Source organism: Brevundimonas sp. 'scallop' (genome assembly GCF_011045535.1).
Classification (GTDB): domain Bacteria; phylum Pseudomonadota; class Alphaproteobacteria; order Caulobacterales; family Caulobacteraceae; genus Brevundimonas; species Brevundimonas vesicularis.
In genome coordinates this window covers 1,400,796-2,300,608 of the sequence record NZ_CP039382.1, presented here as the reverse complement: position 1 = coordinate 2,300,608, position 899,813 = coordinate 1,400,796, and the positions used below count along the sequence as shown (strand labels likewise).

The 899,813-nt window shown below is 65.5% G+C and carries 893 protein-coding genes, 23 tRNA genes, 1 other RNA gene, 6 pseudogenes and 1 riboswitch (2 of these 924 cut by a window edge); of the genes and pseudogenes, 476 read left to right on the top strand and 447 right to left on the bottom strand.

Annotation, left to right across the window (positions count from 1 at the left end):
* The 3 genes from E4341_RS11550 to E4341_RS11540 all read right to left on the bottom strand — a co-directional run.
* Positions 1-1,180: the 5' portion of an autotransporter assembly complex family protein gene (locus E4341_RS11550; RefSeq protein WP_165117401.1), read on the bottom strand. The gene continues 611 nt to the left of window position 1, outside the view; the window shows 1,180 of its 1,791 coding nt (coding positions 1-1,180); the start codon lies at positions 1,178-1,180; its stop codon lies off the left edge, out of view.
* Positions 1,181-1,224: 44 nt separating this feature from the next.
* Positions 1,225-1,488 carry a hypothetical protein gene (locus E4341_RS11545; protein WP_165117399.1) on the bottom strand — a complete coding sequence of 88 codons (264 nt, stop codon included), beginning with the start codon at positions 1,486-1,488 and terminating at the stop codon, positions 1,225-1,227.
* Positions 1,489-1,561: 73 nt separating this feature from the next.
* On the bottom strand, positions 1,562-2,650 hold the full coding sequence (locus E4341_RS11540) for a CaiB/BaiF CoA-transferase family protein (RefSeq protein ID WP_205751283.1): 1,089 nt from the start codon (positions 2,648-2,650) through the stop codon (positions 1,562-1,564).
* A gap of 88 nt (positions 2,651-2,738) precedes the next feature.
* Between E4341_RS11540 and E4341_RS11535 the strand changes: the two genes are divergently transcribed.
* Positions 2,739-2,815 (top strand) — tRNA-Lys (locus E4341_RS11535).
* A gap of 45 nt (positions 2,816-2,860) precedes the next feature.
* Here E4341_RS11535 and E4341_RS11530 read toward each other — a convergent pair.
* Positions 2,861-5,290, bottom strand: a complete 2,430-nt coding sequence (locus E4341_RS11530; RefSeq protein WP_165117395.1) for a PAS domain-containing protein — start codon at positions 5,288-5,290, stop codon at positions 2,861-2,863.
* Positions 5,291-5,402: 112 nt separating this feature from the next.
* Here E4341_RS11530 and E4341_RS11525 point away from each other — a divergent pair, with 112 nt between their 5' ends.
* Positions 5,403-5,942, top strand: coding sequence for a hypothetical protein (locus E4341_RS11525; protein ID WP_153923226.1), 540 nt, complete (start codon positions 5,403-5,405; stop codon positions 5,940-5,942).
* A gap of 3 nt (positions 5,943-5,945) precedes the next feature.
* Here E4341_RS11525 and tgt read toward each other — a convergent pair whose 3' ends face one another.
* The 3 genes from tgt to E4341_RS11510 form a co-directional block, all read right to left on the bottom strand.
* Entirely contained in the window at positions 5,946-7,058 is a 1,113-nt protein-coding gene (gene tgt, locus E4341_RS11520) for a tRNA guanosine(34) transglycosylase Tgt (RefSeq protein WP_165117393.1), read from the bottom strand.
* On the bottom strand, positions 7,059-7,532 hold the full coding sequence (locus E4341_RS11515; protein ID WP_165117391.1) for a hypothetical protein: 474 nt from the start codon (positions 7,530-7,532) through the stop codon (positions 7,059-7,061).
* A 63-nt stretch (positions 7,533-7,595) separates the two neighbouring features.
* Complete coding sequence (locus E4341_RS11510; protein ID WP_165117389.1) at positions 7,596-8,354, bottom strand: tRNA1(Val) (adenine(37)-N6)-methyltransferase; 759 nt, start codon at positions 8,352-8,354, stop codon at positions 7,596-7,598.
* A gap of 198 nt (positions 8,355-8,552) precedes the next feature.
* Between E4341_RS11510 and E4341_RS11505 the strand changes: the two genes are divergently transcribed.
* Positions 8,553-9,494, top strand: a complete 942-nt coding sequence (locus tag E4341_RS11505; protein WP_240893672.1) for a polyprenyl synthetase family protein — start codon at positions 8,553-8,555, stop codon at positions 9,492-9,494.
* Entirely contained in the window at positions 9,491-10,126 is a 636-nt protein-coding gene (locus tag E4341_RS11500; RefSeq protein ID WP_165117385.1) for a squalene/phytoene synthase family protein, read from the top strand. Before E4341_RS11505 ends, E4341_RS11500 begins: the two co-directional genes overlap by 4 nt.
* A 1-nt stretch (position 10,127) precedes the next feature.
* Here E4341_RS11500 and E4341_RS11495 read toward each other — a convergent pair whose 3' ends face one another.
* A complete protein-coding gene (locus tag E4341_RS11495) occupies positions 10,128-10,619 on the bottom strand; it encodes a MarR family winged helix-turn-helix transcriptional regulator (RefSeq protein WP_165117383.1) in 492 nt (163 codons plus the stop codon).
* Positions 10,620-10,685: 66 nt separating this feature from the next.
* On the opposite strand from E4341_RS11495, the gene E4341_RS11490 reads away from it, so the two are divergent.
* Positions 10,686-11,891: an MFS transporter gene (locus E4341_RS11490; RefSeq protein ID WP_205751282.1), complete on the top strand. Its 1,206-nt coding sequence runs from the start codon at positions 10,686-10,688 to the stop codon at positions 11,889-11,891.
* A gap of 19 nt (positions 11,892-11,910) precedes the next feature.
* Here E4341_RS11490 and trmFO read toward each other — a convergent pair whose 3' ends face one another.
* Entirely contained in the window at positions 11,911-13,305 is a 1,395-nt protein-coding gene (trmFO, locus tag E4341_RS11485; RefSeq protein WP_165117381.1) for a methylenetetrahydrofolate--tRNA-(uracil(54)-C(5))-methyltransferase (FADH(2)-oxidizing) TrmFO, read from the bottom strand.
* A 76-nt stretch (positions 13,306-13,381) separates the two neighbouring features.
* On the opposite strand from trmFO, the gene E4341_RS11480 reads away from it, so the two are divergent.
* Positions 13,382-14,149, top strand: a complete 768-nt coding sequence (locus tag E4341_RS11480; protein WP_165117379.1) for a hypothetical protein — start codon at positions 13,382-13,384, stop codon at positions 14,147-14,149.
* Between the two features lie 94 nt (positions 14,150-14,243).
* A complete protein-coding gene (locus E4341_RS11475; RefSeq protein WP_165117377.1) occupies positions 14,244-14,831 on the top strand; it encodes a hypothetical protein in 588 nt (195 codons plus the stop codon).
* On the opposite strand, the gene E4341_RS11470 is transcribed toward E4341_RS11475, so the two are convergent.
* Both E4341_RS11470 and E4341_RS11465 read right to left on the bottom strand, forming a co-directional pair.
* The gene (locus tag E4341_RS11470; RefSeq protein ID WP_165117375.1) at positions 14,818-15,474 is read right to left on the bottom strand and encodes a 3-oxoacid CoA-transferase subunit B; all 657 of its coding nucleotides are present in this window, start codon (positions 15,472-15,474) and stop codon (positions 14,818-14,820) included. The two genes, E4341_RS11475 and E4341_RS11470, sit on opposite strands and share 14 nt — an antisense overlap.
* A 2-nt stretch (positions 15,475-15,476) precedes the next feature.
* Entirely contained in the window at positions 15,477-16,202 is a 726-nt protein-coding gene (locus E4341_RS11465; protein WP_165117373.1) for a CoA transferase subunit A, read from the bottom strand.
* Between the two features lie 334 nt (positions 16,203-16,536).
* Here E4341_RS11465 and E4341_RS11460 point away from each other — a divergent pair, with 334 nt between their 5' ends.
* The 8 genes from E4341_RS11460 (at position 16,537) to E4341_RS11425 (ending at position 23,816) form a co-directional block, all read left to right on the top strand.
* Positions 16,537-17,562 carry a cyclopropane-fatty-acyl-phospholipid synthase family protein gene (locus E4341_RS11460; protein ID WP_165117371.1) on the top strand — a complete coding sequence of 342 codons (1,026 nt, stop codon included), beginning with the start codon at positions 16,537-16,539 and terminating at the stop codon, positions 17,560-17,562.
* Positions 17,563-17,573: 11 nt separating this feature from the next.
* Positions 17,574-17,987 (top strand): DUF2177 family protein, encoded by a 414-nt coding sequence (locus tag E4341_RS11455; RefSeq protein WP_165117369.1) that lies wholly within the window; start codon positions 17,574-17,576, stop codon positions 17,985-17,987.
* Between the two features lie 104 nt (positions 17,988-18,091).
* Entirely contained in the window at positions 18,092-19,342 is a 1,251-nt protein-coding gene (locus tag E4341_RS11450) for an oligosaccharide flippase family protein (protein WP_165117367.1), read from the top strand.
* Positions 19,326-20,474, top strand: a complete 1,149-nt coding sequence (gene glf / locus E4341_RS11445) for a UDP-galactopyranose mutase (RefSeq protein WP_165117365.1) — start codon at positions 19,326-19,328, stop codon at positions 20,472-20,474. The genes E4341_RS11450 and glf overlap by 17 nt, the downstream gene beginning before the upstream one ends.
* Positions 20,471-21,385 carry a glycosyltransferase family 2 protein gene (locus tag E4341_RS11440; protein ID WP_165117363.1) on the top strand — a complete coding sequence of 305 codons (915 nt, stop codon included), beginning with the start codon at positions 20,471-20,473 and terminating at the stop codon, positions 21,383-21,385. The genes glf and E4341_RS11440 overlap by 4 nt, the downstream gene beginning before the upstream one ends.
* 35 nt (positions 21,386-21,420) lie before the next feature.
* A complete protein-coding gene (locus E4341_RS11435) occupies positions 21,421-22,608 on the top strand; it encodes an O-antigen ligase (protein ID WP_165117361.1) in 1,188 nt (395 codons plus the stop codon).
* Entirely contained in the window at positions 22,584-22,676 is a 93-nt protein-coding gene (locus tag E4341_RS15720) for a glycosyltransferase family 4 protein (RefSeq protein ID WP_165117359.1), read from the top strand. Before E4341_RS11435 ends, E4341_RS15720 begins: the two co-directional genes overlap by 25 nt.
* A 39-nt stretch (positions 22,677-22,715) precedes the next feature.
* Positions 22,716-23,816, top strand: a complete 1,101-nt coding sequence (locus E4341_RS11425; RefSeq protein ID WP_165117357.1) for a glycosyltransferase — start codon at positions 22,716-22,718, stop codon at positions 23,814-23,816.
* On the opposite strand, the gene E4341_RS15445 is transcribed toward E4341_RS11425, so the two are convergent.
* The 4 genes from E4341_RS15445 to E4341_RS11410 form a co-directional block, all read right to left on the bottom strand.
* Entirely contained in the window at positions 23,762-24,253 is a 492-nt protein-coding gene (locus E4341_RS15445; RefSeq protein ID WP_205751281.1) for a glycosyltransferase, read from the bottom strand. The two genes, E4341_RS11425 and E4341_RS15445, sit on opposite strands and share 55 nt — an antisense overlap.
* A gap of 23 nt (positions 24,254-24,276) precedes the next feature.
* Entirely contained in the window at positions 24,277-24,813 is a 537-nt protein-coding gene (locus E4341_RS15440; protein WP_205751280.1) for a hypothetical protein, read from the bottom strand.
* Positions 24,806-25,903, bottom strand: coding sequence for a glycosyltransferase family 4 protein (locus E4341_RS11415; protein WP_165117355.1), 1,098 nt, complete (start codon positions 25,901-25,903; stop codon positions 24,806-24,808). Before E4341_RS11415 ends, E4341_RS15440 begins: the two co-directional genes overlap by 8 nt.
* Before the next feature lie 128 nt (positions 25,904-26,031).
* A complete protein-coding gene (locus tag E4341_RS11410; RefSeq protein ID WP_017504078.1) occupies positions 26,032-26,493 on the bottom strand; it encodes a peptidylprolyl isomerase in 462 nt (153 codons plus the stop codon).
* A gap of 72 nt (positions 26,494-26,565) precedes the next feature.
* On the opposite strand from E4341_RS11410, the gene E4341_RS11405 reads away from it, so the two are divergent.
* Both E4341_RS11405 and E4341_RS11400 read left to right on the top strand, forming a co-directional pair.
* A complete protein-coding gene (locus E4341_RS11405; RefSeq protein WP_055753232.1) occupies positions 26,566-27,276 on the top strand; it encodes an RlmE family RNA methyltransferase in 711 nt (236 codons plus the stop codon).
* 22 nt (positions 27,277-27,298) lie between these two features.
* Complete coding sequence (locus E4341_RS11400; RefSeq protein WP_165117353.1) at positions 27,299-27,676, top strand: hypothetical protein; 378 nt, start codon at positions 27,299-27,301, stop codon at positions 27,674-27,676.
* Between the two features lie 43 nt (positions 27,677-27,719).
* Here E4341_RS11400 and E4341_RS11395 read toward each other — a convergent pair whose 3' ends face one another.
* Entirely contained in the window at positions 27,720-28,265 is a 546-nt protein-coding gene (locus E4341_RS11395; protein WP_165117351.1) for a DUF2061 domain-containing protein, read from the bottom strand.
* Positions 28,266-28,392: 127 nt separating this feature from the next.
* On the opposite strand from E4341_RS11395, the gene guaB reads away from it, so the two are divergent.
* The 7 genes from guaB to E4341_RS11360 all read left to right on the top strand — a co-directional run bounded on the left by guaB (position 28,393) and on the right by E4341_RS11360 (position 36,052).
* Positions 28,393-29,850 carry an IMP dehydrogenase gene (gene guaB / locus E4341_RS11390; RefSeq protein ID WP_165117349.1) on the top strand — a complete coding sequence of 486 codons (1,458 nt, stop codon included), beginning with the start codon at positions 28,393-28,395 and terminating at the stop codon, positions 29,848-29,850.
* Between the two features lie 6 nt (positions 29,851-29,856).
* Positions 29,857-30,252 carry an MAPEG family protein gene (locus E4341_RS11385; RefSeq protein WP_165117347.1) on the top strand — a complete coding sequence of 132 codons (396 nt, stop codon included), beginning with the start codon at positions 29,857-29,859 and terminating at the stop codon, positions 30,250-30,252.
* A gap of 9 nt (positions 30,253-30,261) precedes the next feature.
* Positions 30,262-31,563 carry an RsmB/NOP family class I SAM-dependent RNA methyltransferase gene (locus E4341_RS11380; protein ID WP_165117345.1) on the top strand — a complete coding sequence of 434 codons (1,302 nt, stop codon included), beginning with the start codon at positions 30,262-30,264 and terminating at the stop codon, positions 31,561-31,563.
* Positions 31,560-32,273 carry a 5'-methylthioadenosine/S-adenosylhomocysteine nucleosidase gene (locus tag E4341_RS11375; protein ID WP_165117343.1) on the top strand — a complete coding sequence of 238 codons (714 nt, stop codon included), beginning with the start codon at positions 31,560-31,562 and terminating at the stop codon, positions 32,271-32,273. Before E4341_RS11380 ends, E4341_RS11375 begins: the two co-directional genes overlap by 4 nt.
* Entirely contained in the window at positions 32,270-33,832 is a 1,563-nt protein-coding gene (gene guaA, locus E4341_RS11370; RefSeq protein WP_165117341.1) for a glutamine-hydrolyzing GMP synthase, read from the top strand. The genes E4341_RS11375 and guaA overlap by 4 nt, the downstream gene beginning before the upstream one ends.
* A 290-nt stretch (positions 33,833-34,122) precedes the next feature.
* Positions 34,123-35,376 carry a tyrosine-type recombinase/integrase gene (locus E4341_RS11365; protein WP_040349340.1) on the top strand — a complete coding sequence of 418 codons (1,254 nt, stop codon included), beginning with the start codon at positions 34,123-34,125 and terminating at the stop codon, positions 35,374-35,376.
* Between the two features lie 136 nt (positions 35,377-35,512).
* Positions 35,513-36,052 (top strand): hypothetical protein, encoded by a 540-nt coding sequence (locus E4341_RS11360; RefSeq protein WP_008260164.1) that lies wholly within the window; start codon positions 35,513-35,515, stop codon positions 36,050-36,052.
* A gap of 259 nt (positions 36,053-36,311) precedes the next feature.
* On the opposite strand, the gene E4341_RS11355 is transcribed toward E4341_RS11360, so the two are convergent.
* Positions 36,312-36,596, bottom strand: coding sequence for an AlpA family transcriptional regulator (locus E4341_RS11355; RefSeq protein WP_008260373.1), 285 nt, complete (start codon positions 36,594-36,596; stop codon positions 36,312-36,314).
* A 548-nt stretch (positions 36,597-37,144) separates the two neighbouring features.
* On the opposite strand from E4341_RS11355, the pseudogene E4341_RS11350 reads away from it, so the two are divergent.
* The 8 genes and pseudogenes from E4341_RS11350 to E4341_RS11315 all read left to right on the top strand — a co-directional run.
* A pseudogene (locus E4341_RS11350) lies at positions 37,145-37,423 on the top strand (ParB N-terminal domain-containing protein); the annotation flags it as partial.
* A 79-nt stretch (positions 37,424-37,502) separates the two neighbouring features.
* Entirely contained in the window at positions 37,503-37,811 is a 309-nt protein-coding gene (locus tag E4341_RS11345) for a hypothetical protein (RefSeq protein ID WP_240893685.1), read from the top strand.
* A gap of 52 nt (positions 37,812-37,863) precedes the next feature.
* Complete coding sequence (locus E4341_RS11340) at positions 37,864-38,199, top strand: helix-turn-helix transcriptional regulator (protein ID WP_165117339.1); 336 nt, start codon at positions 37,864-37,866, stop codon at positions 38,197-38,199.
* A 7-nt stretch (positions 38,200-38,206) separates the two neighbouring features.
* A pseudogene (gene arsC / locus E4341_RS11335) lies at positions 38,207-38,631 on the top strand (arsenate reductase (glutaredoxin)).
* Positions 38,628-39,713 carry an ACR3 family arsenite efflux transporter gene (arsB, locus tag E4341_RS11330; RefSeq protein WP_165117337.1) on the top strand — a complete coding sequence of 362 codons (1,086 nt, stop codon included), beginning with the start codon at positions 38,628-38,630 and terminating at the stop codon, positions 39,711-39,713. Before arsC ends, arsB begins: the two are co-directional and overlap by 4 nt.
* Entirely contained in the window at positions 39,713-40,129 is a 417-nt protein-coding gene (locus E4341_RS11325; RefSeq protein WP_165117335.1) for a GNAT family N-acetyltransferase, read from the top strand. Before arsB ends, E4341_RS11325 begins: the two co-directional genes overlap by 1 nt.
* On the top strand, positions 40,129-40,884 hold the full coding sequence (arsH, locus tag E4341_RS11320) for an arsenical resistance protein ArsH (protein WP_165117333.1): 756 nt from the start codon (positions 40,129-40,131) through the stop codon (positions 40,882-40,884). The genes E4341_RS11325 and arsH (E4341_RS11320) overlap by 1 nt, the downstream gene beginning before the upstream one ends.
* Positions 40,885-41,126: 242 nt before the next feature.
* A complete protein-coding gene (locus E4341_RS11315; protein ID WP_040349344.1) occupies positions 41,127-43,256 on the top strand; it encodes an NAD(+) synthase in 2,130 nt (709 codons plus the stop codon).
* 114 nt (positions 43,257-43,370) lie between these two features.
* On the opposite strand, the gene E4341_RS11310 is transcribed toward E4341_RS11315, so the two are convergent.
* The 6 genes from E4341_RS11310 to lspA form a co-directional block, all read right to left on the bottom strand.
* Positions 43,371-45,308: a cytochrome c/FTR1 family iron permease gene (locus E4341_RS11310; RefSeq protein ID WP_165117324.1), complete on the bottom strand. Its 1,938-nt coding sequence runs from the start codon at positions 45,306-45,308 to the stop codon at positions 43,371-43,373.
* A 137-nt stretch (positions 45,309-45,445) separates the two neighbouring features.
* Positions 45,446-46,858 carry a dihydrolipoyl dehydrogenase gene (gene lpdA / locus E4341_RS11305; protein WP_165117322.1) on the bottom strand — a complete coding sequence of 471 codons (1,413 nt, stop codon included), beginning with the start codon at positions 46,856-46,858 and terminating at the stop codon, positions 45,446-45,448.
* A gap of 63 nt (positions 46,859-46,921) precedes the next feature.
* Entirely contained in the window at positions 46,922-48,181 is a 1,260-nt protein-coding gene (locus E4341_RS11300) for a cytochrome P450 (protein ID WP_165117320.1), read from the bottom strand.
* A 112-nt stretch (positions 48,182-48,293) separates the two neighbouring features.
* Complete coding sequence (locus E4341_RS11295; RefSeq protein WP_008263014.1) at positions 48,294-48,698, bottom strand: helix-turn-helix domain-containing protein; 405 nt, start codon at positions 48,696-48,698, stop codon at positions 48,294-48,296.
* Between the two features lie 78 nt (positions 48,699-48,776).
* Positions 48,777-49,124, bottom strand: coding sequence for an MAPEG family protein (locus tag E4341_RS11290; protein WP_165117318.1), 348 nt, complete (start codon positions 49,122-49,124; stop codon positions 48,777-48,779).
* Between the two features lie 190 nt (positions 49,125-49,314).
* The gene (gene lspA, locus E4341_RS11285; protein WP_134581258.1) at positions 49,315-49,839 is read right to left on the bottom strand and encodes a signal peptidase II; all 525 of its coding nucleotides are present in this window, start codon (positions 49,837-49,839) and stop codon (positions 49,315-49,317) included.
* Between the two features lie 258 nt (positions 49,840-50,097).
* Between lspA and E4341_RS11280 the strand changes: the two genes are divergently transcribed.
* The 11 genes from E4341_RS11280 (at position 50,098) to E4341_RS11230 (ending at position 62,492) form a co-directional block, all read left to right on the top strand.
* The gene (locus E4341_RS11280; RefSeq protein ID WP_165117316.1) at positions 50,098-50,526 is read left to right on the top strand and encodes a hypothetical protein; all 429 of its coding nucleotides are present in this window, start codon (positions 50,098-50,100) and stop codon (positions 50,524-50,526) included.
* A gap of 340 nt (positions 50,527-50,866) precedes the next feature.
* A complete protein-coding gene (locus tag E4341_RS11275; protein WP_240893534.1) occupies positions 50,867-51,169 on the top strand; it encodes a hypothetical protein in 303 nt (100 codons plus the stop codon).
* 57 nt (positions 51,170-51,226) lie between these two features.
* Complete coding sequence (locus tag E4341_RS11270) at positions 51,227-52,480, top strand: TolC family protein (protein WP_040349348.1); 1,254 nt, start codon at positions 51,227-51,229, stop codon at positions 52,478-52,480.
* Positions 52,480-53,688: an efflux RND transporter periplasmic adaptor subunit gene (locus E4341_RS11265; protein ID WP_040349349.1), complete on the top strand. Its 1,209-nt coding sequence runs from the start codon at positions 52,480-52,482 to the stop codon at positions 53,686-53,688. The genes E4341_RS11270 and E4341_RS11265 overlap by 1 nt, the downstream gene beginning before the upstream one ends.
* A gap of 11 nt (positions 53,689-53,699) precedes the next feature.
* On the top strand, positions 53,700-56,921 hold the full coding sequence (locus E4341_RS11260; RefSeq protein WP_165117314.1) for an efflux RND transporter permease subunit: 3,222 nt from the start codon (positions 53,700-53,702) through the stop codon (positions 56,919-56,921).
* 38 nt (positions 56,922-56,959) lie between these two features.
* Positions 56,960-57,520 carry a cation transporter gene (locus E4341_RS11255; protein WP_008261511.1) on the top strand — a complete coding sequence of 187 codons (561 nt, stop codon included), beginning with the start codon at positions 56,960-56,962 and terminating at the stop codon, positions 57,518-57,520.
* Positions 57,517-58,206, top strand: coding sequence for an isoprenylcysteine carboxylmethyltransferase family protein (locus E4341_RS11250; protein ID WP_008264189.1), 690 nt, complete (start codon positions 57,517-57,519; stop codon positions 58,204-58,206). The genes E4341_RS11255 and E4341_RS11250 overlap by 4 nt, the downstream gene beginning before the upstream one ends.
* A gap of 150 nt (positions 58,207-58,356) precedes the next feature.
* Complete coding sequence (locus E4341_RS11245) at positions 58,357-60,423, top strand: heavy metal translocating P-type ATPase (RefSeq protein WP_088582519.1); 2,067 nt, start codon at positions 58,357-58,359, stop codon at positions 60,421-60,423.
* On the top strand, positions 60,420-60,863 hold the full coding sequence (locus E4341_RS11240; RefSeq protein ID WP_088582518.1) for a DUF305 domain-containing protein: 444 nt from the start codon (positions 60,420-60,422) through the stop codon (positions 60,861-60,863). Before E4341_RS11245 ends, E4341_RS11240 begins: the two co-directional genes overlap by 4 nt.
* Before the next feature lie 3 nt (positions 60,864-60,866).
* Complete coding sequence (locus tag E4341_RS11235; protein WP_165117312.1) at positions 60,867-61,289, top strand: hypothetical protein; 423 nt, start codon at positions 60,867-60,869, stop codon at positions 61,287-61,289.
* Entirely contained in the window at positions 61,290-62,492 is a 1,203-nt protein-coding gene (locus E4341_RS11230) for an acyltransferase (RefSeq protein WP_165117310.1), read from the top strand.
* Between the two features lie 13 nt (positions 62,493-62,505).
* Here the strand turns inward: E4341_RS11230 and E4341_RS11225 are convergent, their stop codons facing one another.
* Positions 62,506-63,063 carry a Fur family transcriptional regulator gene (locus E4341_RS11225; protein ID WP_165118719.1) on the bottom strand — a complete coding sequence of 186 codons (558 nt, stop codon included), beginning with the start codon at positions 63,061-63,063 and terminating at the stop codon, positions 62,506-62,508.
* Between the two features lie 136 nt (positions 63,064-63,199).
* Between E4341_RS11225 and E4341_RS11220 the strand changes: the two genes are divergently transcribed.
* Entirely contained in the window at positions 63,200-65,359 is a 2,160-nt protein-coding gene (locus E4341_RS11220; protein ID WP_165117303.1) for a heavy metal translocating P-type ATPase, read from the top strand.
* Positions 65,360-65,378: 19 nt separating this feature from the next.
* On the opposite strand, the gene E4341_RS11215 is transcribed toward E4341_RS11220, so the two are convergent.
* Positions 65,379-65,807, bottom strand: coding sequence for a DUF411 domain-containing protein (locus E4341_RS11215; protein WP_134581245.1), 429 nt, complete (start codon positions 65,805-65,807; stop codon positions 65,379-65,381).
* Positions 65,808-66,753: 946 nt separating this feature from the next.
* Between E4341_RS11215 and E4341_RS11210 the strand changes: the two genes are divergently transcribed.
* Positions 66,754-67,152, top strand: coding sequence for a four-helix bundle copper-binding protein (locus E4341_RS11210; protein WP_008261099.1), 399 nt, complete (start codon positions 66,754-66,756; stop codon positions 67,150-67,152).
* A 40-nt stretch (positions 67,153-67,192) separates the two neighbouring features.
* Here the strand turns inward: E4341_RS11210 and E4341_RS11205 are convergent, their stop codons facing one another.
* Positions 67,193-67,597 carry a helix-turn-helix domain-containing protein gene (locus tag E4341_RS11205; RefSeq protein WP_040349355.1) on the bottom strand — a complete coding sequence of 135 codons (405 nt, stop codon included), beginning with the start codon at positions 67,595-67,597 and terminating at the stop codon, positions 67,193-67,195.
* Between the two features lie 62 nt (positions 67,598-67,659).
* On the opposite strand from E4341_RS11205, the gene E4341_RS11200 reads away from it, so the two are divergent.
* The 3 genes from E4341_RS11200 to E4341_RS11190 are packed head-to-tail and all read left to right on the top strand — an operon-like array spanning position 67,660 to position 68,656.
* On the top strand, positions 67,660-68,046 hold the full coding sequence (locus tag E4341_RS11200) for an MFS transporter permease (protein ID WP_008264030.1): 387 nt from the start codon (positions 67,660-67,662) through the stop codon (positions 68,044-68,046).
* A complete protein-coding gene (locus E4341_RS15715; RefSeq protein ID WP_083793340.1) occupies positions 68,043-68,261 on the top strand; it encodes a GDCCVxC domain-containing (seleno)protein in 219 nt (72 codons plus the stop codon). The genes E4341_RS11200 and E4341_RS15715 overlap by 4 nt, the downstream gene beginning before the upstream one ends.
* Positions 68,262-68,296: 35 nt before the next feature.
* Entirely contained in the window at positions 68,297-68,656 is a 360-nt protein-coding gene (locus E4341_RS11190) for a bleomycin resistance protein (RefSeq protein ID WP_040349972.1), read from the top strand.
* A gap of 52 nt (positions 68,657-68,708) precedes the next feature.
* Here the strand turns inward: E4341_RS11190 and E4341_RS11185 are convergent, their stop codons facing one another.
* The 7 genes from E4341_RS11185 to E4341_RS11155 all read right to left on the bottom strand — a co-directional run bounded on the left by E4341_RS11185 (position 68,709) and on the right by E4341_RS11155 (position 73,727).
* Entirely contained in the window at positions 68,709-68,933 is a 225-nt protein-coding gene (locus E4341_RS11185; protein ID WP_008262058.1) for a hypothetical protein, read from the bottom strand.
* A gap of 10 nt (positions 68,934-68,943) precedes the next feature.
* Positions 68,944-69,327: a copper resistance CopC family protein gene (locus E4341_RS11180; RefSeq protein ID WP_008261639.1), complete on the bottom strand. Its 384-nt coding sequence runs from the start codon at positions 69,325-69,327 to the stop codon at positions 68,944-68,946.
* A gap of 17 nt (positions 69,328-69,344) precedes the next feature.
* Complete coding sequence (locus E4341_RS11175; protein WP_040349356.1) at positions 69,345-70,496, bottom strand: copper resistance protein B; 1,152 nt, start codon at positions 70,494-70,496, stop codon at positions 69,345-69,347.
* Positions 70,493-72,304 (bottom strand): copper resistance system multicopper oxidase, encoded by a 1,812-nt coding sequence (locus E4341_RS11170; RefSeq protein ID WP_008264371.1) that lies wholly within the window; start codon positions 72,302-72,304, stop codon positions 70,493-70,495. Before E4341_RS11170 ends, E4341_RS11175 begins: the two co-directional genes overlap by 4 nt.
* Before the next feature lie 128 nt (positions 72,305-72,432).
* Complete coding sequence (locus tag E4341_RS11165; RefSeq protein ID WP_165117301.1) at positions 72,433-73,002, bottom strand: RNA polymerase sigma factor; 570 nt, start codon at positions 73,000-73,002, stop codon at positions 72,433-72,435.
* Between the two features lie 9 nt (positions 73,003-73,011).
* Positions 73,012-73,452: a Spy/CpxP family protein refolding chaperone gene (locus E4341_RS11160; protein ID WP_008264166.1), complete on the bottom strand. Its 441-nt coding sequence runs from the start codon at positions 73,450-73,452 to the stop codon at positions 73,012-73,014.
* A complete protein-coding gene (locus E4341_RS11155; protein WP_040349357.1) occupies positions 73,449-73,727 on the bottom strand; it encodes a hypothetical protein in 279 nt (92 codons plus the stop codon). Before E4341_RS11155 ends, E4341_RS11160 begins: the two co-directional genes overlap by 4 nt.
* 191 nt (positions 73,728-73,918) lie before the next feature.
* Here E4341_RS11155 and E4341_RS11150 point away from each other — a divergent pair, with 191 nt between their 5' ends.
* From E4341_RS11150 to E4341_RS11140, 3 genes are read left to right on the top strand one after another with little or no spacing between them, the layout of a single operon-like run.
* Entirely contained in the window at positions 73,919-75,010 is a 1,092-nt protein-coding gene (locus E4341_RS11150; RefSeq protein WP_240893533.1) for an acyltransferase, read from the top strand.
* A complete protein-coding gene (locus tag E4341_RS11145; RefSeq protein WP_084375403.1) occupies positions 75,007-75,483 on the top strand; it encodes a DUF411 domain-containing protein in 477 nt (158 codons plus the stop codon). Before E4341_RS11150 ends, E4341_RS11145 begins: the two co-directional genes overlap by 4 nt.
* Before the next feature lie 49 nt (positions 75,484-75,532).
* On the top strand, positions 75,533-76,024 hold the full coding sequence (locus E4341_RS11140; protein ID WP_165117299.1) for a nuclear transport factor 2 family protein: 492 nt from the start codon (positions 75,533-75,535) through the stop codon (positions 76,022-76,024).
* 100 nt (positions 76,025-76,124) lie between these two features.
* Here E4341_RS11140 and E4341_RS11135 read toward each other — a convergent pair whose 3' ends face one another.
* From E4341_RS11135 to E4341_RS11110, 6 genes are all read right to left on the bottom strand, one after another.
* The gene (locus E4341_RS11135) at positions 76,125-76,271 is read right to left on the bottom strand and encodes a hypothetical protein (RefSeq protein ID WP_164952583.1); all 147 of its coding nucleotides are present in this window, start codon (positions 76,269-76,271) and stop codon (positions 76,125-76,127) included.
* A 48-nt stretch (positions 76,272-76,319) separates the two neighbouring features.
* Positions 76,320-76,652, bottom strand: coding sequence for a hypothetical protein (locus E4341_RS11130; protein WP_165117297.1), 333 nt, complete (start codon positions 76,650-76,652; stop codon positions 76,320-76,322).
* 62 nt (positions 76,653-76,714) lie between these two features.
* Positions 76,715-77,629 carry a copper homeostasis membrane protein CopD gene (gene copD, locus E4341_RS11125; RefSeq protein WP_165117295.1) on the bottom strand — a complete coding sequence of 305 codons (915 nt, stop codon included), beginning with the start codon at positions 77,627-77,629 and terminating at the stop codon, positions 76,715-76,717.
* 4 nt (positions 77,630-77,633) lie between these two features.
* Positions 77,634-77,996 (bottom strand): copper homeostasis periplasmic binding protein CopC, encoded by a 363-nt coding sequence (gene copC / locus E4341_RS11120; protein ID WP_165117293.1) that lies wholly within the window; start codon positions 77,994-77,996, stop codon positions 77,634-77,636.
* A gap of 117 nt (positions 77,997-78,113) precedes the next feature.
* Positions 78,114-78,608: a DUF305 domain-containing protein gene (locus E4341_RS11115; protein WP_230974793.1), complete on the bottom strand. Its 495-nt coding sequence runs from the start codon at positions 78,606-78,608 to the stop codon at positions 78,114-78,116.
* Positions 78,609-78,755: 147 nt separating this feature from the next.
* Positions 78,756-81,110 (bottom strand): heavy metal translocating P-type ATPase, encoded by a 2,355-nt coding sequence (locus E4341_RS11110; protein WP_165117291.1) that lies wholly within the window; start codon positions 81,108-81,110, stop codon positions 78,756-78,758.
* Between the two features lie 103 nt (positions 81,111-81,213).
* Between E4341_RS11110 and E4341_RS11105 the strand changes: the two genes are divergently transcribed.
* The 3 genes from E4341_RS11105 (at position 81,214) to E4341_RS11095 (ending at position 85,629) form a co-directional block, all read left to right on the top strand.
* The gene (locus E4341_RS11105) at positions 81,214-81,489 is read left to right on the top strand and encodes a metal-sensitive transcriptional regulator (protein ID WP_165117289.1); all 276 of its coding nucleotides are present in this window, start codon (positions 81,214-81,216) and stop codon (positions 81,487-81,489) included.
* 58 nt (positions 81,490-81,547) lie between these two features.
* Complete coding sequence (locus E4341_RS11100) at positions 81,548-81,973, top strand: DUF305 domain-containing protein (RefSeq protein WP_165117287.1); 426 nt, start codon at positions 81,548-81,550, stop codon at positions 81,971-81,973.
* A gap of 794 nt (positions 81,974-82,767) precedes the next feature.
* A complete protein-coding gene (locus E4341_RS11095; RefSeq protein ID WP_165117285.1) occupies positions 82,768-85,629 on the top strand; it encodes a TonB-dependent receptor in 2,862 nt (953 codons plus the stop codon).
* A 110-nt stretch (positions 85,630-85,739) separates the two neighbouring features.
* On the opposite strand, the gene E4341_RS11090 is transcribed toward E4341_RS11095, so the two are convergent.
* On the bottom strand, positions 85,740-87,992 hold the full coding sequence (locus E4341_RS11090; RefSeq protein WP_165117283.1) for a glycoside hydrolase family 88 protein: 2,253 nt from the start codon (positions 87,990-87,992) through the stop codon (positions 85,740-85,742).
* A 168-nt stretch (positions 87,993-88,160) separates the two neighbouring features.
* On the opposite strand from E4341_RS11090, the gene E4341_RS11085 reads away from it, so the two are divergent.
* From E4341_RS11085 to E4341_RS11070, 4 genes are all read left to right on the top strand, one after another.
* Positions 88,161-89,558, top strand: coding sequence for a glycoside hydrolase family 28 protein (locus tag E4341_RS11085; protein WP_165117281.1), 1,398 nt, complete (start codon positions 88,161-88,163; stop codon positions 89,556-89,558).
* A 29-nt stretch (positions 89,559-89,587) separates the two neighbouring features.
* Positions 89,588-90,895 (top strand): pectate lyase, encoded by a 1,308-nt coding sequence (gene pelA, locus E4341_RS11080; protein WP_165117279.1) that lies wholly within the window; start codon positions 89,588-89,590, stop codon positions 90,893-90,895.
* Between the two features lie 183 nt (positions 90,896-91,078).
* Positions 91,079-91,504: a DUF2231 domain-containing protein gene (locus tag E4341_RS11075; RefSeq protein ID WP_091746054.1), complete on the top strand. Its 426-nt coding sequence runs from the start codon at positions 91,079-91,081 to the stop codon at positions 91,502-91,504.
* Positions 91,501-92,808 (top strand): sorbosone dehydrogenase family protein, encoded by a 1,308-nt coding sequence (locus E4341_RS11070; RefSeq protein ID WP_165117277.1) that lies wholly within the window; start codon positions 91,501-91,503, stop codon positions 92,806-92,808. The genes E4341_RS11075 and E4341_RS11070 overlap by 4 nt, the downstream gene beginning before the upstream one ends.
* A gap of 123 nt (positions 92,809-92,931) precedes the next feature.
* On the opposite strand, the gene E4341_RS11065 is transcribed toward E4341_RS11070, so the two are convergent.
* Positions 92,932-93,273 carry a TonB family protein gene (locus tag E4341_RS11065; protein WP_165117275.1) on the bottom strand — a complete coding sequence of 114 codons (342 nt, stop codon included), beginning with the start codon at positions 93,271-93,273 and terminating at the stop codon, positions 92,932-92,934.
* 110 nt (positions 93,274-93,383) lie between these two features.
* Positions 93,384-94,265 carry a LysR family transcriptional regulator gene (locus tag E4341_RS11060; protein WP_240893532.1) on the bottom strand — a complete coding sequence of 294 codons (882 nt, stop codon included), beginning with the start codon at positions 94,263-94,265 and terminating at the stop codon, positions 93,384-93,386.
* A gap of 111 nt (positions 94,266-94,376) precedes the next feature.
* On the opposite strand from E4341_RS11060, the gene E4341_RS11055 reads away from it, so the two are divergent.
* From E4341_RS11055 to E4341_RS11005, 11 genes are all read left to right on the top strand, one after another.
* On the top strand, positions 94,377-95,879 hold the full coding sequence (locus E4341_RS11055; RefSeq protein WP_165117273.1) for a CoA-acylating methylmalonate-semialdehyde dehydrogenase: 1,503 nt from the start codon (positions 94,377-94,379) through the stop codon (positions 95,877-95,879).
* Positions 95,880-95,886: 7 nt separating this feature from the next.
* Positions 95,887-97,023 (top strand): isobutyryl-CoA dehydrogenase, encoded by a 1,137-nt coding sequence (locus tag E4341_RS11050; RefSeq protein WP_165117271.1) that lies wholly within the window; start codon positions 95,887-95,889, stop codon positions 97,021-97,023.
* A complete protein-coding gene (locus tag E4341_RS11045) occupies positions 97,020-98,069 on the top strand; it encodes an enoyl-CoA hydratase/isomerase family protein (protein WP_165117269.1) in 1,050 nt (349 codons plus the stop codon). Before E4341_RS11050 ends, E4341_RS11045 begins: the two co-directional genes overlap by 4 nt.
* 28 nt (positions 98,070-98,097) lie before the next feature.
* Positions 98,098-99,000 carry a 3-hydroxyisobutyrate dehydrogenase gene (gene mmsB, locus E4341_RS11040; RefSeq protein ID WP_240893531.1) on the top strand — a complete coding sequence of 301 codons (903 nt, stop codon included), beginning with the start codon at positions 98,098-98,100 and terminating at the stop codon, positions 98,998-99,000.
* 356 nt (positions 99,001-99,356) lie between these two features.
* The gene (locus E4341_RS11035) at positions 99,357-100,427 is read left to right on the top strand and encodes a LacI family DNA-binding transcriptional regulator (protein ID WP_205751279.1); all 1,071 of its coding nucleotides are present in this window, start codon (positions 99,357-99,359) and stop codon (positions 100,425-100,427) included.
* Positions 100,428-100,473: 46 nt separating this feature from the next.
* Positions 100,474-103,512 carry a TonB-dependent receptor domain-containing protein gene (locus E4341_RS11030; protein WP_240893530.1) on the top strand — a complete coding sequence of 1,013 codons (3,039 nt, stop codon included), beginning with the start codon at positions 100,474-100,476 and terminating at the stop codon, positions 103,510-103,512.
* Positions 103,513-103,588: 76 nt separating this feature from the next.
* Positions 103,589-105,055, top strand: coding sequence for a glucoamylase family protein (locus tag E4341_RS11025; protein WP_165117265.1), 1,467 nt, complete (start codon positions 103,589-103,591; stop codon positions 105,053-105,055).
* A complete protein-coding gene (locus E4341_RS11020) occupies positions 105,052-106,320 on the top strand; it encodes a sugar ABC transporter substrate-binding protein (protein ID WP_165117263.1) in 1,269 nt (422 codons plus the stop codon). Before E4341_RS11025 ends, E4341_RS11020 begins: the two co-directional genes overlap by 4 nt.
* A complete protein-coding gene (locus E4341_RS11015; protein ID WP_240893529.1) occupies positions 106,317-107,261 on the top strand; it encodes a carbohydrate ABC transporter permease in 945 nt (314 codons plus the stop codon). Before E4341_RS11020 ends, E4341_RS11015 begins: the two co-directional genes overlap by 4 nt.
* Positions 107,258-108,073, top strand: coding sequence for a carbohydrate ABC transporter permease (locus E4341_RS11010; protein WP_165117261.1), 816 nt, complete (start codon positions 107,258-107,260; stop codon positions 108,071-108,073). Before E4341_RS11015 ends, E4341_RS11010 begins: the two co-directional genes overlap by 4 nt.
* 18 nt (positions 108,074-108,091) lie before the next feature.
* Positions 108,092-111,307 (top strand): discoidin domain-containing protein, encoded by a 3,216-nt coding sequence (locus tag E4341_RS11005; RefSeq protein WP_165117259.1) that lies wholly within the window; start codon positions 108,092-108,094, stop codon positions 111,305-111,307.
* 159 nt (positions 111,308-111,466) lie between these two features.
* Here E4341_RS11005 and E4341_RS11000 read toward each other — a convergent pair whose 3' ends face one another.
* Positions 111,467-112,555, bottom strand: coding sequence for an ABC transporter ATP-binding protein (locus tag E4341_RS11000; protein WP_165117257.1), 1,089 nt, complete (start codon positions 112,553-112,555; stop codon positions 111,467-111,469).
* Between the two features lie 174 nt (positions 112,556-112,729).
* Here E4341_RS11000 and E4341_RS10995 point away from each other — a divergent pair, with 174 nt between their 5' ends.
* The 5 genes from E4341_RS10995 to E4341_RS10975 all read left to right on the top strand — a co-directional run bounded on the left by E4341_RS10995 (position 112,730) and on the right by E4341_RS10975 (position 118,936).
* The gene (locus E4341_RS10995) at positions 112,730-115,348 is read left to right on the top strand and encodes a TonB-dependent siderophore receptor (RefSeq protein ID WP_165117255.1); all 2,619 of its coding nucleotides are present in this window, start codon (positions 112,730-112,732) and stop codon (positions 115,346-115,348) included.
* 54 nt (positions 115,349-115,402) lie between these two features.
* Positions 115,403-116,119, top strand: a complete 717-nt coding sequence (locus tag E4341_RS10990) for a hypothetical protein (protein WP_165117253.1) — start codon at positions 115,403-115,405, stop codon at positions 116,117-116,119.
* Positions 116,120-116,491: 372 nt separating this feature from the next.
* On the top strand, positions 116,492-117,427 hold the full coding sequence (locus tag E4341_RS10985; protein WP_165117251.1) for a winged helix-turn-helix domain-containing protein: 936 nt from the start codon (positions 116,492-116,494) through the stop codon (positions 117,425-117,427).
* 91 nt (positions 117,428-117,518) lie between these two features.
* Positions 117,519-118,526 carry a sensor histidine kinase gene (locus E4341_RS10980; protein WP_205751278.1) on the top strand — a complete coding sequence of 336 codons (1,008 nt, stop codon included), beginning with the start codon at positions 117,519-117,521 and terminating at the stop codon, positions 118,524-118,526.
* 62 nt (positions 118,527-118,588) lie between these two features.
* Positions 118,589-118,936 (top strand): ArsC family reductase, encoded by a 348-nt coding sequence (locus tag E4341_RS10975; RefSeq protein WP_165117247.1) that lies wholly within the window; start codon positions 118,589-118,591, stop codon positions 118,934-118,936.
* Here the strand turns inward: E4341_RS10975 and E4341_RS10970 are convergent.
* Together E4341_RS10970 and E4341_RS10965 are read right to left on the bottom strand one after the other, a co-directional pair.
* Positions 118,929-119,738: an endonuclease/exonuclease/phosphatase family protein gene (locus E4341_RS10970; protein ID WP_165117245.1), complete on the bottom strand. Its 810-nt coding sequence runs from the start codon at positions 119,736-119,738 to the stop codon at positions 118,929-118,931. The genes E4341_RS10975 and E4341_RS10970 overlap by 8 nt on opposite strands.
* A 7-nt stretch (positions 119,739-119,745) precedes the next feature.
* A complete protein-coding gene (locus E4341_RS10965; RefSeq protein WP_017506104.1) occupies positions 119,746-119,985 on the bottom strand; it encodes a DUF2188 domain-containing protein in 240 nt (79 codons plus the stop codon).
* Between the two features lie 175 nt (positions 119,986-120,160).
* Between E4341_RS10965 and E4341_RS10960 the strand changes: the two genes are divergently transcribed.
* The 8 genes from E4341_RS10960 (at position 120,161) to E4341_RS10925 (ending at position 126,856) form a co-directional block, all read left to right on the top strand.
* The gene (locus E4341_RS10960) at positions 120,161-120,556 is read left to right on the top strand and encodes a DUF6249 domain-containing protein (protein WP_161638874.1); all 396 of its coding nucleotides are present in this window, start codon (positions 120,161-120,163) and stop codon (positions 120,554-120,556) included.
* Between the two features lie 24 nt (positions 120,557-120,580).
* A complete protein-coding gene (locus E4341_RS10955; protein ID WP_165117243.1) occupies positions 120,581-121,138 on the top strand; it encodes an RNA polymerase sigma factor in 558 nt (185 codons plus the stop codon).
* On the top strand, positions 121,128-121,544 hold the full coding sequence (locus tag E4341_RS10950) for a hypothetical protein (RefSeq protein ID WP_165117241.1): 417 nt from the start codon (positions 121,128-121,130) through the stop codon (positions 121,542-121,544). Before E4341_RS10955 ends, E4341_RS10950 begins: the two co-directional genes overlap by 11 nt.
* A gap of 69 nt (positions 121,545-121,613) precedes the next feature.
* Positions 121,614-122,450 carry a 3-methyl-2-oxobutanoate hydroxymethyltransferase gene (panB, locus tag E4341_RS10945; RefSeq protein WP_165117239.1) on the top strand — a complete coding sequence of 279 codons (837 nt, stop codon included), beginning with the start codon at positions 121,614-121,616 and terminating at the stop codon, positions 122,448-122,450.
* A gap of 79 nt (positions 122,451-122,529) precedes the next feature.
* Entirely contained in the window at positions 122,530-123,333 is an 804-nt protein-coding gene (locus E4341_RS10940; protein WP_165117237.1) for a tetratricopeptide repeat protein, read from the top strand.
* 23 nt (positions 123,334-123,356) lie between these two features.
* A complete protein-coding gene (locus E4341_RS10935) occupies positions 123,357-124,739 on the top strand; it encodes a PQQ-binding-like beta-propeller repeat protein (RefSeq protein ID WP_088582173.1) in 1,383 nt (460 codons plus the stop codon).
* A 31-nt stretch (positions 124,740-124,770) separates the two neighbouring features.
* The gene (gene der, locus E4341_RS10930; protein WP_055754955.1) at positions 124,771-126,390 is read left to right on the top strand and encodes a ribosome biogenesis GTPase Der; all 1,620 of its coding nucleotides are present in this window, start codon (positions 124,771-124,773) and stop codon (positions 126,388-126,390) included.
* A 4-nt stretch (positions 126,391-126,394) separates the two neighbouring features.
* Complete coding sequence (locus E4341_RS10925) at positions 126,395-126,856, top strand: NUDIX hydrolase (RefSeq protein WP_165117235.1); 462 nt, start codon at positions 126,395-126,397, stop codon at positions 126,854-126,856.
* Positions 126,857-126,859: 3 nt separating this feature from the next.
* Here E4341_RS10925 and E4341_RS10920 read toward each other — a convergent pair whose 3' ends face one another.
* Complete coding sequence (locus tag E4341_RS10920) at positions 126,860-127,738, bottom strand: AraC family transcriptional regulator (protein ID WP_205751277.1); 879 nt, start codon at positions 127,736-127,738, stop codon at positions 126,860-126,862.
* Positions 127,739-127,882: 144 nt separating this feature from the next.
* Between E4341_RS10920 and E4341_RS10915 the strand changes: the two genes are divergently transcribed.
* Entirely contained in the window at positions 127,883-128,770 is an 888-nt protein-coding gene (locus E4341_RS10915; RefSeq protein ID WP_165117233.1) for an oxidoreductase, read from the top strand.
* 7 nt (positions 128,771-128,777) lie between these two features.
* On the opposite strand, the gene E4341_RS10910 is transcribed toward E4341_RS10915, so the two are convergent.
* Genes E4341_RS10910 through radA form a run of 4 tightly spaced genes read right to left on the bottom strand, consistent with a single transcriptional unit; the run spans position 128,778 to position 133,117 of the window.
* Positions 128,778-129,530 (bottom strand): SDR family NAD(P)-dependent oxidoreductase, encoded by a 753-nt coding sequence (locus E4341_RS10910; protein WP_165117231.1) that lies wholly within the window; start codon positions 129,528-129,530, stop codon positions 128,778-128,780.
* A gap of 56 nt (positions 129,531-129,586) precedes the next feature.
* Positions 129,587-131,092, bottom strand: coding sequence for an amidophosphoribosyltransferase (gene purF / locus E4341_RS10905; protein ID WP_045810557.1), 1,506 nt, complete (start codon positions 131,090-131,092; stop codon positions 129,587-129,589).
* Between the two features lie 26 nt (positions 131,093-131,118).
* Positions 131,119-131,715 carry a CvpA family protein gene (locus tag E4341_RS10900; protein ID WP_165117229.1) on the bottom strand — a complete coding sequence of 199 codons (597 nt, stop codon included), beginning with the start codon at positions 131,713-131,715 and terminating at the stop codon, positions 131,119-131,121.
* A 31-nt stretch (positions 131,716-131,746) separates the two neighbouring features.
* Positions 131,747-133,117: a DNA repair protein RadA gene (gene radA / locus E4341_RS10895; RefSeq protein WP_165117227.1), complete on the bottom strand. Its 1,371-nt coding sequence runs from the start codon at positions 133,115-133,117 to the stop codon at positions 131,747-131,749.
* A 172-nt stretch (positions 133,118-133,289) separates the two neighbouring features.
* Here radA and E4341_RS10890 point away from each other — a divergent pair, with 172 nt between their 5' ends.
* On the top strand, positions 133,290-133,937 hold the full coding sequence (locus E4341_RS10890; RefSeq protein WP_165117225.1) for a Yip1 family protein: 648 nt from the start codon (positions 133,290-133,292) through the stop codon (positions 133,935-133,937).
* On the opposite strand, the gene alr is transcribed toward E4341_RS10890, so the two are convergent.
* The 9 genes from alr to rpsF form a co-directional block, all read right to left on the bottom strand.
* Complete coding sequence (alr, locus tag E4341_RS10885; protein ID WP_165117223.1) at positions 133,931-134,977, bottom strand: alanine racemase; 1,047 nt, start codon at positions 134,975-134,977, stop codon at positions 133,931-133,933. The genes E4341_RS10890 and alr overlap by 7 nt on opposite strands.
* 38 nt (positions 134,978-135,015) lie before the next feature.
* Positions 135,016-136,506 (bottom strand): replicative DNA helicase, encoded by a 1,491-nt coding sequence (locus E4341_RS10880; RefSeq protein WP_066551169.1) that lies wholly within the window; start codon positions 136,504-136,506, stop codon positions 135,016-135,018.
* A 111-nt stretch (positions 136,507-136,617) separates the two neighbouring features.
* Entirely contained in the window at positions 136,618-137,094 is a 477-nt protein-coding gene (locus tag E4341_RS10875) for a hypothetical protein (RefSeq protein WP_165117221.1), read from the bottom strand.
* Positions 137,085-137,450: a hypothetical protein gene (locus E4341_RS10870; protein WP_165117219.1), complete on the bottom strand. Its 366-nt coding sequence runs from the start codon at positions 137,448-137,450 to the stop codon at positions 137,085-137,087. Before E4341_RS10870 ends, E4341_RS10875 begins: the two co-directional genes overlap by 10 nt.
* Positions 137,451-137,610: 160 nt before the next feature.
* Positions 137,611-140,034 carry a TonB-dependent siderophore receptor gene (locus tag E4341_RS10865; RefSeq protein WP_165117217.1) on the bottom strand — a complete coding sequence of 808 codons (2,424 nt, stop codon included), beginning with the start codon at positions 140,032-140,034 and terminating at the stop codon, positions 137,611-137,613.
* A 342-nt stretch (positions 140,035-140,376) separates the two neighbouring features.
* The gene (locus E4341_RS10860) at positions 140,377-142,833 is read right to left on the bottom strand and encodes a TonB-dependent siderophore receptor (protein ID WP_165117215.1); all 2,457 of its coding nucleotides are present in this window, start codon (positions 142,831-142,833) and stop codon (positions 140,377-140,379) included.
* 330 nt (positions 142,834-143,163) lie between these two features.
* Positions 143,164-143,748 (bottom strand): 50S ribosomal protein L9, encoded by a 585-nt coding sequence (gene rplI, locus E4341_RS10855; RefSeq protein ID WP_055754943.1) that lies wholly within the window; start codon positions 143,746-143,748, stop codon positions 143,164-143,166.
* Between the two features lies 1 nt (position 143,749).
* The gene (gene rpsR / locus E4341_RS10850; RefSeq protein ID WP_008259463.1) at positions 143,750-144,028 is read right to left on the bottom strand and encodes a 30S ribosomal protein S18; all 279 of its coding nucleotides are present in this window, start codon (positions 144,026-144,028) and stop codon (positions 143,750-143,752) included.
* 12 nt (positions 144,029-144,040) lie between these two features.
* Complete coding sequence (rpsF, locus tag E4341_RS10845) at positions 144,041-144,427, bottom strand: 30S ribosomal protein S6 (RefSeq protein ID WP_026108635.1); 387 nt, start codon at positions 144,425-144,427, stop codon at positions 144,041-144,043.
* Positions 144,428-144,646: 219 nt separating this feature from the next.
* Between rpsF and E4341_RS10840 the strand changes: the two genes are divergently transcribed.
* Positions 144,647-146,239, top strand: coding sequence for a carboxyl transferase domain-containing protein (locus E4341_RS10840; RefSeq protein ID WP_165117213.1), 1,593 nt, complete (start codon positions 144,647-144,649; stop codon positions 146,237-146,239).
* Positions 146,240-146,289: 50 nt separating this feature from the next.
* Positions 146,290-147,189, top strand: coding sequence for an enoyl-CoA hydratase-related protein (locus E4341_RS10835; RefSeq protein ID WP_165117211.1), 900 nt, complete (start codon positions 146,290-146,292; stop codon positions 147,187-147,189).
* A gap of 150 nt (positions 147,190-147,339) precedes the next feature.
* Here the strand turns inward: E4341_RS10835 and E4341_RS10830 are convergent, their stop codons facing one another.
* Positions 147,340-147,951 carry a TIGR02466 family protein gene (locus E4341_RS10830; protein WP_165117209.1) on the bottom strand — a complete coding sequence of 204 codons (612 nt, stop codon included), beginning with the start codon at positions 147,949-147,951 and terminating at the stop codon, positions 147,340-147,342.
* An 87-nt stretch (positions 147,952-148,038) separates the two neighbouring features.
* On the opposite strand from E4341_RS10830, the gene E4341_RS10825 reads away from it, so the two are divergent.
* Complete coding sequence (locus E4341_RS10825; protein WP_165117207.1) at positions 148,039-150,000, top strand: biotin carboxylase N-terminal domain-containing protein; 1,962 nt, start codon at positions 148,039-148,041, stop codon at positions 149,998-150,000.
* On the opposite strand, the gene E4341_RS10820 is transcribed toward E4341_RS10825, so the two are convergent.
* The gene (locus tag E4341_RS10820) at positions 149,997-150,287 is read right to left on the bottom strand and encodes a putative quinol monooxygenase (protein WP_055754938.1); all 291 of its coding nucleotides are present in this window, start codon (positions 150,285-150,287) and stop codon (positions 149,997-149,999) included. The two genes, E4341_RS10825 and E4341_RS10820, sit on opposite strands and share 4 nt — an antisense overlap.
* A gap of 104 nt (positions 150,288-150,391) precedes the next feature.
* On the opposite strand from E4341_RS10820, the gene E4341_RS10815 reads away from it, so the two are divergent.
* Genes E4341_RS10815 through E4341_RS10800 form a run of 4 tightly spaced genes read left to right on the top strand, consistent with a single transcriptional unit; the run spans position 150,392 to position 154,689 of the window.
* Entirely contained in the window at positions 150,392-150,790 is a 399-nt protein-coding gene (locus E4341_RS10815) for a DUF1489 family protein (protein WP_205751276.1), read from the top strand.
* Positions 150,791-150,841: 51 nt separating this feature from the next.
* Positions 150,842-152,200: an MATE family efflux transporter gene (locus E4341_RS10810; protein WP_240893528.1), complete on the top strand. Its 1,359-nt coding sequence runs from the start codon at positions 150,842-150,844 to the stop codon at positions 152,198-152,200.
* A gap of 54 nt (positions 152,201-152,254) precedes the next feature.
* Positions 152,255-153,958, top strand: a complete 1,704-nt coding sequence (gene metG / locus E4341_RS10805) for a methionine--tRNA ligase (RefSeq protein WP_165117203.1) — start codon at positions 152,255-152,257, stop codon at positions 153,956-153,958.
* 17 nt (positions 153,959-153,975) lie between these two features.
* Positions 153,976-154,689, top strand: a complete 714-nt coding sequence (locus E4341_RS10800) for a 2OG-Fe(II) oxygenase family protein (RefSeq protein ID WP_165117201.1) — start codon at positions 153,976-153,978, stop codon at positions 154,687-154,689.
* Here the strand turns inward: E4341_RS10800 and E4341_RS10795 are convergent, their stop codons facing one another.
* Genes E4341_RS10795 through rlmB form a run of 3 tightly spaced genes read right to left on the bottom strand, consistent with a single transcriptional unit; the run spans position 154,690 to position 156,762 of the window.
* Positions 154,690-155,028, bottom strand: a complete 339-nt coding sequence (locus E4341_RS10795) for a rhodanese-like domain-containing protein (protein WP_165117199.1) — start codon at positions 155,026-155,028, stop codon at positions 154,690-154,692. It lies immediately after the preceding gene.
* Complete coding sequence (locus E4341_RS10790) at positions 155,025-155,831, bottom strand: TerC family protein (RefSeq protein WP_055754934.1); 807 nt, start codon at positions 155,829-155,831, stop codon at positions 155,025-155,027. The genes E4341_RS10795 and E4341_RS10790 overlap by 4 nt, the downstream gene beginning before the upstream one ends.
* Before the next feature lie 31 nt (positions 155,832-155,862).
* Positions 155,863-156,762 carry a 23S rRNA (guanosine(2251)-2'-O)-methyltransferase RlmB gene (gene rlmB / locus E4341_RS10785; RefSeq protein WP_165117197.1) on the bottom strand — a complete coding sequence of 300 codons (900 nt, stop codon included), beginning with the start codon at positions 156,760-156,762 and terminating at the stop codon, positions 155,863-155,865.
* Between the two features lie 149 nt (positions 156,763-156,911).
* Between rlmB and E4341_RS10780 the strand changes: the two genes are divergently transcribed.
* The 4 genes from E4341_RS10780 (at position 156,912) to E4341_RS10765 (ending at position 160,150) form a co-directional block, all read left to right on the top strand.
* A tRNA-Tyr gene (locus tag E4341_RS10780) sits at positions 156,912-156,995 on the top strand.
* A gap of 81 nt (positions 156,996-157,076) precedes the next feature.
* Positions 157,077-157,150 (top strand) — tRNA-Gly (locus E4341_RS10775).
* A gap of 63 nt (positions 157,151-157,213) precedes the next feature.
* Positions 157,214-158,404 carry an elongation factor Tu gene (tuf, locus tag E4341_RS10770; protein ID WP_055753383.1) on the top strand — a complete coding sequence of 397 codons (1,191 nt, stop codon included), beginning with the start codon at positions 157,214-157,216 and terminating at the stop codon, positions 158,402-158,404.
* Between the two features lie 150 nt (positions 158,405-158,554).
* Positions 158,555-160,150: a carboxylesterase/lipase family protein gene (locus E4341_RS10765; protein ID WP_165117195.1), complete on the top strand. Its 1,596-nt coding sequence runs from the start codon at positions 158,555-158,557 to the stop codon at positions 160,148-160,150.
* Here the strand turns inward: E4341_RS10765 and E4341_RS10760 are convergent.
* The gene (locus E4341_RS10760; protein WP_165117193.1) at positions 160,147-161,214 is read right to left on the bottom strand and encodes a L,D-transpeptidase family protein; all 1,068 of its coding nucleotides are present in this window, start codon (positions 161,212-161,214) and stop codon (positions 160,147-160,149) included. The two genes, E4341_RS10765 and E4341_RS10760, sit on opposite strands and share 4 nt — an antisense overlap.
* Positions 161,215-161,252: 38 nt before the next feature.
* Complete coding sequence (locus E4341_RS10755; RefSeq protein ID WP_165117191.1) at positions 161,253-161,414, bottom strand: hypothetical protein; 162 nt, start codon at positions 161,412-161,414, stop codon at positions 161,253-161,255.
* 149 nt (positions 161,415-161,563) lie between these two features.
* Between E4341_RS10755 and E4341_RS10750 the strand changes: the two genes are divergently transcribed.
* The 3 genes from E4341_RS10750 (at position 161,564) to E4341_RS10740 (ending at position 164,635) form a co-directional block, all read left to right on the top strand.
* Entirely contained in the window at positions 161,564-162,724 is a 1,161-nt protein-coding gene (locus tag E4341_RS10750; protein ID WP_165117189.1) for a GNAT family N-acetyltransferase, read from the top strand.
* Between the two features lie 10 nt (positions 162,725-162,734).
* Positions 162,735-163,649, top strand: a complete 915-nt coding sequence (locus tag E4341_RS10745) for a transcriptional regulator (RefSeq protein ID WP_165117187.1) — start codon at positions 162,735-162,737, stop codon at positions 163,647-163,649.
* Positions 163,650-163,747: 98 nt separating this feature from the next.
* On the top strand, positions 163,748-164,635 hold the full coding sequence (locus E4341_RS10740; RefSeq protein WP_165117185.1) for a GIN domain-containing protein: 888 nt from the start codon (positions 163,748-163,750) through the stop codon (positions 164,633-164,635).
* Between the two features lie 117 nt (positions 164,636-164,752).
* Here the strand turns inward: E4341_RS10740 and E4341_RS10735 are convergent, their stop codons facing one another.
* Entirely contained in the window at positions 164,753-165,508 is a 756-nt protein-coding gene (locus E4341_RS10735; RefSeq protein WP_165117183.1) for a porin, read from the bottom strand.
* A 590-nt stretch (positions 165,509-166,098) separates the two neighbouring features.
* On the opposite strand from E4341_RS10735, the gene rpsJ reads away from it, so the two are divergent.
* The 30 genes from rpsJ (at position 166,099) to E4341_RS10585 (ending at position 183,525) form a co-directional block, all read left to right on the top strand.
* Positions 166,099-166,404: a 30S ribosomal protein S10 gene (gene rpsJ, locus E4341_RS10730; RefSeq protein ID WP_003164367.1), complete on the top strand. Its 306-nt coding sequence runs from the start codon at positions 166,099-166,101 to the stop codon at positions 166,402-166,404.
* 21 nt (positions 166,405-166,425) lie between these two features.
* The gene (gene rplC, locus E4341_RS10725; RefSeq protein ID WP_055753390.1) at positions 166,426-167,175 is read left to right on the top strand and encodes a 50S ribosomal protein L3; all 750 of its coding nucleotides are present in this window, start codon (positions 166,426-166,428) and stop codon (positions 167,173-167,175) included.
* The gene (rplD, locus tag E4341_RS10720; protein WP_017506058.1) at positions 167,175-167,813 is read left to right on the top strand and encodes a 50S ribosomal protein L4; all 639 of its coding nucleotides are present in this window, start codon (positions 167,175-167,177) and stop codon (positions 167,811-167,813) included. Before rplC ends, rplD begins: the two co-directional genes overlap by 1 nt.
* On the top strand, positions 167,813-168,115 hold the full coding sequence (locus E4341_RS10715; protein ID WP_008260292.1) for a 50S ribosomal protein L23: 303 nt from the start codon (positions 167,813-167,815) through the stop codon (positions 168,113-168,115). Before rplD ends, E4341_RS10715 begins: the two co-directional genes overlap by 1 nt.
* A gap of 4 nt (positions 168,116-168,119) precedes the next feature.
* Positions 168,120-168,956 (top strand): 50S ribosomal protein L2, encoded by an 837-nt coding sequence (gene rplB, locus E4341_RS10710; protein ID WP_055753391.1) that lies wholly within the window; start codon positions 168,120-168,122, stop codon positions 168,954-168,956.
* A 2-nt stretch (positions 168,957-168,958) separates the two neighbouring features.
* Positions 168,959-169,237, top strand: a complete 279-nt coding sequence (gene rpsS / locus E4341_RS10705; protein ID WP_017506055.1) for a 30S ribosomal protein S19 — start codon at positions 168,959-168,961, stop codon at positions 169,235-169,237.
* 3 nt (positions 169,238-169,240) lie between these two features.
* Complete coding sequence (gene rplV / locus E4341_RS10700; protein ID WP_017506054.1) at positions 169,241-169,621, top strand: 50S ribosomal protein L22; 381 nt, start codon at positions 169,241-169,243, stop codon at positions 169,619-169,621.
* Positions 169,621-170,376: a 30S ribosomal protein S3 gene (gene rpsC, locus E4341_RS10695; protein ID WP_017506053.1), complete on the top strand. Its 756-nt coding sequence runs from the start codon at positions 169,621-169,623 to the stop codon at positions 170,374-170,376. Before rplV ends, rpsC begins: the two co-directional genes overlap by 1 nt.
* Positions 170,377-170,379: 3 nt before the next feature.
* The gene (rplP, locus tag E4341_RS10690; RefSeq protein WP_017506052.1) at positions 170,380-170,820 is read left to right on the top strand and encodes a 50S ribosomal protein L16; all 441 of its coding nucleotides are present in this window, start codon (positions 170,380-170,382) and stop codon (positions 170,818-170,820) included.
* On the top strand, positions 170,820-171,017 hold the full coding sequence (rpmC, locus tag E4341_RS10685; protein ID WP_008263673.1) for a 50S ribosomal protein L29: 198 nt from the start codon (positions 170,820-170,822) through the stop codon (positions 171,015-171,017). The genes rplP and rpmC overlap by 1 nt, the downstream gene beginning before the upstream one ends.
* Positions 171,018-171,027: 10 nt before the next feature.
* Complete coding sequence (rpsQ, locus tag E4341_RS10680; RefSeq protein ID WP_017506051.1) at positions 171,028-171,270, top strand: 30S ribosomal protein S17; 243 nt, start codon at positions 171,028-171,030, stop codon at positions 171,268-171,270.
* An 18-nt stretch (positions 171,271-171,288) separates the two neighbouring features.
* Positions 171,289-171,657, top strand: a complete 369-nt coding sequence (gene rplN, locus E4341_RS10675) for a 50S ribosomal protein L14 (protein WP_003164378.1) — start codon at positions 171,289-171,291, stop codon at positions 171,655-171,657.
* Between the two features lies 1 nt (position 171,658).
* Positions 171,659-171,967: a 50S ribosomal protein L24 gene (gene rplX, locus E4341_RS10670; protein ID WP_039248554.1), complete on the top strand. Its 309-nt coding sequence runs from the start codon at positions 171,659-171,661 to the stop codon at positions 171,965-171,967.
* Positions 171,967-172,527: a 50S ribosomal protein L5 gene (rplE, locus tag E4341_RS10665; RefSeq protein WP_017506049.1), complete on the top strand. Its 561-nt coding sequence runs from the start codon at positions 171,967-171,969 to the stop codon at positions 172,525-172,527. The genes rplX and rplE overlap by 1 nt, the downstream gene beginning before the upstream one ends.
* Positions 172,528-172,546: 19 nt before the next feature.
* Positions 172,547-172,852 carry a 30S ribosomal protein S14 gene (gene rpsN / locus E4341_RS10660; protein ID WP_055753393.1) on the top strand — a complete coding sequence of 102 codons (306 nt, stop codon included), beginning with the start codon at positions 172,547-172,549 and terminating at the stop codon, positions 172,850-172,852.
* A gap of 15 nt (positions 172,853-172,867) precedes the next feature.
* The gene (gene rpsH / locus E4341_RS10655) at positions 172,868-173,266 is read left to right on the top strand and encodes a 30S ribosomal protein S8 (RefSeq protein WP_008262310.1); all 399 of its coding nucleotides are present in this window, start codon (positions 172,868-172,870) and stop codon (positions 173,264-173,266) included.
* Between the two features lies 1 nt (position 173,267).
* Positions 173,268-173,801: a 50S ribosomal protein L6 gene (gene rplF / locus E4341_RS10650; protein WP_055753394.1), complete on the top strand. Its 534-nt coding sequence runs from the start codon at positions 173,268-173,270 to the stop codon at positions 173,799-173,801.
* Between the two features lie 3 nt (positions 173,802-173,804).
* Positions 173,805-174,161, top strand: coding sequence for a 50S ribosomal protein L18 (gene rplR / locus E4341_RS10645; RefSeq protein WP_008259637.1), 357 nt, complete (start codon positions 173,805-173,807; stop codon positions 174,159-174,161).
* A gap of 12 nt (positions 174,162-174,173) precedes the next feature.
* Positions 174,174-174,782, top strand: coding sequence for a 30S ribosomal protein S5 (rpsE, locus tag E4341_RS10640; protein WP_055753395.1), 609 nt, complete (start codon positions 174,174-174,176; stop codon positions 174,780-174,782).
* Between the two features lie 3 nt (positions 174,783-174,785).
* Entirely contained in the window at positions 174,786-174,974 is a 189-nt protein-coding gene (rpmD, locus tag E4341_RS10635) for a 50S ribosomal protein L30 (protein ID WP_055753396.1), read from the top strand.
* 142 nt (positions 174,975-175,116) lie between these two features.
* On the top strand, positions 175,117-175,710 hold the full coding sequence (rplO, locus tag E4341_RS10630; protein WP_055804617.1) for a 50S ribosomal protein L15: 594 nt from the start codon (positions 175,117-175,119) through the stop codon (positions 175,708-175,710).
* Between the two features lie 128 nt (positions 175,711-175,838).
* Positions 175,839-177,218: a preprotein translocase subunit SecY gene (gene secY, locus E4341_RS10625; RefSeq protein WP_017506043.1), complete on the top strand. Its 1,380-nt coding sequence runs from the start codon at positions 175,839-175,841 to the stop codon at positions 177,216-177,218.
* Between the two features lie 37 nt (positions 177,219-177,255).
* Positions 177,256-177,816 carry an adenylate kinase gene (locus E4341_RS10620; RefSeq protein WP_017506042.1) on the top strand — a complete coding sequence of 187 codons (561 nt, stop codon included), beginning with the start codon at positions 177,256-177,258 and terminating at the stop codon, positions 177,814-177,816.
* Positions 177,817-177,843: 27 nt separating this feature from the next.
* Positions 177,844-178,581, top strand: coding sequence for an energy transducer TonB (locus E4341_RS10615; RefSeq protein ID WP_165117181.1), 738 nt, complete (start codon positions 177,844-177,846; stop codon positions 178,579-178,581).
* An 884-nt stretch (positions 178,582-179,465) separates the two neighbouring features.
* Complete coding sequence (rpsM, locus tag E4341_RS10610; RefSeq protein ID WP_026108555.1) at positions 179,466-179,834, top strand: 30S ribosomal protein S13; 369 nt, start codon at positions 179,466-179,468, stop codon at positions 179,832-179,834.
* Positions 179,835-179,843: 9 nt separating this feature from the next.
* The gene (gene rpsK, locus E4341_RS10605) at positions 179,844-180,233 is read left to right on the top strand and encodes a 30S ribosomal protein S11 (protein ID WP_013268944.1); all 390 of its coding nucleotides are present in this window, start codon (positions 179,844-179,846) and stop codon (positions 180,231-180,233) included.
* Between the two features lie 93 nt (positions 180,234-180,326).
* Positions 180,327-181,346: a DNA-directed RNA polymerase subunit alpha gene (locus E4341_RS10600; protein WP_017506040.1), complete on the top strand. Its 1,020-nt coding sequence runs from the start codon at positions 180,327-180,329 to the stop codon at positions 181,344-181,346.
* A 104-nt stretch (positions 181,347-181,450) separates the two neighbouring features.
* The gene (gene rplQ, locus E4341_RS10595) at positions 181,451-181,870 is read left to right on the top strand and encodes a 50S ribosomal protein L17 (RefSeq protein WP_055804627.1); all 420 of its coding nucleotides are present in this window, start codon (positions 181,451-181,453) and stop codon (positions 181,868-181,870) included.
* An 89-nt stretch (positions 181,871-181,959) separates the two neighbouring features.
* Positions 181,960-182,418 (top strand): GNAT family N-acetyltransferase, encoded by a 459-nt coding sequence (locus E4341_RS10590; RefSeq protein WP_165117179.1) that lies wholly within the window; start codon positions 181,960-181,962, stop codon positions 182,416-182,418.
* Between the two features lie 189 nt (positions 182,419-182,607).
* Positions 182,608-183,525 (top strand): LysR substrate-binding domain-containing protein, encoded by a 918-nt coding sequence (locus tag E4341_RS10585; RefSeq protein ID WP_165117177.1) that lies wholly within the window; start codon positions 182,608-182,610, stop codon positions 183,523-183,525.
* Here the strand turns inward: E4341_RS10585 and E4341_RS10580 are convergent.
* Together E4341_RS10580 and E4341_RS10575 are read right to left on the bottom strand one after the other, a co-directional pair.
* Positions 183,497-184,354: an ABC transporter permease subunit gene (locus E4341_RS10580; RefSeq protein ID WP_165117175.1), complete on the bottom strand. Its 858-nt coding sequence runs from the start codon at positions 184,352-184,354 to the stop codon at positions 183,497-183,499. The genes E4341_RS10585 and E4341_RS10580 overlap by 29 nt on opposite strands.
* Entirely contained in the window at positions 184,344-185,255 is a 912-nt protein-coding gene (locus E4341_RS10575; protein WP_165117173.1) for an ABC transporter ATP-binding protein, read from the bottom strand. Before E4341_RS10575 ends, E4341_RS10580 begins: the two co-directional genes overlap by 11 nt.
* 99 nt (positions 185,256-185,354) lie before the next feature.
* Here E4341_RS10575 and E4341_RS10570 point away from each other — a divergent pair, with 99 nt between their 5' ends.
* On the top strand, positions 185,355-186,599 hold the full coding sequence (locus E4341_RS10570; protein ID WP_165117171.1) for an ectonucleotide pyrophosphatase/phosphodiesterase: 1,245 nt from the start codon (positions 185,355-185,357) through the stop codon (positions 186,597-186,599).
* Between the two features lie 62 nt (positions 186,600-186,661).
* Positions 186,662-188,383: a hypothetical protein gene (locus E4341_RS10565; RefSeq protein ID WP_165117169.1), complete on the top strand. Its 1,722-nt coding sequence runs from the start codon at positions 186,662-186,664 to the stop codon at positions 188,381-188,383.
* A gap of 19 nt (positions 188,384-188,402) precedes the next feature.
* Here E4341_RS10565 and E4341_RS10560 read toward each other — a convergent pair whose 3' ends face one another.
* The 3 genes from E4341_RS10560 to E4341_RS10550 are packed head-to-tail and all read right to left on the bottom strand — an operon-like array spanning position 188,403 to position 193,370.
* A complete protein-coding gene (locus tag E4341_RS10560) occupies positions 188,403-189,182 on the bottom strand; it encodes a thioredoxin domain-containing protein (RefSeq protein WP_165117167.1) in 780 nt (259 codons plus the stop codon).
* Positions 189,183-189,207: 25 nt separating this feature from the next.
* The gene (locus E4341_RS10555; RefSeq protein ID WP_165117165.1) at positions 189,208-190,608 is read right to left on the bottom strand and encodes a M48 family metalloprotease; all 1,401 of its coding nucleotides are present in this window, start codon (positions 190,606-190,608) and stop codon (positions 189,208-189,210) included.
* Between the two features lie 59 nt (positions 190,609-190,667).
* Entirely contained in the window at positions 190,668-193,370 is a 2,703-nt protein-coding gene (locus E4341_RS10550) for a ribonuclease E/G (RefSeq protein ID WP_165117163.1), read from the bottom strand.
* 508 nt (positions 193,371-193,878) lie between these two features.
* Between E4341_RS10550 and E4341_RS10545 the strand changes: the two genes are divergently transcribed.
* Together E4341_RS10545 and E4341_RS10540 are read left to right on the top strand one after the other, a co-directional pair.
* Positions 193,879-195,054: an N-acetylmuramoyl-L-alanine amidase gene (locus E4341_RS10545; protein ID WP_205751275.1), complete on the top strand. Its 1,176-nt coding sequence runs from the start codon at positions 193,879-193,881 to the stop codon at positions 195,052-195,054.
* Between the two features lie 39 nt (positions 195,055-195,093).
* Complete coding sequence (locus E4341_RS10540; RefSeq protein WP_165117160.1) at positions 195,094-195,771, top strand: SDR family oxidoreductase; 678 nt, start codon at positions 195,094-195,096, stop codon at positions 195,769-195,771.
* Positions 195,772-195,775: 4 nt separating this feature from the next.
* Here E4341_RS10540 and E4341_RS10535 read toward each other — a convergent pair whose 3' ends face one another.
* Entirely contained in the window at positions 195,776-196,444 is a 669-nt protein-coding gene (locus tag E4341_RS10535; protein ID WP_017506027.1) for a J domain-containing protein, read from the bottom strand.
* A 45-nt stretch (positions 196,445-196,489) separates the two neighbouring features.
* On the opposite strand from E4341_RS10535, the gene E4341_RS10530 reads away from it, so the two are divergent.
* From E4341_RS10530 to E4341_RS10500, 7 genes are all read left to right on the top strand, one after another.
* The gene (locus tag E4341_RS10530; protein ID WP_165117158.1) at positions 196,490-196,786 is read left to right on the top strand and encodes a BolA family transcriptional regulator; all 297 of its coding nucleotides are present in this window, start codon (positions 196,490-196,492) and stop codon (positions 196,784-196,786) included.
* Positions 196,787-196,866: 80 nt separating this feature from the next.
* A complete protein-coding gene (locus tag E4341_RS10525) occupies positions 196,867-198,684 on the top strand; it encodes a response regulator (RefSeq protein WP_165117156.1) in 1,818 nt (605 codons plus the stop codon).
* A gap of 124 nt (positions 198,685-198,808) precedes the next feature.
* Positions 198,809-199,303 carry an RcnB family protein gene (locus E4341_RS10520; protein WP_165117154.1) on the top strand — a complete coding sequence of 165 codons (495 nt, stop codon included), beginning with the start codon at positions 198,809-198,811 and terminating at the stop codon, positions 199,301-199,303.
* 98 nt (positions 199,304-199,401) lie between these two features.
* Positions 199,402-201,090: a cisplatin damage response ATP-dependent DNA ligase gene (locus E4341_RS10515; protein ID WP_165117152.1), complete on the top strand. Its 1,689-nt coding sequence runs from the start codon at positions 199,402-199,404 to the stop codon at positions 201,088-201,090.
* Positions 201,091-201,142: 52 nt separating this feature from the next.
* Entirely contained in the window at positions 201,143-202,096 is a 954-nt protein-coding gene (locus E4341_RS10510) for a mechanosensitive ion channel family protein (protein ID WP_165117150.1), read from the top strand.
* Entirely contained in the window at positions 202,096-203,112 is a 1,017-nt protein-coding gene (locus E4341_RS10505) for a low specificity L-threonine aldolase (RefSeq protein WP_165117148.1), read from the top strand. The genes E4341_RS10510 and E4341_RS10505 overlap by 1 nt, the downstream gene beginning before the upstream one ends.
* 74 nt (positions 203,113-203,186) lie before the next feature.
* Complete coding sequence (locus E4341_RS10500; protein WP_165117146.1) at positions 203,187-205,073, top strand: ABC transporter ATP-binding protein/permease; 1,887 nt, start codon at positions 203,187-203,189, stop codon at positions 205,071-205,073.
* Here E4341_RS10500 and E4341_RS10495 read toward each other — a convergent pair.
* From E4341_RS10495 to E4341_RS10470, 6 genes are all read right to left on the bottom strand, one after another.
* Entirely contained in the window at positions 205,058-205,537 is a 480-nt protein-coding gene (locus tag E4341_RS10495) for a hypothetical protein (RefSeq protein ID WP_045811695.1), read from the bottom strand. The genes E4341_RS10500 and E4341_RS10495 overlap by 16 nt on opposite strands.
* On the bottom strand, positions 205,534-206,085 hold the full coding sequence (locus E4341_RS10490; protein WP_039247653.1) for a PleD family two-component system response regulator: 552 nt from the start codon (positions 206,083-206,085) through the stop codon (positions 205,534-205,536). Before E4341_RS10490 ends, E4341_RS10495 begins: the two co-directional genes overlap by 4 nt.
* A 135-nt stretch (positions 206,086-206,220) precedes the next feature.
* The gene (locus E4341_RS10485) at positions 206,221-207,168 is read right to left on the bottom strand and encodes an acetyl-CoA carboxylase carboxyltransferase subunit alpha (protein ID WP_165117144.1); all 948 of its coding nucleotides are present in this window, start codon (positions 207,166-207,168) and stop codon (positions 206,221-206,223) included.
* An 89-nt stretch (positions 207,169-207,257) separates the two neighbouring features.
* Positions 207,258-207,452 (bottom strand): type II toxin-antitoxin system HicA family toxin, encoded by a 195-nt coding sequence (locus E4341_RS10480; RefSeq protein ID WP_066551252.1) that lies wholly within the window; start codon positions 207,450-207,452, stop codon positions 207,258-207,260.
* A gap of 82 nt (positions 207,453-207,534) precedes the next feature.
* Positions 207,535-207,759, bottom strand: a complete 225-nt coding sequence (locus E4341_RS10475; RefSeq protein ID WP_066551253.1) for a DUF1902 domain-containing protein — start codon at positions 207,757-207,759, stop codon at positions 207,535-207,537.
* 17 nt (positions 207,760-207,776) lie between these two features.
* Positions 207,777-208,667, bottom strand: a complete 891-nt coding sequence (locus E4341_RS10470) for a tyrosine recombinase (RefSeq protein ID WP_240893669.1) — start codon at positions 208,665-208,667, stop codon at positions 207,777-207,779.
* Positions 208,668-208,822: 155 nt separating this feature from the next.
* Here E4341_RS10470 and E4341_RS10465 point away from each other — a divergent pair, with 155 nt between their 5' ends.
* From E4341_RS10465 to E4341_RS10455, 3 genes are read left to right on the top strand one after another with little or no spacing between them, the layout of a single operon-like run.
* On the top strand, positions 208,823-209,389 hold the full coding sequence (locus E4341_RS10465; RefSeq protein WP_165117140.1) for a shikimate kinase: 567 nt from the start codon (positions 208,823-208,825) through the stop codon (positions 209,387-209,389).
* The gene (gene aroB, locus E4341_RS10460) at positions 209,386-210,492 is read left to right on the top strand and encodes a 3-dehydroquinate synthase (protein WP_165117138.1); all 1,107 of its coding nucleotides are present in this window, start codon (positions 209,386-209,388) and stop codon (positions 210,490-210,492) included. The genes E4341_RS10465 and aroB overlap by 4 nt, the downstream gene beginning before the upstream one ends.
* Entirely contained in the window at positions 210,492-211,079 is a 588-nt protein-coding gene (locus E4341_RS10455) for a GNAT family N-acetyltransferase (RefSeq protein WP_165118703.1), read from the top strand. The genes aroB and E4341_RS10455 overlap by 1 nt, the downstream gene beginning before the upstream one ends.
* On the opposite strand, the gene E4341_RS10450 is transcribed toward E4341_RS10455, so the two are convergent.
* The 3 genes from E4341_RS10450 to tadA are packed head-to-tail and all read right to left on the bottom strand — an operon-like array spanning position 211,076 to position 213,097.
* Positions 211,076-212,122, bottom strand: a complete 1,047-nt coding sequence (locus E4341_RS10450; RefSeq protein ID WP_165117136.1) for a nitronate monooxygenase family protein — start codon at positions 212,120-212,122, stop codon at positions 211,076-211,078. The two genes, E4341_RS10455 and E4341_RS10450, sit on opposite strands and share 4 nt — an antisense overlap.
* 40 nt (positions 212,123-212,162) lie before the next feature.
* Entirely contained in the window at positions 212,163-212,588 is a 426-nt protein-coding gene (locus tag E4341_RS10445) for an MliC family protein (RefSeq protein ID WP_082464998.1), read from the bottom strand.
* Positions 212,589-212,638: 50 nt separating this feature from the next.
* Positions 212,639-213,097: a tRNA adenosine(34) deaminase TadA gene (gene tadA / locus E4341_RS10440; RefSeq protein WP_165117134.1), complete on the bottom strand. Its 459-nt coding sequence runs from the start codon at positions 213,095-213,097 to the stop codon at positions 212,639-212,641.
* 12 nt (positions 213,098-213,109) lie between these two features.
* Between tadA and E4341_RS10435 the strand changes: the two genes are divergently transcribed.
* The 4 genes from E4341_RS10435 to rsmD are packed head-to-tail and all read left to right on the top strand — an operon-like array spanning position 213,110 to position 216,349.
* On the top strand, positions 213,110-214,666 hold the full coding sequence (locus tag E4341_RS10435) for a pseudouridine synthase (protein WP_055753422.1): 1,557 nt from the start codon (positions 213,110-213,112) through the stop codon (positions 214,664-214,666).
* A gap of 23 nt (positions 214,667-214,689) precedes the next feature.
* The gene (locus E4341_RS10430; RefSeq protein ID WP_066551267.1) at positions 214,690-215,100 is read left to right on the top strand and encodes a GFA family protein; all 411 of its coding nucleotides are present in this window, start codon (positions 214,690-214,692) and stop codon (positions 215,098-215,100) included.
* A 29-nt stretch (positions 215,101-215,129) separates the two neighbouring features.
* Entirely contained in the window at positions 215,130-215,774 is a 645-nt protein-coding gene (locus E4341_RS10425) for a TMEM175 family protein (protein ID WP_165117132.1), read from the top strand.
* A complete protein-coding gene (gene rsmD / locus E4341_RS10420; protein ID WP_055804707.1) occupies positions 215,774-216,349 on the top strand; it encodes a 16S rRNA (guanine(966)-N(2))-methyltransferase RsmD in 576 nt (191 codons plus the stop codon). The genes E4341_RS10425 and rsmD overlap by 1 nt, the downstream gene beginning before the upstream one ends.
* Before the next feature lie 38 nt (positions 216,350-216,387).
* Here rsmD and E4341_RS10415 read toward each other — a convergent pair whose 3' ends face one another.
* The 4 genes from E4341_RS10415 to topA all read right to left on the bottom strand — a co-directional run bounded on the left by E4341_RS10415 (position 216,388) and on the right by topA (position 222,494).
* Positions 216,388-216,840: a low molecular weight protein-tyrosine-phosphatase gene (locus E4341_RS10415; RefSeq protein ID WP_205751274.1), complete on the bottom strand. Its 453-nt coding sequence runs from the start codon at positions 216,838-216,840 to the stop codon at positions 216,388-216,390.
* 7 nt (positions 216,841-216,847) lie between these two features.
* Positions 216,848-217,783 (bottom strand): gamma-glutamylcyclotransferase, encoded by a 936-nt coding sequence (locus tag E4341_RS10410; RefSeq protein ID WP_165117130.1) that lies wholly within the window; start codon positions 217,781-217,783, stop codon positions 216,848-216,850.
* A 112-nt stretch (positions 217,784-217,895) separates the two neighbouring features.
* Positions 217,896-219,785, bottom strand: coding sequence for a DNA mismatch repair endonuclease MutL (gene mutL / locus E4341_RS10405; protein ID WP_165118699.1), 1,890 nt, complete (start codon positions 219,783-219,785; stop codon positions 217,896-217,898).
* Positions 219,786-219,869: 84 nt separating this feature from the next.
* A complete protein-coding gene (gene topA / locus E4341_RS10400) occupies positions 219,870-222,494 on the bottom strand; it encodes a type I DNA topoisomerase (RefSeq protein WP_165117128.1) in 2,625 nt (874 codons plus the stop codon).
* A 138-nt stretch (positions 222,495-222,632) separates the two neighbouring features.
* On the opposite strand from topA, the gene E4341_RS10395 reads away from it, so the two are divergent.
* On the top strand, positions 222,633-222,827 hold the full coding sequence (locus E4341_RS10395; RefSeq protein WP_165117126.1) for a hypothetical protein: 195 nt from the start codon (positions 222,633-222,635) through the stop codon (positions 222,825-222,827).
* Here E4341_RS10395 and dprA read toward each other — a convergent pair.
* Positions 222,824-223,897 carry a DNA-processing protein DprA gene (gene dprA, locus E4341_RS10390; protein WP_165117124.1) on the bottom strand — a complete coding sequence of 358 codons (1,074 nt, stop codon included), beginning with the start codon at positions 223,895-223,897 and terminating at the stop codon, positions 222,824-222,826. The two genes, E4341_RS10395 and dprA, sit on opposite strands and share 4 nt — an antisense overlap.
* Positions 223,894-224,532, bottom strand: coding sequence for a glycerol-3-phosphate 1-O-acyltransferase PlsY (gene plsY / locus E4341_RS10385; protein WP_055753430.1), 639 nt, complete (start codon positions 224,530-224,532; stop codon positions 223,894-223,896). The genes dprA and plsY overlap by 4 nt, the downstream gene beginning before the upstream one ends.
* 128 nt (positions 224,533-224,660) lie before the next feature.
* Here plsY and E4341_RS10380 point away from each other — a divergent pair, with 128 nt between their 5' ends.
* Positions 224,661-225,593 carry a glycerophosphodiester phosphodiesterase family protein gene (locus E4341_RS10380; RefSeq protein WP_165117122.1) on the top strand — a complete coding sequence of 311 codons (933 nt, stop codon included), beginning with the start codon at positions 224,661-224,663 and terminating at the stop codon, positions 225,591-225,593.
* 8 nt (positions 225,594-225,601) lie between these two features.
* Here the strand turns inward: E4341_RS10380 and pyrC are convergent, their stop codons facing one another.
* From pyrC to ruvX, 4 genes are read right to left on the bottom strand one after another with little or no spacing between them, the layout of a single operon-like run.
* Positions 225,602-226,876 (bottom strand): dihydroorotase, encoded by a 1,275-nt coding sequence (gene pyrC / locus E4341_RS10375; protein ID WP_165117120.1) that lies wholly within the window; start codon positions 226,874-226,876, stop codon positions 225,602-225,604.
* The gene (locus E4341_RS10370) at positions 226,873-227,856 is read right to left on the bottom strand and encodes an aspartate carbamoyltransferase catalytic subunit (protein ID WP_165117118.1); all 984 of its coding nucleotides are present in this window, start codon (positions 227,854-227,856) and stop codon (positions 226,873-226,875) included. Before E4341_RS10370 ends, pyrC begins: the two co-directional genes overlap by 4 nt.
* A 39-nt stretch (positions 227,857-227,895) precedes the next feature.
* A complete protein-coding gene (locus tag E4341_RS10365) occupies positions 227,896-228,819 on the bottom strand; it encodes an AEC family transporter (RefSeq protein ID WP_165117116.1) in 924 nt (307 codons plus the stop codon).
* The gene (gene ruvX, locus E4341_RS10360) at positions 228,816-229,295 is read right to left on the bottom strand and encodes a Holliday junction resolvase RuvX (protein ID WP_017506485.1); all 480 of its coding nucleotides are present in this window, start codon (positions 229,293-229,295) and stop codon (positions 228,816-228,818) included. The genes E4341_RS10365 and ruvX overlap by 4 nt, the downstream gene beginning before the upstream one ends.
* A gap of 73 nt (positions 229,296-229,368) precedes the next feature.
* Between ruvX and E4341_RS10355 the strand changes: the two genes are divergently transcribed.
* The 4 genes from E4341_RS10355 to gatB all read left to right on the top strand — a co-directional run bounded on the left by E4341_RS10355 (position 229,369) and on the right by gatB (position 233,274).
* Positions 229,369-229,914, top strand: a complete 546-nt coding sequence (locus tag E4341_RS10355) for a hypothetical protein (RefSeq protein ID WP_165117114.1) — start codon at positions 229,369-229,371, stop codon at positions 229,912-229,914.
* A gap of 95 nt (positions 229,915-230,009) precedes the next feature.
* Positions 230,010-230,297, top strand: a complete 288-nt coding sequence (gatC, locus tag E4341_RS10350; RefSeq protein WP_165117112.1) for an Asp-tRNA(Asn)/Glu-tRNA(Gln) amidotransferase subunit GatC — start codon at positions 230,010-230,012, stop codon at positions 230,295-230,297.
* Positions 230,298-230,299: 2 nt separating this feature from the next.
* On the top strand, positions 230,300-231,778 hold the full coding sequence (gatA, locus tag E4341_RS10345) for an Asp-tRNA(Asn)/Glu-tRNA(Gln) amidotransferase subunit GatA (RefSeq protein WP_165117110.1): 1,479 nt from the start codon (positions 230,300-230,302) through the stop codon (positions 231,776-231,778).
* Between the two features lie 2 nt (positions 231,779-231,780).
* Positions 231,781-233,274 (top strand): Asp-tRNA(Asn)/Glu-tRNA(Gln) amidotransferase subunit GatB, encoded by a 1,494-nt coding sequence (gene gatB / locus E4341_RS10340; protein WP_165117108.1) that lies wholly within the window; start codon positions 231,781-231,783, stop codon positions 233,272-233,274.
* 67 nt (positions 233,275-233,341) lie between these two features.
* Here gatB and E4341_RS10335 read toward each other — a convergent pair whose 3' ends face one another.
* From E4341_RS10335 to E4341_RS10325, 3 genes are all read right to left on the bottom strand, one after another.
* The gene (locus tag E4341_RS10335; RefSeq protein ID WP_165117106.1) at positions 233,342-233,614 is read right to left on the bottom strand and encodes a hypothetical protein; all 273 of its coding nucleotides are present in this window, start codon (positions 233,612-233,614) and stop codon (positions 233,342-233,344) included.
* 336 nt (positions 233,615-233,950) lie between these two features.
* Positions 233,951-234,985: an RcnB family protein gene (locus tag E4341_RS15545; protein WP_240893527.1), complete on the bottom strand. Its 1,035-nt coding sequence runs from the start codon at positions 234,983-234,985 to the stop codon at positions 233,951-233,953.
* A 162-nt stretch (positions 234,986-235,147) separates the two neighbouring features.
* Entirely contained in the window at positions 235,148-235,732 is a 585-nt protein-coding gene (locus E4341_RS10325) for an RcnB family protein (protein ID WP_165117104.1), read from the bottom strand.
* 310 nt (positions 235,733-236,042) lie between these two features.
* On the opposite strand from E4341_RS10325, the gene E4341_RS10320 reads away from it, so the two are divergent.
* On the top strand, positions 236,043-236,348 hold the full coding sequence (locus tag E4341_RS10320) for a sel1 repeat family protein (protein ID WP_165117102.1): 306 nt from the start codon (positions 236,043-236,045) through the stop codon (positions 236,346-236,348).
* Positions 236,349-236,357: 9 nt separating this feature from the next.
* On the opposite strand, the gene E4341_RS10315 is transcribed toward E4341_RS10320, so the two are convergent.
* Complete coding sequence (locus E4341_RS10315) at positions 236,358-237,107, bottom strand: polysaccharide biosynthesis/export family protein (RefSeq protein WP_165117100.1); 750 nt, start codon at positions 237,105-237,107, stop codon at positions 236,358-236,360.
* A gap of 121 nt (positions 237,108-237,228) precedes the next feature.
* On the opposite strand from E4341_RS10315, the gene E4341_RS10310 reads away from it, so the two are divergent.
* From E4341_RS10310 to E4341_RS10295, 4 genes are all read left to right on the top strand, one after another.
* Positions 237,229-238,668: a chain-length determining protein gene (locus tag E4341_RS10310; protein ID WP_165117098.1), complete on the top strand. Its 1,440-nt coding sequence runs from the start codon at positions 237,229-237,231 to the stop codon at positions 238,666-238,668.
* Between the two features lie 47 nt (positions 238,669-238,715).
* The gene (locus tag E4341_RS10305; RefSeq protein ID WP_017506474.1) at positions 238,716-239,417 is read left to right on the top strand and encodes a hypothetical protein; all 702 of its coding nucleotides are present in this window, start codon (positions 238,716-238,718) and stop codon (positions 239,415-239,417) included.
* Positions 239,418-239,535: 118 nt separating this feature from the next.
* The gene (locus tag E4341_RS10300) at positions 239,536-241,200 is read left to right on the top strand and encodes an FAD/NAD(P)-binding protein (RefSeq protein WP_165117096.1); all 1,665 of its coding nucleotides are present in this window, start codon (positions 239,536-239,538) and stop codon (positions 241,198-241,200) included.
* Positions 241,201-241,211: 11 nt separating this feature from the next.
* Entirely contained in the window at positions 241,212-241,715 is a 504-nt protein-coding gene (locus E4341_RS10295; protein WP_165117094.1) for a DUF1543 domain-containing protein, read from the top strand.
* On the opposite strand, the gene E4341_RS10290 is transcribed toward E4341_RS10295, so the two are convergent.
* The 4 genes from E4341_RS10290 to E4341_RS10275 form a co-directional block, all read right to left on the bottom strand.
* Entirely contained in the window at positions 241,716-242,588 is an 873-nt protein-coding gene (locus E4341_RS10290) for a glycosyltransferase (protein ID WP_240893526.1), read from the bottom strand. It abuts the gene before it with no gap.
* 62 nt (positions 242,589-242,650) lie between these two features.
* A complete protein-coding gene (locus E4341_RS10285; protein ID WP_165117090.1) occupies positions 242,651-243,583 on the bottom strand; it encodes a glycosyltransferase family 2 protein in 933 nt (310 codons plus the stop codon).
* Positions 243,580-245,040 carry a polysaccharide biosynthesis C-terminal domain-containing protein gene (locus E4341_RS10280; protein WP_370458448.1) on the bottom strand — a complete coding sequence of 487 codons (1,461 nt, stop codon included), beginning with the start codon at positions 245,038-245,040 and terminating at the stop codon, positions 243,580-243,582. The genes E4341_RS10285 and E4341_RS10280 overlap by 4 nt, the downstream gene beginning before the upstream one ends.
* Complete coding sequence (locus E4341_RS10275) at positions 245,037-246,521, bottom strand: exopolysaccharide biosynthesis polyprenyl glycosylphosphotransferase (RefSeq protein WP_165117088.1); 1,485 nt, start codon at positions 246,519-246,521, stop codon at positions 245,037-245,039. Before E4341_RS10275 ends, E4341_RS10280 begins: the two co-directional genes overlap by 4 nt.
* A gap of 138 nt (positions 246,522-246,659) precedes the next feature.
* Here E4341_RS10275 and E4341_RS10270 point away from each other — a divergent pair.
* Positions 246,660-246,751: transfer RNA gene (locus E4341_RS10270), tRNA-Ser, on the top strand.
* A gap of 97 nt (positions 246,752-246,848) precedes the next feature.
* Here E4341_RS10270 and E4341_RS10265 read toward each other — a convergent pair.
* Positions 246,849-247,574, bottom strand: coding sequence for a fatty acid desaturase (locus E4341_RS10265; protein WP_240893525.1), 726 nt, complete (start codon positions 247,572-247,574; stop codon positions 246,849-246,851).
* A gap of 80 nt (positions 247,575-247,654) precedes the next feature.
* Here E4341_RS10265 and crtY point away from each other — a divergent pair, with 80 nt between their 5' ends.
* From crtY to E4341_RS10250, 3 genes are read left to right on the top strand one after another with little or no spacing between them, the layout of a single operon-like run.
* Positions 247,655-248,821: a lycopene beta-cyclase CrtY gene (gene crtY, locus E4341_RS10260; RefSeq protein WP_165117079.1), complete on the top strand. Its 1,167-nt coding sequence runs from the start codon at positions 247,655-247,657 to the stop codon at positions 248,819-248,821.
* Positions 248,821-250,302 carry a phytoene desaturase gene (locus tag E4341_RS10255; RefSeq protein ID WP_165117077.1) on the top strand — a complete coding sequence of 494 codons (1,482 nt, stop codon included), beginning with the start codon at positions 248,821-248,823 and terminating at the stop codon, positions 250,300-250,302. Before crtY ends, E4341_RS10255 begins: the two co-directional genes overlap by 1 nt.
* A complete protein-coding gene (locus E4341_RS10250) occupies positions 250,299-251,231 on the top strand; it encodes a phytoene/squalene synthase family protein (RefSeq protein ID WP_066626564.1) in 933 nt (310 codons plus the stop codon). Before E4341_RS10255 ends, E4341_RS10250 begins: the two co-directional genes overlap by 4 nt.
* A gap of 3 nt (positions 251,232-251,234) precedes the next feature.
* Here E4341_RS10250 and E4341_RS10245 read toward each other — a convergent pair whose 3' ends face one another.
* Genes E4341_RS10245 through E4341_RS10235 form a run of 3 tightly spaced genes read right to left on the bottom strand, consistent with a single transcriptional unit; the run spans position 251,235 to position 254,102 of the window.
* Positions 251,235-252,302 (bottom strand): ABC transporter permease, encoded by a 1,068-nt coding sequence (locus E4341_RS10245; RefSeq protein ID WP_205751272.1) that lies wholly within the window; start codon positions 252,300-252,302, stop codon positions 251,235-251,237.
* Positions 252,299-253,216 carry an ABC transporter ATP-binding protein gene (locus E4341_RS10240; RefSeq protein WP_165117073.1) on the bottom strand — a complete coding sequence of 306 codons (918 nt, stop codon included), beginning with the start codon at positions 253,214-253,216 and terminating at the stop codon, positions 252,299-252,301. The genes E4341_RS10245 and E4341_RS10240 overlap by 4 nt, the downstream gene beginning before the upstream one ends.
* Positions 253,206-254,102 (bottom strand): polyprenyl synthetase family protein, encoded by an 897-nt coding sequence (locus tag E4341_RS10235; RefSeq protein ID WP_165117071.1) that lies wholly within the window; start codon positions 254,100-254,102, stop codon positions 253,206-253,208. Before E4341_RS10235 ends, E4341_RS10240 begins: the two co-directional genes overlap by 11 nt.
* Before the next feature lie 110 nt (positions 254,103-254,212).
* Between E4341_RS10235 and fni the strand changes: the two genes are divergently transcribed.
* The gene (gene fni / locus E4341_RS10230) at positions 254,213-255,256 is read left to right on the top strand and encodes a type 2 isopentenyl-diphosphate Delta-isomerase (RefSeq protein ID WP_165117069.1); all 1,044 of its coding nucleotides are present in this window, start codon (positions 254,213-254,215) and stop codon (positions 255,254-255,256) included.
* On the opposite strand, the gene E4341_RS10225 is transcribed toward fni, so the two are convergent.
* Positions 255,223-255,708 carry a sterol desaturase family protein gene (locus tag E4341_RS10225; protein WP_165117067.1) on the bottom strand — a complete coding sequence of 162 codons (486 nt, stop codon included), beginning with the start codon at positions 255,706-255,708 and terminating at the stop codon, positions 255,223-255,225. The genes fni and E4341_RS10225 overlap by 34 nt on opposite strands.
* A 74-nt stretch (positions 255,709-255,782) precedes the next feature.
* Between E4341_RS10225 and E4341_RS10220 the strand changes: the two genes are divergently transcribed.
* Complete coding sequence (locus E4341_RS10220) at positions 255,783-256,517, top strand: sterol desaturase family protein (protein ID WP_165117065.1); 735 nt, start codon at positions 255,783-255,785, stop codon at positions 256,515-256,517.
* A 36-nt stretch (positions 256,518-256,553) separates the two neighbouring features.
* Here the strand turns inward: E4341_RS10220 and E4341_RS10215 are convergent, their stop codons facing one another.
* Together E4341_RS10215 and E4341_RS10210 are read right to left on the bottom strand one after the other, a co-directional pair.
* Positions 256,554-257,888, bottom strand: a complete 1,335-nt coding sequence (locus E4341_RS10215; protein ID WP_370458447.1) for a sigma-54-dependent transcriptional regulator — start codon at positions 257,886-257,888, stop codon at positions 256,554-256,556.
* Positions 257,885-259,531, bottom strand: coding sequence for an ATP-binding protein (locus tag E4341_RS10210; RefSeq protein WP_240893524.1), 1,647 nt, complete (start codon positions 259,529-259,531; stop codon positions 257,885-257,887). Before E4341_RS10210 ends, E4341_RS10215 begins: the two co-directional genes overlap by 4 nt.
* Positions 259,532-259,953: 422 nt before the next feature.
* On the opposite strand from E4341_RS10210, the gene E4341_RS10205 reads away from it, so the two are divergent.
* Genes E4341_RS10205 through E4341_RS10195 form a run of 3 tightly spaced genes read left to right on the top strand, consistent with a single transcriptional unit; the run spans position 259,954 to position 265,810 of the window.
* On the top strand, positions 259,954-261,327 hold the full coding sequence (locus tag E4341_RS10205) for a dicarboxylate/amino acid:cation symporter (protein WP_165117063.1): 1,374 nt from the start codon (positions 259,954-259,956) through the stop codon (positions 261,325-261,327).
* Between the two features lie 43 nt (positions 261,328-261,370).
* Positions 261,371-264,442, top strand: a complete 3,072-nt coding sequence (locus E4341_RS10200) for a TonB-dependent receptor domain-containing protein (RefSeq protein ID WP_165117061.1) — start codon at positions 261,371-261,373, stop codon at positions 264,440-264,442.
* Positions 264,443-264,457: 15 nt separating this feature from the next.
* Positions 264,458-265,810: a hypothetical protein gene (locus tag E4341_RS10195; protein ID WP_165117059.1), complete on the top strand. Its 1,353-nt coding sequence runs from the start codon at positions 264,458-264,460 to the stop codon at positions 265,808-265,810.
* Positions 265,811-265,902: 92 nt separating this feature from the next.
* Here the strand turns inward: E4341_RS10195 and E4341_RS10190 are convergent, their stop codons facing one another.
* The gene (locus E4341_RS10190) at positions 265,903-267,255 is read right to left on the bottom strand and encodes an MFS transporter (protein ID WP_066551337.1); all 1,353 of its coding nucleotides are present in this window, start codon (positions 267,253-267,255) and stop codon (positions 265,903-265,905) included.
* A 210-nt stretch (positions 267,256-267,465) separates the two neighbouring features.
* Between E4341_RS10190 and cyoA the strand changes: the two genes are divergently transcribed.
* From cyoA to E4341_RS10155, 7 genes are all read left to right on the top strand, one after another.
* Positions 267,466-268,695 carry a ubiquinol oxidase subunit II gene (cyoA, locus tag E4341_RS10185; protein ID WP_240893523.1) on the top strand — a complete coding sequence of 410 codons (1,230 nt, stop codon included), beginning with the start codon at positions 267,466-267,468 and terminating at the stop codon, positions 268,693-268,695.
* A gap of 13 nt (positions 268,696-268,708) precedes the next feature.
* Positions 268,709-270,712 carry a cytochrome o ubiquinol oxidase subunit I gene (gene cyoB / locus E4341_RS10180; RefSeq protein WP_165117057.1) on the top strand — a complete coding sequence of 668 codons (2,004 nt, stop codon included), beginning with the start codon at positions 268,709-268,711 and terminating at the stop codon, positions 270,710-270,712.
* A 2-nt stretch (positions 270,713-270,714) separates the two neighbouring features.
* Positions 270,715-271,344, top strand: coding sequence for a cytochrome o ubiquinol oxidase subunit III (gene cyoC / locus E4341_RS10175; protein ID WP_165117055.1), 630 nt, complete (start codon positions 270,715-270,717; stop codon positions 271,342-271,344).
* Positions 271,341-271,736: a cytochrome o ubiquinol oxidase subunit IV gene (cyoD, locus tag E4341_RS10170; RefSeq protein ID WP_082465001.1), complete on the top strand. Its 396-nt coding sequence runs from the start codon at positions 271,341-271,343 to the stop codon at positions 271,734-271,736. The genes cyoC and cyoD overlap by 4 nt, the downstream gene beginning before the upstream one ends.
* A 67-nt stretch (positions 271,737-271,803) precedes the next feature.
* A complete protein-coding gene (locus E4341_RS10165) occupies positions 271,804-272,502 on the top strand; it encodes an SURF1 family protein (RefSeq protein WP_165117053.1) in 699 nt (232 codons plus the stop codon).
* The gene (locus E4341_RS10160; protein ID WP_240893522.1) at positions 272,499-273,830 is read left to right on the top strand and encodes an ATP-binding protein; all 1,332 of its coding nucleotides are present in this window, start codon (positions 272,499-272,501) and stop codon (positions 273,828-273,830) included. Before E4341_RS10165 ends, E4341_RS10160 begins: the two co-directional genes overlap by 4 nt.
* Positions 273,820-274,356, top strand: a complete 537-nt coding sequence (locus E4341_RS10155) for a response regulator transcription factor (protein WP_066626535.1) — start codon at positions 273,820-273,822, stop codon at positions 274,354-274,356. Before E4341_RS10160 ends, E4341_RS10155 begins: the two co-directional genes overlap by 11 nt.
* Here E4341_RS10155 and E4341_RS10150 read toward each other — a convergent pair.
* Positions 274,353-274,790 carry an HIT family protein gene (locus E4341_RS10150; RefSeq protein ID WP_165117051.1) on the bottom strand — a complete coding sequence of 146 codons (438 nt, stop codon included), beginning with the start codon at positions 274,788-274,790 and terminating at the stop codon, positions 274,353-274,355. The two genes, E4341_RS10155 and E4341_RS10150, sit on opposite strands and share 4 nt — an antisense overlap.
* 108 nt (positions 274,791-274,898) lie before the next feature.
* Between E4341_RS10150 and E4341_RS10145 the strand changes: the two genes are divergently transcribed.
* A complete protein-coding gene (locus E4341_RS10145) occupies positions 274,899-275,258 on the top strand; it encodes a phage holin family protein (protein ID WP_165117049.1) in 360 nt (119 codons plus the stop codon).
* Between the two features lie 50 nt (positions 275,259-275,308).
* On the opposite strand, the gene E4341_RS10140 is transcribed toward E4341_RS10145, so the two are convergent.
* Genes E4341_RS10140 through E4341_RS10130 form a run of 3 tightly spaced genes read right to left on the bottom strand, consistent with a single transcriptional unit; the run spans position 275,309 to position 277,369 of the window.
* Positions 275,309-275,872, bottom strand: coding sequence for a hypothetical protein (locus E4341_RS10140; RefSeq protein ID WP_165117047.1), 564 nt, complete (start codon positions 275,870-275,872; stop codon positions 275,309-275,311).
* A 4-nt stretch (positions 275,873-275,876) separates the two neighbouring features.
* Entirely contained in the window at positions 275,877-276,881 is a 1,005-nt protein-coding gene (cobS, locus tag E4341_RS10135; protein WP_055753459.1) for a cobaltochelatase subunit CobS, read from the bottom strand.
* Positions 276,882-276,940: 59 nt separating this feature from the next.
* Positions 276,941-277,369 carry an organic hydroperoxide resistance protein gene (locus tag E4341_RS10130; protein ID WP_165117045.1) on the bottom strand — a complete coding sequence of 143 codons (429 nt, stop codon included), beginning with the start codon at positions 277,367-277,369 and terminating at the stop codon, positions 276,941-276,943.
* A 135-nt stretch (positions 277,370-277,504) separates the two neighbouring features.
* Here E4341_RS10130 and E4341_RS10125 point away from each other — a divergent pair, with 135 nt between their 5' ends.
* Positions 277,505-279,919, top strand: a complete 2,415-nt coding sequence (locus E4341_RS10125; RefSeq protein ID WP_165117043.1) for a penicillin-binding protein 1A — start codon at positions 277,505-277,507, stop codon at positions 279,917-279,919.
* 119 nt (positions 279,920-280,038) lie between these two features.
* Positions 280,039-281,161 (top strand): peptide chain release factor 2 gene (gene prfB / locus E4341_RS10120; protein ID WP_165117041.1). Its coding sequence is split into 2 segments (ribosomal slippage): positions 280,039-280,107 and positions 280,109-281,161, totalling 1,122 coding nucleotides; the frame shifts between segments, so codons are not numbered across the junction.
* A gap of 87 nt (positions 281,162-281,248) precedes the next feature.
* On the opposite strand, the gene E4341_RS10115 is transcribed toward prfB, so the two are convergent.
* From E4341_RS10115 to E4341_RS10100, 4 genes are all read right to left on the bottom strand, one after another.
* Complete coding sequence (locus E4341_RS10115) at positions 281,249-281,794, bottom strand: polymer-forming cytoskeletal protein (RefSeq protein WP_082465003.1); 546 nt, start codon at positions 281,792-281,794, stop codon at positions 281,249-281,251.
* A gap of 114 nt (positions 281,795-281,908) precedes the next feature.
* Entirely contained in the window at positions 281,909-282,373 is a 465-nt protein-coding gene (locus E4341_RS10110) for a peroxiredoxin (RefSeq protein ID WP_165117039.1), read from the bottom strand.
* Positions 282,373-283,626, bottom strand: a complete 1,254-nt coding sequence (gene tyrS / locus E4341_RS10105) for a tyrosine--tRNA ligase (RefSeq protein ID WP_165117037.1) — start codon at positions 283,624-283,626, stop codon at positions 282,373-282,375. The genes E4341_RS10110 and tyrS overlap by 1 nt, the downstream gene beginning before the upstream one ends.
* A 328-nt stretch (positions 283,627-283,954) precedes the next feature.
* Entirely contained in the window at positions 283,955-284,170 is a 216-nt protein-coding gene (locus E4341_RS10100; RefSeq protein ID WP_066551351.1) for a DUF4287 domain-containing protein, read from the bottom strand.
* 101 nt (positions 284,171-284,271) lie between these two features.
* On the opposite strand from E4341_RS10100, the gene E4341_RS10095 reads away from it, so the two are divergent.
* From E4341_RS10095 to ahpF, 4 genes are all read left to right on the top strand, one after another.
* The gene (locus E4341_RS10095) at positions 284,272-284,781 is read left to right on the top strand and encodes a DOMON-like domain-containing protein (protein ID WP_066551353.1); all 510 of its coding nucleotides are present in this window, start codon (positions 284,272-284,274) and stop codon (positions 284,779-284,781) included.
* Positions 284,778-285,980: an exo-beta-N-acetylmuramidase NamZ domain-containing protein gene (locus tag E4341_RS10090; protein ID WP_165117035.1), complete on the top strand. Its 1,203-nt coding sequence runs from the start codon at positions 284,778-284,780 to the stop codon at positions 285,978-285,980. The genes E4341_RS10095 and E4341_RS10090 overlap by 4 nt, the downstream gene beginning before the upstream one ends.
* Before the next feature lie 107 nt (positions 285,981-286,087).
* Positions 286,088-286,651, top strand: a complete 564-nt coding sequence (ahpC, locus tag E4341_RS10085; protein WP_165117033.1) for an alkyl hydroperoxide reductase subunit C — start codon at positions 286,088-286,090, stop codon at positions 286,649-286,651.
* 142 nt (positions 286,652-286,793) lie between these two features.
* Positions 286,794-288,383, top strand: a complete 1,590-nt coding sequence (gene ahpF / locus E4341_RS10080) for an alkyl hydroperoxide reductase subunit F (protein WP_165117031.1) — start codon at positions 286,794-286,796, stop codon at positions 288,381-288,383.
* A gap of 4 nt (positions 288,384-288,387) precedes the next feature.
* On the opposite strand, the gene E4341_RS10075 is transcribed toward ahpF, so the two are convergent.
* From E4341_RS10075 to E4341_RS10065, 3 genes are all read right to left on the bottom strand, one after another.
* On the bottom strand, positions 288,388-288,648 hold the full coding sequence (locus tag E4341_RS10075) for a YdeI/OmpD-associated family protein (RefSeq protein WP_082503440.1): 261 nt from the start codon (positions 288,646-288,648) through the stop codon (positions 288,388-288,390).
* 35 nt (positions 288,649-288,683) lie between these two features.
* Positions 288,684-289,502, bottom strand: a complete 819-nt coding sequence (locus E4341_RS10070) for a transporter (RefSeq protein WP_165117029.1) — start codon at positions 289,500-289,502, stop codon at positions 288,684-288,686.
* Between the two features lie 85 nt (positions 289,503-289,587).
* The gene (locus E4341_RS10065; protein ID WP_017504016.1) at positions 289,588-290,238 is read right to left on the bottom strand and encodes an alpha/beta hydrolase; all 651 of its coding nucleotides are present in this window, start codon (positions 290,236-290,238) and stop codon (positions 289,588-289,590) included.
* 158 nt (positions 290,239-290,396) lie between these two features.
* On the opposite strand from E4341_RS10065, the gene E4341_RS10060 reads away from it, so the two are divergent.
* From E4341_RS10060 to E4341_RS10020, 9 genes are read left to right on the top strand one after another with little or no spacing between them, the layout of a single operon-like run.
* Positions 290,397-290,876, top strand: a complete 480-nt coding sequence (locus E4341_RS10060; protein ID WP_165117027.1) for an Rrf2 family transcriptional regulator — start codon at positions 290,397-290,399, stop codon at positions 290,874-290,876.
* Positions 290,873-292,012 (top strand): cysteine desulfurase family protein, encoded by a 1,140-nt coding sequence (locus E4341_RS10055; RefSeq protein WP_165117025.1) that lies wholly within the window; start codon positions 290,873-290,875, stop codon positions 292,010-292,012. The genes E4341_RS10060 and E4341_RS10055 overlap by 4 nt, the downstream gene beginning before the upstream one ends.
* Positions 292,012-293,478, top strand: a complete 1,467-nt coding sequence (gene sufB / locus E4341_RS10050) for a Fe-S cluster assembly protein SufB (RefSeq protein WP_165117023.1) — start codon at positions 292,012-292,014, stop codon at positions 293,476-293,478. Before E4341_RS10055 ends, sufB begins: the two co-directional genes overlap by 1 nt.
* Positions 293,479-293,491: 13 nt before the next feature.
* A complete protein-coding gene (gene sufC, locus E4341_RS10045) occupies positions 293,492-294,253 on the top strand; it encodes a Fe-S cluster assembly ATPase SufC (protein WP_165117021.1) in 762 nt (253 codons plus the stop codon).
* Positions 294,250-295,272 (top strand): Fe-S cluster assembly protein SufD, encoded by a 1,023-nt coding sequence (sufD, locus tag E4341_RS10040; RefSeq protein WP_165117019.1) that lies wholly within the window; start codon positions 294,250-294,252, stop codon positions 295,270-295,272. The genes sufC and sufD overlap by 4 nt, the downstream gene beginning before the upstream one ends.
* A complete protein-coding gene (locus tag E4341_RS10035; RefSeq protein ID WP_165117017.1) occupies positions 295,251-296,489 on the top strand; it encodes an aminotransferase class V-fold PLP-dependent enzyme in 1,239 nt (412 codons plus the stop codon). The genes sufD and E4341_RS10035 overlap by 22 nt, the downstream gene beginning before the upstream one ends.
* Positions 296,490-296,493: 4 nt before the next feature.
* Positions 296,494-296,883 (top strand): SUF system Fe-S cluster assembly protein, encoded by a 390-nt coding sequence (locus E4341_RS10030; protein ID WP_017504008.1) that lies wholly within the window; start codon positions 296,494-296,496, stop codon positions 296,881-296,883.
* 13 nt (positions 296,884-296,896) lie between these two features.
* A complete protein-coding gene (locus tag E4341_RS10025) occupies positions 296,897-297,286 on the top strand; it encodes an iron-sulfur cluster assembly accessory protein (RefSeq protein WP_165117015.1) in 390 nt (129 codons plus the stop codon).
* Between the two features lie 15 nt (positions 297,287-297,301).
* A complete protein-coding gene (locus tag E4341_RS10020) occupies positions 297,302-297,649 on the top strand; it encodes a TfoX/Sxy family protein (RefSeq protein WP_165117013.1) in 348 nt (115 codons plus the stop codon).
* Positions 297,650-297,688: 39 nt separating this feature from the next.
* Here E4341_RS10020 and E4341_RS10015 read toward each other — a convergent pair whose 3' ends face one another.
* The 4 genes from E4341_RS10015 to E4341_RS10000 all read right to left on the bottom strand — a co-directional run bounded on the left by E4341_RS10015 (position 297,689) and on the right by E4341_RS10000 (position 301,983).
* The gene (locus tag E4341_RS10015; protein WP_370458446.1) at positions 297,689-298,405 is read right to left on the bottom strand and encodes a lysophospholipid acyltransferase family protein; all 717 of its coding nucleotides are present in this window, start codon (positions 298,403-298,405) and stop codon (positions 297,689-297,691) included.
* Between the two features lie 37 nt (positions 298,406-298,442).
* Positions 298,443-299,492, bottom strand: a complete 1,050-nt coding sequence (locus tag E4341_RS10010; RefSeq protein ID WP_091746499.1) for a GGDEF domain-containing protein — start codon at positions 299,490-299,492, stop codon at positions 298,443-298,445.
* 110 nt (positions 299,493-299,602) lie between these two features.
* Entirely contained in the window at positions 299,603-301,168 is a 1,566-nt protein-coding gene (locus tag E4341_RS10005) for a DEAD/DEAH box helicase (protein WP_165117011.1), read from the bottom strand.
* Between the two features lie 245 nt (positions 301,169-301,413).
* Positions 301,414-301,983, bottom strand: coding sequence for a hypothetical protein (locus E4341_RS10000; protein ID WP_165113666.1), 570 nt, complete (start codon positions 301,981-301,983; stop codon positions 301,414-301,416).
* Between the two features lie 184 nt (positions 301,984-302,167).
* Between E4341_RS10000 and E4341_RS09995 the strand changes: the two genes are divergently transcribed.
* On the top strand, positions 302,168-303,031 hold the full coding sequence (locus tag E4341_RS09995; RefSeq protein ID WP_017506170.1) for a 50S ribosomal protein L11 methyltransferase: 864 nt from the start codon (positions 302,168-302,170) through the stop codon (positions 303,029-303,031).
* Between the two features lie 9 nt (positions 303,032-303,040).
* A complete protein-coding gene (locus E4341_RS09990) occupies positions 303,041-304,846 on the top strand; it encodes an aminopeptidase P family protein (RefSeq protein WP_165117009.1) in 1,806 nt (601 codons plus the stop codon).
* Between the two features lies 1 nt (position 304,847).
* Here the strand turns inward: E4341_RS09990 and E4341_RS09985 are convergent, their stop codons facing one another.
* A complete protein-coding gene (locus tag E4341_RS09985; protein ID WP_165117007.1) occupies positions 304,848-306,578 on the bottom strand; it encodes a patatin-like phospholipase family protein in 1,731 nt (576 codons plus the stop codon).
* 748 nt (positions 306,579-307,326) lie between these two features.
* Between E4341_RS09985 and serS the strand changes: the two genes are divergently transcribed.
* From serS to E4341_RS09940, 9 genes are all read left to right on the top strand, one after another.
* On the top strand, positions 307,327-308,685 hold the full coding sequence (gene serS, locus E4341_RS09980) for a serine--tRNA ligase (RefSeq protein WP_165117005.1): 1,359 nt from the start codon (positions 307,327-307,329) through the stop codon (positions 308,683-308,685).
* 138 nt (positions 308,686-308,823) lie between these two features.
* Positions 308,824-309,618, top strand: coding sequence for a 5'/3'-nucleotidase SurE (surE, locus tag E4341_RS09975; RefSeq protein ID WP_137721733.1), 795 nt, complete (start codon positions 308,824-308,826; stop codon positions 309,616-309,618).
* Positions 309,615-310,259 (top strand): protein-L-isoaspartate(D-aspartate) O-methyltransferase, encoded by a 645-nt coding sequence (locus E4341_RS09970; protein ID WP_045810751.1) that lies wholly within the window; start codon positions 309,615-309,617, stop codon positions 310,257-310,259. Before surE ends, E4341_RS09970 begins: the two co-directional genes overlap by 4 nt.
* A gap of 38 nt (positions 310,260-310,297) precedes the next feature.
* A complete protein-coding gene (locus tag E4341_RS09965; protein ID WP_165117003.1) occupies positions 310,298-310,693 on the top strand; it encodes an OmpA family protein in 396 nt (131 codons plus the stop codon).
* Positions 310,694-310,796: 103 nt separating this feature from the next.
* A complete protein-coding gene (locus E4341_RS09960; RefSeq protein ID WP_165118685.1) occupies positions 310,797-311,876 on the top strand; it encodes a peptidoglycan DD-metalloendopeptidase family protein in 1,080 nt (359 codons plus the stop codon).
* A gap of 103 nt (positions 311,877-311,979) precedes the next feature.
* The gene (yajC, locus tag E4341_RS09955; protein WP_017504795.1) at positions 311,980-312,291 is read left to right on the top strand and encodes a preprotein translocase subunit YajC; all 312 of its coding nucleotides are present in this window, start codon (positions 311,980-311,982) and stop codon (positions 312,289-312,291) included.
* Positions 312,292-312,327: 36 nt separating this feature from the next.
* The gene (gene secD / locus E4341_RS09950; protein WP_165117001.1) at positions 312,328-313,920 is read left to right on the top strand and encodes a protein translocase subunit SecD; all 1,593 of its coding nucleotides are present in this window, start codon (positions 312,328-312,330) and stop codon (positions 313,918-313,920) included.
* Positions 313,920-314,909 carry a protein translocase subunit SecF gene (secF, locus tag E4341_RS09945; RefSeq protein ID WP_039243629.1) on the top strand — a complete coding sequence of 330 codons (990 nt, stop codon included), beginning with the start codon at positions 313,920-313,922 and terminating at the stop codon, positions 314,907-314,909. Before secD ends, secF begins: the two co-directional genes overlap by 1 nt.
* An 87-nt stretch (positions 314,910-314,996) precedes the next feature.
* On the top strand, positions 314,997-315,272 hold the full coding sequence (locus E4341_RS09940) for a hypothetical protein (protein WP_055804960.1): 276 nt from the start codon (positions 314,997-314,999) through the stop codon (positions 315,270-315,272).
* A gap of 43 nt (positions 315,273-315,315) precedes the next feature.
* On the opposite strand, the gene E4341_RS09935 is transcribed toward E4341_RS09940, so the two are convergent.
* Positions 315,316-316,521, bottom strand: a complete 1,206-nt coding sequence (locus E4341_RS09935) for a pyridoxal phosphate-dependent aminotransferase (RefSeq protein WP_055804963.1) — start codon at positions 316,519-316,521, stop codon at positions 315,316-315,318.
* Positions 316,522-316,643: 122 nt separating this feature from the next.
* Here E4341_RS09935 and E4341_RS09930 point away from each other — a divergent pair, with 122 nt between their 5' ends.
* The 9 genes from E4341_RS09930 to E4341_RS09890 all read left to right on the top strand — a co-directional run bounded on the left by E4341_RS09930 (position 316,644) and on the right by E4341_RS09890 (position 326,573).
* A complete protein-coding gene (locus E4341_RS09930) occupies positions 316,644-317,357 on the top strand; it encodes a TVP38/TMEM64 family protein (RefSeq protein ID WP_091746526.1) in 714 nt (237 codons plus the stop codon).
* A gap of 73 nt (positions 317,358-317,430) precedes the next feature.
* The gene (locus E4341_RS09925; RefSeq protein ID WP_165116999.1) at positions 317,431-317,886 is read left to right on the top strand and encodes a hemerythrin domain-containing protein; all 456 of its coding nucleotides are present in this window, start codon (positions 317,431-317,433) and stop codon (positions 317,884-317,886) included.
* Positions 317,887-318,106: 220 nt separating this feature from the next.
* Entirely contained in the window at positions 318,107-319,147 is a 1,041-nt protein-coding gene (locus E4341_RS09920) for a rod shape-determining protein (protein WP_017504801.1), read from the top strand.
* Between the two features lie 151 nt (positions 319,148-319,298).
* Positions 319,299-320,444, top strand: a complete 1,146-nt coding sequence (mreC, locus tag E4341_RS09915; protein ID WP_165116997.1) for a rod shape-determining protein MreC — start codon at positions 319,299-319,301, stop codon at positions 320,442-320,444.
* Positions 320,441-320,959 carry a hypothetical protein gene (locus E4341_RS09910; RefSeq protein WP_165116995.1) on the top strand — a complete coding sequence of 173 codons (519 nt, stop codon included), beginning with the start codon at positions 320,441-320,443 and terminating at the stop codon, positions 320,957-320,959. Before mreC ends, E4341_RS09910 begins: the two co-directional genes overlap by 4 nt.
* Positions 320,956-322,986: a penicillin-binding protein 2 gene (gene mrdA / locus E4341_RS09905; RefSeq protein ID WP_165116993.1), complete on the top strand. Its 2,031-nt coding sequence runs from the start codon at positions 320,956-320,958 to the stop codon at positions 322,984-322,986. The genes E4341_RS09910 and mrdA overlap by 4 nt, the downstream gene beginning before the upstream one ends.
* Positions 322,983-324,137: a rod shape-determining protein RodA gene (rodA, locus tag E4341_RS09900; RefSeq protein ID WP_066551392.1), complete on the top strand. Its 1,155-nt coding sequence runs from the start codon at positions 322,983-322,985 to the stop codon at positions 324,135-324,137. Before mrdA ends, rodA begins: the two co-directional genes overlap by 4 nt.
* Positions 324,138-324,268: 131 nt before the next feature.
* Positions 324,269-325,450: an acyl-CoA dehydrogenase family protein gene (locus E4341_RS09895; RefSeq protein ID WP_165116991.1), complete on the top strand. Its 1,182-nt coding sequence runs from the start codon at positions 324,269-324,271 to the stop codon at positions 325,448-325,450.
* 4 nt (positions 325,451-325,454) lie between these two features.
* Positions 325,455-326,573 carry an acyl-CoA dehydrogenase family protein gene (locus E4341_RS09890; protein ID WP_165116989.1) on the top strand — a complete coding sequence of 373 codons (1,119 nt, stop codon included), beginning with the start codon at positions 325,455-325,457 and terminating at the stop codon, positions 326,571-326,573.
* Between the two features lie 10 nt (positions 326,574-326,583).
* Here the strand turns inward: E4341_RS09890 and E4341_RS09885 are convergent, their stop codons facing one another.
* Entirely contained in the window at positions 326,584-327,903 is a 1,320-nt protein-coding gene (locus E4341_RS09885) for an Hsp70 family protein (RefSeq protein WP_165116987.1), read from the bottom strand.
* A 73-nt stretch (positions 327,904-327,976) separates the two neighbouring features.
* Positions 327,977-328,066, bottom strand: a tRNA-Ser gene (locus E4341_RS09880).
* A gap of 105 nt (positions 328,067-328,171) precedes the next feature.
* On the opposite strand from E4341_RS09880, the gene E4341_RS09875 reads away from it, so the two are divergent.
* Genes E4341_RS09875 through E4341_RS09855 form a run of 5 tightly spaced genes read left to right on the top strand, consistent with a single transcriptional unit; the run spans position 328,172 to position 332,261 of the window.
* Positions 328,172-329,020, top strand: coding sequence for a septal ring lytic transglycosylase RlpA family protein (locus E4341_RS09875; protein WP_165116985.1), 849 nt, complete (start codon positions 328,172-328,174; stop codon positions 329,018-329,020).
* 49 nt (positions 329,021-329,069) lie between these two features.
* Entirely contained in the window at positions 329,070-329,702 is a 633-nt protein-coding gene (gene tmk / locus E4341_RS09870; protein ID WP_066551396.1) for a dTMP kinase, read from the top strand.
* Positions 329,699-330,688, top strand: coding sequence for a DNA polymerase III subunit delta' (locus tag E4341_RS09865; protein WP_165116983.1), 990 nt, complete (start codon positions 329,699-329,701; stop codon positions 330,686-330,688). Before tmk ends, E4341_RS09865 begins: the two co-directional genes overlap by 4 nt.
* Entirely contained in the window at positions 330,688-331,470 is a 783-nt protein-coding gene (locus E4341_RS09860; protein WP_165116980.1) for a TatD family hydrolase, read from the top strand. Before E4341_RS09865 ends, E4341_RS09860 begins: the two co-directional genes overlap by 1 nt.
* Positions 331,467-332,261 (top strand): MBL fold metallo-hydrolase, encoded by a 795-nt coding sequence (locus E4341_RS09855; RefSeq protein WP_165116978.1) that lies wholly within the window; start codon positions 331,467-331,469, stop codon positions 332,259-332,261. The genes E4341_RS09860 and E4341_RS09855 overlap by 4 nt, the downstream gene beginning before the upstream one ends.
* Here the strand turns inward: E4341_RS09855 and recG are convergent.
* Positions 332,258-334,345: an ATP-dependent DNA helicase RecG gene (recG, locus tag E4341_RS09850; protein ID WP_165116976.1), complete on the bottom strand. Its 2,088-nt coding sequence runs from the start codon at positions 334,343-334,345 to the stop codon at positions 332,258-332,260. The genes E4341_RS09855 and recG overlap by 4 nt on opposite strands.
* Before the next feature lie 21 nt (positions 334,346-334,366).
* Between recG and E4341_RS09845 the strand changes: the two genes are divergently transcribed.
* Both E4341_RS09845 and mfd read left to right on the top strand, forming a co-directional pair.
* Positions 334,367-334,831, top strand: coding sequence for a succinate dehydrogenase assembly factor 2 (locus E4341_RS09845; RefSeq protein ID WP_240893668.1), 465 nt, complete (start codon positions 334,367-334,369; stop codon positions 334,829-334,831).
* Positions 334,831-338,280 carry a transcription-repair coupling factor gene (mfd, locus tag E4341_RS09840; protein WP_165116974.1) on the top strand — a complete coding sequence of 1,150 codons (3,450 nt, stop codon included), beginning with the start codon at positions 334,831-334,833 and terminating at the stop codon, positions 338,278-338,280. The genes E4341_RS09845 and mfd overlap by 1 nt, the downstream gene beginning before the upstream one ends.
* Before the next feature lie 6 nt (positions 338,281-338,286).
* On the opposite strand, the gene E4341_RS09835 is transcribed toward mfd, so the two are convergent.
* Positions 338,287-339,594, bottom strand: coding sequence for a diguanylate cyclase domain-containing protein (locus tag E4341_RS09835; protein ID WP_165116972.1), 1,308 nt, complete (start codon positions 339,592-339,594; stop codon positions 338,287-338,289).
* Between the two features lie 297 nt (positions 339,595-339,891).
* On the opposite strand from E4341_RS09835, the gene E4341_RS09830 reads away from it, so the two are divergent.
* The gene (locus E4341_RS09830) at positions 339,892-340,740 is read left to right on the top strand and encodes a YhjD/YihY/BrkB family envelope integrity protein (protein ID WP_017504819.1); all 849 of its coding nucleotides are present in this window, start codon (positions 339,892-339,894) and stop codon (positions 340,738-340,740) included.
* On the opposite strand, the gene E4341_RS09825 is transcribed toward E4341_RS09830, so the two are convergent.
* A complete protein-coding gene (locus E4341_RS09825) occupies positions 340,697-340,948 on the bottom strand; it encodes a sulfurtransferase TusA family protein (RefSeq protein ID WP_165116963.1) in 252 nt (83 codons plus the stop codon). The two genes, E4341_RS09830 and E4341_RS09825, sit on opposite strands and share 44 nt — an antisense overlap.
* Positions 340,945-341,433 carry a CinA family protein gene (locus E4341_RS09820; RefSeq protein WP_165116961.1) on the bottom strand — a complete coding sequence of 163 codons (489 nt, stop codon included), beginning with the start codon at positions 341,431-341,433 and terminating at the stop codon, positions 340,945-340,947. Before E4341_RS09820 ends, E4341_RS09825 begins: the two co-directional genes overlap by 4 nt.
* Before the next feature lie 40 nt (positions 341,434-341,473).
* On the opposite strand from E4341_RS09820, the gene E4341_RS09815 reads away from it, so the two are divergent.
* Complete coding sequence (locus E4341_RS09815) at positions 341,474-343,762, top strand: spermidine synthase (protein ID WP_165116959.1); 2,289 nt, start codon at positions 341,474-341,476, stop codon at positions 343,760-343,762.
* Here the strand turns inward: E4341_RS09815 and E4341_RS09810 are convergent.
* Positions 343,759-344,910: a bifunctional 2-C-methyl-D-erythritol 4-phosphate cytidylyltransferase/2-C-methyl-D-erythritol 2,4-cyclodiphosphate synthase gene (locus E4341_RS09810; RefSeq protein ID WP_165116957.1), complete on the bottom strand. Its 1,152-nt coding sequence runs from the start codon at positions 344,908-344,910 to the stop codon at positions 343,759-343,761. The two genes, E4341_RS09815 and E4341_RS09810, sit on opposite strands and share 4 nt — an antisense overlap.
* Before the next feature lie 95 nt (positions 344,911-345,005).
* On the opposite strand from E4341_RS09810, the gene dusB reads away from it, so the two are divergent.
* From dusB to E4341_RS09775, 7 genes are all read left to right on the top strand, one after another.
* Positions 345,006-346,061 (top strand): tRNA dihydrouridine synthase DusB, encoded by a 1,056-nt coding sequence (gene dusB, locus E4341_RS09805; RefSeq protein ID WP_066551404.1) that lies wholly within the window; start codon positions 345,006-345,008, stop codon positions 346,059-346,061.
* On the top strand, positions 346,058-348,328 hold the full coding sequence (locus E4341_RS09800; RefSeq protein WP_066551405.1) for a PAS domain-containing sensor histidine kinase: 2,271 nt from the start codon (positions 346,058-346,060) through the stop codon (positions 348,326-348,328). Before dusB ends, E4341_RS09800 begins: the two co-directional genes overlap by 4 nt.
* Positions 348,329-348,337: 9 nt before the next feature.
* Positions 348,338-349,744 carry a sigma-54 dependent transcriptional regulator gene (locus E4341_RS09795; protein ID WP_165116955.1) on the top strand — a complete coding sequence of 469 codons (1,407 nt, stop codon included), beginning with the start codon at positions 348,338-348,340 and terminating at the stop codon, positions 349,742-349,744.
* Positions 349,744-350,604 carry a D-amino-acid transaminase gene (locus tag E4341_RS09790; protein WP_165116953.1) on the top strand — a complete coding sequence of 287 codons (861 nt, stop codon included), beginning with the start codon at positions 349,744-349,746 and terminating at the stop codon, positions 350,602-350,604. Before E4341_RS09795 ends, E4341_RS09790 begins: the two co-directional genes overlap by 1 nt.
* A gap of 101 nt (positions 350,605-350,705) precedes the next feature.
* Positions 350,706-350,951, top strand: coding sequence for an RNA chaperone Hfq (hfq, locus tag E4341_RS09785; protein ID WP_003164861.1), 246 nt, complete (start codon positions 350,706-350,708; stop codon positions 350,949-350,951).
* Positions 350,952-352,265, top strand: coding sequence for a GTPase HflX (hflX, locus tag E4341_RS09780; RefSeq protein ID WP_165116951.1), 1,314 nt, complete (start codon positions 350,952-350,954; stop codon positions 352,263-352,265).
* A 6-nt stretch (positions 352,266-352,271) separates the two neighbouring features.
* Positions 352,272-353,909, top strand: coding sequence for a Na+/H+ antiporter (locus E4341_RS09775; RefSeq protein ID WP_165116934.1), 1,638 nt, complete (start codon positions 352,272-352,274; stop codon positions 353,907-353,909).
* A gap of 3 nt (positions 353,910-353,912) precedes the next feature.
* Here E4341_RS09775 and E4341_RS09770 read toward each other — a convergent pair whose 3' ends face one another.
* The 3 genes from E4341_RS09770 to E4341_RS09760 are packed head-to-tail and all read right to left on the bottom strand — an operon-like array spanning position 353,913 to position 356,732.
* Positions 353,913-354,569, bottom strand: coding sequence for an HAD family phosphatase (locus tag E4341_RS09770; protein ID WP_165116932.1), 657 nt, complete (start codon positions 354,567-354,569; stop codon positions 353,913-353,915).
* Between the two features lie 10 nt (positions 354,570-354,579).
* Positions 354,580-355,344 (bottom strand): nucleoside triphosphate pyrophosphohydrolase, encoded by a 765-nt coding sequence (gene mazG / locus E4341_RS09765; protein WP_240893667.1) that lies wholly within the window; start codon positions 355,342-355,344, stop codon positions 354,580-354,582.
* Between the two features lie 26 nt (positions 355,345-355,370).
* Entirely contained in the window at positions 355,371-356,732 is a 1,362-nt protein-coding gene (locus E4341_RS09760; RefSeq protein WP_165116928.1) for an MFS transporter, read from the bottom strand.
* A gap of 105 nt (positions 356,733-356,837) precedes the next feature.
* Between E4341_RS09760 and E4341_RS09755 the strand changes: the two genes are divergently transcribed.
* The 4 genes from E4341_RS09755 to ygiD all read left to right on the top strand — a co-directional run bounded on the left by E4341_RS09755 (position 356,838) and on the right by ygiD (position 359,593).
* Positions 356,838-357,695: a D-alanyl-D-alanine carboxypeptidase family protein gene (locus E4341_RS09755; RefSeq protein ID WP_165116926.1), complete on the top strand. Its 858-nt coding sequence runs from the start codon at positions 356,838-356,840 to the stop codon at positions 357,693-357,695.
* Entirely contained in the window at positions 357,671-358,129 is a 459-nt protein-coding gene (locus tag E4341_RS09750) for a hypothetical protein (RefSeq protein ID WP_165116924.1), read from the top strand. Before E4341_RS09755 ends, E4341_RS09750 begins: the two co-directional genes overlap by 25 nt.
* Positions 358,130-358,227: 98 nt before the next feature.
* Positions 358,228-358,830: an NAD(P)H:quinone oxidoreductase gene (wrbA, locus tag E4341_RS09745; RefSeq protein ID WP_055805062.1), complete on the top strand. Its 603-nt coding sequence runs from the start codon at positions 358,228-358,230 to the stop codon at positions 358,828-358,830.
* Positions 358,831-358,834: 4 nt separating this feature from the next.
* Positions 358,835-359,593, top strand: coding sequence for a 4,5-DOPA dioxygenase extradiol (gene ygiD, locus E4341_RS09740; protein WP_165116922.1), 759 nt, complete (start codon positions 358,835-358,837; stop codon positions 359,591-359,593).
* On the opposite strand, the gene E4341_RS09735 is transcribed toward ygiD, so the two are convergent.
* Entirely contained in the window at positions 359,594-361,147 is a 1,554-nt protein-coding gene (locus tag E4341_RS09735; protein ID WP_165116920.1) for an AMP-binding protein, read from the bottom strand. It abuts the gene before it with no gap.
* A gap of 183 nt (positions 361,148-361,330) precedes the next feature.
* Here E4341_RS09735 and lipA point away from each other — a divergent pair, with 183 nt between their 5' ends.
* The 14 genes from lipA (at position 361,331) to lpdA (E4341_RS09665) (ending at position 373,324) form a co-directional block, all read left to right on the top strand.
* Positions 361,331-362,293, top strand: a complete 963-nt coding sequence (gene lipA, locus E4341_RS09730; protein ID WP_017504838.1) for a lipoyl synthase — start codon at positions 361,331-361,333, stop codon at positions 362,291-362,293.
* Positions 362,294-362,300: 7 nt separating this feature from the next.
* Positions 362,301-362,753 carry a type II toxin-antitoxin system RatA family toxin gene (locus tag E4341_RS09725; protein ID WP_165116918.1) on the top strand — a complete coding sequence of 151 codons (453 nt, stop codon included), beginning with the start codon at positions 362,301-362,303 and terminating at the stop codon, positions 362,751-362,753.
* Positions 362,750-363,865, top strand: a complete 1,116-nt coding sequence (locus tag E4341_RS09720) for an NAD(P)/FAD-dependent oxidoreductase (protein WP_165116916.1) — start codon at positions 362,750-362,752, stop codon at positions 363,863-363,865. Before E4341_RS09725 ends, E4341_RS09720 begins: the two co-directional genes overlap by 4 nt.
* Positions 363,862-364,413, top strand: a complete 552-nt coding sequence (locus E4341_RS15710; RefSeq protein WP_039243667.1) for a sugar O-acetyltransferase — start codon at positions 363,862-363,864, stop codon at positions 364,411-364,413. The genes E4341_RS09720 and E4341_RS15710 overlap by 4 nt, the downstream gene beginning before the upstream one ends.
* Before the next feature lie 134 nt (positions 364,414-364,547).
* Positions 364,548-364,730: a 50S ribosomal protein L32 gene (gene rpmF / locus E4341_RS09710; RefSeq protein ID WP_026108365.1), complete on the top strand. Its 183-nt coding sequence runs from the start codon at positions 364,548-364,550 to the stop codon at positions 364,728-364,730.
* 109 nt (positions 364,731-364,839) lie between these two features.
* Positions 364,840-365,460 (top strand): hypothetical protein, encoded by a 621-nt coding sequence (locus E4341_RS09705; protein ID WP_165116914.1) that lies wholly within the window; start codon positions 364,840-364,842, stop codon positions 365,458-365,460.
* An 89-nt stretch (positions 365,461-365,549) separates the two neighbouring features.
* Positions 365,550-366,827: a phosphopyruvate hydratase gene (gene eno, locus E4341_RS09700; protein WP_165116912.1), complete on the top strand. Its 1,278-nt coding sequence runs from the start codon at positions 365,550-365,552 to the stop codon at positions 366,825-366,827.
* Positions 366,828-366,965: 138 nt separating this feature from the next.
* Complete coding sequence (locus E4341_RS09695) at positions 366,966-367,265, top strand: septum formation initiator family protein (protein WP_017504845.1); 300 nt, start codon at positions 366,966-366,968, stop codon at positions 367,263-367,265.
* Positions 367,266-367,399: 134 nt separating this feature from the next.
* On the top strand, positions 367,400-368,428 hold the full coding sequence (gene pdhA / locus E4341_RS09690; protein ID WP_039243674.1) for a pyruvate dehydrogenase (acetyl-transferring) E1 component subunit alpha: 1,029 nt from the start codon (positions 367,400-367,402) through the stop codon (positions 368,426-368,428).
* A gap of 3 nt (positions 368,429-368,431) precedes the next feature.
* Positions 368,432-369,811 (top strand): pyruvate dehydrogenase complex E1 component subunit beta, encoded by a 1,380-nt coding sequence (locus tag E4341_RS09685; protein ID WP_165116910.1) that lies wholly within the window; start codon positions 368,432-368,434, stop codon positions 369,809-369,811.
* Complete coding sequence (locus E4341_RS09680) at positions 369,808-370,125, top strand: DUF5076 domain-containing protein (RefSeq protein ID WP_165116908.1); 318 nt, start codon at positions 369,808-369,810, stop codon at positions 370,123-370,125. Before E4341_RS09685 ends, E4341_RS09680 begins: the two co-directional genes overlap by 4 nt.
* Positions 370,125-371,423 carry a pyruvate dehydrogenase complex dihydrolipoamide acetyltransferase gene (locus tag E4341_RS09675; protein WP_165116906.1) on the top strand — a complete coding sequence of 433 codons (1,299 nt, stop codon included), beginning with the start codon at positions 370,125-370,127 and terminating at the stop codon, positions 371,421-371,423. Before E4341_RS09680 ends, E4341_RS09675 begins: the two co-directional genes overlap by 1 nt.
* Before the next feature lie 15 nt (positions 371,424-371,438).
* A complete protein-coding gene (locus tag E4341_RS09670; protein WP_066624773.1) occupies positions 371,439-371,918 on the top strand; it encodes a glutathione peroxidase in 480 nt (159 codons plus the stop codon).
* Complete coding sequence (gene lpdA, locus E4341_RS09665) at positions 371,918-373,324, top strand: dihydrolipoyl dehydrogenase (protein WP_165116904.1); 1,407 nt, start codon at positions 371,918-371,920, stop codon at positions 373,322-373,324. The genes E4341_RS09670 and lpdA (E4341_RS09665) overlap by 1 nt, the downstream gene beginning before the upstream one ends.
* Before the next feature lie 61 nt (positions 373,325-373,385).
* On the opposite strand, the gene E4341_RS09660 is transcribed toward lpdA (E4341_RS09665), so the two are convergent.
* Positions 373,386-373,568: a DUF3606 domain-containing protein gene (locus E4341_RS09660; protein WP_055753752.1), complete on the bottom strand. Its 183-nt coding sequence runs from the start codon at positions 373,566-373,568 to the stop codon at positions 373,386-373,388.
* A gap of 33 nt (positions 373,569-373,601) precedes the next feature.
* Entirely contained in the window at positions 373,602-375,977 is a 2,376-nt protein-coding gene (locus E4341_RS09655; protein WP_165118681.1) for an ATP-dependent helicase, read from the bottom strand.
* A gap of 103 nt (positions 375,978-376,080) precedes the next feature.
* Between E4341_RS09655 and E4341_RS09650 the strand changes: the two genes are divergently transcribed.
* Entirely contained in the window at positions 376,081-376,308 is a 228-nt protein-coding gene (locus E4341_RS09650) for a hypothetical protein (RefSeq protein ID WP_165116902.1), read from the top strand.
* On the opposite strand, the gene E4341_RS09645 is transcribed toward E4341_RS09650, so the two are convergent.
* From E4341_RS09645 to E4341_RS09635, 3 genes are read right to left on the bottom strand one after another with little or no spacing between them, the layout of a single operon-like run.
* Positions 376,289-377,008, bottom strand: coding sequence for an SIMPL domain-containing protein (locus tag E4341_RS09645; RefSeq protein ID WP_165116900.1), 720 nt, complete (start codon positions 377,006-377,008; stop codon positions 376,289-376,291). The genes E4341_RS09650 and E4341_RS09645 overlap by 20 nt on opposite strands.
* Before the next feature lie 24 nt (positions 377,009-377,032).
* The gene (locus E4341_RS09640) at positions 377,033-377,257 is read right to left on the bottom strand and encodes a ribbon-helix-helix domain-containing protein (RefSeq protein ID WP_165116898.1); all 225 of its coding nucleotides are present in this window, start codon (positions 377,255-377,257) and stop codon (positions 377,033-377,035) included.
* Complete coding sequence (locus E4341_RS09635; protein WP_165116897.1) at positions 377,254-377,661, bottom strand: YbaY family lipoprotein; 408 nt, start codon at positions 377,659-377,661, stop codon at positions 377,254-377,256. Before E4341_RS09635 ends, E4341_RS09640 begins: the two co-directional genes overlap by 4 nt.
* 106 nt (positions 377,662-377,767) lie before the next feature.
* Between E4341_RS09635 and E4341_RS09630 the strand changes: the two genes are divergently transcribed.
* Entirely contained in the window at positions 377,768-378,652 is an 885-nt protein-coding gene (locus E4341_RS09630) for a DMT family transporter (protein WP_165116895.1), read from the top strand.
* A 4-nt stretch (positions 378,653-378,656) separates the two neighbouring features.
* On the opposite strand, the gene E4341_RS09625 is transcribed toward E4341_RS09630, so the two are convergent.
* Entirely contained in the window at positions 378,657-378,845 is a 189-nt protein-coding gene (locus E4341_RS09625; protein WP_165116893.1) for a DUF4169 family protein, read from the bottom strand.
* 2 nt (positions 378,846-378,847) lie between these two features.
* Positions 378,848-380,107 carry a patatin-like phospholipase family protein gene (locus E4341_RS09620; RefSeq protein WP_165116891.1) on the bottom strand — a complete coding sequence of 420 codons (1,260 nt, stop codon included), beginning with the start codon at positions 380,105-380,107 and terminating at the stop codon, positions 378,848-378,850.
* 149 nt (positions 380,108-380,256) lie between these two features.
* On the opposite strand from E4341_RS09620, the gene E4341_RS09615 reads away from it, so the two are divergent.
* The gene (locus tag E4341_RS09615; RefSeq protein ID WP_039243689.1) at positions 380,257-380,496 is read left to right on the top strand and encodes a DUF2171 domain-containing protein; all 240 of its coding nucleotides are present in this window, start codon (positions 380,257-380,259) and stop codon (positions 380,494-380,496) included.
* 96 nt (positions 380,497-380,592) lie between these two features.
* Positions 380,593-380,979, top strand: coding sequence for a YccF domain-containing protein (locus E4341_RS09610; RefSeq protein WP_165116889.1), 387 nt, complete (start codon positions 380,593-380,595; stop codon positions 380,977-380,979).
* 63 nt (positions 380,980-381,042) lie between these two features.
* On the opposite strand, the gene fumC is transcribed toward E4341_RS09610, so the two are convergent.
* Positions 381,043-382,434 (bottom strand): class II fumarate hydratase, encoded by a 1,392-nt coding sequence (fumC, locus tag E4341_RS09605; protein ID WP_165116887.1) that lies wholly within the window; start codon positions 382,432-382,434, stop codon positions 381,043-381,045.
* A gap of 61 nt (positions 382,435-382,495) precedes the next feature.
* Here fumC and E4341_RS09600 point away from each other — a divergent pair, with 61 nt between their 5' ends.
* Entirely contained in the window at positions 382,496-383,149 is a 654-nt protein-coding gene (locus E4341_RS09600; protein ID WP_205751270.1) for a peptidylprolyl isomerase, read from the top strand.
* Entirely contained in the window at positions 383,146-383,505 is a 360-nt protein-coding gene (locus E4341_RS09595) for a RusA family crossover junction endodeoxyribonuclease (RefSeq protein WP_066551435.1), read from the top strand. Before E4341_RS09600 ends, E4341_RS09595 begins: the two co-directional genes overlap by 4 nt.
* Positions 383,506-383,511: 6 nt before the next feature.
* On the opposite strand, the gene E4341_RS09590 is transcribed toward E4341_RS09595, so the two are convergent.
* From E4341_RS09590 to miaA, 3 genes are all read right to left on the bottom strand, one after another.
* Positions 383,512-383,985 (bottom strand): SspB family protein, encoded by a 474-nt coding sequence (locus E4341_RS09590; RefSeq protein WP_017504863.1) that lies wholly within the window; start codon positions 383,983-383,985, stop codon positions 383,512-383,514.
* Between the two features lie 111 nt (positions 383,986-384,096).
* Positions 384,097-384,466: a transfer-messenger RNA gene (gene ssrA / locus E4341_RS09585) on the bottom strand.
* A 10-nt stretch (positions 384,467-384,476) separates the two neighbouring features.
* Positions 384,477-385,277, bottom strand: a complete 801-nt coding sequence (gene miaA / locus E4341_RS09580; RefSeq protein ID WP_240893666.1) for a tRNA (adenosine(37)-N6)-dimethylallyltransferase MiaA — start codon at positions 385,275-385,277, stop codon at positions 384,477-384,479.
* Positions 385,278-385,423: 146 nt separating this feature from the next.
* On the opposite strand from miaA, the gene E4341_RS09575 reads away from it, so the two are divergent.
* A complete protein-coding gene (locus E4341_RS09575; protein WP_165116882.1) occupies positions 385,424-386,488 on the top strand; it encodes an Mrp/NBP35 family ATP-binding protein in 1,065 nt (354 codons plus the stop codon).
* Between the two features lie 76 nt (positions 386,489-386,564).
* Positions 386,565-387,662: an NADH:flavin oxidoreductase gene (locus tag E4341_RS09570; protein ID WP_165116880.1), complete on the top strand. Its 1,098-nt coding sequence runs from the start codon at positions 386,565-386,567 to the stop codon at positions 387,660-387,662.
* Between the two features lie 19 nt (positions 387,663-387,681).
* Here E4341_RS09570 and E4341_RS09565 read toward each other — a convergent pair whose 3' ends face one another.
* The 6 genes from E4341_RS09565 to E4341_RS09540 form a co-directional block, all read right to left on the bottom strand.
* Positions 387,682-388,002 (bottom strand): YbjQ family protein, encoded by a 321-nt coding sequence (locus E4341_RS09565; protein WP_039243695.1) that lies wholly within the window; start codon positions 388,000-388,002, stop codon positions 387,682-387,684.
* A 9-nt stretch (positions 388,003-388,011) separates the two neighbouring features.
* Positions 388,012-388,539 (bottom strand): dihydrofolate reductase, encoded by a 528-nt coding sequence (locus E4341_RS09560; RefSeq protein WP_165116878.1) that lies wholly within the window; start codon positions 388,537-388,539, stop codon positions 388,012-388,014.
* Positions 388,536-388,835, bottom strand: a complete 300-nt coding sequence (locus E4341_RS09555) for a phosphoribosyl-ATP pyrophosphohydrolase (RefSeq protein ID WP_165116876.1) — start codon at positions 388,833-388,835, stop codon at positions 388,536-388,538. The genes E4341_RS09560 and E4341_RS09555 overlap by 4 nt, the downstream gene beginning before the upstream one ends.
* Before the next feature lie 4 nt (positions 388,836-388,839).
* Positions 388,840-389,694, bottom strand: coding sequence for an alpha/beta hydrolase (locus E4341_RS09550; RefSeq protein WP_165116874.1), 855 nt, complete (start codon positions 389,692-389,694; stop codon positions 388,840-388,842).
* A gap of 11 nt (positions 389,695-389,705) precedes the next feature.
* Complete coding sequence (locus tag E4341_RS09545; protein ID WP_165116872.1) at positions 389,706-390,563, bottom strand: thymidylate synthase; 858 nt, start codon at positions 390,561-390,563, stop codon at positions 389,706-389,708.
* Positions 390,564-390,639: 76 nt separating this feature from the next.
* Positions 390,640-391,182, bottom strand: coding sequence for a DUF924 family protein (locus tag E4341_RS09540; protein WP_165116870.1), 543 nt, complete (start codon positions 391,180-391,182; stop codon positions 390,640-390,642).
* Here E4341_RS09540 and ilvC point away from each other — a divergent pair.
* Positions 391,181-392,215, top strand: coding sequence for a ketol-acid reductoisomerase (ilvC, locus tag E4341_RS09535; RefSeq protein ID WP_165116868.1), 1,035 nt, complete (start codon positions 391,181-391,183; stop codon positions 392,213-392,215). The genes E4341_RS09540 and ilvC overlap by 2 nt on opposite strands.
* A 60-nt stretch (positions 392,216-392,275) precedes the next feature.
* Here the strand turns inward: ilvC and E4341_RS09530 are convergent.
* Positions 392,276-392,352, bottom strand: a tRNA-Pro gene (locus E4341_RS09530).
* 201 nt (positions 392,353-392,553) lie between these two features.
* On the opposite strand from E4341_RS09530, the gene E4341_RS09525 reads away from it, so the two are divergent.
* The 8 genes from E4341_RS09525 to E4341_RS09490 all read left to right on the top strand — a co-directional run bounded on the left by E4341_RS09525 (position 392,554) and on the right by E4341_RS09490 (position 396,121).
* A tRNA-Gln gene (locus E4341_RS09525) sits at positions 392,554-392,627 on the top strand.
* A 124-nt stretch (positions 392,628-392,751) separates the two neighbouring features.
* Complete coding sequence (locus E4341_RS09520; RefSeq protein ID WP_165116866.1) at positions 392,752-393,267, top strand: Dps family protein; 516 nt, start codon at positions 392,752-392,754, stop codon at positions 393,265-393,267.
* A gap of 68 nt (positions 393,268-393,335) precedes the next feature.
* Positions 393,336-393,698 (top strand): hypothetical protein, encoded by a 363-nt coding sequence (locus E4341_RS09515; protein WP_165116864.1) that lies wholly within the window; start codon positions 393,336-393,338, stop codon positions 393,696-393,698.
* 49 nt (positions 393,699-393,747) lie between these two features.
* Positions 393,748-393,832, top strand: a tRNA-Leu gene (locus E4341_RS09510).
* 167 nt (positions 393,833-393,999) lie between these two features.
* Positions 394,000-394,203: a hypothetical protein gene (locus E4341_RS09505; protein WP_165116862.1), complete on the top strand. Its 204-nt coding sequence runs from the start codon at positions 394,000-394,002 to the stop codon at positions 394,201-394,203.
* Positions 394,200-394,466 carry a hypothetical protein gene (locus E4341_RS09500; RefSeq protein ID WP_165116861.1) on the top strand — a complete coding sequence of 89 codons (267 nt, stop codon included), beginning with the start codon at positions 394,200-394,202 and terminating at the stop codon, positions 394,464-394,466. The genes E4341_RS09505 and E4341_RS09500 overlap by 4 nt, the downstream gene beginning before the upstream one ends.
* Positions 394,442-394,678, top strand: a complete 237-nt coding sequence (locus E4341_RS09495; protein ID WP_066551755.1) for a hypothetical protein — start codon at positions 394,442-394,444, stop codon at positions 394,676-394,678. Before E4341_RS09500 ends, E4341_RS09495 begins: the two co-directional genes overlap by 25 nt.
* A 1,143-nt stretch (positions 394,679-395,821) precedes the next feature.
* Positions 395,822-396,121: a hypothetical protein gene (locus E4341_RS09490; protein WP_165116860.1), complete on the top strand. Its 300-nt coding sequence runs from the start codon at positions 395,822-395,824 to the stop codon at positions 396,119-396,121.
* Between the two features lie 319 nt (positions 396,122-396,440).
* Here E4341_RS09490 and E4341_RS15435 read toward each other — a convergent pair whose 3' ends face one another.
* Both E4341_RS15435 and E4341_RS09475 read right to left on the bottom strand, forming a co-directional pair.
* The gene (locus tag E4341_RS15435) at positions 396,441-396,734 is read right to left on the bottom strand and encodes a hypothetical protein (protein ID WP_205751269.1); all 294 of its coding nucleotides are present in this window, start codon (positions 396,732-396,734) and stop codon (positions 396,441-396,443) included.
* Positions 396,735-396,986: 252 nt separating this feature from the next.
* Positions 396,987-397,463 carry a M15 family metallopeptidase gene (locus E4341_RS09475; protein WP_165116858.1) on the bottom strand — a complete coding sequence of 159 codons (477 nt, stop codon included), beginning with the start codon at positions 397,461-397,463 and terminating at the stop codon, positions 396,987-396,989.
* Positions 397,464-397,524: 61 nt separating this feature from the next.
* On the opposite strand from E4341_RS09475, the gene E4341_RS09470 reads away from it, so the two are divergent.
* Entirely contained in the window at positions 397,525-397,683 is a 159-nt protein-coding gene (locus tag E4341_RS09470) for a hypothetical protein (RefSeq protein WP_165116857.1), read from the top strand.
* Positions 397,684-397,698: 15 nt separating this feature from the next.
* Here E4341_RS09470 and E4341_RS09465 read toward each other — a convergent pair whose 3' ends face one another.
* Positions 397,699-398,214, bottom strand: coding sequence for a hypothetical protein (locus E4341_RS09465; RefSeq protein WP_165116856.1), 516 nt, complete (start codon positions 398,212-398,214; stop codon positions 397,699-397,701).
* The gene (locus tag E4341_RS09460) at positions 398,211-398,552 is read right to left on the bottom strand and encodes a hypothetical protein (RefSeq protein ID WP_165116854.1); all 342 of its coding nucleotides are present in this window, start codon (positions 398,550-398,552) and stop codon (positions 398,211-398,213) included. The genes E4341_RS09465 and E4341_RS09460 overlap by 4 nt, the downstream gene beginning before the upstream one ends.
* A 106-nt stretch (positions 398,553-398,658) precedes the next feature.
* Here E4341_RS09460 and E4341_RS09455 point away from each other — a divergent pair, with 106 nt between their 5' ends.
* Positions 398,659-398,805 carry a hypothetical protein gene (locus E4341_RS09455; protein ID WP_165116852.1) on the top strand — a complete coding sequence of 49 codons (147 nt, stop codon included), beginning with the start codon at positions 398,659-398,661 and terminating at the stop codon, positions 398,803-398,805.
* 9 nt (positions 398,806-398,814) lie between these two features.
* On the opposite strand, the gene E4341_RS09450 is transcribed toward E4341_RS09455, so the two are convergent.
* Both E4341_RS09450 and E4341_RS09445 read right to left on the bottom strand, forming a co-directional pair.
* On the bottom strand, positions 398,815-399,570 hold the full coding sequence (locus tag E4341_RS09450; RefSeq protein ID WP_165116850.1) for a hypothetical protein: 756 nt from the start codon (positions 399,568-399,570) through the stop codon (positions 398,815-398,817).
* Positions 399,571-399,580: 10 nt separating this feature from the next.
* Complete coding sequence (locus E4341_RS09445) at positions 399,581-401,308, bottom strand: hypothetical protein (protein WP_165116848.1); 1,728 nt, start codon at positions 401,306-401,308, stop codon at positions 399,581-399,583.
* 128 nt (positions 401,309-401,436) lie between these two features.
* Here E4341_RS09445 and E4341_RS09440 point away from each other — a divergent pair, with 128 nt between their 5' ends.
* From E4341_RS09440 to E4341_RS09410, 7 genes and pseudogenes are all read left to right on the top strand, one after another.
* Complete coding sequence (locus E4341_RS09440) at positions 401,437-401,787, top strand: hypothetical protein (protein WP_165116846.1); 351 nt, start codon at positions 401,437-401,439, stop codon at positions 401,785-401,787.
* Positions 401,784-401,972 (top strand): hypothetical protein, encoded by a 189-nt coding sequence (locus tag E4341_RS09435; RefSeq protein ID WP_165116844.1) that lies wholly within the window; start codon positions 401,784-401,786, stop codon positions 401,970-401,972. Before E4341_RS09440 ends, E4341_RS09435 begins: the two co-directional genes overlap by 4 nt.
* Positions 401,969-402,457 carry a hypothetical protein gene (locus E4341_RS09430; RefSeq protein WP_165116842.1) on the top strand — a complete coding sequence of 163 codons (489 nt, stop codon included), beginning with the start codon at positions 401,969-401,971 and terminating at the stop codon, positions 402,455-402,457. The genes E4341_RS09435 and E4341_RS09430 overlap by 4 nt, the downstream gene beginning before the upstream one ends.
* Positions 402,454-402,675: a hypothetical protein gene (locus E4341_RS09425; protein ID WP_165116840.1), complete on the top strand. Its 222-nt coding sequence runs from the start codon at positions 402,454-402,456 to the stop codon at positions 402,673-402,675. The genes E4341_RS09430 and E4341_RS09425 overlap by 4 nt, the downstream gene beginning before the upstream one ends.
* Complete coding sequence (locus E4341_RS09420; protein ID WP_165116838.1) at positions 402,672-403,091, top strand: thermonuclease family protein; 420 nt, start codon at positions 402,672-402,674, stop codon at positions 403,089-403,091. Before E4341_RS09425 ends, E4341_RS09420 begins: the two co-directional genes overlap by 4 nt.
* Positions 403,088-403,198 (top strand): annotated as a pseudogene (locus E4341_RS15760) (hypothetical protein); the annotation flags it as partial. The gene E4341_RS09420 and the pseudogene E4341_RS15760, both read left to right, overlap by 4 nt.
* Before the next feature lie 17 nt (positions 403,199-403,215).
* Complete coding sequence (locus tag E4341_RS09410; protein WP_165116836.1) at positions 403,216-404,364, top strand: tyrosine-type recombinase/integrase; 1,149 nt, start codon at positions 403,216-403,218, stop codon at positions 404,362-404,364.
* A 190-nt stretch (positions 404,365-404,554) separates the two neighbouring features.
* On the opposite strand, the gene E4341_RS09405 is transcribed toward E4341_RS09410, so the two are convergent.
* Complete coding sequence (locus E4341_RS09405; RefSeq protein WP_165116834.1) at positions 404,555-406,129, bottom strand: amino acid permease; 1,575 nt, start codon at positions 406,127-406,129, stop codon at positions 404,555-404,557.
* Positions 406,130-406,274: 145 nt separating this feature from the next.
* On the opposite strand from E4341_RS09405, the gene hrpB reads away from it, so the two are divergent.
* Together hrpB and E4341_RS09395 are read left to right on the top strand one after the other, a co-directional pair.
* Positions 406,275-408,701 (top strand): ATP-dependent helicase HrpB, encoded by a 2,427-nt coding sequence (gene hrpB, locus E4341_RS09400; protein WP_165116832.1) that lies wholly within the window; start codon positions 406,275-406,277, stop codon positions 408,699-408,701.
* A gap of 56 nt (positions 408,702-408,757) precedes the next feature.
* Positions 408,758-410,035 (top strand): MFS transporter, encoded by a 1,278-nt coding sequence (locus E4341_RS09395; RefSeq protein WP_165116830.1) that lies wholly within the window; start codon positions 408,758-408,760, stop codon positions 410,033-410,035.
* On the opposite strand, the gene E4341_RS09390 is transcribed toward E4341_RS09395, so the two are convergent.
* Genes E4341_RS09390 through E4341_RS09380 form a run of 3 tightly spaced genes read right to left on the bottom strand, consistent with a single transcriptional unit; the run spans position 410,032 to position 413,072 of the window.
* Entirely contained in the window at positions 410,032-410,829 is a 798-nt protein-coding gene (locus E4341_RS09390) for an RNA methyltransferase (RefSeq protein WP_165116828.1), read from the bottom strand. The two genes, E4341_RS09395 and E4341_RS09390, sit on opposite strands and share 4 nt — an antisense overlap.
* Positions 410,826-411,737, bottom strand: coding sequence for a class I SAM-dependent methyltransferase (locus E4341_RS09385; protein ID WP_165116826.1), 912 nt, complete (start codon positions 411,735-411,737; stop codon positions 410,826-410,828). Before E4341_RS09385 ends, E4341_RS09390 begins: the two co-directional genes overlap by 4 nt.
* A gap of 18 nt (positions 411,738-411,755) precedes the next feature.
* Complete coding sequence (locus E4341_RS09380) at positions 411,756-413,072, bottom strand: glycosyltransferase family 2 protein (protein ID WP_165116824.1); 1,317 nt, start codon at positions 413,070-413,072, stop codon at positions 411,756-411,758.
* Positions 413,073-413,276: 204 nt separating this feature from the next.
* Between E4341_RS09380 and E4341_RS09375 the strand changes: the two genes are divergently transcribed.
* Genes E4341_RS09375 through E4341_RS09360 form a run of 4 tightly spaced genes read left to right on the top strand, consistent with a single transcriptional unit; the run spans position 413,277 to position 416,438 of the window.
* A complete protein-coding gene (locus E4341_RS09375; protein WP_165116822.1) occupies positions 413,277-413,906 on the top strand; it encodes a TetR/AcrR family transcriptional regulator in 630 nt (209 codons plus the stop codon).
* Positions 413,903-414,700, top strand: a complete 798-nt coding sequence (locus tag E4341_RS09370) for an ABC transporter substrate-binding protein (RefSeq protein ID WP_165116820.1) — start codon at positions 413,903-413,905, stop codon at positions 414,698-414,700. Before E4341_RS09375 ends, E4341_RS09370 begins: the two co-directional genes overlap by 4 nt.
* Positions 414,697-415,686, top strand: a complete 990-nt coding sequence (locus E4341_RS09365; protein WP_165116818.1) for an iron ABC transporter permease — start codon at positions 414,697-414,699, stop codon at positions 415,684-415,686. The genes E4341_RS09370 and E4341_RS09365 overlap by 4 nt, the downstream gene beginning before the upstream one ends.
* Entirely contained in the window at positions 415,683-416,438 is a 756-nt protein-coding gene (locus E4341_RS09360) for an ABC transporter ATP-binding protein (protein WP_165116816.1), read from the top strand. Before E4341_RS09365 ends, E4341_RS09360 begins: the two co-directional genes overlap by 4 nt.
* Here the strand turns inward: E4341_RS09360 and E4341_RS09355 are convergent.
* On the bottom strand, positions 416,432-418,492 hold the full coding sequence (locus E4341_RS09355; RefSeq protein ID WP_205751268.1) for a lytic transglycosylase domain-containing protein: 2,061 nt from the start codon (positions 418,490-418,492) through the stop codon (positions 416,432-416,434). The two genes, E4341_RS09360 and E4341_RS09355, sit on opposite strands and share 7 nt — an antisense overlap.
* Positions 418,493-418,617: 125 nt before the next feature.
* Here E4341_RS09355 and dapA point away from each other — a divergent pair, with 125 nt between their 5' ends.
* Entirely contained in the window at positions 418,618-419,502 is an 885-nt protein-coding gene (dapA, locus tag E4341_RS09350) for a 4-hydroxy-tetrahydrodipicolinate synthase (RefSeq protein WP_165116812.1), read from the top strand.
* Positions 419,502-419,975 (top strand): SsrA-binding protein SmpB, encoded by a 474-nt coding sequence (gene smpB, locus E4341_RS09345; RefSeq protein ID WP_055809902.1) that lies wholly within the window; start codon positions 419,502-419,504, stop codon positions 419,973-419,975. Before dapA ends, smpB begins: the two co-directional genes overlap by 1 nt.
* A 3-nt stretch (positions 419,976-419,978) precedes the next feature.
* Here smpB and E4341_RS09340 read toward each other — a convergent pair whose 3' ends face one another.
* Together E4341_RS09340 and E4341_RS09335 are read right to left on the bottom strand one after the other, a co-directional pair.
* Complete coding sequence (locus E4341_RS09340) at positions 419,979-420,617, bottom strand: uracil-DNA glycosylase (RefSeq protein ID WP_165116810.1); 639 nt, start codon at positions 420,615-420,617, stop codon at positions 419,979-419,981.
* The gene (locus E4341_RS09335) at positions 420,614-421,150 is read right to left on the bottom strand and encodes an NYN domain-containing protein (RefSeq protein ID WP_017504890.1); all 537 of its coding nucleotides are present in this window, start codon (positions 421,148-421,150) and stop codon (positions 420,614-420,616) included. The genes E4341_RS09340 and E4341_RS09335 overlap by 4 nt, the downstream gene beginning before the upstream one ends.
* Here E4341_RS09335 and folK point away from each other — a divergent pair.
* The 15 genes from folK (at position 421,116) to recO (ending at position 432,583) form a co-directional block, all read left to right on the top strand.
* The gene (gene folK / locus E4341_RS09330; protein WP_240893520.1) at positions 421,116-421,718 is read left to right on the top strand and encodes a 2-amino-4-hydroxy-6-hydroxymethyldihydropteridine diphosphokinase; all 603 of its coding nucleotides are present in this window, start codon (positions 421,116-421,118) and stop codon (positions 421,716-421,718) included. The two genes, E4341_RS09335 and folK, sit on opposite strands and share 35 nt — an antisense overlap.
* 44 nt (positions 421,719-421,762) lie before the next feature.
* Positions 421,763-422,050, top strand: coding sequence for a hypothetical protein (locus E4341_RS09325; protein WP_240893519.1), 288 nt, complete (start codon positions 421,763-421,765; stop codon positions 422,048-422,050).
* 21 nt (positions 422,051-422,071) lie between these two features.
* On the top strand, positions 422,072-422,200 hold the full coding sequence (locus E4341_RS15680) for a hypothetical protein (RefSeq protein WP_255491209.1): 129 nt from the start codon (positions 422,072-422,074) through the stop codon (positions 422,198-422,200).
* 84 nt (positions 422,201-422,284) lie between these two features.
* Positions 422,285-422,644 carry a DNA-directed RNA polymerase subunit omega gene (gene rpoZ / locus E4341_RS09320; protein ID WP_017504892.1) on the top strand — a complete coding sequence of 120 codons (360 nt, stop codon included), beginning with the start codon at positions 422,285-422,287 and terminating at the stop codon, positions 422,642-422,644.
* 224 nt (positions 422,645-422,868) lie between these two features.
* Complete coding sequence (locus E4341_RS09315) at positions 422,869-424,938, top strand: bifunctional (p)ppGpp synthetase/guanosine-3',5'-bis(diphosphate) 3'-pyrophosphohydrolase (RefSeq protein ID WP_370458445.1); 2,070 nt, start codon at positions 422,869-422,871, stop codon at positions 424,936-424,938.
* Positions 424,935-425,693: a TIGR00730 family Rossman fold protein gene (locus E4341_RS09310; protein ID WP_165116808.1), complete on the top strand. Its 759-nt coding sequence runs from the start codon at positions 424,935-424,937 to the stop codon at positions 425,691-425,693. The genes E4341_RS09315 and E4341_RS09310 overlap by 4 nt, the downstream gene beginning before the upstream one ends.
* Before the next feature lie 50 nt (positions 425,694-425,743).
* Positions 425,744-426,328, top strand: coding sequence for an orotate phosphoribosyltransferase (gene pyrE / locus E4341_RS09305; protein ID WP_165116806.1), 585 nt, complete (start codon positions 425,744-425,746; stop codon positions 426,326-426,328).
* A 4-nt stretch (positions 426,329-426,332) separates the two neighbouring features.
* A complete protein-coding gene (locus tag E4341_RS09300; protein WP_165116804.1) occupies positions 426,333-427,073 on the top strand; it encodes a pyridoxine 5'-phosphate synthase in 741 nt (246 codons plus the stop codon).
* Positions 427,070-427,471: a holo-ACP synthase gene (gene acpS, locus E4341_RS09295; RefSeq protein WP_165116802.1), complete on the top strand. Its 402-nt coding sequence runs from the start codon at positions 427,070-427,072 to the stop codon at positions 427,469-427,471. Before E4341_RS09300 ends, acpS begins: the two co-directional genes overlap by 4 nt.
* A gap of 55 nt (positions 427,472-427,526) precedes the next feature.
* On the top strand, positions 427,527-428,420 hold the full coding sequence (lepB, locus tag E4341_RS09290) for a signal peptidase I (protein WP_165116800.1): 894 nt from the start codon (positions 427,527-427,529) through the stop codon (positions 428,418-428,420).
* Positions 428,420-429,130, top strand: coding sequence for a ribonuclease III (gene rnc, locus E4341_RS09285; protein ID WP_165116798.1), 711 nt, complete (start codon positions 428,420-428,422; stop codon positions 429,128-429,130). The genes lepB (E4341_RS09290) and rnc overlap by 1 nt, the downstream gene beginning before the upstream one ends.
* Positions 429,127-430,074 carry a GTPase Era gene (gene era, locus E4341_RS09280; RefSeq protein WP_017503839.1) on the top strand — a complete coding sequence of 316 codons (948 nt, stop codon included), beginning with the start codon at positions 429,127-429,129 and terminating at the stop codon, positions 430,072-430,074. The genes rnc and era overlap by 4 nt, the downstream gene beginning before the upstream one ends.
* A 15-nt stretch (positions 430,075-430,089) precedes the next feature.
* Entirely contained in the window at positions 430,090-431,328 is a 1,239-nt protein-coding gene (locus E4341_RS09275) for a beta-lactamase family protein (protein WP_240893518.1), read from the top strand.
* Positions 431,329-431,375: 47 nt separating this feature from the next.
* A complete protein-coding gene (locus tag E4341_RS09270) occupies positions 431,376-431,852 on the top strand; it encodes a nuclear transport factor 2 family protein (RefSeq protein WP_165116794.1) in 477 nt (158 codons plus the stop codon).
* Positions 431,852-432,583, top strand: a complete 732-nt coding sequence (gene recO / locus E4341_RS09265) for a DNA repair protein RecO (RefSeq protein WP_039245096.1) — start codon at positions 431,852-431,854, stop codon at positions 432,581-432,583. The genes E4341_RS09270 and recO overlap by 1 nt, the downstream gene beginning before the upstream one ends.
* Here the strand turns inward: recO and E4341_RS09260 are convergent.
* Positions 432,580-434,310 (bottom strand): cytochrome c biogenesis protein DipZ, encoded by a 1,731-nt coding sequence (locus E4341_RS09260; protein WP_165116792.1) that lies wholly within the window; start codon positions 434,308-434,310, stop codon positions 432,580-432,582. The genes recO and E4341_RS09260 overlap by 4 nt on opposite strands.
* 133 nt (positions 434,311-434,443) lie before the next feature.
* Between E4341_RS09260 and parC the strand changes: the two genes are divergently transcribed.
* Positions 434,444-436,645 carry a DNA topoisomerase IV subunit A gene (gene parC / locus E4341_RS09255; RefSeq protein ID WP_165116790.1) on the top strand — a complete coding sequence of 734 codons (2,202 nt, stop codon included), beginning with the start codon at positions 434,444-434,446 and terminating at the stop codon, positions 436,643-436,645.
* A gap of 18 nt (positions 436,646-436,663) precedes the next feature.
* On the opposite strand, the gene E4341_RS09250 is transcribed toward parC, so the two are convergent.
* From E4341_RS09250 to metC, 4 genes are read right to left on the bottom strand one after another with little or no spacing between them, the layout of a single operon-like run.
* Positions 436,664-438,076: an FAD-binding oxidoreductase gene (locus tag E4341_RS09250; RefSeq protein ID WP_165116788.1), complete on the bottom strand. Its 1,413-nt coding sequence runs from the start codon at positions 438,074-438,076 to the stop codon at positions 436,664-436,666.
* A gap of 48 nt (positions 438,077-438,124) precedes the next feature.
* The gene (locus E4341_RS09245; protein ID WP_165116786.1) at positions 438,125-440,209 is read right to left on the bottom strand and encodes a DNA topoisomerase IV subunit B; all 2,085 of its coding nucleotides are present in this window, start codon (positions 440,207-440,209) and stop codon (positions 438,125-438,127) included.
* On the bottom strand, positions 440,184-441,530 hold the full coding sequence (locus E4341_RS09240; protein ID WP_165116784.1) for an O-antigen ligase: 1,347 nt from the start codon (positions 441,528-441,530) through the stop codon (positions 440,184-440,186). Before E4341_RS09240 ends, E4341_RS09245 begins: the two co-directional genes overlap by 26 nt.
* Positions 441,531-441,553: 23 nt before the next feature.
* Positions 441,554-442,732 carry a cystathionine beta-lyase gene (metC, locus tag E4341_RS09235; RefSeq protein WP_165116775.1) on the bottom strand — a complete coding sequence of 393 codons (1,179 nt, stop codon included), beginning with the start codon at positions 442,730-442,732 and terminating at the stop codon, positions 441,554-441,556.
* 104 nt (positions 442,733-442,836) lie between these two features.
* Between metC and E4341_RS09230 the strand changes: the two genes are divergently transcribed.
* Together E4341_RS09230 and E4341_RS09225 are read left to right on the top strand one after the other, a co-directional pair.
* Positions 442,837-443,904 carry an amino acid ABC transporter substrate-binding protein gene (locus E4341_RS09230; RefSeq protein ID WP_205751266.1) on the top strand — a complete coding sequence of 356 codons (1,068 nt, stop codon included), beginning with the start codon at positions 442,837-442,839 and terminating at the stop codon, positions 443,902-443,904.
* A 33-nt stretch (positions 443,905-443,937) separates the two neighbouring features.
* Complete coding sequence (locus tag E4341_RS09225) at positions 443,938-445,263, top strand: dicarboxylate/amino acid:cation symporter (RefSeq protein ID WP_165116773.1); 1,326 nt, start codon at positions 443,938-443,940, stop codon at positions 445,261-445,263.
* Positions 445,264-445,265: 2 nt separating this feature from the next.
* On the opposite strand, the gene sseA is transcribed toward E4341_RS09225, so the two are convergent.
* The 3 genes from sseA to E4341_RS09210 are packed head-to-tail and all read right to left on the bottom strand — an operon-like array spanning position 445,266 to position 448,797.
* The gene (gene sseA, locus E4341_RS09220) at positions 445,266-446,090 is read right to left on the bottom strand and encodes a 3-mercaptopyruvate sulfurtransferase (protein ID WP_165116771.1); all 825 of its coding nucleotides are present in this window, start codon (positions 446,088-446,090) and stop codon (positions 445,266-445,268) included.
* Entirely contained in the window at positions 446,087-447,307 is a 1,221-nt protein-coding gene (locus E4341_RS09215) for a cyclopropane-fatty-acyl-phospholipid synthase family protein (protein ID WP_165116769.1), read from the bottom strand. Before E4341_RS09215 ends, sseA begins: the two co-directional genes overlap by 4 nt.
* A gap of 32 nt (positions 447,308-447,339) precedes the next feature.
* Complete coding sequence (locus E4341_RS09210) at positions 447,340-448,797, bottom strand: deoxyribodipyrimidine photo-lyase (RefSeq protein WP_165116767.1); 1,458 nt, start codon at positions 448,795-448,797, stop codon at positions 447,340-447,342.
* Positions 448,798-448,908: 111 nt separating this feature from the next.
* Between E4341_RS09210 and kdsA the strand changes: the two genes are divergently transcribed.
* The 7 genes from kdsA to E4341_RS09175 all read left to right on the top strand — a co-directional run bounded on the left by kdsA (position 448,909) and on the right by E4341_RS09175 (position 456,318).
* Positions 448,909-449,787 (top strand): 3-deoxy-8-phosphooctulonate synthase, encoded by an 879-nt coding sequence (gene kdsA, locus E4341_RS09205; RefSeq protein WP_205751265.1) that lies wholly within the window; start codon positions 448,909-448,911, stop codon positions 449,785-449,787.
* A gap of 18 nt (positions 449,788-449,805) precedes the next feature.
* Positions 449,806-451,260 (top strand): D-glycero-beta-D-manno-heptose 1-phosphate adenylyltransferase, encoded by a 1,455-nt coding sequence (gene rfaE2 / locus E4341_RS09200; RefSeq protein WP_165116765.1) that lies wholly within the window; start codon positions 449,806-449,808, stop codon positions 451,258-451,260.
* Positions 451,261-451,268: 8 nt separating this feature from the next.
* The gene (gene rfaD, locus E4341_RS09195; protein WP_165118669.1) at positions 451,269-452,258 is read left to right on the top strand and encodes an ADP-glyceromanno-heptose 6-epimerase; all 990 of its coding nucleotides are present in this window, start codon (positions 451,269-451,271) and stop codon (positions 452,256-452,258) included.
* Complete coding sequence (locus E4341_RS09190) at positions 452,258-453,349, top strand: DUF3089 domain-containing protein (RefSeq protein ID WP_165116763.1); 1,092 nt, start codon at positions 452,258-452,260, stop codon at positions 453,347-453,349. The genes rfaD and E4341_RS09190 overlap by 1 nt, the downstream gene beginning before the upstream one ends.
* A 75-nt stretch (positions 453,350-453,424) precedes the next feature.
* Positions 453,425-454,414 (top strand): SPFH domain-containing protein, encoded by a 990-nt coding sequence (locus tag E4341_RS09185; RefSeq protein WP_153921808.1) that lies wholly within the window; start codon positions 453,425-453,427, stop codon positions 454,412-454,414.
* A 17-nt stretch (positions 454,415-454,431) separates the two neighbouring features.
* On the top strand, positions 454,432-454,890 hold the full coding sequence (locus E4341_RS09180; protein WP_165116761.1) for an NfeD family protein: 459 nt from the start codon (positions 454,432-454,434) through the stop codon (positions 454,888-454,890).
* Positions 454,891-454,920: 30 nt separating this feature from the next.
* Positions 454,921-456,318, top strand: coding sequence for an MFS transporter (locus E4341_RS09175; protein WP_165116759.1), 1,398 nt, complete (start codon positions 454,921-454,923; stop codon positions 456,316-456,318).
* On the opposite strand, the gene rnhA is transcribed toward E4341_RS09175, so the two are convergent.
* Positions 456,315-456,767 carry a ribonuclease HI gene (gene rnhA / locus E4341_RS09170; protein ID WP_066628408.1) on the bottom strand — a complete coding sequence of 151 codons (453 nt, stop codon included), beginning with the start codon at positions 456,765-456,767 and terminating at the stop codon, positions 456,315-456,317. The two genes, E4341_RS09175 and rnhA, sit on opposite strands and share 4 nt — an antisense overlap.
* A 110-nt stretch (positions 456,768-456,877) precedes the next feature.
* On the opposite strand from rnhA, the gene E4341_RS09165 reads away from it, so the two are divergent.
* Genes E4341_RS09165 through tatC form a run of 3 tightly spaced genes read left to right on the top strand, consistent with a single transcriptional unit; the run spans position 456,878 to position 458,573 of the window.
* Positions 456,878-457,096 (top strand): twin-arginine translocase TatA/TatE family subunit, encoded by a 219-nt coding sequence (locus tag E4341_RS09165; protein ID WP_017503863.1) that lies wholly within the window; start codon positions 456,878-456,880, stop codon positions 457,094-457,096.
* 23 nt (positions 457,097-457,119) lie between these two features.
* Positions 457,120-457,686 carry a Sec-independent protein translocase protein TatB gene (gene tatB, locus E4341_RS09160; protein ID WP_165116757.1) on the top strand — a complete coding sequence of 189 codons (567 nt, stop codon included), beginning with the start codon at positions 457,120-457,122 and terminating at the stop codon, positions 457,684-457,686.
* Positions 457,683-458,573, top strand: coding sequence for a twin-arginine translocase subunit TatC (gene tatC, locus E4341_RS09155; protein ID WP_055810012.1), 891 nt, complete (start codon positions 457,683-457,685; stop codon positions 458,571-458,573). The genes tatB and tatC overlap by 4 nt, the downstream gene beginning before the upstream one ends.
* Before the next feature lie 99 nt (positions 458,574-458,672).
* Here tatC and glnA read toward each other — a convergent pair whose 3' ends face one another.
* Both glnA and E4341_RS09145 read right to left on the bottom strand, forming a co-directional pair.
* A complete protein-coding gene (gene glnA, locus E4341_RS09150; protein ID WP_165116755.1) occupies positions 458,673-460,079 on the bottom strand; it encodes a type I glutamate--ammonia ligase in 1,407 nt (468 codons plus the stop codon).
* Positions 460,080-460,160: 81 nt separating this feature from the next.
* On the bottom strand, positions 460,161-460,499 hold the full coding sequence (locus tag E4341_RS09145; RefSeq protein ID WP_008261682.1) for a P-II family nitrogen regulator: 339 nt from the start codon (positions 460,497-460,499) through the stop codon (positions 460,161-460,163).
* A gap of 114 nt (positions 460,500-460,613) precedes the next feature.
* On the opposite strand from E4341_RS09145, the gene E4341_RS09140 reads away from it, so the two are divergent.
* A complete protein-coding gene (locus E4341_RS09140; protein WP_165116753.1) occupies positions 460,614-461,450 on the top strand; it encodes an NAD(P)H-hydrate dehydratase in 837 nt (278 codons plus the stop codon).
* A 30-nt stretch (positions 461,451-461,480) separates the two neighbouring features.
* Here E4341_RS09140 and E4341_RS09135 read toward each other — a convergent pair whose 3' ends face one another.
* Entirely contained in the window at positions 461,481-464,588 is a 3,108-nt protein-coding gene (locus tag E4341_RS09135) for an error-prone DNA polymerase (protein ID WP_240893517.1), read from the bottom strand.
* Between E4341_RS09135 and E4341_RS15430 the strand changes: the two genes are divergently transcribed.
* Positions 464,587-465,126: a zinc-binding dehydrogenase gene (locus tag E4341_RS15430; RefSeq protein WP_205751264.1), complete on the top strand. Its 540-nt coding sequence runs from the start codon at positions 464,587-464,589 to the stop codon at positions 465,124-465,126. The two genes, E4341_RS09135 and E4341_RS15430, sit on opposite strands and share 2 nt — an antisense overlap.
* A 276-nt stretch (positions 465,127-465,402) precedes the next feature.
* Here the strand turns inward: E4341_RS15430 and E4341_RS09125 are convergent, their stop codons facing one another.
* Together E4341_RS09125 and E4341_RS09120 are read right to left on the bottom strand one after the other, a co-directional pair.
* Entirely contained in the window at positions 465,403-466,197 is a 795-nt protein-coding gene (locus tag E4341_RS09125) for a DUF1365 domain-containing protein (RefSeq protein WP_165116751.1), read from the bottom strand.
* Entirely contained in the window at positions 466,194-467,531 is a 1,338-nt protein-coding gene (locus tag E4341_RS09120) for an NAD(P)/FAD-dependent oxidoreductase (RefSeq protein WP_165116749.1), read from the bottom strand. The genes E4341_RS09125 and E4341_RS09120 overlap by 4 nt, the downstream gene beginning before the upstream one ends.
* Here E4341_RS09120 and E4341_RS09115 point away from each other — a divergent pair.
* The 3 genes from E4341_RS09115 to E4341_RS09105 are packed head-to-tail and all read left to right on the top strand — an operon-like array spanning position 467,530 to position 469,714.
* Entirely contained in the window at positions 467,530-468,276 is a 747-nt protein-coding gene (locus E4341_RS09115; protein WP_240893516.1) for a sigma-70 family RNA polymerase sigma factor, read from the top strand. The two genes, E4341_RS09120 and E4341_RS09115, sit on opposite strands and share 2 nt — an antisense overlap.
* Complete coding sequence (locus E4341_RS09110; protein ID WP_165116747.1) at positions 468,273-468,911, top strand: ChrR family anti-sigma-E factor; 639 nt, start codon at positions 468,273-468,275, stop codon at positions 468,909-468,911. Before E4341_RS09115 ends, E4341_RS09110 begins: the two co-directional genes overlap by 4 nt.
* Complete coding sequence (locus E4341_RS09105) at positions 468,908-469,714, top strand: DUF1295 domain-containing protein (RefSeq protein ID WP_240893515.1); 807 nt, start codon at positions 468,908-468,910, stop codon at positions 469,712-469,714. Before E4341_RS09110 ends, E4341_RS09105 begins: the two co-directional genes overlap by 4 nt.
* A 7-nt stretch (positions 469,715-469,721) precedes the next feature.
* On the opposite strand, the gene E4341_RS09100 is transcribed toward E4341_RS09105, so the two are convergent.
* The 9 genes from E4341_RS09100 to E4341_RS09060 all read right to left on the bottom strand — a co-directional run bounded on the left by E4341_RS09100 (position 469,722) and on the right by E4341_RS09060 (position 474,997).
* A complete protein-coding gene (locus E4341_RS09100; RefSeq protein WP_165116745.1) occupies positions 469,722-470,678 on the bottom strand; it encodes a rhodanese-related sulfurtransferase in 957 nt (318 codons plus the stop codon).
* Between the two features lie 27 nt (positions 470,679-470,705).
* Positions 470,706-470,782, bottom strand: a tRNA-Arg gene (locus E4341_RS09095).
* 19 nt (positions 470,783-470,801) lie between these two features.
* Positions 470,802-471,107 carry an ETC complex I subunit gene (locus tag E4341_RS09090; RefSeq protein WP_165116743.1) on the bottom strand — a complete coding sequence of 102 codons (306 nt, stop codon included), beginning with the start codon at positions 471,105-471,107 and terminating at the stop codon, positions 470,802-470,804.
* A 77-nt stretch (positions 471,108-471,184) separates the two neighbouring features.
* Positions 471,185-471,261, bottom strand: a tRNA-Pro gene (locus E4341_RS09085).
* Positions 471,262-471,306: 45 nt separating this feature from the next.
* On the bottom strand, positions 471,307-471,786 hold the full coding sequence (locus E4341_RS09080) for a DUF192 domain-containing protein (protein WP_165116741.1): 480 nt from the start codon (positions 471,784-471,786) through the stop codon (positions 471,307-471,309).
* Positions 471,787-471,807: 21 nt separating this feature from the next.
* Positions 471,808-472,347, bottom strand: a complete 540-nt coding sequence (locus E4341_RS09075) for a cold-shock protein (RefSeq protein WP_165116739.1) — start codon at positions 472,345-472,347, stop codon at positions 471,808-471,810.
* A gap of 220 nt (positions 472,348-472,567) precedes the next feature.
* Positions 472,568-472,642 (bottom strand) — tRNA-Glu (locus E4341_RS09070).
* A gap of 78 nt (positions 472,643-472,720) precedes the next feature.
* A complete protein-coding gene (recJ, locus tag E4341_RS09065; RefSeq protein WP_165116737.1) occupies positions 472,721-474,532 on the bottom strand; it encodes a single-stranded-DNA-specific exonuclease RecJ in 1,812 nt (603 codons plus the stop codon).
* Positions 474,533-474,571: 39 nt separating this feature from the next.
* On the bottom strand, positions 474,572-474,997 hold the full coding sequence (locus E4341_RS09060; RefSeq protein WP_205751261.1) for a hypothetical protein: 426 nt from the start codon (positions 474,995-474,997) through the stop codon (positions 474,572-474,574).
* Positions 474,998-475,105: 108 nt separating this feature from the next.
* Here E4341_RS09060 and phaC point away from each other — a divergent pair, with 108 nt between their 5' ends.
* The gene (phaC, locus tag E4341_RS09055) at positions 475,106-477,046 is read left to right on the top strand and encodes a class I poly(R)-hydroxyalkanoic acid synthase (RefSeq protein ID WP_205751260.1); all 1,941 of its coding nucleotides are present in this window, start codon (positions 475,106-475,108) and stop codon (positions 477,044-477,046) included.
* Positions 477,043-477,420, top strand: a complete 378-nt coding sequence (locus E4341_RS09050; RefSeq protein WP_165116733.1) for a hypothetical protein — start codon at positions 477,043-477,045, stop codon at positions 477,418-477,420. Before phaC ends, E4341_RS09050 begins: the two co-directional genes overlap by 4 nt.
* On the opposite strand, the gene msrB (E4341_RS09045) is transcribed toward E4341_RS09050, so the two are convergent.
* The 4 genes from msrB (E4341_RS09045) to rplM form a co-directional block, all read right to left on the bottom strand.
* A complete protein-coding gene (gene msrB / locus E4341_RS09045) occupies positions 477,417-477,920 on the bottom strand; it encodes a peptide-methionine (R)-S-oxide reductase MsrB (protein WP_165116731.1) in 504 nt (167 codons plus the stop codon). The two genes, E4341_RS09050 and msrB (E4341_RS09045), sit on opposite strands and share 4 nt — an antisense overlap.
* Positions 477,921-477,959: 39 nt before the next feature.
* The gene (argC, locus tag E4341_RS09040) at positions 477,960-478,910 is read right to left on the bottom strand and encodes an N-acetyl-gamma-glutamyl-phosphate reductase (RefSeq protein ID WP_165116729.1); all 951 of its coding nucleotides are present in this window, start codon (positions 478,908-478,910) and stop codon (positions 477,960-477,962) included.
* 101 nt (positions 478,911-479,011) lie between these two features.
* Entirely contained in the window at positions 479,012-479,506 is a 495-nt protein-coding gene (gene rpsI / locus E4341_RS09035) for a 30S ribosomal protein S9 (RefSeq protein ID WP_017503896.1), read from the bottom strand.
* A gap of 2 nt (positions 479,507-479,508) precedes the next feature.
* A complete protein-coding gene (rplM, locus tag E4341_RS09030; RefSeq protein ID WP_055809236.1) occupies positions 479,509-479,985 on the bottom strand; it encodes a 50S ribosomal protein L13 in 477 nt (158 codons plus the stop codon).
* Between the two features lie 261 nt (positions 479,986-480,246).
* Here rplM and E4341_RS09025 point away from each other — a divergent pair, with 261 nt between their 5' ends.
* Positions 480,247-481,632, top strand: a complete 1,386-nt coding sequence (locus E4341_RS09025; RefSeq protein ID WP_165116727.1) for an alkaline phosphatase PhoX — start codon at positions 480,247-480,249, stop codon at positions 481,630-481,632.
* On the opposite strand, the gene E4341_RS09020 is transcribed toward E4341_RS09025, so the two are convergent.
* Positions 481,601-482,701: a COX15/CtaA family protein gene (locus E4341_RS09020; protein ID WP_165116725.1), complete on the bottom strand. Its 1,101-nt coding sequence runs from the start codon at positions 482,699-482,701 to the stop codon at positions 481,601-481,603. The two genes, E4341_RS09025 and E4341_RS09020, sit on opposite strands and share 32 nt — an antisense overlap.
* Before the next feature lie 134 nt (positions 482,702-482,835).
* On the opposite strand from E4341_RS09020, the gene E4341_RS09015 reads away from it, so the two are divergent.
* Entirely contained in the window at positions 482,836-483,087 is a 252-nt protein-coding gene (locus E4341_RS09015; protein ID WP_165116723.1) for a transglycosylase, read from the top strand.
* A complete protein-coding gene (locus E4341_RS09010) occupies positions 483,087-483,281 on the top strand; it encodes a DUF2842 domain-containing protein (RefSeq protein ID WP_017503901.1) in 195 nt (64 codons plus the stop codon). Before E4341_RS09015 ends, E4341_RS09010 begins: the two co-directional genes overlap by 1 nt.
* A gap of 77 nt (positions 483,282-483,358) precedes the next feature.
* On the opposite strand, the gene E4341_RS09005 is transcribed toward E4341_RS09010, so the two are convergent.
* From E4341_RS09005 to E4341_RS08975, 7 genes are all read right to left on the bottom strand, one after another.
* Positions 483,359-483,435 (bottom strand) — tRNA-Pro (locus E4341_RS09005).
* A 65-nt stretch (positions 483,436-483,500) separates the two neighbouring features.
* Positions 483,501-483,902 carry a MerR family transcriptional regulator gene (locus E4341_RS09000; protein WP_055809228.1) on the bottom strand — a complete coding sequence of 134 codons (402 nt, stop codon included), beginning with the start codon at positions 483,900-483,902 and terminating at the stop codon, positions 483,501-483,503.
* A gap of 5 nt (positions 483,903-483,907) precedes the next feature.
* Entirely contained in the window at positions 483,908-484,216 is a 309-nt protein-coding gene (locus E4341_RS08995) for an integration host factor subunit alpha (protein WP_026108237.1), read from the bottom strand.
* Between the two features lie 77 nt (positions 484,217-484,293).
* Positions 484,294-485,271: a beta-ketoacyl-ACP synthase III gene (locus E4341_RS08990; protein ID WP_165116721.1), complete on the bottom strand. Its 978-nt coding sequence runs from the start codon at positions 485,269-485,271 to the stop codon at positions 484,294-484,296.
* Entirely contained in the window at positions 485,268-486,311 is a 1,044-nt protein-coding gene (gene plsX / locus E4341_RS08985; RefSeq protein WP_240893665.1) for a phosphate acyltransferase PlsX, read from the bottom strand. Before plsX ends, E4341_RS08990 begins: the two co-directional genes overlap by 4 nt.
* Positions 486,312-486,450: 139 nt before the next feature.
* A complete protein-coding gene (locus E4341_RS08980) occupies positions 486,451-486,969 on the bottom strand; it encodes a DUF177 domain-containing protein (protein WP_165116717.1) in 519 nt (172 codons plus the stop codon).
* Positions 486,970-486,974: 5 nt separating this feature from the next.
* A complete protein-coding gene (locus tag E4341_RS08975) occupies positions 486,975-487,499 on the bottom strand; it encodes a ubiquinol-cytochrome C chaperone family protein (RefSeq protein ID WP_017503907.1) in 525 nt (174 codons plus the stop codon).
* A 91-nt stretch (positions 487,500-487,590) separates the two neighbouring features.
* On the opposite strand from E4341_RS08975, the gene E4341_RS08970 reads away from it, so the two are divergent.
* Positions 487,591-488,070 carry an outer membrane protein assembly factor BamE gene (locus tag E4341_RS08970; protein WP_165116715.1) on the top strand — a complete coding sequence of 160 codons (480 nt, stop codon included), beginning with the start codon at positions 487,591-487,593 and terminating at the stop codon, positions 488,068-488,070.
* 76 nt (positions 488,071-488,146) lie between these two features.
* Here the strand turns inward: E4341_RS08970 and E4341_RS08965 are convergent, their stop codons facing one another.
* The 14 genes from E4341_RS08965 to E4341_RS08900 all read right to left on the bottom strand — a co-directional run bounded on the left by E4341_RS08965 (position 488,147) and on the right by E4341_RS08900 (position 500,134).
* Positions 488,147-490,294, bottom strand: a complete 2,148-nt coding sequence (locus E4341_RS08965; RefSeq protein ID WP_165116713.1) for a sodium-translocating pyrophosphatase — start codon at positions 490,292-490,294, stop codon at positions 488,147-488,149.
* 177 nt (positions 490,295-490,471) lie between these two features.
* A complete protein-coding gene (locus E4341_RS08960; protein WP_165116711.1) occupies positions 490,472-490,903 on the bottom strand; it encodes a hypothetical protein in 432 nt (143 codons plus the stop codon).
* A 42-nt stretch (positions 490,904-490,945) separates the two neighbouring features.
* A complete protein-coding gene (gene thiL, locus E4341_RS08955; RefSeq protein ID WP_165116709.1) occupies positions 490,946-491,935 on the bottom strand; it encodes a thiamine-phosphate kinase in 990 nt (329 codons plus the stop codon).
* Positions 491,935-492,459 (bottom strand): transcription antitermination factor NusB, encoded by a 525-nt coding sequence (gene nusB / locus E4341_RS08950; RefSeq protein WP_017503912.1) that lies wholly within the window; start codon positions 492,457-492,459, stop codon positions 491,935-491,937. The genes thiL and nusB overlap by 1 nt, the downstream gene beginning before the upstream one ends.
* Positions 492,456-492,917 carry a 6,7-dimethyl-8-ribityllumazine synthase gene (gene ribH, locus E4341_RS08945; protein ID WP_017503913.1) on the bottom strand — a complete coding sequence of 154 codons (462 nt, stop codon included), beginning with the start codon at positions 492,915-492,917 and terminating at the stop codon, positions 492,456-492,458. The genes nusB and ribH overlap by 4 nt, the downstream gene beginning before the upstream one ends.
* Positions 492,914-494,047 (bottom strand): 3,4-dihydroxy-2-butanone-4-phosphate synthase, encoded by a 1,134-nt coding sequence (gene ribB / locus E4341_RS08940; RefSeq protein ID WP_205751259.1) that lies wholly within the window; start codon positions 494,045-494,047, stop codon positions 492,914-492,916. Before ribB ends, ribH begins: the two co-directional genes overlap by 4 nt.
* A complete protein-coding gene (locus E4341_RS08935; RefSeq protein WP_165116705.1) occupies positions 494,047-494,637 on the bottom strand; it encodes a riboflavin synthase in 591 nt (196 codons plus the stop codon). Before E4341_RS08935 ends, ribB begins: the two co-directional genes overlap by 1 nt.
* Before the next feature lie 65 nt (positions 494,638-494,702).
* The gene (locus tag E4341_RS08930; RefSeq protein ID WP_165116703.1) at positions 494,703-495,323 is read right to left on the bottom strand and encodes a RibD family protein; all 621 of its coding nucleotides are present in this window, start codon (positions 495,321-495,323) and stop codon (positions 494,703-494,705) included.
* Positions 495,323-495,793, bottom strand: coding sequence for a transcriptional regulator NrdR (gene nrdR / locus E4341_RS08925; RefSeq protein ID WP_039245113.1), 471 nt, complete (start codon positions 495,791-495,793; stop codon positions 495,323-495,325). Before nrdR ends, E4341_RS08930 begins: the two co-directional genes overlap by 1 nt.
* 7 nt (positions 495,794-495,800) lie before the next feature.
* On the bottom strand, positions 495,801-497,084 hold the full coding sequence (gene glyA / locus E4341_RS08920; protein WP_165116701.1) for a serine hydroxymethyltransferase: 1,284 nt from the start codon (positions 497,082-497,084) through the stop codon (positions 495,801-495,803).
* 98 nt (positions 497,085-497,182) lie between these two features.
* A complete protein-coding gene (locus tag E4341_RS08915) occupies positions 497,183-497,728 on the bottom strand; it encodes a GNAT family N-acetyltransferase (RefSeq protein ID WP_205751258.1) in 546 nt (181 codons plus the stop codon).
* Positions 497,729-497,760: 32 nt separating this feature from the next.
* The gene (locus E4341_RS08910; RefSeq protein ID WP_165116697.1) at positions 497,761-497,943 is read right to left on the bottom strand and encodes a hypothetical protein; all 183 of its coding nucleotides are present in this window, start codon (positions 497,941-497,943) and stop codon (positions 497,761-497,763) included.
* Positions 497,940-499,166 carry a 5-aminolevulinate synthase gene (gene hemA / locus E4341_RS08905; RefSeq protein WP_165116695.1) on the bottom strand — a complete coding sequence of 409 codons (1,227 nt, stop codon included), beginning with the start codon at positions 499,164-499,166 and terminating at the stop codon, positions 497,940-497,942. The genes E4341_RS08910 and hemA overlap by 4 nt, the downstream gene beginning before the upstream one ends.
* A 131-nt stretch (positions 499,167-499,297) precedes the next feature.
* Positions 499,298-500,134, bottom strand: coding sequence for a class I SAM-dependent methyltransferase (locus E4341_RS08900; RefSeq protein ID WP_165116693.1), 837 nt, complete (start codon positions 500,132-500,134; stop codon positions 499,298-499,300).
* Between the two features lie 112 nt (positions 500,135-500,246).
* Here E4341_RS08900 and hemB point away from each other — a divergent pair, with 112 nt between their 5' ends.
* Both hemB and E4341_RS08890 read left to right on the top strand, forming a co-directional pair.
* Positions 500,247-501,245 (top strand): porphobilinogen synthase, encoded by a 999-nt coding sequence (hemB, locus tag E4341_RS08895; protein ID WP_165116691.1) that lies wholly within the window; start codon positions 500,247-500,249, stop codon positions 501,243-501,245.
* Positions 501,245-501,736 (top strand): GNAT family N-acetyltransferase, encoded by a 492-nt coding sequence (locus E4341_RS08890; protein WP_165116689.1) that lies wholly within the window; start codon positions 501,245-501,247, stop codon positions 501,734-501,736. The genes hemB and E4341_RS08890 overlap by 1 nt, the downstream gene beginning before the upstream one ends.
* Positions 501,737-501,739: 3 nt before the next feature.
* Here the strand turns inward: E4341_RS08890 and E4341_RS08885 are convergent, their stop codons facing one another.
* Positions 501,740-502,600, bottom strand: a complete 861-nt coding sequence (locus E4341_RS08885; RefSeq protein ID WP_165116687.1) for an NAD(P)-dependent oxidoreductase — start codon at positions 502,598-502,600, stop codon at positions 501,740-501,742.
* A gap of 116 nt (positions 502,601-502,716) precedes the next feature.
* Here E4341_RS08885 and E4341_RS08880 point away from each other — a divergent pair, with 116 nt between their 5' ends.
* From E4341_RS08880 to E4341_RS08860, 5 genes are all read left to right on the top strand, one after another.
* The gene (locus tag E4341_RS08880; protein ID WP_165116685.1) at positions 502,717-503,607 is read left to right on the top strand and encodes a flagellar motor protein MotB; all 891 of its coding nucleotides are present in this window, start codon (positions 502,717-502,719) and stop codon (positions 503,605-503,607) included.
* A 114-nt stretch (positions 503,608-503,721) separates the two neighbouring features.
* The gene (locus E4341_RS08875; protein WP_165116683.1) at positions 503,722-504,459 is read left to right on the top strand and encodes an arginyltransferase; all 738 of its coding nucleotides are present in this window, start codon (positions 503,722-503,724) and stop codon (positions 504,457-504,459) included.
* 75 nt (positions 504,460-504,534) lie between these two features.
* Positions 504,535-505,305 carry a peroxide stress protein YaaA gene (gene yaaA, locus E4341_RS08870; RefSeq protein ID WP_165116680.1) on the top strand — a complete coding sequence of 257 codons (771 nt, stop codon included), beginning with the start codon at positions 504,535-504,537 and terminating at the stop codon, positions 505,303-505,305.
* A 53-nt stretch (positions 505,306-505,358) separates the two neighbouring features.
* On the top strand, positions 505,359-506,201 hold the full coding sequence (locus tag E4341_RS08865; RefSeq protein ID WP_165116678.1) for a 3-hydroxybutyrate dehydrogenase: 843 nt from the start codon (positions 505,359-505,361) through the stop codon (positions 506,199-506,201).
* A gap of 18 nt (positions 506,202-506,219) precedes the next feature.
* Positions 506,220-507,287, top strand: a complete 1,068-nt coding sequence (locus E4341_RS08860) for a patatin-like phospholipase family protein (protein ID WP_165116676.1) — start codon at positions 506,220-506,222, stop codon at positions 507,285-507,287.
* Here E4341_RS08860 and E4341_RS08855 read toward each other — a convergent pair.
* Together E4341_RS08855 and E4341_RS08850 are read right to left on the bottom strand one after the other, a co-directional pair.
* Positions 507,284-508,201 (bottom strand): L-threonylcarbamoyladenylate synthase, encoded by a 918-nt coding sequence (locus tag E4341_RS08855; protein ID WP_165116674.1) that lies wholly within the window; start codon positions 508,199-508,201, stop codon positions 507,284-507,286. The two genes, E4341_RS08860 and E4341_RS08855, sit on opposite strands and share 4 nt — an antisense overlap.
* Positions 508,198-508,749, bottom strand: a complete 552-nt coding sequence (locus E4341_RS08850; RefSeq protein WP_165116673.1) for a cytochrome b — start codon at positions 508,747-508,749, stop codon at positions 508,198-508,200. Before E4341_RS08850 ends, E4341_RS08855 begins: the two co-directional genes overlap by 4 nt.
* A gap of 134 nt (positions 508,750-508,883) precedes the next feature.
* On the opposite strand from E4341_RS08850, the gene E4341_RS08845 reads away from it, so the two are divergent.
* From E4341_RS08845 to E4341_RS08825, 5 genes are all read left to right on the top strand, one after another.
* Complete coding sequence (locus E4341_RS08845) at positions 508,884-510,668, top strand: acyl-CoA dehydrogenase (RefSeq protein ID WP_165116671.1); 1,785 nt, start codon at positions 508,884-508,886, stop codon at positions 510,666-510,668.
* A 79-nt stretch (positions 510,669-510,747) separates the two neighbouring features.
* The gene (locus E4341_RS08840; protein WP_165116669.1) at positions 510,748-512,967 is read left to right on the top strand and encodes a S9 family peptidase; all 2,220 of its coding nucleotides are present in this window, start codon (positions 510,748-510,750) and stop codon (positions 512,965-512,967) included.
* Between the two features lie 5 nt (positions 512,968-512,972).
* Positions 512,973-513,530, top strand: a complete 558-nt coding sequence (locus tag E4341_RS08835) for a GNAT family N-acetyltransferase (protein ID WP_165118661.1) — start codon at positions 512,973-512,975, stop codon at positions 513,528-513,530.
* A gap of 39 nt (positions 513,531-513,569) precedes the next feature.
* Complete coding sequence (locus tag E4341_RS08830; protein WP_066551590.1) at positions 513,570-513,908, top strand: hypothetical protein; 339 nt, start codon at positions 513,570-513,572, stop codon at positions 513,906-513,908.
* Positions 513,909-513,965: 57 nt separating this feature from the next.
* Entirely contained in the window at positions 513,966-515,318 is a 1,353-nt protein-coding gene (locus tag E4341_RS08825; RefSeq protein ID WP_165116667.1) for a hypothetical protein, read from the top strand.
* A gap of 1 nt (position 515,319) precedes the next feature.
* Here the strand turns inward: E4341_RS08825 and E4341_RS08820 are convergent, their stop codons facing one another.
* The 4 genes from E4341_RS08820 to tpiA all read right to left on the bottom strand — a co-directional run bounded on the left by E4341_RS08820 (position 515,320) and on the right by tpiA (position 518,606).
* Positions 515,320-515,484 (bottom strand): hypothetical protein, encoded by a 165-nt coding sequence (locus E4341_RS08820; RefSeq protein WP_165116665.1) that lies wholly within the window; start codon positions 515,482-515,484, stop codon positions 515,320-515,322.
* 98 nt (positions 515,485-515,582) lie between these two features.
* The gene (locus E4341_RS08815; protein ID WP_066551592.1) at positions 515,583-517,235 is read right to left on the bottom strand and encodes a CTP synthase; all 1,653 of its coding nucleotides are present in this window, start codon (positions 517,233-517,235) and stop codon (positions 515,583-515,585) included.
* Between the two features lie 122 nt (positions 517,236-517,357).
* Entirely contained in the window at positions 517,358-517,789 is a 432-nt protein-coding gene (secG, locus tag E4341_RS08810) for a preprotein translocase subunit SecG (protein WP_017503940.1), read from the bottom strand.
* A gap of 64 nt (positions 517,790-517,853) precedes the next feature.
* Positions 517,854-518,606 (bottom strand): triose-phosphate isomerase, encoded by a 753-nt coding sequence (gene tpiA, locus E4341_RS08805; RefSeq protein ID WP_165116663.1) that lies wholly within the window; start codon positions 518,604-518,606, stop codon positions 517,854-517,856.
* A gap of 140 nt (positions 518,607-518,746) precedes the next feature.
* Between tpiA and E4341_RS08800 the strand changes: the two genes are divergently transcribed.
* Both E4341_RS08800 and trpE read left to right on the top strand, forming a co-directional pair.
* The gene (locus E4341_RS08800) at positions 518,747-520,654 is read left to right on the top strand and encodes a peptidylprolyl isomerase (protein WP_055809141.1); all 1,908 of its coding nucleotides are present in this window, start codon (positions 518,747-518,749) and stop codon (positions 520,652-520,654) included.
* Entirely contained in the window at positions 520,651-522,168 is a 1,518-nt protein-coding gene (gene trpE / locus E4341_RS08795; RefSeq protein WP_165116661.1) for an anthranilate synthase component I, read from the top strand. Before E4341_RS08800 ends, trpE begins: the two co-directional genes overlap by 4 nt.
* On the opposite strand, the gene E4341_RS08790 is transcribed toward trpE, so the two are convergent.
* Positions 522,165-522,368, bottom strand: coding sequence for a peptidoglycan-binding protein (locus tag E4341_RS08790; protein WP_174085151.1), 204 nt, complete (start codon positions 522,366-522,368; stop codon positions 522,165-522,167). The two genes, trpE and E4341_RS08790, sit on opposite strands and share 4 nt — an antisense overlap.
* 88 nt (positions 522,369-522,456) lie before the next feature.
* Between E4341_RS08790 and E4341_RS08785 the strand changes: the two genes are divergently transcribed.
* From E4341_RS08785 to lexA, 4 genes are all read left to right on the top strand, one after another.
* Positions 522,457-523,047, top strand: a complete 591-nt coding sequence (locus E4341_RS08785; RefSeq protein ID WP_165116654.1) for an aminodeoxychorismate/anthranilate synthase component II — start codon at positions 522,457-522,459, stop codon at positions 523,045-523,047.
* A 2-nt stretch (positions 523,048-523,049) separates the two neighbouring features.
* Positions 523,050-524,087, top strand: a complete 1,038-nt coding sequence (gene trpD, locus E4341_RS08780) for an anthranilate phosphoribosyltransferase (protein WP_165116652.1) — start codon at positions 523,050-523,052, stop codon at positions 524,085-524,087.
* Positions 524,084-524,878 (top strand): indole-3-glycerol phosphate synthase TrpC, encoded by a 795-nt coding sequence (gene trpC / locus E4341_RS08775; protein ID WP_165116650.1) that lies wholly within the window; start codon positions 524,084-524,086, stop codon positions 524,876-524,878. Before trpD ends, trpC begins: the two co-directional genes overlap by 4 nt.
* 118 nt (positions 524,879-524,996) lie before the next feature.
* Positions 524,997-525,695: a transcriptional repressor LexA gene (lexA, locus tag E4341_RS08770; protein WP_165116648.1), complete on the top strand. Its 699-nt coding sequence runs from the start codon at positions 524,997-524,999 to the stop codon at positions 525,693-525,695.
* On the opposite strand, the gene E4341_RS08765 is transcribed toward lexA, so the two are convergent.
* Complete coding sequence (locus E4341_RS08765) at positions 525,676-527,862, bottom strand: ComEC/Rec2 family competence protein (RefSeq protein WP_205751257.1); 2,187 nt, start codon at positions 527,860-527,862, stop codon at positions 525,676-525,678. The two genes, lexA and E4341_RS08765, sit on opposite strands and share 20 nt — an antisense overlap.
* Between E4341_RS08765 and gltX the strand changes: the two genes are divergently transcribed.
* Both gltX and gltA read left to right on the top strand, forming a co-directional pair.
* Positions 527,861-529,276, top strand: coding sequence for a glutamate--tRNA ligase (gene gltX, locus E4341_RS08760; RefSeq protein WP_165116646.1), 1,416 nt, complete (start codon positions 527,861-527,863; stop codon positions 529,274-529,276). The genes E4341_RS08765 and gltX overlap by 2 nt on opposite strands.
* 66 nt (positions 529,277-529,342) lie before the next feature.
* Complete coding sequence (gltA, locus tag E4341_RS08755) at positions 529,343-530,644, top strand: citrate synthase (protein WP_045811199.1); 1,302 nt, start codon at positions 529,343-529,345, stop codon at positions 530,642-530,644.
* A gap of 56 nt (positions 530,645-530,700) precedes the next feature.
* On the opposite strand, the gene E4341_RS08750 is transcribed toward gltA, so the two are convergent.
* The 18 genes from E4341_RS08750 to dnaE all read right to left on the bottom strand — a co-directional run bounded on the left by E4341_RS08750 (position 530,701) and on the right by dnaE (position 550,950).
* A complete protein-coding gene (locus tag E4341_RS08750) occupies positions 530,701-531,693 on the bottom strand; it encodes an FUSC family protein (protein WP_165116645.1) in 993 nt (330 codons plus the stop codon).
* Between the two features lie 2 nt (positions 531,694-531,695).
* The gene (gene lpxB / locus E4341_RS08745) at positions 531,696-532,865 is read right to left on the bottom strand and encodes a lipid-A-disaccharide synthase (RefSeq protein ID WP_165116643.1); all 1,170 of its coding nucleotides are present in this window, start codon (positions 532,863-532,865) and stop codon (positions 531,696-531,698) included.
* The gene (locus E4341_RS08740) at positions 532,862-533,701 is read right to left on the bottom strand and encodes an LpxI family protein (protein WP_165116641.1); all 840 of its coding nucleotides are present in this window, start codon (positions 533,699-533,701) and stop codon (positions 532,862-532,864) included. Before E4341_RS08740 ends, lpxB begins: the two co-directional genes overlap by 4 nt.
* Positions 533,698-534,486, bottom strand: a complete 789-nt coding sequence (gene lpxA, locus E4341_RS08735; protein WP_165116639.1) for an acyl-ACP--UDP-N-acetylglucosamine O-acyltransferase — start codon at positions 534,484-534,486, stop codon at positions 533,698-533,700. The genes E4341_RS08740 and lpxA overlap by 4 nt, the downstream gene beginning before the upstream one ends.
* Positions 534,486-534,980 carry a 3-hydroxyacyl-ACP dehydratase FabZ gene (gene fabZ, locus E4341_RS08730; RefSeq protein ID WP_370458482.1) on the bottom strand — a complete coding sequence of 165 codons (495 nt, stop codon included), beginning with the start codon at positions 534,978-534,980 and terminating at the stop codon, positions 534,486-534,488. Before fabZ ends, lpxA begins: the two co-directional genes overlap by 1 nt.
* Complete coding sequence (lpxD, locus tag E4341_RS08725) at positions 534,977-535,990, bottom strand: UDP-3-O-(3-hydroxymyristoyl)glucosamine N-acyltransferase (RefSeq protein ID WP_165116635.1); 1,014 nt, start codon at positions 535,988-535,990, stop codon at positions 534,977-534,979. Before lpxD ends, fabZ begins: the two co-directional genes overlap by 4 nt.
* A gap of 7 nt (positions 535,991-535,997) precedes the next feature.
* Positions 535,998-536,603: an OmpH family outer membrane protein gene (locus E4341_RS08720; RefSeq protein WP_055753512.1), complete on the bottom strand. Its 606-nt coding sequence runs from the start codon at positions 536,601-536,603 to the stop codon at positions 535,998-536,000.
* A gap of 32 nt (positions 536,604-536,635) precedes the next feature.
* Positions 536,636-539,101 (bottom strand): outer membrane protein assembly factor BamA, encoded by a 2,466-nt coding sequence (gene bamA / locus E4341_RS08715; protein ID WP_165116633.1) that lies wholly within the window; start codon positions 539,099-539,101, stop codon positions 536,636-536,638.
* 29 nt (positions 539,102-539,130) lie between these two features.
* Positions 539,131-540,348, bottom strand: a complete 1,218-nt coding sequence (locus E4341_RS08710) for an RIP metalloprotease (RefSeq protein WP_165116631.1) — start codon at positions 540,346-540,348, stop codon at positions 539,131-539,133.
* A gap of 27 nt (positions 540,349-540,375) precedes the next feature.
* Positions 540,376-541,572 carry a 1-deoxy-D-xylulose-5-phosphate reductoisomerase gene (gene dxr, locus E4341_RS08705; RefSeq protein ID WP_165116629.1) on the bottom strand — a complete coding sequence of 399 codons (1,197 nt, stop codon included), beginning with the start codon at positions 541,570-541,572 and terminating at the stop codon, positions 540,376-540,378.
* On the bottom strand, positions 541,569-542,387 hold the full coding sequence (locus tag E4341_RS08700) for a phosphatidate cytidylyltransferase (RefSeq protein ID WP_039247425.1): 819 nt from the start codon (positions 542,385-542,387) through the stop codon (positions 541,569-541,571). Before E4341_RS08700 ends, dxr begins: the two co-directional genes overlap by 4 nt.
* The gene (gene uppS / locus E4341_RS08695) at positions 542,387-543,079 is read right to left on the bottom strand and encodes a polyprenyl diphosphate synthase (protein ID WP_233156567.1); all 693 of its coding nucleotides are present in this window, start codon (positions 543,077-543,079) and stop codon (positions 542,387-542,389) included. The genes E4341_RS08700 and uppS overlap by 1 nt, the downstream gene beginning before the upstream one ends.
* Before the next feature lie 118 nt (positions 543,080-543,197).
* Complete coding sequence (frr, locus tag E4341_RS08690; protein ID WP_055809105.1) at positions 543,198-543,755, bottom strand: ribosome recycling factor; 558 nt, start codon at positions 543,753-543,755, stop codon at positions 543,198-543,200.
* A 39-nt stretch (positions 543,756-543,794) separates the two neighbouring features.
* Entirely contained in the window at positions 543,795-544,529 is a 735-nt protein-coding gene (gene pyrH, locus E4341_RS08685; RefSeq protein ID WP_045811327.1) for a UMP kinase, read from the bottom strand.
* 127 nt (positions 544,530-544,656) lie between these two features.
* Entirely contained in the window at positions 544,657-545,598 is a 942-nt protein-coding gene (gene tsf, locus E4341_RS08680; RefSeq protein ID WP_055753506.1) for a translation elongation factor Ts, read from the bottom strand.
* Positions 545,599-545,709: 111 nt separating this feature from the next.
* The gene (gene rpsB, locus E4341_RS08675) at positions 545,710-546,573 is read right to left on the bottom strand and encodes a 30S ribosomal protein S2 (protein WP_017503967.1); all 864 of its coding nucleotides are present in this window, start codon (positions 546,571-546,573) and stop codon (positions 545,710-545,712) included.
* A gap of 228 nt (positions 546,574-546,801) precedes the next feature.
* A complete protein-coding gene (locus E4341_RS08670) occupies positions 546,802-547,398 on the bottom strand; it encodes a DUF4142 domain-containing protein (protein WP_055809100.1) in 597 nt (198 codons plus the stop codon).
* Between the two features lie 87 nt (positions 547,399-547,485).
* A complete protein-coding gene (gene dnaE / locus E4341_RS08665; RefSeq protein WP_165116625.1) occupies positions 547,486-550,950 on the bottom strand; it encodes a DNA polymerase III subunit alpha in 3,465 nt (1,154 codons plus the stop codon).
* 384 nt (positions 550,951-551,334) lie between these two features.
* On the opposite strand from dnaE, the gene msrA reads away from it, so the two are divergent.
* A complete protein-coding gene (msrA, locus tag E4341_RS08660) occupies positions 551,335-551,958 on the top strand; it encodes a peptide-methionine (S)-S-oxide reductase MsrA (RefSeq protein ID WP_165116623.1) in 624 nt (207 codons plus the stop codon).
* A gap of 14 nt (positions 551,959-551,972) precedes the next feature.
* On the opposite strand, the gene E4341_RS08655 is transcribed toward msrA, so the two are convergent.
* From E4341_RS08655 to E4341_RS08530, 26 genes are all read right to left on the bottom strand, one after another.
* The gene (locus E4341_RS08655; protein WP_055809096.1) at positions 551,973-552,677 is read right to left on the bottom strand and encodes an ABC transporter ATP-binding protein; all 705 of its coding nucleotides are present in this window, start codon (positions 552,675-552,677) and stop codon (positions 551,973-551,975) included.
* Positions 552,670-553,956 (bottom strand): lipoprotein-releasing ABC transporter permease subunit, encoded by a 1,287-nt coding sequence (locus tag E4341_RS08650; protein WP_082465008.1) that lies wholly within the window; start codon positions 553,954-553,956, stop codon positions 552,670-552,672. The genes E4341_RS08655 and E4341_RS08650 overlap by 8 nt, the downstream gene beginning before the upstream one ends.
* Positions 553,953-555,269 (bottom strand): proline--tRNA ligase, encoded by a 1,317-nt coding sequence (gene proS / locus E4341_RS08645; RefSeq protein WP_165116621.1) that lies wholly within the window; start codon positions 555,267-555,269, stop codon positions 553,953-553,955. Before proS ends, E4341_RS08650 begins: the two co-directional genes overlap by 4 nt.
* A 77-nt stretch (positions 555,270-555,346) precedes the next feature.
* On the bottom strand, positions 555,347-555,613 hold the full coding sequence (locus E4341_RS08640; protein WP_055753501.1) for a DUF1467 family protein: 267 nt from the start codon (positions 555,611-555,613) through the stop codon (positions 555,347-555,349).
* Positions 555,614-555,622: 9 nt separating this feature from the next.
* Positions 555,623-555,961 carry a DUF3088 family protein gene (locus E4341_RS08635; RefSeq protein WP_153922802.1) on the bottom strand — a complete coding sequence of 113 codons (339 nt, stop codon included), beginning with the start codon at positions 555,959-555,961 and terminating at the stop codon, positions 555,623-555,625.
* A gap of 40 nt (positions 555,962-556,001) precedes the next feature.
* Positions 556,002-556,910, bottom strand: a complete 909-nt coding sequence (locus E4341_RS08630; protein WP_165116619.1) for a hypothetical protein — start codon at positions 556,908-556,910, stop codon at positions 556,002-556,004.
* Between the two features lie 56 nt (positions 556,911-556,966).
* Positions 556,967-558,640, bottom strand: coding sequence for a ribonuclease J (locus E4341_RS08625; protein ID WP_055753498.1), 1,674 nt, complete (start codon positions 558,638-558,640; stop codon positions 556,967-556,969).
* Complete coding sequence (locus E4341_RS08620) at positions 558,641-559,420, bottom strand: type III pantothenate kinase (protein WP_165118657.1); 780 nt, start codon at positions 559,418-559,420, stop codon at positions 558,641-558,643.
* Positions 559,417-560,166: a biotin--[acetyl-CoA-carboxylase] ligase gene (locus E4341_RS08615; RefSeq protein WP_165116617.1), complete on the bottom strand. Its 750-nt coding sequence runs from the start codon at positions 560,164-560,166 to the stop codon at positions 559,417-559,419. Before E4341_RS08615 ends, E4341_RS08620 begins: the two co-directional genes overlap by 4 nt.
* A 4-nt stretch (positions 560,167-560,170) precedes the next feature.
* The gene (nuoN, locus tag E4341_RS08610) at positions 560,171-561,613 is read right to left on the bottom strand and encodes an NADH-quinone oxidoreductase subunit NuoN (RefSeq protein ID WP_165116615.1); all 1,443 of its coding nucleotides are present in this window, start codon (positions 561,611-561,613) and stop codon (positions 560,171-560,173) included.
* A 9-nt stretch (positions 561,614-561,622) separates the two neighbouring features.
* Positions 561,623-563,107: an NADH-quinone oxidoreductase subunit M gene (locus E4341_RS08605; protein WP_165116613.1), complete on the bottom strand. Its 1,485-nt coding sequence runs from the start codon at positions 563,105-563,107 to the stop codon at positions 561,623-561,625.
* Positions 563,108-563,111: 4 nt separating this feature from the next.
* Complete coding sequence (gene nuoL / locus E4341_RS08600) at positions 563,112-565,199, bottom strand: NADH-quinone oxidoreductase subunit L (protein WP_066627607.1); 2,088 nt, start codon at positions 565,197-565,199, stop codon at positions 563,112-563,114.
* 2 nt (positions 565,200-565,201) lie between these two features.
* Complete coding sequence (gene nuoK / locus E4341_RS08595) at positions 565,202-565,507, bottom strand: NADH-quinone oxidoreductase subunit NuoK (RefSeq protein WP_039247409.1); 306 nt, start codon at positions 565,505-565,507, stop codon at positions 565,202-565,204.
* Positions 565,507-566,133, bottom strand: coding sequence for an NADH-quinone oxidoreductase subunit J (locus tag E4341_RS08590; RefSeq protein WP_017503986.1), 627 nt, complete (start codon positions 566,131-566,133; stop codon positions 565,507-565,509). The genes nuoK and E4341_RS08590 overlap by 1 nt, the downstream gene beginning before the upstream one ends.
* A 74-nt stretch (positions 566,134-566,207) precedes the next feature.
* Complete coding sequence (gene nuoI / locus E4341_RS08585; RefSeq protein ID WP_017503987.1) at positions 566,208-566,699, bottom strand: NADH-quinone oxidoreductase subunit NuoI; 492 nt, start codon at positions 566,697-566,699, stop codon at positions 566,208-566,210.
* Complete coding sequence (locus tag E4341_RS08580) at positions 566,699-566,878, bottom strand: hypothetical protein (protein WP_165116611.1); 180 nt, start codon at positions 566,876-566,878, stop codon at positions 566,699-566,701. The genes nuoI and E4341_RS08580 overlap by 1 nt, the downstream gene beginning before the upstream one ends.
* The gene (nuoH, locus tag E4341_RS08575; protein ID WP_165116609.1) at positions 566,878-567,951 is read right to left on the bottom strand and encodes an NADH-quinone oxidoreductase subunit NuoH; all 1,074 of its coding nucleotides are present in this window, start codon (positions 567,949-567,951) and stop codon (positions 566,878-566,880) included. The genes E4341_RS08580 and nuoH overlap by 1 nt, the downstream gene beginning before the upstream one ends.
* A 3-nt stretch (positions 567,952-567,954) precedes the next feature.
* Positions 567,955-570,000 carry an NADH-quinone oxidoreductase subunit NuoG gene (gene nuoG / locus E4341_RS08570; protein ID WP_165116607.1) on the bottom strand — a complete coding sequence of 682 codons (2,046 nt, stop codon included), beginning with the start codon at positions 569,998-570,000 and terminating at the stop codon, positions 567,955-567,957.
* Complete coding sequence (locus tag E4341_RS08565; protein WP_153922735.1) at positions 570,000-570,389, bottom strand: hypothetical protein; 390 nt, start codon at positions 570,387-570,389, stop codon at positions 570,000-570,002. The genes nuoG and E4341_RS08565 overlap by 1 nt, the downstream gene beginning before the upstream one ends.
* Before the next feature lie 2 nt (positions 570,390-570,391).
* Positions 570,392-571,705: an NADH-quinone oxidoreductase subunit NuoF gene (gene nuoF / locus E4341_RS08560; RefSeq protein ID WP_039247403.1), complete on the bottom strand. Its 1,314-nt coding sequence runs from the start codon at positions 571,703-571,705 to the stop codon at positions 570,392-570,394.
* Positions 571,706-571,710: 5 nt separating this feature from the next.
* Positions 571,711-571,974 carry a hypothetical protein gene (locus E4341_RS08555; RefSeq protein ID WP_017503994.1) on the bottom strand — a complete coding sequence of 88 codons (264 nt, stop codon included), beginning with the start codon at positions 571,972-571,974 and terminating at the stop codon, positions 571,711-571,713.
* The gene (nuoE, locus tag E4341_RS08550; protein ID WP_165116605.1) at positions 571,974-572,651 is read right to left on the bottom strand and encodes an NADH-quinone oxidoreductase subunit NuoE; all 678 of its coding nucleotides are present in this window, start codon (positions 572,649-572,651) and stop codon (positions 571,974-571,976) included. The genes E4341_RS08555 and nuoE overlap by 1 nt, the downstream gene beginning before the upstream one ends.
* Positions 572,648-573,826, bottom strand: a complete 1,179-nt coding sequence (locus E4341_RS08545) for an NADH-quinone oxidoreductase subunit D (RefSeq protein ID WP_088582886.1) — start codon at positions 573,824-573,826, stop codon at positions 572,648-572,650. Before E4341_RS08545 ends, nuoE begins: the two co-directional genes overlap by 4 nt.
* Before the next feature lie 86 nt (positions 573,827-573,912).
* Positions 573,913-574,542: an NADH-quinone oxidoreductase subunit C gene (locus E4341_RS08540; RefSeq protein ID WP_165116603.1), complete on the bottom strand. Its 630-nt coding sequence runs from the start codon at positions 574,540-574,542 to the stop codon at positions 573,913-573,915.
* Positions 574,539-575,168, bottom strand: a complete 630-nt coding sequence (locus tag E4341_RS08535) for an NADH-quinone oxidoreductase subunit B family protein (protein WP_087119131.1) — start codon at positions 575,166-575,168, stop codon at positions 574,539-574,541. Before E4341_RS08535 ends, E4341_RS08540 begins: the two co-directional genes overlap by 4 nt.
* Positions 575,138-575,515 carry an NADH-quinone oxidoreductase subunit A gene (locus E4341_RS08530; protein WP_017503999.1) on the bottom strand — a complete coding sequence of 126 codons (378 nt, stop codon included), beginning with the start codon at positions 575,513-575,515 and terminating at the stop codon, positions 575,138-575,140. The genes E4341_RS08535 and E4341_RS08530 overlap by 31 nt, the downstream gene beginning before the upstream one ends.
* Before the next feature lie 205 nt (positions 575,516-575,720).
* Between E4341_RS08530 and E4341_RS08525 the strand changes: the two genes are divergently transcribed.
* The 3 genes from E4341_RS08525 to E4341_RS08515 all read left to right on the top strand — a co-directional run bounded on the left by E4341_RS08525 (position 575,721) and on the right by E4341_RS08515 (position 577,682).
* The gene (locus E4341_RS08525) at positions 575,721-577,352 is read left to right on the top strand and encodes an AbgT family transporter (RefSeq protein ID WP_165116601.1); all 1,632 of its coding nucleotides are present in this window, start codon (positions 575,721-575,723) and stop codon (positions 577,350-577,352) included.
* A 96-nt stretch (positions 577,353-577,448) separates the two neighbouring features.
* Positions 577,449-577,525: transfer RNA gene (locus E4341_RS08520), tRNA-Asp, on the top strand.
* An 80-nt stretch (positions 577,526-577,605) separates the two neighbouring features.
* Positions 577,606-577,682 (top strand) — tRNA-Asp (locus tag E4341_RS08515).
* A gap of 86 nt (positions 577,683-577,768) precedes the next feature.
* Here E4341_RS08515 and E4341_RS08510 read toward each other — a convergent pair.
* Complete coding sequence (locus E4341_RS08510) at positions 577,769-579,019, bottom strand: glycosyltransferase (RefSeq protein WP_165116599.1); 1,251 nt, start codon at positions 579,017-579,019, stop codon at positions 577,769-577,771.
* A gap of 311 nt (positions 579,020-579,330) precedes the next feature.
* Here E4341_RS08510 and E4341_RS08505 point away from each other — a divergent pair, with 311 nt between their 5' ends.
* Positions 579,331-582,624 carry an autotransporter outer membrane beta-barrel domain-containing protein gene (locus E4341_RS08505; RefSeq protein ID WP_165116597.1) on the top strand — a complete coding sequence of 1,098 codons (3,294 nt, stop codon included), beginning with the start codon at positions 579,331-579,333 and terminating at the stop codon, positions 582,622-582,624.
* A 58-nt stretch (positions 582,625-582,682) separates the two neighbouring features.
* Here the strand turns inward: E4341_RS08505 and E4341_RS08500 are convergent.
* The 3 genes from E4341_RS08500 to lon form a co-directional block, all read right to left on the bottom strand.
* Positions 582,683-582,759, bottom strand: a tRNA-Val gene (locus E4341_RS08500).
* A 33-nt stretch (positions 582,760-582,792) separates the two neighbouring features.
* Positions 582,793-583,068, bottom strand: coding sequence for an HU family DNA-binding protein (locus tag E4341_RS08495; RefSeq protein WP_017504003.1), 276 nt, complete (start codon positions 583,066-583,068; stop codon positions 582,793-582,795).
* Positions 583,069-583,173: 105 nt separating this feature from the next.
* Positions 583,174-585,570, bottom strand: a complete 2,397-nt coding sequence (lon, locus tag E4341_RS08490; protein ID WP_055753482.1) for an endopeptidase La — start codon at positions 585,568-585,570, stop codon at positions 583,174-583,176.
* A gap of 280 nt (positions 585,571-585,850) precedes the next feature.
* Here lon and E4341_RS15675 point away from each other — a divergent pair, with 280 nt between their 5' ends.
* The 3 genes from E4341_RS15675 to E4341_RS08480 are packed head-to-tail and all read left to right on the top strand — an operon-like array spanning position 585,851 to position 586,376.
* Positions 585,851-585,979 (top strand): hypothetical protein, encoded by a 129-nt coding sequence (locus tag E4341_RS15675; RefSeq protein ID WP_255353885.1) that lies wholly within the window; start codon positions 585,851-585,853, stop codon positions 585,977-585,979.
* A 59-nt stretch (positions 585,980-586,038) separates the two neighbouring features.
* The gene (locus E4341_RS08485) at positions 586,039-586,182 is read left to right on the top strand and encodes a hypothetical protein (protein ID WP_165116595.1); all 144 of its coding nucleotides are present in this window, start codon (positions 586,039-586,041) and stop codon (positions 586,180-586,182) included.
* Positions 586,182-586,376, top strand: coding sequence for a hypothetical protein (locus E4341_RS08480; protein ID WP_165116593.1), 195 nt, complete (start codon positions 586,182-586,184; stop codon positions 586,374-586,376). The genes E4341_RS08485 and E4341_RS08480 overlap by 1 nt, the downstream gene beginning before the upstream one ends.
* Positions 586,377-586,448: 72 nt before the next feature.
* On the opposite strand, the gene clpX is transcribed toward E4341_RS08480, so the two are convergent.
* Positions 586,449-587,717 (bottom strand): ATP-dependent Clp protease ATP-binding subunit ClpX, encoded by a 1,269-nt coding sequence (gene clpX / locus E4341_RS08475; RefSeq protein WP_055755232.1) that lies wholly within the window; start codon positions 587,715-587,717, stop codon positions 586,449-586,451.
* A gap of 194 nt (positions 587,718-587,911) precedes the next feature.
* Here clpX and E4341_RS08470 point away from each other — a divergent pair, with 194 nt between their 5' ends.
* Positions 587,912-588,559: an HAD-IB family hydrolase gene (locus E4341_RS08470; RefSeq protein ID WP_205751256.1), complete on the top strand. Its 648-nt coding sequence runs from the start codon at positions 587,912-587,914 to the stop codon at positions 588,557-588,559.
* Positions 588,560-588,562: 3 nt separating this feature from the next.
* Here the strand turns inward: E4341_RS08470 and E4341_RS08465 are convergent, their stop codons facing one another.
* The 4 genes from E4341_RS08465 to tig all read right to left on the bottom strand — a co-directional run bounded on the left by E4341_RS08465 (position 588,563) and on the right by tig (position 592,053).
* Positions 588,563-588,883, bottom strand: coding sequence for a hypothetical protein (locus tag E4341_RS08465; RefSeq protein ID WP_066625462.1), 321 nt, complete (start codon positions 588,881-588,883; stop codon positions 588,563-588,565).
* Between the two features lie 72 nt (positions 588,884-588,955).
* Positions 588,956-589,603 carry an ATP-dependent Clp protease proteolytic subunit gene (locus tag E4341_RS08460; RefSeq protein ID WP_017506180.1) on the bottom strand — a complete coding sequence of 216 codons (648 nt, stop codon included), beginning with the start codon at positions 589,601-589,603 and terminating at the stop codon, positions 588,956-588,958.
* A 93-nt stretch (positions 589,604-589,696) separates the two neighbouring features.
* The gene (locus E4341_RS08455; RefSeq protein ID WP_165116591.1) at positions 589,697-590,602 is read right to left on the bottom strand and encodes a hypothetical protein; all 906 of its coding nucleotides are present in this window, start codon (positions 590,600-590,602) and stop codon (positions 589,697-589,699) included.
* Between the two features lie 104 nt (positions 590,603-590,706).
* Positions 590,707-592,053 carry a trigger factor gene (gene tig, locus E4341_RS08450; protein WP_165116588.1) on the bottom strand — a complete coding sequence of 449 codons (1,347 nt, stop codon included), beginning with the start codon at positions 592,051-592,053 and terminating at the stop codon, positions 590,707-590,709.
* Between the two features lie 191 nt (positions 592,054-592,244).
* On the opposite strand from tig, the gene E4341_RS08445 reads away from it, so the two are divergent.
* Positions 592,245-592,946: an MBL fold metallo-hydrolase gene (locus tag E4341_RS08445; protein WP_165116586.1), complete on the top strand. Its 702-nt coding sequence runs from the start codon at positions 592,245-592,247 to the stop codon at positions 592,944-592,946.
* Between the two features lie 18 nt (positions 592,947-592,964).
* Here E4341_RS08445 and E4341_RS08440 read toward each other — a convergent pair whose 3' ends face one another.
* Complete coding sequence (locus E4341_RS08440) at positions 592,965-593,363, bottom strand: hypothetical protein (protein WP_205751255.1); 399 nt, start codon at positions 593,361-593,363, stop codon at positions 592,965-592,967.
* On the opposite strand from E4341_RS08440, the gene E4341_RS08435 reads away from it, so the two are divergent.
* Positions 593,362-593,523, top strand: coding sequence for a hypothetical protein (locus E4341_RS08435; protein WP_017506186.1), 162 nt, complete (start codon positions 593,362-593,364; stop codon positions 593,521-593,523). The two genes, E4341_RS08440 and E4341_RS08435, sit on opposite strands and share 2 nt — an antisense overlap.
* 116 nt (positions 593,524-593,639) lie before the next feature.
* A complete protein-coding gene (locus E4341_RS08430) occupies positions 593,640-593,861 on the top strand; it encodes a general stress protein (RefSeq protein WP_039243609.1) in 222 nt (73 codons plus the stop codon).
* An 84-nt stretch (positions 593,862-593,945) separates the two neighbouring features.
* Here the strand turns inward: E4341_RS08430 and egtB are convergent, their stop codons facing one another.
* The 6 genes from egtB to E4341_RS08400 form a co-directional block, all read right to left on the bottom strand.
* On the bottom strand, positions 593,946-596,105 hold the full coding sequence (gene egtB / locus E4341_RS08425; RefSeq protein ID WP_165118653.1) for an ergothioneine biosynthesis protein EgtB: 2,160 nt from the start codon (positions 596,103-596,105) through the stop codon (positions 593,946-593,948).
* A gap of 102 nt (positions 596,106-596,207) precedes the next feature.
* A complete protein-coding gene (locus tag E4341_RS08420) occupies positions 596,208-597,434 on the bottom strand; it encodes an acyl-CoA dehydrogenase family protein (RefSeq protein ID WP_165116584.1) in 1,227 nt (408 codons plus the stop codon).
* Positions 597,435-597,539: 105 nt separating this feature from the next.
* Positions 597,540-597,845: an SCP2 sterol-binding domain-containing protein gene (locus E4341_RS08415; protein WP_017506191.1), complete on the bottom strand. Its 306-nt coding sequence runs from the start codon at positions 597,843-597,845 to the stop codon at positions 597,540-597,542.
* An 86-nt stretch (positions 597,846-597,931) separates the two neighbouring features.
* Positions 597,932-598,210 (bottom strand): SemiSWEET family sugar transporter, encoded by a 279-nt coding sequence (locus E4341_RS08410; protein WP_165116582.1) that lies wholly within the window; start codon positions 598,208-598,210, stop codon positions 597,932-597,934.
* A gap of 72 nt (positions 598,211-598,282) precedes the next feature.
* A complete protein-coding gene (locus tag E4341_RS08405) occupies positions 598,283-599,776 on the bottom strand; it encodes an amidase (RefSeq protein WP_165116580.1) in 1,494 nt (497 codons plus the stop codon).
* Complete coding sequence (locus E4341_RS08400; protein ID WP_165116578.1) at positions 599,710-601,959, bottom strand: S9 family peptidase; 2,250 nt, start codon at positions 601,957-601,959, stop codon at positions 599,710-599,712. The genes E4341_RS08405 and E4341_RS08400 overlap by 67 nt, the downstream gene beginning before the upstream one ends.
* 108 nt (positions 601,960-602,067) lie before the next feature.
* Between E4341_RS08400 and E4341_RS08395 the strand changes: the two genes are divergently transcribed.
* Positions 602,068-602,895: a ferredoxin--NADP reductase gene (locus E4341_RS08395; RefSeq protein WP_165116576.1), complete on the top strand. Its 828-nt coding sequence runs from the start codon at positions 602,068-602,070 to the stop codon at positions 602,893-602,895.
* 41 nt (positions 602,896-602,936) lie between these two features.
* On the top strand, positions 602,937-603,269 hold the full coding sequence (locus tag E4341_RS08390) for a chorismate mutase (protein ID WP_055809054.1): 333 nt from the start codon (positions 602,937-602,939) through the stop codon (positions 603,267-603,269).
* 214 nt (positions 603,270-603,483) lie between these two features.
* Here E4341_RS08390 and E4341_RS08385 read toward each other — a convergent pair whose 3' ends face one another.
* On the bottom strand, positions 603,484-603,837 hold the full coding sequence (locus tag E4341_RS08385; RefSeq protein ID WP_055809052.1) for an Hpt domain-containing protein: 354 nt from the start codon (positions 603,835-603,837) through the stop codon (positions 603,484-603,486).
* Positions 603,837-605,249 (bottom strand): amino acid permease, encoded by a 1,413-nt coding sequence (locus tag E4341_RS08380; RefSeq protein ID WP_165116574.1) that lies wholly within the window; start codon positions 605,247-605,249, stop codon positions 603,837-603,839. The genes E4341_RS08385 and E4341_RS08380 overlap by 1 nt, the downstream gene beginning before the upstream one ends.
* Before the next feature lie 154 nt (positions 605,250-605,403).
* Between E4341_RS08380 and E4341_RS08375 the strand changes: the two genes are divergently transcribed.
* Positions 605,404-605,479 (top strand) — tRNA-Lys (locus E4341_RS08375).
* A gap of 49 nt (positions 605,480-605,528) precedes the next feature.
* On the opposite strand, the gene E4341_RS08370 is transcribed toward E4341_RS08375, so the two are convergent.
* Both E4341_RS08370 and E4341_RS08365 read right to left on the bottom strand, forming a co-directional pair.
* A complete protein-coding gene (locus E4341_RS08370) occupies positions 605,529-606,596 on the bottom strand; it encodes a tyrosine-type recombinase/integrase (protein WP_165116572.1) in 1,068 nt (355 codons plus the stop codon).
* 193 nt (positions 606,597-606,789) lie between these two features.
* Positions 606,790-607,344 carry a hypothetical protein gene (locus E4341_RS08365; protein ID WP_165116570.1) on the bottom strand — a complete coding sequence of 185 codons (555 nt, stop codon included), beginning with the start codon at positions 607,342-607,344 and terminating at the stop codon, positions 606,790-606,792.
* Positions 607,345-607,754: 410 nt separating this feature from the next.
* On the opposite strand from E4341_RS08365, the gene E4341_RS08360 reads away from it, so the two are divergent.
* From E4341_RS08360 to E4341_RS08345, 4 genes are all read left to right on the top strand, one after another.
* Complete coding sequence (locus E4341_RS08360) at positions 607,755-608,528, top strand: hypothetical protein (protein ID WP_146112059.1); 774 nt, start codon at positions 607,755-607,757, stop codon at positions 608,526-608,528.
* Between the two features lie 74 nt (positions 608,529-608,602).
* Positions 608,603-609,178 carry a site-specific integrase gene (locus E4341_RS08355; protein WP_088582837.1) on the top strand — a complete coding sequence of 192 codons (576 nt, stop codon included), beginning with the start codon at positions 608,603-608,605 and terminating at the stop codon, positions 609,176-609,178.
* Positions 609,175-609,393 carry a hypothetical protein gene (locus E4341_RS08350; protein WP_088582836.1) on the top strand — a complete coding sequence of 73 codons (219 nt, stop codon included), beginning with the start codon at positions 609,175-609,177 and terminating at the stop codon, positions 609,391-609,393. Before E4341_RS08355 ends, E4341_RS08350 begins: the two co-directional genes overlap by 4 nt.
* A 29-nt stretch (positions 609,394-609,422) precedes the next feature.
* Entirely contained in the window at positions 609,423-609,755 is a 333-nt protein-coding gene (locus tag E4341_RS08345; RefSeq protein WP_088582835.1) for a DUF3768 domain-containing protein, read from the top strand.
* Positions 609,756-609,869: 114 nt separating this feature from the next.
* Here E4341_RS08345 and E4341_RS08340 read toward each other — a convergent pair whose 3' ends face one another.
* Complete coding sequence (locus tag E4341_RS08340; protein ID WP_088582834.1) at positions 609,870-610,154, bottom strand: helix-turn-helix domain-containing protein; 285 nt, start codon at positions 610,152-610,154, stop codon at positions 609,870-609,872.
* A 94-nt stretch (positions 610,155-610,248) separates the two neighbouring features.
* On the opposite strand from E4341_RS08340, the gene E4341_RS08335 reads away from it, so the two are divergent.
* From E4341_RS08335 to E4341_RS08310, 6 genes are all read left to right on the top strand, one after another.
* On the top strand, positions 610,249-611,538 hold the full coding sequence (locus E4341_RS08335) for an energy transducer TonB (protein WP_088582833.1): 1,290 nt from the start codon (positions 610,249-610,251) through the stop codon (positions 611,536-611,538).
* The gene (locus E4341_RS08330) at positions 611,535-611,933 is read left to right on the top strand and encodes an iron-containing alcohol dehydrogenase family protein (protein WP_165116568.1); all 399 of its coding nucleotides are present in this window, start codon (positions 611,535-611,537) and stop codon (positions 611,931-611,933) included. Before E4341_RS08335 ends, E4341_RS08330 begins: the two co-directional genes overlap by 4 nt.
* Positions 611,934-612,424: 491 nt before the next feature.
* Entirely contained in the window at positions 612,425-613,330 is a 906-nt protein-coding gene (locus tag E4341_RS08325) for a hypothetical protein (protein ID WP_165116566.1), read from the top strand.
* Positions 613,330-613,743 (top strand): hypothetical protein, encoded by a 414-nt coding sequence (locus tag E4341_RS08320; protein ID WP_165116564.1) that lies wholly within the window; start codon positions 613,330-613,332, stop codon positions 613,741-613,743. The genes E4341_RS08325 and E4341_RS08320 overlap by 1 nt, the downstream gene beginning before the upstream one ends.
* A gap of 1,376 nt (positions 613,744-615,119) precedes the next feature.
* On the top strand, positions 615,120-615,527 hold the full coding sequence (locus E4341_RS08315; protein WP_165116562.1) for a hypothetical protein: 408 nt from the start codon (positions 615,120-615,122) through the stop codon (positions 615,525-615,527).
* A gap of 1,241 nt (positions 615,528-616,768) precedes the next feature.
* A complete protein-coding gene (locus E4341_RS08310; protein WP_039248899.1) occupies positions 616,769-617,272 on the top strand; it encodes a ferritin-like domain-containing protein in 504 nt (167 codons plus the stop codon).
* Positions 617,273-617,379: 107 nt separating this feature from the next.
* Here E4341_RS08310 and E4341_RS15670 read toward each other — a convergent pair whose 3' ends face one another.
* Both E4341_RS15670 and E4341_RS15755 read right to left on the bottom strand, forming a co-directional pair.
* Positions 617,380-617,847, bottom strand: coding sequence for a mechanosensitive ion channel family protein (locus E4341_RS15670; RefSeq protein ID WP_165116560.1), 468 nt, complete (start codon positions 617,845-617,847; stop codon positions 617,380-617,382).
* Positions 617,848-617,998: 151 nt separating this feature from the next.
* A pseudogene (locus E4341_RS15755) lies at positions 617,999-618,244 on the bottom strand (hypothetical protein); the annotation flags it as partial.
* A 314-nt stretch (positions 618,245-618,558) separates the two neighbouring features.
* Between E4341_RS15755 and E4341_RS08295 the strand changes: the two are divergent.
* Both E4341_RS08295 and E4341_RS08290 read left to right on the top strand, forming a co-directional pair.
* On the top strand, positions 618,559-619,770 hold the full coding sequence (locus E4341_RS08295; RefSeq protein ID WP_240893513.1) for a mechanosensitive ion channel: 1,212 nt from the start codon (positions 618,559-618,561) through the stop codon (positions 619,768-619,770).
* Positions 619,771-620,709: 939 nt separating this feature from the next.
* A pseudogene (locus E4341_RS08290) lies at positions 620,710-621,737 on the top strand (IS3 family transposase); the annotation flags it as partial.
* 420 nt (positions 621,738-622,157) lie between these two features.
* On the opposite strand, the gene E4341_RS08285 reads toward E4341_RS08290, so the two are convergent.
* The 10 genes from E4341_RS08285 to E4341_RS08240 form a co-directional block, all read right to left on the bottom strand.
* Positions 622,158-622,481, bottom strand: a complete 324-nt coding sequence (locus E4341_RS08285; RefSeq protein ID WP_039248881.1) for a helix-turn-helix domain-containing protein — start codon at positions 622,479-622,481, stop codon at positions 622,158-622,160.
* A 186-nt stretch (positions 622,482-622,667) separates the two neighbouring features.
* A complete protein-coding gene (locus E4341_RS08280; protein ID WP_165116556.1) occupies positions 622,668-623,939 on the bottom strand; it encodes a DUF2130 domain-containing protein in 1,272 nt (423 codons plus the stop codon).
* Positions 623,940-624,040: 101 nt separating this feature from the next.
* Positions 624,041-624,805 carry a thermonuclease family protein gene (locus tag E4341_RS08275; RefSeq protein WP_165116554.1) on the bottom strand — a complete coding sequence of 255 codons (765 nt, stop codon included), beginning with the start codon at positions 624,803-624,805 and terminating at the stop codon, positions 624,041-624,043.
* Between the two features lie 228 nt (positions 624,806-625,033).
* Positions 625,034-625,459, bottom strand: a complete 426-nt coding sequence (locus tag E4341_RS08270) for an OsmC family protein (RefSeq protein ID WP_055808285.1) — start codon at positions 625,457-625,459, stop codon at positions 625,034-625,036.
* Positions 625,460-625,550: 91 nt separating this feature from the next.
* Positions 625,551-626,540 (bottom strand): malate dehydrogenase, encoded by a 990-nt coding sequence (locus tag E4341_RS08265; protein ID WP_066550122.1) that lies wholly within the window; start codon positions 626,538-626,540, stop codon positions 625,551-625,553.
* A gap of 7 nt (positions 626,541-626,547) precedes the next feature.
* On the bottom strand, positions 626,548-627,171 hold the full coding sequence (locus tag E4341_RS08260) for a DsbA family protein (protein WP_066550121.1): 624 nt from the start codon (positions 627,169-627,171) through the stop codon (positions 626,548-626,550).
* A gap of 33 nt (positions 627,172-627,204) precedes the next feature.
* Positions 627,205-628,386, bottom strand: a complete 1,182-nt coding sequence (locus E4341_RS08255) for a TDT family transporter (RefSeq protein ID WP_055808292.1) — start codon at positions 628,384-628,386, stop codon at positions 627,205-627,207.
* A gap of 22 nt (positions 628,387-628,408) precedes the next feature.
* Positions 628,409-628,930, bottom strand: a complete 522-nt coding sequence (locus tag E4341_RS08250) for a hypothetical protein (protein ID WP_156363211.1) — start codon at positions 628,928-628,930, stop codon at positions 628,409-628,411.
* A gap of 127 nt (positions 628,931-629,057) precedes the next feature.
* The gene (locus E4341_RS08245; RefSeq protein ID WP_165116552.1) at positions 629,058-629,549 is read right to left on the bottom strand and encodes a uracil-DNA glycosylase; all 492 of its coding nucleotides are present in this window, start codon (positions 629,547-629,549) and stop codon (positions 629,058-629,060) included.
* Between the two features lie 110 nt (positions 629,550-629,659).
* Positions 629,660-630,544: a LysR substrate-binding domain-containing protein gene (locus E4341_RS08240; RefSeq protein WP_055808299.1), complete on the bottom strand. Its 885-nt coding sequence runs from the start codon at positions 630,542-630,544 to the stop codon at positions 629,660-629,662.
* A 115-nt stretch (positions 630,545-630,659) separates the two neighbouring features.
* Between E4341_RS08240 and E4341_RS08235 the strand changes: the two genes are divergently transcribed.
* From E4341_RS08235 to E4341_RS08210, 6 genes are all read left to right on the top strand, one after another.
* Positions 630,660-631,067, top strand: a complete 408-nt coding sequence (locus tag E4341_RS08235) for a DUF305 domain-containing protein (RefSeq protein ID WP_066554618.1) — start codon at positions 630,660-630,662, stop codon at positions 631,065-631,067.
* On the top strand, positions 631,064-632,503 hold the full coding sequence (locus E4341_RS08230; protein WP_055808301.1) for a YncE family protein: 1,440 nt from the start codon (positions 631,064-631,066) through the stop codon (positions 632,501-632,503). Before E4341_RS08235 ends, E4341_RS08230 begins: the two co-directional genes overlap by 4 nt.
* Positions 632,504-632,514: 11 nt before the next feature.
* Positions 632,515-633,186, top strand: a complete 672-nt coding sequence (locus E4341_RS08225) for an MBL fold metallo-hydrolase (protein ID WP_055808303.1) — start codon at positions 632,515-632,517, stop codon at positions 633,184-633,186.
* Between the two features lie 1,754 nt (positions 633,187-634,940).
* A complete protein-coding gene (locus E4341_RS08220; RefSeq protein ID WP_165116550.1) occupies positions 634,941-635,441 on the top strand; it encodes a hypothetical protein in 501 nt (166 codons plus the stop codon).
* A gap of 112 nt (positions 635,442-635,553) precedes the next feature.
* Positions 635,554-636,027 carry a hypothetical protein gene (locus E4341_RS08215; protein WP_165116548.1) on the top strand — a complete coding sequence of 158 codons (474 nt, stop codon included), beginning with the start codon at positions 635,554-635,556 and terminating at the stop codon, positions 636,025-636,027.
* 157 nt (positions 636,028-636,184) lie between these two features.
* Positions 636,185-636,820: a hypothetical protein gene (locus tag E4341_RS08210; protein WP_165116546.1), complete on the top strand. Its 636-nt coding sequence runs from the start codon at positions 636,185-636,187 to the stop codon at positions 636,818-636,820.
* Positions 636,821-636,850: 30 nt separating this feature from the next.
* Here the strand turns inward: E4341_RS08210 and E4341_RS08205 are convergent, their stop codons facing one another.
* On the bottom strand, positions 636,851-637,036 hold the full coding sequence (locus E4341_RS08205) for a hypothetical protein (protein WP_165116544.1): 186 nt from the start codon (positions 637,034-637,036) through the stop codon (positions 636,851-636,853).
* 111 nt (positions 637,037-637,147) lie between these two features.
* On the opposite strand from E4341_RS08205, the gene E4341_RS08200 reads away from it, so the two are divergent.
* On the top strand, positions 637,148-637,522 hold the full coding sequence (locus tag E4341_RS08200) for a hypothetical protein (RefSeq protein ID WP_165116542.1): 375 nt from the start codon (positions 637,148-637,150) through the stop codon (positions 637,520-637,522).
* Positions 637,523-638,235: 713 nt separating this feature from the next.
* Here the strand turns inward: E4341_RS08200 and gspM are convergent.
* The 13 genes from gspM to E4341_RS08135 form a co-directional block, all read right to left on the bottom strand.
* A complete protein-coding gene (gene gspM, locus E4341_RS08195; RefSeq protein WP_165116540.1) occupies positions 638,236-638,751 on the bottom strand; it encodes a type II secretion system protein GspM in 516 nt (171 codons plus the stop codon).
* Positions 638,748-639,842, bottom strand: coding sequence for a type II secretion system protein GspL (gene gspL / locus E4341_RS08190; protein ID WP_165116538.1), 1,095 nt, complete (start codon positions 639,840-639,842; stop codon positions 638,748-638,750). The genes gspM and gspL overlap by 4 nt, the downstream gene beginning before the upstream one ends.
* Entirely contained in the window at positions 639,839-640,795 is a 957-nt protein-coding gene (gene gspK, locus E4341_RS08185) for a type II secretion system minor pseudopilin GspK (RefSeq protein WP_165116536.1), read from the bottom strand. Before gspK ends, gspL begins: the two co-directional genes overlap by 4 nt.
* 41 nt (positions 640,796-640,836) lie before the next feature.
* Positions 640,837-641,388: a type II secretion system minor pseudopilin GspJ gene (gspJ, locus tag E4341_RS08180; RefSeq protein WP_240893512.1), complete on the bottom strand. Its 552-nt coding sequence runs from the start codon at positions 641,386-641,388 to the stop codon at positions 640,837-640,839.
* 41 nt (positions 641,389-641,429) lie between these two features.
* Positions 641,430-641,798, bottom strand: a complete 369-nt coding sequence (gene gspI / locus E4341_RS08175) for a type II secretion system minor pseudopilin GspI (RefSeq protein WP_165116532.1) — start codon at positions 641,796-641,798, stop codon at positions 641,430-641,432.
* On the bottom strand, positions 641,791-642,264 hold the full coding sequence (locus tag E4341_RS08170) for a GspH/FimT family pseudopilin (protein ID WP_165116530.1): 474 nt from the start codon (positions 642,262-642,264) through the stop codon (positions 641,791-641,793). Before E4341_RS08170 ends, gspI begins: the two co-directional genes overlap by 8 nt.
* Positions 642,236-642,688 (bottom strand): type II secretion system major pseudopilin GspG, encoded by a 453-nt coding sequence (gene gspG, locus E4341_RS08165; RefSeq protein WP_165118651.1) that lies wholly within the window; start codon positions 642,686-642,688, stop codon positions 642,236-642,238. The genes E4341_RS08170 and gspG overlap by 29 nt, the downstream gene beginning before the upstream one ends.
* A 13-nt stretch (positions 642,689-642,701) precedes the next feature.
* Positions 642,702-643,919, bottom strand: coding sequence for a type II secretion system inner membrane protein GspF (gene gspF / locus E4341_RS08160; RefSeq protein ID WP_165116528.1), 1,218 nt, complete (start codon positions 643,917-643,919; stop codon positions 642,702-642,704).
* Complete coding sequence (gspE, locus tag E4341_RS08155; RefSeq protein ID WP_165116526.1) at positions 643,919-645,472, bottom strand: type II secretion system ATPase GspE; 1,554 nt, start codon at positions 645,470-645,472, stop codon at positions 643,919-643,921. The genes gspF and gspE overlap by 1 nt, the downstream gene beginning before the upstream one ends.
* Positions 645,469-647,586: a type II secretion system secretin GspD gene (gene gspD, locus E4341_RS08150; RefSeq protein WP_165116524.1), complete on the bottom strand. Its 2,118-nt coding sequence runs from the start codon at positions 647,584-647,586 to the stop codon at positions 645,469-645,471. The genes gspE and gspD overlap by 4 nt, the downstream gene beginning before the upstream one ends.
* On the bottom strand, positions 647,583-648,329 hold the full coding sequence (locus E4341_RS08145) for a type II secretion system protein N (RefSeq protein ID WP_240893663.1): 747 nt from the start codon (positions 648,327-648,329) through the stop codon (positions 647,583-647,585). Before E4341_RS08145 ends, gspD begins: the two co-directional genes overlap by 4 nt.
* A gap of 296 nt (positions 648,330-648,625) precedes the next feature.
* A complete protein-coding gene (locus tag E4341_RS08140; RefSeq protein WP_240893511.1) occupies positions 648,626-651,223 on the bottom strand; it encodes a TonB-dependent receptor domain-containing protein in 2,598 nt (865 codons plus the stop codon).
* Between the two features lie 134 nt (positions 651,224-651,357).
* Positions 651,358-652,875, bottom strand: coding sequence for a hypothetical protein (locus tag E4341_RS08135; RefSeq protein WP_165116520.1), 1,518 nt, complete (start codon positions 652,873-652,875; stop codon positions 651,358-651,360).
* Positions 652,876-653,218: 343 nt separating this feature from the next.
* On the opposite strand from E4341_RS08135, the gene E4341_RS15750 reads away from it, so the two are divergent.
* Positions 653,219-654,046, top strand: a complete 828-nt coding sequence (locus E4341_RS15750; RefSeq protein WP_370458444.1) for a recombinase family protein — start codon at positions 653,219-653,221, stop codon at positions 654,044-654,046.
* A 114-nt stretch (positions 654,047-654,160) separates the two neighbouring features.
* Here E4341_RS15750 and arsH (E4341_RS08125) read toward each other — a convergent pair whose 3' ends face one another.
* The 6 genes and pseudogenes from arsH (E4341_RS08125) to E4341_RS08100 all read right to left on the bottom strand — a co-directional run bounded on the left by arsH (E4341_RS08125) (position 654,161) and on the right by E4341_RS08100 (position 661,660).
* Entirely contained in the window at positions 654,161-654,907 is a 747-nt protein-coding gene (gene arsH / locus E4341_RS08125; RefSeq protein ID WP_165116516.1) for an arsenical resistance protein ArsH, read from the bottom strand.
* Positions 654,904-655,155: pseudogene (locus tag E4341_RS08120) on the bottom strand (ArsC/Spx/MgsR family protein); the annotation flags it as partial. The pseudogene E4341_RS08120 and the gene arsH (E4341_RS08125), both read right to left, overlap by 4 nt.
* Positions 655,119-655,319 carry a recombinase XerD gene (locus E4341_RS15525; protein ID WP_165118647.1) on the bottom strand — a complete coding sequence of 67 codons (201 nt, stop codon included), beginning with the start codon at positions 655,317-655,319 and terminating at the stop codon, positions 655,119-655,121. The gene E4341_RS15525 and the pseudogene E4341_RS08120, both read right to left, overlap by 37 nt.
* Positions 655,320-655,512: 193 nt before the next feature.
* The gene (locus E4341_RS08110; RefSeq protein ID WP_165116507.1) at positions 655,513-657,183 is read right to left on the bottom strand and encodes an alkaline phosphatase; all 1,671 of its coding nucleotides are present in this window, start codon (positions 657,181-657,183) and stop codon (positions 655,513-655,515) included.
* A gap of 10 nt (positions 657,184-657,193) precedes the next feature.
* Positions 657,194-659,707 carry a TonB-dependent receptor gene (locus E4341_RS08105; protein ID WP_165116505.1) on the bottom strand — a complete coding sequence of 838 codons (2,514 nt, stop codon included), beginning with the start codon at positions 659,705-659,707 and terminating at the stop codon, positions 657,194-657,196.
* Positions 659,708-660,220: 513 nt separating this feature from the next.
* Complete coding sequence (locus E4341_RS08100) at positions 660,221-661,660, bottom strand: IS1182 family transposase (RefSeq protein WP_240893510.1); 1,440 nt, start codon at positions 661,658-661,660, stop codon at positions 660,221-660,223.
* A gap of 938 nt (positions 661,661-662,598) precedes the next feature.
* On the opposite strand from E4341_RS08100, the gene E4341_RS08095 reads away from it, so the two are divergent.
* Positions 662,599-663,216 carry a hypothetical protein gene (locus E4341_RS08095; RefSeq protein ID WP_165116501.1) on the top strand — a complete coding sequence of 206 codons (618 nt, stop codon included), beginning with the start codon at positions 662,599-662,601 and terminating at the stop codon, positions 663,214-663,216.
* Positions 663,217-663,374: 158 nt separating this feature from the next.
* Here E4341_RS08095 and E4341_RS08090 read toward each other — a convergent pair whose 3' ends face one another.
* The 7 genes from E4341_RS08090 to E4341_RS08060 all read right to left on the bottom strand — a co-directional run bounded on the left by E4341_RS08090 (position 663,375) and on the right by E4341_RS08060 (position 674,390).
* Complete coding sequence (locus tag E4341_RS08090) at positions 663,375-665,765, bottom strand: hypothetical protein (protein ID WP_165116499.1); 2,391 nt, start codon at positions 665,763-665,765, stop codon at positions 663,375-663,377.
* A 274-nt stretch (positions 665,766-666,039) separates the two neighbouring features.
* Positions 666,040-666,765 (bottom strand): hypothetical protein, encoded by a 726-nt coding sequence (locus E4341_RS08085; RefSeq protein WP_165116497.1) that lies wholly within the window; start codon positions 666,763-666,765, stop codon positions 666,040-666,042.
* A 338-nt stretch (positions 666,766-667,103) separates the two neighbouring features.
* Positions 667,104-669,281: an ABC transporter permease gene (locus tag E4341_RS08080; RefSeq protein WP_240893509.1), complete on the bottom strand. Its 2,178-nt coding sequence runs from the start codon at positions 669,279-669,281 to the stop codon at positions 667,104-667,106.
* Between the two features lie 107 nt (positions 669,282-669,388).
* Entirely contained in the window at positions 669,389-670,450 is a 1,062-nt protein-coding gene (locus E4341_RS08075; RefSeq protein ID WP_240893508.1) for an HlyD family secretion protein, read from the bottom strand.
* On the bottom strand, positions 670,447-671,970 hold the full coding sequence (locus tag E4341_RS08070) for a TolC family protein (protein ID WP_165116493.1): 1,524 nt from the start codon (positions 671,968-671,970) through the stop codon (positions 670,447-670,449). The genes E4341_RS08075 and E4341_RS08070 overlap by 4 nt, the downstream gene beginning before the upstream one ends.
* A 322-nt stretch (positions 671,971-672,292) precedes the next feature.
* Positions 672,293-672,922 carry a response regulator FixJ gene (gene fixJ / locus E4341_RS08065; RefSeq protein WP_165116491.1) on the bottom strand — a complete coding sequence of 210 codons (630 nt, stop codon included), beginning with the start codon at positions 672,920-672,922 and terminating at the stop codon, positions 672,293-672,295.
* The gene (locus tag E4341_RS08060) at positions 672,912-674,390 is read right to left on the bottom strand and encodes a sensor histidine kinase (protein ID WP_165116489.1); all 1,479 of its coding nucleotides are present in this window, start codon (positions 674,388-674,390) and stop codon (positions 672,912-672,914) included. The genes fixJ and E4341_RS08060 overlap by 11 nt, the downstream gene beginning before the upstream one ends.
* 151 nt (positions 674,391-674,541) lie before the next feature.
* On the opposite strand from E4341_RS08060, the gene E4341_RS08055 reads away from it, so the two are divergent.
* From E4341_RS08055 to E4341_RS15425, 3 genes are all read left to right on the top strand, one after another.
* Positions 674,542-675,231 carry an alternative oxidase gene (locus E4341_RS08055; protein ID WP_165116487.1) on the top strand — a complete coding sequence of 230 codons (690 nt, stop codon included), beginning with the start codon at positions 674,542-674,544 and terminating at the stop codon, positions 675,229-675,231.
* A gap of 222 nt (positions 675,232-675,453) precedes the next feature.
* Positions 675,454-676,008 carry a dihydrofolate reductase family protein gene (locus E4341_RS08050; protein ID WP_165116485.1) on the top strand — a complete coding sequence of 185 codons (555 nt, stop codon included), beginning with the start codon at positions 675,454-675,456 and terminating at the stop codon, positions 676,006-676,008.
* 145 nt (positions 676,009-676,153) lie between these two features.
* Complete coding sequence (locus E4341_RS15425; protein WP_174086714.1) at positions 676,154-676,297, top strand: hypothetical protein; 144 nt, start codon at positions 676,154-676,156, stop codon at positions 676,295-676,297.
* 89 nt (positions 676,298-676,386) lie between these two features.
* On the opposite strand, the gene E4341_RS08045 is transcribed toward E4341_RS15425, so the two are convergent.
* Complete coding sequence (locus tag E4341_RS08045; RefSeq protein WP_165116483.1) at positions 676,387-677,682, bottom strand: sodium:proton antiporter; 1,296 nt, start codon at positions 677,680-677,682, stop codon at positions 676,387-676,389.
* 261 nt (positions 677,683-677,943) lie between these two features.
* On the opposite strand from E4341_RS08045, the gene E4341_RS08040 reads away from it, so the two are divergent.
* On the top strand, positions 677,944-678,342 hold the full coding sequence (locus E4341_RS08040) for a putative quinol monooxygenase (RefSeq protein ID WP_165116481.1): 399 nt from the start codon (positions 677,944-677,946) through the stop codon (positions 678,340-678,342).
* Between the two features lie 811 nt (positions 678,343-679,153).
* Here the strand turns inward: E4341_RS08040 and E4341_RS08035 are convergent.
* The 9 genes from E4341_RS08035 to E4341_RS07995 all read right to left on the bottom strand — a co-directional run bounded on the left by E4341_RS08035 (position 679,154) and on the right by E4341_RS07995 (position 689,888).
* Positions 679,154-680,293 carry a hybrid sensor histidine kinase/response regulator gene (locus tag E4341_RS08035; RefSeq protein ID WP_165116478.1) on the bottom strand — a complete coding sequence of 380 codons (1,140 nt, stop codon included), beginning with the start codon at positions 680,291-680,293 and terminating at the stop codon, positions 679,154-679,156.
* Positions 680,290-680,841 carry a chemotaxis protein CheB gene (locus E4341_RS08030; RefSeq protein WP_240893507.1) on the bottom strand — a complete coding sequence of 184 codons (552 nt, stop codon included), beginning with the start codon at positions 680,839-680,841 and terminating at the stop codon, positions 680,290-680,292. Before E4341_RS08030 ends, E4341_RS08035 begins: the two co-directional genes overlap by 4 nt.
* Positions 680,842-680,861: 20 nt before the next feature.
* Positions 680,862-681,686 carry a protein-glutamate O-methyltransferase CheR gene (locus E4341_RS08025; RefSeq protein ID WP_165116474.1) on the bottom strand — a complete coding sequence of 275 codons (825 nt, stop codon included), beginning with the start codon at positions 681,684-681,686 and terminating at the stop codon, positions 680,862-680,864.
* Positions 681,687-681,689: 3 nt separating this feature from the next.
* On the bottom strand, positions 681,690-685,112 hold the full coding sequence (locus E4341_RS08020; RefSeq protein ID WP_240893506.1) for a response regulator: 3,423 nt from the start codon (positions 685,110-685,112) through the stop codon (positions 681,690-681,692).
* A gap of 219 nt (positions 685,113-685,331) precedes the next feature.
* Positions 685,332-686,099: a hypothetical protein gene (locus E4341_RS08015; RefSeq protein ID WP_165116470.1), complete on the bottom strand. Its 768-nt coding sequence runs from the start codon at positions 686,097-686,099 to the stop codon at positions 685,332-685,334.
* A gap of 51 nt (positions 686,100-686,150) precedes the next feature.
* The gene (locus E4341_RS08010; RefSeq protein ID WP_165116468.1) at positions 686,151-686,939 is read right to left on the bottom strand and encodes a hypothetical protein; all 789 of its coding nucleotides are present in this window, start codon (positions 686,937-686,939) and stop codon (positions 686,151-686,153) included.
* A 191-nt stretch (positions 686,940-687,130) separates the two neighbouring features.
* Positions 687,131-688,363: an MBL fold metallo-hydrolase gene (locus tag E4341_RS08005; protein WP_240612185.1), complete on the bottom strand. Its 1,233-nt coding sequence runs from the start codon at positions 688,361-688,363 to the stop codon at positions 687,131-687,133.
* Positions 688,364-688,365: 2 nt separating this feature from the next.
* The gene (locus E4341_RS08000) at positions 688,366-689,337 is read right to left on the bottom strand and encodes a hypothetical protein (protein ID WP_165116466.1); all 972 of its coding nucleotides are present in this window, start codon (positions 689,335-689,337) and stop codon (positions 688,366-688,368) included.
* Entirely contained in the window at positions 689,334-689,888 is a 555-nt protein-coding gene (locus tag E4341_RS07995; protein WP_165116464.1) for a hypothetical protein, read from the bottom strand. Before E4341_RS07995 ends, E4341_RS08000 begins: the two co-directional genes overlap by 4 nt.
* 122 nt (positions 689,889-690,010) lie before the next feature.
* Between E4341_RS07995 and E4341_RS07990 the strand changes: the two genes are divergently transcribed.
* Together E4341_RS07990 and E4341_RS07985 are read left to right on the top strand one after the other, a co-directional pair.
* Positions 690,011-690,952 (top strand): hypothetical protein, encoded by a 942-nt coding sequence (locus E4341_RS07990; RefSeq protein WP_165116462.1) that lies wholly within the window; start codon positions 690,011-690,013, stop codon positions 690,950-690,952.
* A 4-nt stretch (positions 690,953-690,956) separates the two neighbouring features.
* Complete coding sequence (locus E4341_RS07985; RefSeq protein ID WP_165116460.1) at positions 690,957-691,646, top strand: uracil-DNA glycosylase family protein; 690 nt, start codon at positions 690,957-690,959, stop codon at positions 691,644-691,646.
* 124 nt (positions 691,647-691,770) lie between these two features.
* Here E4341_RS07985 and E4341_RS07980 read toward each other — a convergent pair whose 3' ends face one another.
* The 5 genes from E4341_RS07980 to E4341_RS07960 all read right to left on the bottom strand — a co-directional run bounded on the left by E4341_RS07980 (position 691,771) and on the right by E4341_RS07960 (position 695,777).
* The gene (locus E4341_RS07980) at positions 691,771-691,968 is read right to left on the bottom strand and encodes a hypothetical protein (protein ID WP_205751254.1); all 198 of its coding nucleotides are present in this window, start codon (positions 691,966-691,968) and stop codon (positions 691,771-691,773) included.
* A gap of 37 nt (positions 691,969-692,005) precedes the next feature.
* The gene (locus tag E4341_RS07975) at positions 692,006-692,224 is read right to left on the bottom strand and encodes a hypothetical protein (RefSeq protein ID WP_088582792.1); all 219 of its coding nucleotides are present in this window, start codon (positions 692,222-692,224) and stop codon (positions 692,006-692,008) included.
* A gap of 294 nt (positions 692,225-692,518) precedes the next feature.
* Positions 692,519-693,409 carry a plasmid partitioning protein RepB C-terminal domain-containing protein gene (locus tag E4341_RS07970; RefSeq protein WP_240893505.1) on the bottom strand — a complete coding sequence of 297 codons (891 nt, stop codon included), beginning with the start codon at positions 693,407-693,409 and terminating at the stop codon, positions 692,519-692,521.
* Positions 693,409-694,287: a plasmid partitioning protein RepB C-terminal domain-containing protein gene (locus E4341_RS07965; RefSeq protein ID WP_165116454.1), complete on the bottom strand. Its 879-nt coding sequence runs from the start codon at positions 694,285-694,287 to the stop codon at positions 693,409-693,411. Before E4341_RS07965 ends, E4341_RS07970 begins: the two co-directional genes overlap by 1 nt.
* Positions 694,284-695,777 carry a recombinase family protein gene (locus E4341_RS07960; RefSeq protein WP_219355409.1) on the bottom strand — a complete coding sequence of 498 codons (1,494 nt, stop codon included), beginning with the start codon at positions 695,775-695,777 and terminating at the stop codon, positions 694,284-694,286. The genes E4341_RS07965 and E4341_RS07960 overlap by 4 nt, the downstream gene beginning before the upstream one ends.
* Before the next feature lie 203 nt (positions 695,778-695,980).
* Between E4341_RS07960 and E4341_RS07955 the strand changes: the two genes are divergently transcribed.
* The 4 genes from E4341_RS07955 to gor all read left to right on the top strand — a co-directional run bounded on the left by E4341_RS07955 (position 695,981) and on the right by gor (position 700,052).
* On the top strand, positions 695,981-696,289 hold the full coding sequence (locus tag E4341_RS07955; protein ID WP_165113659.1) for a hypothetical protein: 309 nt from the start codon (positions 695,981-695,983) through the stop codon (positions 696,287-696,289).
* 66 nt (positions 696,290-696,355) lie between these two features.
* A complete protein-coding gene (locus tag E4341_RS15745) occupies positions 696,356-696,667 on the top strand; it encodes an excalibur calcium-binding domain-containing protein (protein WP_165116450.1) in 312 nt (103 codons plus the stop codon).
* A gap of 382 nt (positions 696,668-697,049) precedes the next feature.
* On the top strand, positions 697,050-698,561 hold the full coding sequence (locus tag E4341_RS07945; RefSeq protein WP_165116448.1) for a tryptophan halogenase family protein: 1,512 nt from the start codon (positions 697,050-697,052) through the stop codon (positions 698,559-698,561).
* A 108-nt stretch (positions 698,562-698,669) separates the two neighbouring features.
* The gene (gene gor, locus E4341_RS07940) at positions 698,670-700,052 is read left to right on the top strand and encodes a glutathione-disulfide reductase (protein ID WP_165116446.1); all 1,383 of its coding nucleotides are present in this window, start codon (positions 698,670-698,672) and stop codon (positions 700,050-700,052) included.
* A 9-nt stretch (positions 700,053-700,061) separates the two neighbouring features.
* Here gor and E4341_RS07935 read toward each other — a convergent pair whose 3' ends face one another.
* Positions 700,062-701,582 (bottom strand): carboxylesterase/lipase family protein, encoded by a 1,521-nt coding sequence (locus tag E4341_RS07935; protein ID WP_165116444.1) that lies wholly within the window; start codon positions 701,580-701,582, stop codon positions 700,062-700,064.
* Between the two features lie 131 nt (positions 701,583-701,713).
* On the opposite strand from E4341_RS07935, the gene E4341_RS07930 reads away from it, so the two are divergent.
* Together E4341_RS07930 and E4341_RS07925 are read left to right on the top strand one after the other, a co-directional pair.
* Positions 701,714-703,210 (top strand): PAS domain-containing sensor histidine kinase, encoded by a 1,497-nt coding sequence (locus tag E4341_RS07930; protein ID WP_240893504.1) that lies wholly within the window; start codon positions 701,714-701,716, stop codon positions 703,208-703,210.
* Complete coding sequence (locus E4341_RS07925) at positions 703,207-703,584, top strand: response regulator (RefSeq protein WP_165116440.1); 378 nt, start codon at positions 703,207-703,209, stop codon at positions 703,582-703,584. Before E4341_RS07930 ends, E4341_RS07925 begins: the two co-directional genes overlap by 4 nt.
* Here the strand turns inward: E4341_RS07925 and hutI are convergent.
* Genes hutI through E4341_RS07910 form a run of 3 tightly spaced genes read right to left on the bottom strand, consistent with a single transcriptional unit; the run spans position 703,581 to position 706,881 of the window.
* A complete protein-coding gene (hutI, locus tag E4341_RS07920; protein WP_165116438.1) occupies positions 703,581-704,786 on the bottom strand; it encodes an imidazolonepropionase in 1,206 nt (401 codons plus the stop codon). The two genes, E4341_RS07925 and hutI, sit on opposite strands and share 4 nt — an antisense overlap.
* On the bottom strand, positions 704,783-705,508 hold the full coding sequence (gene hutC / locus E4341_RS07915; protein WP_165116436.1) for a histidine utilization repressor: 726 nt from the start codon (positions 705,506-705,508) through the stop codon (positions 704,783-704,785). Before hutC ends, hutI begins: the two co-directional genes overlap by 4 nt.
* Positions 705,505-706,881: a formimidoylglutamate deiminase gene (locus E4341_RS07910; protein WP_240893503.1), complete on the bottom strand. Its 1,377-nt coding sequence runs from the start codon at positions 706,879-706,881 to the stop codon at positions 705,505-705,507. The genes hutC and E4341_RS07910 overlap by 4 nt, the downstream gene beginning before the upstream one ends.
* A 77-nt stretch (positions 706,882-706,958) precedes the next feature.
* Between E4341_RS07910 and hutG the strand changes: the two genes are divergently transcribed.
* Genes hutG through hutH form a run of 3 tightly spaced genes read left to right on the top strand, consistent with a single transcriptional unit; the run spans position 706,959 to position 710,971 of the window.
* A complete protein-coding gene (hutG, locus tag E4341_RS07905) occupies positions 706,959-707,777 on the top strand; it encodes an N-formylglutamate deformylase (protein ID WP_165116434.1) in 819 nt (272 codons plus the stop codon).
* Positions 707,774-709,438: a urocanate hydratase gene (gene hutU, locus E4341_RS07900; RefSeq protein WP_165116432.1), complete on the top strand. Its 1,665-nt coding sequence runs from the start codon at positions 707,774-707,776 to the stop codon at positions 709,436-709,438. The genes hutG and hutU overlap by 4 nt, the downstream gene beginning before the upstream one ends.
* 3 nt (positions 709,439-709,441) lie before the next feature.
* Entirely contained in the window at positions 709,442-710,971 is a 1,530-nt protein-coding gene (gene hutH, locus E4341_RS07895; protein WP_165116430.1) for a histidine ammonia-lyase, read from the top strand.
* A gap of 6 nt (positions 710,972-710,977) precedes the next feature.
* Here hutH and E4341_RS07890 read toward each other — a convergent pair whose 3' ends face one another.
* Positions 710,978-711,550 (bottom strand): manganese efflux pump MntP family protein, encoded by a 573-nt coding sequence (locus E4341_RS07890; RefSeq protein ID WP_066551658.1) that lies wholly within the window; start codon positions 711,548-711,550, stop codon positions 710,978-710,980.
* A gap of 27 nt (positions 711,551-711,577) precedes the next feature.
* Positions 711,578-711,721: riboswitch (yybP-ykoY riboswitch) on the bottom strand.
* Between the two features lie 47 nt (positions 711,722-711,768).
* Positions 711,769-713,667 (bottom strand): PPC domain-containing protein, encoded by a 1,899-nt coding sequence (locus E4341_RS07885; RefSeq protein ID WP_165116428.1) that lies wholly within the window; start codon positions 713,665-713,667, stop codon positions 711,769-711,771.
* A 91-nt stretch (positions 713,668-713,758) separates the two neighbouring features.
* Between E4341_RS07885 and E4341_RS07880 the strand changes: the two genes are divergently transcribed.
* The 5 genes from E4341_RS07880 (at position 713,759) to E4341_RS07860 (ending at position 717,735) form a co-directional block, all read left to right on the top strand.
* Positions 713,759-714,682 carry a bifunctional methylenetetrahydrofolate dehydrogenase/methenyltetrahydrofolate cyclohydrolase gene (locus E4341_RS07880; protein ID WP_165116426.1) on the top strand — a complete coding sequence of 308 codons (924 nt, stop codon included), beginning with the start codon at positions 713,759-713,761 and terminating at the stop codon, positions 714,680-714,682.
* Between the two features lie 61 nt (positions 714,683-714,743).
* Positions 714,744-715,427, top strand: a complete 684-nt coding sequence (locus E4341_RS07875) for a LemA family protein (protein WP_165116424.1) — start codon at positions 714,744-714,746, stop codon at positions 715,425-715,427.
* The gene (locus tag E4341_RS07870) at positions 715,424-716,248 is read left to right on the top strand and encodes a YgcG family protein (protein ID WP_165116419.1); all 825 of its coding nucleotides are present in this window, start codon (positions 715,424-715,426) and stop codon (positions 716,246-716,248) included. Before E4341_RS07875 ends, E4341_RS07870 begins: the two co-directional genes overlap by 4 nt.
* The gene (locus tag E4341_RS07865) at positions 716,248-716,925 is read left to right on the top strand and encodes a TPM domain-containing protein (protein WP_240893502.1); all 678 of its coding nucleotides are present in this window, start codon (positions 716,248-716,250) and stop codon (positions 716,923-716,925) included. Before E4341_RS07870 ends, E4341_RS07865 begins: the two co-directional genes overlap by 1 nt.
* A gap of 72 nt (positions 716,926-716,997) precedes the next feature.
* Positions 716,998-717,735, top strand: a complete 738-nt coding sequence (locus E4341_RS07860; protein WP_165116417.1) for an endonuclease/exonuclease/phosphatase family protein — start codon at positions 716,998-717,000, stop codon at positions 717,733-717,735.
* Here the strand turns inward: E4341_RS07860 and E4341_RS07855 are convergent.
* Positions 717,720-719,198, bottom strand: a complete 1,479-nt coding sequence (locus tag E4341_RS07855; protein WP_165116416.1) for a phospholipase D-like domain-containing protein — start codon at positions 719,196-719,198, stop codon at positions 717,720-717,722. The genes E4341_RS07860 and E4341_RS07855 overlap by 16 nt on opposite strands.
* A 157-nt stretch (positions 719,199-719,355) precedes the next feature.
* Here E4341_RS07855 and E4341_RS07850 point away from each other — a divergent pair, with 157 nt between their 5' ends.
* From E4341_RS07850 to pip, 5 genes are all read left to right on the top strand, one after another.
* Positions 719,356-719,538 (top strand): hypothetical protein, encoded by a 183-nt coding sequence (locus E4341_RS07850; RefSeq protein WP_039247996.1) that lies wholly within the window; start codon positions 719,356-719,358, stop codon positions 719,536-719,538.
* 137 nt (positions 719,539-719,675) lie between these two features.
* A complete protein-coding gene (locus E4341_RS07845) occupies positions 719,676-722,258 on the top strand; it encodes a tipN (RefSeq protein ID WP_165116415.1) in 2,583 nt (860 codons plus the stop codon).
* 72 nt (positions 722,259-722,330) lie between these two features.
* Positions 722,331-722,936, top strand: a complete 606-nt coding sequence (locus tag E4341_RS07840) for a hypothetical protein (RefSeq protein WP_165116414.1) — start codon at positions 722,331-722,333, stop codon at positions 722,934-722,936.
* A 48-nt stretch (positions 722,937-722,984) separates the two neighbouring features.
* On the top strand, positions 722,985-723,347 hold the full coding sequence (locus tag E4341_RS07835; protein ID WP_165116412.1) for a DUF423 domain-containing protein: 363 nt from the start codon (positions 722,985-722,987) through the stop codon (positions 723,345-723,347).
* 26 nt (positions 723,348-723,373) lie between these two features.
* Positions 723,374-724,354 (top strand): prolyl aminopeptidase, encoded by a 981-nt coding sequence (gene pip / locus E4341_RS07830; RefSeq protein ID WP_165116410.1) that lies wholly within the window; start codon positions 723,374-723,376, stop codon positions 724,352-724,354.
* 48 nt (positions 724,355-724,402) lie between these two features.
* Here the strand turns inward: pip and E4341_RS07825 are convergent, their stop codons facing one another.
* Both E4341_RS07825 and E4341_RS07820 read right to left on the bottom strand, forming a co-directional pair.
* A complete protein-coding gene (locus E4341_RS07825; protein WP_055755196.1) occupies positions 724,403-724,801 on the bottom strand; it encodes a DoxX family protein in 399 nt (132 codons plus the stop codon).
* Between the two features lie 72 nt (positions 724,802-724,873).
* Entirely contained in the window at positions 724,874-725,572 is a 699-nt protein-coding gene (locus E4341_RS07820) for a pirin family protein (protein ID WP_165116408.1), read from the bottom strand.
* Between the two features lie 120 nt (positions 725,573-725,692).
* Here E4341_RS07820 and E4341_RS07815 point away from each other — a divergent pair, with 120 nt between their 5' ends.
* The gene (locus E4341_RS07815; RefSeq protein ID WP_165116406.1) at positions 725,693-726,619 is read left to right on the top strand and encodes a LysR family transcriptional regulator; all 927 of its coding nucleotides are present in this window, start codon (positions 725,693-725,695) and stop codon (positions 726,617-726,619) included.
* A 3-nt stretch (positions 726,620-726,622) separates the two neighbouring features.
* Here the strand turns inward: E4341_RS07815 and E4341_RS07810 are convergent, their stop codons facing one another.
* The 4 genes from E4341_RS07810 to E4341_RS07795 form a co-directional block, all read right to left on the bottom strand.
* Complete coding sequence (locus E4341_RS07810; RefSeq protein ID WP_165116404.1) at positions 726,623-726,919, bottom strand: hemolysin; 297 nt, start codon at positions 726,917-726,919, stop codon at positions 726,623-726,625.
* A 21-nt stretch (positions 726,920-726,940) separates the two neighbouring features.
* Positions 726,941-727,177 carry a DUF1996 domain-containing protein gene (locus tag E4341_RS07805; protein ID WP_240893501.1) on the bottom strand — a complete coding sequence of 79 codons (237 nt, stop codon included), beginning with the start codon at positions 727,175-727,177 and terminating at the stop codon, positions 726,941-726,943.
* Between the two features lie 77 nt (positions 727,178-727,254).
* Positions 727,255-727,713: a DNA polymerase III subunit chi gene (locus E4341_RS07800; protein ID WP_055755192.1), complete on the bottom strand. Its 459-nt coding sequence runs from the start codon at positions 727,711-727,713 to the stop codon at positions 727,255-727,257.
* A gap of 21 nt (positions 727,714-727,734) precedes the next feature.
* The gene (locus E4341_RS07795) at positions 727,735-729,210 is read right to left on the bottom strand and encodes a leucyl aminopeptidase (protein ID WP_165116402.1); all 1,476 of its coding nucleotides are present in this window, start codon (positions 729,208-729,210) and stop codon (positions 727,735-727,737) included.
* 143 nt (positions 729,211-729,353) lie between these two features.
* On the opposite strand from E4341_RS07795, the gene E4341_RS07790 reads away from it, so the two are divergent.
* From E4341_RS07790 to E4341_RS07760, 7 genes are all read left to right on the top strand, one after another.
* Positions 729,354-730,490, top strand: a complete 1,137-nt coding sequence (locus E4341_RS07790; protein WP_165116400.1) for an LptF/LptG family permease — start codon at positions 729,354-729,356, stop codon at positions 730,488-730,490.
* Positions 730,487-731,626 carry an LPS export ABC transporter permease LptG gene (lptG, locus tag E4341_RS07785; RefSeq protein ID WP_165116398.1) on the top strand — a complete coding sequence of 380 codons (1,140 nt, stop codon included), beginning with the start codon at positions 730,487-730,489 and terminating at the stop codon, positions 731,624-731,626. Before E4341_RS07790 ends, lptG begins: the two co-directional genes overlap by 4 nt.
* A gap of 33 nt (positions 731,627-731,659) precedes the next feature.
* Complete coding sequence (locus tag E4341_RS07780) at positions 731,660-734,098, top strand: LPS-assembly protein LptD (protein WP_055808668.1); 2,439 nt, start codon at positions 731,660-731,662, stop codon at positions 734,096-734,098.
* 72 nt (positions 734,099-734,170) lie between these two features.
* Positions 734,171-735,538: a peptidylprolyl isomerase gene (locus tag E4341_RS07775; RefSeq protein WP_240893500.1), complete on the top strand. Its 1,368-nt coding sequence runs from the start codon at positions 734,171-734,173 to the stop codon at positions 735,536-735,538.
* Positions 735,535-736,539: a 4-hydroxythreonine-4-phosphate dehydrogenase PdxA gene (gene pdxA, locus E4341_RS07770; protein ID WP_165116396.1), complete on the top strand. Its 1,005-nt coding sequence runs from the start codon at positions 735,535-735,537 to the stop codon at positions 736,537-736,539. The genes E4341_RS07775 and pdxA overlap by 4 nt, the downstream gene beginning before the upstream one ends.
* 8 nt (positions 736,540-736,547) lie before the next feature.
* The gene (gene rsmA, locus E4341_RS07765; protein ID WP_165116394.1) at positions 736,548-737,357 is read left to right on the top strand and encodes a 16S rRNA (adenine(1518)-N(6)/adenine(1519)-N(6))-dimethyltransferase RsmA; all 810 of its coding nucleotides are present in this window, start codon (positions 736,548-736,550) and stop codon (positions 737,355-737,357) included.
* The gene (locus E4341_RS07760; protein ID WP_165116392.1) at positions 737,354-738,478 is read left to right on the top strand and encodes a pyridoxal phosphate-dependent aminotransferase; all 1,125 of its coding nucleotides are present in this window, start codon (positions 737,354-737,356) and stop codon (positions 738,476-738,478) included. Before rsmA ends, E4341_RS07760 begins: the two co-directional genes overlap by 4 nt.
* Here the strand turns inward: E4341_RS07760 and E4341_RS07755 are convergent.
* The 11 genes from E4341_RS07755 to E4341_RS07705 form a co-directional block, all read right to left on the bottom strand.
* On the bottom strand, positions 738,475-740,148 hold the full coding sequence (locus E4341_RS07755) for an ATP-binding protein (RefSeq protein ID WP_240893499.1): 1,674 nt from the start codon (positions 740,146-740,148) through the stop codon (positions 738,475-738,477). The genes E4341_RS07760 and E4341_RS07755 overlap by 4 nt on opposite strands.
* A 274-nt stretch (positions 740,149-740,422) precedes the next feature.
* On the bottom strand, positions 740,423-741,064 hold the full coding sequence (gmk, locus tag E4341_RS07750; protein ID WP_039247959.1) for a guanylate kinase: 642 nt from the start codon (positions 741,062-741,064) through the stop codon (positions 740,423-740,425).
* The gene (locus E4341_RS07745; protein WP_165116388.1) at positions 741,054-741,938 is read right to left on the bottom strand and encodes a YicC/YloC family endoribonuclease; all 885 of its coding nucleotides are present in this window, start codon (positions 741,936-741,938) and stop codon (positions 741,054-741,056) included. Before E4341_RS07745 ends, gmk begins: the two co-directional genes overlap by 11 nt.
* A complete protein-coding gene (gene mltG, locus E4341_RS07740) occupies positions 741,935-743,095 on the bottom strand; it encodes an endolytic transglycosylase MltG (protein ID WP_165116386.1) in 1,161 nt (386 codons plus the stop codon). The genes E4341_RS07745 and mltG overlap by 4 nt, the downstream gene beginning before the upstream one ends.
* A gap of 1 nt (position 743,096) precedes the next feature.
* The gene (gene fabF / locus E4341_RS07735) at positions 743,097-744,368 is read right to left on the bottom strand and encodes a beta-ketoacyl-ACP synthase II (protein ID WP_165116384.1); all 1,272 of its coding nucleotides are present in this window, start codon (positions 744,366-744,368) and stop codon (positions 743,097-743,099) included.
* Positions 744,369-744,519: 151 nt separating this feature from the next.
* Positions 744,520-744,759, bottom strand: coding sequence for an acyl carrier protein (locus E4341_RS07730; protein WP_008264317.1), 240 nt, complete (start codon positions 744,757-744,759; stop codon positions 744,520-744,522).
* 179 nt (positions 744,760-744,938) lie between these two features.
* Entirely contained in the window at positions 744,939-745,679 is a 741-nt protein-coding gene (fabG, locus tag E4341_RS07725; protein ID WP_165116382.1) for a 3-oxoacyl-[acyl-carrier-protein] reductase, read from the bottom strand.
* A gap of 144 nt (positions 745,680-745,823) precedes the next feature.
* Positions 745,824-746,780, bottom strand: a complete 957-nt coding sequence (gene fabD, locus E4341_RS07720) for an ACP S-malonyltransferase (protein WP_165116380.1) — start codon at positions 746,778-746,780, stop codon at positions 745,824-745,826.
* Positions 746,781-746,913: 133 nt separating this feature from the next.
* On the bottom strand, positions 746,914-747,342 hold the full coding sequence (locus tag E4341_RS07715) for a molecular chaperone DnaJ (RefSeq protein WP_165116378.1): 429 nt from the start codon (positions 747,340-747,342) through the stop codon (positions 746,914-746,916).
* Between the two features lie 7 nt (positions 747,343-747,349).
* Positions 747,350-748,186 (bottom strand): division plane positioning ATPase MipZ, encoded by an 837-nt coding sequence (locus E4341_RS07710; protein WP_165116376.1) that lies wholly within the window; start codon positions 748,184-748,186, stop codon positions 747,350-747,352.
* 129 nt (positions 748,187-748,315) lie between these two features.
* Positions 748,316-748,975: an SPOR domain-containing protein gene (locus E4341_RS07705; protein WP_165116355.1), complete on the bottom strand. Its 660-nt coding sequence runs from the start codon at positions 748,973-748,975 to the stop codon at positions 748,316-748,318.
* A gap of 75 nt (positions 748,976-749,050) precedes the next feature.
* Between E4341_RS07705 and panC the strand changes: the two genes are divergently transcribed.
* A complete protein-coding gene (gene panC / locus E4341_RS07700; protein ID WP_165116353.1) occupies positions 749,051-749,911 on the top strand; it encodes a pantoate--beta-alanine ligase in 861 nt (286 codons plus the stop codon).
* A gap of 44 nt (positions 749,912-749,955) precedes the next feature.
* Here panC and E4341_RS07695 read toward each other — a convergent pair whose 3' ends face one another.
* The 4 genes from E4341_RS07695 to E4341_RS07680 all read right to left on the bottom strand — a co-directional run bounded on the left by E4341_RS07695 (position 749,956) and on the right by E4341_RS07680 (position 753,240).
* Positions 749,956-750,714: a chorismate mutase gene (locus E4341_RS07695; RefSeq protein ID WP_066622752.1), complete on the bottom strand. Its 759-nt coding sequence runs from the start codon at positions 750,712-750,714 to the stop codon at positions 749,956-749,958.
* 282 nt (positions 750,715-750,996) lie between these two features.
* Positions 750,997-751,572, bottom strand: a complete 576-nt coding sequence (locus E4341_RS07690) for a prephenate dehydratase domain-containing protein (RefSeq protein ID WP_165116351.1) — start codon at positions 751,570-751,572, stop codon at positions 750,997-750,999.
* Positions 751,573-751,662: 90 nt separating this feature from the next.
* Positions 751,663-753,033: a class II 3-deoxy-7-phosphoheptulonate synthase gene (locus tag E4341_RS07685; RefSeq protein WP_066551689.1), complete on the bottom strand. Its 1,371-nt coding sequence runs from the start codon at positions 753,031-753,033 to the stop codon at positions 751,663-751,665.
* Between the two features lie 66 nt (positions 753,034-753,099).
* On the bottom strand, positions 753,100-753,240 hold the full coding sequence (locus E4341_RS07680; protein WP_165116349.1) for a hypothetical protein: 141 nt from the start codon (positions 753,238-753,240) through the stop codon (positions 753,100-753,102).
* Between the two features lie 243 nt (positions 753,241-753,483).
* Here E4341_RS07680 and E4341_RS07675 point away from each other — a divergent pair, with 243 nt between their 5' ends.
* A complete protein-coding gene (locus E4341_RS07675) occupies positions 753,484-754,479 on the top strand; it encodes an ROK family protein (protein WP_165118639.1) in 996 nt (331 codons plus the stop codon).
* On the opposite strand, the gene E4341_RS07670 is transcribed toward E4341_RS07675, so the two are convergent.
* The 3 genes from E4341_RS07670 to E4341_RS07660 form a co-directional block, all read right to left on the bottom strand.
* Positions 754,436-754,510 (bottom strand) — tRNA-Val (locus E4341_RS07670). The genes E4341_RS07675 and E4341_RS07670 overlap by 44 nt on opposite strands.
* Before the next feature lie 56 nt (positions 754,511-754,566).
* Positions 754,567-755,856 (bottom strand): dicarboxylate/amino acid:cation symporter, encoded by a 1,290-nt coding sequence (locus tag E4341_RS07665; protein WP_165116347.1) that lies wholly within the window; start codon positions 755,854-755,856, stop codon positions 754,567-754,569.
* Positions 755,857-755,956: 100 nt separating this feature from the next.
* Positions 755,957-756,670 (bottom strand): HAD-IA family hydrolase, encoded by a 714-nt coding sequence (locus E4341_RS07660; RefSeq protein ID WP_165116345.1) that lies wholly within the window; start codon positions 756,668-756,670, stop codon positions 755,957-755,959.
* A gap of 64 nt (positions 756,671-756,734) precedes the next feature.
* On the opposite strand from E4341_RS07660, the gene glmU reads away from it, so the two are divergent.
* Complete coding sequence (gene glmU / locus E4341_RS07655; protein ID WP_165116343.1) at positions 756,735-758,087, top strand: bifunctional UDP-N-acetylglucosamine diphosphorylase/glucosamine-1-phosphate N-acetyltransferase GlmU; 1,353 nt, start codon at positions 756,735-756,737, stop codon at positions 758,085-758,087.
* Positions 758,084-758,767 (top strand): ribose-5-phosphate isomerase RpiA, encoded by a 684-nt coding sequence (rpiA, locus tag E4341_RS07650; RefSeq protein ID WP_165116341.1) that lies wholly within the window; start codon positions 758,084-758,086, stop codon positions 758,765-758,767. Before glmU ends, rpiA begins: the two co-directional genes overlap by 4 nt.
* Here the strand turns inward: rpiA and E4341_RS07645 are convergent.
* The 3 genes from E4341_RS07645 to E4341_RS07635 all read right to left on the bottom strand — a co-directional run bounded on the left by E4341_RS07645 (position 758,764) and on the right by E4341_RS07635 (position 760,950).
* Positions 758,764-759,333 (bottom strand): sugar transferase, encoded by a 570-nt coding sequence (locus tag E4341_RS07645; RefSeq protein WP_165116339.1) that lies wholly within the window; start codon positions 759,331-759,333, stop codon positions 758,764-758,766. The genes rpiA and E4341_RS07645 overlap by 4 nt on opposite strands.
* Positions 759,334-759,505: 172 nt before the next feature.
* Positions 759,506-759,997, bottom strand: a complete 492-nt coding sequence (locus tag E4341_RS07640) for a hypothetical protein (protein WP_165116337.1) — start codon at positions 759,995-759,997, stop codon at positions 759,506-759,508.
* Complete coding sequence (locus E4341_RS07635) at positions 759,994-760,950, bottom strand: M28 family peptidase (RefSeq protein WP_165116335.1); 957 nt, start codon at positions 760,948-760,950, stop codon at positions 759,994-759,996. Before E4341_RS07635 ends, E4341_RS07640 begins: the two co-directional genes overlap by 4 nt.
* A 120-nt stretch (positions 760,951-761,070) precedes the next feature.
* Between E4341_RS07635 and ligA the strand changes: the two genes are divergently transcribed.
* Positions 761,071-763,404, top strand: a complete 2,334-nt coding sequence (gene ligA / locus E4341_RS07630; RefSeq protein ID WP_205751251.1) for an NAD-dependent DNA ligase LigA — start codon at positions 761,071-761,073, stop codon at positions 763,402-763,404.
* A gap of 122 nt (positions 763,405-763,526) precedes the next feature.
* Positions 763,527-763,949 carry a DUF2147 domain-containing protein gene (locus E4341_RS07625; RefSeq protein ID WP_165116331.1) on the top strand — a complete coding sequence of 141 codons (423 nt, stop codon included), beginning with the start codon at positions 763,527-763,529 and terminating at the stop codon, positions 763,947-763,949.
* 73 nt (positions 763,950-764,022) lie between these two features.
* Here E4341_RS07625 and E4341_RS07620 read toward each other — a convergent pair whose 3' ends face one another.
* The 14 genes from E4341_RS07620 to E4341_RS07555 form a co-directional block, all read right to left on the bottom strand.
* Positions 764,023-765,009, bottom strand: a complete 987-nt coding sequence (locus tag E4341_RS07620) for an aldo/keto reductase (RefSeq protein ID WP_165116329.1) — start codon at positions 765,007-765,009, stop codon at positions 764,023-764,025.
* Between the two features lie 110 nt (positions 765,010-765,119).
* Positions 765,120-765,196: transfer RNA gene (locus E4341_RS07615), tRNA-His, on the bottom strand.
* A gap of 150 nt (positions 765,197-765,346) precedes the next feature.
* Entirely contained in the window at positions 765,347-766,066 is a 720-nt protein-coding gene (locus E4341_RS15705; RefSeq protein WP_017505195.1) for an energy transducer TonB, read from the bottom strand.
* 14 nt (positions 766,067-766,080) lie between these two features.
* On the bottom strand, positions 766,081-766,515 hold the full coding sequence (locus E4341_RS07605; RefSeq protein WP_055754882.1) for a biopolymer transporter ExbD: 435 nt from the start codon (positions 766,513-766,515) through the stop codon (positions 766,081-766,083).
* A gap of 5 nt (positions 766,516-766,520) precedes the next feature.
* Positions 766,521-767,402, bottom strand: a complete 882-nt coding sequence (locus E4341_RS07600; protein WP_017505197.1) for a MotA/TolQ/ExbB proton channel family protein — start codon at positions 767,400-767,402, stop codon at positions 766,521-766,523.
* Positions 767,403-767,934: 532 nt separating this feature from the next.
* Positions 767,935-768,010, bottom strand: a tRNA-Phe gene (locus tag E4341_RS07595).
* Between the two features lie 63 nt (positions 768,011-768,073).
* Positions 768,074-768,238 (bottom strand): DNA gyrase inhibitor YacG, encoded by a 165-nt coding sequence (locus E4341_RS07590; RefSeq protein WP_082854100.1) that lies wholly within the window; start codon positions 768,236-768,238, stop codon positions 768,074-768,076.
* 3 nt (positions 768,239-768,241) lie between these two features.
* On the bottom strand, positions 768,242-769,276 hold the full coding sequence (locus tag E4341_RS07585; RefSeq protein WP_165116327.1) for a ribonuclease E/G: 1,035 nt from the start codon (positions 769,274-769,276) through the stop codon (positions 768,242-768,244).
* A complete protein-coding gene (locus E4341_RS07580; protein WP_165116325.1) occupies positions 769,273-769,854 on the bottom strand; it encodes a nucleoside triphosphate pyrophosphatase in 582 nt (193 codons plus the stop codon). Before E4341_RS07580 ends, E4341_RS07585 begins: the two co-directional genes overlap by 4 nt.
* Complete coding sequence (gene infA / locus E4341_RS07575) at positions 769,855-770,073, bottom strand: translation initiation factor IF-1 (protein ID WP_008261544.1); 219 nt, start codon at positions 770,071-770,073, stop codon at positions 769,855-769,857.
* Between the two features lie 103 nt (positions 770,074-770,176).
* Entirely contained in the window at positions 770,177-770,644 is a 468-nt protein-coding gene (locus E4341_RS07570; RefSeq protein ID WP_017505201.1) for a UPF0262 family protein, read from the bottom strand.
* The gene (locus tag E4341_RS07565; protein WP_066551770.1) at positions 770,641-771,126 is read right to left on the bottom strand and encodes a DUF2948 family protein; all 486 of its coding nucleotides are present in this window, start codon (positions 771,124-771,126) and stop codon (positions 770,641-770,643) included. Before E4341_RS07565 ends, E4341_RS07570 begins: the two co-directional genes overlap by 4 nt.
* A complete protein-coding gene (murA, locus tag E4341_RS07560; RefSeq protein WP_165116323.1) occupies positions 771,116-772,405 on the bottom strand; it encodes a UDP-N-acetylglucosamine 1-carboxyvinyltransferase in 1,290 nt (429 codons plus the stop codon). Before murA ends, E4341_RS07565 begins: the two co-directional genes overlap by 11 nt.
* Before the next feature lie 102 nt (positions 772,406-772,507).
* Complete coding sequence (locus tag E4341_RS07555; protein ID WP_165116321.1) at positions 772,508-772,705, bottom strand: hypothetical protein; 198 nt, start codon at positions 772,703-772,705, stop codon at positions 772,508-772,510.
* 110 nt (positions 772,706-772,815) lie between these two features.
* Here E4341_RS07555 and E4341_RS07550 point away from each other — a divergent pair.
* Positions 772,816-772,890 (top strand) — tRNA-Thr (locus tag E4341_RS07550).
* 66 nt (positions 772,891-772,956) lie between these two features.
* On the opposite strand, the gene E4341_RS07545 is transcribed toward E4341_RS07550, so the two are convergent.
* From E4341_RS07545 to lipB, 4 genes are all read right to left on the bottom strand, one after another.
* Complete coding sequence (locus tag E4341_RS07545) at positions 772,957-773,544, bottom strand: hypothetical protein (RefSeq protein ID WP_205751250.1); 588 nt, start codon at positions 773,542-773,544, stop codon at positions 772,957-772,959.
* A gap of 48 nt (positions 773,545-773,592) precedes the next feature.
* Positions 773,593-774,087 (bottom strand): peptide-methionine (R)-S-oxide reductase MsrB, encoded by a 495-nt coding sequence (msrB, locus tag E4341_RS07540; protein WP_165116319.1) that lies wholly within the window; start codon positions 774,085-774,087, stop codon positions 773,593-773,595.
* 73 nt (positions 774,088-774,160) lie between these two features.
* Positions 774,161-775,645 (bottom strand): hypothetical protein, encoded by a 1,485-nt coding sequence (locus E4341_RS07535; protein WP_165116317.1) that lies wholly within the window; start codon positions 775,643-775,645, stop codon positions 774,161-774,163.
* A gap of 127 nt (positions 775,646-775,772) precedes the next feature.
* Complete coding sequence (gene lipB / locus E4341_RS07530; RefSeq protein ID WP_055808602.1) at positions 775,773-776,489, bottom strand: lipoyl(octanoyl) transferase LipB; 717 nt, start codon at positions 776,487-776,489, stop codon at positions 775,773-775,775.
* Positions 776,490-776,554: 65 nt separating this feature from the next.
* Here lipB and E4341_RS07525 point away from each other — a divergent pair, with 65 nt between their 5' ends.
* The 7 genes from E4341_RS07525 to E4341_RS07495 all read left to right on the top strand — a co-directional run bounded on the left by E4341_RS07525 (position 776,555) and on the right by E4341_RS07495 (position 782,088).
* A complete protein-coding gene (locus tag E4341_RS07525; RefSeq protein WP_017505209.1) occupies positions 776,555-776,806 on the top strand; it encodes a FliM/FliN family flagellar motor switch protein in 252 nt (83 codons plus the stop codon).
* Positions 776,807-776,994: 188 nt separating this feature from the next.
* Positions 776,995-777,079: transfer RNA gene (locus E4341_RS07520), tRNA-Leu, on the top strand.
* 65 nt (positions 777,080-777,144) lie between these two features.
* On the top strand, positions 777,145-778,563 hold the full coding sequence (gene mgtE, locus E4341_RS07515) for a magnesium transporter (protein ID WP_165116315.1): 1,419 nt from the start codon (positions 777,145-777,147) through the stop codon (positions 778,561-778,563).
* A 78-nt stretch (positions 778,564-778,641) separates the two neighbouring features.
* The gene (locus E4341_RS07510; RefSeq protein WP_165116313.1) at positions 778,642-779,796 is read left to right on the top strand and encodes a glycoside hydrolase family protein; all 1,155 of its coding nucleotides are present in this window, start codon (positions 778,642-778,644) and stop codon (positions 779,794-779,796) included.
* 43 nt (positions 779,797-779,839) lie between these two features.
* Positions 779,840-781,009, top strand: a complete 1,170-nt coding sequence (locus tag E4341_RS07505; RefSeq protein WP_165116311.1) for an isovaleryl-CoA dehydrogenase — start codon at positions 779,840-779,842, stop codon at positions 781,007-781,009.
* A gap of 29 nt (positions 781,010-781,038) precedes the next feature.
* Positions 781,039-781,224 (top strand): DUF3008 family protein, encoded by a 186-nt coding sequence (locus tag E4341_RS07500; RefSeq protein WP_165116309.1) that lies wholly within the window; start codon positions 781,039-781,041, stop codon positions 781,222-781,224.
* Positions 781,225-781,323: 99 nt separating this feature from the next.
* Positions 781,324-782,088: an exopolysaccharide biosynthesis protein gene (locus tag E4341_RS07495; RefSeq protein WP_205751376.1), complete on the top strand. Its 765-nt coding sequence runs from the start codon at positions 781,324-781,326 to the stop codon at positions 782,086-782,088.
* 251 nt (positions 782,089-782,339) lie between these two features.
* Here E4341_RS07495 and flaF read toward each other — a convergent pair whose 3' ends face one another.
* Both flaF and flbT read right to left on the bottom strand, forming a co-directional pair.
* Positions 782,340-782,705, bottom strand: coding sequence for a flagellar biosynthesis regulator FlaF (flaF, locus tag E4341_RS07490; RefSeq protein WP_055808591.1), 366 nt, complete (start codon positions 782,703-782,705; stop codon positions 782,340-782,342).
* Positions 782,665-783,087, bottom strand: a complete 423-nt coding sequence (gene flbT, locus E4341_RS07485) for a flagellar biosynthesis repressor FlbT (protein ID WP_055808589.1) — start codon at positions 783,085-783,087, stop codon at positions 782,665-782,667. Before flbT ends, flaF begins: the two co-directional genes overlap by 41 nt.
* A gap of 156 nt (positions 783,088-783,243) precedes the next feature.
* Here flbT and E4341_RS07480 point away from each other — a divergent pair, with 156 nt between their 5' ends.
* The 9 genes from E4341_RS07480 (at position 783,244) to E4341_RS07440 (ending at position 790,458) form a co-directional block, all read left to right on the top strand.
* Positions 783,244-783,687 (top strand): hypothetical protein, encoded by a 444-nt coding sequence (locus E4341_RS07480; RefSeq protein WP_165116305.1) that lies wholly within the window; start codon positions 783,244-783,246, stop codon positions 783,685-783,687.
* Between the two features lie 12 nt (positions 783,688-783,699).
* On the top strand, positions 783,700-783,894 hold the full coding sequence (locus E4341_RS07475) for a hypothetical protein (RefSeq protein WP_017505218.1): 195 nt from the start codon (positions 783,700-783,702) through the stop codon (positions 783,892-783,894).
* A gap of 63 nt (positions 783,895-783,957) precedes the next feature.
* Positions 783,958-784,818: a MoxR family ATPase gene (locus tag E4341_RS07470; protein ID WP_165116303.1), complete on the top strand. Its 861-nt coding sequence runs from the start codon at positions 783,958-783,960 to the stop codon at positions 784,816-784,818.
* 73 nt (positions 784,819-784,891) lie between these two features.
* The gene (locus tag E4341_RS07465) at positions 784,892-785,695 is read left to right on the top strand and encodes a methyltransferase type 11 (RefSeq protein ID WP_165116301.1); all 804 of its coding nucleotides are present in this window, start codon (positions 784,892-784,894) and stop codon (positions 785,693-785,695) included.
* A gap of 94 nt (positions 785,696-785,789) precedes the next feature.
* Entirely contained in the window at positions 785,790-786,431 is a 642-nt protein-coding gene (locus E4341_RS07460) for a YfbR-like 5'-deoxynucleotidase (protein WP_017505221.1), read from the top strand.
* Positions 786,432-786,435: 4 nt separating this feature from the next.
* Positions 786,436-787,368, top strand: coding sequence for an NAD regulator (locus tag E4341_RS07455; RefSeq protein ID WP_165116299.1), 933 nt, complete (start codon positions 786,436-786,438; stop codon positions 787,366-787,368).
* A gap of 87 nt (positions 787,369-787,455) precedes the next feature.
* Positions 787,456-787,545: transfer RNA gene (locus tag E4341_RS07450), tRNA-Ser, on the top strand.
* Positions 787,546-787,643: 98 nt separating this feature from the next.
* Entirely contained in the window at positions 787,644-788,096 is a 453-nt protein-coding gene (locus E4341_RS07445; protein ID WP_165116297.1) for a DUF6538 domain-containing protein, read from the top strand.
* A gap of 799 nt (positions 788,097-788,895) precedes the next feature.
* A complete protein-coding gene (locus E4341_RS07440) occupies positions 788,896-790,458 on the top strand; it encodes a carboxylesterase/lipase family protein (protein ID WP_165116295.1) in 1,563 nt (520 codons plus the stop codon).
* On the opposite strand, the gene E4341_RS07435 is transcribed toward E4341_RS07440, so the two are convergent.
* The 3 genes from E4341_RS07435 to E4341_RS07425 all read right to left on the bottom strand — a co-directional run bounded on the left by E4341_RS07435 (position 790,455) and on the right by E4341_RS07425 (position 793,748).
* Positions 790,455-791,405, bottom strand: coding sequence for an alpha/beta hydrolase (locus tag E4341_RS07435; RefSeq protein WP_240893644.1), 951 nt, complete (start codon positions 791,403-791,405; stop codon positions 790,455-790,457). The genes E4341_RS07440 and E4341_RS07435 overlap by 4 nt on opposite strands.
* A gap of 132 nt (positions 791,406-791,537) precedes the next feature.
* The gene (locus tag E4341_RS07430; protein ID WP_091747388.1) at positions 791,538-792,824 is read right to left on the bottom strand and encodes an MFS transporter; all 1,287 of its coding nucleotides are present in this window, start codon (positions 792,822-792,824) and stop codon (positions 791,538-791,540) included.
* 87 nt (positions 792,825-792,911) lie between these two features.
* Positions 792,912-793,748 (bottom strand): 2-keto-4-pentenoate hydratase, encoded by an 837-nt coding sequence (locus E4341_RS07425; protein WP_240893643.1) that lies wholly within the window; start codon positions 793,746-793,748, stop codon positions 792,912-792,914.
* A 135-nt stretch (positions 793,749-793,883) separates the two neighbouring features.
* On the opposite strand from E4341_RS07425, the gene E4341_RS07420 reads away from it, so the two are divergent.
* Positions 793,884-794,933 (top strand): LacI family DNA-binding transcriptional regulator, encoded by a 1,050-nt coding sequence (locus E4341_RS07420; RefSeq protein WP_240893642.1) that lies wholly within the window; start codon positions 793,884-793,886, stop codon positions 794,931-794,933.
* A gap of 40 nt (positions 794,934-794,973) precedes the next feature.
* On the opposite strand, the gene E4341_RS07415 is transcribed toward E4341_RS07420, so the two are convergent.
* Positions 794,974-795,636: an RpiB/LacA/LacB family sugar-phosphate isomerase gene (locus tag E4341_RS07415; RefSeq protein ID WP_091747399.1), complete on the bottom strand. Its 663-nt coding sequence runs from the start codon at positions 795,634-795,636 to the stop codon at positions 794,974-794,976.
* A gap of 171 nt (positions 795,637-795,807) precedes the next feature.
* Here E4341_RS07415 and kduI point away from each other — a divergent pair, with 171 nt between their 5' ends.
* The 4 genes from kduI (at position 795,808) to E4341_RS07395 (ending at position 800,301) form a co-directional block, all read left to right on the top strand.
* Positions 795,808-796,653 (top strand): 5-dehydro-4-deoxy-D-glucuronate isomerase, encoded by an 846-nt coding sequence (kduI, locus tag E4341_RS07410; protein ID WP_165118633.1) that lies wholly within the window; start codon positions 795,808-795,810, stop codon positions 796,651-796,653.
* Positions 796,654-796,675: 22 nt separating this feature from the next.
* Positions 796,676-797,434, top strand: coding sequence for a 2-dehydro-3-deoxy-D-gluconate 5-dehydrogenase KduD (kduD, locus tag E4341_RS07405; RefSeq protein WP_165116289.1), 759 nt, complete (start codon positions 796,676-796,678; stop codon positions 797,432-797,434).
* A 21-nt stretch (positions 797,435-797,455) separates the two neighbouring features.
* Positions 797,456-798,499, top strand: a complete 1,044-nt coding sequence (locus E4341_RS07400; protein WP_165116287.1) for a sugar kinase — start codon at positions 797,456-797,458, stop codon at positions 798,497-798,499.
* A gap of 158 nt (positions 798,500-798,657) precedes the next feature.
* Positions 798,658-800,301 (top strand): pectate lyase, encoded by a 1,644-nt coding sequence (locus E4341_RS07395; protein WP_165116285.1) that lies wholly within the window; start codon positions 798,658-798,660, stop codon positions 800,299-800,301.
* A gap of 60 nt (positions 800,302-800,361) precedes the next feature.
* Here E4341_RS07395 and lldD read toward each other — a convergent pair whose 3' ends face one another.
* From lldD to E4341_RS07380, 3 genes are read right to left on the bottom strand one after another with little or no spacing between them, the layout of a single operon-like run.
* A complete protein-coding gene (gene lldD / locus E4341_RS07390) occupies positions 800,362-801,495 on the bottom strand; it encodes an FMN-dependent L-lactate dehydrogenase LldD (RefSeq protein ID WP_165116283.1) in 1,134 nt (377 codons plus the stop codon).
* 9 nt (positions 801,496-801,504) lie between these two features.
* A complete protein-coding gene (locus E4341_RS07385; protein ID WP_165116281.1) occupies positions 801,505-802,266 on the bottom strand; it encodes an SDR family NAD(P)-dependent oxidoreductase in 762 nt (253 codons plus the stop codon).
* Between the two features lie 24 nt (positions 802,267-802,290).
* Positions 802,291-803,097 (bottom strand): IclR family transcriptional regulator, encoded by an 807-nt coding sequence (locus E4341_RS07380; RefSeq protein ID WP_165116279.1) that lies wholly within the window; start codon positions 803,095-803,097, stop codon positions 802,291-802,293.
* 140 nt (positions 803,098-803,237) lie between these two features.
* On the opposite strand from E4341_RS07380, the gene rhmD reads away from it, so the two are divergent.
* The 8 genes from rhmD (at position 803,238) to E4341_RS07340 (ending at position 815,024) form a co-directional block, all read left to right on the top strand.
* Positions 803,238-804,434: an L-rhamnonate dehydratase gene (rhmD, locus tag E4341_RS07375; RefSeq protein ID WP_165116277.1), complete on the top strand. Its 1,197-nt coding sequence runs from the start codon at positions 803,238-803,240 to the stop codon at positions 804,432-804,434.
* A gap of 30 nt (positions 804,435-804,464) precedes the next feature.
* Positions 804,465-805,313: a fumarylacetoacetate hydrolase family protein gene (locus tag E4341_RS07370; protein WP_165116275.1), complete on the top strand. Its 849-nt coding sequence runs from the start codon at positions 804,465-804,467 to the stop codon at positions 805,311-805,313.
* Complete coding sequence (locus E4341_RS07365; protein ID WP_165116273.1) at positions 805,310-806,062, top strand: SDR family NAD(P)-dependent oxidoreductase; 753 nt, start codon at positions 805,310-805,312, stop codon at positions 806,060-806,062. Before E4341_RS07370 ends, E4341_RS07365 begins: the two co-directional genes overlap by 4 nt.
* 9 nt (positions 806,063-806,071) lie before the next feature.
* Positions 806,072-806,974: an amidohydrolase gene (locus E4341_RS07360; protein ID WP_165116271.1), complete on the top strand. Its 903-nt coding sequence runs from the start codon at positions 806,072-806,074 to the stop codon at positions 806,972-806,974.
* A gap of 60 nt (positions 806,975-807,034) precedes the next feature.
* A complete protein-coding gene (locus E4341_RS07355; protein WP_165116269.1) occupies positions 807,035-808,300 on the top strand; it encodes a sugar MFS transporter in 1,266 nt (421 codons plus the stop codon).
* Positions 808,300-810,582: a hypothetical protein gene (locus E4341_RS07350; RefSeq protein ID WP_240893641.1), complete on the top strand. Its 2,283-nt coding sequence runs from the start codon at positions 808,300-808,302 to the stop codon at positions 810,580-810,582. The genes E4341_RS07355 and E4341_RS07350 overlap by 1 nt, the downstream gene beginning before the upstream one ends.
* A 27-nt stretch (positions 810,583-810,609) precedes the next feature.
* On the top strand, positions 810,610-812,061 hold the full coding sequence (locus E4341_RS07345; RefSeq protein WP_205751375.1) for an oligogalacturonate lyase family protein: 1,452 nt from the start codon (positions 810,610-810,612) through the stop codon (positions 812,059-812,061).
* A gap of 206 nt (positions 812,062-812,267) precedes the next feature.
* Positions 812,268-815,024, top strand: a complete 2,757-nt coding sequence (locus E4341_RS07340; RefSeq protein WP_165116267.1) for a TonB-dependent receptor — start codon at positions 812,268-812,270, stop codon at positions 815,022-815,024.
* 117 nt (positions 815,025-815,141) lie between these two features.
* On the opposite strand, the gene E4341_RS07335 is transcribed toward E4341_RS07340, so the two are convergent.
* Genes E4341_RS07335 through uxaC form a run of 3 tightly spaced genes read right to left on the bottom strand, consistent with a single transcriptional unit; the run spans position 815,142 to position 819,526 of the window.
* Positions 815,142-816,641: a UxaA family hydrolase gene (locus tag E4341_RS07335; RefSeq protein ID WP_165116265.1), complete on the bottom strand. Its 1,500-nt coding sequence runs from the start codon at positions 816,639-816,641 to the stop codon at positions 815,142-815,144.
* A 3-nt stretch (positions 816,642-816,644) separates the two neighbouring features.
* Entirely contained in the window at positions 816,645-818,114 is a 1,470-nt protein-coding gene (locus E4341_RS07330; protein ID WP_165116263.1) for a mannitol dehydrogenase family protein, read from the bottom strand.
* Entirely contained in the window at positions 818,111-819,526 is a 1,416-nt protein-coding gene (uxaC, locus tag E4341_RS07325) for a glucuronate isomerase (RefSeq protein ID WP_165116261.1), read from the bottom strand. The genes E4341_RS07330 and uxaC overlap by 4 nt, the downstream gene beginning before the upstream one ends.
* A 210-nt stretch (positions 819,527-819,736) precedes the next feature.
* Between uxaC and E4341_RS07320 the strand changes: the two genes are divergently transcribed.
* Positions 819,737-819,812 (top strand) — tRNA-Thr (locus tag E4341_RS07320).
* Positions 819,813-819,833: 21 nt separating this feature from the next.
* A complete protein-coding gene (locus tag E4341_RS07315; RefSeq protein ID WP_055754850.1) occupies positions 819,834-820,460 on the top strand; it encodes a TetR/AcrR family transcriptional regulator in 627 nt (208 codons plus the stop codon).
* Here E4341_RS07315 and E4341_RS07310 read toward each other — a convergent pair.
* From E4341_RS07310 to E4341_RS07300, 3 genes are read right to left on the bottom strand one after another with little or no spacing between them, the layout of a single operon-like run.
* Complete coding sequence (locus E4341_RS07310) at positions 820,457-821,221, bottom strand: A24 family peptidase (protein WP_165116259.1); 765 nt, start codon at positions 821,219-821,221, stop codon at positions 820,457-820,459. The genes E4341_RS07315 and E4341_RS07310 overlap by 4 nt on opposite strands.
* A 33-nt stretch (positions 821,222-821,254) precedes the next feature.
* Complete coding sequence (locus E4341_RS07305) at positions 821,255-823,123, bottom strand: ferrous iron transporter B (protein ID WP_165116257.1); 1,869 nt, start codon at positions 823,121-823,123, stop codon at positions 821,255-821,257.
* Complete coding sequence (locus E4341_RS07300) at positions 823,123-823,389, bottom strand: FeoA domain-containing protein (RefSeq protein WP_055754847.1); 267 nt, start codon at positions 823,387-823,389, stop codon at positions 823,123-823,125. Before E4341_RS07300 ends, E4341_RS07305 begins: the two co-directional genes overlap by 1 nt.
* Positions 823,390-823,540: 151 nt before the next feature.
* On the opposite strand from E4341_RS07300, the gene E4341_RS07295 reads away from it, so the two are divergent.
* Positions 823,541-824,044, top strand: coding sequence for a cytochrome c family protein (locus tag E4341_RS07295; RefSeq protein ID WP_165116255.1), 504 nt, complete (start codon positions 823,541-823,543; stop codon positions 824,042-824,044).
* A gap of 4 nt (positions 824,045-824,048) precedes the next feature.
* Here the strand turns inward: E4341_RS07295 and E4341_RS07290 are convergent, their stop codons facing one another.
* From E4341_RS07290 to E4341_RS07275, 4 genes are all read right to left on the bottom strand, one after another.
* The gene (locus tag E4341_RS07290; protein ID WP_205751418.1) at positions 824,049-827,255 is read right to left on the bottom strand and encodes an efflux RND transporter permease subunit; all 3,207 of its coding nucleotides are present in this window, start codon (positions 827,253-827,255) and stop codon (positions 824,049-824,051) included.
* A complete protein-coding gene (locus tag E4341_RS07285) occupies positions 827,255-828,358 on the bottom strand; it encodes an efflux RND transporter periplasmic adaptor subunit (RefSeq protein WP_165116251.1) in 1,104 nt (367 codons plus the stop codon). The genes E4341_RS07290 and E4341_RS07285 overlap by 1 nt, the downstream gene beginning before the upstream one ends.
* 111 nt (positions 828,359-828,469) lie before the next feature.
* Positions 828,470-829,204, bottom strand: coding sequence for a hypothetical protein (locus E4341_RS07280; protein ID WP_240893640.1), 735 nt, complete (start codon positions 829,202-829,204; stop codon positions 828,470-828,472).
* Between the two features lie 35 nt (positions 829,205-829,239).
* A complete protein-coding gene (locus tag E4341_RS07275) occupies positions 829,240-830,004 on the bottom strand; it encodes a class II aldolase/adducin family protein (protein ID WP_165116249.1) in 765 nt (254 codons plus the stop codon).
* Between the two features lie 173 nt (positions 830,005-830,177).
* On the opposite strand from E4341_RS07275, the gene E4341_RS07270 reads away from it, so the two are divergent.
* The 3 genes from E4341_RS07270 (at position 830,178) to E4341_RS07260 (ending at position 832,663) form a co-directional block, all read left to right on the top strand.
* Positions 830,178-831,299 carry a DUF2336 domain-containing protein gene (locus E4341_RS07270; protein ID WP_165116247.1) on the top strand — a complete coding sequence of 374 codons (1,122 nt, stop codon included), beginning with the start codon at positions 830,178-830,180 and terminating at the stop codon, positions 831,297-831,299.
* A gap of 73 nt (positions 831,300-831,372) precedes the next feature.
* Positions 831,373-832,125, top strand: a complete 753-nt coding sequence (locus E4341_RS07265; RefSeq protein ID WP_165116245.1) for an NAD kinase — start codon at positions 831,373-831,375, stop codon at positions 832,123-832,125.
* Between the two features lie 61 nt (positions 832,126-832,186).
* A complete protein-coding gene (locus E4341_RS07260) occupies positions 832,187-832,663 on the top strand; it encodes an Hpt domain-containing protein (RefSeq protein ID WP_165116243.1) in 477 nt (158 codons plus the stop codon).
* Between the two features lie 118 nt (positions 832,664-832,781).
* Here E4341_RS07260 and E4341_RS07255 read toward each other — a convergent pair whose 3' ends face one another.
* Together E4341_RS07255 and E4341_RS07250 are read right to left on the bottom strand one after the other, a co-directional pair.
* The gene (locus E4341_RS07255; protein WP_165116241.1) at positions 832,782-833,921 is read right to left on the bottom strand and encodes a DUF2336 domain-containing protein; all 1,140 of its coding nucleotides are present in this window, start codon (positions 833,919-833,921) and stop codon (positions 832,782-832,784) included.
* Positions 833,922-834,009: 88 nt separating this feature from the next.
* The gene (locus E4341_RS07250) at positions 834,010-834,807 is read right to left on the bottom strand and encodes a transglycosylase SLT domain-containing protein (protein ID WP_055754840.1); all 798 of its coding nucleotides are present in this window, start codon (positions 834,805-834,807) and stop codon (positions 834,010-834,012) included.
* A 166-nt stretch (positions 834,808-834,973) separates the two neighbouring features.
* Between E4341_RS07250 and E4341_RS07245 the strand changes: the two genes are divergently transcribed.
* Complete coding sequence (locus E4341_RS07245; RefSeq protein WP_165116239.1) at positions 834,974-835,705, top strand: TonB family protein; 732 nt, start codon at positions 834,974-834,976, stop codon at positions 835,703-835,705.
* Here E4341_RS07245 and E4341_RS07240 read toward each other — a convergent pair.
* A complete protein-coding gene (locus E4341_RS07240) occupies positions 835,702-836,715 on the bottom strand; it encodes an FAD-binding oxidoreductase (protein WP_240893639.1) in 1,014 nt (337 codons plus the stop codon). The genes E4341_RS07245 and E4341_RS07240 overlap by 4 nt on opposite strands.
* A 48-nt stretch (positions 836,716-836,763) precedes the next feature.
* Positions 836,764-838,611 carry a phosphoenolpyruvate carboxykinase (GTP) gene (locus E4341_RS07235; RefSeq protein WP_165116237.1) on the bottom strand — a complete coding sequence of 616 codons (1,848 nt, stop codon included), beginning with the start codon at positions 838,609-838,611 and terminating at the stop codon, positions 836,764-836,766.
* Between the two features lie 196 nt (positions 838,612-838,807).
* On the opposite strand from E4341_RS07235, the gene E4341_RS07230 reads away from it, so the two are divergent.
* Complete coding sequence (locus E4341_RS07230; protein ID WP_165116235.1) at positions 838,808-839,443, top strand: DUF938 domain-containing protein; 636 nt, start codon at positions 838,808-838,810, stop codon at positions 839,441-839,443.
* Here the strand turns inward: E4341_RS07230 and E4341_RS07225 are convergent, their stop codons facing one another.
* Entirely contained in the window at positions 839,444-839,935 is a 492-nt protein-coding gene (locus tag E4341_RS07225) for a hypothetical protein (RefSeq protein WP_240893638.1), read from the bottom strand.
* Between the two features lie 279 nt (positions 839,936-840,214).
* On the opposite strand from E4341_RS07225, the gene E4341_RS07220 reads away from it, so the two are divergent.
* Positions 840,215-840,994 (top strand): pseudouridine synthase, encoded by a 780-nt coding sequence (locus tag E4341_RS07220; protein WP_165116233.1) that lies wholly within the window; start codon positions 840,215-840,217, stop codon positions 840,992-840,994.
* Here the strand turns inward: E4341_RS07220 and E4341_RS07215 are convergent.
* The 8 genes from E4341_RS07215 to E4341_RS07180 form a co-directional block, all read right to left on the bottom strand.
* Complete coding sequence (locus E4341_RS07215) at positions 840,991-841,743, bottom strand: ATP12 family chaperone protein (protein ID WP_165116231.1); 753 nt, start codon at positions 841,741-841,743, stop codon at positions 840,991-840,993. The genes E4341_RS07220 and E4341_RS07215 overlap by 4 nt on opposite strands.
* A gap of 17 nt (positions 841,744-841,760) precedes the next feature.
* Positions 841,761-843,260: a putative 2OG-Fe(II) oxygenase gene (locus tag E4341_RS07210; RefSeq protein ID WP_165116229.1), complete on the bottom strand. Its 1,500-nt coding sequence runs from the start codon at positions 843,258-843,260 to the stop codon at positions 841,761-841,763.
* Positions 843,257-844,282, bottom strand: a complete 1,026-nt coding sequence (locus E4341_RS07205) for an RluA family pseudouridine synthase (RefSeq protein WP_165116226.1) — start codon at positions 844,280-844,282, stop codon at positions 843,257-843,259. Before E4341_RS07205 ends, E4341_RS07210 begins: the two co-directional genes overlap by 4 nt.
* A complete protein-coding gene (gene crcB / locus E4341_RS07200) occupies positions 844,279-844,674 on the bottom strand; it encodes a fluoride efflux transporter CrcB (RefSeq protein ID WP_165116224.1) in 396 nt (131 codons plus the stop codon). The genes E4341_RS07205 and crcB overlap by 4 nt, the downstream gene beginning before the upstream one ends.
* Before the next feature lie 40 nt (positions 844,675-844,714).
* On the bottom strand, positions 844,715-845,203 hold the full coding sequence (locus E4341_RS07195; RefSeq protein WP_165116222.1) for a hypothetical protein: 489 nt from the start codon (positions 845,201-845,203) through the stop codon (positions 844,715-844,717).
* A gap of 64 nt (positions 845,204-845,267) precedes the next feature.
* Entirely contained in the window at positions 845,268-845,990 is a 723-nt protein-coding gene (locus E4341_RS07190; RefSeq protein WP_165116220.1) for an RluA family pseudouridine synthase, read from the bottom strand.
* Between the two features lie 39 nt (positions 845,991-846,029).
* Positions 846,030-846,473, bottom strand: coding sequence for a hypothetical protein (locus tag E4341_RS07185; protein WP_165116218.1), 444 nt, complete (start codon positions 846,471-846,473; stop codon positions 846,030-846,032).
* Between the two features lie 71 nt (positions 846,474-846,544).
* A complete protein-coding gene (locus E4341_RS07180) occupies positions 846,545-847,861 on the bottom strand; it encodes a replication-associated recombination protein A (RefSeq protein ID WP_165116216.1) in 1,317 nt (438 codons plus the stop codon).
* A 75-nt stretch (positions 847,862-847,936) separates the two neighbouring features.
* On the opposite strand from E4341_RS07180, the gene E4341_RS07175 reads away from it, so the two are divergent.
* The gene (locus E4341_RS07175) at positions 847,937-848,359 is read left to right on the top strand and encodes a VOC family protein (RefSeq protein WP_165116214.1); all 423 of its coding nucleotides are present in this window, start codon (positions 847,937-847,939) and stop codon (positions 848,357-848,359) included.
* A 4-nt stretch (positions 848,360-848,363) separates the two neighbouring features.
* On the opposite strand, the gene E4341_RS07170 is transcribed toward E4341_RS07175, so the two are convergent.
* Entirely contained in the window at positions 848,364-849,767 is a 1,404-nt protein-coding gene (locus E4341_RS07170) for a Do family serine endopeptidase (protein WP_165116212.1), read from the bottom strand.
* Positions 849,768-849,987: 220 nt separating this feature from the next.
* Here E4341_RS07170 and ettA point away from each other — a divergent pair, with 220 nt between their 5' ends.
* Together ettA and E4341_RS07160 are read left to right on the top strand one after the other, a co-directional pair.
* Positions 849,988-851,655: an energy-dependent translational throttle protein EttA gene (gene ettA / locus E4341_RS07165; protein WP_091747513.1), complete on the top strand. Its 1,668-nt coding sequence runs from the start codon at positions 849,988-849,990 to the stop codon at positions 851,653-851,655.
* A 29-nt stretch (positions 851,656-851,684) separates the two neighbouring features.
* Complete coding sequence (locus E4341_RS07160; RefSeq protein ID WP_165116209.1) at positions 851,685-852,611, top strand: 2-hydroxyacid dehydrogenase; 927 nt, start codon at positions 851,685-851,687, stop codon at positions 852,609-852,611.
* Positions 852,612-852,613: 2 nt separating this feature from the next.
* On the opposite strand, the gene E4341_RS07155 is transcribed toward E4341_RS07160, so the two are convergent.
* Complete coding sequence (locus E4341_RS07155; protein ID WP_165116207.1) at positions 852,614-853,003, bottom strand: EF-hand domain-containing protein; 390 nt, start codon at positions 853,001-853,003, stop codon at positions 852,614-852,616.
* 119 nt (positions 853,004-853,122) lie between these two features.
* Here E4341_RS07155 and E4341_RS07150 point away from each other — a divergent pair, with 119 nt between their 5' ends.
* From E4341_RS07150 to metH, 4 genes are read left to right on the top strand one after another with little or no spacing between them, the layout of a single operon-like run.
* Positions 853,123-854,082, top strand: a complete 960-nt coding sequence (locus E4341_RS07150; protein ID WP_165116205.1) for a metalloregulator ArsR/SmtB family transcription factor — start codon at positions 853,123-853,125, stop codon at positions 854,080-854,082.
* Complete coding sequence (metF, locus tag E4341_RS07145; protein WP_165116203.1) at positions 854,082-855,035, top strand: methylenetetrahydrofolate reductase [NAD(P)H]; 954 nt, start codon at positions 854,082-854,084, stop codon at positions 855,033-855,035. The genes E4341_RS07150 and metF overlap by 1 nt, the downstream gene beginning before the upstream one ends.
* On the top strand, positions 855,035-856,117 hold the full coding sequence (locus E4341_RS07140; protein WP_165116201.1) for a homocysteine S-methyltransferase family protein: 1,083 nt from the start codon (positions 855,035-855,037) through the stop codon (positions 856,115-856,117). The genes metF and E4341_RS07140 overlap by 1 nt, the downstream gene beginning before the upstream one ends.
* Positions 856,118-858,784 carry a methionine synthase gene (gene metH / locus E4341_RS07135; protein ID WP_165116199.1) on the top strand — a complete coding sequence of 889 codons (2,667 nt, stop codon included), beginning with the start codon at positions 856,118-856,120 and terminating at the stop codon, positions 858,782-858,784. It abuts the gene before it with no gap.
* Between the two features lie 45 nt (positions 858,785-858,829).
* Here metH and E4341_RS07130 read toward each other — a convergent pair whose 3' ends face one another.
* A complete protein-coding gene (locus tag E4341_RS07130; protein WP_165116197.1) occupies positions 858,830-859,384 on the bottom strand; it encodes a hypothetical protein in 555 nt (184 codons plus the stop codon).
* Positions 859,385-859,526: 142 nt separating this feature from the next.
* Positions 859,527-862,484 (bottom strand): TonB-dependent receptor domain-containing protein, encoded by a 2,958-nt coding sequence (locus tag E4341_RS07125; RefSeq protein ID WP_370458472.1) that lies wholly within the window; start codon positions 862,482-862,484, stop codon positions 859,527-859,529.
* Between the two features lie 253 nt (positions 862,485-862,737).
* On the opposite strand from E4341_RS07125, the gene E4341_RS07120 reads away from it, so the two are divergent.
* Positions 862,738-863,277 (top strand): hypothetical protein, encoded by a 540-nt coding sequence (locus tag E4341_RS07120; protein ID WP_165116193.1) that lies wholly within the window; start codon positions 862,738-862,740, stop codon positions 863,275-863,277.
* 4 nt (positions 863,278-863,281) lie between these two features.
* On the opposite strand, the gene E4341_RS07115 is transcribed toward E4341_RS07120, so the two are convergent.
* Positions 863,282-863,428 carry a hypothetical protein gene (locus tag E4341_RS07115; protein ID WP_165116191.1) on the bottom strand — a complete coding sequence of 49 codons (147 nt, stop codon included), beginning with the start codon at positions 863,426-863,428 and terminating at the stop codon, positions 863,282-863,284.
* A gap of 66 nt (positions 863,429-863,494) precedes the next feature.
* Here E4341_RS07115 and E4341_RS07110 point away from each other — a divergent pair, with 66 nt between their 5' ends.
* A complete protein-coding gene (locus tag E4341_RS07110; protein ID WP_165116189.1) occupies positions 863,495-864,397 on the top strand; it encodes an MBL fold metallo-hydrolase in 903 nt (300 codons plus the stop codon).
* On the opposite strand, the gene E4341_RS07105 is transcribed toward E4341_RS07110, so the two are convergent.
* Together E4341_RS07105 and E4341_RS07100 are read right to left on the bottom strand one after the other, a co-directional pair.
* A complete protein-coding gene (locus tag E4341_RS07105) occupies positions 864,394-865,062 on the bottom strand; it encodes a DUF1499 domain-containing protein (protein ID WP_165116187.1) in 669 nt (222 codons plus the stop codon). The two genes, E4341_RS07110 and E4341_RS07105, sit on opposite strands and share 4 nt — an antisense overlap.
* A gap of 19 nt (positions 865,063-865,081) precedes the next feature.
* On the bottom strand, positions 865,082-866,710 hold the full coding sequence (locus E4341_RS07100; protein WP_165116185.1) for a long-chain-fatty-acid--CoA ligase: 1,629 nt from the start codon (positions 866,708-866,710) through the stop codon (positions 865,082-865,084).
* A 158-nt stretch (positions 866,711-866,868) separates the two neighbouring features.
* Here E4341_RS07100 and udk point away from each other — a divergent pair, with 158 nt between their 5' ends.
* Both udk and E4341_RS07090 read left to right on the top strand, forming a co-directional pair.
* Complete coding sequence (gene udk / locus E4341_RS07095; RefSeq protein ID WP_165116183.1) at positions 866,869-867,516, top strand: uridine kinase; 648 nt, start codon at positions 866,869-866,871, stop codon at positions 867,514-867,516.
* A 58-nt stretch (positions 867,517-867,574) separates the two neighbouring features.
* Complete coding sequence (locus E4341_RS07090; RefSeq protein WP_165116181.1) at positions 867,575-867,862, top strand: hypothetical protein; 288 nt, start codon at positions 867,575-867,577, stop codon at positions 867,860-867,862.
* Positions 867,863-868,438: 576 nt separating this feature from the next.
* Here E4341_RS07090 and E4341_RS07085 read toward each other — a convergent pair.
* A complete protein-coding gene (locus E4341_RS07085) occupies positions 868,439-869,221 on the bottom strand; it encodes a HisA/HisF-related TIM barrel protein (RefSeq protein ID WP_039247919.1) in 783 nt (260 codons plus the stop codon).
* A 61-nt stretch (positions 869,222-869,282) separates the two neighbouring features.
* Positions 869,283-869,489: a sulfur carrier protein ThiS gene (gene thiS, locus E4341_RS07080; RefSeq protein WP_055755162.1), complete on the bottom strand. Its 207-nt coding sequence runs from the start codon at positions 869,487-869,489 to the stop codon at positions 869,283-869,285.
* 344 nt (positions 869,490-869,833) lie between these two features.
* Between thiS and aroQ the strand changes: the two genes are divergently transcribed.
* The 5 genes from aroQ to lepB (E4341_RS07055) all read left to right on the top strand — a co-directional run bounded on the left by aroQ (position 869,834) and on the right by lepB (E4341_RS07055) (position 873,695).
* Complete coding sequence (gene aroQ, locus E4341_RS07075) at positions 869,834-870,280, top strand: type II 3-dehydroquinate dehydratase (protein ID WP_137721405.1); 447 nt, start codon at positions 869,834-869,836, stop codon at positions 870,278-870,280.
* Between the two features lie 47 nt (positions 870,281-870,327).
* The gene (gene accB, locus E4341_RS07070; RefSeq protein ID WP_165116179.1) at positions 870,328-870,819 is read left to right on the top strand and encodes an acetyl-CoA carboxylase biotin carboxyl carrier protein; all 492 of its coding nucleotides are present in this window, start codon (positions 870,328-870,330) and stop codon (positions 870,817-870,819) included.
* A 3-nt stretch (positions 870,820-870,822) separates the two neighbouring features.
* Positions 870,823-872,175: an acetyl-CoA carboxylase biotin carboxylase subunit gene (accC, locus tag E4341_RS07065; protein ID WP_055808513.1), complete on the top strand. Its 1,353-nt coding sequence runs from the start codon at positions 870,823-870,825 to the stop codon at positions 872,173-872,175.
* 86 nt (positions 872,176-872,261) lie between these two features.
* A complete protein-coding gene (aat, locus tag E4341_RS07060) occupies positions 872,262-872,852 on the top strand; it encodes a leucyl/phenylalanyl-tRNA--protein transferase (RefSeq protein ID WP_240893637.1) in 591 nt (196 codons plus the stop codon).
* A 78-nt stretch (positions 872,853-872,930) separates the two neighbouring features.
* Positions 872,931-873,695, top strand: coding sequence for a signal peptidase I (gene lepB, locus E4341_RS07055; RefSeq protein ID WP_165116177.1), 765 nt, complete (start codon positions 872,931-872,933; stop codon positions 873,693-873,695).
* Here the strand turns inward: lepB (E4341_RS07055) and E4341_RS07050 are convergent.
* Genes E4341_RS07050 through E4341_RS07040 form a run of 3 tightly spaced genes read right to left on the bottom strand, consistent with a single transcriptional unit; the run spans position 873,692 to position 875,099 of the window.
* Positions 873,692-874,030: an EF-hand domain-containing protein gene (locus E4341_RS07050; protein WP_165116175.1), complete on the bottom strand. Its 339-nt coding sequence runs from the start codon at positions 874,028-874,030 to the stop codon at positions 873,692-873,694. The two genes, lepB (E4341_RS07055) and E4341_RS07050, sit on opposite strands and share 4 nt — an antisense overlap.
* Positions 874,031-874,056: 26 nt before the next feature.
* On the bottom strand, positions 874,057-874,710 hold the full coding sequence (locus E4341_RS07045; RefSeq protein WP_091747568.1) for a DUF2155 domain-containing protein: 654 nt from the start codon (positions 874,708-874,710) through the stop codon (positions 874,057-874,059).
* Positions 874,707-875,099: an NADH:ubiquinone oxidoreductase subunit NDUFA12 gene (locus E4341_RS07040; RefSeq protein ID WP_026108621.1), complete on the bottom strand. Its 393-nt coding sequence runs from the start codon at positions 875,097-875,099 to the stop codon at positions 874,707-874,709. The genes E4341_RS07045 and E4341_RS07040 overlap by 4 nt, the downstream gene beginning before the upstream one ends.
* A gap of 206 nt (positions 875,100-875,305) precedes the next feature.
* Between E4341_RS07040 and E4341_RS07035 the strand changes: the two genes are divergently transcribed.
* The 3 genes from E4341_RS07035 to E4341_RS07025 all read left to right on the top strand — a co-directional run bounded on the left by E4341_RS07035 (position 875,306) and on the right by E4341_RS07025 (position 879,367).
* Positions 875,306-877,849, top strand: coding sequence for a TSCPD domain-containing protein (locus tag E4341_RS07035; RefSeq protein WP_165116173.1), 2,544 nt, complete (start codon positions 875,306-875,308; stop codon positions 877,847-877,849).
* Between the two features lie 57 nt (positions 877,850-877,906).
* Positions 877,907-878,398, top strand: a complete 492-nt coding sequence (locus E4341_RS07030; protein ID WP_165116171.1) for a pentapeptide repeat-containing protein — start codon at positions 877,907-877,909, stop codon at positions 878,396-878,398.
* An 81-nt stretch (positions 878,399-878,479) separates the two neighbouring features.
* A complete protein-coding gene (locus tag E4341_RS07025; protein ID WP_055755153.1) occupies positions 878,480-879,367 on the top strand; it encodes a pentapeptide repeat-containing protein in 888 nt (295 codons plus the stop codon).
* A 250-nt stretch (positions 879,368-879,617) separates the two neighbouring features.
* Here E4341_RS07025 and tuf (E4341_RS07020) read toward each other — a convergent pair whose 3' ends face one another.
* The 4 genes from tuf (E4341_RS07020) to rpsL form a co-directional block, all read right to left on the bottom strand.
* Complete coding sequence (tuf, locus tag E4341_RS07020) at positions 879,618-880,808, bottom strand: elongation factor Tu (protein WP_055753383.1); 1,191 nt, start codon at positions 880,806-880,808, stop codon at positions 879,618-879,620.
* 109 nt (positions 880,809-880,917) lie between these two features.
* On the bottom strand, positions 880,918-882,996 hold the full coding sequence (gene fusA, locus E4341_RS07015; protein ID WP_055754906.1) for an elongation factor G: 2,079 nt from the start codon (positions 882,994-882,996) through the stop codon (positions 880,918-880,920).
* A gap of 145 nt (positions 882,997-883,141) precedes the next feature.
* Positions 883,142-883,615 (bottom strand): 30S ribosomal protein S7, encoded by a 474-nt coding sequence (gene rpsG, locus E4341_RS07010; protein WP_165116169.1) that lies wholly within the window; start codon positions 883,613-883,615, stop codon positions 883,142-883,144.
* 81 nt (positions 883,616-883,696) lie between these two features.
* Positions 883,697-884,071, bottom strand: a complete 375-nt coding sequence (gene rpsL / locus E4341_RS07005; protein WP_008260482.1) for a 30S ribosomal protein S12 — start codon at positions 884,069-884,071, stop codon at positions 883,697-883,699.
* A 394-nt stretch (positions 884,072-884,465) separates the two neighbouring features.
* Here rpsL and E4341_RS07000 point away from each other — a divergent pair, with 394 nt between their 5' ends.
* The 3 genes from E4341_RS07000 (at position 884,466) to E4341_RS06990 (ending at position 886,629) form a co-directional block, all read left to right on the top strand.
* The gene (locus E4341_RS07000) at positions 884,466-885,062 is read left to right on the top strand and encodes a hypothetical protein (protein ID WP_165116167.1); all 597 of its coding nucleotides are present in this window, start codon (positions 884,466-884,468) and stop codon (positions 885,060-885,062) included.
* Positions 885,063-885,409: 347 nt separating this feature from the next.
* Entirely contained in the window at positions 885,410-885,796 is a 387-nt protein-coding gene (locus tag E4341_RS06995; RefSeq protein ID WP_165116165.1) for a hypothetical protein, read from the top strand.
* Positions 885,793-886,629 (top strand): hypothetical protein, encoded by an 837-nt coding sequence (locus E4341_RS06990; protein WP_165116163.1) that lies wholly within the window; start codon positions 885,793-885,795, stop codon positions 886,627-886,629. Before E4341_RS06995 ends, E4341_RS06990 begins: the two co-directional genes overlap by 4 nt.
* A gap of 2 nt (positions 886,630-886,631) precedes the next feature.
* Here E4341_RS06990 and E4341_RS15665 read toward each other — a convergent pair whose 3' ends face one another.
* The 3 genes from E4341_RS15665 to rpoB form a co-directional block, all read right to left on the bottom strand.
* The gene (locus E4341_RS15665; RefSeq protein ID WP_255353850.1) at positions 886,632-886,763 is read right to left on the bottom strand and encodes a hypothetical protein; all 132 of its coding nucleotides are present in this window, start codon (positions 886,761-886,763) and stop codon (positions 886,632-886,634) included.
* Between the two features lie 122 nt (positions 886,764-886,885).
* Positions 886,886-891,082 carry a DNA-directed RNA polymerase subunit beta' gene (gene rpoC / locus E4341_RS06985; RefSeq protein ID WP_055754901.1) on the bottom strand — a complete coding sequence of 1,399 codons (4,197 nt, stop codon included), beginning with the start codon at positions 891,080-891,082 and terminating at the stop codon, positions 886,886-886,888.
* 103 nt (positions 891,083-891,185) lie between these two features.
* On the bottom strand, positions 891,186-895,301 hold the full coding sequence (rpoB, locus tag E4341_RS06980) for a DNA-directed RNA polymerase subunit beta (RefSeq protein WP_066551888.1): 4,116 nt from the start codon (positions 895,299-895,301) through the stop codon (positions 891,186-891,188).
* Between the two features lie 340 nt (positions 895,302-895,641).
* Here rpoB and E4341_RS06975 point away from each other — a divergent pair, with 340 nt between their 5' ends.
* From E4341_RS06975 to E4341_RS06960, 4 genes are all read left to right on the top strand, one after another.
* A complete protein-coding gene (locus E4341_RS06975) occupies positions 895,642-896,193 on the top strand; it encodes an FKBP-type peptidyl-prolyl cis-trans isomerase (protein WP_165116161.1) in 552 nt (183 codons plus the stop codon).
* A gap of 362 nt (positions 896,194-896,555) precedes the next feature.
* A complete protein-coding gene (locus E4341_RS06970) occupies positions 896,556-896,810 on the top strand; it encodes a hypothetical protein (protein ID WP_165116159.1) in 255 nt (84 codons plus the stop codon).
* 132 nt (positions 896,811-896,942) lie between these two features.
* A complete protein-coding gene (locus E4341_RS06965) occupies positions 896,943-898,904 on the top strand; it encodes a M61 family metallopeptidase (RefSeq protein ID WP_165116157.1) in 1,962 nt (653 codons plus the stop codon).
* A gap of 225 nt (positions 898,905-899,129) precedes the next feature.
* Positions 899,130-899,813: the beginning of a M61 family metallopeptidase gene (locus E4341_RS06960; protein WP_165116155.1), read on the top strand. It continues 1,293 nt past the right edge of the window; only the first 684 of its 1,977 coding nucleotides appear in the window; its start codon is at positions 899,130-899,132; the stop codon falls past the right edge of the window.

The following is an 899,813-nucleotide window of genomic DNA, read 5'->3' as shown; positions in this document are numbered from 1 at the left end:
ATGTCACGCGCTGCGGCGGCAGGGTGGTGAAGTCGTAGCGGGTCTCGCTGTAGCGCCCGGCGTCCAGCCCGATCCCGTAGTTGAAATAGGAGGTCTTGCCGATCCGCTGTTGCAGGTCGGCGTACAGAACCACGGCGGTGCGCAGATAGGCGTCGGTGTCCTCGTTGACGACCGCCGCGCCCAGCTTCAGCGTCCGGCCGGGCCGACGCCAGTGGGGCAGTGACAGGTCGGCGCCGATCCGGCTGTCGATGTCTGCCAGCCGCGCTTCCAGCCTCAGCGTGTCCGCGCGGCCGAAGCGGTTGTAGCGGGTCTGGATCACGTCCACGCCCGCGCCCTCCGCCGTCGACCAGGTGGCGCCGGCTTCCAGCACGCGACGGGGGCGGTCTTGCAGGCTGACCACCACGGGGCGATGACCGTCGGCGGTAATCTGGTCCAGCGGCGACAACGCGACGCTGACGCCGTCATAGACGCCGGTGTCCAGCAGCCGGCGTTCTAGCTCCGCGACCATCTCGGGATCGTAGCGATCGCCCTCGTTCCACGGCGCCAGGCCCGCGACCCAGGCGGGATTGGTTCGCCCCTGACTGGTCAGGCGCACGCCGTCCAGACGCACCAGCGCGCCGGAGGCGATGCGATACTCGGGCGCGACAGTGAAGGCCGCGTGATCCACAACGACACGACGCGGATTGGCCTTTGCGTCGGCATAGCCGTCACGCACCAGCGCCGCCACGGCCCGACCTTCGCCGGATATGACGTCTGCCGCTCTACCTGGATCGCCGGCCTTCAGGGCAATGGCGTCTTTGGCCTTGTCCCCCGCCTCGGCCTCAGGCGCGGGATCGGCCCACTGGATCGTCGGATCGGTCAGCAGGAAGCGGCGCCCCGGTTCGACCGAGACCACTGCGATCGGCGTCTCCTCGCCCTCGACGATGTCTTCGACGACCGGTTGATAGTAGCCTTCGGATCGCAGCAGGGCGGTCGCCGAGGTCACGGCGCTCTCGGCGCGACGACGCGCCTCGAAGCGGCTGGCCGGCGCGCCGTCAACCTCGCCCACGGCCCGCTCCAGCGCCCGCCGCAGATCGCCGTCCATGTCGCCCCGGATTTGCGCGCGGGGTTCCGCCGCCGCTGCATGGGCGCAGGCCGAAAACGCCGCGAGGGCGACCAGCAGGGTAGGCCTGAACGTCAAACTCGATCTTTCGTCAAAAGGACGCCCCCCGGCATACCTGTTCGTCAGTAGAATAGCGTCTCACTCTCGGGCTGGACTGACTGTTCCGACGTGCGTTCCTCAGGCGGAAGCGTCGTCGACGGCGGAGGCGTGGGCGTCGGGTCCTGCACCTCTGGTGCAGGCGGGGGGGCTTCTTCCTTGACCGGCGGGGGCGCCGCCTCGACGGGCATCTCGCGATAGTCGTCGTCCGAGCGCGAAGGACGGTCGTCGCAGGCCGACAGCGCGAGCACGCTAGCGGCGGCGGCCAAGACAAAAATCGAGCGTGTCATGAAAGTCCCCGGTCTCCGCCGACAAAACACCTGTCGCGCTAAGCTGTTCCCTTAGCGCCGAAATCTGCGTCGGTCATCCGGCGTGATCGGACCATTTTGTGACCATTTGATCCAAAGTCAGTTCGGACCTGGGGGCGGGTGCAACAACCGTCCCGTCGAACCGGGGCGCCGGCTGGGGCAGGCCGCTGTTGAATGTTCCACGCGCCTGATTGTGCGGATGATCCGGCGCCTCGGCCAGGGTCAGCACGGGGGTGACACAGGCTTCCGTCCCGGCGAAATGAGCGCTCCAGTCGTCGCGGTCTCTGCTTGCGAACAAGGCCGCAAGCCGCGCTTGCAGGGCTGGCCAGGCGGCTATGTCGTATTGAACCGCGTCGGCCGGATCGATCTCCAGGCCGGCCAGCAGCGCGGCGTAGAATCGCGGCTCCAGCGCCGCCACCGCCACGAACCCGCCGTCGCGACATACATAGCAGCGATAAAAGGGCGCGCCCCCGTCCAGCAGGTTGGATCCGCGCCGGTCGCTCCACAGCCCCCGACCCCGCAAGGCCTGGAACAGACCGCCCAGCAGGGCCGCCCCGTCCGTCATGGCGGCGTCCACCACGCGTCCCTGGCCCGTCGTCCTGGCCTCCACCAGCGCGGCCAGCACCCCGACCACCAGCAGCATGGCCCCGCCGCCGTAATCTCCGACCAGATTCAACGGTGGGGAGGGCGGACGATCCGCCTCGCCCATGGCATGCAACACACCAGACAGGCCGATGTAGTTCAGATCATGCCCGACCGCATTCGCCAGCGGCCCCGTCTGGCCCCATCCGGTCACACGTCCGAACACCAGCGCGGGCTTTCGCGCCTGGACAACGTCGGGGCCATAGCCCAGCCGCTCCATAACGCCGGGCCGAAAGCCTTCGATCACCGCGTCGGCCCCATCGATCAGTTGCAGGATGCGCTCACGATCGGCCGGTGATTTCAGATCGACCGGAACGGCCGCTCTTCCCCGGTGCAGGACCTCGCCTCCGACCTCGTCGAAGATCGCCGGTCCGGCCGAGGCGTCGCGCGTCAGCCGCACCACCTCCGCCCCCAGGTCCGCCAGCATCATTCCGGCGAAGGTGACCGGCCCCAAGCCGTCGAATTCGATGATGCGGACGCCATTTAACGGTTTCATGCCCAATGAGTAGCAGACCGGGTCTTGACCGGAAGGCCGGATTACAACAGAAGGCGCCCTTCGACGGTTCGGGCCAGCCCGGACGTCGCGCGGTGCGTCCTTAGCTCAGTTGGTTAGAGCATCTGACTTTTAATCAGAGGGTCCTCGGTTCGAGCCCGAGAGGACGTACCATTTAAAGCCCGCTTCGGCGGGCTTTTTGCTGTCTGGGCCTTGCCTTCAGTGCGTCGCGAAACGACCGGGCGCAGTCGTATCTGACGCGATCGGAGCGTTCGATTTGTCGAGATACTTCGATAGGGTGGCGACCAGGGCGGGCAACTGCAGCGGCTTGGCCAGGTGGTCGTCCATGCCGGCGTCGCGACACAACTGGATCTGATCCGGCTGAACATTGGCGGACAGGGCGATGATCGGCAGTCGGCGTCCGCCGCCCTGCTCGATACGGCGAATCTCGCGCGTCGCTGTCAGGCCGTCCATGACCGGCATCTGCATATCCATCAGGACGAGATCGTAGACTTCGGACTGCACCGCATGCACCGCCTCGGCTCCATCGGTGGCGGTGGCGACCTCCAGTCCCATGCCGACAAGGATGACGCTGATCAGTTCGCGGTTGGCTGGGGCGTCGTCGGCGATCAGCACGCGGCCCTCGGGCATGACGCTGAGGCACGGCCCTTCGGCCTCCAATCCGCCCTCGGCGATGTGCAGGGGGACAGTCACCTTGAACGTCGATCCCAGGCCGGGCTGGCTCGTGACGACGATATCGCCGTCCATCGCCCGCGCCAGCCGCCGCGAGATCGCCAGCCCAAGGCCGGTGCCCCCGTAGAGCCGGGTCGTCGACCGATCCGCCTGCGAGAAGCGTTCGAACAGATGGGCTTGGGTCTGAGGGCTCATGCCGATGCCGGTATCGGTCACCTCGGCCGTCAGACGCCATGCGCCGTTCGCCTCCAAGGCCCCGCCGACCGACAGGCTGACCGAGCCCTGGCTGGTGAACTTCACCGCATTGCCCAGCAGGTTGAGCAGGATCTGTCGAAGACGGGCCTGGTCGCCCATCAGGCGATCCGGCATGTCCGGCGACAAGTTGACGTGCAGCGCCAGACCTTTGGCCAGACACTGGGCCTCCATCATCTGGACTGTCTCGTGCGCCAGGGCGGCTGGATCGAACCGCTGGGGTTCCAGCTCGATCATGCCAGCTTCGAGCTTGGAATAGTCCAGCACGTCGTTGATGACCGACAGCAGGGCCTCGCTAGCCGTGGCGATGCGCGCGACATAGCCCTTCTCGGCCTCGGGCAAGGCCTCGCTGGCCTTCAGCAGGTTGGAAAAGCCGATGACGCTGGTCAGAGGCGTGCGCAGTTCGTGGCTCATGTTCGCCAGGAACTCGCTCTTGGCGGCCGCCGCCGCCTCCGCCCGGTCGCGCGCGGTGACCAGTTCGTCGGCCAGGATCTTGCGATCCGTCATATCACGGATGACCACCACCACCTCCGACGGCTTGCCCGTTTCGGCAGCGAGGGCGCGGAAGGTGCATTCGACCCAGACGATCGAACCGTCTCGATGAAGGGCGCGGTGCTCCAGCCGGCACGGCTCTTTGGTGTGGATGGTGCCCAGCACGGCCCGGGTCACCATTTCCCGATCGTCGGGATGGACATAGTCCATTGGCCGGCCGTTCATCTCTTCGGTGGTCCAGCCGAGCAGGCTTTCGATCGCCGGCGAGATGTACTTGCTGGTGCCGTCCGGGCGAACGCGGGTGATCACATCGCCTACGTTTTCGGCTAACAGCCGATAGCGCGCCTCGTCACGCTGAGCGCGGGCGATCTGGGCCTGCTGGTCCGTGATGTCCTGAAACACGCCGTAAAGGACCTTCACGACCCCGGCGTCGTCACGTTCGGCGCGCGCCTGGGTCAGAACCGCACGCTCCTCGCCATCGGCGCGGATCAACCGAAGACGCATTTTGTAGCCATCGCCAGTTTCGGCCGAATGCGCGATCGCCGCCAACAATCCGGGCCTATCGTCGGGATGATAGCGGTCGATGGCCGAATCGACCTGCGGATCGAAGGTCTTGCGATCCAGACCGTGGATGCGGAACACTTCGTCGGACCAGTGGACCTTGCCGCTGGCCAGCTCCAACCGCCAATGACCGACGCCGGCCATGTTTTCGATCAGCTCCAGCGTGCCGTGGCGCTCATCGCTGACGCGACCGACTTCCAGCGACGCGATGATGTCTTCGGCCATGGCGCCCAAGGTTCGCAGCGTCGCGATCTGGGCGTCGGAAGGGTGAGGGCGAGGTTGGCGATCCATGACGCCGAACGCGCCCAGCGGCCGACCGTCCGGGCCGCAGATCGTCACGCCGGCGTAGAAACGCAGATTATAGGGGGCCGCCACCAGAAAATGATTGCGCGCTGCGGGGTCCGCCAGACCGTCTTCGACCACCAGGACGGCCCCTTTGCCCTGGCGCTGCAGACGGTCGCCGAGGGTGCGTTCGCGCGGCAGGCTTCGAACAAGTTCACGATCGCTGCACCAGAGGACGGCGTTGTCGCCGCTGACCAGGGTGACGACGGCGGCGGGCGCATCGAAAACAGTGCAGGCCAGTTCCGTAAGGCGTTGGAACGGACCAGCGGGGGCGTCCAGGGCTTCCAGGCTCTTGGCGATGTAAGGCACGACCGAACTCCAACGACCGGTCAAAGTGACCTAAAATCAGAGAATTCTTCGTTACCGACCGCTTCCGCCGCTACGCTTTAATCGCCAGCCTAGGCGTGGTCTAAGCCAACCCATGAAACGCCTTCTTCTCGCAGTCAGTCTTGTTGCGCTTTCCGGTTGCAATGCCGGTCGGTCGGCGATGGGCGGCGCCGAACAGGTCGGGGCAGGCTTCGCGGCGGCGGCGACGGCGCCGCTGGAAGACTTCAACCTGCGTCGTCAGATGATCCCGACGGTGCTGCTTCAGGCCGAAGCCAATCCCTACGATCTGCGCAATCTGAATCAGTGCACGACCATCGGCGCAGAGGTCGCACGGTTGGACGAGGCGCTGGGACCCGACACGGACGAACCGCCGCGTCAGGACGGCTCCTATCTCAGCGAGCGGGCGGCGGATGCGGCGGCCAGGGCGGCGCTGAACGCCATTCGTGACACGACGACCGACTTTATTCCCGGCCGAAACTGGATTCGTCGACTGAGCGGCGCCGAACAGCACTCAAAGCACGTTCAATCGGCCATCCAGTCCGGCCGGATGCGCCGCGCCTTCCTGAAGGGGATGGGCATGCAGCGGAACTGCGCGCCGCCGGCGGCGCCCAGCTGGTTCAGACCGCATCCCTAGGCGTCAGCCGTTCGACGTGTGGCGGGCGTGGAAGTCGCGCCTGAACTGTTCGAACCGACCCTCGGAAATCGCCGCACGCATGGCCGCCGTCAACGCCTGATAAAAGGCGATGTTGTGCCAGCTCAGCAGCACCTTCCCGAGGATTTCGTCGGCGCGGATCAGGTGGTGCAGATAGGCCTTCGAATACGACGATGATGGGCCGTCGATGGTCGGGTCCAGCGCGTCCTGATCCTCGGCGAAGCGGGCGTTCTTCAGGTTGAGCGGGCCATCCCAGGTCCAGGCCTGACCGTGACGGCCGGCGCGGGTCGGCAGGACGCAGTCGAACATGTCCACGCCGCGATACACCGCCTCGACCAGGTCGACCGGCTTGCCCACGCCCATCAGATAGCGCGGACGGTCGGCCGGCAGCATTTCGGGCGCATAGTTCAGCACCTCGCACATGGCTTGGTGGCCTTCGCCGACCGCCAGGCCGCCGATGGCGTAGCCGTCGAAGCCGATTTCTTGCAGTTGCTCCGATGACTGGCGTCGCAAGTCCTCGAAGGTGGATCCCTGCTGGATGCCGAACAGGGCCTGGTTTTCACGCTCGCCGAACCGGGCCTTGGACCGCGCACCCCAGCGGATCGACAGCTCCATCGCCTTTCTGGCTGCGTCCTTCTCGGCCGGATAGGCGACGCACTGGTCCAACTGCATCGAGATGTCGGCGCCAATCCGGTCGGCCTGGATTTCGATCGACCGCTCGGGCGTCAGAACGTGTTTGGAGCCGTCGATGTGGCTGGAGAAGGTCACGGCCTCCTCCTTGACCTTGGAGATGCCGGCCAGGGACATGACCTGGAACCCGCCGCTGTCGGTCAGAATCGGCTTGTCCCAGCCCATGAACCTGTGAAGCCCGCCCAGACGCTCCATCCGTTCGGGGCCGGGGCGCAGCATCAGGTGATAGGTGTTGCCCAGCAGGATGTCGGCGCCGGTCGCCTTGACCTGATCCACCGTCATGGCCTTGACCGTGGCGGCGGTGCCGACCGGCATGAAGGCGGGGGTGCGGATGTCGCCGCGCGATGTCTTCAGCATCCCGGTGCGGGCGCGGCCCTCGGTGGCGGAAATCTGGAAGGGGAAAGGCATTCAGGCGATCAGTCGTTCAAGCTGTTCGACGCGCGCCAGATCCTTGGGGCGGCCGAACAGGCGATACAGGGCGATGTGGTCCCGGATGTCCGGGACGAACAGGGGCGTGTCCTCGACGAAGACGCGGCGGCGCGAGCCGAAGGCGACCGGGGTCCAGTCGCCGCCGTCGCGGGTCTCCAGATCGGCCATGATCTCGACCAAGATCGGCTGATCCGGCGCGCGCCCGAAAACGGCGGAGCGGAACAGACCTTCGCCCGGATCGGGTATCACCACGCCGCCCAGCGCGCCCAGCAGGCTGCGCGCATCCCGCGGCGCGCACAGCACGTCGATGTCGGGCACATGGATGTCGGTCAGACCATAGAGCGCCATCGCCGCCCCGCCGAAGATCCACCACGGCTCGCGCAGATCGCGCGCGGCCTCGCCGACGGCGATCAGGCCGTCTTGAAGATCATGCGGAAGGTCGTCGGGTGACACGGGGCGGGCTCGATTTCGTCAGGAGGCGGCATTTAGGCGTTCCGGTCGCGATTGACCACCCGATCACCATCCCAGCGACGCCTCGCCGCGCAGGATGGCCTCGGCCTGGGAGGTGTGCTTGCCGCCGTCGCGGTCGTGCAGGATCAGCGGCGGCAGCAGACGCAGCGGCGCGCGCCCGGTCTTTATGGCGTGCACCAGCACCCGCTTGGCCGGCTCGTCCGCGAAGGGATGGATGGGCCGCACGGCGAACGACCCTGCCTTTTCGCCCAGTAGAGCCAGCAGATCAGCCAGTCGGTCGGCGCGGTGAACGACCACGATGCGTCCGCCTTCCTTCACCGCCTTCAGCAGGAAATCGGTCCACGCCTTCAACCCGTCGTCGGCCATCCAGGCGCCCCGCTTGCCCTCGGCCGGGGCGCGCAACGCCGTGGCGTCATCGAAGAACGGCGGATTGGATATGGCCCAGTCGGCCTGCTCCACGCCCAGGGCCCGAAACCCCGCCGCCACGTCGCCCTGACGAATCATAGCTGATCCAGCTGCGCCATTCAGCGTCGCGTTCTCGGTCGCCAGCGCCGCCATCGCCGGATCGCGCTCCACGCCCGTCAGGGTCACGCCCGGCCGTCGCGCCGCGATCTGCATAAGGACCGCGCCCGCTCCGCAGCCCGCCTCGATCAGGCTCTGGCCCGCCTCGGCCGGGACCGCCGCCGCCAGCAAAGCCGCATCCATCCCGGCGCGATAGCCGCGCGCGGGCTGACGCAAGCGCACCCGGCCGTTCAACAGGCCGTTCTCGACGATCGTCGTCGGCAGGGTTTCGACCGGCTCCAAGCCTCAATCTCCTTGACCCTCAAGGGGCCGAACATCATTGTGCGCCGCAACTCGCGGGGGCAAGCCGGCCCGGCCGCAAAAAGCCATTCCCGCGGCCCGCCGCGCCAGTGAAAGAGTATTCGTTTGGACGTCGCCATCGCCGCCGCTCACCGCCCGAAGGGGGACGTCAACGCCCTTGTGCGGCTGGCTGAGGTCGATATGGCGGCCGTGGACTCGCTGATCCTGGATCGGATGCAGTCCGACGTGCCGATCATTCCGAAACTGGCCGAACATCTGGTGTCGGCGGGCGGAAAGCGTCTGCGCCCCCTGATGACCGTCGCCGCGGCGCGCGCCGTGGGCGCGACCGACGATATCCTCGCGCCGCGCAAACTGGCGGCTGCGGTCGAGTTCATCCACACCGCTACCTTGCTGCATGACGACATCGTCGATGCATCCGAACTGCGTCGCGGCAAGGTCGCGGCCCACCTGATCTGGGGCGCGCCCACCAGCGTCCTGGTCGGAGACTTCCTGTTCGCCCGCGCCTTCGAACTGATGGTCGAGACGGATTCGATGCGCGCCCTGGGCATTCTGGCCGAGGCGTCACGGGTGATCTCCGAGGGCGAAGTGCTGCAGCTGACGCGCGCCCACGACCTCAATCTGGACCAGGCCACCTATCTGCAAATCATCTCGGCCAAGACCGCCGAACTGTTCGCCGCGGCCGCCGAGGCGGGCGCGGTGGGCGCCGGGGCCGATCCGGCAGCGATCAAAGCCCTGCGCGACTATGGCATGGCGTTGGGCATCGCCTTCCAACTGGCCGACGACGCCCTGGACTACGGCGCGACGGCCGAGGCCCTTGGCAAAAACGCCGGCGACGATTTCAACGAGGGCAAGGCGACCTTGCCGCTGCTTCTGGCGGTCGCCCGCACGCGCGGCCGCGAGGAAGCCTTCTGGGAACGCACCGTGACCAAGGGCGAGCGGACCCCCGAAGATTTCACCCGCGCGCGCGAACTCATCATCGGCTCGGGCGCCATCGGCGCGACCCTGGACCTGGCTGGCGACTATGCCGATCAGGCCAAGGCCGCCCTGTCGGTCCTGCCGTCCAGCGACTGGCGCGCCGCGCTGGAAGACCTGGCCGATTTCGCGGTGTCGCGCGCCGCTTGACCGAGACTGCGGATACGCTCGACCAACAGGTCCGCACCGCCGACCTCGACCGCTGGCTGTCCAGCCGCCTGGTCGCGGACGACCGCGCCCGCGCCGACCTGATCACGCTGTATGCCTTTGAAGCCGAGCTGATGAGCATCCCAACGCGCGTGACCCAGCCGCTCCTGGCCGAGATGCGCTACACCTGGTGGGCGGAACAGATGGACGGCGTCTTCGCCGGCGTGCCGCGCAAGGGCCATCCGGTGCTGGAGTCCCTGACTGAACTTGTCGCGCGTCACGGCCTGGACCGCGCGCGGTTCGACGCCTTGATCGACGCCCACATCGGCCGGGTGCGCGAACAGCCGCACGATCTGGACGCCTTCTACGTCGGCCCGATGCAGGTTGCGACGCGCGTGCTGGCAGGGCAGGGGCATGACGCCGCCGTTACCGATGCGGCCCGCGTCTGGGGGCTGACGCAGACCGGCCGGCGCCAGGAGGCGGCGTCCCTGAGAGCTGTCGCTAATAAGGCGCTGAAACGCCTGCCGCCTGCCGGTTTCCCGGCCGTAGCTCACACCGCCCTGACCGATCCGGACCGGCCGGAGCCGCTGAAGCGGCTGCGCCTGCTTTGGTCCGTGCTGCGCGGCCGGATCTGACCTAGCCGTTCAAGCCGGCGATCAAGCGGGTCAGCAGGGCATTCAGCGTTTTTTGATGCTCTCTCGACAGGCCGCTCAAGGCCTCTTTGGCCGTCTCCTGGTGGCTGGGCATGATCGTCTCGATCAGGTCGAAACCCTTGTCCGTGAGACGGACCAGGGTCGCCCGTCGGTCGCTTGGATGCGGGCGCCGCTCGACCCAGCCCGCCTTTTCCAGCCGGTCGATCCGCGCGGTCATGCCGCCAGACGACATCATCGCTGCCTCGAATAGCGCCGTCGGCGTCAGGCCCTCGCGTTCGCCCGATCGGCGCAGCGTCGCCAGCACATCGAACTCGCCGTGCTGCAAACCATAGCGCGCAAACAGCGGCGTCTGGCGCTCGCGGATCACCAGTTGCGATGCCTCGTTCAGGCGTCCCAGCACCTCCATCGGCAGCATGTCCAGGTCGGGGCGTTGCACGGCCCATTGGGCGGCGGCGCGAGAAGCTCTATCGGGCATGGTTATCTTGACATCGAGATACTTGAGGTCGAGAGACTAGCGCGATTTTCAGTCGGAGTCCCCACCATGACCGCACGATCTGACGCCACGCCCGCGCGCGGCGCTTCGCTGCTGTTGCTGGCGGCCATCGTCGCCCTGGCGCTGAATCTGCGGCCGGCGATGGCGGCGGTGGGGCCGCTGCTGGATCTGATCGAGCGCGCGACGGGCATGGGTTCGACCGCCGCCAGCCTGCTGACCACCTTGCCCGTGCTGATGATCGGTCTGGGCGCCCTGTCGATCCGCCCGCTGCGTCGGCGGTTGGGCGAGCGGCGCGGGATCTTGCTGGGCGCGCTTCTGATCGGCGGGGCCTGCCTGGTGCGGGTGGTGCTCACCGGCGCGACCGGCCTGATCGCCAGCGCCGTGGTCGTCGGCGTCGGCGTCGCCTTGATCCAGGCCTTGGCGCCGGTCGTCATCAAACGGGCATTTCCGTTGCAGTTCGGCACGGTCATGGCGCTCTACACCACCGGCATCATGGGCGGCGCCGCCGTCGCGGCGGCCACAGCGGCCGGTCTGGCCGAGACGATCGGCTGGGCCGGGACGCTGGCGCTGTGGAGCGCGCCGGCCTTTGTCGCAGCATTGGTCTGGCTGGCGGCGTCACGCGACCCCGCAGCCGAAGAGCCGAACCGCGCCGCAGTGGTCGAGGCGACGGACCCGGAGCTGCCTTTCTGGCGTCAGGGGCGGGCGTGGCGGCTGATCCTGATCATGGGCCTGGGGACCTCGGCCTATACATTGATGCTGGCCTGGCTGCCGCCCTTCTATATCGACCTCGGCCAGCCGAGGGCGACGGCCGGCTATCTGCTCAGCGGCATGACGGCTGCGGAGGTGACGGCCGGCCTGCTGGTGTCCCTGACCATCGGCCGCTTCCCGGATCGGCGCGGACCAATCCTGACGGCGCTGGTGCTGGCCCTGGCCGGTTTGGCCGGGCTCCTGGTCGCGCCCCTCAACATGGCCGTGCCGATCGTGATCGTTTTGGGCCTTGGCATCGGCGCGATCTTCCCGCTCAGCTTGATCCTGGCGATGGATCAGATCGACGATCCCGCGCGGTCCGGCGATCTGCTCGCCTTCGTCCAGGGCGGCGGTTACATCATCGCCAGCCTGTCGCCGCTGGGCGCCGGCCTGCTGCGCGACCACATGGCCGACCTTACCCAGGCCTGGGTGCTGATGGGCGTGGGCGTCATCCTGCTGGGGGTGATGACGCTGGGGTTCCGGCCGGGCCTGTCCAAGCTGCGCTGAGCGACCCGGCCCTCAGAAATCAGCCCGCGTCGCGCCAAGCCTTCAGACTTTCCATCGCCCGGAGGCTCATCAGGCGCTTCTTGGCGCGGCCGCGTTCCTTGAGCGGGATCTTGACGCCGGCTTCGTCGACCTTGGGCGCTTCCAGCGGCGGCAGTAGGCCGTAGTTGATGTTCATCGGCTGGAACTTCGATCCTGCCAGATGCCCCCCGGTGATGTGCTCGACCAGGGCGCCCATGGCGGTCTCGGGCGGCGGCGGGGCCAGGTCGCGACCCAGCGCTTGCGCGGCGGCGAGGCGGCCGGTCAGCAGGCCCATGGCGGCGCTCTCGACATAGCCTTCCACCCCCGTCACCTGTCCGGCGAAGCGCAGGCGCGGCATGGCCTTCAGCCGCAGTTGCTTATCCAGCAACTGGGGACTGTTCAGATAGGTGTTCCGGTGCAGACCGCCCAGGCGCGCGAACTGGGCGTTCTGAAGCCCCGGGATCATGCGGAAGACCTCGGCCTGCGCCCCGTGCTTCAGCTTGGTCTGGAAGCCGACCATGTTGAACAAAGTGCCCAGCGCATTGTCCTGGCGAAGCTGGACGATGGCGTAGGCCTTGACCAGCGGGTCGCGCGGATTGGTCAGGCCGACCGGCTTCATCGGGCCGTGCCGCAGGGTCTCGCGACCACGCTCGGCCATGACCTCGATGGGCAGGCAGCCGTCGAAATAGGGGACGTGCTCCCACTCCTTGAACTCAGCCTTGGGACCACTCAGCAGGGCGTCGATGAAGGCCTCGTACTGCGCCTTGTCCATCGGGCAGTTGACGTAGGCGGCGGCGTCGCCGCCCGGACCTTCCTTGTCATAGCGCGACTGACGCCACGCGATGTCGAAGTCGATCGAGTCGGCGTGAACGATGGGGGCGATGGCGTCGAAGAAGCTCAAGGACTCTTCGCCCGTCGCCTTCAGGATGGCGTCGGCCAGGGCGGGGGAGGTCAGGGGGCCGGTGGCGACGATGACATTGTCCCACGCCTGCGGCGGCAGGCCGGCGATCTCTTCGCGCACGATGGTGACCAAGGGGTGGGCGGTCAGTTTGGCGGTCACCGCCTGGGAGAAGGCGTCGCGGTCCACAGCCAGGGCGCCGCCGGCCGGCACCTGATTGATGTCGCCGCAGGCCATGATGATCGAATCCAGCGCCCGCATCTCGGCGTGCAGCAGGCCGACCGCATTGAACTGCCAGTCGTCCGAGCGGAAGGAGTTGGAGCAGACCAGCTCGGCCAGGCCATCGGTGTGGTGGGCGTCAGTCTTGACGCCAGGCACGCCGCGCATCTCGTGCAGGACGACGGGCACGCCGGCCTGGGCGATCTGCCAGGCGGCCTCGGAGCCGGCCAGGCCGCCGCCGATGACGTGGATGAGGGAAGGAGAGGGGGAAGCGCTCATCGCGGCCTTCTAGCGGGCGGGTGGCGCGGTGTCATGGCCCCCTGCTATATCCGCAGCCGGTCATCGGGGGCGTGGATTGAGCGAGCATCGGATTTTGCGACTGGGCGAGACGCTGTCGGCGGCGGTTCGCGCCTTGCCTCGCCTGTGGCGCGGGGCTTGCGGCGCGATCGTGCTGGCGGCCGTGGTCTGGAGCCCCAAGCCGCTGGCGGCGGGCGCAGCGGGCCTGATCTGGGCGGCGTGCGCCCTGGCCTCGACCCTGGTGCTGGCGGGCGCGCTGGCGCGGATCGCCAACACGGACGATCTGGCCGGGGCGCGACGCCTGGGCCTTGGGCCGGTTGGGCTGCAGTTCGGACGACCGGAGGTGCGGCTGCTGGGCGCGGGCCTGCTGTGCGCGATCTTTCTCGCCATGATCCTGTCGGTCGTGGCCCTGGTCCTGTTGGCCGTGTTCGGCATGGCCGAGTTGAACGCCCAGGCCATCGAGATGCGCCAGTGGAGCGCGGTGGGGCCTGCGTGGAAGCTGACCCTGCTGGCGGTCGTCACGGCCTTCGCCCTGTTCGCCGTCATCGCCTTCGCGGTGCGCCTGTCCCTGTTCGCGCCGGCGACGGTCGGACGCGGGCAGATGGTGTCGCTGCAGAGCATGAGCATCGCGCGCGGCGGCTTCTGGTCCCTGCTGGTTGGGCTTGTCCTTACGGCGGCGCCGAAGATCGCGCTGGTGTTGCTGTGGGGCGCGGGCCTTATGTCTGGCACGGCGGGCTGGATCGTCTTCGCCGTCGTGCTGACAGGCTTGCAGGCTCCGCTGACGATGGCTTTTGTGGGCGCCGCCTATCGCCGGTTAGACGCTTAGGCTCATCGGCGCTGCCCAATCGACCTTCGGCCATTGGCGCGATCTTCTCAATCATTGCCGCTTGACGGATCTGAGGCAATGCAGGCTAGCTGGCTTGCAACTGGAGATCGTCATGCTACTGGCCGCCTTGATGACAGGGTTCCTCGTGCAGGACGCCCAGCCGGCATATCCCGCCACACCTCAACAGTTCGAAGGTCGGCGGTCCGGCTTCGTGCAAGGCACGCTCAATGTCGCCATAGGTGAGCGGGCGACGCTGCGTCGCAACGCAAATGGAACCTACGACCTGATCAAGGTCGACCGCATCGATATTGGCGATGTCCTGCCGCCCGCCGAGGGTTCACGTGGGCCGCTGAATGAGGCGGCGTCCGGTACGATAAGGTTTGGACTGCACGCGCGCCGGGATGTGGGTTCGGTGCTGAAGGTCGAGAATAGTCAGGGCGAGGGCCTGAAGTATTCCGGCTTCATCGTCAGATATGTGGGCGGGCAGGCACGGGGGCCTGCCGAAACCTCAGTCTGCACCGTGCCCGCGGGGATGGTCAGCTACGAACGTTGGAACGAGCCCGTCATCCAGATCGTAGTCGGCGGATTGCAGACTTCGGAAGACGCCGTGCCGACGTGCCCTCCTCACGTCGAGCAATCATCGGGCACGTCGTCATCGCCGCCAACAGTCAGGCCGTCTTGAGTTTGTCCGAAACCGAATAGGCCGCCTCGGTTTTGGCGGCGACTTCGTCGAGGGTGACGCCGTCGGCCAGTTCGATCAGCTCGAGGCCCGCGCCGTCCGGCTTGACGTCGAAGGTGGCCAGGTCGGTGATGATGCGGCTGACGACGCCGGTGCCGGTCAGGGGCAGACTACATTCCTTCAAGACCTTGGACTGGCCGTGCTTGTTGGCGTGTTCCATGACGACGACCACGCGTTTGACGCCCGCAACCAAGTCCATGGCGCCGCCCATGCCCTTCACCAGCTTGCCGGGGATCATCCAGTTGGCGATGTCGCCGTTCTGGGCCACTTCCATCGCACCCAAGATCGACAGGTTGATATGGCCGCCGCGGATCATGGCGAAGCTGTCGGCGCTGGAGAAGTAGGACGACTCCGGGATCTCGGTAATCGTCTGCTTGCCGGCGTTGATCAGGTCGGGGTCCTCGTCGCCCTCATAGGGGAAGGGCCCCATGCCCAGCATGCCGTTCTCGGATTGCAGGGTCACGGTCATGCCGGCGGGGATATAGTTGGCGACCAGGGTCGGGATGCCGATGCCCAGGTTCACATAGAAGCCGTCCTGCAGTTCCTGTGCGGCGCGTTCGGCGAGTTGTTCGCGGGTGCGGGGCATGATCAGACCTCCGATCCGGCGGCGGCGCCGGCGGCACGTTGACGGACGGTGCGCTGTTCGATGCGCTTTTCGGACACGGTCTGGACCAGGCGGTCGACGTAGACGCCCGGCGTGTGGATGTGGTCGGGATCCAGCGAGCCGACGGGGACGATCTCTTCGACCTCGACGACCGTGACCTTGCCGGCCGTGGCCATCATGGGGTTGAAGTTGCGGGCGGTCTTGCGGAACACCAGGTTGCCGCGCTCGTCGGCCTTCCAGGCCTTGACGATGGACAGGTCGGCGATCAGGCCGGTCTCCATGACGTAGTCGCGGCCGTTGAAGTTGCGGACTTCCTTGCCCTCGGCGACCAGGGTGCCGACGCCGGTGGCGGTGAAGAAGGCGGGGATGCCGGCGCCGCCGGCGCGGATGCGCTCGGCCAGGGTGCCTTGCGGGTTGAACTCAAGCTCCAGCTCGCCGGCGAGATACTGGCGCTCGAACTCCTTGTTCTCGCCGACATAAGAACTGATCATCTTGGCGATCTGGCGGGTGCCCAGCAGTTGGCCCAGGCCGAAGCCGTCGACACCGGCGTTGTTGGAGATGACCGTCAGGCCCTTGACCCCGCTGTCGCGCAGGGCGGCGATCAGGTTCTCGGGGATGCCGCACAGGCCGAAACCGCCGGACATGACCGTCATGCCGTCGAAGGTCAGGCCCTCCAGCGCGGACGTGACGTCAGCATAGATCTTTCCCATCGCTCTCCCTTTTTTCACTGCCTGATGAATATCGGCTTTTGACCACGCCTAACGCGGGGGCGGGCGGGGGGCAAGACGCGGCGTCGATGCGACGCGGCGATTTCAGACGGTGAAGGCGAAAAACAGAGTCTAATTCGTCTAATTCGTCTGAAACGACGCCGAGCCCGGTTCGAAAAAGAGGGTGCAATTGGTGCACTTTCTTCGGAATCGGCCGGCGCGGGAGGCGGATGTCGGCATCCTTGGGGTTGCGTTCAAGAGGGCGAAGGCATCCATCGGGGTCGAGGCGTCGTATTGCCGTCAAGCCTGCAGCAAGATCCGACGATCGAGGACGCCGATGAACCTGACCAATGTCGCCATTCGCCAGCTTCAGGACGCGCCGTTCCCGGACTTCGTGACGCGTCCGGCGATCGACAGCCTGGTGACGGAGGCCAGAAAGCGTCTGGATCGCGACGGCCCGCATGACGAGGCGGCCTTTGCGCGCGAAATGGCCCAGCGCGCCATCGCCGAACATACGGATGCGGCGAACCAGCAGCATTACGAACTGCCGCCCGAGTTTTTCCAGCTGTGCCTGGGCAAGCGGCTGAAATACTCCTGCTGCCTCTATCCCACGGGCCGCGAGACGCTGGATCAGGCGGAAGAAGCGGCGCTGGCCGAGACCTGCGCCCATGCCGATCTGAAGGACGGTCAGACGATTCTGGAGATGGGCTGCGGCTGGGGCTCGCTGTCGCTGTGGATGGCCGAGACCTATCCGAATTCGAAGATCACGGCGGTGTCGAACAGCCACGGCCAGCGCGGCCATATCGAAGCCCAGGCGGCGGCGCGGGGGCTGACCAATCTGACGGTCATCACCCAGAACATGAACGCCTTCGACACCGAGCAGCGCTTCGACCGCATCGTCTCGGTGGAGATGTTCGAGCATATGGCCAACTGGCGCGCCCTGCTGACCAAGGCGAGAAACTGGCTGACGCCGGACGGGCGGATGTTCATCCACGTCTTCACGCACCGCGACGCGCCCTATCGGTTCGACCATACCGACAGCGGCGACTTCATCGCGCAACACTTTTTCACCGGCGGGGTCATGCCCAGCCACGGCCTGATCCGACAGTTTCCGGACCTGTTCGCGGTCGAGCAGGAATGGACCTGGAACGGCGGTCACTATGCGAAGACCGCCAACGATTGGCTGGCGAACATGGACCGGAACGCCGCGCGTATCGCGGTGTTGATGCGTGAGACCTATGGAGACGACGCCAAACTTTGGACCCGTCGCTGGCGGCGGTTCTATCTGGCGACGGCCGGTCTGTTCGGAAACGACGAAGGCCGCACCTGGGCGGTCAGCCACTATCGACTGAAGCCGGCTTAAGGGAGACGAGGATGATCAAATATGTCGCGGCCTATCTCGGGGCCGGCCTGACCTTTGCAGCCATCGATTTCGTCTGGCTGACCACCATGACGAACCGGCTGTACAAGCCCGTCATCGGGCCGATCATGGCCGACAAGCCGGACACGAAGGCGGCGGTGGCCTTCTATCTGATCTCCATCGCCGGGACCGTGTTCCTGGCGATCGCGCCGGCCCTGAAGGAAGGGAACTGGACGCGGGCGGCGATCAACGGGGCGGTGCTGGGCTTCGTCGCCTACGCCACCTACGACCTGACCAATCAGGCGACGCTGGCGGTGTGGCAGACCAAGCTGACGATCATCGACCTGATCTGGGGCACGACCCTGACGATGCTGTCGGCGACCGGCGGCTATTTCGCCGCGCGCTGGGCCGAGGGCCGTTTCGGCTAAGCAGCCCGGCTGAGCCCGCGCTTGCGATTGCAGTCGCGCGTGTCTAAAGCTCGCGCCAGGGTTGATCGCGGGGGCGACAGTTGGGGGATGGCAGGCACCGATTGATGTCGGCGCGCGGCGCGGCCGATGCGGGCTGGGTCTATGGCGCGCATGTCGCCCGCTATGTCTCGCCGCTGCTGCTCTATCCGGTTCTGACGCGACGCCTGGGGCTGGAAGGGTTCGGGGTATTCGCCTCGGCCATCGCCCTGGCCTTGGTGGTGTCGGTGGTCGTGGATTATGGGCAGTCGCTCTCGGGGCCGCGCGACATCGCCGGAGCTGTCGAAGGGCGCGGCGTCCTGGTCGGTCAGGCCCTGGCGATGCGCGGCGTGCTGATCCTGCCCGCCGCTGCCGTCGGCTTCGGCCTGGCGGCCTTGAATCCGGTTCTGGAAGGGGCGAGCGGCGTCGTGGCGATGGCGGTCGTGCTGGGGATCGGGCAGGGGGCCGGCCTGCTGTGGTTCTTTCAGGGTATTCGCGATCCCGGTCCGGCGGCGATGCTGGAGGTTGGCTTCGCTTTAGCCGCGACGGGGGTCGTTCTGGCCATGCCCGGCCTGAGCGTCGGCGGCGTGATGGCCGTCCAGGCGGGAGGCGTCTGGGCCGGATGGGTCGCGACGGGCATCCTGTTGTTGCGACGGCAGACGATTCAGGCGCCGGAACGGGGCTTTGTGCGACGCGTCCTGATCCAGGGCGGGCCGCTGTTCGCCAGTCGAGCGGTCATCGTCGCCTATACGGGGGCGGGCGTTCTGGTTGTCGCGGCGCTGGCCGGGCCGGCGCAGGCGGCGCTTTACGGGGCGGCGGACCGGCTGGTTTCGGCGTCCGGGTCGATGATGCGACCGCTGGCGGGTCTGATTGCGCCCCGGATCGCCGGACTGCTGGGACAGGATCAGGCGGCGGCGTTTCGCACGGCGCGGTGGACGCTGGCCGCATCGACGGGGGCGTTCGTGCTGCTGGCGGCGGGACTGACGCTGGCGGCGCCGCTGCTGATCAGACTGTTGTTCGGGCCGGGGTTTGCGGGCGCCGTCGAGGTGCTGCGTCTTCTGGTCTGGGTGCTGCCGCTGGTGGCCGTCAGCCAGGTGCTGGGGCTGCATCTGATGAACCCGCTGCGGATGGATGGACGGTTCGCGCTGATCGTGGCGCTGGGCTGTGTCGCGACCCTGGGCCCGGCGGTGGTGTTGGCGCCCGGCCTTGGCGCGGCCGGCATGGCGGGCGCGCGGATCATCGGCGAGGCGGTGGTGGTCGCGGCCTGCCTGATCGGCCTGAGGGCGCACTGGGGGGCGTTGTTCCAGACCGGCAGGAGGCGCGATGTCCCGGCGATATGACTGGCTGATCGTCGGCGCCGGTTTCACCGGGGCGGTGGTCGCCGAACGGCTGGCGCGCGGGCTGGATCAGAGCGTGCTGGTGATCGACCGGCGCGACCACGTCGGCGGCAATGCGCACGACCGACGCGATGCGGGCGGGCGGCTGATCCATCCGTATGGTCCGCACGTGTTCCACACCAACAGTGCGCGTATCTTCGCCTATCTGAGCCGGTTTACGGCGTGGCGGCCCTATGCCCATCGGGTCCAAGGGCTGCTCGACGGGCGACAGGTGCCGCTGCCGTTCAATCTGGATTCGATCGAGACGCTGTTTCCCGCCGCGATGGCCAAGCGGATGACGCAGGCCCTGGTCCAGCGTTTCGGTTTCGGAGCGCGGCCCAGCATCCATGACCTGCGACAGGCGGGGGACGATCCGGATCTGAGGCGGCTGGGTGACTATGTCTTCAACAAGGTGTTCGCCGGATACACCGCCAAACAGTGGGGTTTGCCGGTCGAGGTGCTGGACGCCTCGGTCACCGCACGGGTGCCGATCGCGGTCAGCCGGGACGACCGCTATTTCGTCGACCGCTATCAGGCCATGCCGCGCGACGGCTATGGGGCGCTGTTCCAGCGGATGCTGGATCATCCCAACATCACGGTGTCGGTGAATACGCCGATGGATCAGGTCGAAGCGGGGTCGTGGGACCGGATGGTCTATTGCGGCGCGCTGGACGACTATTTCGGCCGGTCCGTCGGGGCCTTGCCCTATCGCAGCGTGCGGTTCGACCATCGGGTCGTGGATGCCGATGAGGGGCTGCCGGTCGGGACGGTCAACTATCCCAACGATTTCGACTTCACGCGCATCACCGATTTCCGCCACCTGACCGGCGAGAGCGGTCCGACGACGGCGACGGTGACCGAATATCCGATGGCTTATGAGGCGGGCGTGAACGACCCCTATTATCCGATCCTGACGGAGGCGTCGCGCGCGTTGGCGGTGCAGTATCGCGCGATGGCGGCGACGCTTGCGGGCAAGGTGTGGTTCGCCGGACGGCTGGCCGATTTTCAGTATTACAACATGGACCAGGCGGTCGGGCGGGCGCTGAGCCTGGTCGAGAAGTCGTTGGCGCCGGCCATCGCTCGGATGGCGGCATGAGCACGTCGGTTTGGGCGGTGGTGGTGACGTGGAACCGGCGCGCCCTGCTGGAGCAATGCCTGGCGCACCTGATCGCCCAAACGCGGCATTGCGACGGGGTGGTGGTGGTCGACAACGCCAGCGACGACGGCACCGCCGAGATGCTGGCCGACGCCTGGGCGGGGCAGGCGATGGTGGTGCGGATGCCGGTCAACACCGGCGGGGCGGGCGGCTTCAACGCCGGCATCCGCGCGGCCATCGAGGCCGGGGCCGATCGGGTGTGGCTGATGGACGACGACGTGCTGCCGGCGCCGGATGCGCTGGAGGCCTTGCTGGCGGCGGAAGCGGGGCTGGCGGACGAGGGCGTCGTTCCGGCCTTCCTGTGTTCCAGCGTGAGGTCGCCTGAGGGGCATCTCACCAACACGCCCGAGATCGATCGGCGCGAGAATGCACTGGGCTATCCGGCCTGGGGCGAGCGGCTGGAGCAGGGGATGGCGCCGGTGCGGCAGGCGACGTTCGTGTCGGTCCTGGTCAGCCGGGCGGCGGTGATGCGGCACGGCCTGCCGTTGGCGCCCATGTTCATCTGGGGCGACGATACGGAATATACGCTGCGGCTGTCGCGCGACGAGCCGGGCTATCTGGTCGCGGCCAGCCGAGTCGAGCATGTGCGCGCGGCGCCGGGACGGCTGACCATCGAGACTGAGCCGGATGCGCGGCGCGAACGGCTGCATCGCTATCTGACGCGCAACGTCATCCTGGCCAAGCGGCGGCACGAGGGACGGCGCTCGGCGCTGCGCTATGCTGCGTCGCGGCTGAGGCTGGCGGGTCGGCTGGCCCTGAACGGACGCTGGCGAAAGGCCGGGGTGCTGGTCGCCGGAGTTGTGGACGGGGCGCGGTTCGATCCCGAGGTCGAGCATTGCAGGCCGTCCTGAGCGCATCGCGGCGCGGAACCCTGCGGTGGTCGCAGGTGCGCGCGGCCTATGAGCGGGTAGCTTTGGGCTTGCTGGGCCTGGGCGTGACCTTGCCGCTCTTTCTGACGCCGGGGCAGGTCAGCGGGCCGCGGCTGGGGGATCTGGCGCTGGCGGTTGCTGTGCCGTTGGCGGCTGTGACGTGGCGAGGCATAGCGCCGGTTCTGAGGGCGGCTTGCGTGGTTGCGGCGGGCTTTCTGGCGATGACGCTGCTGGTGCAGGTCGCGCAGGGCGGCGATCGGCTGAACGTCGGGGATGCGGCCTTCTGGTTTCGGTGGATCGCCTCAGCGCTGGCGGCACCGGCGGCGGCGAGCCTGATCCTGAGAGACAAGCGACGGCGGCGGCTGTTCCTCTGGGCTGTGCTGGCGGGCGCGGCGTGTCACCTGGCCACCTACGGGCTGGCGATGCTGGTCGGGCTGGAGTCTTTGCAGGCCCTGGGGCTGGCGTCGCCGCGTGCGATGGTGACCACGACGGCCGCACAAGTGCGCCTGACGACCCTGGCCGAGCATCCAAATGCGGCGATGGCGATGATCGGACTGGCGGTCCCGGCAGGCGTGATGCTGGCGGGACGGCGCTGGGCGCGGGGCGCGAAGACGTGGGGCGGCGTCGGCGTGGCGGCGCTGGGGTTCGTCAGCACCCTGTCGCGGGGCGGCATGATGGCGGCTGTGCTGGCGGGGCTGGCGAGGATGGTCGTCGGTTGGCGCTGGCGCGAGCAGGTTCGGCCGCTGGGGATGGTGCTGGCGATCTGCGTGCTGGCGGCGGTTGCGGTGGCTTTGCAGGCGGGGCGGTTCGACCTCGATGGCGGCCGGTTTGCTGGACGGTTCGACAGGATGGCGCTGCAGGACAATCTGGCCGGGCGGATGCTGACCTGGCGGCGGACGGTGGATCTGGTCGTGGAGCGGCCGACGGGAACGGGCTGGTCGTCGGCGGACGAGATGGGGGCGTTTCGGGCGCTGTCGGTCAGCCACAACGGCTATCTGTTCACGGCGCGGACGGCGGGCGTGGTGAGCGCGCTGGTGCTTCTGGGGCTGCATCTGGCGTCGGCGGCGCGGCTGGACGCGCTGACGCCGCTGTCGATCTATGTGCTGGCGGCGATGTTCGGGGAGGACCTGACGCAGGGGGCGGGGATGGTCTTCCTGTGCTGTCTGGTGGGCGCCCTAGCGTGGCGAAGGTCGCTAGCGCCGTGAGGGTGCTGATCGTCAACACCCTGTATCCGCCGGCGCAGGTCGGCGGGGCGGAACGCAGCGTGGCGTAGTTGGCCCAAGGGCTGAGGCGGGCGGGTGCCGAGGCGTCGGTGCTGACGCTGACGCCGGGACGCGAGACGGTAAAGGAGCGGATCGACGGCGTGCCCGTGCAGCGTCTGCCGTTGCGAAATCTGTACTGGCCTTATGACGGCGCGCGGCGGTCGGCGGTTCGGCGGGCGGTTTGGCATGGGCTGGAGGCGGCCAATCCGCTGATGGATCAGGCGGTGGATCTGGCGGTGGCGCGGGTGCGGCCGGATCTGATCCATCTGCACCTGGCGATGGGGTTTTCGCTGTCGATCTATCGCGCGGCGGCGCGGCGGGATCTGCCGCTGGTGCAGACGCTGAGGGACTGGTCGATGCTGTGCGCGCGGGCGTCGCTGTTTCGACGCGGACGACGTTGCGAGCGGCGGTGTGGGTCGTGCGTGTTGCTGACGGGGGCCAAGCGGGCGCGGTCGCAACGGGTCGATCATGTCATCGGCCTGAGCGGGCCTGTGCTGGAGATGCATCGGACGGCCGGCCATTTTCGACGGACGCCGGGGTCGGTGATCGGCAATGCGGCAGGTGCGGCGGCGATCGCGCTGAAACCATCGCTGTTCGAGGCGCCGATGATGCGGTTCGGGTTTCTGGGGCGGGTCGAGCCGGAAAAGGGGATCGAGGTTCTACTGGCGGCGACGAGAAGGTTGGACGGCGACTGGACACTGAATATCGGCGGGCGGGGGAAGGCGGACTACGTGCAGGCGTTGAGGCGGGCTTATGATGATCCGCGAATCGTCTGGCTGGGGCAGGTGGAGGCGGAGGCGTTCTGGCCCAAGGTGGATGTGCTGGTTGCGCCGGCGGTGTGGGCCGAGCCGTTCGGACGCAGCGTCGTGGAGGCGGTTCATCAGGGACGGGGCGTGATCGCATCGCGCATCGGCGGCTTGCCGGAGGCGGCGCAGGGGGCGGGCATGTCAGCTTTGATCGAACCGCAGGATGCAGGCGCGCTGACGGCGGCGATGCAAGCGGCTGTGGACCAGCCGGAACGCTGGCGTTTCGCGACGGTCGGTGCGCCGGCCTGGACCGAGGCGTCGATCGTCGAGGCGCACAGGGCCGTCTATCGTCAGGTGCTGAGCAGAAGGTCTTCGATGGTTTCGGCCGAGCAGGACCAGGCGTAACGGTCGGCGCGGCGAAGGCCCGCGTCGCGGCGAGCGACATCCGGTCGGCTGAGCATCTCAGCCATATGGGCGGCCAGGGCTGCGTCGTCGGCAGGGTCGAAATAGAGGGCGGCGTCGGCGCAGACCTCGCGCGTGGCGGGGATGTCGGAGGCGATGACCGGACAGCCGAGGGTCATCGCCTCCAGCGGCGGGATGCCGAAGCCTTCGTAGAGGCTGGGAAAGACCAGGGCGCGCGCGCCGCCGAGCAGGGCGGCGATCTCTGCGTCCGAGCGACGGCCGGCGAAGATCAGGCGCGGGTCGGCCGGAAAGGTGGAACGGTCGAAGACAGCGGGTCGGTCGCCGATGAGGACCAGCCGAACGGCGGGGTCTGCAAGATGGGACAGGGCGTGGATGGCGACGGCGAGATTCTTGTTCGGCGTCAGATTACCCAAGGCCACGAAGTAGGGACGGGGCGTCAGGACTAGGCTTTCGATGACGGCGGGGTCCGGCGTGATGTTGCGAAGATGGTCGGCGCTATTCGGGGCGACGGCGATGCTGTTGGCGACAGGTTCAGGACCGAGGCCAACTCGCGCCGGGAGAACTCGGAGACGGTCGCCAACCGCGCCCGGCGCGCCAGGATTCTGTTCAGGGCGCGGTGGAAGGCGGCGTAGCCTTTTCGGAAATGCTCAGGATGACGAAAGACGGCGGCGTCGTGGATGACGACGATGTGCCGCCGGTGCAGCACCGGACCCGAACCCCCTAACGAAAGCAGCCGGCCATGGCGCGCGGTCCAGGCCAGGGCGGTCTGTTCCCAAAGATGGCCGCCCGCGCGCTCTATCTTGCGGGTCGGGATGTTGAGCAGGTTCAGGTTCTCGGCGCCGGGGGGCGTCAGTAGGACGTAACGCTCGGCCGCGCCGGGGCGCTGGTCAAGGGCGCGGACGATCTGACGCGCATAGCGCTGAACCCCGCTCATCGGCTGGGTCAGGAAGCGGCCGTTGATGAAGATGGGCTCAGCCACCCAGGCGTCGGCGAGCGAAGGCGTCGCGGTAGATTTGGACGGTCTGTTCGGCCATGCGTGAGGCGGACAGCAGGCCCGGCGCAATTGGCAGGGCAACGACGCGGCTGGCCAGCGCGGTGCGCATCGCCTCGGCCAGATGATCGGGCGAGGCGTCGACGGGCAGGCGGTCGATGCGCGCGCCGGCCTGGATCAGACGCCCGATCCCGCCGACGTCGGTGCAGACGATCGGCAGGCCCAGGGCGGCCGCCTCGATCATGGCGTAGGAATCGGCCTCGTAACGGCTGGTAAGAGCAAAAAGATCAAAGCCCGGCATCAAAGGCCCGGCATCGCGTGCGCCCAGCAGACGTAGGGCGTCGCCGGCGGCGGTCCTGACCGACGGGGCCAGGTCGCCATCGCCGATCATGACGCCGGTGATGCGCGGATCGATGGCGTTCGCCCGGCGGACGGCGTGGGCGAATCGAACGGGGTCTTTCTGGGTGCAGAACCGGCCGACGAAGCCGACGACCAGAGCGTTGTCGGGAACACGCATGACCTGGCGGGCTGAAAGACGATCGTTGGCGGGCGGCGCGGCCAGGCCGTTGGGGACGATGTGCAAGCGGTTTCCGCCGAGCCCCCAGCGACGGGCGATGGCGGCCTCTTCCTCAGAGACGGCGATGATGGCGTCGCCGGATCGGGCCAACAGCGCCTCGGCCACGCCGGCGCTGATCTTCGTCAAGCTGGCCGGGCCCATCATCGGCAGGGCGTGAGGGGTGTAGATCTTGGCGGCGCCGGGCGCGTGGGCCAGGCGGACCAGGGCGCCGGCCTTGGCGCTGTGGCCGTGAACGATCTCGAACGGGCCGAGGCGGGCGATCAGGCGATTCAGGGTGTGAAGGGCGGCGACGTCCCACGGTCCGACGCTGCGTCGCATCGGCAGACGTTCATCGGCGTGGAGGGGAAGGGCGGCGACCGCGGCCGGAAACCAGGGCTCTGCGCGGCTTGGCGACCAGATCAGGGACACCTGATGGCCGCTTCCGATCAGGGCGCGGGCCAGATCGACCACATGACGCCCCGAGCCGCCGCCGGACGGCTCGATGACCAGAAGAATGCGCAATGTCGTCCCCCGACGATGGCTCAGTCGCGCAACTGAAAGCCATCATCGAGAAACGTCAAGATTGCGCACATTCTCGTTGTGCGAAATCTAATCCGAGTTGGACGAAGTCCAACTCTGCCGCTTTCGCTTTAGTTGACCGTCGCTTTGACGATCTTGCCGGGGCTGCGCGGCGGCTCGCCCTTGGGCAGGGCGTCGACGTGTTCCATGCCCGATTCGACCTGACCCCAGACGGTGTACTGGCGATCCAGGAAGGTGGCGTCGTCGAAGACGATGAAGAACTGGGAGTTGGCGCTGTTGGGGTCCGAGGTGCGGGCCATCGAGCAGACGCCGCGCACGTGCGGCTCGGCCGAGAACTCGGCCTTCAGGTTCGGCTTCTTGGAGCCCGAGGTGCCGGTGCCGGTCGGATCGCCGCCCTGGGCCATGAAGCCCGGGATCACGCGGTGGAAGACCACGCCGTCGTAGAAGCCTTCCTTGGCTAGTTCGGTGATGCGTTCCACGTGGCCGGGGGCCAGGTCGGGGCGCAGCTTGATAACCACGTCGCGGGCTTCGCCGTCGCCGGTGTCCAGGGTGAAGGTCAGGGTGTCGGCCATGTCGGTCGTCCTCTTTGGGTTGATTTGAGGCGGGACATAGCCCGCAACGCCGGTCGGGGCTATGTGGGAACGATGAGCGAAGACGAAAAGCCCCAGGAACGCCGCCGGATGGTGAAACCGCCCACCGGCGGGACCGCCGCCGGACGCGGCATGGGCACCAAGATGAAGACGGCCGACACCAAGTCGATGTCGAGCCAGCAATGGATCAAACGCCAGCTGTCGGACAAATGGTCCGAAAAAGCGCGGGCCGAGGGCTGGCGCTCGCGCGCGGCCTTCAAGCTGATCGAGATCGACGACAAGTTCCGGCTGATCAAGCGCGGGTCAAAGGTCATCGACCTGGGCGCGGCGCCGGGCGGCTGGGTTCAGGTGGCGTTGAACCGGGGGGCGGGTGCGGTGGCGGGCGTGGACCTGCTGATGATCGCGCCGATCCCGGGCGCAACACTGCTTCAGGCCGACTTCACCCATCCGGGCGTGGACCAGCAGCTGATCGACGCCATCGGCGGGGCGCCGGACCTGGTGCTGTCGGACATGGCGCACAACACGGTCGGGCATCGCCAGACGGACCATTTGAAGATCATCGCCCTGATCGAGATCGCCGCCGACTTCGCCATCCGTACCCTGAGGCCGGGTGGCAACTTTGTCTCCAAGAACTTCCAGGGCGGGGACGCCGGCGGCGTTCTGGCGCGGCTGCGCGAGGAGTTCGAGACGGTGAAATACGTCAAGCCGGCGTCTAGCCGTAAGGACAGCGCCGAGGTGTTTCTGGTCGCGCTGAACAAGCGATAATCGCGCGTACCGGAGAAAGTCGATGATGCCGGTCTTGGTTTTGGCTGCAGCGCTTCAAGCAGCTCCGTCGCCCTCAGCTGATGATCTGTCACCAGTATCCGACAAGGTCCTGCGGTACCTGCTGGATGGGGTCCATTTGGATTACGTCGATACAGTCATTGGTGATCGAGCGCAGTTCTTCTTTCCCGAGGGTCGATACGTGGTCCATGGCAGAGCAAGAAGCGAAGGTCGCTATCGCGTGTCGGACGGTCAAATTTGCACTCAAGTCGGAGACTATTCCGAGAACTGCTTCCACGTGTTCAGCGACACCAGCGGACGTTTCTTTGTCGACCACCTGCCAGCACCCGGTGATGGCGAGGTCTCGGAAGTTCGCTTTGTTCCTGTCCTGGAAGCGCGCTGATAGAACGCGCATCTGGCGATAGACCAGCGATCGCTTGTAAGGCTTAGGCCGTAGCGACGGCGCTGCGCGCCCGACGCTCTTCGATTCGCGACCAGATGCGGTCGTGCAGGGCGAAGAAGAGCGTCTGCACCAGAGGCTCGACCATGCCGATGGTCAGCGCCGTGCGGATGTCGTTGGTCAGGGCGTAGGCTACGGCGACCGCCACGGCGAAATGCATGACGCCATAGGTGACGGTCTTCAGCGCGATCTGTTTGAACGACCGGGGCAGGGTGTGGCTGTGGCCGTGATGGGCGTCGTGCGAGCGGCGCTGTTCCTCGGGCGACATGATGTCGAGGCGGGCGGTGAAGGCCTCTGTCGCCTCCTCAATATTGGAGGCCATGCGACGCCGCTCGACCTTATGCCAGACGCGGTCGTGGACGGTGTAGGCGATGGTCTGAAAGATCGGCTCGACCATGCCGACGGCCAGGGCGATGCGCCAGTCGCGGGTGATGACGAAGGCGACCAGGATGGCGACGATCAGGTGCATGACGCCATAGCTGGCGATCTTCAGAGCCAGTTTGCGCGCGGTGCTGAGGATGACGCCGACCATGCGGAGAGAATGGTGAGCGGCCCTGCGGGTTGCAAAGCAATAAAATCTATCGGGCCTATAACCGCAATCGGCCTTGCCCCCGACCCCCGCATCCCGTTATACGCGGCCCGCAAAACGGAGACTCCCTATGGAGATACGCGAAGGACTGACCTTCGACGATGTTTTGCTGGAACCCGGCGCATCCGAGTTCATGCCGGCGATGGTCGATGTCTCGACCCAGCTGACGCGCGACATCAAACTGAACATTCCGCTGCTGTCGTCCGCCATGGACACAGTGACGGAAAGCCGCCTGGCCATCGCCATGGCTCAGTCCGGCGGTCTGGGCGTTCTGCACCGCAACATGACCATCGAGGAGCAGGCTGACGAGGTCCGCGCCGTCAAACGCTATGAGAGCGGGATGGTGGTCAACCCGGTGACGGTCGGCCCGCAGACGACGCTGGGCGAAGTGCGCGAGATCGTGGCGCGCAAGAAGATCACCGGCTTCCCTGTCGTGGATCCGGCGACGGGCAAGCTGGTCGGGATGCTGACCCACCGCGACATGCGCTTCGAGAGCGACCTGAACGTCACTGCCGCCTCGCTGATGACCACGGGCGACCTGATCACGGTCCGCGAGGGCGCCAGCCGCGACGAGGCGCGCGAGTTGCTGAAGACCCGCAAGATCGAACGCGTCATCGTGGTGGACGAGGATTATCGGGCCGTCGGCCTGATCACCATGAAGGACATCGAGAAGGCCCAGGCCTTCCCCAACGCCGCCAAGGACGAGCAGGGCCGCCTGCTGGTCGGCGCAGCCTCCACCGTCGGCGACGCCGGATACGAGCGCGCGATGGCGCTGGCCGAAGCGGGTTGCGACGTGGTGGTGATCGACACCGCCCACGGTCACTCGGCCTCGGTCGCCCAGGTGGTCGAGCGGATCAAGCGCGAGAACAACCGGCTGCAGATCATCGCCGGCAATGTCGCGACCTATGATGCGACGCGCGCCCTGATCGACGCAGGCGCGGATGCGGTGAAGGTGGGCATCGGTCCCGGCTCCATCTGCACCACCCGCATCGTCGCCGGCGTGGGCGTGCCGCAGCTGACGGCGGTGATGGACTCCGCGCGCGCGGCCAACGGCACGGGCGCCTCGGTCATCGCGGACGGCGGCATCAAATACTCGGGCGACCTGGCCAAGGCCATCGCGGCCGGCGCGAACGTGGCCATGATGGGCTCGATGTTCGCCGGCACCGACGAAAGCCCCGGCGAGGTCTTCTTGTACCAGGGCCGCAGCTACAAGTCGTATCGCGGCATGGGCTCGGTGGGGGCGATGGCGCGCGGCTCGGCGGATCGGTATTTCCAAAAGGAAGTCTCGTCCGAAAAGCTGGTGCCCGAGGGCATCGAGGGTCAGACGCCTTACAAGGGGCCGATCAGCCCGGTCCTGCACCAGATGGTCGGCGGCCTTCGCGCCTCCATGGGCTATGTCGGCGCCGGCACCATTCCTGAGTTCCAGGAGCGCGCCCGTTTCGTGCGCATCACCGGTGCGGGTCTGCGTGAAAGCCACGTCCACGACGTGATGATCACGCGTGAAGCGCCCAACTATCGGCAAGGGTAGGCGACCATGACGACCGAACTCACCTATCTGGCCCTGACGCTGATCCTGGCCCTGGTTCAGATCTTCCTGCCCGCCGGCGCGCGGACGGCCGAGTTCGGCTCGAAATGGAATGCGGGTCCGCGCGACGAGACGCCGGAGGCGAAGAAGCCGCTGACCGGCCGTCTCGAACGCGCCCAGGCCAATCTGTACGAAACCCTGCCGCTGTTCATTGGCGCGGTGCTGATCGCCCATGTCATCGGCGCGTCCAGCGCCCTGACGGTGTGGGGCGCGGCGCTCTATTTCTGGGCGCGGGTGGTCTATGTGCCGCTCTACGCCTTCGGCGTTCCCTATATCCGGTCGCTGGTCTGGGTGGTCTCGCTTGCGGGACTGGTCATGGTCCTGTCGTCCCTGTTCTTCGTTTGAAAGCCTGAATTGACCCCAGCCGCTCGCCTCGCCGCCGCCGCCTCCGTCCTGGACTCCATCGCCCAGGGCCGCCAACCGGCCGAGGCCGTCATGAAGGCCTGGGGCACGGCCAACCGCTACGCCGGGTCCAAGGACCGGCGCGCCATCGCCGACCGGGTCTATAAGGTGCTGCGCGCGCGCGGCCGCTTGTCGTGGATCATGGGCGGGCGTGAAGACGGTCGGGCTCTGGTCATCGGTTCGCTGCACGCCATCGACGGCCTTTCGCTGGACGAGATCGAGGCCCTGCATTCGGGCGACGGCTATGGTCCGCGCCCGCTGTCCAAACAGGAGCGCAGCCGCATCACGGCGGGGCAGGGCGAACTGCCGGGCTGGGTCGCCGCCGGCCTGCCCGAGTTCGTGGTCGAGGATTTCAAGGCCACCTTCGGCGACCGCTGGGCCGAGGAAGCCCACGCCCTGATGGCGCCGCGCGCGCCGATCGACCTGCGCGTCAATGATGCGGGCGCCACGGTCGATGAGGTCGAGGCCGAACTGAAGGCCGCAGGACTGGACGTGTCGCGCACGCCCTGGTCGGCCGTCGGCCTGCGCGTGCCGTCGGAACCGCCGCCCAACATCCAGGCGCTGGACGGCTTCAAGGCCGGTCGGTTCGAAATCCAGGACGAAGGCAGCCAGGTCGTCTGCTGGCTGGCTGGGGCGCAGCCCGGCATGACGGTGGTGGATTACTGCGCCGGCGGCGGCGGCAAGACGCTGGGTCTGGCCCAGGCGATGAAGGCGCAAGGCAAGCTGGTCGCCTCGGATGTCGTCAACAAGCGGCTGGAGAACATCCGTCCTCGCCTGCAGCGCGCGGGCGTCGAGGCGGATCTGGTCCTGATCGGTCAGAATGGCGGCGGCCTGGAAGACCTGAACGGCCAGGCCGATCTGGTCTTCGTCGATGCGCCCTGTTCGGGGTCCGGCACGTGGCGTCGTCGTCCTGAGGACGCCTGGCGGCTGACGACCGAGGAGGTCGAAAAGCTGCACGGCCTGCAGGTGCGTATTTTGAGCCAGGCGACCAAGCTGGTGAAGCCGGGCGGCCGACTGGTTTATGTCACCTGTTCGATGCTGGCGCGCGAGAACGAGGCCAGTGTGGACGCGTTTGAGGCCGCCAATCCCGACTTCCGCCCGGTCGCCGTCACCGATGTCCTGTCGGCGCCGCACCTGACCGAGGCGGCGCAGGCGAAGTTCTCCGACCTGGCGTCCGGGGCGCGCCTTCGGCTGTCGCCAGCCTCGGCCGACACTGACGGCTTCTTCGCCGCCGTCTACGAGCGCGCGGCATGAAGCTGGCGCGGCATGGCGGAGTTTCGCTGCTCTACGTCATGGCCGCGCCTGCTGAATTCGGCCTGCACCTTCAGGCCCGGATCGCGCCGCTGATGACCGGCGTCGGTCCGGTCGAGGCCGCCGTGAGCCTGGGCGCCGCCCTGGCGCGGCTGGAGGCGGCGGGCGATCTGCCGGATCTGATCGTATCGCTGGGCTCGTGCGGATCGCGGGTGCTGGATCATGCGGCGGTCTATCAGGCCTCGTCCGTCGCCTATCGCGACATGGACGCCAGCCCGCTCGGTTTTCCGAAGGGCGTGACGCCCCTGTTGCACCAGCCCGCCGTCCTGCCTTTGCCGTGCCCGATCCCCGGCGTGCCGACGGCGACCCTGTCGACCGGAGCGGACGTCGTGTCCGGCGTCGCCTATGACGCCATCGACGCCGAGATGGTGGACATGGAGACCTGGGCCCTAGTCCGCGCCGCCCAGACCTTCGGTGTGCCTCTGATCGCCTTACGCGGCGTGTCGGACGGTCGCGCCGAGTTGAAGGCTTTGGAGGACTGGACCTCGACCCTGCATCATGTCGACGAGAACCTGGCCGTTGCCCTGGATCGGCTGATCGCCGTGCTGGAGGTCGACGGCCCCGCCGCTCTTGAGCTTCCCGCCCTTGAAATATCGGCCCCACCCCGCCAAGACCGCGCCCATCTTCCTGCCCCGGATTCGATCACGCCATGACCACGCCGCAAGACCACCAAAAGGTCCTCATCGTCGACTTCGGAAGCCAAGTGACGCAACTGATCGCGCGGCGCCTGCGCGAGGCCAGCGTCTATTGCGAGATCCATCCGTTCCAGAAGGCGGAAGCGGCTCTGACGGCCATGAACCCGGCGGCCATCATCCTGTCGGGCGGTCCCGAGAGCGTGCATGAAGAGGGCAGTCCCCGCGCGCCGCAGGGCGTGTTCGAGGCCGGCGTGCCGGTGCTGGGCATCTGTTACGGCGAGATGACGATGTGCGAGCAACTGGGCGGCAAGGTCGAGGGCGGCCATACCCGCGAGTTCGGCCGCGCCGAGATCACGGTTCAGAAGACCTCGCCCCTGCTGGCCGACCTGGCCCCTGTCGGCGAGAACGAAGAGGTCTGGATGAGCCATGGCGACAAGATCGTCGCCATTCCGCAAGGCTTCGACGTGGTGGCCTCGTCCGAAGGGTCGCCCTATGCGGTGATCGCCGACGAGGCCCGTCGCTTCTACGGTGTGCAGTTCCACCCCGAGGTGATGCACACACCGCGCGGCCATCAGATGCTGAAGAACTTCACCCACGGCATCGCGGGCCTGAAGGGCGACTGGACCATGGCCGCCTATCGCGACGAGAAGATCGCCCAGATCCGCGAACAGGTCGGCGATGCCAAGGTGATCTGCGGCCTGTCGGGCGGCGTTGACTCCTCGGTCGCCGCCGTTCTGATCCATGAGGCCATCGGGGATCAACTGACTTGCGTCTTCGTCGACACCGGCTTGTTGAGGAAGGACGAGGCCACCCAGGTCACGACCCTGTTTCGCGAGCACTACAACATCCCGCTGGTGCATGTTGATGCGTCGAAGGAATTCCTCGGCGAACTGGCCGGCATTTCCGACCCCGAGACCAAGCGCAAGACCATCGGCCGGCTGTTCATCGAGGTGTTCGATCGCGAATCCGCCAAGATCGAGGGCGCCGAATTCCTGGCGCAAGGCACCCTCTATCCAGACGTGATCGAGAGCGTCTCCTCGTCCAGCGGCAAGGCCCACGTCATCAAGAGCCACCACAACGTCGGCGGCCTGCCGGACTATATGAAACTCAAACTGGTCGAGCCCCTGCGCGAACTGTTCAAGGACGAGGTTCGCGCCCTGGGCCGCGAACTGGGGCTCAGCGACGCCTTCGTCGGCCGCCACCCGTTCCCCGGACCGGGCCTGGCCATCCGTATCCCCGGCGAGATCACGCCGGACGCCGTCGAGACCCTGCAACAGGCCGACGCCATCTATCTGGATGAAATCCGCAAGGCGGGTCTTTACGACAAGATCTGGCAGGCTTTCGCCGTGCTGCTGCCGGTCAAGACCGTCGGCGTCATGGGCGACGCCCGCACCTATGAAAAGGTCCTGGCCCTGCGCGCCGTCTCCTCCACCGACGGCATGACCGCCGACTTCTACCAATTCCCTTGGGACGTGCTGTCCAAGACCGCCACCCGCATCATCAACGAAGTCCGCGGCGTCAACCGCGTCGTCTACGACGTCACGTCCAAGCCGCCGGGGACGATCGAGTGGGAATAGTCCCGACCCTTCGGCAGCATTCGGTATCGCTTCCGAAGCGGCCTCTAAAGGCCTGACAACATTGTGAATTCTGTCGAGACCCTTCGGAGCCATTCGGAGGGTCTTTTTTCGTTTTGTCGGACTGGCCGACGGTACGCCGCTGCATTGATCTGGCGGACTCGGGCTCATACCGTCCTGACATCGGGCCGCGGTCTGACGGTATTCATTTCCAGCAAGTCATTGAGATGAATGAGAAAAAGCCGTCTTGGCGGGACCGATTTCGAGGACCGACGGAGAGAGGCGATTATACCGTGCTTACCGACACTGCGCTGAAGAATTTGCGACCGAAAGCAAGGGCTTACAAGAGTACCGACAGGGACGGCATGTACGTCTATGTCTCGACGGGCGGCGCAATCTCATTCCGCTACGACTATCGGTTCAACGGCCGTCGAGAGACCTTGACGCTCGGGCGTTACGGCAGCGCCGGATTGACGCTGGCCCAAGCCCGTGAGCGGCTGATCGAGGTGAAGAAGGCGATCGCGGACGGGGTGTCGCCCGCGGTTGAAAAGCAGCGCGCCAAACGTCGCCTGAAGGAAGCTCACGATTTCGCACAGGTCGCCCAGGGCTGGATGGACCGCGCGCCGATGGCGGACAGCACCCGCGACATGCGCCGGGCGATTTTCAATCGGGACATCCTGCCGAAGTGGAAGAACCGCCTGCTGAGCGAGATCACACCCGACGATCTGCGGGCCCACTGCAAGGCGATTGTGGATCGCGGGGCGCCCGCCACGGCGATCCATGTCCGGGATATCGTCAAACAAATCTACGGCTGGGCCATCCTCCACGGCGAGAAGATCGACAATCCTGCGGATGACGTGGGTCCGGCTTCGATCGCCACCTTCCGGCCGCGCGATCGCTCACTCACCCCAGCCGAAATCCGGATCATGCTGATGCTCCTGGGTGAGGTCGCGACCCTGCCGACCATCAGGCTCGGCTTGAAGTTCATCCTCCTCAGCATGGTTCGGAAGAGCGAACTTCAGGACGGGGTGTGGACCGAGGTGGATTTCGACAATGCGGTCTGGTCGATCCCGGCTGCGCGCATGAAGCGCTCACGCCCTCACAACGTCTACCTCTCCACCCAGATGCTCGACATCCTGGTCGCTCTGAAGACCTGCGCCGGCAACTCGAAATACATCCTGCCGTCGCGCTATGACGCCGATGCGCCGATGTCGCGGGCGACTTTCAACCGCGTCACCAGTGCGATCGCTGAAAGGGCCGGAAAGGGTAACCTTCCGCTCGAGCCCTTCACCGTGCACGACCTGCGGCGGACGGCCTCGACCCTGCTGCACGAGATGGGCTTCAACTCGGACTGGATCGAGAAAGGGCTCGCTCACGAAGAGCGATCTTCGCGAGGCGTCTACAACAAGGCGGAGTTCGAGACCCAGCGCCGCCACATGGCGCAGGAATGGTCGAACGCCGTGGACGCCTGGGAAGCGGGCCGCGCCTACACGCCGGTTCTGACCGTGTCAGAGGTCAGCGCACCGCGTTTTGATCCGAAATTTTGAAATGCGTCGGGATGCCAGCAGAAAATGCAGGGACAAGGACATGATCGACGCGCGGGATAAGGCTGCCGCCACCAAGCGCACGGCCGTCCGGCCGGGACTGCGCAAGCGGTCGCCGGACCTGTTGGGACTGTAGGCCATGGCCGGGCCGTATTTTCCGCCGCTGGAAGTCGCGGGGCAGACGCTCGCGTTCGACCATCTCGAGCCCTTCGTGCTGGAGATGGCCACCCAGTCGCGTCCGAACGGCGTGAAGATCGATGTCCGGTTTAGCAACCACTGCTTCAGTGAAACCTTCGACGCCGCCCAGCACGACGAAACTGCGGTCGCGGTCTGGGATGGTCCGAGGCGGCGCGTCTTCTGTCCGATCCGCTATGGGCTGTCGCAGGCGCTCCCGCATATCCTGAAGGGTCTGCCGACGGCGCACGTCTATCAGACCCCGGAGGCGAACTTCCTGCGGATCGGTGTGCGCAACGACGGCGGAGCAGGGGACTACAGGGTTTTCTTCCGGGTCAAGCGCGGCGCCGACGCGGGCGTCGATCTCAAGCTCTTCGTGGAAAGCGCCTACAGCCCGGAGCCGGCGCAGGCGCTCGCTATTGCGCACATGAGCAAGGTTCGCTTCGCCGTTCTGATCGACAAGACGCTGAAGGGCGAAAAGCTGAAGTTCCACCGGAAAAGATAAGGGCGCCCGGAGGCGCCCTTATCAGAAGTCACTCGGTAGCCGCTTCCGGGATCGAAATCCCTATCTCGCTCACGCGTGGACCTCCGAAGAGGCGGGTGAGGCTGTTTCAACCGATCTGGCCTCGGGACGACATATAGCTCGCGGGGGTGAAGAAATCAATTATCGGCCCTGGAAGCCCGTGTCCCGTCCCCCTTGCCTCCGCCATCCCCGGCTGAAGCAGTCGATAATCCGCTCGCCGTTTTCTAAAGCGAGGCGCGGCTTACAGGTGCGGTCGGGAGGCGCCCGGCCCGTCGTGGACGGGGCGTGATCGGCGCAGGCGCACATCCGGAGCCTTGGCCGGCGTGACGGGGGTGCGGCGGCGTTTCTCCAGCCAGGTCTGCACCTCCGACAGATCCCAGACCACGCATCGCGGCGTCAGCCGGAAGCGTCTGGGGAACTCCCCGCGCTGCTCCATCTCCCAGATGGTGCTGTCTGCGAGCGGCACCATCTGGCGCAGTTCCGGTTTCTTGATCGTCCGTGGCAGGGGCGAATGGGTCTGTCCCATGATGCATCTCCTCGTTCGGGTCGATTCGAACCGAAAGATGCCGCAGGGAAAACACGCAGGCCCGCGGTGTTGGTCTTACGGTTCTCAGCACCGTCTGCGCAGACGTCGTCTGATGACGCCCGGTCGCTTAGTCGACGGGTCACCGATCCCAGTCACTCCGCCGCGGTCATCCCGCACCGCAGGATGGGCGCCGCCTTCTTCAGGCTCCTTCCTCGCTGCAACTGGGTATCGTGGCCAGTGACCGATAAGCTCCGGTTCTTAGCGGTCGACTTTGACGACGGAATGCACGGTTCGTCGGGCTTGCAGAGCTAAGGGCTCCGCCCTCGCGCGCGCCAGGGTGAAGCGGCTGCGCCGCCGGACCGGCCGGTCTCCCCGACCTTCCGCGCCGACGATCGTCATCATAGCCGCAATCAGGGTCAGGCTTGTGCAGGTCGGGTGATCCCCCTCCGGCCGGTCCGCCCTGGCCCTTGCTACCCCGGTCTCGCCGACGGGCAGGGTTTCAGGCGCGCAGTTCGCGTGCCTGCAACCCAAGCCCAAAGGAGGCAGACATGACTGCTCAATCCACCGAAACCGTCGCGACTGAAGCGACCGCGCCACAACACGGCGCGGAACTCATCGTGCCGCTTAATCGGCTCAAGGCCTCGCCGAAGAACGCGAGGAAGACGCCGCATGCGCCCGCGACCATCGAGGCCCTCGCGGCCTCCATCAAGGCCAAGGGGGTGTTGCAGCCGCCCGTGATCGAGATCGAGCGGACCGAGGAGGGCGAACCTACGGGAAATTACCTAGTGACGATTGGCGAGGGGCGCCGTCAGGGGCTTCGGCTGCTGGCCAAGCGCAAGGCGATCAAGCGGACCCATCCGGTGCGCGTGATCGTGGACGCCGAGAACGACGCCCGTCGCCGCGGTCATGCCGCAACTCGGACAGACCCTCGACCGGACCCTGAGTGTCGTGCCGGTCTATGTCGCCTTCTCCGTGCTGGCGCCGCTCATCGGATGGGCCGTCTCGAGGCTCGCACGGCTGACGCCGGAAGCCGGCCGCGCCGTCGCCTTTAGCGCTGGGACCCGCAACTCGCTCGTGGTCCTGCCGCTGGCCCTGGTCGTGCCCGGCGCCATCCCCCTGGTCCCGGCCATTATCGTCACCCAGACTCTGATCGAGCTCTTGGCGGAGTTGGTTTACATCCGTGGCATCCACAGGCTGGGACGTCGGTCAGCCTGATCAAAAGAAAGCGAGAGCTTGATCGCTTCCATAGTTCGACTAATTCGGAACTATGGAAACGGAAGCCTCGATTCTCGCTCTCGCCGCCTTGGCGCAATCGACGCGGCTGGAGGCGTTTCGCCTCCTCGTGCGTCACGAACCCGATGGTCTGCCGGCCGGTGACATCTCCAACCATCTGGTGATCCCGGCCAACACCCTGTCGTCCCATCTCGGCGTCCTGACGCGCGCGGGGTTGATCAGGTCGGAGCGGCGCAGCCGGTCGATCATCTACCGGGCCGACCTGGATCGGCTTCGCGACCTGGTCCTCTTCCTGCTCAAGGACTGCTGCGGGGGCAGGGCGGACCTGTGCGAACCCCTGCTGGCTGAACTCGCGCCCTGTTGCCCCTAAGGATCCCGTGGACATCGTCATCTATCACAACCCCGCCTGCGGGACGTCGCGCAACGCGCTCGAGCTGATCCGCCACGTCGGCATCGAGCCGCATGTCGTGCAGTATCTGAAGACCCCGCCGTCGCGGACCATGGTCGCTTGGCTGGCCGAACGGGCCGGCAAGCCGCTGCGCAATCTGTTGCGCGAGAAGGGCACGCCCTTCGCCGAACTGGGCCTAGGGGACCCGGGCCTGACGGACGATCAGTTGCTCGATGCGATCGAGGCCCATCCGATCCTGCTCAATCGCCCGATCGTCGTCAGTCCGCTCGGCGTCGGCCTGTGCCGACCGTCCGAGGCCGTTCTGGACCTCCTGCCCGCCGATGATCTCAAGCCCTCACCAAGGAGGACGGCGAGGTCGTCATCGACGCCGCCGGCCAGCGGGTGAAGCGATGATCGACACCCGCGTGGAGGACGCTGCGCCGCGTCGCCTGTCCTTCCTCGACCGCTGGCTGACGCTGTGGATCTTCGTGGCCATGGGCCTGGGCGTGGCTATGGGGACGCTGGCGCCGGGCCTGCCGACCTGGGTCGACAGCCTCTCAATCGGCACGACCAATATCCCGATCGCCATCGGTCTGATCCTGATGATGTACCCGCCGCTGGCCAAGGTCCGGTACGAGGAACTGCCGCGCGTCTTCGCCGACAAGCGGGTCCTGGCCCTGTCCTTGTTCCAGAATTGGGTGTTGGGCCCGGTGCTGATGTTCGCGCTGGCGGTGATCTTCCTGCGCGATCAGCCGGAATACATGACCGGCGTCATCCTGATCGGCCTGGCGCGCTGTATCGCCATGGTCCTGGTCTGGAACCAGCTGGCGCGGGGCGACAACCAGTATGTCGCCGGCCTCGTAGCCTTCAACTCGATCTTCCAGATCCTGTTCTTCAACCTTTATGCCTGGATCTTCCTCACCGTCCTGCCGCCCCTGTTCGGCCTGCAGGGCAGCGTGGTGGACGTCAGCGTCTGGACCATCGCCGGCGCGGTGCTCGTCTACCTTGGCCTACCGTTCCTAGCCGGCTTCCTGACCCGACGCAGCCTGATCGCTCGCCGCGGCGCCGACTGGTACGAGCGGCGCTTCCTGCCGCGCATCGGGCCGATCACCCTGATCGCTCTGCTGTTCACCATCGTGGTCATGTTCAGCCTCAAGGGCGGGGAGGTGGTGGCTTTGCCGCTGGACGCCCTGCGCATCGCCATTCCCCTGACGATCTACTTCCTCGTCATGTTCGTGGTGAGCTTCCTCATGGGCAAGCTGATCGAAGCCGACTATCCGCGCACCACCGCCCTGGCCTTCACCGCGGCCTCGAACAATTTCGAACTGGCCATCGCGGTGGCCATCGCGGCCTTCGGCCTGACCTCGCCGGTCGCCTTCGCGGCCGTCATCGGCCCCCTTGTCGAGGTGCCGGTGTTGATCCTGCTCGTGTCGGTCGCGCTCTGGATGGGCCGACGCTGGTTCCCGGACACGGCCCCGCCGAAGGACGCCGGCTGATGGTCAGTCTGCATTTGGTCGACTCGACCGATGTCGATCTGATCGCGGCCCTGCGTGGCGAGAACCTGCCTGAGCCGGGCGCCGGGCGATACTTCAGCGCCGACCACTACGGCGCGGTCATCGGCTACGGCGGGCTGGAAGGGGAGCGGCGCGACCTGCTGCTGCGCTCCCTGGTCGTGCTCGCCGACCTGAAGGCCCAAGGGATCGGGAGCCGCATACTGACCGCCGTCGAGGCCATGGCGAGCGATCTGCGTAGCGAACGGCTTCACCTGCTCACCACGACGGCCGAGCTTTTCTTCGCCCGGCACGGCTTCGTCGTCGCCGATCGGGCGTCTGCACCGCCCGCGATCCGGCGAACCCGCGAGTTCGCGGACGTCTGCCCGGCGTCGGCCGCCTATCTGATCAAGGACCTCTGATGACCTTCACCCGTCTGCGTTCGCTGCCGGATCCGGATAACCTGCCGGCCCTGGACGCGGCCTATCTGTCCGCCGAGCCCGCCCGGGGATTGGGCTCGACCGACCCGGCGCCGCGGATCCTTCTCTTGTACGGATCGCTGCGCGAGCGGTCGTATTCGCGGCTCTGCGTGGAAGAAGCGGCCCGCCTACTGCAGCGCATGGGATGCGAGACCCGCATCTTCGACCCCTCCGACCTCCCCCTGCCGGGCGCGCCCGGCGACGACGACCACCCGGCGGTGCGCGAGTTGCGCGAACACGCCTTCTGGTCGGAGGGCATGGTCTGGTGCAGTCCGGAACGGCATGGCCAGGTCTCCGGCCTGATGAAGCTGCAGATCGACCATCTGCCGCTCAGCCTGGGCGGCCTGCGCCCGACCCAGGGCCGCACCCTGGCGGTGATGCAGGTGTCGGGCGGGTCGCAGAGCTTCAACGCCGTCAACACCCTGCGCCTTCTGGGCCGCTGGATGCGGATGATCACCATCCCCAACCAGTCCAGCGTGGCCAAGGCCTTCCAGGAGTTCGACGAGGCCGGCCGGATGAAGCCCTCGGCCTACTATGAGCGGATTGTTGATGTGATGGAGGAATTGGTGCGTTTCACCATCCTCACCCGGCCGCACGCGGCCCAGCTGGTGGACCGCTATTCCGAGCGCAAGGCGGCCAGGATTCCCCTCGACGCCGCTTCCGATCTGTCGGGGATCGCCATCGCGCGCCAGGCGTGACCTCTCCTCGACAACGCGAACACGCCTCGCATTCCTCCCCCTTAATACGGACCTTGACCCCATGGCCGCGGCGGCCGCCGAGCATCGCGATGGTCGTAACTCGCCAGAAGTGGCGAAAGGCAGTCTCCGGTTGACGTCCTCATCCTAACGAACCTCCAGGCCCTTGCCGCGCTAAGCAAGGGGGACCAGGCGCGGGCCGTCCGGCCGAAAACAGTAATGCCCGAAGCGGAATAGGAGCAGACGTGCCTCGCAACGCAGCCGATTTCCTGTCGATTTACCAGCAAGGCTTCGTGAGGGTCGCTGCGTGCCGTCCCGTCTGCAGGATCGCGGATCCGGCGTTCAACCTGGAGCAGACCCTGAGGCTCGCCCGTGAGGGAGACGAGGCAGGGATCGCGCTGATGGTTTTCCCGGAGCTGGGCCTCTCGGGCTATTCGATCGACGACCTGTTGCTGCAGCGGGCGTTGCTCGACGAGGTCGAGCGGCAACTCGTGAACCTCGTGGCCGAAAGCCGCGATCTCCATCCGGTCGTTCTGGTCGGCGCGCCCCTCCGTCGTGAGGGACGGCTCTATAATTGTGCGGTGGCTATCCACCGGGGGCGGGTCCTTGGCGTGGTGCCAAAGGGCCATCTGCCCAACTACCGCGAGTTCTATGAAAAGCGATGGTTCGCCTCCGGGCGGGATGTGGAAGGCGAGATTACGATCGGGGGCGAGACCGCTCCATTCGGAATGGATCTGCTGTTCCAGGCCGACGATGTCGACGGCCTGATCTTTCATGTCGAAATTTGCGAGGATGTTTGGGCGCCCGCGCCGCCCAGCGACTTCGCCGCGCTCGCCGGCGCGCTGATTCTGACGAACCTGTCCGCAAGCAATATCGTTGTCGGAAAGGCGGACACGCGGCGAAGACTCTGCGAGCTGCAGTCCGGCCGCTGTTGGGCGGCCTACATCTACTCCGCGGCCGGCTATGGAGAATCGACGACCGACCTGGCCTGGGACGGACAGGCCTGCATCTACGAGCTGGGGGCGCAGCTCGCGGAGACGGAGCGCTTCAGCCTGGGGTCCCAGATGGCCGTCGCGGACATAGACGTGGAACGGCTGCAGCTGGAACGTATGCGGACCGGCACCTTTAACGAGGCCGCGATCGCCAACGGGATGCCCGACCGGCGCTTTCGCCGGGTGACCTTCCATCTTGATCCGCCAGTTCGCAACCTCGGCCTGCAACGACGCATCGACCGTTTTCCCTTTGTGCCCAACGATCCCTCCCGTCTCGACCAGGATTGCTACGAGGCGTTCAACATACAGGTGAGCGGGCTGGCCAAGAGGCTTGAGGCGACCGGAACAGCCAAGATCTGCATCGGCGTGTCCGGAGGCCTGGATTCAGCGCACGCCTTGATCGTCGCGGCCAAGGTCTTCGATCTGCTTGGGCGTCCACGCACGGACATTCTCGGGTTCACAATGCCCGGCTTCGGCACGAGCGCGAGGACCAAGTCTAACGCCTACGCCTTGATGAACGGGCTCGGCGTGACCGTCGAGGAAATCGACATCAAGCCGCTCGCCCAGCAGATGCTGCAGGACTTGCGCCATCCGTTCGCGAGGGGCGAACCTGTGTACGACACGACGTTCGAGAATGTGCAGGCCGGGCTCCGGACAGACCTCCTGTTCAGGGCCGCCAATCAGCGGAACGGCATGGTGCTCGGCACCGGCAACATGTCCGAGCTCGCGCTCGGCTGGTGCACCTACGGCGTCGGCGACCAGATGAGCCACTACAACGTCAACGGCTCCCTCCCGAAAACCCTCATTCAACACCTGGTCCGTTGGACAGCGGCGAACCGCCTGTTCGACCCCGCGGTGTCCGACGTCCTGCTCGACATCCTGGCGACAACGATTTCGCCGGAGCTCATCCCGCAGACGGCCGAGGGCGAGTCGCAGAGCACCGAAGGCAAGATCGGCCCCTACGAGCTCCACGACTTCTGGATCTACTATCTCACCCGGTTCGGGCTGCGGCCCTCCAAGATCGCCTTCCTGGCCTTGCACGCCTGGCAGGACGCCGCCGCCGGGAATTGGCCGCCGGGCTTTCCGGACGAGCAAAAGCGGGCCTACCCCATCGGGTCTATTCGCAGCTGGCTGGAGGTGTTCCTGCAGCGCTTTTTCGCCAATCAGTTCAAGCGCTCGGCCCTGCCGAACGGACCCAAGGTCACGACAGGCGGTTCTCTGTCGCCGCGGGGCGACTGGCGCATGCCCTCGGACGCTCATGGCCAGGTCTGGATCGACGAGCTGCATCGCAACGTGCCGGAGGTTCTTGATCCCGCAAGCGACGACATTCCAACGAAAGAGCCCGATGTGCTGCCCGCCGGAGGCAAACCCATCGTCCGATAAGACCGTCTCCCCGGCCTGCGGACTCCGGGGGCGGAGGGCGGTTTCAGAACCGGAAGCCGGCGCCTGCCCATGCGGCCCCCGGCGGGGCGGAAGTTCGCTGAAGGGCTGGCGGCCCTAGCCGATGTCCGCCGGCCGCGCGCCCTTCGGTGCCGCATGCCGGGAGAAGCCGACCACGAGGATAGCGATCGTCAGCAGCTGAACGGCGACGCCTTCGACCGTCGGGTAGAGGCCGAGGATCTCGATACGGGGGATCCAGGCCAGCGGATGGACGTCGAGCCAGCCCGCCTCCTGCAGCGCCGCCACCCCCTTCCCGACGAGGACAACCGACAGGATGGCCATAAGGATCGAGCTCAGGGAGAAGAACCGGCCGATCGGCAGGCGCTTGCTGTAGGCCAGCAGGGCCCAGGCAACCACGGCCAGGATGACCACCGCCGTCAGGGCGCCGGCCAGCATGCCGAGGTGGCCGCCCTGGCTCCAGATCGCCGCATAGAACAGGATGGTCTCGAACACCTCCCGGTAGACCACCACGAAGGACAGCAGGAATAGGAACCAGGCCGACCGTTTCGACAGCGCATGGGAGAGCTTGTCGCGGATATAGGTCTGCCAGGCGTCGGCGTGCGACTTACCGTGCATCCAGATGCCCACCGAGACGAGCACGACGGCGGCCAGAAGCGAACCGAACCCTTCGGTCAGTTCCCGGCTGGCGCCGCTGATGGAGATGAAGAAGGTCGCGGCCGCCCAGGTAGCCCCGCCGGCGACCAGCGCGGCGACCCAGCCGCCGTGGACGTAGCGCAGCACCTCGGGCCGTTCGGCCTTCCTGAGGAAGGCGATCATCGCCACCACGATGAGCAGGGCCTCTAGGCCTTCGCGCAGCAGGATGGTGAAGGCGCCGAGGAAGCTGGCGAGATTGTCCGCCTCCTGGGGCGCGAGGGCCCGCTCGGCCGTGTCCAGCAGGGCGTTCGCACGCGCGACCCGACCGGCGACCTCCTCGGCGGGCGCACCCCGGCTGATCGAGACGCGCAGCTCGGTCATGGCGGTCTCGACCCGGCGCAGCAGGGCGCCGTCCCGGGCGCCGAGGGCCGGCTCGATCGGCTCGACGCCGTCGAGGTAGGCGGACAGCGCCGCGTCGGTGGCGGCCTTGCGATCGCCCCGTCGATAGGCGGCCTCGCTCTCCGCCAGGCGCGTCCGCGCCAGGGTCAGCGTCGATCCGGCCGGGCGCGCCGCCGCCTCGGGATGACGTCGCAGATAGGCGGTCAGGGCTCGCGCCCGGGGTTCGCCGAGGCGGGTGGCCAGCTCGGCCGGCGTGGTCTGGGTGAGGGCGGCCAGGTCGGGGAAGGCCGCGCGGACCGCCGGATCGCCGTCCCACAGGCGCTTGCCCTCGGCGGCTTCGGCGTCGGTGAAGGCGAAGCGGCCGACATAGAAGGCCAGCGCCGAGCGGTCCTCGGCCGGCAGGTGCGAGAAGCTGGCCATCGCCGTGCCCTCCAGCCCCTGGTCGATCACCTGGTAGAGCCCGAAGACGCTGCGCTGGCGCGCGCGCTCCACGTCGGCGAAGGCGATCGCCGGCGGATCGAGCCCTTCGGCGCCGGGGCCGTCGGCGCGCCCGGTCACGCCGTGGCAGACCGCGCACTGCTCGGCGTAGAGGGCGGCGCCGCGGGCCAGGTCGGGCGGGAACGAAGGCGCAAGCGGGCTCGGATAGGCCGCCAGCACCGCGCCGGCCAGGGCCTTGGCCCGGGCGCCGACGACGGCCGGATCCGCCTTGTCCCGGATGGCCGCCTGCAGGCCCTCGGCGTCGCGCATCAGGGCGGCCTTGGCCGGGTTGGCCGGCAGGGCGTCCAGACGCGTCCGGATCTGGGTGCTGAACTCGATCATCTCGCCGTATTCGGCCGGGTTGACGACCTCGCCGTCGGCCACTGCGCCGGCGTAGTCGACCGCCACATAATCCAGCAGCCGCCAGGCGACCTGGGCCTCCGAGGCGGACGGCGCCTGGGCGAGGGCCGGGGCGGCCAGCCCTAGGGCGAACAGCAGGGTGAGCAGACGGAGCAGAGGACGCATGGGAGACCTAGTTGTGAGCGGCTCGCAATAGCATTCAAGCGACGCCGCTGTCGCGTCTAAACCGCGGACGCGCCCGGGCCCGCAGAGGCGGCCGCGATCGCGGCTTCCGGCGGGTCAGACCTCGTAACGCGCGGCCGTCAGAGGTGGATCGTGCGCTCGGCTACCGCCAGGCAGGCTTCGCGCAGGGCTTCCGGCAGGGTCGGATGGGCGTGGCTTGTCCGCGCCAGATCCTCGGCTGCCGCGCCGAACTGCATGGCGGCGACCGCTTCATGGATCAACCCGCCGGCTTCGGGGCCCAGGATGTGCACGCCGAGGATCTTGTCCGTCGCGGCGTCGGCCAGAACCTTGACCAGACCGTTCTTCTCCAGACGCGCCTTGGCCATGGCGTTGGCGGAGAAGGGGAAGCGCCCCACACGGTAGGCCACGCCGGCCGCCTTGAGGTCGTCCTCCGTGCGGCCGACCGAAGCCAGTTCCGGCCAGGTATAGACGACCGCCGGAATCGTTCCGTAGTCCACATGGCCCGCGCCCCCCGCCAGGCGTTCGGCCAGGGCGATCCCTTCCTCCTCCGCCTTGTGGGCCAGCATGGCGCCGCCGATGACGTCGCCGATGGCGTAAACCCCGTCGGCGCTGGTCCGGAACCCTTCGTCCACCGGAATAAAGCCCCTGCGGTCGGGCGCAATGCCGACCGTTTCCAGATCGAGCCCGGCGGTGGCGGGCCGTCGGCCGATGGAGACCAGCACGACATCGGCCTTGATGGTTCCTCGCGCGCCATCGCCCATGGGCTCGACGTCGAGGACGACGTCGTCGCCCTCCATCCGCGATCCGACCACCTTGTGCCCAAGGCAGAACTGGAAGCCCTGGGCCTCGAGCACCTTGTGCAGCGTCGCCGACATCTCCGAGTCGACGCCGGAGGCGATCCGGTCGAGCACTTCGATGACCGTGACCTCGCTGCCGAGCCGACGCCAGACCGACCCCAGCTCCAGTCCGACGTAGCCGCCGCCGATCACCGCTAGATGGCGCGGCGCCGCCGTCAGGCTCAGGGCGCCGGCGGAGGTGACGATCCGCCGCTCGTCGATGGGCAGGTCGGGCAAGGTCGCCGCTTCCGATCCGCTGGCGATGACCACCGCCTTGCGGGCCTGCACCTCGAAAGCGCCGTCCGCGGCGCGCACCTCCACCCGGTCGCGCGCCAGCAGCCGGCCGCGGCCCTGGAAGCGGGCGACCTTGTGCTTGCGCAGGAGGTAGGCGACCCCTTCGCCAAGCTCGGTCACCACCTTGCCCTTGTGCCGCATGACACCGTCAAGATCGGCCCGCACATTGTCGACCATGACGCCGAACGCTTCGAGATTGCGCGCCATCTCCAGCCGCTCGGTGGCCTGGAGCAGCGCCTTGGACGGAATGCAGCCGATGTTCAGGCAGGTCCCCCCGAGCAGTTCGCGGTCGTCGATGACCGCCACCGACAGGCCGAGTTGGCTCGCCCGGATAGCACACGGGTATCCGCCCGGCCCGCCGCCGATGATCACCAGGTCGTAGGAGGTCGTCGAACGGCTCATGGCGTCAGCCTTTGCTGCGAGTGGATGGGAGAGAAGGGCCCCGGCCAGCCCGAGGAACCGGCATCAGGCGCCCCCCTCATTGAGGGCCGCGTCGCGCGTCTCCATTCGGAACCCGCTTCCGGGGAGGGCCGGCAGGCGGCGGAAGTCGATCTCCAGATCCTGATCCGGCAGCCGGTAGTTCAGGTCGGCGAGCAGGCCGACGGCGCGCTCCATCAGCTCCAGGACGATCCCTTCGCCAGGGCAACGGTGACCGGTCGCCGCATCCCCACCGCCCTGGGGGATGAGACCGAACGGATCTCCGGAGCCGTCGCTGAACCGCTCCGGCCGGAACGCCTCGGGATCAGTCCAGTGTGCGGGATCGTGATTGGAGCCATAGAGGTCGAGGACCACCTGACGGCCCTCCGGGAAGACCAGGTCGCGCCAGCGAAACGGCGCGCGCACACGCCCGATCACTGCCGGGAAGAACGGATAGAAGCGTCGGACTTCCTGGACGAAGGCGCGGCGACGTCCGGGGTCGGCGACGGCCAGACGGGCCGCATCCGGGTGAGCCTGCATCGCGTGCGCCACAAACACGATGTAGACCGAGGTCGCGACAGTCGGCCGCAATACATTGGCCAGTTCGACCGCCGCCGTGTGGATCGGCAACGGTTCGCCGTCCTCGGCGCGGGTCCAGGCCCAGGCGTGGGCGGCCGTGTCCGGATCCGGCGACAGACGGCCGGCGCGAATGTCTTCAATGATCGAGCCCAGCCAGGCGTCGACGCGGCGACGCGCGTGCCTCGACCACAGATGCCGGGGGCCCCGCGATCCCGCCGCGTCGAACAGCGCCCTCAGGTGACGGACCCGCTTCGCTTCGTCGTGCGGCTCAAGCGGCACGCCGGCCCAGCCGCAGACGGCCCGCGTCAGCACCGGCTGCAGGGCGTCATAGAGCACGATGTCCTCCTCGCCGGCCCATTCGACGGTCGCGCGCCGCCACTCCGCTTCGAACAGTTCGCCCAGCCGCGCGACACGGGCTGGCGACATCAGGGACATGAACACGCCCTTGCGAGCGCGGTGGGCCTCGCCGTCCAGCCCCTGGACGCCGCCCTCGCCGAGCAGCGTGCGGCGGACCGGCGCCGGCATGGCGCCCGCCCGCACGATGCGGGTCTCGTCATAGAAGATCCGCGCCGCCTCGCGGCCTCTCAGACAGGTCGTCTCCTTCAGCGCCAGGCGGGTCTCGACGACGTCGGCGCCGGCCTGCTCGAACAGGTGGGAAAGGCGCCGATAAGGGTCTGTCAGCAGGGCCAGGGTCTGGTCGCCGTGTCGCGAGGTCGGCCGATGCGTCATCGAAATCCTCCACAAGGACGGGCGGTCCGCGACGGGAGCCGCCAATCGCCTCCAAACGTCGCGGTGGGCTAATGGCTCCGGGGTCTTTGCGCCTTCCGGATCTTCCACAGGGTCAAAGTGGCGCGGATGGATCGTGCAACGCCTCGATCACCTTGCAGGCGGAGACCCGGCCCCCGGCGCATTCCGTCGTCATCCGCGACAGTTCGCGCTGGAGGGCGCGGAGCCGGGCGATCTTCTGTTTCACATCGGCGAGATGACGTTCGGCCAGGGTGCTGGCCTCGGCGCAGGGCCGATCGGGGTGATCCGACAGATCAAGCAAGGAGCGGATCGAATCCAGATCGAAGCCCAGCTGGCGGGCATGCCGGATGAATGACAGGCGGCGCTCAGCCGCGTCGTCATACATGCGCCGGTCGCTGGCGGTGCGCGGCGGCGGCGGAAGCAAGCCGATTTCTTCATAGAAGCGGATGGTCGGAACCTTGACGCCCGTGGCGGCGGCCAGTTTGCCGATGGGGCGCAACCCGGACGAGGCGGGAGAGGGGAGGGGCATCGCGTCAGCTCGTAACGGCGGGTGAAAGGCATCTGGGGCGGGGAGGGATCATCGGCCCAGCCCCATCAGGACGACGGCGATGCCGAAGGCGGCGATCGTGGAGGCGCCGGTGAGCGCCATGCCGAAGGCCGGGACCGCCGCGCCCTGCGCGTAACCCAGGGCGAAGAAACCCCGACCGACCAGATAAGGAGGGACCAACACCAGCAGCAGGATCATCTCCTCGCCGCGCAGCAAGGTGGCGAGCACCAGGTGGGCGCTCACCGCCAGAACGGTCTGTTCAAGCGAGTTCTGTAGCACGGCGGCGGGTACGGCGAGCCTGGCGCCGGGCGCCGCATCGGCGGACCCGGCCGGTCGGCGTCGGACCGGAAACGGATGCTGGCCACCACCCTCAAACACCCCGCGAGCCACAGGAAGACCGGGAGATTCGCCTGCAGGGCATAGGCCAGCCTATCGGCCGTCGCCATGTCGCGCGCCGCGCCGAGAAGGGGCGGGGAAAGCCGCAGCCAGGCGGAGGCCGCCGCTGAGGCGGTGATGAGAATCGCCGGCGCCGAGCGGACGGCGATCGCCCTCTGTTCGGCGGGAAGCCTCATCGCGCCGCCCGTCCCAGGGTCGAGGACGCCGCGCGGCTGTCCGAGCCCCGGACGGTGAGGAGGAGCAGCGCGACGCCGCAGACAATGGCCGCATCGGCGAGGTTGAAGGTCGGCCAGTGCGCCGCCCCCCAATGAAGATCGATAAAATCGGTGACCGCGCCAAAGCGTAGCCGGTCGACGAGGTTCCCGATCGCTCCACCGGCGATGAGGCCTGCGGCGGCCGCCGTCACGGCGCTGCGCGTGCGCCAGATCCACGCCAGCAGGGCGCCGATGATCAGGAAGGCCACGGCGCTCAGCGCCCAGCGGCCGACGGCGCCTGAGCCGGCGAACAGGCCGAAGGTGACGCCGGGGTTGAACCCGAGACGCAGCGAGAGAAACGGCGTGAGGTCGATCGGAGCGTCCAGCTGAGCGCGCGCCGCGGCCTTGGCGGCCTGATCCACGACGGCGATCAGCGCCGCGAGCGTGAAGGCGATCGTCTGCAGGCGGCCGGGAACGCGTCGCGTCGGGTGCATGGTGATCATGAAGCCTCCAATGGATTTCAACTGATTTTGGGCCCTCTAGTTACTAGAGGATCAAGCGGGTTTTATCTGACGGGCGTTTCTTTCATGGAAGCCATGCATTCTCGGCATGATCGTCTAGCCAATGGGAGATGCATGCTTCTCGCGAAAGGGTAATCCGATGACTGAACCCCCTCTCGTCCTGTGCACTTCCTCGCCCGGCTGCAGTTGCGGCGTGGCCTCCAGGTTCGACGGCGCCACCCCGCCTACCGGCGCATCCTGATGGCGGTGATCGCCGTCAACGGCGCCGCCTTTATGGCCATAGCCAGCGGCGCCTCCCTGCAAGGCTCGGCGCCCCCTGGGCGCCAATGTGCTCGACTTCCTGGCCGACGCGCCACCTACGGCATCAGCCTGGCCGTGATCGGACGTTCGGTCGCCGTGCAGTCCGGGGCGGCCAATGGCCAAGGCGCCAGCCTCGTTGCGTTGGTGCTGTTATTCCTCAGCTACGCGATCTCGCGAGCCACCTCCGGGGCGCCGTCCTGTGGCATCACGGGACTGGGCGCTCTGGGCTTCTTCGCCAACGCCCTGGCCGGCTTACTGCTGGTCCGCCACTGCGCAGGCGACTCCAACGTCCGCTCGCTCTGGCTATGCGCGCGCAACGACTTTATCCAGAGCCTGGCGTCGCGGCGACCGGCGGAGCGGTCTGGCTGACCGGTTCACGATGGCCCGACCTGATAGCGGCAGCGCTACTCAGGTGAAGATTGCGCATTCTGCAATCTCGATCCACCTGCAGACGCAGCGAAAGAATCGGACGCGATCAGCGTGCGCTCGCTTAAAGATCGCTCGACGTTGCTGAATAGGTCGAGATGGCCGACGATGCGCCACTCTCGGCCTTGCATGTCGACTTTCCCTCTCCCTCACCGCGGATTGGTGGTCACTCGAAACAGTCGCAGCCCCCGAACACTGTAACAGATTGCTTGATCGCCCGAATGAAAGTATCCACCATGCGATGGCGTGGCCAATTGCGACATGGGCAAGACTGATACTGGCGGTGACCTTGGTCGCCGCCGTGTTTTTCGTCGCCCCGATCGCTGACGCCGCGACCTGCGTCCCGGAGACGGCATCGGCTCACGCCATGGTCGTTGAAGATGCGGGCGATGGCGACCAGGTCGACCTTGGCGCTGGGCACGGAGTCTGCACCCACGGCCACTGCCACCACAACGGAACTGCCCGTGCGGATGTCGCCGACCACATCGCGATGCAGATCCACGCGCGGCCTGTTCACGCCTTCCCGTCGAGTGATTTTCCGTCGTCGATCTCGCCCGACGGCCTGAAGCGCCCTCCCAGAGTCTGACGCGACGTCTGCGCCTTCGTGCGCGCGATCTCGTGTCAAATTTCTGGAAGATGAATCATGCCTCCCTCATATCGCAGGCCGCCGCGTTTCGCGGTCGGCTGCGCGTTGGCCGCATTCGCGGCCGTGCTGGCCAGTCCCGCTTGGGCTGACCCCGCGCCGTCCTTCGCCGAGCTGCTCGCCCAGCTGGGTCAAACCCCGGCCACCCTTGAAGCCGGCGCCCTGTCGGACGCCGCCGAAGCACGTGTCCGCCAGGCCCGTGCGAGGCCTAATCCGACGATCGCTCTCGACGCCGAGAACGCTTTCGGCACGGGGCCCTTCTCGGGCTACGCCAATGCCGAAACCACCTTGTCGATCAGCCAGGACCTCGAGCTGTGGGGACGTCGGACCGCGCGGGTCAATGTCGCCCGCGCGGAAGCCGGAACCGCGGCGCTGCAGCGGGATCTCGCCATCATCGACGCCGCCGGAAGGCTCGCTCAGGTCTATGCCGATGCGGAAGCCGCCCAAAGGCGGGCTGCTCTCGCGGAGGAAAGCCTCACCCTGACCATCGCCGATGCGAGGGCCGCCCTTGTTCTTGTCGAGGAAGGCCGTGAGCCGCTGCTGCGCGGCATCCAGGGGGAAAGCGAAGCGGCTGCGGCGCGTGCCTCTCGCGATGAGGCCGTCGCGGAGCGCGACGCGGCCTTCGCGCGGCTGACCGCAGTCGCCATGTTGGCGGCTCCGGTCACGACGATCGACACCAGCCTGCTGGACCTCGCACCTGCCGCGACCTTCGCTCCCCCGGCGGAGGCGCCGGCCGTTCGCGTCGCCGAGGCTCAGCGCGCGGCCGCCGAACGCCGGATCGACGTCGAGCGGATCCGCTCGCGTCCTGACATCAACGCCAGCGTCGGTGTCCGTCGCTACGAGATGGAGGACGCGACGGCGCTGACTTTCGGCGTCAGCATGCCGCTGCCCCTGTTCGACCGCAACCGCGGGAACATCGACGCGGCGCAGGCCGACTTCCGGGCTGCGGATGCGCGGCTCCTGGGCGCCCGCCAGGAGGCCCAGGCCGATCGCGCCGCGGCGCGGGCGCGCCTCGCGGCCTCTGTGAGCCGGGTCTCCGCCGCCGATGCAGGGGTGGCGTCTGCCGAGGAGGCCTACCGTCTGTCGCGGATCGGATCCGAAGCGGGGCGCATCTCCCAACTCGAGCTGCGGGTCACCCGTGCAGCCCTGATCTCTGCCCGAACTTCGGCCGTCGATGCGCGCCTTGCACGCGTCCAGGCCGAGATTGAACTTGCGCGCCAGGACGGCCGCGCCCCCTTCCAAGGAGCCCAATGATGCGCAAGCGCACATCCAACAAGACGTTGCTGATCGGCGGCGCCGCCGCCGTCGTTCTGCTTGGCGGAGGCGGGCTGTTCCTGCTCACGCGCGGGCCGGACGCCGCTCCAGCCGCCGCCGAGGGTGAGGCGGGTCACGCTGAAGAAGAGGGCGCCCATGCCGAGGGCGAAGCCGGCCACGAAGGCGAGGCCGAAGCGCCGGAAGGCTTCGTCGCTCTGAGCGCGGCCCAGGCCCAGGCCGCCAACCTGATCGTGGTCGGCGTCGGTCGGGGAGGGGGCGCCGAAACCCGGCTCTCCGGGCGGGTCGAGCCCATGGTCGACGCGCGCGCCGCTGTGGCGGCGTCCGTCGGCGGGCGGGTCGAGCGGGTTCTCGTAGCTCCGGGCCAGTCGGTCCGGATCGGTCAGCCCCTGGCGAGCGTCGTCAGCGGTGAAGCGGCGACGTTCCGCGCGGACGCAGACGCGGCGGCCGCCGAAACTGAAGTGGCGCGCCAGGCTTATCAACGCAACCGCAATCTGGCGGACCAGGGCGTTGTCGCCCGACAGGAGGTCGAGGCGTCCCGCGCGCAACTGCTCAGCGCCGAAGCCGGCGCCCGCGCGGCTCGCGCGCGGTCCAGCGCGGCGGGCTCGCCCAACGCTTCGGGCCGCCTCAGCGTCACCAGCCCCATCACCGGAGTCGTGACCAGCGTCCAGGTCGGACCGGGCGGTTTCGTCGCCCCTGGCGGCGTTGTCGCCGAGGTCACCAACCCGGCCAGGGTTGAGCTCGTCTTCAACGCGCCGCCTGCTTTGGCCGCCAATGTAAGGGCCGGGGCGCCTCTGCGGGTCAGCAGCCCCAGCGGCGACTTCGACGCCATCGTCACCGGCGTGGCCGCAGGCGCGGGCGGCGAAAGCGGCGCCACGGTCATTCGGGCCCGGCCGACGGGCTCTGTCCTCCCGCCGGCCGGTTCCGCCGTCACGGGGGCGATCGTGACGGGCGAGACGACGGGCGGTCTCACCGTGCCGACCGAGTCCGTCCAGACCGTCGACGGCAACACCGTCGTCTTCGTTCAGGTCCCGAACGGCTTCCAGGCCCGTCCGGTGCTCGCCGGTCGTCAGGCCGGGGGGCGGACTGAAATCCTGCGTGGCCTCACCGGGGCTGAACGGGTCGCCGGCACGAACGCCTTCCTCCTCAAAGCCGAGCTCGCCAAGGGCGAGGCCGAGCACGGTCACTAGGGGCGCACCGCATGTTCAAATTCATCATCGAACTCTCGGTCAAATTCCGATGGTTCGTGGTTCTCGCCACGGCGCTTGTCGCGGCCTACGGACTCCTCGAGCTGACACGGCTTCCCATCGACGCCGTGCCGGATATCACCAATCGCCAGGTCCAGGTGACCACGGTCGCTCCGGCGCTCGCGCCTGAACAGATCGAACGACAGGTCACCTACCCGATTGAAACCGCCATGGCCGGCATTCCCGGCCTGACCACGACCCGATCCCTCAGCCGAAACGGCTTCAGCCAGGTCACGGTCATCTTTACCGACCAGACCGACATCTATTTCGCGCGCCAGCAGGTCGCCGAACGGCTCGCGGGCGCCCGGGAGGCCATGCCTGACGGGGTGGAGCCGACCATGGCCCCGATCACCACGGGCCTCGGTGAAGTGCTGATGTGGACGATCGACTACAAGCCGTTCAACAGTCAGAACCTCGCCAAGCCTGGCGAGCCGGGCTGGCAGGCCGGCGGAGCCTATCTGACGCCCGAAGGCGATCTGCTCTCGACCCCGCAGCAGCGCGCCACCTATCTGCGTACCGTACAGGACTGGATCGTCGCGCCGCAAATGCGGACCGCCCCCGGTCTCGCGGGCGTCGACACCGTCGGCGGCTATGTGAAGGAGTATGCGGTCCGTCCGGACGCGGCGCGCCTTTCCGCCTACGGCCTGGGCATGGGCGACCTTATCCAGGCTCTTGATCGCGCCAACACCCAGGCCGGCGCGGGCTATATCCAACGCGCTGGCGAAGCTCTGACGGTCCGCACCGACGCCCTGGCCTCAACCGTGGAGGACCTGGCTCAGGCGCCGGTCGTCAACCGGAACGGCCTGATCGTGCGGGTCGCCGATGTCGCCACGGTCGAGATCGGCCAGGCTCCGCGCCTGGGCGGCGCCAGCCGTGACGGCCACGAGGCCGTGCTCGGTACGGCGCTGATGATCGCGGGCGGCAACAGCCGCACCGTGGCCCAGGCGGCCGGGGAGCGTCTTGAGGAAGTTCGCAAGACGCTGCCCGCGGGGATCGAGGCGGTAACGGTTCTCGACCGTAGCGCCCTGGTCAACTCGACAATTTCGACGGTGGCGCGCAACCTCACCGAGGGCGCGCTTTTGGTCATCGTCGTTCTGTTCCTGCTGCTCGGCAACATTCGTGCGGCCAGCATCACAGCGCTGATGATCCCGATCAGCTTCCTGTTCGCCGTCATCGGCATGAACCGGTTCGGCATCAGTGGAAACCTGATGAGCCTGGGCGCGCTGGACTTCGGCCTTCTGGTCGATGGCGCGGTCATCGTCGTGGAAAGCACCCTCCTGATGCTATCGCAACGGCGGATCGATCTGGGACGGGCCCTGACCCGTCGGGAACGCCTTGATGTCGCCGTGGCCGCAGCTCGCAAGATGGTCAAGCCGGCCGCCTTCGGTCAGCTGATTATCCTGCTCGTCTTCACTCCCCTGCTGATGCTTGAGGGCGTCGAGGGCAAGACGTTCGTCCCCATGGGCGCGACGGTCATGCTGGCGCTCGTCGGCGCCTTCATCTTCTCCTTCACCTTCGTGCCGGCGATGACGGCCCTGCTGGTGCGGGATCCCAAGAAGGTCGAGACCGACGAACACGGCCAGGCCCACGAACACGAAACCTTCCTGCTCCGCCACGCGCGGCGTTGGATCCAGCCGGCCATCCGCGCCGCCGTCGATCGTCCGAAGATCGTTTTGATCTCGGCGCTCGGCGCGGTCGTTGTCGGTGGTCTGGCTTTCTCGTCCCTGGGGAGGGAGTTCATCCCCACCCTGGACGAAGGCGACATCGCCATGCAGGCGCTGCGGGTTCCCTCGGCGTCGCTGGAACAGTCCCTCGCCATGCAGATGGCGTTGGAACGGGTCATCACCGCCCAGCCGGAAGTCGAGACCATGTTCTCCAGGACCGGCACCGCCGAGGCGGCCGTCGACCCGATGCCGCCCAACATTTCGGACAGCGTCATCGTTCTGAAAGACCGCAAGGACTGGCCTGATTCCGGTCTCGAGAAGGAAGCCCTTCTCGAGCGCTTCGAAGATCTGGCCAATCAGCAGATCGGCAACAACTTCGAGTTTAGCCAACCCATCGAACTTCGCTTCAACGAACTGATCTCAGGCGTGCGGACCGACCTCGCGGTCATGGTCTATGGCGACGACTTCGACACCATGCAGCGGGTCGCGGATCAGGTGGCCGGCGCGCTGCGCCAGACCACGGGCTCCGCCGACGTTCGCGTCGAACAGGCGTCCGGCTTGCCCACCCTGACGGTCAGCGTCGATCGGTTCGCGGCGGCCAGCTACGGCCTGTCCGCAGCCGACGTCTCCGAAGCGGTCTCGGCCGCCATCGGCGGCGCGGAGGCCGGCCGGATCTTCGAGGGCGATCGTCGCTTCGACGTCGTCGTCCGCCTACCGGACGATGCACGCAACGATCCGGCGGCGCTCGCGGCCCTGCCCATCGTCTCTGCGACGGGCGTGACCGTGCCTCTGTCCTCGGTGGCTCGCATCCAGAGCGCCGAGGGGCCGAACCAGATCAGCCGCAACGACGGCAGCCGACGGATGGTGGTCCAGGCCAACGTCCGCGGCCGGGATCTGGGCGGCTTCGTCACCGACGCGCAAGCGAAGGTGGACCAAATCCAGCTCCCGCCGGGCGTCCGCCTGACCTGGGGCGGTCAGTTCGAGAACCTCAAACGGGCCGAACAACGGCTGGGCCTGGTTATTCCGATCGTCTTCGTCCTGATCGGTGTGCTGCTGTTTATGGCTCTGGGGTCGTTCTCCGAGGCTGGGCTGGTCTTCGCCTGCGTGCCCTTGGCCTTGATCGGCGGCGCCTTGGCGCTTCTCATGCGAGGGATGCCGTTCTCGGTGTCTGCGGCCGTTGGCTTCATCGCCGTCTCGGGTGTGGCGACCCTGAACGGACTTGTTTTGATGCAGGCCATTCGCGAGCGATTGCAGGCGGGGCTCGCGCCCCGGGACGCGGCGATCGAAGGGGCGTCCAGCCGATTGCGTGCGGTGTTGACGACAGCCTTGGTCGCCATTGTCGGCTTCATCCCGATGGCGCTCGCCCACGGCGCGGGGGCCGAGGTTCAGAAGCCTCTGGCGACGGTCGTCATCGGCGGCCTTCTGACCGCGACGGCCCTGACCCTGCTGGTCCTGCCGACCTTCGCGGCCAAGGCGGTGCGTCATCGCAAGGACGAGGGGGTTGAGGATTGATTGCTCGCACTCAGGATGACCGTCAGCAGCGACGCACGTTGCTGACGGTTCTCGCGCTCAACGCGGGCCTGGCATTAGCGCTCGGGATCGGCGGCTTGTCCGCCGATTCCAGCGCTCTGCTGGCCAATGCAGTGGACAACGCCTCGGACGCTGCTGTCTATCTGATCAGCTTTCTCGCGATCGGTCGGCCTGGTTCGTGGAAGCGGGGGGCGGCGCGCCTCTCGGGCGTCATGCTCCTTATCTTCGGCGCTGGCGTCCTTCTGGACGCGGGTCGTCGATTCCTCATCGGGACCGAACCGATCGGCCCGACCATGATGGGACTCTCGGTCGTCGCAGCGATCATCAACCTGATCTGCCTGCAGTTGATCCGCCGTCAGCACAGCGGCGACGTCAACATGAAGGCTGCCGAGACGTTCAGCTTTAACGACTTCGCCTCCAACGGGGGAATCCTCGTCGCCGGGGCCCTGGTGCTCTGGCTCGGCCAGGCGTGGCCGGACCTCGTCGTCGGCGTCCTCGTGGCCGCCATCGCGTTGAAGGGCGGCGTGGATATCCTGCGCGATGCGGCTAAGGATCGTCCGGCTGAGGGGGAGGGGCAATGATGCCGCTCGAGCCCTCCGACAGCGTCTCCAAGCCCGCAAGCCCCGCTTTGTCCGGCTCCTCGCCCCCTGATGACGCCTGTCGATCAGCGGTCGATATCCAATCCGTTCAACGATGGCGCAAGGCGGGCATTCTCGTCGGGGGCCTGCTTCTTGTCGTCTGCGCGGCGCTCGTCACATCCTGGCCCTTGCTCGAACATCCTGTCGAGCATCTGGGCCTGATCGCCATCATGGTTTGCATCATCGGTCGGGCTTGGTGTTCCCTTTACATCGGTGGCCGCAAGAAACAGGAGATCATATCCGCAGGACCGTATTCGGTCAGCCGCAATCCGCTGTACGTCTTCAGCTTCATCGGCGCGTTTGGCATCGGCGCCCAGTCCGGCAGCCTTAGCGTCGGTTTGGTCTTCGGATTAGCCTGCTGGGTGGTGTTTCGCATCGTGGTCGGCCGCGAAGAACGCTTCCTCTCCGACGCCTTTGGACACGACTACCAAGCTTACCGTGAGCGCACCCCTCGGTTCCTGCCCAAGCTCTCCCTATGGCGCGACGAGGCGGAAATCATGATCCGGCCGGTATTCTTCGTCCGCACGGTGCGCGACGGCTTCGTCTTTCTCCTAGCGCTTCCGCTTTTCGAAGCGATTGAGCAGCTCCAGCGGCTCGGGGGCTTTAATGCCGTCGTGCCCGTGCCCTGAGGTCGGGAGAACCGGGATGACCACCTGCGAGCGGATCGCGCTGGAACCCGCTGGCCCGGCGCGCCTTCGCCCGTGTCGCTATCCCGCCCCCTCGATCGCGGCGGTCGCCGCAAGCAGCCGCGATTCCCAACCCGCAACGGGACCCTATTTATGACCAGCACAACACTGCCGGACCATCTCCACACCAAGTCCGAGGAGCACGATCACGGTGGCGTTCTAGGCTCCAATACGGAGCTGATCTTCGCCCTGACAAGTGGCCTTGCTCTGGGCCTTGGATTCGCCCTCGAGAAACTCGCAACGGGCCTTCCCGCTTGGATTCCCCTCGCCCTCTTCCTGATCGCCTACATCTTCGGCGGCTTTTTTACGGTGCGAGAAGCGTTCGAGAACCTCCGCCAGAAGCGCTTCGAGATCGATACCTTGATGCTCGTCGCAGCCGCAGGTGCGGCGGCGCTCGGGGCCTGGGCCGAAGGCGCTCTCCTGCTGTTTCTGTTCAGCATCGGCCACGCGCTCGAACACTACGCCATGGGCCGCGCCAAACGCGCGATCGAGGCCCTGGCCGAGCTTGCCCCCCGGACAGCCCATGTGCGACGCGACGGGCAGGTCGTCGAATTGCCTGTCGAAGATTTGGTCGTCGGCGACACCGTGGTGGTGCGTCCAAACGAACGACTGCCCGCTGATGGCTTTGTCGTGGTCGGCACCACAAGCATCAACCAAGCCCCCGTGACCGGCGAAAGCATGCCTGTCGACAAGCAGCCCGTCGCGGACCCCGAGGCGGCGCGGGCGAGACCGGCCCAGGTCGGATCGCCGTCTCTCGTCTTCGCGGGCACCATCAATGGCTCAGGCGCCATCGAGATTGAGACGACCCGCACATCGAGCGACACCACCCTGGCCAAGGTGGTTCGGATGGTGAGTGAGGCCGAGACGCAGAAGTCGCCGACCCAGCGCTTCACGGACAGGTTCGAACGCATCTTCGTGCCTGTGGTGCTGGCGCTCGCCTTTGTCCTGCTGTTCGCCTGGGTCGTCGTCGATGAGCCGTTCCGCGACAGCTTCTATCGCGCCATGGCCGTGCTGGTCGCCGCGAGTCCTTGCGCGCTCGCCATCGCCACCCCGAGCGCCGTCCTCTCGGGCGTCGCCCGTGCGGCGCGCGCCGGTGTCCTGATCAAGGGCGGCGCGCCGTTGGAGAACCTCGGCTCGCTCAACGCCATCGCCTTCGACAAGACCGGCACCCTGACCGAGGGACGGCCGCGGATCACCGACGTCATGACGGTGCGCGGGACGAAGGAGGGCGATCTTCTGGCGGTCGCTGTGGCGGTCGAACGGCTCAGCGACCACCCGTTGGCGGAGGCCATCGCGCGCGACGGTGGCGCACGCTTGCGCGATACGATCATCCCGGCCGCGATCGACCTCAAGAGCCTGACGGGCAAGGGCGTGACCGCCCAGCTGCACGGCGAGACGATCTGGATAGGGAAGCCGGAGATGTTCGGCGTCGACGGCGTAGCGCCGCTCGGCGACGAAACAACCTCTGTCGTCGCTCAGTTGCGACTGCAGGGGCGAACCCTGATGGTGGTGCGACGCGGCACGCGCGATCTCGGTGTCATTGGGCTTCTTGATACGCCTCGCCCAGCAGCGCGGCCGACGCTGACCGCTCTTCGCGCCCTCGGCATCGGGCGAATGATCATGATCTCGGGCGATCACCAGAAGGCCGCACAGGCGATCGCCGGACAGGTCGGCCTGACAGAGGCTTGGGGCGACCTCATGCCCGAGGACAAGGTCGACGCCATCAAACGCCTTCGCGCTGACGGCAAGATTGCCATGGTCGGCGACGGGGTGAACGACGCCCCGGCCATGGCCACGGCGACCGTCGGTATCGCGATGGGCGCGGCTGGCTCCGATGTTGCGCTTGAGACCGCCGACGTCGCCTTGATGTCCGACGACCTGTCGCAGCTGCCCTTCACCGTCGGTCTCAGCCGACAGACGCGGCGCATCATTCTCCAGAATCTCTACGTCAGTCTCGGAATCGTCGCCTTCCTTGTGCCGGCGACGATCCTCGGCCTTGGCATCGGCCCTGCCGTGGCGCTCCACGAGGGGTCGACCCTGCTGGTGGTGTTCAACGCTCTGCGCCTGCTCGGCTACCGCGACCGAACGGCGCCCATCCTTCCCAGTGCAATCCCGGCCGCCCCCGTGGCCCCGCCGGCTCTCTCGAGGACATCGTCATGAAGCGTTTCGGATGGATTTCCGTCATCGCCGTCTTTCTCGCCCTGTCGGTCTTCGCCTTCGGGATGATCTCGCGGCAAACCCGCGAGGTCCCTGCGGCGCCGTCGGCGGCTGACTCTCGCCCGAGCGACACCGAGGCAAGCCACGCTGGCGAGACCACGGACAGCCCATCGACTCGCGCCTATCGCGAGGCCAGCGCGAAGATGCACCAGGCCATGAGCATCAACTACACGGGCGACGCCGACATCGACTTCCTGCGCGGAATGATCGCCCACCACGAGGGTGCGCTCGCAATGGCCAAGGTCGCCGTCGAGCATGGCGAAGCCCGCGACGTGCGTAATCTGGCCGATGAGATCATTGCGGCCCAGGAATCCGAAATTGTCCGGATGAGAATCCTTCTTGCGCGCCATGAGGACACGCCCGCGCCCAACGCAAGGCCCTGACGCATGGCCGGCAAACGCTTCACCGCGCGCGGCCGGAGCATTCGTTGGCGGGAAGGCCGCTATCGCCAACGAGGTAGGCGGCGGCTCCAGGCGCGCCCGCTGAAGCCACGGCCCGTGCTCGATACGCTCGTCGCCATCGGGGTCAGCCTGTTCGCAGGAGGCCTGGTCTTCTGCATGGCCCTTCTGCTGCTGGGCGCACACAAGGTGCCGCTGCATTTTGGTTACGGGGCCATTCTGGGCGGCGTGATCGGCTGCTCGTTTGTGTTTGGACCCCGCGATAGGCCCGGACTGATGGTCGTCGGAGGCTTGGTCGTCGTTTGGGTTTTGGGAACGGCCGTCCTCTACGCTTCGCGAGACCAGATCGTCCTGCGTCCACATGAGCACCGCAGCGCCGCCGCCAAGTCTGCGCCACGGAAGGCTGACTGAATGCCCGAAGCCGCGCTGACCGAGCCATCGCCTCGCCCCGTCCGGATCGCGCGCGGCGGCTGGCTGGACGCGCTGCGTTTTATCGTAGGGGCGCTGATCATCCTCTACCATTTCCGCGAGGCCGCGCCTGTGCCTCTCGGACAACTGCATCCAGTCTTCGAGCGCGGCTATCTGCTCACCGACTTCTTCATCATCGACTCCGGCTATGTCCTGGCCCGCATCTACGGTGATCGCCTCGCGTCCGGACAGGCCTCGCTGCGCGCCTATGCGCGCCAGCGCCTGCTGCGGGTCATTCCGGCCCACCTGGCGGTCAGCCTCGTCCTGGTGCTGCTCGTCGGCGGCGCCGCCCTGGCCGGGATCGCGCCCAGCAATCCGCGCTGGTTCGACTGGTCGCAACTGCCCGCGCAGGTGCTACTGGTCCAGGCCTATGGCGTGCCGGGCGGGCAGGGGTGGAACGCCCCGACCTGGACCCTCTCGGCCCTGATCGGCTGCTATCTCCTGCTGCCCTGGATCTGCCGCGCCCTGTGGCGCTGGCCGCCGGTCGCAATGGTGATCGGCGCGACGCTCCTCGTCGTCGCCGCCGATATCGCCGCCTCGCTGTGGCTCGGCGATCCGATCTACCGCCTGCCGATGCGCTACGGCATCCTGCGCGCCCTGCCGCTCTTCCTGCTCGGAGTCGCGGCGGCCTTCTACGGTTCGCGGGTCTGTGTCGCGCCGCACCGGGCCAGGGCGATCGGCCTCGCCGCCGCCTTCGCGCTCGTGGGGCTGCAGGCCTTCGGCGCCTTCAGCCTGGTGTCGCTCGGCCTGATGACCGTGATCATCTGGGCCGCCGGCGCCGTGCCGGTGCGCAGTCCTTCACGGCTGATCGAGCATCTGGCCCTAATGTCGTTCTCGATGTTCCTCACGAATGAGGTGAGCCGCATCGTCTGGTTCGGCCTGCTCGACGCCCTTGGACAGGAGGCGTGGTCGTCCGGCGTTCGCTGGGTCCTGTGGGCGATCGGCTTGGTCGGGGCGTTCGTGGCCGCCGCCGTGTTTCGCTACGGCTTCGACCGACCGGTCCAGACCTGGCTTAGTCCGTCCCGACGACCGGGGTCGACCCGAAGGTCGGCCGCCGCCACGGAACGGGCCGTGGAATTGGGCGGCCCCGGCGTCGCCGCGCCCGGGCGCCCGGGGCAGGCCGCCATCGACCCGCCCCGGGCTTGATCAGGGGCGCGGCTCAGTGCTTGTGGGCCCGGACCCCCGCGGCCGCCTCCGGCTCTGTCTGGGGGGCCAGATCCCGGGCCGCGCCGGGGCGCTGCGGGCGGCAGGCCGGACACAGACCCTGGCCTTCGAGCGTGATCCGTTCGATCTCGTAGCCCGCCGCTGTCGCGGCCGCGCCCAGCGACGCCATGCCGGACGAAGGGATCTGGCGACAGAAGCCGCAACAGTCGCACAGAAGAAAAACCGCAGGCGAACCGAGGCGTTCGGGATCGCAGGCCACATAGGCCTTGAGGCTGGAAAGACGATGGATCAGACCGTGAGTTTCGAGGAACTGCAGCGCCCGATAGACCGTAGCCGGCTTCGCGACGCGAGCATCCTGGTGATACGTCGCCACGAGATCATAGGCCTTAGCCGGAGCGCCCGCGACGAGCAGGAGCTCCAGCACCCTGCGCCGGGGGCGCGTCAGCTTATCCCCGGTGGCGGCGACGCTGGCGGCGGCAGCGTCCAGGGCGCGTTCCACCTGTGCGGCCGTCGGCGGCGCGGTCTCCCGGTCATGCGGACAAGGCGAGGTCATCAAGGGGCTGGGCTCGCCTCCGGGGTTCGTCGGACGGCGCCCTCCACTCCAACCGAACGGCGCGCTCATTTTTTAGCTTGCATCTACAGTCGCTGGAGGAGGTAGCCTTGCCCAATAGAGATCACAAGGAACAGACATGACGGCGCAAACTCTCGAAAGCCGATACCGGGTCACCGGGATGGATTGCGCCAGCTGCGGCCGCAAGATCGACACGGCGATCCGCAGGCTGCCGGGCGTCGAGGACGTCTCGGTGGCGGTGCAGACCGGCGTGCTCAAGATCCGGCATGGCGGAGACCTCGCCGACGAGGCGGTCCTGCAGCAACTGCGCAACCTCGGCTACAGCGGAGAAGCGGCCGCGCCGACGTCCGGAGCCGTCGCTGCGGCGGCGGGCCCACCTCCGGCGGCCGCCCGGGCCGGGGGCGCCCCGTGGTGGTGGACCGGCAAGGCCCGCCTCACCGCGCTCTGCGGCCTGGCGCTGTTGTCCGCCTATGGACTGGGCACGCTGTTCCCCTCCCTGGAACGATACGCCTTCCTCGCCGCCCTGGCCGTGGGGCTCATTCCGATCGCGTCGCGCGCTTTTTCGGCGGCGCGCCACGGCACGCCCTTCTCCATCGAAATGCTGATGACCATCGCCGCCGTCGGCGCCGTCTTCATCGGGGCCGCGGAAGAGGCCGCCGCCGTCGTTTTGCTGTTCCTCGTCGGCGAGATGCTCGAAGGGGTGGCGGCTGGTCGCGCGCGCAAGAGCATCCAGGGGCTCGCCACCCTCGTGCCCAAGACCGCCTTCGTCGAGGTGGACGGCGTGACCACGGAGGTCGCCGCCGAGACCGTGGCGGTGGGCGCGATCATCCTCGTCCGGCCCGGAGACCGCGTTCCGGCGGACGGCGAGATCATCGAGGGCGCGGGAGACCTCGACGAGGCCCCGGTGACGGGCGAGAGCGTGCCCAAGCGCAAGGTCGAGGGCGATCCTGTGTTCGCCGGCACGATCAACGGCGGCAGCGTCCTGCGAGTGCGCGTGACGGCCTCAGCCTCGGACAACACCATCGCCCGGGTGGTGCGTCTCGTCGAGGAGGCGCAGGAATCGAAATCGCCGACCGAACGGTTCATCGACCGCTTCTCGAAAATCTACACGCCGGGCGTGCTCGTGTTCGCCGCCCTCGTCGCGGTCACGCCGCCGCTGCTGTTCGGCGGGACGTGGAGCGAATGGGTCTACAAGGGCCTCGCCGTGCTGCTGATCGGCTGCCCCTGCGCCCTCGTCATCTCCACGCCGGCCGCCATCGCCGCCGGCCTGTCGGCGGGGGCCCGGCGCGGCCTGCTCATGAAGGGCGGGGCCGTGCTGGAGACGCTGGGCAAGATCACGGCGATCGCCTTCGACAAGACGGGGACCCTGACCGCCGGCAAGCCCGTCGTCACCGACGTCGTCGCCGGAACGCGGGATGCCTCCGCCCTGCTGACCCTAGCGGCCGCGCTGGAAACGGGATCGAGCCATCCGCTCGCCCTCGCCATCCTCGCCCGAGCTGAGGCGGACAAGATCACGGCGCCGCCGGCCTCGGCCACCCAGGCCATTCCGGGGGAGGGCGTGGAAGGCGAGGTCGGCGGCGAACGCATATTCCTCGGCTCGCCGCAGGCCGCGGCCCGACGCGCCCCGATCACGCCGGCCCAGGACGCGGCCATCGCCGCCCTGAACGCCGAGGGCAAGACGGTTTCCGTCCTTGTCGTCGGGGATGGCGTCGCCGGCTTCCTCGCCATGCGCGACGAGGCGCGGCCCGACGCAGTCCAGGGTCTGGCCGACCTGAAGGCGCGGGGCATCCGGACCATCATGCTGACGGGCGACAACCGCCGCACGGCGGAGGCGGTCGCCGCCGGCCTGGGCATCGAGCCCCGGGCCGAACTGCTGCCGCAGGACAAGCTAGTCATCGTCAAGGCGCTGCAGGCCGAGGGGCTGGTGGTCGCCAAGGTCGGGGACGGCATCAACGACGCCCCGGCCCTGGCCCAGGCGGATGTCGGCATCGCCATGGGCGGCGGCACCGACGTGGCCCTGGAGACGGCGGACGCCGCCGTCCTGCACGGCCGGGTCAGGGACATTCCCGACATGATCGCCTTGTCCCGCGGAGTGATGGGCAATATCCGGCAGAACATCACCATCGCCTTGGGCTTGAAGGCGGTGTTCCTGGTCACCACCGTGATCGGGGTGACGGGCCTGTGGCCCGCCATCCTCGCTGACACCGGAGCCACGGTCCTGGTCACCGCCAACGCCATGCGCCTGCTGCGCTGGACGCCGCGTCGTCAACCGTCGTGACTGCCGGCGGTGCGCCTTCTCAGGCCCCGTTGTGGCGACCGAACACGCGGGTCGAACCGTCGTTGAGGATCAGGACGGTCGCATAGGGTTCGCGCCCGGCGGCCTCCATGCCCGGCGAGCCCGCCGGCATGCCGGGCGCGCTTAGTGCGCGGGCGGCGGGGCGTTCGCCGAGCAGCCGCTCGACATCGCTCGACGGAACATGGCCCTCGATGGCGTAGGCGCCGACCACCGCTGTGTGGCACGAGGCGAGGCGGTCCGGAATGCCATGCCGGGCCCGGATCGGGGCGAGATCCTCGCGCTCGACGACCTCGACGTTCCAGCCCGCCTGGCGCATGTGGGCGATCCAGCCGCCGCAGCAGCCGCACCATGGCGTCTTGTAGGCGATCATCCGTTTCGGGGGCGCGGCGAGGGCCGGGCCGGCCACGGCGACCAGGGGCAGGCCGAACACGAGGGTCCGGCGGGACAAGCGCGGGCGAGTTTGAACCAAAGTGAGCGCTCCTTGGGAGTCCAAATCCCACCATGGCGGGCGCGGGCCGGTTTGGCGACGGGCGCAGTTGTCGCGCCCTGACCTGACGTCGCCCAGGCGTTGAGCGCCGGCTAAGTCCGCCCATATCGCAGCGGAACCTCTGGTAGAAGGCCCGCACCCGCCCGGGCAGGACACAGCCCCCTGCTCGGCCGGCCCGGCCAAGCGAATCCGTTCGCCTGAGGCGCCCGGGGTCTCGCAACCATGCCTTCGCTGACGTATCGCGACCGTACGAGGCCGGTCACGCAAGCGCTGATCCCCGTGGAATGGTCATGGGCGACGGGATTGAGGAGCCGGCGGAAGCCGGAGGCGAAGCGTCCGCTGCGGCGAACCGTGGCGTCGAGAGCTAGCCCGCCGACGCTTGCGGGGCCCCGAAGGCGCCAAAAACTGCATGTGAGCGGCAACGGCCTCCGCCCGGCCGTATAAGGCGCAACACGGCGCGCGCGACCAACAGGCTGACTTTTCGCGCGGGCCCGCTCGCGAAGACGAGCCTTCGGCCCTCGAGGGCAGCGAGGACGAGGCCGGCCCGGCGCGCCCGGGCCGACGCATTACGTCCCTGGCTCAAGACCAGCGCCTCTCTGTTCCGGAGCCCGCCGACCCCACAATCTCGGTTGCGCCGCCGATTGTAGATGAACTCGCGGGCAAGTGCGGAGATCCAAATCGCAAGCGGTTCAGTGATCCGTGGTCGAATGCATGTGAGCTTGAGGTCGCCGGCCGGCCCCTGATGTCCGGTCCACCGCATTTCCACATGATCTCGGCTCGGCGAAGTACGGGTTTGACGAGGTCGGGAGGCGTCGCCGTTCGGAACATCGTCCCGGCGCCGGGGTTGGATCCCGATCACCCGAGGGAGCCTCCGATGCAAATCCAACCAATGATCAGCACCCACCCCGACGTACGCGGCAGCGTGAACGACAGCCTCATTCGCGCGATCGAAGCGGGCTACGGCTGCGCCGCCGTATGCCGCATCTGCGCTGACGCCTGCCTGGCCGAGGAGATGGTCAGGGACCTGACCCAGTGCATCCGGCTCGATCTCGACTGCGCCGATGTCTGTCTGGCTACGGCCGGGCTCGCCGTGCGGCGCGCCGGCAGCAACGAGGCCTTGATCAAGCGCATGCTCGAGACCTGCGCCGAGGCTTGCGCCGACTGCGCCATCGAGTGCGAGAAGCACGCCGAGATGCACGAGCATTGCCGTATCTGCGCCGAAGAATGCCGGCGTTGCGAAGATGCTTGCCGCGAGGCGGCCGCGTCGATCAGGCCTTCACGGCACTGAGGCTGACCGCTGTCATCGGCACAGGGTCGTATCTTCGACGCTAGCTCGAGCCCAGCTCATCAATCACCGGGCACCTAACCCGTCCGCCTTCACTGCAGTCGGCCACAGCCTGCCTCAGCACTTTCCGTAGCCTCTGCAGATCCTCGATCTTGGCGTCCACGCTGGCGATGTGGTCTTGGGCCATGTCGCGGACTTCGCAGCACGCCTGAACGCCCGGCTCGCTCAGCGCGATCAGGCGCCGAATGGCGTCGATGCCGAAGCCCAGTTCGCGCGACCGGCGGATGAAGCGCAGACGCTGGGCGTGTTCCGGCTCATAGCTGCGGTGGCCGCCCTCGGTCCGGGCCGGCGCGGGCATCAGCCCGATACGTTCGTAGTAGCGCACCGTTTCCAGGTTCACCCCGGCGCTGTCAGCGAGGCGCCCGATCGTCAAACTTCGTGCGGACATGGCTCTTGATCCCGTAGCGGCTACGGGTTGTAGCCTGTAGCAGAAATCGAACGGGAGGTCCCATGGCCATCGATTACGACCGGCCCCGCATGCCCGAGGTCGCCGTCAGCGCCTCGGCCGCCCTCGGCGGTGTCGCCTCGGTGTTCGCCTGGGCCGCGTGCTGTGTGTTGCCTCTGGCTCTGTCCGTGGCGGGCGTATCCTTCGCCGGCGCCGCGGTCATCGCGGGTGCGCGGAACTGGCTGACGCTTCTGGCCGCCGTCATCCTGGCCGCGGGCTGGCTGCTGCATTGGCGTCGCCTGCGGATGTGTCGGAAAGACGGGGCCTGCCGCCACCCTTCGCGGCTCGCCTTCTGGCTGCTGGTGATCGCCAGTCTGCTGATCGTCCTGTCCATGGCCTGGCAGCCGTACATCGAGCCGTGGGCCATGACGCGACTGGCGGCCATGCGATGACCCGGGCCATCGTTCTAGACTCGACGCTGACCTGCCCGGATTGCGGTCATGTCGCGACGGAGACCATGCCCACCGACGCCTGCATCTGGTTTTACGATTGTCTCGGCTGCGGCGTGAAGCTGAAGCCCCTACCCGGCGACTGCTGCGTGTTCTGCTCCTATGCCGACGTGCCGTGTCCGCCGATCCAGGTAGATGGCAAGGGGTGTTGCAGCTAGGCTACGGCGGCATTGCTGCATTCCCGGAGTTCGCCGTGACCGACCACGCCACGCCCAACCTACCGTCGCGGGATTTCGAAGTTACGTCCCAGTTCTACACTCGACTGGGCTTCGAACAGGACTGGCGCGACAAAGGCTGGATGATCCTGAAAAGGGGCGGTTTGACGCTGGAGTTCTTCCCGCATCCGGACGTGGATCCGCTGACCAGCAACTTCAGCTGCTGCCTGCGGCTGGACGACCTGGACGGGTTTTACGCAGAGTGCGTCGTTTCAGGATTGCCGAAAACCTGCTGGGGCCACCCTCGCCTGCACGCGCCGAAGCTTGAGGAGTCGGGACTGCGGATCGGCGCGCTCATCGACCCGGACGGAAACTTGATCCGCCTTATCCAGAACTGAGGCGTCCGGCGGCTCCCCCACGGGAAACCGCCGGAAACCATCGATGCGACGATCAGTTGTGGTCGGCGTGGCCCTGAGGCGCGGGCGTATCCGACGGCGCCGGGGCGGGCGGCGTCGGCTCGGGCGGGGCGGGCTCGGTCTTCATCTCGTCGCAGCAGCTCATGGCGGCGTCCGCGGCCATGTCCTTGCAGCACTCGCAACCTTCGGCGGCGAGGGCCGCGCCGGCGCTCAGGGTTAGGATCGCGCCGGCGGCGGCCAGCAGGTTGGAAACTTTCATCGTCGTTCTCCTAGTGAACCATAAAGCTGACCGAGCCGGACATCTTGTGGCCGTCCGGGCCCTCGGCGGTCCAGGCGGCAGTGTAGGTTCCTGGGGCCAGACGCGGAAGAGCCACGCCGACGGTCGCGGCGGCGGGCGCTGCGGGGACACTCACTTCGACCGGGGCCTGACCTTCGGCGGTGAGCGTGACCGTCTTGAGGACCATCGTATGCGGGAAGGTGACGCTGAAGCGTTCCGGCGAGCCCTGGGTCATCGCCCCGTTCGCGGGAGCCGTCGTGACTCCCGACTGGGTCGCGGCGGCCTGCGCCGGCATGCTGTGGCCGGCGTGCGGATCCTGGGCGGAGGCGGCGCCGGCGAAAGCCAGGGCCGCCGTGAGGGTGAGAATGCGGATCAAGGGGTGGTCTCCTTCGGTTAGAACCAGGCCTTGAGGCCGACGATGAACCGGATGTCCTCGGCCTCGCCGCCGCGGGCTTCGATGTAGCCGGCTGTGTCTCCGAGCGCGCGGCTCCACTCGACGCCGACATAGGGGGCGAACTCCTTGCGGAACTCGTAGCGCAGTCGCAGGCCCGCCTCGACCGAGGACACGCCCGAGCCAATCTCCAGTTCCGGAATGTCGCTGGCCGAAGCGTCGATTTCGAGGCGGGGCTGAAGGATCAGGCGCTGAGTGATGCGCAGGTCGTATTCGGCCTCGACGCGGGCGGTCAGGTCGCCGTCGGTCGACAGGAAGGCGGCGGCGTCGACTTCCCACCAATGGGGCGCCAGGCCCTGCAGGCCGAGGACCAGATGCGTCGTATCTTCGCCGTCGGGCCGGAAGTCCTGTCGCACGCCGGCCTGGAGGTCCCAGAAGGGCGTCACGGCGCGGCTGTAGAGAGCCTGGACTTCGGCGTCCTCGAGCGCGCCGTTGAAATCGCCTTCGCCCTCGGATTTCCACCAGAAGCGGTTGATGTCGCCGCCCGTCCAGCCCTGGACGTCCCAGAGGTAGGTCTCGCCGCCGTCGCCGAAGCCGGCTTCGAGGCGATCGAGAATGACGGCCGTGGTGCGGACGTCGCCGTTTTCGTGAATCAGGGTCCGGCGAGAGGCGGCCATGGCCTCGGCGCCGAAGACGAGATCGGCAGCGTGGACAGGGCCGGCCAGGGCGGCGGGCGGGAGCGGGTCCTCCGGAGGACGGCCGGGGTTGTCGGCGCTGGTCGCCACATTGGGCGGCCCCATGCTCATGGTCGACATGTCATGCCCGGCGTGAGGGTCGGTCTGCGCGGGTGACATGGCCGACATGTCGTGGCCCGCGTGTGGATCAGCCTGGCCGGGCGTCGCCGCCGGCATCTGGTGTCCCGCCTGCGGGTCTACGGGCGCGGGCTGCGCCGGCATCCGGTGGCCTGCATGCGGATCCGCGGCGGGCGGCGTCTGCGCGGGCGGCATGACGTGACCGGCGTGCGGATCCTGCGCCGGTCGGGCCGGCGCCGCGGTCGCCGGCATAGTGTGGCCCGTGTGAGTGTCCTGGGCCTGGGCGCTGAAGGCGCTGACGGCGAGCACCAGCGGGGCGAGGGCGACGGCGAGGCGGCTCATGACGCGGCTCCGTCCATGGGCCGCACCGTCACAACATTGAACATGCCGGCGTGCATGTGCATCAGCATGTGGCAGTGGAAGGCCCAGTCGCCGGGCGCGTCGGCGGTCAGATCGAAGGTCACCTTGCCGCCGGGCGCGACGTTGACCGTATGCTTGAGGGGCTGGTGACCGGTGGGTCCGCCGGTCACCAGTTCAAAGAAATGACCATGCAGATGGATCGGGTGGGCCATCATGGTGTCGTTGACCAGGGTCACCCGCACCCGCTCGTTGCGCTCGAAGCGGATCGGTTCGACCAGTTCGCTGAACTTTCGGCCGTCGAAGCCCCACATGAACCGCTCCATGTTGCCTGTCAGGTGGATCTCCATCGTCCGAGACGGGGGGCGCGGGTCCTTGTTCGGCTGGAGCGACACCAGGTCGGTGTAGACGAGGACGCGATGATCGACTGTAGTGAGACCGATCGGACGCTCACCCAGACGGTTGGCGGGATCCATGGCGATCGCATCGACGCCGACGCCCACCGCCATGTCGGGCGGAGCGTTCTCGGGATCGCGCATGTTCATGCCCGACATGGACATCCCGGCCATCTCGCCGGCCGCGGGCGCGTTCTGGGCCGGAGCCGCGTGGTCCATGCCGGCCATCGCGCCATGATCCATACCGGACATGTCGGCCATCGCGCCGTGATCCATTCCGCCCATGCCCATGTCGCGCATGGTGAGGTTCGGGACCTCTCGCAGGGGAGGGACCTCGGCGGTCATGCCCAGGCGCGGCGCCAGGGTCGCCCGGCCCATGCCGGACCGGTCGATGGCTTCGGAGACGATGGTGTAGGCGCGGTCCTCGGTCGGCTGGACGATGACGTCGTAGGTCTCGGCGACCGAAATCTGGAACTCGTCCGTCTCGACCGGGCGCACGTTCTCGCCGTCGGCCTGCACCACGGTCATCGGCAAGCCCGGGATGCGAACGTTGAAGATGGACATGGCCGACGCGTTGATGATGCGCAGCCGCACCCGCTCGCCGGGCCGGAACAGGCCGGTCCAGTTCTCCTGCGGTCCATGGCCGTTGATCAGATAGGTGTAGGTCGACCCGCTGACGTCGAGGATGTCGCGCGGGTCCATCCGCATCTGGCCCCACATGCGCCGTTCCTCCAGGCTCATGCGGTCGCTGCCGTCCATGAGCCCCGCCAGCGTGGTGCGCTGCTGGTTGAAGTAACCCGGGCTCTTCTTCAGCTTGGCCAGGATTTCGTGCGGATGCATGAAACTCCAGTCCGACAGGACCAGCACATGCTCGCGGTCGTAGGCGACCGGATCGGCGCCCGCCGGGTCGATCACGATTGGGCCGTAGTGACCCATCGCCTCCTGTAGGCCAGAGTGACTGTGATACCAGAAGGTGCCCGACTGCTTGATCGGGAACTCGTAGACGAAGGTCTCACGGGCCTTGATGCCGGGGAAGCTGATGCCAGGAACACCATCCATCTGGAACGGGACGAGCAGGCCGTGCCAGTGGATTGAGGTGTCCTCGTCCAGCGTATTGGTCACCGCTAGCCGGACGTTCTGGCCTTCTCTAAGGCGTAGCAGCGGCGCCGGCAGAACGCCGTTGATGGTCACCGCATGGCCGGTGCGGCCGCCCACGGTGAAGGGCGTGTGTCCGACGGTCAGGTCGATGTTCGGTCCCGTCAGCGTCGGAAGATCCGCCCGCAGTCCCGCCGATCCGGTTTGCGCCCAGGCGGGGAGCAGACCCTGCAGGCCCAGCAGCCCGCCGCCGGCGGCTGCGCCACGGAGAAGCGTTCGGCGATCGAGGCGGGGCGTGGACATAGGCGAGAAATTCCTTGGTCGGGCTATTCAGCCGTTCGTTCAGATACGCGGCCGGGCGGCGTATCCCTCGCGTCAGGATGCCGCAGACGTCGGGATTGCAGCTTGTGCATCTTCCCATCAGGGCAAGGTCAAGCGTTTCCGCCGGAAGCTTGGGCCAAAGCCGCCGTCAAGGTCTTGCGGGCGCGGGCGACGCGGGTCTCGACCGCCTTGGGCGTAATACCGAGGATCGAGGCGATCTCGGCGTGAGACCGTCCCTCGAGCGTGGCGAGCAGAAGCGGCCCCTTCAGGGCGTCGGGAAGGTCCCGCAAGGCGCGTTGCAGAGCTTGGGCCCTGCGCTGATCGTCCAGCCGTGTCTCGGGTGACGGCGCATCGTCGCCCACCGCCGCCGCCTCGGGCGCCTCCAGGCCCATGACGCCGCGCACAACCCGGCGGACCGCGCGCCGCCGGCCCCAGTCTCGACATTTGTTGAGGGCGATGGAGCGAAGCCAGACGTCGAACGGCCGCGCCGGATCATACCGCCGCAGGGCGAGCCAGGCGGACGCATAGCTTTCCTGAAGCACGTCATGCGCTTCGGACTCGTCGCCGACATAGCGGCGCACGAACCGGTAGAGATCGGCCTTTGTGGCGGCCATCAAGGCGGTGAAGGCGGCCCGGTCTCCGGTCGCCGCACGGGCCTCGATGCTCTGCTCAGCACACACGCGCGCCGCTTAGCCGGCGTCGTCGTGCAGGGCCTCGACGACCGCGGCGTCGAACACCTCGGCCTGCGCCGGGGTCAGGACGGATCGCATCTCGAACACATGGGTGATTGTCGCCTTCTGCAGATCGCCCATGGCGGCGTGGAAATGATCGACCGCGGCCTGGACCTGGGGCGTGTCGCCGTCACTGGCGGCGATGGCGGCCGCCAGTTCGCGATTGGCCGCGCGCACTTCCGCTTCGAGCGCCGGCCGCAGAGCGGCGAACCGGGCTTCGACCACGTCGAGCCGTCGATCCTGCTCAGGGCTCAGGTCGAGTTTCTCATGGACGACGCTGTGCAGGCTTGGCGGCTGCCGCTCCCGCATGACCCAGGTCGCGCTCGCCCAGGTCGCCGCGCCGCTGGCCAGCGCGGCCAGGATGGCCGTGATGACGATCGACTTCCAGGAGGCTCTCATCCCCGAACGTCCAGGCCGGAGAGAGGCGACAAGCCCGCCGAGACGGTGAAAATCCGCATCTCGGACGGCTCCGGCCGTGGAGCCATGAGCATTAGCCCTCCGTTCGCGACGCCGATCACCAGAGCGAGCGCAACGGCGGCGACCCGGACCTGACCCATGCGGGCGCGCTCCCTGCGTTCGCCGATCCGCACCCAGACCGCGTCTTCCATGCCGACCAGCCGGCCGGCGTCGCCCGGCCCGACCGCTGCGATCAGTTCATTCATGTCGTCAGTCATTGCGCACCTGCGTCACGCCCCATCTGCCATACGCGCCAGCCTTCCGGTCCCCTCACGAGGGGACGAGCCGTCGCCCGCGTAGATACCAGAGAACGACCGGGACGCGCCCTGTCGTCCGGGGAAAAGACGTGAGCGACAGATCAGGGCCCACGCGGGTTCCATTCCCCGACGTGCTCGATCAACTCACGGGCGTGAGGTTCTTTCTCGCCCTCGGCGTCGTGCTGTTTCACTTCCAGCTCTACTGGACGCTCCCGGCGGAGAGCGCGGGCTTGCTGAACCGCGCGCGCCTGGGCGTGGATGTCTTCTTCATCCTGTCGGGCTTCATCCTGACCCACGTCTACCTGCAGGGAGACCGGGCCCCGAACTACGGTCGATTCCTGGCGGCGCGCCTGGCCCGGATCTATCCGGCTCACCTGTTCATCCTCCTGGCCATGCTTGGGCTGGTGCTGATCGCGCCGGTGTTCGGCGTCGGGCTGGAGCCTGGCCGGTTTAATCCCGTCGACTTCGCGGGCACCCTTCTGCTCGTACAGGCGTGGTTCCCGCGCGAGAGCATGGCGCTCTGGAACGGACCGGCCTGGTCGCTGTCGGCGGAGTGGTTCGCCTATCTGGCCTTCCCCGCCTATGCCGCCCTCGCGCTCCGGCTGCGGGCCAGGCCGTGGGTCCTGATTGCACTCGCCATGCTGTTTTTCGTCGCTTTGGACGCCTTCTACCGCGCCTGGTTCGGCCGGATGCTGCCTCGCGCCGAGGACAGCCTCGGGATCCTGCGCATCATTCCCGAATTCCTCTACGGCATTGGCCTCTACTATCTCGGTCAGCGCTGGACGCCTTCGCCGCGAATGTCCCTCATGGGCGCCCTGGTCGCCACGACCCTGCTGCTGACGCTCATGCAGATCGGCGCCGACGACCGGGTCATCGTGGCGGCGGCCGGTCCCTTCATCCTGTCGCTCGCCCTGTTGGCCAAGGCTCCGGTCCGGACCTTCCTGTCTCACCCCGTCCTTCTGTTCGCCGGCGAAGCGTCGTTCGCCCTCTATCTCGTCCACATCCCCATCCTGATGGTGTGGCGCAATGCGGCGCAGGCGTTCTCCGGCTGGGGTGCGGACTATCGAATGGGCCTGGTCGAACTGGCCGCCATGCTTGTGTTGACGCTCGCCGCCGCGGCCGCCATCCATGTCTTCGTCGAGCAGCCTGGCCGACGGTGGTTGCGGGCGCGGCTGGCGCCGCAGCGCGCCGACCCTGTCGAGGCGCAGCGATCCGTCCACAGCGATCAGGGAGAACCCTTTTGAATCCCGCCAATCTGAACCGTCGTCTACTCATGGGCGCGGCCGTCTTCATCGGCATGGGCGGGTCCGCCTGCGCCCAGACCCGTCCGTCCAGAAACCTCACGGTCTTCAAGACGCCCACCTGCGCCTGCTGCGACGCCTGGATCGCGCACATGCGCCAGGCGGGCTTCACCACCACCATCACCGTCCTTCCAAGCCTTCAATCGGTCCGGAGCAGCCGGGGCATGCCGGACGCGCTCGCCTCCTGTCATACCGGTCTGATCGATGGCTATCTGGTCGAGGGTCATGTGCCGGCCCCGGACGTCATTCGACTGCTGACCGAGAGACCGGCGGCGGTGGGCGTCGCGGTCCCGGGCATGCCGCTCGGTTCGCCCGGCATGGAGACGCCGCAGGGGCGCAAGGAGCCCTACGACACCCTGCTGGTGCTTCGCTCGGGCGCGACCCGCGTGTTCGCCCGCCACAACCCGCCGGCCTGACGCAGATCGCGCTCAGCCCGTTCAGATCACCCACAATCCGGAGTTCGCCATGTCCCGCACCTCTCTCGCCCTCGTCCTGTCGCTCGCCGTTCTTTCGGCGACACCCGCCTTCGCCCAGGACCACGCCCACGGGCATGCCCAAGCCGCCGGCTCGGTCGCCGCGGAAGCTGCGGACGCGGCGGCGGCCGTCGACGCCTTTCACGTCGCCCTGAAGGCCGGCGACACGAACGTCGCCCTGGCAATTATGGCGCCGGATGTGATGATCTTCGAGGAGGGTGGCGCGGAGCGATCGCGCGACGAGTATGCGTCCCATCACCTGGGCTCGGACGCCGCCTTCGCCGCCGCCTCTGAAGCGACGGTGACGCGCAGATCGGGATGGGCCGACGGGGACATCGCCTGGATCACCAGCGAAGGCCGCACCACGGGCCAATTCAACGGCCGCGCCGTAGACCGCCTGACGACCGAAACCATGGTCCTCAAACGCCATGCCGACGGCTGGCGCATCCACCACATTCACTGGTCGTCGCGCGCGCCCGGCTGACGCTCAGGCCCGCGCCAGCGGGTCGCCGGCCCTGCGACGTCGGTGAGGAACATCGGGAAGACGCCCGCCCTCGCGGGCGGGCGTCTTCCCGATAATACGATCAGCAGCAGGTGCAGGCTTCCGCGCAGGCTGCGATAGCGTCGCAGCAAGCGCATACGGCCTGCGCCACGGCGTCCGGCGCGGCCGCGAAGGCGGCTGAACCGGAAGCCAGCAGCACCAGGGCTGCGAGGGTGAGAGTGCGTTTCATGGTTTTGATCTCTGTTTGATTGAATGAGTCCGGTCATCTTCAACAGGATCAGCGTCGTGGGGGCGGGTCGTCCGCCTCCACGGTGAGATCGGCATGCCGCGCATCAAGGGATGGATAAAGGACAGACGCATAGACCCGTGCGGGGGTGGATTCACCGCCTTGGAGGACAAGGCCCTGGCAGATGGCCAGACACGCCTTATGGCACGAGATCCTGACGGTCTTCGGCTCGCACGGGACGCCGTCGCCGCTCATCGACATGGACGCCATATCCTGATCGACCGGAGCTTCGCAGGCGATCGAAGCGGTGGACACGAACAGCACGGCAAACGCCGCGAGCAGCGCGGTCGTCAGTCGGAGGAGGTCATGACGCAGGAACGGCATTGTCTGATCATACTTCAACGGTCGGCGGAGCGACGATCTCATTTTGATCATCGCAATCGAGCCTACAGAGACGCCGGGGGCGGCAGGGTTCCCATGACCGCCACGACGCCAATCAGGGCGAGTCCCAGACCCGTTTCGATCAACAGGCTGCGCCGGAGCGCGCTCATGGCGGCGAGGGAGGGTTGGCCCGTCTCCAGCGCAGAGCCCAGTGTCGGCGTCAGCCGGAACCGGTTGCTCGCCGCCAGCGCCAGCATCAAACCGAAGAGGACGAGCTTGGCGACCAGAAGCTGGCCGTAGAGGTTGCCCGCGATCGACGCCACGCGCTCGGGACCGATCAGGAACCAGCTGTTCACGAGACCGGTCAGCACCAGCAACAGGACCGCCAGCGTTCCCAGACCGGCGAAGCCATGCAGGGCGCGATGGATTGCACGATCGTCCGGACCGGCTCGGCGCAGAAGCAGGGCCGTCAACGCCGCCAGGGCGCCCAGCCACAAGGCCGCTGCCACCGCGTGAATGATGTTGGCGACGAGATGTATGGGCCCGCCAGGGCCCTCGGTGGCCGCGCCATGACCCGTCCACGCGAAGCTGGCGGCCACGATCAGACCCAAGGCGGCCGTCACGCTCCAGAGCGCGCGACCGGGTTTCAGGGCGACCAAGGCGACAAGCCCAAGCAAGGCGGCGGCGGCCCGCACGACCATCGCCATGCCCAGGGCCGTGCCGGTGACCATGAAGGACAGGGACGCGGGTTTGACGGCTTCGCTCAGCGACCCCGCCATGACGGCCGTCTGGGCCACCAGGGCGGCGAGCGAGCCGAGCGCGACGATGATCGCCGCGAGGCGCAATGTCGGTCGCGACCATTCCAGGTTCGGCGCGTCGGGGTCTTTGAAGCTGTAGAGAAGGAACAGCGGCGCGCCGAGAAGGACGACGCCGCCGGCGTATTGAAGCCAGCGAAGCGCGATGACCGCGACTTCCAGCACGGCGTCAGCGCACCGTGAAGGTGTAGGATCCCGTCATGCGGTGGCCGTCGCTCGACGCGATACGCCAGTCGACACGGTAGGCGCCGGCGGCCAGCGGGCGAGCCAGCGCGCCCGTGAGGGTCCTGCCGTCCTCGGCGACCGAGGTGCGGATCGCGATCTTCTCCCCCGCCGCATTGACGACGTCGAAGCCGGAAAAGGCGGGAACGCTGCGTTCGCTGAAGGTCAGGGTCAGCGTCCGGGTCGCGGCCACGGTGGAGTCGGGCGCCGGGGTGGCGCTGACCAGGCGAGCGTGGGCCGCCGCCGGTCCGGCGGCGAAGGCCACGACCGCCGCGACGGCGATGAAGGGCGCGGGGTTGAAGTAACGCATACTCAGTCTCCAGACGTTTGGCCGGTCCCGGCCTTCTGCTTCTCTACGCGCCACACGACCGCGTCCCTCATGAAGAGGAAGCGGGCGGCGGCTGAGGCCTTCCCCCGCACGCCGGGGTCAGCGGCGACGCTTCTCGAGGAGCGCCTGCATCTGGGCGATCTCCTCCTGTTGACCACGCACGATGCCGTCGCACAGGGCGATGATCTCCGGATCGGTCAGGGAGGCTTGCTCGCACATCAACACAGCCCCGGAATGGTGCGGGATCATCGATCGCAGGAATTCGTCGTCGCCAACGAACGCCTGGGTGCGCATGCCGACGAAGCTGCCGACGAAGATCACGACGGCGACCGCTCCAATGACCAGGTTCGTTTTGCGCGACGGGTACATGGACCGCATGAAGACGAGCATGAGGACCGCCATCGGCGCGACCATCATCAGGGTCATGTAGACGTTGTTCAGGTTGAGATAGAAGTGACCGAGCGTGGCGATCATCGTGTACATGACCAGGTACATGATGACGAAATCGAGCGCCAACTCGAGGTACAGGCTCCGATAAGGGCCGAGTCCACGAGCGTTGCCTTGCCCGCCGTGGTCCATCTGTTGATGAGACATCGTCCGTATCCTCTTCAGAAATTTCAGTTCGTCTTCGCCTGCCGCTGCGAATGCCTGGAGACTGCGGTCAGCGTCTAAATCAATCCGGCCCGTCACAGCCGGTTCCTCCCTTGGGTGGGTGGGCGGACTGTTGATTGCCTATCCTGGCTAAAGCCTCACCGCGCGCAGTCTCAGCGCATTGCCGATGACGCTGACCGAGGAGAGCGCCATTGCGAGCGCCGCAAGGGCAGGCGAGAGAAGCCAGCCGAAGACGGGATAAAGCAGGCCAGCCGCCACGGGGATGCCAAGGGCGTTGTAGCCGAAGGCGAAAACGAGGTTTTGGCGGATGTTGCCCATCACCGCGCGGGACAGACGCCGTGCGCGCACGATGCCTTGCAGATCTCCGCCCAGCAGGGTGACGCCGGCGCTTTCGATGGCGACGTCCGAACCCGCCCCCATGGCGACGCCGACATCGGCTGCGGCGAGGGCAGGGGCATCGTTGACGCCATCCCCCGCCATGGCGACGATCCGACCCTGCGAACGAAGCTGTTGAACCACAGACGCCTTATCCTGCGGCAAAACCTCCGCCTGGACTTCGTCGATGCCGAGGCGCCGCGCGACCGCTTCGGCCGTCGTCCGGTTGTCCCCGGTCATCATCACCAGCCGCAGACCGGCCGCTTTCAGCGCGAGGATCGCAGCCGGCGTGGTGGCCTTGATGGGATCGGCGATGCCGATGACCCCGGCCGCCTTTCCGTCGATCGCCACGAATATGGCGGTGGCGCCGTCATGGCGAAGGGCCTCCGCCTTCGGCTCCAGCGCGGAGACGTCGATTGAAAGCTCGCCGAGAAAACGGGTGTTGCCCAGGGCGACCTGGCGGCCCTCAATCGTCCCGCGAACGCCGCGACCGACCGGGCTGTCGAAGTCCGCGGCCTCGGTAAGGGGGATGTCCCGGTCCTTGGCTGCCCGGACGATTGCGTCGGCCAACGGATGTTCGCTGCCCCGCTCGAGGCTGGCCGAAAGACGCAGGATGTCCGTTTCCACGAAGCCGAGGGCGGGCAGGATCGCCGTCACCGACGGACGGCCCTCCGTCAGGGTGCCGGTCTTGTCCAGAACGAGAGTGTCGACCTTCTCGAAGCGTTCGAGCGCCTCGGCGTTCTTGATCAGGACGCCGGCGTGGGCGCCACGTCCCACCCCGACCATGATCGAGATCGGCGTCGCCAGACCCAACGCACAGGGACAGGCGATGATGAGCACCGAAACGGCGGCGACCAGGGCGTAGGACAAACGGGGCTCGGGACCGACCAGGCCCCAGACGACGGCGGCGAGCAGGGCGATCGCGATCACCGTGGGAACGAACCATCCGGAGACCGTATCGGCCAGCCGCTGGATCGGGGCGCGACTGCGCTGGGCCTGGGCCACCATCTGGACGATCTGCGCCAGCAGGGTGTCGGCGCCCACCTTGTCGGCGCGCATGATGAAGGATCCGGTCTTGTTGAGCGCGCCGGCCACGACGCGGTCGCCGACATCCTTGGTCACCGGCATGGACTCGCCGGTCACCATGGATTCGTCGACAGCGACCCGACCCTCCAGGAGTTCGCCATCGACCGGGATCTTCTCTCCGGGCCTTACCCGCAGGCGGTCGCTGACGGCGATCTGGTCAAGCGAGACATCTTCATCGATGCCGTCCGCCCGGATTCGGCGCGCGGTCTTGGGCGTGAGGTCCAGCAGGGCGCGGATCGCGCCCGACGTCTGTTCGCGGGCGCGCAGTTCCAGAATCTGCCCGACGAGGACCAGCACGGTGATGACCGCCGCCGCCTCGAAATACACCGGCGCACTGCCGTCGGCCTTCAGAAAGGCGGGCGGAAACAGGGTTGGCGCGACGACGGCCACGACGCTGTAAAGCCATGCCACGCCGACCCCCATGGCGATCAGGGTGAACATATTCAGCCGCCGGGTGCGCAGCGATGTCCAGCCGCGCTCGAAGAAGGGCCAGCCGCACCAGAGAACCACGGGGGTCGCCAAAGCGAACTGGATCCAGTTCGACATCTCGCCCGGGACGAACATGTGGAGATTGGCCAGGTGTCCGCCCATTTCCAGGGCGAAGACCGGCAGGGTCAGGACCAGACCGACCCAAAAGCGTCTGGTGAAGTCGATCAGCTCGTGGTTGGGCGGGGCTTCCGCCGTGACCGTCTCCGGCTCAAGCGCCATGCCGCAGATCGGGCAGGAGCCTGGGCCTTCCTGCCGGATCTCGGGGTGCATCGGGCAGGTGTAGATGGCGCCGGGAACGGCCGGCTCGGCCTCCACGCGAGGGTTCAGGTAACGCATCGGATCGCCGATGAATTTGGTCCGGCACCCCGCCGAGCAGAAGAAATAGTCCTGACCGCCATGACTGGCTCGGTGAGCGGTAGTCGTCGGATCGACCGACATGCCGCAGACGGGATCCTTGACCGTAGCCGCGCCATCCGAGGCCTTCGCCCCGCAGCAGGCGTGACCCGAGGCATGATTGTGAGGATGCGTGGACATGTCGCTCTCTCCGGCTGACCGAAGGGCTAACATATACCCATGCGGGGTATATCGCAAGATACCCGTAGGGGGTATATGGGGGGTGCTCAGGAGAACAGGCCCCATGCAAACCGACACGAAACCCAAAGTCCTCAACAGGCTCAGCCGGATCGAAGGCCAGGTGCGGGGAATCTCCCGCATGGTTGAAGATGACCGGTATTGCGTCGACTTGCTGAACCAACTTCAGGCCGTTCGAGCCGCGCTGCGTCGCGTGGAGACCGAAGTGCTACGGGATCACCTCGACCACTGCGTCATGGGCGCTATGACCGGCGACGATCCCGAGGATCGCAAGGCAAAGGCCGGCGAGCTGATCGAGCTCTTGGCGCGGACCGGACGGTAGAGTTGGCGGAACGAATGGGCCCTCCTGGTCGCTAACGTCGGGATCCCAAGGAGCCGTCATGAAGCGCATCAGCCTCGTCCTCGCCGCCTGCGCCTTGGCTACGGCCTGTTCCCCGCAAGCCGAAGAGCCCGCCGTAGCCGCGCCTGAGGCCCCCGCAGCGGCGGACGCCCATGGCGGAATGGAGGGCGGCATGGCTGCGCCTGCGCCCCGCGACTCCGTCGCCACCCAAGGCTACAAGGCCTCGATGAACACGATGATGGAGGCGATGCCCGCCTTCACCGGGGACGCGGACATCGACTTCATGAAGCAGATGCGAGGTCACCACGTCGCCGCCGTCTCGATGGCCCGTGTGGAGCTCGCGCAAGGCAAGGACGCCCAAGCGCGGAACCTGGCCCAGGAGGTGATCAGGGCGCAGGAGCGCGAAATCACCCTGATCGACGCCTGGCTCGCCCAGAAGGGAGCGTCGGCGGCTCCCGCCGCCTGATCGCGAGATCAGCGCACCGCGTCCGACGACCAACGATGTGCGTAATCCGCCATCTGTCGTCCTCGTGGCGAAAGACCGATCGGCCAGTCCCGCCGTCCTCGAAAATCAGGACGCCGTCGGCCGCAAAGCCAGTGCGGCGTTTGCATCCCGGTCGTCGCGCGCGGCATGACACGCGTCGACGACGCTTGTCGCTATCGCCATACGATCGAGCCGGTAAGCTCGACGACGACCGTGCGGATGAGATACAGTGTACGTCCAAGTGATGGTGCACAGTGGCAAGGCGAACCGAACTCGTTGCATTGCAGCTCAGTGCTCAGAGAGTCCCATAGACCGCAAAAGATGACGAATTCACGCAGATGTTATTGCTTAGAATTTTCTGAATGTTTTCAGAATACTTCCCGTCTGTCGGTTGTTCAATCGGTCCGCCGGTTGATAAGCGAGAAAAAACCCCAAGCCGATCAGCGGCTTGGGGTAATTTGTGTAATCGAGTGGGAATAGGGCAGGGCGTCCGTTGGTTCTTTCAAGTGGCAGGTATTCTTCTAAACCGCACAATGCGCCAGCGTGCAGGTTGCACCTACTTTGCCGCTTAACCCACGCTCTTCAACGAGATTACAAATCCGCCATCAGGATCGTCGCCTGCTTGCGAGTCGCGGTCGAATATGACTAAACATGAATGACACCGGTAGCAGTCAAACGGCCGACTCGTTTTGACACCGGTGTCTCCCGTCAGCAGCGGGAGGCGTGAACGAGGGCGTTCGATCCTTGATGCGCAACACTTGGGAGGAGAAACTAGAATGATCCAACGCCACAAATTTGCGCGCCACGCCCTTGTCGCCACCGCGTCGCTGGGAGCCCTAGCTCTCGCAATGATGGCGCATGACGCTGCCGCTCAAACGGTCGAGGTCGCTGCGCCTCAGACGGGTGACGCTGCAGAAGTCGATGACATCGTCGTCACGGGCTTCCGGGCCAGCCTTCAGAACTCCTTGAACATCAAACGCCGCGAAGCTGGCGTCGTCGACGCCATTTCAGCTGAGGACATCGCGGATTTCCCCGACACCAATCTGGCCGAGTCGATCCAGCGCATTCCCGGCGTCTCGATCGACCGTGATGCGGGCGAGGGCCGGTCGATCACCGTCCGCGGTCTGAGTTCGGAGTTCACCCGCACGCGGATCAACGGCATCGAGGCCCAGGCATCGACCGGCGCCACCGACTCGTCGGGCGGGGTGAATCGCGGTCGTGGCTTCGACTTCAACGTCTTCGCCTCAGAGCTCTTCAACAATATCACGGTGCGCAAGACCGCCTCAGCCGAGACGGAAGAGGGGTCGCTGGGGGCGACCGTCGATCTGCGCACCAGTCGTCCGTTCGATAAGACCGGCTTCCAAGGTGCGCTGTCGGGCCAGTATGGCTATAACGACCTGTCGCAGGACTGGAGCCCGCGCTTCGCCGGTCTGATTTCGAACACCTGGGCGGATGACCAGATCGGCGCTCTTTTCTCGATCGCCTACAGCGAGCGCGACAGTCTGGAGGAGGGTTTCAGCTCGGTGCGCTGGGGACCTGCCAGCGCCGACGGCGGCTTCCAGAATGGCGCTGTCCTGCCGAACGCCGCGCGCACCTACCACCCTCGCATCCCGCGCTATGGCAGCTTGGAGCACAGCCAGGAACGTCTGGGCGCGACGCTGTCAGTGCAAGCCCGGCCCGGCAACGGTCCGACCCTGTTCACGATGGACATGCTCTACTCGAAGCTGGATTCGACGCGCAGCGAAAACTTCCTGCAAGCCTGGTCGCTCAGCCGTGGCGCCGATCAGGGCGGCAAGCCGCAAGTCGACATCATGAGCTTTGAGATCGATCCCGACACGGGCGAGATGATCTATGCCCAGCTCGACGACATGGACATCCGCAGCGAGCAGCGGTTTGACGAGCTGGAAACCGAATTCAAGCAGATGACCTTTGGGGTCGAGCACGAGTTTTCGGATCGGCTGCGGTTCGACGGCCTGATCGGTCGCGCGGAATCCAGCTTCGCCAACCCGGTCCAGGTCAGCGCCATCATCGATCGACAGAACGTCGATGGCTATTCTTACGACTTCCGTCAAAACCGCAATCTGCCGGCGATCAACTGGGGCTTCAACGTCGCCGACCCCACGCAGTGGAGTGTTGTCGGACCGACCGGCGCCCAGCCCCGCTCGGAGCTGCGCATCAGTTCGAACTTCCAGGAAAACGTCTATACGACGGGTGAGGCCAACTTCGCCTTCGACGTAAGCGATTGGCTCACACTGAAAGCGGGCGTCAGCCGCAAGGAATACGAGTCGAGCAGCCGCGCCTTCGCGCGCCCAAACAACGCCAACGGTTCGCCAGCGCTGCCGGCGGGCACGAGCATGGCTTCGGTCACCAATCTGCTGAGCGGGTTCGGTCGCAATCTCGATCTGCCGTCGGGCGCTGCGACCAGCTGGGTTCGGCCGGATCTGGCTGCGTTGCAAACAGTCTGGAACTACAACTGCAACTGCGACACGGGCGTAGCAGGCGGTGATTTCCGACTGATCGGCCTGAACGGCAATCCGTCCACCTATGGCAACTGGCGTGACGTGACCGAGACCGACACCGGCGCCTATGTGCAGGCCGACTGGGACACGGAAATCATGGGTGTGCCCTTCCGAGGCAACGTCGGTGTGCGTCAGGTCAAGACCGAGGTCGACGCCTTGGGTTATTCGAACGTCGGTGGTGTTGCGACGCCGGTCCGGGGCGAGAACGAATACGACGACACCCTACCGTCGCTGAACGTGTCGATCGAGCCGATGAAGGATTTGATCGTGCGTTTGGGCGCCGCCAAGGTCATGGCGCGACCGCCTGTCACGAGTTTGGTTCCGGTCTTCACGCTGAGTGCAGCCGGGGCGGCGACGAATACGGCGTCGCTGGGCAATGTCGAGTTGGAACCCTATCGGGCGACGACCTACGACCTGTCGGTTGAATATTACTTCGCGCCTGAAGCTCTGCTGTCCTTCGCCTACTTCTACAAGGACATCTCGACCTATGTGCAGACGACCACCGAACCGCTGTCGTACAGCCAACTGACGGCCTTGAACCCTGTGGCCTTCCCGGCGGGCGGTCGTCCTGCCGGCGACATCTATCAGTTCAGCACGCCCACAAACACGCCGGGCGGCCCGCTGAAAGGCTTCGAGATCAGCTATCAGCAGACGTTCTCCTTCCTGCCCAGCCTGCTGTCGAATATCGGTACGCAGCTGAACTACACGCACGTTGAATCCGAGATTCAGTATTGCGTCACCGCAACCTGCGCGGCCTTCGTGACGGCGGATCTGGTCAACCTGTCGCCAAACGCCTGGAACGCGACGCTGTATTATGACGACGGCAAGTTCAATGCCCGTGTGTCGGCGGCCTATCGCGACACCTATTTCCAGAGCGTGCCGGGTTCGAACGGCGCCACGGGTCTGATCCCCTATCAGGGCAAGACCGAAACCACGACGATCGACGCTTCTGCATCGTATAACCTCACCGATAACCTCAGTGTTTCGGTCGAGGGGCTGAATCTGACCGACGAAGCCAACCGTCAGAACCACGGCGACATCGGCCTGCCGCGTGACAGCACCTATGTGTATCACCACACTGGCCGCCAGATTTACATCGGCGCCCGATATCGCTTCTGATCCCAACAGATCGGCGAAATAAGATACGCGGCGTCGGTATAACCGGCGCCGCCTTTCTTTTGACGTTGGCCGAACTGGCGCGACGCGACGAGAAGATTTTTGCTTGCGACCTAGTTGCCTCGGCGGAAGTCGAAACTTTGGTTTGCGACGAAATCTTCCCAGGCGCTGCGCGTGGCGAAGTCCAGGCCGCGATCCCACGCCGATCCCATGTAGTAGGTGAACGGCTGACCCGGCGTGACCCGCACCAGGATCAGATAGTTGTCGGCGTCTTCGGTAAAGCCTTCGACCGTTGCAGGATCAACCGCCAAGGCGATGCCAAGCGAGCCATGCTCGGGGTTCTCAGGCTCCCAGAACATCAGACGCCCGTGTGCGGCGTCGCGCGTGACGAAACCCCGTCCGTTGTCGTTGCTGCGTTTCGAAATGCCGATCGCGACGATCAGCGGTGCGTCGGAATTCGAGGTTAGAGTTGAAGTCATGCGCGTGAAGTTGGACCCTAACGGAAGGCTGAACTCACGCGTTTCTGAAACCGTGCGTACGACGTCGACCGGCCAAGGGCGGTAGGTCACGCTGAACCGCGCCTCGTCGCCGCCGGTTTTCTCGATCTGGTAGGTGGAGAAGTTGCGACTCGTCCAGAGCTTGTTGTCGTACCAGATGCCCAGACCTCCGGCGCCTCTGCCGCGTCCCACGTCGTAATAATCCAGGCCTTCACCGCGATCGACGTGATAATTCGGGAACTTCAGCTGACGGTCCATGAAGGGATAGCGGACACGTTTGGCCCACACATCGATGCCCGAGCCGGAGGGCGCCTCGCGCGCTTCAAGCGTGGGACCGTAAATGCGATGAGCGACGCGATCGTTTTCCCATAGCAGATCATCCAGGCGATCCGGCGCGAAGCGGGCGACGGCGCGCGGTCGCCGCTGATCTTCGGGGGGCGGCTCCAGCGGTTCGATGGTCGAGGGTCGATTCAGAGCGGATGGATCGTAGGAGAGCGCCGAGGTCGCACGCATCTCGGCGTCTCGACGGCGGATTTCTTCGGCGCCGACGACCGTCACGGGGGCGGGCGGGACGGGCGTGGTCGCAGCGATCACTTCGGCCGTGTCGCGCGTGGGTTCCGCCAATGGCAGAAAGCGAACTGGGTCATTCAGCGACGCGACTTCCAGCCCGGCCAGAATATAGGTTCCTGAAGCATAGAGGCCGACGTCTTCAGGGTCGGTTGACACGGGCTGATCGCCGGTCTTCTGCGCCGCGCCCACCAGGCCGTTCGCAAGGACATGGCGGTTCAGGCCGGCCCAACCCTTCAACACATACGGCAGGTAGGTGTCGCGATCCAGAAGGCCGTGATTGATCCCCCAGGCCAAGGCGTAGACATAGAAGACCGAGCCTGAGGTTTCAGCCTCGGGATAGGCTTCGGGATCCAGCAAGCTGGCGCGCCACAGTCCGTCCTCTTGCTGGAGACCTGCGATCCTGCCGGCCATCTTCTGGAAGAGGTCGACATAGAGGCCGCGCCCGGCGAAATCGGCAGGCACGGACTCCAGCCATCGCACCAAACCTCCCATGACCCAGCCATTGGCCCGCGACCAGTAGATGCGGTCGCCGTCGGCGTCACGATGGTTCTCGTCCTTGAACCGTTCGTCGCGCAGAAAGAGTTTTTCTTCCTCCACCCACAGCCGCGCCGCTGTGCGTCGCCATTCCTTGTCTGCGGCGTTCAGATATTTCGGATCGCCCGTGATCGCGGTCATCCGGGCGAAGACCGGGGGCGCCATATAGAGGGCGTCGGCCCACCACCACACCAGCGCGGTTGTGTCTTCCGCCCTGGCCAGATAGGGGACCTGCCAGTCCAGCCGCTGACGCAGCGGCATCAGCCCGCCCTCCTGTCCACGACGCGCGTAGAGTTCTTCGTAGAGATCGCCGATCGCGATATCGTCGGCGTTCAGCATCGTCTTGCCCGAGCGCGCGCCCCGTACACTGTAGTTGTAGTGATCGGCCACGGCGCTCAGAAAGCGCAGCGTTCTCCTGTCGTCCGAGACGCGCGCAAGCCGCGAAGCGCCGACGTAAAAGGTGGCTGCGACCCAGTTCGACGACATCTGCGTCAGGTTGCTGCCCGTCGATAGGGCGAGCGGTTCGGCGGCCATGGCTGCGATTTGCGAGGAGGCGACATATTCGACTGCCGCCATCGTGCTCTCGCGTGACGGCACGCCTGCCAAGTCAGTGTAAAGGGCGGGGCGATCGCGTTGAGCCAGCCATTCAGCCTCGACGCCCGGCGGCAAGGCTGCGACCGTTTGCGCTAGAACGGGGCCGGACATGGCGGCCGAGCTCATCAGGACTGCAATCAGGCCAAGGCAGGGTCGGGTTGGCAGGGCCATGCTTTCCTCCGGCGCTGCTCCTGGCGGCGCATGATGGTTGGTGGCCCACTTGAACAGCGAGCCGCAACGTAACCGGTGTCAATTTCTGACGATCAGCTGTCGGTATCTCTTGTCAGCCTTATATCGTCCACTATTGTGAGACGAAAGAACAGAATGTGGGAAATCTAGATGCGCGCCAATCGCCGCACGCTTCTGCAACTGGGTGTCGTCAGCGCCTTGACGCAAGCGACGCCGGCGTTTGCACAGTCGAGCCGTTCGCGCACCTTCGACGCGTCCGACTATGGCGCGGTGGGCGACGGGGTCACCATCAACACGCGTCCTATCCAGGCCGCCATCGACGCAGCGGCAGGGCAGGGCGGCGGGGTCGTGGTCGTGAAGCCCGGTCTGTATCTGTCAGGTTCGCTATTCGTGAAGTCGGGGGTGACCCTGTCGATCGAACGCGGCGCCACCCTGCGCGGCGTTCAGGATCTGGCCGCTTATCCGATGGTTCGCACGCGTGTTGCGGGCGTTGAGATGGACTGGCCCGCCGGCTTGCTGAATGTCTATCAGCAACAGAACGCCAAGATCACGGGCGAGGGTCTGGTCGATGGTGACGGCAAGGTTTTCTGGGACGCCTATTGGGCGCTGCGCCGCGATTATGATCCGCGCGACCTGCGATGGGCGGCTGACTACGACTGCCGCCGTCCGCGGTTGGTCCACGTTTACGATTCACAGCAGGTCGAGGTTTCCGGTCTGAATCTGGCGCGATCGGGCTTCTGGACCGTCCACGTCTGCTACTCGCGGGACGTGAAGGTCGCCGACCTGATCATCAGGAATAACATCGGCGGACGCGGCCCTTCGACGGACGGCATCGACATCGACTCATCGGAGCGGGTGTTGGTCGAGAGATGCGACCTGTCGGTCAACGACGACGCGATCTGCATCAAGGCCGGACGCGACTGGGACGGGCTGCGGGTAGCCCGGGCGTGCCGTCAGGTGAAGATTCGCGACTGCATCGTCCGTGACGCCCTCGCCGGGATGACCTTCGGATCGGAGACATCTGGCGGATTTGACGACATCGAAGTCTCTGGGCTGAGGATCGAGTATCCGGTGCCGCTGGGGATCTTCTTCAAATCAGGCCACACACGCGGCGGCGTGATCTCCAACATCCGCCTGCGCGACATCCATCTGCAGGACGTGCGCACATTGATGCAGGTGAACCTGAACTGGTACCCAAACTACAGCTACGCCCAGATCCCGGACGGCATCGCGGACGTGCCGGATTACTGGCGCGCGCTCGCCACGCCCGTGCCGCGCGAACAGGGCACTCCCCGTATCCACAATGTTCGCCTGTCGAACATCAAGGCCGTCGGCGGCAAAGTCGGATTCGCCGCCGCCGCCTATCCCGAAGCGCCGCTGAAAGACTTCATTTTCGAACGGTTGGACTGGGATGTGCAGGATGCGGGCGCCATCGCCAATGCCGAGAACTGGCGCTTCCGCGACTGCAACATCGACACCCTGGACGGCCAAGGCCCCAAGGTGACCGAGTCGTCCGGCGTCACAGGCCTTCGATCCAGACAAGCATGAAAAACCAAAAAGTTGTGGGAGTTAGCGCGATGAAAATCCTTTCCGCCTGTTCGATGCTGGCATTTGGCGCGGTCGCGCTTGTGGGGGGCGTCTCCGGCGCCGCCCAGGCAGAAGTCCTGCGGCTGAACACGCCGGCGGTGGGCCTGACCAGCGACAGGATCGGCGCCTTGCCCGATGCGGAGCGCGGTCCGTGGGCCGAGTATCTGGCACGCTCCCAGGCCCAGCATCTGGCCGACCGCGCTGCGCTCGCGGCCGAGCTTCCCGCCGGAGTTGCTCCGCCGCCGCCGCCCAAGGCCGTCGGACCCGCCCACTACAACATGCCGCTGGATCGGCCTGCCGACTGGTACGCCACGGCCGACGCCCGGGCCGTCGCGGATGCGATCGTCAGTTTCCAGACGCCCGCCGGCGGATGGAGCAAAAATCAGGATCGCAGCATTGCGCGCCTGCCGGGTCAGCGGTTCTCCAACGATGCCGAAACCATGGAGCAGAACCCGGCGAACTTCGATGCGCCGGCGGATCGCTTCTGGACCTTCGTCGGCACGTTGGACAACGAGGCGACGTGGTCGGAAATGCGTTTCCTGGCCAAGGTCGCCGCCCACGCGCCCGGACGCGACGGCGACGCCTGGCGCGCCAGCGTCATCCGAGGCGTGCGGTATCTTCTGAACGCGCAATATCCAAATGGCGGCTGGCCTCAGATCTGGCCGCTCGAAGGCGGCTTCCACGACTCCATCACCTTCAATGACAATGCGGTGGCGAACGCGGCCATGCTGCTTCGTGATGTCGCCCATGGCGCTGAGGGCTTCGACTTCGTGCCGGCTGAACTGGAGACACGGGCGGCCGAGGCGACTCGAAAGGCGATCGACGTGATCCTCGCGGCACAGGTGCGTCAGGGGGATCGACTGCTGGGCTGGCCGCAGCAGGTCGAGCCCATGCGACTGGTTCCAACCAGCGCTCGGAACTACGAGCCGCGATCCATCGCAAGCGGCGAAACAACCGATATCCTGATCTTCCTGATGGGCGAGGAGAACCCGTCGCCGGAGATCAGGGCCGCCGTTGGCGGCGCCGCCGAATGGCTTCAGGCGGTGCGTGTCTATGACAAGTCATTCGAAATGACCGACGACGGACGCAAGCTGATCGACAAGGCCGGTGCGGGTCCGATCTGGTCTCGCAATTACGATCTGGTTACTGGACGTCCCATCTTCGGCGACAAGGATCAGACCATCCACGACGATGTGAATGAAATCTCCGTCGGAAGGCGCAACGGCTATTCTTGGTGGATTTCATCGCCGCAGAAGGCGCTGGACCTCTACGCCGATTGGTCCAATCGGGCCGGGTGAATCCGGGACGCTGATCGGTATTGTCGACGCGGTCTGGCGGCGCGTCTGCGACATTGGTTTGTGAGCCACTAACGGCGTGAACGCGCCCCTGGCTCCGGCGCTATTGGGTCAGCGCGGCGAAAGCAGGTGAACCATTTGCCGTTCAGATGGTTAGCCAAGCCAGACTTTACGGAGAGGGCTGGCATGAGCACCCATGGACTAAAGGATGCGGTCGTTCGACCGCTGCATTGGCTATTGCTGGCGTTTCCGATCGCGCTGTTCACCTTCGCCCTGTTCACCGACATCGCCTATCTGAAGACGGCCGAGGTCCAATGGACCAACTTCTCGGCCTGGCTGATCACCGGAGCGTTGGTGTTCGGCGGTGTCGCTGGCCTGTTTTCGATCTTTGATTTCGTCGTCGGCCTGCGCCACGGGCGGTCACGGCGGGCGACGGTGCATCTGGTCGCGCTTGCGCTGGCCTGGGTGCTGGGGCTGGTGAACGCCTTCAAACACAGCCAAGACGCCTGGAGCTCTGTCGGAGCCTTCGGTCTGATCCTGTCGATCCTCTGCACAATCCTGGTCCTGGTCGCCGGCTGGACCGCCTATGCCGCGCGGGAGAGCGTCCGATGAACAAGAATCTGCTCGCCGCCAGCGCCGCTACCCTGGCCATGGCCCTGACGGTCGCATCGTGCGGCAACGCCAGCGATCCGAAACTGAACCAGACCGGCGCGACGCCCGACCTGCCCAAGGTCAACGAGACGCTGGTGCCGCCGATGAAGATTAGCCCGCCGGCAGGCTGGAACGGCGAGATGCCGACGGTGCCGCAAGGCTTTACGATCAGCGCCTTCGCCACAGATCTCAAGATTCCGCGTCAGATGCTGGTCCTGCCTAACGGCGACGTCTTGATCGCCGAGGGGCGCGGTGGCCATGCGCCCGCCATGCGGCCCAAGGATGTGATCGCCGGCGTCATCAAGAAGCAGGGCAACACCAAGATCAAAGGCGGCAACCGCATCACCTTGGTGCGCGACGCGAACAACGACGGCACGCCCGAACTGCGGACCGTTCTGGTGGACAACCTCGATGCGCCCTACGGCTTGGCCTATGTCGACGGCTATCTCTATGTCGCCGAACAGGGGGCGCTGGTCCGCTTCGCCTTCCAGCCGGGCCAGACCGGCATCGCGACGCCTGCCGAGCGGGTGACGGAACTGCCCTCGCGCATCAACCACCACTGGACCAAGTCCCTGACCGCCAGCGCGGACGGATCGAAGCTGTATGTCGGCACCGGCTCGAACTCGAATATCGGCGAGCGCGGCATGGCGGTCGAAGAAGAGCGCGCCACGGTTTGGGAGATCGACCGGGCGACCGGCGCGCGGCGCACCATCGCGACCGGCATTCGCAATCCAACGGCCCTGGCCATCGAGCCGACCACCAATCTGTTGTGGTCGGTCGTCAATGAGCGCGACGAACTGGGGCCGCAACTGGTCCCGGACTATCTGACCCAGGTACGTGACGGGGCCTTCTACGGCTGGCCTTACAGCTATTGGGGCCAGAACCGCGATCCGCGCGTGATGCCGCAGAACCCCGAGATGGTCGCCAAGGCCATCCGGCCGGACTACGCCCTAGGATCGCACGTCGCCGCCCTGGGCCTGGATTTCGCCCGCAATGGCGGCTTTGGCGGGTCGTTCGCCAACGGCGCCTTCATCGGCATGCACGGCAGTTGGAACCGTCAGGACCCGTCCGGATACAAGGTCGTCTGGGTGCCCTTCAACGCCGGTCGTCCTGCGGGTCAGCCCGTGGACTTCGCCACAGGCTTCCTGAAAGACGGCAAGGCGCGCGGGCGTCCTGTCGGCGTCGCGTTCGATGGGAACAGGCGTGTGCTGTTCGTCGCCGACGACCTGTCGAACACGGTGTGGCGCATCGCGCCTGCGCGATAAGCCGGCTTCTCCCTCGCCCGGCAAGGGCGAGGGAAGTCGCTATTGTCCTCGACACATAGCCGAATAAGAAAAATCCCCGGCTGCGAGCAACCGGGGACCTTTCATATGGGGCTGAGCTGTGACCTACGGCGTGAAGTCGATGGTGCGTTCGAAGGGGGCGTCGACAGGGTGGCCGCGATCCATGATCGGCGTGACCTCGGCGCCGTTCATCAGGGCCAGGGCGGCTTCGCCAAAGCCCATGCCCGGACGGCTTTCTTCCAGTACGACGCAATCGGTGACGTGGCCCGACGCCAAGGCGGTGCAACGTAGCCGCACGCTGAAGCGGTCGGTGCTCTCAGCCCTGGGCGCGACGGCGCGTTCGATGGCGGGTTGAGGCGCAGTGTACAAGGCCGCGTCCCTTAGCAGCGGTCCAGTCGGGGCGCCCAGCAGGGCCGTCATCAATGTCAGGCTGAAGGTCAGTGTCATGGCAGGCCTCGTTCGTCTTCTATTAAGATTTGAACGAGATCTCCGTTCCCCGAACTTTCAAAAACGCGCGGGTGTGTGCGGCGCACCACACTTCGATTTCTCTGCTGACGTCAGAATGGCCTCAAGCTGGACTGTTGTTCCTGGCACAGGGTCTTCAGCCACGAACGCACGGTGCGCAGACGCGCGGTGTCGTGGACATCGCGGTGGGTGGCTAGCCAGAAGCGACGTTCGATCAGGATCGACGGCAGCACGCGCACCAGACCCTCGGCCAGGAAGCACGGCAGGACGCCGACGCCGCCCCCGGCGACGATGATCTCACGCTGCGCCCGGATCGAAGACGAGGCGACGTGGGGCGCGAGGCCCGGCTGGACCTCGTCCAGATAGCGCAACTCGGGCGCATAGATCAGATCGTCGATATAGCCGACGATGTCGAAGCGGCTCAGGTCGTCGACGGTGTTCGGAACGCCGTTGCGGTGCAGGTGATCGGGCGAGGCGTAGAGGGCCAGCTGATATGGCGTCAGCGGCTCGACGATCAGGCGTGCGGCGTGCGGCGCCGCCAAGGTGATCGCCATGTCGACCTCTCGGCGCGTCGGCGACAAGAAGCCGGAAGTGGCCGCCAGTTCGATCCTTAGACCCGGATGGGCCAGACGCAACGCGGGCAGGGCGGGGGCCATCAGCGTGACGCCAAACCCCTCTGACGCACTGACGCGCACGACGCCGGCGGGCGCGTCGGGCTGGGTCACGCGGCCGGCGGCCTCCATCGCGCTTTCGGCCTCCAGACCGATATCGAGAAGTTGGGCGCCGGCGGCGGTCAGCTGAAGCCCGTTGGTCGAGCGGACGACCAGGGTGGATTTCAGCGCGCTTTCCAGCCGGGCGACCCGACGCCCGACCGTGGCGGCATCGACGCCCAACCGCTGCGCCGCGCCGCCCAGCGAGCCGGCGCGCGCCGCGGCGATGAAGATGCGCAGATCGTCCCAATCGTACATGGCCATCTAGCCGTCTTGCAAAAACGCAGAATGTTGCCTGCAACTTTGCATTATCGACCCACGCGCAGGGGTGATAGCCATAGCCGCAACAAAAGAACCAACAGGGACACCCAGGCCATGCGCGACATTCGCCACTTCATCGACGGTGCGGCTTTCGACGGCGCGTCCGGACGCTTCAGCGACGTGTTCAATCCCAATACCGGGGATGTACAGGCTCGCGTGCAACTGGCGACGACAGGTGAGGTCGATCGTGCGGTCCAGGCGGCGCAGAACGCCTTTGACGGTTGGGCTTCGACCAATCCCCAGCGCCGCGCCCGCGTGATGTTCGACTTCAAACGCCTGGTCGAGGCGCGGATGGACGAACTGGCCGAGCTGCTGTCCAGCGAGCACGGCAAGGTCATCGCCGATTCCAAGGGCGACATCCAGCGCGGCCTGGAAGTGATCGAGTTCGCCTGCGGCATCCCGCACGCGCTGAAGGGCGAATACACTCAAGGCGCCGGCCCCGGCATCGACGTCTATTCGATGCGTCAGCCGCTGGGCGTGGTGGCGGGCATCACCCCGTTCAACTTCCCGGCCATGATCCCGATGTGGATGTTCGGCGTGGCCATCGCGGTGGGCAATACCTTCGTGCTGAAGCCGTCCGAGCGCGATCCGTCGGTGCCGGTGCGTCTGGCCGAACTGATGCTGGAAGCCGGGGCGCCGAATGGCGTGCTGAACGTGGTGCATGGCGACAAGACGGCGGTGGACGCCATCCTGACCCATCCGCTGGTTCATGCCGTCAGCTTCGTCGGCTCGTCCGACATCGCCCACTATGTCTATCAGACCGGCGCCGCCAACCATAAGCGCGTGCAGGCCATGGGCGGGGCCAAAAACCACGGCATCGTCCTGCCCGACGCCGACATGGATCAGGTGATCAAGGATCTGTCCGGCGCGGCCTATGGCTCGGCGGGAGAACGCTGCATGGCGCTGCCGGTCGTGGTGCCGGTCGGCAAGAAGACTGCCGACGAACTGCGCGAGCGGATGGTTGCCGAAATCCCCTCGATGAGGGTCGGTGTCTCGACCGATGCGGGCGCCCACTATGGCCCCGTCGTCACGGCTCAGCATCGCGAGCGTGTCGCGGGCTGGATCGAAAAGGGCGTGCAGGAAGGCGCCGAACTGGTCGTCGATGGCCGCGACTTCAGCCTGCAAGGGCACGAGAAGGGCTACTTCATCGGCCCGTCGCTGTTCGACCATGTGAAGCCCGAGATGTCGTCCTATCAGGAGGAAATCTTCGGCCCCGTCCTGCAGATCGTGCGCGCCGAGACGTTCGAGGATGCGCTGGCCCTGCCGTCGAACCATCAGTACGGCAACGGCGTCGCCATCTTCACCCAGAACGGCCGCGCGGCGCGCGACTTCGCCGCCCGCGTCAACGTCGGCATGGTCGGGATCAATGTGCCGATCCCGGTTCCGGTCGCCTATCATACCTTTGGCGGCTGGAAGCGTTCGGCCTTTGGCGACATCAACCAGCACGGCATGGAGGGCGTCCGCTTCTGGACCAAGACCAAGACCGTGACGGCCCGCTGGCCGGACTCGGCGCTGGAGCATTCGGACAGCTCGTTCGTCATTCCAACGATGCGCTGAGGCCGTCATGGATTTCGCTCTCAACGACGATCAGCGCGCCATTCAGGACGCCGCCCGCGCCTTCGCCGAGGCAGAACTGGCGCCCCATTCGGCGCGCTGGGATGAGGACAAGCATTTCCCCGTCGAGGTGATGAAACAGGCGGCCGAAATGGGCTTTTGCGGCATCTACACCGGCGAGGAGCACGGCGGCATGGCCCTGGGGCGGGTCGAGGCGGCGGTGATTTTCGAAGAGCTGTCGCGAGGCGACGTGGCGACGGCGGCCTTCATCTCGATCCACAATATGGCGACCTGGATGATCGACCGGTTCGGGTCGGACGATCTGCGCGCCCGGTTCGTGCCGGATCTGGTCGGCATGGAGAAGATCGCCTCCTATTGCCTGACGGAGCCGGGATCGGGGTCTGATGCGGCGGCGCTGCGGACGACGGCGGTGCGGGACGGCGACCACTATGTGCTGAACGGCTCCAAGGCCTTCATTTCCGGCGCAGGCACGTCCGACGTCTATGTCGTCATGGTCCGCACGGGCGGCGAGGGTCCGAAGGGCGTCAGCGCCGTCGTGGTCGAGGCCGGCACGCCCGGCCTATCGTTCGGCGCGCAGGAAAAGAAGATGGGCTGGAACGCCCAGCCGACCGCCATCGTCCAGTTCGACGACTGTCGCGTGCCGGTCACCAATCTGCTGGGCGAAGAGGGGGCGGGCTTCCGCTACGCCATGGCCGGTCTGGACGGCGGGCGCCTGAATATCGCCGCCTGTTCGCTGGGCGGGGCGCGACTGGCGCTGGAGACGGCGCAGGACTACGTCGCCACCCGCAAACAGTTCGGCCGCCCGATCGGCGAGTTCCAGGCGCTGCAGTTCCGGCTGGCCGACATGGCCACGGACCTGGAGGCGGCGCGGCTGATGGTGCTGCGCGGCGCCTGGGCCATCGACACCGACCATCCGGAAAGGACGAAGTGGTGCGCAATGGCCAAGCGCCTGGCTACGGACGCCTGTTTCCAGATCGCCGACGAGGCCCTGCAACTGCACGGCGGCTATGGCTATCTGAAGGACTATCCGCTGGAACGGATCGTGCGCGACCTGCGGGTTCACCGCATCCTGGAAGGCACCAACGAGATCATGCGGGTGATCATCGCGCGGGAGATGACCAAGTGAGCGAGGCCGAGGTCGTCACCCGGATCGAAAACGGCGTCGGTCGCATCACCCTGAACCGACCCAAGGCGATCCATGCGCTGAACCGGGCGATGTGCGAGGCGATGACGGAGGCGCTGCTGGCCTGGCGCGGCGACGCGGCTGTCCAGTCTGTGCTGATCGACCATGCCGGCGAGCGGGGATTTTGCGCGGGTGGCGACATCCGCATGATCGCCGAAAGCGGTGCGGGCGATGCGTCGGAGGCCAAGGTCTTCTTCCTGGCCGAGTACCGGTTGAACCACCTGATGTTCGACTATCCAAAGCCGATCATCGCTATCGTGGACGGCATCGTCATGGGCGGCGGGGTCGGCATTTCCGAGCCGGCCGACATTCGTGTGGCGACCGAGCGCACCACCTACGCCATGCCTGAGACCGGGATTGGCCTGTTCCCCGACGTGGGCGGCGGCTGGTTCCTGTCGCGCCTGCCGGGCCAGACCGGCGTCTGGCTGGCGCTGACAGGCGCGCGGCTGAAAGCGGCGGATACTGTGGCCCTTGGCATCCACACGCACTTCGTGCCCGCAGATCGCGTCGAGGCGCTGAAGGCCGATTTGATGGGCGAGGCCGCCGATCCGTCGTGGGTCGTGGCGCGCCACGCCGGGGACGCGGGGCCTGCACCGCTGTGGGCCCACCGCGAGGCCATCGACCGGCTGTTCGCCTTCGACACGGTTGAGGAAATTTTCCAGGCGCTTGAGGCGGACGACTCGGACTGGGCGCTGAAGCAGCTGGAAACCCTGAAGACCAAGTCGCCGCAGTCGCTGAAGGTCTCGCTGCGCCAGATCCGCACGGGCGCAACGCTGAACAGCTTCGCCGACAATATGGCGATGGAATACGCCCTGGGCGGCCGCGTGGTGCGCACCCACGACTTCCAGGAAGGCGTGCGGGCCGTGATCGTGGACAAGGACAATGCGCCGAAATGGTCCCCGGCGGACCTGTCGGGCGTTACCGACAAGACGCTGGATGCGTTGTTCGCGCCGCTGCCGGACAATGAAAAATGGACGCCGCTGGCCTGATCACGGCGCCGACAAAGGGAGAGACACCATGACCAAGATCGCCTTCATCGGCCTGGGTAATATGGGCGGCGGCATGGCCGCGAACCAGGCTAAGGCGGGCCATGCGGTCGCCGCCTTCGATCTGTCGGCGCAGGCGCTGGAACGGGCGGTGGCGGCCGGTTGCGTCGCGGCCGGATCGGTCGCCGAGGCGGTCAAGAACGCCGAGGTGGTCATCACCATGCTGCCGGCCGGGCCGCACGTGCTGAAGGTCTATTCCGAACAGATCATCGGCGCTGCGCCGTCGACCGCCCTGCTGCTTGACTGTTCGACCATCGATGTTGAAACCGCGCGCAAGGTCGCCGGTCTTGCCAAATCGGCTGGCTACGCCTTTGCCGACGCGCCCGTGTCAGGCGGCACCGCGGCGGCGGATGCGGGCACGCTGGCCTTCATGGTCGGCTGCGACGATGGCGACTTCGCCCGCGTCGAGGCGGCGCTGGAACCCATGAGCCGCATTACCATCCGCGCCGGCGATCATGGCGCGGGGCAGGCGGCCAAGATCTGCAACAACATGCTGCTCGGCATATCCATGCTGGGCACCTGCGAGGCCGTCGCCTTGGCCGAAAAACTGGGGCTGGACCCCGAACGGTTCTTCGAGATCGCGTCCAAGTCCTCGGGTCAGTGCTGGAGCGTGACCAGCTACTATCCCTGGCCTGGTCCGGTGCCGACTGCGCCGTCGAACCGTGACTATCAGGGCGGGTTCGCCACGGCCATGATGTTGAAGGACCTGAAGTTGGCTCAAGACGCCGCGGCGAAATCCGGCGCCTCGACGCCGTTGGGCGCACAGGCCGAGGCGCTCTACGCCCTGTTCGACGGTATTGGGCACGGCGGCCGCGATTTCTCCGCCATGCTGCAGATGCTGCGCGGCAAGCTGGATGAGCTTAACCCGGCATAGATGCGTCTTTCGCATTGTGATTGCGGCCCGTGCAGCTTCGGCGGCACGGGCCTTGTCGTAAAAGGCTGCGGCCTCGACTAAGATCGCTGACGGCTGGTGCGACCAAGGCGCGCGCCTGCCGCGTTCGCCTTATTCCGTTCGTCGGAGGGCGTCTGTGAAGAGCGTACTCAAAGCAGCGGTTTAGCTATCATTACGCCGTGCGCCTTCTCTGCCGGAGATTGAAAATCGCCTGAAATGTGGCTTAGCGGCGCTTGCGGCGGACATTGCTCCTGTGTCATGTAACCGCTTACATCGCTTATCGACGGATCTTCGAAAAGGGGCCGGGACGATAGGGAGCAGGGAGAATTCGATTGGACATGGCCGCGCCTAGCGCTGCGTCTGCACGGCAGGAGGGCCAGCCCTTCGCCAAGGCCGCCACCATGCGCGACGTGGCCGAACGCGCCAATGTGTCGGTGGCTTCTGTCTCTCGTGTGTTGAACGGCTTGGGCGTGACCTCGGATGCGACGCGCCAGCGCGTGCTCGATGCGGTCGAGGATCTTCGCTACGTCCCTCACTTCGGCGCCCGCAGCCTATCGACCAGCAAGAACGATACGATCGGCGTCATCCTGCCCGACCTGTTCGGCGAGTTCTTCTCCGAGCTGATCCGGGGCATGGACCTCGCTGCCCGCGCTCACGGCAAGCATCTGATCGTGTCCAGTTCGCATGACGGCGCGGAAGACACCCTGGCTGCCGTGCGTTCGATGCGCGGGCGCGTGGACGGCATGATCGTGCTGTCGCCTCATCTGGGCGCCGCAAACCTGTCGTCAGAGTTCGCCGGTCGGATGCCGGTCCTTCTGATGAACGGCGGCGCGGCCGAGCCGGGCCGGGCGTCCATCATGATCGACAACCACGGCGGTGCCGTCGGCGCGGTCCAGCATCTCCGGTCCACTGGCCGCAAACGCATCGCTCACATTCGCGGCGCCGCCGGCAACATCGAGGCGGACACGCGCGCGGCCGGCTATACGGCGGCGCTGGATGGTCATGACCCGATCATCGTCGAGGGCGACTTCTCTCAGGCCTCGGGCCACCGCGCCGCGACTCAGCTTCTGGCCATGACGGAACGGCCCGACGCCGTCTTCGCCGCCAATGACATGATGGCCGTGGGCGCGCTTCTGGCCTTCCAGGAGGCGGGCGTGCGCTGCCCCGAAGACATCGCCGTCGTCGGCTTCGACGATGTGCCCATCGCCGCCCTGATGCGGCCCGCGCTGACCACCATGGGCGTCAACATCGCGGAAATCGGCCGAAGGGGCGTCGAACGCCTGATTGGCCTGGTCCAGGCCGGCGCGAACGCCGACGCCACGGACACCGCTTGCGAAATCGTTCGGCCGATCCTGGTCGAACGCCAGTCCACCGCGGCGGCCTCGTCCGCCAGGTTCAACAAAGGGTAGGCCAGCCATGTCGCTGACAACCGATCCCATCAGGAGGGGAGAGCTCATGATGACCCAGTTCAATACGCGTAAGGCCGCGACACGTCAGGTCGCCTTGGCCGCCGCATCGGCGCTTGCCATCAGCATGGCGGTCGTCGGCGGCGCGCAGGCGCAGGTCGCGACCTCGACGATTCGAGGCAATGTGACGGATGGCGCGACGGTCGAGGCCGGCGCCACCATCGTCGCCCGCAATGTCGCCTCGGGCTTCACCAGCCGCACCACGGCGAACGCGCAGGGTGGCTACACCCTGTCGGGCCTGCGCCCCGGCACCTATGAGATCACGGCGACGACCGCCGAGAACGAGACGGCGACCGATACCGTCTCGATCGGCGTCGGACAGGTCGGCAACCTGGATTTGGCGGTGGCGGGAGCGGCGACCGGCGCAGCTGACGCCAATGCGGCCAACCTGGGCGACATCGTTGTCACTGGTCGTCGTCTGGTCGAGGTGCGCACGCCCGAAAACGCCACCAACGTCACGAACCAGCAGATTCAGACCTTGCCGCAAATTAACCGTAACTTCCTGAACTTCGCGGCTTTGGCGCCTGGTGTTCGCGTAGGGACCGACGAACAAAATGTACAAATCACGGCCGGAGGTCAGCGAGCGGAATCCGTCAACGCCTTCATCGATGGTGCCAGTCTGAAGTCCAATATCATTGCTGGCGGCATTGTTGGGCAGGACAGCAGCCGAGGTAATCCTTTCCCGCAAGCTGCGGTGCAGGAATTCCGCGTTGTGAGCCAGAACTTCAAGGCCGAATACGAACAGGCTTCGTCTGCGATCATTACAGCTGTGACGCGGTCAGGCTCTAACGAATTTCATGGCGAGATTTTCGGCACCTATCGCGACCAAGACTTTGTTAAGCAGGACGAGTTTTCGCGCGCTCGCGGGCAGGAGAAAGTTCCGCAGGAAATCCAGCAATACGGCGCCGCTTTGGGCGGACCTATTATCCAGGACAAGCTGCATTTCTTTGGCAGCTATGAACACAAGCAGGAAAATCGCGCCAACGCGGTAACTTTAGGACGACATAATCCTGCCTACGTTAGCCAATTTGGTCAGTACATCGGCACATTTGCAAGCCCTTTTGAAGAAGATTTGCTGTTTGGCAAGTTGAGCTTCCAGCCCGCCGAAGGTCATCTCATCGATTTGAGCGTCACGTATCGCGATGAGTCAGAGGTCAGAGATTTTGGCGGTGCCAACTCTATCGAGCGCGCGAGCGGTCTCAAACAGACAACAAAGAGCGCCAATCTTAGGTATCAGTGGCAGGCTAGCTCGTTCCTGAACGAGCTGGCGGTCGATTACCGCAACTACAACTACAATCCGACAGCTGTGAACTTCGATCAGATCGGTCGCAGCTATCGCATCTTCGAAAACGGCTACGATCCGTTCGGCGGTGTGTCGATCCTCAACATCGGTGGCTCGGGCAGCCGTCAGGACATCAGCGATGACGCCCTGACGGTCCGCAACGACCTGACGTTCAATGAAGTGCAGTTCAACGGCTTCCACACGATAAAACTGGGTGCCAAGGTTAGCCGTCAGAACTACAACGTCGTCAAGGAGTTCGGTCGTAATCCCGAGTTCTTCTATGACCTGAACGGCACGGCCAGCGGCAATGCCGCCGTCCCTTATCGCGTCCAGCTTGGTAACGAGTTCCCCACCGTTGACCTGACCAACACCGTCATCGGGCTGTATGTCCAAGATGATTGGCAGATCACGGACAAACTTGAACTGAACCTGGGTCTGCGTTGGGATTACGAGACCAATGCCGACAACAAGAACTACGTCACGCCGGCCTCCGTGGTTGCGGGCCTGAACCAGTGGATCGCCTCGACCGACGGCGGCAAGGCTGCCGGCTATGCGCCGAGTTGGTTCAACATCAACGACTACATCTCGACCGGCGACAATCGTGACCCGTTCAAGAAAGCCTTCCAGCCGCGGATCGGCTTCTCGTACGATGTCTTTGGTGATCGCGGCACGGTCCTGTTCGGCGGCGCCGGTCGCTACTACGACCGGGTTCAGTTCAACTTCGCTTTCGACGAATTGGCTAAGCCGTTCGATTTCACCCAGAACGTCTTCTTCTCGACCACCGGCCGCCCGGCCGGCGTGGCGAACGGCAGCTCGTCCGATCCGATCCTGTGGAATGCGTCTTACGAGACCACAGCTGGACTTGACGCCATCCTGGCCAACATCCCGGCCAAGGGCGAGGCCTTCCTGCTGAAGAACGACTTCGAGCCGCCCCGCACTGATCAGTTCAACCTGGGTGTTCGTCAGCGCGTCGGCGAATGGCAGACCGAGTTCACCCTGGCCTATGGCAAGACACAGAACGAGTTCACCTGGCAATATCTGAACCGCTGCCGCGAACCAACGCGTGGCAACGACGGCAACGGTTTCGGCGACAACGGCGGCTTCTGCGGCCCCGGCGGCACGAACCCATACCGCTCGTATCTGGTGTCCGATCACAACAAGGAGCGGACGTTCAAGGCGCTCTATGTCAAGCTGGACAAGGGCTACACGCGCGACTCCGGTTGGGGCGTTAACATCGCCTACACGCTATCCAAGGCTGAACAGAACGGCGGCAACGACAACTTCTGCTTTGACTGCTTCTCGGTGGAAAGCTCGCCGGTGCGGTCCTCGGGCAATGACGAGCGTCACCGTATCGTGGCCAACGGCATCGTCGATCTGCCGCTCGACTTCCAGCTGTCAGGCATTCTGACGCTGGGTTCGGGCACGCCCTACGACGTGTTCGACGGACGCGGCGCCAACTTTGTCTATCGTCCGTACGGTGCCTATCCCGAGAAGGAGCAGTTCTTCCTGCCGAACGCCTTCGCCTATCGAAATCTGGATCTTCGCCTGACGAAGAACTTCGATGTGCCCGGCGCCGGCGAACTGTCCGTCTATGTCGACGCCATCAACGTGTTCAACTTCAAGAACTACACAGGCTTCGACGGCGGAACGGGCTCGGCAACGAACCCGAATCCGAACTTCGGTCGGCCTTCGGCGGTGCTGTTCCCGACACGGACCTTCCAGATAGGCGCCCGCTACGCCTTCTAAAATCCTGAGCCTGGGCCGTCTTTCGCTTGTCGAAAGGCGGCCTTTCTTTTTCGATAGAGACCCAGTGAGCGTGCCCATGAATCGTCGAAACTTCCTGATGGGGACCACCACAGGCGCGGCGACTCTGGCCGTTGGATTTCCGGTGATGGCGGCGGCGCAGCAGGCGGCGACGACGGGGGCGGTCAATGGGACGCAGAGACGGCCGATGCGGCTGGATCAAGAGATTGATGAACTTCAAGAGCGGACGTTCCGCTGGTTCGAGAAGGTCACGGATCGCAAGACCGGCCTGACGCCGGATCGCTGGCCGACGCCGTCGTTCTGTTCGGTGGCGGCGGTCGGGTTCGCGCTTACCTGCTGGCCTGTGGGCGTCGAGCGCGGCTGGATGAGCCGGGCCGAGGCGCGTGAGCGGACCCTGACGACGCTGCGCTTCTTCCATGATTTGCCGCAGGGGCCCGAGGCCAGCGGCACGGCGGGGTACAAGGGCTTCTTCTACCACTTCCTGGATATGGAGACGGGGCTTCGCTACCGGACCAACGAACTGTCGACGGTCGATACGGCGCTGCTGATCGGCGGAATGTTGTTCGCCGCCCGCTACTTCGACGGCCGTCATGCCGACGAGGCGGAAATCCGTCAGAAGGCCCAGGCGATCTACGAACGGATCGAATGGCCGTGGGCCGTGATCCGCGACAACCGCATCACCATGGGCTGGCACCCCGAGAGCGGCTTCATTCCGTCCGACTGGCACGTCTATAACGAGGGCATGCTGGTGCTGCTGCTGGCCATCGGCAGCCCGACCCATCCGGTGTCGGTCAATGTCTGGCACGAATGGGCGGCCAGCTATGACGAGAGCTGGACCGATCGCTGGGGCAGCTGGCACCTGAACTTCGCGCCCATCTTCGGGCACCAGTACAGCCATATGTTCATCGACTTCCGCGGCATTCAGGACGCCTGGATGCGGGGGCAGTCGGCCCAGCTGGGCGAATACTTGGACTATTTCGAAAACAGCCGCCGCGCCGTCTACGCCCAGCAGAAGTACGCTCACGACAATCCGGGCGGCTGGGCGGGCTATTCGTCCGAGGTCTGGGGCCTGACGGCCTGCGACGGGCCGGGCGATTTCAAACAGATCATTGATGGCAAGGAGCGCGAGTTCTTCAGCTATTCCGCGCGCGGGCCCGGCGAGCGCGACGACGGCACCATCGCGCCGACGGCGGCGGCCAGCTCCATCGCCTTCGCGCCCGAAATCGTTGTGCCCTGCGTCAAGGCGATGAAGGCGCGCTATGGCTCGGGCGTCTATACCGAGTGGGGCTTCCTCGACAGCTTCAACCCGACACTGACAGTGCGCGACGGACCGCTGCAGCACGGCAAGATCGTGGACGGCGTGGGTTGGGTGGACGGCGACTATCTGGGCATCGACCAAGGGCCGATCGTCATCATGACCGAGAATCACAGGTCCGAGTTCGTCTGGCGCTATATGCGCGGCGAGCCCAATATCCGCCGCGCGCTCGACATCGCGGGCTTCACCGGCGGCTGGATGAACGCATGATGGCGACGGCCCACAGGCGCGGCGCTCTGGCCCTGATGGCGGGAGGGGCGGCTGCGGCCTGCACCCCGCGCCGTGACGGCGAGACCGTGCTGCGCTTCTGGGCCATGGGCAATGAGGGCGGGACTGTCGGGCAGTTGATGCCCGAGTTCGAGCGCCGCAATCCGGGCGTCCGCGTGTCGGTCCAGCCCCTGCCGTGGACGGCGGCGCACGAAAAGCTGCTGACCGCCTACGCCGGCGCCTCGCTGCCGGACGTCAGCCAGATCGGCAACACCTGGGTGGCGGAGCTGACCGCCATCGGCGCCCTGTCGCCGACCCCGGCCGAGGCCGCGAACCTGCTGACTGACCAGTTTCCGGCAGTGCTGGAGACCAACGAAATCGCCGGCCGCGCCATGACCACGCCCTGGTATGTCGACACACGGCTTTTGTTCTATCGCAAGGATCTGCTGGCGCGGGCCGGCTTCGACGCCCCGCCCGAAGACTGGGCCGAATGGAAGCGGGCCATGCATGCGATCAAGCGTGTGGCGGGCGGCGACAACTACGCCATCCTGCTGCCGTTGAACGAGTTCGAGCAGCTTCTGACCTTCGGGCTTCAGATCGACGAGCCGCTGCTGAGGGATCGGGATACGCGCGGAAACTTCTCCAACCCCGGCTTCGTCTCAGCCTTGGCCTTCTACCGCAGCCTGTTCGACGAGCAATTGGCGCCGCTGGCCTCGTCGACGCAGATCTCCAACGTCTGGACCGAGTTCGCCAGGGGCTATTTCAGCTTCTACTTCTCCGGCCCGTGGAGCGTGGGCGATTTCCGCAGCAAGCTGCCCGCGTCGTTCCAGCCGAACTGGGCCACGGCGGGCGTGCCGGGACCGAATGGCCTGGGCGCCTCGGCGCCGGGCGGGTCCAGCCTGGCGGTCTTCAAATCCTCCCCGCACCAGGAAGCCGCCTGGGCCCTGGTCCGCTATCTGTCCGAGCCGGCGGTGCAGGCCCGGTTCAACACCATCGTCGGCGACCTGCCTGCGCGCCAGAGCGCCTGGGACATCGCGGGCGTCGAGCGCGATCCGATGCTGGCGCCGTTCCGGGGCCAACTGGCGCGCGCCAAGGCCGTGCCCAAGGTGCCGGAATGGGAGCGGATCGTGACAGAGATGCAGATCGTCGCCGAACGGATGGTGCGCGGCGAATACACGCCCGAGGCCGCCGCCGCCGAGATCGACCGCCGCGCCGACCGTCTGCTGGAGAAGCGTCGCTGGATGATGGAACAGGGCAGGGCCGTATGACTGTCGCCGATCCGACATTGTCCAAGGCGGGGGCCAGCGTTAAGCCGTCACGCGGACGCGGCGCGCGCGAGCGGGCGGCCTGGGCCTTCGTCGCCCCGGCGATGCTCGCCATCGGCGTGTTCTTCGCCATTCCGGTGATCGCGGCCCTGCTGCTCAGCCTGACCGACTTCGACATCTACGCCCTGGAGAATCTGGACAATCTGCGTTTCGTCGGCTTGCAGAACTATGAGCGGCTGCTGACCAATCCCCTGTTCTGGGGAGCGATGAAGAACACCCTGACCTTCGCCGTCCTCGGCGTGCCCTTGTCCATCGCCGCGTCCCTGGCGGCGGCGGTGATCCTGAACGCGCGGGTGGTGAAGTGGCGGCCGATTTGGCGGGTGATGTTCTTCGCCCCGTATGTCACGACTCTGGTCGCGACGGCGGTGGTCTGGCGCTATCTGCTGCACACCCGCTACGGCGTCATCAACTGGGGGCTGGAGAGCATCGGCCTGCCGGCCGTGGATTGGCTGGGCGATCCCTCGACCTCGATCCCCGCCATCCTGATGTTCGTGGTCTGGAAGATCTTTGGCTACAATATGCTGATCTTCCTGGCGGTGCTTCAGACTGTGCCGGACGACCTTTATGAAGCCGCGCGCATCGACGGCGCCGGCCCATGGAAGCAGTTCCGCCATGTGACCCTGCCGGCCATCGCGCCGACCATGCTGCTCGTCTCGATCATCTCTGTCGCCAGCTTCTTCCAGCTGTTCGCCGAACCCTATGTGATGACGCAGGGCGGGCCGGCCCAGAGCACGGTGACGGTGCTCTACTTCATGTACGAAGAGGGCTTCAAATGGTGGAACCTGGGCTCCGCCAGCGCCGTCGCCTTCGTCCTGTTCCTGTGCATCCTGGCCATCACCCTGGTCCAGCTGGCGGTCGCCAAGCGGGTGGGGGCGTATCAGTGAAACTCCGCGCCATCCTGCTCAATCTGGCCGTCGGCCTCATCGCCATCATCGTCCTGTTCCCTTTGGTCTGGATGGTGTCGGTCAGCTTCATGGCGACGGGCGAGGCGGCCGTCTTTCCGCCGCCGCTGCTGCCCTCGCACTGGACGCTGGAGCACTATCGCGATCTGTTCCTGAACCAGGGGATGGGGCGGTATTTGTGGAACAGCTTCGCCCTGGCGACACTGGCGACCATCTTGGCGCTCGGCTTCACCGTCCCGGCCGGCTACGCCTTCGCCAAGCTGAAGTTCGCCGGGCGCGAACGGCTATTCCAGTTCCTGGTCGCCGCCTTGGTGGTGCCCGCCCAGATCGGCACACTGCCGCTGTTCCTCATGCTGAAGGGGATGGGGCTGGTGAATACCTATGCCGGGGCCCTGGTGCCCTGGCTGGCCTCGATCTTCGGCCTGTTTCTGGTGCGTCAGTATGCGCTGAGCATTCCCGATGAGATGTTGGAGGCCGCGCGGATCGACGGCGCCAGCGAGGGCCAGATCTTCCGTCGCGTCGTCCTGCCGACATTGCAGCCGATCATCGTGACCCTGGGTCTGTTCGTCTTCCTGGGCAGCTGGAACGATTTCCTGTGGCCGCTGATCATCCTGACGGACCAGTCGAACTACACCCTGCCGGTCGCCTTGGCGGCCCTGTCGCGCGAGCATGTGCAGGACATCGAACTGATGATGGCCGGCGCCGTCGTCACGGTCGCGCCCGTGCTGATCCTCTTCCTCGCCCTGCAACGCTACTACATCCGCGGCATGCTCGCGGGCAGCGTGAAGGGCTGACCAGAACTGCGAGTTTCGATGCGTAACCTCCTGCTGGCCGCCGCCTCGGTCCTGACCCTCGCTCTGGCCGCGCCCGCCATCGCCCAGGAAACGCGCGTTCTCGACAGCATGGACGATGCGACGCGGTGGGAGGCCAGCGCCTCGACCGACGTTCACGCCGCCGTCTCCGCCGTCGCCGGCCATGACGGGAAAGCGGTGCGGCTCGACTACGATTTCGACGGCAAGGCGGGTTACGCGGTGCTCAGCCGGTCGCTGCCGTTCGACCTGTCCGACAACTACGAAATCAGCTTCTGGGTGCGTGGCGCCGGGCCGACCAATACCTTCGAGGTCAAGCTGACGGACGCCTCGGCCGAGAATGTCTGGTGGAAGCAGACGGCGCGCTACGACTTTCCCGACGGCTGGACCCGGTTCGTCATCAAACGCCGTCAGGTCTCCAAAGCCTGGGGACCAAGCCCTGAAACCATCCTGCGTCGCGCCCAGCGGGTTGAATTCGTCGTGGTCGCGGCCGAGGGCGGCAAGGGCTCGGTCGAGATCGACCAACTGACCCTGCGCGCGCTGCCGGTCGAACCGCCGGTTCCACCCCAGCCGATCGCCAGCGATCGACGAACGGCGTCGACCGCCGCCAACGCCGTCGATCTCGACCCGAAAACCGCCTGGACCCCGCCGGTGGGCGAGGCCTCGGCCCTGACGCTGGACCTGGGTTACGAGCGCGAGTTCGGCGGCCTGACCCTGCGCTGGGGCGAGCGGGGCGCGGCGAGCGACTATCGCGTTTCGGCCTCCCTGGATGGGCGCGAGTGGCGGCCGCTGACGACGATCACGGGCGGCAATGGCGGCGTCGATTGGCTGCGCACGCCCGAGGCGACGGCGCGCTGGCTGAGGCTGGAGCCGCTGAAGCCCGTTTCCGCCTCCGACGTCGTCGGTTCGTCCGGCGCAGGCCAGCGGCTGGGGGCGGCCCAGGCGACGACCTATGCGCTGAACGAGATTGAGGTCGAACCCCTAGCCTTCGGTGCCGACCCCACTGTCTTCGTCGAGGCGGTTGCGAAGGAAAATCGGCGCGGCCTTTACCCGCGCGGCTTCTCCGGCGAGCAGTCCTATTGGACCCTGGTCGGTGTCGATGGGGGCGGCGAGAGCGGCCTGATCGGCGAGGACGGCGCCATCGAACTGCGCCGCGCCGGACCCAGTATTGAACCCTTCGTCGTTGACAACGGGCGGCTGATCACCTGGGCCGACGTCAATATCGAACAGGGGCTGAAGGACGGCGACCTGCCGGTCCCGTCCGTCACCTGGACCGCCGACGACTGGACGCTGAAGATCACCAGCTTCGCCGACGGTCAGGCGGATCAGGCGCAGCTTTGGGGCCGTTACGACCTGACCAATACCTCCAGCCGGCCGCGTACCCTGATTCTGGCCCTGGCCGCGCGCCCGATGCAGGTGAATGCGCCGCGTCAGTTCCTGGCCATTCCTGGCGGTGTCAGCCCGGTGGAGACGGTCGGCTGGGACGGCGCGCAGTTGAGCCTGAACAACACGGTGCGGGTGCAGCCGTTGGCGGCCCCGGATCAGATTGCGCTGGCGACCTTCGACGCCGGCAGCGATCCGCAGTCCCTGATTCTGCCGTCCGCGCGCCGACCGGCCGCCGAGGTCATGACGACGACCGACGCCACGGGTCTGGCCGCCGGCGCCCTGACCTATGAGGTGACGCTGCAACCCGGCGAGACGCGCACGGTCGGCTGGGTGTCGCAGCTGTCCGGCGACGCTCTGGCGCCCGAGCCGTTGGGGCAGGCGGGGGCTGTGCTGGATACGGTCGAGACCCGGTTGGCGGCCGAATGGCGCGAGAAACTGGATCGGGTCGACCTGACCCTTCCGCCCGCCGCCCAGCGGATCGAGGACGCGCTGAAATCCTCGCTGGCTCATATGCTGATGTCGCGTCAGGGACCGATCCTGCAACCCGGCACCCGCAGCTACAACCGCTCGTGGATCCGCGACGGGGCGATGATGGCCGAGGGTTTGAACCGGCTGGGCATGGCCGAGCATTCGGCCGACTATCTGCGCTGGTACGCCCCTTATGTGTTCGAGAACGGCAAGGTCCCGTGCTGCGTCGATGCGCGCGGCGCCGATCCGGTGCCCGAGAACGACAGCCACGGCGAATTCGTCTTTCTGGCCGCCGAAACCTATCGCTACACCAAGGACGAGGCCCTGCTGCGCCAGGTCTGGCCGCAGGTGCAAAAGGCGATCGCCTATATGGACGAACTGCGCGCCTCGACCCGGACGACGGCCTTCCAAACGCCGGACCAGCGGCATCTGTACGGCCTCTTGCCCCCCACGATCAGCCACGAGGGCTATTCGGACAAGGCGGCCTATTCCTACTGGGACGATTTCTGGGGCCTGCTGGGCTACAAGGACGCGGTCTTCATCGCCGAAGCTCTCGGCGATGCTGAGGCCGCCGCCCGCTATGCGGCGGCGCGCGATCAGTTCGCCGCCGACATCCGCGCGTCGATCACGGCGACCGCGGCCCATCATGGCATCGACTGGATCGCCGGCGCTGCGGACCGGGGGGATTTCGACGCCACCTCGACCACCATCGCCCTGTCGCCGGCGAGCGAACAGGATCATCTGCCGCCTGAGCTTCTGGCGCGAACCTTTGATCACTACTGGGAAAACTTCCAGAACCGTCTGACCAACCGGACGGCGTGGAAGGACTACACCCCCTACGAATGGCGGCTGGTCGGCGCCTATGTGCGGCTGGGTCAGAAGGACCGGGCGCTTGAGGTGCTGGACTTCCTGATGGCCGACCGTCGGCCAGAGGCCTGGAACGGCTGGGCCGAGGTGGTCGGCCGCGAAAAGCGCGAGCCGCGCTTCATCGGCGACATGCCGCACGCTTGGATCAGCTCGGACTATATCCGTTCGGCGCTCGATCTGTTCGCCTACGAGCGGGACCGCGATCACGCCCTGGTGCTGGCGGCCGGCGTGCCTGAGGCGTGGCTGGACACCGCGGAGGGGGTCGGCGTGCGGAATCTGCGCACTGCCTATGGGCCGCTGACCTATGCCTATCGCAAGGAAGGCCAGGGCTACGTCCTCACCTTGGGCGACGGAGCGACGCCGCCGGGCGGCTTCGTCTTGCATTGGCCGGCGGGGCAGGGGCGGCCGGAGCGGGCACGGATCGACGGCCGCTCAGCGACTTGGTCGGGTGATGAACTGGTCATTCCGGCAGGGGCGCGGCGGGTGCAGTTGCGCTGATGAAAGCCTTTTCCTTCTCCCACTGGGAGAAGGCGGCCCGAAGGGCCGCATGAGGGGCGGCCGATAGGCCCGGTCACACCATCCCACCCTCACCCTTTCGCGCGAAGGACGATCGCTCACGTTCTCGTGCGCTCAAGCCCTCTCCCAATGGGAGAGGGGTCAGAGGCGCTTGAAGGCTTTCCCGTCCGCGCCGAACAGGTGGGCCTGTTTTGCGGGCACGTGCAGCGTCAGTCGCTCGCCCGCCTTGGATTGCAGTTCGCCTGCCAGCTGAACCGTCAGCGTGTCTGGCGTCGCCGGATGCTTCAGGTGCGCCATGGTCGTGGCGCCTAGGGTCTCGACGAACATGACCTCGGCGCTCAGGGCGTCGCCGTCGTCGTTGAGGGTCAGATGCTCAGGACGGACGCCCAGGGTGACGGTATCGCCGGGCTTGGCTGAGGCGGCGTCCACGGCGATCCGGATCGTCTCGCCGGCCGTCGTCTTCACCGTCACGCCGGTGGCCGACGCCTCGACGATTTCGGCTTTTAGCAGATTCATCTTCGGACTGCCGATGAAGCCGGCGACGAACAGGTTGGCGGGGTGTTCGTAAAGGTCCATCGGCGCGCCGACCTGTTCGATCCGCCCGGCGTTCAGCACCACGATACGGTCGGCCAGGGTCATGGCCTCGACCTGGTCGTGGGTGACGTAGATCATGGTGGTCTTCAGTTCGGCGTGCAGCCGCGCGAACTCGTAGCGCATCCGAACCCGTAGGGCCGCGTCCAGGTTGGACAGGGGCTCGTCGAAGAGGAAGACCTCGGGCTCGCGCACGATGGCGCGGCCGATGGCGACGCGCTGGCGCTGGCCGCCCGACATGGCCTTGGGCTTGCGATCCAGATAGTCGGTGATGCTGAGCGCCTCGGCGGCGGCGCGGACGCGTTGGTCGATCTCGCCCTTGTCCGTCTTGGCCAGCTTCAGGCCGAAGGCCATGTTCTCATAGGCCGTCATGTGCGGGTAGAGGGCATAGGACTGGAACACCATGGCGATGCCGCGGTCGGAGGGCGACAGATCGTTGACCACGCGGTCGCCAATCAGAACCTGGCCTGTCGTTGCCTCTTCCAGACCGGCGATGGTGCGCAGCAGGGTGGACTTGCCGCAGCCCGACGGGCCGACGAAGACCACGAACTCGCCGTCGGCAATCTCGAGATCGACGCCCTTCAGCACCTCGACGGCGCCGAACGCCTTTTTCACGTCGACCAGACGGACGTTCGCCATGCTTCCTGCTTCCCTGAACCGTTTCTGTTTTGTCGCACCGTAACCGGTTACATGGCGGGATCAATGGCGCACGATGTCTCGCCGCCAACTGAAATTGCAAATCTGCAAAATTGGGCTTTCGCAAAAACGAAGTGCTGGATAGAAGCCCGCTGCCAACCGCGGGGGAGTATCCAAATGACGCAGCGCAACTTCTTGATGGCGACAGCCTCGATCGCTTGGCTGGCGACGGCTGCGGCCGCTCAGGCCCAGGAGGCGTCGCGCGTGGACGATGTGGTCGTCACCGGCTCCCGGATTGCGGGCGGCGAGCGGATCGCCCCGGTAGAGACTGTGGCCCGCGAAACCATCGCCGCCGCCGGCATCGCCGATGCCTCTCAGCTGGTCCGGCTGGTCACGGCCAACTCGGGCTCGGAGGCCCAGGTCGATCAGCTGAACCAGCCGCAGAGTTCGGGGACGGCCCAGTTCAACCTCCGCAATCTCGGCCTCGGCTCGACCTTGGTCCTGGTGGACGGACAGCGCTGGACCAACAGCGCCGTGGTGGCGACGGACGGCTCGGGCTTCGTCGACATCAACTCGCTGGTGCCGATGATCGCGCTTCAGCGGGTCGAGGTGGTCAAGGACGGCGCCTCGGCCGTCTATGGCTCGGACGCGGTGGCGGGCGTGGTCAACTTCATCACCCGGCGGGGCGTGGACCGTCCCGAGATCAGCGCCAAATACGCCGTCGCCGACGGGTCGGAAGAGAGCGTGATCGAGGCCATTGGCGGGCTGAAATTGCTGGGCGGAGACCTGACGCTGGCGGCCTCGCATTTCCATCGTTCGGCCCTGGGGTCGGACGAGCGGAACTTCACCCAGGCCGAACGCTATGGCCGCGCCGCCTGGACGGCCGTAACCAGCTATGGCCAGCCGGGTTCCTATTTCCGACCCACCCGCAACGGTTTTTCGCCCGACCCGGCGTGCGGCAATCCGGCGTTCGGCAGCGCCTATCTGAACTCGCCCACGGACGCCTTCTGCCGGCTGGACTATTCGGACTTCTTCGATCTGGTCCCGGAGGAGACGCGCACGCAGCTGTTTGCGGATTACCGACGACCTGTGGGCGACATGACCCTGTCGCTGCAAGGGGCGTGGTCGGCGACCAACACCATCGCGCGCCAGTCGCCGTCGCTGCCGATCCTGGCGCGGTCGCTGACGGTGCCGGCGACCCATCCTGACAATCCGTTCGGCGAGGCGGTGCTGTTCCGGGGGCGGCTGCTGGGGGCGGAGGCCGGCGCGTCGCAGGCCGAGTTCGACTATCGCACCTGGCGCCTGGCGGCCGGGCTGGATGGGCGTTTCGGCAATGGCTGGACCTGGAACCTGTCGGCGACCAGCAGCCGCCAGCATGTCGCCTACGACAAACCTGACACCATCGGCAGCGCCTTGCAGAATGCGCTGAATGGCCGGGGCGGGGCGGGCTGCAATCCCGCGACCGGAACGCCCGGCGTCGGGCCCTGCCAGTATTTCAACCCGTTCGGCAGCGCCTATCTGGGAACCGGGACGGCCAACAGCGCCGCCCTGATCGACAGCCTCATCGGCTCGACCGGCCTGCGGGGCGCGGCGACCCTGACGACGGCGGACGCCTCGACCAGCGGCGAGGCCCTGGCCTGGGCCGGCGGGTCGGTCGATGTCGCCGTGGGCGCCCAGTATCGCCGCAGCGGCTTCCGTCACGACTGGAGCGATCTGGTGAACCGGGGCGATCTGCTGACGGCGGGCGTGTCGCCGGATTTCGAGGGCGATCAGGAAGCCTTGGCCGCCTTCGCCGAAGCCCGCCTCCATCTGGGCGACCGGATCGAGGCGCAGTTGGCCGGGCGCTACGAATCCTACGACGGCAACGAGGGCCGGTTCAGCCCCAAGGCCGCGATCCGGTGGGACGTCACCGACGCCCTGGCCCTGCGCGCGTCGTGGGGGCAGGGGTTCCGGGCGCCGTCGGTCTATGCCCAGTCGGGGGCGCAGGCGTCGCAGCCGTCGGTGTTCGACCGAGGGGCGTTCGTCTTCGTCAACACCCTGACCTCGGGCCGGGCCGACCTGAAGCCCGAGAAATCCGAGAGCCTGAACCTGGGCGCGGTCTGGACGCCGATCGAGGGGCTGGAACTGGGCGTGGACGCCTGGCGGTTCGACTATGCCGATCAGGTGGTCAAGGAATCGGCCCAGGCCATCATCAACCAGGCGGCGGCCGACACGGCGGCGGGGCGGAGCGGCACGGAGGCGCAGAGCCGCATCACCCGTTCGGCCAGCGGCGCCCTGACCTTCGTCCAGCTGTATTTCGTCAACGCCTCGTCCATCGAGACCCAAGGGATCGACCTGTCGGCCCGCTATCGGCGCGGTCTGTGGGGCGGGGAGGCGACGGCCTCGGCGACCTGGACCTATGTGGACGCCTATGACATCCGGCTGGACGCGTCGGCCGCGAAGGTATCGGGCGTCGGTTCGACCAACCTGAACAACATCGGCCGATCCCTGCCGCGCAATCGGGGGGAGTTCGCCCTGGACTGGAGCGGCGGGGCGAACGCGGTGACGGCCCTGGTCCACTATACCGACGCATACGCCAACGACCGCAGCGGCATCACCGACGCCAGCATCACCAGCCAGACGACGGTCGATCTGCTCTACCGCCGCACGATCGGCGCTGACGTGGATCTGGCGGTCGGGGTGGTCAATGTGGCCGATAACGCCCCGCCGCTGGCGCAGTTCGCCCTGGGCTATGACCCGGTCGTGGCCGATCCGCGCGGACGGGTGGTCAGCATCGGCCTGAGCAAGCGGTTCTGATCGGCGGTTGCGCGGCCAACCGGGCGGTGTATGCATCGCCTGGGGGAGAATCCGATGACCGACGGCGAGACGACGCGCAAGCAGGCGTTCAAGGACCTGTCCGAGGACGCGCTGGGCTTTGGCGGCGCGGAGGTGCGGACCGCGCGCGACCTGCTGGTGCGGCCCCGGTTGGTGCTGCAGGCCTGGATGATCGAGGGGCCGACCGGGGGCGGGCGTTACGCCAAGCCGTTGAAGCTGTATCTGGCGCTGAACGCGATCCTGATGCTGATCGTGTTTTTGCGCGGGGGCCTGAGCCTTTATCTGGACGGCATGCCGGCCGAGGTGCTGAACCCCCTGCTTCAGGAGGCAGGCAAGTCGCGCGACGCCTTCATGTCGGACGCCGACGGTTGGATGTCGCTGGTGGCTGTGCCGATCATGGCGCCGCTCTACGCCCTGGCGGCCATGCCGCTGTTTCGCCTGTGGGACGCCGAGGACCTGGGCCTGAGATGCGGGTTTCGCGCGGCCTTCGCCTATCTGAACGCCTGGACCGTCCCGTTGCTCCCGCTGGCCTGGTTCATTTTCAGCCCCGGCCCGCTGGCCGCGGCGTGCAGCCTGTTGATGCTGGTGCTGGGCATCGTGGCCTTCATGCGGATGGGGCGGGGACGGTGGTATCGGGGCGTGGTCCCCGGCCTGATCAAGGGCCTGATCGTGATGACGGCCATCGGTCTGTCCAGCGTCGTTGCGACCTTTATCGTGATGGTCATCGGCGTCTTCGCCGGGTTCGCGGCCTAGACGGTCGCCTGACAAAAACACCGTCTAATTCGTCTAATTCGTCTAAAATCAGCGACAGAGCGAAATTGCACGGCGCCGAAAAAGGGCGTGCAAAATGCAAGGTGGTGCACTTCTTGAGCGCTGCTGTTTTCAAAGACCCGTCGACATCATAGTCCCGTTCGGGGATGCGTCAGGTCGATTGACGAAGGCCGTCTCTAAGCGCCCGACACTAAAAGGGATTTGTCGGCGAACAATGACGGCAAGGCTGCGCCTTTGTGCGTGGATCGGTCGTCGGCCCGCATCTGTCTCGAAACCTCATTTTCGGTAGTTGCCTTGTCGACAGGGGCGCGAGCGAGGGCGACAGTGTTCGTCGAAGCCTCAAACGGTCCGCCAATGTCTCTGCGTTTACAGGCCGCTCAGGTCGCTTGGCTGAATACGAAGCTGACCCTCGATTTCATCGCCGCATCCCGCACCTGGATCGACGAGGACCTGATATCCGCGCTGCTGACGGCGGGCGTCGTGGATGCAAACGTCAGAGGCGCCGACGACGAAGGTGCGGCGCGCGACTCTTCCATTGGAGCCGGCATTTTGCCGAACGCCCTGCGGCGGCCTGTGAATGCAATCAGCATCGCCATGTCCCTGGGCGTGCCGCGCGAGAGCGCACGCACCAAACTGGCGGGACTGGTGGAGCGGGGCGTGCTGGTGCGGACCGACGGCGGCTTCGTCTTGCGCGCCGAGGTGTCACAGTCGAAGCCGTTCAAGTCCGCGATGGAAGCCTTCCTTCTGGCCACGGTGGAGTTCGTCGATGGGCTGGCGATGCTGAACGCGTGCGGCGCCCGCGACGGCGATCGGGTCGTCACCCCAGTCTGGCCTGTCGCAGGCCTGGCGACGCGGCTGATGACGGCGCACGTCCTGAGAGGCATCCAGCACGCCCGGTCGCTGAAGCCCGAAATCAGTCTGACGACGCACTACGTCCTGCTCTGGCTGTCGCATCTCACCGGAAGCGCCTTGCGGGTTGTTCAGGAGCCGGACGCCGGCCGTCTTGGCCCCTTGAACCCGCCGTTCGGGCCGGTGAGCGTGATCGAGGTCGCCAAGGCCGCCAGAATGGACGACGAAACGGTTCGCAGGCACCTGGGTCAGCTTGAAAGGGCAGGCTTGGTCATCCGGGTCGCGGGCAAGAGAGACATCAATCTGCCGGATCAGACCCTGGTCGCGAACTGGCTCGATTTTCAAAGCCGGACGATCCTCGGCACGCAGCAACTGGTGCGCAAACTCTATGTCGCGGGCGTGATCGTCGATCGGCCAAGCGAAACCATTCGATTGTTCTGAACGACGATGATGAGGTTCGCATCACAGATTGATGCTGGGGCTGCATGCGTCGGTTGCTCGTCGAATGCCGTCTTCAACAGGGGCCGCGCCGATGCCAGCCCTTATTGATGCGTTCGACTGGGCGACGACGCCACTGGGGCCAAAGCGCGATTGGTCGCCCGCGCTGAGCATTACCTATGACATGATGAGGGGAATGGGTTTCGCGGCCAGCGTCATGTGGGGCCCGGAGCGCACCTTGCTCTACAACGGCGCCTACATTCCGCTGCTCGGACAAAAGCATCCGAACGCCCTGGGCCGTCCGCTGGATCAGGTCTGGCATGAGGTGTGGGACGATTTGCGCCCTCTGACGGAGCGCGCGCTGGCAGGCGAAACCGTTTTTCTGGAAGACCTGCCGCTGACGATGGTTCGAAACGGCTATTCGGAAGACACCTGCTGGGTGCTGTCCTACAGCCCCGTGCGGGACGGCGACGCGATCGTCGGCATTCTCAATATCGCCATCGAAACGACCGAGCGGGTGCGGGGCGAGCAACACCGGCAGATGCTGGTCGACGAATGCGGCCACCGGGTGAAGAACACGCTCGCGCTGGTTCAAGCGGTCGCCCGCAGCACCTTGTCGGGCGTCGATCGGGATGTGCTGGAGCGTTTCGACGAGCGACTGAACGCCATCGCCAAGACCCAGCAGACGCTGGATGAAAAGGCGTGGAATGGCGGCGACCTCGGTGAGATTGTTCGCGACGCGGTCGGTAATCTGGTGCGCAGGCCGGTTTCCATCTCGGGGCCGTCGGTGCACCTGTCGCCGCGTGTGGCGCAGACGGTCGCCTTGATCATCCACGAACTGACGACGAACGCGTTCAAGCATGGCGCCCTCGCCAAGCCTGGCGGCCGCGTCTCGGTCGATTGGCGGCTTGATGAGGGTGAACTTGTCCTGACGTGGATCGAAGGCGGGGGCACGCCGGCCCATCCGCCGCTCAAGACCGGCTTTGGCGTCAAACTGCTCGCGAGAGGCCTGCTGGGGTGCGGCGGCGCGGATCTTCGTTACGGCGTAGAGGGGTTTTCGGCGACGTTCACAGCGCCGGCGTCGCGTCTGACCGACAGTTGACGATGCTCGGCGAGGGGGCGAAAGCGGCTGCATCCGCTTGATCCAAGACCTTCGAGAGCCCCATGACCTACACCCTCTATGGCATTCCCAACTGCGACACGGTGAAGAAGGCCCGGGTCTGGCTGGAGCAGCAGGGGGTCGACTATGTCTTCCACGACTACAAGCAAGCCGGAGTGGATGCGGGGCGGCTGAGCCAATGGGTCGACGAGCACGGTTGGGAGACGGTGCTGAACCGGGCCGGGACGACCTTTAAGAAGCTGCCCGAAGCCGACAAGGCGGACATCGACAAGTCGAAGGCGATCGCGCTGATGACGGCCCAGCCGTCGATGATCAAACGGCCGGTGCTGGATCTGGGGGATCGGCGGCTGGTGGGGTTCAAGCCCGAGGCCTACGCGGCCGCGCTTACCTGAGCCGGACGGTCGCGGCGACGCCGAAGTGGTCGGACGGGTATTCGCCGTTGGTCGGCGTGTCGCCGAAGCGGCGGGCCTCGCCGGGGATGAAGGCGGTCTGTTCGACGAAGATGTGGTCGATGACCCGCTCGGGGTGACCCTTGGCCGGGTTCAGGGTGGTTGTGACCGAGCTGCGGGGCAGGGCGCTGAAGAAGCGGGGGCCGGTCAGGGTCGCCAGGCCGGAATCCTCCTGCGTCGCATTGAAATCGCCCATGACGATCAGAAGGGTGCCGTCCTGCGGCAGCCAGCCGAGCAGGGATGCGATCTGGCGGGCGCGGACCGGGCCGGCGTCCTGTTGCCACGCCAGATGGGTGACGACGACATCGACCGGGCGACCCTGGACCGCGACGCGAAGGCGAAGCGCGGTGCGGAAATCGTCGAGCGGCTCAAGCTTGGTCGAGGCCTCGGCCAGAACCGGCAGTCGGGTCAGCAGGGCGTTGCCGTAACGGCGCGGGGCGCCCTCGGCGTCGGTCGAGACGAAGGCGACGTGATAGCCGCCCAGCTCGCGCGCCAGCATCCGGGCCTGGTTCTCCAGCCCGACATTGGCGTCCTCCAGCACCTCCTGAAGGGCGATGACGTCGGCGTCCTGGGCCTTCAGCGCAGCGACCAACAACGGGCGGCGGGCGGCCCAGTCGCCCATGTTGTGCCAGATGTTGAAGGTGACGACCTTCAGCTCGGTGGGCGTCTTAGCCTTTGGGTCCGTGGCGCAACCTGCCAGCGGCGCGAGGGCGGCGGCGGCCAGCAGGGTGCGACGGGGGATCATCTCGGCCTCAGCCCTCGACGTCCGTCGAGGGGCGGTCGTGGCCGTCGGCGCTCTCAGTGACCCATTCGCCGGCGGCGGTCTCGTATTCGATGGCGGCGGTCTGGTCCGGCACGCGCTGCTCGCGCGCGGCGCGCACGGCGGCGGCCTTGGCGTCGTCGTGGCTGGCGAAGGTCTCGGAATAGGTGTCGCCGGACTTGTAGGCCCAGCCGCCGTCATGTTCGACGATGCGATAGGTGACATGGGCCATGGGATGCGCTCCTGCGATTGATGAGACCAGACCCTAGACCGAACCGGCGGCGGCCGAAACGGCGACCTTACGAAGATTTCACGCAACGACGCGCATCCGTTGAGGCGTCGGCCAGCCTCTTGTGATCAGAAGGCCGCCGCATCAGGCTGCTGCAACGGTTCAAGGGGTACACAAAATGGAAGACTTCATTCCGATCTTCGCGATGTTCGCCGTCTTCGGTTCGATCACCGCCATCGTCTTCGGCCCGCAGGTGCTGAAGTATCGCGAAAAGCGCGACATGCAGGAAACCATCCGCCATGCGGTGGACAAGGGCCAGCAACTGCCGCCCGAACTGATCGACGTCATGACCAAGGATGTGCAGAAGAGCCTGCCGTCGCGCACGAAGGACATCCGGCGCGGCGTCATCTGGCTGGCGTCCGGCATCGGCATCGCCGCCTTCTCGGTCGTCAGCGAGCTGGGTGGGAACTTCAACGGCAATCTGGACAGCGGCCTGCTGGGCATCTCCTGCATTCCCGTCACGATCGGCCTGGCCTTCATCGTTCTGAGCTTCTTCAACAAGGGCGCGGACTGACCACGGCGGGCGGGGGAAGCTCTGATGAGCAAGTCTCTACGCGACTTCCACGATGTGGAGCTGGCCGCCCAGGCGGCGGCCGGCGGTCGGCGGGAGTATGGCGAGCTGGTGCGTCGGCACGGGTCGGCGGTGCGGGGGCTGCTGCGCCGGATGGGGGCGACGCCGTCCCTGTCCGACGACGTGGCGCAGGACGCCTTCCTGCAAGGGTTCCAGCGGTGCGCGGAGTTTCGCGGGCAGGGGACGTTTGCGGGCTGGATCAAGAAGATCGCGGCGCGGCTCTATCTGAAGCGGGTGGCCAAGGAGGCGCGCTATGTCGCCGAGATCGAGGCCGATCAGGCGGATGTGGTCGTCGACCGCGGCGGTCTGATGGACCTGGACGAGGCGTTGAAGACGCTCAGCGAGACCGAGCGTGTCTGCGTCTCCCTGTGCCACGGCGCGGGGATGTCGCATCCGGAAATCGCGGCAGCCATCAATTTGCCGCTTGGCACGGTGAAATCGCATGTCAAACGTGGTCTGGATAAACTCCGTGCGCGGCTTCAACCGGCGCACGGCTCAGGCGGGAGGTCGGTCCATGTCGGCTGACGAATTCGATCCGATGATCGAAAGGCTGTTTGCCCAGGCGCTGAGCCTGCCGGACGAGGCCCTGTTCCTGGCGACGGTCAAGGCGCGCATGGAGACGCGGTCGCGCTGGCGCGCCCTGACCCTGACGGCGGCCGGACTGATCGGCGGCGTGCTGGCGGTGCGCGAGGGGGTGAACATCAACTTCACGGCCGACGGCGATACGACCCTGGCGCAAGGCCTCAGGGCGGCGGCCGCCACGGCGCAGGGCGCAGCGCAATCGGGCCTGGACGAATTGGGGCTGCAAGGTCTGGGCGTCGGGTCGCTGGACGTGATGAACGGCTCGGGCATGATGGCCTTCTGGATCGTCGCCGGCGCCCTGGTCGCCCTGATGGCGGCGGGCGTGGCGAAGCTGTCGCAGGACGTATGAGCGCGGCTGCAAGGGTGACACCGGCGGGGCAGGGGCCTATCTGACCCCTTCACGTCAGGAGGCCCGGCGATGTCCGTCCATACCCAAGAGAGCGTCAAACGCATCACCGTGCCCGATATCGCAGGGCGCAAGGGCGGCGAGCCGATCGTCTGCCTGACGGCCTATGACGCGCCGATGGCGGCCCTGCTGGATCCGCACTGCGATGTGCTGCTGGTCGGCGACAGCCTGGGGATGGCGGTTCACGGCCTGCCCAATACCGTCGGCGTGACGCTTGAGATGATGATCCTGCACGGGCAGGCCGTGATGCGCGGCGCCAGGCGCGCCATGGTGGTCGTGGACATGCCGTTCGGCTCCTACGAAGGCGGCAAGGAGGTCGCCTACGCCAACTGCGTGCGGGTGATGAAGGAGACGGGCGCCCAGGCGGTGAAGCTGGAAACCAGCATCGAATTGGCCGAGATCGTCGCCTTCCTGGTCAAGCGCGGCATTCCGGTCATGGGCCATGTCGGCCTGCGCCCCCAGGCGATCCTGGCCGAGGGCGGGTTCAAGGCCAAGGGCCGGACCGAGAGCGAGCGTGATCGGGTGTTGGCCGAGGCCAAGGCTGTCGCCGAGGCCGGCGCCTTCTGCATCGTCATCGAGGGCGTCGCCGAATCGCTGGCGCGCGAGATCACCGAGACGATCGACGTTCCCACCATCGGCATCGGCGCCTCGGCCGCCTGCGACGGTCAGGTGCTGGTGGTCAACGACATGCTGGGCCTATTCGACTGGACCCCGAAGTTCGTGCGCAAATACGCCGATCTGCGCACCGAGATCGACCGGGCGGCGGCCGCTTTCGCCAGCGATGTGAAAACCCGCCGTTTTCCTGCCGAAGTCGAGACCTACTTCTCGAAAAAGCCGGCTTCGCAGTAACGGACGACGTTGCGGGCGGGGAGCCGACCTTCTAGGGTCCGCGCCGGTTTGCATTTCGCGATTTTGGGGCGACGTTTCAGTGGTTGATGTCTTCGAGCAGGTCGAGGAGGAGCTTCGCTCCGACAAGTTGAAGCGCCTGGCCAAGACCTGGCTGCCCGTTTTCGGCGTGGTGCTGGTCGTCGCCCTGATCGGCGCCCTGGGTTGGTGGGGCTGGGACAGCCTGAACTCCAACAAGGCCGCCAAGGCCGCTGAAGCCTATGATCGCGGCATGGAGGCCCTGCGCGCCGACAAGCCGATGGACGCCCGCGCCGCCTTCGAGGAAGCGATCAAGGAAGGCAATGGCGCCTACAAGGTCCTGGCCCTGCAGCAGCAGGCCGGCCTGGCCGTCAGCGCCAACAAGTTCCAGGACGCGGTTCGCCTGTTCGACGAGGCCGCCAAGGCGTCCAGCGATCCGATCCTGTCCGACCCGCCCGCCCTGAAGGCCGCCTTCCTGATCATGGACACCGCGCCGTTGGCCGAGATCGAAAAGCGCCTGACGCCGCTGGCCGAAGACAAGCGCCCCCTACACGCCTTCGCCCAGGAAGCCCTGGCCCTGGCGCGCCTGCAACACGGCAAGACCAAGGAAGCACGTGAGGCCTTCGTGCTGCTGCAACTGGGTCAGGACGTGCCGGACTCGATCCGTCAGCGCGCCCAGATCGCCGTGGAATCCATCGATGCCGGCGCGGCAGCCGCCATCAAGCCCATCATCGACGCCGCCGCCAAGGCGACCCCGCCGGCCGCCGGCGCTGCGAACGCGATGACGCCCTCGGCCGCCCAGGCTGCTCCGGCCCAGGCTGCTCCGGCCCAAGCTGCTCCCGCCGCCGCGCCGGCCGCCCAACAGTGACGACCCCTTACAGGACGCCCCCGATGAACCGAGTTCTGAAAGTCGCGCTGATCTGCGGCGTCGCCGCAACGATGGCGTCCTGCGGCACCGTTCGCCGCAACCTGCCGTTCGGTCTGGGCGGCGGCAAGGAAGACGCCGGCGCGACCGCCTCGGCCGGGCAACGCATCTCGGTGCTGGAGTTCGAACAGAGCCTGTCGCCGTCGGCCGCCCTGTCCGGCCGCGACTTCTTCCTGCCGGGTCCGCAGGCCGTGACGGCCTGGACGCAGCCGGGCGGCACGTCCGAGAACCTGGTCGAGCACGTCATTGCGGCGCCGAACTTCCAGATCGCGTGGAAGCGGGGCGTCGGCTCGGGATCGGCTCACGTCGGCAACGTCATGGCCCCGATCGTGGCCGCCGACGGCAAGATCTTCGTGCTGGATGGCGAATCGACCGTTTCGGCGGTTTCGGCCGACACCGGCGCGATCCTGTGGAAGGCCAACGTCAAGAACGCCGATCGTGACCGCAACGGCGGCTTCGGCGGCGGCGTCGCCGTTGGCGGCGGTAAGGTCTTCGTCTCGTCCGGCTATCGCTCGATGACGGCGCTGGACGCCAACACCGGCGCGGTGGTCTGGACGCAGCAGGTGGACGCCCCGATCCACGGCGCCCCGACCGTCTCGGGCAACCGGGTCTTCGTCGTGGACGTGGACAGCCAGCTGTTCGCCTTTGACGCCAACACCGGCGCGCAGGACTGGACCTATCGCGGCATCGCCGAGCCGGCGCGCGTCATGCGCGCCTCCAGCCCCGCCGTCAGCGGCACGACCGTCGTCGCCCCGTTCGCCTCGGGCCAACTGGTCGCGCTGAGCGCCCTGAACGGCCAGGCGGTGTGGGAAGAGACCCTGTCGCGCACCAGCCGCACCAGCGCCCTGTCTGAGGTTCGCGACGTGGCGGGCCGTCCGGTCATCAGCCGCGGCATGGTCTATGGCGTCAGCCACTCGGGCGTAATGTCGGCGCTGGACCTGCGTTCGGGCCAGCCCAAGTGGCAGCTGCCGGTGACGGGCGTGAACGCGCCCCTGCCGGTCGGCGACGCCGTCTTCGTGGTGTCCAAGTCGGGTCAGCTGATCACGGCCAACCGTGACACGGGCCAGATCTACTGGACGCGCGAACTGAACGAGGGTCGCGAGCGCCGCGAGGGCGGTTTCCTGACCTTCGGCCGTCGCACCATCCGCCCGCAATGGTCGGGACCGCTGCTGGCCTCAAACCGTCTGGTGATGGTCAACTCGTTCGGCGAAGCCGTCGCCTTCGATCCGAAGACTGGCGTGGCGCAGACAACGCTGAAGCTGGGCGCGCCGGCCTATATCGCGCCGGCCGCCTATAACGGCGCGCTCTATGTGCTGACCGACAACGGCCAACTGATCTGCATCCGCTGATTTTCAGCCCAAACTAAGCTAGAAGGCCGACATGGCTCTGAAGGTCGCCATCGTCGGCCGCCCCAATGTGGGCAAATCGACACTGTTCAACCGCCTCGTCGGCAAGCGTCTGGCGCTCGTCGACGATCGCCCCGGCGTGACCCGCGACCGGCGATACGCCGACGGCAACATCGGCGACATGGATCTGACGCTGATCGACACGGCGGGATATGAGGACGTCACCGACGACAGCCTGGAAGCCCGGATGCGCGAGCAGACCGAGGCCGCGCTGGACGACGCCGAACTGGTCATGTTCATGATGGACGCCCGCGAGGGCGTGACGTCGCTGGACCGCATCTTCGCCGAGCGCCTGCGTCGGGTGCACAAGCCGATCATCCTGCTGGCCAACAAGTCCGAGAGCCGCGAAAGCGGCGGCGGCGTCGGCGAGGCGCACGCCCTGGGCTTCGGCGAACCCGTCGCCATCTCGGCCGAGCACGGCGAAGGAATGGCCGATCTGTACGCCGCCATCGTCGCGGCCTCGCAGGACATCTTCGTCGAGGAGATCGACGAGCCGGACAAGCCGATCCGCATCGCCGTCATCGGCCGGCCCAATGCGGGCAAGTCCACGCTGATCAACCGCCTGATCGGCGACGACCGGTTGTTGACCGGACCGGAAGCGGGCATCACCCGCGACTCCATCTCGGTCGACTGGCAGTTCGAGGGCAAGAACATCCGTCTGGTCGATACGGCCGGGATGCGTCGCAAGGCGCGGGTGCAGGAGAAGCTGGAAAAGCTGTCGGTCGCCGACACCATCCGGGCCATCACCTTCGCCGAAGTCGTCATCCTGATGATGGACAAGGACGACGCCTTCGACACTCAGGACCTGCAACTGGCGGATCTGGTCGAGCGCGAGGGCCGCGCCCTGGTCTATGTCGCGTCGAAGTGGGATCTGGAGGACGAGCCCCAGTCCCGCATGGCCAAGCTGAAGGGGATGGCCGAGGACAAGCTGCCGCAACTGAAGGGGTCGCCCTTCGTGGCCCTGTCGTCGCACAGCGGGCGCGGCGTCGAACGTCTGATGCCGGCGGTGCTTCAGGCCTATGACACCTGGTCGGTCAAGGTGAAGACCAAAGACTTGAACACTTGGCTGTCCATGGCGACCCAGCGGCACCCGCCCCCCGCCGTGGACGGCAAGCGGATCAAGCCGAAATACATCGCCCAGACCAAGGCCCGCCCGCCGACCTTCGTGCTGATGGCCAACCGCGCCGAGTCGATGCCGGAGCATTACAAGCGCTATCTGGTCAACTCGATCCGCGAGAGCTTCGACCTGCCGGGCACGCCGATCCGCCTGAACGTCAAGTCCAGCGGCGTGAACCCCTATGCCGAGGGCGGCGCCAAGTCGGGGCCGGAACGCTACAAGGGCGACGCCAAGACCGCGCCGCGCCGCGTCAAGAAGGCCGAGAAGGAAGAGGCCCTGTCCAAACTGCCCGGCAAGGCGCTGGAGCAGAAGAAGACCCGCAAGGCTCAGCCCAAGATTCTGGGCGGGTTGAAGTCCAGCGCCTCGAAGAAGGCCGGTTCGTCCGTGGCGGTTCAGAAGGGCGCGCGCGGCGGCGCTCGCCAGGTGTCGCGCTCGGGCCGGATCCGCACGGGCCAAAAGGGCGGCGCCAAGAAGTGACGGCGTGAGCGAGGCCGAGAGCGCGCTTCCCGCCCGGCCCACCTCGCGTTGGCTGATCCTGGACGGGCAGGGGCGGGTGCTGCTGTTCCACTTCGTGTTTTCCAAAGGACCGCTCGCCGGCACGGCCTTCTGGGCGACGCCCGGCGGCGGGTGCGAGACTGGCGAGACTTTTGAAGACGCCGCGCGCCGCGAACTGTTCGAAGAGACGGGCCTAGTCGTCGAACACCCAGGCCCGCAGGTCGCCCAGGTCCGCGTCAGCTTCCGCCTGCCAGACGGCCGAATGGCGGATGTGGATCAGAGATTCTTCCTCATGCGCACCGAGGCGTTCGACCTGTCTTCCGCAGGCTGGACCGTGGAAGAACAGGGGGTTCTGGTCGATCACCGCTGGTGGAGCCTCGACGACATTCGCGGCTCGGCCGAGACGATCTGGCCGGCGGAACTGGCGGATATCCTCAATACGCTCTGAGGCTCAGCCCATCATCAGGCTTTGACGCATGCGGACCGCGTCGCGGCCGGGCGGAAGGCCGAACTTACGGGCGTATTCGCGACTGAACTGGGACGGGCTGTCATAGCCGACGGCGAAGCCGGTCTCGGCTGCGCCCTCGACGCCCGTCAACAGCCGGGCGCGGGCTTCGCGCAGCCGCAACTGCTTATGGAACTGCAAGGGGCTCATGGTCGTCACGGTGCGGAAATGTCGGTGGAACGTCGACAGGCTCATGCCCGCCATGTCCGCCAGAGTCTCTAGGCTGACCGGTTCGGCGTAGTGAGCGCGGAGCCAGTTGATGGCGCGACTGACGCCTGACAGGCGGCTTTCGGCCGAGCCGATCTGGCGCACGGTCGCGGCGTGCCGGCTGTGGAGCAGGCGCCAGATCAACTCGCGTTCGATCATCGGCGTCATGACGGCGATTTCCTCGGGCCGGTCCAGAAGGCGCAGCAGGCGCGCCATGGGCTCCAACAGTTCGTCCTCCAGCGGTGTTACATGGATGCCGGTCGGCGGCGGCTGATCCGAGGGGGCGGGGACGTCGATCTCCAGCATCAGTCCGGCGATGGTGGCGGGGTCGAGGTCGAAGCTGAGGGCGCGATACGGCGTCTCGATGATGCTGCCACACACCGGCAGTTCGGCCGATACCACCAAGCAATCGCCGGCCTGATAGGAATAGACGGTCTCGCCCAGGATCGTCTGTTTGGCGCCACACACCACCAGGCACAGCATGGGATCATAGGCGACGGGGACCAGCCGGGTCTGTGCGTTGCTGCTATACAGACGCAGCCGCGGCACAGCCGATCGCGATAGATCAGGTGGCGCGTGGCGCGCAACGATGTCGCTCATTTCGGGCAAGAGGCTCATGGCGGCATTCAGCGCCGGTCACCGGCTATTCGCAAGCGGGCGAGAGCGGTTTGACAGGATCGTGCAAGCCTTCGCCCGGATTGCCCTAACGTCGTCGACCTGAAACCGCGTCTTCTGCGTCCGGTCAGGCAGAGGAGATTTCCCATGACAACAACCCCACAAAAGACCTGGCTCATCACCGGTGCGGCGCGTGGTCTGGGCGCCGGGATCGCCCGCGCGGCGCTGGACGCGGGCGACCGCGTTGTCGTCGCAGGTCGAAACTGCGACGCCCTGATCAAGGCCTTCGGACCGGATAGCGACACGGTGCTGAGCTTGACCCTGGACGTCACCGACACGACTGCCATCGCCGCTGCCGTCGAGGCCGTCATGGCGCGCTTCGGCCGCATCGACGTTCTGGTGAACAACGCCGGCTATGGCCACCTCGGCATTTTCGAGGAGACCCGCGCACAGGATGCGCGCACCCAGTTCGACACCAATGTCTTCGGTCTGTTCGACATGACGCGCGCGGTGCTGCCGATCATGCGCGCGCAGAGGTCGGGCCATGTCTTCAACATCTCGTCCATCGGCGGTCTGATGGGCGGTGAGAGCGGCGCGATCTATTGCGCGTCCAAGTTTGCGGTCGAAGGCTTCAGCGAGTCCGTCGCGCAAGAGGTGCGTCCGTTCGGCGTAAATCTGACCATCGTCGAGCCGGGCTTCTTCCGCACCGACTTCCTCGACGCCTCGTCGATCCGATACGGCGATAATTCCATCGCCGACTATGCCGAAGCATCGCGCGCCATCCGCGCCTTCTACGACGCGCGCAGCCATAATCAGGCGGGCGATCCTGCGAAATTGGGTCAGGCCCTGGTCGTCTTGGCGAATGCGGAAAACCCGCCGGTGCGATGGTCAGCGGGCACGGACGCCATCGGCGTGGTCGAGATGAAGGCGGACAGCCTGAGGGCCGAACTGGAGGCCTGGCGCGATCTTTCAGCCTCAACCGACGGCGACTTCACCTTCCGCGAAGAGCCAAGGCTAGGCGGCGCCTGGGGCTGATCCCAGCCTAGACCAGCGCTTCCGTCGTCGGTCCGGCGGCCCAATCGCGGAAGCGGATCGTCAGCGGGGGCGTGGCGTCGGGGCGGGCCAGATCGACCACCAAGGGGCCGATCTCGGACGGGTGGGGCAGGACGGAGGGGTCTTCGCCTGGATAGGCCTGGGCGCGCATGGCGGTGCGCATGCGGCCGGGATCGACGATGCTGACGCGGACGGGCGTGCTCTCGATCTCGTCGGCCCAGGCCTTCACCAAGGCCTCGGCGCCGGCCTTGGTCGCGGCGTACATGCCCCAGAAGGCCTTGGGCGCGCTGGCGACGCTGGTGGTGAAATGGATGGCGCGGCCGGCGTCCGACGCGCGCAGCAGCGGCTCCAGCGAGCGGATCAGGCGATAGACGGCGGTGAAGTTGGTCTTTTCGACTTTGGCGAACTCGCGCGGGTCGGCGTGCGACACCGGCGTCAGGCCCGAAGGGCCCATGGTGGCGGCGCAGTGGACCCAGATGTCCAGCTTCTTGAACCGTTCGAAGATGGCGCCGCCGAGCCGGTCGATGGCCCCGCCGTCCACCAGATCGAACGGAATCAGGGTCGCATGGCGGCCGGTGGCGGCGAAGATGGCGTCGTCAAGCTCTTCCAGACCGCCCTGGGTGCGCGCCGTCGCAATGACGTGGGCGCCGGCCTTGGCCAGGGCCAGGGCGCTCTCATAACCGATGCCGCGCGAGGCGCCGACGACGAGGGCGATACGGTCGTTCAGGGGAAGTTCGGACATGGCCGCTGATAGCGCGGCCTTGACCCTCAAGCCAAGGCCCGCACTCCGGTTTCGCCCTAGGCGCTGACCAGCAAGGACAGCTGTTTGGCGCCGAACTCGCGTCCGCCTTCCTCGATCTCGCGATCCAAGAGGCGGGTGGGGTAGTCGCCGGTGAAATAGTGGTCGGTGAACTGCGGGGCGGCGGCGTTGCGGCCGGTCTCTCCCATCGCGCGATACAGGCCGTCGATGGACAGGAAGCCGAGCGAATCGACTTCCAGCATGTCGCGCATCTCTTCCAGGGTCTTGTTGGCGGCCAGCAGTTGGGCGCGCTCGGGCATGTCGATGCCATAGAAGTCGGGGAACAGGATTTGCGGGCTGGCCGAGCGCAGGTGGACCTCGGTCGCACCAGCGGCGCGGACGGCGCGGACCAGTTTCAGCGAGGTGGTGCCGCGCACGATGGAATCGTCGATCAGCACGACGCGCTTGCCGGCGAGAGCCGACTTGTTGGGGCTGTGCTTCATGCGCACGCCCTTTTGACGGGCGCCTTGGCTGGGCTGGATGAAGGTGCGGCCCAGATAGTGGCTGCGGATGATGCCCATTTCGTAGGGAATGCCGCTTTCCTGGGCGTAGCCGAGGGCGGCGGGTACGCCGGAATCGGGCACAGGCACGACGATGTCGGCCTCGACGCCCAGTTCGCGGGCGAGGCCGCGACCCATTTCCTTGCGGACCTCATAGACGGAGCGGCCGTTCACGACCGAATCCGGGCGTGAGAAATAGACATATTCGAACAGGCAGGGACGCGCCGCGCGGGCGGGGAAGGGCTTGAGCGAGCGCAGGCCGCTGTCGTCGATGACGACGATCTCGCCGTGTTCGACGTCACGTACGAAGGTGGCGCCCATCATGTCCAGGGCGCAGGTCTCGGACGCCAGAACCCAGCCGTCGCCCAACTGGCCCAGCACCAGCGGGCGGATGCCCAGCGGGTCGCGCGCGCCGATCATCTTGGTGCGGGTCTGGGCCACCAGGGCGTAGCCTCCCTCAATCCGGGCCAGGGCGTCGGTGAAGCGATCGACGATCTTGGCTTTGCGGCTGCGCGCGATCAGGTGGAGGATGACTTCGGAATCCGAGGTCGACTGGAAGATGGCGCCTTCGCTAACCAACTGGGCGTGCAGGAATTTGAAGTTGGTCAGGTTGCCGTTGTGGGCGATGGCGATGCCGCCCTGGTCCAGATCGGCGAACATCGGCTGGATGTTGCGCAGGAAGCTGCCGCCGGCGGTAGAGTAGCGGGTGTGGCCCACGGCCGCGCGGCCGGGCATTCGCGTCATCAGGTCGGCGCCGCCGAAGGCCTCGCCCACCAGGCCTTGGTGCCGTTCGGTGTAGAAGCGCTCGTCCTTGACGCTGGCGATGCCGCAGGCTTCCTGGCCGCGATGCTGAAGAGCGTGAAGACCCAGGGCGACGACGGAAGAGCCTTCGTCCTCGTCCGCGCCCCAGACGCCGCAGACGCCGCATTCCAGACGGAGCTGGTCATCCTCCGGCTCGCGCCAGTGCTCGCGGTGAACGACGGGATCGGCGATATGGTGGCGCATCGTGGGGCTCCGATGACCGGGGAAACTTAAGGGGCGGCTTCGCGGCGCGAGTTAGGCTCTGATTGCGTCGGGGGCAAGGCTTCGTCGTCCGAAAACCCCCGCCGTACGGACGAATCCACGACCGGCGTGATGGCGTCGGCGCCGCGTCCGATGCTGGGCAGGACGATCTGGATCATCCGCGCGCCCATGGCGCTGACCGGATAGAGGGCCGCCTTTCCGAGCCAGAGCGGCGTGCGCTCGCCCGGCAGGGCTGCGACGATGACCAGATGCACCGCGCCGATCAGGACCAGGGCGCGAACGCCGCCGATGAACAGGCCGAAGATGCGGTCGATGACGCCGAGGTGCGGATGGTCCTTGGCGCTCTTGGACATCATCGACCCGACCAGGCGCAGGCCGAAATAGACGACGAAGAAGGTCAGGACGGCGGCCAGGATCGACCCGGCCCATTCGGGATCGACGAAGGCGCGCGTGACGCCGGCGGTCCAGGGCAGGGCGATCAGGGCGACCAGGGCCGCCAGGGTCGCGCTGAGCAGGGTGATGACCTCGCGCACCCCGCCGCGCACCCAGCCGGCGGCGACGGAAAACAGGATCACCACGATGGCGAAGACGTCGTATCCGGTCACGCGTGGGGGATCCTGCGGTTGCTACCAGGGTCTAATAGCGGTTCTGCGAGATTCGTTCGACCACATCCGTCAGGCGCGTGACGGATGTCACCTTCACCCCTTTGGTTTTGGCGGTCAAAGTCGGGCTCAGAACCTGATCGAAGCCCAGTTTTTGCGCTTCGCGCAGACGGGCCTCGGCGCGGCCGACGCTGCGGACCTCGCCCGACAGGCCGATTTCGCCGAAGACGACGCAGCCCTGGGGCAGGGACACGCCGGTCGCCGAGCTGATCAGCGCCGCCGCCGCCGCGAGGTCGGCCGCCGGTTCATTGATGCGTAGGCCCCCGGCGACATTCAGATAGACGTCCTGATCGCCAAAGCCGAAGCCGCAGCGAGCCTCCAGCACGGCCAGCACCATCGCCAGACGTCCCGTCTCCCAGCCGATCACGGCGCGGCGCGGGGTGCCGTAGGCGGACTTGGACACCAGGGCCTGCATCTCGACCAGGACGGGGCGCGAGCCTTCGATCCCGGCGAAGACGGCGGCGCCCGGCGCGCGCTCCTTGCCCTCGCCGAGGAACAGAGCGGAGGGATTGGCGACCTCGCGCAGACCGGCGTCGCCCATTTCGAACACGCCGATCTCGTCGGTGGCGCCGAAGCGGTTCTTGCCGGCGCGCAGGATGCGGAACGGATAGCCGCGCTCGCCCTCGAAGGTCATGACGGCGTCGACCAGGTGTTCGACGACGCGGGGACCGGCGACCTGGCCGTCCTTGGTGACGTGGCCGACCAGGACCACCGCGACGCCCTGCGACTTGGCCAGACGCACCATCTCGCCGGCGCAGGCCCGGACCTGGGTGATCGAGCCGGGGCCGCTCTCGTGCACGTCGGACCACAGAGTCTGGATCGAATCGACGATGACGATGTCGAACTGTTCGCGCTTCAGCGTGCCCAGAATGTCACGCAGCGCCGTCGCCGCCGCCAGATTGACCGGCGCGTCGGCCAGGCCCATCCGCTTGGCGCGGGCGCGGATCTGCTCGACGGCTTCCTCGCCCGAGATATAGGCCACGCGCGATCCCCGCAGCGCCGCCTTGGCCGCGACCTCCAGCAGCAGGGTCGACTTGCCGACGCCCGGATCGCCGCTGAGCAGGATGGCCGAGCCGGGCACCACGCCGCCGCCGCAGACCCGGTCGAACTCGGCCACGCCCGTCGTGATGCGCGGCGGCTCTGGCGCGTCGGACTGAAGCGTTTCGAAGTGAATGCCGCGCGTGCGGGCCGAAGCCGCCGCCGACGGCTTGATCGCACCCGGCGGAGCCGAGCGGCTTTCCTCGCTCAAGGTGTTCCACTGACCGCAGGAGCCGCATTGGCCCGACCACTTGCTGTGGACCGAGCCGCAGGACTGACAGACGTAGAGGGCGGAATCGCGAGCCATGGGCTTCCTTAGCAGATCGAAAGGTCGCGTCGGACATGGCCTCGGCTCACGACAGTTTCGGTCGCAGGCGCAACCTTTGCCATACTGAAGGATTGAGAATGTGTCGCACACCCTTGCTTCTTGAAGCGACGCAACGTCAACATCCGCCCATCTTCTCTCGCCGAGGCCTGTCATGACCGATCCGACGACCCACTCCCAACCCGCTGTCGATCCGGCCCTGGTCGCGCGGGTCAAGGGCATACTGCTGCAGCCCAAGTCTGAATGGCTCAAGATCGACGGCGAGTTCGCCACGACCAAAAGCCTGTTCACCCGCTATGCGATGATCCTGGCGGCGATCGGCCCGGTCTGTTCGCTGCTCGGCGGTCAGTTGATGCCGATCATGGGCGTGAAACTGTCGATCGTGGGCGCGATCGTCGTGGCGCTCGTCAGCTACGGCATGTCCTTGCTGGGGGTCTTCCTGCTGGGACTGATCATCAATGCGCTGGCGCCGAACTTCGGCGGGACGGCCAATAAGCTTCAGGCCATGAAGCTGGCCGTCTATTCCTGGACCGCCGCCTGGCTGGCGGGCGTGTTCGGCCTGATCCCGATGCTGGGCATCCTGGCCATCTTGGGCCTCTACAGCTTCTATCTGCTTTTCGTCGGCCTGCCGATCCTGATGAAGGTGCCGGAAGACAAGAAGGTCGGCTATTTCATCGTGACGGTGATCGCCGGCGTCGTGATGTATTTCATCATCTCGGCGATCGTCGGAGCCATTTCGATGAGCTTCGTCGCCGCATCGGTTGGCATGGCCGGGCTAGGCGGAATGGGCGCCGGCTACTGAGAATAGACGCGCGGCACGCGGGGTGTGAGCGAGGTCAGCAGCTCGTAGCTGATGGTCCCCGCAGCGGCCGCGGCGTCGTCCAACAGGCGGTTCGGGCCGAACAGTTCGACCGGATCGCCGACCGCGACATCCAGGCCGGTGATGTCCACCGCGCAGACATCCATCGAGACCCGACCCAGCAGCGGCCGGGTCTCGTTGGCGATCCAGACTGCGCCCTTTGGCGAATAGGATCTCAGCAATCCATCCGCATAGCCGGCCGCCACGGTCGCAACCTTGATGGGGCGTTCGGCGATGTAGCCGCGGGAATAGCCGACGCTCTCGCCCGCCGGCACGTCGCGAACCTGAAGCACTTCGGCCGTCAGCGTGGCCACGGGTGCAATCCGGGAATCGGGACGCCCCTCTGGACCACCGCCGTAAAGACAGATGCCCGGCCGAACGGTGTCAAAGGCGAAGTCCGGGCCCAGGAAACAGCCGCTGGAATTGGCGAACGACCGGACCACGCCCGGATAGCGGTCCAGCACGCCCGCAAAGGCGTCACGCTGGCGCCGGTTCATCGGATTGGCCGGTTCGTCCGCGCAGGCGAGGTGGGTCAGGACTAGGGCCAGGCCGTCGAACGCCTCGGGCGCGTCCTCGGGCCGAATACCCAACCGGTTCATGCCGGTGTCGATCTGCAGGCCGCAGGTCCCGCCGCCCGCCGCCATCCAGGCCTGGATTTGCGCCGGATGGTTCAGCACGGGCCGCAGGTCCGACGCCTTCAGCATCGCCGCATCGTCGCCGTGACAGCCGTCGAGCACATAGATGGCGGGGCCGTCGGCGCCCAAGGCCGCGCGCAGCCGCACCCCCTCGGCCGCCCGCGCCACGAAGAAGGTCCGCGCTCCCTCGGCCATCAGCCGGGTCGCCACCGCCTGCGCCCCCAGCCCATAGCCGTCCGCCTTGACCACCGGATGCACCGGCTGGCCGCTGACGGCCTCCAGCGTGTGATAGTTGCGCGCCAGGGCGTTCAGATCGACGGAGAGGACGGCGGGGGTCGATGCGGTCATGGCGTCCTTATGCGCCAACACCGCGCCGATGGAAGAGGCTACTCGTAGCTGACTTCCTCATAGCCGTGCGCCAGGTTGCCGAAGCGGACGGTGTCGGCGTCGAAGGCCAGTTTGACGATGCCGATGGGGCCGTGGCGCTGCTTGCCGATGACGACCTCGGCCTGGCCTTGCAGGCGGTCCATGTCCTGCTGCCATTGCAGGTGTTCCTCGGTCCCCTCGCGGGGTTCGGCGCGGCCCAGGTAATAGCTCTCGCGATAGACGAACATCACGCAGTCGGCGTCCTGCTCAATCGAGCCGGATTCGCGAAGGTCAGACAGTTGCGGGCGTTTGTCGTCGCGCTGCTCGACCTGACGCGACAGCTGCGACAGGGCGATGATCGGCACCGACAGCTCCTTGGCCAAGGCCTTCAGCCCGCCGGTGATTTCCGACACCTCCTGCACGCGGTTCTTCTGGCCCCCGCTGTTGCCGGTCGTGACCAGTTGCAGATAGTCGACGATGATCAGGTCCAGCCCATGTTCCATGCGCTTCAGACGGCGCGCACGGGCCGCCAGCTTGGAGATGGACAGGCCGCCGGTGGCGTCGATGTAGAGGGGGCTTTCGCCGATCTCGACCGCCGCGTCGCGCAGCTTGCCGAAGTCGGTGGCGTCGATCTCGCCCTTGCGCAGCTTGTCCGACGACACGCCGGACGCATCGGCGAGAATACGCATCGCCAGCTGTTCGGCGCTCATTTCCAAAGAATAGAAGGCGACGACGCCGCCGTTGACCGTCTTGCGGCCCTCCGGTGTCGGCTCCCACTGATAGGCGCGCGCCACGTTGAAGGCCATGTTGGTCGCCAGAGCAGTCTTGCCCATCGACGGACGGCCGGCGAGGATCAGCAAGTCGGACGGGTGCAGGCCGCCCAGCTTGCGGTCCAGATCGTTCAGGCCGGTGGCCAGACCGGCCAGCTTGCCCTCGCGCTGATACGCTTCGGCCGCCATTTGAACAGCGCCGGACAAGGCGTTGGAGAAGCTGACGAAACCGGAAGAAGGCTTGCCCGTCTCGGCCAGCGAGTACAGGGTCTGTTCGGCCTGTTCGATCTGCTCGTCGGCGGGCGTCTCCGGATTGGGCGCCTCCTTGATCATGTCGCCGCCGATGCGGATCAGGTCGCGGCGCAGCGCCAGGTCATAGACGACGCGCGCATAGTCTGGCGCATTGGCGGCCGGGGGCGCGCGGTCCACCAAGTCAGCGAGATAGCGCAGGCCGCCGAATTCCTGGAACGCCGGATCCTGCTTGAACCGCTCCATCAGGATGGTGGGCTCGGCCAGCAGCCCCTGGCGGATATGGTCCTCGATCGCGTCGAACAGCCGCTGGTGGAAAGGTTCGTAGAAGTGCGAGCCGCGCAGCCGGTCGTTCAACCGCTCGAACACGGCGTTGTCAAACATCAGCGAGCCCAGCAGCGCCTGCTCGGCCTCCAGATTGTGCGGCATCGAAGTGACGCCGCCGGAGTCCAGCGGAGACGACGAGAAGGGCATGGGTGCGAAGGCGTTCATCGATTAACGCTTTAACCCTCTCACGCCCCTGCGTCAGACGCGGACGCCGCCTGGACCGTGGACAGATCATCCCGCCTTGGGGACGAACCGGAATTCCTCAATCGGCGCGCGTCAGGCGGCCGACACAAGACTGGTCAGCGCAAAGCTCCAGAAGACCCACTTCAGCCCGACGGCTTGAACGCTGGCGCGAAAGAGGGATCGCGGCCGATCCAGCAGATAGGCCGTCGTCACGACCATCCAGATCCAGGCGGATGTCGCCAGTCCCAGCCAGCCGTTGTCCCAATGGACGCCGACGATATAGGCGCCGCCACCGAGCGCCAGGCCGGGCCAGACTGACTTGAAGAAGCGCCGAGAAAGTTCGGCCCGAAGCAGCGTAAAGACGGCCGCTTCAACAGCCATCAGGGCTAACCCAATCGTCGCCAGGACGAACGGGGAAATGCGCTTCATCTCGTCCGGAACAACGCCTTCGCCCGGAGCCAATAGGCCAAGCCCGACGATCCCGCAGATCAACAGCAGACTGCCGCCCGCGAATATCGCAACTGACCGGCCTATACCCGACTTGGTCAGATCATCGGCGGTCAGGTGCACGGATAGTCGTGAGCCATCCATTCGCGGAAGGCCTGGGTCACGCTGATGTTGCGACGGCTCTGCGGAATGGCGTTGAAACGGCTCAGGATGGCGTTGGGCGAGACGCTGACCTTGTCGGGCATGCAGGTCTCAGGCTGACGGCCGGCCGCCTTGGCCTGGCTCTGTTCGGCGCGGACGGTGCGAACGGCGCCCCGGAACTCGGCCATCAGGCGGCGGGTGTCGGAGCGCAGGAGAGCGGTGGGGTTCTGAGGAATGGCGTTGGCGGTGGTCAGGAATTCCTGAACCGTCATGGCGTTGGCCGCGCCGGCGAAAAGCGACAGCGCCAGGACGCCGGCTGCGATCGATCTGGTCTTCATCTGGTCCCCTCCAAAGCCCCCTCTGGCTGCGCCTAGATTGAACGGCGATATGTGTCGCAACTGGGGCGAAGCGGAACGGTCAAGCTGAAGGTTTCGTAATGCAATCAAGGAAAAGGGCGCTCCGAGGAGCGCCCTTGGCTGGCTGGCAATCAGGCCGACCTCACCATTTCAGGCTGAGGCGCGCATAGCCGTAGCGGCCGTTGAAGCCGAAGGGCGAATAGTAGGGGAAGCCCAGAACGCCGTTGGAGTTCAGCGACGCCGGCACGAAGTCCGGATATTCGTCGAACACATTGTCCACGCCGATCGCCACGCCCACGCGTTCGGTCAGCTGGAACCGGCCTTCCAGATCCACGACCGTCTTGGCCCCGGTGCTGTAGTCATTCGCCGCCGTCGATCCGGGTTGCAACACGTCGCCATAGTAGGTGGCGCGCACCGTGGCGCCCCACTTGTCCCGGCTCCAGTCCGCCGCCGCCGAGACCTTGGTGTTGGGCGTGCCGTCCTCAATGGTCAGGATGCGTTGGCGGGCGAACAGGGTCGGCACCGGGTTCAGTACCGAGGAGGATGTCGGCACGCGGTTGACCGACACATCGTTGAAGTTGGCCGCGACGGTAAAGTCGAAATCGCCGAGCGTGTCGGTCGGCAGGCGATACCGTCCGACGATGTCCACGCCTTCTGTCGAGGTCGAGACCCCATTCAGGAAGAAGCGCGCGGCCTGGACGCCTTGCGGATCCAGCAGGCCGGCGACCTGGCCCGAAAATGTCCGGTTGATCAGTTCCGACAGAACGATCTGATCATCGATGTCGATCTTGTAGGCGTCGACGGTCAGGTCGAACCGTCCCAGTCGCACCACGGCCCCCAGCGAATAGTTGGTCGAGGTCTCGGCCTTTAGCGGACGCGCGCCAAGGGCCGCTGCGACGGTGCTGGTAGCCGGGAAGGTGCCGGTTTCGACCACGGCGCCGTTCTGGATCACCGAGGCGGTCGAGGTGAAGAAGGACTGCTGCAAAGACGGCGCGCGGAAGGCGGTCGAGACCGAACCGCGCAGGGCGAAGCTGGGGGTGAAGTCATAGCGGGCCGACAGCTTGCCCGTCTGGGTGTCGCCGAAGTCGGAATAGTCCTCGAACCGCACGGCGCCCTCGAAGCGCAGCTTGTCGGTCAGGGGAATTTCAACATCGGCGTAGGCGGCGAAGTTGTCGCGATCGACATCGACGGCGTTCGAGGGCTGGAAGCCGACGAAGCCCTGGGCGCCGCCGGTAAGGGCCGTGTTGGCGCCCAAGGGGCCGCGGTTGTAGCTCTCGGGCTGGCCGGCCTCGATCTTGTAGTTTTCCCAGCGCTGCTCCAGGCCCCAGGCGAAATTCAGTGGGCCGCCGGACAGACCGACCTCGAACTCACGGCTGAAGTCGGCGCCCAGCACTAGTTGGTCATAGATCAGGCGGCCGGAATCGAAGCTGGTCGGCGAAGTCGCGCCGTAGGTGGAGTTCAGCGAATCCTCGGTGCGGAAGTCCAGAGCATTGCGGCCATAGGTCAGGCTGATGTCTGTGTTCCAGTCCGCCAGTTCGCCGCGCAGGCCGCCGGCCAGCGAGGCGTCTTTCAAATTGATGGCGACCTTCGGCAGGAAGCCGTTCGGGTAGATCGAGGCGACATTGTTGACGTTGTCGGACAGGCGAGGGAAGGCGGCGCCTTCGCTGTCGCGGTCCTGACAGCCGGCCCAGCCGTAGGCCTCCCAGCCGTTGCCCAGCCCCTTGCCGGCATTGGCGAACACGGTCCATTGCTCAACGTCCGGGTCGCCGAACCGGGCGGTGATCGCTCCGTTCGCCGCCGCGCGGGGATCATAGTCCGAGCGATTGGTCGACTCGCGATTCAGATACTCCGCCGACAGGGTCAGAAAGCCGTCGTCGCCCAGTGAGAACCCTTGCCAGGCCGAGGCCGTGACGGTGCCGCCGTCGGTCTCGTCGCGTTCACCGCGCGCGGTCTTCACCGTGGTGAAATACTGGCCGTAGGTCACGCTGGCGCCGCCGCCGCTGGAGGCCTCCTTCAGGCGCAGGTTCACCACCCCGGCGATGGCGTCCGAGCCGTACTGGGCCGAGGCGCCGTCACGCAGCACTTCAACCCGGTCCAGAGCGCCGGTCGGAATGGTGTTCAGATCGACGGCGGCCGACCCGCGCCCCACCACGCCGTTGACGTTGACCAGGGCCGAGGCATGGCGACGCGTGCCGTTGACCAGCACCAGCGTCTGGTCCGGCGACAGGCCGCGCAAGGTGATCGGGCGGATCGAGTCCGAGCCATCGTTGGCCGACGGCCGCTGGAAGGTCAGCGAGGGCACGGCCTGGGCCAGGGCGGTGGCGAATTCGGTCGTGCCGCGCGTTTGCAACGCCTCGGACGTCACGACATCGACGGGCGCCAGGGTGTCGAGGCGCGAGCGGTTCTGGACCCGCGTGCCGGTCACGACGATATCGTCCACCTGCGCCGCCCCATCGGCGACGGGTTCGGCGCTTTGAGCAAAGGCCGGGGCGGCGGTCAGCAGGGCGAAGGTCGAGACGGTGGCGAGCAGGGCCGGTGCGGCGGCTCGTTGAGAAAGAGAGCGCATTGAGAGATTTCCTAAAGTCTGTTTTTGGCGCGAGCGCGCATCGCCGCCGCTAACCGCGACGGGCTTTTCATGATCGGCTTGGGATTGGGTGTGGCGTGCGGTCTCAGCCGCAACATCGCGCGATGGCGGGCGGCGTAGCCGTAAAACGGGGGGTGATCTTCATGGCCTCTCCAACCGCAAGGTCGGGGAGGTCCCGGCGGTCATGGCCATATCAGGGCGAAGGTGCGGCGGGTCAATCGACGCAGGCGGCCATGTTTTGTTGCGGCAGTCAGTAGGAAATCTATTGCCACGCAAAATGGGGCGCTCCGAAGAACGCCCCATTCGAGTGGGATATCAGTTGGCTTAGAAGTTGTAGCTCAGACGGCCGTAGAGGAAGCGGCCGTTGAAGCCGTAAGGCGAGTAGCTCGGGTAGCCCACCGAACCGGTCGCGCCGTTAATGTTTGTCGGCGTGGCTGTTGGATATTCGTCGGTCAGGTTGTTCACGCCGACAGCGAGCGAGACGCCGAACGGTAGGGTGTAGCGGCCCTCCAGATCCACCAGCAGCGCGTCGCCCGTTTCGTAGTCCAGGGTGGCGTTGTTGTTGGCGACCAGAACGCTGTCGTAGCTGGTGCCCTTCAAGGTCGCACCGAAGTCGCCCAGCGACCAGTCCACGCTGGCGACAATCTTCTGTTCCGGCGTGCCTTGCTCAAACGACAGTTTGGAAGAGCGGTCGAAGAGGAAGGCGTCGGACGGGGCAATGGCGAGGTTGCTGGGAACCGCTGGCGTCTTGGTCACTTCGGTGGAGTTGAAGTTGCCCGCCAGTGTGAAATCGAACCGCCCGAAATCCTGCTGCGTCCGATAGCGCGCCACGACATCGACGCCGCTGGTCGAGGTGTCCACACCGTTCAGGAAGAACCGCGCGCCGGTCACGCCGAACGGAGCGAGCAGAGCCTGAATGGCAGCCGTGGATTGCGCCGTCTGGCTGGGCCGCGACACGCCGAGCGTCTCGGAATAGATGATCCGGTCAGCGACATCGATGCGGTAGGTGTCCACCGTCAGTTCGAAGCCTTCATGTCGGAAGACCGCGCCGAGCGAGTAGTTGGTCGAGGTCTCGGGCTCCAGCGGCTTTGAGCCCAGGGCGATCGCGATAGGATCGTCGACCCGGTACGAGCCGTTCTGCTGCAGCACCACGCCGCCCGCTGTGGCGACAAGGTTGGTGGCGATGTAGCTGAAGTACTGTTGCTGAAGGGCTGGCGATTTGAAGCCCGTCGAAATGGCGCCACGCAGGGCGAAGGCCTCGGTGAAGTCGTAGCGTCCCGAAATCTTGCCCGTGAACTGATCGCCGAAATCGGAATAGTCCTCGTAGCGCCCGGCCAGACCGACACTGAACTGTTCGGAGAATTTGCCCTCCAGGTCGATGTAAGCGCTGATGTTGTTGCGATCGACATCGACCGCATTGGATGGCGCAAAGCCAGGGAAGCCCTGCGATCCGGCGCCGCCGGCCGTGACGGGGCCCTTGTTGTAGGATGTCGGCTCGCCTGCAGTGACGTTGAAGTCCTCGCGTCGGTATTCGACTCCGAAGGCGACGTTGAGCGGTTCATACAGGTTCGCTTCGATCTGTTTCACCGCATCCACGCCGATGGTCAGTTGACCGTAGCTGAGGCCGCCGGCGTCGAACTGGGTCTGAGACGCGGCGCCATAGGAGGCGTTCAGGGAGTTCAGGACGCGATAGTCCAACTCGTTTCGGCCGTACCCGACCGAGATATCCCAGTCGAAGCCGGCGGCGGGGCCTTTCAGGCCGCCGTATATATTGTAGTCGTCGATGTCGGCGGCGATGATTGGCAGGAAGCCATTGGGATAGATGGCGGTGACGTTGTTTGAGTTGTTGAAGGCGCGGGCGGTCGCCGCAGCCTCGGACTTGCGCTTCTGATAGCCGCCGAAGGCATAGGCTTCCCATTCGCCGCCAAGCGGTTTTCCGGCGTTGAAATAGCCGGTGTAGGCTTCTGTATAGGGATCGCCGAAGCGACCAATGACGGTGGTCGCACTGCCTCCGTTGACCGCAGTGGTCGCCGCGTAGTCGGAGCGATTGGTGGGCTGGCGTTTCTGGACTTCGCCCGAAAGGGTCAGGAAGCCGTCGCCAAACAGGGGCAGGCCGACCCAGCCGGCGAGCGAGGTCTGTTCGCCGTCGCGGCGGCTGTGCTCGCCGCGCGCGGTCGTGAAGTCGGTGTCGTAGATGCCGTAGTTGGCGGTGATGCCGCCGCCGCTCGACGCCTGGCGCAGACGCAGATTGATGACGCCGGCGATGGCGTCGGCGCCATATTGCGCCGAAGCGCCGTCACGCAGGACTTCGACCGAGCCAAGGCTGATCGACGGAATCGTATTCAGGTCGAAGGCGGTCGAGCCACGGCCAAGCGCGCCGTTTACGTTCACCAGGGCGCCGACATGGCCGCGCTGACCGCTGATCAGGACAAGGGTCTGGTCAGGAGCAAGACCGCGCAGGGTTGCCGGACGAACGTGATCGGAGCCGTCGGAAATGGCGGGACGAGGGAAGTTGATGGACGGGGCGGTGGCGGCGAGGGCGGCGGCCAGCTCTGTGCCAGTGCCCTGTTTCGCCAGAGTTTCGCCGGTGATGACATCGACGGGCGCGACGCTGTCGAGCCGGCTGCGCCCAACGGTGCGCGTGCCGGTGACGACGATCTCATCGACATCGGTGGCTTCACTTGGCGGAGGGGTTGTCTGGGCGAACGCCGATGAGGCGATGAAGAGCGCGCTGGTGGAGGCAAAGGCCAATAGGGCCTGACGACCGTATCCGATTTTCATTGATAGTCCCCGACGATGCACGACAGCCCTCTGTGTCGGCGCTCGGCAGGCCGTCATGCCGTCGCCCTCGGTCGGCGTCTCGAAAAGCGCAATAATCTTGCGCGTATAATCGAAACGCAGGCCTCAATTGCAGGCTGTGACCGCAATGTGACGACGTCAAGCAAGCTTAATGTCTAGACATCCATTTGAGAGATCAATGATCTGGGTTTGTTGTAATCTTGTCATAGGTCAAGGTGACGATCGGCCGTGCGGTGGATGCCGTTCACGCGCAGCAAAAAGGGCGCGTCCCTTGCGAGACGCGCCCTTGATGTCGTTGGGGATCCGGTCGGATCAGGCTTCGTCGCCGAAGCCTTCTTGTTGACCGGCGCCGCCTTCGATCAGTTCCTGGGCCGATTGCTCGGCGGCCTGGCGCTCATCGTCGAACTGGCTGCGGATCACGTCCTCGCCCTTGGCTTGGCGCTCGGCCTCGTCCATCGAGCGGGCGATGTTGATCTTGACCGTGGCGCGGACCTCGGCGTGCAGGCGAACCGGCACTTCGTGGACGCCCAGGCTCTTGATCGCCGTGTTCAGGACGACCTGCGAGCGCTCGACCTTGCCGCCTTCGGCCTGGATGGCCTCGGCGACGTCGCGACCGGCGACCGAACCGTACAGGTGACCGGTTTCACCGGCCTGACGGATCATGACGTAGGTTTGGCCGTCGATCTTGTCGGCGACCTTCTGTGCATCGGCCTTGTTCTTCTCGTTGCGCTGCTCGATGGCGGCGCGGTCGAGTTCGAACGCCTTCAGGTTGGCGGCGGTGGCCCGGCGGGCCTTGTCGCGCGGCAGAAGGAAGTTACGGGCGAAGCCGTCCTTGACGGACACGACGTCGCCGATGGCGCCGAGATTCTCGACGCGTTCAAGCAGAACGACCTTCATCTCACTTCACCACGTAAGGCAGGAGGGCCAGATAGCGAGCGCGCTTGATGGCCTTGGCCAGTTCACGCTGCTTCTTCTGGGAGACGGCGGTGATGCGCGAAGGCACGATCTTGCCGCGTTCGGAGACGTAACGCTGCAGCAGCTTGACGTCCTTGTAGTCGATCTTCGGCGCATTGGCGCCCGAGAACGGGCAGACCTTGCGGCGACGATAGAAGGGGCGGCGGCCGGCGGCGCCGGAGCCCGCCGGTGCGCCCGGGGTCGGGGCGGTGGTATCGGTCATGTTCCGGGTTCCTTATTCGGCGTCGGCGGCGGCGTCGTCGCGCGGGGTGCGCTCGCGCTCACGCTCGCGTTCACGCTCGCGGCGGGCCAGCAGCGGCGACAGTTCCAGGTCGAGTTCCTCGACGCGGACGGTCAGCCAGCGCAGCACGTCTTCGTTGATCGACAGCTGACGCTCGACTTCGGCCATGGCGGCCGGAGGGGCGTCGACGGCCAGCAGCGAATAGTGAGCCTTGCGGTTCTTCTTCACGCGGTAGGTCAGGTTGCGCAGACCCCAGTATTCGATCTTTGCGACCGAGCCGCCACCGGCGACGATCAGATCCTTGATGGTGTCATTTAGCGCTTCGGCCTGTTGCGCCGAGATATCCTGGCGCGTCATGACCGTGTGCTCGTAAAGAGCCATGCGGTAGTCTCCCTTGTGGGCGTCGGCGCGGAAACGACCGGGTAAGTCGGTCTCCACGATGGCTCCTGGCGCGGCGGCCGGACCGAACGTCCAACCCTTTGGTGCTCCGCGACAGGACCGAAGCCCTGGAAAGGCGGGGCCTATAGGCGAAAAGGGGCGAGGAAGCAAGGATGGCGGCAGACGCTTGTGGCGCCCCTCGACCCCGCCTAAACCAGCCCCATGCCGAAGCTGACGTCCGCGGTCGATCCGCAAAGCCAAAAATACAAGTCCCTGCACGCGCACAACAGCGCCCTGGTCGCCGAGTTGCGCAACCATGTGGCCAAGGCCGCGCGCGGCGGGTCTGACAAGTCCCGCGAGCGTCACGTCGCTCGCGGCAAACTGTTGCCGCGCGACCGCGTCGAGCGCCTGCTGGATCCCGGCTCGCCCTTCCTGGAGATCGGGCAACTGGCTGCGCACGACATGTATGACGGCGAGGCCCCGGCGGCCGGCGTCATCGCCGGCATCGGCCGGGTTTCGGGCCGCGAGGTCATGATTGTCTGCAACGATCCGACGGTGAAGGGCGGCGCCTATTTCCCCATGACGGTCAAGAAGCACCTGCGCGCCCAGGAAATCGCCGAGCAGAACCGCCTGCCGTGCGTCTATCTGGTCGATAGCGGCGGAGCCAATCTGCCGCACCAGGCCGAGGTGTTTCCCGACCGCGACCACTTCGGCCGCATCTTCTTCAACCAGGCCCGGATGAGCGCCAAGGGCATCGCCCAAATCGCCTGCGTCATGGGTCTGTCCACCGCCGGCGGGGCGTATGTGCCGGCCATGTCTGACGAGACGATCATCGTCAGGAACCAGGGCGCCATCTTCCTGGCCGGGCCGCCGTTGGTGAAGGCGGCGACAGGCGAGGTCATCTCGGCGGAGGAACTGGGCGGGGCGGAGACCCACGGTCGTCGCTCGGGCGTGGTCGATCATGTGGCCGAGAACGATGAGCACGCGCTGGAGATCGTGCGCTCCATCGTCGCCAATCTGAACACGACCAAGGCCGTCGAGATGGATGTGCGCGAACCGCGCGCGCCGGCCTTCGACGCAGAGGAGCTGTATGGCCTGATCCCGGACGACGTCCGCGCCCCCTATGATGTGCGCGAGGTCATCGCCAGGCTGGTGGACGGGTCGGAGTTCGACGAGTTCAAGAGCCTATATGGCTCGACCCTTGTGTGCGGGTTTGCGCGCATCTGGGGCTATCCGGTCGCCATCCTGGCCAACAACGGCGTCATCTTTTCGGAGAGCGCCCAGAAGGGCGCGCACTTCATCGAACTGGCCTGCAAGCGCAAGATTCCGCTGCTGTTCCTGCAGAACATCTCGGGCTTCATGGTCGGCGGCAAATATGAGGCGGGCGGCATCGCCAAGGACGGCGCCAAGCTGGTGACGGCCGTGGCCTCGGCCGAGGTGCCCAAGTTCACTGTCCTGATCGGCGGCAGTTTCGGCGCGGGGAACTATGGCATGTGCGGCCGGGCCTATTCGCCGCGCTTCCTGTTCACCTGGCCTAACAGCCGGATCGGGGTCATGGGCGGCGAGCAGGCCGCCAGCGTGCTGGCCACCGTGCACCGCGACGCCGAGACCTGGAGCGCGGACGACGCCGAGGCCTTCAAGGCGCCGATCCGTCAGAAGTACGAGGACGAGGGCAATCCCTATTACGCCACCGCCCGCCTGTGGGACGACGGCGTCATCGACCCGGCCCAGACCCGTGATGTGCTTGGCCTGGCCATCAGCGCTAGCCTGAACGCCCCGATCCCGGAGACGACGTTCGGCCTGTTCCGAATGTAACCTAATGGTCCGCGCCTCGTTGTGAGCGGACACGCAGTTTGGAGACACTCATGGCCGATCAACCGACCGAAGCCGACCTCAACGCCCTGGACGTCACCGACGCCGAGGCGGCCGAGATCAACAGCATCGCCCAGCCGCTGGTGCCCGATGCCGCGCCGGACGCCGACGACGATCTGGTGCAGATCGATTCGACCACCGACGGCGTCGTCTTCGTCACCATCAACCGGCCGGCCAAGAAGAACGCCTTCGATGCCGCGACCATCGCGGCCCTGCATGAGTCGTTCGAAACGCTGCACGGCGCGGACCGGGTGCGGGCCGTCTTCATTCGGGGGGCGGGCGGCACCTTCAGCGCCGGGGCCGATCTGAACTGGATGCGCGACGCCGCCGGCTGGTCCGAGAGCGACAACCGTGACGACGCCATGGGCCTGGCGAAAATGCTGAAGGCCCTGCACGACATTCCCGCCCTGACGGTGGCGGTGGTCGAGGGCAACGCCATGGGCGGCGGAGCGGGCATCGTCGCCGCCTGCGACATGGCCGTGGCGGTCGAGGGGGCGCGCTTCGCCTTCTCCGAGGTCAAGCTGGGTCTGATCCCCGCGACCATCGCTCCCTATGTGATCGAGGCTGTCGGCGCGCGCCGCGCCCGCCAGTTGTTTTTGACCGCCAACGCCTTCGACGCCGACTACGCCGCCCATGCCGGCCTGATCGACCTCGTGCTGCCCGAAGGATCGGTGGATGAGTTCATCTCGATGCTGAGCGACAGCCTGACCAACAATGCGCCGGGCGCGATGGGTGAGGCCAAGCGTCTGGTCAACGACATCGCCCACCACAAGATCGACAACGGCCTAATGGACGAAACCGCCAAACGCATCGCCCGCGCCCGCGTGTCGGACGAAGGCCGCGAGGGCGTCGCCGCGTTCCTGGAAAAGCGCAAGGCCAGCTGGACGGTCTGATCTTCTCCTACCGTCATTCCGGGGCGTCCGAAGGACGAACCCGGAACCCAGGAGGCTTGCATTAGCGCATGATGCGGTCAGTGTTGTGACCGCCCCCCTGGCTTCCGCGTTCCTCGCTACGCTCGGCCCCGGAATGACGACTGAATTCATTCAGGCGTAGTTGAAGCTGATCGAAATCCGGTCGGCTTTGGCCAGGTTGGTCGGCACTTCGTGGCGCAGCCAGCTTTCCCACATCAGCACCGTGCCTGCCTGAGGCTGCAGATAGACGAACGGCCGCTCGGCCTCCGTCGCGTCATCGGTCACCGACGGCCGGGCCATCATGAAGGGCAGGCGGGGATCTTCCAGCTTTAGCGAAGAGGTGCCGTCCGGCACGTCGATATAGACTGTGCCCGACAGGAAGGCGTGCGGGTGGATGTGACCTGTATGACCGCCGCCGGGCTTCAGGATGTTGACCCATAGATTGTCGAGGCGGGGTTTGCGGGCCAAATCGAAGTTCAGCGCCTTGGCGTAGGCGACGGCATGGCGATCCAGGTGGCGCTTCAGCTCGGCGAACTCCGGGAAGCGTTGGGGCAGGTCGTTCAGCGATCCGTAGGAGGTGTAGCCGCGATAGGCGTTGGCCTTGCACCACCGGCGGCCGGCCTCGTCCTCCTCGGCCATCATCCGGATGACGTCGATCAGCTGTGCGTTGAAGTCGGACCAGCCACGCCCTTCGGCGAGGGAGGCTTCATAGACCTGGGTGACGAAGAGGGGGCGCAGGGACATCGGAGGGGCTTAACGCCTGCCGCGTCGCGTGAGAAGGGTCGTGCTCTGCCTCTCGCCTGATGCGCACGATCCGGCTAAGACCGCTTCATGTTCAAGTCCGTCCTTGTCGCCAATCGCGGCGAAATCGCCTGCCGTGTCTTCCGCACCGCCAAGCGGATGGGGATTCACACCATCGCCGTCTATTCCGAGGCGGACGCCAACGCCCTGCATGTGCGCGAAGCCGACGAGGCGGTGCTGATCGGTCCGGCGGCGGCGCGCGAATCTTATTTGGACGGCGCCAAGGTGCTGGCGGCGGCCAAGGCGACCGGCGCAGAGGCGATCCACCCCGGATATGGCTTCCTGAGCGAGAACGCCGACTTCGCCGAGGCCGTCGCGGCGGCGGGCCTGATCTGGATCGGGCCGGACCCGTCCTCGATTCGCGCCATGGGTCTGAAGGACGCGGCCAAGGAACTGATGATCCAGGCCGGGGTGCCGGTGACGCCGGGCTATCAGGGCGCCGATCAGTCGGAGGAAACCCTGACGGCCGAGGCAGCGCGGATCGGCTATCCGGTGCTGATCAAGGCGGTCGCGGGCGGCGGCGGCAAGGGTATGAAACGGGTCGATGATCCAGCCGATTTCGCCGCCGGTCTGGCCAGCGCCAAGCGCGAGGGGGCTGCGGCCTTCGGCGACGACCGGGTACTGATCGAACGCTACATCACCCGCCCACGCCACATCGAGGTGCAGGTGTTCGGCGACAAGCACGGCGAGGTCGTCCACCTTTACGAGCGCGACTGTTCGCTGCAACGCCGCCACCAGAAGGTGATCGAAGAGGCGCCCGCGCCGGGCATGAGCGAGGCTGTGCGCGCCGCCGTGACCGGGGCCGCGATCAAGGCGGCCAGGGCCGTGAACTACGTCGGGGCCGGGACAATCGAGTTCATCGCCGACGCCTCGGACGGGCTGAAGGCGGACGGCGTCTGGTTCATGGAGATGAACACCCGGCTGCAGGTCGAGCATCCCGTGACCGAGAGCGTGACAGGCGTCGATCTGGTCGAGTGGCAGTTCCGCGTCGCGGCGGGCGAGCCGGTCCCCCTGAAGCAGGCCGAGATCCAGCTGAACGGCTGGGCCATGGAGGCGCGGCTGTATGCCGAGGATCCGGCCAACGGCTTCCTGCCCTCCATCGGCAAGCTGGAGCATTTCGTCATGCCTGAAGGCATCCGCGTCGATACCGGCGTGGAGCAGGGCGGCGAGGTCAGCCAGTTCTATGATCCGATGATCGCCAAGCTGATCGTGCATGAGGACACGCGCGAGGCGGCGGCGGCGCGGCTGGCCGAGGCGGCGGGCGAGGTCGAGGTCTGGCCGGTCAAGGCCAACGCCGGCTTCCTGAAGCGCTCCCTGGAGCATCCGCGCTTCGTCGCGGGCGACGTGGATACGGGCTTCATCGCGGCGGAGGAGGCGGCGTTGCAGCCGCAGCCGTCCGACGAAGCAACGCTGGCGGCCCTGACCCTGATTGCGGAAGCGGCGGCGGATGCGGTCGAGGCGCGTTCGGACCGGTTCAGTCCCTGGGGCGGCCAGCCGGGTCTGTCCTATGGCGTGCGCCTGAATGCGCCGGCGCAGACAACCGTCTGGGCACATGTCGATGGTCAGGGCGTGTCCGCTGCGGTGACGCCGGTCGAAACGGGCTGGCGCGGTTCGCAGGGCGAACTGGCCCACGTCGGGTTCGATCAGGTCCAGGCCGGCGATCGCCTGTTCGGCTATCAGACGATCGACGACGGTTTCGTCCTGTTCGTCGATGGCGAGGCGCGTCGCGTCACGCCCTATCGCGCCGCCGTGGGGTCCGGCGTGGGCGCGGTGTCGGATGGTTCGCTGCGCGCGCCCATGCCGGGCAAGATCGTCGCAACGCCGGTCAAGGCCGGCGACGCCGTCACCAAGGGACAGCCGGTCGTGGTGCTGGAAGCCATGAAGATGGAACATGCCCTGACCGCGCCGTTCGACGGCGTGGTGGAAAGCGTCGCGTCTCTTGGCGATCAGGTCGTCGAGGCGGCCGTGCTGGCGGTGGTGAAGGCGAACTAAAGCCCCACGCCGCCGATCGGGCGCGTCACGATTGTATCGCCCCATAGCGCGATCAGGCCGAGCGCTGGACGCATCACTCTGGATTCGCGGATCGTGTTGAACCAGGCATCGTGCGAGGCCTTGCTCATCCAGACCTCTGTGACGAGCAGGGCGTCGGCGTCATTCACATCGTGCGCCACGACGTAGCTGTGGCAGCCCGGTCGCTTCACATTGGGGTCCAGCAAACAGAGGCCTAGTTCGTCGCGGCGGCCGGCATGGGCCGTCAGGCGGGTAATCAATCCGTACATACTGGTCCTAAACGCGCTGGGCGAGCTGAGCGGCGCGCGATCATAGCTAGCCCCTTTAGATTAAGAATCTGGCCAATGCGCCTAAGGGGCACTACGTGGGCGCCATGCCGCTTCACATGATCAAGCTGGGCGTCGGGGTGCCGGACGTCGAATGGCTGGAGGCCCGCGCCGCCCGGGGCGGGGCGCTCGTCGTCCACACACGCATGACGCCGAAACGGGCGATCGAGATCGAGGACGGCGGCTCGCTTTATTGGGTGGTGAAGGGGACGATCATCTGTCGCCAACCGGTGCTGGACATCACAACCTTGGGCGAGGGCAAGCAGAGCCGCTGTGAGATCACGCTCGAACCCAAGGTCATCCGCACGGCGCCCATGGCCCGGCGACCTTTCCAGGGCTGGCGATACTTCGAGCCCAAGGATGCGCCGGTCGATCTGACCGACCTCGACGCCGGCGAGGCTCCTGAGGAACTGGTGCGTCAGCTTCGTGAATTGGGCGCCTGGTAGGCCAAGCCCTCAACGTTTTTGGGAGTTGACCCCGGCGGGTCGGCGTGGCCTGTGCCGCGTCCGATGATCGCGCTCAGCCCCCAGACCCGTACCGCCTTCCGCGACCTGCTGAATCTGGCATGGCCGGTGATCCTGGCGCGCATCGGCATCATGACCATGGGCCTGACCGACGCCATCGTGGTGGGCAACTATTCCAGCCAGGAACTGGCGTTCCATTCGCTGGCCTGGGCGCCGACGTCGATCGTGGTGACGACGGCGGTCGGTTTGATGCTGGGCGTGCAGGTGATGACGGCGCGGATGCTGGGCGAGGGGCGTCGGCACGCGGTCGGCTCGGTGCTGCGTCGCGGCCTGACCTATTCGTTGCAGATCGGCGTCGTGTCGATGATCGCCCTGATCGCCATTGGCCCGTGGGGACTGGGCAAGCTGAGGCTGGAGGACGGTCTGGCGGAGGGCGCCGGGCCTGCCCTGGTCGTCTTCGCCCTGTCCATGCCCTTCTATCTGATTTCGGTGACGGGCCAGTTCTTCCTGGAGGCTCTGGGCCGGCCCAAGCCCGGCATGGTCGCCATGTGGGTGGCGAACGGGGTCAATCTGGTGCTGAACATCGTGCTGGTGCCGGACCTTCTGGGCTTCGGCTTCGACGGCGCCTTCGCCTCGGCTTGGGCGACGTTCGGGGCGCGGGCGGCGCTGGCGATCTTCCTGGTGATCTACATCCTGCGTTTGCCCGAGGCGCGGGCGCTGGGTATTTTCGACAAGCCCGAGCGTGATCCCGAGGCCGCGCGCGAACAGGTCAAGGTCGGCCTGGGCGCCGGGGCCTCCTACTTCATCGAGGTCGGGGCCTTCTCGGGCTTCACCTTCTTCGCCGGTCAGATCGGCACGGCGGAGACGGCGGCCTGGGCGGTGGTGCTCAACGTCTCGGCCATCGTCTTCATGCTGCCGATGGGGCTGTCGTCGGCGACGGCGGTGCTGGTGGGCCGCAGCTATGGCGCCGGCGACGGTCGAGGGGTGATGCGCGCCGGGCTGGTGGGGCTGGGCGTCGTGACGGCCCTGACATTGGTGGTCGCCCTGCTGGTCTGGCCCAGCGCCCATCTGATCGTCGGCGCCTATAATCGCGATCCGGCCCTGCTGGCCATCGCGGCGCCGGCCCTGGTGCTGGCGACGTTGTTCTTTGTGGCGGATGGCATTCAGGTCGTGGCGGCCCAGGCCAACCGCGCGGCAGGCGACGTCTGGTGGCCCACCATCATGCATTTCGCGGCCTACGGCGCGGTGATGATGCCGCTGGGCTGGGTGCTGGCGCATCAGATGGGCGTCAACGGCCTGGTCTGGGCGGTGGTGATCGCCAGCCTGGCGTCCTCGACCCTGCTGACCGGGCGTTTCATCCGTATTGCGCGCCGTCTGCCGCAAGGCGTTTGAGGAAACCGCGCCGCCGCTCTATATCCCTGCGCTTCCCCGAACACCTGGACGATCATGGCCCGCATCCTCATCACCTCGGCGCTGCCCTACATCAATGGCATCAAGCACCTGGGGAATCTGGCGGGCTCGATGTTGCCGGCCGACGTCTGGGCGCGGTTTAAGCGGGCCCAGGGACATGAGGTCCTCTATATCTGCGCCACCGATGAGCACGGCACCCCGGCCGAGCTGGCCGCCGCCGCCGCCGGCCAGGACGTGCGCACCTATTGCGACGAGCAGCACGAGATCCAGAAGGCCGCCGGTCAGGCCTTCGGGCTCAGCTACGACTGGTTCGGCCGGTCGTCGAACCCGCAGAACCATCGCCTAACCCAGCATTTCGCCGAGGCGCTGGAGAAGAACGGCCTGATCGAGGAGCGGGTGGATCGGATGATCTATTCGATCGACGACGCCCGTTTCCTCCCCGACCGCTATGTCGAGGGGACGTGCCCGCACTGCGGCCATGTCGGCGCGCGCGGCGATCAGTGCGACAACTGCGGACGCCTGCTGGATCCGACCGACCTGATTGATCCCTATTCGTCGGTGTCGGGCTCCAAGAACCTGGAGGTGCGCGACACGCGTCACCTCTATCTGCTCCAGACCAAGATCGAGCCCGAGATTCGCGCCTGGGTCGACGGCAAGACGGGCTGGCAACAACTGGCCAAGTCCATCGCCTACAAACATCTGGACGAGGGGCTGATCGACCGGGGCATCACCCGCGACCTGGCCTGGGGCGTGCCGGTGACCAAGGATGGCTTCCCCCGTCAGGGCATGGAGGACAAGGTCTTCTACGTCTGGTTCGACGCCCCCATCGAATACATAGCCGCGACCGAGGAATGGGCCGAGGCGACGGGCGGATCGTGGCGTGACTGGTGGCGTCTGGACGAGGGGGCAGAGGACGTTCGCTATGTCCAGTTCATGGGCAAGGACAACGTCGCCTTCCACACCGTCAGCTTCCCCGCGACCATCATCGGCTCGGGCGAACCGTGGAAGACGGTGGACCAGCTGAAAGCGTTCAACTGGCTGAACTGGTACGGCGGCAAGTTCTCCACCAGCCAGAAGCGCGGCGTCTTCATGGATCAGGCGCTGGAGCTGCTGCCGGCCGATTACTGGCGCTGGCGCCTGACGGCCTATGGGCCGGAGCACGCGGATTCGGCCTTCACCTGGGAGGACTTCCAGGCCTCGACCAACAAGGACCTGGCCGATGTGCTGGGCAATTTCGTCAACCGCATCGTCAAGTTCGCGGAATCCAAGTTCGACGGCGTGGTGCCCGAAGGCGGCGAGGCCGGACCGGTCGAAATGCAGCTGGAGGCCGATATCAAGGCAGCCGTCGCCGAGGCGACCGAACAGCTGGAGGCGATGGAGTTCAGAAAGGCCGCCGTCGCCATCCGCGCCGCCTGGGTGCTGGGCAACGAGTATCTGCAGGTCGCGGCACCCTGGACGGCGCTGAAGACCGATCGCGACCGCGCGGCGGTGGGGGTGCGCACGGGTCTGAACCTGGTGGCCCTGTTCGCGCGTCTGGCCGCGCCGATCCTGCCCTTCACCGCGCCCAAGATCGCGGCGTCGGTTGGGGTGGACGACCTGAGCTGGCCTGGCGCCGACGAGGATCTGCTGAATCGTCTGCCGGTCGGCGGCAAGGTCGAGGCTCAGGGCGTGTTGTTCGCCAAGATCGAGGACATCCAGGTTGCGGAATGGTCCGAACGCTTCGGCGGCGCGGACGCCTGATCCGAAGGGGATAAGCCATGACGCCGACCCTGACGCCCCTGACCGACGAAGCGCGCGCCGTCATTCGCGAGCGGCTGGCGCGCACGGGGCGGGCGCAGATCGACGGCGTCTTGGCTGTGACTCACTCGCAAGCGCTCTACGACGCGGCAACGGCCGCTGACTACAACGTCGTTACGCGACGCGGGACCGGCCATGTCGATCTACCCGCCGCCTGGCTGGCCTCTCTGACGCCGGATCAGAAACAGGCGCTGGGTCAGGCGGTGCAGGCCTCGGCCCAGACCGACTTCCAGTATCTGTACGACAATCACCCGATCTACGATCTGGTCCAGGCGGGGCAGGCGGCGCCGGTGTGGGCCGATCTGTTGGCCTTCCTAAACGGCGAGGCCTTCCTGGGCTTGATGCGGGACGTGACAGGCGAGCCGCGGCTCGCCTTGGCCGATGCGCAACTGACCCGTTATCGCGCCGGCCATTTTCTGACCGAGCATGACGATCACGCCGAGGGCAAGAATCGCTTCTTCGCCTATGTGCTGAATCTGACGCCGGTCTGGCGGATCGAGTGGGGCGGCCTTCTGGCTTTCCATGGCGCCGACGGCAATGTGGCGGAGGCCTTTACGCCGCGCTTCAACACCCTGAACCTGCTGAAGGTGCCGACGCCCCATTCGGTGACGCAGGTCGCCCTGTCGGCGGCGGCGGACCGGATTTCGGTCACCGGCTGGCTGCGCGGTCGCTGATCAGTCCTGTTCTGCGAACACGACCGGAAGCCCCGCCGCATTCCAAGCCTGGATGCCGCCGGTCAGGTTGAACAGCGGCTGGCCGTCGGGGCCGGCCGGGCCGACGAAGGCGCAGACCTGGTGGCTGCGGCCGCCCTTCAGGCATTGAACGATGATCTTCTTGTCGGCCGGAAGGTCCAGCGCCTCCCAAGCGGCGGGCATCTGGCTGAGCGGGGCCAGGATCGCGCCGTCGATGCGGGCGGCGGCGAACTCGTCCGGCTCGCGCACATCGATCAGCACCGCTTCGCCGGCCTGCAGCCAGGCGGCGGCGTCTTCGACGGTGACCGTGGCGACGGTCATGGCGCGACCGTCGGTTCGGCGGGCGCCGGCGTTGGGCTGTCCTCTGTGCGCTTCTGGCCCAGATGTTTGGCCGCCTCCTCGGGACCGATCTCAAGGAAGGCGGGGGCCGAGGCGTTGAACTCGTCCATATGGCCGGTGCGCACCACCACTTGACGGGCGCCGTCCCAGATCATGTGCAGGGCGACATAAAGGACGACGACCAGACCGATGTAGCCGATCCAGCTGAAGCGGTGCAGAAGCTTGGCGATATAGGTGGCGGCGACGCCCATCAGGGCGATCGACAGGACCAGGCCGAAGACCATGATCCAGGGGTGTTCGTGCGCGGCGCCGGCGACGGCCAGCACATTGTCCAGCGACATGGTGATGTCGGCGACCATGATCTGAAGCAGGGCGGCGCCGAAGCTCTTGCGCTTCAGGCCCAGTTCCTCGGGCGACGGTCCAGAGCCGTGCTCGATGCTCATGGCCAGTTCGAGTTCCTTTTCGGCCTCGGCCTGGTCGTGCGTCGCTTGCTCGCGCAGTTCGCGCCACATCTTCCAGCACACCCACAGCAGCAGCAGGCCGCCGGCCAGCAACAGGCCGACCAGAGCCAGAAGCTGCACGGTGATCAGCGCAAAGCCGATTCGCATGACGACGGCGGCGGCCAGGCCGATCAGAATGGCCTTCTTACGCTGGTCCTGGGGCAGGGCGGCGGCGGCCAGGCCCACGGCGACGGCGTTGTCGCCGGCCAGGACCAGATCCATCAGCAGGACCTGGCCCAGGGCCGTGGCCTGACTGGCGAGTTCGGGAGACGAGAGGAATTCCATTTCCGCTCCTTAGCCTCGGTGCGGCGTTCTGTCAGCCGCGTTGCGCGCGCGCCGCTTCATAAAGCGCGACCGCCGCCGCGTTGGACACGTTCAGGCTCTCGAATCCGCCGGGCATGGGGATCTTGGCCAGGACGTCGCAGTGTTCGGCGACCAGACGACGGATGCCGTCGCCTTCGGACCCCATGACCAGAACGGTCGGCTGATGATCCAGCGCTTCTTCCAGCGTCTGTTCGCCCGTTCCGTCCAGGCCGACCGCGCGCCAGCCTAGATCGGCCAGCCGCTCCAGCGCACGAGACAGATTCGTGACGCGCGCATGAGGGAGGCGTTCGGTGGCGCCTACGGCCGCCTTGGCCAGGGCGCCGGCGAGGGCCGGAGCATGACGGTCCTGAACGATGATTCCCCGCGCGCCGAACGCCAGGGCAGAGCGGAAGATGGCGCCGACGTTCTGGGGGTCGGTCAGCTGATCCAGCATGACGATGACGCCCCCTTCTCCAGGTTTGGGGGCCGGCTCGGCCAGCTCTTCCAGCGACACGCCTTCCAGCGGCTGGACCTTGAAGGCCAGCCCCTGATGCACGGCGCCGGGGGGCAGCATCCGGGTCAGGGCCTGGATTTCGACCACCTCGATCTTGTGGCCGTTTGCGAGAGCATTGTTCTCGATCTCGGCGGCGCGCTCGGCCGTGGCCAGCAGACGACCCATGCCACGACGGGCGGGATTCGCCAGAGCGGCCAGAACCGGGTGGCGTCCCCACAGAAAATTATCGGCGTCCGACTTGCCGCGATCGGGCGAACGGGGCTGACGAGGGGTTTCATCGCGCCGTCCAAACCCTTGCGCAGCGGGCTTTTGGCCCTTGTCACGGGGGCCGTCGGGACGGTTTCCGAAGACCGGTTTTTTACCGCTTTTACGGTCGTTGCGTTCTGATTTCGACGACACTATAAGACGCCCTCCGATTTGGAGCCCCAAGGGCTTTCGGGTCTGGGCGCCCCCTCTATCCTAGAGGAGGCGACAAGCCGAAGGCTTTTGTTTCGTCCCGCTTCTTTATGGGCGGAAACGAGGGGTCCGACGGTTCGACAAGGCGCGCTGGGGGAATGTCCCGAGTGGCAAAGGGGGGGGACTGTAAATCCCCTGCGTAAGCTTCGAAGGTTCGAGTCCTTCTTCCCCCACCACGCGCCTTGACGGATACGACGGATCAGGACGACGGAGAGGAACCGGCTGCGGCGTTCCGAAAGAACTTCCGCAGTCTCCGCGCGGGTATAGCACAATGGTAGTGCAGCAGCCTTCCAAGCTGAGGATGTCGGTTCGATCCCGTCTACCCGCTCCAGGTTTTTAAAAGATCAGCATCGCGCCCCTCCGCTGACGGACCCGGGCCATCAGGAGTTTGGCCATGGCCAAGGAAAAGTTCGAACGGACGAAGCCGCACTGCAACATCGGCACGATTGGTCACGTTGACCACGGCAAGACGACGTTGACGGCTGCGATCACGATGACGCTGGCGAAGGCCGGCGGCGCGAAGGCGATGAACTACGCCGACATCGACGCTGCGCCGGAAGAGAAGGCCCGCGGCATCACGATCAACACCGCGCACGTGGAATATGAGACGGCCAACCGTCACTATGCCCACGTCGACTGCCCCGGCCACGCCGACTATGTGAAGAACATGATCACTGGCGCCGCCCAGATGGACGGCGCGATCCTGGTGGTGTCGGCCGCTGACGGCCCGATGCCGCAGACCCGCGAGCACATCCTGCTGGCTCGTCAGGTCGGCGTGCCGGCCTTGGTGGTCTTCATGAACAAGGTCGACCTGGTCGACGACGAAGAGCTGCTCGAGCTGGTCGAGATGGAAGTGCGCGAGCTGCTGAGCTCGTACCAGTTCCCCGGCGACGACATTCCGATCACCAAGGGTTCGGCCAAGGCCGCGACCGACGGCGTGAACCCGGAAATCGGCGAACAGCGCGTTCTGGCCCTGATGGAAACCGTCGACGCCTACATCCCGCAGCCGGAGCGTCCGGTCGATCTGCCGTTCCTGATGCCGGTCGAAGACGTGTTCTCGATCTCGGGCCGCGGCACCGTGGTCACGGGCCGCGTCGAGAAGGGCATCGTCAAGGTCGGTGAGGAAGTCGAGATCGTCGGCATCCGTCCGGTCCAGAAGACGACCTGTACGGGCGTGGAAATGTTCCGCAAGCTGCTGGACCAAGGTCAAGCGGGCGACAACGTCGGCGTGCTGCTGCGCGGCACCAAGCGTGAAGACGTCGAGCGCGGCCAAGTGCTGTGCAAGCCGGGCTCCATCACCCCGCACACCAAGTTCCTGGCCGAAGCCTACATCCTGACCAAGGAAGAGGGCGGTCGTCACACCCCGTTCTTCACGAACTATCGCCCGCAGTTCTACTTCCGCACGACGGACGTGACCGGCATCGTTCACCTGAAGGAAGGCGTCGAGATGATCATGCCGGGCGACAACGCCGAGCTGAACGTCGAGCTGATCACGCCGATCGCGATGGACCAAGGCCTGCGCTTCGCCATCCGTGAAGGCGGCCGCACCGTCGGCGCCGGCGTCGTGGCCAAGATCGTTGAGTAAGAAGACCGGCCTTCGGGCTGAAACAGTAGCGTAACAGAACGGCCCCCGGAGCAATCCGGGGGCCGTTTTGCTGTGGGGGCGACTACAGGCGCCCGCAACGGGCCTGCCGTTCGGGCGTTAGGATCGTCTGCCCAAAAGCCAAGGTCCACGATGCGTCTGATCTCGTTGCTAGCGTGCCTTGTCGCCCTGTCGGCCTGCGCCACCCATCCCGGCAAGGTCGATCAGGTCCGGTTCGCCAAGGACGCCCAGCCGGTGTTGGCGACGACCGAATCCGGGACGGTGCGCGGCGTCGATGGGGCGGGGACGCGAGCGTTCCTCGGCGTGCCGTTCGCGGCGCCGCCGGTCGGCGAACGGCGCTGGCGCGCGCCGCAGCCGGTCGCGACATGGCAAAGTGTTCGGGATGCGACGCGGATCGGTGCGGACTGCACCCAGGCGATCGGGCGACGCTCGATCCTGGGCGGCGGCGGCGGGATCGTCGTCGGGTCCGAGGACTGTCTGTATCTCAACATCTATGCGCCAGGCGGAGACGCGGCCGAGGCGCGGCCCGTGATGGTCTATATTCCGGGCGGCGCCTTCACCGTCGGGGCGGGCGCCAACTACGACCCGTCGAAACTGGCGCGCGAGCAGGGTCGGGTGGTCGTGACGATGAACTATCGGCTCGGCGCGCTGGGCTGGCTGGCGCATCCGGAGTTTCAGGCGACCGGCGAAGGCTTCGGCGGCAACTTCGGCCTGATGGATCAGCAGGCCGCGCTGAAGTGGGTGCATCGGAACATTGCGGCCTTCGGCGGCGACCCGGGCGATGTCACCCTGTTCGCCGAGAGCGCGGGCGCGTGGACGGCCTGTTACCTGATGGCGTCGCCGCAGTCGGATGGGCTGTATCAACGGGTCATCATGCAGAGCGGCGGATGTCTTGAGCCCTCGTCACTGATCAGGGCGCAGGATGCGGCCCTGTCGGGGCCAATGTTCGCCGAAAGGCTTGGCTGCACCGGCGAGGATCAGATCGCTTGCCTGAAGGCGTTGCCGGCCTGGCGGCTGTCGCGGGCGGCGTCATTGAGGGCGGGCATCAACGGGCCGGGATCGTGGGGACCGGTGCACACTGACGCCACTGTGCCGGAAAACCCGTCGGTCGCGATCCGCGAGGGGCGGTTCACGCGCGTGCCCGTGCTCGTCGGGACGAACCTCGATGAGGGGCGGCTGTTTGCCAATGAGGTGCAGGACATGGATCGCTATCAGAAGGAGACGATCTGGATGTATGGCGACCAGGGTGAGCGGGTGCTGGCGCGCTATCCAGTGGGTGAGGACGGTCCCGCCTATGCCATCGCCACCAACTTTACCGACCAGAGGTTCGCCTGTCCGTCACAGGCTTTGCGACGACTGCTGGCCCAGCATGTGCCGGTGTGGGGCTATGAGTTCGCCGATCGCGAGGCGCCGTTCGTCTTGCCCGACTGGATTGTCGGTCTGGACCTGGGGGCCTATCACGCCAGCGAACTGGCCTATGTGTTCGGCACGCGCTGGGTGTTTGCTGATCCCAAGCGGTTCACGCCGGAGCAAAAGGCGCTGTCGGAGCGGATGCAAAAGCTGTGGGCGACGTTCGGTAGTTCGGCCTTCACCGCCGAATGGCCCCGCGTCGAAGGTGCGGGGCCGGTGCGGGTGTTCAAGCCGGAGGGCGATGTGATGGACGACGGCTTCTTCGAACGCCACCACTGCGACTTCTGGGACGGGACGCCGTTCGGCGCCGTCCACTAGATAAAGCGGACGGTGACGCCCGGCTTGACCTTGTCAGCCAGCATCCAGGCGTCCCAGTTGGTCAAACGCACGCAGCCGTGCGAGGCCGTCTTGCCGACCAGATGCGGGTCCGGCGTGCCGTGGATGCCGTAGCTGGGCTTGTTCAAATCGATCCAGACGACGCCCACCGGATTGTTTGGACCGGGTTTGACGACGACCTTCATCTTGCCGTCGCCATAGCTGAGTTTCGACGGGTCGTAGGTGTAGTCCGGGTTTCGCGCCACGCCGTTGACCTTGACCGTGCCGGTCGGAGTGGGGTTGTCGCCGCTGCCGATGGTGGCCGGGAAGTAGGCGATCAGCTTGCCGTCGGCGTCGAACGCCTTGACCGAACCTTCGCTCTTGTCGACGTCGATGTGGTCCACGTCGGCGGGCAGGGGCGCGGTGTTGACGGCGGGGACAAGCAGGCCTTGGCCCACGCGGTTGAAGTCGGCGCCGGGGTTCATGGCGCGCAGCAAGGCCTCGGTGACGTGGAAGCGTTCGGCCAAGGCCTCGACGATATTGGCGTAGCCCATGTGGGCCGCCTGACCCTGAGCTTCCAGCTCCGTGGGAACGACGCCGAGGTAGGGTCCGGCGATGTCCTGCTGGGTGATGGTGTAGGTGGTGGTCACCGCGCCCGGTCCGGCGGCGGCGCGCAGTCGGCCCATCACGTCGGCGTTCAACTCGCCATTCACCGTAATGCCGTTGGCTTCCTGAAACGCCGAGATCGCCTGGCGCATGTTCGACCCCGCCAGGCCGTCGATCGCGCCGGGCGAGAAGCGAGCGCGCTCCAGAAGAACCTGGGCGCGGATCAGGGCGGGCTGCGGCGGCTGGTGGGCGGCATTTGCGGCGGCGGGCTGACCCTCTTGTGCGGCCGGCGGCGGCGCATAGGCGGTGTTTTCGATGGCGTCTCGAGAGAGCGGGCCGGTTTGGCCCACTTGCGCGGCCTCGGCCGTTTGCGCCGCTGGGGCGGCGGTGTTCTCTTCCTTCGGCGAGCAGGCGCCCAGAGAGAGAACAGCGAGTGCGGCGAGGTAGGCAGGACGGTTCATAAGAGACTTTCGAGACGGTGAGTGCAGTCGGTCGGTGTTCAGTTGGGTTCGCCGGTCGCGGGGTCGGTTTCGGTCTCGCCGGAGTTGGACGAGTCCTTCGAACCCTTGGGCTCGGTCGCCGGGCGCGGCGGCTGGCCGTCGGCGTCCGGCCGCAGGTTCTCGTTCTCGACGGCTTTGCTGTCAGGGCGTTGATCGGTCATGGTCTTCTCCTTGGGTCACTCAAACGCGCCAGGGCGACCGCGGCTCCGTCAACGCGCGTTCACCATGCCGGTGAACCCTGATGAAACGCGCGTGGGGCAGGGTGCAGTCTGGAATGGCCCTTTCCTCCGCAGGGCCTGAGAGGATGCGTATGGCCGGATTGCTGCAGGTCGAGATCGTGGATGCGGCGGCGATGGACGCCGCCGCCGTCGCCCTGTGGCGTGCGTGGACGGCTGGCAATCCCGATCTGGCCAGCCCGTATTTCCGCTGGGATTATGCCGAGATCGCCTCGCGGGTCTGCCCCGGCGCTGCGATCGCCGTGTTCCGGCGAGATGGCGAGATCGTCGGCTTCTTCCCGCATCAGCGACGCGGCGGAGCGGTGCAGCCGCTGGGCGCGCCCATGAACGACTATCACGGCGTCATCGCCCCGGCGGGCGAGACGATCACGCTGGAAGAGGTGGCGCAGCTGTTGAAAGCCAAGCGGCTGAACGTGCCCGGCTGGGTCGGCGCGGGCGAAACGGGCCACGCGCGTGAGACGGTGCAGGTGGCCATGCCCGAGGCGGGCTATGACGAGTGGTACGCCGAGCGGCGCAAGACATTCGCCAAATATTTCAAGGACAAGGAGCGGGCGCGGCGTAGCCTGGAGGCCGAACTGGGGCCGATCCGGGTGGAGCGGGGTCTCAGAGATCCTGCGCTGCTGGATCATCTGATTGCGCTGAAGGCGGCGCAGTATCGGCGCTCGGGCCTGCACGACATCTTCGCGTGCGGCTGGACGCGGGATCTGCTGCACGCGCTGATGAGCGAGCCGCGAAAAGGCTTCGGCGCCTCTATGGCGGCCATGCACGCGGGCGACAAGCTGGTGGCGATCGAGTTCTCGCTGCACGCCGGGCGGCATTACCATTTCTGGTTCCCGGCCTATGAGCCGACGCTGGCGCGGTGTTCGCCGGGCATCCTGCTGAGCATGGACACGATGCGGCTGGCGGCGGCCGAGGGTTTTCGGGTGTTCGACTTCGGCTTCGAAGGCGAGACCTACAAGAAGTATTTCGTCAACGCGCGGCAGACGGTGCGCGAAGCCGTGGTGATGCAACCCGGCGTGACCCAGGCGTTGGGCGACATCACGGTGGCGGCGTTGAACAGGGCGGGCGGACCCGGCGAGGCGGTGCGGGCGTCCCTGCGTCGGCGCTGGGCCACCATCGAAGCCTGCGAGGCGACGCCGGTCGGGCGGCTGAGGGGCGCGGCGGTCGCCGCACGGTCGGCTGTGCGGAAGGCGGCCGCCAAGAAGAAGACGCCAGCGCGCGTCGCCCACGTTTGAGGACATCGACATGACCCAACGTCGCACCCGCTATCCAGGCCCGATCGCCGAGGCCAAGACCCATGCCCACACCCTGATCGAGAAAGGGTTCGCCGAGGATGCGGCGCTGGCCGCCGTGCTGGATCGTTATCCGGCCGAACTGTTCGACATCAACCTGTATGACTACGACGACGAGGGGCAGGTGTCGTTGCGCACCGGCGCGCGCGGGCGGCTGTCGGGCGAGGAACTGCTGGAGGCGATCAAACAGGGTCGGCTGTGGGTCAATCTGCGCGGGGTCGAAACGGGCTGGCCCGAGCTGTGGGCGGCCGCCATGAAGGACTTCGCCGCAATCCAGGCGACCTATCCGGGAATGCGGGCTGTGCGAAACGCGGGGCAGTTGATCCTGTCGTCGCCCAAGGCGCGGGTGCCCTATCATTTCGACGCGGCGGGCGTGGTGCTGTTTCACCTGCGTGGGCGCAAGCGGCTGTTCGTCTATCCCGGTGACGAGGGGCATCTGCCCGAGCGAAATATGGAACAGGTGGTCGCGCGCCAGACGACCGAAGAGCTGCCTTACACGCTCGCGTTCGAACAGGATGCGCAGGTCATGGATCTGGAGCCAGGCCGCGCCCTGACCTGGCCGCTGTATGCGCCGCACCGGGTGGAGAATCTGGACCGCTTCTGCGTCAGCCTGTCGATGGATTTCCAGACCTGGCCGTCGCGGTTCCGCAACGGCGCGCTGTTCACCAATGCGGTGATCCGCAGCCGGGGCGGGCGGCCGCGCTTCACCGACGGCATGACGACGCCGGAGCTGGCGGCGCGCTGGGCCGCGTCGCTGGTGCTGAAGAAGGCGGGCGCGATGAAAAGCAAGATCGCCAACTTCGAGCGCGACTTCGAGCCGGAGATCGGCGCGGCTGACGGCGCGGGCGCGCTGAACGCGACGTCATAAGCTCGGGGCGTTAATTCGAGTTCATGACCTCGAGTTAAAATGACTTGGGCGCGGGCGGCGCGCACCTTCTCTTCACATTCGGGAAGGGAGCACCGCTCATGAAAACCGCACTGATCGCCGCCGCCGCCGTCGCCACCCTGACAGGGTTTGTCGCGGCGCCCGCTTCGGCCGCCGAGGTCGAGATCCGCAACGCCGTCGCCCGTGTGGTGGTCATCGTCGAGGATCGTCAGGATATCGGGGTCGAGATCACGCAAGGCCAGACGCGCTTGCCGGCCATCCAGGTTCGCCGCGACGGCAATGACGTGAAGATCGACGGCGGCCTGCGCCGTAACGGTATGTGGGGCGGCAACAGCGCCGTTCGCGGCTGCAACTCCGGCCGCAGTGATGCGGGCCAGCCGGGGCAGGGCGCGACCGTTGAGGTGCGCGACCTGGGGCGGATCCGCCTGGAAGACGCGCCGCTGATCGTCGTGCGCACGCCGCGCGCCGTTGACGTCAGCGCCAGCGGCGCGGTCTTCGGCTCGGTCGGACGCGGCGCGAGATCGGTCGAGTTGGACAACGGCGGCTGCGGCAACTGGAACGTGGCCAATGTGGACGGCGATCTGGAACTGGGCCTCGGGGGCTCGGGCGCGATCCGCGCGGGCACGTCTCGATCGCTGGACGCCAGCGTCGGCGGATCGGGCTCCATTTCCGCCGGAGCGACCGGAACCCTGAAAGCGGCCGTCGGCGGATCGGGCAATGTCGAGGTGGCCAGCGCCGGCGGACGCAGTGAACTGTCCATCGGCGGCTCGGGCGGTGTGAACGTGCGGCAGGGCCGAATGGACAAGCTGTCGGTCGCCATCGGCGGTTCCGGCGATGTTCGCTACGGCGGCGCCACGCGCGACCTGGACGTGGCGATCGCCGGATCGGGCAGCGTCCGCGTCGCCTCGGCCACGGGATCGGTCTCTCGCTCCGTCGTCGGATCGGGAACCTTGCAGATCGGGCAGTAAGACCCGAGCGACGAGAAGGCCCCCGGTCGTGGAACCCCGGGGGCCTTTTCCGGCCAAACAAAAAGCCCCGGCGGATCGCTCCGCCGGGGCTCTTCGTAGGGCTCAGGTCCGAGACGCTTAGAAGACGTTCAGGACGCTGGAGATGGCCGAGACGCCCAGGTTGGCGCCGGCGCGGTCACGCGCTTGCAGACCGCCGCCGAACGAGTAGCGCAGGCCGACCGACCAGGTGTCGACGTCCAGCGAATCGATGTCGGCGCGGGTGTAGGCGGCGCCCAGCGAGAACGGAGTGTTCTCGAACTCGTATTCGGCGCCCACGCCGTAGGTCCAGGCGTCGGTGTCGCCGCCCGAGAAGTCGACGTTGTTGTAGGCGACGCCGGCGTTCAGGCGCAGGTTCGGCATGACGTAGAAGGCGGCGTCGGCGCCGACGGTCCAGATGTCGGCGTCCACGTTGTCAGCGGTCGTGTAGGCGACTTGGCCTGTCAGGGTGGCGTTCGACAGATACTTCTGCGCTTCGGCGCCCACGGTCCAGATCGGCTCGTTGCCGCTGCCGATGCCGTTGGCGGCGACGAAGGCGCCGGCGCGAACGTCGGAGGACCACATCTTGGTCAGGTGCGCGGCGGCGGCGCCGGTGACGTCTTCTTCGCCAAAGGCCTTGGTGTAGTCGATCGCGCCGTTCAGCGTCACGGTCCAGTCCTGGGCCGGCAGGGCGACCGAGCCGTCAACGGTCCAGACGTCGGCGTCAACGTCGTCGCCGGCGACTTCGATCGACGGGTTGGAATAGGTCACGCCGACCGAACCGATGGCGTCTTGGGCGAAGGCCGGGGCGGCGAACAGGGCGGCGGCGGCGGCGGTGGCGAGGAGGATCGTCTTCATTTTTCTTTTGTCCTTAGCAGTCTGCACCCGGATGGGGGTCCGGGGAGGGGCGCTGCTATCAGCCTAAGACGAAGCGGAGCAATAAACCGACGTTCGATTGGCCTGGGATGGCAAGGTTGTTGCGCAACAGCCACGCGTTGCGGCCAGAATGTGTCACGACTTGGCGATCTGTGGGGCAAGTCGTTAACCGCGCGCCGCAGTCGCGCTCATGCACTATAAAGAGGGCGTGCAACGCCGCCGACGTCGCCGCCGTATGTGTCGTCGCGCCGTGCGCAGCCCTCGGCGAAGACCGCGTCGAAATCCTGTGTCAGCCCGGGTTTGCGCGCTTGACGAAATCAGAATCGATAGGCATAAGCCACCACTCTTGTTGGACCGGCTGTGCAGTTCGCTGCAAACGCGGTTCGCAAGAACGACCTAAGTCACTGTTCTTTGCAGCTTCTTGGGATATCAACGGCCTTCGCGGGCAACTGCGTGGGCCGATCGTTTTTGCGGATTTGCGTTCCCTGAGGGCTTTTTGCCCGAAGGCCTTCGGTCTTTGAAATGGTTCACAGGGACGCGGTCCTCCGACCGCATTGGAAGTAAGCACCGATATGGATCAAAGCATCCGCATCAGGCTCAAGGCCTTTGATCACCGCGTCCTCGATTTTTCGACGCGCGAGATCGTTAATACCGCCAAGCGCACCGGCGCGACCGTTCGCGGTCCGATTCCGCTGCCGACCCTGATCGAGAAGTTCACCGTGAACCGCTCTCCGCACGTCGATAAGAAGTCGCGTGAGCAGTTTGAAATCCGCACGCACAAACGCGTGCTCGACATCGTCGACCCCACCCCGCAGACCGTGGACGCGCTCATGAAGCTCGACCTGTCCGCCGGCGTGGACGTCGAGATCAAGATTTAAAGTAGAAAGAGGCGGGATCCGATGCGCACGGGCGTGATCGCCAAGAAGCTGGGCATGACCCGCGTGTTCGCCGATGACGGCGCGCACGTACCGGTCACTGTGCTGCAGCTCGACGGCTGCCAAGTCGTCGGCCAACGTACCCAGGAGCGTGACGGCTACGTCGCTCTCCAGCTGGGCGCTGGCACGAAGAAGGCTAAGAACACCAACAAGGCTCAACGCGAGACCTTCGCCAAGGCGGAAGTCGAACCGAAAGCCTATGTGACCGAGTTCCGCGTCGATGCGGACGGTCTGCTGGACGTGGGCGCCGAACTGTCGGCCGAACACTTCCTGGTGGGCCAGAAGGTCGACATCCAGGGTGAGACCATCGGTAAGGGTTTCGCCGGCGCCATGAAGCGCTGGAACTTCGGCGGCCTTCGCGCCACCCACGGCGTTTCGGTCTCGCACCGTTCGCACGGTTCGACGGGTAACCGTCAGGACCCGGGTCGCACGTTCCCCGGCAAGAAGATGGCCGGCCACTACGGCACCGAAACCGTCACCACCCAGAACCTGACCGTCGTCCGCGTGGACGCCGAGCGTGGCCTGATCCTGATCAAGGGCGCTGTCCCCGGTCACGACGGCAGCTACGTCAAGGTTCGCGACGCCATCAAGAAGGCTCGCCCGGCCGACGCTCCGTTCCCCGGTGCGCTGAAGTCGAGCAAGTCTGCTGCTCAACCCGCCTCGACCCCGGCTGAAGAAGCCCCTGTCGAAGCGACCGAAGGCGGTGAAGCGTAATGAAACTCTCTGTCATCCAACTCGACGGCAAGGCTGCTGGCGACGTGGAACTGTCGGACGCCGTCTTCGGCATCTCCGACATCCGCGGCGACATCCTGGCCCGCACCGTCAACTGGCAACTGGCCAAGCGCCGCGCCGGTACGCACAAGGTTCAAACCCGCAACGAGAACTCTCGTACGGGTAAGAAGATGTACAAGCAAAAGGGCACCGGCGGCGCTCGTCACGGTTCGCGCCGTGCACCGCAGTTCGTCGGCGGTTCGCGCGCCTTCGGCCCGATCGTTCGCGATCACGGCTTCTCGCTGCCGAAGAAGATCCGCGCCCTGGCTCTGCGTCACGCCCTGTCCTCCAAGGCCAAGTCGGGCGACCTGATCGTGGTCGACACCGTCTCGGTGAAGGAAGCCAAGACCGCTTCGCTGCGCGAAACGCTCGGCAAGCTGGGCTGGACCAAGGCGCTCATCATCGCGGGTCCCGAAGTCGATACGAACTTCGGCCTGGCCGCACGCAACATCCCGCACATCGACGTGCTGCCGAACGCCGGCCTGAACGTCTATGACATCCTGCGGGCTGACAAGCTGGTGCTGACGAAGGCCGCCATCGAGGCCATCGAAGCCCGCTTCAGCGATAAGGAAGCCGCGTAATGGCCGCTCAACCTACCGCCAAGCACTACGACACCATCCTGGCCCCGGTGATCACCGAAAAGGCCACGATCCTGTCCGAGCAGAACAAGGTCGTCTTCCGCGTCGCCGACACGGCGACCAAGGACGAGATCGCCGCCGCGGTCGAAAGCCTGTTCAAAGTCAACGTCCTGAAGGTCAACACCCTGGTTCAAAAGGGCAAGACCAAGCGCTTCCGGGGTATCCTGGGTCGCCGGGTCGACATCAAAAAAGCGATCGTGACGCTGGCTGACGGCCAGTCGATCGACGTCACCACGGGGCTCTGATCAGATGGCCTTGAAACATTACAATCCGACCTCGCCGGGCCGTCGCGCCCTCGTGCTGGTTGACCGTTCGGAACTCCACAAGGGCCGTCCGGAAAAGTCGCTGACCGAAGGCCTGACCAAGTCGGGCGGGCGCGGGCAGGGCGGTCGCATCGCGGTCCGCTTCCGCGGCGGCGGCGCCAAGACCCTGTACCGCAAGATCGACTTCAAGCGTCGCAAGTGGGACATGGTCGGCACGGTCGAGCGTCTGGAATACGATCCGAACCGCACGGCCTTCATCGCGCTCGTGACCTACGAGGACGGCGAAAAGACCTACATCATCGCGCCGCAACGCCTTAAGGCGGGCGACACGATCGTGGCGGGCGAAAAGACCGACGTGAAGCCGGGCAACGCCATGCCGCTACGTTCGATGCCGGTGGGTACGATCATCCACAACATCGAAATGAAGCCGGGCAAGGGCGCCCAGCTGGCCCGTTCGGCTGGCGCCTACGCCCAACTGGTCGGTCGCGATCAGGGCTATGCCCAGATCCGTCTCGGCTCGGGCGAACTGCGCATGGTCCTGGACGGCTGCATCGCCACGGTGGGCGCGGTTTCGAACCCCGACCACATGAACCAGAACCTGGGCAAGGCCGGTCGTAAGCGTCACATGGGCTGGCGTCCGCACGTTCGCGGCGTCGCCATGAACCCGATCGACCACCCGCATGGTGGTGGTGAAGGCCGGACCTCTGGTGGTCGTACCCCCGTCACGCCGTGGGGTAAGGACACCAAGGGCACTCGTACCCGCAAGAACAAGGCTACGGACAAGTATATCATCCGTACCCGCCACGTTAAGAAGGCTCGCTAAGAATGGCCCGCTCCTCCTGGAAAGGCCCGTTTGTCGACGGGTATCTGCTCAAGAAGGCCGACGCCGTTCAATCGTCGGGCCGCAAGGACGTGATCAAGACCTGGTCGCGCCGCTCCACCATCCTGCCGCAGTTCGTCGGTCTGACGTTCGGCGTCCATAACGGTCAGAAGCACGTGCCCGTGTCGGTCTCGGAAGAGATGGTCGGCATGAAGCTCGGCGAGTTTGCCCCGACCCGGAACTTCCCGGGTCACGCGGCGGACAAGAAGGCCAAAAGGAAGTAACTGATGGCCCAGACAAAAAACGAGCGTCGGGTCGCCCCGACCGAGGCCCGCGCCAAGCTGGTCAACGTGCGTATCAGCCCGCAAAAGCTGAACCTGGTCGCCGCTTCGATCCGCGGCATGCCGGTCCAGAAGGCGCTGAACGAGCTGGAATTCAGCCGTAAGCGCATCGCTGGCGACGTCCGCAAGGTCCTGTATTCGGCGATCTCGAACGCCGAGAACAACCACAACCTCGACATCGACAATCTCGTCGTCGCCGAGGCCTTCGTGGGCAAGAACCTGGTGATGAAGCGTTTCGCGAGCCGTGCTCGCGGTCGTTCGTCGCGCATCCTGAAACCGTTCAGCGAGATCACCATCGTGGTCCGTGAAGCCGGCGAGGCCGCCTGATGGGACAGAAAATCAATCCGGTCGGTCTGCGCCTCGGCGTGAACCGCACGTGGGACAGCCGCTGGTTCGCCGCCGGCGCCGACTACTCCCGCCTGCTGCACCAGGACCTGAAGCTGCGCGAGTGGCTGCGGGAACGCCTGGCCGCCGCCGGCGTGTCGCGCATCATCATCGAGCGCCCGCACAAGAAGTGCCGCATCACCATCTACGCCGCCCGTCCGGGCGTCGTGATCGGCAAGAAGGGCGCTGACATCGAGAAGCTCCGCAAGGACATCTCGGCGCGCACCGAGGGTGAAGTTCACCTGAACATCATCGAAGTCCGCAAGCCGGAAACCGATGCGCAGCTGATCGCCGAGAACATCGCGCAGCAGCTGGAGCGCCGCGTGGCCTTCCGTCGCGCCATGAAGCGTTCGATGCAGTCGGCCATGCGTCTGGGCGCCAAGGGCATTCGTATGAATGTCTCGGGTCGTCTGGGCGGCGCCGAAATCGCACGTATGGAATGGTACCGCGAAGGTCGCGTGCCGCTTCACACGCTGCGCGCCGACATCGACTATGGTTTCTACGAAGCCAAGACGACCTACGGCATCATCGGCGTGAAGGTCTGGGTCTTTAAGGGTGAAGTGCTGGAGCACGATCCCATGGCGCAGGACAAGCGTTGGGCCCAGGAAGCTTCGGGTCCGTCCTCGAACGAAGGCCGCGAACGCGGCGGCCCCCGTGGCGACCGCGGTCCGCGTCGCGACCGGGGACGTGAGAACTAAGTCATGTTGCAACCGAAGAAGACCAAATACCGCAAGGCCTTCAAGGGCCGGATCCATGGCTCGGCCAAGGGCGGTTTCTCGCTGAACTTCGGGTCGTATGGCCTGAAGACGCTGGAGCCGGAACGCATCACCGCGCGTCAGATCGAAGCGGCTCGCCGCGCGATCACTCGCCAGATGAAGCGTCAGGGCCGCGTCTGGATCCGCGTCTTCCCCGACCTGCCCGTCACGGGCAAGCCGGCCGAAGTCCGGATGGGTAAGGGCAAGGGCGCCGTGGACCACTGGGCCGCGCGTTGCCACCCGGGCCGTATCCTGTTTGAAATCGACGGCGTGCCGGACGATGTCGCCCGCGAAGCACTCCGTCTCGGCGCCGCCAAGCTGCCGGTCCGCACCAAGGTCGTGACCCGTATCGACGCCGGCGTCGCGCATGTGGAGGCTGCCGCCTAATGACCAAGATCGCCGATCTGCGGTCGCAAACGACCGACCAACTGTCCGACGAGCTGCTGAAGCTCAAGAAGGAACAGTTCAACCTGCGCTTCCAGGCGGCCACCGGCCAAATGGAAAAGACTCACCGCGTTGGTGAAGTCCGCAAAGACATCGCTCGCATCTCGACGCTTCTGCGCGAGAAGCGTGCGGCCTCGTAAGGAAACGAATATGCCCAAGCGAATTCTTGAAGGCGTGGTCGTGTCCGACAAGGGCGAGAAGACTGTCGTTGTGAAGGTGGAGCGCACCCTGCTTCACCCGCTTCTGAAGAAGACCGTCCGGTCGTCCAAGAAGTACCACGCGCACGACGAAGCCAACGCGCTCAAGGTCGGCGACATCGCTCGCATCGTCGAGTGCGCCCCCAAGTCCAAACTGAAGCGCTGGGAAGTCCTTTCCAACGCCTCCGCCTCGTAATCAGAAGGATCTGATCTTATGATCCAGATGCAAACTAACCTGGAAGTGGCCGATAATTCGGGCGCCCGCCGGGTCATGTGCATCAAGGTGTTGGGCGGCTCCAAGCGCCGCTACGCCTCGATCGGCGACACAATCGTCGCCTCCGTGAAGGAAGCCATCCCGCGCGGCCGTGTGAAGAAGGGCGACGTCGTTCGCGCCATCGTCGTGCGCACCGCCAAGGACATCCAACGCAAGGACGGCTCGGTCATCCGCTTTGACAAGTCGGCCGCCGTCATCGTCAACAAGCAGAACGAGCCTGTCGGCACGCGGATCTTCGGCCCGGTTCCTCGCGAACTGCGCGCCAAGAACCACATGAAGATCATCTCGCTGGCTCCGGAGGTCCTGTAACATGGCCGCCAAGATCAAGAAGGGCGACCGCGTCGTCGTCCTCACCGGCAAGGACAAGGGCCGCACGGGCAACGTGCTGAAGGTCCTGCCCACCGAAAACCGCGTCCTCGTCGAAGGCGTCAACATGGTTCAGCGCCACACGCGCCCGAGCCAGGCTGACCCGCAGGGCGGCATCAAGAACAAGGAAGCCTCGCTTCACCTGTCGAACGTCGCGATCGCCGACGCCAACGGCAAGGCGACGCGCGTCGGCTTCAAGATCGATGGGGACAAGAAGGTCCGCATCGCCAAGACGACGGGAGACGTCATCTGATGGCTACCGAAAAGTACACCCCGCGCCTCAAGGACGAGTATCACGCTCGCATCCGCCAGGTGATGAAAGAAAAGTTCGGCTACACGAACGAAATGCAGGTGCCCAAGCTGGACAAGATCGTCCTGAACATGGGCATCGGCGAAGCCGTCGCGGACTCCAAGAAGGCGAACACCGCCCTCAAGGATCTGACCGCCATTGCCGGTCAGAAGGCCGTCGCCACCAAGGCCCGTAACTCCATCGCCGGCTTCAAGCTGCGCGAAGGCATGGTCATCGGCGGCAAGGTCACCCTGCGCGGCGACCAGATGTACGAGTTCCTGGACCGGTTCATCACGATCGCGCTGCCGCGCGTGAAGGATTTCCGTGGTCTGAAGGGCACGTCTTTCGATGGTCGCGGCAACTACGCCACGGGTCTGAAGGAGCACATCGTGTTCCCGGAGATCAACTACGACCAGATCGATCAGATGTGGGGCATGGACATTGTCGTCTGCACCACGGCCAAGACCGATGAGGAAGCCAAGGCTCTCCTCACCGAGTTCAAGTTCCCGTTCGTGAAGAACTGAGCGGGAAGGGAAGAGCACAATGGCTAAGAAAAGCGCCGTAAACCGCAATGAAGCCGTCAAGGCCCTGGTTGCGAAGTATGCCGCGAAGCGGGCCGCCTTGAAGGCGACCGCCAACGACGAAAACCTGCCGCTGGAGGAGCGCTTCGACGCGCGCCTGAAGCTGGCCGAACTGCCGCGCAACTCCGCGCCGAGCCGCATTCGCAACCGCTGCGAAGTGACGGGTCGTCCGCGGGCGTTCTACCGCAAGCTCAAGATGAGCCGGATTGCGCTGCGTGAACTGGGCAACCTGGGCCAGATTCCCGGCCTGACGAAGTCCAGCTGGTAAGGGGAGCGAACAGACATGATGATCAACGATCCCCTGAGCGACATGATCGCTCGCATCAAGAACGCGGCGACCCGCAAGCGTTCCAAGGTGCTGACCCCGGCTTCCCGCCTGCGCCAGCGCGTCCTCGACGTGCTGCAAGACGAGGGCTACATCCGCGGCTACAACCTGGTTCAGAACCCGGGTGAGTTTCCGCAGTTCGAGATCGAGCTGAAGTACTTCGACGGTCAGCCCGTCATCGCCGAGATTGCGCGCGTGTCCAAGCCGGGCCGCCGCGTCTATTCGGCGATCGGCGATCTGAAGCCCGTCAAGAACGGCCTCGGCATCTCGATCCTCTCGACTTCGAAGGGCGTCATGTCCGACGCTTCAGCCCGCGACGCTAACGTCGGCGGCGAAGTCCTCTGCAGGGTCTACTGATATGTCCCGTATTGGCAAGAAAACCATCGCCGTGCCGAAGGGCGTGACTGTCACGCTCGACGGCCAGAACGTCACCGTCAAGGGACCCAAGGGCGAGAGCGCCTGGACCGTCGCCGACGAGATCGAAGTCAAGCAGGAAGGCGACGAACTGTCGCTGACGCCGCGTTCGGACACGCCTCGCGCTCGCGCGATGTGGGGTCTGTCGCGCACCCTGGTCGACAACATGGTCGTCGGCGTCACCACGGGCTTTGAAAAGTCGCTGGAGCTGGTCGGCGTGGGTTACCGCGCCGCGATGAAGGGCGACGCCCTTTCGCTGCAACTCGGCTTCTCGCACGAAGTCGATATCGCTCCGCCGGCCGGCGTCAGCTTCGCTGTGCCGAAGCAGACCGAGATCAAGATCTCGGGCGCTGACAAGCAAGCCGTCGGTCAGATCGCCTCGGTCATCCGCAAGCTGCGTCCGCCGGAGCCCTACAAGGGCAAGGGCGTCCGTTACGCGGGCGAGAAGGTCCGTCGCAAGGAAGGCAAGAAGAAGTAAGTCATGGCTCTTTCTCTTCGACAACAAGCCAAGCGTCGCTCGGAGCGCACGCGCCGCCGCCTGAAGGCTGTCGCCAACGGTCGTCTGCGTCTGTCGGTCTACCGTTCGGACAAGAACATCTCGGCCCAGATCATCGACGACGCCCAGGGCGTGACCGTCGTGGCTGCCTCGTCGCTGGAAGGCGGCAAGGGCAAGCGCGGTTCGGACACGGCTGCTGCCGCCGCGATCGGCAAGCTGATCGCCGAACGCGCCATCGAGAAGGGCGTCAAGGACGTCGTCTTCGACCGTGGCGAGTACATCTATCATGGACGGGTGAAGGCGCTGGCGGAAGCCGCGCGTGAAGCCGGCCTGAACTTCTAAGGGACGCGACAGATGGCGCAACAACCCCAACGCGGCGGCGGCGGCAACGATCGCAACCGTCGTGACAACCGCAACGGTCCCGCTGCTGATGGTCCGGATTCCGACATCGTCGAGAAGCTGGTGCACATCAACCGCGTCGCCGCCACCGTCAAAGGCGGCCGTCGCTTCAGCTTCGCAGCCCTGATGGTCGTCGGCGACGGCAAGGGTCGCGTCGGCTTCGGTCACGGCAAGGCGCGCGAAGTGCCGGAAGCCATCCGCAAGGCGACTGAAGAAGCCAAGAAGACGATGATCCGCGTTCCGCTGCGCGAGAACCGCACGCTGCATCACGACGGCAACGGCCGTTGGGGCGCCGGCAAGATCATGATGCGCGCCGCCCCTCCCGGGACCGGCGTCATCGCGGGCGGTCCGATGCGCGCCGTGCTCGAAACCCTCGGCGTCCAGGACGTCGTGGGCAAGTCGACCGGTTCGTCGAACCCCTACAACATGATCCGCGCGACGTTCGAAGCGCTGAAGGTCCAGTCCTCGCCCCGTCAAGTCGCGTCCAAGCGCGGCAAGAAGGTCGCGGATCTGATGGGCCGCCGCAACGACGGCGCCTCGGCGCCCGAAGCCGTGGAGTCCTAAGTCATGGCTGAGAAGAAAACGCTCACCGTCAAGCAGACCGGTTCGCCGATCCGCCGCAAGAACGACCAGCGCGCCACCTTGGTGGGCCTGGGCCTGAACCGTCTGGGTCGTGAATCGACCCTGGAAGACACGCCTTCGGTTCGCGGGATGATCGCCAAGGTCGCCCACCTGACCGAGATCGTCGAAAAGTAAGCCGTTTCGCCCTCTCCCGGACCTGGGGGAGGGCGTTTCTGCACTTGCGAATACCCAGAGGGTCGCCTATCAGCGGCCCTTCATTTTTTCCAAGCCGAGTCCGGACCATGTCCGGGCGCTAGCACCCGAAAGGATCAGGCACATGAAACTGAACGAAATCCGCGACAACGAAGGCGCCCACAAGAAGCGTATGCGCGTCGGCCGTGGCCCCGGTTCGGGCAAGGGCAAGACCGCTGGCCGTGGCGTCAAGGGTCAGAAGTCGCGTTCGGGCGTCGCCATCGGCGGCTTCGAAGGCGGCCAAATGCCGCTGTACATGCGTATGCCCAAGCGCGGCTTCAACAACGCCAATGCTCTGAAGCTGGCTGAAGTGAACCTGTGGCGCTTGCAAGACGCCGTTGACGCCGGCAAGCTGGACGCCAAGTCCGAACTGAAGGGCGACGCCCTGGTCGCCGCCGGCGTGATCCGTCGCGTCAAGGACGGCGTGCGTCTGCTGGGCACCGGCGAGCTGAAGCAAGCGCTGAACCTGGTCGTCTGGTCGGCCACCGCCGGCGCCAAGAAGGCCATCGAGGCCGCTGGCGGCTCGGTCGTCGAGCAACGCATCGAAGCCGAAGCCAAGGCCGCCGCGCGCGTCGAGAAGCGCAACGCCGCCAAGGGCAAGGCTCCGGCTCCCAAGGCGCCGCGCGGCGACGAGAACAAGATCTCGGCCCGCACCAAGCGCACCGCCGCCAAAGCCTAAGTCACGCGTCGTCGCGGCGATTAGGTCGTGACCTGATTACATCTGCGACGACGAAAGAACGGAAGCGGCCCTCGCATGAGGGCCGCTTTCCGCCTATCTGACGACTCAATCAGTCGTGGGGACGCATAATGGCTTCGGCCGCAGAACAACTCGCCGCCAATATGAATATGGGCTCGTTCGCGAAAGCGACCGAGCTGCATAAACGCCTGCTGTTCACGCTGGGCGCGCTTCTGGTCTATCGCATCGGCACCTATGTCCCGATCCCGGGCATCAACTCGCAGGCCTTCCTGCAGTTCTTCCAGAACCCGGACGGTCAGCGCGGCATCCTGGACATGTTCAACATGTTCTCGGGCGGCGCGGTCGAGCGTATGGCCATCTTCGCCCTGAACGTGATGCCCTACATCTCGGCCTCGATCATCGTGCAGCTGATGGGCACGGTGTATCCGCCCTGGGAGAAGCTGAAGAAGGAAGGCGGCGAAAGCGGCCGCAAGCAGCTGAACCAGTACACCCGTTATCTGACGGTGTTCCTGGCGCTGGCCCAGTCCTTCGGCATCGCGGCGGGCCTGAACAGCACGGCCGGCCTGGTCGACAACCCCGGCATCTTCTTCATAATTTCGACGGTCGTAACCCTGACCGGCGGCACAATGTTCCTGATGTGGCTGGGTGAGCAGGTGACGGCGCGCGGCGTCGGCAACGGCATCTCGCTGATCATCTTCGCCGGGATCGTGGCCGTTCTGCCGTCCACCATCGCCCGCCTGCTGGGCCTGGCCCAACAAGGCCAGATGTCGGCCTTCGCCCTGCTGTTCATCGCCATCCTGGCCGTGGCCACCGTGGTCTTCATCGTCTTCATGGAACGCGCCCAGCGCCGTCTTTTGATCCAGTATCCGAAGCGCCAGGAAGGCAACCGCATGGCTGGGGGCGAGCGTTCGTTCCTGCCGCTGAAGGTCAACACCGCCGGTGTGATCCCGCCGATCTTCGCCTCGTCGCTGCTGATGCTGCCGACGACGGTCGCGACCATGACGGCCAACGCCGACCTGCCCAGCTGGATGAGCTGGCTGCCGCTGGTGACGGCTCAGCTGACGCACGGCCAGCCGCTGTTTATGGCGCTGTATGCCGCGCTGATCGTCTTCTTCTGCTTCTTCTACACCTCGATCACGTTTAATCCCGAAGACACGGCCGAGAACCTGCGCAAATACGGCGGCTTCCTGCCGGGCATCCGTCCCGGCAAGCGCACGGCGGAATATCTGGACTATGTCCTGACCCGCCTGACCGTGATCGGCGCCGCATACATCACTGCGGTCTGCCTGCTGCCGGAGTTCATCGTCAGCCAGTTCGGCAACAGCCTGTACTTTGGCGGAACGTCTATCTTGATCGTCGTCTCGGTCACCATGGACACTGTGGCCCAGATCCAGTCCCAACTGCTGGCGCACCAGTACGAAGGCCTGATCAAGAAGGCCAAGCTGCGTGGTCGCGGCGGTCGCGGCGCTCCCACGCCCGTTCGTCGCTAAGTCTTAGGTTGTCAGACGCCCAGGGGAGGGCTGAAGCATGAACTTGATCCTGTTCGGACCGCCGGCGGCGGGCAAGGGCACCCAGGCCAAGCGGCTGGTGGAAGAGAAGGGCATGGTCCAGCTCTCCACCGGCGACATGCTGCGCGCGGCCATCGCCTCGGGCTCGGAGCTGGGCCTCAAGGTCAAGGACGTGCTGGCGCGCGGCGATCTGGTCACCGACGAGATCGTCATCGCCCTGATCGAAGATCGTCTGACGGAGGCCGAGGCCGCCGGCGGCGCCATCTTTGACGGCTTCCCCCGCACCGTGGCCCAGGCCGAGGCGCTGGACGAGATGCTGGCCAAGCGCGGTGTTCAGATCGACGCCGTCGTCCGCCTGAAGGTTGACGACGCCGCCCTGACCGAACGGATCGCCAAGCGCTTCGCCGAACAGGGCCGTCCAGACGACAATCCCGAATCCTTCAAGGTCCGGCTCGAGGCCTACAACCGCAACACCGCGCCTCTGCTTCCCTACTACGAAGCCCAGGGCAAGTTGACAGAGGCCGATGGCATGGGCTCGATCGAGTCCGTCGCCAAGGCAATCGACGAGGCCCTGGCCTGATTTGCGTTTTCGGGCGTTGATCGCCTGATGACCGAGTTGGACGATCCTAAACTCCAAAAGACCCGCCTGCGTCGCTGGCGCATGGCGGGCATATTCGTCGGCGTCGCCGTCGCGGAAATCGGCTTGTTCCTGTGGCTAGGACAGGTGAGGGGGCCGGCGCCGACGCCCGTGGTTGAGCCACCGCCGTTCGAGGTCGTTCTCTGCGACCCGCCGCCGCCGATTTCCAACGAACCCCCGGCGCCCGAGACCGGCGGCGGCGCCCCCGCTGCGCCATCCGTCATTCACACGCCGCCGCCTCCGCCCAAGGAACGCCCCCGCGAAGTTCCCGTCACGCCTGTCAAGGCGCCGGAGCCTGCGCCCGTCGTCGGGATCGCACCGTCGCCGTCGCCGCAACCCGGCTTCGGCCAGGGCGGGCAGGGGACAGGCAGCGGATCCGGCGTCGGCTCTGGGGCCGGCCCCGGCAGCGGCTCGACCGGACCGCGTCTGGTCACCGGCCCCACCATCGGCCAGATTCGCGCCAACCATCCGCCGGGCGCCCGCAGCCGGTACGGCCGGGTCGAACTGTCCTGCGTCATTCGCCTGGACAGCCGGCTGGACGGTTGCCGCGTCGTTCAGGAGACGCCCCCCGGTCTGGGCTTCGGCGCGGCCGGCTTGCAGGTGTCCGGCTATTTCCGCTTTCAACCGCCGACCGAAGACGGTCGCCCTATTGAGGGCCAGCGAGTCACCGTCGGGGTCGATTTCGGCCGCCCGCCGAACAGAGGTTGACGGCTGCAACTGTGGATTTCATGTTGGTGACCTGGAGGGAAGGTTATGTTCGTCACACCGTCTGTGTTTCGCGCTCGACGCACCCGGTGGATGGCGATCGTCCTGGTTACGGCAGTGCACATTGCCGCTTTGTGGTTGTTGGCGCTGACGAGGACTGAAGTCAGCATCCCGGTCGCGCCTCCAATCTTTAACGTCGTTCTCTTGCCGCGTGTCGATCTCGGCAGCCAGCCAGATGTTGGCAAGACAGGCGGCGCTGCGACGGCGCCGTCTCGCACGCACAAGCCGCCAGTCCCGCACAAAGTTCAGCAACAGCTTGAACAGCCTCGTATCCAAGCCGACGAGCAACCTCATGTGATCGGTTTGGCCAACATTGAAAGCGAGCAGCCGGGGCTGGGGCAGGGCGGAAGCGGTGATGGCAGAGGCGCAGGTGTGGGTGATGTTGACGGCGGCGGAGGCCGTACCGCTCCAATCCTGATTCAAGGCCCCGCCAACGCTGCGATATCGGAGGCTGTATCGCGAGCATCGCTTTACGACTCGACCGGGGCGCATGTGGTGCTACGCTGCCAGCTAAGGCTGACGGAGAGATTAGAGCGGTGCCGCGTGGTGGGGGAGCACCCCCGTCCATCCGGCTATAGACGTGAGGCGTTAGCGCGGGCGCGCGAGTTCCGGATCAAGCCTCCCACGAGCAGCGGGCGCGCCTTGGATCGACAAGCAATGACGATCGCCTTGGCTTTCCCCGCGCCGCCAAAGGACGCCGACAAGCCCTCTGGTTGACGCCCGGTGAATCATCTGTATAAGGGCGCCTTCCCGCGAAGGGCGCCACGCTCCTGGTTTGTTAACCGGAGCGTTTGTTGCGTCTGACTAACGCGTATCTGGAGAATTTCGTGGCCCGTATTGCTGGCGTCAACATCCCGACCAACAAGCGCGTAGAGATCGCGCTTCAGTATATCCATGGCATCGGCCCCGCTGCCGCCAAGGACATCACCGAAAAGGTGGGCATCGAGCCCGCCCGCCGGGTGAACCAGCTGACGGACGCCGAAGTCCTGTCGATCCGCGAAACGATCGACAAGGATCACACCGTCGAGGGCGACCTGCGCCGCGAGACGTCGATGAACATCAAGCGTCTGATGGATCTGGCCTGCTATCGCGGCCTGCGTCACCGTAAGGGCCTGCCGGTCCGCGGTCAGCGCACCCACACGAACGCCCGCACCCGCAAGGGTCCCGCCAAGCCGATCGCCGGCAAGAAGAAGTAAGACAGACACATGGCCAAGGAACCGGGTCGCGTAAAGAAGCGCGAGCGCAAGAACATCACCTCGGGCGTCGCCCACGTGAATGCTTCGTTCAACAACACCATGATCACGATCACCGATGCCCAGGGCAACGCGATCTCGTGGTCTTCGGCAGGTCACATGGGCTTCAAGGGTTCGCGTAAGTCGACCCCTTACGCCGCTCAGATGGCTGCGGAAGACGCTGGCAAGAAGGCCCAGGAACACGGCGTGAAGACGCTGGAAGTGAACGTCTCGGGACCGGGCTCCGGCCGTGAATCGGCCCTGCGCGCGCTGCAGTCGGTCGGTCTGACGATCACGACCATCCGCGACGTCACGCCGATGCCGCACAATGGTTGCCGTCCGCCCAAGCGTCGTCGCGTCTAAGCGATAGCGTTCTAAGGCACCCCCAATCTCCGTCCGCTCCACCATGGCCTCGTCGACAAGGCCGGAGCAGGCGAAACCCGTTCGAGGGACAAAATGATCGAAAGAAACTGGCAAGAGCTGATCCGTCCCGAGAAGCCGCAGATCGAGATCGGTTCCGACGCCCAGCGCAAGGCGCGCCTGGTGGCCGAACCCCTCGAGCGTGGCTTCGGCGTGACGCTCGGCAACGCGCTCCGTCGCGTTCTGCTGTCCTCGCTGCAAGGCGCGGCCGTCACGGCCATCCAGATCGACGGCGTCGTTCATGAATTCTCGTCGCTGGAAGGCGTGCGCGAAGACGTGGTCGACATCGTCTTGAACATCAAGCAACTGGCGCTGCGCATGCACGCCGAAGGCCCCAAGCGCATGACTCTGCGCGCCACGGGCCCCGGTCCGGTGACGGCCGGCCAGATCGACGTGCCGGCGGACATCGAGGTTCTGAACCCCGACCACGTCATCTGCACGCTGGACGACGGGGCATCGGTGCGCATGGAACTGACCGTCCAGAACGGCAAGGGCTATGTCGCCGCCGAGCTGAACCGTCCGGAAGATGCGCCGATCGGCCTGATCGCCGTCGACGCCCTGTATTCGCCGGTCAAGAAGGTGGCTTACCGCGTCGAGCCGACCCGTCAGGGTCAGTCGCTCGACTACGACAAGCTGTTGCTGGAAGTCGAAACCAACGGTGCGGTCACGCCTGTTGACGCTGTGGCCTACGCCGCGCGCATCCTGCAGGACCAGCTCCAGATCTTCATCACCTTCGAAGAGCCCAAGAAGGCTGTCGAGCAGTCGGACGGCAAGCCCGACCTGCCCTTCAACCCGGCGCTGCTGAAGAAGGTGGACGAGCTGGAACTGTCGGTTCGTTCGGCCAACTGCTTGAAGAACGACAACATCGTCTACATCGGCGACCTGATCCAGAAGACCGAGGGCGAAATGCTTCGCACCCCGAACTTCGGCCGCAAGTCGCTGAACGAGATCAAGGAAGTTCTCACGACGATGGGCCTCAGCCTCGGCATGGACGTGCCGAACTGGCCGCCCGAAAACATCGAAGATCTGGCCAAGAAGTTCGACGACCAGATCTAAGTTCAACCCTCCGCCCGTCTCCTTCGGGAGAATGTCGGGGCGGTTAGAAGATTACGGTTCCAGGTCCGCTTGAGGATACCGGTTCCGGAGTAGGAGAGACCCAGATGCGCCACGGCGCCGCCCATCGTAAACTCGGTCGCACGAGCAGCCACCGCACCGCCATGTTCGCGAACATGGCCGCCTCGCTGATCAAGCACGAGCAGATCACCACGACCCTGCCCAAGGCGAAGGAACTGCGTCCCTTCGTCGAGAAGCTGGTCACCCTCGCCAAGAAGGGCGACCTGCACGCGCGTCGTCAGGCCATCAGCCAGGTTCGCGACGTGCCGCAAGTCGGCAAGTTGTTCGAAACGCTTGGTCCGCGCTACAGCGAGCGTAACGGCGGCTATATCCGCATCATGAAGGCCGGCTTCCGCCACGGCGACAACGCCCCGATGGCCGTCATCGAGTTCGTCGACCGCGACGTCGAAGCCAAGGGCAAGGACTCCGGTCCGGTCCTGGCCTTCGAAGGCAACGACGAGGACTAAGATTTGGTCGTTTGACCAAACGCCGGAAGGGCGGTCGGAGCGATCCGACCGCCCTTTTGCTTTGCGTGGAAACCGGACATGAGGGGTGAATGACCGTCGCGATCGTCGATTTCCGTCCCGATCACGCCGCCGCCTGGGCGAAGTTGAACACCGCCTGGCTGGTCGAGGGCGGCTTTGCGATCGAGGCCAAGGATCGGGTCGCGATCGATGATCCGCAGGGCGTCTTCCTGGACAAGGGCGGGCGCATCTTTATCGCGCAGAGCAATGGGCAGGCCGTGGGCTGCTGCGCCATGGTCCCGACCGATGACGGGGTGGAGATATGCAAGATGACCGTCACGCCCGCCGCGCGCGGCCTGGGTCTGGCGCGATTGCTGCTGGAGGCCTGCGAAGCGGCGGCTCGGCAAGCTGGCGCTGTCCGGCTCTATCTTGAAACCAACAGCGCCCTGAAGCCCGCGATCGCCTTGTATGAAAGCGCCGGCTTCGTGCATCTGCCGCCACGGCCCACGCCCTATGCGCGCGCGGACGTCTTCATGGAGAAACGGCTTTAGCCGTCCCAGCACGCGGCGATCGCCATGCTCCATATGAGCAGAATGCACAGGCCGTAGGCGATCTGATCCTGAAGCGAGCGGCGTGGTGGTTCGGGCGGTGGGTTCGGAAGCGGCATCGTCAAGCTTGAAGCCGATAGGCGACGACGGCGAAATCGATTAAGCGGGTGGAGGTCTGTAAGGGGAGGTCACATGTCGGGTCGCGCGCCGCCGCCGCTGAATGCGCTGCGAACCTTCGAGGTGTTCGCTCGGCACGGCAGCATGACCCGTGCATCAGCCGAGTTGTGTGTCACCCACGGGGCGGTCAGCCGTCAGATCGCGGCGCTGCAGGCCTCACTGGGCGTGGCTCTGGTGACCGGGCCACGCCATGCGCTGACGCTGACCGAGACTGGGGCAAAGCTGGCCGAGGGCCTGACGCCTGCGTTTAGCGCGATCATGGATGCGGTCGAGGCCGCGCGGCAGGGCGCGGTGCGGGAGATCGAGATTTCCTGTCTGGGCACCTTCGCCTTGAAATGGCTGATCCCGCGCTTGCCGTCATTTCTGGAGGTGCATCCTGACGTGCGCGTTAGGCTGTCGGAATCTTATGCGCCGGTCGATTATCGGCGCGATCGTTTCGACGGCGCCATCCGTATCGTGGAGCCGGATCAGCTTCATGCGCGAACCGAAGCGACGCCCTTCTTGGCTCAACATCAGGGACCGGTCGGATCGCCATCCATGATGGCTCAGCTGCCAACGGTAGAAGCCTTAACTGGCGCGCCGCGGCTGCATTCGGCGACCTTCCGTCGGGCGTGGTCGGTTTGGGCTGAACTGGCCGGCGTGACCCTGCCGCCGGCGGCGATGGAGCGAGAATTCGCGCATAATCATTCGCTGGTGGAGGCGGCGATCGCTGGATTGGGCGTTGGTATCGCGCCTTGGGCCTTCGTGGTGCCAGACGTGATGGCCGGCCGGTTGGCCGCGCCGTTCGGTTTCGTCGAGCGGCCGTCCCGGTTTGTCTTTCTGCGGCCGGAAGGCCGCAAGGACGCGGCGGTGGACGCCTTCCGCGACTGGCTGGTTGCGGAAGGCGCGCGCAGTCCGTCGCCGCCTATTCCTTGGACAAATCCTGGCGGTTGAACCAGGCGACGGCGGCGGCGAAGGGGACGCCGATCCAGAGGGCCAGGCTGAGGACGCCCTTGAGTACGGCATAATCGGGCAGTTGCGCTGCCGATGCGCCGCCCTCGATGGCGGCCTTCAGCAGGTCGGTGGCCATGCCCGGCGACAGCAACGGCAGAAGCCAGCCGTCCGGAGTCACGCCCATCGGCAGCAGCAATTGGGGCAGGAAGAACTGGGCCACGCCGATCACCAACGGCGCGAACAGGGCCGCCAGCAACGAGCGCGTCACTACGGCCGCCAGGAGGCCGAGCATGGTGAACTGCAGAATGCGCGCCCAGGACGTCAGGGCCAGCAGGCCGAAGTCCGCCGCCGCTGCGCCGGTCATCGAGAATGTGAGGGGGCGGCCGAATACCGCCGCCTGGATCACACTGGCGATCACGTCGGAGATCAGGGCGGCGATGGTCGCCAGTACGATCACCAGACCCACGACCGCGACCTTGCCGGTCAGCAGATTCGGCCGGGTGTTGCGCGCGCTGATCAGCCGCCAGGTTTCCCAGCGATAGTCGCCGGCGTAGATGGTCGCCGCGCCGATCAGGACGAACATCAGGATGGCCGGATTGGCGAAATCCCCCGCGCTCTTAACCATGGCCATCCCCAGATCGAGCGGGCCGCCCTTCATCATGTCCGGCGGCAGCTTGCCCGCCAGCTTGGCCTCATTGGCCTTGGCGACGACGAAGCCCAGGGTGGCGAGGATTACGCCCATGATCGGGATGAACAGCACGCTCCAGAACAGGGCGGTGCGGTTCTTGGACAGGCGGTAGGTTTCGGAACGGATCGCGTCAGCTAGCACGGTTTTGCTCCTGCACGCCGGTCCAGCCGGTTTCGCTCATGAAGACGTCTTCCAGGTCCGCGCCGATCCAGCGGGCTTCTTCGATATCGACTCCGCCCTCGACCAGAGCTCTGATGGCGGCGGCGGCTTCGCTACGCGGCACGGCGGCCACAAGTGCATCGCCCTCCAGCGTCGCGCGGTCGCCCAGCACGGACATGGCCTTCGCCAACGGCGTGACCGACAGGCGCAGACGCTCGCCCGAGGCGGTCAGGTCGGAGACGCGGCCCTCGGTGATCACCTTGCCCTTGTTGAAGATGGCGACGCGGTCGCAGACGCGCTGGACCTCCTGAAGCTGGTGGCTGGCCAAGATGACGGTGACGCCGTCATGGTCGGCCAGGCTGCGGATCAGGGCGCGCATCTCCTGGATGCCGGGCGGATCCATGCCGCTTGTCGGTTCATCCAGGATGACCAGGTCCGGCTTCGTCATCAGGGCGGCGGCGACGCCCAGACGTTGCAGCATGCCGACCGAAAAGCCCTTCACGCGGCGGTTGGCGGCCTCGGTTAGGCCGACGCGTTGCAGCCAGTTGTCGATCTCGGCCGAGGACACGCCGCCATGGGCGCGGGCCAGCCATTCCAGCACCTGGCGGGCGGTCATGAACGGCGGAAAGCGCGGCGTCTCGATCATCGAGCCCATGCGCCGCATCGAGGCCGGATCGCCGATCCGACCGCCCATCACCGTGGCCTTGCCCTCGGTCGGACGAATCAGACCCAACAGGGTGCGAAACAGCGTCGATTTGCCTGCACCATTGGGCCCCAGAATGCCGTAGACCCCGCCGCGCGGGATCGACAAGGTCAGGCCGTCCAAGGCCTTCACCGTCCCGTAGGTCTTGGTCAGGCCGCGAATGTCGATGACGGTTTCCATACGCCAAGCTTGGCGAGTGAACGCCGGTCGCACAAGCCGTCGCGTGGCTGTCGTCCATTAAGTTTAGGCAATGGTTCAGAGTCGCCTTGGAGTAAGTTCATGTCTCGTTTCGTCGCCGCCAGCCTGGCCGTGGCCGCCGCCTTCGCCGTCGCGTCCTGCGCCGGGGCCCCGCAATCCGCCCTTACATCTCCGATTGTCGAGCAGGCCGCGCAGACGACCCGTCCCGATCTGGTCATCCTGGTGTCGATCGACGGCTTCTCGCCGGACTATCTGGGCAAGGGGCAGACGCCCGTGCTGGATGGACTGGTCGCCGGCGGCGCGTTCGGGTCGATGCGGCCGTCGTTCCCCAGCGTGACCTTCCCCAACCACTATACGCTGGTGACGGGCCTGCACCCGGACCATCACGGCGTGGTTGGCAACCGGTTCAACGACGCGCAACTGGGCGCCTTCACCATGGCCAGCAAGGAAAGCGGCTTTTGGGATCAGGGCGAGCCGATCTGGGTCACGGCCGAAAAGGCGGGCGTGCGCACCGGCACCATGTTCTGGCCGGGATCGGAGGTCGAGATCCATGGCGTACGGCCCAGCCAGTGGGCGTCGTTCGACCAGGGAATGCCGGGCGATGCGCGCGTGGATCGACTGCTGTCGTGGCTGGACCTGCCGGTGGATCAGCGGCCGAAGCTGGAGACGCTGTATTTCGACATCGTCGACACCGCCGGTCACCGCAACGGCCCTGATGCGCCCGAGACGCGCGCCGCCGCGGCATCGGTGGACGCCTCGATGGCACGGTTGATCGAGGGGCTGAAGGCGAGAGGGCTTTATGATCGCACGATGCTGGTCGTGGTGTCGGATCACGGCATGGCCGCGACCTCGCCGGATCGGGTCGTGTGGATCGACGACATCATCGATCCGGCTGCGCTGAAGATCGGCTATGGCGGAGCGGTCCTGACCGCCGATCCGGCGCCGGGCCGCGAGGCCGAGGTGCAGCAGAAGCTGGTTGGACGCCATCCGCATATGGAATGCTGGAACAAGGCCGATGTGCCGGCGCGGCTGGTCTATGGTTCCAATCCACGCGTGGCGCAGATCGTCTGTCTGGTCGAGACCGGCTGGCTGACGGCGACGCGGGATCGGCCGGTGACGCGGGCGGGCGGCGCCCACGGTTATGACAATCAGGCGCCGGAGATGGCGGCGATCTTCATCGCCCACGGGCCGGGCGTGGTCGCCGGTCGTCGGCTGACCGATCTGGACAGCGTCGATGTGCAGCCCTTCCTGGCGCGGATGCTTGGGATCGAGGCGCCGGCTGGCGACGGGCGGGCGCAAGACACCTTGCCTGTCACCATGCCCTGATGGGGTGATTGGCGAGCCGACGATTTGAGCGCACACTGGTCGCCAGAGGGAGAGGGGCGAAGATGCGCAAAAGTCTATGGGTCGCGACGGTTTCGGTCGCCTGTCTAATTGCGCCCGTGGCGGTCGCCGACGCCACAGCGACGGCGGCGACCCTGGCCCTGATCACCAATCCGCAGGTCTGCGGCCGGGTCGGGGCCGTCGGCGATGTCCAGCCGACACGCGACATGGTCATGGCTCCGGGGTTCGGCGACGAGGGTTTCGCGGTCGATACGAAGAACCCCGAGGCCCAGGCTTGGTTCGACCACGGGGTTCGACTGCGCTGGGCGTTCGAGCATTCGGAATCGGTGCGGGCGTTCAGGAAGGCGAGGCAGTTGGACCCGTCGTGCGGCATGTGCGCCTGGGGCGAGGCCTGGGCGATCGGGCCGAACCTGAACGGCGGCGGCGGCGATCCCGAATCGATCGCCACAGGCCTTCGCGTCGCCCGTGACGCGCGGCGTCTGGCCCGCGACGCCACGCCGATGCAGCGCCAGATGATCGACGCCATGATCCAGCGCTATTCCGGCAAGGAGAAGACCCGCGCCCTGCGTTACGCCCGCGCCATGGACCGGATTGCAAAGCGCCATGCCGACGACGTATCGGTTGCCTCGATCACCGCCGACGCCTGGATGCTCCAGCCCGAGGGCGAATGGTGGGACAAGGACGGCAAGGCGACCGATCCGGCCGTCACCCGCGCCATGGCGATCCTGGAGCACGCCCTGACGGTCAAGGCGAACGATCCGGGCGCCATTCACCTGTACATCCACCTGACCGAATGGTCGGACGATCCGCACAGGGCGCTGGCCTATGGCGAGCGGCTGGCCCTGCTGGCACCGGGCGCCAGCCATCTGGTGCATATGCCGTCGCACACCTTCTATCGGGTCGGGCGCTACAAGGATGCGATGATGTCCAACGTCAACGCCGTGGCGCTGGACAAGCGCTACGACCAACTGGTCGGCCCGCCAGGCGGCATTCGCGGCATGCGGCTGCATGCTCACAACATCCATTTCGGCATGGGCGGCGCCTTGATGGCGGGCGGGGCCGAGCGAGGGCTGGAGCTGGCCGACTGGTATATGGCGACCTATCCGCAGCTGGCGGGACCGCCCGAGGCGGGCGAGGACGGCTATTTCGTCTATCGTCAGGTGATGGCGGCGGACGCCTATGCGCTTTACGGCCGGTTCGGATCGGACGCCCAGGTCGCGGCGCTGGCCGAACCAGACGTGGGCCGTCCGCTGATGCGGGTCGGTTGGCGCTATGCACGGGGCGAGGCGGCGGCGCGGCGCGGCGATGCGGCGGCGGTTCGGGTCGAGGCCCAGGCCATCGCCGGCCTGCTGGCGGACAAGGCGTTCAAGGGCCCGATGGCGGATCGTCAGACCGGTTTCGCCGAACTGTTCCAGAATGTGCTAGAAGGCCGCGCGGCCATGATCGATCAGGACTATCCCGCCGCCATCGCCGCCTATGGGCGGGCGGCGGCGATCCAGGCCATGGCGCCCGAGGGCGGCGATCCGCCGATGATCTGGTACCCGACGCGCCGAAGCCTGGCCGCCGCCATGCTGGCGTCCGGCGATGCGGCCGGGGCCAAGGCCAAGATCGGCGAGCTGCTGAAGGATTGGCCGAACGATCCCTACAGCTATTACGTCCTCTACCGCGCCGAGCAGGCGCTGGGCGACGAGACAGCGGCCAATGACGCCCTGCGCCATGCCGGCGTCGAATGGATCGGCGGTCAGATGAGTTTGGCCGAGGCCTGACGCCTCGGCCGCGGGTTGGTCAGCGCTTCGCTGCTTCGATCATTTTGCCGATTTCGGCGGGGTCGATGCCGGGGCTGGCCTTGCCGTTGACGAAGAAGGTCGGCGTGCCGCGCAGGCGCAGGGCGGCGGCCGTGGTGTGGATGTCGGCGATGTGGCGGGTGGTGTCGGGCGCGGCGATCGCGGCCTTGGCGCGGGCCATGTCCACGCCATGCGCCGCCAGGATGGCGTCGATCGCCTCGATCGACAGCGCCCGCTCGGTCATCAGGGCGTCATAGACCTCCAGATACTTGCCCTGCTGGTGCGCGGCCAGGGCGGCGCGGGCGGCGTATTGCGAGGTGATGTCGTCGCCGCGGTCCAGGATCGGCCAGTCCTTAAAGACGAAGCGGACTTCCGGGTGGGCGGCCATCAGGGCGCGATAGTCGTGGGCCACGGCCTTGCAGCCGGGGCAGCGGAAGTCGAAGAATTCGATCACCGTGACCTTGGCGTTCGCCGGACCGAAGGCCGGATCGCGGGCGTCGGGCGCCAGGAGGCCGGCGTTGGCGGCGGCGGCCTGGTTCGTCTCCTCGACGGCGGCCTCGGCGTCCTTGGTCTGGAGCGCCATCTGAGCTTCCTGCAAGACCTCGGGATGCTCCAGCAGATAGGCGCGCACGTTCGATCCGCCGGCCAGATAGGGCGCGGCTGAAAAGCCCAGCGCGATGACCGACAGGCCCAGGGCCAGATAGCCAGCGCGGCCGCCGCTGAGCCATCCCGGCTTGGCGGTCTTGGGTTCGGGCGAAGGCGTGGGGGCGTCGTCGGTCATTCAGGCTCGCAGTCGGCGGTAAGGGTCAGTTGAGGGTGGCGGGCCGGCGCGCGGCGTCGCGGCGGTCCAGGTCGTTGAGATCGTCGGGCGTGGCGCCCGAGGCCAGGACGATATCGACGGCGCGTCGCCATTCGATCGAGCCCGGATCCAGCATGGAGCGGGCGCGCAGGGCGAACTGAGTGGCCTGTTTCTCGTCCCCGCCGGCGAAATAGTATTCGGCCGAGGCCAGGCGCGCCTCGCCCTCCTTGCCCTGCGAGGCGTAGGCCTGGGCCAGCAGTCGCCAGGCCATGGTGTTGTCCTTCTCGGCGACGACGGCGTGTTTCAGCTGGTCGATGGCCTCGTCCAGCTTGGCCTTGTCGTTGGTCTCGATCAGGGCGTGGGCCAGGTTGACGCGGAGCAAGGGGGCGTCGGGCTTCAGGCGGACCGCTTCGCGGTGGGCGGCGACGGCCTCGGCCGGGCGACCTTCCTCGAACAGGATTTGGCCCTTCAGTTCCTGGAAATAGGGGTTGTTCACGTCGCCGGCGATCAGCGCGTCGACCGCCGTCAGCGCCTTGTCCGTCTGGCCGTCGCGATACCAGGCGATGGCCCGCGCATAGCGGCCGGGCAGGGAGGTGTCGGTTGACGGATAGTCGCGCAGGGTGGCGTTCGGCGCATCCATGAAGGCGTGGATCTTGGCCAGGATCAGCGCGTGCTGCGCCATACGTTCGGGGCTGTCGCGATGGTCGTAGTGCGGCTGTTCCTGCACGTAGCGACGCAGGCTCTCGATCCGGTTCGACGACAGGGGGTGGCTGCGAAAATAGGGATAGCGGCGGGCGTCGGAGAAGACCTCCTGCGAGCGGAAGTTCTCAAAGAAGGACACCAGTCCGGCGCCGGATTCACCGGCCGCCTCCAGCGCCCGCGCGCCGGAGATGTCGGCCTCGCCTTCCTGGCTCTGCATATAATGCAGCGCGCCAAGAGCGCCGAAATACTGGCTGGAGCCGAGCAGGGCCACGCCTGCGTCCGGCGCGCCGGCGGCGATCGCCAGGGCGCCGAGCGCCATGGTCATGAACATCGGTTGTTTGCCGGCGTTCTCGGCCCCGTCGCGCAGGGTGTGACGGTTCTTGATGTGGCCCGCCTCGTGCGCCATCACGCCCAGCAGTTCGCCAGGCGTCTTGGTGCGCAGGATCAGGCCGGTGTTGACGCCCATGATCCGCCCGCGTGTTGCAAAGGCGTTCAGGTCGTTGTCGTTGACCAACAGAACTTCGATGTCGTTCGGGTTCAGCCCCATGGCCACGAAGACCGGGTCGGCCCATTCGCGCACGATGCCCTCGACCTCGGTGTCGCGGATCAGGCTTTGCGCGGAGGCCTGGCCGGCGACGGAAACAGCCATCAAGGCCGTCGCCGCCGCCGCCAGAACGCGGGATGCAGATCGGGGAAGCCATCTCATGGCTCTACTCCAACAACGACCGGCCCCCGCCTGTATCCAGACAGTCTAATCGTGACCGATCAGCGGCGCCACCACCCGCGCTTGGGCTTTTCGGGCGGTGCGACGATCTGGTTCGGATCTTCGGCGATGATGGCCTGGACGTCGATCTCCGGCGTGGGGGCGACGAAGGGCTCGGCCAAGACGGCCTCGGTCACTGGAACCGCCGTCGGGGCGGCGACCGGGGCGACCTCGGCCGGTTCGGCGGCCAGCGCCTCACGCGGTGTCACGTCCAGCTCGACCGGCGCGCCTTGGACCGTGGCCTCGTTCGGCTCGATGGCGGTGTCGGGATGCGGTTCGGTCGCGATCTCGACGTTGGCGCTGGCCGACTTGCGGCGCACGCGACGACGCTGAGGTTCGGGCGCGATGGCCGGGGCAGACGTTTCGACGGCCTCGGTCGGCTCGACCATGACGGCCATCGGCGTCTCGGGCGAGCCGTCGGGCGGCATGCCTTCGTTGGTGGCGCGGTTCTCGACCTTGATCTCGTGGCTGACGGGACCGTCGCCACGACCGCGACCCCGACGACGGCGGCGACGCGAACGGCCGCCTTCCTCGCCGGAGCCTTCGCCAGCAACGACATCCAGGCCTTCGATCTCGGACTGAGCGACAGCGGGACGTTCTGCCCGCTCAGGGCGCTCGCCGCGTTCCGGACGACCTTCCGAGCGGCTGGGGTTCAGCGGGTCGAACCAGACATAGGGGTCGTCCAGCGACGGCGTGCGGCCGCGAACCCAGGTGTAGACGTCGCGCTCGCCATCCTCGCGGACGCGGCGACCGCCACGGCGGCCACGGCGACGGCGGCGGCCGTTTTCGTCTTCCTCATCGTCCGAGGCGTCGTCGGCGCTGACCGTATCGACGGCCTCGACGTCGGAGGTTTCCTCGTCGCGACGACCGCCGCGACGGCGACGGTTGCGTCCACGACCGCGATCGCGACCGCCGTCGTGACGTTCCGAACGTTCGCGCGGTTCGTCGTCGTCGCTGTCTTCGCGATCCAGGGATTCGACGGTGTCGTCATCGTCGTCGGCGATGATCTCCTCGTCGTCGTCCTCATCCTCGTCTTCGTACAGCGAGGCGTCGAAGTCGTCGTCGAGGTTGGGCATCTCGATCTCGGGCGCGACGAAGTCCTCGTTCGTCTCGGTGCGCTCGATATTGTGTTCGCCCTGACCCAAGCTGTCGTCGATCTGGACGATGACGTTCAGGCCGCGACGTTCCAAGAGCGACTGCAGATAGGCGCGCTTGTGGTTCAGGATGTACAGGCCGACGGCGGTGCAAACCTTCAGCACCACGACGCCCGCGCCGTTCTTTCCGGCCTCGATGTCGACCGCGCGCAAGGTCATCAGGGCGGCGGATTCGGCCGAGCGGATGCGACCCGTGCCCTGGCAGTGCGGGCAGGCTTCGGTCGCGCCCTCGATCACGCCCAGTCGGCGACGCTGGCGGCTGATTTCCATCAAGCCGAAGGGCGAAATGCGGCCCATCTGGATGCGAGCGCGGTCGGAGGACAGGGCCTCCTTCAGCACGCGCTCGACGGCGCGGTTGTTCTTGCCCTCATCCATGTCGATGAAGTCGATGACGACCAGGCCGGCGAGGTCGCGCAGGCGCAGCTGGCGGGCGGCCTCCTCGGCCGCTTCCATATTGGTCTTGAACGCCGTCTGCTCGACGTTGCGTTCCTTGGTGGCGCGACCCGAGTTGACGTCGATGGCTACCAGGGCCTCGGTCTGGTTGATCACCAGATAGCCGCCGGACTTCAGCGGCACGACCGGCTGATGAATCTGCGTCAGCAGTTCTTCAATGCCGTTGGCCGCGAACAGGGGCCGCGAGCCGCGATACAGGTGAACCTTCTTGGCCTGCGCCGGCATCAGCACGCGCATGAAGTCGCGCGCTTCCTTGAAGCCCTCGACGCCCTCGACCTGGATGCCGTCGAAATCCTTGTCGAACATGTCGCGCACAGCGCGGCGGACCAGGTTCTCTTCCTCGTAGATCACCGAGGGGGCGTGAGAGGCGAGTGTGGTCTCGCGGATCGTTTCCCACAGGCGCAGCAGATATTGATAGTCGCGCTTGATCTCGGCCTTGGTGCGCTTGGCGCCCGCCGTGCGGATGATCAGGCCCATGCCCTTGGGCACTTCCAGGGCCGAGACGGCGCTCTTCAGGCGACGACGGTCAGAGGTGTTCGTGATCTTGCGCGAAATGCCGCCGCCCTTGCCGGTGTTGGGCATCAGCACGCAGTAGCGGCCGGCCAGCGACAGCCAGGTGGTCAGGGCTGCGCCCTTGGCGCCGCGCTCGTCCTTGACGACCTGGACCAGCAGGATCTGGCGGCGCTTGATGACGTCTTGGATCTTGTAGCGACGCATCAGGCGGCGCTTCAGCCGCTCTTCGTCGGCCAGCGCCGATTCGGGGTCGACGTCATCGCCGGTCGATTCGCGGTCGAGATCGTCCTCGTCCTCATCATCGTGCGCCTCGGCCATGATGGCTTCGCGGTCGGCGACGGGGATCTGGTAGTAGTCGGGGTGGATTTCGTTGAAGGCGAGGAAGCCGTGGCGATTGCCGCCGTATTCAATGAAGGCGGCCTGCAGGCTGGGCTCTACGCGAGTGACCTTGGCGAGGTAGATGTTGCCGCGAAGCTGGCGCTTCGCACGGGATTCGAAATCGAATTCCTCAATCTTGCGCCCGTCCACGATGGCGACCCGGGTCTCCTCGGGATGCGCCGCATCGATCAGCATTGTCTTTGACATGGAAAGTCTCTCTCTGGCGCGCGCAGGCCGACCGTCCCGGATCTCCGGACAGGGTCATGGCGGCTCGCCGAATGAAGGTGAGGGCCGGCGCGCGCGACATCCCCTCGCCGAGAACGGCGAAGAAGGCTTGATCAAGCCGTTGGGGAACGCAGGCGGAAAGGCCCATTAAGTCGTCGGTCCTGAACCGGGCGCGCCAATCCCTTGGGAAGGCCGCGTCCCTGGTCCGCTCTTCGAACCATCGGCCAGGCCGGGGCGGTTCTAGGATTGGTGAAAGTCAACGCCGCGAGGAGGGCGCGCCAAGATTCGCAGAGGCGAAATCGGCGCGATCGGTTCGCGAGCGGTCACAGCATAGTCATGCAACGGGAGAATTAAAAGGCGCTCGCCTTAACCCCCTGAATACGAGCCTCTGTCATGATGGGGGTCAAGTAGGCTTAAACCGGGTTCGCCGACGCAGATGAGCGGTCGCGTTTTGACAGGTCTGATGCGCTGGGGCGCGAAGGAGTGGGCGATGACCGCCCTGGCCTTCGTGGTCATCTGCATGGTCGGTCTGTCCGCAACGCGCGGTTTCGCCTGGGGCGCGCAGGGCGATGTGCTGGCGGTGCGCTTCGGCGCCGATGGCGATCGGACCCGCGTCGTCATCGATCTGGACAAGACGGCGCAAGGACGCGTCATCGACGCGGGCGGCGAAGGCCGGGTGGTGCTGGCCCTCAGCGGTGTTGCGCCAGGGCGTGGTCTGAACGGTGGCGGTTCGGGTCTGGTGCGCTCCTATGAGGTTACTTCGTCCGGCGGTTCGTCGCGGGTTCAGCTGGAACTGGCGCGCGGCAGCGAGATCGAACGGCGCTTCCTGCTGCCGCCCGGCGACGGCGTCAGCCATTATCGTTATGTCGTCGATCTGAAGGCGACAGGAGCCGCCGCGCGCGCCTCGACCACGCCGGCGCCGCGCGCCAGCGCACCACCGCGTCGCGCCGAACGCCCCCTGATCGTCATCGACGCCGGCCATGGCGGCAATGATCCGGGCGCCAGCGGCGCGAGCGCGCAGGAAAAGCAGGTCACCCTTGCCGCCGCCCTGGCGTTGAAGGCCGAGCTTGAGAAGAACGGCCGCTATCGCGTGCGCCTGACCCGGACCGACGACCGCTACGTCGATCTCTATCGCCGTGTTTCCATCGCGCGTCAGGCCGACGCGGATCTGTTCATTTCCTTGCACGCTGACGCCGGCGCCGATCCGGCGCTGCGCGGGGCCAGCGTCTATACCTTGTCGGAGCAGGGCGCGGGCCGGGCCGTGCGCGAGTTCACGCGCGGCGACAACTGGCACCGCGAGCTGCATCTGCCGGGGCGCGATCCGTCGGTTGATCGCATCCTGCTCGACATGACTCAGCGCGCGACCCAGAACCGCTCGGCCCAGTTCGCGCGGGTCTTGCTGACCCACCTGGAGGGATCGGACCATCCTCTGCTTCGCCGCAGCCATCGCGATGCGGGCCTGGCTGTCCTCCTGGCACCCGACGTGCCGGCCGTGCTGCTGGAAATGGGCTTCATCACAAACCCCGAGGACGAGCGGCTTCTGACCGACGAGCGCGCGCGCCGTCGCCTGATGAAGTCGGTGGCGGACGGGATTGATCGCTATTTCCGCGAACCGTCGAGCCCGATGATGGCCGCCACGAACAGCCAGGCCGCTGGTCAGCCCTGATCCGGCGCAACCAAGCCGGCCGTCGCCGGTTTTCGGACCATGAAAAAAGCGATTGTAACGGGCGGATCGGGCCTGATCGGAACGGGCGTCTGTAAGGCCTTGCTGGCCAACGGATGGGAAGTCGCCTCCTTCGACCTGAAGCCAGGAGAGGGCGAAGCGCGTCATATCGACTGCGATTTGGGCGATGAGGACTCGGTCAAACAAGCGTTTGAGACGCTGGGGTGGTCGTCGCTGGATCTGCTGGTCAACAACGGGGGCATCGCCGATCCGGTGAACGGCCCGCTGGCTGAGCTGTCGCTGGCGGACTGGCGCAACATCATCGACAGCCATCTGACCGGCGCCTTCCTGATGAGCCGCGCCGCCATTCCTCTGCTGAACGAGGGCGGGGCCGTCGTGAACATGATCTCGACCCGCGCCTTCATGTCCGAGCCGCACACCGAGGCCTATGCGGCGTCCAAGGGCGCGCTGTTCGCCCTGACCCACGCCCTGGCGATCAGCGAAGGCCCTCGGATCCGCGTCAACGCCATTGCGCCCGGCTGGATTTCGGATGGCGAGGATCTGCGTCCTGTCGATCACGAACAGCACCCGGTCGGCCGCGTCGGCCGCGCGGAGGATATCGCAGGGGCCGTGCTCTATCTCGCCGAAGCGGGCTTCGTCACTGGGCAGGTGCTGACCGTGGACGGCGGCATGACGCGCAAGATGATCTACGCCGAATAGGCCGTCAGGCCAGGCCGGCCTTTTTCAGTGTCTTCCAGGCCTTGATGACGCGTTGCAGCTTGGCCTCGGCGCTGCGGTCGCCGCTGTTGGTATCGGGGTGAAACCGCTTCAGCAGCTCGTGATACTGAGCCTTGATCTTCGCCTTGTCGGCGCCCGGATCCAGATCGAGGTCGGCGAGGGCGGCGCGTTCCAGCTTGCCGATGCGGCGGTCCTCGGTCGCGGATTGCGGCGCCTGATCGCCCTTGCGCCCAAACAGGCCGAAGCTGTCGCGCCATGAGCCGGCGCCGGTGGTGTTCGAGGTGCCCATCTTGGCGGCGAAGGCGGCCGCCTCGCGCGTGAACTTGCCGGCCTGCATCTCCCAGGTCGGGCGCCCGCCGGTCATGGCCTCGTTTTCCTGAGCGGCGCGGATCTGGCCTTCGCTCATGCCGGCGTAGAAGTTCCAGCCCTTGTTGTACTCGCCGGCGTGCGGCTGGCAGAATTCGTAGAAGTCGTTCAGCCGTTCGCGCGACTTGGGCGCCTTGGCCGCAGCAGCCCGGCGACAGTCGGGCCACTGGCAAGGCTTTTCGCCAGGCTTGAGGTGCAGGACGTCGGCCTTCGCCGCCTCTTCCTCGGGCTTGGGCGGCTTCACCCGAATGTCTGTGAAGCGCGGCTTGTATTGAAAGGAGGCGGACATCAGCCGAAGTGTAAGCCCGATTGGGACAGCATCAAGGAATCGATCATGTCTGAAGGCCCGGTGGCGACGATTATTCGTGCAAAACTGACGGCAGGGCTGTCGCCCGAGCGTCTTGAGGTCGAGGACGACAGCTGGCGCCACGCCGGACATCATCATGAAGGCGGAATGGACGCCAAGCCTGGCGGAGAAAGCCACTTCAATCTGGTGATCGTGTCCGCCGCTTTCCAGGGGCAATCGCGGCTGGCGCGACAACGCGCGGTGAACGCCCTGTTGAAGGACGAAATGGCCGGACCGGTCCACGCTCTTTCGATCAAGGCGCTGACGCCAGAGGAGGCAGGCTGAGCGAAAGAACTGCGTTCACATCGTCTTAGAACCTTCGTCTTAGCGTCATCCAACCAAACAGAACGTGGGGATCTGGGCTTATGGTGGAATCCGATGGCGTCGTGAAGGCGCTCGAAGGCGAACAACGCGCCGGAGACGCGGCCCAGGCGCTGACCGCCATCCTGCAGACGCAGTATCTCCGCTACATGATCATCGCCTCGTGGGGCGTAGGTCTTCTCGGCACGGTGGGCCTGTGGCCGGCGCTATTGTGGTTCGGCGGCACCCTGGCGGCCGGGTCGCTGCGGGGAATCGTCGAACATCGTCTGAGCCATCGCGTCGGCACCAACTGGGGCGTGATTTTCCCGATCGTGGCCACGGTGACGACCGGCGCCTGGGCCATCGCGCCTCTGATGGCCTGGTTCTCGCCCACCGAGTTCGGACGCCCCCTGGCCCTCGCCCTGCTAATTTCTGGCTATGTGCTGGTCTTCGCCCAGCTTCGCAGCTCGCCGCGTCAGGCCCTGATCATCTCTTCGCCCTACGGTGCGGCCGCGACGATCATTCTGTTCAGCCTGTGGGGCACCAACGCCTTCTGGTCGATGCTGGCGGTCCTGCCGTTCACGGCGGCGGGTCTGTTCGTGCTGGTGACCATGACCCTGCTGCGAGAAGACCGCATCCGGGCGTTCCAGTCGCACCAGGCGCATCTGATCGAGGAGCTGGAAGCGGCCCGCGACAAGGCCAACGCCGCCAATGACGCCAAGTCGAACTTCCTGGGCGTGATCTCGCACGAGCTGCGCACCCCGATGAACGGCGTGCTGGGCGCGGCCCAACTGCTCAGCGCGACGCGACTGGAGACGACGCAGCGCGAATATCTGTCGATCATCCGCAACTCCGGCGACAATCTGTTGTCGCTGCTGAACGACATCCTCGACATGACCAAGATCGAGGCCGGCAAGATGAACTTCGAGGTCGTCGATGTCGCTGTCGACGGTCTGAACAAGCGCATCACCGGCCCCTTCGAAGCCCAGGCCGAAGCCAAGGGCCTGACGTTCGTCACGACCGTGGAAGGCGACATCCCGACGGTGGTGCGCGGCGATCCGCTGCGCGTCTGCCAGGTGGTGCAGAACCTGTTGTCCAATGCGGTCAAGTTCACCGAGGCCGGCGAGATCCACTATCTCGTGCGCGGACACCGCGTGTCGGATCAGCGCGTGCGGTTCGAGTTTGTCGTCCAGGACAGCGGCGCAGGCATTGCGGCGGCCGATCTGGAGCGGTTGTTCATGCCCTTCACCCAGGTCGACACCTCGTCCACGCGGCGCTTTGGCGGGACGGGTCTGGGCCTGACCATCGCGCGACGCATGGCCAATATCATGGGCGGCGACATCACCGTGACGTCCAAGCTCGCCGAGGGCTCTTGCTTCACCCTGGAAATCGAGGCCGAGGTCGTGGAATGGGCCAAGCCCGTCGCGGCGGCCGAGGTTCATGCCGAGATCGAGGGCGGCGAATCGCTGCGCGTCCTGGTGGTCGAGGATCACCCTGTGAACCGCATGATCCTGGAGGCCTGGATGAGCTCTGCCAGCCACGTCACCTCGACGGCCGAGAACGGCCAGGTCGCGGTGGATATCGCCAAGGATCAACAGTTCGACCTGATCATCATGGATGTGAATATGCCGGTCATGGATGGACTGACCGCGACACGCATGATCCGCGAAGGCGGCCAGAACGCCGGCACCCCCATTGTGGTCCTGTCTGCCTCGGCGCGTCATGAGGATCATGAGGCGGGGCTTCAGGCCGGCGCCGACGCCTATCTGAACAAGCCGATCGATTTCGGCGCTTTGGCCGCTCTGATGGGTCGCGTCAGCGGCGGTCGCGACGCGGTCGCGCAGATGGCGCTGCCATCGTCTGAGGCCTCCGTCGCCGCCTGATTGCGGCGATCCTGTGTTCCCGACATGAACCTAGCCCGAGGACGCCGGTTCAGGCGCGCCTCAGTCGCCGTGCTCCATAACTGCACCCAAGCCGATGATCTTCGGCGCAGATGGAGACACGATCATGAAGAAGATCCTGACCACCGCAATCGCTTCGGTCATGGCCGCCGGCGCGCTGGGCGCCGCTGGCGCAGCCTCGGCTCAGCCCGTACCGCCGCACGGCCCGCATGGTCCCGCCGCTCGTCACGGTCCGGGTCCTGACCACTACGATCGTCGGGACTATCGCCAGGATCGCCGCGACTACCGCCGCGAACTGCGCGAGGATCGTCGCGACTATCGCGAGCAGCGACGCGCCTATGAACGCTGGCAGCGTGCGGAACGTCGCTACAACGCCCCGCGCTATGTCCCGCCGCGCGGCTATGCGGTTCGGACCTGGAGCTATGGTCAACGGATGCCGTCCTACTACCGCACCAATGCCTATGTGGTGAATGACTACAACCGCTATGGCCTGCGCGCGCCGCCCCGTGGCTACCAATATGTCCGAAGCGGTAATGACGTGGTGCTGGCCGCCGTCGCCGGTGGTTTGATCACCGCCGTGATCGCCGGCCTGTTCAACTGATCCGTCAAGGATTTGAGATGCGCCCCGGAGGGAAACCTCCGGGGCGTTTTTCGTTCTGAAGAGGACGGCGACGCTTCCGGCGCCCAAGATGGATGACGATGCGCGCCTTCGCCGAGCTTCTGGACCGCCTGTCCCTGACGGCTTCGCGCAATGCGAAGCTGGTCCTGGTGCGCGACTATCTGAGAGCGACGCCCGATCCGGATCGGGGTTGGGCGCTGGCGGCCCTGACCGGCGACCTGACGTTCGACGCGGCCAAGCCGGCCATGATCCGAAAGGCGGTCGAAGGCCGGGTCGACAGCGTGCTGTTCGGCTGGTCCTACGACTATGTGGGCGATCTGGCTGAGACGGTGGCCCTGATCTGGCCGGTGACGCCGGACCATCGGCCAAACCGCGAGCCCGAATTGGCCGAGGTCGTGGAGGCGCTACGGACCGCGACGCGGACGGAGGTGCGCGGTCTTCTGGAAGGCTGGCTCGATGCGCTGGAGCCGAAAGGGCGCTGGGCGCTGCTGAAGCTGATGACCGGGGCCTTGCGCGTGGGGCTGTCGGCGCGGCTGGCCAAGACGGCGGCGGCGATGATGCGCCCGGATGCGGTGATGGCGCCGCCTTCGCCGGACGGCGACGAGGCGCAGATGACGCTGGAGGCGCTCGACGCCTCCGCCATCGAGGAGGTCTGGCACGCGGTCGAGCCGCCCTACGCCGATCTGTTCGCCTGGCTGGAGGGCAGGGCGGAGCGGCCCAGCCCGGATGCGCCCGGCCGGTTCCGACCCGTCATGCTGGCCGTCGCCATCGATGAAGCGGTCGATCTGCCCAAACTGTCGCCGGCCGACTATGCGGCCGAATGGAAGTGGGACGGCATCCGGGTGCAGGCAGTGCTGGAGGGCGAGGTCCGCAAACTCTATTCCCGCACCGGCGACGAGATTTCGGGCTCCTTTCCCGATGTGATGGACGCCCTGGCGTTCGAAGGCGCGATCGATGGCGAGCTGATCGTCTGGCGCGACGGGGCGGTCGCGCCGTTCGGAGACCTGCAGCAGCGGCTGAATCGCAAGTCGGTCGACGCCAAGGCGATGCAGGCCTTTCCGGCGGCGGTCGTCGCCTATGACCTGCTGGCCCAGGACGGCGAGGATCTGCGCAGCCTGCCGCTGCGCGAGCGTCGGGCGCGCCTGGAGGCCCTGGTCAATGGTCATTCCGGCGAGCGACTGCATCTGTCGCCGGTCGTCGATTATGCGGATTGGGATCAGTTGGCGCGGTTGCGCGCCGATCCGCCGGTTGGGGCGGCGGCCGAGGGGCTGATGCTGAAACGCTGGGACAGCCCCTATCTGGCGGGGCGACCCAAGGGGCCGTGGTTCAAATGGAAGCGTGACCCGCACGTCATCGACGCCGTCCTGATGTACGCCCAGCGGGGCCACGGCAAACGCTCGAGCTTCTATTCCGACTACACCTTCGGCGTCTGGACGCCGGAAGGCGCGCTGACGCCGGTGGGCAAGGCCTATTTCGGCTTCACCGACGAAGAGTTGAAGCAGCTCGACAAGTTCGTGCGCGATCACACCATCGACCGGTTCGGGCCGGTGCGGTCGGTACGGGCCGAACGGGATTTCGGCCTGGTGCTGGAGATCGCCTTCGAGGGGCTGAATCGCTCGACGCGGCACAAGTCCGGCGTGGCCATGCGCTTTCCGCGCATCAGCCGCATCCGCTGGGACAAGCCGGCGCGAGAGGCCAACACCATCGACGATGTGATGGACCTGCTGGACGCCATTGAAAGCGGCGGCGGGCGCATCGCAAAGGCCTGAAATCGGGCTTTCGGGGGTTTCAATCGTCGCGTCAGGCGTTAGACCCGACCTCATGTCTCTGCCTCTTTCCAACGAAGTCGCCGACGCGGTGGCCGCGGGCCGCAAGGCCGTTTCGATCGATGCCGCCGTGATCGCCAAGCTGACCGACATGGCGGGTGATTTCGCGATCAACCTGACGATCGCCATCCTGATCTTCGTCCTCACCGTCTTTGCGGCGAAATGGGCGGCGCGGGCGGCGCGCAATACCCTGTCGCGGGTCAAGGGCTTCCGCCACGATCCAACGGTCTTGAGCTTCGCGGTCCAGGTGGTGCGGGTGGTGGTCTTCATCATCGGCATGATCGCCGTGCTGCAGCGGCTGGGCGTCCAGACGACCTCGATCATCGCCGTGCTGGGCGCGGCGTCCTTGGCGGTGGGCCTGGCGTTGCAGGGCACGCTGTCAAACGTGGCGTCGGGGATCATGCTGCTGGTGCTGCGGCCCTACCGGGTCGGCGACGTGGTCGATGTCGGCGGGATGAGCGGCACGGTGCAGCGACTGGACCTGTTCACGACCCAGCTGTCCAACGCCAACAACCACAAGATTGTCATTCCGAACTCCAAGGTCCTGAGCGACCCGCTGACCAACTTGACCGGCCAGCAGACGCGCCGGATCGAGATCAACTTCACGGTCGGATATGGCGACGATCTGAACCAGGCGCGCTGCGTGCTGGCGGATATGGCCGCCGCACACGACAAGGTGCTGCACGATCCCCATCCGTGGACTGGCGTTACGGGCCTGCTGGACAGCTCGGTGCAGGTGACGCTGCACGCCTGGGTGAAGGTCGGCGACTGGTGGCAGACCCAGGCCGATCTGATGCAGGGCGGCAAGGAGGCGCTGGACGCCGCCGGGATCGAGATTCCGTTCCCGCATCAGGTCGCCGTGCCCTATGGCGATGAGGATGTGGTCCCGGTCGTGCGCGTCCGCACGGTCGAAGACGATACGGCCGATTTGAAGGCGACGAACCGTTGATGCGTTACGATTTCGGCTCCGACAACACCGCCGGCATGGCGCTGAGCGCCATCGAAGGCCTGGTGCGCGCCAACAAGGGATTCGCGCGCGCCTATGGCGCAGACGAGGTCACCGGCCGCGCCGCCGACCAGATCCGCCAGCGTCTGGATGCCGACGCCGAGGTGCGTTTTGTATTCAGTGGGACGGCGGCCAACGCCATCGCCCTGTCGATGCTGGCCCAACCCTATGAGGCGGTGCTGGCTCACCATGCGGCGCACATCTGCACCGACGAGACGGGCGCGCCAGGCTTCTTCGGTCACGGCGTCGGCCTGATCGGGCTGCCGGGGTTCTCGGGCAAGATCGATCCATTGGCGCTCCAGGCGCAGTTGGGCGAACCCGAAGTCGGGCATCGTCAGCCGCCCGCCGCCCTGTCGCTGACACAGGCCACCGAATATGGCTCGGTTTATACCGAGGAAGAACTGCGCCACCTGATCGAACCGGCCAAGGCGCTGGGCTACGGCGTTCACATGGACGGAGCGCGCCTGACCAATGCGGTCGCCGCCGGTTTCGACCTGAAGGACATTCCTCGCCTGGGCGTGGACGTGCTGGTGTTCGGCGGGGCCAAGGCGGGCGCGAACTGCGCCGAGGCGATCGTACTGTTCGACAAAGGCCTGGCGCGGCGACTGGACAACCGTCTGAAACAGGCGGGCCAGACGTCGTCCAAGACGCGTCTGCTGTCGGGTCCGATGCTGGGTTTGTTGGAAAGCGGCGATTGGGAGTCGGGCGGCGCCCACGCCAATCTGATGGCGCAGCGACTGGCGGCCGGCATCGCGGGGCGGTCGCCCTTCGTCCTGGCCCATCCGGTGGAGGCGAACGCCGTCTTCGTGCGGATGCCGCCAGAGGCGCACGCCCGCCTGAACGAAATGGGTTGGGCCTGCTACGCCTTCGATGATGGCTCGGTGCGCTTTGTCTGTTCGTGGGCGACGCAGCAAGCGGCCGTGGACGAGTTGATCGAGGCGGTCGCCGGTCTGGGCTGAGCGACGAATCCCCGCTTGCGCGCCAGCGTGGCCTTTCCCCGGTCGCATTGGCTTTCCATATGCGGATCATGGCGATGCGAGGCGAACGCTCCGGCGGCAGGCGTGACCCGATGGTCAAGGCGCAGCAGGCAGGGAGCCCACAGGACAAGACGGACGGACCCCCGACGCTGACGGCGCTGGCGGACCTTGCGCGGCTGGTGGCTAGATCCGGCGCGCCGCACCTGAAACTGCGGCTGATCTCGGCCATTCTGCTGACGCTGGCGGGCAAGGGGCTGGGCGTTCTGGCGCCGCTGGTGCTGGGCGCGGCGGTCAACCGTCTGGCGGCGGGGCAGGGTGCGGCGACCGCCGTCGGCCTGGGCTTTGCAGCCTTCGCCATCGGCTGGGCCCTCGTGCGGTTTCTATCGGCGGCCTCGCCCCTGGTTTCGGACGTGGTGTTCGCGCCGGTGCGCGCCGCCGCCCAGCGCGCGACGGCGGCCGAGGCCTTCGCCCATGCGCTGAGCCTGTCGCTGGACTTCCACCAGACCAAACGCTCGGGCGCCCTGTCGCGGACGATGGACCGGGGATCGCGCGCGGTGGACTTCCTGCTGCGTATCCTGGCCTTCAACCTGGTCCCGACCGGGGTTGAGCTGGTGCTGGCGGCCGCGGTGCTGGGCGCGAAGTACGACTGGCGTTTCGCCGCCGTCGCGGTAGTTGTGGTCGTCATCTACACCGCCGCCACCTTCGCCATGTCCAACTGGCGGCTGGAGCATCGCCGGATCATGAATGCGGCCGACTCCGAGGCCGCCGGCGTCTCGGTCGACGCCTTGCTGAACTATGAGACGGTCAAGTCGTTCGGGGCCGAGACGCGCGCGGCCCAGACCTATGACCGGGCGCTGGGCGACTATGCCGAGGCGTCGCTGAAGGCCAACAGTTCGCTGAATATGCTGAACGGGATGCAGGCCCTGGTGATGAACCTGGGCCTGGGCGTCATGGCGGTGATGGCCGGGTCCGAGGCCGCGGCCGGAAGGATGGGGCCGGGCGACGTGACAGCGGCGGTGCTGATCATGATCTCGCTGTATGCGCCGCTGAACATCCTGGGCTTCGCCTATCGGGAAATCCGTCAGTCCTTCATCGACATGGAGGAGATGCTGAAGGTGACGCGACAGACGCCGCAGGTCGCGGATGCGCCGAACGCCGTCGCCCTGCCGCGGCCGGTCGATGCGCGCGGGGCGTCGGTGACGTTCGAGGGCGTCGGCTTCCGCCACGACGCGCGGGCCAATGGGCTGGAGGACGTCAGCTTTCACGCCGCGCCGGGCACGACGACGGCGCTGGTCGGGCCCTCTGGCGCGGGCAAGTCCACCATCGTCAAACTGGCGCTGCGCCTGCTCGATCCACAGGAAGGGCGCGTGCTGATCGACGGCCATGATGCGCGCGAGGTGACCCAAGCTTCGCTGCGGTCGGCGGTGGCGCTGGTCCCGCAAGACGTGGCGCTTTTCAACGACACCCTGGCCGCCAACATCGCCTTCGCCCGGCCAGAGGCGGATGAGGCGCAGGTGTGGGCGGCCGCGGAGGCGGCGGAACTGGCCGACTTTATTCGCGGCTTGCCGGACGGCATGCAGACCAAGGTCGGCGAACGGGGGCTGAAGCTGTCGGGCGGCGAACGCCAGCGGGTGGGCATCGCCCGCGCCCTGCTGGCCGATCCGTGCATCCTGATCCTGGACGAGGCCACCAGCGCCCTGGACAGCCGCACCGAGGCTGCGATCCAGAAAACCCTGCGCAAGGCCAGGAATGGCCGCACGACCCTGGTGGTCGCACACCGGCTATCGACCGTGGCGGACGCGGACCAGATTCTGGTGCTGAAGGCCGGGCGGATCGTCGAACGCGGCGGTCACCACGAACTGGTAGCCCGACAGGGCGGGGAGTATGCGGCGCTGTGGCGCAAACAGACGCGCGGCGGCAAGACGCCTCAGATGGCCGACTGATCGGCGGTCGGCAGCTTCTTTCTCAGAACCTCATGCAGGTTCGTCAGGATGGCGGTCCGCGCGGCCTGCTCTTGCGGCGGCAGCGCCAGCAACAGCTTCATCGCCTGGGCATGGACCGTGGCGATGCGCCAGTCGAAACCGCCCTGACGCGGCGCGGCGTCCAGCAGGTCGCATAGGCCCTTGGCCGCCGTGCACAGGTCGTCCATCTCGAACGGGCTGGCCGCATCGATGATCTGGCTTGAGGCGGAATAGGCCAGATCCAGCCGCATGGGCTCGATCAGGTTCGGATCGGGCTTGGCCAGCAGGGCCGCGATATTGTCGCCGATGATGGCGCGGGCCTGATCCTGAAGTCCGTCCAGATTGGCGCGGGCCTGGGCCAGGGCGACCCCGACGCTGACACCGCCGGGGCGATCCAGCATCTCTGCCAGGCGAGACTTGCGCTGAGTGTGGGTGATGACGGTCATAGGGCCAGACTCTCCATCCCCTTCGCCTTGCGAATCATGTCGGCGCGGCGTTCCACGCCTTCATAGCCGGTGTGTCGGAACCGGCGATCCGGGCCCAGATAGTCGCCGACCTCCAGGAAGGGCCGGCTGTCGCGCGCCACCCACAGGATGCGCTCCAGCAGAAGCGCCGGGCTGAAGGGCTTGGTGACGACGAAGTTGGCGCCGCAGTCCCGCGCCTCGGCGACGCGCCCGCGACGAATGTGGCTGGCGGTCATGATGACGGGGGTGAAGGCGTTGGGATTGGGGCCGGAGCGGCGCAGCCAGCGCACCAGTTCGAACCCGTCGATGTCGGGCATGTCGGTGTCGACGACCAGCAGATCGACGGGTTTGTCGGTCAGCAGCTTCTTGGCTTCCATGCCCGTGCCGCACGCATAGGTCGGGCGGATGCCGAAACCGGTCAGGGCGTTGGACGTCAGGGTCAGCGAAAACGGAGAATCGTCGACGATCATCGTGATCGCGCCGGCCAGGTTGAAGACGGCGCTTTCACGCAGGGACTCGCCGCCGCTCATGGCGCAAAGGCCCCAGTCTGTCGCGCCGCTGAACTCATGGCCGGTCGCAAACCCCGATGCCCCTGAACGAAGCGCCGAGCTTGGCAGACGAGGGTGGATGCTGCGTTAACGCTGGTCGGCCAAAGCGGCCAGGCGTCAGAGGGCGCCGATGGCGTAAAAGCGATCCGCGCGGCGCTTCTTGATCTGCTGGGGCGTCAGGCCGTCGAAGCCCTTCAGCTCTTCGGCCAGCACGTCGCCGACATTGGCCATGGCCGCGTCGCGATCGGTATGGGCGCCGCCGACAGGCTCTTCGATCAGGCGATCAACGATCTTCAGCTGCATCAGGTCCGGGCCGGTGATCTTCATCGCCATGGCCGCATCCTTGGCCCGCGCGCCGTCGCGCCACAGGATGCCGGCGGCGCCCTCGGGCGAGATGACCGAATAGATCGAGTGTTCCAGCATCAGCACGCGGCTGGCCGCCGCGATGGCGATGGCGCCGCCCGAGCCGCCTTCGCCAGTGATGGTGGCGATGGAGGGCACGCGCAGGGTCAGGCAACGCTCGGTCGAGCGGGCGATGGCCTCGGCCTGGCCGCGCTCCTCGGCGCCCAGGCCCGGATAGGCGCCGGCGGTGTCGATGAAGCTGAGGACCGGCAGGCCGAACTGTTCGGCCATGTCCATCAGGCGCACCGCCTTGCGATAGCCCTCAGGCCGGGCCATGCCGAAGTTGTGGGTGATGCGGGTCGCGGTGTCGTGGCCCTTTTCGTGGCCCATGATGACGACGGGTCGGCCGCGGAACCGGGCCAGACCGCCCAGGATGGCTTGGTCGTCGCCGAACTGACGGTCGCCGTGCAGTTCGTTCCAGTCGGTGAACAGGCTCTGGACGTAATCGATGAAGTGCGGGCGCTGCGGATGGCGCGCGACCTGGGTCTTCATCCAGGGGTCGAGGCCGGCGTAAGTCTTCTTGCGCAGCTGCTCGGCCTTTTTGCGCAGGCCCTCGATCTCATGGTCGATGTCGCCCGAGGTGTCGGCCAGCAGCGACAGCTCGTCGATCTTGGCTTCCAGATCGGCGATCGGCTTTTCGAAGTCGAGATAGTGCGTGGCCATCAAGGCGTCCGGGAACTGCAAACGGGCAAAGCGCCCTTGGGGAAGGCGCGCGAACCTAGAGAGGTCAACGCCGCCGGGCAAGCGGGGGTTCAGAACGCTTTGGGCAAACCGGCCTGTTTGAGGACGGTGTTGGCGGTGTGGCGGCTCTTCGAGCGCGGCACGATGACGGCGTGCGGCTGGTTCGGGTGTCGCCATTTTTCGTGACTGCCCTTGGCGTTGACGACACGACGCCAGCCGGCGGCGGAGAGGAGGGCGGTCAGTTCGGGGTAGAAGTCCTTGGGCATTTTGTGTCTGCGACCTCAGTGGCTAGGTCTTATCAGACCACCATTTGGCCTACAGCGCGGGGCGGTTCGAATAGCCAAGTATCTATGCCGCGATGACGTCAAACCCGCCCACTGCTTCAAAGCGAACGGGAACTTCGCCGTGGATTCCGAGATTTTCCGCCAGAAGCTCAGGCGCGAAATGGCGCGCGAGGTTCTCGAACTCTCCGAGCGTCGCCGTTTCCAGCACCAGCCCAACAATGTTCGACTCGCTGCACCAGACCCCTGCCTCGGGATCCCAGATCGCCTTGACGTAGAACTCTTCAGCCATAGCCGGAATATGCGCTGTCAGTCGTCGCGCGCCAAGGGGTGGTTTTGTTGGACGACCTGGGCCAGGCGATCGGTGGCGACGTGGGTGTAGATCTGGGTCGTGGCGATATCGACATGGCCCAGCAGGGTCTGAACGACGCGCAGATCGGCGCCGCCTTCGAGCAGGTGGGTGGCGAAGGCGTGTCGCAGGACGTGGGGGCTGACGCGGGCCGGGTCGATGCCGGCCGTGATCGCGGCCTCGTCCAGCAGTTGGGCGAAACGCCGCGGGGTCAGATGGCCGGTGCGGCCGGAGGAGGGGAACAGCCAGGGGCTGTCCGGCGTCTTGGGCTTGCGACCATCCTTGCCCTTCAGTTTAGCGTCGCGGGCGGTCAGCCAGGCCTTGATTGCCTCGCGGGCGGCGGAATTCAGAGGCGCGAGCCGTTCCTTGCCGCCCTTGCCGCGCACGATCAGATAGGCGGGATCGCGACGGACGGCCTCGACCTTGAGCCCCAGCAGTTCCGACACCCGCAGGCCGGAGGCGTAGGCCATCTCGACCAGGGCGACCAGGCGCAGACCCGCCGCCGCGTCACGGGCGGCCGAGGCGGCCAGAAGGGCGTCGATCTCGGCGCGCCTTAACACCTTCGGCAGGGACCGGCCCTGTTTGGGCGCATCGAGGCGGCGGGACGGGTCATCGGCGCGCCAGCCCTCGGCCAGGGCGAAGCGGTAGAACTGCCGCGCCGAAGAGCGACGCCGTGCGGCGGTGGCGGCGGACAGGCCGCGCCGCGACAAGTCGGCGAACCAGGCCTCGACCGCCTCGGCGTCGGCCTTCATCAGGCCACCGGCGTCCGACAGCGCCGTCTCGGCGTCGGCCAGATCGCGGCCATAGGCGGACAGGGTGTGGGGCGAGGCGTCGCGTTCGACCGCCATCATCTCCAGAAAGGCCTCGATCTGGGGCGTCAAAGAGCGAACCTGCCGTCGAACGGATGGCGCAAGGTCAGGCTTGGTGTAGAGGTTTTCTGGATCATGCCTGCCCGCGCCGCCGCCTTCGCCTTCCTCTCGACCGACCGTTCCGCCGGAGCCGCCGGATGAGGCGGCGCGCGAATCCGGGTCCGACCCGCACCATAGCCCTGGTCGGCCTGATGGGGGTGGGCAAATCGTCGGTCGGTCGTCGGCTGGCCAATCGGCTGCGACTGCCGTTTGCGGACGGGGATGTAGAGATCGAGGCGGCGGCCGGGATGACGGTGTCGGAAATCTTCGCCGCCCTGGGCGAGGCCGAGTTCCGCGCGGGCGAGGCGCGGGTGATCCGCCGCCTGCTGGAGGGGCCGCCCATCGTCCTGGCGACCGGCGGCGGGGCGATGATGAACCCGGAGACGCGGGCGTTGCTGAAAGCCAAGGCCGACACCGTCTGGTTGAGGGCCGATCTGGCGGTCATTGCGGAGCGGGTGGCGCGGCGCGACACGCGGCCTCTGCTGCGCGGCAAGGATCCGCTGGAGGTGCTGACCGGCCTGGCCGAAGCCCGCTATCCCATTTACGGCGAGGCCGATGTGACCGTGGACGTCGGGCAGGGCTCGCACGGCCAAGCGGTGGACGCCATTCACAAGAACCTGCGCCGGCACTGGCGCCAGAGACGACGCACGGAGACCCCGCAATGACGATCATTCCGGTCAGCGGCGGGGCCTTTGCCGCCTATGACGTGGTGGTGGGACGCGGGCTACTGGCGCAAGCCGGCGCACGCATCGCGGCGTTGGCCAAGGGGCGGACGGTCATCGTCACCGACGAGACGGTGGCGGGCATCCACGCCCAGGCCCTGACGGCGTCGCTGAGGGCGGCGGGCGTGACCAGCGAGATCGTAGCGGTGCCGGCAGGCGAGGGCTCCAAGTCCTTCGCCGAGCTGGAACGGGTGCTGGATCGGCTGCTGGAGATCGGGCTGGATCGGAAGGACGTGGTCATCGCCCTGGGCGGCGGGGTCGTCGGCGATCTGGCTGGTCTGGCGGCGGCCCTGTTCATGCGCGGCATCGACTTCGTTCAGATCCCAACGACCCTGCTGGCCCAAGTGGATTCGTCGGTGGGCGGCAAGACGGCTATCGATACGCCGCGCGGGAAGAACCTGGTCGGCGCCTTCCATCAGCCGCGTCTGGTGCTGGCCGACATCGACGTGCTGGCGACCCTGCCGGAACGCCAGGTGAGGTCCGGCTGGGCCGAGGTGCTGAAACACGGGCTGATCTGCGACGCGGCCTTCTTCGACTGGCTGGCGGGCGAGGGGGCGGCGGGCGCTAAGGGCGATGCGGCGGCGCTGGAACGGGCGGTGATCCGCTCGGTCGAGATCAAGAGCGCGGTGGTCGGCGAGGACGAAAAGGAGGCGGGGCGACGCGCCCTGCTGAACCTGGGCCACACCTTCGGCCATGCGATCGAAACCGAGGTCGGCTTCGACGAAGGCGCTTTGGCGCACGGCGAGGCGGTGGCGCTCGGGTGCTGCATGGCCTTCCGATACTCGGCGCGCGAAGGGCTGTGTTCGGCCGCCGATGTCGAGCGGGTCGAGGCGGTGGTCGCGGCGGCGGGTCTGCCGACGCGGCTGGATCAGGCGGGATCGTTCGCGGCCGACCGACTGCTGGCCCTGATGGCCGGGGACAAGAAGGCTGAGGGCGGGGCGCTGACCCTGATCTTGGCGCGCGGCATCGGCCAGGCCTTCGTCGCCAAGGGCGTGGATCCGGCCAAGGTGCGGGCCTTCCTGATCGAGGAAGGCGCGACCGCGTGATGCAGATCGCCTCGGTCCCTCTGGAGGATCGCTTCGTGCGGCTGGAGCCGTTCGAGGAGGGAGTGGAAGCCGAGGTCAAGGCCGCGCTGGATTGCGATCCCGAGGCCTGGAGCATCATGGTCGCGCCCGCCTATGGCGATCATTTCGAGGCGTGGTGGAACGCCGCGATGGCGGCGATGCAGGCGCAGACGCGGATCGCCTATGCGGTGCGGCGGCGCTCGGACGGGGCGGTGGTCGGGACGACGAGCCTGTATGAGATCAACCCCGCCTATCGCCGCTGCGAGATCGGCTCGACCTTCTATCGGCCCGAGGCGCGGGGCGGGGCGATCAACCCGGCTTGCAAGCGGCTGTTGCTAGGGCATGCCTTCGACGCGGGCGCGGTGCGGGTCGAGATCATCACTGACACCGTCAACGCCCAGAGCCAGGCCGCGATCCTGAAGTTGGGCGCCAAGGCCGAAGGCGTGCTGCGCAAGCACAAGATCACCTGGACCGGCCGGGCGCGCGACACCGCCATGTTCGCCGTCATCGACGACGACTGGCCCTCAGTGCGCGACGGGTTGGATCGACGACTGGCGGCGTTGGTCTAGGCCCGCATCTCCTCGATCAGAGCCGCGATCAGGTCGGCGGCGGGCATGGCGCGCGCCAACGGGGCGCCCTGACCTGCCCATTGGGCTCCGAAGCCGGTCTCGCCAGCGGCCTTTGCGGCGGCGTTCAGGGCCTTGCCCGCATCATAGGCGACCGGGTAGTCCGGGATGACCGCCGTCGTCTGCTCGCCCCACTCGGTGAAACGATTGCGCAGGCAGCGGGCAGGGCGGCCCGAGACGGCACAGGTCATGGTGGTGTGGTGCGCGGCGTCGCTGCTCAAAGCGGCGCGATAGCCCGCGTCGGCCGCGCTTTCTGGACAGGCGATGAAGGCGGTGCCGAGCTGAGCCGCGACGGCGCCGAGGTCGAGGGCGGCGCGGACGCCTCGCCCATCCATGATCCCCCCGGCAGCGATGACTGGCAGGCCGGAGCGCATCACCAGAAGACGGGTCAGCGCCAGCGTCCCCAGGCGGCTGTCCTCGTCGTCGGGGTCGAGCATCCCGCGATGGCCGCCGGCTTCCCAGCCCTGGGCCACGATCGCGTCCATGCCGGCTGTCTTGCAGGCCAGGGCTTCGTCCAGATTGGTGGCGCTCGCCAGCAGCAGGCATCCGGTCTGTTTCAGCGCGCGAATCCGCTCGGCGTCAGGCAGGCCGAAATGGAAGCTAACTACGCGAGGCGCATTGGCGAGCAGGGCCGACAGCATGGCGTCGTCGTCGGCGAAGCTTTGGTAGATGGCGGCGAGTCCGGCGGGCGGGGTCGCGCCGAAAGCCTCGAACTGCAGGGTCAGAGCGTGAAGCCAGGCCGTTTCGACGATCTTATCTCTTCGCGGCGCGGCATGGACGAAAAGATTGACGTTGAAGGGGCGGTCGGTCAGCGCTCGCGTCTCGGCGATCATCCGGCCCGCGCCGTCCGCATTCGTCGCGCTAACGGCGATGGAGCCCAGCGCGCCAGCGTTGCAAATGGCGGCGGCCATTCGGGGCGTCGAGACGCCGGCCATCGGCGCCTGGATGATCGGAGCGGTCAGGCCGAGCTGTTCGATCAGGGACATGAGGTTGACGTATGCAGCCGCGCCACCTCTCGCAACGCGATCAGTCGACTGCGCGGCATTCCGTCGGCTGGCGACCCTCGACAGACCAGGTGGCCAAAACGCCCTTGCCGCGCAGTTCGACGTTGGAGGCGCGATACCAGATGCCGTCGGCGGCGCGTTCTTGGTACAGGTCGATGGCCTCGCCGGACGAGTTGCGGATGGTGGCCATCTGGCGCGGGTTGTCGAAGTCGACTGACAGACGCTCGCCATTGTCGCAAAGATAAACGGTGTGGACGACGCGGTTCAGGGTGCGGTCCTGGATTTCGGCGCCGGTGCGCTGGCGGGCGGTCTGGGCCTGGATGGCGCGTTCCTTGACCTCGTCGCCGGTGCGCGGAGCCTTGTCGGGATCGGCGCCGCAGGCGGTGAGGAGGGCCAAGGCGGCTAGGCCGCTGAACACGATCGACTGCGGCAGATCCGGCTTGAACAAGGTCTTTTCCCTCCACGGCCCCGCCCAACGGCGCAGCTTTTCGCGGCGTTCTAACGTGCGCCGCCTGTCGCCGTTCCCCGTCTTTGACGGAAGAAGGATTTGAGCAGCGACGACGCCTCGCCCGCCAGAAGGCCTGAGTCCGTGGTCGGGCGCCAGTGGCAGGTGGGTTGTTCGAACAGACGCGGGCCGTGGATGACGGCGCCGCCCTTGGGATCGTCGGCGGCCCAGACCACGCGGCCGATGCGGGCGTGGCTGATGGCCCCGGCGCACATGGCGCAGGGCTCCAGCGTCACATAGAGGGTCAGGCCGGTAAGGCGATAGTTGTCCAGCGCCGTCGCCGCGCGCCGCATGGCGACGATCTCGGCATGGGCGGTGGGGTCGCGAGCTGCAATCGGACCATTGGCGCCGGTCGAAATTACCTCACCTAAGGCGGGATCGACAAGAATTGCGCCCACGGGCACCTCTCCTGCGTCCGCCGCCGCTTGCGCTTGGTCCAGCGCCATGCGCATGAACCGCTCATCATGGTCCGCCATACAGACGACAACGACAAGAAGCCCCGCGCCCGTCAAGACGAACGGTCGCCCCGGCCCTTTAAATCCTCCGGTCCCCGCAAGAGCGGCGACGGGACGAGATCATTCGGCGACAAGCCGCGCGGCCCTCGCGAAGACGGCGCCAAGCGGTTCGGCGACAAGGCCGACCGCCCACGCAGCGACAAGCCGCGCAGCGACCGGCCCCGCACCGACAAGCCGCGCAGCGATGGGGGCGGCAAGGACGGCAAGTCCAAGACGCCGGACACGCCTCTGCGCGCTGAGCGAATCGCCAAGACCATGGCCCGCGCCGGCATCGCCTCGCGCCGTGAGGTCGAGCGTCTGATCGGCCTGGGCAAGGTGGCGGTCAACGGCCGCATCCTGGACACGCCCGCGACCCTGGTGACGCGCGACGACGTGATCACCGTGGACGGCAAGCCCATCGGTTCGACCCAGGCGACGCGGGTCTGGCGCTATCACAAGCCGGCGGGCCTTTTGACCAGCCACAGCGATCCGACGGGACGACCGACGGTGTTCGACGCCCTGCCGGCCGGCTTGCCGCGCGTGATCTCGGTCGGGCGGCTGGACCTGGCGACCGAAGGCCTGCTGCTGCTGACCAACGACGGCGAGCTGAGCCGGGCGCTGGAGCTGCCCTCGACCTCGCTGGTGCGTCAGTACCGGGCGCGGGCGCGGGGCAAGATCACCCAGGAACAGCTGGACGCGCTGAAGGACGGCGTGGTCGTGGACGGCGTCGCCTATGGTCCCATCGAGGCCAAGCTGGACAAGGCCAAGGAGTCGAAGTCCGAAGACGGCAAGGCGCCGGCGAACCTGTGGATCTCGGTGTCGATCACCGAGGGCAAGAACCGCGAAGTCAGGAAGGTGCTGGAGTCCGTCGGCCTGACGGTCAACCGGCTGATCCGCCTGGCCTACGGCCCGTTCCGCCTCGACGTCCTGCCCATCGGCTCGGTGGAAGAGGTCGGGCCGCGCGTGATCCGCGAGCTGCTGGCCGACTATATCCGGCCCGAGAACCTGCCGACCGGCAATACGGTCGAGACGCCCGCGCCCATCCCCGGCCGTCGGGTCTCCACGCCCATCGTCAAGGGCCGGTCGGGTTCGGCCATGTCGGACCCGTCGCGCAAGCCCAGCCGCGTTCGCGCCGCCGAGACGGCCCAGGCGGACGCGGTCGAGCGCCGCGAGCGTCCGCCCAAGAAGGAAGGCTGGGCCAAGGCCGCGCCCAAGTTCGAGCATTCCAAGAGCTTCAAGCCGCGCGAACGCACCGCGCCGGCAGGCGATCGTCCGGCGCGTGAAGACGGAGACCGGCCAAAGCGCGCCTTCAAGCCGCGCGACGACCAGTTCATCGACGACCGGCGCGGCAAGCCCGGCGCCAAGCCGGCGGGACGCGCCGGCTCCGGCCCCCGCGCAGGCGGTCCCGGCGGAAAACCGACCGGCGGCCGCGACTTCAAGCCTCGCACGGGCGGCGGCGGCAAGCCGGCCGGTCCGTCCGGAACGAGTGGACGCGGGCCAGGAGGCAAGCCGCGCACGCCCCGCTGAGGCTCGCCGCCGAGGACTGAGCGATGACGATCTCGACCGGGCGGTGCCTGTGCGGCGCCGTCACCTTCACCGCGACGCCGAACGGCGGGATGCACGCCTGCCACTGCCCCACGTGTCGGCGGCAGTCGGGCGGTATCCTGTTCAGCGTGGACTGCGGCGACAGCGTCGCGGTCACGGGCGAGGTGGCGACCTATGTGTCGTCCGACTGGGCGACGCGGCAGTTCTGCCCCGCCTGCGGGACCGGCCTGTTCTGGCGCTCGAACGACGGGGCGATCACCATGGTCTCGGCCCAGGCCTTCGACGACCCGTCGGTCTTCGCCCTTGAGGACGAGTTCTGCATCGAGAGCAAGCCGGCGACCTATGCGCTGGCGGGCGAGCGGCCGCGCCTGACGACGGACGAGCTATGGGCGCAGTTCGCGCCGCCGCAGGATTGACGACAAGGGTTGCGACAGGGGGAATGGCGATGAACACGACGACAGCGGACCTGAGCCCGGCGAAGGGCGATCACAGCCTGGAACGGCTGCTGCTGTTCTCGGACGGGGTGTTCGCCATCGCCATCACCCTGCTGGCCATCGAACTGCATGTGCCCGAAGGCTGGAACGGACAGTGGGCCAGCCTGTGGGCCGAGCGGTGGCCGATGTTCACCGCCTTTGCGCTCAGCTTCGCCATCATCGGCGTCTTCTGGAACACGCACCGGCGGGTGTTCGCTCGCATGACCGGCTTCAGCAACGGGGTGATGCTGTTCAACATGCTGGCGCTGGCCGGGGTGGTGTTGATGCCGTTCGCCACGACCCTGCTGTACGAGCAGCCGCGCAACGGCGAGGGGGCGTGGATCTATCTGAGCTTGGTGGCGCTGGTCGGCGTGATGCACGCCGGCGCCTATGGCTGGGCCGCCTTCGTGACCGATGCGATCCGGCCGCGACCGCATTGGGCGGTGCGCGCCACGGTGGTCGTGACCCATGCCCTGATGCCGGGGCTGGCCTGCGCGCTGAGCTTCTTCCTGATGGCGCGGGGCGTGGGGCTGCTGGCGGCCGTGACGGCGCTGGCGCTGGGGCTGCTGATCGCCGGCCGGGTCTGGGTCGGTCGGCGCTTTGGCGGAGCGGCCTGATGCGGATCGTCGCCGGAAGCCTGAAGGGCCGGGCCATCGTCGCGCCGGAGGGGCAGGGCACACGCCCGACCTCGGACCGCGCGCGCCAGGCCGTCTTCAACGTGCTGGAACACGCCGCCTGGGGCGAGAGCCTGCAAGGCCTGCGGGTCATCGACCTTTACGCCGGTTCGGGCGCCCTGGGGTTCGAAGCGGTCAGCCGGGGGGCGGGCTTCTGCCTGTTCGTCGAGACGGACGACGGCGCGCGCGGCGCGATCCGCGAGAACGCCGACGCCTATGGGCTGATGGGACGCACGCGGGTGCATCGCAGGAGCGCGACGGACCTGGGCGCGCGGCCCGGCCCGATCGCCGAGGCGTTCGACCTAGCGTTTCTGGACCCGCCCTATGGCAAGGGGCTGGGGGAGCAGACGCTGGCGCGGCTGATCGAGGGAAGCTGGCTCAAGCCCGGCGCCCTGGTGGTGTTCGAGCGCGGGTCGGACGAGCCGGAGATCGACACCCCTGGCTATCAACGGCTGGACGCGCGCGACTACGGCGCAGCCAGGGTGCTATTCCTCAAGGTTTCGCCGACAGCAGAGTGAGGCGACGCTGCCCGTCTCCCAACGGGGGGGGGGGAGGGTTACAGTTTGGCGACCAGACCGCGCGCCGCCGCCGTCACCTCGGCCCAGGTGATCTCGAAGTCGTCGTCGTCGCCGAAATAGGGGTCGGCGACGGCCTGACCCTCGCGGCCGGGGACGTGGTCGAGCAGCAGGCTGAGTTCGGCGGTCGCATCGTCAGGACGCAGACGGCGCAGGTTTTTCAGGTTCTCGTGGTCCAGGGCGATCACATGGGTGAAGCGCCGAAAGTCCGCCTGCGTCACCTGCCGCGCCTTCAACCCCGAAATCTCGACCCCATGCCGCCGCGCCGTCGCCTGCGCCCTCGGGTCCGGCGGCTCGCCCGCATGCCAGTCCCCGGTCCCGGCGGAATCGACGATCAGGTCGAGACGGAGCCGCTCCGCCTCGGCGCGCAGGGCGGCCTCGGCGAGGGGGGAGCGACAGATGTTGCCGAGGCAGACGAAGAGGATGGAAGGCATGATGTTATTACTTGTCGTGTCGTTCTGCACCGTCAGGATGGCTAGTCCATCCACATGATCCGCAAGTGGTGTAGTAATCCCCGTCCGGAAGTATTCCAGCGTCGTAATGCGAACGAATGTTACGGGATGTACATTGTGCGCATTCTTCCACGTTATCGGTACGGTCTCTAACTAGGATTTGGATCGAATGGCCGAAAACCATATCGCACGCATGAAGTGCGATTGAGGCTGCTGTCTGATTAGCGTTGCGATCATGAGTCAGCCAATTGACTAGTGACCATGTCTTGTCAGATGTCGTCTTCAGAAACTGTCTGAGTTCCTTGTTTGCGTCTCCTGGGCAGAGCTGATTTATTATCAGGTCCATCCAGCCTTTAAAATTGGCTTCTTGAGGTGCTTCGCCCTCGATTATCACCTCCATCCGCCTGCGCAATGCTGTACTGAGCGAGATAAGGCACTCTCGCAACTGCATCCCTACGGCTTGGTAGTGGACAGCCTCAATGGCTCTTTCATAGGCGGCTTCAGCCTGTTCCCTGCGCCGTGCGACTTCATCAAATGGGTCGGGATTTTCTGCGTCAGGTCCGTTGGGGTTACTGCGCATCCTCATCATGAGGCCGATATGAAATGATAGTGTGTAATCTAGACTTGGAAAGAGATCTTTTGAGTATAAGTTTAATAGGTTTGAGATGACCCACCATTGGCCGCCATCCGTGGTTACATCCCATATGTCATAAGAGTCTCCCAAGACATATTCTGTCTTTATCTTCTCGACATTTGTAACGGTATTCCCTGACTCGATTTCCACATACCTGGAAACGTCACGTTCTACATCTGGATCACGTGCGAGGTTATAACGACCAGCAATCTCCGGCGGAATAACAGACGGTATTGTGCATCCCGAAGATGCATCTTCAGCGGCGTCGCGATCTTCGTCTTTTTCCAACATGTTGGAGACCATAGCTTCAAGCGTTCTGTGTGATAGGGCGTTACGTATCGTGGAATGCACGTTCTCAGCGGCTCAACGCGCATCTAGGCGCGCACTAAACAACTCTTTGCCCTCACCGCCGCCCGAACAGCTTCTCCAGATCGTGCAGCTTCAACTCCACATAGGTGGGGCGGCCGTGGTTGCATTGGCCGGAGTGGGGGGTGGCTTCCATCTGGCGGAGAAGGGCGTTCATCTCCGGCGCCGAGAGGACGCGGCCGGAGCGGACGCTGCCGTGGCAGGCCATGGTGCCGCAGATGGCGGCGAGGCGTTCCTTGAGCGACAGGGCCTGGCCGTGTTCGGACAGGTCGTCGGCGATGTCGCGGATCAGGCCCTGGACGTCCGTGTCGCCCAGCATGGCCGGGGTCTCGCGCACCAGGACGGCGCCGGCGCCGAAGGCCTCGACGATCAGGCCCATCTCGGCCAGTTCCTCGGCCCGCCCGGCGACGCGTTCGGCCTCGGCGGGGTCCAGATCGACCACCTCGGGCGTCAGCAGGGCCTGGCGGGTCACGGCCCCCTCGGCCATCTGGGCCTTCATCCGCTCATAGACCAGCCGTTCATGCGCCGCATGCTGATCGACGATGACCAGGCCATCGCGGGTCTGGGCGACGATATAGTTGGCGTGGAGCTGACCCCGCGCGGCGCCCAGGGGGTAGTCGAGGGGGTCGGTCGGTTCAGTGGCGAGTGGCGAGTGGCGAGTGGCGAGGTCGCTGTGCTGCGCGGGTTGCGACGGCCATGAGGGGCCGTCCCAGCTGGGTTCGACGCGGGCGCTGCGTTCGTTGAGGCCGGGTAGGACCTGGGCGGCGGCGGCGGGCTGGGACCAGCCGGTCCAGCCGCTGAAGCCTTGCGCCGAGGGGGCGCTGGGACTGTAGGCGGGGCCGGTGGAGAGGCCGGTGTGGGCCTGGAAGCTGGACAGGGTGTCTGCCGCGACGGTGGTGGAGGCGCGGTGGCCGGCGGCGTGCAGCGCGTGCCTCAGGGCGCCGACGATCAGGCCGCGCACCAGGGCCGGATCGCGGAACCGGACCTCGGCCTTGGCCGGGTGGACGTTGACGTCGACATAGAGCGGATCGATGTCGAGGAAGAGGACGGCGGCCGGGTGGCGGTCGCGCGCCAGGAAGTCGGCGTAGGCGCCGCGCAGGGCCCCTTGCAGCAGGCGATCCTTCACCGGGCGGCCGTTGACGAACAGATACTGATGCGCCGCATTGCCGCGCGAATAGGTGGGCAGGCCCGCATAGCCCGACAGGCGCACGCCGTCGCGCGCCTGATCGATCAGCAGGGCGTTGGCCTCGAAGTCGCGACCCAGCAGGGCGGACAGCCGCTTCAGCCGACCTTCGTCGCCGGGGTGTTCGGCGGGCAGGCGCAGGGTGACCTTGCCGTCCAGCGACAGGGTGAAGGCGACGGCCTCATGCGCCATGGCCTGGCGCTTGATCTCTTCGGAGATGGCCATGGCCTCGGACCGCTCGGACTTCATGAACTTGAGCCGGGCGGGGGTGGCGTAGAAGAGGTCGCGCACCTCCACGCGTGCGCCGTGCGGGCCTGGGAAGGGGGCGGGGGCCAGGGGACGGGTCTCGCCACCCTCGACCGTGATGGCCCAGGCGTCGGTTTCGTCGCGGGATCGGGTGGTGATCGACAGGCGGGCGACCGAGCCGATGGAGGGCAGGGCCTCGCCCCGGAAGCCCAGGGTGTGGATGCGCAGCAGGTCCACGTCGCCGGCGTCGTCGGGCTCCAGCTTGGACGTGGCGTGGCGTTCGATGGCCAGCGGCAGTTCCTCGCGCGGAATGCCCTTTCCGTCGTCGGCGATCAGGATGCGCGACAGGCCGCCGCCGTCAGCCTGGATCTCGATGTTGCGGCCGCCGGCGTCCAGGGCGTTCTCAACCAGTTCCTTGATGGCACTGGCCGGCCGCTCGACCACCTCGCCGGCGGCGATGCGGTTGACGGTTTCGGGGGAAAGGCGGCGGATGGGCATGAGCAGGCAAAGATAGGGCGCGGGGGGGATTCGCGCCATGAGGCTTCGTCTCCTCCCCACGTCACGGGGAGGAGACATTAAGCATCAGTCTTCGGTCTTGGACTTGGCGGCCTTCCTCGCCGGAGCCTTCTTGGCGGCCGGTTTCTTGGCGGCGGCCTTTTTCGGAGCGGCTGCCTTCTTGGCGGGCGCCTTCTTCTTGGGCGCGGCGCCGGCCTTTGCGGCCAGCAGTGGCAGGGCGTCTTCCAGGGTCAGGTCTTCGGGCGCAGTGCCCTTCGGCAGCGTGGCGTTGATCTTGCCGGACTTGACGTAGGGACCGAAACGGCCGGCCATGACGTGGATCGGCTCGCCCGTTTCCGGGTGCGCGCCCAGATCCTTGAGCGGGGCTGTCGCCGCGCCGCGACCGGGACGACCGGCGCGCTTCTCGGCCAGCAGGGCGACGGCGCGGTTCAGGCCGACCTCGAACACCTCGTCGATGTCCGTGACATTGGCATAGGTCCCGGCGTGCAGGACGAAGGGTCCGTAACGACCCAGGCCCGCCGTGATCATCTTGCCGTCCTCGGGGTGAGCCCCGACCTCGCGCGGCAGGGCCAGCAGACGCAGGGCCTGGTCCAGCGACAGGGAGGCGGGCGACCAGCCCTTGGGCAAGGACGAGCGTTTGGGCTTGTCGCCCTCGGGCGGCGTGATTTCGACGTAGGGGCCGAAACGGCCGATCTTCAGCTGGACCGGCTGGCCCGTTTCCGGATCGATGCCCAGCTCGCGGTCGCCGCTCTCGGCCGAGCCGTCCTCAGCCGACGGGCTGGCGACGGGGCGGGTGTATTTGCACTCCGGATAGCGGTCGCAGCCGATGAAGGCGCCGAAGCGGCTGGTCTTCAGGCTGAGCTGGCCCTGGTGGCAAAGGGGGCACTCACGCGGATCGGTCCCGTCGCCCTTGTCCGGGAAAATGTGGGCGCCGAGGCTTTCGTTCAGGGCGTCCAGAATGGCGGTGGTGCGCAGTTCGCCGGCGGCTTGCGTCGCGGCGTGGAAGTCCTGCCAGAAGTTGCGCAGCAGCACCTTCCAGTTCAGCTGACCGGCCGAGACCTCGTCGAGCTGGGTCTCCAGCGCGGCGGTGAAGTCGTATTCGACCCACTTCCTGAAGAACTGCTCCAGGAAGGCCGTCACCAGCCGCCCCTTGTCCTCGGGATAGAAGCGGTTCTTGTCGACGCGGACATATTCGCGGTCGCGCAGGGTCGACAGGGTCGAGGCGTAGGTCGAGGGGCGGCCGATGCCCAGCTCTTCCAGCTTCTTGACCAGGGTGGCTTCCGAATAGCGCGGGGGCGGTTCGGTGAAATGCTGATCGGTGCGGATGGCGTCGACCTTGGCCTTGGCGCCTTCCTTCAGGGCGGGCAGGCGGCTGGTGTCGTCGCTCTCGTCGTCTTCGGCGCCCTTCTGCTTTTCGTCGCGGCCTTCCTCATAGACGGCGAGGAAGCCGTCGAAGGTGACGACCTGGCCGGTGGCGCGCAGACCGGTCTGGCCGTCGGCAGTCTCGATGTCGACGGTGGTGCGGTCCATCCGGGCCGCCTCCATCTGCGAGGCGACCATCCGCTTCCAGATCAGTTCATACAGGCGCTGAAGATCGGATTCGAGGCGCAGGCTGTCGGGATGGCGGGCGATGTTGGTCGGCCGGATCGCTTCGTGCGCTTCCTGAGCATTCTTGGCTTTAGTTTTGTAATAGCGCGGTTCTTGCGGGACGAAGGCCGGGCCGAACGCCTGGCTGATGACCTCGCGCGCCTGGGCGATGCCCTCGGGCGTGGTCTGAACGCCGTCGGTCCGCATATAGGTGATCAGGCCGCCGGTCTCGTCGACCCCCTCGTATAGTTTCTGCGCCGCCTGCATGGTGCGCTGGGCCGAGAAGCCCAGCTTGCGCGCCGCCTCCTGTTGCAAGGTCGAGGTGGTGAAGGGCGGGGCCGGATTGCGGCGGACGGGCTTCTTCTCCACCGCATTGATGGTGAAGTCGCCGGCGGCGATGGCCGCGCGGGCGGCGGAAGCCGTGGCCTCGTCCTTGATGTCCAGCCGCTGGATCCGCTTGCCGGCGTGCTTGACTAGGCGAGCGGTGAAGGGCGGGCTGTCGGCGTTCAGGTCGGCCTCGATGGACCAGTATTCCTGAGCCTTGAACTTCTCGATCTCCATCTCGCGATCGACGACGATGCGCAGCGCCACGGATTGGACGCGGCCGGCCGAGCGTGCGCCCGGCAGCTTGCGCCAAAGGACCGGCGAGAGGGTGAAACCGACGAGGTAGTCCAGCGCGCGGCGAGCCAGATAGGCCTCGACCAGCTCCATGTCGATCTGGCGCGGATTGGCCATGGCCTCGAGCACGGCGGACTTGGTGATGGCGTTGAAGGTGACGCGTTCGACGTGGGTGTCCTTCAGCGCCTTTTTCTTGTTCAGCACTTCAAGCACGTGCCAGCTGATGGCTTCCCCCTCGCGGTCGGGGTCGGTCGCCAGGATGACGCGGTCGGCGCGCTTGGCGGCCTCGGCGATTTCGGACAGGCGTTTGGCGCCCTTGGCGTCGGCCTCCCAATGCATGGAGAAGTCGTCGTCAGGCAGGACCGAGCCATCCTTGGATGGCAGATCGCGGACGTGGCCGTACGAGGCCAGGACCTCATAGTCCGAGCCCAGATACTTATTGATGGTCTTGGCCTTTGCGGGGCTCTCGACGATGACGAGGTTCATAACGGTCCGGTCTCGGGAAGGGGCGCGAACGTGGTTGGAGCGGAGCCGTGAGTCAATCGCACCTGTCGTCTTACACCCTAGAGTAGTTGCGTTTTAATACGGCCCGGTTAGATTGTGGACCTGACAACGGAGACGATCATGGCGACGGCGCAACCTCAATCGGCCTGCGAAACGGATCGCCAGGCGCATATCGAAGCGGCGGCCTTTCCGACGCGGGAATATATCGGTGCCATGGCGCTGGAAATGGCGCGGCTGGCGCGGGACGAGGGCGACGTGCGGCTGGCTGGCTTGCTGGAACAGGCCGCGGGCGTTGCGGGTCATCCGCAGGCCTAGAGCGAAGCCAGGCCGCCGGGCAGCAGGTCGGCGCGGCCGGTTAGGCTGAGCTCCAGCAGAGCGGCGGCGACCTTGGACACCGGGGCGTTCAGGGCGCGGGCTATCTCGTCGCGCGGCGTCGGGGTTGGCGACAACAGGGCGGCGACGCGGTCGAGGAAGGCGTCGTCGGTGTCGTCGTCGAATCGCATCGGATCGGCAGGCGGCTCGCGCAGGGTGCGCAGGGTATTGAAGGCGCGGTCGATGTCCTCGACCCCCTCGCACAGGATGGCGCCCTGACGCAGCAGTTCATTGGGCCCGCGCGCGCGGGGATCCAGGGGCGATCCGGGCACGGCGAACACATCGCGGCCCTGCTCGGCGGCAAGACGGGCGGTGATCAGGGAGCCGGACCGGACTTCCGCCTCGACCACCACGACGCCCCGCGACAGGCCGGAGATGATGCGGTTGCGGCGCGGGAAGTCGCGCGCCTGGGCGCGGGCGCCGACCGGGCTTTCGGAGACGACGCAGCCTTGTTCCGTCAGGCGTGCGTAGAGGTCGGCGTGTTCGGAAGGATAGATGTCGTTCACGCCGCCGCCCAGGACCGCGACGGTCCCGGTCGCCAAGGCGCCTTCGTGGGCGGCGGCGTCGATGCCGCGCGCCATGCCCGAGACGACGACATGACCGGCCTGACCGAGTTGCTGCGCCAGGCCGCGTGCGATCCGCTGACCGCCCGCCGAGGCGATGCGGGCGCCGACGATGGCGACCGAGGGCTGGTTCAGCAGGTCAACGCGGCCTCGCGTCCACAGGATCGGCGGCGGCGGATCGAGCGTGGCCAGCATTTCGGGATAGTCGGGATCGCCCAGCACCAGCAGGCGGGCGCCGATGGCGTCGCCGGCGGCGATCTCGCGTTCGACCGTCTCTACGGGGGGCGGAACGGAGGCGGAGCCGGATTTGCGCACCAGATCGGGAAGGGCGTCCAGCGCATTGAGGGCCGAGCCGTAGCGGCCGATCAGTTGGCTGAAGGCGACGGGGCCGATGCGGTCGGTGCGGGCGAGCCGCAGCCGGGCGAAGCGTTCCGCCGGGTCCAGGCTCACGCCTTCTTTGCCCCGATGCGCGGTTCCGCGCCCTTCAGCAGCCGGGCGATGTTCTGGTGATGTCGAACCCAGATCAGAACGGCGGCGAACACGGTCAGGGCGAGGATGGGCAGGCTGACCGGCAGGCCGACGACGGCGAGCGGCAGAAGCGCCAGCAGCGGCGCGGTCGCCGATGAAATGAGCGCCGCCAGCGACGAATAGCGGAACAGGAAGGCGCAGAGCAGCCAGACCGCCCCCGCCATCAGGCCCAGCGGCCAGGCGGCGGCCAGCAGCAGGCCGTAGAAGGTGGCGACGCCCTTGCCGCCCTTGAAGCCCAGCCAGACGGGAAACAGGTGTCCCAGGAAGGCCGCGCCGCCGGCGATGGCGCCGGCCAGTTCGCTGCCGAACAGATGACGGGCGATCAGCAGGGCGACCGCACCCTTGCCCGCGTCCAGCAGCAGGGTGGCCAGGGCCAGATCCTTGCGGCCGGTGCGAAGGACATTGGTCGCGCCGATATTGCCCGAGCCGATGTTGCGCACGTCGCCGGCGCCGGCTGCACGTGTGATCACCACGCCGAAGGGAATCGAGCCGAGCAGATAGCCGCCCAGCGCCACCAGCGCCAAGGTCCCGAGAGCCGGGGCCACTAGATCCTGCACGTTGATTCGCTCCCCGCGTGTCGTTGCGGCAAAATGCGTCGCGGGGCGGTCGGGAGCAAGGGCGATCCGACCTCTTGACCCGATGATCGGCGCAGCGTTTGGTCCGCGCGTCTTTCCGGAGCCGATCCATGACCCGTATTTCCGCCGCCGCCGCGACCCTGCTGCTGCTTTCGACGACAGGTTGCGTGGGTGCGCCGCCGATGGCGCCTGCGCCGTCATCGGGGCCGGCGATGGCGGCCTATTTCGACTGCGTGCGGGACGGCGGCGTGGCGATCTCGGCGCACCGGGCGGTTTCGGCGCTGGACCAGCCCGAGAATTCCATCGCCGCCATCGAGGCGACAGGCCGAGCGATCCCCAATGCGATCCTGGAACTGGACGCTGTCCTGACCAAGGACCGGCAGTTGGTTCTGATGCACGACGACACCATGGACCGGACGACCACGGGGCGCGGGCGGGTCGCGGACCTGACGCTGGCCCAAGTGAAACAGGCGCGGCTGAAGGCGTCGGACGGCGCCCTGACGCGCGCCGCGCCGCCGACGCTGGGCGAGGCGCTGGACGCCGCCGGACGCGTGGGGGCCATCGCCAGCATCGACCTGAAGCCCGCCGACGGCGAGACCACCGTCGATCTGGCGCGGGCGGTGATCGATCAGGTGCGACGGTCACGGGCCGGAAACCGGGTGATCCTGATCACCTATAATGACGCCGATGCGCGGGCGGTGGCGGCCATGGCGCCGGAGATGATGATCTCAGCCGGGCTAAGCGGTGTGGAGGATCTGAGCGGGCTGAACCCGGCGCAGATCCTGGCCTGGACCGGCACGCGCGAGGAGCGTCCTGCGCTTTGGCGCGCCCTGCGCGAGGCCGGCGTCGAGGTTCAGTTCGGCACACTGGGCGCCGAGGGCGTGCGCCGTGACGACCGCTACGCCGCCGACGGGGACGTATCGGAATACCGCGATCTGGTGCGCCAGGGCGTCACCGTGATCGCCACCGATACGCCGCTGGCCGTCAAATCGGTGCTGGGCGCCGAGGTGGCCAAGGCCGCGACGTGCGCGCGGCCGCGCTGATCTGATCCTTAGAAGACCTTGCGACCGCCCACCCAGGTTCCGATCAGCTTGCCCTGAAGTCGGCGGCCGTCGAACGGGGAGTTCTTGGATTTGGAGTGAAGGGCGTCGGCGTCGATGATGACGGGGGCCCCGGCGTCGAACAGGATGACGTCGGCCGGCGCGCCCTCGGCCAGGACGCCCGCGTCGAGGCCGAGCAGGGCGGCGGGCCCCTGGGTCAGGGGACGAAGCACGTCGAGCAGGTCCAGACCGTCTTCGTGATGCAGGGTCAGGGCGGCGGGCAGCAGGGTCTCCAAGCCGATGGCGCCGGGCGCGGCCTCGGCGAAGGGCCGGCGCTTGTCCTCGGCTGGGGCGGGGGCGTGGGCGGAGGTGATGACGTCGATCAGGCCTTCGCGCACGGCTTCGATCAGGGCCTGGCGGTCGGCCTCCGAGCGCAGCGGCGGGTCCAGCCGGTAGAAGGTGCGGTAATCGCCGATGTCCACCTCGTTGAAGCACAGGTGGTTGATCGAGACGCTGACGGCGACCTCCAGCCCCTTGGCGCGGGCGCGGGCCAGGGTGTCCAGGGCGCCCTCGGTCGAAATCTGATCCACCAGGAACCGCGCGCCGGTCTGTTCGACCAGGGCCAGGTCGCGCTCCAGCCCGATCCGCTCGGCGATGGCGGGGCTGCCGGACAGGCCCAGGCGCGTGGCCAGTTCGCCGGAGGCGGCGACCGCGCCTTCCGTCAGCCAGGGGTCGGCCGGGCGGCACGCGATCAGGGCGTTGAAGGCGGCGGCGTAGCTCATCACCCGTTGCAGGGTGCGGCTGTTGACGATCACCTTGTCGCCGTCGGTGAAATACAGGGCGCCGGCCTCGTCCATCAGGCCGATCTCGGCCATGCGCTGACCGTCCAGGGCCTTGGTCGCGGCGCCGGCGGCGCGGACGTTGACCAGGTTCAGCGCCGCGCCGCGCCGCTGGATGAAGTCGATCATGGCCGGGTCGTCGACGGCGGGATCGGTGTCGGGTTGGACCACGATGGTCGTCACGCCCCCGGCGGCGGCGGCCAGGCTGGCGGACTTCAGCGTCTCCTTGGGCTCGGCGCCGGGTTCGCCGGTCTTGACCCGGATGTCGATCAGGCCGGGCGCGAGGCACAGGCCGTCGGCGTCGATGATCTGATCCGCCGCCACGTCCGGCGTCGGGCCGTGGATCACGCGGCTGATGCGGCCGTCCTGGATCAGCAGGCCGCCTGGGCCGTCGTAGTCCGTAGCGGGGTCCAGCAGACGGGCGTTGATGATGGCGACGGTGGTCATCGGGCGTCTCCCCAACGGGCGGAGAGGGAGGCCAGCACGGCCATGCGGGCGGCGACGCCCATCTCGACCTGATCCTGGATCAGGGAGACGTCCAGGTCGTCGGCCACGTCGGAATCGATCTCGACGCCGCGGTTCATGGGCCCGGGGTGCATGACCCGGGCGCCGGGATTGGCCCAGGCAAGCTTCTCGCGATCCAGACCCCAGAAGCGGAAATATTCGCGGGTCGAGGGGACCAGGGCGCCGGCCATCCGCTCCAGCTGAAGCCGCAGCATCATGACCACGTCGCAGCCCTTCAGACCCTCGCGCATGTCATGGAAGACGTCACAGCCCCAGCGGTCGGCGTCGCCAGGCACCAGGGTCGGCGGGCCGATCAGGCGGACGCGCGCCCCCATCATCTGCAACAGGGCGACGTTGGAGCGCGCCACGCGGCTGTGAGTGATGTCGCCACAGATGGCGACGGTCAGGCTGGTCACATCGCCGAATGCGCGGCGCATGGACAGCAGATCCAGCAGAGCCTGGGTCGGGTGTTCGTGGCGGCCGTCACCGGCGTTGACGACGGCGCAGCCGACCTTCTGGCTCAGCAGTTCGGCCGCGCCCGAGGCCGAATGACGGATGACCAGGATGTCGGGCTTCATGGCGTTTAGGGTGACCGCCGTGTCGATCAGGGTTTCGCCCTTCTTCACGGAGGAGGAGGCGACCGGCATGGTGACGACGTCCGCGCCCAGCCGTTTGGCGGCGATCTCGAAGGAGGAGGAGGTGCGGGTTGAGTTCTCGAAGAACAGGTTCACGACCGTGCGGCCGTGCAGCAGGTCAAGAGCCTTGGACGACTGGCGATTGAAGTCGACGAAGGCGTCGCCCAGGTCCAGCAACTGCGGCGTCACATATGGATCGAGGTCGGATGCGGCCAGGAAGTGCGGTTTGGGGAACGGAACCAGCCGGTCGCGGATGGTCTGATCGGTGACTTGAGCGGGCTGGGTCATCGAGACGCGGCTATAGGCGTGACTCGCCCTGAACGCCAGTCAGGTGAAGTGGAACAGGGCCAGCAGGATGGGAATGACCACGGCGCTGCCCACGGTGGTCAGGGCGATGACGCCGGCGATCAGGGGCGCGTCGCCGCCCATTTGACGCGCCAAGATGTAGGAGGCGGCCGAGCCGGGCGCGGCGCCGCAGATTAAGGCGATGCCCTGCGCCAGGCTGTCGCCGCCCAAAGCCCAGGCGATGAACCACATCAGCGGCGGCATGACGCCCAGCTTGACCAGGCTGACGGCGGCGATGGTGGTGCGGCGGCGTTTGACCTCGGCGAAGGACAGACCCGCCCCGGCGACGATCAGGCCCAGCGGCAGGGCGGCGGCGCCCAGCAGGTCCATCGCATCCGACAGGCCAGGGATCAGCGGCACATGCAGTACATTCAGCGCCAGGCCGATCAAACAGGCCAGCAGGATCGGATTGGCCAGCATCGACTTGATCAGGCCGACGACCGACGGCTCGCGCTGCAGCGACCCCCATTTCGCCAGCACGGCGACGCAGGCGATGTTGGTGACGGGAATGATGAAGGCGATGGCGACGGCGGCCAGCGCCGTGCCTTCCGAGCCATAGACCGACTGGATCACCGGCACGAAGACGAAGCTGTTCCAGCGGATCACTCCCTGAAAGACGCTGGTGTAGGCCGGGCCGTCCAGGGTGATCAGAGGCTTGGACGCCAGGGTCGCGGTCGCCACGATCAGGGTCGCGCCCACCGCCGCAGCACCCGCCACGGTCGCGCCGCCGCCGGCGAGGTCGGCGTGCCAGATCGCGGGGATCAAGAAGCTGGGGTAGAAGATGTTGATCGACAGCTTCTCGATCGGCCGCCAGGCCTCGTCGGGCAGGAAGCCGGACTTTCGCAAGCCGTAGCCCAGGGCGATCATCAGAAAGACCGGCAGGACGCCGGCGATCAGGGCCGTCAAACCCAGGTCGCCTGGTCCCGAACCCGATCCAGAGCACCCTGCAGGATCCAGGCGGCGGCGGTGCGGTCCACGACCTGGGCGCGGCGTTTGCGGTTCAGGTCCAGATCCTCGATCAGGAAACGCTCGACGGCGCTGGTGGACAGCCGCTCGTCCCAGAAGGCGATGTTGACGGGCCTCAGCCGCTCCAAGTTGCGGGCGAAGGCGCGGCACGACTGGGCGCGCGGGCCTTCCGTGCCGTCCATGTTGGCGGGCAGGCCGATGACCAGGGCCGAAACCTTGCGATGCGCCATCAGCTTGAACAGGTGTTCGGCTTCCTGCGTGAACTTTGACTTGCGGATCAGCTCCAGCGGCGAGGCGATCAGGCGCGTGGAATCCGACACGGCGACGCCGATGGTCTTCTCGCCCAGATCCAACCCCATCCACGGCGTGTCGGGCGGGCAGGCGGCGGGCAGGTCGAGAAGGTCGAGGACGGGCACGGCCTGCGGTTAGGACTGGCGCGGGCCGAAGTCAAAGGCGATGGTGAAGACGATCGACAGGAAGGACGATGACATGCGCACGGCGACAGCGGCGATGACGGCTTTCGGGCTCGTGTTGAGTGGGTGCGGACAGTCCGACGCGGCGGCCAAGACCGAGACCGCACAGGATACTCAGATCGCGGCAGCCGCGCCGACGCCGAGCCCGATCACGCGTGCGGCCCCGCCACCGACCACTAAGCCGTTGGGGCCTGCCGAACGGCGCGCGGCGGCTGCACGCGAGGAGATCGGCACGGCGGCCGATGTGTCGCAGGTGCAGGCCCTGCCGGACCAGAACGCCAAGGTCTTCAGCCTTTCGGGCGGCGATCCGGCGGTGAATGGTCTGGTGACCTATTTCGCCCTGTTCGGCGGTCCGGCCGAGGGCTGGCGCGCCTATGCTCTGGGCGACTATGCCGAATGGAAGGTCGTGGAGGCGAAGGCCAGGCGCGTGGTCCTGGCGGTGCGTCAGGACACGGCGGGGCCGAACGGCGACATCCTGAAGGTGGAGCGCACGGTGCAGATCGACTTCCCCTCAAGCGGCGAGACGCCGCCGGATGCGGTGTCCGTCAGCACGTCGCGGTGAGATCACGCCTGACGACGGGCGGCTGATCCTTGTGAATCCCAGTGCGGGCGGCTAATCCGACCGCTTCGTTTTCATTTTGTGTGTTGGAGGGCCGCATGGCCATCGACGCTGCGACGGTGCGCAAGGTTGCGCATCTCGCCCGCATCAAGACCCCCGAGGACCGGCTGGAGCCGCTGGCGCAGGAGCTCAACGGCATCCTGACCTGGATCGAGCAGTTGGATCAGGTGGATGTCGAAGGCGTGGAGCCGATGACCTCGAACGTCGCCCAGCCGCTTCGCCTGCGCGACGACGTCGTCACCGACGGCGCCAAGGTCGATGCAGTCCTGTCGAATGCGCCCAAGTCGGCGGACGGCTTCTTCGTCGTGCCCAAGGTGGTCGAATAGTCATGAGCGACCTGACCAAACTGACCCTGAAGGGCGCTGTCGACGGGCTGAAGGCCAAGGACTTCACCTCGGCCGAAATCACCCAGGCCTTCCTGACCACGATCGAGGCCGCGAACCCGACCCTGAACGCCTATGTCGAGGTGACGTCAGACAAGGCCATGGACATGGCCCGCGCGTCCGACGCCCGCATCGCCGCCGGCCAAGGCGGGGCGCTGGAAGGCGCGCCGCTGGGGATCAAGGACCTGTTCTGCACCGAGGGCGTGCAGACGACGGCCGGCTCCAACATGCTGCGCGGCTTCACGCCGCCCTATGAATCGACCGTCACCGCCAATCTATGGCGCGACGGGGCGGTCATGCTGGGCAAGCTGAACATGGACGAGTTCGCCATGGGCTCGTCCAACGAGACCTCGGCCTTTGGTCCGGTGAAGAACCCGTGGAAATCAACCGGCTCGAATGCCGAGCTGACGCCGGGCGGTTCGTCGGGCGGTTCGGCCTCGGCCGTGGCGGCGGACCTGTGCCTGGCTGCGACCGCATCGGACACCGGCGGATCGATCCGCCAGCCCGCCGCCTTCACCGGCACGGTCGGCATCAAGCCCACTTATGGCCGCGCCAGCCGCTTCGGCATGGTGGCCTTCGCCTCGTCGCTGGACCAGGCCGGGCCGATCACCAAGACGGTCGAAGACGCGGCCCTGCTGCTGCAATCCATGTGCTCGTTCGACGCCAGGGATTCGACCAGCCTGGACATTCCGACGCCCGACTGGACGCAATCGGTCGGCAAGTCGGTCAAGGGGCTGCGTATCGGCGTGCCGCGCGAATATGTCGTGGACGGAATGCCGGCTGAGATTCAGGCCCTGTGGGATCAGGGCGTGGCATGGCTGAAGGACGCCGGCTGCGAGATCGTCGAGATCAGCCTGCCGCACACCAAATACGCCCTGCCGACCTACTATATCGTGGCACCGGCCGAGGCCTCGTCGAACCTGGCTCGCTACGACGGGATGCGGTTCGGGCATCGGGCGGAGGACTTCAAGTCGCTGGACGACCTGTATGCCACCTCGCGCGCCGAGGGCTTCGGCAAGGAGGTCCAGCGTCGTCTGACCATCGGCGCCTATGTGCTGTCGGCCGGCTTCTACGACGCCTACTACGTCAAGGCGCTGAAGGTGCGTCGCCGCATCGCCGAGGACTTCGACAATGTCTGGGGCCAGGTGGACGCGATCCTGACTCCCTCGACGCCGTCGGCCGCCTTCGCCATCGGCGACAAGCAGATCGATCCGCTGACCATGTATCTGAACGACGTCTTCACGGTGACGACCAATCTGGCCGGCCTGCCGGGCATTTCGGTGCCGGCGGGCGTGGACGCCGGCGGGTTGCCGCTGGGTCTGCAGGTCATCGGCAAGGCGCTGGACGAGGCGACGGTCTTCCAGGTCGGCGCCGCGCTGGAACGGGCGGCGGGCTTCACGGCCAAGCCGGGCAAGTGGTGGTGAGCATGAGCGACAATACCAAGACCATCAAAGGCCGCACCGGCGATTGGGAAATCGTCATGGGCCTGGAGATCCACGCCCAGGTGGCGTCGAAGGCCAAGCTGTTCTCCGGCGCGGCCGTCGGCTTCGGCGCGGGGCCGAACGAGCAGGTGTCGCTGGTCGATGCGGGCTTTCCCGGCATGTTGCCGACGCTGAACAAACACTGTGTCGAACAGGCGGTGAAGACGGGTTTGGGCCTGCGCGCGCAGATCAACCGCCGCAGCCAGTTCGACCGCAAGAACTACTTCTATCCCGACCTGCCGACCGGCTATCAGATCAGCCAGCTCTATTATCCTATCGTGGGTGAAGGCGTTGTCGAGGTGGAGGCCGAGGACGGCAGCTTCTTCAACGTCGGCATCGAGCGGCTGCACCTGGAGCAGGACGCGGGCAAGCTGATCCACGACCTGTCGCCGACCGAAAGCTACGTCGATCTGAACCGGGCCGGCACGGCGCTGATGGAGATCGTCTCGCGTCCCGACCTGCGCACGCCGGACGAGGCGGTGGCCTATGTGAAGAAGATCCGGACCATCCTGATCTATCTGGGCACCTGCGACGGAGATATGGAGAAGGGCAATCTGCGGGCCGACGTGAACGTGTCGGTGTGCCGGGCAGGCAACTACGACAAGTTCAAGAAAACGGGCGACTTCAGCTATCTGGGGACGCGCTGCGAGATTAAAAACGTCAACAGCTTCCGCTTCATTTCTCAGGCGATCCAGTATGAGGCGCGCCGCCAGATCGAAATTCTGGAGGACGGCGGTTCGATCACCCAGGAGACGCGCCTGTACGATCCGACGGCCGGCGAGACGCGCTCGATGCGGTCCAAGGAAGAGGCGCAGGACTATCGCTACTTCCCCGATCCCGACCTGCTGCCGTTGGATCTGGAAGAGGCCTGGATCGCCGAGATCAAGGCGTCGCTGCCCGAGTTGCCGGACGACAAGCGCAAGCGTCTGATGGCCGACTATGGCTTATCGCAGTACGACGCCATCGTGCTGATCTCGGAACAGGCGAAGGCCGACTACTTCGAAGCCGCAGCGAAGGGTCGGGACGCCAAACTGGTCTCCAACTGGGTCACCAACGAGGTTTCGGCGCGCCTGGCCGCCGAGGGCAAGGACTTCAGCGAGAATACGCTGCCGGCGGCGCACGTCGCGCAGCTGGTGGAGTTGATCGAGACGAATGTCATTTCGTCCAAGATCGCCAAGGAGGTTTTCGATCACGTCTGGAACGGCGAAGGCTCGCCGGCCGAGGTGGTCGAGAAGCACGGCCTGAAACAGGTCACGGACACTGGTGCCATCGAAAAGGCTGTGGACGAGATCATCGCCGCAAACCCGGACAAGGCGGCGGCCGTCGCCGAAAAGCCCCAGGCCATCGGCTGGTTCGTCGGTCAGGTCATGAAGGCCACGGGCGGCAAGGCCAATCCGGCGGCGGTCAACGACATCCTGAAGGCCAAGCTGGGCCTGTAGGGCGAGGCGTCGAACGAAAAGCAAAGGCCCCGCGGAGCGATCCGCAGGGCCTTTTCCATTTCCAGGCTCAGGCCGACGGCGGGACGGGCGGCGCCGGCGGTGCGGGGGGAGCCGGAGGCGCGGGCGGGACGGGGGCGTCCGGGTCGGTTGGCGCTGGCGGAGCAGGCGGGGCAGGCGGCGCAGGCACGGAGGGATCGACCGGCGGCGGGGCCGGATGGTGCGGAATCTGATGATCGACCGGCGGGGGCGGCGGAGGCGGCGGCGCGCTGGGCGCTTGCTGGGCGGTTGCGGCGCCGGCCAGCAGCATCGAGGCGGCCAGGGCGGTCAGTGCGATCTTCATGGGGGCATGTCCTTCGGTTGAAACGCCATCCGGAAAAGCTTCCGGACGCCGTCGTGAATGGCGACGAAGGGCAGCGTCGGAGCGTATCAGGGCCGATTTTCGTCCGGCCAGTTCCAAGTCGTTTCAGGCGCTGAATGCTGAAGATGATCTTGGCTGCGTGTCGTTTGTCGAGCAGCTCCTAGCTTCGAATACCGGGTGATCGAGTGATGCATGACAAGATGTCGCATCAGCTCAAGGTCACGCCATGGTCACGGTTTCCGATCTGAGCCAAGCGGCGCATTAAAAAAAGCCCGACGGCGCGGGGCCGTCGGGCGGAAGTTCAAAAACGTCAGGCTGCTACCAGCGCCAGGCGTCGCGGATGACGTCGATAATATAGCCGTCGTATTCGTCGATCAGATATAGGGTGTTGTCGACGGAGACCCAGCGCGTGCCCTCGGGCGGATAGCCCAGGCCGTAGGTGCGCCAGTCGTTCAGCTGATAACGCCAGAAGGCATCCGGCAGATACTGGCCGACCGACCACGACCGACCCCAGTAGGAGCGCGGCACGCTGTAGTAGCCCCAACCCGGCGCGAAGTAGAAGCCGACGCGCACGCCGTTGTAACCCCTGAAGCGCCGATCATTGCGCCACCAGTCCGAGCGGTGGTTGCGATAGAAATCCCGCCGCCATTGATCGCCGTTGAAGCGCTGGCGGAACTCGCGGTGCTGACGGTCGCGGTCACGACCGTTGTTCCACCCCGAGCCTGGACGGTCGGGACGGTTCCAGCCGTTTCCAGGACGGTCGGGGCGTTGACCGCCAGCATTTGGGCGGTCGGGCCGATCGGGTCGGTTCCAGTCGCCTTCGGGGCGGTCGGGACGCTGGCCGCCGGTGTTCGGGCGATCAGGCCGGTTCCAACCGCCTTCGGGCCGGTCTGGACGCTGGCCGCCGGTGTTCGGGCGATCGGGACGGTTCCAACCGCCTTCGGGGCGGTCGGGACGCTGGCCGCCTGTGTTCGACCGATCGGGCCGGTTCCAGCCGCCTTCCGGTCGGTCGGGACGCTGGCCGGCCGTGTTGGGGCGGTCAGGCCGAGACCATCCGCCTTCGGGACGATCCGGACGTTGGCCGCCGGCATTGGGACGTTCGCCACCCGACGGGCGCTCGGGACGGGGCGTATCGTTTGCGGGGCGGCTGGGTCGTTCGGGGCGAGGCTCGCGCGGTCCGTCCTCACGAGTCATCTGCGGGCGCTCGGGCCGGTTCATGCCGCGCGCGCGCCCTTCGCGCTGGGGCCGTTCCTGCTGAGCCTGGTCCTGTTCCTGGGCGAGGGCTTGTATCGGAGCTGCAAGCGGGCCGGCGACGGCGGCGATGGCGGTGAAAGCCATCAGGAGGCGTTTCATGGTCTTTGGTTCCTGCACGCCGGATCTCCGGCGGCTTGAGGCGATCATCGATCCGTGGCGATGAACCCAGGCTGAACACTGTTCGCAATCAAGGGGCTGTCGAAAAAAGCAGAACCCCGCAGGCAAGACCTGCGGGGTTCGATCGTCCGGTTATGACGGGGCTTAATAGACGCCCGAGAGGACGCTGGCGATCAAGCCGCTGGCCACGGCGATCAACAGGATGTCGTTGCCGGCGTGGACGTAACGATAGCCGCGCGGGGCTTCGCGAAGGCCGTAAACATAGGGGTCACGGACGTAGTAGCTGCGATACTGCGCCGGCAGATAGCCGCCGGTGCGCCAGCGATAGCCGTTGTAGCGCGGCTCGACCCGGTAGTAGCCGTAGCTGGGCGCATACCAGTAGCCCGAGCGCGGACCGTTGTAGCCACGGAAGTCCGAGCGGCCGCGCCACCAGTTGCTGTTGTTGCGGTCCCAGCGGTCGTTGCGCCAATCGCGACGGTCGTCCCGGCGTTCCGCCCAGTAGTCGCGGCGGTCATCGCGGCGGTCACGACGATAGTCCTGGCGGCTGTCATAGCGACCGTCGCGCCGATCGCGGCGATCTTCACGGCGTTCCTGGCGGAAGTCGCGTCGGTCGTCACGGCGATCCTGACGATACTCGCGGCGGTCGCGGTCCTGGGCCTGGGCGAGCATCGGCACGGCCGTGGTCGACAGGGCGAGGGCGACGACGGCGGCCTTGGTGAGGCGGTTCATCTTCGTGCTCCATTCTGGGCCGCCGACGGATGTGCCGACCCGACCCGTTAATGATGAGCAAGGTCGAATTTCGCGCCTGAATGCCCGCTGAACGATCGCGTCAGGTTTGCGGAGCGCTCGCGGGCGCGTCGGCGTGAACAAGAGATTTATCAGAGATTTCCGAGGTCTGAATCCCGTTGGAAGTATTCATTATTGCTTTACTGAAAAGTCCGGGCAGCCCCTTTCGCCGTTAACTTTAACTTCAAACCACCGGTATTTGATGGCGTCTCAGAGGCGGGCCCAGAATGGCGCCCGATCAGGAGATACGGTGATGAACGCGCAAGAAATGGCGCACGACCTGCAGGCCTACGACGACGGTCTGCCGCTGCCGACCCCGGACATGTCCGGCGACGATCTGTTCAAACTGGGCATGATGTACTCGGCCGGATCGGGCGGTTGCCCGATGGATCGGGTGTCGGCCCACATGATCTTCAACCTGGCGGCCATGAAGGGCTCGATCGAGGCGCGCGTCTATCGCCGCGAGATGAGCATGGAGATGGAGCGCGAGGAAATCGCCGAGGCCCAGAAGGCTGCGCGGCGCTACATCGACCAGGGCGTGGTTCAACTGGTCGCGTAAGCGATCAGTTCAGAACTGCGCGTAGCCGTTGCCGTTCGATCCGTTGATCGAATAGCTGAAGCCGATGGGCAAGGCGGCGCGCACCTGGGTGAAGAAGGCCGCCAGTTCGCCCAGCGTCGAACGCGGTACAAAGACGATGTCGCCACGCCGCAAGGGCACGACCTCGCCGCGACGCGGACGCAGGTCCACCACGCGCATCATGCGCGATCCACCCGGACCGCGACGGATCAGGGCCACGCTGTCCTGACGCGACGTCGGGGCGAACCCGCCAGCCTGGATCACCGCCTGATAGGCGTCCAGATCGCCGATCATTTCGAAGACGCCTGGGTTGCGCACCTCGCCATCGACCCAAACGCGGATCGGGCCGGCCTGGCGCAGGGTGACCTCGACGGCAGGGCGCACCAGCTGGGTCGCATAGGCCGCCGAGACAACCTGCTGAAGCTGGGGCAGGGTGCGATCCGCCGCCATGACCGATCCGATCAGGGGCAGGGCGATGCGACCATCGGGACCGACCTTGAGCGTGCGCGTCAGCTCCGAGGCCGTCGGCGTCGCCACCTCGATCTCGTCGCCGGGATAGAGCAGATATTCCGGCTCCTGGTCCGTCCAGGGGGCGAAGGGCAGGCCGGCGAGCTCGTCGTAGGGCGACCGGTCGGCGCGCCGAGGATCGGGAACGCCGCCGGTCCCGCCGCAGGCCGCCAGCGAGGCGGCGATGGAGGCTGAACCCAGGGTCAGCAGAAACAGGCGGCGATCGGTCAGCATGGGAATCGGTCGGCCTCGACGAGGGATTTGAGCCAACCTCGCCGGTTATGGGTAATCATCGGTTAACGCCGGTGGGCGAAGGGTGACGACAACACGCCTTTCAAGGGATTCGGCCCGCCCGATGCGCTCCACCGCACACGTCACCACAAGGCCGCGCTACGGCGTTCTGGACGTGATCGGCCTGTTGTTCCGCGAACTGCTGCTGATGATCGTCGTCTTCGTGGTGATCCTGGGGCTGGGGTTCGCCGCCGCCATGACGCTGAAGAAGAGCTACACCGCTACCGGCTCGGTTTTCGCGGGTGTGGGTCAGGAATACGTCTATCAACCGCGCGTCGGCACGGCCGAGCGGGGCCAGGCGCCCCAGGGCGACGAGGTCGCCAACTCCGAAGCCGCCATCCTGGGCTCCAGCGCCGTGCGCCAGAAGGTGGTCGAGGCCCTGGGCCCGGCCGCCATCCTGGGCGAGCAGCCCAAGGGCAGTCCACAGGCCGCGCGGTCCGCCGCGCTGAAGGTCGTCGGCGGCGGCCTGGGCGTCGCCACGGCGCCGGGCAGCGCGGTCATCCACCTGACCTACAAGTCCGACGATCCCGAACGGGCGGCGCGGGTCCTGAACACGATCATCGAGCAATATCTGATCTATCGCCGCGAAGTCTTCCAGGACAAGACGCCGGCCATCGCCAGCCAGCGCATCGCCTTCGAGGATGAACTCGGCAATGCGGACCGGGCCTATGAGGCCTTCCTGGCGTCCAACGACATCGGCGACTTCACCGCGGCCAAGGCGACGCTGGCGGCGACCTATCAGACGGTCTTCACCGATCGGATGTCGACACAGAGCCAGCTGAACCAGACCGCCCAGCGGCTGAACACCCTGGTGGCGCAGCAGGCGGGAACACCGGCTGAGGTGGCGCTGCAGCAGGATCTGAATATCTCGGCCCAGGACCAGGTGCTGCAACTGCGCACCGAGCGCGAGCAGCTGTTGTCACGTTATCAGCCCGACGCCCAGCCGGTGAAGGACATCGAGGCGCGGATCAATCAGCTGCAAGCTTATGTCGCGACCGGCACAGCCGTTGGGGCCAAGGAGGTCCGCACCGGGCCGAACCCCGTCTGGACCGAGCTGGAAACCACGCGGATCAACACCCGGGCCGAGCGCGACTCGCTGGCGGCGCGTCTCGCGGTTCTGGACCGGCAGCTGGCCGACATCCGTTCGCGGCAGGCGCGGCTGACGGCGCTGGAATCCGAGAACACGACCCTGGCCGGCAATCGCGAAGTCCTGAGCGCCTCCATCCGAGAATTCCAGCAGCGCGAGACCCAGAGCCGCGCCGACAACGCCTTGGTCGCCGCCGGCGCCGACAACGTCACCGTCATCGAACGCGCCCAGCCTCCGGCGACGGGCAAGAGCCTGAAGATCCCGCTGCTGGCGGCGGTCTTCCTGTTCGCGGGCTTCACCGCCCTGTGCGTCGGCCTGTTGCGCGTGTTCACGCGGCGCGGCTTCACGACGCCGGCCTCGGTCAGCCGCACCCTGGACATGCCGGTCCTGGCCGTCGCGCCCGCCAAGGCGGCCTAGCGAAACTCGTGCTAGGCTGAGGGCTTAGGGAGCGCCTTGGCGATTCGATGGTCGATCTGACTTCAGAAATGGCGGGCCTTTGGGCGGCGCTGGGACCGGCGCCGGCGCACCGTGCGCGGGTGATCCAGTTCGCCTCCGCCGCGACCGGCGAGGGCGTCTCGACCGTGGCGCGTGAGTTCGCCCGATTGGCGGCCGTGCGGGCGCGCAAGCCCGTCTGGCTGATCGACGGCGACCTGGCGCAACAGGGGCAGTTGGAGACGGTGTCGGCCGAGCCGGATCGGTTCGGTCAGGTCGGCAAGGCCGCGCAAGGATCGCCCGACGGCTCAAGCTTTTACGCCGTGACGCCGCGTGTGACTGGGCGCGACGGCAAGCCGGTGCCGGATTCGCGCCTGCTGACGGCGCGGTCATGCCTGGGCGGCCGTCTGTGGGTGACGCATTTCCACATGGAGGCGCTGCGATCCGGACACCGGGTCGAGGCGGTCGGAGAGCCTCGCTACTGGGAGGCGCTGCGGCCCCACGCCGACACCATCGTGATCGACGCGCCCGCCGCCGATCGCAACGACATGGCGATCATCCTGGCGCCCTTTGTGGACATGACGGTGCTGGTGATCGCCGCCGAAAGCACGGCCGCACACGCGCCTGTCATCCTGCGCGACGAGATCGAGGCGGTGGGCGGCAAGATCGCCGGCGTGGTCATGAATCGCTCGACCTACAAGGCGCCGGGGTTCCTGCGGCGACTGATGGGCTAACGTCTTTCTGAGCGACATTTTCGACGTCCGCTTTCGCACATTTAGCAAGAAAATGAAGCATTTGGGCGATACTCGGCGTGGATGCGGCGCCTTTGCGCGTCTTGCGCATTGTGTGGCCATGACAAAGTCCGTCGCATTCGTCGGAGCGGGGCCGACGACGCTCTACGCCCTCCATGCCCTGCTGTCCCAAGGCGTCGTTTCGGCGCGGGTCACGGTGTTCGAGGCGCGAGAGACGGCCGGTTGCGGCAGCCCCTACAGCCCGGTCTGGAACGACCCGGCGATGCTGTCCAATATCGCCAGCATAGAGATACCGCCGTTGGAGCACACGTTGGCCGATTGGCTGTCGGCACGAACGCCCGCCGAACTGGCAGAGCTGGACGTGGATGGGGCGTCGCTCGATGAGCGCACCTTCGTCCCGCGTGTCGCATTGGGGCGATACTTCGAAAGTCAGTTCGCCACCCTGGTTCAGCAAGCGCGCGCAAAGGGCGTTCTCATAGATGTGCAGACGGGATGCCGGGTCATCGACGCTGCGAACCGCAAGGACGGTATCGAGCTGACCTTCACGTCGCCGCCGTCGCGGAAGGTCGCCAAGGCTGTATTCGACCACGTGGTTCTGGCGACGGGTCACCAGTGGCCGTCGCGGCCGGACGCCCAGCCCGGATATTTCCTCAGCCCCTGGCCCGCATCTGACCTCGCGGATGTTCCGGCGACGCAGATCGGCATTCGGGGGTCGTCGTTGACGGCCATCGATGCGGCCGTCGCCCTGGCCACGTCGCACGGGGACTTCGTTCGACAGGATGATCGGCTGATCTATCAGCCCGCGTCCGATACCGAAGATTTTCACATCGCCATGATGTCGCGAAAGGGACTGTTGCCCGAGGCGGATTTCTATTTTCCGCTGCCGCATCGCCCGCTGACCTATTGTACGCCCGAGGCTGTCGCTGCGGCTGTGGCGTGCGGTCCTGACGGGCTGCTGGACGCCGTGTTCGACCTTTTTCGAGCCGAACTGATCCATCTGGATCCGGACTACGCCGCCGAGACGGGACTGCATGACGCGACGCTGGAAACCTTCGCCGAGAGCTATTTCGCGCGGCGGGCATCGGTTGATCCCTTCGTCTGGGCCGCCGCCAACCTGAAGGAGGCGCAGGCGAACCATGCCGCAGAGGTGACGGTGGCCTGGCGCGACGGCATCCTGCGCATGCATGAAATCGTCGCCGTCATCGTGCCCCATCTGGACAGCATCCAGTTCGAGCGGTTCAGCCGCGCCTTCAAGCCGATCTTTGTCGATATCTACGCCGGTGTGCCGCACGAATCGATCGAGCGGATGCTGGCGCTGCACACCGCCAGACGGCTGGATGTCATCGCGCTGGGCGACGACCACGATGTCGATACGCGTTGTCCCCAAGGCGGCGCGCGCGTGACCATCGGTGACACGACGCGCCACTTCCCGATCTTCATCGAGGCGACGGGGCAAGCGGCTCTGAGCGGCATCCAGTTTCCTTTCTTGTCCTTGTTGGAGCAAGGGATCGTGCGTGATCAGGTTGCGAATGACGCGCCCGATGTGATCCGGGGGATTGCGGTCGATGACATGTTTCGGCCGGTCGACGCGCCTCTGCCGATGGATCGGCTGTTCTGTCTCAGCCTGCCGTTCATCATGGGGCGGCATCCCTTTGCGCAAGGGATCACCAGTTCGCACGAAATGGGCGGGATCGTCGGTCGGCGACTGGCGTTGATCCTGAATACCGCAAAGCCTGCGGTCGATCACGCCGATACGGCGGCCTGACGCGAGGACGAATGAAGCTGTTTGCGATCTACATCGGCGGGGAACACCCCGGCGCGAATATCGAGGTCCACGATATGCGCTTCCTCGTCGCCCCCACGATCGAAGCGAGGAAAGACGCCTTGCTGGCGCAGTGGTGGGGACGCGAAGGGACGTTGCACATCGATTGCTGGTCGGAGATTTCGCAGGCGGACGGCTACGACATCAGCCTGCTTCCCACACCTTTCGAGGGGAAGGAAAAGCTCTATTACGTGAACCTGGGCGGCTATGATGGGGTGGCGTTCGCCGAGCAGCACCGCAATGTTTTCGTCGTCGCCGATAGCCTGCCGGCGGCCAAAGCGCGCGCCATCAAACTGGCAAAGGGTTGGACGGACGCGCATCGGGACGAGATGTATGAGGCCGAACAGGCGTTTGCGCTGGACGACGTTGCAGGCGCTGAACGTCTGTACATCCACCTCAAGCCCAGCCTGATGAGCGGCGATCCGGACTTCACCTGCCGCTATATGCCGATCCGCTGATCAGGCCGTGGGGCGCTTCAGCATCGCCGCACCGTAAAGTTTCGGCTCGAAGCCTTTGGCCCAGAAGACCTTGCCGAGACCACGCGCGCAGCGGTCGTAGGTGTGGGCGCGGTTTGGGCGGCGCAGGAGGGCGGCCAGAAGCGACGCGGCGCCCCAGACGCCGGTCTGGGCCACACCGACCAGCATCCATTTGACGACGCCAGGCCAGTCGCGCCGGTCGGCGGCCATCTGGGTCGGGCTCTGGCCATAGGCGAAGGCGCGGGTGAGGGCGTACTTCAAGGTGGCGCGGTGGAGCGGGGCGAATTCGTCCACCCAGGCGTCGGCGGCCCAGCCGAACCGACCGCCGCGCGCCGTCAAGGCAGTGAACAGCCGGTCGTCCTCGCCGCCCGTCTCGTTCATGGCGACGTCGAACGGCGCGTCGCCGGGCAGGGCGGTCGCGCGCACCATCAGACTGTTGCCGCAACCGTGGATGTCGTCGGTCAGGCCGATCTCGCGCGGGCCCTCGCGGCCAAAGAAGCGCTCCAGATAGGCGGTGGTCCAGCCGGTGTTTTCCGGCACGCGCCCGCGGATGGGGCCGAAGACCACATCGGCGCCGGTCTGGGTTTGAGCGCTCAGCAGGGCGGCGAGCCAGCCGGGAGAAGCGGCTTCGTCGTCGTCCAGAAAGGCGATCAGGGGCGCGTCGGTGGCGGACAGGCCGATGTTGCGCGCCGTCGCCACGCCGGGGGTGGGGGCATGGGCATAGGTCAGGGGCACGGGCGCCTCGGCGCGCAGCCGTTCGATCAGGGCGGCGGCGGAGCCTTGCGGGTCGTTGTCGGCGACGACGATGGCGGCGACGCGATGCAGCGATCCGGTCTGGGCGAAGACGGAGCGCATAGCTCGCTCCAGACTGTCTGGGCGGCGCAGGGTCGGGATTATGACGGCGACATCGCGCATGGTCAGACGGCGTCCGCATAGACGGCGGCGCGGTAGAGCCTGAGCGCGAAGGCGCGGGCCGTAACCGGCAGGGCCGTCGTCAAGGCGGCCTGTTTCATCAGGCGACGCGCCAGAGGCAGGGCGGGCAGGCGTTTCAACGCGCGCGCGGCCTTGTAGCTGGGATAGGTCTGGACGATGGAGGGATGCAGGGCGACCACGCGGGCGAAGTTGCCGGCGCCTTGATCGAACTTGCGCGCCAAATCCTCGACCGTGTCCAGGCCCATATGGGTGGCGGGATTGTCGATGTGGACGACGGGAAAGCGGCGGGAAACGCGCATGGCCCACTCCACGTCCTCCCAGCCCCAGCCGCTGAAACCGGGATCGAAGGATTCGGCGGCGAAGACGTCGCGGCGCACCAGCAGATTGGAGGTGTAGACGTATTTCTCGGGCGTCAGGGCGCGCTGCGACGCCGGCAGGCATTCCGAGGCGCCGGACAGGGCGCGGTGGACGGCGAACCGGGCGTCGGTCGGCGCCTGATCCAGCGAGAAGCCGCCGAAGGCCACGGCGGGCGCATTGCCGGTGACCAACCTGAGCCAGTTTTGCAGGAAGGCCGCCGTATCGGGCCGCATGTCGCTGTCGAGAAACAGATAGGCTTCGCCGCGCGCGGCGGTGGTCAGGCGGTTGCGCCCCCTGGCGCGGCCTTCGTTGGCGGCCAGGGTGATGAGACGGGCGGGCAGATACAGGGCGTCGATGGTCGCCTGAAGCCGGGTCGTCAGATCAGCGTCTGTGGTGCCGTCGTCCAGCAGGATCAGCTCAATCGCGCCGGACAGGGCCGGGGCCTCGCTGTCCAGCTGACGCAGCAGTTCTTGCGGATCGTCGCGCAGGAAGGGGATCAGGATGGAGATCGTCGGCTCGGCCTGAGACCAAGCAGCGTTTTCAAAGATATGGGCGCTCATGCCGTCACGCTCCGGCGCGCGCGGATCAGGCGCAGCAGCACGTCACGCACCCCGGCGGCGTTCAGCGTCAAGGCGACGATGGCATAGACCAGACCGCCCACACTGGCGTCCAATATCAGCTCCACGAAACCGCCCAGCGGCGGCAGTAACCAGACGACCCCGGCCATGATGGCGGAGGCGATCCCGCAGCGGATCAGCGCTTCCCAAGGCATCGGCAGGGCGATGGCGCGGCGGCTCAGCAGGATGCAGGTGATCAGGCCGATGGCGAAACTGGCGGTGGTCGAGACGGCGGCGCCCGTCACGCCCATGCGGGGGATCAGCACCAGGTTCAGCGCAACGTTGCAAAGAGCCGGAATCGCCATCGTCACCAGCAACAGGCCGGTCCTCTTTCCAAGGGTGAAGCCGAAGCCGAAATAATAGGCGATCATCCCCGAGAGGAAGGACGAGGCGGCGATCCACGGCGTCACCAGCGCAGCGGCGGCGCGCAGATCCTGGCCGATCATCAACTCCGCCAGCGGTCTCGCGACCAGCGACAGGCCCACTGCGGCGGGCAGGCCGATCAGGATCAGGGTCGAACCCTGTTCGATGGCCGTCTGACGCAGCGCCTCGCGTCCGCCGCGCTCCAGCGCCATGACCATGGCCGGCGCCCCGGCCGCCCCCAGCCAGATGAAGATGACGTCCAGCGTCCGGTTCGCCAGGCTGTAGCTGGCGTGATAGGCGCCGACCGCCGCCGCATCCATGAAGGCCGCCAGCAGAAACCGATCCGTCGACGCCAGCACCAGCGCCAGCGTCAGCGACGCCGCAATGGGATAGCCGTAGAGGGCATAGGCCTTCAGCCGCGTGCGATCCACGATCCCGCCACCGGCCTGACGCAACTCGCCCGGCAGGATGAAGGGGAGGGCGAACAGGGGCGCGATGGCCAGGCCCAGCAGGGGCGAGGCCGCGCCCGCGCCGGCCAGCGCGAATCCGGCCCCGACCAGGAAACCCAAAATGGCCACGCCGATGTCCACGGCGGCGGATTTCGACACCTCGCCCGCCGCGCGATACCGCTCCTGCGCCAGCTTCGCGAGGTTGCGCACGGGCGCGCCGGCCAGACCGAAGGCGACGGCGATCTTGAACGCCGGCGTCAGCGGCGCCAGCCAGACGATCAGCGCCGCGATCGGGGTGAACACGGCGATGATGGTGAAGGATGTGCGGTACAAACTGGCGAAATGGGTCGCCATTCCCTCAAGCGTGCGCTCGGCCGCCCAGAACCGCGCCATCGACGACTCCAGCCAGGTGAAGGTGACGGTGTGGGCCAGGGTCGTCACCGAAAACGCCAGGGCGTAATGGCCGAAGTCGTCGGCGCTGAGAAGGCGCGTGAAGACGAAGATGGTCAGGAAACCGACCACGCCCTGGACGATCTGGGCCGGCAGATAGCCCCAGACGCCGCGCCAGAACATGCGCTTCTCGCTCAACGCACGGCCGCCCGGTCGCCCAGCAGGACGGGGATGGTGACGGCGATGACCCATAGGTCCAGCCAGAAGGACTGGCGCTCGATATATTCGATGTCCAGCTGGACGCGCTCGCGCACCTGGGCCTCGGTGTCCACCGGTCCGCGCGAGCCTTTGATGGCGGCCCAGCCGGTCATGCCGGGCTTGATGCGGTGGCGATGGGCGTATTCGGCGACCAGCAGGGCAGATTCGGTCTCGCCGGTCTTCATGCCGATGGCGTGGGGGCGGGGTCCGACCAGGGACATCTCGCCCGACAGGACGTTGAAGATCTGAGGTAGTTCATCCAGGCTGGTGGCGCGGATAAAGCGGCCGACGCGGGTCACGCGGTCGTCGTCGGCGCAGACTTGGCGGCTGGCGGTCGCATCGGCGGCGCCGTGGCGCATGGAGCGGAACTTCCACACGACGATGGTCTCGTGATTGAAGCCATGACGGCGCTGGCGGAAGAAGACGGGGCCGGGACTGTCCAGCCGCACGGCCAGAGCTACCAGGGCCATGATGGGAGCAGCGACGACCAGGGCGACGGCGCCGATCACCAGGTCCTGGATCCGCTTGTTGAAGGCGCGGCGGTCCGGGTTGGCAGGACCATCCAGAGGCGCGAGCGGCGCATTCGCCAGCCTGTTCAGCAGCCCGTCGCGGCCCAACTCCGAATCGACCAGGACCGTCAGCGGATTGGGCAGGGCGTTCAACGTCTGCGTCAGGTCGCGCACGCGCTGGCCGGCCTCGGGATCTATGGCCAGCACGATCCGGTCGACATAGGGCGTCAGGCGGTGGGTCAGCAGGGCCTTAGCGGTCCCCAGCACCGGCACGCCGGCCAAGCTGTCCGGCGATCTGGCCAAGCGGTCGTCGAACACGCCCAGGACATTCATGTCGCGCCGCTCCAACGCCTGTTCGATCAGACGTCGCGCGTTTCGGGTCGCGCCGACGATGACGATGTTGGGCGACAGCACGCCCAGCCGACGCCACCGCGCAATGACGACCAGCCACAGGCCGTGCAACAGCGCCAGGGCGGCCGTCGTCGTCAGGGCCCAGGGCGCAATGACGTTCAGCGCCGGGCGGTCCAGCAGCCAACCCAGCACGAGCGCCACGCCGGCCGAGACGACTCCCACGCCCACAACGCCCGTCATGTGCAGAGGCCAGGGCGTGTCGCGTCCGAATCGATAAAGCTGAAGCGCGCGCATCAGCACGAGCACCAAAACGGCGCCGACGACCACGGGCGCGGCGTCGCCGACCGTGATCGAGGCCAAGCCCGTCGGCTGGATCGCCAGGACGGCGCTGAACGCCAGGCCGCAGACCATCAGCACGTCGATCAGCCGGAAATAATGCGCCGACAGGCGCACGGACGATCGCTCGCGCGCATTCAGCCAGATCTCCGGCCGGAACGGCCCGCGCGAAGGCCGGCTCTTCAGCGGCGTATCGGCGGCGAGATTGGCGGGACGGTCGAGCAACAGGCGATCCAGCAGCGATCCGGGGGGCGAATGATGGCCGCGATACTGCCGCTTTGGCCTCTATGTCGCGTTAACGTGGACGCTTTCTCTCGAACCGGATTGCGCGACGCATCAGCCTCCGCTATCGACGCCCTCGCAGGAGACGTGGCCGAGTGGCTGAAGGCAACGGTTTGCTAAATCGTCGTACCCCGTAAGGGGTACCGAGGGTTCGAATCCCTCCGTCTCCGCCATTCCTCTCACAATATGGGCTGATCAGCAGCCGCCACGGGTCGGCGGGGCAGAGGCTTCGTGCATCATGTCGCCGTTGAAAACGACCACCGGGGACGCCTAGCTGAACAAACTCCACCAGGGCTTCCAGGGGGTCAGATGGTGTTCGTGGTGACGGCCGAAGTGGAAGCAGGTCAGCAACGACAGGACCGGGCCGAAGGGGCTGGTGCGGGCGTTGTGGTGGTCGGGGAAGGCTTCGTCGGTATGCCTGTGAGGCAGCCAGGTGCCGAATGTGAAAAGCTGTAGCGCCGAGAGCAGGGCGGGCGCGGCCCAGAAGACCAGAAGGTTCGGCATTCGGGCGCCGAGGATGAGCACCGCGACGGCCACGAGCACCGTCAGAACGGCCAATTCTCGCCAGCCGAAATAGGTGCGGAAAAAGCCGTAGAACCAGGGCAGGAAGGCGCGTGGGGCGTCGGCGTGAAAGTCGGGATCGTCCGCCGTACCGGGCGCAGCGTGATGGGCGTGGTGTGCGGTCTTCAAAGGCGCGAACCGAAAGCCGGCATAGAGGGCCAGCGCCAGGCTGCCGATCGCCGTGTTCAGCCGTGGGCGTCCCGGGGCCAGCGAGCCGTGCATGGCGTCGTGGGCGACGATGAACAGGCCGACGGACAGCCAGGTCTGGACGGCGACGATCAGCGGAACGGTCAGGACGCTCCAGATCGTCCAGCGATGAAAATAGACGCCGTAGATGTGCAGGCTCAGCCAAGCCGCCGCGATCAGGCAAGCCAGCGTCAGACCGATCAGGGCCTGGTTCGGGACGACCCGTGACATTGGCGTGACGGCGGACATGGCGCGACACTTAGCGCATCGCGGCCCGGTAAGCATCCTGTTCGCTTGCCGCATGCGTCGTCGCGTGCCACCTGTCTGGAATGCAGGTCGACGCCTCTGACACTTCCGCGCCGGACCTTCTGCTGGTCGGCGGCGGCCTGGCCAATGGCTTGCTGGCGTTGCGGCTGTCGCAGGTCCGCCCTGATCTGGACGTGCGAATCGTCGAGGCGGCGCAGACCCTGGGCGGGGTCCACACCTGGTCCTTCTTCGACAGCGACCTGACGCAGGCGCAGCGCGACTGGATCGCGCCCTTGGTGGTGCATCGCTGGCCGGGATACAGCGTCCGTTTTCCCCAGTTCGAACGGGCGCTGTCGACCCCCTATTGCAGCGTCACGGCCGAACGGTTTGCGGCGGTGGTCGAGGCGGCCTTGCCCGGAAAGGTCATGCTGGGTGCGCCGGTCGCTTCGGTGTCGCCGACCGAAGCGGTGCTGGCTGATGGACGGCGTCTGAGCGCCAAGGCGGTGATCGATGGGCGCGGGCCAACCGCGACGCCGAATCTGGCGCTGGGTTTCCAGAAGTTCGTCGGGCTGGAGGTGCGGCTGGCGGCGCCGCACGGTCTGACCACGCCCATCGTCATGGACGCCTGCGTCGATCAGGCCGGGGGCTATCGGTTTCTCTACACCCTGCCGTTCGATGATCGCACGCTGCTGATCGAGGATACGCGCTACACCGATGGGGATGCGCTGGATCGCGCGGCCTTCCGGCAGGGCGTGCTAGATTACGCCCGCGCGAAGGGCTGGGAGATCGAGACGGTCTTGCGCGAAGAGGACGGCGTCCTGCCCGTGGCGCTCGATGGGGACATCGGCGCGCATTTGTCGCGGATGGGGCCGACGGCGCTCAGCGGCCTGCGCGCTGGGCTATTTCACCCGACCACCGGCTATTCCCTGCCGGACGCGGTGCGCCTGGCCGACCGGTTGGCGCGGGATTTCGAGCCGGCGACGACCGCTCAAGACATCCGCCGCCATGCGCATGACGTATGGGCCGGACGAGGCTTTTATCGGTTGCTGAACCGGATGCTATTCCGTGCGGCGCGGCCTGATGAGCGATACAAGGTGCTGGAGCGGTTCTATCGTCTGCCCCAGCCTTTGGTCGAACGATTCTACGCCGCTGGATCCACCCTCGCTGACAAGGCGCGGATCCTGAGTGGAAAACCCCCGGTGCCGATCGGCGCCGCACTGACCTGTATGGTCGAAAGAGGACGTGCGTGATGCGGGCTGCTGTAATCGGATCGGGCTTCGGAGGCTTGTCGCTGGCCATACGGCTGCAGTCGGCGGGCATTCAGACTACGGTGTTCGAGGCCCGCGATCTGGAGGGCGGCCGAGCTTACGTCTTCAAGGACAAGGGCTATACCTTCGACGCCGGTCCCACCGTCATCACCGACCCGTCAGCGCTGGAGGAACTGTTTGAGGCCAGCGGGCGTAAGCTGTCGGACTATGTCGAACTGCTGCCGGTCGCGCCCTTCTATCGGCTGTGCTGGGAAGACGGCGACGTCTTCGACTACGTCAACGATCAGGACGAGTTGGACCGCCAGATCGTGGCGCGCAATCCGGCCGACAAGGAAGGCTATCGCAAGTTCCTGGCCTATTCGCAGGACCTGCTGAAGGAAGGCTATCTGAAGCTGGGGGCCGTGCCGTTCCTGGACTTCGCCAGCATGGTCAAGGCGGCGCCGGAGCTGATGCGGCTTCAGGCCTGGCGGTCGGTCTATGACAAGGTCGCCAGCTATATTCAGGACGAGCACCTGCGTCAGGCGTTCAGCTTCCACTCCCTGCTGGTCGGCGGCAATCCGTTCGCCACCTCGTCGATCTATGCATTGATCCATGCGCTGGAGCGGCGCTGGGGCGTGTGGTTCCCGCGTGGCGGCACCGGAGCCCTGATCCAGGCCATGGTGCGTCTGCTCAAGGATCTGGGCGGGGAAGTCCGGCTGAACAGTCCCGTTCAGCGCATCACCATGGCGAACGGTCGTGCGACCGGCGTGGTGGTGAACGGCGAGACGCTGGCCTTCGACATGGTCGCCTCCAACGCCGACGTGGTTCACACCTATCAGCGCCTGCTGGGTCAGGAACCGCGCGGTCAGAAGGAGGGCGCCAAGCTGGCGTCGCGGCGTCACTCCATGTCGCTGTTTGTCATCTATTTCGGCCTGAAACGCGTCCACCCGGAGGTGCGACACCACACGGTGCTGTTCGGGCCGCGCTATCGCGAGCTGATCGCCGAAATCTTCAAGGGGCCGGACCTGCCCGATGACTTCTCGCTGTATCTGCATGCGCCGACGCGGACCGATCCGTCACTGGCGCCGGAAGGCTGCGACGCCTTCTATGTGCTTGCGCCCGTGCCACACCTGGCCTCGGCGGACATCGATTGGGAGGTCGAGGGGCCACGCTATCGCGACCGGATCCTGGCCTATCTGGAAGAACGCTACATCCCCGGTTTGACGGCGGATCTGGATACCTGCCGCATCTTCACGCCGGTCGATTTCCGCGACCAGCTGAACGCTCACCAGGGTTCGGCCTTCTCGCTGGAGCCGATCCTGACGCAGAGCGCCTGGTTCCGGGTGCATAACCGCGACGACCAGATCCCCAACCTCTATTTCGTGGGCGCCGGCACCCATCCAGGCGCGGGCGTGCCGGGCGTGGTCGGATCGGCCAAGGCCACCGCCGCCCTGATGATCGAGGACGCGAGGCAGCCGGCATGACCGACGCCGTCCTGGATCACAGCCGCCAGTCGATGGAGCAGGGGTCCAAGAGCTTCGCCGCCGCCGCGCGCCTGTTCCCGGCGGCGATCCGGGATGACGCCTGGATGCTGTATTCCTGGTGCCGGCACTGCGACGACGAGATCGACGGCCAGGTCCTGGGCCACGGTGCGGTCGGCATCGATCCGGTGCTGGCCGGCGAGAAGCTGGACGAACTGCGCCTGCGCACCGCCGCCGCCCTGGCCGGTGAGCCGCAGACGGACCCTGTCTTCACCGCCTTCCAGCGCGTGGCCATGCGTCATGGCATTCCAGCCGATGAGGCGATGGACCTGTTGCAAGGGTTCGAGATGGACGTGGTCGGCCGGCGTTACGATACGCTGGAGGACACGCTGGACTACGCCTATCACGTCGCCGGCGTCGTCGGGGTGATGATGGCGCGGATCATGGGGGTGGACGATGCGCCGACCTTGCGACGCGCTCAGGACCTGGGGCTGGCGTTCCAGCTAACGAACATCGCTCGCGACGTGGTCGAGGATGCTAAGGGTGGACGGGTCTATCTGCCCGGCGCCTGGCTGGACGAGGCGGGCGTGCCGCGCGACCAGGTCGATCAGCCCCAGCACCGCGCCGCCGTGGCGCGCACGGCCCAGCGCCTGGTCGCGGCGGCCGAACCCTTCTACGCCTCGGCCCGGTGGGGTTTGCGCGATCTGAACCCGCGCTCGGCCTGGGCCATCGCTACGGCGCGCGGCGTCTATCGTTCGATCGGCCGCCATGTGTCGCGCGCCGGCGTGAGCGCCTGGGACGGACGGACGTCGGTCGACAAGGCGGGCAAGCTGATGCTGTTGGGACGGGGTGGTCTGATCGCCCTGTGGTGCAAGACGCTGGACGCTTGGCGCGAGCCGCCGCCACGCCCGGCCTTGTGGACCCACGTCTGACGATCAGCGAGCCGCGCGCCGCCTCTCAAACATCAGGGCGATCGCAAGGCCGCCTGCGCCCAGGCTGGCCATGACCGCCCAGGCGGAGATGACGGTCGGGGTGAATTCGCCGCGCCAGATCACGGCCTGATAGGCCTCGATTGCCCAGGCGTGGGGCGTGATCAAGCCGAGATCGCGGAAGGCCTCGGGCATCAAAAAGCGCGGCGCCATCGATCCCCCCAGAGCGGCCAGCAGCAGGACCACGAAGGTCGTCAACGGCTGGGCCTGTTCGCGCGATCGACACGCTGCTGTCAGAGCCAAGGCCAGACCAGCGGCGCAGAAACCGACCGCCAAGGCAGTCATCGCAGCCGCCGCCATCTGCCAAGGCTCCAGGGCGGGCAGCTTGACCCAGGCCGCGACAAAGACCGCCGCCGACTGCATCACGCCCACCGCCGTCAGCCAGACGGCCCGCCCGCCAAGGATGGGCGCAAGGCCGCCGCGCGCCAGGGCCAGGCGTGACTGAAGACCGGACCGCCGCTCGTCCAGCCCGCCCATGGCCCCGTGCATGGCGGCGAAGAAGACGAACATGACGCTGACCGCGCCCGCATAATAGGTCGCCTGCACATCACCCTGGGGACCGATCTGCAGGGTCTGAACGTGCGACGCGGGTCGTGCGCCCTGACCCGACAGGGCGGCGGCCATCGGCTCCAGCCGCGCCTGAAGCGCCGACGCCGCCACGTCCCGGCCGGCGGCGGAAACGATCACCAGTTTTGGCGGTCCCTGCGTCGATGGACGAATCAGTATGCCCGCGTCAGCGCGACCGTCGATGACTGCGCGGTCGAAGGCCTCGCGATCGTCGACGATCCGAAGACGATCGCCCATGTCCTTCGACACCGCCTTGCGGATCGCCGCCGTCGCGGGCGTGCGCGACGCGTCCAGCAGGACGACTGTGGTGTCTATGTCGCCGCGCGCGCCCGCGCCGAAGATCGCCGCGAACAACAGATAGACCAGGGGCGGCAACAGCAGGGTCAGGATCACGCCTGCGCGGTCGCGCCAAAACCCTCTCGCCCAGGCGCCCGCCACCGCCATCATGACGGAGCCTGCGACAGCTGTGCGACCAGATCGTCCAGGCCGGGGCGACGCACGGCGACCTCGCCATCCTCGCCATCCACGACGGCGGCCAGCATCTGGGCGATGGCCAGTGCGTCCTCGCAGAGCCTACGCCACTCCAGCCCGTCCTCGGACGCGGTCAGCCCCGCCTGGGCGAACCATTGGGCGGCGGGGTCAGACGCCGGTCGCGTCAGGCGAATGCTGAGCAGCCGGGCTGAGCCGAATGCGCGATGAAGCAGGGCGTTCGGGGCGCCTTCCGCCAGAAGCCGTCCCTGCGCCAGGACGCCGATCCGGTCGGCCGTATCGGCGACGAAGATGGCGTCATGGCTGATCAGCAGGCAGCCGGCGCCCGCCTTTGCGGTTTCGCGCAGGGCGACCGACAGGACGCCGCGGGTCGTCGAATCCACCCCTTCCGTCGGCTCGTCGGCGATCAGCAGGCGCGGTTGTCCGACCAGGGCGGCGCTGAGGTTGGCGCGCCGCTTCCATCCGCCGGACAATGTGCGCACCGGCTGGTCCGCGCGCGGGCCGCAGCCGGTCAGGTCGAGCGCGCGGTTCACCGCCGCGCCGCGATCACGCTTGGGCACGCCGCAAAGCCGGGCCGTCACATCGACGTTCTCACGCGGCGACAGGGCTGGGAACAGGGCGCTGTCCTGCGGCGCCAGCCCGATGCGTCCGCGTGGCCCGCCGCCTTCGCCCAGGACCACACGCCCGCGCCGAGCGGGCAGCAGACCCGAAGCGACACGCGCCACAGTGGACTTGCCCGCGCCATTCGCCCCGAGCAGGGCATAGACCTCGCCCGCAGCGATGCTCAGGCTGAAGTCACGCAGCACGGGTCGGCCGTCGTAGCCCGCATCGATCCCGCTCAGCGACAGGGCCGGCGCGACGTCAGACCCCAAGTTCGGCCTGCTGGAATAGGTCCAGGACGTACAGGGCCAGGGGGCTGTCATGGCCGACCGCCTCGACCGCCTTGGCCAAGGATTGCCGCACCGCCGCACGGGTCCGGCATTCGCCCCACAGATCGACGAAGGTGGTGGTGTCGTCGTCCTGACCCACGTCCTTGCCGACCGCATCGACGGTCGAACAGACATCCAGCAGATCGTCGCAGAGCTGGAAGGCGAAGCCGATCGCCTCCCCGAAGACCGACAGCCGCGCCAGATCCTGTGCATCGCCGCCGCCGAGCAGACCGCCGCCGCGCGCGGTGGCGACAAACAGGGTGCCGGTTTTCAGATCGTTGATCTGGCGCAACGCGGTTTCGTCGCGATCCTTCGCGTCGTCGCGCAGGTCGCGCATCTGACCCTCGGACAGACCCTCGAAGCCGATCGCCTGCGTCAAAAGGTCCAGGGCCGCCAGACGCGTTTCCGCCGGCGCCGGGGTCCGCAGCACCAGACGTGTGGCCTGGTTCAACAGGGCCACGGCCGCCAGAACCGCCGTATCCTCGCCGTGGCGACGGTGCAGGGTCGGCTGGCCCCGACGCAGCGAGGCGTCGTCCATGCACGGCAGATCGTCCAGAACCAGCGACGCGGCATGAACCATTTCCAGCGCGCAGGCGTAGTCCATGGCGTCTTCCGGCTCGCCGCCGACATGCGCCGCCGCCAGCATGGCCAGCACCGGCCGGACGCGTTTTCCCTGTCCCAGCAAGGCCTCGCGGGCCGCCGTGGACAGCAGGCCGTCGTGCGCCGGGGCGACCTCGGCCAGGCGCGCCTGAACCTGCAGACGTAGATCGTCGGGTTCGCAGGATGCGCCCGCCAGAGGCGGTTGGCGCCGGATGCCGACGATGGCCATACAGATCTCCCATTGTCGTCGACGTCGCGTTGCGACCACGCGCCGAACCTTTATGATGCCCATACGGCATCACGACCGCGTCGGATGCAACCCGCCAGGAGCCGTTTGCGATGTCCACCGACGCCGATGCCTTGATCCGGCGCAAGGACGAACACATCGACCACGTGCGGGCCGGACGAGGCGTCAGCCAGACGACATCGGGTCTGGACGCGGTCCGTTTCGTTCATGACGCCCTGCCGGATCTGGATCACGACGCCATCGATCTGGCGACGCGCTTTTTGGGGCGACGGGTCGCCTTGCCGTTCCTGATCAGTTCGATGACCGGCGGGCCGTCGCGGGCCGAGGCGATCAATGCGCGGCTGGCTGAGGCCGCCCAGGCCCTGGGCGTCGTTCTGGCGGTCGGCTCGCAGCGTGTGGCGTTGGAGACGGACGGCGGTTTGGGTCTAGGACTAGATCTGCGACGCCGGGCCCCCGATGCGATGATCCTGGCCAATCTGGGCGCCGTGCAGTTCGCCCTGGGCTATGGCGTCGACGAGGCGCGGCGGGCCATGGAGATGATCGGCGCCGACGCCCTGATCCTTCATCTGAACCCGTTGCAAGAAGGCGTTCAGCCCGAGGGCGATCGCGATTGGCGCGGTGTGGCGCGAGGCATCGAGCAGGTTGCGGCGGCCTTCCCGGGCCGTCTGATCGTCAAGGAGACCGGCGCCGGCCTGTCGGCCGACGTGGCGCGCCGTTTGGCTGATATGGGCGTCGCTGCGTTGGACGTCGCCGGGGCGGGGGGCACCAACTGGGGCCTGATCGAAGGCGCGCGAGCCACGGGCGGTCGGGCGGAAGCGCTGGCCGCGCCCTTCGCCGGCTGGGGCGTACCGACGGCGCGCAGCCTGCTAGACTGCGCCCAGGCGGCGCCGGAACTGGATCTGATCGGGTCGGGCGGCATCCGCGACGGGCTAGATGCGGCGCGTGCGATCCGGCTGGGCGCCTGTCTGGTCGGCCAGGCGGCCGGGGTGCTCGAGGCGGCGCTGACTTCGACCGAGGCCGTGGTGGATCACCTGGATCTGATGGCGGCTCAGCTTAGGCTGGCCTGCTTCTGCACCGGGTCGGCGGACCTCGCCGCACTGGCTCAGGCGCCGTTGCTGGAAGCGCCGCGCTTCTGAGACAGTTCGGCCTTCAGCGCACGCGCCGACCGCACCCACAAAAAGCCGAACGACACGCAGCCTTCGCGCGTCCGCACTGCGTGATGCAGCCGGTGGGCCTGAATGCGCCGCGTCCAGAACCCCGAGCGCCCTGCGACCCCCGTCGGGAAACGGCGATGCACCAGTCCGTCGTGGAAGAAGAAATAGACCAGTCCATAGGCCGTGACGCCCAGGCCGATCGGCAGCGCCCAAGGCCACAGATGCAGGCCCAAGGCGACGAGGATGATGGCCGGGGCGGCGAACACCACGGCGAACAGGTCGTTCGTTTCCAGCACGTCGTCGTGCGGCTCATGATGGCTGCGGTGCCAGGTCCAAAGCAGGCCGTGCATGACGTAGCGATGCATCGCCCAGGCGAAGACCTCCATCCCCAAGAAGGTGGCGAGGAACAGCAGGATCATCGTCGGCCAGGGCATGACCCCATCATAGGCGCTTTACGGACCGCGCGTCACGACTTGACCCGGCGCGACGTTTCGCCGTCTGTGCGCCCATGTTGAAGGACCTGTTCGTCACCACCCTCGCGCTCAGCCTGATCATCGGCGTGCGCTATCTGCTGGTCGGCGTTGTGACCCATGGCTTGCTGTGGGGCGGGGCGGGACGGGGGCGTCAGTTGAACCACAGGCCGCCGGTGCCGAAACGCATCCGCGCCGAAGTCATCGCGTCCTTGATCGCGTGCCCGATCTACGCCTTGCCGGCCGCACTCGTCATAGAGCTCTGGAAGCGCGGCGGGACGGCGATCTACGATGACATCCATGCCTGGCCGCTGTGGTGGCTGCCCGTCAGCTTCATCGTCTACATGCTGACCCACGACGCCTTCTACTATTGGGTCCACCGCGGGCTGCACCACCCGCGCATCTTCCCCTGGGCCCACGCCGAACATCATCGGTCGCGCGATCCCAGCGCCTTCGCCTCCTTCGCCTTCGATCCGGCCGAAGCGATCGCCACGGCCTGGTTCCTGCCGGCCCTGACCCTCTTCATTCCCATTCATTGGGGCGTAGCGCTGGCGCTGCTGACTCTGATGACCGCAACCGCCGTACTAAATCACGCAGGCCGAGAAATCTGGCCGGCGTCCTGGCTGAAACGCGCCCCCCTGCGCTGGATGATCACCGCCACCCATCACGACGCGCACCACAAACGCTTCAACGGCAACTATGGCCTGTATTTCCAGATGTGGGACCGATGGGCAGGCAGCGAGATTTCTTCCGCTCGAAGGAAGAGAGGCTGAGACGCCACCGTTTTGAACCCGGATTGTCGGGCGTTCTCAGCGGAAGTCGGCGGGCTTCAGGCCATGCCGCTGCAGTTTGTCGTACAGCGTCTTTCTCGGAACCTGCATTTCGGCGAGCACTGCGGATATGTCCCCACGATGGGACTGTAGCGCGTCGCGCAGCAGTTCGGCTTCGAATCTGTTGACGCGGTCGGGAAGACTCAGGCCGCCATCGGGCGCGCGGATCGTGTCGTCGAGCGACAAGGCGACGCGTTCGGCGAAATGCGCCAGTTCGCGGATATTGCCGGGCCAATCGGCCTCGACCAACAGGCGTCTTACGCTGTCGCTTATAGAGGGGGTGTCGACGCCGTGGCGGTCCGCAGCGCGACGCAGGAAGTGGGCGAATAGCAGGGGAATATCTTCTCGCCGTTCGCGCAGAGGCGGTACGCGAAGTCGCACCACGTTCAAACGGTAATAGAGGTCTTCGCGGAAAGCGCCCGCGCGCGCAGCCTCGCCCAAATCGATCTTTGACGACGCCATGACACGCAAATCCAACGCGCGGGGCTCATTGGCTCCGATCGGATGGACCTCGCGTTCTTCCAGGACACGCAGAATCTTGACCTGGACGGCCAGAGGCATGCTCTCGACCTCGTCCAGAAACAGTGAGCCGTTGTGCGCCCGTTCGACGTGCCCGACCCGGCGGCGTAAGGCTCCAGCGAAGGCGCCGAGTTCGTGGCCAAACAGTTCGCTCTCGATCAGCCCGTCGGGCAGCGCGCCGCAGTTCACGGCGACGAACGGCGCCAATCGTCGCCGGCCGCCGTTGTGCAGGGCGCGCGCAACAGCCTCCTTTCCCGTCCCAGTTTCGCCTTCGATCAACACGTCCATCCGGGCGTCGGCGATCTGGGTGATGGTGGCGCGAAGTGCGGTGATGGCGCGAGACGATCCCGCCAAAGGCAGTTCCTGTCCGCTGTCCGAGGCCATAGCCAGCAAGCGACGGTTTTCCAGCACCAGGCCGCGTTTTTCCAGCGCGCGGTTCAAGCTGTCTTGAAGGCGCTCAAACGGAAAGGGCTTGGCGACAAAGTCGTAGGCGCCGTCCTTCATCGCTGCGACGGCGTCGGTGATGTCGCCATGACCAGTGATCATGATGATCGGCAGGGCGGCGTCCAACGCTTGCAGGCGGCTGAGCAACTGGCGGCCATCAAGGCCAGGCATCCGCAGGTCGGTGATCACTACGCCCGGGAAATCGGCGTCGATCGCTCTCAATGCAGGTTCGGCCCCTGGAAAAGGGCGGACGTCGTAACCTTCCAAGGTCAGGCGCTCGACCAAGGCATGGCGGAAATCGGCGTCGTCCTCGATCAGGGCGACGGCAGTGGGGCGGGCAAACTCCATCATGCGATCCTCAACGTGGCGACAAAGGTCGCGCCGACGTCCTCGTCGACCAAGTCGAGCTCGCCGCCGAAACCGGCGATTAGATCTCGACAGATGACCAAACCCAAGCCGAGGCCATTTGCGCGTGTGGTGACAAAGGGCGTGAACAGTTGGGCGCGCACAGCGGGAGGGACGCCAGGACCATTGTCGGAAATGCTCAATCGAACACGGTAGTTATCGCGCAAGACTTTCAGCGTTAGTCGCGGCCGATCGCAGCCTTCCAGCGCTTCTGAAGCGTTCTTGACCAGATTGACGATCACCTGTTCCAGGCGAAAGCGGTCGGCGCGCACTGTGACGTCTGCGTCGCCTTCGCGGATCAATTCGACGCCGCCCTCGTCCAATCGGCCGCGCGTCAGCAGCAAGGCGCCGTAGATCGCGTCTTCCAGACGGACGATGCCGATTTTGGGATCTGACTTTCTGGAAAAGACCCTTAGGCCCTCGGTGATGGCGCCGATGCGCTGGGTCAGGTCGCTGATCCGCGCCAACGCGCCACGCGCCTTGGCGGGGTCGTCGCGGTCAAGCAGAACGCCGGCAGTCTCTGCCTGTGTCTGGATAGCGGCGACGGGTTGGTTGATCTCATGCGCCACGCTGGCGACGATCTGCCCCAGGGCGGCGAGTTTGCTGGCTTGGACCAGTTCGTCACGCAGCAGTTCGCGTGCGGTCTCGGCTTGGCGGCGTTCCTCGATCTGACGATTGAGGGCGGCATTGGCGTTACGAAGCTCGTGGGTCCGTTCGTCGATCAGCCTTTCCAATTCCAGCCGCGCCTCTTCCTCGGCGCGGGCGCGGACAAGGGCCTGTTGGCGACGACGCAGGAGCACGACGATTACGCCTGCCAGCAGGGTGACGATCAGGGCTGCAAGCGCCCGTGCGGTTGCGACGGCCGTTCCAATGGGTCCGCGATCCGGCGACAGCAGGTGCAGGGTCCAGCCGGGCGTTTCCGTTGGGATCGCCGCATGCATCCAGCGTTGCTCACGGCCATCGACTGGAGCCTGGATCAGACGCGGTCGATCATTGGTGGGCGTTACAAAGGGGAGGGGACGCAAAGCCTCGGGTTGAAGCGTCTGATCGGTCAATGTCAGCCGCCGTCGACGTTCGTCCAGCGCTTCTGTGGTGCGGAAACGCCATGCCGGCACGCTGGTGATCAGCACGACGCCGCCGGGATCGACCACATAGGCCGGCTCACCCGACGCGCGCCATTCGGCCTCGAGAGCGGCGAACTCGACCTTGACCACGACGACGCCCACGGCGGAGCCGCTCGACCCGTCAACGCGCCGCGCCAGATAGAGTCCGGGTCGGCCGGACACGGTGCCCAAGGCGAAGAATTCCGCCTGGCCCTGGCGCATGGCATTGATGAAATAAGGGCGAAACCCATAGTCGGCGCCGACGAAACTGGTCGGCAGGCGCCAGTTGCTGGCGGCGCGGGTCCGGCCGTTGGCGTCGATGATATAGATGGCGGCGGCCCGTGTCTGACGCGCCAAAGTCTCCAGTTTAAGGCTGACAGGATCGCCCTTGGCAGTCTGCGGGGCGCTCAGCAGGGCGGCGATGTCGGGATCGCTCGCCAACGCCAGGGGCAGGGAGCGGTGCTTCTCCAGTTCGCTGCGTAGCACGGCCGCGTGCAGGGCGGCGGCCGCCTCTGTCTGCCGAGCCAGTTCAATACTAGCGTCACGCCGAGAGACCTCGCCCGCCCCGAAAGCCGCCAGGACGGCAATCGTGAACCAAGCTCCCGCCGTTATCAGCCAACGGGAGCGCCAAGGTTTTCGAGCCGAGCCTATGACAGGTGAATGCTGCACATTCCTAGTGTGCGGATAATCGCACGTAAGGGCCAGTCGCCTGGGTGAAAAACCGCACAGATATCTCGATAAACGCTCCCGCTTTCATAGAAAGTGCTTGGTTATCATAAAGATGGAGACGTTCGATCAAGCGCTTTCGCGATGATGGTTCTCGTTGGAAGCTCTATCCAACGGAGCGTGGCGAAGATCGCGCCCATCGAGGAGACTGCGGGATCACCCCCGCACATCAGGAGCCCTTCGTGATCTCAATACCATCAGAGGCCGCGCCGGTCGTTCGCCGGCCGTTCTATCGTCACCTGTATTTCCAGGTGCTGATCGCTATCGCGCTCGGCGCTCTGATCGGTCACTTCTGGCCGACATTCGGCGAAAGCCTGAAGCCGCTGGGCGACGGATTCATCAAACTGGTGAAGATGGTCATCGCGCCAGTGATCTTCCTGACCATTGTGACCGGCATCGCGGGCATGCGTGATCTTGGAAGCGTCGGTCGCGTCGCCGCCAAGGCCTTCGCATACTTCCTGGTCTTCTCGACTCTGGCTCTGATCGTGGGCCTCATCATCGCCAATCTGGTGCGTCCGGGCCATGGTCTGAACATCGACCCGGCGACGTTGAACGCCGGCGCCGTCGAGCAGTATGCGGCGGCCGCGCACGAGAGCACGATCGTCGGCTTCCTGATGGGCGTCATTCCCGACACGCTGGTCAGCGCCTTCTCGACCGGCAACATCCTGCAGGTTCTGTTCGTGTCGATCCTGTTTGGCCTCGCCCTGGCGTTGGTGGGAGAGCGGGCCCAGCCTGTGGTCGATCTGTTTGAGACGCTCAGCCTTGCCGTGTTCAAGCTGGTCGCCATCGTGATGAAGGCCGCGCCCATCGGCGCCTTCGGAGCCTTCGCCTTTACGATCGGCGCCTACGGCATCGCATCGATCGCCAATCTGGCCGCCTTGATCGTGACCTTCTACGTCACCGCGATCATCTTCGTCGTGGGCGTGCTGGGGCTGGTGGGCGTCGCCAACGGCTTCAACATTCTCAAGCTGATCCGTTACCTCAAGGAAGAGCTTCTGCTGGTGCTGGGCACTTCCAGTTCAGAAGCGGCCTTGCCCAGCCTGATCTCCAAGATGGAACGCGCGGGCGCCGCCAAGTCGGTCGTCGGCCTGGTCGTGCCGACCGGCTATTCGTTCAATCTAGACGGCACCAACATCTATATGACGATGGCTGCTCTGTTCATTGCTCAGGCGCTGAACATCGAACTCACCATCTGGCAGCAGATCACGCTCCTGCTGGTCGCCATGCTCAGCTCAAAAGGCGCAGCGGGCATTACGGGCGCGGGCTTCATCACCTTGGCGGCGACCCTGTCGGTCGTGCCGGATGTGCCAGTCGCAGGCATGGCGCTGATCCTGGGCATCGATCGCTTCATGAGCGAATGCCGGGCCCTGACCAACTTCATCGGCAACGCCGTGGCCACCATCGTCGTGGCCCGCTGGGAAAACGCGCTGGATCGCGACGCCCTGACGGCCGCGCTGGACGGACATCCCTTGCCGGTGGCGGCGCTGCCTGCCCTGCGGCGGGGCCTGGAGACGATCTGGTTCTCGCCAAGGACTGACGGCGAGAACGACTTTTGAATGACGGGACCGCCGACATAACGACGGCCCGGGAGGAGGAAACATGAAGATGCAATCCAAGTTCGCACTTATGGCGGGCGCGGCCTCGGCTGTCCTGCTGATCTCGGCGGGAGCGGCTCTGGCTCAGGACGCCGCGCCTCAATCCGCGCCAGCGCAGGAGGGCGAGGCGGCGCAGGTCGAGGACATCGTCGTCGTCGGCTCTCAAATCCGCGGCGCCTCCACCACGGCGGCTCTGCCGGTGACCGTCGTCACGCAGGAAGAAATCATCGCGACCGGCGCCGTCAGCGGCGATGATCTGCTGCGGTCCATTCCCCAGATGGGTGATGTGCTGTTCTCCAGCGCCAACAATCCTCAAACCTCGAACGCAGCGCGAGGCGACGTCAACTCGGTCAATCTGCGCTCGCTGGGCGTGGGCAACACCCTGGTGCTCTTGAACGGACGTCGGATCGTTCAGCACCCTACCAGCCAAGGGACGTCAGACACCGGCACGGTGCCGGTGCTCAGCTACAACTCCAACGCCATTCCGGTCTCGGGGTTGGAGCGGTTGGAGGTTCTGCTGGACGGCGCCGCCGCCATCTATGGCGCGGATGCGGTCGCGGGCGTCGTGAACACTGTGCTTCAGCAGGATTTCGATGGCTTGGAGATGAAGGCCCAGTACGGCGGCGCGGAGGGCACGCATCGCCGAGAGTTCACCTTCGGAATGTTTGCCGGCAAGGATTTCGAGCGGGGCAATCTGTCTGGCTTCCTCGACTACACCAACCGCACCGCCCAGCAGGCCAGCGACGAGCCCTATACCGCCTCGGACGACCGCCGCAGCCTGTTCGCCAACGTGCCGGGATATGAGAATTCGACCGACACCGACGGGCGCTCTTCCTATACAGCCTGGGCCAACTTCCAGACGCCATTCCAGGTCCGTCGAGGCACGACGGCCCTGACGACAGGCGCCGGGGCCTTCCATAATCAGCCTTCCAGCTTTGGCTGCACCGCGCCGGTCGGCGGCGACGTCTGCTTGGCCAGCGGCAACATCAGCTACAGCGGCGCCGGCCGCGAGTTGCGCTATGACGGGGCGCGGGGCACCACCCAATCGCCGGACATCGAACGGTTGAACCTGTTCGTGTCGGGTCACTACGATCTCGACAACGGCGTCACGGCCTTTGGTGAACTCGGCTATTACACGGCATCGACCCAGAACATTCAGCCGCCGACCATCCTGCTGAATCCGCTCTGGATCCCAGCCAGCAACTACTGGAATCCGTTCGGCCCCGTCACCTTCGCCGACGGCACGCGCAATCCCAATCGTCTCGCAGGCCTGACAAACGTCCCGACAGCCGGGACGGCCGTTAAACTGGTTCGGTATCGCTTCAACGATCTCGGCGCCCAAGTTGTGGACGTCGACAACTGGCAGTCCCGCTTCTTGGGCGGCCTGCGGGGCGAATGGCGCGGCTTCGATTGGGAAAGCGCGCTGCTGTATTCGGAAGCCGAGGCCACCGACAGCTCGAACGCCGTCAATCTGACCGCGCTTCAGGCCAATCTCGCCCTGTCGACGCCCGACGCCTACAATCCGTTCAGCGGCGGGTGTGTGAACGACACCAGCTTTGGCGACTGCACGCCCAGTTCTCAGGCCGCGATCGACGCCATCACGACCGACCTGACGCGGGTGTCCAAGACCACGCTGGCGCTGTGGGACTTCAAGGTCAGCCGTCCCGATGTCTTCACCCTGCCGGGCGGACCTGTCGGTATGGCCCTGGGCGTCGAGGCGCGCCGTGAGACCCAGCGTGACGACCGCGACGCTGATCTGGACGGCACCAACGTCTTCCGCGACAGCGTGTCGGGCGAGATCAGCCAGTCCAACATCGCTGCGGTCAGTTCAAACCCCGATACCTACGGCAAGCGCGAGGTCTATTCGGCCTATGTCGAGTTTGCGGTGCCTGTCGTTTCGCCGGAGATGAACATCCCGCTTGTTCGCAGTCTCGATTTCCAACTGGCCGGTCGATACGAGCACTATTCCGACTTCGGCGATGTGGCTAAGCCCAAGATCGCCATGGCCTGGGACCTGGTCGAGGGCGTCCGCGTCCGAGGCTCATATTCCGAGGGGTTCCGCGCCCCGAACCTGGAACAGACCAACGCGGCGCAGTACGGGCGTCTGTCCACCAATAACGATTACATCCGCTGCGAGGCCGATCTGCGCCTGGGTCGGATCACCAACTTCAATCAATGTTCGCAACCCGCCAGCGCCTCGCTGCTGGTATCGGGCAATCCCGAGCTTCAGCCCGAGGAAAGCAGGAACCAGTCCATCGGCCTGGTTTTGCAGCCTTGGTTCATTCCCGAGCAGTTCGGCCGCTTCACCTTCACGCTGGACCGCTGGAAGATCGAGCAAGAGAAGATCGTCGGTCTGCTGGGCGCGCAGTCGAACGTCGTGCTGGACTACCTGAACATCCTGAACGGCACGCGGAACAACAACGTCAACCGGGCGGCGGTGACGGCCGACGACATCGCCTTCTTCCAGGGGAGCGGAATCACTCCCGTCGGACAGATCGTCTCGGTCGAAGACCAGTTCATCAACCTGCTGCCGCAGACGGTGGAGGGTCTCGACATCGGTCTTCAGTGGCGACTGCGCGGCACGCCCTGGGGCAACTTCCGCGCCAGCGTGAATGCGGCGCATCTGACGAAGTTCGACCGTTCTCCCGGCCCTTTGGTCGAGTCGCTGTTCGCGGCGCGTGAAGCCGGTCAGATCAACGCGAATACACCGCTGCCGATCTCTCAGACCCTGCTGGCTCGCAACGGCCGGCCGGAATGGCGGGTGACGGGCTCGTTCACCTGGTCGCAAGGGCCATGGCAGGTGGGCGCATTCACCCAATACAACAGCGCCGTCACCGAAACCGGCTTCCTCAGCGCCCAGGGCGATCCCTGGCAGGTCGATAGTCAGATCACTGGCAATCTGTATGGTCAGTATGAGTTCGGCGACAACGCTGGCTTTGCGTCCGGCACAACGGTTCGCCTGGGGGCTCGTAACATCACTGACGAGCAGCCGCCGTTGACTTCATCGGGCTATCTGGGTGCGCTCTACAATCCCTACGGCCGCTACTGGTACGCCAACATCTCCAAGACGTTCTAAGAGGGGAGAGGCGCGATGACCGACCGTCTCGTTCGATCTCTGGGTGCGCTGGTCGCAGCCTGGGCAGGCATCGCGCCGATGACGCAGGCGCAGGAAACGCAGACGGCCGTCACGGCGGTTGTCGATCCTGCGCCCGCGCCAGCCGATTGCCCGGACTTCGTGCCGCAGCAGACGCGGTGCTGGTCGGGCAGGGCGGTTAAAGGCGGCTATTACTGGATCGCCGTGCCTCAGGACTGGAATGGCGCCGTGATCGTTCACGCGCATGGCGGACCCCGCACCAGCGCACCAGAACCAAACGATCCGCTGGAGGACATGGAGCGGTTCTCCATGACGGTGAAGGAAGGTTTCGCCTGGGCGGGCTCGACCTATCGCCGTGGCGGCTATGGCGTACGGATGGCGGCGGAAGATACGGACGATCTGCGCCAGATTTTCTGGAATGCCTTCGGCAAGCCACGTCGAACTCTGGTGCATGGCCAGTCCTGGGGCGGCAACGTCGCGGCCAAGACGGCTGAGCTCTACGTCCGCGATGCCGAGGGACAGGTCATGTGGGACGGCGTCGTCCTGACCAACGGCGTAATCGGCGGCGGGACTCGCACCTACCGCTTTCGCGCCGATTTGAGAGCGGTTTATCAGTTCTACTGCAACAACCATCCGCTTCCGAACGAGCCCCGGTATCCGCTTTGGCAGGGGCTGCCGCTAGAAAGCGATCTAAACCGGGCGCAGTTGGCGGAGCGGGTCAAAATCTGCACGGGCGTGGGCCTGCCGCTTGCTGAGAGGTCGGCTGAGCAGAAGCGCAATCTGGCGAATATCCTGGCCGTGACGGGCGTGAACGAGGAACAGTTGGTTCCGCATCTAGCCTGGGCGACCTTCCTGTTCCGCGACATGGTTTTGCGCCGTCTTGACGGGCTGAACCCCTTCGACAACAGCCGTACGGTCTATCAGGGTTCGCACGACGACGAGGCGTTGAACGCTGGCGTTCAGCGTTTCGCGGCCGATCCGATGGGTGTGGCGCGCTTGGCCTACGACGCCGATCTCAGCGGTCTGATCGTGGCGCCGACGCTGACGATCCACGCCAAGAACGATGCGACAGCCTTCGTCTCCAACGACGCGCTTTACAGGGAGACGGTCGCCGCGGCGGGACGATCGGACCTATTGGTCCAGACGTTCACAGACGAGTCCGAACATAGCCGCCTATCGCCGCCAGAGTACGTCGGTCTTTTCCAGGCGATGATGCGCTGGCTGGACGAGGGCGTGAAGCCGACGCCCGCTGACGTTGCCAGGCTGTGTCAGGTGGCGGCTCCACGCTACGAGGACGGCTGTCATTTCGACACCACCTTCAAGCCGTCGACGGACAGCCGCGCCAACTGAAGCTGCCGCTGCACTTCACAACGATCCGCCCCAAACGCAACACGGCCCGCAGGCGACTGCGGGCCGTGTCTTTCTGTGGGCGACCTAAAAGATCAGGCCGTCTTGGCGCGGTCTTTATCTGAGGAGCTGCGGGCCAGTTCGCGATTTAGCCACAGTGCCACGAGGGTGCAGATGGCGCCCGACAGCAGATAGGCGCCGGCGGCGATCAGGCCGAATTGGCTGGAGATCCACAGGGCCGCGAGGGGCGCAAAGCCCGCGCCGAACAGCCAGGCCAGGTCCGAGGTCAGGGCGGAGGAGGTATAGCGGTTGGTCAGGCTGAAGCTGGACGCCACGGGGCCAGAGGCTTGCCCGAACGACAGGCCCAGCAGGATGAAGCCGGAGATCATGAAGGTCAGCTCGCCGACCGGGCCGCCGTTCAGCAGTTGCGGCGCAAAGCCCGAGAAGGCGGCGATGCCGGCGGCTGTGATCGCCAGCAAGGTGCGGCGGCCGTAGCGGTCGGCCAGAATGCCCGATGCGAGGATGGCCAGCAGACCGAAGACCGCGCCCACCATCTCGATCAGCAGGAAGCGCACCGGCGTTTCCTTTGTGAACAGGAACACCCAAGACAGCGGGAAGACGGTGACCATGTGGAACATGGCGAAGCTGGCCAGCGGGGCGAAGGCGCCGATGGCGATCTTCGGGCCTTCGTCGCGCAGCGCCTGAGTGATCGGCGTGGGCTGAAGCTCGCGCGTCTCAAACAGCTTCTGGAAGGCCGGCGTCACCACGATGCGCAGGCGCGCGAACAGGGCCACGACGTTGATCGCAAAGGCCACGAAGAACGGATAGCGCCAGCCCCAGTCCAGGAAATCGGGCGCCGACAGCGTGTTCAGGAAGAAGGCGAACAGGGCGGAGGCCACCAGCAGGCCGATGGGCGCGCCGAGTTGCGGGATCATGGCGTACCAGCCGCGCTTCTTCTCCGGTGCGTTCAGCGCGAGCAGCGAGGCCAGACCGTCCCAGGTGCCTCCCAAGGCGACGCCCTGGCCGATACGGGTCAGGGCCAGCAGCACCGGCGCCCACATGCCAATGCTCTCATAGCCGGGGATGAAGGCGACCGACACGGTGGATGTGCCCAGCAGCAGCAGGGCGGTCGTCAGCTTGGCGCCGCGCCCGAACTTGCGGTCGATGGCGATGAACAGGACGGTCCCCAGCGGCCGAGCCAGGAAAGCCAGGGCGAAGACGGCGAAGGAGAGCAGGGTGCCGCCCACCGCGCCCGCATAGGGGAAGATCAACTGCGGGAAAACGACCACCGAAGCGATGGCGTAAACAAAGAAGTCGAAAAACTCGGAAGTTCGGCCGATAATGACGCCGATGGCGATCTCGCCGGCGTCAACCTTGCCATGGCCCGTGTGAAGGGCGGCGGCGTCGCGTTCCAGCGACTCTGACGAAGGGGTCGTCGAGGCGGACATGGGCTTGGTCGCTCCGTGTGAGACTGAATTATCGGCCGTACGGCAGGTCGCCGCATTATGACCGGGCGCCCTTTGCGATGAAAGCGGCCTCGTGAGGATAGGACATATTGCCCAATGTCGTTCCTGATTGAAGCTGAGTATCCCGCCGCCTACGAACGCCAACCGTCGCGGCGCCTCCCCCTCGCCCGACGCTTTTCGATTGGATCCGCCTTGCGCCGTCTGCGCCTTCTTTTGCTCGCGCCCATCGTGGCCCTGCTGTCGGCCTGCAACCTGGTCGTCCTCAACCCTGCCGGCGACGTCGCGTCCCAGCAGGGTGATCTGCTGATGATCTCGACCCTGCTGATGCTGATCATCATCGTGCCCGTGATGGGTCTGATCGTCTTCTTCGCCTGGAAGTATCGAGCGTCGAACCAGGAGGCCGAGGCCGACTACCGTCCCGATTGGGACCACTCCACGTCGTTGGAGCTGGTCATCTGGGCCGCGCCACTGATGATCATCATCTGCCTGGGCGCCCTGACCTGGGCTGGCACGCACCTGCTGGACCCCTATCGTCCGATCGACCGGATCAAGCCGGGCCAAGCCGTTGAGGAAAGCGTCGAGCCGTTGCAGGTCAATGTCGTCGCGCTCGACTGGAAGTGGATGTTTATCTACCCGCAGTACGGCGTCGCCACGGTTAATGAACTGGCCGCGCCGGTTGACCGTCCTATCCGTTTCCACATCACCTCGTCCTCGGTGATGAATAGCTTCTACATTCCCGCCCTGGCCGGTCAGATCTACGCCATGCCGGGCATGGAGACGAAGCTGCACGCCGTCATCAACCGTCCGGGCGAATACGAAGGCTTCTCGGCCAACTATTCCGGCGACGGCTTCTCGCACATGCGCTTCGCCTTCCACGGTCTGGATCAGTCCGGGTTCGACCAATGGATCGCCGGCGTGCGCCAGGGCGGCCAGACGCTGGACCGCGATCGCTATCTGGAGCTGGAAAAGCCCAGCGAGAAGGTGCCTGTCATGCGCTTCGGCGCCGTGGATGGCGCGCTGTGGGACGCGATCCTCAACATGTGCGTCGAGCCGGGTAAGATGTGCATGGGCGAGATGATGGCCATCGACAAGCAGGGCGGCCTGTCCATGGCGTCGGTGCGCAACACCATGCCGCTGGTCTATGACAAATACGCCGGTCGCGGAAAATCGCCCGCCTACTTCGGCTCTAACGACAGCTACGTCATGACGATCTGCACCCCGCTGCAGGCCGAAGCGGCGGCAGCCGACCGCATGCGCCGCGCCGAACTGGATACGGTCGCCGGACCGACCAGCCTGGAGCGCCTGACCGGGCAGGGGTTGTCGCCCGGTCAGCCTCCGATGGCCTCGCTGACGACGCTGGCCCGCAATCCCTTCGCCACGGGGCCGGTTCCGACCGACGTCCGTTCCGCCCCCAACGCCTGAGCGAACACAGTCGATGAACGCTGATCAACTCATTCCGCTAATCTTCGGGCGCCTCACGCTTGAGGCTTTGCCGTTGCACGAGCCGATCCTGGTCGTGACCATGTCGGTCGTGCTGCTGGGCGGCCTCGCCCTGTTCGGCGCCCTGACCTATTTCAAGCTGTGGGGCTATCTCTGGAAGGAATGGTTCACCACCGTGGACCACAAGAAGATCGGGATCATGTACATGATCCTGGGTCTGATCATGTTCGTGCGCGGCTTCGCCGACGCCATCATGATGCGCCTGCAACAGGCGATGGCCTTCGGCGGGTCCGAGGGTTATCTGAACGCGCACCACTATGACCAGATCTTCACCGCCCACGGCGTGATCATGATCTTCTTCGTGGCCATGCCGCTGGTGACGGGCATCATGAACTATGTCGTGCCGCTGCAGATCGGCGCGCGCGACGTGTCCTTCCCCTTCCTGAACAACTTCAGCTTCTGGATGACCACGGCCGGCGCCATCATCGTCATGGCCTCGCTGTTCGTGGGCGAGTTCGCGCGCACCGGCTGGCTAGCCTATCCGCCGCTGTCGGGTATCGGCTACAGCCCCGGCGTCGGGGTCGACTACTACATTTGGGCGTTGCAGATCGCGGGGGTCGGGACAACGCTGTCCGGCATCAACCTGATCGCGACGATCGTGAAGATGCGCGCGCCCGGCATGGGCATGATGAAGATGCCGGTCTTCACCTGGACCTCGCTGTGCACCAACGTGCTGATCGTGGCGTCCTTCCCGGTCCTGACCGCCGTCTTGGCCCTGCTGACGCTGGACCGTTACGTCGGCACCAACTTCTTCACGAACGACTTCGGCGGCAACCCGATGATGTACGTGAACCTGATCTGGATCTGGGGGCACCCGGAAGTCTACATCCTGATCCTGCCGCTGTTCGGCGTCTTCTCGGAGATCGCCTCGACCTTTTCGGGCAAGAAGCTGTTCGGCTATACCTCCATGGTCTACGCCACGGTCGTCATCACGATCCTGTCCTACCTGGTCTGGCTGCACCACTTCTTCACCATGGGCTCGGGCGCCTCGGTGAACAGCTTCTTCGGCATCACGACGATGATCATCTCGATCCCGACGGGCGCGAAGATCTTCAACTGGCTGTTCACGATGTACCGTGGGCGCATCCGGTTCGAGCTGCCGATGATGTGGTTGGTCGCCTTCATGCTGACCTTCGTGATCGGCGGGATGACGGGCGTGCTGCTGGCGGTGCCGCCGGCCGACTTCGTGCTGCACAACTCGCTGTTCCTGGTGGCCCACTTCCACAACGTCATCATCGGCGGCGTGCTGTTCGGCCTATTCGCGGCGATCAACTTCTGGTGGCCCAAAGCCTTCGGCTTTAAGCTGGACAAGAAGTGGGGCCTGATCAGCTTCTGGTGCTGGGTGCCCGGCTTCTGGCTGGCCTTCCTGCCGCTGTATGTGCTGGGCCTGATGGGCGTGACACGCCGGATGCGGGTGTTCGACGATCCCTCGCTGCAAATCTGGTTCGTTATCGCGGCCATCGGCGCCGGCGTCATCGCCCTGGGCATCGCGGCCATGTTCATCCAGTTCGCCGTGTCGATCATCAACCGCGACAAGCTGCGCGATACCACGGGGGACCCGTGGGGCGGCCGCACGCTGGAGTGGGCGACCTCGTCGCCGCCGCCGGCTTATAACTTCGCCGCCACGCCCTACGTCCATGACGCCGACGCGTGGTGGGACATGAAGAAGCAAGGCTATCAGCGTCCGCTGAACGGCTACAAGGCGATCCACATGCCCTCGAACACAGGGGCGGGGATCATCATCTCGGGCCTGTGCCTGGTGATGGGTCTGGCCTTGATCTGGTACATCTGGTGGCTGGCCGCGATCAGCTTCATCGGGGTGCTGGCCGTCGCGATCGGCCATACCTTCAACTACAAGCGCGACTACTACATCCCCGAGGATGAGGTCCGCGCGACAGAAGAGGCGCGCACCCGCGCCCTGGCCGGAACGGAGGCGTGATCATGAGCGCGACTGCGACTGCGACCGAGATCGACCGGACCGTCTTCCACCTGGAAGAGGAGCCGCACCACGAGGAAGGCTCCAGCACCATGCTGGGCTTCTGGCTCTATCTGATGAGCGACTGCCTCATCTTTGCGATGCTGTTCGCCGTGTTCGGCGTGCTGGGCGGAAACTACGCCGCCGGGCCGGGGCCCAAGGAGCTGTTCGACCTGGAGCTGGTGGCGATCAACACCGCCATGCTGCTGTTCTCGTCGATCACCTATGGCTTCGCCATGCTGGCGATGGATCGGAACAACCAGCGTCAGACGCTGGTCTGGCTGGCGATCACCGGCCTGTTCGGCCTGGCCTTCCTGGGGATCGAACTCTACGAGTTCGCGCACTTGATCCATGAGGGCGCCACGCCGCAACGCAGCGCCTTCCTGTCGGCCTTCTTCACCCTGGTGGGCACCCACGGCCTGCACGTCACCTTCGGCATCATCTGGCTGGTGACGCTGATGGTTCAGGTCAGCATGAAGGGCCTGATCCCCGCCAACAAACGCCGCCTGATGTGCCTGTCGATGTTCTGGCACTTCCTGGACGTCATCTGGATCGGCGTCTTCACCTTCGTCTATCTGCTGGGCATGCTGCGATGAGCGCCGACATGAACGACCATTCGCCGGAGTCTCACGAGACCGACCACCTGGGCCACGAGGGGCACAATCACGGTTCCTTCAAGAGCTATATGATCGGCTTCGTGCTGTCAGTGATCCTGACGGCCATCCCGTTCGCCCTGGTCATGACCGGCGTCCTGCCGACCCAGGCGACGGCTCTGATCGTCATGGGCTTCGCCGTGGTGCAGATCGTGGTGCACATGATCTACTTCCTGCACATGAACTCCAAGTCCGAAGGCGGCTGGATCATGCTGGCTCTGATCTTCACCATCATCGTGGTGGTCATCGCCCTGTCGGGTTCGCTGTGGGTCATGTACCACCTGAACACCAATATGATGCCCATGACGCACGACATGGCGCAGATGGGCGGCTGAGGTCGAGATCACGGACCCGTCCTCAGCCCCGGCCGGCGGCAAGGCCAGACGTTCGCGATCCTTCCGCATGGCGGTCGTGGTCGCGGGCGTGGCGCTGTTCGTCGGCTTTCTGGCGCTGGGCGGGTGGCAGGTTCAACGCTTGGCCTGGAAGACCCATCTGATCGCCCAGGTCGATGCTCGCGTTCACGCGGCCGCCGTCCCAGCGCCTGGCCCGACCCAATGGGCCGGCGTGACGCGCGACAATGATCAGTACCGCCGCGTCGTTGTTCGCGGTCGGTTCCTGCACGACAAGGAAACCCTGGTTCAGGCGGTGACCGACGCCGGCGGCGGTTTCTGGGTCATGACGCCTCTGGTCGATGACCGGGGCTTCACCGTCCTGATCAATCGCGGCTTTGTGTCCGCTGGCCGACGTGATCCGGCCGTCCGCGCCGATGGTCAGGTCGAGGGGCCGCAGAGCGTGACGGGACTGCTCCGGATCACCGAGCCCAAGGGCGGCTTCCTGCGCGCCAATGATCCCGCCGGTGATCGCTGGCGGTCCCGCGACGTCGCGGCGATCGCTGCGCGGCGGGGCCTGACGACCGTCGCGCCTTATTTCATTGATGCGGACGCCAGTCCGAACCCCGGGGGATGGCCGCGCGGAGGGCTGACGGTGATCCGGTTCGCCAACAGCCATCTGGTCTATGCCTTGACCTGGTTCGGCATGGCGCTGCTGACCTTGGTCGGTCTGTGGCTGTTCCTGCGCGACGGCAGGCGCAACGGGTCGTGACGACGACAACTGTACAAAGGCTGCTGGGCCTGGGGCTCAGAGGTGGTGTCGCGACCCACGGCGGGGCCAACCGCCGCAACATGCTGCTGCTGATCCAGTTGCGCTGGCTGGCGGTCGCCGGGCAGGTGGCGACGATCCTGCTGGTCCAGTACGTGATGCGGATCCCGCTGCCGGTGCTGTGGCTGTTGGCGGCGCCGGCGGGTCTGGTGCTGGTCAATCTGGTCAGCGCGCCGTTGACCGTGCGCACGCAGGAGGTCGAGGATCAGGCGCTGATGATCGCCCTCCTGGCGGATGTGGCGGCCCTGACCTGGCTGCTGTTCCTGACCGGGGGCGCGGCCAATCCGTTCGTGGCGCTGTATCTGCTGCAAGTCGTTCTTGGGGCCGTGCTGCTGGCGCCGGTCTATGCTTGGGCGCTGATCGCCATCACCAGCCTGTGTTTCGCCGGGCTGGGCCTGCATTCCCGCCCGCTGAACCTGCCGCCGGCGCGCGAGGATTCGCTGCTCAGCCTCTATCTTCAGGGCAGTCTGATCTGTTTCGTGCTGATGGCCGTGCTGCTGGTGCTGTTCGTCACCCGGATCAGCCAGAACCTGCGTGAGCGCGACGCCTCCATGGCAGCCCTGCGACAACAGACGGCCGAGCATGATCATATCGTCCGCATGGGCCTGCTGGCGTCGGGCGCAGCACATGAGCTGGGAACACCGTTGGCTTCGCTGTCGGTGATCCTCAGCGACTGGAAGCGGATGCCGGCCCTGACCCAGGACGCCGACCTGGCTCAGGACATGACGGTGATGCGGGCCGAGGTCGAACGCTGCAAGGCCATCGTCACCGGTATCCTGATGTCGGCCGGCGAGGCGAGGGGACAGGCGCCTGAGCGCACCACCTTACGCGCCTTCGTCGCCGATGTGGTGGCCAGCTGGAACGGCGACGGTGTGGCGGTGCAGATCCGCGACGAGCTGGCCCAGAACCCGTCAATCATCGCCGACCCGGCCCTGCGTCAGGTGCTGGGCGTGCTGTTCGACAATGCGGTCGAGGCCGGAGCGAGCCGCATCACCGTGACCACGACACGGACGGACGAAGATTTCGGCATCGCAGTCCGCGACGACGGACCAGGCTTCCCGCCGGCGATCCTTCAGGCCTGGGGCAAGCCCTACAACTCCACCAAGCCCAGGCCCGGCGCCGGTCTTGGCCTATTTTTGCTCATGAATGTGATCCGGTCGCTGGGCGGACGGGTAGAAGCCTCCAATCCCCCGGCGGGCGGCGCAGAAGTGCGTCTGACCCTGCCGCTTTCGGCGTTGGCTCCCACGGACGAGATCGCGCATGACCGATGACGCCAGATTGCTGCTGATCGTCGAGGACGACGAATCGTTCTCGACCACCCTGCGACGCTCGTTCGAGCGGCGTGGCTACACAGTCGTCAGCGCCGCCAGTCCCGACCAGATGACCGAGGTGCTGAAGACGCATCGCCCCGGCTATGCGGTCGTCGATCTGAAGCTGGGCGGGCATTCCGGCCTGACCTGCGTCGAGGCTCTTCACGCCTTCGACCCCGAGATGAACATCGTCGTCCTGACCGGCTTCGCCAGCATCGCCACGGCGGTCGAGGCGATCAAGCTGGGCGCCCGGCACTATCTGGCCAAGCCCGCCAGCACCGATGACATCGAAACCGCGTTCGGCCGGGCGGACGGCGACGCCGAGACGCCGCTGGGCACGCGCCCCACTTCGATCAAGACGCTGGAATGGGAGCGGATCCACGAGACGCTGGTGGAGACCGATTTCAACATCTCGGAGGCGGCGCGGCGGCTGGGCATGCACCGCCGCACCCTGGCGCGAAAGCTGGAAAAGCGCCGCGTTACCTAGTCCAGTTCGGCCGCGATCCGGTCGGCCAGCGCCCGCAAGGTGGCCGTATCCGCCATCGGCGCATGGCCGTGACCCTTCATCTCGCGATCGGCCCAACGCGGCACGATGTGGAAATGCAGATGGAAGACCGTCTGTCCGCCCGCCTCGCCGTTGAACTGCAGGATCGACAGGCCTTCAGGCTTCAGCGCTTTCTCGACCGCCTTGGCCGTGCGTTGCAGGGCGGCGGTCATGCGGGCCAGCACCTCGGGCTCGATCTCCAGCAGATTACGCGCCTGGGACTGTTTGGCGATGATCAGGACGTGGCCTTCCGACTGGGGAAACACGTCCATGAAGGCCAGGACGTGGTCGTCCTCCCACACCTTCACCGACGGAATGTCGCCGCGCAGGATCTTGGCGAAGATGTTGTTGGTGTCATAGGCGCCGTGCAGGCTCATGAGCGGTCTCCGTGCGGTTCGGACCATCGATAGCAGCGCCGTCTGCGGAGGGGGAGCCTTCGTGCACGTCGTGCATTATGGTCACGCTTGAACGTCACGAGGGCCGTCATGATCCGTTTCATCATCCAGGCGCTGGTCACCATGGCGGGCCTTTGGCTATCCGCTCAGATCGTGCCGGGCGTCGATTTCACCAGCACCGGGTCCCTGATCGCGGCCGCCATCATCTTGGGTCTGGTCAACGCCTTCGTGCGGCCGATCTTGGTCGTGCTGACCTTCCCGATTACCGTCGTGACCCTTGGACTGTTCCTGTTGGTCGTGAACGCCGCCATGATCGGGCTGACGTCGGTCTTCCTGGACGGCTTCCGGGTCGACGGTCTGTGGGCCGGCATCGGCGCGGCCATCGTGACCGGCGTCGTCAGCTGGATCGCCGGCGCCTTCATCGGCGGCGGCGAAGAGGCGCGGGGCTAACTTCTTGAAAAGCTCGACGAGGTGATGCGAGCCCAAGAAGATTCAACACCTTAGTTCGGCCGGTCTGCGCTCGCTTCCTGACGCCCGCGGAAAAGCATATCTGTCGTCGCTCGGGCCCTTTGTTCGATAAGTCGCTGACGGTCGGGATCGGGGTGGGGCTCCTGCGTGGTCGCCCAGCGTGCTCCGGCCGGCGCCGCCAAATCACGGCATACGCTCAGCGCAAGGCCCCGCTGGTAGGCGTTTGCATTACGCTTTCGGCGATCGGCTTCCCCAGTGACACTGGCCGTTTCGACGGGCGTGAACGTATTTGACTTCCATTGCGCCGGTGGGACCGGCACGAGGCGACCGTTTTCGATGATCCGAATGGAGCTGGGCTCTTCCCAGATCGTGTAGGCCGCGAATGGCTCGATCGTGTCCACATGCTGCACAAGACCACAAATAACCCGTCCGCCGTTTCGAACGTCACGGGCAGTGTGCTCGAGGATGACTGCGGAAGGTCGCTTTTCGAAGACTGTCTGAAGGATGACCTCGTCCGATGGTCGGGGCGGACGAGCGGTCTCCGCAGCCGAAGTCTGGCTAGCCATGATCAAGATAGACATCGCCGCCAGAAACATAAGCTTATCCCACCTTCACCCGCGTCGCCGCCTCGGGAAGGTCCTCGCCGAAGGCGCGCTGGTAGAACTCGGCGATGGTCGGGCGTTCCAGCTCGTCGCACTTGTTCAGGAAGGTCAGGCGGAAGCTGAGGCCCAGGTCGTCGTTGAAGATCTGGGCGTTCTGGGCCCAGGTGATGACGGTGCGGGGCGACATGACGGTCGAGATGTCGCCATTCATGAAGGCGTTGCGGGTCATGTCGGCGACGCGGACCATGGCGGCGATCCGGCGGCGGCCCTCGGCGTCCTTCCACTCGGGCACCTTGGCGGCGACGATCTCGGCCTCCACGTCGTGATCGAGATAGTTCAGCGTGGTGACGATGTTCCAGCGGTCCAACTGGGCCTGATTGATCTGTTGCGCGCCGTGATACAGGCCCGTGGTGTCGCCCAGGCCGATGGTGTTGGTCGTGGCGAACAAACGGAAATAGCGGTTCGGGCGAATGACGCGGTTCTGGTCCAACAGGGTCAGGCGACCTTGGGCCTCCAGTACGCGCTGGATCACGAACATCACGTCGGGCCGGCCGGCGTCGTATTCGTCGAAGACCAGGGCGATGGGGCGTTGCAGCGACCAGGGCAGGATGCCCTCGCGGAACTCGGTGATCTGCTTGCCGTCCTTCAGGACGATGGCGTCCTTGCCGATCAGGTCGATTCGGCTGACGTGGCTGTCCAGGTTCACGCGAACCAGCGGCCAGTTCAGGCGGGCGGCGACCTGTTCGATGTGAGTGGATTTGCCGGTGCCGTGATAGCCCTGAACCATCACGCGGCGGTCGAAGGCGAAGCCGGCGCAGATGGCGATCGTCGTCTGGGGATCGAAGCGATAGGCCTCGTCGATCTCGGGCACATGGCTGTCGCGCTCGTCGAAGGCGGGCACGGTCATGTCGCTGTCCACGCCGAAGGCTTCGCGCAGGGTCACGCGACGATGCGGTTCGAGCGTCAGCAGGGGATCGGGGGAGGCGTCGAGCGGGGAGGTCATGGACCTCATCTAGAGGCGCCGCGCGCGCGGCTCAACACGCGCGCGGCCCTTGGCGTCGGTTATTTCGCGCTCAGGCGAACATCGACGTTGTTGCGGGTGGCGTTGGAGTAGGGGCAGACCTGGTGCGCCTTCTCGATCAGGTCGTCGATGACGGCCTGCTCTAGGCCGTGGTCGGTCACGGTCAGGTCGACATCCAGGTTGAAGCCTTCACCCTTGGTGTTCTTGCCGAAACCGACGCCGGCGGTGACCTTGGTGTCGGGGCTGACGGGCGTGCCGGCCTTGCCGCTGACAAGACGCAGGGCGCCGAGGTAGCAGGCGGCGTATCCGGTGGCGAAGAGCTGCTCGGGGTTGGTGCCGTCGCCGCCCTTGCCGCCCATCTCGGTCGGCGTCGACAGTTTGACGTCGATCTTGCCGTCGTCGGTGGCCGAACGACCGTCTTCGCGGCCTCCGCCCGATGCCGTCGATTGGGCGCGATACAGAACTTCCATGGCAGGCTCCTTGGGTTGGGATGCTTGAGATGGGAGCTTAACGGCGGACGGGAAGGGGGCGTTGCATCGCGGCTCTAGCCATCGGCGGGCGACGCGGGCTAAAGCACCTGCTGGGGCGCGTCGTCGGAGTACGCAGTGAAGATTGCCGAACGCTGGTTCGTGTGGGCGGGCATGGTTCTGCTGGGCGGCATCGCCCTGGCGGGGTTGGTCGTCGCCGTCTATGCGGCGTGGCTGTTCCACGACCTGCCCGATGCGTCAGAGCTGGCGGACTATCGCCCGCCGACCGCGACGCGCGTCTATGCCGGCGACGGCACCCTGATCGGCGAGTTTTCGGACGAGCGCCGGATCTATGTCTCCTACGACCAGATTCCCCAGCCCGTGATCCACGCTTTCCTGGCGGCTGAAGATCGCAACTTCTTCCAGCATGGCGGCATCGACGTGGGCGGCATCGGCCGCGCGTCGCTGAAGAACGTCTTCAATCTGGCGTCGGGACGCCGGCTGGAAGGCGGCTCGACCATCACCCAGCAGGTGGCCAAGAACGTCCTGCTGACCAACGAATCCAGCCTGAACCGCAAGCTGAAGGAAGCCATCCTGGCCAATCGCCTGGAGGCGACCCTGTCCAAGGAACAAATCCTCGAGCTTTATCTGAATGAAATCTTCCTGGGCTATCGCTCGTTCGGCATCGCTTCGGCGGCCTACAACTATTTCGGCAAGTCGCTGGCGCAGCTGACGCCCGACGAAGCCGCCTTCCTGGCGTCCCTGCCCAAGGGGCCGAACAACTATCACCCCAAACGCCACCCCGGCGCGGCCAAGGGCCGTCGTGATTGGGTGCTGGGCGAGATGGAGCAGAGTGGCTGGCTGACGCCTGAACAACTGGTCGAGGCCCGCGCCAAGCCTCTGGTCACGCGCGATGCGCCGCAACGGTCGGATTACAAGGACGCCGACTTCTTCGTCGAGGAGGCGCGCCGCCAGGCCGCCGCCAACCCCCAGTTCGGCGAGCAGCTGCGCGCCGGCGGCTTCTATATGCGCACGACCCTGGACCCGACACTGCAGACGGCGGCGCGCCGGGCCCTGATGCAGGGGCTCGAAAACTACGACCGTCGTCATGGCTGGCGCGGCGGGTGGGGCACGACCGATTTCGCCGACGGCTGGCAGGCGGTCGCGCTGAAGGAACAGGCGCCGCCCGAACGCCGCAGCTGGCAGGCCGCGGCCATCGAAAGCGTCAGCGGCAACACGGTGCGCATCCGCACGGCCCGCGACGACAAGTCCGGCACGCTGCTGGCGTCGGACGCCGCCTGGGCCAACGCCAATCGTCAGCTGAAGCGCGGCGAACTGATCTTCGTGGAGCCGCAGGGCGGCCAATTCGCCCTGAAGCAGGTGCCGCGCGTCAACGGGGCGCTGGTCGCCATCGAGCCGCAGTCCGGCCGCGTGCTGGCGATGGTCGGCGGCTATTCCTACGCGCTGTCCAGCTTTAACCGGGCGACCCAGGCGCGGCGCCAACCGGGTTCCGCCTTCAAACCCTTCGTCTATGCGACGGCGCTGGAGGGCGACTTCACCCCCGCATCGATCGTGCTGGATGCGCCGATCAGCTTCGCCGGCGGTCCCAACGGCACACGCTGGACGCCCGAGAACTATAGCCGCCAATACTATGGCCCTCAGACGCTGCGGCGCGGGTTGGAGCTGTCGCGCAACGTCATGACGGTGCGGCTGGCCCAGTCGGTCGGGATGAAGAAGATCGTCGATCAGTCGGCCAAGATGGGTCTGCCGGGCATGACGCCGAACCTGTCGGTGTCGCTGGGCGCTGGCGAGGTCACGCCGCTCGAGATAACCGCCGCCTATTCCGCCTTCGCCAACGGCGGGCGGCGGGTGACGCCCTATCTGATCGACTATGTTCAGGACCGCGACGGCGAGACCATCTTCCGCGCCGACAACCGCAGCTGCCGCGAATGCGGACGGGGCTTCTCCGGCCAGGAGTCGCCGCGCCTGCAGCAGCGCGGAACCCAGGTCATCGACCCGATCACCGCCTATCAGATGAGCTCCATGCTGGAAGGCGTCGTTCAACGCGGCACCGCCGCCAGCGCGCGCGGCCTGGGTCCCTGGGTCGCGGGCAAGACCGGCACGACCAACGAATATCGCTCGGCCTGGTTCGTGGGCTTCACCACCGACATCGTGGTCGGCGTCTTCATCGGGTTTGACGACAACCGCTCGCTGGGATCCGGAGAAGCCGGCGCCTCGGCCGCCGTGCCGGTCTTCACGGAGTTCATGCAGACCGCCTTGAAGGAAAGGCCGGCTCGCCCGTTCGTGCGGCCCAAGAACGCCATCTTCCGCACCGTCAACGGCATCGAGGAGGCCTTCCGCCCTGGCACCGAACGCCAGGCCCCGCCACCGCGCCCGACCGGCCCGGCCCAGCCTGTCGGACCGCAGAACTACTATGAGGTGATCCGCCGCGAGCAGGAGGCCGCCAGCGGCGCGCCCGCCTCGTCGCCGGCGCCCACCGCGCCGCCGCCGCCCAAGAAGGCGCCGGCCGAGGACTTGAGCGGATTGTACTGAGGCTCTAGGTAGGCCTTTCGAACGGCGCGTCCTCGTGGCGCGCCGTTTTCCATTAATCCTGCCCTATTGCGCGACCTGCGGGCCGCGCTGCTTGAGGGCGTTGTGTCGCGGAGATTGCGATGAGACCGGATGTCGAGGCCATGAAGGCCGACATCGAGCAGAGCGTCGCTCTGCTCAGGAGGCGTCTTTGACTGGGATGTCGCTCTAAGAAAGCTCGATGAGCTGAATGCGCGCGTCGAAGATCCGACGCTGTGGGACAAGCCCGACGAGGCTCAGGCCGTAAGCCGCGAACGCTCGCAGCTGGAAGGCAAGATCAACACCGTCAAGGCGATGGAGCAGGACCTCGAGGACGGGGTGATGCTGGCCGAGATGGCGGACGAGGAAGGCGACGAGGGCGCACTGGAAGACGCTCGCGCGTCGCTGCGCGGCATCAAGGAACGCGCCGCGCGCGCCGAGCTGGAAGCCTTGCTGTCCGGCGAGGCCGACGGCAACGACGCCTATCTGGAAGTGAACTCCGGCGCCGGCGGCACGGAGTCGAATGACTGGGCCGGCATGCTGCTGCGCATGTACTCCCGCTGGGCCAAGGCGCACGGCTATGAGGTCACGATCGAGGCGCACGAAGAGGGCGAACAGGCGGGGGTTAAATCGGCCACCATCCTGATCGAAGGGCCCAACGCCTATGGCTGGCTGAAGTCGGAATCGGGCGTGCACCGCCTGGTCCGCATCAGCCCCTATGACGCCGCCGCCAAGCGCCACACCAGCTTCGCCTCCATCGGGGTGTCTCCGGTGGTGGACGATACGATCGAGATCGACATCAACCCCTCCGACGTGCGCACCGACACCTATCGCGCCTCGGGCGCCGGCGGTCAGCACATCAACAAGACCGACTCAGCCGTGCGCCTGACGCACACCCCGACCAACACCGTCGTCGCCTGCCAGGCCGGCCGGTCGCAGCACCAGAACCGCGAGATGGCGTGGAAGATGCTGCGCGCGCGCCTGTACGAGCTGGAACTGCAGAAGCGTGAGGCGGCGGCTCAGGCGCTGGCCGACGCCAAGACGGACATCGGGTGGGGCCACCAGATCCGCTCCTATGTCCTGCAGCCCTATCAGATGGTGAAGGACCTGCGGACCGAGGTTGAGACCTCGGACACCCAAGGCGTGCTGGACGGCGACCTCGACGCCTTCATGGGTGCGGCCCTGGCCCAACGGGTCGGCGAGACCCGCGGATCGAGCGTGGAATGACGGAAAAGGGCGGCTCTATGGAGCCGCCCTCTTTTGTTTAGGCTACCGGCCTTGCGGCCGACTTGAGCCCGTTCGCATTCGACGCGGTCAGGCGGCGGTCTTGTCCGCCTTGTCAGCCTTCGGCGCGGGGGCTTCCAGCATGGCGGCGCCGGGGGTGTCGCGCTTGGCCTGGTTACAGCGGCCCTGGAACCAAGCGCCCTGGTCGATGGCGAGCTGTTCTTGCGTGATGTCGCCCTCGACGCGGGCGGTGGCGTGCAGCTTGACCTGTTTTGCGACGATGGCGCCCGAGACGCGGCCGCGCACGTCAAGGACGTCGGCATGGACCGTGCCCTCGACCGAGCCGCCTTCGCCGATCACGACGCGCGAGACGCGGACGTCGCCCTTCAGCGAGCCGTCGACCTGAAGCTCGCCGGCGCCGGAGATGTTGCCTTCGTATTTCACGCCGGCCGACAGGGTCGACAAGTTGCTCGACCGGGCCGCCGGACGGGCCGGTTCGGGCGCGCGCGGCGCAGGCGTCGTGGCGGGCAGAGATGGCGTGCTCGCAGCCGTCGGCGTGGGCGTGGTCGGTTCGGGCGCCGGGGGGATGCCCAGGCCGTTCGATCCGCTGTCGTAGGATTTGCTCTTGGTGAACATGGTGCGCTCCGCATCTGCCAGCCAAGGCCGGCCAAGCCCCTATTAGCCCCGACGCCCACTAGGCCGTGGAGGAGGGGCCAAGGTCAAGCATCGCTTCCGAACGGCGCTCGCCGATCACAGGGCCCTGACGGCCTCCAGCACGGCGGCGGCATGGTCGGCGACCTTCACATTGCGCCAGGCCTTGGCGACGCGGCCGTCGGCGTCGATCAGGAAGGTGGCCCGCTCGATGCCCATATATTCGCGGCCATAGAGCTTTTTCTGCACCCAGACGCCCCAGGCTTCGCAGGCGGCGCCGTCCTCGTCGGAGGCGAGGGTGACGGCGAGATCGTATTTGGCCTTGAACCTGTCGTGCTTCTTCACCGTGTCCTTGGACACGCCGATGACCGGCACGCCCAGAGCGGCGAAGTCGGGCGCCAGGGCGGTGAAGTCCTGCGCCTCACGCGTGCAGCCGGTCGTGTCGTCCTTGGGATAGAAATAGACGACGGCGGGTTTGCCTTTGAGGGCGGCGAGGGTGACGCGGCCGCCGCCGTCCGTGGGCAGGTCGAGGGCGGGCGCGGGTTGGCCTTCGGCGGCGGACATCAGACGGGCCTCACCAGAACGATCTTTTTCTTGCCGGCCGCCAGTTTGATGACGCCGTCCTTGAGGTCGGCTTCGGTCAGCAGTTGGGCGCCGTCGGACACGGCGGCGTCGTTGAGGCGCAGGCCGCCGCCCTGGGCCAGGCGACGGGCCTCGCCGTTGGAGGCTGTCAGGCCGGCCTTCGTCACGACAGCGGCGATCATGGCGCCGTAGACCTCGGCCGACGGCAGTTCGACGGTCGGCAGGTCGGCGGACAGCTGGCCTTTTTCAAAGGCGCTCTCGGCGGCGGCGCGGGCGGTGGCGGCGGCCTCTGCGTCGTGCAGCATGGTCGTCGCGGCGTCGGCGAGGGCCTTTTTGGCGTCGTTGATGGCCGCACCTTCCAGCGCTTCGTATTGCGCGATCTGTTCCAGGCTCAGGTCGGTGAACAGGCGCATGAAGCGGCCGACGTCGGCGTCCTCGGCGTTACGCCAGAACTGCCAGTAGTCGTAGGGGCTGAGTTGTTCGGCGTTCAGCCAGATGGCGCCCTGAGCGGTCTTGCCCATCTTGCCGCCCGACGCCGTGGTCAGCAGCGGCGTGGTCAGGCCGAAGGCAGCCTTCTGATCCACGCGGCGAACCAGATCCACGCCCGAAGTGATGTTGCCCCACTGGTCCGAGCCGCCCATTTGCAGGGTGACATTATGGCTGCGGTTGAGCTCCAGGAAGTCCACCGACTGCATCAGCATGTAGTTGAACTCAAGGAAGGTCATCGGCTGTTCGCGCTCAAGGCGCAGCTTGACCGAGTCGAAGCTCAGCATCCGGTTGACGGTGAAGTGGGTGCCGAAATCCCTCAGGAACTGGATGTAGCCGTAGCCGGACAGCCAGTCGTCATTGTTGACCATGACCGCATCGGTCGGTCCGTCGCCGAACGTCAGGAACTTGGCGAAGACCGTCTTGATGGTGTCGATGTTCGACTGGATCGTCTCTTCGGTCAGTTGCGGACGCGACGTGTCCTTGCCGGTCGGGTCGCCGACCTTGGTCGTGCCGCCGCCCATCAGGACGATGGGCTTGCCACCCGCCTGCTGAAGCCGGCGCAGCATCATGATCTGGATCAGGCTGCCGACGTGCAATGACGGCGCAGTGGCGTCGAAGCCGATATAGCCCGGCACCACGCCCGCGGCGGCCGCCTCGTCCAATTCGACGGGGTGGGTGATCTGATGGATGTAGCCGCGCGCCTGAAGCGTGCGCAGGAAGTCGGATTTGAAGGCGTGTTCGGTCATGGTGAGGCTGGGTTAGCAGGGATGACGAGGGTCGTCTTCCCCTAGTCGAGGCGGCGTCGGCTGTTCAGACGGCGCGGATGAAAAACACCGTCTAAAGTGTCTAATTCGTCTAATCTCGGTCGGCGCGAAACTGCACGGCGACGCGAAAACGTGTGCAAAAAGCAAGATGGTGCAATTTCAGGCGGAGCGGCTTTGGGCATGGCTCGCCCATTGTACGACCGTTTTGCAGAGTGACAGGGTAAGCGCTGCTGCTTCGTCTCAAAACCTTGTTTTGTCGGGGTATATCTGGCGGAAATACTAAGGTTAGTGTGACTTTTGAGCGTGGCCGCTACTTCAATCCGTCCTGCGCTAACGTGTAGGCGACCACGGCGTTGGCGTGGCCGTGGCCCATGCCGTGCGCGTCCTTGAGAATGGAAACCAACTCCATGTGCCGGGCGGGATAGCCGTCGCGCACAATCTGCTGCCAATGGGAAATAGGATGGCCGTAGGTCTTCTCGATTGAGGGGAAGTATGACGCCGGACCCTTCACGGGATTGTCGGGCATGAGGTTTTCCGTTTCCAGAACCGATACTATCGCAACGCGCGGTGAGCGTCACGGCGATGCATGAGCGTTGACCGTGCGCGTTGCTTCGATACGAAGGCTCTATGCGTCTGCCTCTGATCCCGCACCCGACATCCAGCCCGGCCGGGCTGACGCTAGAGGTCGAGGCGCGGCGAGCCGGGCGGGTGTTGAGCCTGGAGTATATGCTGGCCGGACCGGTGGATGGGGTGTGGCGGCCGGAGACGGCGGCGCGGGTGCGGACGGATGGGCTGTGGCAGGCAACCTGTTTCGAGGCGTTCGTTCGCACCGAGGCGGGCGGCTATGTCGAATACAATCTGTCGCCGTCGGGGGCGTGGGCGGCCTATCGGTTCGACGGCTATCGCGAGGGGATGCGGGATCTGGAGATGCCCGCGCCGTTCATCGTGACGCGGTCGGCGCCCGGACAGTTCGTGCTGACGGCGGACGTGACGTTGCCGGAGGATGCGGTCGGGGCGGCGGGGTTGGCGGCGGTGATCCGGGGCGTGGACGGGGCGATCGGCTATTGGGCGCTGGCGCATCCTTCGGATAAGCCGGACTTTCATCATCCCGACTCGTTCGCGCTGGACCTGACATGAACTTCGGCCTCGACCGCCTTTTGTCCGACGACGCCCTGAGGGCGCAGCTTAAGGGACGGCGCGTGGCCTTGCTGGCGCATCCGGCGTCGGTGACGACGGACCTGACCCATGCGGTGGACGCGCTGGCCGCCTGTCCCGAGATCCTGCTGACCGCTGCCTTTGGCCCGCAGCACGGGATGAAGGGCGATCTGCAGGACAATATGATGGAGAGCCCGGATTATCGCGATCCGGTGCACGGCTTTCCCGTCTTCAGCCTGTACGGCGAGGTGCGGCGGCCGCGCGACGAATGGATGGCCGAGTTCGACGTGCTGCTGGTCGATCTGCAGGACCTGGGCTGCCGAATCTACACCTATGTGACGACCCTTCTGTACGTGCTGGAGGCGGCGGCGAAACACGGCAAGTCGGTCTGGGTGCTGGACCGGCCCAATCCGGCGGGACGGCCGGTCGAGGGGATGACGCTGAAGCCCGGCTGGGAAAGCTTCGTCGGGGCCGGGCCGATGCCGATGCGGCACGGGATGACGATGGGCGAGTTGGGCCTGTGGTTCATCGACCAGTTCAAGCTGGATGTGGATTATCGGGTGGTGGAGATGCAGGGCTGGGCGCCCGAGGCGGGGCCGGGCTTCGGCTGGCCGCTGCTGGACCGGTCATGGGTCAATCCCAGCCCGAATGCGCCGAACCTGTCGATGGCGCGCGCCTATGCGGGCACGGTGATGCTGGAAGGGGCGACCCTGTCAGAAGGGCGGGGGACGACACGGCCGCTGGAGCTGTTCGGAGCGCCGGACATCGATGCCCGGGCGGTGATCGCGGAAATGCAGGCGCTGGCGCCGGATTGGCTGGGCGGCTGCATCTTGCGCGACATGTGGTTCGAGCCGACCTTCCATAAGCACGTCGGAAAGCTGTGCAGCGGGGTGCAGATCCACGTCGATCACCCTGGCTACGACCATGCGGCCTTCAAGCCGTGGCGGGTTCAGGCCCTGGGCTTCAAGGCGATCCGTCGGTTGTATCCCGACTACGATCTGTGGCGGGATTTTCCCTATGAGTATGCGTTCGGCAAACTGCCCATCGACGTGATCAACGGCGGACCGGGGTTGCGGGAATGGGTGGACGACGCGGCGGCGACGCCAGGCGATCTGGATGCGGCGACGCAGCCGGACGAGGCGGCGTGGGAGAAGGCCCGGCGACCGTTCCTGCTCTATTGACGGCCATAACCAAAATCTATTGCGCATCTGCAAATAAGTGATTGGGCTTATTTGGTGCGGTGCGGTAGGGAGGGGGTCTCCCAACCACCTTGCATTGGATTTTGCGCATGGCCCTCATCAACACGACCATCAAACCCTTTACGGCCGAAGCCTATAAGGGCGGCAAATTCCTGACGGTCACGGACGCCGACGTCGCGGGCAAGTGGGCGATCTTCTTCTTCTATCCGGCCGACTTCACCTTCGTGTGCCCGACCGAACTGGAAGACCTGGCTGACCACTACGCCGAGTTCCAGAAGCTGGGCGTCGAGATCTATTCGGTGTCGACCGACACGCACTTCTCGCACAAGGCCTGGCACGACTCGTCGCCGGCGATCGGCAAGATCGAATACACGATGCTGGGCGATCCGTCGGGCCTGGTGACCAACAACTTCGACGCCATGCGTCCGGGCGTGGGCCTGGCCGACCGCGCCACCTTCCTGGTCGATCCGGACGGCGTGATCCAGTTCACCGAGACGACGTCGGAAGGCATCGGCCGCAACGCCGTCGAACTGCTGCGCAAGGTCAAGGCCGCCCAGTATGTGCGCTCGCACCCGGGTGAAGTCTGCCCGGCCAAGTGGGAAGAAGGCGAAGCCACCCTGGCCCCGTCGCTCGACCTCGTCGGCAAGATCTAAGACTGACTACGCCTATCGGGTCCGGCCTTCGGGTCGGACCCACCCGGCCGCCTCCCAAATGCGGGACGCGGACCTTATCGCGCAGGCCTCGCCGGGATCGGCTCGAAGGCGGCGCGTTACCCTGAAATTCGAGGAGCATCCGATGCTAGACGCCAATCTGAAATCCCAGCTCGAAGCCTACCTCAAGAACATCGTCCATCCCGTCGAACTGGTCGCCTCGCTGGGCGCGGGGCCCAAGTCGATCGAGCTGAAGACCCTGCTTGAGGAGATCGTCTCGGTCTCGCACGGCAAGGTGGAGATGGGCCGCGACTATGACGACGAGCGTCAGCCCAGCTTCCTGATCCGGCGCAAGGGCACGGACATCGGGGTGCGATTCGCGGGCATTCCGCTGGGCCACGAGTTCACCTCGCTGGTGCTGGCCCTGCTGCACGTCGGCGGCCATCCCTCCAAGGCGGCGCAGGAGGTGATCCAGCAGGTCAGGGACCTGGACGGCGACTATGTGTTCGAGACCTATTTCTCGCTGTCGTGCCAGAATTGCCCGGACGTGGTGCAGGCGCTGAATCTGATGAGCGTGATCAATCCGCGCATCAAACACGTCGCCATCGAGGGCGGCCTGTTCAAGGACGAGGTCGAGGAACGCAAGATCATGGCCGTGCCGACGGTCTTCCTGAACGGCGAACTGTTCGGTCAGGGCCGGATGGAGCTGGAGCAGATCGTCGCCAAGCTGGATTCCGGCGCCGAGGCCCGTGCGGCCGAGCGTCTGAAGTCGAAGGATCCGTTCGAGGTTCTGGTGGTCGGCGGCGGGCCGGCCGGAGCGGCGGCCGCCATCTATACGGCGCGCAAGGGCATTCGCACGGGCGTCGTCGCCGAACGCTTCGGCGGACAGGTGCTGGATACGATGGCGATCGAGAACTTCGTCTCGGTCCCTTACACCGAAGGACCCAAGCTGGCGGCTCATCTGGAGCAACACGTCCGCGAGTATGAAGTGGACCTGATGAACCTGCAGAAGGCGGCCAAGCTGATACCGGCCAAGGTTGCGGGCGGCCTGCACGAGGTGGTGCTGGATAATGGCGCCAGCCTGAAATCACGGACCGTCATCCTGTCGACGGGCGCGCGCTGGCGCCAGATGAACGTGCCGGGCGAGGAGCAGTACAAGAATAAGGGCGTGGCCTATTGCCCGCACTGCGACGGGCCACTGTTCAAGGGCAAGCGGGTGGCGGTGATCGGCGGCGGCAACTCCGGCGTCGAGGCGGCGATCGACCTGGCGGGCATCGTCGCCCATGTGACCCTGATCGAATATGACAGCGAAATGCGGGCCGATGCGGTGCTGCAGCGCAAGCTGGCGACCCTGCCGAACGTGCGGATTGTGACCTCGGCCCTGACGACCCAGGTGCATGGCGACGGCGAGAAGGTGACGGGCCTGTCCTACAAGGACCGCAACTCGGACGCCCATCACGACGTCGATCTGGAAGGCATCTTCGTGCAGATCGGTCTGGTCCCGAACACCGAATGGCTGCACGGCGCGGTGGGCCTGACCCCGCGCGGCGAGATCGAGGTGGATCACCGCGGCGAGACCTCGCAGCCGGGCATCTTTGCGGCGGGCGACGCGACGACCGTGCCCTACAAGCAGATCGTCATCGCCATGGGCGAAGGCTCTAAGGCGGGGCTGTCGGCATTCGACTACATGATCCGTACCGAACCGGCGAAAGAGGCGGTGGCCGAACCGGCGTGATCGCTTAACGGTGAGGGCAACCGGGCCAGCAGCAGGGGCGGCGTTTGCCGTCGGTCAAGCTCGCCCGGCCCCAATCCAGCCGTTTGCGCCGGGTTTCCGACTTCTTGGCGGTCTCGATCCAGCAGATCCATTCGTTGCGGGCCAGGGGCGTGATGTCGCGCCAGGTCGCCAAGGCGTCCGGCGCGGCGACCAACGACGCGCGCAGGTCGTCCGGCAAGTCATGAACCACGCCGCCGGGGATGTCGGTCGCATCTGCCATACCCATTTGTCGCAGCGACAGGTCTGATCCGCAACGGCGCGTTAGAACCGCCGTGCGAGACCGACACCGAACTCCACGTCCGGGCTGTCGTCGTTCAGGCCGAAGTTAAGACCGAAATCCAGCTGGGCGTCGGGCAGGGACGGCGGCGACCAGACGGCGGTCAGGTCGAAGGTGGATGGCGTGGTCGGCGCGACGGGATCATCGTCGCGGCTGATCCAGACCTCGGCGCCTAGGTCCCATTGGCCAAAGCCGCGCCCTACGCCTGCGACCATCGTATAGGCGCCGTGGCGGCCGTCGCCGTCCGCATCCGAAACCCAGTCCACCTCGGGCGACAGGCTCAGGCTCCAGTCGTCGTTCAGCGGGATGGAGACCGGCAGGATGACGCCGCCCTCGAACCCGTCGGCGCGAATGCCGCGCGCACCCGTCGGCGCGGTGATGAAGCCGGAAATCGCGAGGGACAGGCCCGAGCCGTCAGGGTTCTTCAGCGAGTGCCGCAGGCCGATACTGAGATCGCCGACGCCTTCGTTCACATCACGATCGCCGGTCGCGCGGTCGAGAATGCGTTCGTGGTTCCAGGTCGTGAGTCCGAGTTGAAGCTCAGTCAGGCCGGTCAGGCCATAGCGCACGAACAGGTCACCGGCGTCCCAGGTGTCGGTCCGTGTGACGTCGTCCGTCTGACGCGCGCCGTCGAACAGGCCGAGTTCGACCTGCCAGCGGCCCTTGTCGAGGATGCAGGCAGGCGTGCCCTTGCCGGGGCGATCGGCGCAGAAATCGCGCTCTGATGCGGGAGTCGACTGAGCCGCAACGGCCGAGGGCAAGGCCAGAGAGGCGATCAGGGCGATCAGAAGGGGCGGACGCATGGCGGATCTCGCAGCGATGTCTCGCCCGATCATGCCGCCCGCGCCTTAATCAGCCGTGACGCCAAGCCGAATATCAGGCCGGATGTTAGGCCGGCTTTTCTTCCAGACGCTTGTCCAGATAGGCGCCGACGCGGGTTTCGACCGCGCTCATGTGGTCCTGCCAGAAGTGGCTGGCGCCCTCTTCCAGTTCGTAGTCGATGATGATGCCCTTTTGGGTGCGCAGCTTGTTGACCACGCGCTCGACCTCGACAGGCGGGACGATGGTGTCGGCAGTGCCGTGCAGGAACAGGCCGGACGCCGGGCAGGGCGCCAGGAAGCTGAAGTCATACATGTTCGACGGCGGCGAGACCGAGATGAAGCCGTCCGTTTCGGGGCGACGCATCAGAAGCTGCATGCCGATATAGGCGCCGAACTGATAGCCGGCGACCCAGGTCTGGCTGGCGCCAGGGTTGTTGGCCTGGAGCCAATCGAGGGCGGTGGCCGCGTCGGCCAGCTCGCCGATGCCCGAATCGAACTCGCCCTGCGACTTGCCGACGCCGCGCGAGTTGTAGCGCAGGGTCGCAAAGCCACGCTGCTGGAACAGCTGGTGCAGGGTGACCGCGACCGGGTTGTTCATATGTCCGCCCGCCTTGGGGTGCGGATGCAGGATCAGCGCGATCGGGGCATTCGGGCGCTTGCCCGGGGAATAGCGGCCTTCGATGCGACCGGAGGCGCCGGGCAGGATGACTTCAGGCATAGGGGCTCTGGAATCCGTTCAACTGTCATTTCGCGAGTGCGTAATACTTGACCGCGGAGGTGGGACTTTCTAAGTCCCTCCGCAAGCGCGCCGCCTTTGCGAAGGCGCGGGTTCTAGCACAGGAGCCCCGAAAAGCGCGCAATTTTTGAAGGGGCGAAATGCGTCTGTCGACCAAGGGACGATACGCCGTGATGGCGATGGCCGATCTGGCGAAGAACGGACGCGGCGAGAGCGGTGAAATCCGGGCGGTTTCGCTGGCCGAGATCGCCGCGCGCCAGGAGATTTCGCTGAGCTATCTGGAGCAGTTGTTCGCCCGTCTGAGGAAGAGCGAACTGGTCAAGAGCGTGCGCGGGCCGGGCGGCGGATACCGTCTGTCCAAGGCGGCGCACGAGACGGTGGTCGCCGAGATCGTGCTGGCGGTGGATGAACCGATCCGGGCGACGCGGTGCGTGGCGCATGGCTCGCCCAAGGGCTGCATGCTGGCCGGCGAACGCTGCATCACCCACAATCTTTGGGAAGACCTGGGCGACGAAATTCATCGCTATCTGGCGGGCGTGTCGCTGGAGGATGTGGTGATGAACCGCACGGGCCAGCGTCGGCGCAATGTCGAAGCCTCGGCCGTGGGGGTCGCGGCATGAGCGGCGTCTATCTGGACTATAACGCCTCGGGCCTGGTGCGGCCGCAGGTGCTGGAGATCATGGCCAGGGCCCTGGCCGACAACGGCAATCCGTCGGCGGTCCATGCGGCCGGCCGGCGGGCGCGGGCGCGGGTCGAAACCGCGCGGGCGCAGGTCGCGGACCTGGTCGGGGCCGATCCGACGGCGGTGGTGTTCAACTCAGGCGGCACGGAAGCCAACGCCCAGGGCATCGCCAGCGCCTTGGCGGCCGGCTGCGAGCGGCTGATCGTGTCGGCGACCGAACATCCGTGCGTGGCCGAGACGGCGGCGAATGCGGGGGCGCCGGTCGAGGTGCTGCCGGTCGATGCGAACGGCGTGGTCGATCTGGACTGGCTGGCGGAGGCGCTGAACCGCCCGGGCCGGGCCGTGGTCGCCATCCATCATGCGAACAATGAAAGCGGCGTCATCCAGCCGATCGCCGAGGCGGCGGCCCTGGTGCGGGCGGCGGGCGCCTGGCTGCATGTCGACGCCATCCAATCGGCGGGCAAGATCGCGGTCGATATGCGCGCGCTGGACGCGGACACCCTGACTTTGTCTGCGCACAAGCTGGGCGGGGCGCAGGGCGTCGGCGCCCTGATCTTCAAGGAAGTCCTCTCGGGCGTGCGGATCCTGCACGGCGCAGGGCAGGAGCGGGGCCTGCGCGCCGGGACCGAGAACGTGCCGGGCATCGCCGGGTTCGGCGTCGCGGCCGATTGCGCTGCGCGGGATCTGGAGACGATGGCCTCGCACGTCGCCTGGCGCGATGCGGCCGAAGCCAAGGTCAAGGCCGCAGGCGCGACCATCATCGGCGGCGGCGTGGCGCGGCTGCCCAACACCCTGTTCATGGCCGTCGAGGGCTGGGACAGTCCGCAGCAACTGATCACCCTGGACCTGACGGGCGTCATGGTGTCGGCCGGCTCGGCCTGCTCATCGGGCAAGGTGAAGCCGTCCAAGACCATCAGCGCCATGGGCCTGAATGCGCTGGCGACCGGGGGCGTGCGCGTCTCCGGCGGCTGGGGCACGGTCGAAGGTGACTGGATGCGGTTCGCCGACGCCTGGGTCGCCGCCTACAACAAGCACAAGACGCGCGCCGCCGAGCGCGTGAGAGAGGTCGCCTGATGGCCGCCGTCAAGGAAACCATCGACGCCGTCGCCGCGCTGGAGAAGTACGAGCACGGCTTCACGTCCGACATCGAGACGGAATATGCGCCCAAGGGACTGAGCGCCGAGATCGTGCGCTTCATTTCCGAAAAGAAGGGCGAGCCGGAATGGATGCTGGAATGGCGTTTGGCCGCCTATGAGCGCTGGCTGGCGATGGAGGAGCCGACCTGGGCGGCGGTCCGTTACGAGCCCGTCGATTATCAGGACCTGTTCTACTATGCGGCGCCCAAGGCGAAGGAGGGGCCCAAGTCGCTGGACGAGGTCGATCCAGAGATCCTGGAAATCTACAAGAAGCTGGGCATCCCGCTGAAGGAGCAGGAGGTGCTGGCCGGGGTGCAGGGCGCGCCCAAGGTCGCCGTGGACGCCGTATTCGACAGCGTGTCGGTGGTCACGACCTTCAAGGAGGAACTGGCCAAGGTCGGCGTGATTTTCATGCCGATTTCCGAGGCCTTGCGCGAATATCCTGATCTGGTTCGGCAGTATCTGGGGTCGGTGGTGCCGGTCTCGGACAATTATTTCGCAGCGCTGAACAGCGCGGTCTTTTCGGACGGGTCATTCGTCTACATCCCGCCGGGCGTGAAATGTCCGATGGAGCTGTCGACCTATTTCCGCATCAACGCCAGCCAGACAGGCCAGTTCGAGCGGACCCTGATCATCGCCGACAAGGGGGCCTACGTCTCCTACCTTGAGGGCTGCACCGCGCCGATGCGCGACGAGAACCAGCTGCACGCAGCCGTGGTCGAGATCGTGGCGCTGGACGACGCCGAGGTGAAATATTCGACGGTCCAGAACTGGTATCCGGGCGACGCCGAGGGCAAGGGCGGCATCTACAACTTCGTGACCAAGCGCGCCGACTGCCGGGGCGATCGGTCCAAGGTGTCGTGGACGCAGGTCGAGACCGGCTCGGCCGTGACCTGGAAGTATCCGTCTTGCGTCCTGAAGGGCGAAGAAAGCTCGGGCGAGTTCTATTCCATCGCCATCACCAACGGACATCAGCAGGCCGACACCGGCACCAAGATGATCCACTTGGGCAAGAACTCGAAGTCGCGGATCATCGCCAAGGCAGTGTCGGCGGGCAAGTCGGACTCGACCTATCGAGGCCTGGTCTCGGTGCATCCGAAGGCGACGGGCGTGCGCAACTTCACCCAGTGCGACTCCCTGCTGATCGGCAAGGAGTGCGGCTCGCACACCATCCCTTATATCGAGGCGCGCAACGGCTCGGCCCAACTGGAGCACGAGGCGACGACGACGCGCCTGTCGGACGACCAGCTGTTCTACGCCCAGCAGCGGGGGCTGTCGCAGGAGGAGGCGGTGGCCCTTCTGGTCAACGGCTTCGTCCGCGACGTGATGCAGAAACTGCCGATGGAGTTCGCCGTCGAGGCGCAGAAGCTGGTGGCGATCAGCCTTGAAGGCTCGGTTGGATAATCAAGAAGAAACAATGCTTAATATTAACAACCTCCACGTCTCTGTCGGCGAAAAGCCGATCCTGAAGGGCCTGACGCTCAACGTTCCAGCGGGCGAGGTGCACGCCATCATGGGGCCGAACGGCGCGGGCAAGTCGACGCTGGGTTACGCCCTGTCGGGACGGCCGGGCTATGAGGCGACGGAAGGGTCTGTCGAATGGGCGGGCGAGGACCTGCTGGCGCTGGATCCGGCCGAACGGGCGGCCAAGGGGGTGTTTCTGTCGTTCCAGTATCCGATCGAGATCCCCGGCGTGCCGGCCCTGACCTTCGTGCGGACGGCGCTGAATGCGCAAAAGCGCGCGCGAGGCGAGGAGGAGGTGGCGGCGCCCGCCTTCCTGAAGCTGGTCCGCGAGGCGTCCAAGGCGCTGAAGATGGACTTCGACATGCTGAAGCGGCCGCTGAACGTCGGCTTCTCCGGTGGCGAGAAGAAACGGATGGAGATCCTGCAGATGGCCCTGCTGGAGCCGTCGCTGCTGATCTTGGACGAGACCGATTCCGGCCTCGATATCGACGCCCTGCGCATCGTGTCGGAAGGGGTGAATGCACTGCGTCGTCCTGACCGCGCCATGCTGGTCATCACCCACTATCAGCGCCTGCTCGACTACATCAAACCGGATCGGGTGCATGTGCTGGCAAGCGGTCGGATCGTGGCCTCGGGCGGGCCGGAGCTGGCTCTGGAGCTGGAGGCGGAAGGGTACGATAAATATCTGCCGCCCGTCCTAGAGGGGGCGGCATGAGCGCGGCCTTCGCCATCGACCTGACCGACGCCGAGACCTATCCGTCGCGACGGACGGAAGCGTGGAAATACAGCGACCTGAAGCGCTATCTTCGCGCCGCGCCGGAGCCGTCAGGCACGGCTGAGGTCGGGCCGCCGGGACCGTTTTATGATCTGGGCGGGGAGGCGATCGTCTTCGCCAACGGACGCGCCGTCGGCGTGACCGACTTCATCGCCTCGGGCGAGCGGACCCTGAGGCTGCGCTATGTGTCGGACGCCGTAGGCACGGGCCACACGGCCAGCGCGCGGGTTTCGGCGCGCGCCGGCGCCAAGCTGCTGCTTCTGGAGACGCACGAGGGCGCGGGTTCGGCCTATGTGGCGCACAATACGCTGGAACTGGACGTGGCGGCCGGCGCCGAGGTGACGCGCGTCGTCCTGGTCGAGGAGCCGGAGGACGCGATTTCCGTGTCCGAAGCCCATGTGAAGGTCGAGGCGGGCGGCGTCTATCGCCAGACCATCGTCACGACCGGCGCCAAGCTGCAGCGGATCGAGACGCGCATCACCCACTATGCCCAGGGTGCGCAGGTTCAGGCCGACGGCCTGTATCTACTGAACGGATCGCGTCATGCGGACCTGACCAGCGTGGTGCGTCACGTGGAACACGACGGCGCGACCTCGCAACTGATCAAGGGCGTGGCCCGCGATACGGCGCGCGGCGTCTTCCAGGGCAAGATCGTGGTCGAGCGCGGCGCCGACGGCACCGATGCGCGCATGGGCCACCACGCCCTGATCGCCAGCGAGCGGGCCGAGATCGACGCCAAGCCGGAACTGATCATCTATGCCGACGACGTGCAGTGCGCGCACGGCAACACCGTTGGGACGCTGGACGAGAGCGCCCTGTTCTACATGCAGCAGCGCGGCATTCCGGCCGATGAGGCCCGCGCCCTGCTGACCCAGGCCTTCCTGATCGAGGTCATCGACCGGATTGAGCATGATGGCGCGAGAGAGGTGGCGCGGGAATGGCTGACGGCGCGGTTGTGAACACCTTCGATCCCTATGCCGTGCGGGCGCAGTTCCCGATCCTGTCGCGACAGGTGAACGGCAAGCCGCTGGTCTATCTGGACAATGCGGCCTCTGCGCAGAAGCCGCGCGCGGTGATCGACGCCCTGGTGGCGACGATGGAGGGCGGCTACGCCAACGTCCACCGGGGCCTGCACACCCTGTCGAACGAGGCGACCGAAGCCTTCGAAAAGGCGCGCGAGATCGTCGCCCGTTTTCTGAATGCCGAGAGCGCCGAACAGGTGGTCTGGACCAAGGGCGGGACCGAGGCGATCAATCTGGTGGCCAATGGGCTGGGCCTGTCGATCCAGCCGGGCGACGAGATCATCGTCTCGGAGATGGAGCATCACTCCAACATCGTGCCGTGGCATCTGCTGCGCGAACGGCGCGGGGCGGTGATCAAGTGGATTCCGGTCAAGGACGACGGGGCACTGGACATGGCGGCCTATGCCGACCTGCTGGGGCCCAGGACGCGGATGGTGGCGGTCACCCATATGTCGAACGTGCTGGGGACGATCAATCCGGTCGCTGAGATCACGCGACTGGCCCAAGCGGCGGGCGCTCAGGTGCTGATCGACGGGTGCCAGGGGGCGGTCCATGCGACGCCGGACGTGCAGGCCATCGGCTGCGACTTCTATGTGCTGACCGGGCACAAGCTGTTTGCGCCCACCGGCATCGGCGCCCTGTACGGCAAGGCCGAGGCGCTGGAGGCGCTGCCGCCCTATCAGGGCGGGGGCGAGATGATCGAGACGGTCGAGCAGGACCGCGTGACCTATGCCCGGCCGCCTCACCGCTTCGAGGCAGGGACGCCCCCGATCCTGGAGGCCATCGGCCTGGGCGTGGCGTTGGAATGGCTGGCGCAATACGACCGGGCGGCCGTGCAAGCGCATGAGCATGCCCTTTATCAGCACGCTGTTGACCGACTTCAGGGTCAGAACTGGCTGCGGATTCTGGGGCAGGCGGAAGGCAAGGGCGCGATCCTGACCTTCGCCGTCGAGGGTGCGCATGCCCATGACGTCGCCCAGATCATGGACCGTTACGGGGTCGCGGTGCGCGCAGGTCTGCACTGCGCCGAGCCGCTGGCGAAAAGAATGGGGGTGACGTCGAGCACCCGCGCCTCCTTCGCCCTATATAACACCGTGGAGGATGCCGACGCCTTCGTGGATGCGCTGATCAAGGCGCGGAACTTCTTCGTGTAAGCCGATGACAGATCAACCGATTCAAGACAGCGACGCCTTCAAGGACGCCTGGGACGAACCTCAGAAGAGCGCCCTGTCGCAGGCCGAGCTGGACACCCTCACCGATCAACTGATCGAGGCGCTGAAGTCGGTCTATGATCCGGAAATCCCGGTCGACATCTATGAGCTGGGCCTGATCTACCGCGTGGACGTCAACGACGATCGCGATGTGGTGGTGGACATGACGCTGACGGCGCCGGGCTGTCCCGTCGCCGGCGAAATGCCGGGCTGGGTCGAGACGGCGGTGGAGAAGGTCGAAGGCGTGCGCAGCGCCAAGGCCAATCTGGTATTCGATCCGCCGTGGGACGCCTCCAAGATGAGCGACGAGGCCAAGCTGGCCCTGAACATGTTCTGATGGATATGTTCTGATGAGCGAACTTCAAGCCACATCCCGGCCGCGTCGCCCGCGCCCCAAGGCCGTCACCCTGACGGACGCCGCCGCCGAGCGCGTGCGCGAAATCCTGGACAATGCCGAGAACGATCACATCGGTTTGAGGATCGGGGTCAAGAATGGCGGTTGCGCCGGGCAGGAATACACCTTCGCCTATGCCGACGAGATCGGGCCGATGGACGAGGTGGTCGAGGACAAGGGTGTCACCATTCTGATCGAACCTCGGGCCGTGCTGTTCCTGATCGGCACCGAGATCGACTATGAGATGACGCGTCTGGCGTCCAAGTTCGTGTTCAACAATCCGAACCAGACTGACGCCTGCGGCTGCGGCGAGAGCGTGACCATCGTGCCGGTCGCCGCCGACTGAGAGGGCCCCGGTCTGATGGCCTACGACCCCGACTTCGGTGAATGGGTGCGCGAGCATTTCCACGCGCTCGGTCGCCTGGAGATCAAGCGGATGTTCGGCGGGGCGGGGGTCTATGCCGCCGGCGTCATGTTCGCGCTGCTGGACGACGGCGTGGTCTGGCTGAAGGGCGACGAGGCGCTGGGCGCGGCCTTCGTCGAGGCCGGCTCGCGTCAGTTCACCTATCCGACCAAGGACGGCCGCACGATGAGCATGGGCTACTGGACCCTGCCCGAAGCGGCTCTGGACGATCCCGACGAAGCCGTCGCCTGGGCGCGGCGGTCGCTGGATGTGGCGGTCAAGAAGGCGTCGGGAAAGAAGCGCTAGCCCTCTATTTAGTCGGTGTGTCGATAAGCACGGCCGGCGTCACGGGTTGACCCGTGGCCTGGGCGACGAGTTCGGCGGTGCGGGTCTGGTGACAGATTCGAGGCGAGCCAGGAACTCGTCCTTGGGAAGGCCGACAGGGATCGGGTCGAGGAACTCTAGCGTCGCCGTGCCGGGGTGCTTCTCGTACTTTTCCTCGGGCCAGAAGAGGCCGAGGTTGGTAGCGAGCGGCACGACCGGCACGTCGAAGTCGCGGTACGTGTGCCAGACGCCGGAGCGGTATTTGAACTTCTTGCCGACGGGCGCGAGGTGCCCCTCGGGATAGATCAGGATCTTGCGGTTCTCAGCGCTGGCCTCGGCGGCGCGCATGGCCAGGGCCTTGCGGGCTTCGTGGCCGCCGCAGGAGTTGACGACGATGGCGCCCAGTTTCTTCAGCACGCCGCCCAGTAGGGGAAACTTTTCCAGGTGGTCGCCGGTGACGAAGGCGATGTCGTCGAACTGATCGTAGGTCGCAAAGCCGTCGCCCCAGCTTTGATGTTTTGAGGCGATGATGAAGGCGCCCGCGGGCAACCGGTCCTTGCCGCGAACGTCCAGCTTGATGCCGGCGAAGATCGACATGGCCTGGACCATGCGCTTCACATAGCGGCGGATGACCCAACTGGCCGGGCCGCGACCGGGGGCGAGCGCGGCGAAGGCGGCGGTCAGCCCGTAGCCGATCGACAGGATCCAGTAGGCGGCATTGAAGGCGAAACTGCGCATGGGGCGACTATGGCAGAAAGCTTGGCCTTGTCAGACCCTAAGCCGCCTTTTCGAGCGATGATGCCGGCGTGACGCAGTTTCGGCCCGCGCGTTTGGATTCGTACAGGGCGGCGTCCGCGCGTTCCAGCAGGCTGGCGGCGGTTTCGCCCTTTTGGCGCTGGGCGAAGCCAGCAGAAACCGTGACTGAGCCCAGGTCGTCATTGGTTGAACGACGGCGCAGGGCGCGTGACGCCACGTCGTTGCGGATGCTCTCCAACGCGGCCATGACGACGCCAGCGCCTTCACCAGGGAAGATGATGGCGAACTCCTCGCCGCCGAACCGGGCCGCGAATCGTGTCTTGCCGCAGATATTGGACAGAACGGTGGAGACATAGCGCAGCACCTGATCGCCGGTCTGGTGGCCCCAGGTGTCGTTGAACCGTTTGAAATGGTCGATGTCCAGGATGGCCAGGCTGAGCGGCGCGCCATCATCCTCGGCGCAGGCGGCCTCAAGCCGTTCATCGAAGGCCTTGCGGTTGGCCAGATTGGTCAGGGCGTCGGTCATGGCGTCACGGCGCACCTGTTCCAGGTTTTCGCGCAGACGGATGACTTCCTTGTTGGACTTTTCCAGACGCTTTTCGAGGATCGCCGTTTCGCGGCGCACCCGGTTGGTCGCGGTCGAAAGGCCGCCGACCAGATCCTTCAGCGAAGACGGATCGTCGACAGTTTCCATGCACTGAGAGGCGTCGGCGAGGGTTTCGCCATAGTCGTGCTGGGTCTTGTGCGCCATGGCGATGGCGCTGGCGACGCTGGCCAATTCGCGATCCAGCACGGCGCCGACGTCGCGGATCTGATCCGGCAGGCGACCGCGCGGCAGGAACTCGGCGGCCAGCATTTCGGACGTCTTGTCAGTGATAACGGCGGACTGCGCCAGCAGACGGCGGATTTCCTGGGCCAGGGGGCCGTCAGGGTCGCTGATGTAGTGCAGCCAGAGCTCGAAGTTCAGCGGCGTGGGCCACACGCCGGCCTTTTCCATTTCGCCGATGACGTTGCGCGCCAAAGCATAGGCTTGAGGAGCTCTTAGCGCCGTCTCGACCTTTTTCGACATTCTTGTTCCCCTGGGCTCCTGTTCTGGAGCTGTGTCGGGGCGCACACTACGGGATGTTCCGTAATGCAGAGTAAACGACGCGGCGTTTCACCGCGCCGTTGTGTACGAGTTCAGGCGCGGATGACGACGGGCCGGCGCAGGAAGGCGGGGATGTCGTCGCCGAAGCCACGCACGCCCTGGCGCTGAGTATCGCTCTTGTCGGCCTTGCGGTCGCCGCGGCGATCGGATTGCAGCAGATGCGGCTCACGATCTGCACGGTCGGGACGTGGGGCGCGAGCCGTCTCGACGGGTTCGACGGTCGCTTCCGCCTCGACTGCAGCGGCGACGGGAGCCGCGACTTCGACCGGCACCTCGGGGCGGGCCTTGCGGCGGCTGCGGCTGCGTGGCGCCTCGGCCTCTTCAGACGAAGACGCGGCGGTGACGGGGGCGATGTCGGCAGGTTCGGCCGACGGGGTGGCCGCGTTGCTTGTGCGCGACCGGCTGCGACCGCGTTCGCCCGAGCGTTTGTCGTCGCGGCGCGGGCCGTCCTTGATGGCGGAGAAGTCGATGCCGTCCAGCACCAGCTCTTCCGGATCCTTCTTGATCAGCTTCAGCACCTTATCCAGCGACTTGTCGTCGGCCGGGGTCACGATCATGAAGGCCTGGCCCAGCTTGCCGGCGCGGCCGGTGCGGCCGATGCGGTGGACGTAGTCGTCGGCGTGATGCGAGACGTCGTAGTTGAAGACGTGGCTGACGTCCGGGATGTCCAGGCCGCGCGCGGCGACATCCGAAGCCACCAGAATCTTCAGCGCGCCCGAGCGGAAGTCCGCCAGGGTCTTCATCCGGTGCGACTGATCCAGGTCGCCGTGGATCGGCGCGGCGTCGAAACCGTGGGTCTTCAGCGACTTGGCGACGATATCGACTTCGGATTTGCGATTGCAGAAGACGATGCCGTTACGCACGTCCTCACGGCCCACCAGGGCGCGTAGAGCGGTCCGCTTCGCTTTGGGATCCGAGGTCGGGATACGGACGATATATTGGGTGATGGTGTCGGCGGTCATCGCCGGACGCGAGGCCTCAATCCGGGTCGGATCCTTGAGGAAGGCGGTCGTCAGGCGCGTGATCTCCGGCGGCATGGTCGCCGAGAAGAACAGCGTCTGGCGACGCGGCGGCGTCAGTTTGAAAATGCGTTCGATGTCGGGGATGAAGCCCATGTCCAGCATCCGGTCGGCTTCATCGACGACCATGATCTCGACGCCGGTGAGCAGCATCTTTCCGCGTTCGAACAGATCCAGCAGGCGGCCGGGCGTGGCGATCAGGACATCGACGCCCTTGTTCAGCGCCGCGACCTGATCGCCCATGGAGACGCCGCCGATCAGCAGGACCCAGCTGAGCTTGGTGCCCTTGGCGTATTTGGCGAAGCTCTCGGCGACCTGGTCAGCCAGTTCGCGCGTCGGCGCCAGGACAATGGCGCGCGGCATGCGGGCCCTGGCGCGGCCGGTGGACAGGCGGTCGACCAGGGGCAGGGTGAAGGCGGCGGTCTTGCCGGTGCCGGTCTGGGCGATGCCCAGAACATCACGTCCGGCGAGGGCGACGGGGATCGCCTGTTCCTGAATGGGCGTGGCGGTCGTGTAGCCGGTGTCGGCGACGGCCTGAAGGGTCGTGGGCGAAAGGCCCAGTTGGGAAAATTCGGTCATGAATCCTTGGGAGAGAAAGCGTCTGCGTGCATAGCAGCGACGGAACCGCCCCTCTTTGGGCGAGCGGGCGGCGCGGATCGCAGACCTGTCCCGAGGCTGGGGGGCATATAGAAGCCCCTGCGCAGAAGTCAAGTATTCCTGGTTTTCGTTCAGCCAGCCGCAGACTGTAAATCGCGGCCCGCAAACGAAAATCGCCGGACGGGCGTGCCGTCCGGCGATCTGCTGGATCATGAGAGGAAATGCGATCAGCGCTTGCCGAAGATCATATCTCCCAGCTTGGCGAAGAAGCCCTTTTCCTCGGGCTTGGCGGCGGGCGCCGGGGCCGGCTTGGGAGCCGGAGCCGGCGTAGGCGCGGACGCCGCAGCGGCGGGGGCAGCGGCGGGCTTGGGCGCGGCGACGGGTTCAGCAGGCTTGGGCGCCGCTGTGGCCGGCTTGGCGACAGGCGCAGCCTTCGGGGCGGCGGCGGGTTTCGAAGCGGCGGCCTTGGGGGCAGCAGGTTTCGCCGCTGCAGGCTTTGCCGCCGTCGCCTTCGGGGCGGCCGCTTTCGGAGCAGCGGCCTTCACTGCCGCCTTGGCGGCGGCGGGTTTGGGTGCAGCAGCCTTCGGCGCGGCTTTCGGAGCAGCCTTGGCGGCAGGGGCGGTTGTCGGCTTGGCTGCGGCCTTGGCGGCGACCGGCTTAGCAGCAGGCTTGGCGGCGGCGGGTTTGGGCGCCGCAGCCTTGGGCGCGACAGCCTTCGCGGCGGCGACCTTCGGCGCAGCGACTGCCGGCTTAGCAGCGGCCTTGGGCGCAGCGGTTTTCTCGGCGGTGGTCTTCACGGCGCTCGACTTCGGCGCGGCTTTAGGCTTGGAAGCGGCGGTCGCCGGCTTTGGCGACGCTGGTTTAGACGTAGACGGTGACTTGGCCATGTATTCCCCGACCCCTCGGTTTGATAAAAACGCGGCGGCGACGGGCGTTCAGCACCGGATCGCTACGATTCGCCATATTACCGGTGTTTGAAAAATGTCCGAGTCCGCACTTCAGATAATCGCCCGTGGCCCTCGCGCCGCCGCAGAGGCCGCCGCAGAGGCCGTAGACGCCGATCCGCGGCTGGAAGGCGCGACCTATTCGATCCTGGAAGAGGACGAGGACAATGACGTCTGGCGCATCGACGCCTTCCCCACGACCGATGACGAGGTCGAGGGGCTGAAGGCGGTGCTGGCGGGCTATCCGGTGACGGTGCTGGTCGAGAAGCTGGCGGACGCCGACTGGCTGGCCATGTCGCTGTCGGGTCTGCCGCCGGTCGAGGCCGGACGGTTCTTCGTCTACGGCGCGCACGATCAGGGTAAGGTGCCCGAGGGTCGCGTCACGCTGAAGATCGACGCTGGCGCCGCATTCGGCACAGGCCACCATGGCACGACGGTCGGCTGCCTGGAGGCGTTCGACAAGCTGCTGGAGACCGAAAGCTTTGAGAAGGTGCTGGACGTGGGTTGCGGCACGGGCGTGCTGGCGATCGCGGCGGCCAAGACGGGCACCCCCATCGCGGTCGGCACCGACATCGACGAGCCCTCGGCCCGGATCGCCAATGAGAACGCCGAGATCAACGAGGCCAAGTGCGACTTCTATTTCGCCGATGGCCTCAGCGATCCTCGCATCGCCCAGCATCAGCCGTATGATCTGGTGTTCGCCAACATCCTGGCCGCGCCGCTGGTGCATCTGGCGCCCGAGATCGCGGCGGCGCTGAAGAGCGGCGGGGTCGCGATCCTGTCGGGCCTGCTGCGCACGCAGGAGGAGCGGGTGCTGGAGGCCTATCTGCCGCTGGGTTTTACGGTCGAACAGACCATCCATCACGACGCCTGGAGCGCCCTGCAACTGCGAAAGGGCTGAGGATCGATCATGCGCCAGACTTTCGACGAGACGACCGACCCGTCCTTTGGGGCCAAAAACCTGCCGCTGCTGCGCGCCGAAATGGCGAAGCAGGGGCTGGACGGGTTTCTGATCCCCCATGAGGACGAGCATCAGAACGAGTATCTGCCGGACGCCAATGAGCGCCTGGCCTGGGCGACCGGCTTCACCGGCTCGGCCGGGGCGGCGGTGGTGTTTCAGGATCGCGCCAGCATGTTCACCGACGGTCGCTACACCGTTCAGGTCAAGGCCCAGACCGATCCGGCGCTTTTCGAGCGACGCGACCTCAATGACGTGGCGGCTTATCTCGAGACGGCGGCGAAGGGGGCGGTGATCGGTTATGATCCGCGTCTGCACAGCCCGGATGCCCTGGTCGCCCTTAAGGCGGCGGCGCAGAAGGCGGGGGCCGAGTTGCGCGCCGTGGACGCCAATCCGCTGGACCTGGCCTGGGGCGCCGGTCGTCCGGCCCAGCCGACGGCGCCGGTCGTGCCGCACGAGGACGCCTATTCCGGCGAAAGCCATGCATCCAAGCGGGCGCGGATCGGCAAGGCCGTGGCGGACGCCGGCGCAGACGCGGTGGTGCTGACGGCGCCGATGTCGATCGCCTGGCTGTTCAATGTGCGCGGCGGGGACGTGATCCGGTCGCCTCTTCCGATCGGTCAGGCCATCCTGGCGGCGGACGGCAAGGTGCGGCTGTTCCTGGACCCGGCCAAGGTGACGAACGCGTTGCCGGCCTGGCTGGGCGACGATGTCCGCATCGAGGCGACCGAGCAGCTGCCGGCTGCGCTGGACGGGCTGTCGGGCCGAAAGGTCATGATCGATCCGTCGCTGTCCTCGGCCTGGTATTTCGACCGGCTGGACGCGGCGGGCGCGACGGTTGTGCGGGCGATGGACCCATGCGCCATTCCCCGCGCAGCCAAGAATGCGGTGGAGATCGAGGGCAGCCGCCAAGCGCATATCCGCGACGGGGCGGCGCTGAGCCGGTTCCTGCACTGGGTCGATACAGTGGTGCAGGAGACCCTGCCGGACGAGCGCGAGGTGGTCGAGGCGCTGGAGCGGTTCCGCGAGGAGACCGGGGCGTTGCAGGACCTGAGTTTCGACACCATCGCCGGGGCCGGGTCGAACGGGGCCTTGCCGCATTACAAGCCGGTGGGCGCCAGCATTCGCAAGGTCGAGAAGGGCTCGCTGCTGCTGGTGGACGGCGGCGGTCAGTATCTGGACGGCACGACCGATGTGACCCGCACCATGGCGGTGGGCGAGCCGAGCGAAGATCAGCGCCACAAGTTCACCCTGGTTCTGAAGGCGCACATCGCCATGGCGATGATCCGTTTCCCGGCGGGGACCAGCGGCATGGCGCTGGACGCCATTGCGCGGGCTCCGATGTGGGCGGCGGGGCTGGATTACGATCACGGAACCGGCCACGGCGTCGGCAGCTATCTGGGCGTCCACGAGGGGCCGCAGCGGATCGCGAAATGGGGCACGTCCCAGCCGCTGCTGGAAGGGATGATCCTGTCCAACGAGCCCGGCTATTACCGTGAAGGCCACTGGGGCATCCGCATCGAGACCCTGCAGGTGGTGACGCCGGCTGAGGTGCCCGAGGGCGGCGAGCGGCCGATGCACGGGTTCGAGCAGCTGACGTTCGCGCCGATCGACCGCAAGCTGATCGCGGTCGAGATGCTGACGCCGGACGAGCGGGCCTATGTCGACGCCTATCACGCCGAAACGCTGGCCAAGGTCGGGCCGTTGATAGACGGCGAGGCGCTGGACTGGCTGAAGCGGGCCTGCGCGCCGCTGTGACCTAAAGCACCGGAACCCGTCGCCTCAGGTGGGTGACGGGGACCGTCAGTTCGGCCAACGCGGCCTTCATCGCCTCATAGCCCGTGGCGACGGGGCCGTCGTAGGTCTTCCAGTCGCGAATGTCGCTGCCGGCGACCTGGGGCAGGACCAGAATGTCGGCGTCGGCGCGCGACTGGGTCATCTCGGCGTCGGTGGTGATGGTCGCCGAACGCATCAGGATGGAGACGATGGGCGGGCCGGCCTTCCAGGCGCCGGACAGGACCCATTTCCACCAGGACGGCGGATTCTCCAGCGCCTGGGGATCGACGCCGCGCGTCTGGGACATGTCGACGCCGATGATCGGGCCGCTGTTCAGTTGACGCATCACGCTGGTGGGGAAGTTCTTCAGCACGGCGCCGTCGACCAGCACCTGACCGTCCATGACGACCGGCGGCAGGACGCCGGGGATGGCGATGGAGGCGCGCATGGCCCGCCGCATCAGGCCCGTGCGATGCGCCTCAATCCTGCCCGAGGTCAGGTTCGACGAGACGGCGAAGAAGGGCAGGGCCAGGTCCGCCAGATCGATGTCGCCGTAAGCCTGCTCCAGCAGACGGGCGACCTTGCGGGCGCGGGACATGGCGATGATCGGCACAGCGAGGTCCGACAGCGGGTCGGACTCGACGAAGGCGCGCCGAATCTCGAAATCCAGCCGTTCGAATGACCAGCCCAGGGCCGGGCCGGCGGCGACGACCGCGCCCATGGAGGCGCCGCCTGCGAAGTCGATGGGCACCTTGGCCTCTTCCAGGGCCCGGATCGCGCCAATGTGGCAATAGGCCCGCGCGCCGCCGCCGGACAGGACCAGTCCGACCGCCGTACCGGTGACGACGCGGGCGATGCGCTCGGCGTCGGTGGCCAGTCCTTCGACGCAATGGAACCAGCGATCGGGCTGTAGCGCATCCAGCCAGACGCGTGTGTTGGCCGGGTGATGCATGCGCGGGTCGCGCAGCAGGATCAGGTCGGTCAGGCGGCGGCCGTCGCCGAAGCCCTGGCGGCGCGGCACGGCGGACGGCGGCGCCAGAAGGCCGCTGCCGACGACGAACATCCGGTCCACCTGGCGCGCGCATAGGCTGGCCCAGGCGGGCTGATCCTGTTCGGCGACATAGAGGACATAGTCGTGGTCGCCCTCCACCCGGCTGAACCATTCGGACGCCGAGGCCAGGGCGGACTGATCGATGACCTGACAGGTGAAGCCCATAGCCTGGATGGCGGCGGCGATGCGTTCGACAAAGGCGCGGATGGGGCGGGGACGGGCCGAGACGAAGCCGAAGACGCTGGGCTCGGACGCGCCCGCCGTGCGTTCGCGGGCGCGGTGGATCATCAGCCGCGACAGTTCGACCATCAGATCCGGCTCAGTGCGGGCGGCCTCGAAGAAGGCTTCGCGCGGCAGGGCCAGGATCTCGCTGTCGCGCAAGGCGACGACGGTGGCGGTGTGCGGCGTGCCGGCCAGCATCGCCATCTCGCCCACCGGCTCTCCCGCCTTGACCACGCCCAGCATGTGCGGCGGCTGATCCGCCTCCATCCGAAACACGCCCAGACGGCCGGAGCGGACCAGATACAGGGTGTCGGCCGGATCGCCCTCGGTGAACAGCGGCTCGCCGCCGGTCAGCGCGAACCAACTGGCCCGGTCGACCATGCGACCTTCGAAGATTCGCGCGAGCGAGGTCGCCAGCGTGTCGGGGCGAAGCGTGGCCATGCTCCGTTTGTAGGCGCGATTCTCAAGCGGGTGAATTGGGATGTTTGGACGTGCGACGACGCCTTCGCGCGGTCGCAGCGAAGTTTGGAGGGCTGGGCGGAGCGCCGGGCCTTCGCCCGGAGTGTGAGTTTGTAAGTACCGTTTCGACGAAGGGTGTGACGCTCCGCGCGGGGGGTTGGCCTGCAAGCTCGGGGCGCCGAGCGGTGGCGGTCTTATCGCCTAACCCCATAAGCCTGCGACGGGCGGGTCGGAGCAGCGATCCCCGATCCCCGGTGCGGCCGAGTATCCCCCTCGACCCTCCGGCGGCGCACCGTGTGTCGCCGTCAGCGCGGGCCGTTTCAGACCCGCTCCCGTTCCATCCGCTCTCGCCGCCGCAAGGTCGCAGGCCAGGCGAGCCCTCCATGCGACGAGACGGATGTATTATGGGCCCGTTTGACCCCGTGGACGGGAGACGGGGGACATAAATCGGTAAGCGGTTGAAATCGTTTGGGAGGGGCCAGCGTCATTGCGATGGCTGAGCGACGTCTCCTCCCCATGTCATGGGGAGGTGGCTCGGAGCGCAGCGGAGAGACGGAGGGGGTCTTCGCGCATCGAGGGCGTATGTGGGACGTCAAGCGCCCCTCCACCGCTTCGCGGTCCCCCTCCGCACAAGTGGGGAGGAGACGAGGATGCGAGCTTCTCGCGTTGCCCGATTCCGCGCGGGCGGGTAGAGCGTTCGGCTTCTCCCGCCCAGCCGAAGTTTCAGACCATGCACGACATCAGAGCCATTCGCGAGAACCCCCAGGTTTACGTGGCGGGCTGGTCGTCGCGCGGGGTGGACGAGGCCGACGGGCTGGTGGCGGACATCCTGCGGCTGGATGGCGAACTGCGTCACGCCCAGACGACGGGGCAGGACGCCCTGGCCAAGCGCAATGCGGCCTCCAAGCTGATCGGCGCCGCCATGGGACGCAAGGACATGGCCGAGGCCGATCGGCTGAAGGCCGAGGTCGAGGCGCTGAAGGGCGACATCGCGGCAGCGGCCGAGGTCGAGGCGCGTGTGGGTAAGGAACTGCGCGACCTGCTGGCGGCGCAGAAGAACCTGGCGGCCGAGGATGTGCCGGATGGCGAGGACGAGGCGGGTAATGTCGAGGTCTCGACCTGGGGCGAGCCGCGTCGCACCGGTCCGGCCAAGGACCACGCCGACCTGGGCGAGGCCCTGGGCATGCTGGACTTCGAGGCGGCGGCGAAGATGTCGGGCGCGCGGTTCGCGGTGCTGAAGGGCCAACTCGCGCGGCTGGAACGCGCCGTGGGCCAGTTCATGCTGGATATGCAGACGGACCAGCACGGCTATCTGGAAGTGAACCCGCCGTTGCTGGTGCGGGACGACGCGATGTTCGGAACGGGGCAATTGCCGAAATTTGCAAATGACCTGTTTGTTTCGCTTCCAGGCTTGGATCTAGACTACGCCAAGAAATATCCCGAGGTTGCTGAAATCTTGGGGCTTTTGGATGACCGTCGTTGGCTCATCCCCACCGCCGAAGTCTCCCTGACCAATCTGGTGCGCGAGACCATCCTGTCTGAGGACGACCTCACCACGCCGATGCGGATGACGGCGTTGACGCCGTGCTTCAGGGCCGAGGCCGGGTCGGCGGGGCGCGATACGCGCGGGCTGATCCGCCAGCACCAGTTCTCCAAGGTCGAGATGGTGTCGATTGCGCGGCCGGAGGACAGCGACGCCGAGCATGAGCGGATGACGGCCTGCGCCGAGGCGGTGCTGAAGGCGCTGGAGCTGCCGTTCCGGCGGATGCTGCTGTGCAAGGGCGACATGGGCTTTTCGGCGCAGAAGACCTTCGACCTGGAGGTCTGGCTGCCCAGCCAGGGGACCTATCGCGAGATCAGCAGCTGCTCGAACTGCGGAGACTTCCAGGCGCGGCGCATGGACGCGCGGTTCAAGCGCGCCGGCGAGAAGAAGACCGAGTTCGTCCATACGCTGAACGGCTCGGGGCTGGCGGTCGGCCGGACCCTGGTGGCGATCATGGAAAACTATCAGCAGGACGACGGGCGGATCGCCGTGCCGGCGGTGTTGCAGCCCTATATGGGCGGTCTTCAGTTCGTAGGTGGTCAATGAATTTTCCGCTCATCCCCGCGAAAGCGGGGACCCAGTGCTTTGGGCGCCCATCGGAAGATGGTTGCGCGCCCTTGATCCGACGCACTGCCGAGCGACAGAACTGGGTCCCCGCCTTCGCGGGGATGAGCGGAGTTTAGAGTGCGAATTCTCCTGACCAACGACGACGGGATCGAGGCCGAAGGCCTGGAATGCCTTGAGCGGATTGCGCGCACGCTGAGCGACGACGTGTGGGTGTGCGCGCCCGCCGTCGAGCAGTCGGGCAAGGGGCGCGGGATCACCCTGACCGAACCGCTGCGGGTGCTGAACCTGGGCGAAAAGCGGTTCGCGGTGACGGGCACGCCGACCGACTGCGTCGTGCTGGCGGTCAACGATCTGATGCCGGAGAAGCCCGATCTGGTGCTGTCGGGCGTCAATCGCGGGCACAATATCGGCGAGGACGTCAGCTATTCCGGGACAGTGGCGGGTGCCTTGCAGGGGATGGCGTTCGGCATCCGCTCCATCGCCCTGAGCCAGAGCCTGGAGCGGTTTCACGACGAGGTCGTGGCGCACTGGGAGACGGCGGAAGCCTTTGCGCCTGCGATCATCAGCCGCCTGCTGGACCAGAAATGGGCGAACGGGGTGGTGATGAACCTGAACTTCCCCAACCGGCCGCCCGAAGCGGTCGATCAGGTCGAGGTGACGACCCAGGGCTTCCGCAACGTCGGCGAGATGCACGCGGTGCGGCGCACGGACCTGCGCGGACGGGACTACTACTGGATGAGCTTCCGGGGTGAAAAGCAGGAGCATGCCGAGGGCACGGACCTGCGCGCGATCGAGGAGGGGCGGATCTCGGTTACGCCGCTGCATATCGACCTGACGCACATGACCAGCGTGCATGACCTGAAGAAGGTGCTGGGCGGGGCGCCGCCGAAGAGCGTGGCGACCGCCGCATGAATCTGCACGACGACCGGGCCGGGCGGCTGATCCTGTCGCTGCGGCAGCAGGGGGTCACGGACCCGCGCGTGCTGAAGGCGATGGAGAGCATCGACCGGGCGGTCTTCGTGCACGAGAAGTTCCTGGATCAGGCGTGGGAGGATCAGGCCCTGCCGATCGACTGCGCCCAGACGATCAGCCAGCCCTATATCGTCGGCCTGATGACCCAGGCGCTGGAGGTGCAGGCGCGGCATCGGGTGTTGGAGATCGGCACCGGCAGCGGGTATCAGTGCGCGGTGCTGAGCCGGCTGGCGCGCTATGTCTATTCGGTGGAGCGGTATCGCAGTCTGCTGGTCGAGGCCGAAGCGCGACTGCGGGTGCTGAAGATCGAGAACGTCATCACCAAACACGGCGACGGTGGCCTGGGCTGGGCCGAACAGGCGCCGTTCGACCGGATCATGGTCACCGCCGCCTCGCCCACCGAGCCGACCGAACTGCTTAAACAGCTGAAGCCGAACGGGGTCCTGGTCGCGCCGGTGGGGCGGACGTCGGTGCAGATGCTGCATCGCTACGTCGGACAGGGCGACGGGTCGTTCCACCGCGAAAGCCTGACGGAAGTGCGTTTCGTGCCCCTGGTCGAGGGGACGGCGAAGGAGGGTTAGGGGTTGCAGAAAGGCATCGCCAGACGCATGGTGTGGATATGAACCGCGCTATCTTGCTATCGACGGCTTTCTGCGCACTAGCGGTCCCTTCCGTCGCGTCAGCGCATCAGTTTCTCGACTATTTTGATTATGGGAGATCCGAGCTTTCGCCGCTTGGCTATCGGACGGCTCGCGACGTGATGCGCTATGCAGGCGATGGGCGCTATGAAATCATCATCACTGCCTATTTGGACACGGCCGAAAACCGTGAGTTCAGCGAAGAGCTCGCGATGCGAAGAGCGCAGTCCATGGCCAGTGAGTTGGTCAATCTTGGAGCAGACCCCGCTTTGATAACGATGCGATCGGGCGGGATTGCTCTTGCGAAGCCCACGCCAGATTACACTCGAGAGCCTCTCAACCGCCGTCTCGTCGTCGATATGAACTGGCTCCGTTAACCTTCGCGCCCCAATTCCGTGCGGTTTGCGGGGTTGGCTTATGGGGCGCGAGCGGGCACACCGGGCGGGCGAGTTTAACCACGAATGGGAGCAGCCGGTGGCGATGATTTCGGGCTGGATGAGAGCGGTTCTGGTCGCGGGGGCGGCGTTGAGCACGGCGGCCTGCATCAGCTATCCTTCGGAGCCGCGCTATTCGACGCATGCGAATCCCGCGCCGGCCTATGGTCCGGGGCAGGGCGCCTACCCGCAGCAGCCGACCTATCCGAACGCCGGCCAGAATCCGAACCAGCCCTATCGTCCCGCCCCCTATGAATCGCCGCCGCCCGCGACGGCGCCGATCGGCCAGGTAGATGGCGGAGCCTTGCCGCCGACGGTCAATGTCGGACCGAGCCAACCGACCTATCAGCCGCCGGCGTCGCAGCCGCCCGCCTATACGCCGCCGTCCTATCCGTCGTCGTCGGCCCCGGTGCGGCCGGGCGCGGCCTATGTGATCCAACCGGGCGACACGATCTCGGGCGTGGGACGCAGGTTCCAGACGCCGGTGCAGACGCTGATCGATCTGAACGGCCTGGGGCCACGCGGGGCGATCACGACGGGCCAGCGAATCATACTGCCTGAAGCGGCGGTGGATACCGGCCGCGATCCTTACGCGACCGGCGCCTCGCCCGTCGGCGTGCTGGTGCCCAACAACGGCGCCGTGCCGCCGCCCCCGCCGCCGCCCTCGGGCAATGCGGCGCTTCCGGTCCAGACGCGGCCTGTCGAACAGACCAACGCCGCCGGCGCCGCTGCCGGTCAGCCGAACCTGCTGTGGCCCGTGCGCGGCGACATCGTGCGGCGGTTCGGCCCGGTCGGCATGGGCGAGCGCAACAACGGCATCAACATCGGCGCCTCGGCCGGCGCGACGGTCAGCGCCTCTGCGGCCGGGCGTGTGGCCTATGTCGGCAGCGATCTGGTGGGGCAGGGGCTGACGGTGCTGATCGTGCACGCCAACGGCTGGCGCACGGTCTATGGCCATCTGGGTTCGGCGACGGTCAAGGATGGCGACGACGTTCGCGCGGGCCAGCAGATCGGCACCGTGGGTCTGACGGCCGGCGACGGACGCCCCTCGATCCACTTCGAGACCCGTCAGATGCGCGGCGACGATCCGGTCGCCGTCGATCCTTTGACAGTGTTGCCCAGGTAGCGCTTTCGCCGCGTTGCAATCTGCGAGGCGCGGCCCTAGGTTCCGCGCCTCGTTTTAATGGGGGCTCCGACGAGGGCTACCCTTCTATGTTCGGAGACGACCCATGGGCGCTGAAGGCGGCTTGACGGCGCAGTTGATCGGGTTTGCGCCCATCATCGGTATTTTCATTCTGTTCTACTTCCTGCTGATCCGTCCGCAGCAGAAGCGCGCCAAGGAGCACGCGACCGCCATCGCCGCCGTCAAGCGTGGCGACACCGTCGTCCTGGGCAGCGGCATGATCGGCAAGGTCACCCGCGTCGAAGAAGCCGAGGTCAACGTCGAGATCGCCCCCAGCGTCAACGTGCGCGTGGTCAAGGCCATGATCGCCGAGGTGCGCAACCGCACCGCCATCGCCGCCAACGATTCCAAGGCCTGATACGCTCGCGTATCCGCCGATACCTGGACCGCCCTCATGATTCAGCTGTCGCGCTGGAAAGTCATTCTCGTCGTCGTCGCGGCCGTTCTCGGCTGTCTGCTGGCGTTCCCGAACCTGTTGTCGGATCAGCAGCGCGAAGCGCTGCCCGGCTTCATGCCCAAGAACAAGCTGAACCTGGGGCTGGACCTTCAGGGCGGTTCGTATCTGTTGCTGGAAGTCGATGTGCCGGCGATGCGCGAAAAGCGCGTCACCAACCTGATCGAAGACGTTCGGGTCACCCTGAACGGTGCGGGCGTCGCCACCAACGGCTTCCAGCGTGAAGCCGGCGGCGTGGTCGTCACCCTGGCCAATCCGGCCCAGGGCGATGCCGCGTTCAAGGCGCTGCAACAACTGGGCGGTCAGGTCGGACCGGGCGGCCAAGCGGAACGCAGCGCGACGCGCCTGGGCGATAACCGCATCCGCTTCGCCTATACCGATGCCGCGCTGAACGGCATGGGCGCGACGGCCGTGGACCAGTCGATCGAGGTGGTGCGTCGCCGGATCGACAGCCTGGGCACGCGCGAACCCTCCATCACCCGCCAGGGCGCCGACCGGATCGTGGTCCAGGCGCCGGGCGAGAGCGATCCGAGCAAGCTGGAAGAAGTGATCGGCCAGACGGCGCAGCTGACCTTCCAGATGGTCGATGTCGAGAACTCGGTTCAGGACGCCTTGGCCGGCCGTGTGCCGCCTGATTCCGAACTGCTGCAAGGCGAGGACGGCACGCCCTATCTGGTCAAGAAGCGCGTGCTGGTGTCGGGCGAGAACCTGACCCGCGCCGGCGTCGGTTCAGACCAGAGCGGCCGCCCGGCCATCGATTTCCGCTTCGACGGCGCCGGCGCGCGGCGCTTCGGTGAAGCCACCGCCGCCAACCTTCAGAAGCCCTTCGCCATCATCCTGGACGGCAAGGTCATTTCGGCCCCGACAATCCAGAGCGCGATCACCTCGGGCTCGGGTCAGATCACCGGCAACTTCTCGATCCAGGAAGCGGCGACGCTGGTGAATTTGCTGAACGGGGGCGCCCTGCCGGCGCCGCTGAACGTCGAGGAGCGCCGCACCGTGACGGCTGAATTGGGTGCCGACGCGGTCGCGGCCGGCGCCCTGTCGACCGCCGTCGGTTTCGCCATCATCGTGCTGTTCATGATCCTGGCTTACGGCCTGCTGTTCGGTGGCGTGTCGGTGGTCGGTCTGGTGCTGAACGGCGTGCTGATCGTGGCGGCCATGTCGTTGACCCAGGCGACGCTGACCTTGCCCGGCATCGCCGGTCTGATCTTGACCTTCGCGGTCGCGGTGGACGCCAACGTGCTGATCTATGAGCGTATGCGTGACGAGGCCCGTGCGGGCCGCAGCGTCATCGCCTCGATGGACGCCGGCTTCAACAAGGCCATGGGCACGATCATCGACGCCAACCTGACCACCCTGGTCGCAGCGGGCATCATGTTCGTGTTCGGCGAAGGCCCGGTTCGCGGGTTCGCCTGGACCCTGACCATCGGTGTGTTCACCTCGGTCTTCTCGTCGGTCCTGGTCGCCCAGGTCCTGCTTGGCTACTGGCTCAAGACGGCCAAGCCCAAAAAACTGCCGATCGCGGAGTGATAGCGATGCGTGGATGGCCCCTCATCAAACTGCTGCCGCAGAAGACGAACTTCCACTTCGTCAAATATGCGCGCTTCGCCGGCGTCCTGTCGGTGATCCTGTGCGTCGCGGCGATCGTGTCTTGCTTCTATCCCGGCCTGAACATGGGCATCGACTTCCGGGGCGGCGCCTCGATGGAAGTGTCCAAGCCGGCGGGCCAGACGATCGAGTTGGATCGGGTCCGCGAGGCCGTGAACGGCCTGAACCTGGGCGACGTTCAGGTCCAGGGCATCGCGCGCCGCGACACCAATGTCGATGACGGCTCGACCGCCATTCTTCGCTTCCAAGTGCCGGAAGGCCGCGATCAGACCCAGGTCGTCAACCAGGTCGAGGGCGCCATCAGCGGCGCGGTCGGTCAGGTCAACTATTCGGGCGTCAGCGTCGTCGGCTCCAAGGTGTCGGGCGAGCTGTTCACCTCGGGCCTGTTGGCTCTGGGCGTCGCGATCGGCCTGATGTTCCTCTACATCTGGTTCCGGTTCGAGCCGCAGTTCGGCTTCGGCGCCGTGGTCGGCCTGCTGCACGACGTGATCCTGACGTTCGGGTTGATCGTGCTGTTCAAGCTGGAGTTCAGCCTGAACATGGTCGCCGCCGTCCTGACGGTCATCGGCTATTCCATGAACGACACCGTGGTGGTGTTCGACCGTCTTCGCGAAAACCTGCGCAAGTACAAGACCATGCCGCTGCGCGACGTGATCGATCTGTCGCTGAACGAGACCCTGTCGCGGACCATCATCACCGGCGTGACCGCCGTCATGGTGCTGGCGGCCCTGGCCATCTTCGGCGGCGAGGCCCTGTTCGGCTTCTCCATCGCTTTGATGTTCGGCATCATCATCGGCACCTATTCGTCGATCTATGTCGGCGCGCCGATCATCCTTCTGTGGGGCGTCAAGCGCGGCGCCCTTGCTGACGACGCTAAGCCGGTGAAGCTGGGCATGGCCAGCCGGCCATAGGTCGAGCGCCATCGTCGAAAGTTGGGCCGTCCCGGCATCGCCGGGGCGGCCCTTTTCCTTGGGCGGGGTCCGTGCAAGGCTGAGCCTATGAAAGCGCTTGTCTATACCGCCGTTGCCCTCGCCCTGACCGGCGGAATGTCCGCCTGCACCGACAGCAAGCGGGCGCGCAACGACGCCACCTGGGGCGACAAGCCGGCGGACATCACCTGCTGGACCTATGGAGTGGAGAACTTCAAGGGACGCTCGACCGGCAAGGTCGAATATGACGACGGCGGCCGGATCTCGTTCGTCGATGCGTCGAACAACCGCTACACCACGATCGATGGCGATTGCCGCGTGGTCTATATGCAGCCCAGCAAGTAGGGCCGGATGGCGGGCGGAGGCCTGAACCTCCGCCCTTGGTCGATCAGCGCAGCGAGGCCGTAAAGCGCTGGATGCGGGTGCAGGCTTCTTCCAGCACGGCGTCCGAGGTGGCGTAGCTGATGCGGAAATAGGGGCTCAGGCCGAAAGCCTCGCCCTGGACCACGGCGACGCCCTCGGCGTTCAGCAGTTCCGCGGCGAAGGTGGAATCGCCATCGATGGCGACACCTGTCTCGGTCGTCTTGCCGATCAGTCCGGCGATGGACGGATAGACGTAGAAGGCGCCCTCAGGCGTGGCGCAGGTGATGCCAGCCGCCTGGTTGAGCATCGACACAACGAGGTCACGGCGCTTTTCGAAAGCGGCCTTGCGCTCGGGGATGAAGTCCTGCGGGCCGTTCAGCGCCTCGACGGCCGCCCACTGGCTGATGCTGGATGGGTTGGACGTGGTCTGGCTAGCCACCTTGCGCATCAGGTCGATCAAAGGCTTGGGCCCGCCGGCGTAGCCGATGCGCCAGCCGGTCATGGCATAGGCCTTGGACACGCCGTTGACCGTCAAAGTGCGGTCGATCAGGTCCGGCGCCACTTGGGCGATGGTGGTGTATTCGAAGTCGCCGTAGACGAGGTGCTCGTACATGTCGTCGGTCAGCACCCAGACCTGCGGGTGGCGACGCAGCACCTCCGCCAGGGCTTCCAGTTCGGCGCGCGTATAGGCGGCGCCGGTGGGGTTGGAAGGGCTGTTCAGGATCAGCCACTTGGTGCGGGGCGTGATGGCGGCCTCTAGCACGGCCGGCAGCAGCTTGAAGCCGTCCTTCTCCTCGCCGATCACGGTGACCGGCTCGCCGCCGGCCAGCAGCACCATATCAGGATAGCTGACCCAGTAGGGGGCGGGCACGATGACTTCGTCGCCGGGATTCAGCGTCGCGACCAGGGCGTTGAAGATGACGGGCTTGCCGCCCGGCGCGACGTGGATGTTGGCGGCTGTATAGTCGAGATCGTTCTCGCGCTTGAACTTGGCCACGATGGCCGCCTTCAACTCGGGCATGCCGTCGGCGTCGGTGTATTTGGTCTCGCCGCGGTTGATCGCGTCGATCGCGGCCTGTTTGATGTTGTCCGGCGTATCGAAGTCCGGCTCGCCGGCGCCCAGGCCGATCACGTCGCGGCCTTCGGCTTTAAGCTTCCGGGCCTGCGCGGTGACGGCGATGGTGGCCGAGGGCTTGACGCGGGCGAGGGCGGAAGATTGCAGGCTGGACATGAACTATCCCGTGGTTTTGGAAGTTTTTGCCGGGGAGGCGGGGTTGTTTACGCGGCGTCGCCCCTCGGGACAATGCGCTGATGCTCGCTAATGCAGAGATGGGATGATAAGCGGCGGCTCTGATGCGCTGGATCATCGATTTTCTGTCGAACATGGAGGCGCGTCGCTGGCGCGCCGTGCTGGCGACGGCCTTGCTGCTGGGCGCGATGATCGCCCTGTTCGCCGTCGGCAAGAGCCAACTGGGGCTGGAGGCCGAGGGGCGGCTGGAAGACTGGCTGGGCGGGTTCCGTCAGGGGCCTTGGGGGCTGGTAGCCGCCATCGTGGTGTTCACGATTTCGGCCTTCTTCGGCGCGCCGCAGTTCATCCTGATCGCCGCCTGCGTCGTGGCGTTCGGGCCGTGGTTCGGCTTCCTCTACAGCTGGATCGCGACGGTCGTGTCGGCGGGTGTGACCTACTGGCTGGGACGCGGACCCACGGCGCGGCTGCTGGCGCGGCACGGCGGCAAGACGGTCGGACGGCTGACGCGGTTCGTCGGCAAGAACGCCTTCTACGCCAGCTTCATGATCCGCAACGTGCCGTCGGCGCCGTTCATCGTCGTCAACATGGCGTTCGGGGCGGCGAGGGCGTCGTTCCCGGGCTTTCTGGCGGGGTGCGCGCTGGGGGTATTGCCGAAGACCGCGCTGGTCGCCTTCTTCGGCGGATCCTTCATGACGGCGGTCAGCGGCGACGGGATCTGGACCTCGGCCATATTGGCTGGCGTGGCGCTGGCCTGGCTGGCGCTGATGCTGTTGGTGCGTGAACTGGTCAAGCGGCGCGAGATCGCGCGCGGCGACTGAGGGGATTTGCTTAGCCTGCTATTTAGATTCCGTTCATCCAGAGGTTGCATGGTGTTGCTTTGGAGGCGTCGCCATGGATGTCCGTATTCTGAAGACGCAGCACGGCCGGATCATTCGACTGGCCAGCGCCCTGGGCGGGACCGCCGCCATTATGAAAACGTCGGACGATGCGATCCGCGCCCGTGAGCTGATGCGTGCGCTGAATACGGCTCTGACCGAGCATCTCGCGATCGAGGACGGCGAACTTTATCCCGTCCTGATGCGGTCCCAAGATCATTCGGTTCGCGACCTGGCGCAGCACTATGTTGAGGACATGGGGGCTCTGAGCGGCGTTTGGGCGCACTATTTCGAAGAGTGGTCGCAGGCCCGCATTCTGAGGGATCGGGAGCGTTTCGCCTCTGTGACCAAGGGGTTGATCGGCGCCTTGGCGCATCGGGTCGCCCGCGAGGAGGACACGCTGTATCCCACGATGGAGGCGGCGGACGTCCTGGCCGTCGTTCCGAAGCGCGACGGCAGGCCGACATCCTGAAGCCGGTGTCCACAGGCGTAGTGCCTCGATAGCCCTCTCCATATGACGACACTGTCATCGGGGCTTGTATTCCCGGTTTCATACGGGCAAACCCGCCGCTAGTAGGCGTGGCGAAGACGATCAGGAACTGTCCGGCGTGGGGATGTCAGGGCAGTTGGGGCGTCGCCAGGTCGACTGAGACATCTAGACGCCCTGCCAGCTAACAACGGTATCGATTCCCATGAGCTTCTCCCTTTTCGGCGCGATCTCCAACGACATCGCGATGGACCTGGGCACCGCCAACACCCTGATCTACATGAAGGGCAAGGGCATCGTCCTGAACGAGCCGTCGGTCGTGGCGCTGAGAAACGTCGGTGGGCGCAAGGTCGTCCACGCCGTGGGGATTGAAGCCAAGCAGATGCTGGGCCGCACGCCGGGCCACATGGAGGCGATCCGCCCCATGCGCGACGGCGTCATCGCCGACTTCGAAGTCGCCGAAGAGATGATCAAGCACTTCATCCGCAAGGTTCATAACCGCAAGGGCTTCGTGAACCCCAAAATCATTGTCTGCGTGCCCTCGGGCGCCACGGCGGTCGAGCGTCGCGCGATCAACGATAGCTGCCTGAACGCCTCGGCGCGCCGCGTGGGCCTGATCGACGAGCCCATGGCGGCTGCGATCGGCGCCGGCTTGCCGATCCACGAGCCGACCGGCTCGATGGTCGTCGACATCGGCGGCGGCACGACTGAAGTCGCCGTCCTGTCGCTGTCGGGCATCGTCTATTCGCGTTCGGTCCGCGTGGGCGGCGACAAGATGGACGACAGCATCATCAGCTACATGCGCCGCAACCATAACCTGCTGATCGGCGAAACGACCGCCGAACGCATCAAGAAGGACATCGGCACCGCCCGCATTCCGGCCGACGGCGAAGGCCTGTCGATTGAGGTCAAGGGCCGTGACCTGATGCAGGGCGTGCCGCGCGAGGTGCGCATCTCGGAGCGTCAGGCGGCGGAAGCCCTGGCCGAGCCGGTCACCCAGATCATCGAAGCCGTGAAGGTCGCGCTGGAAGCCACCCCGCCGGAACTGGCCGCCGACATCGCCGACAAGGGCATCATGCTGACGGGCGGCGGCGCCCTGCTGCGCGGCCTGGACGTCGAAATCCGCGATCACACCGGCCTGCCGGTCTCGGTCGCCGACGATCCGTTGTCGTGCGTGGCCATAGGCTGCGGCCGCGTTCTGGAGCACCCGCGCTGGATGAAGGGCGTGCTCGACTCCGCGCTCTGATCCGTCCGTTGCGGTCAGGTGAAAGCTTGGCTGCAAATCCTTGTCAGGCCTGCGTGATCACGGTTCCATTCCGGCCTTGATTTTGCGATAGGCAGGCTCAGCGGCAGGGGGCGTCCTGCCGATTCCAACCCCTTTGAGTGGAAGGTCGCCCGTGGCGTTTCGCGACGGCCCTTTTGAAAACATCAAGGTGCCGCTGGCGTGGACCGCCGCGGTCGTCGTCGTCGTGGCCGTCATCGGCGCGGTCGTCCTGTTGCTGGGCGATCGGACCACGTCCGAGGGCGGCTCGACCATGGGCGCGGCGCGCGGCGGTTTCGAAGCGGCGGCCGGGCCGGTCGGCGGGGCCTTCGCCGCGCCGGTGCGCTGGGCCGGGGCCGCGCGCGACTACGTCGGCGGCTATTTCTTCGCCATCGGCGAGAACCGCCGCCTGAAGGCCGAGATCGCCGAACTGCGCGGCTGGCGCGACGAAGCGATCGCGCAAAAGAACATCAACGGCCGCTATGAGGCCCTCCTGGGTCTGCGCACCGAGCCGCCGGTGCCCATGGCCACGGGGCGGGCGATTTCGGAATCGCGCGGTCCCTTCTCGAATGCCAAACTGATCGACGTCGGTTCGGCCAAGGGCGTGCGGATCGGCAATCCGGTCGTGACGGAACACGGACTGGTTGGTCGGGTGACGGGCGTGACGGGCGGCGTCAGCCGTGTCGTGCTGCTGACGGATGTTGCGTCGCGCACCCCTGTAATGATCGAGCGCACCGATGCGCGCGCCATGCTGACCGGAGACGGCGGCGACAGCCCGCGTCTGGAGTTCATTCGCGGATCTGGGTCGATCAAGGCGGGTGACCGTATCCTGAGTTCAGGGGACGGCGGCGGTCTGCCGCGCGGTCTGCCGGTCGGGGTGGCCGCCAAGGGCGTGGACGGCGCCTGGCGGGTCAAGCTGTTCAGCGATCACGGCGCGATCGACTATGTCCGCGTGCTGTTGTTCCAGAGCTTTGGACAGCTGGTTAGCCCGAACGCCTTGAATGCGCCGCCGCTCGCAGGCCTGACGACGGCGCCTGAGCCGAGCGCCGCCGAGGTCGGAGCGATCCGTGACGCCGCTGCTCGTCGCGCGGCGGCGCAGCAGGCCCAGGCCGAACGGGCGCGTGCTGCGACCGCGACGCCAGCGCCAACGCCTGCGCCCGCCGCTGCGCCGACGGCGGCCCGTCCGGCCGTGACGTCTCCGAGGCCTGCGGCTTCGACCCCGTCGCCGGCGCCGACTGCGCCCAGCCCTGCGCCGACGCCCGCTCCGGGAGGCGCGGCGTGAGACGGCCCGTTGCGGTTCGCGTTGTCGGGCCTCTGCAGTGGATCGTCTATCCGGCCCTTCTCGTCCTTGCCGCGACGGTCGTTCTGGGCACGCCGCTTCAGCTGTTCGGTCTGCATCTGCCCGAGCCGGTCATTCCGATGATCCTGGCCTTCGCCTGGCCCTTGATCCGGCCGTCGATGCTGGCGCCGGCGGTCCTGTTTCTGATCGGCCTGTTTCTGGATATGTTCTGGAACACGCCGCTGGGGCTGTGGGCGCTGTGTCTGATGAGCGTCTATGGAACGGTGCTGCTGTCGCGCAATCTGCTGGCGGGGCATGAGGGGATGATCCGCTTCGGAGCCTATGCCGCCTGTACGCTGGGCGCCTTCTTTCTGGCCTATCTGGTGGTGACCATGCGGGCGACGAACGCGCCGGCGATCCTGCCGCTGGTCGGACAGGTCGTGCCGACGCTGCTGCTGTTTCCGATCGCCAATTGGATGCTTGAGCGATTCGACGACGGAGATATTCGGTTCCGATGAGCGGCGAGCCCTCCATCTTCTTTGCCGATGTGAATGAGCGTCAGGGGTCCTTCCTGCGGCGCACCTTCGTGCTGGGCGGGGCGACGGCGCTGGGGATCACCGCGCTGATCGGACGGCTGGGCCAGCTGCAGGTCGTGCAGGCTCAGGAATATGCGACCCTGTCGTCGCAGAACCAGTTCAACTTTCGCATGGTTCCGCCGCCGCGCGGCCTGATCAAGGACCGCAACGGCGTCGTCATCGCCGGCAACCGCCCCAGCTTCCGTGTGCTGGTGGTGCGCGACGAGACCAAGGATCTGGACCAGACCCTGGACCTTTTGGGACGACTGCTGCCCGACACGCTGGAGCGCCGTCGCGCGATCATCCGCGACGTCAATGCGGCGTCCAAGTTCAACCCGGTGCCGGTCAAGAGCGACCTGACCTGGGAGGAGTTCGCCAAGGTCAATCAGTACGCCAACGAACTGCCCGGCGTGATGGTCGATATGAACGAGGCGCGGTACTATCCGTTCGGCGGATCGTTCGCCCACGTCATTGGCTATGTGGCCAAGGTGTCCGATCGCGACGTCAAGGCGATCCGTGACAAGGGCGAGCAGCCGCCCGCCCTGTTGTTCAATCCCAGCTTCCGCATCGGGCGCCAGGGCGTCGAAAAGGCGCTGGATACGTCGCTGCGCGGCAAGCCAGGCGGCAACCGCGTCGAGGTCGATGCACGAGGCCGCGTCGTCGCCGAGGACATCGGCGGGTCGCGGCCCGCCGTGCCGGGCAAGGAAGTCATCCTGACGCTGGATGCCGATGTTCAGAACCGGGCTCTGGAGGTGTTTGGCGACGAGTCGGGCGCCTGTGTGGTCATGGATGTGCGCAACGGCGACATCCTGTGCATGATGTCTGCGCCGTCTTTCGATCCCAATCTGTTCGTCGGCGGCGTGCCGAGCAAGACCTATCGCGCGTTGGCCGACTATGAGCGCAAGCCGCTGCTGGACAAGACGCTGAATGGCACCTTCCCGCCGGGTTCGACCTTCAAGCCGACCACGGCCCTGGCTCTGTTGGAAGCTGGGGTCGATCCGAAGCTGACGGTGTTCTGCTCGGGTTCGTATCGGACGGGCAACCGAACGCAGCGATGCTGGGGGCGGCATGGCACCCAGAATATGCACGACGCGATCAAGAACTCTTGCGACGTCTATTTCTACGCCATGTGCAACCGCGCGGGCGTGGACAATATCCGCAAGGCCGGGCTGGCGCTGGGCTTTGAGCACGAGTTCGACATCGGTGTCGGCAACCAGCGCAAGGGCCTGTTGCCGTCCACGGAATGGAAGGCGCGGACCTTCCCGCGCGATCCGGTCTGGCATCCGGGGGAAACGACCTCTGTCGCGATCGGGCAGGGGGCGATCACGGTGAACGCCCTGCAGCTGGCCGTCATGACCTCGCGCCTCGCGAACGGGAAGAAGCAGCTTCAACCGCGCCTGATCAAGTCCATCGGCGGCGTCGAACAGCCCAGCGGGGCCGAGGCGCCGGATCTGCCGTTCGATCCGGCCCACGTCGAATATGTGCGCCAGGGCATGATCGCCGTGGCCAACGATCGATCCGGCACCGCCTATCGCCAGAGCCAGTTGGGCCTGGGCGACATCCAGATGGCCGGCAAGACCGGCACGGCCCAGGTCCGGAACTACGGCTCCGGCTCGCGCAAGAGCAATATCTGGGCGCTGAAGGACCACAACCTGTTCGTCGCCTTCGCGCCGGTGGATGCGCCGCGATACGCGGTCGCTGTCATCGTCGAACACGGGGGCAAGGGCGGGGCGACCGCCGGCGCGCCGCGTGCGCGCGAGGTGATGCGCACCGTGCTGCTCAAGGATCCGGACATGCGAGCCCGCATCGAACGGCCGCTGCCGCCCGAACCGACCGGCGACGCGATCGTCGAGGACGGGGTGGTCGGCGCCGCGCCCGAGCCCGATGTCGTGGCCCCGCCGCAGCCGAGCCGCCCCGCGCCGTCTGCGACCAGCGGTCCGCGTCCCTATCTGTCGGAGCCCGGCCGTTGACCGCCTCGGCCCTGTCACGTCCCGGCGAGCGCGAACGCGTCTCGACCAAGCTGGGCCAGATCGACTGGCGGCTGACGGCCTTGCTGTGCGTGGTGTCCGGCACCGGCGCCCTGATGCTGTATTCGGTGGCCGGCGGATCGTGGTCGCCGTGGGCGATGAAGCACCTGATCCGGTTCGGCATGTGTCTGGCGCTGATGCTGATGCTGTCCCTGATCAGCATCCGCTACTGGTTCGCCCTGGCCTATCCCATCTACGGGATGGCGCTGTTCATGCTGGCGCTGGTGGAGACGCCGCTGGGCTATACGGCCTTGGGCGCCACGCGATGGCTGGACCTGGGCTTCACTCGCATCCAGCCGTCCGAGATCATGAAGATCGGCGTCGTGCTGGCCTTGGCGCGCTGGTATCACGGGGCCTCGGCCAAGGAAGCGAGTTTCCATTGGAAGCTGATCTTCCCGGTCGGGATCATCGGCCTGCCGTTCCTGCTGGTCGCGCACCAGCCGGACCTGGGATCGGCCATGCTGATCGGTTTGACGGGCGCGGCGATCATGTTCGTCGCCGGACTGAGCTGGCGGATCATCCTGCCGCTGATCATCGCCGCCGCCGTGCTGGTGCCGCCCTATGTGATGTTCGGCATGCACGACTATCAGCGTCACCGGGTGCTGACCTTCCTGAACCCCGAGGCCGACATGTCGGACAAGGGCTATCAGATCGTGCAGTCCAAGATCGCCATGGGGTCGGGCGGGCCGCTGGGACGCGGGTTCGGGCTGGGCAGCCAGAGCCAGCTGGAGTTCCTGCCTGAACGCCAGACCGACTTCATCTTCGCCGCCTTCGCCGAGGAGTTCGGCTTTGTGGGCACCTTCACGCTTCTGGCCTCCTATGCCGCCATCATTCTGATCTCGCTCAGGATCGCGTCGCTGTCGCACAGTCACTTCGGGCGATTGGCGGCCTCGGGCGTGACGGCGACATTCGCGCTCTATGTGCTGATCAACGGGGCGATGGTGATGGGGCTGGCGCCGGTCGTGGGCGTGCCGATGCCGCTCTTGTCCTATGGCGGGACCGTCATGCTGACCGTCATGATCGGCTTCGGTCTGGTGATGGCGACGCGGGTTCACCGCTACGCCGAACTGCCCAAGGGCCACGGCCTGATCTGACGTGACGTCAGCTAAGTGATCGGCATTCAGGTTTCGCTTTCTAAGGCGGGGATTTCCTGGATAAGGTCATTCCCAACGATGTCTCGCATCGGTTTCGGCCGGTCAGCGACGCACGCCATGGGAGCCGAGGAATGACCGATCTGGAGCAATTCCGCGCCGAGACGCGCGCTTGGCTGGAGGCGAACTGCCCGGCCGAATGTCGCGGGCCGATGGCCGACGACGAAATGATCTGGGGGGGGCGAAATCCCACCTTCAAGACCCCGGCGCACAAGCTGTGGCTGGAGCGGATGGGGGCACGGGGCTGGACGGCGCCGGAATGGCCCAAGGCATACGGCGGAGGCGGCCTCAGCCGCGATGAGGCCAAAGTGCTGGCCTCCGAACTGAGGCGCATCAAGGCCCAGCCCGCCCTGGCCAGTTTCGGCGTCTGGATGCTGGGCCCGGCGCTGCTGGCCTTTGGGACGGAAGAGCAGAAGAAGCGTTTTCTGCCCGAGATCGTGCGCGGCGAGATCCGCTGGTGCCAGGGCTATTCCGAGCCGGGTGCGGGGTCGGATCTGGCGTCCATCCAGACGCGGGCCGAGGATCGTGGCGACCACTGGATCGTCAACGGCCAGAAGATCTGGACCTCCTACGCTGACAAGGCCGACTGGATCTTCTGCCTGGTGCGCACGGACCCCGAGGCGCCCAAACATCTGGGCATCAGCTTCGTGCTGTTCGACATGAAGACGCCGGGCGTGACGACGCGGCCGATCACCCTGATTTCGGGCAAGTCGCCCTTCTGCGAGACCTTCTTCGACGACGTGCGGGTGGAGAAGGAAAACCTGGTCGGGACGCTGAACCGGGGCTGGGATGTGGCCAAATATCTGTTGGCGCACGAGCGGACCATGATCGGCGCGATGGGCGAGGTCGGCGGCGGGCGGCCGGTGGGGCAGGTGGCGCTGGACGCCATCGGCGCCGACGAAGCCGGGCGGCTGGACGAGCCGATGCTGCGCGCGCGGATCGCGGACCTTGAGATCGACGCCGCCGCCTTCCGCCTGGCGATGGAGCGGGTCGGCGATCAGGTGAAGGCCAAACAGGCGCACCCGGCCATCGCCTCCATGCTGAAATACTATGGCTCCGAGCTGAACAAGCGGCGCCATGAGCTTCTGATGGCGGCGGGCGGGGCCGATGCGCTGGAATGGGAGGGCGATCGGTCGCACGATGGCAAGGCGGCGCGCGACTGGCTGCGGACCAAGGCCAATTCCATCGAGGGCGGCACCAGCGAGGTTCAGCTGAACATTATCGCCAAACACCTGCTGCAACTGCCGGGAGCGTGAGACGATGCCGCTGATCCTGACCGAAGAACAGACGATGTTGCAGGACGCCGCCGACGGCTTCCTGAACGAACAGGCGCCGATCGCCCATCTGAGGAAGCTGCGGGACGAGCGGGACGCCGACGGGGTGTCGCGCGACCTTTGGAGGGCCTTTGGCGAGATGGGTTTCGCCGGCGTCATCATCCCCGAGGCGCTGGGCGGCATGGGGCTGGGCGCTGTAGAGGCCGGGGTGATCGCCGAGAGCCTGGGGCGCACCCTGACGCCGTCGCCGTATCTCGGCTCGTCGATCCTGTCAGCCAAGGTGCTGATCGACGGCGGATCGCAGGCGCAGCAGGCCTGGCTGCCCAGGATCGCGGCAGGCGAGTCGATCCTGTCGCTCGCGGTGGACGAAGGCGCGAAACACGCGCCGTCGCGGATCACCACGCGGGCCGAGCGGGCGGGTAACGGTTTCAAGCTGAACGGGGCCAAGGCCTTTGTGCTGGACGGCCATGTGGCGGACGCCCTGATCGTCGTCGCGACGGCTGAGGAGGGGACGACGCTGTTCCTCGTCGATCCGGCGACGGCGGGCGTCGCGGTCGAGCGCACGGTGATGGTGGACGCGCACAATGCGGCGCGGATCACGCTGACGGATGTGGCGGTCGACGCCGATGCAGTGATCGGCGCGGTCGGGGGCGGGGAGGCGCTGCTGGACGGCGCGCTGAACCTGGGGCGGGCCTGCGCGGCCTCCAGCCTGACAGGCGCGGGCGATCAGGCGTTCAAGACGACGATGGACTATCTGCGGACCCGCAAACAGTTCGGCAAGCTGATCGGCGAGTTCCAGGCGCTGCAACATAGGGCCGCGCATCTGTTCTCGGAGCTGGAGTTGGCGCGGGCGGCGACGATCGGCGCTCAGATCGCGATCGACGAGGGGCGCGAAGACGCGCCGCTGGCCGCGTCCATCGCCAAGGCCAAGGCCGGGCGGGCCGCCGAGCTGGCGGTGCAGGAGGCGGTTCAGATGCACGGCGGCGTCGGCATGACCGACGAGTTCGACGTCGGCCTGTTCATGAAGCGGGTGCGGGTGCTGAACGAACTGCTGGGAGACGCCGGGTTCCACGCCGAACGTTTGGCGCGGGCGCAAGGGTTCTAGGGTCGGGATTCTAGACCGCCTTTTCGCTCCACAAATCCAGATCCGCTTCGCGCCCGATCAGGGCCAGGCCGGCGGCGATGGATTCGAACTCGCCGCCCGTCTCGATCCGATCGGCGCCGAAGCGGTTCTGGAAAAGCGCCCGCACGGCCGGCACGAAGGAGGTGCCGCCGGTCAGGAAGACGCGGTCGATGGCGTCGGGCGCCAGGCCGCTGCGGGCCATCGCCTGATCCACCGCGCCCTCGATGGCGGCCAGTTCCGGCGCGATCCAGCGTTCGAAATCGGCGCGGGCGACCGGCTTTTCGATATGGACGCCGCCGGCCTGGAACAGGAAGGTCGCCTGGTCGTCGGCCGACAGGGCCATCTTCAGCGTTGAGACGGCGCGGTACAGGTCATGGCCGTGGTTGTCGTCCAGCACCTCGATCAGGCGCTCGATCTTCTCCGGCTCCAGCGCGGTGCGGGCCAGGGCGCGGATGTCGCGCATGTCGCGTGATGCGCGCAACAGGGCCAACTGATCCCAGCGGGCGAAGGCGGAATAATACCGCTGGGGAATAGGCAGTTGTTTGCCGACCGAACTGTAGAGACCGCCCTTGCCGAGTTCGGGCGAGACCAGTTGGTCGATGATCCGGTAGTCGAAGGCGTCGCCCGCCACGCCCACGCCCGAGCGCGCCAACGGCGTCGAACGCAGGCCGTCGTGCGTATGTTCGAACCGGATGATGGAGAAATCGCTGGTGCCGCCGCCGAAGTCGGCGACCAGGACCGTCGCGTCCGCCTTCAGCTGGCGCGCGAAATAGAAGGCCGCGCCGACCGGCTCGTGCGCATAGCGGATGTCGGTGAAGCCCAGCCGCTCGAACGCCGTCTGATAGCGCGACAGGGCCAGGGTCTCGTCCGGATTGCCGCCCGCGAAGGTGACGGGGCGGCCGACGATGACGGCGGGCGGGGTGTTCGCAAGTTCGTCGCCCGCATGGTGGCGCAGGCGCAAGAGGAAGGCGGCCAGCAGATCCTCGAAGGCGTAGCGTTTGTTGTCGATCCGGGTTTCGGTGAAGGCGGCGCTCGCGGCGAAGGTCTTGAACGACTGGATGAACCGGGTCTCCAGCGGATCCTCGACATAGGCGGCGATGGCCCAGGGCCCGGCCTCTACCACGCGCTCGGGCGGCTGGCCGTCCACGCCCGGATGGGTTTGGAAACTGAGCGCCGAGCGGAAGGTGGTCGTCTGGCCCTCGACCGCTTCAAAGGTCACAAGATGGGCGAGGCCGTCCGCATCGGTCAGGGCCACGACCGTATTGGTCGTGCCGAAATCGATCCCGATCGTCATCGGTTTCGTCGCCGTCATGGCAGGGCTCCAGGCAGGGGAGCCGGGTTCCTAACGGCAGACGGGGCAATAGCAAGGGCTAAGCGAGGGATAGTGGCGGAAGCGGTGGGATTCGAACCCACGGACGGCTCTCACCGTCGCTGGTTTTCAAGACCAGTGCCTTAAACCACTCGGCCACACTTCCTTGCCGCCGTAGCGGAGGCGGACGCCATAGCAGGCGAACGGGTCATTAACCAAAGCGGAAATGTCTTGGGTCATCCTGTTTTCGTATTTTTTGCGAGGCGGGTCGATGACGTTTGGACAGGGAGTGCGCGGCGCGCTGATCCTGGGGCTGTTTTCGCTGCTGGCCGCCTGTTCCACCGTCGGCGGAGCAGGCGTGCGTGGGACGGTCGCCGGGCGCGGCGAGGACCGTCCGCCGGTCGTAAAGGATCCGGCGCCGATCGTGTCGGGGACGATGCGGCCCTATCAGGTGCGCGGGCGCTGGTACACGCCCAAGGAACAGCCGGATTACGAAGAGGTCGGGATGGCGTCCTGGTACGGCGACGCCTTCAACGGGCGACCGACCTCGACCGGCGAGCGGTTCGACATGCATGCCCTGACGGCGGCCCACAAGACCCTGCCTCTGCCCGGTCTGGTCGAGGTGACGAACCTGGAGAACGGGCGGCGGCTGGTGGTGCGGATCAATGACCGCGGGCCGTTCGTGGACAGCCGGATCATCGACCTGTCGCGCGAGGCGGCGAGCGAACTGGGAATGATGTCGCAGGGCGTGGGGCGGGTGCGGGTGCGCTACCTCGGCCGGGCGCCGCAGCAGGGCGGGGGCACGCTGTTGCGGGCGTCAGCGCCGACGCCGCGAGGCGCGGTCCCGGCCAGCCCGCCCGTCAGCGCGCCGGTTATCGCCCCAGCGCCGGTCGTGGTCGCGGAGGTGAGGACCTTCTGGGTCCAGGCGGGCAGTTTCTCGGACCAGGTCGAGGCCGGACGAATCGCCGACAGCCTGAGCGGCTGGGTGCGGGCCGATCGGGGCGCGGGGCGGTTCAATGTGGTGGTGGGCCCTTGGGACAGCGCCAATGCGGCCGAGGCGGCGCGTCAGTCGGTCGTGGCGCGGGGTTATGCGGGCGCCCTGTTGATATCCGGCAGCTGATCGCGCGGGCGGGCTTGCGCCGGGCGGCGTCGGCGCGCCATGAAGGCGCGTGACCCGTGGACAATTCATAAGCTTCGAAGGCGGCGAGGGCGCCGGCAAATCGACCCAGGTCGGGCGGCTGGTCGCGCGGCTGCAGGCGGTGCTGGGCGAGCGCAAGGTGGTGCGCACGCGTGAACCGGGCGGCTCAAGGGGCGCGGAGGTGATCCGCAATCTGGTGGTGGCCACGGACGCGGAGCCGTGGTCGGCCATGACCGAGACCTTGTTGATGTACGCCTCGCGCTCGGACCATCTCGAGCGGACCATCCGCCCGGCGCTGGCGGCCGGCGACTGGGTGGTGTGCGATCGGTTCGCCGATTCCAGCCGCGCCTATCAAGGCGCAGGCGGCGGCGTGGCGCAAAGCTTCATCGAACAGATCGATGCGGGCGTGGTCGGGGACGACCAGCCGGACCTGACCCTGGTGTTCGACCTGCCAGTCGAGGTCGGGCTGGAGCGGGCGTTCGGGCGCGGCCTGTTCGAGACGCGGTTCGAGTCCAAAGGCCTGGAATTTCATCAGCGGCTGCGCGAGGGCTTTCTGAGGATCGTCGAGGCCAATCCGCAGCGTTGCGTGCTGATCGACGCGGTCGGATCGCTGGACGAGGTCGAGGCGCGAGTCTGGCAGGTTGTTCAGGACCGGCTGCTGTGAGCGATCACCCGCGTGACCGGTTCGACCTGATCCCTGATGCCGCGGCGGAGACGGCGTTTCTGGACGCCTGGGAACGGGGGCGGCTGCACCACGCCTGGCTGTTGTGCGGGGTCGAGGGGACGGGCAAGGCGACCTTCGCTTATCGGGCGGCGCGACGGCTGCTGGGCGCGTCGGCCGATCCGGGTTCCGGGCCGCTGGGCGCGCGGCGCGATGATCCGGTCAGCCGGCTGATCTCGGCCCAGTCGCATCCGGACCTGCTGGTGCTGGAACGCTTGGTCGAAGGGGGCAAAACCAAGAAGTCGATCTCGGTCGATCAGTCGCGCGAATTGCCGGAGTTCTTTTCAAAGAGCCCGTCGCAAGCCCAGTTTCGGGTGGCGATCATCGATGCGGCAGACGACCTTAATCTCAACGCCGCCAACGCCTTGCTGAAGGTTCTTGAGGAGCCGCCCGAGCGTGGCGTGCTGTTTCTGGTCACCCATGCGCCGGGGCGGTTGCTGGCGACGATCCGATCGCGGTGCCGGCGGCTGAGCTTTCCGATCTGGGCGCCGGATCGGCTGGAGACCCTGGTGCGCAACCGGACGGGCGCAGAGCATGAGGACGCCAAACATGCGGCGATCATGGCGGGCGGATCGCCCGGCGCGGCCCTGGCCTTGGCTTCAGGCGCGACGTTTGAGATGGACCAGCTGGCGCGGCGCTGGGTCGAGGGCGATATGGACCGGGCCGAAGCCTTGGCCATCGCCGACCGGTTCCGCGGCGCCGAGGGGCAGGAGCGATTCGAGACCCTGATGGACCGGCTGATCGCGGCGGTGCGTATGCGCGCCTTGCAGAGCGCGCCGGGCGCCGGCAATCGATGGGCTGAACTATGGGAGCGGCTGCAGCCGCTGCCGGAACGGGCGGCGGGACTGAACCTGGACAAGGCCGATGTGCTGGCCGGGGCGCTGGCGGACCTGAAGCGGGTTCAGGCCCAGCAGGAGCGGGTGGGCTGATGCTGATCGACAGCCATGTGAACCTGCACGCGCCGCAGTTCGACGAGGACCGGGACGCCGTAATCGCGCGCGCGCGTGAGGCGGGCGTCGGGCTGATGGTCGAGATTTCCGACAAGCTGACGACTTTTGAGGCGACACACGGCATCGCCATGGCCAATGAGGACATCTGGTGCACGGTCGGGGTCCATCCGCACGAGGCCAAGGATGCTGCGGACCTGACGGCGGCAACCCTGATCGAACTGGCCCAGCGGCCCAAGGTGGTCGGGATCGGCGAATGCGGTCTGGATTTCCATTACGACTTCAGCCCGCGCGAGATGCAGGCGGCGGTGTTCCGGCAGCATGTGGCGGCGGCGCGCGAGACGGGATTGCCGCTGGTGATTCACACGCGTGAGGCGGACGACGTGATGACCGGGCTCCTGCGCGAGGAGCATGCTGCGGGACCGTTCAAGATGTTGATGCACTGCTATACGAGTGGTGCGGAACTGGCGAAAATCGCTGCTGAAATGGGTGCCTGGTTTTCGGTTTCCGGTATCGCGACCTTCAAGGCGGCCGAGGACGTGCGGGCGGTGATCCGCGACATGCCGGGCGACCGGATCATCGTCGAGACCGACTGCCCCTATCTGGCCCCCATTCCGCATCGCGGACGGCGCAACGAGCCGGCCTACATCGGTCATGTGCTGGACAAGCTGGGCGAAATCCGAGGCTGGAGCGCCGAGGAGGCGGACCGCATCACGACCGAGGCCTTCTTCGGCCTCTTTGACCGGATACCCAGGCCCGCATGAGTTTTGAAGTCGTCATTCTGGGCAGCGGATCGTCGGGTGGGGTGCCGCGCGGGGACGGCGACTGGGGCGCCTGCGACCCAGCCGAGCCCAAGAACCGGCGTACGCGCTGTTCGATGCTGGCCAGAAAGACCGGCTCAGAGGGTGTGACCACTGTCCTGATCGACACATCACCGGACCTGCGCGAACAGATGCTGGCCAGCGGCACGAAGCATGTGGATGCGGTCCTCTACACCCACGATCATGCGGACCAGACCCACGGCATCGACGACCTGCGCACCTTCGCCGCGCGGGCGAGAAAGCGCATTCCGGCATGGATGGATACGGCGACCCACGGCTCGTTGACGCATCGGTTCGACTACATCTTCGAGAGCAAGTTCGGTTATCCGCCGCTGCTGGACGGCCGGATCATTCCGCCGCATGGCACGGCCTGGTCTGTCGAGGGTGCGGGTGGGGCGATCCCGGTCACGACCTTTGATCAGGCGCATGGGCCGATCCGTTCGGTGGGATATCGGCTCGGCGATGTCGCCTATTCCAGCGATGTGTCCGATCTGGACGAGGCGGCCTTGGCGGCGGTGGCCGGGTGCAAGCTCTGGATCGTCGATGCGCTGCGTTATTCGCCGCATCCGACCCATGCCCATCTGGACCAGGCCTTGGCGTGGATCGCCGCCGCAGACGTGGAGCGCGCGGTGCTGACGAACCTGCACATCGATATGGATTACAAGGCCTTGTCGGCGCTTGTTCCCGAAAACGTCGAGGTCGGATTCGATGGCTGGAGCCGAGTGATCGGCTAGCTCGCGCCGACCTTGTGGTTTTTCCAGTCGAATAACTCTTCCAGCACCTGCACCGCCTGGCCGCGCTCCGACGTCAGATCAGGATCGCGGTTCATGATCAGCCGCGCATCGTCGGCGGCCGCCAGCATCAGGCTGCGGTGGCGGATCGGGTCGGCGAAACGATAGGCGGGAAAACCGCTCTGTTTCAGGCCCAGCGGATCGCCGCCGCCACGCAGGCGAAAGTCTTCCTCGGCGATGACGAAGCCGTCTTCGGTGCGACGCAGGGTTTCGAGCCGCTCCTTCGCCGTCTCGCCGAGGGCGCCGTCCTGACCGCCATACAGCAGGATGCAGGAACTGGCCTTGGCGCCGCGACCGACGCGGCCGCGCAACTGGTGCAACTGGGCCAGACCGAAGCGGTCGGCGTGTTCGATCACCATGATCGAGGCGTTGGGCACGTCCACGCCGACTTCGACCACCGTGGTGGCGACGAGAACCGGCAGGCGGCCGTCGGCGAAGTCGGCCATGACGGCCTCGCGCTCTGCGCCCGGCATCTGGCCATGAGCCAGGCCGACCTCGACGCCCAGCAGGCGCCGCAGATCGTCGGCGCGATCGACGGCGGCCGCTAGGTCGATGGCCTCGGATTCCTCAACCAAGGGACAGATCCAATAGGCCTGGGCGCCGCTCTCTACCGCCGTTTTCAGCCGGGCGGCGACCTCGCCGATGCGGGCCAAGGGCAGGACGGCGGTCGTGACCGGGGTGCGGCCGGGCGGCTTTTCCATCAGGCGACTGACTTCCAGCTCGCCGTATTGGGTCAGCTCCAGGGTCCGGGGGATGGGGGTGGCCGACATGGTCAGCAGATGCACGGCGCCGACACGCGGATCGCCCTTGGCTTGCAGCCGCTGACGTTCGTTGACGCCGAACCGGTGCTGTTCGTCGATGACGGCCAGAGCCAGGCGGTCGAAGCGAACGGCGTCCTGGAACAGGGCATGGGTGCCGATGGCGACCTGGGCGTGACCCGAGGCCAGGTCAGCCAATTTCTCGCGCCGTTGTGCCGGGGTGTCGCGGCCCGTGAGAAGGACGGCGGCGACGCCGGCTGCATCCAGTATGGGGCCGAGCTTCTCGTAGTGCTGGCGCGCCAGGATTTCGGTCGGTGCCATGAGCGCGGATTGGAAACCGCTGGCAGCGGCGTCGGCCAGAGCGAGGGCGGCGACGGCGGTCTTGCCCGAGCCGACATCGCCTTGCAGCAATCGGCCCATCTGCTGGCCCGACGCCAGATCACGGCGGATTTCGGCGACGGCCTGGGCTTGGGCGCTGGTCAGCTGGAAGGGCAGGGTCTGGAGCAGGTATTCGGACGCTGCGCCGGGGGCGATGACGGGGGCGGGTCTGATCTCGCGGGCGCGGCGACGACGGGCCAGAGCCAACTGGTGGGCCAGGAATTCGTCATAGGCCAGGCGCTGGCGGGCGGGGGCGTCGGGCGACAGGTCCATCTCGCCTGTAGGGGCATGCAGAGCGTCCAGAGCGGCGCGCCAACCCAGCCAGTTCTGCTTCTTGAGCCAGGCGGGATCCTGCCACTCCGGCAGGTCAGGCGCGGCGGGCAGGGCGCCCTGAACCAGTTTACGCAACTGGCGCGAGCTGAGGCCCTGCGTCGCTGGATAGACGGGCTCGGACGCCGGAATGTCGGCGGCCTTGTCTGGCGTGACGATGTCCGGATGGACGATTTGGACCTCGCCATTGAACCTTTCGACCTTGCCCGCGACCAACCGCGTCTCGCCACGCGGCAACAGCCGGTCGATGTGCTGGGGCGAACCGCCGAACCAGACCAGATGCACGAAGCCCGTGGGATCGCTGGCCCGGACCTTCAGCGGTGCGCCAGGACGGCTGGGCGTGAAGAGGCGATCGATGGTCACGGTGAAGACGCCGACCTCGCCATCGACGGCGGTGGCGGCCTCGGCAGGGCGGCGCACGATGACGCCAGACGGGCTGAGGAACAGCAGATCGCGGACCAGAGGGCCCGCCACCTTTTGCACCAGGGGCAGGACGCGAGGGCCCACGCCCTTAAGGGTCGAGACCTCGGCGAACAGGGGGAAGAGAATCTGCGGACGCATCGCCGTGAACATAGCGTGACCATGACGGGTGGCGAAGTGCGTTCAGGAACGCTATCTGCGCTTCTTCCATTTGAAGACGCTAACGCTCTCCACGCGGTGGCTCGCTGCTTGAGCGTCTTCCCACTTTGCCGGGCAAGGATTCTTGTGGCCGAAATCGACGCGCGTCCCGAAAGCGAAATGACCCCTGAGCAGATGACGCCTGAGCGCAGGCAGCGGCTGGGACGCATTCAGTTCCGCGCCTGGCGGCGGGGCTTTCGCGAGGCTGATATGGTTCTGGGTCCATTTTCAGATCAGGTCGCGCCAACGCTGACCGATGCGGAACTGGACCAGTTTGAACGGCTGATCGACGAGGAAGATCAGTGGCTTTACGGCTGGATCATCGAGCGTGATCCGACGCCGCCCGAATTCCAGACGCCGGTGATGGCCAAGGTGCGCGCCTTCATGCGCGCCCACGTCGCGGCCGAAGTCGGCAAGGGAATCGGCTGATGGACGCCAAGGTCGAACACCGGACCGACGCCGATCTGGGCGGCGCGCCCGAGGGGCTGGACGCGCTGATCGTCGCCGAACGGATCAAGGCCGGGGGCGGCGTCGGCCTGTTCGTCGCACGCGACTTTCAGAGCTCGGGTAGCTTCGTTCAGGCGTTTCAGTTCTTCTCGAAAGATATTGAAGTCCTGGATTATCCTGCGTGGGACTGTCTGCCCTATGACCGACTGAGCCCCACGGCGGGAATCGCGGCGCAGCGCATGGCGACGCTGACGCGGCTGGCGATGCGCAAGCCCGGCGATGCGGCGGTTCTCGTCGTGACGACCGTGTCGGCGGCCATGCAGCGCACCCCGCCCAAGTCGGTCACGACACAGGCCGGGTTCGAAACCAAGGTCGGACGCGATCTCGATATCCAGGCGCTGGAGCGATATTTCGCCGCCAACGGCTATGTTCGGGCCTCGACCGTGTCGGAGCGCGGCGAGTTCGCGGTGCGCGGCGGGGTCGTCGACGTCTATCCGCCCGGCTTCGAGGAGCCGGTCCGGCTGGATATGTTCGGATCCGAGCTGGAATCGATCCGCACCTTCGATCCCGAAACGCAGCGGTCGACCGGCCAGATGACGTCCGTGTCCCTCGCGCCGGTGTCGGAGGCGCTGCTGGATGCGGCCGCCATCTCGCGCTTTCGCACCGGCTATCTGAACCTGTTCGGCGCGCCGGGCGACGACCCGCTGTATGCGACGATCAGCGAGGGCGCGCGGCGTCAGGGCATGGAACAGTGGCTGCCGCTGTTTTATGAGACCTTGGACAGCCTGTTCGACTATCTGCCGGACGACGCGGCGATCTTCCTCGATAACCAAGTCGAGACGGCCCGCGCCGAGCGATGGGATCTGGTCGCGGACGCCTACGACGCGCGCGCCGAGGCGGCCAAGGCCAAAGGACAGGCCAGCGCCAATCGCGCCTTGCCGCCCAAGCGGCTCTATCTGGACGCCGGAGACTGGAACCAGGCGCTGGCGGGTCGCGCCGTGCGTCGTTTCACGCCCTTCTCCACGGGAGGCGAGGATGCCGGCGGACGGTTGGGCAGAACCTTCGCCGCCGAGCGGGCGCAGGACAGCGTCAATCTGTTCGAAGCGGTGGCGGCCCATGCGGCGGCGCTGAAGGCCGACGGCAAGCGGGTGCTGTTCGCCTCCTGGACCGAAGGGTCGTCGGAGCGGCTGGCGACCATGCTGGCCGACCACGGGCTGGATCACATCGTCGCCGTGCGCGACTGGGCCGACGTTCAGGCGGCGCCGAAGGACCTCTATCTGCGCGGCGTCCTGCCGGTCGAGCATGGCTTTGTCACCGACGCCGTGGCGGTCATTTCGGAGACCGACATCCTGGGTGATCGTCTGGCGCGACCGCGCAAGAAGCGCCGCGCCTCGAACTTCCTGGCGGAGGCGTCGGCCCTGACGACGGGCGATCTGGTCGTTCACTTGGATCACGGCATCGGGCGGTATGAAGGGCTCAAGACGCTGGAAATCCAGCAGGCCCCGCACGACTGCCTGGAACTGTTCTACGCCGGTGAGAGCAAACTTTATCTGCCGGTTGAAAACATTGACCTTCTGACCCGATACGGTTCGGACTCCGAAGGCGTCCAACTGGACAAACTGGGCGGCGCAGGCTGGCAGGCTAGAAAGGCCAAGGCCAAGGAACGTCTGCGCGCCATGGCCGAGGGGCTGATCGCTCTGGCCGCCAAACGGGCGCTGCGCGAAACCGATGCGGTCACGCCACCGCCGGGTCTGTTCGCCGAGTTCTGCGCGCGCTTCCCTTACGAGGAAACCGACGATCAGCTGAACGCCATCGGCGATGTGCTGGAGGATCTGGGCAAGGGCACGCCGATGGATCGCCTGATCTGCGGCGACGTCGGATTCGGCAAGACCGAGGTGGCGCTGAGGGCCGCCTTCGTCGTGGCCATGACGGGGCAGCAGGTGGCGATCGTTGCGCCGACGACCCTGCTGGCGCGCCAGCACTACAAGACCTTCACCGAGCGTTTCGCGGGCTGGCCTGTGAAAGTGCGTCAGTTGTCGCGGATGGTGGGAGCCAAGGAGGCGGCGGAGACGCGGGCCGGGCTGAAGGACGGCTCGATCGAGATCGTTGTCGGCACCCATGCGGTGCTGAGCGAACAGGTCGGCTTCCGCGATCTGGGCCTGGTCATCGTCGATGAGGAGCAGCACTTCGGCGTCAAGCACAAGGAGAAGCTGAAGACCCTGCGCGCCGACGTGCATCTGTTGACCCTGACCGCCACGCCGATCCCGCGCACGCTGCAGATGGCCCTGTCGGGCATCCGCGAGATGTCGATCATCGCCACCCCGCCGGTCGACCGCCTGGCGGTGCGGACCTATGTCACGCCGTGGGATCCGGTGCTGGTGCGCGAGGCCCTGCTACGCGAGAAATATCGCGGGGGTCAGGCCTACTACGTCGCGCCGCGCCTGAAGGACCTGCCCGCCATCGAGAAATTCCTGCGCGAACAGGTGCCCGAGGTGAAGTTCGTCGTCGGCCACGGGCAGATGAGCGCGACCCAGCTTGAGGAGGTGATGAGCGCCTTCTACGACGGGGAGTATGACGTCCTGGTCTCCACCACGATCGTCGAGAGCGGGTTGGACATTCCGACGGCGAATACGCTGATCGTGCACCGCGCCGACATGTTCGGCTTGGCGCAGCTTTATCAGATCCGGGGGCGGGTCGGCCGGTCCAAGGCGCGCGCCTTCGCCTATCTGACCACCGATGCGGTCAAGCCGATGACCCTGTCGGCCGAGCGGCGGTTGCAGGTTCTGCAGTCGCTCGACAATCTGGGCGCCGGCTTCCAGCTGGCCAGCCACGACCTGGACCAGCGCGGCGGCGGAAACCTGCTGGGCGACGAACAGTCAGGGCATATCCGCGAGGTGGGCGTCGAACTGTACCAGCAGATGCTGGAAGACGCCGTGGCGGAGTTGCGCGAGAAGGGCGAGGGACAGGCGGTGGATCGCGGTTGGTCACCGTCGATCAATGTCGGCGCTTCTGTCCTGATCCCAGAAGATTACGTGCCAGACCTAAACGTGCGCCTGAGCCTCTACCGTCGTCTTTCCGACGCCGAACAGGCCGAGGATCGCGAAGCCCTGGCCGCCGAACTGATCGACCGCTTCGGGCCCTTGCCGGATGAGGCGCAGCAACTGCTGAAGATCGTCGGCATCAAGTCGAACTGCCGCAAGGCCTGCATTGAGAAGATCGACATCGGACCGCGCGGTGCGGTCCTGACGTTGCGCGACAACAGCTTCCCCAATCCGGCGGGACTTGTCGGGCTGATCCAGAAGAATCACGCCTTCTGGAAGATCCGGCCGGATCAGAAGATCGTCGTTTCGGGCGACTGGCCGACTGCGGAAGAGCGATTGAAGGTGGCCGAACGGATCACCGCCGATCTGGCGCGGGTGGCGGGGGCGTAACGCCCCTCAGCGCGTCTTTTCGAACAGGTCGGCCGAAGCGCGCTCAAGCAGGGCGGCGGCGCTTTCGTCGGGACGCATCTCGGCGGCGCCGACGTCGAACTCGGCGACGAACGGCGACCGGTCCGGGCCGGCGTCGAAGGCGGTGCAGCCGATCACGGCGGCGATCCGCTCAGCGGCCAGACGCGCCGGTTCAGCGTGGGTCGCGGGCAGGGCCAGGGCGAAGACCTCCTTGGCCAAGCGGGCAGGGGTGTCCTCGACACGGACCAGGCGCGAAACCATGGCCCCGATCTGCGGCATGGCGCGATCCAGCCAACCGCCCTGACGCGCCCAGGTGACGGATTCGGTTTCGCGCACCCTCAGGACGCAGACGGAAAGCGGGCGCTTGCGCGCGCGCGAGGCCTCGGCGACACGGCCCAGGTGGCTTGCGAACAGTTCGGGCGTGAACAGGCCCGTTTCCGGGTCCATCACTTCCAGGCTGCGGACCGAGTCCAACGTCTTTCGGATGCCCAGATGAATGCGGTGCGCTCCGGCTAGGGCCAGGATCCGCTCGGCCGTTTCGCCCTCGGGCGTGTCGGCGGACGCGACATCGGCGAAGCCGCGATTGAACAGTTCAGCCAGGCTGATCTCGTTCCTGCCGCGCAGATAGAGCATCAGCGGAATATGATAGAGGCGCGTGTTGCGCTTCATGCCCGCCGCGATCGACAGGGCCGGCGCATGGTCTTCGGCGCCCCACAGAACGGCGGCGTCGAACGGGCTTTCGTGCAGATAGTCGAAGGCGGTGTAGGGCGTCGGCGCCGCCACCACCTCGACCCCGGCCGCGGTCAGGGCGTTCGACAAGGCGAGAAAGCGCCGGTCCGCGACGCCGGCGGCCAGAACACGCAAGGGACCATCGTCATCTGTCCGCTTGTCCAGACCCACCCCGCGCGTGGCGAAGGTGCTGACGCGCAGCCGATATTCTTCCTCGGCGATGGCGGCTCGGCCCAGCTGCTCCAGACGCAATGCGGCCTGGGCCGGATGCGGCGGCGTGGACATGGTCAGATCCGCACCCTTCACCGAATCGGGGCGGGCGCCGATGACCACGATGGGCAGGCGGCGCGGCTCGGCGGCGGCGCGCAGCCGAGACGCCACGTCGGCGTCGAAGGTGTTGATATCGATGACGGCGGCTTCGAGCGGAAAGTCCTGAAGCGTCATCTCAGCGGAGACGACGTCACGGGCGGTCACCGTCGTCCAGCCCAGCGCGTCCAGACCCGCAGCGAGCGGCCCGATCCGGCCATCGTCAGCCGCCAGGATCAATACGCGCGCGTCGAAAGCCAAGCCGATCGTCTCCAAAAGTCGCCGCGCCAATAGCCGGCCGGAAACGCGCGGACCATAGCGATGAGGGTGTTAAGGATGCAATGTCGTCCGGCCAAAGCGATGCGGCCGGATCGCGAATGATCGTCCTCACGCGGATGAGACTTTCGCCACAGACGAATTCCGCTAGGTTCCGCCGCTTGTGCAACGGTTGTGGGGACCGATTTGAGTGAGCAACTGACACGGTCGGTCCTGAAAGCGCCTGGATTCTGGGGCGGGCTGGCCGTGCGAGCGTTCACCCGCAGCTGGGGGCGCGACGTCATGCTCTATACGGGCGGCGTGTCCTTCTTCGCCCTGTTGGCCGTGTTTCCGGCGATCGCCATCCTGATCGGCTTCTACAAGCTGGGTCTGTCGATCAGCGAAGTCAGCGCCCAGGCGACCGCCTTGTCGGACCTGTTGCCCAAGGCGGCGCAGACCATTTTCCAGGGCGAGATCACGCGTTTGAGCAATGCGTCGGCGCGGACAGTTTCCGCTCAAAGCGCCTTCGCCCTGTTCGTCGGCGCCTATGCCGCGCATCGAGGTTTCAAGGCCTTGTTGGCGGGATTGAACCTGATCCATGATGAGACCGAGCCGCACGGCTTCTTCAAGTTCAATCTGCTGGCCTTCTTTGTGGCCATCTTCGCCTTTGCGCTGTTCACGGTCGTGTCGGGCGCGGTCGTTACCGTGCGGATCATGGCGCATGCGTCTTCGTCGGCCGCCGGCCTGCCCGGGCGAAGCGGCATGGCGCCGCTGGACGCCTTCCTGCCCGCTATCGGCTTGGTGATCGGGCTGACGCTGCTTTACCGCTACGCCATGAGCCACAGGACGCCGGTCGCCTGGCTGCCGGCGACGGCGGGCGGTTTGGTGGCGACATTGATGTCGGTCGTGTCGTCATGGCTGTGCGCCATCTATGTCGAACAGATCGCGCCGCTGGGGGCCACCTATGGATCAGTCGGCGCCGTGGTGGTGCTGCTGATCTGGCTGTCGTGGAACGTCAACGCCATCTTCTACGGCGGCGCCTTCGCCACCGAGATGGAGCTGGCGGCCAAGGCGCGCGCGATCGCCGACACGCCGCCGGCCGATGTCGTCAATCTGTCGGAGCGTCGAGCCGGGCGCCGGTCTCGATCGTAAACCGCAGAAGGCCGTCGGCGTCTTCGATCTCGAGGACGCGCCCACCTTTCTGAGACATCAGAAACGGCACATCGATCCGGGCCATCGGATCGGTGGCCAGCAGCACAATCCGCGCGCCGGACGAGGCGGATTCCATCGCCTTCATCAGCTTCAGGCTGGGAACAGGGCAGCGATGACCCCTGACGTCGATGACGACGGGGTCGCTCACGCGAGCCGATCCGCCAGCATTTCCAACGCCACACGAACGCTGGCTAGGCGAACCCCGTCGCGGCCGAGGTCGCCAAATCGCTCAACGCGGTGGACGACGCCCTGCGGCCCGCACGCCGCGAAGTGCACCAGACCCACGGGTTTATCCACCGACCCGCCGCCTGGTCCGGCCACGCCGGTTACGGACACGGACACGGAGGCGCGCGAGTGCGCCACGGCGCCCTTAGCCATCGCCACTGCGACGGCTTGAGACACGGCGCCGTGGGCGGACAGGCTTTCCAGCGATACGCCCAGCATCTCGGCCTTGGCCTCGTTGCTGTAGGTGACGAAGCCGCGATCCAGGACCGCTGACGAACCGGGGATGGCCGTAATTGCAGCGGACACCAAACCGCCCGTGCAGCTTTCGGCCGTCGCCAGCATCAGGCCGCGCGCGCTGGCTGTTGCGACAATCTGTTGCGCCAGGTGCGCGATATCTTGGGAAAACATGGTCTTTTCATAGGCCGCGAACCCCGCTCTAACCAGAGCCATGACCGAGGCTGTCGATCCGTTACGCCCCGCCGCCCCGACATCGGATCGCGTCGCGCCGATCCTGTTCGCCGTCGCCATCTTCACATCGGCCTGTCTGGTCTTCGTCGTTCAACCGATGGCGGCCAAGCTGCTGTTGCCGACGCTGGGCGGATCGCCTTCGGTGTGGAACGCGTCGATGGTGTTCTTCCAGACCGCGCTACTCGCCGGATATGGCTATGCGCACCTGCTGCAACGTTTGGCGACGATGCGGGCGCAGGTCGGGGTTCACCTGGGCCTGCTGATCGTGGCGGCGTTTTTCCTGCCCCTGCAGATTAGCGGCCTGTTGGGGGATCCCGATCCGTCCCAACCGGCGATGTGGCTGCTGGCGACGCTGGCGGTGTCCATCGGCGCGCCGTTCGCTGTGCTGTCGGCGACTGCGCCGCTGCTTCAGGCCTGGTATGCGCGCGTGCGGGCCGGACATGCAGACGGCCAGAACCCCTACGTTCTCTATGCCGCCTCGAACCTGGGCAGCTTCTTGGCCCTGCTGGCCTATCCGGTCGTGATCGAGCCGCTGGCCAGCCTGTCGGATCAGCGCCTGGGCTGGAGCGTCGGCTATGGGCTGTTCGTGGTGATGGTCGTGGGGCTGGGCGTTCAGGTCTGGCGACGACGCGAGATTGGAACGGCGGAGCCCGCGCCGCTTGAGGCCAGCCCGCCGATCGCCTGGCGCGAAAAGGGCATGCTGGTTCTGCTGGCCGCAGCACCGTCCAGTCTGATGCTGGGGGTGACGGCGCATCTGACGACGGATGTCGCCTCGGCGCCCTTTCTATGGGTCATACCGCTCGCGCTCTATCTGCTGACGTTCGTAATCGCGTTCCAGACCCGGCCGGCTGTTTCGCCGGCCATCGGCCTTGGTTTGCAGGCGGCGGCGGCAGCGGCCTGCGCCGCCCTGGTCGCGTTCCGGACAGGCGAATGGCTTCTGGTGTTCACCGTCAATCTGGCGGCCTTCTTCTTTACAGCGCTTATGTGTCACCAAAGGCTGGCGGCGCGGCGGCCGACGCCGGATCGGTTGACCGAATTCTATCTCTTGCTGTCGCTGGGCGGCGTGGTCGGCGGGCTGTTCAATGGCCTGATCGCGCCGGCCGTTTTCAACATGGTGTGGGAATATCCGCTGGTGCTGGTGGCGGTCGGACTACTGCGGCCGTGGAGCCGTCGCGAGATCAGGCCGTGGGAGATCATCTGCTGCGTCGCCGGCGTGGTCATCGCTCTTCTGGGGCCGCTGTCGATGGAGGCGGTCCGGTATGCGCCGGACATCCGCGTGGCCATCCCCGACGCCGAACTGGTGCGGATCGCGCAAGCCATCCTGGGGATCGCGACCCTGTTCGCCTTCCTGGTCCGTGATCGGGCGGTGATGTTCACGATCGTTTTGGCCGCCATCGTCTGGTCAGGCTATCATCTGGCGCGCGGTTATGACTGGGCCCTGTCGGAACGCAGCTTCTTTGGCGTGATGCGAGTGGCCAAGATCGACGATCCGCTGATGGGCGGGCCGGTCCATGTGCTGATGCACGGCACGACCCTGCATGGCGCCCAGGCCCAGGCGCCGTCGAACCGCTGTCAGCCGACGCTCTATTACGCGACCTCGACGCCGCTGGGGCAGGCGATGCTGCAGATGCAGACGAGGCGGCTGGACGGCGCGCGCGTCGGCGTGGTGGGGCAGGGCTCGGGCGCCATGGCCGCCTACAAGCGCGCCCAGGACCAACTGACCTTCTTCGAGATCGATCCGATGGTGGATCGGCTGTCGCGCGACCCCCAATGGTTCAGCTTCATCAATGGCTGCGCCGATGGGCCGGTTCGGACGGTTCTGGGGGACGCCCGCCTGACGATGGATCGCGAGCCGGCGGGATCCTACGACTTGTTGGTCATCGACGCCTTCTCGTCCGACGCTGTGCCGACCCATTTGCTGACGGTGGAGGCGATCCGCGGCTATCTGCGGCTGCTGGCGCCCGACGGCGTCGTGGTGCTGCATCTGTCGAACCGAAATCTGGAGATTACCCTGCCGGCCGAGGCGGCGGCGCAGGCCCTGAAGGTCCCGCACCTGCACCAGGTCTATATCGAGCAGTCGGGCCAAGGCGACATGGCCGAGGCCTCGACCGAGGCCCTGCTGATCGGCAAGAGTCCGGCGGCGCTGGAGGGCTTCAGGGACGATGCGCGTTGGCGCAAGCTGTCGCCGACGACGGTGCGTCCGTGGACGGACGACTACGTCAATCTGTTCGGATCGCTGGTGCGTCAGATGAAGATGGCGGCGCGCTAGGCGACTGGCGTTTCCACAGTCGCCACAGCCTGGGCGGCCAGACCCTCGCCGCGTCCGGTGAAACCAAGCCCTTCGGTCGTGGTCGCCTTGACGCTGACGGCGTCGAGCGGAAGACCCAGCAGCCCGGCAATCCGGTCGCGCATGGCCTGGCGGTGCGGCTTCACCTTGGGTCGTTCGCAGATCAGGGTGACGTCGAGATTGACGATGCGGCCGCCGCGCGCCGCGACCAGTTCGGCGGCATGGATCAGGAACTGATCTGACGAGGCGCCTTTCCATTTCGGATCCGTCGGCGGGAAATGGTCGCCGATGTCGCCCGCCGCGATGGCGCCCAGGATGGCGTCGGTCAGGGCGTGGAGACCGGCGTCCGCGTCGGAGTGGCCGATCAGCGTTTGGTCGTGCGGCACCTCGATCCCGCAAAGCCAGACGGACCCGCCGGGCCCCCAGCGATGCACGTCATAGCCGGAGCCGATGCGGGTCTGATAACGCTGCGCTTGGGGCAGCAGAGCTTCGGCCATGGCGAAATCCTCGGGATAGGTCAGTTTCATCAGACGCGCATCGCCCTGAACCAGGGCCACCGCGCCGCCGTTGCGCTGTACGACGACGGCTTCGTCGGTAGGGACCTCGGCGTCCGACCAGGCCGCATAGGCGGTCTCGATCACGCCCCGGCGGAAGGCTTGAGGCGTCTGGGCGCGCCACAGACCGTCGCGATCAACCACGTCGGTCATGATTTCCGCCTCGCCACGCCGAAGGCTGTCGGCGACAGGCAGGGCGGGCAGGGCGCCGTTCGAAGTTTCAAGGGCCGACAGTAGACGGTCGATGACGGCGGCGTCCAAAAGCGGACGGGCGGCGTCATGGATCAGCACTGGCTGATCCGTTCCACAGGTCAGGGCTGCAAGCCCGGCGCGGACCGAATCGGCGCGGGCGGCTCCACCGACGACGGCTCTCCAACGCGGCAAACCGGACAGCACCTCGGCCACACGGTCAAGGGCGTCAGGGGCGATCACGACGATCAGTTCGTCGGCGCCGGCGTTCAATAAGGCCTCGGCAGGCCAGCGCAGCACGGGCTTTCCACCTAGGTCCCGCCACTGTTTGTCGCCGCCGGCGCGCGAGCCGGAACCGGCCGCGACGATGATGCCCGAGAATGTCATGGCGGCCTTGATAGTGCGCGCGGCGACGGGGCGAAACCATCAAAGCGCCGCGGTCGTGCTTGACGAGGGTGGCTGCGATGCGGCGAAAGATAGAAATGCCCAAGACCTTGCAAATCGGCGATGTGACCGTGCCCGGCCAGGTGCTGATGGCGCCGATGACCGGCGTGACCGACCTGCCGTTCCGCGTGCTGGCCTGCAGACTGGGCGCCGCCTATGTCGCGACAGAGATGGTGGCGGCCAAGGAACTGGCGCGGGCGCGGCCGGACGTCGTGCGGCGCGCCGCCGTGGGAGCCGGTCTGCCGCTGACCGTCATCCAGCTTGTTGGGCGTGATCCCGAACAGATGGGCGAGGGGGCGCGGATAGCGGAAAAGGCTGGGGCGGACATCGTGGATCTAAACTTCGGCTGTCCGGCCAAGGAGGTGACAGGCTCGGCCGCCGGTTCGGCTCTGATGCGGACGCCGGATCTGGCGTGTCGGATCATGGAGGCGGCGGTCAAGGCGACCGATCGGCCGGTGACAGTCAAGATGCGCCTGGGCTGGGACGACGAGAGCCGGAACGCCGCCGAGTTGGCCCGCCGTGCGGAAGCGATCGGCGTCAAGGCCGTCACGGTGCATGGCCGCACGCGAAAGCAGTTCTACACCGGGCAAGCGGATTGGGATGCAGTCGGGACGGTGAAGGCGGCGGTCGGCATTCCCGTCATCGTCAATGGCGACATCATCACCGCCGATGAAGCGCGCCAGGCCTTGGCGCAGTCGAGCGCTGACGGATTGATGCTGGGACGCGGCGTCTATGGTCGGCCATGGCTGGCGGCGCATCTTGAGCGGGCGCTGATCGACGGCGTGGCGCTGGAGGAACCCGGACCGAAAGAGCGTCTGGCGATCGTGATCGAGCACATGCGGGCGTCGGCCGAGTTCTACGGCCTGCCGCTGGGTCTGAAGATGTTCCGCAAACATCTGGGTTGGTACATCGAACAGGCGCCTTGGCCGGCCGATCCGCAACACCGTCGTGAGGCCAAGGCAAGAATTTGCCGCTTGGATGATCCGATGGCCGTCGAAGACGCGATGCACGAACTGTGGCGGCCGGATTTGCCTCGGTTGGGTAAGTCTGCTGTTGAAAATGGGCCACAGGTGTTGGAGACTGCTGTGGCATGACGGATACGCCTTTAGCACGCACCGCTTCGCCCGACCTTGCGTCGGACGACGGGTCGTTCTGGGGGTGGGTCGATAGCGAACGGGCGCGGACCGGCTTCGGACTGGCGTTCTTTCTGGCTGTCGCGATCACGGCGGCGGCCATCTGGCTGGTGGCGGTCGCGCCGGGCGCCACATCGGGGTCGGCGCGCGGATCGAGCAGCCAGATCGCGCTGATCGTTCTGGCCGCCAATCTGCTTTTGATTTCCGGCTTGGCCATCATCGTCGGCCGGCGCGTGCTGACCTTGGTGCGCAGCACCGACGAAGCGGGTTCACGCCTTCATTTGAGGTTCGTCGCCCTGTTCTCGATGGTGGCCCTGGTCCCGTCGGTGCTGATCGCCCTGGTGTTCGGCGTTCTGGTCAATCGAGGCGTAGACCAATGGTTCAGCCAGAACGTCCAGGCCTCGGTCGAGAACGGAGCGATCGTGGGCCGCGCCTATATCCAGGACGTTTCGGCCGCAATGGATGCTGATCTGGTCACCATTTCGGATCAGTTGGGAAGCGCGAGAAGCCTGTTTGCTGATCGCATTCAGTTTAACGACGCCCTAGGCCAAGTTGGGGACATCTTCGGCTATCCCGCCATCTATATTCTGGATGGCAAGGGCGAGGTGCTGGCTCGCGCTGAAAAGACAGGCGCGCCTCCCTATCTTGCGCCGCCGCGCGATGAACTCGCGGCCGCAGCTGAAGGCGGGCAGCCTCCGCAGACCGTCACGCAGCATCCAGACGCCGTCCGGTCGATCATCGCCCTGCCAGCCTATGGCGACGCCTATCTTTATCTGGTGCGTCCGCTTCAGGACGGCCTTGTGGCGCGAATGAACACGTCGGTTCAGTCGATCCAGGCTTATCGGGAAGCTCAGGAGAGCCGCGCCCGTATACAGTCGGCCTTCATCCTCAGCTATCTGGAAACGGCGCTGCTGGTGCTGGTCGGGGCGGTGTGGCTGGGAATGTCGGCGGCCAGCAGCATCTCCGCGCCGATCGGTCGGCTGGTGAAGGCGGCGGGACAGGTCGCGGGCGGCGACTTCACCGCTCGGGTCGACAGCGACGGCGCCCCAGCCGAGATCGCTACCCTGTCGGACGCCTTCAACCGCATGACCGGCGATCTGCAGGCGCAGCAGGCGGCGTTAAAGGCCGCGAGCGACGAGGCGCATGATCGTAGCCGCTTCATCGAGACCGTTCTGTCTGGCGTCAGCGCCGGGGTCATCGGCCTGGACAAGCGTGGGCGAGTGTCGGCGATAAACGACAGCGCCCTGCAACTGCTTCACATCGACGACGCCGAGGTTCTCGGCCATGAACTCGCGGCCCTGTCGCCAGAGCTGAGCGATCTGGTGCGGCGCGCCGAGGCCCATATCGAGGAAGACATCGACGTCAGCCGGGGCGGAGAGACGCGGCGGCTGCGCGTTCGGATCGAAGGTGGCTTGGGTGGCGAGATGGTCCTGACCTTCGACGACATCACCCGCCTAGTGACGGCCCAGCGAAACGCCGCCTGGCGCGACGTGGCCCGTCGCATCGCCCATGAGATCAAGAACCCGCTGACGCCGATCCAGTTGTCGGCCGAGCGGTTGAAGCGGAAATACCGCGCGCGGATCGGCGAGGATGTCGAAATCTTCGACCGGTGTACTGACACCATCATCCGCCAGGTCGGAGACATCGGTCGCATGGTCGATGAGTTCTCGTCCTTCGCCCGCATGCCGGCGCCGCGTTTCGCGCCCGAGAACCCGGCCGAAATGCTGCGCGAGGCGGTGTTCGCCCAGCGGGTCGCCGCGCCGGACATCGTCGTCGACATCACCGAGCCTCTGCCCAAGGCGACAATGCAGGCCGACGGCCGCATGGTGGGGCAGGCGCTGATCAACATCCTTAAGAACGCGGGCGAGTCGGTTGCGGCGCACCGGCTCGCGGCAGGCGAGGCGGCGGCGTCGGATCGTGCGGGCGTGATCGCGTCGCTGACAGTCGAAGACGGCGTCGCGACCTTCGTGATCGAAGACGACGGCGTGGGTCTGCCGGCGCGCGACCGCGATCGCCTGACCGAACCCTATGTGACTACGCGCGAGAAGGGCACGGGCCTGGGCTTGGCCATCGTCAAACGCATTTGCGAGGACCATGGCGGCGAGCTGAAGCTGGCCGACGCCCAGACCCTGCGCGGCGCACGCGTGTGCATGATCTTCCCCCTGAAACCCCACGGTGAAGGCGGCGAGGGCACGGAGCGCAAGCTCCAGACCCTGGCCGCCGAATAGCGAGGCAAGATGCGACCAACCGGTTCCGACATTCTCGTTGTCGACGACGAGGCCGATATCCGCGACCTGGTGTCCGGCCTGCTGGAGGACGAAGGGCATGCCGTGCGCGTGGCCGCCAACTCCGACGAGGCCCTGGCCGCGATCCGGGCGAGGAAGCCGTCGCTGGCGATCCTGGACATCTGGATGCAGGGCGGCGGGCTGGACGGGCTGGAGCTGCTGGAGGTCGTCAAGGAACTGGATCCTGATCTGCCGGTCGTGATGATTTCCGGTCACGGCAATATCGAGACGGCGGTGACGGCGCTGAAGCGCGGCGCCTATGACTTCATCGAAAAGCCGTTCAAGTCGGATCGGCTCGTCGTCGTGGTCGAACGCGCTATCGAGGCGGCGACGCTAAGGCGCGAGAACCGCCGCCTGCGCGCGGCGACCATGATGCCGTCGGGTCTGATCGGCCGATCACAGGCTGCGCAGGCCTTGCGCAGCACCATCGCCAAGGTGGCGCAGGCCAACAGTCGGGTCCTGATCGCCGGACCGGCCGGCTCGGGCAAGGAACTGGTTGCGCGTCAGATCCACGAAGCCAGCCCGCGCGCGCGCGCCGAGTTCGTCGCGATTTCGGCCGCTGGAATGACGCCGGAACGTCTGGATGTCGAACTGTTCGGCGAGGAGGGCCAGGACGGCCGTCCACGCAAGATCGGCGTGTTCGAGCGCGCCCACAATGGCACGCTGTACCTCGATGAAATCAGCGACATGCCGCGCGAGAGCCAGAGCCGCATCCTGCGCGTTCTGGTGGACCAGCGGTTCCGACGTGTCGGCGGTGAGCAGGACGTGCAGGTCGATGTCCGCGTCGTGACGTCGACCTCGCGCGATCTGAAGGCCGAGATCGCAGAGGGACGTTTCCGCGAAGACCTGTTCCACCGTCTGAATGTGGTGCCGATCCGTGTCCCGCCGCTGTCGGAACGGCGCGAGGACATCGCCGAACTGGTCGAATATTTCGTCGACACGATCAGCGCCTCGCAAGGGCTGCCCAAACGCATCGTCGGGGACGATGCGGTGGCGGTGCTGCAAGTCCACCCGTGGCCCGGAAACATTCGCCAGCTGCGCAACAATATCGAGCGTCTGCTGATCCTGGCGACCGGCGATCCGGCGGAAACGATCACCGCCGACATGCTGCCGCAGGAGGTGGCGACCTCTAACGGCGGGACGGCGAACCTGGGCGGCGAGCGCACCATCGCCCTGCCGCTGCGCGAGGCCCGCGAGGTCTTCGAGCGGGAGTATCTGGCGGCGCAGATCATGCGGTTCGGCGGCAATATCTCGCGCACCGCCGCCTTCATCGGCATGGAGCGATCGGCCCTGCATAGAAAGCTGAAGTCGCTGGGCGTCTCGCCAGCGCGCGGCGGCGATGAAGAAGAGCCGGCCTGATGTCACGCGTCGCCTATGTGAATGGCGCGTATAGCGCGCATGGCGAGGCCGTGGTCCATATCGAGGATCGCGGTTTCCAGTTTGCAGACGGCGTCTATGAGGTCTGGTCGGTCTTCGACGGGCGGCTGGCCGATTTCGAAGGTCATATGAGCCGCCTTCACCGCAGTCTGAGCGAACTGAAGATCGACATTCCGATGAGCGCCGGCGCCTTGGGCGTCGTTCTGCGCGAGACCGTGCGGCGCAATCGTGTGCGCAACGGCATGGTCTATCTGCAGATCACACGCGGCACGGCGCCGCGCGATCATGGCTTTCCGACCGATATTGCGCCCAGCGTGGTCGTGACGGCCAAGTCGATCGATCCGGCGCGAAATCAGCGTCTGGCGAAAAAGGGCGCTGCCGGCGTCACCCAACCCGATACTCGTTGGGGACGCTGCGACATCAAGACCGTCGGTCTCTTGCCGAACGTGCTGGCCAAACAGGCGGCGCGCGAGCGCGGGGCCTATGAGTGCCTGATGTACGATGACATGGGTCTGATCACCGAAGGCGCATCGACCAATGCGTGGATCGTGGATGAGGACGGCAGGCTGAGAACGCGGGACATCCAAGCCAATATCCTGCGGGGCGTCACGCGAGCAGCCGTCATCGAGCTCGCCGCCGCCGAGGGTGTCGAACTGGAAGAACGGGCCTTCTCGGTCGATGAAGCGAAACGGGCGCGCGAGGTGTTCGTCACCGCCGCCAGCGCCTTCGTTATGCCGCTGGTTTCGCTGGACGGCGTGAAAATCGGTGACGGCCAGCCCGGCCCGGTGGCGACCCGCCTGCGAGAACTCTATCTTGAACAGGCGCGTCGAGGGGCCATTTAGGGCGTTGCCCGAGCGGCCGGGCGGCGGTTAAGGTCGCGGTTGGCTGCATCGGCCCCGCCGCTCCCACGGCGATGAACAACGAAGAACAGGAAAAACCTGCCATGTCGCAAGACAAACGTCAGAACCTTCAGGACACCTTCCTCAACTCGGTCCGCAAGACCAAGACGCCGCTGACCATCTTCCTGGTCAATGGGGTCAAGTTGCAGGGCATCGTGACCTGGTTCGACAACTTCTGTGTCCTGCTGCGCCGCGATGGCCAGTCCCAGCTGGTGTACAAACACGCCATCTCAACCATCATGCCGTCCGCGCCCGTGCAGCTGTACGAGCCCGACGCCGAAGAAGACTGATTGACCCAAAAACTGATCGACCACACCGTCCCGCTGATCCGGGCGGTCGTCATTCACCCCGACCGACGCTCGGACAGTCCCCGGCTGGCGAGCGAACGGCTTGAGGAGGCGGCGGGCCTTGCCCGCGCGCTGGACCTCGACGTGCGCGCCGAAGAGATCGTGCGGCTGCGCAGCACCACGCCAGCGACGCTGTTCGGCACGGGCAAGGTCGAGGAACTGGCCGCGCTCGTGCGCGCCGCAGACGCCGAGGCTGTTATCATCGACGACGCCCTGACGCCGGTGCAGCAGCGCAATCTTGAAAAGGCGTGGGAGGTGAAGGTCATCGACCGCACCGGGCTGATCCTGGAAATCTTCGGCCGTCGCGCGCGGACCAAGGAGGGGCGGCTTCAGGTCGAGCTGGCGCGGCTGGATTATGAGCGGTCGCGTCTGGTGCGAACCTGGACCCACCTTGAGCGGCAACGTGGCGGCACCGGTTCGACCGGTGGGCCCGGCGAAACCCAGATCGAGCTGGATCGGCGTCTGATCGCCGACCGGATTGTCAGGCTGAAGTTCGAGTTGGAAGAGGTGCGACGCACGCGCGGCCTGCACCGCAAACAGCGTCAGAAGGCGCCGTTCCCGACGATCGCCCTGGTCGGCTACACCAACGCGGGCAAGTCGACGCTTTTCAATCGGCTGACGGGGTCGGAGGTCTTCGCCAAGGACCTGCTGTTCGCCACACTGGACACGACCCAGCGCACTATCCGGCTGCCGCAAGGGCGACCGGCCATCGTGGCGGATACGGTCGGCTTCATCTCCGACCTGCCCCACGAACTGGTCGAGAGCTTCCGCGCCACGCTGGAGGAGGTCGGCGAGGCCGATCTGATCCTGCACGTTCGCGACATCGCCTCGCCCGACAGCGCCGCCCAGGCCAAGGACGTCGAGGCCGTGCTGAAACAGATCGAGACGCCAGAGGGCAAGACGCGCCGGGTGCTGGAGGTCTGGAACAAGATCGACCTGCTGGACGATGAAGCGCGCGAGACTGTGCTGGGTCAGGCCGAACGGCTGGCGAAGGACGGTGAGGCGGTCGCCGTCTCAGCCTGGACGGGGGAGGGGATCGAGCCTCTGCGCCAGATCATCGCCGGCCTGATCGACGATGATCCCGAGACGCAGCTGACGCTCGAGCCGCATCAGGGCGACGCCCTGGCGTGGCTGTACGAACATGGGCGGGTCACGTCGCGCGATGCGGACGAGCTTGGCCGTACTCACGTCACGGTCCGGCTGCACCCTGCGGCGCTCGGGCGATTCGAGCGCCTGTATCCCGACCTGACCGACTGAGTTTTCATGCATCTGATCGAAACCGTCCTGCTTCTGCTGTTGGCCGTGGTAGTGTCGGGTTCGATCGCGCGGATCACGCGCATCGCCTTGCCCTTGGTTCAGATCGGGCTGGGTGCCGCCATCGTGCTGATCACGGGCAAGACGGTCGATCTTGAGCCCGACATTTTCTTTCTTCTGTTCCTGCCGCCGCTGCTGTTTCTGGACGGCTGGCGAATTCCCAAGGAAGACCTGTTTCGCGACCGGGCGGTGATCCTTGAGTTGGCGCTGGGGCTGGTGCTGTTCACCGTCGTCGGTCTGGGTTTCCTAATCTGGTGGATGATCCCGGAGATGCCGCTGCCGGTGGCTTTCGCCCTGGCCGCAATCCTGTCGCCGACCGATCCCATTGCGGTTCAGGCGATCGCGGCGCGGGCGCCGATCCCGAAGCGACTGATGCACATTCTGGAAGGCGAGTCGCTGTTGAACGATGCGACAGGGCTGACCTGCATGCGGATCGCGGTCGCCGCCGCGACGACTGGGGCGTTTTCGATCGGCGACGCGGTGGGGACGTTCGCTTGGCTGGCTCTGGTCGGGGTCGCCGTCGGCGTTCTGGTAACCATGGCCATCAGCTACGCCAAGAGCGTTGTCAGCCGACGCTGGGGCGAGGACGTGGGTGCGCAGATTCTGGTCAGTCTGCTGATCCCGTTTGCGGCCTATCTGGTGGCGGAAGAACTGCACGCGTCCGGCATTTTGGCGGCGGTTGCGGCCGGGGTGACGATGAGCTTCACCGAACGCGGCGGCATCGCCGGCCAGTCGATGGCGATGACGCGGATCAGGCGCAGCGTCGTGTGGGACACGGTCCAGTTCGTCGCCAACGGCATCATCTTCGTGATCTTGGGCGAACAGATGCCCTCGATCATGTCGCGCGCGGCCGAGGTGGTGGCGGGCACCAGCCGGCCCGAGGTCTGGTGGCTGGCGGTCTATGTGTTCGGCATCGTCGCCACCCTGGCGGCGCTGCGGTTCGTCTGGGTTTGGACCTCGCTGAAGCTGACCCTGTTTCGCCGCCGCCATCGCGGTCCGCCGGCCAAGGTCGGTCTGCGGCTGACCATGGTGATGTCTCTGGCGGGCGTGCGGGGGGCGATCACTCTGGCGGGTATTCTGACCCTACCGTTCGCCTTGGGCGACGGATCGCCGATGCCGTCGCGGAACCTCGCGATCTTCCTGGCGGCGGGGGTGATTGTGGTGTCGCTGGTGCTGGCGACCTTCGCCTTGCCTAGACTCCTGAAGAACGTCGAACTGCCGCCGGAGCCCTCGCATGAGCAGGAAGAGGATCGTGGCCGGGTCGCCGCCGCCTCGGCCGCCTTGCGCGCCATTGAAGACGTCTCGCACGCCATGGCGGAGGGCAAATCCGACCCCGACCTCTATTCCGACATCGCCGGCCGGATCATGGAGACCTATCGCCAGCGGATTGAGACCCACACCCGCACGGACGAGGAAGACGCCGCCCTGACGCGCAAGATGGACGACATCGAGCGTCGTCTGTGGCTTGCAGGGCTGGCCGCCGAGCGCGAAGAGCTGCGAAGGCTGCTTAGGGCGCGTCAGCTGGACGAGGTGACGGCCAAGAAGCTGTTCCGTGACGTCGATCTACAGGAACTGCGCTACCTCTGAGGCTCAGCGATCCATGAAAGCGGAAACGGCCGCATAGCTGTCGGCGATAAAGTGCGCGCCGCGCGCCTTCAGGCGTTCGGCATGGCCGTCGCGAACATGCCCGCCCGCCGTCAGCCCTACGACCGTCATGCCGGCGGCGACGCCTGCGGTGATGCCCGCCTCGCTGTCTTCGATCACCAGAACGCGCGTCGGATCGACGCCCATGGCGTCGGCGGCGTGCAGGAAGATGTCGGGGTGGGGCTTGCCGCGCTCGACCACCAGGCCGGTGAAGACCGCGCCGTCGAAATGATCCGTCAGGCCGAATAGGTTCAAGCCGACGCCGATCCAGTCGGGTCCGCTGGACGAAGCGATGCAGCGGGGCTCGGGTCGGGCAGCGACAAAGTCCAGCAGACCGGGCACGGGTTCAAGCTGCTGCGGCGCGCGCTGACGACAGGTGGCAAACCATGTGGTGTGGAAGTCTTCAGGGCAGGCACGACCCAAGGCCGCCTCGACGACCGGCCGATTGTCGCGCCAGCGCTTGCCCGTATAGGCAGCCAGGACGTCGTCGAGCGAGGTCGGCAGACCGATGGCGGTCAGTTGCTCGGCCATGACGGTGCTGTTCAGCACCTCGCTGTCGGCGACCACGCCGTCGTAGTCGAAAATGATCAGGTCGTAGGTCACGCGGGGTCGCTCAGGCTTCAGGCGCGGCCTTTTCGGCGACCTTTGCGGCGTCCCAGAGGCGGTCCATCTCGGCCAGGTCCGATTGGTCGGGCGTGCGGCCGTCCTTCGCGAGCTCCGCCTCGATGAAGCCGAAGCGACGCACGAACTTCGCGTTGGCGGCGCGCAGGGCGTCTTCGGGCTCGACGTCCAGCTTGCGCGCCAGGTTGGCGACGACGAACAGAAGATCGCCCAGTTCTTCGCGCGACTTGGCCTTGTCGCCGGCGGCGATCTCGACGCGCAGCTCCTCGACCTCTTCGGCCAGCTTGTCGAACACCTCGTCGGTGGAGGGCCAGTCGAAGCCGACACGACCGGCGCGCTTCGTCAGCTTGGCGGCGCGGGTCAGGGCGGGCAGGCCGACGGGGACGTCGTCCAGAACGCCGGGCTTCTTGCGGTCCTTGCGCTCGGCGGCCTTGATGGCTTCCCAGGCGACGGTCTGTTCCTTCGAAGAGCGCTGGGCCTCGTCACCGAAAACGTGGGGGTGGCGGCGCTCCAGCTTGTCGGCAATGGCCGTGACCACGTCGTCGAAAGCGAACAGCCCTTGTTCCTCAGCCATGCGGGCGTGGAAGACGACCTGGAACAGCAGGTCGCCCAGTTCGCCCTTCAGCTCGACCAGATCGTTGCGCTCGATGGCGTCGGCGACCTCATAGGCCTCCTCGATCGTATAGGGGGCGATGGTGGCGAAGGTCTGCTCCACGTCCCAGGGGCAGCCGCCGTCGGGATCGCGCAACCGCTCCATGACGCCGAGCAGGCGGTCGATCGGTCTCAACGACGGACTCCGTCGCGAACTTCCAGGGCGAGGCGGATTTCATCGTGCCGCTTCGGCGTCAGGGGATAGCCCTTCAGCACCCAGGCGGCGGCGGCCAGCAGCAGGCCGGGGACCAGAATGAACAGGATCTGGAGCGTCAGCAGGGAAAAGTCGCTGTTGCCTAGCGGGCCCGGCACCGCCTTGAAGCCCACGCCCTGCAGGATCAGGTAGGGGATCAGCGCGACCACGTGGCCGATCTTGGTCGTCGCGGACAGGATGGAGAACATCAGTCCGGTGCGATCCACACCGGTCTCCAGTCGCACCTCGTCACCCGCGTCCGCCATCATGGCGCGCAACAGGAACAGGCCGGCCGCATAGGGCAGGCCGGCGATGAACATGGCGCCTGCCGTCAACATGAAGTTGCCGCCGGGAACCAGGGTGGCGGCGATATAGAGGGCCGCGAAGATCAGGCTGGCGACAGCCAGGGCCTTGTCCTTGCCGATCCGCGTGGCCAGCCAGGCCCAGATGGGCGCGCCGCACAAACCGGCGACGAAATAGAACAGCATGAACAGGCCGGCCTGGCTGTGGTCGTAGCCCTTGATCTGGCCAAAGAAGAAGAACAGCAGCGAGCCGGTGATGCCGGGCGCGACGCCCAGCAGCAGGTCCGCGATCAGCAGTTTCCTCACCGTGGGCATCTTCAGCAAGGCCAGATAGGCGCCGGCGCCCCCGTGCGGCTGGTCGCCCGCATTGACGGGTTCGGGCACGGCGACCATGGCGAGGCCGATGGTGACGGGCAGGGCGATCAGGATGGCCCAACCCATGATCCGCACGCCGTCGGCATAGGTTCCGATGCCGGTCTGGACCACCACAGTCGGCAGGACCAGGATCAGGATCACGCCGATGATGTTGAACACCTGCCACCAGCCATAGACCCGACTGCGCTGATCATACTGAGGCGCGAGCACGGCGGCCCAGCCGAGTTGGCCCAAGGTGCCGATCGAGAAGCCGAGGTAGAGGACCAGCAGCCAGCCAAACAGATAGGCCGGTCCGGCGCCGGGCTGGACCACGACGAACATCATGAAAGCCGACAGCATCAGGATCGGCGTCGAGATCGCCATCCACGGTCGATAGCGACCGAACCGCGTCCTGGTCTTGTCCATGCCCCAGCCGATGAAGGGGTCGAAGACGATGTCGATCAGACGCACGGCCATGAAGACCGCCGCCACGACTCCCAATTCCAAGCCAACATGGGTGGCGTAGAACTCCGGCAGGGTGACGGGCAGGGCGACGCCAAAGGCCGCCAGCGGCAGGCACGGGCCGGAAAAGGCCGCGAGCACGGCGTTGGAACGGCGGGGCGCGGTCGGCGCGGCGGTGGACATGCGTCGGTCCGAAAGGCGCGGCGCGAGTCGGCCGCGCGCCACCATGCCAGCGATCGGTGACGCATGCACTTGTGAGATCGACCGGCTTAAGGCTTCCTGTGGTCCATGTGGCGAAGCCTTTTTGCGTTCCTGTCCGTTTGCTTCGTTCTGACGTTTGCCGGCGGCGCGCGTGCGGCCGGACCCTGCCACACCAACGCCGACGGTTGGCAGGCGCAGGGACTGGCGAACGCTGCGTCGGCCTACGGCATGGAATGGGCGCCGTTCGGGGCGGCGGAGTGGGGGTGGCAGGCCTATCTGCCGCTGATCCAGCGCGAACTGCATACGGCCTGCGGGCCCGGCACGCCGATCTTCGCGTCGCAGCTGGCGGGGTTTCAGCAGACCTATGGCCTGGCGCCGACCGGCCTGTTCGATGCGGCGACATTCCAGGTGTTTCGCGGCCTTTGGCAGGAGCGGCGGCCGTTCGTGATGGCGCGCGTCGGCGGAGCCTGTCCCGAGCCGCCGCCGATCAATCAGCTCGGCTATCTGGTCGCCTCCGAGGAACATGCCGACCGTCTGACACGCTTGCTGCGCCGGGACGTGCTGGACGCCTATCGCCGGCTGGTCGCGGCCGCGCGGGCTGAGGTTCCGGAGGTGGGGGCCGATCCCGAACTGCTGCAGATCTTCTCCGGCTTCCGCGATCCCGAGGCGGACGCGGCGCGCTGTGCGCAGCAGGGCAACTGCGATGGGCTGCGCCGCGCCGTCTGTTCGCCGCATCGGACGGGCACGGCGGTCGATCTGTATGTCGGCCAGGCGCCGGGTCTGGGCGTCGATTCCACCACCCCGGCCAGTCGCGAATATATGGCGCGGTCGGCGACCTATCGCTGGCTGGTGGCGAACGCTGGGCGTTTCGGCTTTGTGCCCTATGTCTATGAGCCGTGGCACTGGGAGTATGTGAAGCCTTGGGATCCTTCGTTCGCGCCCTGACCGAAGCCGAGAAATCGCTCGCGCGAGAGGCGTTCGGCGCCGCGATCGACCTGGCGACCGTCCGATTGATCGGCTGGCCGTTCCGCCGCGCCTTCGTCGCCGGGCGCTGGTTCGGACGAGACTGGATCGTGTGGCCGCAAGCGCAGCTCGTCGCAGACTTCACTTTGGCGTCCGACCGCATGCAGGGCGTGCTGATTCATGAACTGACGCACGTCTGGCAGGCCCAGCAGGGTGTCAATCTGCTGTTCGCAAAGCTGAAGGCTGGGGACACTTCCGCCTCCTATGCGTATCGCGTGGAACCGACCTGCCGGTGGGACGCGTTGAACATCGAGCAGCAGGCGATGGTGATGGAGCATCGTTTCCATTGTCGCCGCGGTCGCCCCACGCCGGGCGACAGGATCTTTTACGACACCGTCTGTCCCTTCGAGACGTGATTTGATGTCGGGGACTTGCGGAAGGGCAAGCAGCGCGCCAAGTTAGCAACGGTCGTTGTTGCGAATGACGACCCTTGTCATTCAACGGAGCCTCCTCGATGCCGAAAGTCCTCGTCCTCTATCATTCGACCTATGGTCACCTGGAAACCATGGCCGAGGCGGTCGCCGAAGGCGCGCGCGAGGTCGAAGGCGCCGTCGTGGACATCAAGCGCGTGCCGGAAACCGTGCCGGAAGAGCTGGCCAAGGCCTCGCACTACAAGCTGGATCAAAAGGCGCCGATCGCCAAGATCGACGATCTGAAGGACTATGACGCCATCATCATCGGCGCCGGCACCCGCTTCGGTTCGGCCGCGTCGCAGATGCGCGCCTTCCTGGATCAGGCCGGCGGCCTGTGGTTCTCGGGCGCCCTGATCGGCAAGGTTGGCGGGGCGTTTACCGCGACGGCGACACAGCACGGCGGTCAGGAGACGACCTTCCAGGGCCTGCACAACTTCTTCATGCACCACGGCATGCCAGTCGTGGGTCTGCCCTATTCCTTCCAGGGGCAGATGACGCTGGACGCCATCCACGGCGGCTCGCCCTATGGCGCATCGACGATCACGGGCGGCGACGGCTCGCGTCAGCCCAGCGACGTCGAGCTGGACGGCGCCCGGTTCCAGGGCAAGCATATCGCCGAGCTGGCCAAGAAGCTGCACGGCTGACCCGATGCGTCAGCCCGCCGTCTTCTTCGGCCACGGTTCGCCCATGAATGCGCTTGGCGGTCCCTATGGGGCGGCCTGGCGTGAGCTGGGCGAAGCGATCGGCAAGCCCAAGGGTGTGGTGATGATCTCCGCCCACTGGGAGACGCGCGGGCTGGGCGTCACCGCGCAGGAGAGGCCCGAGACCATCCATGACTTCGGCAACTTTCCGCGCGAACTTCATCAGATGCAGTATCCGGCGCCCGGGTCGCCCGCCTTGGCGGCGCGGGTGTCGGCGCTGACCGGGGCCGTTCAGACGCGAGCGTGGGGCCTGGATCACGGGACCTGGTCGGTGCTGTGCCATGTGTGGCCCGAAGCGGACGTGCCTGTGGTGCAGTTGTCGCTGAATCGCGAGCTGACGGCGCGCCAGCATTACGACCTGGCCAAGGCGCTGAAACCGCTGCGCGACGAGGGGATCGTCATCGCCGGCTCGGGCGATTTCGTCCACAATCTGCGGACCTGGAAACGCGAGGACGGCGCAGAACCCTACGCCTGGGCGACCGGCTTCAACGAGGCGGTGAAGGCGGCGTTCGAACGGGGCGACCATGAGGCGCTGATCGACTGGGTGGGTCTGGCCGAGGACGCGCAACTGAGCGTGCCGACCGACGAACATTTCCTGCCGGTGCTTTACATCGCCGCCCAGCAGGAGCCGGGCGAGGCGGTCAGCTTCTTCAACGACCGTATCGACGGCGGCTCGATCTCGATGACGGGCGTCCGGATCGGCTGATCAGGCCGCCTTCTCGGCCTCTACCATCTTCTGGATCGACACATAGTCGGTCTTGCCGGTGCCCAGGACGGGGACCTCGGCGACCTTGACGATCTTTTTCGGCACGATCAGTTCGGGCGCGCCGTTGGTTCGCGCCCATTCGGCCAGGGGCGCGACCTCAGCGTCTGCGTGGTCAGTGACGAGCACCAGCTTCTCGCCCTTGCGGCTGTCCGGAATCGACACCACGGCGTGGCGTTGATCCGGCCAGACGGCGCCGGCGATCCCTTCGACGGCGGTCAGTGAGACCATCTCGCCGCCGATCTTGGCGAAGCGCTTGGCGCGGCCGCGGATGGTGACATAGCCGTCGTCCGTCACATCGACGATGTCGCCTGTGTCCAGCCAATCGTCGCCGATCGGATCCCACTGCAACGGCTCGGCCGAGGTGACATAGCCGCTCATGACATTGGGCCCGCGCAGCATCAGGCGACCGCCCGCGTCGATGCCCTCGACCGGCTCCAGCTTCCAGTCGATGCCGGGCAGCACCTGACCGACCGTGCCGGGCGCGTTTCGGTCAGGATGGTTGACGGCGATGACAGGCGAGGCCTCGGTCGCGCCGTAGCCTTCCAGCAGTTCGACGCCGCCGAACTTGGTGTTGAACAGGGTGCGGGTCTCCTCGCGCACCTTCTCGGCGCCGGCGACGACGAACTTCAGCGTCGAGAAATCGTTCGGTTCGGCGACGCGGCCGTACTGGTTCAGGAAGGTGTCGGTCGCGAACAGGATCGATGCGTTCACTTGGGGCAGCAGGTCGGTGATCTGTTTGGCGTGCAGCGGCGACGGATACTGGAAGGCCTTCAACCCTTGCAGCAGCGGCAGGATGACCCCGCCGGTCAGGCCGAAACAGTGGAAGGTCGGCAGGGGATTGAACATCACCCATTCGGGCAGCAGGTCGATGTGGGCCGCCACCTGACGCGCATTGGCGACGAGGTTCTTCTGGCTCAGCACCACGCCCTTGGGCGTGCCGAAGCTGCCGGAGGTGAACAGGACGACGCCCGGTGCGTCCGGATCCGTCTTCACGCGGAACCGCCTGGGCGCCGCGCCGGCGGCGAGGCCGTAGAGCTTGTCGGCCAGACCGATGGTCTTGCGCACGTCGTCCAGCCAGACGACCTCGGCCACGCTTTTCAGTTCGACGATCAGGTCGTCCAGCTTGGCCTGATCGATGAAGCGTTTGGCGGTCAGCACCTTCTTGACGCCCGAGGCCTTGATGGCCGCCTTCAGATTGGCTTCGCCGGCGGTGAAGTTCAGCATCACCGGCACACGACCGTGGGCGTGCAGACCGAAGAAGGTGACAACGACGCCCATGGACGACGGCAGCAGGATAGCGACCCGCTCGCCCTTGTCGGTCATATTGGCGATCTTGCGGCCTAGCACGAAGGCGGCGCGGATCAGGCCGGTGTAGGTCAGCGGATGCCGGTCCTGATCCTCCAGGATTTCCTTGTCGCCGAACCGCGACCGCGCATCGATCAGGGCGTCGATCAGGGTCGAGTCGTAAAGCGAGGGATCCAGGGCCTGGCGCAAGCGCGTCTCCTACGGAGGACGCGGGCGGCCCTCTCTGTTGTTCGGGCGACTGTCATTAATGACGCCGCGTCATCTTGAAAAGATGCGTAACGTCGCGTGAGTTCCGCTGCGCGATCACGCCTGCGGCAAGTCTGTTACGCGGTGTGCCTTGCCTAAACGGCCTCAAAGTCCGAAATACCGGCCATGGTCACCCTGATCGACACCCTTCAGCGCAAGCCGTCCGAGCTGCGCCACCCCGAAAAGCAGAACCGGCCCGAGTCGGTCGTTCTGAAAAAGCCTGACTGGCTGCGGGTCAAGGCGCCGGGCTCGGGCCAGTACAACGCCACCAAGGAGATCGTTCGCTCCAAGGGGTTGGTGACGGTCTGTGAAGAAGCGGCCTGCCCGAACATCGGCGAGTGCTGGAGCCAGAAGCACGCCACCCTGATGATCATGGGCGACACCTGCACGCGGGCCTGCGCCTTCTGCAACGTCAAGACGGGCTTGCCTCAGCCGCTGGATCCGGAAGAGCCGGGCAAGGTGGGTTTGGCCGTCCAGCAGATGGGTCTGAACCACGTCGTCATCACCTCGGTCGATCGCGACGACGTGGCCGACGGCGGCGCGGCCCACTTCGCCGAAGTGGTGCGCCAGATCCGCATCCAGGCGCCGGACACCACGATCGAGATCCTGACGCCCGACTTCCTGCGAAAGGATGGGGCGGCCGCCGTGATGATCGACGCCAAGCCCGACGTATTCAATCACAACCTCGAGACCGTGCCGCGCCTGTATCTGAAGATCCGGCCGGGCGCGCGCTACTTCCACAGCCTGCGCCTGTTGCAGATGGTCAAGGAGCGCGACCCGAACCAGTTCACCAAGTCCGGCATCATGGTCGGCCTGGGCGAGACCAAGGAAGAGGTCATGCAGGTGATGGACGACATGCGGTCCGCCGGCGTCGATTTCATCACCATCGGCCAATATCTCCAGCCCACGCGCAAGCACGCCGCGATCGACCGCTTCGTCACGCCGGAAGAGTTCAAGGCCTATGAGGCGATCGCCCGGGCCAAGGGCTTCCTGATGGTGTCGTCCAGCCCGCTGACGCGTTCGTCGCACCACGCCGGCGACGACTTCGCCCGGCTGAAGGCGGCGCGCGAGGCGCAGCTGCGCCGCTAAGTTCCGAATGGCCGTCCACCGTGTCACGCGCATTCTTCCCTATGCGCCCGAACAGCTTGCCGATCTGGTCGCCGACGTGCGCGCCTATCCCGACTTCGTGCCGTGGGTGACGTCGATGCGCGTCTGGAACGCGCGCGAGGAAGGCGAGGGCGTCGGCTTGCAGGATGCGGAGGCCAGTGTCGGGTTTTCCTTTCTGAAGGAGCGCTTCTCCACCTGGGTCCTGCATGATCGCAATGCGCCCAAGGTCGAGGTCGGCTTGCTGCGTGGACCCTTCAAGCACTTGAAGAACCGTTGGGAGTTCTTTCCTCATCCCGACGGCACGCGGCTGGAGTTTAGGATCGACTTCGCCTTCAAGTCCCGGATGCTGGACATGATGCTGTCTGCGAACTTCGACCGTGCGGTGGAAAAGCTGATCGGCTGTTTCGAGGCCGAGGCGAAACGGAGATACGGCGTCCGATGAGTTTCGATTTCGACGCGACCGTCGTGGGCGCCGGGGCTGTGGGCCTGGCCTGCGGACGGGCGCTGTCGAAACGGGGCCTGACGGTGCTGGTGTTGGAGAAGGAAGCCCACATCGGCCAAGGCGTCTCCTCCCGCAATTCCGAGGTCATTCACGGCGGGCTCTATTATCCGACCGGTTCACTGAAGGCCCGCTTCTGCGTCGAGGGACGCCGCGCCCTTTACGACTTCCTGGCCAGCCGCAAGATCGACCACTTGAAATGCGGCAAGCTGGTCGTGGCGACGCAAGAGGCCGAGGTCGAGCGGATCGAGGCCATCTTCGAACAGGCGACGGCGAATGGCGTCGAGGGGCTGGCGCATCTGACCGGCGCCCAGGCGCGGGCGCTGGAGCCGGAGCTGAACGCCCACGCCGCTATCCTGTCGCCCGAGAGCGGCCTGTTCGACAGCCACGGCTATATGTTGGCTTTGCAGGGCGAAATCGAGGATGCGGGCGGGTCGGTCGTAGTCTCGGCGCCGTTCGAGGGCGCGGAGCCGCTCGCTGGCGGCGGTTTCACGATCCGTGTCGGCGGGGAGGGGGCGATGCAGGTCACCAGCCGCCTTTTGGTCACCGCGCCCGGACTGTCGGCCCAGGCGGTGGCGGCGTTGATTGATGGCTATCCGGCCTGCGACATCCCTGCCGGACATTTAGGCAAGGGCGTCTATTTCCGGCTGACGGGCAAGGCGCCGTTCGACCGCCTGATCTATCCGCCGCCCATCCCCGGCGCGCTGGGCACCCACTATCGCAAAGATCTGGGTGGTCAGGCCGTGTTCGGCCCCGATCTGGCCTTTGTCGAAACCGAGGATTACTCGGTTGATCCTGCCAAGGCCGAAGAGTTCGCCACCTACATTCGTCGTTTCTGGCCGGGTCTGCCCGACGGCGCCCTGACGCCGGACTACGCCGGCATTCGGCCCAAACTGCATGGGCCGGGCGAGCCGCAACCGGACTTTCAGCTTCATGGCCGCGAACATCACGGCATCAATGGTCTGATGGCCCTGTTCGGCATCGAAAGCCCGGGCCTGACCAGTTCGCTGGCCATCGGCGAAGCGGTCGCTGACGCTCTGACGGAGGATGCGTGACCGAACGCGAGAAGATGCTGGCGGGCTTGCCTTACGATCCGGGCGATCCCGATCTGCGCGATGGTCGCGCCCGCGCCGTGGCCCTGACCGTCGCCATCAACGCTGAGCCGGATCGAGACCGGCGCGGCGCCCTGGTCAACGAACTGGTCAATGCGGCCGACGGCAAGGCGATCATCATGCCGGGCTTCTTCTGCGATTATGGCGTCAACATCCATTTGGGCGCGCGGGCCTTTGCAAACGCCAACTGCGTGTTCCTGGACTGCGCCGAGATCCGTATCGGCGACAACTTCCAGGCCGGGCCAGGCGTACAATTGCTGACGCCGGAACATCCGCTGGACGCGGTCGCCCGCCGGGGCGAGGAGACGGCGCGGCCGATCGTCATCGGCGACGACGTCTGGATCGGCGGCGGCGCTATCGTTTTGGCGGGCGTCACCATCGGCGATCGGTCGGTGATCGGCGCGGGATCGGTCGTGACGAAGGACGTGCCGTCCGATGTTGTTGTGGTCGGCAATCCAGCGAAGATCGTCCGGCGTCTGACGCCTGCTTAAACGCCTTGAAATCGTCGCGCGGTTCATGCATAAGCCGCGCCTCGCGTGGCGGCTCTCTCGGGCCGCCGCTATTGTTTTCGCGCTAGACGGAGCTCGGCTCTGGGCGGCGCCCGACTTAGAAGATTGAGACGGACATGGCCGTTCCGAAGCGCAAAGTATCTCCCTCGCGTCGCAACATGCGCCGCGCCCACGACGCCCTGACCTCAAACGTCTACGTCGAGGACAAGGACACCGGCGAGCTGAAGCGCCCGCACCACATCGACCTGAAGACCGGCACCTATCGCGGTCGTCAGGTCATCACGCCGAAGGAAGACTAGTCTTTCAGGCGACCCCGACTTCGGTCGGATGACGATTTCGACGGCGCGCGGTGACCCGCGCGCCGTTTTCGTGCGTTCAATGCGGTGAAGCTTCCGTTGGAGACGCCGCATGATGATTCGTTTCACCGCCGTCAGCGCCTGTGCGCTGCTGACCCTCGCCGCCTGCAATCGCGCAGAGGAGCGCGTCTCGGAGCCCGCCGCACCGCCCGTCGCATCCGCGAACGAGACGCCCGCTACGCCCGCAGCCGATCCGAATGCGTTGACGGCCGAAGGGCTGGGGCCGGTGCGAATCGGCATGACGCGCGCCGAACTGGTGAAGGTCTGGGGCGAGGACTCCCAACCGAACGCCGCCGGCGGCGCCGAGCCCGAAGTCTGTGACCAGTTCCATCCCGCCAAGGCACCCGCCGATGTGCAGGTGATGATTCAGAACGGCGTGCTGACGCGAATCACCCTGGCGCGCGGGGCGACGACCAAGACCGATCGCGGGTTCGGCGTCGGCGATACGGCCATGGCGATCAAGCAAGCCTATGGCGGTGCGGTCTTCGCCCAGCCGCACAAATATCAGGAAGCGCCGGCCGAGGATCTGTTCGTCTGGTCGAAGGGCGGATCGACGACCTATGTCACCGATCCGTCGGCGCGTGGCGTTCGATATGAGATCGGCAGCGACGGCAAGGTGATGATGGTCCACGCTGGCGATCCCTCCATCCAACTGGTCGAAGGCTGTTCCTGACGCCCGGCGACGATGTCGGCATTGGCGTTTGACGGGGAGGCGGCTAAACCGTCGGACCTCCCTTGCCCCTTGAGCCAAAGAGCCGAGCCATGACCGACATCGCCGACATCGTCGCCCGCCAGATCCTCGATAGCCGGGGCAATCCGACGGTCGAGGTCGATGTCACGCTGGAAGACGGTTCGTTCGGCCGCGCCGCCGTTCCGTCCGGCGCGTCCACAGGCGCGCATGAGGCGGTCGAACTGCGGGATGGCGACAAGGACATGTGGGGCGGCAAGGGCGTCCAGAAGGCGGTCGACGCCGTCAACGGCGAAATCTTCGACGCCCTGTCCGGCATGGACGCCGAGCAGCAGCGCCGGATCGACGAGGCGATGATCGAACTGGACGGCACGCCCAATAAGGGCCGTCTGGGCGCCAATGCGATCCTGGGCGTGTCTCTTGCCGTCGCCAAGGCCAGCGCCTTGTCGGCCAATCAGGAACTGTATCGTTATCTGGGCGGAGTCTCGGCCCGCGTCCTGCCGACCCCGATGATGAACATCATCAACGGCGGCGCGCACGCCGATAATCCGATCGACATCCAGGAGTTCATGATCCTGCCCACGGGCGCCGAGACGTTTTCGGACGCCGTGCGCATGGGCGCCGAAATCTTCCACGCCCTGAAGAAGCAACTGAAGGACGCCGGGCACAACACCAACGTCGGCGACGAGGGCGGCTTTGCGCCGAATCTGGCGTCGGCCGATGAGGCGCTGAGCTTCATCACCAAGGCGGGCCAGGCGGCGGGCTACCTCGCGGGCGAGGACTTCCACCTGGGCCTCGACGTCGCCTCGACCGAGTTCTTCAAGGACGGCAAATACGTCATGGCCGGCGAGGGCAAGACCGTCGATTCCGAAGGCATGGCCGCCTACTTGGTCGACCTGTGCGAACGCTTCCCGATCGTGTCGATCGAGGATGGCATGGCCGAGGATGACTTCGACGGCTGGCGCCTGCTGACTGAGCGCCTGGGCGACCGGGTCCAACTGGTCGGCGACGATCTGTTTGTGACCAATCCGGCGCGTCTGGCCGCGGGTATAGGCGAAGGTCTGGCGAACTCGATCCTGATCAAGGTCAACCAGATCGGCACCCTGTCGGAAACCATGGATGCCGTGGATATGGCCCACCGCGCGGGCTACACCGCTGTGATGAGCCACCGGTCGGGCGAGACCGAGGACTACACCATAGCCGACCTGGCCGTGGCGACCAACTGCGGGCAGATCAAGACCGGCTCGCTGGCCCGTTCCGACCGGGTGGCGAAGTACAACCAGTTGCTCCGCATCGAGGAAATGCTTGGCGACCAGGGCGTCTATTTCGGCGACGGCATGCTGCTGAAATAGAGATCGGAAATGTCGGCGGAGAATCAGCATTTTCCGCCGACAATCTTATGGTCAAGCTACATTTCGTTAGGCATTTTCGGGCACGGTTTCTGAACTGTGTTTTCGCGCTCAGAAGGAGCGTCTCAAGTGCCCGAACGGATGAAACCTTACCGCCTGTCCCTCGCCCTGTTGCTGCTTCTGGCCTATCTTGGGGTGCAGGCGCTGACGGGCGAGCGCGGACTGTTGAGCGGGTCGTCTCGCGACGCCCTTCTGGGGCAACGCGAGGACCAGCTGGCGCATCTGACCGAGCAACGCCGCGATCTTGAGACGCGAGTTCGCTATCTGCGCACCGACAGCCTGTCTCGCGACCTTCTGGAAGAGCGCGCGCGCGCCGTCCTGGGTTTCTCCGACCCGCGCGACTATGTGATCCGCGTCTCGGCCCCGGCCGCCCAAGGCTAAGCCACCTTCACCACTTGAACTATTGTTACAGGGCGACCCGCACCCCTTTGCGTTACCGGAAGGAAGGCTGCTAAAGCCCCTTTCCGTAACGATAAGAAGGCGTCGGTTCTCGGCGCCTAGCCGGGAGATACCGGATGGCGAAAGCCCCAGCCAAATCCGCTCAGACGACCACGCCTGACAAACTGCCCAATACGCCGACGGCGTCCAAGGAAGACCTTCTGCGCTTCTATCGCGAGATGGTCCTGATCCGCCGCTTCGAGGAGCGCGCGGGCCAGCTGTACGGCATGGGTCTGATCGGCGGCTTCTGCCACCTGTACATCGGCCAGGAGGCCGTGGCGGTCGGCGTTCAGGAGAGCGTCAAACAAGGCCACGACAAGATCATCACCGGCTATCGCGACCACGGCCACATGCTGGCCGCCGGCATGGATCCGAAGGAAGTCATGGCCGAACTGACCGGCCGCAGCGGCGGTTCGTCCAAGGGTAAAGGCGGATCGATGCACATGTTCGACGTGCCGACCGGCTTCTACGGCGGTCACGGCATCGTCGGCGCCCAGGTGGCTCTGGGCACTGGCCTGGCCTTCGCCGGCAAGTATCGCGGCGACGATTCGGTGGCCTTCGTCTATTTCGGCGACGGCGCCTCGAACCAGGGGCAGGTGTACGAAAGCTTCAACATGGCGCAGCTCTGGAAGCTGCCGGCTATCTACATCATCGAGAACAACCAGTACGCCATGGGCACGAGCATCGAACGCTCGTCCTCGACGACCGAACTGTATCAGCGCGGCGCCAGCTTCGGCATTCCGGGCGAGCAGGTCGACGGCATGGACGTGCTGGCCGTGCGCGACGCCACGGCGCGTGCGGTGAAGCGCGCCCGCGAGGGCGGCGGTCCCTTCATTCTGGAAGTGAAGACCTATCGCTATCGCGGTCACTCGATGTCAGACCCGGCCAAATACCGGACCAAGGAAGAGGTCGACGAGGTCAAGAAGACCCGCGACCCGATCGATCACCTGAAGACGCTGCTGTCGGCCGCCAATGCGACCGAGGACGAGCTCAAGGCCATCGACAACGAGATCAAGGCGATCGTCGCCGAAGCTGTTCAATTCGCCCAAGAGAGCCCGGAACCCGATCCGTCCGAGCTCTATACCGACGTCTACGTGGAGGCCTGATCCGTGACCGACATTCTGATGCCGGCGCTGTCCCCCACGATGGAAGAGGGCACGCTGACCAAATGGCATATCAAGGCGGGCGACACCGTGTCGGCCGGCCAAGTGATCGCCGAGATCGAAACCGACAAGGCGACGATGGAAGTCGAGGCCGTGGATGAAGGCGAAGTGCTGGAAATCCTGGTCGCCGAAGGCTCCGAGAACGTGAAGGTCAACACGCCGATCGCGCGTCTGGCCGGCGAAGATGGCGCAGCGGCGCCCGCGCCGAAGGCTGACCCCGCGCAGGGCGAAGCTGAGACGCCCAAGGCTGCGGCCGAAGGCAAGACCGGCGATCCGGAAAAGGCGCCAGCCCAGACCGCGACGCCCAAGGTCGAACTGCGAGACCCGGAAATCCCGACCGACGCCAAACTGGTCAAGACGACCGTGCGCGACGCCCTGCGTGACGCCATGGCCGAAGAGATGCGCCGCGACGATCGCGTCTTCCTGATCGGCGAGGAAGTCGCCCAGTATCAGGGCGCCTACAAGGTCAGCCGCGACCTGCTGCAGGAGTTCGGCGATCAGCGCGTCGTCGATACCCCGATCACCGAGCACGGCTTCGCCGGCCTGGGTGTCGGCGCCGCCATGTCGGGTCTGAAGCCGATCGTCGAGTTCATGACGTTCAACTTCGCCATGCAGGCGATTGACCACATCATCAACTCGGCCGCCAAGACGCTCTATATGTCGGGCGGTCAGATCCGCGCGCCAATCGTGTTCCGCGGCCCGAACGGCGCGGCTTCGCGCGTCGGCGCCCAGCACAGCCAGGACTACTCGGCCTGGTACGCTCAGGTGCCGGGTCTGAAGGTCATCGCGCCCTATGACGCGGCCGACGCCAAAGGCCTGCTGAAAGCCGCCATCCGTGACCCGAACCCGGTCGTCTTCCTCGAACACGAGATGATGTACGGCCTGGAGTTCGACGTGCCGGAGGTCGAGGACTATGTCCTGCCGATCGGGAAGGCCAAGGTCCGTCGCGAAGGCCAGGACGTCACCATCACCGCCCACAGCCGCATGGTCGGCTTCGCCCTGCAGGCCGCCGAGAAGCTGGCGGAGGAGGGTATCGAGGCCGAGGTGATCGACCTGCGCACCCTGCGCCCCCTGGATCACGAGACCATCGTCGAGAGCGTCAAGAAGACCAACCGCCTGGTCTCGGCCGAAGAGGGCTGGGGTCCGATGGGCGTCGGCGCTGAGGTCGTGGCCCGTGTCATTGAGCACGCCTTCGATTATCTGGATGCCCCGCCGCTGCGCGTGCACCAGGAAGACGTGCCGCTGCCCTACGCCGCCAATCTGGAAGTGCTGTCGTTGCCGGGCGTGGACAAGATCATCGCCGCCGTGAAAGAGGTGATGGCATGACCGAGGCATCGGAGTTCATGCTGACGACGCCAGACAGCGTCGCTGCTGACCCCGCAGCCATTGAAGTCCTCCGGATGTGGTGGTCGAAAGACGAGCCGGTGATGTCCGTCAAACCGGCCTTCAACGATCCCATACAGTTCGGTCGGCTGCTGGCCTATGCGGCGCGACACATGGCGCATGGTTATGCCGTGCGTCATCAACACGATGAAACCGCGGCCTACCACCGCATCCTCGAAGGTCTCAGCGAAGTGGTGAAGGCGAATGACGTCCGCACTGTCGCCGAACCGATCGCGCCAACCGGGGGGAACGCTTGATGACCGACATCCTGATGCCGGCCCTGTCTCCGACGATGGAGGAGGGCGTTCTGGCCAAGTGGCACGTCAAGGTCGGGGACGTCGTCTCCGCCGGAGACGTGATCGCTGAGATCGAAACCGACAAGGCCACGATGGAAGTCGAGGCCGTGGATGAGGGCGAAGTCACTGATATCCTGGTCGCTGAAGGCACGGAAGGCGTGAAGGTCAATACGCCCATCGCCCGCCTGAAGGACGAGGGCGGCGCGGCCGCACCCAAGCCGGCTGAAAAGTCGGCTGCAAAAACGGAAGCCCCCAAGGCCGAGGTCGCTCCGGCTGCTGCCGAGGCGCCCAAGGCGGCTACGCCTGCGGCTCCGGCGCCCGCGGCGCCGAAGTCGGACAGCGGAGATCGCATCTTTTCGTCGCCGCTCGCTCGACGTATCGCCGCTCAGAACGGCGTCGATCTGAAGTCGATCAAGGGCACCGGTCCGCATGGTCGCATCGTCAAGCGCGACGTCGAGGCCGCCGGCAAGGCGTCGGCCCAACCGGCGACCGCCTCTTCGGCGTCGCCCGCCGCGACCGCAGCCGAGCCGCGCAAGGCGCAGTCGCTGGCGCAGATGGGCATTCCGGACGGCAGCTACGATCTGATCCCGCTGGACGGCATGAAGAAGGCGGTGGCGCGTCGGATGGTCGACAGCGTCCAGAATGTGCCTCACTTCCCGCTGTTCATCGACTGCGAGATCGACCAGCTGATGGCTGTGCGCGCCAAGGTCAACAAGATGCTGGAGCCGCAGGGCATCAAGGTGTCGGTCAACGACTTCGTCATCAAGGCCGCCGCCCTGGCCCTGAAGATGGTGCCGGAGGCCAACGCCTCCTACACGCCCGAAGGCATCGCCATGCACCACAACGCCGATGTCTCCATGGCGGTGGCGATCGACGGCGGCCTGATCACCCCGATCATCAAAAAGGCCGAAACCAAGGGTTTGGCGCAGATCGCGACCGAATCCAAGGACTTGGCCAAGCGCGCCCGCGACCGCAAGCTCAAGCCCGAAGAGTTCCAAGGCGGCACCTTCTCGGTGTCCAATCTGGGCATGTTCGGCATCAAGCAGTTCACCTCGATCATCAATGAGCCGCAGGGCTGCATCATGAGCGTGGGCGCGGGTGAACAGCGCGCAGTCGTCAAGAACGGTCAGGTCGTGCCGGCCACGGTCATGACCGTGACCCTGACCTGCGATCACCGTGTGGTGGACGGCGCGACCGGCGCCCGCTTCCTGCAGGCGTTCAAGCCGCTGATCGAAGATCCCGTCGCGATGCTGGCCTAAGGGGAGGGTGAGGTCATGACCTCGGTCTATGACTTCTCCGCCCGCGCCATCGACGGCACGGACGTTTCGCTCGATCGCTTCCGCGGTCAGGCGCTGCTGATCGTCAATACGGCGTCCAAGTGTGGCTTTACGGGGCAGTACGACGGCCTCGAAAAGCTGCACCGCGCGTTCGCTGATCAGCCGTTCGAGGTGTTGGGCTTTCCCTGCAACCAGTTCGGCGAGCAGGAACCGGGCAAGGCGGCGGAAATCGCCGCCTTCTGCGCCACCAGTTTCGACGTGACCTTTCCCCTCTTCGACAAGGTGGAGGTCAATGGACCGAACCGACATCCGCTTTACGCCTGGTTGACCGAACAAAAGCGCGGCTTCCTGGGCTCCAAGGCCATCAAGTGGAACTTCACCAAGTTCCTGACCGACCGCGAGGGCAGGGTGGTCGCCCGCTATGCCCCGCAGACTGAACCCGAGGCCATCAAGGCCGACATCGAGAAGTTGATCTAATGGCTGCTGAATTCGATCTCGTCGTCATCGGCTCGGGCCCCGGCGGTTACGTCGCGGCCATTCGCGCCAGCCAGTTGGGCCTGAAGGTCGCGATCGTCGAGCGCGAGAACCTGGGCGGCATCTGCCTGAACTGGGGCTGCATCCCCACCAAGGCCCTGCTGAAGTCGGGCGAGAAGTTCGAGAGCCTAAGCCATCTGAAAGAGTACGGCCTGTCGGCCTCCGGCGCGTCGTTCGACTTCGACGCCATCATCCAGCGCTCGCGCGGCGTGGCCAAGCAGTTGAATCAGGGCGTCGGTTTCCTGATGAAGAAGAACAAGATCGAGGTGATCGAAGGTTCGGCCAAGCTGGAGAAGGGCGCCGCCGCGCCCAAGGTCGTCGTCGCCCTGAAAGCGGGCGGTTCGCGCGCGCTCGAGGCCAAGTCTGTGATGCTGGCCGTCGGCGCCCGCGCTCGCGCCCTGCCGCAGATCGGGCTGGAAGCCGACGGCGATCGCATCTGGGCCTATCGCGAGGCCATGGCGCCGAAATTCATGCCCAAGTCGATCGTCGTGATCGGTTCGGGCGCCATCGGCATCGAGTTCGGCAGCTTCTATCGCGCCCTAGGCTGTGACGTGACCGTGGTCGAAGCCGTGGATCGCATCATGCCGGTCGAGGACGAAGAGGTCTCCAAGGCGGCTCAGAAGTCGTTCGAAAAGCGCGGCATGAAGTTCAAGCTGGGCGCCAAGGTCACCAAAGTCAGCAAGGACGCCAAGGGCGTGAAGGTCGCCGTGGAGATCGGCGGCAAGGCCGAGACCTTGGAGGCCGAGGTCTGCATCTCCGCCGTGGGCATCACCGCGAACACCGACGGCATCGGCCTGGAAGAACTGGGTCTGGAAATGGACCGCGGCCACGTCAAGATCGACGGCCACTGCCAGACCAACGTCAAGGGCCTGTACGCCATCGGCGACTGCGCCGGCGCGCCCTGGCTGGCGCACAAGGCGTCGCACGAAGGCATCCACGCCGCCGAACACATCGCCGGCTACAAGACCCCCAACGTCCATTCGCCCATCGCCGGCTGCACCTATGCCCAGCCGCAGGTGGCCTCGGTCGGCGTCACCGAACAGGCTGCGCGCGCCGAGAAGCGCGACGTGAAAATCGGCCGCTTCCCGTTCCGCGTGAACGGCAAGGCGATCGCCTCGGGCGACACCGACGGTTTCGTCAAGGTGATCTTCGACGCCAAGACCGGCGCCCTGATCGGCGCCCACATGATCGGCCACGAGGTCACCGAAATGATCCAGGGCTATGTCACCGCCATCACGATGGAGGCCACGGAAGAAGACATCCACGGGATCGTCTATCCGCACCCGACGATGTCGGAGGCCATGCACGAAGCGGCGCTGGACGCCTATGGGCGTGTGATCCACATCTAAGGCAGAGACCGAAACGGCCCCGGAGTGCTCCGGGGCCGTTTCTCGTTTCAGGCAGGCGGCGTCAGCGCTTCTTGCCCAATTCCGCCGCGATATCCTTGGTCATGCGCCCAACCTTGCGGTGGGCGGCGGTGATCTGGTCCTTGGTTACGCCCCAGCGTTTCATCCAGTATTCGACCGACTGACGTTCCGACAGATCAATGCGATCCTTGTCGATGAAGCCGCGCTTGTCCTTGAGGCCCGCCATCTTTGGCTCCATTCGTTGCGTTAGAGCGCCGGGTTAGGCCTTCTCGACAAAGCTGTCGATCACGCGCTTCTCCCCGGCCTTTTCGAACTCGACCAGCAGTTTGTTGCCTTCGATGACGCGCACGTTTCCGTACCCGAACTTCTGGTGAAAGACGCGTTCGCCCTTTTTCCAGCCTGAGCTGGATTTGGGGTCGGCGGTGGCGATCAGTCGGCCGTCGCCTTCGATGACGGCCTTGCGCGCCGGTATCTTGGCCGGGGTCTGGGCGGCGGTGAAGGATTGGGCGCGTTTCCAGCCGGGGGAGGAATAACCGCTGCCGAAAGATGGCGCGTCGTCCCAGCGGCTTTTTGCCTCCTTCATGCCGGTCGAAGCGCCGTAATAGCCGGTGTCGGATTGGGGATCGACGTGGGCGATAGGCAGTTCGTCGACGAAGCGGCTGGGCAGTTGGGAGGTCCAGCGTCCATAGACCAGCCGGTTGGCGGCGAAGGAGATGCGGGCGTCCTGCTTGGCGCGTGTGACGCCGACGTAGGCCAGACGGCGTTCCTCCTCGAGACCCTTCTCGCCCTTCTCATCGATGCTGCGCTGGCTGGGGAAGACGCCTTCTTCCCAGCCCGGCAGGAAGACCAGCGGAAACTCCAGTCCCTTGGCGCCGTGCAGGGTCATGATCTGGACCGCCCCGTCGCCGTTGGGATCGTCGCTGGTCGCGCGCTCCAGATCCATGACCAGAGAGACGTGCTCAAGATAGGCTTGCAGCGTCTCGAACTGCTGCATCGACTGGGTCAGTTCCTTCAGGTTCTCCAGGCGGGTCTGGCCGCTGGTGCGGTCGGCCTTCTGCATGTCGGTATAGCCGCTCTCCTCCAGCACCGTCTCCATGACCTGCCAGTGGGGCGTGGTCTCGGACAGTTGGCGCCAGCGGTCGATGTCGCGCACGAAGTTGGACAGGGCGGTGCGGGTGCGGGCCTGAAGCTCGTCGGTATTGATCAGGCCCCGCACGGCGGTCAGGGCCGACAGGTCGTGTTGGCGGGCCAGTTGCAGGATTTTCTGCACGCTGGTGTCGCCGATGCCGCGTTTGGGCACATTGACGATCCTTTCGAAGGCGAGGTCGTCGTCTTCCGACAGGATCAGGCGCAGATAGGCGTGGGCGTCGCGGATCTCGGCGCGCTCGAAGAAGCGCGGCCCGCCGATGACGGTGTATGGGATGGCCAGCATGACCAGGCGTTCTTCAAAGGCGCGCATCTGAAACGAAGCGCGGACCAGAATGGCCATGTCCTTGTATTTCAGGCCCGGTTCGCCAGCGTGGGGACGCCGCGCGGTCTCGATCTCGTCGGCGATCAGCCGGGCCTCGGCCTCGCCGTCCCACACGCCGCGCACCCGCACCTTGTCGCCGCTGTCGTCCTCGGTCCACAGGGTCTTGCCAAGCCGGTCGCGGTTGGCAGCGATCAGGCCGGACGCCGCCCCCAGGATATGACTGGTCGAGCGATAGTTACGCTCCAGCTTGACGATCTTGGCGCCGGGGAAGTCGCGCTCGAAGCGCAGGATGTTGTCTACCTCGGCCCCGCGCCAGCCATAGATCGACTGATCATCGTCGCCGACGCAGCAGACGTTGCCTGTCGAGGCCGTCAGCAGCCGCAGCCACAGATACTGGGCGACGTTGGTGTCCTGGTATTCGTCCACCAGGATGTAGCGGAACCGACGGCGATATTCCTCAGCCAGGTCCGCATGCTGCGACAGGATAGTGATGTTGTGCAGCAGCAGATCGCCGAAGTCGCAGGCGTTCAGGCTGCGCAAGCGCGCCTGATAGGCGGCGTACAGACCCTGACCCTTGCCGTTGGCGAAGTCCTCGCCCGGTGGCAGCTTGTCCGGCGTCCAACCGCGGTTCTTCCAGTGATCGATCAGGCCGGACAGCGACTTGGGCGTCCAGCGTTTGGTGTCGATGTTGGCCGCTTCCAGCAGCTGTTTCAGCACTCGTTCCTGGTCGTCGGTGTCCAGGATGGTGAAGCTGGATTTCAGACCGACCAGTTCGGCGTGGCGACGCAGGATCTGGGCGGCGATGGAGTGGAAGGTGCCCAGCCAGCGCAAACCTTCGGCGGAGGGGCCGATCAGATGCGTGATGCGCTCGCGCATTTCGCGCGCGGCCTTGTTGGTGAAGGTGACGGCCAGCAGCTCCCACGGCTTTGCCCGGCCTGTCGCCAGAATGTGCGCCAGCCGTGTCGTCAGCACGCGCGTCTTGCCCGTGCCGGCGCCGGCAAGCACCAGCACCGGCCCCTCGGTCGTCTCGACCGCCTCGCGCTGCTCCGGATTCAGCCCCTTCAGATAATCGCGCGGCGCCTCGCCCTCGGGCGCACGAGCGCGCGCGAGGTCGGAAATACGGGGGGCGGGAAGATCAGTCACAGGCGCAAAAATATCCGTCAGTCAGAATCGAACCGGAACATAAGGGGACCGCGCGGCAATGTCAGGGCCGCCGCCACAATGAAACCTCGGAACCCGGCGGATCGACGGCCGGTTCCTAGGTGCGATGCAGCAGAACACTGACAAAAGGGACGCGGCGTCACACCGCAAACCACGCGGCAAGAAGGCCGGGTGGTGGGCCTTCGTTCTGGGCATGGTCGGAATGTTCGTGATCCTGGCCGTCTGGGTCGTGTTGGTCGAGATGGGTCAAGATCCGCACGCCGACGTCGATTTCATCGGGCGACCGCAATCCTCCGACGCCGGACCTCCCGAGACTACTTCAGACTATAGGTGATGGTCGTAACGACCCGGATCTTCTTGTCGATGGAGGCGGCTTCGTCGCCGGCTGCGCCATCGCGCGGCAGGATTTCGAACGAGCCCTGGGTGGCCTGACGGATCGGGCCCAAGGGCGTTCCGCTGTCCTTGGCGAACTGTTCCGCCCCGGTGCGCGCCGCCGCTGTACCCTCGGCGATCATTTGCGGGCGCACGTCGTTCAACTTGGTGAATATATAGGACGGACCCTGGAAGTCCTGCAGCACCACGTCCTGACGCACCAGATCGTTGAGCAGTCGCGTCGTTGCCTGAACTCGGGCGACATCGCTGGTCCGCACGATCACCGTCTGAGCCAGGATGAAGCGTGGACCGCCGTTCTGGGCGGCGTATTCTCGCGACCGGGTGTCGGCCACCTCCAACCGGCCCAAGTCGATGGCCTGGGCAGGGTAGCCCTGGGCGGTGAGGAAGCGGCGGACCAGCGCCAGATCGCCGTCGATCTTGGTTTGAACTTCCGAAAGGACATCGCCCGAGGCCGTGAAGCGTAGCGGCAGGACGGCAAGGTCCGCTTTCACATTGCGTTCGGACAGGCCGCGCACCGTCACGGTGCGGTCGCCGGCGCGCGCGTGAATGACGCCCTGACCGATCAGGGCGCCGGCGCCGATGAAGCCGACAGCCAGAAGACTGCCGACCACGGCGGCTGGAAGCAGACGATTGTCGGACATGGTCAGGTCTCCGTTAGATCGAAGCTACGCCGGTCTTCCATGATCCGCCACCCAGTCCAGCGCCAGCAGGCGACAGGCGGAGGCGAGGGGGCGTCGGCCGCGACCGGCGTCAATTTCAGCCAGGAGCTGAGCCTTGCTGAGGCCGCGGGCAGCCGCGATCCGGTCCAACACGGCCCAGAACTCCGGCTCCAACGCCACCGAGGTGGCATGGCCGGCCAAAGCGACCGAACGTTTGCTGAGGCTGCTCAACGCGCGGACTTCAGCATGATCTCGGCCGAGGCGGGGGCGCCGTTCGTCAGGATCGCGTGGCGGGTGTCTGTGACGAAGACCAGGGCGCCGGCCGCGTCGCGAATCTCGGCGCGCGCGGCATAGGTATGGCGCGGATCGATCTGAGACGTGGGAAAGCCAAGGGTGACGCGATAGGGCGGGGCGCCGGTCAGCGGCTCTCGTGTTTCGGCGAGAACCTTGGCGGGAGCGTCGGCCAGACTGACATCCTCAACCCTGACGGTCAGGACATGGCCGGGCGGCAGCATGATCCGTTCGCGATAGGTGGCGGTCACGTTTACGACCGTCGTTCCGGTCGTCATGTCCGGGGTGACGGCGCAGGCAGCCAAGACCAGAGCGGCGGGCAGGATCAGGGGGGCGTTTCGCATGGCGATCTCCTTCGAGGCGTCCAGTGTGTCACACTCAGGCGCAAGACGTGAGGGCGCGTGGCGTTAGGGCGTGTTATGCGGGCCGTCCACCGTCGGAGATCAGCCTTTGAGCCGCCCCTTTGCGATTGCTGCGATCGCCATTTGCGCCCTGATCTGGGGCACGACCTGGTACGCGATCACCCTGCAGCTGGGGCCGGTTGATTCCATCGTCTCGATCGTCTGGCGGTTTGGTCTGGCGTCGGCGGTCCTGTTCGCCTTCTGCGCCGTGACGCGACGGCCGCTGCGTCTGACGCGCAGCCAGCATCTGGCTGCCATCGGACAGGGCGCCTTCGTTTTCGCGGTCAGCTATGGCTTCGTCTATGCGGCGGAGGGGCAGGTGGCTTCGGCCGTGGTCGCGGTGATCTTCGCCGCCCTGGCCTTTGTGAACCTGATCCTGTTTCGGCTGCTGGGCGGACAGAAGGCGGCGCCAGCGGCGTGGATCGGCGCCGTACTGGGCGTCATGGGCGTCGGGGTCTTGTCCTACGGCCAGATCACGGCGGCCGGCGCTGGGCTCAATCCGGGGCTGGGCGTCCTCTTCGCGCTAACCGCTGTACTGGCTTCGGCGCTCGGCAACTGGTTCGCCTGGAAGGGACAGCAGGCGGGCGCGCCCGTTATGGCCGCCACGTCCTGGGCGATGGCCTATGGCACAGCGATGTTGGCGCTGTACGGCATGTCGACCGGCGTGACGTGGCGGATTGAGCCGACGCCGGACTATGTCCTGTCGCTGCTTTATCTCTCGCTGTTCGGATCGTTGATCGCGTTCGGCTTGTACTTCACCATCGCGCGCCAACGCGGCTATGCCCTGGCCAGCTACATCTCAGCTCTGACGCCGCCCATCGCCATGCTGGTGTCGGTGCTGTTCGAGGGGGCGCGGTTCGGCTGGAGCGCCCTGATCGGACTGGCGCTCGTGCTGGCGGGGCAGGTCATGCTGATCCGCGCGCCCAAGGCCTGAGCCGTCAGTCGCCGTTTTTCGGCTCCAGCTTCTGACCGTCCAACTGCTTATCGGCGCGATGACGCTCAAGAGCGGACAGGGTCTTCTCGGCCTTGGAGCGTCCATGGGCCAAGCGGTTGGCGGCGGCCAACGCCTTGTCTTCGGCCTTGGCGCGGGTCTTTCGCGCCCGGTTCAGATTGATGATCTCGCCCATGATTACGCCTTGGGCTTTTCGGCGGGGGGCGCATCGGCCGGCGGGTTGGCCGAGGGCTCGGGCGCCAGCACAGCCGGCACCTGAGACTCCGAGATCGTCGTCTGGGGGATGAAGGGCTGGTCCGCCGGGCGCTCGCCCAGCCGGGTCCAGGCATCGGCGCCGCGTCCGCGCTGGCGACCCAGTTCGAACATGGCCGTCATGGTCTCCTGATCGAACTTCAAGCTGGAGGCGGCGACATTGTCTGGAATGGCCGACAGCGCCATGTCCAGCCCATTGCGCCGCGCGAACGCCGCCGTCACCGCCAAGTGGATGCGCAGCGATGACTTGCTCATGCTGTCATAGGTCCGCGCCAGGATCCCCGACAAGCGTCCCGGCGTAACGCCGTCGTTGCGTCCAACCTGACCATTGACGATCACGTAGAGGGCGCCGACACGCCCTTCGTCCTTTGGGCGGGTCCAGAGCATCAGGTCTTCAGGAATAGCTAGGAACGGCGTGTTGACGCCGCCGTCGACGTGCATTTCCAGAACCACCTTGTCGTCGTCCTGAAGCCCGGCGATCAGAACCGGGGGAAAGACGCCGGGAATGCTGGCTGAGGCGACCAGCACCTCCTTGAACAGTTCGCGGGCGTTCTCGTCGCCCTGGGTCGCCAGAAGGCCCATGTCCCAGATGACGGTTTCCTCGCTGTCCAGATCGGTCGTCGCCACCAGCAGGCGTCGGCCCTTGGCGTGCTCGCGCGCGACGGCCTGCATCAGTTCAGGGGTGACGTTCTCGTCCACCAGATTGCGCAGGACCTGTGACGAAAACAGGCTCGGGTTCAGGAAGGCGGCGAAACTGCGCCAGCTCAGCAAGTTGCTGGCGGCGCCGCTGGTATAGGCGTGCTGAAGTTCGTCGTCCCAATCCGATCCAAGAAAGGCGAACGGAGCGGCAAGCGCCCCCGTGCTGACGCCGGTGACGACATCGAACGCGGGGCGATCGCCCTGTTCGGTCCAACCGACCAGAAGCCCGGCGCCGTAGGCCCCGTTTGCGCCGCCGCCAGACAGCGCCAGGATCGACGTCGGTTTGTCGGGCCGAAGTCGCTGACCGATTTCCTGAGTGAAGGCCTGCAGGCGCGCGCTGTCGCTGGCGCGGATGCGAGGGTCTTCCGCCTTGACGAGCGTACCGTCGGTGATGCGGAGGGGGCCGGTCGGGCGATCCAGCGTTCCACACGCCGACAAGGCCAGGGCCATGAGGACGCCGAACAGGCCTGATCCAATCCGCCGCATGTCTTGAGTTCCGGTTCCGTGTGAACGCCGGCTTTTACCGCGTCCTAGCCAATCCTGTCATCAAGGCGATGAACAAGCGTCGCCGTTTGAAACCGTCGCAGGCCGGGGGTGTTCTCATCGGCGGGACAAACCAACTGCTGGAGATACACATGGTCGACGTTTCGCTCATCAAGGAACACCTCGAAGTCGTAGGCTCGGACGGCGGTCACGTGGGTCGGGTCGATCACGTCCTAGGCGACCAGATCGAACTGGCGAAGCTGGATTTCGCCGGCGGCTTCAAGCACCACATGATCCCGGTCAGCTGGGTCGAACGGGTCGATGACAAGCACGTGCATCTGAGCCTGACCCAAGACGACGCCAAGGCGCGCTGGACCGAGAAGCCGCACTAAGGCCGATCTGACGCCGATTTAATAAAGGCCCCGCTGCACAGGCGGGGCCTTTTGCTTATCTGAGGTAGGTCGCATTGGGCGACATTGGAGCCTGTCTTGATACGCCTGATCCTGAATATCCTTTGGCTCATCTTCGGCGGCTGGATTTCCGGCCTGCTGTGGCTGCTGGGCGGCGCGATCCTGGCGCTGACAGTCGTCGGCCTGCCATGGACGTTCGCGGCGTGGCGCATCGCCAGTTATTCGTTCTGGCCCTTCGGCCGCGAGATCGTGTGGCAGGACACGCATCCTGTCGCTGGCTGTGTCGGCGTTGTGTTGAACATCGTCTGGTTCGTCGTGGCCGGCTGGTACATCGCCCTGACACATTTGATCATCGCCGTGGCGGAGTTCATCTCCATCATCGGCATTCCGTTCGCGCTGAAGGATCTCGAACTGGCCAAGCTGGCGCTGGCGCCGGTCGGGCGCACCATCCGCGACAAGGCCTGACCCAAACTAAAACGCCGACGTCAGACGACGTCGGCGTTTCGAAAGCCCCGATCTTGGATGGGATCAGCCCGGCGAGATCATCTTTTCCGGCCGCACGGCTTCATCGAACTCGGCGTCCGTCAGATAGCCGCCGCCGACAGCTTCTTCGCGCAGGGTGGTGCCGTTCTTGTGCGCGGTCTTGGCGATCTTGGCGCACAGGTCATAGCCCAGCTTGCCGTTCAGGGCGGTGACCAGCATCAGCGAGTTGTTCAGGCCGCGCGCGATATTGTCCTCGCGCGCCTCGATGCCGACGACGCAGTTGTCGGTGAAGCTGATGGCTGCGTCGGCGACCAGGCGCACCGACTGCAGGAAGTTATAGGCCATTACGGGATTGAAGACGTTCAGCTCGAAATGGCCTTGCGAGCCGGCGAAGGTCAGGGCGGCGTTGTTGCCGAACACCTGGACGCAGACCTGCGTCAGAGCCTCGCATTGGGTCGGATTGACCTTACCCGGCATGATCGACGAGCCCGGCTCGTTTTCCGGCAGCGCCAGTTCGCCCAGACCCGAACGCGGGCCGGAACCCAGGAATCGGATGTCGTTGGCGATCTTGAAGAGCGAGGCGGCGACCGTGTTAATGGCGCCGTGGCTGAAGACCATGGCGTCGTGGGCGGCCAAGGCCTCGAACTTGTTCGGGGCCGTGGTGAAGGGCAGGCCGGTGATATCGGCGATCTGGCCCGCAACCTTTTCGGCGAAGCCGATGGGCGCGTTCAGGCCCGTGCCGACGGCGGTGCCGCCCTGCGCCAGTTCCATCAGGGCCGGCAGGGTCTGTTCGATGCGCTTGATGCCGTTCTCGACCTGCTGGGCGTAGCCGCCGAACTCTTGGCCCAGCGTCAGAGGCGTGGCGTCCTGGGTATGGGTACGGCCGATCTTGATGATGTGGCCCCAGGCCTTGGCCTTGGCGTCCAGCGCGGCGTGCAGATGTTTCAAGGCCGGGATCAGGTCGTTGACCACCTGTTCGGCGCAGGCGACGTGCATGGCCGTGGGATAGGTGTCGTTGGACGACTGGCTCATGTTGACGTGATCGTTGGGGTGGACCGGCTTCTTCGAGCCCATCTCGCCGCCCAGAATCTCGATCGCGCGATTCGAGATCACCTCATTGGCGTTCATGTTCGATTGGGTGCCCGAACCCGTCTGCCAGACCACCAGCGGAAAGTGGTCGTTCAGCTTGCCTTCGATAACCTCATTGGCGGCCTTGATGATGGCGTTGGCCAGAGCCGGATCCAGCTTGCCCAAGTCACGGTTGGTCTCGGCGGCCGCACGCTTGACGATGCCCAGGGCGCGCACGACCGGCAGGGGCTGCTTCTCCCAGCCGATCTTGAAGTTTCCGAGCGACCGCTGCGCCTGAGCGCCCCAGTAGCGATCGGCGGCGACTTCGATCGGGCCGAAGGTGTCGGTCTCTGTGCGGACGTTGCTCATGCGCGTAAATCTCGTCTCTCAGGCGTGGCGATGGGTTGCGCGGCGGTGTAGCACGAGAGCCATGCAGGGCAAGAAGAGCGCGGATATGAGACGAGGGTTGATCGCCGTGGCGGCGCTGTCGACGTTGGTGGGCTGCGCGACTGTTCAGCCTGAACCCAGAATGACCCGCGTTGCGCTCGACACGACAGCCGGCACGATCGTATTGGCGCTGGATGCAGCCGCTGCGCCGATTACGACATGCAACTTCATCAGCTACGTCGTGACGGGTGATTATGATGGGGGCACGTTCTTCCGAACGGTCAACCGCGATACCAATACCGCCAGCCGCTATCCCATCGACGTAGTCCAGGCGGCGACGCCACGCGGCAGCGACGACGCCTCGCGGCCGCCGATCATTCTCGAACGGACACGAGACACTGGCCTGCGTCATACGGCCGGCGCGGTGTCCATGGCGCGGGACGGACCGGACAGCGCTACATCCAGTTTCTTCATCGTCACACAAGATACGCCGAGCCTGGACTTTGGCGGAGGGCGGAATCCTGACCGTCAGGGCTTCGCCGCGTTCGGCGCTGTGGTCGAAGGGCTGGATGTGGCGCGCCGGATTCAGCGGATGCCCGCAAACTCTGAGGAGCAGCTTACGCCGCCCGTAACGATCCGCTCTGCGCGCTTGCTGGACGCGGCGCCTGCCGTCTGTATGAAGTTGATGCAACCGTGACCGCCGGCTGGATCGGGACTGGCAAGGTCAGGGCGCGCGAGGATGGCGATGCGGTCGAGATCGTTATCGACGGCCTGACGACCCAGGCCAAATACTACAAGCCGCTGGTCTATGAGTTCATGCGCAAGGAATGGCGCGGAGCAAGACCATCGTGGGGCGACCACGTTGTCGAAATCCGCATGGAGCATGTCGGCGAGCCGCCCTGGATGGACCTCGACAATTTGGCCAAGGCTTTGCTTGATTCCATCAAAGGCTATCTGTTCCACGACGACGCACAGGTCGCGCGGCTGCTGGTCGAAAGACGCGAAGGCGAAAGAGAGCGGATTCTGATTCGCTCCTATCCGCGCAAGGACTGACGGCGGCTATTTCTTGCGGAACTGGTCCAGCGAAACGACCTTGGGGCCGTCCGAAATCGGCGGCATGTCCTGCGGCGGGGTCGGCTCGTCTTCGACCTCGTCCAGAAGCTGCGGGTCTTCGAACTGCAGCAGGAATTGGACGCTGGGATCGTAGAAGCGCGTGATCGCAGAATAGGGGATGACCAGGCTCTTGGGCATGCCGCCGAAGCGCAGTTTGACCGAGAAACGCTCAGGCTCCACGCGCAGATCGTCGTACTGGTGCTGCAGAACGACCGTCATCTCTTCCGGATATTTCGCCAGAATGTCGGGGGCCACGCTGACGCCAACGGCGCGCGTCTTGAAGGTGATGTAGAAGTGGTGGGCGCCGGGCAGGCCCTCGGCCAGCACGCGTTCCAGCGCGGCACGCATGACGCCGCGCAGGGCTTCCTGCGCCAGCTGTTCGTACCGCATCTCATCGACCGGAGGGGCCTGGTCGCTCATCGTCACCTCACATCAGAGCGCGACTGATAGCGGCGCAGGGCCGTAGGCGAAAGGTGTCATGAAGGTAAAGCGCCGGGATTCTGGCGTCAGGCTCCCGATCATCTTTTGGAAAGTGCCGGGGGTTCTGTTGCCAGGCCCCCCGACGGGCCCCGCCCAGGGATCTGAACCCCTAGGACTTAAGATTCGAAATCACTCGAACCGCATTACGCGGCGAGAGCGACTTCTCCAGCGAAGTTATCGTTCGCAGTTAGAAAATGGCCCGATACGGTGGGCCAGGACGAGCGAAAGCAATCCTCTTTACACGTCCGTCGATGCTAGTCGGCCCCATGCTGCCTCCGCCGATAACGCGGGGAGAAAGTTGGTGGAGCCGCCGGGAATCGCACCCGGGTCCGGTCCGCTTATTACAAGCGCGTTTATCGCTATAGTCCGGCCGAAACCGGACCAGACGAATATAGGCGCAGCCGTGAGGCATTCCAAGCGCCGGATTGCACTCAGGCGCGGCGCCACTCCGGCGTCTGGTTTCGGAACCACGTCAACTGACGCTTGGCGTAGTTGCGGGTGGCTTGTTTGAGAGCGGCGATGGCGTCGTCGCGGGCCAGATCGCCGGACAGGTAGGCGGCCAGTTCTCTGACCCCGACCGCCTTCATGGCGGGCAGGGCGGGGTTCAAGCCACGGTCCAAGAGGGCTTGGACTTCGTCTATCGCTCCCTGATCAATCATCAGGTCAACGCGCTGGTCGCAGTTTGCATAGAGTTGCTGGCGCTCAGGCTCCCTGACCCATCCGGTCCATGAATCGGGCGCCAACAAGGGTTGAGTGTCGGCCTTCCAGGCGCTCAATGTGCGGCCGCTGGCGATGAAGACGCTCATGGCCCGCACCAGGCGCTGGCGATCCCCTTGTTCGATAGTTCGCGCCGCCTCGGGATCGATCTGGCCCAGGCGGTGGCGGAAACCCGCCTCGCCCATCGCGGCATAATCGACTTCCATTTGATCGCGCACCGCGCTCGGCACCGCAGGAATATCGGCCAGGCCTCGCGTCAGGCTGGTGAAATAGAGGCCGGTCCCCCCCACCAGAATGGCCGGGCGGCCTTGATCGCGAAGGTCGTCGAGCAAAGCCATCACTGCGCGGCTCCAGCGTCCTACCGACCAGGCGTCGGCCTCGTCTGCGACGCCATACAGTCGATGGTCGGCCTGGGCTTCATCTTCAGCCGAGGGGCGGGCCGTCAGGATGCGCAGGTCGCCGTAGAGCTGCTGGCTGTCGGCGTTGATGATCACCGCGCCCGTTTCGCGCGCCATCTTCAGCGCCAGCGCCGACTTGCCCGAGGCGGTCGGGCCGGCGATCAGGGTGATTGAGGGCGGCTGGGACAAATCGTGGCTCGCGAGACGGGTTCGAGGGCGATAGAACGCGCGCATCATCGCCTGCAAGTCTTCTGGAGACCGCCTTGGTCGAACGCTCCGCCGTCATCGCCGCCCTCGACGCCATCATCGATCCGGTTTCCGGCCAGGGTCTGGTCGCCGCCGGTCTGGTTCAGGGTCTGGTCGTGGCTGAGGATCGCGCGGGGTTTGCTCTGGAAGTCGATCGCAGCCAGGCGGCCGCCTACGCGCCGGTTCGTGACAAAGCGGAGGCTGCGCTGAAGGCCATTCCCGGCATGGCGCGCGTCTCGGTCATTCTGACCGCCGAGACCAAGCCTGCTGCGCCGCGCACGGCGGGCCTGTCAAAGGCGGCGGTCGATCAGGGCCGCGCCAAGGCGCCCGTCCCGACCGAGCGCCCGGCTCATGTCCGCCGCGTGCTGGCCGTCGCCAGCGGCAAGGGCGGTGTCGGCAAGTCCACCGTCGCGGTGAATTTGGCCGCTGCGCTTTCGGCGCGCGGGCTTTCGGTCGGCATTCTCGACGCCGATGTGTATGGGCCGTCGCTGCCGACCATGCTGGGCATTAGTGGTCAGCCCGCCTACGAGGACGGCGCCATCGTGCCGCACGTCGCTCACGGGCTTAAGGCCATGTCGGTCGGCCTTTTGACCAAAAGGGACGACGCCATGATCTGGCGCGGACCCATGGCGTCGCAGGCCATCAACCAGATGCTGACCCAGACGCGTTGGGGGACGGCTGATGCGCCCCTGGACGTGCTGGTGGTCGATCTGCCGCCAGGCACGGGCGACGTGCAGCTGACCCTGATCCAGAAGACGCCGCTGGATGGGGCGGTGATCGTGTCGACGCCGCAGGAAGTCGCGCTGGCCGATGCCCGGCGCGCCCACACCCTGTTCCAGCGTGTCAATGTCCCGACGTTGGGCCTGATCGAGAATATGAGCGGTCCGGTCTTTGGTGAAGGCGGGGGGAGAGCCGAGGCCGAGCGCCTATACATCCCGTTTTTGGGCGCCTTGCCGCTGGACGCCGCCTTACGAGAGGGCGGCGATGCCGGACGACCGCCTGTCGCAACCGATCCGAAGGGCGATATCGCCGGCCGCTTCGCCGAAATCGCCGCGCGCGTCTCGGCGGCGCTCAGGCTTTAGAAAAAGCCGAGGCAGGGGGTTTTCAAACGCAACCCTGTTCGCCACCTTGGGTGCTACAGATACCCAAGGAGATACGATGAGCCTCGACGCCTTGTTTAGCCCCTTCACGATCAAGGGGCTGACCCTGCCCAACCGCATCGTCATGGCGCCCATGACGCGGTCCTTCTCGCCGAACGGCATCCCGACCTCAGACGTCGCCGCCTATTATCGCCGTCGCGCCGAGGGCGGGGTGGGCCTGATCGTGACCGAAGGCACGGTCGTCGAGCGTCCGGCGGCGCGCAACGACGCCAACGTTCCGGTCTTCCACGGCGAAGCGCTGCCGGAATGGAAGTCCGTGGTTGAAGAGGTTCATGCCGCCGGCGGTCTTATAGCGCCGCAGATCTGGCACGTGGGCTCTGCGCGCGGACGCGGCGATGACTGGGCGCCGCTGGGCAAGGTGGACAGCCCGTCGGGCATGACCATGCCGGGGAAGACCAAGCTGGAGCCCATGACGGAGGAAGATGTCGCCGACACCATCGTCGCTTTCGGCCGGTCGGCCCGCGCGGCTCGCGACCTCGGCTTCGACGCCGTCGAAATCCACGGCGCCCACGGCTATCTGATCGACCAGTTCTTCTGGGGCGGCCTGAATGCGCGCGAGGACCGCTGGGGCGGACCGACCATCGCCGACCGCGCCCGCTTCGGCGCCGAGGTCGTGAAAGCGGTGCGTGAAGGCGTCGGCGACGACATCCCCGTTATCCTGCGCCTGTCGCAGTGGAAGCTTCAGGATTACACGGCCCGCATCGCCGAGACGCCGGAACAGATGGTCGAGTGGCTGACCCCGCTGTCGGACGCCGGCGTCGATGTCTTCCACTGCTCGCAGCGCCGCTTCTGGGAACCGGAGTTCGAAGGCTCGGACCTGAACTTCGCCGGCTGGACCAAGAAGCTGATGGGCAAGCCCACGATCACCGTCGGGTCCGTCGGCCTGGACGGCGAGTTCATCGCGGCCTTCGGCGGCGAGGGTTCAAAGCCCGCCTCGCTGGACGGTCTGCTGCGCCGTCTGGAGAACGAGGAGTTCGACCTGGTCGCCGTCGGCCGCGCACTGCTGGCCGATCCTCAGTGGGTCGCCAAGATCCGCGACGGTCGTGAAGACGAGCTGCGCAACTTCGAGCGTTCCGACCTGATGACCCTTTCCTGATCGGGAAACGTCGAGCCGGTCATGCCGGCTCGACGATCACGCCCGTGCCGTAGCACAGCACCTCGGTCACGCCCGGCATGATCTCCGTCGCGTCATAGCGGACGGCCAGGATGGCGTTGGCGCCGTGGGCTTGGGCGTGTTTGACCAGTTCGTCATAGGCTTCCTGACGCCCGGCCTCAGCAAGCTTCACATAGGCGCCGACGCGGCCGCCCAGCATCGACTGGACCCCGCCGATGGCGTCGGAGATGGCGTTGCGAGAGCGCACCGTGACACCGCGCACCAGGCCGATGTGGCGCGTGACGCGAAAGCCGGGCAGGTCGTTGGTCGTGGTGACGTACATCTGTTTCTCCTAACGGCGTTCCAGCACGCGAAAGGTGAAGGCGTGGTCGTCCTTCTCGCCCGCCGGGTGCGATTCTGACGATACCTCGACCCAAGCCGTTTCGTCGAATGCAGGAAAGACGGCGTCGCCTTCGGGCGAGGCCTCGACCTCGGTGATGTACAGGCGCCTGGCGCGGGGCAGGGACGCCTCGAACAGGGCGGTGCCCCCGATGATGCAGATCTCATCGACGCCATCGTCCTCGGCTGTCTCGCGCCCGATCTCGATGGCTTCGTCCAGGGTGGCGCAGACCAGCGCGCCTTTGGACATGCCGTCGGTTTCGTAGGATTCATCACGCGTCAGCACGATGTTCAGACGACCGGGCAGAGGCTTCAGCGGCAGGCTCTCCCAGGTCTTGCGGCCCATCAGGCAGGGCTTGCCGACAGTTATGGCCTTAAAGCGCTGCAGATCGCTCCGCAGCCGCCAGGGCAGGTCGCCGTCGCGACCGATCACGCCATTGCGTCCACGCGCGACGACCAGGGCGATAAGAGGAACGGTCATACATTCGGCTCCAGCCACTTCAGCCATTTGCGCTGCATGGCCTGATCCAGATCGACACCCGCCCGCGCGCAGTAGATCAGCAGCATTCCCAGCACATCCGCCGCCTCGTCGCCCAGCGCCCGGCTGTCGGGCGCGCCTCGTGCGCGGCCGGTCAGGCGCAGGTGCTCGGCGGTCAGTTCGCCCAGCTCTTCCTGAAGCTTCAGCAGCGCCCAGTCGCGGTCACGGTCGATATCATGCTCGGCGGCGTAAATGTCGGAGATGCGAAGCACCGACGCGGACAGATCGCGCAAATCCATCCGTTCAACGACGCTCGACGCTGACGCCATCCGCCGCAAAGGCCTGAAGGCGCGACCGGGCGTCGGCGTCGTTCAGCGCATAGGCGTCGAGAAAATCCTCCGTCGCCCGGATGATCTGATCAAACTGCTCGCCCTGCGCAGTCCCCGGCAGCTGGTGGTCTGCGCCCGCGAAGATCATGAGGGTTTTGTCGCCTGCCGGACTGTTGTCGAACGGCGCGCGATGATCGCGCCAATCGCTGACGAAGCCGGGCACCAGATCCTGATCGCCAGTGATCACCAACAGCGGACGGTCAAGCGTGCGGTAGCTGTCTGAGGTGACGAGGCCGGGGATGGAGCCGGCCGAAGAAAAGGCGATCACGCCTTTTACCGCCGGGTCGCCTGCTGGCCCGGCAGCCGTAACGGCGCCGCCCTCGATCACGGACATCAGAGAGCCGAACGAATGCCCCGCCACGATCAGCGGTTTGTCCGAATGCGCATGGGCGGCGATGCCGCGTGCGACGCCCAGGTCGATCAGCCTGGTCGAGAAGGCGGCGCGATTGTCATATTTCTCATGTTCGGGATGGCGCAGGGAATCGACGTGCAGCGGTGCGATTACCGTGAAACCATGCGCCGCCCAGGCTGACAGAATGCGAGCATAGGCCGTCGGTGAGCCGTTATAGCCGTGGCTGAACACCACCACGCCGCGTTCGATCGGAGCGGTCCAGATGCTGATCGGTATGGCCCGACCGTCCGGCGCCGGCACCCTGATTTGTACCGGTGTGATCTCTGCGGCTTCAACGGCGGATGAGATCGGCTGGGCGATCGCCGACGTTGCCGGCGTCGCGAGCAGAATGAGACCAAGAGAGAAGGCGCGGATCATCGTGAAGGACCTTAAACGGCGACGGCGGCCTTGATGTGCGGCCAGGCTTCGTAGCCTTCGAGGGTGAAGTCCGAGAGGTCGAAGGCGAACAGGTCTGTCTTGGGCGCGATCTGCATGACGGGCGGGGGCAGGGGTTCGCGTGTCAGCTGAAGCTCGGCCTGTTCGAGATGGTTCAGATACAGGTGGGCGTCGCCGAAGGTGTGGACGAAGTCGCCCGGCTCCAACCCGACGATCTTGGCCAGCATCATCGTCAGCAAGGCGTAGGAGGCGATGTTGAACGGCACGCCCAGGAAGACATCGGCGCTGCGTTGATACAGCTGGCAGCTCAGTTTGCCGTCGGCGACGAAGAACTGGAACAGGCAATGGCAGGGCGGCAAGGCCATGTCATCGACGTCGGCCGGGTTCCAGGCGGTGACGATGTGGCGGCGGCTGTTCGGATTGGTCTTCAGTCCGTGAACCAGCTTCTCGATCTGGTCGATGATGCGGCCGTCCGGCGCGGCCCAGGACCGCCATTGCTTGCCATAGACCGGACCCAGCTCGCCCTCGGCGTCGGCCCATTCGTCCCAGATGCGGACGCCGTTGTCCTTCAGATAGGCGATATTGGTCTCGCCGCGCAGGAACCACAGCAGTTCGACGATGATCGACCGCAGATGCAGCTTCTTGGTCGTCAGGACCGGGAAACCCTTCGACAGATCGAACCGCATCTGCCGGCCGAAGACGCCAAGCGTTCCGGTGCCGGTGCGATCGTCGCGGCGGACGCCGTTGTCGAGGATGTCGCGCAGCAGGTTCAGATACTGCCGCTCGGGATGATCGGCCGGCGCCGCGGCGATGCGAGCCTGAAGTTCAGCGATGGCGACCTGAGCGTTCATTTCTCGAGCTTGCCTCAGAACCTGCGATTCGAAATCCAAATCGATGCAGAGTCCTAGGGAGTCCACAGAAATCGAATCAACCCCCGAAGCCGCCTTCGTCGAGGAAGGCCTGTTCTTCGGGAGTGGTCTGGCGGCCCAGCGCGGCGTTGCGGTGCGGGAAACGGCCGAAGCGGACGATGATGTCGCGGTGCAGCTTGCCCCATTTCTCCAACTCTTCGTCCCCGGCGACCAAGGCCATGTAGCGGTCCTGATCCTCGATCCTCTCGGAATGCTCGAACGGCAGCAGCAGGAAATTCTTCAAAGCCGGCTCGAACGCCAGATGCAGATCGCGCGCCACGGCCTGGTTTGCGAACATCAGGGCCAGAGGATCGGTGGCGAACTGATGCGCCGTGCCGCGAAAACTGTTTCGGGGATACTGGTCCAGCAGGATCAACAGCGCCAAGGCGCCCTCGGCCGTGTCCATCCAGTCGTCCCGTTCGCGGCGCGCGGCGGCCCAATGCAGGGCGCGGCCTCGATCGCGGAAGTCGGCGTCGAACGCCTCGTCCTTGGCGAACCACTTTTCGGGCCCAGCCTCTTTCCAGAAGGCGACGACGTCGGATGGGGTTATGAAGGCGGTCATGACCCAGACCCTACCCAATCCGCTGCCCGTCTTCCATGACCGCGACTGCGACCTTTCGATCATCCGCGGCAAGCGCGTGGCCATGATCGGTTACGGCAGCCAGGGCCGGACCCATGCGCTGAACCTGCGCGATTCGGGCGTGGCCGATATCGTGGTGGGTCTGAAGTCCGGCTCCAAGACGCGAGATCTGGCGCGCGCCGACGGGTTCGAGGTGATGACGGCCGGGCAGGCCGCGTCGGGCGCCGACGTGGTCGCCGTCATGACGTCAGACGAGGCGCACCGCGATCTGTGGCGCGACGAACTGGAGCCGAACGTGCGGACGGGCGCGGCCCTGATCTTCGCCCACGGCCTGTCAGTGCGATTCGGCCTGGTCGAACCGCGCGCGGATCTGGACGTCATCCTGGCCTCGCCCAAGGGGATCGGGCCGCGCATCCGCGATCTGTACGAAGCCGGGGAGGGGGTCTTCTGCCTGTTTGGCGTGCAGCAGGACGCGACGGGCGGCGCGCATGCCCTGGGCCTCTCCTATGCGGCGGCGCTGGGCTGCGGGCGAAAGGGCATTCTGGAAACCACGATGCGCGACGAATGCGAGAGCGACCTTTTTGGCGAACAGGTGGTTCTGTGCGGCGGCATCGCCGAACTGATCGACGCGGCCTTCATGAAGCTAGTCGACGCCGGCTATCCGCCCGAGGTGGCGTGGTTCGAATGTTTTTACGAGACCAAGCTGGTGACCGACCTGATGTACGAACGCGGCATTGCGGGCGCCTTCGCCAAGATTTCGAACACGGCGGAATACGGCGCCTATCTGACCGGACCGCGCATCATCGGAGCCGAGTCTCGCCAGGCGATGGATCAGGTGTTGGCGGAGGTTCAAGGCGGGGCGTTCGTGCGGCGGCTGATGGCCGATTATAACGCGGGCTCACCCGACCTGACCGCGCGCCGAAAGGCGCTGGGCTCAAGGACCATCGAGTCGGTTGGCGCGCATCTGAATGCGGTGGCGCGCCGGGCGATGGAGAGCGCGGCGAACGACGACTGACGCGGCTCTGGCAGCGGGCGAAGACCCGCTGTTGCATCGTCGATTATTCTAAGGAGAAGATGGTCGGAGTGAGAGGATTCGAACCTCCGACCCCTGCGTCCCGAACGCAGTGCTCTACCAGGCTGAGCCACACTCCGACCGTGGGGGCTGGCCTGGCGGCGTCGCCCCGAAGTGAGGACGCGGCTTATAGCCATGGGTTCGATAGGCCGCAAGCGCCCATTTCGACCCATCTTCACGGTAAGCGAAAATAGTCCTGAAAGAGGGTGTTGCATCCCAAAACGGCTTGGCGTATCTGACCGCCTCCGCCGCACAGAGTGCTTCGGAAACGCCGGTCCTGCTGGGGAATGGTGTAATGGTAACACTACGGTTTTTGGTACCGTCATTCTAGGTTCGAGTCCTAGTTCCCCAGCCACCGCCGACAAAGGTCGGCGCCGCCGAACCACTTTACAGCTTCAGCATTATCATCTGCGCCAGGGCTTCCGTCCGGATGCCCGGCTACCTAGCTTGACCGCAGACTGCTGCTGAGGAGAACGAACATGGCCACCGCCAAAGAAAAGCGCCTGGCGCCCCTGAAGACGCCGACAAGCCTGTCGGAGGAGGCCACCCAGAGCATTTCCGCCGCTCTGACCGGGCTGCTGGCCGATACGTTCGCCCTCTACATCAAGACCAAGAATTTCCACTGGCACGTCTCGGGCCCGCATTTCCGGGACTATCATTTGATGCTGGACGAGCAGTCGGCGGAAATCCTGGCCATGACCGATCCCATGGCCGAACGCGCGCGCAAGATCGGCGGGACCACGCTGCGCTCCATCGGTCAGATCGCCAAGGAATCACGCGTCGCCGACAATGACGCCGATTACGTCGATCCGTTGGATATGCTGGCCGAGCTTCGCGACGACAATGGCGAACTGATCAGCCGGATGCGGGAGGTGCATGACCTGTGCGACGAGCACAATGACGTCGCGACCGCCAGCCTGCTGGAGAACTGGATCGACGAGAGCGAAAAGCGCGTCTGGTTCCTGTTCGAATCGGGTCGTCGCGGCAACGGCTGAGGAACCGCAGCGCTTGCGCCGTCTTATGTATCGTCGATAGTCGATGACGGACGGCGCAGGAGGGGCGTGTGAAGCAGGTTTCGGTGATCTGCGGCTTGGCGATCGTGGTCGTGCTGGCGGCCTCGCCCGCCTCAGCCGATATGTCCAAGGCGTTCGGCAATACGATTGTGTCCCATTATCCGAACGGACAGTGGGTCAGGCACTATTTCGAGCCGGATGGACGCTACACCTCTCAGTTTTCGGACGGGCGACGTGTGGCGGCCCGCTGGTCGGCCGAGGGTGACAAGATTTGTTTGTCCGGCTTCAGCCCGCGCCAGATCCTGCCGCGCTTTTGCAGCCGGATGGTCGAGGCCGATGTCGGCGACACTTGGCGCGCCCGCGATCCCTTAGGACGCTCCATTCGCAACGAACTGGTCGCCGGGCGTCGCTGAGGCCTTGCCCTGAGCGGCGTCACCCTCTAGACGCGACCGCCTACCCGATGCGGATGTGGCGGAACTGGTAGACGCACTGGATTTAGGTTCCAGCGCCGAGAGGCGTGGAGGTTCGAGTCCTCTCATCCGCACCAAGGTTTTACGGGTGTTTGAGGCGGGTCGGTCGATTGGCTGACCCGCATCAATCCGCGAACATCCGAGGAACGCCGCATCTATCGCGGCACAGTGGCGGCACAGTCTGTTCCGTATCCGTTCTCATTGAGCTATGACCCAGCCCGTCGGTGGCGCGACGGAGGACATCATGGGCCAACCCCTTTCAACCGAAGGACTGATGCGCCTGGACGCAGAGCTTGCCGCCCGGGTCGTGCGCAATCCGCCGCCGCATCCCAACCTGCCGGCGACGCCGGGACCGGGATCGAACGTCGCCTATGTGTCGAGGGAAGAGAACGACCGCCTTGTGCGGCAGGCGATGGTGCTAGGCCTCGGTCGCTTCCAGGCGCGATGACGCACTATCGAGACGATACGACGCCTGACGACATCCGCCGCGGCGATCAGTGCGCTCTGGTCTGCCGGTGCGGAAGCCGCGTCATCCCGGCGTGGGCCAAGCTGCCCCAAGCCCAGCGCTTCACGCCGTTGCGGGACATGCGCGCCAAGATGGTCTGCAAGCGGTGCGGCAACCGCCGCCCGACGATCGTCATATCTGGCCATCAGGGGACGGGCGGGCAGTTGAAGGAGTTCTGGCGATGGCCGGCGGCGAACCGGACCTGACGCTGGAAGAGATCGACGCGCTGATCGAAGATGCGACGGCGCCGAAGATTCTCATCGTGGCCCACTGGACCTGGTTCTTGATCCAAGAGGCCGGCCGGCACCTGAAGACCCGAAACAACGGCGGGCTGAACTATCGGGGTCTGGATGTCTGGATCAGCAGCCGGACGCGGATCGGGACGGAGGCTGAGGCTGAATTCCTCGCGGAATGCTGACGCGACGGGCACTTCACAGCTTGGGAAAGTAAAGCGGCCCGTCGCATGGGGTGGCGCATATTGCCGGGCCACCACCCTCACAGGCCGGCTCCGTGCAACTAACCCAGATCAACGACACTGAGTTCCGGAAGTCCGCAAAACGACAAAAGCCGCCGTCCTCGAAAGGTCGGCGGCAGTCGGAAAACACATGAGCCGACTTTGCGATCGGCTAGCCAGATAACCACAAAGCGCTGCGTCAAGTTCCCCTTAATCCACTCAAGCTCGGCATTTGCAGCATCGGTTTTGATTGGTAAATCAGCGCGTTTAGTTCGGAGTGATCAATGCAACGCAAACCTATCGACGAGCTGTGTGAGCTAGCGCGCTGCGGGGGCAGCATCACAATCTATGCCGACACGCGTTCCGCTGACGAACTTATCCAGCTCGCGAGCGCGCTACGCCATGGGGCAAAGCTCACACTGAATGGCACAGCGATGCGGCCGAATGAGGAGCTATGTCGGATAGCCAAAGCGTCGCCGGGAAACGTCACTTTCACGGGCTAGAGGGCTCGCGAGAATACCAGAGCCGACGTCGCTGCTCTTTTAGCTTGAGCCACTCTTCTATCAGCCGCCGGTCCGCGACCAGCGTTTCGACGGCGAGGGCGCGGGCGGCATCCGCCACGCTCAAGGCCTGCTGGGCTGAACTGAGCGGGGCTGTCGTCGTTGGGGGCTGGTCCTATCCGGGCGACATGGTGCCCCTGGATGGGAAATCACCAAATCGGTCGGGCGATACGACGCCCACAGGTCCGATGAAGCCGATCGGTCGGCCGGAAGATTGGGAATGACGAAGCAAAACGCCCCCGGCGTGAACCGAGGGCGTTTCGGGCCTGACCCCTCGCAGCTATATGGCGAGCCTTCACGGTGTGCACCCAGCTAGGTCCAGCCAGACAAATGCAGAGCGGGTTGCAACGTCCCACCGGATCAACCAGCAGGCCGCTCGCAGACGAATTATGAGTCAGTGACCGGCGATCCGCAAGGCGGTTCGGGGTAAAATGCAGCCTTGCGGCCGGTTGTTCGTTACCAATCCGTCAATGATTTCCTATATCACATTGACACCTTGCCCAACCTAATATCAATCTCCTCGCCGCTTCCAAGGAGGGAAGCTTCCGTGACCGCACATCGTTCGAATCCCATAGTCGTCGGCGTTACGATTGAAGAGCGTAACGACGGCGGAATCCGAGTGTCGAGCCGCGATCTCCGTGGCCTCCATTTGTCAGGCGCAGATCGCGATCACATTTGGTGCATGCTGCCGGCTGCCATCACGTCGTTGCTGGAACGAAATCACGGCGTGAAAGTCGTGTCCGTCCGCGCGAGCAAAACGCCGGAGGAGGCTTTCCAAAACCTTCCTCACGTCGTGGACATGCACGTCGAGCGTCAGTTCGTCGTCGAGCTTGCTGACGCGGCCTAACCTGGATGAATTACAGGCTCCTCACCCATAGCGAGGTTCTTGGAGCCTTGGCGCCCTACGGATGCGAGTTCGTTGAGACGCAGTTTCCGGGTTACGAGATCTGGGTGACGGGGTGGGGCTATTCGTTCACGCTGTCGCGAGAACCTGATCTCGAGCACTATGACGAGTACGCTGTTCAGCAAGTGATCGCCCTCACCATAACCGCCACTCGACCGGTTGATTGGAAAGCAGCCTAACGGCGAAAGCCGCCCCGGTCTCCCGGAGCGGCCTTAATAGCGGAGCCGAGGCTCGACGCTGGGGTCGATATTATCGAGGGCACCTAGCCCGGTCGCGGAGGCGGCGGACAGTCCAGCCCCCGCATCCCCATGGTGTCGAAGAACCGACAGAGCCGCGACACCCGCGCCCAGCCTTCCTCGCCCCAGGCTTCCACGGCGTTGTCGTATTGCTCGCCCGCGATTCGGCTGGTCAGCACGTCGTCAGGCGGGACCGGCTTGGGCTGGACGATCAAATCCGTTGCAGGCGGGAAGGCTCCGACCGGCTTCGCGCAACTGGCGACAGCGGCGCCTAAGCTCGCGATCATCAGGGCGGCTGTCAGGGATCGCTTCAGCGGCATGGTCTCTCTCCTCTTGCCGGTTGCGGATGGTGGTCGTTTCAGCTTCGCGTTCGACAGCAGCGGTTTCCCGCGCGCCTGACGCCTTCGCATCGGTCTTCTGTGTCGCGGCGGCCTGCCGGCCCCGCTCGCCCTGTGCGCCCCTGTGAGAGCAGTAGGCACCGGTCAGGATGAAGCCGGCGATGATGGCGACGATCAGCCAGCCGGTCGGGCTGAGAAGGCGAGGGATGCTGCGGAGGAAGGCGAGGGCGGCGATCATCGGGCCAGCTCGAAATGAGGGCCATCGGTGAACGCTGCCTTGCCCAGCTTGCGCCGCGCCGCGCCATAGGCATCGACGGCCCCTTTCATGGCGCCGGGCGTGCCCGTCTTGATATCCGCCATGTTGATCCAGGCGCCGCCCCAGCGAATCGCCACGCCCAGATCGCGGGAGGCCTGCCAGACTGCGGCGGCGATCGGATAGATGGCGGGCCACTCCCAGCGCATCTTGCCGTTGATGAACGGCACGAGATCCACGGCATGGCCGAAGCCGTCGGCTTGGGGGCGGTGCATCGAGTTCATGGTCTGGGACGCGCCCGAGGCGACCAGGGCCTTTTGCTCTTCGGCCGTCCGCAGGCCGTCATGGACGCTGAAGTCCTGCGTCGTGATCTGGATTGCCCGCTCGACGACACGGATCAGATCGGGGTGAACGCCTTTGAGTTCGGCGCGCGACTTCGCGCCCAGCACATACGGCATGGTCAGTCTCCAGATTGGCGTGGGGATGCGAACGGCGTTCGCATGTGCTTAGATCGCGGTCATGCCGATGCAGCACGACAACGGAAGCCCGCTATGGGGCGCGCCCGAACCGAAGTGGTCGGGCAAGGTGCGCGTGGCAGTTCTGGTCCTCGCCAGTATCGCGTCGTGGGCGATCCTTGCAGGCGGCGTCTACTTGATCACGCGATGGGTGACGGGCTGACGCGACCCCGGTTCGTTAGCTGGTCAAGCCATTGTATCCGACAGTCAGAGCCGCTGCCGCGACCAGGACCAGGGCGACGCAGATCACCGTCACCCGCAACCCGTTATGCGGCTGGTCTGACACCGGCCGGTCGAGAAGGCCTGCCGGCGGCAGCTTCATCGCCGCCTCGGCCGCCCAGTCCTCGCGGCGGATCAGGGTAAACAGGCGGATCGCCATCACGCTCCACGGCGGCGGGCTGCGGTCGCGCTGCACGAAGTCCAGAACGATCATCGAGAAGGCCAGGGAACAGAGCGCGCCCAGCGGCAACAGCGGCGACATATGCTCAACCCTTACCAGGCGGCCGGGAAACACGGTCGTCGCCCCCCTGACCATCAGGAAGATGGCGATCAGAAACACGACTAGCCGCAGGAACCAGTTGCCCGAGATCCGGGTGTGATAGGTCGGCCCGAGCAGTCGGAACACGACCGTCATCACCCCACCTGCCGACAGGAACAGCATCCCCGTCAAAACGACCCATGCGTGATGCGTCATGACGACGCCTCCTTGCTTTCCACGGCCGCCCGAAGGCCGGCCTTGATGATGCGCCCCACCAGATTGAAGAAGCCGCGCGGATCGTTGGCGGCCATCCAGCCGATCGCCAGCGCCACGACGCGGAAGTCCATCACCTTGACCAGGGCAACGATCGACGGCGTCGCCGCCTCGGCCGCCACCGGCCCGGCGAAGACGCCGATGCACAACGACAGCCAGGCCCGCACCCGCGCCTCACGAGTCGCGCCCTTAGCCCCATAGGCCGGGATCATGCCGAGGCCGCCCGCGATCAGGCCGCCACACAGACCCCAGAACAGAGGCAGTTCACGCGGGTCGAACATCCGCCCCTCCGATAGTCAGGCCGTGGTGGAACAGCCGTTGGGCGGCTTGAAGTGAGACGATGGACCCGATCACTCGCGCGTGCGTTCAACTCTCATGAACATGCTCTTGCTCATCGTCGGCGCCGTGGTCTTGGCAGGGCTGCTCTTCACGATCTCTTCGATGGTGAACAGGCGGAACCAGCCTCCAGGCTTCATCGACAAGGACGCTGACGGCGAACCCGACGAACCTGGCGGCCCCGCCAAGGATTTGTGATCGCTGACCTCAGGCGACGCCGATTCCATAGACGTGGCGGCAATACTGCCGCAGCGGCTCCAGACTGGCGGGCGTGCCCAACAAATCGGCGGTGAATAGCCAGATGTCGGAATAGCCGCCCAGGAAGGCGTAGGCGCCGCCCGCGACACCCAGGGCGCCAAAGACAAGAGCGCCGTTGGCCATGGCGTCATCCGACACGGCGTCTGGCAGGCGCGCCCCATCGACCTCGGCCTTGATCACGCCATCGGCGGACGCGCCGACAATGATCAGCCGCCAGCGGCCATAGCCGTTGGGGATGACGATTTCAGCCGCGCCAGACCCGACTTTATTGTGGAAACGCAGCACGTCGTCGGCGTTGCGGATGATGCCGGTCTGCATCTCGCCGCTTTCAAAAATGCCGCCCATCCACTGATAATCGCCGGGTTCCTCATAGACGCACATGGCCCAGGTCCAGGCGCCTTGGCTGGGGAAGGTCGTTCCAGTCAAACCGTAGGCATACGGCGCGACACCGTTTTCCAGGGCAGGCTGTCCGTTGATGGCGCCCTCGACCAGGGGCGCTCGGAAGGCGGCGTCGGGCTGAGCCAGAGATCGAACGCCCTTTCGACCGTTCAACGCGCTGACCTTGCCGCCGACCAGCGTAGTGTGCGCCGGATCGGCTTGAAACCAATCCATCAGGTTCGGCATGGCCAGGATAGAAGCAGACAGCCCGCCATCGCCCATCGGAGCGTTGGCATTGGTCGTTTCAACAGGGGTCTTGAGCAACATGGTTCGGTCCTCAGGCGATGGGCATGGAGAAGCGGGCTGCGGGCACGACGATCTCGGCCGGCACGCCCAGGCCGCGCGCATTCCATGGAGAAGCGGCGCCGGTGCGATGCACGATCAGACCACGCTGACTGGACCATCCATTGTCGTCGTCCGCCGTCTGTTGGTTGGCGTAGTGCAGGGTTCCGGCCGCCGCCGACGAAAGGGTGAGCGTGACCTGACGCGAACCGGTCACGGTCGCAGCCGTGATCGACGCGCCCGTATAGGTGAAGCCCAGGGCCGCGACCGGCAGCGTCCAGCCGCGCGGATCGGCGGCGATGTCGCGGTTGAAGGTCACGACCAGGCTCTTTCCGGCGCGGACGGCTGACACGGGCCAGACGCCATCGAACCCGCCGCCGTGCGTGACTTGGTCCTGAACCCAGGCCACCCGCTCGCCGAAAATGGCTCGCCCTTCGGCCGTGGGATGGATGTCGTCGGGCAGCAGCGGCTGATCATACATCGGGATCAAGGCCGTCGTGGCGGCATGGGCCTTGGCGTAATCCAGCTGCGCCGTCTCCACGCCGGTCGGCACATTGACATCCCCGGTGTTGGTTTGAGCCAGGATGACGAACGGCGCTTGGTCCTGATCGGCCGCCGCCTTCAGGTCTGGCAGCAGATCGTCCAACAGGTTCGCCAGCGGGTAGGGATAGGGGCCGCTCTCGCCGTGGACGAAAACCAGGAAGTCCAGGGACACGCTGCGCCCGTAGCGCGCCGCCGCGACCCGCGCTTGCGACGCCGAGGTCAACGCGTTCGCATACATGGTCGTGCCCTTAACGAACTGGCCCAGCGGTTGACCGCCGAAATAGTCGCTGCGCCATAGCCTCGCGGGCGACCGGCGGCCGGCCTTGCGATCCATGGCCTCAGCCGCGACGGCCGCCAGACCCGCGACGTGGCTTCCCTGCACGGACTGGCCATTGTCCCGCAACGGCGCGAGGTCGGACAAGGCGCCGGGCGTCACGAGGGCGCCATAGCCGTCCAGCGGGCCGCCGATGGTGCTCTGAATGTGGGCGATGCCTTCGGAAAACATCAGCGCGTGATGCGGATAGACCGCGCCCCCGTTGATGACCGCACCCCCGGCGCGCCCGGCGTTGGACTGACCATAGAACAGGGTCATGGAGAGCGGTCGAGCATCGACAGCGACTGCCGTAGCCAAGGCCCCCGACAACGGCTGGATCACGTCGCAGATGTAGAGGTCCGACGCCTGCACCGTTCCCAGGCGGTAGCCGGTCACGTCCAGACGAAGGTTGAACGCGCCCCAATCGCCCCGCAGCGGTGATACGGGCAGAAAGGCGGGTGCCCCCTCCGGTCCCCACGCCTGCAGCAGAGCGCCGTTGCGCGCACACTGTTGCGGGGTCAGGCCGTTGTAATAGCCGTCGCGCGACGGTGAGCGGGTATAGAGGGCCAGCGACCCGACAAGCATTTCGCCCGATTGATCGACCGACACCGGCACACGGCCGTCTGGCGTTTCGACCGCAAACACCTTGCCGGCCATGGCGTCGCGACGGCCCGTCAGTTCACGGCCGGCGCGGGTTTCGATCCCGGCGCCCAAGGCTTCGCTCACCACGGTTACCGCCTCGGCGGCGGCGGCCTGTGAGGATTGCGAGGCCGCCGCTGCCGAGGCCGCAAGAGGCGCGATGACGTCCACGCCAGGGAACGAAATGACGACCCTTTGCTCGGCTACTGAAACGACTGCATCAGCCATTATCGGGTCACTCCAGCTCTCAGGATGGCGGCACGCGGTCCAGGCCGGTCGCATCCATCAGGGCGATCAGATCCTTGAAGCCGAGGCGGCGGATGTATTTCAGGGCGCCGGCGAAGGTCTTGTGGCGTGTGCCGTTCAACAGCTTCGCCGACCGGCCCATCTTGCCCATCGCGTGGGCCGCCACCGATGCGCTGCGCCTGCCTGATCGCTTCGTCCAGCTTGCAACAGATGCGGCTTGGGCGCGCAACGTCGATAAGGCCGCAGCCATGTTGGTCGATCTCGACGACCTCTATGCGCTCTTACTGGCAGCAAAAGCCGCCCCCGCATCGCCGCTGCCAGGGGGCGGGTATTTCGTCCCAGCCATGACATTCGATCACATAGCCGCAATCCTCTGGTCGAAGGGACTGGGTGAATACGCAACGACGATGAGCAGAAACAGCATCGCGCTTCCCGCCGCCCCGACAGGTGACGTGTCATGATGGTCGTGCCTATTCAAATCCGCCCCGACATGGCGGCGCAACTGCGCATTCCCGCCGATCTGACGCCAGAGGAAGCCAATCGGATATCGCGTGTCGTTCTTTCCTACGCCGACACAGAGGGCGTTTTTCGCGCGCCCCGTCCGACGTGGGAAGGCTACGCGGAAGCCATGAGGGCCGTGCAATGACCGACCATATCGGTGAGGCCACCCAAAAGGTCATCGACCTAGACGCGCTGGAGAAGCTGGCGGATGAGGCTGAAGCCCCGCCTGCTCGCCGGATCAATATCCGCACGGGGCCAACGAGCGTAGCCAGCTTCACGGCCCCCGGACATCTATCCGACGCCGAGGCTGCGGCTGAGTTTCGGAAGTTCCAACAGCGGACGATCACCGGACACACGCGTCGGATCGTCTGCATCGACGGCCCACCGCGCCAGAAATATCGGATCAACTCCGAACCCGGCTTGCCGATCTTCACGAAGATCAAGACGCCTGGCCTGACTGCGAAGCGCATCGTGTGGGCGCTGAAGGTCGCGCGGAGCTACGTCGACTCGTGGATCAACCGTCTGGCGCTGAAGACCATTCGGCGCGGTGAGGTGAACGCAAAGCTGGCAGAACTTGACGCCGGTATAAGCGGCTTCCTCGCCCGCAATGGGAAGGGGGAGGGGAAATGAACGACGTGACCGTATTGGACCCCACCCGTTCGGCCTGGGATGTGGCGCACGATCAGCAGCGGTTCGACCGGCTAGGCCTGACGCGCGACAACATCCTTTCGAAGATGGCCGAGGCCGGAAACGAGATCGCGGGCTGGGGCGCCGGCAACGAGGCCGCCGTCATGCGCTTCGCCATGGCTGAGATCGTCAGGCTTCGGGCCGGGAAGGGGGAGGGATGAGCGCCGTCGTCCTGATCTGCGCGAGCCTGCTGCTCAGCGACGGCGACAGCGGGCGATGCGTCACTGTCGACGGCGAGCGCCACCGGGTGCGCCTGGTGGGGATCGACGCCGGGGAAGTCGCGCCCTTCACCCGCTGCCGTCAGCGACCGGATGTCTGGGCCTGTTCGCCTGTCGCCCGGTCTACGGCATCAGCCGCAACCACCCGCGCCCGCCAACTGGCCAGCGCTGGCGCTCGGTGCACGATCACGGACACCGATCGGTATCGTCGCAACGTGGCGGTTTGCACGGTCAGGGGCCGCGACCTGGGCGCCCAACTGGTCCGCGAGGGGCTGGCTATCAGCGAGACGAACTTCGGAGATCCATACCGGCGTCAAGAGGACCAGGCCCGGAGAGAACGCAGGGGAGTGTGGAGATGAGCGCGGCGAACGACAACTTCGTTCTGACCTTCGACCAAACCTGTCGTGAGCTCCAAGTAGGTGAGCACACCTTGCGCGCCATCATTGCCGATGGTTCCCTGCGCGCCGGCAAGATCGGGCGCCAGTGGCGCGTGAGGCGCGACGACCTGAATGCCTATCTGGAGGCCCTGACGTGCCGGTCTATAAACGCGGCGACATCTGGTGGTACGACTTCACCGTCAACGGTGAGCGATACCGCGGCTCGACCGGCGCGCGCCTCAAGGAAGACGCAGCCAAGATTGAAAACCGTGAGTTCCGCAAGGCGCTCATGGGAGGTTTACACCAGGACATCACCCTAGAGGCGGCCGCGGATCTCTGGTTCGCCGCCAAGGTCGCAGGCCGCAAGAGCGCCAAGACGACGGCGCATCGCGTCGAAATCATGCTTCGTCATCTGGGCCCGCGAACGAAGCTGACCGACATCGGCCCGCTGAAGGTCACCCAGGCGGTGAACTCGCGCCGGGTCGAAGCCATCCGCCGCGGCAAGAACCGCAAGGCGATCGACAAGTTGCCCAGCGCCGCGACGGTGAACCGCGACATCATCGACACCACCCTTCGGCCGATCATCCGGTATGCGCGCAAGAACCTTGAAGTCGAGATGCGCGAGATCGACTGGTCAGAGCTGCGCTTGGAAGAGCCGCGAGAGGTCGTTCGCTGGTTCACGGAGGAAGAGCTCAAGGCCCGTTCCGATCAGCTGCCCCATTGGCATCAGCCGATCCAGCGCTTCATCCAGCGATATGGGGTCCGCCTACGCGAGGCTTTCTTCCCGCTCTCGGCCGTCCACGACGACGGCAAGACGATGGACATTTATACTGCGGTTCGGAAGAACGGTCCGCACGTCGTGACGCTGCTGGAAGAAGACGCCGCTGAGATGCGAGCGCGAATCGGTCGGGCGGTAGCCGCTGAGCTCGACACAGTGTGGTTCAGGGAGATGAAGGACGGCTCTCTGACCGCCATCCACTGGCGCGCCTATCAGTCCGCAGCAAGCGCCGCCAATCGCCGCTCAGGCGTTCAAGCCCGAGCCGTTCACGACGACCGTCACCACGCCGGCACGACCCTTCTCCGTAAGACAGGCGGCAATCTGGCGGCTGTGAAGAAGCTGCTTGGGCACGAGGTCATATCCTCGACCATGCGCTACGCCCACACGTCACGAGATGACCTTCGCGACGCTCTGCGTCACGCATACGGCACAATCGAAGACGTGACGCCAGAAAAGCACAAGAAGGCAGAGGGTTAGCGTCTCTTAGACTGGATTTAGGTTCCAGCGCCGAGAGGCGTGGAGGTTCGAGTCCTCTCATCCGCACCAAGACAAAAAAGGCCCCGGAGCGATCCGGGGCCTTTCTTTATTCTTGGCCTATCGCCCTTGCGGGCTACCTGAGGCCGATAGATGGGCCTGCCGCAATCGGTGCGACAGGCCCGGTTTGGTCTTAGCTGATTGGCGGCACGGGCGGCGGCGGAACGTCGCGGTCCGTTTCGTGAACCTCGACCAGACCGCGACCCAGGTGGCTCTTGCGGTAGCCATACAGGAAGTAGATCACCAGGCCGATGCCGCCCCAGATCGGCAGCACCATCTTGGCGTCGTGCGGCAGGTTCCAGAACAGGAAGGCGCAGCCGAACGCCGACAGGGGCGCAAACACCCAGATCAGCGGCGTACGGAACGGACGCTTGCGGTTCGGATCCTTGACCCGCAGCACCAGCACCGCGATCGACACCATGAAGAAGGCGAACAGGGTGCCCGAGTTCGAGATGTCGGCCAGCTGACCGACCGGGAACAGGGCGCCGGCGATGGCGACCGCGATGCCGGTGGCGGCGGTCACGATATAGGGCGTCTTCCACTTGGGGTGGATCTTGGTCAAGCCTTCCGGCAGCAGGCCGTCGCGCGCCATCACGAAGAAGATGCGGGTCTGACCGAAGATCATCATCAGGATGACCGACGGCAGGGCCAGCAGAGCGGCGGTGCCCAGGGCGTTGCCGATCTGGGGGTGACCGACGACGCGCAGAACGTGGGCCAGGGCCTCATTGGAGCAGACGAGCATTTCGGCGTTGGCAGGCAGGGCGCAGGCGGCGACGAAGGCGGGCGAGCCCGGCTGGACCGCTTCACCGGCGGCGCCCAGAACCGGCTGCGCGCCGATGGCGCCGGCGGCGCCGAGCGCGACCAGCAGATAGAAGACCGTACAGATGGCCAAAGAGCCGATCAGGCCGATGGGCACGTTGCGCTGCGGGTTCTTGGTTTCTTCGGCCGCCGTCGAAACGGCGTCGAAGCCGACATAGGCGAAGAAGATCGAGGCCGCGGCGCCGACGATGCCCATCCCCGAATATTGGCCGAACAGGCCATTGGGAGCGAACGGCGACAGGTTGGCCGATTTGACGACGGGCAGGGTGATGACGATGAAGACCGTCAGGGCGACGACCTTGATCGCGACCAGGATTGCATTGACCCGGGCCGATTCCGTGGTGCCGACCATCAGCAGGGCCGTCACCAGCAGGGCCACGACGATGGCGGGGATGTTGACGATCCCGGCCGAGAAGTCGGGCGTGGGGATGAAGCCGTTCATCGACCAGGTCGGCCCGGCGGATAGGAGGTCGGGGAAATCGAATCCGAGCCCCTGTTCTATCAGCCCCAGCACATAACCCGACCAACCGACCGACACGGCCGAGGCCGCCACGGCGTATTCCAGGATCAGCGCCCAACCGACCGTCCAGGCCAGCAGTTCGCCCATCACGGCGTAGGTGTAGGTGTAGGCTGAGCCCGAAACCGGGGCCATCGACGCCAGTTCGGAGTAGCAGAGCGCTGCGACCGCGCAGACGGCGCCGGCGATGACGAAGCTGATCATCATGCCCGGTCCGGCCTTTTGGGCGGCCGAAGCGGTCAGGACGAAAATTCCGGTGCCGATAATGGCCCCGATCCCCAGAAGCGTTAGTTGAATAGGACCAAGCGACCGGTGAAGCGACTTCTTCTCGGCCGTGGCAAGGATCGCGTCGAGCGACTTAACGCGCCACATAAAATACCCCCACGTTTTGATGCAGCCCCTCGGCTGCTTGGGCCGGACGCTAGCGACGGATGAGGCGGCGCGCAACGCGCATGACGGGGTGGTTAAGGCGCGACGACGCTTTCGTGATCACACGTCGGCAGGCTAGAGGCGACGCATGCTGCCTATCCACGCCGTTCTGGAACCGCTGAAAGTCGCCCTGAGCGCGGGCAATACGGCCGTGCTGGCGGCGCCGCCGGGGGCGGGCAAGACGACGGTCGTGCCACTGGCCCTGGTGGATCAGCCCTGGCTGGACGGCAAGGTGCTGGTGCTGGAACCGCGACGCCTGGCCGCACGGGCGGCGGCAGACCGGATGGCGACGACTCTGGGCGAGCAGCCGGGCGGGACGGTAGGCTATCGCACCCGACCGCAGAGCAGGATCGGCCCGAACACACGCATCGAGGTGATCACCGAGGGCGTCTTCACGCGAATGATTCTGGACGATCCGGGGCTGGACGGCGTGGGCGCAGTCTTGTTCGACGAGTTCCATGAACGCAGCCTGGACGCCGACCTCGGGCTGGCGTTGGCGAGAGACACGCAAAAGCTGCTGCGTGAGGACCTGCGGCTGCTGGTCATGTCCGCGACGCTGGATGTGGTCGGGGTCTCGCGCCTGCTCGACGGCGCGCCGGTGATCGAGGCCGAGGGACGGGCCTGGCCGGTCGGGACCCGGTATCTGGGCCGCAATCCGTCCGAACGGTTCGAAGAGGCGGTGGCGCGCGCCTGCCTGACAGCGCTGGGCGAGGAGACGGGGTCGGTGCTGGTCTTCCTGCCAGGGCAGGGTGAAATCCATCGGGTCGCTCGGCTGGTGAACGAGCGGCTCCGGATGCCGAACATCGATGTCGTGCCCCTGTACGGCGGACTGGACCGGGCCGAACAGGACCGGGCTATCGAACCGGCGGCTGTGGGGCGGCGCAAGCTGGTGCTGGCGACCTCGGTCGCGGAAACCAGTCTGACCATCGAAGGCGTGCGGGTCGTGATAGACGGCGGCCTGTCGCGCGTGCCGCGGTTCGAACCCTCCAGCGGCCTGACCCGGCTGGCGACGGTCAAGGTCAGCCGATCCTCCGCGGAACAGAGGCGCGGCCGGGCCGGGCGCACCGAGCCGGGCGTTTGCTACCGCCTGTGGGATGAGGAACAGACGCGCGGGTTGGTCCCGCATCAACGGCCGGAAATCCAGGAGGCGGACCTGACCGGGCTGGCCCTGGACCTGGCCCGGTGGGGCGCACGCTCGGCGGAGGGGCTGGCCCTGCTCGACCCGCCGCCGGCTGGAGCCTTGGCCGAGGCGCGCAAGGTGCTGACACGGTTGGGGGCGCTGGATGCCGATGGCGGACTGTCGAAACACGGGCTTAGGCTGACCAAGATTCCGCTGTCGCCGCGGCTGGGCCATATGGTGGCCGTGGCGTCCGACGCCGGCGACGCGATGATGGGCGCACGGATCGCGGCGGTGTTGAGCGAGCCGGGTCTGGGCGGATCGAGCGTCGATCTGGCGGATCGCCTGATCGGGCTGGAGCGCGATCGGACGCAGAAAGCGCGCGATTCGATCAAGCTGGCGGAGCGCTGGGCACGCGCGGCGGGCGGCAGATCGGGACGGACGATCGATCCTGGACTGCTGCTGGCCGAGGCCTTTCCCGAGCGGATCGCAAGGGCGCGGGGCAAGACGGGTGAATACCTTCTCGCCAGCGGGCGAGGGGCCGTGCTGGAGGCGACCGACCATTTGGCGCGTGAGCCTTGGTTGGCGATCGCCGATCTTGGCGGCGGCGATACGCGCGACCGGGTGCGACTGGCGGCGGCGCTGGCGGCGGACCGGATCGACAGCGATTTGGCGGGCCTGATCTCGACGGAGGACCGGCTGGCGCGCGAACCGTCGGGGCGGTCGGTGATCCGGCGCTCGCGGCGCATCGGGGCCATCGTGCTGGACGAAAAGATTGTCGGCGCGCCGGATGCGAAGACCCTGACTGCCGCCCTTCGGGCCGAGATCGAGGCGGATGGGCTGGGCGCGCTGAAATGGGGCGAGCAGGCGTCGGGTTTACGCGCACGGCTGGCCTTCCTGCACGCGCGCGACCCGGCTTGGCCTGATGTGTCGGATAACGCCCTGCTGGCGGCGCGTCAGGACTGGCTGTGGCCTCTCCTGGAGGGGGCAAAATCGCTTGATTGGATAGCTGACGGTCGTCTGGCCGAGGCCCTGCGCGGACTGATCCCTTGGGACCTACAGCGGCGGCTGGACGAGCTGGCGCCCCCGCGTCTGGTCACGCCGCTAGGCTCGGCGGCCATCGACTACGCCGCCGAGGGCGGGCCGCGCGTGGATATTCGCGTGCAGGAGCTGTTCGGCGTGACGACGCATCCGACTGTCGGCGGCGTGCCGTTGACCCTGGCGCTGTTGTCGCCGGCGCGACGGCCGGTGCAAGTCACCAAGGACCTGCCGCGCTTCTGGTCGGGGTCGTGGGCGGCGGTGCGTGCGGAGATGCGCGGCCGCTATCCCCGTCATCCGTGGCCAGAAAACCCTGCCGAGGCGCAAGCGACGAACCGAGTCAAACCGCGCGGCGCCTGATCGCCTTGACGCGGCGGGCGGGAAACGGGCATCGCTGGGACAACCGGGAGAAGAAGATGTCCGACGTCCTGCCGAAGAACTCCACCGGCCGCGTGCTGTTCGCCAGCCTTATCGGCACGACGATCGAGTTTTTCGACTTCTACATCTACGCCACGGCGGCCGTCCTGGTGTTTCCGACGCTGTTCTTTCCGGGCGAGGATCCGGGGACGGCGCTGCTGTCCTCGTTCGCGACCTTTTCCATCGCCTTCTTCGCGCGGCCCATCGGCGCCCTGGCGTTCGGGCATTTCGGGGACCGGGTGGGGCGCAAGGCGACGCTGGTCGCGGCGCTGATGACGATGGGCCTGTCGACGGTGGCCATCGGCCTGTTGCCGACGCACCAGCAGGTCGGCCTGCTGGCGCCTTTGCTGCTGGCCCTGTGCCGGTTCGGTCAGGGGCTGGGCCTGGGCGGCGAGTGGGGCGGGGCGGTGTTGCTGGCGACAGAGAACGCGCCGCCCGGAAAGAAGGCCTGGTTCGGCATGTTCCCCCAACTGGGCGCGCCCATCGGCTTCATCCTGTCCACCACATCCTTCATCGTTCTGACGTCGACGATGAGCGAGACCGCGTTCGAGGGCTGGGGTTGGCGCATTCCGTTCCTGGCGAGCGCCGTGCTGGTGTTCGTCGGCCTGTGGGTGCGGCTGAAGATCACCGAGACGCCTGAGTTTCAGAAGGCGGTGGACCGCGACGAGCGCGTCAAGGCGCCGGCCGTGACCCTGTTCGCCCATCACAAGGCGGCGCTGGTTCTCGGCACCTTCAGCGGCGTGACAACCTTCACCCTGTTCTATCTGATGACAGTCTTCGCCCTGGGCTGGGCGACGACAGGAATGGGGATGGCGCGGGCCGACGTGCTGCCCATACAGTTGATCGGCGTGCTGTTCTTCGCCGCCTTCATCCCGGTGACGGCGCTGCTGGCGGATCGATACGGGCAGGTCAGGGTGCTGATCGCCTCGTCGGTCGGGATCGGCCTGTTCGGCTTTCTGTTCGCCCCGCTGTTCGGGGGCGGTCTCAGCGGCCTTCTGATCTTCTTTGCGCTGGGGTTCGCCCTGATGGGCTGCACCTATGGCCCCATCGGTGCCGCCATGGCGCGGCCGTTCCCGACTGCGGTGCGCTACACCGGCGCGTCGATGGCCTTTAATCTGGCGGGCATCCTGGGCGCATCGCTTGCGCCTTACATTGCGCTGAAGCTGGCCGAGCGATTCGGGCCGGGAGCCGTCGGCGGCTATCTGGCGATTTCTGCCCTGGTCACCATCGCGGCCCTGTGGGGCATGGGCCGCGTGGCGCCGGAGGAGAAGCACTAGGCTTCATCCGTCGCGGCATAGACCATGATGCCGGTGGCGATGGCCAGATTCAGGCTGTCGGCGCGGCCACGCATCGGAATCTTGACGTTGACGTCGCAGGCGGCGGCCAGGTCGTCGGTCAGGCCGGCCTGTTCATTGCCCATCAGGATCAGCGACGGCTGTTGCATGACGGCCGAGCGGTGACTGACCTTGGCGTCCAGTCGGGTGCCGACGACGCTGCCGGGCCAGGTCTTGCGCCAGGTCAGGAAGGCTTCGGGCGTCGTCTTGGTGATCGAAACGGCGAAGACCGAGCCCATGGTCGCGCGCACGGCCTCAACCGAATAGGGATCGACGCAATCGCCGATCAGAATGACTCCGCCGCAACCGGCCGCGTCCGCCGTGCGGATGATGGTGCCCAGATTGCCCGGATCGCGCACCTGCTCCAACGCGACCCAGCAGGGCGCCGAGGCGGGGTTTAGGTTGTCGAGAGCCGCATACGCCTGTTCGAACACGCCGAGCACGGTCTGCGGATTGTCGCGGCGGCTGATCTTTTCGAGGATGGCGTGGGTGACGACGACGATGTCGCCGCCGGCCTTGAGCGTTGCAGCTTTGGCGCGATCAAGCAGCGGATGAGGACGGGCGTCCTCGCCCACCAGCAGCATCCGGGGCGCGCGCCCCTGATCCAGCGCTTCGCCGATGAATTTCAGACCTTCGGCCAGGAAGGTGCCGGTCAGGTCTCGTTCCTTGCGCATATGCAGGGCGCGGACGCCCTTGACCGTATCATTGGTCAGGGAAGTGATGACGCGTTCCGTCATTGGCTCCACCGCGCGAAGAAGGACAGGCCGATGGCGCGGGCGTCCGGGCCGTCTTCGGACAGGGCCAGTTCGCCCCAGTCGATCCGGCCGCCGCGATCCTGGGTCGCCTCGACCATCAGATGCGCCAGGGACAGGCCGGAAACGCGGGCCGCATAGGCGTTCAGCAGCAGGAAGTCGGCATTGTCCGCCAGCAGGGCGGCGCAGTCCTTGAGCAGACCAGGCATGTCCTCGAACAGGCGCCAGACTTCACCCGTAGGGCCGCGCCCGTATTTCGGCGGGTCCAGGATTATGCCGTCATACTTCGAGCCGCGACGAACTTCGCGCGCGACATATTTGCGGGCGTCCTCGACAATCCACCGAATTGGATGCTGGGCCAGTCCCGACTGTTCGGCGTTCTCGCGGGCGTAGGCGACAGACTTCTTGGAGGCGTCGACGTGAGTGACCTCTGCGCCCGCGGCGGCAGCAGCCAGGCTGGCGACGCCGGTATAGCCGAACAGGTTCAGGATCTTTGGAGCACGGCCGGCCGAACGTGTGAAGTCCCGCACCCGCCCGTCCAGCCATTCCCAGTTGGCCGCCTGTTCAGGGAAGAAGGCGAGGTGGCGGAATGGGGTGAAGCGGCCGGTGAACTTCACATCGCGCCATCTCAAAGGGAAGGCGTCGATGGGGCCGTGCTTGTCGAACCGCCAGCGACCGCTGTCTTCCTCTTCCTGCTGCGGATCGAACGTCGCTGTCGCGTTTTCGAAGGCTTTCGGATCGCGGGGTGACCAGAAACACTGCGGCTCGGGCCGAACGACGGTGTAGCGGCCGTACCGCTCCAGCTTCTTGCCGTCGCCGCTGTCCAGCAGGGCATAGTCGGACCAGCCGGAGGTCACGAGGGTTTCGGGAGTTTTGGAAAGGACGGGCGCCATCGTCGGGCTGATAGGCGCTCAGGCCGCCTCGCGTCCAGCGTCCAGCGCCACGACAGTCAATTCCGGCATCTGATCGTCGCGATCGTGCGGGGTCTTGTCCCAGACGTGCGGTTCGACCGCCAGCCGCCAGGCCGCATGGACGAAGGCGAGGCTGAGCAACGCCCAATAGGCTGGCGCAATTAGCACATCGCCCAGTCTATAATCGAGCCCGGCGCGTCGTGCTCCAACCGCACAGCTCATCCAGGCAGCGATGACGCCTAGCGCCAGCACCCCCAGCGAGCCACTAGGCAGGGGCGGCAGGGTGCCGGACAGGACCCAGACGGCGATGGCTAAAACCAGCCAGGCCAGCGTCGGGGCATGGGCGGCCGCCGACAGGATCGCCGCGCCCAAGGTCATGACCAGCGACAAGCTTCCGCGACGGCCCAGGGCGTTGGGACGCCGGGTATGCACACCCCAGGTCTGCATATAACCCTTCAGCCATCGGGTGCGCTGAGGCAGCCATCGGTCCATCGCGCCCGGCGGTGTCTCCCAAGTCGGACTGTCGATGACGCCGAGCTTCCAGCCGAGCGACCACAGGCGAAAGCCCAGGTCAGCGTCCTCGGTGACATTGTGCGCATCCCAGCCGCCTGCGACACGCAGCGCCGTCATGCGGATATGATTGCTGGTGCCGCCCAGCGGGAAAGGCAAGCCCAGCCGCGCCATGCCCGGCAAGGTCACTTCAAACAGGGCCGCATATTCAAAAGCGAACTGCCGATCTAAAAACCACGAGTCAGTCTTGCCGGATGCTCGGATACGCAGCGGCGCTTGAAGACAACCCAGCCGGGGCCGGGCGACGAAGCGCGCCGCCGCTTGGCGGAGCTGTTGCGGATGCGGTCGGTCCTCTGCGTCATAGATGGTGACCAGATCGCCCCGCGCGTGACGCAAGGCGTAGTTCAAAGCGCGCGGCTTGGTTTGAGGACTGCCCGGAGGGGCGATCAGGATTTTCAGCCACGGCGGTTTGGGCGTCGCCTGGGCTGCAGCCAAGGTGGCCTCATCATGCGCCTCCAGCACGATAAACGCCTCCAGCCTGTGCGCGGGATAGTCGATCCGGCTGAGGTTGGCGATCAGTTGCGGCGTCACCGCTGCCTCATCGTAAAGCGCCGCCAGAATAGTGTAGCGCGGCCATTCGATCGGGCGAGGGACGGGCGCAGGGCGTCCCAGGCTGGCGATGCCGATGACGGCCTTCCACAACGCGCACACCACGAAGGCGGCCTGAAACAGCACCAAGCCGACGTCGATCGCGGCGGCGGACCAGCGGATCAGCGCCACGACGGATGTCAGGGTGAGCAAGATCAAGGTCGTGACCTGGAAACCGCTCGGCGTGCGTCGCGAGGCGCCGTTCCGACGGGGCCTAATTCCCGGATGCGCCCAATCCTTCACCGCATCCGCCCCCGAAGTACCACAACCCTTAATCGCTATTTGAAACAACCGCGTTCTGCAAGTCGGTTGGCGTCCGGGACGGATTGTCGCTATTCAGGGCGCCTCACCCGGAGCAGCGGCTTGTCTGAACTTTCGAACGCCTCGCGCACGACCCGAAAGCCCAAGGGCGAAGGCCATTCGCGTAGGGGCGAAATCCTGGCCGCGGCCGAGCGCATCTTCGTCGAGCACGGCTATGAAGGCGCGACGATTCGCAAGATCGCGGACGAGGTCGGGCTATCGTCGACGGCGCTCTACATGCATTTCCCAGACAAGGGCGCGATCCTGCAGGAAATCTGCCGTGACGCCTTCGCCCGATTGATCGCATCAAACGCCGCTGTCGCCGATGAGGCCGCGCCGCCCGAGCAGCGGCTGCGGCGGATGATCGAGGGCTATATCGACTTCGGTTTCGCCCATCCCAACGCCTATCGCCTGATCTATCTGACGCGACCGGTGGAGGCGCGAGACGGCGCTCAGGACGCGGCGCGCGAACTGGGCTCCAGCCTGTTCACGACATTGGAGGCGACCGTCGGCGACGCCGTGACGGCTGGACGCATGAAAGGCGATCCCGCCACGATCGCCCAGGCGATCTGGGCTGCGGCGCACGGCATCGTGTCTCTCATGATCACCAAGCCCTATTTCCCGTGGTCCGATCGGCAGGCGCTGGTTCGCACGACCTTGGACGCCCTGTTCGCCGGTCTGATCGAAGGATGAAGCATATCTGCGTCGCCTTGGCGGCTCTGGCGTTCAGCAGCACGGCTCAGGCCAGGCCCTTGCGGATCATGGCGCTGGACCAGTGCGCCGACCAATATGTGCTGGCTCTAGCGCCGGATGCAGACATCGCGCTGTCGCCGCGCGCCGACGATCCTGACGCCTGGCTGCGTCGGCAGGCGGTCGGTCACAAGCGTTTGCGGCCGACACTTGAGGCCGCCGTGGGTTTTCAGCCTGACGTCGTGGTGCGCTACTGGGGCGGCGAGCCGCGCCTACTGTCCGCGCTGACGCAGCGCGGCGTCAAGGTGGTCACAATCGATGATGCGATTGATCTGGAGGGCGTGCGACGAAATATCCGGACTGTGGCGCGGGATCTGGGACAGGCTGAGCGCGGACAGGCGTTAGAGCGACAGATGGACGGGAAGTTGGCCAAAGCGGCGCCGGTGAAACCCGTGGCTGAGGCGCCCGGCGCCGTCTATCTGACATCGGGGGGCTTCACCGCCGGACCAGGCACGCTGATGGATGTGATGATGCGGGCGGCCGGATTTCGCAATCTGATTGTCGCTCCCGGTTTTGGTGCCCTCAGCGTCGAGCGGATCACGATGAATCCGCCGATGCGATTTGTGCTCGGCTTCTTCGATCAGTTGCGCGCCGACCTGCGCGGACCGGGGCGGCATCCGGTTGTCGCGCGAGCGGCCGAGGGCCGAACGGCGGCGCGCCTGCCTGCCGCGACCTTGACCTGCCCCGCGTGGTTCGCCGCCGACGCGGTCGAGATGATGGCCAAGGGGCGGCCGTGAACAGAACGGTTCGGCTGTGCCTGGTTCTGATCGGCTTGATCGTCGCGGCGCTGGCCCTGGCGGTGCTGGCCGGCGAGACGGCGTTCAGCGTCGATCAGTATGCGGCGGCCTTCAGCGATCCGACATCCGGTCCGGCCGAGGTGCTGTGGCAGGTGCGAGCGCCGCGCGCGGTCTGCGCCCTAGTCGTCGGCGCGGCCCTGGGATTGGCAGGGGCGGTTATGCAGGGGCTGTTGCGTAATCCGCTAGCTGATCCCGGCGTGCTGGGCGTGTCGGCGACGGCGGCCCTGGGTGCGGCGCTGGCCATCGTGCTTGGTGCTGCGGCCGTGCCGGGACTGGTCGAGGTGTCGGCCTTGGCCGGTGCGGCGCTGGCGGGCGGACTGTTGATCGTGGCGTCCAGGGCCATGCGGGCGCCCGAGGCCCTGATCCTGTTCGGGGTGGCTCTGTCCAGTTTCGCAGGCGCGGCGACGGCCTTGATTTTCAATCTGTCGCCGTCGCCGATCGCCTCAGCCGAGGTCATGTCTTGGCTTCTGGGATCGGTGCAGAACCGAAGCTGGGTCGATGTGGCCTGGGTGACGCCGGCCGTCATCGTCGCGGGCGTCTTCGCCGCCCTGTCGAGCGCCGGTCTGCGGATGCTGACCCTGGGCGACGAGGGGGCGGCGGCGTCCGGACTGGATATGGGATTGTTGAGGGTCTTCGCCCTGATCGCGGCGGCCTTGGCCACCGGGGCTGCCGTGGCGGTGGCGGGCGTCATCGGGTTCGTGGGCCTGGCGGCGCCGCATCTGGTGCGCGCGGCGGTGCGGGGTGATGCGAAGCGAATCCTGGCGCCCTCGGCGCTGGCGGGCGGGCTGATGCTGATCGTGGCGGACCTGTTGGCGCGACTGACGCCGGCGGATCAGGAGCTGAAGCTGGGCGTATTCACCGCCCTGATCGGCGCACCTCTGTTCGCCCTGATTGCTTGGCGCGCGGCGCGGGAGTGGCGGCTGTGAGCCTGTTGTCGCTAGCAAAGGTTCAGGCGCGGTTGGGCAAGGCCGTCGTGCTGGATGGGGTGAGCCTGTCGGTCGCGGCGGGCGAGGTCGTGGCCCTGTGCGGACCAAACGGAGCGGGCAAGAGCAGCGCCATCCGCGCCGCTGCGGGCCTCTTGGCCACGACCGGCGGACAAATCAGGCTGGGCGGCGCGGACATCGTCGATCTGTCCCATCGCCAGCGGGCGGAACGCGTCGCCTATTTGCCGCAGGAACGGCGCATCGCCTGGAATCTGCCGGCGGCAGAGGTGGCGGCGCTCGGCGCCCCGTTTCTGTCAGGCGCGGATGCGCTGGCGCGAGCGCGCGCCGTTCTGGAAGAAGTCGGCGCTGGTCATCTGGCGGACCGCGGCGTTGCAGAGATGTCAGGCGGCGAGCGTGCGCGGGTTCTGCTGGCGCGCGCCCTTGTCGTCGATGCGCCGCTGCTGCTGGCCGACGAGCCGATCGCGGGGCTGGACCCGGATGCGCAGCGTCTGGTGCTGGAGCGCCTGAGGGCGCGCGCTGACGGCGGAGCAGGCGTGCTGGTCAGTCTTCACGACCTGACCCTGGCTGCAGCCGTGGCGGATCGCATCGTCGTGCTGGATCGGGGGCGAGTCGTCGCCGACGCCCCACCGATCCAGGCCCTGTCGCCCGCCGTCCTGCGCGAGGTGTTTGGGCTGGACGGCGAGTGGATCGAGGGGCCGAACGGGCTGCTGCTGGCGGCCCGCCGGGCTCAGTAGGCGATATAGGGCCGCGCGCCGCCCGCCGATCCGCGCGAGATGTCGGCCGATGGCGTCAGCGGCGCCGTGCCGCCGTTCAGGCGCGCCTTGTAGACCGCCATGTTCTCCATCACCCGCATCATGTAGTTGCGCGTCTCTGTGAAGGGCGCGCACTCGATGAAGTCGATGGTCTTGATCGCATCGCCGCGCGGATCGCCGCAACGGGAGATCCACTGGCTGGGACGTGCCGGTCCGGCGTTGTAGCCGACCGTCGCCAGCAGCATGGAGCCGTTGTTCGCGGCCATCAGCTCGCCCAGGTGATAGCTGCCCAGGGTCATGTTGTAGTCGGGATCCCACAACTGCTCGGCGGAATAGCTCATGCCCAGACGGCGGGCGACGCCCGAGGCGGTGGACGGCAGGAACTGCATCATGCCGCGCGCGTCGGCGCCGGAGCGGGCGCGGGGGTCGAAGCTGGATTCCTGACGCGTGATCGCTTGGGTGAACTCCAGCGGTGCGGCGCCGGCGACCTGGGGCGGGACGCGGACGGGATACATCCGCTCGGGCATGACGAAGCCCCGCTGGCTGGCGGCGCGCCCCACCATCATGGCGGTGAAACCCTCGCCATAGCCGCGCGACAGGTCCATCAGCAGGGCCAGGTCGTTGATGGTCGGCAGGTCGTTGTCGAGCTGATAGGCGAAGACGCGCAGCAGGCTCATCTCGCCCGTCTCGCCCAGGATTCGTGTGGCGCGGACGATCTCATTGCCTTCGAAGCGGGCGATGTCCTCCTGTGACGGCACGGGCTCCCCGGGCAGCTGAAGGGTGGTCATCCCCGCCTTCTCGGCCGCCAACTGACCATAGAAGGTCTGCCAGTGCTGGGCGCCGTTACGATAGTAGGCGAGGGCTGCGTCGCGTTCGCCGCGCGCCTCGGCGGCGCGACCCAGCCAGTAGAAGGCGCGGCCTTGAGTAATCGGCGTGGACGAGGCGGTGCGCAGGGCTTCGAAATGGCGGGCGGCGACTTCGGGTTGGTTCAGCTTGGTCAGGGCGACCCAACCGGCGAAGAAGTCGGCGTCCACCATCCGGTCCCCCGAGGTGAAGCCGTGGCCGTTCATGGCGTCATAGGCCGCGCGCCAGTTGCCCTGTTGCAGGGCGTCGAGGAAGTAGTTGCGGCGCTCGCTCCACAGGGTGTTGTCGCCGGTCGTGTGGCCCGGCGCCGGCGGAAGATTGGCCAGCAGCGCAAAGCCTTCGGATTGGCGATTTTGCGATCGCAGCAGGCGAACGCGCTCCAGCACGACCGCCGGATCGGCGGCCTGGGCCGGCGTCAGATTGGCGATGACGGCGTCGGGGCTGTAGGCCGAACGAAGGGTCATCACCGTGTTGGCTATGGCGGCGCGATCGGGCGAGACCAGATTGATCATGCTGCGCGTCGCCGGCCCGTGCGGACCGAGCAGAAGCATATTCAGCCGCGCCTCGTGATCGGCGGGCGTCAGCCAGGAACCCCATTGGCCGAGGATACGCGACTGCGGCGCGTCGTCGAACGAGCGGGTGCGCCACCAGTCGCGGACGAGGGCGCGGGCCTCATCCTGGCGGCCGCGCTGCTGCAGCGCGGAGGCGTAGGCGATGGCCCCCTCGACGGTCGTCGGCTTTCCGTCAGACATTAGGGCCAAGGCGGCGTCCGCGCCCATGCCGGACTGGTCCAGCACCTTTTCGGCGGCGGCGCGTCGCGATTCGCCGCGCGGCCATCCCGCCAGATCGGACTGACCGCGCGCGAGGTCCGAGTAGGACAGCTGCTCGCCCGAGGTGTCGATCAGCGCCCATTCAACCAGTTTGCGAGCCGAGGCGTCCCTGATCTGCGACATGGCGGACTGGGCGCCAAACACATCGCGCGCACGGGCCGCCGCCAGCCCCTGACGAAACAGCGCCGTGTCCTGATCGTTCAGCACGCGGCCCTGATAGGTCGCCGAATAGCCGGGCACGGACGAGGACGCCGAGGCATAGGGCACAGGCTGGGTGGGCAGGACGTCCTGCGGGTTCGGCGCAAGGACGGCGAGGGCCGCCGCCAGACTGGTCGCGATCATGATCTGTCCTGTTCCCATTCAATCCCGGTTGCGGCGGAGCCGCTGGCGACCTAACGTCCCGCGCTCATTGCAAAGGCGATGAACATCCGTCCATCGTCACTCCCCACGCAGGCCAGCTTAGTCTCATGAACGCCCCCTTGTTCAAGGGCGTGATCACCGCCCTGATCACACCACTTCGTGACGGAAACGTGGACGAAGCCGCATTCGCCAAACTGCTCGAGCGTCAGATCGCCGCAGGGGTTCACGGCGTCGTCCCGATGGGCACGACGGGCGAGGGCGCCAGCATGGATCTGGATGAGCACAAGCACGTCATAGAACTGTGCGTGCGTCTGACGGCCGGGCGCATCGCCGTCATCGCCGGTACCGGATCGCCTTATACCAAGGAGGCCATCGACCTGACCCGCCACGCCAAGACGGTGGGCGCGGATGGGGCTTTGATCGTGACGCCCTATTACATTCGCCCGTCCCAGGCGGGCATGGCAGCCCATTTCGAATCGGTGGCCGACGCGGTTCAACTGCCGATCCTGCTTTACAATGTGCCGGGCCGCACGGGGGCCGATTTGTCCAATGAGACAGTGGCGCGGCTGGCGGCCCACCCCAACATCGTCGGCATCAAGGACGCCACGGGCGACATGAGCCGCGTCAGCTGGATGCGCGCAAACATCGATGGCCAGTTCGACTTGATCTCGGGCGACGACCCCAGCTATCTCGGCTACCACGCCCATGGCGGCGTCGGCCTGATCTCGGTGGCGTCCAATGTCGCGCCGGAGGCCATGGTCGCCTTGCACAATGCGATGACCGCCGGAGATTATGCCACAGCACGGGATTGGCAGGACCGACTGATCAGTCTTTGCAAGGCGCTGTTCCTGGACAACTCGCCCGCGCCGACGAAATACGCCCTGGCTAAGCTTGGCTTGTGCAATGAGGAGGCGCGTCTGCCGCTGTCGCCGACCTCCGATGCGGTCAAACCCCTTATCGACCGCGCCATGGCGGCGGCGGGCGTCATCTGATGGCGCCCAAGCCGCAATCGAAATCCAAGGTCATCGCCGAAAATCGCCGCGCGCGGTTCGACTATTTCCTAGAAGACAATATCGAGGCCGGGATCCAGCTGCTGGGCACCGAGATCAAGGCGCTGCGCGACGGCCGGGCCAATATCGCCGAAAGCTATGCGGCGGTGGAGGGGCGCGAGATCGTGCTGATCAACGCCGATATTCCGCCATACAAACAGGCAAACCGCTTCAACCACGAGCCGCGCCGACCGCGTAAGCTGCTGCTGCACAGAAAGCAGATCGACAAGCTGATGGGGGCGGTCCAGCGCGACGGTCAGACCATCATTCCGCTGAAGCTCTACCTGAACGATGCAGGCAAGGCGAAGCTGGAGATCGCGCTGGCCAAGGGCAAGAAGCTGCACGACAAGCGCGAGGCTTCGGCCGAACGCGACTGGCAGCGCGACAAGGCGCGCCTGATGCGTGACAAGGGCTGAGGTTCAGGCCTCGATCAGGGTTCGGGCGCGCGCGAAGATGTCCTCGAACATCTGCGGCGTCAGGCGACCGGTGTTCGTGTTCAACCGGGAGCAGTGATAGCTGTTTAGAATGACGTATCCGCCGGCTTCGCCCTGCGCCCCGTGACCCGCCGGCATCGCTGACGCAGGCCGCCCGAAGGCTTTCAGGATATTGCGGCGCGAGACGTCGCCCAGGGTCACGATCACCTTCAGATTCGGCAGCAGTTTGAGCCGGTCGATCAGGAAGGGACGGCAGGTCGTCTCCTCGATCGGCAGAGGCTTGTTCCCGGGCGGGGCGCATCGGACCGCATTGGTGATCATGCAGTCCGTCAGCGTCAGGTCATCGTCGCCGTTGGGATCGTAATGGCCGTGCGCAAAGCCGGCCTTCTTCAGGGTGTCGTACAGCAGCCAGCCGGCGTGATCGCCGGTGAAGGGACGTCCCGTCCGGTTGGCGCCGGTACGGCCGGGCGCGAGGCCGGCGATTAGCAGACGCGCGTTCGGATCGCCGAACGAGGCGGCCGGCCCGTTCCACCAGTCTGGATTCTGACGCGCATTCTCCTGACGATAGGCGACCAGGCGAGGGCACAGGGGGCAGTCGCGGGGCGGTTCGGGCGTCAAGGTCATTGGGCGGCCTTCGGGCGGCCGAAGTCGGCCATCAGATCGTTCAGATCGAGGAAGGCGTCGGCCTGACGACGCAGTTCGTCGGCGATATGCGGCGGCTGGGTCTTTTGGGTCGAGATGACCGTGACCCTCACGCCCCTAGCCTGGATCGCCTGAACCACCCGCCGGAAGTCGCCGTCGCCGGAGAACAGCACCGCATGGTCGATGTGCGGAGCCAGCTCCAGCATGTCCACCGCGATCTCGATGTCCATATTGCCCTTGATCCGGCTGTGGCCGCTATTGTCCGTGAACCGCTTCACCGGCTTGGTGACGACCGAAAAGCCGTTGTAGTCGAGCCAGTCGACCAGCGGCTTAACCGGCGAGAATTCTTCGCCCTCGACCACGGCCGTATAGTAGTATGCGCGGGTCAGGATGGACCTCTCGCGGAACCAGTCCAGCATCCGCCGGAAGTCCATGTCGTGCTGCAGGGCGCGGGCGGCGGAGTAGAGGTTCGAGCCGTCGATGAAGATCGCCAGCCGGTCGGTGGGATGGAACATGGTCGAAGCCGTCGAAAGAGATGAAAAATCGGATCGCGCGGTCGCCGTCGGAATCGATGACGGGTTCGACCTGAATGACGCAGTCATCGTGGCCCTGGGCTGCAATGACAAGGGGGCATGGTCTTCCTGCACCGAAGCGCTGGAGGCGGCGCTCGCACGTTTTCGCAGCGAAGGGATTGATGTCGTCGCACGCTCGTCGTGGTGGTCATCAATGGCCTGGCCCGATCCGCACGATCCCGCCTTTCTGAATGGCGTGGTGATCGTCCGCACCGACCATGATCCGCATTCGCTGATGGCGGCGCTCGGCCGGATCGAGGATGCGTTCGGCCGCGAGCGGTCGGTTCGCAATGCGCCGCGGACGCTGGATCTGGACCTGATCGCCTACGGACGATTGAGCGGTGATCTGCAGGGGTTGATCCTGCCCCATCCCCGCGCGGCCGAGCGCCAGTTCGTCATGGGCCCCATCGCCGAGATCGCGCCAAATTGGGTGCATCCTACCAAGCGCGCGAGCGCCGAAAATCTAGGCCAAGCCGCGTCGGTCGGTCGCGATGCGCACCCATTGAAGTAGGCAGCTGTTCGTGAGCTGATCCGGCTGACACCGGGAGACATATCATGCTCAGCCTCGCCTTCGCCGCCGTGCTTTTGTCAACGTCAGTTCAGGAGTTGCACCCTGAGCCAGCTTCACCGCCGATGGGCGTGGGTCTGGTGATTCATGAGGCGGACACAATGGTGCGCCAGCCGCCGCCGCACAACGGCACGGGAATGAGCACGGCCTATCGAATTTCGGGCATGGCGCCGAACCGATCGATGGAGTTCAGAAAGCGCATCATGCATCCAGGATCGTCTATCGGCCTGCACGTCATCGCGCACGACGAGGTCTATCATGTCGTCAGCGGCTAAGGAGATGTCACCACGGACGGCGTGACGACCCGGATAAAGGCCGGCGACACAGCCTATCTTTACGATGGCGGCAACGTCGGTATTCAGCAGGTGGGCGAGGACGATCTGGTGCTGATCATCGCCTACCCTTTGGCGCGTCGTACCGACTGACGCCCAACTTCCGCCCCTGTGGCGTTGCAAAAAGCCGTCCTCATCTGTATTTGACGCGGTTCTCCCCCGCGTTCGAGGAATTTCATGGCCCGCGTCACCGTCGAAGACTGCATCGAGAAAGTTCCGAACCGCTTTGGTCTGGTGCTGATGGCTGGCCACCGCGCCCGCAGCATCGCCAACGGCGCCGCCCTGACGATCGACCGCGACAACGACAAGAACCCTGTCGTCGCCCTGCGCGAGATCGCCGACGACACCGTCGTGCCGGACGAACTGCGCGAGACCATCATCACCACGCTGCAACGCGTCGATGAGCGGACGGAAGCCGAGGATGAGGCCGAAACGGTCGCTCTGCTGGCCTCGCCGCAGCACATGAACATGGCCGAGGCGGAACTGATCCGCGCTCTTCAAAGCGACCGCGACGGCGGTCAGGAGGAGCGGTACTGACGCCCGAAGGAGCCCCTGGCGTCACTATCCTGCCGGCGCGGACCGAGACGGTTCCGCCGGCGCCCCCAGCTGCAAACAAAAACGACCCCCAGACGGCGCTCGTCGATCCGGCGCCGCAGCCCAAGCGCGCGCCGATCCTGCGTCAGTTCGAGCTGATCGAGGCCGTCAAGGCCTACGATCCCACCGCCGACGAAGCGCTTCTCAACCGCGCCTACGTCTATGCGATGAAGATGCACGGCTCGCAGTTGCGAGCCTCTGGCGATCCCTATTTCGCCCACCCGATCCAGGTCGCGGGGATACTGACCGACTATAAGCTCGACACCGCCACCATCGTCACCGCCCTGCTGCATGACGTGGTAGAGGACACGACCGCGACGCGCGACGACATCGCCGGCATGTTCGGTGAAGAGGTCGCGGTTCTGGTCGAGGGCGTGACCAAGCTGTCGCGGCTGGAGCTTCAGGCTGAACACACGCGCCAGGCCGAGAACCTGCGCAAGTTCATCCTGGCCATCAGCCGTGACGTGCGGGTGCTGCTGGTCAAGCTGGCCGACCGCTTGCACAATATGCGCACGCTCCAGTTCGTGAAGCCGGAGAAGCGCGAGCGGATCAGCCGCGAAACGCTAGAAGTCTATGCGCCCCTGGGCCGGTCGATCGGTATCCACTCGATCGCGTCCGAGCTGGAAGAGCTGGCTTTCACCCATCTGAATCCAACGGCCAAGACCGCCATCGAGCGGCGGCTGGAGGCGTTGAAGCTGGAGCACGGTCGCGCCATCGACGGCGTGGCGAGCGAGGTTGAGCGCGTTCTGTCCGAGGCGGGCCTGAAGGCCAATGTCTATGGCCGGCAGAAGACGCCCTATTCGATCTGGCGCAAACTTCAGCGCAAGTCGGTCGGCTTTTCGTCCCTGTCGGACATTTACGGCTTCCGCGTCATCGTCGAGGCGGAGGACGACTGCTACCGCGCGCTGGGTGTGATCCACCGCGAATGGCCGATGGTGCCCGAGCGGTTCAAGGATTTCATCTCGACGCCTAAGTCGAACAACTATCGCTCGTTGCACACGACCGTCGTCGGCCCCCGGGGCCTGCGGATCGAGATGCAAATCCGCACCGAGGACATGGACCGGATCGCCGAGGACGGGGTCGCCGCCCACTGGCGTTACAAGAACCATTCCTACGGCTTCGACCGCGAGGCGATGGAACAGGGCGGCGGGCGTGACCCGCTTCAGAACCTGCGACACTTGGTTCAGGTGATCGAGCACGGCGAGGGCGGCGAGGACTGGGTCGAGCACGCCAAGCTGGAAATGTATCTGGACCAGGTTTTCGTCTTCACGCCGAAGGGGCAACTGGTCACCCTGCCGCGCGGGGGAATGCCTCTGGACTTCGCCTATGCCGTCCACACCGAGGTCGGGGACACGGCCGTCGGGGTCAAGGTCAATGGCGAGTTGAAGCCCATGCGGACGCCGCTCCAGAACGGCGACGTGGTCGAGATCATCCGTGGCTCGAAGCGGGAAGTGCCTGCCGACTGGCGCAGTCTGACGGTCACGGGCCGCGCGCGCTCCGCCATTCGCCGCCATATCCGCACCTCTGAGCGCGAAGAGTTCATCAAGCTGGGCCGCGTCGCGCTGGATCAAACCCTGGGCCGGGTCGACAAGACCCTGACAGACGTGTCGCTGAAGCCGGTTCTGGAACTGCTGGCGGTCGCGAGCGACGACGATCTGTTCGAAGGCCTGGGACGCGGGCGGTTGTCGCCGACGACGGCGGCCGAAATCCTGTTCCCCGCGCTGAAGGGACGGCTGAAGGCCGGGCCCGAGAAGCAGCGCATTGAGGGCGAGAAGGCGCGGCTGTTCGTGCGCGGCGGCGGGCTGACGCCCGGCGTGTCGGTTCATTTCGGACAATGCTGCACGCCCGTGCCGGGCGACCGGATCGTGGGCATTCTGGAGCCGGAATCTGGCCTGACCGTCCACACCATTGATTGCCAGACCCTGGCCGCCTTCGCCGATGACGATTCGGTCTGGCATGACCTGCAATGGACGCCTCAGGCCGAAACGGACGCGGTCGCCGCCGCCCGCATTCGCGCGACGATCCGCAATGCGCCGGGCGTTCTGGGTCAGGTCACGACCCTGATCGGCGAGGCTGGCGGCAACATCATCAATCTGTCGATGGCGCACCGTCAGCAGGACTTCTTCGACGTGGACGTGGACGTCGAGGTCGAAGACGCCAAGCATGCGACAATGATCATGGCGGCGCTGAGGGCCAATCCGTCGGTCGATTCCGTCGAGCGCGCGCGCGGCGAATGAGCGATCCGATAAAGCCGAACGCGGCGCAGATGGCCTCGCCGTCCTATCGCATGGCGGCGATGGATCAGGACTTCCTGCTGGGCGATTCGATGCGCGGCGTGCGGTTCTTGATGGAATACGCCAAGCCCGAGGAGGCGTTGAGGGCCTGGGGCGTGCGCTCGACCCTCGTCGTCTTCGGCAGCGCGCGTATTCGCGAAGGGCACCGTTGGTATGAAGAGGCCCGCGCCTTTGGTCGACTGGCGTCCGAGCGCGGCGGAGCCTTGCGAGGGCGCGTCGGCGAACCCCGTGACAATGTCATCGCCACCGGCGGCGGCCCGGGGATCATGGAGGCAGCCAACCGCGGGTCTGTGGACGCCGGCGCGCCGTCGGTCGGTTTCAACATTACCCTGCCGCATGAGCAGGAGCCGAACGCCTATTCGACCCCGGAGCTGACATTCCGCTTCCATTATTTCGCGATGAGGAAGATGCATCTGGCGATGCGCGCGAATGCGCTGGTGGTGTTTCCCGGCGGCTTCGGCACCTTCGACGAGATGTTCGAGATGCTGACTTTGCGCCAGACGAAGAAGGCGCCGCCGGTTCCAGTCGTTCTGGTGGACAAGGCCTACTGGACCTCGGTGATCGGTTTCGACGCCTTGGTCGAGCACGGAATGATCGCCGCCTCCGACCTGGACCTGATCGGTTTTGCCGAGGACGCGGAGGGCGTCTGGGCCGAACTGCTCGCGCGCGGGCTGCGGCCGAACGAAAACATCGAATGAAGCGTCGCCGCAGGGTTCATCCGCGCGCGATCCGGGTCTAGAACCCTGTCATGAACACTGAAGACGTCCTCAACGAGTTTCGCGACGCCGGCGCCCTGCGCGAAGGCCATTTCGTCCTGTCGTCGGGTCTGCACAGCCCGGTCTTCCTGCAGAAGAACTTGGTCTTCATGGATGGCGCGCGATGCGAGCGGCTGTGCAAGGCCTTGGCCGAAAAGATCGTCGACACGGTCGGCCCGGTCGATGTCGCCATCTCGCCGGCTGTAGGCGGCATCATCCCCGGTTACGAGACGGCCAAACACCTGAAGGTCCGTTCGATGTATGTCGAGCGCGAGGGCGGGGATTTCAAACTGCGTCGCGGCTTCTCGGTCGAGCCGGGCGAAAAGGTCGTCATGGTCGAGGATATCGTCACGACCGGGCTGTCGTCGCGCGAATGCATCGCCGCCATCCAGGCCGCCGGGGGCGAGGTGGTCGCCGCCGCCTGTATCGTCGATCGCTCGGGCGGCAAGGCGGATGTGGGCGTGCCACTGATCGCCCTGGCGTCGCTGGACGTGCCCGCTTACCCAGCCGACGCTCTTCCGCCTGAACTGGCCGCGGTTCCGGTGGAAGATCCCGGCAGCCGCAGATTGGCGAAGTAGAGCTATGCGTGAACGGGTCAGGCTGGGCGTCAACATCGACCACGTCGCCACGGTGCGAAACGCGCGGGGAGGGACGCATCCCGATCCTGCGCGCGCGGCCGAGGCGGCGCTGGCGGCCGGGGCCGACGGCATCACCGCCCACCTGCGCGAAGACCGCCGACACATCACCGACGCCGACATCGATGTGTTGAGCGCCCTGTGCGCCCGCGCCGGCAAGCCGCTGAATCTGGAAATGGCGGTGACGGACGAGATGCTGGCCATCGCTCTGCGCCACCGGCCGCACGCCGCCTGTCTGGTGCCCGAGCGGCGCGAGGAGGTCACGACCGAAGGCGGTCTGGCGGTCGCGGGTCACGAAGGATGGATCGCGCCTGTGGTCAAGGCGCTGGCGGACGCTGGCATCAGGGTCTCGCTCTTCATCGAACCGACCGAAGCGCAGGTCGAGGCCGCCGCCGTCGTCGGCGCGCAGGTGGTCGAGTTCCACACCGGTCGCTACTGCCACCTGACCGATCCGGCAGAGCGGGAGGTCGAGTTCGAACGCCTCGCCGCCGCCGCCGCCCAAGCCGACATCCTAGGCCTTGAGGTCCATGCAGGCCACGGGCTGGATTACGACACGGCCCCGCGCATGCTGGCGATCCCGGAAATCCGCGAGCTGAACATCGGCCACTTCCTGATCGGCGACTCGATCTTCATCGGTCTGGACGGCGTGATCCGCCAGATGCGGGCCGCGATGGATGCGGCCAAATGATCATCGGCGTAGGCGCAGATCTGTCGGATATCCGTCGCATCCACGCGTCTCTTGATCGGTTCGGGGAACGCTTCAAGACGCGCTGCTTCACCGAGTTGGAGCGCACCCGCTCGGATCGGAAGCCCGACCCGGCCTGGAGCTACGCCAAACGGTTCGCCGCCAAGGAGGCCTGCGCCAAGGCTTTGGGCACCGGGATGCGCGCCGATGTCTATTGGCGCGACATGGGGGTGGTGAACCTGCGTTCGGGTCAGCCGACGATGGCGCTGACCGGCCACGCGGCTGAGCATCTGGCGCGTTTGACGCCGCCCGGACACGAGGCGAAAATCCACCTGACGCTGAGCGACGAACATCCCTATGCGCTCGCCTTCGTGGTGATCGAAGCCTTGCCGCAGTCGTAATCAGGTTATAGGCGTGCGCGATGACCGCGCGGACGCGGCGAGGATGCCTGATCGCATGAGCGAAGACCAAAAGCCCGACGACGCCAATCGCGACGCCACGCCCGAAGAACGATTTGCGGCCTCGGAAGCGGACGCTCCGATCAAGTCGGTGCAGGAGCCCACGACGGCGAACCAGAAGGTCTACGCCAAGACGCCCAAGGGCGGCGACAAGGCGACCTCGGCGGCCAGCGAGACCGGCGAAATCTTCAAGACCATCGTCTTCGCCCTGCTGATTGCGATGGTGCTGCGCATCTTCCTGTTCCAGCCCTTCACCATCCCTTCGGCCTCGATGGAGCCGAACCTGTACGAAGGCGACTATATCGTCGTCTCGAAGTGGTCTTACGGCTTCTCCAAGCACTCGATTCCGTTCAGCCCGCCGCTGTTCGACGGCCGGATCATGGGTTCGGCGCCCAAGCGCGGCGACATCGTCGTGTTCAAGCTGCCGCGTGACAACAAGACCGACTTCATCAAGCGCGTGATCGGCCTGCCCGGCGACCGCATCCAGATGATCGCCAACAAGCTGTATATCAACGACAAGCCGGTGCAGGACGTCGTGGTCAGCGAGCAGGAGATCAACGACATCTTCGGTCCGCGTCCTGTGACCGAGGTCCGCGAGACCCTGCCGGAAGGCAAGAGCTTCATGACCCAGGACTTCGGTCCCGGAAACGATCTGGACGACACTCCGGTCTATGAAGTCCCGGCCGGTCACTACTTCATGATGGGCGACAACCGCGACAACTCGATCGACAGCCGTGTCGAACAGTCCAGCGGCGTGGGCATGGTCCCGGCCGAGAACCTGGTCGGCAAGGCGCAGATCATCCTGTTCTCGTGGAAGCCCGGTTCGTCGCTGTGGAACCCGGTCAGTTGGTTCAACGTGCGGCTGAACCGGTTCTTCAACGTCCTCCATTGATGGCTAATCTGAGAGCCGAAGCGGTCGCGGCGCTGGAAACGCGCCTTGGACACAGGTTCAAGGACAAGGCCCTGCTCGAGCGAGCCCTGACACACGCCAGCGTGGGCGAGGGCGCGCCGGTCGGCATCCACGGTCCACGCGACAACGAGCGTCTGGAGTTTCTGGGCGACCGGGTTTTGGGTCTGCTGGTGGCCGAGCGCCTGTCGGCTCAGTTTCCGACGGCGGACGAGGGCCAGCTGTCGTCTAGCCTGCACGCCCTGGTCGACAAGGGCGCCTGCGCCCGCGTGGGCGAAGCCCTGGGTGTCGGGCCGGCGCTGCGGCTCTCGCCCGGCGAGACCAAGACTGGCGGGCGCCGCAAGGCCGGCGTGATCGCCGATGCGGTCGAGGCCATACTGGCGGCCGTCTTTCTGGACGGCGGGCTGGATGCCGCCAAGGCCGTGTTCGAACGGGCCTGGTCCGAAGAACTGTCGGCGCCGCCGTCCCGCACCGTGACCAATCCCAAATCGGCGCTTCAGGAATGGGCACAGGGGCAGGGCAGGCCGCTGCCGACCTATCGTGTCGCCGATCGGACGGGTTCGGATCATGCGCCCACATTCACCGTCGAAGTGTCCGTGCAGGACGTGCTGCCCTTGACCGCGCAAGGGCGTTCGCGTCAGGAGGCGGAGAAGGCGGCCGCAACGGCTCTCCTCAAACGTGAAGGCGTCATTTGACCGATATCGAAAACCAGCGCGCAGGCTTTGCCGCCATCATCGGCGCACCCAACGCCGGCAAGTCCACGCTGGTGAACCGGCTGACCGGGTCCAAGGTCTCGATCGTCACGCAAAAGGTGCAGACGACGCGCTTTCCGGTGCGCGGCATCGCCATGGAAGGCGACGCCCAGATCGTGCTGGTGGACACGCCCGGCATCTTCACGCCGCGTCGTCGCCTGGACCGAGCCATGGTCGCTTCAGCCTGGGGCGGAGCAGAAGATGCGGACATCGTCGTTCACCTGATTGACGCCCAGTCGCACATCAACGCCGAAGGCCGAGAGGGCACGGCGGCCGATCGTCGCTCGGCCGAGGACACCGAGACCATCATCGCCAACCTGCAGGCCACCGGGACCAAGGTTGTTCTGGCGCTGAACAAGATCGACGGCATGCGCCGCGACACCCTGCTGGCGCTGTCGCAGAAGCTGTTCGAAAGCGGCGTCTATTCCGAGGTCTATATGATCTCGGCCGCCAATGGCGACGGCGTCGAGGATTTGAAGCAGCGTCTGGCTCTGTCCATGCCCAAGGGGCCGTGGCTGTATCCCGAGGATCAGGCCGCTGATGTGCCGGTGCGGGTTCTTGCGGCAGAGATCACGCGCGAGAAGGTCTATCTGCGCGTCCATGAGGAGCTGCCCTATTCGGCGGCGGTCGAGACCACGAGTTTCGAGGACCGCGCCGACGGTTCGGCCCGGATCGAACAGACCATCTATGTCGAGCGCGAGAGCCAGCGGCCCATCGTGCTGGGCAAGGGCGGCCAGACCCTGAAATGGATCGGCCAGAAGGCGCGCGAGGAGCTGAACGAAATCCTCGGCCGTCAGGTCCACCTCTTCCTGACCGTCAAGGTCGATCCGAAGTGGCAGGACAGCCGCGCCCTCTATGCCCAGTTCGGTCTGGATTTCGACGTCTGAGTTCCTGTGTTTGATGTGCCGCGTACCGCCGGGGGTCATCCTCGGCTCGTTCTAGGCGTCCTTGGGGCGCTGATCCTTGGCGGCGCGGTCTGGGGCGGCATCGCCACGGCCGTGGCCCCCAAGACCGATGTGGAACTGGCCACCGAGCGCGCCGATGCGCCGCCACGTCCCCCCGTGGTCGTGGTTCAGGGCCTGCCGCAACTGGCGGCGCGCCTGGATCGCGAAGCTGCTTCAGGCCGCTTTATGGGCGCGGTTCTGGTGGCCAAGGGCGACCGGGTGTTGTTCCGTCAGGTCTATGGCAAGGCCAACTACGAGCAGGACCAGCCGCTGGCGCTGGGCTCGCGCTTCCGCTTGGCCTCGATCTCCAAACAGTTCACGGCGACGGCGATCCTGAAGCTTCAGGACGAAGGCAAGTTGAACGTCTCCGATCCGGTCTGTAAATGGATTCAGCCCTGTCCGCAGGCCTGGGCGGCGATCCGCATCAGCCACCTGCTGTCGCACACCTCGGGCATTCCCGATCTGATGGCGCGGCCGGGTTGGGGCATGCGCCGCACGACGCCGGCGACGCTGGACGAACTGACGGAAGATTCAAAGCGCTTCGGCCTTCAGTTCGAACCGGGGACCACGGTCCGGTACGACAACGCCGGTTTCAATCTGGCCGCCGCCATCGTCGAAAAGGCCAGCGGCAAGCCCTTCCAGACCTATATGCGCGAGACCTTCTTCAAGCCTCTCGGCATGAAGGATAGTGGTCTTGATCTCGATGGCGGCGATCACCGCGTCATCATGGGCTACGCCAACTTCCCCGGCGGTCTGGCGGCCCAGCCGAACGCCAACACCTCTATCGTGGCGGGCGCCGGCGCGGTCTATTCGACGCTGGACGATCTGCTGGTCTGGCAAAGGGCGCTGCACCGCGGCGGCCTGCTGACCCCCGCCAGCTATCAACAGATGCTGGCTGACCACGCGCCGGCCGACACCACGCCGAACGAGCGCAGCCACCCGCGTCGGGACTGGGGTTTCGGCATCTTCGCCAATCGCTTGGGCGATCAGGTGCGACCCAGCTTCCAGGACCGCCAGATCTATCATACGGGCAGCTGGGGCGGGTTCCGCAACCTGATGCTCTATCAGCCCGATGCGGACGTCACGGTGATCGTCCTATCCAACAACTATCACCTTCGTGACCAGGTCTTCCTGATCAGTCAGCAGGCGATGGCCGAGGCCTTGGGCCACGAGTTTCCGACGACGCTGGCGCGTTGAGGCGTCCGACGGTTTCCCGGCGAGGAGAACAGGAGTAGAACAGGACAATGATCGCTCTTCTTGCCGCTCTCGTCCTTTTTGCTTCATCGACGCAGGCTGCGGGCGATCCCGTCGTCGAGGCCGGCGCCGTTCTCGACCGAATGCACGCTGCGGCGTCGCGCGCGGACGGCGACGCCTATTTCGATCTGTTCACGCCTGACGCCCGGTTCATCGGCACGGATGCGAGCGAGCGCTGGTCTCTGGCTGAGTTTCGCGCCTACGCCACGCCCTATTTCTCGCAAGGGAAAGGCTGGACCTATCGCCCGCATGACCGGGTGGCGACCCTGGCGCCGGGCGATTGCCGCTGCATCGTCTGGTTCGATGAGCTGCTGGATAACGACGCCTACGGACTGACGCGAGGCTCAGGCGTGCTGCGCCTGACCAACGACGGATGGAAGATCGAGCAATATGTGCTCAGTTTCACCGTGCCGAACGACAAGGCCAAGAGCGTGGTCGGGCTGATCGCTCAGGATCCGGCGGACTGATGGACTTCCACGAAGAGGCGTTCGTCCTGTCGGCGCGCAGCCACGGCGATACGGGCGCCGTGGTCGATCTGCTGACCGAGAACCACGGCAGGCGCTCTGCTTATGTAGCCGGCGGCGCGTCACGCAAGATGAAGCCGTTCCTGCAGGCGGGCGCGCGAGTCGTGGCCGATTACCGCGCCCGCACCTCGGATCACCTCGGCGCTGTGCGGTTGGAGCCGGTAGGCGAGGGGCCCAGCGCCCTGTTCGACGACGCCTTGGCGCTGACCGGACTGGCGGCGGCGGCGGGCGTGACCCAAGGGGCGTTGCCGGAGCGTGAGCCGCATCCCGGCGTCTTTCTTGCGTTCGAGGCGCTGATGGCGGCGTTCGAAATGCCTGCGGTCTGGCCTGCGATTTTCGTGCGATTCGAGGCGGGGCTGCTGGAAGATCTGGGCTTCGGCCTGGACCTGTCGAAATGCGCCGCGACCGGCACGGCCGACGACTTGATCTACGTCAGTCCTCGCACCGGCCGGGCGGTCAGTCGCGACGCCGGCGCCCCCTATGCCGACAAGATGCTGACCCTGCCGCCCTTCATGCTGGGCGCGCAATCCGGTCTGATCGAGGGCGACGTCCGGGCCGGGTTCGACCTGACGGGGCATTTCCTGGAGCAGTTCGTCTTCCATCCGCAGAACAAGCCCCTGCCGCCTGCGCGCGTGTGGATGCTGGACAAGCTGGGCGACGCCGGTCGGCTCTAGCCGAAAGTGAAGGCGAAGACCTGAACGCCGGGATCCGGGAACTCGATCTCGAACGTCCGTTCGCGCACCGCGCCCGTTTGACGGACCAGTTGGTACAGCCGCTCGCCGTCAACACGGCCAAGGCCTTGGGCGTCGATGTCGCTGCCGGCGTTCGCGCCCGGCGCCGCGCCATCGATCCGGACGCGGAATCGGACGGGTGCGCCCAGCTTGCTGGGCCCCATGACCAGATGGAGATCGCGCGCCTTGAAGCGGAAGGCGATACGGCCGCCAGCGGTCTGCAGGTCGGCATGCTCACGCGTCACGCGCCACCGGCCCGACAGGCTCCAATCGTTCAGTTTCAGCGGCGCGGCGACATAGTCCTTGATCACGTCGTTGGCCAGGCCGCCGGGAGAGCGGAAGTTCTCGGCGCGGCCATAGCCGACGTACGTCTCCGGCGATTCGACCCGGGCCATGTCGGCGGCGGCCTCTGCGCCCTCAGCCTGGACTGTGGCGACGTTGCTGGCGACGTTCGCGGCGCCCGCTTCCTTCAGAAGTTGCTGGATCACGCGTTCGGAGCCCGCATAGTCCCCTTCGCCGAAATGGTGGTGACGGATTTGGCCCTTGGCGTCGATGAAGTAGTGGGCGGGCCAGTACTGGTTCTTGAACGCCCGCCAGATGGCGAACTCGTTGTCCATGGCGACCGGATAGTTGATGCCAAGGCGCTGGACGTTCTGGCGGACGTTGGCCTCGGATTTCTCAAAGGCGAACTCGGGCGTGTGCACGCCGATCACCACCAGACCCTGGTCCTTGTACTTCTCGGCCCAGGCGCGGACGTAGGGGATGGAGCGGATGCAGTTGATGCAGGAGTAGGTCCAGAAATCGACCACCACCACCTTGCCCTTCAGCTGCTCGGTCGTGAGCGGCGGGGTGTTGATCCAAGTCGTCGCCCCGGTCAGCGGCGGCATCACCCCTTCAACCGGCAGATTGGCCAGATCGGCCGGGGCCTGGTTCGTCGGCATGCCGCGCCCGATCCCGCCCAGCAGCGCCTGTTCAATCCGACCCGTGCTGGCGGCCGAGATGCGGGTCAGCAAGCCGGTGTCCGCACCCAGACCGATTATGGCCACGCCGATCAGCACCAGCACGCCCAAGCCGCGCCTCACCCATTCGCCGACGCCCAACGCGCCTTTCATGGCCTTGAACACGCGACCCCCGACCAACAGGGCCAGACCCAGCGAGGTCGCTGCGCCTGCTGCATAGGCCAGCAGCAGAACCGTCGTTCCCACGCCTGCGCCCTGCAGCGCTGCGCCCGTCAGGATCACGCCCAGAATGGGTCCGGCGCATGGCGCCCAGAGCAGTCCTGTCGCGACGCCGAGCAGCAGGGACGAGCGCACGTCGCCCTGATCGCCGCCCTGGCGCTCGGCGCGATCGGTCAGCCAAGACCCCGCCGCCACGAAAGGCCGCATCAGGCGATCGCCCACGGCCGGAAACAGCAGGCTGACGCCCAGCACCGCCATCACAGCCAGGGCGATCCAGCGCCCGACCTCATTGGCTCGAACCGCCCAGCCGCCGCCCAGCGCCGCCAGCGTCGCCACGCCCGCGAAGGTCACGGCCATCCCGACCAACAACGGCAGACCGTTGCGGATGAACGGTCGATCCGCCCGCGCGAAGACGAAGGGCAGAACCGGCAGGATGCAGGGACTGACGATAGTCAGAACGCCGGCGAGATAGGACAGCAGGAACAGGATCATGGCGCGGCCTGACGAGGGTGTGTCACTCACATACGTACGGCGGAGCGGATTGGTGACTCCCCAACGCGCTTATCCCCCAATCTGGCGTCTTACGGGCTAGACTTCCCGCTTCCGATCCCCGATTCGCAGAGCCATGACGATCCACGCCCCGCCGCCGGAAGGCGGCCGCATCATCGACGAGCCGATGGAGACGGCGCTCAGCCGCCGCTATCTGGCCTACGCCCTGTCGACCATCACCAATCGCGCGCTGCCGGACGTGCGTGACGGTTTCAAACCCGTGCACCGACGCATCCTCTACGCCATGCATCAGATGCGGCTGAACCCGCAGGCGGCGGCGCGCAAATGCGCCAAGGTGGTCGGCGAGGTGATGGGCGGATACCACCCCCACGGCGACGCCTCGATCTATGAGGCCCTGGTGCGCCTGGCCCAAGATTTCGCCCAGCGTTATCCGTTGGTCGACGGTCAGGGGAACTTCGGCAATATCGACGGCGATAGCGCCGCGGCTATGCGCTACACCGAGTGCAAGCTGACGCCCGCCGCCGTCCTGCTGCTGGATGGCATTGATCAGGACGCTGTTGATTTCCGGCCCACCTACGATGATCAGGACGAGGAGCCGATCGTCCTGCCCGCGGGCTTCCCGAATCTTCTGGCCAATGGCTCGTCGGGTATCGCGGTCGGCATGGCCACCTCGATCCCGCCGCACAATGTCGGCGAACTGATCGACGCCTGCCAACTACTGCTGGAGCGTCCCGACGCGACGACCGAGGACCTGGTCCAGCATGTGCCAGGCCCCGACTTCCCGACCGGGGGCGTTGCGGTTGAAGGTCATGCCTCCATCCTGGACGCCTATGAGACGGGCAGAGGCGGGGTGCGCCTGCGCGCGCGCTGGGAGACCGAGGATCTGGGGCGCGGCGTGTGGCGTATCATTGTCACCGAAATGCCCTATCAGGTGCAGAAGTCGCGATTGATCGAGGCGCTGGCGGACCTGATCGAGCACAAGAAGGCGCCTCTGCTGGGCGATGTGCGCGACGAATCGGCCGAGGACATCCGCCTGATCCTAGAGCCCAAGAACCGCACCATCGAGCCTGAAATGCTCATGGAAAGCCTGTTCAAGCTGTCCGATCTGGAGGTCCGCTTCCCGATCAACATGAACGTGCTGGACGCCAGCGGCACGCCGCGCGTCATGGGCTTGAAAGACTGCCTGCGCGCCTTCTTGGATCACCGGCGCGAGGTGCTGAACCGTCGTTCGCAATGGCGGATCGAGCGGGTCGAGAAACGTCTGCACCTGCTGGATGGCCTGCGCATCGTCTTCCTCAACCTCGATGAGGTGATCCGTATCGTCCGCGAGGAGGAGCAGCCCAAGGCCGTCCTGATCGCCAGGTTCGGCCTTACGGAGGTTCAGGCCGACTTCATCCTCGACACCCGGCTGCGTCAGTTGGCGCGTCTGGAAGAGATGACGATTGAAAAGGAATTCAATGCGCTGTCGGAGGAACTTGCCAACCTGAAGGCGCTGACGTCGTCAGAAGGCAAGCAGTGGAAGGCAGTGTCTAAGGAGTTGGAGGCGGTGCGCAAGGCCTTGATCTCTCCGCGCCGGACGACCATCGCCGAGGCCGTCGACAGCTCGGCCTTCGTCGCGCCCGAGGCCTTCATTCCGCGCGAAGCGATCACCGTCATCCTGTCAGAACGCGGCTGGATCCGCGCTGCCAAGGGCAAGGTCGAGGATCCGTCGGAGCTGAAGTTCAAGGAAGGCGACCAACTCGCCTACCTCGTCCCGGCCTATACGACCGACAAGCTGCTGGTGGCGGCGTCGGACGGGCGCATCTTCACCATAGGCGCGGACAAGCTGGCGTCCGGACGCGGGCATGGCGAGCCGCTGCGCCTGATGATCGATCTGGACGAGAAGGCCGAAATCATCAACGTGCTGGCGCATCAGCCGGGCGGCAAATTGCTGATCGCATCGAAGGCCGGATACGGCTTCATTGCGCCGGAAGACGATACCCTGGCCCAGAAGCGCGGCGGCAGGCAGGTGCTTAACGGCGAAATGCTGGCGGTGCTGCGGGTGACCGGAGATCACGTTGCGACCATCGGCGAGAACATCAAGACGCTGATCTTCCCTCTCGCTGAATTGCCCGAAATGGGACGTGGCAAGGGTGTAAAGCTGCAAAGCTTCAAACAGGGCGGCCTCGCCGACATCACCGTCTTCAACGCAGAGACGGGACCGGAATGGGCCGACGGCGGCGGACGTCGTCGCAACTGGCCCGACTGGAAAGACTGGCTGGGCAAACGCGCCGGCACCGGTCGTCAAGGCCCAAGAGGCCTGCGGAAGTTCAGATAGGCGACCCGCCCGTCAGTTCTAGAACAGAACTGACGGGTTCATGATGCGCTTGGGATCGATGGCGCGGCGGATGGCGGCCATGGTTCCGATCTCGAGCGGGGACTTGTAGCGCTTGACCTCTTCGGTCTTCAGCCGACCCAGACCGTGTTCGGCCGAAATCGAGCCGTCGTAGGCTCCGACAACATCGTGAACCACTTGCGAGCCTTCCTTCCAGCGGCCGATGAAGGCGGGGATGTCCTGACCGACGCCCGGCAGAATGTCGTAGTGCAGATTGCCGTCGCCGACATGGCCGAAGACCGAGATGCGGGCGCCGGGGTGGAAGCGTTCGACGGCGGCCGAGGCTTCGTCGATGAAATCGGCGATGCGGCTAATGGGGACGGAGACGTCGTGTTTCCAGCCGCCGCCCTCGGGCTTGAGGGCCGCCGAATGTTCTTCACGCAGACGCCAGAAGGCGGCGCGCTGTGCGTCGTTCTGGGCGATGGCGGCGTCGGTGATCAGGCCTTCCTCGAAGGCAACCTCGAGCAGCGCCTCCATCTGGGCCTCGGCGCCGCCGGGCGTGCCCGAAGCGATCTCGATCAGAACGTACCAATCGGGCGCCGAGTCCAGCGGCTCGCGGGTGTCGGGAATGTTCTTCAGCACCAGTTCCATGCCGAGGCGCTTCATCAGTTCGAAGGCCTCCACCCCGCCGCCCGTCTCGGCCTTGGCGCGGGCGAGCAGTTCGACCGAGGCGGCGGCTGTTTCCAGCCCAACCACCGCTACGGCGCGCGAGCGCATGATGGGGAAGAGTTTCAGCGTGGCGGCGGTCACGACGCCCAATGTGCCCTCGGCGCCGATCAGCAGCTGTTTCCAGTCGTAGCCGGTGTTGTCCTTACGCAGCCGCTTCAGGCCCCGGAAGATTTCGCCGTTGGGCATGACCGCCTCAAGACCCAAGACCAGGTCGCGCATCATGCCGTAGCGAAGAACCTGGGTGCCCCCGGCATTGGTGGAGATGACGCCGCCAATGGTAGCTGAGCCCTCGGCTGCAAGACTGAGCGGGAAATAGCGGCCGGCCGCTGTCGCCGCCTGCTGCGCCTCCAGCAGGGTCAGGCCGGCTTCGACCGTCATGGCGTCGTCAAGCGGAGTCACATCGCGGACGGCGCGCATCTTGCGGGTCGACAGCAGGACCTCGCCGAAGGGGATCTGTCCGCCGACCAAGCCGGTGCCGCCGCCTTGGGGCGTGATGGCGACGCCCTCTCGAGCGCAGATCGTCACAGCGCGCGCAACCTCTTCCGTCGAACGAGGTGTCAGCAGGATCGGCGTGTTGCCCGTCCAGCGATTGCGCCATTCGGTCAGCGACGGCGCGATGACCTCGGGATCCTGGGTCCAGCCGCCCGGTCCGAGCACGGCCTTCAGTTCGTCAAGCACGGCGGCGGAGGGGGCGGGCGTCTGCATGCCCCCTTTTGTCAGGCGTCGCCGTGCGTTGGAAGGGCCGCGAGGCCCTTAGACGTCGAGTTCTTCTTTCACGAACTGAGCGTTTTCCTGAATGAACTGGAAGCGCGCGTCGGCGCGCTTGCCCATCAGGCGTTCGACCAGGTCTTCGATGCTGGCCTCGGCGTCGGGCACCGTGATCCGCGCGAGTGTGCGCTTCTTGGGATCCATGGTGGTCTCCTTGAGCTGGGAGGCCATCATTTCGCCGAGGCCCTTGAACCGGCCGATCTCGGTCTTTTTGCCTTTGAACACGGTCGCCAGCAGCTCGTCGCGGTGGGCGTCGTCGCGAGCATATTCGCTCAAGGGGCCGGCGCTGATGCGATAGAGCGGAGGCAGGGCCATGAAGACCCGGCCCTGGCGAATTGTCTCGGGCATGACGCGATAGAAGAAGGTGATCAGCAGGGCCGCGATGTGGGCGCCGTCCACGTCGGCGTCGGTCATGATGACGATCCGCTCGTAGCGCAGGTCGTCGATATTGAACCGGTTGCCGGGCTGGACGCCCAAGGCCAGGGCCAGATCGGACAGTTCGACATTGGCGCGCAGCTTGTCGGCGGTGGCGGAAGCGACATTCAGGATCTTGCCGCGCAGGGGCAGGATCGCCTGGGTGGTGCGGTCGCGCGCCTGTTTGGCCGAGCCGCCGGCCGAATCGCCTTCGACGATGAAGAGTTCGGTGCCTTGAGCCGACTGACGGCTGCAGTCCGACAGCTTGCCCGGCAAGCGCAGCTTGCGGGTGGCGGCGGCGCGTTGGACCTCCTTGTCCTTACGGCGACGTAGCCGGTCCTCGGCGCGATCGACGACGAAGCCCAGCAGGGCGTTGGCCTGTTTGGGGCTCTCGGTCAGCCAGTGGTCCAGCGGGTCGCGCAGCAGCTGCTCCACGATGCGCGCCCCCTCGGGCGAGGACAGACGGTCCTTGGTCTGGCCCTGGAATTCGGGATTGCGGATGAAGACGCTGATAAGGGCCCCGGCGTTGGCGATGACGTCCTCGGCCGTGATGATCGCGGCGCGCTTCTCATTGGTCAGTTCGCCGTAGGATTTCAGACCCTTGACCAAGGCGGCGCGGAAGCCGGCCTCGTGCGTGCCGCCATCGGGCGTGGAGACGGTGTTGCAGTAGGACTGGATGAAGCCGTCCGATTCACCAAAGCCGATCGGCGACCAGGTGACGGCCCATTCGAAGGCGCCCGCTTCGCCTTGGCGCTCGGCGCGGCCGGCGAAGGTGGGTGTGACTGTCTCCATCTGACCGATGCGGTCGATCAAGGCGTCGGCGAGGCCGCCGGGGAAGTGCAGACTGGCCTGCGCCGGTGTGGCGTCGGTGATCCGCTCCGGAGCGCAGGTCCAGCGGATTTCGACGCCCCGGAACAGATAGGCCTTTGACCGCGCCATGCGGAATAGACGAGCGGGCTTAAAGGCCGCGCCCATACCGAAGATTTCGTCGTCGGGCTTGAAGCGGATCAAGGTGCCGCGCTTCTTGGACGGGCCGATCTGCTGGATCGGGGCCAGGACGTGGCCGCGGCTGAAGGCCTGTTTCCATTCGAAACCGTCGCGCCAGACCGTGACCTCGACGCTTTCGCTCAGTGCATTGACGACCGAGACGCCGACGCCGTGCAAACCACCTGAGGTTTCATAGGCTTTGCCGGAAAACTTGCCGCCGGAGTGGAGGACGGTCATGACGACTTCCAGCGCCGACTTGCCGGGATGTTTCGGATGCGGATCGACCGGGATGCCGCGTCCGTCGTCGCGCACCGACAGATAGCCGTCGGCGTCCAGATCGACGGTGATCAGCTTGGCGTGTTTGGCCACCGCCTCGTCCATGGCGTTATCCAGGACTTCGGCGAACAGGTGGTGCAGGGCGCGCTCATCGGTGCCGCCAATATACATGCCGGGGCGTTTGCGAACGGGCTCCAGGCCTTCCAGCACCTCGATGGAGGAGGCGGAATAGCCGGTGGCGGTCGCCGTCGTGGCCGTGGCCTGACCAGGAGGCGGCGCAGGCGTTGAGACAGCAGTGGGCGCAGCCGCAGGCGGGGTCACCGCAACAGGCTTGGGCGGCTCGGGTTTGCGAGCTTCGGGTTCGTCGTCAAAAGCGAAGAGGTCGGCGGCCATTCACATAGTCTGAGGCGATTCGGGACCGGGTCTGGTAGGCCCGTGAGGCCGGTCGAGCAAGCGGCGCACGAACCGGGGCCGGATCGAAGGTCACGGCGCGGGCCATAATCGCCAACATCAGTATCCACGGCAGGTTAGCGTGGGTCAGCAGGACGCTCTCTGACAGGCTCAAAGCGGTGAAGGCGGATAGATAGGCGATGCTCCAATAGCCTTCGCGCGCACCTAGCCCGTTCGTGCGCGCGATGACGAAGATCGCAGAGAGCGCCATGATGGCCCCTACCGCCACCGCACCGGGCCAGCCCAGTTGCACGAGCAGATCGATCCAGCCGTTGTGGGCGGAGGGGACGGGCCATTGGGTCTCGATGCGGATTTCGCGCGCGGGGATCGAGTCCACGCCCCAGAAGGCGCTGAAGCCGTATCCCGTCCAAGGGCGCTCGGCGACCTTTCGCATAAGGGCTTCCCAGATCAGTGTGCGGCCTGTCAGCGACGGGTCCTTGCCCAGCGCTGACAGGATTGCGGCGGAGTCGGAGTTCCACAGCCAGGTCGCGCCCGCCGCAATGATGACGGCAAGCCAGATGCCGATGACGGTGATGACGGCGCCGCCCTGTTTCAACGCCCACCACCCACCGATCATGCCCAGGCCCAGGCCCCAGCATAGAAGAGATGTCTTGGATTGGGTGGCGAGGACCAGGAGCGTGGTCAAACCTAATGTCAGCAGGCATATCCAGAACCGATGGCTGCGTCCCGCGATATGATCGGCGGCCAGGGTCGCTGCGGCGGAGACGGCGCCCACCACCATGACCAGCCCCATCTGGTTCTTCTCGTACCAGAGGCCGCGCCACAGGCCGGCGTTGTCGAACTGGTGCACCCCGACCTTCGGATAGCCGAACACCATGATCAGGCTGCCGATCGCCATCACCAGACAGGTGTACATCAGGACGCGCGGCAGGGCGTCGTCACGGAAGCGGGCGCCCAGATAGATGGCGAAGGCGCTGTTGATCGCCATGGCGATGACGCGGCGCTCCGTGACCTCGGGGTCGATGGACCAGTATTTCGAGACGAAACACAGGGCGACCAGGGCGAACATCATCAGCCAAGCGGGCCAGGCGCGGATGACCTTGTCGAAGCGAAAGACGATCAGGCCGGCGATGACGGCATAGACCGGCAACCAGATGAACCGCAGGATCGGCGTCTCGACCTGGGTCGGCGCGATGACGGGCGCAATAAGGGCGCCGGTCAGCATGAAGACGACGAAGCCAGCCGCCCACTGTTCCCACAGCGGCGGAGAATCATCTGGGGTCTGAACGGGCGGTTCGCGCACGGGCGCACAGTCCTTTGCGGCGCTTAAGGAACCGTGAGCGCGGCGGTGAAGGCGGCGAGACCTCGTTCCAGATCGGCGATCAGTTCGGAGGAGTCTTCCAAACCGACATGCAGTCGGATCAGTTCGCCCTCTAGCACAAGTGGATGGTGGCGGTAGGCCATCTGATGGGTCTCATGGGTGATCAGGCTTTCGAATCCGCCCCAGGAATAGCCGAGGCCGAACAGGGTCAGGGCGTTCAGGAACGCCTCGCCCGCCGCCTTGTCGCCGCCCTTCATGACCACGCCCATCAGGGACGCCGCGCCGGTGAAATCTCGCCGCCACACGTCATGGCCGATCGAGCCGGGCAGGGGTGGATAAAGGACGCGGGACACCTCGGGTCGAGCGTGCAGCCACTCCGCGACGATCAAAGCCGACCGCGCCTGTTCGGCATAGCGCAGCGGCAGGGTCCGCAGGCCGCGCAGCGCAAGCCAGGCGTCATCGGGCGACACATGCCAGCCGAGATCCTCGATCGTGTCGCCGATGGCGCGCAGGCAGGCGGGATTGCTCGAAGCGATACTGCCCATCAGCACGTCCGAATGACCGCCGACATATTTGGTGACGGCCTGAACGCTGACGTCCACGTCATGGGTGAGCGGGCGATAGGCCATGCCAGCGGCCCAGGTATTATCGACCACCGTCAACACACCTCGCGCGCGGCAGGCCTGGGCCACGGCGGCGACATCGACCATCTCGAATGTGAGGGAGGCTGGCGACTCCATCAGCACCAAACGGGTGCGTTCGCCGATGGCGGCCAGAACAGTCTGCGCGTCTGCGTCTGCGGACAAAAAGCGGGTCGTGACGCCGCGGGCCGATTGATACCGACTCAGGAACCGGCGCGTCGGACCATAGACGGCGTCAGTTGTGATCACCTCGTCGCCCGGTCTTAAAAGCGCCAGTAGCGGAACCGTGACGGCCGCAAGACCCGACGGAACCAGAAAGGCCTCCTTCGCCCCCTCCAGGTCGGCCAGGGCGCGGCGAAGATCGCGGGCGGCGCTGGTTCCGCTGAGGCCATAGGTCGGCCCGTCGGTCTCGTCACGCATGACGGCCGCGCTATCGCTCAACATCGTCGAGGCGCGTTCGATCGGGGGATTGACGCCGCGCCGACCCTGGCCGCGTCGCGTGGCGGCGGCGATCAGGCGGGTGCGGTCCGAAAGCGGCGACATGGCCCCTCCCATGGGTTGCGGATCGGCCCCTAAAGGCCTCTAAAGCCAGCGGGGCGCAAGCGGCGAGGGATAGGAACGCGATGCGGTGCTGGACGATCGGAGCGATGGCCGTTGTGCTGATGACGACGGCTTGCGGGCGCAAGGACGCCAGCCCTGCGCCGGAAGCCAGCCCTGCCACGCCCGCGCAAACGTCTTCGACGGCGGTTGCGAAAAGCCCGACGCTGGCCGCCATCAAACGCCGCGGTCGCCTGAACTGCGGCGTGCATCAGGGGTTGGTCGGCTTCGCCTACACCGACAATCGCGGCCAGTGGCGTGGCTTCGACGTGGACTTCTGTCGCGCGACGGCGGCGGCTGTGCTGGGCGATGCCGATGCGGTGCGGTTCGTGCCTCTGTCGGCGTCAGATCGCTTCACGGCGCTGAACGACGGACGGATCGATGTGCTTTGGCGCAACTCGTCTTGGACCATGAGCCGCGACGCGGGCGAAGGTTTCGTGTTCGCCGGGATCAACTACTACGACGGTCAGGGCTTCCTGGTCCGGCGTTCGCTGAACCTGAACAGCGCGACTGAACTGACCGGCGCGCGGGTTTGCGTTCAGTCGGGCTCGACGTCCCAGGCGAACGCCGCCGACTATTTCCGGTCTCGCGGCATCGAATATCGGCCCGTCGTGTTCGAGACGGAGGAAGCGGCGCGCGACGCCTATGGTCGCGAGGATTGCGATGCATTCAGCGCCGACATCTCCGCCCTGGCCGCCGCGCGAACTGTGCTGACCAACCCCAACGAACATGTGATCCTGTCCGATGTCGCGTCCAAGGAGCCGCTGGGGCCGGTGGTCAAGTCGGGCGACGAGCGCTGGGCCTCGACCGTCCGTTGGACCCTGAATGCCCTGATGCTGGCCGAAGAGCTCGGCGTCACCAAGGCCAATGCCGAAGATCAGTTTAAGACCGCGACCGACCCGCGTGTCCGGCGTTTGCTGGGCGTCGAGGGCGAGTTCGGTCTTATGCTGGGTCTATCCGAAGACTGGGCTAAGGACGCGGTCGAAGCCGTCGGGAACTATGGCGAGATTTTCGATCGTAATCTGGGATCACAATCGGCGCTCGACCTGGCGCGCGGTTTGAACGCACAATGGAACGCGCGCCCGGCCGGCTTGATCTATGGCCTGCCGATCCGATAAGCGCCGACGCTTGCATCGCTTCCTGGGGGACAGATGACCGAGACGAAACGCGGCGGCCTTGCGCTGCACTGGCTGATGTTGATCGGTTTCGCGGTCGGTCTGATCGGGGGATTGCTGGTCAATCTGGCGGTCGGGGCCGATGCTGCCTGGGTGGTCTGGCTGACGGACAACGTGACCGGGCCGATCGGTCAGATCTTCCTGCGCCTGCTGTTCATGATGGTGATCCCGCTGCTGTTCTCGGCCCTGGTCGTCGGGGTGGCGGAGATGGGCGATCTCAGCTCGCTGGGACGGGCGGGGATCAAGACGCTGCTTCTGACGGTTGTGGTGTCAAGCATTGCGGTGGTCATCGGTTTGGTGATGGTCAACGTCTTCCAGCCCGGGCGAGGTGTCGATCCGGCGGTGGCTCAGCAGCTGTTGGAGCAGGGCAAGGACGGCGCCGCCAGCATCGTTCAGACCGGGCGCGACAGCTCGATCCAGTTGGGCGATTTCTTCCTGGATCTGGTGCCGTCGAACGCGGTCACCGCAGCGGCGGAGAACGCGATCCTTCCGTTGATGATCTTCGCCCTGTTCTTCGGCATCGGTCTAGTCATGGCCAAGAGCCCGGCGACGGACCGTCTGCAGGAAGTGATCCAGGGGATCTTCGAGGTTTCCATGACCCTGATCAATTTGTTCATCAAACTGGCGCCGCTGGCCATCGCCTGTCTGATGTTCAACCTGGCGGCCCTGTTCGGTTGGGACCTGTTGGTGCGCCTGGCGGCCTTCGTCGGCGTCGCGGTCGGCGCGATGGCGATCCATATGTTCGTGGTCTATCCGCTGGTGATCTGGCTGCTGGCCGGCCGCTCGCCCACCGCCTTCTTCAAGGGTGTGCGCGAGCCGATGGTGGTGGCCTTCTCGACCGCCTCGTCCAACGCGTCTTTGCCGGTGTCGCTGAAGGCGGCTGAGGAGCAGCTGAATCTGCCGCGCAAGATCGCGCGTTTCGTCCTGACGGTCGGCGCCACCGCCAACCAGAACGGCACGGCCCTGTTTGAAGGCGTGACAGTGCTGTTCCTGGCCCAGTTCTTCGGCATTGACCTGACGATCACGCAGCAGGTCGTGGTCATGCTGGTCTGCATTTTGGGCGGCATTGGCACGGCAGGCGTGCCGGCCGGTTCGCTGCCGGTCGTGGCCATGATCCTGGTGATGGTGCAAGTGCCGCCCGAAGGCATCGGCCTGATTCTTGGCGTTGATCGCTTCCTGGACATGTGCCGCACGACGCTGAACGTCACGGGCGACCTGGTTTTGGCCACCGTCGTTTCGCGTGGCGAGGAAGACGAACCGGCCGAGGCCGACGACGTCGTCCCCGCGGCGCCGCCGGCCTGATTTTAGCCGGTTTCGACGGGGGTGTCCGTTCGGGCGCCCCATTCGGCCCAGGAGCCGTCATAAAGCCGCGATGGGTGGCCGAGTTCGGCTAGGCCCAGTGTCAGTATGGCGGCGGTCACGCCGGATCCGCAGGTCGTGATGACAGGTCGGTTGATATTCACGCCGGCGTCCGCAAAGGCCTGCTCCAAGGCCGCGCCACGTTTCATCGTGCCGTCATCGTTTAGCAATCGGCCGTAGGGGAGGTTGCGCGCGCCGGGCGTATGGCCGCTGCGAACGCCGGCGCGAGGTTCGGGCGCTGCGCCCTTAAATCGCGATGCGCCGCGCGCATCCACGACTTGAGTATCCTGGATCAAGGCCGCGCGCACATCATCCAAGGAGGCGACAGCATCAGGCGCCATCATGGCATGGAAGTCCTCTGCCTCCGCAACCGACGACCCGGAGACGGTCGACCGACCGTCTTCACGCCAGCGCGGCAGGCCGCCGTCGAGCACCTGAACCCTCTTCGCGCCCATCGTCTTCAGCATCCACCAGACGCGCGCCGCCGAGAACAATCCGGTCGTATCATAGACGACGATCTGGTCATCGACGGAGAGGCCCAGCGCCCCGACAGAAGCCCCAAAGGCCTCTGGCGTTGGCATCATGTGGGGCAGGGGACTGTCATGGTCCGATATCGCGTCCAGATCGAAGAAGACGGCCCCAGGGACATGCGCCTGTTCAAAGTCGGCGCGCGCGTCTCGGCCGTCGAGATGCCAACTGCCATCGACAATCCGTAAATCCGGCGCGCCCAATCGCGCGGCGAGGTCCGTTGTCGAAATCAGCGGGCTCATGAGCGAGACAGGCTCAGTTGGATGACGTCGGTGCGGCGAGAGCGGAATCCGGCCTCGCAATAGGCGAGATAGAAGCGCCAGAGCCGGCGGAACCGTTCGTCAAAGCCGGAAAGTTTGCTGATCTCGTTCCAGGACGCCTGGAAACGCTCATCCCAAAGCTTGAGCGTCGCAGCGTAGTCGAGGCCGAATCGCTCCACCGACTGCCAGGACAGTCCGGCTTTTGACACGACCGGCGCCAGCCGTTCTTCGGAGGGCAGCATTCCGCCGGGGAAGACGTACTTCTGGATAAAATCCGTCCGGGCATTGTATTCGTCGAACAGGTCGTCCCTGATCGTGATGATCTGCAGTCCGGCCTTGCCGCCAGGTTGAAGGACGTCGTGGACCTTGCCGAAGTATGCGGGCCAGTACTCCATGCCCACAGCCTCGAACATCTCGATGGACGCCACCCGATCAAATCGACCCTGCACATCGCGGTAGTCGATCAGCTGAATATCGGCGCGGTCGCTCAGACCCGCGTTGAACATGCGCTGGCGAGCGAAATCGTGTTGCTCTTTGGAAATCGTGATCCCGGTGACTTTGGCGCCGATCTCGCGCGCCGCGAACTCGGCGAAGCCGCCCCAGCCGCAGCCGATTTCCAGTACCGACATGCCCGCCCGAAGATCCATCATTCGGGCCAGGGCGGCGTATTTCTCACGCTGCGCTGTCTCCAGCGCCTCGCCATCGCGGCTGAAGCGGGCCGATGAATAGGTCATCGTCCCGTCCAGCCATTGGGAATAGAAGGCGTTGCCCAGATCGTAGTGGGCGTGGATGTTCTTCTTCGACCCGGTCTTGCTGTTGCGATTGGTGCGGTGGCTCAGCCAGTTGACCACCCACATGATCAGATTGCCGTCGAACAGACGCCGGATGTGATCGTAGTTGTCCACCAAGGTTTCGAGCAGACCGGCCAGGTGCGGACTGTCCCACTCGCCCGCGATATAGCCTTCGGCGAATCCGATATCGCCGGCCGCCAGCACGCGGCGTGCGAACCGATAGTCGCGCACGGCCATCATGCCGCTGGGACCCGGCTGCTTGCCTTGAAGCACATGGGTCTCGCCATTGGGCAGTTGCACCGTCAAGCGCCCGAAGGTCCAGTTGGCGGCTAGAAGCCGCAGCAACATGGCGAACACGCGCGGTGTTCGGCTGGCGACGGCTTCGATATCGGCGTGTGCGACGCTCATTTTTTGACTTTCAACGCGGAATTCAATGGGGGTCAATCACGGTCGCTGTGGTCGTCCCCACGGCCGGAAACGGTCTTCAGGGCGGCGAGCGCCCGGGCGCGACCCTTCTCGTGTTCGACTATCGGCTTGGGGTAATCGCGCCCTAGAACGATTCCGGCGTCGCGCAGCACTTCAGCGGGTGCCGTCCAGGGCGACTGAAGCCAGCGGTCGGGCAGGCGGCGAAGTTCCGGCGCCCACCGACGGACATAGCCGCCGTCGGGATCGAACTTTTCACCCTGCGTGATGGGATTGAAAATGCGGAAGAAGGGGGAGGCGTCTGCGCCCGAGCCTGCGACCCACTGCCAGTTCTGCACATTGCTGGCCCGGTCTGCATCCACCAGCGTGTCCCAGAACCAGGCTTCGCCTTCGCGCCAGTCGATCAGCAGATGTTTGATCAGGAAGGAGGCGACGACCATCCGAACCCGATTGTGCATCCACCCTGTCGTCCAGAGCTGGCGCATACCGGCGTCCACCAACGGGTATCCGGTCCGCCCCTGTCGCCATGCATTGAGGCTCGCGTCGTCTTTGCGCCAGGGCATGGCGTCATACTCGGGACGGAAGGCGCGCTCGGTGATGAAGGGAAAATGGTGCAGCAGGTGCGCCGAGAACTCGCGCCAGCCGATCTCAGCAATGAATTTGTCGGCCTCCGACTCTGCCACCTTGCCGTCTTTGGCCGCCTGTCGGGCGCGGTCAATCGCCCGCCAAGGGCTGATCTCGCCCCAGTGCAGATGCGGCGACAGGCGGCTGTTGGCGCCCTGCCGGTCGGGAAAGTCGCGATCCTTCGCATAGGTCCTTAGGCCGGATGATATAAATCTGGACAAGGCCTGCGAGGCCCCGTCTTCCCCTGGCGTCCAGTCGAATCCTTTGGACCAGTCCGGACGATGGGGGTGCAGCTTCCAGCCGTCGAGGTCGTCGGATTGAACAGTGTCGGGCGTCTGTATTTGGCGCGGTCCGGTTGTGTGAACCGGCGCCTCGGCCGTGGCCAAGAGGGCTCTCAAGAACGGGGTGAAAACCTTGTACGGCTGGCCTGAACCATTCAGCACCTCGCCAGGGCGGCAGAGCAGGGCGCCATTAAAGCCACGGCATTCGACGCCGTCCGCCTTGAGCGCATGCGCGATCTCGGCGTCGTGCTCAAACGCCGCGGGTTCGAACAGGCGGTTCATGAAGACGACCTCGGCGCCGGTATCGGCGATCAGCGCCTGAAGCTGGCTCAGCGCATTGCCCTTGCGCAGAATCAGGCGCGAACCGCGATATTGAAGCGCGGCATCCAGCGCCCTCAACGACTTGTCGAGCCACCAGCGCGACGCGGCGCCCATCGGCCGCTCGAAATGCTCGTCTAGAATATAGACGGGCAGGATTGGTCGCCCCGTCTCCGCCGCGTGGTTCAGGGCGGGATTGTCATGCAGTCGCAGATCGAGGCGAAACCACAGGATGACAGGTTTGGTGGCCACGCGGGCGAACTCCGTGATAACTTGCGCTCATCCCTTCAGAGCGCCACCTGATGGCCCAATAGCTGCGGCAAAAGCCGCCTCCACAACACCGAACGTCGAAAGAGCCGCCTCGTGAGCCGACCCAACGCTGTCATTACGTTGTCCGAAGGTCTTCGGACGCCTGTCGTCATCGGCGGCGGCGCAAGAATCGCTTTCATCGCCGGTCCTTGCCAGATGGAGAGCCGCCAGCACGCGCTGGAGACGGCCCATGCCCTGAAGGAAATCGGCGAGCGGTTGAACGTGGGCATCATCTACAAGACCAGTTTCGACAAGGCGAACCGGACCAGCGCCAGCGCCGCGCGTGGTATCGGTCTGAAAGACGCCATGCCGATCTTCGCCGAGATTCGCGAGGTCACAGGCCTGCCGACCCTGACCGATGTCCACTCCGAGGTTCAGTGTGGTCCGGTCGGCGAGATCGTCGATGTACTGCAAATCCCGGCGTTCCTCAGCCGCCAGACCGACCTGCTGCTGGCCGCCGCCGCTACCGGCAAGGCGATCAACATCAAGAAGGGTCAGTTCCTGGCTCCCTGGGACATGAAGAACGTCATCGCCAAGGTGGTCGGCGCCGGCAATCCCAACGTTATGGCCTGTGAACGCGGCGCCAGCTTCGGCTACAACACTCTGGTCAGCGACATGCGAGCGCTTCCGGTGCTGCGCGAGATCGGCTGCCCTGTCGTGTTCGATGCGACCCACAGTGTTCAGCAGCCGGGCGGGCAGGGCGCGTCGTCCGGTGGTCAGCGCGAGTTCGTGCCGGTGCTGGGGCGCGCGGCGGTGGCTGTGGGCGTCGATGCGGTCTTCATGGAAACGCACCAGGACCCGGATAATGCGCCGTCGGATGGCCCCAACATGGTGCCGCTGAGCCAGTTCGAAGCCCTGGCCGCCGAACTGATCGCCTTCGACGACCTGGCCATCAAGATCGGGGCCAAGGCGCCGGTGGCGCAAGCCGCCTGAATCCTCTAGGTCGGACCCATGTCTGACACCTTGGATCTTGGCTCCCTGCAAAGCCTGTTGGAGCGCGTGCGCGGCCTGAAGATCGCCTGCGTCGGCGACCTGATGCTGGATCGCTACGTCTATGGCGAGGTGAACCGTATCTCGCCCGAGGCGCCGATCCCTGTACTCCGCACCAGCCGCACCGTCGCCATGCCAGGCGGCGTCGGCAACGTCGCGCGCAATATTGCGGCTCTGGGTGGTGTGGCGCGGCTAGGCGCCGTGATCGGCGACGACGCGGCTGGCGCGGAACTAACCGCTCTGATCGCCGCCGAACCGCACATCGAGGACGTCGTGGCGAGGCCGGCGGGCGGGTCCACCATCGTGAAGACGCGCTTCGTTTCGGGAGGGCAACAGCTTCTTCGGTTAGATGACGAGGCTGCGCCGACCGAGATCCAAGATTCGGACGCGTTTGCAGATGCTTCGGTCTATTTGCTGTCAGATTACGCTAAGGGCGTCGTCAGCGATGCGCTTCTGGCTTCGGCGCTGAACGCGGCGCAGACATCCGGTGCGCCGGTTGTCGTCGATCCAAAGGGAAGGGACTTCGCCCGCTACGGCGCTGTCGATGTCATCAAGCCCAATGCTTCGGAACTGGCCCGCGCCACCGGCCTGCCGGTTGGGACGGACGCAGAGGTCGAGACGGCGCTGGCCGCCTTGCTGGCCACCACGACCGCCAAGGCGATCATCGTCACGCGTGCGGGCAGGGGCATGAGCCTGGCGCGGCGCGGCGAACCGGTGAAGCACTTCCCTGGCCGGGCGCGCGAGGTCTTCGACGTGTCTGGCGCGGGCGATACAGGCCTGGCCGCCATCGGGTTGGCGCTGGGCGCCGGCGCGTCGGTGGAGATGGCGGTCGAGTTCGCCATCCTGGCCTCGGGCGTGGTCGTCGGGAAGGCCGGCACGGCCGTGGTTACACCCGCCGAGCTTATCGAAGCCGAACTAAGCCAGCACGCCACCGCTGCGGTATCCAAAGTGACGCCGATCGACGAGCTGGCGGTCGAGGTCGAGGGCTGGCGACGTCAGGGCCTGAAGGTCGGTTTCACCAACGGCTGTTTCGACATTCTGCACCGTGGCCACGTCGCCTATCTGGCGCAGGCGCGCAGCTGGTGCGATCGCCTGGTCGTGGCGCTGAACACCGATGCATCGGTCAAGCGACTGAAGGGCGAGGGGCGTCCGGTGAATGATCTGGATAGTCGCGCCGTCGTCATCGGCGGGCTGGCCAGCGTCGACCGCGTCACCAGCTTCGATGATCCGACGCCGATCGCCCTGATCGAACGGCTGCGTCCCGATGTTCTGATCAAAGGCTCGGACTATACGCGAGAGGGCGTCGTGGGCGGCGATCTGGTCGAAAGCTGGGGCGGGGAGGTCAAGCTGGCGGATTTCAAGGACGGCTATTCGACCACGCGAACGATCGAGAAGATGACAGGGAGCGCGCAGTGACGCCGAGAATGATCGTCGTGACCGGAGGCGCCGGTTTCATCGGTTCAAACATCGTTGCGCGGCTGACAGCCGAGACCGCCTGTGATGTCGTCGTCTGCGATCGGTTGGAGACGGCCGACCTGGCCAAGTGGAAGAACCTGGCCAAACACGCGATCGCTGACTTCTGGTCGCCCGAAGAATTGTTCGAACAGCTGGAGCGCCACGCCGAGCGGATCGAGGCCGTGGTTCATATGGGCGCGATTTCTTCGACGACCGAGCCGGACGCTGACCTGATCCTGCGGACCAACTTCACCCTGTCGCGCGACCTATGGGACTGGTGCGCAATTCGAGGCTCGCGGATGATCTACGCGTCTTCCGCTGCCACCTATGGCGACGGCGAAACGGGCTTCAACGACGATGACGATGCAGACTCATTGTCGCAGCTTCGACCGCTAAATGCTTATGGCTATTCGAAAATGCTGTTTGACCAGTATGCTGTTCGGCAGGCGGATCGGGGTCAGGCGCCGCCCCAGTGGGCCGGGCTGAAATTCTTCAATGTCTATGGCCCGAACGAAGGTCACAAGGGCGGAATGAAGTCGGTCGTGGCTCAAATCTGGCCCAAGGTCGCAGCAGGTGAGGCTGTGACCCTGTTTCGGTCGCACAATCCGAACTACGCGGATGGCGGGCAGATGCGCGACTTCGTCTATGTCGACGATGTGGTCGATATCATCGAGTTTTTGCTCCAGTCACCGCAGGTCTCGGGCATCTTCAACGCCGGATCGGGCCAGGCGCGGTCGTTTGTCGATCTTGCCCGCGCAACCTTCGAGGCCGCCGGCAAGACGCCTTCCATCGACTATGTCGATACGCCCCTGTCGATCCGCGACCGCTACCAGTATTTCACCGAAGCCCGCATGGATCGTATCCGCGCCGCAGGCTTCGAGGGTCAATCCACGCCGCTGGAAGAGGGCGTGCGGCGCTATGTACAGGACTTCCTCGCCACGGCTGATCCGTACCGCTGATGCGTCGGCTAACCTTCAGGCAATGGGTCGGATATGCAGGCTTCGCCGCCGTCTTCGTGCTGACGGCCGCCGTTGCGGTGTGGAGCGGCGACATTCTGAGGGCAGGGTTGGACCCGCAGGTGCCCTTCCAGACCTACAAGCCGCCGCCCGCCCCCGACTATCGAAAGACATCCTCCTGGGCGCTGGTTGACCACGGCACACTCAACCAGGCGGCGGTCTTCTTCGTCATGCCGACCACCTTTGACGGCGGGGCCGAGTGGAATGGGCCGATCGACGATGCGCGGGCCAACGCCTATATGCGGCGCGTGGTGCTGCCCAACTATGCGTCGCCCTTCGCCCGGGAGGGCAGGGTCAGCGCGCCGCTTTATCGTCAAGCCAGCCTTTATACCCGGCTAACCTTGCGTGACGACGCGCGCGAGGCGCGCGCCTTCGCCTATGAGGACGTGAAGGCCGCCTTCGAATTGTGGCTGCAACAGCATCCCGCCGGCCCCATCGTTATCGCCGGCGTGGAACAGGGCGGAGAGCTGACGGCGCGTTTGGTTCGCGACCAACTCCGCGCCGATACGGCGCTGAAAGACAGGCTTGTCGCCGCCTATCTGATTGAGACCCTGGTCGGGCGCGAGATGTTCCGGCAGGCGATCTCGCCCTGCGATGCCGCCGATCAAACGGGATGTATCGTGGCGTGGGCGTCGGTGCAGGACGGCGACGAAACGGGCGCGCGGCGCAAGCTGAGACGCGCTCTGGAATGGGATGATCGCGGCGATCTGGTGAACCTGTCCACTGACTCCATCTGCGTGAATCCGGTAACGGGTGCTGCGAGCCAGCCACGTGCCGCAGCACGTCAGCACAGCGGCGCCACCAATGCGACCGGCCTGGAATGGGGAGCCCGACCGGCCCTGACTGGCCGGCTGATCTCCACCGAATGCCGTGGCGGTCTGTTGTGGCATAGCGCGCCGGACGCCGATTTCTTGACTGCTGGCGGCAGTTGGGCTGATCGGCGCAAGATCGTCCCCTACAATCTTTTCTACGGCGACATCGAGCGTGACGTCAGCGTGCGTCTCGCGGCCTGGCGGGCCAAGCACGGTCTTTAAGGCGGTCGTCCTCTCGGTTTGTCTGGCGCCGCTCGCGCGCAGCGGGTAGGCTTGCCGCGTCAGGGAGGGATCTGAATGGACGTGACCACCATCTTCGCCGGCGTCGTGCTGCTGCTGGCCATTGTGCTGTTGATCAGCGTGATCAAGATCGTGCCGCAAGGCCGTGAATTTACGGTCGAACGCTTCGGCAAATACACGAAGACACTGAGCCCGGGCATCGGCTTTTTGACGCCATTCGTGGAACGCGTTGGCCGCCGCATGAACATGATGGAACAGGTGCTGGACGTGCCGACCCAGGAGGTCATCACCAAGGACAACGCCATGGTGAAGGTCGACGGCATCGTCTTCATCCAGGTGATGGATTCCGCCCGCGCCGCCTATCGCGTCGACGATCTGCCCTATGCGATTTCGCAGCTGTGCATGACCAATCTGCGGACCGTGGTCGGTTCGATGGAACTCGATGAGGTGCTGAGCCAGCGCGACAGCATCAACACGCGCCTGCTGCATGTCATCGACGCGGCCACCGAACCGTGGGGCGTCAAGGTCAATCGGATCGAGATCAAGGACCTGACCCCGCCGACCGACATCACCAATGCCATGGCGCGTCAGATGAAGGCCGAGCGTGAACGTCGCGCCGTCATCACCGAGGCCGACGGCGAGAAATCAGCCGCCATCGCCCGCGCCGAGGGTGCCAAACAGGCTGCCATCCTTCAGGCCGAGGGTCGAAAGGAAGCCGCTTTCCGCGACGCCGAGGCGCGCGAGCGTGAGGCTGAGGCCGAGGCCCGCGCCACGGCCATGGTGTCTGAAGCCATCGCCCGCGGGGACGTGAACGCCATCAACTATTTCGTGGCTCAGAAATACGTCGAGGCCTTCGCTGAACTGGCCCGCAGCCCGCAGCAACGCACCGTCATCGTGCCCGCCGAAATGGGCGCCTTGGTTGGCACCATCGCCGGCATCGGCGAGATGGTCAGCCTGGCCAAGGACCAGAACTCGGGCGCGACGCCGCCCGTGCGGCCTGCGCCGCCCCGCCGCCCCGCCGGGGGCTCCGTTCCACCCTCGGCCTGATCGAAGGAGGCTGAACGATGATGTCGCTTGCTGATCTCTATGCCGCCCAGCCGTTCTGGATCTGGTTGGCGATCGGGGTTCTGCTGCTGGCGGTCGAGGCGATGTTCTCGACCGAATGGCTGCTGTGGCCCGCTGTCTCAGCGGGCGTCGTCGCGGTCATGACGGCGGCGGGCGTGCGGTTGGGGCTACCGGGCGAGGTGGCCGTCTTCGCGGTTCTGACCGTCATCGCCACATTGCTATCCCGCCGTCTGATCTCCAAAGCCAATCCCGACGGTCCCGACATCAATGATCGCGACAGCCGTCTGGTCGGCCAACGGGCGCGGGTGGTCGAAACGTTCGTTTCGGGCCGCGGTCGCGTCTTTATCTCCGGCGCCGAATGGCCGGCCGAGATCGTGGGCGAGGCGCCGATCGAAGGACAGGATGTCGTCGTGATGCGCGTGAACGGCTCGTTGCTGACGGTGCAATTACCCGTCTGAACGCAACGGTCGCATCGGCGTTCGTCAGGCATGACAGAACCCCAGAACGCCGTCACTGACGGCTTGCCGACACCTAGGCGCTATTGGGCCATTGTGTCCATCGGCTTGGGCATCACGCTTGCCGTTCTGGATGGCGCGATCGCCAATGTCGCCCTGCCGTCGATCGCGCAGGATTTACAGGCGTCATCGGCCGCCTCGATCTGGATCGTCAACGCTTATCAGATCGCCATCGTGGTCGCTCTTTTGCCACTGGCGTCGCTGGGCGAGATCGTCGGCTATCGGCGTGTGTCGCAGGCGGGGCTGGCCGTGTTCACCCTGGCCTCCATCGCCTGTGTGTTCGCCAACTCGATCGAGACGCTCAGCCTCGCACGCGTTGTTCAAGGTTTTGGTGCAGCGGGCATCATGAGCGTCAATGGAGCCTTGGTCCGTTACACCTATCCGCAGCGACTGCTGGGTCGCGCAGTCGGAATCAACGCGGTGATCGTTTCGCTGGCGGCGGCGGCGGGGCCGACCATCGCCAGCGCCATATTGGCTGTCGGACACTGGCGTTGGCTGTTTGCACTGAATGTGCCGATCGGCCTGCTGGCGGTGTCGCTGGCGGGTTTCACCCTGCCGCACAACCGACTTCAGCCGCGAAAGCTGAATTGGGTCGGGGCTGCGCTGAACGCCGCCGCGTTTGGCCTGCTGATCACCGGCCTTCAATCGCTGGCGCATGGCGAAGCGGCCGTTTTGGGTTTCGGTCTGACAGGGGCAGGGCTGGCAGCCGGGATCTTGCTGATTCGCCGCGAGCGCTCACGGACGTCGCCGCTGATCCCCCTCGACCTGCTGGCGCGACCGATGTTCAGCCTGTCGGTCGCCACATCAATCATATCCTTCACCGCCCAGATGATGGCCTTCGTGGCCTTGCCGTTCTTCCTTCAGGGCACATTGGGGCTTACTGCGGTGGAGACCGGCCTATTGATGACGCCTTGGCCACTGGCGACCATGATCGCAGCGCCGCTGGCCGGCCATCTGTCTGATCGCTATTCGGCGGGCGTGCTGGGCGCCATCGGCCTTAGCCTGTTTGCTTGCGGCCTGATGGCGCTCAGTTTTCTCAATGCCGATTCGAGCCATTTCGACATCATCTGGCGCATGGCCCTTTGCGGCGCGGGCTTCGGATTTTTCCAGTCGCCCAACAATCGCGCCATGTTGTCGGAGGCCCCGAAAGATCGCGCCGGCGCAGCGGGCGGCACCCTGGGCATGGCGCGGGTCGTCGGGCAATCCCTGGGCGCCGTGGTGGTGGCTTTCCTGCTGTCGGCCGCGCCGATCAACGGCGTCGGTCACGGGTTCCAGATCGCGGCCGTCACGGCCCTGTTTGGCGCGGTGATGAGCGGATCGCGGGTCCGCCGACGTCCAGCCGAGCCGGACAAGGAGGTCGAGGCGGTCTAGCGCCGGGGCAGTTCCGCGACACCGCGATTCGCCAGTTGGTCGGCGCGTTCGTTCAGTTCATGTCCAGCATGACCCTTCACCCATCGCCATTTCACGTCGTGCCGCAGACGCGCGGCGTCCAGCCGCTGCCATAAATCGGCGTTCTTCACCGGCTTCTTGTCGGCGGTCAGCCAACCACGCGCCTTCCAACCACGCATCCATTCGGTGATTCCCTGCATCACGTACTTGCTGTCGGTATGCAATTCGACCTTGCAGGGCCGCTTCAGGGCTTCCAGCGCCATGATGGCGGCCATCAGCTCCATGCGATTGTTGGTCGTGTTGGGCTCGCCGCCCCACAATTCCTTTTCATGACCGCCGCCGGCCTGAAGCACGGCGCCCCAGCCTCCGGGGCCCGGATTGCCCTTGCAGGCGCCGTCGGTGTGGATGATGACGTGATCGGAGGGACTCATGGTCGCGCAGACCTACAGCCTCCCTTGGCGCGGGGCCATCACTGCGCCTATATGCGGGTCGAATAAGAGTGGATGGGATCGGATGACCGATCCCCGCGAGGAGATTAGCCATGGGCTCCATGAGCATCTGGCATTGGGCCATCGTCATCGTCGTCATCGCGCTGCTGTTCGGTGGCCGGGGCAAGCTGTCGGGCATCATGGGCGACGCCGCCAAGGGCATTCGCGCCTTCAAGGACGGCCTGAAGGACGAAGACAAGAAGGACGGCCCGCACGAGGGCGTCAGTTCGCTGCCGCGCACCGAGGCGGAAAAGGAAGAGCTGAAGCGCTAGTCGTCGTCTGTAAGGGCTGACGCATGGGCGGGCTCGGCCCCGGTATCGGGGGTTTCGAATTAGTGGTGATCGGTCTGGTGGCCCTGCTCGTCGTGGGGCCAAAGGACCTGCCTGTCCTGATGCGTCGCGTCGGTCAGATGGTGGCCAAGGCGCGCGCCATGGCCAATGAGTTCCGATCCAGTTTCGACGAGATGGCGCGTCAGTCCGAACTGGACGACCTGCGCAAAGAGGTCGAGGCGCTGCGGACGGGGCAGGGGGCCATGTATCCCCTGGGCGCCGAGGCGGACGCCGCGTTCAAGGACATCAACGCTGGATTGACCGGGCCGACTGCGGCGGCTGCCCTGCCTGCGCCCGAGCCGGAGGCGCCGGTCATGACGCCTGCGCCCGACGAATGGCCGGATACGCCGGCGGCGGTTGAGCCGGTCACGACGACGAAACCCAAGCGAACGCCCCCAAAGGCCAAGGCGGGGACGGGTGTTTCCGGATCGGCGACGGCTAAACCTCGCTCAGCCGCCAAACCGAAGACCGCCAAGACTAAGCCTGCGGCCACCAAGTCCAAGACCTCGCGCAAGAAAGTCGTTGACCTGTGACGCCTTCCGATCGTGACGAGGCCGAGATCGAGGCGTCGCGCGCGCCCCTGATGGATCACCTGATCGAGCTGCGCGGGCGGCTGCTCATCTGTGTGGTGGCTTTCTTCCTGGCTTTCATCCTCTGCTTCGCCTTCGCCAACCAGATCCAGATTGCGCTGATCAAGCCGTATCAGGCCGCCGTGGCGATCCATGCCGCTGCCCTGGCGACCGGCGGTCACGCCAATCCCATCGAACTGATCGCGGTGATGACGGGAATCAAACCCTATCCGCCAGGCAGCGCCGCCGTTGTGCAACTGATCGCGACGGCGCCGCTGGAACAGCTCTTCACCAAGATGAAAATCGCGGCTTTTGGTGCGGCGGTCCTGACCTTCCCTGTCATGGCGTGGCAGATGTACCGGTTCGTGGCGCCGGGTCTCTATCGCAACGAGCGCGGAGCGTTTCTGCCGTTCCTGATCGCCGCGCCTGTGATGTTCTGCCTGGGCGGGGCGCTGGTCTATTACGTCATGCTGCCGTTCGTGATGCTGTTCTCGCTGAGCCAGCAGGTGGCCACCGACGGCATATCCGTGGCGCAGACGACCAAGATTTCCGACTATCTCAGCCTGGTGACCTCGCTGCTTCTCGCCTTCGGGCTTTGCTTCCAGCTTCCTGTGGTGACGACTCTTCTGGGCCTCGCTGGCCTGATCAGCTCCAAGGTCATGGCGGCCGGTCGGCGCTACGCCATCGTCGCTGTCGTCGTGGTCGCAGCCGTGGTCACGCCGCCCGATCCGATCAGCCAACTGATGCTGGCTGTGCCGCTGGTCATTCTCTACGAGATTTCAATCTGGTGCGTGCGACTGATCGAGCTGCGCCGTAAGAAGGCCGACGATCTGGAAGCCGAGATCGCTTAGGCGCACGTCCGCGTCTCGATCGCTGCTGGAAGCAGTCAGGCCATGCAAAAAGGGCCGGGGAGCGATCCCCGGCCCTTTGTCTTGAATGCGATCAGGTGATCAGCAGCTATAGTACATGTCGAACTCGACCGGGTGCGGGTGCAGTTGCAGACGCATCACCTCTTCCATCTTCAGCTCGATGTAGCTGTCGATGAAGTCGTCATCCATGACGCCGCCCTTCTTGAGGAAGGCCCGGTCTTTATCCAGGTTCTCCAGCGCTTCACGCAGCGAGCCGCAGACCTCGGGGATCGAGCCGCGCTCTTCCGGCGGCAGGTCGTAGAGGTTCTTGTCGGCGGGCGCGCCCGGATCGATACGGTTCTCGATCCCGTCCAGACCGGCCATCAGCAGGGCGACGAAGGTCAGATAGGGGTTGCCCATCGGATCGGGGAAGCGCGCTTCCAGACGCTTGGCCTTGGGCGAGGAGACGTGCGGGATGCGGATCGAGGCCGAACGGTTGCGGGCCGAATAGGCCAGCTTCACCGGGGCTTCATAGCCGGGGACCAGACGCTTGTAGCTGTTGGTGGTCGAGTTGGCGAAGGCGTTGATGGCCTTGGCGTGCTTGATGATGCCGCCGATGTACCACAGACATTCCTGCGACAGACCGGCGTACTGGTCGCCGGCGAACTGGGGCTTGCCGTCCTTCCAGATCGACATGTGGACGTGCATGCCCGAACCGTTGTCCGCAAACATCGGCTTGGCCATGAAGGTCGCCGACTTGCCATAGGCGTGGGCCACATTGTGGATCACGTACTTATAGAGCTGAAGGCGGTCGGCCATGGTCAGCAGGTCCGAGAACTTCAGACCCAGTTCGTGCTGAGCCGGAGCCACCTCGTGGTGATGCTTCTCGGGCTGAAGGCCCAAATCGCGCATGACGCCCAGCATTTCGCCGCGCAGGTCCTGGCCGGAATCGACCGGATTGACGGGGAAGTAGCCGCCCTTTGGTCCAGGGCGATGGCCCATATTGCCTTCGGAATATTCAGCGCCGGTATTGGCCGGCAGCTCGGTCGAATCGTAGCTGTAGCCGGTATCGTGCGGCTGGGTGGACCAACGCACGTCGTCGAAGATGAAGAACTCGGCTTCCGGTCCGAAGAAGACCTGGTCGCCCACGCCCGACGACTGGACGTAAGACAGAGCCTTCTTGGCCATTGAGCGGCTGTCGCGGTTGTAGGGCTCGCCGGTGTCCGGGTTCAGCACGTCGCAGAACAGGAACATCGTCTTCTGCTGATAGAAGGGATCGATATAGGCCGTGGTAAGGTCGGGCTTCAGCAGCATGTCGGACTCGTTGATGGCCTTCCAGCCGGCGATCGACGAGCCGTCGAACATCGTGCCTTCGTTCAGGAAGTCCTCGTCGACCAGATCGATGTCGAAGGTGACGTGCTGCAGACGGCCGCGCGTGTCGGTGAAGCGGACGTCCACATATTGGACCTCCTCATCCTTGATCTCTTTGAGGATCTTGCTGGCGCTCATTCTCGAAAAGTCCTGTTCTTGTCGTTTGGGGAGGAGACCGGACAGCGACCCGAGGGCCGAGGGCCGGGGAGGGTAGTCAGGTCAGACGGCTTGGGCTCCGGTTTCGCCGGTGCGGATGCGGATCACTTCGGCGACGTCGGACACGAAGATCTTGCCGTCGCCGATCTTGCCTGTACGAGCCGAGGTCTGAATGGCCTCGACAACTGCGGGGGCAAGGTCGTCGGCGACGACCACCTCGATCTTGATCTTGGGCAGGAAGTCGATGACGTATTCTGCGCCGCGGTACAGTTCGGAATGACCCTTCTGGCGACCATATCCCTTGGCCTCCAGCACAGTCATGCCTTGCACGCCCACGTCCTGGAGCGCCTCTTTGACGTCATCCAGCTTGAAAGGCTTGATGATGGCTTCGATTTTCTTCATGGCGACCCCGGAGCGGCGCACGGAATGCAGCGGCGCTCGGGCGCGAATGGGACACAGCAGGGCCGCTCAAAGCAAGCGATTTTCGCAGGCTGGCGAAGGATAATCGGAACGCGGATGATAGAAACCAACGACCCGGCGATCTGGCGCAATTTTCTGCCTTGGCCGAGCTCGGAAATGCACAAGCATGCGCGTGGACGTTTGGCGGTCGTTTCAGGAAAGGCGCATCACACCGGCGCTGCGCGGCTTGCAGCTCATGCGGGCCTGAGGATGGGGGCTGGGGTCGTGCGAATCCTTTGTCCGCCAGATGCAGCGTCGGTGATCGCGCCGGCTGTGCAGGCGGTGATGTTGACGCCTTTTTCTTCACCCGAAAACTTAAGTCGAGAAGCCGCCGGCAGCGACGCCGTCGTGATCGGACCAGCTGCAGGCCTAGACGATGCGACGATCGCGAACATTCAGGCGCTGGGCTCGACCGGCGCCGTTCTGGTGATCGACGCGGATGGTCTGTCGGTCTTCAAAGGTCGGACTGCTGAACTGTTCGCCGTGTTGGATCGCGACGATATCCTGACGCCGCATGAAGGTGAGTTTGATCGACTTTTCCCAGGCCTGCTCGCGAAGGGGCGAGAAACGGCCGTTAAAGATGCGGCGCGAGCGGCCCAGGCGACGATCGTTTTGAAGGGCGCCGAGACTTTGATCGCATCGCCTGATGGTCGCATCCGCCGAAATGAAAACGGTTCTCCGTGGCTGGCCACGGCCGGAACCGGCGACGTGCTGGCCGGCATGATCGGCGGATTGGCGGCGCAGCGCATGGACAGCTTCGACGCCGCTTGCGCCGCCGTCTGGCTTCATTCCGATGCCGCAGAACGCTTTGGACCGGGACTGACCTCAGACGACCTCTACGATGCCTTGCCGAAGGCGTTGTTTGAGCAGTGGAGTATCGGGCATCAAAAATGAATTTTTGAGTTTCGGTCCCGCAATTCTGGATCAATGAAAATCTCTAGATCCGGGCAGGATACGCACATCACGGGAATGGCGATGCGGCGGATGGCGGGGTGTCTGGGGATGGGCGACGACGTCGGCGCGGGCGAGTTGGACGGCGGTGTCGTGATCCTGGGACAGGCGCGCCAGTTCGGTTGAGCGGTCGATGACGCGGCGGGCGACCAGATGGATGACGCCTTCGGGGCTCTTCTCCACTACGCCCTCGACCGCCATCAGGCGGGCAGCCATGACCTCGCGGCGGAACTGCTCGAACATCCGCGCCCACAGGACGACGTTGATGATGCCGGTCTCGTCTTCCAGGGTGACGAAGATGGCGTTGCCCTTGCCGGGGCGTTGACGCACCAGAACAACACCAGCGACCTGCACAACGGCGCCCCCGCGTCGGGCTTCGGTCTGGGCGGAGGTCAGCAGGCCTTCGGCGTCGAAGATCGGGCGCAGGATCGCCATGGGATGCGCCTTCAGCGACAGGCGCAGGGTCTGGTAGTCGGCGGCGACATGCTCGCCCAGCGGCATGACCGGCAGTCGGGCGTCGGGTTCGGCGCCGAGCTCGCGCGCATCGGCGGCGGCGACCAACGGCAGCGGCGGGTCGTCCGGCAAGCGTCGTACGGCCCAAAGGGCTTCACGCCGGTCCAGCCGCAACGATCGTAAGGCGTCTGCATCGGCCAGCTTGCGCATGGCGGCAGACGGCAAGGCGGCGCGGCGGGCCAGAGTTTCGATGTCGGACAGAGAGAAGGCGCGGGCGGCGGCGAGCGCCTCTGCCCAGTCTTCGCGGAAGCCCTCAATCTGGCGCAGGCCGATCCGCAGCGCCGGCGTTCTGTCCGAACCTTCCAGACTGTTGTCCCAACCACTGTAAGAGACATCGACCGGCCGCACCTCGACGCCGTGTTCGCGGCCGTCGCGCACGATCTGGGCCGGGGCGTAGAACCCCATCGGCTGGCTGTTCAGCAGGGCGCAGGCGAAGGCCGCCGGATAGTGGCGTTTGATCCATGAGGAGACATAGACCAGTTGGGCGAAAGAGGCGGCGTGGCTTTCCGGAAAGCCGTAAGAGCCGAAACCCTTGATCTGGTCGAAGCAACGCTGGGCGAAGGTCGGGTCATAGCCGCGTTCGATCATGCGGCCGACCATTCGATCCTCATAGGTGTGCAGGGTGCCGTCGCCCCGGAAGGTGCCCATGGCCTTGCGCAGACCATTCGCTTCCTTCTCGTTGAACTCGGCCGCGACCATGGCGACCTTCATCGCCTGTTCCTGAAACAGGGGAACGCCCAGAGTTTTTTCGAGCACCTGCTTCAGCTCGTTTTGGGGATATTGCGGTCCTGGCCTGGAATAGTCGGGCTCCTCCAGTTTATTGCGACGGCGCAGATAGGGGTGGACCATGTCGCCCTGGATCGGACCGGGTCGGACGATCGCCACCTGAATTACCAAATCGTAGAGGCGGCGTGGCTTTAGACGGGGCAACATGTTGATCTGGGCGCGGCTCTCGACCTGGAAGACGCCGATGGAGTCGCCCTTGCACAGCATGTCGTAAACGGCCGGATCGTCGCGCGGGATCGTATGCAGCGCCCAATCGTCCCCGTGATGAGCGCGGATCAGGTCGAACGCCTTGCGGATGCAGGTCAGCATGCCAAGCGCCAGCACATCGACCTTCATCAGGCGGAGTGCATCGATGTCGTCCTTGTCCCATTCGATGAAGGTGCGATCCGGCATGGCGGCATTGCCGATAGGGACCAGTTCGTCCAGCCGGTCCTGGGTCAGAATGAAGCCGCCGACGTGCTGGGACAGGTGGCGGGGAAAGTTCAACAGCCGCATGGCCAGCTTCACCGCACGCTGGATCATAGGATTGGCGGGGTCCAAACCAGCCTGTTTGACATGGCGTTCGCCGATCTCACTGCCCCAACTGCCCCATTGGCTGGAGGCCAGACGGGCAGTCACGTCCTCGGTCAGACCCAGCGCCTTGCCGACGTCACGGATGGCGCTCTTGGGACGATAGCGGATGACGGTGGCGGCGATGCCGGCGCGCGCGCGGCCATAGCGAGTGTAGATGTGCTGGATGATCTCCTCGCGCCGCTCGTGCTCGAAATCGACGTCGATGTCGGGCGGCTCGCCACGGTCGGTGGAAAGGAAGCGTTCGAACAGCAGGTCGGATTCCGCGGGGTCCACCGCCGTGATGCCCAGTACGTAACAGACAGCCGAGTTGGCCGCCGAACCTCGACCCTGGCACAAAATCCGCTTGTCGTTCGCCACACGCACGATGTCGTAGATCGTCAGGAAATACGGCGCGTAGCCGGCCTTTGCGATGAAGATCAGCTCTTTATCCAGCAGCGCCTTGACCTTGTCGGGCACGCCGTCGGGATAGCGCATCTCGGCGTGCCGCCAGGTCAGTTGTTCCAGCCAGCCCTGCGGCGTCTCATCAGGCGGGGTCGTCTCTTCAGGGTACTGGTAACTGATGTCGCCCAGATCGAAGCCGATGCGAGACAAGACGTGCTGGGTCTCGACCAGCGCCTCGGGCGCATCGCGGAAAAGGCGGGCCATTTCGGCGGGCGGCTTCAGCCAGCGTTCGGCGTTGGCGTTCAGACGTCGGCCTGCATCCTCGATCGTCACGCCTTCGCGAATACAGGTCAGCACGTCCTGCAGATCGCGTTGGATCGCGTCGTGATAGAGAACATTGTTGACGGCCAGTAGCGGTGCGCCGCTCCGCTCTGACAGTGTCTTCAGCCGCGACAGTCTTCGACGGTCGTCGCCGTTCCGCCCCATCACCGCGCCAAGCCAGACCGCGCCGGGCGATGCATCGCTCAACTGCGCCAAGACCTTGTCGACGCCGTCCAACCGTGCGCCCGGCATGAGGATCAGCAGCATATCCTCAGGCGCGGCCAGCAGATCGCGCAGCCCGATCTCGCACTGCCCCTTCACCGCCCGGCGATTGCCCAGGGTCAGCAGCCGCGTCAGCCGTCCCCAGCCGGCTCGCGTTTCGGGATAGGCGATGATTTCGGGCGTGCCGTCGTTGAAGACGAGACGCGAGCCCGTCGCCAGTTTGAAGCTCGCGGCCCGCTCCTTGACCTGGATCGGGCGTCGGGTCGGCATGATCGGGGGCGGCATGTACGCCGATCTGAGAAAGATCAAAACACGCGACGCCCTGCCGATTCCCGAAGGTGTGACGGCCGCCCAAGGCGCAGCCTTGACAGTCAATCCCATGACGGCGCTCGGATTTGTCGAAACCGCTCGGGCCGAGGGACATTCCGTGATCGTCCATACTGCGGCCGCATCCAGTCTGGGCCAGATGCTCCAGCGGATTTGCGCCCAAGACGGTGTGCCACTCGTCAATATCGTGCGTTCTGAAGATCAGTTGCGACTGCTGAAGGACGCGGGGGCGACCCATGTCCTGAACAGCCGCGAAGATGATTTTCGAACACAACTCACCGACGCGGTCACTGAAACCGGCGCCACTGTCGCGTTCGACGCCATCGGCGGCGGATCGCTGGGCGGCGAAATCATGCACGCGATGGAACGTGGCGCAGTCAACCGTATGACCGAATACAGCCGATATGGCTCATCAACGTTCAAACAGCTCTACGTCTACGGCGCGCTCGATACTTCGCCGATGATTCTGAATCGTCTTGCTTTTGGTTTCCAGTGAAGCGTGTCCGGGTGGCTATTGACGCCTTTGATGCAGAAGGTTGGTTCCGATACCGTGTCGAGAATGCGCAAATGCGTCTTTGACGACCTGACCACCACATTCGCGACACGCTACACACGCACAATAGGACTTGCTGAAGCGCTCGACCCAGAAACTCTGCTTGCTTACGAGCGGAAGGCGACGGGAGAGAAGTTCCTGATCGATCCAATTCCAAACTGAAGGCTAGAATTGCCGATAATATATCTTAGGCGATAAAACAATTTTTGCTGCTTTGGGTTACAGACGGCTCTCCTGAGCTTCCCGTTGAATGGTCACTGGCGTGTCTGCCGGTCTAGGCTGCTGTGTCAGCCTGACGCCCTTGAGCCATAGCTTCAGCGCCTCCCAGTGGATCACCGCGACGACCTTGAACGTCATCAAGGGAATCGCGGCTGTCGCGGCGGCGATGTTGCGATCTTCCAAACGTTCTCGCTTCGCCGCCATGGCGGCCGTGATCAGCACGCCTTCGGCATCTAACCCGTCGATGGTCATGTCGAGCCGATTGCCCGGCGTATGGCCACGGAACTGGTAATCCATCTCCATGCCCATGAATGGCGACACATAGAGCGCCTTGGCCGCGCCCTGACGAATGACGCCTGCGGCCTGATCTTCGATCGGGATCGGAATGACATAGGCGTGGCGGATGCCGAAGGTGCTGGTCACCTCGTACACCATGGCGGCCAACCGTCCGTCGGGCCAATGGCAATAGTAGATGCTGATCGGGTTGAAAACGTAACCCAGAACCCGCGGCATGGTTAACAGGCGGACAGGCCCGCCCTCAAGTTCGATGCCGGCTTGAGCCATCCACGCATCCACCTGAGGTCGCAGCGCGCCCGAGCCGTCTCCGTAATCCTTGTCGTGGAAGGACAACAGATTGAGCCGATTGCGCGAAAACAGCCGCAGGCGCCCATCCACATCATCGATTTCCGACAGGTCGAGCAGAAGCCAGAAGACGCGATAGTTCAGCTTATGGGTCTTGGGCCGAAGGCGTCGGTGCATGACCCGGCCGCGATAAAGGGCCGAGCTGAGTGTCACGCGGCACGTTCCAGTTGCGCGCCCATAGGCGTCGTCAAATGAATGCGGCCGCTTTCGTTCGCGACGGACCAAGAACGACGCACGCCGCCGAGTTGTTCGGCGACGGCGAGGCCGGATTGCAGGCCATCCTCGTGGAAGCCCGCGCCGAAGTGGGCCCCGCAGAACCAGACGCCCCCCTGCCCTTGCAGGCTCCACAACTGCTTTTGAGCCTGTATGGCGGCGGGATCGAAGATGGGGTGCTCGTACAGTTCGCTGCGTAAAATCGTGTCGGCGCGCGGCGGACGCGGCGGATTCAGGGTGACGAACAGGTCGTCGCCCGGCAGACCTTGCAGACGGTTCATCCAATAGGTGACGCAGAGGCCGTCGTCCGCGCCGATATAGTTCCAGCTGGCCCAGGCGCGACGACGATGCGGCATCAGGCTGGCGTCGGTATGCAGGACGGTCAGATTTCGGCTGTACCGGAAAGCGCCGAGCAGCGCCTTCTCGCGCGCCGTCGGTTCGGCCAGCATCGCCAGAGCCTGATCGGCATGGGACCCAATCACAACCTGGTCGTAGCGCTCGATCCCGCCTTGGCTGTCGTGAACGAAGACGCCTTGATCGCTACGCCGCACGGAAGTGACGCCGTGGTCCAGCCGAATGTCTTGGATGGCACGAGCGAGATGTTCGACATAGACGCGGCTGCCACCCTCGACGGTGCGCCACAGCGGCCGCCCCACCAGTTTCAGCAGGCCGTGATTGCCGCAGAAACGGATGAAGGACTCGGCCGGATAGTCCATCAGCGTGTGCGCCGGCGATGACCAGATCGCGGCGGCCATAGGTAACAGGTGATCGTCGCGGAACGCCTCACTGAACCCCTCCCGCTTCAGATAATCGCCAAGCGTCAGCGAGGAATCGGACATCGCAGCCAAATCCTTTGGTGCTTCGCGATAAAAGCGCAGGATTTCGCTCAGCATCGACCAGAAGCGAGGACGCAGGGCATTGCGACGCTGAGCAAACAAGCCTGGCGCGGCATATTCGAACTGTCCGTCATCCAGTGAGACAGCGAACGACATATCCGTCGCGCGTGTCGCGATCCCCAAATGCTCGAACAGGGCGATCAGATTGGGATAGGTTGCGTCATTGAAGCAGATGAAGCCGGTGTCGACCGCGATCTCGCCGGAAGGCACGCTGGCCATCACCGTATTCGAATGCCCGCCCAGGCGGTCGCCCTTTTCGTAAAGCGTCACGTCATGGCGTTTTGACAGAAGCCAGGCCGAAGACAGGGCGGCGACGCCAGATCCGACCACAGCGATCTTTTGACGTTCGGCAGAGGGCGTCGCGGACGACAGGGGCATGAAAACTCCGAAAGATACGCCGCAACGCAATCGCTACGGCATGAAAGGATTACGGGTCGCCGTCATGTTCGGATCGCGATTGATCCAGACATTTCCGCTGAGCGTATTAGTGTTCATGCATGCCGAGCCGTTATCCTTCGCATCGACGCCATGTCGGTCAAACCGCGTGAAGGCGCTCGACAGCTTGCCTGATCCGCTGCTGCACGATCGGCTGATCGAACAGATCGCCCTGAGGCGCGATCGTGACGCCTTCGCTGCGCTCTTCGCCTATTTCGCACCGCGGCTGAAGGCCTGGCTGATCAAGTCGGGCGCGACGCCCGGCGCGGCCGAGGACTTTGCTCAGGACGCCATGCTGACCGTGTGGCGCAAGGCCGATCTGTTTGATCCGTCCAAGGCGCGCGCCGCCACGTGGATTTTCACCATCGCTCGCAACCGTCGGCTTGACATGCTGCGCCGTGACGCGCGTCCCCTGCCGACGCCCGAAATCGAGCTGGCGGGGGACGACGTCCGCCGGCCCGATGAACTGCTGTCGATGTCGCAAGACGCGGACCGCGTGCGCGACGCTCTGGCGCGGCTCAGCGCTGACCACGTCGAGGTCCTGCGTTTGGCCTTTTTCATGGACAACTCTCATTCCGAGATCGCCAAACATCTCGGCCTGCCGCTCGGCACCGTCAAATCCCGTATTCGTAACGCCATGACCAAGCTTCGTCTGATCCTCGCGCCGTCCGAGGAGGCTGCGCGATGAAACCTCAGCGCAATCCCTCCGAAGAACGTTTGCTGGCCTATGCGGCCGGCACGCTCAGCCCGCCCGAGGCTGTGGTGATGGCGGCGCATCTGGCGATGCGGCCGGCCAATGACGCCTGGGTGCGCGACCTGCAGTCCGTCGGCGGCGAGTTCTTGAATGAGACGCTCCCCTCCCCCTTGTCGAATGATGCGCTCGCCTTGGCGATGGCGCGGATCGAGACGGATACTGGCAAAGCCTATCACAGCGCGCCCCTGAACGACATGCCCGAGCTGCCCGAGCCGCTGCGGCGGTATGCGCTGGGCCCGTGGCGCTGGGTCGGGCCAGGCATGCGCGTGCGCGACGTCCATGCGCCCCGGGATGGGGATTGTCGTGTCATTCTTCTGAAGATCGAATCGGGTCGAGAGACGCCCAAACATACGCATGGCGGCGTCGAGCTGACCTGTGTCATCTCCGGCGCCTATGCGACCGAAACCGAGCGGTTCGATGTGGGGGATTTCGAAGAGGCGGATCCGGAGGTGCTGCACCAACCCCGTGTGGTGTCAGACGAGCCGTGCCTGTGCGTCGTCGCGCTTGACGGTCAGATTCAACTGGATGGATGGGTCGGCAAGCTGATCCAGCCATTCGTTCGCCTGTGACCGCTCTCGCGGCCATTTGGGGTGTCGCCGCCCTATTTCTCGTTGTCGTCATGTCTGCGGCCTGGCTGATTCAGAAACGAACGGGCCAAGGCGGTTGGGCGGACGCCTTCTGGTCGCTTGGACTGGGAGCGGCTGGCGTCGGCGTCGCACTCTTCCCGATCGACGGCGCCGCTCCGTCATTGCGCCAGTATCTTGCAGCGCTTCTGATCGGGCTTTGGGGCTTGCGGCTGGGGTCCCACATCGCTGCTCGCGCCTCCCACGAAGAACGCGAAGACGCTCGCTACGCGCGTCTGCGAGAGGACTGGGGCGCCGGTTTTCAGGTCAAGATGTTCGGCTTCCTTATGTTGCAAGCCGGAGCCGCCGCCTTCTTGGCGCTCAGTGTGATGGCGGCGGCGCGCAACCCGGCGCCGGGCCTGACGCTCCAAGATGCTGTCGCGACACTGATCTTTGTTGGAGCCCTGGTTGGAGAAGCCGTTTCGGATCGCCAGCTGGCGGCCTTCAAGCGCAACCCGGCCAACAAGGGTGGAATCTGCGATGTCGGTCTTTGGGCCTGGTCACGCCACCCGAACTATTTCTTCGAATGGGTAAGTTGGTGCGCTTGGCCTGTGTTCGCCATCAATCTGAGCGGTGAATGGCCCTGGGGTTGGCTCGCGCTGACAGGGCCAGCCTATATGTACTGGCTTCTGACCCAGGTGTCCGGCGTGCCCTTGCTGGAAGAGCATATGCGAGAGTCGCGACCCAAGGCGTTCGAGGTTTATGCCGCCCGCACCAGCGCTTTCTTCCCTCGCGCGCCCCGGCGATGAGGCGATCCTAGTCTTTCTGAACTGATCCCAGATGCGTCTCGCCGCGTTCGCGGGCCATTTCCATCTGCCTATGACGCTCGGCGTATCGCTGCCGCTGGACCTCGTCGCGGACGTCGTGACAGCGCTCGCAGCATACGCCTTCGACATAGTGAGGCGAAGCACGACCGGCCTCGTCCACTGGCAGACGACATCCCCGGCACAAGGTATGAGGACCTTGGCTTAGGCCGTGCCCGACCGAGACGCGTTCGTCAAAGACGAAACACGTTCCATGCCATAGGCTCTGATCCTCATCCACCATCTCAAGATAGCGAAGGATGCCGCCCTCCAGATGGTGGACGTTCTCCACGCCTTCGGCCTTCAGGAAGGCGGTCGATTTTTCGCAGCGAATGCCGCCGGTGCAGTACATGGCCACGCGCTTGGCGCCGGTCTGCTCAAGTAGGGCGCGACCTTCGCTCCTGAACCAGTCGGGAAAGTCTCGAAAGCTGCGGGTATTAGGTTGAACAGCCCGTTCGAATGCACCGATCTCGCCCTCGTAGTCGTTGCGCGTATCGATCACCAAGGTCTCGGGATCGGCGATCAGGGCGTTCCAGTCCGTGGGCGTGACGTAGACGCCCGCCTGATTGGGAGGGTCCAGATCCGGCTGTCCCATGGTGACGATCTCGCGTTTGACGCGCACCTTCATCCGGTGGAACGGCAGGGCGTCGGTCCAGGCGTATTTGAGTTCCAGCGTCTCGAAGCCTGGCATGGCGTGGATCGCGGACAACACCGCTGCGATGGCTGTTTCCGATCCGGCGATGGTGCCGTTAAGACCCTCCGGCGCGACGAGCAGTGTCCCCCTCACCTGCCCAGCGTCGCAGATCGCCTGAAGCGTCTCGCGTACGGCTTCGGGGTTAGCCACCGGCGCGAACCGGTAGAGTGCGGCGACACGGGCGGCTTGATCGCACGAGGTCTGATGGTCGGTCATGGATCAGCCCCTCGAAGGCGCCGGAAGTGGCGCGCCCAGCAGGACTCGAACCTGCAACATCCCGCTTAGAAGGCGGGTGCTCTATCCGGTTGAGCTATGGGCGCTCTGGCAAGACGTCAGGCGTCAGTGCGTCCAGGACTGTTTGCGGTTGGTGGCGAAATTGTCGGCATAGGCCTTGATGATCACCGGCGGATCGTTCGGCTCGTGCAAACGGAAGGCGATGCCGTGACGCTCGGCGTATTCGATCGCCTCTTCCTTCGATTCGAAGCTCAGGCGAACCTGGCCGTTCATGTCGTTGGAGCTGGTCCAGCCCATCAACGGATCGATGGTGCGCGCCGACGCCGGTTCGAATTCAAGCCGCCAGTCACGGCTCTTGGCCTTGCCCGACTGCATCGCAGTTTTGGCCGGGCGGTAGATGCGAGCCAACATGGCGAAATCCTCAGTGACGGCGGGGTCTGTGGCCCTGCCATAACGCGCGCTGGACATATGATCCAGCGGCCTTCCGTTGGTCGGGGCGAGAGGATTCGAACCTCCGACCCTCTGGTCCCAAACCAGATGCGCTACCAGGCTGCGCTACACCCCGGACCGAACGGAGCGCTCTATTGGCACTTCGCGACGCGATCCGCAATCAAGGCTTGAAATAAGGATGTAAAACTTTGTCGCCGGGCTTGGCGTTGATTTCGGCCGCCCGTCCTGCCCGCAGTTCCAAGACGCCGTTGGCGGCGCCATTGGAAGGGATCGGCGCCTCGGAGAAGGGTGTGGCGTGCGAAGCGATGGAGACGATCCGGCCCTGTGGATCGATATACAGAATGTCCAGCGAACTGGGCGTGTTGCGCATCCAGAAGCTTTGCTCGCGCGGCGCTTCACCCGGCCATTGGAACAGCATCCCGCGGTCGGCCTCGACCGGCGGACGGAACATCAGTCCCCGTTGACGTTCGGGCTCTTCGTCGGCGATTTCGACCCAGAACTGATGCTCGCCCGACGTGGTCACGACGGCCAGCTTCTGCAGCGGCTCGCCATTGGGGCCGACAGGCGCCTTGGCCGCGCATCCGGCGAGCGCGAGCATAATAAGCCCCGCCATTGCAGAACGTCTCGTCGCCTTGATCATACGCCTCTCCTGGGCGCTCGATCAGTCGCCCGTTCTGATGTCTGCCACCACCAGACCTTTGGGTCCGTTGGCGAATCGCACCCGCACCGCATCGCCAGGAATCAGATCATCCAGGCCGCAGCGACGCAGGGTTTCGATGTGGACGAAGATATCGCCCGGCTCACGATCACGCACGACGAATCCGTAGCCCTTGGTCCGATTGAACCACTTGACCAGGGCGGTCTCCAGCTCTTCGTCACTTTCGGCGACCGGGCGCGGCGGCGGCGAAGTCACAGGTCGACGCACGGCGGGCGTCGCTTCGCCCTCGCCCAGGTCATGGATCTCGATCGTCTGCCAACCCTTGGCGCGTTTGACGCAGTCGCAGGTGATGGTCGCACCTTCGTCGGCCGCATCGCGGCCGAGATCCCGCAGGCTGCTGATATGCAGCAGGACATCTCTCGTTTCGGTCAGGGTCGGATCGTCAGGGACGATGAAACCGTAGCCCTTGACGGCGTCGAACCACTTCACGCGCCCAGTGACGCGAACGGTCTGCGCCGTTTCCGTCTCTTTAAAGTCAGACACTTAAAAAACCCCCGCCCGCGCCTCCAGCGGACTCGTTTTATATTTAACACCGTTCCGCGAAATTTTGAAAAGCGGAAAATGCGCGTCTATGCAGAAGCTTGCGTTTGGGAGAGTGCAGATGCGCATCGCAGGCGCTGGCGAATGACCGCCAGTCTCTCGTGCTATTTGATCTATGCTGCTTGCCGGGAGCCTCAAAGGCTCAACCATAATACTGCCCGCGTGGCAGTCCCTAGGGGAGTCGAACCCCTCTTTTCAGGTTGAAAACCTGACGTCCTAACCGATAGACGAAGGGACCGCTGCGCGGGAGAGCCGGCGATATAGCCGCGCCCTCGGAGCGGTGCAAGCGTGGATTTTCAGTTTTTTGGAGCCGCCGTCAGATCATTCGAGGATCGGCGACATCCTCGATCTCGAACTGCACGCCCTTGCGGCCATTCCAGTCGTCAGCCTTCAGCCGGCCCACGACGCTCAGCCCGCCCTGCCCCGACAGCAACGCCTGGCCCGTCGGCAGATCGGCGCAGCGCCAGGCGATGGCCTTGACTGACGCGCCATCTGGACCGACCAGCCGGCACCGCACATGACCGCCATTCATGGCGACGGGTTCGCGGGCTTGAACCCCGCTTAGGGCGAAGCTGGGTTCGGGGTTGGCGGGACCGAATGGGGCCAGACGCTCGAACGATTCGAACAGATCGCGCGTCGCCGCCGCGGGGTCGATCAGGGCGTCGATCTCAAGCACGTCCTGTGCGACAGCTTCGACCCTTTCGGTAGCGAGTCTCTCGTTCAAGAAGGCGGTCAGCTCGGACACGCGCGCACCGTCCATCGTCAGGCCTGCCGCCATGGCATGACCGCCGCCAGCGAGAAGGATACCGCTCTCCCAGGCCGCCTGGATCGCGCGTCCCAGGTTCATGCCTGGCTGTGACCGGCCCGAGCCCTTTCCAAGACCGGTCACGGGATCGACGCCGATGACGATCACCGGCTTGCGCCAGCGCTCGCGCAAACGGCCGGCGACGATGCCGACGACACCCGGATGCCAGTCCTCGCCCGCGACCACGACGACGGCGCTTTCGTCGGCCTGGGCGCCGGTCGCTTCGACTCGGCGAACGGCCGCGTCGGTGACGGCTCGCTCGACATCGCGGCGCGACAGGTTCAGCGCGTCGAGTTCGATCGCCAGGGCCTCGGCCTCGGCCGGATCATCCGTCGACAACAACCGCGCGCCGAGGTCGGAGCGACCGATGCGTCCTCCCGCATTGATGCGTGGTCCCAGGATGAAACCGGCATGATTGCTCTTGGCCGGTCCCGGTTCGGCGCCGGCCGCCGCCAGCAGCGCACGCAGACCCGGATTGCGCCAGTCGCTCATGACCTTGAGACCAAGGCCGGTCAGCGCGCGATTGAAGCCGGTCAGGCCGGTCACGTCGCAGATGGCGCCCAGGGCCGCCAGATCCAGCCACTGACGAATATCCGGCTCGGTCCTCTCGATGAACAGGCCCCGACGCCGCCCCTCCCGGTTCAGCGCCGCCAGAAGCACGAACACGACGCCCGCCGCCGCCAGATTTCCTTGACCCGAGTTGCAGCCCGGCCGGTTTGGGTTGACGACCGCCAACGCCGTCGGCGGCTCGCTGCGCATCAGGTGGTGATCGATAACGACGACGTTCAGGGCGATGGCGGCCGCATGGGCCAGGGCTTCGTTCGCCGCCGCGCCGCAATCCACGGTAATGACCAGATCGGCGCCCGACGCCTTCAACGTGTCGAAGGCCTTGGCGCTTGGGCCGTAACCTTCAGTCAGGCGGTCGGGGACATAGATCGACAGTTCGCGGCCCATCGCCCGAAACCAACGCACCAGCAGCGCCGCGCTGGAGGCCCCGTCCACGTCATAGTCGGCGAACACATGAATGTTCGCCTTGGCCTGTAACGCATTCAGGATCGCATCGGCCGCTGCGTCCATATCCATAAAGCTGGACGGGTCGGGAAACAGGGCGCGCAGGGTCGGGGTAAGGAAATCTTGGCCCTGGTCGGCGCGAACGCCCCGCGAGGCCAAGGCCCGGGCCAGCGGTTCTTCCAGGTTCAGGGTTTGCATGTGCGCACGCGTCGTTGCGGCGTCGGCCGGACGTTGACGCCAGGCGCGCCCGGACAGGGATCGAGACACGCCGAGGAATGCGTTCAGTGTCTTTGCGCCGCCGTCATCTGCCATCAGCGCATTATCGCGGGATTCTGCCTCCCGCGCGACCAGTCATCGCGCTGGGCGACGGTCGAGCGGCGGCGGAGCCTTCGCCCTGTCACGCAGGCTTTGGGCGAAGGCCTCGATATCCGCCTGGGTTCGGACGGCGTCAGGCGACACCGGAACGGCGCTCACGGCCGCGCGTGTTTCGGCGGCGAGCGCCTCGGCGTCGCCGAGCGTCCAGTCGATGCGTGCGATCTCGCTGGTCAGCGTCGCGCTGTCGCCCTGGAGACGCTGCACATTCGACGCGACCTGCGTCACCGGCGGCAGATCGGTCGGCGCGGCCGGAAAGTCCTCCCAGCGCGGATAGCGCCGATTGGCGTCGACCAGTTCCTGGATACGTGGCGCAAGCGGCGAGACAACCTTAGTCTTGGAGGCGGATGCGCCGACACAGCCGCTCAATGGCGTCGTGATCGCGGCTGCGGCGATCAGGATCATCTTTTTCGAGTGCGACGCGTTCATTTCCTTGATGGTCTTATGCCATCATCGCGGTGCGCGGAAGGGCGGATGAACCGCCCTCTGGCGCAGGACGCGCGAAGGACGATCATGGCCAAGATTCCCAGAACGCCGACAGACGCCGCTGACCGCCCTGTGCGCAAGGCCGGACGTCCGACGTCCGCCAAGCCCCGCCCGCCTCGCCAGCCCAAGTCGAAACCTGCGGAAGCCCAGGACGCGGCACCTGAACCCCGTGCAAAGCAGGCGCCTGAGCCGACCGCATCGACGCCAAACCAGGCCGAGTTGATCGAAACCCTGTCGATGAATCTGGCAAAGGCGGCCATGATGGCCCAGAGCGCGATCGCCGAGGCGGCGCTGACTCAGGCCGATCGGCCGGCCGCCCTTTCCGCCGATCCCTTCAACGTCGCGCCGGCCATGACGTCAGTCATGACCAGTCTGGCCGCCCAGCCTGACAAGATGATTCAGGCCCAGGCCGACCTGTTTGGCCGCTATATGCAGCTTTGGTCATCGACGGCGCGTCAGGCGGCCGGCGAGGCGCCCGATCCCGCACCGGTCGACAAGCGGTTCAAGGACCCGGCCTGGTCCGAAAACCCGATGTTCGACATGATGCGGCGATCCTATCTGCTGACGTCGGACTGGATGAACGGCCTGATCGCCAGGGTCGAGGACGTCGATCCTACGCTGAAACGTCGCGCCCAGTTCTTCACCCGCCTGCTGACTGACGCCTTCTCCCCGTCGAACTTTTTGGCCTCCAACCCCGTCGCGCTGAAGGCCTTGGCGGAGACCAGCGGCGAATCACTGGTGAAGGGCATGCAGAACTTCGCCGCCGATCTGGAACGTGGCGGGGGATCGCTGCGCATCAGTCAGGCCGACTATGGCAAGTTCGTCGTCGGCGAGAACGTCGCCACCGCGCCGGGCCAGGTCGTCTGGCGCGACGAGTTGTTCGAACTGATCCAGTACGCACCCTTAACTGAAAGCCAGCACGAAATCCCGCTGCTGATCTTCCCGCCCTGGATCAACAAATTCTACATCATGGACCTGCAGCCGGCGAACTCGCTGATCCGCTGGCTGTCGGCTCAAGGCTTCACGGTCTTCGTCTGTTCCTGGGTCAATCCGGACAAGGACAAGGCCGGTTTCGGCTTCGACGACTATCTGGAAAAGGGTATCTATCGCGCGATCGAGAAGACGCTGGAGCAGGCGGGAACCAAGCAACTGAATGCCGTGGGATATTGCATCGGCGGCACCCTGCTTGGCGCTGGTCTGGCGCATATGGCGGCCAAGGGCGACAAGCGCATCGCCGCCGCCACTTTCTTCGCCGCTCAACATGACTTCGCCGAGGCCGGCGACCTGCTGCTGTTCACCGACGAACACTGGATCGCCGAGATCGAGCGTCAGATGGATGCGGCGGGCGGCGTCTTGCCGGGCGCAGCTATGGCCGAAACGTTCAACGCCCTGCGGTCCAACGACCTGATCTGGTCCTTCTTCATCAGCAACTATCTGCTGGGGAAGGATCCGCCAGCCTTCGACCTGCTGTTTTGGAACGCCGATCAGACACGCATGCCCAAGACCCTGCATCTGGACTATCTGCGTCAAATGTATGGGGCCAACGCCCTGGCCAAGGGGCAGTTCGAGATCGGCGGCCTGACGGCGGACCTGTCGAAGGTCGAGATCCCGCTCTATTTTCAGGCCAGCCGAGAGGATCACATCGCGCCGATGAACTCCGTCTATCGGTCCGCCAAACTGTTCGGCGGCAAGGATGTGACCTTCACCCTGGCCGGGTCAGGTCACATCGCCGGCGTCATCAACGCCCCTGCCGCAAAGAAGTATCAGCACTGGACCAACCCTGCCCTGCCCGCGACCTTGGCCGAATGGCAGGCTGACGCCGTCGAACATCCCGGCAGCTGGTGGGAGCATTGGTCGGCCTGGCTCGGCGCGCGTTCCGGCGCTCAAATCCCCGCCCGCGACCCAACCAAGGGCCCACTCAAGCCCATCGAGCCGGCGCCGGGCAGCTATGTGAAAGTGAAGTCTTGAACCGTCTCGAACCCAACGCCCTCCTCGCCGTCAGCACAGGCGTCGCCTTGATCCTGCTGATCATGACGGCCAGCCTGTTCGGCGAACCGGGCAACACGGTCAAATACGTGATCTCGGCCGTCATCTGCGCGGCCGCCTTTGTCCTGCTCAACGAACGAATGGCGCGCGTAATGAAACGACCGGTCGCCCAGCCGCTGATCCACGTCAGCACGCCGGGCACGGCGGTGTGGGCCGGACTGTTTCCACTGATCGTCATCGCCATGGCCTGCGCGCCCGTATTCTTCGCCGGTCACGACTATGGGCTGCTGGTGATCATCGCCTCGGTCATCTTCGGCCTGACCGTCGATTCAGCCGTGCGCGCCCGTCTCGCCTAGGCCGACACGAACTTCAGCGCCACGCCGTTGTTGCAGTAGCGCAGCCCCGTCGGACGCGGACCATCGTCGAACACATGCCCCTGGTGTCCCAGGCAGCGGACGCAATGATATTCGGTGCGTGGAATGCCGATGGCCAGGTCACGCTTCTTGCCGATATTGGCGGCGATGATGTCGTAGAAGCTGGGCCAGCCGGTGTGGGAATCGAACTTCCACTGCGATCGGAACAGCGGCAGATCGCAGCCCTTGCAGACGAAGGTCCCGCGAGCGTGCTGATCGTTCAGCGGGCTGGAATAGGGACGCTCCGTCCCCTCGTGCCGCATGACGCGCCAGGAGGCTTCGCCCAAGCGTCGTCGCCAATCCGCATCGGACACCCGACGATAGGGCGAGGCTGCGTACTGCCCCTCCCCGGCTTCGGACGTTTCAGGCGAACAGGCGGACAGGGCGAGCGCGCCGGCGCCCATCAGAAGGCCCCGGCGATGCAGGATCAGGGACTGGGTCATGTCCCTGATACGACGAAGGTCGCGGAATGGTTTCAGACCTCAGATCAGACCGGTCGCCTCATCCAGGCCCAGCATGATGTTCAGGTTCTGCACCGCCGCGCCCGACGCGCCCTTGCCCAGGTTGTCGAGCAAAGCGACCAGCCGCGCCTGCTCGCCATTGCGATCGCCGAAGACATGCAAGCGCAGGCGGTTGGTGCCGTTCAGGCCTTCGGGCTCGATGCCGGTCATGGCCTCGGTCTCTTCCAGATCAGCGACCTCGACGAAACGCTGGCCGTCATAGGCCTCGACCAGAGCGCCGTGCAGCCGTTCGACAGAAGGGGTTTCCGGCAGGGCCCCCAGATGCAGCGGAACCTCCACCAGCATGCCCTGGCGGTAGTTGCCGACCGCCGGCGTAAACAGCACGTCTCGGCTCACACCAGTGTGTTTGGTCATTTCGGGCACATGCTTGTGCCTCAGCGTCAGACCATAGGCGCGATAGGCGGTCGCGGTGCCTCCGCTGTCTTTTGGGGCCGCCTCGAATTCGGCGATCATGGCCTTGCCGCCCCCGGAATAGCCCGACACCGCATTGACCGTGACCGGATAGTTGGCGGGAACCAGACCCGCCTTCACCAGCGGCCGCATCAGGCCGATGAAGCCCGTGGGATAGCAGCCGGGGTTCGACACGAACTGAGAGCGGGCGATCAGCGCACGCTGCCCGGCATCCATTTCAGGAAAACCATAGGCCCAGCCCGGCGCGACCCGATAGGCGGTCGAGGCGTCGATCACCTTGACCGACGGGTTGTCGATCATGGACACGGCTTCCCGCGCCGCATCGTCAGGCAGACACAGGATAACCGCATCGGCGCCGTTCAGGGCCTCACGCCGTGCATCCGCGTCCCGACGTCTGTCGCCCAGCAACAGCAGGTTCAGATCCGGGCGCGCTTCCAGCCGCTCGCGGATTTCCAGCCCCGTGGTGCCGGCTTCGCCGTCGATGAAGATGGTGTGGGTCATCTGTCTCTCCCGTCCCTTCTCCGCTTAAGGAGCAAAGGCGCAAGAAAAAGGGCGCTCCGGGTCTCCCCGAAGCGCCCCAAATCCAAACCGCGTAAACGCGATTAGCGCTTCGAGAACTGGAAGCTGCGGCGAGCCTTGGCGCGGCCGTACTTCTTGCGCTCGACGACGCGGCTGTCGCGGGTCAGGAAGCCGTGCGGCTTCAGGACCTTGCGCAGTTCCGGTTCGAAGTGCGTCAGGGCGTGCGACAGGCCGTGGCGGATGGCGCCGGCTTGGCCCGACAGACCCGAACCTTCGACGGTGCAGATCACGTCATACTGCGTTGCGCGGTCCGAGACGGTCAGCGGCTGAGCGATCATCATGCGCAGCACGGGACGAGCGAAATACTGCTCTTGGTCCTTGCCGTTGATGGTGATCTTGCCGGTGCCGGGCTTCACCCAGACGCGAGCGATGGCGTTCTTGCGCTTGCCGGTCGAATAGGCGCGGCCTTGAGCGTCCAGCTTCTGGACATAGACGGGCGCGTCGTTCTCGACCGAAGAGCTCAGGCCCTTCAGGGCGTCGAAGCCGGTTGCGGTTTCAGTGTTGGTCACGTCGGTCATGCTCAGACGCTCCGGGTGTTCTTGGGCGACGCCGACTTGAAGTCGATCGTTTCCGGTTGCTGGGCTTCGTGGTCGTGCTGGTTGCCAGAGAACAGGCGCAGGTGCGTCATCTGCTTGCGGGCCAAGGGGCTTTCCTTGGGCAGCATGCGCTCGACGGCCTTTTCAAGCACGCGCTCGGGGAAGCGGCCGCCCAGAACCTTCTCAGGCGTGGTCGACTTGACGCCGCCCGGGTGACCGGTGTGGCGATAGTAGATCTTGTCGGTGTTCTTCTTGCCGGTGAACACCACCTTGTCGACGTTGGTGACGACGACATAGTCGCCGCAATCGACGTGCGGGGTGTAGTCGCCGCGGTGCTTGCCGCGCAGACGGTTGGCGATGAAGGTCGCAAGGCGGCCCACCACGACGCCTTCGGCGTCGATGTGAATCCACTTCTTCTCGACCTCGGCCGGCTTCAACGAAGCCGTAGTGCTCTTCAGCATGAGGGGGTTCCTGGAGACGAAAATCGGGTCCGGCCCCCGAGGGGACCGAATGAAGGCGCGCTGATACAGGAGACGATTGGTCGCGTCAACGCACGCGACAACACCGCATCTGCCACAAAGTATTGATTAAACGCTAATTTTTAAATGCGGTATTAAAATACCTGACGCGAAGAGGTCAAGCGGCGTTACGGCGTAACATAAAACGTCATCAAACCATGATTATAGCCGGGCATCGCAACGGCGACAGCTTTGGAGCCCCTCATGATCCTTCATCGTCGTGGTCTGATCGCCACGGGCGCAGCCGCCGCCTTCTCAGGACTGGCGCGTCATGCCGCCGCTCAGACGGCGGGTGAAGAGACCTACGTCAACGAGGTCCATGGCTACGGACCGCTGCTGCGCGATTCCAATCGTCTGCTCGATCTGCCCGAAGGCTTTTCCTATCAGGTCGTCGCCCAGAGCGGCGACACGATGGACGACGGCCTGTTCGCTCCGGGGCAGCCCGACGGCATGGCCTGTTTCCCACTGGAAGGGTCTCGGGTGGCCCTGGTCGTCAATCACGAGCTGAAGGGCTCCAGCGGCCTGCATCGCAACTTGGGTCCAGGCGGCCTTCGTGAGGAACGGCTTGACCTGCTGGACGCCAGCCGGGGCTACGACACCTACAAGAATGGCCGCCCCCTGCCCGGCGGCTGCTCCACCATCATTTATGATCTGGCGACCCGCCGGATGGTCAGCCGGCATCTGACGCTGGCCGGCACCTCGACCAATTGCTGCGGCGGCCCGACGCCTTGGGGCAGTTGGCTGACCTGCGAGGAGACGCTGGAGACGCCGGCCGACGCCGATGTGACCAAGAACCACGGGTGGGTCTTCGAAGTGCCGGCGACCGCGACCGGCCTGGTTGATCCCGTACCTCTCAAGGCGATGGGCCGGTTCGATCACGAGGCCGTCTGCGTCGATCCCCGCACTGGCGTCGTCTATCTGACCGAAGACGACAACGCCGGCCTCTTCTATCGCTTCATTCCCAATGCGCCCGGCAAGTTGATCGAGGGCGGCCGGCTTCAGGCAATGGCCTGGAAAGGCGCGCCCTCGGCCGACACGCGCAATCAGGACGGTCGCACCTGGGCTGTCGGCGACTGGAGGGAGATCGAATGGATCGATCTGGACGACGTCGAATCTCCCAATGGCGACCTGGCCAAGCGCGGTCATGCGGCCGGCGCGGCCTGGGTTGCGCGGGGCGAAGGCGTCTGGTGGGGCGACGACGAGCTGTATTTCACCGCGACCTCTGGCGGGCCGATCCGCCGCGGTCAGGTCATGCGGCTGGTTCCCGGTCTGAACGGCGCGGCGGACCGGCTGCAGTTGTTCGTGGAAAGCACGGACCCGAAGACGATGAACATGGCCGACAACATTACCGTCGCGCCTTGGGGACACCTGATCCTGTGCGAGGACAACTATTCCTCGGACGTCCGCAACCACCTGAAAGGCGTCACGCCAGAGGGCAAGGTTTATACGATCGGCCGCAACGTCTTCACCGGCAACTCCGAGTTTGCCGGCGCCTGCTTCTCGCCGGATGGCGAGGTGCTGTTCGTCAACATCATGTACCCCGGCATGACCTTGGCGATCAGAGGCCCATGGTCCTCGGTCCGGACATGAAGATGCGCGGCTGAGCCCGCAGCACCAACCAAAGGTTCACGGTGGCCGTCGCCAGCACGATCGCGGCGCCCGCCTGGTGCAATACACCAAGCCACACCGGAACCGCGTGCAGCAGGGTCACGATCCCCAGCAGAGCCTGGAACCAGATCACACCCGCAAGCGTGAAGGCGCCGAACCCCATTCCCTCCGCCACGCGCCAGCGCCAGGCCTGGAATGTATAGACGCTGACGGCGATCAGCAGACCATAGGCGACCAGTCGGTGATTGAACTGCGTGAGCGCCTGATCATGCAGGAAGGCGGCCGCGCCCAGGTTCCAGTCGGCCGGCGGCAGAACGGCGCCGTTCATCAGCGGCCAGTCGGTATAGACCAGCCCTGCATGACCGCCCGCAACCAGAGCGCCCAGCAGACATTGCAGAAAGACCGCGCCCAGCAGCAGGCCGGCGCCCCTCGCCCAACCCGACGGCGGGCGGCCATGATCTTCGCCATTCCAGGCCTCTAGCCCCGTCCAGATCAGGGCGGCGAACAGGACGAACGCCAGACCCAAGTGTGTCGCCAGACGCTCCGGAGCCACGCTGACACGCTCGGACAGGCCGCTGGACACCATCCACCATCCAATCAGGCCTTGAAGGCCGCCCAGAGCCAGGAGCAGGACACAACGCCAGATCAGGCGGTTGGGCATCGCCCACTGGTGGAATACCGACCGGGCCGGCGCCAGACGGCACAGCAGGAAGACGATCAGCGGCAGGGCGAACACCATACCCACCAGGCGCCCGATCAGCCGGTGCAGCCATTCCCACCAGAAGATGCCCTGAAACTCGCCCAGGCTCATGCCGGCGTTGACCTGCGCGTACTGCGGGATCTGCTTGTACTTCTCGAAGGCCTCGGCCCACTGCGCGTCGTTCAAAGGCGGTATGGCGCCCATGATGGGCTTCCACTCCGTGATCGACAGGCCCGAGCCTGTCAGCCGCGTGATGCCACCGATCACCACCATCAGAAAGACGACGGCGGCCGTGGCGAACAGCCATACGGCGACGGCGCGGTTACGATCTGGATTTCCGAAACGGTTCATTCGACGCCTGACACTGACCCGGATATGGTGTCGCGTCGAACGAAGACCAGACGCGACCGGTGCGGTATGCCCGCCCCAAGCGACAAGATCGAGTCGGATTGAGTTAACGGCGCTGTCGCCGCAGGAGATCAGGGTTGCAATACGCCGATATCGCCGCCGCCGTCGCAGGCGGCCTGCTGCTGGCCTGGATCGCGGACCTTCTGACGGGCCGGCGCGGCTTCGGCGGCACAAGCCTGGTGTCCGGGATTGGACTGGCCTGCGGATGGTTTCTGGCGGTGCGGGTCTTCGCGGTCAGCACGATGGACAGCTGGGCCTGGGTGCCGTGGGCGCTCGTGGGATCGGGCATCTGTCTGGTCGCCTTCTTCCTGTTCCGGAACAAGCGCTGATGCCGCCGCGTCTGCGTCGCTTCGTCGCCGCGATCGGCGTGCTGCTCTTTCTCGTTTTCTGGGTCTGGGGCCTGATCGCCCTGCGCGGAATGCTGCCGCCGTCGCAGTGGATCGACTTCCTGTTCTTCGGCATCGGCGGGACCGCCTGGGGCCTGCCGCTCATCCCGCTGCTGCGATGGGCCGAGCGCGGCTGAGCGTCTAACCTGGGCCCAGATACGGCGATGGGGCCGCCCATAAGGACGACCCCACCATCATCATTCTCTTTCAAGAATGGTCGGAGCGACAGGATTCGAACCTGCGACCCCTTGACCCCCAGTCAAGTGCGCTACCAGGCTGCGCCACGCTCCGAAGGCGCTCCCTATAGACGGGGGGATCGCTGTCCGCAAACGCTAAAACGACTTTTCCACCTACCGTCAAAGAACGGCGTCCAGACGCGCTTTGGCCTGCTCCAGATCGGCCAGAACCTGATGCAATTTCGAGGTTTCGGCCCGCGCGACATCGGAAATGGCCGTAGAGAACGTGACATCGCCATCGTCGATCAATGCGGCGGCCTCCGCCCCGATAAGCTTTTTCAGCCCCTGCTCCTTGTGCAGACGCTGGACGCCGCGAATCGTCAGCCCGTCGTCGTGCAGAAGACGTTTGACCGCCTTCAGCACCGCGATGTCCTGAGGCCGATAAAAGCGCCGACCGCCGGCTCGTTTGACCGGCGTGACGAAATCGAACTTTGTTTCCCAGAACCGCAGGACATGCTGCGGCGCACCGACCTCTTCGGCCGCTTCGGAAATGGTTCGGAAGGCGTCGGCGCTCTTGGCCACCGCGATCAGGCCTCGACGACGGCGTCGTGAACCCGGCTTTTCATGATCTGTGAGGCGCGGAAGCTGATGACCCGGCGCGGATTGATCGCCGCCGGTTCGCCCGTCTTGGGATTGCGGCCCATCCGTGCGCGCTTCTCACGCACCTGGAAGACGCCGAAGCCGGACAGTTTCACCGTCTCGCCGCGTTCCAGCGATTCGACGATCAGTTCCAGGGTGCGCTCGACGAGGCTGGAGCATTCCTGACGCGACAGGCCGACCTCTTCATGCACGGCTTCGCACAAGTCGGCGCGCGTCACGGTCTGTTGGCCTGCCATCTTATCCCCGCTGTCATGCGATCCGCTCGCATCCATAGGGGCGCAAAGCCCCCGAAAAATCAATGCCTCGATGTCGATTACAGCCGAAACGCGCAGGCGCCCCAGGTCAGGCCGCCGCCCATGGCTTCAAGCAGCACCATATCGCCCTTCTTGATCCGTCCATCCTGGATCGCAGCATCCAGCGCCAGCGGGATCGAGGCGGCCGAGGTGTTGGCATGGGTGGCGACGGTGGAGATCACCTTGTTCTCATCCAGACCCAACCGGTCGCCGACGCCCTTGATGATTCGTTGATTGGCCTGGTGCGGCACGAACCAGTCGACATCCGCGATCTGGATGTTGGCGGCTGCGCAGGCGGCGGTGATGCCTTCTGCGATGTTCACTACGGCATGACGGAAGACCTGGTTTCCGGCCATGCGCAGATGGCCAACGGTCCCCGTCGTCGCCGGGCCGCCATCGACATAGAGCAGATCGGTCTTGGATCCGTCGGCCCGCAAGGCGAAACCCAACATGCCCTGGTCGTCCGATGTCCCCTGCCCTTCGCGCGGTTCCAGCACCACGGCACCGGCCCCGTCGCCGAACAGGACGCAGGTGGTCCGGTCGGTCCAGTCCATCAGCCGCGTCATCTCCTCGGCCCCGATCACCAGGGCGCATTTCGACAGACCGCGCGCCACGAAGCCGTCGGCGACGCTGAGCGCATAGACGAAACCGGAGCAGACAGCTTGAACATCGAAAGCAATGCCGACGCCCGCGCCCAGCTTGGCCTGGACGATCGACGCGACCGCCGGGAAGGTCATGTCGGGCGTGGTGGTGGCCACGATAATAAGGTCGACATCGGACGCCGCCTTGCCCGCGTCGGCGAGCGCCTTCCTGGCGGCCTCGACCGCCAGATCGCTGGTCGGCTGGTCATCACGCGCCTTGTGACGCTGCTTGATCCCGGTGCGCTCCTGAATCCATTCGTCGGATGTGTCGACGAACTTGGCCAGGTCGGCATTGGTGACGATCTCATCCGGCAGGTAAGAGCCGACGCCGGTCACGGCGCTGCGGGTGACGGTCACTGGAGGGGTTCTCCCACGGCTGCGGCGGGCTTGGCGGCATGGTCGAACACCGCGTCCAGCTTGCCCAGGTTGTCCCCCACCTTGCTCATATAGTCGCTGCGGGCCAGATCGACAGCGATGCGGATCGCATTGCCGAACCCCTTGGCGTCAGCGCCGCCATGGCTCTTCACCACGATACCGTTCAGGCCCAACAGGGGGCCGCCGTTGATGGCGCTGGGGTCGATCTTCTGGCGCATTTTCTTCAACGCCGGCATGGCGATGACGGCGCCCAGCTTGGATTGCAGATTGGAGGTCAAAGCCTCTTTCAACAGGGCGGAAATATAGCGCGCTGTGCCTTCGGCGGTCTTCAGCGCGATGTTTCCGGTGAAGCCGTCTGTCACGACCACATCCACCGTGCCCTTGGCGATATCGTCGCCCTCGACGAAGCCGTGATAGTTCAGATCGAACGGCCCGTCGCGCAGGATGGCGTGCGCCTCCTTGACCTGTTCGTTGCCCTTCATGTCCTCGGACCCGACGTTTAGGAGGCCGATTGTCGGGCGGGCGATGCCGCGCACTGCGGACTGGAAGGCTTCGCCCATGATGGCGAACTCGATCAGCTGCTCCGCATCGCTGCCGATGTTGGCGCCGACGTCCAGAACCGCCGTATGGCCCTTGAAGGTGGGCCAGCTGGCGACGATAGCCGGACGCTCAAGTCCGGGCGCAGACATCCGCAGAATCAGTTTCGAGATCGCCATCAGGGCGCCGGTATTGCCGGCCGAGACGACGCCACCGGCCTGACCCGTCTTCACCGCCTCGATGGCGTTCCACAGGCTGGAGCCCTTGCCGCGGCGCATGGCCTGGGCCGGCTTTTCGTCCATGGCCACGACCTTGTCGGTGTGGCGGATCTCGCAGACGTCCGCCGCCAGTCCGCAACGCGCCAGTTCCGGCGCGATCTTGGCTTCGTCGCCATGCAGCAGGAAGCGAACTCCCTCCCCGTCATGGGTCCGGATATAGCTGCGGATGCCGGGAACGACGACGGAGGGCCCGTGATCGCCGCCCATGGCGTCAAGCGAGATCGTAACTGGGGCTGGCAAATGGACCTCTTGTGGCCGCGTCGTCTTGTCGCGCGACGCTTGGCAGGATGCGCTGGACGATAGCGCCGACGCCGGGGGATGCAACCACCCGGCCCCTACGTCAACCTCAGCCTTGGTCGTCTTTGGACTTGAGCGCCTTCAGGGCCGCGAACGGAGAAATCTCCGTCGGCTCCTCAGGTTGCACGAACTCCGCGCCCGGCTTGCGCGGGAACGGATCAAGCGACAGCACCAATTGCTCGACCGCGTACTGGCCCAGGTCGATCTTGCCGTCCTCGATCACGTCGGCGTCTTCTTCATCCAGCGTGACCTCGATCTCGTCGGTTTCCTCTGGCTTGGCTTCGACAAGCTGAATGGAGAACCGGCGATTTACATCGACTGGCAAGGGCTCCAGCGTCAGGCCGCAGGTCTGCACCGCATGTGCGGTCACCCTGCCCTTCATCGTCCATTCGCTGGTTGACGGCGTCGGCTTGATTTCTAGATCGACGGCGAAATCGTCCAGCCCCTGAAGATCGAGGCTGCGGGCGATTCGCTTGCGAGTGTCTGCATCCGGCTCCAGCCGGCGGCTCAGGCCCGCGCCGATCTGATTGACCCGCACCGTTTCACTGTAGGGGAGCGTCGCGCTCATCTCGTTCAAACTTCCGCCCAGGCCGGCGTCGCCAGCACCTTGTTGAAATCCTGCGCCGCCAGGGCCGCGCGTGTCGTCAGCGCATAGCGCGCCAATGTGTCCGCATGGGGCGCTTGCGGATCCGCATAGACATTCTTCGCCATCGCCTCCGCCAGAGCCGCCGCATCGCCAGCGCGCAGCGGCTGCTCATAGGCGTTCATCCGGCCGTAGAGGGCCTCGCCCAGCTTACGCATCTTCTTGCCGACGGCGACGTCTCCCACGCCTTCTTCGCGCAGGACGTGATCCAGCGCCGAGACATAGACGTCGAAGACCGCCTGAGCCGCATCCTGGCCCTGAGCTGTGTTCTCATCGCGCAGCCGCAGCACCAGCAACAGCACATGCAGCGTGTAAAGTTCGAATCGCGCGTCGATGCGGTCATCGACCGCCAGGCGCGTGTAGAAGGCCGGATTGCGGGCCTGGCTGACGGCCTTGGCGTAAAGATCGTCGCCGAGACGGACGCCGGATCGGGGTTTGAACAGGTTTTTCAGCATGGGTTCCAACGGCCCCTTTTCCGCCGCGCCGTTGAACTAGGACGCAGGTCCGTCTAGGTCAAAGACCTTGTTCTCTCGCAGGCGCCCGACCATGTCCCGTTTCGTCCCGCTTTTCGTCGCTGTTTCGCTGGCCGGCCTGGCCGCCGCCTGCGCCCCGACCATCGGCTCCAACGGCTTCCAGGCCATCGACGCCAAGCCGCAAGACGTGGTCGCCGGTACGGACACCAAGGAAACCGTCCTCGCCAAGCTGGGTTCGCCTTCGACCACTTCGACGTTCGAGCCGGATCAGGTCTGGTACTACATCAGCCAGACGACCGAGAAATACACCTACAACCTGCCCAAGGTTTCGACGCGCACGGTGACCGAAATCACCTTCGTCCCGCAGGGCGATCAGGTGGCTTCGGTGCGCACTCTCGGCCTGACGGACGGCGAGCAGATCGCCATGAACCGCAACGAGACGCCGACGCGCGGTCGTGAGCTGACGGTTCTGGAACAACTGCTGGGCAACGTCGGCCGTGGCCAACTGCCCCGCACCGAGGACGACACCCCCGGCCAGCGCCGCCCCGACTGAGGCGGCTCATCTTTCCAAAGAAAAGATGCCCCGGAGATCGCTCTCCGGGGCGTTTCATAAGGGCTGAGCTTTTAGGCTAGCCGATGGTCCCGCTCGCCAGCACCGCCAGCAGCAGCAGGGCGACGATGTTGGTGATCTTGATCATCGGGTTCACCGCCGGACCCGACGTATCCTTGTAGGGATCGCCCACCGTATCGCCGGTCACGGCCGCCTTGTGGGCTTCTGAGCCCTTGCCGTGGACGACTCCGTTCTTGTCGGTGAAGCCTTCCTCGATCACCTTCTTGGCGTTGTCCCAGGCGCCGCCGCCTGATGTCATCGAAATGGCGACGAACAGGCCGGTGACGATCACCCCCATCAGCATGGCGCCGAGAGCGGCAAAGGCGTTCGCCTTGTCCGAAATGCCCAGCACCGCGACGAACAGGACGATCGGCGACAGCACCGGTAGCAGAGACGGCACGATCATCTCGCGGATTGCCGCCTTGGTCAGGATGTCGACCGCCCGGCCGTATTCCGGCTTCACCTCATAGGTCATGATGCCAGGGTTCTCCCGGAACTGGCGCCGCACTTCCGCGACGACCGATTCGGCGGCGCGTCCCACCGCCATCATCGACATGCCGCCGAAAAGGAACGGCAGCAGTCCCCCGAACAGCAGGCCGACGACGACGTAGGGATTGGTCAGATCGAAGGCGATCTCGCCCATCCCGGCAAAGAAGGGATAGTCCGCCGGGTTGGCCGAGAAATACTGCAGATCCGACGTATAGGCGGCGAACAGCACCAGCGCGCCGAGGCCCGCCGAACCGATGGCGTAGCCCTTGGTCACGGCCTTGGTCGTGTTGCCCACGGCGTCCAGAGCATCCGTCGAATGCCGCACATCGCTGGGCAGACCCGCCATCTCGGCGATGCCGCCGGCGTTGTCGGTCACGGGTCCAAAGGCGTCCAGCGCCACAATCATTCCCGCCACACCCAGCATGGTCGTGGTGGCGATGGCGATGCCGAACAGGCCGGCCAGCTGCAAGCTGGCCACGATGCCGACGATGATCGTCAGCGCCGGCAGCGCCGTCGCCTCCAGCGAGACGGCCAAGCCCTGAATGACGTTGGTGCCATGCCCGGACACCGACGCGTTGGCGACCGATCGCACCGGACGGAAGCCGGATCCGGTATAGTATTCGGTCACGACCACGATCGCCGCCGTAACGGCCAAGCCGACCATACCGGACCAGAACAGCGCCATCGGCTGGATTTCCAGACCGCTAGCCGTCACGATCGGCCCCGTCACCATCTGGTCGATCACCCACCAGACCGCGCCGATGGACAGGACGCCGGTGACGATAAGCCCTTGATAGAGGGCGCCCATGATGTTGTTCGACTTGCCTAACCGCACGAAGAAGCTGCCGATGATTGAGGTGACGATGCACACCGCGCAGATCGCCAGCGGCAGCACCATCATCAGATCCACATAGGGCTGCCCCCTGAAGAAGATCGCGGCCAGCACCATGGTGGCGACGGTCGTCACGGCATAGGTCTCGAACAGATCGGCCGCCATGCCGGCGCAGTCGCCGACGTTGTCGCCCACATTGTCGGCGATGGTGGCGGCGTTACGAGGATCGTCCTCGGGGATGCCCGCCTCGACCTTGCCCACCATGTCGCCGCCCACGTCGGCACCCTTGGTGAAGATGCCGCCGCCCAGACGCGCGAAGATCGAGATCAGCGAGGCGCCGAAGCCCAGCGCCACCAGCCCGTCGATCACTTCGCGGCCCGTCGAAGCCAAGCCGAGATGCTGGGTCAGCACGATGTAGTAGCCTGACACCCCGATCAGGGCGCCGCCCGCCACGAACATGCCGGTGATGGCGCCTGACCGGAACGCCAGGTTCAACCCCTTGGACAGGCTTTCGGACGCAGCCTGAGCCGTGCGCACATTGGCCCGCACCGAGATCAGCATCCCGGCGTACCCCGCTGCCCCGGACAGGACGGCGCCGATCAGGAAGCCGACGGCGGCGTAAGCGCCGATCAGGAAATAGGCGGCGATCAGGATCACGATCCCGACGATGCCGATGGTCAGATATTGCCGCTTCAGATAGGCCGAGGCGCCTTCCTGGATCGCGGCGGCGATCTCTCGCATCTTGTCGTTGCCAGTGCTCGCCTTCATCAGCACGGCGGTCTGCGCGGCGCCATACAGCACCGCCAGCACACCGGCCGCGAAGACCAGCGTAAGTGAGTTCGTCATTGGCGTTTCCATGCCCTTGCAAACAGGCGCGCAGGCCTTGGCGCGGTCGGGCGTTATCGCCTCTGTCCGCCTTCCGGTCCCCCCGCACGCGGCGAACGCGTCAGTGCGTTCTTTGGGATTTGCAAAGGGAGCCTGTCATGGCAGGCGGAGTGACGCAACAGCGGTCACTCAGCCTGTTCAGCGGGCGGTCTGCATGCCCGTTCGGCGACGCGGCGACTGGCTGACGACCTCGACGCGTCGCACGGAGCCGCGACCCGAGATCGCCGCAGACGCCGCCACCAGAGACGCGGACAGGGCCCGCTCGTCCAGCCGTGTCCAGTCGCCGGGCACGGTGAAGGGCGTCTTGTGGGCCGCGCGGACGACGGCGTCGCGGAAGAAAGCCTCCTTGGGCTTCATCTGCTCGACGGTCTTGCCGGCGCCCAGTTCGAGCCTGAAGGCGACGAACACGTAGTTCCGCAAACGCCCCCCCTCGATGACGGGCAGGCCGAGGCCCGCGATGCTCAGGGCCGCAGCCGCAGACTCGGTTTCGCTGCCAGAGGCGGCGGCGCGACTGGCGGCGGCGCCGGTCAGAGCAGCGGTTCCGGCGGCGATCAGGGTTCTACGGTCCATCACGACATCATGCCGGACGGGTGTTAGGATTCCCTTGCCGGGTCAGCCGTGGGTCCAGCCGTTTCTGGACATCGGCACGGGCTGACCGTCGTAAAGGACCGTCAGGCCCTGACCTGCGGTGACTTCACCGACGCGGGTCAGGCGAATCAGTCGGCGCTCGGCCTCGCGACGCAGGGCGTCTTCGTGGCGCGGATGGGCGGTGAAGGCGATCTCATAGTCGTCACCACCGCTGGCCAGATCTTCCAGCGATAGCTGCGGATCGACCCGGTCGTCGAACCAGGACTGGGCCGCCGCGGACAGGGGCAGGACGTTCAGGTTAAGCGCCACACCGACCCTGCTGGCCTGCGCGATGTGGGCCAGGTCGGCAGCCAGGCCGTCCGACACATCGACGGATGCTGTGGCGAACTCGCGCACGATGTCGGCGAAGTCGGTCCGTGGCGTCGGCATCCGGTAGTGGCTGACCAAGGCTTCCATCCGCTCAGGCGCCAGAGCCAGTTGTCCTTGCGCCGCCTTGAGCCCCAGAAGCCCGTCCCCGACGACGCCGGTGACGAAGACGAGGTCGCCGATCTGCGCCCCCGCGCGAGAAACGGTCTTGCCCGTCGGCGCCCACCCCAGGGCCGTCAGAGAGAACGACAGTGGGCCAGGAGTCCTGACCGTGTCCCCACCGAGCAGATGAACGGCGAACCGCGCCTGATCCTCGGCCAGCCCGGCGGCGAAGGCTTCGCGCTCGGGCCAGCCGCAGCGTTCCGACCAGAAGCAGGCCAGCAGATAGCCGAACGGCTCAGCGCCCTTGGCGGCAAGATCCGAAAGGTTCACCCGCAGCAGCTTCCGGGCGACCGTGTCCAGCGGATCGTCGGGCAGGAAATGCACGCCCTCGACGAGGGCGTCCTTGGTCAGGACGAGGTCATAGCCGGGGCGTGATGGCAGCGCCGCCACATCGTCGGCCAGCCCCCTGCCCCACTCAGGATGGGCCAGGGGCTTGAACAGCCGCTCGATCGTCTCGAACTCGCCCGCGACGTCGAGCGCCGGCATTATTTGCGGGTGTCTTTGGCCACGCCGTCCAGCGCCGCGTTGACGAAGCGCGCCTCGGCGTCGTCGAAGAAGGCCTTGGCCAGTTCGACATATTCGTCGATCACGACCTCGCGCGGGGTCTCGGGATGCTTGATCAACTCCCAGGCGCCTGACCGCAGCAGGGCGCGCAGGGTGGCGTCGATCCGCTCCAGCTTCCAGTTGGAGGCCAGGCGGGCCTTGATGGCCGTGTCGATGTCGCGCTGGCTTTCGATCACGCCGCGCACGATGTCGGCGAAATAGGCCTCGTCGGCCTCCGCCAGGGCTTCGCCCTCAATGTCGGCGTCGAAGCGGAAGTTGGAGAATTCGGTGATCACCGTCTCCACGCCCTCGCCCGCCAGTTCCATCTGATACAGGGCCTGGACGGCGGCGAGACGCGACACGGTGCGGGCGCGACGCTGTTTGGAGCTTAGATTGGGCTCGGCGCGCTGCTTTTCGGCTTCGGCGAGTTGTTCGAGGACGGCTTTGACGCTGTTCGGTTCAGTCATGCGCCGACGCCATGACGCAACCGCTTCTTCAATGCAATGAGGTCCAGGCACGCCTTGGCCGCGCCGCCGCCCTTATCTCCTTCCGAAAGACGGGCCCGATACCAGGCCTGATCTTCGTCCTCGGTCGTCAGGATGCCGTTGCCGATGATGACGCCCTTGACGCCCAGCGCCATGATGCCGGCCGCCGACTGATCGGAGACGATCTCGAAATGGTAGGTCTCACCACGGATGACCGTCCCCAGCGCCACATAGCCGTCATAGCGGGGTGCGGTCGGGAAGCGGCCAGCCTCCTCGGCCAGGGCGATGGCCGGCGGCACCTCCAGCGCGCCAGGCACGGTGATAACGTCGAAGTCGGCGCCGCGCGCCTTCAGCGTCTCCTTGGCCCCTTCCAGCAGGGCGTCGGCCAGGTCGTCGTAGAAGCGCGCCTCAACGATCAAAATACGGGGGGCTTCGGTCACGCCTTGGTTTCTCCATCCATGTCGCGCCAGCCGACAATGCGCAGGCCGTAGCCTTCCAGCGCCGTCGGTTCGGGTCGCGTCGAACTCATCACGATCATATCCCTGACACCCAGGTCCAGCAGGATCTGGGCCCCCACGCCATAGGCGCGCAGCGATCGATCCATCGCCGCCGGCTTGTCCGCGCCCGCCAGCCGTTCGGCCAGCGAGTTCAGCGACGGATCGCGCAGGAAGACGACCACGCCGGGGCCGTCATGCTCCGTAATCTGTTTCAGGGCGCTGGGCACATAGTCCTGGCGCGCCTCGACGTGGCCCAGCAGGTCGCAGGCGAAGTCCACCTGGTGCATCCGCACCAAGGTCGGTTTGGCCGGATCGATGCGCCCCTTGACCAGCGCCACATGCTCGGCGCCCTCGATGGTGTTCTTGTACAGCATCAGGCGGAACGGGCCGCCGTGAACGCTTTCGAACGGCGTATCCATGATCCGCTCGACGAAGCGTTCGGTGCGGCGGCGATAGGCGATCAGGTCGGCGATGGTGCCGATCTTCAGCCCGTGAAGCTGGGCGAAGGCGACCAGATCGGGCATCCGCGCCATCTCGCCGTCGTCCTTGATGATCTCGCAGATCACCCCGGCGGGCGTCAGGCCGGCCATGCGGCTGATGTCCACAGCCGCCTCGGTGTGGCCGGCGCGGACCAGAACGCCGCCGTCGCGCGCCACCAGCGGGAAGATGTGTCCCGGCGAGACAATGTCGTCCATGCCCTTTGACGCGTCGGTCGCTACATGAATGGTGCGCGAGCGGTCGGCGGCGGAAATGCCGGTCGTCACGCCGTCCTTGGCCTCGATCGAGACGGTGAAGGCGGTCTTCATGCTCTCGCGGTTGTCTGCGGCCATCGGCGGCAAACGCAGTTGCTGGGCGCGCTCGGCGGTCAGGGCCAGGCACACCAGGCCGCGCGCCTGGCGGATCATGAAGTTGATCTGGTCCGGCGTCGCGAACTGGGCGGGGATGATGATGTCCCCTTCGTTCTCGCGATCCTCGGCGTCCACCAGGATGTAGGGACGGCCGTTGCGGGCGTCCTCCAGAATGTCCTCGATGGGACTGATCGGGCTATCGTTCATGTTCGCGGCCAATTGCATCACGCGGTCTCCTGCCATCGCGCGAGGTATCGCGCCAGCATGTCGATCTCCAGATTGACGGGATCGCCCACTTTCAAGCGGCCCAGGGTCGTCACGTTCCAGGTGTGCGGGATGATGTTCAGCGAGAAGACCTGATCCTCGACGGCGTTTACGGTCAAAGACACGCCGTCCACCGTGATCGACCCCTTGGCGGCGATATAGCGATGCAGAGGCGCGGGGGCCTCGACCTCGATCCGGTGCGATCCGCCTTCGGGCGTGATTGAAACCACCCGCCCAAGACCGTCGACGTGGCCGGACACGACATGGCCGCCCATCTCGTCGCCCAGCTTGGCGGCCCGCTCCAGATTGACGCCGTCCCCGGTCTTCCAGGCGCCCAGGGTGGTCTTGGACAGGGTCTCGTTCGACACCTCGACGGCGAACCAATCGGCGCCCTTTTCGGTCACCGTCAGGCAACAGCCCGCGTGGCTGATGGAAGCGCCCAGGTCGATGCCGTCGGTGTTCCACGCGGTCTCGATCTCGTAACGGCGGTCGCGATCGGTCTCGCGGACCTCGCGGACGCGGCCGATGTCGGTGACGATGCCGGTGAACATTTGGACTCTGGACCCCTTGGGAGAAAAATACCGTCTAATTCGTCTAATCGTCTAATTGGACGGCGTCAGAGACGGGCGTAGCGTTCCCACAGATCGTCCCCGACGGGCTCGACGCCCAGGCGACGGAACTTGGGGGCGTCAGCCAGCTTTGCAAGAGCGAGAGCCGCAACGCAGGGCCTGCCCTCGCCGCCCAGCAGGATCGGCGCCCTGAACCATTCCAGCGCATCGACGGCATTGGCGCGCAGGAAGGCGGCCGCGATCTGGCCGCCGCCTTCGATCAGAAGCGAGGTTGCGCCGGCGGCTTCCAAGGCTTTCAGCACGGCGGGGATGGTGGGACGACCATCCTTGGCGTCGATCTGCACCACCTTGGCGGCGCCGATACTGCGCGGCTCCACAGCGGTCAGGATCAGGGTGTTTTCGCCCGCGACCTTCGCCGCCTGCGGCGTGCGCAGCCGGCTGTCCAGCACGACGCGCAAGGGCTGATCCACGCTGCGTCCCGGCAGGCGGGCGGTCAGTTCGGGATCGTCGTGCAGAACCGTCTCAACACCGACCAAGATCGCGTCGTGGGCGGCGCGCAGGCGGTGACCCTCCAGCCGCGCCGCTTCGCCGGTGATCCACTGGCTTTCGCCCGAGGCCGTGGCGATCCGCCCGTCCAGGGAGGTCGCCAGTTTCAGCGTGACCCGCATCAGGCCTTGCCGGACGGTTCGTCGAACCCTTCGTCGCCCAGGAACTTGGCGAAGTCGCCGGTGTGGCGGAAATCCTTGTAGACCGAGGCGTAGCGGACATAGGCCACCTCATCCACGCCCTTCAGCGCCTTCATGATGAAGTCGCCGACCGTGCTGGACGGGATTTCTGTCTCGCCCAGGCTTTCCAGCTGGCGGACGATCCGATTGACCATCTGCTCGACCTGATCGGCCTGGACCGGGCGTTTACGCAGCGCCACGCCCAGCGAGCGTTCCAGCTTGTCGCGATCGAAGGGCGTGCGCCGTCCGTTGCGTTTCAGAATGACCAGCTCACGCAGTTGCACGCGTTCGAACGTCGTGAAGCGCCCGTTGCAGTTCGGGCAGGACCGGCGGCGTCGAATGGCCGAGCCGTCGTCCGACGGCCGGCTGTCCTTCACCTGAGTATCCTGATGACCGCAAAAAGGGCACTTCATCAGGCGCTTATCCGTAGATCGGGAAGCGGTGCGTCAACTCTCGCACCTGGGCCGCGACGCCTGCGACCACGGCCGGATCGGCTTCGTCGCCGCCGTTCATCGACGAGACGACGTCGGCGATCCAGTGACCGATCTGCTTGAACTCTTCCTCACCGAAGCCGCGCGTGGTGCCGGCCGGCGTACCCAGGCGGACGCCCGAGGTGACGGTGAACGGCGCGGTGTCGAAAGGCACGCCGTTCTTGTTGCAGGTCATCAGCGCCTTTTCGAGCTCATGCTCGGTCGCCTTGCCGGTCACGCCCTTGGGCCGCAGGTCGACCAGGGCCAGGTGGCTGTCGGTGCCGCCCGAGACGATGGCCAGGCCGCGCTCGATCAAGACGCCGGACAGAGCCTGGGCGTTTTTGACGACCTGTTGGGCATAGCCCTTGAACTCGGGCTTCAGCGCCTCGCCGAAAGCCACGGCCTTGGCGGCGATAACGTGTTCCAGCGGGCCGCCTTGCAGGCCGGGGAAGACGGCGGAGTTGATCTTCTTGCCCAGATCAACGTCGTGGGACAGGATCATGCCGCCGCGCGGACCGCGCAAGGTCTTGTGCGTCGTCGTGGTGACGACGTGGGCGTGCGGGATCGGGTCCGGATAGGCGCCGCCGGCGATCAGGCCGGCGTAGTGCGCCATGTCCACCATCAGATAGGCGCCGACGCTGTCGGCGATCTCGCGGAAGCGCTTGAAGTCGATGTGGCGGCTGTAGGCCGAGGCGCCGGCCAGGATCAGCTTGGGCTTCTCACGCTCGGCCATTTCGGCGACGTGGTCGTAGTCGATCAGATGGGTGTCTTCGCGCACCTTGTAGGTCACAGGGCGGAACCACTTGCCCGACTGGTTCGCCGGCGAACCGTGCGTCAGGTGTCCGCCGCACGCCAGATCCATGCCCAGGAAGGTGTCGCCGGGCTGCAGCAGGGTGAAGAAGACCGCCTGGTTCGCCTGCGCGCCCGAGTGGGGCTGGACGTTGGCGAAGGCGGCGCCGAACAATTGCTTGGCCCGCTCGCGCGCCAGATCCTCGGTCACGTCGACGAACTCGCAGCCGCCGTAATAGCGACGACCGGGATAGCCCTCGGCGTATTTGTTGGTCAGGACGGACCCTTGCGCGTCCAGCACCGCCTGGGAGACGATATTTTCGGAAGCGATCAGCTCGATCTGCTCGCGCTGACGGCCCAGCTCGCCCTGAATGCCCTTGAAGACATCCGGGTCGGCGTCAGCGAGCGTCTTGGTGAAATAGGCGTCGTGGGTGAAGGCCGTCACGCTGGAATCCCCGGAAATCAGAAGCTGGCCTATCTATCCCCAGCCGGGCCTGACCACAACATCTTGTGGCGTGGCGTTGAATGGATAGCCTGCGGCGCCTAGGCGGTCGAAGCCTGCGGCGCGCGCCACTCGTGCCTTAGCGCGCCATAGATGACCATGTCACACAGGCCTTTGTGGGTCATTTCGTGCTCCCTCAGACAGCCCTCTCGAACCAGGCCGAGGCTTTCGGCCAGAGCGATGGATGCGACGTTCTCAACGTCGATTTCCGCGTAGACCCGCCGATGCCCCTCACGTTCCAAGAGGTAGGAAATCAGAGCCGTCATGCACTCCTTGGCTACGCCGCGCCCTTGACGGTCGATGACCGTGACATAGCCGACTTCAAACACCCCGTCGTCCCGACCGGGAAAAGCGACGTAGCGACCAGCGACGGCCCCTGTGGTTCGGTCTACGGCAATCCAGGTCCGACCGGGCCATGCGGGATCAGTCAGCCAATCCGCCAGTTCCGCTTCGCTGCGGAAAGCGCCGCGCGACATGTAGAGACACTGCGCGTCGTCAGACAGGGTGGGAAAGAGCGCAGCCGCATCCTGACGAACCAACTTGCGCATTTCGAAGCGCGGGGTGTGTAGGGTGGGCGTATCAAGCATCGCCATAGTCTAAGCGGCGATCATCACGCGCGCTATGTCGCCAAGGCCCGCCTCAGCTTGGCGATCGCCACCCGTTCGACGGCCTTGGGTTCATTGACCGGCCCCACGGCGCTGACCTCCCGGCCTGACGCGACATGGATGGCCGAGCATTTGAGGTAGAGGCCGTTGCGGGTGAATTCGACGATGACCTCTCCGAGGTCGTCGCCCGTCGTCATGCGGCGACGGGTCGGCGCGCCACGTTGCAGTGGGCGAACAGCTTGTCCATCGCCTGGACCAGATGATCCATCATTGCGTCGGTGTGGTTCGGTGACGGCGTAAAGCGCAGGCGCTCGGTCCCCTTGGGCACGGTCGGATAGTTGATCGGCTGGACATAGACGCCGTACTCGTCCAGCAGCATGTCCGAGATCATCTTGCAGTGGACCGGATCGCCGACGTGCACCGGCACGATGTGGCTCTCGCTTTCCATCACCGGGATGCCGGCGGCGGCGAAGCGGGCCTTGAGCGTCGCGGCGCGTTCCTGATGCTGGACGCGCAGTTCGGGGTGCGCCTTCAGGTGACGCACGGAGGCCAGGGCGCCGGCGGTCAGGGCCGGCGGCAGCGAGGTGGTGAAGATGAAGCCCGAGGCCCAGCTGCGCACCGCATCGATGATCATGGCGTCGGCGGCGATATAGCCGCCCATCACGCCGATCGCCTTGCCCAGGGTGCATTCGATGATGTCGATCTGGTCCAGCACGGCGTCGCGCTCGGCGACGCCCGCGCCGGTTTCGCCATACAGGCCAACCGCATGGACCTCGTCCAGATAGGTCAGGGCGCCGTATTTCTTGGCGAGCGCAATAGTGCCGGCCAGATCGGCGATGTCGCCGTCCATCGAATAGACGCTCTCGAATGCGATCAGCTTGGGCGCATCGGCCGGCGCGGCGGCCAGCAGGGCCTCCAGATGCGCCAGATCGTTGTGCATGAAGACGTGGCGCTCGCCGCCGCCGTGGCGGATGCCGGCGATCATCGAGGCGTGATTCAGCGAATCGGAAAAGGTGATCAGGCCCGGCAGGATTTTCTGCAGGGTCGACAGCGTCGCCTCGTTGCCGACATAGCCGGAGGTGAACAGCAGCGCCGCTTCCTTCTGGTGCCAGTGGGCCAGCTCAGCTTCGAGATCGACCGCCGAACGCGTGGTGCCCGAGATGTTGCGCGTGCCGCCGGCGCCGGCGCCTACCGCATCGATCTCGTTGTGCATGGCGTCCAGCACGACCGGGTGCTGGCCCATGCCGAGATAGTCGTTCGAGCACCAGATGACGACGTCCTGTTCGGAGCCATCCTCGCGGCGACGCACAGCCTGCGGAAACCGACCGCGCACGCGCTTCAGATCGGCGAAGACGCGATAGCGTCCTTCGCTGCGAACCTGCTCCACCGAGCTATTAAAGGCGGCGTTATAGTCGAACAAACTACGCGTTCTTTCGCTTATGGCGATGTCTTTGCGTTGTTTGCTCTCCCGAAGCGGCCTTGTCCATGTCCGCCGCATGGACAAAACGCCCCAAACCCTTAATTGATAACGGTTCTCAGTATCGAGATCGATCAGCCCGGCTTGCGGAAGCGATAGACGAACTGGTCCGTCTTGCCGCGGATCTTCTCGTCGAAGACATTCAGGCTGTGGTCGTCTGCTGGATTGGCGACGGCCTTGCTCTCACCCTCGAAGACAAAGCCGGCCGCTTCGACCTCGCGCTTCAGATAGTCGCCTTCGATGCGGTGCAGGGTCTGGACCGCCGAGATGCCTGTGCCAGGCGCGGCTTCATGGTCGATCAAAATGTAGCGGCCGCCGGGCTTCAGCGCCGCGAACACCGCCGCGTTCATCTTGGCTACGTCGGTGTTGAAGCCGGGGATGTGGAAGTCGTGGTATTCCTGGCTCATGAAGATCATGTCCAACGGCTCGGCGAAGGTCATGGAGTCCAGCAGGCCGTTGACGCGCGTCACGTTCGAATAGGCCGCGACAAGCGCATCGGCCCCGGCGTTCTCGCGCGCCATCGTCCGCTCGGGCACGAAGGCGTAGACCCGGCCGGTCGGGCCGACCACGTCGGAAAACAGGCGCGTGAAATAGCCGGCGCCGGGGCGAATGTCGGCGACCTTGTCGCCGGGCTCCAGTTGAGCGAAGGCGAGAATCTCAGCCGGGTGACGCAGCGGATCACGCGCGACTTCTTCGGCCGGACGCTTGGGATCGGCGACCGCATCGGCATAGAGACTGGAATAGCCCGCCGGCTGCGCGTCGGCCGCCGGGCTGACGACGGTCCGCTCGCCGCCATCCGAGTCGATGATGATGCAGCCGGACAGACCTGCTGCCAAAACCAGGGCCGTTGCACCCGCCGTCAATTTCCCGACCATCACCGTCTCCATCGATTTGTCGCGATAGGCTCGCATTTCGCCGATCCGCGCAAGCCGTCATCACGCACGAAACGATCCGACGCATCACGCGATTTGCGCACCGGTCGTTGCGGCGCTAGTCCGACGCTGGATTTTCCAAGGTCTCGCCATGCTTCCCTATCAGCCCGCCCCCTTCCCGCTCGCCCGTCCGCGCCGCCTGCGGTCCAGCCCGTGGGTGCGGCGGCTGGTCGCTGAAACGACCCTGACGCCGGCCGATTTGATCTGGCCGTTGATCGTCCATGACGGCGCTGAGGATCGCGCCCCGGTCGCCTCCATGCCCGGCGTGTTTCGGCTTTCCCCCAAGGCGGCGGCGTCGGCGGCGGTCGAGGCGCGCGACCTCGGCCTTCCGATGGTGGCTTTGTTCCCCAATGTCGATGGCGCGATCAAGGATGCGGTCGGCACCGGCGCGACCGACCCCGACGGCCTGATCCCCGACTGCATCAAGGCGATCAAGGACGCCGCGCCCGAGATCGGCGTCATGACCGACGTCGCCCTGGACTGCTACACCGACCATGGCCACGACGGGGTGATGGAAGGCGACCGGATCGCCAACGACGCCTCGCTGGACCGTCTGGCCGAACAGGCCTTCATCCACGCCCATGCCGGCGCCGATGTCGTGGCCCCGTCGGACATGATGGATGGCCGCATCCAGGCGGTGCGAGAGGCGCTGGAGGCCAACGGGTTTCAGGACACGCTGATCCTGTCCTACGCCGCCAAGTTCGCCTCGGCCTTCTATGGCCCCTATCGCGACGCGGTGGGCTCCTCGGCGATGCTGAAGGGCGACAAGAAGACCTATCAGATGGATTACGCCAACTCCGACGAGGCTCTGAAGGAGGTGGCGATTGACCTGTCTGAAGGCGCAGATGCGGTGATGGTCAAGCCGGGCATGCCGTATCTGGATATCGTGCGACGGGTGTCCGAGACCTTCCGCGTGCCGACCTTCGCCTATCAGGTGTCGGGCGAATATTCGATGATGCAGGCCTCCATCGCCAATGGTTGGCTGGACCAGGACCGTGCGATCCTTGAGACCCTGCACGGGTTCAAGCGCGCGGGGTGCGCGGGCGTGCTGACCTATTTCGCACCGCAGGCCGCACGGCTGCTGGGCTGATGGGCGTGGAGATCCGGCCGATCACGAAGGCTGACTGGCCGGGCCTGTGGCCGATCATCGAGACCGTCACCCGCGCAGGCGAGACCTATACCTATCCGTTGGACATGTACGAGGGGCAGGCGCGCGTCCTGTGGACGCCGCCCGCGCCGGGCGGAACCTTGGTTGCGGTCGAGAACGGTCAGGTGCTGGGCGCCGCCAAGATCATTGCGAATCAGCAGGGCAACGGCGCCCACGTCGCCAATGGCAGCTTCATGGTCGCGCCCGAGGCGCGCGGGCGCGGTGTGGCCCGCAGTTTGGGCAAGGCCGCGCTGGCTTTTGCGCGGGATGCCGGCTTTCGATCCATGCAGTTCAACGCTGTGGTCGACACCAATATCGTCGCGGTGGCGCTGTGGAAGAAGCTGGGCTTCGAAATCGTGGGCACGGTTCCTGAAGCGTTCGATCACCCGACGCACGGCCTAGTCGGCCTGCACATCATGCACCGCCGGCTCTAGGCGTCAGTCGCGGGGTTGCAGTCGCGCGGCCAGGCTGGAGGTGTCCCAGCGATTTCCGCCCATGGCCTGAACCTCGGCGTAGAACTGATCGACCAGGGCCGTCAGAGACAGGCGCGCGCCGTTCGTGCGCGCCTCGTCCAGCACCAGACCCAGGTCCTTGCGCATCCAATCCACGGCGAAGCCGAAGTCGAACTCGCCCTTGGCCGCCGTCTTCCAGCGATTGTCCATCTGCCAGCTTTGCGCCGCGCCCTTGGACACGGCCTCATAGGCGGCGTCGGTGTCCAGCCCCGCGACCTGGGCGAAGTGGACCGCCTCGGCCAGGCCCTGAACCACGCCGGCGATGGCGATCTGGTTGACCATCTTCGTCAACTGGCCTGACCCGGCCGGTCCCATATGTTTGATCGCCTTGGAATAGGCCTTCACCACGGGCTCGACCTTCGCCAGGGCGGCGGCATCCCCGCCAGCCATGACGCTGAGCTGTCCGTTCTCGGCGCCCGCCTGGCCGCCCGACACCGGTGCGTCGATGAACGACTTGCCCTGCTCGTTCGCCAGTTCGGCCATTTCGCGCGCCACCTTGGCCGAGGTCGTGGTGTGATCGACGATCACGGCGGCCTCCGACAGATGCGGCAAGGCCTCGGTCACGACGGCTCGCACGTCGTCGTCATTACCGACGCACAGGATGAACAGGTCGACGCCCCGCGCCGCCTCAGCCACCGTCGCCGCCGCCTTGCCGCCCGTCGTCGCCGCCCAAGCCTCTGCTTTTGTGACAGTCCGATTGAAGGCGGTCACATCATGGCCCGCCTCGACCAGATGACGGGCCATCGGGGCGCCCATGACGCCCAGGCCGGCGAATGCGATCTTCATGACAGGCTCCTTGATCCTGCCGTCGGACTAGGCCCCGCCGCGCCGGGGTTCAAGGTCAACGCCCGGTTAACCTTGGCCAGCCCACAATAGGACACCATTCGTCGGGGTGCGCGTCCATGTCCGTGAGCGATCGTCCGATCCTCATCAAGAAGGTGAAGAAGGTCTCCGGCGGAGGCCACCACGGCGGTGCGTGGAAGGTGGCCTATGCGGACTTCGTGACCGCCATGATGGCCTTCTTCCTGCTGATGTGGCTGATCAACACCACCGATCCGGAGCAGAAGCGCGGCATTGCCGAATATTTCGCGCCCGCCAGCGTGTCCGAGACGACCTCGGGCTCCGGCGGCATTCTGGGCGGCACATCGCTGGGCGACGATGGCGTCAAGAGCGCCGGCTCGCAGTCGGTGCTGGAAGAACTGGCGCCCGAGGCGCCCGCGACCGATCAGACGGGCTCCAGCCTGTCGTCCGCCAGCGACGCCGCTCTCCAGGCCGAAATCCAGAAGCGCGAGGCCGCCGAGTTCGCCAGCGCCGCCGAATCGCTGCGCCAAGCCATGCAGTCGATGCCGGAGCTGGCCGAACTGTCGAAACAGCTGATCGTGGACCAGACGCCCGAGGGGCTGCGCATCCAGCTGGTCGATCAGGAAGGCCGGTCGATGTTCGACAACAACTCTGCGCGCCCGAATGCCCGCGCCCAGGTGCTGCTGCGCGCCGTGGCCAAGGTGATCAACCAGTTGCCGAACCGCATCTCCATCACCGGACACACCAGCGCGGCGCCCGGCTCAAGCCGCGCCAGCGCACCTGCGGACTGGACCCTGTCGTCCGAGCGCGCCAACGGCTCGCGTCTGGTGCTGCAAGGTTCGGGCGTCGATCCCGACCGGGTTTATTCGGTGGCGGGCAAGGCGGGGTCAGACCCGCTCTATCCGGACGATCCGACCCTGGCCGGCAACCGCCGCATCGCCATCGTCCTGTTGCGCGAGGCGCCGGTCCTGCCGTCGGACACCTCGCTGTGATCCGGCTCGGCTGCAACGCGAACAGGCTTGCAGCCGGAACACGGATGACGCCAAATCGCGCGATGAGCGTTGTGTCGTCGCAATATTGGCAAGATCGGATGCGGACCTGAGGCCGTGACCCAGCACGTACCGACCCGACAGCTTCGCTTCTTCATGACCTCGGTCGCGCCCTGCCCCTATCTGCCGGGCAAGACGGAGCGGAAGGTCTTCGCCAACCTCCCCTTCTCGGACTGCGCGCACGTCAATGACGAACTGACGCTGGCCGGTTTTCGCCGCAGCCAGAACATTGCCTATCGCCCGGCCTGTGAGGCGTGCGACGCCTGCGTTTCGGTGCGGCTGCCGGTGCCGGAGTTCGCCTTCACCCGTTCGCAGCGCAAGGTTCTGGCCCGCAACGCCGACCTGTCGCGCGACCTGGTCGAAGCGGAGGCGACGACCGAGCAGTTCCAGCTTCTGCGCCGCTACCTGACCACGCGCCATCCGACCGGCGGCATGAGCGACATGGGCTGGCTGGATTACGTCGCCATGGTCGAGGACACGGCCGTGCGCACCCATCTGATCGAATACCGTCTGCCCTCCACCGATGGCGGACCGGGCGATCTGGTCGCCGTAACGCTGACGGACCTGCTGAAAGACGGGCTGTCGATGGTCTACAGCTTCTACGATCCGACGATGGAGCGGCGCAGCCTGGGCCGGTTCGCCATCCTGGATCATGTGCGCCAGGCCGCCATCGTCGGCCTGCCGTTCGTCTATCTCGGCTATTGGGTCCAGGGCTCGGCCAAGATGGATTACAAGGCCGACTTCCGCCCGATGGAAACTCTCGGCAAGCTCGGCTGGTCACGCCGGGACGCCTGACGCGCCCTTCGCCGCAGCCGGTTCAAATCGTCATCGAAGCATCCTATGTGGGCGGCGACATTACGGAGCCGCGTCTTGCTGATTGTTCTTTCCCCGGCCAAGCGCCTCGATTTCACCGAAGCCGATGCGGCCATTCCCGGCAGCGACCGCCGGTTCGTCGAAGATACAGCCAGCCTGTCCAAGACCGCCAAGCGCCAGACCAAGGCGGACCTGCGTCGGCTGATGGGGATTTCGGACGATCTGGCGACCCTGAACGCCGCGCGCTTCAAGGCTTTCGATCCTGAATCGACCGAGGGTGTTCAGGCGGCCTTCGCCTTTGCGGGCGATGTGTATGAGGGCCTGCGAGCGCGTGAAATGGACGCCGACGCACTGGCGTTCGCGCAGGATCATTTGCGCATTCTGTCCGGCTTTTATGGCCTGCTGCGTCCGTTGGACCGGATTCAACCCTATCGGCTGGAGATGGGCACGCGGCTGAAGACGCGTCGCGGAGCCAGCCTGTACGACTTCTGGGGCGACCGGATTTCTAAACAACTGAACGAAGACGCCGAAGGCCAGCCGGATCCGACGCTGGTAAACCTGGCCAGCCAGGAATATTTCGGGGCCGTCGATGCAAAGGCTCTGAAACTGCCTGTCGTCACGCCCCAGTTCCGGGAAGAGAAGAATGGCGAGAGCCGTATCATCTCCTTCTTCGCCAAGAAGGCGCGCGGGGCGATGGCGCGGTTCGCGATCGACGAACGCGTGGAACGGGTCGCCGACCTAAAGGCTTTCGACCGCGACGGTTATGCGTTCGACAAGGCCGCCTCGACCGACGCCGAGTGGATATTCATCAGATCGGGAAATTCTTGATCCCGACATCGACCTCCCGCTAATCTCGCCAAAACAAACGAAGGGGCGGATTCATGTCGCAAGAGCCTAAGGACTCCACGGGCGCTGACAGTAGGGCGGCTCGCGGTATCGGCGATCTGAAAGGGCAGGTCGCGGTCATCACGGGCTCGACCTCTGGCATCGGCCTGGCTCTCGCGCGCGCCGTGGCGGCAGGCGGCGGTGAAGTCGTTCTGAACGGCCTGGGCGACCCCGCGGAGATCGAGCGCACCCGCGCCGATCTGGAGGCCTCATCCGGCGTTCGCGTCCTCTATCATCCGGCGGACATGACGCGCGGTGACGAAATCGCCGACATGATCGCCTTCGCTGAGCGCGAACTGGGACGCCTGGACATTCTGGTCAACAACGCCGGCATCCAGCACGTCGAATCCGTCGAGAACTTCCCCGCCGACCAGTGGGAGAAGATCATCGCCATCAACCTGTCCTCGGCCTTCTACGCCACGCGCGCGGCGATCCCGACCATGAAAGCGCAGGGGCGCGGCCGGATCATAAACATGGCCTCTGCGCACGGTCTGGTGGCCAGTCCGTTCAAGTCCGCCTATGTGGCGGCAAAGCACGGCGTCATCGGCTTCACCAAGACTGCAGCGCTGGAACTGGCGCGCGACAACATCACCTGCAACGCCATCTGCCCCGGCTTCGTCGAGACTCCGATCGTGACCAAACAGATCGCGGATCAGGCACGCACGCGAAACATGACCGAGGAGCAGGTGCTGACGGACGTGATCCTGGCGGCCCAGCCCACGAAGCGGTTCGTCACGACAGATGAGTTGACCGGCATCTTCCTCTATCTGGTCAGCGACCTCGGCGCCTCGGCCAACGGGGCCAGCTTCTCCATCGACGGCGGCTGGACCGCGCAGTAGCTAAGGAAGGCGGCGGTCATGGCGATTTTTAAGCGCAAGACCGCCGAGGCGGCGGGCTCCGTTCCCGCCTCTCCCGCCCGACGTCCCATCTGCCTTGCACTTCAGGGCGGCGGCGCACACGGCGCCTTCCAATGGGGCGTGCTGGATCGTCTGTTGGAAGACGATCGGCTTGATATTCGCGCGGTGTCCGGCGTCTCAGCGGGAGCGATGAACGGCACGGCCTTGGTGTCGGGCCTAGCGTCAGGGGATGGCCGCGCCGCGTTGGACAAGCTCTGGCGAGAGGTCAACCAGTCCGGCGGTCGCAACGTCTTCGGCGACAGCGCGATCTGGAATGCAGCGCGGACGCCCGACTGGATCAAGGACAACCCATTCTGGCGCGCGGGCGAGACGCTGGCGATGTCGATGAGTCCGTATGAATTCAATCCGCTGAACCATAACCCTCTAAAACGGGTTTTGCAGGCCTCGGTCGATTTCCGCGCCGTCCAGGCATCGGACATCCGGCTTTTCGTCGCCGCCACCGCTGTGCGCCAGGCGAAAGCGCGCATCTTCCAGACGAATGAGATCAACGCCGATGTCCTGATGGCGTCGGCCTGCCTGCCCCATCTGTTTCAAGCCGTAGAGATCGACGGGGAGCCCTATTGGGACGGCGGCTATCTGACCAATCCGCCGCTGTGGCCGTTGACCGGAGATGACACGCCGGACGACGTGCTGTTGATCACACTCAATCCGATGGTGCGCGACGAGACGCCTAAAAGCGCAGGCGACATCGTCGATCGGCTGAACGAGATCGTCTTCAACGCGCCGCTGGTCGCCGAACTGCGCGCCATCGCCCTGGCGGGTGAACTGATCGAACATGGGCAGTTGCGGGGCGGCGGCGCCGGGCCTTATCGGCACGTCCGACTGCACGCGATCGAGGCGGACGGCTGGCTCTCGGACCTGTCGCTGCGATCCAAGTTCAACACCGAATGGGGTTTCCTCAACGACCTGAAGGCGCGGGGACGTGCGGCCGCCGACGATTGGTTGAATGCTTGCCTGGGCAGCGTCGGACGCCAGTCCAGCGTCGATCTTCAGGCCCGCTTCGGCTAGCCGACAAAGCCTGCGGCGCGGAGCAGACGGTCGTTGATGGCTTCACCCAGTCCCATCGTCGGAATCGGCGACACGGCGATACCCGTCGGCCGTGTGCGGTCGGCCTCGCGCAGCAGTCGGAACAGATTGGCGGCGGCTTCGCGCAGGTCGCCCGACGGGCTCAGACTCCAGCGCGGCTCACCGGCGTCAGGGCCAAAGCCGAGCAGGATCTCGCCGTTACGCGCATGTTCGGCCTCGATCCGAACCGGCGCATCCGGCGCATAATGCAGGGTTAGTCGCCCTGGCGAACGATGCCCCTCTACGCCCTCTTCAATGGGACCAACGACCGCCTCGATCTCGGATCGAGTGACGGCGCCGGGACGCAGGAGGGCGACCTGTCCCCCCAGCACCGACACGACTGTGCTTTCCAGACCGACCTGACAAGGCCCGCCATCGACAGCCGCTGAGACTGCAAAGCCGGTCTCCTCGACAGCATCTGTGAAGGTCGTCGGGCTCGGTCGGCCGGAACGATTGGCCGAGGGGGCCACGACCGGGCCGCCGAACCCCGCCAACACTTCCCCCGCCACCGGATGCGCCGGAACACGGATCGCGACGCTGTCCAGTCCGGCGCGCGCCAGGTCGCAGACGCTGCGCGTGTCCAGGATTGGCGTGATCAGGGTGAAGGGTCCGGGCCAGAAGGCGTCCGCCAAGGCAAGTCCGAGCGGGCCGAGCTCGCCAATCTTGGCCGCCGCATCGACATCCACGACATGCGAAATCATCGGATTGAACTTCGGCCGCCCTTTCGCGGCGAAGATGGCGGCGACCGCCTCGGCATTGCTCGCGTCGGCGCCCAGTCCATAAACGGTCTCGGTCGGCAGCAGGATCAGATCGCCGTTCGCCAGCGCCTGAGCGGCTTGCAGCGGCGTTTGGCTCACGGTCGGCGCGGGATGATCGGGATCATCCGGTGCAACACATTGTCCCGATCAATGAACTGATGCTTGAGCGCCGCGATCACATGCAGGGCGATCAAGACATAGAGCCCCTTCACAGCCAGTTCGTGCAGCCCCATCAGGCTGCGCGCCGCTTCACGCCCGCCGCCGACGGGCAAGAGGGGCCAGGAGAAGAGGCCGAACCACTCGATCGCGCGCCCGCCCGCCGACGACGCGAGCCAACCGGTCATCGGAATAACGATCAGGGCCAGGTAGAACAGGACGTGCGTCGCGCGCGCCGCCACCTTCTGCCAGCGCGGCAAGGCTGAGGGCAACGGAATCGCCGGGTTCGCCAGGCGCCATCCGATCCGCGCAAGGGTCAGCACCAGGATCGTCAGACCCAGCGACTTGTGCAGCATGACGAACTGGCCCGAAATCGGCCCTTCCGTATTCTCATGCGCGGTGATCAGCAGAACCTGCGCCAGAACGGCGGCGGCGATGCCCCAGTGCATCAGCAGGGAAACCGTCGAATATCGATTGCGGGGCTCGCCCATGTCTTCCCTTCCGCGACGGCACGGCGTCACCATGCGTTCAGCCACTTTGCACTGAGACGGGGCGCGTCGCCAAGACGCTTGCAGCGACGGGCCCCGACGCGGCACTTAGGCCGCAAAGACGATTGAGGAAACCCATGACCTATCGCGCGCCCGTTCGGGACCTGGCCTTCACTCTGGAATCCGTTGCCGGCATGGCCGACTTGGCCGCAACCGGCGCCTTTCCCGACTATGACGCCGACGTCGCCGGCGCCGTTCTGGAGGCGGCGGGGCAATTCTCCGAAGAGGTGCTGGCCCCGCTGAACCGGATTGGGGATCAGAAGGGCTCGACCTACGCCAACGGCGCCGTCACCGCCGCGCCTGGATTCGCCGACGCCTATCGCCAGTTCGCGGCCGGCGGCTGGACCGGGCTGTCGGCCTCGACAGAAGCGGGCGGACAGGCCCTGCCCAAGGCGCTGGAACTGGCGGCTTATGAGACCGTCCATGCCGCCAACATGGCGTTCGGCCTGTGCCCCATGCTGTCGCTGGCCTCGATCGAGGCGCTGGAGCAGGTCGGAACGGAAGAGCAGAAGGCCAAATATCTGACCAAGCTGGTCAGCGGCGAATGGACCGGCGCCATGGTGCTGACCGAGCCGGGCGCCGGATCGGACCTGGGTTCGCTGATCACCACGGCGACGCCGAACGGCGACGGGACGTATGCGCTGAACGGGCAGAAGATCTACATCACGTGGGGCGACCACGACGCGACCGACAATATCATTCATCTCGTGCTGGCTCGCCTGCCGGATGCACCCAAGGGCCCCAAGGGCATCAGCCTGTTTCTGGCGTCGAAGTTTGCGGTGAAGGAAGACGGCACGCTGGGCGACCGTAACGCCTTCCGCCCCGTCGGCGTCGAGCACAAGCTGGGCATCCACGCCTCGCCGACCTGCGTCATGAGCTATGAGGGGGCGACCGCCGAACTGGTCGGTCAGCCGAACCAGGGCCTTGCCCATATGTTCGTGATGATGAACGCGGCGCGCCTGGCGGTCGGCGTCGAGGGCGTCGGCATCGCCGAACGCGCCTATCAGCACGCTCTCGCCTATGCCTTGGACCGTCGCCAGGGTCGTTCGGTCTGGACCGGCGAGGCCAACGCCCCGATCTTCGACCATCCCGACGTGCGCCGCATGCTCAGCGTCATGAAGGCCAAGATCTCGGCGGCGCGCGCCGTGTGCCTGTCGACCGGCGTCGCCGCCGATTTGGCCCGGCACGCCGGGACCGACGAGGAACGTCGCCATTGGAAGGGACGCGAGGACCTGTTCACGCCGATCGCCAAGGCCTGGTCCACCGATATCGGCTGCGAGGTCGCCTCGATGGGCGTCCAGATCCATGGCGGCATGGGCTTCATCGAGGAGACCGGCGCGGCGCAATACTATCGCGACGCCCGCATCGCCCCGATCTACGAAGGCACCAACGGCATTCAGGCCATGGATCTGGTCGGTCGCAAACTGTCGATGGACGGCGGCGATGCGGCCAAGGCGCTGATCGCGGACATGAAGGCGACGCTGGTCGATCTCGGAAAGCTCTACAGCGGCAAGCCGGTCGAACGGTTCGCCACCGCCATCGAGGCCGTCGAGGACGCGACCCTGTGGCTGCTGGATCAGAAGGCCGATCCCAACGCGGCGGCCGATGTGCTGGCGGCGGCCGACGCCTATCTGAAACTGCTGGGCGATGTGGCCGGCGGTTGGATGCTGGCCAAGGGCGCGCTTGCGGCCAAGGCGAAGCTGGACGGCGGCGACGGCGATTCGGCGTGGCTGCAGGGCAAGCTGGACCTCTACGAAGTCTATGCCGCCAATGTTCTGGGCCATGTCTCAAGCCGTCTGGCGGCCGTGGGTCAGGGCGGAGACCTACTGAAACGCATGACGGTCGAGGCCCTCGCCGGCTAAGGCCGCGGCGTTTCTTCATTTGACGTTCGGCGCCCGCCGCGCCCACACTTTGCGCCTGAGCTATCAAGGGGAGCGTCGGATGAATCGTCGGCAACTGATCATGTCCACGGCGGCGACCGCCCTCGCCGTCTCGGCCTCCCCCGCGCTCGCCCGTCAGTCCACCGGATCCCCCATGCCTCAACCGCCCGTCGCCAAGAAAATTCCTGTCGTCATCGAACAGCTGGGCCGCACCCGCACCGACGACTATCAGTGGATGAAGGACGACAATTGGCAGGCGGTCCTGCGCGATCCGACCCTGATCAAGGCCGAGGTCAAGGACCACCTGACCGCCGAGAACGCCTACCGCGAGGCCATGATGGCCTCCACCCTGCCCTTGCAGGAGACGATGTTCGCCGAGATGCGCGGCCGCATCAAGGAAGACGACAGTTCCGTTCCTGCGCCGGACGGCGGCTGGAACTACTACGTCGAATATCAGACCGGCGATCAGCACCCCCGCTACATGCGCGTCGAGCGTCAGGGCACGTGGATGGTCGATGGTCAGCCGGTGACGAAAAACTTCGTCATGGCGCCTACGCCTCAACTGCTGCTGGACGCCAACGAACTGGCCAAGGGCAAGGCCTATTCGGAAGTATCGGCCGCGAGCCACAGCCCGGATCACACCCTGTTCGCCTATGCCGAGGACGCCCAAGGTTCCGAGGTTCACAAAATTTACGTCAAGGATCTGGCGAGCGGCGAGGTGCTGCCCGAGGTGATCGACAGCGCCACCGGCGACTTCGTCTTCTCGCCGGACAGCCAGTGGATCTTCTGGACCAACCGCGACGACAACGGCCGTCCGGACAAGATCTTCCGTCGCCCGGCGCGCGGCGGCGAAACCACCCTGGTCTATGAGGAAGCCGACGACGGCATGTTCATCGGCGTGGGGCGCACCGCCGACGACCAGTTCATCGTCATCGGTATCCAGAACCAGGAAACGTCGGAGGCGCGCTACATCCCCGCGGCGACTCCGACGGCCGAACCCGTCGTGCTGGAGCCGCGCGTGGTGGCGACCCGCTACGACGTCGATCACTGGGGCGACCGCTGGGTGATCCGCACCAATGCGGACGAGGCCATCGATTTCAAGATCGTCCAGGCTCCGACCGCGACGCCGGCCAAGGCGAACTGGACCGATCTGGTGCCGCACACGCCAGGCCGCTTCATCGAAGGTCTGGACCTGACCAACGCCCATCTGGCGCGTCAGGAACGTGCAGACGCCAATACGCGCATCATCATCCGCGACCGGGCCGGCGCCGAGCATGAGATCGCGGTGGACGAACCGGCCTTCGCCCTGTCGCTGGCCGGCGCCTCCGAATACGAGACGACGACCACCCGCTACACCTACAACTCGCCGTCCACGCCGACGCAAACGTTCGACTACGACATGGCGTCGCGCGAGCGGACCCTGCGCAAGACGCAGCAGATTCCGTCCGGTCACAACATCGAAGATTATGTGGTCGAACGGCTGAACGCCCCGGCAGCCGATGGTCAGCTGGTGCCGGTGACGGTGCTGCGTCGCAAATCGACGCCCGTCGACGGTTCGGCGCCCCTGCTGCTCTACGGATACGGGTCCTACGGCATCCCCATGCCGGCCAGTTTCTCGGCCAACCGACTGTCGCTGGTGGACCGCGGCTGGATCTACGCCATAGCCCATATTCGTGGCGGGTCCGACAAGGGTTGGGGCTGGTTCCTCGACGCCCGGAAGATGACGAAGAAGAACACCTTCACCGACTTCATCGCTTCCGCCGAACACCTGATCGACAAGAAGTACGCCACGGCCGGAAACATTGTCGCTCAGGGCGGATCTGCCGGTGGGCTCTTGATGGGTGCGGTCAACAACATGCGGCCCGACCTGTGGGCCGGGATCATCGGTCAGGTGCCGTTCGTGGACGTGATCAACACCATGAGCGACACCTCCCTGCCGCTGACGCCGCCCGAATGGCCCGAGTGGGGCAATCCGATCGAGGACCCGGCCGCCTACGATTACATGATGAGCTACAGCCCCTACGATCAGGTCGAGCCGAAAGCCTATCCGGCGGTGCTGGCGACGGGCGGCCTGTCCGATCCGCGCGTCACCTACTGGGAGCCGGAGAAGTGGGTGGCCAAACTTCGGCCCGCAACCACCTCGGGCAAGCCTGTGCTGTTGAAGATCAACATGGAGGCCGGTCACGGGGGCGCGGCCGGGCGGTTCGACTATCTGAAGGAGGTCGCCCACGACTACGCCTTCGCCGTCTGGGCTATCGACAAGGGCTGGGAGCAAACGTGAGCGAACTGACGGTTCGCGACGCTTGTTCCAACGACACCGCCGCAATCACGGCCATCTATGCCGAGAGCGTCGCGAATGGACGCGGCACCTTCGAACTGGAGGCGCCGGACGAGACCGAGATGGCGTCGCGTCTGGCCGCCGTCGCGGCCCTGGGCCTGCCGCGCCTTGTGGTCGAGATCGACGGCGCGGTCGCCGGATACGCCTATGCCGGGCCGTTTCGCACGCGTCAGGCCTATCGCTACATGGTCGAGGACTCGATCTACGTCGCGCCATGGGCCAGGGGACGCGGTGTCGCCGGCGCCCTGCTCGATGCGTTGATCGTTCGGTGCGAAGCGATGGGTCTTCGTCAGATGGTCGCGGTCATCGGTGATGCAGAAAACGTCGGCTCAATCGCCCTGCACCGCACGCGCGGCTTCACCGACGCCGGCGTGTTCAAGGCGGCCGGCTGGAAGCACGACGACTGGCGCGACGTGGTGTTCATGCAGCGGGCGCTGGGCGATGGCGGCGCCACTGCGGCCGACGCGGCGGGTCTGCCGCTTGTCGACAAGAAGCCGCCGCGCTGACGCATTGCGACGCCGTGACCCGACGCCTATCCTGACGCCGTGAAGATCGTTCAATCCCTGTTGCTGTTGTTCGGCGCCCTGTCGGTGCTGGCGCTCGGCGCGGTCGGCGCCTCGGCGTCGCCGGCGACCGCCGCGCCCTGCCATCAGACGGGCCATGAGACAGGCCAGTCTTCGCCTGACCAGACCCCGAACCATACGCCCAAGGCCATGAAGACTATGATCTGCTGCGTCGCCTGCGTGGCGACGCCGACGTTGGATCCTGCTCCCATGTCCGGCCCAACTCTTTCCCCGTCGCGCGTCGCCGCGGTTCCGTCCGCCTTTCCGACCGGTCAACTGCTGACGCCCGAACCCGGACCACCCCGCCTCCTGATCGTCTGACACACCTCGCGCCTCTCGCAAGGCGCACTCCGTCACGATCATCAGAGGAGGCCTTGAATGGCTATCCGTACTCTCGTCGGCGCCTGCGCCGGCGTTTCCCTGCTCGCCTTGGCTCAGGCCGCGGCGGCGCAGGATCACTCGCACCACGCGTCGACCAAGCCCCCTGCCGACCCGCACGCGGGCCACGGCATGCCGATGTCATCGACCGAACCGATGACCGATCACGCCAGCATAAATCACACGATGACCAGCCCCTATGGCCCCTGGCCCATGAGCCGCGACGCCTCAGGCACCGGTTGGCAACCCGATGCGGGCGAGCACGGCGGCATCCACACCGTCCGTGGCGAATGGATGGTGATGACCCACGCCATGCTGAACCTGGTCTATGACACCCAGTCCAGACCGCGCGGCGGCGACAAGACCTTCGTGGCCGGCATGTTGATGACCTCGGCGCGCCGTGACTTCGACGACGGTTCGACGCTGAACCTACGCGCGATGCTCAGCCCCGACCCGCTGATGGGCAAATCCGGCTATCCGCTGCTTCTCGCGGCGGGCGAGACAGCGGACGGGGTCAATCCTCTGGTCGATCGCCAGCATCCGCATGATCTGTTCATGGAGCTGTCGGCCAGCTATTCGAAGCGCCTGTCCGACAAGGACAGCGTCTATGGCTATATCGGCCTGCCGGGCGAGCCCGCCTTCGGCCCGCCCGCCTTCATGCATCGCATGAGCGCGATGGACAGTCCCGAGGCGCCGATCACCCACCACTGGCTGGATTCGACCCATATCGTCTTCGGCGTGACCACCCTGGGCTGGGCGCACGACCGCTTCAAGATCGAGACCTCGGCCTTCAAGGGTCGCGAGCCGGACGAGGAGCGCTGGGGCATCGATTCGCCACGGCTGGACAGTTGGTCCGTTCGCGCCGCCTGGAATCCGAGCGAGGACTGGTCGCTGCAAGCCTCCTACGCCGATGTCTCTGCGCCTGAACAGCTCGAGCCCGACGAGGACGAGACGAAATGGTCGGCCAGCGCCATCCACACCCGCCGTCTGGGCGATGACGGGTGGTGGTCCTCGACCCTGGCTTGGGGCCGAAAGACCAACGATCACGGCGGATCGAAGGACGGCTGGTTGCTGGAAACGGCGGTCCATCCCAACGACCGCTGGACGGTCTTCGCCCGTGCCGAGCGGATCGAGACGGATGAACTGGTTCCCGGCGTCGGCGGCGGGCACGGCCCGCTTTACACGGTGGGGAAGGCGTCGGTCGGCGTGGTCCGCGACTGGCGGATCGTCGAACACGTCCGGTTCGGCCTCGGCGGGCTCTATGCCATGAATCGCGTGCCGACGGCGTTGGAGCCGCTCTACGGCGGCGATCCTGACGGGGCGATGCTGTTCGTGCGGGTGAAGATCGACTGATCTAGCTCAAGGCCTGTCCGGCTTCGGCCGGGCGGGCCGGCGGCTGGTCAAGAAGCCGCAGCGCTTCGTAGCCGACCAGAACCACGCCGAGCACGAGCATCAGCGCTCCGGCGATCAGCACCAGGCGCACGTGCCGGTGCAGGTGATAAAGCAACTCGCCGATCATCGACGGTCCCGCCGCATTCGGATCGTGCCAATTCGATCCGTTCCAAACAGTCTACTGCAAAACGTGGACCCGATGGAGTCTGTGAGAACCGCGTTCCGTCAGACCAGGCGGCTTTGCACCACCGCCGCGCCGATGAAGCTGGCGAACAGGGGGTGCGGCGCGAACGGACGGCTCTTCAACTCGGGGTGATACTGAACGCCGATGAACCAGGGGTGGTCCGGGCGTTCGACGGTTTCGGGCAGGACGCCGTCAGGCGAGAGACCGGCGAAGACCAGTCCGCCCTTCTGCTCGATCGCCTCGCGATAGTTGATGTTGACCTCGTAGCGGTGGCGGTGACGCTCGCTGATCGCGGTCGAGCCGTAGATCTCGGCGATCTTGGACCCGGCTGTCAGGGTCGAATCATAGGCGCCGAGCCGCATGGTGCCGCCCAAGTCGCCGCCCTGCTGACGCAGGACGCGTTGGTTGCCCTGGGTCCATTCGGTCATAAGGCCGACGACCGGCTCGGCGGTTGGGCCGAACTCGGTGGACGAGGCCTTGGGATAGCCGGCCAGATTCCGCGCAGCCTCGATCACCGCCATCTGCATGCCGAAGCAGATGCCGAAATAGGGGATGTTGCGCTCACGGGCGAAGCGGGCCGCCTCGATCTTGCCTTCCGAACCGCGCTCGCCGAAGCCGCCGGGCACCAAGACGGCGTGCGCGCCTTGCAGCCGCTCCTCGCAGGCCTCGGGATCGCCTTCGAAGGTGTCGGCCTCGACCCAGTCGATGTTGACCTTGACGTTGTTGGCCACGCCGCCGTGATGCAGGGCCTCGATCAGCGACTTATAGGCATCCTTCAGGACGGTGTATTTGCCGACCACGGCGATGGTCACCTCGCCGTCGGGCTGCAGGCGGCGACGCGCGATCTCTTGCCAGCCGGTCAGATCCGGCTCGGGCGCGTCGTTTATGCCGAAGTGCGCCAGGACCTCGCGGTCCAGACCCTCGCGGTGATAGTCCAGCGGCACGGCATAGATGTCGGCGGAGTCCATTGCTTGAATGACGCCGCTTTCGCGCACGTTGCAGAACTGGCCGATCTTGCGCTTTTCCTCAGCCGGGATCGGCTGCTCGCAGCGGCACAGCAGGATGTCCGGCTGAATGCCGATGGAGCGCAGTTCCTTGACCGAGTGCTGGGTCGGCTTGGTCTTCATCTCGCCGGCCGTCTTGATGAACGGCAGCAGCGTCAGATGGACAAAGCAACTCTGGCCGCGCGGCAGGTCCTGCCCCAACTGGCGGATCGCCTCAAAGAAGGGCAGGCCCTCAATGTCGCCGACCGTGCCGCCGATCTCGACCAGCACGAAGTCGACGTCTTCGCCCGCGTCGGTCAGGGCGGGCGTCAGGCAGAAGGACTTGATCTGGTCGGTCACGTGCGGAATGACCTGCACGGTGGCGCCCAGATAGTCGCCGCGACGCTCTTTCTCCAGAATGGTCGAATAGATCCGGCCGGTCGTGATGTTGTCGGACTTGGCCGCCGATACGCCGGTGAACCGCTCATAGTGGCCCAGGTCCAGGTCGGTCTCGGCGCCGTCGTCGGTCACGAAGACCTCGCCGTGCTGATACGGGCTCATCGTGCCCGGATCGACATTCAGATAGGGGTCGAGCTTGCGCAGGCGGACCTTGTAGCCGCGCGCCTGCAAAAGAGCGCCGAGAGCGGCGGAGGCGAGGCCTTTTCCTAGCGAGGAAACCACGCCGCCGGTGATGAACACATAGCGAGCCATGGGGGGACACCTTACTCCATGATTCGCGGCTCGGTCATGCCGCCGTCGAATCGAACTGTTGATCAAAAGAAGAAAGCGCGCCCTGCGGCGCGCTTTCGGAAACTCGGGTCTCTGTCGGAGCCCTATTGGGCGGGCTGTTGAGCCGGCGCCGGAGCGGTGGAGGCCGACGGCAGGCTGGCTTCCAGATCATCCAGCGAGGGCGTCGCCGGTTTGGCCGGCGCAGCAGGCTGCTGCTGGGCGGGTTGCTGCGTCTGGGTCTGCGGCGTCGTGGCCAGCGAACCCACAGCGTCGGCGTCGATGCCGGACACCGAGGCGCGGTCCATATTGCCGACGACCGTCAGAATAATCGTCAGGGCGAACAGCGCGGCCGCCAGCCACCAGGTGGTGACGGTCAGAAGATTGCCTGCGCCGCGTGCGGTCATGAAGCCCGACGGACCGCCGCCCATGCCCAGGGCGCCGCCCTCGGACTTCTGAAGCAGGACGATGCCCGTCAGCGCGATGGCGACGATGATGATGGCGACGAGCAGGATGGTCTGGAGCATGGCGTCATTCATGTGGGCGCGGATCTGCGCCGATCAAGCGGCGGCCTCTATCATCGAAGCGCGCCCGGGGCAAACGTCACGCGGCGGCGTTGACGATCGGCATGAAGTCCTCGGCCTTCAAGGACGCGCCGCCGACCAGCGCGCCGCCGACTTCCGGCGTAGCCAGAATGTCGCGCGCATTGTCCGGTTTGACCGAACCGCCATACAGAATGGGCGCGGTGCGAGCGCCTTCTCCCAGCTTTGCGACGATGGCGGCGCGCACGGCGGCATGGACCTCGGCGATCTGATCCAGAGTGGGGGTCAGGCCCGTCCCGATGGCCCAAACGGGTTCATAGGCCACCGCGAAGTCGCGCTCGGCCAAGCTGGACGGCAGCGAGCCCGCGACCTGGCCCGACACCACGGCGATGGCGTCGCCCGCTTCCCGCTGCTGCAAGGTTTCACCGACGCACACGATGGGCTCCAGTCCGGCAGCGATGGCGGCCTCGACCTTGGCGGCGACGTCCGCATCGGTCTCGCCGAAAGCCGAGCGGCGTTCGGAATGCCCCAGAATTACCCCGGTCGCGCCGGCGTCGGCCAGCATTTCGGCCGACACCGAGCCGGTAAAGGCGCCGGCAGGCTTCTCATGGCAGTCCTGACCGCCCACCGCCACGTCGCTGCCCGCCAGGGCCGACCTCATACGCTCGATCAGCGTCGCCGGCGGGCACAGCACCACACGGCATCCTTTCCCCGTCGTTCCGACGGCGTCCCCTATGGCCTCAGCCTGCGCCAAGGCGGCCGATACGCCGTTCATCTTCCAATTGCCGACGATCATCTTCACGGATTGTTTCATGGCCGCCTGTCTAGAAGGCGAAAACCGCCAAGCCAAGAGGCGCCGCCGCAATCCGGACACGAAGCCATCCTTGCAGCGGCGGCCCCGCCCCGACTATACGCGACGATTGACGCCAATATCGGCCAGTCCCGGGTTTTCGAATGCTCACCGCCTTCCGCGCCTTCTCTCGATCCAAATGGGCGGCCGCCCTGCTTGTCCTGATCGCGATCAGCTTCGTGATCGTCGGCGCGCGGATGGACGTCTTCTCCAACCTTGGACCGAAACACGTCATCGACGCGGGCGACCGCTCGATGAACGAAGTCGAGTTCCGCACGGCTTTCGATCAGGTGCGTGAACGGCTGCAGCAGCAGGTCGGCCGTCCCCTGACGAACCAGGAGCTGGTTGCGGAAAACATTCACGTCCGCTTCCTGACCGAGCAGACGCAGCAGCTGGGCTTCCTGAATTGGGCCTACAAGGCGGGCATCCGCCCGGGCAAGGAACTGATCGTCAAGCAGATCCGCCAGATCCCGGCCTTCTTCAACTCGGTCACCGGACAGTTCGACCAGCAGGCCTATGAGGCGGCGCTTGCGCAGCAGAACCTGACGCCCGCCATGCTGGAGCAGGACCTGCGCGACCAATACGCGACGGAACATTTCGGCGCCGCCGTCTTCGCCGGCGCGCGCGTGCCGCGCATCTATGGCGCGCTGCTGGCCGGTTCCGCCTTCGAAAGCCGCGACGGTCGTTGGTTCGAGGTTACCCCCGCGATGGCCGGTCAGATCCCCGCCCCGACTGACGCCCAGTTGAACGCCTTCATCCAGGAGAACGCCGACCGTCTGCGCGCGCCCGAGTTCCGCATGGTGTCGGTGGTTCTGTTTACGCCTGAGGCTTCGGCCAATGCGCCGATCTCGGAAGACCGCATCCGCGAGCGCTTCGAGTTTAAGAAGGATACGTTGAGCAAGCCCGAGACGCGCTCGTTCGTCACCCTGACCGCGCCGAACCGCGAGACGGCCCAGAAGATCGCCGCCGCTCTGCGCGCGGGCCAATCGCCCGCCGACGTCGGTCGCGCCAACAACATCACGCCAGCCGCCTTCAACGAGACCCCTCGCTCGGCCATCGGCGACGCGGCGACCGCAGCCGCCGTCTTCGGCCTGCAAGCCAATCAGGTGTCCAACCCGGTTCAGGCCGGTGTCGGCTTCGCGGTCGCCAAGGTCACGGCCGTTCAACCCGCCGCGCCCGCCACGCTGGACAGCGCTCGTGAGGAGCTGATCCAGGAACTGCGCGCCGAGGACGTGAAGACCCAGACCTACGCCAAGGTCGAGAAGTACGAAGCCGCCCGCACGGCCGGTAAGAACCTGGCTGACGCGGCGCGTGAGGCCGGCGGTCGCGTCGTCGATCTGCCGCCCTTCACCAAGGACGGCAAGCTGCCGAACGGTCAGGCGCTGAACGCCCCGCCGCAAATCTTCGAGACGGCCTGGAGCCTGACCAAGGGCGGCGAAAGCGACGTCATCGACGCCGGTCAGGGCCAGTATTTCGCCGTGCGCGTCAACGACATCCGCCCGTCGGCCCTGCCGACCCTGGCAGAGGTGCGTGAGCCCCTGGCCGCCCAATGGATCCAGCGGGAGACCATGCGTCGCCTGTCGGCCAAGGCCGAAGAGCTGACGACCCGCGTGCGCAATGGCGAGGACATCGCCGCGGTCGCCCGCTCGGTCAATGCGCCGCTGACCGTGCGCACCGGCGTCATCCGCAATCAGCAAACCCAGGAAGCCCTGGGTCAGGGCGTGCTTCAGGGTCTGTTCGGCCAGTCCAAGGGCCAGGCCTTCTCGCAGCCGGCGTCGCAGACCGCCTATGTGGTCGGCCGCGTCGACAACGTCCGCGCCGCCAATCCGGCCGTGGCCGGACCGCTGGCCGAGCAGGTCCGCCCGCGCCTGACCCAGGAGTTGGTGCAGGCGATGGTCGAATCGTCGGTCTCGGCGGGCGCTCAGCGCTCCAAGGCCAAGAACGACCCGGCCCAGGCGCTGTCGGCCCTGGGTCTGTCGGGTGGCGCAACGCCCGCCGCACCGGCGCAATGACCGACGACGCTTCGCGCGACATCACGATCGACGCCTTCGCGGCCGGCCTTTCGGCTGGTCGGCCGCAGGTCCTGGTTCGCCGGATTATCGACGACCTGGAAACCCCGGTCTCGGCCTATCTAAAGCTGGGGCGCGATCGGCCGTACGCCTGTCTGCTGGAATCGGTCGAGGGCGGTGCCGTCAAGGGACGCTATTCCATCCTGACGCTGGATCCCGATGTGGTCTGGCGTTGTCGATCCAACGCGGCGGAACTGTCGCGCGGCTCAGCCATAGCGGAGGGTCGCTTTACCGCCGAACCGCTGCCGGCGCTGCAATCCCTGCGCGCGCTGATCGCGGCGTCGAAGTTCGATCTGCCGGCGGGACTGCCGCCGATGGCCGCCGGCCTGTTCGGCGTCTTCGGCTATGACATGGTGCGACTGCTGGAGCCGCTGGGCGCGCCAAACCCTGACCCGCTCGATCTGCCCGACGCCGTGCTGACACGGCCGTCGCTGGTGGCCATCTTCGATTCGGTTTGCCACGAGATCGTTCTGGTGTCGGCCGCCTATCCCGACGCCGGAATCTCCCCGCAAGAGGCGTTCGACGCCGCGACGGCGCGGCTGGACGCGTTCGAGACCGCCTTGCGCGCCCCCCTGCCCGTCCGCGCCGCTCCACAGCAAACGCGGGCTCCCGTCTTCACTTCGCCGGTGGACGAGCCAGCCTTCGGCGAGATGGTCGCCAAAGCCAAGGACTATATCGGCGCCGGCGACATCTTCCAGGTTGTCCTCAGCCACCGATTCTCCGCGCCTTGGACTGACGATCCGTTCGCCTTCTATCGCTCGCTGCGTCGCCAGAACCCGTCGCCCTATCTGTTCTATCTGAACTTCGAAGGCTTCCAGCTCGCCGGCTCCAGCCCCGAGATCCTGGTTCGGCTGAAGGACGGCGAGGTCACGATCCGGCCGCTGGCCGGCACCCGCATGCGCGGCGCGACGCCAGAAGCGGACAAGGCGCTGGAAGTCGAGCTGCTAGCTGATCCCAAGGAGCTGGCCGAGCACCTGATGCTGCTGGACCTGGGCCGCAACGATGTCGGGCGCGTCGCGGCGCCCGGCACGGTCGAAGTCACCGAGAGCTTCGTCGTCGAGCGCTACAGCCAGGTCATGCACATCGTCTCCAACGTGCGCGGCAAGGCCGATCCGAGGCTGGATGCGGTGGACACGCTGCTGGCCGCTCTTCCCGCCGGCACCCTGTCGGGCGCGCCCAAGGTGCGCGCGATGGAGATCATCGACGAACTGGAAAGCGAAAAGCGCGGCGTCGGTTATGGCGGCGGCGTCGGCTATATTTCGGCTGGCGGCGAGGCGGACATCTGCATCACCCTGCGCACCGCCCTTTTCGCCGACGATCGGATCTTCGTTCAGGCCGGGGCCGGCGTCGTCGCCGACAGCGATCCTGCGGCCGAATATGCCGAGACCCAGCACAAGGCGCGGGCGCCGATGCGGGCGGCGGAAGACGCCTGGCGCTTTCGCACCGGCAATCGCTAGCGCGAAATCGTCATTACCGGGTCGTTGAACTGCACGCCCGGCCCGATGATGACGACGCCCGCCATCAAAACCGCTGCGGTGGCCGCGAGCGCGGCTGCGCCAAGCGCGGCGACGGGGTTGGGCTTGGTTTCGACCACGACCAGCTTCGCCTTTGCGGCGGCAATCTTGGCGGCGATGTCTTTTTCAGCGGCGAGTTTCACCCGCCCAGTCCTAGTCCCGCCGAGTTAAAATGCGCTTTAAGGCCGCGCCCGCTTGGCGCGGACGCGCGTCACGCCTAGAAGCCAAGCCATGATCCTCGTCGTCGATAACTACGACAGCTTCACCTACAATCTCGTCCACTACCTCGCGGAGTTGGGCGCGCCGACGCATGTGGTGCGCAACGACGACCTGTCGGTGGACGAGGCGTGGGCGCTGAACCCCGCCGCCGTTCTGCTGTCGCCCGGCCCTTGCGCGCCCGACCAGGCGGGCATCTGTTTGCCGTTGATCACGACCGCGCCAGAGTCCATGCCGATCCTAGGCGTGTGCCTGGGTCATCAGGCCATCGGCCAGGCCTTCGGCGGCGACGTCATCCGCGCCAAGACCCTGATGCACGGCAAGACCTCGCCGATCCTGCATGAGGGCCAGAGCGTTTTCGCCGACCTGCCCTCGCCCTTCACCGCGACACGCTATCACTCGCTGGCGGTCAAGCGAGAAACCCTGCCCGACTGTCTGGAGGTCACCGCCTCGACCGCCGATGGCGAGATCATGGGCTTGCAGCATCGCACCCGCCCGATCCACGGCGTGCAGTTCCACCCGGAATCCATCGCCACCGAGCACGGTCACGACATGCTGGCCAACTTCCTTGAGATCGCCGGCGTAAAGCGCCTCGCGGCCGCCTGACCATGGGCGACGGGTTCAAGCCGATCCTCGCCCGGCTGGTCGAGGGCCATCCCCTGACGTCGCAGCAGGCGCACGACTTCTTCGCCGCCTGCCTGCGGGGCGAGCCGACTCCGTCGCAAGTCGCAGCCGCCGTCACCGCCATGCGGATGCGCGGCGAGACCGTTGACGAAATCGCCGCATTCGCGGGCGCCATGCGCGTTGCCGCTCTGACGCTGGATCACCCCTATGAGGTGATCGACACCTGCGGCACCGGGGGCGACGGTCAGCACACCTATAATATCTCGACCGCCGCAGCCCTGGTTCTGGCCGGAGCGGGCCTGAAGGTCGCCAAGCACGGCAATCGGGCGATGTCATCGAAATCAGGCTCTTCCGACGTCCTGTCGATCCTGGGCGTGAACCTGATGGCGTCGCAGGCGCAGCAGAAGAAGGCGCTGGATGAGGCCGGTATCTGCTTCCTGTTCGCGCCCGCCTATCACGGGGCGATGCGTCATGTCGGGCCGGTGCGAGCCGAGATCGGTTTTCGCACCGTCTTCAACCTGTTGGGACCGCTTTCGAACCCGGCGTCTGCAAAACGACAGGTCATGGGCGTCTATGATCCGCGCCTGCTGGAGCCGCTGGCCGAGGTGCTGGGCCGGCTTGGCGCCACCCGGGCCTGGACCGTTCACGGCCAAGGCCTGGACGAACTGGCGACTTCCGGCCCTACGGACGTCGCCGAATGGAAGGATGGCGCGGTTCGTCGCTTCCAAATCACGCCCGAGGACGCCGGCCTGCCGCAGGCCTCTATCGCAGACATTCGCGGCGGCGACGCCGAGGAGAACGCCGTCGCCCTGCGCGCGCTTCTGGCCGGCGCGGCCGGACCCTACCGCGACATCGTGCTGCTGAACGCCGCCGCCGCCCTCGTGGTGTCCGATCGCGCGGCCGATCTGGCCGACGGCGCCGCGCTCGCCGCTGCCGCAATCGACGACGGTCGAGCCGCCGAGGCACTGGATCGCCTGGCCCGCATCACTTCCACGCCGCTGGAAAGCGAAGAGCCCGCATGACCGACGTTCTGGACCGTATCGCCGCCTACAAGCGCAAGGACGTCGCCGCCCGCAAGGCTGCCACCTCGCAGGACGCGATCGAAGCCCTGGCCCGCGCCGCATCGGCCCCGCGCGGCTTTCGCGCCGCTTTGGAGCGGGTCGGAGAGGAAACCGGTCGTCCCGCCCTGATCGCCGAGATCAAGAAGGCCAGTCCGTCCAAGGGCCTGATCCGGCCCGATTTCGATCCGCCGGCCCTGGCCCGCGCCTATGAGGCCGGCGGCGCGGCCTGTCTGTCGGTGCTGACCGATGCCCCCAGCTTCCAGGGCGACGACGCCTATCTGGGCCAGGCCCGCCAGGCCGTCGCCCTGCCTTGCCTGCGCAAGGATTTCTTGGTCGATCCTTGGCAGGTCGCCGAAAGCCGCGCCCTGGGCGCCGACTGCATCCTGATCATCTTAGCCATGGTCGATGACCGGTTGGCCGCCGAGCTGCTTTCGGAAGCCGAACGCTTTGACATGGACGCGCTCATCGAGACCCACGACGAGGAAGAAATGGCGCGCGCCTGTGCGCTCGGCGGCGATCTGGTGGGGGTCAATAATCGCTCCCTGCGTACATTCGAGGTCGATCTGGAAACCACGGAGCGGCTGTCCATGCTGAGCCCCGTTCGGGCTCTGCTGGTTGCGGAGAGCGGCATCTTCACGCCCGACGACGTGGCGCGCGTCTCGGCTGCCCATGCCCAAGCGATCCTGGTCGGCGAGAGCCTGATGCGGCAGGCCGATGTCGAGGCGGCCACCCGTCAATTGCTGGCCGTTTGAGCCGAGACGCGGCGGCAAGCCTCGCCGTTAAGTTGACATTAGCAAGGAACACTTACAGAACATCGACAAATGTTCACGGCCCGTTCCGATTCGTCGGCGGGCGCATGAGGGCTTGGCGATGCTCACGCGCAAACAGCACGAACTGCTGATGTTCATCCACGAACGCATCCAGGAGACCGGCGTCTCCCCTTCGTTCGACGAGATGAAGGAGGCGCTCGATCTGGCCTCCAAGTCCGGCATTCACCGGCTGATCACGGCGCTGGAGGAGCGCGGCTTCATCCGCCGTCTCGCTCACCGCGCCCGCGCGTTGGAAGTCACAAAACTTCCCGAACAGGCGACGGCCGGCGCGCCGCGCGGTCGCGCCGGATTCAAGCCCGACGTCATCGAGGGCGGCGGCGGTGTCCGACCTGCGGCTCCGATGGCGGCCAACGACACCCGCGAGTTGCCGCTGATGGGCAAGATCGCCGCCGGCACGCCGATCGATGCGATCGAGCATGAAACCGCCCGGTATCCGGTTCCGGAGTCCATGCTGGGCTCTGGCGAGCACTACCTGCTGGAGATCGAAGGCGACTCCATGATCGAGGCCGGCATCCTGAACGGCGACATGGTGGTGATCAAATCGACCGACAGCGCTGCCTCCGGCGAGATCGTGGTGGCTCTGGTCGAGGGCGAGCAGGCGACGCTGAAACGCCTTCGCAAGAAGGGCGCCTCGATCGCGCTGGAACCTGCCAACCGCAACTATGAAACCAAGATTTACGGCTCGGATCAGGTCGCGGTTCAGGGCAAGCTGGTCGGCCTCATGCGCCGGTATCACTGACGTCAGGATCAGACTGACGCGTCCAAGGGCGGTCGCCGCGAACGTCGGCCGTCCACACCGCGCGCCATCGATTCGGCTCGCCCGAACGGACGCGCCACAACTCCACTGCCCCGCCTCGCGCAAAATCCACGCTGTCCAAGACAAGTCGATCCTGACAGGCGCTTGGGATCGACGAGACGACGGCGCGGATACTGACGACGGGCGCTGCGCGGCATAACGCCTCCATCTGATCTGAGCTCGGCGACTTTCGCCCCCACCAAATCGCCACGGGACCAGCCTCATTAGTATCCGGCAGACAGGAGAAACGGTCGCAGACCCAGCCCGCTTCTGATCGATCCGTCATGATCAGCCCTCGTCGTCGCGACCAGAGATCCACCGCAAACTCACGCACGCCAGGTCGTACGACGACGGCATCCTCGTCACGGTGAAAGGCGGCGTTTGTTCCACCATCGCCAATCCAGAGGTCCGGCGTCGGCGCACGCGGCCAGATCAGGACGGCGGCTGCGAAGGGCAGCCCCAACCATCGCAGGCGGCCCTGCCACAGACAGACGAACAATACGCCCAGAAAGGCGACCGGCAGGACATGGTTGGGCGCGCTGGCGACCGTTTTGACCGCGCCGGGCAATCCCGCCGTCCAGGCGCCGATCGCCAACATCAGGTCCACGCCCCATCCCGCGACCGTCAGGAACGGTCCCCCCAGCCCCAAGGGCTCAAGCGCTGCGCCCAAGGCCAGCGCCGGCATCAGGATGAAGTCCGCCACGGGCGACGTGCCGAGATTGGCCAGCAGTCCGTACATGGCGGTGCGGTTGAAATGCTGCATGGCGAACGGTCCCGTCGCCAATCCTGCGACGACGCTGGCCGCCACAGCCGCCGTCAACCAACCGCCTAGCCGTTGGACTGCCAGGATTGGCCAGGGCGCGGATATTTCGCGCGGGCGCTTCGGCCAGGCCTCGACCAGGGCGACCAAGGCCGCCGTCGCCGCGAACGACATCTGGAAACCCGGGGTGACGATGGCTTCAGGCTGTATCGCCAGAACGATAAAGGCCGCCACAGCCAGGCCATGCATGGTCACCGCCTGTCGATCCAGCAGGATGGCCAGAAAGGCGATGGAGGCGGTGATCGCCGCCCGCTCGGCCGGCGGCGGCGCGCCCGACACCACCAGATAGACCCCGACCGCCGTCAGGCCCGCCAAGGCCGCGACCTTCTTACCGTGAACCCGCAGGGCCAACCAGGGCCAGGCCGCGACGCCCAGCCGCACGGCGAAGAAGACGAACCCGCCGACGATGGCCATATGCAGCCCTGACACCGACAGGATGTGCGCCAGGCCGGAATCGCGCATCACATCCATATCCTCCTGACTGATCCAGGTTTCATGGCTGGTGGTCATGGCGGCGGCGATCCCGCCGGTCCGTTCGCCGAGCCGCGCGACGATCCTCTCGGCCAGTGCGAAGCGGGCGCCGTTGACCGCCATTTCAAGTCGAAGTCGCCACGGCGGCGGCGCCAGATCGGCCGTACGCGTTTCACCCAACGCGAACGCCACGCCGCCCATGCCTTGGAAAAAAGCGTTGCGGCCGAAGTCGTAGGCGCCGGGGCTGGCCGGCGCAGGCGGCGGATCCAGAATGGCGAACAGGCGGATCGCTTCGCCGGGCCGTGGAGGGTGGCCCCGCACCGTCGCTCGCAAGCGCACCGGCGTCTGATCTGGCATCAGTCCGCGGATCCAGACCGGCGCAATCACGACCCGCGCGCCTCGCTGCCCCGGGCTGTCGACATCGACGACCCAGGCTTCGATCACGGTCGGTTCGCTGAGCACGGGCGCGATCGGCGCGGCGACGGCTTCGGTGCGCACCTTCGCCGCCGCCAGCCCACCTGAAACGCAGGCCACCATCAACAGCAGCCAAGTCAGACGCCGCGACCAGCCGCGCCTACGCGCCACGACCCACAGCCCAAAGGTCAAGGCGGCCCCCAGCACCAAGGGCCACAAGACCGGCTCGGCTCGCAGGGCGAAATAGACCCCTCCGCCCGCGCCGAATGCGACCGGCGCCCATAGCCGCCATCTCAGGGTCTGGGCGGCGACCTCGGCGTGCAGCCAGGCGCGCAATCGCGCAGCAGGGGTGGGTTTTGCCGCATCGGGGCGTATAAGGGCGTCGCTTACGGACCCCTCCCCCATGACCTCACCTTCCTCGACTGTCGTCACCCGCTTCGCCCCCTCGCCGACAGGCTATCTGCATATCGGCGGAGCGAGAACCGCTTTGTTCAACTGGCTGTACGCCAAGAGACACGCTGGACGTTTCCTGATCCGGGTCGAGGACACCGACCGTGAACGCTCGACGGATGAGGCGGTGAAGGCCATTTTCGACGGCCTGAGCTGGCTGGAGCTGTTCGCCGACGACGAGCCGGTGTTCCAGTTCAGCCGGGCCGACCGCCACCGCGAGGTGGTCGATCAACTGCTCGAAACCGGCCACGCCTACCGCGACTTCACCTCGGCCGAGGAGACCGGTCGTCTGCGTGACGAGGCCAAGGCCGAAAAGCGCACTTTCGAATCGCCCTGGCGCGACCGCGAGCCGACCGTCGACGATCTGGCCTCGCCGCACGTCGTGCGCTTCCGTCGGCCAAAGGCGACGACGGTCACGGTGGCCGATGAGGTCCAGGGCGACGTGAACTGGTCCACCGACGACCTGGACGATCTGGTGCTGCTGCGTTCGGACGGCGCGCCGACCTATAATCTCGCCGTCGTCGTGGACGACCACGACATGGGCGTGACCCACGTCATTCGCGGCGACGACCATCTGAACAACGCCGCGCGCCAGAGCCTAATCTACGATGCGCTGGGCTGGACCCGTCCGACCTTCGCCCACATCCCCCTGATCCACGGACCGGACGGCGCCAAGCTGTCGAAGCGTCACGGCGCCCAGGCGGTGCATGAATACGCCGAGATGGGCTACTTGCCCGAGGCCATGCGCAACTATCTGGCTCGCCTGGGCTGGTCCCACGGCGACGACGAACTGTTCAGCGACGCCCAGGCCATCGAATGGTTCGACCTCGCCGGCATCGGCAAGGCGCCGGCCCGCCTGGACTTCGACAAGCTGGCCCATGTCAATTCGCACTGGCTGCGCCTCGCCGACGACGAGCGGCTCGCCAAGCTGACGCTGGATGCGCACCTGCAGAAGGGCCACGCCCTCGCAGAGGCGGACGAAGCCCGGCTTCAGCGCGCCATGCCTTTCGTCAAGGATCGCGCCAAGACGATCCTCGATCTGGCCGACCAAACCACCTTCGTTCTGAAATCCCGTCCGCTGATCCTGGACGACAAGGCGAAGGCGCTATTGTCGGGTGAAACCTTGGAGCGCCTCACCCGCCTGCGTGAGCGGCTGTCCCTGTTCCAATCGTGGGACGTCTTCGCGCTGGAAGCCGAGCTCAAGGCCTTTGCGGAATCCGAGGGCGTCGGGTTCGGAAAGATCGGCCCGCCAATGCGCTCAGCGCTTACCGCAGGGTCAACATCACCTGATATTGCACGAACTTTGTCGGCTCTTGGGCGCGACGAAAGTCTCGGGCGCTTGGATGATGCGCTGCAACAGACTAAGTGATCACCCACAAACCAAAAAGCGGCCGACGCCTCCCCGCGCCTGGACGTGTGATGCAAAGGGGCATTCATGACTGAACAAGCCAAACCCGCCGGCTCGGCGACCCTGTCCTTCGAGGACAAGACGATCGAGTTGCCGGTCCTTTCGGGCTCCACCGGCCCGGACGTCATCGACATCCGCAAACTCTATGCGGGAACGGGCGCCTTCACCTTCGATCCCGGCTTCACCTCGACGGCGGCCTGTGAATCGGCCCTGACCTATATCGACGGCGACGCTGGCGTGCTGCTGCACCGCGGCTATCCGATCGACCAGCTGGCGTCGAAGTCGAACTTCGTCGAGGTCTGCCACCTGCTGCTACACGGCGAACTGCCGACCGCCGCCCAGTACGAGAAGTTCGAAAACAGCATCACCACCCACACGATGCTGCACAGCCAGTTCGATCGCTTCTTCGAAGGCTTCCGCCGCGACGCCCACCCGATGGCCATCATGGTCGGCACCGTCGGCGCCCTGTCGGCCTTCTATCACGACAGCCTGGACATCCACGATCCGATCCAGCGCGACATCTCGGCCATTCGCCTGATCGCCAAGATGCCCACGATCGCGGCCCGCGCCTATAAATACCACATCGGCCAGCCGTTCGTTTCGCCGCGCAACGACCTGTCCTACGCCGAAAACTTCCTGCGCATGTGCTTCGCCGTTCCGGCCGAGGACTATCATGTCGATCCGGCCCTGGTTCGCGCCATGGACCGCATCTTCACCCTGCACGCCGACCACGAACAGAACGCCTCGACCTCGACCGTGCGTCTGGCCGGTTCGTCGGGCGCCAATCCGTTCGCCTGTATCGCCGCCGGCATCGCCTGCCTGTGGGGCCCGTCGCACGGCGGCGCCAACGAAGAAGCGCTGACGATGCTGAAGGAAATCGGCACCCCGGACAAGATCCCGGAGTTCATCCAGGGCGTGAAGGACCGCAAGTACAAGCTGATGGGCTTTGGCCACCGCGTGTACAAGAACTACGATCCGCGCGCCAAGGTCATGCAGCAGTCGGCCTATGAAGTGCTGGCCGCCACGGGCCGCGAGAACGACCCGCTGTTCCTGGTCGCCAAGGAACTGGAGAAGGTCGCCCTGTCGGACGAATACTTCACCTCGCGCAAGCTGTTCCCGAACGTCGACTTCTATTCGGGCATCACCCTGTCGGCGATGGGCTTCCCGACCACCATGTTCACCGTTCTGTTCGCCTTGGCCCGCACCGTGGGCTGGATCTCGCAGTGGCAGGAAATGATGGCCGATCCGTCCCAGAAGATCGGTCGCCCGCGTCAGCTCTACACGGGCCCGACCCAGCGCGATTACGTGCCGATCGAACAGCGCGGCTGAGACGAAAGCTGAAATGCAAAACGCCGGGGAGACATCCCCGGCGTTTTTCTTTGTCGTCAGACCAGCTTCAGATCCGCGAAACGGGCAGCCAGGTCATCCAGATCGCGGTGCATATGCGCCACGCCGATCGCAGCAGCCCCCAGAGCCACGTCGTCGCCCTCGACGGCCATGGACAGGGCCAGGCTTTGGTCGATCGCGCCCATGGGCTGGACGGCCGTGCCTTGAGACAGCGCCTTGAGTTGCTCCACCGCCCGCTCCGCGTCCTGAGACCAGGGATCCAACCGTGCGCCGGCGCCCTCGGCCTGGAAACCGCGCCCCAGGATGACGATGTCGCTGCGCACGCGCCAGAAGGCGCGCACAAGCGCGGCTCGATCCGCCGTCTCGCGTTGCGGGCCGGGCAGATCGATGACGTTCTTGGCGGCCTGACCCAATGCATCCAGCCGCCGCTTCAGATCGGCATGACGACGCGAAATCTCGGACGCATCCTCCGGGGCGGCCTTTGAGACCAAGGCCAGCAGCACCGCCGCTTCGCCCGCCGCCTCGCGCGCCTGAAGCTTGAAGGACTGCCTGGCATGGCGCGGAAACAGGGCCAGGATCGCCAGAACCCCCACGCCGCTGCCGACCAGGATTTCCATCACACGATCCAGCGCGAGCGACGCCGGCCCTTCCGCGCCCGTCCCGCCGGCGATGACGATGGTCGCCGTCACGGGCGCGACCTTCAGCCATGGCCGCCCGGTTGCAAAGAAGGCCAGCAGCCCCGCAGAGACGGCGATGCTCAGGGCCATGCTTTCCAGGCCCGGCGGACGAAGGAAGGCGAAGACCGCCCCCGCCAATGCTCCGGTCGCCGTACCGATGGCCCGGTCGCGTGCAACAGTCAGGACGCCGCCACCGACGCTCGCCTGGATGACGACGATGGCGGAAATCACGCTCCAGTATGGGTGCGGCAGGTTCAGCCAGGTCGCGAGATAGAGCGCGGCCATCGCGCCCACCGCCATCTGCAGCGCGGCGCGGACCTCGGCCGCACGTCGCGGACTGAGCGCCCGCGCCATCGTCAGCTCCCCGACTTCTCGGCGATGACCTTGAGCACGGCGTCGGCAGCCAACTCCGACGGGTCCGGTCCTCCGCGTCCCATCAAGTCCAATGCCGCCGTCTGGCGACGCGCCTGTTCGGCCGCCAGCGCTGGGTCAGCCAGCAGCCGCCCGACCGCCGCCGTCAGGATGGCCGGGGTCGCCTCGTGCTGGATGAACTCGGGCGCGATCCGGTCGTCAGCCGCGACATTGAACAGGGTGATGTGTTTGGCGGTCACGAACCGCTTCATCAGCTGATAGCTGAGCCCGTCGATCTTGTAGGCGATGACCATCGGCGCGCCCACAAGCGCGAGCTCGGTCGACACGGTGCCGCTGGTGGCCAGGGCGACAGTCGCGGCGCGCATGGCGTCATACTTTTCGGCTTCGTCGACCAGGTGAACGCGGAAGGGCCAGGCGGCGACGCGGCCTGCAACATCGTGAGCCACCGTCCCCGCGGCGACCACCGCAACTTCCAGGCCGGGGTTCGTGGTCTTCAGTTTTCTGACCGTCGCCTCATAGACGGGGGCCATTCGGGTGATCTCACTCGGCCGGCTGCCGGGCAGCACCAAGAGAAGCTGCGCATCGGCCGCGATCCCACGACGCGCGCGGAACGCTGCACCGTCCGCAGCATCAACATTCACATGAAGCGCAGACGAACCGACGACGGTCGTCGGCAGGCCCTCGCGCTCGAACCAGGGCGCATCAAAGCCGTAGAGGGCCAGAAGATGGTCGACAGCGGCTGCCAAGGTCTTGGCCCGGCCCGGCCGCGAGGCCCAGACCTGAGGCCCGACGTATTTGATCAGCGGCAGGTCCGGGCGCGCGGCCCGGATCGCCTTGGCCACACGGATGGTGAAGCCCCAACTGTCGATCAGCACCACGGCGTCAGGCTTTTCCCGCTCGGCCAGCGCCGCCGTCTGCTCGACGCGCCGCTTGACCTTGCCATAGGCGCGCAAGCCCTCGATCCAGCCCAGGATCGACAGTTCGGCGATGTCGAACGGGCTGACCACGCCTTCGGCCGCCATCTTGGGGCCGCCGACGCCGACAAAGGCCACATCGTCCCCCAACCGCATCCTCAACGCCTTGGCCAGACCGGCGCCCAGCGCATCGCCCGAAGCCTCCGCCGCCACCAGCATGATCTTCAGCGGACGGCTCACCGAGCCTCGCCCCAGACGAACAGGCCCAGACGGTTCGCCGTCTCGACGATGGCCGCGCGATCGATCAGGATCAAACGTTCCGCCACACCGCCGATGCCCGCCAGACCCGCCGCCGCCGCCATTTCGACAGTGCGCGGCCCGATCACGGGCATATCGACGCGGAGATCCTGAATGGGCTTGGGCGCCTTTCCGAGCGCGCCCTTGGGACTATCGGTGGTCCCGCGCAGATCGCTCGGCAGGTTGGCGACGCGGGTCAGCATGGCGTCCGTGCCTTCCTGCGCCTCGACGGCAAGGACCAGGCCATCGCAGACTACGGCGCCCTGACCGATATCCAGTTCACCTGATCTTTCGGCGACATGCAGCGCCTTCTTCAGATCGGCTAGCTGCTCCTCGGTCGGCGATAAGGCGCCCAAGGCGCCCGCGCCAAGCGTGTCGCCGCCCAGAATGTCGTCGGCGCCCTCGACGGCGAAGCCTTCGGCCTCGAACACCGACAGGATCTTGCGCAGCAGGGCATCATCGCCTTTGGAGGCGGCGGCGACGATGCCCGGCAACAGGGTCGCCCCTTTGAAATCAGGCTTGAGCGTCTTGAAATCCGGCCGATTGACGATGCCCGCCAGACACACGGTCGTGCAGCGCTCGGTCTTCAACGCCTTCAGGATCGCGCCGATCTGCGCCATGCCGAACTCGGCGCCGGGCCAGCGCGCCAGATGCTCGTCCGCGAACCCCGCCAAACGGATCACGAAAACCGGCCGCCCTAGCGCATCACAGCGCGCCGCGACGGCCGCCGGCAGATCCCCGCCGCCAGCGATCAGACCCAGCTTTCCAGCCGCGCTCATTCCGCGTTCGGCAGACACAGCGGACGCCGCCCGCCGTCGCGGATGAAGGCGATGATCTCCACGATCTCGGGCAGGTCGGCATAGCGTTCCGCCACGCCATCGATCCGACCGGCGAACTCGCCCTCGCCCTCGAACAGATCACGATAGGCCGCAAGCAGACGCCGCACCTGATCTTTGCCGTATCCCTTGCGCTTCAACCCGATCAAGTTCAGCCCACGTAGCCGCGCATGATTGCCCCAGGCCGAGCCATAGGGGATGACGTCGCGCGTCACCGCCGCCAAGCCCCCAATGATCGCGCCTTGCCCGACGCGACCATTCTGGTGCACCGCGCACAGCCCACCCAGGAACACCTTGTCCCCGACCTGAGCATGACCGCCCAAAGTCGCGTTGTTGGCCATGACGACATTGTCGCCGACGACGCAGTCGTGACCGACATGGGCGCCGGTCATGAACAGATTGTTCGAACCCACGACCGTTACGCCCGTCCCCTGCGGCGTGCCCCGATTGAAGGTGCAGTGCTCGCGGATCAGATTGTTTTCGCCGATCTCCAGCCGAACCGTCTCGCCCTTGTAGCCGTTGTGCTGCGGGTCGCCGCCAATGACGGCGAAGGGGTGGATGACAGTCCCGGCTCCGACTGTCGTGTCCTGCTGGACGACGACATGGCTGACCAGACGCACATTGTCGCTCAGCACCACATTCGGCCCGACCGTGCACCAGGGGCCGACCTCTACACCCTCGCCCAATGTCGCCGTCGCGTCGATCAGAGCGGTAGGATGAACGGTCATCACGCCTCCGGCCTAGGCGCGGGCGTGGGCACAGTCACGACCATGGCCATGAACTCGGCTTCGGCCGCCAGCTTGCCGTCGATGAAGGTCTCGCCCCGGAACTTGTAGGCGTCGCCCCGCGCGCGGATCACCTTGACCTCCATACGGAGCTGGTCGCCGGGCCGCGCAGGCTTTCTGAAACGAACCCCGTCGATCGACATGAACATGATGACCTTGTCGGCCACGGCGACGTCCAGCGTCTTGGACATCAGCAAGGCGCCGGTCTGGGCCATGGCCTCGACGATCAGCACGCCAGGCATGACCGGATCGATCGGGAAGTGCCCCGGGAAGAAGGGCTCGTTGTGGGTGACGTTCTTCATGCCGACGATCGACGTCGCGGGCACGAAGTCTTCGGCCTTGTCCACCAGCAGGAAGGGATAACGGTGCGGCAGCCGCCGCATCACCTCGGCGTAATCGATCTTGCCTTCGACGGCAGTCGTGTCGCTCATCCCTATGATTCCTTTGGAGCCTTCTTCGATGAGGCCTGTTTGGCGAGCCAGACCGTCTCGCGCAAGAACTGTCGGATCGGACGCGCCGGATAACCTGACCAGGTCTCGCCAGCGGGCACATTGGCCAGCACGCCGGCCCCGGCCGCCACGCGCGCGCCATCGCCGATGGTGATGTGGTCTCCGATCCCCGCCTTGCCGCCAAAGATGACATTGTCGCCCACGGTCACCGAGCCCGAGATGCCGGTATTGGCGACCAGGAGGCAGTTGCGACCGATGACGCAGTTGTGGCCGACCATGACCAGATTATCGATCTTGGTGTTTTCGCCGATGACCGTGTCGTCATAGGCGCCGCGGTCGATGCAGGAGTTGGCGCCCACCGTCACGCCGTCCTGAAGGATGACGCGACCGAGTTGGGGAATATCCATGACCCCCGCCGCTGTCCCCGTGGCGCCGAAGCCCGCTTCGCCGATCCGGGCGCCGGCGTACAGCTTCACCCGGTCGCCGATCAGCGCGAAGGCCACGCTGACGTTGGCGCCGATCGCGCAATCCCGGCCGATCTGCACGCCAGGCGCGATGACGCTGTTGGCGCCGATGCGGGACCCTCGACCGATGCGGACGCCCTGCCCCAGGATCGCGCCGGGTTCGACCACGACGCTGTCGTCCTCGCACGCCGCGTCGTAGGTGATCGCTTTGTCCAGAAGTATGGGCCGATGCAGCGCCAACGACGCCTTGGCCCAGGCGGCTTGCGGCGTGCGCGAGATGATGACGGCGGCGGACGACGGCGCGGCGTCCTTGGCCTCAGCCGGCACGATAACGCAGCCGGCCTGTGTCGTCGCCAGCGCGGCGGAGAACTTGCGGTCGCCCAAGAACGCGATCGCGCCCCCGTCCGCAGAGGACAAGGGCGCGACGGAGGCGATCATGCGATCCCCGCCCCGGTCGACCTCGCCGCCGATCTGCGCCGCCAGATCGGCGACGCTAAGGGGCGACAGGGTTTCAAAGAAGCGGGGATCGGGCATCTACGACTTAGTTGGCGGCAGCCGGTTGAGCCTGCGTCTGAGCCGGCACGGCCATACGGTTGAAGCTCAGGGTCGGCAGGGCCGTGTTCAGGCGTTGGATCGCCAGGTCGGTGACATCCATGGCTGGGTTCATCATGAAGACGCTCTCGCGGTCCAGCAGCAGGCCGCAGCCCTTCTCCTGATATAGGGCGGTCAGGATCGGCGAGACGGCCTCGGTGATGGCCTGACGCTGCATGCCCAGGGTGTAGCGCAGCTCGTTTTCACGCGTGGCTTCCAGCTGTTGCGCCTCTTGGGCTCGCTGCTGCAGGGCCTGACGGCGCTGTTGCAGTTGGTCGGCCGGCAGGCTCGAGCCCGAGGCTTGCAGTTGCTGAGCGTCCGACTGGATGGACGTGGCGTAAGGCTGCAATTCGCCCTGAACTTCCTGAGCCAACTGTTGCATGCGGGCTTCGACGGCCTGACCGGCCGACGACTGGGCCAGCAGACGCGCGTTGTAATAGACGCAGACGCCGGGGATCACCGGGCCGGGGTTGGCCGGCGCGCCGGCCTGTTGCGCCGAAGCGGCGGTGGCGATGAGCGAAGCAGCGGCGGTCGCCGCGATGATCAGAGCTTTCATGGTGTTTCCTCGTGCGGTCGAAAAAGCCGCGATTAGAACTGAGTGGAGGTCGAGAAGCGGAAGGATTCCGTCTTGTCGTAATCTTCCTTGGAAAGGACCTTGGAGATGTCGAAGCGGATCGGACCCATCGGCGACTTCCAGTGAATGCTGACGCCAGCCGATGCGCGCAGCGACAGCTCATCGGCAATATTGGTGTTCACCGTTCCGGTGGACGTCAGCTTGTAGCGGTCATCCAGCACGCCCAGCGTACCGACATCGGCGAACAGCGAGGTCTTGATGCCGTATTGCTCGGGCAGATAGTTCGGCACGGTGAGCTCGACCGTGCCGATGGCGTAGAAGTTGCCGCCCAGGGCATCGGTCGTATTCAGATCGCGCGGCCCCATACCGGCTGTCTCGAAGCCGCGGAAGCTGTTGCCGCCCTTGAAGAAGCGGTCGTTGATGCGGATCGGGTCGCCGTTCCAGCCGTTGACGTAGCCAGTCGAGCCCTGAACACTGACGACCCAGGCTGGCGTGATGCCATAGTACCAGCTCGCATCAGCCTCGGTCTTCACATAGTTCACGTCGCCGCCCAAACCCGCGAGGTCCTGACGCAACGAGCCAGCCCAACCGCGCGTCGGACGGATCGGATCGTTGGTGTAGTTGACCTGAAGCGTGTAGCCCGCCGACGAGTTGATGAAGCTGCCGATTTGGTCGCACAGCGCCGAAGACCCTTGGCCCACGCCCGAGCAGAAGCCGGTCGGCACAATGATCTCGTCGGACTTCAGGAAGTAGCGGGTGCTGAGCAGCATGTTGCCGTTCAACGGATAGGACAGACGCAGGCCCGCGCCGGTCGAGCGATAGTCGTACGACGAATACTGGCTCAGGTCGTAGCGCGAGTGGAACAGGTCGAAGCCGGCGCGCAGATCACGCCCCAGGAACTTCGGCTCCGTGAAGCGGAAGTCGACCTGCTGGCGCAGCGAGCCCCACTCCAGACGGGCGACCACGTTCTGGCCGCGCCCACGGAAGTTCCGCTCCGAGATGCCCAGATTGACGGTGAAGGAGTCGACGGAGCTAAAGCCCGCGCCGACGGACAGTTCGCCGGTGGGTTGCTCTTGGACATTGACGTTGATGATCGAGCGGTCCGGCGCGCTGCCACGCGTTTCCTCGACCGTGACGTCCTTGAAGAAGCCCAGGGCGCGCAGGTTGTTGCGCGAGCGCTCCATCAGGGCGCGGTTGAAGGCGTCGCCCTCGGTCAGCAGCAGTTCGCGGCGGATTACCGGGTCGATCGTGCGGGTGTTGCCGACCACATTGATGCGATCGATATAGACGCGCTGGCCCTCGGACACGTTGAAGGTCACATCGACCGTGTCCGTCTCGGGATTGGCCTTGTAGGTCGGATTGATCTCGACGAAGGCATAGCCGGCCGAACCTGCCGCGAACGTCAGGGCGTCGACCGCTTGCTCGATCTTGTCGCTCTCGTACAGCTGGCCTTCCCGGATCGGCACCAGGGCCTTGAGGAAGTCGGCGTTCAGCCGGTCGTTCTGGGTGACGACCTTGATCTCACCGAAGTTGTACTTGTCGCCTTCGTTCAGCGTCAGGGTCAGCTGGAACGCCTGATCGTCCGGCTGTAGCTCGGCGACCGAGGACACCACGCGGAAGTCGTAATAGCCGCGGTTGGTGTAAAACTTCCGCAACTGCTCCTGATCATATTCCAGGCGGTTGGGGTCGTAGTTGTCGTTATTGGAGAAGAACTTCCACCAGGTCGACTTCTCGGTGACCATCACGCCGCGCACGTCGCGATCCGAAAACGCCTCGTTGCCCAGCACGTTGATGGCGCTGATGCCGGTCTGCGGACCTTCATTGATCTCGAAGATCACATCGACGCGGTTCTGTTCCAGCTGGACCAGCTTCGGCGTCACAGTCGCAGAGATGCGGCCTTGCAGGCGATACAGTTCGACGATGGCGCCGACGTCTTCCTGAACCTTGGCGCGGGTATAGATGCCGCGCGGCGCCAGGGTCACTTCCTTGGTCAGCTTGTCCTTCGACAGCGCCTTGTTCCCCTCGAACACGACCTGGTTGATGATCGGGTTCTCGACGATCTGGACGATCAGATCGCCGTTCTGGATGCCCAGTTGCACATCGGCGAACAGGCCCGTCCGCGACAGGGTGCGCACCGCGACGTCCAGCACCGAGGCATCTACCGCGTCACCAGGACGGATCGGCAGATAGGAAAGGACCGTCGTCTGGTCGATCCGCTGCGCGCCCTGGACGATGATGCGGTTGATCGTGATCGTCTGCGGCGCAGCGATCTCGACACGCGGTTCGGCGGCGCTCGCCGCCGCCTGAGGCGCGGCCGTCGGCGCGGGGGTTTGGGCGGGCGTTTGAGCCGGCGCAGCAGGCGTCGGCACCGGCGCGGTCTGGGCCAGCGCGGGTGCGCCCAGCCCGGCGGCGACCGCCAGAGCCAGCAGGCTGGAGCGGGCGCTCAGTCGAACGGCGGCGCGAGAGGTCATGTCATTCATTCGGGAAACCGTCGGGGGCTGGCGTCGGCTCACGAGACGAGCCCGCCGAGGAATTGGAAGATATTGAGCTTCTGTAGGTCGTTCCACGTTGCGAACAACATAAATCCCGCCAAAAGCGCAAGGCCTGCACGATAGCCCATCTCCTGGAACCGCGCTGACACAGGCTGTTTCGCCACAGCCTCATAGCCGTAGAAAAGCAGATGCCCGCCGTCGAGGACCGGAATGGGAAGCAGATTTAGAAAGCCGATTCCGATCGAAAGTATGGCGGCCAAGGTTGTCAGCGTCAGGATCAGATTGATCGCCATGGCGCCAGGCGCTGGATTGGCCTCGACCGCGGCCGTGGTCAGAGAGCCCGTCGCCTTGGCCATGCCCAGCGGACCGCTGAACTGATCGCCCGACTCGCGGCCCGTCGCCAGGCGTCCGAGGTAGGTCAGGGTCGAGCCGATGACGTCGGCCGTTTGGCGCGCTCCCTCGGCGACAGCCTCGACAGGGCCATAGCGCACGTGGCGGACATCGCCGGCCGACGAGCCCAGCCCCAGGCCGATGCGGCCGACCTTGACGCGTCCGGCGATGGGGTCGTTTTCCTCGCGACGTTCCGGCGTCGCGACCAGTTCGACGGGACGCCCGGCGCGCTCGACCGTGAAACGCACAGGATCGCCGGTCGAGAGCATCACGGTGCGGGTGACCGCGCTTCCGTCCTTGACGGCCTTGCCGTTCACCTCGGTGATCAGGTCGCCGACCCGGAAACCGGCGGCGGCGGCTGGCGATCCGGCTTGGACCTGAGCGACACGCGCGGGACGCAGGGACACGCCGACGGCCATGAAGACGACGGCGAAGATGGTGATGGCCAGGATGAAGTTCGCGATGGGCCCGGCCGCGACGATCAGGGCGCGCTGCCACACCGGCTTGAAGTGGAAGTAATCACGCTCGGCGCCCGGTCCACGCTCGGCGACCACGCGGCTGCGCAGTTCGTCCAGTCCGGCCCGGTCGGGCACGCTGGACGCATCCAGATCGCCCGAGAACTTCACATAGCCGCCGAGCGGCAGCCAACCGAGACGCCATTCGATGCCGTTACGATCGGTGCGGCTGGCCACGGCCTTGCCGAAGCCGACCGCGAACCGGTCCACCTTCACGCCAAAGGCGCGCGCGACGAGGAAGTGACCCAGTTCGTGGATGGTGACGATGAAGGTCAGCACCAGCAGGAACGAGGCGATGGAGATCAGGACCTGACCCAGGACGCCCAGCATTCGAAAATCGTCTCCCCTGGCCTGCTGTCAGGCCGCATTCGCAAGGCCGGCGATGACGGTCTCGGCCATTCGACGCGTCTCGGCGTCGACCGAGAGGGCCGCGCCGCAGGCGTCTCCAGAACCGAAAGCCATCCCCGCTTTCGTCGCACGCTCAAGGGTTTCGGCGACGACTGCGGCAATATTGAGAAACGCCAGCTTGCGGTCAAGGAAGGCGAAGGCGGCGACCTCGTTGGCGGCGTTGAACACGGCGGGCGTCGCGCCGCCCGCCTTCAGGGCCTGACGCGCCAGATCGAGGGCGGGGAAGCGTGTCAGATCGGGCGCTTCGAACGTCAGCCGACCCAGCGCAGCCAGATCCAACTTGGGCGCCGGCCACGCGATCCGGTCCGGCCAGGCCAAGGCGCAGGCGATCGGCGTGCGCATATCCGGCGGTCCCATCTGGGCCAGCGTCGAACCATCCACATATTCCACAAGGCTGTGGATGATCGATTCGGGGTGCACCACGACGTCGATCCGATCCTGCGGCATATCGAACAGATAAGCCGCCTCGATCATCTCCAGGCCCTTGTTGGCCATGGTGGCGCTGTCGACTGAAATCTTGGCGCCCATGCTCCAGTTAGGGTGGGCGACGGCCTGTTCCGGCGTGATGGCGACCATCTGCTCGCGCGGCGTCTTGCGAAAAGGCCCGCCCGATGCGGTGAGGATCAGCTTGGCCACCCGCTCAGGCGCTTCGGCCGGAAACACCTGGAAGATGGCGGAGTGCTCGGAATCGACGGGGATCAAGCGCCCCCCTGCCCGCTTAACCCGCTCGATCAGGGCGGGGCCGCAGCAGACCAGGCTTTCCTTGTTGGCCAGCGCCAGGGTCGCGCCCGTTCCCGCCGCCGCCCAGGCGGACTTCAAACCCGCCGCTCCGACGATGGACGCCATGATCCAGTCGGCAGGTCGCGTCGCCGCCTCAACGACGGCGGCGTCGCCGGCGGCGGCAGCGACGTCCGTGCCGGACAAGGCGTCGCGCAGTTCATCCAATCGCGCCGGATCCGCCGTCACGGCCAGCTTGGGCCGCCAACGTTTGGCCTGCTCTGCCAGTTTGGCGATATTGGCGCCGCCCGTCAGGGCCTCAACCTCGAACGCGCCTGTGCCCGTCGCCTCGGCTTGAGCCATCAGGTCCAGCGTGGAAGCGCCGACCGATCCGGTCGCGCCAAGCACGGTGATGCGACGCCGGATCACGCCCCACGCTCCAGCATCAGGACGATCAGTCGGCCCGCCGCGACGACGACGACCGCGAACATCAAACCATCGACGCGGTCCAGCAGGCCGCCGTGGCCCGGAATGGTGTTCCCCGCATCCTTGACCCCGAACCGTCGCTTCAGCGCCGATTCCCACAGGTCGCCCGCCATGGTCGCCAAGGCCGCGGCAAAGCCCAGCACTGCCCCCCAGACGACGCTCAAGGCCCCCATATTGACCCAGGCCGTCATGACGGCGCCCGCAACCGCGCCGGCCGCAACGCCGCCGATGAACCCGGACCAGGTCTTGTTCGGCGAGAAGCGCGGCCACAGCTTGGGTCCGCCGAAGGTGGATCCCGCCAGATAGGCCACGATGTCGGCCGACCAGGCGACGGCGAAGACCAGCACGGTCCAGTGCAGCCCGATCAAGCTGTCGACGTCGCGCAGCCAGATCAGCAGGACCGAAGGCCAGCCGAGATAGAGTACGCCGTAGGCGGCATCCAGCGCCTCCTGCCCTCGGCTGCGGGCATAGACTCCGGCCGCGACCGCGCCGAACACCAGCATGATGAAGGCGACGGACATGGCCCCGAAATGGGCGCTGATCACCGCCGCCACGACGCCGAAGCTGACCGCGCCGCCCATGACGCGGCGCGCATGCGGCGCACTCATCGCCGCCCATTCGAACGCCAGGACGACGCTGGCCACAATCATCAGGGCCAGGAACCACACGCCGCCGCCCCACGTCGCAGCGACCGCGGCGGGCGCCAGCACGACGGCGGACGCAGCCCTGAGGGCGATATCCCTACCCTTGACCGCCATCAGGCCGTCGCGCGCTCAGGCGCGATCACGCGTCCGCCGAAACGGCGGTCGCGCTGACCAAAGGCCGAGATCGCCTCAGCCAAGGCCTTGGGGCCATAGTCGGGCCACAGAATGTCCTGGAACACGAGCTCGGCGTAGGCCGCCTCCCACAACAGGAAGTTCGACAGTCGCTGCTCGCCCGACGTGCGCACGATCAGGTCAAGCGGCGGCGAGCCTGCCGTGGCCAGCCCGGCTGTCAGTATCGCCTCGTTGAAAGGCTCGACCGTCTCGCCCGCCAGCACCCGCTCCATATGGCGACGCGCCGCGTCCACCAGATCCGCGCGACCGCCGTAGTTGAAGGCGACCTGCAACAGGAATCGGTCGTTATGGGCGGTCTGGGCCTCGGCCCGTTCGATGATGGCGGCGATATCGGCCGGCAGTCCCTGGCGTCGCCCCAGGATCTTCAGCCGGACGCCGGCCTTGGTCAGCCGGGCCAGATCGCTGGCGACGTAGGACCGCACCAGCCCCATCAGGTCCGACACCTCGTCCTCGGGCCGGCTCCAGTTTTCGGTCGAGAAGCCGAACACCGTCAGGCAATCGATGCCGAGATCCGGCGCCGCCTGGATCGTACGCTTCAGCGCCTGGACGCCCTCACGATGGCCTAGGGCTCGCGGCAGGCCGCGCGCCTTCGCCCAGCGTCCATTGCCGTCCATGATGATGGCGACGTGGCGCGGGCCGTCCTGACCCTGCTTGTCTGGGCTTTGGCCTGAAGGCGCGGCGCGGTCTGCCGTCATCTGTCGTGCGATCCCTTCCGGACCCAGCCGTTTCGCCTCAGACCTGCATGATCTCTTGTTCCTTGGTCTTCAAGGTCTCGTCGATGCGCTTGATGGCCGCGTCGGTGTCCTTCTGGACCTCGGTCTCCATCTTCTTTTGCTCGTCCTGGCTGATCTCGCCGGCCTTCTCGGCCTTCTTCAGGTCGTCGTTGGCGTCGCGGCGGACGTTGCGAACCGAGATTTTCTGCTGCTCGGCATATTTGCCGGCCAGCTTGACCAGGTCCTTACGGCGTTCCTCGGTCAGAGGCGGCACCGGAATGCGCAGGGTCTGGCCGTCCACGATCGGGTTCAGGCCCAGATTGGCGTTGCGGATCGCCTTTTCGACGGCGACCACCATGCCCTTGTCCCAGACGCTGACGCTGATCATGCGCGGCTCGGGCACGCTGATGGCGGCGACTGCGGTCAGGGGCGAGGCCGAGCCATAGGCTTCGACCCGCACGGGCTCCAGTAGACCGGCGTTGGCGCGGCCGGTGCGCAGACCGCTGAACTCTTCCTTCAGTGCGGCGACGGAGCGATCCATGCGGTCGCGATAGGTCTTGAGGTCAGGCTTTGCCATGGTCTTGGTCTCTCTTGTCTTTCCTGGTCAGGCGAACGTTCAGGCGACGTCCTGAATGACCGTGAACGTGCCTTCGCCGGTCAGGGTCCGGCGCAGCGAATTGTCTTCCCGAATAGAGAAGACCACGATCGGTATGCCCGTGTCGCGCATCATGGCGATGGCCGAGGCGTCCATGACGCGCAGATCCTTGGCCAGCACGTCCTGATAGGACAGCGTCTCATACCGCGTCGCGTCGGGATCCTTCTTCGGGTCGGCGGTATAGACCCCGTCCACACTGGTACCCTTCAGCAGCGCGTCGCAGCCCATTTCCGCCGCACGTAGCGCCGCGCCCGAGTCCGTGGTGAAGAACGGTGCGCCCACGCCGGCGGCGAAGATCACGACCCGCCCCTTTTCCAGATGACGCAGGGCGCGACGGCGGATGTAGGGTTCGGCGATGGCCGCCATCGGAATGGCGCTCTGCACGCGGGTCGAGACGCCGATCTTCTCCAGCGCCGACTGCATGGCCAAGGCGTTCATGATCGTCGCCAGCATGCCCATATAGTCGGCCTGGGCGCGCTCCATGCCGGCCGCCGCCTTGGACAGACCGCGGAAGATGTTGCCGCCGCCGATGACCAGGCAGATTTCGACGCCCTCGGCCGCGACGTCCGCGACGGCCTTGGCCACCGCATCGACGGTCTTCATGTCGACGCCGAACGACTGGTCGCCCATCAGCACCTCTCCCGACACCTTCAGCAGGACGCGTTTGTAGCGGAAGGTCGAGGGGGCGTCGGGCATGCGGGAAGGTCCGTTTGACTGCGGCGCCATTGAATCAGGCGGCTTCTTATAGACGAAAGGCGCGCCGGCCATCAAAGCCGAACGCGCCCTTCTGATACAAAACCCTCACGAATGAGGGGAATGTTTTTTAGTTGCCGCCCATCATGGAGGCGACTTCCGACGCGAAGTCGGGGCCTTCGACCTTCTCGACGCCTTCACCCAGCGCCAGACGGACGAAGCCGGCCAGGTGCAGGTTGGAGGAGCCCAGTTCCTTGGCCGAGTTGGCGACCAGTTGTTCGATGGTCACGTCCGGATCCATGACGAACGGCTGCTTGGACAGCACCACGTCCTTCTGGAACTTGTTGATCTGACCTTCCACGATCTTGGCGATCATGGCTTCCGGGCGACCTTCTTCCTTGGCCTTTTCGGTCAGAACGGTGCGTTCCTTCTCGATGGCGGCGGGGTCCAGGTCGTCGGTGTTCAGCGACAGCGGCGCGGTGGCGGCGACGTGCATGGCGATTTTGCGGCCCAGTTCGCGAAGCGCGGTCTTGTCGCCCTCGCCTTCCAGGGCGACCAGCACGCCGATACGGCCGACGCCCGGCGAAACCGCGTTGTGGACGTAGGTCGAAACGACGCCTTCCGACACCGACAGGCGGGCGGCGCGACGCAGTTGCATGTTCTCGCCGATGGTGGCGATCATGTTGGTCACTTCGTCCTGAACCGTCTTGCCGGCTTCCAGTTCGGCGCCGTGCAGGGCCTCGACAGAATGGTGCTCCAGACCCAGTTGGGCGAACGACTTGGCGGCGTTCTGGAACAGCTCGTTGCGGGCGACGAAGTCGGTTTCGGCGTTGAACTCGATGGCGGCGGCGACTTCGCCCTTGCCGTCTTCCTTCGACGCGACGGCGACCAGACCTTCAGCGGCGACGCGGTCGGCCTTCTTGGCGGCCTTCGACAGGCCCTTGGCGCGCAGCCAGTCGATCGCTGCTTCGATGTTGCCGTCGTTTTCGACCAGCGCCTTCTTGCAGTCCATCATGCCGACGCCCGAACGCTCGCGAAGCTCCTTCACGAGGGCGGCAGTGATCTCGGCCATGTTCTTCTCCTTGGGGGATTTCGTATGTGGGAACGGCCGGACTGATTTAGCCCGGCCGTGTGTCAGTTCGTCAGGCGGCGCTCAAGAACGCGAACGCCGCCCGGCGGGCGATCAGCCCTCGGCCTTCTCGGTTTCGGCAGCCGGCTCAGCAGCGGCTTCCAGTTCGGCAGCGGCGCCTTCCGTGCCAGCCGGCGCGGCTTCGGCTTCAGCCTTGGGTGCCGAGGCTTCACGCAGCATCGGCTCGACCGGAGCTTCCGAAGCGCCCAGGTCGATGCCCGAGGCCGAGGCGCCGGCGGCCAGGCCGTCCAGGACCGCGTCGGCGATCAGGTCGCAGTAGGTCTGGATGGCGCGGGCGGCGTCGTCGTTGCCGGGGACCGGATAGGTGATGCCGTCCGGGTCCGAGTTGGTGTCCAGGATGGCGATGATCGGGATGTTCAGCTTGCGGGCTTCCTGGATCGCGATCGCTTCCTTGTTGGTGTCGATCACGAACATGATATCCGGGATCGAACCCATGTCCTTGATGCCGCCCAGCGACAGCTCAAGCTTGTCCTTCTCGCGCTGCAGGTTCAGCAGCTCTTTCTTGACGCGGCCTTCGCCGCCGTTTTCCAGAATGCCTTCCAGCTCACGCAGACGAGCGATCGAGCCCGACACGGTGCGCCAGTTGGTCAGCGTGCCGCCGAGCCAACGGTTGTTCATGTAGTACTGGGCGCAGCGCTTGGCGGCTTCGGCGACCGGCTCTGCGGCCTGGCGCTTGGTGCCGACGAACAGAACGCGACCGCCCTTGGCGGCGACTTCGCGCACGGCCACCAGAGCCTGGTGGAACAGCGGCATCGTCTGCGACAGGTCGATGATGTGGATGTTCGAGCGCGAGCCGAAGATGTAGCGGTCCATCTTCGGGTTCCAGCGGTGCGTCTGGTGGCCGAAGTGGGCGCCTGCTTCAAGCAGGGTGCGCATCGAGAATTCAGGCAGAGCCATGATCGTTCAGTCCTTTTTCCGATCAAACGTGGCGCGGGGGATTAAAGGTCTGAAAGACCCTCGGAATGGTGCGGATCGGGATGTCTCCCCGAAGCGCGCCTCTCCCGCGTTGCGAAATGCGGGGGCCATGTAGGCCGGATGGGCCGCAATAGCAAGCGCAGCCCTGCAAATGCGGAAAAAGGCGGCCCCTTTCGGGACCGCCTTTGGTCAGCAACGCGACGGCTGCTTTTACTTCATCGCGTCCAGCAGGGTCCGGGCACGGTCGCGGTGTGCAGTGACGGGCGTCACAAGCTCGCGCGCTAGGGTGGCCAAGGCGGGCGCTTCGGTGTTGTCGGCAAAGCCGTTCAGCAGCGTCAGCGTCTCGTTGTGGGCGGCGACTTGTTGGTCCAGATAGACCTTGTCGAAGTCGTCCGGCGTCGCGGCGTTCAGATTGTCGATCAGGCCCTTGCGGCGTTCGTCCAACGTCGTGGGGATGGCGACGTTCGGCGCAGCGGTCGCCTGAGCGGCGGCCAGCTTCTCGCCGGCGGCGGTGTGATCCTTGGTGATCATGGCGGCCAGGGCCTTCACGTCCGCATTCTTGGACTTGGCGGCGGCGATCTTGGCGGCTTCCAGCTCATACATGTTGCCGGTGCCTAGGCCGGTGACGAAACCGTCGACGGTGTTGGCGCCCATGGTCATGGCCGAGGTCTGGCCCACGACGCCGGAGGTAGCGTCCTGAGTGGCGTTGACCGCTTCGCCGGTGTTCTGGGCGGCGCTGTCGCCACCCTGGTTACAGGCGGCGAGAAGGGCCAGCGAGGCGACGCTGGCGATGGCGAGATATTTCATTGGAACAGTCTCCCTATGGACTGACCAAACCCATCACGCGTCCGTGAGGTTCCGAAAAATCAAAAGCTTGACCATATCCGAGAGGGCTTAGGCGTCCTCCAGCATGACGACGCCCGGCGCCGACTTCAACGCCCCGCGCAAGGCGCCATCTAGGCGGTAGCGGCCGGGAATCTTGACCTCGACCTCGCGTCCTTGATCGAGGCCCGCGATCATCAGCGACACCTCTCCCCCCTTGCCGATCGCGCCCGATCGCGCGCGTTCCAGCCGCGCCTTCAGCGCCTCGGCGTCTGCACTGCGGGCCGAGACATGAATACGAAGGCCGATGTTGGCGTCGTCCAGCAGATTGTCCATTTGCGAGGCGTCGTCTCCGAAGAAGCGCACCTCCCCCTCCGACGACTTGGCGCGCACCCGCACCATCACCGATGCGCCGGGCTCCAGCACCTCGCGGCATTTGCGCAGTTGTTCGGGCGGGAACAGGCATTCGAACTCGCCGGTCGGATCTGAGAAGGTCACGAAGGCGAACTTCTCGCCCGTCCGCGCGCTGGCCCGCTCCTGCTTGCGACGCACGACGCCGGCCATCTGGAACGCCTCGTGGCCGGACTCAGCCAGCGGAATCGCTTCGGCGACGAAGGTGACGCGCTTGCGCTTCAGGGCTGAGGTCATCTCGTCCAGCGGGTGGCCCGACAGATAGAAGCCGACCGCCGACAGTTCGTGATCCAGCCGCTCCGGACCGACCCAGGGTTCGACGCTCTTCAGACGCGGCCGACCGGCATGGGCCTGGTCGCCGCCAAACAATGACACCTGAGACGAGGCGCGTTCGGCCGCCACGCTCTGGCAATAGGCCATCAGAACGTCGGCCTGTTCCAGCAACTGACGCCGGTTGGGGTGGATGCTGTCGAAGGCGCCGGCCTTGGCCAGACCTTCCAGCGCGCGCTTGTTGACGCTGCGCGGATCGACGCGCTCGAGGAAGTCGAAGATGTCGGCGAAGCGGCCGCCCGTCTCGCGCACCTCGATGACGTGTTTCATCGCCTCGAGACCCACGTTTCGGATCGCGCCCAGGGCGTAGAGCACCGCCCCCTTGTCGTCGTCCCAGGCCACGTCGAAGTCGGCCGACGAGCGATTGATGTCGGGCGCCAGGACCGGCACGTCGAACCGTTTGGCGTCCTGATAGAAGACCGCCAGCTTGTCGGTGTTCGACAAGTCCAGGCTCATGGAGGCCGCAAAGAACTCGACCGGCTGATTGGCCTTCAGCCAACCCGTCTGGAACGAAATCAGCGCATAGGCGGCGGCGTGGGACTTGTTGAAGCCGTATCCGGCGAATTTGGCGACCAGGTCGAAGATGGAGCCGGACTGGGTCTCCGGCACGGCCTTCTCGGCGGCGCCCTTGACGAAGCGGAGACGCTGGAAATCCATCTCCTCCTTCTTCTTCTTGCCCATGGCCCGACGAAGCAGGTCGGCCTCGCCCAGGCTGTAGCCCGCCAGGATCTGGGCGATCTTCATCACCTGTTCCTGGTAGATGATGACGCCGTAGGTCTCGGTCAGCACCTCTTTCAGGCTGGGGTGCAGGTAATCGACCTCGGCGCGCCCGAACTTACGGTCGATATAGGTGTCGATCATCTCCATCGGCCCCGGCCGATAAAGCGAAATGAGAGCGGTAATCTCTTCGATGGAGCCGCAGCGCATCTTGCGCAGGGTGTCGCGCATGCCCTGGGATTCCAGCTGAAACACCCCGACCGTCTGGCCAGAGGCCATCAGCTCATAGGTGCGCGCATCATCCAGCGGCAGGCTGTTCCAGTCCTTGGCTGCGCCGCGCCGTTCGAGATAGCCGCGCGCCCGATCAAGCACCGTCAGCGTCTTCAGGCCCAGGAAGTCGAACTTCACCAAGCCAGCCGGCTCGACCCATTTCATGTTGAACTGGGACGCCGGAATGGTGGAGCGCGGATCCTGATACAGTGGCACCAGTTCCGTCAGCGGCCGGTCGCCGATGACGATCCCCGCGGCGTGGGTCGAGGCGTTGCGGTATAGCCCCTCCAGTTCCAGCGCGGTCTCCAGCAGGGTGTTCACCGCCGGCTCGGCGTCGCGCGCCTCCTTCAGGCGCGGCTCGATGTCGATGGCCTGGGCCAGTGTGACGGGCGCGGCCGGGTTGTTCGGCACCATCTTGCAGAGCCGGTCGACCTGACCCAGCGGCATCTGCAGCACCCGGCCCACGTCGCGCAGCACGGCCCGCGCCTGCAAGGTGCCGAAGGTGATGATCTGGGCCACCCGGTCCTTGCCGTAGCGGTCCTGAACATAGTCGATCACCTCTTCGCGCCGCTCCTGGCAGAAGTCGATGTCGAAATCGGGCATGGAGACGCGTTCGGGGTTCAGGAACCGCTCGAACAGCAGGCCAAACCGCAGCGGGTCCAGATCGGTGATGGTCAGGGACCAGGCGACAAGCGAGCCGGCGCCGGAGCCGCGCCCCGGCCCCACGGGAATGCCGTGGGTCTTGGCCCATTTGATGAAGTCCGACACGATGAGGAAGTAGCCGGGGAAGCCCATCTGCTGGATGATCCCGACCTCCCATTCCAGGCGGGTCCAGTATTCCTCTTCGGGAACGGCCGGCGTGACCTCGGTCAGGCGGACCTTCAGCCCCTCGCGCGCCTGGTGGGCCAGTTCATCGGCCTCGGAGCGCCCGGCCCCGGTGTCGAAACGCGGCAGGATGGGCGCGTGAGTATTGACCAGGAAGGCGCAGCGACGCGCGATGTCGATGGTGTTGTCGCAGGCCTCGGGCAGGTCTGCGAACAGCTCGCGCATGACGGCGGCGGGCTTGAACCAGTGTTCGCCGGTGATGCGGCGGCGATCCTCCTGGCCGGTGAAGGCGCCATCGGCGATGCACAGCAGGGCGTCGTGGGACTTCGCCTGCGCCGCCTTGGCGTAATAGACGTCGTTGGTGGCGACCAGCGGCACGTCGTTGGCGTAGGCCCATTCGACCAGCCCCGGCTCGGCGCGCTTTTCGTCCTCCAGCCCGTGGCGTTGCAGCTCGACGTAGAAGCGGTCGCCGAACGCCGCCTTCATCGCCGCCAGAGCAGCGGCGCCTTCGGCCTTCTTGCCTTGGGCGAACAGCGGATCGACCGGGCCGTCCGGGCCTCCGGACAGCAGGATCAGGCCTTCGGAGCGGGCGACGACCTGCTCCCAGGCCACGCCCGGCTCGGCCATTTCTCCGGCGTCCAGATAGGCGGACGACGACAGGGCGCACAGGTTCAGCCACCCGGCTGTATCTTGGGCCAGCAGAACCACGGTCGGCACCTTGGCCCAGCGCGCGTTGATCTGGCCGCCGATCCCGAAGACCGGCAGGGCGCAGGCCACGATCGGTTGAACGCCCGCATCCTTCGCCGTCTGGCTGAACTCCAGCGCGCCGAACAGATTGGCCCTGTCCGCCACCCCGACCGCCGGCATTCCGGCGTCGGCCGCCAGCTTGCCGACCTTGGCCGCCTTGATCGCGCCTTCCAGCAGCGAATAGGCCGAGCGGACCCGCAGATGGACAAAACCCTGACTGTTCACCGGCTCGTTCACGCCTTCTTCGACCCTGGCCCGCTGACGAGCCCTACTCTACCGTGAGTCTCATATCGGGCGGCGCGCGGCCATCGCAAACCGGTCGCCCCACGGATCGGCTGTGGATCGCTGGCTTCGGACGGTCCTCGAAAAACACCGTCTAAAGTGTCTAATTCGTCTGATCTCAAGCGGTGACGCTGATCGCCACGGTCCAGACCATCCATACGAAACCGCCGCACGACGCCAGCGACAGCATATCCCTCATCAAACGTGGCATGACCTTGGCTCCGAGACATCCGATATGTTCTGCTAATGTTCTATGTTGGCGTTTTGTTCCGGTCAAGTCGTTCTCGGTGAAACCGTTTGGGCGTCGCCGTCGTAGTCACTGCAACAGGAGATGAGACCATGTCCCTTCGCACGACCGCCCTCGCCGCCGTTGCATCCTTGACCGTCGCTGCGCTGGCGATCGGCGCGCCGTTGGCCCGTCGGGCCGAGGCGCAGACGGCGTTTCAGACCGCGATCTTCGCCGGCGGCTGCTTCTGGTCCGAGGAGAAGGCCTTCGACGACTTGCAGGGGGTGCGCTCGGCCGTGTCCGGCTTCGTCGGCGGCCATACCGCCAACCCGACCTATGAGCAGGTGGTGCGCGGCGGCACCGGCCATATGGAGGCGGTGCAGGTGACCTTCGATCCGCGCGTCGTCAGCTATCGCACCTTGGTCGATCGCTACTGGCGCACCATCGACCCGACCGATCCTAATGGTCAATTCTGCGACCAGGGCCCGTCCTATCGATCCGCCGTCTTTGCAACAGCGGCCCAACGCGCGGACGCCGTCGCCTCGCGCGATGCGGCCATGCGGGTGCTGAGAAAGAGCTTCACGACGCCAGTCGTCGGCGCCCAGCGGTTCTGGCCAGCCGGCGAGGAGCATCAGAACTACGCCAAGCGCCACGCCGCCAGCTATCAAGCCTACCGGATCGGATGCCGCCGCCCCGAACGCCTTCGAGCGATCTGGGGCGACGCCGCCGTCAGCTGATCGATAGGCGTGGCTCAGTAGGCGTGGCTCTGGGCCTCGCGCTGTTCCAGATGACCGTCCTTCAGGGCGAAGACGCGGTCCATATGGCCGGCCAACTCCATATTGTGGGTGGCGATCAGGGCGGCGACGCCCGTGGTCTTGGCCAGGTCGCGCAGGGATTCGAACACGGATTGGCTGGTGGTCGGATCCAGATTGCCGGTCGGCTCGTCGGCCAGCAGCAGGCGCGGGCCGTTGGCGAGCGCGCGGCCGATCGCGACACGCTGCTGTTCGCCGCCAGACAGTTGCGCCGGCTGGTGCGTCAGGCGTTCGCCCAGCCCCAGGGCCGTCAGCGTGACCTCGGCGCGTTTGCGCGCCTCGTCCTGGGCCACCCCGGCGATCCGCATCGGCAGGGCGACATTGTCGCGCGCATCGAACTCGGGCAGCAGGTGGTGAAACTGATAGACGAAGCCGATCCGGCCCAGGCGCAGACGCGTGCGGGCGCGCTCGTCCAGATCGCCGACCTGTTCGCCGTCGATGGCGACCGTGCCGCTGGTGGGCTTCTCCAACAGGCCGGCGGCGTGTAGCAGCGACGACTTGCCCGAGCCCGACGGCCCGATCAGCCCGACCAGTTCGCCCGGATAGACGTCCAGATCCACGCCCTTCAGCACGGTCAGGCCGCCTTGGGCGGTGTCGTAGGTGCGGGTCAGGCCGCGCACCGAAAGGATGGGAGCCTTACTCATAGCGCAGCGCCTCCACGGGATCGATGCGAGACGCGTTCCAGGACGGCGGCAGGCTGGCGATACAGCTCATCAACAGGGACCAGAAGGCCACCCAGGTCACGTCCACCGGATCGACCAAGGCCGGGATGGCGTCCAGCATATAGACGTCGGAATCGAACAGCTTGGTCTGCAGCACGAACTCCAGGAAATGCTGGATCGAGCCGATGTTCCAGCAGAACAGAAGACCCAGGATCAGGCCCGCGATGGTGCCCGCCACCCCGATCATGGCGCCGGCCATGAAGAAGACGCGCAGGATCGCCGAGGGGCTGGCGCCGATGGTGCGCAGGATGGCGATGTCGCGACCCTTGTTCTTCACCAGCATGACGATGCCGGAGATGATGTTCATGGCGGCGATGGCGACGACGAGGCCTAGGATGATGCTCATGGCCACGCGTTCGACCTTCAGCGCGCCATAGAAGGCAGCGAGGCGCTCGCGCCAGTCGCTGACGACCGAGCCGGGACCGGCCGCGTCGCGGATGGCGGCGGTCAGGGCGCCGACCTGATCGGGATCATCGACCTTGATTTCGATCGCGTCCCAGACCCCTTCCTTGCCGAAGAAGAGCTGCTGCTGCTCCAGCGGCATGAAGATGAAGGCGCGGTCATAGTCGGCGGCGCCCGAGCGGAACAGGCCGCCGACGAAATAGGTCTTCTCAAGTCCGCCGAGATTGCCGAAGGCGCTGTCGGCCCCGGTCGGTGAATACAGGGTCACGGGATCGCCGACGCGCAGGCCCATGGAATTGGCCAGGGCCGCGCCGACCAGAATGCGGTCGCCGCCATAGGGCCCCTTGCCGAAGCTGGCGCGCTCCTGCGGGCTTAAGCTGTCGAAGACATACTGGGTCTTGGCCAAATCCTCAGGGCGGATGCCCTTGGCGATGGCGCCGGTCGTATAGCTGCCGACGCGGATCAGGCTTTGCGCCTCATTCAGCGGACTGGCGCTGGCGACGCCTGGCACGGCCTGGATGCGTTTCAGCGCGGCTTCGCGATCCGGCGAGGTCAGGACCTGACCCTGCACATACATGTGGCCGTTGAACGCAAGCATGCGGCCCAGCAGTTCGCTGCGGAAGCCGGACATGATGCTCATCACGCTGATCAGGACGGCGACGGCCAGCATGATGCCGATGAAGCTGATGACGGCGATGGTGGCGACGCCGCCTTCCTTGCGCTTGGCGCGCAGGTAGCGCAGGGCCAGGCCGATCTCCCACGAGGAGAAGGCGCCGGACGGACGAGACGGCAGGCTCAAGCGGTCAGCCTTTCGATAGCGTCGGCGAGCGGCACGGACACCTTCTCGCCGGTGGCGCGGCGTTTCAGTTCGACCACGCCGTCCGCCAGCCCCTTCGGACCGATGGTCAGCTGCCACGGCACGCCGATCAGGTCAGCGGTGGCGAACTTGCCGCCGGGACGTTCGTCGGTGTCGTCGTACAGGACGTCCTTGCCGAGCTTTTCAAGCTGGGCCACCGCGTCCTCGCAGGCGGCCGAGACAGCCTCATCGTTGGCGCGCAGATTGATCACGACCACGTCGAACGGCGCGACCGCATCGGGCCAGATGATGCCGCCGGCGTCGTGGCTCGCTTCGATGATGGCCCCCAGCAGGCGCGACACGCCGACGCCATAGCTGCCCATGTGGACCTCGGCGTCCTGCCCGTCAGGCCCGGCGACCTTGGCCTTCATCGGGGCGGAGTATTTCGTGCCGAAGTAGAAGATGTGGCCGACCTCGATGCCGCGCGCCGACAGGCGGTCGCCCTCGGCGGTCTTGGCCTCGAACTGCGACGGATCGTGCATCTCTTCGGTGGCGGCGTAGAGGGCGGTGCGTTCATCGAAGACGGCCTGGACGGCTTCGGGGGTGAAGTCGTCGCCGGGCGCGGGCATCTCGACCAGCTTGCGGTCGCAGAAGACCTCGCTCTCGCCGGTTTCGGCCAGGACGATGAACTCGTGGCTCAGATCGCCGCCGATGGGGCCGGTGTCGGCGCGCATCGGCACGGCCTTCAGGCCCATACGGGCGAAGGTGTTCAGATAGGCGACGAACATGCGGTTGTAGGCGACGCGGGCCGCGGCCTCGTCCACGTCGAAGGAATAGGCGTCCTTCATCAGGAACTCGCGCCCCCGCATCACGCCAAAGCGCGGACGGCGCTCGTCGCGGAACTTCCACTGGATGTGAAACAGGTTCAGCGGCAGCGACTTGTAGGACTTCACATAGGCCCGGAAGATGTCGGTGATCATCTCCTCGTTGGTCGGTCCGTATAGCAGCTCACGTTCGTGACGGTCGGTGATGCGCAGCATCTCGGGGCCGTAGGCGTCATAGCGGCCGCTCTCGCGCCACAGGTCGGCCAGTTGCAACGTCGGCATCAGCAGTTCGACGGCCCCTGCCCGCATCTGCTCCTCGCGCACGATCTGCTCGATCTTGCGCAGCACCTTCAGACCCAGCGGCAGCCAGGCGTAGATGCCGGCGGCCTCCTGCTTGATCATGCCGGCGCGCAGCATCAGCTGGTGCGAGACGATCTGGGCGTCCGAAGGAGCTTCCTTCAGCGTGGGCAGGAAAAAGCGCGACAGGCGCATGGTCGGGAATCCTAGGCGTAGAGACGGAACAAGGCTTTAGCCGCTCGGACGGGGCGAAAGCTAGGCCGATGCGTCGTTTAGACGGCCGGGCCGCTGGCGAAGTTCGGCAGGGGCAGCCAGCCCGTGAAGATCAGCACCATCACGAACACCCAGACCAAAGCCGAGACCCAGGTGGTCGTCAGGAACTTCTTCTTCAGATTGGGCGTCTTGGGCGCGCCCCATTGTGAGCCGTCGGTCGGCGGCTCGTGCGTCTCGCTGGCCGTGCCCAGCGGCAGCACGGCGAACAGCACTGTCCACCAGGCAATGATGTAGATGCCGACCATGGTGAAGACGCCGATGGGCATGACGGACCTCTAGGGATGGGGCCGGCCGACGCCGTAGCGGGCCGCCAGATAGGGAGCGATGGCGTGATCCTGGAGGAAGCGCCGGCCGGTCGTTTCGCTGACCTCGGCCTCGGGCCAATCCAGCTCGCCGTCCAGGATCAGGATGGGGCAGCTTTGATGGGCCTCGCCGACCTGGTCGATGACCGGCTGGCGCGGGCGCGGATGGTCCAGATAGACGACGTCGAGCGCATCGCGAAGCTGAGGATAGAAGGCCAGAACGCCCTCGATATAGGCCCCGGGCGGGCAGAACCACGGCCCGCCCTGGTCGTCGTGCCAGTCGGGGTTCAACAGGAAGAGTCGCTCGGTCATCGGCGTGGATATATCCGAGTTGAGGCCGTCGGCGCGACCGCTATTCGCACGATGCGCCAAACCCCGGCGCCCGTAACGCCAGAAGGATCGAAGAGCGCGCGTGCTGCGTGATCGCCCCGGCGCCTTGCAGCACGCAGCCGACCGCCGTGTTCGAGTTGGGCGCCAGAAGGCCGTAGGTCAGACCCTCCTGCGCCAGGCGAGCCTGGGCGCCCTTCAACGTTTCGACGGCCGTCGCGACGCGCGCCGGCTCATTGGTGATGCGCGTCATCTCGTGCAGCGCCTCGCCCGAACTGGGGAAGTCATAGGCGTTCGGATCGAACGGCGCGATCTCGGCCGATAGGCGTTCGGGATGAATGTCGATGCCGAACTTGGCGTTCTGACTGGCGGAGAAGGCGATGGCCGGCCCGCTCTCAGGCACGACGAGAATATAGGCATGGCGCGGAAACAGCAGATATTGCGCCATGAACTTGGTCACTGGCACCAAAGGCATCCCGTCCGGTCCCAAAGCGTGGGCGCCGACATAGACGCCCGACGGCACGCTGCGCGCATCGATCCGGCCATTCAGCTTCAGGATAAGATCGACCATGACGTGGTCGAGCAGAAAGACGCCGTCCTCCGCCTCGCGCTCCAGATAGGCATGGATGGCGGCGGTGTCGGGCGCTGGACCCAGATCGCGACCATAGACGCTCGGAAAGGCGGTCGGCGACATCGGCTGGCCGTCGGGCGGGCTGAACCACAGCACGCGCAGTTCGTGAACCGTACGCGCCAGGGGGTCTTCGCCCCGGAACGTCGACAGGCTGAGCACCAGATTGATGACGGCGAACAGGACGACGAAGCCGACCAGCCCCTGCCCCGAAATCACCGCCCACCGCCGCCAACCGCGCAGCGGATGACGGGCGTGCCGAATCCGCTCCAGCAGGCGGCGCGCACGGGCAGGCTTTTTCGACATGCGTTTCCCCGACCGTTCAGGCGCACGACCAATGCGCCCGAACGGTCAAGGTTGCATCAGACGCGCAGGACGACCGTCTCGACGATGGGACGACGATCCCAGATCTGTTGGCTGGCCTTTTTCAGCACGCGGGCGACGGCCTGTTCGATGACCATTTCATCGTCCAGAGCATCGCCCTTCAGGCCCTTGACCACCTGTTCGACGCGCTCGGCCAGCTTGTCCAGCGCATCGCCGAGCGGCGTGGCGGTATCGCCGGGCAGGCCGACGCTGCGGATGTCGATGTCGCTGGCGATGCGACCGCGCTTGTCCAAAGCAAAGCTGACGATCAGCACGCCGTTGGTCGAGGCGTGACGACGTTCCTTCAAGGCCTCGCCCTGCTCGGTCACCAGCATGCCGCCGTCGACATAGAGGCGGCCGTTCGGCACCTCGTCGATGATCTTGGCCGGGCCAGGGGCCAGGCGGACCATGTCGCCGTTGCGCGGCGTCACCGTTTCGGGAACGCCCATGTCCTTGGCCAGATTGGCGTGTTCCAAGAGGAAGCGACGCACGCCGTGGGTCGGCACCGCGATCTGCGGCCGGGCCCATTCGTACATCTGCTTCAGCTCGTCACGGCAGGGGTGGCCCGAGACGTGGATGCCGGGGTGATCCTTCTCGGTGTAGAGACGCACACCGCGATCCGCGAGGCGGTCCTGCAGATTGCCGATCGCCAGTTCGTTGCCCGGGATCTGGCGCGACGAGAAGATGCAGTGGTCGCCCAGACCCAGTTTCACGACCGGGTGGGTGCCGTCAGCGACGCGCGACAGGGCCGCCCTCGCTTCACCCTGACTGCCGGTGCACAGATACAGGATCTGATCGGCGGGCCAGACGCGGGCCTCCTCGTCCGACAGGAAGGGCTTCACGTCCTTCAGCATGCCGACGTGTTTGGCCGCCGCCGTGATCCGGTGCATCGAACGGCCGGCCAGGGCCACGCGACGCCCGCAGGCCTCGGCCGCGCGGATCACGCTGTCCATCCGGGCGACGTTGGAGGCGAAGCAGCCGACCGCAACACGCCCCTTCAGGCTGGCGATCAGCTTGGAGATGGCGACGGCGACATCGCCTTCGGACCCAGCGACGCCCGGCACGAAGACATTGGTCGAATCACAGACCATGGCCAGCACGCCTTCGTCGCCCAGGGCGCGGATGACGGGGGCGTCGGTCTTGGTCCCGATCACCGGCTGGTCGTCGATCTTCCAGTCGCCGGTGTGGAACACCATTCCCAGCGGCGTATCGATGGCCAGGCCGCTGGGCTCGGCGATCGAGTGGGTCATGTTGACGAAGGTCACGCCGAAGGTGCCGATGTCCACGGTCCCGCCCAGCGGCACCTCGATCAGTTCGACCTCGTCCAGAATGCCGCGCTCGCGCAGCTTGTCGCGGATCAGATAGGCGGTGAAGGGCGTGGCGTAGATCGGCGCCTTGATGCGCGGCCACAGCCAGCCCAGGGCGCCGATGTGATCTTCGTGCGCGTGGGTCAGCACGATGCCCTTGATATTCTCACCCTCCAGGAAGGTGGGATCGGGCACGATCACATCCACGCCGGGCGTAGACAGGTCGCCGAAGGTGACGCCGACATCGACGATCAGCCATTCACGGTTCGCCTCTGGGCCGAAGCCATAGGCGTTCAGGTTCATACCGACCTCGTCCGAGCCGCCCAGCGGCAGGAAAACGAGTTCGTCTTGGGTTTGCTTTTTCATTCAATCAGTCAAATGGGCGTTACGACGCCAGATTTCGAGGAGGCCGCGAATAGTCAGGTCGGGATCGAAGTGATCGATGCTGTCGGTCGCGCCTTCGAACAGGCTGGCGACCCCGCCGGTGCCGACGACGGTCATGGGCTTGCCCCACTCCGCCTTGATGCGCTCGACCAAGCCTTCGATCAACGAGATATAGCCCCAGAAGACGCCGGACTGCATGGCCTCGACCGTGCCCTTGCCGATGACGTTCTCGGGTTTCTGAATGGCGATGCGCGGCAGTTTGGCCGCCGCCTCGTGCAGCGCCTGAAGCGACAGATTGATGCCGGGCGCGATCAGACCGCCCTCGAAGGCGCCGTCGCCCGAGACGATGTCGAAGGTCGTCGCCGTGCCGCTGTCGATCAGCAGAAGGTCGCCGGGATACGTCAGCGAGGCCCCGACCGCATTCACCAGACGGTCGGCGCCCGCCTCGCTGGGCTTGGCGATCCGCACCTCGATGCCCAGTTCGGCGTTCTCGCCGATGACCAGCGGTTCGATGTTCAAATAGCGCCGCGCCAGGTTGCGCAGGTTGAAGATCGACTGCGGCACAACGCTGGAGATGATGCATCCGCCGAGGGCGTCGAACTTCAGCCCCTTCATCACCATCAGCTGGTTCAGCCAGACGGCGTATTCGTCGGCCGTGCGACTGGCCTCGGTCGCGGCCCGCCATTGGGCGATCCAGTCGGCGCCGTCATGGACGGCGAACAGCGTGTTGGTGTTGCCCTGCTCGATGGCGAGAAGCATCAGGCGGCTTTCCCGAAGAAGACATCGCCCGCAGAAATCAAACGCACGGAGCCGTCGGTCAGACGCAGACGCAGGGCGCCATCCGGCTCCACGCCCTCGGCCTGTCCCTCGATCGTCTCGTTATCTAGTCGCGCGACGCACGGTCCGTTGAGGCCCGTCAGGCGGCTGGTCCAGGCGTCCAGCACGGGCTCGAAGCCCATCGTCTGCCAACGCCCCCACCAGACGGCGAAGGTCTCGGCCAGGATTTCGGCAGCGGCCTCGATCGGCGGGACATAGGCCAGGTCGGCGCGCAGACGCTCGGCAACCGAGGTCGCCCCCCGTTCGGTGCCCTCGGGCGCATGGGCGAGGTTCACGCCGATGCCGACCGCCAGCCAGAGGTCGCCGTTCGCATGCCGGCCGGATTCGACCAGGATGCCCGAAACCTTGACCCCGTCCAGCAGGACGTCGTTGGGCCATTTGATCGAAACGAGCGCGGGCGAAACGAAGACGTCCAGCAGGTCTGCGACGGCCAGGGCCGCGATGAAGGTGGCCTGGGCCGCCTCGGCCGCCGACTTGGGCGTGGTGATCAGAAGGGTGGCGGCCAGATTGCCCTGATCGGTGTCCCACTTGCGACCCCGCCGACCGCGACCGGCGGTCTGGCGGCGCGCCACAATCCAGCGCGGGCCCGCCTCTCCGGCCTCGGCGAGGCGGCGCGCCTCGGCGTTGGTCGAGTCGATCTCGTCGAGGATGACCAGTGGGACGGGCGCCAACGCCCTACCCGTTCCCGAAGCCGGCGCTCGCAGCCTTGGTCAGCGGCTCCAGCCAGGTCAGACCGACGATCACCAGCGGGAAGGCGAAGGCGGCGCAGGCCCACCCGATCCACTTCGCCTCGACCGGCGCGGCGTCGGTGGCGGTGTCGTCCACCGGCGCATCGAACCACATCAGTTTGATGATGCGCAGATAGTAGAAGGCGGCGACGACCGAGGCGACCAGACCGGCGGCCGCAACGGGCCACAGACCTGCATCGGCGGCGGCGCCGAACACATAGTATTTGCCCCAGAAGCCCGAGAACGGCGGCATGCCCAGGACCGACAGCGACAGGATGGTCAGGGCCACGGCGGTCAGCGGACGATCCTTCTTCAGGCCGGCCAAATCGGCGATGCGGCGGATCGGACGGCCCGACTTGGACAGGCTGAGCAGAATGGCGAAGAAGCCCAGCTGGTCGATGACATACAGCGTCATGAACATCAGCATGGCCTGCAGGCCCTCGGCCGTGCCCGCCGCAATGCCCAGCAGGGCGTAACCGATGTTGGCGATCGAGGAATAGGCCAGCAGCCGCTGGATGTCCTTCTGGGCCAGGCCGCCGAAGGCGCCGACGACGAAGCTGATCAGCGAGATGGCGATCAGGACCTGCGACCACTGCGCGTGAGCGTCGCCGAAACCATTTTCCAGCGCGCGGGCGATCAGCACCATGGCCGCCACCTTGGGCGCCGTGGCGAACAGGGCCACGACCGGCGTCGGCGCGCCTTCATAGACGTCTGGCGTCCACATGTGGAACGGCGCGGCCGAAACCTTGAACGCCAGGCCGCAAATCAGGAAGACCAGGCCGAAGACCAGGCCCGGGCCGGGATTGTCAGAGGCGACGGCGGCGATGTCCTCGAACCGCATCGAGCCGGCGAAGCCGTAGATCAGGCTGGCGCCATACAGCAGCAGACCCGACGACAACGCGCCCAGGACGAAATACTTCAGGCCCGCTTCCGACGCCTTGACGTCGTTGCGATGGAAGGCGGCGAGCACATACAGGGCCAGAGAGTGCAGCTCGATCCCGACATACATGGAGATCAGGTCGCCCGAGGACGCCATCATCCCCATGCCGGCCGAGGCCAGCACGATCAGGACCGGATATTCGAACTTGGCGATGCGCGTGCGCTTCATCCAGCCGTCGCCCAGCACGACCGCCACGGCGGCCGACAGATAGATCAGGCTCTTGGCGTAGATGGCCAGCGGATCGGCGACATAGGCGCCGTTGAAGGCGACGCCCCACGGTCCGACGATCGAGATGACCGATGCGGCGATCAGCAGCAGGACCGACAGGATCGAGACCAGACGGGCGCTTTTGTCGCCCATGAAGGCGCCGACCATCAGCAGGACCAGGGCGCCGACCGCGAGGGTGACTTCCGAGGCGGCGAGATGCAGGGCGGAGGATAGATCAGGCATCTGTAAGTCTCACCCGCCGATCGCGGCGCGATACGCGCTGGTCAGGGCCTCGACGGCAGGCCCGGTGTAATCGAGGACGGAGGCCGGATGGACCCCCAGCCAGATGGTGCCGACGATCAGCGGCACGAACAGCAGCAGTTCGCGCTTGTCGATGTCGGTGATGGTCTCAAGCTTCGGATTGGTGATCTCGCCGAACATGACCGCGCGGTACAGGGTCAGGGCATAGACCGCCGAGAAGATGACGCCCGAGGCTGCAACCAGCGCCGCCCAGGTCGAGGCGTTGTAGGCCCCAGTCATGGTCAGAACTTCGCCGATGAAGCCCGAGGTGCCCGGCAGACCGACGTTGGCCATGGTGAACATCAGGAAGATGGCGGCGTACCACGGCATCTTCGACGTCAGGCCGCCGTAGAAGGCGATCTCGCGGGTGTGCATCCGGTCATAGACGACGCCGACGCACAGGAACAACGCGCCCGAGATCAGGCCGTGGCTGATCATCTGGAAGATGGCGCCCTGCATGCCGATGTCGTTGCCGGCGAAAATGCCCAAGGTCACAAAGCCCATGTGGGCCACGGACGAATAGGCGATCAGCTTCTTGATGTCCGTCTGACGCCAGGCGACCAGCGACGTATAGACGATGGCGATCACCGACAGGGTGAAGACCAGCGGCCGGAACATCTCCGACGCCATCGGGAACATCGGCACGTTGAACAGGATGAAGCCGTATCCGCCCAGCTTCAGCAGAATACCGGCCAGGATGACCGAACCGGCCGTCGGCGCCTGAACGTGGGCGTCGGGCAGCCAGGTGTGGACCGGCCACATCGGCATCTTGACCGCGAACGAGGCGAAAAAGGCCAGCCAAAGGATCGGCTGGACGGCGGGATCGAAGGCGAAACGCTTCAGCTCAGGAATGCTGGTGGTGCCCGCCTCATGCGCCATCCACAGCATGGCCAGCAGCATCAGGACGGACCCCAGCAGGGTGTAGAGGAAGAACTTGTAGGCCGCATAGATGCGGTTCTGACCGCCCCAGATGCCGATGATCAGGAACATAGGCACCAGGGTGCCTTCGAAGAAGATGTAGAAGAGGAACAGGTCCAGCGAGGTGAACACCCCGATGACCAGCGTCTCCAGCACCAGGAAGGCGATCATGTATTCGACGACGCGCGTTTCGACCGACTTCCAGCTGGCCAGGATGCAGATCGGCATCAGGAAGGCCGTCAGGAGCACGAACAGGATCGAGATCCCGTCGACGCCCAGGTGATAGCTGGCGCCCGCGAACCACGGGACCATCTCCACGAACTGATAGCCGGTGTTAGCGGGGTCGAAGCCGGCGACCAGCACGACCGACACCGCCAGGGTCACCAGGGTGGTGATCAACGCGATCCAGCGCGCGGCCGGCGCGGTCGCGTCGGCCGACTTTGACGTCAGCCGAGCGGCGAAGATCGCCAGGGCCCCGACCAGGGGCAGGAATGTAACGAGGCTCAGGATGTAGGGCACGAGATCAGGCTCCCCACGCAAGGATGGCGAAGGTGAGCAGACCAGCCACCCCGAGCAGCATCACGAAGGCGTAGTGATAGACATAGCCGGACTGGATCTTGCCCAATCGAGCAGCGGATTTCAGCGACACCCAGGCGGCGCCGTTCGGGCCCAGACCGTCGATGATCTTCACGTCGCAAATCTTCCAGAAGAAGTTCCCGATGGCGCGGAAGCCGCGCACGAAGACGAAGTCGTACAGCTCGTCGAAGTACCACTTGTTGTAGAGGAAGCGGTAGATGACGCCGTTCCGCTCGGCCATGCGACGGCCCATGCCCTCGCGAGCGACGTAGATCCAATAGGCGAAGGCGGTGCCGATCAGCGTCAGGATCAGCGGCGACCATTTCACCCAGGTCGGAACGTCGTGGCTTTCGTGCAGGACGTGGTTGTTCGCGCCGGTGAAGATCGCGCCGCGCCAGAACTCGCCCTCGTGATGGCCGATGAAGTGCGGCGCGAAGACGAAGCCGGCGGCGACGGCGCCGACCGACAGCAGGATCAGCGGAACCAGCATGACCAGCGGGCTCTCATGCGGCTTCAGCGGACCATGATGACCGTGGTCGTCATGCGCATGATCGTCGTGATGATCGCCGACCGGCTCGGAATGGGTTTCCAGCTGGGCGTGGGAAGCGTGGTCGTCAGCATGATGCGCGTCGCCCTCTTCCTTCCACACCGGCTTGTTGTGGAAGGTCATGAAGACCAGGCGCCACGAATAGTAGGCCGTCAGACCGGCCGCGATGATGCCGACGAAAAAGGCGAACAGACCGATGGCCGAGTGACCCGAGGCCGCCGAGGCATAGGCGCTCTCGATGATAGAATCCTTGGAGTAAAAGCCGGCGAAGCCGCCGACGCCGGGGATGCCCAGGCCGGTGATGGCGATGGTGCCGATGGTCATCACCGCATAAGTGACCGGAAGCAGCTTCCACAGGCCGCCCATCTTCCGCATGTCCTGTTCGTGGTGCATGCCGTGGATCACCGAGCCGGCGCCCAGGAACAGCAAGGCCTTGAAGAAGGCGTGCGTGAACAGGTGGAACATGGCCGCCTGATAGGCGCCGACGCCCGCCGCGAAGAACATGTAGCCCAGCTGCGAACAGGTCGAATAGGCGATGACCCGCTTGATGTCGTTCTGGGTCAGGCCGACCGTGGCGGCGAACAGGGCCGTGATCGCGCCGATGATGGCGATGATCTGCGACGCGCCCGGCGCGTACTCATAGATCGGGCTCAGCAGGCAGACCATATAGACGCCGGCGGTGACCATGGTCGCGGCATGGATCAGCGCCGACACCGGGGTCGGGCCTTCCATCGCGTCCGGCAACCAGGTGTGCAGGAAGAACTGGGCCGACTTGCCCATGGCGCCGATGAACAGCAGGAAGCCGGCCAGATCCAGCGCGGACCACTGGACGCCCAGGAACTCCCACGTCGTGCCAGCCTTGGTGGCGATCAGCGGGAACAGTTCGGCGAAGTTGATGGTGCCGTACATCCAGAAGATCGTCATGATCCCCAGCACGAAACCGAAATCGCCGACGCGGTTCACGACGAAGGCCTTGATGGCGGCGGCGCTGGCCGTCGGCTTCTTAAACCAGAAGCCGATCAGCAGATAGGACGCCAGGCCCACGCCTTCCCAGCCGAAGAAGATCTGCATGAAGTCGGCCGCCGTCACCAGCGCCAGCATCATGAAGGTGAACAGCGACAGATAGGCGAAGAAGCGCGGTCGGCTATCGTCCTCGGCCATGTAGCCCCAGGAGTACAGGTGAACCAGCGAAGACACGCTGGTGACCACGATCAGCATGGTCGCCGACAGGGCGTCGATGCGGATCGACCAGGCCGACTGGAAGTCGCCCACGTTGATGAAGGGCGCCAGGCGAATGGTGAAGGGCTCCAGATGGCCCCAGGTCCATTGGCCGAACACCGTCCAGGCCACGGCGCACGAGAAGAACAGCAGGCCGGTCGTGACGGCCTGCGACGGGATGTTGCCGATCCGGCGTCCGAAGAAGCCGGCGATGGCCGCGCCCAGCAGCGGGGCGAAGATCCCGAGAATGACGAGGGTATGGAAGGTCACGCTCAGCCCTTCATCACGGAGGCGTCGTCCACGGCGATGTCGCCGCGGTTACGGAAGAAGGTCACCAGGATCGCCAGGCCGACGGCGGCCTCGGCCGCGGCGACGGTCAGGACGAACATCGCCATGATCTGCCCGCTGATCTCGTTCAGATAGGCCGAGAAGGCGACGAAGTTGATGTTCACAGCCAGCAAGATCAGCTCGATCGACATCAGGATGATGATGACGTTCTTGCGGTTCACGAAGATGCCGAACACCCCGATGGTGAACAGGATCGCAGCGACCGTCAGATAGTGGGTCAGACCGATCATCAGAGAAGCTCCTCGGCGCTGACGCCTTCGCCCGTGGCGGCGGACTTGATCTCGACCGACTTGCGACGATCGCGGTTCACCTGGTCGCCGGGGTTCTGGCGTTTGATGTGCGGCTTGTGGCGCAGCGTCAGGGTGATGGCGCCGATCATCGCGATCAGCAGCACGATCCCGGCCGCCTGGAAGAAGTAGACGTAGTCCGTGTAGAGCACGCGACCGATGGCCTCGACATTGGTGACGCTAGCGTCCGGCGCGCCCGGCGCCGGCAGACCCGCAGCGGCCCCGCCCTGAACCACGGCGACCGAGACGATGATCATCTCGACCAGCAGCACGGCGGCGATGATGGCGCCCAGCGGCAGATAGCGCGCGTAGCCTTCGCGCAGCTTCAGGAAGTCCACGTCCAGCATCATGACGACGAACAGGAACAGCACCGCGACCGCGCCGACGTAAACGACGACCAGCAGCATCGCCAGGAACTCGGCGCCCAGCAGGACGAACAGACCCGCCGACGAGAAGAAGGCCAGGATCAACCACAGCACGCTGTGCACCGGGTTGCGCGCGGTCACGACCAGAAGGCCGGAAACCGTGGCGACCGCCGCCAGCAGATAGAAGGCTATGCCTTGCAGCATGTCGGGACGAAGCCCCTTTCGTATCGGCCGCGACCCTCGTTGAGGAATCGCTGGCCCGTTTAGCGAGATGCGCCTTAGCGGTAAGGCGCGTCGAGTTCCAGATTCTTGGCGATCTGCCGTTCCCAGCGGTCGCCGTTATCGAGCAGGCGTTGCTTGTCGTAGAGCAGCTCTTCGCGCGTCTCGACGGCGAACTCAGAGTTCGGCCCTTCCACGATGGCGTCCACCGGGCAGGCCTCCTGGCACAGGCCGCAGTAGATGCATTTGACCATGTCGATGTCGTAGCGGGTCGTGCGACGGCTGCCGTCGGCGCGCGGCTCGGCCTCGATGGTGATGGCCTGAGCCGGGCAGATGGCCTCGCACAGCTTGCAGGCGATGCAGCGTTCCTCGCCGTTCGCATAGCGACGCAGCGCATGCTCGCCGCGGAAGCGCGGCGACTGCGGATTGCGCTCGAACGGGTAGTTCACCGTCATCTTAGGACGGGCCATATACTTCAGCGACAGACCGATGGCGCCGATGACGTCCAGCATCATCGCGCCCTTGGTCGCCTGGACGATACGGGTGAACATCAGGGCTTATCCTTGGGGGCGGGCGTCGTCTTGGGAGCGGTCTGGCTGGCGCGCCAGTCCTGTTCGATGCGGTCCTGGCGTTGCTGCCATTGATAGCTCGACTCGGGCATACGCGAAGCGTCGGGCGCGCAGGCGGCGGTCATCGTCACAAGACCGAGGCCGATGGTGAGGCCGCGCATCACGCCCCCACCACGAAGACGCGCCAGGCCGACACGATCACGACCGCGACCAGCGACGTCGGCAGGAAGATCTTCCAGCCCAGACGCATCAGTTGGTCATAGCGATAGCGCGGCACGAACGCCTTCACCATCGAGATCATGATGAACCAGAAGACCGTCTTGGCCATGAAGGTCAGCAGATAGATCGTATAGGCGATCCAGGCCGGCAGCCCATCCATCCAGGCCTGCGGCACGCCGGGGTTCCAGCCGCCGAAGAACAGCAGGCTGATCATCGCCGACATGAAGACGATGTTGACGTACTCGCCCATCATGAACAGCAGATACGGCGTCGAGCTGTATTCGACCTGATAACCGGCGACCAGTTCGGACTCGGCCTCGGGCAGGTCGAACGGCGGGCGGTTGGTCTCGGCCAGTGCCGAGATGAAGAAGATGATCGACATAGGGAACAGGATCACCACCAGCGGCCAGGTGTCGGCGCCGCCGCCGAAGCCGTACCAGTTCCAGAACATGCCCTTCTGGCTGTCGACGATCGCCGACAGGTTCATGGTGCCGGCCAGCAGGATCACATTGATGATGATCAGGCCTAGCGAGACTTCATAGGACACCATCTGCGCCGCCGAACGCAGCGAGCCCAGGAACGGATACTTCGAGTTCGAAGCCCAACCGCCCATGATGATGCCGTAAACGCCCAGCGACGACACGGCGAAGATGTACAGGATGCCGACGTTCAGGTCCGACACCACCCATCCGGGCGCGAACGGAATGACGGCCCAGGCCATGAAGGCCAGGATGACGGTGATGATCGGCGCGATGATGAAGACCGCCTTGTCGGCGCCGGCCGGGATCACGACCTCCTTCAGCACGAACTTGATCATGTCCGCGAAGGATTGAAGCAGGCCGAAGGGACCGACGACGTTCGGACCCTTGCGCATCTGCACCCCGGCCCAGACCTTGCGGTCGGCCAGCAGCAGGAAGGCGACGGCGATCAGCACGCCGACCGTGATCAGCAGGACCTGGCCGACCGTGATGAGCGTCCAGCCCAGAGGCGTGGCCCAGAAGGAAACGGGGTCCATGGCTTACTCCGCCGCCATTGCGACCGGCTGGGTCCGCAGTGCGGACAGCTCGGCCATCGTCGCGCTGGCGCGCGCTATCGGATTGGAAAGATACAGGTCGGTCACGGCCGAGACGAAGGCTCGGTCGCCCAGATCGCCCTTGGCGCCCAGGGCCGCCACGTCGAACGTCGCCGGCGCGGGCAGATAGTCGATCCGGCCAAAGGTCGGGTGATCGCCCATCAGCTTGGCGCGCAGTTGCTCCAGCGTGTCGTAAGGCAGGGTCTTGTCGACGCGCGCCGACAGGGCGCGGATGATGGCCCAGTCTTCCTTGGCCTCGCCCTTGGGGAAGACGACGCGTTCGGCCATCTGCACCCTGCCCTCGGTGTTGACGTACAGGCCGGCCTTCTCGGTGTAGGCCGCGCCCGGCAGGATCACGTCGGCGCCGTGCGCGCCGCGGTCGCCGTGGCTGCCCAAATAGACGCGGAAGGCGTTCGAGCCGGTCGGATCGACCTCATCGGCGCCCAGCAGGAACAAAACGTCCAGCGCATCCGGCTTCAGCATCTCAGAGACCGTCAGGCCGCCGTCAGCCGGCACGAAGCCCATGTCCAGACCGGCCACGCGCGAGGCGGCGTGGTGCAGGACGTTGAACCCGTTCCAGCCGTCAGCGACGACGCCGACCTTCTTGGCCAGGGCGCCGAGTGCGTTCAGGACGGCCGGACCGCCCTCCCCTACCAGCGCGCCGGAGCCGACGATGATCGCCGGACGCTCGGCCTTGGTCAGGAAGTCCAGCGCCGATTTCGGCAGCTTGGCCAGGGTCTGCGTGCCTGCGCCCAGATAGGCGTAGTCGAACGTCAGGTCGGCCTGTTCGCCGATCAGACCGATCTCCACGTCGCCCTTCAGCCAGGCCTTGCGCAGGCGGGCGTTCAGCAGCGGCGCCTCGGTGCGCGGATTGGCGCCGACGATTAGAACGGCGTCAGCCTTTTCAATGCCTTCCAGGCCGGAGTTGAACAGCCATCCCTCGCGCGGACCGTAACCCAAGGCGGCGCCGTCCTGACGGCAATCGGTGTTGTTCGAGCCCAGGGCGCGGAACAGATCCAGCGTCGCCTTCATCGACTCGGCGTCCTGCAGGTCGCCGGCGATCACGCCGATACGGTCGGCCGGCGCGGCCTTCAGCTTGGCGGCGACAGCGTCCAGCGCCTCGTTCCACGAGGCGGCGCGCAACTTGCCGTTCTCGCGGATCCACGGCCGGTCCAGACGACGCGCGGTCAGGCCGTCGACGACGTAGCGGCTCTTGTCCGACAGCCACTCCTCGTTGATGCCCTCATTGACGCGCGGCAGCACCCGCATGACCTCGGACCCGCGGTAGTCGGCGCGGATGTTCGAGCCCAGGGCGTCCATGACGTCGATGGTCTCGGTCTTCTTCAGTTCCCACGGACGATAGTGGTACTGCCACGGACGGTGTGTCAGGGCGCCGACAGGGCACAGGTCGTTGACGTTGCCCGACAATTCCGAGGCGACCGACTTCTCCAGATAGGTCGTGATCTCGGCGTCCTCGCCGCGCGAGATCATGCCGATGTCCGGCACGCCGGCCACCTCGGTGATGAAGCGGACGCAGCGCGTGCACTGGATGCAGCGCGTCATGAAGGTCTTGATGGTCGGCCCCATCGCCTTTTCTTCGACCGCGCGCTTGTTCTCCGAGTAGCGCGAGCCGTCGCGGCCGTAGCCGACCGACTGGTCCTGCAGGTCGCACTCGCCGCCCTGGTCGCAGATCGGGCAATCCAGCGGGTGGTTGATGAGCAGGAACTCCATCACCCCTTCGCGGGCCTTCTTGACCATCGGCGTGTCGGTGAAGATTTCCTGGCCGTCGGCGGCCGGAAGCGCGCACGAGGCCTGCGGCTTCGGTGGTCCTGGCTTCACCTCGACTAGGCACATGCGGCAGTTGCCGGCGATGGACAGGCGCTCGTGATAGCAGAAGCGCGGAATCTCTTGTCCGGCGCGTTCGGCGACTTGGAGCACGGTCATGCCGGACTCGAACTCGGTTTCGACGCCGTTGACCTTGGCGATAGGCATCAGCGGGCCTCTTGCTTGGCGGCGGGAGCCGCCATTTGTACATCCACGGACATCCGCTGACCGTCGCGGAACAGGTCCGCACCGTCGGCTTCCGCCCGGCATTCGAATTCCAGCCTGCCGCCATCGACAGGCGCGCGCCACGACACCTGGGCCGTGCGTTCGCCGGTGGCGGTGAAGACGACGGCGTCGCCTTCCTGGCCATACATGCGGTTCACCATGTCGCGGCAGGCCGCTTCGAGGTTCGCCGGAGCCGCCGCCGTCGCGACAGGAGCCACTTCAGCAGGAGCCGCCGTCGCGGGCGCGGTCGACGCTTCAGGCGCAGCCTTTTCCCCCTCGCCGCAAGCGGCGAGGGTCGGAAGCGTCAGCAACAGGGCGACGGCGAGGCGCATCTCTACTCCGCCGCGATCGCGTGGCCGGCGAAGTTCGCGCGGCGGCTGCGATAGTTGGCGATCCGCTCTTCGATCTCGTGACGGAAGTGACGGATCAGGCCCTGAACCGGCCAGGCGGCGGCGTCGCCCAGGGCGCAGATGGTGTGGCCCTCGACCTGGCCGGCGACGTCCAGCAGCAGGTCGATTTCCGACGGATCGGCCTCGCCCACGGCCATCCGCTCCAGCACGCGCCACATCCAGCCGGTGCCTTCGCGGCACGGCGTGCACTGGCCGCAGCTCTCATGCTTGAAGAAGTAGCTGATGCGGGCGATCGCCTTCACGATGTCGGTGGATTCGTCCATCACCGTCACGCCGGCGGTGCCCAGTGAAGAGCGAACCTCGCGCATGGAATCGAAGTCCATCAGGACCGTCTCGGCCTGTTCGCGCGTAATGACCGGGCAGGACGCGCCGCCCGGGATGATGGCCTTCAGATTGCTCCAGCCGCCACGCACGCCGCCGCCGTGATCCTCGATCAGCTGACGCAGCGGGATCGACATAGCCTCTTCGACGACGCAGGGCGTGTTCACATGGCCGGACAGGGACATCAGTTTGGTGCCGGTGTTGTTCGGACGGCCGAAGCTGGCGAACCAATCGGCGCCGCGACGCAGGATCGTGCCGACGACGGCGATCGACTCGACGTTGTTCACCGTGGTCGGGCAGCCGTACAGGCCCGCACCGGCCGGGAACGGCGGCTTAAGGCGCGGTTGACCCTTCTTGCCTTCCAACGATTCCAGCAGCGCCGTCTCTTCGCCGCAGATGTAGGCGCCCGCGCCGTGGTGGATATAGACGTGGAAGTCCCAGCCGTGGACGTTGCCGTCGCCGATCAGCTTAGCCTCATAGGCCTGCTTGACGGCGGCTTCCATCCGCTCGCGCTCCAGCACGTATTCGCCGCGCAGATAGATGTAGCAGGCATGGGCCTGCATCGCGAAGCTGGCGATCAGCGCGCCTTCGATCAGCAGGTGCGGATCATGGCGCATGATCTCGCGGTCCTTGCAGGTCGCGGGCTCGGATTCGTCGGCGTTGATGACCAGGTAGTGAGGACGATCCTTCACTTCCTTGGGCATGAAGGACCATTTCAGGCCGGTCGAGAAGCCCGCGCCGCCCCGGCCGCGCAGCCCCGAGGCCTTGACGTTGTTGATGATCCAGTCGCGCCCAAGGTCCAGCATGTCCTTGGTGGCGTTCCAGGCGCCGCGGTTTTTCGCCCCGTCCAGCGTCCAGTCGTGGAAGCCGTACAGGTTGGTGAAGATGCGATCCTTGTCTTCGAGAATGCCGACCATGGCCCTCAGAGTCCTTCCGCCAGACGGCGTTTGTGGTGGCGCGTGCGCATCCAGATGGCCGCGATGACCATCACCCAGCCCGCCGCCAGCATGAAGTAGGAGAGATTGACCGCCCACGGCCCGACTGCGCCCTGACGCGAGATCAGGATCAGAACGGCCGCGCCGACGACCATGGCCAGGCCGCCCGCGCGCAGCGGACGCCCGACGTTGCGCAGTTCTTTGCGGTAGGCTGCGCGGCCCTCCTCAGTGTTCAGATCCGGCGGAGACATCAGGCCGGGGCCTTCTCGACCGGCGCGGGGTCGCTATTCGGCAGCTTCTTGATCGGCTTGGCGGCCGAGCCGTCATACAGCGTCGCATCAAGCAGGGTCTTGGCCCCGCCCTCCGGCGCCGCATTGGTGCGACCGATGTAGGAGCCCGGCTCGGGCGTCTTGCCGGCGGCGAAGTCGTCGATGATCCGGCCGATCGTCTCGGGCGTCAGGTCCTCGAAATAGTAGTCGTTGATCTGGGCCATCGGCGCGTTGGAGCAGGCGCCCAGGCACTCGACTTCCTGCCAGGTAAACCGGCCGTCGGCGGACAGATGATCCTTGGGACCGATCTTCTCCTTGCAGACGCGCATCAGCTCATTGGCGCCGCGCAGCATGCACGGCGTGGTGCCGCACACCTGGATCAGCGCCGTCTTGCCGACCGGCTCCAGCATGAACATGGTGTAGAAGGTCGCGACCTCCAGCACCCGGATGTAGGCCATATCCAGCAGCTCGGCGATGGCGCGGATGGCGGGCTCGGACACCCAGCCTTCCTGCTTTTGCACCAGCCACAGGATCGGGATCACCGCCGACTGACGACGGCCCTCGGGATACTTCTTGATCCACCATCCGGCCTTGGCCGTCGTATCGGCCGAGAAGGCGAACGAGGCGGGCTGTTCCTTGGCGAGACGACGAACGCTCATCGGTCCACTTCTCCGAAAACGATGTCGAGCGAGCCCAGAATGGCGGACACGTCGGCCAGCTGGTGGCCTCGGTTCATCCAGTCCATCGCCTGCAGCGAGCGGAAGCCCGGCGCCGAGATCTTCACACGATAGGGTTTGTTGGTGCCGTCCGACACCAGATAGATGCCGAACTCGCCCTTAGGCGCCTCGACCGAGGCATAGACCTCGCCCTCGGGCGTCTTGAAGCCCTCGGTGTAGAGCTTGAAGTGGTGGATCAGCGACTCCATCGAGCGCTTCATCTCGCCACGGCGCGGCGGGACGATCTTGTTGTCCTCTACCATCACCGGCTCGCCGGGGCAGTTGCGCAGCTTGTGGATGCACTGCTCCATGATCCGCACCGACTGCTTCATCTCCTCGATGCGAACCAGATAGCGGTCCCAGCAGTCGCCGTTCTTGCCGACGACCACATCGAAGTCGAGCTCGGCATAGCACTCGTAAGGCTGCGACTTGCGCAGGTCCCAGGCGATGTTTGAGCCGCGCAGCATCACGCCGGTGAAGCCCCATTCCAGGGCCTGCTGCTTGGACACCACGCCGATGTCGACGTTGCGCTGTTTGAAGATGCGGTTCTCGGTGACCAGGCTTTCGATGTCCTTCAGCGCCGGCGGGAACTCGTGGCACCAGCGGCCGATGTCGTCGATCAGGTCCATCGGCAGGTCCTGGTGGACGCCGCCGGGACGGAAGTAGTTGGCGTGCAGACGGGCGCCGCAGGCGCGCTCGTAGAACACCATCAGCTTTTCGCGTTCCTCAAAGCCCCAGAGCGGCGGCGTCAGGGCGCCGACGTCCATGGCCTGGGTCGTCACGTTCAGCATGTGCGACAGGATGCGGCCGATTTCCGAATACAGAACGCGGATCAGCTGCGCCCGATACGGAACCTCGATGCCCAGCAGCTTCTCGATGGCCAGGCAGAAGGCGTGCTCCTGGTTCATCGGCGAGACGTAGTCCAACCGGTCCAGATACGGCACGTTCTGAAGGTAGGTGCGGGCCTCCATCAGCTTTTCGGTGCCGCGGTGCAGCAGGCCGATGTGCGGATCGACGCGCTCGACGATTTCGCCGTCCAGCTCCAGCACCAGGCGCAGCACGCCGTGCGCGGCCGGGTGTTGCGGACCGAAGTTGATGGTGAACTTGCGGTCTTCCATCTCGCGCGCGTGGGCGGTGCGGGTGTCGAGGTCGTCCTCGAACACATCGACGCCCAGCGGCGGCAGGGTGGGGTTTCCGTCAGCCATTACGCCTGGCCTCCCGCCTTCTCGTCGCCGGGCAGGACCGGCGCGGGGTATTCAGCGCCCTCCCAGGGCGACAGGAAATCGAAGGTGCGGAACTCTTGGGTCAGCTTGACCGGCTCATAGACCACGCGGCGCTGTTCCTCGTCGTAGCGGACCTCGACATAGCCCGTCATCGGGAAGTCCTTGCGCAGCGGATGGCCTTCGAAACCATAGTCCGTCAGCAGGCGACGCATGTCCGGGTGGCCCGAGAACAGCATGCCGTACATGTCGTAGGCTTCACGCTCGAACCAGTTGGCGGCCGGATAGGCCGAGATGACCGAGGGCACCGGCTGGGTCTCGTCGGTCGAGACCTTGACCCGCAGGCGCGCGTTCCGCGTCATCGACAGCAGGTGATAGACCACCTCGAACCGCTCCTTGCGATCCGGATAGTCCACGCCGCACAGGTCGAGCAGCTGCTGGAAGCCAAACTGATCGCGCAGCGTCGTCAGCACCTCGACGATCCGCTCGCGCGGCGCGACCAGCGTCAGTTCGCCGAACGCCACCTGGGCCTCGACGCCCAGGGCGCCGACCATCTCGGCGCCCAGCGGCGTCAGGGCGGCTTCGAGTTGCGCTTGAACAGCCAGAGAGGTCATCGGTCGATGGTCCCCGTGCGACGGATCTTCTTCTGCAGTTGCAGCAGGCCGTACAACAGCGCCTCGGCCGTCGGCGGACAGCCGGGCACATAGACGTCCACCGGCACCACGCGGTCGCAACCGCGCACGACGCTGTAACTATAGTGGTAGTAGCCGCCGCCGTTGGCGCAGCTGCCCATCGACACGACATAACGCGGATCAGGCATCTGGTCGTAGACCTTGCGGATGGCCGGGGCCATCTTGTTGGTCAGGGTGCCGGCGACGATCATCAGGTCCGACTGACGCGGGCTGGCCCGTGGCGCCATGCCGAAGCGCTCGACGTCGAAGCGCGGCATCGACATCTGGATCATCTCGACGGCGCAGCAGGCCAGGCCGAACGTCATCCACATCAGCGAGCCCGTGCGGGCCCAGTTGATGACGTCGTCGGCGGCGGCGACCAGATAGCCGCGCTCGCCGAGCTCCATGTTCACGGCCTCGAAGAACTTGTCGTGGACCTTGGGGTCATAACCCTCGACGGTCGAACGCGCGCCGGCGCCGGCCGGAACCAGCGGCGCGCCCGATGCGGACACCAGACCTGCGGGCTTGGAAGCGGCGACTACTCCCATTCCAGGGCTCCCTTCTTCCATTCGTAGATGAAGCCGATGGTCAGAACGCCCAGGAAGACCATCATCGACCAGAAGGCGAAGACCATGCCGGCGTGCGACAGATCGAACATCGACACCGCCCACGGGAACAGGAAGGCGACTTCCAGGTCGAAGATGATGAACAGGATCGACACGAGATAGAAGCGGATGTCGAACTTCATCCGGGCATCGTCGAAGGCGTTGAAGCCGCACTCATAGGCCGACAGCTTCTCGCTATCGGGGCTCTTCGGCGCCAGCAGCAGCGGCAGCACGATGAAAAGAATGCCGATGAAGGCGGCTACGCCGGCGAAGACCAGGACCGGAAGATATTCGAGAAGGAATGCGTTCATTCGAAGAACCTCGTCCGCCGGGGAGAGGCGGGATTCGGCGCTTCTTAGACCCAAGACCGCCGCCGTTCAAACCCCTGCGGCCATTGGATTTTCATTGAGAACGGCTCGCAACTTTGCGCGCCATATGTCGCAGGGCCGACGCTTGCGCGTCGCCGGGCTGCAAAGGCCTATTGGCGAGCCGATCGCGTAACCGAAAGTCATCCGAATGAGCCTAGCCAGCCGCGCCCTGAACGCTGTCGAGCGGATCGGCAATCGACTTCCCGATCCTGTCTTCCTGTTCCTGTGGCTGATCGGCGGTTTGATCGTCCTCAGCATGGTCGGCGCCGGCCTGGGCTGGTCGGCCGTCAATCCGGTCACCGGCGATCAACTGGTCGCCAAGAGCCTGTTGTCTGCAGAAAATCTGGAACAGTTGATCATCGGCATGCCGCGCACGCTGGCGGACTTCCCGCCCCTCGGCATCGTCATCACCATCATTTATGGCGCTTCGGTCGCCGAACGCACAGGGATGTTCGCCACCGCCATTCGCGGCGCCCTGCTGAACGCCCCGCGTTCCATTCTGACGCCTGTCGTCGTGATCACCGGCATGGTGTCCCATCACGCGTCGGACGCCTCCTATGTGGTGGTCATCCCGCTGGCGGCCGTCATCTTCGCCGCAGCGGGCCGACATCCGCTGGCGGGTCTGGCCGCAGGCTTCGCCGCCGTGTCGGGCGGATACGCCGGCAACCTGTTTCCCGGCGCCAGCGACGCCTTGATCCTGGGCATCACCGAGCCGGCCGCCCGCCTGATCGATCCGTCCTATTCCGTGAACATCGCCGGCAACTGGTTCTTCATCGTCGGCGTCGTCTTCGTCTTCACCCCCATCGTCTGGTTCCTGACCGACCGGGTGATCGAGCCGCGCCTCGGCGTCTGGAAACCGTCAGAAGGCATCGCCGCACCGAACGCCTCGGAAAAACAGCCCCTGACCGCCGCCGAAAAGCGTGGCCTGAAGTTCGCCGGCCTGGCGCTTCTCGGCATGATCGCGCTCTGGACCCTGCTGACCTTCATACCGGGCTCGCCGTTCGTCGATCCCGAGGTGGACCCGGAGCAGAAGTTCAATCCGCTCTACAAGTCGCTGGTCGCCTTCTTCGCCATCACCTTCTTCGTCACCGGCGGCGCCTATGGTGCGGGAGCCGGCACGATCCAGTCGCATCGCGACATGGTCACGATGATGCGCGACGGCATCGCCCAGTTGGCGCCCTATATCGTGCTGGCCTTCTTCGCCGCCCACTTCGTGGCCATGTTCAACTGGTCGGGCCTGGGGCCGATCCTGGCGGTCAATGCGGCGGCGGGTCTGAAGACCCTGGCCCTGCCCGCCCCGCTGCTGCTGATCTGCGTGGTCTTTGTCTCGTGTTTCTTTGACCTGTTCATCGGCTCGGCCTCGGCGAAATGGTCGGCCCTGGCGCCCATCGTGGTGCCGATGTTTATGCTGCTGGGCATTTCACCGGAGATGACGACCGCCGCCTATCGCATGGGTGATTCCGTCACCAACATCGCCACGCCGCTGATGAGCTACTTCCCGCTGATCCTGACCTTCGCCCAGCGTTGGGATCCACGATTCGGTTTGGGATCGCTGATGGCGACCATGCTGCCCTACGCCGGGGCCTTCCTGGTCGCCGGTCTGGCCATGGTGGCGGCCTGGGTCGCTTTCGACCTGCCGCTGGGGCCGGGCGTCGGCGTCCACTATGAGCCGCCGCCTCCCGCCGTGGCGGCCCATGAGCCTGCCGACGGCGGCGTAGCGGGGCCGCACAGCCCGCCCCAGGCAGCGATGGTCACACCGTCCACAGCCCCATCGCGTTGAGGGGCGCGTTTCTCCGAAAACGTCGCTTGACGCGATGTGTCAGCCCGCCTAAACGACGCCCCTCGCCGGGGCGCACAGCCGCTTCGGCCGGGAAACGCGGGTGTAGCTCAGTTGGTTAGAGTGCCGGCCTGTCACGCCGGAGGTCGCGGGTTCGAGCCCCGTCACTCGCGCCACTCTTTCTAGAAATAGAAGAGTGGCGCACACCGCCTTCCCAAAAAGCTTTCGAAACAGCTCAAAAGTTTCGACCTGATACGCGGGTGTAGCTCAGTTGGTTAGAGTGCCGGCCTGTCACGCCGGAGGTCGCGGGTTCGAGCCCCGTCACTCGCGCCACTTCTTTTCAAGACATCGATATAAAAGAAGTGGCGCGCTCCCGTTTTCGGAAACGCGCCATTCGAACGGGTCACAGCCCTGGCCGCTCAGTGCAGCGGCAACGCTGTATCCGGGTTCACGAAGGCCGCTTCGCTCGTCAGCTCGCCATAGACCATGCAGAGGTCTTCGAAGACTCGATTCCAGGCGAACTGGCTGACCGCCTTTTCGCGAGCCGCCCGGCCGATCGCTTCGATATCGCGTGCGAACAGGGCCTCGACCGCTTGGGCATAGTCGTCGGCATCCGCGCTGGCGGCCAGTTGCCCCACGCTTTCGTCGACGGTTTCGGCGACGCCGCCCGCATTGACCCCGACCACGGGCCGTCCGCAGGCCATGGCCTCCAGCACGATCAGCCCGAACGGCTCCTTGTCATTGGCGTGAACGAACGCATCGCAGCTGGCGATGATCTTGGCGACCGCCTTGGGATCGCTTTCATAGGGCATGGAGATGACGCGGTCCTCTTCCGGCATCCCCGCGCCAGCACCGACCAGCACCAGGTGATAGGGGGCGCCCAGCTTCTGGACCGCCTCGATCAGCACATCGACATTCTTTTCCTTGGCCGGACGACCGGCGAAGCACAGCAGGCGCGCGTCGTCGCTCAACCCCAGCTGTTTCAGCAGCCACTGCCGGTCACGACGTTCCGGGCGGAAGGTGTCGATCTCCACGCCCAGAGGCCGAATGACGATGTTGTTCACACCGGCCTCTTCCAAACGCCGCGCGATAAACCGGCTGGGCGATACAACCCGATCAAACTGTGAAAACAGTTTCGCCCAGCGCTTCTCGACCGGCTTCTTGGCCCACTCGCCGAAGTGCAGCGCCGCCAGACCGGCCGGATCGGAGTGGCAGAAGCCGACGACCGGGCATCCGACCCGCTGACCGGCCTCCAAAGCCCCCTGCCCCGGTGTGTAAGGGTCGCCGGCCTCGATGATCGACGGCTTCATCGCCGCCACCCAGGCGCTCCAGCGTTTGACTGAACTGGGCCAGCGATAGCCGTCGCCGAACGGCAGCTTGGTCGCCCTAAGCTGTACGATGCCGTCGGCGCGCGCCTTGTGACGCGCGCCGGGGACGATCAGCGAATGACTGACCCCCGGCCGATTGGCCTCGATCCATGCCTTCTTGGACAGGATATAGCGCTTCACCCCGCCTGAGCGTGGCGCATAGAGCATTGTGGTGTCCACCAGGCGAGGTCGCTCGTCCATCGCCGCCGCCTTCAGGGCCCGCAGCGTATCGGCGACTTCCACGTCCAACCCCGGAATCAGTCGGAGTTCGCTTTCCTGGACGTCGAGGTCTGTCATGCTCATGGAGTGTTCTCGCCTGGTCTGGGCTGTCGAACGCTGGAGGTGTTCGATGGATGCGTCCACGGGACGCGGCCTTTGGACCGTTCGACGCCCGTAGACCCGGGCGCGGCAAAGCTCAAGTGCGCGCCGTCGCGATTTCCTCCGCATTCGGCCTATGAGGCATCGACGAGCGAACGCGGGTCGCCTTGCGGGATCGCTTCAGGACCATCACGGCCTTGCATTCGCCTCAAATTCGATAAACTTGGAACGCTGGCGCGGACCCTGCTAAGGGGTCTCCCGTAACGTGACGCGTGACCACCAGGGGTTTCTACCGAATGCGTATTTTGCTCGCGACCGCCGTGGCGATCGCCCCCTTGATGGTCGCCACAGGATCCCAGGCGGAGATCGTCATCTCGAACGCCCGGACAACACCGATCCAGACGTCCAATGCGACGGGCACAGCCGCCGATAACATCCGGATCGCCAGCGGCGGCAGCGTCGCCGTCGCCTCGGGCGCGGCCGTTACCCTGAACAGCAACAACACCGTCGATCTGGACAGCGGCGGCTCGATCACGATGGACAAGTCGGCCGACGGCTCGACCGGCCTGTTGGTCAACGGCGGCAACACCGGCTCGGTGATCGTCGGCGGCTCCATCACCGTCAACGACACGCTTGAAACAGCGGACATCAAGGACACCGACGGCGACGGCGACCTGGACGGTCCCTTCGCCACCGGAACCGGCCGCTACGGCGTGCGGGTCACCGGCGCATCGCCCTTCACCGGCAACATCCTGGTCGAGGGCACGGGCGCGATCGCGGTCGAGGGCAACAACTCCTACGGCCTGTCCGTCGAATCCGCCCTGAACAGCAAGCTTCAGAGCCTGGGAACGGTCCGTGTGACCGGTAACGACAGCGCCGCCATCCGCACCACGGGGCCGATTTCCGGCAATGTCGATCTTGCCGGCTCCATCTCGGCGCTCGGCGCCAATGCGACGGGCGTGTCGATCGAAGGCGATGTCGGCGGTGCGCTCAAGATCCACTCCTCCGTGGTCGCCACGGGCTATCGCTACACCACCCCGCCGCCGGTACGTCCGACGACCGGCACGTTCGATAACGCGACGACCCTGTTCCTCGACGAACTCGACGCCGACGATCTGCTGCAGGGCGGACCGGCCGTGCGCGTCGGCGCCAATGTCGCCAGCGGCGTGCTGCTGGACAAGGCGCTCGCCTATTCCGAGGCGGGCATCGAGGGCGACGACGACAAGGACGGCGTCAAGAACGGCGACGAGGACGATGACGGCGACGGCATCAAGAACCGCGACGATCCGGACCGGGACGGCGACGGCATCCCGGACGCCAGCGAGACAGCCGCCTCCATTACGTCGTTGGGCGGCGCGCCTGCGCTGCTGATCGGCTCGACGACGAACACCGTGACCCTCGGCGCTGTCGGTACAGGCGATGCGGCCTATGGTCTGATCAACCGCGGCACCATTGTCGGATCCGGCCTTTACTCCGGCGTGGAGTCCCGCGCCGTGCAACTCGGCGTGACCGGCGGCCAGGCCGTCAACGTTGTCGGCGGCGTGCGCAACGAAGGCGGCATCTCATCGACCGCCGTCGACGCCAACGCCACAGGTCTCTGGATCGGCTCGGGCGTGATCTCTCCGACGATCAACAACTCGGGCGCCATTCAGGCCGTCGCTTCGGGCAAGCAGACCCAGAGCGCGACCGGCATTCTAATTGGTGCAGGCGCCAACGTCGGTTCCCTGACCAACACAGGCAATCTGGTAGCCTCTTTCGGCGGCAATCAGGGTTCGGCCACCGTTATTCGTGACCAGTCCGGCACCTTGACCCAGCTGAACAACGCCGGTTCGATCATCGGCTCGCTCACCCCTAACACCGACGATACAAATCCGGTGACTGGCAAGGTGACCGCCATCGACGTGTCAGCCAACACGACCGGCGTCACTCTGCGTCAGTACGGCATTCCCGCCGCTGCCGGCAGCACGGCGACGGACACGGACAAGGATGGCGTGCCGGACGCCAGCGAACCGGCCATCGTCGGGGCGATCAAGCTCGGCTCGGGCGCGGACACGCTCAAAATTGAGAACGGCGTCGTCAACGGCGACATCGATTTCGGCGCCGGCGCCGACCGGCTGAACATCAGCGGCGGCGCGGTCGTGACCGGCGCCATCGCCAACAGCGACGGCCTGCTGGACATCAACGTGTCCAAGGGCACTCTGGCCGCCACCCAGACGGGCGCCACGGCGATCTCCAACCTGAACATCGGCGCCGAAGGGACATTGCTGGTCAATCTTGACCCCGCCAACGACCGTGCCGGCGGCTTCAACGTCAGCGGCAATGCGACCCTGGCGACAGGCTCTACCCTAGGCGTCCGCTTCTCGTCGTTGATTGATCAGCCCGAGCGGTTCAACGTCATCACGGCCGGCACGCTGAATGTGGGTCAGATCAACCAGACCCTGCTGTCGGACAACTCGCCCTATCTTTACGTCGTGCAGGGCGGCGTGGCCGGCAACACCGTCTATGTCGATGCGCGTCGCCGTACGGCCTCCGAGGCCGGGCTGATCCCGGTCGAGGCGTCCGCCTACGACGCCGTCTATGGCGCGCTGGGCTCCAATGAGGCCCTGCGCAACCTGTTCCTGTCGCAGACGTCGCGCGACGGCTTCATCGACGCCTACGAGCAGATGCTGCCCGACCACTCCGGCGGACCGCTGATGTCGCTGTCGGCCGGCGTGGACGCGGTCACCCGCGCGCTGACCGGACGAAACGCCGCCGCTGCGCCGGGTGAGACCAGCGCCTGGGTGCAGGAGATCAACTTCTACGCCGACAAGGACAAGACCGACTCCTACGGCTTCCGGTCCGAAGGCTTCGGCGTCGCCGGCGGCGTCGAAAAGGGCACCAGCCTAGGCGCCGTCGGCATCTCGGCCGCCTTCACCTCGTCCGACATCAAGGATCCAGAGGCCGAGGCCGAAGAGGTCCTGTCGGCCAACCTGCTGGAGCTGGGCCTCTACTGGCGCGCTCAAGGTCAGTACTGGACGACTTGGGCCCGTGCGGCCGGCGGCTATGCCTCCTTCAGCGCCGATCGCTCGCTGGTCGCCACGGGCGTCTATCTGAACAACAAGTCCGACTGGCACGGCTGGACGGCGGCCATCGCCGGCGGCGCCTCGTATGAGCGCAACTTCGGCCGTCTGAACATCCGCCCCGAAATCTATGGCGAGTATTTCAGCCTGTCGGAAGGCTCGCGCAGCGAGAAGGGCGGCGGCGACGGCTTCGATCTCGACATCGATTCGCGCGACAGCCACATCTTCTCCGCGGTGGCGGCGATGAACGTCGGCTATGGCTTTGGCCGCAACGGCTGGATCCGTCCCGAACTGCGCGTCGGCTATCGTCAGAACATCTCGGTGGACGCCGGCGAAACCATCGCCCGCTTCGCCAGCGGCGGCCCGGACTTCATCCTGTCGCCGGACGCCATCGAAGGCGGCGGACCGATCCTGGGCTTCCGCCTGAACTTCGGCAACGAACTGGGCATGCTGTCGCTGACCGGCGACGCCGAGCTGCTGGAAGACTACGTTCGCTACTCGCTGCTGCTGCGGGCCAGCTTCCGCTTCTGATCGCAGCCCGATCCAGACAAACGAAAGGCCGCCGGAGCGATCCGGCGGCCTTTTTGTTTGGTAGGCGGCGACGGGTTCGAACCGCCGACCCTCTCGGTGTAAACGAGATGCTCTGACCAGCTGAGCTAGCCGCCCCCAAGGGAGAGACGGGCTTATGCCCGTCGCGCCTCAACCGTTCAAGGCGCTTTTCAAACCCTCACCCGGGCGAAAGCGCGCGGTGCGCGAGGCCGGGCGCGCGACGGCAGCGCCGGTCTGCGGGTTACGGGCGACGCCAGCCTTGCGGTCCACGGCGACGAAACTGCCGAAGCCGATCAGCTTCACGTCCGCGCCCCGCGTCAGCGACTCGGTCACGCCGTCCGTGAACGCCTCCAGCGCCGTCTTGGCCTGGTCGCGGCTGATGTTCGCCGCGCTAGCCATCCGGCCGATCAGTTCCGCCTTGGTCATCCGTTCCCCTCCAGAACGAATCACTAAAGGACAGATCGGCGGTTGCGTCAAAAACGAAAACGCCGCCGGTGGGATCACCGGCGGCGCTCGCTGTTCAACTCGGCGTTAGTGGCTGACCGCCGCCGCCGGCCCTTCTGGAGCCGCGACCGGGGCCGGCAGGGGTTCGGCCGCCTCGTCCCACTCCACCGGCGTCAGGGTGCCGACAAGCGCCCACTTCAGCGCCTCGTCCGCCGTGGAGATCGGCACGATCTCCAGCGCCGACTTCACATTGTCCGGCACGTCGGCGAGATCCTTCTCGTTCTCCTGCGGGATCAGCACCGTCTTGACGCCGGAGCGCAGGGCCGCGAGCAGCTTCTCCTTCAGGCCGCCGATGGCGGTGACCCGGCCGCGCAAAGTGATCTCGCCGGTCATGGCGATATCCTTGCGGATCGGAATGCCGGTCAGGACCGAGACCATCGCCACCGTCATGGCCACGCCGGCGGACGGGCCGTCCTTGGGCGTAGCGCCATCCGGCACGTGGACGTGGATGTCGGTCTTCTCGAACACCGGCGGCTTGACGCCGAAGGCCAGGGCCCGCGACCGCACATAGGACGCCGCAGCCGAGATCGACTCCTTCATCACGTCCTTCAGATTGCCAGTCACGGTCATGCGCCCGCGACCCGGCATCTTGATGGCTTCGATGGTCAGGATGTCGCCGCCGAACTCGGTCCAGGCCAGACCGGTGACGATGCCGACCTGATCCTCCTCATCCGTCTCGCCGTAGCGGAACTTCTTGACGCCCGCGTATTCGGCCAACTTGGCCTCATTGACCGTGATCGACTTGGCGCCCGTCTTTGCCATCTCGCGCACGGCCTTGCGCGCCAGACCGCCCAGGGCGCGTTCCAGCGACCGCACGCCGGCTTCGCGGGTGTAGTAGCGGATCAGGTCGCGGATCGTATCTTCCGGCACGATCAGCTCACCATCCTTCAGACCGTGGTCCGCCAACTGCTTGGGCAGGACGTGGCGCTTGGCGATCTCGACCTTCTCGTCCTCGGTGTAGCCCGAGACCCGAATGATCTCCATCCGGTCCATCAGCGGCTGCGGCATGTTCAGGCTGTTCGCGGTCGTCACGAACATCACCTGGGACAGGTCGTAGTCCACCTCCAGATAGTGGTCGCCGAAGGTCGAATTCTGGGCCGGGTCCAGCACCTCCAGCAGGGCCGACGACGGATCGCCGCGCCAGTCCGATCCCAGCTTGTCGATCTCGTCCAGCAGGACGAAGGCGTTAGGGGTCTTGGCCTTCTTCATCGACTGGATGATCTTGCCGGGCATGGAGCCGATATAGGTCCGGCGGTGGCCGCGGATCTCGCTCTCGTCGCGCACGCCGCCCAGCGACATGCGAACGTATTCACGCCCTGTCGCCTTGGCGATGGACTTGGCCAGCGAGGTCTTGCCGACGCCGGGAGGGCCGACCAGGCACAGGATCGGACCCTTCAGGCTGCCGGTGCGGGCCTGAACCGCCAGATACTCGATGATCCGTTCCTTGACCTTCTCCAGGCCGAAGTGATCCTCTTCCAGGATGTCCTCGGCCTTGGCCAGGTCGATCGGCTTCTGCTTGGCCTTGCCCCACGGCACGGACAGCAGCCAGTCGAGATAGTTGCGCACGACGGTCGACTCCGCCGACATCGGGCTCATGTTGCGCAGCTTCTTGACCTCGGCCTCGGCCTTGGTGCGCGCCTCCTTGGACAGGCGCGTCTTCCGGATGCGCTTCTCCAGATCCATGATCTCGTCGCGCGCGTCGTCGGTCTCGCCCAGCTCGCGCTGGATCGCCTTCATCTGCTCGTTCAGATAATATTCGCGCTGGGTCTTCTCCATCTGGCGCTTCACGCGCGAGCGGATCTTCTTCTCGACCTGAAGGACCGAGATCTCGCCCTCCATCAGCCCATAGACCTTCTCCAGCCGCTTGGGCACGTCGAAGGTTTCCAGCAGGCCCTGCTTGTCGGCGATCTTGACCGACAGGTGTGCGGCGACCGAGTCGGCCAGCTTGGAGGCGTCGGTGATCTGGGGGATGGAGCTGAGGGCCTCGGGCGGAACCTTCTTGTTCAGCTTCACATAGTTTTCGAACTGCTCGACCACGGCGCGCAGCATGGCTTCCGCCTGCGAGGCGTCGCCAGCTTCGTCTTCGATCTCGACGGCCTCGGCCTCGAAATACTCCTCACGGTCGGTGAAGCGGGTCAGGCGCGCGCGGCCCTTGCCCTCGACCAGCACCTTCACCGTGCCGTCGGGCAGTTTCAGCAGTTGCAGCACCGAGGCCAGCACGCCGATGGGATAGATGGCGTCCGGCGACGGATCGTCGTCGACGCTGTTCTTCTGGGTCGCCAGCAGGATCTGCTTTTCGCCCTTCATGATCTCGTCCAGCGCCTTCACCGACTTCTCGCGTCCGACGAAGAGCGGCACGACCATGTGCGGGAAGACGACGATGTCTCTCAGCGGCAGGACGGGCAGGATTTTTGGTTCAGTCATGATGCGTACTCCTGGGCCATTGATCATCTCCGGCCCGCCGTCAGGGTCCGCCGGGCAAGAGGCCCGACCGGCGCATGACGGCCCGTCGATTCCGACGGCGTTCGGATGAGTATGTGGTTTGAAAGACCCGCGGTTCAAGCGTGACCGCGGAACGGCCCACATCTGCGTGGCGACAAGGCCGCCGATCGCACCGCTTTAGGTCCGCATTACGCCCGGCGACGCTTTCGACATGGCCGCTTTACGGGGATCGGGCGTCTTCTGCGGCTCCAAGGAGATGACAATGAGCCGTTCCCACCTGCTGGCCGAGACCCTGAAACGTCCCGCCCCGGCGCCGACAACCCTTCAGATGGCGATGACCTTCATCGGCGCCCTGTTCGGCGCCCCGATCCGCAAGGGCCGCGCGCGATGATGCAGGGCCATGTCGAGGGCGGCGTGACACGCGCCGCCCCTCCCAGACGATACAGGGTCGTGCCTCGCGCCTGCGGTTGGGCCGTGGCGCTCAACAATGCCTGCACCCGCCCCCTGCCCGATCGCATCTCGGCCGAACGTCTCGCCGCCCGACTTCAGGCCGAGGCCGACCGCCTGAACCGCGACCAACACCGCTTCACATAATGATTACGCCCCTTGCCTCACCACCCGCCGTCGAAACCCTGACGATCCGGCCTGTCGGCGATCGCTGGCGCATCACATCAAGCGACGGCCTGTTCGAAGGCGTCTTCACCGACGCCAAAAGCGCCGTCCGCTGCGCCAGAGCCGAGGCCGAGGCGCACCCGGGGCATGTCCTGATGCTGACCGAGTTCGTTTGACGCCTTGAACTCACGAAAAAGGCCGGAGCGAGATCGCTCCGGCCTTCGTCATTTCAGGATTTTTTTGTCGGCTCAGGCGGCGCCGTCGGCCTTTTTCTTGGAGGCTTCCGAGTAGATCAGCAGGGGTTGAGCCTTGCCGTCGATGACCTCGGCGTTGACGACGACTTCCTCGACGCCTTCGAAGGTCGGCAGCTCGAACATGGTCTCCAGCAAAATGCCTTCCAGGATCGAGCGCAGGCCGCGTGCCCCGGTCTTGCGGGTGATGGCCTTCTTGGCGACGGCGATCAGGGCGTCGTCGGTGAAGGTCAGTTCGACATTCTCCATCTCGAACAGGCGCTTGTACTGTTTGACCAGGGCGTTCTTCGGCTCGGTCAGAATGGTGACCAGCGCCGTCTCGTCCAGGTCTTCCAGCGTCGCCAGCACCGGCAGACGGCCGATGAACTCGGGGATCAGACCGAACCGCATCAGGTCGTCAGGCTCGACACCCTTCAGGATGTCGCCCGTGCGACGTTCGTCGATCTCCTTGACCTGGGCGCCGAAGCCGATCGAAGCCCCTGCCCCGCGCGCCGAGATGACCTTCTCCAACCCAGCGAAGGCGCCGCCGACGATAAACAGGATGTTGGCGGTGTCGACCTGCAGGAACTCCTGCTGCGGATGCTTGCGACCGCCTTGCGGCGGCACGGAGGCGACCGTGCCTTCCATGATCTTCAGCAGGGCCTGCTGCACGCCTTCGCCCGACACGTCGCGGGTAATCGACGGGTTGTCCGACTTGCGCGAGATCTTGTCGATTTCGTCGATATAGACGATGCCGCGCTGAGCCCGCTCGACGTTGTAGTCCGACGCCTGAAGCAGCTTCAGGATGATGTTCTCGACATCCTCACCCACATAACCGGCCTCGGTCAGGGTCGTGGCGTCGGCCATGGTGAAGGGCACGTCGATGATGCGCGCCAGCGTCTGGGCCAGCAGCGTCTTGCCCGAGCCGGTCGGCCCAATCAGCATGATGTTCGACTTGGCCAGTTCGACGTCGTTGTTCTTTGTCGCGTGGTTCAGGCGCTTGTAGTGGTTGTGGACGGCGACCGAGAGCACCTTCTTGGCGTGCGCCTGGCCGATGACATAGTCGTCCAACACGTCGCGGATTTCCTTGGGCGTGGGCACGCCGTCGGTCGTCTTCTTGAAGCCGATCTTGTGCTCTTCGCGGATGATGTCCATGCACAGTTCGACGCATTCATCGCAGATGAAGACGGTCGGGCCCGCGATGAGCTTGCGGACCTCGTGCTGGCTCTTTCCGCAGAACGAGCAGTAGAGGGTGCTTTTGGCGTCGGTGCCGGCTGCTTTGGTCATAGACCCTTATCTCACTCCCGCGGGGCGGACCGAAATGGCCCGAAACGCGCTTCCCTCACATTGATTCCAGCACTCTGGATGCGAAGGTCTTCAAAAAATGACAATCACCCATCACACGTTCCGGAACAACCCCGAAGGCGGCAAGGGATTGTTGCAGTGCGTGGACGGATCAGTGTCGACGGGGATCAAGGCGAATGTCTGACATGGGTATTGTGCAGGATTTACGCCAGTCCACGATGAATGGACGCGCCATCGTCGCCTTCGATTTCGACGGCACGCTGACGATTCGCGACAGCTTCACCGAGTTCCTGCGCTGGCGCGCCGATCCGGGCGCTTGGGCGCTGGGGCTGGTCAAGCTCGCCCCAGCGCTCGCCGCCTATGCCAAGGATCGCGACCGGGGCCGGATCAAGGCGGCCTCGGTCAGGGAGTTCCTGCGCGGCGTGAACCGCCAGACGCTGGAGGCGGAAGCCGCAGCCTTCGCCGAAGAGATCTGGCCGCGGTTCATGCGCCCCGATGCGCTTGAGGTGTGGAACGACTGGGGCCGACGCGGCGCGCATCGCGTCATCGTGACCGCGTCGCCCACGACGACCGTCGCGCCATTCGCCCGAAAGCTTGGCGCCGAGGCCCTGCTGGGCACCGAGTTCGTCTTCGACGCCGATGACCGGATCAACGGCGACTTCGCCGGTCCGAATTGTCGGGGTCAGGAAAAGGTGCGGCGGTTGAAGGCGGCCTATGGCGACAACATGACCCTGACGGCCGCCTATGGCGACACCTCGGGTGACACCGAGATGCTGGCGATGGCCGAGCAGCCCGGCTTCAGGATCTTCCGCCAAAAGCCCTGAGGCTCAGTTGCCGTCGGCGTCCACATCGAACACCATCGCCTTGCCGCGCGAGGCCGGATCCCAGCCGGCCTCGATCGCCGAGGCAATAGCGGTGCGGACAGCGTCGACGTTGACGCGCTGCTTTTCCACATCGGGTCGTCCGTTGGGCCGAAGCGGCGGCGGAAACTGTACAATCGCTTCACGCTTGAAGTCCGCGTGGCGAAGGGACACAGCCATGCCCTCCCAGACGTTGCCGCCCTTGGGCTGAGGTTGGCGACGAAGCTCCCAGACGTAGCTTTCGCCATCGACATCGACCGTGCCGCTTTGATCTCGTGTAAACTGCATGGCGGTTCCGATAGCACAAAATGAAAAGGGCGCGCCGCAACGGGCGCGCCCTTTCGTCTTTCGACAGCTGTCTTAGTTGCCGGGCGTCTTCACGCCGTCGGCGTCAGCCTGTTCGCGGCGATCATAGACGTGGTCCACGATGCCCCAGGCCTTGGCTTCCTCGGCCGACATGAAGTGGTCGCGGTCCAGCGTCTTTTCGACCTCCTCATACGTGCGGCCGGTGTGATGGACGTAAATCTCGTTCAGACGACGCTTGGTGTAACGGATGTCGGCGGCATGCAGTTCGATGTCCGACGCCTGACCCCGGAACCCGCCTGAGGGCTGGTGCACCATGACGCGGGCATTCGGCAGGGCGATGCGCTGACCTGCAGCGCCCGCCGTCAGGATCAGCGAGCCAGCCGAAGCCGCCATACCCATCACCACGGTCGAAACCGGGCTCTTGATGTATTGCATGGTGTCATAGATCGCGAGCGCCGAGGTCACCTGACCGCCGGGGCTGTTGATATACATGCTGATCTCCTTCTTCGGGTTCTCCGATTCAAGGAATAGCAGCTGGGCGCAGATCAGCGACGCCATACCGTCCTCGAACGGTCCCGTCAGGAAGATGATCCGCTCGCGCAGCAGACGCGAGAAGATGTCGAAGGAGCGCTCGCCGCGGCTGGATTGCTCCACCACCATCGGCACCAGGTTCATGTTCATCAGTTCGATCGGATCGCGCATTTAGCCTTCTCGGATGCAGTGGCGACGATTCAGCGTCGTCAGCCGGTTATGCTGCATATCGCGTTCGATGACACCCTGCGCAAGACGCCGGGTTCAATCGGACTGCGCGTCTTGCTGGTTCGCCGCTGCACGACGCCCTTTCTGTAGTCGTTCCGCGACCGCCGCCTCCTGCGCAGCAGCGGATGCGCGATCGGGCTCCGCTTCATATAGTGCTTGCAGATAGGCGCGATCCCAGTCCGTGAGGCCGGTCACGTTCTGGGGATCACCAAATAAATTCAGCACAGTGGGCTGATCGGAGTAGTCGGCGCGGGGATCGACCTGGGCCAGGACGACCATCGCTGCGTAGTCCATCAAAGCCGGCAAAAGCACGCCAGTGGCCTTGGTCATATCAATAACGACGGTCGCAGAGTTCAGGTCGTAACGCAGTGGCGACCTCATGCGGCTGACGTTGCGCGATGCAATCCAAGGGGGCTCTCCACCGGAGACACGGGCCGCCAGTTGACCCGTGTCTGCTGAGACTGGCAGGGAAATGTGCCACCATCGCACCGGCGCATTACTGGTTTTGAACCGTTCCAGCGCCGCCAAACCCATGTTGGTGTTGTCGATCGGAGGACGGAAGCGAAGACGCCAACCTTCCACCAGCGCCGATGCGACGCTGGGACCATCCTCTGTGGCGATGATGAGCACATTGGCCGAGCAGCCAGGCTCGCCCACTCGAATTTCAAGGTCATGAGCGATTTCGCCGATGCGATCGGCAAGCATCTGACCGTAGGGCGCCTTCAATCCGGCGACGCTGACGCACAGCGGCGTATTCCACCGTCCAAGCCGCGCACCGGCGGGCGCGGTCGCGACGCGCTGGACAAACTGGCGCGCAGCCTGCCGCGGCGACTGACCCTCGACCGTGATCTCCTCCAGATCTGTCGGGGGCGGCTGTCCCGGATCCTGCGCCTGCGCGCCTGCGGTGATGAGGGCGGCCAGAGTGACAGCGGAAAAAGACATTGAGGACATACCTGAAAAGCAAAATGGGCCCGCACTGCGGACCCATTCGACCTACAATCCAGACACCACAACCGCCAGTTACGGTCGCGTAATCGAGCGGAAAATCAGCCCTCGTCCTCGTCTTCCTTCAGCAGCTCTTCCTTCGTGATCGGTTTGTCGGTCACGTCGGCGACGCCCACGATCAGGTCGACGACCTTCTCTTCATAGATGGGCGCGCGCATCTGGGCGGCGGCGTTGGGGTTCTGGCGGTAGAAGTTCAGGACGGCCTGTTCCTGGCCCGGATAGTTGCGGGCTTCCTGCAGGATGGCGGCGTTCAGTTCCTGGTCGGTGACCTGGACGTTGTTGGCGCGACCGATTTCGGCCAGCACCAGGCCCAGACGCACACGGCGTTCGGCGATCTTGCGGTATTCAGCCTTCAGGTCTTCGTCCGACTTGGCGGCGTCTTCTTCCGGCAGACGACCAGCGGTCTTGTCAGCCTCGACCTGCTGCCAGATGCCGTCGAAGTCGGCGTCCACCATCTTCGGCGGCAGCGGGAAGTCGTGGGCCTCATCCAGCTGGTCCAGCAGAGCGCGCTTCAGCTTGAAACGGGCCGCGCCGGCGTACTGCTGGTCCAGGTTGGACTTCAGCAGTTCCTTCAGCTTGTCCAGCGACTCCAGACCGATGCGGGTGGCGAAATCGTCGTCGATCTTGGATTCGGCTTCCGCCTTGATGGCCTTCACCTTGATGTCGAAGGTGGCCTTCTTGCCGGCCAGATGAGCGGCTTGATAGTTCTCGGGGAAGGTGACCTCGATGGTCTTCTCTTCGCCGACCTTGGCGCCCGTCAGTTGCTCTTCGAAACCGGGGATGAAGCGGCCCGAGCCGATCACCAGGTCCGCGTCCTCGGCGGCGCCGCCCTCGAAGGGCTCGCCGTCCAGCTTGCCCAGGAAGTCGATCGTCAGCTGGTCGCCCTCGGCGGCCTTGACGGTCTTGCCCTTCTTGTCTTCGTAGGTCTTGGCCTGACCGGCCAGTTCCGTCAGGGCCTCGTCCAGATCGGCGTCAGACGCTTCATAGGTCGGGCGCTCCAGCTTCAGGGTCTTGGGATCGACCGGCTCGAAGTCCGGCATGATTTCCAGCGACATTTCATAGGCCAGGTCTTCCTGACCAGCGATGACCTTGTCCATGTCCGAGGTCAGCTTCATCTCGGCCGGCGCGGCGGGACGGATCTTGGCCTCATCGAGCGCCTTCTGGCTGGTTTCGTTCAGCTCGGCGTTGATGATCTCGCCCATGAACTCACGGCCGAAGGTCTTCTTGACGTGGGCGACCGGCACCTTGCCTGGACGGAAGCCCTTCAGCTTCACCTGCGGGGCGACTTCCTTGACGCGGGCTTCGAGCTTTTCGTTCAGCTCCGCGACGGGAATGGTGACCGCGATCACGCGGCTGAGGCCTTCGTTCGACTTTTCGACGACTTGCATGGTCGGGATTCTGACGCTCTGGGGCGCATGAGCCATCGAGACGGCCGGCGCGGAATGGATAAAGCAAGAAGGCCGCCCCGTGTGGAGCGGCGCCTCGAAGCCCGCCCTTATGTCGAGAAGGGCCCGAAAGGTCAACGCGGGCGTGGTCAGAGCCGGTGGTTTCGCGGCCTCCGCGTGGCTATGTTGACCAAATGAGCCAACCCGCCTCCCCCATCGGCGTCTTCGTCACGCCCGTCACCCCGCTTCAACAGAACTGCACGACCGTCTGGTGCACCGCCACCAACAAGGCCGCCGTGATCGATCCGGGCGGCTCGGTCGATGCGGTCCTGGGCGAGGTCACGCGGCGCGGCCTGACGCTGGATCAGATCTGGATCACCCACGGCCATCTGGATCATGCTGGCGGGGCAGCCGAAATGCAGGAAAAGACTGGCGTCCAGATCACCGGCCCTCAGAAGGCCGACCAGTTCTGGATCGACCGAATCGTGGAGAGCGGCCGGATGTACGGCCTGCCCGACGCTCGCCCCTTCACGCCCGACCGTTGGCTGGAGGATGGCGACACGGTATCGTTGGGGGAAACGATCTGGGAGGTGCGTCACTGCCCCGGCCATACGCCCGGGCACGTCATCTTCTTCAATCGCGCGGCGCGATTCGCTCAGGTCGGCGACGTTCTGTTCAAGGGTTCGGTCGGTCGCACCGACTTCCCGATGAGCGATCCGCCCGCACTGATCCGCTCCGTGATCGAAAAGCTCTGGCCGCTGGGCGACGACGTCACCTTTGTGCCGGGCCACGGGCCGATCTCCACCTTTGGTGAAGAGCGACGGACCAATCCGTTCGTGTCTGACGCCGCAATGCGACAGGCCCCGATCCAGCGTGAGCCGTCGGGGCCTGCCTGAGCCTGCTGATCATGTGGCTTAGCGGCGCAGGATCATGCCGATGATGACGCCGATACCCAACGCATAGAGCGTGGCCTTCATCGGATTGTCCTGAATGTCTTCCTGCACGCGATGAACGCGTCCGGAAATCTTTTCACGCACCAGGCCCGCATCTTCTCTGACGGCCTGACGGACCGACGTGGTCTTGCCAAAGCTGCGGCCCTCGCCTTGGGCGAGAATTGCGTCGGCCTGTCGGTCCAGACGTTGGGTCAGATCATCGTCCTCCAGGACGATGTCGTCGGGTGATGTCGCGCTTATCGGGGTGTTGGTCATCTCGATCTCCGTGGTTCGCTGAACAAACCGGTGTTGCGACCCATGGTTCCTTTTTGAACGCTGGCGATCAGGGTGCGTTGGTTGATCGCACAAGGAGCCGCTCATGACCTATATCGAACCCACTCCGACCACGCCGCAACCCGAGATCCAGCCTGAGCCGGCGCAGCAGCCGGAAATACAGCCTTCAGACACGCCCGATGAAGTTCCGCCGATGGAACCGGATGGTGGCGGCGAAGGTGATTCGCGGCCTTACGGCGCTGGGTAAAGTCAAACTCACGAGCCCTTGAGGATCGCGACAGTAAAACGGAGTTCCCGACGGAACCGTCACCGAGTCACTGGGTTCACTTCAGCAAGCGCAACGGCAGCACTGAAAGGAACACGATGGACAGCCAACCCACACGCCCCTCCGGCGTTTCCAAGCGAGGTTTCGCCTCCATGGATCCCGAACGTCAGCGCGAAATCGCGCGCAAAGGGGGCGCAAGCGTCCCCAGCGAAAAACGCAGCTTCTCCCAAGACCGCAGCCTCGCCGCACAGGCGGGCCGCAAGGGTGGAGAAGCGTCGCACGGCACCAAGAAAGACGCGGACGCCGCCGACGGGCAATAGTCGGCGAAACTCGATACAAACAAGGGCGGCCCATCGATCGATGCGCCGCCCTTTTTCTTGCCCGCGATCAGCCGCGCATTCGGCTCAGGCGCGCAGGACCGCCAAGGCGACGCTCGGCGCCGGAGAGGTATCAATGCGGACAACCGTCCAACCGGAGGCGGCCGCCATGGCTTGGATCGATTCAGGCGTGAACTTGCGCGAGCTTTCTGTGTGGATCGTCTCGCCGGTCATGAAGCGGAATGTCCGATCTCCGACGTGCGCGGTCGTCGGCGCAATCGCCTGCAGATGCATTTCCATTCGCGAGGCGTCCGGGTTCCACACGGCGCGGTGAACAAAGGCGTCCACATCGAAATCAGCATCCAACTCGTGATTGGCGCGGATCATAACATTGCGATTGAAGGCCGCCGTGACGCCTTGGCTGTCGTCATAGGCGGCGACCAGGATTGCAGGATCTTTGACCAGATCGACGCCCAGAATGAACAACGCCCCCTCTCCCAGCATCCGACGCGCCGCCGCCAGGAATTGCTCGGCCTCATCCGGTTGCAGATTGCCGATGGTCGAGCCGGGGAAGAAGCCGATCCGTCGCCCCGACGGAAGATCGTCGGGCAGCGGGGCCAGATGTTCGAAGTCGCCCAGAACTGGCTGCACGCGCAGGTTTGGATAATCAGCACGGACGCGAATAGCGGCGTCCATCAGAGCACTCTCGCTGATGTCGAGCGGAACGTAGGCGCCGAGGTCGGTGGCGGCGTCTAACAAAATCCGCGTCTTCTCGCTGGCGCCGGATCCGAATTCGACCAGCACCGCGTCGGGGCCAAAGTCGGCCGTCAACTCTGCTGCGCGATCGCGCAACAGCGCCATTTCCTGCCGGGTCGGATAGTATTCGGGCAGCACGGTGATGTCTTCGAACAAACGTGACCCGTCCGCGTCATAGAACCACTTCGGCGGCACGGCCTTTTGCGCACGCGACAGCCCTTCGATCATATCCTTTCGAAAGGCGGCGGTTTGGGCGTCGTCCGCTGCGGCGTCTCGCGCCACGGTCCGATCTTCAGCCAGTCTCAAACCCATGAAGGCCCACCTCTGTTGGGGATAGAAGAAGTTGCGATAAGTGATGCGGTCATGGCCCGGCGGCGTGGCTAACGATCCGCCTCGCAGCACCATCTGATTGGCCATGAACTTGCCGTTGTATTCGGCGGCGGTGCCCGGCGTCGGCTGAAAACCGGGATAGGGCGCATAGGCGCTGGACGTCCACTGCCACACTTCGCCAGCCAGGTTCGAGAACGCATCAGGCGAAGAGGCGGCGGCATGTTCCCATTCCGCCTCGGACGGCAGTCGCTTGCCGGCCCAACGGGCAAAGGCGTCGGCCTCATAAAAGCTGATGTGGCGAACCGGCGCAGCAGGATCGAGAGGTTTACGCCCCGTCAGACCCATCACGGTCCAGTCGCCATCCTCCAAACGCCAATAGAGCGGCGCGCTCCAGCCCTCAGCCTTGACCGTCGCCCAGCCGTCCGACAGCCACAGGTCGGAACGCGAATAGCCGCCATCCTGGATGAAGGCGTTCCAGTCCCCGTTCGTCACTAGGTCCTCAGCTAGAGTGAACGGCTCCAGCCAGACACGGTGCGCAGGCCCCTCATTGTCGAAGGCGAAGCCCGATTGGTCATGGCCGATCGTCACCAGACCGCCGTCAAACGCTACCGTTCCGCCGCGCCTGATCTCAAGCGGCTCGGCTCTGGGCTCGATCTTATAGGCGGCGGGGTCGAGCGGAGAGCGCGACATCAGGTTCAGCATATCCATCAGGAAAAGCTCCTGATGCTGCTGGTCGTGGTGCAGCCCCAGCTCGAACAGATAGCGTTGATGGCCGCTGGTCTCGCCCTGCGCCAGCCAGGCGATCATCCGGCGGTCGATCTCGCGCCGATAAGCCAGGACCTCATCGACGGACGGCCGGGTCATCAGCCCGCGCTGGTCCCGCCTGACTCGCTCGCCTAAGGCCTCATAGTAGGAGTTGAACAGCTGCTGAAAACGCGGATCGACAGGATGGTAGTCGGGATCGGACGACAGGATCATCGCCTCGAAAAACCAGCTGGTGTGCGCCAGATGCCATTTCCCTGGGCTGCAATCCGCCATCGACTGAACTGACAGATCCTCGGCAGACAAACCTTCAGCCAGAGCGATCATGCGCGCGCGAACGGCCTTGAACCGCGCCACGTCTGACACAACCCGCGGGTCGGGCTCGGAGCGCGCATTCATGTCAGCTGTCCCGTCCGACACCAGCCCCAGCGCCTTGTCAGTGCCGAACAAACGCACCAACAAGACCAAGGTTCCCAAGCACTTGGCGTTCGGGATCACATATCAGCGCATCGGGCGGCCGCCATGTTTGGCGTATTCCAACCGCGCAATGGTGCGATTATGGACTTCGTCCGGGCCGTCGGCGATGCGCAAGGTGCGGACACCCGCGTAAAGCTCAGCTAGGGGCGTGTCGCCCGAGACTCCGGCGCCGCCGAACGCCTGAATGGCGTCGTCGATGATCTGCAAAGCCATCTTCGGCGCGGCGACTTTGATCTGGGCGATCTCGGAGCGCGCGTTCTTGGCTCCCGCCTGATCCATCATCCAAGCCGCCTTTAGCACCAACAGGCGACACATCTCGATGTTGGTGCGCGCCTCCGCGACGCGCTGTTCCCAGACCGAGTGTTCCGCCAACTGCTTCTTGAACGCCGTCCGGTTCAGCAGCCGCGTCACCATCAGCTCCAGCGCCCGCTCGGCCGCACCGATGGTGCGCATGCAGTGGTGAATGCGGCCCGGGCCAAGCCGCCCTTGGGCGATCTCGAAGCCCCTGCCCTCGCCCGCGATCAGGTTCTCGACCGGCACGCGGACGTTCTCCAACACGACCTCGGCATGGCCGATCGGCTTTTCGTCATAGCCGAACACCGACAGCATCCGCTCGACGCGGAAGCCAGGCGTATTTGCCGGCACGATGATCTGCGACTGCTGGGCGTGGGATGCGGCGTCGGGGTCAGTCTTGCCCATGACGATCGTCACGGCCAGGTTCGGATGGCCCATGTTGGTTGACCACCACTTGCGGCCGTTAATGACATAGTGGTCGCCGTCCCGCTCGATCCGGGTCTGGATGTTGGTGGCGTCGGACGAGGCGACCTCAGGCTCGGTCATCAGGAAGGCCGAACGGATTTCGCCGGCCATCAGGGGCTTCAGCCAGCGCGCCTGCTGCTCGGCGTTCCCGTACATATGGAGCACCTCCATATTGCCGGTGTCGGGGGCGTTGCAGTTGAACACCTCGGCCGACCACAGATGCCGCCCCATCATCTCGGCCAGCGGCGCGTATTCCAGATTGGTCAGACCCGCCCCCCCATTCTCACCTTCATGGGCGCCGGGCAGGAACATATTCCACAGCCCGGCCTCTTTCGCGGCCGCCTTCATCGTCTCCATGACCGGCGGCTGACGGTTCGAATCTTCGCGCACCTGGGCGAAATATTCAGCTTCGCGCGGGATCACCTGCTCGTCCAGGAAGCGACGGACGCGGGCGTGCCAATCCAGGGCGCGGTCGGAATGTTTGAAGTCCATGTCGTTTCCTCTTTCCCGTTCGCGCCTCTGCCGGACGCTCGATACGAAAACGGCGCGGCCCCTGGTCGGGAGCCGCGCCGCCATAACTGGTCGTTCAGACCGGCATCAGCGCTTCAGCAGCGGAGCCAGCTTCTGTGCGATCATCATGTCGCCGGCGATCTTCAGCTTGCCCTGCATGAAGGCCATCATCGGGTCCAGCTTGCCTTCCGACAGAGCCATGAAGTCATCCCACTTCATCGAGACGGTGGCGTCGGCGGGCTTGTCCTCGTTCGTGACCGTATTGGGGGTCGAAGCGCCGTCGATGTAGATCTTGCCCTCGTCGCCGAGGTCGAGCTTGACGGTCTTGCCGAGGCCGGAGTTGTCGCCGACGGCGCCGCGGATGTGTTCGGTGACTTGTGCGAGATCGGGCATTGGGGGCGTCTCCCTGTTGGACGTTGTGAACTACGGGTTAGCCCGCATCGGCGGGGGCGCCAAGATCACGTCGGGGAAAGGTCTGATCACTTCTCCGGATCGCCGTCGCGGAACCGCCATTTCATCACCAGCACGCCCGACGCCATCACCAGCGCGCAGGCGTTGGCGACCGTGACAGGCCAGGCCTGCGTCATGACGCCATAGACGACCCACAGCACGAAACAGGTCACGGTCAGGGAGTAGGTCTTCAAGCTGACCGACGACGCGTCGCGCTCCTTCCAAATCTTGACCGCCTGAGGCGCGAAGCTGGTGATCGAGCAGATCGCAGCCGCCGAGCCGACGATATTGGCGACAAGATCGCTCATGCCGCGATCGTCGACATGACGTTGAGGCTAAATCTGCACATGCCGCACTCTCAGCGGCCGCCCCAAGGGATGTCAGCGTCGAACGCCAGGCGGCGGCCGTCTGGCCTGGGTCACCTGTTCGAAGGCGTAACCCAGCGAAAGGATGCGCGCATCGTCCCACTTCCCGCCGAGGAAGCTGATTCCCACCGGCATTCCCCGATCAAAGCCCATCGGCACGGTCAGGTGCGGATAGCCAGCGACGGCGGCCAATCGGCTGGCCGATCCCTGCATATCGTCGTCGTCCTTGGCATCGTTGGTCCAGGCCCGTGAAGTAGTGGGCGCGATCAGTGCGATCACGTTATTATCCTTCATCAGTCGATCGATGCCCTCCGGACCCGCCAGCCGAAGCGACGTCGCGCGCGCCTCCAGATAGTCTGCGTCCGTCAAATCCCCCATCGCCTGGGCTCGCTCGAAGGTGTCCTGACCGAACAGCACCGTCTCGCGCGGTTCGGCGGCGTTGAAGGCGATGACGTCGGCCAGGGTGCGGGTGCGGACCTGCTGCGGGTCGGTCGAGGCCAGATAGGCGTTCAGATCGTGCTTCAGCTCATAGAGCAGCACCTTGAACTCAGCCCCGCCGATGGCGCGACCATCCGGTCCCTCGGGCAGATCGACCAGGACGGCGCCGGCATCGCGCAGGGCCTTCAGGTTCTGCTCGAACACCGCCTCAGTTTCGGGCGAATAGCCTTTCAGAAACCGCATCACCCCGATCCGCGCACCGCGCACGGCGTTCGCGTCCAGCCTGGCGGCGTAATCGACCTTGCGCGCATCGGCCTCTACCGTGGCCGGATCGGCCGGATCGGACCCGGCGATGACGGTCAGCACCTTGGCCGCATCCCTGACGGTCGTCGCCATCGGTCCGGCCGTGTCCTGCGAATGGCTGATCGGCACGATGTGGGTGCGCGGGACCAAGCCCACGGTCGGTTTGAACCCGACCACGCCGTTGACCGACGCCGGGCAGGTGATCGACCCGTCCGTCTCCGTTCCGATGGCGACGGGCGTCAGCCCCAGCGCCACCGCCGCCCCGCTGCCGGACGACGATCCACAGGGCGTGCGCATGGGATCATAGGGGTTCAGCGTCTGCCCGCCGACAGCGCTCCAGCCGCTGATCGAGTCCGACGAGCGGATATTGGCCCATTCTGACAGATTGGTCTTGCCGACGATCACGGCTCCTGCGGCGCGCAGTCGCGCGACCAACGGCGCGTCGCGTCCCGGCGCATTGTTCGCCAGCGCCAACGATCCGGCGGTGGTCGGCATGTCCGCCGTCTCGATATTGTCCTTCAGAAGGATCGGCATGCCGGAAATCGCAGACACGCCCCGGCTGGGTGATGTCGCGGTCCAGACCAGCACCGAATGGGCGCTGTCGTTCGCCCGCCCCGCCGCGACCACGGCGGATGCAGTTGGACAGGCGCCCTGCCCGGTCGCGCAGCCCGCAAGGGCCAGCGCGACCGCAGCCGCCGGAATCAATCGGCCTTGGGTTCGGCCCGCTTGCCGATCGTGCGGTCCAGGAAGTCGAGATAGGTGCGCCATTGTTGCAGTTGCCTCGGATCGCCGCGGACGCCGTGCCGCTGGCCGGGATAGAGCATCATCTCGAACGGCACGCTCTTGGCCTGCAAGGCGTCGATGACGCGCGTCGCATTGCCGAAGATGACGTTGTCGTCGGCCATGCCGTGCAGCAGCAGCAGCCGCCCCGTCATGTCATCCAGCCGCGGCAGGACGTCGGTGGCGGCATAGCCCTCCGGATTGGCCTGGGGCGTGGACATATACCGTTCGGTATAGTGAGTGTCGTACAGGCTCCATTCCGTCGGCGCCGCGCCCGCCAGAGCCGAGGCCAGGCCGGCGTCCTTGTCCGTCAGTGTCAGCAGGCTGAGGAAGCCGCCGAAGCTCCAGCCCATCACCGCGATATGGTCGGCATCGACGTAAGGCAGGGTCTTCAGCCATTGCGCGGCCCGGGCCTGATCCTCGACCGCCGGAATGCCCAGACGGCGATAGATGCTGGTCTCGAACGCCTGCGACCGGTCGCCTTCGCCGCGATTGTCGACGCGGAACACGATGTAGCCCGCCTCGGTCAGCAGTTGGTTGGTCAGCGGCTGCCAGCTCTTCTGCACGCCCGCCCCGGTGCCGGGGCCGCCATAGACCTGCATCACCACCGGATACTTCTTGGACGGATCGAAGTCGGGCGGCGTGGTCATGCGCCACACCAGGCTCTGGCCGTGGCTCTGCATCGTGCCGAACTCGGGCGTGCGCAGGCGTGAGACGTAAGGGGCAAACGGATGGGTGGCGTCGAGCTTGTTCTCTTCGATCCAGCGCACGCGCGTGCCGTCGATGCGATAAAGCGCCGACTGCGTCGGGGTCGCCGGATCCGAATAGTTGCCGACATAGGCCGTCGCCGGCCCGTTCACCGACACCGTCCACCAGCCACCGCCCGGCGTCACCGCGACCGGATCGACCGTGCGGTTCAGGTTGGCGCGGAACATCTGCTGCTCGATCGGCAGTTCCTTGCCGTCGCGCATCGAGGCGGTGAAATAAACATCGCCGGTCTGTTCGTTGACGCCGTCCAGATGTTTGACCGGATAGTCGCCGCGCGTGATGGCCCGCAGGCGACGCCCGTTGCGGTCGTACAGATACAGGTGCCGCCAGCCTGAATCCTCATTGGACCAGATGAACCGGCCGTCAGACAGGACGCGGAAGTCGTCGTTCAGATCGACCCAGGCCTGCGCCTTCTGGCTCAGGATCACGCGTGACGCGCCGGTCGTCGGATCGACGCTCAGCAGGTCCAAAGTCTTCTGGTCGCGCGACTGACGCTGGACATACAGGGTCTTGCCATCGCCGGACCAGTTCACCCGCGCCAGATAGATGTCGGTATTGGATCCCAGGTCCACCTTGACCCGTCCCCCGCCCTGCAGGTCGCGCACATAAAGTTCGACCACCGCATTGGGCCGGCCCGCGCGAGGATAGCGTTGCTCCACCATCGTCGCGCCGCCGCCGGTGATCTCGAAACGCGGCACGATATCGACCGGGCTCTCGTCCACGCGCGTCATGGCGATGTAGCGCTCGTCGGGGCTCCACCAGTATCCGGTGTCGCGATCCATCTCCTCTTGGGCGATGAACTCGGCCGTGGCCCAGGTGATCAGACCCGAGCCGTCGTCGGTGATCGGCGTCTCCTTGCCGCTCGCCAGATCATAGACGACCAGATTCTGATCCCGGACATAGGAAACGTAGGTGCCCTTCGGCGACACCTTGGCGTCGATCTCGTCGGCGGGCGTCTCAGTCAGGCGGCGCACCTTGCCGTCCACGCGATTCGCCAGGAAAATGTCGCCTTCCAGCGGCGCCAGGATGTAGCGGCCCTGCTGGTCCCACGAATATTCGACCACGCCGCGCGCGCTGATCCGCATCCGCTCGCGTCGGGCCTTTTCGGCCTCCGACAGTTCGCCGGCGTCGGGAACCAGCGCCCGTGCGTCGATCAGCTTGTAGGGTTCGCCCTCACCCGTCGGCGCGGCCCACAGGTCCTGCACATCCACATTGTCCTCGCGCGAGCGCAGGAAGGCGACCAACTGGCCGTCAGGCGACAGGCTGACCCCCTTGGCCACCGGCCCGTTCAGGCTGGGGCTGGAAAACACCCGCTCGGGCGTCAGGATGTTGGAGGGCGTCTCCTGCGCAAGCGCCGAACTGGCGGACAGGAGGATGGTCGAGGCGAGAAGAAGGGTGCGCATGGGTCGGGACGCTAGCGGTGCTTCTGCAAGTCGTCACGAGGAAATGTCGTCGCCGGCTGAAAGGCTTGTCCTTCCCTGCGAGGGGTTCTCAGATTAGAGAGACGCACAATGACAGACGCCGCCCTCTCCCCCGCCCCCGTGAAAGCCAGTCCGTTTAACGAGCTGGAGGTTCTGTGGGTGCGCCACTGGACCGACAGCCTGTTCAGCTTCGGCGTCAAACGACCCGAGGATTTTCGCTTCCGCTCGGGCGAGTTCGTGATGATCGGCCTGCCCGGCGAAGCCAAAGACGGTGTACCGGGAAAGCCTGTCCTGCGCGCCTATTCCATCGCCAGCCCCTGCTGGGCCGAGGAGCTGGAGTTCTTCTCGATCAAGGTCGCCGACGGCCCCCTGACCTCGCGCCTGCAGAAGATACAGCCCGGCGACACCGTCCTGATGGGCAAGAAGCCGACCGGCACTCTGGTGCTGGACGCCCTGACCGGCGGCGAGCGCCTGTTCCTGATCGGCACCGGCACGGGTTTGGCGCCCTGGCTCAGCGTCGCACGCGACCCAGAGACCTATTCCCGCTTCGGCCATGTCTATGTGATCCACACGGTCCGCAGCGTCGCCGACCTCGCCTACCGCGACTTCTTCACCCGCGAGATCCACGACGACCCCCTGATTGGGGAAGAGGCGCAGGCGCAACTGACCTACTACCCCACCGTCACCCGTGAGGACTTCGAGACGCCCGGCCGCATCACCGACCGCATCAAGTCCGGCGACTTCTTCCGCGATTTGGGCCTGCCCAAAGGGTTCGACCCCGCCCGCGACCGCGCCATGCTGTGCGGCTCCATGGCCATGATCAAGGAAGCCGGCGAACTGCTGGAGACCTATGGCCTGAAGGAAGGCTCCAACGCCGAACCGGCGGACTATGTGCTAGAGCGGGCCTTCGTTGGTTGACGGCCTTGGCTTGGGCCGCCTGACCCGCTAACCCGACGCCCATGTCAAAGCCTGCTCTTGTCGCCGTCGATGCGCGCGTCGATCCCGCCGAATGCCAGTCGATGGCCGAAGTCCGTCAGGGCGTCGACGCCCTGGACCGCGCTCTGGTCGCCCTGCTGGCCGAGCGCCAGCGCTACATGGACGCCGCCGCCCGCATCAAGCCCGACCGCGACGCCGTCTTCGACCAGGCCCGCATCGACGACGTGGTCGCCAAGGTGCTGGTCTCGGCCGAGGCCCACAACCTGTCGCCCGACATCGCCGAACCCGTCTGGCGCCTGCTCATCGACCGCTGCATCGCCCACGAGTTCGCCACCTACGACCGGACTCGCAGCTAGGACGGCGCACGCCTGCCATCCTATCCGCGAAAAAAGTTCGGCCTAGTTTGAACCGATTAGATCGCAGCAGCGTCAATCACCCCGCCGCTCTTCCAGGGCGCCGTATAATGGGCGTCCGGTCTTTGACATCGCGACGCGCCTCGCCTGCCGAAATTGCACTTTCTTGTATTTTGCACGCGTTTTCGGAGTGCAGTGCAATTTCATCCGCTTCGCCTCAGCCCTTGAGACCGCGCAGCATCAGTTCGTGCCGATAGGCCGCGACATCGGCCAGCGCCGCTTGCAGAGCATCGCGCACCCGCTCAACCGCCGGCGCGGCCAGCTTCTGATCCACCGCTTCCGCCTCGGCGCAGATCGCCGCCAGGTCTCGCGCGCCGATGCCCGCCGCCGCGCCTCGGATCGTATGGACCCCGTCGCGCCAGCCCTCGACCTTGGGATCCAGCATGACGGACCACAGGCCGGCCTGATTGACGAACAGGCCCAACACCTCCTCATTGACGGCGTCGTCCCCGCCCGTCATGCCGTTCAGCACGGCGAAATCGACGGCGCCCGTCAGATCACGCAACGCCATCAGGCCGCCGTCTCCTCACCCTTGGCAAGGCGGGAGTTCCGCGAGGACCACAGCAGATAGATCGCCACGCCGACCACGTTCCAGACCACGAAGCCGATCTGCGTCACCGGCTTCAGGCTCAGGAAGAAGACGATACATCCGATCACGCTGACCGCTCCAACGACCGGCCATAGCGGCGCCTTGAACACCCTCTTGCGACCCGGCTCGCGGATGCGCAGCACGATCAGGCAAACCCCGACCGAGCAGAAGGCCGCCAGCGTCCCGGCGTTGGCCAGCGACGCCAGTTCGTCCAGCGGCAACAACCCCGCCAGAATCGCCACGACGATGGCGGTGAACACAGTCACCACCGCCGGCACGCCCCGGCTCGATACCTTGGCCAGGCGACGCGGCAGCAGGCCATCGCGCGCCATGCCCAGGAAGATGCGGCTTTGCCCGAACAGGAAGGCCAACAGCACGGTCGGAAGCGCGATCACCGCCGCCGCCGCGATCCACTGGGCCGCCGTCCCCTGCCCCATCTGACGCAGAATCAGGGCCAGCGGCTCGGGGCTGCTGGCGAAGGTCGCGACAGGTCGCGCGCCGATGGCTGCGGCCGCAACGACCAGATACAGCGCCGTACAGATCAGCATGGAGCCGACGATGCCGATGGCCAGGTCACGTTCGGGCTTCTTGGTCTCTTCCGCCGCCGTCGAAATGGCGTCGAAACCATAGAAGGCGAAGAAGATGATCGCCGCCGCGGCCATCACCCCCGTCTGAACGAACGGGGCTCCGAAGCCGTTGGGCATGAAGGGCGTGAAATGCTCGGGCTTGAACGCTGGCAGGGCGATGGCGACGAAGACCACCAAGGCCGCGATCTTGATCAGTACCAGCACCGCGTTCAGCGTCGCGCTCTCCTTGGTGCCCAAGAGCAGCAGGCCCGTCACCACTCCGATGATGGCAACGGCCGGCAGGTTTATGATGCCCCCCGCATGCGGCCCAGCGACCAACGCCGTCGGCAAATCGATCCCCAGCCCGCTAAGGAAACCGACCGCATAGCCGGACCAGCCCACCGCCACGGCGCTGACGACCAGCGAATATTCCAGGATCAGACTCCACCCCACGATCCAGGCGATCAACTCACCCAGCACCGCATAGGAATAGGTGTAGGCGCTGCCCGCCGTCGGCATCATGGTCGACAGCTCGGCATAGGCCAGAGCCGCGCAGGCGCAGACCAGTCCCGCAAGGCCAAAGCTGATCAACACGGCCGGGCCCGCCAACCCCGCCCCCACCCCGATCAGTGTCAAAATGCCGGTGCCGACGATCGCCCCGACGCCCAGGGCCAGCAGGTGCGGCCAGCTCAACGTCGGCTTCAGCCGCGGTCCGTCGTGCGGCGCCATCATGGTGTCGATCGATCGACGCCGGTTCCAGAAGGCCATGATGTTCGCTCCCCCGCCGCTTGCCGCGGCTGATTCCACGGGGACCATACTCCGTCGCAGAAAGTTTGCGAAAGCGCTTGCCAACCCCCGAACCGCTGGGTAGTAGGAGCGCCCTTCGGCAAGGCCTCGCCCCCGAAGACGCAGACGATCGGTCGGGTGATTAGCTCAGTTGGTAGAGCAGCTGACTCTTAATCAGCGGGTCGTAGGTTCGAACCCTACATCACCCACCATCGTCCCCCTTGTTTTTGCTAGAGAAAATCCCCCACCATTGGGAAGCGACTATGTGCGCTCAGCCTTAGTTGGGAAAAAAGTTGGAAAGCCCGCTCTCGCTTCGAGCTTCTTGATCGCAGACACAGCGAGCGAATGATCGCGCTTGAGATAGTGGCCATCGAGGATCGCACCGACGTCTCGCAGGCTATGGCCCGTGATCGTAGCGATCTCAGCTTCGTTGCAACCCGCCATAGCTAGACGGGTGACCGCCGTTCCGCGCAGATCGTGGAACGTGACGTCGGCGATCCCAGCTTTGGCGCAGGCCTTTCTCCACGAAGCGCGGAAACCAGATTCGGTCCAAGCCCGTCCCGCTTCGGTGGTCAAAATCGTCTCGCTGTCGCCCGTATGGATGGCGAGCGTCTCGAGGGCCGCCCTCAGAGGGGCGCCGACAGGGATCGCCACTCGCGCTCTTGTTTTGCGCTGCTTGAGCCGAATGACATCGCCATCATAGTCGCTCCAGCTCAGCCGCAGCAGATCCCCCTGCCGTTGCCCGGTCCATAACGCGAGAAGCAACGCTAGTTGAAGATGGCGAGGGGCCTGCGCCAGGAAGGTCGCTTCATCATGGTCGGTCCAGACATTATCCCGTCGCGTCGCACGATAGACGCGCCCTTGTCGCTCCAATGGATTGAAAGGGGCAAGCCCCCGGTCAACGGACCAAGACAGAGCGCGCGCGAAGACGGTGAACCGGTAGTCAGCTGTACGTCGCGAGCCTAACGCTAAGCGGTCGCGCCAGGATAAGAAGTCGCCCCGCACGCGCTTGTCGCTCAGCGCTGCGATAGGGAAGTCGCCGAACTCGCTGGCGATCGCTCGAAGATGCTTTTTGTAATCTGTGCGCGTACGTTCGGCGAGACTGCGGAAGTCTGATGAAGACTCATAGGCGTCCAGTAGGGCGACGAGGGTATCGGACGGCTTGCGCCTACGGTCGGCGAGGGCCGCGTTGTAGTTTTCCATAAACTCGGCAGAGCCCAGCTCGCCCTCGATGCGCGGACCGCCCTTCCAAGCGTAGTAGTAGATGACCTTCGTTCCGTCGGCGCGCGTCTTGCGCACGACGTTGAGCCCTTTCAGCTTAATGCGCACCCCGCTTAGCCTTCCACTGATCATACGCACTTAGGGCGGGCTCTACGGTCACCCCGCCCTTTGAGATGCGGATCACGCCGTCAGGCATTATCTCGACGCTGGTCGCGTCGAACCCCGCTTCATTGGCCCCTTTCAGGGCGCGCGCCACATCCGCCTTTGTGAATCTTGTTGAAGCCCTTGGCATTATCGCCCCCTACTCAACGATCGTGATCATGCGGCTGCGCGCGCCGAACAGGGTCGCGAGCTCTTCGAGCCGATCATCAGCAATCAGGGCCTGCTCCGCCCGCAGATAGACGAGCTGGACACAGAGATTGAGATTGATGGTTATGAGACCATCGAGCCAGCGATCCTGCCCGAGGGCTTCCTGGATGCTTTGCAGCTCGCTCGCGATGTCACTCGCTGATCCAACCAACGGAAACTGGTCGTCGGCGACAAGCGTCGTCTCTGCGATGCCGAAAGAGGTCACCACGCCGAGATAGATGGGATCGGTAGACTTGCGGTCGTTCTCGCTCGCGCGCTCGATGGCCACGTCGAAATAGAGATCGACCCACGCACGCGCGTTATTCTTTTTAACGCCACATCGCGCCAATGCGACCGCCGCCTCAAAGGCGATGGCGTCCTCAACCGTGAAATTCTGCCACCCCGAACCAGGAGACCGCCCACGCATCGGGACATGTTTACGGGCCTTGAGAAGATTGAAGGCCTCCTCGCTCAACCCCACCAACTTCACTAGCTGCGATCTGCGCATGCCTTGCTTCTCCGTTTAAGGACGAAAGGTATCATGCTGATATAACAATATCAATCGGATATTTTTTGAACGCGGCCGGCTCAGCTCGGCGCTTTTTACATTCCTTTTCAATACGTTATTGACATTCCAGCAAATCTATGGTATCATGGATTGTTAGCCAAACACATCGAGATCAGTCCATGCTCAGCGAAATGCGCGGCTCACGGCCGGCGCGGATCGTGAGCATTCACGTCAAAGGCTCCCCCGCCACACGCCCCCGATCGACCGAGCTTCGCCTCGACTTTATGGTCACAATCATGCGCGCCATTCGGCGCCGGGGGTGGCGCGCCCTCGACGCCATCGTCTTCCCCGCTGGCTACCTTCGAACGGCAGACTGGCTCGCTCCGGCTCCAACCACACTCAGACGCGCGATGATCGACGCATCTGTCGGCGACATCTGCGTCCAGGCCGTTCGTAAGCTCAGTGAAGGGTCGCCCGGGTGCGTCATCGTGACAGGGATCGACACCAACCGGTTCCGCCCGTGGGGGTTTCGAGGAGACCAGGCTCTAGCGGCATTCAATCAGGATGGCTGTCTCGCGGTCGTCCGAAAAATCTTCCCGACAGATGGCGATACCAATGAATATGGTCGTGCCCCGTATCTCTTGGACCATGAGGATGCTCTCACCGAAGATCGTTTTCTGCCGCTCCCCAACGGCGACATCGCGATGCTGTGCCTCTGCTACGACAGCTTCGTCTTCTCCGAACTTGCGCTAGGCCCAACGACCAAGCTGCGAGCCATGCGATACAAGACGGCCGTTCCAGATGGATGGGACGACCTGACGCCAACGGAATCGTGGCTCTGGCTTTCAGACCTTTACCACCGAATTCGCACTCATTGGCCCCGCGTGCTCCTCAACCCTATCCACGGGTTCGACGCCCCCGGTCGGGAAGTCCTTTGGCATCGTCACGGGCTCGCATGCGCCAGCAGCTTCCTCGGCGGCGGCTTAGCAATCGGGGCAGCGCATTATCAAAGAACGCTACCAACCGAGGGCTTCGCCATGCTGGCGGCTACACGGGCGCCGCCGGAGCAACTCGGGCTCGCGAACTTTCGAACGGCCTACACGCATGCCCCGACAGATAGCTTCAGCGTTCGGGGCAGCGGCCGTCGCCCGATGAACGCATTTATTCAGCTCCACGAGGGCTGACTTCGACAGCTCTTACCACCCTGCCCCCGCGCCCCAAGCGCGGGGGCATTTTTGCATGCCCAGAAAGGAACTTCATGGCCGGCAGACAAGCAAAGATCCTCACCAGCGGCGAGCTTCGGCGACTGCTCGCACACACTCGGCGCTCCCCGACCCCAGAGCGAGATCGCGTCATCGTGCTACTCTCGGTCCGCGCCGGGTTGAGAGCCTGCGAGATCGCGGGGTTGGACTGGTCCATGGTCACGGACGCTAGAGGTCAAGTGTCGAACATCATCGAGCTTAGAGACGCGATCGCTAAGAAGGGATCCGGCCGTCGCATTCCCATCCATCCAGAACTCAGTCAGGCCCTGGTCAAGCTGGCCCCAAAGGCACTACGCATAGGGCCGGTCGTGCGCTCGCTAAGAGGCGGAGGGATGCGCGCAAACAGTATCGTCAACTGGTTCAGCTGCGCATTTCACGCCATTGGCGCGGACGGCTGTTCGTCGCACTCTGGACGGCGCACGTTCGTAACCGCCGCAGCAAAAGCAGCGCACCGCGCCGGCGCAAGCCTCAGGGATGTCCAACTTTTAGCCGGGCATCAGTCGATCGAGACGACGCAACGCTACATCGATGGCGATAGTCGCGCGCAACATCGATTGGTGCACACGCTGTGACCCGCTCGCTTTCTGAGCTGATCGACCCAGTCACGATCGCCATCCATTCCATCGCGTTAGACCCCCAACTAGAAATTGCGGGTATCGATCTCGATGGTGGCCATTCGGTGCGAGTGACAATTGAAACCACTGCGTTGGCTGATTTTCCGCGTCAGCTTTCCCAATCGAACGGGCTTGTGCTCGTTCTCACGCTGATGGCGCTGGATCGAATCTAGCGTCTTCGCCGCAAAAGGCATTTCCTAAAATGACAGACGAAAAGACTGCGCGCATTCGCGAGCTGAACGATCAACTGCGCGCGTCCGGCCAAGGCGGGCTGATTCTTGTAACGCGAGGGCTGTTGGAATTCGGTTTTCCCTTCGCCGCTCAGGTTCGCGCTGCGATCGCGCGAGAAACCAACTTTCCCGCTGGTAACGACCCTTATAACGAGCACGATTTCGGCGCGATCGATATCGAGGGCAACCGTGTCCTCTGGAAAATCGATTATTACGATCTGGATCGTCGATATGCCTCTGACGATCCGTCAGATCCAAACATCACCCAGCGCGTCATGACCATTATGCTGGCTGATGAGTACTAAGCGCCCCTCAGACCCATCTAGATGTGTTCCTGATCCATCTAAACGGCTTTTAGATCGGTCAACTGGGCCCAATTCTCGTTTTTCCCCAAAAGCTGTTGTGGGGATTATGTGGTCCTATTCGGCGCTTTTTGGTTCACCGACACGCGTCGCGACCATTGGGATCTTGGAAAGCTCACCAAGACCTACAAGCAGCCGGCCCGCGTCAATGTTTAGGGCGTCAGCCAACTTCAGAAACTGAATAACGTTGAGACGGACCCGTTCGGATTCAAATTTTCCGATCCAGGAGTGATCGACGCCCAGCCGCTCGGCCAACTGGCGCTGGCTTAAACCGGCAGCAATTCTGGCCTCCACAAGCCGCCTGACGAGCTCTCGGTGAGGCTCGGAAAAAGCGACGTTCATCGGGGGAAGAACTCAACCATCCCCTTCTCGCTAGACCCCGCCCAGGTTGCTGCTAAAAGAGCAGCAACCTGGGCGACCTTTGATAGGATTTCACATGACCCGGCTTCCGCCGGCGGCCCTATTGGCTGCCATTCCCCTTTCGGCCTGCATCCCGCAATCGCCGGAGCAGGTCTGCGCATCGCCCCAAGTTCACCAGGATGTCATTTCTGTCCTGATCGCCAATCTCGGTGACTATCGTCTTCTTCTTGGAGATGGCGTTGACGCCGCTATCGCCCGGCGCTCTGACATCGCAGAGATCATCGCAGACGAGATCCAGTTCGCAGATATCGCCGTCGAAGGGCGAGATCCGCAGATCAAACGTGTCAGCTGTTCAACCACTGTCTCCCCTGCTTCAGGCGATGGTCAGAGCTATCGGTTGGAGTTCACGCGCCAGAAGGAAGCTGGAGGCCGCGAGTATCTCTATACCACATCGATTTCGGATGGATCTGGTAGCCGGCAGACAACGTCCTCTGTCCCAGACGTTTGGTTCTTCGAGCTGGTCGCCAAAGCGACAAAGCGCCTTAGACGAGCCGGGGAAGCGACGGATGCGGCGCAGCCCGCCGATGATCAAGGCAGGATATCCGATCCCTACTCCAGCGACCAAACGCTCTTCGAGCGCGGAGGTTTGAAGTTGGTCAGCAACAATGAGGAGAACGACGTCTTCTGCATTGGATGCGAAGGGTCGCGAAGCCGTCGCGCACTGCGGTTGGGGCTCGTTTATTTCACGCAGGCCTGGGGTGACTTTGTGTTGTTGACCCAAAATACCGGCAATGCCGCAGGCGGAGGGACGACCTATGCGGTCAACCTCAAGACGATGAAGATTAACGATCTCCAAACAAACTCAGGCGCCGGCCCCACGTTTGAGTTCGAGCGATCTGACGGGGGAGTGATAATCGAGGTTTCCCAAAGCGGTCGAAAGCGAAGGCTTGTCCTGGTCCCGGCTACGGCTAGCCCTCAAAGGCCCGAGACAGACCCCGCCCCATCTGAGAGATCCTCACCTCGCTCTGAAGACGCAATCCCTTCGCTAAATCACGACGTCTCAAGACCGAGCGCGTCGCAGCCCCCAACCTTCACGCCTGCATCCTGGATTTCCCAGCCAAAGCCTACCATGCCTCAACGCGCGATAGATGCAGGCGTAACTGGCGCGGCGCTACTGCAGTGCACAGTTACAACCAACGGTCGTCTGGCCGATTGCGGGGCGCTCTGGGAAAGCCCACCGCGATATGGATTAGGTCCCGCAGCCGTCGCAGGAGCGTTATCATCCGGGAGACTGCGACCTGCCATGTCGGGCAATGATCCCGTGCCTTCAACCATCCGTTTCCATGTGACGTTTGCGGCTCAATGACCATGATCATTACAACACTGGCTTCGGCCCTGATTGCGGCTTCCTTTGCCCCGACCGAAATGGCTTCCCAGGCAGTCGCTGGATCTAAGAGTCGTCCAAGCTCGATCTCTGAGCATCTTCTTTCAGAGTATCGTTCGGTCTGTAACGGCACCAATCCGCGAGGCGGACTTAATCGTATCAATGACCAAGATGAAGACCGCGACGTCCGAAAACGGTTCGGCTGGACACTAGTGCGAATGGCTGTGTCTTTGGAACGCGGGCCTGAGCACGTTATTCTGACAAAAGAGGATCGAGAGTGCTTTGTCACGCTGATCGAGCGTTTACATCAGGAGGATATGCTCGACGGTTTAGCGGAGCAACTTGACCAAGACCGGCTTGACAACGAGCAACACTAATCCCCCCCCATGCCTGATATCATTCCATTCATTCAGGACTGTGATCCAACAGCTTCCCCTCCCTTTGATTGTTCGCGATCAACATGCGTTTGGGACGTACGACGAGGAAAACAGCCTGGAGATGACCTCAGGGTAGAATAGGGAAATCGCCTCAGGGCGAGCAAGGGTCAGGCGGTCGAGATTACGTCGGCTTACTCGATACATTTGCCCCGCGCCAAGATGCCTCACCAGTCTGTATGGGCCGAGGTAGGGTGAGCGGCGGATGGATTAGGTTTGGCGACCACGCAACACGCTTCTCAGGATGCGAAGCGCATCGCGAAAACTCCGACAGGTTGATGTGAGTGGCAACGGTGGTCACCCAATCGAATCTCAGCGTCGCTTTAGGGCGAACTGCCGGACCGACAGCGCGCAGTAACCCAAGCACAGTGTGATCTGGACAACGCCGGCTTGTCGCGCGATAATGTTGCTTTAAGCAACATTCCAGGTGATGAATGCCCCCTAAAAGCACGCTTCGGAAGCGACAGCGAAACCAAGCGGTTCGTATCGGCGCAGCCAGACGAGAGAAGATAGAGAAGGCTTGTACACGTCCCGACATTACGCCAGACGACGCCAAGCGGCTACTCGCCGACGCGGACCCTGCTGATTTTCAACAGTGGTTGGAACAGGTAGCCGAGCTTACTACCAGCCGCCTCGCCCTCCAGGAACGCCGCAAGAAGAGCCTTCAGCTCGCCCTCGCCTATCAAGCCCTCCTCCGCCTCGATAGCTTCACAACCGAAGAGCGCGTGACGGTCGTAGAAAGTTTGATGCGGCAACTCGAAGCGCTCGATCGAGCAGGGCCTCCGGATAGGCGGGGCGGTAAAGTCAAAAACGCCGACCCGACGACGGTGATCCTAAAAAGCCTTGCCCTTTATCGAGTCGACGATCCCAGCCATCGAGCGACGCTGAGCAAAGACAAAGCTTTGCTAATTTTCGCCAAGCGTCAGTCAATACCATCTGCTGAGTTCGAGTCGGCCATCCCTCGACTGCGGAAGGAAATGTCCGCCGCAAAAAGCACGAGGGCTAAGCACGAAACGTCAGCGCCCGCAGCATCGACCCTCAACAGCGCGGCTTCACACTCTGCGCCGTTCATCAACGGAGCCGCCGCGAAGGCAATATCCAATTCGGCGACTACCGCTGGAGGGCGCACCACGAGAGTTCGCGGACTCAAAAAGCTGAAGCATCCAGGGGTCTACCTCGCCATCATTGAGGTCGATCCCGACGGAGACGTAGGAATCCGGACACCGTCACGCGCTTTCGGCGAAACCAACCGAATGAAGATGATGAAAAAATCAGACGTAAAAGAGGTGATGAGTGATGCAACCACGGTTCTCACTGACTTCGTGAATAGGAGATCATAATGCGTCGACAATACGAGGCCTGGCTGACGGAATTCGACCCTGATCTGTTCATGACACTCGGCGCGAATAGACCCGTCTCAAAAGAAATGATGGATCGGACCGCACGTGAATTTTTTAATCGCGTGCATAGAAAGGGCCTCGGGCCACGCTGGTCAAAAAGGCCAGATTGCGACCGAGGACACGCCATCGGATTTCTCGAACATCCGCTGACGAATACCCACTTGCACTTAGCTGTCAGGGCCCCGGACCCGATCCAGGACATCATCGTCAACGGCGGCGAGATTTGGAAAGGAATTTTATCGGGCGGCCACTTCTACGCCGGTCGAGCCGAAAATCCGGAAGCCATCGCGCGCTACGTAACCAAGGATTTCTGGAAGCTTGGTCCGGATGCAGCAGTCTTTCTCTACGCGTAAAATCGCGAAAATAAGCAAACTGTAATTTGATGGTGAGCGAACTATGACGACCCGGGGCGAAGCGAGGCTCCCCCGGCGAGTAAGGACCTCTCCCCGACAGGGTGGCGCATCGCCAGAAATTTGTCTGATTGAGGATCAAGGGCTTCAAAAGCTTCTTGAGCGAGTTAAGACTTTCATCTCCACGGTGCACATTTCGAGAGCTTGTGCTCCAGCACCAACATCTAGAACTTAGCCAGTCGCACAAGAAGAAGTGTTACCCCGGAGGGGGCATACGTCTAACAATATGGCTGATTAGGCCCCCAGCAAAATGGGCTGAGCGATCGAACTGAGTCGTCGACCATCGGGAACTGGGTTGCCGCTCGTAACCACCAGGCCAACCAGACCAGATTTAGATCCATGGAATGGGACGCGTAGGTCCGAGGGAAGAACTGACGCGACTCAGTCGGATCGGCCATATCATAGGGCTGATTGCAAGGTACGACGGTCGAAACCGGTGTCGCTTTAGGTCGCGTGATGACAGGCCAGCACGATCGAAATCGGCAGAGAAATAGGCACTGCACGTCGCCATGAAGCGGCTTGACGTGTCTCTGTTTGTCTAGCCCCTGACAATCTTTGCACGACGCGACGCAGCAGGTTCGAAGAGGTCATAAACGTCGCGCCCTTAGCCGGAAACGGCCAAACCTGTTTCCAGAACCGGGGACGGTGGATTGAGCACATTGTGGGTATGTCTGAATCTTCGAGGCGGGCTTTATCTATATCCCCAGGAACGTTGAGATCGATGGCCAGGGAATTTTCAGCATCGATGAACACACGCTGATGTGAATGCAAGCGGCTGATAAAAATGCAGCCCGCACAGCCTTGAAGAAGGCATACTCGCTGCCTGCTCATCTGACTTGAATCCACACCTCATCAAGCGGACTCTTGTTCGAACATCGATCAAACCAAAACGGCATGCAATCGACTGGACCATCTAATGCACTTGATCGCGCAAAGCTTCATTGATGATGCGGCGTGAGACTTTCATTGACCGCGACGAAAAAGGCCAAGCATCAAATTGGAAGCTGAAAGCCTTCCAAATTGCCGGGCCCCTGCAACAATAGTCCCACTTTCGTTTTCAGACCGCGTGGTCATAGCGTGTACTCGACGTAATTTCGGACGTCTAACGCTAAGCTGCATCCAAGACATCCAATTCAAGCCCGCCCCTCAGGACCGAGACCCGTCAACTTACACACCACTACGTCTAAATCACCAAAGCACTTTTGAACTGTAAATATTATATAATCGGCTTTGTTATTGATCGATAGAGTTGATTAAAACGCGCCTCATGGGCGCTAATTTTACAATTGCTTCAAACGACCTTCAAAGGAAACCAACGCATGACAAAATCAACGCGAGAGAGTGCAAGCCGCGGTGCTGAAAAGTTAACGCCGGGACTAAAGTTCCGACCCCCTACCCCTCTTTTCGAGGCTCGGACCTATTGCGGCTCGGAGCACCACTTGAGAGGTTTTGAGATAAACAAACGTGGATCCGCAAATGACAAAGAAATAGATAAAACCCAGAGGAAGCAAATTTACAAATTGATAGACCAGCTTCATGATGAAGGGATATCGGCAAGCAGCATCGTCATCGCGTTGCTAGATTGCGCGGTTGATCTTACCGCTGCGTATCTTCCAAACGAAGGCAAGGCGTATACGCCGTTTGTGGAGGCTACCGCCCACCTTTTCAATCATTACGCTGCAGTCGGGGTGTCTGACATTGACACACCATGGGATTTGTACGGATGAAATCCTATGCCTGAAGGCAACAGAATGCTTTTGTGAACGTGGTATAGACGGGGCTTAAACTGGTAAGCCCCGTCTTTAGCATTTGACACCAATCCCACTCTATTCGGTCCATCAAAGGCGCCTACGACCCTATATTGCTATACGATACGAAAGTGCGACTCATATCGGACATCGGGCTGGTGTGACTTCGACCACACCTGGAATGTTCACAGCGCCTGCCCCGGCGCGTAAAACGGGCCGATGCGGTTGGATTTTTCCCCGCATCAGTGGGTTTGTCTGGATCTACACTTAGACAGGCCTGCGCCGGCTTTGCGCCAGGAACGACCGTTTTTATTCACCCAGAAAGGCGAGCTTCGAGTGCTCGACCAAGCAACGAAAATCGGATCTGTGCGTCCCGCGCGGCGGCGATGCTGGGTCATTTGTAGACTATCGCCAGACCGTAGATTCGGAGATCCGCGCCCCTTGCCATCTCAACAACTCGCGTTACGTTAAAGGCATCCGGGAGGGAATAACCGGGCAGGCCCGTTCCGAACCTTCAGTGGCTCAGGGGCGGGCCGAACTTGGTTTTGACCGCTGCGGCGAGTCTGTTTCGACAAAATTACAGGCCCTCCCCCCCTACCAACGCCGGCTGACATGACCATGCGTTAAGGCTAAGCTGGCGCGTCGCGGCTCATGCCCGAACTGCGTCAGGCGGCCTGGCTGGGCGAGGACATCATCGGCCAGGCCGCATTACCGCCCTTGAGGGCTGCGATGGATGGAGTGGCACTGGATCGGAACGCAATGCGGGTCCACCAGATGTTCGCTGCCAGCCTCGCCGATGGGCAGCAGTCGCTGGCGGGTTGTTCTTTCCCGGGACGACATATCCGGGCAGATCGCAAACACAGCTCCCGTCAGCAGTCATGAAAAGGAGCGTGGCGCTTTCGAATTCCTTGGCGGCTTGCTGGGCAAGCCCGCTTCGCCTGCGACGGCGCCCGGGAGAGGGTGAATGGTTGGCCGCAGGCGGCGGTTTCCGTGTCGGCCGAGGGACGCGGTCAGGTGGGGCGGTCGGCCGGCCTCGTCGTTCACTGGAAGCGGACTCGTCGGAAGTTGCGCAGAACCGTGTCGGACGCGGCCCGCTGGTGCTCGCGGCGGTCGAGACCTGCGCCTGCGTCCGCCTACCCGCCTGCCCTGCGAACAGGAACCAATAGAGCCGCCTGCCCTTTTTGCTGGGCGCGCTAGGCGCATCATCAGGAGTTTGCACCATGGCCGAGAAAACCCTCGACACCCTGTTCCACGACACGCTTAAGGACATTTATTATGCCGAAAGGAAGATCCTGAAGTCTCTGCCGAAGATGGCCCGGGCCGCGCAGTCCCCCAAGCTAAAGGCCGCCTTCGAAAAGCACAAGGATCAAACCGAAGGCCAGATCGAACGCCTGCAGCAGGTGTTCGAGATCATCGGCAAGGCTCCCCGCGGCAAGACCTGCGACGCAATCGAAGGCATCCTTGCCGAGGGGGACGAGATCATGGAGGAGTACAAGGACACAGCTGCGCTCGACGCAGGCCTGCTGGCCGCGGCCCAGGCCGTGGAACACTATGAAATCACGCGCTACGGCACGCTTAAGCGCTGGGCGCTGGTGCTGGGTCTTGAGGACGCCGCTGCCCTGCTAGACGAGACGCTCGAGGAGGAGTCCCAGACCGACGAAGACCTCACCACGATCGCTGATGCTGCAGTCAACGCCGAAGCGATGCAACGCAAAGGCGCGTAGAGCCTCGAACCCCAACGGCCCCGTCGCCCAGCGACGGGGCGTCAACCGGCCGCCGCAACTGACGCTTTAACAATGGCTGGCAGGGGCGGCGGATCCGATGCAGTGACTCAAGCCCCGGGCGCCGGTTCCAGTGGCGTCCGCTCTTCGTCGGGAGAGACCTTCGCGAGGCCTGGCCTGTTTATCGTAACCTGATGAGGATAGGGGAAGCTCAACCCATGCGCCTCCAGGGTCTCCTTGATCGCCTTGGTCAGGTCGAACCGCGCATCGACATAGTCATCGGAGCTTGCCCAGCAGCGCAGGGTCACATTGACGGCGTTGTCCCCCAAACTGGTGACCTTGGCCCAGGGCGGCGGATCGTTCAGGACGCTTTGATTTGCCTGGGCGCACTCGATCAGGAGCCGCAAGGCCGTGTTCAGATCGTCGTCGTCATCGACGCCGAAGACGAGTTCGATGCGTCGATGGCCGGACTGGCTCATGTTGACGATCATCTCGCCGAACACCTTGCCGTTGGGCAGGTAGAGGGTCAGTCCGTCGAAATCGACGACCGTCGTGTTGAAAAGGTCGAGATCGACCACCTTCCTGTCGCCCGTTGAGCTCGACCTTGTCGCCGACCCGATAGGGTCTCAACAGGACAATCATCTCCCCGGGGGCGACGTTGCCCAGTGTGCCCTGGAGCGCCAGCCCGATCGCTAGGGACGCCGCCCCCAGGACGGCGAGGACCGACGTGGCCTGGACGCCGATCTGCTGCAGGACCGCAATTAACCCGATCGCGATGACGAGATAACGGACCAGGGCGGACACGAAGTCAGCCAGGGTCTCGTCAGCGGTGTGGTGGTGGGGCAGTCGGTCGACAGCTCTGTGCACTAGACGGGCCAGACGCTTTGATGCCCATAGCGTCACCGCCAGGATGAGGAGAGCGACGAGGAGGCGAACGGAATAGACGCCGACGACGCCGGCCAGTTCACGCGCCATGGGCGCGTCACCGGAAAAGGCGCTTTGCACGGTCCCCACGAGCCCCGGGTCGCCGGCAGCGACTGTCGTCATGCAAGGCTCCCTAGGTTGCCCACCGGTCAAGCCTGACGAAGGTTCTCGACGGCGGATCAGGGCTGTGTCCCGGACGCGACGGAACTTGCGGCGAGCTCACAGGTTTTACCGAATGGAACACCCCGCGAAGGCGCCGGGTTTGAGAGGGCTCTATGCAAACGACAGACTACGATTTCATCAGCTGGAACGCGCTCGTTTATGAGTGGGCGCCCAAGGCGATCGGCGCCGTCCTGATCCTCTTCGTGGCCTGGTTCATCGGCAAGGCGGTCAAGTGGGCCCTGGCCAAGGTAATCAACCGCATTCCCGGCGCCGCGAAGGCTACGGCGAGCGACAATCCCAAACACTCCATCGGCGCCAGCCTCGGCGATGTGGCCTTCTGGCTGATCCTGCTCTTCGGCGTTGTCGCCGCCCTCGGCGTCCTCAATCTGGGCCAGGTCGTCACCCCTCTCAACTCGATGCTGAATCAAGTCGCCTCGTTCGTTCCGAGCGTTCTCGGCGCGGTGCTCATCTTCTTCATCGGCTTCGTGGTCGCAACCTTGGCCAAGCGCGTCGTTGAGGCGGCGCTGCAAGCCGCCAATGCCGACCGCTGGCTTGAGAAGTCTGGATTGACTAAGGCGACCGGATCGACGGGCGTAAGCTCGGCGATCGGCACCCTCGTTTTCGTCCTAATCCTCATCCCGATCACCATTGCCGCCCTCGAGCAGTTGGGCATCGAATCCCTGACCATCCCGGCGGTCGCCGTTCTCTCGACCGTCCTCGCAGCCATTCCTCACGTGCTCGCCGCCGCGATCGTTCTGGCCGTCGGCTGGTTCATCGGCCGCTGGGTCGCTCAGCTGATCGAGCGCGTCCTCCCTGCGACCGGGTTCGACCGCAGCATCTCGAGTCTGACCTCGCTGACAGCTTCGACTTCAACACCCGCGGCGCCGAATCCGGCCACGGCTCCCTATGCCGGTGACGTCACTCCTGCGACTGCGCGGGCTCTTGGCGGCGAGGGGTCGAATCCGATGACCCCATCCGGCATCGTCGGCAAGATCGCCATGGTCGCCATTGTCGCCTTCACGGCGGTGGAGGCGGCCAAGCTGCTGCAGTTCGGCACAATCGCCGTCACCCTCCAGGAAATCTTGGCGCTTGCCGGCCATGTCATCGTCGGCGGGATCATCATCACCGCCGGCGTGCTGATCGGGGGCGTTCTGGCAAACCTGATTAACAAGGGCACGGGCGGCGCGGACGGGTTCGCCTCCACCTTGGTGCGCTGGGCGACGATCGCTCTGGCTACCGCCATGGGCCTGCGGTTCATGGGGATCGCAGACGACATCGTGCTTGTGGCGTTTGGCCTGATCCTGGGGGCCGCCGCTGTCGCCGCGGCTCTTGCCTTCGGGCTTGGTGGACGGGAAGCTGCGGGCAAGGTGGCCCAGATGTGGGCGGACAAGGTCACCAAGACGCCACTCCAATAACATTCCGTGTTATCGCCTACAGCGGGGCGGGCGCCAGCCGGCGTCCCGCCCCCCTGCCCCACCCTCGGCGTCTTTTGGGAGGAAAGTCGTCCCTGGTGTCCAGCCTGACGTGTAGAGACCTTGAGCGCGCAGCGCTTGATCTTCTTCAACATCTCAGCCTGAGCAGCGCAGGCTCTCCTGGAGGCGACCGGGATTGTGTTCTCGTTTTTGCCCGGTCTTTGAATGGCAGCCAGCTGGATGCCTCGATCCGCTATTTCGGACAGGCAGGCTCACCGGCAACATCGCTTGCGACCGAAATTCTGACCGAAGTTCTAATTGAGCGGCTGGCCCTCGACGGAATCGAGGCTGCAACAGGCGCGCCGAGAGCCGAACTAACAGACAACCGCGCCGGGTCGCCGGGCAGGCCGCTTGCTAGCTCCGCGGGAGCGACGCGATCAGATTTGTGATCATATCAAGATGGTAAGGCTTGGCGATGAATTGGCCATCGTCGGGGATGTCGGCGGGGGCCGTCGCCGAGCCGACACAGGAACGAGTAGAGGCACGCGCCGTTGGCCTGCCATCCCTATGTACGAACTTCGCTATCGCTACGGCGCCTCCTCCGAACCGGCGATCGAGCACGCCGACCTGAACGACGACGGACAGGCGGCGGTACGCGCCGTGCGAGAGTTGTTGGGAATGCCGAGCCGTCACGCAGTTGAGGTCCGGCGCGAGGGGGTCCTTATATTCTGCCGGACTCGAACCCGCCTCGTCCAGGAGACGACGGATTCCGTCTCAAGTGCAAAGTCACGCAATCGGCGGGAACCGACGCAATAGTCCAGGGGCCAGTGAGTTGAGCTAAACCTTGCCGAGCCGCTTTATCGCGGCGACAACAGGCCGCTCTCCTTCGCAATAGTCGTCCCAGGCGGAGAGTTTCTTAACCAGGCCCGGGACCGTGCGAACGGGGTGCTAGCGACGGGGACGTCGCGGCGCCCCACAACGCAGGCGTCGTCCCCGTCGCCGTCGGATCTGGCGGCTGAGGTGGCCCGGTTGCGGCGGGAGAACGGTCAGCTTCGGATGGAGGGGGACATCCTAAAAAAAGCCGCGCTCATCTTCGGAGCGACCTCCCGATGAAGTTCGGGTTCGTCGATGGGCATCGTCAGGTCTGGCCGGTCCGCGTGATGTGCGCGGTCCTCGGCTTGTCGTCCAGCGGATACTACGCCTGGCGCGGTCGCCCTGAGAGCCCAAGATCTGTCGCCAATCGCGAGCTGACCGAGAACATTCGCCTGATCCATGCCGAAAGCAGCGGCTGTTACGGCTCACCGCGTGTCCACGCCACCCTGCGGCGGCATGGGCGTCGGGTCGGTCGATCCCGCGTGGAGCGGCTGATGCGCCGCGCCGGCCTGCGGGGACTGGCGGCCCTGCCGCGTCGCGCCCGGACGACGAACAGCCGTCACGGCTATCCCATCGCGCCCAACAGGCTGGCCCGGAACATCGAGGCGGCGGCTCCCAACCAGGTCTGGCTCGCCGACCTGACCTACATCCCGACCGGCGTAGGCTGGCTCTACCTCGCCGCCATCCTCGACATGCACACCCGCAAGATTGTCGGCTGGTCGATGCGCCAAACCCTGCACACCGAGATCGCCCTCGACGCACTCAACCTGGCTGTCGAACGCCAGCGGCCCGCGACTGGGCTGATCCATCATTCGGATCGCGGGATCCAATATGCAGCAGAAACTTACCGCTTGGCTCTCGCCCGATCCGGCATCACCCCGTCGATGAGTCGCAAGGGCGACTGCTGGGACAATGCCCCGATGGAGAGCTTCTTCCACACCCTCAAAGCAGAGCGTGTCCATCACCGCGTCTACGCAACCCGAGACTAGGCCCGGCGAGATCTGTTCGGATACATCGAGGGCTTCTACAATCCCCGTCGCCTGCACTCGTCACTGGGCTATATCAGCCCCGCCGAGGCCGAACGCAGAGCGGCTTAACCCCGTCCACTTTGCGGGGGAAGATCAAACATCTGAAGGCGCGCCTTGAGATGCGTCTGGCTGACTTCGCCACCTTGCGGATCATCAAGCACCAAGGCCGCGGCGACCAGCTTCCAAGGCACAGCCACCGTATTAAGGCTTTGAAGTTCAAAGCTCCGAAATCATGCTGAGCAAAGACTTCTGCGTCGGTTTGAGGCCCCTCGTCGCGCGAGGCTCACCCGGTCAAAACCGTGAGGCACAGAGCGAGGGTGAGGTGGGCTCTCATGGACTTTCACCCTGGCTGAGGAGCAGGCCGACCGCCATCCCAAAAACTGCTCGCCGTATGTCGACGAATGCCAGTCCCCTCTCAATCGGGCTCCTGCGCTTCTTCGTATTTGGTCTAGCCTGGTGGCGGATGGGAGGTGCAACCGCTGCTCCCTCCTACTCGAAAGACTCAATCATCGAGGTCACCGCATCTCGCTGATGCGCATTCAGTTTCGACCACGCCCTGATCAATCGGGCAGTTCCAGGAAGATCCTCACGCTCTTCCCCAACCAGCTCAGCGACATCACAACGCAACGCTTTCGCTGCGAGTACGAGCTTCGATGCGGCGACGCGGTTTTTACCAATCTCGTATTTCTGAACTTGCTGGAACGTCACCCCCATCGCTTCGCCCAAACGGCGCTGCGTCATTCCAACAGCTTCACGGCGATCGGTAATCGCTTTGCCAATGGCGACGTCCAGTCGCTTTTCATAGTCGCTCATGACCACGAATAGTCTCCAAATTCGGAGCCTCCGCAAGAGCCGATCTCCGTACGGCAATGGCGCTTTGCACCGGCGGCACGACCTGTGATCGAAAGCCGCGTCGCCGCTCTCAGTGCCTTTTTCTACATCCACACTGAGAGGGATCTCTCGCGCGGATTCCGCCCGCGATGGGGGATGATCAGCCGATCAGTCTTCGTCGTCTGGCGCTTCAAGCAAGGGCGCTTCCAGAGCTTCGATCTCCAGCATCGATCGACCTGCAATACCCTGCAGATCGCCGTAAAGCCCCGCCGTAGAGTCGAGCACCGTGTGCAGCTGCTGCTCGCGCTTAGCCCATCGTTTCATCGTCGCTTTGCGCTCGCTAGCAAGGTCATCCTGCATGTCTGAAAACTTCTCGACGACCGCTTCGATACGGTGCCGAAAACGCGGGCCGGTCAGATAGTCATACATCAACGCAGACTTGGTCTGTTGGCCTTCGCCTGCCGCCCGCACCCCGTTCATGAGCACAAGACTTTCACGCAAACTCATCGCGACGGGCATGGCGCACTTCGGTCCGGTGATCCAAACCCCCTCCATCTGCCCAAACGTCTCGATGTCCTTTGGCAGCGCATGAGAGACGATCAGCGCGAGGTCAGCTTTGGCCGCCCGCAGATCACCCTTCAACTTGCTCAGCCAGCCATCGCTCCACGTTCGCGTGCGCTTGGTTTCCCAAAGGATGGATCCGCAAACCTGGCCGGCTGGATTGACCACCCGCTGAAGAACATCGCCGCCGAACTCGCCCTTTCCGACCGGTTCGATCTGGTCGAACGGGAAGCGTGCGCGCAGCATGTCTTCCAGCATCAGTTCCTGCGCTTCCCCCTGAAGCTGCTGAGACCCCTGCTCTGCCTTCTTTTTTAGCTCTTCGATCTTCTGCTGCATCGACGCGATCTGCGTGTCGCGCTCTTTGACCTTCAACGAAAGCGCGTCTTCGGCTTCCTGTTTGGCTGTCGCTCGAACAGCCTCCAGGCCCTCATTGACCTGCTGCTGCACAGCGAGATCCACTTCTCGCAGCTTGTCATCGAGCTCGCGCTGCTTCTTCAGCATCTCAGCCTCTGCGGCCTGTGACAGCCTCAGCTTCTCTTCTCGGCTGGCCAGGGTTTCCTGGAGCTCAGCGAACTTGCGATCGCGCTCCTCCATATCGGCGGCGACGACGCGCTTTGCGCGCTCAGCCTCATCGACGGCAATCTGTTTTCGCGCCTCGTCCAACCTGGCGCTGAGCGTCGCATCGATCGCTTGCCGCTCAAGTTCGATGCGCTTTTTTTCAGCGGCGACCTCCGCATGAGCCTGCGCTACCAGCTGATCCTTAGCCGACAACTGCTCAACGAAGGCGAGACGGGTTTGCTCGACGAGCGGCCCGGCCAGAGACTCAGTCAGCTTGATGTCTGACTTGCAGGTCGGGCACGTAATAGTGGGTTCGTTCATCGTCGTATTCCTCCCATCGTCCTTCGACCGTTAACGTTTCGAATCGAGGGCTAGCGCGACGATACGTCAGAAGCGGTCGGAGCGGTTGTGCTGTTCGCGCTCTAATGGGCGGTCCCACATAGCATTTCACACGGTTCGCCGTCACTGTTTCCGTCCAGCGATGCCACCCCGCACTGCGTGAGATAGAAGTGCGCTTCCGCGCATGAGCTCATCTGGCGACAATAGCGCTTGCCGGAGCAGCTAAAGCTTCCGTTTGCCGGTTCGGTCACCACGCTCTGACGAGGGGCGACGAGTGAACGGACCCCGCGGGCGCCGTCGGTCGGGATGTTGCCGTCACCCTCGCGCTTTCCCTTTCGCCATTCCCATGGCTCGACCGTCTCAGCATCGCTGAGCGACCACAGCCCCTGCCGATCCTGGCGAGCCCTCGCTTCGACAGCGATCAGTGTCTGGTCACTCAGGTATCGTCTGTACGCCCACGCGGCGCCCTGCCCGACCATCGCGCGATTGACGTCTTCACCATCGGCGAACACGCGCGCCACGACACGGTCATAGCGATCAGTGTCGGTCTGCTGTAGCGAAACCGTTTTGCCGAACACGAGCGATGATAGCGTCTGCTTGGCGCGTGCGCCCCATGGCTGTCCACGTTCAGGGGCGTCGATCTCGGCGAGTCTGATCGTGTGCTGCTGATTGCTCTCATCAAGCACAGTCAGCGTATCGCCGTCGGTCACGTCGACAACGCGGGCGCGAAAGGCAACTGCGGGCTCTGAACGCGGACCGATGCCGATGAGATCGGTGGTCTTCTGCGCCGCGACGCCGATCTGGTCGCATGCGGAGACGGCGAGCGACGCCAACGCGATCATAAGCATCGGCAGTCGTGAAAAGTGTCTCAGGGTGTTTGTCGTGATCTGCACTGAGCAAGTTTCCGTCGAAACACCTACGAAGCCGTGACCGGCTTTGACTCATTGCTGACCTTCCGAAGGTCCGCTTCCGGCGGAATGGAAGTTTGTGTCTAGTGGGACCACACTTTTCGTGTCCCGACCAACACTGAGAAAGAGGGGGATGGGCGGGACGTGGCGATGGCCTTCGCCTCGCAGCTAGATGGTCGCCTTGCACCAGATCGTTTCGATCGAAACTGTACCTACGAGCATCCGATGAATTGGGCACTTGTCGGCGATCTCCAGCAACCGGATCCTCTGTTCCTCCGGTAGCCCAGTCGGCAGAGTGATTGTTCGGGTGAACTGATCCGACGGTGTCGCCCCCAAGTCCCGGGTCAACAAGACCTCGACGGACATGGCGCCCAAGGTCCAGCCTTTCCGGTTGGCGTACAGGCGCAGGGTCTGGGCCGTACAGGAGGCGAGCGCCGCCTGCACCAGCTCGTGAGGGGTCGGACCGAGATCCAGCCCGCCCAGGGCGACGGGTTCGTCGACCACGAAGCGGGCGGGGCCCGCGGTGATCGTCAGTTGTAGGCCGCCGAGACCGGCGTCGGTCGCGATCGAGGGCCGGGAAGCTGCGTCGGTCATGGGAATCCTTCGGCGAAGTTTGGAAAACAGGGACGCCGTCGCCTGCCTTGGCGACGGCGACTACATGAGCATGTTCGACGGCGTCGGATGATCAGGCGTCCGCCAGGACCGCGAGCGCGGCGTCGCGCTCCTCGATCAACTCCTGCACCGAAGCGGCCAGACCGGCGCGCGTGAAGGCGTCGAGCTCCAGACCCGTGACGGGCGCATAGACGCCGTCGCGGCAGGTCGTCGGCACACCGCAGACCAGCCCTTCGGGAATGTCGTACTGGCCGATCGAGGCGACGCCCATCGAAACCCAACGGCCGTTCGAGCCCTGCACCCAGTCGCGCATATGGTTGATGGCGGCGTTGGCGGCCGAGGCCGCCGAGGAGGCGCCGCGGGCTTCCAGCACGGCCGTGCCGCGACGGGCCACCTCAGGGATGAGGGTGTCGCGATACCAGGTCTCGTCGTTGATGAGCCCGGCCAGAGACTGGCCCTCCACGGTCGCATGGCTCCAGTCGGCGAACATGGTCGGGGAGTGATTGCCCCAGACCGCGAGCTTCTCCACGGCATCGACGGGGACGCCCGCGCGGCGCGCGAACTGGGCGGCGGCGCGGTTGTGGTCGAGGCGGATCATCGAGGTGATGGCGCCGGGCGGCAGATCCGGCGCGGACTGGATCGCCACCCAGGCATTGGTGTTCGCCGGATTGCCAACCACCAGAACCTTGACGGAGCGTTTGGCGACCGCGTTCAGGGCCGCGCCCTGGGTCTTGAAGATGGCGGCGTTGGCCGCCAGCAGGTCGCGGCGCTCCATGCCCTTGGCGCGGGGGCGCGACCCGACCAGAAAGGCGGCGTCGATGTCGTCGAAGGCGATAATGGGGTCGTCGGTGGTCTGGATGGAGGTTAGTAGCGGAAAGGCGCAATCGTCCAGCTCCATGACCACGCCCTGGAGCGCCGCCTGAGCCTGAGGCAGGTCGAGGAGGCGAAGATCGATCGGGGTGTCGGGCCCGAACACATCGCCCTGGGCCAGGCGGAACAGCAGGGCGTAGGCGATCTGGCCGGCGGCGCCGGAGACGGCGACCTTGACGGGGGCGTTGGGCATCGGAACCTCAGGATTGCGGGGTTTGAGAAAGGGCTTGGTCGATCGAGGCGGAGACGGCTTCGAGGGTCAGGGCGGTGTCCAGACGTCGGCCCTGGACGAAGAGCGTCGGCGTTCCATTCACCCCGGCGTCGCGGGCACGGGCGACACGGCGCTCCAGGGCCGCGATGGCCTCGGGATCGGTGATGCAGGATTGAAGCCGCGCCTCGCTGATGCCGAACCGCGCCGCAATCCTCAGGAGGGCGTCGCGCGGGCCGCCGCCGTTCGCCCATTCGGACTGGCCGTGCATCAGGGCGTCGATGACCTCGAAATAGCGATCTTCGCCTGCGCACCGCGCCAGCAGAACGCCGGCGGCGGAGAGGTTGGCGGGGCCGGTGATGAATTCGCGATAGATCAGCCGGACCCGCCCGGCGTCGATGTAGCGCCGCCGGAGTTCGGGCAGCACCTCGATGGCGAAGCGGGCGCAGGGGCCGCAGGTGGTCGAGGCGTATTCGATCAGGGTCACGGGCGCGTCAGCCTGGCCCAGCACCATGTCGTCGGCTTCGGCCGCGCGCGGCGCACAGGCGGTGATCAAGGCGCCGACGCCGCCCGCCATGAGGACGCGGCGTGACGGCGTGAAAAGGTCATGAGGCATTGGTGATTCCAGAAAGGACGGAGTGGAGGCGGATCAGCGTGCGCAAGGGATGTCGCGCTTGGCCGCCTCGGCGAGGCAGGGGGCGACGAACAGGTCTCCGCGCCAGGCGCCGCGCACCGTACGGGCGCCGACGATCAGCCACAGCACCAGCAGTGCGGCGACCAGGGCCATGCCGAACAGGTTGAAGGCCGGGATGGGGAGCAGGGTTCCCAGCTTCAGCGTCGCGACAGAGAAGACGCCGAGTGGGAAGGTGTAGCCCCACCAGCCCAGATTGAACGGCAGGCCCTGACGCAAGTAGCGCAGGGTGATCAGCACGGCCATCGCGGCCCACCACAGGCCGTAGGCCCACAGCAGCAGGCCGCCGATCAGGCCGATCCCGCGCGCGGCGTCGCCGTACTGGCCCAGACCGGCGGCGGTGAAGATGGCGGGCGCGGCCTGGCCGAGCACCAGCATGCCGAGCGCGCCCGTGCCGATCGGGCCCAGCGACAGCCAGCTGGAGGCCGCCATACCGGCGTGCGGCAGTTTGTGGATCGCCATGCGGAGCACGAGGATGACCAGGATGCTCATCGCCAGCGGCACGGACAGGGCCCACAGGCCATAGCTGACTACCAGCACCGACAGGGCGGCGTTCGGGTCCGCGAGGTGCGGCGCGATCAGGCCGCCGGTGACGGCCGCGACCTCGGCCGCCACGACCGGCAGCAGCCAGACGGCCGTCATCTGGTCGATGGCGTGCTCCTGGCGGGTGAACATCATGAAGGGGATGCCGATGCCGCAGGCGACGGCAAGGGCCACGTCGATCCACCACAGGGCTTCGGCGACCGGCACGACGCCTTCGCCCCAGCGCGCCAGGCCGAAGGCCATCAGGCCGTTGATGATGGTCGCCAGCCCCATCGGGATGCAGCCGAAGAACATCGACACGACCGAATGGCCGAAGATTCGTCGCGCGCCGTCGAAGAAGAAGATCCAGCGCGCCGCGTAGAGAACGGTGAACAGGGCGAACAGGCCGATGTTGAAAACCCACAGGGCTTCGGCGACGATTTTTACGCCGGGTATGGGGACCGGAAGCTGGTTCAGCGCCAGGGCGAGGATGCCGGTTCCCATGGTGGCGGCGAACCAGTTCGGCGTGAACTGCCGCACGATCTCCCTGGGCGATTGCAGACTCGCCAACGGGCGAAGGCCGAAGGCGACGTCGCGAACGTGAATGTCATGAGCCATGAGAGGTTATCCAGACGAGCGGTCAGCCCGCGGTGAAGCGATAGACGGCGCCGAGCACGACGGCGGTGACCAGAAGGCAGGCGGGCAGGGTCAGCATCTGCAACGCGGCTTCGCGGCCGCTGATCCAGCCCGTGTCGATGATCACGCGACCGGCGAGGCAATCGTTCAAGGAGCGGATGCGCTCGCCCGGCGCAGGCGTATCGGCCAGCAGGCTCATCCCGGTGAGAAGGCCGAAGAACATCAGGCCGAGAACGGTGATGAAGCCCAGGGCGAGCATCGCCTCGCCGTGACCGAACACCAGCCAGAACACGGCCACCATGGCGGCGTAGAGACCCGCGACCGCCTTGACCATTGCGGGGTGAACGCCGGTAAGGCCGACGCCAGGCTGGACCCGGTGCAAGGTCTCGCCGGATTGGGTCGCGGCGATGGGAGAAGGCGGAATGAAAGGCGTCTGCGGTTTTACATTCTCAGGACCGATGGCCTGGCGCCTGGCGACGGACCTGCGGCCTTGGCGCATGGCCGGAGCGGCGAGAAGGGTGGTCATGGCGGCTCTCCTTTCGGAGTGGAGGCCAGTCTTCGGCGCGCTCCTCGACATCCGGGATGCGCCTCTTGGATCATCAGCTCCAACGGATGTTTTAGATAGGTTTGTTCGCTTTGATCGAATGAACGCCCTAGGGGGTGATCAGCGCGGCTGCCCACGCAAAGGCGGCCTGCAGGCCAAGACGATGCTCGGGGGCGGTGTTGATGAACGTCGGGCTCGGGTGTGGCGCGAGACACAGCTCCACTTCAGGCCGCAGGCGGGTCAGCGTCGGAGCCGCCATCGCGGCGACGCGGCCGCACAATACCGCGGCCCTGAGGCGATGAAGCGGGGTGACCAGTCCCTCTAGCGTGGTCAGGCCGGAGGCGATCTCCTGTCTTGTCAGCGGTCGCGCGGACCCCGAGCGAAGCCAGGGGACCGTGTTCCAAAGGACGATGCGGCGGCGGTCGAGCCCCGCTGCTTCCATCGCGCGCTTCAGGTTGCGCGCGGTGCCCGTGGGATTGTCGATGGAGACGAGGCGATCCGCTTGCGGTCCCGGGGCCGGTGTCTCCAGAAGCACAAGGATTTCCGCCTCGTCTCCACCGTCGAGGGGGTCGAACTTCGGCGTACCTTGTTGAGCGCCCACGCCCCTATCCAGAGCTCTCAGGAATCCGTTCAGTCCCTCGAGATGCGTGTGAGGCGGCGCGCGGTCATTCACCAGTGAAGGCCAGACACCGCCTTGACGAGCCGACGCGCTCAATGGCGTGACGCCGTCAGGGACGCCAGGAACACCTCGCCCGCCTTTGAGCGATAGCGCTGCTTGTGCCGCAGGAGCCAGAACGGGCGGTCGGGCAAGGTCAGGGGCAGGGCGGCGAGGATGCCGGCGCGCAGGCGCGCGGCGACGACATTGCGCGACACGACCGTCGCTCCCGCACCGGCCTCGACGGCGGCGGCGACCGCCTCATTCCCGGGCAAGGTCATGGCCACGTCCAGAGCGTCGATGGCCAGCCCGCGCTGATTGAGGGCCGTCTCAAAAGCCGACCGGGTGCCGGAGCCGGGCTCGCGCAACACCCAGGTCATTTGCTTCAGGTCCGGCGGCCCGGCGCCGTCCTGGGCGGCGGGGTGGTCGGCCGCCACGACCAGCACCAGTTCGTCGTGATCCAGAACCGAACGGCTCAACGCCGGCTCGTTCAGTTCGCCCTCGACCAGACCCAGTTCAGCGCAGCCCTCCAGGACAGCGTCGGCCACCTCGCGCGTATTGCCGATCGAGACCTCGATGCGGATGCCGGGATGAGCCTGATGAAACCGGGTCAGTCGGGCGGGAAGCCACCAGCCGGCGATGGTCTGGCTGGCGTGGATCGACAGTCGTCCGCGTTTCAGGCCGCCCAGGTCGTCGAGCGCGTCCTGCGCCGCCTCGACACGGGCGAGGATCGCCTTGGCCTCGACGAGGAAGGTTGCGCCCGCCTCGTTCAGGACGATGTTGCGGCCAACGCGGTCGAACAGGGCGACGCCGTGGCGGCCCTCCAGCGTCGTCACCGCCGAGCTGACCGCCGACTGGGTCAGGTTCAGGGCCTCGGCGGCGCGGGTTACGTGCTGGCGCTCGGCGACGGCGACGAAGATGCGGAGCTGGTCCAGGGTCATGGGACAATCCTAACCCACGAAGCGGCGACTTCGACAGGGAACGTTCGGCGACGGCGAACGTTCCGAGCGGAACATCGCGTTGGTCGTCCGGGACGATCGCCTGCAGGATCGGATCATGACCCACGCCCCACCCTCCCGATGGATCAGAACCGGCGTCCTGGCGCTTGGCTCGGCGATTGCCGGTGCCGCAGTTATGGCCTTCGCACAGATGCCCGGCTCGGACTTCGATGCGGCGATGGCCGAGGCGATGGAGCGGATGCACCGCGACATGGCGGTAGAATCCACCGGCGACCCAGACGTGGACTTCGCCGCCATGATGATCCCGCATCATCAGGGCGCCATCGACATGGCGCGCGTCGAGCTTCTGTACGGGCAGGACGAGACCATGAAGCGTCTGGCCCAGGGGATCATCATTGAACAGACCCAGGAAATCGCCCTGATGCGCGACTACCTGACCCGCCATTCTGATGCGCCGACGCCGACCGGCGGCGCGACCTCGACCCATCACGGACACGGATCATGACCCTGACAGCCCGCGCCATCGCCGCCCTTGTTCTCAGCCTGTCCGCCGGACACGCCTTGGCCGATCAGGTTCCGGGCGCGGCGGCGGCGCCCGCCATCCCGATCAGCAGCCAGGATCGGTTCTATTCGGCCGACCAGTTCTCCAACACCGTCTCGGTGGTCGATCCCTCGACCAACGGCCTGCTGGGGGTGATTTCCCTCGGCGAACCGACTCCGGCCAACCTCAGCCCGCTCTACAAGGGCCAGTTGCTGGTCCACGGCATCGGCGCGGCGCCGGACGGCAAGACGATCGCCGTGGTCTCGATCGGGTCCAACTCGGTCAGCTTCATCGACACGGCCAGCAACACCGTCAAACATACCACCTATGTCGGGCGCTCTCCGCACGAGGCCTTCTTCACGCCGGACGGCCGCGAGGTCTGGGTCACGGTGCGGGGCGAGGCCTATGTTTCGGTGCTGGACGCCGCGACCTATCAGGAGACCGCCCGGGTCGAGACGCCCAACGGGCCGGGCATGACCATCTTCTCGCCGGACGGCCGCTACGCCTACATCTGCTCCAGCTTCAGTCCCGAGACGGTGGTAGTCGAGACCGCGACCCGTCAGATCGTCGGTCGGGTGGCCCAGGCCAGTCCGTTCTGCCCCGACATCGCCGCCACGCCCGATGGAAGCCAGGTCTGGATGACGCTGAAGGACGTGGGCAAGACCATGGTTTTCAACGCCCGTCCGCCGTTCGCTGTCCTACAGACGCTCGACACCGGCCCCTTGACCAACCACGTCAACATCGTGCGCAACGCGGCGGGCCAGTTCGCCTATGTGACCGTCGGGACCGAGAACCGGGTCAAGGTCTATCGCACCGACACCTTCACGCTCGTGACGGAGATCGAGGTGGGGTCGCTGCCGCACGGTCTGTGGCCCTCCGGCGACGGCTCGCGGATTTACGTCGGGCTGGAGAATGGCGACGGCGTGGCGGTCATCGACACCCTGGCCAACCGCGTGATCGCCACCGTGCCGATCGGTCAGGGACCGCAAGGGGTCACCTATGTGCCGCGTGCGGTCACCCAGGGTGACGGCAGGGCCAACCTCACGCCCCTGGGCGCAGCTCGCGCCTCGCATCAACTCGTTCTGACGGGCGAGGGCGACACCCGGTCCCAGGCGACCTTGTTCGAGCAGGGGCAGGTCCAGATGCTGCAGATCGCCGCCGCAGGCCTCCAACCCGGCAAGCCCTATGTCCTCGCCTTCGCCAATGCGGCGGACGGATCGGGGACGCTCGAGCCTCTGACGAAGTTCATGACCAATCCGGCTGGGTCTGCGGTCGTCAACGCCGTGGGCCCGATCCGTCAGGTGGTCGCCGCCGACGCCGGCGCACCCCGCCGTTGGCTGGTCATCGCCTCGGGCACGCCCGAGGCGATCGGCGCGGTCGTCCAGAGACAGTCGGAATAGGACCGGCCGCCATGCGGATCGACAAGTTCGTCCATAGCTGCCTGCGCCTGACGATCGGTGCAGATCGACTGCTCTTCGATCCGGGCAAGTTTTCGTTCGTCGACGGACGGGTCGATCCTGCTGTCTTTTCGGATGTCTCGACGATCGTCCTGACGCACGGCCATCCCGACCACATCGACCCTGACGCTCTGGCCAGGATCGTGCAGGCGAGTGGCGCGACACTCGTCGGCAACGGCGAGGTCGCCGACAAGCTCGGCGAGAAGGGGCTGTCGGTCACGGTGTTCGAGGAGGGCGAACGGACCTTCGGCGCGTTCCGGCTGCAGGCTCAGCCGGTCGCGCATGAGCCCATCCTGTCGGACGAGAGCCCGCAACTGACAGCCTTCCTCGTCAACGACGTTTTCCTCAACCCGGGCGACAGTTTCGACAGCCGTCTGGATCGGTTCGCGGGCGTGGAGGTGCTGGCCCTTCCGGTGATGGCGCCTTACCTGACCGAGCTCACTGTCCATGCGTTCGCCAAACGGATGAAGCCAAAATCGGTCGTCCCGGTCCATGACGGCTACGCTCGCGACTATTTCCTCAGGCAGCGTTACGACGTCTACGAGCCCTATCTGGACAAGGCCGGGATCAAACTGCACCGGCCGATGGCGCCCGGAGACGGGTTCGACGTCTCTGACCATGACTGACGCAGTCTGCACCTCCACCGGTTTCGCGCGATTGCGATCGCGATAAAATGGCGGCGGCTCGGCGTGGTAACTCAGGTGAATGTCGCCTTAGCGCGGTGACTGTCATGTCCGCTCATGGCGCAAATCCGCCCCTTCCCTGCCCCGTCACTCAGTGCATTTGTCTTCATCTGCACTGTGAGGTCACCACAGCATGCGACCGGTCGACCTTGGGGCCGGCGCTATCCTCCACATCCCAATAGGGCCGCCTTTCGCGATAGCGGCTGCGGCCCTAGGGTAACGGCGGTTAGGGTACTGGGAGAAGAACGTTGGGAAGAGACAGCTATCGCGGTGGATCCACGCTTCTGAAAATCTGGCCTACCGCTCGCAGCAAGCCGAAAGCCGACGGTCTTCTAACGCGCGAGGTCAGCTTCGAGAGGTACGGGACCGAGCCGGCGACTCCCCTCCTCCCTCCGAAGACAAGTTCTAAGAAGCGAAAACCTAAGACCGTCCAGCCCAACTCAGCACCCACGCCAGCCTCGCTGACCTCGCAACGCCCAAACGCGCGTCCAGTCGATCGCAGCGTCACGCGCGCTAACGAGACGACCAAGCGAGAGTATGGCGCAGAAGAGGTAATGAGCTATTTGATGGACAGGCACCCAGCCTGTCCCAAGATCGTGCGAAAACGTATCGTAAAGATAGCTACGCAGGGACGCTGGACAGGCCTCACCCTGGCCCAAGCGGTATTTCGTTCGGCAGACCACTACGTACTAACTGAAGTCTGCGGGGTTCATAAACTCATCGAATGCGGCATTGATCACGTCGCAGCCAATCGGTTGGCCGAGCCGCAGCGTCGAATTGTCCTGAGTCTTTGGGGCTTCTAGAGCGGCTTGCAGGCCTGCACGCGCGCCCTATTACCGGGGATGTGCGCTTCAAACCACCAACTGATCGTATTGCAAACGCGGCCCTCGTAACGTCAGTAGTCGTCAAATGCGCCGAGCGTTCGGGCGCATCGGTCCGCCGCTGTCGCAGCAGCATCCTCCCCTGAGCTCAAGCGGGGCCAGGCGTCGATCTCTCGGAAGTACTCCTCTCCCATCGTGACGCACTCCCTAAAGCTGCCAGCCTTTCTCAGGATCGTGGCCGCTGGAGCGTCGCGGCTAGGTGGCTCCAGGCTTTCCGATTGCGGCGCCACAACGGGTCGGACAGACGCTGGAGACGTTTCAGAGCTCGTCGTGGTCGCGCCGGCCAAGAAAGACACAACCGCGACGGTAAGCATTGCGGCCCCGATGAAAGTTCGTCGCAGCCACTTCCCCCACTCGCCGCGCTGAAGCACCTTCACACGACGGTTGAGGTCAGCTTCCCGTCGCTCCAAAATGCCTTCCCGTTGAGCTATCTCCCGCTCCCGAGATGTCAGATTTTCATCACGCCAGGATTTCTGAGCATCCGCCAAAGCGTCGTTCGCTCTTTTCAGCGTCCCCCCAATCTTCGGCAACATAAGCTCCCCCTATCAACGCGCGAAGCGCACTGACTAGTGCGCGTTTCTAGTCCCTCCAATAGCGCTGACGCTCGGGCACCGTCGAAGCTACTGGTTCGTTCGCGACAACTCGGTGCACTTTTCAAGATCTGCACTAAGGCCGACCGCTGCTCCATTTCTTCCCATCCCTAAACCCCCGGATTGGTCCATCCATCGTATTCCCAATTCGTGGTGCTGGAGCCGCAATCACCGGGACACGCAGGCCGTACCCGCTTAAGCTGCGGAATCAGTTAGGTGGTAGGACATGGCGCTGTCGATGTTTGAGCGGGCGAAGAGATCATTAGCCCAAGCGGTATTGGTGGCGACAGCGTTCGGCTGCGCCGCGACTACGCTGCCAACGCGGGCGAACGCTCAGGAGACACAGGTGTACCGAGGTGCCCCTCGTCTGCCCGACTTCCAAGGTGCGGACCGCAGGTTCGGGACTTACAGGACCCGCATCAGCAACGAGATGCGAACTGGCCCGAACTTCGCATGGCGGTACGCTGTCGTCGAAATCGGATGCGGCACGTCTTGCCGCTTCGTGTTCGTCGGAGACGTCTCGACAGGGCGGGTTTACGATTTTCCGTACGGCGGGGAAGAATTCTACATGCTCAACCTCCGCTACAATGTGAAAGAAAACTACGTGACCGCCCGTTGGATTTCCGACGGCGTGTGCATGGAAGATTTTCTCGAGTGGGACGGTGCGCGCTTTACGTCGGCAAATAAGCGCGTTGTCGGACCGCGTACGATTTGCGAAGCGCTCTAACAGTCGGGCTCTCAGGGTAGGTCGTGGGCTCGACCGCCGCAGTAGCCATGCACATTCGGTTGCGCACTCCCGGCGCGTTGACCGGCCCACATCTGTCTAAGGAGCGACCATCATGAAGCTGACTTTGCTGATAGCTTTCCTCCTCTGCGCCCCCACCCTAGCGTTGGCGCAGTCCAGTTCTGCTCCCATCATTGCAAGCGGAGCGTGCGATGAGCAGTCGGGCGTCACTATCGATGAGGGCGACCTAAGCCGGCTGTACTGCGACACGGTGGTGATCATGCGCAGCGAACGGGGGACCGTGCTGATCCAGTTCACAGACAAGCAAGGTGATGACGGACGAATTCTCGGCTTCGCCGGGACCATCGAGGGCAGGCAAGGTTTTGGTGCCGACGCTACGCAAATGATGGCGGTGGAGAGAGTTTACCTCGGCGGAGCCGATCCGGTCCCGGCCGAACGTGGCAGCTGCATCATGAACTGGACAGGTCTGCATAGAACTGGCGGACGTTTGACCAGCGTCGTATGCGGCGGGCGAGGCGAGGCCGAGGGCTCAGACATCATGGCCATGGCTGCGCTAGAAACCCGGTAACCTTCACACGCGCACGATCGAAACGCAGCCGGCGGCAGTCGATAGCCACTTCGAGTTCGCCTGGGCCTTGAGCAGAACGCCAAAGCCGAGGGCCCCTCTTCTCCTCCACCTCAGTGCACTTTTGGTATTCCACACTGAGCGATGCTAGGACCCTCGGATGACCCGGGACGACATTCAAGCTGCGTACGAGAAGCACGGCTACGATCAGGGCTGGTCATTCATGATGACGCCTGAGGCCTCGCTGCGCACGGCAACCGTCGCGATGGTCGGGCTCAACCCGGGCGGCTCCGCTGGCAACGTGGGGCACTGGGATCATGCACCGGGGAACGCCTACTTCATGCAGAAGTGGAGCTTGGACGAGACGTCAGACAGCGCGATCCAAAGGCAGGTGAAGGCCATTCATGATGTGCTCGACATCGGCGAGAACGAGATCTTCGCCGCGCAATTTATCCCCTTCCGTAGCCGTGACTTCGCCTCGCTCACCACAGTCGCTGAGGACAAGGCCTTCGCAATGCGGCTCTGGACGTGGGTCGTCGAGCAGTCGCCCGCGCGACTCTATCTCTGCATGGGCAAGGAGGTTGGCAGCGCGATCGGCCAACTGATCGGCGCGTCCTGGAAAGAGGACATTGCGACGGGCTGGGGACGCACCAAGTTTCGTCGACGGGTGTCGAGCGACGGTCGTGTCGTCGTCGAGATGCCTCACCCCAGCCGCTACCAGCTTTTCTCTCGCGGGCCCAAGCACGTCGCCGTCGCGACTGAGGCCCTCAAGCGCGCGGCTCGCCCTGTAGGATAGCCCCCGCCTGATGGGGCGACGGCGCGTTCGCTATCTGGCGTCGAAGGCACGCCCGCGGTCACCAAGCACGATCCAGCCCGCGTTGGTCGGCCAGAACCCCCTGCCCCGCCGCTCCGCCAATCCCACCACAGCCAACTGCTGGCTTTGGTCGGGCTTCGCGGTGCGCGTTTCGTCAACGAGGTCCAAGAGGGCCTCAATTCTGTAGGCGTCGGTCATGATCAGAACTTAGCGGGCTGAAGCCGCGAGTGAAGTCGACTTAAGTTCTCTTTTGAAGAATCTCGCGTCGGCTGTACGTTACCGCCCAACGCCGCCTACACGCCCCTCTACATGAACTTTAGCAGCGACAAGGCCGGCGCCTATATGCTGCCTCAGACGCTCGACCGGCGCCGGGACAACTATTCGGTCTGTTACCGTGTCATGGCGATGTCAGCGCTCTGCGCGCGCGACTATTCGGCCGAAAGCTTGGAGGTCGCTACCGGGTTCGTCAGCGGGAACGACGCCGTGCAGCCAGTGCTCACCCTGAAGAGCATCAACGGGACCATACTGGTGTTCTCGGTCGAGGGGGCGATGGTGAACCGGTACAGTGCATCGACAGACGAAATCACGGTCGATTTCAGCTCTGATCGCACGGTTCAGGTTGGTGCAATCTCGTTCGACATAGTCGACGCCTCAGCCAATGGCGTCGTCATACGTCGCAACTGATTGGCGCGTTCGTCAAAGGTGCTCAGTGCCTTTTTCGCAATCCACACTGAGCGACGGCTTTGCGCCAGAAGCGGACATGCACTGACCGCCAGAAACGCGACACTCAGCATTGCCTACTCGGCTCGACAACGTCCGCTTTCCGGTCGGAACCATTTGGACACTCCAACCGGTGGATGACATATTGGGGGGCAATCGTTCTGGATCTCTCAAGTCCAACTTGAACTGTGGAATTCATGCTTCGACAACCCGGTTCGGAGTTATTTTGCTACCTAGTCGAAGTAGATTTAGCCTCAGTGCTTGATGATATACTCATCAAATGAGGAAACGTTCCCTGCCGTAATGGCCCGAATAGACCCTCGTCTGACAGTCATGTGTCCGCAAGCTAGGGGCTTTTGACGTGTTCTCTCGCGCTTCCCAGCGAATTTTGAGGTAAGACCCACGCTTACGTTTTGGCTAGAGCTTTTCAGACACGCGAACCGCGACAAGCCTTCTCGATCTGCACAATGGAGAATTAGGTGAGAAACATGCGGTAGGGAGAAGTCCCTAGCCGATGTTGGTGGGACGCGTCGGGGAGCTTTCGGGAAGAAGCACACTATCGGCTTCTGCAGTACTTGCCGTGAGGCTAACAAGGGCTGCAGCCATTGCTCAGCCGGAGGGCTGGCGGATCAATTCTCCGCAGCTCACTTAATGCAAAAGTTTAGCTTTCGTTGGATTTAGAGTGATTTCTCTAGATCGTCTCGCGTTCGAGACGGCGCAAATCCGCCATCGACTTGCAAGGTTGCGTCCGCATTCTCGACTACTGCCAAGCGCGACACTTCCAGCCCATGCTCGTCCTTCAGCGCTGCAAGCCACGGAAAAATCTGCGCGCTGGTCGTCGAGTCCACTCTGAATCCTAGCCCGCCCGAGGGGTCCATTCCGGTCGTGACCACGAGCCCGGCAACTTCTGCGCTTTGGCGGATCACAGGCTCAATGTCGGCCGAAGACCCCTTTGAGCCTTCCCGACCCAGATCGCGGGACAGCCGCCTTACGCCAGCGTCAACCTTCAGCAAAGTGATGCGCGCCTCCTCACGCCGCTCCGCTGCAGCCTCGCGCCAGGACCACATTGGGCGCACGACAACCAACCAAATCAAAACTCCAGCGATCAGAAGGACCATGACAGCCAGCATCTGCCGCTCACGGTCCGTACGAGACCACCACCAGCGCGTGGCTGGATCAAACACGGCGCTCATATCGCAGTTCCTATCTGGACTTCGCTGACGACGCGGCCCGCATCATCGACCGTGCTTTGGTCGCTCATCACAAGGCCGACGCTCGCAACTGCCCGCTTCATCGTATCGAGGTCTTCGTACGCGGGATAGCTCACAGTGGCTCGCCCACCCCCTTCGGGATCGGCGGTAAAACTGTCGAGTTCAGCGCCGTCGACAGCTTCTACAGCCGCAAAGAGCGCCGCCGCAACGCCGGTTATTCCGCCTGGGGGCGATGACATGAGGCGACGCTCCAGAGCCGCCCTGGGGTCGGACGACGCCGCGAGATCAGCGTCCGTCCGCATCAGTGTCGCACGGGTCTGATCCTGCATTCGCTTCGCCATCAGGTCGTCACGCGCCGCCATGGCCAGGGTCAGGATCAACGGCGTCAACACCAGGACGCCTGCAAGCGCCGCAACCCGCCTCCAACCGCCACCCACCGAAGCGCTGCGGCGTTCAATCAGATTGACGATAGGCCGCAGCGACGCCTGGATCGTCAGCCGTTCGACGTCTTCATGAATGTTCGGAACGACAAGCCGGCGCTCCCCGGTAAGGAGTTCGACCATATCGGGCTGAACCGTCGCGGCAAGGCCCTGACCACGCAGCGCCACATTGGGCGGGAACGACACCGCCACGACCTCCTCGTCCGATAGCGGCGCGGGAACGGCGAGCATGTCCGGCAACAGCACGTCGGCGGTGACACCGAGCGCATCGCAATAGTCCAGCCAAACCCGGCGCAAGGCCGGGTCGAACATGACGGCCATCTGGGCCTCGCCCTGAACGGCTTCGCCTAGAGCGACCTCAAGGCTTTCTGGCGGCGACCCGAGTTGGTCCCGTAAAGCCCAAAGGACTGCTGCGCGTTTCTGGACGTCGCTACCAGCCGGCACAACCACCCACCGGACGAGGACATCGGCGCCCGGCGCAATGACGACCGTTCGCATGGCCAAGGGCTTCTCGACCGGATCAACCGTCATCAGGCCGCGCTGCAAGACCGCGCCGTCCGGCGCAACGACCAGGAACGGAGCCGGTTCGGACGCCAGGGCCGGGATCAGGATTAGGCGCGTATTGGAACTCATTCGTCGAGGGTCCAGCGTTGGATGACGGTTTTGGCCCCGCCCTCGGGGGGGGCGTATAGAAGGGCGGTGCGCACGGCGCGAGAGCCGCCGTAGTCGACATCGATCCGCAGATCGAAATAGCGTGTGAGAAGGCTCGTCTGTTCACGCGCGTGCGGAGAGGCCGCAGAGCCGAGAAGCGCAGGCTGGCTCCAGAAAGCGTCGACGCTTGGCCAGCCGTTCCGGGGCCGCGCCTCGATCGCGGCGCGCGCTGCCGTAAGGCCGATCTTGCCGTCCAACACCATCACCAGCAGGGGCGCCGCCTCCGGCTGCAGTGTGTTGACGTTGAGCACACTGGGCCGAGCAACCGGCAGAGCGCAGACGAAAGGTCGCAGACGGCGGTAGGTTTCGGCGTCGAACCCGCGGATCGCGCGAAGTTCGCTGACCTCGGCCAGCATCACGCCGCCGGTTCGATAAGGGACGGCCGAACCGGCGTATGCGCCGTCCTCTGCGCCCGCCGCTCGTGTCGCCGGATCGACGTCCAGCCAGTCCACCAGACCGTCCGCAGCGGCGAGCGCCGACCCTTCCGTCAAACCGAGGCTTCGTCCGAGGGCGATGAACTGCGCGATCCCGGCAGGGCTCGCCGTGAGATCCTCCCCCTGACCCTCAACCACGCTGTTAAGATTGAAACAGTTCTGACCGTCGCGCACGACAGCACTCAGATTTCCACCATCGATCGGAAAGCTCAGGAGGCGACCGTTCCATTCAGGCTCCAACGGCGTCCTGGTCGGCCCTGCCGCGATGAGTTGCTCAATCTGACGCAATGCGAGCAACTCGGCGCCGTCGGCATACAGCTGGGCTTGGGCTTGGCCCTCGGCGTTTGAGGCGCGCCTGACCGAAAAACGCACGTCATCTAGGACGGCGACAGCCACGACCGACATCACCGCCACCAGCAGCAGCACGGTGAGCAAGGCCATGCCTTCGCGACGTCCTGGCGCCTTGGTTACACCTCGTGAGCTCATCGACCGCCCACCAGAAACAGCTGCTCGACCTCGCCCAGACCCTTCAGCGTCATCACCAGACGCACCGCGTCCGGCATCGGCTTGTCTGCACTGGAGATAAAGGCCGGCGCCTCGACCCCGTCCCTGATGAAGCTGATCTTGAGAGCCGATACGCCGCGATACAGCACCTGAGCCGATCCGGCGCGCGAGCCGTCTAGGCGCGGCGCAACCCTGCGCTCCAAGCGGTCGTCGACAAGGTTGTATTCGACCCGTTGAAGCGAGGCGCGCGGCTGTTCGCCAGGATTGGACCAGCCCGCTCTCACCAGGATCAGGACCGGGGCGCCCGGCCCCGTTGCACCGACGATGGGCTGTTGTTGCGGTCGCCCCGTCGTGCCCCGCGTGCGACGGGCGGCGGCCTGGCCGATATCCGATCTCAGAAGCGCCCGCATACGCTGCAGGTCGCCTGTACGGTCCGTTTCAGTTTTGATAGCGAAACGGTTGTCGATGGTCTGTGTCAGCACCGTCGCCCCTGCTGCGGCGATCAACGCGAAAATCAGCAGCGAGATCATGACTTCGACCAGACTGAAACCGGCCCGTTCTGAAGTCCGCCTCATGAGGCCCGCGCGCGCAAGGCCGTGCGGTCCGCTGCCTGGCCTTCATCACTTGCAACGCGTACCTCGACCCGCTGCAGATCTGCGACATCGGTCGGCGTCACGGTCCGTGTCCAAGTCCAGTCGCGGCCGGCCAGATGGGTGCGTCCGTTAGATACGCCATCGCTGAGCGAAGGCGCGATCAACGCCTCAATAACCAAGTTGTCCGCCACAACGCCGCCTAGAGTTCGGCTTTCGACCCTCGCCGCCGAGCGCGTGTTCTCCCCCGCCAGGTTTAACAGAGCCATGGCGGACAGCCCGAAGACCGCCAGTGCGACCAGCATCTCGACCAGGGTGAAACCACCACGCAGGGCATGTCGATCAGTCATCGATACTGACCTCGCCGGCGCCGTCCACGATCACGACGCGCTGTCGGCCCTCGCGTCTGAGCGTCAGTCGATAGGGCTCCGCCACGCCTGTCGGATCGAAGACGATCCTCAATGTATTCTGGCCCGGCTCAGCGATGGTGCCCGTTTCCCAAGATACCGATTTGAACGGACCCTCTTGGAGCCGCGTCCATTCCCGACCATCGAAGGATTGGAATCCATAGCCTGACGTCGTCGTCTCTACGGCGATCGGTCGGTTAGTGAGCACGGCCTCGTCGCGCGCGCTCATCAGCCGCGCGGCATAGCGCTCGGCTTCTGCGCTGACGGCGGGCCTTGGATCGGGCGCCACCATCACGACGGCGGCGCCGGCCATCGCGATGATGGCGACCGTCATCATCAGCTCGACCAGGGTGAAGCCACCGCGCGACCTGCGACCTGGTCTAGCTCTGCCAGTTGCCAAGGTCCGCATCCTCACCCTCGCCGCCCTCCTTGCCGTCCGCGCCCCAGGAGAAGACGTCAAATTGACCGCCATGCGTGCTGGGGCGGCGATACTGATAGTCGCGGCCCCAGGGATCCTTCGGCAGGCGGCGTACATAGCCGCCTTGTCGGTAGCGGTCGGGCTGCGACAAGCCTTGGGGCGCTGTCACGAGGGCCTGCAGGCCCTGGGCGTTATCCGGGAAGGTGAGGTTGTCGAGCCGATAGGTTTCGATCGCCTGTTCCAGCGTCGAGATATCGGCTTTGGCCTTTCCAACCATGGCCTTGCCTTGGGCCGGCAGGACATTGATGGCGACAACTGTCGCCAAAAGACCGATGATCACGATCACCACCATCAGCTCCACTAAGGTGAAACCGGCGCGTCGGCGGCGTTGCGCCTGTTTTTGGTCCTGGGTCATATCAAGCAACTCCTCACCCCATCGCCAGGGTATTGATCTGAAGAATGGGCAGCAGGATCGACAACACGATCAAACAGACGATCCCGCCCATGACGACGATGATCGCCGGCTCCAGCAGGCTCAGCATCACGGCCGTGAACGTCGCGAATTCGCGCTCGAGATAGTCGGCGGCGCGGTCCAGCATCGGCTCCAGACGCCCGCTGCTCTCGCCGGAGGCTGTCATGTAAACAAGAATGGGCGGAAAAACGTCGGCTCGGCGCATAGCGCTGGACAGGCCGCCGCCTTCGCGCACCGTATCCGCCATCGTCTCGGTCGCGCACCTCAGCGCCCGGTTGGACACGGTGCGGGCGGTAATGGTCAGACCCTCCAAAACCGGAAGCCCAGCGGCGATCATCGTCGACAGTGTCCGCGCCATCTTTGCGCCATGCAGATCGCGGGTCAGTCGCCCCACCAGGGGCAAGCGCAGTTGAAGGCTGTCGATCGTCAGTCGGAAGGACGGGTTCCGCCATAGCGCCGCAACACCGAGCGCCCCGATGGCGATCACGAGCGCGAACAACCAGCTCCAGTTCTGCATCAGTTCCGATACCCCGATAACCAGGCGCGTCAGCAGCGGCAGGGTCTGACCCATGCTTTCGAACTGATCGACGACCTTCGGAACGACGAAGGTCATCAGGGCCCCGATGACGCCCAGCGCGACGACGGCCAGTACGAGAGGATAGACCAGGGCCGTGATCACCTTGCCCCGAACCTGTTCATCCATTTCGAGCCTGTCGGCTAGGCGCTCAAGGATCGACTGAAGCGCGCCGGACGTTTCGCCCGCCGAAACCATCGCGCGATAGAGCGGCGGAAAGGCCCTGGGTTCTAGGGCCATCGCATCCGACAGACGCCGCCCGCTCATCACTCCGCCGTGCACGGTCTCCAGAATCATTCGCACCATGGGCCGATCCGCCTGAAGCGCGATCGTGCGCAAGGCTTCTTCGATGGGCGCGACCGAAACCAGGGTCGCCAGTTGCCGTGTCGTCAGCGCGAGGGCTTTGGAACCCAATCGCCCGGGCTTGCCGGAAGGCGCGCGTTCGACGCGGGACGATGCGCTGGTCGAAGGCGTGATGCTCAGGGGAACAAGTCGCTTTCGATCCAAGGTCTTTCGGACAGCGGCATCGTCCGTCGCCGCCACAGCGCCCGTGACGGTTCGGCCCGCCGTGTCGACAGCCACGTAGTCGAATAAGGCCATCAGGCCGCGACTCCTTGTGGCGACGCTGGAATCTCAAGGTGTGCGGCGTCCTGCGGGGTTTCCTGCCGGGCGACACGGACGGCTTCCTCGACAGAAGTGACGCCGGCGACGACAAGTTCACGGGCGCTCTGGCTCAAGGTGCGCCCTCCCCCGTCCGTCGCCGCGAACGCGACCGCGGCGATCTCCTCTTCTCCAGCCTCGGAGGCGATCAAACGCCGGACGCGATCGTCCACGCGGATCAGCTCGTAGAGACCTGTGCGTCCGACATAGCCCGTTTGGTTGCAACGCGCGCAGCCATGCGGTCGCCACACCATCTGGCCGACGGCGACTCCCGCTAGTTTGGCGGTTGCGACATCTGCTGGTTCCGGACGTCGACACTCGTCGCACAGTCGTCGCACCAGCCGTTGGGCGACGATCAGCCGAAGAGTCGAGGCCAATAGGAAGGGTTCCACGCCCATGTCGCGCAGGCGCGTGATGGCGCCCGCCGCGTCGTTCGTATGGACGGTTGTCAGGACAAGGTGTCCCGTCAACGCCGCCTGAACGGCGATGCTGGCCGTCTCGGCGTCCCGAATTTCACCCACCATGACCACGTCCGGATCTTGGCGCAGGATGGCGCGAAGTCCGGCGGCGAAAGTCATCCCCACCTTGGTGTTGACTTGGGTTTGGCCCACGCCGTCGATCGCATATTCGACCGGATCCTCCACGGTCAGAATGTTGCGGGTCGCATCATTGAGCAGGGAAAGACCCGCATAGAGGCTGGTCGTTTTGCCCGATCCCGTGGGTCCGGTCACCAATATGATGCCATTGGGCTCTGTCAGCGCCGCCCGAAAAGCCTCAAGCACTGGCGGATCCATGCCGAGTCGATTCAGATCCAGATCGGCCTGCGCCTTATCGAGAATGCGCAGCACGACACGTTCTCCGCCCCTTGAAGGCAGTGTCGAGACACGAACGTCCAAGGTCTTGCCCCCTAGGGCGAGCGGAATCCTTCCATCCTGCGGCACGCGTTTTTCGGCGATGTCCAAACGCGCCATGACCTTGATGCGCGATACCAGAAGCGGCGTGATCCGCGGGTTTAGACTGAGAGCCCCGCGCAGCACGCCGTCCACCCTCATCCGGATCGTCAGCTCGTTTTCAAACGGCTCCAGATGGATGTCGGAGGCTCCCGCCCGGACCGCTTCGGCAATCACGCCGTTGATCAGCCGGATCACGGGGGCGTCGTCGGCGGTGTCCAGAAGATCGGCGGCGGCCGGCATGTCGTCGATCAGACTATCCAGACCGCCGGGCATGCCGCCGCCCGGCAGACCCAGATCATCGCCGTCGCCGGTCACTAATGGGTCGCCCGCATAGATCTGCGACAGATAACGATCGAACGTCGCCTGATCCATGTGTTCAATCTTGAGCGGACGCCCGAGCACACGGCGAGCCTCTATGAGACACGCCGGGTCGGCCCCTTCCCTCAAGCCCACCGAGGCGACTTCGCCGGCCTCGAGCAGGACCACGCCGCTGCGCTTGGCGAAACCATAAGGCAGCGTCGGATCGATCCGCGTAATCATGGGCGACCGCCAGGGGGCGGAGCGCCATCCGCGACAGGTTGCAGGGGCGCCCCTGCAACCGATGCGACAGGGGCGGCGCCGACTGGAAGCTGTTCAGGCGGCGTTGCGCGCATATACTCACGCAACATTTCGTCCAGGCTGGGCTCAACACCTGGCGTGGCGTTCATTTGCTGCCGGCGCATATAACCCCAACGATCAGCGGCCAGCCTTTGGGCGTCCGCCTCCGACCTCACGATCGTCGGACGGATGAAGATCATCAGGTTGGTTCGGCCTCGCTGACGGCTGGAGGACCGGAACAGAGCTCCGATGCCGGGCAGGTCGCCTAGCCCCGGGACCTTGTCGATCGACAGCCTGTCATTCTGGTCGAGCAGGCCGCCGGCGACCGCAATCGCCCCGTCATCGACGACCATGGTGTTCTCCAACTCTCGCTTGTTGAGGACGAGATCGGACGAAGAATTCGTCAGGACGCCATTGATGCTCGACACCTCTTGACGCACGTGGAGTGTGATCGAGCCGCCTGCATTGATCTGAGGTCGAACGGTCAACTTAACGCCGATGTCCTGGCGCTGAGTCGTTCGGAAGGGATTGGAGTTGCCGTCGAGCAGCGTCTCCCCCGTCGTGATCGGCACCTCCTGTCCCACCAGGATTGTGGCCTCCTCATTGTCGAGGGTCATCAGCGACGGCGTCTGCAGCAGGTTGGAGCCTTCGTCAGTCTTCGCCGCATTGATGATAAAGCCGAACAGGCCGTCGCCGATGCGGCCGCCACCGCCGCCGACAAAACCGTTCGCACCCAGCAGACTGTTAAGCGCCAACCTCTGTAGCTGATCACGGACGGTCGCATCCTTAGGATCGTCCAATTGAACGGCGACCGCGCCGCCTGCGATCGGCGCCAGAGGGGTCGACCGATTGGGATAGTTTGTCAGCCCTGCGGGATTGCCGTCTTCCCCCGCTAATACCCATTGCACGCCAAGCTCGCGGACCGCCGCATCGCTCAGTTCCACAACGATCGCCTCAATCAACACTTGCTGGCGACGAGCGTCGAGCTGGCGGATCACTTCGGCGAGCATCCGTTGCGTATCTGCTGAGGCCGAAATCACCAGGGCATTTGCACCGGGGAAACGCGCGATCGTGGCTTTTTGACCAGGCAATACGGTGGTCGGCGCCGATGCTGTCGTGTCCACAGCCGCCGCCTGACCGACTCCGCCCGACCGGGCCTGGCTTGCAGGCGCGGCATTGGCGCTGGCTGCCGTGACTTGCTGACCCACGATCTGCTGCAGGACGGGCAGAAGCTGTTCTGCGTTGGCGTGTTCGAGGAAGACCACCTTGACGTCGTCCGCCGATTGGGCGCGCCGGTCCAGGTCTTCGATCAGCGGGCGAACGCGCGCGACGGCTGCAGGATCTCCGCGCAGGATAACGGAGTTGGAGCTCTCGACCGGCGTCACGGACACCATGCCTTGTCCGGGCTGTCCGCCCGGCGGTGCAAGAACCGTCTGAAGGACGGCCGCAATCTCACGCGCCGAGGAGTTCTGCAGCGTCAAGACATCGAATGTCCCACGATCCACGTCGATGCGGCCAATCAGGGCGCGAATACGCGTCAGATTGTCGGCAAAGTCCGCAACGACCACGCTGTTGCCGGCGGGGTTCGGCAAGACCTGTCCCTGGGCCCCCACCAATGGTCGAATGGTTTCCGCCGCCGAGGCAGCGTCGATGTTGCGAAGCTGGAATACCTCGGTCGAGAACCGCTCGGTTCCGACGGTCGACGGGCCTTGCGCCGCACCGGCCGCTGGACTGATGCGGTATGCGCCTGACCCTGTCGGCGTCACGACCAGACCGTTGGCGCGCAGTGTCGACAGGAAGACTTCGAACAGCTCGGCGCGACTTAGTGGCTTGTCACTGGTCACCGTGACGGTCCCTGTCACCGCGGGGTCGACGATAAAGGTCCGCCCGGTCATTCGGGCGACATCTTGAATGAACGCGCGGATGTCTGCGCCTTGAACGTTCATGGTCTGCCGGCTGGCGGATTGGGCGATGGCGGGCGAGGCTGCGATCGGCCCCTGTACGAGCAATATCGCCGACAAAACGCCGACAAGAAGGTTGGAACTGCGTCGGTTCACCGAGTTGTCCTTATGGTGGTCGTCTGCACTTGGCCGGCTCGCTCGAAACGGACTTCGGCATTTGCGCTATTGGCAAGCTGGCCCCGGAGGGCGGCGATCCGGTCGAGGCCGGTCAGTTCATTTCCGTTGACGGACAAAATCACGTCCCCCGACTGGAGACCCGCTGCGGCCAGATGGTCGCCGGAACCCGAAACCGTGAAGCCCTTGATGGCCATTCCCTGCATCCGGGGACGCAGCGAGGCCTGGGCCATCAGTCTAGACGGATCAACGACAGCCACGGGGGCAGAGGGCGCGGAAGCGGGCGCTATAGGACCGACCACCTGTTCGCCGGCTGGCGGCGGAGGCGGAGGCGGCGCGCCAACGGGCACTTCAGAGAAGATCAGGCGGCTGACAGACTGCCCCCGCGCCAGGGTCACATAGTTCTGACCGACTTCCTTGAGCACCAAACCGGGTTCGACTTCCTCGCCAACCCCTACGGAAATCTGCCGGCCATCAGCCAGGCCGATAATCGCGGATCCGTCCCCTGAGCCGCCACTGCGCACGCCGAACAGGCGAAGCTGGGTCGCGTCAGTGTTCGTCACATCAGCCAGGCTGCTTACATCGCCTGTGCGGAAAAAGGCATCGAAGCGTTGAAATATGCTGGTGTCGGCAGGCTTGATCGGCGGCTGCGGCAGCGGGGCCATGGATGGCGCCCGGGGATCGACCACGATCCACACCAAACGCCCGGCTTGAACTAAAAGCAAGGCGACCAAGACAGCCTCAGCCGCCAATCGTAGACGCGAGCCGCGGTTAAGAACGCGCGCAGACTGCGCAGTCGCGGATGTCCACTGGCGAAGTTTAGAGATCACGTTTGCGCGCCCGACACATGCCGTCGCGTCCAATGCGCGCGGCAAGTTCACGCTCCTAGACCAATCGGCGAGAGGCGGCTTCACTGGTATGCGACATCCGCGAGAACGTCGTGTGACACTTACGGTGCATGCGGATAGATTGTCGTAAAAACGCCAGGGGCCGACTGGATCGACCCCTGACGCTCTATGCCTTAGAAACGCGCCGTCAGGCTGACCGAAGCGCTGGATCCGAGATCGTAGTTGTTGATACGGATCTTGCGGCCCTGTTCCTGATACTCGTCGTAGTCGGTGCCGAGGAGATTGCGCAGCTCAATAGCAAATCCGAGATCTTGACCGATCACGCTGAAGTCCTTGCGGTACACCAGATCGAGAAACACGCCAGGATCCTGAATCAAGTCCGGCTCGCCAGGACGGCCACGCGCCGAGGTCCTTTTGGAGACGTAGTTCACGATGATCGTGGCTTGCGACCTCGCCGTATCGTCTTCCCAGCCGAACTGCAGGTTCGCGACATGGTCCGACTGGCCTTGAAGGCGGCTGCCGTCAATGACGTAGAAGGAAGCCGGCTGAGCGACGCCGAGGCTGGACTGGGTCGTGACGGTATCCCCGTCTTCGACCTTCACCTCAGAGTTGGAATAGGTGTAGTTGCCGGAAACAAGCCAGCGTTTGCTGGAAATGAAGGACAGGCCGTTGTCCGGGAACTCCCAGAACTTCTTCGCCTCCAGTTCGACCCCCTTAACGATCGCCTTCGGGGCGTTGATGAACGTCTGGGATATGCTGGCGCCCTGATCGACGACGCTGGATTCAACCGGCTTGTCCAAATCCTTGTAGAAGAGCCCGAACGTCACATACTGGTTGCGAGCGAAATACCATTCGTACCGCGCGTCCAGGTTCAGGAACTCGGTGTTCACCAAATACGGGTTCCCGATGAAGGTCCTGTCGCTCTCTACGTCGGTGTATTGCTGCGGCGCCAGTTCGCGGAACTGGGGCCGCCCGATGGTCTTAGACGCACCGAACCGCAACTGCATGTCTTCGGCGAAGTTCCAGGTCACAGTCGCCGCCGGCAACACATAGCTTTCGTTGATTTCAGTCGGAAGAAAGCCGGTCGCCCCACCGAAGAGGTCGAACGGATTGACGCTTTGCTTGCCGTCTTCGAACCGGACGCCGAGGTTTAGGTTGACCAGAGGTATGACCTCGGCCTCGACCTGACCGTAGACGGCGTTGACACGCAGTTTCGCATCATATGCCGAAGCGCCGTTCGAACCCGTGATTTCTTCCAGCTGAAGCGTCGACCCGATGTTGAAATCAGAAAACAGGTAATCGACGCGCGAAAGCTGTTGTTCCGGGGTCAAGCCGTTGGGGGCGATGAAGTGAAGCAGACGCTGCTGCGACGAACGGTCATTGTCGCTGCTCGCCACGCCTAGGGTGAACTTAGCTTCACGCGCATCCGAAAGCGGCAGAGTATAGCTGACGTCTGCGCCGCCCGAGATGATGGTGTCGTCCAGGTTGCTGAACGAAATACGGTTGGTCTGGATGTTGTGGATAATATCGCCAGTTGCGTTCTTGCCGTAGCCGAACTGGGTCTCATACGGCGCATCACGCGAGGTCTTCGCATAGGCCACACGCCAGGTGAAATCCCACGCGCCTAGCGTGTGATCGCCGGACAACTGTGTGGTGAACAGCTGACGGGCGAACCATTCGGTGTAGTCGGTACGGCGATAGGCGCCGCCGCCCAAGTCGTCAAATCCAGCGACCGAGCGGGCTTCCTTTGTCGTGTTTCGGACGTAGAAGTTGGTCCACTTAATCTCGTTGTCGTCGTCGGCGAGGCTGAGCGAGCCGAACAGATTGAGACCGATATTGTTCTCGTTGGAGCGGAACACGTAGTCGTCAGCCAGCACTAGCTGACCGCTGTCGATACGACCGGATTGTCGCACGCCCTGGCGACCCTTCCAGCTGTTGTCATAGCCCGCGACGAAAACGGCGCCCAGCGTCCCCCACGGGGTCTGCATGGCGTTGCCGCCCGTCAGGCTGAAGCCAAGGTTCGCAGGTGTCTGCTCTTTCTGGAGAAGTCGCAGTGGAGCGTTCTCGAGCGACTGACCAAGGGTCCGAAGCTGAGCAGCCGTGTAGTTTGGCCCGACCTGAATCCGATTCCCCGATTGGAACGCGAGGTCGATGCCGCCGGGCAGACTGCGGGTGCCGTCGTCGAAGCCGGTGAAGTCCGTGCGCGATCCGAAATAGATCAGGTTGTTTCGGCCGGTGAACTCCGTATCCGCGCCGACAGACGCCTTCATCGTGAAGAAGGCTTCGGTCGGCGCTGAAAGAGTCTGAAGATCTATGACGCCGCCGCCGAACTCACCAGGGAAGCTGGCCGAGTAGGTTTTTTGAACAGTAACGCCCTTCAGAATGTCGGACGGGAACAGGTCCAGCGGAATCACGCGTTGAAGCGGCTCAGGGCTGGGCAGAGGTGAGCCGTTGAGCAGGGCGGACGAGTAGCGCTCACCCAGACCGCGGACATACACGAACCGGCCTTCGACGACCGACAGGCCGGTCACGCGCGTCAAGGCTGCGGCGGCGGAAGAATCGCCGGTGCGTTGCAGGTCTTCGGCCGTCAGGAAGGCGGCCACTTCCGGGCTGGCGCGGTTCGGCTCAGGGATGAAACGGCCAAGAACCACAATCTCATCGACGGTGGACGGCGTCTGATCGATGTCGGTTTGCGACTGAGCCGCCGGGGTCTGCTCGACCGGAGCCGAAGGGTTTTCGGTTTGTGCGAGTGTCATGCCAGGCGCGACCATCGCGCTTGTGGCTAGCAGGACCCCTGTCAGGGTCAGAGTAAGTGTCTTCATGATCTGCGCCTTGAAGGGGGGTGTGACGAAAGCAGGCGAAATGGGACGGGGACCCGACTGGGTCCCCGTCCGCCTTTTCGTCATCAGCAGGTCGAACCGGCAGCCAAACCGCAGGTCCAGCCGAGGTACCAGGTGTCGGCAGCGTTTCTGACGGCGCCGATGTAGGTGACCGAGGTGAAGAACGGATACAGCGCAGGCGCATTGGCGGCCGTGACCGCTGTCTCATTGGCGCCGTTGATGAAGGTCAGACCGTTGTTCGTCATGGTCGCCCCCGCCGGGGCCGTCATGGTCGACGTGCCGGTTGCGGTGTTGTTGACGTTGGTGGCGTTAATGAACACCGCCTCCGTCGCAGCCGCGTTCACGTTGCTGTCGTTCTCATAAGGACGCGAGCACGCGAAATAGACCGAGCGGAAGATCGGCGCATTCGTCACCGTCTGCGCGTCGTCGATGTCGAGGCAAGCCGCCGCCGAGGTGGTCGGGTTGGTGAAGACCGAGTTGATGATCGACGGCGACGTGCCGGTGTTCAGTGTAATGATCGCGTCGGCCGCCACAGCGGCGTTACGTCCCACGATGGTGAAGTTCGAAACCTTCGGCTGGGCGAAGTAGGTCGTACCCGACGGCGCGGCCGACCATTCGAAACCACGGCTGCCGTTGGTCACGGCCGTTGGCTTCTGGGTGATGATGCCGAACTGCGCGCCACCGCGCCAGCCGGTGTCGGTATCCAGACCATCATCGTCCGCGCCGTTGATGACCAGATACCTGAGGTTGACGTTGCCGCCGAAGATTTCGATGCCGTCGTCCGACGAGTTGTAGGACTGGAAGTGATCGACAGTGGTGCCCGATCCGACGCCGGCCAGTGTTAGGGCCTGCAGCTCGTTATTCGGCGAGATCTCGAAGCCAGAATAGTTGACCTGAACATAGCGAAGGCGGCCCGAGTTGTCGGCCGGGCTGTTGCCGCCGTAGTTGGCGCTGGTGCCTTCGATCTGACCGACGCAGGCTGCGTTCGGCGCCGTGACGCCCACGGGGCAGACGGCAGTCGGCGCGCGACCGGCGATGACAAGGCCACCCCACTGCCCTTGCGACGTCGGGGTCGTGGCGCCTTCGACATTCTGCCGACTCGTAAAGATGATCGGGCTGGTCGCGGTGCCTTCAGCGAAGATTTGCGAGCCGCGATTGACCAACAGATAGTCGGTTCCGCCAGAAGCGAAGACTTTGACGCCGGCTTCGATGGTCAAGATGCCTTGCGTCGAACCTGGAGTCGGGGCGGCGGCGTCAGGTCCTCGGTCAGTGCCGACTTCCGTGCGACCCGAGATCGAATAGATGGTTCCCGCGCGCAGCGGTACGGTCAGCGAGCCGAGAATCTGTTGCGGTAGTTGGCAAACCCGCAGCGTGCCGTTGGCGATCAGGCCGACATTGGCAAATCCCGTGGGGCAATCGCTCGCCGGAGTACCGTTGCCAGGAGGCGGGTTGGTCGTTCCGCCGCCGCCGCCGCTCCCGCCGCCGAAATCGCCTTCGCCCGGCGAGGCGACCTCTGCGGAGCCGCATGCAGCAAGAGCCAGAACGCAGGTTCCAGCCAAAAGGATATTGGTCAAGCGAAGCATAGAGATCCCCTAGGATTGTCCGCGGGTCACTGCGCATCGGTTTGACGCAGTCCAGCACCCCTCCTTATCGACCTATGCTTTTATTGTAATAGACTCATGACACGATGTTGACAGATTCTATTTTCCGTCTTGGGCCTGATCATTTTAATTTGTAATCGTTGCCACCATTGGCACCGTAAACCACAATAAGGCTTGCCTCAATTTCCGAATATTCCGTCTACTGTGGAATCTTTTCATATTTGTCACAAGATTATTTTTAGCAGCATGTCGGTGCGACAATATTGATCAGGATCAATCGGTCGTTCCCTGTTGTAAGCTGAAAATCCACTTATCGAACGCGGCGATGATTGACCCGATAACGTTTTCTGCGACGCCAGTTCTCTTGAGATGCTGTGTGTGGTTTACATCCGACGAAAAAGATCGGTCTTTTATACCCCTTCCGCTCAAACAGGCTGCGGCGAATAATAATTTCGTTATTGTTCGAGAGTACGGTTGTTTAGACATCCCTACAGACCGGAATATAGTTCGCAAACGGGTGATAAGCGATCTCAAACGGAGCGTTATAGGCGCGATTATTGCTCCCAGTCTTTCGACCGTCGCGCGCTCGCACTCTGAACTTCAAGACTTAGCGAGCGCTATTGGCCTTGCTGGCGGGCGCCTAATTTTGACTGACGATAACCTGGATACTGATCGTTCCGGCGCTCAGGCGTTTGCGAACGTCTTGCTGGCGACTGCGATGTGGCGTGCGTCAATCAACGGCAGCGACGCCAGAAATCAACTTATCTCTTACTCTCCCGCCCCGGTTCAGCGCGTTGCGGCAGCACCATTTGGGTTTTGGTGGAGCGACGGCCGTTTAGAGCCTCACCCCCTTGAGGCGCCCATCCGCCTTGAGATGTACACCCTTTTCGCCTCCCTCCGGGACTTGGCCGAAGTCACGACGTCTTTGAACAGTCGAGGTCGACGACTACGCAGGAAGAAGCGCTTCACCCCTGCGGAGGTCAAACGGATAATTCAAGATCCAGTGTCTATGGGGTTGTACCGAGGGAACTGTAAACACCACCATAACGTGGATGCTCAAGCAGCTGCCAGCTCAGTTTCCGTCCATCCAATCGTCACAAAAGAACTCTGGTCGGAATGCAATAATCTCATCGATTCTATCAGCCGCGCTTAAGACCAAATAGTGTTACATCCATCCAGCTATTACACTGATTTGTTCGGAACAGGTCTTTAGTAGAGTACGTGCTGGTTCAGCTTTTAGGCGCTACAAAATTGCTGGGGAAGGCGCTCATTTTTCTGCGACCGCGATTGCTGAAAGATCCGCAGCGGCATCAGCCGGTAATCCGCCAGCCTTTCGCTCGGAATAGCGGTCAACGAGCATGTGGGCATGAGGTCGGGTCAGGACCGTGAACCGCACCAGTTCCTCCATGACATCGACGATGCGGTCGTAATAGGCCGACGGCTTCATCCGGCCTGCATCGTCGAACTCCGTGAAAGCCTTGGCGACGCTGGATTGATTGGGGATGGTGATCATCCGCATCCAGCGCCCGAGCAGGCGCAGGGTGTTGACGGCGTTGAAGCTCTGGGAGCCACCAGACACCTGCATGACGGCTAGGGTGCGGCCCTGGGTGGGGCGCATGCCGCCGATGTTGAGCGGCAGATGGTCGATCTGAAGTTTCATGATCCCGGATACCTGGCCGTGGCGTTCGGGGCTGCACCAGACCATGCCCTCGGACCACGAGGCGTGCTCACGCAGCTCGTGCACGGCGGGATGATCGTCGCCCGCCACCTGATCGGTCAGGGGCAGGTCGGACGGATCGAAGATGCGGGTCTCGCACCCCATGTGGCGAAGCAGGCGGGCCGCCTCCTCGACGCAGAGGCGTGAGAAGGACCGCTCACGCAGCGAGCCATAAAGCAGCAGGATGCGGGGCGGGGGATCACCGGCTTCGAGACCCAGCGCCGGCGTATTCGAAAGATAGGCCGCATCGAGCGCCGGCAGATGGCTGGCATCAGGCAGATCGCGAAGGCGGTTCATCTGCGCACACGGCGCCCGTCGGCGTCGATAACGACTTCGCCATCCTCCTTGGTGAAGGGTTTCAGTCCCTCCGGGGGCAGCAGGTCCAGCACCGTCTCGGACGGGCGGCAAAGTTTGACGCTTAGGGGCGAGACGACAATGGGGCGGTTCATCAGGATCGGATGCGCCGCGATGGCGTCCAGCAGCTGGTCGTCCGACAAGCTTGTGTCGCTCAGGCCGCGGTCGGCGTAGGGCGTGCCCTTTTGGCGTCCAATGCGATGTTGAACATCGCAAGATCCCGTATCGATCCAACGGACTTCAGGTGCTGACGGATCGCCCAGATGTGCTTTGGCTTGAGTGGGGCCTTCGCACCGGTCATTCGACCAGCGTTCCAGGGTTTGCGGGGTAAACGAAACAGATCGGGCTGGCTCATGGCCACCTCCCACGATCAACACCCCCCTCCTCAAAATACGCTCCAAACAACCTAGATGCGCCAGCAGCGGACATTGGCGCCTTCTCGAGACGCAGACGTCAGCTGCGTTGCTCCAGGGCAGGCTGCAATCTTCGCGGCCTCCAGACGGGCCCGCTACAACAGAGGCGCGCTGCGTTGTTGCACACTGGAGCGCTCAGAGTTCTGTCAGGCCGCCCGTCGGCGAGACAGCAAAGGCCTTCGCCCTCTTCAGCTCATAGGGTTTGGCCGCGATGGTGGACACGGCGCACAGCTCGCCCACGACCCGATCCTGCGTGATATTCAGCATCACATAACCCTTCGATGTCTGGTCGCAGAACCTCACCTCGGGATTGGCCGCCGACAGCGCGGCACCCAGCGGCAGGCCGCCCACATGGTCCCCCGGCGAAGGGCTGGAGATTGAGGATGTGCCGAACTCCACCGCCCGGCGCGCGCCGTCCTTGTCGTGGAGTTCGTTGACCCAGAAGGCGTGACTGTCGCCCGACAGGACGATGGGCGCGACGTCCGCCGCCGCAAACGTCTCGTACAGACGCTCGCGCCCGGCCGGATAGCCGTCCCAGCTGTCCAGATTGAACGGCAAGCCCAGCTTGAACAGCTGTATCGCCGCCGCGACCTGCGGCCGAGCGTCTTCCGGCAAGGAGGCGACCATCTGCTGGAGCTGCTCCGGCGGCATCATGCGCGAGATGTCCGGTCCCTTGACCTTGGCCATCACCACCTGATTGCCGATGATCTGCCACGGACGACCGGCCGCCTTGGAGCGGCTTAGCGTCTCGCCGATCCATTGACGCTGGCGCTCGCCTAGGAGATCGCGATCCGGCGCCTGACGCAGAGCTTCGAACGCCGCGACGTCCGGCCCGCCCGCCGCCGTCTTGGGCATGTCTGCGAAGGTCATCTGCTCGCCGCGCGCCAGCAGCCGCGTCTCGACCATCGCCAAGGTGGCCAAGTCGCCGAAATCGAAGCTGCGGTTGATCGCCGCGTTGAGCGCGCCCGACTTGGGCTCGCGGATCGGCATCCATTCGTAATAGGCGCGAAGCGCGGCCGCCTTGCGGGTCGCGAAGTCGCCCTCGGTCTCGGGCTGGTGGTTCTCCGCGCCCGTCATCCAGGCGTCGTTGGCCACCTCGTGGTCGTCCCATACGCAGATGAAGGCGGCGCGGGCGTGGGCGGCCTGAAGGTCGGGATCGGTCTTGTATTGGGCGTGCCGCGTCCGATAGTCGGCCAGGATGACGATCTCGTGCGCCGGCTGCGGAATCCGGTTCAGGGCCGCGCCCGTACTCATGCCATAGGCGGACGGCTCGGCCCCATATTCGTAGATGTAGTCGCCCAGGTGGATGACGGCGTCCAGCCGGTCCCGCTTAGACAGGGCGTCATAGGCGTTGAACAGGCCGCCGGGATAAAGCTGACACGACACGACGGCCAAGGCCAGATCGGCGGTCGCCCCCTCCGGCAGGGTCCGCACCCGGCCGACCGGCGAGATCACGCCATTGGCGACGAAGCGATAGAAATAGTCGCGTCCCGGCTCCAGGCCCTGGCCGTCCAGATCGTGTTTGACGGTGAAATCCCGCTCGGCCCGCGCGCGAAGACCGGTCGAGCGACGAACGATGTCGCCGAACCCGGCGTCATTTGCGACTTCCAGCACGACGGCGACCTCCCCGACCGACGGATCGGCCGGGGTGACGCGGGTCCAGAAGACGGCCGAGCGCGTGTCGGGATCGCCGCTGGCCACCCCGTGCAGGAAGGCGACCGATCCGGTGTTGGCGTCCTGCGCAACGGCGGGCGACGCCGCCCCCGCGCCGAGCAACCCAAGAAGACTGCGGCGATCCATGTTCATCGTCGAACCCTTACAGCTTGAGCTTGAATATGAGGCCGTACGACGCGGGCCGTCCGGCGATGAAGGTCGGCATGCCCAGGCCGTCGCCGGTGTTGCCGGCGTCCTTGATGTAGTCCTCGTCCACCACGTTCTCGCCGAAGGCCTCGACGCCCCAGGCGCCCGAGTCGGGCGTGTAGCGAACGCGCAGATTCAGCAGGCCGTAGGCGTCCTGATACTCGTCCTGGATCAGGTCGCGCACGATGTTGCGGCTCTGAAGCGCCGGGATGTCATTGTCGTCGCTGAAGAAGACCTTGGACTGCCAGGTGTAGGTCGGCTGGACCACGATCGCGCCGCCGGACACCGGCAGACGCCAGGTCGCGCCGATCGAGACGGCATTGTCCGGCGACAGGCGGAACTGGTTGCCGTCATAGATGCCGTTCTCGAACCGCGAGTGGTTGTAGGCATAGGTGGCGAACAGGTCGAAGTCCGGCGTGACGGCGAAGTTGGCCTGGGTTTCGAAACCATACGACTTGGCCTCGCCGGCGTTGGTGACGATGAACGTCGTGCCTTGCTGCACCGTCGTCTGGAAGTTTTCGTAGTTGTACAGGAAGACCGCGCCGTCGATCCGCAGGCGGCCGCCCAGCAACGACGACTTGGCCCCGATCTCATAGCTGTCGACCGTCTCCGCCTCGACCGGAGCGAACCGGGGCAAACCTAGCGGCTCCGACGGCGCCGAGGCGCTGATGACCTCCGGGCGACGACCGCGTGCATAGTTGGCGTAGACGTTGGTGTCGTCCGTCAAGGCGTAGCGCGCCGTCAGACGCCAGGTCACGCCGTCGTCCTTGGAGTCGAAATCGGCGAAGTCGCCGTTGTTGGCGGTCGGCTGCGAGATCAGGCCGAACAGGGGGAAGGCGCTGGCGGGAATGGCGAGATAGGCCGGGTTCGCCAGGGCGCCGAGGAAGGTCGGAACCTGCGCCGCCGGAATGGCGCCGGCCTGAAGCGCCAGCAGGGCTCCAAGGGCTGAGCGGCTCTGAACCGAACTGGCGAAGCCGGTGGTTTTGTCGTCGCGGGTGTAACGTAGGCCTGCCGACACCTCGAACCGGTCGGTGAAGGCGTAGGTCGCGTCGGCGAAGAGGTCGTAGGACGTCAGCTCCGAACGGTTGGTCGGGGTCTCGATGTGCGCCGACTTCAGATTGGCGGCGATGGGCGCGGCGAACGCTCCGGCGCCCAGCGGCGTCAAAAGACCGCCGAGCGCAGCCTGGGCGATGGCGGGATAGGCGGCCAGCGGCAACGTCCTGTCCCCGACCGTCGCAGGCGAACCGTCCAGCAGGCCCGACAGCTGCGCCAGGATCAGGCGTTCATCGAACTGGGTCGGAGTGCGCTGATAACCCTCTTCCTGGAACCAGCCGGCGCCGACGAAACCGGTCAGCCGACCCCCGTTGTCGAAGCCCAGACGCAGGTCCTGGCTCCACTGTTCGCCATGCGTGTCCTCGGCGGCGGTCAAAAGCGGGAGGGACACGCCATCGGCGTCGAAGGTCTCGTAGTTGGTAAACGCGCGATAGGCCGTGGTCGCGTTCAGCGTCCAGGCGGCGTTCAGGTCGATGCGCGCCAGACCCGTCACGCCCCAGACTTCGCGGTCCAGACCCAGCGCCTTGCCGCCGTCGAACGCCGCACCGCGTGTCAGGGCCGCACCCTCCCACGGTTCCTTGCCGCCCAGGACGGCGCCGGTGTTCGGATCGGCCGGCGCATAGGCGACGGACTTGAACGACGTCCCCGAGGCGTTGTCCTTCTGATAGTTGCCGATCACGTCGAACCGCATCGCGTCCGACGGCGTCCAGGCGCCGGACGGGCGGAAGGCGCGGGTCTCGATCGCGTTGAAATCGTCGCCGCCCAGCAGGTTCTCGACGGAACCATCGCGGGTCTTCAGGCGTGTCGCCAGGCGCAGCCCTGCGGTCTCGCCCACCGGCAGGTTCAGCGCGCCCTCGACCATGCGATAGCCTTCGTTGCCGGCCTCGATATTCGCATAGGCGTCGGTCGCGCCGGGACGCGCGCGGTTCTGCACCAGATTAACCGCGCCGATCAGGGCGCCGCGCCCGTACAGGGTCGATTGCGGCCCCTTGGCGACCTCCACCCGCTCGAGGTCGAACAGTTCGACATAGGAACCGCGCGACTTGGAGATCGATACCCCGTCCTGGAACACAGACACGCGGGCCTCGGAGGTCGCCGCGCCGGAATCGGAGGTGATGCCGCGCATCACGAAGCCTGGATTGTTTGGCGACTGGTTCTGCACCAGGAAGCCCGGCACGAAGGCAGACAGCTGTTCGAACTCCTGAATGCCCAAGTCTTCCAGGAACTGGCCGGAATAGGCCGTCAAGGCGAAGGGCACGTCGATGGTTTTCTGCTCACGCAGCTGCGCGGTGACGATGACGTCGTCCACGTTGTTGACCAGCGCCGGCTCCTGCGCCCAGGCGGCCGATCCTGCCGTCATGGCGCTCGTCAGGGTCGCTGCGGCCAGCAGTCGCGTCTTCAATGTGGTCGTGGACATCTGATCCCCCAGATTCGGCTAAGTTGGGGAGGTGCCTACGATGGCGCGATGTCGAGGCGACGACATTGCCGCATCGCTTTGACGACGAGGTCTGCACAGTCTCGCGACTGTTCATCCGACCTCGGATCTGATGGGGCTGGGCACGGATGGTCGCGCAGGAGTGCTCGCCGCTCCGGAAAGCTATCCGACTTGCCGACGCCTGACACCGCGATTTCATCTTGCCAGCCTTCTCTCGCGAAGCAGCTCCAAGCGCGCCGTAGCGAAGTTTGCCTGGAACGTCGGGTCCGCCTTCAGGGCAGCGAACAGCGCGGCGCCCACGATGCGACCGGCCTCGACATCGCTGGCGTAATGGACACCGCAGATCGTCCGGCTATCACTATAGGCCGCCTCGTCGGCCGGTAGAGCCCTTACCCTTAGCAGACGCTGTGAAGGTCTCTATTGAGTCGAGGCCGTGTAAAAACGTACTGAGCTGCTGCGGTGCGCGAGCGGCATTGAGGCCGGAGCGCCTCCTTCTCAGGCCCTGATCGCTTCCATGAGGGGCTTGGTTCCGAGCACCGCCATCGCCCGCTTCATGTTGTAGGCGAGGATGTGGAGGCTGATCTCAGTCTTCACGTTGGGCAGGCGCTTCGTCAGGAAGGGGGTGTGGCCCATCCATGCCTTGATCGTGCCGAAGGGGTGTTCAACCAGCCGTCGTCTGGTGCGCATGGCGCGCGGGGCGAGGTCCATCCGGGCCTGCAGCGCATCGATCACGGCTTCATGCTCCCAGCGGGTGATCCGACGCTCGACGCTGGGCGTGCACTGAGGCTTCAGGCGGCAGCCGGTGCAACTGGCTCGATCCCAGTAGCGGTGCAACGTCAGCCCCTTTTCGACGGTCGTCATGTGATGCGCGAGCAGTGCTCCGGCCGGGCAGCGATAGACGTCCTGATCGGGTAGGTAGACGAAGTCCTGCTTGCCGAAGCGGCCCGCCGCTTTGGCGCCTGACGTCAGCGGCTTCGGAACGTAGGGCGTCACGCCCATGGCTTCGCAGGCCAGGATCGCCTCGCCAGAGAAGTAGCCGCGGTCCGCCAGCACATCGAGCGCCTCGACGCCCATCGCGTCCTTGGCCTTGCCCGCTATCGACGCCAGCTGCTCGCGATCACTGCCGGTCATCACCACCTCGTGGGTGACGATCAGGTGATGCTCACCTTCGACGGCGGATTGGACGTTGTAGCCGACGATGCCGCTGCCTCGACCCGACGTCGCCATGGCCCGCGCGTCGGGATCGGTCAGGGAGACCTGGCCGTCGGGTGACGCCTCGACCTCGGCCTCCATGGCCTTGAGCATCGCCATCTGGTCGCGCAGCCGATCGATCTTCTCGACCAGTCTTCCAGACCGCGCCTCTGCCGCTTCGCCCTCGTGACGATCCGCCGTGTCCAAGTCCTGAAGATAACCGGCGATGTGCTCGGCAACTTGTTCGATCCGCCGCTTGACCTTGTAGGCGGTGAAGTTCTTGTCGCGGGTGTTCACCGCCTTGAACTTCAACCCGTCGATGGCGACCAGCGCCGCGCCGAACAGGCCCAGCTGGCGGCACAGCACCACGAACTGCGCGCACGCCGCCTGGATGGCGGCGCCGTTCTCGCGGCGGAAGTCGGCGATGGTCTTGTGATCCGGCGCCAGCCGCCCCGTCAGCCACATCAGCTCGACGTTGCGCTGCGCCTCGCGCTCCAGCCGCCGGCTCGACTGCACCTTGTTCAGATAACCGTAGACGTAGAGCTTCAGCAGCGTCGCGGGATGATAGGCCGGACGCCCCGTCGCCGCCGGCGTCATGCCCTCAAACCCCAAGCCCTTCAGATCCAGTTCGTCGACGAACACATCGACCACCCGGACCGGATTATCCTCGGCCACATAGTCGTCGAGACACTCGGGAAGCAGCGTCGGCTGCCGGCGATCTGCACCTTGAACGAAGCGGCTCATACCCACCTCCTGCTGACTTCAGAAGGCTAACCTAATTCGCTCGATCCGGACGCGTTTTCACACAGCCTCAGTCAGAAGCGGACGCCCCTCCCCTGGCCGTCAGTGCGTTTCTCTTAATGTGCACTAAGAGCGGCGCCATCAATTGAATCGCGCTTATACTTCTGACACCTAACGTATAATTTTCGCATTAGGATAGCTAAGATATACATCCCGCCCGGAACCTGCGGAGCAAACATTTCTACCTAGTAGATATGCGCCCCTATAAAATCTGACGGACTTGAAATACTGTATTGGTCGAGGCAATTTTATTCAAACTACGCAAATATCTCGCATAGTTCTGCTGAAATTCGTTGACTGAGACACCTCTCAGGGTGAACTTGCTCTCAGCGTGAGGGCCGCCCTCTCCCCTTTGGGGAAACCATCGGCGGCCAATCCGGGGAAGGCTAATCCTCGGAAAATGAAGACAGGCAAAAGCCGACCGCCGCGCTCCCAGCCACTTTCAACAAGCGATGAGTCACGCCCAAAATCTGGCCGTGCTCGTCTAGCAGGAGCAACTACGACAATGACGCACGAAACAGAAAAGTCTGCGGCACGAGCCCTCTACATATTGATGGAAGCGCGAGACTCCCTTGGCAGTCTCTTCGACGTTAGGTCTGACATCGCAAAAATAGAAGATGACGAAGGGTGGGCTCCAATCGTCTCTGTTGCTTACCGAGCAATCGATCATGCGATTACCCGCCTTGGTGGACCTCCAATCGAGGCAATCTACGAACTGAAGAACACCACCTGGCGGAAATCCCTCCGGCTTTCGACGAAATCGGCGCAGAAATCGCAGCCGCGATCTTTCGGCACTGATCTCTCGTCGTTTGCCGTTGAGTAACCCAGTCAACAGCCCCGGGCAGCCACGACAACCATATTAATAAGCCGAAAGACGCATCATGGTACGCACAACCAAGCCGCCGAAACTTCCACCTCGCGCCACTATCCACTCGACCCCAGACCAAGTCCGAGCCAGCCCTACGATCAACTTCAAAGCCAAGAAGGGGTCAACAAAGGGAGGCAATAGGGCAACGATTGAACGGCTACACGTTGAGCGCAAACCCAGAAAGCATCCGAACCGCATGCGGCATAACGCGAAGGATGACTTACTCGATCTCTCCAGCAGTTTGGTGAAGACTTTAAGGCACGCGGTAGCAGTTTCCGCTGACGCGCATGGGCAGGAAAAACATTGGACTGACGAATACGAGGCAATCCGCGCCATGTTGAACGATGAAATCGAGCGCACCTATGGGCCGCTGCCGGCTCAAGTCCGCGAGTTGACGAAATTAGTCGATGACTGGCGCGAGGAGCATGGCATCGTCTCGGAATGGACGGTATACGCGTTGCTGCATCTCTCCATCCGCTACGCGTGTGCTGCACCGACGGCGGTAGAGGCGCTTATTCCGTTCAATGTTGCTATCAGCAAACTGACGCGCCGCATTAAGCGCGCTAAAGAGCGCATAGATGATCATTGGAGCAATGCCGCCGGAGTCACAACACCGCTGCCATGGTGTTGAATTCGCCTACGATAGGCTGAGCGATATCCGCCGCAGGGGTATCTGCCTCAGCGGCGGGTTGGCTGCGTCACGCTCAGTGCATTTGTCTCAATGTGCACTCAGCGCCGGGCTGGCTCCGTAAGTGAGTTGCGGCACCGGATCGTTGTTCGGCCGGCCACCTACTTCGGAAGGAAACCTAACTCGAAAACCATCGGGCGTAGCTTGGCCGACAGTGCTGCGTATGCGCGTTTGAACGGCTCAAAGTCTGTCAACTCAGCATCGCCGTAGGCGTCGAGGGCACGGCGAATTTGATACCAACCCGCATCAGGACGACCGAGTTTAAGCTCTTCGCGGATCTTGCGAGGGAACTGGATGGCGTGAAAGCGCCGCCACAGTTTGAGTCCTTCATCAAGAACAGCCTGCGCCTCAGCCGAGAGGGCTGTATTCTGCAGCCGCCGGACCATGAAATCGGACTCAAAACGACCCGCAACCCCGACTTGTGCCTCGGTGAAGGGGATGAAGTGATTTGTCAGCGACCAGTCCTGATCGTTCCAGTGAAGGCCGTCGGCCCCGGCAGTCAAGTTGCCGCCGTTGAACAACATCCAAACGAGACAGTCGGATTTGAACTCATCGGACAGCGGCTGAGTGGGTTGTAGGAACTGGTCTCGGTCGTTGAGCCATGTCGGTTTGATGAGGCGGCGGACCGCAAACACAACAGCTGCCGAGGCCAGATTGTCAGGCGAAACAAATACTCCGCCACCATTTCTGCCAGTATAGATTGACGAAGTCAGGCACGTACCCGTAGTCGCATTCTGTAGGTCAAGATTACTCGCGAATAGGTGTCCCAGAGCGCCTTCAAATGAGCGCTTCTTTCGCGGATTTTTTGATGGAGTAAGCGCGTTGGACAGCGGTAGCGCTAGTTCGCCACGTGCCTTCGGCGAAGGTATCCAAGCGTTCAAAAGCGAGGACGTCGGACGCACAACATACGTCTTTTCGCCGATGAGTGCGCCCCGACGGTCTAGGACGGTTGTTGCGATGTCGCTGATCGGTTCCTTGTTAGCCTGATCCCAGATCAGGAAGCCGATCGGGAACTCGCCCTTAAGGCCATCGAATGATCGGCTGTGTACGACGAAACCACTGAGATACTCGGCTTTCCACGCTGTCCGAAATGGCTCAAAATTTGGTGCGTTTACGTACTTAAGCGTGCTGAACATGGCGAGAGTCGCCTTCGGCAGCTCTTGTCGGATTCGGATCAGGAACTGGGCGAACAATTCCTTGCTCGCATAGCCGAGTTTCATCTCGCGCATCCAGCCGTTGATGCGCGTCTTCTCAACGCCGATCTTGTTCTCATCACCGCGTGCAATGCCCGACCCGCTCTCCGCATAAGGCGGATTGATTAGAACTAGGATTGGCTTCGCCCCCTTCTTGCCCTCTCGAGCGTCGGCGATTGCCTGCTGCAGTGCCTGCGGGACTTTCCCCGACAGGGCGTAGTCGATCTGGCCGAAATCGGTGACGTCGTCGTTGAGATAGTCGTACTGGAATATCTCAGCGCCAGCGAAAGCAGGGTTAGATTTCATGATCGTCACATCGGCTTGGTCGAGCGTCGACATGAACACGTTGCGGAGGTTGCTGTGCTTGGCTTCGAGGTTGCCGACGCCAGCGCACATGTCCCACACCAAATAGCGGTCCTGCCAGTTTGGTCCCAAGGTCGCCAGGATCTGGTCATAAGCCTTATCGACGATGTGAAGTGGGGTATAATAAGCCCCCTTGAACTTCTGCTCATCGACAGGAAGCAGGCTGTCGCGGCGTTCGAGAAGGTAGTGACGGTGCTTCTGTTCCGGCGGACGGTGATAGATTGCCCAGAAGTTATTGTAGCCCCGCTTGCTAGCCAGCTCGTAGGTCTGGCCATTCAGCAAGAAGGTTGGACCCGACGCCGTCATCAAAAGACGCGCCGGTAGGTTGTTCATCGCCTCCCGATCGCCGTCGTGCATGATGTCGGCGAAAAACAGGACGGCTAGGTCGCTTGGGTTTGCTACGCCGAGTTCATTGCCGATCAAATCGACCCAACGGTCGAACACCTGGCGAAGGTTGTCGGGCGTGATCGACGTTCGGATGATACGATGTTCGCGGATAGCGTCCTTAATCGCCCTGATGAACGCGTCTTCGTCGTGAGCGATCTCGTATTCGACAATGTGAGTTTGGACGTAGGGGGCGATCTGCGCTGCCAACTCTGCGCCAGCGCCCGAACCAGACTTCGGCCAGACGATCGTCCTGTCATCCAGAAGCGGAAGCGCTTTTTCGGTCGACATTATCGCGGCCTTCGCTCGGTCTATCACAACGAGGAAGGCCGGAACCGCTTCGCCACGTCTCCGGGCAGCGCGGATGTAGAAAAGAAGCTGCGCGAACATCTCGATCGAGGGCTTCGGCGCGTCCTTCGCCTCGAACCAAATCTCCTCGGTTTGAATGTCGACGAGGTTCTTAGAATAGCCTTTCAGGCCAAGCGCCTTGATGTAGGCGTCCTTGACGTCCTCTTCAGTTCGAGTGCGCTTCAGGTCGTCGAACAGGGTCATGGGGCCAGCCTTCCAGCGTCACGCCGTTTGCGTAGATCGATTTGGGTAAGGGGATTCGTCACCGAGCGCGCTTCGCCAATCTGGAGTAACGGAGAGTCTACCCGTTCCGGAAATCCAGGAAGCGGACCGTCCGAAGATCCCCTCTCATGACCCCCCCCCCTTTGCGGCTGCCCAGTGTACTTTTCCGGATGTACACCCAGACGACAAATCACTCAGTGCATCAGCCGGGATTTACACCAAGCCGACATCGCTTAGTGCAGGCGCCCAGATGAACTCACATCGCATCGAGCGCACTCCCTAGCATGCCAGAAAGCTCGGACAGGTCGCCTTCGCCGGTCATAATGGCTTTGATGCCTTTGAGCGCCCCGTCGAACGTGGCGGAGGCCCCCTTGGACACCAACTCATTGGCACTCGTTGTGAGCACGGCACTCAGAGCAATACGAAGCTCGCTCTGACTGAGCACTCCCTTCCTCTTGAGATGCTTCGCCAGCTGCTCCGCCCGAGAGGTCGGCAAGAGGCTATTCAACACCTCGGCGAAATGGCTGGGATCGATCTTGAGAATGTCGCCGCTCAGAGAGACGTCGGCAAAAACGCCGCGATCTTGCATCTTGCCGGTGATCGCTGCCTTCACGAGCGGAGACGTGATGCCGAAACTGACGTTGGCACCATCCTTCCAATATTTGGAGGTAGTCAGTGCCATCATCACGGCATGATCGGTGTCAGCCTCGGACACGTTTCGAAGCTGATATTCGAAGAGCAAAGACCGAGCCCGCGCCGGCGTCATGTTCAGAGCTCTAGCGAGCCGATACATCGATCCATCGGCGTCAACGACATCGTTTTGGAGGAGGAATGAGAAGATCGCCAGATCGATCTCTCTCTTCGGCATGACGCCAAATGCGCTGGCAGCGTAAGCTCCCATGAAGCGACGCCCGAAAGCAGCCGCTAGTTTATCATCCTTAAACGCTGCCCGAACCTCTTCGAGACTTCTCGCAACCATCATGCCCTCGCCAGCCGCCCAATCGGCGAAACCCTAGGCTAGCCCTCTCAGTGCGTTTTTCCAGATGTACACTGAAAGCTAATTTAGCTGCTTTGGGCCAGAAGCGGCCACTGTCGGCGTTGCAAGAACGCGACTTAGAAGCTCGACGTGGGTCTGGTTACTGGTTGCTTGCTGAGTTCTGCTCTAAGCCCGTCGCCGATGTTTGAACAGTTCAGCTTCGATGGATAGCGCGAACGTCAGCCAAAGCGGGATAGGAACCGATATCCGCAGTGTCGCCATCCCTTTCGATGTCGAGATAGAGTTTGTTTCTCTCTAGCTAACTGATTTGTTCGCGCCCGACGTCATCGACGCAGGTCAGAACGCGCTGGTCCACCCACCACCCACAGGCCGCCATAGACGAAGGCAAGGCCTGTCAAAATGGCTGCCAAACCTGAGACTTCTGAAAGGCTGGCGCCCATGGCGTTCAGGCGAACAAAGGCCTGAACGGCAGCGGTGGACGGTGAAAAATGCGCGAGCCAGACGAGACCTTCAGGCATCATGAAATGCGGCCACGCAGCGCCTGACAGGAAGAACAAGGGCGCGGAAGTGCCGACCAGAACCTGCAAGACCCGTTCATGGCGATCGAAAAGCGCGCCTAGAAGCAGACCCACAGCGGCGACCGCCGCTGAAAATATGGGCGCCAGCAGTAGGACGCCGATCAGGTTGCCTGCTCGGGGATAGTCCTGAAACCAGAACACGAAACCGAAATAGAAGAGGCTGGAGGCTGTCCCAATCGCCGTAAGCGCCAGCCACAGACCCAAGCGCGCGCTGCGTTTCAGCCTAGCCGCGCCGGTCTCTCGACGCACGGCTGTGATCACGCCGGCTCCCAGCAATAGCGTCTGCTGCAGGATGATCAAACTAACCGCCGGCACGGCGTAACCGCCGTAGCCCTCCGTCGGGTTGAAGAGGGAAACCTGCTTCAGGGTCGGCGCCAATCTGACGGCGCGGGCGATATCAGGCAGCCCTTTCAACTGCGCCTCGGCGACCTGCGCTGTTGCGGCGGCGACGGCTCTGCCGACAGCCGTGACACGAACCAGATAGCCGCCGTTCAGCCAGATGGCCACGCCCGTCGGCGCCCCCCTGAGCAGATCGGCCTCAAAACGCTGAGGCAGGACGACGACCCCGTCGACCACGCCGCGCCGCATCAGTTCAAAGCCCTCAGCAGGGGATGAAATCACGGCGGCGACCTCGATCTCGCGCGACGCATTCAGGTCTTCGACAAGAGTGCGCGTCAGCGCTGTCTGCGTCGGTGTCGCTATGGCGATGGGCAGTCCCGTCGCGGCCTGTCCGGCATAGGCGGCCGGATAGTAAAAGGCGTAAAGGACGACGGCCAGGATCAGCAGACTGCTGACCGGCCGCGCACGCGGCAGGTTCCGGAACGTCGCGGCGAAGGCGGCGATAACGCCCTGTTGCGGGAGCGGAAAGTTCAAATTCTCCGGCTTGGGGACAAGACGCGCTCGTACCCGGATGAAAAGCGCCGAAATGATCAGACCGAGCACGGTGACGCCGCTCAGAATCATCAAGTCTCGCCATGCCGATGCGGAAGTCGCACCCGCGACCAGCTGGCCCGTCTGCAGCCGTAGATAGTGCGTATAGGGAAGAATATCGCTCCAGATCCGAGCGAAGCGCGGCCCATGGTCCAGCGGCAGAGTGCCGTTGGAAAAGGCGATGGCCGCACCCGAATAGATGGCGGTGGCCGAGAACGCCATATCCACCTCGCCAAGCGCGGCGACCAGAAAAGCCGACAAGACAACGCTCACCGCCATCAAGGCGAGCATGCCAAGGATCAGCAAAGGAAGAGAGCCTGCTACACCCCAGCCCCGGACGCCGCTGAGCCAGGCGATCCAGGCCAACCCCCACAGGCTGAAGACCACGAAGTGCGGAATGAGTCGCCCGATCAGAGCTGTTGTCGTGAAGCCGCTCGTCTCGGCCTCGAAGTGCTTGAAAGAGCCACCCTGCATTTGCCGACCAACCGCCAACACCGCGGAACAAGCCGCCAGCAGATGAAGGACCCCCGGCGCCAGAAGTCCGCCGAGAAAAAGCTCGAAGCTGAGCTGCGGATTGCCGACGATCGACACCTGGACAGCGGGGAGTTGCAATGCGGTTTCGGGCAATCCTCTCTGGCGCGCGCGTTCTTGCAACTGCTGGCCGGCCGCTGATGCGATGGCCGCGCTCTGCCCCAAGGCCGACAAGGCGCCGACCGTCTGGAAGGCGCCATTGAACGACACGGTCACCTGTTCCGGCCGACGAAACGCCCCGTCAGAAAAATCTGCTGGAAAATGAGCGACGCTGTAAATCTCGCCCCGTCGCATCAAGGCCATGGCCTCTGTCATCGTCGCCGGAGCATGGGTCACGCGAACACCGGCGCTCGCCTCCATGTTGCGAATTGCGGCGCGGCTGAAGGCCGAATTGTCTTGATCGACCACGGCGACCGGGGCCTGACGGATCACTCCAGGGGCCAGCATCGCCGCGATGACCATCAGCAGGATCAGCGGCAGGCCAAAGGCGACGAACGCGTCCCACCGTCGGGTCACCAGGACGCGTGCCTCGTCCCGAACGGCCGATACGAAGACGGCCGCGAGGCGTCTCACCGTGCCGACCAATCGAACAGCACGCTCATGCCAGGCCTCAGGCCGCTGACAGGTCGAACAGGCTTGGCCTTGACCTGAAAGCTTCGCACGTCATAGCCGCTGGACTGCCGGGTTGAGCGCCAGGTGGCGAACTCGCCCTGAGGATTGATGCCGGTGATCCGGAAGGCCACGTCAGCGAGGCCGAGTGCGGGCACATCGCCACGCACGATCGCGCCGATTTTCAGATCGCGAAACTGATCCTCGCGCACACTGAAGGTAACCCAGGGGTCGCCGATGTCCACGATTGTGAAGACTGGCACGCCCGTGAGCACGAGCTCGCCGACATTGGCGAAACGCTCCGCAACCTCGCCGTCGTTTGGCGCAAGCAGTCGTGTCTCACCCTGGAGGCTTTGGACCTCGGCGACGGCGGCCTGCGCGCCTTGCACATTGGCGTCGGCAACGGATTTTTCCTGCGGTCGTGTCCCTGCCAACGCCTTCAGATACTGCTGACGGGCGGCTTCGGACTGCGAGGCTGTAGCAGCGCGAGCGGCCACGGCTTCGTCACGGCGTTGGGCGGAAATCACGCCTTCGGCGAACAGGTTCTCCGCCCGCCGCGCAGTCTGGTCCGCCAAACGAGCCGTCGCCTGGGCGGCGCGCCAGACGGACTCGACCGACTGCACATCCTCGCGGCGAGCGCCTTCGCGGCTCATCGACTGAATGGCCTCACTCGACTGAAGCAGGGCCCGGGCCTGAGCCTCCTTTGCTGCAACCTCGGGGCTGCTCATCAGAGCCAACTCTTGACCTGCCTTCACCTGATCGCCCTCTGACGCCAGGAAGCGCTCCACGCGGCTGGGCACCTTGGTCGCAACGGTAAAGGTCTCCGCCTCAACCATGCCCTGAACCTGATCCTTGGCAGGACGGGCCGCCAGGAAGAGGCCCACGACGATGAAACCGATCAGCAGTACGAGGCCGACGCCCACGATCACAGGCAGAATACGTCGCCGTGCAGACGTACGACTGGCCGCGATCGTCGGCGCACCGTTTGTCGGGGCATCGGCAAAGGGAGGCGTCTCGCTCATGGCGCGCTTATCCGGTCTTCGCGTTGCAGATAGTCGTTCAAGGTCAGATCGCTTCCCGACGCCGCCAGCAAGGCGGCCAGGCTGAGATCATATTCGTAAGCTGCTGCTGCGCGTTGCAAACGCGCGGCCCCCAGAAGATTGCGGGCGTCCACGACCGAGGCGGCTGTGGCCTCGCCTTCACGGAACCCAACCTCCTGAACTCTAAGATTCTCGCTGGCGGCCTCTAGGCTGCTGTCCATGCTCAGAAACTGACGACGCGCCAACTCCGCCTGATTATACGCTCGCGTGACCAGCAATCGGGCGTCGTCTCGGGCCTGTCGTTCCACCTCTGCAGCAGCCGAGGCCTGAGCGCGCGCTGCGCCCAGCATGCGTCGTCGATCCACCGTCGAAATCAGAGTGTAACGGGCGCCGATCCCAACCGCCCAATCCGGCTCGGTCGGCAGAGCGTCGTCTGGGTTCAGGTTGTAGGTTCCGAATGCATAGACGGACGGCTTCATTCGTGACGCCGCGAGATCGGCGCCCGCCTCGGCCAGATCGCGCCCGGCTTGAGCCTGCGCAAGGCGAGCGTTCGCCTGGCTTGCCTGGTCAAGAAACACGCCGGCTGGACCGATTGGGTCACGGTTTACGAACAGGGGCGTGGTCGGAACGACGGCGCCATTGGTGTCAACAATCCTGGCGAGGGACGCCACGGCGTTGTCGTGCTCCAGTTCGGCCCTGTTGACCTGCCGCTGAGCCGCATCGCGGGCGACTTCGACCTGAAGCGTCTGGGCGTGGCTGAGCACGCCTTGCGATTCCAACAGTCGAGCGTTGCGCAAATGCAGATCGAAGCCGTCACGGGTCTCGCGTGCGATCTTCAGCGCTTCGGCGGCCAGCACCTGGCCAAAGTACGCCCGCGCCAGATTGACGTCCTCCAGACTGACCGCTTCCTGCTGCTTCGCCTGCGCCAGCTCCACATTGGCCGCCGCCGCTCGCCGGAGAGCTGGAATCGCGCCGCCGGTGTAGATCGGTTGAAGCGCGGTCACCGTGGGGCGAAAGGTCGTGTCGTCGACCTGCAATCGGACGTCTTGCGACAAGGCGGCGAAAATTTCGGGAAGCGCCGCTTCCAGCCGCTGGCCGATACTCTGCAACACGTCACCCGGCACACCCGGCAAATCCGAGATGAGCCCAGGAATGGCGGCGCCGAGCTCGGCCTGTGCGCGGTCCAGCGTGTCGCCCAGCGAGAGATCGAATGTCTTGCGATAACGGATCAACTGAGCATCGAGCGCTACGGTCGGCCGATTCAGCCCGGCAGCCACATCCGCCTGAGCCCTGGCGGCCTGCATCCCATAGCCCGCAGCGCGACCGAGACTGGAGTTGGAGCGAACACGTTGTTGAGCGGCCGCATAGGTCAGAGCGACTGTAGCGTCGCCCTGGGCCGCCTCTTGGGGCGCGGCCTGAACTTGGGAGACCGCCGCAAGGGCGTTCGGCGCTGATCCGGCCAAAATGCCCACAGCAACCCAGCCGATCCAAGCTCTACCCATAGCTTCACCCCGACGTCAGCAAGCATAACTAACTCAAGCGCAGCCGTTACGTCCAGCAACTGGCGTTGCGATATCAGCCAACGGTCTAACCCTATCCTCGTTATCGAGCGGTCGCTGTTGGAAGTTAGTTGCCTAGAAGCTGACATCCCTTAGGTCGCCTTGGCGTCAGAAGCCGTCTTTGGTCCCTACCCGCTCACCGCGTTTGGCCCGCTACGCCAAGGGGCCCGCTCGCTCAGTGGATTTTTCCCGATCTACCCTGAGCGACCGGAACGGCCCTTTTGCGCCAGGAGCGGAAACCGCCCAAGGTCCGAAAACGCGACATTCAGATAACTGAGCTGTCGTTCGTGAACGGCTGCAGGGTCAGGACCATCCGCACCAGTTCGGACAGGCTTCCCGCCTGCATTTTTGACATCAGGTTGGCGCGATAGACCTCGACGGTGCGCGGGCTGATGTCGAGGTCGTAGGCGATGACCTTGTTGGCGTGCCCCTCGACGAGCCCCTTCAGCACATCCCGCTCCCGGCCGGACAGGCTGTCGAAGCGGGCGGCGATCTCCCGGCGCTCGGCCTCCGCCGACGCCGCTTCGCCGGCCTTATCGACGACGCGCCGGATCGCCGCCAGCAGCAGGTCGTCGTCGAACGGCTTCTCGATGAAATCGGCTACCCCGGCGTGCATCGCCTCGATCGCCAGGGGCACGTCGGCATGACCGGTGATGATGATCACCGGCTCGCGTGATCCGCCGTCACGCAAGCGCCGCGCCAGTTCGATGCCGGTCATCTCGGGCATGCGAACGTCGGTGACGATGCAGCCGGGCGATCGATCGGACGCGGCGAGAAAGGCGACAGCGGACTCATGGGTGCGGACCGTCAGATCGGCGGTCTCCAGCAGGAAGGCGATCGAGTCCCGCACGGCGGCGTCGTCATCGATCACATGGACGACGGTTTCATTCGCCATCGACCGGCTCCTCTTCAAGGTGGGCGCGCTGCAGGGTGAAGTGGAAATCGGTCCCGCCCGCGTCGTTGGCTTCAAACCAGATTCGGCCGCCGTGGGCCTCGATGATCGTGCGCGAGATCGACAGGCCGACGCCCATGCCGGTGCGCTTGGTCGTCACGAACGGCTGGAACAGCTGGTCCGCCACCTCAGGTAAAATCCCCGCCCCGGTGTCGGAGACCGTGATGCGCACATGCTCGTCGTCGATCGTGGCGACCGTGATCCCGAGGTCCCTGACCGGCGCATCCTCCATCACATCGACGGCGTTGCGGATCAGGTTCAGTAGCACCTGCTGCACCTGAACCTTGTCGGCTGCCACCCGGTCGGCGGCGGGATCGACATCGAAGCGAACGCGGACGCCGTGCTCGCGCGCGCCGACCAGCGCCAGGGCGCTGGCCTCCTCCACCAGCTTGGGCAGGTCCTCGATGCGCCGCTCGGTCTCTCCCCGCGCAACGAAATCACGCAGACGGCGGATGATGACGCCGGCGCGCAGGGCCTGCTCAGCGGCGCGATCGACGGCGTCCGACACCCGCTCGAGCGGGACCGTCTCGGCCGCCAGCAGACGCCGCGAGCCCTTCAGATAGTTGGCGATGGCCGTAAGCGGCTGGTTCAGTTCGTGCGCCAGGGCCGACGCCATTTCGCCAAGCGCGGTCAGGCGCGAGACGCGCACCAGGTCGGCCTGGAGCTCCTGCAGGCGCGCCTCCGCCTGCTGCCGCTCGGTCAGGTCGCGAACGAATCCGGTGAAGAAGCGTCCTTCGGCGGTGCGCATCTCGCCGACAGACAGCTCCATCGGAAAGGTCGAGCCGTCCCGGCGCTCGCCCACGACCACCCGGCCCAGGCCGATGATCCGCCGCTCACCGGTGCGATAGTACCGCTCCAGATAGCCGTCGTGCGCCTCGCGGTGGGGCGACGGCATCAGGACGCTGACGTTCCGGCCGACCGCCTCGTCCGCCGTCCAGCCGAACAGACGTTCCGCCGCGGGGCTGAAGGCCCGCATGACCCCCTTGTCGTCGATCAGGATCATGGCCTCCGGCACAGTGTTGAGGATCAGGCGCAGATGGGTCTCGCGGCCCGAAAGCTCGCGGTGCGCGCGCTGAAACCACTCTCCGCCCAGCGTTACGGCGGCGGCGACGATGAGGAACAGCAGGGTCTCCAGCCAGGACGGGTCCGTGGTCCGCGCCAGTGCCAGACCGCCGAACAGCCCCAGCAGCGTCGCGAAGACGCCTGGCCCGGCGCCCCCGAGCGCCGCGCCGACCACGACGGCCGGCACGAAGATCAGGAAGGACGCCTGCGCGTCCAACGGGTCCGGCAGTTGCAGCCGCACCAGGGCCGCCAGGCCGGCGACGAGCAGCGAAGCCCCCGCAGCGATCCACGGCGAGTGCGGTCGGATCAGGGCCGACGGCGAGGTGATCGGCGATCGGAAGACGCGCATCGATCCTTCCCTACCCTTTCCGGCCACCGCTCCGCGCCTCCGCAATTCCCCCTAGGGTCAAGACCCAAATACCGGGATGCAGGGAGTGGTTCTACACCGCCGTCATCGCCAGACGCCGGATGGACCGGCGGACATCCCAAGGATACAGGCCATGAGCGCCCCCCTCGTCGATCTCTCCATCCACCACCAGCCCAAGGGGCTGTCGGACCGCGTCGCATTCGGCTTCACCAAGCTGCTGCGCTGGTGCGCCGACACCTTCTTCGCCAAGCGCTACGGCCACCGCGCCGTCGTTCTGGAGACGGTCGCGGCCGTGCCCGGGATGGTCGGCGCCACCATCAACCACCTCAGCTGCCTGCGCCGCATGTGCGACGACAAGGGGTGGATCAAGACGTTGATGGACGAGGCCGAGAACGAGCGCATGCACCTGATGACCTTCATCGAGGTGGCCAAGCCGACCCTGTTCGAGCGGTTCGTCATCGTCTCGGTGCAGTGGGTCTTCTACCTGTTCTTCTTCGCCCTCTACCTGGTCTCCTCCAAGACGGCGCACCGCGTGGTCGGCTATTTCGAGGAAGAGGCGGTGATCAGCTACACCCACTACCTGGCCGAGATCGACGAGGGCCGCAGCCCCAACGTCCCCGCTCCGGCGATCGCCAAGGCCTATTGGGGCCTGCTCGAGGACGCCACCCTGCGTGATGTGGTGCTGGTCGTCCGGGCCGACGAAGCCCACCACCGCGACGTCAACCACGGCTACGCCAACGAGCTCGGCGGCCTGCCGGTCCCGGCGGTGGCGCCCTGCCCGCCCCACATCGCCCTCGAGCCCACCTGGAAGACTGCAGCCTGACCCACGTCGTTAGACCTTGTGAAGCCCCCGGCCATCCGCCCGGGGGCTTTGTTTTACCGCCCACGCCACGACTGCGTTGCGCCAGGAGCGGTCATGCGGACCATGCCGGAAAGACGACATTCCGTGCGTGGATCAGAGGTCCTCTTTAGGGGGCGATGGCTGCTTCGCAAACCAACCCGTTGCGGACGTTGAGCTCGAGCCAAGATCGCATAGGCTAGCCTCATGGGACTTCTGACCTTCAGCATCAACCTCACTCTAGATGGCTGCGTCGACCATCAGGAAGGCATCGCCGACGACGAGACGCACGCCTTTTTTACCCGCTTGATGGACGAGAACGGCGCGATGCTCTGGGGTCGTGTGACCTACGAGATGATGGAGAGATACTGGCCTACCGTCGCTAGTGGCGAGGTGGATGCACCTGCGGCGATCCGCGAGTGGGCGGTCAAGCTGGAAGACAAACCAAAGTATGTGGCGTCAACGACGCGTACGACGTTCCCGTGGACAAACAGCCACCATCTTGGCAGCGACTTACATGCGGCGGTGCAAGCGCTGAAGGACGCTACGCCGGCTGGCGTGCTCCTCGGCAGCGACAAGCTGGCGACGGAACTAGATCGGTTGAATCTGATCGACGAATACAAGCTCGTCGTTCATCCAAGGATCGCAGGGCACGGTCCGACCCTTTATCACGCCGGCTTGTCCGCAACACGCAGACTAGAACTGCTCTCGACCAAGCCTTTCAGTAACGGCGCGGTCGCTATGCATTACCGAGCTCATTGATTGAAAGTTGGGACGATGTCCGCTTCCCACCCGAGGCGGACATCGGCCCAGCCGATTAGGCTAGTGCGATCTGGGGTATTCGCATGTCAAAGTCGCCTGCTGGATCGTTCAACTGACCATGGGCAGTGATGTCCAGCGTGACGGCATGTTCCTCGAACTGTCGGATGGGGTGATCGAACACGCGCTCTTGGCAGAGGTTTTCTACGCTGACGCAAACGGTCAGATGACCTTGGCGACGTTTGATAACGGAAGCATCCCCCTTGAAGTCGTGGAGTGGCTCATCTCGTAAGCTAAGCGAAGGCTACCGCCAGTCGATGACCGCTAACCACCCGTAGCGGACATTTGAGGTGCCTGATCCAATCGGCCTTGGTCACAAAGTCAGGCTGACGTTCCTCGCCCCGACGTTTCGGCCTGCACCCCATCCGCCTCTGCATCCGGATCGCGGCCTTCGCTGCGGTCAAACCATCGCATCACCGGCGTGACCGTGATCCCGTGCAGCAGGATCGACATCAGGCAGATCAGCCCCACGATGGCCCACAGCCGGTCGTCGCTCTCGAACGGCGCGGCGTTCAGCCCATAGGCCAGATAGTAGAAGGAGCCCACGCCCCGGATCCCGAAGAAGGCCAGAATCAGCTTCTCGCGCATCGGCCGCCTCCAGCCGATGAAGCCGATCATCCCGGTCAGAGGCCGCACCACCAGCACAATCGCCAACGCCACCATCGCATCCAGCGGCCGCAGCGGCGCCAGCAGGCCCGACGCCAGCCCCCCGCCGAACAGCACCAGCACCACCATCATCGCCATACGCTCGATCTGCTCGATGAAGTCGTGCATCTCGACTTGGAAATCGTGGTCCCGGTCGGCGTGCCGGAACGCCAGCGCCGTGATGAACACCGCCAGAAAGCCGTAGCAGTGCAGCATCTCCGTCACCGAGTATGAGATGAAGGTCGCCGCCAGGGCGATGAACCCGTCGCGCGTCGCGGCCAGTCGCGTGCTGGCCGGAATGGTGAAGGTTAGCCAGCCGAACAGCCAGCCGATCGCCCAGCCGATGCCCAGCCCGGCGCCGATTTCCCACAGCACGCTGACGGTCAGCCACTCTACGAACCAGTCGTCCTTCTGGCCCGCCGCCACCAGGGCCAGGGCGATGGCCAGGTTCACGAACGGGAACGCCAACCCGTCGTTCAGCCCCGCCTCGGACGTCAGGCCGAACCGCACCTCGTCTTCACGCCCTTCGCCCGGCGCCGCCACCTGGATGTCCGACGCCAGCACAGGATCGGTCGGCGCCAGCGTGCCGGCCAGCAGGATCGCCCCCGCCAGGCCCAGCCCCAGGACCGTCCATCCCAGCAGCGCGATCGCCACGATCGACAGCATCATGGTGACGCCCAGCAACCGCCAGGTCACGCCCCATCGCCTCGGATTGAAGATCCGGTCGATCTTCAGCCCTGCCCCCATCAGGGCGATGATCACCACGAACTCGGTCAGCCGCTCGGTGATCTCGGGATAGGTCTGCGGCAGCGGATCGAACCCCACCTGCGGCAGGCTGAACAGCGCGGCCCCAAGCCCGACGCAGACGATCGGCAGCGAAAGCGGCGCGCGCCGGAACACCAGCGGCAGCCACGCCACCAGCGCGACCAGCGCCCCCACCACAAACAGCATGAGGATATAGGAATCGGGCATGGCTCTCCGGAGGATCGACAAGGCGTCGTTCCCTTAATGCGGCAACGCCCGTCCGGTTACCGGTCGTTTCTAGAGGCTATGGTTCCACGCCCCGTTGTTTCGATGAGGAACGTCCACTAATCACCCCGATTTGGCGTCAAGGGCGACTGCTTTCCGGCCTAACGGCCAACATCCGCGTTCGGCGCCAAAGCCCAGGACCGAAATCGACCCGTTGCGGAACTATCCGCTTGTCTCGATCCATCGGCCAGCTAACGTATTGCGATGGAAATCAGCCGCAGAATCGTCGTTGCTGGCGTGGGCTTGGCCGTCACTTCACCGCTTCGCGCGTCTGCTGCGGACATGGAAAGTTCATCGATGTACGGCTTGATCGGCAAAATGACAGCGCAGCCAGGTCATCGCGACGAGCTGGTCAGAGTCCTCATCGAGGGTGTAAGCGGACTGCCGGGCTGTTTGAGCTACATCGTTGCTTTGGACCCGCTAGAGCCGGAGGTGATTTGGATCACAGAGGCATGGCAGAGCAAGGAAGCGCACGGCGCGTCACTCACGCTTCCGGCGGTCCGCGATGCGATCTCGAGAGGGCGACCGATGATCGCGGGAATGTCGAGGGTGGCCGAGACGGCGCCCGCAGGAGGGTACGGCCTCTCGGCGCCTGCCCACTAACATCCGCTTCCCACCCAAAGCTGACCATCGCCGGGCTTGCTTCAGGGCCCGGCTTAGGGTCACAAGTCGATTTGCTCTGACATCTCCCAGGCGTCATCCACCTCGATACCGAGATATCTGACTATGCTCTCCAATCTCCTGTGGCCGATCAGGAGCTGGCATGCGCGAAGATTGCCTGTCATTCTTGTGAATGAGCGAGACCTTAGTGCGTCTAAGGCTGTGAGCGCCGTACCCTTAGGGCTCTAGGTCAATCAACGGCGCCATCGGTCTATCAGCCCAGCATACGGCCTGGCGCCGATGTGCTGGCCGCACCGGCTCCGGCTTGGGAACGGCCAGTCGTCTTCAGGCTGGCGCGGCACACTCAGGCGAGCAGCGATCGCATCACGCGCAGGCTCGGTGATCTCAACGGGCACAGGTCTCCCGGTCTTCTGTTGGATGACGACCGACCGCTGACGGAGAACACCGCCTCTCGCCGCATCGCTCACGCGAAGTCGGACCAGGTCGCAGGCGCGTAGTTTCGAATCCAACGCGCAGTTGAACACGGCGAGGTCGCGAAATCTCCTAGCCACACTCAACTGTTGTCGGATGGACCAGATGAGCTTGGGCTTAAGCGGCGCCTTGGGGCCGATTAGACGGCGCGTTCCCTGAGGGCTTCGGTTGTAGGAACAGGTCAGACTGTCGCATGCCCCCTCCTCTGAGGTCGCCTGCCTGTCGTGACGCCTGCTTCCAGATAATGAACTTCTGGGCGCCAGTCCCAGACATTCACTGCCGCATTGTTTGGCAATAGCCGCGCCTACTCCGACGGTCGATGCTATGCTGAACGCGGCAACCGTATGGTGAAACAGCTGCCGGCGCCCGGACCGTCGCTTTCCACGCGGATGTCGCCCTTATGCAGATCGACCAGTTGGCGGACCAGGGCGAGACCGATGCCAAGGCCTTCGCTGGATCGATCGTCGGGCCCCTTCAACTGCGTGTACAGCTCAAAGACCCGAGCTTGCATATCCTTGGAAATGCCGACGCCAGTGTCGGAGACGGCGACTTCGACGTAGTCGGGCCCGGCGTTCGCCCGGAGCTGGATCGTCCCGCCCGACGGGGTGTATTTGGCTGCGTTGGTCAGCAGATTGCTGACGATCTGCGATAGGCGGGTGAAGTCGGCTGTGACCCATACGGCTTCCGTCGGTAGGTCAAACGTGAAGGCATGCCCACCCGCGTCGATCTTGGGACGGCTTGTATCGATCGCGGAGTCCAGCACGGTCTTTAACTGCACCCGTTCGAGGCGCAGGGCGATCTTGCCCTGATCTATCCTCGAAACGTCAAGCAGATCCTCGACAAGCCGCGAGAGGTGAAACACTTGGGTCGCCATCCGCTCCCGGATGACGGCGGCTTGATCTGGCTCGCCGGCGCGATCGAGCAACTTCAGCCCTGCGTTCAGGGCCATGAGGGGATTGCGTAGCTCATGACCCAAGACCGCCAGGAACTCGTTCTTGCGTTGATCTGCGGCGCTCAAGGCCGTCGCATGCACGTCCAATTCGTCTCGTTGCAGGCGTATCCGCTCACGCTGCTGATAGAGTTCAATGAAGATCTCCGTCTTCATTCGCAGGATATTAGGCTCGATCGGCTTCTGGATAAAATCGACCGCGCCGGCCTCATAGCCGCGAAACCGGCGCTGCTGTTCTGCGCTGCCCGCCGTGACGAAGATGATGGGGACATGACGGACCCGGGCGTTGCCGCGCATGAATTCGGCCAGTTGGAAGCCGTCCATGCCAGGCATCTGCACGTCTAGGAGGGCGAGAGCGACGTCTTCGGCAAGGAGCAGCTCCAGCGCCTGATCTCCGGACTTCGCCTTGAGCAGGTGGAGACCTTCGCGCTGGAGCAAAGCCTCAAGCGCGAGGAGATTTTCCTCGAGATCATCGACAAGAAGAACCTTTATCGGGGTGTCGAGGGTCGTCATGCGGCTTCGAGTTCCACCAGATAGTTTGCGATGTCCGCCAGACTCATGGCCGTTGCGCCCGCGCAGGCCGCGAGAGCGGCTTCTGGCATCGCTGACGCATAGGCCTCTGACGGGCGTTCGACGAAGGCCTCGCCACCCCTTTCCATAACGGCTCTCAGGCCGGCGGCCCCGTCGTTGTTGGCGCCCGTCAGCACGACACCGATCAGGCCGGCTCCATAGGCGTCGGCGGCGCTTTCGAAGAGAACGTCAATCGATGGGCGAGAATAGTTGACCGGCTCATCCGAGGACAGGGCCAGCCCGCCATCTCGCTCGACCAGAAGGTGATAATCGGGGGGCGCAAAATAGACGGTTCCAGGAAGGACCCTTTCCTTGTCCTCGGCTTCAAGCACCGCAAGGGCGCAGCTCGCTTGAAGCAGCGGCACGAGACCATTGCCTCGATCCGGGGGGACATGGACCGCGATCAGAATGGGCAAGGGATAGTCCGCTGGGAGGATGGGAAGGATGGCTAAAAGCGCCTGGACGGCGCCGGCGGAAGCGCCGATCACCACCGCGCGTTGTGATGGGACACTCATGCGCCTAGCCTTCGGTAGAGCTTTTCCTGGGGGACGAACTCAGAAAATTCGCCGGCGTGGGCCGAAAACCTCAAACTTTCCTTGGAGCCGAGGCCGAGGAAGCCTCCGCGTGGTAGGGAGTCCTTGAACAGGCCAATGGCGCGATCCTGCAGGGCGCGATCAAAATAGATCATGACATTGCGGCAGGAGATCAGTTGCATCTCGGCGAACGCCGCGTCCGTGACGAGGCTGTGATCGGAGAAGACGACCCGGGCGCTGAGGCTACGGTCGAAGACGGCCCGCCCGTAGTCGGCCGTATAGTAGTCGGACAGGGACGAACGTCCGCCCGACTTCTGGTGGTTCTCGGTGAATTTGCGCAGCCGATCGAGGGCGTAGACCCCGGCTTCTGCTGCGCGGAGCGCATCGGGATTGATGTCGGTGGCATAGAAGAGGGTGCGATCATACAGCCCTTCCTCCCGGAACAGGATGGCTAGGGAGTAGACTTCCTCGCCAGTGCTGCACCCCGCAATCCAAACCTTGAGCGACGGATAGGTGCGCAAATGGGGAAGCACCGTCTCGCGCAAGGCTTTGAAATAGGTCGGGTCGCGGAACATTTCGCTGACCTGCACCGTCAGATAGCCCAGCAGCCGAGGCAGCATCGTCGGGTCGTGCAGGACAGCGTTCTGCAGCGCGGTCAGCGTCGGATAGCCCATCTGGTCGCGGGCCTGCACTAGCCTCCGCTTGATCGACGCACGGGCATAGTGACGGAAGTCGAAATGATAGCGCTGGAACAGCGCCTCCAGCAGCAGTTGGATTTCGAGGTCTTCGAGAGCGTCGGCCATGGATCAGCGCGGCATCCACACGCGGACCAGAGAGAGCAACTTATCGACATCCAGGGGCTTGGCCATGTAGTCGTTGGCCCCTGCTGCGAGACAGCGTTCCTGGTCGTCCGGCATGGCTTTGGCGGTCAGCATCAGGATCGGCAGGCCGCCCCAGCGTCCATCGCTCCGGATGCGCTGTGTCGCGGTGAGCCCGTCCATGACCGGCATCATCACATCCATCAGAACGAGGTCTATGGCGGGTGCAGAGGCGGCGGACGCATCGAGCGCGTCGAGCGCTTCCTGCCCGTTGCGCGCGATCTGCACGACGGCGCCGCGAGGTTCGAGCACGCTGGTGAGGGAATAGATGTTTCGGACATCATCCTCGACGACGAGGATGCGCCGGCCTTCCAGCACGGCGTCTCGATTTCGCGCCTTCTGGATCATGCGCTGCTGTTCGGGCGGCATGTCGGCGACCACCTGGTGGAGGAACAGCGAGACCTCATCCAGCAGGCGTTCCGGCGACTTGGCGCCCTTGATGATGATTGAGCTGGAGTAGCGGCGCAGTTGTTGCTCGTGGTCCGCCGTCAGATCCTGGCCGGTATAGACGATCACCGGCGGATAGGCCTGCTGACCGTCCAGACTGAGCTTCTCCAGCAGCGAGAAGCCGGAGGCGTCGGGCAGGGACAGGTCCACAACCATGCAGTCGAAGGTCTGCTGTTCGAGGGTTTGAAGGCATTCCGCCGCCGTGCCCACCCCGACCGTCTCGACCCCGCCGCTCGACAGAAGGGCTCTCATGGCCTCGCGCTGGACGGCGTCATCCTCCACGATCAGGACTCGTCGAACGGTCCGGGTGAGGTCCTCCTCCAGGGCCCGAAGGACATCCGCCAGCGCCTCACGTTTGACCGGCTTGGTGAGATACCCCATCGCGCCAAGCGCGCGCGCGGTCGTGGCATGGTCTCCAGCGGACACCACATGGATCGGTATATGGCGGGTCTGGTCGTCGCGCTTCAGCGTGTCCAGGACCGTCAGACCGGACTGGTCAGGAAGGCCGACGTCAAGGACGATGGCGCTCGGCCGGTACTGTTTGGCGAGCTTGATCGCGTCCTCGCCATTACTGGCCACAAGACACTGGAACGCCATTTCGCGCGACAGGTCCCGGACGATGGCGGCGAAACGATCGTCGTCTTCAACGACCAGCAACGTGCGCCGGTTCACGGCCAGCGCGTCCCGATCATCCTCAATCGCGCGGGGCAGGACAGCGGGCGACGATTTCGGGGCGGCCTGCGTGACTGAGGACGCCGCGGGTTGCGGAGCAAAGGGCGCGCGCGACGCAACCTGAGCGGCGTCGTAGGCGAGGGGCGCGCTGAGGGTGAAGGTGCTGCCTTTGCCGGGCTTGCTTTCCAGAGTGATCGCGCCTCCGAGCAACCGAGCCAGTTCCCTGGAGATCGAAAGTCCGAGCCCCGTCCCGCCGTACTTGCGGCTGATCGTGCCGTCGGCCTGCTGGAAGGCTTCGAAGATGCTGTTCTGCTGTTCGCGCGAAATACCGATTCCGGTGTCTTTCACCGAAAAATCCAAGCCCCGGTCGCCGGGCGCGATCCTCAGCTTTACGCTCCCCTTCTCTGTGAACTTGAAGGCGTTCGAAAGCAGGTTCTTAAGGATCTGTTCCAGACGTTGACGGTCCGTCTCAACCAGATCGGGCGTCCCCTTGGCGACGTCGATCGTGAAGTTCAGCCCCCGCTGGTCTGCAATCGGATCGAACAGCTGGCGCAAGTCGCCGGCCAGTCTCTGGACCGAAACAGCTTCGGGACGGATCTGGACGTGCCCGGCCTCGATCTTGGAGAGGTCGAGAATGTCGTTGATCAACGTCAACAGATCGTCGCCCGAGGACTGAATGGTCCGGGCGTAGCGAACCTGCTCTTCGGACAGGTTTCCGTCGCTGTTGTCGCCGAGAAGCTTCGACAGGATCAGCAGGGAGTTAAGAGGCGTCCGGAGTTCGTGGGACATGTTGGCGAGGAAGTCGGACTTGTACTGGCTGGCCGCTTCGAGCTCCCGGGCCTTGAGGGCCAGATCGGCGCCGGTCCGTTCCAGGTCGTCGCGCTGTCCCTCCAGAACCTGTGCTTGCTCTTCCAGCTGGCTGTTGGTCTGTTCAAGCTCCACCTGCTGCTGCTCCAGCCGCACCTGGGATTCCTTGAGCGCGCGCCCCTGCTCCTCCAACTCCTCGTTGGAAACCCGAAGCTCTTCGCTCTGCACCTGTAGTTCCTCGGACTGGCGCTGGGTCTCTTCGAGGGCGTTCTGAAGATCCAGACGATAGCGCGCCGACCTGAGGGCGACGCCTATCGCAGCCGCACTTTCGTCCAGCAGCCGAAGGACCTGCGGTCCCGGGGCATGGATAAAGCCCAACTCGATCACGGCGTTGATGACGCCATCGGCGTTCGCAGGGGCGATGACGAGATGACGCGGGTCATCCCGTCCCAGCGCGGATCCAATAGTCAGATAGCCTTGAGGGACATCCGTCAGCAGCACTGACGCCCCATCAGCGGCGACCTGGCCCAGAAGGCCCTCCTTAAGTCGGAACTCCATAGGCACGGGCGCGTCTGATGGAACGCCCAGGGTGGCGGCGCGGCGGAAAACGCCGCCTTCGCCCTTGAAGATCGCTGCGGCTTGAAAGTCGACATATCGAGCCAGGAAGCCCAAGATGCTGTCGGCCAGCGCCTCGATGGTCTTGTCGCCGCTCATTGCTTCGGCGAGCCCAACCTGTCCGGCCTGAAGCCACTCCCGCCGGGCGCGTTCCCGCGTGCTGTTGCGGATGAGCAGGAACACCCCGACGGTGAGGGCGGCGCCGAGCAGGGCGGACAGGATTCCGGTCAGCAGGGCGGTCCGGTAAGCGACCTCCATCTCAGACAGCCACTGTCGCCGCTGCTGCGCGACGTCGGCGCGCATGATGGCCAAGCGTTCCCGGATCGCATTCATCGCCGTCCTGCCGCGGTCGGTTTCGATCATCGCGACGGCCGCCGCGAGGCCGCCCGTACGCCGCGCTTCGATTCCCCGGGTCAACTGCTCCATCTTGACGCCGACATGGCGCTTGACCTCTTTGAGGTTGGCCTGCTGCGCTGGGTCGCGCGAGGTCACTTCGGTGAGGATCGCAAGGTCACGGTCCATTGCGGCCACGGCGTCTTCGTAGGGCTCAAGATAACGGTCTTGGCCCGTGAGAAGGTAACCGCGCTGTCCCGTTTCAGCGTCCTGCACGGTCGACAGGACCTGGTCTATGGCCACCAGTGTCGTATGGGTTCCAACCACCTTCTGACTATTGGCGCGCAGGCCCTGGACGTTGAGGTAGGCGACGACGCCGCTAATCAGGAAGAAGGCGAGAACGAGCACGACGCCCACTCCGACCCAAATTTCGACCTTCGATCGAATGCGTCCAACGCCATGCTGCGTCTGAGCCAAGCTCGCTCTCCAACCCGAAAAGTTCATTCCGCCCGTCCATAGCTGCAAGCCACACCTGGGCAAACAGTGCTGAGGACGCCACCGATGTTTTCATAATTTCCCTGACCGAAAGCGGACGTCACCAACCGCCGCTTTGAGTCAGACTGAGACATTCGCCGTCCGCGCCCTGCCCGCTCAGTGCATTTGTCCACATCTACCCTGAGACAGCAGTTCGGCCGCTCAGCAGGTCAGCAGCTCGGGCAGATTGACCGGGTCATAGCTCTCTCCAACCTTGGCGTAGACGACCGTCGCATCCACGTCGCCCGTGTAGCGAACCCGCATCGACTTGCCCTTCTGACCGGGGATCAAGACCCCCTCCATGCTCTTGGTCTCCCCCTCTTCGCGCGCCCCGCCGTCGCTATAGGAGGTCGGGATCTGATCGATCCGCACGATAGGTTTGTCCGGGGTTAGCTCGATCACGTGTGCCCAGGTGCAGGTGTAGCCCTGCCATGTGCCGCCAGCCTCTGCGACCAGGGCCGGTGACGGGGTAAGATCAGTCCGGATCTTCCATTCTGGCGGGGCTCCCCACGTCCCCGAAACGAGAAATCCAGGCCAGCTGCCGATGCGCGTGAAACTGTCTCCGGTACGCTGCAAATAGTGGATGGAGAGCGACCCCGAATTGACATGTCCCTCCCCGCCCTGCCCGTCAGAGATGAGAGCGTATCGGCCCCCCTCAAGCGCAATCAGCTTGCCGGACCGATAGGTCCGCGTGTCGGTCTGGTTACCTGTCCCTTCCTCACGCTCGATCGGGGGCGGCCCGCCCCACGCGGTTCTGAACGCCAGCGCGGTGAGCTGATCAGGAGTAAGCGGATCCGCTGTCGGTTTGACGACCGCGGCTACTGGTGCAGCTTTAGAGGCAATGGGGTTCGCGGGCGCTTCCGATTTAGGCGATAGGTCGCAGCCGACCAGCAGAAGGCAACCGAGCGCGATGAAGGGGATTGGTTTCACGCTAATCTCCAAATGCACTCGAAGGTCTGAGGCTCAAAGGCGAGAACCATGTCAGTCGCTGAGTTGACCGATCCGTTCTTCATACACTTTGTATAGGCAGCCAGTATCCGAGCACGTGTTGCGTATCGCGATCCACGCAGTCTGCTCACTTCCAGATCCCGGCTGAGCTTGGCGCCGGCGCGCATAGGCGGCTGCCATTTGACGATCGAGTTCGCCTAAACCAGGGTCTGCGCAGATCATCTGCTCGACCGATGTGCGAGCGCGGCGGCAATCGAAGCTGGCGGTTCCGACAGATGAGGGTTGCTGGACAACGAGTGATGGCGCGGTCGCCGGCGCAGAACTTCCGGAGCGGCTTTGGTTGAACTGACTCAGATCGGCATAGCCAATCAGACCTGGAATGCGCCCAAACTGATCCACTTGGTAGACAAGCCCGGTTCCATCCGCAGCCGGTTGCATTGAGTAGGTCACGTCGGCGACGAGGTCATCAGGACCGAACAGACTGCGGGCGCCTACGGGCACTTCAATGCGAAGACGGCCCGAACAGGTTGTTCGATCCAACGTCTTATCGTGCGCGTTCAAAAGCGGCATCTCTAGCTTGGCGACTGACTGCCGTTGGAGATCGTTCATCCGAACGGGATCGGCGGTCGACAGACGTCGGGCTGCATCGAATGCCATCGTTTTGAGCTGCTCAACAGTCTCAGGAGCAATACACCGAGCATTCGGCTGTAAAGCAACGGCAGAAATTTCCTCGTCCGTTCCGGCTGGGGGTGTCGGGGCTTTGTCGCCGCAAGCGCTCAGAAAAGACGCGGCAATCGAAGCCGCAAGCATCAATTTTTTCAAGTTTGCCCCCATTGCACTGTGCCGTTCTACCACCTCAGATTGGGCTTCAGGTAGCTTAAAAGAGGCCGGCGAAAGAGATGAAAATCCCCACCGCGCCCGCCAGCACTCGGCAGGCTTCGCCAGAGAAAGTCCGGCATCTTTTTCGCGCTCAGTGCGATTTTCCGAATGTACACTGAGGCCTGTTCTGCAGCTCACAGAACCAACGGTTGCCCGTCGACGAGACGCGTAATCGGCGGAAACCCCTCTCGGTCGAGATCCCACGCCACCCCGTGTATCGGCACCATCGTCTTTGGTTTCATCGCGTTGGCGAACGCTCGAAGATCTGACGGCGACGCATGCCCGCTGGTGTGCAGATGTTTTGCCCTGGCACGGCCCTCGCCGAACCAGTTCTGCAGTCGTTGGCCATCCTCGTTTTTGAGATAGCCGCTCCACATCGCGTAGCTCCACGCGTCGTCTGCGGTCGGCGTGACCCCAGCCGGCGAGTAGTCCTTGATCAGAGACGGCCGCACCATGATCACCCACCTCTCAGGTGAGTTTACGAGCGCCTTGGCCGAGATGCCGTTCGCCGCCATGCGCGTCACGAACGCCTCGTCGCCCTTGCGCTTGTACATCCGCGAAAACGCGCTGGTGATGACCACCTTAATCGACGACCAGTCTGGTTGAGGTATGCGACCGTGCTCCGCCAACACGTCGAGCACCTCTGCCGTATAGAGGTCGATCACAAGCGTGCGCTTGGTTTTCAGACACGCGCGATAGAGCGTGACGGTACGGTCGATGTTTTGCGCAGACCACGCCACAAACACCCGCCCCTTAGTCGCCCGAAACAGCTCGACATAGTCCGCCTCAAGGTCGGTCTCTGTCATGCAAGGTTTGTCGCTGCCGAGGTTGGTCCCCTCCATCAGCAGCACGTCTATATCGGCCGGCGGCGACGCCATCATGCGCTCGACGAGCTTCGACTTGCGCCCGTGTGTCCTGAAGTCGCCCGAGTAGAGAATACGCCGACCTTCCACTTCGATGAGCAGCATGTGCGCATCGAACGCCGAGTGGTCCGTCAGGTAAGGTGTGACCGTGAACGGTCCGATCTGGTTCGCCTTGCCCACGTCCCACGGCCGGAATTCCCGCTGCATCGGTTGACCGAAAATGATCGCGGTCAGCTGTATGAGTCGCTCGGTCGCCTTGCCGCTGTAGATCGGCCAGTGCGCCGGTATTTCCTCGAGAAGGCCGTAGTGGTCTTGGTGAGGGTGTGAGATCAGCACTCCGTCGAGAGGTCGGTCTCGATCGAGCGTAGTTGGCAGCAAACCTACCGCATCATTCGGCGCATCAAGAGGTCGGCCGACGTCGAGTAGGATCCTGCCGGCGTCGCTAGAAAGCTCGATGCAGTTCCCGCCGATCTGATCGGTCGCGCGATGGACGGTGAGATTCACCGTCAAACGACGACCCCAAGATTCATGGCCTCGCCCGGTCGGACTTCGACAAACTTGACGGCGCCGTTCAACGCGGGCCGATGTAGATCTTCCCAGTTCCCTTCGCCGCGATCACCGGGTCTTAGGATGACCAGAACGGCTTGCCTAGCAACGTTGAGGGGCACCGTCGTCGCCGCTCGACGAATCGTGTCCGACAGCGTGATTTCCGCGCCGACACTTCGCGTCATGCCAGCCAGCTCCAGGAGACTTATCGCTGTCTGTGAGTACGCGTTGGCAATGGCATCGCGGTTTGTCGGGTCGGTGAGATAGTTCTCGTATTTCTTGAGCTGATTGACGACCTCAGGCTCTGCTTTCGAGGAGCGAACTCGACCGTCGTCGATGCGCTTCACCTCGCCGAAGATAACCGTCAGCGTCCCCTCGACCTCCTCGACCGCGACGACATCCATGCGTGGCGCGGTTCTTCGCGAGCCCCAAGCGGGAAGACCCATCTCCAGATCGATCACGCCGTCGTTCGCAGGGTTGTCGAGCAGCTGATCGATGAGCGGTTTTTCACCGCCGACCTTGGCGTAGTGCCGGTTCACGACGTCAATCCAAGCCTTCACCGTCGCAAGCCCTTCGTAGGCGCGCGATGTCAGGCCTTTGCAACTGATCCCGCGGTCGTCGAGGCGGGCATAGACCTGGCCGACCACCCCGCGCTCATCGTCGTTGCAGATGTATTTGGCGTGGACCGAAAGCGTCGGCCGATGCGATCCGTCGAAGCTGACTTTAGCCACCGATTGGCCGTGTCGATAGAAGTTAAGGTAGCCGTGCCGGACCGCCAAGCGCAGCCCGTATTCCCCGCTACTCACTCCACTCGGTTTCCAAAGCGACAGCAGGTCACGCCACCAATGATCGCTTACGACCGCAGCAACTGCGAGGGCGTTCATTTGCTTCGAGGTGAGTCCCCGGCAGAAGAGTTTGTCAGTCGTCGTCATTCGGATCCCGGCGTCGGAAGGTCTGCATTAAATCGCGCGTCGCCAACCACGCGACAGCTTGTTTTGTCGATGACGAAGCGCTGCCGAACGGCGAGCAGCGTTGCGTCATCGGCCGCCAGAGTTTCAGCGATTGTGACGAGCCACATCCGGTCCCAAGGCGCGTAAACGACATGCCCTCGCGGCCAGTCGCTGCTCTCTCTTCCCTCCACTGAGAGGCGCTGATGCGGAGTAAGGTGTTGGTCGTTCTCGCCGAGACCTGACCAGCACCGCTCGAAGGTCAATGAGTGATGCAAATCGATAAACGTGTCGTCTTCGATTTCCGCATCCTGAAACCTACGTCGGTAGCTAGCAAGCTCAGGATTGCCATTCCTCGGCTCGACGACCCAGAACCGGCCGACGAAGTGCTTGGCTGACCTAAAATGCTCGTCGTCGTCACTGATCGCAACCTGACCGCTCGCTACCTGCTGCATCACATAGTGGTCGTCTGGATCGTGCCGCCTGGCGGCGTCCTCGACGAAGTCCGCCAGATGCTCGTTTTCGTTGTGATCCATCGCTACTCCCCCAGCTCATTCAACCGTATTGATTCACTTGAGCAAGCGAGAAGTTTCTAATGATCAACCAAGTGGTGTGACCTACGACCGATTGTGACGTACCTCGCGCGCGGTATCCCGACATGATGGAGCGCAGTCTGTTGTCGGCGATCGCAGGTCCCTGCGAGGGTTGGGCGGTCGCATTCTTCGGTGGTCGTGCCGAAGCTGAGCTCGCGTTGATCTCAGCTGAGCGACGACAACTTTGGTGCGCAATCTGGGCCCAAATGTCTGCGCGTGCTGAGCGCGTGGATTGTCCGACCGACGTCGATCTTTGGCGCGAACGGTTCAGAGCATCCTCGTTAAGATCGCTGATCGCGCTGTCGGGATTCAAGCAGGCGGCAGGTTTCGAGCGCGCTCTGAAGCGACTGGGCTGGAAGGCTCTGAAGTGCACGAGCTCATACCTCAAGCTCGCGGACGTGTTGGAGGCTGGTCGCGGACCAGCGAAGGTCCTTCGACATCTCGACGCGATCGACGAGCGCGTGATCGATTTGCTCGCCGCAATACCTGACCACGCCTGCTCGCCCAAGAAGGTGCAACGCCTCAAAAGCAATCGGCGCGTCACCGCGATCTTGCTGCGCAGACAGCAATGGCGCTTGGATCGCTTAGGTCAGTTAGACACCGCTGCAGCTGCTGTTTTCGAGCGTGACTTCGTCGCGTCGGTCATTTCTGAAGCCGACGGCGACACGTACGCTGGCCTGCCATTGCCGTCGCCGCCTTGGCCCGGCAACGAACACCTCACGCCGCTCGATACGGAGGCGAAAATGGAGGTCGCTGGACGCCTGTTCCGAAACTGTCTCGGGAGTCGCGTCAGCCAAGTCAGGATGGGGTTCTCCTACTATTACCAACTCGGCGAGGTTGGCGTGGTTGAGATGGAGCGTGTCTCCAATCTCGGTTGGGAGATCACCGAGGCCGCCGGTCGACGCAATGCAACGCTTGCGCCCGACGCGCTCGTGCTGTTGCAATCCGCGCTAACCAATCTACCGGCCCATATCTCTCCGGTCCTCTCTGACCAGATCGCGAATTAGGTTCATGAGCTCCAACACGCCCTTCTCGAAAGCCGCCATCGCTGAGCTTTACGCCAACCACTTTAAAGACGCGCCTGAGACCGCGATGGGCTGGACATTTATGTACTGCCGAGAGGACCGCTTGAGCACTGCCAAAGTCGGCATCATCGGTCTCAACCCGGGTGCGGATCGCGAAGATAGCGACACGCAAACGCAGCAAGCCGATTGGGACTGGCCTAAGGGCGGCATGGCCTACACCGACCAAAAGTGGGGGCCCGCGGACTCACACAATCCGCTTCAGCAGCAGATCGTTCGAATGCTCGAAACGCTTGAGGTCGACAGCAGGGACGTATTCGCCGCTCAGCTTGTTCCATTTAGGAGCCGGAGCTGGTCCAAGCTGCCAACCCCTGGCGTCGCCCTCGCAGCGGTGAGACCGTTGTGGCAAGAGGTCGCGAAGAAGTCGCCGACGATCAGGCTTTGGATCTCGCTCGGTAAGCAGGCAGGTCGAGAGCTCGCCGCGATCTTGGAAGCCGGCACGCCGCGACGTTTGAACGTCGGCTGGAATCGGCAGTTCGCCGAACTCTATCAAGCGCCCGATGGTCGCGTGGTGCTTGCCCTGCCTCACCTTAGCCGTTTCAAACTGATGACCACGGCGGACCGCTCGGAGGTCGAAGCTTGTTTGGCTGCAGGAAAGCGATTGAGCGGGTTGGCGTAGGTCCGAGCGCGACACGCGTCAGTGTCTTTGTGCTATCGTCCCTAAGCGACGAGAACGCGGCTTCCGCCCCCCTGCGTTTGTCGCGATCTAAACTCAGCTCTGTTGAGCCCTCTGCGCTGCGAACTTACCGCGCCACCCAGAACGCCGCAGTCTGCGCCACCGACACTTCGGGCATCTTCTTCTGACTTCCGATTTTAAAGCCCTTGCTCTGCATGAGCTCGCCGACGATCGAGCCTGCTGTGACTGTCGTCATGCTGATCTGACCGTACCTGCTGCCCATCCGCTCAACGATCATCGGCTCGACCCCAGCGAGTGCCGGCAACCCGTCGGCTGTGGCCTTCAGACAGGCTGCCTGTCCCTCAGGTGACTCGATGACGGCGCATCTCGAGCACGCGAAGATCAGACATGCTGATGCCGCCGGTCGGCGCATAGTTCAACCCAGACCTCTCGATAAACTGCGCGAGCTCGTCCGCCTCGAGTGTACCCTTGGCCCGCGCGTTCGACCACACATTGAAGCGCTCTTCAGGTGTCTTGGCCTCGAGCTTTTCGAGCGTCCATCCGCCAGCGAGTTGCGTCATCCTGGTCCCCCTCGATCCAGTCTCATCATATTGGTTTCCGCGATCAGTGCGGTTTTTTGAATGCACACTGAGACGCCAAATCGATCTTAGTCGAGCGCAGCGGTCGTCGAGCTTGGCGCACGATCCCAACGGCGGGTCGTCCCGCCGGACCGACCCTAGATGGGCAGATGACGCCCATCCTAGCGGGCTCCGAACGGGATCGCCGTCATCCCCGCCACCACCCTTGATCCGCCTCCGCCGACGGCTTCTCCGGTGGTCCCGGCGCTTGAAGGGTCCCGGTCCCCTTAGGCGTGCTCAAGCCGCTTGGGCGGGAGGGTCTAACGAGGTTGCTGCGACAACGGATCGGAAGGTCTCCAGCATCTCGCGATGCGAGTTTGCGAGAAAGGTTTCGATCGACCGTTTGGTGAGCAACCGCTCCAAAAAGCCTGCCGCGATGACCAGCAGCAGCGTGTCGTCGCCAAACGCTGTCTCCAACTCGTGAAAGTCTTCAGACACCGCAGCGAGCTCCCGCTCAAGCCGCTCGATCTGTTCCGGGCTGACGCCGCGTATCGCCTTCGCTTCGGGCTTCACGAGATCGGCGGGTTTGGTCGTGACCAGAAGCGCCCTCGCATATGTGGCGCTGTAGTTGTTTGCCGAGATCATCAGCTCCGCAACTTCGAGCTGACGCATAGCTTTCATCTTGCGCAGCTTCTGAAAGGCATTGATGCCGACGGGCTTGTCCTTGAGCAGCTCAGCGACGTCGTCATGAATCCCGTTGAGCATGTGACGTCTGGCTCGAATTGAGCCGACATCGACATTGAGCGCCCGCGCGAGTTTGGCTTCGGATACCCCTCGCTCAATGGCGCGAACAATCATGTAGTGCTCTTGAATCGGTTGAAGCCGATTGACGCGCTTGTTGTAGGTAAAGGCCTCATCGTCCTTAGCGACGATGCATCGCGCTTCCACTGCGCCCTGCTCCTTCAACACGGCCAATCGCACGTGGCCGTCGAGAAGAGTGAAGGCATCGCCTGACCGGGCTTGGGCGAGGATCAGCGGCTCGACCAAACCCACTTCTAAGATCGATGCGGCGATGCGCTTGTACTTTGCGCTTTCGGTGACCGCCGCCGACAGCATCTTGGAGGGCAGAATGCGGTCGAAAGAGATAGATCGAACGCGTTGCTGGAAGGCGATTTTGACGGAGGCCATCACGGATGCTCCAAACCGACGCGCGCCGCGAGCGCGGACGGAAGATTGGTGATCCCTTCAGCGCGCATAAGCGCAGCGAAATGATCATCGGCAAGCAGATGCTTCAGTGCGTTGACGACAAAAACGAGACGCGTGCGCGTCAGAGAGGCCCGTCTGACAAAGGTCTCGCGACGTTCCGTCTCGCGTTGTAGCGACCGAACAAGCGTGTCGGCCGTGATCGGTTTTTGATTGCGGACGCCACGATTGCGATTGTGGATCCCTTTGCCGCTTGTGCTGCGTTGCTCGATAATGTGGCGAATGGCCAAAACCTGATTGCCCGGAATGGCCTTTTCTTCGAAGGCCTGAGCCAGAGCACGCTGCACCTCCCCTTCCTTGGAATGCGCGATCTCCATAGCGACAGTGTGAGGGATCACGCCGCGCTCGACCGCTGAGATCAGTTTTTCTTCGCCGTTCTCCAAAAGATGGCAGATCGCCCCAACATATTCCGTACTGTAGTCAACCTTCGCAGCGATTTCGCTATGGCTGTACCCACGCTCTCGAAGCGATCCGATGGCTCGAACCAGCTCGAGCGGTGTGTGCTGTCGACGAGCGAGGTTTTCGACCAAGCTCATCACAAAACAGTCTTCCTCGGCGGCATCGATCAACACCGCCGGGATCTGCTCTTGCCCAAGCGCGATGAACGCCTCTAGCCGCCCTTGACCGCAGACCAGATCGTATCGCGATCGACCGGGCCGCTGACTGACGGTGATCGGCTTTTTCAGCCCGAGATGCTCGATGCTGGTCACCAGCTCTTGAAACACTCTCTTGTTTCGAGCGCGAGGGTTCAGCACCGTGATGTCATTGACCGGGATGAGACGAATTTCAGCGACGTCGGTCATGCTGCATGGACCTCCACCCGCTGCGTGAGATCGAAGAACGCGTCGAGTGTGTCGAAGCGAAACGAGTCCAGCAGCACGCCATTGTCGGGCGCCAACCTCATGCTTGGATCCGCGCCACACTCGAACCAGGGGAGCAGGTAGTAGTCGCGGATTTCAGCGTTCCCGACCTCCATCCGCACTGCGATGGTGATGTCGGGGCGCAGACCCTGATCTAGCCGAATTTTCCACCGCAATCCGCCCGCCGGCGTTTCTAGGCAGCGTACGATCACGACCGATGCAGTGAACTCGTCATTGATGGTCAGCAGTCCGTTGCACGGGTCTTCTGAAACAACCGCTCCGCCCCGCTCGATTCCACCAACGACCTGGGCGACGACATCCGGATGTATCGCCCGGAGAGCCTGATTGATTTCGATGTAGCGATAGTCGCGAGCTGGCGAATAGCCGATCAGTTGGTAAGCACGAACGAGGCTCCCGAACCGGTGGCGAAATGCCGAGCTTGACGGCATGTCATCGACTTCGTCGATCACGAGCCCCGATAGCCATCCCTTTTTCGCCAGCAGGTCAGACAACCGAGCCAGCAGCTCTTCGTCACTGTATCGCACGCACCTGGCCTGGATGATGCGCTGTGCAGCCTCGAAAAAGTCCGGTTCAACGATCCCTTCGAACGCACCGTCGCGACGCACCCAGTTGTCTGGATCGTTCACCACGCGCTTTGCCTTCAACTTGAAGGAAGAGCGATTGTACACATTGTTGCCGATGTACTTTTCGTTCGTAAGAACCTGGTGGACCGTGCCGCGGGTCCAGGGACGTCCCAAATCCGTAAGCCGGCCCTCCCCGTTCAGCACCGTAGCAATTTCGCTTTCTGAGCGACGCTGAACGACGAACATCCGATAGAGACGTCGAACGACTTCGACTTCCTCGGGCGGCCCGGGGGTGAGCACCACACGATCGGTTTGAATGCTCTTTTGCTCGCCTCGCTCAAGCAGACCTTTCGGCGACAAATGCTCATCAACCAGTTGCCGACGCAGACCATATCCAGCCGCGCCACCTTGCCGAAAACCCAGCGTGATGAGGCGACACTGACCAGCAAAGACCTTGGCCGAGAGCTCGCGACTATACTCCCCCGCCATCGCGCGCTTCATGCTCTTTATGATTGTCGCGCTTAGGCTCCCGTCGTTCTCAAACTGCTCAGCACAGTAATGCACCGACAGCCCAGCCTCACGGCAGATGAACTCGTAATAAGCGCTCTCGTCAGCATCCTGGAAACGACCCCAACGGCTCACATCATAAACGAGGATAGCCTCAAATCCCGGAGCGCCGTTGCGAACGTCGGCGATCAGCTCCTGTAAAGCCGCTCGCCCATCAAGCCTCAGTCCGCTCTTTCCCGCGTCTGTGTAGGTCCGAACGACATCAAACCCACGTCGAGCCGCGTAGGCCGCGATCGCCTCAGACTGGTTTTCGGTTGAGTACTTTTGGTGCTCCGTCGACATACGGACGTACTGAGCCGCCCGCACTGATTTCGCGGCCCCCATCTCGTGCTGAACGCCCATTGGGTCCATAATGCACGCCAGTTACACCCGTCCGAATGGCGGTGAGAATCGAGCCGTAGCGGCAGTCCGACCGGATGTCGTTTCAAAAGATGGTCTGAAAACTTCAGCCCAAAATCGGAAAACTTCTCCATCAGGAGGCGTCGATGCAGGCCTTCCCGCAGATGATTGCTGGAGCACTTCGCGAGGAATGGGGCGAGAGTCCCTCTGCGCGCAAGGCGGTCGGCCTCATCACCAATGCAAATGAACGTGCTGTGCGAAACTGGTTTGATGGCCGTAACGGGCCCAGCGGCGAAAATCTGGTGCGCCTGATCCAGCACTCAGACGCCGTTTTATCAGCGGTGCTACGAGCTTCGCGACGAGATCAGCTCCTACCTGCCGTGGCGCTGATGCGCCTTAAAGCTTCGCTTCAAATGGCAATCGATAGTCTCGACGAAGCTTTTCCTAGCCGGTGACCGAACCACGCGAGCTGGACGCGCGCAAAAGTTGCGAGCTATGAAGCCCTGGCACGGGGCACCGACATGAAGTTCATTATTGCGTTCGTCATCATTGCGGCCTCGGCGGTACCGATAGCTGTAGCTGCGCATTCCGGCGGACTGAACGCAGAGGGGTGCCACAACGATCGCAAGCGAGGCGGTTACCACTGCCATCGTGCGGGCGGAGGCTCTTCGTCGCCCTCTCGTCCACGGGGCTTGAGGTCGTCTCCCCCGTCTAGCGGCGCGTTTGCGAACTGCACTGCGGCCCGTGCGGCAGGTGCGGCTCCCGTGCGTAGGGGCGATCCCGGTTATGGACGGCACTTAGATCGAGATGGTGACGGCGTCGGCTGCGAATGAGCATGACCAAACTGAATGGTTTCAATGAGTTATCAAACCGGCAGCAACGCGAATTCCATTTGGAAAACCCGCTGTAACCCATTGAATTTGCTCGTATCAGCTTGATCCTGTTTGGAGGCTTTCTTCTTTCATTTCAATGTACTTACAGCGTCTCTTAATCAGCGGGTCGTAGGTTCGAACCCTACATCACCCACCATCGTCTTTCTCCAGAATGTATGGATACACGGCTGGCTGGCTTTACTGCGAGGCTAGATCGCGTTTTTCGCCGGTTTGTATCGGCCCGTCAGAGAACCAGGATCGACAAGCCCTGCAGTTCGCGCGACTGATCACAAAGGCAGCCGCCGATCTGCCCAAGCATTCCCCTCTTCACCGGTTACGCCCGATGACTCCTGCTCCGCTGAAACGCATTCTGATCGTCGGGGGCGGCACGGCCGGCTGGATGGCCGCCGCCGCGCTGGCGCACGTCACGCGCGGTACGGTAAAAATCGAACTGGTCGAATCCGAGGTCATCGGAACGGTCGGCGTCGGCGAGGCCACCATTCCGCCGATCCTGCTGTTCAACCAGTTGCTGGGCATCGACGAGAACGAATTCATTCGCGCCACCCAGGCCACCTACAAACTGGGCATTGAGTTTAACGACTGGTTTGAGAGGGGCAAAAGCTACTTCCACCCGTTCGGAACCTATGGCACGCGCATCGACGCCGCCTCCTTCCACCAATACTGGCTAAGGCTGAACAAGGCGGGGCTGGACGACAACCTGGACGCCTATTCCGTCACGACGATGGCAGCGCGCATGGGCCGGTTCACCCGGCCTGACACCGACCCGCGCGGCGCCGCCTCGCAGATGACCTACGCCTTCCATTTCGACGCCGGCCTGTACGCCAGGTTCCTCCGCCAACGCGCCGAGTCGCAAGGCGTCGTGCGTCACGAAGGCAAGATCGCCGACGTGCGCCTGCGCGACGGCGACGGCTTCATCCAGTCGGTGCGGTTGGACGACGGACGCGAGCTGGAGGCGGACTTCTTCATCGACTGTTCTGGCTTCCGAGGCCTGCTGATCGAAGGGGCGCTGAAGACGGGCTACGAGGATTGGACCCACTGGCTGCCAGCGGATCGTGCTGTGGCCATGCCCTGCACCCGGGTCGGCGATCCGACGCCCTATACCCAATCGACGGCCCTTGAAGCGGGCTGGCGCTGGCGCATTCCGCTGCAGCACCGCACCGGCAACGGCTATGTCTATTGCAGCCCGTACATTTCCGACGATGAGGCCCAGGCCAGGCTGCGCGCCTCCCTGGACGGCGAGGCGATGGCGGAACCCAACTTCCTGCGGTTCACCACCGGTCGCCGAAAGAAGACCTGGAACAAGAACTGTCTGGCCCTGGGCCTTGCCTCAGGCTTCCTGGAGCCGCTGGAGTCGACCAGCATCCATCTGGTGCAGTCGGGCATATCCAAACTGCTGCTGCACTTCCCCGACACCGGCTTCGCCCAGGCCGATATCGACAACTACAACCGCATGATGCGGCTGGAGACCGAGCGCATCCGCGACTTCATCATCCTGCACTATCACGCCACGGCGCGCGACGACTCGCCCCTGTGGCGCCACGTGCGGGCCATGCAGATTCCCGAGACGCTGAAGCAAAAGATGGATCAGTTTCGTAGCCGGGGCCGCATCTTCCGCTATGAGGACGAGCTGTTTCAGGAGACGAGCTGGATCGCCGTGCTGCTCGGCCAGGGTGTCATCCCCGATCGGCATGATCCGATCACGGAGACCATCCCTCTGGAGCAGGTCCAGCAATGGCTGCATAAGATGAAGGCGATGATCCAGCAGGGCGTGGCGCGGATGCCAACCCACGAGGCCTTTATCGCCGCCAACTGCAAGGCGCCGCCGATCAACTGAACCACTAGACGAGACCAACCTGATCAGGTCTGGACAGACCGTTGAGCTCTTGGATTTCGCGCGGCGTGGCTTAAATGCCGATGCCTGCCGCTGAACGGAATCCGACCTATGGCCGACTACGACTACGACCTCTTCGTCATCGGCGCCGGTTCGGGCGGGGTGCGAGCGGCGCGGCTGACGGCGCTGGACGGCAAGAAGGTCGCGGTCGCCGAGGAATATCGTGTCGGCGGCACCTGCGTGATCCGCGGCTGCGTGCCCAAGAAGTTCATGGTCATGGCCTCCGAGGTCAGCCACGCGCTCGAGATCGCCGAGGGCTACGGCTGGTCGTTCGACAATGCGAAGTTCGACTGGCCCACCTTCCTTGAAGCCAAGGATGTCGAAATCGCGCGCCTGTCCGGCATCTATGCAGCCAATCTGGGCAAGGCCGGGGTCGAACTGGTCCACGGGCGGGCAGTTCTGAAAGACGCCCATACTGTGGAGATCGTCGGCAAGGATCGCACAATCACCGCCGAAAAGATTCTGATCGCCACGGGCGGCCGCCCGTGGAAGCCGGAAGAGCTACCTGGCATTGAGCACGCCATCACGTCCGAAGAAGCCTTCCACCTTCCGGAGCTGCCCAAGCGCATCCTGATTGCGGGCGGCGGCTATATCGCGGTGGAGTTCGCCGGCATCTTCGCGGGCCTGGGCGTCGAGACGACCCTGATCTATCGCGGCCCCAACATCCTGCGCGGCTTCGACGACGATGTGCGCGCACACCTGGCCGGAGAGATCGAAAAGCGCGGCATCAAGGTCATTCTGGGCTGCCAGCACGAGAAGATCGAAAAGACCGAGACCGGCCTCATCAACCACCTCGAAAACGGCATGAAGCTGGAGACGGACGTCGTCATGTTCGCCACCGGCCGGATCCCTCACGTCAAGGATTTGGGGCTGGAGAGCGCAGGGGTCGAGCTGAATGAAGCGGGCGCCATCAAGGTCGATCCCTATTCCAGGACGACGGCGGACAACATCTGGGCCATCGGCGACGTCACCGATCGGATGAACCTGACGCCCGTCGCCATCCGCGAGGCCGTCGCCTTCCATCAGACCGTCTATCGCGACAATCCCCAGCACTTCGACTACGAGGCCGTGGCCACCGCCGTCTTCAGCCAGCCGCCGGTCGGGGTCGTGGGCCTCAGCGAGGCGGAGGCCCGCCGCTCCTGCTCGAACGGCGTCGATGTCTACGTCACCCGGTTCCGGCCGATGAAATACGCCTTCACCGGCTCTGATGAGCGGGTGCTGATGAAACTGGTGGTCGACGCCGACAGCCAGCGCGTGGTCGGCGTTCACATCGTCGGCCCCGACAGCCCCGAGATGATCCAGCTGGCCGCCATCGCGGTGAAGGCCGGCCTGACCAAGGCCCAGTGGGACGCCACATGCGCCGTCCACCCGACCATGGCCGAAGAGCTGGTCACGCTAAAGGAGAAGCAGTCGGGCGCGACCTCGGCCGGCTGACGCTTGCTCTCAGGGCCGGGGCCGCTCGCGGAACCGCTCAAGCAGGTCCAGCCGGGCGCTGGACGGCACGGGTGTCACGGTCGGCCCCGGATTGACGAAGTTCATCAGCCGGGTGTCCCTCAGGGTCGCCGTGGGCCAGCGCGGCCGCCCGACGCCGTTGGGATCGCCCGAACGTGCGAAGGCGGTCCAGTATCCCATCATTGCGTCCGACGCTTTCCGGTCCCGATCCTCGACCGGATACGGCAGGGTGTTCAGCGTGCCGAAAACATAGGGCCGCTCGATCGCATGGGTCGCGCCGCCATGGGGCTCCGGGTTCTGCGGCGAGGAGATATCGAAGCGATAGAGCCAGGCCGGATGGCCCGCCTTGGCATGCAGCCGCGCCAGCATCCGGGCCGGTTCTGAAAACACCAGATCCGTGATCGCCAGCTTGTCGAACGCCTCCAGCCCGCCATAGGCCTGAACGGCGTCGGCCCGCTCGAGCCAGGTCATGTCGTCGTCGATCTGACCATAGCCGTTGCGATCCGTGGGCCGCATCCACCAGAACTCGGCGCTGTTGCTGCCGATGATGAAGGGCACCGGGGCCTGCCGCCCCGCCTTGAACGCCGCCTCAACCGTGGACGGCACGACCCGCCCGTCGATCAGCGTCAGGTCGCCGTTGGCGAAGACCGGAGGCGGCGTCAGGAACAGATCGGCCGGCGCCGCGCGCAAATCCGCCGCCGTTCGCAGTCCCGCGCCATAGGCCCAGACCTCGCCGCGCTCCCGCGCTGAGGGCGCGCCATAGGCGCCTTTGCGGTCCAGCGGCGTCTGTAACTCCCGCCCCAGGCCGGACTGAACGATCGCCCGGTCAAACAGACCGCGCGCCGGCGGAGAAATCATCAGCCGCGTGACGATCGCCCCGCCCGCCGATTCGCCAAAGATGGTCACGTTCTTGGGGTCGCCGCCAAAGGCCGCGATATTGGCGCGCACCCATTTCAGCGCCGCCGTCACGTCCATCAGACCGTAATTCCCCGCCGCCTCGCCTGCCGGCCGCTCGGCCGCCAGCGCCGGATGATCGAAGAAGCCCAGCCGCCCCAGTCGATAGTTCAGCGTCACCACGACCATGCCGCGCTTGGCCAGGCTCGTTCCATCATACAGCGGTGCGGTTCCCGACCCGTTCACCAGGCCGCCGCCGTGGATCCAGACCATGACCGGCGCGGGCTGAGCCGCGCTGATGGGCCGCCAGACGTTCAGGTTCAGACAGTCCTCGCTCATCGGCAAGGGACCGACGCCGGGGTCGCCGCTCGGCGGCGCCTGGATGCATAGCGGACCGTAGCTTGAGGCGTCGCGCTGGCCCTGCCAGGTCGGCGCGGGACCGGGCGGTCGCCAACGCCGCTCGGCCGTCGGCGGCGCCGCGTAGGGAATGTTTTTGAACGCCGCCACATCGGCATCCACACGTCCGTTCAGTACGCCCTGCGAAATGCGGACGGTGGGCTGGTCGGCTGCGGGCGCCATCATGAGCGAAAGGGTGGCGAAAACGCCGGCGATTGTCATGCGCGCTGATTAGCAAATTACGGCGTCTCGCCAATAAACTTGCGATCACAGTTCACGACACGCGACGAGAGAACCGATTTCGATATGGCGCGTTATCGCCAAGCTGTGCGGGGTAGGCGTTGAACGAAACAGTGAAATCTAGCGACCTGACCGTCGATCTGAGCGCGGCTTTCGAAGCCTCGCCCAATCCCTACGTGCTGATCACGCCTGACCTGCGCATCGCAGAAGTCAATCAGGCTTACATAGATGTCACAGGTGCCAAGCGTAGCGACATGGTCGGTCAGCCCCTGTTTTCGACCTTCGACTCGGGACCTGGCTCGGACGCCCCGGAAAACGTCCGCCAAGTCCGTGCGTCGCTGGAAAAGGCGCGCGACACCCGACAACGCGATCATCTGGCGGTCGTGCGCTTTTCAATGCCTCGAGCCCAACCGGACGGCAGCGAGGTTTTTGAGGAACGTCTCTGGAGCGCCACCCATACGCCCATCCTGAACGCCGACGGCGAAGTGGTCATGCTGCTTCAGCACACCACGGATGTGACGGATCTGGCGCCCGTCATCCGTCCGGACGAGCCGACGACGGCGCTGGACGCGATAGTCGGCGGCTCGGTCCTGCGTCGCGCCCAGTCGGTGCAGGAGGACAATCGTCGCCTGGAGACCGAGCGCAATCGCCTCGTCGACATGTTCATGCAGGCGCCCGGCTTCGTCGCCATCCTGTCCGGGCCGGATCACCGGTTCCAGATGCATAACGACGCCTACAGCCAACTCATTGGTCACAGGGATATCGCCGGCAAACCGGTCAGGCAGGCCTTGCCAGAATTGGAAGGCCAAGGCTTCTACGAGTTTCTCGACAGCGTCTTCGCCACAGGCGAACCCTATGAAGGCCGCGAGAGCGCAGCGCAGCTGCAACGCAAGCCCGACGGGCTGCTCGAAACCGTCTATCTCAACTTCATCTATCAGCCGATCCGTGACGACTCAGGCGCGGTCGTGGGCATCTTCGTTCAGGGCCACGACATCACCGAAAACGTCCTGGCTGCCCAGCGCCAGAAGTTGATGATCGACGAGCTGAATCACCGCGTGAAGAACACACTCGCCACGGTCCAATCCATCGCCATTCAGACGGCCCGCTCCAATACCGATCCGGCCAGCTTCGCCGAGACCTTTCAGTCCCGGATCATGGCGCTTTCGCACACCCACAATCTGCTGACGCAAAGCCACTGGGAGGGCGCCGACCTGCGCGCCATTCTGGAACACGAGACTGAAGCCTACGGGCCGACCCGCATCAGCCTGAATGGACCGGCGGTGTCGCTGGAGCCCGCCGTCGTTCTGTCTCTGGGCATGATCTTCCACGAGCTTGCGACGAATGCCGCGAAATACGGTGCCCTTCATACGCCGGACGGTCGCATCCTCATCGACTGGGGTCTGGCGGACCAGCGCGACCGGAAACTGAAGCTGAGCTGGCGCGAAATCGGCGGCCCCAAAGTTACGGTTCCGGACAGAAGAGGCTTCGGTAGCCGTTTGATAGAACGAAACATTCGACATGATCTGGCGGGCGAGATCGATCTGGTCTACGCCCCCGATGGATTGATCGCGGAACTGACGGTTCCATTGGACAGGACGGCCGCACAATGACTCAACCTCTGACCGGTCGCCGTGTCCTTGTGGTCGAGGACGAGTCGCTCGTCGCCATGCTTCTGGAAACGATTCTGGAAGACATGGAATGCGTGCCGATCGGTCCGGCCTCCAATGTGGACGACGGTCAAAGACTGGCCCGGGACACGGAAAAGCTCGACGCCGCCTTGCTGGACGTGAACGTCGCCGGTCGTCAGGTCTTTCCTGTCGCGGAGGCGTTGAAGGAACGCGGCGTGCCGTTCGTCTTTTCGACCGGCTATGGCGAAGGCGGACTGCCCGACGAATGGCGCGGCCAACCCACGATCCAGAAGCCCTTCACAGAGGCTGCGATCCGCGACGCCCTGATGAAGGCCATGGGTGTCGCCGGCGTTTAGAAACCTTCTTCAGTGCTGTTATAAAGTATAGGCTTGCCGACCCAATAGCAAAGCTCGGCTGGCCGCGAGATGTCCCAGACGGCGAGGTCGGCAGCCTTGCCCAATTCCACAGTGCCGATTTCGTCCAGCAGACCCAGCGCCCTCGCCGCCTCTCGGGTCGCGCCGGCCACGGCTTCTTCCGGCTTCAGACGGAACTGCACGCAAGCCAGATTGAGCGCAGTGGTCATGGAAGCGAGGGGCGAGGTGCCGGGATTGCAGTCGGTGGCGACGGCTATCCGTACGCCGTGGCGGCGCAGGAGATCGATCGGCGGGGCCTTGGTCTCGCGCAGCATCAGATAGGCGCCGGGCAACAGCACGGCGACCACGCCCGCGGCGGCCATGGCCGCGACGCCTTGCTCGGTCGTATGTTCGATGTGATCGGCGGACAGAGCCTGATAGCGCGCCGCCAGGGCCGCACCCCCTCCGTTTGACAACTGGTCGGCGTGCAGTTTGACCGGTAGCCCCAGCGCGCGCGCCTTGTCGAACAGGCGCGACACTTCTGCGGTCGAGAAGGCGATGGGCTCGCAATAGGCATCGACCGCATCGATCAGACCTTCGGCATGGGCGGCGGGCAGGATGTCTTCGATGGCCAAATCAACATAGGCCGCCCTGTCGTCGCGATATTCAGGCGGCACGGCATGCAGGCCCAGATAGCTGGTACGGACACGCACCCCGCCCTCGCGCCCGATCCGACGCGCAACACGCAGCATCTTCAGCTCGGTCTCAAGGTCCAGACCATAGCCGGACTTGATCTCGACGGTGGTGACCCCGGTGGCCTTCAGCCCCGCTAACCGCGTCATGGCGGAGGCGAACAGGTCATCCTCCGACGCGGCGCGCGTGGCCTTCACGGACGAGACGATGCCGCCGCCGGCCCGCGCGATCTCCTCATAGGTCGCGCCGCCCAGCCGCTGTTCGAACTCGGCCGCACGGTCCCCGCCGAACACGAGGTGGGTGTGGCAATCGATCAGGCCAGGCGTGATCCATCGCCCGTCCAGCCGCTGGGTTTCAGCCGCCTCTACGGCCGGCAGGTCAGCGCGTGGTCCCACCCAGGCGATGCGGCCATCGGCGACGACCACGGCGGCGTCCTGGATCGCGCCATAGGGGACCGGCCCCTCGACCATAGTGGCGACATGACAATCGATCAGCAGACGGTCGGCCTTCATCGGCGAGGCTCCTTTGTCAGAACGGGTGAATGGGCGGACGAGAAGCGCGCCACCAGATCGTAGCGGTCGCCGGGGAAGGTCTGCCACACCCGCGTCACCCCCTGCCCGTCCCGCCATGTCCGGCGCTCGACGCACAGGCAAGCGGCGCCGGGCTTGAGTTCCAATAGGCGCGCAGCGCGGGCGTCCGCTGCAATCGCTGCAATGCGGTTCTCAGCCTCGGTCCAGGGCGCCGAGTCCAGCAGCCAGCTTCCTGGCGGAACTGTATAAAAATCCACGTCTACGGCTTGAGGCGCCGCGCCGACCGCGATCAGCCGATGTTCCAAGGCCAGCGGCGCACCGTCGGCGCTGTGCAGACACGTCAGATCCAGCAGACGACCACCCGACGCGAGTTCGATTTCGTCCTCACCGTCCGGCTCGCGTTCGATCCGCTCCAGCAGGACATAGCCGTAAGCCTGCCCGCGCTCGATCACCTCGGCCCGCAAGTCGGGAATAGCCAGGACGGCGGCGTGGGCCTTGGGCTGGGCGACGAAGGTGCCGGCGCGACGCCGACGCGTTACCAGCCCTCGCCCCGCCAGTTCCGAAATGGCCTTGGACACCGTCATGCGCGAGCAGCCGTAGCGTTCGGTCAGCTCATGCTCGAACGGAATGCGGTCGCCGGGCGACAGCTCGCCGGACAGGATAAGCCCCTCAAGATCGGCATAGATGCGGCGATGCAGGCTCACCCCAACACCGCCGACAAGGCCTTGCGATAACGCGCTTCTATGCCGTCTCGCGCGATATGGCGGCCGTCTTTCACGACCTCCCGCCCCGCTCGCCAAACCGAACGGATCGAGCCCGCCGGCGCGCCGAAGATCCAGCTGTCCAGCACCGCATCGCCAGACCGTCCCGCAAAGGCGACGCCGCTCGTATCCAGCGATACGATGTCCGCCGACGCCCCGACGCTCAGACCCGACGCCGCGCCTGTCGCCTGGACGCCGCCCGCCAACGCGCGATCAAACAAGGCACGGCCTGTCGAACGTTCAGGGTCGGCCATGACGGCGCGACCGCGCAGCGCCAGCCGCTGACTGTATTCGAGCATCCGCAGTTCGTCGGCCACGCCGATCTGCACGTTGGAATCTGTCCCGATTCCGAAACGCCCGCCGGCGCGCGTGAAATCGACCGCCGGGAAGACGCCGTCGCCCAGATTGGCCTCCGTGATCGGGCACAGACCGACGACGGCGCCGCGCGCAACGACGCCGCGCCACTCGGCCTCAGTCACATGGGTGGAGTGGATCAGGCACCAACGCGGATCGACTGGCGCATTGCCGAGGAGCCATTCGACCGGCCGCGCGCCCGACCAGGCCAGACAGTCCGCCACCTCTTTGGTCTGTTCGGCGACATGGGTATGGATCGGTCCGTCGCCCGCCAGCGCAGGCATGGCCGCCAACTCTTCCGGGCTCACGGCGCGCAGGCTGTGCGGCGCGACCCCGACCACGGCGTCGGGCAGATGGGCGGTCAGGGTCCGGCATCGCGCGACCAGATCGGCGAATCCGTTCAGATCTTTGATGAAGCGCCGCTGTCCATGCCTCGGCGGCTGTCCGCCGAACCCGGCATGGGCGTAGAAAACCGGCAGCAGGGTCAGGGCGATGCCGGTCGCCTGCGCCGCCGCCACGATCCGCGCGGCGATCTCGGCCCGGTCCGAATAGGCCGCGCCCGACGGGTCGTTGTGCAGATAATGGAACTCGGCGACGCGGGTGAAGCCGCCCTCCAGCATTTCCATGAAGGCCAAGGCGGTGATGGCCTCGATCTCTTCCGGCCCGCCCCGATCCAGAAAGCGATACATCAGCTCGCGCCACGTCCAGAAGTCGTCGTCCGAAAGCCCGCGTGCTTCGGTCAGGCCCGCCATGGCGCGCTGAAAGGCGTGGCTGTGGACATTGGCGACGCCCGGCAGGGCGACACCGCCCCCTTCGTCCGCCGGGCTGCGCGCAACGTCTGTTTCCAGACTGACAATCCGTCCGCCAGCCACGCCGATCCGCACATCTTGCGCCCATCCATCCGACAAGAGGGCTGCCTCGAACCATAGGGTGCGATCCACAGGCTGCGGCTGAAGGGTCACTGGACAGGTCCGTGTCGTTACGATCAATATGTCTAGACATACCACGGTGGATCGATTTGGCGAGGGAGGCCGAACGGATGCAGGACTGGCTGACCATCCACGAAGGTTCGGCGCCGCTGGTGATCGGCCTGCCGCACACGGGGACCGACATTCCGCCCGCCATCGAGGCGCGGATGACCTCATCCTGGCTGGCCCGCAAGGACGCAGACTGGTGGGTGGATCGGCTGTACGACTTCGCGATCGACATGGGCGCGACCCTGGTGCGAACGGGCGTGTCGCGCAGTGTCATCGACGTGAATCGCGATCCGTCGGGCGTCTCACTCTATCCCGGCATGACCACGACCGGCCTGTGTCCGACCGAAACCTTCGACGGCGAGCCGCTGTATCGCCCAGACCAAGAACCCGACGCGGCCGAAATCGCCGAGCGACGCGCGACTTGGTTCGATCCCTATCACGCCGCCCTGCAGGGCCAGTTGGATCGACTGCGCAGCTCCGGCCCGGTGGTTCTCTACGACGCCCATTCCATCCGGTCCGTCGTGCCGCGCCTGTTCGAGGGCGAACTGCCGCAGTTCAACATCGGCGACAACGACGGCGCCACCTGCGCCGGTGAGCTGACGCACGTTGTCGAGAAAGCCTGTGCGTTCAGCGGCGACAGCGTCGTCGTCAACGGCCGCTTCAAGGGCGGCTGGACCACGCGCCACTACGGCCGTCCCGAGGCCGGTCTTCACGCCATCCAGATGGAACTGGCTGACCGGGGCTACATCCTCGATCCCGCCGGCACGGTGTCGCCCAACAACTGGCCCAGCCCCTATGAGCCGGATCGCGCCGAGCCGATGCGCGGCCATCTGCGCCGCGTCCTGACCGCCTGCATCGCCTTCGCCGAGAGCCAACGATGAACACGCCCAACGCCCGGATCGTCCGCAGCCCGCGCGGACCCGAAAAGACCGCCAAGACTTGGGCCGCCGAAGCGGCCATGCGGATGCTCATGAACAATCTGGACCCCGAGGTGGCCGAGCGGCCGGAGGACCTCGTCGTCTATGGCGGCATCGGCAAGGCGGCGCGGGATTGGGCGGCGTTCGACAGGATCGTGGAAACCCTGCAGACGCTTGAGGCCGACGAGACCCTGCTGGTGCAGTCCGGCAAGCCGGTGGGCGTCTTCCGCACCCATGCCGACGCCCCGCGCGTGCTGATCGCCAACTCCAATCTGGTGCCGAAATGGGCGACCTGGGAGCATTTCAACGAACTCGATCGCAAGGGTCTGGCCATGTATGGCCAGATGACCGCCGGGTCGTGGATCTACATCGGCACGCAAGGCATCGTTCAGGGAACCTATGAGACCTTCATGGAGGCGGGCCGCCAGCACTACGGCGGCGACTGGTCGGGCAAGTGGATTCTGACCGCAGGCTTGGGCGGCATGGGCGGGGCCCAGCCTCTGGGCGCGACCATGGCTGGCGCGTCTTGCATCACGATCGAATGCCAACGCAGCCGCATCGAGTTCCGCCTGCGGACACGCTACGTCGACGTCATGGCCGAAACCCTGGACGAAGCCCTGGCGCTGCTGGAGCAATCGTTCCGGGACAAGAAACCCTTGTCGATCGGCCTGTTGGGCAATGCAGCCGATCTGGTGCCTGAAATGGTCCGACGCGGCATCCGGCCCGATTTGGTCACCGACCAGACCAGCGCGCACGATCTCATCAACGGCTATCTCCCCTCGGGCTGGACCGTCGCGGAGTGGGAAGACAAGCGCGTCAGCGATCCCGACAGCGTCGCCGCCGCCGCGCGAAGCTCCATCGCCGGTCACGTGCAGGCCATGCTGGACTTTCAGGCGATGGGCGTGCCGACCACCGACTACGGCAACAACATCCGTCAGGTCGCCTTCGACGCGGGCGTGACGAATGCTTTCGACTTCCCCGGCTTCGTGCCCGCCTACATCCGCCCGCTGTTCTGTCGGGGCATCGGTCCGTTCCGCTGGGCGGCCCTGACCGGCGATCCGGAAGATATCAGAAAGACAGACGCGGCGATGAAGCGCCTGTTCCCCGATAACGCGGGTCTGCATCGCTGGCTCGACATGGCGGGCGAGCGCATTGCCTTTCAAGGACTTCCAGCCCGTATCTGCTGGATCGGATTGGGTGATCGACACCGCGCCGGTCTGATGTTCAACGACATGGTGGCGTCGGGCGAACTGTCCGGCCCCATCGTGATAGGCCGTGATCATCTGGACAGCGGCTCGGTCGCCAGCCCGAACCGCGAGACCGAGGCCATGATGGACGGATCGGACGCCGTATCAGACTGGCCTTTGCTGAACGCCCTGTTGAACACGGCCTCGGGCGCCAGCTGGGTGTCGCTGCATCACGGCGGGGGCGTCGGCATGGGCTATTCCCAGCACTCGGGCGTCGTCATCGTCGCCGACGGGACGCCGGAAGCCGCCCAACGGCTCGAGCGGGTACTGTGGAACGACCCCGCCACCGGCGTCATGCGTCACGCCGACACTGGCTATGAGATCGCCCGCGCGGCCGCGCGCGAGCACGAACTGAACCTTCCGAGCCTGAAGGCCTGAGCCATGACCGCGATCACCCTCGGCCAATCGCCTCTCACCCTCGCGCAGCTTCGTGCGGTGCTGGAGGGGCCCGCTACCGTCTCATTGACGCCCGCCGCCTGGACCGATGTGGACAGGGGCGCAGCGACCATCGCCGCCATCGTCGCCGAGGGGCGCACCGTCTATGGCGTCAACACCGGCTTCGGTCTGCTGGCCAACACCTCCATCGCGCCTGAAGATCTGGAAACGCTGCAGCGTAATCTGGTCCTCAGCCACGCCTGCGGGGTCGGGCCGCTGCTGCCGGATGCGGTGACGCGTCTTCTGATGGTGCTGAAGATCGCCAGTCTGTCGCGCGGTGCCTCGGGCGTTCGGCGCGAAACGCTGGAGGCCCTGATCGCCTTGATCAACGCGGACATCCTGCCCTGCATTCCGTCTAAGGGATCGGTCGGCGCCTCGGGCGACCTGGCCCCGCTGGCCCATATGTCCTGCGTCCTGATCGGCGTGGGCGAGGCGCGGCTGAACGGGGAAACCTTGGAGGCCGAAGCCGCTCTGGCGAAGGTCGGCCTTAAGCCCCTGACGCTCGGCCCGAAGGAAGGCCTGGCGCTGCTGAACGGCACCCAGTGTTCGACGGCGCTGGCCCTTGCCGGTCTGTTCGCGGCCGAGGCGGCGTTCGCCGCCGGGATCGCCGCCGGCGCCTTGTCGGTCGATGCGCTGAAAGGGTCCGACGCCCCGTTCGATCATCGCATTCACGCCCTGCGGGGTCAGCCCGGCCAGATCGCCGTCGCCGCGCGGCTGCGCGAGTTGATGGCCGGTTCCGCCATTCGCGATAGCCATCGCGACGACTGCTCCAAAGTCCAGGACCCCTACTCCCTGCGATGCCAGCCGCAGGTCATGGGCGCGGTCCTCGATGTGTTGACCAGCGCCGCCGTCACGCTGGCGCGCGAGGCGAACGCCGTCACCGACAATCCGCTGGTCTTCATTGAGGATGGCGATGTCATTTCTGGCGGCAACTTTCACGCCGAACCTGTTGCTTTCGCAGCCGATCAGATCGCCATGGCTCTGTGCGAGATCGGCAATATTTCGGAACGTCGCACCTCGATTCTGGTCGATCCCAAGATGAGCGAACTGCCGGCCTTCCTGGTCAAGGAAAGCGGCCTGAACTCCGGCTTCATGATCGCCCAAGTGACGGCTGCGGCCCTGATCGCCGAGAACCGCATGGTCGCTCATCCGTGCAGCGTGGACACCGTGCCGACCAGCGCCAATCAGGAAGATCACGTCAGCATGGCCACCCACGGCGCCCGCCGCCTGCTGGACATGGCCGAGAACACGGCGACAGTGGTCGGCATCGAGCTTCTGGCGGCGGCGCAGGGACTGGAGTTCCATCGGCCGCTCACCAGCTCGCCGGCGCTGGAACAGGTCTTCGCCATCGTGCGAGAAGCCGCCGCCCCCTATGCCAGCGACCACTATTTCGCCCCGGACATCGCCCGTGCGACCGACGCCGTGCGCGCCGGTCGTTACCGAACCTTCGCGGCAGACCTGCTGCCCTCGGTCTGATCCGGCTCAGCCGCCGAGAACACCCAGGTGTTCCAACAGGATGGCCGTGCCCAGACCGATCAGGGCCACGCCGCCGATGATCTCGGCCGTCTTGCCGAAGCGCGTGCCTACGGCCTTGCCGATCAGCATTCCGATGGTGGTCAACACGAAGGTGGTGAAGCCGATCGAGGCGGCGATCACCCAGATATTGGCCCCGATGAAGGCCAGCCCCACGCCCACGGCCGCAGCGTCGATGCTGGTTCCGACCGCCGTCGCCACAAGCGCCCACGGGCCGGACCGGCGCGGCGCCTCATCCTCGTCCGCGCCACGCGGTTGAACGCCTTCCCAGATCATCTTGCCGCCGACGATCAGCAGCAGGGTGAAGGCGATCCAGTGATCCACCTTCTCAACCAGGCCGGCGGCGATGATGCCCAATCCCCAGCCGATCAGGGGCGTGATCGCCTCGATGACGCCGAAGACCAAGCCGGCCTTTACGGCGTCCTTGACGGCGGGTCGATGCGACGCCCCGCGTCCGACGGCGGCTGCAAAGGCGTCCGTGGACATGCTGAGCGAGAGAATGGCGATGGCGCCTGGGGTCATGGGACAGCACTCGACCGGACGCGTGACAGCGGTCCTGCACCGGCCGGTCGCGGCGTCAGGACACGCTGGTCTCGCTAGGCGGTGGTTCCGCTGATCGCGCCACGCGCCGAAGCGCGAGTATGTTGACGCGATCCCGACGACGAACGCCGGAAGCTACTCCCCAACAGGAGGCGGCTCTCTACACGCCGCTTCCTGCGCTTGGCAACCTCACAGGTCGATCATGTGCCCGACTTGGGCGCCGTCGCGGCGGGCGCATCATCGCGCGCCGAGGTCGATGCGCCGGCCGGTTGGCGCTCGACCGTCAGGGCATAGGCGCCCATCTGGTTGGGCCCATAGGCGCGGGCGCGCACGACGTACCAGCCGTCATCCGGCGCGGTCCAATCCAGCTTGGCGTGCGCGTCGGACAGGCTGTCGTCATCGGTGGCCAGGCTGGTGAAATCGCCGTCCTCGTCTTGCTTGCCCAGGTCGATGAAAGAATCGAAGGCGTTCGATACCATCGTCAGACGCAGCTTCTCGTCCTTCTTGGCCTGGAAGCGGTAAGCGTCGAAAAAGGCGCCTTCGTCGCTGAGCGCGGCGCTGTTCGACAGGGTTCCGCGCACGGTCGACCCGATCAGCAGGCTGCCGGGCTTGGGCTCTGGCCCGCGATCCAGCAACTCCAGCGAATAGAGGCCCTTGCCTTCCGCATCCAGCGGCATGGCGCGGACCACATAGTTCCAGTCCGAAGGCAGGGTGAAGTTCAGCCTTGAATCGGTGCCCTCGGCCAGGCCGTCGTCATCGCTGGCCAGGGCCTCGAACTCACCGTCGGCCTTGCCGATCTCCAGATAGGCGTCGAAGTCGCCGGACCGCAGGATCGCCTGGACGCGCTGTCCTTCCGTTCCGGCAAAGACATAGGCGTCATAGCGTTTGCCATCGTCGCCCTGGGGGTCCTCGTCGGTGATCTCGCCCTCCACGGTTTGACCCAAAGTCGCCGTGGTCGGCGGCGGCGGCGGCGCGGTTTCGGTCAGCTTCAACGTGTAGTCGCCCTCGGCCTCGTCGCTGAATCCCCGCGCCTCGATGATGTAGTCGCCGTCGGCGTCCAGGGTGCGCGCGATGCGGGCGTCGGTGCCCGAGCCGGCGCCATCATCGTCCTTCGCAAGGACAGTATCGTCCGAAGCACGGCGAAGCGTCAGATAGGCGTCGAAGTCGCTCGACTTCATCTCGATGGCGACGCGCTGGCCGTTCGTCCCGGTGAAGCGATAAGTCTCCGCGCGCTGGCCGCCGTCGTTCGTGGCGCTGTCCGAGCCCAGCTCACCCTTGATCTCGTCACCGATCGCGATGGGCTTTGACGGCGGCGCGGGCGGCGCCTCGGCCAGGCCCAGTTCATAGCGACCCAGCCCGTCTTCCAGCGACGTGGCGCGGATCACATATTCGCCGGCCGTCGGCGCCGTGAAGGTCAGCCGCGAATTCAGCCCGCCGCCGGGTGCATCGTCGTTGGAACTGATCTCGACGAAATCGGGACCGTTCATTCGCCCCACCCGAACCAGGGGATCGAAGGCCTCGGAGTTCAGCGTCACGACAAACCGATCGCCGGCGTTGGCGCGGAAGGCGTAGGCGTCATAGCGGCCGCCGTCTTCCTGCTCAGGATCGCGAGCCGTCAGTTCGCCGTTCTGGGTCGCCCCCACACGAATGCCGCCGGGTCGCGGCGCACGCGGCGGCGCCGGGCGTTCCTGCAACGACACACGATAGTCGCCGCCGTCCAGTCCGCTCAGCGTCCGGGCCCTCAGAATATAGGTCCCCGCCTGTTCAGGCGTGAACCGCAGCCGCGCATTGGTGCCGTCACCCAGTCCGTCGTCGTCTGACGCCAACGGCTCGCCCGCTGCGCCGTCGGCGTAGACTTCCAGATAGGCGTCGAAAGCGTCCGATCTCAGCGTGGCTTCCAGCCGCTGTCCCGCCCGCGCCTCAAACCGATAGTCGTCATAGCGATATTCGTCCGCCGAAGCCTTGGCGTCGCCGTCCGTCAGGGCGCCGGTCACATTGGCGCCGATGCGCAGAGACTGCGCGTCCTGGGCCACGGCCGGCGCGACCGCCCACAACAGGGCCAGGGTGCTGACAGCGGCGGCGAGCGACGGACGGTTCATGAATTCCTCCAGCATAGGCTGCGGATCATAGACGCCGAACCGTGACGGCTGTAAATCGCGCCATCCTGATTTCCCACCAGACGGAGCTGCCATGTCGGCCCAATCCACGCCTGCGACCCTGATCGACGGCAAGGCCTTCTCGGCCGCCCTGGTGGAACGCGTCGGCGCGGCCGTCGCCCGGCTGGAGGCCGCGCATGGCGTCAAACCCGGCTTGGCCGTCGTCATCGTCGGCGAGGATCCGGCCAGCCAGATCTACGTCCGCAACAAGGGTGAGACGACGCTGCGCGCCGGCATGCGCTCCGACACCCACCGCCTGGCCGAATCGACCGGCCAGGACGAGCTGCTGGCCCTGATCGCTCAGCTGAATGCGGATGCGGGCATCCACGGCATCCTGGTCCAACTGCCCCTGCCCGCCCACATCGACGCAACGGTGGTTCTAGACGCCATTTCGCCGGACAAGGATGTGGACGGCTTTCATGTCGTCAACGCCGGTCGTCTGGCCGTCGGCCTGCCGGGTCTGGTCCCCTGCACCCCCCTGGGCTGTCTGATGCTACTGAAGGATCAACTCGGCGATCTGTCGGGCTTGAACGTCGTCATCGTCGGCCGCTCCAACATCGTCGGCAAACCGATGGCGCAATTGCTGTTGGGCGAAAGCTGCACGGTCACCATCGCCCATTCGCGCACGCGGGATCTGCCCGAGGTCTGCCGCCGCGCCGACATTCTGGTCGCCGCCGTTGGTCGGCCCGAGATGATCAAGGGCGACTGGATCAAGCCGGGCGCGACCGTCATCGACGTGGGCATCAACCGCGTCCCGTCAGCCGATCCCGTCAAGGCCGCCGAGGGCAAGACCCGCGTCGTCGGCGACGTGGCCTTAAAGGAGGCGGTCGAGGTCGCCGGCCGCATCACGCCGGTGCCGGGCGGCGTCGGCCCCATGACCATCGCCTGTTTGTTGGCCAACACCTATTCGGCCGCCTGCCGCCTCAACAATATCCAACCGGAGCCATTGGACGCTTGATGCATTCATTGGGCCGGTGAATAGTCCCGCTCAACGGCGCTATCGCCGAACGGGAGATGTCATGGTCCGCCTCAATGCCCGCGCCGTCGCTCTGACCGGTGCTCTGATGATCGTCCCCGCCGTGGCGGGCTGCGGCTACAACACCATTCCGACCAAGCAGGAACGCGCGGAGGCGGCCTGGGCCGATGTGCAGAGCCAGTATCAGCGCCGCGCCGACCTGATTCCAAACCTGGTCGCGACCGTTCAAGGCGCCGCGATCCAGGAACGCACCACCCTGACGGACGTGATCAACGCCCGCGCCCGCGCCACCTCGGTCAACGTCTCGGCCGACGACCTGGATAACCCCCAGGCCTTCCAGCAGTATCAGGAGGCCCAGGGCCAACTGTCCGGCGCCCTGTCGCGCCTGCTGGTCACAGTCGAGGCCTATCCCCAGCTTCAGGCCAACCAGAACTTCCTGACACTGCAGTCGCAACTGGAAGGCACAGAGAACCGCATCGCCATCTCGCGCCGCGACTACAACGAGGCTGTTCGCGACTACAACACCACCCTTCGCACCTTCCCGCAGGTGATCTGGGCCAAGACCTTGCATGGCGGCTCGCAGCCGATGCAGCTGTTCACCGCCACGGCCGCGGCCCAGTCGGCGCCCCAGGTCAACTTCAACCTGAACGCTCCGCCCGCCAACGCCTCGGCGCCCGGCGGCGGCGCGCCGACCGTGGCGCCGGGCGCGACCCCGCCCGCCCAGTGACAACCCTGCAAGCGGCGGCGCGGCGATCGCCGGGCGTCGCCGCCCTCCTTTTCGGCCTTGTCATCGCCCTGCTGCTCGTCGTTCCGGCGGCGGCTCAGACCAACATCGACTTCCCGCCGCTCAACGGCCGCGTGGTCGATCAGGCCAATCTGCTCGATCCGGCGACGGAACAGGCCCTGACTGAAAAGCTGGCGGCGCTGGAAGCCAGTTCGACCGACCAGTTGGTCGTCGTGACGGTCAACAGTCTTCAGGATCAGGAGATCGAGGACTACGGCTATCAGTTGGGTCGCGCCTGGGGCATCGGCCAGAAGGAAAACGACAACGGCGCCTTGCTGATCGTCGCACCGAACGAACGCAAGGTCCGCGTGGAGGTCGGCTATGGGCTGGAGCCCATTCTGACCGACGCCTTCTCGTCCCAGGTCATCCGCAACGACATCCTGCCGTCCTTCCGCGACGGCGACTACCAGGCCGGCGTGATCAAGGGCGTGGACGCCCTGATCGACCAGTTGTCGCTCGACCCAGCCGAAGCGCAAGCGCGCGCCCAGGCCGCCGCAGCCGAGCAAGCCGACACCAAAGGCGAATCCATCATTCCGCTGGTCATCATCGCCGGGCTTTTCCTGTTCATCTTCTTGATCGCCATGAGGTCCGGGCGCGGACGACGCAGCAATGTCAGCTCGGTCCTGTTGTGGGCGGCGTCCGAGGCGCTGCGGAACTCCGGCAGAGGCGGCGGCAGTTGGGGCGGCGGCGGATTTGGCGGCGGTGGCGGGTTCGGCGGCGGCGGCGGCAGTTTCGGCGGCGGCGGGGCCTCGGGGGGATGGTGATGCAGATCACGGACAACGACCGCACCCGCATCGCCGAGGCCATAGCGGCGGCCGAGCGTCAGACGTCGGGCGAAATCTTCTGCGTCGTCGCACGTCGGGTCTCGACCTATGTGGACGTCAGCCTGGCCTGGGCGGCGGCGATGGCGCTTTTGGCCCCGATCGTCTTCGTTCCGTTCGTGCTGGATCTTCGCTGGCCGGGCGATGGCTGGGAGGCGGCCCACCAGGCCGCGCAGGACGCCACGACGGCGCAGGCCCTGGGCCTCTACGCCCTGTCGCAGGCCGTCGTCTTCGTCGGCGTCTTTCTGCTGACCCGTATCCCAGCCGTGCGTCGTCTGGTGACGCCCGCCGGCGTCAGGCGCGGCCGCGTCAGGGAGGCGGCCTTGCAGCAGTTCCTGGCCCAAGGCGTCCATGTCACGCAGGAGCGCACGGGCGTTCTGATCTTCGCGTCCATGGACGAACATCAGGTCGAACTGATCGCCGATGAAGGCATCTACGCCAAGGTGGATGAGGACGCCTGGGCTCAGGCCGTCGCCATCCTGACCCGCGAGCTGCGCGCCGACCGACCCGTCGATGGCTTTGCCGCCGCCATAGGTCTGTGCGGCGAGGTTCTGGCCCGCCACTTTCCACCGCGCGCCGACAATCGCAATGAGTTGCCCGATCATCTGATCCTGCTCTGATCGTCGCATCGGGGTCGCATTCGCGGGCCAGAAGGCCTAGCCCACGGTCAAAGTTCAAACAGCCGCCAGCTCATGCCTCGCCTTCTTACCTACAATGTTCACCGCTGCGTCGGCACGGATCGCCGTCTGGATGTCGGCCGGATCGTCGCAGTCATCGCCGAGTTCGAGCCGGACATCGTCTGCCTGCAGGAACTGGACGTGGGCCGCGCACGCACGGGCGGGGTCGATCAGGCCGAGGCGATCGCCGACGGTCTGGCCATGACCTCGCGTTTCCATCCAGCGATGCGGGTCGAGGCGGAACAGTACGGCGACGCCATCCTGACCCCGCATCCCGAACGGCTGATCCGCGCAGGCGCCCTGCCGACCGTGAGCGGCATTCCGGGGCTGGAACCGCGCGGGGCGATCTGGTCGGAAATCGAGATCGACGGCACGGGCGTCAACGTCATGAACACCCACTTGGGCCTGGTGCCACGCGAGCAGCGTCTTCAGGCCGCAGCCTTGGCCGGATCCGGCTGGGTCGGTGGATGCGAGGGACCGATCCTGCTGGCCGGCGATTTCAACGCCACTTCGATCACCCGCCCCTATCAGACCCTATGCCGCAGCCTGCAGGACTGCCAGCGTCAGTTGAGCCAGAAACCCAGCGTAAAGACCTTCCCATCGGCCTTCCCCGCCATTCGCATCGACCACTGTTTCGTCAGCCCGCATATCCGCATCCGCGCGGTGCGATCCGCCTTCTCGCCCCTGGCCCGGGTCGCATCGGACCACCTGCCGCTGATCGTCGATTTCGAGGTCGTTCAACCCGGCGCGTGACCGCCCTCGGACGCTGGTCGCGTGCGTTGCGAACGGTTCAGACGCTTCCACGGCCGCCAGGCGTCGCTGGACGACGTCGGGTCGCCCAGCTGCCATTCCGCAAACATCCGCTGGATACGCGTCGGCGGCTCTGAGCCCAGCGGCTTCAGCCGATCGGTTTCAAAGTTGCAGATCGCCTGCCCCACCGAGCCGAAGACGCCCTCGACCGCCGCATAGTCTTCCGTCGCGACGCCCAGCCAATGGGCGATCGTCCGGTGACGGTGCGCCGTGATAAAGGCCCGACCGGCGGCGTCGACAGGCTCAGCGGCGATGTCGCATTCTGTATCCAGGCCCATCGACCGGTTGTTCAGATTGGTGGACCCGATCCGCAGAAGCCGATCATCGATAATCGTCACCTTGGCGTGGACGATGATCCGGTCGCCGTCGGCGGTCAGCGGGGCGAAGGCGAAGAAGCGGTTGTATTTGTCCGCCTGCTCCAGCCGGTGCAGCACCTCGGCCCGCGCCGTGTCCATGGTCATGCTGTCGAACCAACTCGGGCTCTTGGCGGTCGAGATGACGATGACCTGCGGTCCATCCACTTCGGCCAGTCGTTCGGCTAATGCGGCGGCGATGACCGGCGAGGTGAAATACTGGTTTTCGATATAGATCAGCCGCTTGGCGCGCCGGATTGATTCCAAGTGCAAGGCTTCGCTCTCGCGCACCTCCTGACGCCCCGACCATTTCGGCTCTGTGCGGGCGATGCCGACGGGCACGTCGGTCATCTGCACCGGCACGCCGTCAGGCCAGGGATCGTCCTCGACCTCGTCCGCGATGGTGCGCTCCCACGTCGCCTTGAACCAGCGCTCGCGCGCCAGATCGCCCAACGCACGCGCCGCAGGGCCGTCCATCACGCTCATCACCTCGTGACGCGCCTTGCAGATCAGGCCGCTGGGCAGGGCGCGGCGCGGGTCGCCATCCAGGTGTTCGTCGGAATCCCAGCGATCGGTCGAGATGTCGCCGCCGCCGCAGAAGGCCACCTTGTCGTCGATGACCACCACCTTCTGGTGATGACAGGCACCGATAGGACCGGGGGAATCAAGCCGGAACTCCACCATCCGCTTACGGAACCAGCGCTGCGCCTTGTGCGGATAGAAGCCTTGCGACGCGGCGATCAGCAGCGGCGATTTCCAGATGAGCAGTCGCACATCCAGGTCCGGCTTCTTCTTGACCAGCATTCGCAGCTGGCGACCAATTTCCGCCGATTTGTCGCCGGGCCGCGTCTCCGGATCCAGATGGGTGCGTGGATCGAACTGCCATCCCAGCAGCACGATGGAGCGTTGAGCCTTGTGAATCGCAGACGAGAGGGCGTCGAAATAGGCCTCGTTTTCCATCAGCACGGAAAAACGGTGCGCGACGGCGGACGTCCACAGGGCAGCCCCCGGCTCCAGCAGACTGCCTTCGTAACTGTCGCCGGCTAAAGTCATGCGACCTATCTGTCTGATTCGCGTGACATGGTGTCGAAGCGCCTGCATCCTCCGTTCCACGCGCGTGTCCTTCGGTCAATCTTTCAGGGCGGGATTGTGACGTTCGCCGATTTGGCGCATAAGGAGCGTAGCTATACAGGCTGCGAGGGAGGGTAGAATGCAGGCGCTTGTCGAACTGATCGCTGGCTTCATCGCCCTGCTGGCCGCCGCCGTCCTGACGCAGTTCGGCGTCGACACCCACAACCCCAACCACGGCGACCGCGAAGTGCGCCGTGTGGTGGAGTGTCGCGACACCGGTTCCAACGCCACGCTGCTGTCCGAATCCAAGCGCGACTGCTGAACCCTCCGGCGCTTTGCGCTGCATGACGCGGTTCATTGACAGGTTGCGGGCTTGAGTCGGTTTCGTCCGCATCGATCATGCTCTAGGGTTTTATTGGCGCTGTCGGACGCCCGCGTAGAGATCGAGTTTTTGAGCTTATGAAGTCTCCCAAACGGCCGCCGCTGAAGCTGACCGACGACGAGGCCGTCGCGCCGGTCGATCTGTCGACCTCGGACGAAATGCCGGTAGAGGAGGCGACGCATTCGCTCGACCCGATCCCCGAGCCCGATTTCGAGATCGTGCAGCCGACGTTCGAGCCGCCGATGTCGGAGCGCCGCCGCCGTCGCCTGCTGGAAGAGCAGCGCCAGGCCGAGGAACGTGCCTTTGCCGCCGAACGCGGCGCCGCCCCCGTCAATGCGAAACCGACGCCAGAGGCTCCTGTCGATATGGCCGTCACCGCCGGTCAGCCGCCCGCGCCGTTCGAGCTGTCCAAACCGCCAGCTGTGAAAACCGTTCAAGCCAAGGCCCAGGGCGAGCCGTCAGGGCGCCACGCCTATGTGATTGCGGGCGTCGCCTCAGCTCTGTGGATCGGCGGCGTCGCCTCCTGGGCCGCTTACGAGTTCGGCGCCGGCGGGGCAGAACTGGATCCGCTGCGAATCGCCATCTACGCCTTGATCGCCCTTGCCCCTGCGGGCCTGGCCATCATGCTGGCCCATGCCGTCCGACAGGGCGCGGGTCTGGCCGCAGAGACGCGTCGCGCCCGGCAACTGGCCGAGGCCTTGGTCGCCCCGACCGCCCTGGCCGCCCAACAGACCGGCGAGGTGCTTCAGTCGCTGCGTTCCGACATCGATCACGCCACCCTGGCGGCGGAACGCGCCCGCAACGACATGGCCCTGCTTCGAGAGGCACTGGCCCAGGAGACAACGCGCCTGAACGAGGCGGCCGAGAACGCCGGCCGCACCGCGCGTCGTCTCACCGAAAACTTGGGCCGCGAACGCGACCAGATGCAGACACTGGGCATCCATCTGGATACGCAGGCGTCTGGCGTCATCGACGCGGTCGAGCGTCAGTCGCGCATGGTCGCTGACGCGTCGGACCTAGCTCAGGCGCAGCTTCGTGAAGCCGAGGCCGCCCTCGCCGCGCGCGCCGCCGACCTCGCCGCCGCCGCAGGCGAAGCCCAAGACGCCGCCCGCGTGGCGTCCGACGATCTGGCGCGCCAGACCATCCGACTTGAGAACGCCGGTTCGGGCGTCGCCGAGCAGATCCAGTCCGTCGAGGAAGGCCTCAGCCAGCAGCGCGCCGCCCTGGTCACCGCCGCCTACGCCCTGCGCACCGATCAGGAGGACTTCTCCGCCCAGGTCGAAAGCCAGCGCGCTCAACTGATCGAGCATCTTTCCGCCACGCGCAGCGCCGCAGGCGATCTGGATCGCACTACCCAGACCTCGGTCGATTCCATGCGCGATCTGGTCGAGGCGGCCACCGACCAGTTCCGCGCCTTGGTGGATATGTCGCAACGCGAGGCCGACGGCTTCGATTCCGCCACCAAGCTCGCCCTCGACCGCTTCGAGGCCCTGGCGGCCGAGGCGCGCGACGCCCTGATGGAAGAGACGCGCCGCGCCCTGGAGCAGATGCGCGCCACGGCCGAGGATTCTCGCGCCGCCGCCGCCGACGCCGCCGAACAGGCGCGTCTGCGCACCGACCGCCTGGGCGAATCCTTGTTCGACGCGGCCCAGAAGGCTGACACCGCCGCCGACGCCCGCATCGCCGACGCCCGCCGCATCGTCACCGAAACGTCCGGCCTGGTCGAAGAAACCGGCGAGCGGATGGTCAGCCGTCTGGAAACCCTGGTCGCACGTCTCAACAGCGCCTTGTCGGAAATCGACACCGCCGTCGCCGACATCGACGAACGCGCCGCGCGCCTGCCTCAGGAAGCCCGCGCCCGCGCCGACGCCGTGCGCGCCACGGTCGAGGAAGGCCTGGCCTCCCTTTCCGCCGCCTCGCGCAAGGCGGCCGAGGATACCGAGGCGCTGGATGTCGGCTTCCAGGATCGCGTGCGCCGAAACTACGACATGCTGACCGAGGCCGTGCGTCTGATGGGCGTGGTGTCGGGCGATACGACGCCGGCGCGCCGTCGCGAGCCGGCCGCAGAGATCGAGGCACGTCCCGAACCCCGTCCCGAGCGCCGGACCGATCGCCCAACGCCTCCCGCCTCGCCGCCCGCCGAAGAGCGCCGGTTCGGTCTGCGCAGTCGCCTGCGGCTCGAGCCCGCAGAGACGCCGCCGCCGTCGGCGGACAAGGGCCTGGACTGGAGCGATCTGATCGACGGCGACGACGACAACGAGGCCCCGCTGGAGTTGGACACGCCCTCCCCTTCGCCTGCCGAGGCCGAAGCCCTGTCCGACCGGGTCGCCGCCGCCATCCGGCGCATGGGGGTCGACCCCAACGCCCTTCTGCCTCGTTCTCGCGTCGAAGAGGCCGCCCGCGCCTTCAGCAATGGCGACCCCGACGCCGCGCGTCAGATCGTCCGCCGCGTCGCCCCGGCCGCTGTCCGCAGCGTGTCTCGCCGTGTCCTCAGCGACGCCGAACTGCGCGCCGACGCCGAACGCTATGTCCGCAACTTCGCAGTCATGCTGAACGCTTCCGCCCGCGCTGGAGACAGCGCAGCGGTTCAGTCCAGCCTGGCGTCGGACAGCGGTCGCGCCTTCATGTTGCTGGATGCGGCGGTCGGCGACCTGGGTTAAGACTTTTGCGGACTTGACGGCGTCGGGAAGTTACAGCCTCTTGCACGTCACCGAACTGTCATGGATGGGGCTATGGCTGGCACGATGAACCAAATCGACAGTCGTCCCAGTGGTGATCGCCGCCCTGGCATCATCATCTGCGCCTATGACGGCGACGATGACGGTTGGGATTTGGTCGAGGATCTGTCGGGCGAAATCTGGAGCCCCAGCGGGGCCCGCGCTGTGCCTATCGCCGCCGCCGATCCCGACGAACTGGCCTCGACCCTGGCCGCCCGTCTCGGCAGTGGGGAATGCCGGGCCGTCCTCCTGGTCGGACGCACGCAAAAGGGCGCAGGCTTCCGGGTCCAGATGCGCGCGGAAAACCGCACCCTCGACTACAAACACCGCCTGTCCAGCACCGGGCCGGGCGTGGCCCGCACCACGGCGCCCGTCGCCGACATGGTTCGCGCCCTGAACGCCGCCGGGCTGCAGGCCGATGCCTCGTCCGACATCGAGGAAGACGCCGGCTCCTATATTCTCTACCGCGTGCTCTCGGATTTGCCGGACGGCCCTCTGACGCCGTCGATCGGCCTGTTGCGCGCGCCCGCCCCCGCCAACGAAGCGGCGGTGCGCAAGGGCGTCAAGGCCGCCGCCTCGGCCATGGCCAGCCACCTGACGCCGCTGCCGCGCGTCGGTTAACCTTCCTGGGCCGCAGACATCGGCGAACTGGCGGTCTAGGGTTTTAGAATGACAGTGAGTCGCAACCTGATCGTCTTCGCCGCCCTGAACGGCGCCATGGCCGTGGCGCTTGGCGCCTTCGCCGCGCATGGCGCCGGGCCGCAGATCAAGACCCTGCTGACCACCGGCGCCCAGTATCAGATCGTCCACGCCGTCTTCGCCTTCGCCTGCGCTCAATGGACAGGGGGTGGCGGGCTGGCGCGGCTAGCGGGCTGGCTCGGATCGATCGGCGGTCTGATCTTCTGCCTCGCCCTGGCGGCGATCGCCTTTCTCGGCGTGCCGGCGTTCGGCGCCGTAGCCCCGATCGGCGGCCTTCTGATGATCGCCGGTTGGCTCTGCCTGGCCTTTGCGGCCTTGCGTTCTCGCCCCTGATTTCCTCGTAGAAAGACCAAGCATCCATGGCCTTCCCCACGCCCGCCGAGCCGCGTCGTGTGCTCCACCCCGAGATCGAGGCCTATGCCTCGGGTTGGATGCCGACCGAAGGCGTGCATGAAATCTATTACGAGGAGTCCGGCAATCCGCACGGCCTGCCGGTTCTGGTCCTTCACGGCGGACCAGGCGGTGCGGTCAATCCGGGCATGCGCCGCTTCTTCGATCCCGCCGTCTATCGCATCATCATGTTCGACCAGCGCGGCTGTGGTCAGTCGCGGCCCCACGCCTCGCTGGAAGACAACACGACCTGGACTTTGATCGACGATATCGAGCGTCTGCGCGCTCTGTGCGGCGTCGACAAATGGGTGGTGTTCGGCGGGTCTTGGGGTTCGACCCTGTCGATGGCCTACGCCATCACCCATCCTGAGCGGGTTATTGCGCTGCTGCTACGCGGCATCTTCCTGCTGACGAAGAAGGAGTTGCACTGGTTCTATCAGGACGGCGCCTCGATGATCTTCCCCGACGCCTGGGAGCGCTTCGTCGCTCCGATCCCCGAGGCCGAGCGCGGCGACCTGATGGCCGCCTATTACAAGCGGCTGATCGGCGATGACGTCGCCGAGCGCGAGCGATGCGCCGTCGCCTGGTCCAGCTGGGAGGGCGAAACCGTCAGCGTCGAGGGGCCAAACGCCCGGCCGGACAAGTTCGCTGAGCCCGACTTCGCCGTCGCATTCGCACGGATCGAGAACTGGTTCTTCACCAACGCCGGCTTCTTCGAGGAGGACGGCTGGCTACTGAAGAATGTCGACCGGATGCGGCATATCCCGTGCTGGATCGCGCAGGGCCGATTCGACGTGGTGACGCCGATTTCTGGCGCCTGGGCGCTGCATCGCGCCTGGCCCGAGGCCCATCTGGACATCGTCGGCGACGCCGGCCACGCCTCATCGGAACCGGGCATCGTCGATAGCCTGGTGCGCGCCGCCGACTGGGCCGCAAGCCTTCAGGCATGAAAAAGCCGCCGCGCAGGACAGCGCGGCGGCTATTTTCATTCTTAAAGATCAGAACCGTTTTGCGGTTCGATTGTCGATGCTCCACGCGCCAGGACCGGCAGTGAAGATGTACAGGAAGATGAAGCAGTACAGGATGGCCGCGTCGCCGCCGTTCACCGCCGGATATGGGCTGCTTGGGAAGTGGAACATCCAATAGGCCACAGCCATCTGGCCCGACGCGATGAAAGCGGCCGGACGCGTGAACAGGCCCAGGATCAGCAGCAAGCCCGTGATCAGCTCGATCACCCCGCCGATGCCGAACAACGACAGCAGCTCCTGCTGACCGGGTTCGGCCCCGGCCGGGAAGCCGAAGACCTTGATGACGCCATGCGCCAGGAACAACAGACCGGCGACGATCCTGAGCGCCGCCAGGGCGCGGGAAGACCAGCCATTCACTTGATTGAACATTCTCTTTCCTCGCCTTTTTGATGCGGTTGTTCACGGTCGGATCGGGTCCGACCGTGAAGCTTGATCCGAAAATCAGGCGGCGTCCACCAGCACGATCTCGGCGTCGGACAGCGCCTTGACCGTCACGACATCCTCCTGAGCGATGGCCGCGCCGTCGCGGGCGGTCAGCCGGACGCCATTGACCTCGACCTCGCCCTTCGCCGGGACCAGATAGGCCCGCCGCGCAACGCCCAGCGGATAGTCGGCGCTGTCGCCCGCCTTCAGCGTCGCCGCCACGATCCGCGCATCGGTGCGGATCGGCAGGGCTTCCGTGTCGCCTTCGAAGCCCGAGGCCAGGACTACGAACTGGCCCGACCGCTCGCCCTTGGGGAAGGGTTTGGTGCCCCAACTCGGCGCATCGCCGCGCCGGGTCGGCTCGATCCAGATCTGAAAGATCCGCGTCAGGTCCGGCTCGGCGTTGTATTCGGCATGACGGATGCCGGTTCCGGCGCTCATCACCTGGACATCGCCCGCGACGGTGCGGCCCTTGTTGCCCAGACTGTCCTCATGGGTGATGGCCCCATCGCGGACATAGGTGATGATCTCCATGTCGGCGTGCGGATGCGGCGGGAAGCCCGTTCCGGCGGCGATCTCGTCGTCGTTCCAGACCCGAAGATTGCCCCAGCTCATCCGCTTGGGATCATAGTAGTTCGCGAAGGAAAAATGGTGTTTGGCGTTCAGCCAGCCGTGGTTGGCGCCGCCAAGGGATTCAAATGGTCTGCGCTCGATCATCGCACTCGTCCTTTCGCGTCGGAACCGTCCGACGCCTTTGCTTGACGCCAAGATAGAGATCGGCGACCGATCAGAAATAGAAACAACCGAAACTCATCGTTTCAGGACGCGAGGCCACCCATGTCCCGCCTGCCCGATCTGGAAGCCCTGGCCATCTTCGCCAAGGTCGCCGACAGCCAATCCTTTTCCGGCGCAGCCGAGACGCTGGGCCTTTCCAAGGCGACCGTGTCCAAGGCGGTGACGCGCCTGGAACAGCAGCTGAAGACCACCCTGCTTCACCGCACCTCGCGCCGCTTCGCCCTGACCGATGCCGGCCGAACCCTGGCCGCTCGCGCCGCCCACATGTTGGCCGAGGCCGAGGGCGCGGTGTCAGAGGCGCTGGACATGTCCGTCACGCCGCGCGGTTTGGTGCGACTGGCGGCGCCCATGTCGTTCGGCATGGCCTATGTGGCCCCGGCCCTGCCCGAGTTCCTAGCCACCCATCCCGACGTGTCGGTCGATCTGCACCTGTCGGACGAAGTCATCGATCTGGTCGGCGGCGGCTTCGATTGCGCGCTGAGGATCGCCGCCCTGGCCGATTCCTCGCTGACGGCGCGCAAGCTCCGGCCTGTGGCCCGCGCCCTGGTGGCCTCGCCGTCCTATCTGGATCAGCGGGGTCGCCCAACCCATCCCGACGATCTGGCCCGTCACGCCTGCCTCGGCTACGCCTACATGCCCAGTCCCGACACCTGGCGGTTCAGCAATGAGGCGGGTGAAGAAGTGGTGGTGCATCCGCGCGGGCCGTTGCGCGCCAACAACTCCGACGCCCTGACGGCGTCGTTGTGCGCGGGTCTGGGGCTCTTTCCCCAGCCGGACTTCATCTACTGGAAGGACGTCGCTGACGGCCATCTTGAGACGGTGATGACCGACTGGCGCCTGCCGCCCATCGCCCTGCATCTGGTGGCGCCCAGCGGCGGACCGCGCCCGGCCAGGGTCACGGCCTTGATGGACTATCTGGCGGCGAAGTTCAGCGGACCGCTGTGGCCGGGCGATACGGTGGGGCGGTAAATCTCAGCCGCACTTCACTTCGCGCACGATGTTGGTCGCCTCGTCATAGACGAAGTTCACCCGGTTCTCGCGATAGTCCATGGTCGCGGCGCAGGTGGTGCACAGCACACGGAAGGTCTGGCCGGCGGGCGCGGTCGGGATGGTCGAACGGTTGCGGCCGACATAACTTTGATAGTCCGAAACCTTGCAGGCCTGGAAGGCGGTGTCCGATCCGGGCGCAGGCTCGGCGGTCTGGACCGGCGCGCAGGCCGACACGGCCAAGGCGCCGGCGGCCAACAGGGTGCTCACGATGTTCTTCATGGTCGTCTCCTTGCGTCAGGCTCAGCCGCAGCGGACCTGTTCGATGATGCCGGTCTGTTCGTTGTAGAAGATGTTCAGACGATAGGCGGAGAAGTCCTGCGTCACCGGGCAGGTGGTGCAGGTCACACGCCGATTGACGACATCCACCGGCACCGGAATTTCGGTCCGGGACTTGCCCACCAGATATTGCATCTCGCCGGCCTTGCAGACGTCCTCCGTCTGGGCGGTCGGCATCCGGCTGCCGACGGGTGGGTTCAACTGCGCTTGCTCGACCGCACGCGGCGCAGGCGCCTCAGAAACCGGCGTCGAACAGCCAGCCAGCAGAACCAGTCCGATCAGGCCGCCTTTTCCCAGCGCCCTTCGTCCGTTTGACGCCAATAGGCCAGGTTCGCGCCCTGCCCCTTCAGCGCCTTCCAGCGTCCCCGCGCGTGTTGCAAAGCCGGCTCGTCGCGACCGTCGAAAATAATGAAGCATCGTTCGAACCCTTCCGTCCCGCCCAGTTCTGCGTCGTCGACTATGAACAGCGCCTGAGCGCCGTTCAGGTTCTCGCCCGTCTCGCTCAACAGCACAGGCTGGCGCTCGGCATGAGGCTGGTCGGCCCGGCCGTGCGGCAGGAAGCTGTCATCGCGAAACGTCCACAGCGTCTCGTCGACCTCGTCCAGCCGATGCGAATGCGACGATTTGATCATGGCGCGCCAGCCCCGCTCGATCGTCTTTTCGAGCAGGGTTGGCAGCACCTGATCCAGCGACGAACGCTCCAGGTGATAGAACCAGATTTCGGGCTTGTCGCTCACCCGGCTCTACCTCCCGACCGATCAGCCTTCGTAGGAATCCGCGACCATCCGGTCCAGAGTCCGCACGGCGAAGCCGACGCCGCCTTCCGGCACGGTGGGGCTGGGGCTCTTGTTGGCCCAGGCCGTCGGGGCGATGTCCAGGTGCGCCCACGGCACGCCGTTGGTGAAGCGTTGCAGGAACAGGGCGGCGGTGATCGAGCCACCGGCGCGGCCGTTGCCGGTGTTCTTCACATCGGCGATCTTGGAATCGATGTGCTGCTCGTAGATGGCCGGGATCGGCATGCGCCAGAAGTTCTCGCCGACCTTCTTGGCCGCCGCCAGGATCGGATCGGCGACATCGTCGGAGTTCGAGAAGACGCCGGCGTAATCCAGGCCAAGGGCCACGATCATGGCGCCCGTCAGGGTGGCCAGGTCGATCATGAACTTCGGCTTGAAACGCTCCTGCGTGTACCAGAGGGCGTCGGCCAGGACGAGGCGACCTTCGGCGTCGGTGTTGATGACCTCCACCGTCTGACCCGACATGGACACGACCACATCGCCCGGACGCTGGGCGTTGCCGTCTGGCATGTTTTCGACCAGGCCCAGAACGCCGATGACGTTGGCCTTGGCCTTGCGGCTGGCCAGGGCGATCATGGTTCCGGTCACGGCGGCTGCGCCGCCCATGTCCCACTTCATGTCTTCCATGCCGTCCGCCGGCTTGATCGAGATGCCGCCGGTGTCGAAGCAGACGCCCTTGCCGACGAAGGCCAGGGGCTGAGCGCCGGCTTCGCCGCCGTTCCACTTCATGATCGCAAACTGGCTTTCGCGACGGCTGCCCTGGCCCACGCCCAATAGGGTGCGCATGCCCAGCTTCTCCATCTCGGCCTCGCCGAGGATTTCGACCTCCAAGCCCAGGCTCTCTAGCGCCTTCACCCGCTTGGCGAACTCCGCCGGATACAGGACGTTGGCGGGTTCGGACACCAGGTCGCGCGCGAAGATCACGCCGTCGGCGACGGCCGACAGCGGCTCCAGCGCGGCTTCGGCGCCCCGCAGGTCGGTCGTGACCACGCGGATGGTGGTGATCGACGGAATCTTGTCGGCCTTTTGCGTCGTGCGATATTTGTCGAAGCGATAGGCGGCCAGACGCGCGGCGAAACCGACGCGGGCGGCCTGCTCAGGCGACAGATCCGAAGCGTCGATCGTCAACACCTCGGCGCCCGACAGCTTGACCGCCGCATAGGCGTTGCCGCCGAAGGCCTCGACCGCCAGGTCATCCAGCTTGTCCTTTGCGCCCGCGCCCACCAGCAGCACGGCGTCCGCCTCGACGCCCGCCGGCGCGGCGATGCTCAGGCTCTGTCCTGCCTTGCCGGTGAAACGACCCTTCCCCGCCGCCTTGGTCAGCGCGCCGTTGGCCTTGCCGTCCAGCGCGGTCCCGGCGGCGGTGAAGCTGCGATCTTCAAAAACCGGAACGGCCAGGATTTCGGCGGCGTCCACGGCGGCGACGAATTCGATCTTCATTCAATCAACTCCAGCCAGGCCCCACCCGGCGTCTGCAAACAGCAAAATGACAACGGCGCGTCTGCTTGTCGCGGACGCGCCCTGATGTGCTACTAGATGCGCCTCAATGTCGCCGCCTGCAACCGGGCGAAGTCCATCCGCCCATGACCCTGATTCAAAGATACCTTTTTCGCCAGATCCTGTTCCCTGTGATCGCCGCGTGCGCAGCGCTGGCGGGAATCGGGATTCTGAGCCAAAGCCTCGACCAACTCCAGGTCATCGTGGAGCGGGGTCAGAGCGTGTGGATCATGGTCAAGCTGACCCTGCTCGCCCTGCCGCAACTGCTGTCGGTGATTCTGCCCATCGGCCTTTTCGTCGGCGCCCTGATCGCCTTGACCCGTCTGCAACGCGAGCAGGAGCTGACGGCGGCCTTCGCCGGGGGCATGACCCGTTGGCAGGTCATATCCCCCGCCGCCCGCATTGCCGTGCTGGTCGCCTTGGTCACCTTGCTGGTCAACGTCTTCATTCTGCCCTGGGCGCAGCAGGAGGCGCGACGACAGGCGTTCGACATCCGCACCGACCTCGCCGCTCTCTTGGTCGAGGAAGGCCAGTTCGTTCAGGGGCCTGACGGTCTGACCGTCTATGTGCAGCAGATCGAACAGAACGGTCTGTTGAAGAACCTGTTTGTCTATCTGGACGACAAGGACAAGGTCACGACCTGGAACGCGTCCGAAGCGCGCTTCAGCCGCGACGCCGGCGGCATTCCCATCCTGACCATGATCGACGGCTCGGCGCAGCGTTACTCGTCGGGCGGAGTGCTGGAGACGCTGTCGTTCGGGCGATACGATTTTTCTCTCGCGCCCTTCGTCGGGGTGACCGACACCATTCGCTACAAGCCGACCGACCTCTATCTGCGCCAGTTGCTGAACCCCACGGCCAAGGTGCTTGAGGTTGCCGGCTCGCGCGGCGAACTGCTGGCCGAGGCGCATTCGCGGCTGGCCTCGCCGCTCTATGCCATGGTCGCCATGGCCCTGGCGCTCTCGGCCATCCTGGGCGGCGCTTTCAGCCGCACCGGCTATACGCTGCGCATCGCCAAGGCGGCGGGCCTGTTCCTGGTCCTGCGCGTCATCGGCTATGGCCTTGTCGCCGCCAGCGCATGGAACGGCTGGATGAATGTGGTCCAGTACGTCGTACCGATCGTGGCCATCGTCGTCGCCCTGCGGGTTCTGTTCCGCGCGCTGAAGCCGCGTCGCAGCCGAACAACCGCCGCCCTGCGCGATCTGAAGGCCAAGTTCGCATGACCGCCGTCGCCGCCTCCGCCCGTCGTTCGCCCCATACCCCCCGTCTCGGCGGCATCGAACGCTATGTGCTGGTCCAACAGCTAAAGTCGCTGGGCGTGGCCCTGGCCGTGATCTCGGCCCTCGTCATGCTGATCGACTTTGTCGAGGTCTCGCGCGGCGTCGGCTCCGCCCAAGATCTATCGGCTGTGCGCATCTTCGGTCTGGTTCTGCTGAAGTCGCCCTCCGTCATCGTACAATTAATGCCGTTCGTCTTCCTGTTCGGCACCCTGTCGGCCTTCATCAGCCTGAACCGCCGCAGCGAACTGATCGCCATGCGTGCGGCGGGCGTTTCCGCCTGGCGTTTCGTCCTGCCGGCGGCCGGCATGGCCTTCGTCCTGGGTGTGCTGACCGTCACGGTCTTGGGTCCGATGGCCTCGGCCGGCGACGGTCTGTGGCAACGCGAGCGCGCACGGATTTCCGGCACGGCGCCCGGCGGCGATCCCAAGGAGGCGATCTGGCTGCGCGAGGGCGACGATCAGCGCCAGATGATCATCCGCGCCGGCCAGCAGGACCGCGCCAACGCCCGACTGCTGAACGTCAGCTTCTTCATCTACACGACCGCGCCCGGCGGTGGTCGCACCTTCTCCGAACGGATCGACGCCAAGTCGGCCTCGCTGAACGCCGGCAGCTGGCGCCTGACCGACGCCGTCGGCGCCCAGATCGGCCAGCGCGCCGTCACCTACTCCAGCCTGACCCTGGTCTCCAGCCTGGCGGACGACGAGGCGTTCGATCGTTTCGCGCGACCGCAGGCCACGCCCTTCTGGTCGCTGCCCAACCAGATCAGCCGTATCGAAAACGCGGGCTTCACCTCGACCGCCTATCGCCTGCGCTTCCAGCAGCTTCTGGCCACACCCCTGGTGTTCGCGGCCATGTCCATCCTGGCCGCCGCCTTCTCGTTGCGGCTGATGCGATTGGGCGACCTGGCGCGCATGAGCGTGGCGGCTGTCGTGCTGGGCTTCGCCTTCTTCTTCCTGAACCAGTTCTCGTCGGCGATGGGATCGGCCGAGGTCGTGGCGCCCTTCGTCGCCGCCTGGCTGCCGCCTGTTCTTACGGCGCTCGCAGCCTTGACCTTGCTGTTCTATACCGAAGACGGCTAATCGGGCGCTCGCTTCTCAGACTACGGATGGCCTATGCAGGGTGATCGGCGCTTCGACGCTTTCAAAGCAAGGCTTCTCGCCGGTGCGGCTCTGGTCGCCTGCGCGCCCTTGGCGACGCCCGCATGGGCGCAAACGACCCCTCCGGCCGCCGCCGCGCCTTCCGATGGCCTGCCGCCCGAAGCGGTCTATGTCGATGCCGACAATGCGCGTCGCGAAGGCGACAACATCATCGTCAGCGGCACGCCCGAGAACCGAGCCTATGTCCGCACGCGCGGTCATGTGCTGCGCGGGGAGAACCTGTCCTATGATCTGAACGCCGGTTCGGCGACGGCCGAGGGCCGCGTCGAGGCCATCGCGCCCGACGGCACCGTGGTCTACGCCAGCCGTCTCGAGCTGGACGAAAACCTGGAGACCGGCGTCGCCGTGGATTTCGCCACGCGTCTGGCCAACGGCGCCAGCCTGATGGCCGCAACGGCTGTGCGTCGCAGCGAGAACGTCAGCGAACTGAACTACGCCCGCTTCACACCCTGCCCGATCTGCGACGATGGCGGTCCCAAGACGCCGACCATCTCGATCCAGGCGGAAAAGGTGACGCAGGACGAGCAGTTGCGCGCGATCCTGTATCGCAACGCCGTCTTCTATATCGGGCCGGTGCCGGTCTTCTACACGCCCTTCTTCGCCCACCCCGATCCCTCGGTGGAGCGGGCCTCGGGCTTCCTGGTGCCGATCGTCAACTATGACGAGGGTCGCGGCGTCTCCGTCGAGGTGCCCTATCTGCACGTCGTATCGCCGTCCGAGGACTGGCTGATCAGCCCGCAGATCAACACCAGGGTCGCGCCGCTGCTGAACTTGCAATGGCGGCGACGGTTCGCCAACGGCATGATCGTGGCCCGCGGCGGCTACACGTACGAGCGCGAGTTCGGCGACTTCGATCGAGACGGCGACGGCGATTTCGAAAGCAACGTCAAGTTCGGCGATCGCGAACACCGCAGCTATCTGTTGTCGCACGGCGAGTTCGATCCGGATGGCCCATGGCGGTTCGGCTTCACGGCCGAGCGCACCTCGGACAAGACGCTGTTCGATCGCTACGACGTGCGCTCTCCGTATCAGGACAACGGCCTCTATTACGGCGACCGCCGTCGTCTGATCAGCCAGATCTATGCGGAACATCAGACCGATCGGTCTTACGTTTCGGTCGCGGCGTTCTCGATCCAGAGCCTGCGTCTGAACCCAGCCTTCGCCGCGACGGACTTCCGCGACGCCAACGGCTTCAAGGTGTTCGAGGACGACGACACCCTGCCCTTGGTCGCCCCGCTGATCGATGCCCGCTGGGAGCCGCGCGAACTGGTCTTCGGCGGCCGGCTGCGCGTGAAGGGTTCAGCCGTCTCTCTCTACCGCGACGCTTTCGTCGGTGCGCCGATCTTGAATCCGGAGATCGTCCCGCCCGTCACGACAGGTCTGGCCGGCGTCGACAGCCGCCGCATCACGGGCCAGGTGGAATGGCGACGGGCGATCATCCTGCCGGTCGGCATGCGGGTGGAGCCGTTCGTTGATACGCGCGTCGATCTCTATTCCATGTCCGACCTGCCGCCGATGATGGGTGTCGATAGCGACGAGACGGTGAGTCGATCCAGGTTCAGCGCGGGCGTGGACGTCGCCTATCCCCTGATCAAACGCATCGCCGACGCCGACATCATCCTGGAGCCGGTGGGTCAGTTCTCGGTCTCCAACAAGGTCAGCCTGGACCGCCGCATTCCCATCGAGGACTCCCAGGTTCTGGAGTTGGACGAATCGTCGCTCTTCCGCATGGATCGCTTCTCCGGCTACGATCTGCTGGAAGGCGGCGCGCGCGTGACGGCAGGCGGTCGCGCCACCATCCGCTGGGCTGAAGGTCGCAAGGCCAGCCTGTTCGTGGGACGCAGCTATCGCTTCGATCAGCAGGACGACTTCAAAACGTCGATTCCCGACGATCCCGCGCGTCTCTATGACCCGACGGGTCTGGCGTCCGAGACCTCCGACTGGGTGGTCCAGGGCGACTTCTCGCCGTCGGATCGCATACGCAGCTGGTTCCACGCCACGGTGGATGGTTCGGGCGAGGTGCGCCGCGCCGAGGCGGCGCTGGACGGTCGCTGGGGTCAGCGCAATCTGGCCACCGTCAGCTACATTCTGGATCAGTCGAACCCAGTCGACGGGCCCCTGAACCGCAACTATGAATTCGTCCAGCTGGCGGGCCAGCAGTTCGTCTTCCAGAACTGGGGCTTCACCGTCGCCGGCATCGCCGATCTGGACCAGAACGAGATCACGCGATCCGAAGTCGGCGTGCTGTTCGACGACGACTGCTTGCGGTTCGAGCTGGGTTATCGGCGCGACAACACCCGCGCACGGCCCGGCGGCCCGTCGGAAGGCATCTATGTGCGCCTAAACCTCGCCACTTTCGGAGGTTCAGGTTATGGACAGGGCGATATGCGTTGAGCATGCCGCTTTACGGGGCGCGACCGCCTGCCGGCCTGGCTGGCGGACCGCTGTGAGGAATCAGGACGACCAATGGGTTTGATGCGTTATTCGACGGGGGCTGCGCTCGCGGCAGTCCTCCTCGCCGGTTCGGCCTATGCCCAGACGGCGCCCGCTCCGGCACAGACCCCCACGCCCGCGCAAGGTCCTGCGGCCGGCGCGCCGAATCCTGCGGCTGAAGAGGCGCCGACGACGGCGCGGCCCGCCCCTCAGTTTGAAATGGCCGACGGCATCGTCGCCACGGTCAATGACAAGATCATCACCGGCTTTGATCTGCGTCAGCGTATGCTGATGCTGATCGCCTCGTCCCAGGTCCAGCCGACCGAGCAGAACCTGCCCGCCATTCAGCAGGCCGCCCTGAACGCCCTGATCGAGGATCGCCTCAAGGATCAGGAGATGGCCAAGTTCGAGAGCCTCAAGGTCACGGACGAGGAAGTCGACGGCGAGATCGCCGAAATGGCCCGCGCCGCCGGCACGACGCCGCAGGCCTATATGCAGTTCCTGCAACAGGGCGGCATCCAGCCCGCCGCCTTCCGCGACAATCTGCGCACCCAGATCGGCTGGAGCCAGCTGATCCCCGGCCGCTTCAACAGCCGCGCCCGCGCCAGCACCCTTCAGGTCGATCAGGAAGTCCGTCGTCTGAACGAGGCCGCCTCCAAGCCTCAGTTCCTGCTCGGGGAAATCTACATCGACGCCGCGCGCGTCGGCGGCGCGCAGGCGGCCCTGAACGGCGCCCGCCAGTTGGTGCAGCAGATCATCCAGGGCGCGCCGTTCCAGGCCGTCGCCCAGCAGTTCTCCGCCGCCCCCTCGGCCAGCGCCCGCGTGCCGGGCGATGCGGGCTGGGTGGTCAAGGATTCGCTCCAGCCGGCTGTGCAGTCAGTGTTGGAACAGCTCCAGCCGGGCCAGCTGTCGAATCCTATCGTCGTCGATGGCGGCGTCTATATCCTCTACCTGCGCGACAAGCGTGACGGCGCCTCGACCAGCCTGGTGTCGCTGAAACAAGTCATGGTCGAACTGCCCGAAACCGCGTCGGAAGCCGATGTCGCGGCCGCGACCGCCAAGCTGGAAGGCCTGCGCGACGGCCTGACCTGCGACAACATCATCTCTCAGGCCCGCGCGACGCAGGGCGTCCTGGGCGCCGACCTTGGCGAATCGGATGTCGCCAATCTGGCGCCCCAGTTCCAGCAGTTCGCCCGCACCGGTGAAATCGGTTCGGTCTCGACGCCGATCCGCACCCCGCTGGGTCTGCACCTGGTCGCCGTTTGCGGGCGTCGCGTCGGCGGGCCGGAAGCGCCGAACCGTCAGCAGGTCGAAAACCGTCTGCGCGCCCAGAACCTGGCCGTGCTGGAGCGCCGGTATCTGCGCGATCTGCGCAGCGACGCCCTGATCGAGTTCAAATGACCCCAGCGGTCGCGCCTTTGGTCCTGACGCTGGGCGAACCCGCCGGCGTCGGGCCGGAGATCGTGGCCGCCGCCTGGAAAATGTTGCGCGCCGACCAGACGGCCTTCGCCGTTATCGGCGACGCGGTCCTATTGCGCGCACAAGGCGTCCCCGTGGCCGAAGTCGGGACTCCCGGTGACGCCGGCGGCCTGTTCGGCTCCGCCCTTCCCGTCCTTCATCGCCCCCTGCCCGCGCCGGTCCTGGTCGGATCGCCCGATCCGGCCAATGCCTCGGCCGTCGCGGACGGCATCGAAGAGGCGGTCAGCTTCGCCCTGTCGGGCGAGGCGTCCGGCGTCATCACCGCCCCGATCGCCAAGGCGCCGATGTACGCCTCGGGCTTTCGCTTTCCCGGCCATACCGAGTTCATCGCCGAACTGACGGCCGATGCGCCCTATGCCGGCACGCGAGGGCCGGTGATGATGCTGACGGCCCAGAACCTGCGCGCCTGCCTCGTCACCATTCACGTCGCCCTGGACCAGGTGCCGGAACTGATCACAGCCGAGCGCGTCGCCCGCGCCGCCCGCGTCGTCCACGAAAGCCTGAAATGCGACTTCGCCATCGCCCGACCGCGCCTGGCCATGGCGGCCCTGAACCCCCACGCGGGCGAAGGCGGCGCCTTGGGCCTGCAGGAACGCGACATCCTGATCCCCGTCGCCGAACAGCTTCGCGCCGAGGGCATCGACATCACCGACCCCAGACCGGCCGACACCCTGTTCCATGACGAGGCGCGCGCAACCTATGACGCGGCCATCTGCATGTATCACGACCAAGCCCTGATCCCGGTCAAGACGCTGGACTTCTGGGGCGGGGTCAACGTCTCCCTGGGCCTGCCGATCATCCGCACCTCGCCCGACCACGGCACCGGCTTCGACATCGCCGGCAAGGGCGTCGCGCGTCCCGACAGCCTGATCGCCGCCATTCGCCTGGCATCGGAGATGGCGGCGGCCCGCGCCGCGCGCTAACAGGGCGTGTGACCGACCTTCCCTCTCTCCGCGAAACCCTCGACGCCCACGGCCTCTCGGCCAAGAAGAGCTTCGGCCAGCATTTCCTGCTGGACCTGAACGTCACGCGCAAGATCGTGCGTCTGGCCGGCCCGTTCGAAGGCCGCGCCGTGATCGAGGTCGGCCCCGGCCCCGGCGGCCTGACCCGCGCCCTGCTGGAATCCGACGCCGGCACCGTGGTCCTGGTGGAAAAGGACCCGCGCTTCATTCCCTTACTGACCGAATTGGACGACGGCTCCGGTCGCCTGACCATCGTCGAAGCCGATGCGCTGAAGGTGAAGGAGGCGGATCTGGTCTCCGGCCCGACCCATCTGGTGTCCAACCTGCCCTACAATGTCGGAACGCCTCTGCTGATCAAATGGCTGACCGGCCCGTGGCTGGCCCACAGCCTGACCTTGATGTTCCAGAAGGAGGTCGCAGAGCGCGTCGCCGCAGGCCCAGGCGAGGACGCCTACGGCCGTCTGGCCGTCATCGCCCAGGCCGTCTGCACCGCCCGCATCGTCATGCATCTGCCCGCCGCCGCCTTCACGCCTCCGCCCAAGGTGGCCTCGGCCGTCGTCCATCTGGTTCCGCTGGATGAGCGCCCGTCGCCGGAACGCCTGAAAAAGCTGGAACGGGTCACCGCCGCCGCCTTCGGCCAGCGCCGCAAGATGCTGCGCTCCAGCCTGAAACAACTGGGCGGCGCCGCCCTGTGCGAGGCCGCCGGCATTGAGCCCGACGCCCGCGCCGAAACCATCGACGTCGCGGGCTTCCTGCGCCTGGCGGATGCTCTTCAATGACCGTCGAACCCTTCCGCGCCATCTCCGTCAGCCGCCTGGCGCATCAGCTCAAGAGCGAAGGCCGCTCGATCATCCATATGGAGTTCGGCCAACCCTCGACCGGCGCGCCCGCCGCCGCTATCGCGCGAGCGCATCAGGTGCTGGACGCCGACGCCATGGGCTATTGGGAAAGTCCCGATCTGCGCGCCCGCATCGCGCGCCTGTACGACGAGCGGTACGGCGTCGCCGTCGATCCCAACCGCATCTTGCTGACCTGCGGCGCCTCCCCGGCCCTGGTTCTGGCGCTCAGCACCCTGTTCAAACCCGGCGACCGGATCGCCCTGGCCCGGCCGGGCTATGTCGCCTATCGCAACACCCTGCGCGCCCTGCATCTCGAGCCGGTGGAGATCGCCTGCGGTCCCGACACCCGCTTCCAGCTCACCGCCGCCCAGCTTCAGGCGCTGGATCCCGCCCCCGCCGGCGTCATCATCGCCAGCCCCGCCAATCCGACCGGCACCATCATCCCGGACGCCGAGCTGGCCGCCATCGCCGAGGTCTGCCGCGCGCGAAACATCGCCATCGTCTCGGACGAGATCTACCACGGCCTCAGCTACGTCGGCCCAACGCCCTCGATGCTGCAGTTTGCGCCCGACGCCGTGGTCATCAACAGCTTCTCAAAATACTGGAGCATGGCGGGCTGGCGCCTCGGCTGGCTGCTGGTTCCCGAGGACCGGATCGACGCCGCCCGCGCCTATATCGGCAACATGTTCCTGACGCCGCCCAGCCTCAGCCAGCATGCCGGTCTGGTCGCCATGGACGCGATCGATGAGCTGGAAGGCCATATCCAGACCTACGCCCGCAACCGCCAGCTGATGCTAGACGCTCTGCCCGCGCTGGGTCTGCGCAAGATCGCGCCCCCCGACGGCGCCTTCTACATCTGGGCCGACATCGGCCACCTGACGAACGACAGCGTGGCGTTCTGCGAGCAGTTGCTGCGCGACACCGGCGTCGCCACCGCGCCCGGCGTCGACTTCGACCCTGTCGAAGGCCACCATTTCATCCGTTTCAGCTTCGCCGTCTCGACGCCGGAGATCGAAGACGCCTTGAGCCGCCTACGCCCCTGGTTTGCAGCCTTGGCTTAGGCCGCCTTGGCCTGCGCCGCGGCCGAGGTCGCCCGGTGCAAGGCGTCGTAGAGCTTCTTCGGCTCCAGCGGCTTGGCCAACCAGTCCGTCATGCCGGCCGCATAGCAGGCCTGCACCTGTTCGGTCTCCGTGCCCGCGCTGAACCCGATCACAGGGGCGGCCGCATTGGGGCCGTCCGATGCGCGCAAGCGCCGTGTCGTTTCGTTGCCGTCAATGCCCGGCATATTCACATCCATCAGCACCACGTCAAACACCTTCTCCGACAGAAGCGCCAGCGCCAGATGACCGTCCGAGGCCGTGGTCAGATCGACATCCAGCGGCTGAAGCACGAGCGAGATCGTGCGGCGATTGATCTCGTGATCGTCCACGGCCAGGACGCGAAGCCGCCGGGCCAGAACGGGCGCCGCCGTCTCCTGCCCGTCCAAAGCCTGCGTCGGCCGACCCGCTGGCAGATCGACACATAGGGTGAAGGCCGCGCCCTGCCCCGGCGTGCTCTCGACCGTCAGGTCGCCGCCCATCAACCGCGCCAGCTCCCGACTGACGGTCAGGCCCAAGCCCGTCCCGCCATAGGTGCGCGCCACCTCGGCCGACCCCTGTGCGAAGGGGGTGAACAGCCGGTTCATCGCGTCTGGCGCAATGCCGGCGCCCTGGTCGATGACGGTCAGGGTCAGACAGTGCTTCCCGTCGCCACGCGGCGCCGACGCCTCAAGACGGATCACGCCTGACGGTGTGAACTTGATCGCATTGGACACCAGGTTGTTGATGATCTGGCGCAGACGATAGGGGTCTCCGCGCAGCCACACCGCCTCGCTGTCCACGCCCGACATGTCCAGCGTCAGTCCCTTGTCCGCCGCCGGCGCCGCCCAGAACCGCACCGTATCGCGCATCAAATCGCCCAGCTCGAAGTCGCGGCTTTCCATCGCCATCGCCCCGGCCTCCATCTTGGAATGGTCCAGCAGATCGTTCAGCATGCCGGTCATCAATCGTCCGGCGTCGATGATCAGGTCGGCCGTCTCCTGGCGGTGCTCCGGCGACTTGCCATCACGAATGACATGGGCGCCGGCCAGGATGGCGCTGACGGGCGTGCGCAGTTCGTGGCTGACGATCGCCGCCATCGCCGCACGATCGGCCATGGCCGCCTGCGCCTGCTCCAAGCGCGTTTCCGCCTCCGCCCGAGATTTCACCTCGGCTTCGCGTGATCCGTGCACCCGCCAGTAGATGTTCAACACCATGCCGACGAACAGGATGGCGGACAGGGTCATGACCACGACCCCGCGGGTATCGCCCTGGATCACCTTGATCGCCGGCATCAAGGCCAGCGCCGCCAGATAAGGGCTGCCGCCGATGAAGAAGATCCGACGCGAGGCGATGCCGGACGCGATATTGGTCAATAGCCCGCCCGCCATCGTCAGGGCGGCGAGCGTCACCAGCGCTGGATGGTTGGTGGACCAGACCATCAGGGCCATCGCGGCATAGGTCGTCGCCATCACGGTGGTGGACGCCAGAGCGACAAACACGGACAGCGGGCTCTGCGACGCTTCGGCGCGTCTGAACGGCGCCATAGCCCACAGTTCGAATGCCTGAACCACAATCGCGATCGCCAGCCACAGCGGGACCCATCGCAGCATCCCGGCTTCGGTCATCGCCCAACCGACCAGGGCGGCCAGCAAAAGCCTGACGGGGACCTGCTTGACCCTCTCCCTGGCGCTGCTGGCCAAAAGAGGCGCGATCGAATGAAGAAAGCCCATGATACCCCCGTTCACCGCCTGACGTTAGGTCAAGAGGGCGAACAGGTCGTAAACCTGCGATATCGAGCCGCTAGGGAACATTCCCTATGGCCGCGTTTACCGTCCGAAATCATCTGGGCGGCAAAACAGCGTCAGTAGCGTAGCGTTGAGTACCCCACAGCGCCGCAGGTCCCCACGGCCTGTGGCGCTGTTTTTTTCAGACGGCTTCGTTCAGAAGGGCGGCCTTGTAGTCGCCGACCCACAGGTTTCTGAACCGACGCGAACGCTCGGCGTGATAGATGTGGGCCAGTTCAGCGTAGGACCGGTCGAAGTCCTCGTTCACCAGCACATAGTCGAAGGCGTCGCAGTGTTCGATCTCGCCCTTGGCGTTGGCCACACGGCGCTCGATCACGTCGTCGGCATCCTGCGAGCGAGTGACGAGACGGCGACGCAGCTCTTCCAGGCTGGGCGGCAGGATGAAGACGCGCACGGCGTCCTCCGGGCATTTCTCGGCCACGTCGCGCGCGCCCTGCCAGTCGATGTCGAACAGGACGTCGCGCCCTTCGGCCAGCGCCTTGTCCACAGGCCCGCGCGGGCTGCCGTAGCGATTGCCGTGGACGTCCGCCCATTCCAGGAAGGCGTCCTCGTCGATCAGGCGCTGAAACTCGTCATGGCCGACGAAGTTGTAGTCGCGCCCATGCACCTCGCCCGGCCGGATGCCGCGCGTGGTCATGGAGACCGACAGCTCCAGCCCGCCATGATCGGCCATCAACCGGCGGCACAGCGAGGTCTTGCCGGCGCCCGACGGGCTGGCGACGATCAGGAGGACGCCCCGGCGGGGGCTTCGTTCATTCGACATTCTGGACCTGCTCACGCAACTGTTCGATGACGGCCTTGAGCTCCAGGCCGATTCCGGTGAGCGCGGTCGTAGCGGATTTCGAGCACAGCGTGTTGGCCTCACGCATGAATTCTTGCATCAGGAAGTCGAGTTTCCTGCCGGCGGGCGCCGAGGCCACAAGCTGACGCGCCGAGGCGACATGGGCGGTCAGCCGATCCAGCTCCTCGCGCACGTCGGCCTTGGTCGCAAGGGCGGCCGCTTCCAGGAAGATCCGATCCTCAAGCCCCGGCGCATCGGGCGCCAGTTCGGAGATTCGACGGGTGAAGCGATCGCGGATAGCCTCGACCTGCGCCGCCGCCTTACCTTCCGCCTGGGCGACCAGCGCCTCGATCCGAGCGATGAATTCGTCCAGCACCGGCGTCAGTTGCGCGCCCTCGTTCTGGCGTGACGCCTTCAGCGCATCCAGCGCCTCTTCGACCGTGCGGGTCATGGCCGCCTCGACCGCCGCCCGCGCCTCGGGATCGTCCGCCTCTTCGGGGGCCTCGATCACGCCGCGCAGGGCCAGCAGGCCGTCGGCGGACGGCGGTGTTGCGCCGTCCTCGGCCAGTTCGTTCGCCAGCGTCAGATAGCGCGCCAGCACGGCGGCGTTGATCGTGACCGCCGCCTCGCCGGCTTCGGCTCGCTTGGCCTGAACGCCGATGGTGACCTGGCCCCGCGCGAACCGCGCCTGGCCGGCCGCCTTGGCCGCGCGCTCCAGCCCGTCGAAACCGTTCGGCCCGCGAAACCGGACCTCCAGATTGCGGCCGTTGACCGAGCGCGCCTCGACCGACCAGGTCCAGCCTTCGCCGGCCCCGTCGGCCCGGCCGAAGCCGGTCATGCCAGATAGCGTGCTCATCGGGGCCCCTGCGTCGCGCCGGCCGGAAGGGTGATCGTCGCCTGACCGTTCTCGACCGCCGTGGCGGCCGGCTCGCTCGTCATCGGCGCCGCACTCGTTCCCGGCGTAGCGGGCGGCGTCGCTTCCGGCGGCAAGCCCGCCTTCTGGCGCTCGATCTGACGCCACCGCGCGACGTTTTGCAGATGCTCTTCATAGGTCAGGGCGAAGGCGTGTCCGCCGGAGCCATCCGCCACGAAGAACAGGGCCGGGTCTCCCGGCGGGTTCAACACAGCCTTGACCGCCTCCTTGCCCGGATTGGCGATCGGCGTCGGCGGCAGCCCGTTGATCTGGTAGGTGTTCCACGGCGTCGGGGCCAGCAACTCCGAGCGCCGGATGCCCCGTCCCAGCGGCCGACCCTTGGTCACGCCGTAGACGATGGTCGGATCGCTCTCCAGCCGCATCCCCGCCCGCAGACGGTTCGAGAACACCGCCGCCACCCGCGGTCGCTCCGCCGCCAGCGCGGTCTCCTTCTCCACGATGGAGGCCAGGATCACCGCCTCTTCCGGCGTGCGCGCCACGGTCGCGGGCGACCTTTGGCTCCACAGCAGACGCAGATTCTCGGTCGCCGCGCGCTGCATCCGGTCGATCACCGACTGGCGCGTGTCGCCGCGCGAAACTTCATAAGTGTCGGGCCACAGGCTGCCTTCCTCGGGCGTCTCGGCGACCGTCCCGGTCAGCACGGCTTCCTTGTTCAGGATGTCCACCGCCTGCAACGACGACCAGCCCTCCGGCAGGGTCACGAAATGGCGCACCACCCGCCCCTCGACCAGCAGGTTCAGCACCCCGGCCAGGGACGTGCCGGAAGGCACCTCGTATTCGCCGGCTCTAAGCCGCCGATCCGCGCCGGTCAGAGTCGCCGCCGCACGGAACAGGTCTGTCGAACGGATCACACCCGCCGCCTTCATCCGCGCGGCGATGGCGGAGACGCCGGACCCGCTGGGCAGGGTGACCACCGTCGTCTGCCCCTGCCGCGCGGACGGTCCCGGCGCATAATAGACCGCCCAGACGGCGATCAGCGCCACCAGCAGGAACAGGCCGAAAGTCGCGGACGCGGTCAGCAACGATACCGTAAAGCCCGACCGCCCGCTGGATTTCTCGACCCGCCCGCGCCCGAACATCTCAGTCGACTTTCTTGAAGATCACCGAGGCGTTTGTGCCTCCGAAGCCGAAGCTGTTGGACATGGCCACATCGATCTTCATCGGCTTGGCCTTGTTGGGGACCAGGTCGATGGGCGTCTCCATCTCGGGGTCGTCCAGATTGATCGTCGGCGGCGCGATCTGATCGCGGATGGCCAGCACGCAGAAGGCCGCCTCGATGGCGCCCGCCGCGCCCAGCAGGTGTCCGGTCATCGACTTGGTCGAAGAGACGGTCAAATTCTGCGCATGATCCCCGACCAGCCCCTCGATCCCCTTCAGCTCGATCCAGTCGGCCATGGTCGAGGTGCCGTGGGCGTTGACGTAATCCAGGTCTGACGGTTGCAGACCGGCCCGCTTCAGCGCCGCCTTCATGGCCCGCACCCCGCCTTCGCCGTCCTCGGACGGGGCGGTGATGTGATAGGCGTCGCCGCTCATGCCGTAGCCCACGACCTCGGCATAGATCTTGGCTCCGCGCGCCTTGGCGTGTTCGTATTCTTCCAGCACCAGGATGCCGGCGCCCTCGCCCATGACAAAGCCCGCATGGCCGCGGTCATAGGGACGCGACGCCTTTTCAGGCGTGTCGTTATAGGCGGTGCACAGCGCCTTGCAGGCCAGGAAGCCCGCGATTCCGATCGGCACGACCGAGCTTTCGGCCCCGCCCGCCACCATCACGTCCGCGTCGTCCAACGCAATCATCCGGGCCGCATCGCCGATGGCATGGGCGCCGGTGGCGCAGGCGGTCACCGCCGCGTGGTTCGGCCCCTTCAGGCCGTGGCGGATCGAAATCTGGCCGCCGGCGAGGTTGATCAGGGCGCTGGGGATGAAGAAGGGGCTCACGCGACGCACGCCCTGCTCCTTCAGCACTATGGCCGTATCGGCGATGGGGCCCAAGCCGCCGATGCCGGAGCCGACCATTACGCCGGTGCGCTCCTTGTCCTCGTCCGTCTCGGGCTTCCAGTTGGCATCCGCCAAGGCCTCATCCGCCGCCGCGATGGCGTACAGGATAAAGTCGTCGACACGCTTCCTGTCCTTGGCGGACATGATCTTCTCGGGATCGAAGTCGCCTTCGCCGCCGCCGCCGCGTCCATCGACGCTCGGCACTTCGCCGGCGATGGTGCAGCCATAACCCGTAGTGTCGAACGACGTGATCGGGCCGATGCCCGACCGTCCCTCGACGATGCCCTTCCAGCTCTTCTCGACGCCCCAACCCAGGGGGGTCAGCAGACCGATGCCCGTAACGACGACGCGGCGCATGGTGCGTGCTCCCTTATCTCCAGCCCGACCCTTCGGAATCATTGCGGATTCGCGCGGGTCAGAAACAGTAAAGGCCGCCGGGCGTCTCCGCTAGGAGCGCCGGGCGGCCCTGTGAACCGTCAGCCTGTTCGGCCGAGATCGGCGACTGAGATCAGCCGGCCGACTTTTCGTCGATGAACTTGACCGCATCGCCGACCGTCTGGATGTGCTCGGCGGCGTCATCCGGGATCTCGATGTCGAATTCTTCTTCAAAGGCCATCACCAGCTCGACGTTGTCGAGCGAGTCGGCGCCCAGGTCGTCGATGAAGCTGGCCTTTTCGGTGACCTTGTCCGGATCGGCGTCCAGATGGTCGATGACGATCTTGCGAACGCGCTCGAGGGTGTCGGACATGAGTGTCTCTCTGCCTGTTTGAAATCGCCGTAGAGGCGGGGGTAGCTCAGAAATCGCCGTCTCACGGCAGCGATGGCGACGCAAGCCCGAAAGCCCGAACCGCCGACGCATTCAACCCTTTAGCACAGGCTTTCGGGCTGGAAATAGTCTGTTGCGCGACGTGATAAGGGCCGCGGTCCTTAAATCATCGCCATGCCGCCGTTCACATGCAGGGTCTGGCCCGTCACATAGGCGGCTTCGTCGGACGACAGATAGACGGCGGCGGCGGCGATCTCGTCGCCCGAACCCAGCCGGCCTGCCGGAATCCGGCCCAGAATGGTCTCGCGCTGCTGATCGTTCAGCACGTCGGTCATCGGCGAGGCGATGAAGCCCGGCGCGATGCAGTTGACGGTGATGCCGCGCGAGCCGACCTCCTGCGCCAGCGACTTGGAAAAGCCGATCATCCCGGCCTTGGACGCCGAATAGTTGGTTTGGCCCGGATTGCCGGTCACGCCGACGACCGAGGTGACGCCGATGATTCGGCCCGAACGGCGCTTCATCATCCCCTTCACCGCGGCGCGGGTCAGGCGGAAATAGCTTTCCAGATTGATCTGGATGACGGACTGAAAATCCTCGTCCTTCATCCGCATCAGCAGGCCGTCCTTGGTGATGCCGGCGTTGGCGACCAGGATGTCCAGCGGCGCGCCCGCCGCCGTTTCGGCTGCGTTGACCAGATTGTCGACCGATTCCGGGTCCGACAGGTTCGCCGCAGCGAAATGCGCCCGCTCGCCCAACTCCTTGGCCAGATTGGCCAGCACGGCCTCGCGCGTGCCCGACAGCACCACGGTCGCGCCCTGAGCGTGCAGCGCCCGCGCCACCGCCCCGCCGATACCGCCCGTCGCGCCGGTCACCAGCGCGGTCTTGCCTGCAAGATTGAACATCAGTTCCCTCCTTCTATCGTCATCCTCGGGCTCGACCCGAGGATCAGGCGCCGTGCGACGCCGAAGTTTGTAAATGCCGTTCGATCGCCGAAGTGCGGACGGTCCGATCCTCGGGTCAAGCCCGAGGATGACGATCTGCGGCGATCAAAGAGCCTTGGCGAACGCTTCCAGCTCTTCCGGCGTGTTCAGCGGCAGGCTTTCGGCGTCCGGCGCGATCCGCTTGGCCATGCCGGTCAGCACCTTGCCCGAGCCGATCTCGACGAAGCGGGTCACGCCGCCCCCAGAACCGGAGGTGTCCGCCATCCACTCCATGCTCTCGCGCCAGCGAACCCGGCCGGTGACCTGTTCGACCAGCAGGCGACGGATGACCTCGGGGTCGCTTTCCGGCCCCGCCAGCACGTTCGCCACCACCGGCACGACCGGCGCTGTGATGGTCGCCGACGCCAAGGCCGTCGCCATCTCGTCGGCGGCCGGTTGCATCAGAGGACAGTGGAACGGCGCCGAGACGTTCAGCGGGATCGCCCGCGCGCCCAGTTCCTTGGCCTTCTCGATGGCCCGGTCCACAGCGGCCTTCTCGCCCGAGATGACGATGTTGCCGTTGTTGTTGTCATTCGCGACCACGCAGACGCCGACTTCCGAACCGGCCGCCGCGGCAGCTTCCGCCAGCGCAAGATCGGTCTTGGGTCCGATCAGCGAGGCCATCGCCCCCTGCCCCACCGGCACGGCGCGCTGCATCGCTTGGCCGCGCAGCTTCAGCAGCCGCGCCGTCTCCGACAGCGAGATCGCGCCCGCCGCCGCCAGGGCCGAATATTCTCCCAGCGAGTGACCGGCGACATAGGCCGCGCTCGCCACGTCAAAGCCGAACTCGGCTTTCAAAGCCCGGATCGCCGCCACGGACACCGCCATCAGGGCAGGCTGGGCGTTCTCGGTCAGGGTCAGCTGATTCTCGGGGCCTTCGCGCATCAGCACCGACAGCTTCTGGCCCAGCGCCTCGTCCACCTCGGCGAAGACGTCGCGGGCGGAGGCGAAGGCGTCTGCCAACTGCGCGCCCATGCCGAGGGCCTGGCTGCCCTGTCCCGGAAACAGAAGTGCGAGGGTCATCGACCCCTCCCTGAATCATTGATCAAGAGCGCGGACCCGTAAGCCCAGACTTACCCGAGGGCAAGCGGAGGCGATGCGTGCTTTTGCGTCCGACAGTTTCCACGACCGCAGGGACGTTGCTTTGAGAGCGCGCCTAGCTTCGCCCGGATTTTCCCAGCAGCCGATCACGCGCGGCGTTGACGCGCATCGCCAGCCCCGCCGTGCCGCCCTGATCGGGATGGGCGCGGGCCATGGCGCGTTTCCATGCCGAACGGATTTCGGCCTCGGTCGCGGCTGGCCCGACGCCCAGCACGGCGCGGGCGTCAGCCTCGCTGATGGGTTCGGATCGAACGATCGGTCTCTGACGAGAGGACCAGGCCAGATAAAGCCCTGCCCCGGCCAGCGCCGCCGCCGTCAGCCACGATCCGCGAAACGCCGCCAGCGCGCCGCCAGCCAGCAGAACCGCCCCCAGCAAGGTCGCCGTCACACGCCAGTGGCCCCGTCCGCGTCGCTCGGTCTGCCGGCCCAGCCGCACCAGCGCCCAGACGGCGATCGCCGCCAGGGCCAGCCAGATCAACCCCATCAGGCGATCAGGCCGCCACGTCCAAAGGGCTGAGAACCTGCTCCAGGCCCATCGCCATCATCAGATTGCGCATCTCCTGGCGCGCGGCGACGTGGGCGAGGGACACCGCGACCGGCCGGATGTCATTCGACAGGTCGGCCACCGTCAGGCCGAACGGGAACAGCTCGCGATAGATGACCCGATCGCGCAGACCCGGACCGACGCGGAAGCCGACGCGTTTGGCCAGCTTGGTCATCCGTTCTTCCAGACGCTTGCGGTTGCGGGCCTCCGCGACGGCGAGGCGGTTGGTGACCACCAGCCAGTCAATCGTGGCGTGGCGACCCTGGGCGATGGCGCGCTGCTTGCGCGCTTCCCAAACGCTTTCGGAATAAATCGAGGGTTTCAGCAGCTCCAGGGTAACCGGATCGACATCGCCCAACAGGTCGAAATCGACGAAGCTGTCGTTCATCGGCGTCACGATCTGATCGGCGCGGGCGTGGGCGGCGTTCGAAACCGCCGTGTCGCCGCCGGGCGTGTCGATCAGGATGCAATCGACGCCCCGCGCCGCCGCCTCGTCGAAGGCGCGCTCGAAGGTGGCGATCTGGTCGGCGACATCAGCCTTGGCCAGGGCTTTGCCGTCGCCCATGTCGGGGATGAGCGGCTGGGGCAGATCGTGCCCGTTCGCCGCCAGCCAGGCCAGACGGTTGTGGAAGAAGCGCTGCATCGAACGCTGGCGCAGGTCCAGATCGATGATCGCCACCGAACGCCCGGCGTGCAGCAGGCCGGTCACGATGTGGATGGCCAGGGTGGACTTGCCCGCCCCGCCCTTTTCGTTGCCGAGGACGATCACATGCGGCTGCGTCATTCGAGGGAATCCTCTGTGCCGACCGCGCGACTCAGACTGCGCGGTCCTAGGTCCGGCGAGACTCGGCCTCAACGGGCCAAACGTCAACGGAACCTTAACGCAGACCTGTGGACGGCGAACCGGGGTCGGTCAGCTGTTGCGTGCGCACCAGGCGTCGGCGACAGCGGCGGAGCGGCATACCGCAGCGGCGGTTTCGGTCGAGACCGGTCCGACCTTCAGCCGCGTCAGGCGACGGCCGTTGACCTCGACCTCCTGATAGATCGGCGACAATCCCGACAGGTCTGAGGTAGCCTTCATCAGATCCCAGGCCTGACGCGCGCCGGCCGCACTGGAATAGGCGCCCAGTTGGATCGTTCTCCCGGTTTCAGGCGCCGTCGTAAGGCTGGCGGGACGCAACACGGGCGCCTGAACCCGCGAGATCGCCTCATCAGCAACGGCTTTCACGATCGCCGGCGAGGCAGCCCGTACAACCGCGTCGCGCAACCCGGTATCCTCACCGACGGGGCGCACGCCCGCCTGGACGTCACGGGCGTCCCACATGGCGTGGGGATCCATGACCGCCACCTTGACGGGGGTGAAGCGCACAGGCCGCAGTCCGGCTTTTTCAGCTACGGCATGCCGGGTTTCGCGGTCACCGGCCGAGAGCGGAATGTCGATCGCCGCGACGTTCTCGGCCATCGCGCTGAATCGATGGGGATCGCTGTCCACCGCGCCACAGCCGGCGACGGCTAGGCTGCTGGCGAAAGCCAGGGCGATCAGAACTGGACGGGTCGCTTCTGCGGGCGTCATAAGCACGACCCTAGAGCCCAGACTTTGCGGTCTGGTGCATCAACAGGCTTAAGCGGAAAGGTTAATCGCTTCATCATGATAGACGCCGCCCCCCTCCCCGTCGTCCGCACCGTCGCCGACCTGCGGGCGATCGTCCGGGACTGGAAACGTCAAGGCCTGAGCGTCGGCATGGTTCCGACCATGGGCGCCCTGCATGAAGGCCATCTGACCCTGGTGCGCGAGGCCGCACGCCGCGCCGACCGCGTCGTCGCCTCTAACTTCGTCAATCCGACCCAGTTCGCGGCGCATGAGGATCTGGCCAAATATCCCCGCCAGCAGGAGGAAGACGCCCGTCTGCTGTCCGGCGCAGGCTGCCATCTGATGTTCGCGCCCTCAGCCGACGAGATGTATCCGGAAGGCTTTGCGACAGCCGTCGCCGTCGCCGGCCCGGCGCTGGGTCTGGAAGGCGATTTCCGGCCGCAGATGTTCGGCGGGGTCGCCCTGATCGTCACCAAGCTGTTCAACCAGGTCCAGCCCGATGTCGCGGTCTTCGGCGAGAAGGACTACCAGCAGCTGATGGTCGTTCGTCGGTTCGTGCGCGACCTGGATCTGCCGGTCGAGATCGTCGGCGCGCCGACGGAGCGGGACGGCTGGGGCCTGGCCCTGTCGTCACGCAACGCCTACCTGTCCGAGACCGAGCTTGAGACCGCGCGCCGGCTGAACGGCATTCTGGCGGAAGCCGGCGTCCATGCCTCAAGCGGCCGCCCCCTGCCCGGCGTTGAGCGTGAAGCCTATGCCGCCCTTCTAAAAGCCGGGTTTGATCGCGTCGATTACGTCGCAATCCGCCACGCTGAGGACCTGACGCCGTTCCGCAACGACATCGTCGACGCCCCCGCGCGCATCCTGGCCGCCGCCTGGCTGGGCAAGACGCGACTGATCGACAATATGGCGGTCTGAAACGACAAGGGCCGCATCCGTTCGCCGGATGCGGCCCCGTCAGATCATCCGATCGCGCCGACGCAACCCTCTGCGTCGCCTGGCGCCAGATCGGCGTCGGTCAGGGCGATGGTCCAGCCGTGATGGGTGTTCAGGCCCCAGCGCCGGGCGCCGCCGCCGTCGCCGGCGTCCCCGCCCGCCGTGACAACCACGCGTCGACCCTTGGGCAGAGCCGGCGGATCGATCTTTCCGACCGCCAGAGACGTCGGCGTCTCGCCGCCGTAGCCGTCGAACACGCTCAGCATCGACCATTCGCGGCGCAGACCCATCCACCAGGCGTCCTCGGTATTGATCGCCAGCACGGCGATCCCGTGGCCCTCGGCGGCGAAAGCCAGGGCCTTCTGCGGATCGCGCACCATCTTGATGTCGGCGGCGGCCCCGAAGCGAAGGCGCGCGCCGTCATAGGCGCGGGTCGGTTCGATCGGGGCCCAGACCTGGACCTGAAGCCGGCCCTGGCGCGCCAGGCCCCAGCCGACGATCTCGCGCCACAGATGTTCGACTGCCTCGGCGTTCTCGGGCTTGGCCTGCTTCAGCATACGCGAGAGGACCGTCTGCTCTCGGTCGGGACGCAGCTTGGTGTGCGGTCCGGTGGGCGCGTCCTTGGCGCGCCCGACGGTGGCGGCGATGGCGAGGCGTTGTTCGAACAGCGCCAAGATCTGGTCGTCGATGCCGTCGATCTCGGCGCGCAGGGCGGCCAGCGCCTGCTGTTCGGGGGTCAGGTCGGCCATGTCAGGCCAGACTTGCTGAAGGTTGGAATGGGGCATGGAAAAGGGCTTTCGGCATTCTGAGATTCGATATGTGCAGGGGCGAACAGCCGCTCTGGTCCAGAGCGGTCGCCGGTGAAGCAGTCAGGGACGGAGTGCGCCCGACGCCTCAGCCGGCGTATCGAAAGCCGTAAAAGCCGTAGCCGAAATAGAGGCCGGAAACCGCGCGCGAACGGTCGAAAGAAACAGAAAGAGCGCGCAGGCGGGACATGGTCCGGTTCCGGTCTATGCGGATCGTGTTGCGATCCGTGAGTGTCTTAAGGACGCAAAGACCGTGCGCCGTCAAGCCTCAGGCAAGCTCAACAGGACAAAACGCGTCTGATTATCGCCGGAATCCTGCAAGTCGTTGCGCAGGATCGACAGACCATACACCTCAGCGGCGCCGACCGGGGCGATGGCCGCCCGTGTCGGGTCGCCCGCTTCTGCCACATCGCGCGCCGCGCCTGCGGTATCGAAATGCTCGATGACCTCGACATTCAAACCGGCCAGCGTGTCCTTGCACTGGGCTAGGGCGATGGGGTGGCTCTCGACCGTGCGGATATCGGACAGACGCGCGCCATCGATCGCCATCAGCGCATGACGGATCGGCCGCCAGACCTGAGCGACCGGCTCCACGCCAATCGCACCGACCAGCGTCGCCGCCGGCTCGACCACGCCGATGGTCGAGTTCTCGACAGGGATCAGGGCGCAACCACAGTCGCCGGCGCGCAACGCATCCAGGGCCTGGGCGAAGGTTTCGAACGCCACCGCCTCGTCCCACGGACGCAGGGCCAGACAGGCCTCATGGCTGAACGATCCGGGCGCGCCCTGATAGGCGACCCGGCCGGGCTTTTCCTCAGTTAGAGCCGCTACTTGCATCGATCACTCCCTCGGTCTCGGATCGATCTGGCGCTGCCTCGGTGGCGTCACCATGACCGGATCGGCCCGCATTTGGGGCGCTGACGACGGCTAGGCCGCCGCCGACTGCGCCACCCGCCCGGCCTTCAGCCGTTCCGCCACCAGGAAGGCCAACTCCAACGCCTGGTCGGCGTTCAGGCGCGGGTCGCAGTGGGTGTGATAGCGGTTGGACAGATCGTCCTCGGTCACCGCCTGGGCGCCGCCGATGCATTCGGTGACATTCTGGCCGGTCATTTCCAGGTGGACGCCGCCGGGGTGGACGCCTTCCGCCTCGGCCACATCGATGAAGGTCCGGACTTCGCCCAGGATGCGGTCGAACGGCCGAGTCTTGTAGCCGTTGCCGGCCTTGAGCGTATTGCCGTGCATAGGGTCGATGGACCAGATGACCTTGCGGCCCGAAGCTTTCACTTCGCGCATCAGCTTGGGCAGGCGCTCGCCCACCTTGTCGTGACCGAAGCGTCCGATCAGCGTCAGACGACCCGAGACATTGTCCGGGTTCAGGGCGTCGATCAGCGGCAGCAGGTCGTCGGCGGTCATGGTCGGCCCGCACTTCACGCCGATCGGGTTCTTGATCCCCTTCATGAACTCGACGTGGGCGCCGTCCAGCTGACGCGTGCGCTCGCCGATCCACAGCATGTGGGCTGAGGTGTCGAACCATTCGCCGGAACCGCCATCCAGACGCGTCAGGGCGCTTTCGACGTTGAGCAGCAGGGCCTCGTGGCTGGTGAAGACCTCGACCCGGCTGAGGTCCGGATGGGTCTCTGGCGTGACGCCGACCGCCTCCATGAAGGCCAGGGCCTCGGTGATCTTGTCGGCCAGCTCGCGGTACTGGGCGCCGGCGGCATTGTCTCCGGCGAAGCCCAGGGTCCAGCGATGGATGTTGTACAGGTCGGCATAGCCGCCGCCCGCGAAGGCCCGCAGCAGGTTCAGCGTCGAGGCCGACTGGTTGTAGGCGCGGATCAGACGCTGCGGATCGGGCGCGCGCTCCTCGGCCGTGAAGCCCATGCCGTTGATGATGTCGCCGCGATAGCTGGGCAGTTCGACGCCGTCGATCTCCTCCAGCGGCGACGAGCGGGGCTTGGCGAACTGGCCCGCGATCCGCCCCACCTTCACCACCGGCTTGCGCCCAGCGAACGTCAGGACGACCGCCATCTGCAGGATCAGGCGGAAGGTGTCGCGGATATTGTCTGTCGAGAACTCCTTGAAGCTCTCGGCGCAGTCGCCGCCCTGGAGCAGGAAGGCGTCACCCCGCTCAACCTGCGCCAGCTTCGACGTCAGGCGCCGCGCTTCGCCGGCGAAGACCAGCGGCGGCAAGGCGCGCAACTCGTCTTCCACCCGAGCGAGGGCGGCGGGATCCGGATAGTCCGCCGGCATATGCAGGGCGGTCTTGGTTCTCCAGCTTTCGGGGGTCCAGCGTGTCATCGCGCAAGAATAGGACTTCGCGCCTATTCAAACAACGAAAAGCCAGGAGGATTTTGCCGCGAGATGTCAGTCTTCCGAAGAAGGCGACTTTTCCGCCGCAGCTTCAGCCTTGCGTTCGGCCTTCGCCGCCGCCTTCTCGGCCGCCTTCAACGCTGCGGCGCGCTCGCGTTCCTGACGCTCAAAGCTATAGTTGGGTTTGCGAGCCATCGGCGTCCTCGTCTCATATCTTGATCTTGCGGTGAAGGTGACGATGCATGGGGCCGGACGCAATCGCCAAATCCAGCACCATGCAAAAGCGGCTCACAGCAGTCTCTCCTTGCGCGTCAAAATCTTGGCGGCGGCGTCGAAGGCGATGAACAGGCGGGCTAGAAGGGTCATGGGGTCTGAACGCTTGGCCCTATTCGATGTTCAGTCCCGCGAACCTTCGTCGCACCCGAAAGACAGGCGCCCATGTCGACCCAACCCATCCTCCTCGGCGGTGTCGAAGCCGGCGGCACCAAGTTCATCTGCGGCGTCGCCGCCGCCGACGGCGTGATTGTCGACCAGATTCGTATACCCACGACGTCGCCCGACGAGACGCTCGATGCGGTTGCAGCCTTCTTCGTCAACGCCCAGTCGAGGCACGGCCGGCTTTCTGCGCTGGCGATCGTCAGTTTCGGCCCTTTGTCCTTGAAACCGGACGCGCCGGATTTCGGCGCTATCACCAGCACGCCCAAGCCCGGCTGGAGCGACGTCAACCTGTTGGCCCATCTGCGCCGTTTCATCGATGTTCCAATGACGCTGGACACCGACGTGAACGGCGCGGCCGTGGGCGAACGCCTGTTCGGCAGCGGGCAAGGGCTGGAGAGCTTCTGCTACGTCACGGTCGGCACGGGCGTGGGGGTCGGGGTGATGATCGACGGCGCACCGCATGGCGGGGCGAACCATCCCGAAGCCGGTCATATCCGGCTGCCCCGCGCCAAGGGCGACGAGAGGTACTCGGGCACCTGTCCCTTCCACGGCGACTGCCTGGAAGGCCTGGCGAGCGGGCCGGCGCTGCAAGCGCGCTGGGGCGCGGCGGCAGAGACTTTGTCTCACGATCATCCGGCCTGGCCGATGGCGGCGGAGTATATCGCCGGTCTGTGCACCAACCTGACCTACACGCTGCGGCCGGAGCGAATCATCATCGGCGGCGGCGTGATGCAGCCGCACATGTACGATCTGGTCAGACAGGCGCTGGTGAGACAGCTCGGCGGCTATGACGCGAGCCTGCGGGATCTGGATACGAAGACCTACATCGCGGAGCCGACCGCGGGGGTGTCCGCCGGCCTTATCGGCGCATTGGCCCTCGCCTACCGTTCCGTCACGGGCGAGTGGCCCAAGGACTGGGTGACACAAGGCCAGGATCAAATTGGATTGGAGATGGTGGACGCGACAGGGATTGAACCTGTGACCCCCTCGGTGTGAACGAGGTGCTCTCCCGCTGAGCTACGCGTCCTTGCCTTGCGGAGGCGGCGACATAGCCCGGTCGCCGGCCCCGCGCAAGCGCCTGTTTCAGATTCCGGCGGCGCGAACGCCTTCGGGCGTATCGGCTTCCGGGTCGCCCGGCAGCCAGGCGACGTGACCGTTATAGATGTCCTGGTTGAGGATGCGCTCTTCCTTGGCGACCAGCACCGGCACCAGCATTTGGCCGGTCACATTGGTCGCGGTGCGCATCATGTCGATGATGCGATCGATGGCGACGATATAGCCAATCCCTTCCAGCGGCAGGCCGGCGGTCGACAGGGTCAGGGTCAACATGACGATGCTGGTCCCCGGCACGCCGGCCGTCCCCAGCGACCCGAGCACCGCCGTCAGGCCGATCAGGACGTACTGGGTCAGCGTCAGATCAATCTTGAAATACTGGGCGATGAAGATCGAGGCGATGGCCGGATAGATGGCCCCGCACCCGTCCATCTTCACATTGGCCCCCAGGGGCACGGCGAAGGCGGCATAGGCCTGGGGCACCCCCAGACGCTCCACCGTCTGGCGAAGGGTGATCGGCAACGTCCCCAGCGAGGATGAGGTCGCAAATGCGGTCTGCTGGGCCGCGAAGGCGCCGCGGAAAAAGCTGGTCACCTTCAGCCCGTGAACCTTCAGCAGGCCCGAATAGACGATCAGGATGTGGAACAGGCAGGCGGCATAGATGGCCAGGATGAACTTCACCAGGGGCAGCAGCGCCTCCCAGCCGTAGCCGCCGACGACCGATCCGATCAGGCCGAACACGCCGATGGGCGTCAGCTGGATCACCCAGCGGGTGATGCGGAAGATGATGGCCGCGCCCTCATCCACCAGACGCCGAACGCCCTGCGCCCGGTCGCCCAGCGCCACCAGGGCCATGCCGACCAGGGCCGAGAAGAAGATGATCTGCAGCACCTTGCCTTCGGCCAGGGCCGCGAACGGATTGGTCGGCACGACGCCGATCAGGACTTCCAGCGGCGTCGGGATCACCCGGTCCTTGACCTCGCCCAGCGGCAGGTTGGACAGGCCGACGCCCGGATTGATGATGTGGCCGAAGGCGAACCCGACCAACACCGCCAGCAGGGAGGTGATGGCGAACCAGACGATGGTCCGCACCCCCAGCCGCACGGCCCCCGCCCCCTCGCCCAGCTTGGCGATGGAACTGGCGATGGTGAACAGCACCAGCGGCGCCACCACCATGCGGATCAGGTTCAGATAGACGTCGCCGATCGGCTGAAGCCAGGTCTCGGCCCGCTCGCGCAGGATCAGCCCGGCGATGATGCCGAGGATGAAGCCGGCGGCGGTCCGCTGCCACAGCGGGATCTTGAAAAAGCGAGCGAGCATGACGGCACTTTCAACAGGGGTGCGCCAATCTGTCCATCGCCATGGCGATCCGCAACCGCAGGAGCGATCATTCAGCCGACAGATTTCCTGTCGGCTGGCTTCAGAATTTCAGCGCCCGCCTTACGTAGAAGTCGGAGAGGATACCGTCGATCGCCTCTTCGACGTCTTCGAAAGCGTCGATCAGCACGTCCCCGCCCAAGTCTTCGACGGGCGTCGGCGTAAAACCGAAGGTCGTCAGAATGCAGGGCATGCCGGCGTCCTTGGCGGCGTCCGCGTCCGGCGCGGCGTCTCCCACCATGATGGACCGTTCGGGATCACCGCCTGCGATCACGACGGCCTCCTTCAGATGGGCCCCCGAGGGCTTGCGCGCGCTGACCCGATCCGGGCCGACGATGGCGGCGAAATGTCGGGTCAGGTCCAGCTTGCCCAACAACAGCTCCGACAGGTCCGAACGCTTGTTGGTGGCCACGACCAGGATAGCGCCCCGCTCGCTGAGCCGCTCCAGCGTCTCGACCACACCCTCGAAGGGCTGCGAGCCGTCGGCGATATGGGCGGCGTAATCGACAAGGAACCGCTCGAACAGTTCGTCGGACTTGGCCCCCTCGACAGGCGCGCCGGCGGCCTCGAAACCGTGTACCAGCAGCGCCCGCGCGCCCGATCCGATCAGGGTCGAGGCGGACTCCATCGGCACGGGCGGCAGCCCCTCCTCGACCAGCATCCGGTTCAGCGTGCCGATCAGGTCCGGGGCGGAATCGACCAGCGTGCCATCAAGGTCGAAGGCGATGGTCCAGCCTTCCAAGTCGCGATCGCTCATCCACATCTCCCGCTGGCCCGCATGATGGGCTAGATCGCAGGACGACTAGACTGCGAGACGATTCATGACCAGCCAGACGCGCGCCCGCGCCGCCATCATTCTCGCCGCCGGCCAGGGCACGCGGATGAACTCGCCCCTGCCCAAGGTGCTGCACCCGGTGGCCCATCGCGCCATGCTGGACCACGCCATCGACGCGGCCGAAGGGCTGGGTTGCGAGCGCATCGTCGTTGTGGTCGGCAATCACTCGCCGGAGGTCCGGGCCCATGTCGTCAGACGGCTGGGCGAGGCCGCCATTGCGGTCCAGGACCCGCCGCTCGGCACCGGTCACGCCGTGCGCGCCGCCGAGCAGGCCATGGCCGGCTTCGACGGCGAGGTGGTCGTCACCTATGGCGACGTGCCTCTGCTGAAGGCTGCCGACATCGAGCCCGTGTTCAATGCGGACGGCGTCACCGTCATCGGGTTCGAGGCCCGCGATCCGGGCGCCTATGGCCGGCTGATCGTCGAAGGCGACACCTTGACCGCCATCACCGAGGCCAAGGAGGCGTCGCCAGACGTTCTTGCCATCACCGCCTGCAACTCCGGCGTCATGGCCGCGCCGGCCGCCCTGCTCTTTTCGCTGCTGGCCGACGTGAAGAACGAAAACGCCAAGGGCGAATACTATCTGACGGATGTCGTCGCTCTGGCACGCCAGGGCGGCCACCCCACCCGCGCCGTATTCGCCGCTGAGGACGCGGTAATGGGCGTCAACTCCCAGGCCGAGCTGGCTCAGGCCGAAGCCTTGTTCCAGAGTGTGCAACGCGACACCTTCCTGGCGGCCGGCGTGACGATGGCGGCGCCCGACACCGTTCACTTCGCCTGGGACACCCAAATCGGCGGCGGGGCCGTCATTGAACCTTTCGTGGTCTTCGGTCCCGGCGCGGTGATCGATGCCGGCGCGCGCATTCGCAGCTTCAGCCATATCGAGGGCGCGCGGGTCGCAGCCGGCGCCGAAGTCGGTCCTTACGCGCGCCTGCGTCCCGGCGCGGACCTGGCGACCGGGGTCAAGGTCGGCAATTTCGTGGAGGTCAAAAACGTCAGGATGGCAGAGGGCTCAAAGGCCAATCACCTGGCATACCTGGGCGACGGGTCGGTCGGTGCGGGCACCAACGTCGGCGCAGGGACCATCTTCTGCAACTACGACGGCTTCAACAAGGCGCAGACCCAGATCGGCGCCGGCGCCTTCGTCGGATCGAACTCAAGCCTGGTGGCCCCGGTGGTCATCGGCGACGGCGCCCTGATCGCCTCCGGCTCCGTCATCACCGAGGACGTGCCCGCCGACGCCATGGCCTTCGGCCGTGCCCGGCAGACCGTCAAACCCGAAGCGGCCGCGGCGTTCCGTGTCGAAGCCAAGGCCAAGAAGGCTGCGAAATCCAAATGAGCGACCTCCAGAAGAAGAACGCCGGCGAGGCCGCCGCCGCCCATGTCGAGGCCGGCATGATCGTCGGCCTTGGCACCGGCTCGACGGCCGCTTGGTTCGTCAAGGCGCTGGCGGCGCGCAACCTGCCCGACCTACGATGCGTACCGACATCCGAAAAAACCGCAGACTTGGCGCGCGAACTTGGGCTGACGTTGTCGACGCTGGAAGACACGCCGCGCATCGACCTGACCGTGGACGGCGCCGACGAGATCGGGCCTGGCCTAGCGCTGATCAAGGGCGGCGGCGCGGCTCTGCTGCGCGAGAAGCTGGTGTGGGAGGCCTCGGCTCGCTGCATCGTCATCGCCGACGCGGCCAAGGTGGTGCCGGTTCTGGGGACCTTCCCCCTGCCGATCGAGGTCGTCGCCTTCGGTCACAAGACGACGGCCAACCGCATCGCCGATGTCCTGATCGATCACGACATCAACCAGCCGGCGCGCGTGCGGCAGGCGGATCGCGGCCTGGTCCGCACCGACGGCGGCAATCTGATCTATGATGCGGGCTGCAAGGCGATCCACGATCCGGTCCGTCTGGCCGATGATCTGAAACTGATCACCGGCGTGGTGGAGCACGGCCTGTTCCTGGATCTCGCGGACCTCGCCATCATTGGGACGGACGATGGCTTTGAGGAACGTCTTCCCTAGGACACGCCCCGGCGGCTCAGCACCGCCGGAACCGTGCGCGCCAGGATGGCCAGATAGACGCCGATGGTGCGGTTTCTGACGAACCAGACATCCATCGCCACACGGCGCGGATAGGGCACGGCGTTGCGCCCCGACACCTGCCACAGCCCCGTCAGGCCCGGGCGCACCGCGCAGTAGTCGGCCAGCCGCCGGCCATATCGCCCAGCCTCGTCGATCACGATCGGTCGGGGGCCGACCAGCGACATCTCGCCCCTCAACACATTGATCAGCTGTGGCAGTTCATCCAGGCTGGATCGTCGCAACAGGCGGCCCAGCGACGTGACGCGCGGATCGTGTGTCAGCTTTCGCTTCGCCTGCCATTCCGGATCAGAGGCTGATGGCAAGGCTCGCTCCGCGCCCACCGTCATCGAACGGAATTTGAGGCAGTCGAACATTCGGCCGTCGCGGCCGATGCGCTGCTGGCGAAAGATCGCGCCCCCTCCGTCCTGCGCCCTGACGCCCAGGGCGATGAAAACGAAGAGCGGCCAGGTCAGAAGCAGCCCTATCAGGGCGAAGGCGATATCCATGGCGCGGGTCGGGTCGAGACGAACGCGGCGCCGATGCGCACCGACACCGCATGTCGATGTTACATCGCACCCGGCCAATTCAGATATGGACATTCAGCGCCCCCAAGCGTCACCATGACTTGGGATTGCGTTAATGGCAATCTTGGCGCGCCGTCAGCGCAGGTTGGTTAGATCAGTCGCCGCCCCACCAACTCAGCGTGAACGACGTGCGACGGCCGTTCACCGAAACCGTCCCGGCGACGACAGGTGTCTGATCTCCGAGATTACGCCGCGCTGTCGCCAACGCGCCCTGGTCAAATCGCGCCGACAGTTCCAGCAGGCCCAAGCCGGGCGCGGAGCCCCGCATTTGAATCCGATCGTCGGTGACGACATAGGCGTCCGGCAGAACCCTGGCCTCGCCCTGCGGCCCGGTCAGCGACAGGATCAGCGGCGGCGAAGCGCGGGAGCCGCCTTCCCAGGCGGCGAAGGCATCATCCTGTCCGATGAACAGCGAAGCCACGGGCTGAATGGATTCCTCACCTGTCGGGCGATAGTCGCCCGAGATATCGCCGCTCAGACGATGCTGGAACGTCGCTTCAGGCGTCGGTTTCACGGCGTCTCGCCGCTCGCAAGCGGCCAGGCTCAGCAAGCCCGCGACCGCGACGACCACCCATGAGGACTTCATCGATCAAGCGCCTGGTCCAGCGCGCGGAACCCGGCGATGGCGATCTCGGTCGCGCTGGTGAAGATTGACGGCGTGATCCGGTCGAAGGTGTCGCTCGGTCGATGATAATCGGGGTGATAATCGACGCCCATGTACAGGAAGGGCACGCCCGCCTCGTGGAAGGCGCCATGATCGGAGGCATCGACCCAATTGTTCTCGCCCGTATCCTGAGGGGTGTCCTTGCCGAAGGCGAAGGACACCGCTCCGTTCGGCGCAACGGACTCCAGCACGGGGCGCAGATTCGGATGCTGATAGGTCCCGGTGACCCACAGATGGCCGTCGGTCTCCGCCCGCGCCGTCATGTCGAAGTTCAGGTTCAGGCTCAGTGACGACAGCGGCACCGGCGGCGCCTTGACGAATTCTCGGGCGCCCAACAGCCCCCGCTCCTCGCCGTCCAGCGCGACGATCAGCACGCTGTGCTCCGGCGGTTGGGCCTTCAATCGCGCCGCCAGCTCCAGCATCGTCGCCACGCCCGAGGCGTTGTCGTCGGCCCCGTGGAAGATCTGGCCGTCATTGACGCCGACATGGTCATAATGGGCCGTCACGACGATATAGCGGTCGGCGACGCGGGTACCGGGAATCAGGCCGACGATGTTGACGCCGCTGAAGGTCTTCACGCCCTCGCGCGTGCGGCCCGGTGTCTCGAACCGCTGCAAACGCCCGAACGGCGGCGGCTGAACGCCCATGGCCTCCAATCGCGAGACGATGTAGGCGCGCGCCCGCTCGCCGCCTTCTGAGCCCGTGTCGCGGCCTTGCATGTCGTCGGCCGACAGGATGCGAACGTCCTCCAGCAGTTGGCTGGAAACCGGCGCGACGGCGCTCGGCGCACTCGGCGCTGTTGCGGGAACGGCGGCGCAGCCGCTGACGATCAGGGCGGCGCCAGCGACGAAGAGGCAGAGGGTCGAACGAGTCATACAGGCTCCGATAGGGACGCGCGAACCTAGCGAAGAGCGGACGGCGCGTCAGCCTACGGTTCTGTCATCATCGGCTTTGCGCGATGCACGGGGGGCGCGTCAGATGATATGACGACGGCCATGGCCAACGCGATTCCTCTCGAAGTCCCCGTCGAAGACCTAACCGCCGAGACGGCCGCCGAGGCCCTGGCCTGGCTGGCCGCCGAAATGGCTCGACACGACGCGCTGTACAACGAGGCGACGCCCGAGATTTCCGACGCGGAATACGACGCCCTGCGTGCGCGCAACCTGGCGATCGAAACCGCCTTCCCTGATTTGATCCGCCCCGACTCGCCGTCGAACAAGGTCGGCGCCGCCGCCTCAACCCAGTTCGCCGAGGTGCGCCACGGCGTGCCCATGCTGTCGCTGGACAACGCCTTCGACGAGGGCGAGGTGCGCGACTTCGTGGCTCGGATCGCACGCTTCCTGAAACTGCCCGCCGATGAACCGATCGCCTTTGTCGCCGAGCCCAAGATCGACGGCCTGTCCGCCAACCTTCTTTATGTCGACGGCAAGCTGACGATCGGCGCCACGCGCGGCGACGGCCGCGCGGGCGAGGACGTCACCGCCAATCTGAACACCATCGCCGATGTGCAACAGACCCTGGCTGGCGACGACTGGCCCGATCGGATCGAGATCCGGGGCGAGGTCTATGCGCCAAACGATGCCTTCGCCGCCTTCAACGCCGCCGCCGAGGCCGAGGGCCGCCGGACCTACGCCAACCCCCGCAATTTCGCCGCCGGCTCCCTGCGCCAGAAGGACGCCCGGATCACGGCCAAACGCCCGCTGAACTTCTTCGCCTACGCCTGGGGCGAACACTCCAGCGACTTCGCCGAGACCCAGTGGGAGGCCCTGCAAAAGCTCGAAGCCTGGGGCTTCCCCGTCAACGCCCGTTCGCGCCAGGTCGAGGGCGCAGAGGGCCTGATCGCCGTCTATCGCGAACTGGAACGCGACCGCGCGACCCTGGGCTATGACATCGACGGCGTGGTCTACAAGGTGGATCGCATCGACTGGCAACGCCGCCTGGGCTTCGTCGCCCGCAGTCCTCGCTGGGCCATCGCCCACAAGTTCCCGGCCCAGCAAGCGACTACGGTGCTGGAGGGCATCGACATCCAGGTCGGCCGCACCGGCTCCCTGACCCCCGTCGCCCGGCTGCACCCCGTCACCGTCGGCGGTGTAGTGGTCAGGAACGCCACCCTGCACAATGAAGACGAGATCGAACGTCTGGATGTCCGCATCGGCGACACCGTCCGCCTGCAACGGGCCGGCGACGTCATCCCCCAGATCCTGGGCGTGGTCCCGGACCTGCGCCCCGCCGACGCCGTCCCCTATGTCTTCCCAGAACATTGCCCCGTCTGCGGTTCGGAAGCTGTGCGCGAAGGCGACGAGGTCAAACGCCGCTGCACCGGCGGCCTGATCTGCGACGCCCAGATCGTCGAGCGCCTCAAGCATTTCGTTGGCCGCCGCGCCTTCGACATCGAGGGATTGGGCGAAAAGCAGTTGGTCGCCTTCCATGCGCGGGGCTGGATCAAGGAGCCGGCCGACATCTTCCGCCTGGCGCGCGACGAGGCGCGGCTGAAGGAACTGGAGCGCGACGACGGTTATGGCGAGACCAGCATCCGCAACCTGGTCGCCGGCATCGACGCCCGCCGCGTCATCGCGCTGGACCGGTTTCTGTTCGGTCTGGGAATCCGCGACATCGGCGAACAGACCTCCATCGTTCTGGCCCGCGCCTTCGAGAGCTGGGCCGCGCTTAAGGCCGCCTGTCTCCAGGCCGCTTCGGGTGTGCCGTCCGACGCCTGGACCGAACTGGCCGCCGCCCACGCCATATCGCCCCGCGTCCTGGCCCTGATGGCCGAGGCGAAGCCCCCCGCCGTCGATCCCTGGCCCGAGGCGATGATGGACATGAAGATCAGCCAGGCCTTTCCCGGCATGGCCGCCCCGGCCCGCCGATCGTTGGCGACGATGGCGAGCGACTGGTCCGGCCTGGTCAAACTGGCCCGGGTCGCGCGCGAGGACGGCCCATCCGAAATCCTGAACCAGATCGCCGGCGTCACCGGCGTCGGTCCCGTAGCGGCCGAGGCCCTGGCGCACTTCTTCCACGAGCCGCACAATCTCAAAGTCGTGGAGGCTCTGGAAGCAGAGCTGACCGAAATCCTCGACGCCGAACGCCCCAAATCCGACACTGCGGTCGCCGGCAAGACCGTCGTCTTCACCGGCGCCTTGGAACGCTTCACGCGCGACGAGGCCAAAGCCCGCGCCGAAAGCCTGGGCGCCAAGGTGTCGGGCTCGGTGTCGAAAAAGACCGACTACCTCGTCGCGGGCCCCGGCGCCGGCTCCAAGCTCAAGGACGCCGAGAAGCACGACGTCCAGGTGCTGACCGAGGACGAATGGCTGGCCCTGATTGGCGGCTGAAGTTGACCTAAGGGTCGGTTTTCGTTGGCGATCGCCGGGGTTTTGGCCTTGTTTTCAACCGAAACCGCGATCAACGTCCGCTTTAACGGGCGGTGCGACCGACCCGACGAAAGGGAACGACTATGAAGATCAAGATCATGCTGGCCGCAGCGACCCTGGCGGGCGCCCTCGCCTCTCCCGCCCTGGCAGGCGACCCGACCGGCCTGTGGCAGACGCCGACCAATGGCGGTCAGGTGCGGATCGCGCGCTGCGGACAGGCGCTGTGCGGCACGCTGGTGACCTCGGACCACATTCGCCGCGACGCCAATGCGCGCGACGCCAACAATCGCGACGCCTCGCTGCGGAACCGCACCCTGCGCAATCTGCCGATGCTGACCAGCTTCACCGGCGGTCCGACGGAATGGCGCAACGGCTCGGTCTATAACCCGGCCGACGGCGGCACCTATCGCGGCACCATCACCATGACGAACGACAACAGCCTGCGTCTGCGCGGATGCATCGTGGCTCCGCTCTGCAAGACCCAGACTTGGACCCGCATCCAGTAGGATCAGGGACGCCCCACATATGAAAGGCCCGGCCGGAGCGATCCGACCGGGCCTTTTTCATGTCTGCCTTAGATTAACGGTTCAGCGCCGCCCGCGCCGCCTCGGCGTAGCGGTGCCCTGTCGCTGCGCCCTTCGGGAAGACGGCCTCGATCTGTGCGAGATCATCAGGCGTCAGCACGACGTCCACGGCCGCCGCATTCTGCTCAAGAGTCGCGATACGGCGCGTGCCGGGGATCGGGATCAGATCCTCGCCCTGCGCCAGCACCCAGGCCAGCGCCAGTTGAGCGGCGGTTATGCCCTTGTCCGACGCAATGGCCTTCACGGCCTCGACCAGATCCAGGTTCTTCTGGAAGTTCTCGCCCATGAAGCGCGGATTGCTGCGGCGGAAGTCGTCTGCATCCAGGTCATCAATCGATTTGATGTCGCCCGACAGGAAACCGCGGCCCAGCGGGCTGTAGGGCACGAAACCGACGCCCAGTTCGCGCACGACTGCGAACAGTTCGTCTTCGGGCTCGCGGCTCCACAGCGAATATTCCGTTTGCAGGGCCGTGATCGGATGGGTCGCATGAGCCTTGCGCAGGGTGTCGGGCGCGGCCTCGGACAGACCCAGGAAGCGGACCTTGCCCTCCTTGACCAGTTCCGCCATCGCCCCGACCGTGTCCTCGATCGGCGTGTCCGGATCGACACGGTGCAGATAGTAGAGATCGACGTGATCGACGCCGAGGCGTCGCAGGCTGCCTTCGATGGCGCGACGGACGTTGGCCGGGCTGCCGTCGGTCATCAGCCTGGTGCGGTCGGCATTGTAGTTGATGCCGAATTTGGTGGCGACGAAGGCCTGGTCGCGCCGGTCCTTCAGCACCTTGCCGACCAGCACCTCGTTTGTGTGAGGACCGTACATCTCGGCGGTGTCGAACAGGGTGATGCCCAGATCGAGCGCGCGATGAATGACGGAAATGGACTGGGCCTCGTCGGCGCCGCCGTAGAAGGCGCTCATCCCCATGCAGCCCAGGCCAATGGCCGAAACCTCGGGGCCGTTCGCACCCAGCTTACGCGTCTTCATGGGGGCTTTCTCCTGTCGATGTGGGGATCGGCCTAAAAACAGATAGGACGGCCGAAGATCAGGAGATGGTCGCGGCGACGGCGGGCTGCAAGCCCGGCCGTGCTTTGCGATGGTACCGCCTCTCAGGCTTGAACTGAGGACCTCCGGTTCCACAAACCGGCGCTCTAACCAACTGAGCTAAGGCGGCCCGCTCATCGCGAGGCGCGTTCTCTACCGGGCCTGCGGCAGGCGATCAAGCGCCTTCCTCATATTTCGTCAGGAGATTTCGCGGGTGACAGCCCAAACGAAAACGCCCCGGAGATTGCTCTCCGGGGCGTCCTGTCTATTGCCGTGACGATCACCCGAGGGTGAAGGGCACCCGGACGCGGAAGGTCGCGTCTTGGGCGGCGCCATCGACGGTCCGCGGGGACAGTTGTCCACGCTGAACCACCCGAATGGCGGCGCGGCCAAAGCCCATTCCGGCAGGCTCTTCGGACACCACGCGGCAGTTCGCCGGAGATCCGTTGGAGCGCGCCGTGCACTCGACCGTAGCCGAACCGCTGATTTCACGCTCCAGCGCACGCGCCGGGAAGTCATCAGCCGTCGGACGCGGTTGGCGCGACCACTGAACGTTCGTGATCGTCGACGGACGCGGTGGAGCCGGAGGCGCGGGCGGCGGCGGAGGTCCAGGAATATTGACGGGCGGACCCGTGTATTCAACCCGATCTTCCTTCTTCGTCGGCGTGATGTTGACCGGCGGAGGGGGGACGATGTTCGGGACCGGAGCCGGCACGCGCACCTGAAGCTTCGGCGGCGGAGGCGTATCCGTCGGCGGAGGCGGCGGGGGCGGAGGCGGCGGAGGCGGCGGAACCGGCTCAACCAACTCGACCTCGACGGACTCGTCGACGTAGTTGAACTCCTTCAGCTTGAATTTGGACTGCTGAACAAAGAAGATCAGCAACGCAAACAAGATGCTGACCACCATCAGGCAGACGATCAGCACGGGGTAGGACACCCCCATGAAGCCCTTCTTCTTGGGTACGTCGTAGCGACTGCGATGATATTCGACGTCTGTCATACTATCTCCGCATCCTAACTCGTCGCCTGGTCTTCGCCGACCAGCGCAACGCTATAGAAGCCGTTATCCTGCAGCGCATTCATGACCTGCATGAAGTCGCCGTAACGGGTGTTCTGGTCGCCCCGAATGAAGATCCGCTCATCGGCCGGGTTCCGGGAACCGATCTGTTCTTTCAGATCGGCGCCCAGGGATCCGACGTCGGTCTTGAAGTCGCCCACATAGACGTCGCCGTCATTCTGGATCGAAATATAGACCGGCTTGGGCGGGTTCGGGGCCGCCTTGGCGACGGCGATTGGCAACTCGACAGGCACCGACACAGAGGCAAGCGGAGCCGCCACCATGAAGATGATGAGCAGGACCAGCATGATATCAACGAAAGGCGTAACGTTGATATCACTGTTGGCCTGAGGCAGGTTGCCAGCGCCGCCCGATTTAATCTTGGCGGCCATCCGTCTTACGCCCCCTTGTCGAGCTGACGCGAGATGCCGTTCAGCAGCTCAGCGGCGAAGCCGTCGGCGCGCGTGCCGTAAGCAGCGATGCGGGTGTTGAAGTAGTTGTAGAACACAACGGCCGGAATAGCGGCGAACAGACCGATACCGGTGGCCAGAAGAGCTTCAGCGATACCCGGCGCCACGACGGCCAGGTTGGTCGTGTTCGACTGGGCGATACCGATGAAGGAGTTCATGATGCCGTACACGGTGCCGAACAGACCGACGAACGGACCGATCGAGCCGACCGAAGCCAGGAACTGCTGGCCGCCCGAAAGGCGCAGGGCCAGACCGGATTGCACGGCGGCGACAGCCGACTGAGCGCGGGCCATAGCCGAGTCGAGGTGATCGCCGGTGACCGACAGACCCGATTGACGCGACAGTTCGATTTCCTCGGTGGCGGCGGCGGCCATGTCGGCCAGCGGGTTGCCGTCGAACTCTTCCTGGGTCGAAACAGCGCGCATGTCAGCGATGGTGCGGGCGCCGCGGAAGTTTTCGAGGAAGTTGTCGGTCTTGCGGTTCAGAGCGCCGAACTCGAACAGCTTGATGAGCAGCAGTGTCCACGACAGGATCGAGGCCAGCAGCAGGCCGGCCATGACGACCTTAACGACGACCGTGGCTTCCATGAACATGGAGATCGGGGTGATGTCGCCGTGACCGCCGCCGACGGCGTCGTTCACCGTTGCGGGATCAGCTTCGCCAGCAGCCGGAGCGGCGGCTGCGGGAGCCGCAGTCGAGGCGGCCGGGGTGGGCTCGGCCGGGGCCTGGGCCAGGACCGGCGAGCTCGCCATCAGCGCGGCGGCGCCGGCCATGGCGAGAAGGATATTCGTCTTTTTGCTGTTCAGCATAATTCGCCAGTTCCTGCTTGGTCTGACTCGTGGAACCAAAGGTGCGGCCATAGTCAGCGACCGCCCCCCAACCTGAAATGTTTCCTTCAACGCGCCCGTCCTTTCGAGGATCAGAGCCCGCTGAAATCTTCGGTGGAGATCGAACCGGTCGCCCGCCTCGTCTCCGCTGGTCGAACCTTCGGAGACACGTCCCCGGCGATCCGCATTAACGTCTTCTTGCGAAGGCGCCTCAACCCTTTGACGAACCCTTACCGGAGCGTCAAGGGACAAGAGGGGCTTTTAACCCGTCGAGAGACATGGAGAAAAGTTCCACCAACCGGCGCATTAGAGTGCAGCCACGCGACATTTTGATGATGATCTAACGTCAGATGAAGCAAGTTTGTTCAAAACGGCCATCCTGAGCGCGATCATTTCCCAATACTGCAAATTGTAGGGCTGATCGCTGCAAGCCGCCTGAAAGCCGAGGACGGCGCAAAGGCCGCAGCGCAAGATAATGCGCCGGTGCAATCGATTTTTGTGGGGCAAGAAAAGATGGTGCCTGGAGGCGGGTTCGAACCACCGACACGCGGATTTTCAATCCGCTGCTCTACCAGCTGAGCTATCCAGGCGCCGACGCGGCGTCGCGAGAGGCGGGTCTATAGGGGAGGCTTTTCCGCCTGTCCAGCGCCCAATCAGTCCTTTTCGTCATCATCTTCCGCACCCTCGTCCAGGGCGACCGGAATGGCGTAGCCGCCAGTGAACCAGCGTTGAAGATCCACGTCCGAACAGCGGCGTGAGCAGAAGGGCTTGTACTTGGGATCGGCGTCGGCCTTGCGGCAGATTGGACAGGAAGCCACGGCTCACCCCTCTTCTATTCGTCCGCGCCCAACCGGGATCGCGGGATCGGCCTGGATCACCGCTCGCGGTCCCAGACGAGCCGCCAGCGGTTGAGCAATCAGGGCTTCTTCCGGCGCGCAACGCGCGATGATGCGCGGCGACAGGGTATCGGCCAGAAGGTGCCGCCGCAAAGTGCGCACGAAAGACAAGGCTCGTGTTTGAACAGACGGGCGTCCGCTGGCGCCGAGCAGAACCTCCTCGATCGGCGTACGGCGCCAGGGAAGCGACATCTGCAACAGGCCGAACCGACTGACGGGTCCGAAGACGGCCTGGGGTTCGTGACCGAACGCGGCCCGCGCAACCTTGGCCTGGGCCTCCGCGTCCGTACCGTCCCCGATCATGTCGATGACGACCAGGCCGCCCCAGTTCCGCAGGCCGGTCAGCCGCGCCGCCTGTTTCAACCCCTCGCGATTCGCAGCCGCCCTTGCCTGTTTCGGATCACGACCGGGGGGGGAGGTGAAGTCGATGTCCACAGCCACCAAGGCGCGCGTGCGTTCGATGGCGAGATCGATTCCATGCGAGGCGAAAACGATAGATTGAGCCAGAGCCTCCTCCTCCGCCTCGACCACGGCGTCGATAGCGGCGATGCCGGTGACTGATTCCTCGCCGGGCGCGAGATCGCGCAACTGTTCGGCGATGCTGGGTGCGGGCTGAATCAGGCGAGGCGTCCCCTCCCCGGGCCCCAGACGGCGAACCACCGCCCCTTTCCCGGCACGAGGTTCGGCGGTGACGATGACTTCTAGTCGTTGCCCCTGGGTAAGACGGTCGTTTCTCGGGAAGGGCAGAAAGGCGGCGGTCGGTGCGGCGATATCGACGAAGGCGCCGCGCAAGCCGGGGTTCACCTCGATGACACGCCCCACGGAGCGGGCGCCGAGCCGGGTCTGCGCCGCATCGTCCTCGCGGTGGATGAGAAGATGAGTGTAACGGCCGTCGCGCATGATCGCGCCACGCGTCTCGCCAGGCGTCTCGTCGAGGAAGACCTCGACTGCGCCGCTCATGAACGCCAGCCGACGCCGTGTAGAAGCTGGACGGCCTCATAGACGGGCAGGCCCATCACGGACGGATGGCTGCCGACGATGCGCTGGATGAAGGCGGCCGCCGGGCCCTGGATGCCATAGCCCCCGGCCTTGCCGCGCCAGTCGCCCGTGGCGACGTAGGCGGCGATCTCATGGTCGGACAAGGGTTTGAAGGTCACGCGGGTTTCGTTGACGCGGGACGATATCTTTCCGTCGCGCCAGACGGCGACGCCGGTGAAGACGCGGTGATTGCGGCCGGACAGCAGTTTCAGAAAACGTGTCGCCTCGGCCTCGTCCGCCGCCTTTTCCAGAAAACGACGCCCGACAGCGACCACCGTGTCGGCGGCGATGACGACCGCGTCGGGACGGCGTTCTGCGACGACCTGGGCTTTCGAGGTGGCGAGCCGTTCGGCCAGGCGCGGCGAAGTCTCGCCCTTCAGAGGCGTTTCGTCGATGTCGGCGGGATCGATATGGTCGGGCGTGATCCCGACCTGCGCCAGCAGTTCGATGCGGCGCGGGCTGGCCGAAGCCAGCACCAGTTCGGGGCGACCCGCAGCCACTTACTTGAAGCGATAGGTGATGCGACCCTTGGTCAGGTCGTAGGGGGTCATTTCGACCAGCACCTTGTCGCCGGCCAGAACGCGAATGCGGTTCTTGCGCATCTTGCCGGCGGTGTGGGCGATGATCTCGTGGTCGTTCTCGAGCGTCACGCGGAAGGTGGCGTTCGGCAGCAGTTCGCTGACGGTGCCGGGAAACTCGAGCAGTTCTTCCTTAGCCATGCGGCCTCTCACGCCCGTTGAATATGCGTTCGACCCCACGCCGGGCGGGCGCGAGGGGCGGAATGGACGGGCCTAATGCCCGAAAACACAGAGATAGTCGAGGTCAGCCGCGACGGTAGAGGGCGCAGAGCAATGTAAACAGGCGCCGCGACGTCTCGTGATCGACCACGATCTTGCCGTCCAACCGCGTCTTCAGCTGCTCGGCCCCTTCGTTGTGAAGGCCGCGCCGGCCCATATCGACCGATTCGATCTGGCTGGCCGAGGATCCGCGCAGAGCCTCGTAGTAGCTGTCGCAGATCATCAGATAGTCTTTGATCACGCCCTTCAGCGGCGTCAGGCTGATGGCGTAGGTGCGCGTGAAGTTCTCGCCGTCGATGTCGAACACCAGACGATTGTCCTGAAGCGACAGCTTCAGCCTGTAGGGTCCGCCCTCGGCGCCGACGGGCTCGAAGCTGTTCTTCTCGACCAGATCAAAGATGGCGACGCGACGCTCGTGCTCGATCTCGGCCGTCGCCGCCGGCAGGGTCGCGGCGTCCAGTTCGACCGAGGCCAGCTTGTGATCGGCGCTCATGCCGCAGTCCCTTCGTCCAGTTCGGGCGTGTCCAGATGGGTCGGCGCGATGCGCGCCGGCCAGCGGTCGGAAATATCCGTGACCACGGCGTCCAGGCATTCGACGTCGATTCGCAGGTCGCCGCCGCCGGCGAACATCAGGATGACGCGTCCGCTCAGATCCTCGGTCGGAATGAAGTCGAGCGCGAGCAGTTCGAGCGAGGCGTCGGGACTGCGCGACAGGCGACGGCTCTTGACCGCCAGAACGTCACCGAACTGCATGGCGCACATCACCCGCGTCCCGCCGCACTCCCAGCAGAAGCGGCTGAAGGCGATGGTCAGGGTCCGGGCCGCCTTTTCCCAGACGATATCCACGGGACGCAGGATGGCGTCCTGGAGCGCGGCGGAGATGATCTGAAGATCGTCGGCATCCTCGGCCAGCAGACGCAGCGGTTCGACCGGTGCCTTGGCTTCGGGGATGACGCCGTCGATCTCAGTGCTCATCACCTGTTCCCTTTATGCGGCGGATGTCGGCTCCGCATGCGCCGAGCTTTTCTTCCAAACGCTCGAAACCGCGATCCAGATGATAGACGCGTCCGACCGTCGTTTCGCCCTCGGCGACGAGGCCCGCGATAACCAGGCACATCGAAGCCCGAAGATCCGTGGCCATAACCTGTGCGCCGTGCAGAACTTCGACGCCGTTGACGTGCGCCTCTCCGGCATGGACCGAAATGTCGGCGCCCAGTCGCGCCAACTCCGGCACATGCATGAAGCGGTTTTCGAAGATCGTCTCGCGAACCGTGCTGACGCCTTCCGCCGTCGTCATCAGCGCCATGAACTGGGCCTGGAGATCGGTGGCGAAGCCCGGATAGATGGCCGTCTCGACGTCTACGGCCTTCAGTCGCTGCTTCGGGTCGCGTTTGATCAGAACGCCGTCGGCGGTCGGCGAGACCTCGACGCCCGCCTCGACCATCTTGTCCGTCAACGAACCGATCAATTCAGCCCGCGCCTTGGTCAGACGCACCTCGCCGCCCGCCATGGCGGCGGCGACGGCGTAGGAGCCCATCTCGATCCGGTCGGGAATCACAGACCAGGTCGTTCCATTCAGCGACGAGACGCCGGTGATGGTCAGGACGTCGGTGTCGATGCCCTCTATCCTGGCGCCCATGGCCGTCAGACATTGGGCCAGATCGCCGATCTCGGGTTCGCGCGCCGCACGGCGCAGGACAGTCGTGCCTTCAGCCAGCACAGCGGCCAGAAGCGCGTGTTCGGTGGCGCCGACCGAGACGAAGGGGAACTCGATCTCGGCGCCCTTCAGGCCCTTGGGCGCGCGGGCGGTGACATAGCCTTCGTCCAGCTCGATCTCGGCGCCCAGCGCCGTCAGCGCCTGCAGGTGCAGATCGACCGGACGCGCGCCGATGGTGCAGCCGCCCGGCAGCGAGACCTTGGCCTCGCCTGTGCGCGCCAGCAAAGGCCCAAGCACATTGAACGAGGCCCGCATCTGCCGCACCAGATCGTAGGGGGCGAAGGTCGAGGTCAGATTCTTGGCGTGGAACAGACTCTCCTGCCCGTCCGCACCGTCCCGCTCGGTCACTTCGATGCCGAACTGGCGCAGCAACTGACCCAGGAACCGGGTGTCGGCCAGACGCGGCATATTGGTCAGCAGCAAGGGCTGATCCGTCAGGATCGAGGCGGCCATCAGCTTGATGGCGGAGTTCTTGGCGCCGCTGACGGGAATGTCCCCGAAAAGCTGGGCGCCGCCCTGAATGGCGATGCTGTCCATGACGTCCTTAAGCGCGCCCGATGCCAACGCCTCGGGAGGAAGGTTCTCTAGCAAGCCGGCGGGCGCTTGCCAAAGGGCTGCGTGATCGCGAGCCGATGACTTTCAGTTGCTGTCGCGCGGCGCAGCCGGCGTCCGCGCGGGCGCCTTGCGGCGTCGCAGGTTGGCGCGAAGGGCGCAGGCAAGCCGCATGGCCTTTTCCGCCTTTGCGCGCGCTTTCTCGAATTCAGGCCCCGATTCGACGATCGGCGTCGCCTGCGCGGCGGCGGAGGGCGTATCGGCGTCATGCGGCGTGCGAGTCATGGCGCGATGATGCCGTGATCACAGGCCATGTCCAAACTTTCTTTCAGATCGTCAAAAAGCCGCTTCCCTCCCCGAAAGGGTTTGGCTATACGGCCGCTTCCTCAGTCGGGGCCGCCGTAGCTCAGTGGTAGAGCGCATCCTTGGTAAGGCTGAGGTCGTGGGTTCGATTCCCCCCGGCGGCACCATCTGAGACTTGAAAAGGCCCGGCTTTTGCCGGGCCTTTTTGAATTCCAGATCGGACGGAAAAGCCTTCAGTCGTAGCCGTACAGGCCGCGACGATAGGGATCGCGATCATCCGCATCGCCGTCCTTGCTCCAGCTGAACCCCATAGACATCGACTTGGTCGTGGTGTCGGCCCCATAGCCTCGACCGCGCCAGCCGCCGCCATAAGGCGAGTAGAAGCCCGGTCCGCGCAGACCATAGCCGCCGTAGCCGTATCCCCAGGGTTCGTTGCGGCCTTCGCGGTAGGCGAGGTCCAGACGACCGTTCTCACCGACAGGCAAGGAAACAGCCGCGCCATAGCTGCGATAGCCGCCGGTGCCGATCCCGGCCTCGACCATGCCATGCATCTTGCGCTCGGCCGGCGCGCCCGGCTTTGCGCTTTCGTCGAAGGTTGCGCCCGGCGTGCGCGTGCTGATCCAGTTTTGAATCTGCTGCTCAGTGGTCATGCCGTGCGGGGCGGCGTCCTGAGCCGTCGGCGCGGTCACCGACGCCTCAGGCGTCGCAGCCAGGGCCTGGGCCAGGGTGGGCGCGTTTGTCGGCGCCGTGGTCACCACGCCATCCGGATCACCGTCCGACGCCGCCAGCGCCACACCCGCCAAGAGACTTGCGATCAGCATAGGCCACCTCCGTTCGACATCATCCTAGCACAGCGATTGAGGCCAAGGTCAGGCGATGCCGTCGCCGCGGTTCAGGGGGTCCGGCAAGGCCTCGCCCTCGGCTACGAAACTGAGCGCGACCGAGTTGATGCAATAGCGGTTTCCGGTCGGCGGCGGGCCGTCGGGGAAGACGTGACCCTGGTGGCTGCCGCACCGGGCGCATTGGGTCTCGACCCGGATCATGCCGTAGCTGGTGTCGCGGATTGCATGGACGTGCGCTTCATCAACCGGCTGGGTGAAGCTGGGCCAGCCGGTGCCGCTTTCGAATTTCGTTCCACTCTTGAACAACGGCAAGCCGCATTCGCGGCAGCAGAAGACGCCAGCCCGCTTCTCACCCAGCAGAGTGCCGCAGAACGGCGCCTCCGTTCCATGGGACAGCAGGACGCGCTTTTCCTCAGGATTCAGATCGGCTTCGAGCCGGGCGCGTTCTTCGGCGTTTGGCGGCGTCAGGTCATAGCCCGACGGCGAACGGAGGGTTTCGGAGGTTTGGACGAGATCGGTCATGGACTGCAAATAAGAAGGACGGGCCAAGGGTTCCACCCCCTGCCCGCCCCTGGTTCATTCGACCGACCGTTCCTTATTGGAACAGCGTGCCCACCCAGGCGCGCACGGCCGCTTCGTCCGTCGCAGAGCCGGTATAGGCAAGGCCCTGCGCCGGGGTGAAGGGCGCATCGTTGCCGCGCTGACGCGTCGTCCAGGCCTTATGACCATAGGTCAGCTCGGCATAGTTCGAAGGCAGGCGCAGCACAGTCGGCTCGATGAAGATCGAGTCCTCGGCTGTGACTGATCCGGCCAGGCGCACGTTCGGCAGGCGCGTCAGCAGGTCCAGCGTATCCAGGCACCCACTCGTGCAGCCGCTGTCGACCAGGACCACGACCGGGCCCGCCACGGGGTTTGCTGCGCCCGTGTCCGCCACCGAAGGACGGCCCGGCATGGTGAAGGTCGGCTGATTGGCGGCCAGGGCCGAATCGAAGGCGGCGACGATGGCCTGGGTCTGTTCGATCACCGGGCCGGATTCGGCGACGAAGCGCGGGTCGGCCTGCATGCGGGTCAGCGTGTCGGCGAACCACTGACGGTTCGCGGGCGTGGCGCGGTAGGTGATCGAGCCGGCTTCAGGCTGACGGCTGACAGTGAACTCCGGCGTCCAGATGCGGTTGGCCAAGCCATAGCCCTTGCCCGTCGCATTCAGCGAAGTACCGTTTGCGCCGCGCAAATCGATGACCAGCCCCTGCGCGCCGCGAATGGCGGGCAGTTGGGCTTCGACAGCGGCGTAGAAGGCGTCCCATCCGGCGTCGTCAGCCAGGGTGTGAACGTTGATCCACGGACGGCCGTCGACCGTCTCGACCGACAACGGATTGGCGCCCGGCGTATAGACGGTGGCGCGATAGGCGGCTTCCAGGCTGGCGGCGTCGGCCGGCTGAGGCTGCATCTGGAAGTCACGATCGCGACGCCCGACCTTGAAGGTGCACAGCGACGGCACGCCGCCGGTGAAGGGATTATTCCGGTTCCACAGCAGATAGGGGGCGGTGCGGACACGTCCGGCTTCCGTCGTCAGGTCGCCTTCCCAGCGGTCCAGCCGCTCTTCGGCCAACTGAGCGGCGGTCTTGTCGCCGCATTTGACCAAGATCGCGCCGAGCGGCGGCACGTTGCGAACGCCGGGCTTCACATAGGAGACCACATATTCGCCGTTGCGCCACGCCGTGGTCACGCCCGGCCAGCTGGTCGCGAAGAAGGGGCCGAGGCCTTCATAGGTCGGGCGAATCGCGATGTTCGAGTCACGGAAGCCGTTGGCGTAGTAGCGCATCAGATAGGCGTGGCTGTCGCCGCTGTTCACGCGTCCCACCTTGCCTTGCGCATCGGTCAGGCCGGCATCGATCCAGCTCCGAAACGCTTCGCTGGGCGCGCCGGGAATCACGGCGGCAGGGTGGTTGGCGGCCAGGGCGTCATGCGCGGCTTGGAGGTCTTGCTGCGCCAGAGCGCGAAAATCCTGTGCGACAGCGGCGCCGGCGGCGACGGTTAGCGACAGAACGGCGGCCGATGCTGCGGCGATCATTCGGTTCATGGGGTTTCCTGCGGCCTTTGATTTCAAGCTCGTGGGAAAGGTTAAACCCCATGCGTCCGGCGCTTGCCAACCCCGCCGCGCGGGATTTCGCCCGATTGTCACATGAGCTGCGGCGATGCGGCGCGCATCAGAGCGGCGCCGGCGCCTCGACCGCTGCGCCGAAGATCCGATCGAAGCTGCGCCTCAAGGCCTCGTCCGCCTCGTCCATCGTCGCCAGAACGCCGAGATCGACCAGGCTGGTGACGCCGTGTTCCTGAATGCCGCAGGGGACGATGCCGCCGAAATGATCCAGATCCGGCTCCACGTTCAGACTGATGCCGTGGAAGCTGACCCATTTGCGGACCTTGACGCCGATGGCGGCGATCTTGTCCTCACGCGACCAGCCCGCCCCCTTGCGCTCGACCCACACGCCCACGCGCCCCGGGCGGATGTCGGCCTTTACGCCAAACGTATCCAAGGCGCCGATCAGCCACAGCTCAAGCCCGCGCACGAAACACCGGACGTCCTTGCCGCGCCGATTAAGGTCCAGCATCACATAGGCCACGCGCTGTCCCGGCCCGTGATAGGTGAACTGTCCGCCCCGCCCTGTGCGATGCACCGGAAACCGGCCGGCATCCAGAAGGTCGTCGTCCTTGGCCGAGACGCCGGCCGTGTAGAGCGGCGGATGCTCGAGCAACCAGACCATCTCATTCGCCTCGCCGGCCGCAATGGCGGCGACGCGCGCCTCCATGAAAGCCTCCGCGGCCGTATAGTCGACGTAGCCTTTCGACACGGCCCATTCGACCGGTCGGCCATCGTCGAGACGCAGTTTCTGAAGGGACGGGCTTAACGGCTCAGCAAGCATGACGCTTCAATGTGGTCGCCAGGGCGTTTCTGCAAGAGACGGCCCTCCAGTGAAGAGAGCTTTACGTGACCCAGATCAACGCCGTCGATGTCGAAATCTCAGTGGTGCTGGGTCGCTCGGTGCTGCCGATGTCGCAACTGCTGCGCATGGGTCGCGGCGCGGTAATTCCCTTGGACGCCGCAGAGGGCGACGAGGTCTGGATCCTAGCCAACAACTATCCGGTCGCGCGCGGCGAAATCGAGATCCGAGACGACCGCATCGCCATCACCGTCACCCGCCAGGCGGACGTGTACGACTTCATGGCCGGGTCGGCCTGACTGGCGTAGTGACGAGTGCTGAGTGGCGAGTGGCGAGTTAACGCACACACTTTCCGTGGTCAGACCCTAGTCCCGGCGTCGCCTGAAATCGCTTTGATCTCCTCGCCACTCACTACTCGGCACTCGCCACTGAATTCGCCCCTTTCCTTTTCCAACGGCTTCGTCTATTCGCCGCCGCTCCGATGCGAGCGGTCGTGGCGGAATTGGTAGACGCGCAGCGTTGAGGTCGCTGTGGGGCAACCCGTGGAAGTTCGAGTCTTCTCGACCGCACCATCTGGCTAAACAGGGCGATTCATCGGCTAAGTACGGCTGGACATTCTACCAAGGGAGGCGACCACGTGAGCACCACGGACACCGCCTTTGTTCCAGACGAGACGCTCGACAACGAAGACCACGCCGCCCTTGACGAGGACTATGTCCTCACCCCGCAATTCGTCGAGAAAGTCGTGGACGCCGCCGACGACGGCGACGGGATGCGGCTGCGCTCTCTGCTGGAAGACCTGCACCCGGCCGACGTCGCTGACCTGATGGGCTTTCTGACGGCGGAACACCGCGCCGTCGTCGTGCTGTGGTTGCCGCCGGAGCTTCTGGCCGAAACCCTGCCCGAGCTGGATGACAACATCCGCGAAGAGGTGCTGGAGCGGGTCCCGCACGGCACCCTGGCCGAGGCGCTGCAGGAACTGGATTCCGACGACGCCGCAGCCGTCGTCGAAGACCTGGAAGACGACCAGCGCGAACGCGTTCTGGCCGCCATGCCTGAGGTCGATCGCGCCGCCATCGAAAGCAGCCTGGGCTATGCGGAAGAGTCCGCCGGCCGCCTGATGCAGCGCGAGGTGATGGCCGCGCCCCAGTTCTGGAGCGTGGGCGACACCATCGACCACATCCGCAAACAGGGCGACGACCTGCCAGAGCTGTTCTTCGACATCTATGTCGTCGATCCGCTGAACCGTCCGGTCGGCGGCGTGCCGATCAGCGGCCTGCTGCGGGCCGCCCGCACCGTCGCCCTGACCGATCTGATGGAGCCGATCAACGAGATCGCCGTCGATCAGGACCAGGAAGAAGTCGCCTACATCTTCGAGAAATACCACCTGATCTCGGCGCCCGTCGTGGACGCGGCCGGACGGCTGGTCGGCCAGATCACCGTCGATGACATCGTCAACATCATTCAGGAAGAGAACCGCGAGGACATCCTGCGTCTGGCCGGTGTCGCCGACGAAGACCGCGGTTCGTCCGTCCCCGAGATCGTGCGCGGTCGCGTGCCCTGGCTGGCGATAAATCTGGCGACGGCGGCGCTGGGCGCCAGCGTCATCGGTCTGTTCGAGGCCACCATCCAGCAGATCGTCGCCCTCGCCGTCCTGATGCCGATCGTCTCGGCCATCGGCGGCAACGCCGGCACCCAGGCCCTGACCGTGACCGTACGCGCCCTAGCGACGCGCGAGCTGAACAGTTCGAACGCCCCGCGCACCTTCTGGCGGGAAATGATGGTCGGCCTGGCCAACGGCCTGATCCTGGCCCCCCTGATCGGCATCGCGGCGGGCTTCTGGTTCCGGGACGAAGACTGGAAGATCGGCCTGGTGATCGGCGCGGCCATGATCCTGAACCTGCTGGTCGCCGCTTCGATCGGGGTCCTTACGCCCTTGACCCTGTCCAAGTTGAAGTTCGACCCGGCCGTGTCATCGGCCGTGTTCGTCACGGCGACCACCGACTTCTTCGGCTTCTTGATCTTCCTTGGTCTGGCCACACTGGTGCTGCTCTAGACACGACGCGGACGATCCGGCGCGGCCCTTGCTGGGAGCGGTGCGAGCGCCGCGCGCCTGTTTCCAATTGGGTCAACTGTGTCTGACGTCCTCCCCAAACCCAGCAAGGTGTCCCGCGAGGGCGTCCTGCTGATCAAGAGTTTCGAAGGCTTCCGGCCTCGGGCCATGCAGCGCAGCGACGGTCGCTGGGTCATCGGCTACGGCCATACCCAGTCGGCCCGTGAGGGCGCGAAGGTGTCCGAGGCCGAGGCCGAACTGCTAATGCAGTACGACCTGATCCCGGTCGTGAAGGCCGTGACCGATCATGTCCGCGTTCACCTCAACCAGCATCAGTTCGACGCCCTGGCCAGTTTCGCCTTTTCCATCGGCGCAGACAGGTTCGCCGCATCCGACGTGGTCGAGCAGTTGAATGCGGGGTCTGCTCGTCAGGCGTCCGCCTCCATGAGCGCCTGGGCCGATGAAGCCGCAGCCGAGACCCCAACCCGCCGTCGTTCGGCTGAACACGCGCTGTTCAACGCCGCACCCGGCGCGCCGGTCACCTTGGCGGATCTTCTCGCAGCGCCCCTGCCGTCTCCTTTCGAGACGGACGAGCCGGCCCTGCCCGCCGTCGACGGCGCCCTGGATGAGGCCGTCGCCCCCTTCCCGGCCCAGGACGGCATGGTGCTGGCTCAAGCCATCTCTGCGACCACCGCACCTCAGCCGCACAACACCTATGCCGCGACGGCTGTCGGCCCGGTCCCGGACGTCGTGCCGCTGACCGGACAATCGGAGACCGTCTCCGTCGCTGCGCCGATCATCGCGGCCAACGACATCCACGCGCCGGTTGAGGCCAAACAGCCTGAGACGCCGTCGGGCTTCGCCGATGCGCAAAAGACCAGCGTGGTGCTGACCGCGCCGGGACCGGCCGAAGCCACGTCCGGCGACAGCGCCGCCGCACCGGCCATCGAGGGTGATGCGGCAGCCAGCGAAGACGTGCTGAGCACGCGCGAGGTCGTGGCCCGCGCTCGGGCCAAGCGGCGTTCGGGCCTGGGGGAAACCTTGACCTTCGTCATCATGGGCGGCCTAGGCGCCCTGTGCCTCGGCGTCGCCATGGCCGCCTTTCGCCGCGCGTCGATATCGAACAGCAGCGACACCGCCACGGTCGCCTGGGTCCTGATCCTGGTCGCCGCCGCCTGCCTGGGGGTGTCGGGCTACAACTGCTATCGGCGCTGGGGACGGGCTGACCGCGTCTGACAGCGCTTGGCGAAAGGCCGTGCGCGATGCTACGCCCTAGCGCATGAGCATTCCCTTCGCGCCCCAATCCATGGAATTCGGCCTTGGCGATAACGCCGACGCCATCCGCGACACCACCGCCCGCTGGGCCGCCGATCGCCTGGCCCCGCTGGCCGCCGAGATCGACGAAAAGAACGAATTCAAACGCGAGCTCTGGCCCGAGATGGGCCAACTGGGCTTGCACGGAATCACCGTCGAGGAAGAGTTCGGCGGCCTTGGCCTGGGCTATCTCGAACATGTCGTCGCGATGGAGGAAGTGTCGCGCGCCTCGGCCTCGATCGGCCTGAGCTACGGCGCCCACTCCAATCTGTGCGTCAATCAGATCCGGCGCTGGGGCACGGCCGAGCAGAAGCAGAAATACCTGCCCAAGCTGATCAGCGGCGAACATGTCGGCTCGCTGGCCATGTCCGAGGCCGGATCAGGTTCCGACGTCATGTCGATGCGCACCCGCGCTGAAAAGAAGGGCGATCGCTACGTCCTGAACGGCACCAAGTTCTGGATCACCAACGCGCCCCACGCCGACACCCTTGTCGTCTATGCCAAGACCGATCCGGATGCGGGATCAAAGGGTTGCACAGCCTTCCTGATTGAAAAGGGCATGAAGGGTTTCAGCGTCTCCAAGAAGCTGGACAAGATGGGCATGCGCGGCTCGGACACCGCCGAACTGGTTTTCGAAGATTGCGAAGTGCCGGAAGACAATATCATGGGTCCGCTGGGCGGCGGCGCCGGCGTGCTGATGAGCGGCTTGGACTATGAGCGCGCCGTTCTGGCCGCCGGTCCGCTCGGTATCATGCAGGCCGCGCTGGACGTGGTCCTGCCCTACGTCCGCGACCGCAAGCAGTTCGGAAAGCCGATCGGCTCGTTCCAGCTGATGCAAGGCAAGATCGCCGACATGTACGTCGCCCTGAACAGCGCCCGCGCCTATGTCTATTCGGTCGCCCGCGCCTGCGACGCCGGCCTGACAACGCGCTACGACGCGGCGGGCGCGATCCTGCTGGCGTCCGAAAATGCGGTGAAGGTCACGATGGAGGCCGTTCAGGCCCTGGGCGGCGCCGGCTACACCAAGGAATGGCCGGTCGAACGGCTGGTCCGTGACGCCAAACTCTATGACATCGGCGCCGGCACCAACGAGATCCGCCGCTTCCTGATCGGACGGGAACTGCTGGGCGGCTGACGGCTTGTCTCCGCACAAGGAGACAGACCATGCCCGCCAAATCTGCCGCTCAGCAAAAGGCCGCCGGCGCCGCCCTGTCGGCCAAGCGCGGGGACACGCCGAAGTCAAAGCTGAAGGGCGCGTCCAGGTCCATGGTCGATTCCATGACGGAAAAGCAGCTGGAAGACCTTGCCGAAACCAAGCGCAAGGGCAAACCCGAGCACGTGCAGGACTAAGACACAGGCGATTTATCTGATCGTCTGTCCGTTCTGTAAGTGGCGATCCGCGCGCCGACCGCCTAGATGGGCGCAATCTCCAGCCGAGCGCCCCGCCTGATGCCCGCCCAACCGCCTCCGAACGACGACCTGCGGCGGTTTTCCGACGTCCTTGAAGATCTCGGCCACGCCCCCGAACCCAAGCTGACCATGGCCGAACTGGTCGCGTCGTTTGGCGAGCGCGGCTTCGGGGCCATGATCCTGATCCTGTCGCTGCTGGCGCTCCTGCCCTGGCCGCCGGGCGGCAAGGCGGTCTTCGCCGTACCGATCATTTTGATGTCCCTGGAACTGGCCTTCCAGGGACAGAGCGTGTGGCTGCCGCGCTGGATGTTGAAAGCCTCTGTGTCTCGCGCCGCATACACGTCCTTGATCGCCACTCCGTTCGCAGCCCCGGCCTGGCTGCGCCGCTGGGTCCTGTCGGCAAGGGTGCGGATCGCCGGGCGCCGCTACATCTTTTCCGACGGCGTGAGGCGCGCCGTTCGCAGACGCCCGAATGGCCTGAGCGTCCTCAAGATGGTGCGCGCCATTGAACGATTGACCCGCCCTCGCCTGCCGCTGCTGACCGGCGATGTCGCCGACACCTTCACCGGCCTGGTCTGCGTGGTGCTGGCCCTGATCATGGCCTTGCCCATCCCGTTTGGAGACGCCCTGCCCGGCATCGCCCTGGTTCTGTTCGCCTTGGGCATGATGCAGCGCGACGGGGTCGCCATCCTGCTCGGCGTCGTCGCCACCGCAGCCAGCGCTCTTTATCTGTTCCTGATCTGGGCGACGGTAGTCGAGGTGGCCCAGCACGTGACCGGCTGGTTCGCCAAACTGCTGCACTGACGGCGACAAAAAGGGCCGCCGGGTTTCCCCGACGACCCTTCATTGCCTGACCGCGAACGGTCCGGCCGCAACTCAGTCTGAAAGGCTCAGACCAGACCCTCTCCGAGGGCCAGGGTCGCGGTCGCCGCTCGCGATTGATGACAATGAGACACTGGATCACCTCCTTTCGACTGTTGAACAGGGAGGTGAAACATAAGACGGCTCAACGCCTTGCGCCAATGGGCTTCGCGCTTTCGTGAACGCGTGTCGATCTACTGCGTCGGCGACGCCCCGCCGGACAGGCCCTGCATGATCATGCGATTGATATCGATCAGATCCTGAAAGCTCTCTTCGCCCCGCATGATCGCCGAGGAATGGCGATTGATGAACAGGCTCAGGGAAATGATCTGAGCACGCATCGGAGCGCCCAGAGCGTTGCCTGCATCGCTGCACTCGCCGGCCAGCGTCGACCACAGACGCCGGTTCCAGTCCAGCGCGTCGATACGGGTGGCGATGTCGGACTCGTCGACGGTCGAGGCGTGAACCAGAGCGCGCGTGACCTGACCGAACAGACGGTACTCCAGGTCGCGCGGGCTCTCAGCCCTCGCTGTCGCCGCTGTGTAGGCCTGAAGCGACATTCAGCACTCTCTCTTCATATTCGACAATCTTACGCGCCGACATCAGGGCCTTATAGTATTCGCGCGCCAGCACATGACGCGAGGCCGAGACGCATTCGGCCAGGATGTCCGGGTTCTGCGTCGCGCCCATGAATTCGGTGATCCGTAAAGCGAGTTCGTCGAAGAACTTCGACGCCGAATTCTCGTCCAGATACATCATCATGATCGGGAAATAGATGCGGCGTGCGGGCGTGGTGACGTCCTCGGCCTGCATGATGTCCTTCTCGCGCAGGACGCTGGCGCGGTTTTGGAGGATCAGCACGCCGCGACGATCGCCGTTCTGGACCACGGCGCCATTCAGAACGAACTTCTCGCCGGGTTTCAGCGACAGCTTCAAGGCCATTGAGGACCGTACTCCAGTCGTGATCGAGCCGGTCGCGCACGACAGCTCCGAGTGAATCAGACCCTAACCCGGCATCAGTTAACCATCCCTTGTGAGATCGATCCGCTGGAACGCGTATCGTCGCCGTTGCGTTGGCTTGTCGAAGAGGAGACGACCATGCCGGACAACGACTATCAGGACGATCAGGAACAGTCTGAGACGTTTGACGAAACCCATCTGGACGACGAGGGCGACGGCGAATTTCTGCTGGATGAGGCCGACCAGGTGCTGGACGTGACCCAGGCTGACGGCGACGCCGACGAAGAGGAGTTCGACGAGGACGCCGAGATCGATCTCGACGACCAGCTAGCTCTCGACGGCATCGAACGCGAAGCCGACGCCCTGTTGGGCGTCGATGGCGAAAACCGCGATCAGATCGACGCCGACGGCGGGCCTCCGTCAGCACCAGATGAAGTCGAGCTCGTCTATTCGGGCCTGATGGAAAACGAACGCGGCGCACAGGCAAGCGCCGCCCACTGGGAGGCCAAACGGCTCTCGGATGACGATATCACGGACCTGGGATACGGACCGGACGGCGAGCAAGACGCTCCGGCGCGATAAGGAGAGAATGACATGACCGACGACAAAGCCCGTCACGACGCGTCGCCCGACGCCCCGCACGCCAAGCGCACGACCTCGCAGGACGGCGTGCCGGACCAGCTGGACAAGATCGACAAGTCGGACAGCCGCCAGGAGGCGCTGGTTGATGAAGGCCTGGAAGAGACCTTCCCCGCCAGCGATCCGGTCTCGGCCAAGCGCATCACCTGATCGCTGTTCACGACGCAGGCGATCGGCTAACCCACTTCGTGAAAACACGGAGTGGGTTTTTCTATGAGCCGTTTCGAAGGCACGGACCGTTATATCGCGACGAGCGACCTCAAGATCGCGGTGAACGCCGCGGTCGCACTTGAGCGTCCCCTGCTGATCAAGGGCGAGCCCGGCACAGGCAAGACGGTCCTGGCCTATGAAATCGCCAAGGCTTTCGACGCGCCGTTGATCACCTGGCACGTCAAATCCACGACCAAGGCCCATAACGGCCTGTATGAATACGACGCCGTCAGCAGGTTGCGCGACAGCCAGTTGGGCGAAGAGCGCGTCCACGACGTCCGCAACTATCTGAAGAAGGGAAAGCTGTGGGAGGCGTTTACCGCCCCTGCCCGCCCCGTCCTGCTGATCGACGAGATCGACAAGGCCGACATCGAGTTCCCCAACGACCTGCTGCAGGAACTCGATCGGATGGAGTTCTACGTTCAGGAAACGGACGAGACGATCCGCGCCGAAGTGCGCCCCATCGTGATTATCACCTCCAACAATGAAAAAGAGCTGCCCGACGCCTTTCTGCGCCGCTGCTTCTTCCACTTCATTCGCTTCCCCGACGCCGAGACCCTGTCCGCGATCGTCGATGTGCACTTCCCCGGCATCAAACCGCGCCTGGTTTCTGAGGCGTTGAAGACCTTCTACGAAATCCGCGATACGCCGGGCCTGAAGAAGAAGCCGTCGACATCAGAGCTTCTGGATTGGCTGAAGCTGTTGCTGGTCGAGGATATCGACGCCGAGACCCTGCGTGAGAAGACGCCGAACAAGCTGATCCCGCCGCTGCATGGGGCGCTGCTAAAGAACGAGCAGGACGTGCATCTGTTCGAACGCCTGGCGTTCCTGAACCGCCGCGAAGGCTCGCGCCCCGGCGGCTGACCCGGTGATTACCGCGATTTCACTGGATCACGCGGCCGCAGCGCGCAGAATGGGGGCCAAGAGAGGTTCGACCATGCGTCATGTCCTGCTTTATCTAGCCCTCAGCGCCAGCCTAGCCGCCTGCGACGGCGACAACTCGGTCCGCATCACCACCACCTCCTCCAGCGACGATCAGGGCGCGGGCGTATTGAAGGTGATCGACGCCCTGCAATGCCCGGACAATCTTGGCGTCCTGACGCGAAAGGGCCTGGCGGCGGCAGGCGGCGCGAACTGCGTCTATGGCGGCCCCAAGGGCGCCGACGTCGTGCTGCATCTGGTCAAGCTGGACGGGCGCTCCGTCGATGACGTGCTGCGGGATTTCGAGGCGCGCGCCAGCGCCGATCTGCCTCATACGGTCGCGCGGCTGGCCCCGGGCGCAGGCGATGCGCCGCCACCGCCTCCATCAATCGAGGCAGGCGATACGACTTCCGTCCAGGCGCCTGGGGTCGACATCAAGACGCGCGGCGAGGACGCCTCAGTCCGCCTGCCGGGCCTGAAGATCGAGACCCAGGGCGATAACGCCAGCGTCCGCATCGGCGGCATCAACATACAGTCCAAGGACGGACAAAACGTCCGCACCGAAACCTCGATGGTCAGCGTGGACGCCAACGACAACTCCACGCGCGTGCGCACCCGTGCGCCGGGCGCGGCGACGCGCATGACCTATATCCTGGCTGACGATCAGCCCGGCGATGCGGGCTGGCGCCAGGTCGGCTTCGAGGCGCGCGGCCCCAGCGGCGGCCCGATCGTCATCGCTGTGGTCAGGTCCAAGGATCGCCGCAACGACGGCATTTTCGACGACGCCAAGGAACTGGTCACACTGAACGTTGGGCGCTGACGCGGCGATTTCCTTCGCCGTCTGGTCCCTCCCGCTTGATCCCGGCGTGTCTTTGCGTCACCTGACCAGCCGACAAGCGATCAGGACACGCGATTTGGCCGAGCGCCCTACCAAGAAGAACGCCCCCCGCGCCTGGCAGCGCATGCTGTCCGGTCGTCGCCTGGATCTGCTGGACCCGTCGCCGTTCGACATCGAGATCGAGGACATCGCCCACGGCCTGGCGCGCGTCGCGCGCTGGAACGGTCAGACCATCGGCGAGCACGCCTTCTCGGTCGCCCAGCATTCGTGCGTGGTCGAAGAGATCGCCGCCCACATCAAGCCCGGCCTGGATCCGAAATGGCGTCTGGCCGCCCTGCTGCATGACGCTTCTGAATACGTCATCGGCGACATGATCTCGCCATTCAAGGCGGCGCTCGGGGCCGGGTACAAGGACTTCGAGGCCAAGCTGGAAGCCGCGATCCACCTGCGCTACGGCCTGCCGCCCAAGACGCCGCAGACGATCAAGACGCTGATCAAGAAGGCCGACAAGGCCTGCGCCTTCTTCGAGGCGACTCAGTTGGCGGGTTTCACCGAAAAGGAATCGCTGGGCTTCTTCGGCAGCCCGCCCGAGGGTTACAGCCTGACAATCGAACCTCAACCCGCGCCGGTCGCCCAGGCCCGCTATCTGGAACGCTACCGTGTCCTGGCTGGCGCCGTCGGCCTGATCCCCGCCGACGACGCTTGGCATACGGAATAGCCTGATGACCCAAGGGGCGGAGGATGGCGTTCGCATCGGTCTGTCGGCGGTCGTGATGACCCTAAAAGACCGACAGGCCGTCGTCCTGACGACTCCGACCGAGGACGGTTCGCGCGCCCTGCCCTTCGGACCCTTCGATCCCGTTCGCGACCGCACCTTCGAGCGCGCTCTGCGGGACTTCGTGACCGCCCAGACCGGGTTTCGGCTCGGTTTCGTTGAACAGCTCTACACCTTCGGCGACGCCGGCCGCGCCTCGCCGCGCGCCACCCCCGGCCCTGGCCGTTACAGAGAGGTCTCCGTCGGCTATCTGGCCTTGACGCCCGACGCGGCGGAAGGCCAGACCCACGACGCCCTCTGGGACGCCGTGTTCGAGTTCTTTCCCTGGGAAGATCGGCGCGGCGGTCACGATGCGCGAATCACGGAAGGCCTGCACGCCTGGGCCGATGGCGACGAGCACCGCCTGGCCCGTGCCCGCGCCCTATTCGCCCTGACGCCCGATCACCGCTGGAACGAGGAGCGGGTCCTGGAGCGCTATGAACTGCTCTACGAAGCGCGTCTGGTCGCCGAGGCCTGGCGCGACGCCGACCTGTCACCCACGCAGCCCATGCCGGGACGCATCATGTCCTCGGATCACCGGCGCATCCTGGCGACGGCGCTTGGCCGTCTGCGCAGCAAGCTGAAATACCGCCCGGTCCTGTTCGATCTGACTCCCGGCGTCTTCACCCTGTCTGAACTCCAGGCGGGCGCCGAGGCCGTCTCGGGCCTCAGCCTGCACAAGCAGAATTTCCGACGCGGCGTAGAGCGCACAGGGCTCGTCGAACCGACCGGACAGCTCTCCTCAACCACGGGCGGCCGACCCGCCGAACTGTTTCGATTCAAGGGCGTGGACGCCCAGACCGGCGCCGCGCCGGGCCTGTCTTTGCCCGCTCAAAGATAGCGTCGGATTTCTTTCACAGACGGGTTGCGAAGCGCTGCGGCTCCGACTAGAGAAGCCCCTCGCTCGACCAAGCGATATCGGCGCCGCGGAGAGGTGGCAGAGTGGTCGAATGTACCGCACTCGAAATGCGGCGTGCCTGGAAGGGTACCGTGGGTTCGAATCCCACCCTCTCCGCCACCGGCTCTTTAGCGTTTTGAAATCGCTAGAGCCCTTGCCTTTCAAAGGTTTGCTGGCCTAACCCTGCTACAACAGGTGCTACAAACGAGGCGGCAACCTTGCAGGTTCCAAACCACCCCTCGCTCCATCGGCGGGGCTCCATTCTCTATTTCCGCCGCGCTGTTCCAGCCGATGTGCGCGCCGCCTTCGGAGGCAGACTGGAGGTCGTTGTGTCGCTTAAGACCGGCAGCCTTGCAGAAGCTAAACCGAAATGGGCGGCGTTATTTTCGGAGTTCGAAGTGGCGCTCGCAAAGGCCAGAAGTCCAAAAGTTGAACGGATCGTCGAGCCACCGACCCCAGAGGTCATCGACGAAGCGGTCAGAGGTTGGTGGCGGGACCATCTTCACGCCCAAGCGACAAACGATTTCGGACGAGACAACCCAGAAATCCATGATCGCATCGAGGACGACAGCCGATACGAAGGACAACTGCTTCAGACCATGCGTCCCGGTTCGAACCGTCGTCCTCCAGAACTCCAGACTGAATGGATCTTCGTGTTCTTCGCCCGCTAGTTCAAAGAAGCCCCTCCGCTCCAGCCATTTGGCTCCTGACTGAAGCTGGCGACTACAGGTGATGAGATCGAACACCTCGGGTTCCGCCATCCAGCGATGCTCCCGAGGTAGTTTTTCCTTCCACGCCTTGAACGACGCCCGCCAATCGCGGACGGCGAGGGCGTCGCCGAGGATGTGATCAGGACAGTACTCGGAGGAGGTGCCCTTCAATCGTGCCGCAATCTGGGTAGGGGTCTCGCCCCTCGAATAGGCGGCATGGAGGGTCGTATAGGGAACGTCAAATCGGCGGGCCAAGTCAGCCAGCGTTTCATCGCGTCCTTCAAACTCAATCCAGATGGTGCTCGAGGCGGAGGCCCTGCTTGGCACCCCGCAGGGACTTGCATGGCAGCACGGGCACGTACGAATAAGAAAAGCACTAAAGGCGCTTGTTGGTCGGGCCCCCAAGGTGGCTGTGCGTGTCGCCAAGTCGGGGCAAACGTACGATCACTTTGTCCGGTTCGCCGACTGGATGGAGAAACCGAGCTAACCTCTTGCTACAAAGCCTGCTACATTCTGGACTGTCAGAGATGCGTCATGCATCTGTTTTATTTAACTTTTTTTGACTGGGCGGGGTGTCCCACCCTCTCCGCCATCGGCCTGACGAAGGCCTAGGCCAAGTTCCAACATCATCGAAACGAGGCTTCGGTCTTTGTCATCGGGTTTCTGCGCCTGCACCTCGGCCTCGCAGGCATTGCGCATTGAATCGTCATGATACCGGTGTCAGGTTCACTCTTGTTGGATATCAGATGGGCGAAGAACGATGATTACGCGACGTAAGGTGCTGTTGAGCAGCTTGGCGACCGCCGGTCTGTTCTCGGCATCCTCCAGCGTGCTTGCGGCCACGGCGCCGAATCACGTGATGACCACAGCCGGGCCGGTCATCGGTCTGCGGCAGGACGGGATTAGCGTCTTCAAAGGCGTGCGATATGGGGCGCCGACGCGGCGGTTCCGGCCACCGGAGAAGCCGACGCCATGGCGCGACCCGGTTCGTGCAACACGTTACGGCGCGGCCAGTCCGCAGCGCGGCGATGAGCCGAGTCAAAGCGAAGATTGCCTGTTCCTGAACGTCTGGACGCCAGGCACCGACGCGGGTCGGCGACCGGTGATGGTCTATATCCACGGCGGCGCCTATTCGAGCGGTTCGGGATCGGACCCGCTGTATGACGGCACGCGTCTGGCGGCGCGCGGCGATGTCGTGGTGGTGACGCTGAACCACCGGCTGAATGTCTTCGGCTATGCCTATCTGGCGCGACTGGCGCCGGGGTTCGAAGATTCGGGCAACGTCGGCCAGCTGGATCTGGTCCTGGCGCTGCAGTGGGTACGAGACAACATTGCGGCGTTCGGCGGCGATCCGTCGAGGGTGATGCTGTTCGGTCAGTCCGGCGGGGGCGCCAAGATCGCCACCCTGATGGCGACGCCGGCGGCGCAAGGTCTGTTCCATCGCGCCGCGACCATGAGTGGTCAGCAGGTGACGGCGTCCGGGCCAATCAACGCCACGACGCGAGCCACGACATGGCTGAAGGCTCTGGGCCTGACGCCGGATCGGGCGGCCGAAGCGGCGACGATGCCGGTCGAGCGGCTGCTCGAAGCGCAGAGCGCCGAGGACCCGATTCTGGGCTTCGGCGGCCTGTATTTCGGGCCGGTGCTGGATTTCCGCACCCTTCCCCGCCACCCCTTCTATCCCGACGCGGCGCCGCTGGGCCGGTCGATCCCCATGATCATCGGCAACACGCGCGAAGAGACCCTGGGCTTCATGGGCAACGATCCCAAGAATGTCGGGCTGACGTGGGAGACCCTGGCGGCGCGGCTGTCGCCCGGCGTCATGCGTATCGACATCACGCCCGAAGCTGTGATCGCCGGCTATCGCGCCATGCATCCTGAGTGGTCGCCCGACCAGGTGCTGATCGCCGCGACGACAGCGGGGCGGTCCTGGCGCGGCGCGGTGATCGAGGCCGAAGAACGGGCCAAGGCTGGCGCACCCGCCTGGGTCTATCAACTCAACTTCCCTGGAGAGTTGGCCTCGGGTCGCAAGGGCGCCTTCCATACCGCCGACATCCCGCTGGTGTTCGACAATGTCGAGGCGCCCGGCTCGCGGACGCGCGGGCCGGGCGCGCAAATCATGTCGGACCGGATGAGCGACGCCTTCATCGCCCTAGCTCGCGACGGCGATCCCAACCATGCCGGACTGCCGCGCTGGGACCGCTATGAGCTGCCTCGCCGACAGACGATGTTGATGGATATCCAGCCGCGCATGGTCGACGATCCGCGCGGGGACGAGCGGGCCTTCTTCTCGGCCATTCCCTATATCCAGCCGGGAACCTAGAGCGGAAAATCCAGCCGGGCGGCCCAGGCGCGCACCAGATCGGGCCAGACCTGCGCGGGCTTGCCCTGGATCAGACGGACGCCGAAACCGTGGCCGCCTTCCTGGAACAGATGCGCCTCGGTCCGGACAGAGGCGGCTTTGAGCGCGGTCAGCAGTTGCAGGCTGTTCTCCACCGGCACGGACGCGTCGTCCATGGCGTGCAGCAGGAAGACGGGCGACGCATTCCGCCACTCCATCTGCTCCAGAGAATAGGCTGCGATCCGCTCGGCCGACGGCGTCTCGCCCAGCAGGTGCGTCCGCGATCCGGCGTGGACGTACGGGTCCGCCATGGTCGCGACCGGATACATCAGAACGGTCAGATCGAGTCGCAGGGGTGCGCTATCGGCGGCATCGACCGGTTCATAGGTCGCGTCCGTCCGGGCGCTGGCCAGCCCCGCCAGATGGCCGCCAGCCGAGGCGCCCAGTACGGCGATCTTTTGCGGATCGAAGCCAAAGTCGGCGGCGCGGCTGCGGATCAGCCGGATCGCACGCTGGGCGTCCTGCAGGGGTGCGTCGGCTCCGGCCGCCCAGCCGTCAGCCGGCAGGCGATAGCGCAGGACGAAACAGGTCGTGCCGTTGGCGGCGAAGACGCGCGCGACGTCATACCCTTCCTTGTCCAGCACAGCCCAGCGATAGCCGCCGCCGGGGATAAGAAGCATCGCCGAACCGTTCGGCCGCTCGGGGCGAAAGACGGTCAGGATCGGATCGGTCGTATACTGGGCGTAACGGTCGTGGAAGGCGGGATCGGTCGACCGCTCTGGCACGACCGGCGTGACGGTCACGCCCTGCCCGCCCGGGGCGCCGTCGGGCCATAGGCGGATGATCTCGGTTGGGTCGGCCGGACCGGCGCGGCCGCCATCCGCCACTGTCTGCGCCCTCGCCCCGGATGCGCCGACTACGGCCCCCATCGCCAGACCTAAAAGCGTCCTGCGTTCCACATCCATCACAGTTCTCTCTTCCTGAAAAGACGACGGCCGGACGATCGCTCGCCCGGCCGCAATCCTTGATGACGTCGCGGCGCTGAGCCACTCAGTCGTTCGTCAGACCTTGGCCAGTTCGTATTTCGGCGTGATCAGGTGAATGACCAGAAGCGCGATCAGATAGGCCGAGGCCGCCACGATGAAGATGGGCGTATAGGTGCCGATCTTCTCCAGGACGTAGCCGGCGTATTTGGCCATGGCCATGCCGCCGATGGCGCCCAGCATGCCGCCGATGCCGACGACCGACCCCACCGCCGAGCGGGGGAAGACATCGCCCGGCAGCGCATAGAGATTGGCCGAAAAGCCCTGGTGCGCGGCCGTCGCCAGTCCGATGATGCCGACCGCGAGCCAAAGGTTTGACGCCTCGGCCGCGAAGGCCACCGGCACGGCGCACAGGGCGCAGATCAACATGGTGATCTTGCGGGCCTTGTTGATGCTCATGCCCCTGTGCATGAAGCGCGACGACAGCCAGCCCCCGCCAACCGAGCCGATGTCGGACAGGAGATAGATGGCGACCAGCGGCGGGCCGAAGGTCTTCAGATCCAGCCCATAGGTCTTGCCCAGGAAGTCCGGCAGCCAGAACAGGAACATCCACCAGATCGGATCGATCAGGAACTTGCCCAGAGCATAGGCCCAGGTTTCCTTGACCGTCAGCAGTTTGGTCCATTTGACCTTTTCGACAACGTCGGCCGGGTCCTGCTCGATATAGGCCAGCTCAGCCGCGGACAGCTTCTTCTGCTCGCGCGGCTTGCGATAGACCAAGAGCCAGATCGGCAGCCAGATCAGGCCCAAGGCCCCGGTGATGACGAAGGCCATCTGCCAGCCGAAGGCCAGCACGAGGCCCGGAACGATCAGAGGGGTGACAATGGCGCCGATATTGGTGCCGGCGTTGAACAGGCCCGTCGCGAAGGCGCGTTCCTTCTTGGGAAACCACTCTGCGACCGCCTTGATCCCGCCAGGGAAACCGCCGGCCTCACCGACGCCAAGGACCATCCGCGCCATCATGAAGTGTGACAGATCTCGCGCCGCACCGTGCATGATATGGCCGATCTGCCAAATGCCGAAGGCGATCCCCAGCCCCCAGCGCGCGCCGATTCGGTCCATGATCCGGCCCCACAACAGGTAGGCCACGGCGTAGGACGCCTGGAACCAGAAGACGATGTCGGCATAGTCCGTTTCGGACCAGCCGAACTCGGCTGACAGTGTCGGCTTGAGGAAGCCGATCATCTGACGATCGACGTAGTTGATGACCATGGCCGCGAACAGCAGCCACATGATGATCCAACGATACTTGCCGGGGGATGGCGCCTTGATCTGGATCGGCGGCGCGACGGAGGCGTCTGACATGGTTATGAAAACCCGTTCCTGATATTCCTCGACACGTCCCTGCTCTTTTCCGTCCCTGAACGGCGGCGGGGTAGGCGTCCGATGATGTTACTGGGCTTCGGCCCTGACGACCGAACAGTGAAGTTCTGCGATACCCTTGAAGCTGCACACGGCCTCGTCGCCCGCGCGAACACGGTGGACGCCAGTGACAGCGCCGGTCGAAACCAGCGTGCCCGCCTTCAGCGGACGGCCCCAGCGCGCGCAATGTTCCAGCAAAAACCGCACGGATTCCATCGCGCCGCCCGCAAGGGACTGCGACCCTCCGGTGCCGACGCTGGCGCCATTGATCACCGTATCGACCGTGATGCCGTCCAGACGCTCGCGCCAGTTCTCGACCTCGGGACCGATCATCAGTCCGCCATTGTTGCCGAAATCGGAGGCGACCACGGCTGATCCCAGGTCGTTGATCGTCGAAAGCGGGCTGCCGGCCAGTTCGACGCCGATGAAGACCTTGTCCACGACGCCCATGGCGTCTTCGATAGTCCAATCTGTCTTGGCGGGATCCGCGTCGACGCCGATCCGAGCAATGAACTCGGCTTCAACCGCTGCAAACCCGCCCTCGATTTCGGGCAAAGGCACGACCGTGTCGCCGGGCGCCGGCCAGACATTGCGCGCGAAAATGGCGCCGGCCAGACGATGGATCCCCAGCTTCGGCTGCTGCTCGGGCGGGACACCGCCCACCTTCCAGCCCACGACCTCATCGGGAAACAGACCGATGGCGGCGTCCTGGATGGCGTAGGATTCGGCCATGTTCTGGGGAATCACGCCCGGATAGTCTGGCGTGCTGCGCGCCGCCAGACGCGCGGCGACGAACTGCTGTGCGATCGCCGCCGGATCGGCCGACAGCGCGTCGTCCTGGCTCGCAAGAGAGGGGGTCGAAGTCAAAGGTGTCGCCTCGTGAATAGGCTGCGATAAGAGCGACGAAGGAAACCGGTGTCAATGCGCTTTAACTGAGCCCCATGGCGTCGGCCGCGAGTCGCGGCTATGCCTTCAAGCTGCACACAGGGAAGGAGCCGAACCTTGGCTCAAGACGATCCGCGATCCGGCAAGCCGGGCAAGCGGGCAACCATCAACGATGTCGCCCGTGAGGCGCAGGTCTCCAAAAAGACCGTCTCGCGGGTCATCAATCAGTCGCCGTTCGTCAAGGAAGACACGCGCGAAAAGGTCAACGCCGTCATCACGGCTCTGGGTTTCACGCCTGATCCACAGGCGCGCGGCCTGGCTTTCAGGCGTTCGTTCCTGGTCGGTCTGATCTACGACAACCCCAGCCCGACCTACGTCGTGAACATGCAGCAAGGCGTGCTGGATGCGCTAAAGGGGTCCGGCCTGGAACTGGTCGTTCATCCTTGCAATCGTAACTCCCCTACCCTGCTGAAAGACATCAGAGGCTTCGTCGAGCGCCAACGTCTGTATGGCGTCATCATGCCGCCGTCGGTATCCGAGGACGAACAGGTCATCGACCTGCTGCGCGATCTCGACTGCCCCTATGTCCGCATCGCCTCGGTGGCGTTGGACGAGCCTCAGGCGATGGTGGTCACCAATGACTGGATTGGTGCGGCCGAAGCGGCGGCGCATCTGGCCGACCTGGGACACAGACGGATCGGTCTGGTGCGCGGGCCGGACCTGTTCCGGTCGTCGGCCGTGCGGGGCAAGGGGTTTCTGGACGCTCTGGCCGAGCGCGGGATCCCGCTGGATCCGGCTTACGATTTCACAGGCGCCTATACGTTCGAATCAGGCGTGGAGGCGGGACACGCCCTCTTGGCGCTGGAAACGCCGCCTACCGCCATCTTCACCCTCAACGACGACATGGCCATAGGGGTGATGCAGGCGGCGCGTGATCGCGGGCTGGAACTGCCGCGCGACCTGTCCGTCGTCGGCTTCGATGATCTGCCGATGGCGGCTCGGGTTTGGCCCAACCTGACTTCGGTGCGCCTACCGATTCGCGACATGGGACGAATGGCGGCCGAAAAGCTGCTGGCGCCGATGCGGGGAGTGGATCCAACCAAGATGCAGCAGCCGGACGTTCGACCGGCCCTGGTCGTGCGCAAGTCGGCAATTCCGGCAGTCTGAGTAGGGTCGGCGCGCGTGATCGCGCGCCGACCTGTCTGCCTCAGGCTGTTTCGAGCGCAGGCTTGGCGGCGAGAACGCCCTTCAGATAATCGCGAATGCCTTCGTCGGTGGCGTTGGCGAAGAAGTAGTCCTGGAACTTCTCGCCGGCGATGGCGGCCTTCAGCAGGTCCTGGTCCATCGTCTTCAGAACCGTCAGCATGTCGTGGCAGGTCACGGCCTTCAGGTCGCTGAGCACGCCGCGATTCTTCCGCATGATTTCGGCGCGCTCCTTGGGGTAGCCCAGGCCGCGCTCGCCTTCGAACAGCTTGCGATAGACGTCCTGCAGATTCAGTTCTGCAGCCCAGCCGAAGCCCTTGGCATAAGGCATCGAGATGGCGTTGCCGTCGTTGATCTGGCCGAACAGGAAGGCGTCGGTCGGGTCGATCACCAGACCGCAGAAGACGCCGGGCATGCTGTTGCACGCCAGCATGGAGCCCATGCCGGTTCCGCAGCCGGTGACGACGAAATCGGCCGCGCCGGAGTTCAATAGGATGCCGGTCAGGACGCCGTTCATGACGTAGGTCAGCGAGGCCTTGTCCTCGGCCGCATACATTCCATAGTGGAAGACTTCATGGCCCAGGGGTTCGGCAACGGCGGCCAGAGCGCCATGCACCGTCTCGCTTTTGGCGGCCTGGCTGTTTTCGATGATGAGAGCGATCTTCATGGGGAATCCTCAAGACGGTGGCGAAGCGATGCCGACATATGTGGACGGCGTTGGTCTAATCGATTGCATCATTATATGACACCGGTTACCTAGTCCACAGAAGGACGGGCGCAAGATCCGTCTCGGTGGCTCGCGCTGCGAGTTCCCAGGGAGACCGGCATGTACGACCCCATGTACGACAAAGTCTATCAGGCCACTCATCCCGACATGATGGACGGCGCCTCAAACCAACAACTGCGCGATCGCTATCTGATCGAGAACCTGTTCGTTCCGGGCAGGATCAGCCTCAACTATTCCCACCATGAACGGATGATCATCGGCGGCGCCACGCCGGCCGAGACGGCGCTGAGCCTGCCGACGCATTCGGAACCTCCGTCGCTTGCCGGTGCGCCATTCCTGCAGGCCCGAGAACTGGGCGTGGTCAATATCGGTGGCGCGGGTTCGATCACTGTTGACGGCGAGACCGTCAAACTGGGCTTTTGCGATGGCCTCTACGTGCCGATGGGATCGACAGACGTCAGCTTCGCTTCCCAGAACCCCGCCGAACCGGCGAAGTTCTATCTGGTCGCCACGCCCGCCCACGCCCGCTACGACCTGACAAAGATCTCGATCGACGAGGCCGTGCCGCTGGAAATGGGCGCGCTGGAGACGTCGAACGAACGGACCATCTACCAGTATGTCGTGCCGGCGAAGGTAAAGTCCTGCCAGTTACTGATGGGCGTGACGGTGCTGAAGCCCGGCTCGGTTTGGAACACCATGCCGCCTCACATCCATGACCGCCGCTCGGAAGCCTATCTGTATTTCGGCCTGGGCGGAGACGACCGAGTCTTTCACTTCATGGGCGAACCGGACAAGTCGCGCCACATCGTCATCGCCGACGGGGAGGCCGTGATCTGCCCGCCGTGGTCGATCCATACCGGCGCAGGCACTTCAAACTACACCTTCATCTGGGGCATGGGCGGCGAGAACCTTGACTACACCGACATGTACAAACTCGACATCTGCCAGCTGAAGTAATCAGGACAAGAGGAAGAAAAGCATGAGCAATCCATTCGACCTGACCGGCAAGGTCGCGCTGGTGACCGGCGGCAATGTGGGCCTGGGCCAAGGCATCGCCCTGGCTTTGGCTGAGGCTGGCGCCGACATCGTCTCGGTCGCCTTGTCGGACTCCGACGACACGGTCGCCAAGGTGCAGGCGATGGGTCGTCGCGCCCACGCCATCAGCGCCGACCTGACCTCGATCGAGCCGGTCGAACGCGTTGTTCAGGAAGCTTTGGCTACCATGGGTCGTATCGACATCCTGGTGAACAACGCCGGCCTGATTCGCCGCGCCGACGCCGTCGACTTCACCGAGGCCGACTGGGACCTAGTGATGAACATCAATCTGAAGACCGTCTTCTTCATGAGCCAGGCGGTCGCCCGCCTGTTCATCAAACAGGGCGACGGCGGCAAGATCATCAACATCGCCTCCATGCTGTCCTTCCAGGGCGGGATCCGCGTGCCGTCATACACCGCGTCCAAATCGGGCGTCGCCGGCCTGACCAAGCTGATGGCCAACGAGTGGGCGCCCCACGGCATCACCGCCAACGCCATAGCCCCAGGCTATTTCGCCACCGCCAACACCCAGGCTCTGCGCGAGGACCCGGTCCGTTCGGCCGAGATCCTGGGCCGTATCCCGGCCGGGCGCTGGGGCGAGCCGTCGGACCTGGGCGGCGCGGCCGTCTTCCTAGCCAGCCGGGCCTCCGACTACGTCCAGGGCGCCATCCTGCCGGTCGACGGCGGCTGGCAGGCGCGCTGATCCGGAGCTAGCGTTGCGATCATGACCCAGGCTGCATCTTCCCGGCGCATCCTCTGCTTCGGCGAGATGCTGCTGCGGTTTTCGCCCAACGCCAACGAACTGCTGATGCAGTCGCCTGCCCTGACCGTGCGTCCCGCCGGCGCCGAGGCCAATGTCGCCGTGTCGCTGGCCCGCTTCGGCGCGCCGACCGGCATGGCGACGGTCCTGGCCGACAATGCGCTGGGCCGTGGCGTGCGTGACGAGGTGCGCAAGCACGGGGTCGACACCTCTCAGGTCGTCTTCAAACCCGGCCGCATGGGTCTGTATTTCCTGACGCCCGGCGCTGTGCGTCGTCCGTCGGAAGTCCTCTACGACCGCGCCGGATCGGCCTTCGTCGAACATGTCGATACGGCCTTCGACTGGGACCAACTTCTGGACGGCGTGGAGTGGCTGCACGCCTCGGGCGTGACCCCGGCGACGGGGCCGAATGGCTCGGCCGCCGCCGTCGCCATCATCGAGGCCGCCGTCCGCAAGGGCGTGAAGGTCAGCTACGACGGCAACTTCCGCGGCAAGTTGTGGGAACAATGGGATGGCGATCCCCCGGCCACGCTCGGCAAGATGCTGGCCGGCGCCACGGTCGCCTTCGCGGATGACCGCGACTTCGCCCTGGTGCTGAAGACGACATTCGTCAGCCCCGACCCGGCCGTGCGCCGTCGTGAAGCCGCCAAGGCCGCCTTCGCCGCCTTCTCGCGCCTGCAACGCATCGCCTGCACCCTTCGCGTTCAGGATAGCGTCGCCGACCAGGCCTTGTCGGCTGTCATGCTGACCCGCAATGGCGACGACGTGATCGAAACCAAAGCCGAGGCCATTCACATGGCCGGCGTCGTGGACCGGGTCGGCGGCGGCGACGCCTTCGCCTCCGGCGTGCTGTTTGGCCTGTGGAGCGGCTGGTCGGATCAAGAGACCCTCGACTTCGGCCTCGCCGCCGCCGGCTTGAAACATTCCGTGCCCGGCGACTTCAACCTGTTCACCGCCGACGAGGTGCGCGCCGCCATGGGCGACGGCGGGTTCGATATCCGCCGGTGAGGCTGCGAACATTGAGAGTGGGAGGAGGCCGCATGGAGAAGTCCATGCGGTCTTTTTCAGTGGCGCCATAGGCTAGGAAACCGGTGTCAATCATGCTTCAGTGACGGTTCGAAACGGTCGCAAGAAACCGTGCGAGAGAGGTCACATCAGGAGTTCCCATGTCCGTCACGTCCATGAACCGCCGCGCCCTTCTGGCCGCCGGCACCGCCGCCACCTTCGTCGCCGCGTCCGGCCCCGTCCTGGCCCAGGCTTCGCCAGGGCGCGCCGCCATTCTGGACACCATGAAGCGCGCCGCTCGGTTCATGAGCGAAGAGGCCGCCGTCGAGGGCGGCTATGTCTGGCAGTATCTTCCCGACTTCTCGCGCCGTTGGGGCGAGCTCGAGGCCAACCCGACCATGATCTGGGTCCAGCCTCCCGGCACCGCGACCGTGGGTCATCTGTTCCTGGACGCCTATCATGCCACCGGCGACGCGTTTTATTATGAAGCGGCCAAGAAGGCTGCAGACGCTCTGATCAAGGGCCAGCACCCGCTGGGCGGCTGGAATTACGTGATCGACACCGCCGGCGAGGAGTCGCTGAAGCAGTGGTACGGCACGGTCGCCGCCAACGCCTGGCGGTTGGAGGAATTCCACCACTACTACGGCAACGCGACCTTCGACGACGCGGGGACAGCCGAGGCGTCGCAACTGTTGCTGCGGATCTACCTTGAGAAGAAGGATCGCAAATATTTGGCGCCGCTGAACAAGGCGATCAGCTTCGTGCTGGAAAGCCAGTACGAGAACGGCGGCTGGCCCCAGCGCTATCCGTTCGTCGAGAACGGCGGCCTGCACGGCCATGCCGACTACACGCCTTATATCACCTTCAACGACGACGTGGCCGGCGAGAACCTGGAGTTCCTAATCTACGCCTATCACGGCCTGGCGCGAAACGGCCGGGGCGATGCGAGGATCCTGGACGCCATCAATCGCGGCATGGACATCTTCGTGAAGACCCAGCAGCCGCAGCCTCAACCCGCCTGGGGCCTGCAACACTTCCCCGACACGCTGAAGCCGGCGGGCGCCCGGACCATCGAGCCCCAAGCCTTCGTCACCCACACGACCGGCACCAACATCAAGTCGATGATGGGCTTCTATCGCCTGACGGGCGACCGCAAGTATCTGGCCCGCCTGCCCGAGGCGATGGACTGGCTGGATCAGGTCGCGGCCAAGCCGCCGCTGAACACGCCGGGCCGCACGCATCCGACCTTCATCCTGGAAGGCGCCAACACCCCGATCTACATCCACCGGCGCGGGTCCAACATCGCCAACGGCCAGTACTACGCCGACGACAACCCCACCAATCTGATCGTCCACTACGGTTCGTTCCGCAATGTGGACACCCCGGCCCTGCGCGCGGAGTACGCGCGTCTGTCGGCCATGCCGGTCGATGAGGCCACGCGCGGGTCGCCGCTGAAGGCGCGCCCCGGCTCGCTAAATCTGCCCAAGTACTTCACGCTTCAGGATGTGGACGTGTGGGACATGTCCAGCGATGCTCGTCGCCCGACCGCGCCTCACGCCGGTCGCGCGGCCGAAGTCATGGCCGGGCTGAATGCGCGCGGCTATTGGCCCACGCCGCTGACCACGACGTCAAACCCGTACAAGGGCCCCTCCCCCACCGCCGTAACAGGCGGCGAATACCAGATGACCCGCGTCGGCGACCTGTGGGACACCTCGCCTTACAATACCGACTTCCCGGTGGAGGGCGTCTCCACCTCGGTCTTCATCCGCAACATGGGCGATCTGATCGAGTCGTTGGGGGCTTAGGACTTGCGAAGATGTGCTTTGTCCCCGCTTTCGTGGCGGGGATAACGCACTGATCCTGCGTCAGATCGCCAGCATCTCGCGGGTCATGCCCGCGATCGACTTGGCCCCGGTCAGGGTCATGGCGACGCGTATTTCCTTTTCGAACAGATCCAGCAGGTTTTCGACCCCCGCCTGGCCCTTCGCCGCCAGGGCGTAGATGAAGGCCCGGCCCAGCAGGACAGCGTCGGCGCCCAGGGCGATGGCGCGGACCACGTCCAAACCGTTGCGGATACCCGAATCCACCAGAATCTTCAGGTCGCCCTGCACCACATCGGCGATGGGGGGCAAGGCGCGGGCCGACGACAGCACGCCGTCCAACTGACGCCCGCCGTGATTCGACACCACGATGGCGTCTGCGCCGAAGCTGACGGCATCGCGGGCGTCTTGCGGATCCAGGATGCCCTTGATGACCATCGGCCCGTCCCAGAAATCGCGGATCCATTGCAGGTCCTTCCACGAAATCGAGGGATCGAAATTATTGGCCAGCCAGCCGATGTAGTCGGCAAGACCCGTCGGCTTGCCCAGATAGGCCGAGACATTGCCAAGGTCGTGCGGCGTGCCGCGCAGCCCGACATCCCAGGCCCAAACCGGATGGGTCATCGCCTGGACCATGCGGCAAATCTCGGCATTGGGCCCGCTCATGCCCGAATGGGCGTCGCGATAGCGAGCGCCCGGCGTCGGCATATCGACGGTGAAGACCAGGGTCTTCACCCCCGCCGCCCTGGCCCGCTCCAGCGCATTCTTCATGAAGCCGCGATCGCGCAGCACATAGAGCTGGAACCACATCGGCCGGTCGATGGCCGGCGCCACCTCCTCGATCGGGCAGACCGAGACGGTGGACAGGGTGAAGGGCACGCCGCGCGAGGCCGCCGCCTTGGCCGCCTGCACCTCGCCCCGGCGCGCGTACATGCCGGTCAGGCCAACGGGCGCCAGGATGATCGGCAGACGCAGCGTTTTATCGAACAGCTTGGTCTCAAGGCTGAGGGTGGTCATGTCCTGCAGCACGCGCTGGCGAAGCGCGATGGCCTGCCAGTCCTCGACGTTGCGGCGCAGGGTCTGCTCGGCATAGGCGCCGCCGTCGATGTAGTGGAACAAGAAGGGCGGCAGCTTGCGTCGCGCGGCCTCGCGGTAATCGCCCGGCGAAGAGATGATCACGCGCCCGCCCTACTGGAAGTTGGCGAAGGCGCCGCCGTCGACCAGCAGCGCCGCGCCTGACATATAGCCCGCCATGTCCGAGGCCAAGAAGGCGACGACCGAGGCGATGTCCTCCGGTCGGCCGAGACGCCCCAGCGGGATGCGGCTCTCCATGTATTCACGCTTCTTCGGATCGGCGAGGTCGTCCTTGTTGATGTCGGTGGCGATGGTGCCGGGCAGGATCGAGTTGCAGCGGATGCCGTAACGGCCCAGGGCGACGGCGCAGGACTGCATCAGGCTGTGCACCCCTGCCTTAGTTGGCGTGTAGTGGGTCTGCATCTCGCCGCCGACTAGGGCCGAGATCGAACTGATGGCGACGATGGCTCCACCCTCCCCCTGCTTCACCATCTGATTGGCCGCCGCCTGCACCATGTAATAGGCGCCATGCAGATTGACCTCCATCGTCCGGCGCAGAGTCTCGACCGGCATGTCGAGGAAGGCGTGGAACGGACAGATGCCGGCGTTCGAGACGAAGACGTCCACCCGGCCCAGCGCCTGAACGGCGGCGGCGACGAAGGCTGCGGCGCTCTCAGGCTGGGCCACGTCGCCATCGACGGCGATGGCCCGGCGGCCCAGGGCCTCGATCTCGGCGACCACCTCGGCTGCGGCCGTCTCGTCTCTGAAGGTATTCAGGGCGACATCAGCGCCTTGGCGCGCGGCTTCGATCGCCGTCGCCCGTCCGATACCCCGCGATGCGCCCGTGATCAGGACGACCTTGTTCTCAAGCAGCATGCGCGCTCCGGCGATGGTTCGATTTCAGGGTTTGGGCGACCAGCCCAGGTCGGCGCTGATCGCGTTGGCGGCCTCGGTGACGGTCTTTGTCAGCTCGGTCATCCGGGCGTCCGACATATATTGCGCAGCGGAAGACACGCTGAGCGCGGCGACGATCTGACCGTTCACCGAACGGACCGGCGCGGCGACGCAACGGATCTGATCCTCGTTCTCTTCCAGGTCGAAGGCGTAGCCCTTCTGGGCGTAGCCATGCATCCGCTCCAGCCAGACGGCGCGGGCGGATGAGTCATAGGTCGCGCCCGGCTCGGCGTAGAAGTCGATCCAGTCCGCCTCGGTCTTGTCCAGGATCAGCGCCTTGCCCAGGCCGGTCGAGGCGATCGGATGACGTTCGCCCAGGCGGGAGCCGATGTTGATCCGCCTGCGCCCCGCCACCTTGTCCAGATAAAGCGCATGGCGGCCGTCCAGCACGCCCAGATGCACCGTGTCGTCCGTCTGGGCCGACAGCTGTTCCAGCCAGGGCCGAGCCACGCGCGGCAGATGCATCTGCTGGCTGGCGGCGTGGCCCAACTCCAGCAGCTTCGGTCCAAGAGAATAGCCTTCACGCGGGCGGAACGACAGCAGGCGACGCTCGACCAGGGCCGAGGCAAGACGGTGTGTGGTACTGCGGGTCAGATCCAGCTTTTCGGAAAGCTCCGCCAAGGGCAGAGAGCCCTCGATCAGGGCGTCGATGACGTCCAGACCACGCAGCAGTGTCTGGCTGCCGGACGCCTTGGCGCCGACCTCTTCATCCCCATCGACCTGTGCGGTCTTGATTGACGGCGTTCGTCCCATTTCGTAACCCTCATTCTCAGAATGTAGCAAAACGCGCAAGTCGCTCCTCTACACGGACCTGACTTTGACGCTGCGCACGGAGGAACGCCAGTGAAATCCCGCATTATGGGAGCAAATCACCAATCCTTGGTGATGGCGCGATGAGCCGCCTGCCCCGCATCAAACACGTCCGCGCCTTCGTCGTGAAAAACGACGGCACGGGCGGCGGCGCCGATTACCACGATCAGGGCGACGGCCACTGGATCGACGACCACATCGCCACTCCCATGGCGAAATACCCCGAGTACCGCCAGAGCCGCCGCAGCTTCGGCATCAATGTGCTGGGCACATTGGTCGTCGAGATCGAGGCCGAGAACGGCGTGGTCGGATTTGCGGTGACGACCGGCGGCGAACCCGCCGCCTATATCGTCGAGAAACACCTGGCCCGCTTCCTCGAAGGGCGCGATCCGTCCGAGGTCGAGAAGATCTGGGACCAGATGTATTTCTCGACCCAGTATTATGGCCGAAAAGGTCTGGTGGTGAACGCCATCTCCGGCGTGGATCTGGCGCTGTGGGACCTGCTGGGCCGTCTGCGTCAGGAGCCGGTTTTCGCCATGCTGGGCGGGGCGGTGCGCGACGAACTGACCTTCTACGCCACCGGTGCGCGGCCCGACAAAGCCAAGGAACTGGGCTTCATCGGCGGGAAGATGCCCCTGCACCACGGCCCGGCCGAGGGCGAGGAAGGCCTGCACAAGAACATCGCTGAACTCGCAGCCATGCGGAACGCCTGCGGCGACGATTTTTGGCTGATGTTCGACTGCTGGATGGCGCTGGACCTGAACTACGCCACGCGGCTGGCTCAGGAGGCCCACAAGCTGGGTCTGAAGTGGATCGAGGAGGCGCTCAGCCCCGACGACTACTGGGGCTATCAGGCGCTGAAGAAGAACGCTCCCAGGGGGATGCTGGTCACGACCGGCGAGCATGAGGCCACCCGCTGGGGCTTCCGCATGCTCTTGGAGATGGAATGCTGCGACATCATCCAGCCGGACGTGGGCTGGTGCGGCGGCGTCACCGAACTGCAGAAGATCTCCGCCCTGGCGGACGCCAAGGGCGTGCTGATGATCCCTCATGGCTCGTCGGTCTATTCCTACCACTTCGTGGTGACGCGCCATAACAGCCCGTTCGCCGAGTTCCTGATGATGGCCCCCGGCGCCGACGAAGTCGTGCCGATGTTCCATCCGCAACTGATCGGCGAACCCGTCCCCGTAAACGGCCGCCTGAAGGTTCCCGATACGCCCGGCTTCGGCGTCGAACTGAACCGCGACATCGCCCTGCATCGCCCCTACGCGCGCCCCTAACTTCGCCAAGACGAAAGCTCCTCCGCCACTATGAAACTGCTGCGTTACGGCCCCAAGGGCCAAGAAAAGCCGGGCACGCTGGACGCCGAGGGGCGCATTCGCGACCTGTCGGGATACATCGCCGACATCACACCGGACCAACTGTATGGCCCCGCACTTGAGGCGCTGAAGGCCATCGATCCGACCACCCTGCCCTTGGTCGAGGGCCAGCCTCGCTACGGCGTGCCGATCAATGGCGTGCGCAAATTCCTGGCCATCGGCCTGAACTTCGCCGACCACGCAGCCGAATCCAATTTGCCGATCCCCGAAGAGCCGGTGCTGTTCACCAAAGCCATTACCTGTCTGAACGGGCCGAACGACGACGTGGTCATCCCGCGCGGCTCGGAAAAGACCGACTGGGAGGTCGAGCTGGGCATCGTCATCGGCAAGCCCGCCTCCTACGTCACCAAGGCCGAGGCTTTGGATCACGTGGCCGGCTATGTCCTGATCAACGACGTGTCCGAGCGCGCCTATCAGACCGAGCGCGGCGGCACCTGGGACAAGGGCAAGGGCTGTGACACCTTCGGCCCTGTCGGCCCCTGGCTGGTGACAACCGACGAGGTCGGTGACGTGCAGGACCTGGACATGTGGCTGGATCTGAACGGCAAGCGCATGCAGACCGGCAATACCAAAACCATGATCTTCGGCGTCGCCGAGATCGTGTCCTATCTGTCGGAGTTCATGACGCTGGAGCCTGGCGACCTGATCACCACCGGCACCCCGCCTGGCGTGGGCCTGGGCCAGAAGCCGCCGCTCTATCTCAAGGCTGGCGACACGGTCCGTCTGGGCATCCAGAAGCTGGGTGAACAGGGTCAGACCTTCGTAGAGTGGACCCGATGAGCGCCTACCGGGATCGGTTCGCGGGCCGCACCGCCGTCGTCACCGGCGGCGCCTCCGGCCTAGGCAAGGCCGCCGCCGCCCGCATCGTCGCCGAGGGCGGCAAGGTCGTGCTGTGGGACCTCAACGCTGAGGCGCTGACGGCCGCCGCCGCCGACGTCGGGGCCGTTCGTGTGATCGCCCTAGACGTTGCCGACCCTGACGCCGTCGCCGCCGCCGCCGCCGCCTCGGCTCAGGCGCTGGATGGCCGCATCGACATCCTGGTCGCCTCGGCCGGCATCACCGGCGCCACCGTCCCGGTGCATCAGTTTCCGATCGACAGTTGGAAGCGGGTCGTCGACATCAATCTGAACGGCGTCTTCTACTGCTCGCGCGCCATCGTGCCCTTCATGCTCGCCCATGGTTACGGTCGGATTGTCAATGTCGCCTCGGTCGCGGGCAAGGAAGGCAATCCCAATGCCTCAGCCTATTCCGCCTCAAAGGCCGGTGTGATCGGATTCACCAAGTCGCTGGGGAAGGAACTGGCCGGCAAGGGCGTGGTCGCCAACAGCCTGACCCCCGCCACCTTCGAAAGCCCCATCCTGGAGCAACTGCCCCAGAGCCAGGTCGATTATATGCGCTCCAAAATCCCCATGGGACGCTTGGGCGAGGTCGAGGAGAGCGCCGCCATGGTCTGCTTCATGGCCTCCGAAGAATGCAGCTTCACCACCGCCTCGACGTTCGACACGTCGGGCGGCAGAACGACCTATTAGGACGCACGCGTGGCCTCGGACCTTCGCATCGTCGACGGGCACGTCCACCTGTGGGACCTGTCGCGTGCGCGCTATGGCTGGCTTCAGGACGATCCCCTGCCGAACAATCCGGCGGGAGACATGTCGCCCATCGCCAACGCAAACTATCTGCTGGACGACTATCTGGCGGACACGGCGGGCTGGCGCGTGGACAAGATCGTTCACGTCGAGGCCGGCCAGCCTGTGGGCCAGCAGCTGGCCGAGACCGACTGGCTTCAGTCGATCGCTGATGACACCGGTTATCCGCACGCCATCGTCACCGGCGCCGATATGCTGGATCCCGACCTGGACGCCCTGCTGGAAGCACACGCCGCCCGGCCGAACGTACGCGGCCTGCGCCAGATCGTTTGCTGGCACGAGGATCCGTTGAAGACCTATACCGATCGCGATCTGTTGCGTGATCCGAAATGGGTCGAGGGCTTCGCCAAGCTCGCGCACTATGGGCTGTCGTTCGACCTCCAGCTCTATCCGTCCCAGATGGCGACCGCCGCCATCATCGCCGCCCGCCACCCCGACATTCCGATCATCGTCAACCACGCCGGCCTGCCGACCGACCGGGATGCGGCGGGGATGGAGCGGTGGCGCACAGGTCTGCGCCTGCTGGCCGCTCAGCCGCAGGTCTCGATCAAGATCTCGGGTCTCGGCATCACCGATCGCGCCTGGACGCCCGACAGCATCCGTCCCATCGTTGTGGAGTGCATCGAGGCCTTCGGGACCGAGCGCGCCATGTTCGCCTCGGACTTCCCCGTCGAAAGCGTCCACGGAACCTTCGAAGCCTTCTATTCCGCGTTTAACGCGATCACGGCCGACTTCTCGATCGACGAACGCGACCGCCTGTTCGCCGCCAACGCCGAGGCGATCTACCGTATCTGACCCATCCGCCGAAGCCGCATCAAGACGGCGAGGCCCGAGGAACACCAGGAGAGTATCCCCATGGTCATCGAGACCGACGCCGCCCACACCCCCGGGGGCTTGGCCAAGCCCGCCGGGTCGCTGAAGGGCCCGCTGGCCTTCGCCATCGCCTGCTTCCTGATCTGGGGCCTGGCCTACGGCCTGCTGGACGTGCTGAACAAGCATTTCCAGGAGACGCTGAGCATCAGCCAGGCTGACAGCGCCTGGCTGCAGATCGCCTATTTTGGAGCCTATCTGCTGCTGTCGATTCCGGCAGGCATGCTGCTGCATGCGCGGGGCTACAAGTTCGGCATCGTGTCCGGCCTGGCGGTCACCGCCGTCGGCGCCCTTTTGTTCATCCCGGCGGCGGGCGCCGGCGCCTTCCTGCCCTTCGTCGGCTCGATGTTCGTTCTTGCCGCCGGTCTGTGCATCCTCGAGACCAGCGCGGACACCTACGTCAACGTCCTAGGCGATCCGGCCAAGGCCTCACAGCGGCTGAACCTGGCCCAGTCGTTCAACGCCCTGGGCGTCTTCTTCGGCCCCCTGATCGGCGGCGCGGTCTTCTTTAGCCCCACCACGACCGAGGCTCTGGGCGGCGCGACCCGTTCGATCCAGATTGTGTACGGGCTGATCGCCGTCGGCGTGGTCCTGTTCGCCCTTGCCGTCTGGCGCGCCCGGCTGCCGGAGACCGGCCTGTCCGACCACGGCGGTGCGGTGCAAGGCGACGCCCCTGCCCTGCCCCTGTCCAAACAGCCGCACTTCGTCGCCGGCGTGATCACCCAAGCCCTCTATATCGGCGCCCAGGTCGGCATCGGCGCCTATTTTATCAACCTTGTGACGCACAACTGGCAGGGCCTGACCTCGCAGCAGGGCGCCTTCATGCTGTCGCTGGCGGCCATCGGCTATCTGGTGGGCCGTTTCTTCGCCACCGCCCTGCTGCTAAAGATCAAGCCACGCGTGCTTCTGACGACCTATGGCGTCATCAATGTCGTGCTGACGCTGATTGTCGCCGCCGGGATCGACAAGGTCTCGCCCATCGCCCTGCTGGCCGTCTTCTTCTTCATGTCCACCATGTTCGCGACCATCTTCGCCCTGGGCACTGCCGGCCTGGGCGCCTGCACCAAGAAGGCCTCGTCTCTCATGGTCATGGCCATTGGCGGCGGCGTTCTGCTGCCTTGGCCCATGGGCAAGATCGCCGATCTCTACGGCGCCAATGTCGCCTTCCTCCTGCCCGCCGCCTGCTTCGCCGTCGTCGCCTGGTACGGCTGGAAAGGTGCGGGGTTGGGGCTGAAGGCGGAGGCGAAGTGATGCGCCTTCGCACCGCCCTCCTCGCCTTCACGTTGTTGGCCGGTTCCACGGCCGCCTGCGCCCAAACGGTCGCGCCCACCGCCGCCTTGGCGCCGGCCTCTCCCATCGACCGCTACGCCCTGGTCACGCGCCATAACGTGACCCTGACCGCCATCGATCGCCATGCCCCGATCATGCTGGGCAACGGCGACCTGGGCTTCACCGCCGACATCACCGGGCTTCAAACCTTCCCGGAGCAGTATTCGGAACTCGCGCCTCTGCTGACTATGGCCCAATGGGCCTGGCACAGCTTTCCTAACCCGCACGGCTATACGGAACAGGACGGCCTGATCGATGTGCCCGTGCCGGGCCGGGGCGAACAGCCCTACGCCTGGATGAAGTCGTGGTCCGTGGCCGAGACGCAACCCGCCTACACCTGGCTGCGGGCCAATCCGCATCGATTTTCGCTTAGCCGCATCAGCCTGACCTTCGAGGACGGCACAACGCTGGACTTCGCCAAGATCGCAGACACGCACCAGACGCTAGACTTGTGGTCCGGCGCCCTGACCAGCCGCTTCACCTACGATGGCCAGTCGGTCGAGATCGTGACCCGCGTCCACCCGACGCTGGACATGGTCATGGTCGAGATCGCCTCGCCTCTGGTAGCCGCCAACGGCCTGGGCGTCCAGGTCCGCTATCCGGGCGTGAACCCCGCCATCAATCCCGACCCGACGACGTTCGAGCGCGATGGCGACCAGAGTCTGAACATCGTCGCCTCCGACACAGGCGACGTCCATATTCGCCGCACCCTCGACGACACCACCTATTATTCCGGCATCACCGCATCCGGTAAAATCGAACAAAGCGGCCCCGACGCCTTCCGCGTGGGCGCTGCTGGTCGCGACCGGCTGACCGTCATGGTCCGCTTCGATCATCAGGAGCCCGTTGAGAAGACGCTTGCTTACTCCGCCAGCGTCCAGGCGACGACCGCACACTGGAACAGTTTCTGGACCCAGGCCGGCGCTGTGGATTTCACGGGCTCTACCGATCCGCGAGCGGCCGAGTTGGAACGTCGCGTCGTCCTCTCGCAATACCTGTCGGCCGTTAACGGCGCCGGCGAACTGCCTCCGCAGGAAGAGGGCCTGTTCTCCAACAGCTGGTACGGCAAGTTCCATCTGGAAATGCATCCCTGGCACTCCGGCTGGCAAGCGATGTGGGGTCACGCCGACATGCTGGAGCGCAGTCTGCCCTGGTATGTCGGCAATCTGGACAACGCGCGCGCCGAGGCCGCCCGTCACCACGTCAAGGGCGCCTGGTGGCCCAAGATGGTCGGACCCGAGGGCCGCAACAGCCCCAGCCTCGTCTCGCCCTTCATCATGTGGCAGCAGCCGCACCCGATCCTGTTGGCCGAACTGGTCTGGCGCGCCGAGAAGGACCCGGCCGTGCTGGATCGATACGGCGAGGTGGTCGAAGCCACGGCCGATCTTTTGGCCACCTGGCCTATCGAACGCGACGGCCGGCTGAACCTGGGCACGCCGATGATCCCAGCGCAGGAAAATTATGATCCCCTGACCACGGTGAACCCGACGTTTGAAGTCGAGTATTTCCGCTGGGCCCTCGAAACCGCGCAACAGTGGCGCGAACGCAAGGGTCAGGCCCGCCGCGCCGACTGGGATCAGGCCCTAGCCAAGATCGCGCCACCGCCAATGAGGAACGGCCTGTATCTACCTGTCGAGAGCGTGCCGGACTTTTGGCAGATGGCCATGTCCGACGCCTGTCGCCGACACGCGGCGGCGGCTCAGTGCAAGAACCGCGACCATCCCTCCTTCCTGATGGCCTATGGCTTCATTCCCGGCGCGCGGATCGATCCCGCCGCCATGCGCCACACGTTTGAAGCGGTGGAGCAGAACTGGGACGTCCGCCAGACCTGGGGCTGGGACTTCTCGATGATGGCGATGACGGCGGCTCGCCTTGGCGAACCGGAGAAGGCGGTGAACTGGCTGTTCGCCGACCTGAAGAACAATCAGTGGGGCGTCACCGGCATGACGCCTCGCGTTCACCTGGATGAACACGCCGACGAACTGGTGCCCGTCTCGGCCGGCGCCGGCGGCGTGACGATGGCGGTCAATCCGGATGGTCCGGGCTATCGCCGCGCAGCCGAGACCTATTTCCCGTCCAACGGGTCGCTGCTGATGGCCGTCGGTCTGATGGCGGCGGGTTGGGACGGGTCCAGCGGCCACGCGCCCGGCTTCCCCAAGCAAGGTTGGACCGTCCGTGTCGAAGGCCTGACTCCCGCGCCATAATCAAGAAAACCCGAGAGGAACGCGCCAATGACGACCTCGAGACGCACCGCCCTGAAGGCGCTGCTCAGCGCCCCCGCCGTCGGCGCCGTCGCCACGACGACCGCTCGGGCGCAGGCTACGCCGGCCATCACGCCGGCGCCGGGACAGACCCCCGTCTGGCCCGCGCCCAACACAGCCCCGCCCTCCACCCAGGAGACGCCGATCGAGCGACCGCGCTGGGACGGCCCGGTGCCGATCGAGTGGGTCGATCCGAAGACCGGCCATCGCATCCGCCGCGTCTCGCCCGATGGCGGGAGCGGAAAGTCCTATTTCTACAAGAACATGTTCTTGCCCAAGAAGGTCGGGGCGCCCAACCTGATGGTCATCTCGACACCTCAGGGCATCTCAACGGTCGATCTGGCGACCTGGGCCGTCAAAGTCTTGGTTGCCGACCATGACGCGGACCTGATGTTCACGGGCCGCAAGGGGCGCAACGTCTATTATTCGGTGACCGCGCCTGGCGAAGGCCAATTGATGGACCGCGCCAAGACCCTGTTCGTCATCGACGCCGACACCAAGCAGCGTCGCGAGATCGGCCGGATACCGAACGGTCAGATCAATTCGGTCAATGCCGATGAGAGCCTGCTCCTGGGCTTCGTGGCTTATGACAGCCAACCGCTACAGCCGACCGTGCCCGACCCGCGCAACCGCCGCTTCGATCAGGCCGAATATGAAGCTGATGGGCCGGACGGAAAGCCGCTGAACTTCGCCCGCGCCAAGGGGGTGCGGATGCTTCAACGCTGGGCCGCGCGCTATCCGATGGAAATCTTCGTCATCGACCTGACCACGGGCGAGCGACGCGTGATCCACAAGACCAACGAATGGATCGGCCACACACAGTTCTCCCCCACCGACCCCCAGCAGATCATCTTTTGCCATGAAGGACCTTGGCACCGCGTGGATCGAATGTGGGCTATCCGCGCAGATGGCACGGGCCTGAGAAAGACCCATCAGCGGACGATGAACTTCGAGATCTTCGGCCACGAATGGTTCAGCCCGGACGGCAAACAGGTGCTCTATGACCTGCAAACCCCGCGCGGCCAGGTCTTCTGGGTTGCCTCGGTCGATCTGGAGACGGGCCGCCGGGTCTATCGTCGGGTCGAGCAGAATGACTGGTCGGTTCATTACAACGTCTCGCCGGACGGCAGTCTATTCGCTGGCGACGGCGGCGACGGCGACATGGTCGCTCATGCGCCCGACGGTAAATGGCTGGTCCTACTGCGCCCCGAACCGATCGTTGATGAAGATCCGTCTAGCGACAAGGACAACCAGATCTTCGTCGAATACCTGCGATCCGAGCGGCTCGTGGATCTGTCAAACCACGACTACCGGCTTGAGCCGAATCTGACTTTCACGCCGGACGCAAAATGGATCGTCTTCGTATCGAACATGCACGGCGCCAACCACGTCTATGCTGTCGAAGTTGATCGCAGCGCTTAGGAACATCGCCAGTTTCTCGAGCCCTAACGCCTGAGATGTCGAGGATTTATCGACATCTCAGCGGAATCTCTCGGTCCTGACATCACTTTGTTGCAAAATGCGGGAAGCTGTTGCAATAAGCGATACGTCGCTAATCCAAATATGCGCGACGGCATACCACAAAATGACACCGGTGCCAGATGGACGCCGGGATGGGGAGAGAACGAATGCGACGGACCAACACCCGGACTCTGTGCGCGGTTGGCGTATCCCTGGCGGCCCTGATGGGTGCGTCGGCGGCTGCGGCTCAGGCCGTTCCTGCCTCAGAACCCGTCACGCAAGACGCCGCCCAAGACGCAACCGTGGTCGATGAAATCGTCGTCACCGGCTTCCGGTCCAGCCTGCAACAGGCGCTGAACATCAAGCGCCGCGAAGCCGGAGCGGTGGACGCCATCCTGGCTGAAGACATGGCCGACTTCCCCGATCAGAACCTGGCCGAAGCGATCCAGCGCCTGCCCGGCGTTACCATCGACCGCGTGAACGGTCAGGGCACCACCATCTCGGTGCGTGGTTTGGGTTCCGATTTCACCCGCACCCGCATCAACGGCCTGGAAGCCCAGGCTGCGTCTGGCGGCAACCGCAACCGCAGCTTCGACTTCTCAATGTTCGCGTCCGAACTGTTCAACAGCATCAAGGTTCGCAAAACGCAATCGGCCGAGATCGAAGAGGGCTCGCTGGGTGCCACGGTCGATCTGCAGACGGGTCGCCCCCTGGACTTCGGCGGCAGCGGCCTGAACTCCGCCCTGTCTGTCCAGGGCTCGTACAATGATCTTTCGGAGAAGACGGTACCGCGGCTCGCGGGTCTGCTCAGCTGGTCGAACGAGGATCGGACTTTCGGCGCCCTGGTTTCGGTCGCCTATTCCGAGCGGTCGCCAATCCTGGGCAGCTTCAACACGACGCGTTGGCAAAAGGGCGACCCGTCAAACGTCAACGCCGCCGGCAATCCCTATGGGCGCGGCCAGAACTTCGGCGGCTGCATTCCCTGCACCACGACGGCGCAACGTGACGCCGTCCTGAACGCCTTCTATCCCCGCATCCCGCGCTACACCTTGGGCAATACTCGGGAAGACCGCCTGGGCATGACGGGCGCGCTGCAATGGCGGCCGAGCGACCGCACCGAGGCGGTGCTGGACGTCCTGTGGTCGCGGTTTAACTCGGAACTGGAAAGCCCGAACATCGAAGCCTGGTCGTTCAGTCGCGCCAACGTCAACAGCGTCGTCGTGCGCGATTATGCGATCGACACCGACAAGAACATCCTGTCCTACGGCGTCTTCGACAACATGCTGGTGCGCGCCGAAAACGGCTTTACCCGCAACGAAAGCAACTTCTATCAGGCCTCTCTGAACGTCCGCCACGATTTCAGCGACCGGCTGCATGGCAATCTGAAGGTCGGCGCCAACCGATCCGAAGCCCGCACGCCGCTCAATGTCGCCTATGCCTTCGAGGCGGCGGGCGTAAACGGCTATACCTTCGACTTCCGCGAGGATGATCGCCGGCCGCGCATAAACTACGGCTTTGACGTCACTTCGGGTCAACGCTTCACCCTGGTCAATGCGACGCGCAGCAACGCCGGCGGCAACTTTGACAATAAGGTCGGCGCCGGCTCGTTGGCCTACGACTGGTCCGACTCCCTGACCTTCAAGATCGGCGGCGAGTATCGCACCTACGGGTTCGAGACCTTTGGCCTGACGCGGACCAAAACGTCTCCGACCGGCGCCGATCGGCTGACCGGGGTCGACAGCATCGGACGCGTCGTCAGCATCGGGGATGGAGTAAGCGCCGGCGCAGGCTCTGATCTCAGCTTCATCGTTCCCGACATTTCAAAGATTGCTGCTTTCCTCAGCTTCTATGACGATCCCTTGGTCCCTAATCGCAGCGAGCGTGAAGTGAACGAAACGGATAAGGGCGTCTTCCTCCAGGCCGACATCAATACGACTGTCGGAGGTATGGTCCTGCGCGGCAATGCCGGCATCCGCTACGCCCAGACCGAGGTCACTGCCAAAGGCTGGCAAACGATCGCAGTGGGGACGCCGCCGGTCACGACTTATGACTATGTGACAACCGACAACGACTATGACGACGTCTTGCCGTCCTTCAACCTGGCGCTGGAGCCGCGTGACGACGTCGTGATTCGCCTGGGCGCCGCCAAGGTGATGTCCCGTCCAACCCTCGGCGATCTGACTCCGGGCGGCAGCGTCTCACCGACCACCCGCACAGTCTCCTACGGAAACCCGCTTCTCGACCCGTTCCGCGCCACCAACTACGATTTCTCGGTCGAGTGGTATTTCCAGACTGAGGGCCTTTTGGCCGCCGCCGTCTTCTACAAGGACATCGACAGCTTCATCACATCCGAAACCGTCGGCATCCCCTACAACCAGCTGGGCCTGCCCAACGAACTGCTTCAGGGCGCTGCAAGCCCGACCGACATCTTCCAGGTTACGCGCCGCCTGAACGGCGAAGGCGGCGCGCTGAAAGGGATTGAAATCCAGTATCAGCAACCCTTCACCTTCCTGCCCGGTCTTTGGTCCAACTTCGGCTTCACCGGGAACGTCACCTGGGTTGATTCCGAAGTCAGCTACGGCACGGCCGGCAAGAATCGCCTGACGGGCCAGTCGAAGAACACCGCCAACGCGACCCTGTATTATGAGGATGGCCCGTTCCAGGCCCGCGTCTCGGTCGCACACCGCAGCCAGTATCTGCTGTCCTTCCCCGGCGCGAACGGCAACTCCGAAGAAGGCGTCAACGACACCACCAATGTCGATGCCTCCATGTCCTACGAGTTCACGCCGAACCTGACCTTCTCGCTCGAAGGCATCAATCTGACGGACGCCTACACCGACCGTTATGTCGATGTGACCAACCGCGTGTCCGACTACCGTCACACCGGCCGAGAGATCGCCGTGGGATTGCGCTGGAAGTATTGAGCTTTCCTCCCTGACGCCTCCAGCGTGACAAACTAAAGGCCCGGAGCGGACAGCTCCGGGCCTTCTTTTTTACCCAGGAAAAAGTGGCGATTGAGGTTTTCGGATCCCTCGCCGCCTCTACAAATACGCCCCCACCTGCCAGGGCAAGAACTCGTTGTCGCCGATGCCGAGGGCCTCAGATTTGGACGGCTCGCCTGACGCGACATCGAGCATCTTCTGGAAGATGACCTCGCCGATCTCGGCCAGGCTGGTCCCGGTCAGGACGGGCGATGCGTCGATGTCCATGTCTTCGTCCATCCAGTTCGCCAGTTTGGCGTTAGAGGCAACCTTGATCGAGGGGGCGGGCTTGGCGCCGAAGACCGAGCCCCGGCCGGTGGTGAAGACGATCAGATTGGCGCCCGAGGCGATCTGGCCTGTCGCCGAGCACGGATCGTAACCGGGGCTGTCCATGAAGCTGAGGCCTTGCGCCTGAAGCGGTTCGGCGTATCCGATCACATCGTTCAGCGGGGTCGAACCGGACTTAGCCACCGCACCCAGCGACTTCTCCAGGATGGTGGTCAAACCGCCCTTCAGATTGCCGGGCGACGGATTGTTGTTCAGCTCCATTTGGTGGCGATCCGCATAGTCGCGCCACCACGCCAGGCGCGCGTTCAGCTTGTCCGCAACATTCTGCGACGCCGCGCGCCTAAGCAGGAGGTGTTCCGCCCCCCAGATTTCGGGCGTTTCCGACAGCATGGCCGAACCACCGTGCGCGACCAGCAGATCGACTGCGGCGCCTAAAGCCGGATTGGCGGTGACGCCGGACCAGCCGTCCGAACCCCCGCATTGTAAGCCGACGGTCAGGTGAGATGCGGAAACAGGTTGGCGCTGGACTTGCGCCGCCTCGATGACCAGGTCGCGAACGATTTCGATCCCGGCCTCGATCGCACGGGCCGTGCCGCCGGCCTCCTGGATCGTCAGGGCGCGCAGACGCGAGCCGGATTGAAGGCCTTCGTTGGCGAGCCAGGCGGGAATCTGATTGGCCTCGCAACCCAGACCCACGATCAGGATGGAATGGAAGTTCGGATGCTTGGCATACCCCGCTAAAGTCCGCTGCAGCAGGGTCACGTCGCTGCTGAGCGACGAGCCGCCACAACCGCCTTGGTGAGTGAAGGCGACCACGCCGTCGACGCCCGCAGGCAGGCTGGAGTCCGGGAAGGCGTCGGCGATGCGGCGCGCCACGGTGGCCGAACAGTTCACGCTGGTCAGGACGCCGATGTAGTTTCGCGTGCCGACGCGACCGTGCGGGCGAACGATGCCGTTGAACGTCGCGCCAGACAGCAACGAGGGCGCACGCAGGTCGGCCCCGACCTCGGCCTCGCGGCCGTCTTCCGCCATAGCCAGATTGTGAATATGGACATGATCGCCGGCGGCGATAGCGGCTTTGGCGCGTCCAATGACCTGGCCATATCGGCGGACCAGACCGCCTTCGTCCACCGCGTGACGGGCGATCTTGTGGCCGGTGGCGATGTCCGCGCGCGCCGGGGCGTTCAGGCCAACGGGCGTATCGCCGCTGGCGATGTCGTCCAGGGCGATGGCGACGTCATCGGCGGGGTTCAGGATCAGGACGCGAGACATGGACTACTCCGCGACCAGGCGCGCGGCCTCGACGGCGCCGTTCTGGCTGAGCGACAGATAGGCGGACGTGACCGCTTCGGCGAACCGGTCGTCAGCGGCCAGCGCGGGCGGGAAGACGGCGGACAGGCTCAGCAAGGCCGAAACGCGCGCTTTATCAGTGTCGGCGTCGGCCAACAGTTCAGAGGTCTTGGCCGCCAGAGGATCGTCGACGACGAAGATCTCGTCACTTTCGGTCACGCCCGACTGCCATTTCATCCAGGCGGCGACGCCCAAGGCTATGGCATCGATACCCTGCGCCGCCGCAAGACGTTCGGCGGCCCCGGCCAGCAGGCGCTGGGGCAGTTTCTGCGAGCCGTCCATGGCGATCTGGCGCGTACGGTGCATCAGGGCCGCATTGGAGAACCGGGCCATCAGCGCCTTACGATAGGCGGGGATGTCCAGACCTGGCGGGGGATTTAGCGTCGTTTCGGCCTCGTCCCACAGGGCCTCGACATAGGCGCGGAAGCCGGGAACGGCCACGACTTCGTGGACATGTTCATAACCCGACAAGGCGCCCAGATAGGCGATGGCCGAATGTGCGCCGTTCAAAAGGCGCAGCTTGGCGTCTTCCCACGGCTCGACCGCGTCGGTCAGTTGCACGCCGAGAGACGCCAAGTCGGGCCGTTCGCCGGCGAACCAATCCTCGATCACCCACTGGGTGAAGGGTTCGGCCTTGACCATGCCCCGGTCCTCGTCTCCGAGACGCGCGGCCAGGCGGACGATGTCGTCGGAGGTGGTCGCCGGGACAATCCGATCGATCATCGTCTGGGGGAAGGCACCCTCGGCTTCGATCCAGTCCGCCAGCGACAGATCGATCCGGCGCGCCATGGCGATGACCCCGGCACGGATACGCTTGCCGTTATGGGGAAGGTTGTCGCAACTGATGACGGTGAAGGGCTTCAGCCCCGCCGCTCTTCGCGCCTGCAATGCCGCGACGATGAATCCAGGCGCGGTGCGGGGCGCCGCGATATCAACCAGATCGCCCGCGACATCAGCGTCGCTCAAAAGCAGATCGCCGGTCGCCGGATCGAGGCGATAGCCCTTCTCGGTCACGGTCAGAGTGACGATATGGACATCGGCGCCGGCCATGGCGGCGACCAGGGCGGCGGGGTCATCCGGCCCGACCATCACGCCCGCGCAGGCGCCGATTACCCGCAGATGCTCGTCCGATCCGTCACGCACGACCAGGGTGTACAGCCCGTCCTGCGGATTCAGCTGATCGCGTACGCCGGGCGACCGAAGCGAAGCGCCCAGCACACCCCAGCGCGGATCCCCCGACTTGATTGCATCGTCGAACACGACCGCCTGGTGGGCGCGGTGGAAGGCGCCGATGCCCAGATGGACGACACCCGTCTTCACCTGGGCGCGGTCGTAGCCGGGGACGGCGACATCGGCGGGCAGACCCTTCAGGGTGGCTTCGTTCAGTCTGCTCACAGCTTGTAGGCCGCCTTGACCAGGCCATAGGTCAGGGCGTGGGCCAGTTCGTGGGCCTCGTCCTCCTCCATCCGGTGTTCGACCACCAGCTTGGCCAGGAAGCCGCAGTCCATGCGCCGCGCCACATCGTGGCGGGCGGGTATGGACAGGAAGGCGCGGGTGTCGTCGTTGAAGCCGACCGTGTTGTAGAAGCCAGCCGTCTCGGTGACCTGCTCGCGGAAGCGACGCATCCCCTCGGGACTGTCGTGGAACCACCAGCTGGGTCCCAGCTTCAAAGCCGGATAGTGACCGGCGAGCGGCGCCAGTTCGCGGCTGTAAGTGGTCTCGTCCAGGGTGAACAGGATCAGAGACAGACGGCTGTCCGAGCCGAACCGATCCAGCAGCGGCTTCAGCGCGCGGACGTAATCGGTCTGGGTCGGGATATCGCAGCCCTTGTCACGACCGAAACGGTTGAAGACGGTGGCCGAGTGGTTACGGAAGCTGCCGGGGTGAAGCTGCATCACCAGACCATCCTCGACCGACATGGCCGCCATTTCGGTCAGCATCTGGCCGCGGAACAGTTCAGCGTCGGCGGCGCTGGCGGGTGCCGTCGACACACGCCGGAACAGGGCCTCGGTTTCGGCCTTGGGCAAATCGGCGGTGAAGGCGGTCGGGTGGCCGTGATCGGTCGAGGTGGCGCCCATTTCGATGAAGAAGGCCCGCCGGTCGCGTAGGGCCTGTAGGTATCCGTCCCAGCTCAGCGTGTCGCGGCCGGTCTGTTCGGCCAGGATTTTCAGATTGTCGCGGAAACCCTCGTAGTCGGGATCCAGAACCGGATCTGGGCGATAGGCGGTCAGCACCCTTCCCTTCCAGCCCGAGGCTGCGATGGTATTGTGATGCTCCAGCGTGTCCAGCGGGCTCTCGGTCGTGGTCAGGACCTCGATATTGTAGCGATCGAACAGGGCGCGCGGCCTGAAGGCGTCGGTCTTCAGCGCCGCATCGATCACGTCATAATAAAGATCGGCCGTCTCGGCCGACAGGCGCACGTCGATGCCGAAGGCCTCAGCATAGACCCAGTCGTGCCACATCCGCGAAGGCGTCCCCCGGAACAGGTGATAGTTCTCGGCGAAGCGCCGCCAGATCTCTCGCGGATCGCTCTCGACCGGCCCGCCATCGGCGCGCGGCACGCCTAGATCCTCCATCGCCATGCCCTGCGAGTTTAGCATGCGGAAGACGTAGTGATCGGGCGTAATCAGAAGTTCGGCCGGATTGGCGAAAGGTTCGTTCAGCGCAAACCAGCTCGGGTCCGTATGGCCATGCGGGCTGATGATCGGCAGCCCCTTGATCTCACCATACAGACGACGCGCGATCGCCCGGGTGTCGGCGTCCGCCGGAAACAGGCGATCGGGGTTCAGTTTGAGCGGATGAACCATAGCGTTTCTCATTGCCTCGTGGCGGAGGCTTGGTTCGCCTCTCGATCTTGATCCAACAAGCCTACAACATGGACCGCAAAAAGACACCGGTTACCATCATCGAACCTCAGCTTGTTTTCGGCGTCGGACGTCGGATTTTAGGCAAGGCGGCGCTGGCGCCTTGCGTCCGGGCGCGAGGCTGGACATAAGGGCCGCTCACCGCCCGTGCGGGCCGGCTTAGCTCAGTTGGTAGAGCGCCAGTTTTGTAAACTGGATGTCGCGGGTTCGATTCCTGCAGCCGGCACCACGCCTTTCGACCATCGGGGACATGGCCGACACAACCAACAAGCTGGGCCACAAGATCGGTGCGCGAGGCGGCAGAACCCGCCAAGCGATCCTCGACGCTACCCAACGCCTGTTGAACGAGCGGCATTACGGGGAAATCCGCGTCGCCGATCTGGCCTCGGCCGCCGGCGTGTCGCCGTCCAACTTCTACACCTATTTCAAGACGGTCGAAGAGCCTGTTCTGGCGCTGTGCGAGGTCGCCGCGACGGATTTCCAGGGATTGGCCGCGCATTTCCAGGCCGACTGGCCGGGCGACAAGGCCTTCGTCATCGCGCGCGCCTTTATTCTGAATGTGATGGCCATCTGGCGCAGCCACGGTCAGGTGCTGCGTGTCGAACATATGCTGGCGGACAATGGCGACGCGGCCTTCGTCGAAAGCCGGGTGCGCCGTTTGCGCCGGCTTCACCTGTCCATCGAACGCCGCGTGGCCCAGGCCCACGCCAGCGGTCTGCACCCCAAGGACTACAATCCGCGTCTGGCCTCTTACCAGATCGCCTCCATCGCGGAGTCGACGGCGGCCAGTTTCGATCTGTTGCGACGGGCCGATACGCCCGAAGCCATCCTGGATACGGCGGCCATCATCATCGTCAAGCTGACGACGGGGCGTTAGAGGCCCAACGGCCCATACAGCCAGGTCATCCAGATCCCGACGGCCAGGAAAACGCCGAACGGCAGCTTCTCCGATCCGCTGACGCTGCGCCGGACCACCAAAATGCCGAAGACCAGACTGAGCCCGACCGCGCAGGCCCACAGCAGCACGCTGGGCAGGCCCATCCAGCCGACCCAGGCCCCTGCCCCCGCGAACAGGAAGGGGTCGCCTCCCCCCAGTCCCTGGCGCTTGCGGACGAGTTGATACAGCCAGCCGACCAGCCACAGACCACAAAACCCGACGGCAGCGCCAATCAGATGGGAAAAGCCAAGGCTCCAATCCAGAATTAGCGCGACCGTGACGCCTGTCGAGATCAAGGGCAGCGTCAGACTATCCGGCAGCCAGAAGTGTTCACCGTCGACGATGGCGATCAGCAACAGCTGCCAACCCAGAACGGCCGTGACGGCGATCATGAACGTTGAGGCGCCGCCTGTCGCGCCCCACACGCCGGCCCAGATCCCGACGCCGGCCGACGCCAGTTCGATCAGGGGATAACGCGGCGAAATCCGGGTGTGGCATCGCGCACAACGCCCGCGCAAGGCAAGCCAGCTGAAGACCGGCACAAGCTCCCAGGGACGTAGCGTCTGATCGCAGCCCCGGCATCGCGAGCGGGCGACGACGATGTCCTCGTCGCGCGGCAGGCGAACGCTGACGGCGGCGATGAAACTGCCGACGATCAGGCCCAGCCCGCCCATGACGGCGGCGGCGAGTACAGGATTCATCAAGACGTCCCGAAGGCGGCGAACCGCTCAGGCTTAACCGCCTCCGAGCGCCACCGCCACATGATAGGTCACCAGCGACGCCAGATAGGCCAGACCGAACATGTAGCCGATCATGATCCAGGTCCATTTCAGCGAGTTGGTCTCGCGCCGCACGACGCCCAAGGTCGCCACGCACTGGGGCGCAAAGATGTACCAGGCCAGGAAGGACAAGGCCGTCGCCAACGACCAGTGCGACGCCAGGGTCGAGGCCAGAAGGCCCGTCGCATTTTCGGCGTCAGCGATGGCGTAGGTCGTGCCCAGCGCCGCCACCGCGACCTCACGCGCCGCCATGCCGGGGATCAGGGCGATGACCATCTGCCAGTTGAAGCCGATAGGGGCGAATATCGGCTCAAGCGCCCGGCCGATCATGCCCGCGAACGAATAGTCGATGGCCGGCAGGGTTGCGTTCTCGGGCGGATAGGGGAAGGTCGCCAGCACCCACAGAATGATCACGAGCGGCAGGATGATGCGGCCCGCCCGGTTCAGGAAGATCTTGGCCCGGAGCCACAGATTGAAGCCCACGCTGCGCAGGTCCGGCGTCTTGTAGGCCGGAAGCTCCATCATGAAGGGCTCGACCGCGCCGCGCCAGAACACCTTGCGGATCAGCAGGGACACGATCAGGGCGCTGACGATGCCGGCGGCGTAGAGGCCGAACATCACAAGGCCCTGCAGGTTGGCGAAGCCCCAGACCGTCTCATTGGGAATAAAGGCGGCGATGATCAGCGTATAGACCGGGATGCGCGCCGAGCAGGTCATCAGCGGCGCGACCAGAATGGTGGTCAGGCGGTCGCGCCGCGAATCGATCACCCGCGCCGCCATGACGCCGGGAATGGCGCAGGCGAAACTGGACAGCAGCGGGATGAAGGCCCGGCCGTGAAGCCCCGCCCCGCCCATAATCTTGTCCATCAGGAAGGCCGCGCGGGCCATATAGCCGAAGTCTTCCAGCGCGATGATGAACAGGAACAGGATCAGAATCTGCGGCAGGAACACCAGCACGCTGCCGACGCCGGAAATGATGCCGTCCACGATCAGGCTTTGCAGCAGGCCATCGGGAAGGACGTTGGCGACCAAGCCGCCCATCCAGGCGATGCCGGCCTCGATGCCGTCCATCACAGGCGCCGCCCAGCTGAACACGGCCTGGAACATCACGAACAGCAGGGCGAACAGGATCAGCAGCCCGCCGACCGGATGCAGCAGCACCGAGTCGATTCTGCCGGTGAGTGTGTCAGGCCGTTCGGGGGGGCGGACACAGGCCTTCATGATCCGCTCGGCTTCGCGGGCGGCCGTTCGCAACTCGGCGGCGTCCGGACTGCGCCATTGGCTTTCGGTCACGGCGGCGACGGCGGCCTGGTCCTCGATGGCGGCGACCAGATCGTCGATGCCGCGCTTGCGGGTGGCCACGGTGGTGATGATCGGCACGCCCAGTTCGGCGCGCAATCGCTCCAGATCAATGCGCAGGCCCTGGCGCTGGGCGATGTCATACATGTTCAGCGCCAGAACCATCGGCCGACCGACGGCCTTCAGCTCCAGAATCAGGCGCAGGACCAGACGCAGATTGGTGGCGTCCGCGACGCAGACCACCACGTCGGGCGGCGTCTCGCCGGCCAATCGCCCCAGGACGGCGTCGCGCGTGACCTCCTCGTCCGGGCTGCGCGCGCGCAGGGAATAGGTGCCGGGCAGGTCCAGCACCGACACCGTGCGGCCTGAGGCGGCGCGGATCAGGCCTTCCTTGCGCTCCACCGTCACGCCGGCGTAGTTGGCGACCTTCTGGTGAGCGCCGGTCAGGGCGTTGAACAGAGCCGTCTTGCCGCTGTTGGGGTTCCCCACCAGGGCGACGCGAGCCGTCTTCAGCGCAATGTCCATCAGGCGGCGCCCAGCCGGATGGACAGGCTTTCCGCCTCGTGGCGACGCAGGGCCACGCGCATGTCGTCCACCTTCATGGCGATCGGGTCGCGTCCGAACAGACCTTCGTGCAGCAGTTCGATCTGCGCGCCTTCGACAAAGCCCAGTTCCAGCAGACGGCGTTCCAGCTCGACCGCCTCGCCCTGATGGTGACAATGGGCGCCCACCTGAACGATGACGCCGCGATCGCCGCGTCGGGCTTGGCTCAACTTGATGGTGTCGGTCAATTCTACGCTCGCACGGGCGAGGCCGCTCCCCAACGGCTCCGCGTTTCTTTGACACTGATTATCAGGTGCGAGGGGGCTACGTCCAGCAGGACAGCTTGACCAATTGCCGCGCCGGCGCGTTGCGGTATCACAAGGCAAACAGGAAGCCGCCATGACACGCCACGCCCTCGTCGCACCCTTTCTTCTGGCCCCGCTTTTGACCTTGGCCGCCTGTGGTCAGGGCGAGCCGTCCACAACTACGCCTGCCGCGCCGGTTCACGTGCTGACGGATGCGGAAAAGGCGACCCTGCTGGCCTCCCTACCCGCCCCCTACAATGCGGGCGATCTCGAGAACGGGCGTCGGGCGTTTGCGCGCTGTCGCGCTTGCCACACCATCGGCGAAGGCGGCCCTGACATGGCGGGGCCAAACCTGTACGGTGTGTTCGGCCGCAAGGCGGGCGATCGCCCGCGCTATAACTATTCCAACGCCATGCGTACGGCGAACTTCACCTGGGACGCCGAGAAGCTGGACCACTGGCTGGAAAACCCGCGCACCTTCCTGCCCGGCAACAAGATGACCTTCCCTGGTCTGCCCGACGCCACGGATCGCCGCGACGTCATTGCCTTCCTGAAGGTGGAGACGGGCTACAAGCCGGAGCCTGCGCCCGCCGCTTGATCCGTCAGGCCTCGGGCAGTTCCTTGGGGCCGCCTTCGCGCAGTTCCTGGGCTTCCCACTCCTCGATCCTGCGGGCGGTCCATTCCGGCGACTTGGTGAAGCGCGCCAGGACGCCATAGATCACCGGCACCACGAACAGGGTCAGGACGGTGGCGAAGATGGCGCCGGTGAAGATCACCACGCCGATCGTCTGACGGCTGCCGGCGCCGGCGCCTTGCCACAGCACCAGCGGCAGAGCGCCGAAGGCGGTTGCGATCGAGGTCATGATGATCGGACGTAGACGCAAGGACGACGACTCAATGATCGCCTCCCGGATCGACCGCCCCTGGTCGCGCAGTTGGTTGGCGAACTCCACGATCAGAATGCCGTTCTTGGCCGCCACGCCGATCAAAATGATCAGGCCGATCTGGCTGTAGATGTTCAGGCTGGAGCCCGCCATCAGCAGGCCGAAAAGCCCGCCCGCCGCCGCCAGCGGCACCGTTAACATGATGACCGCAGGCGTGATCCAGCTCTCGAACTGGGCCGCCAGAACCAGGAAGACCAGCAACAGCGCCAAACCGAAGGCTGCGAACACCGCCCCGCCCGCTTCCTGCTGATCGCGCGCCGCCCCACCCCACTGGGTGACGACGGCCCCTTGCGGCTGCTTCGCCGCCTCGGCGTTCAGGAACTGAATCGCGTCGTCGATCGTGGTGCCGGGATTGAGGTCGGCCTGCAGGGAGATCGCGCGCTGCCGATCCAGACGGCGACGGTCCGGCGTGTCGCCGCTGGTCTTGGTCGTGACGACGGCCGACAAGGGCACCAGTTGGCCGCCCCCGGTCGCAACATACAGGGCTTCCAGATCGGCGACCTCGCGGCGATTGTCGCGCTCGGTCTGCAGGATGACATCGTATTCCTGACCGCCCTTGATGTAGGTCGTGGCGCGGCGAGAGCCGAACATGGTCTCCAGCGTGCGGCCGATGGACTGGGACGAAACGCCCAGCGCGGCGGCTTTCTGCGGGTCGACATCGACCAGCAGACGCGGCGAGTTTGGCTCATAGTTCAGGCGTGGACGCGAGAAGCCGGGATTGGCTTGGGCCGCGGCCAGCATCGGCTGGAGCCAGGCGTAGATCTGCTGGTAGTCGCTGCCGGTCGCGATCAACTCGATCGAGTTGGAATTGCCGCCGCCACGCTGGAAGGCGCCGGGCGTCGAGGCGTTGACCTGCGCGCCCGTCTGGCCGCGCAGTTTGCCGTTCAGTTCCTGGGCGATCTCGGCCGCCGAGCGGTCGCGCTTGGACCAGTCGGCGAGCGTGAGGACGGCGTTGCCCGAGTTGAAGCTGCCGCCGCCGAAGCCGGGCGCGGACACCAGATAGCTGTCGGCCTCGCCACTCGTCTTATATTCGGCCAGCAGAGGCTCGAGCCCCAGCATGATCTTCCGGGTATAGTCGAAGCCCGCGCCTTCGGGGCCGGCGACGCGCACCGTCACCCGGCCGCGATCCTCGTCCGGCACCAGTTCGTTGGGAAGGGTCAGGAAGATGCCGCCCGCCCCCGCTGCGACGAGCAGGATCAGGGCGCCGACGCCGATCACGGCGATGCGACGGCCCAACAGCATGTCCAGCGACCGGCCATAGGACGACTTCAGCCGGTCCATGCCCCAGTCGACCTTTCGCGCCACCCAGCCGCCGCCATGTGCGGGTCGCAGGATTTTGGAGGCCAGCATCGGCGACAGGCTGAGGGCCAGAAAGGCGGAGAAGGCCACGGCCGCCGCGATCGCCGCGGCCAGTTCGACGAAGAGACGTCCGACATAGCCCGGCAGGAACAGCAGCGGCGCGAACACCGAAAGCAGGACGATGGTAGTGGCCACGACCGCGAAGAAGACCTGGCGCGCGCCGCGTTCGGCGGCGACCAGAGGCGGCTCGCCCAGATCCAGACGACGCTGAATGTTCTCAACCACCACGATGGCGTCATCGACCACGAGGCCGATGGCCAGAACCAGGGCCAAGAGCGTCAACAGATTCAGCGAGAAGCCCAGCGGCGCCAGGACTATGAAGGTCGCCAGCAGACAGATCGGCGCCACGATGGAGGGGATCAGCGCGGCTCGCAGGCTGCCAAGGAAGATGAAGTTCACCAGGGCCACCAGGGCCATGGAGATGCCGATGGTGATCCAGACCTCGTCGATCGCGTGAGAGGTGAAGACCGAGTTGTCGGATCCGACCTCGATGGTCACGCCCGGCGGCAAGGTCGGCCGGATTTCCTCGATCATCTTGTGGACGCCGTCCGAGATAGCGAGGTCGTTGGACTGCGCCTGACGGGTCACCGCCAGGCCGATCTGATCCATCCCGTTGCCGCGGAACAGACGCCGGTCTTCTTCCGGCGCCTCCTCGACGCGGGCGATGTCGCCAAGGCGCGTCACATAGGTCGGCTGCCCCTGGATGATAGCCGACGATCCGCTGCCCGTGCCTGTGGCGACCGTCGCTGAGGCCGAGGCCGAGCCTCGCGTGCCGATGGGCAGTTGGCGGAAGTCTTCCGGCAGGGCGTAGGTGCGCGCCACGCGGACGGTGTAATCCTTGTCCGTCGATTCCAGCGAGCCGGCGGGCAGTTCGACGTTCTGGTTCGTCAGGGCCGTCTCGACGTCGTTGACCGTCAGGCCCCGCGCCGCCATGGCGGCGGAATCCAGCCAGATGCGCATCGAATAGCGCTGCTCGCCATAGATGTTGACCTGGGCCACGCCGGGCACCGTCGCCATCCGGTCGATCAGATAGCGGTCAGCGTAATCGGTTAGCTGCAGCCGGTTCATGCTGGTCGAGCGCAGGAAGACGATGATGATCGGCTGGCTGTCGGAATCGGCCTTGGCCACTTCGGGCGGGTCTGCTTGATCGGGCAAGCGGCCGACCACGCGGCTGACGCGGTCGCGCACATCGTTGGCGGCGTCGTCGATATTGCGGTCCAGCGAGAACTCGATGTTCACGTTGGACCGTCCGTCGCGGCTGGTCGAGTTGATGCGTTCGACGCCCTGGATGCCGGCGATCTGCTGCTCCACCGGCTCGGTGATCCGGCTCTCGATCACCTCGGCCGAGGCGCCGGCGTAGCTGGTGTTGACCGAGACGATCGGCGGATCGACGTCGGGCAGTTCACGTACGGGCAGGAAGAAGAAGGCCGCCGCGCCGATGACGCACAGCACGATGGCCGCGACGGCCGCGAAGACGGGCCGCCGGACCGAAACATCGGACAGCATCATTTGGCGGCGCCCGACTTGCGACCCTGGCCGCCCACGCTGACCGGTGCGCCCGGCTGAATACGGTTCAGGCCCGATCCGACGATGCGGTCGCCGGCCTCTATGCCGGACAGGATTTCAACAAAGCCGTTCTCGACGGCCCCGGTCTCGACCTCGACCCGCTGGGCGGTGGAGCCGTTCTGGCCGGGCGCGATGCGATAGACGAAGGCGCCGGCGCCTTCATATTGCACGGCCGACTCGGGCACGGCGGCGCTCTGACGCTGGCCCTGCTGGACCGCGACACGCATCAACATGCCGGGACGGATCCGACCGCCGGGGTTGGGGAACTCCGCGCGCGCGGTTGCGGCGCGGGTCGTTTCGTTGACGCGCGTGTCGATCAGGGCGATCCGCCCAGTGAACGGCTCGTCGCCATAGGCGTCTGCCGTCGCCGTCAGCTGGGCGCCGGGACGCAGCAGGTTCAGATAGCGCTCAGGCAGGGGGAAATCGACGCGGATCGTCGAGGTGTCGTCCAGCGTCGTGATCACCGCGCCCGGGTTGATCAGCGTGCCGGGCGTCACCGTCGTCAGACCGACGCGCCCGGAGAATGGCGCCCGGATCACCCGGTCGCCCCGACGCGCCTGGGCCGCCTGCAACGACGCCCGCGCGGTTTCCAACCCGGTCTCGGCCTGTTCCAGCATGACCTGGGGCGTAACGCCCCGGTCGGCCAGGGCCTTGTAGCGATCGTATTCACGCTGGGCCTGATTGACGTTGGCGCGAGCCTCGATAATGGCCGCGTCTTCTTCACGCGCTTGGAGTTCGACCAGTGGCGCGCCGGCCGAGACGTACTGGCCGTCCGCGAACAGGACGCGGGTGATCAGTTCGGTGGTCGAAGAGGTGACGTTCACCGACCGCTCGCCGCGCGCCACGCCCAAGACGCGAATTTGATCCGAGAAGGGTCGCTGCGCCACGACGGCCTCGGACACCTGCTGCGCCCCGCGTCCGCGACCGCCGCCCGGCCCTGCCGCCTTCTTTTCATCTCCCGCGGAGACTTTGACGATGGCGGCAACGACCATCAGGGCAAGCAGGACAGCGGCGGCGACGAGGAAGAAGTGACGTTTGATCACGCGGGGGTCTCTCGGTCAGGGGACGCCGCATGCATTACCGGGTAATGAAGTGCGCGCAATGTTACGTATCAGTAACGTGCCGGATCACATTTTCCGTCGCGGAAATCTTGCCTAAAATCGTCTCCAGATCGAAAGAACGGGCCCGCGGCTGATGGGAATCTCCTGGCCTGCGACGGTTTGTCTCCATCCGGCCTGCAAGCTCCAGGCGCCGAAATCACGCACCACCGAGGCTTCCAAGGACAGCCAGCGCGCGCCGCCGTCGGCCGCGCCGCCGAACACCTGACCCAGCACCATCCAATCCTCGCCGAGCCGGGCGCCCGCCGTGGCGTCGATGCGGGTTTCATCCGGCAAGCCGTCCCGCAGACGGCGTGCGGCCTGAAGCTCGACGAATGCGCCGTCCATTCCCCAGCGCTCGCCCATCTCGCCGAGGGACCGGCCGACCGACACGCGCGCCTCCCAATCGTGATCGCCGACGCCCGGCGCGGCATAGCCGGCGTTGCGCCCCTCCCCGGCCTGGGTATAGCCGCCGTAAAGGCTGACGGCGTTCTGGTCGTCGCGCCAGACCTGCCAGGTCGCACCGATCTCGATTGGGCCGCGCCCGCTGTAATCGACGAAGGCGTCCTCGCCGTCCTGCCAGTCCGCCTTCAGCTGAAGCGTCAGACGATCCGCCACGCCGTATTCGGCGAACAGACCCAATGTCGCGTCGCGCCGCCGGCCAGGCAGATCACGCTCCTCGCCAGCAGCGTCAAAGCCCGTGTCGGCGCTCAGCCGCTCGTATTTGACGATCGCTTGGCCCTTGCCCTTCGGCTGGGTCCAGGCGCCGGCGACGACTTCAGTCGGCGTCAATGCCGCGAGGGCCAGAGCCCCCGCGACAACGGGAATTAGGCGTCGTAGCCCGGCGACTTGCGATCCAGCTGTCGCAGAGCGCCCGGCCAGGCCAGCGACGAGATGAAGCCGATTCCGCGCCCCTGCTCCTTGGTCTCGGCCTGCGCCTCGTCCGGCGCCAGCAAGATGTGCTCGCGCCCGCCGGACAGAGCCGCAACCTGCTGCGCGCAGGCCCTCTCCAGGAAGAAGATGCCGATCCATGCTTGAGCCGCCGTTTCCCCGACCGCCAGCGTGCCGTGGTTTCGCAGCAGCATCAGCGGTTTGTCCCCCAGGTCGGCGACCAGACGTTCGCGTTCGTCATGGTTCAGAGCCAACCCCTCGTATCCATGATACGCAACCTGATGCTGTAGTAAACACGCGTTCTGACTGACAGGGAGCAAACCTTCGGCCTGAGCGGCGACGCCCACGCCGTTCACTGTATGTAGATGGATGACGAACTTGGCGTCTTCGCGCGCGGCGTGGACGGCCGAGTGGATCGTGAAGCCCGCCGGATTGATGAAATAGGGCGTGTCCTGGACGATGTTCCCTTCCAGATCGACCTTCACCAGTGACGAGGCCGTAATCTCGTCGAAATAGAAGCCGTACGGATTGATCAGGAAATGATGGTCCGGCCCGGGCACGCGCGCCGAGATATGGGTGAAGATCATGTCGTCCCAACCGTTCAAGGCGACCAGCCGATAGAGGGCCGCCAGCTCGACACGGACCTGCCATTCGGCCTCGGACACGCGCGACTTGATCGAGGGACTGGTTCCGTCCGCCATGATTTCCTCCTGCCTCTGGATGGGCTTTTACAAACCGTCACCCCGCGCGGTCGCGTCGTCAAGCCGACAAGGCCGCCGTTGACGTGACGTCACCCCGTGAAGCGGCCTTGCTTAACCCGGTCTTCATCACGCAAGCATATGGTTAAGCATCGTAGCCGGTTCGGGGAGCCGCCTTGTCTGTCGTTCAACTGGAGCCGCCCCGCGACGCCTGGGACGACCGGACTGTGTCTGAGCTTCTGGCGCTGGCCAGCAGCCGTTCGGCCGACGATCGTCAGCGCCTGCTGCTGAAGGTCACCTCGCTGTGTGAATCCAATCCGCCGCCGCCCAAGGTCGCGCCGCTGCTCAGCGACATCTTCCTCGCTCTGACAGCCCAGGCCGAGCGGGATATTCGACTGGCCCTGTCCGAACGGATCGCTGGCGTCGATTGGGCCCCGCCAGCGCTGGTCAATATGCTGGCGCTGGATGAGATCGAGATCGCCCGCCCGGTCATCACCTCCAGCCCGCTTCTACAAAACGCCGACCTGATACGCCTGCTAATCGAGGCGACGCTGGAGCATCAGATCGCCGTCGCCCGGCGCCCGCAGCTGGCGCGGCCGGTCGTGGACACGATCGTCGATCGCGCAGAACCCGTCACCGTGACGGCGCTGGCGTCCAACCGTACGGCCGACATTGGCGAAGACGCCATGCGCAAGCTGGTCGATCATTCGCGCCGCATAGCGGGCCTGCGGGCGCCGTTGACGCGTCACCCCAGGCTGAACGAACAGTTGGCTCAGCAGCTTTATCAATGGGTCGGCCAGGCTCTGCGTCAGTCGATCGGCGAACGCTTCCGCATCGACGACGCCCAGTTGAATGCGGCGGTTCAGGACGCGGCGGCGAAGGCTGTCGGCAGCCCGGAGTGGCGCGCCATGTCCGCCCGGACCGAGGATCGCGCACGCATCGACGCGGAACGACGACTGGTGGAAAAACTTCAAGCCGCCGGCCAGCTGCGCCCCGGTCTGCTGGTCCGCGCGCTACGAGAACAGCGTTTCGAACTGTTCGAACAGACCCTGGCGGCCCTGGGCGGCTTCAGTGAGGCTCAGGTGCATCACGCCATCCGCGCGCCGACCGCCGAACCGCTTTACCTGGCCTGCATTGCCGTGGGCGTGGATAAGGCCGTCTTCGCCTCTCTTTTGGTGGAAGTGCGCAAGCTTTCGGGCGGAATGCCTGCCGACGGCGGCTGGAAGGCGACGCCGATGAGCGCACACGCCGCCTCTCGCGCCTTCCATCAGATGATGCAGAAGCCCGCGACCGTTTGACTCTCGCCCTAAGCTCGGGCCACGTCGCCAAGTGACTCAGTCAAGCCCCTCCCCCCTGCCGTCATCGCCCCGATTGGCCTTCGTCGCCAGCGACCGGCCCGAAGCCCAGGCGGCGCGCAAGGCCCTGATCGCCCACTATGGTGCCGTGCCTGAAGACGAGGCCGATGTGATCGTCGCATTGGGCGGCGACGGGCAGATGCTGGAAACCCTGCACGGCAACCTGCGCCAGCGCACGCCCGTGTACGGGATGAACCGGGGGTCCGTCGGCTTTCTGATGAACGACTACGACGACAACGGTCTGCTGGAGCGGATCGCGACGGCCGAAAGGACTGTCATCCACCCTCTGCAGATGGACGCCTGGACCGAAAGCGGCGAAGTCCACACCGGCTTGGCCATCAACGAGGTGTCGCTGCTGCGCCAGACGCGCCAGTCGGCCAAGCTGCGCATCACTGTCGATGAACGCGTGCGGCTGGAAGAACTGTCCTGCGATGGCTGCCTCGTGGCGACGCCTGCGGGATCGACCGCCTATAACCTGTCGGCGCACGGCCCGATCATTCCTCTGGACGCCCGCATCCTGGCCCTGACGCCGATCAGCGCCTTCCGTCCCCGTCGCTGGCGCGGCGCCCTGTTGTCGCACGGCGCCAAGGTGCGGTTCGAGGTCCTGGAGGCCGACAAACGCCCGGTCTCGGCCACCGCCGACAACTTCGAGGTCCGCCGTGTCGCACGCGTAGAGGTGCGCGAGCGTCGTGACGTCACCCTGACCATGCTCTTCGATGCGGGCCGGTCGTTCGATGAGCGGGTGATGGCCGAACAGTTCGCGAACTGATCGGTCACGGCTTCTTAAGCCCGCTACCGTATCTTGGCGTGAACGTCCTATGGAGCCCGCCATGAGCAATCCGGCGCAGATCACCCCTCCGACCAACTCGCTACGTCTCAAGGTCGGCGGCGGCTTCGGCATCAACGCCGACGCCATCGCTCGTGCAGAGGAGGCGCTGAAAGCCATGTCGGCCCAGTTCGGCCAGTGGCTGAACGACGAGATCGTCAAGCTGGACAAGGCTCAGACCGACATCCGTGAGCAGGGCTACACCCCCGCCACCGCCGAGGCTCTGTATTTCCGCGCTCATGATCTGAAGGGCTTGGGCACGACCTATGAATATCCGCTGGTGACGCGCATCGCCGGTTCGCTGTGCAAGATGCTGGACGACGCCGATCGCCGCATGACTGCGCCGATCGCCATCCTGGACGCCCACATCGACGCCATCCGCGCCGTCGTCCGCGACCAGATCAAGACCGACGAACATCCGACCGGCCGCGCCCTGGCCGAGACCCTGGAAGCGCGCGTCGCAGATCACCTCGCAGGCTGAAGTCCCTCCAGCCGTTTGCGAAGGCCCGTCGTCTCTGGCGGGCCTTTTTCTTTGAGCCTGATCGGTCGAAACAAATCGCTTCGCGATCTCGTCGATGCCGTGAATCAAGCTCTCAGGATCAGGCCGCGTTGGCGGCGGTCAGGCTAAGCGACGGCGACTGATCCAACCGCTCCATCAGATAGGCCAGATCGTCGCGCAGTACGGCCGGACGCTGGGTCAGGAACCGCTCCAGCATCTGATCGCGGAAATAGGCGCTCGACGTATCGATCCCCTCCGCCGCCAGCGCACGCCAGGTGTCGACCCCCGCGCGGAAGGCCTGGAACAGGCGCGGCGGCAAACCCGCGCGATCATAGATGGCCTTCAGCCCCAACGGGCCGGCGTCATGCACCATCAGCCAGGCGCGGTGATGAGGCGTGTTGGCCAGTTCGGCCAACCCATATTCGAACATCGCCATCTGACCCCGCGCCAGTCCGCGCAGCAGCAGCGATGCGTTCAGGACGCGACGGGCGTTCAGCTGGGCCATGAAGGCCGCCAGATCGGCGCTGGCGCTGGCCTGATCGACCAGATCGACCGTCATCCGCTCACGAGAGTATTGGGCCAGACGGATTGCGGTTTCCGGCGCCACAGCGTGATGGCTGATCAAATGTTCGCGCACCGCCTCGCTGGCCAGCTGGATCAACCGTTCGGTCACATGCAGCGGCAGGACCTGGCGATAGGCTACGGCGGCCAGGACTTCAGGCGCTTCGGCGAAACGATCGACGACGGTCGCCAGCGCGCCTTCGGACAGATCGGCGTTGTCGTTCGCCGCCAAGGTGCGAACTGACTGCTCGCATCCTTCGGCCGCCAACACGGTTGCGACATCGCGCGACACCCGCGCCCGCCCCGCCACGGCGACCTGACGCACGACCGATCCGGCGCGCACGATCTCTATCAGATCCTCGTCGCTGAACGCCGGCGACGAGGCGATAATCGGCAGGGCGATGCTGTCCAGATCGCCGGCCAGTTTGCGCGCCACGTCGTTGGGAATCAGATCGGACGCCTTCAGCGTCACGGCCATAGCGCGACGCACCAGTTCGGCGGCGTCATTGGCCAGCAGACGCAGGATTTTCTGCGCCGCCGCCCTGTCGTCCTCATTCAGTTCCGCGCGCTCCATGTTGCGGCACAGCTTGTGCGCCGCCTCGGCCCGCTCATCGTCGTCCGTCGCCTTGATCAGGCGTCGAATGTCCACTTCTGTCAGGCGGGCGCGGAAGGCGGTCATGGACGGCTCGTGATGGAATCGGACGTTGATCCCAGAATGAGACTGCCATGCTTAACGGGCGGTTTACCATCGGTTGCAATGCAACGACTCAGGTCGATTCCTTGCCATTTGGCGAGAAAGCGCCGCCGAAGCCGCTGCTGGATGATCCATCCTGACCGAGCAATAGCGCCAGAAGGCCTTGATCCTGCTTCAGCCGATCCAGACGTGCGGCCAGCATCTGGTCCTTGTCGCTCAGGTTCGGCACGGCGTATTTCGTCTCGCCGGCTCCGGCGGCGGGTGCGCCCTCGCCTGCCGTGCGCTGCAGATTGGCGTGGACCTCGGCGACCGTGGCGGCGCGTCCATTGCGATAGAAGATGCTGCGGTTGGCCCGCGCAGCGTCGGGGAACAGCGCTGCGGCGCTGCCGCCCGGATTACGATCCATCGCCTCCATCAAACCGGCGGCCCCAGCCGGCCCCAGGAAATGAGCCGCATACAGATCGCCTGCGCCCGGTTCCTTGCCCGTACGTCCGCGGAGATAGGCGGCATTGGACGCCGTCAACTCAGCCGCCATGGTCGAGGCCGCATGGGGATCGAACCGCAGGTCCAGCACCACGTTGCGCGCCGAACCCTCGACGCGCCAACGTCCGTCCGACCCGCGATGGATCAGATCGGCGTATTGGCCGTAGCCGTGCTGGGCCCCGTGCTGCTTGACCGTGCCCAGCCAAGTCTGTTCGATGAATTGAAACAGGCCGGCGGCCGACGAGGTCGGGGCCTTGGCCGACGGGTTCATCGCGCTCTCGCGCCGCGCGGTCTTGACCAGGAAGTCATAGTCCACGCCAACGGCGTTCGATGCGCGCCGGATGGCCGCCTCTACCCCGCCTGTCGATGGAATCGCTCCGATACCCATGTGCAAAGGGTCGGCGAACGTAGTTAACCAACTCTTAATTCTCAACGGTCGCGTTAACGCCTCGACCTTCGTCGAACGGGAAAACTTCGCCGTAAAGCCGCCACAACCTGCGCGCTCAACTTCCAGTTACGGGCGCTGCGGGGGCGGTGAACGAGGGAGTGACGTTATGATGATCCGTGCTGCCGGTGGTCCCGGCTTGATCAGCCCGATCGACTTCGGGGAACGCAAGAAACCCATCCCGCGCTGGATGCTGGGCGCCATCGGCGTGTCGGTGGTCCTGCACGTTGCGGCGGGGGTGGCGCTTTATAATCAACGGTTCGAGTTGAGTGGGCCGCCCATCGAAGACATCCTCGACCCGCCGGTCTCGGTGATGATGGCGCCGCCCAAACCCAAGCCCTTGCCCACGCCTGAAACGGCGGCGCCGCCCACGCCCATTCACAAATCGGCGATCCCCGTGCCCTCGACGGTGCAGACGATCCCGCTGACGCCGCCCGAGCCCGGCGTCGTTACCGCTCAACCTGGTCTGCCGACCATCAGCGTCGCTCCCACCGGCGTTGAGGGCGGCACGGCAACCGTCGAGACGCCACCGCGCCCGCCGTCGGTGATCAACAATCCATCTTGGGCCAGCCGGCCTTCGGCGGCGCAGATGGCGCGGGCTTATCCGACCCGCGCCGCAGAGAACGGCACGCCGGGTTCGGCGACGCTCAGTTGCGTGGTCAATGCGGACGGCGGCCTGAACGGCTGCCGGGTCGTGGGCGAGACACCGAGCGGCCAGGGCTTCGGCCGCGCCGCGCAGAGCCTGACGCGGTCGTTCCGCATGAACCCGCGCACCGTTGACGGCCGGCCTGTCGACGGCGCGACCGTCAACTTCACCGTCCGGTTCGCGATGGAGGGTTAGAACCGACCAGGGTCGAGGGCGCGGGCGTGTGGCGACGCCGTCCGCCCCTCGATCCCATCGGCCACCACGGCGCCGACCAAGGGCCCCAGCAACCAGCCGTTTCGACGCGGCGCCAAGGCCAAAAACAAGCCCTCTTCACCAGACGCCGCGCCCGCGAGCGGCAGACCATCCGCCGTCGCGCCCCGGATGCCGACGCGCCATTCGATCGCCAGCGGTTCGGGCGACCGACCCAGCGCAGCCCAAGCCGCCTGGGTCAGACGTTCCGACGCCTTGGCATCCGGCGCCGTATCCCGCCATCCCGGCTCCATCGTCGCTCCGATGACCGCGCCAGACGCCATTGGCGCGACGTAGGCGCCCGGCCCGCGCACAACATGATCGACAAGATGTACGGCTGCCACGCCGATCTGTCCGCGGATCGGCTCAATATCTGCGATCAAACGACGCGCGGTCTCAGGCAGACCAATGATGGCGTCACCGGCGCCGGTGGCCAGCACGACCGCGTCCGCATCCAGCCATCGATCACCGACTTTGAGCCGCCAGCCGCCATCGGTGCGGGCGATCGTCGTCACCGTCCCCACTACGACAGCCTCGCCCAGCGCCCGCCTTAGAGCCGCCAGAGCCTGTGTTGGCTCGACCTGGTAATCGTCATCGGTCGTGACACTGGCGCGATCGCGCCGCGCGTCGAAGCCCAGCGCGCGCAACCGCGCCTCCATCGCCCCCACATCGCCGCCTCGCCATTCGGCGGGTCGATGTGCCAGAGCGATGCCGGCGGCACTCGCGAACTCGGGCCACAGGTCGCGTCCCGCCCGAAACAGCCGCGCGCGATCAACCGACACGTCGTCGATGGCCGATTCCATCGCCGGGGCGATCATCCCCGCAGCCACCGCTGAGGCGTTCACCCCGCCCGGATCGACCACCAACACCGCCCGGCCGCGCCGATGCAGCTCGTACGCCGTGCAAAGGCCCAGCACGCCGGCGCCGACGATCACGACAGGAGAGGAAGACGTCACGGGCCGTCTGATCGACCCGCAACGCTCCTATTGCAAGATGGCTTTCGCCTATTCCGCCGCCATGGAGGCCGCGCCGGCGTCATCCAGACGCGCGACCAGGGCCGCGTGCTGGTCCCACAGGGCTGTCGGCAATCGATCGCCGAACTGGCGATAGAAATCGGGGATCAGCGCCGCCTCTTCGGCCCAGACGCCTGCATCGACGTCCAACAAGGTCGACAATTGCGCCGGCGTCACGTCCAGGCCTGATAGGTCCAAGGCCGTGACTGACGGCACGCGTCCGACCGCCGTATCGACCGCCTCGGCCTCGCCGTCGATCCGCTCGCTGATCCACTTCAGCACGCGCGCATTGTCGCCGAAACCGGGCCAGACGAAACGGCCGTCCTGATCCTTTCTGAACCAGTTGACGAAGAAGATGCGCGGCAGTTTCGAGGCGTCTCGGCCCTGCCCCATCTTTAGCCAGTGGGCGAAATAGTCGCCCATGTTGTAGCCGCAGAACGGCAGCATGGCGAAGGGATCGCGGCGCAGTTCGCCCACCTTGTTCTCGGCCGCTGCGGTGCCCTCGGACGCCACTGTCGAGCCCATGAAGACGCCGTGCTCCCAATCGAAGGCTTCGGTCACCAGCGGCACTGCGCTGGCGCGGCGGCCGCCGAACAGGATCGCGTCGATCGGCACGCCTTTGGGATCTTCCCACTCCGGCGCGATGGCCGGGCATTGGCTGGCGGGCGCCGCGAAACGGGCGTTGGGGTGCGCGGCGGGTTCGCCGGACGCGGGATCGTGCGGACGGCCCTTCCAGTCGGTCAGACCTTCGGGCGTCTCCTTGGTCAGACCCTCCCACCAGACATCGCCATCGTTGGTCAGGGCGGTGTTGGTGAAGATGGTGTTGGAGGCCAGGGTCTCCAGCGCATTGTGATTGGTGTTGCGGCTGGTGCCGGGCGCGACGCCGAAGAAGCCGGCCTCGGGATTGACCGCATACAGTCGCCCGTCATCGCCGAACCGCATCCAGGCGATGTCGTCGCCGATTGTCTCGGCGGTCCAGCCCGGCAGGCTGGGCTGCAGCATGGCCAGGTTGGTCTTGCCGCAGGCGCTGGGGAAGGCGGCGGCGACGTATTTCGCCCGGCCCTTCGGATCCGTCAGCTTCAGGATCAGCATGTGCTCGGCCAGCCATCCCTCATCGCGAGCCATGATCGAGGCGATGCGCAGGGCGTAGCATTTCTTGCCCAACAGGGCGTTGCCGCCATAGCCCGAGCCATAGGACCAGATCTCCCGCGTCTCGGGGAAATGAACGATCCATTTGTCGTCGTTGCAGGGCCAGGCCACGTCCGCCTGACCGTCGGCCAGCGGCGCACCCAAGGTATGAACGGCCGGCACGAAGACGCCCGTTTCGCCCAACTGATCCAGCGCCGGCTTACCCATGCGGGTCATCACCCCCATGGACAGGGCGACATAGCCGCTGTCGGTGATTTCGACGCCCAGGGCGCTGATCTCGGATCCCAACGGCCCCATGCAGAACGGGACGACGTACATTGTCCGCCCGGCCATGCAGCCGTTGAACAGACCATCCAGACGCGCGCGCATCTCGATCGGATCGGCCCAGTTGTTGGTCGGGCCGGCGTCAGCCTGGTCATCCGAGCAGATGAAGGTGCGGCTCTCCACGCGCGCGACGTCGCGGGGATCGGAGGCGGCGTAGTAGCAGCCCGGCCGCTTGGTCTGATCCAGCGCCTTCAGTGTGCCCTTGGCCAGCAGGTCGGCGGTGATGATTTCTTTCTCGGCCTCGGAGCCGTCGCACCAATGGACCTTGGCGGGCTTGGTCAGGGCGGCGATCTGCTCGACCCAGGCGATCAGCCCGGCATGGGCGGTGGGCGCCGGGCGCAAGCCGGGCGTTGAAGGATTAGACAAGGGCGTCTCCTGAGCGAAAAGGTCCGACGATCTGACGCCGTCGTGGCCTTCAGCGCGTGACGATCACGCACTGTTACAAGCGAATTGCGCCGAGCCTCGATGATCGTCAAATTGCGCAAAAAATGCACAAACAACCGGCCTTTCGCGGTGAGAAATCGCAGATGTGTTCGTCGCGTTTCGACGATACTTAGGAGGAATGAACAGCCTGGACTCCATCAGCGTCTTGCCGGACGGCGCACTGACATCGCCCGCTGCGCGGCGCAACGCCGAGGCGATTCTTCGCGTGCTCCGCGCCCATCTGCCGGCGCGTGGTTCGGTGCTCGAGATCGCGTCCGGATCGGGCGAGCACGCAGCCGCCTTCGCCGCCGCCTTGCCGAATCTGGATTGGACGCCCAGCGACCCCAGCGATCAGGCCCGAGAAAGCATCACCGCCTGGAGCCGCCAGCTCGATCTGTCGAACCTGAAGCCGCCGTTGGCGCTCGACGCCGGCAACCCCACGACATGGCCAGCCGACACGTTTGACACTCTGTATTGTGCGAACATGACGCACATCAGCCCCTGGTCAGCGACCGAGGGGCTGATGGATCTGGCCGATCGGGTCTTGCGACGACCCGGCGGCCTGCTGGCGCTTTATGGTCCATACCGCGAGGCCAAGGTTCCGCTGGCGGAATCGAACGCGGCCTTCGACGCCAGCCTGAAGGCGCGAAACGTGGAATGGGGTCTGCGTGATCGCGAGGCGGTTGAGACCCTGGCCCGCTCGCATGGCCTTGCGGCCACGCTGCGGGTTCAGATGCCGGCGAACAACCTCATCCTGCTGTTCCGCGCCGTCTGATCACACGATCGCGCCGACCAGCTTGGACAGTTCCGCCCGCTCGTTCAGGAGGGTCACCCCACCGTCCTTAAACACCGCGCCCTCGGCCTGTGCTGACAAGCCGAAGCTATCGGCCGCCAGCGTGACGCCGTCCGCGAAGGCGATGACCGTCAGACCGTTGGCGCGCGCCAAGTCGATCAGCGACCGCACGGCCGCCAACGACGCCTCGTCCGTCGAACCACCTGGAACGACCAAACCCTTCAGACGGCCTTCGGCGATGTCCTTGGCCGTTGCGGTGGCCAGCACGGTCACGCCGCCGGCGATCAGGCTCGCGTCGCCCGTCGAGATCGGGGCCAGACCCACGCCTTCGGCCCGCAACGCGCCCTCCACGTCGCCCAACTCGCCGAACGCCATGTCACGCCGCATCACCAGCCCCATGCGCAGACGGGTGGGGACAGGACGGTTGTAACCGGTGCGACGGGGGCCTGCGGAAGATTTGTTTTGAGCGAACAAGACGTCTCCTTGAGATGTTTCAATACTGATCTAGATCCGACGAGCGACGCTGTCGAAACACCCACGCCGATGACCAGAAAAATGAAAATCGACGGGTCCGACGCGTGTCGTCCCGCACTCTGGCTCATTTGTGGAATGCCGTCAGATATAGTGACGATCCCGGCCGGATCAACCTACCAGTTCAAACGGACCGGCCCTACTAATCCTGAAAGCGGCGCCCCGCTTGCTCGCGATCCCGCCCGGCTCTAGACAAACGCATCGACTGCACGACGGAATCGCATGGCCTTCACCCGCACCTATGACGGCGACGAACCCGTTCGCGTGAACAAGTGGCTGGGCCAGACCGGCGTCTGTTCGCGGCGCGAGGCCGATACCCTGATCGCCAATGGTCTGGTCTCCATCGATGGCGAGACGATCAGCGACGCCGGCCGAAAGATTCAACCGGGCGAAACCCTGACCCTGAACGACACCGCCCAGGCGGCCTTGGCGACGGGCATGACCCTGGTGCTGCACAAGCCGGTCGGTTACGTCTCGGGCCAGCCCGATCCCGGCAAGATCCCGGCCGTGCGACTACTGAAGACGCCCAATCGTGTCGGCGAAGGCGAGACGCCTGCGCGGGATGCCTCCTTGCCCCCCATCGGTCGGCTGGATGAGGATTCGCGCGGCCTGTTGCTTCTGTCGTCGGACGGCGTCGTCGCCAAGGCGGTGATCGGCCCGGCGTCGGAATTGGACAAGGAATATCTGGTCGTCGTCCAAGGCCAGATCACCGAAGGCAAGCTCAGCAAGCTGCGCCACGGTTTGTCGCTGAACGACAAGCCCCTGAAGCCCGCCCGCGTCACCCAGATCGAAGCGCAACGCCTTCGCTTCGTCCTGACCGAGGGCAAGTATCGCCAGATCCGCCGCATGTGCGAACTGGTCGGTCTGGAAGTCGTGGATCTTTATCGCATCCGCATCGGCCCGCTGGAGCTGGGCGACCTCCCCGAGGGTTGCTGGCGACACCTGACCGATCAGGAACGCGCGATGCTGATCTCAGCCTCGACGACGCCTCCAGCGCCCTAACCGAGCGCTCTGAACCACCGGTCCAGCAGCTGGGCCTCCGCGCGGCGCGACTCGGTGCGTTCGGCGGCCTCCGCGTCCACGCCCCACTGTTCTTCCTGGAACAGCTCGTCGATCCGCGACAGGTCGAACGCCGTACCGCCGCCCAGCGCGCCCTGCTCAACCGCCAGGGCCAGCACCGCCGATCCCAGCAGCGGCACAGCCGTCGCCAGCCCCGTCAGGCGGAAGTCGTCCAGCGACAGGGCGTGCGCCTTGACCCGCGCGATGGCGTCAGGCGACTGCGGCCGATGCACGATGCCTTCAACCGGCTCCAGCACCACACCCATCTCGCGCGCGGCCCAATCGCGCCAAGGCCCCCACTCCCGCGCCTGCCGTTCGACCAGCGGCGTCGGATGATAAGCCAGATAGCAGACCACGTCCGATCCGGCATAGGCGGCAATCTCGTCCGCCACCGCATCGCGCGCCTGACCGATCCGATCGATGGCGGTCGAGGCCAGCCGGGTCGCCGGCATAGTCGACGGATCCAGAAACTGCCCCTGCGCCGCCCATTCGTCGGCGACCAACTGCGCCGCAGCCTGCGTCGGCAAGACCAGCGGCGCCTTGTCCGGTGTTTTCGGCGCGCGCCCATCCAACAGCACGGCCCAGCCCCCGTCCGCATGCGGCCCGACGCCCGCCTCGGTCCAGAAGCGGGAGATACGATCCGGCGACTGCTCGACGAAACGTGGGCGATGCGGGGTGGGTTGGTCGGTCATCAGAAGGTCCGTTGGAATCAGGCCGGCACGACGTCGAACGCCAGCGTCAGACGCGACGCCTCGCCGCCGAACGGCTGGGTGCCATGCCACATATAGGAAGGAAACAGCACCAACGTGCCGGGTCGGGGCTGCACACAGTGTTCTGCCGCCAAACTCGGCAGGCCGGGCGGCGCGCCGAACCGCAACCAGCCGTCGCGGCGCTCGCCCTGCACCGCCGGCGGCAGTTCGATATGGCATGCCGAGGACAGCCAGCCGTTCGAATGAATATGGTCGGCGTGAAATCCGTTCGGCTTCAACCGCACCGACCAACTGCCCTGGATGCGATAGTCGCCCGTATTGCGCGCCCTCAGCGGATCGTCGCCGTGGCCAACCCCCGCCATATAGTCGCGGATCGGCTTGTCGATGGCCTTGAAGAAGGCGCGAATGGCCGGATCTTCGCTCTGAGCCAAGGACGCGCTGGTCTGCGATCCCCCGCGCAGCGACTGGCCCACCGGATGGGTTTTTAGCGTATGCAGATCGTGCAGCGCCTTCGCCAGATCGACCAGATAGGCCTCCAATGACGCCCACCCGTCAGGCGCCTGCAGCCGATACGGCCGCACGAAGGCGTCGTAGTCGTAAAGCCGGCCGTACCGCACATCGCCGAGCATCCGCCAGGCCGTCGCCTGAAAGGCCAGCACATGCTGGTTCAGCGGCTCGCGCGTCCGCAACGTCTCGATCGTGACCAGCGCCGCCTCGGCCTGACCCAGCGCCAGCAGGCATTCGGCCTGGGTCACCATGATCGCCGGAACCTCGCCGCCCGCCAGCGCCGCCGCCCGGTTCGCATGGTCCAGCGCCGCGAGGGGATCCCACGTCAGACACGCCTGCGCCGCCGCCAGTTCCCCGGGCCCATCCAGCGGTCCGGCGACCAGGGTGCGATAGGCCCGCTCGCCCTCACCTGCATATTCCAGCAGCTTCGCTTTGATCTGGCGCAGCAAAGGCGTCGCTGGCGATACGGCTATGGCGGCATCCAGCGGTGCGCAGGCGGTCTCCAGATCGGCATCCCGCATCCAGATCAGCTGGCTCAAATCACGCAACGCGTCGCCATAGCCGGGCCGCCGCAGCAGCGCCTGACGATAGGCGTCGTCGGCCTCGTCGAACCGGCTCTGCGCCTGCAACGCCCGCGCCAGCACCAGCCAGGTTTCGGGCGCATCGCCGGCGATAGACATGGCGGCGCGACATGCGGCTTCCGCCTCGGCCGACCGTCCAAGATCGCCGAGGGTGGACGCCAGATTATGCCACGCAGGCACGCTGTGCGGCCGAACTTCGACGAGTCGCTGCGACAGCGCCGCACTCTCTTCCAGACGCCCCACACGCTTCAGCAGATCGGCTTGGACCGACAGCGCCTGCCACGGCGCATCGGCCTGCTGCGCTATCGGCCCCAGCATGTCCAAGGCCGCGCTCAGCCGCCCGGCGGCGGCCAGAGCCTTGGCCCCTTCGACCCTCGCCTGCCAAACCTGCACTTGAAGGCCAGACGTCACCGGATTCGCTTCACGCCCACGAAGGGATCGTCTTCAGCCTCGTCCTCGGAAAAGCCGAAGTGGGCGAAGCCGGCTTTCATTTCGGGGCTCAAGGGGGCGGTGACCTTGAGAACGCCGCCGCGCGGGTGGTCCAGTTCGATGCTGCGGGCGTGCAGTTGCAGCTTCAGGGGGCCCGACAGTTCACGCGATTTCTCATCGCCGTATTTCGGATCGCCCAGAATGGGATGGCCGATCCCCGCCATATGAGCGCGCAATTGGTGCGTCCGTCCGGTGAAGGGGCGCAGGGCCATCCATGACGCCCGGTGCGAGGCGCGGCTGATGGTCGAGAACGCCGTTTCGGCCGGTTCGGCGCGCGGGTCCTTGCGCTCGGCCGGGCGCATCATCTCGAAATCGTTGATGCCGGTCTTCTTCAACGGCATGTCGATCTGGCCCGTATAGGGTTTCGGATTGCCGATGACGATGGCCCAATAGGTCTTTTTGGCCTGCCGACGGGCAAAGGCGCCCGCCAGTCGCTTGGCCGCCTCCGGCCCCTTGCCCAGCAGCAGGACGCCCGAGGTGTCGCGGTCCAGCCGGTGAACCAGACGTGGTCGCTCCAATCCCTCGCCCCAGGCCGACAGCAGACGGTCCACGTGACGGCTCGTCTTGGTCCCGCCCTGCACCGCCAGGCCATGCGGCTTGTTCAGGGCGATCACCATGTCGTCTTCGTAAAGCACCAGCGACTTGGCGAAGGCGATGTCCTTTTCGGACAGGGTGTGGGCGTCGCCCGCCTGACGAGAGGTGTCGTCCGGGATCGGAGGCACGCGCACGGCGGCTCCGGCGGTCAGCCGCCCTTCGGGCTTGATGCGGGCGCCGTCCACGCGGATCTGGCCGCTACGGGCCATCTTCTGCACTTGGATGTTGGACAGATGCGGCCAACGCCGACGGAACCAGCGATCCAGCCGGATGCCGTCCTCATCCTCGGCGACATAGATCGTCAGGACTTCGCGCTTAGGCGCATCGGCTGCGGGCGGCTGATCGGTCAAGCGGGAACTCCAAAGGCGCGGCGGGCGACCATCAGGCCGACGAACAGGGCCGCGATGGCGAGAACCACCGAGCCGATCACATAGGCGGCGGCCAGGCCGATCTGGCGGCGCTCGATCATCTGTACCGCTTCCAGCGAATAGGACGAAAAGGTCGTGAACCCGCCAAGCACGCCCACGGCGGCGAACAGGCGCACCATCTCCTGCTGCGCCCCGCCCCGGAACGCCAGCCAGCCGACGAGCAAACCCATCAGCAGACCGCCGGCGACATTGGCGGCGAAGGTGCCCACGGGCGAGCCGGCATTGGGCGCAAGCCGCCCGGCGGCGAGGCCGAGGCCATAGCGCGCCATGGAGCCGATCGCCCCACCTGCTGCAACGAGAAGAAAACGTGTCATCGTGCGGCGATATATACGCCGCCCGCGCCGAAAGCGATGGTCAGCGCGGGATGGAGCTCTGGACCGCGCGCGCGTCATAGGCGTTCGGACGATCCGGCTTCTGGCCGCGTCCCAAAACGACTTCCAGCGTCGTCGAGGTCGGCTGCGGTCCGCTGAAGTTCAGACCGACGCCCACGCCGACGCCCGAGGCTGAATAGCCGCCATACCGGCTGCTGCCGCCGCCGATGGAGACGCTTGGGCTGACCCCGCCCGCGCCACCCGGCCGACCATCGGTCCAGCTCTGCGTTACCTCAAACCAGTCGTAGCCTTGTTCGGTGGTCAGGTCGGCGGCTCGCACCAACGCCCAATCAGCGACACGGCCCGCGGCGCCGACGCCGTTGTAGGTGACACGATAGCGGCTGGATTCGATCCGCTGCTCGGAATACCCCTGCCCGTTCGGGCCCATCTGTGCGCCATAGGGCGCCAAGCTGGCGCAGGCGGTCAGAGCCAGGGCGGAAAGACCGGTCAGGGCGAGTGCGAGACGCTTCATCGGAGGTATCCTTTCAACGACATAGCGCCAAAGCGCGCACGGCGTTCCCTGAAGCGCCCGCGCCCTAAAGACCCAGCGCCGTCTTCAGCTTCGCGAAATCCTCGGGTGGCGGCGCTTCGACCGTCGTCGTCCCGCCTTCGGGATGCGGAAAGCTCAGTTTAGCAGCGTGCAGCATCAGGCGCGGCGCCGGCCCGACCGCCGTGGTCAGGGCGCCGCCGTAGCGCACGTCCCCGATCAACGGCCGACCAATATGGGCCATGTGCACACGCAGCTGATGCATCCGCCCGGTCAGCGGCTCCAGCTCGACCACGGCCCCTTCAGGTCCTGCGGCCAAGGTCCGATAGCGGCTCTGCGACCCTTGCGCGCCCGGCGCGTCGAAGGTGACGACCCGCATATAGCTCTCGCGCCCAATCTCCTCGCGGCGCAACGGCGCGTCGATGGTCGCCGCCTTGGGATCAGGCGCGGCCGACAGCAGGGCCAGATACTGTTTCCTGAAACGCCGCATCTGCAACGCCTTGCCCAGAAAACTGGCCGCCGGCTTGGTCTTGGCCGCCAGGATCACGCCCGAGGTGTCGCGATCCAGCCGATGCACCAACTCCGGCCGCTTGCCGTTTGACCGCGCGAACGCCCAAAGCAGGTCGTCCAGCGTATGCGCCTTGATCCGCCCGCCCTGGCTGGACAGCCCCGGCGGCTTTGAGAAGGCGATGACGTGCGCATCCTCGTGGATCACCCACGACCGGAGGGCGGCGATATCATCGGATGAAAGATCGGGAGGAACGCGGGTCACGGCGCGTCCATACGCGACGGCGCGCCCTACGTCAGCCCATCAGCGCAGCACGCCGCGTTTTCGCATATTGAACGCATAACCAAACAGTAGAACCGCAATCAGCAGGATGACGATCGGCATCCAGCTCATGGCCGCCAGTTCGGGCGGCGCCGGCGGCGGAGGATCGATCAACTTGCCATAGATCAGGCTGATCAACGCGCCCAGCAGCGACAGACCGAAGGCCGGAACCGCCCAACGCCGGCGCAAAAGCAGCAGCACCGAACCGATCACCGCACCCCAGACTCCCAGCGTCCACGGCAGATACATCCAGCCGGGCATGGCCTCGTAATACGCGACCATGGCGTCGTCGAAACCCGCCGCCCGCATGTAGGCCTCGCCCCGCGTCGTAGTCTGGATGAAGTCGAACGCTCCGAACCCGTTCCACAACAAAGACAACACGCCCACCAGCCACAGATGCCGGGGCGTTTTCACTGTCTCGATCATCGTCCCCTCCCAAGGATGTCAGGCCGGAACGCTAACCGCCTTATCGACTGGCGACAATGAACAGCGTTCAGTCAGTCGCCGGACGCGTCCGCCGCCAGCCGTGCTCGCATCTCGGCCCAGCGCTCCAAACGCGCCTTGACCTTCTCTTCGTGCCCCTCGCCCTTCGGCTTGTAGAAGGTGCGACGGTCCATCTCGTCGGGAAAGAAGTTCGCGCCCGAAAAGCCCTCGGGCGTGTCGGGGTCGTATTGATAGCCCTTGCCGTACCCCAGCGACTTCATCAGCTTGGTCGGGGCGTTGCGGATATGGGCGGGCGGCATAAGCGACCCTGTCTCATAGGCCGCCTTCTTGGCCGCCTTGAACGCCTCATAGACACCGACCGACTTGGGCGCCGTGGCCAGGTGGACCACCGCCTGAGCCAAGGCCAGCTCGCCCTCGGGACTGCCCAGGAAGTCGTAGGTGTCCTTGGCTGCATTGGCGACCAGGATCGACAGCGGATCGGCCTCGCCGATGTCCTCCACCGCCATCCGCACGATCCGCCGCGCCAGATACAGCGGATCCTCCCCCCCGTTCAGCATGCGCGCCAGCCAATAGAGCGCTGCGTCGGGGTCGGATCCCCGAACCGATTTATGCAGGGCCGATATGAGGTTATAGTGTTCTTCTCGGCTCTTGTCGTAGGCGGGAGCCCGACGCTGAAGCACGCCGGCCAGTCCCTGCACGTCTAGCTTTTCGCCCTCAGGCAGGTCGAAAAGCACCTCCGACATGGTCAGCAGATACCGCCCGTCGCCGTCGGCCAGGGCCAGCATCGCCTGCCGGGCCTCCGGCGTCAGCGGCAGGGTCCGGTCCATATGCGTCTCGGCCCGGCTCAGCAGCTGATCCAATGCCGCGTCGTCCAGCCGCTTCAGCACATAGACCTGACTGCGCGACAGCAAGGCGCCGTTCAGCTCGAAGCTGGGGTTTTCCGTCGTGGCCCCGACCAGGGTCACCACGCCTGCCTCGACGAACGGCAAAAAGCCGTCCTGCTGGGCGCGGTTGAAGCGGTGGATCTCATCGACGAACAGCAGGGTCGACTGCCCCGCCGCCCGCCGCATCCGCGCCGCCTCGAACGCCTTCTTCAGGTCCGCGACGCCGGAGAAGACTGCGCTGATCGCCTGATATTCATAGCCCGCCGCCTGGGCCAGCAGCCGCGCGATCGTGGTCTTCCCGGTCCCCGGCGGTCCCCACAGGATCATGGATCCCAACCGCCCGGCCTCGATCATGCGCCGGATCGGCCCGCCTGGCCCTAGCAGATGATCCTGCCCCACCACCTCGTCCAGCGTGCGCGGACGCAGGCGGTCGGCCAAGGGGGCGTCGGGGGGCAGAATGCCGGAAGCTTCGAACAGGTCGCTCATGGGTGCGACCTATGTAGGCGTTCGCCAACGGCTTTTCACGCGCTAGTATCGCATCCCGACACGGAGACCGCCCTCATGACCGACGCCAAGCCCAACCAGGGTCCGACTTCCGGCGTGACGCCCCACCTGACCATCCCGTCGCGCGGGGCCTCTGCGGCGATCGATTTCTACATCATCGCCTTCGGGGCCGAGGTGTTGGACCGCCGCCTCGCCGACGACGGCGAGCGACTGATGCACGCCCACCTGAGGATCAACGGCGTCAGCGTCATGTTGAACGACGAGTTTCCGGAATACGGCGGCTCGCAGGATGTCCGCCCAGCCGGCGTCACCCTGCATCTTCAGGTCGCCGATCCCGACGCCTGGTGGACGCGCGCCATGACCGTCGGCGGCGCGGAACCTGTGCTGGACATGGCCGATCAGTTCTGGGGTGACCGCTACGGCGTCCTGCGCGACCCATTCGGCCACACCTGGTCGATCGGCGGGCCGACGAAGGCGTGACGACCTATCTCAGCACGCCGCGGATCTGACGGCCGCCACGATTGACGACGACCTCCCACGGGCCGCGACCCGAACTGGCGGCCTCCACATCGCGGGCCGAGCCGATGGCGCGGCCATTGATGCTGACGATCAGATCGTTCTGGCGGAAGCCCGCGCGCGCCGCATAGCCGCGCCCGGACACGCCGGTCACGATGACGCCCGTCGCGAACGGATCGCCGCCCAGTCGGTCTGCCAGAGCAGGGCTGAGCGCGACGACCTCGGCGCCGGCGAAGGGACCGGACTGGATCGTCACCCCCTGCTTCGGATCGGCGTCGCCCGGCAGAGTCTGCACCCGCGCGGTCAGCGTCTGCGCCCGACCGTCGCGCAGGATGGCGACCTGCACCTGATCGTTCGGATTGCGCGAACCGACGCGGTAGTTCAGTCCGTTCTGGTCGTTGATCTCCTGACCATCGACGGCGGTGATGACGTCGCCCTGACGAATGCCGGCGCGCGCGGCCGGGCCGTTGGCGTAGACGTCGGTGACGACCAGCCCCTGCGGCCGGCTCAGACCCAGGCTGCCAGCGATATCGCCAGTCACAGTGTCGCCCTTCACGCCCAGCCAGGGCCGAACCACAGCCGTCGCGCCGCCCAGCGCGCTGTCGACGACCCGCTTGACCATGGCCGCCGGCACGGCGAAGCCAACCCCGGCCGAGGAGCCCGAGCGCGAGAAGATGGCGGTGTTGATGCCGATCAGGTCGCCGTCCATGTCCACCAGCGCCCCGCCCGAGTTGCCGGGGTTGATGGCCGCGTCGGTCTGGATGAAGGAGCCGCTGTCGGAAATGCCGGTCTCGGTCCGGTTCAGGGCCGAGATGATGCCGTTCGTCACCGTCTGACCCACGCCGAACGGATTGCCGATGGCCAGGACCAAATCGCCGACCTGTTGCTCTTCCTGATCGTCGATGGCCAGCACCGGCAGGCGGTCGCTGACGTTTTCCAGCCTCAGCACGGCGATATCGCTGCGCTCGTCGGCCAGGATGACGGTGGCCGGAAACTCGCGCCGGTCATTCAGCACGACCTTGATCTGCTGGGCGCCGTCGATGACGTGGTTGTTAGTCACCACAATCCCATCCGAACGGACGATGACGCCGGACCCCACGGATTCCGCCACCCGCGCCTGGGGGATACCGCCGCCAAAGAACTGGAAGAAGGGATCGGCCTGCACCCGTTGCACGCTGCGCGCCGAGATATTGACCACGGCCGGCGCAGCCGATCGCACCACCGGCGCGAAGCTGGACTTCATCCCCGCCGCATCGGCCGGGGCGGTGCGTGTCGGCTGGGCGAACTCGCCCTCCTGCGCCTTGGAATTCGAGGGATTGCCGCACGCCGACAGGGCGAAGGCGGTGGCGAGCACGATCGATCGGGTCTTCATGGGCATCCGAGACTGGGGCATCCGAGACTGGCAAGCGTAGAATGACGCCATTCCGCACCCGGTTTCGGGCCGGATCAAGGCGTGTGACTGTCATCAACGGACAAGCTTTACAGCCGTTCCGTCCGGCCGCCTGCCCGCCATATTTGCCCTTCTCGCGCAGGATCGCTACATCCGGCCAAACCTCCCAATCCGACGAAACCCGAAGGGCGCACCGCACCTCATGGCGCAGCAATATATTTTCCAGATGCAGGGTCTGACCAAGACCTTCCCCGGCGGCCGCAAGATCTTCGAGAACATCTGGCTCAGCTTCTACAACGACGCCAAGATCGGCGTCGTCGGCGTCAACGGCTCGGGTAAGTCTACCCTGCTGAAGATCATGGCTGGCTTGGACAACGAGTTCAACGGCGAGGCCCGCGCCGCCGACGGCATCAAGCGCGGCTATCTGGAACAGGAGCCCCAACTCGATCCGGCCCTGAACGTCCGCCAGAACGTCGAGGCCTGGTGCGAAGAGAAGCAGTGGGTCAACCGCTTCAACGAAGTCGCCGCCGAACTGGGCGAAAACTACACCGACGAACTGATGGAGGAGATGACCTCCCTTCAGGAAAAGATCGACGCCGGCGACGTTTGGGACATCGACAGCCGCATCGACCAGGCCATGGGCGCCCTGCGCTGCCCGCCCGACGACTGGGAAGTCACCAATCTGTCCGGCGGTGAAAAGCGCCGCGTGGCCTTGGCCCGACTGCTGCTGTCCAAGCCCGACATGCTGCTGCTCGACGAACCGACCAACCACTTGGACGCCGAATCCGTCGCCTGGCTGCAGCACCACCTGGAAAATTTCCCCGGCTGCGTCATCCTGGTGACCCACGACCGCTACTTCCTGGACCTCGTCACCAAGTGGACGCTGGAGCTGGACCGCGGCAAGGGCCACCCGCACGAGGGCAACTATTCCTCGTGGCTGGAAGCCAAGACCAAGCGCGTCGTGCAGGAGCAGTCGGAATCCGAAGCCCGACAGCGCGCCCTCACCCGCGAACTGGAATGGGTGCGTTCGGGCGCCAAAGCCCGTCAGGCCAAGTCCAAGGCCCGTCTGGCCGCCTACGAGCGGATGGTCGAGGAACAGGAATCGATGCGCGGCGCCCAGACGCACGCCCACATCCAGATCCCACCCGGGCCGCGCCTCGGTAACGTCGTTCTGGAAGTCGAGGGTCTGCAAAAGACCTACGGCGACAAGACGCTGTTCGACAACCTGACCTTCAAACTGCCGCCCAACGGCATCGTCGGCGTCATCGGCCCGAACGGCGCCGGCAAGTCGACCATGTTCAAGCTGATCACCGGCCAAGAAAAGCCTGACGGCGGCACGATCAAGGTCGGTGAAACCGTCAAGCTGGCCTATGTCGACCAATCGCGCGACGACCTGAAGCCGGACGAAACCATCTGGCAGGCCATCTCGGGCGGGACCGACGTGATGATGGTCGGCAAGCGCGAGATCAACACCCGCGCCTATGTCGGCAGCTTCAACTTCAAGGGCGGCGACCAGCAGAAGAAGGTCGGCCAGCTGTCCGGCGGTGAGCGCAACCGCGTCCACCTGGCCAAGACCCTGGCCTCGGGCGGTAATCTGATCCTGCTCGACGAACCGACCAACGACCTGGACATCGAAACCCTTCAGAACCTTGAAGAGGCTCTGGAAGAGTTCGCCGGCTGCGCGGTGGTCATCTCCCACGACCGCTGGTTCCTTGACCGTCTGGCCACCCACATCCTCGCCTTCGAGGGCGACGGCCATGTGGAATGGTTCGAGGGCAACTTCGAAGCCTACGAACAGGACAAGATGCGCCGCCTGGGCGCCGACAGCATCATACCCAAGCGTATTCAGCACCAGAAGTTCGGCCGCTGATCGCCTGACCTGACAAGAGGAGCCGCTGCATGACCCAACGCCCCGCCGTTCTCATCATGCAGCGGCATCTTGCGCCACTCTCGGGATTTCTGGAGAGCGCCTACGACGTCTATCGCTTCTGGGAAGGTCCGCCCATCGAGGCCGCCCACGACATCCGCGTCATGGTTGTCGCCGGCGAGGCGGCCCTGGACAAGGCGCTGATCGAACGCCTGCCGAACCTCGACCTCGTGGCCTGTTTTACCTCCGGCTATGACGGGATCGACATCGACTGGTGCCGCCAGCGCGGTCTGCCCGTCACCCACGCCCCCGGCGTCAATCACGAGGACGTCGCTGATCATGCCCTGGGCCTGATCCTGGCAGCACGCCGCCAGATCGCCTCGGGCGACCGTCAGGTCCGCGCCGGCGGCTGGACCTTCGAGACGCGCACCATCACGACGTCGCTTGCCGGCGAGAAGTTGGGCATCGTCGGCTTGGGCCACATCGGCAAGGCCGTCGCCGACCGCGCCGAGGCTTTCCGAATGGCGGTCAGTTGGTGGGGGCCGCGGCCGCACGAGGCCGAATGGCCACGCGCCGACAACCTTCTGGCGCTCGCCAAGGCCAGCGACATCCTGGTCGTCGCCTGCAAGGCGGACGAGACCAATCGCGGCCTGATCTCGCAGGACATCATCGAGGCGCTTGGCCCCGACGGCCTGCTGGTCAACGTCTCGCGCGGTCAGGTCGTGGACGAGGACGCCCTGATCGCCGCCTTGAAGTCAGGGACATTGGGTCAGGCGGCCCTGGATGTCTTCATCGAAGAGCCGACAGACCCAGCCCGCTGGGCCGACGTGCCCAATGTCATTCTGACGCCCCACACCGCCGGGGCCACGACTGCCGGGGTGCAGGGCATGCTGATGCTGCTGATCGAAAATCTGCAGGCGCATTTCGCAGGCGAGCCGCTGAAGACGCCCGTCGTCTGACTTCAGCGGGGACGCTGCGGCCGCTCGTCCGCCGTCACCACGCCGTCGCCGTTCTTGTCCATCGCCTTGAAGGCGGCGGCGAGACCCACGTCGAACTCCTCGCGAGTGATGCGTCCGTCCGCATCGGCGTCGAAGCGCGCCAGCATCCGACCGCCGCGCGCATTGGCCAGTTCGCTGGCGTCCACCACGCCGTCTTCATTGGCGTCCAGACGATTGAACATCTGGGTCATGCGCGCCTGCATCTGGGCCAGGTTTTCGCGCTCCGGCGGCCGCATCTGTCCGCCCATAGGCCGCCCCGACATTTCAGGGGCCGAAGGCTCAGGAAAGTCGCTCTGGGCCAACGCCGGACCGGCGGCGGCGACAGCAAGAGCGGCGATGAACAGGCTACGCATAAGATCACTCCAAAACGGGTCTGCTGGCTTTAACGCGCGCACGAACCATTCCCGCCGATGCATTTCCAAGAAACCGATTTCGCTTGCCAAATCATATAAGGATATCTTTATATGAGTATATGAGTTTGTCCGCCGATCAGACTGTCGAAGCCCTCCGCGCCGCCGGCGAACCCACCCGTCTGCGCCTTCTGTCGCTGCTGGCGGGCGAAGAGCTGTCGGTCATGGAAATGTCGCGCATTCTGGACCAGAGCCAACCTCGGGTGTCGCGCCATCTGAAGTTGATGACCGACGCCGGGCTGATCGAGCGCTTTCCCGACGGCGCCCGCGTCTATTACCGTCTATCCCACGACGCCCAGGCGCGTCGGCTGATCGACACGGTGCTGGACATCTTGTTCGAGGATGCCGGCGAGGCCGATCATCGGCGTCTGGACGAGGTCCGCAAGGACCGCGAGGAAGCCGCCGCCAGCTATTTCGAACAGGTCGCGCCCCAGTGGGACCGGCTGCGTTCGCTCTACGTCAGCGAAAGCGCTGTCGAGGCGGCGCTGGAAAAGGCTGTGGGTCCTGGCCCCTTCGAACGCGTCGTCGATCTGGGCACGGGCTCGGGTCGGATGCTGACCCTGTTCGGCAAGAAGGCCAAGATGTCGGTCGGGCTGGACCTCAGTCAGAACATGCTGAACATCGCCCGCGCCAACGTCACCAAGGCGGGCGTGGAGCAGGTCGAACTGCGCCACGGCGATATCTTCGCCACTCGCCTGCCTGCCGCCAGCGCCGATCTGGTGATCGTGCATCAGGTGCTGCACTATCTGTCCGATCCATCCGCCGCCGTCGCCGAGGCCGCCCGCCTGGTCAGTCCGAACGGCCGCCTGGTCATCATCGACTTCGCCCCACACGACTTCGAACATATGCGTGAGGCGCATCAGCATCGCCGCCTGGGCTTCGCCGACAGCGAGATCAACGGCTGGCTGCTCGACGGCGGCCTGACGCCATCGGCCCCCATCGCCCTGCCCCACGACGCCGAGGGCCTGACCGTGACCATCTGGACGGCGGAACGCCGCGTCCAGGACAGAAAGACCGCCTGATGGCCTCCTCCGCCTCCCTCAACCTGGCCGACGCTCGCGCCTTGCTGCTGTCGCCGCTTGGCCCCGTCGCCCGCGCCGGATCGAACCGCGACGCCGTGCGCGTCTCGTTCGAATTCTTTCCACCCAAGACCGATGAGGCCGAGGCCAACCTATGGAAGGCGATCCGCCGTCTGGAGCCGCTGAACCCCGCCTTCGTTTCCGTCACCTATGGCGCCGGCGGTTCGACCCGCGAGCGGACGAACCGCACGGTCCAGCGCATTATCACGGAAACTTCGCTGCGCCCTGCCGCCCACCTGACCTGCGTCGAGGCCAGTCGGGAAGAAGTCGACGAAGTCATCGAAGGCTACAAGGCGATCGGCGTCGATCACATCGTGGCGCTGCGCGGCGATCCGCCCGGTGGCGCTGGCATCGGCGGCGTCTACCAGCCGCGCGCCGACGGCTATGCCAACGCCACGGAACTGACCGCCGCCATCAACCGCATCGGCGGCTTCGACGTCACGGTCGGCGCCTATCCCGAGCGCCATCCCGAAAGCCCCTCCATCGATCACGACATCGAGGTGCTGAAGGCCAAGGTCGATGCTGGCGCGACCCGCGCCGTCAGCCAGTTCTTCTTCGACATCGACGCCTTCCTGCGGTTCCGCGACCGGGTGCGGGCGGCGGGCGTCATCATTCCTCTGATCCCCGGCGTCATGCCGGTCTCCAACTTCACCGGTCTTCAGCGGATGTGCGGCGCCTGCGGCGCCAGCATTCCCGACTGGCTGAAGGCGCATTTCGACGGCCTGGACGACGATCCTGAGACCCGCAAACTGCTGGCCGCCTCGGTCGCCGCCGAGACCTGCGCACGCCTGCAGGAAGAGGGCTTCTCGGACTTCCACTTCTACACCCTGAACCGCGCCGACCTGGTTTATGCGATCTGTCGCGTTCTGGGCGTGCGCGAGACGGCGACAGCCTAATGACTCGCGCAGAACGCATCGCCGCCCTGCATCAGGCGGCCAAGGAACGCATCCTGGTCCTCGACGGCAGTTGGGGCGTTATGATCCAGCGTCGCGGGCTGGACGAAGCCGACTTCCGCGCCGACCGCTTCGTCGCCGCCAACGGCTATGACGAGAAACATCAGATGAAGGGGAACAACGACATCCTCTGCATCACGCGGCCCGATGTCATCGCCGACCTGCACGACCAGTATTTCGCCGCCGGCGCCGATATCTCAGAAACCAACACCTTCTCGGGCACCACCATCGCGCAGGAGGACTACGCCCTGGACGCCCAGGCGGTGTGGGACATCAATCTGGAGGGCGCGAAACTGGCCCGCGCCTCGGCCGACCGCTGGACGGAAAAGGAGCCGCACAAGCCCCGCTTCGCCGCCGGCTCTATCGGCCCACTGAACAAGATGCTCTCGATGTCGTCCGACGTGAACGACCCCGGCGCGCGCAGCGTGACCTTCGACCAGGTCTATGAGGCCTATCGCCATCAGGTGAAGGCGCTGAATGAAGGCGGGGTCGATCTCTATTTGATTGAAACCATAACCGACACGCTGAACTGCAAGGCCGCGATCAAGGCGATCAAGGACCTGGAAGACGAGGGCATGGACGTCCTGCCGATCTGGATCAGCGGCACCATCACCGACCGCTCGGGCCGCACCCTGTCGGGCCAGACGGCCGAGGCTTTCTGGAACAGCGTGCGCCACGCCAAACCGTTCGCCGTCGGCTTCAACTGCGCCCTGGGCGCAGATCTGATGCGGCCCTTCATCGCCGAGCTGAGCCGCGTCGCCGACACCCTGGTCGCCGCCTACCCGAACGCCGGCCTTCCCAACGCCATGGGCCAGTACGACGAGGAACCGCACGAGACCGCCCACTTCATCGAGGAATGGGCCGCCTCCGGCCTGGTCAACATCGTCGGCGGCTGCTGCGGCACGACGCCGGATCACATTCGTCACGTCGCCGAAGAGGTCGCGCCGCTCAAGCCCCGCGCCATCCCGGAACGGCCGGTGGCCCTGCGCCTGAGCGGCCTCGAACCTTTTGAATTGGTAGCGTAAGTGCGTCCTGTGTTCATCAACGTCGGCGAACGGACCAACGTCACCGGCTCGGCCAAATTCCGCAAGCTGGTGGTCGAGGGCGACTATTCCGCCGCGCTGGACGTCGCTCGCCAGCAGGTCGAGGCCGGCGCCCAGATCATCGATGTCAATATGGACGAAGGCCTGCTGGACGGCGTCGCCGCCATGCGGACCTTCCTGAACCTGATCGCGGCCGAACCCGACATCGCCCGCGTGCCGGTGATGATCGACAGCTCCAAGTGGGAAGTGATCGAGGCTGGCCTGAAGTGCGTCCAGGGCAAGCCCATCGTCAACTCGATCAGCATGAAGGAGGGCGAACAGACCTTCCGTGACCATGCGATCAAATGCCTGCGCTACGGCGCCGCCGTCGTGGTCATGGCCTTTGACGAAGTGGGCCAGGCCGACACCGCCGCGCGCAAGATCGAAATCTGCACCCGCGCCTATGACATTCTGGTCAACGAGGTCGGCTTCCCGCCCGAGGACATCATCTTCGACCCCAACATCTTCGCCGTGGCGACGGGGATCGAGGAGCATGACAACTACGCCGTCGACTTCATCGAGGCGACGCGGGAGATCAAACGCACCCTCCCCTATGCCCGCGTCTCGGGCGGGGTGTCGAACGTCTCGTTCAGCTTCCGCGGCAACGAGCCAGTGCGCCGCGCGATCCACAGCGTCTTCCTGTATCACGCCATCAACGCCGGCATGGACATGGGCATCGTCAACGCCGGCGACCTGCCGGTCTATGACGACATCGACGCCGAACTGCGCGAGGCAGTCGAGGATGTGATCCTGAACCGGCCGCAGCGGACCAATGTCTCGAACACCGAGCGGCTGGTCGACATGGCGCCCCGCTACAAGGGCGAGAAGGGCCAGGCCCGCGTCGTCGATCTGAAATGGCGCGAACAGCCGGTCGGCAAGCGGATCGAACACGCCTTGGTCAACGGCATCACGGAGTTCATCGAGGCCGACACCGAGGAGGCGCGCCTGGCGTCCGAGCGCCCGCTGCACGTCATCGAAGGCCCGTTGATGGACGGGATGAACGTGGTCGGCGACCTGTTCGGATCGGGCAAGATGTTCCTGCCGCAGGTGGTGAAGTCCGCCCGCGTGATGAAACAGGCCGTCGCCTGGCTGGAGCCCTTCATGGAGGCAGAAAAGGCCGGCAAGCCGCGCGAGCAGGCGGGCCGCATCCTGATGGCCACCGTTAAGGGCGACGTCCACGACATCGGCAAGAACATCGTCGGCGTCGTGCTGCAATGTAACAACTACGAGGTCATCGACCTGGGCGTCATGGTCCCGGCCGACCGCATCCTGGACGAGGCCAAGGCTCACAACGTCGACATCATCGGTCTGTCGGGCCTGATCACGCCGTCGCTGGATGAAATGGTCTTTGTCGGCGCCGAGATGGAGCGGCGCGGCTTCGACATCCCTCTGCTGATCGGGGGCGCCACCACCAGCCGCACCCATACGGCGGTCAAGATCGAGCCCGCTTATCGCCGGGGCTCGACCACCTATGTCGTCGACGCGTCGCGCGCCGTCAGCGTCGTTTCGGGTCTGCTGTCCAAGACCGAGCGCGCAAAGAACGAGGCCGCCACCCGCGACGAATACATCCGCATCCGTGAGCAATATGCCCGCGGCCAGGAGGTGAAGGCCCGCGCCACCCTGGCTCAGGCGCGCGAGAACCGCTTCCGCATCGACCCCGCCCAGCCCATGCCTGGCAAGCCGTCCTTCCTCGGCGTGAAGGCGTTCGACGCCTGGGACCTGCAGGATCTGGCCGACCACATCGACTGGACGCCCTTCTTCGCCAGCTGGGAGCTGATCGGCCGCTATCCGCTGATCCTGGACGACGAAATCGTCGGCGAGGCCGCGCGTGACCTGTTCGCCGACGCGCAAGTCATGCTGAAGCGGATCATCGACGAGAAGTGGTTCACGGCCAAAGGCGTCGTCGGCTTCTGGCCGGCCCGCGCGGACGGTGACGATGTCATCGTCTTCGCTGACGAAGGCCGCGACGCCGAGATCGCCCGTTTCCACACGCTGCGCCAGCAGATCAAGAAGTCGAACGGCAAGCCGAACTTGGCTCTGTCCGACTTCATCGCGGATGAGGGCGACGACTATATCGGCGCCTTCGCCGTCACCGCCGGTCACGGCGAGCTGGAAATCGCCAAACGGTTCAAGGACGCCGGCGACGACTATTCCGCCATCCTCGCCACAGCCCTGGCCGACCGTCTGGCCGAGGCCTTCGCCGAACGGCTGCACAAGGAAGTTCGTACCACCCTGTGGGGCTATGCCGCCGACGAGACGACCGACATCGACGCGCTGATCGCCGAACAATATCAGGGTATCCGCCCTGCCCCGGGCTATCCCGCCCAGCCCGATCACACGGAAAAGGCCACCCTCTTCCGCTTGCTACAGGCCGAAGACCACGCCGGCATGGCCCTGACCGAGAGCTATGCCATGACGCCGCCGGCCTCGGTGTCGGGCCTCTATTTCGGCCATCCCGGCAGCCACTATTTCGGCGTCGGCAAGATCGATCTGGACCAGGTCGAGGATTACGCCCGCCGCAAGGGTTGGGATGTCGGCACCGCCGAGCGCTGGCTTGCCCCCATCCTCAACTACGATCCCTACGCCCCCAAACGCGAAACGGCGGCTTGAGCCGGGCTCAAGCCGCCGTCTGTCATCGGACAAACGCCGAACTGATCAGTTGATACCGACGCTCTCCAGCGTGGCGGGCGGCGTGGTGATGCGGTCGCGCAGGCGGCGCGCGGCGTGCTCGCAGCGACCCGGCAGACCGAAGAACAGGCCGAACGATTGGCTGCGCGCCTCGGCGTCAGCGTTTGCCATCAACGGCGCCCACTGCGCCTTGACGGCGGCGACGGCCTGCTCAGCCTCGGCCTTCGAAGCCGCCGATTGGCGCGGCGCGGCGGCGGCCAAGGCGCTGCGGAAATCCTGGGCTTCGAGACGACCCAGACGCACCAGCTCGATATCCTCCGGCGCGCGCGACGTCAGCGTCTCGCCCAGATCGGCATGGCCGGTCACCAGGGCATCGCACCAGGCCACCAGCGGATAGTCGGCGCTCGGCGCGCCCCGCGGCAACGGCCGGGCATAGGCGATGGCCTCGCGCGTCTTCAACGCATCGGCGGTCTCGCCCGAGCGATTACCCGTCACGATCGGCCCGTCCTGAGTTTGAGCAACCGCCGCGCCGGCAGCCAGCAGCGACAGGACCGACAGTCCGGGAACGACAAATTTCAGCATGATCTTCCTTGGAGGAGCGCGCCGCAAACAGGCGACGATCCGTAACGCTCGCCCGCCCGAATGGTTTTTCTACGGCGCCGCTTAAACGAAAAAGGCGGCGGAGCGTTGCTCCGCCGCCTCAGTCTCGTGTCGTTGACCGGCCTTAGAACTTGGCCGTCAGACCGACGTAGTAGCGGCGACCCAGCACGTCATAGGTCGACGGGTCGGTGTTGGCCTGAACGCCGGGAACGAAGACGTTCGGCTGTTCGTCGGTCAGGTTGTTCACGCCGCCGCGCAGCGACACCGTGTCGTTGATGGACCACGACCCATTCAGGTCGAAGTAGTCGATGGAAGGCAGAACCTCGGTGGTGTTGATCACTGTGATTTCGCCGACCCGGCGCCAGCGGGCGCCGACCGAGAACGGACCGCTCGCCCAGGTCACCGAGGTCAGGGCTTTCCATTCCGGGAAGGTGTTGCCGAAGGTGCTGTCGATCGTGCCCGTACGGTCAGTGAAGGCGCCGCCCTCGACGACGTTGTCTTCATAGTTCTCCAGCCAGCTGATGACCGTGTTGAACTTCAGACGACCCCAGTCACCACCACCGATGTCGGCGATGTTGAAGGCCCAGTCGGCCTGGAAGTCGACGCCAGACGTCTTGATCATGCCAAGGTTGGCCTGATTTTCGATCGCGCCGACAATGTTGCCGGACAGCGGATCGCGGCTGAACAGCTGGCAATAGCTGTTGGCGTTGCTGAAGGTGGAGTTTTCGCCCGTGACGTTGAAGCAGCCGGCCAGCGAGTCGTCGGCCGCAATCGATCCGATCGCGTCGGTGATTTCGATGTTGTAGTAGTCGATCGAAGCCGAGAAGCCCGACAGCCAAGGCGACGCGAACTGCGATTGATACACCAGACCGGCCGACCAGCTGTCCGACGTCTCTTCAAACAGGTTCGGGTTACCACCGGTGCGGCTTTCGACCTGGTTGTTAGAGAAGGTGTAGCGATCGATCGCCTGGGCCGAAATCCCTTGCGCCAAGCACAGCGCACGGACGGCAGCGGCGTTAGAGCCCTGGCGGAAGCTGCTGCGAATGTCGCAGGGGTCACCACCGGTGCCCGTAGCCGAGGGGGCGCCGATGCTCGGGAAGTTCGTGCTCGCCGTGGCGAACAGCTCCCCGATCGAAGGTGCGCGGACCGAGCGGCTATAGCCGCCACGAGCGCGCAGGCCGCCAGCGACAGTCCAGTCGAGCTCCGCACGATAGGCCTGCGTGCCACCAGCGGTGCTGTAGTCGGCGTAACGATAGCCGAGGTTCAGATCCAGTTGCTCGACGAAAGGCAGATCCGAGAGCAGCGGGACCAGCGCTTCGATGAACAGTTCCTTTGAGTTCGTACCACCGCTCAGCGAAGGCGTCGGGTTGAAGCCGGCGATTTCCGAACCACCGACGTTGCCGCCGTCCGGCTGGCCATTTGCGCCCAAGTGAGGCGTGACGGCGTTTTGTTGAGCGAGCGAGGAGTCGGCGCCGAAGGCGAAGTCGTCTTGGCGATACTGAGCGCCGAGGGCGACACGAACTTCACCGGCCGGCAGATCAAACGCCTTGCCCTGAAGCGACGCTTCGATGACCCGTTGTTCGGTCACGGTCGAGTTACGCGCCGAACGACCGATGTAGTTGATGCACTCGGCAGACAGGTCTGTCACGCCAAACGGATCGAAACCGCCAGCGCAGAGGCTGCGTCCGCCGTCCGCAGCGTCCAGCAGTCGCTGAACCGACGAGCGAGAAACGTTGCCGGTTTGAGTGGTCGTATTGGAAACGCGGCCATACGAGCCATAAACATCATACGTCCAGGTGCTTTGCGGAACCTGACCGCGGACGCCCGTGGTGATCTGATAGATGTTGTACTCTTCCGTCGAGTGGCGACCGCCCAGCGCGGTGAAGCGCTTGTTCAGCAGGAACGAACCATTCGGATTGGCGCGCGAGTTCAGGAATCTGCGGAGATCAGCAGTGATGAACGGGTTGGTCGCCGGGACACGGAAGCCGGTGCCGCTGGCCGCGGGGCTAGCCGCCAGTTCGGTGTCGGCGACATACTGGGTGAACAACGCATTGGCATAGACTTCAGCGTTGTCATTGATCTTGTAACGGCCGCCACCGTAGACGTTGTAACGGTCAAGCGGCAGTTGCAGATAGTTCAGCGGACCCGTGTTGAACGTGTAGTTGGCGCCGGGCGCCGTGTATTCCGCGCCGGCTCCAGCCGGATTCTTGACGTTCAGCTTGCCGGTGTACGAGAACAACGTGTTGTCATCGTTGAAACCGAACGCGCCCGTTTCGACCAGCGTCGGGCTGTTGAAATAGGATCTGACCAAAGCGAGGCTTGGCAGGTTGTTGCTGTCGAAGATCGTCGAACCCAGCGGCGAGGTGCCCGAAGGACCGGACACAGCCGAGAAGTCACGCGCGGCGTTGAAGATCACGTCGCGGGTCGAGCGCCCCAGCGACAGCACCATATTGCCACGGTCGTCGTCGAAGTTGCCGCCGACAGTGACCGAGTAGCTTTCGGTCTTGCCGTCGCTGCGATCGGTTTCACCGTATTGGGCGTCGACCTGAACGCCCGAGAAATTCTCGTCGAGGATGAAGTTTGCGACGCCAGCCAGGGCGTCCGAACCATAGGCCGCCGAGGCGCCGCCAGAGATGACTTCAATGTTTTTGATGAGGGCCGTCGGGATCAGGTTGACGTCAACCGAACCGTCCGAGTTCGACGGCACGACGCGACGGCCGTTCATCAGAACCAGCGTGCGGTTCGAGCCGAGGTTACGCAGGTTGATGTTGGCCTGGCCGCCATTGGACGGGTTGTTCGAGGTCGACGAGATCGACGGAGTGAACTGCGGCAGATCGTTGATCAAGGTGTCGATCGTGACCGAACCCGTCGCCTGGAAGTCTTGGGCGGTGACGGTGACGATCGGGCTGGTCGAACGGTAGTCCTGACGGGCGATGCGCGAACCCGTGACGACGATCTCGCCGACGTCGGTCGCTTGGTCGTCAGCCGACTGTGCGAACGAGGGCGTAGCGGCCATCGCCAAAGCGGCGCCGCCGATGATCGTGGTTGCCAGCAGGCCACGACGATATCTGTTGGTGTTCAAGGCTTGTTCTCCCAGAAGAGCCAAGTTCGTTAGAAACGAACTGCTCAATACATTAGCCATTTGCCGACCATGCGATCGGTTGGGCGCGAGAGCATACCAACGCAGGTGCCAAGTCCAGCGAGAAGGTGGCGCTTGAACACATTGGCGACACGCCTGTCGCAAAGACGACACACCGTAATCGCTACAGCGACATCGGACACACCTTGATTTCTAGTGATATACTGGCCGCCAACTTAATGAGACGAAGAAGATTATGACCCGCTCAGCTGTCGTAAGCGCCAAGAAAATCATCGTTCTATCGGTTGCATCGGTTGTTTTTTGGTCAAACCATGCTCTGGCGCAGCAAGATTTGTCTTCGTCGGGGAGCGACCTGGTCGGAGCCGTCACGCAATGCACGACGATTGAGGCCAACGCCGCCCGGCTAGCGTGTTTCGACGCCGCCGCAGCTCGATTGGCAGCCGCCGGCGAGGTCGCGATCGTCAGCCGGCAGGATGTGGAGCAGAATCAACGCCGGTTGTTCGGTTTCAACGTCACAGGCTTGAACCCCTTCAGCGGGTCAGGGCGGTCGGAAGAGTTGCAGTCCATCTCGGCGACGATGACATCAGCCCGAAACCTTGGCAGGGGCGAATGGTCAATCACGCTGAATGACGGCTCCGTGTGGCGAAAGACCGACGGCGTAAACGTGCTCTTTTCGGCTGAGCGGCAGTATCCAGTGACTGTGCGGAGGGCGGCGTTGGGAAGCTACATGATGAAGGTGGCGAACGATCCGCCCTTCCGTGTACGCCGCGAGTAGGCCTCTAGCGTTGGATCATCACCCGCGCCGCATAGGGTGCGGGCTCCGGCGTGCAGGAGGCGGCGATCAGTTGCACCGCGGCGAGACACAGGATCGCCGCCGCGACGAACGGAAGCCGATTTGATACAGCGTTGGCGATCGAACGGGCCATTGTGGGCGCTCCAGACATGATTACCGAGACGTTAACGCAAGCTCTGCGCCAAACGCAGGGGTGGCGATGATCCCGTTCGTGAGGACGTTTGACTTCGCCTATGGGCGTAGCGATCAGGTGTCGCCTTTGATCGAGCGGGTGATTGCAGACAATCCGGGGCCTTTCACCTTTACCGGGACGGGGACCTATATTGTCGGCCGATCGGACCAAGGGGCCGAGGTCGCGGTGATCGATCCGGGGCCGCTGGATCATGCGCATCTGGCGGCGCTGATGGCGGCGGTCGAGGGGCGGCGGGTCAGCCATGTGCTGGTGACGCATACGCACCGGGATCATGCGCCTTTGGCCCGGCCGTTCGCCGAGGCGACCGGAGCGCGGATTTGGGCGGCCCGGCCTCCGGTGCGGGAAACGCATGCATCGGGTGCGCTCGATGAAGATGACGATGCGGACTTCGCGCCCGATGTGGTGCTGGCGGGCGGCGAGGTCATCGAAGGCGACGGCTGGACGATCGAGGCGACATTCACGCCTGGTCATGCGTCAAATCATATGGCTTTCGCTCTGCGCGAAGAGAACGCGTTGTTCTGCGGCGACCATGTGATGGGCTGGTCGACGACGGTCGTGGCGCCGCCGGATGGGAACATGCGGCAGTATATGGCCAGTCTGGAGGCGGTGATCGCACGCGACTTCGACGTGTTGTGGCCGACGCACGGGGCGCCGGTGACTGAGGTGCGGCCGTTTCTTGAGGCCTATCGCGCGCATCGGCTGGAGCGGGAGGCGCAAGTGCTCCAGCGGCTTGCGGCGGGGGATCGAACGATCGCCGAGATGGTCCCGGTTCAGTACGCCGCAGTCGATCAGCGGCTGTGGCCGGCCGCTTCGCTGTCGGTGCTGGCGCATCTGATCAAGCTGGTCGAGGACGGCGCGGCGATCAGCGATGACGTGCCCGGCCTGTCGGCGCAGTTCCGGCTGGCTTAGCGTCCCGCCTCCAGGTTTCGGGTGATCTTGGCGGCGAGGCGGCAGGTGGCGCCGCCGTCGGGACGGCTGCCGCGTGCGGCGACGCGGATGTCGGTGCGGCCAGGGCGGATCCGAACGACCGCGTCGGTGGCGAAGCCGAACCAGGCGCCGGCGTGCACGGCTTCGACCTGGAAGGTTGTGGCGCGGGTGACGACGAAGCCGGCGTCGACCAGCGCCGAGGTCGCCTGCTGGGCCAGGACCTGGGTCGGGATGGCGTCCACACCGTCACAGGTCTGCGGCGCGCCGCTGCGCACGCCGGCGGCGCGCGGCAGGCCAGGCGGCTCGTCCAGGTTGGTGCTGACGTCACGTGGATGGGGCGTCGCATCTTGGCCCTGACGCAGCACGAAGCCGGCGACGGTCGCGCCCGAGAGAGCTAGCGCCGCCAGCGCATAAAGACCCCTGCCCTTCAGGTCACGCAGCGCCAGCACCGCCGCCGCCAGAGCCGCCGCCAGACCGACCCAGGCCAGGATGCGCGCCACGGTCCAGGTCAGCAGGTCGTAGCCGATCGCCAGATCGAGCCCGCCGAACCGCGTCGCCGTGACGGCCGCCACGATCAGCACGAAGGGTGCCGCCGCAAGCGCCGTCAGCCAGGGCAGAATGGCGGGTACGGGCTTTCTGGTCGGCATTCAGGCTCCGGTTCTAGGGTTAGGCAGCGGTCGGCAGACGATAGTCCTTCATCCGGTCGCGCAGAAGCTTCTTGTCGATCTTGCCGGTCGCGCCCAGCGGGATGTCGTCCACGGCGACCACATCGTCGGGCATCCACCATTTGGCGATCTTGCCGGTCAGGAAGTCCAGATGCTCCTGCTTGTCCAGCGTCTCGTCGGGCTTGAGCTTCAGGATCAGCACGGGCCGCTCGTCCCATTTGGGGTGGGCCGCGCCGATGACGGCGGCGATCTCGACCTTGGGGTGGCCCACGGCGATGTTCTCGATTTCGATGGAGCTGATCCACTCGCCGCCAGACTTGATCACGTCCTTGGCGCGGTCGGTGATCTGCATGAAGCCCAGGTCGTCGACCGTGGCCACATCGCCGGTGTCGAAGAAGCCTTCGTCGTCCAGGATCGAGCCGTCTTCCTTGAAATAGGCGCGGCTGATCGTCGGGCCCTTGACCATCAGTCGCCCGAAGGTCACGCCGTCGTGCGGCAGTTCGGCGCCAGCCTCATCCTTCAGCTTCAGCTCGACGCCCAGCGGCGGCACGCCCTGCTTCAGGCGGTATTTCATCTGCTCGTCGTAGGAGAGCTTCAGGATTTCGGGCGGCAGGTTGGCGATCGTGCCGATGGGCGAGGTCTCGGTCATGCCCCAGGCGTGGGTGACCTCGACGCCAAAATCGTCCTGGAAGCCGCGGATCAGGCTTTCGGGGCAGGCCGAACCGCCGATCAGCACGCGTTTCAGGGTCGAGAAGCCAAGCCCGTTCTGTTTCATGTGGGCGAACAGACCCTGCCAGACGGTGGGCACGGCGGCCGAGAAGGTGACGCCCTCCTGTTCAATCAGTTCATAGATCGACTGACCGTCCATCTTGGCGCCCGGCATCACCAGCTTGGTGCCCGCGGCAGGGCCGGCGAAGGCGATGCCCCAGGCGTTGGCGTGGAACATCGGCACGACCGGCAGGATCACCTCCTTGGGCGTGGCGGCCATCACCGTGGCCTGAAGGCCCATGAAGGTGTGCAGGAAGTTGGAGCGGTGCGAATACAGCACCCCCTTGGGATTGCCCGTGGTGCCGGAGGTGTAGCAGAGGCCGCAGGCCGTCTGTTCGTCAAAGTCGCCCCAAACCACGTCGGTCGACTGACCGGCGATCGCGTCCTCATAGGCGACGGCCTTGGGCAGCTTCGTCTGCGGCATGTGGGCGGCGTCGGTCATGATGACGACGCGCTCGACGTGGGGGATATGCGGCAGGATGGCTTCCAGCAGCGGCACGAAGGTCAGGTCGACGAAGATGATCCGGTCTTCGGCGTGATTGATGATGTAGACGAGTTGTTCGGGGAACAGACGCGGGTTCAGGGTGTGGCACACCCCGCCGATGCCCATTATGCCGTACCAAGCCTCAATATGGTTGGCGGTGTTCCAGGCCAGGGTGGCGACGCGGTCGCCAGGCTGGACGCCCCAGTCCTTCAGCGCGCTGGACACGCGTTTCGCCCGCTCGTGGATCTGGGCGTAGGTCGTGCGGACGATGGGGCCCTCGACCGAGCGCGTCACCACCTCGCGCTCACCATGCCAGTTTTTGGCGTGGTCGATGATCTTGTCGACCGTCAGCGGCCAGTCCTGCATCAAGCCCAGCATGTCGTATCCTTGTCCCTTGGATGCGTCTGCTTTGATGCGACGCTTGAACCGACGCTAACATCGGTGATCAGCGATAAGCAACGTGACGTAGCGTCAGCCACGGCGCGGCGGATCGTCCCCCGTGGCGTTGGCGGCGCGACCGCTCTAGAAGGCCGCCCATGACCATATTGATCGCGATCACGGGGGGCTCCGGCTCCGGCAAAAGCACCCTGGCGGAGGCGTTGGTCTCGGCCCTGCCGGAAGGGTCGGCCGTGCTGGTGCGCGAGGACAGCTATTATAAGGACGCCGCCTCCCTGCCCGGCTTCGACGCCGCGACCTTCGACTTCGACGATGTGTCGGCGCGCGATCACGACCTGATGATCGCAGACCTGACGACATTAAAGGCCGGGCGCGCGGTGACGGCGCCGGTCTATTCCTTCATCCATCACGGCCGCGAGCCGGGCGGCGAGCCGATCCCGGCGGCCGAGGTGGTGATCGTCGAGGGTACGCATGTTCTGTGCACCCCCGACCTGACCGCCCTGTTCGACATCCGCGTCTTTGTGGACACGCCGGCCGACATCCGCTTCATCCGCCGCCTGCTGCGCGACCAGGCCGAGCGGGGCCGATCGGCGGATTCGGTCGTGGCGCAATATCTGGCGACGGTGCGTCCGGGTCACGAGCGCCTGACCGAACCGTCGCGCACCCACGCCGACTTCATCGTCGCCGACGCGACGGCGGCCGTCCGCCTGGAAGACCCCCAGGCCGTGGTGCGCCTGGCGGCCCCGGTCCTGGCCCATCCGTTGCTGCAGGCGCTGCTGGACGACTAGCGAAGACATCTCCGACCCGAAATTCGGCGGGGCGAAGCGCGACCGGCTCAGCGGGCGGATGACCATTCATCGCCCTGATGCGCGCCCGTTCGGCGGCCTCGGCCTGCTTCTCGACCAGGATGGCGTCCAGCCGGATGTATTCGAGTTCCAGCAGGGCGCGAAGACGGTCATCCTCGGCCTCTTCCTCGGGCGTCTGTCTGTAGGGCGGTGGGAGGCCGCGACCGGGTTTGGGACGGCGAGGTTTGGGACGGGCCATGCGGCTCTCCGGACACGGGTTATCGGCTTCGCGCGGTCGCAGCGAAGTCTGGAGGGCTGGGCGGAGCGCCGGGCCTTCGCCCGGAGTTGATTTGTAGTGTTACCGTTTCGACGAAGGATGGACGCTCCGCGCGGAAGGTTGGCCTGCAAGCTCGGGGCGCCGAGCGGTGGCGGTCTTATCGCCTAACCCCATAAGCCTGCGACGGGTCGGCGGTCCCTGCGAGGACCGTCCCGAGTGCGGCCGAGTATCCCCCTCGACCCTCCGACGGCGCTCCATGAGTCGCCGCCGACGCGGACCGTTTCAGACCCGCTCCCGTTCCATCCGCTCTCGCCGCAAGGTCGCAGGCCAAGCGAGCCCTCCATGCGACGAGACGGATGTATTATGGGCCCGTGTGACCCCTTGGATGGGAGACGGGGGACATAAATCGGCAAGTGGTTGAAATCGCAGCGGATGGACCAGCGTCATTGCCATGGCTGAGCATCGTCTCCTCCCCATGTCATGGGGAGGTGGCTCGAAGCGCAGCGGAGAGACGGAGGGGCTCTTCGCGCCTCGCAGGCGTATGTGGGACGTCAAGCGCCCCTCCACCGCGCCGCCTGTCCTCGGGCTCGCCTTCGGCGAGACCCGGGGGCGGTCCTCCTCCCCACGCGTGGGGAGGAGACGAGTGGGTCAGATCAAACCCGCCAGCGGCGACGACGGATCGGCATACATCCGCTTGGCCATCCGCCCAGCCAGATAGGCGTCGCGGCCGGCGATGACGGCGTGTTTCATGGCGCGGGCCATGCGGATGGGATCTTTCGCCCCGGCGATGGCGGTGTTCATCAGAACGGCGTCGCAGCCCAGTTCCATCGCACGGGTCGCGTCCGAAGCCGTGCCGACGCCCGCGTCGACCAAAACCGGCACCTTGGCCTGCTCGACGATGAGGCGAACATTGACCTCGTTCTGGATGCCCAGGCCCGAGCCGATCGGGGCGGCGGCGGGCATGATGGCGGCGGCCCCGGCGTCTTCCAGCCGCTTGGCCATCACGACGTCGTCGGTGCAATAGACCATGACGTCGAAGCCGTCCTTGATCAGCAAATCCAGCGCCCGCAGGGTCTCGATCATGTCGGGATACAGATGGGCGGTGTTGGACAGCACCTCCAGCTTGACCAGGCTCCAGCCGCCGGCTTCGCGCGCCAGACGCAAGGTGCGCACCGCATCCTCGCCCGTGAAACAGCCGGCGGTGTTGGGCAGGAAGGTGAAGCGATCCGGCTTCACATAATCGACCAGCATCGGCTGGGTCGGGTCGGACAGGTTCACCCGGCGCACGGCCACGGTGACGATCTCGGCCCCGGCCGCCTCGGCTGCGGCGGCGTTCTGGGCGTAGTCGGCGTACTTGCCGGTGCCCACGATTAGGCGCGAGTTGAAGGTGCGGCCGGCGACGGACCAGGTTTCGTTGGCTGTATCGGTCATAGGTGCTGACCTAGGCCTCTCCGGCGCGCGGGGGAACCCGTCGTAGCCGGATTTGATCTGATCAGCCGCCACCGACGAACTGGACCAGTTCGATGCGGTCGCCTGCGGCCACCGGCGTGGCGGCGTGAAGGGACTTGGGCACGATCTCGAGATTGCGTTCGACGGCGACCTTGCGCGGGTCCAGCGACAGCTCCTCGACCAGGGCCAGGATGGTGGCGGCCTGGACTTGGCGCGGCTCGCCGTTGAGATGGATTTGGTGCACGCGCATTCTCCCTGACCTTCGCCTCTCCGACCGTCGCGCGTCAGATAGACGGTGACAGGCCAGTTCGCCAGACTGTGCGCTCAGCCCGCCTCGAACAGGAAGGCGCCGACCGCGACGGCCAGGGCCGCGAAGGTCGCCACCACGGTTCTCAGGATCAGTTTGCCGTCCTGGCGCATCCTCGGCGCTCCCACAGGCCGTCCCGACCAGGGACGATGGCGGCCGGCGCTGCGAATTCCACGCCATCCCATGTAACGTCGGGGAAGGTTCGACGCCGCGAGCGTTTGACCCACGCCCTGCGTCCGCTAAAAGGCCCCTCTTGCGCCGCGCTGCGCCGGATCGATTCTGGAACCATGGCCGAAACGCCCGTCATTCATGTGCTGAACGGCCCCAATCTGAACCTGCTGGGGGTTCGGGAGCCGGACATCTATGGCCGCGACACCCTGGCGGACATCGAGCAGCGCTGCGTCCGGGCGGCCGGCAAGGCGCAGATCGTGTTTCGCCAGACCAACCATGAAGGGGTGCTGGTCGATTGGATCCAGGAGGCGCGCGAGGGCGCCGACGCCTTGATCCTCAATCCGGCGGCCTATGGGCATACGTCGGTGGCGCTGCACGATGCGTTGAAGACGCTGTCGATACCGGTGATCGAGCTGCATCTGTCCAATCCGGCGGCGCGCGAGGCGTTTCGCCACCACTCCTATGTGTCCTCCGCGGCGACCGGCGTCATCGCCGGCTTCGGCGCGGCGGGCTATGAACTGGCCGTCCAGGCGGCCCTCACCCAGGTTCGGGAACGCGGCTGAGCCCCGTCCCGTTTATCAAAGACCACGAAAGACAAGGCGCAACTCCAATGGCCGATGACAAGAAACACGCCGAAATCGACGCCGCCCTGGTTCGCCAGCTGGCCGAGATCCTGAACGAGACCGATCTGACGGAAGTCGAGGTTGAGCGCGGCGAACTGCGCATCCGCGTGGCGCGCGAAGTCACCATCAACGCCGCCCCGGTTCAGTACGCCGCCGCCCCCGCCCCGGTCGCCGCTGCGCCCGCCGCCGCTGCTGCGCCGGCCGCCATGCCGTCGGACCCCGCCACCATCGTCGCCCGCGCCGGCGAAGAGGTGAAATCGCCGATGGTCGGCACCGCCTATCTGCAGGCCTCGCCGGAGGCCCCGGCCTTCGTCCAGCCCGGCGACAAGGTCAAGAAGGGTCAGACCCTGCTGATCGTCGAAGCCATGAAGACGATGAACCCGATCCAGGCCCCGCGCGACGGCGTTGTGGCCGAAATCTTGGTCGGCGACGCCCAGCCGGTCGAGTTCGGCGAACCCCTCGTCCTGCTGGAAGCCTAAGCCGTGTTCACCAAGGTCCTGATCGCCAACCGCGGCGAGATCGCGCTGCGCATCCACCGGGCGTGCAAGGAGATGGGCATCTCCACCGTCGCCGTGCACTCGGAAGCCGACCGCGGCGCCATGTGGGTGCGGCTGGCCGACGAGAGCGTCTGCATCGGCCCCGCCTCGGCCGCAAAGTCGTATCTGAACATCCCCTCGATCATCGCGGCGGCCGAGATCACCGGCGCCCAGGCGATCCACCCTGGCTATGGCTTCCTGTCCGAAAACGCCCGCTTCGCCGAGATCGTCGAGGCCCATGGCATGACCTTCATCGGCCCCAAGCCCGAGCATATCCGGGTGATGGGCGACAAGATCAGCGCCAAACAGACGGTCAAGGACGCCGGCATCCCCGTCGTCCCCGGCTCGGATGGCGAAGTCGAGACCGTCGAGGCCGCGATCGAGGCGTCCAAGTCCATCGGCTTCCCTTTGATTGTAAAGGCGGCGGCGGGCGGCGGCGGACGCGGCATGAAGGTCGCCCTGACACCTGATGATCTGGTCGAAGCGGTCCAGACCGCCCAGTCGGAGGCCAAGGCCGCCTTCGGAAACGGCGCCGTCTATATGGAGCGCTACCTCCAGAAGCCGCGCCACATCGAGATCCAGGTCATCGCCGACAGCCACGGCAATGTCGTCCACCTGGGCGAACGCGACTGCTCGCTGCAACGCCGTCACCAGAAGGTGCTGGAAGAGGCCCCCTCGCCCGCCCTGTCGGCCGAGGGTCGCAAGCAGATCGGCGAGACGGTCAACAAGGCCATCGCCGCCATCGGCTATCTGGGCGTCGGCACCATCGAGTTCCTGTGGGAGGACGGCGAGTTCTTCTTCATCGAGATGAACACCCGCCTGCAGGTCGAACATCCGGTTACGGAAATGATCACCGGCGTCGACCTGGTGCGTGAACAGGTGCGCATCGCCGCCGGTCTGCCGCTGTCGTTCACCCAGGACGATATCGAGTTCAAGGGCCACGCGATCGAGGTGCGGATCAACGCAGAGAACCCGGAGACCTTCACGCCGTCGCCGGGCAAGATCACCGACTTCCACGCACCGGGCGGCCTGGGCGTGCGCCTGGATAGCGCCATCTACGCCGGCTATTCGATCCCGCCCTATTACGACAGCCTGATCGGCAAGCTGATCGTGCACGGTCGCGACCGCGAAGAGGCCATCGCCCGTCTGAAGCGTTCGCTGAACGAGGTCGTCATCGGCGGCGTCGACACGACCATCCCCCTGTTTCAGAAGCTGCTGGCCGAGCCTGACATCCTGTCGGGCGACTACGACATCCACTGGCTGGAGAAATGGGCGGCCCGTCAGAAGGGTGACGCCTGACCGACCCCGATTTCAGCGCCAGCGGGCCTTTCGGCGGTTTCGGCCCCGAGGACCTGCTGGCCTGTTACGCCCGGGGCGTGTTTCCGATGGCCGAGGCGCGCGATGATCCGCGCGTCTTCATTATCGAGCCGGAACAGCGCGGCGTCATTCCGCTGGACGCCTTCCACATCCCCAGCCGCCTACGCCGCACCGTGCGGGGCGAGCCGTTCGAGGTGCGGGTCGATACCGCCTTCGAAGCGGTGCTGGACGGCTGTGCGGCGGCGCAAGGACCGGATCGCGAAGACACCTGGATCAACGGCCCGATCCGGCGGCTGTACGCCGCCCTGTTCGCCATGGGTTTCGTCCATTCCATCGAGTGCTGGCGTGACGAGCGGCTGGTGGGCGGCCTTTACGGCGTGTCGCTGGGCGGGGCCTTCTTCGGCGAGAGCATGTTCAGTCGCGAACGGGATGCGTCCAAGGTCGCTCTGGTGCATCTGGTCGCGCGCCTGCGAAAGGGCGGCTGGGACCTGCTGGACGCGCAGTTCTTGACCGACCATCTCAGCCAGTTCGGTGCGGTTGAAACGCCGCAAGCGACCTATCTGGAGCGGCTTCAGCCCGCGCTGTCGGTCAGGCCGGACCAAGGCGCGTTGCTCGCACCCCTGACCGGCGCAGAAGCGGTCGCCTTAGCCAGCGCCTAGTCTGTCCGGACACGATTTGGGGCCTGTCCCGACAGGTTCGCATTAGCGTCTTCGGCCGGCCTGACGATCAATGGCGGCATGACCCAGACCCCGCTCAAAGCCCCGCCCCGTCCGTCCCTTCTTCGCGAGGTGCGAGAGATCGCCCTGACGCTGCTCTTCGCCATCATCCTGGCGCTCGCGATCCGCATCGTCCTGTTCCAGCCCTTCACCATCCCCTCGTCGTCGATGGAGCCGGGGCTGGTGACCGGCGACTATATCGTCGTGTCGAAATATCCCTATGGCTGGAGCACGGCGTCTCTTCCGTTCAATCCGGCGATGTCGCCGGGACGGCTGTTCGGGGGCGAGCCGAGACGCGGCGACGTGGTCGTGTTCCGCCTGCCGCGCGACCCCGGCGAGGCCTGGATCAAGCGCGTCGTCGGCCTTCCGGGCGACACGGTTCAGGTGCGGGGCGGCGTTGTGTTCGTCAATGGCGACCCGGTGCGACAGACCCGGCTGGATGTCGTCGCCGATCACGATGCGCCGCAGCGACGGGTCCAGCAGGTGCGCGAGACCTTAGCCGACGGACGATCCTACGTCACATACGACGGCGGGCCGGACCTGCCGGGCGACGACACGCCTGTGCGCCGAGTGCCGGCGGGCTGCTATCTGATGATGGGCGACAATCGCGACAACTCGCTGGACAGCCGCTGGCCGCCCGAGATCGGCGTCGGCCTGCTGCCGGCCGAGAACATCATCGGCCGGGCCGAGGTGGTGCTGGCCTCATGGAAACCGGGCGCCAGCCTGTTCAAACCGTGGACGTGGCTGAACCTTCAGCGGGACCGGTTCCTGGTCCGCATCCGCTAACGCGCCCGGTACTCATCGAAGCTGACGACGCCGTCGTGATTGCGGTCCAGCCGGTCGAAATCGGCGCGGGTGGGCGACGACTGGGCCAGGGAGGGCGCGGCGACGGCGCCCAGCGCCAGGCCCGCGACGGCGGCGGCCAGCAGGGGTCGCCAGCCCAGGCGAAGCTGAGGACGCGTGGACGACGTCGCGTTCAACTCGGCGTCTATGAAGCGGCGGATGGCGTCGCTGGCCGTCCGGCCCTCGTCACGGCACCGGGCCATGAAGGCGGTCTTGGTCGCGTGAGGCAGTCGGATTTCGACCGTTTCGGTCTTCTTGGGCGGCTTGTTGTGATGCATGGCGCGCCTCCTCGCGGCGTCAAAGCTCAGTTCTTACAGCCGACGACCCAGGCGTCGTAATAAGGGTTCTGGACCCCGCTGACGGCAGGCGACGAGGCGAACATCCAGCCGCGGAAGATCTGGCGGCCCTCCTGCCGGCCGCGCGGCTGAAGCGAGACGTCCATATAGGCGATGGCGTCCTCGGTCAGTTCGTCCGGCGTCGTCACCTCGCACGCGCGGGCCGCGAAGATCAGATTCTGGTTGAAGCGCACGGGACGACCGCCGACCTCCACCTCGAACTTCATCGTCTCGGCGGTGACCTTGTCGATGGCCTGGATGATCGCGAATTTGCGACGCTGGCGACGCGCCGGCGTGGCGGGCTGGTCGATGGCCTTGGTCGCGACGGGCTTCTCGGCCGCGACCTCCTCCTCGGCCTTTTCCTCGACGGCGGCGTCCTCGGCGATGACGACGTTGGGCGGCGGGGCCACGGCGACCGGAGAGCGTGGAGCCGGTGCGCCCGCGGGCGGCGTTTCGGTCGGCACAGACGGCTGGGCCGGCGTCGTGCGCAGAATGTCGCCGATCGGATCCTGGACCGGACGCGCATCGCGCGGCGCGTCCTGAAGCACGCTGGCGGTCACTGCGCCCGCGCTCAGCACGGCCGCGACGGACGCCGCGCCCAACAGGATGCGGCGGATTTTCACTCGGGCGTCCAGGCCTGATAGTCGCCGGTCGCAGCCGGGCGCTTGGCGTCGCCGGCCAGCGAGCCGGGCGGACGCCAGGCCAGGGGCGTGCCGGTCAGATTGGGCAGATGCTCCTTCTCCCAGGCGCGACGCGGCAGCGGCTGCTCGGTCGGCGGCAGGTCGAAGGTGTAGTGCAGCCAGCCGTGCCAGTCGGGCGTCACCTTGGACGCCTCGGCATAGCCGTCATAGATGACCCAGCGACGCTTGCGGCCGTCGTAGCTGACGTTGTCGCGGCTCTCGTAATAGCGATTGCCGTTCTCGTCCTGGCCGACGAAGCGACCGCGCTTGGCGATGGTGAACCGGGTGCCGATCGTGGCGCCCTCCCACCAGCCGAAAATCTTGCTCAACACGTCGTGGAATCCAACCGTAAGGGGTCGCCGGAAAGGGAGGCGGCGTCTGGTGCGGATCATAGAAACCCGCGCCCTCTTCGTCCAGCGTTCAAGCGCCGGGCTGTGAATCGATATCTTGTGGGCAACCCCGCCCGGCGACACCAGATATATTGGCTAAGCCGCGTGCGCATCCTAGGCTCGGCCGAACCTTTCGGAGAGACGCCGCCATGCGCTTTCAATCCGGCTTCGCCGCTCGCGCCGAACGAGTCGCGATGGAGACCCGCGCCATCGAGCGCCCATCCGGCGTGCAACAGGTCCTGGCCCCCGCCGGCTGGTCCGACGTCCGGATCGAGGCCTGGCTGGACTGGGTCGAGGCGGAGGGGTTCGCAACGCCCCTGTCCGGCGACTGGCTGAACGGCGACGTCGACGCCTGGGCCGAGCGGCTGGCGGCGACGGGTGTAACCGAGGGCGTGTTCGACCGGGCTGAGGCCGCCGCGTTCGTCGGCGAGTTGTCGGGCGCCTTCAGGCTGGGCCTGGCGGCGCCGGCGGCGTCTGGACCTACGGCCATCGGCGTCGTTGATCTGAACGATCCCGGCGCGACGGCGCGACTGAAGGCGCACACGGGCCGGCGCGCGGCCGTGCGTCTGGGGGCCCAGGCGGCCGACGCCCTGGCCGAGGCGCTGGCGGGCGTGGCCGATGCGGTCGATCGCTGCGAAGGCCCACGCGGTGACTGCGGCGATCCTTCGCGCAATCCGGCCCTGGGCCGGGCGGCGGCCCTGGCGCGGCGGTGCGGCGCCAGCGACGCCGATATCCTGAGAGCCATCGACGGTGAACGACCCGCGATGGCCTTGGAGCCGATAGTCGAAGGCGCGCCTCTGGTCGCCTTGGCGGACCGAACCCAGATCGCGGCGGGCGCGCCCGAAGCCCTCTTGGCGGCCGAGGTGGCGCTCGATGGCGGCCTGGTCGTCGCCTTCGATCCGCGCGATGCGGAGGCCGCGACGGCGCAGACCGCGCGGGCTTTGATCGATCTAAGCGCCGTCCTGGCGCTGGACGGAGACGCGGCGGATGATCTGGCGGATCTGACCCGCCTGCTGACCGTGGCGCTGGACCTTCAGTCCGCGCGGCCCGGTCCCATCGCGCTGGGACTGGATGGCCTGCTGGACGCGCTGGCGGCTGACGACGACCGCACGTCTCAGGCGCAGACGCTCGCGGGCCTGGTCGCGGCGACGGCGGCGATGACCTCGGCCGAACTGGCGAGCCTGCGCGGCCCCTGCCCCGACTGGGAAGACCTGGAGAAGCCGCGTCGCCATTCGGCCATCAGCCTGTTCGTCGACGATGCGGAGGCGCGGCTGCGGCTGGGCCTGGGCCGCGTCGCGGCGGTCGATGTGTTCCAGACGGCGGACGGCGAGATCGGTCGCCGCCTGCACCCCGCGCTTGCCTCGGCCATCTCTGCCGCCGGCGGCGATGTCCAGGCGGCGGAGCGGTGGACGTTCGGTCGCCGCACCCTGGTCGAGGCGCCGGGCATCGACCATACAGCCTTGCGCGCCCTGGGCTTCACCGACATCGAACTGGCCGCCATCGAGACCGCCCTGGGCTGGGCCGAGGATTTCGACACGGTCTTCGCCGCCCCCGTCCTGGACCCCGGTTTCATCCGCGACGTCCTGGGCGTGGAAGACGGCGATGGTCTGCTGCTGACCCTGCTGGGCGTGTCGGAAGAGGCGGAGACGGCGGCGGCGCGCTGGGTCTTCGGATATGGCGATCTGCGCGACTGGCCTGAGGCGCCGGCGTCCGTCGCCGCCCTGCTGGCCGATCCGGCGGCGGCGGCGGCCGACCTGCGGCGCGCCGTCGAGCCGTTCAGCGACATGCCGGACCTCGCGATCGAACCGATGGACTGGCGCACGACCTCCACCCAGGCCGCGCGACTGCTGAGCCAGGGCGCGCTGGACGGTCATCGCGCCATTCGTCTGTCCCGCACCACACCGCCCGCCGGCCCGCTGCTGTCCCTACCGTCGCTCGACACCGCCCGCCCCGAGCTTGGCCGCCCCGCGCCTGCCCGCGAAGCGCCTCGCCCGGCTCCGCCGGAACGTGTCGTCAAACGCGTGGTCGAGCGCGAACGCGCGCGCCGCAAACTGCCCGACCGCCGCAAGGGCTACATCCAAAAGGCCGCCGTCGGGGGCCATAAGGTCTATATCCACACCGGCGAGTACGAAGACGGCGAGCTCGGCGAAATCTTCATCGACATGCACAAGGAAGGCGCCGCCTTCCGCAGCCTGATGAACAACTTCGCCATCGCCATCTCGATCGGCCTGCAATACGGCGTGCCGCTGGACGAGTTCGTGGACGCCTTCGTCTTCACCCGGTTCGAGCCGGCCGGCCGCGTCACCGGCAACGACTCCATCAAGTCGGCGACCTCCATCCTGGACTACATCTTCCGCGAACTGGGCGTCTCCTATCTGGAACGCGCTGAACTGGCCAACGCCGAGACGGAGGCGCAGAACCCCGACGATCTGGGCGACGGAAAGCCCGACGCCCATACAGCCGTGCCCGCCGCCCGCTTCATCTCCAAGGGATTCGCGCGCGGTTCCGCGCCCGACAATCTGGTCGTCCTGCCCTTTGGCAAGAAAGGCGATCCAGAGGCTCGCGCCGCCGCCAACAGCGAGGCCGTCGCCTGCCCCGCCTGCGGCGATTTCAGCCTGCAGCAACGCGGCGCGGCCTGGGTGTGCGACACCTGCGGGGCGGCCCCAGCGCTGAAAGGCGGCGATCAGGGCTAGGTTAAGGGTTATGGCCTAGGGTTTGCTGACAGACGATCGAACGTCGGAGCCCGGTCCATGAAACGCACACTTTCCCTCGGCCTGATCGCCGCCCTGCTGGCTGTCGCTGCGCCTGCGCTGTCCCAGAACGCGGGTCAGATCGCCAGTGTGCGGCGCGGCGCCTCCTGCGCCGGTTGCAATCTTTTTCAGGGCGACTTTTCGGGGCTGGAGGCGCGGGGCCTGAACCTGGCCGGCTCACGCCTGCGTCAGGCGGACCTGAGCCTCAGCGTCATGAACCGCACGCGATTTTCCAACACCGACATGCGTGACGTCGAAGCCTATGGCGGCGTTTTCTCGGGCTCGAACTTCTCGCGCGCCAACCTGACCAACGCCAGTTTCGTCGGTGCCTATCTGGAGGGCGCTAGCTTCGCCGGCGCGACCCTGTCGGGGACCAATCTGTCGGGCGCCCAGCTGGCGCGAGCCACCGGCCTGACCCAGGGCCAGCTGAACCAAGCGTGCGGCGACGGCTCCACCGTCCTGCCGCGCGGTCTTCGCATTCCGGCCTGCTGAGCGGCGCCGACCTTGCCTCGATTTCATGAAGTTACCTCGATTTAAGTAGGTGCGGCGGGGGTTTCGAGGCATTCAGAGTGCGTGAAACAGATCGCTGAACATATCCGGGTCCGCCCCACATTGGCTCTGCTGACGCTGGGACTGGCGCTCGCCGCCTCCCCCGCCTTCGCCGGGGTCGAGATGTCGATGCAGGACCGCGACGTGGCCCGTTCGGTGTCGCTGGGCGGATCGTGCAATCGCTGCGAACTGTCCGGCCGCAATCTGTCAGGCGCCACTTTCACCGGCGCCAGCTTCATGAACGCCACCCTGGTCGGCGCCAATCTGCGCGGCGCCGAGATGATGGGCTCCAACTTCACCGGAAGTGATTTCAGCCGGGCCAACATGGGCGGGGTCGAGATCGTCGGCGCCAACTTCACCTCCGCCAACTTCACCGGGGCGCAGATCAATGGGGCCGAGGCGCAAGGATCGTCCTTCGTTCGCGCCAACCTGACCCGCGCCAACCTTTCGGGCAGCGAGATGCACGGGGTCAACTTCACCGGCGCCACCCTGGCCGGAACCAACTTCTCCAACTCGGAACTGTTCGGCGCCACACTGGCCAATGTCCGGGCGTCGGGCGCCAACTTCGCCAGCGCTGAGGTCACGGCCTCGAACCTTTCGGGCGGCGATTTCTCCAACGCGGACTTTTCGAACGCCAGCCTGGATGGGGCGCGATTGACCGGCGGCAGCTTCTCGCGCGCCGACTTCTCCAACGCCTCGCTACGTCGGACCGACATTCGCGGCGCCGACCTGTCTGGCGCGCGAGGCCTGACGCAGGACCAGATCAGCGAGGCCTGCGGCGACGGCTCGACCCGCCTGCCCGGCCGCCTTTCGCCCCAGGCCTGCCGCAGCAGTTCTATCCGCATCGTCCGCGCAGCCCCCACGCCCCCGGTCCCGCCTCGCGTGCGCAACTTGGTTAACGCCGAAAACTAGGCCGTCCGCCCCGAACTCGTCCCTTCGGGACCGCCCGCATCTCAGGCCTGACCCGCACCCCAAAGACCAGAGGCCTTGGCCTGCGGCGCAACCCGATGAAACTCGGACCTCCTACGGGCGCCTCTGGCGATCTGCGGGTAGCCCAAAGCAAAACGGCCCCCGGATTGCTCCGGGGGCCGTTCTGTTACGCTACTCTATCTTTCGGCCTATGCGCGCCTCGCGGAGGCGCGCGACTTGAGGCCGGGTCGTCTTACTCGACGATCTTGGCCACGACGCCGGCGCCGACGGTGCGGCCGCCTTCACGGATGGCGAAGCGCAGGCCTTGGTCCATCGCGATCGGGGTGATCAGCTCGACGTTCAGCTCGGCGTTGTCGCCCGGCATGATCATCTCGACGCCTTCCTTCAGGTGAACGATGCCGGTCACGTCCGTCGTGCGGAAGTAGAACTGCGGGCGATAGTTCGTGAAGAACGGGGTGTGACGACCGCCTTCTTCCTTGGTCAGGATGTAGGCTTCGGCCAGGAACTTGGTGTGCGGGGTGATGGAGCCCGGCTTGCACAGCACTTGGCCGCGCTCGACGTCTTCACGCTTCGTACCGCGCAGCAGCACGCCGACGTTGTCGCCCGCCTGACCTTGGTCCAGCAGCTTGCGGAACATTTCCACGCCCGTGCAGGTCGTCTTCTGGACCGGACGGATGCCGACGATCTCGACTTCCTCACCGACCTTGACGATGCCCTTCTCGACGCGGCCCGTGACCACGGTGCCGCGGCCCGAGATCGAGAACACGTCTTCGACCGGCATCAGGAACGGCAGGTCGACCGGACGCTCCGGCTGCGGGATGTAGGCGTCGACGGTTTCCATCAGGGCCAGAACGCGCTGTTCGCCGATTTCCGGGTTCACGCCGTCGGTCGCGGCCTTGGCCGAACCCTTGGTGATCGGAATGTCGTCGCCGGGGAACTGGTACGAGCTCAGCAGCTCGCGCACTTCCATCTCGACCAGCTCGAGCAGTTCTTCGTCGTCGACCAGGTCGACCTTGTTCATGAAGACCACCAGGGCCGGCACGCCGACCTGACGCGCCAGCAGGATGTGCTCGCGGGTCTGCGGCATCGGGCCGTCAGCGGCCGACACCACCAGGATCGCGCCGTCCATCTGCGCGGCGCCGGTGATCATGTTCTTCACATAGTCGGCGTGGCCGGGGCAGTCGACGTGGGCGTAGTGACGGTTGGCCGTCTCATATTCCACGTGCGCGGTGTTGATCGTGATGCCGCGCGCCTTCTCTTCCGGGGCAGCGTCGATGTCGGCGTAGTTCATCGCCTTCGCGCCGCCAGCCTTCGCCAGCGTCATCGTGATCGCTGCCGTCAACGTCGTCTTGCCGTGGTCAACGTGACCAATCGTGCCGATGTTGCAGTGCGGCTTCGTCCGTTCGAACTTTTCCTTGGCCATTTTCTAGCTCCTAAGGTCCCCGAACCGGGGTTCCTGCAGTTTGGGGGTTAAGGACGCCCGGTCCTTACGGTCCGGGCGCATATAGGCGGGCTTTCCGAAAAGGGAAAGCTTAGGCGTACTTCTTGATTACTTCGTCGGCGACGTGTTGCGGCACCGGCTCGTAGTGGTCGTATTGCATGGTGAACTGAGCGCGGCCCTGCGACATGCCGCGCAGCGTGTTCACATAGCCGAACATGTTGGCCAGCGGCACGAAGGCGTTCACGACGGTGGCGTTGCCGCGCATGTCCTGACCCTGGATCATGCCGCGACGGCCGTTCAGGTCGCCGATGACCGAGCCGAGGTATTCCTCGGGGGTCACGACTTCCACTGCCATGATCGGCTCGAGCAGCTTGGGCGAACCCTTTTCCTTCAGTTCGCGGAAGGCGGCGCGCGACGCGATTTCGAACGCCAGCACGCTGGAGTCTACGTCGTGGTACTTGCCGTCCGTCAGCGTCGCCTTGAAGTCGATCAGCGGGAAGCCGGCCAGCAGACCGTTATCCTTGGCCGAGTTCAGGCCTTTTTCGACGCCGGGGATGTATTCCTTCGGCACCGCGCCGCCGACGATCGAGTTCTCGAACACGAAGCCCGAGCCCGGCTCGCCGGGTTCGAAGGTGATCATGACGCGGGCGAACTGGCCCGTACCGCCGGTCTGCTTCTTGTGCGTGTAGTCGATGTCGACCTTGCGGCCCAGCGATTCACGATAGGCGACCTGCGGCGCGCCGATGTTGGCCTCGACCTTGTAGGTGCGCTTCAGGATGTCGATCTTGATGTCCAGGTGCAGCTCGCCCATGCCCTTCAGGATCGTCTGGCCCGACTCGTGGTCGGTCGAGACGGTGAAGGAGGGATCTTCCGAGGCCAGCTTGGCCAGGGCGACGCCCAGCTTCTCCTGGTCGCCCTTGGTCTTGGGCTCGACCGAGATCTCGATGACCGGCGCCGGGAACTCCATCTTCTCCAGGATGACGGGCGACTTGATCGGGTCGCACAGGGTGTCTCCCGTGCGGGTTTCCTTCAGACCGGCCAGGGCGACGATGTCGCCGGCGTAGGCTTCCTTGACGTCTTCACGATTGTTGGAGTGCATCTGCAGCATCCGGCCGACGCGCTCTTTCTTGTCGCGGCTGGAGTTCAGCAGCGACTGACCGGTTTCCATCTTGCCCGAGTACAGGCGGCAGAAGGTCAGCGAGCCGACGAAGGGGTCGTCCATGATCTTGAAGGCCAGGACCGACAGGGGCTCTTCGTCCGAAGCCTTACGCACGACTGGCTCTTCGGTCTTGAAGTCGATGCCCGGGGTCGGCGGGATGTCCAGCGGCGACGGCAGGTAGTCGACGACGGCGTCCAGCAGCGTCTGCACGCCCTTGTTCTTGAAGGCCGAGCCGCACAGGATCGGATAGAAGGCGCCGGTCAGAACGGCCTTACGGATGCACTTCTTGATGGTGGCTTCGTCGGGCTCGTTGCCCTCGAGGTAGGCTTCCATCGCCTCGTCGTCCAGCTCGACGGCGTTGTCGATCAGGTACTGACGCGCGGCGATCGCCTTGTCCATCAGGTCGTCGGGGATCGGCACGTCCTTGTAGGAGGCGCCCAGGCCGTCGTTGTCCCAGACCACGCCGGTCATGCGGACCAGGTCGACCAGACCCGACAGCGAGGATTCAGCGCCGATCGGGAACTGGATCGGCACGGCCTTGGCGCCCAGACGGTCGCGGATCGACTCGACCGAGGCGTCGAAGTCGGCGCCGATCTTGTCCATCTTGTTGACGTAGACGATGCGCGGCACCTTGTACTTGTCGGCCTGGCGCCAGACGGTTTCCGTCTGCGGCTCGACGCCGGCGTTGCCGTCCAGCACGGTCACGGCGCCGTCGAGGACGCGCAGCGAACGTTCGACCTCAATGGTGAAGTCCACGTGGCCGGGGGTGTCGATGATGTTCAGGCGCTTGCCCTGCCAGAAGGCGGTCGTCGCGGCGGACGTGATGGTGATGCCGCGCTCCTGCTCCTGGTCCATCCAGTCCATGGTCGCAGCGCCGTCGTGGACTTCGCCGATCTTGTGGGATTTACCGGTGTAATACAGGATCCGCTCGGTCGTCGTCGTCTTGCCCGCGTCGATGTGGGCCATGATGCCGAAGTTGCGGTAGTCCTCGAGCTTGTGAGTGCGGGCCATGAAAGCGTGCCTTGAAAATTTCAGGACGCTCAGGTGCGCCCTCGGAAGGATGTCGGTGTTCGGATAAGCGAGCGCGGGCGATTTAACTTAAACCGCCCGCGCCGGAAACCCTTAGATAGTCAGCGCAGATGACGCTTTGAAGGCGTTACCAGCGATAGTGGCTGAAGGCGCGGTTGGCTTCGGCCATCTTGTGGGTGTCTTCACGCTTCTTGACCGCGGTGCCGCGGTTGTTCGAGGCGTCCAGCAGTTCGGCGGCCAGCTTCTCGGTCATGGTGTTCTCGCCACGCTTGCGCGCAGCGTTCACCAGCCAGCGGATGGCCAGGGCGCGGCGACGGTCCGGACGGACTTCGACGGGCACCTGATAGGTGGCGCCGCCGACGCGACGCGAGCGCACTTCGACCGACGGGGAGACGTTGTCCAGGGCGGCGTGGAAGGTCACGACCGGTTCCTGGTCCTTCTTCTTCTCGGCCAGGATGTCGAAGGCGCCGTACACGATGTTCTCGGCGACGGCCTTCTTACCTTCGTACATGACGTAGTTCATGAACTTGGTGACGATCAGGTCCCCGAACTTGGGATCCGGCAGAACTTCACGTTTCTGGGCGCGGTGACGACGCGACATGGGGTATTCCTTGCAGTGCCCGACCAACGCCGGGAAGATCTCGAAAAGGCCTCCGGGCGCAACGGCCCGGAGAAGAATGGCTTACTTCGGACGCTTGGCGCCGTAGTGCGAACGACGCTGCTTACGGTCCTTGACGCCTTGGGTATCCAGAACGCCGCGCAGGATGTGGTAGCGAACGCCGGGCAAGTCCTTCACGCGGCCGCCGCGGATCAGAACAACCGAGTGTTCTTGCAGGTTGTGGCCTTCGCCGGGGATGTAGCACACGGCTTCGTAGCCGTTCTTGGCCAGACGGACCTTGGCGACCTTACGCAGAGCCGAGTTCGGCTTCTTCGGGGTCGTGGTGTAAACGCGGGTGCAGACGCCGCGACGCTGGGGCGAACCCTCCAGAGCCGGCACCTTGTTGCGGGTGGGCTTGGGCTTGCGCGGCTTGCGGATCAGCTGGTTGATCGTAGGCATTCGAAACTCGTCTCGACTTCTGATGGAGGCGTGTGTCTTTCGACCGAAGCGCCTCTCGCCTTCTTGTGAACGGGGGACCATCCCCTCGCCCGGGTGTCATCGAGACTGAGGGCGCGACCACCCAAACAGAAAAACCGGAACGCGCGCTTTGGGCGTTCCGGCGGGCGCAGCCCGTCCGTTGGATTGTCACGATCTCAGCGACCGGCGAACCGGCCACGCCTCGAAAGTGGGCGGCTTCTACGCCCGATGGGCGCGAAGGTCAAGGCGGAGGCGTTAACACTCCAGAATGCAGCTGCTTCGATGAAGCCTAGCGGTCTTCAATAGAGCGACCTTTCGCCTGAAACCCGCCACGCTTCGCGCTCAGCTTGACGACACGACCAACCGGGGATGGGTCATGGCGGGGCTGGCCAGAACAGGGGCGATTGCGCTCTCGCTTGCGGTGAACGCAGGCCTGCTGACGCTGCTCGCGTCGGAGGACCGCCGCCCGGCGCCGCGTCGGGTTTCGGGACACTCGCCTCTCTACATCCAGATGGAACCCGTGATCATAGGGGCCAAGGCCCGCAAGGCGCCGGCGTCCGCGCCGCAAGCGCAGGACCAGCGCCGGGCGCCGGTCCATTCGCGCGATTCGAAGACTGGGGGATCGGAGCCGACCATGACGCCGACATCGGATCGTCCGGCCACGCCCGCCTATGACCCGCGCTGGACAGTCCGACCAAGCCACTTACCCGACGCCGCCTGGCCGACGGGGAACGCGGCGCGCAATGGTGGATCGGATTGCCGCCCCGAAACCGCACGGTCCACGCAAGACCGGCACGCGTGCCGTGCGCTGGCGAGCGCGGCTGGTGAAACAGCGCCGCCGATGGTGCGCTCCGGCGATGAGGAAAGGACGGCAGCCTTCGCCAAGGAAGCCGCCGTCAAGAAACGCTGGCGCGACTACCGCGAGGGCGACGGCGCCTACCCCGGGCTGCGGTCCCTGTTCGGCATGAACTGACGATGGCTGCCGCTGACATCGGACCTGGGGCGATGACGCCGACAAAGGCGCCCCGCCGTCTTGGTTGGCGCAAGGCGGGGTTTGCGGCCGCCGCCGTCGGGCTGAATGCAGGCGCCGTCGCGCTTCTATCCATGACGGATCCGGGGCTGCGCGCGCGTTCGCTGCGGCCTGCGACGATGATCGTCTATCTTGAGGACGCCTGGCCGTCCTTGGTCCGCGCGCCAAGAGCTCCGCTCGTCACGTCCTCTGAGGCCGCGACCCGACGCGCGCAGGCGTCACAAGAAGATGCGCCGAACAGAGGTGATCCGGCGACGTCGGCGCCCCCGTCCCCGCCCCCGCCGTCGTCCATGAGCCAGGCGAACGCGGACGACGGGATCGACGACCGCTGGCGGGTCGGCGGCGCTCTTGCGGGGCCGAGATTGTCTTCCCTTTCGTGCAACGCCCCGCACCGCCTCGCGCCCGACGACCGCCGCCGCTGCGAGGAGCGCTGGAACGGCGGCGAAGCCGCCCCTGTCATCCGGGGAACGGGGAACGCAGAGCGCGACGCCGCCTTCGCGCGACAGGGGGCGCGTCGTCTGGCGGCCTGGGAAGCGCAGCGCGCCGATCCGCCACGCGGCTATCCTCAGTGCGTAACCCCACATCCGATGGCAGGATGCGAGGGCGTGAACATTCAGGTCGATCTCTTCTCCTCGCGAGATGGCTTCCTGCCCAATCTCAGAAAGCGTCGCGAATGACCGCCGCCTCCGCGCCCTCCCCTCGCCTCTGGTCGCGACGAAACCGCCCGGACTGGCGCAAGGTCGCCTTGGCCACAGCCTCGGTCGTCATCAACGCAGGGCTGATCGCCATCCTGTCCCTCACCGCGCTGGGGATTGACGCTCCGCCAACCGCGCCCGATTTAAGTCCGCTCTACATCGACATCAGCCCGCGACCTCTGCTGCCAAACGAGCGGCCCCGCCCCGCGATGCAGACGCCCGAGCCAGTCACCATGTCCGCATCGCGTGACGCCGGCAGCATCGACGTCGCTCCCACAGACAGGGTCGCGTCCGCAACGGACAGTCGCCCTGCCCCCATCCGTCCCCGCATCGCTGCGGCCGCGCCTGAGGGCCCTCCCGCTCCACAGGGTGCCTGGACGGTCAATCCGAACGATCGCGCCGGCGCCATGTCCCGTGTCCTGCGGCAGGGCTTGATCGGCTGCACCACGCCGCAGCAGCTCAACGCCGCCGAGCGCGCCCATTGCCGCGAGGACGCCATGCGACGCGGAATGAACGCCGCTCCGGTCACCGGCACGGGCAACCCCGAACGTGACGCCGCCTTTGCGCGCGAAGGCGCGCGGCGTCTGGCCGAATGGGAGGCGCGGCGTCGTCCTCTGTCCGGCGGGGTCGGCGTGGTGGGTCCGGCGGACTGCGTCGGCTCGAACTTCGGCACAGGCTGCGCCGGCGCGCAGTTGAATCCCTCGCTGGCGCCCGACTCGACCCGCAACGTCCAGACCCGACGCGACGGCCACCGGGCCGGCGGCGCACCGATCACGCCAGGTGCTTCAGCCCCGATAGAGCGGTGGAAAGATTGAGGTCAGTGATCCTGGCAATAGGCGTCATGCATGGCCGCGCCGAGATTGAGCATCATCGTCTTGGCTTCAACGACGACGAAGAGCGACAAAATCACGGCCGTTAGGCCCCACAACACCTTGTCAGCTTTCGTCATGGCGGCCCTCTACACAACCTTGGCTCAGTTCACCGCAATCCGAGCACGCGTCAAGTCATAGAAAAAGGGCGACGCCGTCGTCGGCGCCGCCCCCTTCATGTCATCGGTTTTGAAACGAAAGATCAGCTCTCGCTGCTCTCCAGCTCCAGTTGCAGATCGGCCGGCAGCGGCTCGATCGCCTCTTCCAGAGCCGAGGTCAGTTCTGCATCCCGCTCGTTGGCGATCTTCTGCAGGCTGCGCAGGTAGGCGCCGGTGCCGGCCGGGATCAGGCGGCCGACGATGACGTTTTCCTTCAGGCCTTCCAGCATGTCCTTCTTGCCGTGGACCGAGGCGTCGGTGAGGACGCGGGTGGTCTCCTGGAAGGATGCCGCCGAGATGAAGCTGCGGGTTTGCAGCGACGCCTTGGTGATGCCCAACAGGACGGGCTGGGTGGTGGCCAGGCGGCCGCCACGCTTCTCGACCTTGGCGTTTTCCAGAACGGCTTCGGCGACTTCGACAGTGTCGCCGCGGATCAGGGTGGTTTCACCCGAATCCAGCACTTCCACCTTCTGCAGCATCTGACGCACGATGACTTCGATGTGCTTGTCGTTGATCGGCACGCCCTGCAGTCGATAGACCTCCTGCACTTCGTTCACCAGATACTCGGCCAGCGCCTCGACGCCCTGGATGCGCAGCAGATCGTGCGGATCCGGGTTGCCGTCGATGATGTAGTCGCCCTTCTGGATCAGATCGCCGTCGTGGACGGAGATGTGCTTGCCCTTCGGGATCAGGAACTCGACCGGTTCGCCCTGCACGCCGTCGGCGTTGGGCTCGGGCGTGATCTTGATGCGACGCTTGTTCTTGTAGTCGCGGCCGAATTCGACGCGGCCATCCATCTCGGCGATGACCGCGCAGTCCTTCGGACGGCGAGCTTCGAACAGTTCGGCGACGCGCGGCAGACCGCCGGTGATGTCGCGGGTCTTGGCGCCTTCGGTCGGAACGCGAGCGATGATCTCGCCCGGCTTGACCTCGTCGCCGTTCGACACGGACAGAACAGCGCCCACGGGCAGCAGATAGCGGGCGTCCGAACCGGACGACAGCTTGGCGTAGGCGTCGCCCAGGGTGACGCCCATGGCCGGACGCAGGTCCGAACCGCGCGGGCTGGCGCGCCAGTCGCTGACGACGCGCTGGGCGATGCCCGTCGCTTCGTCGGTTTCTTCCTTGACCGACAGGCCTTCGACCAGGTCCTCGAAGCGCACGACGCCGCCGACTTCCGTCAGGATCGGGGTGGTGTAGGGGTCCCACTCCGCCAGGCGCTGGTTCTTCTTGACCTCGTCGCCGTCCTTGACGCGGATTCGGGCGCCGTAAGGAGCCTTGTGCGTCTCGCGGTCCTTGCCGTCCACGACCACGGTCACGATGACGTTGCGGCTCATGGCCACCAGGTCGCCGTGGGCCGCGACGACGGTCGGGCCGGTGACCTTGGCCGTACCGGCGTTGGTCGCCTCCATGAAGGAGGTTTCTGCCACCTGAGCCGTACCGCCGATGTGGAAGGTCCGCATCGTCAGCTGGGTGCCCGGCTCGCCGATCGACTGGGCGGCGATGACGCCGACCGCTTCGCCGATGTTGACGTTGGTGCCGCGCGCCAGGTCACGGCCGTAGCAGTGGGCGCAGATCCCGGCTTCGGCCTCGCAGGTCAGGGCCGAACGGACCTTGACCGACTGGACGCCCGCGGCCTCGACGGCCTCGGCGACTTCTTCCACCAGATAGGTGTCGGCGGGGAACAGGACGGTATCGGTGCCCGGCTCCTTGATGTCCTCGGCCGCATAGCGACCCAGGATGCGCTGACCCAGCGAGACCAGCACGTCGCCGCCTTCCATTACCGCACGCAGGGTGATGCCGCGCGTCGAGCCGCAATCCTGCTCGGTGACGATGGAGTCCTGCGCCACGTCCACCAGACGGCGGGTCAGGTAACCCGAGTTGGCGGTCTTCAGCGCGGTGTCGGCCAGACCCTTACGGGCGCCGTGGGTGGAGTTGAAGTATTCAAGGACGGTCAGGCCTTCCTTGAAGTTCGAGGTGATCGGCGTCTCGATGATCTCGCCGGACGGCTTGGCCATCAGGCCGCGCATGCCGCCCAGTTGCTTCATCTGGGCCTGCGAACCACGGGCGCCGGAGTTGGCCATCATGAAGACGGAGTTGATGTCGGGGTTTTCACCCTCGATCAGCACGCGCGGTTGCGCGATCTCGCCCATCATGGCGTCGGCGATCCGGTCCGTGGCCTTGGACCAGGCGTCGACCACCTTGTTGTATTTCTCTCCGCGCGTGATCAGGCCGTCGGCGTACTGTTGCTCGTACTCCTCGACTTGGGTGCGGGTCTCGGCGACCAGCTCGACCTTCTTGGCCGGGATCACGATGTCGTCCTTGCCGAACGAAATGCCGGCCTTGGCGGCTTCGCGGAAGCCCAGGCCCATCATCTGGTCAGCGAAGATGACCGTCGCCTTCTGACCGCAGTGGCGATAGACCACGTCAATCAGATTGCCGATTTCCTTCTTGGTCAGGTTCTTCTCGAGCAGGCGGTAGCCGACGTTCGGGTTGCGCGGCAGCAGAGCCGCCAGCTTCATTCGGCCCGGCGTGGTGTCGATGACCTTGGTCACCTCATTGCCTTCGGCGTCCTGTTCCGTCCAGCGCGCCTTGATGCGCGTGTGCAGGGTGACGACCTTGGCGTCCAGCGCCGCGTCGATCTCGCCGATGTTGGCGAACAGCTTGCCTTCACCCGGCTCGCCGTCCTTGACCAGCGACAGATAGTACAGGCCCAGGACGATGTCCTGCGACGGCACGATGATCGGCTTGCCGTTGGCGGGCGACAGGATGTTGTTGGTCGACATCATCAGGACGCGCGCTTCCAGCTGGGCCTCGAGGCTCAGCGGGACGTGAACGGCCATCTGGTCGCCGTCGAAGTCGGCGTTGAAGGCGGTGCAGACCAGCGGGTGCAGGCGGATGGCCTTGCCCTCGATCAGCTTGGGCTCGAACGCCTGGATGCCCAGGCGGTGAAGCGTCGGCGCGCGGTTCAGCAGAACCGGGTGCTCGCGGATGACCTCGTCCAGGATGTCCCAGACGGCGGGCTGCTCGCGCTCGACCATGCGCTTGGATTGCTTGACGGTGCCCGACAGGCCCTTGGCGTCCAGGCGCGCATAGATGAACGGCTTGAACAGCTCCAGCGCCATCTTCTTGGGCAGGCCGCACTCGTGCAGCTTCAGTTCCGGACCCACGGTGATGACCGAACGGCCCGAATAGTCGACGCGCTTGCCCAGCAGGTTTTGACGGAAGCGACCCTGCTTGCCCTTCAGCATGTCGGCCAGCGACTTCAGCGGACGCTTGTTGGCGCCCGTGATCACGCGGCCGCGACGGCCGTTGTCGAACAGGGCGTCGACGGACTCCTGCAGCATCCGCTTTTCGTTACGGATGATGATGTCCGGCGCGCGCAGTTCCATCAGGCGCTTCAGGCGGTTGTTGCGGTTGATGACGCGGCGATACAGGTCGTTCAGGTCGGAGGTCGCGAAACGACCGCCGTCCAGCGGCACCAGCGGACGCAGTTCCGGCGGGATGACCGGCACGATCGTCAGGATCATCCACTCGGGCTTGTTGCCCGATTCCAGGAAGGCCTCGATCAGCTTCAGGCGCTTGGACGCCTTCTTGGCCTTCATTTCCGAGGGGTTGTCGGCCAGCTCGGCGCGGTGCTTTTCAGCTTCCGCGTTCAGGTCGATGCCCATCAGCAGGTTGCGGACGGCCTCGGCGCCGATCTCGGCGGTGAAGCCGTCATCGCCGAACTCTTCTTGGTAGCGATAGAACTCATCTTCCGTCAGCAGTTGGTTCTGCTTCAGCGGGGTTAGGCCCGGCTCGGTGACGATGTAGTTCTCGAAGTATAGGACGCGCTCGACGTCCTTCAGCGCCATGTCCAGCATCAGCGAGATGCGGCTGGGCAGCGACTTCAGGAACCAGATGTGGGCGACCGGCGCAGCCAGGTCGATGTGACCCATGCGCTCGCGGCGAACGCGGGCCAGGGTGACTTCGACGCCGCACTTCTCGCAGATGATGCCCTTGTACTTCATGCGCTTGTACTTGCCGCACAGGCATTCGTAGTCCTTGGTCGGGCCAAAGATACGCGCGCAGAACAGGCCGTCACGCTCGGGCTTGAACGTACGGTAGTTGATGGTTTCCGGCTTCTTGATCTCGCCGAACGACCACGAACGGATCTTCTCGGGCGAGGCCAGGGCGATCTTGATCTGGTCGAAGGTCGGGGTGACCGGGACCGGGTTGAAGATGTTCAGGACTTCCTGGTTCATCTTGATTCCTTCTGCGGGGCTGACCCGCGAAAATTATTCAGAACGGAGAAAAGCGGAGGGATCGCCCTCCCCCGCCGTGGCGAGAGAGGGCTCGTGATCCAGATCAGCTGTTCCCCAGCTCCACGTTCAGACCCAGCGAACGCATTTCCTTGATGAGCACGTTGAAGCTCTCGGGAATGCCGGCCTCGAAGCTGTCGTCGCCACGGACGATGGCCTCGTAGACCTTGGTCCGGCCGGCCACGTCGTCGGACTTCACCGTCAGCATCTCCTGCAGGGTGTAGGCGGCGCCGTAAGCTTCCAGAGCCCAGACCTCCATTTCCCCGAAGCGCTGACCGCCGAACTGCGCCTTGCCGCCCAAAGGCTGCTGGGTGACCAGCGAGTACGGGCCGATGGAGCGGGCGTGGATCTTGTCGTCGACCAGGTGGTGCAGCTTCAGCATGTAGATGTAGCCGACCGTGACCGGACGCTTGAACTGCTCGCCGGTCTGACCGTCGTACAGGATCGACTGGGCCGACTTGTTCAGCCCCGCCTCTTCCAGCAGACGCTCGATGTCGCCGATGTGCGCACCGTCGAAGACGGGGGTCGCGAAGGGCACGCCCTTGGACAGGTTCTTCGCCAGTTCGATCAGTTCTTCCTCATCCTGCGGCAGCGGGGTCTCTTCGCCGTAGATATGCGTCAGACGATCGATCAGCGCCTGCTTCTGACCACCAGCCTGCCAGGCTTCCAGCAGACCGGAGATCTGCTTGCCCAGACCGGCGGCGGCCCAACCTAGGTGGGTTTCGAAGATCTGGCCGATGTTCATGCGCGAAGGCACGCCCAGCGGGTTCAGAACGACGTCGACGTGCGTGCCGTCTTCCAGGTGCGGCATGTCCTCGATCGGCAGGATCTTGGAGATGACGCCCTTGTTGCCGTGACGGCCGGCCATCTTGTCGCCGGGCTGAAGCTTGCGCTTCACGGCCACGAAGACCTTGACCATCTTCATCACGCCGGGGGGCAGTTCGTCGCCGCGCTGCAGCTTCTCGACCTTGTCTTCGAAACGACGGTCCAGTTGCTTGCGAGCGTCCTCGAACTGGCGCTTCATCGCTTCCAGCTCGCCCATGGCCTTTTCGTCGTCCAGGGCGATCTGCCACCACAGACCACGGCTGACCTCGGCCAGCTTCTCGTCGGTCAGTTCGCCACGGCCGATGCCCTTGGGCCCCGACACGGCGTTCTTGCCGACGATCAGCGGCTTCAGGCGGCCATAGACGTTGCGCTCGAGGATCTTGAGCTCGTCGTCGCGGTCCTTGCCCAGACGTTCGATCTCGGCGCGTTCGATCGCCATGGCGCGCTCGTCCTTGTCGACGCCGTGACGATTGAAGACGCGAACGTCGACGATCGTGCCGGCGACGCCGGGCGGCAGGCGCAGGGAGGTGTCGCGCACGTCCGAAGCCTTCTCGCCGAAGATGGCGCGCAGCAGCTTCTCTTCCGGCGTCATCGGGCTTTCGCCCTTCGGCGTGACCTTGCCGACCAGGATGTCGCCCGGCTGGACCTCGGCGCCGATGGCCACGATGCCCGCTTCGTCGAGGTTGCGCAGGGCTTCCTCGCCGACGTTGGGGATGTCGCGCGTGATTTCCTCAGGGCCAAGCTTCGTATCGCGGGCGGCGACTTCGAACTCTTCCAGGTGGATCGAGGTGAAGACGTCGTCGCGCACGATGCGCTCGGAGATCAGGATGGAGTCTTCGAAGTTGTAACCGTTCCAGGGCATGAAGGCGACCAGGGCGTTGCGGCCCAGAGCCAGTTCGCCCAGGTCCGTCGACGGACCGTCGGCGATGACGTCGCCGCCCTTCACCTGATCGCCAACGCGCACGATCGGGCGCTGGTTGATGCAGGTCGACTGGTTCGAACGCTGGAACTTCGACAGGCGGTAGATGTCGACGCCCGAGCGGGCGGCGTCCACGTCGCCGGTGGCGCGCACGACGATCCGGGTGCCGTCGATCTGTTCGACGACGCCGTCACGACGGGCGACCACGACGGCGCCGGAGTCCACGGCCACGACCGCTTCCATGCCGGTGCCGACCAGCGGCGCGTCCGACTGCACAAGAGGCACGGCCTGACGTTGCATGTTGGCGCCCATCAGCGCGCGGTTGGCGTCGTCGTTTTCCAGGAACGGGATCAGGGCGGCGGCGACCGAAACGACCTGTTTCGGCGACACGTCCATCATGTCCACGGCGTCCTTGTTCAGGAGCTGGGATTCACCGTTGATCCGGCCGGGGACCAGGTCCTCGACGATCTGACCGTTCTTCAGTTCGATGTTGGCCTGAGCGATCGTGTACTTCGACTCTTCCATGGCCGAGATGTAGACCACCTCGCCCTGGGCCTGACCGTCCTTCACGCGGCGGTACGGGCTCTCGATGAAGCCGTACTTGTTGACGCGCGCGTGGGTGGCCAACGAGTTGATCAGGCCGATGTTCGGGCCTTCCGGCGTTTCGATCGGGCAGATGCGGCCGTAGTGGGTCGGGTGCACGTCGCGGACTTCAAAGCCCGCGCGCTCACGCGTCAGACCGCCCGGGCCAAGCGCCGACAGACGACGCTTGTGGGTGATTTCCGACAGCGGGTTCGTCTGGTCCATGAACTGCGACAGCTGCGACGAACCGAAGAACTCGCGAACCGCGGCGGCGGCCGGCTTGGCGTTGATCAGATCGTGCGGCATGACCGTGTCGATATCGACCGAGGACATGCGCTCCTTGATGGCGCGCTCCATGCGCAGCAGACCGACGCGGTACTGGTTTTCCAGCAACTCGCCGACCGAACGGACCCGGCGGTTACCCAGGTTGTCGATGTCGTCGATCTCGCCGCGGCCGTCCTTCAGGCCGACCAGGATCTGCAGCACCTTCAGCACGTCTTCCTTGCGCAGGACGCGGATCTCGTCGGAGACCTCGGGGCTTTCCAGACGCATGTTCATCTTGACCCGGCCGACGGCCGACAGGTCGTAGCGTTCGCTGTCGAAGAACAGCGAGTTGAACATGGCCTCGGCGGCTTCCGGGGTGGGCGGCTCGCCCGGACGCATCACGCGATAGACGTCGAACAGGGCGTCCTCGCGGTTGTCGTTCTTGTCCACGCGCAGGGTGTTGCGCATGTAGGCGCCGACCGTGACGTGGTCGATGTCCAGCACTTCAATGGTGGTGAAGCCGTTTTGCTCCAGCACTTCGATGGTCGGGGCGTCCAGTTCGTCGCCGGCCTCGGCGAAGATCTCGCCGGTCTCGAAGTTGACGGCGTCATTGGCCAGATACTTGGTGACCAGGGCGTCGGCGGCCAGCGACAGCGAGGTCGTCGTCTCGCCCAGCTTCTTGGCGGCGCGGGCGCTGATCTTCTGACCGGCCTGGGCGACCACTTCGCCGGTGTCGGCGTCGATCAGGTCGAACTCCGGCTTAACCCCGCGCCAGCGCTCGGCCTTGTAAGGCGTGACCCAGCCCTCGCCGCGCTTCTCGTAAGGCACGGTCTCGTAGAAGGTCTTCAGGATTTCTTCGCCGTCCATGCCCAGACCCATCAGGAAGGTCGTGGCCGGCAGCTTGCGGCGGCGGTCGATGCGCACATAGACCACGTCCTTGGCGTCGAACTCGAAGTCGAGCCACGAGCCGCGGTACGGGATCACGCGGGCGGCGAACAGCAGCTTGCCCGAGCTGTGCGTCTTGCCCTTGTCGTGGTCGAAGAAGACGCCCGGCGAACGGTGCATCTGCGAGACGATCACACGCTCAGTGCCGTTGACGATGAAGGTGCCCTTGTCCGTCATGAGCGGGATGTCGCCCATGTAGACGTCCTGCTCCTTGATGTCCTTGACCGAACGGGCTCCCGTTTCCTCGTCGGTTTCGAACACGATCAGGCGCAGCTTGACCTTCAGCGGCGCGGCATAGGTCATGTCGCGCTGAATGCACTCCTCGACGTCGTACTTCGGCTCTTCGAACTCGTACGAGACGTATTCCAGGATCGCGCGCTCGTTGAAGTCCTTGATCGGGAACACCGACTTGAAGACCGCCTCGATGCCCTGCTCCTTGCGGACGCCCGGACGGACCTCGCGCTGCAGGAACTGTTCGTAGGAAGCGCGCTGAACCTCGATCAGGTTAGGCATCGCGATCGCTTCAGGGATACGCCCGAAGGATTTGCGGATGCGCTTCTTGCCGGTGAACGAGGTGGCGGAAGCGATCTGACCGTTGATGGCGAGATCGTGGGCGACGTCAGTCATTCAGTGTTTCCCATGGCGCACGCCCCGGGGAAGGCGTGCGTGAAATGCAGCAGCCACGGCGCGCGTCTCCGCGTCCGCAGCCAGGGTTTCGGCATCCACCCTCGGCCCGCTGCCGGGCCAGGACGCCTGAAATGTACCGGCTCCCTGGGAAGGAGCCGCGCCTTCGCTCGGTCGGAGGGCGACGGACCGGGCCTCGGCGCTTGCGCGCAGACTCATATGGAGTGTTGCGGAGCGCGCACATATACGCGCATTCGCGACGAAATAAAGGCCCAAGGGAACCTTTTCGACAGAGCCGACCAATCTCGTTGCGAGCGACGAAGGCCTGATCTAGCGTCGCCTTATGACACGGATCGCCCTGCCTCTGCTTGCCGCTCTCGCCCTTTCCGCCTGCGCCACCCATCGCGCGCCGGTGACCTATGCCGAGACGGCTTCGGCCGCCGCGCGCGCCGCCGATCAGGTCAATGGCCAGGGGGCCCTGACGCCGCAGCAGGCCTGGGACGCCGGCAATACCGCCTACCTCGCCTGGAACGGCGCGCGGCGCGGCTGGACCACCACCGAAAGCGGCCTGCAATATCGCCGCGTCGGCAGGGCCCACCCCGAGGGCGCTCAGCCCAAGGCGACCGACACGGTCAAGGTCCACTATCGCGGCACCTTCATTGACGGGCGCGAGTTCGACAGTTCCTACGCCCGCAACGAACCGGCCGAGTTTCCGCTGAACCGCGTCATCAAGGGCTGGACCGAGGGCGTGGCCCTGATGCGCGTCGGGGAAATCTACGAGTTCGTCATCCCCGCCTCGTTGGGCTACGGCTCGCGTTGGGTCGGCGGCGACGAACTGCCGCCCAACTCGACCCTGCGCTTCTCGGTCGAACTGCTCGACGTCAAACCGGGTTGAAGACCGAAACAGGATGGCTGGCGACCGCGCTCCATCCTATTTCGACACCCTGATCGCAGCCTATTCAACGACTTAGGCGCTCGAAGCGTCATTGTTCCGGCCATAGCCGACGCCGCCCGCATCATGGGCGGCATGGCCGATGACATCTCCGATCCCAATCCGAATTCGCCCGACTGGACCCGACGGTCCGCCGCAACCTGGGCCGCGGCCCGTAAAGACTATCTCGCCGGGGGTTTCCCCCGGAGGTCTGCGCGCGCCACGGTCTCAGCCTCTCGACCTTCCGTTGGCGCGCCCGCACGGAGGGCTGGCGCCGATCGGACCAGCCGCACGGCGCGGTTTTCGAACCGCTCGACGCCTATGAGTTGGACGCCATCGACCAGCGCCTGCCCTGCAACGCCGCCGACATGGCGCGTCTGGCCTGGGCCAATGCTTCACGGGCGATGATCGACGGCAAGCTGATCGAGGCGCGGGGATGGTCCCGACTGCACAAGGATCTGGAGGCCATCGCCAAGATCGACGACCATGCTGTGCGCTACTACCGGGGCATGGCCAACGACCCGAAACGGCAGCACAAACTGCCCACCACGCCGCCCCTGCGTCCGATGGAGGAGGAATGATCCGAATTGCACGTCCTTGCATTTTGCACGCGTTTTCGGGGCGCAGTGCAATTTCGGATCAGTGCTGACGCTTGACGCCTTGCACCCTGCGTCGGACTGTCGCGGCTCCCCCAGTCGCCTGAAGAGTCCTCGATGATCTGTTCTTGCCTGCGCGCCGCTCCACTCGGCCTCGCCCTCCTATTGGCCTCGACCGCCCCGGCCGCCTTGGCGCAGCAGGCCTCGACCACGCCGCCCGCCCTGCCTGCGCCCCTGCCCGCGATTCCGGAAGCGCGGGACGTCGCCTATCCCGGCGTCATCACCCTGGACGTCGACGCCACCAACCTGGCCCAGCACATCTTTGCGGTGAAGGAAACGATCCCGGTCGCCCAGGCGGGACCGATGACCCTGTTCTTCCCCGAATGGCTGCCTGGCAACCACGGCCCCGTCGGCCCCATCGCGCAGCTCGCCGGCATCGAGATCACCGCGAACGGCCAGCGGGTGCAGTGGGTTCGCGACACCCTGCATCCCTTCGCCTACCACGTGGTCGTCCCGGCCGGTGCGACGGCGCTGAACATCACCCTGCAGCACCTGTCGCCGACGACCGGCAATCAGGGCCGCATCACGATGACGCCCGAGATGCTGAACATCCAGTGGGAGAAGATGCTGCTCTATCCCGCCGGCCACTGGTCGCGGAACATCACGGTCCAGCCCACGGTCAAGTTCCCCGCCGGCTGGCAGTTCGGCACGGCGCTCGAGCCCGAAACCAAGGCCGGCGACGTCCAGACGTTCAAGCCCGTCAATCTGGAGGTGCTGATCGACAGCCCGGTCTTCGCCGGCGTCCACTATCGCCAGATCGACCTCGATCCCGGCGGCCGCTCGCCCGTTCGCGCCAACATCGTCGCGGACAAGGCCGACAGCCTGAACGCCACCGACGAGCAGATCCAGATCCTGCGCAATCTGGTCGCCCAGATGGACCGCCTGTATGGCGCGCGCCATTTCAACCACTACGACTTCCTGATCGCCATGACGGACAAGCTGGGCGGCATCGGGCTGGAGCATCACCGCAGTTCGGAAAACTCGGTCGATCCCGCCTTCTTCACCGGCTGGGACACCCACCTGTCCGACCGCGACCTGCTCAGCCACGAGATGAACCACTCCTGGGACGGCAAATGGCGTCGGCCCGCCGACCAGTATGTGCCCAACTTCAACTCGCCCCTGCAGAACAGCCTGCTGTGGGTCTACGAGGGCCAGACCCAGTACTATGGTCAGGTCATCGCCGCCCGCTCGGGCCTGCTCAGCAAGCAACAGGCGATGGATGCCCTGGCCATGACCGCCGCGACCTTCGACACGCGCGTCGGCCGCGAATGGCGCGCGATGCAGGACACCACCAACGACCCCATCATCAGCCAGCGCCAGCCCAAGGGCTGGCTGTCATGGCAGCGCGACGAGGACTACTATTCGGAGGGCCAGCTGATCTGGCTCGACGTCGACACGACGATCCGCGAAAAGACCGGCGGCCGGAAGTCGCTCGACGACTTCGCCCGCGCCTTCTACGGCGTCCAGGACGGCAGCTATACGCCGGCCCCCTATACGTTCGAGGATGTGGTCGCGGCCCTGAACGGCGTCGTCGCCAATGACTGGGCGACCTTCCTGCGCACCCGCCTGGACGCCGACGGCCCTGAGGCCCGCGCCCCACTGGACGGTCTGGCGCGCGGCGGCTGGCGGCTGGCCTATTCGGACAAGCCCACCGATTATATGAAGACTCTGTACTCCGAGCTGAAACGCAACGACTTCACCTATTCGCTGGGCTTCCAGACCGGCGAAGGCAACAAGATCCGCAGCGTCCAGTGGAACGGCCTGGCCTTCAAGTCGGGCCTGGCCGCCGGGATGGAGATCGTCGCCGTCAACGGGCAGGCCGCCAGCGCCGAACGCCTGACCGAGGCCGTCACCGCAGCCAAGGATCCGTCGACGCCCATCACCCTGATCGTCAAGGATGACGAGCAATACCGCACCGTCGTCTTCGACTACCACGACGGTCTGCGCTACCCCCGCCTGGAACGCATCCCCGACACGCCCGACCGCCTGGGCGACATCCTGACGCCGCGTCGGCGCTGACGTCGCACGTCTCCTCCCCACTGCGTGGGGAGGTGGCGCGGCGCTTCTTCAGCGCCGTGACGGAGGGGCTCTTCACCGCCTCGCAGGCGCCTGTGAGACTTCAAGAGCCCCTCCACCGCTTCGCGGTCCCCCTCCCCATTTCATGGGGAGGAGACACAACGCCGCGCTTGACGCATCGCCCCTCGCCCCCGACGGTGCGGCTCCTTCGCCGAACCGGATGACCGAATGCCGCGTACCCGCCTGACCGCCGCCTGCCTCGCCATCTTGATGACGGCCGCCGCTTCGCCAGTTCTGGCCCAGAGTTTCCAGTCGACCCCTATCGTCACCGATGCGAGCCAGGCGCCGCTGGCCCTGCCCCGCGCCCAGCCGACCATTCTCGCCCCCCAGGACAAGCCCTATCCGGGCGTGATCCAGTACCGCGCCGACATCACCGACCTGGACCGTCGCATCATCAACGTAAGCCAGACAATCCCGGTCGCCAGCCCGGGCCCGCTGACCCTGCTCTATCCGAAGTTCCTGCCCGGCAACCACGCCGCCACCGGCCCGATCCAACTGCTGTCCGGTCTGACCGTCACCGCCAACGGCCAGCGGATCGAGTGGCTGCGCGACACGCTGGACCCTTACGTCTTCCACCTCGACATTCCGGCGGGCGTGACCAGCATCGAGGTGCAGTTCCAGCAACTGACCCAACCGGACGCCTCCAACTGGCGCGTGCTGATGACCCCGGCCATGGTCAATCTGCAGTGGGAGAAGGCCATCCTCTATCCGGCCGGCTATTTCAGCCGCCAGATCCAGGTTGCTCCCTCGGTGGTCCTGCCTGCCGGCTGGAAATACGGCACGGCCTTGACCACGGCGTCTCAGGTCGGCGACGTGGCGGCCTTCGCCCCGACCGACCTCTACACCCTGATC

What these genes read in the sequence shown, in the direction of transcription:
- E4341_RS11545 (WP_165117399.1), bottom strand. Translation starts at nt 1,488, where the DNA reads ATGACACGCTCGATTTTTGTCTTGGCCGCCGCCGCTAGCGTGCTCGCG.
- E4341_RS11525 (WP_153923226.1), top strand. Translation starts at nt 5,403, where the DNA reads ATGAAACGCCTTCTTCTCGCAGTCAGTCTTGTTGCGCTTTCCGGTTGC.
- tgt (WP_165117393.1), bottom strand. Translation starts at nt 7,058, where the DNA reads ATGCCTTTCCCCTTCCAGATTTCCGCCACCGAGGGCCGCGCCCGCACC.
- E4341_RS11505 (WP_240893672.1), top strand. Translation starts at nt 8,553, where the DNA reads ATGGCGGCCGTGGACTCGCTGATCCTGGATCGGATGCAGTCCGACGTG.
- E4341_RS11495 (WP_165117383.1), bottom strand. Translation starts at nt 10,619, where the DNA reads ATGCCCGATAGAGCTTCTCGCGCCGCCGCCCAATGGGCCGTGCAACGC.
- E4341_RS11490 (WP_205751282.1), top strand. Translation starts at nt 10,686, where the DNA reads ATGACCGCACGATCTGACGCCACGCCCGCGCGCGGCGCTTCGCTGCTG.
- trmFO (WP_165117381.1), bottom strand. Translation starts at nt 13,305, where the DNA reads ATGAGCGCTTCCCCCTCTCCTTCCCTCATCCACGTCATCGGCGGCGGC.
- E4341_RS11470 (WP_165117375.1), bottom strand. Translation starts at nt 15,474, where the DNA reads ATGCCCCGCACCCGCGAACAACTCGCCGAACGCGCCGCACAGGAACTG.
- E4341_RS11465 (WP_165117373.1), bottom strand. Translation starts at nt 16,202, where the DNA reads ATGGGAAAGATCTATGCTGACGTCACGTCCGCGCTGGAGGGCCTGACC.
- E4341_RS11460 (WP_165117371.1), top strand. Translation starts at nt 16,537, where the DNA reads ATGAACCTGACCAATGTCGCCATTCGCCAGCTTCAGGACGCGCCGTTC.
- E4341_RS11455 (WP_165117369.1), top strand. Translation starts at nt 17,574, where the DNA reads ATGATCAAATATGTCGCGGCCTATCTCGGGGCCGGCCTGACCTTTGCA.
- E4341_RS11450 (WP_165117367.1), top strand. Translation starts at nt 18,092, where the DNA reads ATGTCGGCGCGCGGCGCGGCCGATGCGGGCTGGGTCTATGGCGCGCAT.
- glf (WP_165117365.1), top strand. Translation starts at nt 19,326, where the DNA reads ATGTCCCGGCGATATGACTGGCTGATCGTCGGCGCCGGTTTCACCGGG.
- E4341_RS11440 (WP_165117363.1), top strand. Translation starts at nt 20,471, where the DNA reads ATGAGCACGTCGGTTTGGGCGGTGGTGGTGACGTGGAACCGGCGCGCC.
- E4341_RS11410 (WP_017504078.1), bottom strand. Translation starts at nt 26,493, where the DNA reads ATGGCCGACACCCTGACCTTCACCCTGGACACCGGCGACGGCGAAGCC.
- E4341_RS11405 (WP_055753232.1), top strand. Translation starts at nt 26,566, where the DNA reads ATGAGCGAAGACGAAAAGCCCCAGGAACGCCGCCGGATGGTGAAACCG.
- E4341_RS11400 (WP_165117353.1), top strand. Translation starts at nt 27,299, where the DNA reads ATGATGCCGGTCTTGGTTTTGGCTGCAGCGCTTCAAGCAGCTCCGTCG.
- E4341_RS11395 (WP_165117351.1), bottom strand. Translation starts at nt 28,265, where the DNA reads ATGGTCGGCGTCATCCTCAGCACCGCGCGCAAACTGGCTCTGAAGATC.
- guaB (WP_165117349.1), top strand. Translation starts at nt 28,393, where the DNA reads ATGGAGATACGCGAAGGACTGACCTTCGACGATGTTTTGCTGGAACCC.
- E4341_RS11385 (WP_165117347.1), top strand. Translation starts at nt 29,857, where the DNA reads ATGACGACCGAACTCACCTATCTGGCCCTGACGCTGATCCTGGCCCTG.
- E4341_RS11375 (WP_165117343.1), top strand. Translation starts at nt 31,560, where the DNA reads ATGAAGCTGGCGCGGCATGGCGGAGTTTCGCTGCTCTACGTCATGGCC.
- guaA (WP_165117341.1), top strand. Translation starts at nt 32,270, where the DNA reads ATGACCACGCCGCAAGACCACCAAAAGGTCCTCATCGTCGACTTCGGA.
- E4341_RS11360 (WP_008260164.1), top strand. Translation starts at nt 35,513, where the DNA reads ATGGCCGGGCCGTATTTTCCGCCGCTGGAAGTCGCGGGGCAGACGCTC.
- E4341_RS11355 (WP_008260373.1), bottom strand. Translation starts at nt 36,596, where the DNA reads ATGGGACAGACCCATTCGCCCCTGCCACGGACGATCAAGAAACCGGAA.
- E4341_RS11345 (WP_240893685.1), top strand. Translation starts at nt 37,503, where the DNA reads ATGCCGCAACTCGGACAGACCCTCGACCGGACCCTGAGTGTCGTGCCG.
- E4341_RS11340 (WP_165117339.1), top strand. Translation starts at nt 37,864, where the DNA reads ATGGAAACGGAAGCCTCGATTCTCGCTCTCGCCGCCTTGGCGCAATCG.
- arsB (WP_165117337.1), top strand. Translation starts at nt 38,628, where the DNA reads ATGATCGACACCCGCGTGGAGGACGCTGCGCCGCGTCGCCTGTCCTTC.
- E4341_RS11325 (WP_165117335.1), top strand. Translation starts at nt 39,713, where the DNA reads ATGGTCAGTCTGCATTTGGTCGACTCGACCGATGTCGATCTGATCGCG.
- arsH (WP_165117333.1), top strand. Translation starts at nt 40,129, where the DNA reads ATGACCTTCACCCGTCTGCGTTCGCTGCCGGATCCGGATAACCTGCCG.
- E4341_RS11310 (WP_165117324.1), bottom strand. Translation starts at nt 45,308, where the DNA reads ATGCGTCCTCTGCTCCGTCTGCTCACCCTGCTGTTCGCCCTAGGGCTG.
- lpdA (WP_165117322.1), bottom strand. Translation starts at nt 46,858, where the DNA reads ATGAGCCGTTCGACGACCTCCTACGACCTGGTGATCATCGGCGGCGGG.
- E4341_RS11300 (WP_165117320.1), bottom strand. Translation starts at nt 48,181, where the DNA reads ATGACGCATCGGCCGACCTCGCGACACGGCGACCAGACCCTGGCCCTG.
- lspA (WP_134581258.1), bottom strand. Translation starts at nt 49,839, where the DNA reads ATGATCACCATGCACCCGACGCGACGCGTTCCCGGCCGCCTGCAGACG.
- E4341_RS11280 (WP_165117316.1), top strand. Translation starts at nt 50,098, where the DNA reads ATGGCGGTGATCGCCGTCAACGGCGCCGCCTTTATGGCCATAGCCAGC.
- E4341_RS11270 (WP_040349348.1), top strand. Translation starts at nt 51,227, where the DNA reads ATGCCTCCCTCATATCGCAGGCCGCCGCGTTTCGCGGTCGGCTGCGCG.
- E4341_RS11265 (WP_040349349.1), top strand. Translation starts at nt 52,480, where the DNA reads ATGCGCAAGCGCACATCCAACAAGACGTTGCTGATCGGCGGCGCCGCC.
- E4341_RS11260 (WP_165117314.1), top strand. Translation starts at nt 53,700, where the DNA reads ATGTTCAAATTCATCATCGAACTCTCGGTCAAATTCCGATGGTTCGTG.
- E4341_RS11250 (WP_008264189.1), top strand. Translation starts at nt 57,517, where the DNA reads ATGATGCCGCTCGAGCCCTCCGACAGCGTCTCCAAGCCCGCAAGCCCC.
- E4341_RS11245 (WP_088582519.1), top strand. Translation starts at nt 58,357, where the DNA reads ATGACCAGCACAACACTGCCGGACCATCTCCACACCAAGTCCGAGGAG.
- E4341_RS11240 (WP_088582518.1), top strand. Translation starts at nt 60,420, where the DNA reads ATGAAGCGTTTCGGATGGATTTCCGTCATCGCCGTCTTTCTCGCCCTG.
- E4341_RS11235 (WP_165117312.1), top strand. Translation starts at nt 60,867, where the DNA reads ATGGCCGGCAAACGCTTCACCGCGCGCGGCCGGAGCATTCGTTGGCGG.
- E4341_RS11230 (WP_165117310.1), top strand. Translation starts at nt 61,290, where the DNA reads ATGCCCGAAGCCGCGCTGACCGAGCCATCGCCTCGCCCCGTCCGGATC.
- E4341_RS11225 (WP_165118719.1), bottom strand. Translation starts at nt 63,063, where the DNA reads ATGACCTCGCCTTGTCCGCATGACCGGGAGACCGCGCCGCCGACGGCC.
- E4341_RS11220 (WP_165117303.1), top strand. Translation starts at nt 63,200, where the DNA reads ATGACGGCGCAAACTCTCGAAAGCCGATACCGGGTCACCGGGATGGAT.
- E4341_RS11210 (WP_008261099.1), top strand. Translation starts at nt 66,754, where the DNA reads ATGATCAGCACCCACCCCGACGTACGCGGCAGCGTGAACGACAGCCTC.
- E4341_RS11205 (WP_040349355.1), bottom strand. Translation starts at nt 67,597, where the DNA reads ATGTCCGCACGAAGTTTGACGATCGGGCGCCTCGCTGACAGCGCCGGG.
- E4341_RS11200 (WP_008264030.1), top strand. Translation starts at nt 67,660, where the DNA reads ATGGCCATCGATTACGACCGGCCCCGCATGCCCGAGGTCGCCGTCAGC.
- E4341_RS15715 (WP_083793340.1), top strand. Translation starts at nt 68,043, where the DNA reads ATGACCCGGGCCATCGTTCTAGACTCGACGCTGACCTGCCCGGATTGC.
- E4341_RS11185 (WP_008262058.1), bottom strand. Translation starts at nt 68,933, where the DNA reads ATGAAAGTTTCCAACCTGCTGGCCGCCGCCGGCGCGATCCTAACCCTG.
- E4341_RS11175 (WP_040349356.1), bottom strand. Translation starts at nt 70,496, where the DNA reads ATGAGCCGCCTCGCCGTCGCCCTCGCCCCGCTGGTGCTCGCCGTCAGC.
- E4341_RS11170 (WP_008264371.1), bottom strand. Translation starts at nt 72,304, where the DNA reads ATGTCCACGCCCCGCCTCGATCGCCGAACGCTTCTCCGTGGCGCAGCC.
- E4341_RS11160 (WP_008264166.1), bottom strand. Translation starts at nt 73,452, where the DNA reads ATGAGAGCCTCCTGGAAGTCGATCGTCATCACGGCCATCCTGGCCGCG.
- E4341_RS11155 (WP_040349357.1), bottom strand. Translation starts at nt 73,727, where the DNA reads ATGACTGACGACATGAATGAACTGATCGCAGCGGTCGGGCCGGGCGAC.
- E4341_RS11140 (WP_165117299.1), top strand. Translation starts at nt 75,533, where the DNA reads ATGTCCCGCACCTCTCTCGCCCTCGTCCTGTCGCTCGCCGTTCTTTCG.
- E4341_RS11135 (WP_164952583.1), bottom strand. Translation starts at nt 76,271, where the DNA reads ATGAAACGCACTCTCACCCTCGCAGCCCTGGTGCTGCTGGCTTCCGGT.
- E4341_RS11130 (WP_165117297.1), bottom strand. Translation starts at nt 76,652, where the DNA reads ATGCCGTTCCTGCGTCATGACCTCCTCCGACTGACGACCGCGCTGCTC.
- copC (WP_165117293.1), bottom strand. Translation starts at nt 77,996, where the DNA reads ATGCGTTACTTCAACCCCGCGCCCTTCATCGCCGTCGCGGCGGTCGTG.
- E4341_RS11115 (WP_230974793.1), bottom strand. Translation starts at nt 78,608, where the DNA reads ATGTCTCATCAACAGATGGACCACGGCGGGCAAGGCAACGCTCGTGGA.
- E4341_RS11110 (WP_165117291.1), bottom strand. Translation starts at nt 81,110, where the DNA reads ATGTCCACGCATCCTCACAATCATGCCTCGGGTCACGCCTGCTGCGGG.
- E4341_RS11105 (WP_165117289.1), top strand. Translation starts at nt 81,214, where the DNA reads ATGCAAACCGACACGAAACCCAAAGTCCTCAACAGGCTCAGCCGGATC.
- E4341_RS11100 (WP_165117287.1), top strand. Translation starts at nt 81,548, where the DNA reads ATGAAGCGCATCAGCCTCGTCCTCGCCGCCTGCGCCTTGGCTACGGCC.
- E4341_RS11095 (WP_165117285.1), top strand. Translation starts at nt 82,768, where the DNA reads ATGATCCAACGCCACAAATTTGCGCGCCACGCCCTTGTCGCCACCGCG.
- E4341_RS11090 (WP_165117283.1), bottom strand. Translation starts at nt 87,992, where the DNA reads ATGGCCCTGCCAACCCGACCCTGCCTTGGCCTGATTGCAGTCCTGATG.
- E4341_RS11085 (WP_165117281.1), top strand. Translation starts at nt 88,161, where the DNA reads ATGCGCGCCAATCGCCGCACGCTTCTGCAACTGGGTGTCGTCAGCGCC.
- pelA (WP_165117279.1), top strand. Translation starts at nt 89,588, where the DNA reads ATGAAAATCCTTTCCGCCTGTTCGATGCTGGCATTTGGCGCGGTCGCG.
- E4341_RS11075 (WP_091746054.1), top strand. Translation starts at nt 91,079, where the DNA reads ATGAGCACCCATGGACTAAAGGATGCGGTCGTTCGACCGCTGCATTGG.
- E4341_RS11070 (WP_165117277.1), top strand. Translation starts at nt 91,501, where the DNA reads ATGAACAAGAATCTGCTCGCCGCCAGCGCCGCTACCCTGGCCATGGCC.
- E4341_RS11065 (WP_165117275.1), bottom strand. Translation starts at nt 93,273, where the DNA reads ATGACACTGACCTTCAGCCTGACATTGATGACGGCCCTGCTGGGCGCC.
- E4341_RS11060 (WP_240893532.1), bottom strand. Translation starts at nt 94,265, where the DNA reads ATGGCCATGTACGATTGGGACGATCTGCGCATCTTCATCGCCGCGGCG.
- E4341_RS11055 (WP_165117273.1), top strand. Translation starts at nt 94,377, where the DNA reads ATGCGCGACATTCGCCACTTCATCGACGGTGCGGCTTTCGACGGCGCG.
- E4341_RS11050 (WP_165117271.1), top strand. Translation starts at nt 95,887, where the DNA reads ATGGATTTCGCTCTCAACGACGATCAGCGCGCCATTCAGGACGCCGCC.
- mmsB (WP_240893531.1), top strand. Translation starts at nt 98,098, where the DNA reads ATGACCAAGATCGCCTTCATCGGCCTGGGTAATATGGGCGGCGGCATG.
- E4341_RS11035 (WP_205751279.1), top strand. Translation starts at nt 99,357, where the DNA reads ATGGCCGCGCCTAGCGCTGCGTCTGCACGGCAGGAGGGCCAGCCCTTC.
- E4341_RS11030 (WP_240893530.1), top strand. Translation starts at nt 100,474, where the DNA reads ATGATGACCCAGTTCAATACGCGTAAGGCCGCGACACGTCAGGTCGCC.
- E4341_RS11025 (WP_165117265.1), top strand. Translation starts at nt 103,589, where the DNA reads ATGAATCGTCGAAACTTCCTGATGGGGACCACCACAGGCGCGGCGACT.
- E4341_RS11020 (WP_165117263.1), top strand. Translation starts at nt 105,052, where the DNA reads ATGATGGCGACGGCCCACAGGCGCGGCGCTCTGGCCCTGATGGCGGGA.
- E4341_RS11015 (WP_240893529.1), top strand. Translation starts at nt 106,317, where the DNA reads ATGACTGTCGCCGATCCGACATTGTCCAAGGCGGGGGCCAGCGTTAAG.
- E4341_RS11005 (WP_165117259.1), top strand. Translation starts at nt 108,092, where the DNA reads ATGCGTAACCTCCTGCTGGCCGCCGCCTCGGTCCTGACCCTCGCTCTG.
- E4341_RS11000 (WP_165117257.1), bottom strand. Translation starts at nt 112,555, where the DNA reads ATGGCGAACGTCCGTCTGGTCGACGTGAAAAAGGCGTTCGGCGCCGTC.
- E4341_RS10995 (WP_165117255.1), top strand. Translation starts at nt 112,730, where the DNA reads ATGACGCAGCGCAACTTCTTGATGGCGACAGCCTCGATCGCTTGGCTG.
- E4341_RS10990 (WP_165117253.1), top strand. Translation starts at nt 115,403, where the DNA reads ATGACCGACGGCGAGACGACGCGCAAGCAGGCGTTCAAGGACCTGTCC.
- E4341_RS10985 (WP_165117251.1), top strand. Translation starts at nt 116,492, where the DNA reads ATGTCTCTGCGTTTACAGGCCGCTCAGGTCGCTTGGCTGAATACGAAG.
- E4341_RS10980 (WP_205751278.1), top strand. Translation starts at nt 117,519, where the DNA reads ATGCCAGCCCTTATTGATGCGTTCGACTGGGCGACGACGCCACTGGGG.
- E4341_RS10975 (WP_165117247.1), top strand. Translation starts at nt 118,589, where the DNA reads ATGACCTACACCCTCTATGGCATTCCCAACTGCGACACGGTGAAGAAG.
- E4341_RS10970 (WP_165117245.1), bottom strand. Translation starts at nt 119,738, where the DNA reads ATGATCCCCCGTCGCACCCTGCTGGCCGCCGCCGCCCTCGCGCCGCTG.
- E4341_RS10965 (WP_017506104.1), bottom strand. Translation starts at nt 119,985, where the DNA reads ATGGCCCATGTCACCTATCGCATCGTCGAACATGACGGCGGCTGGGCC.
- E4341_RS10960 (WP_161638874.1), top strand. Translation starts at nt 120,161, where the DNA reads ATGGAAGACTTCATTCCGATCTTCGCGATGTTCGCCGTCTTCGGTTCG.
- E4341_RS10955 (WP_165117243.1), top strand. Translation starts at nt 120,581, where the DNA reads ATGAGCAAGTCTCTACGCGACTTCCACGATGTGGAGCTGGCCGCCCAG.
- E4341_RS10950 (WP_165117241.1), top strand. Translation starts at nt 121,128, where the DNA reads ATGTCGGCTGACGAATTCGATCCGATGATCGAAAGGCTGTTTGCCCAG.
- panB (WP_165117239.1), top strand. Translation starts at nt 121,614, where the DNA reads ATGTCCGTCCATACCCAAGAGAGCGTCAAACGCATCACCGTGCCCGAT.
- E4341_RS10935 (WP_088582173.1), top strand. Translation starts at nt 123,357, where the DNA reads ATGAACCGAGTTCTGAAAGTCGCGCTGATCTGCGGCGTCGCCGCAACG.
- der (WP_055754955.1), top strand. Translation starts at nt 124,771, where the DNA reads ATGGCTCTGAAGGTCGCCATCGTCGGCCGCCCCAATGTGGGCAAATCG.
- E4341_RS10920 (WP_205751277.1), bottom strand. Translation starts at nt 127,738, where the DNA reads ATGAGCCTCTTGCCCGAAATGAGCGACATCGTTGCGCGCCACGCGCCA.
- E4341_RS10915 (WP_165117233.1), top strand. Translation starts at nt 127,883, where the DNA reads ATGACAACAACCCCACAAAAGACCTGGCTCATCACCGGTGCGGCGCGT.
- E4341_RS10910 (WP_165117231.1), bottom strand. Translation starts at nt 129,530, where the DNA reads ATGTCCGAACTTCCCCTGAACGACCGTATCGCCCTCGTCGTCGGCGCC.
- purF (WP_045810557.1), bottom strand. Translation starts at nt 131,092, where the DNA reads ATGCGCCACCATATCGCCGATCCCGTCGTTCACCGCGAGCACTGGCGC.
- radA (WP_165117227.1), bottom strand. Translation starts at nt 133,117, where the DNA reads ATGGCTCGCGATTCCGCCCTCTACGTCTGTCAGTCCTGCGGCTCGGTC.
- E4341_RS10890 (WP_165117225.1), top strand. Translation starts at nt 133,290, where the DNA reads ATGACCGATCCGACGACCCACTCCCAACCCGCTGTCGATCCGGCCCTG.
- alr (WP_165117223.1), bottom strand. Translation starts at nt 134,977, where the DNA reads ATGACCGCATCGACCCCCGCCGTCCTCTCCGTCGATCTGAACGCCCTG.
- E4341_RS10880 (WP_066551169.1), bottom strand. Translation starts at nt 136,506, where the DNA reads ATGAACGCCTTCGCACCCATGCCCTTCTCGTCGTCTCCGCTGGACTCC.
- E4341_RS10870 (WP_165117219.1), bottom strand. Translation starts at nt 137,450, where the DNA reads ATGAAGACCAGATCGATCGCAGCCGGCGTCCTGGCGCTGTCGCTTTTC.
- E4341_RS10865 (WP_165117217.1), bottom strand. Translation starts at nt 140,034, where the DNA reads ATGCGCTCTCTTTCTCAACGAGCCGCCGCACCGGCCCTGCTCGCCACC.
- E4341_RS10860 (WP_165117215.1), bottom strand. Translation starts at nt 142,833, where the DNA reads ATGAAAATCGGATACGGTCGTCAGGCCCTATTGGCCTTTGCCTCCACC.
- rplI (WP_055754943.1), bottom strand. Translation starts at nt 143,748, where the DNA reads ATGAAGGTCGTTCTGCTTGAACGCGTCGAGAATCTCGGCGCCATCGGC.
- rpsR (WP_008259463.1), bottom strand. Translation starts at nt 144,028, where the DNA reads ATGACCGATACCACCGCCCCGACCCCGGGCGCACCGGCGGGCTCCGGC.
- rpsF (WP_026108635.1), bottom strand. Translation starts at nt 144,427, where the DNA reads ATGGCTCTTTACGAGCACACGGTCATGACGCGCCAGGATATCTCGGCG.
- E4341_RS10840 (WP_165117213.1), top strand. Translation starts at nt 144,647, where the DNA reads ATGCCGAAGCTGACGTCCGCGGTCGATCCGCAAAGCCAAAAATACAAG.
- E4341_RS10835 (WP_165117211.1), top strand. Translation starts at nt 146,290, where the DNA reads ATGGCCGATCAACCGACCGAAGCCGACCTCAACGCCCTGGACGTCACC.
- E4341_RS10830 (WP_165117209.1), bottom strand. Translation starts at nt 147,951, where the DNA reads ATGTCCCTGCGCCCCCTCTTCGTCACCCAGGTCTATGAAGCCTCCCTC.
- E4341_RS10825 (WP_165117207.1), top strand. Translation starts at nt 148,039, where the DNA reads ATGTTCAAGTCCGTCCTTGTCGCCAATCGCGGCGAAATCGCCTGCCGT.
- E4341_RS10820 (WP_055754938.1), bottom strand. Translation starts at nt 150,287, where the DNA reads ATGTACGGATTGATTACCCGCCTGACGGCCCATGCCGGCCGCCGCGAC.
- E4341_RS10815 (WP_205751276.1), top strand. Translation starts at nt 150,392, where the DNA reads ATGCCGCTTCACATGATCAAGCTGGGCGTCGGGGTGCCGGACGTCGAA.
- metG (WP_165117203.1), top strand. Translation starts at nt 152,255, where the DNA reads ATGGCCCGCATCCTCATCACCTCGGCGCTGCCCTACATCAATGGCATC.
- E4341_RS10800 (WP_165117201.1), top strand. Translation starts at nt 153,976, where the DNA reads ATGACGCCGACCCTGACGCCCCTGACCGACGAAGCGCGCGCCGTCATT.
- E4341_RS10795 (WP_165117199.1), bottom strand. Translation starts at nt 155,028, where the DNA reads ATGACCGTCGCCACGGTCACCGTCGAAGACGCCGCCGCCTGGCTGCAG.
- E4341_RS10790 (WP_055754934.1), bottom strand. Translation starts at nt 155,831, where the DNA reads ATGGAATTCCTCTCGTCTCCCGAACTCGCCAGTCAGGCCACGGCCCTG.
- tuf (WP_055753383.1), top strand. Translation starts at nt 157,214, where the DNA reads ATGGCCAAGGAAAAGTTCGAACGGACGAAGCCGCACTGCAACATCGGC.
- E4341_RS10765 (WP_165117195.1), top strand. Translation starts at nt 158,555, where the DNA reads ATGCGTCTGATCTCGTTGCTAGCGTGCCTTGTCGCCCTGTCGGCCTGC.
- E4341_RS10760 (WP_165117193.1), bottom strand. Translation starts at nt 161,214, where the DNA reads ATGAACCGTCCTGCCTACCTCGCCGCACTCGCTGTTCTCTCTCTGGGC.
- E4341_RS10755 (WP_165117191.1), bottom strand. Translation starts at nt 161,414, where the DNA reads ATGACCGATCAACGCCCTGACAGCAAAGCCGTCGAGAACGAGAACCTG.
- E4341_RS10750 (WP_165117189.1), top strand. Translation starts at nt 161,564, where the DNA reads ATGGCCGGATTGCTGCAGGTCGAGATCGTGGATGCGGCGGCGATGGAC.
- E4341_RS10745 (WP_165117187.1), top strand. Translation starts at nt 162,735, where the DNA reads ATGACCCAACGTCGCACCCGCTATCCAGGCCCGATCGCCGAGGCCAAG.
- E4341_RS10740 (WP_165117185.1), top strand. Translation starts at nt 163,748, where the DNA reads ATGAAAACCGCACTGATCGCCGCCGCCGCCGTCGCCACCCTGACAGGG.
- E4341_RS10735 (WP_165117183.1), bottom strand. Translation starts at nt 165,508, where the DNA reads ATGAAGACGATCCTCCTCGCCACCGCCGCCGCCGCCGCCCTGTTCGCC.
- rpsJ (WP_003164367.1), top strand. Translation starts at nt 166,099, where the DNA reads ATGGATCAAAGCATCCGCATCAGGCTCAAGGCCTTTGATCACCGCGTC.
- rplC (WP_055753390.1), top strand. Translation starts at nt 166,426, where the DNA reads ATGCGCACGGGCGTGATCGCCAAGAAGCTGGGCATGACCCGCGTGTTC.
- rplD (WP_017506058.1), top strand. Translation starts at nt 167,175, where the DNA reads ATGAAACTCTCTGTCATCCAACTCGACGGCAAGGCTGCTGGCGACGTG.
- E4341_RS10715 (WP_008260292.1), top strand. Translation starts at nt 167,813, where the DNA reads ATGGCCGCTCAACCTACCGCCAAGCACTACGACACCATCCTGGCCCCG.
- rplB (WP_055753391.1), top strand. Translation starts at nt 168,120, where the DNA reads ATGGCCTTGAAACATTACAATCCGACCTCGCCGGGCCGTCGCGCCCTC.
- rpsS (WP_017506055.1), top strand. Translation starts at nt 168,959, where the DNA reads ATGGCCCGCTCCTCCTGGAAAGGCCCGTTTGTCGACGGGTATCTGCTC.
- rplV (WP_017506054.1), top strand. Translation starts at nt 169,241, where the DNA reads ATGGCCCAGACAAAAAACGAGCGTCGGGTCGCCCCGACCGAGGCCCGC.
- rpsC (WP_017506053.1), top strand. Translation starts at nt 169,621, where the DNA reads ATGGGACAGAAAATCAATCCGGTCGGTCTGCGCCTCGGCGTGAACCGC.
- rplP (WP_017506052.1), top strand. Translation starts at nt 170,380, where the DNA reads ATGTTGCAACCGAAGAAGACCAAATACCGCAAGGCCTTCAAGGGCCGG.
- rpmC (WP_008263673.1), top strand. Translation starts at nt 170,820, where the DNA reads ATGACCAAGATCGCCGATCTGCGGTCGCAAACGACCGACCAACTGTCC.
- rpsQ (WP_017506051.1), top strand. Translation starts at nt 171,028, where the DNA reads ATGCCCAAGCGAATTCTTGAAGGCGTGGTCGTGTCCGACAAGGGCGAG.
- rplN (WP_003164378.1), top strand. Translation starts at nt 171,289, where the DNA reads ATGATCCAGATGCAAACTAACCTGGAAGTGGCCGATAATTCGGGCGCC.
- rplX (WP_039248554.1), top strand. Translation starts at nt 171,659, where the DNA reads ATGGCCGCCAAGATCAAGAAGGGCGACCGCGTCGTCGTCCTCACCGGC.
- rplE (WP_017506049.1), top strand. Translation starts at nt 171,967, where the DNA reads ATGGCTACCGAAAAGTACACCCCGCGCCTCAAGGACGAGTATCACGCT.
- rpsN (WP_055753393.1), top strand. Translation starts at nt 172,547, where the DNA reads ATGGCTAAGAAAAGCGCCGTAAACCGCAATGAAGCCGTCAAGGCCCTG.
- rpsH (WP_008262310.1), top strand. Translation starts at nt 172,868, where the DNA reads ATGATGATCAACGATCCCCTGAGCGACATGATCGCTCGCATCAAGAAC.
- rplF (WP_055753394.1), top strand. Translation starts at nt 173,268, where the DNA reads ATGTCCCGTATTGGCAAGAAAACCATCGCCGTGCCGAAGGGCGTGACT.
- rplR (WP_008259637.1), top strand. Translation starts at nt 173,805, where the DNA reads ATGGCTCTTTCTCTTCGACAACAAGCCAAGCGTCGCTCGGAGCGCACG.
- rpsE (WP_055753395.1), top strand. Translation starts at nt 174,174, where the DNA reads ATGGCGCAACAACCCCAACGCGGCGGCGGCGGCAACGATCGCAACCGT.
- rpmD (WP_055753396.1), top strand. Translation starts at nt 174,786, where the DNA reads ATGGCTGAGAAGAAAACGCTCACCGTCAAGCAGACCGGTTCGCCGATC.
- rplO (WP_055804617.1), top strand. Translation starts at nt 175,117, where the DNA reads ATGAAACTGAACGAAATCCGCGACAACGAAGGCGCCCACAAGAAGCGT.
- secY (WP_017506043.1), top strand. Translation starts at nt 175,839, where the DNA reads ATGGCTTCGGCCGCAGAACAACTCGCCGCCAATATGAATATGGGCTCG.
- E4341_RS10620 (WP_017506042.1), top strand. Translation starts at nt 177,256, where the DNA reads ATGAACTTGATCCTGTTCGGACCGCCGGCGGCGGGCAAGGGCACCCAG.
- E4341_RS10615 (WP_165117181.1), top strand. Translation starts at nt 177,844, where the DNA reads ATGACCGAGTTGGACGATCCTAAACTCCAAAAGACCCGCCTGCGTCGC.
- rpsK (WP_013268944.1), top strand. Translation starts at nt 179,844, where the DNA reads ATGGCCAAGGAACCGGGTCGCGTAAAGAAGCGCGAGCGCAAGAACATC.
- E4341_RS10600 (WP_017506040.1), top strand. Translation starts at nt 180,327, where the DNA reads ATGATCGAAAGAAACTGGCAAGAGCTGATCCGTCCCGAGAAGCCGCAG.
- rplQ (WP_055804627.1), top strand. Translation starts at nt 181,451, where the DNA reads ATGCGCCACGGCGCCGCCCATCGTAAACTCGGTCGCACGAGCAGCCAC.
- E4341_RS10590 (WP_165117179.1), top strand. Translation starts at nt 181,960, where the DNA reads ATGACCGTCGCGATCGTCGATTTCCGTCCCGATCACGCCGCCGCCTGG.
- E4341_RS10585 (WP_165117177.1), top strand. Translation starts at nt 182,608, where the DNA reads ATGTCGGGTCGCGCGCCGCCGCCGCTGAATGCGCTGCGAACCTTCGAG.
- E4341_RS10575 (WP_165117173.1), bottom strand. Translation starts at nt 185,255, where the DNA reads ATGGAAACCGTCATCGACATTCGCGGCCTGACCAAGACCTACGGGACG.
- E4341_RS10570 (WP_165117171.1), top strand. Translation starts at nt 185,355, where the DNA reads ATGTCTCGTTTCGTCGCCGCCAGCCTGGCCGTGGCCGCCGCCTTCGCC.
- E4341_RS10565 (WP_165117169.1), top strand. Translation starts at nt 186,662, where the DNA reads ATGCGCAAAAGTCTATGGGTCGCGACGGTTTCGGTCGCCTGTCTAATT.
- E4341_RS10560 (WP_165117167.1), bottom strand. Translation starts at nt 189,182, where the DNA reads ATGACCGACGACGCCCCCACGCCTTCGCCCGAACCCAAGACCGCCAAG.
- E4341_RS10555 (WP_165117165.1), bottom strand. Translation starts at nt 190,608, where the DNA reads ATGAGATGGCTTCCCCGATCTGCATCCCGCGTTCTGGCGGCGGCGGCG.
- E4341_RS10550 (WP_165117163.1), bottom strand. Translation starts at nt 193,370, where the DNA reads ATGTCAAAGACAATGCTGATCGATGCGGCGCATCCCGAGGAGACCCGG.
- E4341_RS10545 (WP_205751275.1), top strand. Translation starts at nt 193,879, where the DNA reads ATGACCGCCCTGGCCTTCGTGGTCATCTGCATGGTCGGTCTGTCCGCA.
- E4341_RS10540 (WP_165117160.1), top strand. Translation starts at nt 195,094, where the DNA reads ATGAAAAAAGCGATTGTAACGGGCGGATCGGGCCTGATCGGAACGGGC.
- E4341_RS10535 (WP_017506027.1), bottom strand. Translation starts at nt 196,444, where the DNA reads ATGTCCGCCTCCTTTCAATACAAGCCGCGCTTCACAGACATTCGGGTG.
- E4341_RS10530 (WP_165117158.1), top strand. Translation starts at nt 196,490, where the DNA reads ATGTCTGAAGGCCCGGTGGCGACGATTATTCGTGCAAAACTGACGGCA.
- E4341_RS10525 (WP_165117156.1), top strand. Translation starts at nt 196,867, where the DNA reads ATGGTGGAATCCGATGGCGTCGTGAAGGCGCTCGAAGGCGAACAACGC.
- E4341_RS10520 (WP_165117154.1), top strand. Translation starts at nt 198,809, where the DNA reads ATGAAGAAGATCCTGACCACCGCAATCGCTTCGGTCATGGCCGCCGGC.
- E4341_RS10515 (WP_165117152.1), top strand. Translation starts at nt 199,402, where the DNA reads ATGCGCGCCTTCGCCGAGCTTCTGGACCGCCTGTCCCTGACGGCTTCG.
- E4341_RS10510 (WP_165117150.1), top strand. Translation starts at nt 201,143, where the DNA reads ATGTCTCTGCCTCTTTCCAACGAAGTCGCCGACGCGGTGGCCGCGGGC.
- E4341_RS10505 (WP_165117148.1), top strand. Translation starts at nt 202,096, where the DNA reads ATGCGTTACGATTTCGGCTCCGACAACACCGCCGGCATGGCGCTGAGC.
- E4341_RS10500 (WP_165117146.1), top strand. Translation starts at nt 203,187, where the DNA reads ATGCGAGGCGAACGCTCCGGCGGCAGGCGTGACCCGATGGTCAAGGCG.
- E4341_RS10495 (WP_045811695.1), bottom strand. Translation starts at nt 205,537, where the DNA reads ATGACCGTCATCACCCACACTCAGCGCAAGTCTCGCCTGGCAGAGATG.
- E4341_RS10490 (WP_039247653.1), bottom strand. Translation starts at nt 206,085, where the DNA reads ATGAGCGGCGGCGAGTCCCTGCGTGAAAGCGCCGTCTTCAACCTGGCC.
- E4341_RS10485 (WP_165117144.1), bottom strand. Translation starts at nt 207,168, where the DNA reads ATGGCCACGCACTATCTCGACTTCGAAAAGCCGATCGCCGATCTGGAA.
- E4341_RS10480 (WP_066551252.1), bottom strand. Translation starts at nt 207,452, where the DNA reads ATGCCCAAGGACTTCTACCCCGAACTGACCGCCCTCCTCTCCGCCGCC.
- E4341_RS10475 (WP_066551253.1), bottom strand. Translation starts at nt 207,759, where the DNA reads ATGGCTGAAGAGTTCTACGTCAAGGCGATCTGGGATCCCGAGGCAGGG.
- E4341_RS10470 (WP_240893669.1), bottom strand. Translation starts at nt 208,667, where the DNA reads ATGATGGCGGTCGAACGCGACGCCTCGCCCCACACCCTGTCCGCCTAT.
- E4341_RS10465 (WP_165117140.1), top strand. Translation starts at nt 208,823, where the DNA reads ATGAGGCGGCGCGCGAATCCGGGTCCGACCCGCACCATAGCCCTGGTC.
- aroB (WP_165117138.1), top strand. Translation starts at nt 209,386, where the DNA reads ATGACGATCATTCCGGTCAGCGGCGGGGCCTTTGCCGCCTATGACGTG.
- E4341_RS10455 (WP_165118703.1), top strand. Translation starts at nt 210,492, where the DNA reads ATGCAGATCGCCTCGGTCCCTCTGGAGGATCGCTTCGTGCGGCTGGAG.
- E4341_RS10450 (WP_165117136.1), bottom strand. Translation starts at nt 212,122, where the DNA reads ATGTCCCTGATCGAACAGCTCGGCCTGACCGCTCCGATCATCCAGGCG.
- tadA (WP_165117134.1), bottom strand. Translation starts at nt 213,097, where the DNA reads ATGCGCATGGCGCTGGACCAAGCGCAAGCGGCGGCGGACGCAGGAGAG.
- E4341_RS10435 (WP_055753422.1), top strand. Translation starts at nt 213,110, where the DNA reads ATGGTCCGCCATACAGACGACAACGACAAGAAGCCCCGCGCCCGTCAA.
- E4341_RS10430 (WP_066551267.1), top strand. Translation starts at nt 214,690, where the DNA reads ATGACGATCTCGACCGGGCGGTGCCTGTGCGGCGCCGTCACCTTCACC.
- E4341_RS10425 (WP_165117132.1), top strand. Translation starts at nt 215,130, where the DNA reads ATGAACACGACGACAGCGGACCTGAGCCCGGCGAAGGGCGATCACAGC.
- rsmD (WP_055804707.1), top strand. Translation starts at nt 215,774, where the DNA reads ATGCGGATCGTCGCCGGAAGCCTGAAGGGCCGGGCCATCGTCGCGCCG.
- E4341_RS10415 (WP_205751274.1), bottom strand. Translation starts at nt 216,840, where the DNA reads ATGCCTTCCATCCTCTTCGTCTGCCTCGGCAACATCTGTCGCTCCCCC.
- E4341_RS10410 (WP_165117130.1), bottom strand. Translation starts at nt 217,783, where the DNA reads ATGTTGGAAAAAGACGAAGATCGCGACGCCGCTGAAGATGCATCTTCG.
- mutL (WP_165118699.1), bottom strand. Translation starts at nt 219,785, where the DNA reads ATGCCCATCCGCCGCCTTTCCCCCGAAACCGTCAACCGCATCGCCGCC.
- topA (WP_165117128.1), bottom strand. Translation starts at nt 222,494, where the DNA reads ATGAACCTCGTCATCGTCGAGAGCCCCGCAAAGGCCAAGACCATCAAT.
- E4341_RS10395 (WP_165117126.1), top strand. Translation starts at nt 222,633, where the DNA reads ATGGCGACGGCGCAACCTCAATCGGCCTGCGAAACGGATCGCCAGGCG.
- E4341_RS10380 (WP_165117122.1), top strand. Translation starts at nt 224,661, where the DNA reads ATGACCCGTATTTCCGCCGCCGCCGCGACCCTGCTGCTGCTTTCGACG.
- pyrC (WP_165117120.1), bottom strand. Translation starts at nt 226,876, where the DNA reads ATGACCACCGTCGCCATCATCAACGCCCGTCTGCTGGACCCCGCTACG.
- E4341_RS10370 (WP_165117118.1), bottom strand. Translation starts at nt 227,856, where the DNA reads ATGACCCAGCCCGCTCAAGTCACCGATCAGACCATCCGCGACCGGCTG.
- E4341_RS10355 (WP_165117114.1), top strand. Translation starts at nt 229,369, where the DNA reads ATGCGCACGGCGACAGCGGCGATGACGGCTTTCGGGCTCGTGTTGAGT.
- gatC (WP_165117112.1), top strand. Translation starts at nt 230,010, where the DNA reads ATGGCCATCGACGCTGCGACGGTGCGCAAGGTTGCGCATCTCGCCCGC.
- gatA (WP_165117110.1), top strand. Translation starts at nt 230,300, where the DNA reads ATGAGCGACCTGACCAAACTGACCCTGAAGGGCGCTGTCGACGGGCTG.
- gatB (WP_165117108.1), top strand. Translation starts at nt 231,781, where the DNA reads ATGAGCGACAATACCAAGACCATCAAAGGCCGCACCGGCGATTGGGAA.
- E4341_RS10335 (WP_165117106.1), bottom strand. Translation starts at nt 233,614, where the DNA reads ATGAAGATCGCACTGACCGCCCTGGCCGCCTCGATGCTGCTGGCCGGC.
- E4341_RS15545 (WP_240893527.1), bottom strand. Translation starts at nt 234,985, where the DNA reads ATGAAACGCCTCCTGATGGCTTTCACCGCCATCGCCGCCGTCGCCGGC.
- E4341_RS10325 (WP_165117104.1), bottom strand. Translation starts at nt 235,732, where the DNA reads ATGAACCGCCTCACCAAGGCCGCCGTCGTCGCCCTCGCCCTGTCGACC.
- E4341_RS10320 (WP_165117102.1), top strand. Translation starts at nt 236,043, where the DNA reads ATGAACGCGCAAGAAATGGCGCACGACCTGCAGGCCTACGACGACGGT.
- E4341_RS10315 (WP_165117100.1), bottom strand. Translation starts at nt 237,107, where the DNA reads ATGCTGACCGATCGCCGCCTGTTTCTGCTGACCCTGGGTTCAGCCTCC.
- E4341_RS10310 (WP_165117098.1), top strand. Translation starts at nt 237,229, where the DNA reads ATGCGCTCCACCGCACACGTCACCACAAGGCCGCGCTACGGCGTTCTG.
- E4341_RS10305 (WP_017506474.1), top strand. Translation starts at nt 238,716, where the DNA reads ATGGTCGATCTGACTTCAGAAATGGCGGGCCTTTGGGCGGCGCTGGGA.
- E4341_RS10300 (WP_165117096.1), top strand. Translation starts at nt 239,536, where the DNA reads ATGACAAAGTCCGTCGCATTCGTCGGAGCGGGGCCGACGACGCTCTAC.
- E4341_RS10295 (WP_165117094.1), top strand. Translation starts at nt 241,212, where the DNA reads ATGAAGCTGTTTGCGATCTACATCGGCGGGGAACACCCCGGCGCGAAT.
- E4341_RS10290 (WP_240893526.1), bottom strand. Translation starts at nt 242,588, where the DNA reads ATGCGCTCCGTCTTCGCCCAGACCGGATCGCTGCATCGCGTCGCCGCC.
- E4341_RS10285 (WP_165117090.1), bottom strand. Translation starts at nt 243,583, where the DNA reads ATGAGCGCCCATATCTTTGAAAACGCTGCTTGGTCTCAGGCCGAGCCG.
- E4341_RS10265 (WP_240893525.1), bottom strand. Translation starts at nt 247,574, where the DNA reads ATGTCCGCCGTCACGCCAATGTCACGGGTCGTCCCGAACCAGGCCCTG.
- crtY (WP_165117079.1), top strand. Translation starts at nt 247,655, where the DNA reads ATGCAGGTCGACGCCTCTGACACTTCCGCGCCGGACCTTCTGCTGGTC.
- E4341_RS10255 (WP_165117077.1), top strand. Translation starts at nt 248,821, where the DNA reads ATGCGGGCTGCTGTAATCGGATCGGGCTTCGGAGGCTTGTCGCTGGCC.
- E4341_RS10250 (WP_066626564.1), top strand. Translation starts at nt 250,299, where the DNA reads ATGACCGACGCCGTCCTGGATCACAGCCGCCAGTCGATGGAGCAGGGG.
- E4341_RS10245 (WP_205751272.1), bottom strand. Translation starts at nt 252,302, where the DNA reads ATGATGGCGGTGGCGGGCGCCTGGGCGAGAGGGTTTTGGCGCGACCGC.
- E4341_RS10235 (WP_165117071.1), bottom strand. Translation starts at nt 254,102, where the DNA reads ATGGCCATCGTCGGCATCCGGCGCCAACCGCCTCTGGCGGGCGCATCC.
- fni (WP_165117069.1), top strand. Translation starts at nt 254,213, where the DNA reads ATGTCCACCGACGCCGATGCCTTGATCCGGCGCAAGGACGAACACATC.
- E4341_RS10225 (WP_165117067.1), bottom strand. Translation starts at nt 255,708, where the DNA reads ATGCCCTGGCCGACGATGATCCTGCTGTTCCTCGCCACCTTCTTGGGG.
- E4341_RS10220 (WP_165117065.1), top strand. Translation starts at nt 255,783, where the DNA reads ATGTTGAAGGACCTGTTCGTCACCACCCTCGCGCTCAGCCTGATCATC.
- E4341_RS10215 (WP_370458447.1), bottom strand. Translation starts at nt 257,888, where the DNA reads ATGATGGAGTTTGCCCGCCCCACTGCCGTCGCCCTGATCGAGGACGAC.
- E4341_RS10200 (WP_165117061.1), top strand. Translation starts at nt 261,371, where the DNA reads ATGAAGATGCAATCCAAGTTCGCACTTATGGCGGGCGCGGCCTCGGCT.
- E4341_RS10195 (WP_165117059.1), top strand. Translation starts at nt 264,458, where the DNA reads ATGACCGACCGTCTCGTTCGATCTCTGGGTGCGCTGGTCGCAGCCTGG.
- E4341_RS10190 (WP_066551337.1), bottom strand. Translation starts at nt 267,255, where the DNA reads ATGTCCGCCTCGACGACCCCTTCGTCAGAGTCGCTGGAACGCGACGCC.
- cyoB (WP_165117057.1), top strand. Translation starts at nt 268,709, where the DNA reads ATGAACGCTGATCAACTCATTCCGCTAATCTTCGGGCGCCTCACGCTT.
- cyoC (WP_165117055.1), top strand. Translation starts at nt 270,715, where the DNA reads ATGAGCGCGACTGCGACTGCGACCGAGATCGACCGGACCGTCTTCCAC.
- cyoD (WP_082465001.1), top strand. Translation starts at nt 271,341, where the DNA reads ATGAGCGCCGACATGAACGACCATTCGCCGGAGTCTCACGAGACCGAC.
- E4341_RS10165 (WP_165117053.1), top strand. Translation starts at nt 271,804, where the DNA reads ATGGCGGTCGTGGTCGCGGGCGTGGCGCTGTTCGTCGGCTTTCTGGCG.
- E4341_RS10155 (WP_066626535.1), top strand. Translation starts at nt 273,820, where the DNA reads ATGACCGATGACGCCAGATTGCTGCTGATCGTCGAGGACGACGAATCG.
- E4341_RS10150 (WP_165117051.1), bottom strand. Translation starts at nt 274,790, where the DNA reads ATGAGCCTGCACGGCGCCTATGACACCAACAACATCTTCGCCAAGATC.
- E4341_RS10145 (WP_165117049.1), top strand. Translation starts at nt 274,899, where the DNA reads ATGATCCGTTTCATCATCCAGGCGCTGGTCACCATGGCGGGCCTTTGG.
- E4341_RS10140 (WP_165117047.1), bottom strand. Translation starts at nt 275,872, where the DNA reads ATGTTTCTGGCGGCGATGTCTATCTTGATCATGGCTAGCCAGACTTCG.
- cobS (WP_055753459.1), bottom strand. Translation starts at nt 276,881, where the DNA reads ATGACCTCCCCGCTCGACGCCTCCCCCGATCCCCTGCTGACGCTCGAA.
- E4341_RS10130 (WP_165117045.1), bottom strand. Translation starts at nt 277,369, where the DNA reads ATGGAAGTTCTGTATCGCGCCCAATCGACGGCATCGGGCGGAGGCCGC.
- E4341_RS10115 (WP_082465003.1), bottom strand. Translation starts at nt 281,794, where the DNA reads ATGTTCACCAAGAGCAAATCCTACGACAGCGGATCGAACGGCCTGGGC.
- E4341_RS10110 (WP_165117039.1), bottom strand. Translation starts at nt 282,373, where the DNA reads ATGTCCGCCGCCGAAGGCCAACCCGCGCCCGCCCTCGACCTGCCCACG.
- tyrS (WP_165117037.1), bottom strand. Translation starts at nt 283,626, where the DNA reads ATGACCGAACACGCCTTCAAATCCGACTTCCTGCGCACGCTTCAGGCG.
- E4341_RS10100 (WP_066551351.1), bottom strand. Translation starts at nt 284,170, where the DNA reads ATGCCCGACAATCCCGTGAAGGGTCCGGCGTCATACTTCCCCTCAATC.
- E4341_RS10095 (WP_066551353.1), top strand. Translation starts at nt 284,272, where the DNA reads ATGCGTCTGCCTCTGATCCCGCACCCGACATCCAGCCCGGCCGGGCTG.
- E4341_RS10090 (WP_165117035.1), top strand. Translation starts at nt 284,778, where the DNA reads ATGAACTTCGGCCTCGACCGCCTTTTGTCCGACGACGCCCTGAGGGCG.
- ahpC (WP_165117033.1), top strand. Translation starts at nt 286,088, where the DNA reads ATGGCCCTCATCAACACGACCATCAAACCCTTTACGGCCGAAGCCTAT.
- ahpF (WP_165117031.1), top strand. Translation starts at nt 286,794, where the DNA reads ATGCTAGACGCCAATCTGAAATCCCAGCTCGAAGCCTACCTCAAGAAC.
- E4341_RS10075 (WP_082503440.1), bottom strand. Translation starts at nt 288,648, where the DNA reads ATGGGTATGGCAGATGCGACCGACATCCCCGGCGGCGTGGTTCATGAC.
- E4341_RS10070 (WP_165117029.1), bottom strand. Translation starts at nt 289,502, where the DNA reads ATGCGTCCGCCCCTTCTGATCGCCCTGATCGCCTCTCTGGCCTTGCCC.
- E4341_RS10065 (WP_017504016.1), bottom strand. Translation starts at nt 290,238, where the DNA reads ATGCCTGAAGTCATCCTGCCCGGCGCCTCCGGTCGCATCGAAGGCCGC.
- E4341_RS10060 (WP_165117027.1), top strand. Translation starts at nt 290,397, where the DNA reads ATGCGTCTGTCGACCAAGGGACGATACGCCGTGATGGCGATGGCCGAT.
- E4341_RS10055 (WP_165117025.1), top strand. Translation starts at nt 290,873, where the DNA reads ATGAGCGGCGTCTATCTGGACTATAACGCCTCGGGCCTGGTGCGGCCG.
- sufB (WP_165117023.1), top strand. Translation starts at nt 292,012, where the DNA reads ATGGCCGCCGTCAAGGAAACCATCGACGCCGTCGCCGCGCTGGAGAAG.
- sufC (WP_165117021.1), top strand. Translation starts at nt 293,492, where the DNA reads ATGCTTAATATTAACAACCTCCACGTCTCTGTCGGCGAAAAGCCGATC.
- sufD (WP_165117019.1), top strand. Translation starts at nt 294,250, where the DNA reads ATGAGCGCGGCCTTCGCCATCGACCTGACCGACGCCGAGACCTATCCG.
- E4341_RS10035 (WP_165117017.1), top strand. Translation starts at nt 295,251, where the DNA reads ATGGCTGACGGCGCGGTTGTGAACACCTTCGATCCCTATGCCGTGCGG.
- E4341_RS10030 (WP_017504008.1), top strand. Translation starts at nt 296,494, where the DNA reads ATGACAGATCAACCGATTCAAGACAGCGACGCCTTCAAGGACGCCTGG.
- E4341_RS10025 (WP_165117015.1), top strand. Translation starts at nt 296,897, where the DNA reads ATGAGCGAACTTCAAGCCACATCCCGGCCGCGTCGCCCGCGCCCCAAG.
- E4341_RS10020 (WP_165117013.1), top strand. Translation starts at nt 297,302, where the DNA reads ATGGCCTACGACCCCGACTTCGGTGAATGGGTGCGCGAGCATTTCCAC.
- E4341_RS10015 (WP_370458446.1), bottom strand. Translation starts at nt 298,405, where the DNA reads ATGCGCAGTTTCGCCTTCAATGCCGCCTACTGGATCCTGTCGATCGGC.
- E4341_RS10010 (WP_091746499.1), bottom strand. Translation starts at nt 299,492, where the DNA reads ATGTCGAAAAAGGTCGAGACGGCGCTAAGAGCTCCTCAAGCCTATGCT.
- E4341_RS10005 (WP_165117011.1), bottom strand. Translation starts at nt 301,168, where the DNA reads ATGACCGAATTTTCCCAACTGGGCCTTTCGCCCACGACCCTTCAGGCC.
- E4341_RS09995 (WP_017506170.1), top strand. Translation starts at nt 302,168, where the DNA reads ATGTCCGAGTCCGCACTTCAGATAATCGCCCGTGGCCCTCGCGCCGCC.
- E4341_RS09990 (WP_165117009.1), top strand. Translation starts at nt 303,041, where the DNA reads ATGCGCCAGACTTTCGACGAGACGACCGACCCGTCCTTTGGGGCCAAA.
- E4341_RS09985 (WP_165117007.1), bottom strand. Translation starts at nt 306,578, where the DNA reads ATGGCCACGCTTCGCCCCGACACGCTGGCGACCTCGCTCGCGCGAATC.
- serS (WP_165117005.1), top strand. Translation starts at nt 307,327, where the DNA reads ATGCACGACATCAGAGCCATTCGCGAGAACCCCCAGGTTTACGTGGCG.
- E4341_RS09970 (WP_045810751.1), top strand. Translation starts at nt 309,615, where the DNA reads ATGAATCTGCACGACGACCGGGCCGGGCGGCTGATCCTGTCGCTGCGG.
- E4341_RS09965 (WP_165117003.1), top strand. Translation starts at nt 310,298, where the DNA reads ATGAACCGCGCTATCTTGCTATCGACGGCTTTCTGCGCACTAGCGGTC.
- E4341_RS09960 (WP_165118685.1), top strand. Translation starts at nt 310,797, where the DNA reads ATGATTTCGGGCTGGATGAGAGCGGTTCTGGTCGCGGGGGCGGCGTTG.
- yajC (WP_017504795.1), top strand. Translation starts at nt 311,980, where the DNA reads ATGGGCGCTGAAGGCGGCTTGACGGCGCAGTTGATCGGGTTTGCGCCC.
- secD (WP_165117001.1), top strand. Translation starts at nt 312,328, where the DNA reads ATGATTCAGCTGTCGCGCTGGAAAGTCATTCTCGTCGTCGTCGCGGCC.
- E4341_RS09940 (WP_055804960.1), top strand. Translation starts at nt 314,997, where the DNA reads ATGAAAGCGCTTGTCTATACCGCCGTTGCCCTCGCCCTGACCGGCGGA.
- E4341_RS09935 (WP_055804963.1), bottom strand. Translation starts at nt 316,521, where the DNA reads ATGTCCAGCCTGCAATCTTCCGCCCTCGCCCGCGTCAAGCCCTCGGCC.
- E4341_RS09930 (WP_091746526.1), top strand. Translation starts at nt 316,644, where the DNA reads ATGCGCTGGATCATCGATTTTCTGTCGAACATGGAGGCGCGTCGCTGG.
- E4341_RS09925 (WP_165116999.1), top strand. Translation starts at nt 317,431, where the DNA reads ATGGATGTCCGTATTCTGAAGACGCAGCACGGCCGGATCATTCGACTG.
- E4341_RS09920 (WP_017504801.1), top strand. Translation starts at nt 318,107, where the DNA reads ATGAGCTTCTCCCTTTTCGGCGCGATCTCCAACGACATCGCGATGGAC.
- mrdA (WP_165116993.1), top strand. Translation starts at nt 320,956, where the DNA reads ATGAGCGGCGAGCCCTCCATCTTCTTTGCCGATGTGAATGAGCGTCAG.
- E4341_RS09895 (WP_165116991.1), top strand. Translation starts at nt 324,269, where the DNA reads ATGACCGATCTGGAGCAATTCCGCGCCGAGACGCGCGCTTGGCTGGAG.
- E4341_RS09890 (WP_165116989.1), top strand. Translation starts at nt 325,455, where the DNA reads ATGCCGCTGATCCTGACCGAAGAACAGACGATGTTGCAGGACGCCGCC.
- E4341_RS09885 (WP_165116987.1), bottom strand. Translation starts at nt 327,903, where the DNA reads ATGACGGCGACGAAACCGATGACGATCGGGATCGATTTCGGCACGACC.
- E4341_RS09875 (WP_165116985.1), top strand. Translation starts at nt 328,172, where the DNA reads ATGACGTTTGGACAGGGAGTGCGCGGCGCGCTGATCCTGGGGCTGTTT.
- E4341_RS09860 (WP_165116980.1), top strand. Translation starts at nt 330,688, where the DNA reads ATGCTGATCGACAGCCATGTGAACCTGCACGCGCCGCAGTTCGACGAG.
- E4341_RS09855 (WP_165116978.1), top strand. Translation starts at nt 331,467, where the DNA reads ATGAGTTTTGAAGTCGTCATTCTGGGCAGCGGATCGTCGGGTGGGGTG.
- recG (WP_165116976.1), bottom strand. Translation starts at nt 334,345, where the DNA reads ATGCGTCCGCAGATTCTCTTCCCCCTGTTCGCCGAGGTCTCGACCCTT.
- E4341_RS09845 (WP_240893668.1), top strand. Translation starts at nt 334,367, where the DNA reads ATGACGGGTGGCGAAGTGCGTTCAGGAACGCTATCTGCGCTTCTTCCA.
- mfd (WP_165116974.1), top strand. Translation starts at nt 334,831, where the DNA reads ATGGACGCCAAGGTCGAACACCGGACCGACGCCGATCTGGGCGGCGCG.
- E4341_RS09830 (WP_017504819.1), top strand. Translation starts at nt 339,892, where the DNA reads ATGCTCTATACGGGCGGCGTGTCCTTCTTCGCCCTGTTGGCCGTGTTT.
- E4341_RS09820 (WP_165116961.1), bottom strand. Translation starts at nt 341,433, where the DNA reads ATGTTTTCCCAAGATATCGCGCACCTGGCGCAACAGATTGTCGCAACA.
- E4341_RS09815 (WP_165116959.1), top strand. Translation starts at nt 341,474, where the DNA reads ATGACCGAGGCTGTCGATCCGTTACGCCCCGCCGCCCCGACATCGGAT.
- E4341_RS09810 (WP_165116957.1), bottom strand. Translation starts at nt 344,910, where the DNA reads ATGACATTCTCGGGCATCATCGTCGCGGCCGGTTCCGGCTCGCGCGCC.
- dusB (WP_066551404.1), top strand. Translation starts at nt 345,006, where the DNA reads ATGCCCAAGACCTTGCAAATCGGCGATGTGACCGTGCCCGGCCAGGTG.
- E4341_RS09800 (WP_066551405.1), top strand. Translation starts at nt 346,058, where the DNA reads ATGACGGATACGCCTTTAGCACGCACCGCTTCGCCCGACCTTGCGTCG.
- E4341_RS09795 (WP_165116955.1), top strand. Translation starts at nt 348,338, where the DNA reads ATGCGACCAACCGGTTCCGACATTCTCGTTGTCGACGACGAGGCCGAT.
- E4341_RS09790 (WP_165116953.1), top strand. Translation starts at nt 349,744, where the DNA reads ATGTCACGCGTCGCCTATGTGAATGGCGCGTATAGCGCGCATGGCGAG.
- hfq (WP_003164861.1), top strand. Translation starts at nt 350,706, where the DNA reads ATGTCGCAAGACAAACGTCAGAACCTTCAGGACACCTTCCTCAACTCG.
- E4341_RS09775 (WP_165116934.1), top strand. Translation starts at nt 352,272, where the DNA reads ATGCATCTGATCGAAACCGTCCTGCTTCTGCTGTTGGCCGTGGTAGTG.
- mazG (WP_240893667.1), bottom strand. Translation starts at nt 355,344, where the DNA reads ATGGAGCGGTTGCGCGATCCCGACGGCGGCTGCCCCTGGGACGTGGAG.
- E4341_RS09760 (WP_165116928.1), bottom strand. Translation starts at nt 356,732, where the DNA reads ATGTCCACCGCCGCGCCGACCGCGCCCCGCCGTTCCAACGCCGTGCTC.
- E4341_RS09755 (WP_165116926.1), top strand. Translation starts at nt 356,838, where the DNA reads ATGTGGCGAAGCCTTTTTGCGTTCCTGTCCGTTTGCTTCGTTCTGACG.
- wrbA (WP_055805062.1), top strand. Translation starts at nt 358,228, where the DNA reads ATGCCGAAAGTCCTCGTCCTCTATCATTCGACCTATGGTCACCTGGAA.
- ygiD (WP_165116922.1), top strand. Translation starts at nt 358,835, where the DNA reads ATGCGTCAGCCCGCCGTCTTCTTCGGCCACGGTTCGCCCATGAATGCG.
- lipA (WP_017504838.1), top strand. Translation starts at nt 361,331, where the DNA reads ATGGTCACCCTGATCGACACCCTTCAGCGCAAGCCGTCCGAGCTGCGC.
- E4341_RS09725 (WP_165116918.1), top strand. Translation starts at nt 362,301, where the DNA reads ATGGCCGTCCACCGTGTCACGCGCATTCTTCCCTATGCGCCCGAACAG.
- E4341_RS09720 (WP_165116916.1), top strand. Translation starts at nt 362,750, where the DNA reads ATGAGTTTCGATTTCGACGCGACCGTCGTGGGCGCCGGGGCTGTGGGC.
- rpmF (WP_026108365.1), top strand. Translation starts at nt 364,548, where the DNA reads ATGGCCGTTCCGAAGCGCAAAGTATCTCCCTCGCGTCGCAACATGCGC.
- E4341_RS09705 (WP_165116914.1), top strand. Translation starts at nt 364,840, where the DNA reads ATGATGATTCGTTTCACCGCCGTCAGCGCCTGTGCGCTGCTGACCCTC.
- eno (WP_165116912.1), top strand. Translation starts at nt 365,550, where the DNA reads ATGACCGACATCGCCGACATCGTCGCCCGCCAGATCCTCGATAGCCGG.
- E4341_RS09695 (WP_017504845.1), top strand. Translation starts at nt 366,966, where the DNA reads ATGAAACCTTACCGCCTGTCCCTCGCCCTGTTGCTGCTTCTGGCCTAT.
- pdhA (WP_039243674.1), top strand. Translation starts at nt 367,400, where the DNA reads ATGGCGAAAGCCCCAGCCAAATCCGCTCAGACGACCACGCCTGACAAA.
- E4341_RS09680 (WP_165116908.1), top strand. Translation starts at nt 369,808, where the DNA reads ATGACCGAGGCATCGGAGTTCATGCTGACGACGCCAGACAGCGTCGCT.
- E4341_RS09675 (WP_165116906.1), top strand. Translation starts at nt 370,125, where the DNA reads ATGACCGACATCCTGATGCCGGCCCTGTCTCCGACGATGGAGGAGGGC.
- E4341_RS09670 (WP_066624773.1), top strand. Translation starts at nt 371,439, where the DNA reads ATGACCTCGGTCTATGACTTCTCCGCCCGCGCCATCGACGGCACGGAC.
- lpdA (WP_165116904.1), top strand. Translation starts at nt 371,918, where the DNA reads ATGGCTGCTGAATTCGATCTCGTCGTCATCGGCTCGGGCCCCGGCGGT.
- E4341_RS09660 (WP_055753752.1), bottom strand. Translation starts at nt 373,568, where the DNA reads ATGGCGGGCCTCAAGGACAAGCGCGGCTTCATCGACAAGGATCGCATT.
- E4341_RS09650 (WP_165116902.1), top strand. Translation starts at nt 376,081, where the DNA reads ATGCAGCAGAACACTGACAAAAGGGACGCGGCGTCACACCGCAAACCA.
- E4341_RS09645 (WP_165116900.1), bottom strand. Translation starts at nt 377,008, where the DNA reads ATGTCCGACAATCGTCTGCTTCCAGCCGCCGTGGTCGGCAGTCTTCTG.
- E4341_RS09635 (WP_165116897.1), bottom strand. Translation starts at nt 377,661, where the DNA reads ATGCGAAACGCCCCCCTGATCCTGCCCGCCGCTCTGGTCTTGGCTGCC.
- E4341_RS09625 (WP_165116893.1), bottom strand. Translation starts at nt 378,845, where the DNA reads ATGGGCGAGATCATCAATCTGAACCGGGCGCGAAAGACCCGCGCCAAG.
- E4341_RS09620 (WP_165116891.1), bottom strand. Translation starts at nt 380,107, where the DNA reads ATGCGGCGGATTGGATCAGGCCTGTTCGGCGTCCTCATGGCCCTGGCC.
- E4341_RS09615 (WP_039243689.1), top strand. Translation starts at nt 380,257, where the DNA reads ATGGTCGACGTTTCGCTCATCAAGGAACACCTCGAAGTCGTAGGCTCG.
- fumC (WP_165116887.1), bottom strand. Translation starts at nt 382,434, where the DNA reads ATGAGCAACGTCCGCACAGAGACCGACACCTTCGGCCCGATCGAAGTC.
- E4341_RS09600 (WP_205751270.1), top strand. Translation starts at nt 382,496, where the DNA reads ATGCAGGGCAAGAAGAGCGCGGATATGAGACGAGGGTTGATCGCCGTG.
- E4341_RS09590 (WP_017504863.1), bottom strand. Translation starts at nt 383,985, where the DNA reads ATGAGCGACCAGGCCCCTCCGGTCGATGAGATGCGGTACGAACAGCTG.
- miaA (WP_240893666.1), bottom strand. Translation starts at nt 385,277, where the DNA reads ATGGCGCGCGAAACGGGCGCGGTGATCATCAACGCCGACAGCCAGCAG.
- E4341_RS09570 (WP_165116880.1), top strand. Translation starts at nt 386,565, where the DNA reads ATGAGCCTCGACGCCTTGTTTAGCCCCTTCACGATCAAGGGGCTGACC.
- E4341_RS09565 (WP_039243695.1), bottom strand. Translation starts at nt 388,002, where the DNA reads ATGTACGTCACCACGACCAACGACCTGCCCGGCTTTCGCGTCACGCGC.
- E4341_RS09560 (WP_165116878.1), bottom strand. Translation starts at nt 388,539, where the DNA reads ATGACCGTTCCTCTTATCGCCCTGGTCGTCGCGCGTGGACGCAATGGC.
- E4341_RS09555 (WP_165116876.1), bottom strand. Translation starts at nt 388,835, where the DNA reads ATGGATTTGCGCGATCTGTCCGCGTCGGTGCTTCGCATCTCCGACATT.
- E4341_RS09550 (WP_165116874.1), bottom strand. Translation starts at nt 389,694, where the DNA reads ATGATCCGCGCCTTCTCTCTTGGTCTCATTCTGCTCGCGACGCCGGCA.
- E4341_RS09545 (WP_165116872.1), bottom strand. Translation starts at nt 390,563, where the DNA reads ATGAACGCTCAGGTCGCCATCGCTGAACTTCAGGCTCGCATCGCCGCG.
- ilvC (WP_165116868.1), top strand. Translation starts at nt 391,181, where the DNA reads ATGACCCAGACCCTACCCAATCCGCTGCCCGTCTTCCATGACCGCGAC.
- E4341_RS09540 (WP_165116870.1), bottom strand. Translation starts at nt 391,182, where the DNA reads ATGACCGCCTTCATAACCCCATCCGACGTCGTCGCCTTCTGGAAAGAG.
- E4341_RS09520 (WP_165116866.1), top strand. Translation starts at nt 392,752, where the DNA reads ATGGCCACCGCCAAAGAAAAGCGCCTGGCGCCCCTGAAGACGCCGACA.
- E4341_RS09505 (WP_165116862.1), top strand. Translation starts at nt 394,000, where the DNA reads ATGGGCCAACCCCTTTCAACCGAAGGACTGATGCGCCTGGACGCAGAG.
- E4341_RS09500 (WP_165116861.1), top strand. Translation starts at nt 394,200, where the DNA reads ATGACGCACTATCGAGACGATACGACGCCTGACGACATCCGCCGCGGC.
- E4341_RS09495 (WP_066551755.1), top strand. Translation starts at nt 394,442, where the DNA reads ATGGCCGGCGGCGAACCGGACCTGACGCTGGAAGAGATCGACGCGCTG.
- E4341_RS15435 (WP_205751269.1), bottom strand. Translation starts at nt 396,734, where the DNA reads ATGCCGCTGAAGCGATCCCTGACAGCCGCCCTGATGATCGCGAGCTTA.
- E4341_RS09475 (WP_165116858.1), bottom strand. Translation starts at nt 397,463, where the DNA reads ATGCCGTATGTGCTGGGCGCGAAGTCGCGCGCCGAACTCAAAGGCGTT.
- E4341_RS09470 (WP_165116857.1), top strand. Translation starts at nt 397,525, where the DNA reads ATGCCGATGCAGCACGACAACGGAAGCCCGCTATGGGGCGCGCCCGAA.
- E4341_RS09465 (WP_165116856.1), bottom strand. Translation starts at nt 398,214, where the DNA reads ATGACGCATCACGCATGGGTCGTTTTGACGGGGATGCTGTTCCTGTCG.
- E4341_RS09460 (WP_165116854.1), bottom strand. Translation starts at nt 398,552, where the DNA reads ATGTTCGACCCGCGTGAACTGCCTCTGTTCTGGGGTCTGTGTGGCGGC.
- E4341_RS09450 (WP_165116850.1), bottom strand. Translation starts at nt 399,570, where the DNA reads ATGTTGCTCAAGACCCCTGTTGAAACGACCAATGCCAACGCTCCGATG.
- E4341_RS09445 (WP_165116848.1), bottom strand. Translation starts at nt 401,308, where the DNA reads ATGGCTGATGCAGTCGTTTCAGTAGCCGAGCAAAGGGTCGTCATTTCG.
- E4341_RS09435 (WP_165116844.1), top strand. Translation starts at nt 401,784, where the DNA reads ATGATGGTCGTGCCTATTCAAATCCGCCCCGACATGGCGGCGCAACTG.
- E4341_RS09430 (WP_165116842.1), top strand. Translation starts at nt 401,969, where the DNA reads ATGACCGACCATATCGGTGAGGCCACCCAAAAGGTCATCGACCTAGAC.
- E4341_RS09425 (WP_165116840.1), top strand. Translation starts at nt 402,454, where the DNA reads ATGAACGACGTGACCGTATTGGACCCCACCCGTTCGGCCTGGGATGTG.
- E4341_RS09420 (WP_165116838.1), top strand. Translation starts at nt 402,672, where the DNA reads ATGAGCGCCGTCGTCCTGATCTGCGCGAGCCTGCTGCTCAGCGACGGC.
- E4341_RS09405 (WP_165116834.1), bottom strand. Translation starts at nt 406,129, where the DNA reads ATGTGGCGCGTTAAGTCGCTCGACGCGATCCTTGCCACGGCCGAGAAG.
- hrpB (WP_165116832.1), top strand. Translation starts at nt 406,275, where the DNA reads ATGCTGCCTATCCACGCCGTTCTGGAACCGCTGAAAGTCGCCCTGAGC.
- E4341_RS09395 (WP_165116830.1), top strand. Translation starts at nt 408,758, where the DNA reads ATGTCCGACGTCCTGCCGAAGAACTCCACCGGCCGCGTGCTGTTCGCC.
- E4341_RS09390 (WP_165116828.1), bottom strand. Translation starts at nt 410,829, where the DNA reads ATGACGGAACGCGTCATCACTTCCCTGACCAATGATACGGTCAAGGGC.
- E4341_RS09385 (WP_165116826.1), bottom strand. Translation starts at nt 411,737, where the DNA reads ATGGCGCCCGTCCTTTCCAAAACTCCCGAAACCCTCGTGACCTCCGGC.
- E4341_RS09370 (WP_165116820.1), top strand. Translation starts at nt 413,903, where the DNA reads ATGAAGCATATCTGCGTCGCCTTGGCGGCTCTGGCGTTCAGCAGCACG.
- E4341_RS09355 (WP_205751268.1), bottom strand. Translation starts at nt 418,492, where the DNA reads ATGATCGCGACCAGTCTGGCGGCGGCCCTCGCCGTCCTTGCGCCGAAC.
- dapA (WP_165116812.1), top strand. Translation starts at nt 418,618, where the DNA reads ATGAACGCCCCCTTGTTCAAGGGCGTGATCACCGCCCTGATCACACCA.
- smpB (WP_055809902.1), top strand. Translation starts at nt 419,502, where the DNA reads ATGGCGCCCAAGCCGCAATCGAAATCCAAGGTCATCGCCGAAAATCGC.
- E4341_RS09340 (WP_165116810.1), bottom strand. Translation starts at nt 420,617, where the DNA reads ATGACCTTGACGCCCGAACCGCCCCGCGACTGCCCCCTGTGCCCTCGC.
- folK (WP_240893520.1), top strand. Translation starts at nt 421,116, where the DNA reads ATGAAGATCGCCAGCCGGTCGGTGGGATGGAACATGGTCGAAGCCGTC.
- E4341_RS09335 (WP_017504890.1), bottom strand. Translation starts at nt 421,150, where the DNA reads ATGTTCCATCCCACCGACCGGCTGGCGATCTTCATCGACGGCTCGAAC.
- E4341_RS09325 (WP_240893519.1), top strand. Translation starts at nt 421,763, where the DNA reads ATGCTCAGCCTCGCCTTCGCCGCCGTGCTTTTGTCAACGTCAGTTCAG.
- rpoZ (WP_017504892.1), top strand. Translation starts at nt 422,285, where the DNA reads ATGGCCCGCGTCACCGTCGAAGACTGCATCGAGAAAGTTCCGAACCGC.
- E4341_RS09315 (WP_370458445.1), top strand. Translation starts at nt 422,869, where the DNA reads ATGAAGATGCACGGCTCGCAGTTGCGAGCCTCTGGCGATCCCTATTTC.
- E4341_RS09310 (WP_165116808.1), top strand. Translation starts at nt 424,935, where the DNA reads ATGAGCGATCCGATAAAGCCGAACGCGGCGCAGATGGCCTCGCCGTCC.
- pyrE (WP_165116806.1), top strand. Translation starts at nt 425,744, where the DNA reads ATGAACACTGAAGACGTCCTCAACGAGTTTCGCGACGCCGGCGCCCTG.
- E4341_RS09300 (WP_165116804.1), top strand. Translation starts at nt 426,333, where the DNA reads ATGCGTGAACGGGTCAGGCTGGGCGTCAACATCGACCACGTCGCCACG.
- acpS (WP_165116802.1), top strand. Translation starts at nt 427,070, where the DNA reads ATGATCATCGGCGTAGGCGCAGATCTGTCGGATATCCGTCGCATCCAC.
- lepB (WP_165116800.1), top strand. Translation starts at nt 427,527, where the DNA reads ATGAGCGAAGACCAAAAGCCCGACGACGCCAATCGCGACGCCACGCCC.
- rnc (WP_165116798.1), top strand. Translation starts at nt 428,420, where the DNA reads ATGGCTAATCTGAGAGCCGAAGCGGTCGCGGCGCTGGAAACGCGCCTT.
- E4341_RS09270 (WP_165116794.1), top strand. Translation starts at nt 431,376, where the DNA reads ATGATCGCTCTTCTTGCCGCTCTCGTCCTTTTTGCTTCATCGACGCAG.
- recO (WP_039245096.1), top strand. Translation starts at nt 431,852, where the DNA reads ATGGACTTCCACGAAGAGGCGTTCGTCCTGTCGGCGCGCAGCCACGGC.
- E4341_RS09260 (WP_165116792.1), bottom strand. Translation starts at nt 434,310, where the DNA reads ATGATCCTGTTCCTGCTGTCCTATCTCGCCGGCGTTCTGACTATCGTC.
- parC (WP_165116790.1), top strand. Translation starts at nt 434,444, where the DNA reads ATGACGATCCACGCCCCGCCGCCGGAAGGCGGCCGCATCATCGACGAG.
- E4341_RS09250 (WP_165116788.1), bottom strand. Translation starts at nt 438,076, where the DNA reads ATGCAGACGCCCGCCCCCTCCGCCGCCGTGCTTGACGAACTGAAGGCC.
- E4341_RS09245 (WP_165116786.1), bottom strand. Translation starts at nt 440,209, where the DNA reads ATGGCCGCCGACCTCTTCGCTTTTGACGACGAACCCGAAGCTCGCAAA.
- metC (WP_165116775.1), bottom strand. Translation starts at nt 442,732, where the DNA reads ATGTCGCCGCTTTCGGACCGCACCCGCCTGATCGCCGCCGCCACGCGA.
- E4341_RS09230 (WP_205751266.1), top strand. Translation starts at nt 442,837, where the DNA reads ATGGCCGTTGTGCTGATGACGACGGCTTGCGGGCGCAAGGACGCCAGC.
- E4341_RS09225 (WP_165116773.1), top strand. Translation starts at nt 443,938, where the DNA reads ATGACCGAGACGAAACGCGGCGGCCTTGCGCTGCACTGGCTGATGTTG.
- sseA (WP_165116771.1), bottom strand. Translation starts at nt 446,090, where the DNA reads ATGAGCCCGCTGATTTCGACAACGGACCTCGCCGCGCGATTGGGCGCG.
- E4341_RS09215 (WP_165116769.1), bottom strand. Translation starts at nt 447,307, where the DNA reads ATGAGCGTCGCACACGCCGATATCGAAGCCGTCGCCAGCCGAACACCG.
- rfaE2 (WP_165116765.1), top strand. Translation starts at nt 449,806, where the DNA reads ATGTCTGACACCTTGGATCTTGGCTCCCTGCAAAGCCTGTTGGAGCGC.
- rfaD (WP_165118669.1), top strand. Translation starts at nt 451,269, where the DNA reads ATGATCGTCGTGACCGGAGGCGCCGGTTTCATCGGTTCAAACATCGTT.
- E4341_RS09190 (WP_165116763.1), top strand. Translation starts at nt 452,258, where the DNA reads ATGCGTCGGCTAACCTTCAGGCAATGGGTCGGATATGCAGGCTTCGCC.
- E4341_RS09185 (WP_153921808.1), top strand. Translation starts at nt 453,425, where the DNA reads ATGGACGTGACCACCATCTTCGCCGGCGTCGTGCTGCTGCTGGCCATT.
- E4341_RS09180 (WP_165116761.1), top strand. Translation starts at nt 454,432, where the DNA reads ATGATGTCGCTTGCTGATCTCTATGCCGCCCAGCCGTTCTGGATCTGG.
- E4341_RS09175 (WP_165116759.1), top strand. Translation starts at nt 454,921, where the DNA reads ATGACAGAACCCCAGAACGCCGTCACTGACGGCTTGCCGACACCTAGG.
- rnhA (WP_066628408.1), bottom strand. Translation starts at nt 456,767, where the DNA reads ATGAGTCCCTCCGATCACGTCATCATCCACACCGACGGCGCCTGCAAG.
- E4341_RS09165 (WP_017503863.1), top strand. Translation starts at nt 456,878, where the DNA reads ATGGGCTCCATGAGCATCTGGCATTGGGCCATCGTCATCGTCGTCATC.
- tatB (WP_165116757.1), top strand. Translation starts at nt 457,120, where the DNA reads ATGGGCGGGCTCGGCCCCGGTATCGGGGGTTTCGAATTAGTGGTGATC.
- glnA (WP_165116755.1), bottom strand. Translation starts at nt 460,079, where the DNA reads ATGAGCGCCAGCAAGATCCTCAAAGAGATCAAGGATGAGGAGGTCCAA.
- E4341_RS09145 (WP_008261682.1), bottom strand. Translation starts at nt 460,499, where the DNA reads ATGAAGAAAATCGAAGCCATCATCAAGCCTTTCAAGCTGGATGACGTC.
- E4341_RS09140 (WP_165116753.1), top strand. Translation starts at nt 460,614, where the DNA reads ATGATAGAAACCAACGACCCGGCGATCTGGCGCAATTTTCTGCCTTGG.
- E4341_RS15430 (WP_205751264.1), top strand. Translation starts at nt 464,587, where the DNA reads ATGTACGCCGATCTGAGAAAGATCAAAACACGCGACGCCCTGCCGATT.
- E4341_RS09135 (WP_240893517.1), bottom strand. Translation starts at nt 464,588, where the DNA reads ATGCCGCCCCCGATCATGCCGACCCGACGCCCGATCCAGGTCAAGGAG.
- E4341_RS09115 (WP_240893516.1), top strand. Translation starts at nt 467,530, where the DNA reads ATGAAAACTCCGAAAGATACGCCGCAACGCAATCGCTACGGCATGAAA.
- E4341_RS09120 (WP_165116749.1), bottom strand. Translation starts at nt 467,531, where the DNA reads ATGCCCCTGTCGTCCGCGACGCCCTCTGCCGAACGTCAAAAGATCGCT.
- E4341_RS09110 (WP_165116747.1), top strand. Translation starts at nt 468,273, where the DNA reads ATGAAACCTCAGCGCAATCCCTCCGAAGAACGTTTGCTGGCCTATGCG.
- E4341_RS09100 (WP_165116745.1), bottom strand. Translation starts at nt 470,678, where the DNA reads ATGACCGACCATCAGACCTCGTGCGATCAAGCCGCCCGTGTCGCCGCA.
- E4341_RS09090 (WP_165116743.1), bottom strand. Translation starts at nt 471,107, where the DNA reads ATGTTGGCTCGCATCTACCGCCCGGCCAAAACTGCGATGCAGTCGGGC.
- E4341_RS09080 (WP_165116741.1), bottom strand. Translation starts at nt 471,786, where the DNA reads ATGATCAAGGCGACGAGACGTTCTGCAATGGCGGGGCTTATTATGCTC.
- recJ (WP_165116737.1), bottom strand. Translation starts at nt 474,532, where the DNA reads ATGGCAGATGACGGCGGCGCAAAGACACTGAACGCATTCCTCGGCGTG.
- E4341_RS09060 (WP_205751261.1), bottom strand. Translation starts at nt 474,997, where the DNA reads ATGATCCTGATCGCCGCAGCCGCGATCACGACGCCATTGAGCGGCTGT.
- phaC (WP_205751260.1), top strand. Translation starts at nt 475,106, where the DNA reads ATGGCCAAGATTCCCAGAACGCCGACAGACGCCGCTGACCGCCCTGTG.
- msrB (WP_165116731.1), bottom strand. Translation starts at nt 477,920, where the DNA reads ATGACCCAGTCCCTGATCCTGCATCGCCGGGGCCTTCTGATGGGCGCC.
- argC (WP_165116729.1), bottom strand. Translation starts at nt 478,910, where the DNA reads ATGACCCACACCATCTTCATCGACGGCGAAGCCGGCACCACGGGGCTG.
- rpsI (WP_017503896.1), bottom strand. Translation starts at nt 479,506, where the DNA reads ATGACCGACGTGACCAACACTGAAACCGCAACCGGCTTCGACGCCCTG.
- rplM (WP_055809236.1), bottom strand. Translation starts at nt 479,985, where the DNA reads ATGCTGAAGAGCACTACGGCTTCGTTGAAGCCGGCCGAGGTCGAGAAG.
- E4341_RS09025 (WP_165116727.1), top strand. Translation starts at nt 480,247, where the DNA reads ATGATCCTTCATCGTCGTGGTCTGATCGCCACGGGCGCAGCCGCCGCC.
- E4341_RS09020 (WP_165116725.1), bottom strand. Translation starts at nt 482,701, where the DNA reads ATGAACCGTTTCGGAAATCCAGATCGTAACCGCGCCGTCGCCGTATGG.
- E4341_RS09010 (WP_017503901.1), top strand. Translation starts at nt 483,087, where the DNA reads ATGCCGCCGCGTCTGCGTCGCTTCGTCGCCGCGATCGGCGTGCTGCTC.
- E4341_RS08995 (WP_026108237.1), bottom strand. Translation starts at nt 484,216, where the DNA reads ATGGCAGGCCAACAGACCGTGACGCGCGCCGACTTGTGCGAAGCCGTG.
- plsX (WP_240893665.1), bottom strand. Translation starts at nt 486,311, where the DNA reads ATGGGCGGCGATCACGGGCCCTCCGTCGTCGTTCCCGGCATCCGCAGC.
- E4341_RS08980 (WP_165116717.1), bottom strand. Translation starts at nt 486,969, where the DNA reads ATGAGCGCGACGCTCCCCTACAGTGAAACGGTGCGGGTCAATCAGATC.
- E4341_RS08975 (WP_017503907.1), bottom strand. Translation starts at nt 487,499, where the DNA reads ATGCTGAAAAACCTGTTCAAACCCCGATCCGGCGTCCGTCTCGGCGAC.
- E4341_RS08970 (WP_165116715.1), top strand. Translation starts at nt 487,591, where the DNA reads ATGTCCCGTTTCGTCCCGCTTTTCGTCGCTGTTTCGCTGGCCGGCCTG.
- E4341_RS08965 (WP_165116713.1), bottom strand. Translation starts at nt 490,294, where the DNA reads ATGACGAACTCACTTACGCTGGTCTTCGCGGCCGGTGTGCTGGCGGTG.
- E4341_RS08960 (WP_165116711.1), bottom strand. Translation starts at nt 490,903, where the DNA reads ATGGACCGTAGAACCCTGATCGCCGCCGGAACCGCTGCTCTGACCGGC.
- thiL (WP_165116709.1), bottom strand. Translation starts at nt 491,935, where the DNA reads ATGCCGGCGCTCGACGTCGCGGGCGAGTTCGAGACGATCGAGCGGCTG.
- nusB (WP_017503912.1), bottom strand. Translation starts at nt 492,459, where the DNA reads ATGACTGAACCGAACAGCGTCAAAGCCGTCCTCGAACAACTCGCCGAA.
- ribB (WP_205751259.1), bottom strand. Translation starts at nt 494,047, where the DNA reads ATGCAATTGGCCGCGAACATGAACGATAGCCCGATCAGTCCCATCGAG.
- E4341_RS08935 (WP_165116705.1), bottom strand. Translation starts at nt 494,637, where the DNA reads ATGTTCACCGGCATCGTCACCGACATCGGCCGCGTCCGCGAGGTCCGC.
- E4341_RS08930 (WP_165116703.1), bottom strand. Translation starts at nt 495,323, where the DNA reads ATGCGGGTCACGCTGAAACTGGCGACCTCCCTGGACGGGCGGATCGCC.
- nrdR (WP_039245113.1), bottom strand. Translation starts at nt 495,793, where the DNA reads ATGAAGTGCCCTTTTTGCGGTCATCAGGATACTCAGGTGAAGGACAGC.
- E4341_RS08915 (WP_205751258.1), bottom strand. Translation starts at nt 497,728, where the DNA reads ATGCTTGATACGCCCACCCTACACACCCCGCGCTTCGAAATGCGCAAG.
- E4341_RS08910 (WP_165116697.1), bottom strand. Translation starts at nt 497,943, where the DNA reads ATGACGACGGGCGACGACCTCGGAGAGGTCATCGTCGAATTCACCCGC.
- E4341_RS08900 (WP_165116693.1), bottom strand. Translation starts at nt 500,134, where the DNA reads ATGCGAGCCTATCGCGACAAATCGATGGAGACGGTGATGGTCGGGAAA.
- hemB (WP_165116691.1), top strand. Translation starts at nt 500,247, where the DNA reads ATGCTTCCCTATCAGCCCGCCCCCTTCCCGCTCGCCCGTCCGCGCCGC.
- E4341_RS08890 (WP_165116689.1), top strand. Translation starts at nt 501,245, where the DNA reads ATGGGCGTGGAGATCCGGCCGATCACGAAGGCTGACTGGCCGGGCCTG.
- E4341_RS08885 (WP_165116687.1), bottom strand. Translation starts at nt 502,600, where the DNA reads ATGAAGATCGCATTCGCCGGCCTGGGCGTCATGGGCGCCCCGATGGCC.
- E4341_RS08880 (WP_165116685.1), top strand. Translation starts at nt 502,717, where the DNA reads ATGTCCGTGAGCGATCGTCCGATCCTCATCAAGAAGGTGAAGAAGGTC.
- E4341_RS08865 (WP_165116678.1), top strand. Translation starts at nt 505,359, where the DNA reads ATGTCGCAAGAGCCTAAGGACTCCACGGGCGCTGACAGTAGGGCGGCT.
- E4341_RS08860 (WP_165116676.1), top strand. Translation starts at nt 506,220, where the DNA reads ATGGCGATTTTTAAGCGCAAGACCGCCGAGGCGGCGGGCTCCGTTCCC.
- E4341_RS08850 (WP_165116673.1), bottom strand. Translation starts at nt 508,749, where the DNA reads ATGGGCGAGCCCCGCAATCGATATTCGACGGTTTCCCTGCTGATGCAC.
- E4341_RS08845 (WP_165116671.1), top strand. Translation starts at nt 508,884, where the DNA reads ATGACCTATCGCGCGCCCGTTCGGGACCTGGCCTTCACTCTGGAATCC.
- E4341_RS08840 (WP_165116669.1), top strand. Translation starts at nt 510,748, where the DNA reads ATGAATCGTCGGCAACTGATCATGTCCACGGCGGCGACCGCCCTCGCC.
- E4341_RS08825 (WP_165116667.1), top strand. Translation starts at nt 513,966, where the DNA reads ATGGCTATCCGTACTCTCGTCGGCGCCTGCGCCGGCGTTTCCCTGCTC.
- E4341_RS08820 (WP_165116665.1), bottom strand. Translation starts at nt 515,484, where the DNA reads ATGATCGGCGAGTTGCTTTATCACCTGCACCGGCACGTGCGCCTGGTG.
- E4341_RS08815 (WP_066551592.1), bottom strand. Translation starts at nt 517,235, where the DNA reads ATGGCTCGCTATGTGTTCATCACCGGCGGCGTGGTTTCCTCGCTAGGA.
- secG (WP_017503940.1), bottom strand. Translation starts at nt 517,789, where the DNA reads ATGAATGACGCCATGCTCCAGACCATCCTGCTCGTCGCCATCATCATC.
- tpiA (WP_165116663.1), bottom strand. Translation starts at nt 518,606, where the DNA reads ATGAAACAATCCGTGAAGATGATCGTCGGCAATTGGAAGATGAACGGC.
- E4341_RS08800 (WP_055809141.1), top strand. Translation starts at nt 518,747, where the DNA reads ATGCTCACCGCCTTCCGCGCCTTCTCTCGATCCAAATGGGCGGCCGCC.
- trpE (WP_165116661.1), top strand. Translation starts at nt 520,651, where the DNA reads ATGACCGACGACGCTTCGCGCGACATCACGATCGACGCCTTCGCGGCC.
- E4341_RS08785 (WP_165116654.1), top strand. Translation starts at nt 522,457, where the DNA reads ATGATCCTCGTCGTCGATAACTACGACAGCTTCACCTACAATCTCGTC.
- trpD (WP_165116652.1), top strand. Translation starts at nt 523,050, where the DNA reads ATGGGCGACGGGTTCAAGCCGATCCTCGCCCGGCTGGTCGAGGGCCAT.
- trpC (WP_165116650.1), top strand. Translation starts at nt 524,084, where the DNA reads ATGACCGACGTTCTGGACCGTATCGCCGCCTACAAGCGCAAGGACGTC.
- lexA (WP_165116648.1), top strand. Translation starts at nt 524,997, where the DNA reads ATGCTCACGCGCAAACAGCACGAACTGCTGATGTTCATCCACGAACGC.
- gltX (WP_165116646.1), top strand. Translation starts at nt 527,861, where the DNA reads ATGACCTCACCTTCCTCGACTGTCGTCACCCGCTTCGCCCCCTCGCCG.
- E4341_RS08765 (WP_205751257.1), bottom strand. Translation starts at nt 527,862, where the DNA reads ATGGGGGAGGGGTCCGTAAGCGACGCCCTTATACGCCCCGATGCGGCA.
- gltA (WP_045811199.1), top strand. Translation starts at nt 529,343, where the DNA reads ATGACTGAACAAGCCAAACCCGCCGGCTCGGCGACCCTGTCCTTCGAG.
- E4341_RS08750 (WP_165116645.1), bottom strand. Translation starts at nt 531,693, where the DNA reads ATGGCGCGGGCGCTCAGTCCGCGACGTGCGGCCGAGGTCCGCGCCGCG.
- E4341_RS08740 (WP_165116641.1), bottom strand. Translation starts at nt 533,701, where the DNA reads ATGAGCGCGGCTGGAAAGCTGGGTCTGATCGCTGGCGGCGGGGATCTG.
- lpxA (WP_165116639.1), bottom strand. Translation starts at nt 534,486, where the DNA reads ATGACCGTTCATCCTACCGCTCTGATCGACGCGACGGCGACATTGGGC.
- lpxD (WP_165116635.1), bottom strand. Translation starts at nt 535,990, where the DNA reads ATGCCCGATCCCCGCTTCTTTGAAACCCTGTCGCCCCTTAGCGTCGCC.
- E4341_RS08720 (WP_055753512.1), bottom strand. Translation starts at nt 536,603, where the DNA reads ATGAAAGCTCTGATCATCGCGGCGACCGCCGCTGCTTCGCTCATCGCC.
- bamA (WP_165116633.1), bottom strand. Translation starts at nt 539,101, where the DNA reads ATGAATGACATGACCTCTCGCGCCGCCGTTCGACTGAGCGCCCGCTCC.
- E4341_RS08710 (WP_165116631.1), bottom strand. Translation starts at nt 540,348, where the DNA reads ATGCTGGGCGTCCTGGGTCAGGTCCTGATCTCCATCGCCTCGTTCCTG.
- E4341_RS08700 (WP_039247425.1), bottom strand. Translation starts at nt 542,387, where the DNA reads ATGGCGGTCAAGGGTAGGGATATCGCCCTCAGGGCTGCGTCCGCCGTC.
- uppS (WP_233156567.1), bottom strand. Translation starts at nt 543,079, where the DNA reads ATGGACGGCAATGGACGCTGGGCGAAGGCGCGCGGCCTGCCGCGAGCC.
- frr (WP_055809105.1), bottom strand. Translation starts at nt 543,755, where the DNA reads ATGGCAAAGCCTGACCTCAAGACCTATCGCGACCGCATGGATCGCTCC.
- pyrH (WP_045811327.1), bottom strand. Translation starts at nt 544,529, where the DNA reads ATGCCCGACGCCCCCTCGACCTTCCGCTACAAACGCGTCCTGCTGAAG.
- tsf (WP_055753506.1), bottom strand. Translation starts at nt 545,598, where the DNA reads ATGGCCGAGATCACTGCCGCCCTCGTGAAGGAGCTTCGCGAGCGTTCG.
- rpsB (WP_017503967.1), bottom strand. Translation starts at nt 546,573, where the DNA reads ATGGCTCTGCCTGAATTCTCGATGCGCACCCTGCTTGAAGCAGGCGCC.
- E4341_RS08670 (WP_055809100.1), bottom strand. Translation starts at nt 547,398, where the DNA reads ATGAAATATCTCGCCATCGCCAGCGTCGCCTCGCTGGCCCTTCTCGCC.
- msrA (WP_165116623.1), top strand. Translation starts at nt 551,335, where the DNA reads ATGTCCCTTCGCACGACCGCCCTCGCCGCCGTTGCATCCTTGACCGTC.
- E4341_RS08655 (WP_055809096.1), bottom strand. Translation starts at nt 552,677, where the DNA reads ATGAGTAAGGCTCCCATCCTTTCGGTGCGCGGCCTGACCCGCACCTAC.
- proS (WP_165116621.1), bottom strand. Translation starts at nt 555,269, where the DNA reads ATGCGCCTGTCGCGCTTTTTCCTGCCCACGCTGAAGGAAGCTCCTTCG.
- E4341_RS08640 (WP_055753501.1), bottom strand. Translation starts at nt 555,613, where the DNA reads ATGCCCATCGGCGTCTTCACCATGGTCGGCATCTACATCATTGCCTGG.
- E4341_RS08635 (WP_153922802.1), bottom strand. Translation starts at nt 555,961, where the DNA reads ATGACCGAGCGACTCTTCCTGTTGAACCCCGACTGGCACGACGACCAG.
- E4341_RS08630 (WP_165116619.1), bottom strand. Translation starts at nt 556,910, where the DNA reads ATGTCGAAAAAGCCTGCCCGTGCGCGCCGCCTGCTGGAGCGGATTCGG.
- E4341_RS08625 (WP_055753498.1), bottom strand. Translation starts at nt 558,640, where the DNA reads ATGAAAAAGCAAACCCAAGACGAACTCGTTTTCCTGCCGCTGGGCGGC.
- nuoN (WP_165116615.1), bottom strand. Translation starts at nt 561,613, where the DNA reads ATGCCTGATCTATCCTCCGCCCTGCATCTCGCCGCCTCGGAAGTCACC.
- nuoK (WP_039247409.1), bottom strand. Translation starts at nt 565,507, where the DNA reads ATGATCGGTCTGACCCACTATCTGACGGTCGCTGCGATCCTGTTCACC.
- E4341_RS08590 (WP_017503986.1), bottom strand. Translation starts at nt 566,133, where the DNA reads ATGCTGCAAGGCATAGCCTTCTATCTGCTGGCGGCGGTCGCCACGGTT.
- nuoI (WP_017503987.1), bottom strand. Translation starts at nt 566,699, where the DNA reads ATGTTCACCCGTATCGTCCAGGCGACCAAGGGCGCGATGATGCTGGAC.
- E4341_RS08580 (WP_165116611.1), bottom strand. Translation starts at nt 566,878, where the DNA reads ATGCGCGGCCTCACCATCGGCCTCGGTCTTGTGACGATGACCGCCGCC.
- nuoH (WP_165116609.1), bottom strand. Translation starts at nt 567,951, where the DNA reads ATGGACCCCGTTTCCTTCTGGGCCACGCCTCTGGGCTGGACGCTCATC.
- nuoG (WP_165116607.1), bottom strand. Translation starts at nt 570,000, where the DNA reads ATGCCTATCGCCAAGGTCAACGGCGTCGAAACCGAGTTCGAGTCCGGC.
- E4341_RS08565 (WP_153922735.1), bottom strand. Translation starts at nt 570,389, where the DNA reads ATGCGCCTCGCCGTCGCCCTGTTGCTGACGCTTCCGACCCTCGCCGCT.
- nuoF (WP_039247403.1), bottom strand. Translation starts at nt 571,705, where the DNA reads ATGGTCGGCATTCTCGAAGACAAGGATCGCATCTTCACCAACCTGTAC.
- E4341_RS08555 (WP_017503994.1), bottom strand. Translation starts at nt 571,974, where the DNA reads ATGTCTCCGCCGGATCTGAACACTGAGGAGGGCCGCGCAGCCTACCGC.
- nuoE (WP_165116605.1), bottom strand. Translation starts at nt 572,651, where the DNA reads ATGAGCGTTCGTCGTCTCGCCAAGGAACAGCCCGCCTCGTTCGCCTTC.
- E4341_RS08545 (WP_088582886.1), bottom strand. Translation starts at nt 573,826, where the DNA reads ATGGAAGACCGCAAGTTCACCATCAACTTCGGTCCGCAACACCCGGCC.
- E4341_RS08540 (WP_165116603.1), bottom strand. Translation starts at nt 574,542, where the DNA reads ATGACCTCTCTGGCTGTTCAAGCGCAACTCGAAGCCGCCCTGACGCCG.
- E4341_RS08535 (WP_087119131.1), bottom strand. Translation starts at nt 575,168, where the DNA reads ATGGAAGAAGGGAGCCCTGGAATGGGAGTAGTCGCCGCTTCCAAGCCC.
- E4341_RS08530 (WP_017503999.1), bottom strand. Translation starts at nt 575,515, where the DNA reads ATGAACGCATTCCTTCTCGAATATCTTCCGGTCCTGGTCTTCGCCGGC.
- E4341_RS08525 (WP_165116601.1), top strand. Translation starts at nt 575,721, where the DNA reads ATGAGCCTAGCCAGCCGCGCCCTGAACGCTGTCGAGCGGATCGGCAAT.
- E4341_RS08510 (WP_165116599.1), bottom strand. Translation starts at nt 579,019, where the DNA reads ATGAGCATGACAGACCTCGACGTCCAGGAAAGCGAACTCCGACTGATT.
- E4341_RS08505 (WP_165116597.1), top strand. Translation starts at nt 579,331, where the DNA reads ATGCGTATTTTGCTCGCGACCGCCGTGGCGATCGCCCCCTTGATGGTC.
- E4341_RS08495 (WP_017504003.1), bottom strand. Translation starts at nt 583,068, where the DNA reads ATGACCAAGGCGGAACTGATCGGCCGGATGGCTAGCGCGGCGAACATC.
- lon (WP_055753482.1), bottom strand. Translation starts at nt 585,570, where the DNA reads ATGACTGAACCAAAAATCCTGCCCGTCCTGCCGCTGAGAGACATCGTC.
- E4341_RS15675 (WP_255353885.1), top strand. Translation starts at nt 585,851, where the DNA reads ATGAGCCGTTCCCACCTGCTGGCCGAGACCCTGAAACGTCCCGCCCCG.
- E4341_RS08480 (WP_165116593.1), top strand. Translation starts at nt 586,182, where the DNA reads ATGATTACGCCCCTTGCCTCACCACCCGCCGTCGAAACCCTGACGATC.
- clpX (WP_055755232.1), bottom strand. Translation starts at nt 587,717, where the DNA reads ATGACCAAAGCAGCCGGCACCGACGCCAAAAGCACCCTCTACTGCTCG.
- E4341_RS08470 (WP_205751256.1), top strand. Translation starts at nt 587,912, where the DNA reads ATGTCTGACATGGGTATTGTGCAGGATTTACGCCAGTCCACGATGAAT.
- E4341_RS08465 (WP_066625462.1), bottom strand. Translation starts at nt 588,883, where the DNA reads ATGCAGTTTACACGAGATCAAAGCGGCACGGTCGATGTCGATGGCGAA.
- E4341_RS08460 (WP_017506180.1), bottom strand. Translation starts at nt 589,603, where the DNA reads ATGCGCGATCCGATCGAACTGATGAACATGAACCTGGTGCCGATGGTG.
- E4341_RS08455 (WP_165116591.1), bottom strand. Translation starts at nt 590,602, where the DNA reads ATGTCTTTTTCCGCTGTCACTCTGGCCGCCCTCATCACCGCAGGCGCG.
- tig (WP_165116588.1), bottom strand. Translation starts at nt 592,053, where the DNA reads ATGCAAGTCGTCGAAAAGTCGAACGAAGGCCTCAGCCGCGTGATCGCG.
- E4341_RS08445 (WP_165116586.1), top strand. Translation starts at nt 592,245, where the DNA reads ATGAGCCAACCCGCCTCCCCCATCGGCGTCTTCGTCACGCCCGTCACC.
- E4341_RS08435 (WP_017506186.1), top strand. Translation starts at nt 593,362, where the DNA reads ATGACCTATATCGAACCCACTCCGACCACGCCGCAACCCGAGATCCAG.
- E4341_RS08440 (WP_205751255.1), bottom strand. Translation starts at nt 593,363, where the DNA reads ATGAGCGGCTCCTTGTGCGATCAACCAACGCACCCTGATCGCCAGCGT.
- E4341_RS08430 (WP_039243609.1), top strand. Translation starts at nt 593,640, where the DNA reads ATGGACAGCCAACCCACACGCCCCTCCGGCGTTTCCAAGCGAGGTTTC.
- egtB (WP_165118653.1), bottom strand. Translation starts at nt 596,105, where the DNA reads ATGAATGCGCGCTCCGAGCCCGACCCGCGGGTTGTGTCAGACGTGGCG.
- E4341_RS08420 (WP_165116584.1), bottom strand. Translation starts at nt 597,434, where the DNA reads ATGGACTTCAAACATTCCGACCGCGCCCTGGATTGGCACGCCCGCGTC.
- E4341_RS08415 (WP_017506191.1), bottom strand. Translation starts at nt 597,845, where the DNA reads ATGCCCGATCTCGCACAAGTCACCGAACACATCCGCGGCGCCGTCGGC.
- E4341_RS08410 (WP_165116582.1), bottom strand. Translation starts at nt 598,210, where the DNA reads ATGAGCGATCTTGTCGCCAATATCGTCGGCTCGGCGGCTGCGATCTGC.
- E4341_RS08405 (WP_165116580.1), bottom strand. Translation starts at nt 599,776, where the DNA reads ATGGCGCACCTATCTCGACTTCCTGGACCGCACGATCGGCAAGCGGGC.
- E4341_RS08400 (WP_165116578.1), bottom strand. Translation starts at nt 601,959, where the DNA reads ATGCGCACCCTTCTTCTCGCCTCGACCATCCTCCTGTCCGCCAGTTCG.
- E4341_RS08395 (WP_165116576.1), top strand. Translation starts at nt 602,068, where the DNA reads ATGACAGACGCCGCCCTCTCCCCCGCCCCCGTGAAAGCCAGTCCGTTT.
- E4341_RS08390 (WP_055809054.1), top strand. Translation starts at nt 602,937, where the DNA reads ATGTCAAAGCCTGCTCTTGTCGCCGTCGATGCGCGCGTCGATCCCGCC.
- E4341_RS08385 (WP_055809052.1), bottom strand. Translation starts at nt 603,837, where the DNA reads ATGGCGTTGCGTGATCTGACGGGCGCCGTCGATTTCGCCGTGCTGAAC.
- E4341_RS08380 (WP_165116574.1), bottom strand. Translation starts at nt 605,249, where the DNA reads ATGGCCTTCTGGAACCGGCGTCGATCGATCGACACCATGATGGCGCCG.
- E4341_RS08365 (WP_165116570.1), bottom strand. Translation starts at nt 607,344, where the DNA reads ATGCGCAGATCGCAGCTAGTGAAGTTGGTGGGGTTGAGCGAGGAGGCC.
- E4341_RS08360 (WP_146112059.1), top strand. Translation starts at nt 607,755, where the DNA reads ATGATCGACGCATCTGTCGGCGACATCTGCGTCCAGGCCGTTCGTAAG.
- E4341_RS08355 (WP_088582837.1), top strand. Translation starts at nt 608,603, where the DNA reads ATGGCCGGCAGACAAGCAAAGATCCTCACCAGCGGCGAGCTTCGGCGA.
- E4341_RS08345 (WP_088582835.1), top strand. Translation starts at nt 609,423, where the DNA reads ATGACAGACGAAAAGACTGCGCGCATTCGCGAGCTGAACGATCAACTG.
- E4341_RS08340 (WP_088582834.1), bottom strand. Translation starts at nt 610,154, where the DNA reads ATGAACGTCGCTTTTTCCGAGCCTCACCGAGAGCTCGTCAGGCGGCTT.
- E4341_RS08335 (WP_088582833.1), top strand. Translation starts at nt 610,249, where the DNA reads ATGACCCGGCTTCCGCCGGCGGCCCTATTGGCTGCCATTCCCCTTTCG.
- E4341_RS08330 (WP_165116568.1), top strand. Translation starts at nt 611,535, where the DNA reads ATGACCATGATCATTACAACACTGGCTTCGGCCCTGATTGCGGCTTCC.
- E4341_RS08325 (WP_165116566.1), top strand. Translation starts at nt 612,425, where the DNA reads ATGCCCCCTAAAAGCACGCTTCGGAAGCGACAGCGAAACCAAGCGGTT.
- E4341_RS08320 (WP_165116564.1), top strand. Translation starts at nt 613,330, where the DNA reads ATGCGTCGACAATACGAGGCCTGGCTGACGGAATTCGACCCTGATCTG.
- E4341_RS08315 (WP_165116562.1), top strand. Translation starts at nt 615,120, where the DNA reads ATGACAAAATCAACGCGAGAGAGTGCAAGCCGCGGTGCTGAAAAGTTA.
- E4341_RS08310 (WP_039248899.1), top strand. Translation starts at nt 616,769, where the DNA reads ATGGCCGAGAAAACCCTCGACACCCTGTTCCACGACACGCTTAAGGAC.
- E4341_RS08285 (WP_039248881.1), bottom strand. Translation starts at nt 622,481, where the DNA reads ATGAGCGACTATGAAAAGCGACTGGACGTCGCCATTGGCAAAGCGATT.
- E4341_RS08280 (WP_165116556.1), bottom strand. Translation starts at nt 623,939, where the DNA reads ATGAACGAACCCACTATTACGTGCCCGACCTGCAAGTCAGACATCAAG.
- E4341_RS08275 (WP_165116554.1), bottom strand. Translation starts at nt 624,805, where the DNA reads ATGCTTATGATCGCGTTGGCGTCGCTCGCCGTCTCCGCATGCGACCAG.
- E4341_RS08270 (WP_055808285.1), bottom strand. Translation starts at nt 625,459, where the DNA reads ATGACCGACGCAGCTTCCCGGCCCTCGATCGCGACCGACGCCGGTCTC.
- E4341_RS08265 (WP_066550122.1), bottom strand. Translation starts at nt 626,540, where the DNA reads ATGCCCAACGCCCCCGTCAAGGTCGCCGTCTCCGGCGCCGCCGGCCAG.
- E4341_RS08260 (WP_066550121.1), bottom strand. Translation starts at nt 627,171, where the DNA reads ATGCCTCATGACCTTTTCACGCCGTCACGCCGCGTCCTCATGGCGGGC.
- E4341_RS08255 (WP_055808292.1), bottom strand. Translation starts at nt 628,386, where the DNA reads ATGGCTCATGACATTCACGTTCGCGACGTCGCCTTCGGCCTTCGCCCG.
- E4341_RS08250 (WP_156363211.1), bottom strand. Translation starts at nt 628,930, where the DNA reads ATGACCACCCTTCTCGCCGCTCCGGCCATGCGCCAAGGCCGCAGGTCC.
- E4341_RS08240 (WP_055808299.1), bottom strand. Translation starts at nt 630,544, where the DNA reads ATGACCCTGGACCAGCTCCGCATCTTCGTCGCCGTCGCCGAGCGCCAG.
- E4341_RS08235 (WP_066554618.1), top strand. Translation starts at nt 630,660, where the DNA reads ATGACCCACGCCCCACCCTCCCGATGGATCAGAACCGGCGTCCTGGCG.
- E4341_RS08230 (WP_055808301.1), top strand. Translation starts at nt 631,064, where the DNA reads ATGACCCTGACAGCCCGCGCCATCGCCGCCCTTGTTCTCAGCCTGTCC.
- E4341_RS08225 (WP_055808303.1), top strand. Translation starts at nt 632,515, where the DNA reads ATGCGGATCGACAAGTTCGTCCATAGCTGCCTGCGCCTGACGATCGGT.
- E4341_RS08220 (WP_165116550.1), top strand. Translation starts at nt 634,941, where the DNA reads ATGGCGCTGTCGATGTTTGAGCGGGCGAAGAGATCATTAGCCCAAGCG.
- E4341_RS08215 (WP_165116548.1), top strand. Translation starts at nt 635,554, where the DNA reads ATGAAGCTGACTTTGCTGATAGCTTTCCTCCTCTGCGCCCCCACCCTA.
- E4341_RS08210 (WP_165116546.1), top strand. Translation starts at nt 636,185, where the DNA reads ATGACCCGGGACGACATTCAAGCTGCGTACGAGAAGCACGGCTACGAT.
- E4341_RS08205 (WP_165116544.1), bottom strand. Translation starts at nt 637,036, where the DNA reads ATGACCGACGCCTACAGAATTGAGGCCCTCTTGGACCTCGTTGACGAA.
- E4341_RS08200 (WP_165116542.1), top strand. Translation starts at nt 637,148, where the DNA reads ATGAACTTTAGCAGCGACAAGGCCGGCGCCTATATGCTGCCTCAGACG.
- gspM (WP_165116540.1), bottom strand. Translation starts at nt 638,751, where the DNA reads ATGAGCGCCGTGTTTGATCCAGCCACGCGCTGGTGGTGGTCTCGTACG.
- gspL (WP_165116538.1), bottom strand. Translation starts at nt 639,842, where the DNA reads ATGAGTTCCAATACGCGCCTAATCCTGATCCCGGCCCTGGCGTCCGAA.
- gspK (WP_165116536.1), bottom strand. Translation starts at nt 640,795, where the DNA reads ATGGCCTTGCTCACCGTGCTGCTGCTGGTGGCGGTGATGTCGGTCGTG.
- gspJ (WP_240893512.1), bottom strand. Translation starts at nt 641,388, where the DNA reads ATGATCTCGCTGCTGATTTTCGCGTTGATCGCCGCAGCAGGGGCGACG.
- gspI (WP_165116532.1), bottom strand. Translation starts at nt 641,798, where the DNA reads ATGACTGATCGACATGCCCTGCGTGGTGGTTTCACCCTGGTCGAGATG.
- E4341_RS08170 (WP_165116530.1), bottom strand. Translation starts at nt 642,264, where the DNA reads ATGCGGACCTTGGCAACTGGCAGAGCTAGACCAGGTCGCAGGTCGCGC.
- gspG (WP_165118651.1), bottom strand. Translation starts at nt 642,688, where the DNA reads ATGACCCAGGACCAAAAACAGGCGCAACGCCGCCGACGCGCCGGTTTC.
- gspF (WP_165116528.1), bottom strand. Translation starts at nt 643,919, where the DNA reads ATGGCCTTATTCGACTACGTGGCTGTCGACACGGCGGGCCGAACCGTC.
- gspE (WP_165116526.1), bottom strand. Translation starts at nt 645,472, where the DNA reads ATGATTACGCGGATCGATCCGACGCTGCCTTATGGTTTCGCCAAGCGC.
- E4341_RS08140 (WP_240893511.1), bottom strand. Translation starts at nt 651,223, where the DNA reads ATGGTCGCGCCTGGCATGACACTCGCACAAACCGAAAACCCTTCGGCT.
- E4341_RS08135 (WP_165116520.1), bottom strand. Translation starts at nt 652,875, where the DNA reads ATGCTTCGCTTGACCAATATCCTTTTGGCTGGAACCTGCGTTCTGGCT.
- E4341_RS15750 (WP_370458444.1), top strand. Translation starts at nt 653,219, where the DNA reads ATGATTGACCCGATAACGTTTTCTGCGACGCCAGTTCTCTTGAGATGC.
- arsH (WP_165116516.1), bottom strand. Translation starts at nt 654,907, where the DNA reads ATGAACCGCCTTCGCGATCTGCCTGATGCCAGCCATCTGCCGGCGCTC.
- E4341_RS15525 (WP_165118647.1), bottom strand. Translation starts at nt 655,319, where the DNA reads ATGAGCCAGCCCGATCTGTTTCGTTTACCCCGCAAACCCTGGAACGCT.
- E4341_RS08110 (WP_165116507.1), bottom strand. Translation starts at nt 657,183, where the DNA reads ATGAACATGGATCGCCGCAGTCTTCTTGGGTTGCTCGGCGCGGGGGCG.
- E4341_RS08105 (WP_165116505.1), bottom strand. Translation starts at nt 659,707, where the DNA reads ATGTCCACGACCACATTGAAGACGCGACTGCTGGCCGCAGCGACCCTG.
- E4341_RS08100 (WP_240893510.1), bottom strand. Translation starts at nt 661,660, where the DNA reads ATGAGCCGCTTCGTTCAAGGTGCAGATCGCCGGCAGCCGACGCTGCTT.
- E4341_RS08095 (WP_165116501.1), top strand. Translation starts at nt 662,599, where the DNA reads ATGGTACGCACAACCAAGCCGCCGAAACTTCCACCTCGCGCCACTATC.
- E4341_RS08090 (WP_165116499.1), bottom strand. Translation starts at nt 665,765, where the DNA reads ATGACCCTGTTCGACGACCTGAAGCGCACTCGAACTGAAGAGGACGTC.
- E4341_RS08085 (WP_165116497.1), bottom strand. Translation starts at nt 666,765, where the DNA reads ATGATGGTTGCGAGAAGTCTCGAAGAGGTTCGGGCAGCGTTTAAGGAT.
- E4341_RS08080 (WP_240893509.1), bottom strand. Translation starts at nt 669,281, where the DNA reads ATGGTCATCGCGGCGATGCTGGCCCCTGGAGTGATCCGTCAGGCCCCG.
- E4341_RS08075 (WP_240893508.1), bottom strand. Translation starts at nt 670,450, where the DNA reads ATGAGCGAGACGCCTCCCTTTGCCGATGCCCCGACAAACGGTGCGCCG.
- E4341_RS08070 (WP_165116493.1), bottom strand. Translation starts at nt 671,970, where the DNA reads ATGGGTAGAGCTTGGATCGGCTGGGTTGCTGTGGGCATTTTGGCCGGA.
- fixJ (WP_165116491.1), bottom strand. Translation starts at nt 672,922, where the DNA reads ATGGCGAATGAAACCGTCGTCCATGTGATCGATGACGACGCCGCCGTG.
- E4341_RS08060 (WP_165116489.1), bottom strand. Translation starts at nt 674,390, where the DNA reads ATGCGCGTCTTCCGATCGCCGATCACCTCGCCGTCGGCCCTGATCCGA.
- E4341_RS08055 (WP_165116487.1), top strand. Translation starts at nt 674,542, where the DNA reads ATGAGCGCCCCCCTCGTCGATCTCTCCATCCACCACCAGCCCAAGGGG.
- E4341_RS08050 (WP_165116485.1), top strand. Translation starts at nt 675,454, where the DNA reads ATGGGACTTCTGACCTTCAGCATCAACCTCACTCTAGATGGCTGCGTC.
- E4341_RS15425 (WP_174086714.1), top strand. Translation starts at nt 676,154, where the DNA reads ATGTTCCTCGAACTGTCGGATGGGGTGATCGAACACGCGCTCTTGGCA.
- E4341_RS08045 (WP_165116483.1), bottom strand. Translation starts at nt 677,682, where the DNA reads ATGCCCGATTCCTATATCCTCATGCTGTTTGTGGTGGGGGCGCTGGTC.
- E4341_RS08040 (WP_165116481.1), top strand. Translation starts at nt 677,944, where the DNA reads ATGGAAATCAGCCGCAGAATCGTCGTTGCTGGCGTGGGCTTGGCCGTC.
- E4341_RS08035 (WP_165116478.1), bottom strand. Translation starts at nt 680,293, where the DNA reads ATGACGACCCTCGACACCCCGATAAAGGTTCTTCTTGTCGATGATCTC.
- E4341_RS08025 (WP_165116474.1), bottom strand. Translation starts at nt 681,686, where the DNA reads ATGGCCGACGCTCTCGAAGACCTCGAAATCCAACTGCTGCTGGAGGCG.
- E4341_RS08000 (WP_165116466.1), bottom strand. Translation starts at nt 689,337, where the DNA reads ATGACGACGACTGACAAACTCTTCTGCCGGGGACTCACCTCGAAGCAA.
- E4341_RS07995 (WP_165116464.1), bottom strand. Translation starts at nt 689,888, where the DNA reads ATGGATCACAACGAAAACGAGCATCTGGCGGACTTCGTCGAGGACGCC.
- E4341_RS07990 (WP_165116462.1), top strand. Translation starts at nt 690,011, where the DNA reads ATGATGGAGCGCAGTCTGTTGTCGGCGATCGCAGGTCCCTGCGAGGGT.
- E4341_RS07985 (WP_165116460.1), top strand. Translation starts at nt 690,957, where the DNA reads ATGAGCTCCAACACGCCCTTCTCGAAAGCCGCCATCGCTGAGCTTTAC.
- E4341_RS07975 (WP_088582792.1), bottom strand. Translation starts at nt 692,224, where the DNA reads ATGACGCAACTCGCTGGCGGATGGACGCTCGAAAAGCTCGAGGCCAAG.
- E4341_RS07970 (WP_240893505.1), bottom strand. Translation starts at nt 693,409, where the DNA reads ATGGCCTCCGTCAAAATCGCCTTCCAGCAACGCGTTCGATCTATCTCT.
- E4341_RS07965 (WP_165116454.1), bottom strand. Translation starts at nt 694,287, where the DNA reads ATGACCGACGTCGCTGAAATTCGTCTCATCCCGGTCAATGACATCACG.
- E4341_RS07960 (WP_219355409.1), bottom strand. Translation starts at nt 695,777, where the DNA reads ATGTCGACGGAGCACCAAAAGTACTCAACCGAAAACCAGTCTGAGGCG.
- E4341_RS07955 (WP_165113659.1), top strand. Translation starts at nt 695,981, where the DNA reads ATGCAGGCCTTCCCGCAGATGATTGCTGGAGCACTTCGCGAGGAATGG.
- E4341_RS15745 (WP_165116450.1), top strand. Translation starts at nt 696,356, where the DNA reads ATGAAGTTCATTATTGCGTTCGTCATCATTGCGGCCTCGGCGGTACCG.
- E4341_RS07945 (WP_165116448.1), top strand. Translation starts at nt 697,050, where the DNA reads ATGACTCCTGCTCCGCTGAAACGCATTCTGATCGTCGGGGGCGGCACG.
- gor (WP_165116446.1), top strand. Translation starts at nt 698,670, where the DNA reads ATGGCCGACTACGACTACGACCTCTTCGTCATCGGCGCCGGTTCGGGC.
- E4341_RS07935 (WP_165116444.1), bottom strand. Translation starts at nt 701,582, where the DNA reads ATGACAATCGCCGGCGTTTTCGCCACCCTTTCGCTCATGATGGCGCCC.
- E4341_RS07925 (WP_165116440.1), top strand. Translation starts at nt 703,207, where the DNA reads ATGACTCAACCTCTGACCGGTCGCCGTGTCCTTGTGGTCGAGGACGAG.
- hutI (WP_165116438.1), bottom strand. Translation starts at nt 704,786, where the DNA reads ATGAAGGCCGACCGTCTGCTGATCGATTGTCATGTCGCCACTATGGTC.
- hutG (WP_165116434.1), top strand. Translation starts at nt 706,959, where the DNA reads ATGCAGGACTGGCTGACCATCCACGAAGGTTCGGCGCCGCTGGTGATC.
- hutU (WP_165116432.1), top strand. Translation starts at nt 707,774, where the DNA reads ATGAACACGCCCAACGCCCGGATCGTCCGCAGCCCGCGCGGACCCGAA.
- hutH (WP_165116430.1), top strand. Translation starts at nt 709,442, where the DNA reads ATGACCGCGATCACCCTCGGCCAATCGCCTCTCACCCTCGCGCAGCTT.
- E4341_RS07890 (WP_066551658.1), bottom strand. Translation starts at nt 711,550, where the DNA reads ATGACCCCAGGCGCCATCGCCATTCTCTCGCTCAGCATGTCCACGGAC.
- E4341_RS07885 (WP_165116428.1), bottom strand. Translation starts at nt 713,667, where the DNA reads ATGAACCGTCCGTCGCTCGCCGCCGCTGTCAGCACCCTGGCCCTGTTG.
- E4341_RS07880 (WP_165116426.1), top strand. Translation starts at nt 713,759, where the DNA reads ATGTCGGCCCAATCCACGCCTGCGACCCTGATCGACGGCAAGGCCTTC.
- E4341_RS07875 (WP_165116424.1), top strand. Translation starts at nt 714,744, where the DNA reads ATGGTCCGCCTCAATGCCCGCGCCGTCGCTCTGACCGGTGCTCTGATG.
- E4341_RS07865 (WP_240893502.1), top strand. Translation starts at nt 716,248, where the DNA reads ATGCAGATCACGGACAACGACCGCACCCGCATCGCCGAGGCCATAGCG.
- E4341_RS07860 (WP_165116417.1), top strand. Translation starts at nt 716,998, where the DNA reads ATGCCTCGCCTTCTTACCTACAATGTTCACCGCTGCGTCGGCACGGAT.
- E4341_RS07855 (WP_165116416.1), bottom strand. Translation starts at nt 719,198, where the DNA reads ATGACTTTAGCCGGCGACAGTTACGAAGGCAGTCTGCTGGAGCCGGGG.
- E4341_RS07850 (WP_039247996.1), top strand. Translation starts at nt 719,356, where the DNA reads ATGCAGGCGCTTGTCGAACTGATCGCTGGCTTCATCGCCCTGCTGGCC.
- E4341_RS07845 (WP_165116415.1), top strand. Translation starts at nt 719,676, where the DNA reads ATGAAGTCTCCCAAACGGCCGCCGCTGAAGCTGACCGACGACGAGGCC.
- E4341_RS07840 (WP_165116414.1), top strand. Translation starts at nt 722,331, where the DNA reads ATGGCTGGCACGATGAACCAAATCGACAGTCGTCCCAGTGGTGATCGC.
- E4341_RS07835 (WP_165116412.1), top strand. Translation starts at nt 722,985, where the DNA reads ATGACAGTGAGTCGCAACCTGATCGTCTTCGCCGCCCTGAACGGCGCC.
- pip (WP_165116410.1), top strand. Translation starts at nt 723,374, where the DNA reads ATGGCCTTCCCCACGCCCGCCGAGCCGCGTCGTGTGCTCCACCCCGAG.
- E4341_RS07825 (WP_055755196.1), bottom strand. Translation starts at nt 724,801, where the DNA reads ATGTTCAATCAAGTGAATGGCTGGTCTTCCCGCGCCCTGGCGGCGCTC.
- E4341_RS07820 (WP_165116408.1), bottom strand. Translation starts at nt 725,572, where the DNA reads ATGATCGAGCGCAGACCATTTGAATCCCTTGGCGGCGCCAACCACGGC.
- E4341_RS07815 (WP_165116406.1), top strand. Translation starts at nt 725,693, where the DNA reads ATGTCCCGCCTGCCCGATCTGGAAGCCCTGGCCATCTTCGCCAAGGTC.
- E4341_RS07810 (WP_165116404.1), bottom strand. Translation starts at nt 726,919, where the DNA reads ATGAAGAACATCGTGAGCACCCTGTTGGCCGCCGGCGCCTTGGCCGTG.
- E4341_RS07795 (WP_165116402.1), bottom strand. Translation starts at nt 729,210, where the DNA reads ATGAAGATCGAATTCGTCGCCGCCGTGGACGCCGCCGAAATCCTGGCC.
- E4341_RS07790 (WP_165116400.1), top strand. Translation starts at nt 729,354, where the DNA reads ATGACCCTGATTCAAAGATACCTTTTTCGCCAGATCCTGTTCCCTGTG.
- lptG (WP_165116398.1), top strand. Translation starts at nt 730,487, where the DNA reads ATGACCGCCGTCGCCGCCTCCGCCCGTCGTTCGCCCCATACCCCCCGT.
- E4341_RS07780 (WP_055808668.1), top strand. Translation starts at nt 731,660, where the DNA reads ATGCAGGGTGATCGGCGCTTCGACGCTTTCAAAGCAAGGCTTCTCGCC.
- E4341_RS07775 (WP_240893500.1), top strand. Translation starts at nt 734,171, where the DNA reads ATGGGTTTGATGCGTTATTCGACGGGGGCTGCGCTCGCGGCAGTCCTC.
- pdxA (WP_165116396.1), top strand. Translation starts at nt 735,535, where the DNA reads ATGACCCCAGCGGTCGCGCCTTTGGTCCTGACGCTGGGCGAACCCGCC.
- E4341_RS07760 (WP_165116392.1), top strand. Translation starts at nt 737,354, where the DNA reads ATGACCGTCGAACCCTTCCGCGCCATCTCCGTCAGCCGCCTGGCGCAT.
- gmk (WP_039247959.1), bottom strand. Translation starts at nt 741,064, where the DNA reads ATGTCGAATGAACGAAGCCCCCGCCGGGGCGTCCTCCTGATCGTCGCC.
- E4341_RS07745 (WP_165116388.1), bottom strand. Translation starts at nt 741,938, where the DNA reads ATGAGCACGCTATCTGGCATGACCGGCTTCGGCCGGGCCGACGGGGCC.
- mltG (WP_165116386.1), bottom strand. Translation starts at nt 743,095, where the DNA reads ATGTTCGGGCGCGGGCGGGTCGAGAAATCCAGCGGGCGGTCGGGCTTT.
- fabF (WP_165116384.1), bottom strand. Translation starts at nt 744,368, where the DNA reads ATGCGCCGCGTCGTCGTTACGGGCATCGGTCTGCTGACCCCCCTGGGT.
- E4341_RS07730 (WP_008264317.1), bottom strand. Translation starts at nt 744,759, where the DNA reads ATGTCCGACACCCTCGAGCGCGTTCGCAAGATCGTCATCGACCATCTG.
- fabG (WP_165116382.1), bottom strand. Translation starts at nt 745,679, where the DNA reads ATGTTCAATCTTGCAGGCAAGACCGCGCTGGTGACCGGCGCGACGGGC.
- fabD (WP_165116380.1), bottom strand. Translation starts at nt 746,780, where the DNA reads ATGACCCTCGCACTTCTGTTTCCGGGACAGGGCAGCCAGGCCCTCGGC.
- E4341_RS07715 (WP_165116378.1), bottom strand. Translation starts at nt 747,342, where the DNA reads ATGGGGTTGATCTGGCTGGCCCTGGCGGCGATCGCCGTCTGGGCGCTG.
- E4341_RS07710 (WP_165116376.1), bottom strand. Translation starts at nt 748,186, where the DNA reads ATGACGCAGCCGCATGTGATCGTCCTCGGCAACGAAAAGGGCGGGGCG.
- E4341_RS07705 (WP_165116355.1), bottom strand. Translation starts at nt 748,975, where the DNA reads ATGACGCCCGCAGAAGCGACCCGTCCAGTTCTGATCGCCCTGGCTTTC.
- panC (WP_165116353.1), top strand. Translation starts at nt 749,051, where the DNA reads ATGATAGACGCCGCCCCCCTCCCCGTCGTCCGCACCGTCGCCGACCTG.
- E4341_RS07695 (WP_066622752.1), bottom strand. Translation starts at nt 750,714, where the DNA reads ATGCCCCATTCCAACCTTCAGCAAGTCTGGCCTGACATGGCCGACCTG.
- E4341_RS07690 (WP_165116351.1), bottom strand. Translation starts at nt 751,572, where the DNA reads ATGCAAGTAGCGGCTCTAACTGAGGAAAAGCCCGGCCGGGTCGCCTAT.
- E4341_RS07685 (WP_066551689.1), bottom strand. Translation starts at nt 753,033, where the DNA reads ATGACACGCTGGACCCCCGAAAGCTGGAGAACCAAGACCGCCCTGCAT.
- E4341_RS07680 (WP_165116349.1), bottom strand. Translation starts at nt 753,240, where the DNA reads ATGGCTCGCAAACCCAACTATAGCTTTGAGCGTCAGGAACGCGAGCGC.
- E4341_RS07675 (WP_165118639.1), top strand. Translation starts at nt 753,484, where the DNA reads ATGTCGACCCAACCCATCCTCCTCGGCGGTGTCGAAGCCGGCGGCACC.
- E4341_RS07665 (WP_165116347.1), bottom strand. Translation starts at nt 755,856, where the DNA reads ATGCTCGCTCGCTTTTTCAAGATCCCGCTGTGGCAGCGGACCGCCGCC.
- E4341_RS07660 (WP_165116345.1), bottom strand. Translation starts at nt 756,670, where the DNA reads ATGAGCGATCGCGACTTGGAAGGCTGGACCATCGCCTTCGACCTTGAT.
- glmU (WP_165116343.1), top strand. Translation starts at nt 756,735, where the DNA reads ATGACCAGCCAGACGCGCGCCCGCGCCGCCATCATTCTCGCCGCCGGC.
- rpiA (WP_165116341.1), top strand. Translation starts at nt 758,084, where the DNA reads ATGAGCGACCTCCAGAAGAAGAACGCCGGCGAGGCCGCCGCCGCCCAT.
- E4341_RS07645 (WP_165116339.1), bottom strand. Translation starts at nt 759,333, where the DNA reads ATGGATATCGCCTTCGCCCTGATAGGGCTGCTTCTGACCTGGCCGCTC.
- E4341_RS07640 (WP_165116337.1), bottom strand. Translation starts at nt 759,997, where the DNA reads ATGAAGTCCTCATGGGTGGTCGTCGCGGTCGCGGGCTTGCTGAGCCTG.
- E4341_RS07635 (WP_165116335.1), bottom strand. Translation starts at nt 760,950, where the DNA reads ATGACTCGTTCGACCCTCTGCCTCTTCGTCGCTGGCGCCGCCCTGATC.
- ligA (WP_205751251.1), top strand. Translation starts at nt 761,071, where the DNA reads ATGGCCAACGCGATTCCTCTCGAAGTCCCCGTCGAAGACCTAACCGCC.
- E4341_RS07625 (WP_165116331.1), top strand. Translation starts at nt 763,527, where the DNA reads ATGAAGATCAAGATCATGCTGGCCGCAGCGACCCTGGCGGGCGCCCTC.
- E4341_RS07620 (WP_165116329.1), bottom strand. Translation starts at nt 765,009, where the DNA reads ATGAAGACGCGTAAGCTGGGTGCGAACGGCCCCGAGGTTTCGGCCATT.
- E4341_RS15705 (WP_017505195.1), bottom strand. Translation starts at nt 766,066, where the DNA reads ATGACAGACGTCGAATATCATCGCAGTCGCTACGACGTACCCAAGAAG.
- E4341_RS07605 (WP_055754882.1), bottom strand. Translation starts at nt 766,515, where the DNA reads ATGGCCGCCAAGATTAAATCGGGCGGCGCTGGCAACCTGCCTCAGGCC.
- E4341_RS07600 (WP_017505197.1), bottom strand. Translation starts at nt 767,402, where the DNA reads ATGCTGAACAGCAAAAAGACGAATATCCTTCTCGCCATGGCCGGCGCC.
- E4341_RS07585 (WP_165116327.1), bottom strand. Translation starts at nt 769,276, where the DNA reads ATGAGCGGCGCAGTCGAGGTCTTCCTCGACGAGACGCCTGGCGAGACG.
- infA (WP_008261544.1), bottom strand. Translation starts at nt 770,073, where the DNA reads ATGGCTAAGGAAGAACTGCTCGAGTTTCCCGGCACCGTCAGCGAACTG.
- E4341_RS07570 (WP_017505201.1), bottom strand. Translation starts at nt 770,644, where the DNA reads ATGAGCGCCGATCACAAGCTGGCCTCGGTCGAACTGGACGCCGCGACC.
- E4341_RS07565 (WP_066551770.1), bottom strand. Translation starts at nt 771,126, where the DNA reads ATGAGCACTGAGATCGACGGCGTCATCCCCGAAGCCAAGGCACCGGTC.
- murA (WP_165116323.1), bottom strand. Translation starts at nt 772,405, where the DNA reads ATGGACAGCATCGCCATTCAGGGCGGCGCCCAGCTTTTCGGGGACATT.
- E4341_RS07555 (WP_165116321.1), bottom strand. Translation starts at nt 772,705, where the DNA reads ATGACTCGCACGCCGCATGACGCCGATACGCCCTCCGCCGCCGCGCAG.
- E4341_RS07545 (WP_205751250.1), bottom strand. Translation starts at nt 773,544, where the DNA reads ATGCTGATCGCAAGTCTCTTGGCGGGTGTGGCGCTGGCGGCGTCGGAC.
- msrB (WP_165116319.1), bottom strand. Translation starts at nt 774,087, where the DNA reads ATGACCGATCTCGTCCAAACCTCCGAAACCCTCCGTTCGCCGTCGGGC.
- E4341_RS07535 (WP_165116317.1), bottom strand. Translation starts at nt 775,645, where the DNA reads ATGAACCGAATGATCGCCGCAGCATCGGCCGCCGTTCTGTCGCTAACC.
- lipB (WP_055808602.1), bottom strand. Translation starts at nt 776,489, where the DNA reads ATGCTTGCTGAGCCGTTAAGCCCGTCCCTTCAGAAACTGCGTCTCGAC.
- E4341_RS07505 (WP_165116311.1), top strand. Translation starts at nt 779,840, where the DNA reads ATGAGCATTCCCTTCGCGCCCCAATCCATGGAATTCGGCCTTGGCGAT.
- E4341_RS07500 (WP_165116309.1), top strand. Translation starts at nt 781,039, where the DNA reads ATGCCCGCCAAATCTGCCGCTCAGCAAAAGGCCGCCGGCGCCGCCCTG.
- E4341_RS07495 (WP_205751376.1), top strand. Translation starts at nt 781,324, where the DNA reads ATGCCCGCCCAACCGCCTCCGAACGACGACCTGCGGCGGTTTTCCGAC.
- flaF (WP_055808591.1), bottom strand. Translation starts at nt 782,705, where the DNA reads ATGTCGCTTCAGGCCTACACAGCGGCGACAGCGAGGGCTGAGAGCCCG.
- flbT (WP_055808589.1), bottom strand. Translation starts at nt 783,087, where the DNA reads ATGGCCTTGAAGCTGTCGCTGAAACCCGGCGAGAAGTTCGTTCTGAAT.
- E4341_RS07480 (WP_165116305.1), top strand. Translation starts at nt 783,244, where the DNA reads ATGCCGGACAACGACTATCAGGACGATCAGGAACAGTCTGAGACGTTT.
- E4341_RS07475 (WP_017505218.1), top strand. Translation starts at nt 783,700, where the DNA reads ATGACCGACGACAAAGCCCGTCACGACGCGTCGCCCGACGCCCCGCAC.
- E4341_RS07470 (WP_165116303.1), top strand. Translation starts at nt 783,958, where the DNA reads ATGAGCCGTTTCGAAGGCACGGACCGTTATATCGCGACGAGCGACCTC.
- E4341_RS07465 (WP_165116301.1), top strand. Translation starts at nt 784,892, where the DNA reads ATGCGTCATGTCCTGCTTTATCTAGCCCTCAGCGCCAGCCTAGCCGCC.
- E4341_RS07455 (WP_165116299.1), top strand. Translation starts at nt 786,436, where the DNA reads ATGACCCAAGGGGCGGAGGATGGCGTTCGCATCGGTCTGTCGGCGGTC.
- E4341_RS07440 (WP_165116295.1), top strand. Translation starts at nt 788,896, where the DNA reads ATGATTACGCGACGTAAGGTGCTGTTGAGCAGCTTGGCGACCGCCGGT.
- E4341_RS07435 (WP_240893644.1), bottom strand. Translation starts at nt 791,405, where the DNA reads ATGGGGGCCGTAGTCGGCGCATCCGGGGCGAGGGCGCAGACAGTGGCG.
- E4341_RS07430 (WP_091747388.1), bottom strand. Translation starts at nt 792,824, where the DNA reads ATGTCAGACGCCTCCGTCGCGCCGCCGATCCAGATCAAGGCGCCATCC.
- E4341_RS07415 (WP_091747399.1), bottom strand. Translation starts at nt 795,636, where the DNA reads ATGAAGATCGCTCTCATCATCGAAAACAGCCAGGCCGCCAAAAGCGAG.
- kduI (WP_165118633.1), top strand. Translation starts at nt 795,808, where the DNA reads ATGTACGACAAAGTCTATCAGGCCACTCATCCCGACATGATGGACGGC.
- kduD (WP_165116289.1), top strand. Translation starts at nt 796,676, where the DNA reads ATGAGCAATCCATTCGACCTGACCGGCAAGGTCGCGCTGGTGACCGGC.
- E4341_RS07400 (WP_165116287.1), top strand. Translation starts at nt 797,456, where the DNA reads ATGACCCAGGCTGCATCTTCCCGGCGCATCCTCTGCTTCGGCGAGATG.
- E4341_RS07395 (WP_165116285.1), top strand. Translation starts at nt 798,658, where the DNA reads ATGTCCGTCACGTCCATGAACCGCCGCGCCCTTCTGGCCGCCGGCACC.
- E4341_RS07385 (WP_165116281.1), bottom strand. Translation starts at nt 802,266, where the DNA reads ATGCTGCTTGAGAACAAGGTCGTCCTGATCACGGGCGCATCGCGGGGT.
- E4341_RS07380 (WP_165116279.1), bottom strand. Translation starts at nt 803,097, where the DNA reads ATGGGACGAACGCCGTCAATCAAGACCGCACAGGTCGATGGGGATGAA.
- rhmD (WP_165116277.1), top strand. Translation starts at nt 803,238, where the DNA reads ATGAGCCGCCTGCCCCGCATCAAACACGTCCGCGCCTTCGTCGTGAAA.
- E4341_RS07370 (WP_165116275.1), top strand. Translation starts at nt 804,465, where the DNA reads ATGAAACTGCTGCGTTACGGCCCCAAGGGCCAAGAAAAGCCGGGCACG.
- E4341_RS07365 (WP_165116273.1), top strand. Translation starts at nt 805,310, where the DNA reads ATGAGCGCCTACCGGGATCGGTTCGCGGGCCGCACCGCCGTCGTCACC.
- E4341_RS07355 (WP_165116269.1), top strand. Translation starts at nt 807,035, where the DNA reads ATGGTCATCGAGACCGACGCCGCCCACACCCCCGGGGGCTTGGCCAAG.
- E4341_RS07350 (WP_240893641.1), top strand. Translation starts at nt 808,300, where the DNA reads ATGCGCCTTCGCACCGCCCTCCTCGCCTTCACGTTGTTGGCCGGTTCC.
- E4341_RS07345 (WP_205751375.1), top strand. Translation starts at nt 810,610, where the DNA reads ATGACGACCTCGAGACGCACCGCCCTGAAGGCGCTGCTCAGCGCCCCC.
- E4341_RS07340 (WP_165116267.1), top strand. Translation starts at nt 812,268, where the DNA reads ATGCGACGGACCAACACCCGGACTCTGTGCGCGGTTGGCGTATCCCTG.
- E4341_RS07335 (WP_165116265.1), bottom strand. Translation starts at nt 816,641, where the DNA reads ATGTCTCGCGTCCTGATCCTGAACCCCGCCGATGACGTCGCCATCGCC.
- uxaC (WP_165116261.1), bottom strand. Translation starts at nt 819,526, where the DNA reads ATGGTTCATCCGCTCAAACTGAACCCCGATCGCCTGTTTCCGGCGGAC.
- E4341_RS07315 (WP_055754850.1), top strand. Translation starts at nt 819,834, where the DNA reads ATGGCCGACACAACCAACAAGCTGGGCCACAAGATCGGTGCGCGAGGC.
- E4341_RS07310 (WP_165116259.1), bottom strand. Translation starts at nt 821,221, where the DNA reads ATGAATCCTGTACTCGCCGCCGCCGTCATGGGCGGGCTGGGCCTGATC.
- E4341_RS07305 (WP_165116257.1), bottom strand. Translation starts at nt 823,123, where the DNA reads ATGGACATTGCGCTGAAGACGGCTCGCGTCGCCCTGGTGGGGAACCCC.
- E4341_RS07295 (WP_165116255.1), top strand. Translation starts at nt 823,541, where the DNA reads ATGACACGCCACGCCCTCGTCGCACCCTTTCTTCTGGCCCCGCTTTTG.
- E4341_RS07290 (WP_205751418.1), bottom strand. Translation starts at nt 827,255, where the DNA reads ATGCTGTCCGATGTTTCGGTCCGGCGGCCCGTCTTCGCGGCCGTCGCG.
- E4341_RS07275 (WP_165116249.1), bottom strand. Translation starts at nt 830,004, where the DNA reads ATGGCGGACGGAACCAGTCCCTCGATCAAGTCGCGCGTGTCCGAGGCC.
- E4341_RS07260 (WP_165116243.1), top strand. Translation starts at nt 832,187, where the DNA reads ATGAGCAATCCGGCGCAGATCACCCCTCCGACCAACTCGCTACGTCTC.
- E4341_RS07255 (WP_165116241.1), bottom strand. Translation starts at nt 833,921, where the DNA reads ATGACCGCCTTCCGCGCCCGCCTGACAGAAGTGGACATTCGACGCCTG.
- E4341_RS07250 (WP_055754840.1), bottom strand. Translation starts at nt 834,807, where the DNA reads ATGGGTATCGGAGCGATTCCATCGACAGGCGGGGTAGAGGCGGCCATC.
- E4341_RS07245 (WP_165116239.1), top strand. Translation starts at nt 834,974, where the DNA reads ATGATGATCCGTGCTGCCGGTGGTCCCGGCTTGATCAGCCCGATCGAC.
- E4341_RS07230 (WP_165116235.1), top strand. Translation starts at nt 838,808, where the DNA reads ATGAACAGCCTGGACTCCATCAGCGTCTTGCCGGACGGCGCACTGACA.
- E4341_RS07220 (WP_165116233.1), top strand. Translation starts at nt 840,215, where the DNA reads ATGGCCTTCACCCGCACCTATGACGGCGACGAACCCGTTCGCGTGAAC.
- E4341_RS07215 (WP_165116231.1), bottom strand. Translation starts at nt 841,743, where the DNA reads ATGACCGACCAACCCACCCCGCATCGCCCACGTTTCGTCGAGCAGTCG.
- crcB (WP_165116224.1), bottom strand. Translation starts at nt 844,674, where the DNA reads ATGACACGTTTTCTTCTCGTTGCAGCAGGTGGGGCGATCGGCTCCATG.
- E4341_RS07195 (WP_165116222.1), bottom strand. Translation starts at nt 845,203, where the DNA reads ATGAAGCGTCTCGCACTCGCCCTGACCGGTCTTTCCGCCCTGGCTCTG.
- E4341_RS07185 (WP_165116218.1), bottom strand. Translation starts at nt 846,473, where the DNA reads ATGATCGAGACAGTGAAAACGCCCCGGCATCTGTGGCTGGTGGGCGTG.
- E4341_RS07180 (WP_165116216.1), bottom strand. Translation starts at nt 847,861, where the DNA reads ATGAGCGACCTGTTCGAAGCTTCCGGCATTCTGCCCCCCGACGCCCCC.
- E4341_RS07175 (WP_165116214.1), top strand. Translation starts at nt 847,937, where the DNA reads ATGACCGACGCCAAGCCCAACCAGGGTCCGACTTCCGGCGTGACGCCC.
- E4341_RS07170 (WP_165116212.1), bottom strand. Translation starts at nt 849,767, where the DNA reads ATGAAGACCCGATCGATCGTGCTCGCCACCGCCTTCGCCCTGTCGGCG.
- ettA (WP_091747513.1), top strand. Translation starts at nt 849,988, where the DNA reads ATGGCGCAGCAATATATTTTCCAGATGCAGGGTCTGACCAAGACCTTC.
- E4341_RS07160 (WP_165116209.1), top strand. Translation starts at nt 851,685, where the DNA reads ATGACCCAACGCCCCGCCGTTCTCATCATGCAGCGGCATCTTGCGCCA.
- E4341_RS07155 (WP_165116207.1), bottom strand. Translation starts at nt 853,003, where the DNA reads ATGCGTAGCCTGTTCATCGCCGCTCTTGCTGTCGCCGCCGCCGGTCCG.
- E4341_RS07150 (WP_165116205.1), top strand. Translation starts at nt 853,123, where the DNA reads ATGAGTTTGTCCGCCGATCAGACTGTCGAAGCCCTCCGCGCCGCCGGC.
- metF (WP_165116203.1), top strand. Translation starts at nt 854,082, where the DNA reads ATGGCCTCCTCCGCCTCCCTCAACCTGGCCGACGCTCGCGCCTTGCTG.
- E4341_RS07140 (WP_165116201.1), top strand. Translation starts at nt 855,035, where the DNA reads ATGACTCGCGCAGAACGCATCGCCGCCCTGCATCAGGCGGCCAAGGAA.
- E4341_RS07130 (WP_165116197.1), bottom strand. Translation starts at nt 859,384, where the DNA reads ATGCTGAAATTTGTCGTTCCCGGACTGTCGGTCCTGTCGCTGCTGGCT.
- E4341_RS07120 (WP_165116193.1), top strand. Translation starts at nt 862,738, where the DNA reads ATGACCCGCTCAGCTGTCGTAAGCGCCAAGAAAATCATCGTTCTATCG.
- E4341_RS07115 (WP_165116191.1), bottom strand. Translation starts at nt 863,428, where the DNA reads ATGGCCCGTTCGATCGCCAACGCTGTATCAAATCGGCTTCCGTTCGTC.
- E4341_RS07110 (WP_165116189.1), top strand. Translation starts at nt 863,495, where the DNA reads ATGATCCCGTTCGTGAGGACGTTTGACTTCGCCTATGGGCGTAGCGAT.
- E4341_RS07105 (WP_165116187.1), bottom strand. Translation starts at nt 865,062, where the DNA reads ATGCCGACCAGAAAGCCCGTACCCGCCATTCTGCCCTGGCTGACGGCG.
- E4341_RS07100 (WP_165116185.1), bottom strand. Translation starts at nt 866,710, where the DNA reads ATGCTGGGCTTGATGCAGGACTGGCCGCTGACGGTCGACAAGATCATC.
- udk (WP_165116183.1), top strand. Translation starts at nt 866,869, where the DNA reads ATGACCATATTGATCGCGATCACGGGGGGCTCCGGCTCCGGCAAAAGC.
- E4341_RS07090 (WP_165116181.1), top strand. Translation starts at nt 867,575, where the DNA reads ATGACCATTCATCGCCCTGATGCGCGCCCGTTCGGCGGCCTCGGCCTG.
- E4341_RS07085 (WP_039247919.1), bottom strand. Translation starts at nt 869,221, where the DNA reads ATGACCGATACAGCCAACGAAACCTGGTCCGTCGCCGGCCGCACCTTC.
- thiS (WP_055755162.1), bottom strand. Translation starts at nt 869,489, where the DNA reads ATGCGCGTGCACCAAATCCATCTCAACGGCGAGCCGCGCCAAGTCCAG.
- aroQ (WP_137721405.1), top strand. Translation starts at nt 869,834, where the DNA reads ATGGCCGAAACGCCCGTCATTCATGTGCTGAACGGCCCCAATCTGAAC.
- accB (WP_165116179.1), top strand. Translation starts at nt 870,328, where the DNA reads ATGGCCGATGACAAGAAACACGCCGAAATCGACGCCGCCCTGGTTCGC.
- aat (WP_240893637.1), top strand. Translation starts at nt 872,262, where the DNA reads ATGGCCGAGGCGCGCGATGATCCGCGCGTCTTCATTATCGAGCCGGAA.
- lepB (WP_165116177.1), top strand. Translation starts at nt 872,931, where the DNA reads ATGACCCAGACCCCGCTCAAAGCCCCGCCCCGTCCGTCCCTTCTTCGC.
- E4341_RS07050 (WP_165116175.1), bottom strand. Translation starts at nt 874,030, where the DNA reads ATGCATCACAACAAGCCGCCCAAGAAGACCGAAACGGTCGAAATCCGA.
- E4341_RS07035 (WP_165116173.1), top strand. Translation starts at nt 875,306, where the DNA reads ATGCGCTTTCAATCCGGCTTCGCCGCTCGCGCCGAACGAGTCGCGATG.
- E4341_RS07030 (WP_165116171.1), top strand. Translation starts at nt 877,907, where the DNA reads ATGAAACGCACACTTTCCCTCGGCCTGATCGCCGCCCTGCTGGCTGTC.
- tuf (WP_055753383.1), bottom strand. Translation starts at nt 880,808, where the DNA reads ATGGCCAAGGAAAAGTTCGAACGGACGAAGCCGCACTGCAACATCGGC.
- fusA (WP_055754906.1), bottom strand. Translation starts at nt 882,996, where the DNA reads ATGGCCCGCACTCACAAGCTCGAGGACTACCGCAACTTCGGCATCATG.
- rpsG (WP_165116169.1), bottom strand. Translation starts at nt 883,615, where the DNA reads ATGTCGCGTCGTCACCGCGCCCAGAAACGTGAAGTTCTGCCGGATCCC.
- rpsL (WP_008260482.1), bottom strand. Translation starts at nt 884,071, where the DNA reads ATGCCTACGATCAACCAGCTGATCCGCAAGCCGCGCAAGCCCAAGCCC.
- E4341_RS07000 (WP_165116167.1), top strand. Translation starts at nt 884,466, where the DNA reads ATGGCGGGGCTGGCCAGAACAGGGGCGATTGCGCTCTCGCTTGCGGTG.
- E4341_RS06995 (WP_165116165.1), top strand. Translation starts at nt 885,410, where the DNA reads ATGAGCCAGGCGAACGCGGACGACGGGATCGACGACCGCTGGCGGGTC.
- E4341_RS06990 (WP_165116163.1), top strand. Translation starts at nt 885,793, where the DNA reads ATGACCGCCGCCTCCGCGCCCTCCCCTCGCCTCTGGTCGCGACGAAAC.
- E4341_RS15665 (WP_255353850.1), bottom strand. Translation starts at nt 886,763, where the DNA reads ATGACGAAAGCTGACAAGGTGTTGTGGGGCCTAACGGCCGTGATTTTG.
- rpoC (WP_055754901.1), bottom strand. Translation starts at nt 891,082, where the DNA reads ATGAACCAGGAAGTCCTGAACATCTTCAACCCGGTCCCGGTCACCCCG.
- rpoB (WP_066551888.1), bottom strand. Translation starts at nt 895,301, where the DNA reads ATGACTGACGTCGCCCACGATCTCGCCATCAACGGTCAGATCGCTTCC.
- E4341_RS06975 (WP_165116161.1), top strand. Translation starts at nt 895,642, where the DNA reads ATGACACGGATCGCCCTGCCTCTGCTTGCCGCTCTCGCCCTTTCCGCC.
- E4341_RS06965 (WP_165116157.1), top strand. Translation starts at nt 896,943, where the DNA reads ATGATCTGTTCTTGCCTGCGCGCCGCTCCACTCGGCCTCGCCCTCCTA.